Annotated in this window: 742 protein-coding genes, 2 tRNA genes, 42 pseudogenes and 2 riboswitches (2 of these 788 running past the window's edge); of the genes and pseudogenes, 347 read left to right on the top strand and 439 right to left on the bottom strand. The window is 67.0% G+C overall.

All coding sequences use genetic code 11. The annotated features are described in order from the left end of the window. Positions 1-235 carry the 5' portion of an Rv1535 domain-containing protein gene (locus JX552_RS04140; protein ID WP_241010878.1) on the bottom strand. Its footprint begins 56 nt before the window's first position, so the window shows 235 of its 291 coding nt (coding positions 1-235); it begins with the start codon at positions 233-235; its stop codon lies off the left edge, out of view. Here JX552_RS04140 and JX552_RS04135 point away from each other — a divergent pair. Continuing rightward, the gene (locus tag JX552_RS04135; protein WP_241010877.1) at positions 197-478 is read left to right on the top strand and encodes a hypothetical protein; all 282 of its coding nucleotides are present in this window, start codon (positions 197-199) and stop codon (positions 476-478) included. The two genes, JX552_RS04140 and JX552_RS04135, sit on opposite strands and share 39 nt — an antisense overlap. Here JX552_RS04135 and JX552_RS04130 read toward each other — a convergent pair. The 3 genes from JX552_RS04130 to JX552_RS04120 form a co-directional block, all read right to left on the bottom strand. After that, on the bottom strand, positions 475-2595 hold the full coding sequence (locus tag JX552_RS04130) for a SpoIIE family protein phosphatase (protein ID WP_241010876.1): 2121 nt from the start codon (positions 2593-2595) through the stop codon (positions 475-477). The two genes, JX552_RS04135 and JX552_RS04130, sit on opposite strands and share 4 nt — an antisense overlap. Further along, on the bottom strand, positions 2592-2942 hold the full coding sequence (locus JX552_RS04125) for an STAS domain-containing protein (protein WP_205876221.1): 351 nt from the start codon (positions 2940-2942) through the stop codon (positions 2592-2594). Before JX552_RS04125 ends, JX552_RS04130 begins: the two co-directional genes overlap by 4 nt. 101 nt (positions 2943-3043) lie before the next feature. Further along, on the bottom strand, positions 3044-3721 hold the full coding sequence (locus JX552_RS04120; RefSeq protein ID WP_205878205.1) for a PAS and ANTAR domain-containing protein: 678 nt from the start codon (positions 3719-3721) through the stop codon (positions 3044-3046). Positions 3722-3858: 137 nt separating this feature from the next. Here JX552_RS04120 and JX552_RS04115 point away from each other — a divergent pair, with 137 nt between their 5' ends. The 5 genes and pseudogenes from JX552_RS04115 (at position 3859) to JX552_RS04090 (ending at position 10413) form a co-directional block, all read left to right on the top strand. Further along, on the top strand, positions 3859-5397 hold the full coding sequence (locus JX552_RS04115; protein WP_205876220.1) for a PE family protein: 1539 nt from the start codon (positions 3859-3861) through the stop codon (positions 5395-5397). Between the two features lie 253 nt (positions 5398-5650). Then, positions 5651-7155: pseudogene (locus JX552_RS33165) on the top strand (PE family protein). A gap of 51 nt (positions 7156-7206) precedes the next feature. Beyond that, positions 7207-7318, top strand: a riboswitch (TPP riboswitch). Beyond that, positions 7309-8934, top strand: a complete 1626-nt coding sequence (thiC, locus tag JX552_RS04100; RefSeq protein ID WP_205876217.1) for a phosphomethylpyrimidine synthase ThiC — start codon at positions 7309-7311, stop codon at positions 8932-8934. It overlaps the preceding riboswitch by 10 nt. Before the next feature lie 13 nt (positions 8935-8947). After that, on the top strand, positions 8948-9778 hold the full coding sequence (gene thiD, locus JX552_RS04095; RefSeq protein ID WP_205876216.1) for a bifunctional hydroxymethylpyrimidine kinase/phosphomethylpyrimidine kinase: 831 nt from the start codon (positions 8948-8950) through the stop codon (positions 9776-9778). Next, complete coding sequence (locus JX552_RS04090; protein WP_205876215.1) at positions 9775-10413, top strand: alpha/beta hydrolase family protein; 639 nt, start codon at positions 9775-9777, stop codon at positions 10411-10413. Before thiD ends, JX552_RS04090 begins: the two co-directional genes overlap by 4 nt. Here JX552_RS04090 and JX552_RS04085 read toward each other — a convergent pair. From JX552_RS04085 to JX552_RS04055, 7 genes are all read right to left on the bottom strand, one after another. Continuing rightward, positions 10307-11557: a TetR/AcrR family transcriptional regulator gene (locus tag JX552_RS04085; RefSeq protein WP_205878204.1), complete on the bottom strand. Its 1251-nt coding sequence runs from the start codon at positions 11555-11557 to the stop codon at positions 10307-10309. The genes JX552_RS04090 and JX552_RS04085 overlap by 107 nt on opposite strands. Before the next feature lie 313 nt (positions 11558-11870). Then, positions 11871-13334, bottom strand: coding sequence for a neutral zinc metallopeptidase (locus JX552_RS04080; protein WP_205876214.1), 1464 nt, complete (start codon positions 13332-13334; stop codon positions 11871-11873). Between the two features lie 89 nt (positions 13335-13423). After that, positions 13424-13873 carry a DUF4190 domain-containing protein gene (locus JX552_RS04075; RefSeq protein ID WP_241010874.1) on the bottom strand — a complete coding sequence of 150 codons (450 nt, stop codon included), beginning with the start codon at positions 13871-13873 and terminating at the stop codon, positions 13424-13426. Positions 13874-13942: 69 nt separating this feature from the next. Further along, entirely contained in the window at positions 13943-15418 is a 1476-nt protein-coding gene (locus JX552_RS04070; protein WP_205876213.1) for a M28 family peptidase, read from the bottom strand. Beyond that, the gene (locus JX552_RS04065) at positions 15415-16926 is read right to left on the bottom strand and encodes a M28 family metallopeptidase (RefSeq protein WP_205876212.1); all 1512 of its coding nucleotides are present in this window, start codon (positions 16924-16926) and stop codon (positions 15415-15417) included. Before JX552_RS04065 ends, JX552_RS04070 begins: the two co-directional genes overlap by 4 nt. A gap of 36 nt (positions 16927-16962) precedes the next feature. Next, complete coding sequence (locus tag JX552_RS04060; protein WP_205876211.1) at positions 16963-17400, bottom strand: DUF2752 domain-containing protein; 438 nt, start codon at positions 17398-17400, stop codon at positions 16963-16965. A gap of 5 nt (positions 17401-17405) precedes the next feature. Beyond that, positions 17406-17747: a CD225/dispanin family protein gene (locus JX552_RS04055; protein ID WP_055580426.1), complete on the bottom strand. Its 342-nt coding sequence runs from the start codon at positions 17745-17747 to the stop codon at positions 17406-17408. 409 nt (positions 17748-18156) lie between these two features. Here JX552_RS04055 and JX552_RS04050 point away from each other — a divergent pair, with 409 nt between their 5' ends. Both JX552_RS04050 and JX552_RS04045 read left to right on the top strand, forming a co-directional pair. After that, positions 18157-18660, top strand: a complete 504-nt coding sequence (locus tag JX552_RS04050) for a serine/threonine protein kinase (RefSeq protein ID WP_205876210.1) — start codon at positions 18157-18159, stop codon at positions 18658-18660. Positions 18661-18731: 71 nt separating this feature from the next. Next, entirely contained in the window at positions 18732-19250 is a 519-nt protein-coding gene (locus JX552_RS04045; protein ID WP_205876209.1) for a serine/threonine protein kinase, read from the top strand. Positions 19251-19253: 3 nt separating this feature from the next. On the opposite strand, the gene JX552_RS04040 is transcribed toward JX552_RS04045, so the two are convergent. Genes JX552_RS04040 through thiO form a run of 4 tightly spaced genes read right to left on the bottom strand, consistent with a single transcriptional unit; the run spans position 19254 to position 21958 of the window. Continuing rightward, positions 19254-20012, bottom strand: coding sequence for an SGNH/GDSL hydrolase family protein (locus tag JX552_RS04040; protein WP_205876208.1), 759 nt, complete (start codon positions 20010-20012; stop codon positions 19254-19256). After that, the gene (locus JX552_RS04035) at positions 20009-20767 is read right to left on the bottom strand and encodes a thiazole synthase (protein ID WP_205876207.1); all 759 of its coding nucleotides are present in this window, start codon (positions 20765-20767) and stop codon (positions 20009-20011) included. The genes JX552_RS04040 and JX552_RS04035 overlap by 4 nt, the downstream gene beginning before the upstream one ends. Then, on the bottom strand, positions 20760-20957 hold the full coding sequence (gene thiS, locus JX552_RS04030; RefSeq protein WP_205876206.1) for a sulfur carrier protein ThiS: 198 nt from the start codon (positions 20955-20957) through the stop codon (positions 20760-20762). The genes JX552_RS04035 and thiS overlap by 8 nt, the downstream gene beginning before the upstream one ends. Further along, a complete protein-coding gene (thiO, locus tag JX552_RS04025) occupies positions 20954-21958 on the bottom strand; it encodes a glycine oxidase ThiO (RefSeq protein WP_205876205.1) in 1005 nt (334 codons plus the stop codon). The genes thiS and thiO overlap by 4 nt, the downstream gene beginning before the upstream one ends. A 183-nt stretch (positions 21959-22141) precedes the next feature. On the opposite strand from thiO, the gene thiE reads away from it, so the two are divergent. Beyond that, positions 22142-22804, top strand: a complete 663-nt coding sequence (gene thiE / locus JX552_RS04020) for a thiamine phosphate synthase (protein WP_205878201.1) — start codon at positions 22142-22144, stop codon at positions 22802-22804. Here the strand turns inward: thiE and JX552_RS04015 are convergent. After that, the gene (locus JX552_RS04015; RefSeq protein ID WP_205876204.1) at positions 22776-23405 is read right to left on the bottom strand and encodes an NUDIX hydrolase; all 630 of its coding nucleotides are present in this window, start codon (positions 23403-23405) and stop codon (positions 22776-22778) included. The genes thiE and JX552_RS04015 overlap by 29 nt on opposite strands. 157 nt (positions 23406-23562) lie before the next feature. Between JX552_RS04015 and glnX the strand changes: the two genes are divergently transcribed. From glnX to JX552_RS03990, 5 genes and pseudogenes are all read left to right on the top strand, one after another. Beyond that, on the top strand, positions 23563-24882 hold the full coding sequence (gene glnX, locus JX552_RS04010) for a protein kinase G-activating protein GlnX (protein ID WP_205876203.1): 1320 nt from the start codon (positions 23563-23565) through the stop codon (positions 24880-24882). After that, positions 24879-25843: pseudogene (locus tag JX552_RS04005) on the top strand (glutamate ABC transporter substrate-binding protein). Before glnX ends, JX552_RS04005 begins: the two are co-directional and overlap by 4 nt. Next, positions 25843-28131, top strand: coding sequence for a serine/threonine-protein kinase PknG (locus JX552_RS04000; protein WP_205878199.1), 2289 nt, complete (start codon positions 25843-25845; stop codon positions 28129-28131). The pseudogene JX552_RS04005 and the gene JX552_RS04000 overlap by 1 nt, the downstream one beginning before the upstream one ends. Positions 28132-28279: 148 nt before the next feature. After that, entirely contained in the window at positions 28280-28699 is a 420-nt protein-coding gene (locus tag JX552_RS03995) for an Hsp20/alpha crystallin family protein (protein WP_205878197.1), read from the top strand. Between the two features lie 9 nt (positions 28700-28708). Then, entirely contained in the window at positions 28709-28957 is a 249-nt protein-coding gene (locus JX552_RS03990) for a hypothetical protein (RefSeq protein ID WP_205876202.1), read from the top strand. A 218-nt stretch (positions 28958-29175) separates the two neighbouring features. Here JX552_RS03990 and JX552_RS03985 read toward each other — a convergent pair whose 3' ends face one another. Continuing rightward, on the bottom strand, positions 29176-30039 hold the full coding sequence (locus JX552_RS03985; RefSeq protein WP_205876201.1) for an endonuclease domain-containing protein: 864 nt from the start codon (positions 30037-30039) through the stop codon (positions 29176-29178). A 190-nt stretch (positions 30040-30229) separates the two neighbouring features. Here JX552_RS03985 and JX552_RS03980 point away from each other — a divergent pair, with 190 nt between their 5' ends. Both JX552_RS03980 and JX552_RS03975 read left to right on the top strand, forming a co-directional pair. After that, positions 30230-31534, top strand: a complete 1305-nt coding sequence (locus JX552_RS03980) for a DUF1800 domain-containing protein (RefSeq protein ID WP_205876200.1) — start codon at positions 30230-30232, stop codon at positions 31532-31534. Next, positions 31531-32712, top strand: a complete 1182-nt coding sequence (locus JX552_RS03975) for a DUF1501 domain-containing protein (RefSeq protein WP_205876199.1) — start codon at positions 31531-31533, stop codon at positions 32710-32712. Before JX552_RS03980 ends, JX552_RS03975 begins: the two co-directional genes overlap by 4 nt. Here JX552_RS03975 and JX552_RS03970 read toward each other — a convergent pair. The 3 genes from JX552_RS03970 to fgd are packed head-to-tail and all read right to left on the bottom strand — an operon-like array spanning position 32707 to position 36935. Further along, positions 32707-33852 carry an acetate kinase gene (locus tag JX552_RS03970; protein WP_205876198.1) on the bottom strand — a complete coding sequence of 382 codons (1146 nt, stop codon included), beginning with the start codon at positions 33850-33852 and terminating at the stop codon, positions 32707-32709. The genes JX552_RS03975 and JX552_RS03970 overlap by 6 nt on opposite strands. Next, entirely contained in the window at positions 33845-35914 is a 2070-nt protein-coding gene (gene pta, locus JX552_RS03965; protein WP_205876197.1) for a phosphate acetyltransferase, read from the bottom strand. Before pta ends, JX552_RS03970 begins: the two co-directional genes overlap by 8 nt. 10 nt (positions 35915-35924) lie before the next feature. Further along, entirely contained in the window at positions 35925-36935 is a 1011-nt protein-coding gene (gene fgd / locus JX552_RS03960; protein WP_205876196.1) for a glucose-6-phosphate dehydrogenase (coenzyme-F420), read from the bottom strand. 151 nt (positions 36936-37086) lie between these two features. On the opposite strand from fgd, the gene JX552_RS03955 reads away from it, so the two are divergent. Both JX552_RS03955 and JX552_RS03950 read left to right on the top strand, forming a co-directional pair. Then, the gene (locus tag JX552_RS03955) at positions 37087-37839 is read left to right on the top strand and encodes an MBL fold metallo-hydrolase (RefSeq protein ID WP_205876195.1); all 753 of its coding nucleotides are present in this window, start codon (positions 37087-37089) and stop codon (positions 37837-37839) included. 247 nt (positions 37840-38086) lie between these two features. Further along, positions 38087-38383, top strand: coding sequence for a hypothetical protein (locus JX552_RS03950; protein WP_241010873.1), 297 nt, complete (start codon positions 38087-38089; stop codon positions 38381-38383). A gap of 342 nt (positions 38384-38725) precedes the next feature. On the opposite strand, the gene JX552_RS03945 is transcribed toward JX552_RS03950, so the two are convergent. From JX552_RS03945 to JX552_RS03920, 6 genes are read right to left on the bottom strand one after another with little or no spacing between them, the layout of a single operon-like run. After that, entirely contained in the window at positions 38726-40054 is a 1329-nt protein-coding gene (locus JX552_RS03945; RefSeq protein ID WP_205876193.1) for an NtaA/DmoA family FMN-dependent monooxygenase, read from the bottom strand. After that, positions 40051-41166 carry an LLM class flavin-dependent oxidoreductase gene (locus JX552_RS03940; RefSeq protein WP_205876192.1) on the bottom strand — a complete coding sequence of 372 codons (1116 nt, stop codon included), beginning with the start codon at positions 41164-41166 and terminating at the stop codon, positions 40051-40053. The genes JX552_RS03945 and JX552_RS03940 overlap by 4 nt, the downstream gene beginning before the upstream one ends. Then, the gene (locus tag JX552_RS03935; RefSeq protein WP_205876191.1) at positions 41163-42236 is read right to left on the bottom strand and encodes an LLM class flavin-dependent oxidoreductase; all 1074 of its coding nucleotides are present in this window, start codon (positions 42234-42236) and stop codon (positions 41163-41165) included. The genes JX552_RS03940 and JX552_RS03935 overlap by 4 nt, the downstream gene beginning before the upstream one ends. Further along, a complete protein-coding gene (locus tag JX552_RS03930; protein WP_205876190.1) occupies positions 42233-42715 on the bottom strand; it encodes a GNAT family N-acetyltransferase in 483 nt (160 codons plus the stop codon). Before JX552_RS03930 ends, JX552_RS03935 begins: the two co-directional genes overlap by 4 nt. Next, the gene (locus tag JX552_RS03925) at positions 42712-43620 is read right to left on the bottom strand and encodes an SAM-dependent methyltransferase (RefSeq protein ID WP_205876189.1); all 909 of its coding nucleotides are present in this window, start codon (positions 43618-43620) and stop codon (positions 42712-42714) included. The genes JX552_RS03930 and JX552_RS03925 overlap by 4 nt, the downstream gene beginning before the upstream one ends. Positions 43621-43632: 12 nt before the next feature. Further along, on the bottom strand, positions 43633-44016 hold the full coding sequence (locus JX552_RS03920; RefSeq protein WP_205876188.1) for a DUF3054 domain-containing protein: 384 nt from the start codon (positions 44014-44016) through the stop codon (positions 43633-43635). Positions 44017-44051: 35 nt separating this feature from the next. On the opposite strand from JX552_RS03920, the gene JX552_RS03915 reads away from it, so the two are divergent. From JX552_RS03915 to JX552_RS03905, 3 genes are read left to right on the top strand one after another with little or no spacing between them, the layout of a single operon-like run. Next, positions 44052-45251 (top strand): acyl-CoA dehydrogenase, encoded by a 1200-nt coding sequence (locus JX552_RS03915; protein WP_205876187.1) that lies wholly within the window; start codon positions 44052-44054, stop codon positions 45249-45251. A gap of 34 nt (positions 45252-45285) precedes the next feature. Then, complete coding sequence (locus JX552_RS03910; protein WP_241010872.1) at positions 45286-46050, top strand: hypothetical protein; 765 nt, start codon at positions 45286-45288, stop codon at positions 46048-46050. Beyond that, complete coding sequence (locus tag JX552_RS03905) at positions 46047-46649, top strand: hypothetical protein (RefSeq protein ID WP_205876186.1); 603 nt, start codon at positions 46047-46049, stop codon at positions 46647-46649. The genes JX552_RS03910 and JX552_RS03905 overlap by 4 nt, the downstream gene beginning before the upstream one ends. Here JX552_RS03905 and JX552_RS31820 read toward each other — a convergent pair. After that, positions 46646-46987 (bottom strand): annotated as a pseudogene (locus JX552_RS31820) (hypothetical protein); the annotation flags it as partial. The gene JX552_RS03905 and the pseudogene JX552_RS31820 sit on opposite strands and share 4 nt — an antisense overlap. Positions 46988-47445: 458 nt before the next feature. On the opposite strand from JX552_RS31820, the gene JX552_RS03895 reads away from it, so the two are divergent. Continuing rightward, positions 47446-49848, top strand: coding sequence for an AAA family ATPase (locus JX552_RS03895; protein ID WP_205876185.1), 2403 nt, complete (start codon positions 47446-47448; stop codon positions 49846-49848). Positions 49849-49859: 11 nt separating this feature from the next. Here JX552_RS03895 and JX552_RS03890 read toward each other — a convergent pair whose 3' ends face one another. From JX552_RS03890 to JX552_RS03865, 6 genes and pseudogenes are all read right to left on the bottom strand, one after another. Next, positions 49860-50072 carry a hypothetical protein gene (locus JX552_RS03890; protein WP_205876184.1) on the bottom strand — a complete coding sequence of 71 codons (213 nt, stop codon included), beginning with the start codon at positions 50070-50072 and terminating at the stop codon, positions 49860-49862. 613 nt (positions 50073-50685) lie between these two features. Beyond that, a pseudogene (locus tag JX552_RS33945) lies at positions 50686-50778 on the bottom strand (HNH endonuclease); the annotation flags it as partial. A gap of 267 nt (positions 50779-51045) precedes the next feature. Then, positions 51046-51381 (bottom strand): hypothetical protein, encoded by a 336-nt coding sequence (locus tag JX552_RS03880; protein WP_205876183.1) that lies wholly within the window; start codon positions 51379-51381, stop codon positions 51046-51048. 134 nt (positions 51382-51515) lie between these two features. Next, complete coding sequence (locus JX552_RS03875; protein WP_241010871.1) at positions 51516-52367, bottom strand: ferredoxin family protein; 852 nt, start codon at positions 52365-52367, stop codon at positions 51516-51518. 35 nt (positions 52368-52402) lie between these two features. Further along, a complete protein-coding gene (locus JX552_RS03870) occupies positions 52403-53638 on the bottom strand; it encodes a cupin domain-containing protein (RefSeq protein WP_205876182.1) in 1236 nt (411 codons plus the stop codon). A gap of 22 nt (positions 53639-53660) precedes the next feature. After that, a complete protein-coding gene (locus tag JX552_RS03865; RefSeq protein ID WP_205876181.1) occupies positions 53661-53852 on the bottom strand; it encodes a hypothetical protein in 192 nt (63 codons plus the stop codon). A gap of 154 nt (positions 53853-54006) precedes the next feature. Here JX552_RS03865 and JX552_RS03860 point away from each other — a divergent pair, with 154 nt between their 5' ends. Then, entirely contained in the window at positions 54007-55422 is a 1416-nt protein-coding gene (locus tag JX552_RS03860) for an NAD(P)/FAD-dependent oxidoreductase (protein ID WP_205876180.1), read from the top strand. A 575-nt stretch (positions 55423-55997) separates the two neighbouring features. Then, entirely contained in the window at positions 55998-59537 is a 3540-nt protein-coding gene (locus tag JX552_RS33160; RefSeq protein ID WP_431195960.1) for a PE family protein, read from the top strand. A 70-nt stretch (positions 59538-59607) separates the two neighbouring features. Here JX552_RS33160 and JX552_RS03850 read toward each other — a convergent pair whose 3' ends face one another. The 3 genes from JX552_RS03850 to JX552_RS03840 are packed head-to-tail and all read right to left on the bottom strand — an operon-like array spanning position 59608 to position 62488. Further along, complete coding sequence (locus JX552_RS03850) at positions 59608-60801, bottom strand: O-succinylhomoserine sulfhydrylase (RefSeq protein ID WP_205876179.1); 1194 nt, start codon at positions 60799-60801, stop codon at positions 59608-59610. An 8-nt stretch (positions 60802-60809) separates the two neighbouring features. Further along, positions 60810-61229 carry a rhodanese-like domain-containing protein gene (locus JX552_RS03845; protein ID WP_205876178.1) on the bottom strand — a complete coding sequence of 140 codons (420 nt, stop codon included), beginning with the start codon at positions 61227-61229 and terminating at the stop codon, positions 60810-60812. Continuing rightward, on the bottom strand, positions 61226-62488 hold the full coding sequence (locus JX552_RS03840) for an ATP-grasp domain-containing protein (RefSeq protein ID WP_431195917.1): 1263 nt from the start codon (positions 62486-62488) through the stop codon (positions 61226-61228). The genes JX552_RS03845 and JX552_RS03840 overlap by 4 nt, the downstream gene beginning before the upstream one ends. A gap of 106 nt (positions 62489-62594) precedes the next feature. On the opposite strand from JX552_RS03840, the gene JX552_RS03835 reads away from it, so the two are divergent. Both JX552_RS03835 and JX552_RS03830 read left to right on the top strand, forming a co-directional pair. Continuing rightward, on the top strand, positions 62595-62747 hold the full coding sequence (locus JX552_RS03835; protein WP_205876176.1) for a hypothetical protein: 153 nt from the start codon (positions 62595-62597) through the stop codon (positions 62745-62747). A 14-nt stretch (positions 62748-62761) separates the two neighbouring features. Beyond that, on the top strand, positions 62762-64084 hold the full coding sequence (locus tag JX552_RS03830; RefSeq protein ID WP_205876175.1) for a PPE family protein: 1323 nt from the start codon (positions 62762-62764) through the stop codon (positions 64082-64084). Here the strand turns inward: JX552_RS03830 and JX552_RS03825 are convergent. Together JX552_RS03825 and JX552_RS03820 are read right to left on the bottom strand one after the other, a co-directional pair. Then, positions 64081-64722, bottom strand: a complete 642-nt coding sequence (locus JX552_RS03825; RefSeq protein WP_205878190.1) for a PaaI family thioesterase — start codon at positions 64720-64722, stop codon at positions 64081-64083. The two genes, JX552_RS03830 and JX552_RS03825, sit on opposite strands and share 4 nt — an antisense overlap. A 14-nt stretch (positions 64723-64736) precedes the next feature. Beyond that, positions 64737-66035 (bottom strand): adenylosuccinate synthase, encoded by a 1299-nt coding sequence (locus JX552_RS03820; protein WP_205876174.1) that lies wholly within the window; start codon positions 66033-66035, stop codon positions 64737-64739. Positions 66036-66123: 88 nt separating this feature from the next. On the opposite strand from JX552_RS03820, the gene JX552_RS03815 reads away from it, so the two are divergent. From JX552_RS03815 to JX552_RS03805, 3 genes are all read left to right on the top strand, one after another. Further along, a complete protein-coding gene (locus JX552_RS03815) occupies positions 66124-66756 on the top strand; it encodes a peptidase M50 (RefSeq protein ID WP_205876173.1) in 633 nt (210 codons plus the stop codon). Between the two features lie 27 nt (positions 66757-66783). Further along, a complete protein-coding gene (locus JX552_RS03810) occupies positions 66784-67536 on the top strand; it encodes a site-2 protease family protein (protein ID WP_205876172.1) in 753 nt (250 codons plus the stop codon). A 128-nt stretch (positions 67537-67664) separates the two neighbouring features. Beyond that, positions 67665-68558, top strand: coding sequence for a cation diffusion facilitator family transporter (locus JX552_RS03805; RefSeq protein WP_205878188.1), 894 nt, complete (start codon positions 67665-67667; stop codon positions 68556-68558). Here JX552_RS03805 and JX552_RS03800 read toward each other — a convergent pair. Further along, a complete protein-coding gene (locus tag JX552_RS03800) occupies positions 68555-68968 on the bottom strand; it encodes a DUF3151 domain-containing protein (RefSeq protein WP_205876171.1) in 414 nt (137 codons plus the stop codon). The genes JX552_RS03805 and JX552_RS03800 overlap by 4 nt on opposite strands. 40 nt (positions 68969-69008) lie before the next feature. On the opposite strand from JX552_RS03800, the gene JX552_RS03795 reads away from it, so the two are divergent. Beyond that, positions 69009-69827 (top strand): Rv0361 family membrane protein, encoded by an 819-nt coding sequence (locus JX552_RS03795; protein WP_205876170.1) that lies wholly within the window; start codon positions 69009-69011, stop codon positions 69825-69827. A 76-nt stretch (positions 69828-69903) separates the two neighbouring features. Here the strand turns inward: JX552_RS03795 and fbaA are convergent, their stop codons facing one another. Beyond that, positions 69904-70938, bottom strand: coding sequence for a class II fructose-bisphosphate aldolase (gene fbaA, locus JX552_RS03790; RefSeq protein ID WP_205876169.1), 1035 nt, complete (start codon positions 70936-70938; stop codon positions 69904-69906). Positions 70939-71000: 62 nt separating this feature from the next. Here fbaA and JX552_RS03785 point away from each other — a divergent pair, with 62 nt between their 5' ends. Next, positions 71001-71675: a DedA family protein gene (locus JX552_RS03785; RefSeq protein ID WP_205876168.1), complete on the top strand. Its 675-nt coding sequence runs from the start codon at positions 71001-71003 to the stop codon at positions 71673-71675. Here JX552_RS03785 and JX552_RS03780 read toward each other — a convergent pair. Continuing rightward, on the bottom strand, positions 71664-72779 hold the full coding sequence (locus tag JX552_RS03780) for a glycoside hydrolase family 76 protein (protein WP_205876167.1): 1116 nt from the start codon (positions 72777-72779) through the stop codon (positions 71664-71666). The two genes, JX552_RS03785 and JX552_RS03780, sit on opposite strands and share 12 nt — an antisense overlap. Before the next feature lie 8 nt (positions 72780-72787). Here JX552_RS03780 and eat point away from each other — a divergent pair. Next, positions 72788-74186: pseudogene (gene eat / locus JX552_RS03775) on the top strand (ethanolamine permease). A gap of 164 nt (positions 74187-74350) precedes the next feature. Here eat and JX552_RS03770 read toward each other — a convergent pair. The 9 genes and pseudogenes from JX552_RS03770 to JX552_RS03730 form a co-directional block, all read right to left on the bottom strand. Then, positions 74351-75544, bottom strand: coding sequence for a vWA domain-containing protein (locus JX552_RS03770; RefSeq protein ID WP_205876166.1), 1194 nt, complete (start codon positions 75542-75544; stop codon positions 74351-74353). Beyond that, entirely contained in the window at positions 75541-76203 is a 663-nt protein-coding gene (locus JX552_RS03765; protein WP_205876165.1) for an SRPBCC family protein, read from the bottom strand. The genes JX552_RS03770 and JX552_RS03765 overlap by 4 nt, the downstream gene beginning before the upstream one ends. 13 nt (positions 76204-76216) lie before the next feature. Further along, the gene (locus JX552_RS03760; RefSeq protein ID WP_205876164.1) at positions 76217-77086 is read right to left on the bottom strand and encodes an AAA family ATPase; all 870 of its coding nucleotides are present in this window, start codon (positions 77084-77086) and stop codon (positions 76217-76219) included. Further along, a complete protein-coding gene (locus tag JX552_RS03755) occupies positions 77083-77676 on the bottom strand; it encodes a nucleotidyltransferase family protein (RefSeq protein ID WP_205876163.1) in 594 nt (197 codons plus the stop codon). Before JX552_RS03755 ends, JX552_RS03760 begins: the two co-directional genes overlap by 4 nt. A 128-nt stretch (positions 77677-77804) precedes the next feature. Beyond that, positions 77805-78545 (bottom strand): annotated as a pseudogene (locus JX552_RS03750) (XdhC family protein); the annotation flags it as partial. Position 78546: 1 nt separating this feature from the next. Beyond that, complete coding sequence (locus tag JX552_RS03745; RefSeq protein ID WP_205876161.1) at positions 78547-80955, bottom strand: aerobic carbon-monoxide dehydrogenase large subunit; 2409 nt, start codon at positions 80953-80955, stop codon at positions 78547-78549. Next, positions 80952-81434, bottom strand: a complete 483-nt coding sequence (locus JX552_RS03740) for a (2Fe-2S)-binding protein (protein WP_205876160.1) — start codon at positions 81432-81434, stop codon at positions 80952-80954. Before JX552_RS03740 ends, JX552_RS03745 begins: the two co-directional genes overlap by 4 nt. 2 nt (positions 81435-81436) lie before the next feature. Further along, a complete protein-coding gene (locus JX552_RS03735; protein ID WP_205876159.1) occupies positions 81437-82327 on the bottom strand; it encodes an FAD binding domain-containing protein in 891 nt (296 codons plus the stop codon). 32 nt (positions 82328-82359) lie between these two features. Next, a complete protein-coding gene (locus tag JX552_RS03730) occupies positions 82360-83526 on the bottom strand; it encodes an XdhC family protein (RefSeq protein WP_205876158.1) in 1167 nt (388 codons plus the stop codon). Positions 83527-83549: 23 nt separating this feature from the next. Here JX552_RS03730 and JX552_RS03725 point away from each other — a divergent pair, with 23 nt between their 5' ends. The 3 genes from JX552_RS03725 (at position 83550) to JX552_RS03715 (ending at position 86565) form a co-directional block, all read left to right on the top strand. Next, complete coding sequence (locus tag JX552_RS03725) at positions 83550-84509, top strand: LysR family transcriptional regulator (protein WP_205876157.1); 960 nt, start codon at positions 83550-83552, stop codon at positions 84507-84509. A gap of 17 nt (positions 84510-84526) precedes the next feature. After that, positions 84527-84742 (top strand): dodecin family protein, encoded by a 216-nt coding sequence (locus tag JX552_RS03720; protein WP_065133334.1) that lies wholly within the window; start codon positions 84527-84529, stop codon positions 84740-84742. 158 nt (positions 84743-84900) lie between these two features. After that, positions 84901-86565 (top strand): PE family protein, encoded by a 1665-nt coding sequence (locus tag JX552_RS03715; protein ID WP_205876156.1) that lies wholly within the window; start codon positions 84901-84903, stop codon positions 86563-86565. Between the two features lie 4 nt (positions 86566-86569). Here the strand turns inward: JX552_RS03715 and JX552_RS03710 are convergent. Next, positions 86570-87108, bottom strand: a pseudogene (locus JX552_RS03710) (TrmH family RNA methyltransferase). Here JX552_RS03710 and JX552_RS33940 point away from each other — a divergent pair. Both JX552_RS33940 and JX552_RS03700 read left to right on the top strand, forming a co-directional pair. After that, positions 87078-87230: a hypothetical protein gene (locus tag JX552_RS33940; RefSeq protein ID WP_431195916.1), complete on the top strand. Its 153-nt coding sequence runs from the start codon at positions 87078-87080 to the stop codon at positions 87228-87230. The pseudogene JX552_RS03710 and the gene JX552_RS33940 overlap by 31 nt on opposite strands. A 149-nt stretch (positions 87231-87379) precedes the next feature. Further along, positions 87380-89017, top strand: a complete 1638-nt coding sequence (locus tag JX552_RS03700; RefSeq protein ID WP_205876155.1) for a PE family protein — start codon at positions 87380-87382, stop codon at positions 89015-89017. A gap of 5 nt (positions 89018-89022) precedes the next feature. On the opposite strand, the gene JX552_RS03695 is transcribed toward JX552_RS03700, so the two are convergent. From JX552_RS03695 to ttfA, 5 genes are read right to left on the bottom strand one after another with little or no spacing between them, the layout of a single operon-like run. After that, entirely contained in the window at positions 89023-89673 is a 651-nt protein-coding gene (locus JX552_RS03695) for a TrmH family RNA methyltransferase (RefSeq protein ID WP_205876154.1), read from the bottom strand. Next, positions 89670-90548 (bottom strand): hypothetical protein, encoded by an 879-nt coding sequence (locus JX552_RS03690; protein WP_205876153.1) that lies wholly within the window; start codon positions 90546-90548, stop codon positions 89670-89672. Before JX552_RS03690 ends, JX552_RS03695 begins: the two co-directional genes overlap by 4 nt. A gap of 26 nt (positions 90549-90574) precedes the next feature. After that, entirely contained in the window at positions 90575-91123 is a 549-nt protein-coding gene (gene pyrE / locus JX552_RS03685) for an orotate phosphoribosyltransferase (RefSeq protein WP_205876152.1), read from the bottom strand. Beyond that, a complete protein-coding gene (locus tag JX552_RS03680; protein WP_205876151.1) occupies positions 91110-91883 on the bottom strand; it encodes an SDR family NAD(P)-dependent oxidoreductase in 774 nt (257 codons plus the stop codon). The genes pyrE and JX552_RS03680 overlap by 14 nt, the downstream gene beginning before the upstream one ends. Positions 91884-91889: 6 nt before the next feature. Beyond that, positions 91890-92750: a trehalose monomycolate transport factor TtfA gene (gene ttfA, locus JX552_RS03675; RefSeq protein WP_205876150.1), complete on the bottom strand. Its 861-nt coding sequence runs from the start codon at positions 92748-92750 to the stop codon at positions 91890-91892. Between the two features lie 636 nt (positions 92751-93386). Here ttfA and JX552_RS33935 point away from each other — a divergent pair. The 9 genes from JX552_RS33935 (at position 93387) to JX552_RS03630 (ending at position 102825) form a co-directional block, all read left to right on the top strand. Beyond that, on the top strand, positions 93387-93602 hold the full coding sequence (locus JX552_RS33935; protein WP_205876149.1) for a PE domain-containing protein: 216 nt from the start codon (positions 93387-93389) through the stop codon (positions 93600-93602). After that, entirely contained in the window at positions 93496-93792 is a 297-nt protein-coding gene (locus JX552_RS03665; protein WP_205878783.1) for a hypothetical protein, read from the top strand. Before JX552_RS33935 ends, JX552_RS03665 begins: the two co-directional genes overlap by 107 nt. A gap of 118 nt (positions 93793-93910) precedes the next feature. Next, positions 93911-96835, top strand: a complete 2925-nt coding sequence (locus JX552_RS03660; protein ID WP_205876148.1) for a PE family protein — start codon at positions 93911-93913, stop codon at positions 96833-96835. Between the two features lie 381 nt (positions 96836-97216). After that, positions 97217-97657: a DsrE family protein gene (locus JX552_RS03655; protein WP_205876147.1), complete on the top strand. Its 441-nt coding sequence runs from the start codon at positions 97217-97219 to the stop codon at positions 97655-97657. A gap of 153 nt (positions 97658-97810) precedes the next feature. Next, entirely contained in the window at positions 97811-98125 is a 315-nt protein-coding gene (locus JX552_RS03650; RefSeq protein WP_241010870.1) for an enoyl-CoA hydratase/isomerase family protein, read from the top strand. 124 nt (positions 98126-98249) lie between these two features. Next, positions 98250-98492 (top strand): PE family protein, encoded by a 243-nt coding sequence (locus JX552_RS33930; RefSeq protein WP_205876146.1) that lies wholly within the window; start codon positions 98250-98252, stop codon positions 98490-98492. Between the two features lie 170 nt (positions 98493-98662). Further along, the gene (locus tag JX552_RS33925) at positions 98663-101551 is read left to right on the top strand and encodes a PE family protein (RefSeq protein ID WP_205876145.1); all 2889 of its coding nucleotides are present in this window, start codon (positions 98663-98665) and stop codon (positions 101549-101551) included. A gap of 15 nt (positions 101552-101566) precedes the next feature. Next, the gene (locus JX552_RS03635; RefSeq protein ID WP_205876144.1) at positions 101567-102004 is read left to right on the top strand and encodes a DsrE family protein; all 438 of its coding nucleotides are present in this window, start codon (positions 101567-101569) and stop codon (positions 102002-102004) included. Beyond that, positions 102001-102825, top strand: coding sequence for an enoyl-CoA hydratase/isomerase family protein (locus tag JX552_RS03630; protein WP_205876143.1), 825 nt, complete (start codon positions 102001-102003; stop codon positions 102823-102825). The genes JX552_RS03635 and JX552_RS03630 overlap by 4 nt, the downstream gene beginning before the upstream one ends. Here JX552_RS03630 and clpB read toward each other — a convergent pair. Beyond that, entirely contained in the window at positions 102822-105368 is a 2547-nt protein-coding gene (gene clpB, locus JX552_RS03625) for an ATP-dependent chaperone ClpB (protein WP_205876142.1), read from the bottom strand. The genes JX552_RS03630 and clpB overlap by 4 nt on opposite strands. A gap of 265 nt (positions 105369-105633) precedes the next feature. Here clpB and JX552_RS33150 point away from each other — a divergent pair, with 265 nt between their 5' ends. The 6 genes and pseudogenes from JX552_RS33150 to JX552_RS33920 form a co-directional block, all read left to right on the top strand. Next, the gene (locus tag JX552_RS33150) at positions 105634-111126 is read left to right on the top strand and encodes a PE family protein (RefSeq protein WP_277396034.1); all 5493 of its coding nucleotides are present in this window, start codon (positions 105634-105636) and stop codon (positions 111124-111126) included. A gap of 56 nt (positions 111127-111182) precedes the next feature. After that, entirely contained in the window at positions 111183-111578 is a 396-nt protein-coding gene (locus tag JX552_RS33145) for a hypothetical protein (protein WP_277396033.1), read from the top strand. Between the two features lie 40 nt (positions 111579-111618). Beyond that, on the top strand, positions 111619-112779 hold the full coding sequence (locus JX552_RS03615; protein WP_205876141.1) for an FAD-binding oxidoreductase: 1161 nt from the start codon (positions 111619-111621) through the stop codon (positions 112777-112779). Between the two features lie 17 nt (positions 112780-112796). Beyond that, on the top strand, positions 112797-113687 hold the full coding sequence (locus tag JX552_RS03610) for an aldose 1-epimerase (RefSeq protein ID WP_205876140.1): 891 nt from the start codon (positions 112797-112799) through the stop codon (positions 113685-113687). 120 nt (positions 113688-113807) lie between these two features. Next, positions 113808-122015 (top strand): PPE domain-containing protein, encoded by an 8208-nt coding sequence (locus tag JX552_RS03605; RefSeq protein ID WP_431195915.1) that lies wholly within the window; start codon positions 113808-113810, stop codon positions 122013-122015. 863 nt (positions 122016-122878) lie between these two features. Further along, positions 122879-123622: pseudogene (locus JX552_RS33920) on the top strand (hypothetical protein); the annotation flags it as partial. Positions 123623-124426: 804 nt separating this feature from the next. Here JX552_RS33920 and JX552_RS03600 read toward each other — a convergent pair. From JX552_RS03600 to dnaK, 4 genes are read right to left on the bottom strand one after another with little or no spacing between them, the layout of a single operon-like run. Next, the gene (locus JX552_RS03600; protein ID WP_205876139.1) at positions 124427-124816 is read right to left on the bottom strand and encodes a heat shock protein transcriptional repressor HspR; all 390 of its coding nucleotides are present in this window, start codon (positions 124814-124816) and stop codon (positions 124427-124429) included. Further along, positions 124816-125985 carry a molecular chaperone DnaJ gene (gene dnaJ / locus JX552_RS03595; RefSeq protein WP_205876138.1) on the bottom strand — a complete coding sequence of 390 codons (1170 nt, stop codon included), beginning with the start codon at positions 125983-125985 and terminating at the stop codon, positions 124816-124818. Before dnaJ ends, JX552_RS03600 begins: the two co-directional genes overlap by 1 nt. Before the next feature lie 49 nt (positions 125986-126034). Continuing rightward, positions 126035-126685 carry a nucleotide exchange factor GrpE gene (gene grpE, locus JX552_RS03590; RefSeq protein ID WP_205876135.1) on the bottom strand — a complete coding sequence of 217 codons (651 nt, stop codon included), beginning with the start codon at positions 126683-126685 and terminating at the stop codon, positions 126035-126037. Continuing rightward, positions 126682-128550, bottom strand: a complete 1869-nt coding sequence (gene dnaK, locus JX552_RS03585; protein WP_205876133.1) for a molecular chaperone DnaK — start codon at positions 128548-128550, stop codon at positions 126682-126684. Before dnaK ends, grpE begins: the two co-directional genes overlap by 4 nt. Before the next feature lie 263 nt (positions 128551-128813). Between dnaK and JX552_RS03580 the strand changes: the two genes are divergently transcribed. Continuing rightward, on the top strand, positions 128814-129539 hold the full coding sequence (locus JX552_RS03580; RefSeq protein WP_241010868.1) for a YoaK family protein: 726 nt from the start codon (positions 128814-128816) through the stop codon (positions 129537-129539). On the opposite strand, the gene ngg is transcribed toward JX552_RS03580, so the two are convergent. Then, on the bottom strand, positions 129536-131338 hold the full coding sequence (ngg, locus tag JX552_RS03575) for an N-acetylglutaminylglutamine synthetase (RefSeq protein ID WP_205876129.1): 1803 nt from the start codon (positions 131336-131338) through the stop codon (positions 129536-129538). The two genes, JX552_RS03580 and ngg, sit on opposite strands and share 4 nt — an antisense overlap. A 105-nt stretch (positions 131339-131443) precedes the next feature. Between ngg and JX552_RS03570 the strand changes: the two genes are divergently transcribed. Further along, on the top strand, positions 131444-132079 hold the full coding sequence (locus tag JX552_RS03570) for a TetR/AcrR family transcriptional regulator (RefSeq protein ID WP_205876127.1): 636 nt from the start codon (positions 131444-131446) through the stop codon (positions 132077-132079). Further along, positions 132076-132741 carry an enoyl-CoA hydratase-related protein gene (locus JX552_RS03565; protein WP_205876126.1) on the top strand — a complete coding sequence of 222 codons (666 nt, stop codon included), beginning with the start codon at positions 132076-132078 and terminating at the stop codon, positions 132739-132741. Before JX552_RS03570 ends, JX552_RS03565 begins: the two co-directional genes overlap by 4 nt. On the opposite strand, the gene JX552_RS03560 is transcribed toward JX552_RS03565, so the two are convergent. After that, on the bottom strand, positions 132719-133744 hold the full coding sequence (locus JX552_RS03560) for a DUF4185 domain-containing protein (RefSeq protein WP_205876123.1): 1026 nt from the start codon (positions 133742-133744) through the stop codon (positions 132719-132721). The two genes, JX552_RS03565 and JX552_RS03560, sit on opposite strands and share 23 nt — an antisense overlap. A 3-nt stretch (positions 133745-133747) precedes the next feature. After that, positions 133748-133951: a hypothetical protein gene (locus JX552_RS03555; RefSeq protein ID WP_205876121.1), complete on the bottom strand. Its 204-nt coding sequence runs from the start codon at positions 133949-133951 to the stop codon at positions 133748-133750. 47 nt (positions 133952-133998) lie between these two features. On the opposite strand from JX552_RS03555, the gene JX552_RS03550 reads away from it, so the two are divergent. Further along, the gene (locus JX552_RS03550) at positions 133999-135417 is read left to right on the top strand and encodes an amino acid permease (RefSeq protein ID WP_205876119.1); all 1419 of its coding nucleotides are present in this window, start codon (positions 133999-134001) and stop codon (positions 135415-135417) included. Between the two features lie 104 nt (positions 135418-135521). After that, positions 135522-136088, top strand: coding sequence for a hypothetical protein (locus tag JX552_RS03545; protein WP_205876117.1), 567 nt, complete (start codon positions 135522-135524; stop codon positions 136086-136088). Between the two features lie 8 nt (positions 136089-136096). Here JX552_RS03545 and JX552_RS03540 read toward each other — a convergent pair whose 3' ends face one another. Beyond that, positions 136097-136855 carry an alpha/beta hydrolase gene (locus tag JX552_RS03540; protein ID WP_205876116.1) on the bottom strand — a complete coding sequence of 253 codons (759 nt, stop codon included), beginning with the start codon at positions 136853-136855 and terminating at the stop codon, positions 136097-136099. A 61-nt stretch (positions 136856-136916) separates the two neighbouring features. Here JX552_RS03540 and JX552_RS03535 point away from each other — a divergent pair, with 61 nt between their 5' ends. The 4 genes and pseudogenes from JX552_RS03535 to JX552_RS03520 form a co-directional block, all read left to right on the top strand. Continuing rightward, positions 136917-137720, top strand: coding sequence for a hypothetical protein (locus JX552_RS03535; RefSeq protein ID WP_241010866.1), 804 nt, complete (start codon positions 136917-136919; stop codon positions 137718-137720). A gap of 86 nt (positions 137721-137806) precedes the next feature. Next, on the top strand, positions 137807-138385 hold the full coding sequence (locus JX552_RS03530) for an oligopeptide transporter substrate-binding protein (protein ID WP_205876113.1): 579 nt from the start codon (positions 137807-137809) through the stop codon (positions 138383-138385). An 83-nt stretch (positions 138386-138468) separates the two neighbouring features. Further along, positions 138469-140328 (top strand): Hsp70 family protein, encoded by a 1860-nt coding sequence (locus JX552_RS03525; protein ID WP_205876111.1) that lies wholly within the window; start codon positions 138469-138471, stop codon positions 140326-140328. 262 nt (positions 140329-140590) lie between these two features. Further along, positions 140591-141194, top strand: a pseudogene (locus tag JX552_RS03520) (LysR substrate-binding domain-containing protein); the annotation flags it as partial. Between the two features lie 66 nt (positions 141195-141260). Here JX552_RS03520 and iniC read toward each other — a convergent pair. From iniC to JX552_RS31800, 3 genes are all read right to left on the bottom strand, one after another. Continuing rightward, the gene (iniC, locus tag JX552_RS03515; protein ID WP_205876110.1) at positions 141261-142754 is read right to left on the bottom strand and encodes an isoniazid-induced dynamin-like GTPase IniC; all 1494 of its coding nucleotides are present in this window, start codon (positions 142752-142754) and stop codon (positions 141261-141263) included. Continuing rightward, complete coding sequence (locus JX552_RS03510) at positions 142751-144592, bottom strand: dynamin family protein (protein ID WP_205876108.1); 1842 nt, start codon at positions 144590-144592, stop codon at positions 142751-142753. The genes iniC and JX552_RS03510 overlap by 4 nt, the downstream gene beginning before the upstream one ends. Positions 144593-144688: 96 nt before the next feature. Beyond that, positions 144689-145729, bottom strand: a complete 1041-nt coding sequence (locus JX552_RS31800; protein WP_241011254.1) for a hypothetical protein — start codon at positions 145727-145729, stop codon at positions 144689-144691. On the opposite strand from JX552_RS31800, the gene JX552_RS33140 reads away from it, so the two are divergent. Further along, positions 145682-147049, top strand: coding sequence for a hypothetical protein (locus tag JX552_RS33140; protein ID WP_277396105.1), 1368 nt, complete (start codon positions 145682-145684; stop codon positions 147047-147049). The two genes, JX552_RS31800 and JX552_RS33140, sit on opposite strands and share 48 nt — an antisense overlap. Before the next feature lie 309 nt (positions 147050-147358). Here JX552_RS33140 and JX552_RS31790 read toward each other — a convergent pair. Then, positions 147359-147568, bottom strand: a pseudogene (locus tag JX552_RS31790) (IniB N-terminal domain-containing protein); the annotation flags it as partial. Between the two features lie 279 nt (positions 147569-147847). Then, on the bottom strand, positions 147848-148417 hold the full coding sequence (locus tag JX552_RS03500; protein ID WP_205876106.1) for an Rv0340 family IniB-related protein: 570 nt from the start codon (positions 148415-148417) through the stop codon (positions 147848-147850). Between the two features lie 206 nt (positions 148418-148623). Between JX552_RS03500 and iniR the strand changes: the two genes are divergently transcribed. The 5 genes and pseudogenes from iniR to JX552_RS03475 all read left to right on the top strand — a co-directional run. Continuing rightward, positions 148624-151017, top strand: a complete 2394-nt coding sequence (gene iniR / locus JX552_RS03495; protein WP_205876104.1) for an isoniazid response ATPase/transcriptional regulator IniR — start codon at positions 148624-148626, stop codon at positions 151015-151017. Positions 151018-151186: 169 nt separating this feature from the next. Further along, positions 151187-154204, top strand: a complete 3018-nt coding sequence (locus JX552_RS03490; RefSeq protein ID WP_205876103.1) for a (Fe-S)-binding protein — start codon at positions 151187-151189, stop codon at positions 154202-154204. A 30-nt stretch (positions 154205-154234) separates the two neighbouring features. Then, entirely contained in the window at positions 154235-155524 is a 1290-nt protein-coding gene (locus JX552_RS03485) for a pyridoxal phosphate-dependent aminotransferase (RefSeq protein WP_205876102.1), read from the top strand. A 111-nt stretch (positions 155525-155635) separates the two neighbouring features. After that, positions 155636-157081, top strand: a complete 1446-nt coding sequence (locus JX552_RS03480; protein WP_205876101.1) for a PE family protein — start codon at positions 155636-155638, stop codon at positions 157079-157081. Between the two features lie 160 nt (positions 157082-157241). Further along, a pseudogene (locus tag JX552_RS03475) lies at positions 157242-158249 on the top strand (PE family protein); the annotation flags it as partial. Positions 158250-158268: 19 nt separating this feature from the next. Here the strand turns inward: JX552_RS03475 and rfbA are convergent. From rfbA to JX552_RS03450, 5 genes are all read right to left on the bottom strand, one after another. Further along, complete coding sequence (gene rfbA / locus JX552_RS03470; RefSeq protein WP_205876099.1) at positions 158269-159135, bottom strand: glucose-1-phosphate thymidylyltransferase RfbA; 867 nt, start codon at positions 159133-159135, stop codon at positions 158269-158271. Positions 159136-159152: 17 nt separating this feature from the next. Beyond that, complete coding sequence (locus JX552_RS03465; RefSeq protein ID WP_205876098.1) at positions 159153-159527, bottom strand: nuclear transport factor 2 family protein; 375 nt, start codon at positions 159525-159527, stop codon at positions 159153-159155. 11 nt (positions 159528-159538) lie between these two features. Then, complete coding sequence (locus JX552_RS03460; protein WP_205876097.1) at positions 159539-160294, bottom strand: maleylpyruvate isomerase family mycothiol-dependent enzyme; 756 nt, start codon at positions 160292-160294, stop codon at positions 159539-159541. Positions 160295-160463: 169 nt separating this feature from the next. Next, positions 160464-160889, bottom strand: a complete 426-nt coding sequence (locus JX552_RS03455; protein WP_205876096.1) for a tautomerase family protein — start codon at positions 160887-160889, stop codon at positions 160464-160466. A gap of 8 nt (positions 160890-160897) precedes the next feature. Further along, positions 160898-161599, bottom strand: a complete 702-nt coding sequence (locus tag JX552_RS03450) for an SDR family oxidoreductase (RefSeq protein ID WP_205876095.1) — start codon at positions 161597-161599, stop codon at positions 160898-160900. Positions 161600-161696: 97 nt separating this feature from the next. Here JX552_RS03450 and JX552_RS03445 point away from each other — a divergent pair, with 97 nt between their 5' ends. Together JX552_RS03445 and JX552_RS03440 are read left to right on the top strand one after the other, a co-directional pair. Further along, entirely contained in the window at positions 161697-162182 is a 486-nt protein-coding gene (locus tag JX552_RS03445) for a winged helix-turn-helix transcriptional regulator (RefSeq protein ID WP_205876094.1), read from the top strand. Between the two features lie 156 nt (positions 162183-162338). Further along, the gene (locus JX552_RS03440) at positions 162339-164312 is read left to right on the top strand and encodes a PE domain-containing protein (RefSeq protein WP_205876093.1); all 1974 of its coding nucleotides are present in this window, start codon (positions 162339-162341) and stop codon (positions 164310-164312) included. 36 nt (positions 164313-164348) lie between these two features. Here JX552_RS03440 and JX552_RS03435 read toward each other — a convergent pair whose 3' ends face one another. After that, the gene (locus JX552_RS03435) at positions 164349-165125 is read right to left on the bottom strand and encodes a ribonuclease T2 family protein (protein ID WP_205876092.1); all 777 of its coding nucleotides are present in this window, start codon (positions 165123-165125) and stop codon (positions 164349-164351) included. Between the two features lie 196 nt (positions 165126-165321). Between JX552_RS03435 and JX552_RS03430 the strand changes: the two genes are divergently transcribed. The 4 genes from JX552_RS03430 (at position 165322) to JX552_RS03415 (ending at position 171397) form a co-directional block, all read left to right on the top strand. Then, the gene (locus tag JX552_RS03430) at positions 165322-167406 is read left to right on the top strand and encodes a hypothetical protein (protein WP_205876091.1); all 2085 of its coding nucleotides are present in this window, start codon (positions 165322-165324) and stop codon (positions 167404-167406) included. Further along, positions 167396-168730 (top strand): RNA-dependent RNA polymerase family protein, encoded by a 1335-nt coding sequence (locus JX552_RS03425; protein WP_205876090.1) that lies wholly within the window; start codon positions 167396-167398, stop codon positions 168728-168730. The genes JX552_RS03430 and JX552_RS03425 overlap by 11 nt, the downstream gene beginning before the upstream one ends. Before the next feature lie 225 nt (positions 168731-168955). After that, on the top strand, positions 168956-169582 hold the full coding sequence (locus tag JX552_RS03420; RefSeq protein WP_205876089.1) for a TetR/AcrR family transcriptional regulator: 627 nt from the start codon (positions 168956-168958) through the stop codon (positions 169580-169582). Positions 169583-169621: 39 nt separating this feature from the next. Next, positions 169622-171397 (top strand): N-acyl-D-amino-acid deacylase family protein, encoded by a 1776-nt coding sequence (locus JX552_RS03415; protein ID WP_205876088.1) that lies wholly within the window; start codon positions 169622-169624, stop codon positions 171395-171397. On the opposite strand, the gene JX552_RS03410 is transcribed toward JX552_RS03415, so the two are convergent. From JX552_RS03410 to JX552_RS03390, 5 genes are all read right to left on the bottom strand, one after another. Continuing rightward, complete coding sequence (locus JX552_RS03410) at positions 171387-172718, bottom strand: UDP-glucose dehydrogenase family protein (RefSeq protein ID WP_205876087.1); 1332 nt, start codon at positions 172716-172718, stop codon at positions 171387-171389. The genes JX552_RS03415 and JX552_RS03410 overlap by 11 nt on opposite strands. Positions 172719-172794: 76 nt before the next feature. Further along, the gene (locus tag JX552_RS03405; RefSeq protein WP_431195914.1) at positions 172795-174219 is read right to left on the bottom strand and encodes a DUF7159 family protein; all 1425 of its coding nucleotides are present in this window, start codon (positions 174217-174219) and stop codon (positions 172795-172797) included. A gap of 119 nt (positions 174220-174338) precedes the next feature. Then, a complete protein-coding gene (locus JX552_RS03400; RefSeq protein WP_205876086.1) occupies positions 174339-176024 on the bottom strand; it encodes a DUF7159 family protein in 1686 nt (561 codons plus the stop codon). Positions 176025-176111: 87 nt separating this feature from the next. Further along, positions 176112-176684: a dCTP deaminase gene (dcd, locus tag JX552_RS03395; RefSeq protein WP_205876085.1), complete on the bottom strand. Its 573-nt coding sequence runs from the start codon at positions 176682-176684 to the stop codon at positions 176112-176114. Positions 176685-176716: 32 nt separating this feature from the next. Continuing rightward, positions 176717-177388, bottom strand: coding sequence for a VldE C-terminal domain-containing protein (locus JX552_RS03390; protein WP_205876084.1), 672 nt, complete (start codon positions 177386-177388; stop codon positions 176717-176719). 629 nt (positions 177389-178017) lie between these two features. On the opposite strand from JX552_RS03390, the gene JX552_RS03385 reads away from it, so the two are divergent. Beyond that, positions 178018-178091 (top strand) — tRNA-Gly (locus tag JX552_RS03385). 35 nt (positions 178092-178126) lie between these two features. Here JX552_RS03385 and JX552_RS31785 read toward each other — a convergent pair. The 7 genes from JX552_RS31785 to JX552_RS03355 all read right to left on the bottom strand — a co-directional run bounded on the left by JX552_RS31785 (position 178127) and on the right by JX552_RS03355 (position 184819). Beyond that, the gene (locus JX552_RS31785) at positions 178127-178354 is read right to left on the bottom strand and encodes a tyrosine-type recombinase/integrase (protein WP_230589186.1); all 228 of its coding nucleotides are present in this window, start codon (positions 178352-178354) and stop codon (positions 178127-178129) included. Positions 178355-178765: 411 nt separating this feature from the next. Further along, a complete protein-coding gene (locus JX552_RS03375; RefSeq protein ID WP_230589185.1) occupies positions 178766-179707 on the bottom strand; it encodes a hypothetical protein in 942 nt (313 codons plus the stop codon). A 132-nt stretch (positions 179708-179839) separates the two neighbouring features. Then, complete coding sequence (locus JX552_RS03370) at positions 179840-181039, bottom strand: tyrosine-type recombinase/integrase (RefSeq protein WP_036443990.1); 1200 nt, start codon at positions 181037-181039, stop codon at positions 179840-179842. 1 nt (position 181040) lies between these two features. After that, a complete protein-coding gene (locus JX552_RS33915) occupies positions 181041-181232 on the bottom strand; it encodes a helix-turn-helix domain-containing protein (RefSeq protein WP_036443988.1) in 192 nt (63 codons plus the stop codon). Position 181233: 1 nt separating this feature from the next. Further along, entirely contained in the window at positions 181234-182877 is a 1644-nt protein-coding gene (locus JX552_RS03365) for a replication initiator (protein ID WP_036443985.1), read from the bottom strand. Between the two features lie 71 nt (positions 182878-182948). After that, complete coding sequence (locus JX552_RS03360; RefSeq protein WP_036443982.1) at positions 182949-184373, bottom strand: FtsK/SpoIIIE domain-containing protein; 1425 nt, start codon at positions 184371-184373, stop codon at positions 182949-182951. Next, positions 184373-184819, bottom strand: a complete 447-nt coding sequence (locus tag JX552_RS03355) for a hypothetical protein (protein WP_036444018.1) — start codon at positions 184817-184819, stop codon at positions 184373-184375. Before JX552_RS03355 ends, JX552_RS03360 begins: the two co-directional genes overlap by 1 nt. 187 nt (positions 184820-185006) lie before the next feature. On the opposite strand from JX552_RS03355, the gene JX552_RS03350 reads away from it, so the two are divergent. After that, complete coding sequence (locus JX552_RS03350; RefSeq protein WP_036444015.1) at positions 185007-185858, top strand: P-loop nucleotide/nucleoside kinase family protein; 852 nt, start codon at positions 185007-185009, stop codon at positions 185856-185858. Between the two features lie 233 nt (positions 185859-186091). Here JX552_RS03350 and JX552_RS03345 read toward each other — a convergent pair whose 3' ends face one another. The 3 genes from JX552_RS03345 to JX552_RS03335 all read right to left on the bottom strand — a co-directional run bounded on the left by JX552_RS03345 (position 186092) and on the right by JX552_RS03335 (position 190235). Further along, positions 186092-186694: a TetR/AcrR family transcriptional regulator gene (locus tag JX552_RS03345; protein WP_036443979.1), complete on the bottom strand. Its 603-nt coding sequence runs from the start codon at positions 186692-186694 to the stop codon at positions 186092-186094. A gap of 21 nt (positions 186695-186715) precedes the next feature. Beyond that, entirely contained in the window at positions 186716-189799 is a 3084-nt protein-coding gene (locus JX552_RS03340; protein ID WP_036443976.1) for an MMPL/RND family transporter, read from the bottom strand. A 130-nt stretch (positions 189800-189929) separates the two neighbouring features. Further along, positions 189930-190235 (bottom strand): hypothetical protein, encoded by a 306-nt coding sequence (locus tag JX552_RS03335; protein ID WP_036443973.1) that lies wholly within the window; start codon positions 190233-190235, stop codon positions 189930-189932. 145 nt (positions 190236-190380) lie between these two features. On the opposite strand from JX552_RS03335, the gene JX552_RS03330 reads away from it, so the two are divergent. After that, complete coding sequence (locus tag JX552_RS03330; protein WP_051754198.1) at positions 190381-191010, top strand: TetR/AcrR family transcriptional regulator; 630 nt, start codon at positions 190381-190383, stop codon at positions 191008-191010. Between the two features lie 143 nt (positions 191011-191153). Beyond that, positions 191154-191807 (top strand): TetR family transcriptional regulator, encoded by a 654-nt coding sequence (locus tag JX552_RS03325; protein ID WP_230589182.1) that lies wholly within the window; start codon positions 191154-191156, stop codon positions 191805-191807. A 709-nt stretch (positions 191808-192516) separates the two neighbouring features. Here the strand turns inward: JX552_RS03325 and JX552_RS03320 are convergent. Beyond that, complete coding sequence (locus JX552_RS03320; protein WP_205876083.1) at positions 192517-193443, bottom strand: NAD(P)-dependent oxidoreductase; 927 nt, start codon at positions 193441-193443, stop codon at positions 192517-192519. A gap of 407 nt (positions 193444-193850) precedes the next feature. Then, entirely contained in the window at positions 193851-194336 is a 486-nt protein-coding gene (locus JX552_RS03315; protein WP_205876082.1) for a DUF456 domain-containing protein, read from the bottom strand. 124 nt (positions 194337-194460) lie between these two features. Here JX552_RS03315 and JX552_RS03310 point away from each other — a divergent pair, with 124 nt between their 5' ends. Continuing rightward, positions 194461-195285, top strand: coding sequence for an endonuclease/exonuclease/phosphatase family protein (locus tag JX552_RS03310; RefSeq protein WP_205876081.1), 825 nt, complete (start codon positions 194461-194463; stop codon positions 195283-195285). A gap of 351 nt (positions 195286-195636) precedes the next feature. On the opposite strand, the gene JX552_RS03305 is transcribed toward JX552_RS03310, so the two are convergent. From JX552_RS03305 to JX552_RS03290, 4 genes are all read right to left on the bottom strand, one after another. Next, entirely contained in the window at positions 195637-196281 is a 645-nt protein-coding gene (locus JX552_RS03305) for a hypothetical protein (RefSeq protein WP_205876080.1), read from the bottom strand. An 86-nt stretch (positions 196282-196367) separates the two neighbouring features. Beyond that, positions 196368-198629, bottom strand: a complete 2262-nt coding sequence (locus JX552_RS03300; protein WP_205876079.1) for a PE family protein — start codon at positions 198627-198629, stop codon at positions 196368-196370. Between the two features lie 326 nt (positions 198630-198955). Then, positions 198956-199096: a hypothetical protein gene (locus tag JX552_RS03295; protein ID WP_205876078.1), complete on the bottom strand. Its 141-nt coding sequence runs from the start codon at positions 199094-199096 to the stop codon at positions 198956-198958. Between the two features lie 721 nt (positions 199097-199817). Beyond that, positions 199818-201959, bottom strand: a complete 2142-nt coding sequence (locus tag JX552_RS03290; protein ID WP_205876077.1) for a serine/threonine-protein kinase — start codon at positions 201957-201959, stop codon at positions 199818-199820. Positions 201960-202594: 635 nt separating this feature from the next. On the opposite strand from JX552_RS03290, the gene JX552_RS03285 reads away from it, so the two are divergent. The 3 genes from JX552_RS03285 (at position 202595) to JX552_RS03275 (ending at position 207162) form a co-directional block, all read left to right on the top strand. Then, the gene (locus JX552_RS03285) at positions 202595-203980 is read left to right on the top strand and encodes a fatty acid desaturase (RefSeq protein WP_431195913.1); all 1386 of its coding nucleotides are present in this window, start codon (positions 202595-202597) and stop codon (positions 203978-203980) included. Positions 203981-204215: 235 nt separating this feature from the next. After that, positions 204216-205397, top strand: a complete 1182-nt coding sequence (locus tag JX552_RS03280; protein ID WP_205876075.1) for a type III polyketide synthase — start codon at positions 204216-204218, stop codon at positions 205395-205397. A gap of 43 nt (positions 205398-205440) precedes the next feature. Beyond that, a complete protein-coding gene (locus JX552_RS03275; RefSeq protein ID WP_205876074.1) occupies positions 205441-207162 on the top strand; it encodes an ATP-binding cassette domain-containing protein in 1722 nt (573 codons plus the stop codon). Here the strand turns inward: JX552_RS03275 and adhE are convergent. After that, positions 207159-209831, bottom strand: coding sequence for a bifunctional acetaldehyde-CoA/alcohol dehydrogenase (gene adhE / locus JX552_RS03270; protein WP_277396031.1), 2673 nt, complete (start codon positions 209829-209831; stop codon positions 207159-207161). The genes JX552_RS03275 and adhE overlap by 4 nt on opposite strands. Positions 209832-209923: 92 nt before the next feature. On the opposite strand from adhE, the gene mtnA reads away from it, so the two are divergent. Further along, the gene (mtnA, locus tag JX552_RS03265) at positions 209924-210889 is read left to right on the top strand and encodes an S-methyl-5-thioribose-1-phosphate isomerase (protein WP_205876073.1); all 966 of its coding nucleotides are present in this window, start codon (positions 209924-209926) and stop codon (positions 210887-210889) included. Positions 210890-210922: 33 nt separating this feature from the next. Further along, entirely contained in the window at positions 210923-213526 is a 2604-nt protein-coding gene (locus JX552_RS03260) for a flavin-containing monooxygenase (protein ID WP_205876072.1), read from the top strand. 112 nt (positions 213527-213638) lie between these two features. On the opposite strand, the gene JX552_RS03255 is transcribed toward JX552_RS03260, so the two are convergent. From JX552_RS03255 to JX552_RS03240, 4 genes are all read right to left on the bottom strand, one after another. Then, positions 213639-214739 (bottom strand): ferritin-like domain-containing protein, encoded by a 1101-nt coding sequence (locus JX552_RS03255; protein ID WP_205876071.1) that lies wholly within the window; start codon positions 214737-214739, stop codon positions 213639-213641. 127 nt (positions 214740-214866) lie between these two features. Then, the gene (locus tag JX552_RS03250; protein WP_205876070.1) at positions 214867-216090 is read right to left on the bottom strand and encodes a formylglycine-generating enzyme family protein; all 1224 of its coding nucleotides are present in this window, start codon (positions 216088-216090) and stop codon (positions 214867-214869) included. Positions 216091-216211: 121 nt separating this feature from the next. Continuing rightward, positions 216212-218428, bottom strand: a complete 2217-nt coding sequence (locus JX552_RS33135) for a DUF7159 family protein (RefSeq protein ID WP_431195912.1) — start codon at positions 218426-218428, stop codon at positions 216212-216214. A 136-nt stretch (positions 218429-218564) separates the two neighbouring features. After that, entirely contained in the window at positions 218565-219164 is a 600-nt protein-coding gene (locus tag JX552_RS03240) for a cutinase family protein (protein WP_205878182.1), read from the bottom strand. Positions 219165-219273: 109 nt separating this feature from the next. On the opposite strand from JX552_RS03240, the gene JX552_RS03235 reads away from it, so the two are divergent. The 7 genes from JX552_RS03235 to JX552_RS03205 all read left to right on the top strand — a co-directional run bounded on the left by JX552_RS03235 (position 219274) and on the right by JX552_RS03205 (position 228481). Continuing rightward, the gene (locus JX552_RS03235; RefSeq protein ID WP_205876068.1) at positions 219274-220035 is read left to right on the top strand and encodes an alpha/beta hydrolase family protein; all 762 of its coding nucleotides are present in this window, start codon (positions 219274-219276) and stop codon (positions 220033-220035) included. 66 nt (positions 220036-220101) lie between these two features. Beyond that, positions 220102-220710, top strand: a complete 609-nt coding sequence (locus tag JX552_RS03230; protein ID WP_205876067.1) for a TetR/AcrR family transcriptional regulator — start codon at positions 220102-220104, stop codon at positions 220708-220710. Positions 220711-220748: 38 nt separating this feature from the next. Continuing rightward, positions 220749-222629, top strand: coding sequence for a S9 family peptidase (locus JX552_RS03225; RefSeq protein ID WP_205876066.1), 1881 nt, complete (start codon positions 220749-220751; stop codon positions 222627-222629). Between the two features lie 133 nt (positions 222630-222762). Then, positions 222763-223788, top strand: coding sequence for an AbrB family transcriptional regulator (locus JX552_RS03220; protein WP_205876065.1), 1026 nt, complete (start codon positions 222763-222765; stop codon positions 223786-223788). A 132-nt stretch (positions 223789-223920) separates the two neighbouring features. After that, entirely contained in the window at positions 223921-224220 is a 300-nt protein-coding gene (locus JX552_RS03215) for a TauD/TfdA family dioxygenase (protein WP_205876064.1), read from the top strand. Between the two features lie 82 nt (positions 224221-224302). After that, the gene (locus JX552_RS03210; protein WP_205876063.1) at positions 224303-227524 is read left to right on the top strand and encodes an MMPL family transporter; all 3222 of its coding nucleotides are present in this window, start codon (positions 224303-224305) and stop codon (positions 227522-227524) included. Positions 227525-227596: 72 nt separating this feature from the next. Further along, on the top strand, positions 227597-228481 hold the full coding sequence (locus JX552_RS03205; protein ID WP_205876062.1) for a cyclopropane mycolic acid synthase family methyltransferase: 885 nt from the start codon (positions 227597-227599) through the stop codon (positions 228479-228481). An 8-nt stretch (positions 228482-228489) separates the two neighbouring features. Here JX552_RS03205 and JX552_RS03200 read toward each other — a convergent pair whose 3' ends face one another. Both JX552_RS03200 and JX552_RS03195 read right to left on the bottom strand, forming a co-directional pair. Beyond that, entirely contained in the window at positions 228490-229569 is a 1080-nt protein-coding gene (locus tag JX552_RS03200) for a hypothetical protein (RefSeq protein ID WP_205876061.1), read from the bottom strand. Between the two features lie 9 nt (positions 229570-229578). Beyond that, complete coding sequence (locus tag JX552_RS03195; protein ID WP_205876060.1) at positions 229579-230259, bottom strand: class I SAM-dependent methyltransferase; 681 nt, start codon at positions 230257-230259, stop codon at positions 229579-229581. A gap of 27 nt (positions 230260-230286) precedes the next feature. Here JX552_RS03195 and JX552_RS03190 point away from each other — a divergent pair, with 27 nt between their 5' ends. From JX552_RS03190 to xylB, 3 genes are read left to right on the top strand one after another with little or no spacing between them, the layout of a single operon-like run. After that, the gene (locus JX552_RS03190) at positions 230287-231114 is read left to right on the top strand and encodes an AraC family transcriptional regulator (RefSeq protein WP_205876059.1); all 828 of its coding nucleotides are present in this window, start codon (positions 230287-230289) and stop codon (positions 231112-231114) included. Next, positions 231111-232505 carry a mannitol dehydrogenase family protein gene (locus JX552_RS03185; RefSeq protein WP_205876058.1) on the top strand — a complete coding sequence of 465 codons (1395 nt, stop codon included), beginning with the start codon at positions 231111-231113 and terminating at the stop codon, positions 232503-232505. Before JX552_RS03190 ends, JX552_RS03185 begins: the two co-directional genes overlap by 4 nt. Next, positions 232502-233884 (top strand): xylulokinase, encoded by a 1383-nt coding sequence (gene xylB / locus JX552_RS03180; protein ID WP_205876057.1) that lies wholly within the window; start codon positions 232502-232504, stop codon positions 233882-233884. Before JX552_RS03185 ends, xylB begins: the two co-directional genes overlap by 4 nt. Here the strand turns inward: xylB and JX552_RS03175 are convergent. Both JX552_RS03175 and JX552_RS03170 read right to left on the bottom strand, forming a co-directional pair. Beyond that, positions 233874-235373 (bottom strand): bifunctional phosphatase PAP2/diacylglycerol kinase family protein, encoded by a 1500-nt coding sequence (locus JX552_RS03175; protein ID WP_205876056.1) that lies wholly within the window; start codon positions 235371-235373, stop codon positions 233874-233876. The two genes, xylB and JX552_RS03175, sit on opposite strands and share 11 nt — an antisense overlap. A 10-nt stretch (positions 235374-235383) precedes the next feature. After that, positions 235384-235722, bottom strand: coding sequence for a hypothetical protein (locus tag JX552_RS03170; protein ID WP_205876055.1), 339 nt, complete (start codon positions 235720-235722; stop codon positions 235384-235386). A 95-nt stretch (positions 235723-235817) separates the two neighbouring features. On the opposite strand from JX552_RS03170, the gene JX552_RS03165 reads away from it, so the two are divergent. Next, positions 235818-236048 carry a hypothetical protein gene (locus JX552_RS03165; protein WP_205876054.1) on the top strand — a complete coding sequence of 77 codons (231 nt, stop codon included), beginning with the start codon at positions 235818-235820 and terminating at the stop codon, positions 236046-236048. Between the two features lie 5 nt (positions 236049-236053). Here the strand turns inward: JX552_RS03165 and JX552_RS03160 are convergent, their stop codons facing one another. Both JX552_RS03160 and JX552_RS03155 read right to left on the bottom strand, forming a co-directional pair. Further along, positions 236054-236929, bottom strand: a complete 876-nt coding sequence (locus JX552_RS03160; protein WP_241011069.1) for a glycoside hydrolase family 16 protein — start codon at positions 236927-236929, stop codon at positions 236054-236056. A 142-nt stretch (positions 236930-237071) separates the two neighbouring features. Continuing rightward, a complete protein-coding gene (locus tag JX552_RS03155; protein ID WP_205876052.1) occupies positions 237072-238085 on the bottom strand; it encodes an NADP-dependent oxidoreductase in 1014 nt (337 codons plus the stop codon). Between the two features lie 48 nt (positions 238086-238133). Between JX552_RS03155 and JX552_RS03150 the strand changes: the two genes are divergently transcribed. Together JX552_RS03150 and JX552_RS03145 are read left to right on the top strand one after the other, a co-directional pair. Then, positions 238134-238850, top strand: coding sequence for a DUF3060 domain-containing protein (locus JX552_RS03150; RefSeq protein WP_205876051.1), 717 nt, complete (start codon positions 238134-238136; stop codon positions 238848-238850). 50 nt (positions 238851-238900) lie between these two features. Further along, positions 238901-239356 (top strand): SRPBCC family protein, encoded by a 456-nt coding sequence (locus JX552_RS03145; protein ID WP_205876050.1) that lies wholly within the window; start codon positions 238901-238903, stop codon positions 239354-239356. A gap of 229 nt (positions 239357-239585) precedes the next feature. Here the strand turns inward: JX552_RS03145 and JX552_RS03140 are convergent, their stop codons facing one another. The 3 genes from JX552_RS03140 to JX552_RS03130 all read right to left on the bottom strand — a co-directional run bounded on the left by JX552_RS03140 (position 239586) and on the right by JX552_RS03130 (position 243587). After that, positions 239586-240008, bottom strand: coding sequence for a hypothetical protein (locus tag JX552_RS03140; protein WP_205876049.1), 423 nt, complete (start codon positions 240006-240008; stop codon positions 239586-239588). A gap of 33 nt (positions 240009-240041) precedes the next feature. After that, entirely contained in the window at positions 240042-241466 is a 1425-nt protein-coding gene (locus JX552_RS03135; protein ID WP_205876048.1) for a DUF7159 family protein, read from the bottom strand. Between the two features lie 198 nt (positions 241467-241664). Beyond that, positions 241665-243587 carry an Hsp70 family protein gene (locus tag JX552_RS03130; protein WP_205876047.1) on the bottom strand — a complete coding sequence of 641 codons (1923 nt, stop codon included), beginning with the start codon at positions 243585-243587 and terminating at the stop codon, positions 241665-241667. 192 nt (positions 243588-243779) lie between these two features. Here JX552_RS03130 and JX552_RS03125 point away from each other — a divergent pair, with 192 nt between their 5' ends. After that, entirely contained in the window at positions 243780-244286 is a 507-nt protein-coding gene (locus JX552_RS03125; protein WP_205878181.1) for a nuclear transport factor 2 family protein, read from the top strand. 53 nt (positions 244287-244339) lie between these two features. Here the strand turns inward: JX552_RS03125 and JX552_RS03120 are convergent, their stop codons facing one another. Beyond that, positions 244340-245008, bottom strand: a complete 669-nt coding sequence (locus tag JX552_RS03120) for a L,D-transpeptidase family protein (protein ID WP_205876046.1) — start codon at positions 245006-245008, stop codon at positions 244340-244342. A 43-nt stretch (positions 245009-245051) separates the two neighbouring features. Further along, positions 245052-245717, bottom strand: a complete 666-nt coding sequence (locus JX552_RS03115; RefSeq protein ID WP_205876045.1) for a phosphatase PAP2 family protein — start codon at positions 245715-245717, stop codon at positions 245052-245054. Between the two features lie 57 nt (positions 245718-245774). Here JX552_RS03115 and JX552_RS03110 point away from each other — a divergent pair, with 57 nt between their 5' ends. The 3 genes from JX552_RS03110 to JX552_RS03100 are packed head-to-tail and all read left to right on the top strand — an operon-like array spanning position 245775 to position 248363. Further along, a complete protein-coding gene (locus JX552_RS03110) occupies positions 245775-246257 on the top strand; it encodes a hypothetical protein (protein WP_205876044.1) in 483 nt (160 codons plus the stop codon). Positions 246258-246281: 24 nt separating this feature from the next. Beyond that, entirely contained in the window at positions 246282-246950 is a 669-nt protein-coding gene (gene bluB, locus JX552_RS03105) for a 5,6-dimethylbenzimidazole synthase (RefSeq protein WP_205876043.1), read from the top strand. Between the two features lie 6 nt (positions 246951-246956). Then, positions 246957-248363, top strand: coding sequence for a sulfatase family protein (locus JX552_RS03100; RefSeq protein WP_205876042.1), 1407 nt, complete (start codon positions 246957-246959; stop codon positions 248361-248363). Here the strand turns inward: JX552_RS03100 and JX552_RS03095 are convergent. Beyond that, positions 248352-249134 (bottom strand): trans-aconitate 2-methyltransferase, encoded by a 783-nt coding sequence (locus JX552_RS03095; RefSeq protein ID WP_205876041.1) that lies wholly within the window; start codon positions 249132-249134, stop codon positions 248352-248354. The two genes, JX552_RS03100 and JX552_RS03095, sit on opposite strands and share 12 nt — an antisense overlap. Positions 249135-249299: 165 nt before the next feature. Here JX552_RS03095 and JX552_RS03090 point away from each other — a divergent pair, with 165 nt between their 5' ends. Continuing rightward, on the top strand, positions 249300-250514 hold the full coding sequence (locus JX552_RS03090; protein ID WP_205876040.1) for an alpha/beta hydrolase family protein: 1215 nt from the start codon (positions 249300-249302) through the stop codon (positions 250512-250514). On the opposite strand, the gene eccE is transcribed toward JX552_RS03090, so the two are convergent. The 14 genes from eccE to JX552_RS03020 form a co-directional block, all read right to left on the bottom strand. After that, entirely contained in the window at positions 250501-251493 is a 993-nt protein-coding gene (gene eccE / locus JX552_RS03085) for a type VII secretion protein EccE (protein WP_205876039.1), read from the bottom strand. The genes JX552_RS03090 and eccE overlap by 14 nt on opposite strands. Beyond that, entirely contained in the window at positions 251490-252902 is a 1413-nt protein-coding gene (gene mycP / locus JX552_RS03080) for a type VII secretion-associated serine protease mycosin (protein WP_205876038.1), read from the bottom strand. The genes eccE and mycP overlap by 4 nt, the downstream gene beginning before the upstream one ends. Further along, positions 252899-254308: a type VII secretion integral membrane protein EccD gene (gene eccD / locus JX552_RS03075; protein ID WP_205876037.1), complete on the bottom strand. Its 1410-nt coding sequence runs from the start codon at positions 254306-254308 to the stop codon at positions 252899-252901. Before eccD ends, mycP begins: the two co-directional genes overlap by 4 nt. A gap of 72 nt (positions 254309-254380) precedes the next feature. Continuing rightward, positions 254381-255244 carry an ESX secretion-associated protein EspG gene (locus JX552_RS03070; RefSeq protein ID WP_205876036.1) on the bottom strand — a complete coding sequence of 288 codons (864 nt, stop codon included), beginning with the start codon at positions 255242-255244 and terminating at the stop codon, positions 254381-254383. A gap of 10 nt (positions 255245-255254) precedes the next feature. Then, positions 255255-255545 (bottom strand): WXG100 family type VII secretion target, encoded by a 291-nt coding sequence (locus JX552_RS03065; RefSeq protein ID WP_055580201.1) that lies wholly within the window; start codon positions 255543-255545, stop codon positions 255255-255257. 25 nt (positions 255546-255570) lie between these two features. Continuing rightward, a complete protein-coding gene (esxG, locus tag JX552_RS03060) occupies positions 255571-255864 on the bottom strand; it encodes a type VII secretion system protein EsxG (RefSeq protein WP_205876035.1) in 294 nt (97 codons plus the stop codon). Positions 255865-255888: 24 nt separating this feature from the next. Further along, the gene (locus JX552_RS03055; RefSeq protein ID WP_205876034.1) at positions 255889-257445 is read right to left on the bottom strand and encodes a PPE family protein; all 1557 of its coding nucleotides are present in this window, start codon (positions 257443-257445) and stop codon (positions 255889-255891) included. After that, positions 257445-257753 carry a PE family protein gene (locus JX552_RS03050; RefSeq protein WP_205876033.1) on the bottom strand — a complete coding sequence of 103 codons (309 nt, stop codon included), beginning with the start codon at positions 257751-257753 and terminating at the stop codon, positions 257445-257447. The genes JX552_RS03055 and JX552_RS03050 overlap by 1 nt, the downstream gene beginning before the upstream one ends. After that, positions 257750-261742 (bottom strand): type VII secretion protein EccCa, encoded by a 3993-nt coding sequence (gene eccCa / locus JX552_RS03045; RefSeq protein WP_205876032.1) that lies wholly within the window; start codon positions 261740-261742, stop codon positions 257750-257752. The genes JX552_RS03050 and eccCa overlap by 4 nt, the downstream gene beginning before the upstream one ends. After that, the gene (gene eccB, locus JX552_RS03040) at positions 261739-263340 is read right to left on the bottom strand and encodes a type VII secretion protein EccB (protein WP_205876031.1); all 1602 of its coding nucleotides are present in this window, start codon (positions 263338-263340) and stop codon (positions 261739-261741) included. Before eccB ends, eccCa begins: the two co-directional genes overlap by 4 nt. Continuing rightward, positions 263337-265199, bottom strand: a complete 1863-nt coding sequence (gene eccA / locus JX552_RS03035) for a type VII secretion AAA-ATPase EccA (protein WP_277396084.1) — start codon at positions 265197-265199, stop codon at positions 263337-263339. The genes eccB and eccA overlap by 4 nt, the downstream gene beginning before the upstream one ends. Before the next feature lie 212 nt (positions 265200-265411). Continuing rightward, positions 265412-265741 (bottom strand): PPE domain-containing protein, encoded by a 330-nt coding sequence (locus JX552_RS03030; RefSeq protein ID WP_205876030.1) that lies wholly within the window; start codon positions 265739-265741, stop codon positions 265412-265414. 78 nt (positions 265742-265819) lie between these two features. Further along, positions 265820-266716 (bottom strand): class I SAM-dependent methyltransferase, encoded by an 897-nt coding sequence (locus JX552_RS03025; RefSeq protein ID WP_205876029.1) that lies wholly within the window; start codon positions 266714-266716, stop codon positions 265820-265822. 10 nt (positions 266717-266726) lie between these two features. Continuing rightward, complete coding sequence (locus tag JX552_RS03020; RefSeq protein WP_277396030.1) at positions 266727-268346, bottom strand: PPE family protein; 1620 nt, start codon at positions 268344-268346, stop codon at positions 266727-266729. A gap of 116 nt (positions 268347-268462) precedes the next feature. On the opposite strand from JX552_RS03020, the gene JX552_RS03015 reads away from it, so the two are divergent. After that, positions 268463-268633 carry a hypothetical protein gene (locus tag JX552_RS03015; protein WP_205876027.1) on the top strand — a complete coding sequence of 57 codons (171 nt, stop codon included), beginning with the start codon at positions 268463-268465 and terminating at the stop codon, positions 268631-268633. A 31-nt stretch (positions 268634-268664) separates the two neighbouring features. Here the strand turns inward: JX552_RS03015 and JX552_RS03010 are convergent, their stop codons facing one another. Then, positions 268665-269570 (bottom strand): oxygenase MpaB family protein, encoded by a 906-nt coding sequence (locus JX552_RS03010; RefSeq protein ID WP_241011066.1) that lies wholly within the window; start codon positions 269568-269570, stop codon positions 268665-268667. A 98-nt stretch (positions 269571-269668) separates the two neighbouring features. Between JX552_RS03010 and JX552_RS03005 the strand changes: the two genes are divergently transcribed. After that, on the top strand, positions 269669-270373 hold the full coding sequence (locus tag JX552_RS03005; RefSeq protein ID WP_431195911.1) for a TetR/AcrR family transcriptional regulator: 705 nt from the start codon (positions 269669-269671) through the stop codon (positions 270371-270373). On the opposite strand, the gene JX552_RS03000 is transcribed toward JX552_RS03005, so the two are convergent. Beyond that, on the bottom strand, positions 270300-270845 hold the full coding sequence (locus JX552_RS03000; protein ID WP_205876024.1) for a hypothetical protein: 546 nt from the start codon (positions 270843-270845) through the stop codon (positions 270300-270302). The two genes, JX552_RS03005 and JX552_RS03000, sit on opposite strands and share 74 nt — an antisense overlap. Before the next feature lie 260 nt (positions 270846-271105). Here JX552_RS03000 and JX552_RS33910 point away from each other — a divergent pair. Continuing rightward, positions 271106-271639: pseudogene (locus JX552_RS33910) on the top strand (PE family protein); the annotation flags it as partial. 39 nt (positions 271640-271678) lie between these two features. Here the strand turns inward: JX552_RS33910 and JX552_RS02990 are convergent. Further along, on the bottom strand, positions 271679-272239 hold the full coding sequence (locus tag JX552_RS02990; RefSeq protein WP_205876023.1) for a VOC family protein: 561 nt from the start codon (positions 272237-272239) through the stop codon (positions 271679-271681). 70 nt (positions 272240-272309) lie between these two features. Here JX552_RS02990 and JX552_RS02985 point away from each other — a divergent pair, with 70 nt between their 5' ends. Further along, positions 272310-272936 carry a TetR/AcrR family transcriptional regulator gene (locus tag JX552_RS02985; RefSeq protein WP_205876022.1) on the top strand — a complete coding sequence of 209 codons (627 nt, stop codon included), beginning with the start codon at positions 272310-272312 and terminating at the stop codon, positions 272934-272936. Then, complete coding sequence (locus JX552_RS02980) at positions 272933-274048, top strand: alpha/beta hydrolase (RefSeq protein ID WP_205876021.1); 1116 nt, start codon at positions 272933-272935, stop codon at positions 274046-274048. Before JX552_RS02985 ends, JX552_RS02980 begins: the two co-directional genes overlap by 4 nt. A 76-nt stretch (positions 274049-274124) precedes the next feature. On the opposite strand, the pseudogene JX552_RS31755 reads toward JX552_RS02980, so the two are convergent. Both JX552_RS31755 and JX552_RS02975 read right to left on the bottom strand, forming a co-directional pair. Next, a pseudogene (locus JX552_RS31755) lies at positions 274125-274348 on the bottom strand (recombinase family protein); the annotation flags it as partial. A 158-nt stretch (positions 274349-274506) separates the two neighbouring features. Further along, entirely contained in the window at positions 274507-275049 is a 543-nt protein-coding gene (locus JX552_RS02975; protein ID WP_205876020.1) for a PE family protein, read from the bottom strand. 496 nt (positions 275050-275545) lie between these two features. On the opposite strand from JX552_RS02975, the pseudogene JX552_RS33905 reads away from it, so the two are divergent. Both JX552_RS33905 and JX552_RS02970 read left to right on the top strand, forming a co-directional pair. After that, positions 275546-275707 (top strand): annotated as a pseudogene (locus JX552_RS33905) (IS110 family transposase); the annotation flags it as partial. 417 nt (positions 275708-276124) lie between these two features. Continuing rightward, positions 276125-277369: a PucR family transcriptional regulator gene (locus JX552_RS02970; RefSeq protein ID WP_205876019.1), complete on the top strand. Its 1245-nt coding sequence runs from the start codon at positions 276125-276127 to the stop codon at positions 277367-277369. 145 nt (positions 277370-277514) lie between these two features. Here the strand turns inward: JX552_RS02970 and JX552_RS02965 are convergent, their stop codons facing one another. The 5 genes and pseudogenes from JX552_RS02965 to JX552_RS31750 form a co-directional block, all read right to left on the bottom strand. Then, entirely contained in the window at positions 277515-279146 is a 1632-nt protein-coding gene (locus tag JX552_RS02965) for a PE family protein (protein ID WP_205876018.1), read from the bottom strand. 8 nt (positions 279147-279154) lie between these two features. After that, entirely contained in the window at positions 279155-280240 is a 1086-nt protein-coding gene (locus JX552_RS02960; RefSeq protein WP_205876017.1) for an IS630 family transposase, read from the bottom strand. A 391-nt stretch (positions 280241-280631) separates the two neighbouring features. Next, entirely contained in the window at positions 280632-282284 is a 1653-nt protein-coding gene (locus JX552_RS33625) for a PE domain-containing protein (protein WP_205876016.1), read from the bottom strand. Positions 282285-282473: 189 nt separating this feature from the next. Then, positions 282474-284423, bottom strand: coding sequence for a glycoside hydrolase family 64 protein (locus tag JX552_RS02950; RefSeq protein WP_205876015.1), 1950 nt, complete (start codon positions 284421-284423; stop codon positions 282474-282476). Between the two features lie 934 nt (positions 284424-285357). Next, positions 285358-288716: pseudogene (locus tag JX552_RS31750) on the bottom strand (PE family protein). Positions 288717-289204: 488 nt separating this feature from the next. On the opposite strand from JX552_RS31750, the gene JX552_RS02940 reads away from it, so the two are divergent. The 4 genes from JX552_RS02940 (at position 289205) to JX552_RS31730 (ending at position 293462) form a co-directional block, all read left to right on the top strand. After that, a complete protein-coding gene (locus JX552_RS02940) occupies positions 289205-291058 on the top strand; it encodes a PE family protein (protein WP_205876014.1) in 1854 nt (617 codons plus the stop codon). Positions 291059-291133: 75 nt separating this feature from the next. Then, positions 291134-293053 (top strand): PE family protein, encoded by a 1920-nt coding sequence (locus JX552_RS33120; protein ID WP_205876013.1) that lies wholly within the window; start codon positions 291134-291136, stop codon positions 293051-293053. 63 nt (positions 293054-293116) lie between these two features. Then, positions 293117-293281 (top strand): hypothetical protein, encoded by a 165-nt coding sequence (locus tag JX552_RS02930; RefSeq protein ID WP_205876012.1) that lies wholly within the window; start codon positions 293117-293119, stop codon positions 293279-293281. Beyond that, complete coding sequence (locus tag JX552_RS31730) at positions 293268-293462, top strand: hypothetical protein (RefSeq protein ID WP_241010860.1); 195 nt, start codon at positions 293268-293270, stop codon at positions 293460-293462. Before JX552_RS02930 ends, JX552_RS31730 begins: the two co-directional genes overlap by 14 nt. A gap of 84 nt (positions 293463-293546) precedes the next feature. On the opposite strand, the pseudogene JX552_RS33900 reads toward JX552_RS31730, so the two are convergent. After that, a pseudogene (locus JX552_RS33900) lies at positions 293547-293663 on the bottom strand (hypothetical protein); the annotation flags it as partial. Between the two features lie 188 nt (positions 293664-293851). Between JX552_RS33900 and JX552_RS02920 the strand changes: the two are divergent. Beyond that, complete coding sequence (locus JX552_RS02920) at positions 293852-293992, top strand: hypothetical protein (RefSeq protein ID WP_205876010.1); 141 nt, start codon at positions 293852-293854, stop codon at positions 293990-293992. A 45-nt stretch (positions 293993-294037) separates the two neighbouring features. On the opposite strand, the pseudogene JX552_RS33895 reads toward JX552_RS02920, so the two are convergent. Then, positions 294038-295035: pseudogene (locus tag JX552_RS33895) on the bottom strand (IS110 family transposase); the annotation flags it as partial. Between the two features lie 321 nt (positions 295036-295356). Between JX552_RS33895 and JX552_RS02910 the strand changes: the two are divergent. From JX552_RS02910 to JX552_RS02885, 6 genes are all read left to right on the top strand, one after another. Continuing rightward, complete coding sequence (locus JX552_RS02910) at positions 295357-296391, top strand: IS110 family RNA-guided transposase (RefSeq protein WP_205876009.1); 1035 nt, start codon at positions 295357-295359, stop codon at positions 296389-296391. A gap of 363 nt (positions 296392-296754) precedes the next feature. Further along, positions 296755-296937: a hypothetical protein gene (locus JX552_RS02905; protein ID WP_205876008.1), complete on the top strand. Its 183-nt coding sequence runs from the start codon at positions 296755-296757 to the stop codon at positions 296935-296937. Between the two features lie 782 nt (positions 296938-297719). Then, positions 297720-298637 carry a hypothetical protein gene (locus tag JX552_RS02900; RefSeq protein WP_205876007.1) on the top strand — a complete coding sequence of 306 codons (918 nt, stop codon included), beginning with the start codon at positions 297720-297722 and terminating at the stop codon, positions 298635-298637. A 1364-nt stretch (positions 298638-300001) separates the two neighbouring features. Then, a complete protein-coding gene (locus tag JX552_RS02895) occupies positions 300002-303016 on the top strand; it encodes a cellulose binding domain-containing protein (protein WP_205876006.1) in 3015 nt (1004 codons plus the stop codon). 668 nt (positions 303017-303684) lie between these two features. Then, positions 303685-313521, top strand: a complete 9837-nt coding sequence (locus tag JX552_RS02890) for a PPE family protein (protein ID WP_205876005.1) — start codon at positions 303685-303687, stop codon at positions 313519-313521. Positions 313522-313654: 133 nt separating this feature from the next. After that, positions 313655-315835 carry an acyl-CoA dehydrogenase family protein gene (locus tag JX552_RS02885; RefSeq protein ID WP_205876004.1) on the top strand — a complete coding sequence of 727 codons (2181 nt, stop codon included), beginning with the start codon at positions 313655-313657 and terminating at the stop codon, positions 315833-315835. 243 nt (positions 315836-316078) lie between these two features. On the opposite strand, the pseudogene fadD2 reads toward JX552_RS02885, so the two are convergent. Beyond that, a pseudogene (gene fadD2, locus JX552_RS02880) lies at positions 316079-317746 on the bottom strand (long-chain-fatty-acid--CoA ligase FadD2); the annotation flags it as partial. A 69-nt stretch (positions 317747-317815) separates the two neighbouring features. Here fadD2 and JX552_RS02875 point away from each other — a divergent pair. From JX552_RS02875 to JX552_RS02850, 6 genes are all read left to right on the top strand, one after another. After that, positions 317816-319051 carry a DNA polymerase domain-containing protein gene (locus JX552_RS02875; RefSeq protein ID WP_205876002.1) on the top strand — a complete coding sequence of 412 codons (1236 nt, stop codon included), beginning with the start codon at positions 317816-317818 and terminating at the stop codon, positions 319049-319051. 32 nt (positions 319052-319083) lie between these two features. Next, on the top strand, positions 319084-320073 hold the full coding sequence (locus JX552_RS02870; protein WP_205876001.1) for an ABC transporter substrate-binding protein: 990 nt from the start codon (positions 319084-319086) through the stop codon (positions 320071-320073). Positions 320074-320158: 85 nt separating this feature from the next. Further along, positions 320159-320827, top strand: coding sequence for a 5-oxoprolinase subunit B family protein (locus JX552_RS02865; RefSeq protein WP_205876000.1), 669 nt, complete (start codon positions 320159-320161; stop codon positions 320825-320827). Positions 320828-320837: 10 nt separating this feature from the next. Beyond that, a complete protein-coding gene (locus tag JX552_RS02860) occupies positions 320838-321716 on the top strand; it encodes a 5-oxoprolinase/urea amidolyase family protein (protein WP_205875999.1) in 879 nt (292 codons plus the stop codon). Between the two features lie 24 nt (positions 321717-321740). Further along, a complete protein-coding gene (locus JX552_RS02855) occupies positions 321741-322274 on the top strand; it encodes a GNAT family N-acetyltransferase (protein WP_205875998.1) in 534 nt (177 codons plus the stop codon). A gap of 123 nt (positions 322275-322397) precedes the next feature. Beyond that, positions 322398-323795 (top strand): nitrate/nitrite transporter, encoded by a 1398-nt coding sequence (locus JX552_RS02850; protein ID WP_205878179.1) that lies wholly within the window; start codon positions 322398-322400, stop codon positions 323793-323795. 70 nt (positions 323796-323865) lie between these two features. Here JX552_RS02850 and JX552_RS02845 read toward each other — a convergent pair. Continuing rightward, a pseudogene (locus JX552_RS02845) lies at positions 323866-325445 on the bottom strand (PE family protein); the annotation flags it as partial. A 389-nt stretch (positions 325446-325834) separates the two neighbouring features. On the opposite strand from JX552_RS02845, the gene JX552_RS02840 reads away from it, so the two are divergent. From JX552_RS02840 to JX552_RS02825, 4 genes are read left to right on the top strand one after another with little or no spacing between them, the layout of a single operon-like run. Beyond that, positions 325835-327232, top strand: coding sequence for a nitrate/nitrite transporter (locus JX552_RS02840; RefSeq protein WP_205878178.1), 1398 nt, complete (start codon positions 325835-325837; stop codon positions 327230-327232). A 34-nt stretch (positions 327233-327266) separates the two neighbouring features. Next, positions 327267-328412, top strand: a complete 1146-nt coding sequence (locus JX552_RS02835) for a uroporphyrinogen-III synthase (RefSeq protein WP_205875997.1) — start codon at positions 327267-327269, stop codon at positions 328410-328412. After that, the gene (locus JX552_RS02830) at positions 328409-329119 is read left to right on the top strand and encodes a sirohydrochlorin chelatase (protein ID WP_205875996.1); all 711 of its coding nucleotides are present in this window, start codon (positions 328409-328411) and stop codon (positions 329117-329119) included. Before JX552_RS02835 ends, JX552_RS02830 begins: the two co-directional genes overlap by 4 nt. A 46-nt stretch (positions 329120-329165) precedes the next feature. Then, entirely contained in the window at positions 329166-329615 is a 450-nt protein-coding gene (locus JX552_RS02825; protein ID WP_065136770.1) for a TetR/AcrR family transcriptional regulator, read from the top strand. On the opposite strand, the gene nirD is transcribed toward JX552_RS02825, so the two are convergent. Both nirD and nirB read right to left on the bottom strand, forming a co-directional pair. Next, positions 329612-329980, bottom strand: a complete 369-nt coding sequence (gene nirD, locus JX552_RS02820) for a nitrite reductase small subunit NirD (RefSeq protein WP_205875995.1) — start codon at positions 329978-329980, stop codon at positions 329612-329614. The two genes, JX552_RS02825 and nirD, sit on opposite strands and share 4 nt — an antisense overlap. 13 nt (positions 329981-329993) lie before the next feature. Further along, positions 329994-332549 (bottom strand): nitrite reductase large subunit NirB, encoded by a 2556-nt coding sequence (gene nirB, locus JX552_RS02815; RefSeq protein WP_205875994.1) that lies wholly within the window; start codon positions 332547-332549, stop codon positions 329994-329996. 215 nt (positions 332550-332764) lie between these two features. Between nirB and JX552_RS02810 the strand changes: the two genes are divergently transcribed. Then, positions 332765-333202: an Hsp20/alpha crystallin family protein gene (locus JX552_RS02810; RefSeq protein ID WP_205875993.1), complete on the top strand. Its 438-nt coding sequence runs from the start codon at positions 332765-332767 to the stop codon at positions 333200-333202. A 57-nt stretch (positions 333203-333259) separates the two neighbouring features. Here JX552_RS02810 and JX552_RS02805 read toward each other — a convergent pair whose 3' ends face one another. Beyond that, the gene (locus JX552_RS02805) at positions 333260-334015 is read right to left on the bottom strand and encodes an isocitrate lyase/PEP mutase family protein (protein WP_205875992.1); all 756 of its coding nucleotides are present in this window, start codon (positions 334013-334015) and stop codon (positions 333260-333262) included. A 118-nt stretch (positions 334016-334133) separates the two neighbouring features. Here JX552_RS02805 and JX552_RS02800 point away from each other — a divergent pair, with 118 nt between their 5' ends. The 5 genes from JX552_RS02800 to JX552_RS02780 all read left to right on the top strand — a co-directional run bounded on the left by JX552_RS02800 (position 334134) and on the right by JX552_RS02780 (position 338270). After that, complete coding sequence (locus tag JX552_RS02800; RefSeq protein ID WP_205875991.1) at positions 334134-334430, top strand: hypothetical protein; 297 nt, start codon at positions 334134-334136, stop codon at positions 334428-334430. Positions 334431-334534: 104 nt separating this feature from the next. Then, positions 334535-335362, top strand: coding sequence for a hypothetical protein (locus tag JX552_RS02795; RefSeq protein WP_205875990.1), 828 nt, complete (start codon positions 334535-334537; stop codon positions 335360-335362). Positions 335363-335414: 52 nt separating this feature from the next. Then, on the top strand, positions 335415-337340 hold the full coding sequence (locus tag JX552_RS02790) for a fumarate reductase/succinate dehydrogenase flavoprotein subunit (protein WP_205875989.1): 1926 nt from the start codon (positions 335415-335417) through the stop codon (positions 337338-337340). Then, complete coding sequence (locus JX552_RS02785; RefSeq protein ID WP_205875988.1) at positions 337340-338086, top strand: succinate dehydrogenase/fumarate reductase iron-sulfur subunit; 747 nt, start codon at positions 337340-337342, stop codon at positions 338084-338086. The genes JX552_RS02790 and JX552_RS02785 overlap by 1 nt, the downstream gene beginning before the upstream one ends. 28 nt (positions 338087-338114) lie before the next feature. Continuing rightward, entirely contained in the window at positions 338115-338270 is a 156-nt protein-coding gene (locus tag JX552_RS02780) for a hypothetical protein (protein WP_205875987.1), read from the top strand. Between the two features lie 12 nt (positions 338271-338282). Here the strand turns inward: JX552_RS02780 and JX552_RS02775 are convergent, their stop codons facing one another. After that, a complete protein-coding gene (locus JX552_RS02775) occupies positions 338283-338771 on the bottom strand; it encodes a flavin reductase family protein (protein ID WP_205875986.1) in 489 nt (162 codons plus the stop codon). 6 nt (positions 338772-338777) lie between these two features. After that, positions 338778-339815 carry an isopenicillin N synthase family dioxygenase gene (locus tag JX552_RS02770; protein ID WP_241010859.1) on the bottom strand — a complete coding sequence of 346 codons (1038 nt, stop codon included), beginning with the start codon at positions 339813-339815 and terminating at the stop codon, positions 338778-338780. A gap of 203 nt (positions 339816-340018) precedes the next feature. On the opposite strand from JX552_RS02770, the gene JX552_RS02765 reads away from it, so the two are divergent. Continuing rightward, positions 340019-341854 carry an acyl-CoA dehydrogenase gene (locus JX552_RS02765; protein WP_205875984.1) on the top strand — a complete coding sequence of 612 codons (1836 nt, stop codon included), beginning with the start codon at positions 340019-340021 and terminating at the stop codon, positions 341852-341854. A gap of 77 nt (positions 341855-341931) precedes the next feature. Here the strand turns inward: JX552_RS02765 and JX552_RS33115 are convergent. Both JX552_RS33115 and JX552_RS02755 read right to left on the bottom strand, forming a co-directional pair. After that, positions 341932-342966: pseudogene (locus JX552_RS33115) on the bottom strand (PE family protein); the annotation flags it as partial. 477 nt (positions 342967-343443) lie between these two features. After that, positions 343444-344751 carry an acetyl-CoA C-acetyltransferase gene (locus JX552_RS02755; protein ID WP_205875982.1) on the bottom strand — a complete coding sequence of 436 codons (1308 nt, stop codon included), beginning with the start codon at positions 344749-344751 and terminating at the stop codon, positions 343444-343446. A gap of 126 nt (positions 344752-344877) precedes the next feature. Between JX552_RS02755 and JX552_RS02750 the strand changes: the two genes are divergently transcribed. The 3 genes from JX552_RS02750 to JX552_RS02740 all read left to right on the top strand — a co-directional run bounded on the left by JX552_RS02750 (position 344878) and on the right by JX552_RS02740 (position 350978). Further along, entirely contained in the window at positions 344878-346242 is a 1365-nt protein-coding gene (locus tag JX552_RS02750) for a 3-oxoacyl-ACP reductase (protein ID WP_205875981.1), read from the top strand. 2 nt (positions 346243-346244) lie between these two features. After that, positions 346245-347087, top strand: coding sequence for a MaoC/PaaZ C-terminal domain-containing protein (locus JX552_RS02745; RefSeq protein ID WP_205878177.1), 843 nt, complete (start codon positions 346245-346247; stop codon positions 347085-347087). A gap of 522 nt (positions 347088-347609) precedes the next feature. Further along, complete coding sequence (locus JX552_RS02740) at positions 347610-350978, top strand: PPE family protein (protein ID WP_205875980.1); 3369 nt, start codon at positions 347610-347612, stop codon at positions 350976-350978. Between the two features lie 12 nt (positions 350979-350990). Here the strand turns inward: JX552_RS02740 and JX552_RS02735 are convergent, their stop codons facing one another. From JX552_RS02735 to JX552_RS02725, 3 genes are all read right to left on the bottom strand, one after another. Then, entirely contained in the window at positions 350991-352241 is a 1251-nt protein-coding gene (locus JX552_RS02735) for a chloride channel protein (protein WP_205875979.1), read from the bottom strand. 92 nt (positions 352242-352333) lie between these two features. Then, a complete protein-coding gene (locus JX552_RS02730; protein ID WP_205878176.1) occupies positions 352334-352912 on the bottom strand; it encodes a TetR/AcrR family transcriptional regulator in 579 nt (192 codons plus the stop codon). Between the two features lie 101 nt (positions 352913-353013). Continuing rightward, positions 353014-354195 carry a glycoside hydrolase family 3 N-terminal domain-containing protein gene (locus JX552_RS02725; protein WP_205875978.1) on the bottom strand — a complete coding sequence of 394 codons (1182 nt, stop codon included), beginning with the start codon at positions 354193-354195 and terminating at the stop codon, positions 353014-353016. A 145-nt stretch (positions 354196-354340) separates the two neighbouring features. Here JX552_RS02725 and JX552_RS02720 point away from each other — a divergent pair, with 145 nt between their 5' ends. Beyond that, the gene (locus tag JX552_RS02720; protein ID WP_065042893.1) at positions 354341-354514 is read left to right on the top strand and encodes a DUF2613 domain-containing protein; all 174 of its coding nucleotides are present in this window, start codon (positions 354341-354343) and stop codon (positions 354512-354514) included. A 25-nt stretch (positions 354515-354539) separates the two neighbouring features. Beyond that, positions 354540-358730, top strand: a complete 4191-nt coding sequence (locus JX552_RS02715) for an alpha-(1->3)-arabinofuranosyltransferase (protein ID WP_205878175.1) — start codon at positions 354540-354542, stop codon at positions 358728-358730. Here the strand turns inward: JX552_RS02715 and JX552_RS02710 are convergent. Then, positions 358698-359210 carry a carbonic anhydrase gene (locus JX552_RS02710; RefSeq protein ID WP_205875977.1) on the bottom strand — a complete coding sequence of 171 codons (513 nt, stop codon included), beginning with the start codon at positions 359208-359210 and terminating at the stop codon, positions 358698-358700. The two genes, JX552_RS02715 and JX552_RS02710, sit on opposite strands and share 33 nt — an antisense overlap. A gap of 169 nt (positions 359211-359379) precedes the next feature. On the opposite strand from JX552_RS02710, the gene JX552_RS02705 reads away from it, so the two are divergent. Continuing rightward, complete coding sequence (locus JX552_RS02705) at positions 359380-360825, top strand: lipase maturation factor family protein (protein ID WP_205875976.1); 1446 nt, start codon at positions 359380-359382, stop codon at positions 360823-360825. Here the strand turns inward: JX552_RS02705 and JX552_RS02700 are convergent. Further along, the gene (locus JX552_RS02700) at positions 360805-362022 is read right to left on the bottom strand and encodes a PE-PPE domain-containing protein (RefSeq protein ID WP_205875975.1); all 1218 of its coding nucleotides are present in this window, start codon (positions 362020-362022) and stop codon (positions 360805-360807) included. The two genes, JX552_RS02705 and JX552_RS02700, sit on opposite strands and share 21 nt — an antisense overlap. A gap of 444 nt (positions 362023-362466) precedes the next feature. On the opposite strand from JX552_RS02700, the gene JX552_RS02695 reads away from it, so the two are divergent. Beyond that, complete coding sequence (locus tag JX552_RS02695; RefSeq protein ID WP_205875974.1) at positions 362467-362919, top strand: hypothetical protein; 453 nt, start codon at positions 362467-362469, stop codon at positions 362917-362919. Positions 362920-363347: 428 nt separating this feature from the next. On the opposite strand, the gene JX552_RS02690 is transcribed toward JX552_RS02695, so the two are convergent. Beyond that, entirely contained in the window at positions 363348-364991 is a 1644-nt protein-coding gene (locus tag JX552_RS02690) for an acetolactate synthase large subunit (RefSeq protein WP_205875973.1), read from the bottom strand. A gap of 77 nt (positions 364992-365068) precedes the next feature. Between JX552_RS02690 and JX552_RS02685 the strand changes: the two genes are divergently transcribed. Further along, the gene (locus tag JX552_RS02685; protein WP_205875972.1) at positions 365069-366487 is read left to right on the top strand and encodes an NADP-dependent succinic semialdehyde dehydrogenase; all 1419 of its coding nucleotides are present in this window, start codon (positions 365069-365071) and stop codon (positions 366485-366487) included. A 96-nt stretch (positions 366488-366583) separates the two neighbouring features. Here the strand turns inward: JX552_RS02685 and JX552_RS02680 are convergent, their stop codons facing one another. The 5 genes from JX552_RS02680 to JX552_RS02660 form a co-directional block, all read right to left on the bottom strand. Then, positions 366584-367525, bottom strand: coding sequence for a R2-like ligand-binding oxidase (locus JX552_RS02680; protein WP_205875971.1), 942 nt, complete (start codon positions 367523-367525; stop codon positions 366584-366586). A 1-nt stretch (position 367526) separates the two neighbouring features. Then, positions 367527-368204: a TetR/AcrR family transcriptional regulator gene (locus tag JX552_RS02675; protein WP_205875970.1), complete on the bottom strand. Its 678-nt coding sequence runs from the start codon at positions 368202-368204 to the stop codon at positions 367527-367529. A gap of 75 nt (positions 368205-368279) precedes the next feature. After that, positions 368280-370265, bottom strand: coding sequence for a PE family protein (locus JX552_RS02670; RefSeq protein WP_205875969.1), 1986 nt, complete (start codon positions 370263-370265; stop codon positions 368280-368282). Positions 370266-370352: 87 nt separating this feature from the next. Further along, complete coding sequence (locus JX552_RS02665; RefSeq protein WP_205875968.1) at positions 370353-372308, bottom strand: PE family protein; 1956 nt, start codon at positions 372306-372308, stop codon at positions 370353-370355. A 533-nt stretch (positions 372309-372841) separates the two neighbouring features. Then, entirely contained in the window at positions 372842-374560 is a 1719-nt protein-coding gene (locus JX552_RS02660) for an acyl-CoA dehydrogenase family protein (protein WP_205875967.1), read from the bottom strand. 128 nt (positions 374561-374688) lie between these two features. On the opposite strand from JX552_RS02660, the gene JX552_RS02655 reads away from it, so the two are divergent. Genes JX552_RS02655 through JX552_RS02640 form a run of 4 tightly spaced genes read left to right on the top strand, consistent with a single transcriptional unit; the run spans position 374689 to position 379618 of the window. Next, positions 374689-375669: a phosphotriesterase family protein gene (locus tag JX552_RS02655; RefSeq protein WP_205875966.1), complete on the top strand. Its 981-nt coding sequence runs from the start codon at positions 374689-374691 to the stop codon at positions 375667-375669. Beyond that, positions 375666-377114 carry an AMP-binding protein gene (locus tag JX552_RS02650; RefSeq protein WP_205875965.1) on the top strand — a complete coding sequence of 483 codons (1449 nt, stop codon included), beginning with the start codon at positions 375666-375668 and terminating at the stop codon, positions 377112-377114. Before JX552_RS02655 ends, JX552_RS02650 begins: the two co-directional genes overlap by 4 nt. Next, entirely contained in the window at positions 377114-377857 is a 744-nt protein-coding gene (locus JX552_RS02645) for a PP2C family protein-serine/threonine phosphatase (RefSeq protein WP_205875964.1), read from the top strand. The genes JX552_RS02650 and JX552_RS02645 overlap by 1 nt, the downstream gene beginning before the upstream one ends. 6 nt (positions 377858-377863) lie before the next feature. Beyond that, positions 377864-379618, top strand: a complete 1755-nt coding sequence (locus JX552_RS02640) for a DUF6311 domain-containing protein (RefSeq protein ID WP_205875963.1) — start codon at positions 377864-377866, stop codon at positions 379616-379618. An 11-nt stretch (positions 379619-379629) separates the two neighbouring features. Here the strand turns inward: JX552_RS02640 and JX552_RS02635 are convergent, their stop codons facing one another. Continuing rightward, the gene (locus JX552_RS02635) at positions 379630-380739 is read right to left on the bottom strand and encodes an acyltransferase family protein (protein WP_241011063.1); all 1110 of its coding nucleotides are present in this window, start codon (positions 380737-380739) and stop codon (positions 379630-379632) included. Positions 380740-381018: 279 nt separating this feature from the next. Between JX552_RS02635 and pgfA the strand changes: the two genes are divergently transcribed. The 3 genes from pgfA to JX552_RS02620 all read left to right on the top strand — a co-directional run bounded on the left by pgfA (position 381019) and on the right by JX552_RS02620 (position 385078). After that, a complete protein-coding gene (pgfA, locus tag JX552_RS02630; protein ID WP_205875961.1) occupies positions 381019-382284 on the top strand; it encodes a cell envelope lipid trafficking protein PgfA in 1266 nt (421 codons plus the stop codon). Positions 382285-382306: 22 nt separating this feature from the next. Next, positions 382307-384064, top strand: coding sequence for an MmpA family trehalose lipid delivery protein (locus JX552_RS02625; RefSeq protein WP_205878174.1), 1758 nt, complete (start codon positions 382307-382309; stop codon positions 384062-384064). Positions 384065-384289: 225 nt separating this feature from the next. Beyond that, positions 384290-385078, top strand: coding sequence for a YoaK family protein (locus JX552_RS02620; protein ID WP_205875960.1), 789 nt, complete (start codon positions 384290-384292; stop codon positions 385076-385078). Positions 385079-385088: 10 nt separating this feature from the next. Here JX552_RS02620 and JX552_RS02615 read toward each other — a convergent pair whose 3' ends face one another. Beyond that, a complete protein-coding gene (locus JX552_RS02615; protein ID WP_205875959.1) occupies positions 385089-386243 on the bottom strand; it encodes a glycosyltransferase family 4 protein in 1155 nt (384 codons plus the stop codon). Positions 386244-386403: 160 nt separating this feature from the next. On the opposite strand from JX552_RS02615, the gene JX552_RS02610 reads away from it, so the two are divergent. The 4 genes from JX552_RS02610 (at position 386404) to JX552_RS02595 (ending at position 389631) form a co-directional block, all read left to right on the top strand. Next, positions 386404-386721 (top strand): WhiB family transcriptional regulator, encoded by a 318-nt coding sequence (locus JX552_RS02610; RefSeq protein ID WP_431195959.1) that lies wholly within the window; start codon positions 386404-386406, stop codon positions 386719-386721. A 50-nt stretch (positions 386722-386771) separates the two neighbouring features. After that, positions 386772-387248, top strand: a complete 477-nt coding sequence (locus JX552_RS02605) for a lipoprotein LpqH (protein WP_205875957.1) — start codon at positions 386772-386774, stop codon at positions 387246-387248. A 23-nt stretch (positions 387249-387271) separates the two neighbouring features. Continuing rightward, positions 387272-388039: a class I SAM-dependent methyltransferase gene (locus JX552_RS02600; protein WP_205878173.1), complete on the top strand. Its 768-nt coding sequence runs from the start codon at positions 387272-387274 to the stop codon at positions 388037-388039. Positions 388040-388137: 98 nt separating this feature from the next. Continuing rightward, complete coding sequence (locus JX552_RS02595) at positions 388138-389631, top strand: aldehyde dehydrogenase (protein WP_205875956.1); 1494 nt, start codon at positions 388138-388140, stop codon at positions 389629-389631. A 24-nt stretch (positions 389632-389655) separates the two neighbouring features. Here the strand turns inward: JX552_RS02595 and JX552_RS02590 are convergent, their stop codons facing one another. Beyond that, positions 389656-390438 (bottom strand): crotonase/enoyl-CoA hydratase family protein, encoded by a 783-nt coding sequence (locus JX552_RS02590; RefSeq protein WP_205875955.1) that lies wholly within the window; start codon positions 390436-390438, stop codon positions 389656-389658. Positions 390439-390612: 174 nt separating this feature from the next. On the opposite strand from JX552_RS02590, the gene JX552_RS02585 reads away from it, so the two are divergent. From JX552_RS02585 to JX552_RS02570, 4 genes are all read left to right on the top strand, one after another. Beyond that, positions 390613-390756: a hypothetical protein gene (locus JX552_RS02585; RefSeq protein WP_205875954.1), complete on the top strand. Its 144-nt coding sequence runs from the start codon at positions 390613-390615 to the stop codon at positions 390754-390756. Next, a complete protein-coding gene (locus JX552_RS02580) occupies positions 390753-391373 on the top strand; it encodes a TetR/AcrR family transcriptional regulator (RefSeq protein WP_205875953.1) in 621 nt (206 codons plus the stop codon). The genes JX552_RS02585 and JX552_RS02580 overlap by 4 nt, the downstream gene beginning before the upstream one ends. 101 nt (positions 391374-391474) lie before the next feature. After that, the gene (locus tag JX552_RS02575) at positions 391475-393412 is read left to right on the top strand and encodes a PE family protein (RefSeq protein WP_205875952.1); all 1938 of its coding nucleotides are present in this window, start codon (positions 391475-391477) and stop codon (positions 393410-393412) included. A gap of 240 nt (positions 393413-393652) precedes the next feature. Beyond that, positions 393653-395602: a PE family protein gene (locus tag JX552_RS02570; RefSeq protein WP_205875951.1), complete on the top strand. Its 1950-nt coding sequence runs from the start codon at positions 393653-393655 to the stop codon at positions 395600-395602. A 17-nt stretch (positions 395603-395619) separates the two neighbouring features. Here the strand turns inward: JX552_RS02570 and JX552_RS02565 are convergent, their stop codons facing one another. Continuing rightward, positions 395620-395943, bottom strand: coding sequence for a hypothetical protein (locus JX552_RS02565; RefSeq protein ID WP_205878782.1), 324 nt, complete (start codon positions 395941-395943; stop codon positions 395620-395622). Between JX552_RS02565 and JX552_RS31710 the strand changes: the two are divergent. Further along, positions 395864-396135 (top strand): annotated as a pseudogene (locus JX552_RS31710) (LmrA/YxaF family transcription factor); the annotation flags it as partial. The gene JX552_RS02565 and the pseudogene JX552_RS31710 sit on opposite strands and share 80 nt — an antisense overlap. A 49-nt stretch (positions 396136-396184) precedes the next feature. Then, the gene (locus JX552_RS02560; RefSeq protein ID WP_205875950.1) at positions 396185-397057 is read left to right on the top strand and encodes a hypothetical protein; all 873 of its coding nucleotides are present in this window, start codon (positions 396185-396187) and stop codon (positions 397055-397057) included. 579 nt (positions 397058-397636) lie between these two features. Here JX552_RS02560 and JX552_RS02555 read toward each other — a convergent pair. The 8 genes from JX552_RS02555 to JX552_RS02520 all read right to left on the bottom strand — a co-directional run bounded on the left by JX552_RS02555 (position 397637) and on the right by JX552_RS02520 (position 405442). Further along, positions 397637-397933: a hypothetical protein gene (locus JX552_RS02555; protein WP_205875949.1), complete on the bottom strand. Its 297-nt coding sequence runs from the start codon at positions 397931-397933 to the stop codon at positions 397637-397639. Further along, complete coding sequence (locus JX552_RS02550) at positions 397930-399417, bottom strand: class I adenylate-forming enzyme family protein (RefSeq protein ID WP_205875948.1); 1488 nt, start codon at positions 399415-399417, stop codon at positions 397930-397932. Before JX552_RS02550 ends, JX552_RS02555 begins: the two co-directional genes overlap by 4 nt. An 87-nt stretch (positions 399418-399504) precedes the next feature. Further along, the gene (locus tag JX552_RS02545) at positions 399505-400320 is read right to left on the bottom strand and encodes a crotonase/enoyl-CoA hydratase family protein (protein ID WP_205875947.1); all 816 of its coding nucleotides are present in this window, start codon (positions 400318-400320) and stop codon (positions 399505-399507) included. A gap of 23 nt (positions 400321-400343) precedes the next feature. Further along, a complete protein-coding gene (locus tag JX552_RS02540) occupies positions 400344-401753 on the bottom strand; it encodes a WS/DGAT/MGAT family O-acyltransferase (protein ID WP_205875946.1) in 1410 nt (469 codons plus the stop codon). A 43-nt stretch (positions 401754-401796) separates the two neighbouring features. Next, positions 401797-402996: an alpha/beta hydrolase gene (locus JX552_RS02535; RefSeq protein WP_205875945.1), complete on the bottom strand. Its 1200-nt coding sequence runs from the start codon at positions 402994-402996 to the stop codon at positions 401797-401799. A gap of 40 nt (positions 402997-403036) precedes the next feature. After that, positions 403037-403543 (bottom strand): hypothetical protein, encoded by a 507-nt coding sequence (locus tag JX552_RS02530; protein ID WP_205875944.1) that lies wholly within the window; start codon positions 403541-403543, stop codon positions 403037-403039. 1 nt (position 403544) lies between these two features. Further along, on the bottom strand, positions 403545-404774 hold the full coding sequence (locus tag JX552_RS02525) for a molybdopterin-dependent oxidoreductase (protein ID WP_205875943.1): 1230 nt from the start codon (positions 404772-404774) through the stop codon (positions 403545-403547). Next, positions 404771-405442: a class I SAM-dependent methyltransferase gene (locus tag JX552_RS02520; protein ID WP_205875942.1), complete on the bottom strand. Its 672-nt coding sequence runs from the start codon at positions 405440-405442 to the stop codon at positions 404771-404773. Before JX552_RS02520 ends, JX552_RS02525 begins: the two co-directional genes overlap by 4 nt. A 208-nt stretch (positions 405443-405650) precedes the next feature. On the opposite strand from JX552_RS02520, the gene JX552_RS02515 reads away from it, so the two are divergent. Beyond that, positions 405651-406562, top strand: a complete 912-nt coding sequence (locus JX552_RS02515; RefSeq protein ID WP_241010858.1) for an alpha/beta hydrolase — start codon at positions 405651-405653, stop codon at positions 406560-406562. On the opposite strand, the gene JX552_RS02510 is transcribed toward JX552_RS02515, so the two are convergent. Further along, the gene (locus tag JX552_RS02510; RefSeq protein ID WP_205875940.1) at positions 406547-407860 is read right to left on the bottom strand and encodes an amidohydrolase family protein; all 1314 of its coding nucleotides are present in this window, start codon (positions 407858-407860) and stop codon (positions 406547-406549) included. The genes JX552_RS02515 and JX552_RS02510 overlap by 16 nt on opposite strands. After that, positions 407854-409026 (bottom strand): CoA transferase, encoded by a 1173-nt coding sequence (locus JX552_RS02505; RefSeq protein WP_241010857.1) that lies wholly within the window; start codon positions 409024-409026, stop codon positions 407854-407856. The genes JX552_RS02510 and JX552_RS02505 overlap by 7 nt, the downstream gene beginning before the upstream one ends. 237 nt (positions 409027-409263) lie before the next feature. Between JX552_RS02505 and JX552_RS33110 the strand changes: the two genes are divergently transcribed. From JX552_RS33110 to JX552_RS02490, 3 genes are all read left to right on the top strand, one after another. Continuing rightward, a complete protein-coding gene (locus JX552_RS33110) occupies positions 409264-411999 on the top strand; it encodes a PE family protein (protein WP_205875939.1) in 2736 nt (911 codons plus the stop codon). Between the two features lie 298 nt (positions 412000-412297). Further along, positions 412298-416737 carry a PE family protein gene (locus tag JX552_RS02495; RefSeq protein WP_205875938.1) on the top strand — a complete coding sequence of 1480 codons (4440 nt, stop codon included), beginning with the start codon at positions 412298-412300 and terminating at the stop codon, positions 416735-416737. A gap of 4348 nt (positions 416738-421085) precedes the next feature. Then, a complete protein-coding gene (locus JX552_RS02490; protein ID WP_205875937.1) occupies positions 421086-430748 on the top strand; it encodes a hypothetical protein in 9663 nt (3220 codons plus the stop codon). 14 nt (positions 430749-430762) lie between these two features. On the opposite strand, the gene JX552_RS02485 is transcribed toward JX552_RS02490, so the two are convergent. Further along, positions 430763-431770 carry a MaoC family dehydratase gene (locus tag JX552_RS02485; protein ID WP_205875936.1) on the bottom strand — a complete coding sequence of 336 codons (1008 nt, stop codon included), beginning with the start codon at positions 431768-431770 and terminating at the stop codon, positions 430763-430765. Between the two features lie 130 nt (positions 431771-431900). On the opposite strand from JX552_RS02485, the gene JX552_RS02480 reads away from it, so the two are divergent. Together JX552_RS02480 and JX552_RS02475 are read left to right on the top strand one after the other, a co-directional pair. After that, entirely contained in the window at positions 431901-433061 is a 1161-nt protein-coding gene (locus JX552_RS02480; RefSeq protein WP_277396028.1) for an acyl-CoA dehydrogenase family protein, read from the top strand. A gap of 110 nt (positions 433062-433171) precedes the next feature. Then, a complete protein-coding gene (locus tag JX552_RS02475; protein WP_205875935.1) occupies positions 433172-433558 on the top strand; it encodes a CD225/dispanin family protein in 387 nt (128 codons plus the stop codon). Here JX552_RS02475 and JX552_RS02470 read toward each other — a convergent pair. Then, positions 433552-434502, bottom strand: coding sequence for an enoyl-CoA hydratase/isomerase family protein (locus JX552_RS02470; RefSeq protein WP_431195958.1), 951 nt, complete (start codon positions 434500-434502; stop codon positions 433552-433554). The two genes, JX552_RS02475 and JX552_RS02470, sit on opposite strands and share 7 nt — an antisense overlap. Positions 434503-434504: 2 nt before the next feature. Further along, on the bottom strand, positions 434505-436022 hold the full coding sequence (fadD4, locus tag JX552_RS02465; RefSeq protein WP_205875933.1) for a fatty-acid--CoA ligase FadD4: 1518 nt from the start codon (positions 436020-436022) through the stop codon (positions 434505-434507). Positions 436023-436370: 348 nt separating this feature from the next. Here fadD4 and JX552_RS02460 point away from each other — a divergent pair, with 348 nt between their 5' ends. After that, on the top strand, positions 436371-438986 hold the full coding sequence (locus tag JX552_RS02460; RefSeq protein WP_205875932.1) for a PE family protein: 2616 nt from the start codon (positions 436371-436373) through the stop codon (positions 438984-438986). A 73-nt stretch (positions 438987-439059) separates the two neighbouring features. Here the strand turns inward: JX552_RS02460 and JX552_RS02455 are convergent, their stop codons facing one another. Further along, complete coding sequence (locus tag JX552_RS02455; RefSeq protein ID WP_205875931.1) at positions 439060-440283, bottom strand: sodium:proton exchanger; 1224 nt, start codon at positions 440281-440283, stop codon at positions 439060-439062. A 700-nt stretch (positions 440284-440983) separates the two neighbouring features. Between JX552_RS02455 and JX552_RS02450 the strand changes: the two genes are divergently transcribed. Next, positions 440984-442342 (top strand): class-II fumarase/aspartase family protein, encoded by a 1359-nt coding sequence (locus tag JX552_RS02450; RefSeq protein ID WP_205875930.1) that lies wholly within the window; start codon positions 440984-440986, stop codon positions 442340-442342. Between the two features lie 68 nt (positions 442343-442410). Here JX552_RS02450 and JX552_RS02445 read toward each other — a convergent pair whose 3' ends face one another. From JX552_RS02445 to JX552_RS02435, 3 genes are all read right to left on the bottom strand, one after another. After that, positions 442411-444240 (bottom strand): phosphoenolpyruvate carboxykinase (GTP), encoded by a 1830-nt coding sequence (locus JX552_RS02445; protein ID WP_205875929.1) that lies wholly within the window; start codon positions 444238-444240, stop codon positions 442411-442413. A 145-nt stretch (positions 444241-444385) separates the two neighbouring features. Continuing rightward, entirely contained in the window at positions 444386-445903 is a 1518-nt protein-coding gene (locus JX552_RS02440) for a hypothetical protein (protein ID WP_205875928.1), read from the bottom strand. Then, on the bottom strand, positions 445900-446862 hold the full coding sequence (locus tag JX552_RS02435) for a hypothetical protein (RefSeq protein WP_205878170.1): 963 nt from the start codon (positions 446860-446862) through the stop codon (positions 445900-445902). Before JX552_RS02435 ends, JX552_RS02440 begins: the two co-directional genes overlap by 4 nt. Positions 446863-446966: 104 nt before the next feature. On the opposite strand from JX552_RS02435, the gene trmB reads away from it, so the two are divergent. From trmB to JX552_RS02415, 4 genes are all read left to right on the top strand, one after another. Then, on the top strand, positions 446967-447746 hold the full coding sequence (trmB, locus tag JX552_RS02430; protein WP_205875927.1) for a tRNA (guanosine(46)-N7)-methyltransferase TrmB: 780 nt from the start codon (positions 446967-446969) through the stop codon (positions 447744-447746). 5 nt (positions 447747-447751) lie between these two features. Then, entirely contained in the window at positions 447752-448495 is a 744-nt protein-coding gene (locus JX552_RS02425) for an NYN domain-containing protein (RefSeq protein ID WP_205878169.1), read from the top strand. A gap of 60 nt (positions 448496-448555) precedes the next feature. Continuing rightward, positions 448556-451375: a trehalose monomycolate exporter MmpL3 gene (gene mmpL3 / locus JX552_RS02420; protein ID WP_205875926.1), complete on the top strand. Its 2820-nt coding sequence runs from the start codon at positions 448556-448558 to the stop codon at positions 451373-451375. Between the two features lie 204 nt (positions 451376-451579). Further along, a complete protein-coding gene (locus JX552_RS02415) occupies positions 451580-452044 on the top strand; it encodes an Rv1419 family lectin (protein ID WP_205875925.1) in 465 nt (154 codons plus the stop codon). Here the strand turns inward: JX552_RS02415 and JX552_RS02410 are convergent. After that, positions 452041-453177, bottom strand: a complete 1137-nt coding sequence (locus JX552_RS02410) for an AI-2E family transporter (protein ID WP_205875924.1) — start codon at positions 453175-453177, stop codon at positions 452041-452043. The two genes, JX552_RS02415 and JX552_RS02410, sit on opposite strands and share 4 nt — an antisense overlap. 126 nt (positions 453178-453303) lie before the next feature. On the opposite strand from JX552_RS02410, the gene JX552_RS02405 reads away from it, so the two are divergent. Next, positions 453304-454488 (top strand): lysylphosphatidylglycerol synthase transmembrane domain-containing protein, encoded by a 1185-nt coding sequence (locus JX552_RS02405; protein WP_205875923.1) that lies wholly within the window; start codon positions 453304-453306, stop codon positions 454486-454488. On the opposite strand, the gene JX552_RS02400 is transcribed toward JX552_RS02405, so the two are convergent. After that, positions 454485-455000, bottom strand: coding sequence for a hemophore (locus tag JX552_RS02400; RefSeq protein WP_205875922.1), 516 nt, complete (start codon positions 454998-455000; stop codon positions 454485-454487). The two genes, JX552_RS02405 and JX552_RS02400, sit on opposite strands and share 4 nt — an antisense overlap. Positions 455001-455251: 251 nt before the next feature. Here JX552_RS02400 and JX552_RS02395 point away from each other — a divergent pair, with 251 nt between their 5' ends. Together JX552_RS02395 and JX552_RS02390 are read left to right on the top strand one after the other, a co-directional pair. After that, positions 455252-458188, top strand: a complete 2937-nt coding sequence (locus tag JX552_RS02395) for an MMPL family transporter (RefSeq protein ID WP_205875921.1) — start codon at positions 455252-455254, stop codon at positions 458186-458188. Then, entirely contained in the window at positions 458185-458685 is a 501-nt protein-coding gene (locus JX552_RS02390; RefSeq protein WP_205875920.1) for an XRE family transcriptional regulator, read from the top strand. The genes JX552_RS02395 and JX552_RS02390 overlap by 4 nt, the downstream gene beginning before the upstream one ends. Positions 458686-458688: 3 nt before the next feature. Here the strand turns inward: JX552_RS02390 and JX552_RS02385 are convergent, their stop codons facing one another. Continuing rightward, a complete protein-coding gene (locus tag JX552_RS02385; RefSeq protein ID WP_205875919.1) occupies positions 458689-459378 on the bottom strand; it encodes a hypothetical protein in 690 nt (229 codons plus the stop codon). Then, positions 459375-459986, bottom strand: a complete 612-nt coding sequence (locus JX552_RS02380; protein WP_205875918.1) for a hypothetical protein — start codon at positions 459984-459986, stop codon at positions 459375-459377. Before JX552_RS02380 ends, JX552_RS02385 begins: the two co-directional genes overlap by 4 nt. A gap of 42 nt (positions 459987-460028) precedes the next feature. Between JX552_RS02380 and JX552_RS02375 the strand changes: the two genes are divergently transcribed. Beyond that, the gene (locus JX552_RS02375) at positions 460029-462011 is read left to right on the top strand and encodes a M13 family metallopeptidase (protein WP_205875917.1); all 1983 of its coding nucleotides are present in this window, start codon (positions 460029-460031) and stop codon (positions 462009-462011) included. Here JX552_RS02375 and JX552_RS02370 read toward each other — a convergent pair. The 5 genes from JX552_RS02370 to ricR form a co-directional block, all read right to left on the bottom strand. Next, complete coding sequence (locus JX552_RS02370) at positions 462008-464233, bottom strand: molybdopterin-dependent oxidoreductase (RefSeq protein ID WP_205875916.1); 2226 nt, start codon at positions 464231-464233, stop codon at positions 462008-462010. The genes JX552_RS02375 and JX552_RS02370 overlap by 4 nt on opposite strands. Beyond that, entirely contained in the window at positions 464226-464807 is a 582-nt protein-coding gene (locus tag JX552_RS02365) for a TetR/AcrR family transcriptional regulator (RefSeq protein ID WP_205875915.1), read from the bottom strand. The genes JX552_RS02370 and JX552_RS02365 overlap by 8 nt, the downstream gene beginning before the upstream one ends. Positions 464808-464905: 98 nt before the next feature. Further along, positions 464906-465901: a L,D-transpeptidase gene (locus tag JX552_RS02360; protein ID WP_205875914.1), complete on the bottom strand. Its 996-nt coding sequence runs from the start codon at positions 465899-465901 to the stop codon at positions 464906-464908. Positions 465902-466033: 132 nt separating this feature from the next. Beyond that, positions 466034-467281 carry an MFS transporter gene (locus JX552_RS02355; RefSeq protein ID WP_205875913.1) on the bottom strand — a complete coding sequence of 416 codons (1248 nt, stop codon included), beginning with the start codon at positions 467279-467281 and terminating at the stop codon, positions 466034-466036. A 118-nt stretch (positions 467282-467399) separates the two neighbouring features. Next, a complete protein-coding gene (gene ricR, locus JX552_RS02350; protein ID WP_205875912.1) occupies positions 467400-467690 on the bottom strand; it encodes a copper-sensing transcriptional repressor RicR in 291 nt (96 codons plus the stop codon). Positions 467691-467785: 95 nt separating this feature from the next. On the opposite strand from ricR, the gene ilvD reads away from it, so the two are divergent. Continuing rightward, on the top strand, positions 467786-469492 hold the full coding sequence (ilvD, locus tag JX552_RS02345; protein ID WP_205875911.1) for a dihydroxy-acid dehydratase: 1707 nt from the start codon (positions 467786-467788) through the stop codon (positions 469490-469492). A gap of 18 nt (positions 469493-469510) precedes the next feature. Here the strand turns inward: ilvD and JX552_RS02340 are convergent, their stop codons facing one another. Continuing rightward, positions 469511-470167, bottom strand: a complete 657-nt coding sequence (locus JX552_RS02340; protein ID WP_205875910.1) for an O-methyltransferase — start codon at positions 470165-470167, stop codon at positions 469511-469513. A gap of 108 nt (positions 470168-470275) precedes the next feature. Between JX552_RS02340 and mymT the strand changes: the two genes are divergently transcribed. Further along, the gene (gene mymT, locus JX552_RS31680) at positions 470276-470434 is read left to right on the top strand and encodes a copper-binding metallothionein MymT (protein ID WP_241010856.1); all 159 of its coding nucleotides are present in this window, start codon (positions 470276-470278) and stop codon (positions 470432-470434) included. Between the two features lie 43 nt (positions 470435-470477). On the opposite strand, the gene JX552_RS02335 is transcribed toward mymT, so the two are convergent. From JX552_RS02335 to JX552_RS02320, 4 genes are read right to left on the bottom strand one after another with little or no spacing between them, the layout of a single operon-like run. Further along, positions 470478-472580: a beta-glucosidase gene (locus tag JX552_RS02335; protein WP_241010855.1), complete on the bottom strand. Its 2103-nt coding sequence runs from the start codon at positions 472578-472580 to the stop codon at positions 470478-470480. Then, positions 472577-473071 carry a TIGR04338 family metallohydrolase gene (locus JX552_RS02330; protein ID WP_205875909.1) on the bottom strand — a complete coding sequence of 165 codons (495 nt, stop codon included), beginning with the start codon at positions 473069-473071 and terminating at the stop codon, positions 472577-472579. The genes JX552_RS02335 and JX552_RS02330 overlap by 4 nt, the downstream gene beginning before the upstream one ends. Then, positions 473068-473817, bottom strand: coding sequence for a DUF2786 domain-containing protein (locus JX552_RS02325; RefSeq protein ID WP_205875908.1), 750 nt, complete (start codon positions 473815-473817; stop codon positions 473068-473070). Before JX552_RS02325 ends, JX552_RS02330 begins: the two co-directional genes overlap by 4 nt. A 43-nt stretch (positions 473818-473860) precedes the next feature. Further along, entirely contained in the window at positions 473861-474700 is an 840-nt protein-coding gene (locus JX552_RS02320; RefSeq protein WP_205875907.1) for an alpha/beta hydrolase, read from the bottom strand. On the opposite strand from JX552_RS02320, the pseudogene JX552_RS02315 reads away from it, so the two are divergent. From JX552_RS02315 to JX552_RS02295, 5 genes and pseudogenes are all read left to right on the top strand, one after another. After that, positions 474648-475756 (top strand): annotated as a pseudogene (locus JX552_RS02315) (sigma-70 family RNA polymerase sigma factor). The gene JX552_RS02320 and the pseudogene JX552_RS02315 sit on opposite strands and share 53 nt — an antisense overlap. Beyond that, positions 475753-477156, top strand: coding sequence for an alpha/beta hydrolase domain-containing protein (locus tag JX552_RS02310; RefSeq protein WP_205875905.1), 1404 nt, complete (start codon positions 475753-475755; stop codon positions 477154-477156). Before JX552_RS02315 ends, JX552_RS02310 begins: the two are co-directional and overlap by 4 nt. 162 nt (positions 477157-477318) lie before the next feature. Beyond that, the gene (locus tag JX552_RS02305; RefSeq protein WP_205875904.1) at positions 477319-478044 is read left to right on the top strand and encodes a pirin family protein; all 726 of its coding nucleotides are present in this window, start codon (positions 477319-477321) and stop codon (positions 478042-478044) included. A 37-nt stretch (positions 478045-478081) separates the two neighbouring features. After that, positions 478082-479542 carry a YhgE/Pip domain-containing protein gene (locus JX552_RS02300; protein ID WP_205875903.1) on the top strand — a complete coding sequence of 487 codons (1461 nt, stop codon included), beginning with the start codon at positions 478082-478084 and terminating at the stop codon, positions 479540-479542. Positions 479543-479684: 142 nt separating this feature from the next. Then, on the top strand, positions 479685-480734 hold the full coding sequence (locus JX552_RS02295; RefSeq protein ID WP_205878167.1) for a phosphodiester glycosidase family protein: 1050 nt from the start codon (positions 479685-479687) through the stop codon (positions 480732-480734). A gap of 30 nt (positions 480735-480764) precedes the next feature. Here JX552_RS02295 and JX552_RS02290 read toward each other — a convergent pair. From JX552_RS02290 to fadD5, 14 genes and pseudogenes are all read right to left on the bottom strand, one after another. Further along, a pseudogene (locus JX552_RS02290) lies at positions 480765-481040 on the bottom strand (DUF1275 family protein); the annotation flags it as partial. 10 nt (positions 481041-481050) lie between these two features. Next, positions 481051-481806, bottom strand: a complete 756-nt coding sequence (locus JX552_RS02285) for a mammalian cell entry protein (protein WP_205875901.1) — start codon at positions 481804-481806, stop codon at positions 481051-481053. Next, positions 481773-482324 (bottom strand): mammalian cell entry protein, encoded by a 552-nt coding sequence (locus JX552_RS02280; protein ID WP_205875900.1) that lies wholly within the window; start codon positions 482322-482324, stop codon positions 481773-481775. The genes JX552_RS02285 and JX552_RS02280 overlap by 34 nt, the downstream gene beginning before the upstream one ends. Continuing rightward, on the bottom strand, positions 482321-483292 hold the full coding sequence (locus JX552_RS02275) for an RDD family protein (RefSeq protein ID WP_205875899.1): 972 nt from the start codon (positions 483290-483292) through the stop codon (positions 482321-482323). Before JX552_RS02275 ends, JX552_RS02280 begins: the two co-directional genes overlap by 4 nt. Further along, positions 483289-483990, bottom strand: coding sequence for an Mce protein (locus tag JX552_RS02270; RefSeq protein WP_205875898.1), 702 nt, complete (start codon positions 483988-483990; stop codon positions 483289-483291). Before JX552_RS02270 ends, JX552_RS02275 begins: the two co-directional genes overlap by 4 nt. Further along, positions 483960-485516: a virulence factor Mce family protein gene (locus JX552_RS02265; RefSeq protein WP_205875897.1), complete on the bottom strand. Its 1557-nt coding sequence runs from the start codon at positions 485514-485516 to the stop codon at positions 483960-483962. Before JX552_RS02265 ends, JX552_RS02270 begins: the two co-directional genes overlap by 31 nt. Beyond that, the gene (locus JX552_RS02260; protein WP_205878166.1) at positions 485510-486673 is read right to left on the bottom strand and encodes a virulence factor Mce family protein; all 1164 of its coding nucleotides are present in this window, start codon (positions 486671-486673) and stop codon (positions 485510-485512) included. The genes JX552_RS02265 and JX552_RS02260 overlap by 7 nt, the downstream gene beginning before the upstream one ends. Continuing rightward, positions 486673-488280, bottom strand: a complete 1608-nt coding sequence (locus tag JX552_RS02255; RefSeq protein ID WP_205875896.1) for a virulence factor Mce family protein — start codon at positions 488278-488280, stop codon at positions 486673-486675. Before JX552_RS02255 ends, JX552_RS02260 begins: the two co-directional genes overlap by 1 nt. Further along, the gene (locus JX552_RS02250) at positions 488277-489839 is read right to left on the bottom strand and encodes a virulence factor Mce family protein (protein WP_205875895.1); all 1563 of its coding nucleotides are present in this window, start codon (positions 489837-489839) and stop codon (positions 488277-488279) included. Before JX552_RS02250 ends, JX552_RS02255 begins: the two co-directional genes overlap by 4 nt. Continuing rightward, positions 489836-490876 carry a virulence factor Mce family protein gene (locus JX552_RS02245; RefSeq protein WP_205875894.1) on the bottom strand — a complete coding sequence of 347 codons (1041 nt, stop codon included), beginning with the start codon at positions 490874-490876 and terminating at the stop codon, positions 489836-489838. Before JX552_RS02245 ends, JX552_RS02250 begins: the two co-directional genes overlap by 4 nt. After that, positions 490873-492201 carry an MCE family protein gene (locus JX552_RS02240; RefSeq protein ID WP_205875893.1) on the bottom strand — a complete coding sequence of 443 codons (1329 nt, stop codon included), beginning with the start codon at positions 492199-492201 and terminating at the stop codon, positions 490873-490875. The genes JX552_RS02245 and JX552_RS02240 overlap by 4 nt, the downstream gene beginning before the upstream one ends. Before the next feature lie 4 nt (positions 492202-492205). Next, positions 492206-493075: an MlaE family ABC transporter permease gene (locus JX552_RS02235; RefSeq protein WP_205875892.1), complete on the bottom strand. Its 870-nt coding sequence runs from the start codon at positions 493073-493075 to the stop codon at positions 492206-492208. Positions 493076-493077: 2 nt separating this feature from the next. After that, on the bottom strand, positions 493078-493881 hold the full coding sequence (locus JX552_RS02230; RefSeq protein WP_205875891.1) for an MlaE family ABC transporter permease: 804 nt from the start codon (positions 493879-493881) through the stop codon (positions 493078-493080). A 214-nt stretch (positions 493882-494095) separates the two neighbouring features. Further along, on the bottom strand, positions 494096-495748 hold the full coding sequence (gene fadD5, locus JX552_RS02225; RefSeq protein WP_205875890.1) for a fatty-acid--CoA ligase FadD5: 1653 nt from the start codon (positions 495746-495748) through the stop codon (positions 494096-494098). A gap of 159 nt (positions 495749-495907) precedes the next feature. Here fadD5 and JX552_RS02220 point away from each other — a divergent pair, with 159 nt between their 5' ends. Next, positions 495908-496612 (top strand): GntR family transcriptional regulator, encoded by a 705-nt coding sequence (locus JX552_RS02220; RefSeq protein WP_205875889.1) that lies wholly within the window; start codon positions 495908-495910, stop codon positions 496610-496612. On the opposite strand, the gene JX552_RS02215 is transcribed toward JX552_RS02220, so the two are convergent. Continuing rightward, positions 496609-497046 carry an SRPBCC family protein gene (locus JX552_RS02215; protein WP_205875888.1) on the bottom strand — a complete coding sequence of 146 codons (438 nt, stop codon included), beginning with the start codon at positions 497044-497046 and terminating at the stop codon, positions 496609-496611. The two genes, JX552_RS02220 and JX552_RS02215, sit on opposite strands and share 4 nt — an antisense overlap. Before the next feature lie 29 nt (positions 497047-497075). Next, positions 497076-497540 (bottom strand): acyl-CoA thioesterase, encoded by a 465-nt coding sequence (locus JX552_RS02210; RefSeq protein ID WP_205875887.1) that lies wholly within the window; start codon positions 497538-497540, stop codon positions 497076-497078. 14 nt (positions 497541-497554) lie between these two features. Between JX552_RS02210 and JX552_RS02205 the strand changes: the two genes are divergently transcribed. Further along, complete coding sequence (locus tag JX552_RS02205) at positions 497555-498655, top strand: alcohol dehydrogenase catalytic domain-containing protein (protein ID WP_205878165.1); 1101 nt, start codon at positions 497555-497557, stop codon at positions 498653-498655. Here JX552_RS02205 and JX552_RS02200 read toward each other — a convergent pair. The 10 genes and pseudogenes from JX552_RS02200 to JX552_RS02155 all read right to left on the bottom strand — a co-directional run bounded on the left by JX552_RS02200 (position 498645) and on the right by JX552_RS02155 (position 508806). Continuing rightward, positions 498645-499568, bottom strand: coding sequence for an alpha/beta hydrolase (locus JX552_RS02200; protein ID WP_205875886.1), 924 nt, complete (start codon positions 499566-499568; stop codon positions 498645-498647). The genes JX552_RS02205 and JX552_RS02200 overlap by 11 nt on opposite strands. Next, the gene (locus JX552_RS02195; protein WP_205875885.1) at positions 499550-500272 is read right to left on the bottom strand and encodes an SDR family NAD(P)-dependent oxidoreductase; all 723 of its coding nucleotides are present in this window, start codon (positions 500270-500272) and stop codon (positions 499550-499552) included. The genes JX552_RS02200 and JX552_RS02195 overlap by 19 nt, the downstream gene beginning before the upstream one ends. Next, a complete protein-coding gene (locus tag JX552_RS02190) occupies positions 500269-501009 on the bottom strand; it encodes an HpcH/HpaI aldolase family protein (protein ID WP_205875884.1) in 741 nt (246 codons plus the stop codon). Before JX552_RS02190 ends, JX552_RS02195 begins: the two co-directional genes overlap by 4 nt. Continuing rightward, a complete protein-coding gene (locus JX552_RS02185; RefSeq protein WP_205875883.1) occupies positions 501006-501974 on the bottom strand; it encodes a zinc-binding dehydrogenase in 969 nt (322 codons plus the stop codon). The genes JX552_RS02190 and JX552_RS02185 overlap by 4 nt, the downstream gene beginning before the upstream one ends. 1 nt (position 501975) lies before the next feature. Continuing rightward, positions 501976-503148 (bottom strand): cytochrome P450, encoded by a 1173-nt coding sequence (locus JX552_RS02180; protein WP_205878164.1) that lies wholly within the window; start codon positions 503146-503148, stop codon positions 501976-501978. A gap of 38 nt (positions 503149-503186) precedes the next feature. Beyond that, positions 503187-503891 (bottom strand): NIPSNAP family protein, encoded by a 705-nt coding sequence (locus JX552_RS02175; RefSeq protein WP_205875882.1) that lies wholly within the window; start codon positions 503889-503891, stop codon positions 503187-503189. Between the two features lie 10 nt (positions 503892-503901). Further along, positions 503902-504438 carry a hypothetical protein gene (locus JX552_RS02170; RefSeq protein ID WP_205875881.1) on the bottom strand — a complete coding sequence of 179 codons (537 nt, stop codon included), beginning with the start codon at positions 504436-504438 and terminating at the stop codon, positions 503902-503904. A 75-nt stretch (positions 504439-504513) separates the two neighbouring features. Then, positions 504514-505683 carry a CaiB/BaiF CoA transferase family protein gene (locus JX552_RS02165; protein WP_205875880.1) on the bottom strand — a complete coding sequence of 390 codons (1170 nt, stop codon included), beginning with the start codon at positions 505681-505683 and terminating at the stop codon, positions 504514-504516. A 5-nt stretch (positions 505684-505688) separates the two neighbouring features. After that, positions 505689-507427 (bottom strand): annotated as a pseudogene (locus JX552_RS02160) (PPE family protein). A 98-nt stretch (positions 507428-507525) separates the two neighbouring features. Then, positions 507526-508806 (bottom strand): HNH endonuclease, encoded by a 1281-nt coding sequence (locus JX552_RS02155; protein ID WP_205875879.1) that lies wholly within the window; start codon positions 508804-508806, stop codon positions 507526-507528. Positions 508807-508887: 81 nt separating this feature from the next. Between JX552_RS02155 and JX552_RS02150 the strand changes: the two genes are divergently transcribed. After that, positions 508888-509559 carry a DUF427 domain-containing protein gene (locus tag JX552_RS02150; RefSeq protein WP_205875878.1) on the top strand — a complete coding sequence of 224 codons (672 nt, stop codon included), beginning with the start codon at positions 508888-508890 and terminating at the stop codon, positions 509557-509559. Here the strand turns inward: JX552_RS02150 and JX552_RS02145 are convergent. The 3 genes from JX552_RS02145 to JX552_RS02135 are packed head-to-tail and all read right to left on the bottom strand — an operon-like array spanning position 509535 to position 512518. After that, the gene (locus tag JX552_RS02145; protein ID WP_205875877.1) at positions 509535-510701 is read right to left on the bottom strand and encodes an acyl-CoA dehydrogenase family protein; all 1167 of its coding nucleotides are present in this window, start codon (positions 510699-510701) and stop codon (positions 509535-509537) included. The genes JX552_RS02150 and JX552_RS02145 overlap by 25 nt on opposite strands. Further along, positions 510702-511622 (bottom strand): LLM class F420-dependent oxidoreductase, encoded by a 921-nt coding sequence (locus JX552_RS02140; RefSeq protein ID WP_205875876.1) that lies wholly within the window; start codon positions 511620-511622, stop codon positions 510702-510704. Between the two features lie 5 nt (positions 511623-511627). After that, the gene (locus tag JX552_RS02135; protein WP_205875875.1) at positions 511628-512518 is read right to left on the bottom strand and encodes an acyl-CoA thioesterase; all 891 of its coding nucleotides are present in this window, start codon (positions 512516-512518) and stop codon (positions 511628-511630) included. A 131-nt stretch (positions 512519-512649) separates the two neighbouring features. Here JX552_RS02135 and JX552_RS02130 point away from each other — a divergent pair. The 3 genes and pseudogenes from JX552_RS02130 (at position 512650) to JX552_RS02120 (ending at position 514901) form a co-directional block, all read left to right on the top strand. After that, positions 512650-513467 (top strand): annotated as a pseudogene (locus tag JX552_RS02130) (SMP-30/gluconolactonase/LRE family protein). 13 nt (positions 513468-513480) lie between these two features. Continuing rightward, positions 513481-514353, top strand: a complete 873-nt coding sequence (locus JX552_RS02125; RefSeq protein WP_205875874.1) for a thioesterase family protein — start codon at positions 513481-513483, stop codon at positions 514351-514353. Next, positions 514350-514901: a TetR/AcrR family transcriptional regulator gene (locus JX552_RS02120; protein WP_205875873.1), complete on the top strand. Its 552-nt coding sequence runs from the start codon at positions 514350-514352 to the stop codon at positions 514899-514901. Before JX552_RS02125 ends, JX552_RS02120 begins: the two co-directional genes overlap by 4 nt. On the opposite strand, the gene JX552_RS02115 is transcribed toward JX552_RS02120, so the two are convergent. The 3 genes from JX552_RS02115 to JX552_RS02105 are packed head-to-tail and all read right to left on the bottom strand — an operon-like array spanning position 514891 to position 518119. Next, positions 514891-516246: an FAD-binding oxidoreductase gene (locus JX552_RS02115; protein WP_205875872.1), complete on the bottom strand. Its 1356-nt coding sequence runs from the start codon at positions 516244-516246 to the stop codon at positions 514891-514893. The genes JX552_RS02120 and JX552_RS02115 overlap by 11 nt on opposite strands. Positions 516247-516248: 2 nt before the next feature. After that, on the bottom strand, positions 516249-516998 hold the full coding sequence (locus JX552_RS02110; RefSeq protein WP_205875871.1) for a glucose 1-dehydrogenase: 750 nt from the start codon (positions 516996-516998) through the stop codon (positions 516249-516251). Positions 516999-517018: 20 nt separating this feature from the next. After that, positions 517019-518119 carry an NAD(P)H-dependent amine dehydrogenase family protein gene (locus tag JX552_RS02105; protein WP_205875870.1) on the bottom strand — a complete coding sequence of 367 codons (1101 nt, stop codon included), beginning with the start codon at positions 518117-518119 and terminating at the stop codon, positions 517019-517021. A gap of 87 nt (positions 518120-518206) precedes the next feature. Here JX552_RS02105 and JX552_RS02100 point away from each other — a divergent pair, with 87 nt between their 5' ends. From JX552_RS02100 to JX552_RS02090, 3 genes are all read left to right on the top strand, one after another. After that, entirely contained in the window at positions 518207-519115 is a 909-nt protein-coding gene (locus tag JX552_RS02100) for an alpha/beta hydrolase (RefSeq protein ID WP_205875869.1), read from the top strand. Between the two features lie 122 nt (positions 519116-519237). Further along, entirely contained in the window at positions 519238-520686 is a 1449-nt protein-coding gene (locus JX552_RS02095) for a PE family protein (RefSeq protein WP_205875868.1), read from the top strand. A 13-nt stretch (positions 520687-520699) separates the two neighbouring features. Next, positions 520700-522190 carry a PE family protein gene (locus JX552_RS02090; protein ID WP_205875867.1) on the top strand — a complete coding sequence of 497 codons (1491 nt, stop codon included), beginning with the start codon at positions 520700-520702 and terminating at the stop codon, positions 522188-522190. 4 nt (positions 522191-522194) lie between these two features. Here the strand turns inward: JX552_RS02090 and JX552_RS02085 are convergent, their stop codons facing one another. Next, complete coding sequence (locus JX552_RS02085; RefSeq protein ID WP_205875866.1) at positions 522195-522818, bottom strand: TetR/AcrR family transcriptional regulator; 624 nt, start codon at positions 522816-522818, stop codon at positions 522195-522197. Positions 522819-522989: 171 nt separating this feature from the next. Here JX552_RS02085 and JX552_RS02080 point away from each other — a divergent pair, with 171 nt between their 5' ends. Then, a complete protein-coding gene (locus JX552_RS02080; RefSeq protein WP_205875865.1) occupies positions 522990-523118 on the top strand; it encodes a hypothetical protein in 129 nt (42 codons plus the stop codon). A 7-nt stretch (positions 523119-523125) separates the two neighbouring features. Here JX552_RS02080 and JX552_RS02075 read toward each other — a convergent pair whose 3' ends face one another. Continuing rightward, positions 523126-523587, bottom strand: a complete 462-nt coding sequence (locus tag JX552_RS02075; RefSeq protein ID WP_205875864.1) for a nuclear transport factor 2 family protein — start codon at positions 523585-523587, stop codon at positions 523126-523128. A gap of 36 nt (positions 523588-523623) precedes the next feature. On the opposite strand from JX552_RS02075, the gene JX552_RS02070 reads away from it, so the two are divergent. From JX552_RS02070 to JX552_RS02040, 7 genes are all read left to right on the top strand, one after another. After that, positions 523624-524844, top strand: coding sequence for an acyl-CoA dehydrogenase family protein (locus JX552_RS02070; RefSeq protein ID WP_205878163.1), 1221 nt, complete (start codon positions 523624-523626; stop codon positions 524842-524844). Then, positions 524837-525679, top strand: a complete 843-nt coding sequence (locus tag JX552_RS02065; protein WP_205875863.1) for a tyrosine-protein phosphatase — start codon at positions 524837-524839, stop codon at positions 525677-525679. Before JX552_RS02070 ends, JX552_RS02065 begins: the two co-directional genes overlap by 8 nt. 69 nt (positions 525680-525748) lie before the next feature. After that, positions 525749-527407: a PE family protein gene (locus JX552_RS02060; protein ID WP_205875862.1), complete on the top strand. Its 1659-nt coding sequence runs from the start codon at positions 525749-525751 to the stop codon at positions 527405-527407. 9 nt (positions 527408-527416) lie between these two features. Next, the gene (locus JX552_RS02055) at positions 527417-529069 is read left to right on the top strand and encodes a PE family protein (RefSeq protein WP_205875861.1); all 1653 of its coding nucleotides are present in this window, start codon (positions 527417-527419) and stop codon (positions 529067-529069) included. 505 nt (positions 529070-529574) lie between these two features. Then, entirely contained in the window at positions 529575-531206 is a 1632-nt protein-coding gene (locus JX552_RS02050; RefSeq protein ID WP_205875860.1) for a PE family protein, read from the top strand. A gap of 96 nt (positions 531207-531302) precedes the next feature. Continuing rightward, positions 531303-532952: a PE family protein gene (locus JX552_RS02045; protein ID WP_205875859.1), complete on the top strand. Its 1650-nt coding sequence runs from the start codon at positions 531303-531305 to the stop codon at positions 532950-532952. Between the two features lie 133 nt (positions 532953-533085). Beyond that, positions 533086-534933, top strand: a complete 1848-nt coding sequence (locus JX552_RS02040; protein ID WP_205875858.1) for a PE-PPE domain-containing protein — start codon at positions 533086-533088, stop codon at positions 534931-534933. A 51-nt stretch (positions 534934-534984) separates the two neighbouring features. Here JX552_RS02040 and JX552_RS02035 read toward each other — a convergent pair whose 3' ends face one another. The 3 genes from JX552_RS02035 to JX552_RS02025 form a co-directional block, all read right to left on the bottom strand. Further along, a complete protein-coding gene (locus JX552_RS02035) occupies positions 534985-535278 on the bottom strand; it encodes a DUF427 domain-containing protein (protein WP_205875857.1) in 294 nt (97 codons plus the stop codon). A gap of 16 nt (positions 535279-535294) precedes the next feature. Next, positions 535295-535675, bottom strand: coding sequence for a PPOX class F420-dependent oxidoreductase (locus JX552_RS02030; protein WP_205875856.1), 381 nt, complete (start codon positions 535673-535675; stop codon positions 535295-535297). Between the two features lie 79 nt (positions 535676-535754). Beyond that, positions 535755-536171: a (R)-mandelonitrile lyase gene (locus tag JX552_RS02025; RefSeq protein WP_205875855.1), complete on the bottom strand. Its 417-nt coding sequence runs from the start codon at positions 536169-536171 to the stop codon at positions 535755-535757. 496 nt (positions 536172-536667) lie between these two features. Here JX552_RS02025 and JX552_RS02020 point away from each other — a divergent pair, with 496 nt between their 5' ends. Continuing rightward, positions 536668-538323, top strand: a complete 1656-nt coding sequence (locus tag JX552_RS02020; protein WP_205875854.1) for a PPE family protein — start codon at positions 536668-536670, stop codon at positions 538321-538323. 86 nt (positions 538324-538409) lie between these two features. Here the strand turns inward: JX552_RS02020 and JX552_RS02015 are convergent, their stop codons facing one another. The 7 genes from JX552_RS02015 to JX552_RS01985 form a co-directional block, all read right to left on the bottom strand. Beyond that, the gene (locus JX552_RS02015) at positions 538410-539378 is read right to left on the bottom strand and encodes an NADPH:quinone oxidoreductase family protein (RefSeq protein WP_205875853.1); all 969 of its coding nucleotides are present in this window, start codon (positions 539376-539378) and stop codon (positions 538410-538412) included. Between the two features lie 6 nt (positions 539379-539384). Next, positions 539385-540245, bottom strand: coding sequence for an SDR family NAD(P)-dependent oxidoreductase (locus JX552_RS02010; RefSeq protein ID WP_205875852.1), 861 nt, complete (start codon positions 540243-540245; stop codon positions 539385-539387). A gap of 74 nt (positions 540246-540319) precedes the next feature. After that, positions 540320-541759: an aldehyde dehydrogenase family protein gene (locus JX552_RS02005; RefSeq protein ID WP_205875851.1), complete on the bottom strand. Its 1440-nt coding sequence runs from the start codon at positions 541757-541759 to the stop codon at positions 540320-540322. Positions 541760-541967: 208 nt separating this feature from the next. Beyond that, the gene (locus tag JX552_RS02000) at positions 541968-542900 is read right to left on the bottom strand and encodes a class I SAM-dependent methyltransferase (RefSeq protein WP_205878162.1); all 933 of its coding nucleotides are present in this window, start codon (positions 542898-542900) and stop codon (positions 541968-541970) included. 5 nt (positions 542901-542905) lie between these two features. Continuing rightward, positions 542906-543835 carry a class I SAM-dependent methyltransferase gene (locus JX552_RS01995; RefSeq protein ID WP_205875850.1) on the bottom strand — a complete coding sequence of 310 codons (930 nt, stop codon included), beginning with the start codon at positions 543833-543835 and terminating at the stop codon, positions 542906-542908. 63 nt (positions 543836-543898) lie between these two features. After that, positions 543899-544534, bottom strand: a complete 636-nt coding sequence (locus JX552_RS01990; protein ID WP_205875849.1) for a TetR/AcrR family transcriptional regulator — start codon at positions 544532-544534, stop codon at positions 543899-543901. A 2-nt stretch (positions 544535-544536) separates the two neighbouring features. Next, positions 544537-545508: a pirin family protein gene (locus JX552_RS01985; RefSeq protein WP_205875848.1), complete on the bottom strand. Its 972-nt coding sequence runs from the start codon at positions 545506-545508 to the stop codon at positions 544537-544539. Positions 545509-545593: 85 nt separating this feature from the next. Here JX552_RS01985 and JX552_RS01980 point away from each other — a divergent pair, with 85 nt between their 5' ends. After that, positions 545594-547021, top strand: a complete 1428-nt coding sequence (locus JX552_RS01980) for a chloride channel protein (RefSeq protein WP_205875847.1) — start codon at positions 545594-545596, stop codon at positions 547019-547021. A 59-nt stretch (positions 547022-547080) separates the two neighbouring features. Here the strand turns inward: JX552_RS01980 and JX552_RS01975 are convergent, their stop codons facing one another. Together JX552_RS01975 and JX552_RS01970 are read right to left on the bottom strand one after the other, a co-directional pair. Then, positions 547081-547623, bottom strand: a complete 543-nt coding sequence (locus tag JX552_RS01975; RefSeq protein ID WP_205875846.1) for a Dps family protein — start codon at positions 547621-547623, stop codon at positions 547081-547083. A 69-nt stretch (positions 547624-547692) separates the two neighbouring features. After that, positions 547693-548610 (bottom strand): DNA-3-methyladenine glycosylase family protein, encoded by a 918-nt coding sequence (locus JX552_RS01970; protein WP_431195957.1) that lies wholly within the window; start codon positions 548608-548610, stop codon positions 547693-547695. 91 nt (positions 548611-548701) lie between these two features. Here JX552_RS01970 and JX552_RS01965 point away from each other — a divergent pair, with 91 nt between their 5' ends. Next, complete coding sequence (locus JX552_RS01965; protein ID WP_205875844.1) at positions 548702-549085, top strand: nuclear transport factor 2 family protein; 384 nt, start codon at positions 548702-548704, stop codon at positions 549083-549085. Between the two features lie 112 nt (positions 549086-549197). Here JX552_RS01965 and JX552_RS01960 read toward each other — a convergent pair whose 3' ends face one another. The 4 genes and pseudogenes from JX552_RS01960 to JX552_RS01945 all read right to left on the bottom strand — a co-directional run bounded on the left by JX552_RS01960 (position 549198) and on the right by JX552_RS01945 (position 551972). After that, entirely contained in the window at positions 549198-549572 is a 375-nt protein-coding gene (locus tag JX552_RS01960) for a DUF427 domain-containing protein (protein WP_205875843.1), read from the bottom strand. Positions 549573-549618: 46 nt separating this feature from the next. Further along, positions 549619-550434: a class I SAM-dependent methyltransferase gene (locus JX552_RS01955; protein WP_205875842.1), complete on the bottom strand. Its 816-nt coding sequence runs from the start codon at positions 550432-550434 to the stop codon at positions 549619-549621. Between the two features lie 10 nt (positions 550435-550444). After that, a pseudogene (locus tag JX552_RS01950) lies at positions 550445-551469 on the bottom strand (NAD-dependent epimerase/dehydratase family protein). Beyond that, positions 551466-551972 carry a nuclear transport factor 2 family protein gene (locus JX552_RS01945; protein ID WP_205875841.1) on the bottom strand — a complete coding sequence of 169 codons (507 nt, stop codon included), beginning with the start codon at positions 551970-551972 and terminating at the stop codon, positions 551466-551468. The pseudogene JX552_RS01950 and the gene JX552_RS01945 overlap by 4 nt, the downstream one beginning before the upstream one ends. A 73-nt stretch (positions 551973-552045) precedes the next feature. Here JX552_RS01945 and msrA point away from each other — a divergent pair, with 73 nt between their 5' ends. Then, positions 552046-552561 (top strand): peptide-methionine (S)-S-oxide reductase MsrA, encoded by a 516-nt coding sequence (msrA, locus tag JX552_RS01940; protein ID WP_205875840.1) that lies wholly within the window; start codon positions 552046-552048, stop codon positions 552559-552561. 103 nt (positions 552562-552664) lie between these two features. Here the strand turns inward: msrA and JX552_RS01935 are convergent, their stop codons facing one another. Continuing rightward, complete coding sequence (locus JX552_RS01935; protein WP_205875839.1) at positions 552665-553999, bottom strand: cytochrome P450; 1335 nt, start codon at positions 553997-553999, stop codon at positions 552665-552667. Between the two features lie 116 nt (positions 554000-554115). On the opposite strand from JX552_RS01935, the gene JX552_RS01930 reads away from it, so the two are divergent. The 3 genes from JX552_RS01930 to JX552_RS01920 are packed head-to-tail and all read left to right on the top strand — an operon-like array spanning position 554116 to position 556007. Then, complete coding sequence (locus tag JX552_RS01930; protein WP_205875838.1) at positions 554116-554721, top strand: TetR/AcrR family transcriptional regulator; 606 nt, start codon at positions 554116-554118, stop codon at positions 554719-554721. A 27-nt stretch (positions 554722-554748) separates the two neighbouring features. Continuing rightward, entirely contained in the window at positions 554749-554961 is a 213-nt protein-coding gene (locus tag JX552_RS01925) for a TOBE domain-containing protein (RefSeq protein WP_205875837.1), read from the top strand. Beyond that, the gene (locus JX552_RS01920; RefSeq protein WP_205875836.1) at positions 554958-556007 is read left to right on the top strand and encodes a zinc-binding dehydrogenase; all 1050 of its coding nucleotides are present in this window, start codon (positions 554958-554960) and stop codon (positions 556005-556007) included. Before JX552_RS01925 ends, JX552_RS01920 begins: the two co-directional genes overlap by 4 nt. 1 nt (position 556008) lies before the next feature. Here the strand turns inward: JX552_RS01920 and JX552_RS01915 are convergent, their stop codons facing one another. From JX552_RS01915 to JX552_RS01905, 3 genes are all read right to left on the bottom strand, one after another. Continuing rightward, the gene (locus JX552_RS01915; protein WP_205875835.1) at positions 556009-556560 is read right to left on the bottom strand and encodes a 3-keto-alpha-glucoside-1,2-lyase-like domain-containing protein; all 552 of its coding nucleotides are present in this window, start codon (positions 556558-556560) and stop codon (positions 556009-556011) included. 157 nt (positions 556561-556717) lie between these two features. Then, the gene (locus tag JX552_RS01910; protein ID WP_205875834.1) at positions 556718-557605 is read right to left on the bottom strand and encodes an alpha/beta fold hydrolase; all 888 of its coding nucleotides are present in this window, start codon (positions 557603-557605) and stop codon (positions 556718-556720) included. Between the two features lie 11 nt (positions 557606-557616). Continuing rightward, the gene (locus JX552_RS01905) at positions 557617-558780 is read right to left on the bottom strand and encodes a sulfotransferase family protein (RefSeq protein WP_431195956.1); all 1164 of its coding nucleotides are present in this window, start codon (positions 558778-558780) and stop codon (positions 557617-557619) included. 100 nt (positions 558781-558880) lie between these two features. Between JX552_RS01905 and JX552_RS01900 the strand changes: the two genes are divergently transcribed. Both JX552_RS01900 and JX552_RS01895 read left to right on the top strand, forming a co-directional pair. After that, positions 558881-559456 (top strand): TetR/AcrR family transcriptional regulator, encoded by a 576-nt coding sequence (locus JX552_RS01900; protein ID WP_205875832.1) that lies wholly within the window; start codon positions 558881-558883, stop codon positions 559454-559456. Continuing rightward, positions 559453-560556, top strand: coding sequence for a DUF1214 domain-containing protein (locus JX552_RS01895; RefSeq protein ID WP_205875831.1), 1104 nt, complete (start codon positions 559453-559455; stop codon positions 560554-560556). Before JX552_RS01900 ends, JX552_RS01895 begins: the two co-directional genes overlap by 4 nt. A gap of 54 nt (positions 560557-560610) precedes the next feature. On the opposite strand, the gene JX552_RS01890 is transcribed toward JX552_RS01895, so the two are convergent. From JX552_RS01890 to JX552_RS01875, 4 genes are all read right to left on the bottom strand, one after another. Further along, on the bottom strand, positions 560611-561651 hold the full coding sequence (locus JX552_RS01890) for an LLM class flavin-dependent oxidoreductase (protein ID WP_205875830.1): 1041 nt from the start codon (positions 561649-561651) through the stop codon (positions 560611-560613). After that, on the bottom strand, positions 561651-562166 hold the full coding sequence (locus JX552_RS01885) for an SRPBCC family protein (protein WP_205878161.1): 516 nt from the start codon (positions 562164-562166) through the stop codon (positions 561651-561653). The genes JX552_RS01890 and JX552_RS01885 overlap by 1 nt, the downstream gene beginning before the upstream one ends. A 102-nt stretch (positions 562167-562268) precedes the next feature. After that, positions 562269-563375, bottom strand: a complete 1107-nt coding sequence (locus JX552_RS01880; protein ID WP_205875829.1) for a fatty acid desaturase family protein — start codon at positions 563373-563375, stop codon at positions 562269-562271. 39 nt (positions 563376-563414) lie between these two features. Beyond that, positions 563415-564488, bottom strand: a complete 1074-nt coding sequence (locus JX552_RS01875; protein ID WP_205875828.1) for a ferredoxin reductase — start codon at positions 564486-564488, stop codon at positions 563415-563417. Positions 564489-564558: 70 nt separating this feature from the next. On the opposite strand from JX552_RS01875, the gene JX552_RS01870 reads away from it, so the two are divergent. Further along, positions 564559-565245, top strand: a complete 687-nt coding sequence (locus tag JX552_RS01870; RefSeq protein ID WP_205878160.1) for a TetR family transcriptional regulator — start codon at positions 564559-564561, stop codon at positions 565243-565245. On the opposite strand, the gene JX552_RS01865 is transcribed toward JX552_RS01870, so the two are convergent. From JX552_RS01865 to JX552_RS01855, 3 genes are read right to left on the bottom strand one after another with little or no spacing between them, the layout of a single operon-like run. Next, positions 565246-565557 (bottom strand): hypothetical protein, encoded by a 312-nt coding sequence (locus JX552_RS01865; RefSeq protein WP_205875827.1) that lies wholly within the window; start codon positions 565555-565557, stop codon positions 565246-565248. A 40-nt stretch (positions 565558-565597) separates the two neighbouring features. Next, on the bottom strand, positions 565598-566374 hold the full coding sequence (locus tag JX552_RS01860; RefSeq protein WP_241010853.1) for an SDR family NAD(P)-dependent oxidoreductase: 777 nt from the start codon (positions 566372-566374) through the stop codon (positions 565598-565600). Further along, positions 566356-566961, bottom strand: coding sequence for a GNAT family N-acetyltransferase (locus JX552_RS01855; protein ID WP_205875826.1), 606 nt, complete (start codon positions 566959-566961; stop codon positions 566356-566358). Before JX552_RS01855 ends, JX552_RS01860 begins: the two co-directional genes overlap by 19 nt. An 80-nt stretch (positions 566962-567041) precedes the next feature. On the opposite strand from JX552_RS01855, the gene JX552_RS01850 reads away from it, so the two are divergent. Further along, positions 567042-568130, top strand: a complete 1089-nt coding sequence (locus JX552_RS01850) for a F420-dependent hydroxymycolic acid dehydrogenase (RefSeq protein WP_205875825.1) — start codon at positions 567042-567044, stop codon at positions 568128-568130. 66 nt (positions 568131-568196) lie between these two features. Next, entirely contained in the window at positions 568197-569492 is a 1296-nt protein-coding gene (locus JX552_RS01845) for an acyl-CoA dehydrogenase family protein (protein ID WP_205875824.1), read from the top strand. Positions 569493-569501: 9 nt separating this feature from the next. Here the strand turns inward: JX552_RS01845 and JX552_RS01840 are convergent, their stop codons facing one another. Then, positions 569502-569957: a MaoC family dehydratase gene (locus JX552_RS01840; RefSeq protein ID WP_205875823.1), complete on the bottom strand. Its 456-nt coding sequence runs from the start codon at positions 569955-569957 to the stop codon at positions 569502-569504. Between the two features lie 37 nt (positions 569958-569994). Here JX552_RS01840 and JX552_RS01835 point away from each other — a divergent pair, with 37 nt between their 5' ends. The 5 genes and pseudogenes from JX552_RS01835 to ag85C all read left to right on the top strand — a co-directional run bounded on the left by JX552_RS01835 (position 569995) and on the right by ag85C (position 573874). Then, complete coding sequence (locus tag JX552_RS01835; RefSeq protein ID WP_205875822.1) at positions 569995-570489, top strand: metallophosphoesterase family protein; 495 nt, start codon at positions 569995-569997, stop codon at positions 570487-570489. Between the two features lie 50 nt (positions 570490-570539). Further along, positions 570540-570991, top strand: a pseudogene (locus JX552_RS01830) (MarR family winged helix-turn-helix transcriptional regulator). Beyond that, a complete protein-coding gene (locus JX552_RS01825; protein ID WP_431195910.1) occupies positions 570988-571788 on the top strand; it encodes an ATP-binding cassette domain-containing protein in 801 nt (266 codons plus the stop codon). The pseudogene JX552_RS01830 and the gene JX552_RS01825 overlap by 4 nt, the downstream one beginning before the upstream one ends. Continuing rightward, positions 571778-572602 carry an ABC transporter permease gene (locus JX552_RS01820; RefSeq protein ID WP_205875820.1) on the top strand — a complete coding sequence of 275 codons (825 nt, stop codon included), beginning with the start codon at positions 571778-571780 and terminating at the stop codon, positions 572600-572602. The genes JX552_RS01825 and JX552_RS01820 overlap by 11 nt, the downstream gene beginning before the upstream one ends. 225 nt (positions 572603-572827) lie before the next feature. Continuing rightward, a complete protein-coding gene (gene ag85C / locus JX552_RS01815; RefSeq protein ID WP_205875819.1) occupies positions 572828-573874 on the top strand; it encodes a diacylglycerol acyltransferase/mycolyltransferase Ag85C in 1047 nt (348 codons plus the stop codon). A 211-nt stretch (positions 573875-574085) separates the two neighbouring features. On the opposite strand, the gene JX552_RS01810 is transcribed toward ag85C, so the two are convergent. The 4 genes from JX552_RS01810 to JX552_RS01795 form a co-directional block, all read right to left on the bottom strand. Beyond that, entirely contained in the window at positions 574086-574766 is a 681-nt protein-coding gene (locus JX552_RS01810) for a YoaK family protein (protein WP_205875818.1), read from the bottom strand. 49 nt (positions 574767-574815) lie between these two features. After that, positions 574816-576183 (bottom strand): maltokinase N-terminal cap-like domain-containing protein, encoded by a 1368-nt coding sequence (locus tag JX552_RS01805; protein WP_205875817.1) that lies wholly within the window; start codon positions 576181-576183, stop codon positions 574816-574818. Further along, positions 576180-577973 carry a maltose alpha-D-glucosyltransferase gene (treS, locus tag JX552_RS01800; protein ID WP_205875816.1) on the bottom strand — a complete coding sequence of 598 codons (1794 nt, stop codon included), beginning with the start codon at positions 577971-577973 and terminating at the stop codon, positions 576180-576182. The genes JX552_RS01805 and treS overlap by 4 nt, the downstream gene beginning before the upstream one ends. 109 nt (positions 577974-578082) lie before the next feature. Next, positions 578083-579153: a S1C family serine protease gene (locus JX552_RS01795; protein WP_205875815.1), complete on the bottom strand. Its 1071-nt coding sequence runs from the start codon at positions 579151-579153 to the stop codon at positions 578083-578085. 258 nt (positions 579154-579411) lie between these two features. Here JX552_RS01795 and JX552_RS01790 point away from each other — a divergent pair, with 258 nt between their 5' ends. Together JX552_RS01790 and JX552_RS01785 are read left to right on the top strand one after the other, a co-directional pair. After that, positions 579412-579810 carry a TIGR03668 family PPOX class F420-dependent oxidoreductase gene (locus tag JX552_RS01790; protein ID WP_205875814.1) on the top strand — a complete coding sequence of 133 codons (399 nt, stop codon included), beginning with the start codon at positions 579412-579414 and terminating at the stop codon, positions 579808-579810. A 135-nt stretch (positions 579811-579945) separates the two neighbouring features. Then, positions 579946-582105: an elongation factor G-like protein EF-G2 gene (locus JX552_RS01785; protein WP_205875813.1), complete on the top strand. Its 2160-nt coding sequence runs from the start codon at positions 579946-579948 to the stop codon at positions 582103-582105. A gap of 9 nt (positions 582106-582114) precedes the next feature. Here JX552_RS01785 and JX552_RS01780 read toward each other — a convergent pair whose 3' ends face one another. Continuing rightward, the gene (locus JX552_RS01780) at positions 582115-583635 is read right to left on the bottom strand and encodes a FadD7 family fatty acid--CoA ligase (protein ID WP_205875812.1); all 1521 of its coding nucleotides are present in this window, start codon (positions 583633-583635) and stop codon (positions 582115-582117) included. Positions 583636-583872: 237 nt separating this feature from the next. Between JX552_RS01780 and oxc the strand changes: the two genes are divergently transcribed. Then, positions 583873-585558: an oxalyl-CoA decarboxylase gene (gene oxc, locus JX552_RS01775; protein ID WP_205875811.1), complete on the top strand. Its 1686-nt coding sequence runs from the start codon at positions 583873-583875 to the stop codon at positions 585556-585558. On the opposite strand, the gene JX552_RS01770 is transcribed toward oxc, so the two are convergent. Next, positions 585555-586490, bottom strand: a complete 936-nt coding sequence (locus JX552_RS01770) for a LysR family transcriptional regulator (RefSeq protein ID WP_205875810.1) — start codon at positions 586488-586490, stop codon at positions 585555-585557. The genes oxc and JX552_RS01770 overlap by 4 nt on opposite strands. Positions 586491-586671: 181 nt before the next feature. On the opposite strand from JX552_RS01770, the gene JX552_RS01765 reads away from it, so the two are divergent. The 3 genes from JX552_RS01765 to JX552_RS01755 all read left to right on the top strand — a co-directional run bounded on the left by JX552_RS01765 (position 586672) and on the right by JX552_RS01755 (position 588650). Beyond that, a complete protein-coding gene (locus JX552_RS01765) occupies positions 586672-587427 on the top strand; it encodes a L,D-transpeptidase (protein WP_205875809.1) in 756 nt (251 codons plus the stop codon). 175 nt (positions 587428-587602) lie between these two features. Further along, entirely contained in the window at positions 587603-588073 is a 471-nt protein-coding gene (locus JX552_RS01760) for a lipoprotein LpqH (RefSeq protein WP_205875808.1), read from the top strand. A 115-nt stretch (positions 588074-588188) separates the two neighbouring features. After that, entirely contained in the window at positions 588189-588650 is a 462-nt protein-coding gene (locus tag JX552_RS01755; protein WP_205875807.1) for a hypothetical protein, read from the top strand. Positions 588651-588766: 116 nt separating this feature from the next. Here the strand turns inward: JX552_RS01755 and JX552_RS01750 are convergent, their stop codons facing one another. Continuing rightward, positions 588767-590419 carry an NRAMP family divalent metal transporter gene (locus JX552_RS01750; RefSeq protein WP_205875806.1) on the bottom strand — a complete coding sequence of 551 codons (1653 nt, stop codon included), beginning with the start codon at positions 590417-590419 and terminating at the stop codon, positions 588767-588769. Continuing rightward, positions 590416-590547, bottom strand: coding sequence for a hypothetical protein (locus tag JX552_RS33105; RefSeq protein ID WP_277396026.1), 132 nt, complete (start codon positions 590545-590547; stop codon positions 590416-590418). The genes JX552_RS01750 and JX552_RS33105 overlap by 4 nt, the downstream gene beginning before the upstream one ends. A gap of 223 nt (positions 590548-590770) precedes the next feature. Next, a riboswitch (M-box (ykoK) riboswitch) is annotated at positions 590771-590944 on the bottom strand. 74 nt (positions 590945-591018) lie between these two features. Between JX552_RS33105 and JX552_RS01745 the strand changes: the two genes are divergently transcribed. Further along, positions 591019-591675 (top strand): O-methyltransferase, encoded by a 657-nt coding sequence (locus tag JX552_RS01745; RefSeq protein WP_205875805.1) that lies wholly within the window; start codon positions 591019-591021, stop codon positions 591673-591675. Here the strand turns inward: JX552_RS01745 and JX552_RS01740 are convergent. From JX552_RS01740 to JX552_RS01700, 8 genes are all read right to left on the bottom strand, one after another. Beyond that, positions 591672-593747 carry an SGNH/GDSL hydrolase family protein gene (locus JX552_RS01740; RefSeq protein ID WP_205878158.1) on the bottom strand — a complete coding sequence of 692 codons (2076 nt, stop codon included), beginning with the start codon at positions 593745-593747 and terminating at the stop codon, positions 591672-591674. The genes JX552_RS01745 and JX552_RS01740 overlap by 4 nt on opposite strands. 159 nt (positions 593748-593906) lie before the next feature. Then, positions 593907-594713: an enoyl-CoA hydratase gene (locus JX552_RS01735; RefSeq protein ID WP_205875804.1), complete on the bottom strand. Its 807-nt coding sequence runs from the start codon at positions 594711-594713 to the stop codon at positions 593907-593909. Positions 594714-594804: 91 nt separating this feature from the next. After that, a complete protein-coding gene (locus tag JX552_RS01730; RefSeq protein WP_205875803.1) occupies positions 594805-596016 on the bottom strand; it encodes a CaiB/BaiF CoA transferase family protein in 1212 nt (403 codons plus the stop codon). Beyond that, positions 596009-596944: an SDR family NAD(P)-dependent oxidoreductase gene (locus JX552_RS01725; RefSeq protein WP_205875802.1), complete on the bottom strand. Its 936-nt coding sequence runs from the start codon at positions 596942-596944 to the stop codon at positions 596009-596011. The genes JX552_RS01730 and JX552_RS01725 overlap by 8 nt, the downstream gene beginning before the upstream one ends. Then, the gene (locus JX552_RS01720; protein ID WP_205875801.1) at positions 596941-598779 is read right to left on the bottom strand and encodes a flavin-containing monooxygenase; all 1839 of its coding nucleotides are present in this window, start codon (positions 598777-598779) and stop codon (positions 596941-596943) included. Before JX552_RS01720 ends, JX552_RS01725 begins: the two co-directional genes overlap by 4 nt. After that, a complete protein-coding gene (locus JX552_RS01715) occupies positions 598776-599957 on the bottom strand; it encodes an LLM class flavin-dependent oxidoreductase (protein ID WP_205875800.1) in 1182 nt (393 codons plus the stop codon). The genes JX552_RS01720 and JX552_RS01715 overlap by 4 nt, the downstream gene beginning before the upstream one ends. Next, on the bottom strand, positions 599954-601315 hold the full coding sequence (locus tag JX552_RS01710) for an aromatic ring-hydroxylating oxygenase subunit alpha (RefSeq protein ID WP_205875799.1): 1362 nt from the start codon (positions 601313-601315) through the stop codon (positions 599954-599956). Before JX552_RS01710 ends, JX552_RS01715 begins: the two co-directional genes overlap by 4 nt. A gap of 283 nt (positions 601316-601598) precedes the next feature. Beyond that, entirely contained in the window at positions 601599-602462 is an 864-nt protein-coding gene (locus tag JX552_RS01700; protein ID WP_241010852.1) for an SDR family NAD(P)-dependent oxidoreductase, read from the bottom strand. Between the two features lie 138 nt (positions 602463-602600). Between JX552_RS01700 and JX552_RS01695 the strand changes: the two genes are divergently transcribed. The 4 genes from JX552_RS01695 to JX552_RS01680 are packed head-to-tail and all read left to right on the top strand — an operon-like array spanning position 602601 to position 607315. Then, positions 602601-604184 carry an SMP-30/gluconolactonase/LRE family protein gene (locus JX552_RS01695; protein ID WP_241010851.1) on the top strand — a complete coding sequence of 528 codons (1584 nt, stop codon included), beginning with the start codon at positions 602601-602603 and terminating at the stop codon, positions 604182-604184. Between the two features lie 12 nt (positions 604185-604196). Then, positions 604197-604964: a GntR family transcriptional regulator gene (locus tag JX552_RS01690; RefSeq protein WP_205875797.1), complete on the top strand. Its 768-nt coding sequence runs from the start codon at positions 604197-604199 to the stop codon at positions 604962-604964. Continuing rightward, positions 604957-606543: an AMP-binding protein gene (locus JX552_RS01685; protein WP_241010850.1), complete on the top strand. Its 1587-nt coding sequence runs from the start codon at positions 604957-604959 to the stop codon at positions 606541-606543. Before JX552_RS01690 ends, JX552_RS01685 begins: the two co-directional genes overlap by 8 nt. A gap of 1 nt (position 606544) precedes the next feature. Then, positions 606545-607315, top strand: coding sequence for an SDR family NAD(P)-dependent oxidoreductase (locus tag JX552_RS01680; RefSeq protein WP_205875796.1), 771 nt, complete (start codon positions 606545-606547; stop codon positions 607313-607315). Positions 607316-607321: 6 nt separating this feature from the next. Here JX552_RS01680 and JX552_RS01675 read toward each other — a convergent pair whose 3' ends face one another. Beyond that, positions 607322-607783, bottom strand: a complete 462-nt coding sequence (locus JX552_RS01675; RefSeq protein ID WP_205875795.1) for an SRPBCC family protein — start codon at positions 607781-607783, stop codon at positions 607322-607324. A gap of 99 nt (positions 607784-607882) precedes the next feature. Then, positions 607883-608747: pseudogene (locus JX552_RS01670) on the bottom strand (rhomboid family intramembrane serine protease). Positions 608748-609040: 293 nt separating this feature from the next. Here JX552_RS01670 and JX552_RS01665 point away from each other — a divergent pair. Together JX552_RS01665 and JX552_RS01660 are read left to right on the top strand one after the other, a co-directional pair. Continuing rightward, complete coding sequence (locus tag JX552_RS01665; RefSeq protein ID WP_065135214.1) at positions 609041-609265, top strand: hypothetical protein; 225 nt, start codon at positions 609041-609043, stop codon at positions 609263-609265. A 450-nt stretch (positions 609266-609715) separates the two neighbouring features. Further along, positions 609716-614536: a cation-translocating P-type ATPase gene (locus tag JX552_RS01660; RefSeq protein WP_241010849.1), complete on the top strand. Its 4821-nt coding sequence runs from the start codon at positions 609716-609718 to the stop codon at positions 614534-614536. 40 nt (positions 614537-614576) lie between these two features. Here JX552_RS01660 and JX552_RS01655 read toward each other — a convergent pair whose 3' ends face one another. Beyond that, on the bottom strand, positions 614577-614837 hold the full coding sequence (locus tag JX552_RS01655; RefSeq protein ID WP_205875794.1) for a hypothetical protein: 261 nt from the start codon (positions 614835-614837) through the stop codon (positions 614577-614579). 144 nt (positions 614838-614981) lie between these two features. Beyond that, entirely contained in the window at positions 614982-615170 is a 189-nt protein-coding gene (locus tag JX552_RS01650; protein ID WP_205875793.1) for a hypothetical protein, read from the bottom strand. 257 nt (positions 615171-615427) lie between these two features. Between JX552_RS01650 and JX552_RS01645 the strand changes: the two genes are divergently transcribed. Then, positions 615428-616804, top strand: coding sequence for an HNH endonuclease signature motif containing protein (locus JX552_RS01645; RefSeq protein WP_205875792.1), 1377 nt, complete (start codon positions 615428-615430; stop codon positions 616802-616804). Positions 616805-616819: 15 nt separating this feature from the next. On the opposite strand, the gene JX552_RS01640 is transcribed toward JX552_RS01645, so the two are convergent. The 4 genes and pseudogenes from JX552_RS01640 to mrf form a co-directional block, all read right to left on the bottom strand. After that, on the bottom strand, positions 616820-618346 hold the full coding sequence (locus JX552_RS01640) for an AMP-binding protein (protein WP_205878155.1): 1527 nt from the start codon (positions 618344-618346) through the stop codon (positions 616820-616822). A 32-nt stretch (positions 618347-618378) separates the two neighbouring features. Then, the gene (locus JX552_RS01635) at positions 618379-619266 is read right to left on the bottom strand and encodes an SDR family NAD(P)-dependent oxidoreductase (protein WP_205875791.1); all 888 of its coding nucleotides are present in this window, start codon (positions 619264-619266) and stop codon (positions 618379-618381) included. A 104-nt stretch (positions 619267-619370) separates the two neighbouring features. Beyond that, positions 619371-619596, bottom strand: a pseudogene (gene rpmE, locus JX552_RS01630) (50S ribosomal protein L31). A gap of 29 nt (positions 619597-619625) precedes the next feature. Then, a complete protein-coding gene (mrf, locus tag JX552_RS01625) occupies positions 619626-620822 on the bottom strand; it encodes a ribosome hibernation factor-recruiting GTPase MRF (protein WP_205875790.1) in 1197 nt (398 codons plus the stop codon). A 28-nt stretch (positions 620823-620850) separates the two neighbouring features. Between mrf and JX552_RS33890 the strand changes: the two genes are divergently transcribed. Continuing rightward, entirely contained in the window at positions 620851-621120 is a 270-nt protein-coding gene (locus tag JX552_RS33890) for an uS14 family ribosomal protein (protein WP_431196030.1), read from the top strand. Then, entirely contained in the window at positions 621120-621371 is a 252-nt protein-coding gene (rpsR, locus tag JX552_RS01615) for a 30S ribosomal protein S18 (RefSeq protein WP_205875789.1), read from the top strand. Before JX552_RS33890 ends, rpsR (JX552_RS01615) begins: the two co-directional genes overlap by 1 nt. Here rpsR (JX552_RS01615) and JX552_RS01610 read toward each other — a convergent pair. Continuing rightward, positions 621368-622276 carry an oxygenase MpaB family protein gene (locus JX552_RS01610; RefSeq protein ID WP_205875788.1) on the bottom strand — a complete coding sequence of 303 codons (909 nt, stop codon included), beginning with the start codon at positions 622274-622276 and terminating at the stop codon, positions 621368-621370. The two genes, rpsR (JX552_RS01615) and JX552_RS01610, sit on opposite strands and share 4 nt — an antisense overlap. A gap of 130 nt (positions 622277-622406) precedes the next feature. On the opposite strand from JX552_RS01610, the gene JX552_RS01605 reads away from it, so the two are divergent. The 5 genes from JX552_RS01605 to JX552_RS01585 all read left to right on the top strand — a co-directional run bounded on the left by JX552_RS01605 (position 622407) and on the right by JX552_RS01585 (position 629021). After that, positions 622407-622991, top strand: a complete 585-nt coding sequence (locus JX552_RS01605; RefSeq protein WP_205875787.1) for a TetR/AcrR family transcriptional regulator — start codon at positions 622407-622409, stop codon at positions 622989-622991. A gap of 155 nt (positions 622992-623146) precedes the next feature. After that, a complete protein-coding gene (locus tag JX552_RS01600; protein WP_205875786.1) occupies positions 623147-624946 on the top strand; it encodes a thiamine pyrophosphate-requiring protein in 1800 nt (599 codons plus the stop codon). Positions 624947-625015: 69 nt separating this feature from the next. Next, a complete protein-coding gene (locus JX552_RS01595) occupies positions 625016-626392 on the top strand; it encodes an adenylate/guanylate cyclase domain-containing protein (RefSeq protein WP_205875785.1) in 1377 nt (458 codons plus the stop codon). Between the two features lie 127 nt (positions 626393-626519). Beyond that, complete coding sequence (locus tag JX552_RS01590) at positions 626520-628793, top strand: heavy metal translocating P-type ATPase (RefSeq protein WP_205875784.1); 2274 nt, start codon at positions 626520-626522, stop codon at positions 628791-628793. Positions 628794-628802: 9 nt separating this feature from the next. Next, positions 628803-629021, top strand: coding sequence for a heavy-metal-associated domain-containing protein (locus JX552_RS01585; protein ID WP_205875783.1), 219 nt, complete (start codon positions 628803-628805; stop codon positions 629019-629021). Here JX552_RS01585 and JX552_RS01580 read toward each other — a convergent pair. After that, positions 629018-630925, bottom strand: a complete 1908-nt coding sequence (locus tag JX552_RS01580; RefSeq protein WP_205878153.1) for a cytochrome c oxidase assembly protein — start codon at positions 630923-630925, stop codon at positions 629018-629020. The two genes, JX552_RS01585 and JX552_RS01580, sit on opposite strands and share 4 nt — an antisense overlap. A gap of 161 nt (positions 630926-631086) precedes the next feature. Here JX552_RS01580 and JX552_RS01575 point away from each other — a divergent pair, with 161 nt between their 5' ends. Beyond that, the gene (locus JX552_RS01575) at positions 631087-631692 is read left to right on the top strand and encodes a DUF5134 domain-containing protein (protein ID WP_205875782.1); all 606 of its coding nucleotides are present in this window, start codon (positions 631087-631089) and stop codon (positions 631690-631692) included. A gap of 5 nt (positions 631693-631697) precedes the next feature. On the opposite strand, the gene JX552_RS01570 is transcribed toward JX552_RS01575, so the two are convergent. The 6 genes from JX552_RS01570 to JX552_RS01545 form a co-directional block, all read right to left on the bottom strand. Continuing rightward, positions 631698-635876: an AMP-binding protein gene (locus JX552_RS01570; protein ID WP_205875781.1), complete on the bottom strand. Its 4179-nt coding sequence runs from the start codon at positions 635874-635876 to the stop codon at positions 631698-631700. After that, positions 635863-636096, bottom strand: coding sequence for an acyl carrier protein (locus JX552_RS01565; RefSeq protein ID WP_205878152.1), 234 nt, complete (start codon positions 636094-636096; stop codon positions 635863-635865). The genes JX552_RS01570 and JX552_RS01565 overlap by 14 nt, the downstream gene beginning before the upstream one ends. Before the next feature lie 4 nt (positions 636097-636100). Then, on the bottom strand, positions 636101-637681 hold the full coding sequence (gene fadD10, locus JX552_RS01560; RefSeq protein ID WP_205875780.1) for a fatty acid--CoA ligase FadD10: 1581 nt from the start codon (positions 637679-637681) through the stop codon (positions 636101-636103). 27 nt (positions 637682-637708) lie between these two features. Then, positions 637709-638272 carry an FcoT family thioesterase gene (locus JX552_RS01555; RefSeq protein WP_205875779.1) on the bottom strand — a complete coding sequence of 188 codons (564 nt, stop codon included), beginning with the start codon at positions 638270-638272 and terminating at the stop codon, positions 637709-637711. Further along, positions 638269-639138 carry a (3R)-3-[(carboxymethyl)amino]fatty acid oxygenase/decarboxylase gene (scoE, locus tag JX552_RS01550; RefSeq protein WP_205875778.1) on the bottom strand — a complete coding sequence of 290 codons (870 nt, stop codon included), beginning with the start codon at positions 639136-639138 and terminating at the stop codon, positions 638269-638271. The genes JX552_RS01555 and scoE overlap by 4 nt, the downstream gene beginning before the upstream one ends. Before the next feature lie 202 nt (positions 639139-639340). Further along, complete coding sequence (locus JX552_RS01545; RefSeq protein WP_205878151.1) at positions 639341-640750, bottom strand: PPE family protein; 1410 nt, start codon at positions 640748-640750, stop codon at positions 639341-639343. Positions 640751-640895: 145 nt separating this feature from the next. Here JX552_RS01545 and JX552_RS01540 point away from each other — a divergent pair, with 145 nt between their 5' ends. Together JX552_RS01540 and JX552_RS01535 are read left to right on the top strand one after the other, a co-directional pair. Next, entirely contained in the window at positions 640896-641705 is an 810-nt protein-coding gene (locus JX552_RS01540) for a class I SAM-dependent methyltransferase (RefSeq protein ID WP_205875777.1), read from the top strand. Positions 641706-641760: 55 nt separating this feature from the next. After that, positions 641761-642459, top strand: a complete 699-nt coding sequence (locus JX552_RS01535) for a zf-HC2 domain-containing protein (RefSeq protein WP_205875776.1) — start codon at positions 641761-641763, stop codon at positions 642457-642459. On the opposite strand, the pseudogene JX552_RS01530 reads toward JX552_RS01535, so the two are convergent. After that, a pseudogene (locus JX552_RS01530) lies at positions 642412-644693 on the bottom strand (heavy metal translocating P-type ATPase); the annotation flags it as partial. The gene JX552_RS01535 and the pseudogene JX552_RS01530 overlap by 48 nt on opposite strands. A 102-nt stretch (positions 644694-644795) precedes the next feature. Here JX552_RS01530 and sigC point away from each other — a divergent pair. Beyond that, positions 644796-645362: an RNA polymerase sigma factor SigC gene (gene sigC / locus JX552_RS01525; RefSeq protein WP_205875775.1), complete on the top strand. Its 567-nt coding sequence runs from the start codon at positions 644796-644798 to the stop codon at positions 645360-645362. A gap of 7 nt (positions 645363-645369) precedes the next feature. Here the strand turns inward: sigC and JX552_RS01520 are convergent, their stop codons facing one another. After that, positions 645370-646176, bottom strand: coding sequence for an SDR family NAD(P)-dependent oxidoreductase (locus JX552_RS01520; protein ID WP_205875774.1), 807 nt, complete (start codon positions 646174-646176; stop codon positions 645370-645372). 376 nt (positions 646177-646552) lie between these two features. Here JX552_RS01520 and JX552_RS01515 point away from each other — a divergent pair, with 376 nt between their 5' ends. Continuing rightward, positions 646553-647281 carry an ANTAR domain-containing protein gene (locus JX552_RS01515; RefSeq protein ID WP_205875773.1) on the top strand — a complete coding sequence of 243 codons (729 nt, stop codon included), beginning with the start codon at positions 646553-646555 and terminating at the stop codon, positions 647279-647281. 580 nt (positions 647282-647861) lie between these two features. Here the strand turns inward: JX552_RS01515 and JX552_RS01510 are convergent. The 4 genes from JX552_RS01510 to JX552_RS01495 all read right to left on the bottom strand — a co-directional run bounded on the left by JX552_RS01510 (position 647862) and on the right by JX552_RS01495 (position 650201). Then, positions 647862-648266 carry a winged helix-turn-helix transcriptional regulator gene (locus JX552_RS01510; protein WP_205875772.1) on the bottom strand — a complete coding sequence of 135 codons (405 nt, stop codon included), beginning with the start codon at positions 648264-648266 and terminating at the stop codon, positions 647862-647864. 67 nt (positions 648267-648333) lie between these two features. Then, the gene (locus tag JX552_RS01505) at positions 648334-648855 is read right to left on the bottom strand and encodes a PaaI family thioesterase (RefSeq protein ID WP_205875771.1); all 522 of its coding nucleotides are present in this window, start codon (positions 648853-648855) and stop codon (positions 648334-648336) included. An 82-nt stretch (positions 648856-648937) separates the two neighbouring features. After that, on the bottom strand, positions 648938-649711 hold the full coding sequence (locus JX552_RS01500; RefSeq protein ID WP_205875770.1) for a DUF2127 domain-containing protein: 774 nt from the start codon (positions 649709-649711) through the stop codon (positions 648938-648940). 115 nt (positions 649712-649826) lie between these two features. Further along, complete coding sequence (locus JX552_RS01495) at positions 649827-650201, bottom strand: carboxymuconolactone decarboxylase family protein (RefSeq protein ID WP_205875769.1); 375 nt, start codon at positions 650199-650201, stop codon at positions 649827-649829. A 72-nt stretch (positions 650202-650273) separates the two neighbouring features. Between JX552_RS01495 and JX552_RS01490 the strand changes: the two genes are divergently transcribed. Together JX552_RS01490 and JX552_RS01485 are read left to right on the top strand one after the other, a co-directional pair. Beyond that, positions 650274-650543 (top strand): metal-sensitive transcriptional regulator, encoded by a 270-nt coding sequence (locus JX552_RS01490; RefSeq protein WP_205878146.1) that lies wholly within the window; start codon positions 650274-650276, stop codon positions 650541-650543. 21 nt (positions 650544-650564) lie between these two features. Beyond that, positions 650565-650975, top strand: a complete 411-nt coding sequence (locus JX552_RS01485; protein WP_205875768.1) for a DUF302 domain-containing protein — start codon at positions 650565-650567, stop codon at positions 650973-650975. A gap of 133 nt (positions 650976-651108) precedes the next feature. Here JX552_RS01485 and JX552_RS01480 read toward each other — a convergent pair whose 3' ends face one another. Together JX552_RS01480 and JX552_RS01475 are read right to left on the bottom strand one after the other, a co-directional pair. Then, entirely contained in the window at positions 651109-651318 is a 210-nt protein-coding gene (locus JX552_RS01480) for a hypothetical protein (RefSeq protein ID WP_205875767.1), read from the bottom strand. A 238-nt stretch (positions 651319-651556) separates the two neighbouring features. Continuing rightward, positions 651557-652138 (bottom strand): annotated as a pseudogene (locus JX552_RS01475) (class I SAM-dependent methyltransferase); the annotation flags it as partial. A gap of 72 nt (positions 652139-652210) precedes the next feature. Here JX552_RS01475 and JX552_RS01470 point away from each other — a divergent pair. Continuing rightward, positions 652211-653026 carry an SDR family oxidoreductase gene (locus JX552_RS01470; RefSeq protein WP_205878144.1) on the top strand — a complete coding sequence of 272 codons (816 nt, stop codon included), beginning with the start codon at positions 652211-652213 and terminating at the stop codon, positions 653024-653026. A gap of 7 nt (positions 653027-653033) precedes the next feature. On the opposite strand, the gene JX552_RS01465 is transcribed toward JX552_RS01470, so the two are convergent. The 7 genes from JX552_RS01465 to JX552_RS01435 form a co-directional block, all read right to left on the bottom strand. Next, a complete protein-coding gene (locus JX552_RS01465; protein WP_241010848.1) occupies positions 653034-654779 on the bottom strand; it encodes a SulP family inorganic anion transporter in 1746 nt (581 codons plus the stop codon). 9 nt (positions 654780-654788) lie between these two features. Then, on the bottom strand, positions 654789-655841 hold the full coding sequence (locus tag JX552_RS01460; protein ID WP_241010847.1) for a sulfate ABC transporter substrate-binding protein: 1053 nt from the start codon (positions 655839-655841) through the stop codon (positions 654789-654791). 103 nt (positions 655842-655944) lie between these two features. After that, positions 655945-656952, bottom strand: coding sequence for an FUSC family protein (locus tag JX552_RS01455; protein WP_205875765.1), 1008 nt, complete (start codon positions 656950-656952; stop codon positions 655945-655947). Between the two features lie 21 nt (positions 656953-656973). Continuing rightward, positions 656974-658704 carry a PE family protein gene (locus JX552_RS01450; protein WP_205875764.1) on the bottom strand — a complete coding sequence of 577 codons (1731 nt, stop codon included), beginning with the start codon at positions 658702-658704 and terminating at the stop codon, positions 656974-656976. A 99-nt stretch (positions 658705-658803) separates the two neighbouring features. Next, entirely contained in the window at positions 658804-660345 is a 1542-nt protein-coding gene (locus JX552_RS01445) for a flavin-containing monooxygenase (RefSeq protein ID WP_241010846.1), read from the bottom strand. Then, a complete protein-coding gene (locus tag JX552_RS01440) occupies positions 660342-662141 on the bottom strand; it encodes a flavin-containing monooxygenase (RefSeq protein WP_205875763.1) in 1800 nt (599 codons plus the stop codon). Before JX552_RS01440 ends, JX552_RS01445 begins: the two co-directional genes overlap by 4 nt. Before the next feature lie 58 nt (positions 662142-662199). After that, the gene (locus JX552_RS01435; protein ID WP_205875762.1) at positions 662200-662811 is read right to left on the bottom strand and encodes a TetR/AcrR family transcriptional regulator; all 612 of its coding nucleotides are present in this window, start codon (positions 662809-662811) and stop codon (positions 662200-662202) included. Positions 662812-662972: 161 nt separating this feature from the next. Between JX552_RS01435 and JX552_RS01430 the strand changes: the two genes are divergently transcribed. The 3 genes from JX552_RS01430 to JX552_RS01420 all read left to right on the top strand — a co-directional run bounded on the left by JX552_RS01430 (position 662973) and on the right by JX552_RS01420 (position 665447). Then, positions 662973-663638: a TetR/AcrR family transcriptional regulator gene (locus JX552_RS01430; protein WP_241010845.1), complete on the top strand. Its 666-nt coding sequence runs from the start codon at positions 662973-662975 to the stop codon at positions 663636-663638. Continuing rightward, positions 663635-664618: an LLM class flavin-dependent oxidoreductase gene (locus JX552_RS01425; RefSeq protein WP_241010844.1), complete on the top strand. Its 984-nt coding sequence runs from the start codon at positions 663635-663637 to the stop codon at positions 664616-664618. Before JX552_RS01430 ends, JX552_RS01425 begins: the two co-directional genes overlap by 4 nt. Before the next feature lie 112 nt (positions 664619-664730). Then, positions 664731-665447 (top strand): cutinase family protein, encoded by a 717-nt coding sequence (locus tag JX552_RS01420; protein WP_205875761.1) that lies wholly within the window; start codon positions 664731-664733, stop codon positions 665445-665447. An 18-nt stretch (positions 665448-665465) separates the two neighbouring features. Here JX552_RS01420 and JX552_RS01415 read toward each other — a convergent pair whose 3' ends face one another. Then, on the bottom strand, positions 665466-666059 hold the full coding sequence (locus JX552_RS01415) for a TetR/AcrR family transcriptional regulator (RefSeq protein ID WP_277396104.1): 594 nt from the start codon (positions 666057-666059) through the stop codon (positions 665466-665468). Positions 666060-666190: 131 nt separating this feature from the next. On the opposite strand from JX552_RS01415, the gene JX552_RS01410 reads away from it, so the two are divergent. After that, the gene (locus tag JX552_RS01410; protein ID WP_205875760.1) at positions 666191-666748 is read left to right on the top strand and encodes a pyridoxamine 5'-phosphate oxidase family protein; all 558 of its coding nucleotides are present in this window, start codon (positions 666191-666193) and stop codon (positions 666746-666748) included. A 1-nt stretch (position 666749) separates the two neighbouring features. Here JX552_RS01410 and JX552_RS01405 read toward each other — a convergent pair whose 3' ends face one another. Further along, positions 666750-667223 carry an SRPBCC family protein gene (locus tag JX552_RS01405; protein ID WP_205875759.1) on the bottom strand — a complete coding sequence of 158 codons (474 nt, stop codon included), beginning with the start codon at positions 667221-667223 and terminating at the stop codon, positions 666750-666752. Positions 667224-667294: 71 nt separating this feature from the next. On the opposite strand from JX552_RS01405, the pseudogene JX552_RS01400 reads away from it, so the two are divergent. After that, positions 667295-667459, top strand: a pseudogene (locus JX552_RS01400) (SDR family oxidoreductase); the annotation flags it as partial. 179 nt (positions 667460-667638) lie between these two features. After that, positions 667639-668451 (top strand): polysaccharide deacetylase family protein, encoded by an 813-nt coding sequence (locus JX552_RS01395; RefSeq protein WP_205878133.1) that lies wholly within the window; start codon positions 667639-667641, stop codon positions 668449-668451. Here the strand turns inward: JX552_RS01395 and JX552_RS01390 are convergent. Next, positions 668438-669655: an aromatic ring-hydroxylating oxygenase subunit alpha gene (locus tag JX552_RS01390; protein ID WP_205875757.1), complete on the bottom strand. Its 1218-nt coding sequence runs from the start codon at positions 669653-669655 to the stop codon at positions 668438-668440. The two genes, JX552_RS01395 and JX552_RS01390, sit on opposite strands and share 14 nt — an antisense overlap. Positions 669656-669725: 70 nt before the next feature. On the opposite strand from JX552_RS01390, the gene JX552_RS01385 reads away from it, so the two are divergent. Further along, positions 669726-670520, top strand: coding sequence for a PaaX family transcriptional regulator C-terminal domain-containing protein (locus JX552_RS01385; RefSeq protein WP_205875756.1), 795 nt, complete (start codon positions 669726-669728; stop codon positions 670518-670520). After that, on the top strand, positions 670517-671077 hold the full coding sequence (locus JX552_RS01380; protein WP_205875755.1) for a DUF3558 domain-containing protein: 561 nt from the start codon (positions 670517-670519) through the stop codon (positions 671075-671077). Before JX552_RS01385 ends, JX552_RS01380 begins: the two co-directional genes overlap by 4 nt. Here JX552_RS01380 and JX552_RS01375 read toward each other — a convergent pair. The 3 genes from JX552_RS01375 to JX552_RS01365 are packed head-to-tail and all read right to left on the bottom strand — an operon-like array spanning position 670991 to position 673886. Then, complete coding sequence (locus tag JX552_RS01375) at positions 670991-672205, bottom strand: CaiB/BaiF CoA transferase family protein (RefSeq protein WP_205875754.1); 1215 nt, start codon at positions 672203-672205, stop codon at positions 670991-670993. The genes JX552_RS01380 and JX552_RS01375 overlap by 87 nt on opposite strands. Continuing rightward, positions 672202-672753 (bottom strand): UGSC family (seleno)protein, encoded by a 552-nt coding sequence (locus JX552_RS01370; protein WP_205875753.1) that lies wholly within the window; start codon positions 672751-672753, stop codon positions 672202-672204. Before JX552_RS01370 ends, JX552_RS01375 begins: the two co-directional genes overlap by 4 nt. A 20-nt stretch (positions 672754-672773) precedes the next feature. Next, positions 672774-673886 (bottom strand): hypothetical protein, encoded by a 1113-nt coding sequence (locus JX552_RS01365; RefSeq protein ID WP_205875752.1) that lies wholly within the window; start codon positions 673884-673886, stop codon positions 672774-672776. Between the two features lie 93 nt (positions 673887-673979). On the opposite strand from JX552_RS01365, the gene JX552_RS01360 reads away from it, so the two are divergent. Continuing rightward, entirely contained in the window at positions 673980-674939 is a 960-nt protein-coding gene (locus JX552_RS01360) for a LysR family transcriptional regulator (protein WP_205875751.1), read from the top strand. Here JX552_RS01360 and JX552_RS01355 read toward each other — a convergent pair. Next, on the bottom strand, positions 674914-675519 hold the full coding sequence (locus JX552_RS01355) for a TetR/AcrR family transcriptional regulator (protein ID WP_205875750.1): 606 nt from the start codon (positions 675517-675519) through the stop codon (positions 674914-674916). The genes JX552_RS01360 and JX552_RS01355 overlap by 26 nt on opposite strands. A 65-nt stretch (positions 675520-675584) precedes the next feature. On the opposite strand from JX552_RS01355, the gene JX552_RS01350 reads away from it, so the two are divergent. Beyond that, positions 675585-676415 carry an alpha/beta fold hydrolase gene (locus JX552_RS01350; RefSeq protein WP_205875749.1) on the top strand — a complete coding sequence of 277 codons (831 nt, stop codon included), beginning with the start codon at positions 675585-675587 and terminating at the stop codon, positions 676413-676415. A gap of 72 nt (positions 676416-676487) precedes the next feature. On the opposite strand, the pseudogene JX552_RS01345 reads toward JX552_RS01350, so the two are convergent. Next, positions 676488-676874 (bottom strand): annotated as a pseudogene (locus JX552_RS01345) (cytochrome P450); the annotation flags it as partial. Between the two features lie 149 nt (positions 676875-677023). Here JX552_RS01345 and JX552_RS01340 point away from each other — a divergent pair. Next, positions 677024-677740: a TetR/AcrR family transcriptional regulator gene (locus JX552_RS01340; RefSeq protein ID WP_205875748.1), complete on the top strand. Its 717-nt coding sequence runs from the start codon at positions 677024-677026 to the stop codon at positions 677738-677740. Here the strand turns inward: JX552_RS01340 and JX552_RS01335 are convergent. Genes JX552_RS01335 through JX552_RS01310 form a run of 6 tightly spaced genes read right to left on the bottom strand, consistent with a single transcriptional unit; the run spans position 677713 to position 683975 of the window. Next, on the bottom strand, positions 677713-678408 hold the full coding sequence (locus JX552_RS01335; RefSeq protein ID WP_205875747.1) for a MarR family transcriptional regulator: 696 nt from the start codon (positions 678406-678408) through the stop codon (positions 677713-677715). The genes JX552_RS01340 and JX552_RS01335 overlap by 28 nt on opposite strands. Continuing rightward, entirely contained in the window at positions 678405-678821 is a 417-nt protein-coding gene (locus JX552_RS01330) for a Zn-ribbon domain-containing OB-fold protein (protein ID WP_205875746.1), read from the bottom strand. The genes JX552_RS01335 and JX552_RS01330 overlap by 4 nt, the downstream gene beginning before the upstream one ends. Continuing rightward, complete coding sequence (locus tag JX552_RS01325; RefSeq protein ID WP_205875745.1) at positions 678818-679975, bottom strand: thiolase family protein; 1158 nt, start codon at positions 679973-679975, stop codon at positions 678818-678820. The genes JX552_RS01330 and JX552_RS01325 overlap by 4 nt, the downstream gene beginning before the upstream one ends. Positions 679976-679988: 13 nt before the next feature. After that, the gene (locus tag JX552_RS01320; RefSeq protein ID WP_205875744.1) at positions 679989-680318 is read right to left on the bottom strand and encodes a hypothetical protein; all 330 of its coding nucleotides are present in this window, start codon (positions 680316-680318) and stop codon (positions 679989-679991) included. Between the two features lies 1 nt (position 680319). Then, the gene (locus JX552_RS01315; protein WP_205875743.1) at positions 680320-682623 is read right to left on the bottom strand and encodes a CaiB/BaiF CoA-transferase family protein; all 2304 of its coding nucleotides are present in this window, start codon (positions 682621-682623) and stop codon (positions 680320-680322) included. Between the two features lie 2 nt (positions 682624-682625). Continuing rightward, positions 682626-683975, bottom strand: a complete 1350-nt coding sequence (locus JX552_RS01310; RefSeq protein ID WP_205875742.1) for an amidohydrolase family protein — start codon at positions 683973-683975, stop codon at positions 682626-682628. Between the two features lie 330 nt (positions 683976-684305). Between JX552_RS01310 and JX552_RS01305 the strand changes: the two genes are divergently transcribed. The 4 genes from JX552_RS01305 (at position 684306) to JX552_RS01290 (ending at position 688627) form a co-directional block, all read left to right on the top strand. Further along, positions 684306-684551 (top strand): hypothetical protein, encoded by a 246-nt coding sequence (locus JX552_RS01305; RefSeq protein ID WP_205875741.1) that lies wholly within the window; start codon positions 684306-684308, stop codon positions 684549-684551. Beyond that, a complete protein-coding gene (locus JX552_RS01300; protein WP_205875740.1) occupies positions 684514-686961 on the top strand; it encodes a TPR repeat domain-containing protein in 2448 nt (815 codons plus the stop codon). The genes JX552_RS01305 and JX552_RS01300 overlap by 38 nt, the downstream gene beginning before the upstream one ends. A 251-nt stretch (positions 686962-687212) precedes the next feature. Continuing rightward, positions 687213-687752 carry a hypothetical protein gene (locus JX552_RS01295; RefSeq protein WP_205875739.1) on the top strand — a complete coding sequence of 180 codons (540 nt, stop codon included), beginning with the start codon at positions 687213-687215 and terminating at the stop codon, positions 687750-687752. A 260-nt stretch (positions 687753-688012) separates the two neighbouring features. Next, complete coding sequence (locus JX552_RS01290; protein ID WP_205875738.1) at positions 688013-688627, top strand: hypothetical protein; 615 nt, start codon at positions 688013-688015, stop codon at positions 688625-688627. Between the two features lie 164 nt (positions 688628-688791). Here the strand turns inward: JX552_RS01290 and JX552_RS01285 are convergent, their stop codons facing one another. After that, positions 688792-689469, bottom strand: a complete 678-nt coding sequence (locus tag JX552_RS01285) for an ESX secretion-associated protein EspG (RefSeq protein WP_205875737.1) — start codon at positions 689467-689469, stop codon at positions 688792-688794. Between the two features lie 552 nt (positions 689470-690021). Here JX552_RS01285 and JX552_RS01280 point away from each other — a divergent pair. Then, positions 690022-691017: a LacI family DNA-binding transcriptional regulator gene (locus tag JX552_RS01280; protein ID WP_205875736.1), complete on the top strand. Its 996-nt coding sequence runs from the start codon at positions 690022-690024 to the stop codon at positions 691015-691017. 96 nt (positions 691018-691113) lie between these two features. Next, on the top strand, positions 691114-692568 hold the full coding sequence (locus tag JX552_RS01275) for an aldehyde dehydrogenase family protein (protein ID WP_205875735.1): 1455 nt from the start codon (positions 691114-691116) through the stop codon (positions 692566-692568). A gap of 73 nt (positions 692569-692641) precedes the next feature. Here the strand turns inward: JX552_RS01275 and JX552_RS01270 are convergent, their stop codons facing one another. Genes JX552_RS01270 through JX552_RS01260 form a run of 3 tightly spaced genes read right to left on the bottom strand, consistent with a single transcriptional unit; the run spans position 692642 to position 696488 of the window. Next, the gene (locus tag JX552_RS01270) at positions 692642-693049 is read right to left on the bottom strand and encodes a Zn-ribbon domain-containing OB-fold protein (RefSeq protein ID WP_205875734.1); all 408 of its coding nucleotides are present in this window, start codon (positions 693047-693049) and stop codon (positions 692642-692644) included. Between the two features lies 1 nt (position 693050). After that, the gene (locus JX552_RS01265; protein WP_205875733.1) at positions 693051-694259 is read right to left on the bottom strand and encodes a thiolase family protein; all 1209 of its coding nucleotides are present in this window, start codon (positions 694257-694259) and stop codon (positions 693051-693053) included. Between the two features lie 9 nt (positions 694260-694268). Beyond that, positions 694269-696488 carry an acyl-CoA dehydrogenase family protein gene (locus JX552_RS01260; RefSeq protein WP_205875732.1) on the bottom strand — a complete coding sequence of 740 codons (2220 nt, stop codon included), beginning with the start codon at positions 696486-696488 and terminating at the stop codon, positions 694269-694271. A gap of 155 nt (positions 696489-696643) precedes the next feature. Here JX552_RS01260 and JX552_RS01255 point away from each other — a divergent pair, with 155 nt between their 5' ends. Beyond that, complete coding sequence (locus tag JX552_RS01255; RefSeq protein WP_205875731.1) at positions 696644-697216, top strand: TetR/AcrR family transcriptional regulator; 573 nt, start codon at positions 696644-696646, stop codon at positions 697214-697216. Here JX552_RS01255 and JX552_RS01250 read toward each other — a convergent pair. Then, positions 697203-697796 (bottom strand): TetR family transcriptional regulator, encoded by a 594-nt coding sequence (locus JX552_RS01250; RefSeq protein WP_431196029.1) that lies wholly within the window; start codon positions 697794-697796, stop codon positions 697203-697205. The two genes, JX552_RS01255 and JX552_RS01250, sit on opposite strands and share 14 nt — an antisense overlap. Positions 697797-697822: 26 nt before the next feature. Here JX552_RS01250 and JX552_RS01245 point away from each other — a divergent pair, with 26 nt between their 5' ends. The 5 genes and pseudogenes from JX552_RS01245 to JX552_RS01225 all read left to right on the top strand — a co-directional run. Then, positions 697823-698896, top strand: a complete 1074-nt coding sequence (locus JX552_RS01245; protein WP_241010842.1) for a DUF1214 domain-containing protein — start codon at positions 697823-697825, stop codon at positions 698894-698896. Then, a complete protein-coding gene (locus tag JX552_RS01240) occupies positions 698893-700065 on the top strand; it encodes a sulfotransferase family protein (RefSeq protein WP_205875729.1) in 1173 nt (390 codons plus the stop codon). Before JX552_RS01245 ends, JX552_RS01240 begins: the two co-directional genes overlap by 4 nt. A gap of 139 nt (positions 700066-700204) precedes the next feature. Next, positions 700205-700525, top strand: a complete 321-nt coding sequence (locus JX552_RS01235) for a hypothetical protein (protein WP_241010841.1) — start codon at positions 700205-700207, stop codon at positions 700523-700525. Between the two features lie 39 nt (positions 700526-700564). Beyond that, positions 700565-701593: pseudogene (locus tag JX552_RS33100) on the top strand (PE family protein); the annotation flags it as partial. Positions 701594-701710: 117 nt separating this feature from the next. Beyond that, positions 701711-703051: pseudogene (locus JX552_RS01225) on the top strand (acyltransferase family protein); the annotation flags it as partial. On the opposite strand, the gene JX552_RS01220 reads toward JX552_RS01225, so the two are convergent. Further along, the gene (locus JX552_RS01220) at positions 703011-703466 is read right to left on the bottom strand and encodes a MarR family winged helix-turn-helix transcriptional regulator (RefSeq protein ID WP_205875725.1); all 456 of its coding nucleotides are present in this window, start codon (positions 703464-703466) and stop codon (positions 703011-703013) included. The pseudogene JX552_RS01225 and the gene JX552_RS01220 sit on opposite strands and share 41 nt — an antisense overlap. Positions 703467-703542: 76 nt before the next feature. On the opposite strand from JX552_RS01220, the gene JX552_RS01215 reads away from it, so the two are divergent. Beyond that, the gene (locus JX552_RS01215) at positions 703543-704484 is read left to right on the top strand and encodes a CE1 family esterase (RefSeq protein WP_205875724.1); all 942 of its coding nucleotides are present in this window, start codon (positions 703543-703545) and stop codon (positions 704482-704484) included. Positions 704485-704488: 4 nt separating this feature from the next. On the opposite strand, the gene JX552_RS01210 is transcribed toward JX552_RS01215, so the two are convergent. The 4 genes from JX552_RS01210 to JX552_RS01195 all read right to left on the bottom strand — a co-directional run bounded on the left by JX552_RS01210 (position 704489) and on the right by JX552_RS01195 (position 708265). Then, positions 704489-705043, bottom strand: coding sequence for a cytochrome b (locus tag JX552_RS01210; protein WP_205875723.1), 555 nt, complete (start codon positions 705041-705043; stop codon positions 704489-704491). Further along, positions 705043-706125: a catalase family peroxidase gene (locus tag JX552_RS01205; protein ID WP_241010840.1), complete on the bottom strand. Its 1083-nt coding sequence runs from the start codon at positions 706123-706125 to the stop codon at positions 705043-705045. The genes JX552_RS01210 and JX552_RS01205 overlap by 1 nt, the downstream gene beginning before the upstream one ends. Before the next feature lie 94 nt (positions 706126-706219). Continuing rightward, complete coding sequence (locus JX552_RS01200; RefSeq protein ID WP_205875722.1) at positions 706220-707212, bottom strand: ABC transporter ATP-binding protein; 993 nt, start codon at positions 707210-707212, stop codon at positions 706220-706222. A 3-nt stretch (positions 707213-707215) separates the two neighbouring features. Beyond that, the gene (locus tag JX552_RS01195) at positions 707216-708265 is read right to left on the bottom strand and encodes an ABC transporter permease (protein WP_205875721.1); all 1050 of its coding nucleotides are present in this window, start codon (positions 708263-708265) and stop codon (positions 707216-707218) included. A 268-nt stretch (positions 708266-708533) separates the two neighbouring features. Here JX552_RS01195 and JX552_RS01190 point away from each other — a divergent pair, with 268 nt between their 5' ends. The 7 genes from JX552_RS01190 to JX552_RS01160 all read left to right on the top strand — a co-directional run bounded on the left by JX552_RS01190 (position 708534) and on the right by JX552_RS01160 (position 716534). Further along, positions 708534-708911: an STAS domain-containing protein gene (locus JX552_RS01190; protein ID WP_205875720.1), complete on the top strand. Its 378-nt coding sequence runs from the start codon at positions 708534-708536 to the stop codon at positions 708909-708911. A 48-nt stretch (positions 708912-708959) separates the two neighbouring features. Further along, positions 708960-709388, top strand: coding sequence for an ATP-binding protein (locus tag JX552_RS01185; protein ID WP_205875719.1), 429 nt, complete (start codon positions 708960-708962; stop codon positions 709386-709388). A 117-nt stretch (positions 709389-709505) separates the two neighbouring features. Continuing rightward, positions 709506-711266: an N-acyl-D-amino-acid deacylase family protein gene (locus tag JX552_RS01180; protein WP_205875718.1), complete on the top strand. Its 1761-nt coding sequence runs from the start codon at positions 709506-709508 to the stop codon at positions 711264-711266. A 9-nt stretch (positions 711267-711275) separates the two neighbouring features. After that, positions 711276-712631 carry an aromatic ring-hydroxylating oxygenase subunit alpha gene (locus JX552_RS01175; RefSeq protein ID WP_205875717.1) on the top strand — a complete coding sequence of 452 codons (1356 nt, stop codon included), beginning with the start codon at positions 711276-711278 and terminating at the stop codon, positions 712629-712631. Beyond that, positions 712628-713380, top strand: coding sequence for a PP2C family protein-serine/threonine phosphatase (locus tag JX552_RS01170; protein WP_205875716.1), 753 nt, complete (start codon positions 712628-712630; stop codon positions 713378-713380). The genes JX552_RS01175 and JX552_RS01170 overlap by 4 nt, the downstream gene beginning before the upstream one ends. Positions 713381-713461: 81 nt before the next feature. Beyond that, a complete protein-coding gene (locus JX552_RS01165; protein WP_205875715.1) occupies positions 713462-714847 on the top strand; it encodes an L-serine ammonia-lyase in 1386 nt (461 codons plus the stop codon). Positions 714848-714926: 79 nt separating this feature from the next. Beyond that, the gene (locus JX552_RS01160) at positions 714927-716534 is read left to right on the top strand and encodes an FAD-binding protein (protein ID WP_205875714.1); all 1608 of its coding nucleotides are present in this window, start codon (positions 714927-714929) and stop codon (positions 716532-716534) included. Between the two features lie 1107 nt (positions 716535-717641). Here JX552_RS01160 and JX552_RS01155 read toward each other — a convergent pair. Then, positions 717642-718577, bottom strand: a complete 936-nt coding sequence (locus JX552_RS01155) for an alpha/beta fold hydrolase (protein WP_205875713.1) — start codon at positions 718575-718577, stop codon at positions 717642-717644. Positions 718578-718605: 28 nt separating this feature from the next. After that, entirely contained in the window at positions 718606-719505 is a 900-nt protein-coding gene (locus JX552_RS01150) for an SDR family NAD(P)-dependent oxidoreductase (RefSeq protein ID WP_205875712.1), read from the bottom strand. A 230-nt stretch (positions 719506-719735) separates the two neighbouring features. Here JX552_RS01150 and JX552_RS01145 point away from each other — a divergent pair, with 230 nt between their 5' ends. From JX552_RS01145 to JX552_RS01095, 13 genes and pseudogenes are all read left to right on the top strand, one after another. After that, positions 719736-720299: a TetR/AcrR family transcriptional regulator gene (locus tag JX552_RS01145; protein WP_205875711.1), complete on the top strand. Its 564-nt coding sequence runs from the start codon at positions 719736-719738 to the stop codon at positions 720297-720299. A gap of 46 nt (positions 720300-720345) precedes the next feature. Further along, positions 720346-720975 carry a nitronate monooxygenase gene (locus JX552_RS01140; RefSeq protein ID WP_205878130.1) on the top strand — a complete coding sequence of 210 codons (630 nt, stop codon included), beginning with the start codon at positions 720346-720348 and terminating at the stop codon, positions 720973-720975. Between the two features lie 121 nt (positions 720976-721096). After that, complete coding sequence (locus JX552_RS01135; protein ID WP_205875710.1) at positions 721097-723334, top strand: NADP-dependent isocitrate dehydrogenase; 2238 nt, start codon at positions 721097-721099, stop codon at positions 723332-723334. A gap of 593 nt (positions 723335-723927) precedes the next feature. Next, positions 723928-724359, top strand: a complete 432-nt coding sequence (locus JX552_RS01130; RefSeq protein ID WP_205875709.1) for a cupin domain-containing protein — start codon at positions 723928-723930, stop codon at positions 724357-724359. 1129 nt (positions 724360-725488) lie between these two features. Continuing rightward, a pseudogene (locus JX552_RS33885) lies at positions 725489-725769 on the top strand (GNAT family N-acetyltransferase); the annotation flags it as partial. A gap of 314 nt (positions 725770-726083) precedes the next feature. Continuing rightward, positions 726084-727454, top strand: a complete 1371-nt coding sequence (locus tag JX552_RS33095) for a PE family protein (RefSeq protein ID WP_205875708.1) — start codon at positions 726084-726086, stop codon at positions 727452-727454. A 41-nt stretch (positions 727455-727495) separates the two neighbouring features. Beyond that, complete coding sequence (locus JX552_RS01120; RefSeq protein ID WP_205875707.1) at positions 727496-728821, top strand: hypothetical protein; 1326 nt, start codon at positions 727496-727498, stop codon at positions 728819-728821. Next, entirely contained in the window at positions 728818-729879 is a 1062-nt protein-coding gene (locus tag JX552_RS01115; protein WP_205875706.1) for a hypothetical protein, read from the top strand. Before JX552_RS01120 ends, JX552_RS01115 begins: the two co-directional genes overlap by 4 nt. Before the next feature lie 30 nt (positions 729880-729909). Then, positions 729910-733149, top strand: coding sequence for a PE family protein (locus tag JX552_RS01110; RefSeq protein WP_431195909.1), 3240 nt, complete (start codon positions 729910-729912; stop codon positions 733147-733149). Beyond that, positions 733086-733691 carry a hypothetical protein gene (locus JX552_RS33880; protein ID WP_431195908.1) on the top strand — a complete coding sequence of 202 codons (606 nt, stop codon included), beginning with the start codon at positions 733086-733088 and terminating at the stop codon, positions 733689-733691. Before JX552_RS01110 ends, JX552_RS33880 begins: the two co-directional genes overlap by 64 nt. 9 nt (positions 733692-733700) lie before the next feature. Beyond that, positions 733701-733850 (top strand): hypothetical protein, encoded by a 150-nt coding sequence (locus JX552_RS01105; RefSeq protein WP_205875705.1) that lies wholly within the window; start codon positions 733701-733703, stop codon positions 733848-733850. Between the two features lie 58 nt (positions 733851-733908). Next, entirely contained in the window at positions 733909-735123 is a 1215-nt protein-coding gene (locus JX552_RS01100) for an acyl-CoA dehydrogenase family protein (protein WP_205875704.1), read from the top strand. Further along, positions 735120-736145 carry a phosphotransferase family protein gene (locus tag JX552_RS01095; protein ID WP_205875703.1) on the top strand — a complete coding sequence of 342 codons (1026 nt, stop codon included), beginning with the start codon at positions 735120-735122 and terminating at the stop codon, positions 736143-736145. Before JX552_RS01100 ends, JX552_RS01095 begins: the two co-directional genes overlap by 4 nt. 1 nt (position 736146) lies before the next feature. Here JX552_RS01095 and JX552_RS01090 read toward each other — a convergent pair whose 3' ends face one another. From JX552_RS01090 to JX552_RS01075, 4 genes are all read right to left on the bottom strand, one after another. Next, entirely contained in the window at positions 736147-737397 is a 1251-nt protein-coding gene (locus JX552_RS01090) for an adenylate/guanylate cyclase domain-containing protein (RefSeq protein WP_205875702.1), read from the bottom strand. Positions 737398-737426: 29 nt separating this feature from the next. After that, on the bottom strand, positions 737427-739202 hold the full coding sequence (gene selB / locus JX552_RS01085) for a selenocysteine-specific translation elongation factor (protein ID WP_241010839.1): 1776 nt from the start codon (positions 739200-739202) through the stop codon (positions 737427-737429). An 11-nt stretch (positions 739203-739213) separates the two neighbouring features. Further along, on the bottom strand, positions 739214-740518 hold the full coding sequence (selA, locus tag JX552_RS01080; protein ID WP_205875701.1) for an L-seryl-tRNA(Sec) selenium transferase: 1305 nt from the start codon (positions 740516-740518) through the stop codon (positions 739214-739216). Between the two features lie 39 nt (positions 740519-740557). Further along, positions 740558-740651: transfer RNA gene (locus tag JX552_RS01075), tRNA-Sec, on the bottom strand. Between the two features lie 205 nt (positions 740652-740856). On the opposite strand from JX552_RS01075, the gene selD reads away from it, so the two are divergent. After that, a complete protein-coding gene (selD, locus tag JX552_RS01070) occupies positions 740857-741828 on the top strand; it encodes a selenide, water dikinase SelD (protein WP_205875700.1) in 972 nt (323 codons plus the stop codon). A 6-nt stretch (positions 741829-741834) separates the two neighbouring features. Here selD and nrfD read toward each other — a convergent pair whose 3' ends face one another. From nrfD to fdh, 3 genes are read right to left on the bottom strand one after another with little or no spacing between them, the layout of a single operon-like run. After that, complete coding sequence (gene nrfD, locus JX552_RS01065; RefSeq protein WP_241010838.1) at positions 741835-742908, bottom strand: NrfD/PsrC family molybdoenzyme membrane anchor subunit; 1074 nt, start codon at positions 742906-742908, stop codon at positions 741835-741837. Then, positions 742905-743849, bottom strand: coding sequence for a 4Fe-4S dicluster domain-containing protein (locus JX552_RS01060; protein WP_205875698.1), 945 nt, complete (start codon positions 743847-743849; stop codon positions 742905-742907). Before JX552_RS01060 ends, nrfD begins: the two co-directional genes overlap by 4 nt. Then, the gene (fdh, locus tag JX552_RS01055; protein ID WP_241010837.1) at positions 743849-747136 is read right to left on the bottom strand and encodes a formate dehydrogenase; all 3288 of its coding nucleotides are present in this window, start codon (positions 747134-747136) and stop codon (positions 743849-743851) included. Before fdh ends, JX552_RS01060 begins: the two co-directional genes overlap by 1 nt. A 153-nt stretch (positions 747137-747289) precedes the next feature. Here fdh and JX552_RS01045 point away from each other — a divergent pair. Further along, a pseudogene (locus JX552_RS01045) lies at positions 747290-747984 on the top strand (SDR family NAD(P)-dependent oxidoreductase). A gap of 168 nt (positions 747985-748152) precedes the next feature. Here JX552_RS01045 and JX552_RS33875 read toward each other — a convergent pair. Together JX552_RS33875 and JX552_RS01035 are read right to left on the bottom strand one after the other, a co-directional pair. Then, positions 748153-748314, bottom strand: a pseudogene (locus JX552_RS33875) (hypothetical protein); the annotation flags it as partial. 169 nt (positions 748315-748483) lie between these two features. After that, on the bottom strand, positions 748484-752074 hold the full coding sequence (locus JX552_RS01035; protein WP_205875695.1) for a PE family protein: 3591 nt from the start codon (positions 752072-752074) through the stop codon (positions 748484-748486). A gap of 521 nt (positions 752075-752595) precedes the next feature. Here JX552_RS01035 and JX552_RS01030 point away from each other — a divergent pair. Beyond that, on the top strand, positions 752596-753270 hold the full coding sequence (locus JX552_RS01030) for a TetR/AcrR family transcriptional regulator (RefSeq protein ID WP_205875694.1): 675 nt from the start codon (positions 752596-752598) through the stop codon (positions 753268-753270). Between the two features lie 10 nt (positions 753271-753280). Here JX552_RS01030 and JX552_RS01025 read toward each other — a convergent pair whose 3' ends face one another. Beyond that, entirely contained in the window at positions 753281-754321 is a 1041-nt protein-coding gene (locus tag JX552_RS01025) for an LLM class F420-dependent oxidoreductase (protein ID WP_205875693.1), read from the bottom strand. Between the two features lie 2 nt (positions 754322-754323). Continuing rightward, entirely contained in the window at positions 754324-754740 is a 417-nt protein-coding gene (locus JX552_RS01020; protein WP_205878128.1) for a nuclear transport factor 2 family protein, read from the bottom strand. A 120-nt stretch (positions 754741-754860) separates the two neighbouring features. Between JX552_RS01020 and JX552_RS01015 the strand changes: the two genes are divergently transcribed. Genes JX552_RS01015 through JX552_RS01005 form a run of 3 tightly spaced genes read left to right on the top strand, consistent with a single transcriptional unit; the run spans position 754861 to position 757859 of the window. Beyond that, positions 754861-755424 carry a PadR family transcriptional regulator gene (locus JX552_RS01015; RefSeq protein ID WP_205875692.1) on the top strand — a complete coding sequence of 188 codons (564 nt, stop codon included), beginning with the start codon at positions 754861-754863 and terminating at the stop codon, positions 755422-755424. Between the two features lie 24 nt (positions 755425-755448). After that, positions 755449-756393: a patatin-like phospholipase family protein gene (locus tag JX552_RS01010; protein WP_205875691.1), complete on the top strand. Its 945-nt coding sequence runs from the start codon at positions 755449-755451 to the stop codon at positions 756391-756393. Continuing rightward, positions 756390-757859 carry a flavin-containing monooxygenase gene (locus tag JX552_RS01005; protein WP_205875690.1) on the top strand — a complete coding sequence of 490 codons (1470 nt, stop codon included), beginning with the start codon at positions 756390-756392 and terminating at the stop codon, positions 757857-757859. The genes JX552_RS01010 and JX552_RS01005 overlap by 4 nt, the downstream gene beginning before the upstream one ends. Here JX552_RS01005 and JX552_RS01000 read toward each other — a convergent pair. After that, positions 757837-758397, bottom strand: a complete 561-nt coding sequence (locus tag JX552_RS01000) for a TetR/AcrR family transcriptional regulator (RefSeq protein WP_205875689.1) — start codon at positions 758395-758397, stop codon at positions 757837-757839. The genes JX552_RS01005 and JX552_RS01000 overlap by 23 nt on opposite strands. 94 nt (positions 758398-758491) lie before the next feature. Between JX552_RS01000 and JX552_RS00995 the strand changes: the two genes are divergently transcribed. Genes JX552_RS00995 through JX552_RS00970 form a run of 6 tightly spaced genes read left to right on the top strand, consistent with a single transcriptional unit; the run spans position 758492 to position 764450 of the window. Further along, on the top strand, positions 758492-758893 hold the full coding sequence (locus JX552_RS00995) for a hypothetical protein (RefSeq protein ID WP_205875688.1): 402 nt from the start codon (positions 758492-758494) through the stop codon (positions 758891-758893). Continuing rightward, a complete protein-coding gene (locus tag JX552_RS00990) occupies positions 758890-760380 on the top strand; it encodes an FAD-dependent oxidoreductase (protein WP_205875687.1) in 1491 nt (496 codons plus the stop codon). Before JX552_RS00995 ends, JX552_RS00990 begins: the two co-directional genes overlap by 4 nt. Before the next feature lie 18 nt (positions 760381-760398). After that, positions 760399-761613, top strand: a complete 1215-nt coding sequence (locus tag JX552_RS00985; RefSeq protein ID WP_205875686.1) for a GNAT family N-acetyltransferase — start codon at positions 760399-760401, stop codon at positions 761611-761613. 2 nt (positions 761614-761615) lie between these two features. Further along, entirely contained in the window at positions 761616-762560 is a 945-nt protein-coding gene (locus tag JX552_RS00980) for an NAD(P)/FAD-dependent oxidoreductase (RefSeq protein WP_205875685.1), read from the top strand. Between the two features lie 49 nt (positions 762561-762609). After that, entirely contained in the window at positions 762610-763242 is a 633-nt protein-coding gene (locus JX552_RS00975; protein WP_205875684.1) for a TetR/AcrR family transcriptional regulator, read from the top strand. Further along, positions 763239-764450, top strand: a complete 1212-nt coding sequence (locus tag JX552_RS00970; protein ID WP_205875683.1) for an acyl-CoA dehydrogenase family protein — start codon at positions 763239-763241, stop codon at positions 764448-764450. The genes JX552_RS00975 and JX552_RS00970 overlap by 4 nt, the downstream gene beginning before the upstream one ends. Positions 764451-764454: 4 nt before the next feature. Here the strand turns inward: JX552_RS00970 and JX552_RS34395 are convergent, their stop codons facing one another. From JX552_RS34395 to JX552_RS00960, 3 genes are all read right to left on the bottom strand, one after another. Next, the gene (locus tag JX552_RS34395; protein WP_488663602.1) at positions 764455-764625 is read right to left on the bottom strand and encodes a hypothetical protein; all 171 of its coding nucleotides are present in this window, start codon (positions 764623-764625) and stop codon (positions 764455-764457) included. A gap of 17 nt (positions 764626-764642) precedes the next feature. Further along, complete coding sequence (locus JX552_RS00965) at positions 764643-765245, bottom strand: mycothiol-dependent nitroreductase Rv2466c family protein (RefSeq protein WP_205875682.1); 603 nt, start codon at positions 765243-765245, stop codon at positions 764643-764645. A 90-nt stretch (positions 765246-765335) separates the two neighbouring features. After that, on the bottom strand, positions 765336-765992 hold the full coding sequence (locus tag JX552_RS00960; RefSeq protein ID WP_205875681.1) for a hypothetical protein: 657 nt from the start codon (positions 765990-765992) through the stop codon (positions 765336-765338). A gap of 287 nt (positions 765993-766279) precedes the next feature. Between JX552_RS00960 and JX552_RS33090 the strand changes: the two genes are divergently transcribed. Next, positions 766280-767689: a PE family protein gene (locus tag JX552_RS33090; protein ID WP_205875680.1), complete on the top strand. Its 1410-nt coding sequence runs from the start codon at positions 766280-766282 to the stop codon at positions 767687-767689. Here the strand turns inward: JX552_RS33090 and JX552_RS00950 are convergent. Beyond that, a complete protein-coding gene (locus tag JX552_RS00950) occupies positions 767686-768882 on the bottom strand; it encodes an acyl-CoA dehydrogenase family protein (RefSeq protein ID WP_205875679.1) in 1197 nt (398 codons plus the stop codon). The genes JX552_RS33090 and JX552_RS00950 overlap by 4 nt on opposite strands. 258 nt (positions 768883-769140) lie before the next feature. On the opposite strand from JX552_RS00950, the gene JX552_RS00945 reads away from it, so the two are divergent. Together JX552_RS00945 and JX552_RS00940 are read left to right on the top strand one after the other, a co-directional pair. Then, the gene (locus JX552_RS00945; RefSeq protein WP_205875678.1) at positions 769141-770589 is read left to right on the top strand and encodes a CoA transferase; all 1449 of its coding nucleotides are present in this window, start codon (positions 769141-769143) and stop codon (positions 770587-770589) included. Positions 770590-770963: 374 nt separating this feature from the next. Next, positions 770964-772310 (top strand): aminotransferase class I/II-fold pyridoxal phosphate-dependent enzyme, encoded by a 1347-nt coding sequence (locus JX552_RS00940; RefSeq protein ID WP_205875677.1) that lies wholly within the window; start codon positions 770964-770966, stop codon positions 772308-772310. A gap of 1 nt (position 772311) precedes the next feature. Here JX552_RS00940 and JX552_RS00935 read toward each other — a convergent pair whose 3' ends face one another. From JX552_RS00935 to JX552_RS00920, 4 genes and pseudogenes are all read right to left on the bottom strand, one after another. Then, positions 772312-773679, bottom strand: a complete 1368-nt coding sequence (locus JX552_RS00935; protein ID WP_205875676.1) for a serine aminopeptidase domain-containing protein — start codon at positions 773677-773679, stop codon at positions 772312-772314. Between the two features lie 31 nt (positions 773680-773710). Beyond that, positions 773711-775834, bottom strand: a complete 2124-nt coding sequence (locus JX552_RS00930; protein WP_241010836.1) for a PPE family protein — start codon at positions 775832-775834, stop codon at positions 773711-773713. A gap of 430 nt (positions 775835-776264) precedes the next feature. After that, the gene (locus tag JX552_RS00925; RefSeq protein ID WP_241010835.1) at positions 776265-777287 is read right to left on the bottom strand and encodes a LysR substrate-binding domain-containing protein; all 1023 of its coding nucleotides are present in this window, start codon (positions 777285-777287) and stop codon (positions 776265-776267) included. Positions 777288-777375: 88 nt separating this feature from the next. Further along, a pseudogene (locus JX552_RS00920) lies at positions 777376-778915 on the bottom strand (PE family protein); the annotation flags it as partial. 338 nt (positions 778916-779253) lie between these two features. Here JX552_RS00920 and JX552_RS00915 point away from each other — a divergent pair. Together JX552_RS00915 and JX552_RS00910 are read left to right on the top strand one after the other, a co-directional pair. Further along, entirely contained in the window at positions 779254-779694 is a 441-nt protein-coding gene (locus tag JX552_RS00915) for a hypothetical protein (protein WP_431195907.1), read from the top strand. A 32-nt stretch (positions 779695-779726) separates the two neighbouring features. After that, positions 779727-780281, top strand: a complete 555-nt coding sequence (locus JX552_RS00910; RefSeq protein WP_205875675.1) for a DUF998 domain-containing protein — start codon at positions 779727-779729, stop codon at positions 780279-780281. Here the strand turns inward: JX552_RS00910 and JX552_RS00905 are convergent. After that, complete coding sequence (locus tag JX552_RS00905) at positions 780268-781077, bottom strand: enoyl-CoA hydratase-related protein (protein ID WP_205875674.1); 810 nt, start codon at positions 781075-781077, stop codon at positions 780268-780270. The two genes, JX552_RS00910 and JX552_RS00905, sit on opposite strands and share 14 nt — an antisense overlap. Positions 781078-781192: 115 nt before the next feature. On the opposite strand from JX552_RS00905, the gene JX552_RS00900 reads away from it, so the two are divergent. After that, positions 781193-782425 (top strand): MFS transporter, encoded by a 1233-nt coding sequence (locus tag JX552_RS00900; RefSeq protein WP_241010834.1) that lies wholly within the window; start codon positions 781193-781195, stop codon positions 782423-782425. A 16-nt stretch (positions 782426-782441) separates the two neighbouring features. Here the strand turns inward: JX552_RS00900 and JX552_RS00895 are convergent, their stop codons facing one another. From JX552_RS00895 to JX552_RS00885, 3 genes are all read right to left on the bottom strand, one after another. Continuing rightward, a complete protein-coding gene (locus tag JX552_RS00895; protein ID WP_205875672.1) occupies positions 782442-785558 on the bottom strand; it encodes a PE family protein in 3117 nt (1038 codons plus the stop codon). Between the two features lie 209 nt (positions 785559-785767). Then, positions 785768-786601 (bottom strand): acyl-CoA thioesterase domain-containing protein, encoded by an 834-nt coding sequence (locus tag JX552_RS00890; RefSeq protein ID WP_205875671.1) that lies wholly within the window; start codon positions 786599-786601, stop codon positions 785768-785770. 9 nt (positions 786602-786610) lie between these two features. After that, on the bottom strand, positions 786611-787117 hold the full coding sequence (locus JX552_RS00885) for a glycine-rich domain-containing protein (RefSeq protein WP_205875670.1): 507 nt from the start codon (positions 787115-787117) through the stop codon (positions 786611-786613). 68 nt (positions 787118-787185) lie between these two features. Here JX552_RS00885 and JX552_RS00880 point away from each other — a divergent pair, with 68 nt between their 5' ends. Further along, entirely contained in the window at positions 787186-787467 is a 282-nt protein-coding gene (locus JX552_RS00880) for a hypothetical protein (protein ID WP_205875669.1), read from the top strand. Positions 787468-787470: 3 nt separating this feature from the next. On the opposite strand, the gene JX552_RS00875 is transcribed toward JX552_RS00880, so the two are convergent. Next, a complete protein-coding gene (locus JX552_RS00875; RefSeq protein ID WP_205875668.1) occupies positions 787471-788190 on the bottom strand; it encodes an NUDIX hydrolase in 720 nt (239 codons plus the stop codon). Between the two features lie 128 nt (positions 788191-788318). Here JX552_RS00875 and JX552_RS00870 point away from each other — a divergent pair, with 128 nt between their 5' ends. The 4 genes from JX552_RS00870 to malQ all read left to right on the top strand — a co-directional run bounded on the left by JX552_RS00870 (position 788319) and on the right by malQ (position 792677). Then, positions 788319-789509, top strand: a complete 1191-nt coding sequence (locus JX552_RS00870) for a cytochrome P450 (RefSeq protein WP_205875667.1) — start codon at positions 788319-788321, stop codon at positions 789507-789509. 161 nt (positions 789510-789670) lie between these two features. Further along, a complete protein-coding gene (locus tag JX552_RS00865) occupies positions 789671-790087 on the top strand; it encodes a DUF5313 domain-containing protein (protein ID WP_205875666.1) in 417 nt (138 codons plus the stop codon). A 27-nt stretch (positions 790088-790114) separates the two neighbouring features. After that, entirely contained in the window at positions 790115-790603 is a 489-nt protein-coding gene (locus JX552_RS00860) for a MarR family winged helix-turn-helix transcriptional regulator (RefSeq protein ID WP_205875665.1), read from the top strand. A gap of 67 nt (positions 790604-790670) precedes the next feature. Next, positions 790671-792677 (top strand): 4-alpha-glucanotransferase, encoded by a 2007-nt coding sequence (malQ, locus tag JX552_RS00855; RefSeq protein WP_205875664.1) that lies wholly within the window; start codon positions 790671-790673, stop codon positions 792675-792677. 118 nt (positions 792678-792795) lie between these two features. Here malQ and JX552_RS00850 read toward each other — a convergent pair whose 3' ends face one another. The 27 genes and pseudogenes from JX552_RS00850 to JX552_RS00725 form a co-directional block, all read right to left on the bottom strand. Then, positions 792796-793275, bottom strand: a complete 480-nt coding sequence (locus JX552_RS00850; RefSeq protein WP_205875663.1) for an AAC(3)-I family aminoglycoside N-acetyltransferase — start codon at positions 793273-793275, stop codon at positions 792796-792798. A gap of 265 nt (positions 793276-793540) precedes the next feature. Then, positions 793541-794296, bottom strand: coding sequence for a class I SAM-dependent methyltransferase (locus JX552_RS00845; RefSeq protein ID WP_241010833.1), 756 nt, complete (start codon positions 794294-794296; stop codon positions 793541-793543). Then, a complete protein-coding gene (locus tag JX552_RS00840) occupies positions 794293-795267 on the bottom strand; it encodes a methylenetetrahydrofolate reductase C-terminal domain-containing protein (protein WP_205875662.1) in 975 nt (324 codons plus the stop codon). The genes JX552_RS00845 and JX552_RS00840 overlap by 4 nt, the downstream gene beginning before the upstream one ends. Positions 795268-795270: 3 nt before the next feature. After that, on the bottom strand, positions 795271-795603 hold the full coding sequence (locus tag JX552_RS00835; protein ID WP_241010831.1) for a hypothetical protein: 333 nt from the start codon (positions 795601-795603) through the stop codon (positions 795271-795273). A 269-nt stretch (positions 795604-795872) separates the two neighbouring features. After that, positions 795873-797273, bottom strand: coding sequence for a WS/DGAT/MGAT family O-acyltransferase (locus JX552_RS00830; protein WP_205875660.1), 1401 nt, complete (start codon positions 797271-797273; stop codon positions 795873-795875). 14 nt (positions 797274-797287) lie between these two features. Then, entirely contained in the window at positions 797288-798151 is an 864-nt protein-coding gene (locus JX552_RS00825) for an alpha/beta fold hydrolase (RefSeq protein ID WP_241010830.1), read from the bottom strand. 113 nt (positions 798152-798264) lie between these two features. Further along, complete coding sequence (locus tag JX552_RS00820) at positions 798265-798642, bottom strand: DUF732 domain-containing protein (RefSeq protein WP_241010829.1); 378 nt, start codon at positions 798640-798642, stop codon at positions 798265-798267. Positions 798643-798660: 18 nt separating this feature from the next. Continuing rightward, the gene (locus tag JX552_RS00815) at positions 798661-799272 is read right to left on the bottom strand and encodes a CAP domain-containing protein (protein ID WP_205878121.1); all 612 of its coding nucleotides are present in this window, start codon (positions 799270-799272) and stop codon (positions 798661-798663) included. Positions 799273-799374: 102 nt separating this feature from the next. Then, positions 799375-799899 (bottom strand): hypothetical protein, encoded by a 525-nt coding sequence (locus JX552_RS00810; protein WP_431195906.1) that lies wholly within the window; start codon positions 799897-799899, stop codon positions 799375-799377. 122 nt (positions 799900-800021) lie between these two features. Beyond that, positions 800022-800747, bottom strand: coding sequence for an Mce protein (locus JX552_RS00805; RefSeq protein ID WP_205875658.1), 726 nt, complete (start codon positions 800745-800747; stop codon positions 800022-800024). A 97-nt stretch (positions 800748-800844) separates the two neighbouring features. Beyond that, positions 800845-801078 carry a biotin/lipoyl-containing protein gene (locus tag JX552_RS00800; RefSeq protein ID WP_205875657.1) on the bottom strand — a complete coding sequence of 78 codons (234 nt, stop codon included), beginning with the start codon at positions 801076-801078 and terminating at the stop codon, positions 800845-800847. Continuing rightward, the gene (locus JX552_RS00795; protein ID WP_205875656.1) at positions 801071-802105 is read right to left on the bottom strand and encodes an alpha-ketoacid dehydrogenase subunit beta; all 1035 of its coding nucleotides are present in this window, start codon (positions 802103-802105) and stop codon (positions 801071-801073) included. Before JX552_RS00795 ends, JX552_RS00800 begins: the two co-directional genes overlap by 8 nt. A 30-nt stretch (positions 802106-802135) precedes the next feature. Continuing rightward, positions 802136-803110 carry a thiamine pyrophosphate-dependent dehydrogenase E1 component subunit alpha gene (locus tag JX552_RS00790; protein WP_205875655.1) on the bottom strand — a complete coding sequence of 325 codons (975 nt, stop codon included), beginning with the start codon at positions 803108-803110 and terminating at the stop codon, positions 802136-802138. Positions 803111-803188: 78 nt separating this feature from the next. Continuing rightward, positions 803189-803587 carry a 2Fe-2S iron-sulfur cluster-binding protein gene (locus JX552_RS00785; protein ID WP_205875654.1) on the bottom strand — a complete coding sequence of 133 codons (399 nt, stop codon included), beginning with the start codon at positions 803585-803587 and terminating at the stop codon, positions 803189-803191. Beyond that, positions 803587-804912 carry an aromatic ring-hydroxylating oxygenase subunit alpha gene (locus tag JX552_RS00780; RefSeq protein ID WP_205875653.1) on the bottom strand — a complete coding sequence of 442 codons (1326 nt, stop codon included), beginning with the start codon at positions 804910-804912 and terminating at the stop codon, positions 803587-803589. Before JX552_RS00780 ends, JX552_RS00785 begins: the two co-directional genes overlap by 1 nt. Positions 804913-805035: 123 nt before the next feature. Then, positions 805036-806247, bottom strand: a complete 1212-nt coding sequence (locus tag JX552_RS00775) for an amidohydrolase family protein (RefSeq protein ID WP_205875652.1) — start codon at positions 806245-806247, stop codon at positions 805036-805038. A 172-nt stretch (positions 806248-806419) separates the two neighbouring features. After that, entirely contained in the window at positions 806420-807562 is a 1143-nt protein-coding gene (locus tag JX552_RS00770; protein ID WP_205875651.1) for an acyl-CoA dehydrogenase family protein, read from the bottom strand. Positions 807563-808046: 484 nt separating this feature from the next. Next, positions 808047-809492 (bottom strand): aldehyde dehydrogenase family protein, encoded by a 1446-nt coding sequence (locus JX552_RS00765; RefSeq protein ID WP_205875650.1) that lies wholly within the window; start codon positions 809490-809492, stop codon positions 808047-808049. Positions 809493-809590: 98 nt separating this feature from the next. Continuing rightward, positions 809591-810019 (bottom strand): limonene-1,2-epoxide hydrolase family protein, encoded by a 429-nt coding sequence (locus tag JX552_RS00760; RefSeq protein WP_205875649.1) that lies wholly within the window; start codon positions 810017-810019, stop codon positions 809591-809593. A gap of 154 nt (positions 810020-810173) precedes the next feature. Then, positions 810174-810515, bottom strand: coding sequence for a Zn-ribbon domain-containing OB-fold protein (locus tag JX552_RS33085; RefSeq protein ID WP_431195905.1), 342 nt, complete (start codon positions 810513-810515; stop codon positions 810174-810176). Positions 810516-810607: 92 nt separating this feature from the next. After that, on the bottom strand, positions 810608-811825 hold the full coding sequence (locus JX552_RS00750; protein WP_205875647.1) for an amidohydrolase family protein: 1218 nt from the start codon (positions 811823-811825) through the stop codon (positions 810608-810610). 127 nt (positions 811826-811952) lie between these two features. After that, positions 811953-813173: an acetyl-CoA acetyltransferase gene (locus JX552_RS00745; RefSeq protein WP_205878120.1), complete on the bottom strand. Its 1221-nt coding sequence runs from the start codon at positions 813171-813173 to the stop codon at positions 811953-811955. 23 nt (positions 813174-813196) lie between these two features. Then, a complete protein-coding gene (locus JX552_RS00740; protein ID WP_205875646.1) occupies positions 813197-814411 on the bottom strand; it encodes a thiolase C-terminal domain-containing protein in 1215 nt (404 codons plus the stop codon). Continuing rightward, on the bottom strand, positions 814408-816024 hold the full coding sequence (locus JX552_RS00735) for an AMP-binding protein (protein ID WP_205875645.1): 1617 nt from the start codon (positions 816022-816024) through the stop codon (positions 814408-814410). Before JX552_RS00735 ends, JX552_RS00740 begins: the two co-directional genes overlap by 4 nt. Before the next feature lie 134 nt (positions 816025-816158). Beyond that, the gene (locus JX552_RS00730) at positions 816159-816686 is read right to left on the bottom strand and encodes an IclR family transcriptional regulator domain-containing protein (protein ID WP_241010827.1); all 528 of its coding nucleotides are present in this window, start codon (positions 816684-816686) and stop codon (positions 816159-816161) included. 108 nt (positions 816687-816794) lie between these two features. Continuing rightward, positions 816795-816965, bottom strand: a pseudogene (locus JX552_RS33870) (helix-turn-helix domain-containing protein); the annotation flags it as partial. 3 nt (positions 816966-816968) lie between these two features. Further along, positions 816969-817226, bottom strand: a complete 258-nt coding sequence (locus JX552_RS00725; protein WP_205875643.1) for a helix-turn-helix domain-containing protein — start codon at positions 817224-817226, stop codon at positions 816969-816971. Positions 817227-817385: 159 nt separating this feature from the next. Here JX552_RS00725 and JX552_RS00720 point away from each other — a divergent pair, with 159 nt between their 5' ends. Both JX552_RS00720 and JX552_RS00715 read left to right on the top strand, forming a co-directional pair. Then, complete coding sequence (locus JX552_RS00720; RefSeq protein ID WP_205875642.1) at positions 817386-818117, top strand: TetR/AcrR family transcriptional regulator; 732 nt, start codon at positions 817386-817388, stop codon at positions 818115-818117. Then, positions 818114-818911: an SDR family oxidoreductase gene (locus JX552_RS00715; RefSeq protein WP_205875641.1), complete on the top strand. Its 798-nt coding sequence runs from the start codon at positions 818114-818116 to the stop codon at positions 818909-818911. Before JX552_RS00720 ends, JX552_RS00715 begins: the two co-directional genes overlap by 4 nt. A gap of 15 nt (positions 818912-818926) precedes the next feature. Here the strand turns inward: JX552_RS00715 and JX552_RS00710 are convergent, their stop codons facing one another. The 8 genes from JX552_RS00710 to JX552_RS00675 form a co-directional block, all read right to left on the bottom strand. Beyond that, the gene (locus tag JX552_RS00710) at positions 818927-820387 is read right to left on the bottom strand and encodes an MCE family protein (protein ID WP_205875640.1); all 1461 of its coding nucleotides are present in this window, start codon (positions 820385-820387) and stop codon (positions 818927-818929) included. A gap of 1 nt (position 820388) precedes the next feature. Further along, positions 820389-821519, bottom strand: coding sequence for an MCE family protein (locus JX552_RS00705; protein ID WP_431196028.1), 1131 nt, complete (start codon positions 821517-821519; stop codon positions 820389-820391). Next, complete coding sequence (locus JX552_RS00700; RefSeq protein ID WP_205875638.1) at positions 821519-822826, bottom strand: MCE family protein; 1308 nt, start codon at positions 822824-822826, stop codon at positions 821519-821521. The genes JX552_RS00705 and JX552_RS00700 overlap by 1 nt, the downstream gene beginning before the upstream one ends. Further along, on the bottom strand, positions 822827-824122 hold the full coding sequence (locus tag JX552_RS00695; RefSeq protein ID WP_205875637.1) for an MCE family protein: 1296 nt from the start codon (positions 824120-824122) through the stop codon (positions 822827-822829). Next, complete coding sequence (locus tag JX552_RS00690) at positions 824119-825147, bottom strand: virulence factor Mce family protein (RefSeq protein WP_205875636.1); 1029 nt, start codon at positions 825145-825147, stop codon at positions 824119-824121. Before JX552_RS00690 ends, JX552_RS00695 begins: the two co-directional genes overlap by 4 nt. Before the next feature lie 67 nt (positions 825148-825214). Further along, positions 825215-826666 carry an MCE family protein gene (locus JX552_RS00685; protein ID WP_205875635.1) on the bottom strand — a complete coding sequence of 484 codons (1452 nt, stop codon included), beginning with the start codon at positions 826664-826666 and terminating at the stop codon, positions 825215-825217. A 3-nt stretch (positions 826667-826669) separates the two neighbouring features. Next, positions 826670-827521, bottom strand: a complete 852-nt coding sequence (locus tag JX552_RS00680) for an ABC transporter permease (protein ID WP_205875634.1) — start codon at positions 827519-827521, stop codon at positions 826670-826672. Further along, positions 827518-828276, bottom strand: coding sequence for an MlaE family ABC transporter permease (locus JX552_RS00675; RefSeq protein WP_205878119.1), 759 nt, complete (start codon positions 828274-828276; stop codon positions 827518-827520). The genes JX552_RS00680 and JX552_RS00675 overlap by 4 nt, the downstream gene beginning before the upstream one ends. Positions 828277-828586: 310 nt before the next feature. On the opposite strand from JX552_RS00675, the gene JX552_RS00670 reads away from it, so the two are divergent. Then, the gene (locus tag JX552_RS00670) at positions 828587-829273 is read left to right on the top strand and encodes a cysteine hydrolase family protein (RefSeq protein ID WP_205875633.1); all 687 of its coding nucleotides are present in this window, start codon (positions 828587-828589) and stop codon (positions 829271-829273) included. Positions 829274-829452: 179 nt separating this feature from the next. On the opposite strand, the gene JX552_RS00665 is transcribed toward JX552_RS00670, so the two are convergent. The 3 genes from JX552_RS00665 to JX552_RS00655 form a co-directional block, all read right to left on the bottom strand. Further along, positions 829453-829875, bottom strand: coding sequence for a nitroreductase family deazaflavin-dependent oxidoreductase (locus tag JX552_RS00665; RefSeq protein WP_205875632.1), 423 nt, complete (start codon positions 829873-829875; stop codon positions 829453-829455). Continuing rightward, entirely contained in the window at positions 829868-831382 is a 1515-nt protein-coding gene (locus tag JX552_RS00660) for an FAD-dependent monooxygenase (RefSeq protein ID WP_277396023.1), read from the bottom strand. The genes JX552_RS00665 and JX552_RS00660 overlap by 8 nt, the downstream gene beginning before the upstream one ends. Positions 831383-831488: 106 nt before the next feature. Next, entirely contained in the window at positions 831489-832841 is a 1353-nt protein-coding gene (locus JX552_RS00655) for a DNA polymerase (protein WP_205875631.1), read from the bottom strand. A gap of 83 nt (positions 832842-832924) precedes the next feature. On the opposite strand from JX552_RS00655, the gene JX552_RS00650 reads away from it, so the two are divergent. Continuing rightward, positions 832925-833668, top strand: a complete 744-nt coding sequence (locus JX552_RS00650; protein ID WP_205878117.1) for an SHOCT domain-containing protein — start codon at positions 832925-832927, stop codon at positions 833666-833668. A gap of 12 nt (positions 833669-833680) precedes the next feature. Here JX552_RS00650 and JX552_RS00645 read toward each other — a convergent pair whose 3' ends face one another. The 10 genes from JX552_RS00645 to JX552_RS00600 form a co-directional block, all read right to left on the bottom strand. Continuing rightward, complete coding sequence (locus tag JX552_RS00645; protein WP_205875630.1) at positions 833681-834874, bottom strand: NAD(P)/FAD-dependent oxidoreductase; 1194 nt, start codon at positions 834872-834874, stop codon at positions 833681-833683. 4 nt (positions 834875-834878) lie between these two features. Further along, entirely contained in the window at positions 834879-835067 is a 189-nt protein-coding gene (locus tag JX552_RS00640; protein ID WP_205875629.1) for a ferredoxin, read from the bottom strand. Then, positions 835064-835981 (bottom strand): metal-dependent hydrolase, encoded by a 918-nt coding sequence (locus tag JX552_RS00635; RefSeq protein ID WP_205875628.1) that lies wholly within the window; start codon positions 835979-835981, stop codon positions 835064-835066. The genes JX552_RS00640 and JX552_RS00635 overlap by 4 nt, the downstream gene beginning before the upstream one ends. A gap of 128 nt (positions 835982-836109) precedes the next feature. Beyond that, complete coding sequence (locus tag JX552_RS00630) at positions 836110-836739, bottom strand: GNAT family N-acetyltransferase (RefSeq protein ID WP_205875627.1); 630 nt, start codon at positions 836737-836739, stop codon at positions 836110-836112. Further along, positions 836736-836960 (bottom strand): MbtH family protein, encoded by a 225-nt coding sequence (locus JX552_RS00625; RefSeq protein ID WP_205875626.1) that lies wholly within the window; start codon positions 836958-836960, stop codon positions 836736-836738. The genes JX552_RS00630 and JX552_RS00625 overlap by 4 nt, the downstream gene beginning before the upstream one ends. Further along, the gene (mbtG, locus tag JX552_RS00620) at positions 836938-838224 is read right to left on the bottom strand and encodes an NADPH-dependent L-lysine N(6)-monooxygenase MbtG (RefSeq protein ID WP_205875625.1); all 1287 of its coding nucleotides are present in this window, start codon (positions 838222-838224) and stop codon (positions 836938-836940) included. Before mbtG ends, JX552_RS00625 begins: the two co-directional genes overlap by 23 nt. Beyond that, a complete protein-coding gene (locus JX552_RS00615; RefSeq protein WP_277396022.1) occupies positions 838221-842597 on the bottom strand; it encodes an amino acid adenylation domain-containing protein in 4377 nt (1458 codons plus the stop codon). The genes mbtG and JX552_RS00615 overlap by 4 nt, the downstream gene beginning before the upstream one ends. Beyond that, positions 842594-848899: a non-ribosomal peptide synthetase gene (locus JX552_RS00610; protein ID WP_205875624.1), complete on the bottom strand. Its 6306-nt coding sequence runs from the start codon at positions 848897-848899 to the stop codon at positions 842594-842596. The genes JX552_RS00615 and JX552_RS00610 overlap by 4 nt, the downstream gene beginning before the upstream one ends. Continuing rightward, positions 848896-851874 (bottom strand): mycobactin polyketide synthase MbtD, encoded by a 2979-nt coding sequence (mbtD, locus tag JX552_RS00605; protein ID WP_205875623.1) that lies wholly within the window; start codon positions 851872-851874, stop codon positions 848896-848898. The genes JX552_RS00610 and mbtD overlap by 4 nt, the downstream gene beginning before the upstream one ends. Further along, a complete protein-coding gene (locus JX552_RS00600; RefSeq protein ID WP_205875622.1) occupies positions 851874-853181 on the bottom strand; it encodes a beta-ketoacyl [acyl carrier protein] synthase domain-containing protein in 1308 nt (435 codons plus the stop codon). Before JX552_RS00600 ends, mbtD begins: the two co-directional genes overlap by 1 nt. Before the next feature lie 453 nt (positions 853182-853634). On the opposite strand from JX552_RS00600, the gene JX552_RS00595 reads away from it, so the two are divergent. The 4 genes from JX552_RS00595 to JX552_RS00580 all read left to right on the top strand — a co-directional run bounded on the left by JX552_RS00595 (position 853635) and on the right by JX552_RS00580 (position 860148). Continuing rightward, the gene (locus JX552_RS00595; RefSeq protein WP_241010825.1) at positions 853635-856550 is read left to right on the top strand and encodes an MMPL/RND family transporter; all 2916 of its coding nucleotides are present in this window, start codon (positions 853635-853637) and stop codon (positions 856548-856550) included. Positions 856551-856622: 72 nt separating this feature from the next. Then, complete coding sequence (locus tag JX552_RS00590; RefSeq protein ID WP_431196027.1) at positions 856623-857378, top strand: thioesterase II family protein; 756 nt, start codon at positions 856623-856625, stop codon at positions 857376-857378. A 119-nt stretch (positions 857379-857497) separates the two neighbouring features. Further along, entirely contained in the window at positions 857498-858814 is a 1317-nt protein-coding gene (locus JX552_RS00585; RefSeq protein WP_205878114.1) for a hypothetical protein, read from the top strand. Further along, the gene (locus JX552_RS00580) at positions 858811-860148 is read left to right on the top strand and encodes a cytochrome P450 (RefSeq protein ID WP_205875620.1); all 1338 of its coding nucleotides are present in this window, start codon (positions 858811-858813) and stop codon (positions 860146-860148) included. The genes JX552_RS00585 and JX552_RS00580 overlap by 4 nt, the downstream gene beginning before the upstream one ends. 1 nt (position 860149) lies before the next feature. On the opposite strand, the gene JX552_RS00575 is transcribed toward JX552_RS00580, so the two are convergent. Continuing rightward, positions 860150-861946 carry an acyl-CoA dehydrogenase gene (locus tag JX552_RS00575; RefSeq protein ID WP_205875619.1) on the bottom strand — a complete coding sequence of 599 codons (1797 nt, stop codon included), beginning with the start codon at positions 861944-861946 and terminating at the stop codon, positions 860150-860152. A 73-nt stretch (positions 861947-862019) separates the two neighbouring features. Beyond that, positions 862020-862442, bottom strand: a complete 423-nt coding sequence (locus JX552_RS00570) for a hypothetical protein (RefSeq protein WP_205875618.1) — start codon at positions 862440-862442, stop codon at positions 862020-862022. A gap of 76 nt (positions 862443-862518) precedes the next feature. Between JX552_RS00570 and JX552_RS00565 the strand changes: the two genes are divergently transcribed. Further along, positions 862519-863055 (top strand): TetR/AcrR family transcriptional regulator, encoded by a 537-nt coding sequence (locus tag JX552_RS00565; RefSeq protein WP_205875617.1) that lies wholly within the window; start codon positions 862519-862521, stop codon positions 863053-863055. On the opposite strand, the gene JX552_RS00560 is transcribed toward JX552_RS00565, so the two are convergent. Further along, positions 863056-864306 carry a cytochrome P450 gene (locus JX552_RS00560; RefSeq protein WP_205875616.1) on the bottom strand — a complete coding sequence of 417 codons (1251 nt, stop codon included), beginning with the start codon at positions 864304-864306 and terminating at the stop codon, positions 863056-863058. A gap of 154 nt (positions 864307-864460) precedes the next feature. Here JX552_RS00560 and JX552_RS00555 point away from each other — a divergent pair, with 154 nt between their 5' ends. Both JX552_RS00555 and JX552_RS00550 read left to right on the top strand, forming a co-directional pair. After that, positions 864461-865063: a TetR/AcrR family transcriptional regulator gene (locus tag JX552_RS00555; protein ID WP_205875615.1), complete on the top strand. Its 603-nt coding sequence runs from the start codon at positions 864461-864463 to the stop codon at positions 865061-865063. Between the two features lie 18 nt (positions 865064-865081). Then, entirely contained in the window at positions 865082-865996 is a 915-nt protein-coding gene (locus JX552_RS00550) for a ribonuclease Z (RefSeq protein ID WP_205875614.1), read from the top strand. Here the strand turns inward: JX552_RS00550 and JX552_RS00545 are convergent, their stop codons facing one another. Continuing rightward, entirely contained in the window at positions 865997-867100 is a 1104-nt protein-coding gene (locus JX552_RS00545; protein WP_241010802.1) for a GGDEF domain-containing protein, read from the bottom strand. 119 nt (positions 867101-867219) lie between these two features. Beyond that, on the bottom strand, positions 867220-868689 hold the full coding sequence (locus tag JX552_RS00540; RefSeq protein ID WP_205875613.1) for an amidase: 1470 nt from the start codon (positions 868687-868689) through the stop codon (positions 867220-867222). Positions 868690-868770: 81 nt separating this feature from the next. Between JX552_RS00540 and JX552_RS00535 the strand changes: the two genes are divergently transcribed. After that, positions 868771-868938 (top strand): hypothetical protein, encoded by a 168-nt coding sequence (locus tag JX552_RS00535; protein ID WP_205875612.1) that lies wholly within the window; start codon positions 868771-868773, stop codon positions 868936-868938. A gap of 4 nt (positions 868939-868942) precedes the next feature. Here the strand turns inward: JX552_RS00535 and JX552_RS00530 are convergent, their stop codons facing one another. Further along, on the bottom strand, positions 868943-870331 hold the full coding sequence (locus JX552_RS00530; RefSeq protein ID WP_205875611.1) for an AAA family ATPase: 1389 nt from the start codon (positions 870329-870331) through the stop codon (positions 868943-868945). A 295-nt stretch (positions 870332-870626) separates the two neighbouring features. Between JX552_RS00530 and JX552_RS00520 the strand changes: the two are divergent. Beyond that, a pseudogene (locus tag JX552_RS00520) lies at positions 870627-871330 on the top strand (thiolase C-terminal domain-containing protein); the annotation flags it as partial. On the opposite strand, the gene JX552_RS00515 reads toward JX552_RS00520, so the two are convergent. Beyond that, positions 871309-872196: a fructose bisphosphate aldolase gene (locus JX552_RS00515; RefSeq protein WP_277396020.1), complete on the bottom strand. Its 888-nt coding sequence runs from the start codon at positions 872194-872196 to the stop codon at positions 871309-871311. The pseudogene JX552_RS00520 and the gene JX552_RS00515 overlap by 22 nt on opposite strands. A 143-nt stretch (positions 872197-872339) precedes the next feature. After that, positions 872340-873098, bottom strand: a complete 759-nt coding sequence (locus JX552_RS00510) for an SCO6745 family protein (RefSeq protein ID WP_205875609.1) — start codon at positions 873096-873098, stop codon at positions 872340-872342. Positions 873099-873148: 50 nt separating this feature from the next. Between JX552_RS00510 and JX552_RS00505 the strand changes: the two genes are divergently transcribed. After that, positions 873149-873550: a YchJ family protein gene (locus JX552_RS00505; RefSeq protein WP_205875608.1), complete on the top strand. Its 402-nt coding sequence runs from the start codon at positions 873149-873151 to the stop codon at positions 873548-873550. Between the two features lie 18 nt (positions 873551-873568). Here JX552_RS00505 and JX552_RS00500 read toward each other — a convergent pair whose 3' ends face one another. Together JX552_RS00500 and JX552_RS00495 are read right to left on the bottom strand one after the other, a co-directional pair. Further along, on the bottom strand, positions 873569-874318 hold the full coding sequence (locus tag JX552_RS00500; protein ID WP_205875607.1) for an enoyl-CoA hydratase: 750 nt from the start codon (positions 874316-874318) through the stop codon (positions 873569-873571). Between the two features lie 88 nt (positions 874319-874406). Next, on the bottom strand, positions 874407-875852 hold the full coding sequence (locus JX552_RS00495; RefSeq protein WP_205875606.1) for an FAD-binding oxidoreductase: 1446 nt from the start codon (positions 875850-875852) through the stop codon (positions 874407-874409). A 133-nt stretch (positions 875853-875985) separates the two neighbouring features. On the opposite strand from JX552_RS00495, the gene JX552_RS00490 reads away from it, so the two are divergent. From JX552_RS00490 to JX552_RS00480, 3 genes are all read left to right on the top strand, one after another. Then, complete coding sequence (locus tag JX552_RS00490; RefSeq protein WP_205875605.1) at positions 875986-876609, top strand: TetR/AcrR family transcriptional regulator; 624 nt, start codon at positions 875986-875988, stop codon at positions 876607-876609. A 115-nt stretch (positions 876610-876724) separates the two neighbouring features. Further along, the gene (locus tag JX552_RS00485) at positions 876725-877297 is read left to right on the top strand and encodes a UGSC family (seleno)protein (RefSeq protein ID WP_205875604.1); all 573 of its coding nucleotides are present in this window, start codon (positions 876725-876727) and stop codon (positions 877295-877297) included. 128 nt (positions 877298-877425) lie between these two features. Continuing rightward, positions 877426-878577 (top strand): glycosyltransferase, encoded by a 1152-nt coding sequence (locus JX552_RS00480; protein WP_205875603.1) that lies wholly within the window; start codon positions 877426-877428, stop codon positions 878575-878577. Here the strand turns inward: JX552_RS00480 and JX552_RS00475 are convergent. From JX552_RS00475 to JX552_RS00465, 3 genes are read right to left on the bottom strand one after another with little or no spacing between them, the layout of a single operon-like run. Continuing rightward, positions 878550-879890 (bottom strand): cytochrome P450, encoded by a 1341-nt coding sequence (locus JX552_RS00475; protein ID WP_205875602.1) that lies wholly within the window; start codon positions 879888-879890, stop codon positions 878550-878552. The genes JX552_RS00480 and JX552_RS00475 overlap by 28 nt on opposite strands. After that, positions 879890-880348 carry a hypothetical protein gene (locus JX552_RS00470; RefSeq protein WP_205875601.1) on the bottom strand — a complete coding sequence of 153 codons (459 nt, stop codon included), beginning with the start codon at positions 880346-880348 and terminating at the stop codon, positions 879890-879892. The genes JX552_RS00475 and JX552_RS00470 overlap by 1 nt, the downstream gene beginning before the upstream one ends. Then, the gene (locus tag JX552_RS00465) at positions 880345-881082 is read right to left on the bottom strand and encodes a hypothetical protein (RefSeq protein ID WP_205875600.1); all 738 of its coding nucleotides are present in this window, start codon (positions 881080-881082) and stop codon (positions 880345-880347) included. The genes JX552_RS00470 and JX552_RS00465 overlap by 4 nt, the downstream gene beginning before the upstream one ends. 703 nt (positions 881083-881785) lie before the next feature. On the opposite strand from JX552_RS00465, the gene JX552_RS00460 reads away from it, so the two are divergent. Next, entirely contained in the window at positions 881786-882142 is a 357-nt protein-coding gene (locus JX552_RS00460) for a hypothetical protein (RefSeq protein WP_205875599.1), read from the top strand. A 151-nt stretch (positions 882143-882293) separates the two neighbouring features. Beyond that, positions 882294-882974: an LppU/SCO3897 family protein gene (locus tag JX552_RS00455; protein ID WP_205875598.1), complete on the top strand. Its 681-nt coding sequence runs from the start codon at positions 882294-882296 to the stop codon at positions 882972-882974. Positions 882975-882978: 4 nt separating this feature from the next. Here JX552_RS00455 and JX552_RS00450 read toward each other — a convergent pair whose 3' ends face one another. Next, positions 882979-883719 (bottom strand): SDR family NAD(P)-dependent oxidoreductase, encoded by a 741-nt coding sequence (locus tag JX552_RS00450; protein WP_205875597.1) that lies wholly within the window; start codon positions 883717-883719, stop codon positions 882979-882981. A 141-nt stretch (positions 883720-883860) separates the two neighbouring features. Between JX552_RS00450 and JX552_RS00445 the strand changes: the two genes are divergently transcribed. The 3 genes from JX552_RS00445 (at position 883861) to JX552_RS00435 (ending at position 885957) form a co-directional block, all read left to right on the top strand. Beyond that, positions 883861-884604 (top strand): 3-oxoacyl-ACP reductase family protein, encoded by a 744-nt coding sequence (locus JX552_RS00445; protein ID WP_205875596.1) that lies wholly within the window; start codon positions 883861-883863, stop codon positions 884602-884604. A 104-nt stretch (positions 884605-884708) separates the two neighbouring features. Further along, positions 884709-885026, top strand: coding sequence for a protein UsfY (gene usfY / locus JX552_RS00440; protein ID WP_241010795.1), 318 nt, complete (start codon positions 884709-884711; stop codon positions 885024-885026). A 46-nt stretch (positions 885027-885072) separates the two neighbouring features. Beyond that, on the top strand, positions 885073-885957 hold the full coding sequence (locus tag JX552_RS00435) for an amidohydrolase family protein (protein ID WP_205875595.1): 885 nt from the start codon (positions 885073-885075) through the stop codon (positions 885955-885957). Positions 885958-885961: 4 nt separating this feature from the next. On the opposite strand, the gene JX552_RS00430 is transcribed toward JX552_RS00435, so the two are convergent. Beyond that, entirely contained in the window at positions 885962-886414 is a 453-nt protein-coding gene (locus JX552_RS00430; RefSeq protein ID WP_346779296.1) for a PaaI family thioesterase, read from the bottom strand. 380 nt (positions 886415-886794) lie between these two features. Here JX552_RS00430 and JX552_RS31625 point away from each other — a divergent pair, with 380 nt between their 5' ends. The 6 genes and pseudogenes from JX552_RS31625 (at position 886795) to JX552_RS33080 (ending at position 891634) form a co-directional block, all read left to right on the top strand. After that, entirely contained in the window at positions 886795-887088 is a 294-nt protein-coding gene (locus JX552_RS31625; protein WP_241010793.1) for a DUF2231 domain-containing protein, read from the top strand. 26 nt (positions 887089-887114) lie between these two features. Then, entirely contained in the window at positions 887115-887324 is a 210-nt protein-coding gene (locus tag JX552_RS31620) for a hypothetical protein (RefSeq protein ID WP_241010792.1), read from the top strand. 45 nt (positions 887325-887369) lie between these two features. Further along, positions 887370-887981: a TetR/AcrR family transcriptional regulator gene (locus JX552_RS00420; protein WP_205875594.1), complete on the top strand. Its 612-nt coding sequence runs from the start codon at positions 887370-887372 to the stop codon at positions 887979-887981. 78 nt (positions 887982-888059) lie between these two features. Next, positions 888060-889616, top strand: a complete 1557-nt coding sequence (locus tag JX552_RS00415; protein WP_205875593.1) for an MFS transporter — start codon at positions 888060-888062, stop codon at positions 889614-889616. A 178-nt stretch (positions 889617-889794) separates the two neighbouring features. Continuing rightward, positions 889795-890226: pseudogene (locus JX552_RS00410) on the top strand (SDR family NAD(P)-dependent oxidoreductase); the annotation flags it as partial. Between the two features lie 46 nt (positions 890227-890272). Further along, positions 890273-891634 carry a PE family protein gene (locus JX552_RS33080; protein WP_205875591.1) on the top strand — a complete coding sequence of 454 codons (1362 nt, stop codon included), beginning with the start codon at positions 890273-890275 and terminating at the stop codon, positions 891632-891634. Positions 891635-891655: 21 nt separating this feature from the next. Here JX552_RS33080 and JX552_RS33075 read toward each other — a convergent pair whose 3' ends face one another. The 4 genes from JX552_RS33075 to JX552_RS00385 all read right to left on the bottom strand — a co-directional run bounded on the left by JX552_RS33075 (position 891656) and on the right by JX552_RS00385 (position 898907). Further along, positions 891656-895447: a PE family protein gene (locus tag JX552_RS33075; RefSeq protein ID WP_205875590.1), complete on the bottom strand. Its 3792-nt coding sequence runs from the start codon at positions 895445-895447 to the stop codon at positions 891656-891658. A gap of 641 nt (positions 895448-896088) precedes the next feature. Next, complete coding sequence (locus JX552_RS00395) at positions 896089-897126, bottom strand: glycoside hydrolase family 6 protein (RefSeq protein WP_431196026.1); 1038 nt, start codon at positions 897124-897126, stop codon at positions 896089-896091. A 27-nt stretch (positions 897127-897153) separates the two neighbouring features. Then, the gene (locus JX552_RS00390) at positions 897154-897969 is read right to left on the bottom strand and encodes an SDR family NAD(P)-dependent oxidoreductase (protein WP_205875588.1); all 816 of its coding nucleotides are present in this window, start codon (positions 897967-897969) and stop codon (positions 897154-897156) included. Between the two features lie 302 nt (positions 897970-898271). Then, positions 898272-898907 (bottom strand): TetR/AcrR family transcriptional regulator, encoded by a 636-nt coding sequence (locus JX552_RS00385; RefSeq protein ID WP_205875587.1) that lies wholly within the window; start codon positions 898905-898907, stop codon positions 898272-898274. An 80-nt stretch (positions 898908-898987) separates the two neighbouring features. Here JX552_RS00385 and JX552_RS00380 point away from each other — a divergent pair, with 80 nt between their 5' ends. Both JX552_RS00380 and JX552_RS00375 read left to right on the top strand, forming a co-directional pair. Beyond that, a complete protein-coding gene (locus JX552_RS00380; RefSeq protein WP_205875586.1) occupies positions 898988-899656 on the top strand; it encodes a DUF998 domain-containing protein in 669 nt (222 codons plus the stop codon). Between the two features lie 85 nt (positions 899657-899741). Continuing rightward, positions 899742-900770 (top strand): fused (3R)-hydroxyacyl-ACP dehydratase subunits HadA/HadB, encoded by a 1029-nt coding sequence (locus JX552_RS00375; RefSeq protein WP_205875585.1) that lies wholly within the window; start codon positions 899742-899744, stop codon positions 900768-900770. 12 nt (positions 900771-900782) lie between these two features. On the opposite strand, the gene JX552_RS00370 is transcribed toward JX552_RS00375, so the two are convergent. After that, positions 900783-902192, bottom strand: a complete 1410-nt coding sequence (locus tag JX552_RS00370) for an amidase (RefSeq protein WP_205875584.1) — start codon at positions 902190-902192, stop codon at positions 900783-900785. Further along, positions 902189-903061, bottom strand: a complete 873-nt coding sequence (locus tag JX552_RS00365; RefSeq protein ID WP_241010788.1) for an enoyl-CoA hydratase/isomerase family protein — start codon at positions 903059-903061, stop codon at positions 902189-902191. The genes JX552_RS00370 and JX552_RS00365 overlap by 4 nt, the downstream gene beginning before the upstream one ends. Positions 903062-903199: 138 nt before the next feature. Between JX552_RS00365 and JX552_RS00360 the strand changes: the two genes are divergently transcribed. Continuing rightward, positions 903200-904291, top strand: a complete 1092-nt coding sequence (locus JX552_RS00360) for an SDR family oxidoreductase (RefSeq protein ID WP_205875583.1) — start codon at positions 903200-903202, stop codon at positions 904289-904291. Between the two features lie 108 nt (positions 904292-904399). Here the strand turns inward: JX552_RS00360 and JX552_RS00355 are convergent, their stop codons facing one another. Further along, positions 904400-905176, bottom strand: a complete 777-nt coding sequence (locus JX552_RS00355; protein WP_205875582.1) for an SDR family NAD(P)-dependent oxidoreductase — start codon at positions 905174-905176, stop codon at positions 904400-904402. 112 nt (positions 905177-905288) lie between these two features. Here JX552_RS00355 and JX552_RS00350 point away from each other — a divergent pair, with 112 nt between their 5' ends. Beyond that, a complete protein-coding gene (locus tag JX552_RS00350) occupies positions 905289-906338 on the top strand; it encodes a zinc-dependent alcohol dehydrogenase (RefSeq protein WP_205875581.1) in 1050 nt (349 codons plus the stop codon). On the opposite strand, the gene JX552_RS00345 is transcribed toward JX552_RS00350, so the two are convergent. From JX552_RS00345 to JX552_RS00335, 3 genes are read right to left on the bottom strand one after another with little or no spacing between them, the layout of a single operon-like run. After that, entirely contained in the window at positions 906327-907541 is a 1215-nt protein-coding gene (locus tag JX552_RS00345) for an FAS1-like dehydratase domain-containing protein (RefSeq protein ID WP_205875580.1), read from the bottom strand. The genes JX552_RS00350 and JX552_RS00345 overlap by 12 nt on opposite strands. Then, positions 907538-908764 (bottom strand): cytochrome P450, encoded by a 1227-nt coding sequence (locus JX552_RS00340; protein ID WP_205875579.1) that lies wholly within the window; start codon positions 908762-908764, stop codon positions 907538-907540. The genes JX552_RS00345 and JX552_RS00340 overlap by 4 nt, the downstream gene beginning before the upstream one ends. Positions 908765-908823: 59 nt before the next feature. Continuing rightward, a complete protein-coding gene (locus JX552_RS00335) occupies positions 908824-910038 on the bottom strand; it encodes a cytochrome P450 (protein ID WP_205875578.1) in 1215 nt (404 codons plus the stop codon). A gap of 388 nt (positions 910039-910426) precedes the next feature. Here JX552_RS00335 and JX552_RS00330 point away from each other — a divergent pair, with 388 nt between their 5' ends. After that, positions 910427-910918 (top strand): TspO/MBR family protein, encoded by a 492-nt coding sequence (locus JX552_RS00330; protein WP_205875577.1) that lies wholly within the window; start codon positions 910427-910429, stop codon positions 910916-910918. Positions 910919-911191: 273 nt separating this feature from the next. Here JX552_RS00330 and JX552_RS00325 read toward each other — a convergent pair whose 3' ends face one another. From JX552_RS00325 to JX552_RS00275, 11 genes are all read right to left on the bottom strand, one after another. After that, positions 911192-912145 carry a hypothetical protein gene (locus JX552_RS00325; RefSeq protein ID WP_205875576.1) on the bottom strand — a complete coding sequence of 318 codons (954 nt, stop codon included), beginning with the start codon at positions 912143-912145 and terminating at the stop codon, positions 911192-911194. Between the two features lie 530 nt (positions 912146-912675). Further along, positions 912676-913527 carry a lysophospholipid acyltransferase family protein gene (locus JX552_RS00320; RefSeq protein ID WP_205875575.1) on the bottom strand — a complete coding sequence of 284 codons (852 nt, stop codon included), beginning with the start codon at positions 913525-913527 and terminating at the stop codon, positions 912676-912678. A 450-nt stretch (positions 913528-913977) separates the two neighbouring features. Further along, positions 913978-914460 carry a hypothetical protein gene (locus JX552_RS00315; protein WP_205875574.1) on the bottom strand — a complete coding sequence of 161 codons (483 nt, stop codon included), beginning with the start codon at positions 914458-914460 and terminating at the stop codon, positions 913978-913980. Continuing rightward, positions 914460-917531 carry a replicative DNA helicase gene (locus JX552_RS00310; protein WP_205875573.1) on the bottom strand — a complete coding sequence of 1024 codons (3072 nt, stop codon included), beginning with the start codon at positions 917529-917531 and terminating at the stop codon, positions 914460-914462. Before JX552_RS00310 ends, JX552_RS00315 begins: the two co-directional genes overlap by 1 nt. Before the next feature lie 511 nt (positions 917532-918042). Next, positions 918043-918501: a 50S ribosomal protein L9 gene (rplI, locus tag JX552_RS00305; RefSeq protein ID WP_205875572.1), complete on the bottom strand. Its 459-nt coding sequence runs from the start codon at positions 918499-918501 to the stop codon at positions 918043-918045. A gap of 32 nt (positions 918502-918533) precedes the next feature. Further along, complete coding sequence (gene rpsR / locus JX552_RS00300; RefSeq protein ID WP_065046023.1) at positions 918534-918788, bottom strand: 30S ribosomal protein S18; 255 nt, start codon at positions 918786-918788, stop codon at positions 918534-918536. Positions 918789-918830: 42 nt separating this feature from the next. Continuing rightward, positions 918831-919340, bottom strand: coding sequence for a single-stranded DNA-binding protein (locus JX552_RS00295; protein ID WP_205875571.1), 510 nt, complete (start codon positions 919338-919340; stop codon positions 918831-918833). A gap of 77 nt (positions 919341-919417) precedes the next feature. Continuing rightward, a complete protein-coding gene (rpsF, locus tag JX552_RS00290; RefSeq protein WP_205875570.1) occupies positions 919418-919708 on the bottom strand; it encodes a 30S ribosomal protein S6 in 291 nt (96 codons plus the stop codon). Positions 919709-919819: 111 nt separating this feature from the next. Continuing rightward, positions 919820-920458, bottom strand: a complete 639-nt coding sequence (locus JX552_RS00285; protein ID WP_205875569.1) for a DJ-1/PfpI family protein — start codon at positions 920456-920458, stop codon at positions 919820-919822. Next, entirely contained in the window at positions 920458-922101 is a 1644-nt protein-coding gene (locus JX552_RS00280) for a glycosyltransferase family 87 protein (RefSeq protein WP_205875568.1), read from the bottom strand. Before JX552_RS00280 ends, JX552_RS00285 begins: the two co-directional genes overlap by 1 nt. Next, positions 922098-922746: the 3' portion of a transglycosylase domain-containing protein gene (locus JX552_RS00275; RefSeq protein WP_431196025.1), read on the bottom strand. Its footprint extends 1709 nt past the window's final position; only the last 649 of its 2358 coding nucleotides appear in the window; its start codon lies off the right edge, out of view; the stop codon is at positions 922098-922100. The genes JX552_RS00280 and JX552_RS00275 overlap by 4 nt, the downstream gene beginning before the upstream one ends.

The raw sequence follows: 922746 nt of genomic DNA, 5'->3' as shown, positions 1-922746 counted from the left end.
AATTCCGCCGCTCCGTCGTCACAACCTCCAGCACGCCGACGCGCCACAACAGCGCATAAAGTTCGGTTAGCGGCCCCCTCAGCAACACGGCGAACGACGCCGCTAACGGGTCGGTCGGGTGTTCTGTCGTCGTCATATCTTCGACGGTGACCGCACCAACCGGCAGGACGGCAAATCCGACGTTACCGAAAGGCAAATGATGGCGGAAAAGAAAGAACGCCGACAGACCCCACAACGGGAGGCGGTCGACAAGATTCGGGCTGGACACACCTTCTCGGTGAACCTGCCCATCGTGGGAAAGGTGACCGTTCCCCCACCCGAGCATCTGGCCTATTACGGCGGACTGGCAGCCCTGGCGGCGCTGGAGCTGATCGACTGGCCGGTCGCGTTGGTGATCAGCGCGGGACACGTGCTGGCCAGCAATCATCACAGCCAGATCCTGGAGGAGATCGGCGAGGCGCTCGAGGAAGTCGACTAGGAATCGTCGGCGCGGTCGAAGCGCAGCGTCACCCGGGTTCCGCTCGGGGTGCGTACGGTGTCGACCTTGTCGGCCAGGCCGCTGATCAGGGTGAGGCCGCGGCCCCGCCGTCGACTGCGTCGGCTGGCCGACGAATCGCCGACCCAACGACCGGAATCGCTGACGCTGATCCACACCGCATCGGGGCGCAGGAACGCCTCGATCGAGACCGTCTTATGCGCCTCGCAGCTGCTGCCGTGCTCGATCGCGTTGGTAACGGCTTCGCTCACCGCCAGCAGAATGTCCTCCGCCCGGCCCGCGGCCGTCGCGGCCAGCCACTCGCGCAGCTCTTTACGTGCGGCGGGAACATGGTCGGAGGTGGCCGGCACGACCCTGGCGAAACTGCGCTCACCCGCGTGGCAGGGACGCACCGCCAGCACCACCACGTCGTCGCGGTAACCGCCCGGGGGAGTCATCCGGCGCAGCAATTCGGCGCACACGGATTCGACGGGAAGGCCAGCGCACTCGACGGCAGCAGCCTTGAGCCTGTCGAAGCCCTCGTCAAGACTCTCTCCGGCCCGTTCGATCAGGCCGTCGGTGTAGAGCAGAGCCAGGCTGCCCGGCGGCAGCTCAGCGGTCGCGGCCAGTACGCCCTCATCGGCTGCTCCGGTCGCCACCGGCGGCCGGCGGCCCCCCCGGAGGTAAACCGGCCCCTGCTCCGGTAGCACCAGCAACGGATAAGGGTGCCCCGCGCAGAGATAGCTGATGCGGGCCGGTGTTACGCCGGTGTCGATGGCCGCATAGGCGACGGTCGCGCAGCGTGCACCGGCCACGGTCAGCGCATATCGGTCCAGGGCGCCCAGCACGCTGGCCGGATCGGAGGCCGTCAACGCCGAGACCGTGACCGCGGCGCGCAACCTGCTCATCACGATCGCCGCAGGTAGGCCGTGGCCCACCACGTCGCCCACCGACACGCCGATTCGGTCGGGGCGATCGAGCCCGGTCGCCGAGAACCAGTCACCACCGACCCGCATCACCTCGCCCGCCGGCTGATAGACGGCAGCGACCACCGCCGCGGTCGCCCCACGATCCAGGTCCAGCAGGTGTTCCTGGAAGTCGACGGCGACGCGGTGCTCACGCGCGGCCAACCGGATCCGGTCCACCGCCGCCGCAGTGATGTCGGCGGTTCGGGCGAACAACTCGAGTTCGGCGTCGGCGAAGCGGCGTGTCTGGGGCCACAGCAGCGTGAGCACACCCATCACCCGACCGTTGCCGCCCCGCAGGGGGTACGCCACACAGGCCCGGACGCTGCTTGCCGTGTCGTGCACGGCGTGGGCGTAGCGTGCGGGCAGGGCGAGCGTGTCGGGCACGACCATCGGCTGTCCGGTCGCGATGACGTCGACGCCCACCAAAGGGCTGTCCAGTCTGGCCACGTGGTAGCGGTCGCGCAGTTCTGATGGCAGGGCCCCGGCGAATTCGAACTGGACGTGGTCCTCACCGTCGACGACGACGCCGACCGCTGCGGCGGCGGCATCGCCGCTGGCGAACGCAGAACGCAGCACGGTGTCCAGGAGGCCCGCTATCGAGTCCGCCCCCCGGACCGCGGCGTCCAGCGCCAGCAGACCGGCGGCCTGCTCGGCGAGCTGGCGCGCCACCGGGTGCGCGACATCAGTCGCGGCGGCCAGGACGGCACTGACCGCCCCGTCGCTGCCGAGCACCGGATTGACCGCGAACGTGACGTCGCGCTGTTTCGAACCACTGACCGGCGGAAGCATCAATCCGTGCGACCAGGTCGCGACCCCGGTCGACAGGACACCGGTGAGGATGGGTTCGATCTGATCCCAGCTGTCCCACCACAGCTCGCGGGCCGAGCGGCCGAGCGCGCCCGCGTCGTCGTGCCCCAGGAGGGAGAGGTAGGCGTCGTTGTGCCAGACGAACAGCTCCGGTGCCCGCAGGAACACGATCGTGGGTGATCGTGACGTGAGCGTGCCGGCCACCGTCGTTCGTATCTCGGCCGCCCATTGCCGCGGCGGCCCCAGCGGATGGACCGCCCAGTCGAAATCGGCGAAACGCCGCCCCATCTCGCCACCGAGCTTGACCGCTGTCGTGAGGTCAGCCGGTAGCGGAGAGAAGTTCATCGCTGCAACGCGTCAGACACTGTCGGGTAGATCGCGAAGATGCGGTCCAGCTCGGTCACCCTGATCGGCTGTAAGACCTGTGGGTGGTCGGCGACCAGTCGGACCACCGTTCCGACGGCCCGGCCGGACTCATGGCAGTCGAGCACCGCGTTCAACCCCGCGCTGCCGAAGAAGTTGACCGCCTGCAGGTCGACGACCACCAGACGCTTCGGGTGCGTGGTGGCAACATCGAGCGCGGCGGTCAGGTGATCGCGCAGGTGGTCCGCGGTGCTGGAGTCCACGTCGCCCTTCACCTGCACGACTACCGCCTCCTCGCCCGACTCATGGCCGACGTCCAGCAAATCCATCGCTTACCCGCCTAAATGTGTGAGATTTCGGCCGGTGGCGAAGGTGCGGATGCCCGAATCCGCAACCCTTCCCGTCCAGATAAGTGCAGCTTAACGCTGCCTCAATGCTCCGATTCCGCTGGGATGCGCTCGTGCACGGTCAGCAGCAGGTGGTCGAACTGGCTCTGCGCGACGGCGGGCGGTTGGTCCAGGGTCGTGATCTCGTCCAGCAACTGCTTGGCCAGCTCGCGCAGCTTGGTGTTGGTCTCCTGCGACCGCCACTGCAGCACCCGAAATGCCTGGTCGGAGCTCACCCGATACACGTACATCAGCACACCCTTGGCCTGCTCGATCGCCGCCCGGTTCTCGAACAAGTCCGGCAGGGCGTCATCGAGCACTTCCTGGCGTGCCTCATCGAAACTGTTGGTGAGGTCGATGTAATGGCCGGCGGTGCCCAGTACGGTGCCGTTCTCGTCGAGCATTCGGTCGGCCACCACGATCGCGTCGTGCACGGTGCCCCCGGTGTCGATGAACCGGTGCCGGCTCGAGAACGGCTCCCCGGACTGTAGCGCGTAATCCAGCAGATCCTGCACGTGTGCACGGTCATCCGGATGCTTGTGGGACATCAGCAGGCTGGTCGTGGGCTTTACCGAACCCGGCTCATAGCCGTGCATCCGGGCGATCTCGTCCGACCATTCCCAGCGTTGTCCTAGGAACCAGAAGCGGAAGCTGCCGACGTTCAGATAGGGCCGGGCTCCGGCCGGCAGCACGGGACTGGCCGACTGCTCACGACCATCGATCTGCACCTTGGCATCATCCCATTTCGCCGCGACGCCAGCCACTTCGCCTTCCGGCTACGGGCCACTTTCAGTCAGCTGACCAGGGCGTTCAATAACTATGCAGTAACTGCGCAACACCTGCCGGAGACCGTGAGCGCATGTCGTATGTGATCGCAACAGCCGAACTGGTGGAAGCGGCGGCCACCGACCTGGCGAACGTTGCTACCACCATCAGCAGTGCCGACGCGGCCGCCTCGGCCGGCACCAGGACGCTGCTGGCGGCCGGAGCCGACGAGATATCGGTGGCCATTGCCGCCCTCTTCGACACCCATGCGCAGGCCTACCAGGCCGTCAGCGCCCGAGCGGCGGCGTTCCACGCCGAGTTCGTGCAGGCCCTCAACGCCGGTGCCGGTGCCTATGCCAGTGCCGAAGCCGCCAACGTCGGCCAGGTCGTCCTCGACGCGATCAATGCGCCCACCCGGATGCTGTTCGGGCGGCCGCTGATCGGTGACGGCAGGAATGCGACAACACCGGGCGGCGGCGGTGAAGCGGGTGGCCTGCTGTTCGGCAACGGCGGTGACGGCGCGGCGGCAGTGCCCGGCCAGATGGGCGGTGCGGGTGGCAGCGGCGGGTTGATCGGCAACGGTGGCGCAGGCGGCACCGGCGGCGCCCGCGCCCCGGGCGGGCCCGGTGGTCTCGGAGGACTTCTGTTCGGCAACGGCGGCCCGGGCGGCACCGGCGGTCCGGGCATAACAGGGGCTACGGTCGCCACCGGCGGCTACGGCGGCACCGGCGGCGGTGCCGGCCTGTTCGGAAACGGTGGCGCCGGCGGGGCGGGCGGGGTCTGCGGCGTCGACTCCCTGGGCGGCAGCGGAGGCGCTGGCGGCCACGGCGGGTGGGGCGGCCTGCTCTACGGCAACGGCGGAGCCGGGGGCACCGGTGGGGCGGGCGCAGCCGGCGGGGCCGGTCAAGCGGCTGGACAGGGCGGCTCCGGCGGCGTCGGCGGAGCCACACTGCTCTTCGGCAACGGCGGCGCCGGTGGGGCCGGCGGAGCCGGTGGCAGCGGCGTGATCGACGGGGGCACCGGCGGAAGCGGTGGCGACGCCGGCAGTGCCGGATTCCTCTTCGGCGATGGCGGGGCCGGCGGCGCCGGCGGCGCCGGCGGACTCGGGACCGCCGGTACCGGCGGCAGCGGTGGGCACGGCGGCAACGGTGGGTTGAGCGGGCAGATCGGAAACGGCGGCGTGGGTGGCACCGGCGGCAACGGCACGCTCGCCACCGCCGCGCAGCGCAGCGGCGGGATCGGCGGCGCCGGCGGCTACGGCGGCGACGCGAAGCTGTTCGGCAACGGCGGCCTGGGCGGTGCCGGCGGGTTCGGCGGCGACGGCAGCCCGTTCGGCGGCGTCGGCGGGGACGGCGGCGACGGCGGCAACGGCGGGCACAGCGGACTGCTGGGCAACGGAGGTGCCGGCGGCACGGGCAGAGCCGCCGGCAAGGGTGTCTTTGGCGGCGTCGGTGGCGACGGTGGCGAGGGCGGCGACGCCATCGGCCTGATCGGCACCGGCGGCAACGGCGGTCTCGGCGGCGCCGGCGGCGCCACCTTCGCTCCGGGCTCAGGGCAACCCGGACCCGACGGCCGGAGCGGCAACGGCGGCAACAAAGGACTGCTGTTCGGTACCCCCGGAGGCGTCGGCTGACCACCGTGTCGTCGGCGCCGGCATCTCCTGGGCTCGTATCGGCTGCGTCGGCCAATCCGGCGACGGTGGGTTCCGGCGCGAACGGAGGTATACCGGCTAGTTCGGCGCCGCCCTGATGGGCCTACCCGAGGCGTACCGAACCGGATGACGCGAAAGCACCAGGTCCGCTCGGCACCGGCGATACCCTTGGCTTGCGCGACGCGCGCCACGGTAACCGGCCGCGATCAGGCTGTCCGGGACATGGAGGCGTGGGATGTCGCTTGTGATCACAACCCCGGCGGTAGTGGCCGCGGCGGCAAGCGATCTGGCCGGCATCGGTTCGGCGGTCGGCATCGCCAGCGCGATGGCCGCAGCCCCGACGACGGGGTTACTGGCCGCCGGCGCCGATGAGATCTCAGCCGCGGTCGCCGTAATGTTCGGCGCGCATGCCCCGCAATATCAGGCGCTCAGCGCCCAGGCGGCGGCGTTCAATGACCAGTTCATGCGGGTACTGAATGCGGCAGCCGGCGCCTACGCCAGCGCCGAGGCGACAAACGTCCAGCAAGTCGCCCTCGCCACCATCAACGCGCCGACTCAGGCGATCTTCGGCCGCCCGCTCATCGGCGACGGCAGCAACGCAGCGACGCCTGGTGCTAGTGGCGGGGCCGGCGGAATCCTGTTCGGCAACGGCGGTAACGGCGCACCGGGTGCGGCGGGCCAGGCCGGCGGCGCCGGGGGGCCGCCGGCCTGATCGGCAACGGCGGTACCGGTGGGACCGGAGGCACCGGCGCGCGAGGTGGTAACGGCGGCACCGGCGGATGGCTGTTCGGCACCGGTGGCACCGGCGGCACCGGTGGCACCGGCGGCACCGGTGGGACGGGCGCGCCCAATAGTGCAATCGACGGTCTCGGGGCCCCGGGTGGCGACGGCGGCAGCGGCGGTACGGCCGGACTCTGGGGCAATGGCGGGACGGGCGGAGCTGGTGGCGTGGGCGGATTTCTAGACGTGAACCGCACCGTAGGCGGGACCGGCGGGACCGGCGGATCCGGCGGGGCCGGCGGCCTGCTCTACGGCAACGGCGGGGTTGGCGGATCCGGTGGTGTCGGCGGGGCCGACACCGGAAGTCCCACCGGGATTGGCGGAGATGGTGGCCTCGGCGGCGCCGGAGGCGCGGCCAGACTGATCGGCGCCGGCGGCGCCGGCGGAATCGGGGGCGCAACTGACGGCGCTACCGGGCTCGGGGGGGCCGGTGGGCAGGGCGGGCATGGGGGCGGCGGGGGGTTCCTCTATGGCGATGGTGGAGCGGGTGGGGCCGGCGGCACTGGCGGCGTCGGCAGCCTGTCGCTCGGCGGGTGGGGTGGTGATGGCGGCAGCGCCTCACTGATCGGGGCCGGCGGAATGGGCGGGGCCGGCGGCAGTGCCGACAGTTCAAGTGCCAATGGCGGTTTCGGCGCGCGCGGCGGTAAGGACGATACCGGAGGCCAGCTGTACGGCAGTGGCGGAGCGGGCGGGGCCGGTGGAAACGGAACAGCTACCTCCGACCAGAACGGCGGAGGCGGCGGCGCCGGCGGTCACGGCGGTTTCGCCGGGTTGATCGGCAATGGCGGAGCCGTGTTCGGCGACGGCGGGGTAGGCGGCGCCGGTCAGGCCGGCGGGGCCGGCTCCGGAGGTGGCCCCGGCGGGTCCGGCACCCCCGACGGCGACGACGGTGACGGCGGCAAGGGCGGTACCCGCGGACTGCTGTTCGGCACTACCGGCGCTGCCGGTCCGCCCGGCTGACCCCGCGCCCCTGCCGGTTGACCACTCTCTGCGCTAGCGTAGGGATATCAACCAAATCCACGCGGGAGCGCAACCCTTATGCGCTGAGAGGACGGCTGGGGCCGTCGACCGTACGAACCTGACCGGGTAATGCCGGCGTAGGGAGATTCGCAGATGACCGTCACTATCGAACCGTCCGTCACCACCGGCCCGATTGCGGGCAGCAGCAAGGCGTACCGCGAGCTGGACGGGATGCGCGTCCCCTTCCGGCGCGTGCATTTATCCACTGGCGACCATTTCGACCTGTACGACACGTCCGGGCCCTACACCGACGACAACGCCGTGATCGACCTGGCCGCCGGTTTGCCGGCCCGCCCGGGTGTGGTCCGTGATCGCGGCACCCAATTGCAGCGTGCGCGCGCCGGGGAGATCACCGCGGAGATGGCGTTCATCGCCGCTCGCGAGGGCATGCCCGCAGAACTGGTGCGCGACGAAGTTGCGATAGGCCGCGCGGTGATTCCGGCCAACCACAACCACCCCGAGAGCGAACCGATGATCATCGGCAAGGCGTTCGCGGTCAAGGTGAATGCCAACATCGGCAACTCGGCCGTCACATCCTCGATCGCCGAAGAGGTCGACAAGATGGTGTGGGCCACCCGCTGGGGCGCGGACACCATCATGGACCTGTCCACCGGCAAGAACATCCACGAGACCCGCGAGTGGATCCTGCGCAACTCCCCAGTACCGGTCGGCACCGTCCCCATTTACCAGGCGCTGGAGAAGGTCAACGGCGACCCCACCGAACTGACGTGGGAGCTGTACCGCGACACCGTGATCGAGCAGTGCGAGCAGGGTGTGGACTACATGACCGTGCACGCCGGGGTGCTGCTGCGCTACGTCCCGCTGACCGCCAAGCGGGTTACCGGGATCGTGTCGCGCGGCGGCTCCATCATGGCCGCCTGGTGCCTGGCGCATCACCGGGAATCGTTCCTGTACACCAACTTCGAAGAACTGTGCGACATCCTGGCTCAGTACGACGTCACCTTCTCGCTGGGCGACGGATTGCGGCCGGGCTCGATCGCCGACGCCAACGACGCCGCGCAGTTCGCCGAGTTGCGCACCCTGGGCGAGCTGACCAAGATCGCGAAAGCCCATGGCGTGCAGGTGATGATCGAAGGGCCCGGGCACGTCCCGATGCACAAGATCGTCGAGAACGTGCGGCTGGAAGAGGAACTCTGCGAAGAGGCCCCCTTCTACACCCTGGGCCCGCTGGCCACCGACATCGCGCCGGCCTATGACCACATCACCTCAGCGATCGGCGCCGCCATCATCGCCCAGGCGGGCACCGCGATGTTGTGCTACGTCACTCCCAAGGAGCACCTCGGTCTGCCGGACCGTAAGGATGTCAAGGACGGGGTGATCGCGTACAAGATCGCCGCGCACGCCGGCGATCTGGCCAAGGGCCACCCGCATGCACAGGACCGCGACAATGCCTTGTCGCAGGCGCGTTTCGAGTTCCGCTGGAACGACCAATTCGCGCTGTCGCTGGACCCCGACACCGCGCGGGAGTACCACGACGAGACGCTGCCTGCCGAGCCGGCCAAGACCGCGCATTTCTGCTCGATGTGTGGACCCAAGTTCTGTTCGATGCGCATCACCCAGGACGTGCGGGACTTCGCCGCCAAGCACGGCCTCGAGACTGAAGAGGACGTCGACGCGATGCTGGCCAGCGGCATGGCGGAAAAGTCCCGCGAATTCGCCGAGCACGGCAACCGGGTGTATCTGCCACTGACCCAATGACCACATTGCGCCAGTGACTTTCCTGCCCCTGCCGTCGCCGGGAACGACGCCGCTGCGGGTGCTCACCATCGCGGGATCCGACTCCGGTGGTGGTGCCGGCATCCAGGCCGACATGCGTAGCATCGCACTGCTCGGCGTGCACGCGTGCGTCGCGGTAACCGCGGTCACTGTCCAGAACACATTGGGCGTGAAGAGCTTTCACGAGGTTCCTGACGATGTGGTGGCAGGACAGATCGAGGCGGTGGTCACCGACATCGGTATTCAGGCCGCCAAGACCGGGATGCTGGCGTCGTCGTCCATCATCGAGGCGGTGGCCCGCACCTGGCGCGGGCTCGCCCTGGGGGTGCCGCTGGTCGTCGACCCGGTGTGTGCGTCCATGCACGGAGACCCGCTGCTGGCTTCCTCGGCACTGAATTCGCTTCGCGAGCAACTGTTCCCGCTCGCCACCCTGGTGACTCCCAATCTGGACGAGGTGAAGCTGCTGGTGGACATCGACGTCATCGACACGGACTCCCAACGCGCCGCGGCCGAGGCACTGCACCGACTGGGCCCGCGGTGGACGCTGGTCAAAGGCGGACACCTGCGCTCGTCGGCGCGCAGCACAGATCTGCTTTACGACGGCACCGACTTCCACGAGTTCGACACCGAGCGCCTGCCCACCGGCGACGACCACGGCGGCGGCGACACACTGGCGGCCGCGGTAGCGTGTGCGCTCGCACACGGATACCCGATGCCCGACGCGGTCGCTTTCGGAAAGCGTTGGGTCACCGAATGTCTGCGGGCGGCCTATCCCCTCGGAGGCGGACACGGCCCGGTATCTCCGCTGTTTCGGCTCGGCTTGTGAATCTCGACGCCATCGCGGGCATCGCGCACGAGCCGACGGACCCGCCCCAGGGCGTGGCGGTGCTGACCCACGGCGCCGGCGGAAATCGGGATTCCGCTCTGCTGCAGAAGATTTGCGACGAATGGGCGCGCCGGGGGTGGCTGGCGGTGCGCTACGACCTGCCCTACCGGCGGCGGCGCCCCAAAGGCCCGCCGTCGGGCTCCGCCATCGCCGACCAAGCGGGCATCGTCGAGGCGATCGAATTCTGCCGCACCCTTAGCGAGGGACCGTTGATCGCCGGCGGACATTCCTACGGCGGCCGGCAGACCTCCATGGTGGTGGCCGCCCTGGAAGTTCCCGTCGACGTGTTGACGCTGTTCTCCTACCCGGTCCATCCCCCCGGCAAGCCCGAGCGCTCCCGCACCGAGCATCTGCCGCGCATCACCGTGCCGACGGTGTTCACCCACGGCACCTCGGATCCCTTCGGCACCATCACCGAATTGGCGGACGCCGCGACGCTGATACCGGCGCCGACCGAAATCGTGGAAGTCACCGGCGCGCGGCACGACCTCGGGTCGAAGACGCTCGACGTGCCTGGGCTGGCGGTTGACGCGGCGCTTCGCCTGCTCCGTTCTCGAGGGCTCCGAAGAGGGTGACCTCCATGAGTTTTCGCACGCACGCCTGCAGGTAGGCCGACTCGCCCATCCGGCCCAGATCCACCACCAGGGCCATCGCGGCCTGCACCAGCAACCGCGCCTGCGCCGGCGGCAGGGCGGACCGGGCTGCCGTCAACAGCCGAACCCACGAGTCGACGGTGGAGAGTTGCACATTGCGTAGCAGCATCTGGTCGGCGGGCGTCAGGTTGGCCCGCTCGGTGTAGTAGACCTCGCCCAGTTCGGGGTTGGCGAACGACGTTGCCACGTAGGCCTCGATCAGCAGCGTCAGCGCGTGCCGGGGTTCGGTCAGGGCGCCTACCACCGGCGACAACTGCCCGGACACCCGGTCGGCAGCCCGGCGCAACCCGGTCGCCAGGATCTCGCACTTGCCGGAGAAGTACCGGTAGATCCCCGACACCGGCACGCCGGCGGCCTTGGCGATCTGCGCCATGCTGGTCTCGGAATACCCGCGCTCTTTGAACAGCATCATTGATGCGTGCAGCAACGCCTCGTAGACGCCGGCGTCCTCGGTGAAGAGCCGCCAGGACGCCGGACGCGGAGAGACATCTTCTGGTTGCGGAAGTTCCGCGGCGAGCATCCCCGACGCCGCCGCGCCGATCAGTGCCCGGATCTCGTCGGCCGACAGCAGGCCGGGATCATCGACGATGCTGCCGATCACGCTCAGCACACCCGCCGACAACAGCCACCGCTGCTGTGCGGGCAGTGACGGCCGAATCTCGTTGAGCGGCTCCTGGATTCGGCGGTTGATCAGCTTCAGATGATCAGCTAGCGCGGCCTGGTCCGGTGCGCGCAGATAGCGGGCCTGCCAGCGGTACAGCCCACCGGAGGCCCGGTTGTCCAGGGTTGCGTCGATGAGCCCGGCGATGATCCGCTCCTGCGTCTGCCGCGGGTCTGCGTCGTCGTAATCGAAGTCGGTGGCATCGACCAGTTGCCGGCTCAAGGTCAGCACCGCCGCCCGAAAGAGGTCGTACTTGCCCGCGTAGTGGCGATACAGGGCCGGCGCGGAGACGCCGACTTTGGCCGCGATGGTTTCCATGCTCACCGCGTGGTAGCCCTGCGCACTGAACGCCTCGGCCGAGACGCGGGCTATCTGAGCCTTGCGGTCCTTCGGCCGCCGCCGAATCGCGGGCGCGGCGCTTGGGCCGTAGGTGCTCGACACCGCCTCACTGTAGCCGGAGTAACACCTGAACCGGCCCGGCCCGGGCTACCGAAACGGAGGAATCTCCATTAACATAGTGCAGGCTTGAGGGGTGGTCCGATGGTTGGTACAGCTACTGACCATCGGGCTTATCAAGTGAGAGCCATAACTCTGGCGAATCAGCCATTAACATCCAGTCGACACACCCCGCCGGTGACGGCACAGCGTCACAGTGCGGCGCCGTCCTGCTGATCAGGCGGGCGTGGCCGATCCCGACCCGCCTACCGCGCGAGTCCCGTCAGCCCGGGTAGCGCGAGTAGCATCCGTCCATCTCACCACCCACTCCGGCGCGGAACGCCGCGATCCGGGTGAACCCGGCGGGCACACTGATGCCGTCGGCGTCACTGGCGACCATGTGGTTGGTAAGTAGCCCGGCAACGGCTTCGTCGAGGTCACCCGCCGTCAGCACCAGCGAGTTGCCCGACGGCAGCTCGATGTTCTCGGCCATCTTGCGGTGCGCGACACCGGTCAGGCACGCGGTGCGCAGCGCAGTCCACGGGCTCTGCATCGCCAGCGCCCGCTCGTGCTGCACGGCCAGCGCGTACCGCGACATGACGATCGACAGCGCGGTGTCGTCGCCCTGCGGCAGGCTGTGCTCCTTCTCGCCGGCAACCTTGCCCATGGTGGCCAGCGCCGGCAGATCGACGTTGATCGTATTGGTGGCCGGGCAGTACGACGCGGGCGGGCTGGGCTTGGCGTCCGAGCAGCCGCCCGTCTTCAGGACGAGCGTGGGCGGGCTCTTCGGCGAGAAGATCTTGCCCATCAACTCCATCAACGTCTTGAGGGTGTCCTCGTTGATCGGCACTTCGCCGGTCTCAGGATCCCCGCCGGTGTCCACCCGCAGCGCGGTCGGCAGATCACCGCGCCGCTGCTCGACTTCGGCCTTGTTGATCGCCGCGCACGCCGAGGTGCCGGTGACAAAACCCATCTGGAAGGCGCTGACCCGGTCCAGCGCCGAACCGTGCTCGTCGTCGTTCTGGGAGTCGGCGTCCATCACCGGGTCGCGGGTGGTGATGATGCCGGCCAGAACGTGGTCGAGGCCGTCGGCCGTGCTGATGTCGAAACGCGGCGACTGGCCCGAGGCCACGTGGTACAGATACACCCCGGCGAAGCAGTCAGCCTGCTGCTCGCGCACGATGGTGGGGTCTTTCCTGGTGACCAGCTTGGCCATGGTCTGCAGGGCGTGCCCGAATTCATGTGCCAGCACACCGTTGACCGACATGTCGCCGAAGTACTTCTGCGCGACCGCCATGAATACGCCACGGTCCCAGGCGATCATGTTGCACCTGGAGGTGTAGAAGGCATTGACCAGGTCGTAGGTCTCGTTTTGACAGACGATCGGGCTGTTCGGATCGGTGGAGTCATACGACACCAACTTGTCGACGGGCTTGAACGAGCCCTGCAACGGAGCGGTGTAGTTGGCCTTCCAGAATTCCTCGATGTCGTTGACCGACAGCAGGGACAGCTTGTCGATGGGCCCATTGTTGGTGTTGAGGACGGTGCCGGTCGGCGCCGGTCCATTCGGCTTGACGCCGCTGGGCCCATTGGTGGCCGGCAGCCCACCGACCCGGAACGGATCGTTAAGAATCGACACCGCGCGTCCGTTGACCGTGGTGCTACAACCCGCCACGACGATTACTGCAGCCAGGCAAGCCGTGAGGGCGCGTGACGACGCGACCACCCTGCGCGAGCGCAACTTCATTTGATCAACCCCGTCCACAGCCTGCACCGAAGGAACCTCATTCTAAATGGGCCACAACCCAATACTGGGCACTAAGTGCCGCAGGACTTTCAGGCGGCCGCGGAGTACGAAAACGCTTGCTGCCCAAGGATGGTCAACTCGGCAGCCGCGTGCGAGCCGCCGATCTCGGCCGCCGCGCCGATCATCACGAAAATCAGGTACATCACCATGAAGGCGATGCCGATCCCGCCGATGATGATGCCGGCCAGCGCGAGGCCCCGGCCGGCCTGACCGTTCTGCTTGATCTGGTTCAGCGCGATGATTCCGAAGACCACGCCGAGGATCGGACCGACGCCGCAGATCCAGCCCAGTAGCGAGGCCACCAACGAGGCGATAGCCATCGGGTTGGTCGACGCCGGCGCCGGATACCCGTAACCCGGAGCCGGTGGCGGGTACCCATATCCGGGCGGCGGTGCAGCCGGCTGGTAGCCGTATCCGCCGGGTACCGGCGGCGGGTAGTCGCCCGGCGGCGGCGGATAGCCCGGCGGTTGGTCGGTCACTGCAAACCTCCTACGCGAAAAGACGATCACCTCTGCGGTGATCCGGCCTGAGCCCGCAGCACACTTTACTCAGGAAACCCGGGTCCGATGGCGTTTGTCGTGCGGCGGGACCCCATTGACGCCCGCCACCGAATTCGCGTAGGTCCCTACCGCGAACGCCACTCCGGACCCCATGACCGCCAGCGCGTCGCGGTTGATCGCGTCGATGGTGTCACGCGCGCTCTGATAGTTCGGATCGAACGCCGCGCCGGGCTGTCCACCCCAGAGCCGAGCCTGGACGTTGGTTTTCGTCTGTGACGCACCGGTGTTCATACCGCCCACCGGGATACCGGCGACCAGAAACGGGTGGTAGTCGGTCCTGGTGTTCAACGGCATGTCCGCCGGGCGTTTGCCGGCCAGGTTCAGGTAGCCGGCCAGGGTGCGCTCGATGCCCGCCGAGCCCTCCGGAATGTCCGACGCCGCCACTCCCGGCCCGGCCGGGCCAGACTGGTCACCGTCGTCGGTGAAGAAGCCCGGATTGGGCGAGCCGAGCATGTCGAAGTTGAGATAGAGGGCGATGTTGTTGAGCGCGTTGTTGTCCAGGCCGAACACGTAATCCATGGAGCCGTCGAGACCGTTCTCCGCGGCCCCCCAGAAGGCGAACCGCACCGCATTGGCCACCGGAGGCAGCGGTCCCAACTGCAGAGCGGTTTCCAGCACTGCCGCCACGCCGGATCCGGCATTTATGATGCCCGGACTGTTGACCGGACTGTCCAGATGCGTGCCAACCATCACCACCTCGTCGGATGAACCGGTCTTGGTCTGCGCCAACACATTTCGCGAGACAATCTTCACGTTCTCGGCGTCCAGCACCAGCCGCACCGATGCGGAGGACCGGGCCAGTGCGGTCGCGCCTGCCGCACCCACCACCGCGACCGGCACCGTCAGCTGGTTGTAGTAGCCGGGATTGAACAGGGTCGGCGGAGCGCCCTGTCCGGTGGGCTGACTGGTCACAATGACCGCCGCCGCGCCCCGGGCCACCGCGGCATTCTGCTTGTCGACCACCGAGCACCGACTGTCGTCGACGAGCGCGATCGCACCCTTGGGCAGCGCGCCCGGATAGTCTCCAGCTCCGCAACCGGCGGCTTGGGTCGGTCGCACCACCTGGCCGGTCAGACCACCGGGCGGGGTACGCACCAGCAGCGAAGCCTGGTCGACCGGGAATCCACGGCCGCCGACCGTCACCGACGGCTTGCCCTCGGACACATTGCGCATTCGCTCGAACTCCGGCGTCGAAACCTCGAAACCCTTGGCGCGCAATGTTTTGACCACGTAGTCGACACTCGCGTCGTAACCCGGACCGCCGGCCGCCCGGTTGCCCTTGTTGGCGTTGGCGATGTCCTGCAGCGCGCGCAGATGAACGAACATGTTGTCCGCCGCCACCTTCGCAGCCAGCGCCCGAGCGGGGTCGGGCGCCGCGACCGGCGAACCTGCGGGCGACGACTGCGGCGCTGAGCACGCGGCAACCAGCAACGTCAGCAGGCAAACGGCGAGCGGCCGCGTCATGGCTTGGCGAGCACGTGCCGGGTGCGGTCCTCCATCACCGGAACCCCGTTGCGCCCGCCGAGATCCTGGGCGTACAGCGCTACTGCGTAGGCGACGCCGCCGCCCTGGATGCCCAGTGACGTGCGATCGATGTGCTCGAGGTTGTCGCCCTTCTGGTGATAGTTCGGGTCGAACGGCTCATCCGCCCTGCCACCCCATAGCTTGGCCTGGTCGGCAGTCATTTTCACCTCGGCACCGGAGAACAGCCCGCCGGACGGGATGCCCGCCAACGTGAACCCGTCGTAATCGGAGCGGCCGTCGAATGAGGTGTCCTCGGCCTTCTTTCCGGCCTGTTTCAAATAGGCAACCAGGGTCCGCTCGATTCCGGCCGACCCCTCGGGCACCACCGGCTGGCCTCGCGCGTCCATCGGCAGCGACTGGTCACCGTCGTAGGTGAAGTAACCGGGATTGGGCGATGCCAGCATGTCGAAGTTCAGGTACAGCGCGATGTTCTTGAGGCCCTCGATATCCAGCGACTCGACGTAGTTGCGGGAACCGATCAGCCCGAGTTCCTCGGCACCCCAGAAACCGAACCGTACCGCGTTGTGCACATGCGGTGAATTTCCAAGTTGCACAGCGGTTTCCAGGATCGCCGCCACTCCGGAACCGTTGTCGTTGATACCCGGCCCCTCCGGCACGCTGTCCAGGTGGGCGCCGGCCATCACCACGTCCGTCGGAGATCCGGTCTTGGTCTGCGCGATGACATTACGAGCCTTGAAACTCTGCGTGTTGGCGGCCAGTTTGACGGTCGCCGGGCCGGACTTCGAGCGCAACTGAAAGCCAACCGATTTGGTGACACTGACCACCGGAATCTTGACTTCGGTGTTTGCTCCAAGCGTTCCGCCCATGGATTGCTCGTCGACGTTGTCGACGACGATCAGGGCCGCCGCACCGCGCTGGGCGGCCGCGTCTTCCTTCTGCGCGAACTGACAGCCACCGCGATCGACCACGATCACCGCGCCCTGGGCCGGCAGCTTGTCGTAGTCGGCGGGCGCGCATCCGGGATTCTCGCCGGTGGGCGCGAACAGCAACGGCCCGGTCACCCCGCCCTCCGGTGTGCCGAGACTGTATTCCAGCGCACGCGCATCTCCGGTCAGGTCACCGGCCGCCACCGAGCCTTTCTCGGAGTGGAAAACCCGCGCCGAGAACTCAGGTGTCTGCACGTCAAAACCGCTCTTGCGCAACGTTTCAACGACATAGTCGACACTGGCCTCGTAGCCGGGCGTGCCCACCGCGCGGGTGCCGTTGTTGGCGTTGGCGATATCCTGCAACTTGGTCAGGTGCTTCATCATCGCGTCGGCGGTGACTTTGCTGCGGATCGTGTTGGCGAATTCGCTCGCCGCCGGAGTGCTGCCGCTCGAGCCGGCTTGGTTCGAACCACGCCCGCAGCCCACCGCCAGGATTGCGACGATCGCAACTATTGCGCTGAGGCCCAGCACCGCCGGAATCATCTTCGTTTTGTGCACCATTGCGCCCAGACTAGACCAGGTGCGCGAGCGGCAATTTCAGACGTACAGCGCGCTGAACGGAGCAAACGGCAGATTTCGCACGACGAACCAGACCGACACCAGCGACAGGGTCACCAAGGCGGCCCAGCGATTGTGCTGCCAACCTCGGATCCGTCGGCCGGTCACCCGGCCATAGGTCCAGGCCAGGTAGGCCCAGACCAGAAGTCCCACGGCCACCAGCCCGAGCGCGTTGAATTTCGCGGCCGACAACACATCACCGTGCATCAGGCTGTACAGCATTCGCATGCTGCCGCAACCCGGGCAGTCGATACCCAGCAACGCCTTGGTGGGGCAGGTCGGCAGCGGGCCGTTCGGGGTAGTCGGGTCACCCAGCCAGATGCCGGCACACACCACAGCCGAGGCTGTGGCCACGAGCACTGGGGCGCCCAATCGCGCACCCAGTTTCGTGGTCACCGACCCTTGCCGGGTCACCATACAAATCAGCCCAGGCTCAGTGCGTCGACCATCATCATGGCCGCCGAGCTGGTGTCGGTGTTCATCGCACCCAGCGCGATGATGACGCCGTAGATGACGGCTCCGACGACGCCGGCGATCACCGAGTACTTCACGAACTTCTTGGCGCTGTCGGCCGCGGCCTGTGCCTCGGCGTACTGGCCCTGCGCCCACAAACCACTGACCTGCGTGGACTTGACGATCGCCACGATCCCAAGAGGAAGACAGCAGAACAGCGTCGCCAGGATCGACCAGACCAGGTAATTGTCGGGCTGCTGACCGGCCGGCGGCTGCTGCGGCGGGTAACCGGGAGGGGGTGGTTGTGTCATGGAATCTCCAGATCGAAAGAGTTAGCTGGCGTGAAGCGAGGCTTACCATACCGGAGAGCAGTCGTGACGGCATCACCTATCTGAAATTGGCTTTTCGGCACCTTCTCCGCCGCCCAGGCGGCCCCACCCGCACCATTGCAAGCCCCCCCGGTGCGCAGACCAGATCCGTTGCAACACATAGCTTTCCGCTGCGTCACTGGCAACCGTTCGGCAGCGGCGACGCACCCCGACTACGTGGGATCAATGCCCTGACAGACAATTTCCAGCGGAATGTGTCAGGCGGCATCGGTGTGGCTCTACGATGCCAATTGCCATGAAGGCCCTGTTCTGCGGGCAGTCTGAGAAATACACTCACCGATATCGACGCAGCCGCATATGTCGGTCCGCCGAGAAATTAAGGAGCCAGGAGTTGTCTCACCTCACCACGGTGCTGCGAGCCGCGACGGCGGCAGCACTCATGGGCTGCTTTGCCTGGGCAGGCATCGCCACCGCGAATGCCGACCCCAACGACACGCTCGCCGCCTCGCTGTCGAAGGGCTACTCGTTGAGCAACTGCACGCCCAAGGAGCCTCCGTCGGGTGTGGCGGCCGCGATCAACTGCGGACAGAACGCCGATGCCGCAGGCCCGGTCAAAGCGACCTACCTGCTGTACAACAACTCCGGTGACCTCAACGGCGGATTCACCGCCAGCATCAAGGACGAGAGCCTGACCGCGTGTGGAGACAGCGGACAGTCGCCGACCACGTGGCACACGGGCAGTGCCGGCGCCACGGCCGGACAGGTCGCCTGCGGCACTTACCAAGGTGCCGCGGAGATCATCTGGACCACCGACGCCAAGAATGTGCTGAGCTACATCCGTGGATCCAGCACCGACGTCCAGGCGCTCTACCAATGGTGGCGCACCAACGGCTGATATCTCGTTTGGGCCGCAGGGACTTCGGGCGTGCCTGCGGGAGCAATTCCAACAACAAACAAGGAGCTGAAATGATGTATCTCAAGAACGCGCTGCGTGGCATCACCACCGCCGCGCTCGTCGGTGGCTTCGCCTGCGCGGGCGCCGCCACCGCATCCGCGGACCCCACCGAGGCGTTCGCCGGCTCGCTGTCCAAGGGGTACTCCTCGAGCAACTGCTCCTCGCAAGCGGTTTCCGAGGTGCAGTCCGCGTTCCCCACGGTGCAAGCCGTCCTTGCCTGTGGCCAGAACTCCGATAGCAGCGGACCGGCTTCGGCCAAGTACTTCCAGTTCCCCAACAGCGCGGATCTAGCCAGTGCGTTCACCAAGCTCATTGGCAGCGACCAGCTTACAAACTGCGGCGACGCGAAGTCGCCCACCGTGTGGCACCAGGGCAGCAGCACCGACTCGGCTGGACAGGTGGCCTGCGGAACCGATGACGGCAAGGCCGAGGTCATCTGGACCGTCGACGCCAAGAACGTACTCGCTTTCGTTCGGGCCTCCGGTGGCGACACCTCCTCGCTCTACCAGTGGTGGCGCACCAACGGCTGACGCTTACAACCGGCTCACTATCAGGTCAGCGACGGCACGCATTCCCGCCTGATTGGGATGCAACGGAGCGGGCCGACCCGGTAGCGGCACAACGGCTTTCACCGTCCAAGGTTGACGCGACCAGGCATGATGATCGCGACTGGCCGCCGCGGCGGACACGACCTCACAGTCGGTCGCCGCGGCGGCCTTTGCCGTTAGCTGCTCGAGCGTTTCGGCCACCTGGCGGCCCAGATCGGCATGTTCGCCGGACAGCGGCGGCGCCGCCTGACCCGCGGGCGGTAGCAGCGTGAGGTAGTCGACGAACAACACCCGGGCCTGCGGGGCACGCCGGCGGATGGCCCGACCCACCTCGCACAACGAATCGAACACCCGGCTCAGCGCCAACTCCCGGGCGTCGGGGTCCAGGAGTTCAGCGATACGAGCACCGACCAGCGGCAGGCACCAGGTGAAGGACGGCAACGAGGCCGCCATCAACAACGGGACGTACCCGACGTCATTGCCGCCGATGGTGACCGTCACCAAGGCCTCCGACCCGTCGAGTGCGGTGATCTGCGGCGGTGCGCCGTGCTGGCGATCGGTGAGTACGTGTGCCGTGGTGGCCCCGGAATACGTGGCGTCGGTCAGCTGCAGACCCGCCCGATCGGCGACCAGATGCGCGTAGTTGTGCGCCGACCGGCCCGACCGCCGTGGCGCCCCCGCGGCCCGGGGCCGGATACCGGGACCGGCCGCCATCGAGCTGCCCAGCGCGACATAGCGTTTCACGAGCGGGCAGGGCTGGAAGCCTGAGCCCAGAAGCGTTTCGGGATCCGCCCGGCGCGCCGCGCCAGGAACCCGGCGGTGACCCCGGCCGCCATCGCCGCGGCCATGGCCGGCGGATCGGCGGCCCGGGTCACCGCGGTCGCCAAAAGGACCGCGTCACAACCCAATTCCATTGCCAACGCCGCGTCGCTGGCCGTGCCGATGCCCGCATCGAGCACGACCGGGACACCCGCCCGGGCGACGATCATCTCGATGTTGTGCGGGTTGGTGATGCCCAGCCCGGTCCCGATCGGTGAACCCAGCGGCATCACCGCCGCGCAGCCGGTGTCCTCCAGCCTTCGGGCCAGCGCCGGGTCGTCGTTGGTGTACGGCAGCACCACGAACCCGTCATCGACCAATTGTTCGGCGGCCCGAACCAATTCGACCGCGTCGGGCAACAGGGTGCGCTCGTCGGCGATCACCTCCAGCTTCACCCAGTTGGTGTCCAACGCCTCACGGGCGAGTTGAGCGGTCAGCACGGCCTCGGCGGCGCCGCGGCAGCCGGCGGTGTTGGGCAGCGGTGTGATCCCGAGCCGGCTGAGCAGATCGAGCAGTCCGGTGCCGCCCTCGGCGTCCACCCGGCGGATGGCGACCGTGGTCAACTCGGTCCCAGACGCGACCAGCGCCTCCTCCAGCACCGAAAGACTGGTCGCACCGCCGGTGCCCATGATGAGCCGGGAGGCGAAACTGCGGTCCGCGATCGTCAGCTTGTCAACCACCCTGCACCGCCGTCACCACCTCTAGTCGCGCGCCGTCGAAAAGCGTGGTGGCCCAATCCGACCGGCGCAGCACCGCATCGCCCATGGCCACCGCGACGCCGCGGTCCGGAAAGCCCAGCGACGCCAGCAGAGCGCTTATCGTCGTCCGTTCGTCGACCTCGACCCGTTGCTCGTTGACCACCACGATCATGGCTGGGCTCCCACCGGAACGAGTTCGGACACAACCGTTTCGGCGGTCCACGGCGCCAACAGGAAGCCCGAGCGGCCATGCCCGGTGGCCACCAGTGTCCGCTCGTCGAGTCGTCGCACAATAGGCAGGTTATCGGGCGTCATCGGCCGCAGGCCAGCCGCGCATTCGGCGAACTCGTATTCCCCGAGCGCGGGCATCACCGCACAGGCGTCGTCCAGCAGGTCGCGGACTCCCGACACCACCGGCGCGGTATCCCGGCCGTGCTCGTACTGGGTGGCGCCCACCACCACGCCGTCCGCCCGCGGCACCAGATACACCTGACGGCCATGCACGCGGGCCCGAACCACCCTGTCCAGCAAAGGCATACAACCTTTGCGCCACCGCAACCGCAACACCTCGCCCTTCACCGGCCGCACCTGCAGGCCGGGCCACAGCGCGGGCGCGTCGATGCCGTTGGCGATCACCACCGTATCGCCGTCAGCCGCGCTGACGTCGTTGACCGGCGCCGCCCAGCGCACGCCACGCCGCTCGCAGTCAGCCGTCAGTGCGTCGACCACGGCGCGGTTGTCCACCGCCAGCTCGGTGGGCGCCCGGAAGCCGTGCCGAATCCCTTGTGCCAGTAGCGGTTCGACATCGCGGGCGGCCGACTCCCAGACCACCGGGTGCCCCTGCTGCGACAACCAGTCGGCGACGGTGCGCAGATCGGCGACATCGGCCCGGTCGACGGCCACCACCAGCGACTCGCGAGCGGTCACCACCGCCGGATCCAGTCCGTCGAGGAAACCCTCGCGCCACAGCCGCAGCGACTCCAGGCCCAGCTGCAGCAGCCGTTCCTCGCCGGGCCAGCCCTCGCTGTGCGGGGCCAACATGCCGCCGGCCACCCACGATGCACCGCGGTCCGCACCGCGATGCACCGTCACCGAAAATCCGGCCTGAGCCGCCCGGCGCGCCACCGACAGGCCGATGACGCCGCCACCGATCACGGCGATCGAATCCGACATCCTGTGCTCCCTTCGCCGGCATGACCCGGATCAGGTGTGACGGTAAGGACAGGTCCGTCTCGCATACATCCGTGACGGGCAGTGCCCACTCTCAGCCCCGCTGGTCAGCCCGGGACTCCCGTGTGTTCTCCACGCTCCACGCTAGCGCGCTAACGTCGCGGTGTGCAGGACCCCCTTTCCCGTCTGGCCCATCGTCTCGACACTGCGCGGCTGTACCTGTGCACCGACGCGCGCCGGGAGCGCGGTGACCTGGCCGAGTTCGCCGACGCCGCGTTGGCCGGTGGAGTCGACATCATCCAGCTGCGCGACAAGGGTTCGCCCGGTGAGCAGCGGTTCGGCCCGCTGGAGGCGCTCGACGAGCTGGCCGCCTGCGAGATCCTGGCCGCCGCGGCCCGTCGGCATGGCGCGCTGTTCGCGGTCAACGACCGCGCCGACATCGCGCGGGCGGCCGGGGCCGACGTGCTGCACCTCGGACAGCGGGACCTCCCGCTGGACATCGCCCGGGACATCGTCGGTCCCGGCACCATCATCGGCCGATCCAGCCACAGCCCGGCGGAAGCAGCGGCGGCGGGCGCCTCGGGGGCCGACTATTTCTGCGTCGGCCCCTGCTGGCCCACCCCCACCAAACCGGGACGCCCGGCACCGGGGCTGGATCTGGTCCGCACCGCCGCCGCCCTGGACACCGAGAAACCGTGGTTCGCCATCGGTGGCATCGACCTGCGACGGCTGCCTGAAGTGCTCGCCGCCGGCGCCCGGCGCATCGTGGTGGTACGGGCCGTCACCGCCGCGGCCGATCCGCAAGCAGCGGCCGCCGAACTCAGCGCGGCGCTTGCAGCAGCGCGCTGATCCGCCGGCTGAGCGGCGAGTGGGCCTGATCAGCGCCGCCCGGCATGCACCAGAAGAATCCCGAGTCGATCTCCACGGTGCGCGGCAGGCCGTGCCGCAGGTCGTCGCGGTTGTCCAGCGGCACGGTGGCCGGTGCGGTACGCAGCCGGTGCCAGCTGGCGGCCAATCCAGGATGCAGCGGCAACTCGGCCACCTCGTCCTCGCTGACCCAGCGCAATTCCGCGCTCTCGAGATCGGCCACGGTTTCCAGCAACTCGTCGGCGTCGGCGACCACAGTGGTGTAACTCCATTGCGTCCCGCCCACGCCCGCCTCTCGCGCGGTCACCACTACCGCCCGCACCGTCAGCCGCTCGGCCGCCAGTCCGGCCTCCTCTTGAGCCTCGCGCACCGCGGTCTCCTCCGGGGTCTCGTGGCTGTCGCGTGCGCCGCCCGGCAGGCCCCAGGTACCGCCCTGATGGCTCCACAGGGCGCGGTGTTGCAGCAACACCGCGGGGGTGCCGTCGGGCAGCGGAGCCCGCAACAGCAGACCGGCCGCACCGTAGCGACCCCAGTAGTGGGCGCCGCGCTCGGAGATCACCCATCCGTCACCATCGCCACGCACGGATTCAGGATATGCATGGGCTCGCCCGGCGCCGGTGACACGCTTTCGCCAGAACCCGCGGGGGCATTTGGCCACGCCTCCCCCCATCCGCGGCGCGATGCTCTTAGAATTCGCTTATACAGGTTCGTAATATGGCCGAGATGAGGTCCGAGCAGACGTGACGGTTGAGCTGGCGCATCCGTCGACCGAGCCGGCAGGATCGCGCTCGCCCGCGGAACCGGCTCATCCCCGCTGGTGGTTCATCTCGACCACGCCGGGGCGCATCCTCACCATCGGGATCGTGCTGGCGGCTTTGGGGGTGTCGAGCGCTTTCGCCACCTCGACCACCATCAATCACCGCCAGCAGGTGCTGACCACCGTGCTCGAGCACACCGAGCCGCTGTCCTTTGCGGCCGGCCGGCTCTACACCACCCTGTCGGTGGCCGATGCCGCCGCGGCGACCGCGTTCATCGCCCAGACCGAGCCGCGTGCCGTCCGGTTGCGCTACGAACAGGCCATCACCGATGCGGCGGTGGCGGTGACGCGGGCGTCCAGTGGCCTGACCGACGAACCCCTGGTGCAGCTGCTGGGCCGGATCAACGCCGAGTTGGCGGTGTATACGGGGCTAGTCGAGATCGCCCGCACCAACAACAGGGCGGGTAACCCGGTCGGCTCGTCGTACCTGTCGGAGGCCTCCGGGCTGATGCAGTCGCGCATCCTGCCCGATGCGCAACAGCTCTACCAGGCGACGTCGGCCCGGGTGGACGGTGAGACCACGGCGTCCACCCAGATCCCGGCTCCGGTGATCCTGGTCGTCACCACCACCGTGGCCTTCGGCGCGTTCGCCCACCGCTGGCTGGCCCGGCGCACGCGGCGGCGCGTCAACCCGGGGCTGGTCGTCGGCGGGCTCGGTATTCTCATCATGGTGGTCTGGGTGGGCACGGCGCTGACGATCTCGACGACGGCCAGCCGTAGCGCCAAGGACACGGCGGCCGAGTCGCTGCGGACCGTGACCAACCTGGCCATCACCGCCCAGCAGGCCCGCGCCGACGAGACCCTCTCGCTGATTCGGCGTGGCGACGAAGAGGTTCGCAAGCAGGCCTTCTACCAACGGATCGACGCCATGCACCACCAGCTCGACGCCTACATGACGCGCCGTGACGCCGTCGACAAACCCGACCTGCAGGGAGCCGACCAGTTGCTGGTGCGCTGGCAGCAGGCCAACGACCGGATCAACGCCTACATCTCCGTCGGAAACTACCGGGCCGCGACCCAGGTGGCGCTCGGCAAGGGTGAGGACGACTCCACCCCCGCCTTCGACAAGCTCGACGAGGCCCTCACCAAAGCGATGGCACAGAGTCGCAACCACCTGCGCAACGACGTCCTCAACGCAAAACGCGGCCTGGCGGGAGCGCAGGTCGGCGCGGTGGTGCTCAGCCTCGGCGCGGCGATCGCCGTCGCGCTGGGTCTGTGGCCCCGGTTGAAGGAGTACCGGTGATCCCGCGGCGGATAGCCGCGCTGGCCGCCGCGGCGTTGCTGTTGGCGGGCTGCGGACATCCGGACACGCTGAAGGTGGAGGTGACGCCGACGCTGCCGCTGCCGACGCCCGTCGGCATGCAGGAACTGCCGCTGGAAGCCCCGCTGCCGCCGGACAACACCAGCCAGGACTGCAACCCGACCGCCAGCCTGCGTCCGTTCCCCAACAAGGCCGACGCGGACGCCGCGGTGGCCAACATCCGCACCCGCGGCCGGCTGATCGTCGGCCTGGACATCGGCAGCAATCTGTTCAGCTTCCGTGACCCGATCACCGGGAGATCACCGGGTTCGACGTCGACATAGCCGGTGAGGTGGCGCGCGACATCTTCGGCGGGCCCTCGCACGTCGAGTACCGCATCCTGTCGGCCGACGAACGCATCACCGCCCTGCAGAAGTCACAGGTCGACGTGGTCGTCAAGACCATGACCATCACCTGCGAGCGGCGCAAGCTGGTGAACTTCTCCACCGTCTACCTCGATGCCAACCAGCGCATCCTCGCCCCGAGGGACTCGGCGATCGCCAAGGTGTCCGACCTGTCCGGTAAACGGGTCTGCGTGGCCCGGGGCACCACCTCGCTGCGCCGCATTCGCGAGATCAACCCGCCGGCGGCGATCGTGTCGGTGGTGAACTGGGCCGACTGCCTGGTGGCCATGCAGCAGCGCCAGATCGACGCCGTCAGCACAGACGACTCGATCCTGGCCGGGTTGGTGGAAGAGGACCCCTACCTGCACATCGTCGGGCCGAACATGGCCACCCAGCCCTATGGCATCGGCATCAACCTGGACAACACCGGGCTGGTCCGGTTCGTCAACGGCACGCTGGAACGGATCCGCACCGACGGCACCTGGAACACGCTGTACCGCAAATGGTTGACGGTGCTGGGCCCGGCGCCGCTGCCGCCGCAGCCAAGGTACTTGGACTGATGGGCAAGCCGGCGCAAGAGAACGACCTGGGCCAGGAGGAGTCGCCCGGCACGCAGCCGGATGCCCAGCCGGAAGAGGCCCAGACGGGCGCGACCGCGACCACGGGAAGGCCGCAGGCCACCCAGGCGCTGTTCCGGCCCGACTTCGACGACGATGACGATGACGACGATTTCCAGATCTCGTTGGGCAGCGTCGACACCCAGCCGCAGGACCGGATGTCGGTGGCCACCCGGGCGCTCCCGGCCGTCCGTCAGCTCGGCGGCGGCCTGGTAGAGATTCCGCGGACCCCCGACATCGATCCGCTCAAAGCGTTGATGAAGAACCCGGTGGTCCCGGAATCCAAACGGTTCTGCTGGAACTGCGGACGGCCGGTCGGGCGGTCCGGTTCGGAGGGCAAAGGCGCCTCCGAGGGCTGGTGTCCCTACTGCGGCAGCCCGTATTCGTTTCTGCCGCAATTGAATCCGGGCGACATCATCGCCGGTCAGTACGAGGTCAAAGGCTGCATCGCGCACGGCGGCCTGGGCTGGGTCTATCTGGCGCTGGACCACAACGTCAACGACCGCCCGGTGGTGCTCAAGGGACTGGTCCATTCCGGTGACGCCGAGGCGCAGGCCATCGCGATGGCCGAGCGGCAGTTTCTCGCCGAAGTGGTGCACCCCTCGATCGTGCAGATCTTCAACTTCGTCGAACACAACGACAAGCACGGCGATCCGGTCGGTTACATCGTCATGGAGTACATCGGCGGCCAGTCGCTCAAGCGGGGCCGCGGGGAAAACCTCCCGGTCGCCGAGGCCATCGCCTACATCCTGGAAATCCTTCCCGCCCTGAGCTATCTGCACTCCATCGGCCTGGTCTACAACGACCTCAAGCCGGAGAACATCATGCTCACCGAGGAGCAGCTCAAACTGATCGACCTCGGCGCGGTGTCGCGGATCAACTCGTTCGGCTACCTGTACGGCACCCCGGGTTACCAGGCTCCCGAGATCGTGCGCACCGGGCCCACGGTGGCCACCGACATCTACACCGTGGGCCGCACACTGGCGGCCCTGACACTCACTCTGCGCACCCGCAACGGGCGTTATGTCGACGGGTTACCCGACGACGACCCCATTCTGGCGCAGTACGACTCGTTCGCGCGCCTGTTGCGCCGCGCCATCGATCCCGACCCGCGTCGGCGGTTCACCAGCGCCGAGGAGATGTCGGGCCAGCTGATGGGCGTGCTGCGCGAGGTGGTGGCCCAGGACACCGGCATCCCGCGCCCCGGGTTGTCGACGATCTTCAGTCCCAGCCGGTCGACCTTCGGCGTGGACTTGTTGGTCGCGCACACCGACGTCTACCTGGACGGTCAGGTGCACTCGGAGAAACTGACGGCCAAGGAGATCGTCACCGCGCTGTCGGTGCCGCTTGTCGACCCGACCGACGTCGCCGCTCCGGTGCTGCAGGCGACGGTGCTTTCGCAGCCGGTGCAGACGCTGGATTCGTTGCGCGCGGCCCGTCACGGCTCGCTGGACGCCGAGGGACTGGACCTCAGCGAGTCCGTCGAGCTGCCGCTGATGGAGGTTCGGGCCCTGCTGGATCTCGGAGACGTCAGCAAGGCCACCCGCAAACTCGAGGATCTCGCCGAGCGGGTCGGCTGGCAATGGCGGCTGGTCTGGTACCGCGCGGTGGCCGGACTGCTCACCGGCGACTACGAGTCGGCGATCAAGCATTTCACGGAGGTGCTCGACACCTTCCCCGGTGAGTTGGCGCCGAAGCTGGCGCTCGCGGCCACGAACGAACTGGCCGGTGAGCCCGACGAGCACAGGTACTACCAGACGGTGTGGGGCACCAACGACGGTGTGATCTCGGCGGCGTTCGGATTGGCCAGGGCCCGCTCGGCTTTGGGTGACCGGAGCGGGGCGGTGCGGACCCTCGACGAAGTACCGCCCACCTCAAGGCATTTCACCACCGCACGGCTGACCAGCGCGGTGACCCTGCTGTCCGGACGTTCCCAGAGTGAGATCACCGAGGAGCAGATCCGCGACGCGGCGCGCCGGGTGGAGGCGCTGCCGCCCACCGAACCCAGGGTGTTGCAGATCCGCGCGCTGGTGCTCGGCGGCGCGATGGACTGGTTGCAGGACAACGAGGCGAGCACCAACCACATTCTAGGGTTCCCGTTCACCGACCACGGGCTGCGACTGGGCGTCGAGGCGTCGCTGCGCAGCCTAGCCAGGGTGGCCCCTACCCAACGGCACCGCTACACCCTGGTGGACATGGCCAACCAGGTGCGTCCGACCAGTACATTCTGACTTGCAGCTTCACGCCCGCAACGGAATTGGAAAATTTTCCACCGACGGGTCTTGCATCGACATGCCCGGCATGGTAGATCAAATATATGCCTATTGGCATACATTTGCTCTGGCTTTGAAACTACATCGAGAGTTGGAGGTGGCGACGATGCTAATGCGAACCGACCCGTTCCGTGACTTCGAACGTTTCACCCGGCCGGTGTCGGGGACCGCGTCCCGACCGTCGGTGATGCCGATGGACGCCTGGCGCGACGGCACGACATTCGTCGTGGAATTCGATCTGCCCGGCATCGATGCGGATTCGCTGGATCTGGATATCGAGCGCAACGTGGTGACGGTGCGCGCGGAGCGTCCCGAAATCGACCCTGGCCGGGAGATGCTGGCCAGCGAGCGGCCCCGCGGTGTGTTCAGCCGGCAACTCGTGCTCGGCGACAACCTCGACACCGAAAAGATCCAGGCCTGCTACGACACGGGGGTGCTGACGCTACGAATCCCGGTGGCCGAAAAGGCGAAACCACGCAAGATCTCGATCGAACGAAGCAACGGACACCAGGTCATCAACGCCTGAGACCGCGCGATGACCAGCCTGTTGACACCGGCGGAGCTGGACCTGAACGCCCTGGACGCTGACGTCGCCGAACTGATCGCCGAGGTGGACGCCATCGTGTGTGCGGCCGTTGCGGTTGACCGCCGGCCGTCGGCTCCACCGGTGACGGTGTACGCCGCGCGCAGGCCCAGGCAGGGACCCGCGCGTCAGGTGCGTGCCGTCCAGCGCAGCCCTCCGACTTCCCATGTCACAACGTCACGACTGAGCTGCGAAAGGTAGGTGATGGCATCTCAATCGACATAGCCGAGCGGCCCGCACCCCGGCCATGATTGAGTGAGCGCGTTCATCTCAGATCAGACGCCACTGCCCGTTGGGGCTTCCAGGCCGGGGCGGGCGCCGGCCGCCTTTCCGCTATACCTGACATCGAGTGTGCGGCTACTGCCGAAATCAGCCCGGATTTCGGCGGTAGCCGCACTGTCAAAGCAGTAGCCGCACAGTCAAATCCGGGAGCACTCCGCAGCTGCCGCCAAGGCATCACGGACCCGCTGCACAATGGCAGCGGGTCGGTTCTCCGCGACCACCCGCACAATTATCCAGCCCATTCGCTCGAGCATTTCCAGACGTTGGATGTCTTTGGCAAATTGACGGCGGTCCGTACGATGCTGATCGCCGTCGTACTCGACCGCGACCATGAGATCCGGCCAACCCAGATCGAGGTAAGCGAGCGGAATGTTGTCGGCTCCCAACACCGGAATCTGCGTCTGCGGTCGTGGGAAGCCGGCGTCGATGAGCAGTAGCCGAAGATAGCTCTCCCGTGGGGACTGCGCCCCGGCATCGACCAGCTCGAGCGCCGTCTCCAATCGCCGCAGTCCGGGCGAGCCTGGATGACAGGCTACGATGGCCAGCACGTCATCGATCTTCAAACCCGTTGCGCGCGCCAACGAGTCGAGCCGCGCCACCGCGGAGCGAACCGCGCCGCGCCGGCCGATATCGAAAGCGGTTCGCTCAGGAGTGGTGACATCGAGGCCGTCAAGCACCTGAACTTCGCCATCGAGCAACACGTCGCGTCGCGTCAGCACTCCGTGCGGCGCCCTGGCATTGGGGTGCACCAGTTCGATGGGAACGTCCTCGGGAATCCACCTCGCGCCATGCAGGGCCGCCGCGGCCGCACCCGCGATGGCGCCCCTCCGGCGCGACCACAACCAGGCCGCGACGGTGCGCTGCCGCAGCGACGGCTGCAGGCCTTTCGGCAGGTAGACATTCGGAAACACCACCCGATACTGCGTGCGCAGCTGATGACGGGTGACCACGCCATCCGCCAGTGCTCGGCTGCCGATGAACGGTTCGGCCAAAGTGGTCATGGCACGCAAGCGTCACACGATTCGGTCGACCCGCGCCGTCAGTTGTCCACAGGGCCATCGCGAGCGCAACCTGGGACTCGGGTGTGCGTGCTGGGAGCAGAACCGGCCCGGATCCCGCCCTGCCCGCACAGGCGAAGCCGCTAGCCCACACTCAGCGAAAACATAGGTTTGCGCGCGACAGTGGTCCACTATGGCCGGGCAATCCCCGCGGTGGATCATGACGGCCCGCGTCCTGCGCAGGAGCGGGTTCGGGGCCATCGGCCCCGAAGTCGACGCTGTGGTGAGCCAGAACTGGCCTACCTACCTCGATACCGTCCTGGCCGCCGATCCCGACGCCGACCGCGGCGCGCTGGCCACCCCGATGCCTTCGCTCCCGACCCCGCAGCCACCCGGCAGAGGCGCCACGACGGCGGCGCGGGCGCAGTACCGCCGCCAGCTCTCCGAGCAGAACGACGAACTCACCCGCTGGTGGCTGCGTCGCATGATCGCCGCCGAACAGCCGCTGCACGAGAAGCTGACCTTGTTGTGGCACAGCCACTTTGCCACCTCCGCGCAGAAGGTGCGGATCGCGGCGTACATGGCCGCGCAGAATCAGAAGCTGCGCACGTTGAAGCTGGGCGACTTCCGGACTCTGGCGTACGCCATGCTCACCGACGCCGCGATGCTGCGCTGGCTGGACGGACAGCTCAACACCGCCAGGGCCCCGAACGAAAACCTGGCCCGCGAGTTCATGGAACTGTTCACCCTCGGCCACAACAACGGCTACACCGAGGACGACGTGCGCGCCGGCGCCCGCGCACTGACCGGGTGGACGATCCGTGACGGCGAGGCCGTACTGGTCCCACGCCGCCACGACGCGGGATCCAAGACGCTGTTCGGGGTCGCCGGCGACTTCGACGCCGCCGGGTTCTGCGACGCGGTCCTGGCGCGGCCCGGTTCTGCGGCCCATGTCGCGAGGCGGCTGTGGCAGCAGCTGGCGTCCGACGAGCCGCCGACCGCGCCGGCGCTGCAGCGCGTCGTCGCCGCCTACGGCCCGCAGCGTGACCTCAAGGCCCTGACCCGCGCCATTCTCACCGACGAGGAGTTCACCGGCGGCCGCGCGACCGTCGTCAACAACCCGGTCGAGTGGCTGGTCGGGGTGATCCGTGCGTTCAGCGTCCCCGACCAGCACGGCAAACTGATCGAGACCACCCTCAAAGCCTTGGGCCAGCGGCCGTTCTTCCCCACCGACGTCAACGGCTGGCCGAGCGGCCAGGTTTGGCTGACCACCGCCTCGGCACGTACCCGGTGGCGCGCCGCGGCGCAGTTGGCCCGTTCCGCCGACCTGTCGCTGATCGAGGGCGCCGCCGCCGGTGACCGTGTCGACGCCGTCGGCTATCTGATCGGCGTGGGTTCGTGGACCGACCGCACGGTGGACGCGCTGCGCCCGCTGGTTCGCAGACCGGCGCAACTGGTCGCGGCCGCCGTCAACACCCCGGAGTACCTGACGTCATGAACCGCCGCAAATTCCTGATAGCCGGTGCCGGGGTGGGTGCGCTCGGTCTGCTGTCCGGCAGCGTGGCAGTCGGTTGGGAGGACCTGCTGCGCGCCGCGGACGACGGACCGCTGGCCGACAACGTCGGCGTCCTGGTCATCGTCACGCTCTACGGCGGCAACGACGGCGTCAACACCGTCATCCCCTACGCCGACCCCGCCTACCACGATGCCCGGGCGGACCTCGCCTACGCCCCCGGGGACGTCCTGCACCTCGACGATCAGCTCGGCCTGAACCCCGCGCTGCGGGGCCTGGCCCAGCTGTGGCGCGATCGGCACCTCGCGATCGTGCGCGGCGTGGGTTACCCCAAGCCCGATCACAGCCACTTCCGGTCCATGGACATCTGGCAGACGGCGTCGCCGGCCGCACCGGTTGCCACCGGCTGGATCGGACGGTGGCTGGACGCCACGGGTGACGACCCGCTACGCGCGGTCAGCGTCGGCAGCGTGCTGCCACTGCTTGCGGTGGGCGAAAAGCACACCGCTGCGGCGCTTTCCACTGCCCAGATCGCCGCGAGCGGCACGCACCCGGTCCGGTCCACGGTCGAAGCCCTCGGTGTGGACGACCCGCGGGACACTCCTGCGATGGCAGCGGTACGCCGGACCTATCGCGCCGCGCAATCGACAGATGTGGCGTTCGAGAACGTCACAGGGATCGAGTCGACCAACGCCCTGGCCAGCCGTTTGAATGTGGTCGCCGCGGCGATCATGGCCCGGGTGCCCACCCGGGTGTACATGGTGCATCTCGGCGGCTTCGACACCCACGCCGACGAGCGCGGGACGCAGCAACGGCTGCTGCAGACGTTCGACGAGGCGATCACGCCTTTCCTGCAGCAGATGGCCGGCGACCGGTGCGGCCGCAACGTGGTGGTGCTGGCCTACTCCGAGTTCGGTCGCCGGGTAGCCGCCAACGCCTCCCAGGGAACCGACCACGGCACCGCCGGGCCGGTCTTCGTCGCCGGCACGCCGGTCCGGGGCGGCTGGTACGGCCAGGAGCCGAGCCTCACCGACCTCGACCACGGAGATCTGAAGTACACCACCGACTTTCGCGACGTTTACCACGAGCTGCTGGCCCGGACGTTGGGCACCGACCCCACACCGTCGGTCGGCGCCGGCCGCACCGGCCTGAGATTTCTATAGCAGGCTGACGCAGTCGCGGGCGATGGCCAGTTCCTCGTTCGTCGGCACCACCAGGACCGTTATGGGCGAATCGTCGGCGGAGATTCGGCGCGCGCCGGAAGCCGCGGCCGAATTGCGGTCCTCGTCGAGGACGACGCCCAACTCCCCCAACCCCGCCAACGCATCCCGGCGCACCGCCGCGTCGTGCTCGCCGATCCCGGCGGTGAAGCTGACCACGTCGGTATGTCCGAGCACGGCCAGGTAGGCGCCGAGGTACTTGCGCAGCCGGTGGATGAACACATCGTAGGCCAATGTCGCCGCGGCATCACCGGATTCGATCATGGTGCGCAGCCGGCGGAAATCCCGCTCACCGGCCAGCCCGAGCACCCCGGACCGCTTGTTGAGCATTGATTCGATCTCTTCGACGTCCATTTTCGCGGTCCGCCATAGATAGCTGAAAACCCCCGCGTCGATGTCACCGCTGCGGGTGCCCATCACCAGGCCCTCCAACGGCGTCAGCCCCATCGAGGTCTCGACCGGGCGCCCGCCCGCGATGGCCGATGCGGACGCGCCGTTGCCCAGGTGCAGCACGATCTGGTTCAGCTCGTCGGTAGGCCTGCCCAGAAAAACCGCCGCCTGCTGGCTGACGTATTCGTGTGAAGTGCCGTGGAATCCGTATCGGCGGATCTGCCATCTGTCCGCGAGGTCACGGTCGATGGCGTAGGTCGCGGCAGCCGCCGGCAGATGGTGGAAGAAAGCCGTGTCGAACACCGCGACATGGGGCACACCCGGCAGCAGTTTGCGCGCCACTTCGATGCCCTGGACGGCGGGTGGATTGTGCAGCGGGGCCAGCGGCGAGAGCTCGTCGAGTTCGCTGATCACCTCGTCGTTCAGTAGCGTCGGACGATGAAAACGGTTGCCGCCGTGCACCACCCGGTGCCCGACCACAACCAGCCCGCAGTCGTGCAGGTCGATGCCGTCGTCGTGCAGCATCTCGAACGCGCGACGCAGCGCATCGTCGTGGTCGGCGACCGGCGATGTCGGCTCCCCGATCTGTTCGACGGTGTCGGCAGCGCGCGAGGCACCGGAGTCAGGGTCGACGAGCGCGAATTTCAGCGACGAGGACCCGGAGTTGATCACCAGGACCAGCCGGTCACCCATGGATGCCCTGCGCCTGAATCGCGGTGATCGCCACCGTGTTGACGATGTCTTCGACCAATGCGCCCCGGGACAGGTCGTTGACCGGCTTGCGCAGACCCTGCAGGACCGGGCCGATAGCGATGGCGCCCGCGGAGCGCTGCACCGCCTTGTAGGTGTTGTTGCCGGTGTTCAGGTCGGGGAAGATCAGCACGGTGGCGCGACCGGCCACCGGCGAGTCGCGCATCTTGGTGGCCGCGACCGACGGGTCGACCGCCGCGTCGTACTGGATCGGCCCCTCGACCAGCAGCTGCGGATCCCGGGACCGCACCAGTTCTGTTGCCTTCCGGACCTTTTCGACGTCTGCGCCGGAGCCCGAGTCGCCCGTCGAGTAGGACAGCATGGCCACCCGCGGGACGATGCCGAACTGGGCGGCCGTGCGCGCCGAAGAGATCGCGATGTCGGCAAGCTGTTCGGTGGTCGGGTTGGGGATGATGGCGCAGTCGCCGTAGGCCAGCACCCGGTCGGGCAGACACATCAGGAAGATGCTGGACACGGTGGACACGTCGGGCACCGTGCGGATGATCTCCAGCGCCGGGCGTACGGTGTGCGCGGTGGTGTGGACAGCGCCGGACACCATCCCGTCCACTTTGCCGTTGTACACCAGCATGGTGCCGAAGTAGGTGGCATCGTTCATGATCTCGCGCGCTTGCTCCAGCGTGACGCCCTTCGCCTTGCGCAGGTCGGCGTATTGCTGCGCGAACTGCTCGTGCAGGTCGCTGCCGCGCGGGTCGATCACCGTCGCATCGTCCAGGCTGACGCCGAGTTCCGCGGCGCGGGAACGCACTTGGGACTCGTCACCCAGGATGGTCAGGTCGGCGACGGAGCGCTGCAGCAGCCGGCCCGCCGAGCGCAGGATCCGGTCGTCCTCGCCTTCGGGCAACACGATGTGTTTGCGGTCCGTCCGGGCCCGCTCCTGCAACTGATGGGTGAACATCTGCGGCGTGGTGACCGTCGGGATCGGGATGGTCAGCTGCTCGAGCAAGTCGTCGGCATCGACATGCCGATCCATCAACTGCAGCGCGGTGTCGATCTTGCGTTGCGAGGAAGCGGTGACCCGGCCGCGCGCCGTGGCCGCCGCGCTGGCCGCGTCGTAGGTGCCCAGCGCGGTGGCGATGATGGGTAGCCGCAGCCGCAGCCCGGCCACCAAGGCCGCGATCGACGGGTGCAGATCGAAGCCGCCGTTGAGCACCAGACACGACAATGACGGAAACCCTTCTGCCGCATGGGCGCTGACGACCGCGAGCACCACGTCCGAGCGGTCGCCGGGTGTGATCACGGCCATGCCGTCCCGCAACCGCTCCAGGCAGTGGTCGGCGGTCATGCCGGCGACCATCACGCCCATCACCTCGCGCTGGGCCAGTTGCTCGTCACCGCGGATCGGTGTCCCGTCGACCGCGGCCGTCAGTTCGGCCACCGTCGGCGCGGCCAACAGCGGCTCCTCGGGCAGCACGTAGGCCCGCGGGGTGAACTTGCGCAACGCGTCCGCGACGGCCTGCAGGTCGCCGGGTTCACACCGGTTGGCGACGACGGCCGCGGTGTGCGCCCGCTGCGCGGACAGCTCGGCCAGACACACCTCGACGACGCTGGCGACCTCGTCTGGGGTGCGACGCGTGCCACGCACGGTCAGCAGCACCGGCGCACCCAGGTTGACCGCGATGCGCGCGTTCACCGAGAGTTCGGCCGGACTGGTCACGTCGGTGTAGTCGCTGCCGACGATCACCACCGCGTCGCAGTGCTCGGCCACCGCGTGGTATGCCTCGACGACGCGCGCGATCGCGGCGTCGCTGTCGTCGTGCAACTGCTGGTAAGTCACCCCGACGCACTGCTCGTAGGTGAGGCCCGCGGTGGAGTGCTCGAGCAGCAGCTCCAGGATGTAGTCCCGTTCTTCACCGTGGCGCGTAATGGGCCGGAAGACACCGACTTTGGCGACCGTGGCCGCCAGCCGGTGCATCAGCCCCAGGGCGATCGTGGACTTGCCGGTCTCCGATTCGGGCGCCGCGATGTAGATGCTGGAGGCGGACACGGCTGGCGTGTCAGCCAAGTCTACGGAGTCGCGGCGCCAGATCTTTCTCGAACAACTCCAGGAACCGGCGTTGGTCGTGTCCGGGCGAATGGAACACCAGGTGGTTGAGGCCCCACGTCACGTATTGGCCGACCTTCTCCACGGCTTCGTCCGGGTCCGACGCGACGATCCAGCGCTTGGCGATCTGCTCGATGGGCAGCGCGTCGGCGGCCTTCTCCATCTCGATCGGGTCGTCGATGCTGTGCTTCTGCTCGGCGCTCAGCGACAACGGCGCCCAGAACCGGGTGTTCTCCAGCGCCAGGTCCGGGTCGGTGTCGTAGGAGATCTTGATCTCGATCATCTTGTCGATGTCGTCGTCGTTGCGGTCGGCCGCCGCGGCGCCTTCCTTCACGGCCGGGATGAGCTTCTCGGTGTAGAGCTCCTCCCCCTTGCCGGAAGTGCAGATGAAGCCGTCGCCGGCGCGACCGGCGTACTTCGCGACCGCCGGCCCGCCGGCGGCGATGTAGACGGGTACACCGCCTTTGGGCACGTCGTAGATCGAGGCGCCCTTGGTGCGGTAGTACTCGCCGTCGAAGTCGACGCGGTCACCGCGCCACAGCTCGCGCATCAGCCGCACCGACTCGCGCAGCCGGGCGAACCGTTCCTTGAATTCGGGCCAGGCGCCCTCGTATCCGGTGGCGATCTCGTTCAGTGCCTCGCCGGTGCCGACACCCAGGAACACCCGGCCCGGGTACAAGCAGGACATGGTGGCGAAAGCCTGGGCGATGACGGCGGGGTTGTACCGGAAGGTCGGGGTGAGCACCGACGTGCCCAACTGCAGCCGTTCGGTGCGTTCACCCACCGCCGTCATCCAGGCCAGCGAGAACGGGGCGTGCCCGCCCTTATGCCGCCAGGGCTGGAAGTGATCGCTGACGGTGGCGCTGTCCATGCCGTGTCCTTCGGCCAGGACGGCCAGTTCAACGAGCTCACGCGGTGCGAATTGTTCGGCGGACGCCTTGTACCCAAGTTTCAGTTCAGCCACCAGTCTTTTCTACTCCTCGTGGCTTCTAGGCTCACCGTCGCGACCCGCTTCGCCCCGGCTTCGCCGCGCTTGCGATCGCTCCTAGGCTCACCGTCGCGACCCGCTTCGGCCCGGCTTCGCCGCGCTTGCGATCGCTCCTAGGCTGATCGGCATGTCCGGCCAGACACAGCTTGTTCAGATAACCGACAAGGTTCACCTCGCACACGGCCCCGCGGTCAACTGGACGCTGGTAACCGACGACACCGGCGTCATGCTGATCGACGCCGGCTATCCGGGTGACCGCGGGGAGGTGCTGACCTCGCTGCGCAAGCTCGGTTACGGACCCGCCGATGTGCGCGCGATCCTGCTGACCCACGCCCATATCGACCATCTGGGCACCGCCATCTGGTTCGCCGCCGAGCACGGCACGCCGGTGTACTGCCACGCCGACGAGGTGGGTCACGCTAAGCGCGAATACCTGGAACAGGTGGCGATCGGTGACCTCGCGCTGCGGCTGTGGCGCCCGCGCTGGGCGGCGTGGACGGTGCACGTGGTGCGCAGTGGCGGCCTGATCCGTGACGGGATACCGACCACGCAAGCATTGACGCCGGCGGTTGCCGCTGGATTGCCCGGCCACCCCCAGCCCGTGTTCAGTCCCGGACACACCAACGGCCATTGCTCATATCTGGTCGACGGGGTGCTGGCCAGTGGCGACGCGCTCATCACCGGCCATCCGCTGATCCGTCAGGACGGACCGCAATTGCTTCCCGCCATCTTCAGCTACAGCCAGCAGAACTGCATCCAGACCCTGTCGGTGCTGGGCCAGGTGCAAAGCGAAGTGCTGGCCCCCGGCCACGGCCCGCTGTGGCGTGGGGCGATGCGCGAGGCCACCGACGCGGCACTCAAGCGCGCCCGGGCGAGCTGATCCCGGTGCATCAGCCGCCTGAGAACAAGTGCGGAATTGACAGAGCGGAACCCGCTACCGTCATACGTTAAAGCGGCCCTCGAGCCGACCCACGGTCTCCCCGACACCGATGTCGGCGCCCAACGTGACGCGTTGACGACGCAATTTGGGATCGGTAGCGATGCCCTTGATATGCAATGTGACCGTGGCAGAATCCGCCGCCAGACAACGGCGCCCAATTATGGAAGGACACAATATGGTCAGCACGGTGAAGCGAAGTCTCGCCGGCGTTCTGATGACCGGCTTCGGCGCAGTCGCTACGTTGTGGCTCACCGCCGTGGGACCGGGCACCGCGACAGCCCACGCCGATTTGGTGTATGACCCGGTCGGCCACGGCACCTGGTGCCCGGGCGACCCCGTTTGGTGGCAGATCCGTGACTTGGCCGCCGGCTGGGACATGAACACCTGCCACGAGGTCCACCAGGTATCCGGAGGCGTCTGGGCCGAGGGCCCACTTCCGCCGGGCACTTTTGTCTGCCCACCGATTTCCTTCATGTGTCCCTGACCGTTGACGGCCGGACCGTAGGCGGCCGGGAAACGTCGGACCCGAAAGCTGCGACAGCCACTCTCGGCTCAAGCAGCAGAGTCCGCGTTCCCGACCGCCTACCCGTCGGACGACCCACTTCGGCGAGTGGTCACTCGCCCAGCTCTCCGGTCGCGAACATGATTGCCCCGCAGATAATTTCGTCATCCTGGAACAAAAGCTCGTAAGCCATCCCCGATCACCTCCTTGTCGTCCTCGCTGGTAAGACAATCATATGTCACAGCAACTATTGCTTAGTGCACCAATTTTCAGGACCGTCATACCCACGTGGAATGTCTGTGTGCGACAAGAGAAATAGGACCGCTAACCGCTGCGCGGGTCGCTCAATCCCAGATTCTCTCGCAGCGTCCCACCCGGGTACCCGGTCCGGAATGCGCCGCGCTCCTGTAGCAGGGGGACCACGCGGTCGACGAACTCGTCGAGGCCATGCGGCGTCAGGTGCGGAACCAGGATGAACCCGTCGCACGCGTCGGCCTGCACGTAGCAGTCGATCTCATCGGCGATCTGTGTTGGCGTGCCGACGAATTGTTCCCGACTGGTGGCCGCGGTCACTAGGTCGCGGATGGACAGGTTCTCCGCTTCGGCCCGCGCCCGCCAGCGTCGCGCCACCGCAACGGGGTCACCGTGGCGCACCCGCCCCTGGGTGATGTCGCTGTCGACGACCGGATCGAACTCGGGTAGCGGCCCGTCCGGGTCGAAGCCGGAGAGCTCGCGTCCCCAGAGCTGTTCCAGCATCACGATCGCCGTCGCCCCGCTGACCTGCTGACCACGGATGTGCCGGGCCTTGTCCTCGGCTTCGCCGGCGGTGTCGCCGAGCACGAAGGTAGCAGCCGGAAAAACCTTGAGCGAGTTGGGATCCCGGCCGAACTTGCGGGCCCGGCCCTTGACGTCGGAGTAGTAGCGTCGGCCGTCCTCGAGTGAACCGTGCAGCGTGAACAGCGCGTCGGCATACCGTGCGCCGAAGTCGCGTCCCTCGTCGGAGTCACCAGCCTGCAGCAGCACCGGGTGGCCTTGTGGGCCCGCCGGCAGGGTCGCGAAGCCGCGGACGTCAAACTGCGAACCCGTGAATTCAACGCTGCGGATCCCGGCCGGGTCCACGTAGACGCCGTCCGCGCGCAGCACCGCATCCGGTGTCCAGCTGTCCCAGAACATGCGCGCCACGGTGACGAACTCCGCGGCCCGCCGGTAGCGGTCGGTGTGGGCGAGAAAACCACCCCGGCGAAAGTTGGCGCCGGTGAAGGCATCCGACGACGTGACGATGTTCCAGCCCGCCCGGCCATCCGACAGGTGATCAAGCGTGGCGAATTGCCTTGCAACTTCGAAGGGTTCGTTGAAGGTGGTGTTGATGGTTCCGGTCAGCCCGATGCGGTCGGTGACGGCGGCCAGTGCCGCGAGCACGGTGAAGGTGTCCGGGCGGCCCACCACGTCCAGGTCGTGTATGCGGCCACGGTGCTCGCGCAGGCGCAATCCTTCGGCCAGGAAGAAGAAGTCGAACAGTCCGCGTTCGGCGGTGCGCGCTAGGTGCACGAACGACTCGAACTCGATCTGACTACCCGCGGCCGGGTCGGTCCACACCGTCGTGTTGTTGACACCCGGGAAGTGGGCCGCAAGATGAATCGGCTTGCGGCTCAACGGGTCAGTCCCCACTCTTGCGCGATCAGCTCGTGCGAGCGCAACCGGTCGCAGTGGCGGTGGGTGACGGAGGTGACGACCAGTTCGTCGGCTCCGGTGACCCGCGACAGCGCCCGCAGCCGATCGGCCACCTCCTGCGAGTTGCCGACGAATCGTGTTGCCAGGCGGTCCTTTACCAATTCATGTTGCTCATCGGTGAGCGGACCGCAGTCAGCCGGGGCCGGATAGGGCATGGCGCCGACGCCGGTTCGGATGGAGTACACCCAGTGGCCGTACCCGGCCGCCAAGCGCTCAGCGGTCGCGCTGTCGTCGGCGACCACGATATCGGCGGACACCACCACATGCGGCTCGGCCAGGGCCGCCGACGGCACGAACGTGTCGCGGTATGCCTCGATGGCCTCGAGCGCGGTGGCCGGCGTGATGTGGTAACTGGCAACGAACGGAAGCCCCAACGCCCCGGCAACCCGGGCACTTTGGCCCCGCGTGCTGCCGAAGATCCACGGCCGCAGTCCGCATCCCTCGCCAGGAACCGCATGCACGTCGAACTCCCCCGCACGGTAACTGCCCTCCAGGAGAGCGAGGATGTCCTTGACCTGCTCGGCGAAATCGGGCGAAATCGCTTCGGGCTGTTGCAGGATCGCCATGGTGGCCGCCAGCCGTTCGAGGTCGAGCATGCCGCGCAGGTCGAATGGCGTGGGAACCACCACACCGTCGACCTCGTGCCACACCCGCGGCGGACGGGCCTGGCGGGGCTTCTTCGGCTTGCCCTCCTCCGAGCGACGCTGCCCAGACCGGCCGACACCGAGGTCGATGCGGCCGGGGTAGAAGGCGTCGAGCATGCCGAAGTTCTCGACGACCGCGACGGCGGTGGTGTAGCCGAGTTGCACGGCCGCCGCGCCCACCCGAATTGTGTTGGTAGCCGCGGCGATCTGACCGATCAGGACGGCGGGTGAGGAACTGGCGACACCCACGAAGTGATGTTCGGCGATCCAGTATCGGCGGTAGCCCCACCGCTCGGCGTGCTGCGCCAGGTCGATGGTGTTGCGCAGCGCGGTCGCCGCGTCACTGCCGGCGCTGATCGGCGCCAGGTCCAGGATCGACAACGGAATCATCGTTGCACCGCCTGGTATCGGTTGAGCGCCGGGGGAAGCTTGAGCCGTTGGCGCAGCGTCTCGCCATCGCGGTAGGCAGAGCGGAACTGGCCCGCGCGCTGCAGTAGCGGCACCACCTCGTCGACGATCACCGGGAGGTCGCTGCCGTGCACTGCGGGACGCAGCCGCACACCGTCGATACCCACGCGCTGCCAGGCCAGCAGCATGTCCACCAGTTCGGCTGCCCTGCCGCCCCAGACCAGCGTGTCGGACCGGAAGTCCGTCTCGCCGTGGAACGAAACCACGATGTCGGCGAAAACTTTCAGATGCTCACCGACCCCGCGTACCTCGTCCACGAGACCCTGTACCGACGTGTCGGCAGGCGTGACGAACACGATGTCGGCGCTGTCGGCGGCGAACTCGTAGACCGACGCGGCGTGGGCCAGAGCGGCGATCACCGGCTGGCCCTGCGGGGGACGGGGCGTGATCGACGGCCCTTTCACGGCGAAGAAGGGGCCAGTGAAGTCGATGTAGTGCAGCTTGTCCCGGTCGACGTAACGGCCGGTGGCGACGTCGCGGATCACCGCGCCGTCTTCCCAGCTGTCCCACAACCGGCGCACCACCTCGACATGGTCCCGGGCTTCGGGAAACAGCTCTTCGGGCCGCACGGTACGCCTGCCGAACAGCGCCGCCTCGTGCGTGGTGACGCTGACCCGTGGCTGCCAGCCGGCCCGGCCGTGTGACACATAGTCAAGAGTGGCAATGGCTTTGGAGATGTGGAAGGGCTCGGTGTGGGTGACGGTGGCGACCGGGATCAGCCCGATGTGCCGGGTGGCCGGCGCGACGCGGGCGGCAACCAACACGGCGTCACCACGACCGGCCAGCCGTCGGGGATCGATGCGCTCGCGGCGTCCCGGCTGTGGCATCAGCGAGTCGTCGATGGTCAGGAAGTCGAGCATGCCGCGTTCGGCGGTCACCGCGAGATCGGCCCAGTACCCTCCGCTGAGCACCGAGCGGGTTTCGCTCGTCAGCGCCCAGGCCTGCGTATGCCAGCCGTACCCGTCCAGCGCGACGCCGAGATGAAGCGTCATGTGAGTGCCTTCAGAAAAGCGATCGGAAACACCGGGCCCTGCGACGGCAGCGGTTCGGACAACCGGGTGTACCCCGTGGCTTCGTAGAGCTCCTCGGCCTCATGCTGCCGGTCGCCGGTGATGAGATACACCCTGGTGTAACCACGGGTGGCGATCTCCGATTCCAGCGCCGCCAGCAGAGCTCTGGCGTAGCCGCGGCGACGGTGCTCGCGGTGCGTCCAGATCCGCTTGAGTTCGGCGGTTTCGGCATCGAACCGGCAGAAGGCTCCGCCGGTCACCGGTTCGCCGTTCAGCAGGCCGAGCAGCATCCCGCCCTGGGGAGCCGAGAACTCGCCCTCGGGACCGTCGATGAGCCACTCGGCGATCCGTTGTGGATCCGCGCCGTAGCGTTGCGCGTACTCGTCGGCCAGCGCAACCAGCAGCGGCTCGGCCAGCGGGTCAGTCAAGGCGGCCGGCACAAAGCGCAGCTCGCCCGTCACCGCTGCGCCAACCTCGCGGTGACGTAGCGGGGGGTGATCGCCAGATCGTGCGGGCTCACCCGTCGCCGCCCCGCCAACCCGACGTTGGACAGCAACTCGATCAGCGTCTGGTCGGCGATCTGCCAGCCGTGCGCCTCGAGATTCTCCGGTAGAGAACCGAATTCGGCGGAGTAGGTCAACTTGCCCAGGTCGATGTCCAGGCCCTCCTGCCGCCAGCCTTCGATGAAGGCCCGCCCCTCTTGCAGCTGCACATCGGTCCACGGCATGTGGTCGGCGGCAAACCGGCTGCCGGCCGCGCTGGACGCACTCAGCTGATGCAGCAACCGATCCTGGGCGTCCGGCGGCAGGTAACCCACCAACAGGTTTTCGGCGATCCAGACCGTCGGCTGGGCGGGGTCGAATCCGACCCGGCACAGCGCCGACAGCCAATCGTCGCGCAGGTCGACGGCCACCGCACACCGATGCGCGGTCAGCTTCCCGCCCAGCTCCCGAAGCACCTGCGACTTGAAATCCATTACTCCCGGCTGGTCGCACTCGTACACCGTCGTGCCGGGCGGCCACCACAACCGGTACGCCCGCGTGTCCAAACCGCAGCCCAGGTTGACCGCCTGACGGATACCGTCTCGTGCGGCCGTGGTCAGATACTCGTCCAAGAACCGGCCGTGCACGGCGAGGATGTTGAGCATTCCGTACATGACCGGGTCGCCGCCGCCGTCGGCCGCGTACTGCTCGTCCTCAATCACCCGGACGAAGTAATCCACGCCGGCGGCGCGCACCAACGGGTCGGCGAACGGATCGTTGATCAGACCCTTGTTGGTTCCCACCGCCCTGGCGACCGCACCGAACGTAGCGGTCATGCCGACGCTGGTGGCCGGGTCCCAGGTGTCTCCGTCGGTACGTGCCATCTGGTGCGGCCGTCAGCCGTCCGAACCGTGCCGGCCCGCGCGTGCTGAGAGGACTGTGACAGCCGCCCGCCACCCGAGCAGGAACACGGCGGTCACCGTCGAGGCGACCACCACGAAGGCCCCGGCCACGCTGGCTGAGCTGGCCTTACGCAGCAGCATTCCGACCACCACGGTCGATACCCAGACGATCACTCCGGTGGGCGCCACGGCCGTCGGACGACGCCAGCCCTGCGATATGAGCCAGCCCAGGGCCGTTCCGCTGAGGAACGGCCAGGCGGTCGTGGCCAACCCGCTGACGTTGACGCCTTCATCGTGGCTGCGGCGTCCGAGGGCACAGAAGACCAGCACCGCCACCACGTCTACACCGAGCCACGCCAGCCCCCGCCGCGGTTGCATGCAGCGAGACTACCGGGCGAAGGCAGGATTGACCCATGAGCACCGATACCCATGACCGCAAGCCGCCGGCATTCGATCCTTTTGACCCGCTGGGGCTGGACGCGTCGCTGTCCAGCGACGAGATCGCCGTGCGCGACACGGTCCGGGCGTTCTGCGCGGAGCAGGTGATACCGCACGTCGGCCAGTGGTTCGAGGACGGCGACCTGCCGGTGGCACGTGACCTGGCCAAGCAATTCGGCGAGCTCGGCCTGCTGGGCATGCATCTCGAGGGCTACGGCTGCGGCGGCGCGTCCGCCGTCCACTACGGATTGGCCTGCCTGGAGCTGGAGGCCGCCGACTCCGGCATCCGGTCGCTGGTGTCGGTGCAGGGGTCGCTGGCGATGTTCGCGATCTGGAACAACGGGTCGGAGGAGCAAAAGCAGCGGTGGTTGCCTGGCATGGCGGCCGGCGAGTTGCTCGGTTGCTTCGGCTTGACCGAACCCGACGCGGGATCAGACCCGGCCGCGATGAAGACCCGAGCGCGACGCGACGGCTCGGATTGGGTGCTCAACGGTCGCAAGATGTGGATCACCAACGGTTCGATCGCGGATGTCGCGGTGGTGTGGGCCGCGACCGACGAAGGGGTTCGCGGCTTCATCGTCCCGACGGACACCCCGGGGTTCTCGGCCAACACCATTCACCACAAGCTGTCGCTGCGGGCGTCGATCACCAGTGAGTTGGTGCTCGACGACGTACGGTTGCCCGACGATGCCTTGTTGCCCGGTGCGGTGGGCCTCAAGGGACCACTGGCCTGCCTGTCCGAAGCGCGCTACGGCATTGTCTGGGGCTCGATGGGTGCGGCCCGTTCGGCCTGGCAGGCCGCGCTGGAGTACGCGAGCCAGCGCACCCAGTTCGGACGCCCGATCGCCGGGTTCCAGTTGACCCAGGCCAAGCTGGTGGATATGGCGGTCGAACTGCATAAGGGGCAGTTACTGTCGCTGCACCTGGGCCGGCTCAAAGACGGCGTGGGCCTGCGCCCGGACCAGGTGAGCTTCGGCAAGCTCAACAACACCCGCGAGGCGATCGAGATCTGCCGCACGGCGCGAACAATATTGGGCGGCAACGGAATATCGCTGGAGTACCCCGTGATCCGGCACATGGTCAACCTGGAATCGGTGTTGACTTACGAGGGCACCCCGGAGATGCATCAGCTGGTCCTGGGTCAGGCGTTCACCGGCATAGCCGCATTCCGGTGACGCGGCGGCCCGGGGCACACTGTGGGTGACATCTTTGGCGCTGTCGCCCACGGGAGACGGCACCGAGCCATACACTTGCCGCGTGAACCTCAGCAAAGCCATTGCCGGTGTAGCGATGGCCCCTGTCCGGGCCGGCGTCGCGGTGGCCGACGCCGGACTCGCCGTCGGTGCCATGGCGCTCGGGGCTGTGAAGCAGTCCTTGGGCGAGGAAGCCCCGAAGACAGTCGACCCGATTACCGACCTGTTTCCGTTGCGCGGCGCACTCGTTGGCGCCAACCGAGTTGCCGAGTTGACCGAAAACGACCGAGCGATGGGGCGCGCCCTGATCCGCGGTGGGCCGGCGGACAAGCTGATGCGTCCGGGTGGGGTTGTCGACCTGTTGACCGCGCCCGGCGGGTTACTCGATCGGGTATCCGTCGAGGGCAGCGCGTTGGAGCGGATCCTGGAGCCCGGCGGGCTCGCGGATCGGCTGCTCGCCACGGACGGGCCCCTCGAGCGGATGTTCGCCGAGGACGGGATTATCGAGCGGATGTTCGCCGAGGACGGGATCGTCGACAAGCTGCTGGCGAAGAACGGACCGCTCGAACAATTCACCGAGGCCGCGGAAATCCTGAGCCGGCTGGCGCCCGCCGTGGAGCGGATGACGCCCACGGCTGACACCCTTGAGTCTGCGGTCGATAGCCTCAACAGGATGATCACCTCGATGAGTGGCATCACCGAGCGCATTCCGCGGCGACGGTCCGCGCGGCCGGCTGTGCGCGCAAAGCGCAACGTGGACCAGGACGCCATCGAACAGTGAAAACGCTTGCCCGCCTTGCGTTGATCGCCACCCTATCGTTGTGCCTGGCGCCGACGGCAGCGGCCGACCCCGGGGGGCTGCCCCCGATGAATTCCACCGGTAGCGGACCCGTCATCGGCGGCGGCGGTAACGCGAGCGCGATCTCCCAGCAGCTGTTCAGCTTCCATGACCCGAATGTGCAGGAGGTCGACGGTTCCGACGCGGCGCAGTTCATCAACGCCGCAGCCGCTCTCACCAATCGCGATCTCGCCACCGTCTTCCAACCGCTGCAACGGGCCTTGGGTTGTCAAACGAACGGGGCCGGGTTCGGGGCGCGCGCCTACCGCCGGGCCGACGGCCAATGGGGTGGCGGGATGCTGGTGATCGCCAAGAGTGGCGTCTCCGATGTCGATGCCCTCACCGCCTGCGCCAAGTCCAGTTGGCGCCGGGCGACGATGGGCACGCCGACGTCGATGTGCAACAGCGGATGGAGTTACCCGCCATACAGTTTCACCCACAAGGGCGAGGGCTATTTCGTCCTGCTTGCCGGGACGAACTCAGACTTTTGCAATCCTCCAAATGCCAACTTCCGGAACACCGCGAGCGCCTGGCCCACTTAGAAGGGCGGGGGTTCGCCCTCGGGTGGTCCGGGGCCGTCGGTGGGGTGGTGGGCGGTGGTGCGGTTTTGGTGGTTGGAGCGGCGTTGGGCGGCGACGCGGCGGGTGCGGGTGCGGCGGCGTTAGCGCATCATCGCGGTGCGTTGGCCGCAATAGTCCTGCTGTGGTGGGGTCTGGGCTTCGGGGGCGGGCGTGCCGCCCACGGCGTGGCACAGGCTCGGGAACAGCAGGGTTGAGCCGGGAGTGGTGACATGAGTCTCCCCGGCCGGGGAGGTCAGGATCAGGGTGCCGTCGGCGAGTTGTTTCCCGGTCCAGCCCCAGAACGTCTTCATCAGGTGGTGAAACAGGTTGGCCCGAAAACCATTCACTTTGCGCTGGTGGCGGTGACGCAGCGGTGTGCCCCTGACCTGCGATTACAAAGCTACCGGTTGTCGGTTTCAGCGGTACAGTTGAGTCCATGTCGGAAACCAATTCGTCTGCGATTGACGAGTACGTGCGTCGTGTCGCGGCCGAAGCACCACCGTTGACTGCCGAGCAGCGCGCCAAGCTTCGGACTTTGCTGAGACCTACGACGAGTGCGAAACCGTCGACATCAACTGACCGTTAGCGAAGCGGGCAATCCGAGACGAATCGCCTCGCGGAAACCCTCCAACGCGCTTGAGGGCCTCGGTGGTTATAGTTGTTCGGACTGAGCGAAGGCGCGTTCAAATCCAAGTAGATCGCGAAGAACGGGGGAGCTTTGGATCCACTTGACAGCGCATATACAAGGTTTCAAGAACTCAAGCAAGAGGTTGCTACCTTGAGCGAAACGCTGGTGACTGAAGCAGACGTTCGCGCGAAAGTTATCAATCCGATTTTCACCAATGTACTCGGCTGGCATGCTTCCGAGTTCCTAGCGGAAAATGCAACTGCAGGTGGCTTTGTTGACTACGTCTTCACAATCGACGGGCGATCAAGACTGATCGTTGAAGCTAAAAAAGATGGTCGCAGTCTCGATGTTGACGCCCGAGACACCGGAAGAGGTCACATTTTAAACGGACCGATTTTTAGATCGGAAGCGGCGAAGGAAGGCGTAGAACAGGCGATTCGATATTGCGGCAGCAAGAACGCCGAATTGGCTTGTGTCACAAATGGACGCCAATGGATTGTGTTCAGAGGAAACCGACTAGGCGACGGCACCGACACGATGCGCGGTATGGCCTTTGCCTTTTCGACGCTCGAAAGCGTTTCGGATAACTTCAAGTTGTTCTATCATCTCCTATCGCGTGATGACGTGGAGCGGCATGAGTACAGGGCTTACTTCCAAGAGGTTGAGGGGCAACCGATCCGTCGGTCTGCGTTCGCGAAGAGCCTCCGGGAACGAGGCTCTGCCAATCTATTGACGATGTCCGTTCTTGCGTCAGATCTCGATCGAGTGATGACGGCATTCTTCGATCGTCTCACTGGCGATGACGATCCAGACCTCTTGTCTGACTGCTTCGTCACAACAGCAGAGAGCGAGGTAGCAGATGCGCGCCTCGCGAGGATTTCCGAAGATATTATTCAGCGCGTTCGGTCAATAGACTCAGGAGATCCAGAAGTCTTACTCCAACTTATCCAAAGGGCGGCTCAAACTAAGCGACATGAATTCGTGGTCATCGTCGGCGCAAAGGGCGCAGGAAAAACAACATTTATCACGCGATTCTTCGCAAGGGTGCTTCCGCGGCAACTCGCTAGTCAATGCATTTCATGTCGAATAAATATGGCGGACAGCACAGGCGACAGTTTGTCGGTCATCGAGTGGCTCGATCAACACCTTTTGGAGTCTCTGGAAGAAGCTATATACGGCGATGACCCTCCCGCATTTGAGGAACTCGAAGGAATGTTTTTTGACGAGTACCGTCGTTTGAGTCGTGGTCCGTGGAACCGCTTGTATGAAACGGATAAGGTGCAGTTTCAGATAAAGTTTGGCGAATCTATCGAAGTCAAAAGACAGAGCCGACCTAACGACTACATAAATGGACTTGTTCGCCACGTCGTCACAGGCCGCAAGAGGATTCCGGTAATCATCTTCGATAACGCCGATCACTTCGACATCGCCTTTCAGGAAAAGGTCTATCAATACGCGAGATCAATCTATGAAAAATCTGTATGCCTGATCATTCTACCTATTACCGACAGGACTAGTTGGCAACTTTCCAAACACGGGGCCCTTCAGTCATTCGACCACGAAGCGCTTTTTCTTCCTACTCCGCCAACTGAGGAAATCATTCGCAAGAGAATCGACTTCCTCCAAAATCGTGCGGAAGATGCCGATCGGCAGCGTCCTGACGACAGATACTTTGTTAAGCGAGGCATTTCCCTGAGCGTGAAGGATCTCACCGCGTTTACGCAGTCACTCCAGAGAGTTTTCCTGCAGACAGACAATGTGTCCAGATGGATCGGCGCACTCGCCAATAGCGATGTACGCCGATCTTTGCGGCTCGCAAGGCAGTTTGTAACTTCGGGACATCTCGCGGTCGAAGACTTGCTGAAAGCCTATCTTGCAGGTGAGGCCGGCATGGTGTCGCGCCACAAGGCGATGAATGCGATCCTCCGCGCTAACTACGATATTTATCCAGTGGAGCAACATGAGTTCGTCCAAAATATCTTTGGAATGGTCGACTCTGACTCGTCTCCACTGACGGGTCTATCAGTTCTTCAGCTATTAGACGATACGCCACTCGAAGAGGGTATCGGCCGCCTCATCTCGGTCAGCCAGATTATCCAGTACTGCGAAGGGCTAAACTTTGATGCGCGTGCAGTCTATAGCTGGTTAGACGCACTCCTGAAAACGGGTTTATGTTACGACTACGATCCAACAGTGACAGACGTGACGGCCGCCAACCGCGTCGAAATTACTTCTGCGGGCGAGCAGCACCTTCATTGGGCGAGGACCGACTTTGAGTATCTATCGACAATGGCTGACGTCACGCCTGTGCGTGAGCGCGAAGTATTCGAGGCCATGCGGAGCGCAATCAGTCATCGCGGCGGCGGTTGGCGCGGAAAAACTAGAGCATTTGTCGATTACCTTCTGGGCGAAGATGCCCTTTACTCCATCATTCCCGACCATACTGCGTATGACGGACAGCGCAGGTTAAGGGATAACTTGCGGCACGCAAGCAGCGAGTTGACGAGGGCAATGGAAAGATTAGCGTCCAGCCCGCGAAGTTCTGGCCGATAACTGGCCATCGCCTACACCGCTCCCCAGACACGGGCATACGGGCGAACACTCGTCACCAAATCCACGTCGAGGCGTTCCAGCAGGCGCAGTTGCCCAACCTCGGGATTTCCCGTCACGCCGAACGGTGCCTGTCGACGCGCGAACAACCGGGACGCTTGAATCAATGTCGCGAGCTTGACCGCTCCCGGCACTTCCGGCCAGCCCCACTTCGCCGTGACTTTCACCCCGGTTTTCGCTGCGATCCGGCGTCACAGGACTGCCCGCGCCAATGATCAGGGATGTCCACACGCCACCGTTCGCAACGGCGTTGACCGGCGCGGGAAGATAGCCGGTGATCGGCGCATACCCACCAGCGGTGGCCGTTTCGATCGCCAGCCCGTCCACCGTGGCGAAGTCATCCACTGGGATGATCCAACGGCGGCGACCGATGTCAGAACGCGCTGCAGGGCCAGCAACGGGTGATTCTTGAACCAAGTTCGGCCGAATTGAACGACGACAAGCGGTTGTAAGCAAAAGAGCAGTGGGACAACGGGGTTAAGGGGTGTCAACTGTCCGAACTTTTCATTCGTGCGACTCCCGGAGAAATCCTTTTGTCGACGTAACTGGTAGAATGAAGCCGTCGCGGTTTGGCAGGTGAGATAGGCACGGTTCGGCTAATTGCGGCGTGGCAGGCAGGGCTTGGCGCGGATTGGCAGGGCACGGCAAGGCAGGTTCGGCGAGGCACGGTAGGCAGGGTCCGTTACCGCATGGCTCGGCAGGCATGGCATTGATGACTGAGGCGGTACGCCAAATGGCTTACCGCCTCAGTCTCGTTAAGTTGTCGTTCCGCAGGCGATTTCAACGATCCCCCGTGCTGGAATTGCATTCACGGCACGCCGGTTGCAGATTGCTCGGATGATTGGACCCGCCTGCGTCAACGGACACGATGTGATCCCACGTTGTCGCCCATCCGGTGCAGCGTCTTCAATCCTCAGAACGCAGCGCAAACCGATTGGTTTGGGTATCGCGAGGTAAGCCCGATCTCGCCGTGTTTGGCGATTGGGTTTGGCGTCGCGCACCCGGTCGTTGGCCTTGTTGTGTTGGCGTTCGTGTGCCGGGTAGCGATGCCGGGTTGCTTGTTGGCGTCGTGAATTCCTTGTGTGACGAAGTAGTCAGGACAGCCGGCAACTACGCAGGGTCTCTTAACTGGCATCGTTGTTAGGAGCGATTGAAGTGGACTTGGTAGGTGTCGGTGCGGGTGTATCTGCCTTTGTTGGTGTTCGGTTTGGGTGCCGAGAGCTTCATCTCACCGCGCTTAACGCGTTGCGCGTCAACGATTTCGAAGTCACCAGGCAAAGCGATCTCTGGTCGCGCGACTATTGTGCCGTGCTCACATTGCGGCGTGAAGGCTTGTTCGAAGTGGGCGCCGATGATGTCGGTGTGCCCGTTGACTACCGCAACCGTGGTGCCCCGAAAGGTCAGCGCCAACTCGACCGCATCGGGTATCCGCTCGTCTTCGCCCACCACTTCGATGAGCACGTAGGTGTCGGGCATGTCAGCGTCGGCGAACAATACCGCTGGGCGTGCCCTTCAGGACTCCGGAATTGACGTCGCCGAGGTGATCCGCTCCGACCCGGCCACCGCCTGAATCGAGACCCTTGGCACAGATAGGAGCATCACGAGCTCGCTCAGCGCGACTTCACCGACACCAGTACATAAGTCCGCACCCGGCCACGCACCGAAGCGCGACACATGGACAGCAGCGGTTCGGACATCTCTTCTGCAACTACGACTTCCACCGGATTCGGGTCAGCGGCGAGCTCGACCCGGTGAGTGCCGCCCGCCGTGTGCTCGACCCTCAGCGGCGAGAAGGCGTCGATCCGGTCTTCGCCCAATGCTTCACGTGCGAAGTGCTGCGCGGCCTGCACCACATGTGGCAGGCACGTGCGTCCGCGCAGATACCTATGGTCCAGCCGCCGGTCGAGGTACAGCCGCACCAGGCCGGCCGAATCGGTTGAATCGACCCGTCCATAACACAGACCCTCGGGCAACACCAGCATCGTCGCCGCGAACCGGTCACCACCCAAATGCGAACACTCCCAGATCAATTCGGGATACTGCGCCGCGATAGCGGCCGCCGCGGCCCGGCCCCGCACCGCGCAGCACTGATCGTGCTTGCCGTGCGCGCACACCGCCACGAGTGGGCCGGCGGTCAGCTCACCGCCGGAGCCGTCCAGTGCGATATCCAGGTAGTCGTGCGGTCCGTCGACCTCCCCCTGATACAACGCCTCGCTACCCTCGTCGCACCGCGCGATGAACCACCGCCAACGCGGCGTCTCGGGGCGCCGCCCCGGCCGGCGAATCGCAGTGACCCGCATGCCTGCCGCTTCGATGCGCCGGCAGATCTGTCGTCCCAATTCGCGGTCGATGATGCCCGGTGAGTCCAGGAACGCCGATCTCCCCCACGCCCCACCGAGTTCGAGCATGGCCCAAGCGTGTCCGGCCCCCGCGGTGCCGTAGATGGGGTCATTTCGCGACAACGACTGATCACTACACGGAATCGGCTTCCCCGCGTTCACCTTTCCTCCGGCGTCGCCGTGGGGGCACCCTCCGCGGATACCACCACCGCTTCCCGCAACAGCCGCCGTATCAACACGGTCGAGTCTGCTCGATCAAGGCCGGGCAGGGTGTCGGCATCGGCGACCAGCCCACGGTGTAAGGCCTCGATCGCCGGCGCGCACGACTCGGGAAACGTCATGGTCTTCTCGGGCAGCCGCAGGACTACGCGGCCGTCGACGAGTTGCGCTGTTCCGATCAGCCCGTGCCGCCATCGAACCGATATCGCTCCGGCCCGTTCGGCGTCCTGCAGCGTGGCCAGCACCTGGACCGGTACGGGTCTGGTGTTCTGAGCGTGACGGTCCGACAGACGCGCGGCCGCCCCCTCGCTCAGATCGGCGGCCCGATCGCGCACGGTGTCGACCAGGTGCGCCAGTATCTTGCTCGTCGTCGCCGCCATGTCGTCGCGATTGGTCACATTGATGCCCAGCGGCAGCGGCCTTCTGAACTCAGCATCCGCACCGAGCGTGTCGACGACCGCACGGACCACGTCGAGATACGTCGTCGCCGACACCCCGACGGTCAGGTGGATCGACGTGGTTCCCAGCGACCGGGCCGAATGCACCCAACCTCGGGGGAGATACAGGGCGTCGCCGGCTGACAGGACGGTATCGATGACCGGGTCTTCCTTGATCCGCGCAGTGATGGCGTCGCGGTGTTGTGTCCAGGGCTGCGACGGCAGCGGATGCTGATGGACGGGCTCGTGCACCGTCCAGTGCTTCTCACCCGAGACCTGCAGGACGAACACGTCGTGCACGTCGTAGTGCGGGTCGAACCCGCGATTGCCGGGCGGAGTCACATAGGCGTTCGCCTGCACCGGATGCCCAAGATCGTCGACCATGGACCGAACGAAGTCGACCAGCGGCGGCCACAACCGGTGCAGCCCTTGCAGGACAATCGTTGCGCCGGCGGCGAACTCGGCCAGCACTTTGGCCGAGTCCACCTGATCCGGCATCTCGGCTCCGAACCCTGCGGGACCGACATAGCAGTCCCGGGCCAGCACGTCGCCGGCCTTCGCCATCCGAATGAACGGCGTACGAACCCCGCGCCGGCTAATCAACTCGTCGACCGCGGCCGGCGACAGCAGATCACTGAAATCGCGCGGCAGCTCGTCGGCGCGGCTGAGCAGGGGCCTGCGGCCCCAATGCCGGGTTGCGAACAACCCGGCATCGGCAGCCGCACAGCGACTCAACATCTAGCGGCTCAGCTAGAGGTGGTCACGCAGTCCCATCAGCGCCGCCGTCGTGACCTTCGGGGTTGGAGCCACCGTCGGCAGTGCCTTCACCCTTCGAACCTTCGCTCGCCGTTCCGTCGGCTCCGCCGTCGTGGCCTTCGGGATTGGAGCCACCGTCGGCGGTGCCTTCGCCTTCGCCGCCAGAGGTGGTGATGTCGTCGTCGTCGAGGGGCATGAGATTCTCCTTCATTTCTCCGGGGATCGCGCACCGAGGGTGTACACGCGCGAAGCTCCCATTAAACGCCGCGGCGATGTCTCGATGTCAGGCGACTTTCGGCTGGTTGAGTCGTACGGTAGATGCGCTGCAGTGACCAGACTGAAGGAGGACCATGACGCCCCCACCCGCCGAAGCCTCGACTGCCGAGAAGCGCCACCACGTCGTCATCATCGGAAGCGGCTTCGGCGGCCTCAACGCGGCGAAGGCACTCAAGCGGGCCGACGTCGATATCACCCTGATCTCCAAGACGACCACCCACCTGTTTCAACCGCTGCTGTATCAGGTGGCGACCGGCATCCTGTCCGAAGGCGACATCGCGCCGACGACCCGGCTGATCCTGCGCAAGCAGAAGAACGTGCGCGTGATCCTGGGTGAGGTGAGCGACATCAATCTGGACTCCCAGACGGTGACCTCCAAGCTCATCAACATGGAGACCGTCACGCACTACGACAGCCTGATCGTGGCCGCGGGCGCCCAGCAGTCCTATTTCGGCAATGACCATTTCGCCACGTTCGCGCCAGGCATGAAGACCATCGACGACGCGCTAGAGCTGCGCGGCCGCATCCTCGGCGCCTTCGAAGCCGCCGAGGTCGCCACCGACCACGCCGAACGCGAACGCCGGCTGACCTTCGTCGTGGTCGGAGCGGGACCCACCGGTGTCGAACTGGCGGGTGAGATCGTCCAACTCGCCGAGCGCACCCTGGCGGGAGCGTTCCGGACCATCACACCCAGCGAGTGCCGAGTCATTCTGCTCGACGCGGCCCCCGCGGTGTTGCCGCCCATGGGCCCCAAGTTGGGCGCCAAGGCGCAGCACAAGCTGGAGAAGATGGACGTCGAGGTCCAGCTCAACGCGATGGTCACCGCGGTCGACTACAAGGGCATCACCGTCAAGGACAAGGACGGCACCGAACGCCGCATCGAATGCGCCTGCAAGGTGTGGGCCGCCGGGGTGCAGGCCAGCTCGCTGGGCAAGATGATCGCCGATCAGTCAGACGGGACCGAAACCGACCGTGCCGGAAGGGTTGTCGTGGAGCCCGACCTCACCGTCAAGGGGCACCCGAACGTCTTCGTGGTCGGCGACCTGATGTCGGTGCCCGGGGTGCCGGGGATGGCGCAGGGTGCGATTCAGGGGGCGAAGTACGCCACCGGCGTGATCAAGAACGTCGTCAAGGGCAAGGACGACCCGGCCGCCCGCGAGCCGTTCCAGTACTTCAACAAGGGCAGTATGGCCCTCATCTCGCACTACAACGCCGTCACACAGATCGGCAAGCTAGAGTTCGCGGGGTTCTTCGCCTGGCTGGCCTGGCTGGGGCTGCACCTGATCTACCTTGTCGGACACCGCAACCGGATCGCGGCCATGTTCTCCTGGGGCCTGGCCTTCCTGGGCCGCACCCGGGGTCAGATGGCCATCACCAGTCAGATGATCTACGCGCGGGTGGCGGTCAATTGGGTCAGGGAGTACGCCGAAGAAGGCACGCTGGCCGCCGCCGAACGCGCGGAAGCGGCCGAACAACGAGCGGCCGGCTGACTCAGGGGGCCAGCTGGCGATCCACTGAGGACACGCCTTTCTCGGCAACAGGCGAGCTGGACCCGGCGTAGTTGGTCGCCGCTGAGTGTGGCAATCGTTGTGTCCCAGCCGATGTCGGATAGCGGCTCGGCGACCACGTCGTGGATGCGGGCGTCGCCGGCCGACTGTTGCCCGGGTTGATCGACGACGAGCATCCAGTCGATGGTGCGCGCCGGGTCCAGGGTGTCCGCCCGGCTCGACGCGCTGACCAGCAGCCCGGCCAACTTCTCGATTCAAACAATTTAAATTTGTTTAATTGACGCCCGTATTAAAATTCACAGTGCACAATCCATCGCAATTGTACAAATCGACGAACAAAATCGGATTTCTGTCCAATTAGGACGCGAGAATATCTCGATAATTGGCCAGCAGAGACCGATAATTCGTGTATTGTTCCCGAACTATGCTGGTCAATACATCGGGCCAGGGACATATTTTGCCGCAGCCGACCTACTGCTTCACCTGCCGGTATTCGCCGCGGATCGGTAGCCCCGGAAGCCCCAGTTTTCCCAATTCAACGATCGGAGCTCTCGATGTTGTCATTTGCGATCGCGTCGCCCACGGAATTAGCCGCGGCGGGGCAGGAGCTGACCGGTCTAGGGTCGGCGGTGCGGACAGCGAACGCTGCGGCGGCGCGCGCGACGACATCGTTGGCAGTAGCGGCATCGGATGAGGTCTCGGCGGCGGTCTCGGCGCTGATGGGCAGCTACGCCGAGGAGTATCAGGTGCTGAGCGCTCAGGTCGCGGCGTTTCACGCCGACTTTGTTGAGGCGTTGACCGCAAGCGGTTGGGCGTATGCGGCGGCGGAGGCCGCCAACACCTCGCCGCTGCAATCGCTGGAGCAGGAAATCCTGGGTGCGATCAACGCGCCCACCACTCTGTTGTTCGGGCGTCCGCTGATCGGCAACGGCGCCGACGGCGCGCCGGGCACGGGGCAATCCGGGCGTCCGGGTGGGTTCTTGATCGGCAACGGCGGCAACGGTGGTTCGGGGGCAGCCGGACAGGTCGGCGGAGCTGGAGGCAGTGCTGGACTGTTCGGTAATGGCGGTGCCGGTGGGGCCGGGGGCTCGGGAACCGTGGGCATGCTCGGCGGTGCTGGTGGACGAGGCGGTGCCGGTGGGTTGTTGGGCGGGTTCGGCGGACATGGCGGCGCCGGGGGCGCCGGGGGGACGGGCGCGGCGACCGTGATCGGAGGTGCTGGCGGTGCCGGCGGTGCTGGCGGAATGGCTCGCGGCCCGCTGTTCTTCACCGGTGGGGCCGGCGGGGACGGCGGGGCGGGTGGTCTAGGTGTGCTCGGCAGTTCTGTCGGTGGAGCCGGCGGAGCCGGCGGTGCCGGGGGCAACAGCATCGGGCTGTTCAGCGGTGGTGGCGGCGGCGGCGCGGGTGGTGCCGGGGGCGACGGGGCTGTCGGTCCGCTGCTGTCCCAGGCTGGCGGCGTAGGCGGGCACGGCGGCGCTGGTGGTAATGCCGGACTGTTCGGCGACGGCGCGGGCGGCGGGGCTGGTGGGGCTGGCGGTGCGGGCATGGTCGGCGGGGGCGGCGGGCGTGGCGGTACCGGTGGGTTGCTGGGTGGGTTCGGCGGACATGGCGGCGCCGGGGGCGCCGGGGGGACGGGCGCGGCGACCGAGGCCGGTGGCACCGGCGGGGCTGGCGGGGCCGGCGGACTGGCCCGGGCGCCGCTGTTCTTCACCGGTGGGGCTGGCGGTGCTGGCGGGGCGGGCGGGTCCGGTGCGGACGGCGCTGTCGTGGGCCCGGGTGCGGCCGGCAACCCGGGCACCGCGGGCGGAGATGGTGGGGTCGGCGGCGCCGGCGGCACCAGTATCGGGTTGTTCAGCAATGGCGGTGCAGGAGGAGCTGGTGGCGCCGGTGGGACTGGCGGGACCGGCGCTGACGGTGGTGCCGGCGCCGCGCTTTCCCGGGCCGGCGGCCTAGGTGGTGACGGCGGAGTAGGCGGCAACGCTGGGGCTGCTGGTGCTGGGGGGTCGGGGGGATTGTGCGGGTCAAACTTCTTGGGGTTGCGCGGTGCGTCCGGGGCATCCGCTCATGGCGGTTCCGGAGGCGGCGGTGGCACCGGCGGTGCGGGCTACGACGCGAGCGCCGACAACGACGGCACCTCCGGTGGTGCCGGCGGCGCGGGCGGCAACGGCGGGTCGGGTGGCGTGGGCGTGATCGCTGGTGATGGCGGGAACGCCGGAGCCGGCGGCAAAGGCGGCGGCGCCGCGGCCGGGGTGGCCGGCGGCGATGGCGGTGCCGGCGGTAACGGCGGAGCCGGAGGCCAAGGCGGTGCCGGCGGCGGCCTGGGCGGCGTGGCAGGTACCGACGGCGACGGCGGCGACGCCGGCGCCGGCGGCAACGGTGCTGACGGCACGCCCGGCACGGCCAGCCTGCGTGACGGACAAACCGCCGGCCACGGTGGTGCCGGCGGCACCGGCGGCAACGCCGGAGGCACCGGGGCCGTCAGCGGCACCGGCGGGGCCGGCGGACACGGCGGCACCGGCGGTGCGGGCTACGACGCCACCCTCGACGGCGATGGCAGCAACGGCGGCAACGGCAGCACCGGCGGCAGCGGCGGCGCCGGCGGCGCGGGCGGCACAGTGGGCACCGTCGGAGCCGATGGCGCCGGCGGAAACGCCGGAGCCGGCGGCAAAGGCGGCGGCGCCGCGGCCGGGGTGGCCGGCGGCGATGGCGGTGCCGGCGGTAACGGCGGAGCCGGAGGCCAAGGCGGTGCCGGCGGCGGCCTGGGCGGCGTGGCAGGTACCGACGGCGACGGCGGCGACGCCGGCGCCGGCGGCAACGGTGCTGACGGCACGCCCGGCACGGCCAGCCTGCGTGACGGACAAACCGCCGGCCACGGTGGTGCCGGCGGCACCGGCGGCAACGCCGGAGGCACCGGGGCCGTCAGCGGCACCGGCGGGGCCGGCGGACACGGCGGCACCGGCGGTGCGGGCTACGACGCCACCCTCGACGGCGATGGCAGCAACGGCGGCAACGGCAGCACCGGCGGCAGCGGCGGCGCCGGCGGCGCGGGCGGCACAGTGGGCACCGTCGGAGCCGATGGCGCCGGCGGAAACGCCGGAGCCGGCGGCAAAGGCGGCGGCGGCGCAGCGGGGGTGACTGGGTTGGCCTATGGCAAGGGCGGAGCTGGGGGTAATGGCGGAGGGGGCGGCATCGGTGGGGCGGCTGGCGGCCCCGGTGCCACCGGAGGTGACGCCGGTGCTGGCGGCACCGGCGCGAACGGCACCGGCAGCTTCGCGACGAACCCGGGCGGCCGGGGCGGCGACGGCGGCCGAGGCGGCAGCGGCGGAGCCGGCGGCGACACCCCCTTCGGCGGGACCAACGGCGAAGGCGGCCACGGTGGCAACGGCGGTAACGCCGGCATCGGAGGTGCCCATGCGACGACCGTGTTTAACATCACTGTCGCTGGGGGTGGTGGCGGTGGCGGTGGCGCAGGCGGTGGCGGCGGCAACGCTGGCACCGGGATCGGCAGCGGCGGAACGGGCGCTGCGGGCGGCCAGGGCGGTGACGGCGGTAACGGCGGCAACGCCACGACCCTCTTGAACACCTTCGGACTCGGTGGTGGCGGCGGCACCGGTGGCGGCGGTGACGTCGCTCACCTAGGTATCGGCGGCAAAGGTGGCGGTGGCGGTGGCGGCGGCGGCGGTGGTATTGCTTACGCGGCCGTCGATCGTTTCTCTGCTGGACGTGGCGGTGGCGGAGGTGGCGGAGGTGGGTCCGGCAGCCTGTCGATTCCCAACGCCGGCGCCGGCGGCGCCGGCGGCGATACGAGCACTACTGTCGGCAGCGCTAGCGGCGGTGCCGGCGGCGTGGGCGGCCCCATGTCGACCGGCATCGGCGGAGGTGGCGGCTCCGGCGGCGTCGAAAACCTCAGCGGTGGCAACGGTGCCGAGGGTGATGCCGGCGGAGCGGGCGGCACCAATTCCGGTTACTTAACTGGCGGGGGGAAGGGGGGCGTCAGCGGCGGAGGTGGCGGCGCCGGCGGCTTCTCCAATTTCGGTAAGGGCGGCGTCGGTCATCCCAACGGCGGTGCGGGCAGTCCCGGACAGACCGCGCTCTGAAGCCATCTGACGCGATGACTTCTGAGGCCCGTTCAAGTATTCGCTGCCCGGGTAGTGGACCGGTACCACGCTAGCTGAGCGCCTGGTCGATGTCGGCGATGAGATCGTCGGTGCCTTCCAGGCCGACCGAGATCCGGACCACGCCGTCACCGAGTCCGATGGCGGCCCGGCCTTCCGGGCCCATCGCCCGGTGCGTAGTCGTAGCGGGGTGTGTCACAAGGGATTTCGTGTCACCGAGGTTGTTGGAGATGTCGATCAGGCGTAGCTTGTCCAACACCTCGAAGGCACGTTGCTTGGCGGCACCGTGGGCCGCGTCCAGCTCGAACGTGACTACCGTTCCGCCGCCGGACATCTGGCGCTTGGCCAGATCGAACTGCGGGTGCGACGGCAGGAACGGGTAACGCACCCAGTTCACGGCGGAGTGGCCTTCCAGGAACTCCGCGACGCGCTGCGCCGAGGCGTTGCTGTACTGAACCCGAACAGCAAGTGTCTCAAGGCCTTTGAGCATCACCCAGGCATTGAAGGCGCTCATCGCAGGGCCGGTGTGGCGCATCAGCTTCTGCACCGGGCCGTCGATGTACTCCTTGTCACCGAGGATGGCACCGCCGAGCACCCGACCCTGGCCGTCGATGTGCTTGGTGCCCGAATAGACCACCACGTCCACGCCGAGGGGAAAACCCTGCTGCAGTAGGGGTGTGGCAAAAACATTGTCCAGCACCACTTTTGCACCCGCGGCATGCGCCATCTCGGTGACCGCCGCAATGTCGACCAACGACTGCATGGGATTGGAGGGCGTCTCGAAGAACACCGCCTGGGTCGGCTGTGACAGCGCCTGTTCCCACTGGGCCAGGTCGTCGCCGTCGACGAACACGGTCTCCACGCCCCAGCGCGGCAGGATTTCATTGCACACCACGAAACAGGATCCGAACAGGCTGCGCGCCGCGACCAATCGGTCGCCGGCGCCCAGCAGCGCGCCGAGGGAGACGAAGACCGCGGCCATGCCACTGGCCGTCGCGAACGCCGCCGGGGCATCCTCGATCAGACGCAGCCGTTCCTGGAACATGTTCACAGTCGGGTTGCCGTAGCGCGAGTAGACGTAGTGCTCCACCTCGCCGGTGAATGACTGCTCGGCGACCTCCGCGGAGGGATACACATAGCCCGACGACAGGAAGATCGCCTCGGACGTCTCCTCGAACCCCGATCGCGTCAGTCCGCCGCGCACCCCGAGAGTTGCCTGGCTCACGCCGTCAGGCAGGTCCTTCATCGTGGCTACTAACCCTGTTTCCAGGGAAGCCCGACCGCGCGCCAGCCCGTCTCGCCGCGGTGCCCATGGGCGTCGAGCTGACCTTCGAAGCCGTCCAGCACGTTGTACGACGGCGCGAATCCGGCCTCGGTTGCCACTTCGGCCGCCCCGATGGAGCGGTTGCCCGAGCGACACAGGAACACCACGGGGCGCTCGCCGTCACCGGTGGGCGGGATCTTGTCCCGCAATTCGGCGAGGAAGTCGTTGTTGTGCTGTCCGTTGGACTTGTTCCACTCGACGTAGATGACCTGGCGGCCCAGGCTGGACAGGTCCGGAACTCCCACGAATCGCCATTCGGCGTCGGTGCGCACATCCACCAGCACGGCCTCGGGATTGTCGCTGAGCAATTTCCACGCCTGCAGCGGCGTGATGTCTCCTGCGTAACTCACCCGCCCGAGTCTCGCACATTCAGCCGGGCAGCCACGTCCCGGGCGCGGTCGCGGGCGGCCGTAACTTCCGGCGCGGTGGCCATCGTCACACCCCACTTGTCCGGCACCGAGGCAGGTTGCAAGGCGGGCAGCTCATGACTTGTGGAACCGAACACCCGCAGATCGCTCTCGGGCACCGACAGAGCGGAGGCGAGCACGTCACCGCTGGGCGCCACGCCCGGCGCGGCCGGTCCGTGATCGATCAGGCGGGCGGCGCCCGGCGAGACCATCATGGTGTCCACAGCAACGCCCAGCACAGCCCGCGCCTGCAGCTCGAAGACCGAAAGCCGCTGGCTGCGCAGCGTCACCCAGGCGCTGTCACTGGGACCCGCGGTCACCTCGGCAAAGTACACCTCGTCGCCGTTGATCATCAGTTCGACGCTGAAGACGCCACGTCCGCCCAGCGATTTGACGATCCGTGCGGCGATCGATTTCGCCGCGTCCACCGCCGCGGTGGTCAGGTGCTGAGGCTGCCAGGATTCCAGCGCGCCGGTGTCGTCGCTGCGGTGACCGATGGGCGCGCAGAACTCGATGACCGGCCCAGACGGACCTTCGGTGCGCACTACGATCAGCGTGACCAAAAACTCGATGTCCACCACGGTCTCGGCCCACACCCGGCCGCGGTCGCCCGCGCTCGCGATTTCAAAGGCCCGCGCCACCTCGCCGGCGCCCCTTACGACCGATCGGCCGGACCCGTCGATCGACTTGACCAGCAGCGGATAGCCGGCGTGGGCTCCGACAGCCTGAAGTTCGGCAAGCGAATCGACGAACCAGAACGGCGCGGTGGGTAAGCCGAGTTCGTCCGCGGCCAGCCGCCGCAGACCTTCCCGGTCCGCCGTCAACCGCACTGCCCGTGCCCCAGGAACCAGCTCGATGTCCTGGGCTTCGAGATCGTCGAGGACCGCCACAGCCGTGGCGGCCGCGGAAGAGCCGTCGAAAGCGCCGGGAAGGGTCACCACGAAATCCGGCTGCAGCGCCGCCACGACGGCCGTCAGCTCTTCGGCATCGGTCAGCGTATCGGCGTCCGCGGTGATCACTTCGGCGCCGAGGCGCTGCAGTGCCACCGCCACCTCTTGGCCCGACTCGTCGGAACCGAGCAGCATCACCCGCGGTCCGGGATCGGCATCGGTCTCGGCATCGGCTTCGGCCTCGGCCAAAGCCGGTTCCTCGACGATCCACGCCGTCGTGCCCTCTGGTCCTTCGGTCAAGCCCTCAGTCACGCACTCAAGGATAGGTGCGTCTATGAGAACACCCGCTTCTAGACTCATCTTCGGAGTTCGTGTGTAACTCTGCTGAAAGCCAGAATGTTTCGCCGAGGAGATGTACATGCCGACGTTGAAGGGCGCGTCAGCTTCCCTGACCACCGCGGCAGCGGCGATTCACGACAGACTTGCGGCTGTGCCGGCAGCAGCCCATGGCGGATGGGGCCCCGCCACCGGGGCCGTCGACGCCGCCGCGACCGGATCGGGAGCGGGGTAAGGACCTTGCTGGGCATGGAATTCGGGGCGCTTCCCCCCGAAATCAATTCGGCCAGAATCTATTGCGGGCCCGGCTCGGCTCCACTGATGCAGGCGGCGGCCGCCTGGGAACGGCTCGCCAACGAACTGAACGCGACGGCGGAGTCCTACGCTTCGGTGCTCTCCGGCCTCACCAGTCAGGAATGGCTCGGCCCGTCGTCACTGACGATGGCCGCAGCGGCGACCCCCTACGTGGCCTGGATGCGGGCGACAGCCGCCCAGGCCGAGCAGGCAGCGGCGCAGGCGCTGGCCGCCGCGAACGCCTACGAGGTCGCGTATGCGGCCACGGTGCCCCCGGCGGCCATCGCGGCCAACCGCAGCACCACGATGTCGCTGATACAGACCAACATCTTCGGGCAGAACACGCCGGCCATCGCCGCCACCGAGGCGGACTACGGCGAGATGTGGGCCCAGGACATCGTCGCCATGGACGGCTACGCCGGCAACTCGCAAGCCGCCGCCCAGCTCGCGCCCTTCACCTCGCCGCCGGCGACCACCGGTGAAGGCGTACTGATCGGCGAAGCGGCAGCAGCAGCAGCCGCGGCGGCGGCGCCGGCGGAAACGAGCGTGCTGCCCACCCTGCAGTCGCTGCTGCCCTCGCCGTTTTCGGACATACCCAACCCCTTCGAGGATCTTGACGTGCTGGTGCTTGCGGCTGTTGGCGTCTCAGCGGCCGCTCTGGGGGTGTCCGGAGTTCAGCTCGGTGAGGTGTATCGCCACGACGTGGTGGATGAAGACGAGAAGGAGCAAAGCCTCGAGGAAGCCGAGGCGGCCGACAGTGCCGCCGGTGTACCTCCTCGCCGGTCAGGTCCTTCGCCACTCGGTGGACAACGACTGGCAAGCCCGCCCCAGTCGCCGATCTCCGCGCTCTCGGGTTACTCCAGCAGTATCGGCGGCCTCTCCGTGCCACCGACGTGGAACATGCCGCCGGCGGTGCGCCAGGTCGCGGCGATGTTCCCCAACAGCACGCCGATGTACCTGACCAGCGGCGAGGACACCGGCGGCTACACCGGCCTGGCGGCGGCCGGTCTGGCTGGAACCAGCCTCGCCGCGCTGGCGGCACGGAGTGCTCCGTCGTCGGACCCGGCGCAGCCGGCGGCCGGCGGCACGGGCGGAACCGCCGCGGCCGCCAGGCCGGCCGCCGGCGCACCCGCGATCCCGGCCGCCGCCACCGCGGCACACTTCCCAGGCTTGCCGCAGGGCCTGCCACCGGGTGTGGTGGCCAATCTGGCGGCGACGCTGGCGGCGATCCCGGGCGCGACCATCATCGTGGTGCCGCCTAACCCGAACCAGGGTTAGGGCTGGCCGGGCAGCAGTCGCACCATCAGGCCGTTGCCCTCGGCCAGCACCGTCTCGTCGGCGTCGGTGAGTTCCGCCGACACGAACGCCTTGCGGCCCTCGATCCTGGTGACCCGCCCGCGGATGGTCAGCGGTGCGTCGATCGGCGTGATCTTGCGGTAGTCGACATGAAGGAAAGCCGTTCGGCTGATCGGTCTGCCCGCGGCATGCGAGACCATGCCGAAGGTGTGGTCGAACAGCAGCGGCAAGACGCCGCCGTGCACCGCCCAGTTACCCCCGACGTGAAACCGGCTGAAGTGCCCGGTCATCTCGATGCCGTCCGGCGCGTAGCGGGTGAGCTTCCAGGGCGGCAGCAGCAGGCTGCCCATGCCGGGCAGGTCCGGGGTGCGGCCGGCCGGCGACTCCCCCGCGTCGGCCTCGAACGGCTCGAGCAACTCCATGAGTGCGGCGGCGCGCTCAGCCGCCTCGTCCCAGACGTCGTCGCCGGGATCGGCAGACACGGCCAGGTCCTGCAGCCTGCGCATGGTTGCCACGAACTTGCCGAATCCTGGTCCCGGGCTGGCGGGGCCGTACTCCGGAAAGCCGCCGTGGTGTTCGTATTCGGGATCTTCGTCTCGGGGATCACCTTGCGGACTCAGCGAGGTGTAGTGCGTCACGCCCGGGCCGCCAGAATGTCGCGTCGCACGATGGTCTGATCCCGTCCCGGCCCCACCCCGATGCACGAAACATGAGCTCCGGCAAGCTCTTCCAGCCGCAACACGTAATCGCGCGCCTTGGCGGGCAGGTCCTCGAACTCGCGGGCGGCGGAGATGTCTTCCCACCAGCCCGGCAACTCCTCGTAGACCGGCGTGGCGCGGCACAGGTCGCTCTGGGTCATCGGCATCTCCGGCGTGTGTTTGCCGTCGATCTCGTAGCCGACGCACACCGGCACGGTTTCCAGGCTGGACAGCACGTCGAGCTTGGTCAGGAAGTAATCGGTGATGCCGTTCACGCGGGTGGCGTAGCGGGCGATGACGGCGTCGAACCAGCCGCACCGGCGTCGCCGACCCGTGGTGACCCCGAATTCACCGCCCGTCTTGGACAGGTATTCGCCGTTCTCGTCAAACAGCTCGGTCGGGAACGGGCCGGACCCGACGCGGGTGGTGTACGCCTTCAAGATGCCTAGCACGGTCCCGATCCGGGTGGGGCCGATGCCCGAGCCCACGGCGGCCCCCCCGGCTGTCGGGTTCGACGACGTCACGTACGGGTAGGTGCCGTGGTCGACGTCGAGCAGGGTGCCCTGCGACCCTTCCAGCAGCACCGTCTCGCCCGCGTCGAGAGCGTTGTTGAGCAACAGCCGGGTGTCGGCGATGCGGTGGCGGAACCCTTCGGCCTGCTGCAGCACCGTCTCGAGCACCTGGTGGGGCTCGAGGGCCTTGCGGTTGTAAATCTTGACCAGGATCTGGTTTTTCAGCTCCAGGGCGGCCTCGATCTTGTGCTGCAGCTGCGCGTGGTCGAGCACGTCTGCGGCCCGGATGCCCATCCGCGCGATCTTGTCCTGGTAGCACGGCCCGATGCCGCGCCCGGTGGTGCCGATCTTCTTGCTGCCCATGTAGCGCTCGGTGACCTTGTCGATGGCCACGTGGTAGGGCATCAGCAGATGCGCGTCGGCGGAGATCAGCAATTTCGAGGTGTCGACGCCGCGGTCTTCCAAACCCTTGAGTTCGTCGAGCAACACCCCGGGGTCGATCACCACGCCGTTGCCGATGACGTTGGTGACGCCGGGCGTCAGCACGCCCGACGGGATGAGGTGCAGGGCGAAGTTCTCGCCGGTGGGCAGCACCACGGTGTGCCCGGCGTTATTCCCCCCTTGGTAGCGCACCACCCACTGCACTCGTCCACCGAGCAGATCGGTTGCTTTTCCTTTACCCTCGTCACCCCACTGGGCTCCGATGAGGACGATTGCCGGCATGACGTGCTCCCAACTCGTCTGGCAGGTTGGGCCGCTTATTGTGGTCCAGCCGGTGACCTACCCTACCGAGCGGTTCGGAAGGAGTGTCATGAATGCGGGTCAGAACGCGCCGGGTGTTGCGGTGTCGGTGTCTCACGACGCTCGCCTGCCCCCGATATTGCGCGGTCTGCCCACCTTTGACCACGACCAGATCGGGGCTTGCCGGCGCGTAGTGGTGGTGGGTTCGGACGCCGATCTGGCCGCGCTGCTCACCCGGCTGTTGCGTGCCGAGCGACTCGACATGGAGGTGGCCTATGCGCCGCGCAGGCGCACCCGGGCCACCCGCGTCTACCGGCTACCGGCCGGACGTCGGGCGGCCCGACGGGCGCTGCGGGGCACCGCGGGCCGGGTGCCGCTGATTCGTGACGAGACCGGAACGGCGCTGGTCGGACGGGGCGGCTGGCGGCCGGCCGAGGAGGCGGCGACGATTCGGGGCGAGGCCGTGGTCGATGACACCGTGCTCTTCGACGGCGAGGTGACCGGGGCGTGGGTCGAGCCGACGCTGCGGCTGCCGGGGCTGCGGGCGGCGATAGCCGGGCGCTGGCCCCGCTGGGTCAGTGGGCGCGCCGCCCAGCTGGGCACGATGGGCGCCGTGGTGGTGCGCGACGGGGTCCCCGGCCCGCGCCCGGTGCGACGCTCGACGTTCTACCGCCATGTCGAGGGTTGGCTGCTGGTTCGGTAGTCGCGGTAGCTGCAGTAGTTTTCAGGGGTGCGGCCCAGTCCGATTTTCCTTGGTCTGGTCGGCTTGACGGGCGTGGGTGCGGCGCTGGCCTGGACGGCCGGGTCGGTGGTGAGACCGCTGGCTTATGCCGGAGTGTTCATCTTCGTCATCGCCGGCTGGTTGGTGTCGTTATGCCTGCACGAGTTCGGACACGCCTACACCGCCTGGCGCTTCGGCGATCACGACGCGGCGGTGCGCGGCTACCTGAACCTGGACCCGCGGCGCTACAGCCACCTCGGCCTGTCGCTGGTGCTGCCCATGATCTTCATCGCGTTGGGCGGGATCGGCCTACCGGGCGCGGCGGTGTACCTGCAGACCTCGTTCATGACGCCCCTGCGCCGCACCCTGGTGAGTCTGGCCGGGCCCGCGATGAACCTCGGGCTGGCGGTGCTGCTGCTGAGTGCCACCAGGGTTTTCTACGATCCCAAGCATCTGGTGCTGGCCGCAGGACTGGCCTTCTTGGGCTTTCTGCAGGTCACCGCCGTGGTGCTGAACCTGCTGCCGATCCCGGGCCTGGACGGCTACGACGCGGTGGAACCACATCTGAGTCCGCAGACCCAGCGCGCGGTGGCACCGGCCAAGCAGTTCGGCCTGTTCATCCTGCTGGTCGTGCTGCTGGCGCCGGGGCTGAACCGGTGGTTCTTCGATATCGTCTACTGGCTTTTCGAGCTCTCCGGGGTACCGCCGCGGCTGTCGATCGCCGGCGGAGCGCTCACCCGCTTCTGGAGCGCCCTGACCTGAGCGGCCGGACCTGCGCGACTTTGAACGTAGGTACACCGTTCGCGGCGTGTCGTCTGCGTAGCGTCAGTGTCGCGCCGGGCACCACTACCTATTGCCATATATGCATGGTTACGCATATATTACTGGCCATGGGCGCCGGACACAGTCACACCCCCGCTCAGGCGGACTCGTCGCGCATGATCCCCCGGATGATCGGCGCCGCGGGAATCCTGGCGACCTTCTTCGTCATCGAACTGACCACCGCGTTGCTGATCAACTCGATCGCACTGCTGGCCGACGCGGGCCACATGCTCACCGACGTGGTCGCGGTGTTCATGGGGCTGGTCGCCGTCATCCTCGCCCGGCGAGGCAGTTCGTCACCGGACCGCACCTACGGCTGGCATCGCGCCGAGGTGTTCACCGCAGTCGCCAATGCCGTACTGCTGGTGGGGGTCGCGCTGTTCATCCTCTACGAGGCCGTCGAGCGGCTCGGCAGCAAGCCGTCGGTGCCCGGGGTGCCGATGATCGTGGTGGCGCTGGCCGGTGTCGCCGCCAATTTCGCAGTGGCGATGCTGCTGCGGTCACACTCCGAGGAGAGCCTGGCGGTCAAGGGCGCCTACATGGAGGTCGTCGCTGACACTGTCGGCAGCATCGGGGTGTTGATTGCCGGTGTGGTAACCGTCACGACGCACTGGCCCTACGCCGACGTGGTGGTGGCCGTCCTGGTCGCGCTGTGGGTCTTGCCCCGGGCGATCGCGCTGGCCCGTTCCGCGCTGCGCATCCTGTCCGAGTCCTCGCCGGCCCACGTCGACGTCGACGAACTGCGATCGGCGCTGGGCGGCCTAGATGGCGTGACCGACGTCCACGACCTGCACGTCTGGACGCTCTCCCCAGGCAAGGACATGGTGACCGCCCACCTGACCAGCACCACCGACTCCGCGCAGGTGCTGAGCGACGCGCGGGCATTGCTGTCTGCCCGCGGGCTCAACCACGCCACCGTGCAGATCGACTGCCCGGACGGCCACTGCGAAGAGACGTTCTAGAACCCCAGCGCCGCGCGGGCCGCCGGATCGCAGTCGTCGAGTAGATCCAGGCACCGTCCGTGCTCGTCGGTCTCCCCGATGGCGTCCGCGGCACGGGCCAGGGCCGCCACGCAGCGCAGAAATCCGCGGTTCGGCTCGTGCGCGTACGGCACCGGGCCGAAACCGCGCCAACCGTTACGGCGCAGCTGGTCCAGCCCCCGGTGATACCCGGTCCGGGCATAGGCGTACGCCGTGATCGCCTTGTCGTCGGCCAGCGCCTCCTCGGCGAGAGCCGCCCAGACCACCGACGCCGAAGGGTGGGCGGCGGCGACGATGCCCGGCTTCTCCCCGGCAAGCAGCTCGGCCTCGACCTCGCTGTCGCCGGGCAGCAGGATCGGATCAGGTCCCAGGAGGTCACCGGTGGGCGTCATGGCGCCCATTCTGCCAATGCGGCTCGGTTAAGCTGCACGCATGCCCAACGCACCGGAGTCCGACCGCGACGGCACACAATCCAGCGGCCAGGCCGACGCCGAGCGCGACGCCGACGCCGAGCCCACCGAGGCCCTGATCGCCGGTGACCCGGAGACCGAGACTCAGGTGATCGCCACCCGCCGCCCGGACGAGGGTTCGGAGCCAGCACAACCGGAGCCTGAGCGGCGCTTCACGGCGCCCGGGTTCGACGCGAAAGAAACGCAGGTGATCGCCACCTCGCAGGACGCGGCCACCGAAGCCTTCCAGACCCGCCCGGCGGCGGGGGGCAACCCTCCGGCGCCACCGGCCCCGCCGCTGCCACCGAAAACCGCAGTGCCCCAATCGATTCCTCCTCGGGGCGGAGCCAAGCCGGGGGCCAAGCAGCGTAACTGGGGCTGGGTTCTGGCGGTAGTCGTGATCGTCCTGGCGCTGGCGGCCATCGCCATCTTCGGCACCGTGCTGCTGACGCGCAGCAAGCACTCGAAGGCCTCGCAAGAGGACCAGGTGAAGCAGACCATCCAGAACTTCGACATCGCGGTCCAGCGCGGCGACCTGACCGCGCTGCGCACCATCACCTGCGGCACCACCCGTGACGGGTACGTGGAATACGACGAGAAGGCGTGGTCAGAGACCTATCAGCGGGTGTCGGCGGCCAAGCAGTACCCGGTGATCGCCAGCATCGACCAGGTCGTCGTCAACGGTCAGCACGCCGAGGCCAACATCACCACGTTCATGGCCTATGACCCGCAGACCCGCTCCACCCGGAGCCTGGACCTGCAATTCCGCGACGACCAGTGGAAGATCTGCCAGTCCGGCTGACTAGCTTGCCGAGCAGACGCAAAAGCCCCCTTTTCCGCGCCAAGAAGGGGGCTTTTGCGTCTGCTCGCGAGGGGAACTAGCTGGCCAGGGACTTGCCGGCGCAGTGCAGGTCGTTGCAGGCCTCGATGACGCGTTCGGTCATGCCCGCCTCGGCCTTCTTGAGGTAGCTGCGCGGGTCGTAGACCTTCTTGTTGCCCACTTCGCCGTCGACCTTGAGCACACCGTCGTAGTTGGAGAACATGTGCGCCGCGATCGGCCGGGTGAACGCGTACTGGGTGTCGGTGTCGACGTTCATCTTCACCACGCCGTAGCGCAGCGCCTCCTCGATCTCCGACTTCGCCGAGCCCGAGCCGCCGTGGAAGACGAAGTCGAACGGCTTGGCGTCGTCACCGAGGCCGAGCTTGGCCGCAGCCACCTTCTGCCCCTCGGCCAGGATGTCCGGCCGCAGCTTGACGTTGCCCGGCTTGTAGACGCCGTGCACGTTGCCGAACGTGGCGGCCAGCAGGTAGTGGCCGTGCTCGCCGTGGCCGAGTGCCTCGATCGTCTTCTCGAAGTCCTCCGGTGTGGTGTAGAGCTTGTCGTTGATCTCGTTGGCGACGCCGTCCTCTTCGCCACCGACCACGCCGATCTCGATCTCCAGGATGATCTTGGCGGCCGCGGCCTGCTTGAGCAGCTCCTGAGCGATCTCCAGGTTCTCGTCGATCGGGACCGCCGAACCGTCCCACATGTGCGACTGGAACAGCGGGTTGGCCCCCGAACTCACCCGCTCCGACGAGATCGCCAAGAGCGGACGCACGTAGGTGTCCAGCTTGTCCTTGGGGCAGTGGTCGGTGTGCAACGCCACGTTGATCGGGTACTTCGCGGCGATGATGTGGGTGAACTCGGCCAGCGCCACGGCGCCGGTCACCATGTCCTTGACTCCGAGGCCGGAGCCGAATTCCGCGCCGCCGGTCGAAAACTGGATGATCCCGTCGCTGCCGGCGTCGGCGAAGCCCTTGATGGCTGCGTTGACGGTCTCTGAGGAAGTGCAGTTGATGGCCGGGAACGCGTACGCATTCTCCTTGGCACGTCCCAACATCTCGGCATAGATCTCGGGCGTTGCGATAGGCATGGAGGACTCCTTGTACGGAACTTGGTCAGCTCAGTATTGCAACGCCGGTATGTTGAAGCACCATGAGCACCGTGTCAGCGTCGGGCAGCATCCTCGACCCGATGTTCTGGATCGGCCCCGAGGGTCTGTTCGCCTCCGCGGTGCTGCCGACGATCCTCGTCATCGTCTTCGTCGAGACGGGCTTGCTGTTCCCGCTGCTGCCCGGCGAATCGCTGCTGTTCACCGGTGGATTGCTGGCCGCCAAGGGGACCCTCGACATCTGGGTCCTGGCGCCCGCCGTCGCGGTGGTGGCCATCCTCGGCGACCAGACCGGGTACTTCATCGGCCGGCGCATCGGCCCGGCGCTGTTCAAGAAGGAAGATTCCCGGTTCTTCAAGAAGCACTACGTGACCGAGTCACACGCGTTCTTCGAAAAGTACGGGTCATGGGCCATCATCCTGGCCCGGTTCATGCCCTTCGTGCGGACGTTCACCCCGGTGATCGCCGGTGTCTCCTACATGCGCTACCCGGTGTATCTCGCGTTCGACATCGTCGGCGGCGTCCTGTGGGGCGGCGGCGTGACCGTGGCCGGTTACTTCCTGGGCACCGTGCCGTTCGTCAACCAGAACCTGGAAAAGATCATTCTGGGCATCCTGTTCGTGTCGATGATCCCCGCGTTCATCGCGGCGTTCCGGGGCTACCGGTCCCGGCGCAAGGCGCCCGAAGAGACTCCCGAAGAACTGCCGTTATCCGACTGACTTGACCATCGCGACGCTGTGCGCGGCCTCCATCAGCATCCAGCCCGCCAGCTGTACCGACAGGTCCCGCTCGGGAATCGCCGAACTGTTGACCGCGCCCTCGACGAACTGCGCCTGCTGACCGCCGGCGGTGGGTATCTCGGCGTCGCGGTCCCAGAAAGCGCCGAACACCGGCAAGCCGTCCACCGTCTGGCGGTAGTCCCAGGCCGACTTGGCCGACGACAGCACGATGTCGCGGGCGGTGTCGCGGGCGGCTTGATCCTCCGCGGCGTCGCCCGGCAGATCGGTGGCGACCAGGGCCAGGTAGCGAGCGGTGATGCCGCCGAACAAACCGCCGTCCCCGCCGCCGGCACTCTTGAGGACACCTTTGGGGGCCATGTGCTCCTTGACCGCCGCGACCAGCCGGTGCACGCGGGGCCGGTGCCGATCGTCATGGGTGCGCTTGGCGAGCTCGACCTCCAACCCGAGCACCACACCCTGGCAGTAGGTGTACTGCGCGCGCACCAGCGACCCGTCCTTGATGCCGTCGAGCACCAGCTTGGTGTCGGGGTCGATCAGGGTCTCGTCGATCCAGTCGGCCATCTGCTGGGCGCGCCGCAGCTGCCCCCCGTAGCGGGCCAGGAAGATTCCCGCCGGGCCGTTGCCGGGGGCATTGAAGAACTGGTCCTGCTTGCGCCAGGGGATGCCGCCGCCATCCTCGGGCACCCACGCGTCGACAAACTGCTTCGCCAGGGTGTGCAGGGCGCGGCTGCGTTCCACCCCCACCAGCCGGGCGGCCCGCTCGAGGGCCAGCGCCAGCCACGCCATGTCGTCGTAGTAGCTGTTGGTCCAGCGCAGCGTGTTACGCAACCGGTGCGAGCGGATCTGCCGGTTGATCCGGATGCGCCGCTCCGGCTGCGGGTCGCGCAACTGCGCGTCGATGAGGCAGTCCAGCAGATGGGCCTGCCACCAGTAGTGCCACGTGCCGAACATCCGGTCCTTGCGGTCCGACGGCCAGGCGACCACCCCCAGCTGAGTGCCGGGCAAGCCCCACAGCCGCCGCAGGTTACGTTGGGTGACGGCGGTTTCGGAAGTGGCGGCCCGGTTCGCCCATACCTGATCCATACCTGCCGATCCTGCCCTACCGTTGGAGCGCAGTGGAAAGCCACCCGCAGCCGCGCACCTACCTGGAAAAGCGGCAACTGAGGACCGGTAGCGCCGGCTGGTTGCTACTGGCGGGACTGGGCGTCAGCTATGTGGTGTCCGGCGACTATTCCGGCTGGAATTTCGGATTGGCGCGCGGCGGGTTCGGTGGACTGGTGATCGCCACAACCGTGGTCGCCGCGATGTATCTGGCTCTCGTCCTGGGCATGGCCGAACTGTCCTCGGCGCTGCCGACCGCGGGTGGTGGGTACACGTTTGCGCGGCGGGCGCTGGGACCGTGGGGCGGCTTCGCCACGGGCACCGCCGTGCTGATCGAATACTCGATCGCGCCGGCCGCCATCGCCACCTTCATCGGCGCCTACGTGCAGTCGCTGGGGCTGTTCGGCATCCGGGACGGCTGGTACGTCTACCTGGCGATCTACGCGCTGTTCATCGGGATCCACCTGGCCGGCGTGGGGGAAGCGCTGAAAGTCATGTTCGCGATCACCGCCGTGGCGCTGGCGGGCATCGCGGTGTTCGCCGTCGCCGCGATCGGACGCTTCAACCTGGCGAACCTGACCGAGATCGCGCCCTCGGACGCGGTCGGGGCGTCGTCTTTCCTGCCGCACGGTTACCTCGGCGTGTGGTCGGCGCTGCCGTTCGCGATCTGGTTCTTCCTGGCGATCGAGGGTGTGCCGCTGGCCGCCGAGGAGACGGCGCATCCGGCCCGCAACGTCCCCCGCGGCATCACCGCGGCCTTCGCGGTACTCCTGGTGACGTGTGCGCTGGTGCTGCTGCTGACCACCGGATCCGGTGGCGCGCAGGCGATGTCGACGTCGGGCAATCCGCTGGTCGCGGCGCTCGGGCCGGCGGGCGCGGCCAGGGCCGTCAACTACATCGGACTGGCCGGCCTGATAGCCAGCTTCTTTTCGATCATCTACGCGTACTCGCGGCAACTGTTCGCCCTGTCCCGGGCAGGCTACCTGCCGACGGCACTGTCGATCACCAACGCGCGGAAAGCCCCCACGCTGGCGCTGGTCGTTCCCGGCGCGATCGGCTTCGCGTTGTCGATGACCGGAAAAGGCGATCTGCTGCTCAACATGGCCGTCTTCGGTGCGACGCTCAGCTACGTCTTGATCATGGTGAGCCATATCGTGCTGCGCACCCGCGCACCGGAACTGGACCGTCCCTACCGAACTCCCGGCGGGATCCTCACCACCGGATTCGCGCTGGTGGTCGCGATTCTGGCGCTGATCGCCACCTTCCTGGTCGACGCCCTGGCCGCCGTGTGTTGCCTGGGTGTGTTCTGCGGCTTTTTTGCTGTATTTCGCTCTCTACAGCCGGCATCGGTTGATCACCAGCGCACCGGACGAGCAACTGGCGACTTAGATTCCCGAGGTCCGGTGGAATGAGCCGCCCACCGAACCCGGTGGGCCGGTGGTGATCGAAGACCGCGCATTCCCGGCGCTTGCACCCGTCGGCTGATCGGCTTTCCGCCTCCTCGGCCCGCCTCGCCGGGCACGGCATCGGCGACGACTGCCACCGCCGAAATGCTATTTCGGATCGGCCAGCAGCCACAGCACCTGTTGCAGCTCGGTCAGCGTATGCCCCGGCAGGAACAGATCGCAGAACGGCAGCGCCGCAGCCATCGAACCGGCCAGCGGTTGGTAATCAGGTTGCGCCGCGCGGGGATTGAGCCATACCAGCCGGTGCGCACGGCGGCGCAGCCTGATCAGCGCGTGTTCGAGCACCTCCGGCGGATCACTGTCCCAGCCGTCGGAGGCGATGATCACCACCGCTCCGCGGACGGCGCTGCCGTGGCCAGGGGCGGCCAGCAACGCGTTCAGGCTGCGACCGATGAAGGTTCCGCCGTAGCGATCGGTCACCCGTTCGTTGGCCCGTTCCAGGGCCGCCTCGGTCGACCGGTGGGACAGCACCGCGGTCAGGCGGGTCAACGAGGTCGAGAAGGCGAACACCTCGGGCCGCATCCCCGTCCGGCGCTCCATCACCGCCCGCATCAGATGCAGGTACACCGTCGCGAACGGCTGCATCGACCGGCTTACGTCACAGACCAGCACCACCCGTCGGAGCCGCCGGTGCGGTCGGGTTCGCGCCAGGGTGATGGTCTCCCAACCGGTCGAGCGGGAGGCATTGATGGTGGCGCGCAGATCGATCCGCTTGCCGTGCGGGCTGAGTTGGAATCGCAGGGCACGTCTGGTGGGCCAGTGCGGCAACGATCGGCGTAGCCAGTCGCCGAGCAGTCGCAAGTCGTCGGGATCGAACCGGTCGAACGGCTCGTCGGTCAACGCGGCGATGCGACTGGGCGCCAACTCCGGCAACTGGACACCGGCGTGACCGTCTGATCCGCCGGGGGTTCCGGTGGCCCAGGGCAAGTGCTGCGTGGCGGCGCTGGACCGGACGCCGCCGCGGTGCACGATCCCAGCCGCCGGAGTGCGAGGTCCCGGCAGCGGCAGCGAAGGGCTGTCCCGCCCGTCCGCCGCGCCGGCGCCGAACACGGCCGCGAACACCGCGTCGAAGGCACTCAGATCGTCCATCCGATTGACCAGGCTCAGCCGCGCGGCCCAATACAGTGACGACCGCTCGCCGGGTGCCAGATGCTGCAGCGCCTGCACGAAAGTTGTTTGACCGCTTGGCGATACGGACACACCAGCGATACGCAGCCGCGCCACCAGGGCGACCGCGAACGCCGCCAGATCGACGCCACGCAGCAGGGCCGGGGTAGTCACTCGCGGTTGCGCCGCCGGAGCAGCCAGAGCAAGGCCAGCACGGCGAGCACCGCCGCCGCTGCCGCGCCGTACTTCTTCAGCTGATCGCCGCCGGCCAGTTCGAGTAGGTCGATGGGCTCGGGTTCCGGGGCCTGCCGGGTGCCCGGTACAGGGTTGACCGGCCAGGCCGGGATGGGCTCTTCGCCGTTGACGGCCGCCGAGACGTCGGTGGCGCCGTTGGCGGCCAACTCGGCTTCCAGGGATTCCACGAACTGGCCCAGCAACTTCTCCGAAACCTGTTGCAGCATCCCGCTGCCGAACTGCGCCAGCTTTCCGACGATTTTTAGGTCGGTGTCGACGGTGACGTTGGTGCGCTCGCCCGCGGCCTGCAACTGGGCGGTGACGGTGGCCGCCGCGTTCCCGGTGCCCCGCGCCTCTTTGCCTTTGGCGTCGAAGACCGCGCGGTGCAGGGCGCGGTCCTGCTCGACGAAGTGCACCTTGCCGGTGAACTCGCTGGTGACCGGCCCCACCTTGACCTTGACCTTGCCCAGGTAGTCCTCGCCCTCCTGACCGACCAGTTGTGCACCCGGCATCAGCGGGATCACCCTCTCTAGATCGCAGAGCACATCCCACGCCTCTTCGATCGGCGCGCTGACGGTGAACTGATTGGCGATCTTCATCGAGGCAGTCCTTTCATGTTCGGGTGTACTCCACCAACGCATCGCGGATCGCTGTGCGGTCGTCGGGTGTCTTGGCCAGCGCTCCCAGGCTGATCAACGCCGACTCGTCGGCCAGGTCCGCCACACCCAACGACACCAGGGCGGCGACCCAGTCGATCGTCTCGGCCACTCCCGGGGGCTTGTCCAAATCCAGTCCTCTTGCAGCGCCGACAAATTGGGTGGCATGTTCGATCAGGGGCGCGGTCGCCCCGGGTACGGTACGGCGCACGATCGCGGCGGCCCGTGCCGACTCCGGGTAGTCGATCCAGTGGTAGAGGCACCGCCGCCGCAATGCATCGTGGAGGTCGCGGCTCCGGTTGGAGGTGAGCACCGCAATGGGCGGTTGTTGCGCGACGAACGTGCCCAGCTCCGGGACAGTGACCGCGGACTCACCGAGAAACTCCAGCAACAGCGCCTCGAATTCATCGTCAGCACGATCGATTTCGTCAATCAGCAAGACCGGCGGCGCGGAACCCCGGAAGCGCACGCACTGCAGGATCGGCCGGTCGACCAGGTATGCCTCGGTGTAGAGCTCGCTCTCCGTCATGCCGGCGCCACCGGCCTCGGCCAGTCGGATGGACAGCAGCTGACGCTGGTAATTCCAGTCGTAGAGCGCCTCACTGGCGGTGAGACCTTCGTAACACTGCAGCCTGATCAGGCTGGTATTCAGCACCGCGGCAAGGGTTTTGGCTGCGGTGGTTTTACCGACACCGGGTTCACCCTCCAACAGCAGCGGCCTGCCCAGCTGCACCGCGAGGTAGATCGCCGACGCCGTCCCGGTGTCCAGCAGGTAGCCCTTCGCGTCGAACAGACGGGCGACCTCGCCGGGGCTGTGCAGAATCACGGCGCGGTCGCCAACAGTCGTTGGTAGTCCGCCCAGGTGTCCACATCGAGCGGGACGGGACGATCCACGCGCAGCTCGCCCACCGGGTGGCGGCCCGACTCGATCAGCTTCCAGACGCCCTTATCGCCGTGCAGACCGGAAAGGTCGCCGAACATGCTGCGGCTGAACCAGAATGGATGGCCCACCCCGTCGCTGTAGCGGCACACCATAATGTCGGCACCACCGGCACCACCGGCGCCGATGGCCCGCAGGTCGGCCGAATCGATCCCCGGCTGGTCACCGAGCATCAGCACGATGCCCGTCGAGCCCGGGTCCACCGCGTCCAGCGCCACCCGCAGCGACGCCGAACAGCCGGCGCCGAAGTCGTCGGCGGTGACGACGTCGAAGCCGTCCAGGACCACCCGCTCGCGTACCAGTGGAGCCGCACCGCCCAGCGTGACGATCAACTGGTCGAAGCCGGCGGCGCGGGCGACGTCCAGCGTCGCCCCCAGCACCGTCGTATCACGATAGGGCAGCACCTGTTTCGGCTGGCCCAGCCGACGGGATGCTCCAGCCGCCAGCACCACACCGGTCACACCGAGCGCGGTCATGCGCCTGCCTTCGCGGCGAACGTCGTGCGGCATCCGGCGCAACAGAACCAGTATTCGACATCGCCGACCGACAGGTGCTCGGTGCCCGGGCAGATTCTCACCGTCATGCCGCACACCGGGTCGACGGCCGAACCGGGGGCTTCGTCAATTCTCACCGCGCGCGTCAGGCCGCCGTCGCGCAGCGCCGCGATGAGTTCGGCCGCGATGGCCACGGCGATCTCCGCCGGCGTCTTAGCCCCGATCGGCACCCCGACCGGGGTGTGGATGCGGGACCGTTCGGCGTCGGTGAGGTGCAGACCGCTCAGGATCGAGGCGCCGCGCACCTTGCTGGCCACCAGCCCGATGTAGCCGACCCCGTGATCGAGTGCGGCACGGATGATCTCGGCTTCGGGACCGCCGTGGCTGGCGATCACCACGGCACTGGCGTCGGCCAGTTCTGCCTCGCGGCACGCGTCGTAACCAAGCACCCCGCACAGTTGCAGCAGCGCGTCGGCGATCGGCGTCTCGCCGTAGATCCGGATCAGCGGCGCCGGCAGTTGCGGCGTCAGGAAGATTTCCAGCGATCCGCCGGACAGGCACGGATTGACCACGACGCACGCGCCGGGAGCCTCCGGAAAGTGCACGTCGCCGTCGGGCAGCACTCGCAGCAGCACGCTCTCGCCGGCCTGCAGGACACCCAGCGCGGCCTTCCGGACCGAGCTCTGCGCGCACTGGCCCCCGACAAAACCCTCGATGGTGCCGTCTGCCAACAAGATTGCCTCGTCACCCGCGCGTGCCGAGGTCGGCTGTTCGGCACGCACCACCGTCGCATACACGAAGGGCGTGCGCGCTTCCCGCAATTGCCGGGCTCGGTTGCTCATGCTGGTCATGTCAGATCGGCGGCCTGGCCCGGCCTTGCATGGCCTCCCACACCCGCGACGGCGTCAGCGGCATGTCGGCATGCCGAACCCCGAACGGCGCCAACGCATCCACCACCGCGTTGACGACCGCCGGCGGCGATCCCACGGTGGCCGATTCGCCGATGCCCTTGGCGCCGATCGGGTGATGCGGCGACGGTGTGACGGTGTAGCCGGTCTCGAGGTGCGGCACCTCGAGCGCGGTGGGGATCAGATAGTCCATCAGGGAACCACCGAGGCAATTGCCGTCTTCGTCGAAGGCGATCATCTCCATCAGTGCCATCCCGATGCCGTCCACGATGCCGCCGTGCACCTGCCCCTCGATGATCATCGGGTTAATCCGGGTGCCGCAGTCGTCGACGGCGAGGAAGCGGCGCACCTTGACGACGGCCGTCCCGGGATCGATGTCCACCACGCAGAAATAGGCGCCGTAGGGATAGGTGAGGTTCGACGGGTTGTAGCAGATCTGCGCGTCCAGGCCCCCCTCGATGCCCTCGGGCAGATCGCCGGCGCCGTGCGCACGCATCGCGATGTCCTGGATGGTCACCGCCGCGGCCGGGTCGCCCTTGACGTGGAACTTGCCCTTCTCCCAATCCAGGTCGGCCACCGAGACTTCCAGCATGCCGGATGCGATGATCTTCGCCTTATCACGCACCTTGCGGGCCACCAGCGCTGCCGCCGCCCCCGACACCGGGGTGGATCGGCTGCCGTAGGTGCCCAGCCCGAACGGGGTCTGGTCGGTGTCGCCGTGCACCACGTCGATGTCCTCGGGCGGGATGCCCAGCTCCTCGGCCACGATCTGCGCGAACGTCGTCTCGTGCCCTTGGCCCTGGGTCTGCACCGAAAGCCGCACCACGGCTTTGCCGGTGGGGTGCACCCGGAGCTCGCAGCCGTCGGCCATGCCCAGGCCGAGGATATCCATGTCCTTGCGCGGTCCGGCGCCCACTGCCTCGGTGAAGAACGACATGCCGATGCCCATCAGTTCGCCACGCTCGCGCTTGGCGGCCTGCTCGGCCCGCAGCGCGTCGTAACCGATCATGTCCATGGCCTTGCGCAGAGTGGTTTCGTAGTCGCCGGAGTCGTAGACCCAGCCGGTCTTGCTCCGATAGGGGAACTGGTCGGGACGCAACAGGTTTCGCAACCGCAACTGCGCCGGATCCATCTTCAGGTCGAAGGCCAGGCAATCCACCAGCCGCTCCACCAGGTACACCGCCTCGGTGATGCGGAACGAACAGGCGTAGGCCACCCCGCCGGGCGCTTTGTTGGTGTACACCGCGGTCATGTGGCAATAGGCGGCCTCGAGGTCATAGCTTCCGGTGAAGACGCCGAAGAAGCCGGCCGGATACTTCACCGGCGCCGCGGTGCCGTTGAACGCGCCGTGGTCCGCCAGCACATTGGTGCGGATCGCCAGGATCTTGCCGTCATTGGTGGCGGCTATCTCGCCGACCATGATGTAGTCGCGGGCGAACCCGGTCGAGGTCAGGTTCTCGCTGCGGTCCTCCATCCACTTCACCGGCTTGCCCAGCACCAGCGAGGCGACGATCGCGCACACGTACCCCGGGTAGATCGGCACCTTGTTGCCGAATCCCCCACCGATGTCGGGCGAGATCACCTGAATCTTGTGCTCGGGCAGACCCGCAACCAATGCGTACAGGGTGCGGTGCGCGTGGGGCGCCTGGCTGGTGGACCACAGCGTCAGCTTTCCCGTCACCGGGTCCAGATCGGCCACCGCGCCACAGGTTTCCATCGGCGCCGGGTGCACCCGCGGGTAGACGATCTCCTGCTTGACCACCACGTCGGCCTTGGCGAATGCCGCCTCGGTCGCCGCGGCATCACCGGTCTCCCAGTCGAAGCAGTGGTTGTCAGTCTTGCCGTCCAGGTCGGTCCGGATCACCGGCGAGGACGGATCCAGCGCACGCCGGACATCAATGACGGGGTCCAGCGGGTCGTACTCGACGTCAATGAGTTCCAGGGCGTCGCGGGCGGAGTACCGGTCCTCGGCGACGACGAACGCCACCTCCTGACCCTGAAAGCGCACCTTGTCGGTAGCCAGCACCGCCTGCACGTCGTTGGACAGTGTCGGCATCCAGGCCAGGCCCTTGGCGGCCAGGTCGGCACCGGTCACCACCGCCTTTACCTTCGGGTGTGCTTGTGCCGCAGTCACATCGATGCTGACGATGTTCGCGTGCGCGAACGGTGACCGCAGGATAGCCAGGTGCAGCATGCCCGGCAGCACGACGTCGTCCACATAGCGTCCCCGGCCCCGGATGAACCGGGGATCCTCCTTGCGCAGCATCCGGCCGTAGCCGCATGGCTTCTGGTCGTTGTCGGCGGTGTCTTCGGGGGAAGGAGGACGGGATGCCCCGTCTTTGAAAGTGGTCATGATGTCGTCGCCTCGGTCTGGGAGTGCTCGGCGGCCCACTGGATGGACCGCACGATCGTCGTGTATCCGGTACAGCGGCAGATCTGCCCGGAGATGGCTTCCCGGATGGTTTCTTCGTCGGGATCGGGATTGCGGTCCAGCAGCGCGCGGGCGGTGATCATCATGCCGGGCGTGCAGAATCCACATTGCAGACCATGGCAGCGCATGAATCCTTCCTGCACGGGGTCCAGCGCTCCGTCCGGACCCGCCAACCCCTCGACGGTGCGCACGCTGTGACCGGAGGCCATGACGGCCAGCATGGTGCACGATTTGACCGGCACGCCGTCGACGTCGACCACACAGGTTCCGCAGTTGCTGGTATCACATCCCCAGTGAGTTCCGGTGAGCCGCAATTGGTCTCGCAGGAAATGCACGAGCAGCATTCGTGGCTCCACGTCGGCGCTGACCGGTTCACCGTTGACGGTCATGTTGACCTGCATGGTCAGTTCCCTTCCGGCTCAGGTTGATTGCGCACGCGCGCCACGGCGCTGCGCAGGGTTCGGATGGTCAGTTCGCCGGCCAGGTGCCGCTTGTAGTCCGCGGTGCCACGGACATCGGTCACCGGTTCGCAAGCTTGCCCGGCCAGCCGGCCGGCCTCGGCGAATGTCTCTTCGGTAGGTGGCCTGCCCACCAGTGCCGCCGATAGTTCCGCCAGCGCGGCACGGTCCGGGTTCACCGCGGTCAGTCCCACCCGGACGGCGGCGATGTCGTGGCCATCGAGCGTGACGGCCGACCCCGCAGCCGCCACCGCCCAGTCGCCTACCCGGCGTTCCACCTTCGCGTAGGCGCTGGACGTCCGGTGCCGCACCGGGATTCGCGTCTCGATGAGGATCTCGTTCGGGGCCACCGCGGTTTCATACGGGCCGATCAGGAAATCGTCGATCGGGATCTCACGTTCCCCGGAGGGCCCGCGCACCAGGCATACCGCGTCGAGCACTTCGCACACTGTGGACAGATCCTCGGCGGGATCCGCCTGGCACAGCGAACCACCCAAGGTGCCGCGGTTGCGCACCACCGGGTCGGCGATCACACGCTCGGCGTCGCGGAAGATCGGGCACACTGCGGCCAGCGTGTCGGATTCCAGAATCTCGCGATGGCGGGTCATCGCACCGATCCGGACCAGCGTCGGATCGGTGATCACATAGCCCAGCTCGGGTGCCAGGTCGTTGATGTCGATGAGGTATTCGGGGTTGGCGATGCGCAGCTTCATCATCGGTAGCAGGCTGTGTCCGCCGGCGACCACGCGCGCCTCCTCCCCCAGCCGGTCCAGCAGTCCGATGGCGTGGTCCACACTCGTCGCGCGTTCGTATTCGAAGGGCCCAGGTACTTGCATGCCGTGAAGTGTCTGCCCGCCACATAGGGGCGTCAATGCCGAGTTAAGCGATCCGTTAACTCGCTCTCGACCTGGGCGTCCGTTGCGTCGTGATGGATCCTGCCGACGATCTCGGCCAGTGGCCGCCCGCCCCCGCCCCACCGGCGGGCGATGATGTCGGCGGCGATCGAGACCGCGGTCTCCTCGGGAGTGCGGGCCCCCAGGTCCAGCCCGATGGGACTGGACAGCCGGGCCAGCTCCGCATCGGTGAGCCCGACGGCCCGCAACCGTTGCATCCGGTCGTCGTGCGTCCGGCGCGATCCCATCGCCCCCACGTAGCCGACGTCCAGTCGCAGCGCGATCTGAAGCACCGGCACGTCGAACTTCGGGTCATGGGTCAGCACGCAGATCACCGTGCGCCGGTCCAGTGCTCCGGCCTGCGCCTGCGCGGCGAGATATCGGTGCGGCCAGTCGACGACGACCTCGTCTGCGGTCGGGAAGCGCGCCGCAGTGGCGAAGACCCGGCGCGCGTCGCACACGGTGACCCGATAGCCGAGGAAGGTGCCCTGGCGGGCGACAGCGGCGGCGAAGTCGATCGCGCCGAAGACCAGCATCCGTGGTCGCGGCGCGAAACAGGACACGAAGACCTGCATGCCTTCACCGCGACGCTGACCCTCCGGTCCGTATTCCAGGATTCCGGTACGGCCCAGCGCCAGCAGGCCGCGGGCATCGTCGGTGACGGCGGCGTCGGCGCGGGCCGCGCCCAACGAGCCCGCGGTGTCCTCGGGAGTGATGACGATCCGGCGGCCGACCCGCTGGGCATCGGCATGGGCGATGACCGTCGCGACGGCCACCGACCGGTGCGCATCGATGTCGGCGGCCACCGAGCCGAGTTCGGGGAACGTCGCCTGCGACACCGCCTCGACAAAGATGTCGATGGTGCCCCCGCACGTGAGACCGACCGCGAACGCGTCGTCATCGCTGATGCCGTAGCGCTCCAGCCTCGGCACCCCGGTTCCGGCGACCTCGGTGGCCAGTTCGTAAACCGCGCTCTCCACGCAGCCACCCGACACCGATCCGCTGACCGAGCCGTCGGGCGCCACCATCATCGCGGCACCCGGTTGTCTCGGGGCCGAACGCATGGTCCGCACCACGGTCGCCAGCCCGGCGGTATCGCCTGCGCGCCAGATCGGCATCAGATCGGCAAGCACGTCACGCATGCTCTCAACGTAGGCTCATCGTTATGACCCCGGCTCAACTTCGGGCCTATTCGGCGGTGGTGCGGCTGGGCTCGGTGCGCGCCGCGGCCGCTGAGCTGGGCATGTCAGACGCCGGGATCTCGATGCACGTCGCCGCGCTGCGCAAGGAACTGGACGACCCGTTGTTCACCCGGACCGGAGCCGGGTTGGCGTTCACCCCGGGCGGGTTGCGGCTGGCCAGCCGGGCGGTGGAAATCCTGGGGCTGCAACAACAAACGGCGATCGAGGTCACCGAGGCCGCCCACGGTCGGCGGCTGCTGCACATCGCCGCATCCAGCACCTTCGCCGAGCACGCCGCACCTGGACTGATCGAACTGTTCTCGTCCCGGGCCGACGACCTGTCCGTGGAGTTGAGCGTGCATCCGACGAGTCAGTTCCGCGACCTGATCCGGTCGCGGGCGGTGGACATCGCGATCGGACCCGCTAGCGAGAGTTCGGTCGGTGCCGATCTGTTCGTGCGGCCGTTCCTGAAGTATCAGCTCATCACCGTGGTGGCACCGGAAAGCCCGCTCGCTGTGGGCATTCCGACGCCCGGGTTACTGCGCCAGCAGCAGTGGATGCTGGGACCTTCGGCCGGCAGTGCGGACGGTGAGATCGCAAATATGTTGGGCGGCTTGGCGATTCCGGAGTCGCAACAGCGGATCTTTCAGAGCGACGCCGCCGCTCTGGAAGAGGTGCTGCGGGTGGGGGGTGCGACCTTGACCATTGGCTTCGCGGTGGCCAAAGACCTGGCCGCCGGTCGGTTGACACACGTCACCGGGCCGGGACTGGACCAGGCCGGCGAGTGGTGTGCGATGACGTTGGCACCCTCGGCCCGCCAGCCGGCGGTGTCCGAGCTGGTCCGTTTCATCACCACGCCGAGGTGCATCCAGGCGATGATCCGCGGCAGCGGGGTCGGCGTGACGCGGTTCCGGCCGAAGGTGCACGTCACCTTGTGGAGTTAGCTATACGCTTTACCCCCATGAGCGTGTACAAGGTGATCGACATCATCGGGACCAGCCCCACGTCATGGGAGCAGGCCGCAACCGAGGCGGTACAGCGGGCGCGGGAGAGCGTCGACGACATCCGGGTGGCCCGGGTCATCGAGCAGGACCTCGCCGTGGACGCCACCGGCAAGATCACCTACCGCATCAAGCTCGAGGTCTCCTTCAAGATGAGGCCTGCCAAGCCGCAATAGACGAATCTGCCTCTAGGACGAACACCCTAGGGGCAGTTGGGAATCCGATTCAGAAGAAACATCTGGCCCAATCGGTTCAGCGGTGATAACGTCTGCCCCACGAGCGCGACTCGTGCGTTCGCGCGGGCTTTTGCCGGGTTGTTGGGAAGGACCGGGCCATGTCGTTCGTCGCTGCGTTTCCCGAAGCCATAGCCGAGACGGCAACGGACCTGGCCGGTATCGGGCGGGTGATCAATGCCGCCAACGCGGCCGCCGCGGAACGAACGACCGCGATCCTGGCTGCCGGCGGTGACGACGTGTCGGCGGCCATCGCGGCGGTGTTCGGCGCACATGGGCAGGGCTACCAAGCGATCAGCACCCGGGCATCGGCTTTCCACGCCCAGTTGATGCAGACCGTCGCCGCCGCCGCGGACTCCTATGCCGGCGCCGAGGCCACCAACGCCGAGCAGCTTCTGCTCGGCCTGATCAACGCGCCCACCCAGGCGCTGCTAGGCCGGCCGTTGATCGGCAACGGCGTCGACGGCGCCCCCGGAACGGGGCAGGCCGGCGGACCGGGCGGGCTGCTTTTCGGCAATGGCGGCAAGGGCGGCTCGGGCGGTCTGGCGAATCCCCGCGGCGGAAACGGCGGCGCGGCCGGGCTGTTCGGCGACGGCGGCGCGGGCGGAGTGGGTGCGCCCGGTGCGCCCGGCGGTAACGGCGGAGCCGGGGGCCTGCTGTTCGGTGCCGGCGGAGCAGGGGGCGCGGGCGGCAATGCCGTCGTCGCCGGCGGTAACGGCGGCAACGGCGGCGTGGGCGGCGCCGCCGGGCTGTTCGGTCAGGGCGGAGCCGGCGGCAACGGCGGGCTCGGCGCGGCCGGCGCCAACGCCGTCAACCCCACACCACTGCAGAACCAAGGTGCCCCGGCGGCCGCCGGCAGTGACGGCATCATCCAAAATCTCGGGTCTACCGGGGGCGCAGGTGGCCCCGGCGCCGGCGGCGTCAGCACCGCAGACACCGGTCAGGCCGGCGGCGCGGGCGGGAACGGGGCCAAGGCCGCCATCATCGGAGGCAATGGGGGGACAGGCGGAACCGGCGGCATCGGAGCTCCCGGTGGCACCGGCGGAGGCGGCGGAGACATCACCGGGTCGAATCCGGCGGCTGTCGCCGGGTCGGGTGGAACCGGTGGGGCCGGCGGCGCCGGTGCGTCCGGGGGTGCCGGCGGTCGCGGTGGCAACGGGATAGTCAGTCTCAACTCGCCTCTCGGCGCAGGCGGGACCGGCGGTACCGGAGGGACAGGTGGCATCGGTGCCGCCGGTGGACCCGGCGGCACCGGCGGCGGCGGTGCCAATGCGGGTGCCGGCGGCGCCGGCGGTACCGGAGGTGTCGGTGCCGCGGGCGGCCATGGAGGCGACGGTGGCGCCGGCGGAGCAGGAGGCCACGGTGGGCTCCTTTTCGGCAACGGCGGAGCAGGTGGCGCCGGGGGCCACGCTGCCCAAGGCGGCAATGGCGCTCAAGGCGGCCCTGGGGGCCAAGGGGGCGTTCCGGGCAGCAGCAGGATCGGCGGCATGGGCGGTAACGGCGGTAACGGCGGCGACGGTGGCGCCGGCGGAGACGGCGGAGACGGCGGAGACGGCGGCGCTGGTGGGGCCGGAGGACTGTTCGGCGGATCGGGGGCCGGCGGTGCGGCCGGCCTCGGCGCGACAGGCGGTTCAGGCGGCACTGGCGGAGCCGGCGGTGCCGGTGGCATCGCGAGCTCGATCGCCGGCCCTACTAACGGCGGCAATGGTGCTGCTGGCAACACCGGCACCGCAGGGAAAGCCGGCAGCGACGGCCTGCCTGGCTGAGAACCTACCAGGCGCGCGTCAGGTCACCGTGTTGGCGGACCCAGGCGCGCATGGCATGCCCGCTGCCACAACGGCATTGGTGCTGCGGGTGGAGCCGAACTGGGCGGTCGACACGATGACGGTCGCACCCGCGCGGGTGTGGTCGGTGATGCCCGGACCTTCCTGTCCGAACACCAACAGGCATTCCCGCGGTAGCAAGGTCTCTCCCAGCCGGGCCGCCCCGGCGACGTCGTCGACGGCAACCAACGCCAAACCGGCTGCGGCCGCGAACTGCATCAGTTCGGCGGTGCTGTCGTGTTGACACAACTCGTCGGCAGTGCGCACCACCGAGCCGTCGTTGGTGTCGTGCCCGAAGTTCTCGATCGCGCTGATTAGCGGGTGCCGGCGCGGGTCGATGTCGGCGATGATGGCGTTCCGGGTCCAGAACCGGTAGGCGTCGACGACATTGCGAGAATCACCGTCGTGCAACCGATCTGGGACGTGGCCCGGGTCGTCGGGCAACGCCCCGGGCCATGGGCGGACGCCCGTGGCCGGGCACCCCACTCGGTGACATCCGGGTGGCCGGGGTCATCGAGCAGGACCTCGCCGTGGACGCCACCGGCAAGATCACCTACCGGATCAAGCGGGAAGTCTCGTTCAAGATGAGGCCGGTTAAGTCTCAATAAAAGAACCTGCTTCTAGGACCAACGGCCTTGGCGCGGTTGGGAATCCGGTTCAGCCTGCAGCTCTGGCTCAATCGGTTCAGCGGTGATAACGTCTGCTCCGCGGGTGCGGCTCATGCATTCATTGTGCCGGTTAGCGGAAGGACCGGGCCATGTCGTTTATCACCGCAGTTCCCGAAGCTCTGGCCGCGACGGCGGCGGATCTGGCCGGCCTCGGATCAACAATCAATGCCGCCAACGCGGCTGCGGCGTCCCACACAACCACCGTCTTGGCCGCCGGCGCCGACGAAGTCTCGGCGGCGATCGCGGCGGTGTTCGGCGCGCATGCGCAGAGCTACCAAGCAATCAGTGGCCAGGCGTCGGCTTTCCACGCCCAGTTCATGCAGGCCTTGTCCGCAGCCGCAGACTCCTATGCCGGCGCCGAGGCCACCAACGCCGAGCAGGTTCTGCTCGGGCTGATCAACGCGCCCACTCAGACACTGCTAGGCCGCCCGCTGATCGGCAACGGCGCCGACGGCGCGCCCGGGACCGGGCAGAACGGCGGCTCCGGCGGGTTGTTGTTCGGCAACGGCGGCAACGGCGGCTCGGGAGGTCTGGCGAATCCCCGCGGCGGAAACGGCGGCGCGGCCGGGTTCTTCGGCGACGGCGGCGCGGGCGGAGTGGGTGCGCCCGGTGCGCCCGGCGGAAATGGCGGAGCCGGCGGCCTGCTGTTCGGTGCCGGCGGAGCAGGGGGCGCGGGGGGCAACGCCGTCGTCGCCGGCGGAAACGGCGGCAACGGCGGCGTGGGCGGCGCCGCCGGGCTGTTCGGTCAAGGCGGAGCCGGCGGCAACGGCGGCCTCGGCGCGGCCGGCGCCAACGCAGTCAACCCCACACCGCTGCAGAACCAAGGTGCTCCAGCGGGGGCGGGCACTCCTGGTGCATCCGGCGGGAACGTCGGTGGCCCGGGTGAACCGGGCGCCAACGGCGTCAGCAGTTCCACTGTGGGTCAGGCCGGTGGTGTCGGCGGCGACGGCGGCAACGCCACGGTCACCGGTGGCAACGGTGGCACTGGTGGTGTCGGGGGCTTCGGCGCGCCGGGCGGCGCGGGAGGCGACGGCGGTCAGGGCAGTAATTCGTTGGGCCGCGGTGGAACCGGCGGCACCGGAGGTGCCGGCGGTGCGGGCGCTCCCGGTGGTGACGGCGGCACCGGCGGCCTGGGCGGCACGAACCCAAACCCTGGTTTCGGCGGCACGGGCGGCACCGGCGGAGAAGGCGGCACCGGAGCCGCAGGCGGCAACGGTGGCACTGGAGGTGCCGGCTTCGCGGGCGGCGGTGCCGGCGGAACCGGCGGCTCGGGCGGAGTGGGTGCCGCGGGCGGCTCCGGAGGCACTGGCGGCTCGGGCGGTGCAGGTGGTCGCGGCGGGCTGATCTTCGGCAACGGCGGAGCCGGCGGCCTCGGTGGCAACGCGGGTGTGGGTGGCGCCGGTGATCATGGCGGTCACGGCGGAAACGGCGGCGCCGGCGGCAACAACGGCATCGCGGTCGGCACCGGAGGGAACGGCGGTACCGGAGGCGATGGAGGCGACGGCGGCAACGGCGGTAACGGCGGCAACGGCGGAGCCGGTGGCGCCGGGGGCCTGTTCGGCAGCTCGGGTGCCGCGGGCGCCGGCGGTTCCGGTGCGGTCGGCGGTGCCGGCGGCAGCCCCGGTCTGGGCGGCAGCGGCGGGGACGGCGTTGTCGACGGCGTCGCCGGTGGCCTCGGGCAGCCCGGAGTTGCCGGGAAGGCCGGCAGCGACGGCCTGCCCGGCTGAGGGGTTCACCAGGCGCTCGTGAGGTCGCCGTGCTGCCGGATCCACGCATGCATCGCGATGCCTGCTGCCACACCGGCATTGATGCTGCGCGTCGAGCCGAACTGGGCGATCGACACGGTGACCATCGCACCCGCGCGGGTGTCGTCGGTGATGCCCGGTCCTTCCTGTCCGAACACCAACAGGCAGTCGCGCGGCAGCGGGGTCTCTTCCAGCCGGGCCGCGCCGGGAACGTTGTCGACGGCGATCACCTCCAGACCGGCTCGCGCCGCGAACTCCATCAGTTCGGCCGTGCTGTCGTGATGACACAACCGCTGGTAACGGTCGGTCACCATGGCGCCGCGGCGGTTCCACCGCCGCCGTCCGACGATATGGACGGTGTCCACCGCGAACGCGTTGGCGGTGCGTACCACCGAGCCGATGTTGGCGTCGTGCCCGAAGTTCTCGATCGCCACATGGAGCGGCTGACGTCGCTTATCTATGTCGGCGATGATGGCCTCCCGGGTCCAGTACCGGTAGGCATCGACGACGTTGCGAGTATCCCCGTCGCGCAACAGATCTGGGTCATAGCGGGGATCGTCGGGCAATGCGCCCGCCCACGGTCCGACGCCGGTGGCCGGGGCACCCCACTCGGTCGGCCCGGGCTCGAGCCCGCTCACTTGGCGGTCCACACCCCGGCGTGGGTGCCTTCGATCGATACCGTCGCGTACAACAGGGCCTGGCTGATCTCACCCGACGTGCACAGCGACGCATTGACCTGGATCGAATCCCGCGATGCGTCGGGCAGGATCAGCACCGACGACCCATAGGCCGCACAGGCCGGGTTCAGTCCGCGGGCCGGCAAACTCGGCGCGACCACCAACATCAGCGGTCCACCGCGGCGTGCGGAATCGTCGCGGTACTGGGCCCCGATGGCCCCCGCTTCCAGGTTCAGCAACATGTAGCCGTTGCCCTTAAACGCCGTCGGGTCACTCAACTGCGCCTTGCTTATCGGTAGGCCGTCGGCGCGCCATCCCGAAGCGTTGGTGGACTTCACCACCAATCCGGTGTCGTTGACATTGGTGGGCGGCAGCCCGACCGGAAAGGCCGCAGCGTAAGCGGCCGAGGTACCGGCGATCCGCTCGTGCGGCGAATAAGCGTAGACGCCCCGCACCGCACTGCGTTCCTTCAGCGGGCCGAGGCAGACGGTGCCGGTGAGCCGGTCCGGGGGCGCCTTCAGCGGTGAAACGTCCGGCATCTTCGTCGTCGCGTCGTCACAGCTGCCCAGCGCGTTGGCTTCCATCGGATGCGACAGCGCGCCGTAGAGGCCGAAGCGAACATCTTCGGCCTTGGCGTGTGGCCCTTTCGGATCCGTCGGCGAGGCGTCGACGTCGATGAGCACGAAGTCCTGCCCCCACCGCAGATTCGACACCGAGATGTTCCAGCCCAGTACGGCCAGCGATTCACCGATCCGGGCGCTCGGGGCTCCAAAGATCCGGCCGGACCGCTCCGAACCCGAGCAGCCCGCCAGAGCGCACACGACCAGTACGGCCATCAGTGCACCCCGAACGCGCACGCGGCCTAGCCCAGCCCCAGATCGGCGAGGCCCAGCACGCTGCGGTAGGGGACACCCTCGGCTTCGATCGCCTCGGCGGCGCCGGTAGCGCGGTCCACCACGGTCGCCACCCCGATCACCTCCCCGCCGGCTTCGCGGACGGCATGCACCGCCGTCAGCGCGGAGCCACCGGTGGTGCTGGTGTCCTCGACCACCAGCACGCGCTGGCCGGAAACCTCGGTTCCTTCGATAAGTCGTTGCATCCCATGGGTTTTCACTGACTTGCGGACAACGAACGCGTCGATTGGTCGGCCAGGCGCATGCATGATGGCGGTGGCCACCGGGTCAGCGCCCAACGTCAGGCCGCCGACCAGCGCGTAGTCCCAGTCCTGCGTGACCTCCCGCATCAGCCGGCCGATCAGCGCCGACGCCCGATGGTGCAGGGTGGCGCGGCGCAGGTCGACGTAGTAGTCGGCCTCTTTGCCGGAGGACAGGGTGACCCGCCCATGCACCACCGACAGTTGACGCACGAGCTCGGCCAGTTCGGTCTTGGCCTCCGGATCAGGTCCGGCCACGACCGCCGCCGAAACGTTTGGTGAACATCATCGCCAGCCTGCGCGGCATGGCCCGCCCCGTGGCGACCAGGAACTTGTACTGCGCGCCGGGGACGATGACGACTTTGCCGCCGGCGATGTCGGCGAGGCTTTCCCGGACGACGTCGTCGACCTCAAGCCACATGAACGACGGCACCGAAGCCATGTCCAATCCGGCACGACTGTGAAACTCGGTGTGCACGTAGCCCGGACACACCGCATGCACGCCAACGCCCATGCCCTGCAAGCTGTTTGCGAGGCCTTCGCTGAAGGAGATCACCCACGCTTTGGACGCCGAGTAGGTTGATCCCCGACCGGGCAGCAGGCCGGCGACGCTGGCGATGTTGATGACCGTGCCGGTACCCGCGTCCATCATGGCCGGCAGCGCGGCGCGCGTCAGGTGCATCACCGCGGCCACGTTGACGTCGAGTTGCCTCTGCAGGTCCGCCGGATCGGTCGCCCAGAATTCGCCGGACATGCCGAAGCCGGCGTTGTTGACCAGCACCCGCACTCCGTCGGCAAGCCGGTCGGCCACCTTGTCCCGGTCGCCGGCCCGCGCCAGGTCCGCGGGCAGGATCTCGATGCTGCCGGCCTCGGACTCGAGTTCGCCGGCCAGTTGCTCGAGGCGTTGCGCGTCGCGGGCAACCAGGACCAGGTCGTAACCATCCCGGGCATAGCGGCGCGCGTAGCCGGCACCAATGCCGGAGGTCGGCCCAGTAATCAGCGCAACAGGTCGAGGCATGTGCTCTCAGTGCTGGTAGTTGCTGGCCTGCTGGCCGTTGCGTCCGGTCCGCGGCGGACGGGGAGTGCCCTCAGATCGGCTCTCCTCACGGGCAACGGGCTCGGCTGCTCGGCGAGCCGGATCGGGCATCACCCCGGCGATCGGGTCCGCCTGAGCGCGACGCTGGGGCAACTCGGCGCGGGCGGCCGGGGCCAGCGGACGGCCCGGCGCCGCGTTGCGGCGTCCTTCGGGCTCGCCCTCCTCCTGCGGGGCTTCGGCAGGCAGCGGTGGCAACACCCGCAGTAGGTCGTTGAATTGGCGCACCGTGCGCAGACCTTCGTCCCACTGCGCGCGCGTGCTGGCAATGGGCATGGCGACCAGAGTCCAGTTCTGCTCGTTCCACATGATCTCGGCGCAGTCCGGTGCGGTGTGCGCGAAAGTGACCATGCGCCGGTCGCACGCCCGACGGGCCGCGTCGAGGTTGGTGGAGTACACCATGCGCGGGCCGATCGCACCGAGCAGCCAGATGTCGCTCTCCCGCGGTTCCTTCAGCCCCTTGAGCCGCAGATCGACGACGACGTTCGTGCCCACCTTGCGATGCAGCGCGATCACCGTGGCGACTTCCTCGAGGTCGAAGATGTAGACCGCCTCGCCGCGGATCTGGCCGAGAACCACATCCTGAGCCGAGACATCGCCGACCGTCGACATCACACCGCGCTTCCAGCGGTACAGGATGTCGGCGGATTCGCGTTCGTAGTCGAATCCGTGCGAACGCGCCCACGACCTGCGGCGTCGGCTGCGCCCACGACGTCGATCGATGTCGACGTACAACAAAACCGCCGCACCGACGAAGCACAGTGCGGAAAGCGTGAACCAGAGCGGGACCATCCCCAACAGAGTATCTGCTTGGTCAGCCGAACAGAGAATCCGAGCAGGTCACAACCGAATCACAGGACGTAACACACCGGCGAGCCAGCGGACACCACTCGCGCCGCCCCGCGTGAGCAGAAGCGCGATGAGAAGTGCTTGTCGAGCATCACAAGGCGGTCCATTGTGCGTCGCGATGCCTGGCGCCCAGTGAGCTGTCGGTGATCCGAAGTCGCACAGGTGCCCGATGGCGCCTGAAACGCTTCGAAGCAACATCTGCAGACGGCGGCTGGCGAGCCTCCGCGCCGGCGAACTCAATTGCGACCTTGCAGCCTATGGTGCGTCCCCGTGATCGATGGTCCGTCCCCGTAATCCAGCTGTGATTGTTCGGAAATAGCCGTGGGTATCGGCTCTGGGCGGCTGCATTAAGGCGCTCGGCTCGCGAGCCTGGGTCCGGAATAGAGCAAATTCGACGCGGCATTCTCGGGAGGGAGTACTACGACAGCGAACGAAACCGCTGCTCACACCGCCGTACGCCGGGTGAGCCAAGCGCAGTATTCATACACCACAAGTACTTCCCCTTGGCGCGGGTCTTAGTACTCTTCTGGCGAAGACCTCCACGAATTCCCCTTTAAAGCCCATTCAAGAGGAGTTCACATGTCACTAGTGGCGTTACCAAAGGCACTCGCTTCCGCTGCAGGTGATCTGGCCGTCGTGCGTTCGTCGACAGTGGCAGCGAGTACCGCCGCGGCGACACGCACCACCGGTGTGGTCGTGGCGGCCGGTATCGAGATATCCGTGGCGATCGCGACGTTGTTTCGGCAAGGGCGCCAGCACCGGCGGCGTCGGCGGCCAGGGAGGCGTCGGCAGTAACGGCGGCACTGGTACCAACTTCGTGGCAGGCGGCACCGGTGGCGACGGCGGCGACGGCGGCGACGGACTAGGCCGGCTTGGCCAGAACGGCGGCCCGCCGAAGGACGGCCAACCGGCAATGGCAAAAACGGCGGCGAAGGCGGCGCCGGTGGCACCGGCGGAAAAGGGGGCGGCCAGCCCTAATGCATGACCTCTATGAGTGCAATCTCAATGCACTTTGCAGAGATGCGTCTACTCGCTACTGATTACGGATCTTGCACCAAAGCCACCTCACCTCGGTGAGTCTGGCTCGAATTGAGGGAGACTCGATGCGTCTAATGGCGGTACCTGAGGCACTGGCCACGGCGGCTGGCGACTTAGCCAAGATTCGCACGACTGTTGTTGCGGCCAGTGCAACCGCATCAATACCGACCACTGAACTCGTCAGTGCGGCCGGTGACGAAGTGTCGGCGGCAATCACCGCCGTGTTCAGCGACTACGGTCGACAGTTTCACGCGCTAACTACGCAGGCCACGACATTTCACGAGCAGTTCGCACGCACACTTGTTGGTGCGGGGCAGGCGTATGCCACGGCTGAAGTGGCCAACGCCTCCCCGCTTCAGCTGATCGAACAGCAGGTTTTGGGGGCGATCAACGCCCCAACCCAGCTGCTCGTTGGGCGCGGACTCATCGGCAACGGCGCCGACGGCACCGCGGCAAACCCTAACGGTGGTGCTGGTGGCTTGCTGTGGGGCGACGGCGGTAACGGTTACTCCTCGACCACCGAAGCGGTCGCGGGGGGTGCGGGCGGTGCGGCAGGGCTCATCGGCCATGGCGGCGCCGGCGGAATCGGGGGCCCTGGGGCGGCCGGCGGGCCGGGCGGTAACGGCGGCTGGCTGTATGGCAACGGCGGCAACGGGGGCCCTGGTGGCGCTGGCACCGCGTCTGGCATGGTCGGCGGCAACGGCGGCAACGGCGGCGCTGCCGGACTGATCGGGAGGGGCGGAGGCGGTGGGGCTGGGGGTGCAGGCGCGCCCGGCATGCCCGGTACGCCGGGTAACTATGCGATCACCTCATCAGGCGACACCGGCGGCATCGGTGCCGGCGGTGGAAACGGTGGGATCGGTGGGGCCGGTGGAAGGTTGTACGGATTCGGTGGAGCCGGCGGCATAGGCGGGGAGGGCGGAGCGGGCGGCGTAGGCGGGTCAGGCAGCGACGGTTTTTCACCAAATCCCTTCTACGCGCCCGGTTCGGGCGGGACGGACGGCGGCAACGGCGGCGACGGCGGGGCTGGTGGCCAAGGCGGTGCTGGCGGTGCTGGCGGAGCGGCTGGATTGCTCGGGGCGCCCGGCGTGCAAGGCGCCGGCGGCTCCGGGGGGACTGGCGGGGCCGGAGGCGCCGCAGGAAACGGCGGTGCCGGAGCCAGCGGCTCACCGACCTTCGGCAGCGGCAGCGGCGGGCCCGGTGGGGCTGGTGGCGACCCCGGGGTCGGTGGTCGAGGCGGCGAAGGCGGCGCTGGCTCCGTTCGGGGAGCTACCGGCGCCGACGGCTATTCGCCCACCAGCGGCGGCGACGGGGGCCGAGGCGGCGACGGCGTCGCGGCCATCACCCCTGGCGGCAACGGCGGCAACGGAGGCCGCGGCGGTGATGGCGGCCGATATGGCAATGGCGGGGCCGGCGGCGACGGCGCCGCGGCCGTCACCCCAGGCGGCCACGGCGGCGACGGTGGGCGCGGCGGCGACGGCGGCCATTATGGCAACGGCGGAGCCGGCGGCAACGGCGGTAACGGCGGCAACGGCACCGCCGGTGAAACCCCCTCGACCCTGGGCGCTGACGGCACGAACGGAACCGCGGGAGGCAAGGGCGGCGACGGCGGCGACGGCGGCCAAGCCGGCATCGAGGGCACTAGCGGCGGTCAGGGGGGCAAGGGCGGCGACGGCGGAGATGGCGGGAGCGGCGGCACCGGCGCAGACGGGTCATTGATCAGCGAGAACGGCAAACTCGGGAGCGGCGGCAACGGTGGAAGCGGCGGAAACGCCGGCGACGGTGGCGCCGGCGGCGCCGGGGGTGGTGCCACACACGGGACTGGCGGCGGGGGCGGCGCCGGCGGCAGTGCAGGCAAAGCTGGCGATGGTGGCACGGGCGGCGATGGTGCCGCCGTGCCCGGTGAAACTGCGACCGGCGGAAACGGCGGCAACGGCGGCACGGGCGGCGACTCAGGAGTGGGCGGGCGCGGCGGCAGGGGCGGCAGCGGCACAGAGATCGGCAAGAGCGGCCCGGACGGTACATCTGCTACCGCCGGCCGTGGCGGAGACGGCGGCAACGGAGGGTTCCTTGGTAGATCTCTCAGAGGGCAAGCCGGCGGCCAGGGCGGGCAGGGCGGCGACGGTGGCCGAGGCGGCATCTCGGCTACTGGCGGTGCCGGCGGCAACGGTGGCAACGGTGGCGGTGCTGGCGGTCCCACGGTCGTCGAGGGCAACGGCGGCAACGGCGGCAGCGGCGGCAGCGGCGGCGACGGCCGCACAGGCGGCGCAGGCGGCAACGGCGGTGACGGCGGCAGTAGCAACGGCTCTACTGGCCCGACGTTGTTCATAGGCGGAGGCGGAGGCGATGGCGGCGATGGCGGCACCGGCAGCAACGGAGGGGGTGGCGACGGCGGCAACGGCGGGAAAGCCGGCTCGAGCAATTCCTACAGCTTCAAGGGCCGTTCCGGCGGCGCAGGTGGCGATGGAGGAAACGGCACCAACGGAGCGGGTGGCCACGGCGGCAACGGCGGTGATGGCGGCCTTAGTACTAACGGTCCAGCATCCGACGGCGGCGCAGGCGGCAACGGCGGCGCCGGTGACAACGGCGGAAACGGCGGCGCGGGCGGCGACGGCGGCCGAATTGGCGGGGGTTCGCGTACCGCAGTGCCCGGCGGTAACGGCGGCCACGGCGGCGACGGCGGCCTGGGTAAGGGAGCCACAACCGGCGGCCTTGGAGGACACGGCGGGAACGGCGGCACTGGAAGCTCCGAGAACCAGAACATTGTGGGCGGGCGGGGCGGCGACGGCGGCACGGGTGGTGACGGCGGAGACTCCGAGTTCGGCGCCGGCGGCGTGGGCGGCGCCGGCGGCACCGGCGGCAACGGCGGCAGCGGGAGAAACCTGCCCGGCCAGCTTGGCTCATTAGGCGGTCCGGCGGGACAGCCCATGGGCTTCATTGGCGGCACTGGCGGTACTGCCGGCACCGGCGGAAAAGGAGGCGGTACCTGATCGGACCCTTCGCCCTGCTGCAACCACTCGCTTGGCGCCCAACATGACGCGGTACTGTTCGGACCCAACATCGCGGGCGGATACCGCGGACTGAACCCACCACCGGGCGCCAACGCCAATGTCGCCTTGCAGTACGTACAAACCACACAACTGTCGGGTGATATGCACCGCGCAATTCCAAGGTAATTTTGTTGAGAAAAGGCCGTACGAGGCTAGCGAGATCCCGTTAGCCTCAAGCGGTCGGTTCCATCCATTTCCGGCAATTCCGGTAGTCATCCCAACGCGGTGCCAGCGGTACGCATACACCGGAGAAAAAGTGTTCCGGCCATCCCGTGAACGGCCGGAGCTAAACCACCACAGGTGATCGGAAAGGATTCCTGCGTGTCCGATTTTGGTGAGTCGCTGCACATCGACGTCCCCGTCGAACTCGACGAGGTGAAGGTTGTCTTCAGCGTTGCGTCCCTGACGTTTGAAGGCGACATGCCCGCGGTGATGTTTCACGCCGGCATCGTCGTCGCCGACGCCGTGGCCTGGAACGTGCAATCGGACGTCGTGGTCGTCTTCCACACCAATGCCGGGCACGTGACCCTCGACGACCAGACTTACAACTCGAACCGGCACGTCGCCACCGGAAATCCCTACAAACAGGTGATCACCGACCTGATCGCCAAGGGCGCGCGATTCGAGCTGTGCGGCGCCACCGCCAGAGCGATGGGCTGGGGCAATGCCGACCTAATCCCGGGCATCAGAATCAACCGCAATGCCATGGCGCGACTGACCCAGTTGGTGCAGCAGGGGTTTGTGAAAATCTCGGAGGCGTGACGTACCAGGACTACCGGCTGATCCGAGTCGGCCGTGCGGACGGGATCTGCCGGGCCACCATCGATCATCCGCCGATCAACCTGCTGGATAGTCCGCTGCTCACCGAATCGACCGGCTGCTCACCTGCTGGTAGTCAGGTCCCGGGCGCTCGAGGTGATCCTGGGCGGCGCCGACATCGACGCCGAAACCGCCGAGGCCTGGGGATACATCAACCGGGCCGTGCCGCCCGAGCAGCTACACACGTTCGTCGCCAGGCTCGCTCGACGCATCGCGTCGAGCCCGCAACCTGCCATCGCCGCAACAAACGTGCCATCCACGCGGCGACCGGGCGATCTGACCGCCGGCCTGCGCATCCAAGATCAGCTGCTGCGCGAAACAGTCGCACGACCGGCCGCGCGCAAACAGCTGCGGCCGATCATCGACGCAGGGGCGCAGACGCGGGAGTTCGAGCTGGGCTCCGGGCCCTGATCAGCGCGTTCAACTAGTTTTCAAGGTCTGTCAACGCTCCGGCGAGACAGTCCGGACATGTCTTTCGTGGTCACGGAACCGGACCTCATCACGGTGGCGATGACCGATCTAGGCCAACATCAATTTGGCGGTCAGGTCGACCAGCTTTGCCGTCTCAGCCGCGACGACCCGGCTGGCAGCCGCCGGCGTCGATCAGGTATCCGCTGCGCTGGCGGTGATGTTCGGCAATCACGGCCTCGATTATCAGAACGTCGCGGCCGCGGCGGCCGGTTTTCACGATCGGTTCGTCCAGGGTCTGGCTGTCGACGCAAACGTTAATGGCGCCGCAGAATCGATCAACACGTGGACCGTCGCTCTGTTCGAATGACCGCTGGTGGGAAACGGCGCCGACGCGGCGGGCACCCGCCCGAGCAGGCCAACTGAAATGGCATTTCGGTTGACGCATTCGTCATCCTTAAACCGCGAAATACCAGTAGCGTCTCACCTGCGAGCCACTGCCAATTTCGGCTGGTGGCGCCAGTTTCCGAAGGGGATTTTATGTCCTTGCAGGTATTACCAGAGGCTTTCCCGTGGGCTGCCGGTGATCTGGCCGCAATCCGTCTGGCGCTGGTACGGGCGGGGACAGCCGCGGCGGCCCCGACCAGCGCAGTGGTCGCGGCCGCGGGTGACGAAGTGTCTGGCGCAATCGCCACGTTGTTCGGCGAATACGGCCGCCAGTATCAGGCGATTGCCGCGCAGGCAGCCGTCTTCCACGACGATTTCGTCCACACATTGACTGGGGCCGGCCTGGCGTATGCCGGCGCCGAAGCAGCCAACGCTTCGCCGCTGCAGCTCGTCGAGCAAGTGATCAACGCGCCGACTCAGGTGCTCCTCGGGCGCCCCCTCGTCGGCAACGGCGCCAACGGGACCGCAACAAGCCCCAGCGGAGGAGCCGGGGGCCTGTTGTGGGGCAACGGCGGCAACGGTTACTCGCAGACCGCGGCGGGTGCGGCCGGCGGCGCCGGCGGCGCCGCGGGACTGATCGGCAACGGCGGAATTGGCGGAACCGGTGGCGCCGGAGCGGTCGGCGGCAGCGGTGGCGCCGGCGGCTGGCTATACGGCAACGGCGGTGGCGGCGGCGCAGGGGGCGCTGCCGCAGTGCCCGGCGGCCACGGCGGCGACGGGGGCGCAGGGGGCGCGGCCCGGCTGTTCGGTGCCGGTGGCGTCGGCGGAGCCGGCGGGATGGGTGCGGCCGGCGGTGCGGGTGCTGCGGGCACAGCGGCCGCGCCGGACGGCGGCATCGGCGGCGCGGGCGGCGCAGGCGGCAACGGCGGTGCCGGTGGCAGCGCCGGATTGTTCGGTACCGGTGGTGTGGGCGGCGCCGGTGGCGCGGGTGCAACGGGGGGAGCCGGCGGGCTCGGCGATGACGGAGCCGCGGGCGCCACGCGTGGCGCCGACGGTTCCAACGCCGGCAACGGCGGAGCCGGCGGGATGGGGGGCAACGGCGGTGCGGGCGGAGCCGGTGGCACGAACGCATTCGGGCAGACGGCCGCCCAGGGTGTCGGTGGTGCCGGCGGCAACGGGGGCGACGGCGGTGCGCCGGGTAACGGCGGTGCCGGGGCCACCGGCACGTCCAGCGTCAACTTCGGCGTCGGCGGCCGTGGCGGCGACGGCGGCGACCCGGGCCTGGGGGGACAAGGCGGCACCGGCGGAGCCGGATTCGTCACCGGTGCCCGCGGCACGGCCGGCCTCGACCCGGTTACCGGTGGTGATGGCGGGGTCGGAGGTACCGGCGCCGACGGCACCACGCCGGGCGCTAGCGGTGCCGCCGGTGGGCGCGGCGGGGACGGTGGACGTTATGGCAACGGCGGGGCCGGCGGTATCGGTGGCAACGGGGCAACCGGCGCGTCCGGCAGCACCGGGCCGACCGGCAACGGCAGTAATGGCGGTGGGGGTGGCGACGGAGGCTGGGGCGGCAGCGGCGGCAATGGCGGCAGCGCAGGTGGATCCGGTGGCGTTGGCGGCGCCGGAGGTAATGCCGGCGCCGGCGGCGTGGGCGGTAACGGTGTGGCCGGTGTCGCCGGTGCTATCGCCGGCGCCAATGGCAGCAACGGCGGCAACGCAGGAAGTGGCGGCAACGGCGGCCATGGCGGGGACGGCGGCGCAGGTGGCACCGGCACCAACGGTCAGGCGGCCAGCGGCGTCGGCGGTGCGGGCGGCAACGGCGGCAACGCAGGCGTCCCGGGCGACGGCGGCAACGGTGCGGCGGGTAGTACCGGACTTCTCGGAAACCCCGTCGGGGGCACGGGCGGCAACGGCGGCAACGGCGGCAACTCCGGCGTGGGCGGAGTCGGCGGGACAGGTGGCAGTGGAGCCGGCGGCAAGGCAGCGATCGGTCTCAACGGGGTGGCGATCACTGCCGGTCGCGGCGGCGACGGCGGCGCTGGCGGCAGCTACGAGCCCAACTTTGGCACCGGCGGTCACGGCGGCAATGGGGGCAACGGCGGCGACGGTGGCAGCGCGGCAGCCGGCGGGGCCGGCGGCAACGGAGGCGACGGCGGCGGGGAGTCGAAGCCCACCGGCACGGGAGGCGACGGTGGTTCCGGCGGCACGGGAGGCAACGGCATCGTCGGCGGCAACGGCGGGGCCGGAGGCGCCGGTGCCAGCAAGGGAGGGGCGAATTTTCAGGGCGGCCAGGGCGGCGGGGGCGGTGACGGCGGCAACGGCACGGCCGGCCAGGGCGGCAGAGGCGGCGACGGCGGAGACGGCGGAGGCTCAGCAAGGGGTAGTGCGGGCACTGGCGGGCGGGGTGGCAACGGCGGCTCCGGCAATGGCGGCGACGGCGGCGACGGCGGCGACGGCGGCGCGGGCGGCCTGGGTGGCCGTTCGACCGATAAGGCCGGCAGCGGCGGCGCGGGTGGCAACGGCGGCGCCGCCACCAAGGGAGTGGGCGGTGACGGCGGGCGCGGTGGGGACGGCGGTGATTCGGTCGGCTTGGTCAGCAGCGGTACCGGTGGCAACGGAGGACTTGGGGGCGCCGGCGACGGCGGCGGAAATGGTGGGGCGGGCGGCAACGGCGGGGGCGCAGGAGATGCGCTTATCTCCGGTGGGGCGGGCGGCACCGGCGGCGGCGGCGGGTTCGGCAACGGGTTTACCTCCGGCGGGAACGGTGGCCAAGGCGGCATCGGGGGCCACGGCGCTCCTGGGTCCCAAACCGTCTCTGGCGGCACCGGCGGCAAGGGGGGCAACGGTGGCACCGGCGGCATCTCGGAGTTCGGTACCGGCGGCACCGGCGGCGACGGAGGATTCGGCGGCGAGGGCGGACCCGGACTGGGCCAGCCCGGACAGCTCGGCGGCACACCCACCAACGGCAAAGACGCCATCGGCAAGAATGGCGGCGTCGCCGGCGTCGGCGGCGCCGGCGGTAAGGGCGGCGGTCAACCCTGATGGAGGAATAGCTGCATGTCGGAGGAAAACGCGCTGCGCATAGACGTTCCGGTCGAACTCAGCGAGGTCAAGGTCGCGTTCAGCGTCGCGTCGCTGACGTTCGAAGGCGACATGCCTGCCGTGATGTTCCACGCCGGCATCGTCCTTTCCGATGCCACGGCCTGGAAGGTGCACCCGGACGTGGTGGTGGTGTTCCACACGAATGCAGGCCACGTCACTTTGGACGACCAGACGTACAACGCGAATCGGCACGTCACGACCGGCAATCCCTACAAACGGGTGATCACCGACCTGATCGCCAAGGGCGCGCGACTCGAGCTGTGCGGCGCCACCGCCAAGGCCATGGGTTGGGGCAAAGCCGATCTGATCCCCGGCATCAACGTCAACCGGAACGCGATGGCGAGGCTCACCCAGTTGGTGCAGCAGGGATTTGTGAAAATCTCGGAGGCGTGACGTACCAGGACTACGAATTACTCCGCGTCGCCGGCGCGGACGGGATCTGCCGGGCAACGATCGATCATCCGCCGATCAACCTGCTGGACATCCCGCTGCTCACCGAAATCGACCGGCTGCTCACGCTAGTCGCCGACGACGATACGGTGCGGGTGCTGATCGTTGACTCCGCGGACCCGGAGATCTTCATCGCCCACGCCGACGTCGCACTGGTCAGTGAACTGCCCGCAGACGACGTCGCACTGCATCACGAGCTGTCGTTCTTCCACGACATCACCGAGCGGGTGCGCACCCTGCCGAAGGCCACCATCGCGGTCATCGAGGGCGTGTGCCGCGGCGGCGGCGGCGAATTCGCGATGGCCTTCGACATGCGCTACGCCGCCATGGGCGCCACGGTTCTCGGGCATCCGGAGGTGTCGCTAGGGATCATTCCCGGGGGCGGCGCGACGCAACGCCTCCCCCGGCTGGTCGGCCGCCCCCGGGCGCTCGAGGTGATCCTGGGCGGCATGGACGTCGACGCCGAAACCGCCGCGGACTGGGGATACATCAACCGGGCGCTACCGCCCGACCAGCTGCGCCCCTTCGTCGACCGGCTCGCGCGACGCATTGCGTCGAGTCCGCAGACGGCGATAACCGCAGCCAAACGGGCGGTAGAGGCGGCGACAGGCGACCTGACGGCAGGCTTGCGAATCGAAGATCAGCTGCTGCGGGAAACCGTCGCTCAGCCCGACGCCCGCGCCCTGCTCAAAGCGGTAGTCGAGGCCGGCGCCCAGACTCGAGAGTTCGAGCTGGGCGCCACGCCGAAACCGCCTGCCTCTTAGCCGAGGATCAGCGAGTCGCCATCCGGGCTGACGTTGACGGGCACTACGTCGCCGTCGTGCACCTCGCCGGCCAGCAACATCTTGGCCAGCTGGTCGCCGATCGCCTGCTGCACCAACCGGCGCAACGGCCGGGCGCCGTAGACCGGGTCGAAGCCCCGCTGCGCCAGCCACTGCTTGGCCGGCAGGGACACCTCGAGCTGGAGTCGCCGCTGCGCCAGCCGCTTGTCCAGCTGGGCCAGCTGGATGTCGACGATCTGCACCAGTTCGCCGGGCTCGAGACCGTGGAAGATGATCACGTCGTCGAGCCGGTTGATGAACTCCGGCTTGAATGCCGTCCGGACGGCGGCCAGCACCTGCTCCTCACTGCCGCCCGAGCCCAGGTTGGAGGTCAGGATCAGGATGGTGTTGCGGAAGTCGACCGTACGGCCCTGACCGTCGGTGAGCCGGCCCTCGTCGAGGACCTGCAACAGCACGTCGAACACGTCCGGATGGGCCTTCTCGATCTCGTCGAACAAGATCACCGTGTACGGGCGACGCCGCACCGCCTCGGTCAACTGACCGCCCTGGTCGTAGCCGATGTAGCCGGGAGGCGCGCCGACCAGCCGGGCCACCGAGTGCTTCTCGCCGTACTCGCTCATGTCGATGCGGACCATTGCGCGGTCGTCGTCGAACAGGAAGTCCGCCAACGCCTTGGCCAGCTCCGTCTTACCCACCCCGGTGGGGCCGAGGAACATGAACGATCCGGTCGGCCGGTTCGGGTCGGCGACCCCGGCCCGGGAGCGGCGCACCGCGTCGGAGACGGCCTGCACGGCCTTCTTCTGCCCGACGACGCGCTTGCCCAGCTCGTCCTCCATGCGCAACAGCTTGGCCGTCTCGCCTTCGAGCAGCCGGCCGGCCGGGATGCCCGTCCACGCAGACACCACGTCGGCGATGTCGTCGGGACCGACCTCCTCCTTGAGCATCACGTTCTCGCGAGCCTCGGCCTGCGGAACCGCCGCATCGAGCTTCTTCTCGACCTCCGGGATGCGGCCGTACCGCAGCTCGGCGGCCTTGGCCAGGTCACCGTCGCGTTCGGCGCGCTCGGACTCCCCGCGCAGCTCTTCGAGCTGTTCCTTGAGCTCACGGACGATGTCGATGGCGTTCTTCTCGTTCTGCCACCTGGTCGTCAGCTCGGCCAGCTCTTCCTTCTTGTCGGCCAGCTCGGCGCGCAGCTTCTCCAGCCGCTCCTTGGAGGCGGCATCCTCTTCCTTCGCGAGCGCCATCTCCTCGATCTCCAACCGGCGCACCAGGCGCTCGACCTCGTCGATCTCGACCGGACGCGAGTCGATCTCCATCCGCAACCGGCTGGCGGACTCGTCGACCAGGTCGATGGCCTTGTCCGGCAGGAAGCGGGCGGTGATGTAGCGGTCGCTCAACGTCGCCGCGGCCACCAGCGCCGAGTCGGTGATGCGCACACCGTGGTGCACCTCGTAGCGGTCCTTCAGGCCGCGCAGGATGCCGACGGTGTCCTCCACCGACGGTTCGCCAACGAACACCTGCTGGAAGCGCCGCTCCAACGCGGCGTCCTTCTCGATGTACTTGCGGTACTCGTCGAGCGTGGTGGCGCCTACCAGGCGCAGCTCGCCGCGAGCCAGCATCGGCTTGATCATGTTGCCCGCGTCCATCGCCGATTCGCCGGTCGCGCCGGCGCCCACGATGGTGTGCAGCTCGTCGATGAACGTGATGATCTGACCGGCCGAGTTCTTGATGTCGTCGAGCACGGCCTTGAGCCGTTCCTCGAACTCGCCGCGGTACTTGGCGCCCGCGACCATCGAACCCAGGTCCAGCGAGATGACGGTCTTGTCGCGCAGGCTTTCCGGCACGTCACCGGCCACGATGCGTTGAGCCAGTCCCTCCACGATCGCGGTCTTGCCGACGCCGGGCTCACCGATGAGCACCGGGTTGTTCTTGGTGCGCCGGGACAGCACCTGAACCACCCGGCGGATCTCGTTGTCTCGCCCGATGACCGGGTCGAGCTTGCCTTCCTTGGCACGCGCGGTCAGGTCGGTGGAGTACTTTTCCAGCGCCTGGTAGGTGGCTTCCGGGTCGGCGCTGGTCACCCGTGCGCTGCCGCGCACCTTGACGAAAGCCTCCCGCAGTGCCTGTGGGGACGCGCCGTGACCGGTCAGTACCTTGGCGACCTCGGAATCACCTGTGGCCAGCCCGACCAGCAGATGCTCGGTGGAGACGAACTCGTCGTCCATCTCGGTGGCCAGTTGCTGGGCGGCGGTGATCGCGGCCAGGGACTCGCGGGACAGCTGAGGCTGCGAACTGGAACCGCTGATCTGCGGCAGCTTGTCTAGCAGCCGCTGCGCCTCGGTGCGGATGGTGGCGGGGTCGACACCGACAGCCTCCAGCAGTGGAGCGGCGATCCCGTCGTTCTGCGTCAGCAGCGCCATCAGCAGGTGCGCGGGCCTGATTTCGGGGTTGCCGGCCGCCGAAGCCGCCTGCAGCGCCGACGTCAGGGCCGCCTGCGTCTTCGTTGTCGGGTTAAAAGAGTCCACGACCCCTCCGTTCTCGTGTATGAGTAAAAACCTTGTCGCGTACTCCAACGCCGTCAAGGTTGAGTCTGTTCCGCTCAACTCTAACTTTTTTTCCAGAAGCATGCGAGACCCGGCGCGCCGCGCGCCGGAACCCGTTTTCCGGAAGCTTGCGCTCCGATAACGGATGTTCGCGAAAACTGCATCCACCGATGCACCACGTCGGTAGCGTGTGCGTCACTTTCATTCCGGCACGAGCCGGATTCCCTGCGGATGAGGGGTTTTCGTTATGGCGTTGTGGTTTGCACCGGACAGCCTGGCGGTCGCCGCCTCCGACTTGACCTCGATCGGAAGATCGCTAAGCACCGTTCACGGGTTGGCGACACTGCCCACCACGGCGGTCGCGGCGGCCGGTCTCGATGAGGTTTCCGCAGCGATCGCAGCGCTGTTCGGGACCTACGGCAAGGAATACCAGGCGCTGAGCGCCCAGGCGGCTGTGTTCCACGACCAGTTCGTTCAGGCGTTGACCGGTGCCGGTGTGGCCTATGCGGGAGCAGAGTCGGCAAACGTCGCGCCGCTGCAAAGCCTCCTGGATGTGGTCAACGCGCCGAGTCAGGCAGTACTAGGTCGGCCGTTGATCGGCAACGGGGCCGATGCGACGACGGCCGGAGGTAACGGCGGAGCCGGCGGCTTGTTAGTCGGCAACGGCGGCAATGGTGCACCGGGCGCACCGGGACAAGCCGGTGGTGCCGGCGGACCGGCAGGGTTGTTGGGCAGCGGTGGACGAGGCGGCGCCGGCGGAATCGGTGCCGCGGGCGGCAACGGCGGTCGTGGCGGGATGCTGGTCGGAAACGGCGGCGCCGGCGGCGCCGGCGGCGTAGGTGCCGTCGGCGGTGCGGGCGGAAATGCAGGGTTCGTCTACGGCAGTGGCGGCCTCGGCGGAGCAGGCGGAACAGGTTCCCTGGGCACCGGGAGCGGTGCCGCTGGTGGGGCGGGCGGGCACGGCGCCGTCCTCTTCGGCGATGGCGGGGCCGGCGGGGCCGGCGGCGCCGGTTTGACCGGCGGGGCGTCCGGCGTCGGCGTCGGAGGGGTCGGCGGACCCGGCGGACCCGGCGGGTTCGGCGGAACATTGGTGGGCAACGGCGGCCAAGGGGGTGCCGGCGGCGCCGGCGGGGCAGGCGCGGCGGGGGCTGCCGGTTTGACGGCTCAGCAGGGCGACACCGGCTTTGCCGGCGGCACTGGCGGCAGAGGCGGCGCGGGAGGCCAAGGCGCTCTGTTCATGGGCGTCGCAGGCGATGGCGGCGGCGGTGGCGCCGGCGGAGTCGGCGGCGCAGGCGGGATGGGCGGCGCCGGAACAGCGGCGACCGCGACCTCCGCCGCCGGAGCGGGCGGCGCTGGAGGTACCGGAGGAGCCGGCGGGGCGGCCGGAGCGGGAGGGGTTGCCGGGGGGTCGGGCGGCCACGCGGGCGCGAAGGGTATCGCCGGCGATGGTGGCGCCGGCGGCCAGGGAGGCGACGGGGGCAGCGGCAGAAACGGCTCGGCTAACACCAGCGACGGCGGTACGGGCGATGCCGGCACAGCGGGCGGCCAGGGCGGCCAGGGCGGCCAGGGTGGCGCGGCTTTCGCCGGCGGAACGAACGGGCGCGGCGGCCAGGGCGGCAACGGGGGTGTCGGCGGTGAGGGCGGCAGCGGCGGCGCGAGCGCCGTCGGCGCCGGCGGGCAGGGCGGGGCGGGCGGGGCTGGCGGGGCGGCCGGCGCCGGCGGGGCAGCCGGTACTGGTGCCGGCGCGGCCGCTAGCGCCGGCGCGGCGGGCAGCGGCGGGACCGGCGGCCGCGGCGGGCAAGGCGGAGGCGGCGCCAACGGCGCCCAAGCCACCCTCGCCGACGGCAGCGACGCCACCGGCTACGCCGGCGGCGCCGGCGGACAAGGCGGCCACGGCGGCGCCGCCGCAGCGGGCGGCGTCAACGGCGCCGGCGGCCAGGGCGGCACCGGCGGCCAAGGCGGCCAGGGCGGCACCGGCATCACCGGGGTCAACAGCAACGGCGGCACCGGCGGGACCGGCGGAGCCGGCGGCGCAGCCGGCGCCGGGGGCTCCGCCGGTACTGGTGCCGGCGCGGCGGCTAGCGCCGGCGCGGCGGGCAGCGGCGGGACCGGCGGCCGCGGCGGCGACGGCGGTACCGGCGCCAACGGCGCCCAAGCCAGCCTCGCCGACGGCAGCGACGCCACCGGCTACGCCGGCGGCGCCGGCGGACAAGGCGGCCACGGCGGCGCCGCCGCAGCGGGCGGTATCAACGGCGCCGGCGGCCAAGGCGGCACCGGCGGCCAAGGCGGCCAGGGCGGCACCGGCATCACCGGGGCCAACAGCAACGGCGGCACCGGCGGGACCGGCGGAGCCGGCGGCGCAGCCGGCGCCGGCGGGGCAGCCGGTACTGGTGCCGGCGCGGCGGCTAGCGCCGGCGCGGCGGGCAGCGGCGGCACCGGCGGCCGCGGCGGGCAAGGCGGAGGCGGCGCCAACGGCGCCCAAGCCAGCCTCGCCGACGGCAGCGACGCCACCGGCTACGCCGGCGGCGCCGGCGGACAAGGCGGCCACGGCGGCGCCGCCGCAGCGGGCGGTATCAACGGCGCCGGCGGCCAAGGCGGCACCGGCGGCCAAGGCGGCCAGGGCGGCACCGGCATCACCGGGGCCAACAGCAACGGCGGCACCGGCGGGACCGGCGGAGCCGGCGGCGCAGCCGGCGCCGGCGGGGCAGCCGGCAACGGCGCCGGCACCACCAACAACGCCGGCGCGACAGGCAGCGGCGGCACCGGCGGCCGCGGCGGCGACGGCGGAACCGGCGCCAACGGCGCCCAAGCCAGCCTCGCCGACGGCAGCGACGCCACCGGCTACGCCGGCGGCGCCGGCGGACAAGGCGGCCACGGCGGCGCCGCCGCAGCGGGCGGTATCAACGGCGCCGGCGGCCAAGGCGGCACCGGCGGCCAAGGCGGCCAGGGCGGCACCGGCATCACCGGGGCCAACAGCAACGGCGGCACCGGCGGGACCGGCGGAGCCGGCGGCGCAGCCGGCGCCGGCGGGGCAGCCGGCAACGGTACCGGCACCACCAACAACGCCGGCGCGACAGGCAGCGGCGGCACCGGCGGCCGCGGCGGGCAAGGCGGAACCGGCGCCAACGGCGCCCAAGCCACCCTCGCCGACGGCAGCGACGCCACCGGCTACGCCGGCGGCGCCGGCGGACAAGGCGGCCACGGCGGCGCCGCCGCAGCGGGCGGTATCAACGGCGCCGGCGGCCAGGGCGGCACCGGCGGCCAAGGCGGCCAGGGCGGCACCGGCATCACCGGGGTCAACAGCAACGGCGGCACCGGCGGGACCGGCGGAGCCGGCGGCGCAGCCGGCGCCGGCGGGGCAGCCGGCAACGGTACCGGCACCACCAACAACGCCGGCGCGACAGGCACCGGCGGCACCGGAGGAACCGGAGGCCAAGGCGGAACCGGCGCAGCGGGGGCCGCAAGTAGAGCATCGGGAGCAACCGGGGGCACCGGGTATGGCGGCGGCGGCGGCGGCGCCGGCGGCCACGGCGGCACCGCCGCAGCGGGCGGCGTCAACGGCGCCGGCGGCCAAGGTGGACAAGGCGGCACCGGTGGCCAAGGCGGCAACGGCGGCACCGGCGTGCAGGGCCTCACACCGGAGGGCGGCGGCACCACCGGCCAAGGTGGCCAAGGAGGACAAGGCGGGCAAGGCGGGCAGGGCGGACAAGGCGGGCAAGCCGGCGGCGGAGCGGGCGCCGCGGGCACTACCGGCACCGGCGGCACCGCTGGCACCGGTGGAAAAGGAGGCACCGGAGGCCAAGGGGCCGCCGCGACCACAACCAACGGACCCGGCACCGGAGGAACCGGAGGCACGGGCGGAGCCGCGGGCACGCCCGGTGCCGGGATCACCGTCGGCAACGCCGGCACCGGAGGCCAGGGCGGCCAAGGAGGCCAGGGCGGTGACGGCGGCGCCGGAACGAACGCCGCTCCATTTGCCTTCGGGGCCACCGGAGGCGCTGGATCCCAAGGCGGCGCCGGCGGCGTTGGCGGCACCGGCGGCACCGCAGGCGTTGGCGGAACAAACGGCGGCGGAGGCCAGGGCGGACAAGGCGGCACTGGCGGCACCGGCGGCACCGGCGGTGCTGGCGCGCAAGGAATTACGCCCGCCGGAGGCGGACTCGCCGGCCAGGGCGGCCAGGGCGGCCAGGGCGGTACCGGAGGGCAGGGCGGCCAAGGAGGCCAGGCCGGTGCCGGCGCAGGCGCGAGCGGTTCTAGCGGCACCGGTGGCACGGCCGGCACCGGCGGCACCGGCGGCGCCGGCGGCCAAGGTGCAGCGGCAACCACAACGAAGAGTCCCGGCGCAGGTGGCACCGGCGGCACCGGCGGCACGGCCGGCAATGCCGGTACCGGGTCCGCCGCTGGCAATGCAGGCGCCGGCGGCACCGGAGGGCGGGGCGGCCAGGGTGGCACCGGCGCCATCGGCAGCACCGGCGCTGCACCAGGCGGCACCGGCGGCACCGGCCTCCAGGGCGGTGTGGGCGGCATCGGTGGTACCGGCGGCTCCGCAGGCCTCGGCGGCACCAACGGTGACGGCGGCCAGGGCGGTCAAGGCGGCCAAGGTGGGCAAGGCGGCTTCGGCGGTGGTGGCGCGTTCGGGACCATCCCGCCTGGCGGCGGCACCTCCGGACAAGGCGGTCAGGGCGGCACCGGCGGAGTCGGCGGGCAAGGGGGGCAGGGCGGGCAGGCAGGCACCGGCGCAGGTGCGGCCGGCAAGCTCGGCAAGGGCGGCAACGCCGGCACCGGAGGAACAGGCGGCACCGGCGGCCAGGGGGCAACCGGTACCACTACCCAGGGCCCTGGCACCGGCGGCACCGGCGGCACCGGTGGCACTCCCGGCACCGTCGGAGCAGGCGGCGCGCCCGGCAACGCCGGAGCAGGAGGCACCGGCGGTCAGGGTGGCCAAGGCGGTACCGGGGCCACCGGCGCCGCAGGCACCAACCCGCTGGCACGGGCGGTAACGGCCTTAACGGCGGATTGGGCGGCCAGGGCGGCACGGGAGGGGTGGGCGCCGTCAACGGCGACGGCGGCCAGGGTGGACAAGGCGGCACCGGCGGCACGGGCGGTACCGGTGGGGCCGGCGCGCAGGGAACCACACCCGCCGGTGGCGGCACCAGCGGCCAAGGCGGCCTGGGCGGCGTCGGGGGTCAAGGCGGTCAAGGCGGCCAAGGTGGCGCGGCAGGCGGCATCGGCGCCAAGGCCGGCAATGGTGGCACCGCTGGTACCGGCGGCACCGGCGGCACCGGGGGCACCGGTGCGGCAGCCACGTCCTCGGCGGCGGCCGGGACCGGCGGCACCGGCGGCACCGGCGGCGTGCACGGTACCCCAGGAGCAGGTGGCGCTGCCGGGACCGCCGGCACCGGCGGTACGGGGGGGATCGGAGGTGCCGGTGCCAATGGAAACAGCAACGCCAACGGTGGCACCGGCGGAGCCGGCGGTGCTGGCGGTACGGCGACCGGCACTGCGACCGGCGGAAGGGGCGGTTCCGGCGGATCCGGCGGCACCGCGGGCAACGCCACCGGCCTCAACAACTACACCGCCACCGCCAATGGCGGTACCGGCGGCAAAGGCGGGGCCGGGGGCACCGGCTACGTCGGCGGAAGCGGCGGAAGCGGCGGCGAGGGAGGTACGGGCAACACCAGTCACACGTCCGCTGCCGGCGGTAACGGCGGCGCCGGCGGCGACGGCGGCAACGGCATAATCGCAGGCGGTAACGGTGGCAAGGGTGGCTCTGGCTACTATGCCGGCGTCGCGTCGATGCCGGGCAGCGGCCAACCAATTGCCGGGCAATCGCCGGGCGGCGCCGGTGGTAAAGGCGGCAACGGCGGAAGCGCATCCAATGGGCCCGGCGGTGACGGCGGTATCGGCGGCGATGGCTGGTTCTCCGGCCCCAACAGTCCAGGCGGCGACGGCGGTGACGGTGGTAACGGCGGCGCGGGCGCCGGCAGCAACGGATCCGGCGGTAACGGAGGCAGGGGTGGCAGCGGCGGCGACGGCAACTCCTTCTATGTGACCCTGGGTGGCACCGGCGGGGACGGCGGTGACGGAGGTCCTGGCGCCGGCGGTGGAGGAAGCGACGGCCAACCGGGTTCCGGCCCAACTGGGACCGGCGGTGGTGACGGCGGTGCGGGCGGCACCGGCGGTCCCGCATAGAGCGGCGACCATCTATGTCACACGCCTAGAATCGGCGTCCGTGGGGCTCGAGGACCGGGATGCGTTGCAGGTGCTGCGCGACGCTTTCCGCCCCGACGGCACTGGGCTGGTGCACCGCTTCTACACCCGCTGGTTTGCCCTGGACACGACGGTTCGCGACCTGTTCCCGCCCGAAATGAGTGGCCAGCGCACGGCTTTCGCCCAGGCGATGCATTGGTTGTACGGCGAGCTCGTCGCGCAGCGGGCCGACGAACCGGTTGCTTTTCTGGCTCAGCTGGGCCGCGATCACCGCAAGTACGGCGTGCTGCCGTCGCACTACCAGACGCTGCGCCGCGCGCTGTATTCCACGCTGCGCAGCCACCTCGGCGACGATTGGACCGACGCAGTAGAGGAAGCCGCCGACCAGTCGCTCAACCTGTTCACCGGGGTGATGAGCGGCGCCGCCGACTCCGACGACGCGCCAGCCTGGGTCGACGCCACCGTCATCGAGCACAACCGGGTGTCCCGCGACCTGGCGGTGGTCCGGCTGCGGCTGGACCGCCCCGTGCACTACCACCCCGGGCAGTACGTCAATGCCCAGATCCCGCAATGTCCGCGCCGCTGGCGCTACCTCTCCCCCGCCATCCCTGCCGACCCGGACGGCGGCATCGAGTTCCACGTCCGGGTGGTGCCCGGCGGCCTGGTGAGCAATGCGATCGTCGGGGAAACCCGGCCCGGCGACCGGTGGCGGCTGTCCGGTCCGCATGGCGGCCTGCGGGTCGACCGTGACGGCGGGGACGTGTTGATGGTCGCGGGCAGCACCGGCCTGGCTCCGTTGCGGACGCTGATCATGGACCTCAGCCGCTTCGCCGTGAACCCGCGGGTGCATCTGTTCTTCGGTGCGCGCTACCGCTGCGAGCTCTACGACCTGCGCACACTGTGGCAGGTGGCGGCCCACAATCCGTGGCTGTCGGTGTCGCCGGTCTCGGAGTACAACAACGACCCAGCCTGGGCCGCTGACTATCCCGACGTGTCGCCGCCGCGTGGGCTGCACGTGCGCCAGACGGGCCGGCTGCCGGACGTGGTCACCAGGTACGGCGCCTGGGGTGACCGGCAGATTCTGATTTGCGGGGGTCCCGACATGGTCCGCGCGACGAAAGCAGCCCTGGTTGCCAGAGGCGCCCCGCCCGAAAACATCCAGCACGATCCCCTGTCGCGTTAGCCCCCGAGGAGGACCCGGTGCACGTGGTCACGTTGTGCGACCCGTCGTCATCGGTGGCGGCGCAATTCGTGCCCGAAGCCGGCATGATCGGCACCTCCCTGACCGACGCGGGGGTGGAGTTGCTCGGCCAGCGACGCGGCCTCCAGGCGTACATCACCTCGGGCAAGACGATGGGCATTCCGGTGCTGCATCCCTGGGCGAACCGATTGAGCGCCAACACCTACACCGCCGAAGGCGCGACGGTGACGCTGCGGCCTGGCGAGGACGGGGTGCGAGCCGACCCGGCGGGGTTGCCCATTCACGGTGTTCTGGCCGCCTACCCGGGTTGGCGAGTGACGTCCGATTCGGCCAACGAACTCAGTGCCGAGCTGGATTTCGGCGCCGACGAGAGACTCTTAGCAAATTTTCCCTACCCGCACAAGCTCCAAATGACGGTGCGACTTGCCGAGCGGACTCTGTCCGTTGCCACCACGATCACGCCGACGGGCTATCGTGCCGTGCCGCTGTGCTTCGGTTATCACCCGTATCTGCAGCTGCCGGGCACGGACCGGTCCGAGTGGCTGATCGAGACCCCGCCGCTTCGCCACCTCTTACTCGATGAGCGCGGCCTCCCGACAGGCCAGTCCGTCGCGCAGCCCGCCCGCGCGCAACGACTCGGCGCTGACTCTTTCGACGACGCCTACGACGGCGTCGAGGACGGAGCGGTCTTCGCGGTCAGCGCCGGCGACCGCCGCATCCAGGTGCGCTTCGAGCGGGGATACTCCGCGGCACAGATATTCGCGCCTTCCACCGAGGCCGTGATCTGCTTCGAGCCGATGGCTGCCGCGACGGATGCGTTGCGGCGCGGTGGCTACCGATCCGCGGCCCCGGGCGCCCCCGCCAGTGCCCTATTTTCCATCCGAGTCTGAGATCGAAGAAATCCGAAAGTTTTTCGCCCGAAAAACGCAATTCCCTGTCATACGGATGTTGAATAGTCATCTGCGTTCGCCGCATCTGCGGCGGTCCTGGTTTTCGCTAAGGGACGAGTGATGAGTTTCGCGGTACTTCCCCCCGAGATAAATTCGGCGCGGCTGCTCTTTGGGGCGGGACTGGACCCGATACTGCGGGCCGCTGCGGCGTGGGAGGGACTGTCGGCCGAACTGGGCATGGCGGCTTCTTCCTTCTCCTCACTCACCGCAGGCCTGGCGGGCTCGTCATGGCAGGGCGCATCGGCGATGGCGATGGCGAGCGCCGCCGCGCCTTATCTCCGTTGGCTGACCGGCGCTGCCAGCGAGGCCGAAAAGGCCGGGGCTGGAGCACGGGTCGCCGCCGCCGCATTCGAAGCCGCGGTGTCGACGACGGTGCACCCGCTCATCATCGCGGCCAACCGCAATCAGTTCGTGTCGCTGGTGCTCTCGAACCTCCTGGGCCAGAACGCACCGGCGATCGCCGCGGCCGAGGCCGTATACGAACAGATGTGGGCCCAGGACGTGGCCGCGATGTTCACCTACTACACGGGCGCCGCGTCGGCGGCCGCGGCATTGAATGCTTTCCCCGCCGGCTGGCAGGAGCTGCTCGGCGGCGCGCCCGCCGCCTCGGTACCCCTGCTGGACGCGATCGGGGCGGTCGCCGGCCGGACCTTCCGCAACGTCGGTCTTGCCAACATCGGCCAGGGCAACTTTGGCAACGCCAACGTCGGCGACTTCAATATCGGCTCCGGAAACGTCGGCAGCAACAATATCGGCAGTGGCAACACCGGTACCAGCAACTTCGGCTTCGGCAACGTCGGTCCGGGCCTGACCGCGGCCCTGAATAACATCGGCTTCGGTAACACCGGCAGCGGAAACATCGGCATCGGCAACACCGGCAACAACAACGTCGGGTTCGGCAACACCGGCAACGGTAATCAGGGCATCGGGCTCTTCGGGAACGGGTTGACCGGGTATGGCGGCCTCAACTCGGGCAACGGCAACATCGGATTGTTCAACTCGGGCACCAACAACATCGGCATCGGCAACTCCGGCAACGGCAACTTCGGCATCGGCAACGCGGGCACCAGTTTCAACACCGGCATCGGTAACTCCGGAGAGGCCAACACCGGCATCTTCAACACGGGTATCGCCAACACCGGATGGTCCAACAGCGGCAACTACAACACCGGCTTGTTCAACCCCGGCAACAGCAACACCGGCGGCTTCAACCTGGGCCGCTACAACACCGGATTCTTCAACGACGGCAACTACAACACCGGCGCCTTCAACCCCGGCAACGTCAACACGGGCGCCTTCAACACCGGCAACTACAACAACGGGTTCCTGTGGCGCGGTGACAACCAGGGTCAGTTCCTGACCAACGCACCGGGCTTCTTCAACTCCACGACCACTCCGTCGTCCGGCTTCTTCAACAGCGGCCAGGGAGGCGCGTCGGGCATCTTCAACTCCGGGGCTAACAACTCCGGCTTCTTCAACAGTTCGGAAGGCGCCGTCGGTGCGTCCGGTATTGCGAATACCGGTGTCTTTATCTCGGGCATCCTGAATACGGGCAACACCGTGTCGGGTCTGTTGAACAGCAGTTTGGTGGCGATTACCACGCCCGCTTTCATCTCCGGTGTGTTCAACAGCGGTAGCAATATGTCCGGGTTCTTCGGCGGTCCGACTACCTTGAATATCGGCGTGGCCAATGAGGGCGGCGCCTTAAACATCCTGGGCAATGCCAACGTCGGCAGTCGCAACATTCTCGGCAGCGGCAACGTCGGCGACTTCAACATTCTCGCCAGTGGTAACGTCGGCAGCCTCAACATCCTCGGCAGCGGAAATATCGGCAGCAATAACTTCGGCAGCGGCAATATCGGCTCCGTAAACATCGGTAGCGCGAACATCGGATCCTTCAATATTGGATCGGGCAACCTCGGCAGCTCTAGCTTCGGTTCCGGCAACCGGGGTGATTTCAACATCGGCTTCGGCAATGCCGGCTCAAACAACCGAGGTTTCGCCAATACCGGCAGCAACAACTTGGGGTTCGGCAACACCGGCAACAACAGCGTCGGCATCGGCCTCACCGGCGACAACCAAGTCGGGATCGGAGGACTGAACTCGGGTTTCGGCAACCTGGGCCTGTTCAACTCCGGTACCAACAACGTCGGTCTGTTCAACTCAGGTACCGCAAACGTCGGAATCGGGAACTCGGGCACCGGAAACTCCGGATTCTTCAACGCCGGGGTAGGAAACTGGGGCTTCGACAACCCCGGGACCCGCAATACCGGTTTCGCCAATGCCGGGAATTTCAACACCGGCATCGGCAACGCCGGAGCATTCAACTCGGGCTTTTTCAACCCAGGCAGCTACAACTCCGGCTCTTTCAACATCGGCACCACCAACACCGGCGATTTCAATGTCGGCAACACCAACACCGGCAGCTTCAACCCGGGCGACATCAACACCGGCTTGTTCAACACCGGCGATCTCAACACGGGTTTGCTCAACAGCGGGAATTTCAATAACGGCTTCTCCCAGAGCGGGGACAACGCGGGACAGATCGCCGTAGACCTGTCATTTACCACCCCATACCTGCCAGTCGACATGTCGATGGTCATACCGGTGAACATGGTGATGCCGCTGGGCGGCATGGTGATTCCGGTCACCGTGGCCGGGGACATTTTCCCGAAGACCTTCTACCTGCCGGTACCGGTCCTCGCGCCCGACGGGCTGTTCTTTTTCGGGCCGGTGACGCTCGGCGGGTCCACGATTACCGCTCCGCTGGTGACGCTCACCATCGGCGGCCCGACAGTAAACGTGCCTATCAGCATCAAGGGTGCTCTGGAGAGTCGCACCATCACATTCCTGAAAATCCCGGCCGCACCGGGTATCGGCAACTCGACGACCAACCCGTCTTCGGGTTTCTTCCATGCCGGCGCCGGCGGGTCGTCGGGCATCGGAAACCTCGGCGGCACCATGTCGGGCATTTGGAACAGCGGTGTCACCGCGGTGGGCGTGTCGGGTCTCCAGAACTACGGGTCGCTGATGTCGGGTTGGGCGAACCTGGGCAACAGCGTGTCCGGCTTCTATAACACCAGCCTGGCGGGCCTGATCAACCCCGGCAACATCTCGGGCCTAGTCAATAGCGGCTTTGACATGAGCGGTGTGTTCAACACCCCGACCGGGCCTGCCTTCAACTTCGGCCTCAATAACTTCGGCGCGAACAACGTCGGCGGCGGCAATATCGGCAGCCTCAACATCGGCGGTGGCAACTGGGGCAACTCGAACTTCGGCTTCGGCAATATCGGTGGCCTGAACTTCGGCAGCGGCAACATCGGCGACGGGAACTTCGGCTTCGGCAACGCCGGTCCTGGGATGACCGACGGCAACTACAACTACGGCTTCGGCAACCTGGGCAGCCGCAACTTCGGCTTCGGCAACACCGGCAGCGGCAATGTCGGATTCGGCAACACCGGCAACAACAACTTCGGCATCGGGCTCATCGGTGACAATCAGCAGGGTTTTGGAAGCCTGAATTCGGGCGTGGGGAACATCGGCTTCGGCAACTCCGGCACCAACAACGTCGGCATCGGCAATACCGGCAACGGCAACTGGGGCATCGGCAACTCCGGCAGCTTCAACACTGGCATCGGCAACGCCGGCGGCACCAATACCGGCCTGTTCAACACCGGCTTCGTCAACACCGGCGTCGCCAACGTGGGGAACTACAACACCGGTCTGTTCAACTTCGGGAACACCAACACCGGCATCGGCAACCGCGGCGACTTCAACACCGGTTGGTACAACAGCGGCGACTACAATACTGGTCTAGGGAATTCAGGCGATATCAACACCGGCGCGTTCGCCACCGGCGACCAAAGCAACGGCTTCCTGTGGCGCGGCGATCGCCAGGGTCTGTGGGGCGCCCACTACGCGATCCACGTCCCTGAGATCCCCGCACACGTCGACATCGAAGTCCCCATCAACATTCCCATCACCGCCGGCTTCACCAACACGCTATTCAGCGGAATCACCTTGTCGGACGTCAACTTCGGCCTAAACATCACCCTCGGACCCCTACCCCTTGCGACGGGCAAGATCAACTCGGTGACCATCCCGCCGGTCATCGTCACCGGACCGGCGATCAATTTCCAGATCGGCAAGGCAGACGGAACGACCAAGGTCTTCATCCCGGCCACCGCCAGCATCGGTCCCGTCGACTGGACCCTCATCAACATCCCGGTGCACACCGGATTCTTCAACACCACCCCCAACGCCTCGGGATTCCTCAATACGGCAGTCGGCGGCCCCGTGTCGGGCATCGGGAACGTCGGCGCCAGCATTTCGGGCTGGCAGAACTTCGGCAGCGTCGCGGTGTCCGGATTCAAAAACTACGGCTCCTTGGTGTCCGGCATGTCGAATCTGGGCGACACCATCTCGGGCCTGTTCAACACCGGGCTGGCGGCGCCAGCCAACCTCTCGGGCATCTCGAATGTGGGCGCCAACTTCGCCGGTGCCTTCTTCAGCCAGGTTCCACCGCCTGGAATGTCGACCTTCAACCTGGGTTTGGCCAATATCGGCGAGAACAACATCGGTTTCGGCAACGTCGGCAACAACAACATCGGCTTCGGCAACGTCGGCGACAACAACATCGGCTTCGGCAACGTCGGCCTGGCCAACTTCGGCTTCGGCAACAGCGGCGACAACAATATCGGGCTGGGCAACCTGGGCAACCTCAACAGCGGCTGGGGGAATCTAGGCAACTCCAACGTCGGCTTCGGCAACTTCGGCAACCTCAACCAGGGCTTCGGCAACGCCGGCAACGCCAACAGCGGCCTGGCGAACACCGGCGACGACAACATCGGCATCGGATTCACCGGCGACAATCAGCAGGGTTTCGGCGACTGGAACTCCGGCACGGGCAACACCGGCTTGTTCAACTCCGGCACCAACAACACCGGCTTCTTCAACTCGGGCAGCGACAACATCGGCATCGGCAACTCGGGCATCGGAAACTCGGGCATCGGCAACAGCGGCCACCTCAACACCGGCTTGTTCAACGCCGGAAACATCAACACCGGCTTCTTTAACCCGGGCACCCTCAACACCGGCATGGGCAACGTGGGCACCGGCAACTCCGGCAACTTCAACTCTGGCGACTTCAACACCTTCAGCTTCAACACCGGCACCTACAACACGGGCTGGCTGAACACGGGTGACTACAACACCGGCTTCGGCAACGCGGGCAGCGTGAACACCGGCGCCTTCAACGTGGGGAATTTCAACAACGGTACGTTCTGGCGGGGGGACTTCCAGGGCCTGTGGGGTTACAGCAGCAGCACCTCCATCCCGGACACCGCCATTCCCCTGCAGTTCCGGGTGCCGATCTTCGTCGACATCCCCATCACCGGCACCCTCGGTATTTTGACCGTGCAGGGCTTCACCATCCCGTCGGTCACCGTCGACGCGACGTTCTTCGAATTCCTCAGCGCACGACTCGTCACCGTCAGCGCCATCCCCATCCCGACCCTGCGGATCGGCCTGCCCGCGATCACCGTCAACATCGGCAAGTCGACCGGGCCGATCATCGACGTCCAAGGCAACGGCGGCCTGCTCCCGATCACCATTCCATGGGTTGACATGCCGCTGCGGCCGGGTGTCATGAACCTGACGACGGCTCCGTCGTCGGGCTTCTTCAACACCGGCACCGGCGGTTCGTCGGGCTTCGGAAACTTCGGGGGCAACGTCTCAGGCTTCTTCAACTCCACCGCCGGCACCTCCGGCATTTCGGGTTACAAGAACTTCGGCGACTTCCTATCGGGCGTGTCCAACTTCGGCAACACCATCTCGGGTGCCCTCAACACCGGGTTGAGCAGCCCCGCCAACATTTCGGGATTCCAGAACATCGGCGACAACATCGCCGGCTTCTTCAACAACAACCCGGTCACCAACATCGGCTCGGCCAACCTCGGCCTCAACAACGTCGGCGGCGGCAATGTCGGCGACAACAATGTCGGCTTTGGCAACATCGGCAGCGGCAACTTCGGCATCGGCAACATCGGCGACGGAAACGTCTTCAACGGCAACCTGGGCAACAGCAACATCGGCTCGGGCAACCTGGGCAACTTCAACATCGGCCTGGGCAACCTGGGCATCGGCAACCAGGGCTTCGGCAACAGCGGCAACTTCAACATCGGCTTCGGCAACACCGGCAACAACAACATCGGCTTCGGGCTCACCGGTGACAATCAGCAGGGGTTCGGCGCCTGGAACTCCGGCAGCAACAACCTCGGCTTGTTCAACTCGGGCTCGAACAACGTCGGGTTCTTCAACTCCGGCAGCGGCAACGTCGGCATCGGCAACTCGGGCACCGGCAACATCGGCCAGGGCAACACCGGCGTCGGCAACTTCGGCCTGTGGAACCCAGGCACCTACAACACCGGCGTCGGCAACCCGGGTGCCGCAAACACCGGACTGTTCAACACCGGTGTCGCCAACACCGGCATCGCGAACCCGGGCGACTACAACACCGGCATGTTCAACACCGGGACTTTCAACACCGGCGACTTCAACTCGGGGCACTACAACACCGGCAGCTTCAACTCCGGCGATTACAACACCGGCTTCGGCAACACCGGCAACGTCAACACCGGCCTGTTCAACGGCGGTAACTTCAGCAACGGCATCCTGTGGCGGGCCGACTACCAGGGCTTGTGGGGCACCCGCCTCGATTTCAGCATTCCGGAGTTCCCGGTCCTGAACCTCGACATCAACATCCCGGTTCACCTGCCCATCAACGTCGACCTGGGCACGCTGCTGGTCAACGGATTCACGTTCCCGCGCCTCACCGTCAACGCGTTGGCCGTCACCAACTTCGGCATCGGCCCGATCGTGATCCCGAGCATCGGCGGCATTCTGCCCAAGATCGCCGTCAACATCGGCAATCCCGACGGCTCGACCGTCATACCCATCCAGATCCGCAGCCAAGTCGGCCCCATCCGCGTCGTTTTCCTCGAAATCCCCGCGACCCCCGGTTTCGGGAACACCACCGCCACCCCGTCGTCGGGGTTCTTCAACAGCGGAGCGGGCACGGTCTCGGGCTTCGGCAACCTGGGCACCAACGTGTCGGGTTGGTGGCACGGCACCAGCACCATGGTGTCGGGCGTGCAGAACTTCGGAACCTTGTCTTCGGGTTTTGCCAACCTGGGCCACACCGTGTCGGGCATCTACAACACCAGCACCGCCGGGGTGGCCACGCCGGCCAGCCTCTCGGGTCTCTACAACATCGGCAGCGACCTGTCCGGGCTCTTCCGCAGCCCGACCGACACCATTTTCAACGTGGGCCTGGCCGATCTCGGCAAGCTAAACCTGGGCAGCGGCAATATCGGCGACTTCAACGTCGGCTTCGCCAACCTGGGCAGCCAGAACGTCGGCCTGGGCAACCTGGGCGACCTCAACATCGGGTTCGGCAACATCGGCGCCGGAAACATCGGCTTCGGCAACGCCGGCCCGGCCTTGACCGAAGCCCTGAACAACGTCGGCTTCGGCAACACCGGCAACAGCAACTTCGGCATCGGCAATACCGGCGACGGAAACTTCGGCTTCGGCAACACCGGCAGCGGCAACATCGGCATCGGACTTTCCGGCGACAACCAGATCGGGTTCGGGCCGTTGAACTTCGGCGTGAACAACACCGGCCTGTTCAACGCGGGTAGCGGCAACGCCGGACTAGCCAACGCCGGCAACCTCAACCAGGGTTTCGCCAACACCGGAAACAACAACATCGGCTTCTTCAACACCGGCGACAACAATGTCGGCATCGGGTTGACCGGCAACGGCCAGAGCGGGTTCGGATCGCTGATGTCGGGGCCGGCAACACCGGCTTCTTCAACTCCGGTACCGCCAACACCGGCCTGTTCAACTCCGGCACCGGCAACATCGGGTTCTTCAACTCCGGCACCGGCAACGTCGGTATCGGCAACATGGGGGTGGGCGGTCTCGGTATCGGTTTGTCCGGGAACAACCAGTACGGCATCGGCGGCACCAACTCGGGCAGCTTCAACGTTGGGCTGTTCAACTCCGGCACCGGCAACGTCGGGTTCGGCAACTCCGGCACCGGCAACTGGGGCATCGGCAACACCGGCACCAACAACACCGGCATCGGCAACTCGGGCACCTTCAACACCGGCCTGTTCAACACCGGCAACTTCAACACCGGCCTGGCCAACCCCGGCGACTACAACACTGGCCTGTTCAACATCGGCAACTTCAACACCGGGATGAGCAACCTCGGCGATTTCAACACCGGCACCCACAACACCGGCGACTACAACACCGGGATCGCCAACGCCGGAAAGTTCGGCACCGGCGGCTTCATGACCGGCACCGGCAACAACGGCTTCTTCTGGCGCGACGACATGCAGGGCCTGATGTCGGCGAACTACACCATCGTCGTCGAGCGGGTCAACGCCTTGCTCACCGTCGACGTCCCGATCCACATCCCCATCACAGGCACCATCACCAACGTCGCCGTCCCCGCCTTCACCATCCCAAGGTTCGACGCCCGCGGCACCCTCGACCTGGCCTTGCTCGCTGGAACCGTTATCGCGCCGTTCGGTCCGATCACCATCCACGGTGGCGACGCCTCAGCACCGTCGAACACACCCATTACGATCAACTTCGGCACGCAGCCCGCGATCGACATCCACATCGGCAACCCCGACCCCAACAATCCGACGGTCATCCACATTCTGGGACTGGCCGGCGGCGGGCCTGTCCATATCCCGCTCATCGACATGAAGCCCACCCCGGGCATCCTTAACGCCACCACCGGGTTCTCCTCGGGCTTCCTGAACTGGGGTTCCGGCAGCGCATCGGGTTTGCTGAACTTCGGCAACAACTCCGGCATCTACAACGTCGCCACCTCTGCCATCGGAAATTCCGGTCTGCAGAACTTCGGTTCGATGCAGTCGGGCTTCTCCAACCTCGGCAGCACCCTGTCGGGTTGGCTCAACACCGGCGGCGGAGTCCCGGCGAACATCTCGGGTGGCCAGAACTTCGGCGTCGACCTGGCAGGCTTGTTCCGGGACGGCACGTCCCAAACCAGCTTCAGCCTCGGGGTGGCCAACAACGGCTTCTTCAACCTGGGCAACGCCAACCTGGGCGCCTTCAACCTGGGCAATGCCAACATCGGCACCTTCAACCTTGGCGGCGGCAACATCGGCAACCTCAACGTCGGCTGGGGCAACATCGGCGACCAGAACTTCGGCCCCGGCAACATCGGTTTCGGGAACGTCGGCTTCGGCAACTCCGGCTTGGGATCGGCACCGGCAGTCCAGAACTTCGGATTGGGCAACACCGGCACCCTCAACATCGGCTTCGGCAACACCGGAACGAACAACATCGGCTTCGGCAACACCGGCGACGGAAACATCGGCATCGGGCTCTCCGGCAATGCCCAAGTCGGATTCGGCGGCTTCAACTCCGGCAGCGGCAACGTCGGCCTGTTCAACTCCGGCACCAACAACGTTGGGTTCTTCAACTCCGGCGAGGGTAACTGGGGCATCGGCAACTCCGGGAGCTTCAACACCGGGATCGGCAACAGCGGCCAGGTCAACTCCGGCTTCTTCAACACCGGCCTGGTCAACACCGGCTTCGGCAACTCTGGCAACTTCAACACCGGCATTGGCAACTCCGGCAACGTCAACACCGGCAGCTTCAACTCGGGTAACTACAACACCGGCGGCTTCAACCCGGGCGACTACAACACCGGGTGGATCAACACCGGAAACTCCAACACCGGCATCGGCAACTACGGCGACTTCAACACCGGCGGCTACAACGGCGGCGACTACAACAACGGCTTCTTCTGGCGCGGCGACTTCCAAGGTCTCGGCGGGTTCCGTTACGAAACCACCATTCCACCGATCCCCTGGGACTACAGCATCGCGGGCGACATCGAGATTCCGGTCACCGGAACCATCAACGCCGTCACCCAGGACCTGTTCACCATCGCCCAGTTCGAGATACCGATCAGCCTGGTTGTCTCGATCTGCGTCATCTACATCCCGTTCGTCGGCTGTGTGCTCCGCGCCACGCTCCCGCCGATTCCCATCACCACGCAGAACCTCGGCCCGTTCACCGTCGACGCGAGCGTGCTGAACCCCGAAACGCCGATTATTTTCAACTTCTCCAACCCCATCAACATGGCCGGCAACGGCACCGTCGGGCCGTTCACCTTCGACTTCGGCTGGCAGCAGGCCCCGGGCTTCTTCAACTCCGGTCCGGTGCCCTCATCGGGCTTCTTCAACGCCGGTGCCGGTGGCGCCTCGGGCTTCTTCAACGCCGCCAACGGCGCCGTCTCGGGTGTCGGCAACGCCTTCAGCCAGGTATCCGGCTGGCTCAACGCCGGCGGCCCCGACCTGTCGGGCTTCCAGAACTTCGGCACCCTGGAGTCCGGTTGGGCGAACCTGGGCAACTTCCTGTCGGGCTTCTACAACACCAGCGTGCTCGACCTGATGACGCAGGCCTTCGTCTCCGGGCTAGGCAACGTGGGTAAGGAGCTGGCCGGCATCCTCGGGGAGAGCCCGACGCCGTAACTCACCGGCTTGCGTCGTTCGCCCGCGACTCGCGGGCTGCACTCACCGGCTTGAGTCGATGGCGCCGTTCGTTCGCCCGCGACTCGCGGGCTGCACTCACCGGCGCGAGCGCGGCTGCCAGACGACCAGCGCGGTGCTTTTGGGCACAACGGCGACCTCGCGGCGCTGGTTGGCGCGCAACACGGCCAACTCCTCGGCCATCTCCGTGAGCCGCGACTGCAGCGCCTCCACCTGATTGGTCAGCTCGATGATGCGCTTGATGCCGGCAAGGTTGACGCCCTCGTCCTGCGAGAGACGCTGCACCTCACGCAGCAGGTTGACGTCGTGCTCGGAATAACGGCGCCCACCACCGGCGGTGCGCTGCGGGCTGACCAGGCCGAGCCGGTCGTAGGTGCGCAAGGTCTGCGCATGCATACCGGCCAGCTCGGCCGCCACCGAGATCAGGAAGGTCCGAGATGACTCGTTCTTCTTGGATCCGGAAGCCATCAGCGATTACCCGCCCATCCTGCCCGTGGGTCGAAACCACTGGACCGCTCGGCCGCCGCGTAGGCTTCCAGCGCTTCCTGAGCAGTGCCCTCCAGGTTCGGCGGGACCGCCACCTTGACGGTGACGAGCAGGTCTCCGCTTCCGCCGCTGCGCTTGGGCACACCTCGGCCGCGCACCCGCAGGATGCGACCGTCGGCCGTGCCCTTCGGCACCCGGACGCCCACCTTACCGTCCAACGTCGGCACCGAAAGTGTTGAGCCCAAAGCCAATTCGGTGAAGCTGACCGGTACGGTCACGGTGAGGTCGTCGCCGTCACGGCCGAACACCTTGTCCGGGCGCACATGGACGGTCACGTACAGATCGCCCGACGGCGCCCCGCGCAAGCCCGCCTCACCCTGTCCGGCCAGCCGAATCCGCTGGCCGTCCTCGACGCCCGGTGGGATCCGCACGTTGATCGTGCGGGTGCGGGTGGTGGCGCCGTTGCCGCCGCACTCCTCGCACGGGTGCTCGATGATCGAGCCGCTGCCCCGACATTCGGTGCACGGCTCGGAGAACCCGAACGCGCCCTGGTTGCGGCTGATCACGCCGGAACCATTGCAGTTGGGACACACCTTCGGACTGGTGCCCGGCCGCGCACCGCTGCCGTGGCAGTTGGTGCACGGCGCCGGGCTGGTTAGCCGCAGCGGCATCGCGACGCCCTTGGCGGCCTCGACGAAATCCAGTTCCGTCTCGGTCTCCAGGTCGTTGCCGCGCCGCGGCCGGCTGGGCCGGGCGGTCCCGCCGCGTCCGAACAGCCCGCCGAACAGATCGCCGATGTTGGCGCCGCCGGACCGGCCGGCGGCGTCGAACAAGTCGTTCAGGTTGAACTCGGCGCCATCACCACCTCCGCCGAAGCCGCCGAAGTTACCCGCATCGAACCGACGGCCACCAAAGCCGCCGCCGGCGAACAGCCGGCGGGTTTCGTCGTACTCTTTGCGCTTCGCTTCGTCAGACAAGACGCTGTACGCCTCAGAGACAGCCTTGAACCGTTCGGCTCCGGCGGGGTTCTTGTCCGGATGCAGATCGGACGCCAGCTTGCGGTACGCGGTCTTGATCTGCTTGGCGTCGGCATCGGAGGGGACGCCGAGCTCTTTGTAGAAGTCTTTCTCGACCCATTCACGCTGAGCCATACCGCGTCACCTCCTTACCTTTCCTCGTTGATTCCTTTGATTCTGTGCCTTAATCACCGGTGCCGTCGGCGTTATCGCTCGTGTCGGCCGGCCCGTTTTCGGCTCCGTCGGCCCCCGCCTGCCCGGCGGCCTGGTCGCCCACGGTGTCGACGACCGCCACCAATGCGTTACGCAGCACGTGCTCACCGAGCTGATAGCCCTGTCGCATCACGGTGCCGATCACTGGTTTGGAGTCAGGACCGCCGCCACCCTCGTGTTGCACGGCCTCGTGCAGCACGGGGTCGAAGTCCTCGCCTTCTTCACCGAATGGCTTGAGCCCCAAACCGGTCAACACGTTCATCAGCTTGTCGGCCACGGCCTTGAGCGGACCGGATTCCAAGTCACCGTGCTTGCGCGCCCGCTCGATGTCGTCGACCGCATGCAGCAGTTCGCCGACCACTGCAGCCCTGGCCCGATCGGCCGCGGCCTGCTGGTCGCGCATCGCCCGCTTGCGGTAGTTGGCGAAGTCCGCCTGCACCCGTTGCAGGTCGGCGGTCAGCTCCGCCACCTTGGCAGACGAACTGGCGTCCGGCGAACCGGCCGGGGCGGCCTCTCCCGGCGCCGGAGCGCCGGGAGAAGCCTGCCGCACTTCACCAGTCTCGGGATCGATCCGCCGTTTGTCGGTGACCGTTACCGGTTCCTGTGAGTGTTCGTCCGTCACTTGGACTCCCGGTCGTCGTCGACCACCTCCGCGTCCACGACGTCGTCCGAGCCGCCCTGCTCAAACCCGCCACCGGGCTGACCACCACCGGCGGCCGCGCCCTCGGCCTGGGCGGCCTCGTAGATCGCCTGTCCGAGCGCCTGAGACTCCTGGCCCAGCTTCTCCATCGCCGACTTGATCGCGCTGATGTCGTCGCCGCCCAGAGCCGTCTTGGCCTCGGCCACCGCGGCTTCCACCTTGCTCAAGGTGTCCTCGGGGACCTTCGATCCGCCTTCGGCCTCGCGCTGTTCCTTGACGAACTTCTCCGTCTGGTAGACCAGCGTCTCGGCCTGGTTGCGGACGTCGGCCTCCTCGCGACGTTTGCGGTCCTCGTCCGCGTGCGCCTCGGCCTCCTTGATCATCCGGTCGATCTCTTCCTTGGAGATGCCGGAGCCCTCCTGGATGCGGATCGTGTTCTCCTTGCCGGTGCCCTTGTCCTTGGCCGTGACGTGCACGATGCCGTTGGCGTCGATGTCGAAGGTGACCTCGATCTGGGGGACTCCGCGCGGAGCCGGAGCGATACCGGTCAGCTCGAAGCTGCCGAGCAGCTTGTTGGCCGAAGCGATCTCGCGCTCACCCTGATAGACCTGGATCTGCACCGACGGCTGGTTGTCATCGGCCGTGGTGAAGGTCTCCGACCGCTTGGTCGGGATCGTGGTGTTGCGTTCGATCAGCTTGGTCATCACGCCGCCCTTGGTCTCGATACCCAGGCTCAGCGGCGTAACGTCAAGCAGCAGAACATCTTTCACCTCACCCTTGAGGACCCCGGCCTGCAGCGCGGCGCCCACGGCGACGACCTCGTCCGGGTTGACGCCCTTGTTGGGCTCCTTGCCGCCGGTCATCTCCTTGACCAACTCGGTCACCGCAGGCATGCGGGTCGAACCGCCGACGAGCACCACGTGGTCGATGTCGCCCACCGAGATGCCGGCGTCGGCGATCACCGACTGGAACGGCTTGCGGGTACGGTCCAGCAGGTCTTGGGTGATGCGCTGGAACTCGGCGCGAGTCAGCTGTTCGTCGAGGAACAACGGGTTCTTGTCCGCGTCGACGGTGATGTAGGGCAGGTTGATCGAGGTACTCTGCGAGCTGGAAAGCTCGATCTTGGCCTTCTCGGCGGCTTCCCGAAGCCGCTGCATGGCCATCTTGTCCTTGGTCAAGTCGATGCCGCTGGTGCCCTTGAACTTCTCCACCAGCCAGTCGACGACGCGCTGGTCCCAGTCGTCGCCACCGAGGTGGTTGTCACCGCTGGTGGCACGCACCTCGACCACGCCTTCACCGATCTCGAGCAGCGAGACGTCGAAGGTGCCACCGCCGAGGTCGAAGACCAGAATGGTCTGTTCCTTCTCGCCCTTGTCCAGGCCGTAGGCCAGGGCGGCCGCGGTCGGCTCGTTGACGATGCGCAGCACGTTCAGGCCGGCGATCTGACCGGCGTCTTTGGTCGCCTGACGCTGGGCGTCGTTGAAGTAAGCGGGCACGGTGATCACCGCGTCGGCAATGTCCTCACCGAGGTACGCCTCCGCGTCGCGCTTCAGCTTCTGCAACACCCGGGCGCTGATTTCCGGCGCCGAATATTTCTTGTCATCGATGTCCACGGACCAGTCCGTGCCCATGTGCCGCTTGACCGACCGAATGGTGCGGTCAACGTTGGTGACCGCCTGGTTCTTGGCGGGCTGGCCAACCAGCACTTCGCCGTTGCGCGCGAACGCGACGACGGAAGGAGTCGTCCTCGAGCCCTCGGAGTTAGCGACGACGACGGGGTCGCCACCCTCCAGAACCGAGACGACGGAGTTGGTGGTCCCGAGGTCGATGCCGACCGCACGAGCCATAGTGATTCCTCCTGAATGTGTAGAGCTTCTGTGTTGCACTATGCTGAGTGAACCCCGCTCAAGCCTGCTCCGGCCGACGCTCTGCTGTCAACCCAGACTTGAGCCTTGTTCGCTCAACTTGTCGATCATCTTAACGGCACTGCCGCGGACTTTGTTCCCGGGGGGCCTGCGTTCTTTATGAAAGCCGCAAGAAGCGTCGATTCGCGTTGTGACCTGATTGTTAGACTTCGGCGAAGAGTTTGCTTTGGGGGAAGCGATCAATCATGTCCGCGCAAAGCCGCATGCTCGCGTACAGCTCACTCCTGGCGATGAACGCCGGGTGGGTGAACGCGGTGGCCATCCTGATCATGGCCGTGCCGGTCGGGAATCTGACCGGCATCACCACCCAGATCGGGATGGATCGGGCCCATCCCTGGCGCTACGAAAGTCACGTCCTGGTGGCGATCCTGGCGGGGTTTCTCATCGGAGCGGCCATCGCCGGGGCCCTGCTCGCGTCCAAGCGCGTTCCCATCGCCAACCGCCACGCCGCAGTGCTGGCCGTTCAGGCAATCTTGCTTCTGCTTGCCGCCGCCGGCATCGAGGAATCTGACATCAAATCCTTGATCCTGGGCTCCGGTATCGAGGAGACCGCGGTGCAGGCACTGCTGGCCGCATCTGCCCTCGGCCTGCAGAACGGGCTGACCTCGAGCTTTCGCGGAATGGCCGTCCGCACCACCCATTTCACCGGCACCGTCACCGACCTCGGGTTGATGCTGGGTCGCAGCCGCCAAGAGGGCATCGACAAGTGGAAGGCCGCGATCCTGTCGGCGACGCTGTTGCTGTTTCTCACCGGCGCGGTGGCCGGGTTGATGGCCGGCGCCCGCATCGGCGGTCACGCCCTGATAGTTCCGGCGCTGGTCTGTCTGGTGCTGGCCGCCGTCGGCATAGTGCGCAGCCGACGGCGTCGCCTCAAGGCAGCTGTTGAGGTCGCCGAGGCGGCAACCACCTAGGCCTTTCCACGGGCCTTTCCACCAGCCTTTCCACGGGCCTCTGCACGCGATTCCACCGGCGTCCACGGCAGCGGCGGCCGGGGTTGGCCGGGAAACAAAAAGTCGACGAACGCCGCCACCGTGGGTTGCGGTTCATGGTTCGCCAAACCGGGCCGCTCATTGGCCTCGATGAAGGTGTAGTCGGCGGCGGTGACGTCGGGGACGAGAAGGTCGATGCCGGCCACCGGGATACCGATGACCTCGGCCGCCTCGATCGCTATCCGACACAGTTCTTGGCTGACGCGGCCGGTGACGTCATGCAACTTTCCGCCCTGATGGAGATTGGCCGTGGCACGAACACGTAGCACGGTTCCTTCCGGCAGCACATCATCGAGCTGCCAGCCTTCCCGGGCGACCGTCTCGCGCGCGAGGTCATCCAGAGGAATTTGGGACTCACCGTCGGTGGCAGCGGAACGGCGCCGACTTTCGGCCTCGATCAACTCGCGCACCGTGCGCTCACCGGTGCCGATGACCTCCGGCGGCACCCGCACCGCGGCGGCCACCACCCGGCCGTCGATCACCACCAACCGCAGGTCATCCCCCTGCGCCCGCTTCTCGATCAGCACTTCGGGGTGCTGCTCCCTGGCCCGCGCCAACGCCGCAGCGAGTTCCTCGGGACCGTCGTCGGCAGTCACTCCCACCGTGATGCCTTTGCCCTGCTCGCCTCGGCACGGCTTGACCACTGCCTCGTGTATCTCGTCGAGAAACGCGTAGTCGTCCTCGTCAAAAGTGGCCAGCCGCGCCTGCGGAACCACGATGCCGGCCTCCTTGACCAGACGCCGGGTCAAACGCTTGTCGTCGCAACGGCACATCGCGATTGCCGAGGTGTACTCCGACAGCGACTCGCGGGTGACGACGGTGCGGCCGCCATGGGAAAGGCGCATCTCGCCCGTTTCCGCGTCCAGAACCTCGACTCGAATTCCGCGGCGAAGAGCCTCCTCGGCAATGATCCGCGCGTAGGGGTTGAGGTCGTCAACGGTCTCCGGCGGCGAGGTGAACAACGGCTCGTTGATGGTGTTCTTTCGCTTGATCACCAGCACCGGGACGCGGCGAAAGCCCAGCTTCTCATATAGGGCGATGGCCGCGTCGTTGTCATAGCCGACCGACAGGTCGACGTAAGCCCGTCCATCCCGGCGAAACTGTTCCGCCATGGCGCGAGCCAGCGCTTCCCCGATACCCGGTAGGGCGGCGGCCGGATCGACGGCAAGTGTCCATAGGCTGGCGCCCCGCTCCGGGTCCGAGAAGAGCACCTCGTGGTCCACACCCGTGACGGCGCCTATCACCGCACCGTCGTCGTGGCGCACGGCAACCAGGTAGGTCACCGCATCCTCGTGCAGGTGGTTGTGCCAGATCGTGTCGACCGGCGCGGGAACCATGCCGCACCGCACGAAAATCCGGTTCATGTCATCGGCTTCGGCGCGGGAACTCAGCGGACGAACCGTGACGCCCTGTAGTGGCTGGGCCGAGTTTACGGGCTCGGTCAGGCGCAGACGATAGGTGTGGCTGGGGTCGATGAACAGCTCGGTGGGGGCTTGGGCCACCACGATGTGAGCTTCGCGCGCGTAGATGCATATGTCGCGCCGCCCCGGCGCTTCTTGCCGCAGCGCTTCCACGAGCGTGCTGGTATCGGCGAACGTTTGACCGAAAACGATTCGACCCCAACCTAATTCGAGTTCGACATGCTGCACCATCGACTCGACCAGGTCCGGCTGCGAGCCGCTGTGGAGGTTGAGCGTGATCGACTCTCCGACGGGTTCCATGGTCGGCGTTGGTTACCCGTTTTTTCCCGAAATGATCCGCCGACCCGGTGGCACCGAATCACCCAATCCAAATAATAGAGCATATGCTCTGTTATGGTCGTAGCCATGCCCCGTCCCCGCTTGCACGACCCGGACAACGTGCTGGACGCCGTGGAGTCGGTGGCTGTTTCGTCGGGGCCGGCCGCGGTGACCATCCGCGCGATCAGCTCAGCCGTCGGCGTCTCGAACGGGGCGCTGTATCACACGTTCGGGTCGCGGGCCGGGCTGCTGGCGCGGGCCTGGACCCGCGCGGGACGCCGCTTTCTACTCGCGCAGCACGCCCAGGTCGAGGCGGCCCTCGCGGCGGCGGGACCAGATAGCGGCGTCGAGGCCGTCGCGGCCGCCGCAGACGCACCGGCCGCCTTCGCTGAGCGATATCCGAACTCGTGCCGGCTGCTGCTCACCATACCGCGCGAAGAGGTGCTCGGTTCCGAGCTGGCTGACGACATCGCCACTGAGATAAGGGATCTCGAGGCGCAGCTGATCAACCTGATGATCCGGCTGGCCGGTGGCGTCTGGGACCGCAAAGACGCCGCCGCGGTGGACACCATCACGATCTGCATCGTCGAACTGCCGACCGCGATCCTGCTGCGACGGAACCGCTTACACAGTCCTACAGCGCGCGCACAGCTGCGCGCCGCGGTGCGCGCCGTCCTACAAACCGAGCCCCCCGTTCCTCAGCCCGAAAGGAAAGACCCATGACCGTCAGCCTGCGCTACGACGAGAAGATCGCCGTCCTCGACCTCGGTGACGACGAAAACCGTTTCTCGCCAGAGTATCTCGATGACTTCAACGCCCATCTCGACGACATCGAGGCCAGCGGCGCGCATGCGCTGGTCACCACAGCGGGTGGCAAGTTCTACACCAACGGGCTGGATCTGGACTGGCTCGGTGCACATGGCGACCAGACCCAGTGGTACGTGAGCCGAGTCCAGGATCTGCTGGCACGGGTCCTCACCTTGCCCATGCCCAGCGCGGCCGCGATCGTGGGCCATGCGTTCGGTGCAGGTGCGATGCTGGCCGTCGCGCACGACTTTCGGGTGATGCGCGCCGACCGTGGGTTCTTCTGCTTTCCCGAGGCGGACATCAACATCCCGTTCACGCCCGGCATGGCCGCGCTGATCCAGGCCAAGCTCACGCCGCAGGCAGCCGTCGCTTCCATGACCACGGCGCGCCGCTTCGGCGGCGCCGACGCCGCCGATCTCGGGATCGTCGACGCCACCGCCAACGAAGGGGCGGTGACTTCGGCCGCCGTGGAATTGCTTCGCCCGCTGGGCAGTAAAGACCGCGGCACTCTGGGCGCGATCAAACAGACTATGTTCGGCAACGCGGCGCAACTGCTCAGGACACTTGCCGACGACTGACGTCGGCGATCACCAGTTGGGTGTTGTAGGGCGCGCCGATCGGTATCCCGCGCCCGTCCGTTTGCGTATTCCATTGACTGGCGAAGACTTTCATCCGCCGCAGAGTGGATCCGGGCAGAATGTAGCCACCGTAGTTCTGCGCCACGAAGTTCGGGCCGTTCGGGTCGCTCTGCTGCATGAGCACCGTCGGAGGGGCCTGACGGAAGATTTCGGTAGGGTCGGCCGCGACCCATACCTCCACTGCCCCGTCGGGACCACTTCGGACGTTGAAGCCCGCCAGGACGGCATTCCCGTCGACCTCCCGGAAGCTGAGCTCACCGAAATTGTTGGCGCTGAGGATAATTGGGGCCTGCCCGTAGGTTCCCCAGTCTGAATTGCCGTGGCACAGATACGGTTCCCACGAGTTGCGGTCGGTGACTGTGCCGGGGTCCGCCCGGTACAGGGTCACGGCCTGGCTGCGGTCGAAAGCATCGGCGACGATATAGACATAACCATCAGCTGCTCGGTAGCCGCTGATCTGCGACTGCCCGCCGTCGGCATAGTCGCCGGGCCGCCAGGACCCGCTGATCGGTTTCCAGCCTCTGGCCGGACGATCGGTGACTTCCACCAGCCATGAACCGCCCTCGGTGCGCAGGTCCCTGGTGCCCACCACCAGCATGTAGGTCCGGTTGCCGACCAGGATGCTGCCCGCCGGCAGCGTGTTTGTGCCGCGCGCCTGCCGCGGCGGGATGAAGAGCGGGTTGCGGCTACCCCTCGGCCCGGTCAGCGGCGCACCGAAGTGCGGGCGGCCGGCCGCGTCGAACGTCACTGGCACCGCCACCGACGGGTAGTGCGGTTGGGTGCCCACCCTGTCACCGCCGAACGAGTCTCCGAACACCGCCACATAAGAGCCGTCGGGCAGCGCCACGACCTCCCCGAGATCGACCGCGCCGATCCCGGGCACGCCAACGCGTGCGCCGGTCCCGGCGATCGGACCGAGATTGCGCACCGTGCCCTGGCGCATCGCCTACGCCCGCGCCTCGATCTGCGGCAGCGGCGGGCGCACCGCCGCGCTGGTCGGGCGCGTCGCCGCGGTGCCCGGAACACTCACCAGGCCATCGTCGTCGATGCCGTCAAGGATGGTCCAGCTCAGAAACCCGATGCCCAGACCATTTGGGATGCATGCGGCGACGATCCCCCGACCGGCGACCTCGATGTCGGCGGCCACCACGGGGCCTGTGAACTGCCGACCACGCGAGCGTGGGATAGCCTGACGCGATGGCAGCGCCCGCGCGCGCGTTGGACCGCGAAGACGCGGGTTACCACAAGGCGCTCAAGAACCGACAGATACAGATGATCGCCCTCGGCGGCGCCATCGGGACCGGGCTGTTCCTCGGTGCCGGTGGCCGACTCGCGTCGGCCGGGCCGGGTTTGTTCATCGTCTTCGGCATTTGCGGCGTCTTCGTCTTTCTGATCCTCCGCGCGCTCGGCGAGCTGGTGCTGTACCGCCCGTCGTCGGGCTCGTTCGTGTCCTACGCCCGCGAATTCTTCGGCGAGAAGGTGGCTTTCGCCGCCGGCTGGATGTACTTCCTGAACTGGGCCATGACCGGGATCGTGGACACCACCGCGATCGCGCAGTACTGCCGCTACTGGAAGGCGTTCCAAGTCGTCCCCCAGTGGACCCTGGCGCTCGTCGCGCTGATCGTCGTGGTGTCGATGAACCTGATCTCGGTCAAACTGTTCGGGGAGCTGGAGTTCTGGGCCGCCCTGGTCAAGGTGCTAGCGCTGGTGACGTTCCTGATCGTCGGCACTGTCTTCCTGGCGGGACGATTCAAGGTGGACGGACACGACACCGGGTGGTCGCTGCTGAGCAGTCACGGCGGTCTGCTGCCGACCGGTCCTCTGTCCCTGCTGCTCGTCACGTCAGGGGTCGTGTTCGCTTACGCGGCAATCGAACTCGTCGGCATCGCGGCGGGGGAAACCGCGGAACCCGAGAAGGTCATGCCGCGGGCGATCAACTCGGTGGTGTTCCGGATCGCGGTCTTCTACATCGGGTCGACGGTGCTGCTGGCTCTGTTGCTGCCCTATACCGCCTACAAGGACGGCGAGAGCCCGTTCGTGACGTTCTTCAACAAGCTCGGCATCTCCTGGGGCGACGACGTGATGAACCTGGTGGTGCTCACGGCTGCGCTGTCGAGCCTAAATGCGGGACTATATTCCACCGGCCGGATCCTGCGGTCGATGGCGATCAACGGCAGCGGCCCGAAATTCACCGCGCCGATGTCCAAGAACGGCGTGCCCTTCGGTGGCATTCTGCTCACCGCGGGGATCGGACTGTTCGGCATCGGGCTCAATGCCGTCACCCCGAAACACGCCTTCGAGATCGTGCTGCATATCGCGGCGACCGGCGTCATCGTGGCCTGGGCGACGATCGTCGCGTGCCAGTTGCGGTTCCACCACCTGGCCAGGGCCGGGGAGACGGAGCGCCCGAAGTTCCGGATGCCGCTGTCGCCCTACACCGGGTGGATCACGCTGGCCTTCCTTGCGGGTGTGCTGGTGTTGATGATGTTCGACAAGGTGTACGGCCGCTGGATGCTGGCTGCCATGGCGTTCGGTATCCCGGCGCTCGTCGGAGGCTGGTTCGTGGTGCGGGGTCGGGTACATGACGCCGCGGCCGAAGCCGCCGACGCCGGGTAACGCTTTGCCAACGACGTCCTTTAGGCGCGCGTCACTGCGATGACTTGGCTGTCACCGTGCGTAATCTGACTTCCTGATATCAGACAGTTCCGGGGAGTAGTGCGTTGCGGTTTTTGCCAAAGGCTGGGTGGGTGTCACTCGCCGTCGCCGTGCTCGTTGCCGGATGCACCACCACCGTCGACGGCCGGCCGGTGGCCAGCCCCGGCGGCCGCGGACCGGCCGAACCTTCCTTCCCGACGCCCAGACCCAGTGCCTCTGCGCCGGCGGCGCCGACGACGCCCATCGCGCTACCTCCCCCGGGGCCGCCGTCAACGACCGGGGCGCCGGGCACGGTCACCCTGAATCCCGACCAGAACGGCTACGTCTTCATCGAAACCAAGTCGGGCACGACGCGCTGCCAAATCAATAAGGAAAGCGTGGGCTGCGAGGCACCGTTCACCAACTCGCCACTCAAAGACGGCGAGCACGCGAACGGCGTCCACATCACCTCCGCCGGCGATGTGCAGTGGGTGCTCGGCAACCTCGGCGCCATTCCCACTGTCACGATCGATTACAAGACGTACCAGGCGCAGGGCTGGACCATCGTCGCCACCAAGGACGGCACCCGCTTCTCCAACAACGGCACTGGCCACGGCATGTTCGTCAGCGTCGACAAGGTCGACACCTTCTGAGTGGACCGTCAGGCACCGAGGGTGAGTGCCTGGGATATCCAGGCAAGCACCGGCGGCGCCACCTCGTGCAACGCTGACTCCGCGATGATCCAATGCGGCAGTGCGGGATGCACGAAGTGTTCGGCGCCGTAGCGGCGCGCAATCTGCCGCGACGCCCGGGACGTGACGTTTCGGTCTTCGCCCGCGCTGACACAGAGCACCGGACACGTGACGTCCGAAGCATTCACCCGGGTGACGGGCGCACCGATCAGCATCTCGCGGTACACCTTCCCAGAATCGCGAACCAGCAGCGGGATCAGTGCATCCTGTTCGGCGGACGGCAGCGTGCACAGGGGGACTTCGCGCATGGTTCGGGGCGACGGCAGGATCGGCCGTCCCGCCAGGATGGAGGGCATCAGTGGCGCCAGGTGCGGGAGTGGTTTCAGTTGCGGCCAGAGGATTCCGGGCGGAACCGAAGCCAGGAGCACGACGGCGCGCGGGTCGCGGGCCGCCGCGAGCTTCTGGGCGAGTAACCCACCCATGCTGTGACCGATGATGACCGGTGGTGCGGCAAGCGCGTCGTAGACGCGAAGTACCGAGTCAAAAAACGCACCGATGCCGCAGCGGTGCAACGCCTCGTCATCAGAGGGATCGCGTCCTGGCAATGCCGGTGCGACGCAGTCGAAACCGGCCTGACCGAAGAAGTCGGTCCACGGCTCGAGGAGGGACGGGCGCCCGAATGCCCCGTGTATGAACAGAATCGGTGGGCTTGAGTCGTTCGACTGCATTACGGCGGCGTCCTCTCTGCAGACTGCTGCGAAATCAGCGTCACACGTACAGACCCGACCGGTGCGGCACATTCATCGCATCCTCGCCCGCCGCCCGTCGTACTACGACGGGACCTATAACATCGGAACCGTGGCACGTTACGGCCCACCTGACGACTTCAACAACCAGCCCACCCAGTACGGCGGCTACGGCGGACAGCCGCCGCAGGGCCCGCCGCCCGGTGGGCCGCCCCAGGGCCCGCCGCCCGGTCGGCCTCCCCAGGGCCCGCCTCCCGGCGGGCCTCCGCCATACGGCCGACCTCCCCAGGGCCCGCCTCCGGGTCCGCAGCATCAGCCCACCGTAGAAGGCCCGCCGCCGCCCGGCGGCACCCCGCTGCAGAATCAGCCCACCGTGGAGCACGGCCCGCCTCTGCAGTACCAGCCGACGGTGGAAGGTGCAGCGCCGGTGCAGTACGACCAGCTGGCTGCCGAGGATCCCGACGAGGGGGCGCTGCCGTGGTACCGCAAGCCGGTGACACTCATCGGTTGGGCGATCCTCGTGCTGATCCTGCTCGCTCTGATCGCCTACGGCGTCACGCAGTTGCTCGGCGGCGACAAGAGCACCGGACCGGCCCCCGGCACCACGTCGACGACGACCACCACGACGACCAGTGAGCCGACGACGACCACCACCACCACCACCGAAACGACCACGGAACCGACCACCACCCCGACAGTGGCTCCGCCGGCCAATCCGCCACGCAGTCAGCCGCCGGGCACCGCGCCGACGCAGCAGCCGACCCGTCGTCCGCATCTGCCACAGCTACCAGGCACCATCACGGTTCCGGGCGGTCCCACCATCACCCTGCCCAACCTGCCCCGTTAGAACTTGGTCAACATTTGATTGCTGATCGGTCACGGGCGGCGTGCGCCGGGCTGCCCGGCTGGGCGTAGCGAATACAGTCGGCGCCCGTGACGAGGTACGACCCGCCCGAATACGGCGCCAACGACCCGACCGCCTACGGCAACTACGGCTACGGGCCCGGCGGGGGCGGATACGGCCAGCCGACCGGCAGCGGATACGGCCAACCGACCGGCGGCGGATACCCGCCCGAGCCGGAACCCGAGCCCACGCCCGGTTGGCGCAAGCCGCTCGCCCTGGTGGGATGGGGCGTGCTGATCGCGGTCTTGATCGCGCTGATCATCTACGGGATCGTGCTGCTCGCCCAGGGCCGACCAAGCCCGGCTACCGTCACCACCACCGTGACCACGGTGGCGCCGGCGACCACGACCACCACGACGCCAGGCACCACCACGACCACGACGACCACCACTGCCCCCACGACCACGACCACGACCACCACGACCACCACGACCACCACCACCACCACCACCGAGCCCAGCACCACGACGACGGCGCCGACCACGACAACCGCGTCGCCGACCACCACGCCCGCCAATTCGCCGGGATCAGGAGCAATTCCCGGGCTGCCGTCACAGATCACGCTGCCCGCGATCCCCACCGTCATCAATCTGTCGCCGGGACTGTGAGAAGATCCCGACCACACCCCGACGGCTAGGGTGGGGAACGGCCCCCGACCGCAGCGAAACAAGGGATGACGAAGGGTGTGAATATGAGCGAGCCGCTCGGGTTGTCGATCGGAGTGGCCAACCTGGTGGCTGCCCGCTCCGGTAGCGTCCCGGTCTCCCGCACACCGGTCGTGACGTTGTTCGAGAGCCGTCCATCCGAGGTCGGACTGCCCGAGGAGAACCCGAATCTGACCGAACCCGGCCTGGTACTGCGCGGGTTCGTGGAGCGGGTCGGCGATCCGGCGCCGTTGGTGGCCCCCGACGGTACGAAGTACCTCGGACAGGCGTTGACCATCGAGGCCCTGGAAGCGATGGCGCGCACGGTCGGCTACGGCAGACCGATCACGGTCGCCGTCCCGGCGTATTGGTCAGAGAGCCAGGTCGCCGCCCTGCGCCAGGAGTTGTTCGCCCAACCCGACCTGACCGCACACGGCGGCACGCCCACCCTGGTCTCCGACGCCACCGCGGCCCTGACCGCGGTCCGAGCCCGGCCCGGTTTCCCCCGGCAGGGCGCCGTCGCAGTGTGCGACTTCGGCGCCGGCGGCACCAGCGTCACGCTGGCCGATGCCGGATCCGACCTCCAGCAGATCGGCAGCACGGTCCGCTACAGCGAGTTCTCCGGCGACGACCTGGACCAGCTGATCCTGAACCATCTGCTGACCGTCTCCCCCAGCGTCGACAGCGGCAACGTATCCAACACCGCGACGTCCATGGGTTCGATGACGCGGATGCTGGGCGGCTGCCGGGCCGCCAAGGAACAGCTTTCCGCGGCTACGGTGGCCAGCGTCGCGACCGGCACCGGCGGCGGGGACGTGCGGTTGACCCGCAGCGAGTTCGAACAACTCATCGCCCCACCGCTCGACCGGTTCATTGCCTTTGTCGGAGAAGTGCTGCAGCGCAACGGAATCGGACACCTTTCCGGCGTCGCGATCGTCGGCGGCGGAGCCAGCATCCCGCTGATCACCAGCCGGATTTCCGACCGCCTGCAGGTGCCCGTCTTCACCACGGCGCAGCCCCTGTTCGCCGCCGCGATCGGCGCGGCCACGCTCGGCGACGAACAGTTGGCCTCGGCGGGCGCGGCGACCGGCATCGGCCCGGCCGTCGGCCTGCCGACCAGCATGATCGGCGCGGCCGCCGGTCCCGAGACATTGGCATCGCCGACGGCACCACCGGTGGACACCGAAGCGTTCCCCGAGGGTGCCCGCCAGGAGACCGACCGCGCACTGGCATGGTCCGAAGACAGCGGCACCGGCATGGAGCCGGTCCCCTACACCGGACCTGCCGACTACACGGCCCCGGTTGAGCCGCCGCCCGGCCCACCGGCCCCCGACACCAGACAGGACCGTTTCGCGGGCGAGCCGGAGGTCCCGCCGTGGTACCGGCGCCCGGCTATCCTGCTCAGCCTGGCCGGCGCGGCCGCGGCCATCATCCTCGCAGTGGTGCTGGCCCTGACCCTGCGACCGACCAATGCCAAGCCGGTGGTCACCACCTCCCAACCGCCGCCATTCACTACCGTGGTGACGGGACCGGACAACAGCCCAACCGAGACGGTCGTCACCCCGCCGCCCGTCACCGTGACCACCACGCCGTCGACCACCACCACCAACCCGCCGAGCACCACGTCGACGACGTCGACGACCACCTCGACGACAACGACCACGACGACCACGCAGCCCACGACCACGAGCACCCAGCCAACGACGACCCAACCGACCACCACCGCGCAGACGACCACGCAGGCGCCGCCGACCACCACCCAGAAGCCGCCGACCACGACGGCAGCGCCGGTGACGCCCACCGCGGCGCCCACCAGCGCGGCGCCGGCTCCCGCGCCCGCTCCGGCTCCCGCGCCCGCCCCGGCCCCGGCACCCGCTCCGGCCCCGGCACCCGCGCCCGGCGGCTGATCGAGACCCAGAACGGCTGCGAGTCCGGCCATCTCGATTGCACAGCAGTCACATTGACCGTTATCGCATCCTTCATGCTGCCCGACGATTTCTCACCCGATCCTCGCGGGGTTGCCCAGGGATCCGGAAGTCGTACGTGGCCACGGCAGGTCAGTGACCGACAGCGATCTGCTGGCTACCTTCGTCCGGCACGACCCGCTTCGTCGTCAGGACGTCCATCGGGACTGGACCGAGAATCTTGAGCCGCAGTCGAGCCAGCGAGTGGATGCTAGCCCTGCAGGCAGCTAGCCGACGCGGCGGCAGTGCGCCCCAAGTGATGCTGACCGCTGCCAATAGCTGGAAGGCGATCGCCATCGCTCGCGACGGGACCGCTGACGTCGGATTGGTCGAAAATCTCGGCGCGCCAGAAGGTTTAAGCAGTTGCGTGGTGGGGTTCGACGAGTTGGTGGTCGTCGTGGCGCCGGCTCACAAGTGGGCTCGACGGTCACAAGCGGTACGCGCTCTCGAATTCGCTCAAACACCCCGGGTGGCCCGTGAAGCTCTCTCACGGCATTCCTGCACGATCGCCACCGCCCTACGCAAGGTGCTTGGCGACGACGTCGAGCTAGGGCCGCCCGCACTCGGCTTTAGGATCGCACGAGGCAATGCGTGCCGCGGTTCTCGCCGGTGCCGGACCGTCGGTCATGAGCCAACTGGTGGTGGCCGAAGACCTGGATTCGGGTCGACTACGCGCCATCACGGTCCCGGGGCTGGATCTGCGACGTAAGCTTCGAGCCATCTGGGTCGGCGGACGCACGCCGCCTGTTGCGATAAGAGACCTGTTGAACCACGTGATCGCGTGTGCCGGTAGGCAGTTGGGGCCGTAAATGGTGGTGGGATAGATCGCCCACGTCCTGCAGGCGGCGTTCTCTTTGAAGCACTCGGATAGATGTTTAGCGTCGCACGGGGAATTCGGCCAGCATCGCCTCGGCGCTGCGGACCGCCGCACGGCAGGCCCTGGTGGTGAACGGGTCGTTGAGCGGATGCTCGGCGCGCCGACGCCAATGTTGCGCCGCCGCAAACGCCGCTCGGGAAATCTCTTGAGGATTGGTCCGGCAAACCTGCGGGTCCAGTCCCAGCCTACTGGCCGGCCCGGTGCCCGAACCGCCGATGAGGCGACGCAGCAGCACCGCGTCATGCTCCTTCAAAGTCGTTGTGCGCGATGGCAATTGACTGAGAAGGCGAAGTTCTTCGAAGGCGTGGGTGTCGGCCAGTAGCGGGTCGATGTCGGCGATCACGTACGGCGTGGCAAGCACCGGATGCGCCTCGACGAACCGGCGCAGCGATACCAGCGCAGTGTGCGCCTTGAGCATGTCGGAGCGCTGCGCGAACTGTTGGTCGATGACGTTGCGCAGGGCCACCAGGCCGCTGCGCTCCAGCAACTCGTTGGCCAATGCCGCCGCATCGGCGACGCCGGCCGCCAGCACCGCAATAGAGATCCGGATGCCGAACATCCCGAATCGCTCCAGCAGGTGCGCGCGGGTCGCCGCGTCTACGGGCAGTGGGCTGTCGGGTCGCACGAAGCGATCCACGCTCAGCAATGCCTTATTGAGCTCGGCGGCGTCGGATCCGGCGAGCTTCTGCAGCGCGAGGAACTCGCTCTGACGCAGTGTGCGCGCGGTCATCGCGAGTAGGCCCGACACCGGAACCACCGCCTGACAGATGCCCGTCTGATTCATCTCACTGGTGAACCGTTTGGCCACCTCGTTGGCGGACAGCATCGCATCGATGCGCCCGGCGCCGATCTCGTCTGCCCGCGATGCGACACCAATGATGCCGAGCGCTCCCGCCGACCCGCCCACCAGCCCACCGATCTGCTTGAGCAAGGCGATGTCGGCCGCGTTCAGAGTGCGTAACAGGAACACCACGGCATCCACCCGCGGCACCCCGTCCGGCGGGACGAGCAGCCGCAGGGTGCGTTCAGAGGCATCTCGGGTCAACGACGATGTGCCAGGGGTGTCGATGATGGTGGCCTGCGTCAACTCCTGCGCGGGCCACTCGACATCCAGATGGGCCACTTCCACCGGATTGAGGTTGCGCAGGTCGAAGCTCAGCCCGTCACGATGGGTGATCGGGACGTTGCCGCGGCGTCCGCCCTGATGAATTGCGGTGACCTTCGGCGTCGGGCCGTGCCGAAACCAGGTCACGATCCTCGTGGCCTCGGTCGCGTCCGTCGGCGCAATATCGTCCCCGACCAGCGCGTTGACCAGCGTGGACTTACCCGCCTTGAGCGTTCCGGCCAACGCAATGCGGATCGGCTCGTTCAGGCGCGCGCCGATGCGTTCCAGCTCGTGAAAGACATCCGGCCGTTGCCGGTAGGCCGGTTCGCCGCGATAAGCCTGGATGGTTCCGCCCAGGATGGCGCGGACCCGATCGCTTGTGCTCACGCTCGTCCTATGGTCGCCTGTGGCCGCAGTTTCTCTAAGTTTTCGATGACCTGGCGCAGGATGTCCAGTTGTCGCTCCAGTTCGCGAACTCTGGTGTCACGCTCCACGTCTTCCAGATGGGCGGCGGTTAAGGTGGCTTGCAGCGATTCGTTGAGCGAGCGGCTGAGTTCGTTGGCGATGTCGCGGTAGTGATCGCGCAGCTTGCGGTGAATCGTCTTGAGCCGGTCGCGGGACTCCTTGCCGACGACGAAAGAAACTTCGTCGACGAAGCGCCGCACATTGGCCTTGGCCTCGGCGCGCGCCCGCAGGAGCCGGCTCTGCTTCTCCTCCTTGTACGCCATCCGGCCGAGCAGCAGCCCGGCGCCCACTGATACCGGGTTGAACAGGCCCAGGCCGGCCACCGATGACAGCATGCCGATCATCACCACACCGCCGTAGGAACCGCGCAGTCCGGACAGCGCCTTCTGTCCCTTGCCTTGGGGCTTCGATTCCAGCTCGGCCAGTGCCTTCAATTCGTCGAAGTTGGTGGACATCAAGCGCGACGTCAACTCCGGCGACATCACCGAGTTCAGACCCGCATCGGCGAAAGAGCGGGCGACGTCGTCAGCCAGGGCCGCCGAACGCTGGTACGCCCAGACGAAGTTGTCGCCGACAGCGGTGGCGATCGCATCCTCGGCTTCAGCGCCGATCTCCGCCCAATGCAGGGTGGGATCGCAGGTGTCGATGCGTTTCTCGATGTCGTCGGTGACGGCGCGAAAACGCGCTCGCAGGTCGTGGTCCACGTCGTTGCTCACATCGGTGAAGCCGTCGTTGAGCACCTGCTGCCACAACGCGGTCGCCTGCAGGGCGTTCTCCGCGTCCCGCTTGCGCCGCTGCAGATCATTCGCCAGTCGATCGCGCAAGCCGGGGTCGTTGACAGAAGCCAGTTCCGACCCCGCTTTCGTAGTCAATTGTGCTGCAGCAGAATGTATTTCACTTAACACCTCGTCGCGCACTCGATCGCTTTCGCGAGTGAGCACCTTCTCGCTCAGGAATTTGACGACGGCCGGGAAGTTGGACTCGTCGTTGAGTTCTTTGTCGTTGAGACTCACGGCATGGCTACGCAGCAGCGACGAGACCGGGATGATCGGCATCGGCACCCGGGCACGCTGTAGGTGATTGGCATTGGCGTTGACGATCTGGCGCCAGTGCGGATAGAGGTCGGTTTTGGTGGCCACGATCACACCGACCGGGCAGATCTGGTGCGCCTTGCGCAGAAACCACATCTCGGGTTCGGTGAATTCCTGGCTGGCGTCGCTGACCATCAACATCGCATCGGCGTCGGGCAGCAAACCGAGGGTCGCCGACAGGTGCGGCTGGCCGTGGCCCCCCACACCCGGGGTGTCGATGAACACCAGTCCGCCTTGCAACAGCGGACTCGGGGCGCCGATCTCAACCCGCAGCACCTGGCGTCCGCCGGCATGAGGCGCCCGGCGCAGATCGATGTTGATCTGTTCGACCGGAATATCGACGGTCGCGATTTCGCCGTTGGGTCCCGCCGCGAGCACCAAACGGGCCCACGGTTGGGCGCTGTAGCTGACGATCGTGATCACCACGGTGGCCTCGTCGTCGCCGACTCGTGCGACCGGCAGGTTCAGCAACGAGTTGAGCAGTTGACTCTTGCCCTGTTTGAGCTGCCCGGCAATCACCACGCGGATGTGGGGATCGGTGATCCGCTCCCGCGCCCGCCGCAGCCGCTGCACCAGATCGTCGCGCCCGTGCAATTCCGCGATGGCGATCGTGTGGTCGATCAACTCGACGATCACGCTGACCCGACGCGGGTCATCGGGTTGTGCCACCGTGCTGCCCCACTTTCTCGTCGCTGTCTGTTCAACGTATGCGCACAAACCGGCGGGGACCATGACGGTCCCCGCCGGTTTGCCGGTTCTGAGCTATCAGAACCCGTGGTGGTCGGCCGGGCCGTGCGAGGCCGGCGGCTCGGTGTGCGCCGGCGGGGTGTGCGGCGCCGGGTCGTGACCGAACACCGACGGGCTCTGCGGCTCGTGGTGGGTCGGTTGCGGCTGCTCAACCGGCTGGTGCTGCTGAGGAGTGAACACCGGTCCGTGGTCCGCCGGGGCCGGGTGGGTCGGCGTCTCGACCTGCGGGGCAGGCGTGTGGGGAGCGTTGATCACCGGCGGGTTCGTATCGCCGTGACCTGTACCTGCACCTGTACCTGCACCACCCTGTCCGCCTGGCGTCTGGATGACGGGGCCGTGGCCACCGCCGGCCGGAGGCGTTGTGCCACCGGCACCCACGCCACCGCCTGTGATGACGGGACCCTGACCGGACGGAACAGTGGGCCCGTGGTCACCCGGGGTGATGCCGCCGCCGGCGCCGGCGCCCGCGCTACCGCCGGCACCAACGGGTCCGACGCCACCAGCGCCACCTGCGCCGACGCCGCCCCCGAGCGTGGTGCCCTCCTGACCAAGGATGTCGCCGTGCCCACCGGCGTTGGCCCCACCATGTGCCCCGGGCCCGGTGGCCACACCACCGGTTCCGGTGGCCGGAGTGACCGGTCCGGTGGCTACGGTGCCGCCGCCGGCTCCGGCGGCCGCGACACCACCAGGGCCAGCCTGTGCCCCGGCACCGGCATCGGCTGTCCCTGAGACGCCGACCGGTTGCGTGGCGGGGTGCGCGGCCAGCGGGGTGTTTCCGCCGCCACCGATGCCCAACCCTGCGCCGCCAGCAGCTCCGGCCTGGCCGCCCACGCCCACGCCGCCTATCGGACCCGCGACGTGCGGAGTGGCGGCACCGTTCAGCGCCGCGCCTTCGCTGGCGATGAGTCCCGCTTGGCTTCCTGCGCCGGCTCCAAGCGCTGCATTGCTGCCGGCGATTCCACCGGCAGCGGCCGCGTGTCCGCCCAGAGCCGCCTGACTGGCGAGACCTGCTTGGCCGGCAACGCCTGCCTGGCCGACGAGACCCGCCTGGCCCGCCACCCCGGCCTGCCCCGTCAGGCCCGCCTGACCCGCCAGGCCAGCTTGCGCACCAGCGACAGCGCCTGCCTGACCGCCGGCCGCAACGCCCGCCTGGGCACCGAGAGCTCCGCCAACCTGGCCGCCAGCGCCTATACCGCCGCCTATGCCACCACCGATAGCGCCGCCCGCCTGGGCACCAGCACCGGCACCGATTGCGCCGCCGACCTGGCCACCGGCACCGATCGCACCGCCAACCTGGCCGCCGGCACCAACCGCACCGCCAACCTGACCACCGGCACCAACCGCACCGCCGAGCCCACCGCCGACCTGGCCACCGATACCGCCACCGATCGCACCACCAGCCTGACCACCGATCGCACCGCCAACCTGACCACCGGCACCGACCGCACTGCCAACCTGGCCGCCGGCACCAACCGCACCGCCAACCTGACCACCGGCACCAACCGCACCGCCAACCTGACCACCGATCGCACCGCCAACCTGGCCGCCGGCACCAACCGCACCGCCAACCTGACCACCGGCACCAACCGCACCGCCAACCTGACCACCGATACCGCCACCGATCGCGCCGCCAACCTGACCGCCGGCACCTACCGCACCGCCGAGCCCACCGCCGACCTGGCCACCGATACCGCCACCGATCGCACCGCCAGCCTGACCACCTACCGCACCGCCAACCTGACCACCGGCACCAACCGCACCGCCAACCTGACCACCGGCACCAATCGCACCGCCAACCTGACCACCGGCACCAACCGCACCGCCGAGCCCACCGCCGACCTGGCCACCGATCGCACCACCAGCCTGACCACCGATCGCACCGCCAACCTGACCACCGGCACCAACCGCACCGCCAACCTGACCACCGGCACCAACCTGGCCACCGGCGCCGATCGCACCACCGGTACCGCCACCAATTGCGCCACCTGTCTGACCACCGATCGCACCACCGACCTGGCCACCGGCGCCGACCTGGCCGCCAACAGCGCCGCCGATGCCGGCGCCAACTTGACCGCCCACGCCGACGCCGCCGCCAAGGCCGCCCCCAATCGCCCCGCCGACGCCGCCGCCGACCTGGCCACCGAGCCCGACACCGGCCTGGCCGCCAATCCCGCCGCCAAGACCTACAGCTGCACCACCGCCGATACCGCCGACCACACCGGCCTGGGCTTCAATCTCGGCTTGCACACCGAAGCCAATGCCGGCCTGCGCACCCACGCCCAGTCCGGTTCCAACGCCCGCGCCGAGTCCGGCGCCGACCTGCGCGCCGATTCCGGCTTGCACATCGAAGCCAACGCCGAGACCGGCCTGCGCTCCTAAGCCGACTCCGCCCGTTGGCTCGATGAACGCCAGGCCAGGAGCAGGCGCCACCACACCGGGCTGCACACCCAGTGCGCTCTGGCCGACGAGCCCGGCGCTGACACCCGTCGCCACACCCGCACCGATGTCGGTCGCAACAGCGCTGCCCAATCCAAGCCCCGCATCCGCGGCGATGAGACCTGCATCGGTGGCGGCGAGCCCGGCGTCACCAGCGGCCAACCCCGCATTACCGATGACGGGACCGGGGTCTTGAGCGACGAAACTGGACACAACGCCCGCGTCTGACGACGGGATCGGGAAACCGTGCTGGTCAGCGACCGCCTGCTGCAATGCTCCGATCGGGTCATCGGAGGTGACCGCAACACCGGGGACTGCGCTGGCCACCGCCGAGGAGACTGCGGCGGGAGAGACATTGATCAGTCCCGCGTTCGTCATGGCCTGCCCGGGTGCAGCGACGAAAGACTGGGCTGCCTCTTCGCTGCGAAACAGGCTCAGGATGTAGTCGACTAGCGAGGTCATCTTCTTTTCCCTTCGATCGAAACCGTGAAGTTGTTCGCCGAAGTGACCGGCGCTCTGTCATAAACCGTATGGATGTCGCGACTCCCCCAAATCGGGGTCGATACCCCCAACTGGGGGTACGCCCACCGGGATAATGGGGGCTGCCCCGTTAGGGGATTAGGGGAAACCGAGGGCCCCCAATCCCACGCTGAAACACCCCCGTTTGCAGCATTTATGCACGTCAAACACTACTCGTCGACGACCCAGGTCGCCAGGACAAAGCTTTGGGAAGAACGAGAATCAGCCGTGCAGGCTGTCGACGCCGAAGCCATGGTGATCCGGCGGCGCGTCATGCGGATGTGCGTCCGGAAGAACCACCGAGTGGTCCCATATTCCCGGGTCACTGGCCGGAAAGCCGCCGTGGTCGAATGCGATTTCGGGCACCGCACCCCCCGTGATCAGCGACGACGGTTCGGGGTTGCCGATCCCGACCGGAGGCGGGCCAGCGGGCGCCTCGACTGGCAGCTGAGCTGCCGGCTGATTGATCACAGCCCCGACGCCACTGATCGCCCCGTGCTCGGGCATCGCTGCGACAGGCGGGTGCGGAGTGAAAGCATCGAAGGCCGCAGTTGCCGCACCGCTCGCCCACACATTGCCGTGATCGGCGACAGGCATGCCGGTCACCGCACCGGTGGCCCCGGCCATCGACAGGGAATCCGACACCATCGGGATCAGATTGTTGACATCGACGCTGGTCACATCCGTGAGATGTGCGTCAGCAATGGCTTGGTCGGGATTGGTGGCATAGCGCGCTGCCGCCTCCGGATCGCGCACAAGTGAGATCACGAAGTCGAGCAACGAATTTGCCATCGCCCATCTCCCTGTCGCTCAAGCCCGCCTAGATCCAGCACTAGCAAGATGCTAATCGCTGCGCGGACGCCCGTGTTCGGTGCGAACCCCGCCCACCCCCCGTCTTCATTAGGGGGTAATGCATTAGGGGAAGTACCGAGCTACGGGGGCCAAACGGCTATGGTTGATGAGCCGCTGGTGACCGTTGGAGCACAGGGGGTTGGCGCTTGGAGTTCTCGCGTGCTGCCCGGGACGTCCTCGACGATCTCACCCACGCTGCGACGAACCCCGTCAAGGCGATGATCGTCGGAGGCATCGGCACCGGCAAGACGACCCTGCTCGCTGCTGCCCGCGATAGCCTGCTCCATGCCGGCGTCCCGGTGATGACGCGACCGCCGCGCCATGACGATCCGCCCGAGTCGGCGTTCGTCGTCGACGAGGCGCACCAGCTCACCGACGCCGAGCTACACAAGCTCATCGAACGCGTCGGCGATAGCCGCGCTACCGTCGTCGCCGCCGCCGAGCCCCATGAGCAGCGCGCGACTCTGCGTTCCCTGACGACGGCTATTGCAAGGGAACGACCGCGGATAACGCTCGGCATGCTGCCGGTCCCCGAACATCAACTGGACTACACCGCAGGTCTGCCGTTTCTCGTACACGCCGTGTCGCGAGGTGGTCAGTCGCATGCGGCGAAACACGCACTGATCGAGCGGCTGCGCCGAATCGAAGAACACGACCTCGACGCGCTGCTGATCATGTCGCTGGCCCAGGCCCTGGGTGCCACCGATATCGCTGCGGTGCTTAGCATTTCAGTGGTCGACGCCAGGGTCGTGGTCGATCGGGCACATGCCAGCGGCCTCGTCGAACCGTCACACCCGCCCGCGTTTCTGCAGCTGGTTCATGAATGCGTCGCCCAGACCGTCGGCAACGCCCACCACCGTGAAGTCGAAACCTCTTTACTGCGTTCACAACTCGATATCTCAGCAGTGTCAGCGGACTTCGCGCTGCGGCTCGCCGAACACGGCCTCAGTGATGACCGGTTGGCAGCGATCCTCACCCATCACGCAGCCGAAATCCGTGGCGACGCAGCCCAAGTCGCGCGATTCTACCGGGCAGCAGTCCGGATCGGAGCTTCGGGCCTTACGCCACGACTAGCTGATGCACTCGCCCTGAGCGGCGACTGTACAGCCGCCGGATCACTGGCCGACAGTCTGCTCGGCTCGCAAGATTTCTCCGAGCGCGCCGCGGCCGTGCGGATCGCAGCCAGCGTCGCGACCCACGATGGCAACTCCGGTCAGGCGGCCGAATTGTTCGGCTGGCTCGGTCCGTATCCGGATTCTGTCGTGGCCTCAGCGGGTGCGATCGTGCTCGCCGCAACGGGTGACCTAGCTACGGCCCATGCCGCGGTGGGACTCAAGGACTCCGGTCCACCGACGATTGCCGCGCGCGCGTCCCGCAGCCTCGCCGAAGGCCTCTTGCTGACGATGGACCAGCCCTATCCGACTGCCATGGCCAAGCTCAGCCAGGCCATCGCGGTCGAACAACCGATTGGCGAAGTCTTCCCGGACAGCCCGGCGGCACTGGTTACCTTGGCCGCGATACACGGCGGGGACCCGGTGCGCGCCCACAGTGTGATCGGCCGCGCGGTACGCGCGGACGCCGAATCGCTCTTCAGGTACCGGCACCTACTTCTCTCCGGCTGGATCAAGATGCAAGACGGCCAACTGCCGTCGGCCGGCGCCGACGTCACCGCCGTTTCCGGCGCCAGCCTGCATCGTCGAGATGCGTTGTGGGCCACGGCCCTACAAACCGCCATCGCGCGCCGCAGCGGCGATACCGGCGGGCTGCAACAGCACTGGTACGCAGCAGTCGAGGTCCTCGCGGAGTGCTCCGTGGACCTGTTTGCGCTACTGCCGCTGGGCGAACTGTGGGTCGCGGCCGCCCGCATGCGCGAGGTGGATCAGTTGCAACACACCTTGGATCAGGCGTTCGCGCTGCTCGATTCCCTGGGAAACCCGCCACTGTGGTCGGTTCCGTTGCACTGGGCCGGTGTACACGCCGGAATCCTTACCAACTCGCCGGAGTCCGTCGCACCACACGGCCAGGCCCTCAGCGCCGCAACGGCACGAAGCACTCTCGCCCAAGCCCTTTCGGTTGCCGGGCGAACCTGGCTGAAAGTGCTTGCCGGACAGGTGCACGCCGACGAGGTCAGCACGGCTGCGCGGTCGTTGGCACATGTCGGGTTGACCTCCGACGCCACCCGGCTCGCGGGCCAGGCAGCGCTGCAGACATCCGACCCCCGGGTATCCGGCGCCATGCTGCAGCTCGCCCGCGACCTCAAAGTGGTGGGTTTCGTCGAAGCGCCCGGCGGCGAGGGGCAAAGGCAACCCGCCGCGTCGACCCCACGCCAGCCACCGTCGGGATCACCGTTGTCCGACCGCGAACGCGAAGTCGCCGAACTACTCCTGCTGGGCATGCCCTACCGCGATATCGGCGGCCAACTGTTCATCTCGGCAAAAACGGTCGAGCATCACGTCGCCCGAATCCGTCGCCGGCTCGGCGCCGGCTCGCGCTCGGAGATGCTGTCGATGCTGCGGGCGATGCTGACTCCGCAAAGCTGAGATGTACGCCTGATCACACCGCACTCTGGTGGGCTGGTGATCTGCGCAAACTTAGGTTTGCCTATCTCGCGGCGAATCCCACGAAGATGTCAGTATTGGGCAGGTTGACTAGCAAAGGCGCATCCGCGCCCCATGGCATCTGAATGACGATGAATCGAGGTGGCCTTCGGTGACCACACACACCCTCATCCGGCTCATAGTGGGCTTGGGCATGACCGCGGTGGTGGGAGCGCTGGCGCTCAAGCGCGTCTGGTGGTTGTACAAGCTCGTCATGTCCGGCCAACCGGCCTCCGGACGCACCGACCACATCGGCACCCGCGTCTGGACACAGATCGCCGAAGTGTTCGGGCAACGCAAGTTGCTCAAGTGGTCAATCCCGGGTTTGGCGCATTTTTTCACGATGTGGGGCTTCTTCATCCTCGCCACGGTCTATGTCGAGGCCTACGGCACCCTTTTCCAATCCAATTTCCACATCCCGATCGTCGGACGTTGGGACGCGTTGGGCTTCCTGCAAGACTTCATCGCCCTCAGCGTGGTATTCGGCATTGTCACGTTTTCGATCATCCGGTTGCGCTCGGAGCCAAAGGAATACGGCCGTCAATCACGGTTCTACGGTTCGCACACCGGCGGCGCGTGGCTGATCCTCTTCATGATTTTCCTGGTCATCCTGAGCTTCGCAATTTTCCGAGGCGCATCGGCTAATACCGGAACACTCCCCTACGGCGGCGGCGCATTCTTCTCCCACGCCATGGGCACGCTCATGAGCCCGTTGGGCGCGACGGCCAACGAGTGGATCGAGACCGTTGCGCTACTGGCCCACATCGCTGTAGCGCTCGTCTTCCTGCTGATCGTCCTGCACTCCAAGCACCTGCACATCTTCCTCGCTCCGATCAACGTCACCTTCAAGCGACTCCCCGACGGTTTGGGCCCGCTGCTGCCGCTGGAAGCCGACGGCAAACCCATCGACTTCGAAAACCCGCCCGACGACGCCGAATTCGGCCGCGGCAAGATCGAGGACTTCACCTGGAAGGGCATGCTCGACTTCGCCACCTGTACCGAGTGCGGACGATGCCAGTCGCAGTGCCCGGCCTGGAATACCTCCAAGCCGCTGTCGCCCAAGCTCGTGATCATGGATCTGCGCGATCACTGGATGGCCAAAGCGCCCTACATCCTCGGTGAGAAAGTGTCCCCGCTGGAAAGCACACCCGAAGGTGGGCTCGGCGAAGAACTGCGCGGTGAAAAGCACGCGGAGGAGCACCACGTCCCCGAGTCCGGCTTCGGCCGTATCCTGGGCTCCGGTCCCGAGCAGGCCACCCGCCCTCTGGTCGGCACCGCCGAACAAGGCGGAGTTATCGATCCCGACGTGTTGTGGTCCTGCGTGACGTGCGGCGCGTGTGTGGAGCAGTGCCCGGTCGACATCGAGCACATCGACCACATCGTCGATATGCGCCGCTACCAGGTGATGATGGAGTCGGAGTTCCCCTCCGAACTGTCAGTGCTGTTCAAGAATCTGGAGAACAAAGGCAACCCGTGGGGCCAGAACGCCTCCGACCGCACCGCCTGGATCGACGAGGTCGACTTCGATGTCCCCGTCTACGGCCAGGACGTCGAGAGCTTCGACGGCTACGAGTACCTGTTCTGGGTGGGATGCGCCGGCGCCTACGACGACAAGGCGAAAAAGACCACCAAGGCCGTGGCCGAACTGCTTTCCATCGCCGGAGTCAAGTACCTGGTCCTGGGCACGGGCGAGACCTGTAACGGTGACTCCGCCCGCCGCTCGGGCAACGAGTTCCTGTTCCAGCAGCTGGCTCAGCAGGCCGTCGAGACCCTCGACGGCCTCTTCGAAGGGGTGGAGACCGTCGACCGCAAGATCGTCGTCACCTGCCCGCACTGCTTCAACACCCTGGGTAAGGAGTACCGCCAACTCGGCAGCAACTACACGGTGCTGCACCACACTCAGCTACTGAACCGGCTGGTGCGGGACAACAAGCTGGTCCCGGTCAATTCCGTGTCGCAGGACATCACCTACCACGACCCCTGCTACCTGGGTCGTCACAACAAGGTGTACGAGGCGCCGCGTGAGCTGATCGGGGCCGCGGGCGCCAACCTCACCGAGATGCCGCGCCACGCCGAGCGCAGCTTCTGCTGCGGCGCGGGTGGTGCCCGCATGTGGATGGAAGAACACATCGGCAAGCGCATCAACCACGAGCGCGTCGACGAGGCGCTGGCCACCAACGCCGCCACGGTCGCCGTCGCATGCCCGTTCTGCCGGGTGATGGTCACCGACGGTGTCAATGACCGCCAGGAAGAAGCAGGCCGCAGCGGTGTCGAGGTGCTCGACGTGGCCCAAGTGTTGCTCGCTTCACTGGACCGCGACAGCGTGAAGCTGCCCGAGAAAGGCACGGCGGCCAAGGAAGCCGAAGAGCGGGCCGCCAAGGCGGAGAAGGCCAAGCCCAAGGCCGCCGCGGCCGCTCCTGCACAGGCGCCCGCCGAAGCACCGGCAGCCGAGCCTGCCGAGCCTGCCGAAAAGCCCGCTGCGACCGCGCCTGCGGCGCCGGCCAAAGGTCTCGGCCTTGCGGGCGGCGCCAAGCGCCCCGGAGCCAAGAAGGCGCCGGCCGCCGCCGCATCACCGGCTACGGAGGAAGCCGCCAGCACGGCCGCCCCCGCCAAGGGACTGGGGATGGCCGCGGGAGCCAAACGCCCCGGGGCCAAGAAAGCCGCGCCTGCCGAAGCAGGCAAGGCGACCGCGGCGCCCGCCGAGACTGCACCCGCGGAAAAGTCAGCCCCGGCCGCGCCCGTGAAGGGTCTGGGCATGGCCGCCGGAGCCAAGCGCCCCGGCGCAAAGAAGGCCGCGCCCGCGGTGGCGGAGCCGGCCAAGGCGGAACCGGCCAAGGCTGAGGCAGCCGCGCCCGCTGAAGCTCCCGCCGCGCCGGCCAAACCGGAAGTGCCGGTCAAGGGGCTGGGTATCGCGGCCGGCGCCAAGCGGCCCGGTGCGAAGAAGAGCGCACCCGCGGCACCCGCCGCACCGGCGGAACCGGAGCCGGAGGCCCAAGCGGAGCCCGAAGCAAAGTCCGAACCTGCACCCTCCGCCGAATCCAACGGTGACCCGACTCCCCCGGCCGCACCTGCCGCGCCGGTCAAGGGCCTGGGTCTGGCCAAGGGTGTGCGCCCGCCGGGTAAGCGCTGATCACGGTTTTGCACCGATCAGCAAATATCGGTGGACAGCGATGGGAGCATGGTTGACGTGACTACTCACCAGCTGCCCGCGCACACCTCCGGCCATCACCGGCAGCGCGTGTTCGCTCAGTCGTCCAAGCTGCAAGACGTCCTGTACGAGATCCGCGGGCCCGTACACCAGCACGCCGCCCGGCTGGAGGCCGAAGGGCACCGCATCCTCAAGCTCAACATCGGCAATCCCGCGCCGTTCGGCTTCGAGGCACCCGACGTGATCATGCGCGACATGATCCAGGCGCTGCCCTACGCGCAGGGCTACTCCGATTCCAAGGGCATCCTGCCGGCACGTCGGGCGGTGGTCACCCGCTACGAACTGGTCGACGGATTCCCCCGGTTCGACGTCGACGACGTCTATCTGGGCAATGGGGTTTCCGAGCTCATCACGATGACCCTGCAAGCCTTACTCGACAACGGCGACCAGGTGTTGATTCCCGCACCGGACTACCCGCTGTGGACGGCGTCGACCTCGCTGGCCGGTGGCACGCCGGTGCACTACCTGTGTGACGAGACCCAGGGCTGGCAGCCCGACATCGCCGACCTGGAATCCAAGATCACCGAGCGCACCAAGGCGCTGGTGGTGATCAACCCCAACAACCCGACCGGCGCGGTGTACAGCCGCGAAATCCTTACTGAAATGGTGGCTTTGGCGCGCAAGCATCAACTGCTGCTACTCGCCGACGAGATCTACGACAAAATCCTCTACGACGATGCCAAGCACATCAACGTGGCATCGCTGGCACCAGACATGCTGTGCCTGACGTTCAACGGTCTGTCCAAGGCCTACCGAGTCGCCGGATACCGGGCCGGCTGGCTGGCCATCACCGGTCCCAAGGACCACGCCAGCAGCTTCATCGAGGGAATCAGCTTACTGGCCAACATGCGCCTGTGCCCAAATGTCCCGGCGCAACATGCCATTCAGGTCGCCCTCGGCGGCCACCAGAGCATCGAGGACCTGGTGCTGCCCGGCGGCCGCCTGCTCGAACAGCGTGACGTGGCCTGGAACAAGCTCAACGAAATACCCGGGGTGTCGTGCACCAAGCCGGAGGGCGCGCTATACGCCTTCCCCCGGCTGGACCCCGAGGTCTACGACATCGCCGACGATGAACAACTCGTCCTCGACCTGTTGCTGCAGGAGAAGATCCTCGTCACCCAGGGCACGGGATTCAACTGGCCGGAACCGGATCACCTGCGCATTGTCACTTTGCCGTGGGCACGCGATCTCGCCAAGGCAATCGAACGCCTCGGCAACTTCCTGACCAGTTACCGGCAGTAACTCTGCGCATTCCCGCCGCAGGGTGACCCGCATCGAATACGATGCGGATCCGCGGTTCGCCGTGCCACCGCGTGAGCACGCCCAACTGTGTCAACCTATCGGGAGGTTGGTATGTCATTTCTTAACGTCGCGCCGGAACTGGTGTCTGCGGCGGCATCGGACGTGGCCGGCATCGGATCAATTCTCACCGAGGCCAACGCGGCTGCGGCGATCCCCACAACCGAGGTGCTCGCAGCCGGCGCAGACGAGATTTCCGCGGCCATCGCCGCAATGTTCGGTCTGCACGGGCATGCCTACCAAGTCCTCAGCGCCCAAGCGGCGTCATTTCATGACCAATTCATGCAGTTGCTGAGCGGCAATGCCGGCGCCTACGCCAGCGCCGAAGCGACCAATGCGCAAGCGGCTGCGCTGGACGTGCTGAACTCGCCCTTCCAGACCCTCACCGGGCGGCCGCTGATCGGCAACGGAGCCAACGGGGCCACCGGGAGCGGTCAAAACGGGTCCGCGGGCGGGTGGCTATTCGGCGACGGCGGGGCCGGCGGGTCCGGTGGCCCAGACCAGCGGGGCGGCAACGGCGGCGCGGCCGGTCTGTTCGGCAACGGCGGGGCGGGCGGCGCCGGCGGATTCGCAACGGATCCCAACAACGGCACCGCTGGCGGTAACGGCGGCTCCGGCGGGCTGTTGTTCGGCAACGGCGGCGTCGGCGGTTCCGGCGGCGCCGGAGTCAATGGCGGGATCGGCGGCAACGGCGGCGCCGCCGGCACGCTCTTCGGCGCCGGTGGGGCCGGAGGAAGCGGCGGCAGCGGCAGTACCGGATTGACCGGCGGCGGAGTCGGCGGCAACGGTGGTGCGGGCGGCCTGTTCGGCGGCGGCGGTGGCATCGGCGGCGCCGGTGGCTTTGGCAGCTTCGGGCCAGGCGGAGCAGGCGGCAACGGCGGCGCCGGCGGGACGCTGTTCGGTGACGGCGGAGTCGGCGGGACCGGCGGAGGGGGCACCACCACAGCCGGCGCCGGCGGTAGTGGCGGCAACAGCGGGCAGATTTTCGGAGCCGGTGGAGCCGGCGGTACCGGCGGACAGAGCTTCAGCCCCACCGGACCCACCACCGCGGGCAAGGGAGGCCATGGCGGCGCCAGTGGCCTGTTCGGCAACGGCGGGGTCGGCGGCACCGGCGGCGCCGCCTTCACCCCCAACAACCTTGGGACAGCCATTGGCGGCAACGGCGGTGCCGGCGGTAACGGCGGCAGCCTCTTCGGCACGGGCGGAGCGGGCGGATCCGGCGGAACCTCGTTCGCCAGCAGCAGTCTGGGTGCAATCGGCGGCAATGGCGGCGCCGGCGGCAGGGCGGGAGTGATCGGCGACGGTGGTGCCGGCGGCGCGGGCGGGGTCCCGGGACCGAACGGCATCCCGGGCGGGAATGGCGGCAACGGCGGTGACGCCATCCTGATAGGCAACGGCGGAAACGGCGGCAACGTCGGCAGATCTGGTGTCGGCACCGCGGGTCTCCCCGGCGCCGGCGGGGTACTTCTCGGCCAGACCGGCAACTTCGGATCGTCCTAGGCTTTGTCCCTGAAGCCAGATGCCGCCCAATCGAAGGGCGCACTGCTGGAAACTGTCTAATGGCGCACACCAGTAGGCGCGAAATCCCCTATTAGGCCCCCTCGGCGATGCGCGACGCTCTTATCCGCTGTGTCAACGATGACTCCGGGGGTATTGAGCAATGTCGTATGTGGTGGTGCCACCAGAGATAGTGGCTGCGGCGGCAACTGATCTGGCCAACATCGGTTCGACACTCAGTGAGGCGAACGCTGCCGCCGCTGCCCCGACCACGGGCGTGCTGGCGGCGGGCGCCGACGACATTTCGGCGGCCATCGCGGCGCTGTTCGGGGCGCACGGCCAGGCGTATCAGATCTTGAGCGCGCAGGCGGCGGCGTTTCAAGCGCAGTTCGAGGCCACCTTGACCGCCGGTGCGAACGCGTATGCCACTGCGGAGGCCGCCGCCGCGGCGCTACTGCAGCCGCCTCTGGACCTGGTCAATGCCCCCACCCAGGCACTGTTGGGGCGCCCGCTGATCGGCAACGGCGCCAACGGGGCGCCCGGCACCGGGGCGAACGGCCAAGCCGGCGGAATCCTGATCGGTAACGGCGGGGCCGGAGGGTCCGGCGGACCTGGCCAAAACGGCGGAAATGGCGGTCCCGCCGGGCTGTTCGGCACTGGGGGCGCCAGCGGCGCCGGCGGAATTGGCACGACGACGGGCGGCGCCGGCGGGGTCGGGGGATGGCTTTGGGGTACCGGGGGCACCGGCGGAGCCGGCGGCTTGGCTGTGGCCGGGATTGGCGGAAACGGCGGGATGGGCGGGACCAGTGGGGTGTTCTCGTTCTCAAGCGGTGGCACCGGCGGCCCCGGGGGGTACGGCGCCACCGCCGGCGGTAATGGCGGCGGCGGGGGTAATTCCGGGTTGTTCGGCATCGCCGGGGCAGGCGGCACCGGTGGGCCCACGACCGTGGGCGTAGGCGGGTTCGGCGGGAACGGCGGCACAGGGCTGTTCAACAACGGCGGGGCCGGCGGCACCAGCACGGCGACAGGCGGGTCGGGCGGTTATGGCGGCGCGGCCGGGCTGTTCGGTGACGGCGGCAATGGCGGGAACGGCGGAGGCGGCACCACGAAGGGGAGCCCCAACGTCGGCGGCCCTGGCGGAGTGCTGTTTGGCGCGGACGGATTGCCCGGCCAGCCCTAGAACAGCGAGATCACCCGCGTTCCAACAGTCCCAGTAGGTAGTTCCCGTAGCCGGACTTGATCAGGCTCTTCCCGCGCTGCGCCAACTGCTCGTCGTCGATCCAGCCCAATCGCCAGGCCACCTCTTCGGGCACGCTGACCTTCAGGCCCTGCCGTAGCTCCAGCGTCCTGACGAAATCCGCCGCGTCCAGCAAGGAATCGAACGTACCGGTGTCCAGCCACGCGGTGCCGCGAGCCAGGACCTCGACGGCCAGCCGGCCTTGATTCAGGTAGATCTGGTTCACCTCGGTGATCTCGTACTCACCACGCGCGGATTTCTTCAGACCCTTGGCAATCTCGACCACGTCGTTGTCATAGAAGTACAGACCTGGCACGGCATATTGCGATTTCGGCGTGGCCGGTTTCTCCTCCAGCGAGACTGCCAAGCCACCTGCGTCGAATTCCACCACACCGTAGGCCGATGGGTTAGCCACCCAGTACGCGAAAACCGCTCCGCCACTGATGGATTGGAACCGACTCAGGCTGGTACCCAACCCAGGCCCGTAAAAGATGTTGTCGCCCAACACCAATGCCACTGAATCGCCGCCGATGTGGTCGGCACCCAGCACGAATGCCTGAGCCAGGCCGTCCGGCCTTTCCTGAACGGCGTAGGTCAGGTTGATCCCGAATTGCGTGCCGTCACCGAGGAGTCGGTGGAACCCGGCCGCGTCGTGCGGGGTGGTGATCATCAGAATGTCGCGGATGCCGGCCATCATCAGCGTGGTCAGCGGGTAGTAGATCATCGGCTTGTCGTAAACCGGGAGCAGCTGCTTGCTGATGCCCATGGTGATCGGATACAGACGGGTGCCCGAACCGCCGGCCAGGATGATCCCGCGCATGACTGACTCCTTAAGCCTCAGTCGACCCGGTCGTTCTCGGTCAGTTCGGTCGCCGCCAATGCCGATGACAGGTCCGCGTGCCGGAACACCGACGTGACGTGGTCGTGGACCACCCGGAATGCCGAGGCGGTCGTCGACGCGTTGAAGGGCTTGTTGCGGTCGCTGATCTGCTGTTCGACGACGACAATCCCGTCGTGCACGTACATCCGGCCCAGCTCGGCCCTGGCTGTCAGGGAGCTCACCCAGCGGCGCAGCGCGTCGTGTCCCTGTACAGCTCCGTGCGCGTCGCCGAGTTCGATGTCGTCACTGGACAAACTGACCAGGGTCTCGATGTCGGCGCTGTTCAGGGCGTCATGCCAAGCGAGCACGGTGGCAATCTCGGATGTGGTCATGAGGTGCAAGTCTAGAGAGGCGTGCGGTCCAGCCATCTCTGCCATACGGCTTCGTCCCCGAATACTGCGATGCCGGTGTCGGCGAGTGCGACCCGGCGTGTCATCGCCAGCAGCAGATCGGTAGCCGTTCCGCGCAGCGCGACGGTGCCTTTGCCGTGTTCATGTGACCAGGCGACGACGCCGTTTGCTATGGCCACCGTCCATTCACCGGCTTCGCCGAGCACAGGATCGGTCGCGTGCAGGTGCAGGGTGTCGCCGCCCTCCAGCGGGAGTGCCGCACCGTCTTTCCCGGCCTGGATCACGATGCGTTCCAGGAACTCGTCGATCCCGTCGGCCGCCACCTCCGCATCGAGGCTGAAGTCGGCGCCGACGGCCAGGGCCGCGTCGGCTCGATGCACGACGTTCTCGTGCAGACGACGTCGGATCCACCAGTTGGCCGGCCGGGGCCCGAGGAACGTCCAGACCGGGGTGTCGGCGCCGGTCACTTTGACCGCGTCGACAAGTCGCTGCGCGCCACCGTTGAGCCACGCAATTGCGCCGTTGAGATCCGCGGGTGGCCTGCCGTCTTCGACGCTGCGGAAATCGAGAAATCTGTCCATCCGGTCGCGCACGATCTGCGCGGCCCAGCGGTCGCCGCGTCCTACATGCCGGAACAGCTGATCAAGGGTCCAGCCCGGGCAGGTCGGCACCGGTGTCGATTGGTCGGCGGCACGGATCAGTTCGCCGAAAGTCCTCGTTTCTTGGAGATAGGTCGACGCGTAATCCATGGAGGATGACGCTACTCGCAGTTGTCGGTAGACAGCGAAGACGTCGGCTTGGGACTCCCGCCAAGCCACCGAGCCCGGACGCGGTGCCCGCCGGCCTGTAGGTTTTCCGCGCGCAGCGGCCAGCTCGCCGAACCGTCGCATTGTCGCCGGGATGACGCCATGCGTGATGTCAGTAGACAGAAGGGGTATTGGCTTGGGCCCAAGCCTTTTCGGCCGCTGAACCGCCCGGCGGTGGAACCAGCCCATTGATCATCCATAGCTCCTCACTGGTTTCGTCTACGTGGAACTCCCAGTGCAGATCCGGCTTCGCCTGGGCCAACGGGGTCAGTATCGTGTTGATCCACTGGGCGATCCGCTGACGATCTGCCGGATCGCGGGAATGGCGGGCGATGTGATCGATGACGACGCGGATACCGACCGGAGCCGGCTCGCCGCCGACGTAGAAATCCTCGGTTCTGGTCTCCTTGAACAAAGTGATCACATAGAACCGGGGCAGCCCGGCCTTCTCGTAGTGGTCAGTGATCCGCGTTGCCAACTCGCGCTTTTCAACGTCGGTGAAGATGCCCGGCGTATGGTGAATCGTCCACAGCGGCATGACAGTTCCTACTGCGCCATCGAGAAGGCCAGGTTCTCCACCGGGCCCGAAAGCGCGGCTTTGACGTTGACCGTGACATCGTCGATAAGTACTTCGGCGGCACCGGCTTCCAGACCGTCCACGATACGTCTGGCAACCTCGGCCGGCGTCGTCTTCTCCATCGGGATATCCGAGACCATGTCCGTGTCGATGAAACCGGCATGCACGCCCACGACTTGGGTGCCCTGGGACGCCAACTCGACACGCAGCGAGTTGGTCACCGACCAGATAGCGGCTTTGGACGCACCATAGGCTCCGCTGCCGGCGAGCCAGGACAGCACCGAATGCACGTTGACCACCGCTCCGCCGCCGTTGGCTGCCAGGATCGGCGCGAATGCGCGGGTCACCCGCAGCGGCCCAAAGACATTGATGTCAAAGGTTTTCGCCATGTGGTCGAAGTGTCCCGTCAGCAGCGGTTCGGGAATGAGGATGCCGGCGTTGTTGATCACGATGTCGGCGTCACCAGCCAGACGGGCGAGTGCGCCGACCGACTCGGCGTCGCGGACCTCGAGTTCGTGGGTGACCACCTGCGTTCGGCCATCGGTGAACGAGGTTGTGGCGGTGGAGTAGACCTTCCGCGCCCCGCGGGCCAAAACCTCGTCGACGAGTGCCGCGCCCAGACCGCGTCGACCTCCCGTAATCACAACCACCTTGTCGGCTACTGCGACCATCGCACGCTTCCTTCCGATCATCTGACTAACGCTTTCGTTATCTAGATGGAAGCACGCTATGCTGGATAACGCAATCGTTAGTTATGTGAGGTGCGCCATGGAGTTCGAGAAGAAGCTGCGCGACCGGAAGAAGTGGTCGATCGGCGATGAATGCTCGATGGCCAAGGCCCTAGACCTGCTGAGCACCAAAACAACGTTTTTGGTGCTGCGCGAATGTTTCTACGGCACAACGCGGTTCGAGGATTTTGTGGAGCGGATCGGCACCTCTGCGCCGGCGGTGTCGCGAGCGATGAAACAACTGGAATCCGCCGGCATCATCACGCGGGTTCCATATCAGGAACCAGGCCGACGGGTTCGCGACGAGTACCGCCTGACACCGGCGGGCAAGGACTTACTACCGGTGTTCCTCTCCCTGGTGCAGTGGGGCGACAAGCACCTGCACAACGGCCAGGGCCCCTTGCGCTTCGTCGATGCCGAAACCGGCCGGCCCCTCGGTGTGCGGGTCACCGATGAATACGGCGCTACGGCAATGGATTCCGATGGCATCGAGATTCGGGTCAACTCCGCGTCCAAAGGGCGGTAGAACACCGGGTCACAGTTGGCGAGGTGTCCACAGCTGGAATCTTGGTGGAATACGGGTCGGCAACGGTCGCCACTGGCAGTATCCCGCAATCGCGTAGAGTGTGGGCTTCGTCATGTCCTTCGATACGCCAAGAGGCTATCGGGTGGGAGGACCACCATGTCCTATCTCGTCGCGGCAACTGAGTCGTTGGTGGCCGCCGCGGCGGATACGGCGGGCATCAGCTCTTCCCTGCGGGCGGCGAACTTGGCGGCGTTAGGTCCGACCAGCACGCTGGCGGCTGCGGCCGGTGACGAGGTGTCGGCGGCGATTGCCTCGCTGTTTTCCGGCTACGCCCGGGACTACCAGGCGCTCGGTGCTCAGATCGCGTTGTCGCAGGAACAGTTTGCCCACGCGGTCCGGGCGGCCGCCGGCGCCTACGGCCTCGCCGAAACGGCCAATGCCAGCCCGCTGCGGGCCGTGCCCGGCAACGTACTGGGTGCGATCAATGCGCCCACGAACTTGTTGTTGGGCCGCCCGCTGATCGGCGACGGGTTCAACGGCATCCCCGGCACCGGGCAAGCGGGCGGCGACGGCGGGATCTTGTGGGGCAACGGCGGCGCGGGCGCCTCCGGTGGCCTGGGTCAAGCGGGAGGCCGCGGCGGTAGTGCCGGATTGATTGGCAACGGTGGCGTCGGTGGCACCGGCGGTATCCGGGGCGGGGCCGGCGGCGCCGGCGGCATGGGCGGGTCGTTGTGGGGCAGTGGCGGAGCCGGCGGCACAGGTGGCGTCGGCGGCGGCATCATCGCCGCCGGGCCCGGCGGGATCGGCGGCCGGGCATGGTCGCTGTTCGGCGCCGCTGGCGCGACCGGCAACACCGGGACGTACTACCCGAACGTGATGTTCGCGTCGCCGCAAGAGGCCGCCCTGCTGCTGCTGGCCACACCGGACGCGAACTTCCTGCTGATCGGCACCGACGGCACCAACCTCGCCAAGATCCTGGCCGATCCCGTGGGGACGGCGAACTTCCACGCCTTCATGCAGCAGAGCGTCACCTCAGCCTCGACGATCATCGGGCACACCAGCTTCTCCAACCCCTCGTGGACGACAATTCAAACCGGGGTGTGGGGCGAAACAGCCGGCGTGAGCAACAACGTTTTCACTCCCTGGACGTATGACGATTGGCCGACCGTCTATAACCAGCTCGAGGCCGCCTATGGCGACGAAGTCGTCACCACGGTCATTGCCAACGGCACCGGGGGCATAGCCGAGATCGCCGGCGCCGGCTCGCATCCCGCCGACCACATCGAATTCGTTCCGCAGGTCCCTGGCGACACGGACTGGCTCGCGACGCAGGACCTCGTGGGCCAGAAGACCCGAACCGCCATTTCGCTGGCCGATCCGGACAAGGGCAATCTCATTTTCTCGTACTTCGCGGGTGTCGATCACGTCGGACATGAATACGGTGGCGACTCGCCGCAGTACGCGCTGGCTCTTCGGAACCTGGACGCCAATCTCGGTTCCCAAACCAACGGCGGGGGCGGCATATTGGGAGCGGTATGGGCATGGGAGGACGCCAACCCCACCGAAGAATGGACCACCCTCGTCGTCACCGACCACGGTCACATCGGGCCCGACCAGTTCGGCCGCGGTCACGGCTTCCAATCACCCAGCGAGACAGCGACATTCCTCATCTTCGATCAAGCCGGCAACGATGTGCGGGACGGGTTCATCAACAACTCGTGGCAGATCCTCAGTACGACGCCCACGATCATGGACGCATTCGACATTCCGCCGCTGCCCTACATGCAGGGTGCACCCCTGACGTCCCCCGTCTTCGACGGAACCTACGTCAATCCCGACGTCAACCTGTTCAGCGTGCTCAGCGCCGACTTCGCCGCACAGGGTTACCCCGATCCCCTGACCGATGCGACCCTCGTGTCGCGAACCATCGCAACCTCGATTCCCTATCTGGCATACGACCCGATAGCCGGCATCGTCCAATCGGCGCCCAGCTTCCTGCAGGTACCGGTCTCCTGGATCGGTGCCGGTCTCTACCAATCGCTCAACATCCCCGCACAGATCTGGGTCCGGCTCACCGGCGTGACCGGCAACAGGATCATCCCCCCGATTCTCAACCCATTCCTTCCCTAGCGGTAGCGGTCGGGGGTCCGGGACGTCAGGACCAATTCATGGCACGCGTCCAGACCGGCAGCCAGCGGGTATGGTCGGCCCTTTGCCGAGCGCGTCCCTCAGCGACACCGGTCCCCCATCGTGTCCAAGATCGGCGACCGGCGGAAACGACAGCCGCACCTCGTAGACGACGAGCCCCTCCCGATCGGCGCTGCGACATTTCAGTCCGACCCGCATGCCCGCTCCCCTACCGAATTCTCTATCAAACCGCTCCCGTACCGCGCTTGCGGATAACTGCCCGCCTGCAGCCGCGCCGAACACCGGATCAAGGGTTCTTCTGACCTGTTCGGTGAGCGATATGGCGTAGCCGTAATAAACGGCAGGCGTGACACCTGAGCATGTCCCATGCCGATACCACTCGTATCGGGCCATGACAGTGGCGTCGGACATCATCGACTGCAATTTCGTTGTGACGTTCTCAGGCAGATTCACCGCCGGCAAATCGGCATCGTGCAGGCCACCGCGACGATCGGCGACAGTTTTCGGCAGGCCGCAGAATTGCTCGCTGGGCGGCTGGGGCCACAGTCCGTGCAGGATCAATGTGCGTCCCAACGTGCTGACGTGGCCGTTTGCGCACCCCGGGCTGGACGACTCCGCCTTGCAGAGGCTGGGTCCCCACGTCACAACCAGCAGGCTCGAGGTGCTGCCTCCCGGGTCATTCACCGACGAACCGGACGTGCGATCGGCGACCACAAACCTCAAGACGACAACCGCCGCAACCACCGCCGCCAAGCCGACGGATACGGAAATTACGGCTACGTCGCCCCGCTTCATGCTGCAATCTTCTCAACAAGGCCGCTCGTGAGGCACCGCGATCCGGCTGACGTAATGCGCAAAGCGGCTCACCACAATTACGCGAGGAAATCGACGCTACGACGGCGAAAGGTACCGGCATCGCCATTCGCATCAACCGCCCCGAAGGCTCAGCAAAGGTTGCCCCCCGTTCGTGAAACTCCACACCGAAGCTCCGATGAACGACATCGATCGCTGGTTCGATCGGACGGCACGTCGGCAAAACCACACGGTCTCACTTTTCGCGAGCCTTCTCACCGGCACGATCTTCGGGTACCTCCGCTACCGTCTGCGCTACGCGCTGCTGCTCGATACGGCGCGATTCCTCGTCCACGCCATCGAGTTTCTGATTCTTCTCGCCAGCCTCGGCAGGCTGGCCGCGTTCACTATCGTCGTCCTGCGCGTCGGCAGCCTCATCGTCAGCGGCGGCTGGTGGGGGCTCCTGGAGGTCATGCGTGAGCGGCTCAGAGCGTTCTCCCGATCCGGGGAGCGGGATGCAGCCGAGCGCGAGATCGGCAGCTGGCTCGTCCTCTCGATGGTCGCGGCATCGGTCTTGACCATCGTCGGCGGCATCGCTCTGGTAACTCAGCTACCGTCCGGCCACGACCCGGTCGGACTTTTCTATGCATTTCTGGTAGTCCTGGAAACCGCGGTCCGTTTGTCGGTCCGGGTGCTTCATTCCGGCATATACGCCACGCGGCGCATTTACCGACCTTTTTGGTCGTTGCTCGCCCCGACCGTCGTGCAGCTGGTGGTGCTCAGCGCCGGCTTCTATTGGTACCCGACCGCGGCAATCATCATCGCGATCGTCACGTCCAATGCGATCGGCATCTGGATGACCGTTCAGTACACGCTCAGCAGTTATCGATTGATGGGCCTCTGGCCGAAATCCGGCGCGGCTGAAGTAGGTTTCCGTGCGCTGCCACGGATCCCGCCCCGACTCGCATTGCAGACGACCATGGCGGGACTCGGTCTACGCCTCGACGCCCTGGTCGTTCTCACTGTGCTGGGCATTTACCACACCGACGCCAGGGCCCTCGACCTGACCGCCGGCGTACCGGCCTGGCGGCATGTCGACACCGCACAATTCTTCTATCTGATCCTGCCGTTGTTCCGTGGCGCATACGAGGGCACCGGCCTCTTCTATTTCGACTTCGCCCGGCTCCGGCATATCCCCGCGCTTCGCGACTTTCAGCTCCCGTTTTTTCGCAAACTATTGATGACTACGCCGTTCATCTCTTTTTACTTCTGGTCGCTCGCAGCCGCGCTGGGCCTGACCGTGTTGCGCGACATACCGTTCAGCTTCGTGCTGGCCCTGCTGCCCCTCTTCGTCATACGCGGCGTCGTCGGCATCTACCAGATCCGCTTTTTCGCCGAGGGCTATTTCGGCACGCTCATTGCGACAATCGCGTTGTGGGCGGCGTTGCTGGGGCTGGTATGGCTCGACCCGCACCCGGTCTCCGATTTCCTTGAGGTCGTGGCCGCCATGGTCACGGTTCTCATCGTTCTCATCAACCTGCAGCACCTTCGGGACCGGCGTGCCCCGTCGCTTCCCACCCTGCTTGCGTTGGGCGACTGGATGCGCGAACTCGACCACGAGTCAGGACCGGTGCTTGTCGGCAAGATCATGCTTCCCGAGTGGATCCCGGCGAAACAGAGATCCGCTGCGGTCACGCTGATGCAGCAGACATTCGATGGCCAGGGACACTTCGCGTTCCGGTCGCCGACGACCCTTTTCTATTACAGACGAACCTCGAACGGCGACACCGAAGCCCCGCCTCACCTGGCGCTGCAGGCGGCCACCGGCGGCGCAGCAAATCGCGGGAAGTCTTTGCCCGCGCCGATGACGAACGGACGGGATGCGCTGCACCGGCTCCGCGCCGACGACTGGATACCACCCCCGGATCAGCCGGCGCCGGACGGCCCCCAAAGTCTGAGCCTGCAATTTCGCACGCTTTTCACCGATGGCATCGTGTTCGACCTGGAAACGCTCGAGGGAAAACAGGACATGCGCAAACTCGAAATGGGACTGCTGGCAAGGGCGCTACCAGCCGCAGTGAATTGCCTCGAAGACGGTGTCAGCGTTGTCGCGCTGTCAGGGCGCTTTCTCACCCCGGTCTTCCACCAGGCAAAGTTGCGCCTGCTGTTCGTGTTGCCGCACGATCCCGAGCCTGCGCTATTCGAAAGCTGGATGCGAATCGTCAAGGACTGGCAGCTCCGACGTGGCAGCGCACAGACCGCGGGGGGCGGTCGTGACAGCTGAACCGGTCGACATCGAAAAGCGGCTGGCCGAGCCGCAAATATATGAAGACGCCATCATGCGGATTTTCGCGAAGAGACGGCAGCGCGGCTTGGCATTCAGTGAGGCGGGCGGGGGGCTCACATATTTCAGCACCGCAACCGAGCGGCGGGCGCTTGCGAGGGCGATAGCCCACAGCGTCGCCAGCGGCGAATACCGTCCGGAGCCCGTGGACCTTCGTTTTCGCGAATACAACGGGAAATGCCGCGCGGTCCATCTCCCAGCCTTCATCGACCACGTGGTCGGCTCGGCACTCTTCCAGCTTCTTTCCCACAATGCGCGCTGCCATGGCCTCCCCGGCGTCTACTCCTATCTGCCCGGCTTGACGAATGTGGCAGCTGCGCGGGCACTCGCCGGTTTTGTTCGCGCTCATCGCAAGCGGGTGGGGGTGAAAGGTCCGCCGCTTTATGTCCTCCAGTCGGATTTCGAACATTACGGGGATGATCTGCCCGTCGGCCCGGGCGCGGCGCTGTGGCGAATCCTGCGAGAAGTCGCGACGCTGGGGAGTCCGACCGGCGAACTGGGGGCGGACGTCTGGAATCTCATCGCGTCCCTGGCTCGTCCCGTGGTGCGGGATCGGGACGGCGCAGCGTTCACCCGGCTGTACGGCACCGCGATGGGAACCCCGCTGGTACCGATCATCGGGAACCTGGCGGTCATACCCATGGACGCCGCCATCGTCGAGATCGACGGAATTTTCTACGCGCGCTACAACGACGACTTCATCGTGGCCCATCCGGAGGTTGCCGCACTCCACGAGGCAGATGCACGAATCGATGCACTGCTCGGTGAGCTGGGCGTAAAGCGGAAGCCCGCGAAAGAGTTCCGCACCGCCCTCGGCGGGAATGGGCTCTGCTGTCCAACGGATCCCGCCTACCGGGGGCGCAACCGCATCGACTGCCTCGGACTGTCGGTCAGCCATGCCGGCACGATCACCCTGGCGCCAGATCGACTGCGCCGCTTCGTCGGACGCATTGCCACCCGGATCGATGCCGCCTCCTCTGCCCTGGCGCCGCTGCCGGTCAGCGAGCGAGCGCGCCAGCTCGTGCTGGCCACCAACGTCATGCTGGACGCGACGAGCCCGTTCGCGGTTTCCGGCCTGGCCGGTCTCCTTGAAACGACGACGGATCGGGGGGTCCTTAAAGACCTGGATTTCCGCATCGCACGCAAGATCGCGCAAGTAGCCACCCGCCGGCCCGGGGTACGCGGATTTCGTGCGCTGCCGCCCGCGGTCCTGCGACGCGACATGGGCCTGGTATCGCTCGTCCACCTGCGCAATTTGCGGTGACAGCCGGCGAAGTGATTAGTTCTTCCCGAGGGCGCGGACCCCGTCTTCGGGCGGCCGTTTTCGAGGGACCACAGAGGCCGAGGCTTTCAGTCCCTCACTGTTGTGTTTTTTCCCGCGCCCTCTTTTTTCGCTTCCAACCGCCGACCTCGAGTCCGGCGACCGCAGCCCCCCGTTGGCCCGCACCGGATTCGGTGGAAGTCCCGCTCAGACCGTAACCTCTCTGCCATGCGCACCCATGGGTGGAGCGGTCTGAGGCCCGCTACCGACGACGAGGCGATCGAACGTATCCTCGACGCCGCCGCCGAAGCCATCGAGCAACGCGGCGGTGACATGCGGATTGCCGATGTGGCACGGACGCTCGGCGTGTCCCGCCAGACTGTCTACAACTACTTCCCGGGAACGAACACTCTCATCGAGGCCGCCGCCACGCGCTCCGGCATGCGGTTCTGCGAAGTACTGTCCAGACACCTGGCCGGCATGACCGATCCGGTCGAGGCCCTGGTGGAAAGCCTGGCGTTCACGTTGGAGTGGTTGCCGAGCGACAAACACATCCAGTTGATGCTGCTACGCGATTTCACGAAGGCCTCAGCCGGCATCACTTCCGACATCGGGATCAAGTTCAGCCACGGCATCCTCGCCGGCCTGGACGTCGACTGGGCCGCGTTCGGTCTTGCCGACGCCGACCTGGATGACCTGGCCGAGTACACGCTGCGCATCCTGCAGTCCTTCACCATCGACCCCGGCCGGCCCCCGCGCACCGGCGAGGTGCTGCGTTCGTACCTGCGCCGCTGGGTCGCGCCGGTGCTGACCGCCGAAGTCGTCTTCAAGGGGGCAGCCACCACCTCGAACTGACAACCTCGATAGAATGTCCAGTCGAGTGAGGTGGTCATATTGACTTTCGACGCAGTGGTCGTACACGGCAGGTGGTTCGACGGCACCGGAGCGCCGTCGGCAATCCGCGACATCGGGATTCGTGACGGCCGGGTCGCCGCGGTGTCCCCGACCCCGCTGGATACCGAAGGCTGCCCGAATGTCATTGATGCCGAGGGTAAATGGGTGATGCCGGGCATCATCGACATCCATACCCACTACGACGCCGAGGTGCTGGCCGCGCCCGCGCTCTCGGAATCCGTGCGCCACGGTGTCACCACCATCGTGATGGGGTCGTGCTCACTGTCCACGGTGCATGTCAACCCTGGCGAGGCCGCCGATCTGTTCGGCCGGGTGGAAGCGATCCCACACGAGCACGTGGTCCGCATCGTCGGCGAGCACAAGTCGTGGACGAACCCGCAGGAGTACATCGACGCCCTGGAATCGCTGCCACTCGGCCCCAACGTGACGGCCTTCATCGGCCATTCCGACATGCGGACCGCCGTGATGGGCCTGGACCGGGCGACCCGCAAGGACGTCAGGCCAACCGCCGCCGAGCAGGCCCGGATGGAACAGATGCTGGCCGAGGCACTCGACGCCGGCTTCCTCGGAATGTCTTCGCAGCAACTGCTTTTCGACAAGATCGACGGCGAAACCTGCCGGTCCCGCACGCTGCCGTCCACCTACGCCAAGGGCCGCGAACTGCGTCGGCTGAAGTCATTGCTGCGGCGCACCGGTCGCGTCCTACAGTCCGGTCCGGACATCAGCCACCCGCAGAACATCGTCTCGCAAGCACTGCAGTCGCTGGGGATCCGCCGGCGCCACCTGAAGACCAGTCTCCTGGCGGCGGCGGACATGAAGTCGGCGCCGGGAACCATCTGGTTGACGAGCGGGCTGGCCGCCATGGTAAATCGGCTCGGTGGCGACTTCCGCTTCCAGCACCTACCGGTGCCCTTCGAGGTGTACGCCGACGGGATCGACCTGGTCGTGTTCGAAGAATTCGGCGCCGGGGCCGCAGCGCTGCATCTCAAGGACGAAGTCGAACGCAACGAACTGATGCGCGACGAGGAGTATCGCAGGCAGTTCCGGAAGGACTACGACACCAAGTTCGGCCCGCGCGCCTGGCACCGGGACTTCTTCGACGCCGAGATCGTCTCCTGTCCCGACGAGTCGGTGATCGGCAAGTCGTTCGGTCAGGTCGGCGTGGAACGCGGCGGCCTGCATCCCGTCGACGCCTTCCTCGACCTCGTCCTAGAGCACGGGACCGCGATCCGTTGGCGCACAACGATTTCCAACCATCGCCCGGAGATGCTGCGCCGACTGGCCCAGATGCAGGGCCTGCAGATCGGATTCTCCGACGCCGGCGCGCATCTGCGGAACATGGCGTTCTATAACAGCGGGTTGCGGCTGCTCCGGCATGTTCGCGACGCCGACCGGCAGGGCCGTCCGTTCCTGACGGTCGAGCAGGCCGTACACCGACTGACCGGTGAACTGGCGGACTGGTACGGACTGGACGCCGGCCATCTGCGGGTGGGCGACTGGGCCGACCTGGTGGTCGTCGACCCGGACCGACTAGATGACTCACTGGACGCCTATCACGAAGCGAACGTCGAAGTCTACGAAAACCTTTCACGGATGGTGAACCGTAACGACGCCACCGTCGCCACCGTCTTCGTCTCGGGTCGGGAGGTGTTCCGGCACGGGCAGCCCACCGAAATTCTCGGACGCGAGCGCACCGGTGGGTTCCTGCGCGCCGATGGCCGCCCGCGTAACGTGCCGCTGGCCGTCACCGCGTAGGGCGTCGCGCACCTAGCCGGAACACCCGCCAACCCGCGTTCTCCCAGCGGCCGGCGTTGAGGCAGTTGCGGCCGTCGACCACCACGCGAGCCCGCACCCGGTCGGCGAGGTCGTCGGGGTCGAGGTCGACGAATTCCCGCCATTCGGTAAGCACCAGAACGGCATCCGCACGCTCGCACGCCTCTTCGACCGAAACCGCGTAGTTCAACGTCGGAAACAGCCGATTCGCGTTGTCGAGCGCCTTCGGGTCGTAGACGTTGACGGCAGCGCCGTTGAGTTGCAACTGGCCGGCCACGTTGAGCGCCGGCGAATCCCGCACATCGTCGGATTCCGGCTTGAACGCCGCACCGAGCACCGCGATGTTGGCACCGAGCAGCGAGCCGCCGCAGGCCGCGGTGGCCAGTTCGACCATCCGGGTCCGGCGCCGCATGTTGATACTGTCGACCTCGCGCAGGAAGGTCAGCGCCTGGTCGGCGCCCAACTCCCCCGCCCGGGCCATGAACGCGCGGATGTCCTTGGGCAGGCACCCGCCACCGAAACCCAAACCGGCGTTGAGACATTGCCGTCCGATACGCGGGTCGTATCCGAGGGCATCGGCCAGCAGGCTGACGTCGGCACCCGCCGCCTCGCACACTTCCGATATCGCGTTGATGAACGAGATCTTGGTCGCCAGAAAAGCGTTGGCGGAGACCTTGACGAGCTCCGCAGTCTGCAGGTCGGTCACCAGGAACGGAACCCCCGCGTTCAGCAGCGGCTCGTAAAGGTCACGCACCACGGCCTCGGCGCGGGTGGAATCCTGTTGCACCCCAAGCACTATGCGGTCGGGGTGCAACGTGTCGTGGACGGCGTAGCCCTCGCGGAGAAACTCCGGGTTCCAGGCGATTTCGACGCCGACCCCCTCGGGCGCCAGTGCGGCGGCACGTTGGCTCAGTTCGGCCGCGGTTCCCACTGGCACAGTCGATTTGCCGACCAGCACGGAAGTCTTCGTCAACCGCGGCACCAGCGCATCGATCACGGCGTGCACGTGTCGAATGTCGGCGCCGTACTCACCCTTCTTCTGCGGCGTGCCGACGCCGAGGAAATGGACGTCGGCGAATTCGGCCGCCATGTCATAGTCGGTCGTGAAGTGCAACCGCCCCGCAGCCAGGTTGGCAGTCAACAGCTTTCGCAAGCCAGGTTCGTAGAAGGGAATGTCGCCACCAGCGAGCTTGGCAACCTTACCCGGGTCGATGTCAACCCCGACGACCTCGTGTCCCAGCTCTGCCATTCCGACCGCGTGGGTGGCACCGAGGTAACCGGTGCCGAAAACGGTGCATCGCATACCACCGTGTGTAGGTGCCCGCGATGAGCGGGCCGCATCGCGACGCTGAACGGCAGATGACAGCTACCCGGCGAAATCAGAAGCCTGGGATACCGGGGATATTGAACCCGCCCCGGCCGCCTTTGCCGCCCTTGCCGCCTTTACCGGGGCCGCCACCGCCGGGCAACTTAGGACCCGGGCCTTTACCGGCACCCGGTCCGCGGTCGTCGCCGCCGCGGCCGCCGCCGCCGCCCGGACCGAGCGGGAACTGCGGGGTGAAGATCTGCGGTAACTGCGGCACCGGAACGGGTACCGGCACCGGCACGGGGGCGGGTGCGGCCGGAGCAGGGGCCGGAGCCTGGGGGGCCGGCGCCGGCGCTGGCGCCTGCGGCACCTGGACGGGTGCTTGTGGAGCCTGCTGCGGCGCCGGAGCCTGCTCGGGCACCGGGGCGGGAGCCTGCGGTGTCGGCGCGGGAGCCTGCTCGGGCACGGGCGCCGGAGCCTGGGGGGTCGGCGCGGGGGCCTGGGGCGCGGGAGTGGGCACGACGAGCGCTTGACCGGGATCGGGCCGGGTGCTCGACGTGCTCCGGATGCTGACGGCCAGCGCTACGACAAGCGACGCCACCCCGACCACGAAGATCGACAGCAACGCGCCGCCGAGCAACCCCAATGGCCGGCGACCCTCTGTTTTCGGCTCTTCATGATCGGCATCGACGGCGCTGTAGGCCAGCGCGCCGTCTGCTGCGTTCGCGTTATCGAAGTACGCAGGGTTCAGCACGAACGGCTCGTAAGCCCCGGTGCCCGGATCCTGGGCGTAGGCGCGGGCCGCGGTCGATGCGGACAACAGCGGGGTGTTCGCCGACGCCAGCGCCGCGCCCCAGGCTAGAGCGGTCTCGGGTTCTTCGGGCAGCGTCACCGGCAGGGTGGTCGCGGCCTCGAGGGCAGGCTTGATCATCGGCACGTCGACGCCCGAGCCGACGATGAAGACGGCGTCGGGATGGGTCTGCAGCGTCTCGGCCGTGGCGACCATCTCCGCCAGCCGCGCCACGGCGGCGTCGTCATCCGCGGGAAGCTGCTGGGTTTGGATGTCGGCGACCGATCCGTCGGCGCTGTTCACCACGGCCAGCGTCGCGGTGTCGGGCTCGATGAGCAGCAGCGCCGTCTGGGCGTAGTTGGTTTCGTTGCCGACGGAATGCGCCAGGGCCGCCGCGGCCAGGAAAGCCGAGACCAGCATGACGTTCTCGATCTTGCGGCTGGCCAGCGCGTCGCGCAATTCCGCCGCTTGGGCGGGGTCGCGCCAGGTCACGCCCGTCGAGGCCAGCTGGTAGCCGCCCTCGGCGGCCCCTTCACGGGTCCCGAGAATCGCCGAGATGACCTGATCGGCCGCGTTGAACGTGGGCGCATCCTCCGCCTTGACATCGATGCTGTCTTCGTCGACCAGCGCGCCATCGCCGTTTTCGCCTTCGACCAGCACCATCCGAACCGCGGTCGGTGCCATCGACACGCCGAGTACGGTGTCCAAAGCTCCCCCAAATAGACTGTGCGGATTCCCCAACCCGTGTTCTATAACGGTACCCGCGCACCGGATTCGTACCCATTTGAGTTTCCTTTGTAGGACAAACTCACAAACGCCGGGCCGGGCTACTTGTGCCCGCCGCCGCCTCCGCCGAAGCCGCCGCCGTGACCACCGCCACCGAAGCCGCCGTGGCCACCGCCACCGAACGGTCCATGTCCGCCGGGTCCGCCGCCGCCTCCGAACGGACCGTGACCACCGGGTCCACCGCCGAAAGGCCCGCGCCCACCCGGTCCGCCGCCGCCTCCGAACGGACCGTGACCACCGGGTCCACCGCCGAAAGGCCCACGCCCGCCGGGACCACCGCCGCCGAACGGCCCTTGGTTGCCAGGTCCGCCACCCCCGCCGAACGGCCCCTGCGCTCCGGGACCACCACCGAACGGGCCGCGTCCACCGGGGCCCCCACCACCAACGGGACCCCGGCCCGGGTTGGGCACCGGCGCCTTCGGGACCTGAATGACCGGCGCCTGCGGAATCTGGATTACCGGCGCCTGCGGGACGGGATTCTGCACACGCGGCGGTGACGCCGGAATCGGCGCGCGCGGAGCGGGTAGCTGGGGTTGCTGGCGAGGAACCTGGATGGGCGGCACCAGGATGGGGATCACCGGCGGAACGACAACGGGGTCTTGTACCCGAGGAGCGGGCAGAGCCGGCGCGGGCAGAGCCGGTGCTGCCGGTGCCGGGATCGCGGGCGCAGCCTGTGCTGGCGCTACCGGCGCCGCAGCCGCCGGCGCCGGCCGTTGCGGAATTTCGACTCGCGGCGCAGCCGGCAGGTCGATCTTGTGCTGGGGCGCGGCAACCTCTGGCGGCGCGGCGGCCGGTGGCTGCATCGGGGCGACGAAGTGGTTCTCGCTCGGCCTAGGCTGCAGGGCGACGGTCGGGCGGATGGTGATCGCCAGCGCCACTTCCAGCGCAATGGCTGCCGCGCAGGCGACCACCGCCACACCGCTGCCGAGCAGCAACGCGGGCCGTCGCTTGGCCGGCTCGCCCTCGGAGATGTCGCCATCGTCGAACTCATGGGCTTCGGGAAGCTCTTCGCCGACTTGCGCATAGGCCAGGGCGGCGGTGGTCGCCGCGAACAACGGAGAACTGCCTGATGCCAGCGCCGCACCGCGGGCCAGCGCCATGTCCGGCTCCTCGGGCACACTGACCCTCAGCGTCGTCGCCGCATCCAGCGCGGGCTTGATCATCGGCACGTCGACGCCCGAACCGACCACGTAGATGCCGTCCGGGCGGGCTCGCAACGTCTCCGCGGTCGACAACAGCTGCGCCAATTCGGCTACCGCGGCATCGTCGTCTTCGGCCAGAAATTGGCGTCGCACGTCGCACAACGAGCCATCCCGGGTATCCACCACAGCGAGGGTGGCGCTGTCCGGCTCGACGAACAGAACGCCCGTCCGCTCGTAACCCACGGCGACGCCGACGGACTGCCCCATCGCAACCGCCGCCAGGAAGGCCGACACCAGCATCACGTTCTCGACTTTGTGGGCGGCCAGGGCGTCGCGCAGGGCGGCCGCCTGTGCCGAATCTGTCCAGCTAACTCCAATGGAGGACAGCCGAAGTCCCGCGTCGCAGGCGCCTTCGCGGGTGCCCAGGATGGCCTCCAGCACGCGCCCGGGCGCGTAGGTGGCGGCTGTGTCGTCGGTCATGCGGAAGCCGTCTTCGTCGATGATTACGCCGTCGGCGTCCTCACCCTCGACCAACGCCAGGCGTACCGCCGAAGGTGCCATCGAAACCCCGAGTACGACGTCCAAAACCCCTCCCACGGTGCAACGGCCCGCGGGAGGAAACACCTCGCGTGGCCGTCGAATTCCATTGTGGCCCCGGAGGCTATGCGCCGGCTAGGTGGAACTTATGAAGTTCAAATACGACCGTGACGGTGTCGGCCCCCGCTGCCCCTGATACTTGGAGCCTACTTGTGAACTGCCGTACGGGTGCTCCGCCGGGCTGGTCAGTCGCAGAATGCATAACTGGCCGATTTTCATCCCCGGCCACAGCGTGATCGGCAGGTTTGCCACGTTGGACAGTTCCAGTGTGATGTGGCCGCTGAAGCCCGGGTCGATGAAGCCCGCTGTGGAATGCGTCAGCAAACCCAAACGGCCCAGCGACGACTTCCCTTCCAGCCGTCCGGCGAGATCGTCGGGCAGCGTGCACAGCTCCAACGTTGACCCGAGCACGAACTCGCCCGGGTGCAGGACGAACGGCTCGCCCTGTTCGGGTTCCACGAGGCTGGTCAGTTCGTCCTGCTGTTTCGCGGGATCGATGTGCGTGTAACGGGTGTTGTTGAAGACGCGGAACAGCGAGTCGAGCCGGACGTCGATGCTGGACGGCTGGACCAGGGCGTCATCGAACGGGTCGAGGCACAGTCGACCAGCGGCGATCTCGGCCCTGAGGTCACGGTCGGAGAGCAGCACCCGACGAGCGTAGCTGTCGGTGTCCGTCCCGGTTACCGGACGTAGATTTCGTCCCCGCTCGGATATCCGCCGCCGGTGGTGGTGACGTGGACATGGTCATAGTGGCCATACCCGCCGGATTGGGCACCCCCGCCGGGCGTGTAGTAAACGCCGCGCCAGATGGCGTCCTGGATGCCGAACCGCTCGGCGTTCTGTAGCACGAAGGTGACGATCGCGTTCCCCAGCTCGATTCCCTCATCGGAGCTCGGATTCGGGATCATCACGTCGAGCGCCAAACCTTCGGGATGCCACCGCAGCGCGTCCGGCCGGACTCCGCCAATCTGGTGGATTTCGGGGAAGAGCGCGCTGATGCTGCGCTCCACCAGGATGGTCTTGACCTGAAGGCCGGCCTCGGGGGCGACGCCGACGGGAAGCATGCGGGATCCCGCGTTGGCTCGCGATCGGTCAGCCCGCGATCGTTGCGCGGGAGCCATCTCCTCGATGCTGAACTTCAGGTGGGAGGTGTCGATGCTGGGCGCGACCGGTGCCGCGGCGAGCTCTATGCAGCACTCGGTCTCGGCGAACAAGGTCTTGACTTCAGCGCGGGCGGCGCTGACGGGACTGACGTCACCACCCACCGCGAAGTACACAGCGGCAGAAGCTAGGCCCGCAGCCAGCGCTGCGGGCGATTTCCGCGGCTTCCTAGCTAACTCATGCCTGCCCACGGAAGGTCACAATACGAGGTCACGGATAATAACGAAAGGGTAAACATCACATTTTTAGGATTCGCACTAATTCACTGCATTAACTACTTCGCGAATAACATTGCTGTAATTCGCGGCCGTTGGCACAGTCGGCCGATCAGTCGGTTCGTCAGTTCCTCCAAGCATCCGGCGTGCGTGGCCCCACCAGAACCAAGCCGAAGGTGGACAATGCGGGCGCCATCAAGCGAGATCGCGGAAAATGTTGTAGCGCGATGTGATTCGGGTTCCCGCGCCGGCTCGAAGAGGAACTCAGCCTCGATGTTGGCGAGCAGTGCGGCGAGGGGACCCCGCAGGTCTGTGATGCGATACACCCATGCGTGGGGTTCGTCGACACCGGCGACGGTCTCGCGGATCCTGCCCCGTCGCTGTCGGGACCAGGTCTGGCCGCCCGTTCCGTGCCAGTCATCGGCGTCGCGCCCCCTGACGCCGACGACCGGGTGGGATCGGCCCCGTACCGACGATCGAACATCCTGGGTACGTCCACCTCAACGACCCCCGGAACCCGTTCGGGCCTCACGGGAACGGTCCAGATTTTGTTCGACCCGCACACCTTCCGGCATCGACCGATGCTAGCCTTCTCTGGCAACAGCGCCGATGTAGTTCAATGGCAGAACATCAGCTTCCCAAGCTGAATACGCGGGTTCGATTCCCGTCATCGGCTCCACCCTGACCAGCATCAACAGTGTGCGAGTTATTCGATTAGCCCTGCTGAGTGTCACGAGATGTCACAACTCGATCGAAAGTGTCACCAGCGGACTTCAGCGCCTCGGGCTGCGAGTGCGTATAGCGCTTCATCGTGAAACTGGCATCCGTGTGACCGAGCCACGCGGCAATGACAGCTGGAGCGACGCCATCGAGTGCCGATTGGGTGGCGGCCGTGTGCCGCGCGCCGTGCAGTTTCAAGTGTCGCGGCCCGGCCTTCTTCACGGCAGCCAGTAACCTGTACACGATCGGGGCCGCCGCCGTCGCGGCGAGACCTAGGACGATGACCGCACCCGAACCGTGGCGCGGCCCACCACCAGAAGCAGCGCCCCGCCAGCGGCGATCACAACACCCGCTCCAGCTCGCCCGCGACCAACACCACACCGACACCGAACTGGGTTTCGGCGCGGGGCTGGTCGCGACCCACCTCAACGGCCGGCCACCCTCCCAAGGCGGCATCTACATGCCGAAGGCCCCGCGTGTCGACCCACCGCGCAGCGGATTGGTCGGCCCCGGCAGCACCGCCGTCCACCCGGCGAGGCGCGCGCCTACTCCGGCCAGCAGGTCGCCCTGTAGAACCGGGCACCGGAGACGCCCCTAGTCGGCCCGGTCGCGGGCGGGACTTACTTTGGTTTGCTAATCGGCTGCCGATCCGGAGGCCATTGCGCCTCGCCCACCCCCGTCTGCCATTGCGGACTCAGCCAACACGGCGAACCCGAAGTAGAGGTGACTGAGATTCGTTATGGCGCTCAGCACCGAGTGCTTGTAATAGCAGGCGTTCTGTTCAGCTTCCAGCAGCGTCGACAGGTTCGCTTCTTCGTCTTCCGAGAAGTGGATCGTGTCGCCATAGTTGAAGGTCAAGATCAGCTTCTGCGGGTTGATGTTCGCATAGCTGAACGGCGGCACCTCACGATCCGGCGGAACCGGTGGGGCGGCCATCTCACACACGATGGTGTTCAGCATTCTGTTCATCAATGCGCCACGCGCTTTTGCCCACTGCGCTACAACCCTTCTCGCACTCTCCTTCTCGCTCGCGGACAGCAACTTAACGGCCTTCATGATCCTGCCCCGCGTGCGAGTGAAAGACGCGAATTCGTCGTCGCTGTGCAATTGACGGAAGGCGAGCGAGGTCCCGGCGAAAGCTTCGGGCGACGGGAACACCAACGTGATTTCGGGGGCTCCGCCGCTCTTGAAGCTGTAGCGCATACCACTTTCCTCGTTCAGCGCGGAATATCCCGCAAGCTGACGACACATCCGCGCATAGCGCTTGAGGACCCGGCGGTCGTCGTCCGTCAACCCCGGCAGCACCGGGAACGCCCCGGGATCTGGCAGGTTGAACGCGTACGTAAGTAGCTCCCAATGGTGCCGAAAGCCGTGGTTCACGCCCACCGCATGCTCGATTAGGGGCGGCTCAAATTTCAACTGAACCGGTTGGACGGAGTTCTCATAGGGCACCATCGACAAGTTGCGGTCCCCCGTCAGCGGGTTAACCGTGTTACCCACGATCTTGGAGAGCAGCTGCATGTCACCCCACTCAAACGAGAGAATCTCGGCCTGGTCGTAGTCGGGGATCATCATTACAGCAGGGTTCCTTCGGCACGGCGCGGCTCGCTCATGCGTTCGAGCGACTGAGGTCACTGTACGACCGCCATCCGACACGAGTCGGCGTGTCCCGCCCTGACCAGCATCAACAGTGTTCGAATTGTTCGATTACCCCTGCTGAGTGTCACGAGATGTCACAACTCGATCGAAAGTGTCACCAGCGGACTTGAGCGCCTCAGGCTGCGAGTGCGTATAGAGCTTCATCGTGAAACTGGCATCCGTGTGACCGAGCCACGCGGCAATGACAGCTGGAGCGACGCCATCGAGTGCCAACTGGGTGGCGGCCGTGTGCCGCGCGCCGTGCAGTTTCAAGTGTCGCAGCCCGGCCTTCTTCACGGCAGCCACCCAGTACCGGTACACGACCGGGGGCGCATACGGCAGTCCAGCCTCGTTGGACACGACGTAGTCAAACGGGCCAGCGTCGACCCCGAGGCGCAGCCTCTCCTTTGCTTGCCGACGACGTGCAGCGCGCAGCACTCCGACCAGGCGATCGGGCAATGGCAACTCACGACGAGATGCCTTCGACTTTGGATCGTTCTCACTGACGCTGCCACCAGCCGACACGCGATTGTTCACGATGCGTAGGGTTTTGTACTTGAGGTCGACATCGCACCAGCGCAGCCCCGCGATCTCACCCCGACGCAGCCCAACCAGGGCCAACTCGTATGCATGGGCCAGGCGGTCACCGGCGAAGCTGGCGCGCAACATGTCGACTTCAGCGACACTGTAGGTATCCACGTCTTTGTGGGCCGACGGCAGCGGCTTGACGAGCTCAGCCGGGTTGCGAGCCAGAAGCCCTTGGAACACCGCATCTGCGAATACCCCGGTGATCGCCTGGAGGCTTTTGTTAACACTCGCTGATGACCACGGTCTGCGCTTCCGGCCCTTTGCAGTCATGGTGCCGCCCTCGGCGAGATCGCGAACCAGCGTATCGATATCTGTCTTGGTGATTCGCTGGGCCAGAACATCGGCGAAGCGCTCCACCAGCGGCTGTAGGTCGTAGGCCTTCTTGTCGCGCGCAGTGGGACGCAGGTCGTGTCGACCCGCCAGGTAGTTCTTGACCATCTCGCCGACTGTGAGTGTGCGCCTCGGCACGAACACTTTCTTCTCAGCCGCGTCGCTGATTTCGCTCAGTGCACGACGTGCGTCCTTCTCGGTGCGGTAACGCCGCCGAACCTGTCGACGTCGGCCAGTCTGAGGGTCCTCGCCCACGTCGACTGTCAGTTGATACCGAACCGCGTCTTTGCCGGTACGCCGGTCGCGAACGGTCAGCTTCTTGATCTGCGGCGGCAGTTGTTGTCGGGACATTTCACGCCGCCGTGTCACCGGTTGACTCGGCATCGAGTTTCGCAATGTATTCCGCAACAGCAGTTTCCGTGACGAACCGACGTCGGCCGATCTTCACTGACCTCAACTCACCGGACCCGATCAACTCGTAATACTTGCTGTGACCGATCGGAATCATCTGCCGCACTTGTGATTCCGTTAGTAGTTGTAGCATCTCAACGTCCACGACTTCCCGGCCCCGGTGATGCGCCTGCTCCGATTCGCTGTCCTTCGGGTGGTCCGATGGCGGCGATTGCGTTGGTGTATTGGGCTTTCCAAGTGAGTCTTTGGGAGATGGCTCGCATGATGAGTTCGCTGCGGGGTGGGGTGCGTTGGCCGGATTCGAGGCGGTAGATAAGAACATTGTCTCGCGCGTCCGGGGTGATGCCGGCGTCGGCGAGCAGTTGCCGAACAAATTTGTGCCGGTCGGCTTGGTGATCAGGCAGGGTTTTACCGGACCACTTCCGGGACACCAAGACCCGCCGGCCCGGCAGCCCGAGGGTGCTTCGACGGTGCGCTTTCGATTTGCACTGCCCGGCAACCATTTTCGATGATGCACCCTTGGGGACGATGCCGTAACGCAGCCAGATGGGGCAGCGCGGTGAGCATGGGGTTATCGCCAGTTCGGTGTGCAAACGCTCGTGATGGGCATGCTGGGCGGCGGTGGTGGGTGTGATGATTTCACCGATCGATTTGGTCAGGTACTTAGTCAGATACCCGATGTGCCGTCCCGCCTCTGTGCCGCCGCCGAGGATGCCTTTGGAGTGCACCTGTTCCCCGAAGCGCACCACATGCGCCGGGTTCGCATCGGGGTCGTCATCGACGGCCTGTAGGGCGTCCTGCCAGCTGGTGAGTGGTGTGTGGGTGTCGGGGTCGATGAAGGTGCACCGGGTCGGATTCCACACCGGCAGCCTGCCGGAATCGGTGTAGATCAGCTGGTCGTGGTTCGGCCACCACACCTGGTGGTAGGTGGCGGCAGCCACTTGGCGGACGAGGGCGTGAGGGATCGCGCCGCGCAGCGCCATGTGCACGTGCGGGGCGCCGCGTTTCTGAGGTTCCACGGTGGCGAAATACTGGACGTCCCAGCCCAGGACGCGCCGCAGGTTCTGGATGAACCGGTCCAGCAGAGCGGCGAAGTGGATCGCATCGCGGGCCGCACGCCGGTAATCATAGGCGCCGGGATCGATCGGGGCGCCGCCCTGGATCGGCCCGTAACTGTCACAGGTCAACGTGAGGAACATCGACGGCCGGTACTTACCCACGTACTGCTGGCCGATGGTGTTTTTGCGGACCTGCCGGGTCGGCAGGTCGATCACGTCGTGGCGGCGTTTCGTCGACCGAGTGCGCAACGGGGTGGGCGGGGGGTCCAGTGGTGGCAGGGTGCCGCGCATCCCGGTGGCACGCAGCTGGGTGTCGAGTTCACCGACCGCGGCCCGCAGCTCAGCGACGGCTTCGTGGTCGTGGTCGCGGTCGGTGGTGGCGTCGCGGTAAGCGGCGACTAGATCAGCGCGGGAGCGCAGCAGCTCGGATTGCTGCTCGGTGGGTTCAATGGCTGGTTGGACCGGTTCGTGGTCGAGGTGCCATCCTTCGCGGCACTGCTGCATGCGCAGTGCGCGCGCTTTTTTCGCGCACGGGGCGCATTGCGATTCCATGGTCGATTTGCAGGGCACCGCCGCGTAGTCGGTGGCGCCGGTGTCCAGGTTGACCGTTCCCATCACCAGCGGGCGGACGCACACCCCGTGAGTTTGTGCGGCGGCGACGGCGATTTCGTGGAAGGAGGGCCGGGCTCGCCGTTCGGCGGCGGTTTCTCGTCGGGGCAAGGGGTCCGCGGAGTGATCGGGCGGTGGCGGTGCGTGGGGCTGACCGGTGCAGGTGAGGGGGTCGGCATGGCTCAGCCCTGCGAGGAAGCAGTGTCAGGCCGGCGCGGGAGTCGGCGGCGTTTCGGTGGCCGGAAATGTGTGACCAGATAGTCGATGTCGTCGTCGGTGACATGAAACGCCCGGACCCGTTGTGGTTCGGCGGTGCCGTCCACCATGACGTAGCCGACACCCGGTGTGGACTCGGGGATTTCGTCGCACACTGCCCCGGCATCGCGCGCCGCCTGCCCAAGAATCATCGTGGTTTGGTTCGATTCGGTCAGGCGCAGTCCCACGCGGACAGTGAAGTACTGGCGCAACGACACCACTTCTTTTGACGGGTCTTGCACGGCGCCTATCAGGGTGATCCCGACCGCACGACCTTGAGAGAGCAGCAGCCCGAGCAGCTGGTCGACTTCGGCGCGGATTTTGCGGTCGGTGCCATAGGCGGTCAAGGCGGCGAGTTCATCGATGATCACCACCGTCAACGGGTCCTCGACGCTCGGCGTGTGGGTGCGGGTGTGGCCACGCAACAGCTGGGTGCGGCCATCCATCAACTTGACCAGGCCTCGCAACAACTCCAAGGTCTGCTCGGTGCGGTCAGCGGCGAACGCGGTGAACAGCCCTGCGCCGCGGGCGAATTCCATCCCGCCCTTCGGGTCGATCACACAGAGTTGCACCAGGCCTGACCGCACAGCGGGGGCCAGTCCGGCGACCAGGGACTGCACCACGCTGCTTTTGCCCGACCCCGTTGAGCCGGCGACCAGAATGTGATGACCCTGGATCGGTAGCCGCCACGGCGTGCCGGTGTCGGTGACCCCGACCGTCACCGCCGCCAGCTGCACTCGTGTCGCGTCGGTGGGCCGGGGCAGCCGCACCGCAGCCGCGAGGGTGTCATCACGGTGCACGGTGACCGTGAGCTGGCCGGGCTGCAGGGACCGCACCGTCACGCGACCGCTTCCCCAGGCGTGGGCCAGGGCGTCGGCTTGCTTGCCCCAGTCGGTCGCGGTCTGCCCGGTCACCATGCCGATGTTCAGCGTGTCGGTGGCGGTGCCGATGCGCACCGACCGCAGCCGCGGGACCATGGTCCGCTCACCCAGCGTGGCGGTCAACCCGTGCAGGGTGCACACCTGCGCCCAGGCGTGCTTGTAGCGCCACCAGGTCAGGTAAGCCGTGCGGACCGGTAGCCACGATGCAGCGCCAAATCCGGCCGGGTCGACCAGCGCCAACGCGATGTAGATGAGGGCGTATACCCCGGCCACGATCAGCCCGCCGCCCCACCCGAACCAGGCGCCCGCCCATGCGATCATGATGATCGGCAAACTCAACACCGGGAACCGCACCGTCCACGATCCGAGCAGCACGGCGAGCTTGGCCAGCATTAGCAATATGTCTTCGACCAGCTGGTCGGCCGAACTCTGACCGCTGTTGCCGGACGGTTTCGAGTTGCCGGTGGCCATCACGCACCCGCCTTCACGGTCTCGCCGCGCGGCGCTGACGACGACTTACTCACGGGCGCAGGTGAATTCACGTCACCTTTGATGCCGGTCGCCCTGTAGACGTAGCCCACATAGGTGTATTCGCCCTGACCCATCCGCCGCGGTTCGGCGGTCAGGCCTTCCAGTTCGATCATGCGAATTCCGCTGCCCGCCAACAGCTCCGGCGTGGATGGCACTGGCTGTACCTCGGCCAGAAATGTCACCACGAAGCTCGCCCGTTTGGCTTTCGGCTCATCGGGGTCCGACACTGCGCCAGCCCACTGCCGCAGACCTGTCGCCGGATCAGCCTTCTGCACATTCGGACGCTCAAATTCCATGTCCGGGCCGATCGGACCCAGCAACATCAACCCTCTCGGGAACGCTTCTGTGTGTTGCATCGGGAACCGGTGCCCTTTTTGTATCGCCATGTCAGCTTTCTCCTGTCTGTGTGACTTGGACCACGACAACATATCAACTGATATTTTTGGTGGTCAACTGTTATGCATCGATAGGTCAGAAAAAATGTGAATCGCCCCATGAGGCACTGGAGCGATTGGTTTTCAACTGATCGCGGCTGATATTGTCGGGCATCTCAACTGCTATGGACGGATGGTCATGACCTCACCGACTACGCCCCGGCAGGCGATGCACCGCCAGATCGCCCAAGCCGTTCGTAACGACATCGAGGCCGGCATTCTCCGCGACGGTGAACGGCTGCCTTCCACACGCGAGCTCGCGTCGCAGTGGAACGTCAGCGTCTTCACGATCACTCAAGCGATGGACCTGCTTACTGCCGAAGGCCTGGTGCGCAGCAAGGACCGCTCGGCACGCGTCATCACCGCTCCCGACACTGCGGCAGCACCCAAAAGTCTGCAGCTGCCCACCCCGCAATTAGTCCTTGTCGGCGGCTACGCCGGCAGCGGAAAAACCGAATTCGGTCGCGTCCTAGCCCGCCAGACCGGATGGACAATCCTCGACAAGGACACCATCACCCGGCCGCTCGTCCAGCGTTGGCTCGAAGACCTTGGCGCTTCACTGGATGACCGCGAATCCCCCACCTACATGAACAAGATTCGTCCCCATGAGTACGAAGCACTCAACGCGGCAATCGAAGAGAACATCGAGTGCGGCAACTCCATTGTCTCCACTGCGCCCTACCTGCACGAGCTCACCGACAGGGCATGGATCGACCGCACCCAGGCCCGAGCCGACGACCTCAATGCCGACCTGTCCATCGTGTGGGTAACCTGCGCGGCCGACACCATGAACCTCTACCTACGACGCCGGGCCGCAGCACGTGACCGATGGAAACTCGCGAACTGGCCCACTTACCTGGCCAGCGTCGACACCACTTTCGCCCCGCCGGTGCCGCATACGCTGATCCAGAATGACCCCGACAGCCAACCCTTGCAGGTTCAGGCCCGCAGCTTCATCAAATCCATCCGAGCACAGGCCGGGCAGCAGTAAGGCATTTGCTCACCGCGCTCGTTCTCCACTGCCTCGGTAAACTGTGGGTCGGTATCTGATGGCGTTGGCTCGTTGAGATTGATTTGGCCTTGCGGGCGGTCGGGTCGACGCGGGTAGGTGGTTTTTGGGGGTCGGCGGGGTGCGCTGGCGAGGTGGGTTGGTGTACGGCAGTTGATCTGCTGAGGCTGTGGCCACATGGCCTGGTGGGTGTGGGCCGGGGTAGTGCGGTGTGTTTAGTGGAATCCGGCGAGGGTGATGTGCAGGGCTTGCTGCAGTTGGGTGCGCAGCGGTGGGTTGGTGGTGGTGTTGTTGAGCCAGTGTTGGAGCACGGTTTGTGCGGTGCTCAGGGCTGTGTGGATGAGCAGTGTGGGGCGGATGTCGGTGGTGGGGTCGGTGTTCATGCGGGTTGCGATCATGGTGGTGAGTTGGCGGGTTTGGTTGTCGCTGAGCAGTGTTGAGCTGTTGAGCAGGTGTGGTGCGCTCTGCAGGGCGTGTTTCCAGTGTGGGGAGTGCTGGCCGGCTGTTTCGCCGAGGTGGTCGACGAGGAGGTGGATGAGTGAGGTGGCTGCTGTTTCGGTGGGCGGACGGGTGTTGTAGGTGGTGATGATTTCGGCGATGGCATGTTGGATCGGGGCGGTCAGCAGGTGTTCTTTGTTGGGTGCGTGGCGGTAGTAGGTGCTGATGGAGATGCCGGCGGTGGCGGCGATGTCGTCGGTAGTGACTGCGGCGTAGCCGTGTTGGGCGAAGAGTTGGTGTGCGGTGGTTTGGATGTGGGTGAGTAGTTCGGTGCGGCGGCGGTCTCTGAGGGTGGGGGGTGTGGGGTTGGCGGTAGTCATGGTCGATTCCGGTGGGTGTGTCTAGGTTCGGGTTGGAGAGGGTTTGTGGCGCAGTGGGTTTCGTTGTGGCCACCAGCTGGTTTCGCGGAGCAGGGTGGCGATGGCAGGCACGGTGAGGGTGCGTACGACGAAGGTGTCCAAGAGGAGGCCGCAGCCGATGATGAGTCCGGTTTGGATCATGATGGCTATCGAGCCGATCATGAGGCCGAACATGCTGGCGGCGAAGATGAGTCCGGCGGAGGTGATGACGGAGCCGGTGTTGGCGATAGTGCGGAGCACGCCGACGCGGATGTTACGGGTGGATTCCTCGCGCAGTCGTGAGATGAGCAGCATGTTGTAGTCGGCGCCGACGGCGACCAGGATGATGAACGCCAGAAGTGGTACGGGCCAGGCGATTTCTTTGCCGAGGCCGTATTGAAATATCAGGGTGCCGATTCCTAGTGATGCCCCGTAGTTGAGGATGACGGTGCCCAGTAGGTAGAGCGGTGCGACCAGGGCGCGGAGCAAGACGATGAGGATGAGGCCGACGACGAGCAGGGTGGCGATGGCCATCAGGCGGAAGTCGGCGGAGAGCAGGCGTTGAATGTCTGAGTTGACGGCGGGAAATCCGGCGACGGCGATGGTGGTGTTGGCCAGTGAGGTGTTGGGGCGTGCTGCGTCAGCGACTTCGGTGAGTCGGTAGGCCAGGGTCATCGCGTCGCTGCTGTAGGGGTCGTAGCTGGACTCGATGGCGTAGCGGGCGGTTTTGCCGTCCGCGGATAGGAAGTGTTTGGCGACGTCGGCGAATTGTTGGTTGTCGAAGGCGTCGTTAGGGAGGTAGAAGCCGCTGGCGGTGTCGGATCCGGTTGCTGATCGTGCGGATTGTTGGAGTTGGGCGGCGATTTTTCCCATGCCGGAAAGCATTTCGAGGTTGCTGTCGACGAGGGTGTGGACGCCGGTGGCCAGCGAGTGAGCACCGGATGCGAGTTGGTGGACGCCGGTTTGGAGGCGTCCGATGTTGGCGGCGAGGTCGCCGGAGCCTGCGGCGCCCATGGCGGTGTCCAGGGTGGTGATGAGCCGGGTGACGTCGGCGAGGGTGCCGCCGCCGGTGTTGGTGGCCGGCTGGTAGAGGTCGGCGAGGGTGGTGAGGTGGTCGAAGAATCCGTTGTCGCGCAACGTGATGAGTAGTTGGGCTTGGTCGTGTAGTTGGGCGCATTCGGTGGCGGCGGCGCACGCGGGCCAGTTGCTGATCGCGGCGATGAGGGGCTCAAGGGTGGTGATGGCGGTTTGGGCTTGTTCGGCTTGGTGGCGTAGTGCGGGCCCGGCGGCAATGGCGTGATCGACGGCGGGTGCGGTGGCAGAAAGCTGTTGCAGCAGCGGCCGCAATCGCTGGGTTTGGATGCCCGCGGTTTGAGCTTGGCCTAAGAGCCCAGTCAGCGGGGTCAGCGCGGTGCCCAGGGTGGTGTCGAGTTGGGTGAGCCCGTCGGCGAGCTGGTCGGCGCCGTTGGTGAGTTGGCCCAGATCGCTACGGCGGGATTGGCCGTCGTTGACCGCGCCCGCGAGCCGGTCACCGATTTGGCCGTTCTGCCAAGACAGTTGGGCTTGTTCGAGCCGTTTACCGCCGGGGCGGGTGACTCCGGAGACTTTGGTGACACCGGGCAGTTGGGCGAGGCGGGAGGCCATTTCGTCAAGGTCGGCCAGTCCTCGGCTGGTGCGCATGTCGGTGGGTGACTGCACGACCAAGAACTCGTTGATCACGATGTCTTTGCGGAAGTGGCGATCCAGCAGTCGATACCCTTCGTTGCTGGCCGAGGTGGTCGTTTGGCCTTGGCGGTCGTCGTAGCTGATGCGCATGGTGGTCGCCACTGCGCACAGAGCTAGGACGAAGATCAGGCTGGCGGCCAGCAGGGGCACGGGGCGTCGTACGACGGCCACCGCGATCCGGTTCCAGTAACGGCGGGTGCGGTCGGTGTTGGGTTCACCGATCCCACGCCGGGCGGCCAGCGCGAGTACGGGGGGAAACAGAGTGACCGTGGCGGCGAACCCGATGATCACGGCGATGGCGCAGGCCGGGCCGAGTGCGGCGAAGACGCTCAGTTCGGCGAAGGTCATGGACAGAAATGCCAGCGCGACGGTGGCGGCCGAGGCTGCGATGACCCGCCCGATGGTGGCGGTGGCGTGGATGACCGCGGTCTGGGCGGGGACCTGTTGGCGGCGCTGTTCGTGGTAGCGGCTGATCAAGAACACTGAGTAGTCGGTGCCGGCGCCCAGCAGGATCACCGTCATGAACGCGACGGTGAACTGAGACACCGGCATGCCGGCTTCGCCGAGTCCGGAGAGCACCCCGCGCCCGACCGCGAGGCTGATACCGATCACCAGCAGCGGCAGCATCGCGGTGAACACCGACCGATAGATCAGCAGCAAGATCATGGCGATCAGCCCGGCGGTGGCCACCGAGATGAGGATCAGATCCTGTTCAGCGGAATCGATTTGATCGCTGAAGGTGGCGGGTGGGCCGGTGACGCGCACGGTGGTCGGTGAGTGCCCGAAAACCTCGGCGACGATGCCGCGTACCGCCCGCACCGATTCCGCGGTGCTGGGATCACCGAGGGTTCCGGCCACCCCCACCGGCACGTACCATGCCTTGCGGTCGGCGCTGAGAGCTTGCGCGGCGGTGACCGGGTCGGCCAGGAGGTCTTGGACCTGCCGGACGTGGCTGGTGTCGGCCCGTAACCGCTGGATCAACGTGTCATAGCGCTGCTTAACCTGCGGGGTCAGCCCGCTGGGATCCTCCATCGCCACGAAGATCGTGGTCTTGGAGCCTTGTTCACCGAACGCCGAGCCCATCCGGTCTACGGTCTGCAGCGACGGCGCCCCGGGCGGTATCAGATGCACCGACTGGTGCTTGACGACCGTTTCCAGTTGCGGAAAAAGGATCGCCAGCACCACCGCGGCGGCGATCCAGGACCCGATCACCAACGCTTTGTGCCGGATCGCGAAACCCGACAGCCGCGCTAGGCGCTCACTGTAGGTGTCGCGGCCCTGTGCCGCTTCCGCGGCGCCACGCTGCTCCTTGGGGCGACTCAACGTCGCCACGCCGGCATCGCCCCAGCCCTTGATTACCATCCCGGCCCCCCGGCGGCATAAAGAAACTGTCGGTATCGCAACAGTACTATCGGTATCTTTGTGCGGCATCCGGCAAAGCGCAATACGCCCGCCCGCCGGTCGCGGCCTGCCCCCAGCGGCCGCGACAGCTTCAGTCCAACATCTCCCGGCCCATCAGCTCGTCGTCGAGATAGGAACACGACCGCGGCGGATAGTGGCGGGGACGCACACGATCACCCGCGGTCGCAACCCGGGCGTGCCCGAGCTTGGCCAGATCATGGCGAACGTGGCGGACCTCCTCGAACAAGACGCCGGGCAGCAGCCGCTTGGCCGCCCGCGCCACCACCGCGCCGGTGCGCCCGACAGCCCGCGCCGGCCGCCGCGTCAGTGGCGTCGCCGCGGTCGGGTCCTGGATCTGGCGCCGGATGAGCTCCCGGCGTTGCTGGTGATTCACCATGGCCTTACCCCCTCGGTGTTGGCCTGCACGGCGATACAGGTACTAACGGTATCGCTCCGATACTAACAGTATCGTTTCGCTAAATGCCAGCCTTGCGTCCGCGGTATCGGCGTCGACGCCAGGCGGCGAGGATTACGGTGAACAGGTGGAGCCAGGCGCGGAGGAACGTGCTGTCGATATCGACGGCGACGAGGTGGATCCACGCCTGGCGCGGTCCCGGACCCGGCTGCTCGACGCCGCGGCCAAGCTGCTCAGCGCCGGCGGGGTCGAAGCGGTCACCATCGAGGCGGTCACCAAGGCCTCCAAAGTGGCCAGAACCACGCTCTACCGCCACTTCACTAGCTCCACCCACCTGCTGGCCGCCACTTTTGAGCGGCTCCTGCCCCAGGTCAGCCTGCCGCCGGCGCAAGGCTCGCTGCGCGAACAGCTCATCGAACTGCTCAGCCGGCAAGCGATCCTGTTTCAGGACGCACCCTTGCACGCCACCACGCTGGCCTGGGTCGCCCTCGGGCCGACACCGGAGCGCCCCGACGAGGTGCACGACCGCCACGCGCTACGCACACGCGTCGTCGCCCATTACCGACAGCCCTTCGCCGAGCTGCTGCAAAGCCCGGCCGCCGCCGCCGAACTCGACGACTTCGATGTCGACCTCGCCATGTGCCAGCTCGTCGGCCCGATCGCCTTCGCCCGCCTGACCGGCCTACGCGCCATCAACCGCGAGGACTGCGAACACATCGTTGACGACTTCCTGCACGCCCACGCCCGCACCCGATAAACCCCACCGGGCCCGGCCGGGTCCGACGTCGTCGGCAACCCGGGGATTCGCGCCGCACCGCCCACCGTTGTGGTACGAACGGTAGCGCAGGGATACTGCTCGTAGCGGGGGTTCGGTATGGGTGACTGTCGGGCCGATGGTGCATGGCCGCCGTCAAGAGCGGGCTGCTCGGGGCGGGCTCGCGCAACCGGTGCCGGGACGTCATGACCGCGGCGCAACCTGCCGGTGAGGCACCCCACGCGAGTGAGATCCTGGATGCGACCCTGCATGCAGCGACCTGCGGCGGTTATAGCGCGGTGCAGATGCGGGCGGTGGCTGATGTCGCCGGCATCGGTGTGGGGACGCTCTACCGGTATTTCCCGTCCAAACCGCACCTGCTGGTCGCGGTGTTGCGCCGCGAATTCGACCGACTGGCCGCCGAGTGCGCATGGCACCACAACGACACCACGCCTGCCCAGCGGGTCGCAGCCCTGACCTCACGACTGCACGTCGAATGGCAGCTCGACCCTAACCTGACCGAAGCCACCACGCGCGCCCTGGTGGTCGCCGACGCGACCGCCGCGCCCACCGTCACCCAGACCGCCGACATCCTGCAACAACTCTTCGCCCACGCATTGGGCGGCAGCACCGTCACCGAGCACCACCATGACCTCGCCGGACTCATCACTGATGTCTGGCTGGCCAACCTCACCGCCTTCAGTGGCCACCGACTCTCCGCAGCCCAAGCCCGAGAGCGGATCGACCGCGGCACGGAACTCCTACTGCGCCAGACCTCATCAATAATCTCCACGTCATAAACGGCCACAACCCCCGACCTAGCCACCCTCGAGGCTTATGCGGCGAATTTCGCCCCTCAAAGCAGCCAACGCAAAGCACACCCAAGTGCTGTCGAGCACAAGAAAGTGCGAGCAGCCGACGGCACAAAATAATTGGTTCCATATTGAAACTGCAGTTCAGGACGCTAAACAACTGAGCTTCGAATCGGCCCATCTACCATTAACCGAACAAACCGCACGCATTAACCGATTGTCTGCCGAATTTCGCTCTCAGAGATCAAGACGGCGGCGCTGGCGCGCCGCCCGCCGCACTCGCTGCGGCCTGCCGCTCCGCTTCGGCCGCGCGGCGCGGCGTCTTCATTAACTCCTGCCATCTCATACCTGCGGCCAAAGTTTCCGCCATCGCGCCGAGCATTCGTCGCCCACAACGGCGGTCCGCAGCACGCCTGCTGTTCTCCGGGTCCAATTGCCGCTGCTGCGCTTCGGCACCGATCAGCCGGAACGCCGCGCCCTCAACCCTCCTCCGATACGAACCGCCCCACCACCACTACGTGGCGGCGGGGTCCAAATTCGCGCGGTCGGCCTTCGTGGCGCGTCAGTGGGGACCGTCGTCCAGGCCGTTGCCGGCCACGACACCCGGCGCGATGAAGTCTGCGACCTGATCCTTCGCTGCGTCGATGTACTCGCTGATTCGCGCACTGGGCCACGCTTCCCCGCTAAGAGCAACGCGTCAGCTACCGGCAACCACCGCGTTCGACGGCGATCCTCCACTCAGGAACGTGCGTATCTGTTCTGCGGCCACGGCGTAGCAGAGGGCGTTCGTTCCTGGCACGGTCCGCGCCATGTGAGGGCTGATGATCGTGCCTGGGCAATCCCAGAGGCGATGGTCTTCCGGCAGCGGCTCAGGCTCAGTGACGTCGAGGGCCGCCCGCAGTCGCCCAGTCTGCAACTCCGCTACGAGTGCGTCGGTGTCAACGATCTTGCCGCGGGCGGCGTTGACGACCAGGGCGCCATCCGGGAGTGCACCGAGGAATGCCACGTCGACCATGCCCTGCGTCGAGTCGGTCAGCGGCGCGGTAATAACGACCGCATCGCACGTCGGCAGAATCTCGGGCACTGCTTCCGGGCTGAGCACGCCGGCGCGTTCCCGACTGGCAATAAGGACAGGTAGAGCGTCGAATGCCCGCAGTCGCTCGGCGACGGCCCCACCAATTGCACCCGCTCCGAGAATCAACACCCGGCTCCCAGCGAGAGTGTCGGCGGCAACGCGACGATGCGCCCACGTGTGCTCCCGCTTGAAATCCACGAGCGCCGGCCACTGACGGTAGAGGCACAGGATCGCTGACAGCACCCACTCAGAGACGGGTCCGGCATGTGCCCCGCGGGCGGTGGCCAGGATGACGTCAGGCGGCACGTCAGAAGCCCACTCGTCGGCCCCCGCGGACAGAAGCTGAACCATGCGGAGGCCGCGGAGTTCTTTCAACAGCGGGATCGGGCGATGGCTGCTGCGGTACGGCGGGATCAGGATCGCAGCGTCGCACTGCTCAGGTGAGAGTGGCCCGCTGGGGTCGTAGATGACGACCTCGAGTCCGTCGACGCGACCAAGCAGGTCAACGCCGACTCTGTCGTCGTCCTCGTGACTGACGAGCACTCGCATCGGAATGTTTCTCCTCAGTTGCCGGTCGAACGGACGGATGAGCGGCGAAGTCGCCAGACCGGGAACCATACTGCTACCGGATGCGGGTCATGCTCCTTCCGACCCACCCCAACGCCCCTCGCAAATCAGCACCTCGTTGTCACACCGATGTCACAACTGAGGCCCACAACCCCGGACTTGGGCGGACAGGACCAGACGATTCGCCCAGCTCGGCAGACCAGCGCAAACCTCGACAGAGCCGACCAGACGCCGCCGTTCGACTTCCCAAGCTGAATACGCGGGTTCGATTCCCGTCATCGGCTCCATGTTTGCCTAAATGCGCGCCGCCCATCGAGCTATTCGTCCGCCGCACGCGATGCCCGCGCAACCGCGTTTGCTTCCGGGGTAGAACGCTCTCAGCGAGGCGCCTACTGGGTTAGATACACCCCAGCCACCCACGCGACGGTGGCGAGCAGTGCAGCAGCCAACTCGACACCCATCGACAACGCGACACCTTTCACGGCGTGCTTCGTCGAGGTCCATGCCCTCCGCTGGTCTCCGCGAGCCGCCAACTCGGCCGCGTAGACACCCAGCACGAAGCCGATCACCAGGCCGATCACCGGGATTACGAAGAAACCAATGATGCCCACAATCGCGCCCGCTGCCAGACTCAGCGTGCGCACGTCGGCGGCCCGCATCCGCTTCGCGGGCCAGGTGTACTTGATCAATGTCGCCGCACCGAGCAGCGCGGCCACCACGCCGAGAGTCACCCACGCGGTGATGTTGTTCTCGACGACGGCCCACACCACGATCGCGACGAACACCAGCAGCGTGCCCGGCAGTAGCGGCGCCACGATGCCGATGATTCCGACGGCTATCGCGAGTGCTACGAGGACGATGCCGACAGCACTCATGTTCTCAACGTATCTTTAGTGGCCGCTGCCGGGATCATCACTACGGGCCCATGCCCCGCTGGAAACCGATCGTTGCCGGGGCGCGACATCTTTGCGTACAGGTGGTGCCGCTTTGGATCGAGGTGTGACGTCACCCGGTCAGGACGATGTGCTGACGGTGCTGACGTTGAACATTTGGGGCGATCATCTTTGGGAGGAACGCAAGCACGCGCTTGTCGACTGGTTCACCGAGATTCGTCCTGATGTGGTCGCGTTGCAGGAGGCGACTCGGTCACCGGAATTGTGTGAGGCGACGTGGCTGGCCGAGCAGACCGGGATGGACGCGGTGTACGCCGCCGCCTACGTCCGCTCCGACCGTAGCGAGTTCGGCAACGCGGTCCTGAGCCGCTGGCCGATCGTCGACTCGCGGTCGCTGCAGCTGACGCTGGCGGGAGCCTCGGATATCGAGCCTCGCGGCGCGCTGACCGCCGATGTCCGCCTTCGCAACCGTCTGGTGTCCGTCACCTCGACCCATTTGTCCTACCGGTTCGACGAGGATTGGGTGCGCGAGGCGCAGGTCCGTCAGCTCGTCGATTTCGTCGGGACAGGCTCGGGCGATTTCCCACCGATTGTCTGTGGTGATTTCAACGCCCGTCCGGAATCCAATGAGGTGCTATTCATCGGCGGCACGCACGCTTCCAACGGTCACAGTCTTCGCCTGTTCGACGCGTTCGCGTTGGCCCATCCTGGTGAGCTTGGCTTCACCTGGAACAACACCAACCCGCATACGGCGCTGGACCCGACACCGGATCAGCGCATCGACTACATCTTCGTGGGCGTGCGCACCGCCGACGGCGCGGGCGAGGTGCTCGACGCGGCTGTCTTATGCGACGCGCCGCGCCGCGGTGTCTGGCCCAGCGATCATTTCGGTGTCGTCGCGCAATTGACGTGCCCTGCCCTCGGAAAATGATCGAGCCCAACCATCTTGTCTCCGAGAGACCGCTGGAACTCCCTGGCTGAGTACGCGGGTCGGTTCCCGTCATCGGCTCCACATCGTGCGACGGCGATGCGCCGATGCGCCGGACCGCCCGGCGCGTCGGTGAAGACGCCCACCACCACCGTCCGTGGCAAGCCCTCCAGCCGGCACATGGCGCCTGACCCGGATTTCGGCGAAGTGTTTCGCCGGCTTACGTCACCTACGCGGAAGCTCGCGCCTGGTTCGCCCTCACTGGCGTACCGAATCGAGATGAACTTCGAGCGGAGCCTCGCGATTGAAGCGGCACGCGAGATTGGCGGCCAGGCAAACGGCAAACCTCTCCAGTCAGCCCAGTCCGCCACCGAACCCGCCTTTGCCAGCGCTGCCGCCCGAACCGCCCGTGGGGCCCAAACCGGGCTGGCCCGGTCCGCCGGGCCCGCCGTTGCCGCCGGACGCCTTGCCGTTAAAGCCACTGCCGCCGTTGCCGCCGCCGCCGCCGTTGCCGCCACTGCCGCCGGTGGCTACGCCGCCTGTCGCGGGAGTACCACCGTCGCCGCCCTTACCACCGATACCGCCCTTGCCTCCGTCGCCGCCTACACCTACCGGGGCGACGAAACTCCCGTTGCCACCGGTGCCGCCGTTGCCGCCCGTGCCACCGGTGCCCCCGGTCTCAACGAGGCTGCCGCTGCCGCCGGCGCCCCCTTCACCACCAGCACCCCCGGTGCCGCCGGCGGTGCCGGTGGTGAAGGAAAACCCCGTCCCGCCGGGGCCGCCCTGGCCGCCGGTGCCACCTTTGCCACCGACAGGGCTTGCTGCACCGCCCGTGCCGGCGGCACCGGCCGCACCGCCGTTGCCGCCGGCACCGCCCGCCATTCCTGAGGAGGTGGTGTTGAAAGCATCGCTGCCCTCTCCGCCGTTGCCGCCGTCACCGCCGGCGCCGCTGGCGCCGTTCGTGCCGCCGGGACTGGAGTTGCCGCCGTTACCACCCACGCCGCCATTGCCGCCGTTATCGCCGACTTGGCCTAAGCTGCCGCCGTTCCCATCAGCGCCCCGGCCACCGGTCCCGCCGGCACCGCCTACGCCGCCGACGCCAACGGTGTCACCCGCGCCGCCGGTACCCGCGTTACCGCCGTTGCCACCGGCGCCGCCGTTCGGGCGGTGCTGCCGCCGATGCCGGTGTCGACGCCACCCTGGCCGCCGGTGCCGCCGGCACCTCCGTTGCCGGCCTTGCCGCCCACGCTGCCGATCCCGAAGGCGGCGCCGCCGTCGCCACCCACCCCGCCGGTGCCACCGGTGTCGCCGACTTGGCCTGCGCCGCCGCCGTTTCCATCGGCGCCACGGCCACCGGTCCCGCCGGCACCACCTACGCCGCCGCCGCCGACGGTCGCACCCGCGCCGCCAGTGCCCGCGTCACCGCCGTGGCCACCAGCGCCGCCCGAAGGAGCGGTGCTGCCACCGCTGCCGGTGTCAGCGCCACCCTGGCCGCCGGTGCCGCCGGCACCTCCGTTGCCGGCCTTGCCGCCCACGCTGCCGATCCCGAAGGCGGCGCCGCCGTCACCACCCACCCCGCCGGCGCCCCCGGTGTCGCCGACTTTGCCAGCGCCGCCGCCGTTTCCATCGGCGCCACGGCCACCGGTCCCGCCGGCACCACCTACGCCGCCGCCGCCGACGGTGGCACCCGCGCCGCCGGTGCCCGCGTCACCGCCATTGCCGCCGGCGCCGCCGGGAGAAGCGGTGCTGCCACCGCTGCCGGTGTCGGGAGCACCGGAACCGCCGTTGCCCCCGGCGCCCCCATTGCCGGCCTTGCCGCCCACGCTGCCGACCCCGAGTGCGGCGCCGCCGTCACCACCCACCCCGCCGGTGCCGCCGGTGAAGCTACCCCCGCCCGCAGCATCGCCGCCGGCGCCTCCGGTACCGCCGGTACCGCCGGTACCGCCGTGGCCCACCGTGGCACCCGTGCCGGGCGTCCCGGCGGCACCGCCGATCCCGCCGGCGCCTCCGGTTGCACCAGCGGCGGCGCTGGTGCCGCCTTTGCCGCCGGTGCCGCCGGCCCCGCCGGAGCCGGCGGCACCGCCGGTGCCGCCGTCGGCATTACCGCCGGCGCCACCCGTTCCCCCTGCCCCACCAAAGCCGCCGGTGCCGCCTACGGAGGCACCCGTACCGCCGGCCCCGCCGTGGCCGCCGGTGCCGCCGCTGCCGCCGGTGCCGCCGGGCCCGGAGTTGCCGCCAACGCCGCCTTGGCCGCCGCTGCCGCCGCTGTAGCCGAGTGTGACACTGGTGTTCGCTCCGTCGGCGCCGTTGCCGCCGGTGCCGCCGGCGCCGCCGGTTCCGTAGGCGCCGACCTTGCCGCCGATGCCGCCGGCCCCTGCGTCGCCGCCGTGCCCGCCGGTTCCACCCGCACCGCCATTTCCGGCGGTGCTGAGGCCGTTTCCGCCGGTGCCGCCGACTCCGCCGTCGCCGCCGACGCCGCCCGCACCGGCACCGCCGCCCAGGCTGCCGGCACCGCCAGCACCACCGACCCCGCCGGCTCCGCCCGCCGCACCCATACCGTCGCCCAGGGCCGCGCCGCCCTGTCCGCCACTGCCCCCAGTGCCGCCGCCACCCCCGACGCCGAAGGCGGGTAGGCCGCTGGCCCCTCCGGCGCCACCGTTACCGCCGATACCGCCGGGCTGACCCGGCGCCCCGGGCGCGCCTGCGCCGCCGTGTCCACCGAAGCCGCCGATACCGCCTGTCAGTCCACCGCGGCCGCCCGCCCCGCCGTTACCGCCAGTCCCGCCCGCGGCGACCGCGTCGCCGCCAGCGCCGCCATTCCCGCCGTTGCCAAAGAGGCCCGCGGATCCGCCTAGTCCCCCCGTCAGGCCCGCCGCGCCTGACCCGCCAGCGCCGCCGCTGCCAAATATCAGGCCACCGTCGCCGCCGGCCTGCCCCGTACCCGGCAAGCCCGGAGCACCGTCGCCGTACAACGGGCGGCCAATCAACAATTCTGTGGGGAAATTGACCAACCCCATCGCATTGATTACCAAGGGGTTGTTCAACAAAGGTTGCAGGAGCGTGCCGTTGCCGAGGTCCATGCGCGCGTACGCCTGAGCACCCGCCTGAAAGGCCGCCGCGAAAACATCATTGGCTGCCGCCGTATGGGCGCTGAGCGTCTGATACTCCTGGCCGTAACTTCCGAATAAGCGCGCGATGGCCGCCGACACCTCATCGCCCGCGGCCGCTGCAATTCCGGTTGTCTGCTGTGCGGCGGCAGCATTGGCGGCCCGAATCGTATCGCCGATTGCGAATACGTCCGCCGACGCTGCGGTCAACGACTCGGGCGTGGTGATCACATACGACATCGCGAGACTCCAAATCTGTTAGCCGGCAGTGCCGTACAACGCTATACAGACAGGAGCGGAAATGGGAGAGCAGTTCTTTGGCGTTTTTGATAATTGGTACGGACGAATAGGAAGACGCCGGCTCGGACCGAGTGCGGTTGCGGACCTCGACGGCCTCGCGGTGTTCGACTTCCTTGAGATCCCCGCCATCGTTTGCCAGCGGGATCGAGCAGCTTCGCCCGCCGGCACTTTGCACGCCAAATACACGGGTCGGATTCCCGTCATCGACTTCGCAACATCAGCTTGTCGAAAGGTGACAACAAGTGCACTGATTCAGTGGCATGGGCCTAACGGCGCCTGCCGTTCACTGCTTGGTCGCCGAAAAGGTAATACGGCAGCCAACTGGATTTCTCGGTAGTAGGTGTGGCGTCGTACATCCCATCGCGGATGACGGTGCGGCCGCCCTCGGTGGTGAAAGTACCCCGCATTGAGGTTCCCCCCAGCTGCTGTCGACCGAAAAGGACCCGTCGGCGTTCAGGGTGAACGTGTACACGACCCCAGAGCCGAATCGGCCCAAGGTCAGCGTGCTGCCTTGGCGGGACACGGGGAAGGTTACGTCAGGGGGCATCACGCCGCACGAGGTCGTGACGGAGTGCCACAGGTAGGTGCCTTCGATCGCCGCTGGCGCCCCTTGCCCGGCAGTGGGTGCCGGTTGAGGTGGTGATACGGGTTGGGTGCGGACCGTGTCGTTGGCGCCGGCGGTGCCGGCGGGCCTGTCGAAGGCTTGTCCGGTGACGACGTCGACGAGGACGAAGGTGGTGATGGTCGCACCTCAACCAGACGCTTCCTGAATCATCCTGCCACCCGCGGCGCCCTCCATCGCCAGTTCAACCGAATGCTGGCACCCCCTGTTCGCCCGCCGATTGATCGCGCGGCCCCCGTAAATGACCGTCACAGCGCACCAGTCAGTATCGCCTGGCAACGGCACACCTGTTCGATGTTTCGGCGCTGAATGCGCTACCGGCGATTGGGTGGAAGTTGTTCAGAGACAACAGGTCCGAGTTACGGTAGGGTCGCCGGTTGCGCCGTCATCCTGCCAGGGTTCGGTCCGGAGACGATTTCCGCCACGATGGCGCGTCAGTGCGTTACCCACGTGCGACGAGTGCGCGCTCACAAGGGCAGGGTGTGTCAGCGGTCGCGGGCCGCCGTTCACTGCTTGGTGCCCTCGAAGGTGCCGCTGCAGGTTGCTGGCTGCCATGTGCCGTCGCGAATGACGGTGCTGCCGCCTTGGGTGACGAAGACACCCCGCATCGTGCTGTCACGAAAGCCGAGCACGAACGATCCGTCGGCGTTGATGGTGCCGGTGAAGGTGGTCCCAGATGTGTGCGCCAGCGTGAGGCTGTTGCCTTGGTGGGCGATAGTGACCGTCGCGTCCGAGGGCGCCGCTCCACAGGAACCGGCTTGGAAGTGTAAGAGGTAGGTTCCGTCGATCTCCGGTTGGTTCGGCCCTGGTCTGGTGCCTGGCGTAGTGGGTGAGGGTTGGGGTGGCGGAACGGGTTGGGTGCGTGGTCTGTCATCGGTGCCGGCGGTGCCGGCGGGCCGGTCGAAGGCTTGTCCGGTGACGACGTCGACGAGAACGAAGCTGGTGATGGGCGCCGAACTGGGCTGGACCGCGGCCAGGGCTGCGGGGTTGTAGCCGGACCAGGCTGTGCCAACGGGCTCTGGATCGCCGGTCAAAGCGACCGGCGCGGTCAGGGGGTTGCCGCAGTAGCAGCGAGCACGGGGAACACCGTGGGCGTCGACGAACACACCGGTTCCGGCCTGGAAGACCGATTGCAGGGTTGTGGGATGCGTTCCGTCGAATCCGTGATTGGTGACTCGGGTGTTCAGTCGCAGCAGCATCGGGGTGAGTTCAGGCAGATAGGTGGGGATGTCGGCGGCGGTCAGGGGTCGTGTGCCGGTCCAGTACAGGCTGGGATCGGTATTGAGCGCTTCGACGAAAGCGCCGGCCTGGGCGGGGTGGCTGCCCAGGAAGGCGATCATCTTGTCGCGGTCACACTCGGCGTTGTTCAGGGTGCCACCGTAGAGACCCTCGCGGTCACCGGGCAATGGCTGGGTGGCGACCGGGGTCCCGCCGGCGTGAGGCTGCAGGGTGGGCGGCGGCTGAGTGCTGCTCGGCGGCGGCGAGCCCGCGGGTGGCATGAACGGATTCGCCCCTGGGTCGGTGGTCGCGGTGAGGACCAACTCCGCGCCAGTCGCCTTGAGCGACAGGGCGTTACGCAGTAGCACTACACCCCCTGCGGCCGCGACGAGCAGGATCACCGCGATCGCAATCAACCACTTGCGTTTCGAGCGGATCACCGGTGGCGCTGCGTCAGCGCTCCGTGACGGCGGCGTATCCCGGTGTGGGGGTGGCGGAGCCTGGCGTAACTGGGTGTGGGCCTCCCCCGGCACGCCCGGGCGGGATGCGGGCATGGTCATGTCGACTGCCGAGCCCAGCGCCCGTTGCGCAGCACCGGCCAGCGCACCGCAGCCCGGGTAGCGGTCATCGCGGTTCTTGGCCATCGCACGTTGGATCACCGCGTCCATCCCTGCCGGTATGCCGCCCTGCTGCGCGGCAGGGGCTTGGCTGGGCAGCGGGATGGGCAGATGCAGATGTCCGTACATCAACTGTTCAGGGGTGTGGCCCCGGTAGGGCACCGATCCGCTCAGCAGGTGATACAGGGTGCAGCCCAGCGCGTACACGTCGGCGCGGGCATCCAGGGTGATCGAGGCGTCGAGTTGTTCGGGAGCCGCGTACTGCAGGCTGGCGTGAAACATGCCGGTCGCGGTGAACCCGGTAAGGTCGTCGAGGGCTTTGGCGATGCCGAAGTCGGCGAGCAGGACCCGTTCGGGCTCGCCTGCGACGGGTCGGGTGAGCAGGATGTTGGCGGGTTTGACGTCGCGGTGCAGCACGTCGGCTGCGTGTGCGAAGTCCAGCGCCTTGGCGGTCTCGGCGATGATGCGCACCGCGCGCGCCGCGGGCAACGGCCCCTGGCGGACCGCGTCGGCAGCGTCGCAACCGTCGACGTATTGCATCGCGATCCACAACTGCCCGTCCTGATCGCCCCGGTCGTAGACAGCGACGATATTGGGATGGTCCAACCGCGCGACGTGGTCGGCCTCGCGCAAGAAACGAGCACGCACGTCGTCGTCGCCGGTCATGGCCCGGCTGAGCAGCTTCAAGGCAACTAGCTTCGGCAGGTTTGGGTGGCGGGCCAAATACACCGCGCCCATCCCACCGACACCGAGAAGCCGCTCGACGGTGTAACCGGCGAAGACCTGACCGGGCTGTAACTGCTGGTTACCCATGACCACCGCCTCACCCGTGACGACTGCCGAATCATCCTGCCACCGCCAGCAAGCGGCATTGTCGGTTCAGCAAATTGCGCGCGCGCGTCTTGTTGGCCAGCCACTGAACGCTGCCCGCCGATAGGTCAACTAGACGTGCTGATGGCTGTCACCTTGCCCAACGACGCGGCAGAGCTCCGCGCCTGATGGCCAAGAAATCAGAGCGGCAAGCTCAATACACGGGTGAAACCCGCTCACCAGGCGCGGTCCACGCACCAGAGCCCCATTGCCCGGTCATTGCGCAAAAGTCCCGCCGTTGCACTCGGTGATCTTCAGTGGGTGGTGAGTCGTTCGGACAACCGACCGGGGCAGCTCGATGGTGATCCACGCGGGCTGTCCCACCGACGCCAAGCATTTCTTGCGAATCCGCCAAGACCGCCGTCCGACCCTGGCACCAGTCACAGCGCCGCAGGTTCACCCGAGACAACGCGACCAGCGCCAAGGAAATACGCCGGAGGAAAGACATGACCATCGAGCTACCAGGAGTCGAGGAGCAAGATTCCCGCCGACCGCCCCGCCCACGGGTGCGATCGGGGCATGGAGGGCCGGACTCCCACCGACTTCCCCCCGGTCCCCCCGCTGGACCCCCGCCCGACGTGTGGGTCTACAAGGGACGCGCCTATGACCTGTCCGAGTGGATCGCCAAGCATCCGGGCGGAGCTTTCTTCATCGGGCGCACCAAGAACCGGGACATCACGTCGATCATTCACGCCTACCACAGGAATCCGGAGGGGATCGAACGGATGTTGGAGCGCTATGCGCTGGACCGCGACGCCCGTCCCGAGGACGTTCACCCGAAGTGCAACGCACCGGAATTCCTGTTCAAGGAAGACTTCAACAGCTGGCGCGACACCCCCAAGTACCAGTTCGACAACAAGGGAGACCTGCTGCACCGGGTGAAGGCGCGCCTGCGGGAGCCCCGGCTGGCCGCGCGCATCAAGAAGATGGATCGGCTCTTCAACATTGTGGTGGCGGGCCTGGCCGTCGCATACGTCGCGGTGCAAGGTGTGCGGCTGACCGAGCCGGGCTGGATGCCATTGCCGCTCTTCGTGATCGCGATGGTGTTGCTGCGCTGCTCGTTGGCCGGGTTCGGCCACTACGCGGTACACCGGAGACAAAAAGGACTCAACCGGGTCTTCGCGAGCGCCTTCGACATCAATTACGTGGCATTGGGATTGGTGACGGCCGATGGGCACACGTTGTTGCACCACCCGCACACCCAGAGTGAAGTCGACATCAAGAAGAACGTCTTCACGATGATGATGCGACTGCCCCGCCTGCTTCGGGTGCCCGTCCACACCCTGCACAAGTTCGGCCACCTGGTCGCCGGCATGCCCATCCGGATAGCGGACGTCATCAGAATCACACGCAAGATCGGCGTCAAGGAGGTCTACGGAAACTGGCGCAACGCGATCCCGCACCTCGTCGGCTCGATTGGACTGCGCCTTATGCTGATCGGTGAGCTGGTGGCCTTCACTCTGGTCGGCGACTTCCTTTCCTGGGCAGTGCAATTCGTTGCGACGCTGTGGATCAGCACGTTCTTGATCGTCTCTAGTCACGACTTCGAGGAAGACACCGACGAGCATGCCGGCCCCGACGCGCAAGACTGGGGCATACATCAACTCACGGAGGCCTACGACCTGAAAGTGGTCGGCAACCGCTACGTCGACTGCTTCCTGTCGGCCGGCCTGAGCTCACACCGCGCACACCATGTGCTGCCGTACCAGGGCAGCGGGTTCGCCAACATCGCCACCGAGGATATACTGCGGGAAGAGGCCGCGAAATTCGGCCTCGAATGGCTTCCCGCAAAGAGTTTCGTCACCGATCGGTTGCCCAGGCTCGCCCGCACCTATCTCCTGTCGCCCTCTCGGCAAGCGCAGGAACAACACTGGGGATTCATCCGCGAACAGTGCTCGCTGACAGCCTGGACGGCCAGCGTCGCCTACGTGGCTTCCGGATTCGCCGGACTCGGTTCGGTGTAGGTCGCAGCTGGCGCCCCGCGAGCAGACGCAAAGGCCCCCTTTTCGGTCCAGAAATGGGGGTCTTTGCGTCTGCTCGGCAACAGCAGCCGGGGAATCGAGATGCCAAGAATCCGTGAAGGTTTCGCCAATATCGCCCGCCCACAATGCAAGTAGCTGAAAGACAGCAGCGGAGAACTCGGCGATCGAACACCCGATCACCGTTGCCGCCAAACGTATTTCAAAGAAGGAAACTGCCATGTACTTCAACGAAGAACTACTGATGTGGAGGCAAGGGGGCGGCGAGGCCGGCCCCGCACTGACCGAGCTGCCGCCCGCCCCGCCGACCACGGTGGCGGTGATCGAGAGCATCGTGACGGGAGCGCCGGCACATGTCGTCCATCAGCTGCAAGTGGCCGATCAGGTCGCAGCGCTATTCGACAATCCCGAACAGCGGCAGCGTATTTCACGGCTCTACCAGAAGACGATGATCGGCACCCGCCGGATGGCGGTGGATCCGCTCGACCCGGGATTCGACTCGCTGCGACGCCAGCCGGGCACGATCCGGGACCGCATGGCGCTGTTCTACCAGCATGCCGTTCCCTTGGCGGTCGACGTGGCCGGGCGAGCCCTGGCGCCCCTCGAAGATCCGTCGACCGAGATCGGACTGCTGGTGTTCGTTACAAGCACCGGCTTCATCGCTCCCGGTGTCGACGTGGCGCTGATCAAGCAACTCGGCCTGTCGCCATCGATCTCGCGCGTCGTGGTGAACTTCATGGGATGCGCCGCCGCGATGAACGGGATCCGCACTGCCCGGGATTACGTCCGCGCCAACCCCAGCAGGAAGGCGCTGGTCGTGTGCATCGAGCTGTGCTCGGTCAATGCCACATTCGCCGACGACATCAACGACGTCATCATCTCCAGCCTGTTCGGTGACGGGTGCGGCGCGCTCGTGATCGGGGCCAGCCAGACCCAGCAGCCGCTGGACCCGGGCAAGGTGGTGATACGCGAAAGCTTCAGCCTGCTTCTCGACGACGCCGAAGACGGGATCGTGCTCGGGGTCAACCACAACGGCATCACCTGCGAACTGTCGGAGAACCTGCCGAAGTACATCTATGACAATGTCGATCCCGCGATCACAGAGATTCTGCGGGACAACGGATTACAGAAGTCAGACATCGACTTGTGGGCGATCCACCCGGGTGGACCGAAGATCATCGAGGAATCTGCGCGATCACTCGGCCTCTCCGACACCGAGGCAGCAGCCAGCTGGGATGTACTCGACCGGTTCGGCAACATGCTGAGCGTATCGCTGCTTTTCGTCCTGCGACTCATGGTGCAGCAGGCAGCGGGAAACAGCGACATCTCCACGGGTGTGGCGTTCTCATTCGCACCGGGCGTCGCCGTCGAAGGAATTCTCTTCGACATCATCGGCGGCTGATCACGAAGACCACCATCACAACGAATGCGGAAGGTTCCCAACAATGCAACTCCTCAGATTCTTGTTCTCGATCTCACCGACCCGGATACTGGCCGTCTTTGTCACCGGCCTCGTCAGCGGCGTGGCCAACACCTACCTGCTGACGCTGCTCAACAGCGTCCTGGCGCCGCAAACCCATTCCGGTGCAACGCTGCAACGCTTTGCCGTGACCGGGCTGGTCGCGCTGATCGGTGCGGTGCTGTCGCAGATTCTGCTGATCCGCCTCACCCAGGAAGCGATCTACCAGCTGCGGGAAGGGTTGAGCGCCAGGGTGGTCTCGGCTCCGCTGGAGGATCTGGAACGAATGGGACTGCACCGGCTCATCGCGACCTTGACCGAAGATGTGCGGTCGTTGTCGCAAGCGGTGACGGCCATCCCGAACATGTGCATCGACGTGACCACGATCGTGGGGTCTCTTGCTTTCCTCGCCGCGGTGTCCGGCCCGCTGTTTGCGGTGACGATTGCGGGGACGTTGATCAGCATCGCCAGTGCCGAGACGGTGCTGCGGCGGGTGCGCCACCTGTACCACGAGGCTCGGGAGAACGAGGACGCGCTGTTGCGGTCATTCTCCGGTCTGACGCTTGGTATCAAGGAACTGAAGCTGCATGGCAGCCGCCGTCGCGACTTCATGGCCCGACACCTGCTCGGGTCGGCTCGCACCCTCCGGACCCAGAATGTCAGGGCCGGCTCGTGGCTCTCGGCGGCACAGGGCTTCGGTCAGTTCTTCCAGCTCGCCACCATGGGCCTCATCCTGTTCGTGGTCGCCGCGGCGCTTGCGCTGCCGCGGGACGCCATGGTCAGTTATCTGCTGGTCACGATGTTCCTGTCGAGGCCGATGCAGAGCCTGATGAAGCAGATCCCGGAACTGCTGCGTGGTGACGTCGCGCTGGCCAAGATCCGCACCCTCAACTTGTCCATCGAGGCCGCACACGACAGGGAGCAGGCGCCCTGCATCGAACGTCCGCCCGCCGGCTATGCCCGGCTGGACCTGAGCAACCTCAGCTATGCCTATCAGTCCGAGCTGGCCCCGTCGGTTCCCCTCGGTCCCGGCGCACCCCCGCCGCGCGGTAAGCGCCGTGATCACCAGGCGGGCCCCCCGCCACCCCCCGGACCTCCGCTTGCCGCCGGACCGGGATTCCGGCTCGGCCCGGTAGACCTGACCTTCGAGCCCGGGCAGATCACCTTCGTCGTCGGTGGCAACGGGAGCGGGAAGTCGACTCTGGCCAAACTGATTACCGGCCTGTACGCGCCGCACAGCGGAGCTCTCGTGCTGAACGGTGAAAAGATCGACCAGGACAACGTCGAGTGGTTCCGGCAGCATTGCGCAGCCGTCTTCACCGACTTTCACCTGTTCGATGACTGCCTGGGCTTCGATCGGCCCGGGATCGACGACGAGGTGCGCTACTACCTGCACCAGTTGCAGATTGCGCACAAGGTCACCGTGCGGGATGGTCGGCTGTCCACCGTTGCGCTGTCCCAGGGCCAACGCAAACGACTGGCGCTGCTAACCGCGCTGCTCGAGGACCGGCCGATCTACCTGTTCGACGAGTGGGCCGCCGACCAGGAGCCACGGTTTCGCGAGGTGTTCTACACCCAACTGCTGCCCGGCCTGAAGAAGCGGGGAAAGACGGTCATCGTGATCACCCACGACGATCGCTACTTCCACTGCGCCGACCGGCTCGTCAAGCTCGATTTCGGTCAGATCGCAGCGGTGACACCTCGCTAGGAGCCGGGTCCGTAATAGCCCAGCCGCAGCAACTCGGTGATCTCAGTAACCAACGGCATCCGCGGGTTGGTCCGGTTACTGAGATCCTCGAACGCAGTCATCGCCAGCTCCGGCAGCGCCGCGGTGAACGCCTCTTCGGCGACGCCCATCGCCTGCAGCGAGCGCGGCATGTCGACCCGGTCCAGCAGCTCCTCCACGCCACGCAACAACCTGCCCCGGCTGTCTTCGGGTTCGTGACCACCGAAGATGAGCCGGCCGATCTGGGCGTACTTGTCCGGTGCGATGTAGGCCGAATAGCCGGGAGCCGGCATGAATTTCGTCGGCAGGCCCGAGTTGTAACGGAGCACATGCGGCAGGAAGATCGCATTCGCCCGGCCGTGGGCGATGCCGAATTTCGCACCCACGGCATGGGCCAGCGCATGGTTCGTTCCGACGAACGCGTTCGAGAAGGCGAGCCCAGCCAAGGTCGCCGCGTTCGACATGTCGGTGCGGGCGGCCAGATCGTCGGGATCGCGGTAGGCCCTGGGCAATCCCTCGAAGATCAACCGCGCCGCCTGTGCGCACAACGCATCGGTGTATGGCGAGGCGAAGATGGAGACCACCGCCTCGAGCGCGTGCGTCAGCGCGTCGATACCCGTGTCCGCGGTCAACACTGGCGGCATCGACGACGCCAGCTCCGGATCGATGATGGCCAGCTCGGGCACCAGGCTGTAGTCGACCAACGTCTCTTTCTTGCCACGTAGGGTCAGCACTGCGGCCGGCGACACTTCCGAGCCGGTACCCGAAGTCGTTGGGATGGCGACCAATTGGAGCCGGTGGCGATCTGTCGGATAATCGGCTACCCGCTTGCGCGGGTCCAGGAAAGGCATAGTCAACTCGTCGAGGGTCTTCTCGGGGTGCTCGTAGAACAGCCGCATCGCCTTGCCGGCGTCGAGCACCGAACCGCCGCCCACAGCGATCAGGACGTCGGGTTGCACCCGTCGCAGCAGCTCGACGCCGCGGTGAATGGTCGTCTCGTCCGGCTCCGGCGTCACCTCGCTGAACACCTGCACGTGGCGGGTGCGCATCTTGCCGCGCACCAGGTCGACCACACCCCGCTCGTCGCTCACGGCATCGGTGACCACCACGGCGGTGTCGCAATCGAGGTCGCGCAGATTCTCCAGCGCACCGGCATTGAAATAGGTGTTGGACGGGACCCGGAACCACTGTGGCGGGGTGCGACGTTTCGCGACTGTCTTGATGTTGAGCAGTTGGCGGTAGTTGACATTCTCGGTGGTACTCGACCCGCCCCATGTTCCGCATCCCAGCGAGAAGGTCGGCGTCAAATTGTTGTAGACCCCGCCGAGTGCACCGACCGCGGTCGGAGCGTTCACCAGGATTCGCCCGGTACGCACCGCCGCGCTGTATGCGTCGATCACCGCCTGATCGGTGGCGTAGACCGCGGAGGTATGCCCCAGGCCGCCGTGCTCGGTGACCAGTACCGCCACCTCGACCGCATGCTGCACGTCGCGTGCCCGAACCACGCCCAGAACGGGCATCAGCTTTTCTTGCAGCAACGGGTGGGCAGCGAGTTCGTCGATGTCCGCCGGCAGCGGGGCCAGCAGCACCTTCACCGTCGGCGGCACCGAAAAGCCAGCTCTCGCAGCAAGTTCGGGCGCCTTCTGGCCCAGCGCGTGCAGAGATATTTTGTCGCCGCAGCCGAACGCGAACCCGGTTATCGCGGCGGCCTCGTCACCGGTGAGCAGCCGCGCACCCATCCGCTCGAATTCGGCGATCATCGCGTCGTACACCTCGTCGTCGATGATGCAGGTCTGCTCAGCCGGGCAGATCACCGAGGAGTCAAAGGTTTTGGAGATCAGGATGTCGACGACGGCACCCTTCACATCGGCGGTCTTGTGAATGTAGATGGGCGCGTTTCCGGGGCCGACGCACAGCCCGGGTTTCCCGGTCGCACTCGCCAGCGCGACGATCTTCGGTCCGCCGGTCACCCAGATGAAATCGACCTTGGGATGTTTGAACAGATAGTGGGTCACCTCGTGGGCGGCGTCTGGAATGACCTGCAGGGCTCCGACTGGCATCCCGGCAGCTTCGGCCGCTTCGCGCATGATCTCGACGCTGCGTTCGCAGGACTGGACCGCATACGGTGACGGCCGGAACACGATGGCGTTCCTCGTTTTCGCGGCCACGATCGCTTTGAACAAGACGGTCGATGTCGGGTTGGTCACCGGGGTGATGGCCAGCACCACGCCGATCGGTTCGGCGACTCGGACGATGTTGTTCTCGATATCCTCCTCGACGACGCCCACCGACTTCTTGTCGCGCAGGTAGTCGTGCAGGAACTCGGTCGCCACGTAATTCTTGACCACCTTGTCCTCGAAGACTCCGAACCCGGTTTCCTGGATCGCCAGTCCCGCCAACTCGGCGGCCGCGCGCAGCCCGGCGCGCACCATCGCCTCGACGATCCGGTCCACTTGAGCCTGATCGAGCGTGCGGAATTCGGCGGCCGCCGCAGCCGCGACGTCCACCATCGCGTCAATCTCGTCGCGGCGGTGGTCGTCGTTGTCCGATGTGTCGCCGTCACCGGCTGTGTTCACGGCTGCGGCCCGCGGAGCCGTCCCCAGTTTCGTCGGCATGGCTGTGAAACCTTCCTCCTCGTCCTGCGGTGTCATCGTCGACCTCCCCCGCCGACGCGGATAGAGGCTTAAGTCCGTGTGGACTCGGGGCTGCGGTCACCACATCCTCACGAGCTAGGGTCACGAAGGTGCGCAGAACCATCGACTGGGACGGCGACGCGGTAGCGATCATCGACCAGACCGCGCTGCCCGCCGAATACCGCATCCTGCGCCTGCGCACCGTCGACGAACTCATCGACGCCATCGGACGCCTCGCCGTCCGGGGTGCCCCGGCCCTCGGCGCGGCGGGCGCGCTCGGCGTCGTGCTCGCGTCCCGCGCGGGCGGCAACGTCAGGGCCGCGGCCGACCGAGTCGCCAAGGCACGACCGACCGCCGTCAACCTCAGTTGGGGGGTTGCCCGCGCGCTGAAGAAACTCGACGAGGGCACCGAATCCGTACTGGCCGAAGCCCTTTCAATTCTCGACGAGGACGAACGCCTCAACCGCACGGCTTCTGGTCACGCTGCCGAGCTGATACTGACACTGTGCGATCGCCGCCCGCTGCGGCTACTCAGCCACTGCAACGCCGGCCACCTCGCCACCGTGGCCTGGGGCAGCGCGCTCGGCGTCGTCTGGCACCTGCACGAGCGCGGGTTGGTCGAATCGGTGCTGGTGGACGAGACAAGGCCGCTGATGCAGGGCTCACGGCTGACGGCCTGGGAATTGGCCCAGGCGGGCGTGCCCTACCGGGTTCAGCCGGACAGCGCCGCCGCAGCGGCGATGGCGCGCGGCCTGGTTGACTGCGCAATCGTCGGCGCCGATCGAATCGCCGCCAACGGCGACGTCGCAAACAAGATCGGCACTTACGGCCTGGCCATCGCGGCCCGTCATCACCACGTGCCGCTCGTCGTGGTCGCGCCGTCGTCCACGATCGACGGATCACTGGCCAGCGGCGCGGAGATCGCCATCGAGGAACGCGCGCCCGAGGAGCTCAGGTCCTACGCCGGCGTCACCATCACCCCACCGGGCGCGAATGTCTTCAACCCGGCTTTCGATGTGACCCCGGCCGAACTGATCACCGCCGTCGTCACCGAGCACGGGCAGTTTCGCCCCTAAACAAAACGTGTCCAGGTGGTCATCATGATTGACATGGCTGATCATCACTTCAACCCCGATGTCGTGGTTGTGGGCGCCGGCTTCGCCGGCCTGTACGCCGCGTACCGCCTGCGGCTCGCGGGTCTGTCGATGCGCATCTTCGAAGCCGGCGACGACATCGGCGGCACCTGGTACTGGAACCGCTACCCCGGCGCGCGGGTCGACATCCCGAGCGTCGACTACATGTTCAGCTTCGATGCTGGTTGGGCGCGGGACTGGCAGTGGTCGGAGAAATACGCCACCCAGCCGGAGATCCTGCGATATCTCAATCACGTCGCCGACAAGCACGATCTCCGTCGCGACATCCAGTTCGGCACCCGGGTCACCCAAGCGCATTGGGACGACAACTCGTCGCGATACGTCGTGCGCACCGATCACGGCGAAGAGGTCGGCTGCCGCTACCTCGTCATGGCGACCGGTTGCCTCTCGGTCCCGAAGGACCTCGACATCCCCGGTGTCGAAAACTTCGCCGGCGAGGTGTTTTTCACCAGCCGGTGGCCCCACGAGCCCGTCGACTTCACCGGCAAACGCGTCGGCGTCGTCGGGACCGGTTCCTCGGGCATCCAGTCGATCCCGCTGATCGCCGCGCATGCGGAGCAAGTGGTGGTCTTCCAACGGACGCCGTGTTTTTCGATCCCCGCCCAGAACGGCCCGATACTGCCGGACAAGCTCGCACAGATGGCCGACGAATCGTCCTACCGGCAGGCGGCGAAATACTCCTTCGGCGGGGTGCCCGCCGAGCGGACCGTCACCCCGGCATTCTCGGTGTCCGCCGAGGAACGTCAGCAGCGCTACGAGCGCGCCTGGCAGCGTGGCGAACTGCTCGAGGTCCTCAACCTCTATGCCGATGTGATGAGTAACCCGTTGGCCAACAAAGATTTTGCCGACTTCATCCACGGCAAGATTCGCGGCATTGTCCGCGATCCCAGGACGGCCGAGGCGCTTTGCCCCACCACCTATCCCGTCGGCGCCAAGCGACTGTGCCTGGACACCGATTACTACGACACGTTCAACCTGCCCCAGGTGCGGTTGGTGAACCTGAAGGATCAGCCGTTGGTGGGCGTCACCGCGACCGGCATCGCAACGGCCGGTGAATCTTTCGAGTTCGACGCGATTGTCTTCGCCACCGGCTTCGACGCGATCACCGGCGCCGTTGCGGCGATCGACATCGTCGGCCGCAACCGACTTACTTTGAAGGACAAGTGGTCACACGGCCCGAATACCTACCTCGGGCTGATGACCGAGGGCTTCCCCAACCTCTTCCTCATCGCGGGCCCTCAAAGCCCCTCGGTGCTGTCGAACATGGCGGTGTCCATCGAGCAACACATCGATTTCGTCGCCGACGCCCTGACCTATCTGCGCGACCACGGCTTCGAACGGATCGAGCCCACCAAACTCGCCGAGGCCGGCTGGATGCAGCACGTCGACGACGCTGCGTCGATAACCCTTTTCCCACAAGCGAACTCGTGGTACGTAGGCGCGAACATCCCGGGCAAGCCCCGGACCTTCATGGCCTACGCAGCCGGGGTCGACTTCTACCGGGTGACATGCGAAGAGGTGGTGACCCGCGACTACCTGGGTTTCGCGTTATCCGGACCTGCCGGTGCACAGTGCAACGACGGCGTGGTGCGCCGCCTGCAACCCGACGTCCAGATGGTCCTCGAGCAGACGGCACTGCTGGAGCTGCCGCCGTTGGAGTCGATGCCACCCGAGCAGGCCCGCGCCTTCATGGACGAGATGAATCTGGCGCGCCCGCCGGGCCCCGACGTCGGCGAGATCGTCGACGGAACCCTGCCGGGCGCTGCCGGGCCCCTGGCCTACCGGCTCTATCGACCGGCGAGCCCGGGTCCGCATCCAGTTGTGGTCTACTTCCACGGCGGCGGTTGGGTTCTCGGCGACCACACCTCCGACGACCCGCTATGCCGGGATCTATGCGTGCGCAGCGGTGCGCTGATCGTGTCGGTGAACTACCGGCACGCCCCCGAGCACCGGTTCCCCGCCGCACTGGACGACGGGTGGGCGGCAGTGCGGTGGATCGCCGAACACGCCGAGGATTTCGGTGGCATCCCCGGACGCCTGGTGCTGGGAGGTTGGAGCGCCGGCGCGGGCATCGCAACCGTGATCTGCCGATTGGCCAGGAACACGGGCTGGCCGACGATAGTCGGTCAGGTGCTGATCACGCCGGTCGTCGACGCCGACCAGACCCGCGGCTCCTACGTGGAGAACGCCGAGGGCTACGGTCTCACCGCGCCGCTGATGCGATGGTTCTTCGACCACTACGCCCCCGATGCCGATGTGCGCGGCGACCCGAGAGTCGCGCCGCTGCGGGCACCGGACCTGTCCGGCCTACCGCCCGCGATCGTCGTCTCAGCGGAGTTCGACCCACTGCGCGACGAAGGTGACGAATACGCGAAAGCGCTTGCCGCAGCGGGGGTTCCAACCCAGCATGTGCGGGCACGCGGGCATACCCACTTGTCGCTGTCCATGGTCGACGTGGTCGTCTCCGGGGCCCCGATCCGGGCTCAGATCGCCGACGCGTTACGCGGGTTCTTCGCGGCCGCAGCCACTCAGGGCACGCCAGCTCCAGCAGCGGGCTGAAGCGCGTCAGCGTTACCGCGCCGGGCGACGCGCCGAACCCCAGCGGGCCCAATCGGGCGTCTACCCTCGACACCCTCGTGGCAGAGTACCCGGAGTTTCGGCGGACGTTGACCTAGCTCGCGCCAGCCGCTATCACCTCGTCCACCTCGGTCGCTCGCTCGGCCATCTCGGCGTGCGCCCTGTCCAGGGACTCGGCCTGATCTTCGTCGGCCTTCATCAGCGCCTCGATGTCGAAGCTGGCCATGTCGTGCACACCCATGTCCCGGAATGCCTTCTGCACCTTGTCGCCCCACAGCCCGATGTCCTTGACGATCGGCACGATGCGGCTGAACAGGTGCGAGCGGAACTGGATCATCAGCGGCGACTGATCCACCCACGCGGCACACGCTTGGACGTCCATGCCGAGGGTCTCGAAAACCTCTTCACCGCGGAATCGGTCGCGCATCAGATAGCAGGCGTCCACGACGAACTCTTCCCGTTCGTCCCGCTCGGCGTCGGTCAACGCGGAGTAGTAGTCCTTCAACGAAATCCGGCCGAAGGCGACGTGCCGGGCCTCGTCCTGCATGACGTAGGCCAGCACCTGCTTGGCCAGTGAATCCGGTGCCGCCATGTCCCTCAGCACGCCGAAGGCCGCCAATGCCAGGCCTTCGATCAGTACCTGCATGCCCAGATAGGGCATGTCCCAGCGCGAGTCGCGCAGGGTGTCGTCCAGCAGCGCGGTCAGGTTCTTGTTGATCGGGTAGACCAGGCCGATCTTCTCCTGCAAGAACCGCGAGAAAGCCTCGACGTGCCGAGCCTCGTCCATGGTCTGGGTGGCTGCGTAGAACTTGGCGTCCATGTCCGGTACCACCTCGACGATCTTGGCCGCGCACACCATCGCGCCCTGCTCGCCGTGCAGGAACTGGGAAAACTGCCAGGCCTGAAAGTGCTGGCGCATCTCGGCACGACGCGCTTCGTCAGCGGCATCCCACATCGGGCTGCCGAACAATGGATTGAACTCGTCGGGCAGTCCGACCGGATTGTGCGGGTCGACGTCCTGGCCCCAGTCGATACGCGACTGCGCGTCCCACTGCTTGTCCTTGCCCTTCTGATAGAGAGAAAGGAGTCTGGCGCGCCCGTCGTCGTATTCCCAGGTGAAGCGCGCATTTCCGGCGCTGGGAACCTCCCATGAATACGGCGTGGGCACGTCGGTGTACTTGTCCCTGGTGGTCATGGCTGCGACCCCTCTCGACGGTGTGACCAGTGGTCATATGACGTGTATCACACCACCTTGCACCCCGTCCGGCAGGTCGTCAACCCCGCCTGGCGACTTCGCGCATTCGGCGAACGATCGCTGCAGTTCAGCGCGGGGGCAGGTCGGCGGCGAGCCGTACTGCGTGGATGGACTCATCGGAGCCGCGTTCACGACTGGCGGCATGAAGCAACACGGCTTCGCCGCCGCCCTGCCACGGCCAGCAGGCGAAGGCACCGCCGCGCACCGTGACAGGTCTGTCTGTCGGCTCCCACGCCCGGGAGTCCGGCGGGGCACCGACATAGTCGTCGTGCCATCCGTCGTCCACCCACTCACCCCACCCCGGCGCCGAAGTGCCGAATGGCGTGCGAGCTTGATCCGGCCGACCATCGACGACCCACTCCGTCCACTCGTCGGGCGGTTCATCCCCGCAGATCCAGGACCGCGTCCCCCCGGCGCGCGCGATCCATTCCCACTCCGCTTCGGACGGCAATCGCAGTCCGGATGCCGACACTGTCTCTGCCGCCTGCCAGCTGTTCTGCCGCAAGACCCCGTGGGAATTCGCCGCGTCACCCTCGATCGACCAGATAGCCGCATGGCGGTCCAGCAGGGGTGTCTCGGCGCAGAGAAAAGCCTCAACCCTCACTTCGTGAACCGGGGCCCACGACTCGGCAAAGAACTCCACGCTCTCGGCAACTTCGTCACCGAGGTCGACGAGTTCGGCCACTTCGTCTTCGGTGATCCCCATGGTCATTCGCCCGGCCGGTACGACGACGAAGATCAGATCGCCGCGCTCGAAGCGGACGCGCACCACGTTGTCGCCCGCATCGGGAACCGGAGACCACTCAGAACCCAAGGCGGCCGCCAGCTCTTCACTGAGGCGTCGGCACAGCGCACCGTCGCTGATACCGCCGGCAATGAACTCAGGCCACTGGTCGGCGGCCGAGGGACGCGGAGAAGCCGGTCGCCGTTCCGGAGCTTCCGGCGGGAGCTGTGCGAACAGCACCTCATAGACTTCCTTTTCCCAGCTCGGTTCCGCGTAGGACGGTGTTCCAGGAACGACGGGCGGCTGTCGCCACTGCGCTTGTGGCGGGGAGCCAACGGCAATGGCGACTCGATCCTGCGCATCGGCCGACAGCTCGTCGAAAATGTGCTGCGGATACTGCAGCTTCGCCAGGTAGTCGGCGGCCAGCTCCTCGGGGGTGGAAAGCGACGAGTCGATCGGCGCGGAAAGCTGCCAGTCCGCGAAATTGCTTGCGATAGAACGCAGCTCTTCGACCCCTGCTGCTGAGATACCTGTGACGAAGTTCGGCCATCTGCCTATTGCGGACACAGGCGGGGATGCTAACAGCCGATTCATAACCGTTCGGCCAAAATGCCGCCCGATTCACTTTGCGCCCCAGGCGGATACATGAATTCATGTGCAGCGGTGCCGCCGCGGGAGTCCGGCGGAGCTACCTTCTGCTGCCGCCGGAGCTACCGCTGCTACCACTGGAACTGCTGCTGCCGCTGGAGCTGCTGCCGCCGCCGGAGCTGCTGCTGCCGCCGCTGCTGCCGATCGAGCTGCTGCCGCCGCCGCCGATGGAACTGCTCCCACCTCCGGTAGAGCCGCCGCCTAGCGAGCCGCCCCCGAGCGAGCCGCCGCCCAACGAGCCGCCGCCCAGCGAGCCGCCGCCCAACGAGCCGCCCCCGAGTGAGCCACTTTCACCACCCGCTGAGCCGCCGCCGGTCGCCGACGGTCCGGTGGCACCGGCACTGCCCCCGCCAAGCGGTCCCCCGCTCCCGCCGAATGGAGCACCGCCTCCGCCAGTGGAAGGCGCCGGCTCCGGAGCCGGCGCAGTCAGCGAACCCGGCAACTGAGGTGCTGCGGGCAAGTCCTGCGCCGGTACAACGACGCCCGGTGCGGCGGGAATCGTCGGCCCCTCAAGGGCCGGACCGCGAACCGTGGGAATCTCCAAACCCGGAACAACTGGGCCTTCGGAAGCCGGAACGCTCACGGGCAGTTGCGATTCGGGGGCACGGACCGGCGGCGGAGCCATGGGAACAGACATGGGCGGCTGCGAGACAGGAACGTACGTCGGCGGTTGCGTCACCGGAACCGTGGTCGGCGCCGCGGTGACCACCGGCGGCTGCGTCACCGGAACCGTCGTCGCCGGCGCCGAAGTCACCGGCTGCGACGTCGAGGGCTGCGTCACCGGAACCGTCGTCGCCGGCGCCGAAGTCACCGGCTGCGACGTCGAGGGCTGCGTCACCGGAACCGTCGTCGCCGGCGCCGAAGTCACCGGCTGCGACGTCGAGGGCTGCGTCACCGGAACCGTCGTCGCCGGTTGCGTCACCGGGACAGAGGGCTGCTGGACGCCCGGCGCGACGGTCGGAGGCGATGCAACGGGCAGCGGCAGCAGTATCGGATAGTTCGGGTAGTCGGCATCCGGCGCCCGCGGCGGCACCGGATCAGGCATCAAGACGGGCAGCGCAAGAAGGGCGGGAACCGCTCCCGGCGCATCGCCGGGCACCGCGGGCAGCAGTGGGGTGGAGCCGTCCGAGGGAGCCGGCAGCGCCACCGGGCCGGAGGGACGCATCCCTGCCGGTCGCGGAGCCGCTGCAACGACCAGCGGCGCCAGCGGCATGAGCGGGGCCGGCATGATGCGCCCCTGACCAGGGATGTGTTGCAGGCCCACCGCTGCCGGCCGAATGCCCAGCGCCAGTGAAACTTCCAGTGCCACAATGGCAGTGATCAGCGTCACCGCCCCGACACTGCCCAACAGCAGCACCGGCCTGCGCTGCTGCACCTTCTCGTTGAGGCCGTTGTCCTCGGTCGAACCGATCACTGTCGTCAGCGCGTCGGCGTCTTCGTCCGGCGAGAGGCTGTACGCGAAGCGGCCGTCGCCCGCCTGGGCATCGGCGGGCAGGGTGGGAACGTCGAAGCGACTCAGCGTCGCCGCGTCGGGATCCGTCTGCACAGCGTCGGTGACGCGGGCGTAGGCGAAGGCGTCGGTAGACAGGACGGACAACGACGCATTGGCAGACGCCAGCGCCGCCCCCCGCGCCAGCGCCGTCTCCGGCTCCTCCGGCACGCTCACCGCAAGCGAAGTCACCGTCTCGAGCTCCCGCTTGATCGGCGCGATGTCGACCCCGGAGCCGACGACGAACACACCGGCCGGCCGCGAGCTGAGCGCCTCAGCCCACCCGGTGAGCCTCCGCACCGCAGTCATGACATCGACGCTGTCCAGCGGTTCGTCGCGGATCTCGGCGATCGCCCCCTCGTCGGACTCCACTACAGCCATGGTGACGCTCCCGGCTTCAACGAAGAGCATCGCCATTCGCTCACAGCCGATGGCCTGTCCGACCGCCTGCGTCAATGTCGTCGCGGCAACGAAGGGCGAGATTGGCGTGACGTTATCGACCTCGCATGCGGCCAGGGCCTCGCTCAGCGCGCACGCCCCTGACTCGTCGGTCCACGTCACGCCGATCGAGGTCAGTTGGTTGCCGGCCGCCGCCGCAGCCTCCCGGACCTCCAGCATGGTGGCCATCAGATGATCGGTTGCTGAGCCGGCTGCGGCGTCGACCGCCAGATTCTGTTCCTCGATAGTGACTCCGGTGGCTTTTTTTCCTTCGACCATCACCATACGAACCATTGCAGGTGTCATCGAGAGCCCGAGTACGATGTCCACTTTTTCTCCAAATGCGTTAGCTAACAAGCCCCGGTCCCGCTAGCGAAGCCGCGACGCGCACGCATCAAAGATATCACCACATCGGATTCGTCGCCGTACTCAATACTTAGGTATTAGCTGAGAATTTCGCCCGGCACTACAGTTTGCCGGCCACGAAGCCGGCGGCCTGATCCACCAGACCTGAGTCGATATACGACGGCTGCAGATGCGACGGCCAGTTCGTGCCCCCGCCACAGATCGGATCCCCGGGCGCGCACTGGTCGATCGTCTTTCCAGCGAACGCCGGGGACAGTCCACGGGTGCCGTTGCCGAACAGAGCCACCGCCGCGACGTGCTGGTCGACACCCGGCGGCAGGATGTTGGTGAACCCGAGAAGCGGGCGACCCGCAGTCACCAGGTCGGCCACCTCGGCGCCCAACGAGTAGCCGCCGAGCACCAGGCGCGTGTTCGGGCAGTCTCTGGCCATCGACTGCACATGGGCGCTCATGTCGTTGGCGCCGCCGCCGGTGCTGATGTTGGCGGGGTAGTTGACCCCGTAGACACCGATCGACATCGGGGTTTTGCCCCGCAGCGAATTGACCAGGGCATCGCCGACGGCGCCGACGCCGGGTGGTTCCTCTCGGCCACGGGCGAACACCACCTCAGCGTCGGGACAGGCCGCTGCGGCGGTCGAGAGCAGCGACGTTGGACCGATCGACAGTCCGAAAACGAGCAGAACCCCGCTCACCAGGCCCATCGCAAATTGCGCGCCTGGCGTCATTGTGACAAGCCTCATGAAGCGATGCTACGGATCGAGCCGACAACGCGGCCACCCGTTCGGGCCGAAGCCGTGGTAGATCTCCAGCATGGGCGAACGCGTCACGTTCCAGAGCTCGACGGGCCCGAACCTGGCCGGGATCATCGACGTGCCGGAAGGCGCGGTGCGCGGTTGGGGAGTGTTCGCGCACGGATTCACTCTGGGCAAAGAGTCGCCGGCGGCCGCCCGGATCTGCAAGCAGCTGGCCGCGGACGGGATCGGCATGCTGCGTTTCGACGCGCTGGGTCTCAGTGGCTCCGAAGGAGATTGGGGTGACGGCTCGTTCACCGTCAAGGTCAACGACATCGTCAAGGCATGTGAATTCATGGCCGAACGCGGAACACCCGCCGACATTTTGGTCGGGCACTCCTGGGGCGGCGCGGCCGCACTCGCCGCCGCCCGCCGGTCGCCGGGAGTGCGCTCGGTCGTCACCGTGGCGGCCCCGATCGATCCGAGCCACGTCGAAAAGCTCTACGACGCCGTGGTTGACCGTTGCCTGTCCGAGGGCAGTGCCGAGTGGATGGTCGGCGGGCGCACCTTGACCCTCAAGCGGGCCTTCGTCGAAGACGTCCGTGCGGCGCATCTGCACGACAAGATCACAGGATTACGGTTGCCGCTGCTGATCCTGCATTCACCAACCGACAACACGGTCGGCATCGGCAACGCGACCGAGATATTCCGGCTGGCCCGCCACCCCCGCAGCTTCGTCTCGCTGGAGGGCTCCGACCATCTGCTCACCGCTCGGGGCCAGGCTCGTCGCGCTGCCCGAATCATCGGCGCATGGGCCGACGCGTACCTCGACGACGACTAGAACTTGACGCGCGCTGTCACTTAGTGACACATTGGGCCGTGTCACTAAGTGACAGGGGTGGAGAAGATGGCGCACGTCGAGGCCAGGCTGCAGGTATCCCGCCACGCCTGTGAACTGTTCTGGCAGCACGGGGTGTCAGGAACGACCGGCGACGACATCGCCGCTGCCGCAGGACTTTCCACTCGGACGATCTGGAGGTACTTCCGGTCGAAAGAAAGTTGCGTGGAACCGGTACTCGCCAAGTCGACACACCGATTCATCGCGGTCCTGGACCGGTGGCCGCGCGAGTTGTCGCTGGGCGAACATATGGCCGCCGACGCGATTGCACACCCGTTCACCGAACAGGACATCGCCGACGAGGTCAGTGCAATGCGAATTGCCAGCATGACGGCGTCCGAACCGGCGCTTCGCACCGCGTACCTCATGGTCCACGACGAACTGGAACGAGGCTTCATTCCCGTTATCGCCAAACGACTGCGGTTGCACCGCGACGATCTCACGGTCCGGCTGTGCGCAGCGGCGGTGACCGGTGCGTTGCGGGTGATCGACGAGGACGTCAGCACCGCGGTCGTCACACACGGCGAAAAGGTCAGCCCCCAGCAGACGCTCGCCCTGATCGACCGAGCGATTCTCGACGCGACCAACGGACGCATCGGCGGACCGATGCCCGACTAGCCCGAAACTCCCTGCAAGACAACCAAAGGAATCGCCGCATGGCACTGCCCGACCCCATCTCCGTCGAAGACTTCTTTCGCCCACCCGTGCGCGCCGGAGCGGCGATCTCACCCGACGGAACCCGGGTGGCCTACCTCGCCCCGTGGCGCAACCGCCTGAATGTATGGGTGCAACCGCTGGACGACAACGAGCCGGCGCGCTGCGTCACCGCCGACGAAACCCGTTCGGTGCTGAGCTACGAATGGACCGACAACCCACGCTGGCTGCTGTATCTGCAGGACCGTGGCGGCGACGAGAATTGGCACATCTTCCGGGTCGACCTGGAGGAGCCCGACGCCTCCGCCGTCGACCTCACCCCCTTCGATGGCACCAAGGCGATCCTCGAGATGCCCGGCGGTCTGTCCGGCAAGGCCATCGTGCACCTCAACAAACGCAACGTCGCGCTGCTGGACGTCTACGAACTGGACATCGCCACAGGCGAACTCACCATGCTCGCCGAGAATCCCGGGCAGGTCGCGGGATGGCTCAGCAGCCGCAACGGTGACCTGTTCGCGATGTCGCTGACCGCCGCCGGCGATGTCGAAGTGCACCGATGGGACGCCGTATCGGCGTCGCTGCGACTGATCGCCACCTACGACGGCGCCGACTACACCCTGGGCGTCTTCCCGATGGTCGTCACCCCCGATGGAACGGGAATCTGGATCGGCTCCAACGAAGGCACCGACCGTACCCGGCTGGTCCGGCTGGACGTGGCCACCGGCACGGAGACCGCCGTCGACAGCCACCCCACATTCGACCTGGATCCCAGAGGCCTGGTCATGCCTCTCGTGCCGCAACCCTTGATTCAACACCGGCGCACCGGTGAACTGCTCGGGGTCCGGTATCTGGGAGCGCGACAGGTCATCCGGCCGCTCGACCCGGTGTTCGCCGACATCTTGACGAACCTGCAGAAGTTGTCCGACGGCGAGGTCGGGGCGTTGTCCTCCGATGAACGCGGCCAACGGTGGATCGTCAGCTTCAACCACGACCGGGACGCCGGACGCACCTACCTCTATGACCACACCACCGGCGGAAGCAGGCTGCTGTTCCGGCCCTTCCCGCACCTCGATCCCGAGCAGTTGGCGCCGATGACACCCGTGACGATCCCGTCCCGCGACGGACTGGACCTGCCTTCCTATCTGACCCTGCCCGTCGGAGTGCAACCGAAGGGCCTCCCCTTGGTGCTGCTCGTCCACGGCGGACCGTGGGCCAGAGACTGGTGGAGGTTCGACCCGGAGGCGCAACTCTTCGCCAATCGCGGATATGCGGTGCTGCAAGTCAACTTCCGCGGGTCAACGGGATTCGGCAAGGCATTCGTCAAGGCCGCGGTCGGGGAGTTCGCGGGCAAGATGCACGACGACCTGATCGATGCCGTGAACTGGGCCGTCGAACAGGGTTACGCGGACCCCGCGCGGGTCGCAATCTTCGGCGGCTCCTACGGCGGATACGCCGCACTGGTCGGCGTCACCTTCACCCCGGATGTCTTCGCGGCGGCCATCGACTATGTCGGTATCTCCAGCCTGCCCAACTTCATGCGCACACTCCCGGCGGCGGCGCGACCCCACCTCGCCAACAACTGGCACCTGTTCGTCGGCAATCCGGAAGATCCGGCGCAGGAGGCAGACATGCTGGAGCGCTCCCCGATCACCAAGGTGGAACGAATTCGGACGCCACTGCTGGTTGCGCAGGGCGCCAATGACGTTCGCGTCGTGCAGGCCGAGTCCGACAATCTGGTGGAGGCACTACGCACCCGCGGGGTAGAGGTGCAGTACCTGGTCAAGGAAGACGAGGGCCACGGTTTCCTCAACCCCGAGAACGTCATTGACTTCTACAACGCCGTCGACCGGTTCCTCGACCAGCACCTGGGCGGTCGGAGCTGACAGGCGGCAACAACTCTGCGAAGTTCCTCGCGGCTCGAGCCAGCGGTCGCGAAGCGCACCAGATACGCCCTTGATCGACGCCGTGTCCTGCGTTTCAAGAATCCGCCAAGGCACCTGCTGAACCCTCTGCACCATGAATCCGATTGACCTTCTCGTCGTGGCCGTTGGCTGCGGAGCCTTCGCCTGGTCGATGGCGCGGTATGCGCCCAAGGCCGTACCCGGGATCGGCCTGGCCGCTCAAGGTGTCCTCGGCGTGTACACCGGGCTCATGGTGCGCGACATATCGTTCGCTGCGCTGGGCTCACACTGGCCGGTCGTAATCGCGGTCGCCGTCAGCACTCTCGTGCTCAGCGTCGCGGGCGGCGCGCTGCTCGGCCTGCACCGCGACGTCACGCCACTGACCGGCGGCCTGGCGCTGGTGGCCGGCGGCTCGGCCGGCCTGGTCGCGATCGCCCGCGAACTCGGCGGTGACGACCGCGTCGTGGCTGCGGTGCAGTACCTGCGCGTCGCACTGATCACAGCCGCCATGCCCGTCGTCGCCACCGCGTTCTATCACAGCAACCCCGCCCAGGGTGCTCACGTCAGCGAAAGGGCTTCGCTGCCTTGGTATGTCACGCTTCCACTGATCGCGGCGATCGTGGTAGTGGGCGCGGTGGCCGGACGCCGGGTGCGCCTGCCGGGCGGCGGACTGATCGGCCCGATGGTGATCACCGTGGGCCTGGAATTCTCCGGCCTGGTCGACGGATTCGCCGTTCCGATGCTTCTGTTCCAGGCCGGCATCGTGCTGATCGTCCTGCAGACCGTGATGGCTTTGGACCGCGAGTCACTGCGCGCGATCCGCCGGATCCTGCCGGGCGCCTTCGCGTTGATCATGGTGCTGAACGTCGCCGCGGCCGGGCTGGGCGTGGTGTTGGCTCACACCGCCGGACTGAGCATGCTCGACGGGTACCTAGCTACCAGCCCCGGGGGGGTCTACGCGGTGCTCGGCACCGCCGCGGGGTCGGGCTCCAACGTGACGTTCGTGATGGCATCCCAAGTGATTCGGGTGGTGCTGATGCTGGTCGCCGCACCGCTCGTGGCGCGGATGTTCATCCGATTCACGCCGCAGAGCGCACCGGCGGCCCCGGTGCGCCCGGAGCTGGTTCCCGTCGCCGCCTGAGCCGGCCCGCCGCCCGCCGGCACCGCAACGGGTGGCACGCGGAGCGGGCGGAACTGGCCGAGGAACTTTACCGACGGTTCTGCTCGACCGCTCGCACGAGACCCAGCCGGGTGAAATCCCCTTCACCTACGGGTGATCTTCACCGAACCCGGCGACGGTGTCCGCATCCGGTACAACCGCCCACACATCGAGCTGGGCCACTACCGCAGCGGTCAACCCCTGAGCGACCGGCAGCGCCAGGCACTCGACGCTTTGGACCGGACCCTGAATGACCCGGCCAACCACGCCGAATTCACCCTCGATCCGGGAGACGTGTTCTTCGCGGACAACCACGCGACTTTGCACAACCGGCGCGCCTTCGACGACGCGCCCGAGGCTGAACGACGTCGGTGCCTCGTGCGCCTGTGGCTGGGCGTCGAACCACGCAACTGAACCCAGGAAGCCTTTAGAAAGCCCCAAGACCGGCGCCACAGACTCCTGAGATCACCACAGTCTCGGGGAAAAGGCGAACCACATGTTGAGGCACTTGGCCATCTTCACCGTGTGGCGGCCCAAGGCGGTGCTCGCGGCGGTCCTGGTGCTGCTCGGCATCAGCGTGGTCCTCGGCGGCTCGGTGTCCGACAAGCTGGGTACCGGCGGAAACACCGACCCGGCCGCGGAGTCGTCCCAGGCCGAGGAGTTCCTAGGCCAGCATTTCGGCACCACCTCGAACCTGGTGATTCAGCTACTCCCCCGCGAGGGCACGGTCGAGGCACCCGACGTCGCCCCGGTGCGCGACCGGGTGCTTCGGCTTATCGCGGCCGAGCCCAACGCCAAGGTCACCAGGGCCTTCGGCGATGAGGGCGCCGGTGATCTGCGCAGCAAGGACGGTCGGTCGGGCCTGATCCTGGTGCACGTCGGCGGGACGGCGGACGAGGCCGCCGAGACGGCCAAGCGGATCATCGCCAACCTGCCCACCGACCCGAACGTCACCGTACGGGCCGGCGGATCCCTCGGCGTGCAGCAGGAGATCCGGGACAAGGTCAAACACGACCTCAAGACGAGCGAGAGCATCGCGGTGCCGGTTTCACTGGCCGTGCTGGTGGTCGTGTTCGGCGGTCTCATCGCCGCGGCGCTGCCGGTGGTGGTCGGGGTCGTCTCGATCGTCTCCACCCTGACGGTGTTGCTGCTGATGACGACGATCACCGACGTGTCCGTGCATGCCCTGACGGTCACGACGGCGTTCGGCCTGGGGCTGTCGATCGACTTCGGTTTGCTGATGGTGTCCCGTTTCCGCGAGGAATGCGCCAACGGGAAGGTCCACCACCAGGCCGTCATAACCACCGTCACGACCGCGGGACGAACCATCCTGTTCAGCGCGGCAACGGTCACGCTGGCCATGACCAGCCTGCTGGTGTTCCCCACCTACTTCCTGCGTTCGGTCGGGATGGCGGCCACCGCCACCGTGCTGCTCTCGGCATTCAGCGCGATCGTGGTGCTGCCCGCGCTGCTGGTACTGCTGGGCAAGCGCGTCGACTCGCTAGCGATCATCCGGCGCAAGGTGCCGCTGTCGGCGGATTCCCTGTTCTGGCGAAAGTTCGCCGAGGTGGTCACCCGCCGGCCGCTGCTGTACGCGCTGCCCGTGGTGGCGGTGCTGTTGGGCCTGGGCATTCCGTTCCTGCACGCCCAGTACGCCACCCCCGATGAACGCGCGCTGCCGACGGATTCCAGCGCACGCCTGGTGGCCGAGTCGCTACAGCACGACTTCCAGCTGGACCCCTCCCAGGCAATCACGCTGGTCACCCGCAACGACGCCGGCGTGCTCGCCAAGCTGGCCGCAGAAGTGTCGGGCATGGACGGTGTCGTCCTGGTCAACGGCCCCGTCGGCCGCTTCGAGCACGGGCAGCCGGCCGGTCCGGTGCCGGCGGCGTCAGGGGCCGGGTATGCGTTCGTCTACCTGTCGGTGCAGGCGGACTCGGACCAGGCTCAGCACCTGGTCCGGGATATCCGCGCGAAGATCAGCGGCCATCAGGTGGAGGTGGGTGGTCCGACGGCCACGCTGATCGACAGCCGCGCCGCGATCGCCGATCGGCTCCCGCTGGCCATCGGCCTGATCGCAATCGCCACCTTCGTCCTGCTGTTCCTGTTCACCGGCAGCGTCGTAGTGCCGGTCAAGGCGCTGCTGCTGAATCTGCTGGTGCTCAGCGCGGTCCTGGGCTTGCTGGTCTGGATTTTCCAGGACGGCCATCTGGCAGGGCTGCTCGGATTCACCCCCGCGCCGCTGAACCCGTCCATGGTTGTCCTGCTCTGCGCCATCGCGTTCAGCCTGTCCGTCGACTACGAAATCTTCCTGCTCAGCCGGATCAAGGAAGCCCGCGACTCCGGGTTGTCCAACGACGCGTCCACCGTCATCGGGTTGGGCCGGGTGGGACGGATCGTGACCAGCGCCGCGCTGCTGCTGACGATCACGCTGATCTCGTTCGCCAACGGGCTGTCGTTCATGAAGATGTTCGGCATCGGCACGGCGCTGGCCGTCGTGATCGACGCGACGATCATCCGCGGCGTCGTGGTGCCGGCGTTTCTGCGGGTAGCCGGGGACCTGAACTGGTGGGCGCCAAAGCCGTTGCGTTGGTTGCACTCCCGCATCGGCATCAGCGAGACCGCGGCGGAGGAGCAGACACCACTACCGGCGCCGGAAGCCGCCGCCGCTGCGCCCGCCGAAGACATCGCGGTGGCAGCCGCGCTGCGCGCGGCCCAGGAACACGTCGCGGCCCTGCCGTCGACCCTGCCGTCGACCGACGTCGAGATCATCCCCGGTACACACCTGGTGGCCAACGTCAACGGCACCGTCATCGTGGTGGCCCACCGCGAGCGCACGACGCTGTCCGAGCACTCCGTCGCCACGCAGCAGCTGGCGGCCCTGTCCGAGATGGTCCGGCGAACCGACCCGCCGAAACTGGTCAACGCCTTCGCCAAGCTGTCTCGTCAGCCCTGGACCCACACGCTGGTCGACGTCGCCATCGTCACGCCTACCCCGGCCGGCCTGGAGATCCTGCTGTGCGGCAGCGTGACGGTCGCGCTCGACGAGGGCGCCGATCGGACGCCGCTGCACGGCCGCGGCCGCTTGGTGCACTACTCCGTTCCGATGCCGGCGGTGGCGGCGGTCATCGCGGTCGACGAATTGGATCAGCGGGCCCGGGCCGCGGTCGTGCCGAACGGCGTCTACCGGCTGACCGGCGGCATCGTGCCCGGCGACGGCGCCGTCCTACGCTCGGCGCGGGCCCCGCGCCGCTGCGCGGCGTCCGTTGCGTCACCGCAGCCCAAGCGGTGGGTGGTACTCGAAGACGGCTCCCGCTTCGAGATCGACCGCGACTGCGTCATCGGCCGGGACCCGCACGGATCGGATGCCGTCCGATACGGACTTCGCCCCGTCAGCATCGACGATCCCGCGGGATTACTGTCCCGGGCCCACGTGGAGGTTCGCAACGTCGACGGCACCGTGATCATCGTCGACCGCGGCTCCACCAACGGCGCCTTCGTGTGTGCGCCGGGCGATTACGGGTGGACCCGGATCGCCCCGTGGGAGCGGGCAGCCTGGCGGCCCGGAACCTACCTGCAGATCGGCGGCCGCATCCTGCAACTGCAGGTCGGAACCGTCCCGGCCGCCCAGCGCGGCCCGCGCGTCAGCATGCATCACTACGCACCGGGGCAGGCGCCCGCGGGCCGCGTATCGGCAGGCAACTTCCCGATCGACTAGGGTGGATTACGTCAATCGGGCTGCGATCTCGCGACGGTACGCTCGACAGGAGTCGAGTGGGAAGTAGCAGGCATGCCCGGGGACCAGAATGAATCCGAAACTTTAGAGCCGTATTTCGACGACGTCCAAGCGCACTACGACCTCTCTGACGAGTTCTTCAAAATCTTTCTCGACCCCACCCGGACCTACAGTTGCGCGTATTTCGAGCGCGAGGACATGTCGCTGGAAGAGGCGCAGATCGCCAAGGTCGACCTCTCGCTCGGCAAGCTCGGACTGCAGCCGGGCATGACGCTGCTCGACATCGGATGCGGCTGGGGCACCACGATCGTCCGGGCGCTCGAGCAGTACGACGTGAACGTGGTCGGTTTGACGTTGAGCCGCAACCAGCAGGCGCATACCCAGCGACGGCTCGACGAACATCCCAGCCCGCGAAGCAAACGGGTTCTGCTGCAGGGCTGGGAACAGTTCGACGAGAAGGTGGACCGGATCGTATCCATCGGCGCCTTCGAGCACTTCGGACGCGACCGCTACCCCGACTTCTTCACCATGGCCTACGAGGCTCTGCCTGCCGACGGTGTCATGTTGCTGCACACCATCATCCAGCCCAGCGAGGAAGAATTCGCCGAGCGCGGGCTGCCCATCACCATGACCAAGTTGCGGTTCATGAAGTTCATCATGGACGAGATCTTCCCCGGCGGAGATCTCCCACCCGCCAAGGCCGTCACAGAGCACGCGGAACGCGCCGGCTTCTCGCTCAACCGGATTCAGCAGCTACGCCCACACTATGCGCGCACCCTCGACATTTGGGCCGCCGCGTTGGAAGCCAACCGCGAGCAGGCGATCGCCGCTCAGTCGCAAGAGGTTTACGACCGCTACATGAAGTATCTGACCGGTTGTGCCGACCTGTTCCGCGAGGGCTACACCGACGTCGCGCAGTTCACCCTTGCCAAGGCCTAGCTTCACCGTCACTCGTTGCGGACGCAATCGTAGGTGAGCTTGACCTCGTCGCCGAGGTTGACGACTTCGAACTCCTCGACGCCGATCCCGTTGAATGATTGTGCGGTGATACCTAATTCGGACCACTTCTTGCCGCTCGTCCGGTCGTCGGCAAAGGTGAGTGGCACCTGACCGCCGTCGGCGAGCAGCATTCCGTACTTCTTCAGGGCGGCGATGACCACCCGCTCGGATTTGGAGAAGCGCGAGTCGTCGAAGTCGGCGCGCAGCCGGAACCGCACGCCGTACGGCGGCGCATTCGGGTCCGTGCTGGCCGGCCCGCCAGCATGCGTTGCCGGTCGGACATAGACGCCGGCCTTCATCCGATCGTTGGGGAGGATGAACCGAATCGCGTGATTGATTGCACCAGAAGCGACTTCGTCGGCGGTGGGTGTCATGGCGGCAATCGGGAAACCGGCCGCATCCGCGCTGGTGCATTGGTCTCCGCGCAAGGTGTCGGGGTACTGCTTGGCCAGATCCCACGTGAAAAACCCTTGCGCAGTGAGATCTTCACCAGACTGGCCGCCGTGGTAGATCTCGTAGAGCTGGTGCCGGCCTCGATCGACCACGAGCAGGTGACAATCTTCCTGGCCCGGGGTGGCACCGGTGGTATCGCAGGTGAGATTGGACGAACCCTCGAAGTAAGCGTTCGCCGGCACCGGCATCTCGGCGGGTACCGAGTCGCAGTCCGGACCGTCGTTGCAGTATTCGTCGGTGCCGACAACCTGCATCCGGCGGGAGCCACCGTCCGCGAAGAACACTGAAATGGAGAAGTCAGCCTGCAAACCTCCGGTCCCCCAGCCGCCGGCGGCCCTGAGCGCATGGATGATCGCGTCCGAACGGTTTGACTTTGCGGCGCCGGAGACGTCGACGTTCCACGGCACGGCCGTGGTGAACAGCACCCCGGCGGCCACCGGCGCGCTCTGAGGTGCGGGACGGACACCCGGCGGCGCGTCCGAACTCGACGTGGGTGGTTTCGAGTGGCAACCGGCTAGCAGCATCACCGCCGAACACGTAATCGCCAGCGCCTTCGCCGGCCCCCCGAGGTACATCGTCCAACATTATCGGCTCGGCCGGTTCGCGGGAACCGGCCGTGTCGCCCGATACACGGAGATGGATCCCGAAACGGTTCTGATCACCGATACTTTGGCGACACCGACAAACCCGGCCTTTGCGATCAGCCCGGGCAGGATTCCATCCGCGTTGGGCTGGGTGTCCCGTTTGCCGTCGGCAAACTGGACGATGCGGAATCCCAGGCGCATCAGGGCGTCGCGCTGCAGACCGAAGTCGGCGATCACGAGTTCGCCGCCCGGGCGCAGGAGCGCGAACATATTGGCGATGATCGCCTCCTTCATCGGCACCGGGCACTGGTGCAGCACCAGGCTGGACACCACCTTGTCGGCGATCCCAGGTCTGGTCAGTTCGACCGCCCGGTCGCCCATACCCTGCACGAACTCGATCTGGACCCCGGCCCGGCGCGTCTTGGCGGCTGCGATGTCCAGCACCTGCGGGTCGGGATCCACCCCGATCACCCGGGTGAGCGGCTGGTGCTGTTTCATTCGCATCGCCAATGAAGCTGTGCCACAACCGATATCGACAACGGTGGCGCCCGGCCGCAATTCGAGCTGGGCGATGGTGGCCCAACGCCACCGGCCCTCGCGGGTCAACAGCGCGATGACGGTGTCGTAATACTTGCTGCACTTCGGGTCACCCGCGGCGGGTGTAAACGCCTGCACTGACATGACACTCAGTCGTACCATCGGAGGGTCATGACTTTCTCACAAACGGCCATGGTCTTGTCCTGCGCGGACACCTCGACTCCGGTCGACATGCGCCAGGGCGGCACCTGCACGGCCGGGGCGTTTGTCTACGAAGGGCAGCGGGTAACCACGCCGCGCCACGCACACGACCTGCACCAGCTGGAGTACGTCGTTCAGGGCGTTCTGGAAGTGGAGACCGATGCCGGTGCCTACGTGCTGTCCGAGCGGCAGGCCGCCTGGATTCCGGCCGGACTGGGACACATCAGCACGATCGATACCCCAGTGAGGTCGGTGTCGATATTTCTGCACCCCGTTCACCTGCGGCCGGCCCGGCCAGGCGCGGGGATCGTGATGGTCTCGCCACTGATCCGGCAGATGATCATCTACGCATGCCGGTGGCCGATCGACCGGGACGGGTCCGACGCGGTGTCCGACGCGTACTTTCGCTGCTTCGCCGAGCTGCTCGGCGAATTGCTGGGATCCCAGCATCCGTTCAGCCTGCCGACGACCACTCATCCGCAACTCGCCGCGGCACTAGAACATACGCGTAATTCATTGGCCGGCATCACCATTGACGATGCCGCCGCCGTCGCAGGCATGTCGCCACGGTCGTTGCGACGACTGTGTCACCGTGAGTTGCAGATGACCTGGCGTGATTACACGCAGCAAGCCCGCCTGATGCGGGCCGCACTGCTCGCCGACTCGGAGTTGAGCGTGCTGCAGGTTGCCACCAGGGTGGGCTTCGACAGCGCCAGCTCGTTCACCCGCGCGTTCCGAGGTGCGTGGGGCAGGCCCCCGTCGGCCTACCGCCGGCACGGCAGCGAGCTGCCGGCATGAAACTCAACGCCCGCAACCTGCACAGCCTGCAGATACCCACGCCCGACTACGATCGCAGCCGAATCAAGACCGGCATTGTGCATTTCGGCGTCGGCGGCTTTCACCGCGCGCACCAGGCCATGTACGTCGACCGACTGCTCAGCCAGGGGATCGCCCGGAGGTGGGGGATCTGCGGTGTAGGGGTGCTGCCCCGTGACCGCCGTATGCGCGACGCGCTGCGCGATCAGGATCACCTGTACACCCTGACCGTGGCCCACCCCGACGGCACCCGGGAGCCCCGAGTCATCGGCTCGATTGTCGACTTCCGCTATGCGCCTGACGACCCCGACTCGGTGATCGAGCTGCTCGCCGATCGCTCGGTCCGGATGATCACCCTGACGATCACCGAGGGTGGTTACAACGAACCCTTGAGCGAGGTCTTCGCACTGGTCACCGAGGCGCTGAACCGGCGGCGCCTCCGCGGCTTGAAATCCCCGACAATCCTGTCCTGCGACAACATCGCCGGCAACGGACGCATCGCGCGGCATGCCTTCACCGCCTACGCCGAGGAATCCAATTCCGCACTGGCGCAATGGATGGACGAGAACACCAGGTTCCCGAACTCGATGGTCGATCGCATCACGCCGGCCACCACGCCCGATGTGCTCGAAAGTCTGACAGCCGAATTCGGCGTGGAGGACGCCTGGCCGGTGATCACCGAGCCGTTCGCCATGTGGGCCGTCGAGGACGATTTCGCTGACGGGCGGCCGCCGTTGGACCGGGCGGGTGTGACCTTCACCGATGACGTGTCGCCGTACGAAGCGATGAAGCTGCGGTTGCTCAACGCCAGTCACCAGGGGCTGTGTTACTTCGCCTACCTGGCCGGCTACCGACTGGTGCACGACGCGGCGCGGGATCCACTGTTCGCCGAACTGCTCTGGTGCTACATGGATTCCGAGGCGACGCCGACGCTGACACCGGTGCCCGGGTTGCAGGAGTTCAAAGACGGACTGCTCCCCCGTTTCGCCAATGCCCACATCCGCGACACGGTGGCCCGGCTCTGCGCCGAATCCTCGGACCGCATCCCCAAGTGGTTGCTCCCGGTGGTGCGCGACAACCTGCGCTCGGGCGGCCCGGTCCGGTACTCCGCCGCCATCGTCGCCAGCTGGGCACGGTACGCCGAGGGCATCGACGAAGAGGGGCGCCCGATCGACGTGGTAGATCCGCAGGCGGACAGCCTGATCCCGATCGCCCGCTCGCAGCGCACCCACGGGTCGGCGTTCCTGACCAACCGGTCGATCTTCGGCAACCTGATCGAGGAGCCCCGCTTCGTCGAACCCTACCTGTGGACGCTGGACTCGTTGCACCGCCACGGCGCCCGCGCGACGGTCGAGAGCCTGCTGCGGCCGTGACCCTGGTCGCCGGAATTGACTGCTCGACGCAGTCCTGCAAGGTGCTGGTGTGCGACGCCGAGACCGGTGCGGTGCTCCGGCAGGGTCGGGCCGCGCACCCCGACGGCACTGAAATCGACCCGGCCGCATGGGAATCGGCAGCCCGGCAGGCCATCGCGGCGGCAGGCGGTATCGCCGACGTGGCCGCCGTAGCCATCGGCGCCCAACAGCACGGCATGGTGTGCCTCGACTCGGCCGGCGCAGTGGTGCGTCCCGCGCTGCTGTGGAACGACCTGCGCTCGGCCGGCGCGGCCGGCTCCTTGGTGGACGAGTTGGGCGGACCGCAGGAATGGGCGCGCGCCGTCGGGGTGGTGCCGTTGGCCGCGGTCACCGCCGCCAAACTGCGCTGGCTGGCCGACCACGAACCCGGGAATGCGGACCGCACGGCGGCGGTCTGCCTGCCGCACGACTGGCTGACCTGGCGGCTGCGCGGCGAAGCCGACGTCGCGGCGCTGACCACCGACCGCAGCGATGCCAGCGGCACTGGTTACTTCGACGCGGGCACCGACCAGTATCGCCTCGACCTCCTCGAGTTGGCACTCCACGGCCGCAGTCCGATTCTGCCGCGAGTGCTCGGTCCCGCCGAGGCACTCAGCGGCGCAACGGTTTTCGGGTCCGGCCTGGGCGACAATGCCGCCGCGGCACTGGGTCTGGGTGCCACCGAGGGCGACGTGATGGTCTCAATCGGAACCTCGGGCGTGGTGTGTGCCGTGACCGCCGACCCGGTCCGCGACGAACAGGGGTTCGTGGCGGGCTTCGCCGATGGCACCGGCCGCTACCTTCCCCTGGTATGCACGCTCAACGCCGCACGGGTGCTCGATGCGGCGGCGACGATGCTGCGCGTGGACCACGACGAGCTGTCCGGGCTGGCGCTGTCGGCACCGCCGGGAAGCGCGGGCCTGGTGCTCGTCCCCTACCTGGAAGGTGAGCGAACACCCAACCGGCCCAACACTACTGGCGCATTGCATGGTCTCCGCGTGTCGAACTCGGCACCGGCCAACCTGGCCAGGGCCGCGGTGGAGGGCATGCTGTGCGCACTGGCCGACGGGCTCGCCCAGCTCACCAGGCACGGCGTGCGGGTGCGCCGGATCCTGCTGATCGGTGGCGGCGCGCAGTCCCGCGCGGTGCGCCAGATCGCGCCGACCGTGTTCGAAACGCCCGTGGTGGTGCCCACCCAGGGCGAATACGTCGCACTGGGCGCGGCACGGCAGGCGGCGTGGGTGTGCAGCGGGTCACCGGAGCCGCCCGCCTGGTCACCGCCGAGCGCGCGCACTTATGCGGGGCCGGCCGCGCCAGGCGTGCGTGCCCGCTATGCCCGGGTGCGCGATCTCACCGAATGAGTGGAAGCGGACGGTAGACCGGCAGGGCCCGATATTTCGAGGTGAACGTGGCTTTGTCGTATTCCTCGCCGATCTCGCCGTCGTGGGCGACGAGAGTGGGTCCGTCGACCGCGGTGAAGGTGAACTCCGGCACCTGCATCTCGTGGTAGAGGGGGCTGCGTTCCAGTCGTCCCAATACCAGCGCAGTCAGGATTCTGGTCCGGGCCAGTCGGCGGCCGGTTTCCAGGATGCGCACATCGATCAGGCCGTCGTCCATGCGGGTGCGCCGGGATGGCGCGAATCCTGTTGGCAGATAAAGCGAATTGCCGACGAAGAACAGTGACGTCAGCAGCGTCTTGTTGTCGTAGCTGATGCGCACCGGCTGGCCGTTTCGCAGCGTGTGCAACATCGCGTACGTGCCGGCCAGCGGCTTGCCGATCCGCTTTTCGAGTCTCTCCCGCTCCTGGACGAACGTGGGGTAAGCACCGATGCTCGCCGTGTTGACCACAATCTGGTTCTCGTTCAGACACATCATGTCGACATAGGCCACACTGCCGCGCCGGATCGCTTCAATGGTCTTGGCCACCGAGTCGCAGCCGATGTCCTTGGCGAAATGGTTGAAGGTGCCGCCGGGAAAGACCGCCAGCGGCACTCCGGCCTCGGCGGCCACCGAAGCGGCCGCTGCCACGGTGCCGTCGCCCCCGCCGACCGCGAGTACCTCGGCGCGGGCGGCGGCGTCGCGCAGCACCTGCAGCGGGTCGTCATCGGAACCGAGTTCGACGATCTCCGTTGCGGACAACTCGCCGCGAACCTCCTCGGCGACGCGGGCCCCGGTGCCGCTTCCCGACGCGGGGTTGACGACGAGGACCACGCCGGCGCCGTCGGGCCGTTCCGGGACGTCCGCACGCAGCGGTTCTGTTGACGGCAGGGCGGTTTCGACGATGGGCGGGACCAGCCGGCTGCCCAGCACGGCGATGCCGGAGCCGATGCCGAAGCCGATGACGACATCGCCGGGATAGTGCGCGCCGACCGCCACCCGGGACAACCCAACCAGGCCGGCCAGCAACGCCAGCCCGAAGCCCACTGTCGGATTCTCCAGCCCGACCCCAACGGCGAACGCGGCGGCGCTCGCGGAGTGCCCGGACGGCAGGGAATTGGAGGTCGGACGGCGCCGGACACGCCGGACCAGCGGCACCGAATCGTAGAGCGGACGCGGCCGCCGACGGACGCGCTTGGCGAACTGATTGGTCACCAGGCTGGTGACCCCCAGTGACACCAGGCCGCGGGTGGCGCCGCGCTGGGCGGAGTGCTTGCCGGATGCAATCAACAACGCAGCGATGGCGAACCACAGCTTGGAGTGGTCGGCGGCCCGGGTCAGCGGCGGCATCGCCTTGTCGAGCAGCGGAGTCGGGCTCTCGGCAACCGCCTCGAACAGTTCGCGATCGAGCGCGCCCAATCCCCGGGTGATCTGTTTGACGCTGCGTAGCGGTCGCAAGGGCCGTTCGTTCATTGGCACCACCCTATCGGGGGGCACCGGCAGAACCTTGCGGCCGCTCACCTTTTCGGCGCAGTGTCCAGGCCGGCACCCAGTGCGTCACCGCCTTGTGCCCGGCCCCGAACTCCACCGGATAGGTCACCAGCCCCCACCAGTCACCCTGCTCGCACAGACCCCAACAGCTCAGCTGGCCCTCCACCACCTTGTGCAGCTGCAGGCCGTTCGGCTGATAGCGGCCGGTGCGATGGGGCTCGCGCGGAAACAGCACCGTCAGATCAACCAGCACCGGGACGGGGGGACGCACCGGCCGAAAGGGCCCGCGCAGCGGTTGACCGTTGTACCCGATCGACGCGAACCGCCCCATTGTTCGACCATACGTTCGAATGCGAGGGGGTTGCAGTTTCGCTTTTCGTCGAATTGGGCAACCCGTCAGTTAACGATGTCGGAAGGGGCTCGGAGATGAAGACCACGTTCGCTGCCGGGATTCTGGCCGCCGGCGCCGCGTTGTTCACCACCGCGGTAGCGGTGGCCAACGCCGACGAGGTGCAGGTAGAGGGCAGTTACGCGACGCTGGCCGCCTGCCAGACGGACGGCCCGCACGTCGAGATCACGCACAACGACGGGGCGTACACCCACTGGGACTGCCGCCAAGGCGACGACGGCCTCTGGTATCTACACCTGACGAACTAACGCGTCTAAAAGACGCGCACCCAGTCGACGAGCATGTCCTGCGGGTAGGTGCCGGCGGCCGGGTCGCCGCCGCCGGAGCCACCGACGGCCAGGTTCAGGACCGGGAAAACCGTGTAGTCCGGGTCGTTGAACGGCCACTCCTTGAACGGCTCGTCCAAGTTCTCGATGCCGGTCGCCGGGACCGAGAAATAGGGCGCCGCGCCGTCGGCGTAGTCCACCCAGAAATACATGCCGGTGACGTCCCACTTGACGCGCCAGTTGTGCCACCCGCCGTCCACACCGATCGGGTTGGTTTCGAACGCGGTGCCGTCCGGGTTGGCGTGCACGGTGGTGCCCGAAGGCCAGGTGCCGTTGCCGTACCACTCGATCAGGTCGATCTCGCCACTGCGGCCCGGGTCGTCGTTGGACAGCCACCACGCCGGCCACATACCTGGCGCCAGGCAGTTGAATTTAATACGGGCTTCCCAGGTGGTGCCAACGCCTCCGCGCCACAGACCATGCACCAAACCCCCGAAGTAACCGCCGTGGCCGTCGTGGGTGGCCCGCAGTACCAGGTTGGAATTGCCGTCCAGAAACACATTCTGGCGACTGTCGCGATACTGCCCCCAGAACTGTGGCTGGTCGAATCCGACGGGGTTGCGGATCGGCGTTCGGAAGTTCGACACCGACCACTTGCCGGGGTCGGGGGCTGAACCGGCCGGTCCATCGAACTCGTCGTGCCAGATGAATCCACCCGTGGCGCCGGCCGCGGGTGCGGCCGGCACCGGCGCGGGACCCGCTGGAGCAGCCGGCCGGGACGGGCTGGCGTTTGCTGTCGGGGCCGCCGTCGCGGCCGCCAGTGCGCTGAATCCCGCCATCATCAGCATGCGGCGACGGTCCATCTGTGGCATGGCAAGGAAGATAGCAGCCCGCTCGGTGTTGCGTGGACTCTGGCGAGCCGGTTTTGCGTAGCTCCTGGTCACTGCCGGTGGACATTTCGCGCAGCGGCTACCGAACGTCCTCGACGTCACGGCGAGGTCAAAGTCAGCCGGGCTCGCCGATCTTGACCAGCGTCTTGCCGATGTTGGCCCCGGTGAACAACCCGTTGAGGGCGTCGACGCACGACTCGATGCCGTCGTAGATGGTCTGACGGTGCCGCAGGCGCCCCTCGGACTCCCACCGGCGCAGGTTCGCGAACGCCTCGTCGAAGCGGCCCCACTGGTCGAGCGCGTTGAAGCCCTGCATGGACGCCGTCTTGGACAGCAGGTTGACGTAGTTGGCCGGTCCGGGGTGCTCGCCGGTGAGGTAACTGGAGATGACCCCGCATAGCACCACGCGCGCCTTGGCGGCGAGCCGGCCCAGCACTGCGTTGAGGATGGGGCCGCCGACATTGTCGAAGTAGACGTCGACCCGGCGCGGGCAGTGCTCTTTGAGCGCGGCCGCCAGATCGTCGTTCTTGTAGTCGATGCACGCGTCGAACCCGAAGTCTTCGACGACCGCCCGACACTTCTCGGGTCCGCCGGCAATGCCCACCACCCGGGCGCCGGCGATCTTGGCGATCTGCCCGGCCACCGATCCGGTGGCGCCCGCAGCAGCGGAGACCACCACGGTTTCGCCGGGCTGCGGGCGGCCGATGTCGGTCATCCCGAAATAGGCGGTGGCGCCCGTCGGCCCGTACACCGACATGATCGCCAACTGGTCGTCCTCGCCCGGAATGGGTGTGCTGAAAATGTCGTCGCGGATGACCACGTACTCCTGGAAGCCGGTCAACGTGGTGACGATGTCGCCGACAGCGTAGGCGTCGCAACGTGTTTCGACCACTTCGCCGATCCCCGCCGCCCGGATCACCTCGCCCAGCTGCACCGGCGGTAGGTAGCTGGGCTGGTCGTCCAGCCAGGTGCGGGCGGCGGCGTCGATCCCGACATATGTGGTGCGCAGCAGCGCCTCTCCCGCCGCGAGTTCAGGCGCCGGCCGGGTGATCAGCTCGGTGTCGTCGGGCTGCACCAGACCGGAAGGACGTCGGCGCAACAAAATCTGGCGATTCGGCAATGCGGGCACGACGCCGAGCCTATTCCGCCGCCATTCCGATATGGGAGCATCTCAGGTGTGAAACCAGAGGATGACCCGGAAGCCCGGATACGGGAGCTGGAGCAGCCGCTGGCTGACGCGGCGCGCGCCTCGGAGTTGGGCGAGCAGGGTGGCTACAACTATCCGCCGCCCCCACCCGGGCCGATACCCCCGCCGATGCAGTCGAGCATGCCACCGCCGGGCTACGGCTACAGCAGCCCCTATCCCGGCGCCACACCGCGGTCGTCCTCGGGCATGCGCTGGTTCTGGATCCTGGCCGCGGCCGGTGTGCTGGGCGTGCTGGTGTTGGTGGGCGGCATCGCCGCGTACGCCGCACGCCAGTTCTCCCATGACGATCTCGTGGTGCCCTCCCCCAGCGAAAGCACCTCGGCGGCCACGTCATCGGGTCCGGCCCCGACCCGAACCGCACCGTCGACCGGCAAGACCCGCACCCCCAGCGCGGGTCCGTCGCCGTCGGCCACCGCACCCGCCGGCGAGACGCTCACGATCTCGGGGATCAACGAGAACAAGACCGTCGCCTGCAGCGGCAACGCCATCAACATCAGCGGCATCTCCAACACGGTGACGCTCACCGGGCACTGCGGCACCGTCAACGTGTCCGGCCTGCAGAACGTCGTCATCGTCGACAACGCCGACACCATCGAAGCCTCCGGGCTCAACAACAAGATCACCTATCACTCCGGCTCGCCGAAGATCAGCAAGAACGGCAGCGGGAATGTGGTGGAGCAAGGCTGAGCGCCCTGCGGCCGCGGCAACCGTTTACCTAGACTGTCTATGCTTCACTCATGCGAGAGTCTGTGACGGTGCACATGAATGCACCAGCCGAGGACATCTGGCAGCTGGTGGCCGATGTGCGCAACACCGGACGCTTTTCCCCGGAGACCTTTGAGGCTGAGTGGCTAGACGGGGCGAGCGGGCCCGCGGTCGGCGTCCGCTTCCGCGGCCACGTCAAACGCAATGAGGTCGGCCCCATCTACTGGACAACCTGTCGAATCACCACGTGCGAGCCGGGCCGCGAGTTCGGCTTCCAAGTTCTCGTCGGCAACCGGCCGGTCAACAACTGGCATTACCAATTTAATTCGACCGCAACGGGAACCGACGTCACCGAATCGTTCTGGGTCAAAGACTATGGAATGCCGCGGTTCGTCCGATTCCTTCTGGGCGAGTTGCGACGACGGCGCAACATACGCGACATGACGACCACCCTCGAACGGATCAAAGCCGTAGTCGAATCGCCCTAGCCGACGCCGGGTCGGCTCTGCTGAGCGTCCGCGGAGCACGCACGATCAGTGCGGCGGCAGGTCGTCGCCGAGCGGGTGCCGATAAGCCGGCCAACGCCGGGTCGGCCGTACCCGGACGTGTAAGGGCTGCCGATTACGTTGCATTACAGCGCATTTCGCACGCTACCGGCAACATTACCGGACGTGTCGGCGGCCGCACACCCGCAGCGCCTGCAGACGGGAGCCCCGGCTACGCCGACTCGCCCGTCGGACTGTCCGTCGCACCATTCGCCGGATCGTCCAGCACGCTGACCGCGATGCCGTACGGCAGGAAACGTACCTTGCGCTTGGGGTCGGTGTTGTTCTTGTTGGCCCGCAGCGCGTCGAGTTCGTTGGCGTACACCTGCTCGACCCGTGCGCCGCCGTCGGCGTCCACGGTGTAAATGGCCCAGACGCCGTCGCCCGCCTCGCCGGCGGTCTCGGGCTCCGGGCGAGCGCGCCGGGAGAGGTCATCGAACAGCAGTGACCAGCCCGAACGGCCGCCGGGCGACCCCACATACCTGCTGATCCGCTCGAACGCGTCGCGCAGGCCTTCGGTGCCCTCCCGGATCACCCGATCCAAGTCCTCGGGGTCGAACCCGAACCCGCCGCCTGATCCGCCTTTATCACTCATAGCGCCCAGTCTGCGCTCAACACGACCGATTCGCTACGGACCGGGTTCTGCGGGCGGGGGCGGCGGTGGCGGGGGGTTGATCGGAATCGGGATCGAGACGAACGGCAGATGCAGATACATCGTCATGATCGGGGTCGGCGCAGCGGGAGCCGGGGCGGCCGGTGCGGGTGCCGCAGGCGGCGGCGCCGACGGCTCTGGAGCCTGCTGGACCGGTGTCTGCACCGGTGGGGCCGCCTGCCGAGTGGGCTGGCGACGCGGCGCGGGTGCCAAGTAAGCCGGGGCCTGCGCCGGTCGGGTCACGGTCTGCGGCGGCGGCTGCTGAACCACCGGCGGCGGTGCGGCCACCGCCACGGGGGGCGGGGCAGCACTCGGGGCCGGCGCCGCGGTCGGCGGCGGCGCAGCGCTGGGGGCCGGCAGCAACACCTGCGCCGGCAATTCGGTGGCGGGGGCCTGGATTGCCGGCGTCGCCGCGCCGTCGCGCGGACCGGACTGTTGGGCGGCGGTCGTGCGGACGTGGGAGCCCAGCGACACGATTATGAGCCCGGCCGCCACGGCGGCGACGCCGACGATCGCCGCACTCACCAGCGCCAACGGCCGGCGTCGGGTTTCCGCCTCCAGTTCGGGGTCGGTTTCTTCCGCTATTGCGCTGTAGGCCAGGGCGCCCTCGCTGACGCCGGCCATGGCGCAGACGTCGAGATAGCTCGGGGTGAGCGCGCGCGGGTTCACCTCCCCGGTACCCGGGTCCAGCGCATAGGCCAGTGCCGATGTCGACGAAGCGAACAGCGGCGCGTTCGCCGAAGCCAGCGCGGCACCCCTGGCCAGTGCCATCTCCGGTTCCTCCGGACAGCTCACCACCAACGATGTCGCCGCCTCCAGCGCCGGTTTGACGTCGACGATGTCGACGCCGCAGCCGACCAGGAACACACCGTCGGCCCGCGAACCCGGGGCGTCCAGCCCCACGACCATCGTCACCAGCCCGGCTGCCAGCGATTGGTCGCGCACCGACTGCCGGTGCAGGTCAACGATCGAGCCGTCGGCGATCTCGACGACGGCCAGCGTCGCGCTGCCATCCTCGACGAACAGCATCGCGATGTGCTCGTAATCGAGGGCGGCGCCCACGTTCTGCGCCAACGCGGCGGCGGCCAGCAGCGGCGACACCAGCATCACACCGCCGACGTCGCGGGCGGCGAGTTCCAGACGCAGCGCGGCGACCTCGGCGGGGTCCGTCCACGTCACCCCGGTGGAGGAAAGCTCGTAACCGCCTTCGATCGCGCCTTCGCGGGTGCCGACCAGCGCGGCGATCACCCGATCGGTTGCCGCGTCGTCACTGTCTGCGCCGCCTTGGGCAGCGACGTCGATGCTTTCTTCCTCAACGGTCGCGCCGTCGGCGTTCGCCCCCTCGATCAACACCAGGCGGACGGCTGAGGGCTCCATCGATACCCCAAGCACGATGTCCATAACCCCTCCAAGCCATGTGCGAGCTAGCCACGGGGTCTAGGCGGACCGGCGCACCACCCGGGCCGCCGTCGACGAAGATCCGCCCCACTGCTGGAGCGATCGATTCAGCTGGCCTGTATGCAGTTTGCCAGCTCGAACCCTACTCGCGCGCACCGAGGTGGGCAGCAATTCCTATGAAGCTCAAATGAGAATCGGCGGTCAGGGGCCCCCGGGGGAGGAGAACGGATTCTGCGGGTTGGCGTTCTGCGGCACCTGATTCGCCGGGGCCGGGCTGGCCGGGACCTGGTTGGCCGGGACCTGGATCGGTATCGGCAACGGGAGCAGCGGGACGTGCAGCCACTGCGTCGTCATCTTCACCGGCGGCGGTTCCGACGTGGTGGGCTCCTCCGCCGCCCTCGGCGCCTCGGCCGCACCGGTCGTCTCAGTGGTCGACGGCGGTGCGGAGGTGGGCGGCGTGGTGGTGGCGGCCGGTGGGTGCGTTGTGGTGACCGGGGCCGGCCTGGTCGTCGTCAGGGCCGGGGAGGGCGACGGCGGGGGCGGTGGCGGCGGAGGGGGCGTCTCGACGCTGGTGGGGGCCGCCGCACTTTCCGCCGGCGCCTCGCTGGGCGGTGGTGGCAGCGGGCTGGGCACGGCCGGACTGGTCGGGATCGGATTGGGCAACTTGGCGCTGGGCGATACTGGCGGTGGCGCGACGCTGGGCAGAACCGGCGCCGGACGGTGGGTGTGGCGTTGTTCGACGGCGGTCAATGTGATCGCCACCCCGCCGACCGCGGTCATCGCCACCGCGGCACACAGACCGATCAGCAGCTGCGACACCCTGATCCGGCGTCGCGGCGCTTTTGGCGGGTCGATGATGTTGAGCCGCATCGAGAAGCAGGGGCCGTCTTCGTTGTAGGAGTCGCCCTGGAAGCGGGTCAACACCTCGGGGAACTCGGTCTGCGACCAGGCCAGCTCGCGGTCGGTCAACGCGTCCTGGTCGATCACCATCACGTCGCCGGCCGGCAGGTCGACCACACCGGTGCCCGTGGCCGAGGCCGCATGGGAAACGCCGGCAAGCAGTCCGATGGAGGTCCGGGTCCGCATATCCATCAGGTCATTGCGGGTCGCCAGTAGCAGAGCGCCCTTGGCGGCGGCACTCACCGGATCCGACGCGGTCAGCACGGGTAACCGGGTGTGGAACGAAAGACGTTGACTGACAAGCGGAATATTGGCGCCGCCGCCGACTGTCACCACCGCCGCCAGGTCGGCGAAGCTCGAGTTGTTGCGCGCCAGCATGTCGTCGAAGGCGTAGATGAGCCCGGTCAGGCGGTCCGCGATCAGGTCCTCGAACTTCTCCCGGGTGAGCTCGAGACCGGCGCTGGTGCCCGAGAGCTCGGCCGCCAGTTCGGTGACCGCGTCGGTGGAGAGCCGCTCTTTGGCCTCCCGGCATTGCTCGGAGAGCCTGCCGAGTTGACCGAGGACTGCGGTGCCGGCCGGATCGACGTCGGAGTGGCCAAGCTCTTCAATAACGTGCAGCAGCAACGCCTGGTCGATCTGATTTCCCGAGAAATCCTCGTAACGCATTGTGGCACTGATGGGTTCGAATTCATCTTTGGTCGCGAGGAGGGTGACGTATGTGCCGGAGCTGCCGAAGTCGAGCAGCCCCACCACGCCTCCGGTGGGCACCCCCACTTCGGCGTTCACCGCCGTCAACGATGCGATCGCATCCGGCACCAGGCACGGCGCCATGCCACTCCGGACGAATCCGACGTGCGTACGCAGGGCGTTGCGCAATGCCTGCACGGTTCCCGGCTTCCAGTGCGCCGGAACGGCAATCGCGATCTCGGCGGAGCTCGCGTCGGCGCCGGCGGCGACCACCATCGCGTCCAGCGCCTCGACCGTCAGCAGGTCGGGATCGTGCGCGGACCCATCCGGGGAGATCAGCGCCACGGAGTCGCCGATACGTTCCACGAACGCACTCATCAGAGTGCCGGATTCGGCCGAATTCTCGCCGAACACACCAAGTTTCGGGGCGCAGTGCGGATACAGGGTGAGCACAGCGCGACGGATGACCGGAGAACTTCCGTTCGCCGCCGCAACCAGGTTCATGGTCCCGATCGACAACCCCAACGGGTCGTACATATAGCCATGCTTTCGTCGATAGGGTCGGTAGCCAGCGTTAACCTTAGCCGCGCGTTCGTCGAATATGGTTCGGCGTCAAGGCCATTGGTATCCGGTCGATGCCGTGTCGTCACCGAAAAGGTATCTGCGGCGCCCTTGACAACCAGCGTCGCGTCGGAGCCGTCCTGGCCCTCCCGCACCGCGTCCGGCCCGATGTGTTGCAATGAGCCGGTGAGCCTCTCCGAATACCCGATCGCCGACATCGAAGCGATCAAGCAAGTCAAGTACCGGTACCTGCGCGCGATGGACACCAAGCACTGGGACGACTTCGCCGAGACGATGACCGAAGACATCGTCGGCGCCTACGGTTCGTCGCTGGGCAAGGAATTGCACTTCGACAACCGCAAGGAACTGGTCGAATACCTGAGCTCGGCGATGGGGCCGGGTGTGGTCACCGAGCACCGGGTGACGCATCCGGAGATCACCGTCAGCGGAGACACCGCTTCGGGCATCTGGTACCTGCAGGACCGGGTGATCGTCGCAGAGTACAACTTCATGCTGATCGGTGCGGCGTTCTACCGTGACCAGTACCGCCGCACCCCCGACGGGTGGCGGATCAGCGCCACCGGCTACGACCGCACCTTCGAGGCGACGATGTCGGTGACGGACCTCAAGTTCAACGTCAAGCCCGGCCGCGCGCGCGCCGACGTCGACGGCTGAGCAGACGGAAAAGCGCCCGGCGGCGCTGGGTTTTCGCGTCTACGCGCGCCGGGTCACTTGGCGATCGCGATAACCGCGCCCGGCCGCAGCCACTTGATGATCGACACCAGCGTGGCGTCGTCGATCGCGACGCAGCCCTCGGTGGGTCCGCCGTCAGTGGTGTGGAAGAAGAACGCGGCGCCGCCGCCGGGCACCTTGTTCTTGTTGACGCCCATCACCACCGCATGCTTGTACTGCGGGATCTGCAGATTCTCGCTCTCCGCGGTATTGAAGGGGCACTGGGCTTTCTGGCACACCTGCATGGTGTTGAACGTAGGGCTGTTGTCATCGCCGCTCCACCAGTGGTTGGGTCCCACCTGCGTGTAGGGCAGGCCCCCACCGGGATTCGGCGCGGTGCCGAACGCCGAGTCCAAGCTGTAGACGCCCATCGGAGTGGCCGGGTAGCCGCTCTTGGCTTGCGGCGCCATGCCCGCCGAACCGACGTGGGTGGGGATTCCGGTCTTCAGCGGTTGCCAGCCGGCCGCGGTGCGCTGGTAGATATCCATTTTCGCGTTGGATCCGCCAGTGGAGACCACCGAAACGACTTGTGTCGCATTGCCGACGGAGTTTGCGAACCACGGATTGCCGGCGGCCCCGGCGACCCCGGCGAACAGGCCCGCCCCGGCAGCGAGCACAGCGAAGGCGCACACGGCAGCACAAAGCTGAGCTAGCAGTCGGCGCATCGTTCAATGGTCAGACCCGCCGTAGCCGAGGGTCAAGTAAAGGTTAAGACCCGGTTGGGTCACGGTGCGGTGACCCGGGCCGAAAAACCCAGAGACACACCATGAAATACACGTAGCCCAGCGCCCAGCCGGCGATCACGTCGGAGGGGTGGTGCACGTTCAGTGCGACCCGGGCCACGCCGACCATGAAGACACCCAGACCCGCGAGCGCCATCGCGACGACCCGGGCCTGTCGGCGCGTGACCACCGGCAGCCAGAAGGCCAGCAGCGCAAGCAGACTGCACATCGCCTCGAGTGCGTGTCCGGAGGGGAACGACGTCTCGGCCGCGTACACCAGGGCGGTACTCGGTCGCGGACGCCCGGCCAGATTCTTGGCCACCAGCGTGATGAACCCGTTCAACGGCCCACAGGCCAACAGCAGCAGCCCCATCCGCACCCGCCGGCGCACCAGCGCGAACACCATCACCGCCAGGCTCAACAACCGCAGCGGGACTGGGCCCAGCACAAAGGACACCACCACCCAGAGCCGAACCCATCCGGTGTGCTTGATGCCGATGTCGTGCGCGGGATTCAGCAGCGCCCAGTCGAACGACTGCAGCCAGCCCCAGTGCTCCCGGTGCCCCACCCAGAGCATGGCGTAGAGCGCCACCGCTGCCGCTACCAGCCAAACAGGCCAGGAAGGTCGGGTGGCGATTCGGGGGCTGCTCATCGGCTACATCGATACAGCCTCGATGCGCCGAACGCCAAACCACCTCATACTGGCGTCATGCCCGTCATTCTCCGGAAATTGTTCGGCGTCGGTAAGCTGCCGGCGGATCTGCATGCCCAGGTGGAATCCGAGGGGCTGATCCACTTCGCGGAATTCGTCGCGGTCACCCGACGGTTCAGCGGCTCCATCCCCGGTCTGCGGTCCCAGGGCAGCGTCGCCAGCTATGTGGGCTCGCTGGCGCTCACTGAGCGGCGGGTGCTCGCGACGCTGTCGATGGTGCCCAAGCTGGCCGGGCGAGTTGTGGACGTGCGCTGGGACCAGGCGCAGGCCGGTGCGGCCACCGCGGAGATTTCCGCGACGGGATTGCAAGTCGACCTGGACACCGCGGCGGTCGACGAGCGGTTCCATGGTCCTCTCTCGCTGCACTTCAAGGACACCATCGACGAGGACGAGCTGGCACGCCTGCCGCGGCGCTCGGTGTCGTTCGACGTGCCGCCGGAGTACGTCTTCCGGGCGGTGGGCGTCACCTACAGCCCCTGACTGTCACGTTTCTACGATGACCGGATGACCGAGTACGCATACACCGCGGCCGAACGTCGCGCCGTGTACCGCGTGATCGCCGAGCGACGCGACATGCGCCGCTTCTCCCCCGGCGCGCAGGTGCCCGAGGAGGTGCTGACACGTCTGCTGCGAGCCGCGCATGCCGCGCCCAGTGTGGGGCTGATGCAGCCGTGGCGCTTCATCCGGATCACCGACCAGGACCTGCGGCGGCGCATTCACGGGCTGGTCGATGCCGAACGTGGGCTCACCGCGGCGGCGCTGGGGCCGCGCGAGGCGGAATTCCTGGCGCTGAAAGTGGAGGGCATCCTCGAGTGCGCGGAACTGTTGGTGGTCGCGTTGTGCGACGACCGGGACGCGCACGTCTTCGGCCGTCGCACGCTCCCGCAGATGGACCTGGCGTCGGTGTCGTGCGCGATCCAGAACCTGTGGTTGGCGGCGCGGTGCGAAGGCCTCGGCGTGGGCTGGGTGTCGCTGTTCGATCCGCTCCAGCTGGCGGCGTTGCTGGGGATGCCCGCCGGCGCCGAACCAGTGGCAATTCTGTGTGTGGGGCCGGTCCCGAAGTTTCCGGACCGGCCCGCGCTGGAACTCGACGGCTGGACCACGGCGCGGCCGCTGCCCGAGTTCGTCTCGGAGAATCAATGGCAGACTCCTGGAAACGGAAGGACGGTGTGACTGACGGTGGCCGGTGACTCGGGAGCAACCGCGCAGAATGTCGTGCTGGTGCACTGGCACGACCTGGGGCGTCACCTCGGTGTCTACGGCCACCCCGATGTGTCGAGTCCACGGCTGGACCGCCTTGCCGCCGAGGGCGTCCTGTTTACCCGGGCCCATGCCACCGCTCCGTTGTGCTCGCCCTCGCGCGGGTCGCTGTTCACCGGGCGCTACCCGCAGAGCAACGGCCTGCTCGGATTGGCACACCACGGTTGGGAATACCGCACCGACGTGCGCACGCTGCCTCAACTGCTTGCGGAATCGGGTTGGTATACAGCGCTTTTCGGCATGCAGCACGAGACCTCCTATCCCAAGAGGCTCGGTTTCGACGAGTTCGACGTGTCGAACTCCTACTGCGAGTACGTGGTCGAGAAGGTCGGAGAATGGCTGCAGGACAGCCCGGCGGATCTGTCCGACCAGCCATTCCTGTTGACGGCCGGGTTCTTCGAAACCCACCGGCCCTACCCCCATGACCGTTACGAACCGGCCGACAGTTCGGCCGTCCAGCTGCCCGACTACCTGCCCGACACCCCGGAGGTGCGCGGGGACGTCGCCGATTTCTACGGCTCCATCACCACCGCGGACGCCGCGGTCGGCCAGATACTGGACACGCTGGCGCAGACCGGTCTGGATGCCAGCACCTGGGTAGTGTTCTTCACCGACCACGGTCCGGCGTTCCCGCGGGCGAAGTCCACGCTGTATGACGCAGGAACCGGCATCGCCCTGATCATCCGGCCGCCCACCAGCCTGGACGTGACGCCGCGCGTCTACGACGAGTTGTTCAGCGGCGTCGACCTGTTGCCCACGCTGCTGAGTCTGCTGGGCATCGAGGTGCCCGCCGACGTCGAGGGCGTCTCGCACGCCGATGCGCTGTTCGCGCCGGAGGCGATCGAACCGGTGCGCGACCACGTGTACACGACTAAGACCTACCACGACTCGTTCGATCCGATCCGGGCCATCCGCACCAAGGACTACAGCTACATCGAGAATTACGTGCCCAGGCCGCTGCTGGACCTGCCGTGGGACATCGAGGAGAGCCCGTCCGGAATCGCTGTCGCACCCTTCGTCACGGCGCCCCGACCACAGCGCGAACTCTACGATCTACGCGAGGACCCCACCGAGACCACCAATCTGCTGACCGACCCGGCGGCCACCGCGGAGTCCGATGCCATCGCCGCCGATCTTGCGGTGCGGCTGCACGATTGGCGCCAGCGCACCGGCGACGTGATCCCCTCGGAGTTCGCCGGCACCCGGATCTCAGTGCGCTACACCGAAACGTATCTGCAGATCCATCGCGCGACGCCGACCAGCCGCTCAGCGATCGCGGCGGACCGGGGTATCGAGGAAGCGGCAGAACCCGGATCAACCGGCTGAGCGGCGCCCGTCGACCTGCGCCACGATGAACAGCCGGCGGAACGGGAAGATCGTGGTGCCGTCGGCCCGCGGCGGGTAGGCGTCGTCCAGCAGCGGGATCAACTCCTGGCGAAACTGGTCGAAGCCGTCGTCGTCGAGGCGCTCACGCACCGGCACCAGCGCGGTGCCGGTGATCCACTGCAGCACCGGGTGCTCGCCGGTCAGCTGATGCAGATAGGTGGTCTCCCAGGCGTCGACGCGGCAGCCGGCGTCCATCAACAGATCCGCGTAATGGGCGGGCGGGTGCACCACCGCCCCCACCCGAAACGGTATGTCACGCATGATCTTTGCGTAAGGCTCCCGACGCGCCAGGGCGCGTACGGCGGCGTGCGAAGGGGTATCGAAGTTTCCGGGAATCTGAACGGCGATCCACGATCCGCCGGGCAGTTGGCCGACCCATTTGAGCAACAGATCGGAGTGCTCGGGCACCCAGTGCAAGGCCGCATTACTGACCACGACGTCGGTGTCCGGTTGCGGCTTCCAGTTGCGCAGGTCTCCGGTGACGGCGTCGATCCCGCGTTCGCGGGCCGCGGCCACCATCTCCGGAGAGCTGTCGATAGCCTCGATCACCGCCTGCGGCCAGCGCTTGGACAGGTACCGGGTCAGATGGCCGGGACCGCAGCCGAGGTCGACCACGCGGCGCGCCCGGTCGGCGCCCACCCGCGACAACAGGTCGTAGAAGGGACGGCTGCGATGGTCCGCAAAGGCCAGGTATACGTCGGGATCCCACATCTCGGTCCTCCTGATCGACACCTGCCAGGGTCCGGTCCGTCGGGTGTCACCAACAAACCGTATTACCGGACTCTCCCAGAACGCGCGCCCACGGGGGTAGAAATTATTGACGATCCGGTCGAAACGACCGGCATTCGTCACAATCAGCGGGTTACGATCGGGTTGATGTCTGAGATTTCGGACCTGGTTGGCGACGAAGATCCGATCAGTCCTCCGCTACCCATTCCCGACGTACCTGGCGGCGACGTCGGAGTCGAGGGTCTGCCCGCCCGATCCACCCTGTCGCCCCGACAGCGACTGGTGGTGGAAGCCTCGGCGATCAGCGATGTCGCACTGCGGACTACGGCCTCGGCGCTGCTGGCCACCACGGTGGCTCCCGTGGTGGTCAGTAGCAACCTGCGCCGCGGGGACTCGGGCAGCGAGCGCGACAAGCTCAAGTTCTATGCCGAACTCGGCGCCCAGCGTGATCCGCGCCTGTCCTTCCCGGCTCCCTTGGAGCCGCCGAAAAACGTGTCCCGGCATGCCAGTCCGATCGCGCAACGGGTCGCCCTGGCCACCATCGACAACATCTCATTCCCCAGCAGCTTTCGGGCAGTCAACCCCGCCATGCGCAAGCGCTGGAGTGCGCTGTCCGCCAACAATGTGGTGCGGGCCCAACATTGGCGCCATGACGACGGGCCGCGGCCCACCCTGTGCGTGATCCACGGCTTCATGGGGTCCTCGTACCTGCTGAACGGCCTGTTCTTTTCGCTGCCCTGGTATTTCCGGTCCGGCTACGACGTGCTGTTGTACACATTGCCGTTTCATGGCAAACGAGCCGAAAAGCATTCGCCGTTCAGCGGCTTCGGTTACTTCGCCAGCGGCTTGAGCGGTTTCGCCGAGGCGATGGCCCAGGCCGTGCACGACTTCCGGTCCGTGGTGGACTATCTGCACAGCACGGGTGTGGATCGGATTGCGCTGACCGGACTCTCACTCGGCGGGTACACCTCGGCGCTGATCGCCTCTGTCGACGACCGACTGGAGGCGGTCATCCCGAACTGTCCGGTCATCACGCCCGGCGACCTTTTCGACGAGTGGTTCCCGGCGAGCACGTTGATCAAGTTCGGCCGATGGCTGACCAGCATCGACGACGAGGAATTACAGGCGGGACTGGCCTACCACGGCCCGCTGAACTACCGCCCGCTGCTGTCCAAGGACCGTCGGATGATCATCACCGGGCTCGGTGATCGGATGGCCCCACCGGAGCACGCGGTGGCCCTGTGGAAGCACTGGGACCGCTGCGCACTGCACTGGTTCCCCGGGAGCCACGTGCTACACGTGAGTCAGCTGGACTACCTGCGGCGAATGACGCCGTTCCTGCGTCAGTTCATGTACGACTGAGAGCCTCGGCGGGGCCTTGCGCAGTAGGCCAGTCCAACCGCTCCAGCAGGTCGGCAGGCGCTTGCGTGTGCCCGTCGAGCCGCCGGGTGGACAGTGGGTCCAGCGCCTGCAGCGCCGGCCGCTGGTTGCCCCGCTCCAAGGTCAGACCGGCCACCGGCGCGGCGCCGCCCGGCGCGGCATCGGTGCGCAACGCGCACGCCGCGGCCACCGTGTAATGGGCTCCCGAGTCCGCGATCTCGAGCGCCGTCCAGATCTCCCGCGCCTGCTGCGCACGCACCGCGGCGAGCGTTTCCGGCAACCCGGACCCCGACGTGATCCGATATGCCGCAACATAATCCGAGCCGTCCTGCTGCACCGCACGCCAGGTTTCGCGGGCCGTCCTGTCAGACTCGAAGGCCAACACCTCCGGAACATCCTCGGCGCCAACGGTGTTGGCGTCGAAGCCGATTTCACGCAGGTGATCGGCGAGCCGGCGGGCGGCCACCTCGGCCGTCTCACGTAGCGGGATCCGCGACGAGCGGGCCTGCAACGCGGCCAGGTTGTCGACGGCTGAAACCGTCAATCCGATCCAGGTTTCGGGGGCGCCGGATCCGTTGTCACGACTGGTGATTCGGATCCTATCGGCGCGGACACCGTAGCGGTTGGAGTAGCTGGCGATCAGTGGCAACGGGAGCGTGCCGGTGTCCGACGACGCCGGCCCCACTCGCAGCAGCGCGGTGGTGCGGGTGTTCGCATCGGGCTCCGCGTGCAGGCTCACCCGGTTGGACGAGCGGCGGATGATGGCCAGCCGCCGGCGCAGGATCGTGGTGAAGTACAGACCGCGCCACCATCCGAACAGCAGGATCACCGCCGCGGCGGCGATGCCGAGCAACCAGTAGGCCCGGGTGGACTGCCATGGGTAGGCCATCACGGCCGGGACCACGGCCAGCAGCGCCAGGGCGATCCTGGCGGCCCCGGGTTTGGGAATCGCGTGAGTCACGGGGTGGGCTCCTTCCGGCGGCGCACTACCGCCACCGTCGCTGCGGTGATGAGGACGACCAAGGTCAGCACGCCGGCTCCGGCCAACGCCACGTTGCGCGGTGTGGTGTTCGCTGCCGCCGGTCGCGGCGGAACGGCCACCGGCTTCACCGAGGTCGAGGCCGGTGCCCCGCCGGGTGCCGACGGCAGTTGCCAGGTCAGTGCCGCGACCGCATCGAGCATGCCGGCGCCGACCAGGTTGGACGGGTCCCGCGGACCGTTCTGCGCGGTCGCGGTGAGCCGGCGCACCACCTCGGCGGCCGGTAGCTCCGGATACTTGGCGCGAACCAGCGCCGCGACGCCGGAGACGTAGCCGGCCGCATAGCTGGTGCCGCTGAGCGGTACGAGCTGCTGGTGGTCGTCGGGCAGGCCGTTGGCCAGACCGCCGCCGTCGCCGTTGCTCACCGACGCTATGTTTTCCCCGGGCGCCGCGATGCCCACCCACGGACCGGCCATGGTGAACTTCGAGGGCCGGCCGCCCGACGAGACGGACGCGGCGGACAGCACGTAGGGCTGCCACCAAGACGGCACCGAGACCGACGTGACGCCGGCCCAGTTGCGCGGATCGCCGGGGCGGCTCAGGTCGGTGAGCGGGTTGGATTCACACGACGTGCCGCCTGCGACCGATCCGGTCGGGCCGCTGTTGCCGGCGGCGGCCACGATCACCACGTCCTTGTCGACCGCTGCATACCTGATCGCAGCTCCCAGCGCGGCCTGATCCACGGTGCGGTCGGCGGGCAGGCAGGTGATCGCCGAAATGTTGATCACCCGGGCGCCGCGATCGGCCGCGTGCACGATGGCCCGGGCCAGCGCCTCGATGTCGATGGCCGCCCGCGCGAGCGTCGGGTCACCGCCCGGAGTGCGCGGCGAGTACTTGGCCGACGTCACCCGCAGCGACAGCAGCCGGGCCGCGGGCGCCACGCCGGAGAAGCCGTCGTCACCGGGCTGGCCGGCAACGATCCCGGCGACCAGCGTGCCGTGCCCGTCGCAGTCGGTCAGCCCGTCGGTGGACTCCACGAAGTCACCGCCGGCCTCCACATTGTTCAGCCGCGGGCCCGGCCGCACGCCGGTGTCGATGATCGCCACCACCTGGCCTTCGCCGCGGGAGAATTGCCACGCCGCCGGCAGGTTCAGGAGGGACTGGCTGGGTGTCGGCGCGCCGGGATCGCTGCCCGGTATGACGCCGGAGATGCTGCACGGGCCGCGCTGCTCCATCACCTGTACGGGCCCCGGCGCCCCACTCGGCGGTGGCGCCGCTGCGTCCACCACCGGCGGGCTGATCGCCAGCGCCGGCGGCGCCGTCGCGACCACCGGGACCTGCCCCAACGCCAGCAGCGCTGTGCAGCAACCCAATCCAGCGGCACGTCTCATCGATTGAGCACCCAGGCGAAAAGTCCGACCAGGAACGCCATCACCGGGATCAGTGACGCGTCGAGCCCGGCGGCCAGAAAGCCCAGCAACCGGCGCAGCGGCAGTGAGTAGCTGTCCGGCGAGGCGATCGACGGGTTCAGCGCCACCACGATCCAGGCCAGCACGAGCAGCGCCAACGTCAGCACGGCTACGAAGGCGCCCAGGAATCGCCCGGTCGCGGCGTAGTACACCAAGAGCGCGCCGGCCACCAGGAACGGCTGGGCCAGCAGCCACGCCTTGCAGGCGGCCGAATCCCACACCCGCGCCCGCAGCGTGGCCGCAAGCGAAGCGGCCGCCACCACGTACCAACCCGCGACGCTCAACGTCTCGGGCCGCAGCGCGATCGCGACCGACCCCAGCACGCTGAGCACGACCGCGGCGGCGATGAAACCGTTCTGGTGGGCGTCGCTGATCCGCACCCGGCGCGGCAGGTCCTCGAGCACGCGCAACGACGGGGCGGACGGGGTGGGATCACCCGGCGCCGGGATGACCGGCAGCGGAAAACGCGCCCACAGCGCCGAGAGCTGAGCCGCCTGGATGGTGATCAACAGCGCCGCCACGATCAGCCCGCAGCCGAGGGCCAATATCGGCAGACGCCAGAGCAATTCGGCTCCCGCTGCCAGCGCGATGGTGAGCCCGACCACCGCCGAGGCGGTGAAGAAGCCGACCGCGCGCTCGCGTTCGGTGCTGGGGACGATCAGGGCGATGAGTGACCACGCGGCGACCCCGGCCGCGGCCAGCAGCACCTGCGCGGCGCCGAACCTCCCCGGCACCGCTAGCGCCAGCGCTGTCGCGATCGGCGCCAGCGCGGCGATCGACAGCGCCACCCCGGTGCGTGGAGACCGAGCGGTGCTCAGCAGCCCGGTGATCGCGACGACGGCTGCGATCGCACTGACGGCCACCAAGCCGGCCAGGGCTCCGGTGGCCACCCGGTGGGCGGCCGAGAGGCCGGTGGCCAACAGCGTCACACCGATCACCGCGGCCACCGCGCCACGCTGAATATGCTTGACGCCCCACGGGTTCCGTCGCGACACGGAGAAGATCATGGCCGCATCGGCGATGTCCTCGACGATCCCCGGCGCGGCGGGGCCGGCCGGCACCGGCTGCAGGGCGAGCAGATCCCCGTCGACCACTCCGACGGTGTCCAGGCTGGCGTCCAGGCTGAACGGCGCTCCACCGATGGGCGCCAGGCTCAGGTAGGGGGCGCCTTGCGCATCGTCACCGTTGCCGGCCGCGGGGACCACCAGACGCTGCACCGCCGGAAGAATCTCGCGCAGCGGCAACTCGGTGGGCAACGCCATCTCCGTCAGCCGGCTGTCCGCGAGAATGGCGACGCGGACGATAGGCATGACGGTGCCGGACGTCATTGAACCCACCAAAGCTGCTGGGGCCGTTGCTGAAACATCGTGCTCTCTTTCTGCTTGCTACTTATGCCTGGTTTATGCCGTTGTCTGGGTGGAGAAGTCGCGCGATAACCGGTGGCCGGGGAACCAATCCCCGTCCGGCAGGAAGGACGTCAGTCGCTCGATCGCGACGGCGGTCGCGAAGGGCGTGCCGGGACTGAATGTCGAAACCCATTCGCCGTCGAAGGCCCGGGACGGACTGACCAACACCCGCCCGGCGGTGGTGTCGATGATGCTCAGTCCCACCTCGGTGGTGCTGTACCGGCCGTCGCGGTTGCAGCCGGCCACGATCTCGACGTAGCTGCGCGGCCCGGTAAAGACGGACTCCACCACGGCGCGCGCCGAAACCGGAATCCCCAGGTAGTCAAGGACTTCCGTGAGCGGCACACCGGCGCGCAGCCGCTCGTCGGCCCGGGCCCCCACCCGGGTCGGCATGCTGAATTCCTCGAATCTGGCCGGCGGCCGTTGCATCAATCCGACACCCAGCACCGGAACCAGCGCTCGCGGGTCGTCGATGTCCATCGCGGTAAAGGTGACCAGCTGCGCGCTGCGCAGCGCGACCACGGTGGCCCCGGCACGCTGCGCGACGATTCCGCGCAGCATGTCTCCGGCGTCGGTCACCGAACCCGGACCCAGGTAACGCAGGTCGAGCCACCGGTCTGGGAAGCACACCACTTTGATCCAGTCGGTGATCGCCGGGTTGATGACACCGCCTTGCGTCATCACTCCCATCCGGGTCAGCTCGTCCTTCTGCCGGTCGAAGAACGCGGCTCGTTGTGCGGCATCGCGATACGGGTTGGTGATCGCGAGCACCCATGGAAAGCTGCCCGCCCCAGCGGTTTCCGCAATGAACCACGCCTGATCGACCGTCAGTTCGACGGCATTGGGCGAAGCGTCCATCTAGGCGCGGCTAACCGCCCCACTTGGCGGCTTCGGCCGCATCCCGGGCCATCATCGACATGGTGTTGGCTTCATGGGTGCTGGCCATCGCCTGATAGGCGCGAACCAGGTCCTCCATGGCCTGATTCCACTGCACCTGCCAGGCCTGGTAGGTCACCCCGGTGTCACCCTGCCAGGCGTTCTGCAGCGCGGCCTGCTCGGCCGAGATGTCGGCGCCCAGGCCCTGCAAGGTGCCAGCGTAGCCCGACATGTCCCCGGCGTGGGCGAGCATCGCCGGGTAGTTGTACATGATCTGCGACATGATTGATCCTTTCTCGAAGCCGGGCTCAGAAGCCGGTGTAGGACGAAGCGGCCGCGGCGTCGGCGGCCACATACGTGCCGGCAGCCTCACCCAGGTTCGCCTGCGCGATATCGAGCAAGGTGTTCACCCGAGCCGCCACCTCGACGAAACGGGCGTGGGCAGCCTGAAACGCCGCTGAGGACTCACCCTGGTGAAACGCTTGCGCCGACATGGCCGCCTGCTCGGCCTGGCCGATGGTGTGTCGCATCAACCCCGCCTTGGCGCCGAACGCCGCCTGCGAGGACACCAACTGCGGAATATGAGCGTCCAACATACTCATAGCTCTTCCTTTCCTTGATTTGAATCAGATTTCCCTGCTCGGCAAGTCATCTCGCTGACTTCCGGCTCCCCCTTCCTCTCGACCCCGCTCCCAGGTCCCCGGGACCATCGGCATTCGCGGACCGCCGCCGAAGTCGTCGGCGGCCAGCGCGGTCAACCCGGCCGCCTCCAACAGCGTCTCGGTGGGCACCGTCCCGGCGAAGCCGAACCTGCCGGCCCCCCGCTCGGAAGCCTGCGTGTCGACGCCGATTGCCCGGGACGGCTCCGGACATCCCCCGGATCCCGTCGCGTCCATGTCCAGGAATTCGTCGCTGTGGTCGTGCAGCTGTGCGCGGCGGCGCCGTTTAGCCCGGGCCGACGCGCTGCTGACCGCGGCCGCACCGGCCGCCGGGATGGTCGCCGCAGGCGCCTTCGCGGCGCTGCGGCCACCGACCGTCGGGCCTAGGCTGGGTCCCCAATCGCCGCCCACCGCAACGACATAGGGGGCGATGGTCGTCCCGGTGGCCGCCGCCGGGGCAGCCGCGCCGGCACTGGAGCCGGCGGCGGCGGCACCAGCCGGTGTGCCGGCCACGCTGCCCGTCGCCGGCACCATCCCCGCGACGGGCCACACCGCGTGGGCGGTGGTGGCGGCCAGCGCCAATGGCGCCGCGGCGGCCGGCACCGCCACCGGTGCCACGGCCGGCAGCAACGTTATTGCGCTCAGACCCAGGGTGAGGCCGACCGGCAGCAGGAACGGTGAACTCAGGACCATGCCCCAGAACGGCCAGCCGACGAGGTTGAAGAACACCTGATAGGCCAGCGCGAACAGCAACGGGCCATAGGTGACGATCGCCGCTTCGGGATTGGTGAGGAAGGCGACGATGATCTTGAACGTGTTGCCGATCGGGTCCTGCAGGAAGGCCGCGATCTCTTTGAACATCGCGGAATAGAAGCTGGTGTAGGCGTTGTACAACTGCTGCAGCAGCTGCAGCAGCCATTGCCATGGATCCGTTGCGGCCGCGGCCGAGGCTGCGTTGCCGGTCAGCTCACCCCCGGGATTCACCACCGCCGGCGCCGGGCCGGTCCGCGGCACAGCCGCCAACGCCGCGCCGGCGGCCGCCTGATACAGCGCCATGGTCGCGGCCGCCTGCAGCCACATCCGCAGGTAATCCGCTTCGTTGAGCGCGATGGGAATCGTGTTGATACCAAAGAAATTCGTCGCGACCAGCACGCCGTGCACCAGGTGGTTGGTGGCCAGCTCGGCCAGCGTCGGCATCGCCGCCAGCGCGGTGGTGTATGCCGCGGCGGCGGTGTCGAGCTGGGCCGCCGTCGCGGCAGCATCGGCACTGGCCTGCAGCAGCCAGGCCACGTACGGCTGATGTGCGGCCACATACTGCTCCGCGCTCGGCCCCTGCCAGGCGCCGGCCGCCACCGCCCCCAACAACCCCTCGAGTTCCGCTGCCGCCGAGGCATATTCGGCACTGAGCGCGGTCCAGGCACCGGCGGCCGCCAACAGCGACGCCGGGCCAGGTCCACCGCTCAGCAACGCCGAATGCACCTCCGGCGGCGAAGCAACCCACAGGGGCCCCAGGGGGGAGCTCATCAGCCGCCAGCGATCCCGTAGGTCGCAGCGGCCGCCGCGTCACCGGCGAGGTAACTGACGCCGGCCTCGCCGACGCCGATACCGGCACGCCCCAACTCCTCGACACCCTGGGCGGCGACGGCGGCGTGCTCCTGGCCCTGGGCGCTGAAACCGGCGGCGGTCTGCAGCGACACCGGGTCGGCCGCCGGCGGAACCACCGCGGTGATCAACGGGGCCGCGTTGGCATGTGCGGCAGCCAGTCTCGCCGTCAGCGCCTCGACCGCGGCGCTCGCACTGGCCAGTCCCTCCGGAACCACTCGCAACGTCATGACTGACTTCCCTCCTGTTGCGTTTCACCAAATAACGCGGCCGCACCGACCATCGGATTGACCAATTGCACAAATGTCGGGGTGTCGCTGTCGGACAACAAGATTCCGCGTCCGGCCGGCAGCCGGCTGAACCGCTGACCGCGGATCTTGCCGCTGTCCTGCGGGTTGCCGGCCAACATCAGCGTCGTCGCTTGCAGGTCGTTGAATCGGCGCAACAACGGGTTGGTCATCAACGCGTGCGCCGATCCGGACGCGCGGCCGGTGACGATCACCCGCAACCCCAGATCACTGGCCTGACCGAGCAGGCCGATCAGCGGACTCCAGGGGCGCTGCCCGACGTAGGGTCCACTGGTCGCCGCGGAGTCCGGAACCTGGTCGACGTCATCGATGATCAGGTAGTGGGTGTGGCCCTGATACGTCCAGCGCGACAACTCCGCCGGCGACAGGCCGGCCGGCGGGCGGCGTGACTCGATGATGTTCGCCAGACCGATCATCGCCGGGGTGATCCGGTCGATGTTGGCGGTGTACTCGTTGTCCGGGAACAGCGGCTCGTCGACCAGGTGCAGGCGACGATCGAGCACCGTGAAGGCCACGGTGTCGGGGATCGAATTCTCCCGGATGGTGCGGATGATGTGGCGCAGCAAGGTGGTCTTGCCCGATTTGCTATCCCCGAACACCATCAGCAGCGGGTGCTCGGCGAAGTCGTGCACCACCGGCGCCAGGTCTTCTTCGCGCTGGCCGATGACCATTTGTTCCGGGCCGCGGTACATGGCGCCGACCGCTTGCGGAGCAAGGTTGGTGGGCAGCAGCCGCACCGGCGCGGCCGTCTGCCCCGGGTAGCGCGCGTTGATCGCCGGGATCTGGTCCAATTCCGGCTCCGCGAACAGGAAGTGCTGGGCCGCCATCGTCAGCCCGCGCCCAGGCTGGTCGTGCGGAATGGCCTCGGCCGGACGGTGCAGCGCCCCCGCCACGCGCACGTTGCTGTCGCGCGCGTCGTGCAATTTCAGCTCGAGGCGCAGCCCCAGCCCGTCGCGCATCGCCAGCGGCACCTCCAGCCAGCTCGGCGTGGTGACGACCACGTGGATGCCGTATGCCAGACCGCCATTGACCAGCTCGGTCACCCTGGCCAGCAACGGGTTGCGGGTGTTGAACTGGTCGACGTTGTCGCGGCCGAAGCCGTAGAGGTTGTCGATGACCAGGAAAACCTCACCGAAGCCGTCATCGCCGACCGACCCGTTGCTCTGCCCGTTGGGCTGCCGGTCCCGGACCGCCTCCCGGCGCTGGCGGGCCAGCAGCAGCTGCTCCAGCTCGCCGAACGTCCGGCGAATGCGTTCGGGTTCGAGCGCGGTGGCAACGCCGCCGACGTGCGCCAGCCCTTCCAGCGCGCGTAGCTGCCCACCGCCGTAGTCCAGGCAATAGAAGGTGACGTCACGCGGCGAGTGCAGACTGGCGGCCGACAGGATGAATGTCTGCAGCGCAGTCGATTTCCCGGACTTGGGTCCACCGTGGATCACCATGTTGCCGGCCGAGGACGTGGCGTCGAAAACCAGCGGGTCGCGACGCATCTCGAACGGCTTGTCCACCTCACCGAGCGGCCAGCGCCAGGTGCGGGGCGGCACACCGGCTCTGGCCAGCGTCGAGGTCAGCGGGATCGGCTCGTCCAGCGGCGGCAGCCACAGCTGCGGGGCCCGCGGCCCGTAGCCGGCCAACTGCTCGCCGATGGTCGCGATCAGCTTGCGCGGTGGTCCGACGCTCTCGTCCTCGTCGGCACCGGAGATCACGGTGCCCGGATCCGGCTCCACCGCTCCGGCGGGGAACAGCTTCGGCTCCGGAATAGACTGGACCACCATGGTTTTCGCCGTCTGAGGGGGTTCGTAGATGCCGTCGACGTAGGTCGAGCGGAACTTGATCGGTGCCGCCCCCGGCGCCGGCACCAGGAAACCGATGCCTTTGTGCTCCTTGCCCGATTCGATGTGGTAGGCATCCTCCACACCGATGATCTGGCGAGAAACGCTGGGGCTGGCCACCTTCAGACCAATACGGTAGGAGGTGTTCTTGTCGATGTCCTTGATCTTTCCGACATCGAGCGTCTGCGATGCGAACAGGATGTGGATGCGGAACGAGCGTCCCTTGCGCGCCACGTAGTCGAACAGCTCCGCATATTCCGGATGATCGGCGAGCATCAGAGTGAACTCGTCGGCTACCACGAAAAGCGTTGGGATCGGCGCCAGATCGTGTCCGTCCGCGATCGCGTTCTCATATTCGGTGACCGAGTTGAACGCGCTGCCCTGCACCTTGCGGCCGGCCTCGCGCAGCAGCATCTCGCGCCGGGCCACCTCGCCGCGCAGCGTGTCGGCGAACCGGTCGGCCAGCGACTTCTTCTCGGCCATGTTCGAGATCACGGCGACGACCTGCGGGAAGTTGCGGAAACTGTCGGCGCCGGCCTCGCCCTTGAAGTCGGCGTAGATCACGATCAGCCGGTCGGCGGGGTGAGTGGTCAACAGCGACAACAGAATCGACATCAGGGTCTGCGACTTGCCCGAACCCGTCATGCCGATCATCAGGCCGTGCGGACCCATGCCACCCTCGGCCTCGTCCTTGAGGTCGAACATCAGCGGTTCGCCGGTGGCGGTGACCCCGATCGGAACGCGCAACTCGTCGTCCCGGTTCCGCGGCGCCCACAGGGCCGGCACATCCAGCCGGGAGGCATCCGAGATGCCCAGCAGCGTGGTGAAGTTGGCACCGCGGGTGGCCGCCGAGCGCAGCCCGGTGTGTGTCGGGTTGGAATCCCAGCGCGACAACCGACGCGCCAGGTGCGCGGCATCGCGCGCACTGAATTCGTCGGCGGAGTCGATGTAGGGCTGCCAGCCGCCGGTCTGCCACCGTTCGATAGCGCCGCCGGAGATCCGCAGGATCGGCTTCTCCGGATCCGAGTACTGCTCCCGGTGCGGTTGGGTGTCCGCGAGATGCACCACGGTGACAGCCGCGCGTCCTGACGCCAGCGTGGAGACGTTCAGGTCGTAGTCGGGGTCGTCAACCACGATCAGCAAGTGCCGCAACGCGTCTACCGACCGGCCGGTGAACGCCGGGCGGTCGTCCAGCGCGGGTGCGAGCAGATCGGCGAGCTCATCGGGATCGTCGCTCAGATAGCGGGCCGGTCCGACGCCGTCGAGGCGGCCGGGAACATCGACGTGCGGCAACCATTTCAGCCACGACCAGTCATCGCCCTCCAGGTCCCGGGTCGCCAGCGCGACTCCCAGCACCGTCGGGTCGTGCCAGGTCACCGCCTGAGCTATCCAGGCCCGCACCGCTGCCCGCGCCTGCTCGGCATCGCCGAGCACGGTGATCCGGGAGACCTTGGTCAGGTCGATTCCCGTCGGCACGTCGCGGACTGTGCGCTGGGTGTCCAGCAGGCTACGTAATGCGCTGTGCGACACCGGTTCCAGGTCGATCTCGTCGGCGGTGTCGTTGACCCGCAGCGCGGTCGACAGGGGCGCCGTGTGGCGACCGGCCCGCAGCACCAGGAAGTCGGGGTCGTGCGGGTCGCGCTCCCACTGACGCCGGGACCCGGGCACCGCGGACAGCGTCTCCGGCTCCGGGTGCGACCACTGAGCCGCCGCACGTTGTTCGGCCGCCTGGGCACGGATGTTGTCCCGGACCACCGACAGGTAGCGCAGATAATCGGCCCGTTCGGCGTCGACTTCCTCGGTGCGCATCTTGTTGTCGTTGCCACGGTAGAGCGCGGTTGCGGCCAACAAGAGCACAAACGGGAAGAACAACGTCTGGGGCGAGATCACCTTCATACCGGTGGCGAACAGCGCCACGATCATGCCGACGATCAGGATCCCGATCAGGTACGGCATCGCGCGCCGGAACAGCGACGGCGGAATCGCCCGGGGCAGTTCCGGTGGTGCCTCGATCGTGATCGTGCCCTTGCGGGCGCTGGGCGGGGTCAGCCGCCGACGGGCCTCGAAGATCAGTCTGCTCATCGGGGTTCCCCTTCGGCGGTTACCGGGCGACCCGGCCGGCTGTCGGGCGGCAGGCCGTCATGCGCCAGCAGCGCGTCGGCGCGCGACAGCGTCGGGCCGGGTGCTAACAAGGACAGGATGGACCACGGGATACCCAACGGTGGTGACGCGAGACCAAGGGCCTCAACCGTCTTGCTGCGTCCGTCGGCCCCCGATCGGCTGTCGGACTCGTTGTCGATGCCATAGCGCACGCCGGTGTCCGACACCCAGAACAACGATCCGGTGGCCGGCGCCGCTGCGCCCCCGCCCACCGTCTGGGTGAAGTATCCGGCGCCGGGTTCCAGCCCTACTCTTGCTCCGCCGCCGACCAGTTCGACCGTGCGCAGACCCTCGCGGAGCGGCAGTGCCGATCCCGCCAGCAGGCTCAGCGAACTGGTGGCGGCCCCGGCGGGCTTGCTCCAGAATGCGCAGGTGATCGGGCTGCTGGCCGGGCTGACCAGCGTCACCGGCTGGGCGGGGTAACGCCCGCTGTCCAGCAGCCGCGATACCGGCAGCTTTGCGATGTCGTCGGCGCCCAGGCGCGGCGGTTGCTGCAGCCCATAAGAATTCGTGTTGCGCAGGATGGCGGCCAGCACCGGTGAGATCGGTTGCAGACCGTCCGGCAGCACCGCGTAGTAGGTGACGGTGTCCGATGCGCGGCGGTCCACCGCGTAAGAGACCACCACCCCGCCGATCGGCGCGGGCACGGCGAAGCCGGCTGGGGCGCCCGCGTTGGGAATGGCAGGGGCAGCCAAGGGTGGCGACTCGGGGACGGCGTTGAACAGGCCCGCTGCGACCGGGCGCGGCGCGGGCACGTCGGTACCCAGGCCGAGCGCGTTGGTGACGGCGTGGTCGGCCAGATCGATCCGGCTGCGCTTGCCATCCCACAACACCCAGGTGCTGTTTCCGTTGTCGACCAGGACCACCTGACTTGACGCGATCGCCGCGGCCCGGGCGCCCTCACTGTAGGGCTTGCCGGCGATGACGGTCACACCCGTGCTGCGCGCGCCGCGCCCGGGCTGCCCGCTGACTCCGTCGCACACCGTCCAGGCGGCGTCACGAGAGGTGTTCTGCACCATGCGCTCCGGCGCACCCGGAATGCCGATCAGATTGCCGCGCGGAAATCGGTCCAGCTCAGTGCTTTTCACCGTGGTCGGATTGACCGGCTGGCCGGCGATCAGCCGGGCGGAGGTGAGGTTGAGCACCGGGTGCAGCTGGTCTCCGACGCGCACGTAGAGCGCGGCGGTGGACCGGTCGGCCAGCACCGTGTTGCTGCCCACCTGACCATTGGGCCGGATCAACGAAAACACAAAGCAGCCAAGCAATCCGGTGACCAGCAACAGCACGCCCATCAGCACCGCACGTGACTGGGTGCGCAGCGGATCGACGAGCATCCTGGTGTCGTGCAACGCAATTCCGGAAGCAATGCGGCGCATCACGAACCGCCACCCGGTCACCTGATGGCGGGTGACGAAACCGCGGCGGTAGTGCACCTGGTCGGGGTTCTCGTTGACCGGGGTGCGAGAAGCAAACGAACGCCGCTCGTCGTCCCGCTCGCCGTCGCGCTCGGTCCTGCTCATGCCGGCACCGACAGCCCGAGACCACGCAGCAGCGGGGCCACCGTGTTGCTGACGTCTTGTGCGGTGATTGTCATCAAGTCCTCATCGGTGAATTCGCCCGTGCCGGCTTGTTCGGAATGGTCGAGCCGGAACTCGCGCTCTTCCTCGGAGCGCTCGACGATGTTACGGACGAACCGGCCGTTGCCCGCGATGTCCAGGCTGCGGCGGTCGATTCCGTTGCTGTCCGGTGAGGAGGTCTGGGCCAGGTGGGTAAACAGCTTCTGCATGCCGTCCAGCGCGGCCTGCTCGAAGAGGCTGTCGCGTTGCTGGGCCATCAGATTCGCGATCTCGGTCAGCTCCGCCGGCTGGTAGGACGGGAAGTCGATGCTGCGGGTGAACCGGGACCGCAGGCCCTCGTTGGTGTCGAGGAACTTGTCCAGGTCGGCGCGGTACCCGGCGATGATGACCACCAGCCGGTCGCGGTCGTTCTCCATGCGCGCCAGCAGCGTGTCGATGGCCACCAACCCGAAGTCGTTCTTGGCTCCGGTGGCCACCAGCGCGTACGCCTCGTCGAGGAACAGCACCCCATCCAGGGCGCTGTCGATGATCGCGTTGGTCTTGGCCTCGGTCTCACCGATGTGCTGGCCGATTAGGTCCGCCCGGTGCACCTCGCGAATGTTCTCCCGCTTCAGCAGACCCAATCCGCAGTAGATCTTCGCGACGACGCGGGCGATGGTGGTCTTACCGGTCCCGGGCGGACCGGCGAACACCAGGTGGTGGGTGCGCTGGGCGACGGTGAGACCGCGTTGCTGGCGCAGCACGGCCATGGCGACCGAACTCTTCAGCCGTGACACCTGGTTCTTGACCTCGTCCAGACCGATGAAGTCGTTGAGCTGGACCTCGGCCTCGGCCAGCAGTGCGGCTTTGCGCTCGCGCGCGCCCGGGTCGACGAAATCGGCGTCGCTGGGCTCGGTTTCGGCGTCCCACGGGTCGATCCGGGCCTCGATGCGTGCCGCGGTGGTGGTGACCATCCCGAAACTCGGGTCCGACAGTGCCTGTTCGATCTCTTCGTTCTCCGGATTGGCCGCATAGAGCTCGTGCAACACCTCACTGGCGGCTTCTTCGTCCACGTGCGCGCGCAGCGCCAGCGCCTTCGCCAGGGCACCGTCGACCGCGGCGACGGCGATGGGACCTTCGGGCTCCTCCAGGTACGACAATGCCGGCGCGAACATGCCCAGCCGGGCCAGCGCGGTGCCCAGGGTGATCTTCACCGCGTGCGCAAATGCCTCGTCGAGGTCGGCGTCGTTGACGATCGGAGTGAGCAGCTTGACCACGTCCGACCAGCGCTCCGCCCGGTAGTTGATGACCACGGAGATCCAGCGGGCCTCGCGCAATTTAGGGCGGCGCTCACTGATGCGGCGGACGATCTGATCGGCCGCCGCGAACTGTCGCTCGGATGCCAGCGCGGCCGCATAGGCGAGATGGAAGTCGTCGGGCGTGGTGGCCCGGAATTGCAGATACAGGCCGGTGTCGTAGCGGAATCCGAGGGCGCCCGGCAGCAGTTCCACCTGGCGCTGCAACACCCCGGCGGTGACGACCGTCCGCGACACCTGCTCGAGCACATGCTTGGAGGTGTCGCCGGCCGCGGCCAGACCGGCCCATGCGTCGCACTGCTCGTGCGCGATGCGGGTGAGCGCGCCGAAGCCGGACCGGGCCGCGCTCAGGTCCGCCGGGCGCTGCCGCTGGTAAACCGCGATCCCGAGCGCCCGACAACAGGTGGCAAACCTGCTGACAACGTCGCCGTCCACCCTGCCGTCCGCCCGGGATGCTCGGGGCGCTGCCGCCAGCATGCCCCCATAACTGCCGTCACCGCGTTCCACGCCCGCGCCGTCTCCTGAAGTCAAGGTCGTCATTGGCAAACTCCGCCTGAGGTTGGCCTCACGAAGTTAGCATTCCCTAAGCTAACTGTCGAGGCGGCCCCTGGTGCGCAATTGACCATCCGAACTCCCGTCTCAAAGCCGTTGACCTGCGCGTTTCCCACTGAGGTCAACAGAGGGGGCCAGGTACTGAAGCTTACTGAATATGGTTTTCATTAACAACACCGGGGTGCGGTAGCCCCGGGACCCGGCACCTGGGTTCGCGGCAGCACCGGCGCCGGCGGTGCGCCGCCGCAGCCGTCGCCAGACAGCGCCGACAGGCCCGCCGCGTCGGTGACCGCTCGACAGGCGGCCATCGTATTTGCGGCCTCAATCCACATCCAGCCATAGTCGGCCTTGTCGGGTGCGATGGGAATGGTATTGATCCCGAAGAAGTTGGTCCCGCCCAGTGCCGCGGTTGGGCCGCCGCCACTCAGCGAGCGCCACACCTGGGCCGGATGAACTTCAGCCGGGACTGCCTCCCACGGCACAACATGCACAGACATGTGGTCGCACGGGCAAGGGCAAAAGTTCCCGACGCAAATCAGCTTCCTTTACGACTCATAGCGATCACATCGCCGGCGCTACGGCTTGGCGGCGCTCACCAACGTGTTGCGGGCAAACATCGGCGCCGCCTCGGAGTCGGCCTCGGGAATCGGCCGACCGACCTCTCGCAGATAGTCGTTCAACGGTGTCCCGATTGCCGTCCATCCGTGCTCACCGAACCATTGGGCGGCCGGAGCGCAACGCTCGTTGTAGACCAACTGGAAGAACGGACGCTCGTCGCCGGCGGCCCGTTCTTCTTCGACTTTGGCCCGGAATTCGTCGGGCGGCATCGGAGCCCCGTCCTCGACGGCCACGTGGCTGCCCAGGCTGGCCAGGGCGTCGATGCCGGTGAACAGCTGCTCCTGTGCGGCGGCCGGCAGATAGATCAACAACCCCTCGGCGATCCAGGCAGAGAACAATTTCGAGTCAAAGCCGTTGTCCCGCAACGCTGCCGACCAGTCGTCGCGGAGGTCGACGGCAATCTCGCGACGCTGGGCGCGGGGTTGCACGCCATGCTCGGCGAGCACCTCACGCTTGAAGTCGAGGACTTGCGGTTGATCCAATTCGTAGATCGTGGTTCCGTCCGGCCACGGCAACCGGTAGGCCCGGGAGTCCAGGCCCGCCGCCAGGATCACCACCTGGCGCGCCCCGGCAGCGGCGGCACGCTGGAAATACGCGTCGAAGTATTTGGTGCGGGCGGCCTGGAAGTTGACGAAGTGCAGCCCGAAGTCGTCGCTGAGCAGCTCGTGGTCGGAAGCATTGCCGTCGAGCACGTCGGCCCAGGAACCGCCGACGGCCCGGCAGAACAGCTCGGCATAGGGATCGACGACCAGCGGCTCCGGTTTCTTGGCCTCCAGCGCGCGCGCGGTCGCGACGAACAGCGCCGTCGATCCGACACTCGTGGTGATGTCCCAGCTGTCGCGTTCGCTTCGCACCCAACCGACCCTACGCGGGGTCCGGGTCCCAGGTCCTGGGCAGCATGGGCGATTTCGGGCCGCCGCCGAACTCGTCCTCGGCAAGCGTCGCCAAACCCGCCGCGCCCCCGGCGGATTCGTTGTGGACCGTACCGGTGAACCCGAACCGCCCGGCGCCGACCTGCGATGCCAGCGGGCCTTCGGGCGCGGCCCAGTCGGGGTCGACGTCGACGTTCATGTCCGCGAACTCGTCGCCGCTCTCGCGTAGGGCCGCACGCCGGCGGCGACGCGCTCGGGACTGTTCACGTGCCGCCACCGCGGCCGCCACGGCGGCCAGGTCGGGCTCCGAGGCCTTCCGGCCGGCACTGGCACCGGACCTCATGCCCGAACCGGACCCGATGCCCGGGCCGCCGCCGACCAGGAAGGGAAAGCCCGATCCGGCGGCGGGCCCACCGGCCGGCGGTGCCGTCCCGGCGGTGGTCGCCATGCTCGTCACGGTCGCCGTCGTGGGGGCGGGCGCGGCGGGGGCGGCCGAGGCCACCACGCTGGGAGCAGGTCCCGCGACCGGAACCCCCGACGTCGCGGCGGCGGCCGGTGGCACGACCGCGGCGACGGTCGCCGGCGGTATTCCCCCGAGTCCCGCCAACCCAGCCAAGCCGCTCACCGCGCCCAAGTTGGCGACGGCGCCACCGATCGCGGCGGACAACAGCTGCGGGGATTGCAGCAGCGGAACGAGCTGGGCCAGGTGGGTGGGCCAGTCGAACTCGGCAAGTTCGACCACGTACTCAAGTGCCCCGGCCGGGTTGGTGAACAGTTGCTGGACGAACGTCTCGAACTGCTGACCGAACTCCAGGGAGCGCGCTACCCACCAGATGGGTTGGGTCGCGTCGCTAATGTCGTGCATGTGCACGCCATTCAAGGTGGCCTCCAGGGGATCCCAGTCGATCTGGCCACCGGTCAACGTGCGCAGCAGGTCGGCGACCAGGTAGTCCAGCGGTGTCGGGTCCCCGTGGTCGTGGCCCTCGTGGCCGTCTTCGCCATGATCATGGTCGTCCCCGTGCTCGTCTTCGCCGTGGTCATGTTCGTCCCCGTCGTCGTCCCCGTGGTCGTCTTCTGCCGCCACGATCTCCGGGGCCGGTTCGGTCACCGCAACCGACGCCGCGGCCGCGTTCGACATCGCGTCGTAGCTCGCCATGGTGGTGGCCGCCTGAATCCACATCCGCGCGTAGTCAGCCTCGTTGAGGGCGATCGGGATCGTGTTGAGGCCGAAGAAGTTGGTCGCCACCAGGACGCCGTGGATCGCGTGGTTGGCGGCCAACTCCACCATCGTCGGCATCGCCGCCAGGGCCGTGGTGTAGGCGGCTGCCGCTGTTTCGTGCTCAGCAGCCGCGTGCGCGCTGGTGGCGCCGGCCTGCATCAGCCACGCGAGATAGGGCTGATGCGCGGCGACGTACTGCGCGGCGGTCGGACCCTCCCAGGCTCCGCCCTGCACCGCGGCCAGCAGAGCCAGCAATTCGTCGGCCACCTCGGTGTATTCGGCACTGAGGACCGACCACGCCGCAGCCACCGCTAACAGCGGACCCGGCCCCGGCCCGCTACTGAGCAAAGTCGAGTGCGCCTCGGGCGGCGCTGCCATCCATACCGTGGCCATCAGAAATCCCCCCATCGGCGACACCGACTTCGGACGCTAATGCCTTTGATAATCATTTTCAATTTGACGTCGATATGACGCTTCGATGACCTGCCGAAGGACCGCCGAGCAGTACCGTGCGCTGTGGCGCCGGTGACTACGGTGCCGCCGGTGACTACGGTGCCGCCGGTGACTACGGTGCCGCCGGTGACTACGGAGGCCATGGCGGCAGCGGCGGCGGCGCGGGCGGCGATGCAGGCAAAGGCGGAACGCCTTGGCGCCGGCTAGACGGTATGGAGGCGACTTGAGGCCGAAGGCCTCAAGTCGCCTCCATACCGTCTAGACCAGCGGCTTACCGGTCCTGATCCGTCGATCGAGGTCCCACAGCATCAGGTTGAAAGGGAACTGCCGAACCACCTTGGGCATCAGGCCGTTCACCGCGCCGATCACCGCCATCAGCCCGTCGAACTGCCGCTGCTTGGCGTCGTCCCACGGCAGCCGCATCTCGTCGCGAAACCGCTGCGGCAGGAAGCCGGTGGTGATCAACAGCGCGACGCTTTCCAAGGGAGTACGCAGCCAGTCCGGCAGCGGCACGCCCTTGATCCTGGCGACCGCGATCGGGTACAGGAATTCCCGCACGGTGTCGTCGATGTGCACCTTCTCCAACGACTCCTGCCAGTACCTGTCGAATGCGGCTCGATCCGGCGGCCACATTTCCGGTGGCACCTGCAGGGTGGTGCCGATCAACATGCCTTCCTGGTACATCCGGTCGGCCTCCTCCTCGGAGATCTCTCCGACGAAGATGCGGTAGACGTCGACACCGCCCTTGAAGATGCAGGCGGCGACCCACAACTGCAGCTCGGGATCGAACGCGTTGTAGGACACCGGACTGTCGGGCGTGGAATAGACCTGGGCGTGGGCGCGGTTGACCGCACGGCGAAAGGCGGCCCTTTGCACATCGGTGCCGGAGTTGGCCACCGCGATATAGGTGAACGTGGTGCGTGCGCGCTTGATGGGATGGCGGTCGATGCGTCCGCTCTCGACGCGGCTCTCTGCCACCCCGTGACCGACGCCGGGACGCGATAGCTCCATGATCACGTTGGCCGGGCCGGCCAGCAGTGCCACACCCATCAGTCCGTAGTGAGCGGCGATCCGCCGGCGGCTCCTGCCCTGCGGCCGCGGCGGGTCGGATATCGGGCGCTCGACATGGGGAGCATGGTGGTGCGCGACCGGCCCTATCGTCACGGCCCGTTCAATAGTCATCGTCCACTCCCGCCAATCGCGGCCGTAATTTGACAACGCATGTTTCCTGATATTGTCCGGCGCGGCCCGCCGATGTCAAGATGGATTGCATGACGCCCCCGAGCGCACGGCCGTACCGCGGCGTCGAGGCCGCCGAGCGGCTGGCCGCGCGCCGCAATCAGTTGCTCGCGGCAGGGTTGGACCTGCTCGGCGCCCCCGACGAGCCGGAATTGACGGTCCGCAGCGTCTGCGAGCGCGCCGGCCTGTCGGCCCGCTATTTCTACGAGAGCTTCAGCGACAAAGACGAGCTGGTGGGGCAGGTGTACGACTGGGTAATCGCCAAACTCGCAACGAACATCCAGGCCGCCGCGGCGACCGGACCGACGCATGAGCAGGCTCGCGCCGGGATGGGTGTGGTGGTACGCACGGTCGCCGAGGACGCCCGCATCGGCCGCCTGGTCTTCAGCACCAAGCTGGCCAATGCGGTCGTGATGCGCAAACGGGCCCAGTCCACCGCATTGTTCGCCCTGGTGACCGGCCGGCACGTCATCGACGTGCTCAACGCGCCGGAGAACGAGCGGGTGAAGGCAGCCACGCACTTCGCGGTCGGTGGCGTCGGGCAGACGCTGAGCGCCTGGTTGGAAGGCGACGTGACGATGGAGCCCGACGAACTTGCCGACCACTTGGCATCACTGCTGCTCGAGTTGACCGAGCCCAACCTCTACCGGCCGGCTAAGGCATCAGCGGTACCTGCCATGCCCGCATCTCGGGATCCAGCCACAGGCGCAGCCACGTCAGACGCATGATCTGCAATGCGCCGGATATCAGCAGGAAGGCCATCGGCGCTTGGATCAACATCGCGGTGACCACGGGCAGAGCGGCGTCTTCCGGTTTGGCGGTCATCAGGTCGAACCACCCGTCGCAGATCAGCAGCACACCGGTGGTGAAGCCGGTGAGCACGATCAGCTGACGGCGCAGAAATCCCAGCACCGCCGTGGCAGCCATGAACCCGAGCAACACAATGTCGAAGCCGATCCAGGTGGCGGGCCAATTGTGGGCCACGTACTTCTGCGGCAGCGTGACCGACAGGTAGCCGATCCAGGGAATCATCACGATCAAGCCGCCAACGATCAGGCCGAGCCGGATGCGCCGCATCCGGGCCAGCACCTCAGGATCTTCCAGTTCGCTCAGCGGCTTTTCCAGCCGGGTGATCAGCTCCCGCCGCTGTTGGGGGCTCAGCGCCTCGATCTGCTCGTCAGTAAGGATTCCCTCGGTCACGCTCAAAGTATCGGGGGCTACCGGCTCCCCGGCACCGGCGGGCGGCGATAAGCAGCGGTCTTCGGCACCGCCGGCGTGTCGGTGTGTCGGCATCGGTAGTTCAATCGCTGCAGCAACTGCGGCCCGGCGAACCGGCGGTTGCGCCCAAAACCCCGACTCGGAAGCTCGGCTGCAATACGCTGCACTACGCCGATCTGGCAAGCGGCGGGGGATCCCGGGTTGGCTGACGGGCGTGGCGCCATGGTCGGCGGGAGGTTCCGATGTCCTCTGTGTTCGCGGTGCCGGAGGCTTTGCTGGCGGCAGCAACGGACGTGTCCACCGTCGGATCGACGATCAGCGCCGGCCAACGCCGCCGCGGCAGCGAACACAACGAAGCTGTTGACCGCGGCAGAGGACGAGGTATCGGCCGCCATCGCCGGGGTGTTTCGGCGCGTACGGCCAGGGTTATCAGGCGCTCAGTGCACAGGCGGCGGCCGTTCACGACCACTTCGTACAGGCCCCTGAGCGGAGGGGCGTTGTCGTACGCGACGGCGGAGTCCGCCGCGGCTCAGCCGCTACAGAGCCTGGTCGACACCATCAGTGCCCAGTTCGTGTCCGCCACGGGCCGGCCGCGAATCGGTAACGGCGCCAACGGAGCCCCGGGAACCGGAACAAACGGCGGGGCGACCGGCGGTGACGGCGGGGCCGGCGGCAATGCCGTACTGGTCGGCAACGGCGGCAACGGTGGTGCCGGCGGAAAGGGCGTCTCCAACGGCGATGCCGGCGCCGGCGGGCCACTGCTAGGCAACGGCGGCAACGCGTAAGTCAGCGCGGAATCGCGCGCCGCCCGCTGATCACCGCCGGTCGGCCGCGGTCCGGGGCACCGCCGGAGTGTCGGCTTCGGTGAACTCCCTTATCCAGCAAGCGAATTCCAACATGATTCCATCGGGGTCCTGGAAGTAGAAGGATCGCACGTACACCCCTGGGTGCACGGTTGCGGACACCTGCATGGGACTTTCGTCGTGGTTGAGCACCGGGCCGACCCGTACGCCCTTGTCCTTAAGTCGCTGCCGGTAGGAGTCGAACTTGTCGGCCGGCACGTGGAAGGCAAGGTGATTCATGGTGCTCACCGCGCTGGTGATGTCCCCGATGCCGGGCAGCGCACCCGGTGACGAGATGCCTGGCACCCGGTCGGCCGCCTCGGCGAACCAGAAGAACGCGACACAGTCACCGTTACCGGCATCGAAGAAGAAGTGCTGCCCCGCGCCGCCGGGCAGGTCCAGCGACTTGATCAGCGGCATACCCAGGATGTTGCTGTAAAAGTCCACCGTGCGTTCCATGTCCGAACAGACCAACGCGACGTGGTTGATTCCGCCGAGTTCGAACTCGCTGTTGGTGTTGTACGGCTTGATCATGTTCGCGGCTCCTACCTAAGATCTAATCTGAATCTAACATCAGATTCAGATTCGGCCCGGAAAGGTGCGCGTGACGAGCACGGAAGCGCCCGACAGACGCCCCACGCACCGCGGCCGGCGCACCCAGGCCGCCATTGATGCCGCTGCCCGAAAGGTGGTGGCCCGCAAAGGGATTCTGGCCACGACCATCGCCGACATCGCGGCCGAGGCGGGCCGGTCGGCGGCATCGTTCTACAACTACTACGACTCCAAAGAGGCCATGGTGCGCCAGTGGGCGCTGCGCTTTCGCGACGAGGCCGGCGAGCGCGCGGCAGCGGTGACCGAACACGGGCTCTCCGAACGCGAGCGCGCACACCAGGCCGCCGCCGCGCACTGGCACACCTACCGGCACCGCCTGGCGGAGATGATCAGCGTGTCGCAGCTGGCGATGGTCAGCGCGGACTTCGCCCAGCACTGGTCCGAGATGTGCTCGATTCCAATCGCTTTCATCGCCGACTCGGCCAGACGCGCGCAGCGACAGGGTTACTGCCCCGACGACGACCCGCAGTTGCTTGCCGAGGCGATCGTCGCCATGTTCAACCAGTTCTGCTACATCCAGCTCAGCGGCGAGCCCGAGGACGCAGACGACGAAGCCTGTATCCGGACGCTGGCCAACATCTACTACCGGGCCATCTACAGCGAGGAGCAGCGCTCGTGACCGAAATCATCCGCGAATTCATCGGGCTGCCGTCACCAACCGCCGGACGCGCCGGCGCCGGCGGCCATCCATGCCAGGGGCTCTATCACCACGCGCCGGGCCAGCGGCCCAAGGTGGCGATGATCGCCACGCACTACCAGATCGACTTTTCCGAGCATTACATCGCCGACTATCTCGCCGCCCGTGGCATCGGGTTCCTGGGCTGGAACACCCGATTCCGCGGCTTCGAAAGCAGCTTTCTGCTCGATCACGCGCTGGTCGACATCGGCGTGGGCGTGCGATGGCTGCGGGCGGTCGCCGGTGTGGAAACGGTGGTGCTGCTAGGTAATTCGGGGGGCGGTTCGTTGATGTCGGCCTACCAGTCCCAGGCGGTGGATCCGAACGTGACACCGCTGGACGGCATGCGCCCCGCCGACGGCGTCACCGAGTTGCCCGCCGCCGACGGGTACGTCGCCACCGCAGCCCACCCCGGGCGACCGGACGTGCTCACCGCGTGGATGGACGGGGCCGTCGTCGACGAGAACGATCCGGTGGCAACCGATCCCGAGCTGGACCTGTTCGACGACAACAACGGACCGCCGTATTCACCGGAGTTCGTGCAGCGCTATCGGGCGGCACAGGTGGCACGCAACCACGCCATCACCGATTGGGCCGAAGCCGAACTCAAACGCGTCCGGGCCGCCGGCTTCTCCGACCGGCCGTTCACCGTGACGCGCACCTGGGCCGACCCACGCATGGTGGATCCCACCATCGAACCGACTAAACGCCAAGCGAATTCGTGTTACGCGGGCCGGCCCGTCAAGGCCAACAGGTCCGCGCACGGCATCGCCGCCGCCTGCACGCTGCGCAACTGGCTGGGCATGTGGAGCCTGCGGGTGGCTCAGACCAGGGCCGAGCCGCACCTGAACCGCATCTCCTGTCCCGCGCTGGTGATCAACGCCGAAGCAGACACCGGCGTCTTCCCCTCGGACGCCCAGCGCATCTACGACGCCCTGGCCGGCACCGACAAATCGCAGGTCGCCATCGAAACCGATCACTACTTCACCTCCCCCGGCGCCCGCGACGCGCAGGCCGACACCATCGCCGACTGGGTCGGCAAGCGGTGGCCCTAATGCCAAGTGACCACAGCAACGGTCGGCACGACGCTAGTCTTGGAGCCCTTGCCGGTGAGCCGGATGTGCCCGGGTTGCGGCAGTGCCGAGATGCGGCACTGCGTTCCCTACCCAGCTCAAGTTCGAGTTCAGCGAGGGTGGCCGCGATGGCCGCTATCGCGCGGCCGGTAGAAGTGGCCGTGTCGACTCACTCCCGCACGGCGCGCAGCGTGATCTGAGTTCGCCGAGGTCGGCAATGGTGCGGGTGACTTCGACGACCGAACGTGCAAGCCTATCGATGGCGGCCACAACCACGGTGTCACGCCGCTCAACACCTCCGAGCTTGCCTTTCCGGAACGACCGGCCTAGGACGAAAGCAGCACTCCAACAACGAGTTACGTCGTTAAGCTAGCAACTTCCGGCGATACAGCCTGACCCCGGGGTACATCACGCCGGAAATTGGGAGATGGCCAGCGGGGTCACGCCGTAACCGGTGTCGGGATCGAGCACGCCCACACCGCCCGCCCTGCCGGGGTCGCCCAGGTCGAGGATGCGAACGCTGCCGACGCTGTCGAAACGTTGAAGTTGAGCGTACGACCGGGGTCTGCCAAGATCCGGCCAGGTGCCCCAGCGACACCAGAAACAGCGCCCTCGCCGATCGGCGGACGTCCGAATAGCGCCTGTGTGGGGGCGTTCAACGCACCGGAGATTTCGCTAACCAGCGCCTGCCATGGCGAAGTGTTGGTTGCTTCTGTCGCCGCATAGGCCGCACCCGAGGCGCGACGAATCTGGACGAAATTCTGATGAAACGCCGCAACTTGAGCGCTAAACGATTGGTATTGCATGGCGTGGGTATCGAAGGGTGCGGCGATTGCCTGTGACACCTCGTCGGCTCCCGCCGACAGTATCTCGGTGGTGGCCGCCGCGGCGGCCGCATTGGTGGCACTGACTTGAGTACCGACGCCAGCGATGTCCTGAGCAGCGTTAACGATGAAGTCCGTCGCAGCAGTTACGAACGACATCGGACGACTCCTCTTGGTGGTGGTGCGAGGCGAACGCGACGTTGATGCCCGACGACCGAGCGTCGAGAGTATGGAGCAGCCGCAATCCGCGTCCATAAGAAGGGGTGTAACGCGGATCGAGTGATCATTTCCCGGTGTGTCTTTCGGGGCGAGAGCGCCGTCACCGCGTGATTCTGCGAGTGTGTGCTGTGGCGATTCGGCCGTTGGAGTCAGCTAGCGCCTCATGGCGCGGCGCTCCTCCGTGGTTGACGAAAATTCGTTGGTACCCACCGGTTGGACGTGTGGTTGTGTTGGCAGTGGCCCGGGGTGACGCTGAAGGGGTGCTTTCGGTCGACCCCGGTCGGACTTTGTGGCCGCTGAGCCCGCAGGCTAGCGTGGGACGGAGGGCACAACGCTGTCCACGGGAACCGTGGAATGTTGCCTTCGAGCACGAGTGTCAGATTCCTGTTTTACCTCGCTCTCCCCGAAAAACCCTCCATTGCAGCGGAATTCGAGAATTGACGAGGGAGTGATGGCGATCGAGCCGACCAGCGACTATTGGAAACCGTCCTACTACCTGCTCGACGATGGTTTGGACGGGCCTTGGTCAACGCCGCCTCGGTGCGTAACCCGCTTTGGCCGCAAGACCGAGGTCTCGGATGCGGCGTGGCTGGCTGATTCGCCGCCTGGAACCTCCTCACCAACGGCGACTTCTACCGCGACCCCGGCGCCTACTACTACACCGCACACCAAACCGCCGCCGCCAAAGCACGCGCCATCCACCAACTCCACGCCCTGGACTACCGCCTCACCCTCGAACCACTCCCCGAACCGGGCTAGCCCGCTAACCACGCCCGTCACCGATTGTGCTCACCCAATTGTCGTGTCAGTACCCCAAACGACTCATCCGCAGGTCAGAGAACTACGCTGCGTCAGAATCGCCGGGGGTGTCCAAACTCGGGTCTGGAGCTTCCACATATCCCCGGCGATTCAGAATTCGCGGCTGCAATACCGCAGGCCGCTCTGCTATCGAGTTCACAGTTCAGCTATTCGATTCCCACAAAAGCGGTCGCAACTTCGGCCTAGAGTGAGCTTCGTGACATGGCCGCGTCCCTCGCCGCGAGTTCGCGAACTCATTCGTGAAGGGGCACAAATACTCCTAGATGTCAACGCGGATTGGATTCAGGAGGTCGACAGCGCCATGATGGCGACCAATCCGACTATTTCCGCGGATCCAGTACTCGCCGAAGCCGTCCGCCGTGCGAACCGCGCTCATCTTTTTCAGTGGATCACGTCGAATATTCGCGACCCTGGCGCGCCGGTGCCGGTGAATCTCGACGACGAAGTACTGGACATGGCACGCGATTTGGTGCGTCGGGGCCTGGATTTGTTGACGCTCGACGTATACCGCGCCGCCGAACAAATCGCCTGGCGGCACTGGCTAGGGATCGCATTCGACCTCACGTCCGACCCGCAGGAGCTGCGCGAACTGCTAGACGTGACCATCCGCTCGCTCAACGAATACGTCGAGGCTGCGTTTGCCGGCATTGGGGCGCGACTGGAGCTGGAGTACGATGAACTGACCCGTGAAAGGCAGGCCCTACGACTGGAAGTCGTAGAAACTGTCCTCCACGCGGCGCACGTCAGCTCCGCGGATGCGGCGCAACTCGGCTATCCGCTCGACTGTAATCACACCGCCGTCGTCGTCTGGAAGGACAACCTCGAGGGGACGCACCGAGGTCTCGATCGCGTTGCCCACGCCCTCTGCGATGGTGTCGAATCGACGCAGAATCTGATCGTCGTAGCCAGTGCTGCGACGCGCTGGATGTGGCTGGCCGACGTTGCGGACCTCTCCATGAACCATCTTGAGGAGGCCCTGAAGCACGAGCCCGCCGCACGTGTCGCCATCGGAACCACAGCGGCGGGGATTGGTGGTTTTCGGCGTAGTCATCGTGACGCCCTCACCACGCAACGAACCTTGGCTCGGCTGCAATCTCTTCACCGAGCAGCTTTTTTCACCGATGTTCGGTTGGTCGCTTTGCTTACTCAAGACACCGAGGCCATCGAGGATTTTGTAAAGGAAGTGCTAGGCGATTTGGCAGCGGCTGACCAGTCTTTGCGCTCGACGCTGCTGACCTACATCAACGAACAATGCAACGCCTCCCGCGCCGCAAAGCGCCTCTATGCCCACCGCAATACCGTGTTGCGCAGGGTCGAGCAGGCCCAGGAACTACTGCCACATCCGCTGACGCACAACGCTGTCCATGTGGCCCTGGCTCTAGAAGCGTTGCAGTGGTTGGGTAGTGAAACGCGCATATTCAAGGCGGTAGGACGTCAATGAGACCGGCGACCACTCGAACAGGTGCCCGGCCGGGCGTCAGCTTCTCAATCCTGCTGCCGGACCGCGACCACCTGGTTTGCTGGCGAGTCCGAGAGTGGGTCGATGGCGGGGATTCTCCCAGGTTAGTTAGATGAGTGATCCCCGATCAGCCGCCCGCGCCGGCGCGACCGGGGGTCCCCGCAACACCGGCGCCGCCGAACACCCCGGGCAAGCCGCGTGTTCCAACGAAGGACGGACTGCTCCCCGGGTCGCCCGCGTAGCCGCCGCGTCCGCCGCTCCCTCCGGTGCCGCCGGTCCCCCCCGCGCCGGCGGCGCCCATAGCGCCCGATCGACTGAATAGCCCGCCGGCACCGCCGGCACCGCCTTGGCCGCCGTCGCCGCCGTCACCACCTGCCCCCCCTTGACCGCCGGGCCCGCCGTCTCCGCCGTTGCCGGGTTGGACGCCGGTAGCGACTGCGTTGCCGCCGTCGCCGCCGGCCCCACCGATCCCGCCGGACGCGCCATTGCCTGCGGCACCGCCGTTGCCCCCCAATCCGCCATGACCGCCGGTTCCGAACAACAGGCCGCCTCGTCCACCGACCCCGCCGGTGCCGCCCGAGCCGCCGTCAGCTCCGGAAGCCCCGACTCCGCCGACGCCACCCAAGCCGCCCAGGCCGCCCGCAGCCTGGTTCTGGCCATTGCCGCCGTCGCCGCCGGTGCCACCGCTTGCACCGGTTCCGCCGGTTCCGCCGATTCCGCCGGTTCCGGCTTTACTAGTCGGCTGTCCTGTCGCGTTGCCGCCGCGACCGCCCGCGCCGCCCGGGCCGCCAAAGGTGCCGTCACCCCCATCGCCTCCGTTGCCCCCCGTTGCGCGGCCCGTAACGGAGCTGGCGTCACCGCCTTCGCCGCCGTTGCCGCCCTGCGCGCCGACAGTGCCGTCAAAGCCACTGCCGCCATCGCCGCCGCGGCCGCCTGAAGCAGCGCCCGAAGCGCCGCCTGATCCACCGTCACCACCCAGACCGCCGGCCTGGCCCTCGACACCTCCGTTCGAACCGGGACCGCCAGGACCGCCGACCGACGTGGTACCACTGGGAAGACCCGCTTTTCCGGCGTCGGCGAAGCTACTGGATGACGTGAAGCCGGGGTTGACGCCGTTGGCACCGACCCCGCCGGCGCCGCCCTGGCCTCCGGATCCGCCGTTGCCGATCAGCAGACCGCCATTTCCGCCGGCGCCACCGGGAGTTCCGCGACCGCCGGCGAGGCCCGGTCCGCCCGCCCCACCTGCGCCGCCGTTCCCAATAAGCCCAGCGTCACCGCCCCGGGTACCGGCCACGCCGGGGGTGCTGCTCGAATAGCCATCGCCGCCGTCGCCGAATAGCAACCCGCCCGGGCCTCCGTCCTGCCCCGGCATCGTCGCGTCGACGCCATTGCCAATCAGGGGCCGTCCCAGCACGGTTTGACTAGGTGCATTGACAGCTGCGAGCACGTCCCGCTGCAATGTCTGTAACGCCGACGTGTTCGCGGCTTCGGCGCCGGCGTAGGAGTTTCCGGCTGCGGTCAGCGCGGTGACAAGTTGGTCATGGAAGACGGCAGCCCTGCCGCTGATTGCCTGATAGTCCGTGGCATGGGCGCCAAACAACGCCACGACGGCTGCCGACACCTCATCGGCCGCCGCGACCAAAACTTGTGTCGTGCGGCCCGCAGCGGCCGCGTTGGCTGCGTCTATTGCCGCACCGACGGCGGCTAATTCGTTCGCTGTCGCGGCCAAACCGTGCGGCTGCGCAATCAGAGGCGACATCAGATCCCCTAGTGTCCTGAGTCATTAATTTGGGTGCAGTAGTTGCTGATGCTGGCCAGGATTTGGTCGGCGGTCTTGGTCCATACGTACGGCCTGGGGTTGTCGTTCCAGGTGTCGATCCAGGCGCGGATGTCGGCGTTGAGTTGACGGACCGAGGTGTGGGTGCCGCGGCGCAATTTTTTGGTGGTCAATTCGGCGAACCAGCGTTCGACGAGGTTGAGCCAGCTTGAGCTGGTCGGGGTGAAGTGCAGCACGAACCGGGGATGTGTTGTCAGCCAACGCTTTACCGCTGGGGTCTTGTGTGTTGAGGCGTTGTCGAGGATGACGTGGCAGTCCAGGTCGGCGGGCACTTCGTGGTCGATCTTTTTCAGGAAGGCTAGGAACTCCTGGGAGCGGTGTCGGGCGTGCAGGGAGCCGATGATCTTGCCGCTGGCCAGGTCCAGGGCCGCATACAGGCTCGACGTGCCGTAGCGCACGTAGTCGTGGCTGGCCCGCGCCGGCGTACCGGGCAGCATCGGAAACACCGGCTGCGTCCGGTTGAGCGCCTGGATCTGGGTTTTCTCATCGACGCAGAGCACCAGGGCACGCTCGGGCGGGTCCATGTAGAGCCCCACGATGTCGCGGACCTTCTCCACGAACAGCGGATCCTTAGACAGTTTCCACGAATCCTGCTTGTGCGGCGCCAATCCAAACGCGCGCCATACCCGCGAGACCATCGACTGGCTCAACCCGAGGTGGGTGGCCATCGACCGTGTCGACCAGTGCGTGGCATCGGCAGGGGTGGTCTCCAACGTCGCCGTGATCAACGCTTCGATCTGCCCATCGCCCACCATCCGAGGCCTCCCCGGCCGCGGCTCGTCGAGCAGCCCATCACAGCGCTGTTCAACAAAGCGGTTACGCCACCGCTGGACCGTTGTCCGTGAGATTCCCATCCGGGTAGCCATGTCGGAATTGGACTCACCGTCAGCGGCCGCCAACACAATTCGCGACCGTAACGCCAACCCCGCAGCACTAGTTCGACGCCGAGCCCAGCCCTCCAACTCGGCACGTTCAGCATCGGTCAACACGATCACGGCAGCCTGTGGCATGGGCACAACCCAGCTTAACAGCTGGACCGTAATTAATGACTCAAGACACTAGAGGTCAATGGTCAAGTTCCAGAGGTCGATCGATCTACCCCGCCATTCCGGAGAAATCGCATGTCGAATCGAGGACGACGCGCCGACCGAGCGCTCAGCCCTCATTGTCGTCGCCGCTTGAACGTGCGTCCGGGGGCTGGGCCGGCGGCGCCGAACCCGTCTCAGCACCGCACCGGCGGAACGCCCTTTCCACCTGCTGTGCCTGCGCCGCGTGCTGGTCGCGATCAGCGAGTTCAAGCTACCTGGCATCAACTTCAAACCGGCTCTGGTGGCTGGCGAAGCTAGTGGCTGCGCCATAGATACTGGTAGCCAGTGCGCGGCCGCCGGGCGTTAGCTCAGTCATCGGTCAGCTCTTTGTGGAGACCGAGACGTAATCGACGAGCATTGGCTGCCCGGAAACCGTTGCGGCGGTTGGGCCGCCGCCGAACGCGGCGGGGAAGCCGCCGCCTATCGCCACGTTTAAGATGACAAAGAACCCGTGGTGGGTGGCGTTGTTCCAGTCGGTCGCGGGGACCTGGTTGGCATTGATGGTGAAGTAGTTGTTGCCGTCCAGGTAGAAGCGCAATTGCTCGATGCTCGTGCTGCGGTCCAGTTCGACAGCGTAGTTGTGGAAACTGCCTCCGGCGTTTTGGACAGGGCGCTCGCCGGAGCCGATTCCGATGGGCTCGTTGAATGGCCCGCCGGGATTGGTGCCGCCGTGCATAGTGGCGAACACCGAACTGCGGCCATTAATGGCCTCCATAATGTCCAGTTCGCCGATGCTCGGCCAATTGGTCGCGCCGACAGGACGCGCGGCTTCGCCGAGCGCCCAAAAGGCCGACCAGTAGCCGAGCCCGTTGGTGGTGTTGACGTTGGGTTGCTGAATCGACGCCTCGATGCGCAGTACCCCGCCGGTCGGCGCTGCAAAGTCGGTGCGCTGCGTCTCGATCCGGCCGGATGTCCAGTTGCCGGCGACGTCTCTGATCGGCTTGATCGCAAGGTGGCCGTTGCCGTCGAGGTAAACGTTGCTGGTGCTGTCGGTCATCAGCTCGATTTCGCCGGTGCCCCAGTTGTGCGCCCCGCCCGGATAGCCGTGGCCTGTCGCGTACAGCCAGTTCGAGCTGTCTACCGGGGAGCCGGCGAGGCCCGTGAAGTCGTCACGCCACACCGTGACGAAGCCGTTGCCAGCGGAGCCGGAAGCGCCGGTGGGGCCGTTGACGCCGGTCGCGCCGGCCTGACCGGGGCTGCCGAAGAGTCCGGCTGCACCGCCAGCGCCGCCGAGGCCGCCGGTGCCGCCCGGACCGCCTGCACCCCTGATGCCCAAGATGCTCGGCGAGCCGCCGGTCCCACCGGTGCCCCCGACTCCACCGGCACCGCCGGTCCCACCATTGCCGAACAACAACCCACCACTACCGCCGACCCCACCGCCACCACCAGCGCCGCCGACACCACCGATCAGACCCGGAGCACCGGTCGTGCCGGTAACCCCAGCCCCACCGACCCCACCAGTTCCGCCATGACCAAACAATCCCGCCGCCCCACCAGCACCGCCAATCTGACCAGGCGCACCCGATCCGCCCCTGCCGCCATTACCCCACAAAATCCCGCCCGGCCCTCCGGCCTGCCCGGTCCCCGGGGCCCCATCGGCGCCGTCGCCGATCAACGGACGCCCCAACAACGCATTCGCCGGAGCATTGATCACCCGCAACACATCCTGCGCAAGAGTCTGCAACGAGACATTGCCCGCCTCCGCGCTCGCATAAGCACCCACCCCCGCGTCAAGGGCTTGCACAAACCGCTGATGAAACAACGCCGCCTCGGCACTCACCACCTGATACGCCTGCCCATGCTCACCCCACAACACCGCCACCGCCGCCGACACCTCATCCCCGGCGGCCGCCAACAACCGCGTCGTCGACTCCCGCGCCGACGCGTTGGCCGCATCAATCACCGACCCCCACCCGACCAAATCCCCCGCCGCCGCCCCCACCCACTCCGGCCCCACCACCACATACGCCATCAGAGAACTCCCTTCATCTCAAGACCACACACCAACACCGCAAACAACAGCCACGGCATCGCCAGCGAGAAACGGCGCATACACAACCTCGATTTTTTCGTTTGTTCGACCTTAGACCGGGCAACTGCGGCTGCCTGATGCCAGCGGTTTTCGTAATCACAGCCCCGTGTGAACCGGCGTCGGGGCAATTCAGCTCCGAAGGTCGAATGACAGCAGCGTCGGCGCGCCGGAGTTATTGAGGATTACCACCGAACTCTGGTTGTTCACGTCGTCATAAGGAAAGCCATAGGCAAGGTCGTCGATGCTGTTGACGTGAAAGAACTGCGCCCAGTTGTTCCACCGCTTCCCCGCCGGATAGTACTTCGCGACGTCGTCCCACTGATCCGGTGAAATCGCCACACCTCGGTTGAACGCCGCGTTCAATTCGGCGAGGAACGCGCCCTGCTGGCCTGTGCCGACGAAGGGGCCGTTGGCGGCGAAGGTCTGCTCCGTGCTGGGCATCGCCATTTGGTAGGTGATCGGGCTGCCTCCGGTGGGGGTCACGCTGTACACGAATTGATTGCTCGCGTTGACACTGCCGATAACCGTGTAGCCGGGGCCGTTGTAGCTGAACTGGTTGGTGCTATAGGTGGTCCAGAACTCATTGATTGAGGGATCAAGCCAGGTGCCTAGCGCCCCGGGCTGGAAGGATCGCGGGGCCAATATCCGCAGCGGGTCGCCGCTGAAATCCTTGACGATCAATGGCTGGTACTCGGCCGGAGCTGTGGTCATAAACTGCTGGAACACTTGACCCTGCGACAGCGTCATGCCGCGCGTCTCTGAGAAGCCCGTAGCGTCCTGAGTCAGCGTGAACGAGTAAGAAAAGCCGTACTGGTCCACCTGGGTAGTGTTACCGCCGAGTGGGACTGCGCCGTACTTATAGCTGATCTCATACCAGTCGAAGACCGTGTAGTAGTTCGGGCCGGCAGGATCGGCAGGGTTGGGCCCACCCCAGCCCGAATTATCTGGACTGATGGGGATGTAGAGCGGCTCGTTCATCGACATAAATATCCGGCCGCCTAAAAATTCGGGCGGCATGACGAATTTGTCTGCCGAGTCGAGGGTGAACGACATATTCGCGTAGTTCACGCCGTTTTTGGCCAGGTGACCAGGGGCGTTGGCGGCGTTGTGATTGATCGCGTGAGCCACACCGTTCGGGTCGATCCACGACCACTGGCCGGGAGTCGTCTGGCCGAGTGCGGTCACATAGATTTGGCTGTCGCTCAAACCGGTGTTGTTGGCGAAGTCGTAGTAGAAAAACCCGGTGCCTAATCCGGCAGCGCCGGTGTTTCCAGTGATCCCGGGGGCGCCCGCTTGGCCGGCAACTCCGAACAACCCGGCTGCGCCGCCAGCGCCGCCGAGGCCGCCGGTGCCGCCCGGACCGCCTGCACCCCTGATGCCCAAGATGCTCGGCGAGCCGCCGGTCCCACCGGTGCCCCCGACTCCACCGGCACCGCCGGTCCCACCATTGCCGAACAACAACCCACCACTACCGCCGACCCCACCGCCACCACCAGCGCCGCCGACACCACCGATCAGACCCGGAGCACCGGTCGTGCCGGTAACCCCAGCCCCACCGACCCCACCAGTTCCGCCATGACCAAACAATCCCGCCGCCCCACCAGCACCGCCAATCTGACCAGGCGCACCCGATCCGCCCCTGCCGCCATTACCCCACAAAATCCCGCCCGGCCCTCCGGCCTGCCCGGTCCCCGGGGCCCCATCGGCGCCGTCGCCGATCAACGGACGCCCCAACAACGCATTCGCCGGAGCATTGATCACCCGCAACACATCCTGCGCAAGAGTCTGCAACGAGACATTGCCCGCCTCCGCGCTCGCATAAGCACCCACCCCCGCGTCAAGGGCTTGCACAAACCGCTGATGAAACAACGCCGCCTCGGCACTCACCACCTGATACGCCTGCCCATGCTCACCCCACAACACCGCCACCGCCGCCGACACCTCATCCCCGGCGGCCGCCAACAACCGCGTCGTCGACTCCCGCGCCGACGCGTTGGCCGCATCAATCACCGACCCCCACCCGACCAAATCCCCCGCCGCCGCCCCCACCCACTCCGGCCCCACCACCACATACGCCATCAGAGAACTCCCTTCATCTCAAGACCACACACCAACACCGCAAACAACAGCCACGGCATCGCGAGCAAAAGCACCCGACGTTCGGGTTATCCGACAGTGTTGGCGGCGGTTAACCCCCAGCAGATCGGTGAACTGAACCGCCGCCGCATCCGCGGCGTGGGGCACCGAGCCGATGCTGCTCAAGCGGCCTGCTGCCGTACCCGTTATGTCGGGTCGTACGACGGATGCCATGGCCGATTCCCATCGAAAACCACGAATTCAAGCTTTGCGACGAAGTCTCCGCGTGCGGACCGAGCGAAGCGTAGCAGCGGAGCCGGGGAAGTACGACATTCGCTGTGCCTCAACTAGTTTGAGCGCGAGTCTGGTGGCGATGCCTCACGTAGTTCGAGCGCGTGGCCCTAGCTTTCGCGCTGGTAGTCAAGGTTGACGTTGGCCAGGCTGACATGCAGCACACGGCATGTCACAGCATGTGGCACAAGGGATTCGGTCCTTTGATCAGCGATGAAGCGAGCCACGCTCACTTCGTCGCCTCCCTCATCAACAGGACCACTGATCCCGTGAGGACATCACGCTCCATCCGCAGCTCGGCGTTCTCCGCCCGCAAACGCTTCAGCTCGGCCAGATCGTCCTTGGACAACTCCCCACGGCCCCATACTGCATTTACCCACCCACTGGTCCTGGACACTGGCCTGAATCACCCTGTGGCACAACACCATCGGCCGCCGATCCAAGGCATGAAGCACCGACCACCCGCCCCGACAACCAGGACCCAGCAAGGAAAAGCTGGACAGACCAGCGGTCCTGTTGCGCAGGAGAACCCTTGTGCGCCAACACACAGACCTCAAAAGGAATCACTTACAGATCCCTTCCTGACACCTCCGGAGGCGTTTGTGAAGGACCCGACCCGATCTATTGTCAGCCCTTATCCTGAGCGTTAGGCGTTGTTTCCGGGGCTTCCCGGGATACCTGCGTCACCTGGCAAGCCCGATGGGCCAAAGGATCCCGCTGTGCCCCCGTCCGGGTTGGCGCCACCGTTTCCACCCGTTCCAGGCTGCCCGCCGGCACCGGGACTGCCACCGTCGCCCCCGACGCCACCATTCGGGCCGCCATCCCCTCCGTCGCCACCATTGCCTCCATTTCCGCCTGCGCTACCGCTTCCCCCATCGCCACCGACGGCAGCGAAGCCGAGCCCGGCACCTCCTGCGCCGCCGCTATTACCACTACCTCCCGCACCGCCAGGCCCGCCCGTGCCGCCACTACCGCCAGCACCGGCCAAGGTGAAACCGCCTAACCCGCCGGTGCCGCCATGGCCGCCAGCTCCGGCAGTCCCACCACCGCCGCCGTTGCCGCCGGAATTGAGGCCCGTCGCCGAGCCACCGAACGCGCCTGAACCGGCGCTGCCCCCGTCGCCACCGCGACCGGCAGCTCCGCCTAATCCGCCTGTCCCACTCGTCGACCCACCACCGGCGCCGCCGTTGCCTCCACCCCCCCCTGTACCACCGGAGCCCCCGTTGCCGCCAGCCCCCCCATCGAAGGCGAGTGCGCCCGTCCCCGGACCGCCGGACCCGCCGTTTCCGGCGTCACCGCCGGATCCGCCAGCCCCGCCGGCGCCAGCAGCGCCGCTATCTGAGAAACCGCCAGCGCCACCCATGCCGCCCGTACCGCCGCCTCCGCCATTACCCCCGCCTCCCCCAGCGAGACTGGCCGCGGTCCCGGGGCCGCCCTGACCGCCGGACCCGGCAGCACCGCCATTGCCGCCCTGGCCACCGGCTCCGCCGGTACCCGACTTCGCTGCCCCGAACACTCCACTTACGCCGCCCACGCCCCCGGCACCACCAGCGCCACCCGAGCCAGCATTTCCGCCCTCGCCGCCGTCACCACCGATTTGCGCCACCTGCCCAGAGCCGCCCCCGTCCCCGCCGATGCCACCGGTGCCACCCTTGCCGGCGGCACCGCCGGCACCGCCCTCGCCGGCCACTCCGGTCCCTGATGCACCCCCCTGCCCGCCGGCTCCGCCAGCACCTCCGGCCTTGGCGTCTCCCCCGTCGCCGCCGGCACTATTGATGCCACCGGCGACTGAACTCATAGCGCCGTCACCGCCGGCGCCGGCCATCCCCGCGGCACCGCCAGCACCGCCGGCACCACCTGTGCCACCGTCGCCGGCCTTAGAAGACCCTCCGACACCTCCGATTCCACCCTTGCCGCCACTACCACCGGCCCCGCCGTCCGCCCCGGCGACGGACGTCACACCATCAGCGCCTGGACCACCGGCTCCTCCTCTACCGCTACTGCCGCCGATGCCGCCGGCTCCTCCTGTGCCGCCGTTGCCGAAGGTCGACTCGCCGCCGGCACCTCCGGCGCCCCCGTCGCCACCCGTGGCACCGCCTCCTCCAGTACCGCTGGAACCATTGATCGCGCCGAAACTGCCCGCTGCGCCCGCGCCGCCACTCCCAGCGGCACCGCCGGCCCCGCCCGATCCGCCCACACCGCCGTTACCTGCCTTGGACGATCCACCGGCGCCTCCGGTACCGCCAGCCCCACCCGCGCCAGCAAAGCCGCCGACCCCGCCATCGCCGCCGGTGCCGCTAACTTTCGTCGAAACGCCGTCACCTCCAGCTCCGCCGCTGCCTCCGAGGCCGCCGGCACCAGCCGAACCTCCTGCCCCGCCAACACCGTTCGTCGTCGGGCCGCCAATCCCACCGTTGCCGCCAGTCCCGCCCTTGCCGCCGAACCCGCCGTTTCCGCCATCGCCGCCGTTGAACGCGGGAGCACCTTCCGCACCGAGCCCTCCCACTCCACCATTTCCGCCACCGCCGCCCACGCCCCCGGCTCCGCCGTCACCGGAGATCGAGCCTCCGGCACCGCCATTGCCACCCGAGCCACCGGCACCGCCGTTCAGACCTTTGCTGCCGGACTCGCCGGGTAGTTCGCCATTGGAACCGGACCTACCGAACGCCCCGCTACCGCCGGCGCCCCCGGCGCCGCCGTCGCCCACCGCACCGCCGCTGCCGCCCGCACCACCATCTCCACCGCGCGCATCCGGAATGATGGCGTTAAAGCCAGCGCCACCAGCCCCACCGTTGCCACCGCTTGTCACCGGAGCACCCACAGCCCCGGTTGCTCCATTCGTCGATCCGAGTCCTCCGGCACCGCCCAGTCCAGCTACTCCGGGGTCACCGCCGTTACCTCCCCGCAAGCCATTGGGACTGCTGCTAACACCTGGCGCACCAGCACCTCCGTCGCCGGCGATTCCGCCACTACCTCCCTGCCCGCCGGCCCCTCCGGCTCCCACTGCACCGCCTGCACCCAACAATCCGCTTGCCCCACCGGGCCCACCGTTTCCGCCTATCCCACCGACACCGCCACCACCGCCGTTACCACCATCACCACCGACAGTGCCGCCAATAGTTCCATCCACGCCGTCCGCTCCAATGCCCCGACACCACCGGTCCCTCCAACCCCTCCAGCCCCTCCAATACCCCCCGCGCCGATCACCAATCCGCCTCGGCCACCGGAGCCACCCTTGCCACCCGGATTGCCCCCGGCGCCAACACCACCTGCCTCACCCGCCATGCTCGCATCCGTACCAGCGAGCCCCGCGGTGCCGGTGCCGCCGACGCCGCCAACACCACCGTTGCCGAATACCACCGCGTTACCGCCCGCGCCGCCTGTACCGCCACCGACACCACCGACGCCGCCCACTCCGCCATTCCCATATATCCAGCCACCAGCCCCGCCGGCACCTCCCAATCCACCAGGGCCGCCCATGCCCCCTGTACCCCCGGCACCAAAAATGCCTGCCGCTCCTCCTTCACCACCGGTAGCCCCCGCCGCAGTGCTGTTTCCCCCCGCTCCACCATTACCGAACAGCAACCCCCCAGCCCCGCCGGGCTGCCCCACGGGGCCGCTGAGACCTGCCGCTCCATCGCCGATCAGCGGCCGACCCAGCAATGCCTGCGTCGGCGCGTTGATTACCCCCAACACCGCCTGCTCCGCGGCCTGCAACGGAGACACGCTGGCGGCATCCGCCACCGCATAGGAAACCGCACCCGCCTTCAGCGCTTGCACGAACTCGGCGTGGAACGCGGCTGTCCGCGCGCTCGCCGCCAGGAACTCCTGCCCATGTGCCGCAAATAACGCGGCTACAGCTGCCGACACCTCATCGCTGGCAGCAACCTCGATCACAGTGGTCGAAACTGAGGCCAACGAATGCGCGGCGCCCATCACTCGACCAACCTCGGCCAAGTCCGACGCTGCCGCCGCCAACAATTCGGGAACGACTACAACCGACATCACAAACCTCCGATTAGCCAATTCGGAATGCATCTCAAGATCGCTGCGAGTATGCGGCGATCGGCCACGAGAACTACCGTAAAAATTTCCGCAATGCAACTTTTTGACGGCCTCATTTATTTTGAGCGCGTAGCCGGTTAGCGGTGCCTCACAAATTATGAGCGCGTGGCCGGTAGGGTTCGCATGAGGGGCAAGATCGATATGGCCGCGAGTTGCGCCCCATCTACACTATCAATTGCAAAGAGGCTGTTAGAGGCCGCGACGCAGCGCCCACTCTCAATCCATTCCACATGTTCTTGAAATGCAATTCTAAAACGCGGCGACGCGACTCGCCAACGGATGCCGTAGCGCTTCGCCCAGATCACCAAAAACATGTTTGTAGAAACGCGTTTGTTGTGCCGGCTGACGCTGGTACGCTTCGCCCGGTCCGTACGCGACAGACTTTAAATTTCGCGACGCTAATTCGTTGTTTTCGAGGGGAGTCGGCCATGGCGTTCGTCATCGCACAACCCGAGCTGATGGGTACCGCAGTAGGCCGCTTGAGCAGCATCGGCTCGTTGCTCCATGCCGCCAATGCGGCGGCGGCGGCTCCGACCACCGATCTGCTGGCGGCGGGCGCCGACGAAATCTCGGCGGCCATCGCGACGCTCTTCTCCGGGCACGCCCAGGCATATCAGGCCGTGAGCGCCCAAGCGCTGGGGTTTCAGGAGCATTTCGCACGGACCATTGCCACCGGCGCAAGCGCGTACGCGGCTGCCGAGGCCGCCAACGTGTCGCCGCTTGACATGCTGCTTGACGTAGTCAACGCCCCGGCCGAGGCGATGATGGGACGCCCATTGATCGGCAACGGAGCCGATGGCGCGCCGGGTACCGGGCAGGGCGGCGGTGCCGGCGGAATGCTATTTGGCAACGGCGGCAACGGTGGATCCGGTGCGAGCGGCCAGGCTGGCGGGGCTGGCGGCGCGGGGGGCTTCATCGGCAACGGCGGTAACGGCGGAGTCGGCGGCACCGGCGCCGCTGGGGGACGGGGCGGCAATGCCGGAGTTCTTGGCTTTGGCGGCAACGGCGGGATGGGCGGAACCGCATCGCTTTTCGGTATCGCCGGGGCCGGCGGCGATGGCGGTGACGCGGGGTGGTTCGGCAACGGCGGGATCGGCGGTAGCGGCGGGACGGGGTGGGCAGGACCGGGCGCACCGAACCCCAACCTGCCGGACCCGGTGGCTCCGGCCACCAAGGGCGCCAATGGCAGTGCCGATCCTGTGGTTTCTCCATTTCTCAACGGTGGCAACGGAGCCAACGGCGCCCCCGGCGGGCAGGCCGGCGGAGCAGGTGGCGACGGTGGGACCATTATCGCGTCGGATCTTGCTGATCCGCTCACGTTCACCAGCGGCAACGGTGGCACAGGCGGTTACGGTGGATTCGGAGCCCCCGGCGGTAACGGCGGCGACGGCGGGAACGCCATCATGAATGCCCCCGTCATTTTGGTCGGCGAGTTCGCCGACATCACAGGTGGGAGCGGTGGTGCGGGCGGCCTCGGCGGTCTGGGCGCTGCCGGCGGGGCCGGCGGTGACGGCGGTGACGCGTTTGTCAACAATGGCGCCGCGAACGGGTCCGCAGCGGGCGGCAACGGCGGGGCCGGCGGCGACGCGATCGGAGGCGGCGGCCCAGGTGGTCCCGGCGGCAACGGGGGCGACGCCCTTGGGTTGGCCCCCAGCACCGGTGGTGCGGGTGGTAGCGGCGGCAACGGCAGCTCAGGATTCCCGACGATCGACGGCTACGGCGGCGAAGGCGGCCGTGGCGGCAATGGTGGTCGCGGCGGGATGGTCTTCGGCAACGGCGGAGCCGGCGGTGTCGGCGGTGTCGGCGGCGCCGGTGGCGCCGGCGTGGCGGGCAGCAATGGTGGTATCGGCGGTATTGGCGGTACCGGTTTCACGAACGCCACCGCGGGAGGCGACGGCGGACAAGGTGGGGGCGGCGGAGCCGGCACGTTGGGCTTTCTGGGCGGCAACGGCGGAGCCGGTGGAAATGGCGGCGGCACGGGTCTGTTCGGCGCCATCGGTGACGGCGGTGCCGGGGGCGCCGGCGGGGCCGGCGGGGCGGGCGGGGCGGGCGGGGCGGGCGGTGGAGGCGGGGCCGGAGGCAACGCCACTCTGGCCAGCCAAACGGGGACGGGTGGCCTCGGCGGTGCAGGCGGAGCCGGTGGCGTGGGCGGCGGAGGGGGCCAAGGCGGGTCAGGTGGGTCGGGTCAGATCACCGGTGCTACCGGCGCCAAGGGCGCGAAGGGTATTACCGGCGCCACCGGGGCTACCGGCGCGAACGGTGCGAACGGCGTAACGATCTGACTTGACTCGGAGAGCCAAACCGACAAATCAATACCTGGATATTTGCAATCTCACGAGTGATGAGGGAGATCGGGCATGTCTTACGTGGTCACACAACCTGCCACGATGATGGCGTTCGTCGGTGATCTGGCAGGCATTGGCTCGGTGATCGAGGAGGCCAATGTAACTGCGGCGACTCAGACTACAGGTATTTTGGCCGCCGGCGCCGACGAGATCTCCTCAGCGATTGCGGCGATGTTCTCCCACCACGCACAGTCCTATCAAACCGTCAGTTCCCAGGCGGTCGGCTTCCACAAACAGCTTGTCAACCTGCTAAGTGCCAATAGCGCTGCCTATGCAAGCGCTGAGGCATTCAACTTCAACGCTTTGTACTTCGGCCTCAGTCCCCTGGACCTGCTCAATGCACCGTTCGAGGCGTTGGCTGGCCGGCCGCTGATCGGAAACGGTGAAAACGGACTTCCCGGAACGGGACAGGGCGGCGGTGCGGGTGGTCTGCTAATGGGCAATGGTGGTAATGGCGGCTCCGGCGCGGCAGGCCAGTCTGGCGGCGCCGGGGGCGCGGCAGGACTTTTCGGGAACGGCGGCAACGGTGGTGCCGGGGGGCTCGGTGCCGACGGGGGCGCCGGCGGACAGTCAGGCTGGCTCTTCGGGTCAGGCGGGCAAGGCGGCAGCGGTGGTAACGCCGTCGCCGCGACCCGTACGACGCCCGCCATCGCAGCCGGCAATGGCGGCGCCGGCGGCAACGCCGGCTGGTTCGGTGACGGCGGGAACGGCGGGTCGGGCGGACTTGGAGCAACCGGCACAGCTTTCGGTCCCACGCTAGCCAACCCGGTCCACCCGGCGACCAATGGCGCCAACGGCGGGCTTCTCCCGTCCGGCATAGCGGCTAGTTCGGGTTTTGACGGCTTTGGCGGCACGACGCGGGGCCAGGCCGGCGGCGCCGGCGGGGACGGTGGAGCGGTGCCGAACGTCATTACCAGTTTCGGCCTACCTAACGACGTGGTGGCCGGCGATGGCGGTAACGGCGGCGACGGCGGTCCTAATGCGCCGGGCGGCAACGGCGGCTACGGCGGCGAGGCCGGAATCCTCTTCGCACAGTCGAATAGCAATGTCTACGGTGGTGACGGCGGCAGCGGCGGCAGGGGTGGCTCGGGTGCGCCCGGCGGGGCGGGCGGCAACGGAGGTGATGCAACCCGGAGCGACCAGCCTGGTACCGGCGAAAGCGGCGTGGGCTTGGCCGGCGCCGGCGGTCAAGGTGGCGACGGCGGCGCAGACGGCGGCGATGGTGGCTCCGGCGGTCGAGGCGGCGACAGTTTCGCACCCGACTTGGCCCCTCTTCCGCTTAGCTCCGGTGGGACCGGCGGCGATGGCGGCAACGGTGGCGCGGGCGTGACCGCCGGTAACGGCAGCCAGGGCGGGACCGGTGGCGACGGGGGGCACGCCGGACTCTGGTACGGCAACGGTGGCGCCGGCGGCGCGGGCGGCTTCGGGGGCGATGGTGGCGTTGGCGGGCAGGGCGGTAGCGGAGGCGTCGCAGGCGGTGGTGGTAATGCCGGCACATGGGATGTCGGTTCATTCGGTCAAGGCGGCGGTAACGGCGGCGAGGGCGGCCACGGTGGGGCCGGCGGTGCCGGCGGCGTGGGCGGTGACGGCGGGGCCGGTGGGGCCGGTGGTGGACGTGGGCTCTTCGGCGGCCAAACCGGTGCCGGGGGCGATGGCGGCAACGCCGGCAACGGCGGTACGGGCGGGATTGGCGGCCGCGGCGGCAATGGCGGCGATGGCGGCGACGCGTATGGCATTGGCCTTGGCTCCGCCGGCAACGGCGGCTCGGGAGGAGATGGCGGTGCTGGCGGATCGGGCGGCGTCGCGGGGAAGGCTGGGGTTGGTGGAACCGGGTTCACTGCCGGAGCCACCGGCCTTGCCGGAAACCCGGGCGCAATAGGCTCCAAAGGTGTCGACGGTAAAGCGGGCAACGTAGGGACGAAGGGGCCTTGACCCCGTGTGTTGGATACGCTCAATCTCAGGAATGCCCTGGGGGAAGCGAGATGATTTCACCCGATGGCGAAGAAAACTCATCCAGACGAGTTGGAGCGTGACGCGGTCGTGCTCTACCGTGACTCCGAGGGCGCGACGCTGACGGCGATCGCCGCTGAGTTAGGCATCAGGGATCGTGACACTGGCGGCGTGGCGCAAGGCCGCGGGTGTGGCGATGCCCCACCTTGAACCCGCATCAGCAACCGCTGAGCGCTGTCCCGGCTTCGAGACACCCGAGCAGCAGCTGGCCCGGTTGCGGGCCGAGAGCAAGGCACTGCGCGCCGCGCAGACCAAACCGGCTCTTCCGGATTCGAGTGCATCGATCCGTTGGGCGATGTTGCCGCAGCGCAGCAGTGAGCGGATTCGGTAGTGGGTGAGGTTTCGGAATCTCCGGGGCGATGCGCCGTAGTGCTTCCAGCCGTCCGTTGATGGCTTCGGTGGGGCCGTTGGGGGCGTGGTGGTCGAAGTAGGCCACGTCGGCGCGGCGGCGCCATCGCGTGCGGCCGAGTTGGGCCAGTTCTTCGAGTGCGTCTGGGACTTCGCGGCGCAGGGCCGTGATGATGACGGCCATCATGGTCTTGCCGCGGCGTCGGTTGGGGGTGTGCGTAGGCGGCGATCAGCTCTGGTAGAAGCCCCAGCAGATCTCGACCGCGATATAGCTCTCATCTGCGAAAACAGCTTCCAGCCTGGCTTTTTGGCGAGTGCTGAGCAACGGGAGCCGCGGCCACGCTGTCCAACTGGCGCCGCGCTTATGGTGGCATGGACACCGACGCCGCCAAAGAGCTACGTGAGCTCCGTGAGCAGAACCCCCGATTGAAGAGGCTGCTGGCTGAGGCCGAACAGGAGAAGGACGCGCTGCGGGAGGTCGCGAAGGACGCTCCTATAGATGTCAAGTGCTGAGTTTGGCGTAGTCGGCGCGGAGTGAGTGGAAGATTTCGCGGGCCAGTAGCGCTTTTTGCAGCGGATGATTTCGGGCATGGACAGACCTTCGGTGGTGCGGCGGCCGGCGTAGGCCCGGCTGCGGGGGTCGTAGCGCAGTCGCACGACGGTGGCGATGTGCAGCGCGCTGTTGCTGGCGCGGTCGCCGCCGCGGTGTAGTCGGTGGCGGTGGGTTTTGCCCGACGACGCCGGAATTGGGGCGACGCCGCACAGGTGGGCAAATGCGGCTTCGCTGCGCAGCCTGTCTGGGTTATCACCGATGGTGACCAGCAGCGCCGACACGGTCTCTGGGCCGAGGCCGAATATCGCGGTGGTGGCCAGCGCGGCGGTCCGGGTGAGGTCGTCCAGTTGCTCTCGTAGGGAACGTGTTTCGGTGCCGAGATGCTAAGCCCTTTGGCGATCGAACGTAGGGCTTGTTTGGCCGACTGGGCGGGGTCGAGGAGGTTGGTCGAGTCGGGCCGAAAACGTGCACAGGCGGCGACGAGCTGCGAAGAGGACAGAGAACGTAGCTGGGTGCGCAGTGGTTCGGGTGCGGTGATGACTATCGAGCGTAGGGTGTTGAGGGCGGCGGTGCGGGCTTTGACGGCGCCGTTGCGGGCGACGCGCAGCATCCGGATGGCTTCGATGGGGCCGTCGGCGAGCTTCGGCGCTCCGCTTGCTTTGCCTGCCAGTACGGTTCGTGCTGCTGCTTCAGCGTCGATCGGATCGCTCTTGCCGCGTTGGCGGCGGAGCCGTCGGTCAGGTCGGGGAACTCCGAGTACCTTGATGGACTGCTGGTGCAGGTAGCGGGCAAGCCCGGCCCCGTAGGCGCCGGTTCCTTCGACACCGACCTGGCCGGGCTTCCCCTTCCACCGCATCCATGTGAGGATCGATGCGTAACCTGTTGGTGTCTCTGAGAATTCGGCGTCGGCGATCAGCCAGCCGTTGCGGTCGATGACCGCGGCGTGATGGGTGGCGCAGTGTGTGTCCACGCCGCCGATGACGAGTCGTTTGCTGCCGGCCATGTGCGCGGTAGTCCCTTTCCGTTGGTCCGGCCGTACGAAAAGGGGTGGACAGGCCAGTGATGGGCCGGGGGCGAGCACGCTCCTGACTTGTTGAATCGAGGACGGGCACCGCGAAGATCTTCGGTTTCGTAGTGTCCCGGGTGCCAGACGGCACTGGCTCGCACTGCTCCTTGCCGCCCGATGGGCTGGCTCATTGATAGCGTGCCGCCGCCGTCTGGCACCCGTGCGGTGTGGCTCGACAGAGGCATGCAAGTAGATCGACTTGAAGTCAGGCTGCCCACCGCGCACGTCCTGATCCAACGAATGCAAGGCCGGTAATCCGTGATTCTGATCGGCATCGATCCTCACAAGTCCACCCACACCGCAGTCGCAATTGACAATTCGGGCAACAAGATTGCTCAGCGCCGGTTTCCGGTCAACGCTGGAACCTTCCGGCAGCTGATGGCCTGGTGTCAGCAGTGGCCGCAGCGCCGATTTGCGGTAGAAGGAGCCGGCGGGTTGGGCCGCGGCATCGCCCAGCAGCTCACGGCTTCCGGTGAGCACGTCCTCGATGTCCCCTCCACGCTGTCGGCACGCGCCCGGCTCCTGGCCACCGGCGGAAACCGCAAGAACGACGCCGCCGACGCCCTTCACGTCGCTCAAGTCGCGTTGTTTCGACCAGACCTGCGACAGGTCTGCCGCGAAGACCAAAACACGATCCTGCGCTTGCTCACCGAACGACGCGATGACCTGGTCAGCGAGCGCACCCGTGTGCTCAATCGGCTCCACGTTCTGCTGCGCGACCTGGTGGCAGGAGGAGCACCCACAGACCTGTCCGCGGACAAGGCCGCCGACACCCTCAAACGACTGCGACCCGCCACCGCAACCGACTGCTGCCGACGCGACCTCGCCCGCGACCTCATCACCGATCTGCGCCGCCTCGACCGCGCGATCAAGGACAACGAATCGCAAATGCGCGACGCCGTAGATGCCTCTCAAACCACACTCACCGAGCTGCCCGGAATCGGGATTGTCTTGGCCGCCAAAATCCTTGGCCACGTCGCAAACATCGACAGGTTTCCCACCGAGCATCACTTCGCCAGCTACACCGGCAGCGCCCCACTCGAGGCGTCTAGTGGCAACACCGTCCGCCATCGACTCAACACCGGCGGCAACCGCGCCCTCAATAGCGTGCTGCACATCATCGCCACCTGCCAGATCCGCGACCCCGGAATCGGACAGGACTACTACCGGCGCAAGATCTCGGAAGGAAAGACACCCGCTGAAGGACGCCGCGCCCTCAAACGCAGGCTCTCCAACGCCGTCTACCGCACGCTCAAGCGTGACCAACGGAAACTCCTTCCCGAAGCCGCTTGACACACAGAGGCGCTATCAGGTCACACCGCTTCGCGCTGAAGCCCGAGTTCTCATGTGGTGGATGCCGCACCGAGGCTCGACAGGTCCTCACGAGAGGCACTCGATCGGCCAGGAAATTTCGGGGTCAGATCCTCGGGCCGGCATCCGATAACCATCATCACTGGAAAATTCTGAGCCTGGCTGCCAAGCGCCGCGCCGTGGACCTGCTCAAGGACACCTTGGACATGTCGGAACGGTTGGCGTGCAGGGCCGTTCGGCTTGCCCGCGCCACCTACCGCCGCCTATCAGCGGTGCAGACCCCGGCCGATCCAGGCGCCGAAATGAGGGCCTGGATGCGCGCGTACGCCACCAAACACCGGTGCCATGTGTTTCCGCCTCGCGTGGCCGACGTTGCGCTACGACTCGGAACACGGCCTGATCGATGACGCCGCCATTCGTGGCGTTGATCAGCGCGAACGAGTGGGTGGCGGCGCGGGTATCGACTCCGATGACAATCGCATATCGCTCTGCGACGATGGGCATGGCGACGTGGATTCCTTCCAGTAGACGGCGTCGTTGGCGGCGTCAGCCCGGAAAGCGCACTTCGAAGCATGCCTGTAACGGGCCACAACTCGCGGCAACGAGTCGGGCAGCCAGGACGGCGACACCGATCCTGTCAGCCAGGACCGGGCCAGCCGCGAAAAGACTTACAGGCGACTCAGATTGTGCACTTTGCACCTTGACTGCCGCAGTTTGGGACGCTCCACCCTTGGATCACGCATAGAAGGCGACCATCATTGGACCGAATCGCCGGCCCGATGGGTTACCTCAATGGAGAACCAAGCCTGTTGAGCGCGAACGGTTTCGAATTTGCAGACGGCAGGAACCGATGCCTCCTCAAAGTAAGGGAATGCGTGCTTACTGTGACCCCCCAACCCATCTCGGCACCTGCCGCTATCCATGACCGGTTCAATAACCGCGCCCGCGGCATCGCCTTGGGCTCACCCGAGATTCGCCTGGCCCCCGGCTGCCGCGCTACCCACGGGGACAGACGTATGGCACTCACACCAAGTGGACGCAAGGCAGTGGCGCATGCTCTTGCGCCGCAATATGCTGGCGCGGACAAAGCAGGTAAGAGCCGGATTCTGGACGAATTGTGCGCTACCACCGGATGGCATCGCAGTCACGCGCGGAAGGCACTTACGATCGCGAGGCGGCCGGAATCGGCCGGATTTCGGCGGCCGCGGGCGCCTAAATACGGCCGAGAAGTCATTGCGGCACTCATCTTCTGCTGGGAGGTAATGGACAGACCGGCTAGCAAGCGACTGGCCCCTATGCTCCCAGAGCTGGTGCCTGTCCTGCGCCGATTCAACGAATTGAGGCTTGACGACGAAGCCGCGGCACTACTCACTGGTATATCTGCGGCCACCATCGACCGGCGCCTAGCACAGCAGCGGCAGGATCCTGAAGTTGAGAAGCGCAGACAAGCCACCCCGGCATTTCTCCACCATCATCATGTGTCAAATTGCGTTGAGCCAGGAGGCATAAGCTCAGGGCACGTTAGAGTTAACGCCGTACGCCATAGCTTCATCGACGGCACGAATGTCTTGACTTTGATCGTAATTGACACCGGCACCGGGTGGACCGAGAAGCGCAGCGTACTCGATGACAGTCTTTACCGGGTTCCGACTGTCCTGGACTGCATCGCAAATGTCCTGCCCTTCCCTATCCGTGGCATCGAAGCCGGTACCGGCACAGCATCCATCAGCTCTAATCTGCATGCCTGGTGTCGTAAGCGCGGAATCATTTTTACGGATAACCGATCCGACAGGACCGAAGCAGGAACTCTGGATTGGCCGCCTGCTGGCGCGGTGGACTGCCCCGGCGAGAGTCGAGACCGCAAAGTGGCGTTGCTCAACCAGACCTGGATCCTGCAATCGATGCTGATCAATTATTTCTACGCTCAGCGGAATGTTGTAGCGGTAACTGGGGTCCGGGCAACAGCGTCCAGAAAGCACGGTGTGGCCACGACTCCGTACCGTCGGGCGCTCAAGCAAAGTTGTATCACCGACGAGGACAAGGCGATACTGTCGGACAACTACCTGCGTATCAATCCCGCCGCCGTGCAGCGTCACATCATGGATCTGACCATGGAATTGCAATGTGCTGCACCAGGCGAGAACGCAGTGCGAAGCAATGCAGGACCTCAAGAGAAGGCGATTCACAAAGTCTCGTGCATACCCCACGACATTCCCATCGAGGGCTGAGTGCCTGACGAGAAGCGCTTTCAATCACCAATGACTGAGCAAGTCGTGCCGAATGTGTCGTCGATGGTATTGGGATGAGCGATCGGGTAATGCCCATTGAGTCTTCTACAAAAGTGACTCACCGAAGGAACGCCAAGCGATGACCCAGGGACCGTCTCCCGCAGTCTAAGACCTACTGCGCCGCCTGCGTGGGCCCACTGGCATCGACTTCAGACCCGAATAAGGCCGGCAAGCTAGACCACCCGGTCGCCTCGGCAGCGCAATTTAAAAAGCCTGAGAACCATTTTCGTGCACGTACCGATCGCCATCAAGATAAACACTTCTTACTGAAAGACTCGAGAAATGTCTCAGACCATGCGCATTTTCGCAGGCGGCAAGGTGCGCAAATGCTCGGCTCGGTGTCGATGTACCTGCGCGTCGCCGACTCAATCGTTGTGGCCGCTATGGCCCCCCGGGGGCGATGGATCGAGCTGGTGATACAAGGCCTCACAACTCGAGAGCGTCGAGGCTCCGAAGATTACGGCTGCACCAGGCCCAGCACCCGAGCAGTCAGCGCGACCTTCCTGGACTTACCCATCATCAATTGTTCCCCTCTCCGCCAGTGGACTCCGCTGCTGCGCGAGGAGGGTGCAGAAAATTTAGCAATCATCTTTATTGCCAGAGGATGCAGAAGTGTCAGCACCTACGGCCTACACCTGCGAAGGCATGCGCGCTACTGCAGCGCCTCGTGTCCACACGCCTACATCTCCAGACAATCACCGCCAACAGCCCGCCTGCCCCGCCCTGCTGGAACCATCCTCCACGTTCCCCGGGAATGACCTGTCGACCACCACGGGAGAGACCACAGTGACCCAAGGAGCCCCACGCAAGCCGCCGAGTGGCGCTCACCACCCCTGTCGGTCAGGACATCAGGATAGGAAACCAATCTGATCTGATCACTACGATCTGCGCCAAATTTTGATCAGCACTACTACAATAGTGATCATTCCAGATTTGAAGACGCTCGATTCTATACTCGAAGCCTATTCGGCATCAAGCTCCACCGGGCATCCAGGCGAGCTCTGCCATGATAACGGGATGATAACAGCGATTTTCAGTACGATCACGGAATCATGATGGCGAAGCCGTGCATATAGGCACTTGAACTGGACAGATGCAAGAGTTTGGCGACGAGACTTCAATGTCGGCAGCCGATCACGAATGCATAACATACCCGGACTTCGGTGTCAGGATTCAGGATAAATCAGAATGGCGTTCTGAAACGTCTACGCTTGTTATCCCGCTATTCCAATAAGTGTTGACAGACGCGGGTCATCATGGAAAGCTGGCCCCGCTCGCGAAATTTACCCCGTGGAGGATTCGGTATGTCTTTTGTTTCCGCAAATCCGGCAATTGTCCTGGCAGCGGCGATTGATCTCGGGGCAATCCGCTCAGCACTGAGCGCGGCGAACACGAGGGCGGCGGCTTCGACGACGAGGGTCTTGGGCGCCGCCGCCGATGAAGTGTCGACGGCCATCGCAACGTTGTTCGGCGACTATGCCCAGGAGTATCAGGCGCTGGATGTACATGTGGCGCGGTTTCACGAGCAGTTCGTACAGGCAATGCGCACGGGGGCGGTAAGTTACGCGGCCGCCGAGGCGACCAACATGTCACTCGTGCAGAGCGTGCAGAAAGCGGCGCTTGCAGTCGTGAGTCCGCTCGTCCGCGAACCGGACGCACAACCTGCGGCCGCCATCCTTGCCGGCAATCCTCAGCCGGAAGTTGGCATCGAGATTGCGACGCCGTCAGCCCAGCACGAAAGCATCGGGCAAGGCGGCACCGGCGGTGCTGCGCAAACCACTGAGACGGGGTCCGCGGCAGTCGATACCATCGCCGGCAAAGCCGCGAACGAGGCTGCCCGCGCTGGCGCCCTTTCAACCCCGACACCGGCTGCGCCAGCGTCGCCCGAGTCCACTCCCACGGCGGCACTACTCTCGGCCGCCGGCGACACCGACGTCACTGCGACGTACACGACCTCTTCACGCTGGGATGGTGGCTTCATTGCCAAGTACACGATCACCAACTCGGGCTCGACTCCGCTGACAGGCTGGCAACTCCAGTTCGAAATGCCCGCACATGAATCCATCACGAATCTCTGGAACGGACAACTTTCCCAGACTGGCACCCAATACACTGTCAACCCCGAGAGTTATAACAGCACCATTGCACCCGGCGGCTCGGTCACCGTCGGCTTCCAAGGCGCACATACCGAGGCATACTCGGCGCCTACCAACGTCCTGGTGAACGGACAGCCATCCGGCACCACCGGCGGGGGCACCACCGGCGGGGGCACCACCGGCGGGGGCACCACCGGCGGGGGCACCACCGGCGGGGGCAGCACCGGCGGGGGCACCACCGGCGGGGGCAGCACCGGCGGCGGCGGCACCGGCGGCGGAGAAACCGGCGGAGGCACCACCGGCGGCGGCACCGGCGGCGGAGAAACCGGCGGAGGCACCACCGGCGGCGGCACCGGCGGCGGAGAAACCGGCGGAGGCACCACCGGCGGCGGCACCGGCGGCGGAGAAACCGGCGGAGGCACCACCGGCGGCGGCACCGGCGGCGGAGAAACCGGCGGAGGCACCACCGGCGGCGGCACCGGCGGCGGAGAAACCGGCGGCGGCACCGGCGGCGGAGAAACCGGCGGAGGCACTACCGGCGGCGGCACCGGCGGCGGAGAAACCGGCGGCGGCACCGGCGGCGGAGAAACCGGCGGAGGCACTACCGGCGGCGGCACCGGCGGCGGAGAAACCGGAATTGCGGCGAACTACACCGCCACGTCACGTTGGGACAACGGGTTCGTGGCAAACTACACAATCACCAATTCGGGTACGACGGCGCTGACTAACTGGAAGGTCGAGTTTGACCTGCCAGCAAATACTTCCATCACCAGTGCTTGGAGCGGACAGCTCGCCCGGTCCGGCACTCACTACACCCTTACCGCGGCGGATTGGACGCGGACGATTGCACCGGGCGAGTCGGTCACAGTCGGGTTCCAGGCCGCCCACGACGGCGAATACTCACCGCCCACCAACGTTTTGATCAACGGAGAGCCGTCTGGCGGCGGCAGCACCGGCGGCGGTGAAACCGGCGGGGGCAGCACCGGCGGCGGCAGCACCGGCGGCGGCAGCACCGGCGGCGGGGAAACCGGCGGCGGCAGCACCGGCGGCGGGGAAACCGGCGGCGGCAGCACCGGCGGCGGCAGCACCGGCGGCGGCAGCACCGGCGGCGGCAGCACCGGCGGCGGGGAAACCGGCGGCGGCAGCACCGGCGGCGGGGAAACCGGCGGCGGCAGCACCGGCGGCGGCAGCACCGGCGGCGGGGAAACCGGCGGCGGCAGCACCGGCGGCGGCAGCACCGGCGGCGGCAGCACCGGCGGCGGCAGCACCGGCGGCGGCAGCACCGGGCTTTGGGGAGAGCCGGAGTTCTCACCGTATGTCGACCTGACGTTGTTCCCCCAGTTCGACTTCGCAGGGGCGGGCGCCAACGGGGACATCGACCATGTGATGCTCGGTTTCATTACCAGCAACTCACAAGGCCAGCCGGCCTGGGGAGGCTTCGACGCATACTCGATCGACGGGGGAAACCTGCGTTATCTGATCGACAACCAGATCGCCGCCATGCATACCGCAGGTATTGACGCCACCATCTCCTTCGGCGGGGCGGCGAATCAGGAACTTGCGCTGACCACGCCGAACGCCGAGGCGCTGGCGGCGAAGTACACATCAGTGATGGACGAATACGGAATCCGCAAGCTTGACTTCGACATTGAGGGTGCCGCTCAGGGTGACGTTGCGTCTTTGACGCGTCGCTCCCAGGCGATCGCCATGCTTCAAGCGGAGGGCAATAGTTCCGGTAGCCCCGTTGAAGTATCTTTCACCCTGCCCGTCCTGCCGACGGGTCTTACCCATGTCGGGATGGGTGTCGTCACGAACGCCATCGCGAATGGGGTGGATATCGCGCACGTCAACATAATGACCATGGACTATTTCGACCCGAGTCTGTCGTACGACGGCAAGATGGGCGACTACGCAATTCAGGCCGCGACCGCAGTCCACGATCAACTCGTGCCGCTATATCCGTCGAAGACGGACGCGGAGATCTGGGCGATGATTGATGTGACACCCATGATCGGTGTCAACGACAATCCGGTCGAAGTTTTCACACTCGCTGACGCACAAAAGCTGACTGATTTCGCCGAGACGAAGGGGCTGGGCGGAGTGCACATGTGGTCAGCGAACCGCGACTATCCCGGGCCGGTGGGCACCCTGACAAACACCAGCAGCGGGGTGCAACAAGAAGCTTGGGCCTTCTCACGCACCTTCAGCGAGTTCGACGATTAAACAGTCTCTCGCGTCCGGTAGCGTCGCATCCCGCGTCGCTACCGGACGCTAATGTCCCACCCATCACCTGTGTGACCGCCCAGTCGGCAGGACGGCGTCATACGGGGGTCTGAAAGCCACTCTGGTTGCGAACCTGGCCCGCAATAGCCCATCGGCGTTGGCAACCGCCGAGCGCTCATCGCGCTGGCGATGAACCGCCGCCCAACTGCCGCGCTTCCCGCTGTCTCAACGCCGTTGGGACAGCGTCAACTCCCTTCATCTTTCCTACCGAAACGGCGCCGAGTGAATTGGTTTAGGGTTAGCCATTTCGGCCGCAGTCTGACTAGTCCAGCGACACCCAATCAGGGGCGAGTTGGATCGGCTACTGGCTTTGTACGATCGGAGACGTCGAGGGTTCGCGATTAGAACATAATTCTCGAATCAAGGCGCAGAAACGGGCAGTCACCTGTACGGGACAACATTCGCACTGCCGCGAAGCAAACCAGCAGCCCAAACTGACAAATGATCTCAGGAAGAAGTCGAGTCGAATTGATTCCGGTCAATCTTCGCAATATATGTTGAAATTCATCAACAACCATTAGGCTTAGTAAGCTCTTGCATCCTTAGCGGCGCTCAGTGAGCAACTTCAATTCTGATCTACGACCAGTCTGACAGGGCGGTTCTCACGAATGAACTTTTCGGTGTTGCCACCAGAGATCAATTCGGCACGGCTGTTCGCCGGACATGGGCCAACATCCCTATTGGCCGCAGCAGCGGCGTGGGACGGTTTAGGAGCCGAATTGACCGCAGTCGCCGCCTCGTTCGAATCGGTGACGGCGAGCCTGACAGAGCGCTCCTGGCAGGGACGCGCGTCAATAGCAATGACGCGAGCGGCTGCGCCCTATGTCGGCTGGTTGAGTGCAGCCGCTACTGAGGCCGAACTGGCCGCCGCGCTGACCAGACTGGCGGCGGCCGCGTTTGAAACGGCGCGGGCAGCCACGGTGCATCCGGCCACGATTGCACTCAACCGCCTTCGGTTGGGATCGCTGGTGTTCTCCAACTGGCTTGGCCAAAATGCCCACGCGATCGCGACTATCGAAAACGCGTATGAGCAAATGTGGGCTCAGGATGTGGCCGCCATGTCCGGATATCACGCCGGGGTGTCGGCCCTTGTCTCCCAACTCACGCCTTTCCCCCCACCAGTCCAGCATCCTGCGCCGCTGCCGAGCGAACTCATCAACACGGCCGCGACCGCATTCGCACCCGCGGCGGCATCCCCCGGCTGGGACAGCTTCGGACCCGTCGGCATCGCAAACACCGGCATCATTAATATCGGCGTTGGAAACCGGGGAAGCTACAACGCCGGCATTGGGAATTACGGCACTAGCAACTTTGGCATAGGAAATGCGGGGGAGTACAATCTAGGCCTCGGAAATACCGGGACCAACAACATCGGAATCGGGCTTTCCGGCCACAATAATGTCGGAATCGGGCTCGCCGGCATTGGCCGCGCCGGCCTCGGTGCACTGAACTCTGGCCCCAACAACATTGGTCTATTCAATTCGGGAAGCGGAAACGTTGGATTTTTCAACTCGGGCACGGGAAATGTAGGTCTCTTCAATGCCGGCATCGGAAATTCTGGTATCGGCAATCCCGGGGACTACAATACGGGCCTCCTTAACACCGGCTCAGCGAACAGCGGCATCGCGAACACTGGTCTCGCCAACACCGGAAACTATAACAGTGGTAGCTACAATACGGGTGATCTCAACACCGGCAATGCAAATACCGGCAGTTTCAATCCAGGTAACTACAACACCGGGCTCCTCAACTCAGGCAACTACAACACCGGCCTGGCCAACACTGGCGATTTCAACACAGGTGCGTTCATATCAGGCGACATGAACAACGGTATCCTATGGCGAGGCGATCGCCAAGGACTAATCGGCGCGAACATTTCCATTGCGATTCCCGCAATCAATATTAAACAACTGATTAGCATACCAGTAAGCCAGTTAATCGTTATTCCCGGCCAAGCAATTCTGGTCGATGGCTTCGCATTTCCCGAGCAATCCCTTCCCGGCCTTTATTCATTTGGTCCTATAGTGCTGCCTCAATCGTCAGCCTTCCTTCCGAGTGCGGTCATTTCCATAGGCGGACCTACCACGACAATCGACATCAACATCAATGGAACCTTCGGCGGCTTCTCCATCCCGCTGCTCGAAATTCAAGCGAGCCCAGGGTTCGGAAACTCAACCAGCGCCCCGTCATCGGGTTTCTTCAACTACGGCGGCGGCAGCACATCCGGCTTTGGAAACCTGGGCGCCAACACATCAGGCCTGTGGAACACCGGCGTGGACAGCTCGGGAACGTCGGGCCTGCTGAATGTCGGCGCTCAGCTGTCGGGTGTCGCGAATCTGGGCAACACCATTTCGGGACTTTACAACACCAGCACCGCCAGCCAGACGACGTCCGCCTTCACATCAGGCGTCGGCAGCGTCGGCACAGCGGTCGCAGGCTTGTTCGGTAACATCGCGGGCAATCCAGGCTTAAACTTCGGCTTCGCAAACTACGGGGCCATTAACATTGGCAGCAGCAACCTCGGCAGCTCGAATTTCGGGAACGCAAACATCGGCTCATACAACGTCGGTGGCGCAAACCACGGAACATTCGACATCGGCTACGGCAATCTAGGCGACTATAACTCCGGAGTCGCCAACCTCGGCGACTCCAACCTAGGTCTTGGCAACCTAGGTGGCTACAACATCGGCATTGCCAACAACGGCTTTGGCAATGTCGGCATTGCGAACGTCGGCGCCAACAATATCGGCATCGGTCTCCGCGGAAATGGACAGATGGGGTTCGGAACGCTCAACTCGGGCGCCGGCAATATCGGTTTCTTCAATTCCGGCAGAAACAATTTCGGGCTATTCAACTCGGGCTCCGGGAATATGGGCATCGGAAACTCGGGGGACGGAAACTTCGGCATTGGGAACACCGGAAACTACAGTACCGGATTTGCCAACTCCGGAAGTACCAATACCGGCCTACTTAACTCCGGCAACGTCAACACCGGGATCAGCAATGCCGGCAGCTATAATACTGGCCTGCTCAACATTGGCGACGCGAATACCGGCGCATTGAATTTGGGCGACCTCAACACGGGACATCTAAATAGCGGGAGTTATAACACAGGAGCCGCCAATACCGGCAATTTCAACACCGGCGCGTTCATTAACGGCGACTACAATAATGGATTGCTTTACCGCGGCGACGACAATGGCCATCTCGACATCAATGTTGGTTTGTACGTTCCGGAGCTTCGACTTCTGAGTCTCGATGTAGACATACCGATCAACATACCCATTCACGCGACGATAACACCGGCGATCTTCAACGGCGTAGACATTCCAAGCATTCCGCTGAGCCTGCTGACGAATAGCGGTGAAATCAAAGATATTTCCATCGGCACCATCACCGTATCGATGCCACAACCGTCGATTTTTGTCGGCGGGCCGGGCAGGGGCGTGACGATCGGCACGCACGTCGATTTCGGACCTGTCGACATTCCGTTCATCCGTATTCCGGGTGGGCCAGGGTTCGGGAATTCGACGACATTGCCGTCTTCGGGATTTTTCAACACTGGCGCCGGTGGGTTATCGGGGTGGGGAAATATCGGTTCGGGCACATCTGGACTCTCAAATGTGGCAACGAATTCAATGTTTGCGGAAGTCCAAAGTTCTGGATTGTTTAATGTCGGCACGCTGACATCAGGCGTGGCAAACGTCGGCAACACCGTGTCCGGATTCGCCAACGCTGCCCTCTCTGATTCATTGCAACCTGGCTTCACCTCTGGTGTAGCCAATGTCGGCACAAGGTTAGGCGGATTATTCGGTCTTGGCGCTGGAAACCCAGTCTACAACGTGGGTATAGCAAATCTCGGCGGCTTCAACCTAGGTGGCGGGAATGTCGGCAACTACAACATCGGCAACGGCAACCTGGGCAGCGCTAATTTCGGCAGCGCCAATATTGGTGCCAATAACATCGGCAGTGGCAACAATGGCATCTTCGATCTCGGATTTGGCAACCTCGGGAGCTACAACATCGGTGTGGGTAGCCTGGGTGAAGTCAATTTCGGTATGGGCAACCTGGGCGCTTACAACATCGGGGCGGGCAACAACGGGATCGACAATATCGGCCTGGCCAACACCGGCAGGAATAACGTCGGGTTCGCCAACAGCGGCAGCAATAATGTGGGCATCGGACTCACCGGCGACGGCCGCGTCGGATTCGGTGGTCTGAACTCCGGCGGCCGCAACATTGGCCTCTTCAACTCCGGCACGGACAATGTCGGCTTCTTCAACTCCGGCTCCGGAAACCTCGGCATCGGCAACTCGGGCATCCACAACTTCGGCATTGGCAACTCGGGCACTGGGAACTTTGGCATGGGAAACTCCGGCCTCTATAGCACCGGCTTTGCCAACGCGGGCAACGTCAACACGGGCTGGTTCAACACCGGCGACGTCAACACGGGCATTGGTAACGCCGGCAACTCGAACGTGGGCTTCTACAGCATCGGCGATACCAACACCGGCAACTTCAACCTAGGCGATCTGAATACCGGATCGTTCAACCTTGGCAATGCCAACACCGGATCTTCCAATAGTGGCAGCTTCAACACCGGCGCGTTCATCACAGGCAACTACAGCAACGGCCTCCTCACATCCAACGACTATCAAGGTCTTATCAACCCCGGGCTAGCATTCTCCATCCCGTTGACACTCAACGTCGCCGCGGGCATCGACATACCGATCACCGCATTCACCGGCACGTTGGCCCTGCAAACTTTCACGATCCCTCGCGTCATTGTGGAAGGCTTGGGAACCGAAGCCGCGTCAGTCGGCCCCATCACCATCCCGACGATCTCGGTCAGTCTTCCCGTCCTACAGCTCACTATCGGTGGACCGAACGACGGCTTCGCTATCACAACCTCGCCGATCAGGCTGTCCATCTTTGACAGTCCACTCACGTCCGGCTTCGGCAACTGGACCACCAGTCCTTCGTCGGGCTTTTTCAACAGCGGCATTGGCGGCGGCTCCGGTTTCGGCAACGTCGGACCCAACTCGGGATTGCTCAACATAGCGTCGGAAGGATTCGGTTCTGCGGGCGTCAAGAATATCGGGGGGCTGAGTTCGGGCGCCTTCAACGTGGGAAGCGCGATCTCCGGAGTGCTCAACATCAGCTCTGCCGAGTTGACGACAACGGCGGAGATTTCAGGTCTTGGCAACATGGGCGCACATGTTGCGGGTCTGCTTGGCCTAACTTCTGGCGCTACCGACTACAACTTGGGATTCGCCGATGTCGGCACTCGCAACTTCGGCGGCGGGAACATCGGCGACTCCAACTGGGGCGTCGGTAATCGTGGCTCGTCCAACTTCGGTGGCGGAAACATCGGATCTTTCCACATGGGAATCGGAAACTCGGGATTCTTTGACTACGGCTTCGGCAATCTGGGTAGCTACAGCATCGGATTCGCCAATCTCGGCGACTCGAACTTGGGCATGGCGAACCTTGGCAGCTACAACATCGGTCTTGCGAACAGCGGTATCGGCAACATCGGACTCGCCAATACGGGCAGTAATAATATTGGCATCGGCTTGACGGGCAGTGGCCAGATTGGCCTTGGTGCGATCAACACCGGAAGCCAGAACTTGGGATTATTCAACACGGGCAGCAACAATGTCGGATTTCTGAACTCCGGGGATGGCAATTTCGGCGTTGGAAACTCCGGAGACTACAACACTGGCATCTTCAACTCCGGAAATGTCAACACCGGGCTCTTCAACGCTGGAAACTATAACACTGGGTTCTTTAACGTTGGCAGCACTAACACAGGCATCGGTAATGCAGGGGCAGTAAACACCGGCATTGCCAATACCGGTGACTATAACACTGGGCTGATCAATACTGGTCATTACGCCACCGGCGCGTACATCTCCGGAAATTACAGCAACGGACTGTTGCAAACAGGAGATTACCAGGGGTTGTTTGGCATCGACGCGACGCTCACCATTCCCGAGATCAGCCCAAGTCTAAGACTTCATATCCCGGTGAACATCCCAATAACATTCCACGGTGGTTACGTTCTACTAAATCCTTTCTCAATTCCAGCCATCAACATTGGGATCCTCGCCAGTGACGCCACCATAGACCCGATCGTCATCCCCGCAATAGGCGTCCAATTGCCGGACGGCTATGTCAATATCGGGAGCCCCTCGACCTCGATCGACATCGACATCAGTGGCAGCGTCGGCCCCATCAGACTTCAGCTGCTATATATTCCGGCTGCGCCCGGATTCGGAAACTCGACCACGGGCCCCTCGTCGGGATTTTTCAACACCGGCGCCGGTAGCGCATCGGGATTCGCGAACTTCGGTGCGAATAATTCGGGCGTCTGGAACTTCTCGCCAGCGAGCCTAGGCAGCTCGGGTGTGCTGAACGCCGGAGCGCTGCAATCGGGGATCTTGAATGCGGGCAACACGATCTCCGGCTACTCCAACACCAGCGTTCTGGACTTCGCCACCCCGGCTTTCAACGCGGGCTTCGGTAACGTCGGCACGAACCTTGCCGGGCTCCTTGGCACCGACTCGGGACGCGCGATAATCAACTTTGGCCTGGCCAACCAAGGGGCCCTCAATATCGGCAGCGGCAACATCGGCGAGTTGAATCTCGGTCAAAGTAACGTCGGCAGCTTTAACTTGGGCAGCGGCAATCTCGGCAGCAACAACATTGGGGGCGGCAACTCAGGAAGCTTCGTCATTGGTCTCGGAAACTCGGGCAGCTACAGCGTCGGACTGGGCAACTTGGGTGGCGGAAACCTCGGCTTAGCGAACCTTGGAATCAACAATATCGGGTTCGGCAACCACGGTAGTGGAAATATTGGCATAACGAATTCCGGCTCGAATAATTTCGGCATCGGTCTCACCGGCGATGGACAAGTTGGATTCGGCGCTCTCAACTCTGGTGTGCATAATATCGGCTTCTTCAACTCCGGCAGCGATAATATTGGCTTGTTTAACTCTGGTACTGGGAATGTCGGGATCGGAAACTCGGGCAAGGGGAATTTCGGCATCGGAAATACGGGCGACCACAATACGGGCTTGGCGAACCCCGGAGATGCAAACACCGGCCTCTTGAATATCGGTCGCCTCAACACAGGTCTTGGGAACACAGGAAGCTACAATACGGGTGGTTTTAACTTGGGCAGTATCAACACGGGCAGCTTCAATCAAGGTTTGGGCAATACCGGTGGTTTCAATGCCGGTAACTACAATACCGGAATGGCAAATAGCGGCGACTATAACACCGGGGTCGTTATTTCAGGCGACATGAACAACGGTTCGTTATGGCGTGGTGACAAGCAAGGTCTGGTTGGGTTTCGTTATGTCATCAGCGTGCTGGAATTTCCCGCAGATCTTCACGTCCATATTCCAATCGACATTCCCATTAGTGGCAGTATCACAGGCGGAGTCATTGAGGGTTTCACTATTCCCATGATTAGCGCGTCCGGCTTCGACAGCGGCCTCGATTATATCGAAATGGAGTTTGGCCCAGCTACCATCCCGACCATAGGGCTCAGCTTCCCCACCATTGATGTGCGTGTGGGCAGTCCCGCCACCGCGATCGACCTGGTCGCCAGCGGCCGCGTCGGTCCAGTCGTGTTTCCACTCATCGACCTCTCCGCCGTCCCGGGATTCGGAAATGCCACCACCGGCCCCTCGTCAGGCTTCTTCAACACAGGCCACGGCAGCTCATCCGGTTTCTTCAATTCCGGCACGAACATCTCCGGATGGCTGAACGCAACTGCGAGCGACGCGACCATCTCCGGTTTGCTTAACTTCGGCGCACTGGAATCGGGCGTGGCAAATATGGGCAACTCTGTTTCGGGGTTCCTCAGCACAAGCGCAGTGGGTCTGACTACGCCGCCCAGTTCATCAGGGATCGCCAACAACGGGGCCGATATGGGGCGTCTGGTGAGCGGCGAGGTCAAGCACATGTTGTTCAACCTTGGGTTTGGCAATCGCGGCGGCTTTAACTTGGGTAGCGGCAACGCCGGCCATTACAACGTGGGCGACGGCAACTTGGGCAGCAACAACTGGGGCAGCGGCAACGCCGGTACCTTCGCGATGGGGTTCGGCAATCTGGGCAGCTACACCGTCGGCCTGGGCAACCTGGGCGACAGTAACTTCGGCCTAGGGAATCTGGGGAGTTACAACGTTGGGGTCGCCAATTACGGCGTCGGCAATGTCGGCCTGGCCAACACGGGCAACAACAACATCGGCATCGGGCTTACCGGCGACGGCCAGACCGGCGTTGGTGGGTTCAACTCCGGCAGCGGCCATACCGGCCTGTTTAACTCGGGTAGCAACAATGTCGGATTCTTCAACTCCGGGCGGGGAAATTTTGGTATCGGGAATTCGGGCGTCGGAAACTTCGGCTTCGCAAGCTCGGGCGATTACAACACCGGTTTCTTAAACTCCGGCACTGTGAATACAGGCTTGCTCAACTCGGGCAGCGTCAACACCGGCTTAGGCAACTCGGGCAACTACAATACCGGCTTCGCGAACTCAGGCAACTCCAATACCGGAAGCTTTAACTCGGGCGCTGCTAATTCAGGTGACTTCAATCCGGGGAATAGCAACACCGGATACTTCAACACCGGAAACACAAATACCGGGTTTTTCAATTCCGGAGATGTGAACACTGGTGGGTTCATTTCGGGCAATTTCAGCAATGGCATGTTCTGGCGAGGTGATTACCAGGGCTTGATTAGTATTTCATACTCGGTCACGATTCCCGAAATTCCTTTATACTATGGCCTCAACGCGCCGATAAGCATCCCGATTACGGGTACTATCACTGCAATCACCCTCGATGGTTTCACGATTCCTGCGATACCGCTGACCATCACTTCCATCGACAAGACCACCGGGGGTGTAGTCATCACCTGGGAAGACACAGAATTCGGGCCGTTTGTGTTCGAGCCAAACGTCCTGCAACCCGTGACCAACCTTGACCTGGTCTTGCAGCACAACATCAATACAAGCGGGGTCAGCGCCTTCGGGCCCTTTACCTTCGGGTTCTCCTACCAAGGAAGTCCCGGCTTCGGGAACTTCACCGGCAGCCCTTCGTCGGGCTTCTTCAACACCGGCGCCGGAAACTCCTCGGGCTTCTTCAACGGCGGCACCATCGGACTCTCGGGGCTCGGTAACATCGGATCTTGGACTTCGGGCCTATTCACCAGCGGCTCTGGCAACTCGGGTTACATCAATGATGGGATATTGCAGTCGGGCTTGCTGAACAACGGCAATGCCGTGTCTGGTATTTACAACTCATCCCCGGCCAGCCTCTCGATACCCGCTTTCATCTCCGGCGTAGGGAACTCCGGTCACACCAACTTCGCTGGCTTTTTCAAAGGCCCTGACGATGGTGGCTCAAATTATGGCCTCGCTAATATCGGAGAATCGAACTTCGGTGTAGCGAACATCGGCCAAGCCAACATCGGCAGTTCGAATTTCGGCAGCCTGAATTTCGGAGCGGGTAACGAAGGTGCCAAGAACTTCGGATTCGGCAATGTCGGCGTCCTGAATATCGGCGCCGGAAATGAGGGTAGCGCAAGCTTCGGCTTCGCCAACCTGGGCAGCAATAACATCGGTGCCGGGAACAGCGGAATTCAAAATTATGGCTTCGGCAACACCGGCGTGAGCAACATCGGTTTTGGCAACACGGGCAGCAACAGCATCGGCATCGGCCTGAGTGGCAGCGGGCAGGTGGGTATTGGTGCCCTCAACTCGAACTCCAGTAACTTGGGTTTGTTCAACTCCGGCATCCGGAATATCGGTCTCTTCAACTCCGGCACCGGAAACATTGGCTTCTTCAACTCCGGCACCGGAAACTTTGGAATCGGAAACTCCGGCGATTTCAATACTGGTTTTCTCAATCCGGGCCACGCGAATACCGGAATTGCAAACGTCGGCAGCTTCAACACCGGCGGCTTCAATCCAGGCAGTGCCAACACCGGCGACTTCAACCCAGGTAGTTACAACACAGGCTACCTAAACCTCGGGAACTACAACACCGGCCTGGCCAACGTCGGCGATATCAACACAGGTTTACTGAACTCCGGCCAAGCGAGTTTCGGTGCCTTTATTAGCGGGCAAGGGGCGATGGGCGTGTCCTCGCTCAGCGTGCCGTCGCTCGCAGGCCTTTTGAACAGCACCAGCCATCCGTCGTCCGGCTTCTTTAACAGCGGCCCCGGCAGCGTCTCGGGGTTCCTGAACGTGGGTACCCACCTGTCGGGCTGGTTGAACAAGGGCGCGGTTTTATCGGGCCTGTCCAACAGCGGCGATGCCATGTCCGGCGCTTTGAACACGAGTTCACTGAAGCTTGTGACCGCAGCCTACGTCTCCGGCTTTCTCAATACGGGCGCGACTTTGTCCGGGTTCTTCTCGAACGGCCGTTCGTAGCATCGACGTAAGCTGGGCGCGCGCTGAGAAGACAGGGACGACATCGCATCAAGCCCACGATGCATTGAGTGATGCGGTTAGTTGTTAGCTTGGATGGTGCTTAGGCGAAACGGCCCCAATGGGAAGGCGACCAATGCCGATCGCGATCACCCCCGAACATCAAGACCTGGCCGACTCGGTGCGGTCCCTAGTAACGCGGGTAGCACCGTCCGAGGTGCTGCACGCCGCGCTCGAGACGCCGGTGGAGAACCCTCCGCCGTACTGGCAGGCCGCCGCCGAACAGGGCCTGCAGGGCGTGCACCTGGCCGAATCCGTCGGCGGCCAGGGCTTCGGCCTCCTCGAGCTGGCCATCGTGCTGGCGGAGTTCGGTCGTGGCGCGGTGCCCGGACCGTTCGTGCCGTCGGCGATCGCGAGCGCGCTGATCGCCGCGCATGACCCGGACGCCAAGGTGCTCGCGGAGCTGGCGTCGGGGGCGGCCATCGGCGCCTACGCGCTGGATTCGGGCCTGACCGCCACCCGGCAGGGCGACGTGCTGGTGATCCGCGGCGAGGTGCGGGCGGTGCCCGCCGCCGCGCAAGCCGCCATCCTGGTGCTGCCGGTGGCCATCGACAGCGGCGAAGAGTGGGTGGTGCTGCGCGCCGAGCAGCTGGAGATCACGCCGGTGCGCAGTCTCGACCCGCTGCGGCCCATCGCCGACATCTGCGCCAATGCCGTCGAGGTCGGCGACGACGTGGTGCTGGCCAACCTGAGCATGAGCAGAGCCCACGCGCTGATGACCACGCTGCTGTCGGCCGAGGCGGTGGGTGTGGCGCGCTGGGCGACCGACGCGGCGTCGTCCTACGCCAAGATTCGTGAACAGTTCGGCCGCCCGATCGGCCAGTTCCAGGCCATCAAGCACAAGTGCGCCGAGATGATGGCCGACACCGAGCGGGCCACCGCAGCGGTGTGGGACGCCGCACGCGCTTTAGATGAAACAGGCGAGGACACCCACTTCGCCTTCGCCGCCGCGGTGGCGGCGACGCTGGCGCCGGCTGCGGCCCAGCGGTGCACCCAGGACTGCATCCAGGTGCACGGCGGGATCGGCTTCACCTGGGAACACGACACCAACGTGTACTACCGCCGGGCATTGATGCTGGCCGCCTGCTTCGGCCGCGCCTCGGAGTACCCGCAACGGGTGGTGGGCACGGCCACCACGACCGGGATGCGCGCGGTGGACATCGACCTGGATCCCGACACCGAGAAGCTGCGGGCCGAGATCCGGGCCGAGGTGGCGGCGTTCAAGGAGATGGATCGCGCCCAGCGTACCGTCGCGATCGCCGAGGCCGGTCTGGTGCTCCCCTACCTGCCCAAGCCGTGGGGCCGGGCATCGAGCCCCGTCGAGCAGGTCATCATCGCCCAGGAGTTCGCCGCCGGGCGGGTCAAGCGACCCCAGGTTGGCATCGCGGCGTGGATCATCCCGTCCATCGTCGCGTTCGGCACCGAGGAGCAGCAACAGCGCTTCCTGCCGCCGACGTTCCTCGGCGAAATGGTCTGGTGCCAACTGTTTTCCGAACCCGGAGCCGGATCCGACCTGGCCGGTCTGTCCACCAAGGCGACCAAGGTGGACGGCGGTTGGCGAATCACCGGGCAGAAGATCTGGACCACGGTGGCGCAGTTCTCGCAGTGGGGCGCACTCCTGGCGAGAACCGACCCGAACGCTCCGAAGCATCAGGGCATCAGCTACTTCCTGCTCGACATGAAGAGCGAGGGCGTGACGGTCAAGCCGCTGCGTGAGCTCACCGGGCAGGAGTTCTTCAACACCGTCTACATCGACGACGTGTTCGTGCCGGACGAGTACGTGCTGGGCGAGGTGAACCGGGGCTGGGAGGTCAGCCGCAATACCCTTACCGCAGAGCGGGTTTCGATCGGCGGCAGCGACCTGAACTTCCTGGCCAGCCTGCCGCAGTTCGTCGAGTTCGTGCGGGACGGCCATTTCGACCAGGTCGCCCGCCACCGCGCCGGCCAGTTGATCGCCGAGGGTCACGCCGCCAAGGTGCTGAATCTGCGATCCACGCTGCTGACGCTGGCCGGCGGCGACGCGATGCCTTCGGCCGCGATCTCCAAGCTGCTGGCGATGCGCACCGGCCAGGGCTACGCGGAGTTTGCGGTGTCGTCATTCGGCACTGACGCCGTGATCGGCGACCCCGGGACTCCGCAGGGCAAGTGGGGCGAGTTCCTGCTGTCCAGCCGGGCCACCACCATCTACGGCGGCACCTCGGAGGTGCAGCTCAACATCATCGCCGAGCGGCTGCTGGGGCTTCCCCGCGACCCGTAAGTGGCCGCCACCGATTGAGGGTGAAACTACGGATTCCGCAGTGCAGCCAGGGCGGGATTCATGCCGAATCTCCGCCCTAGGCGCACTATCAGAGCCAGAGCTTCGTCGGGCCTACTTGTCGGCCTTTTCGTCGGCCTTTTCGGCCTTTCCGTCGGCCTTTTCGGACTTCTCGCCGCCCTTGCTTTCGGCGTCCTTCGCGAGGTCCTTGGCCTTGTCCTTCGCCTGATCCTTGTCCTCGACGTCCAACTCGCGCAGTTCGCGCTTGAGAATCTTGCCGGTGGGGTTGCGCGGCAACTCGTCGAGGAAGATGACCTCGCGCGGCACCTTGTAGCGGGCCAACTCCTCTTTGACGTGCTTCTTCAGCGTCTCCTCGTCGACGTCGGAGCCGTCCTTCTTGACCACGAAGGCACGCAACCGGTGACCCCAGTCCTTGTCCTCGACGCCGATAGCGGTGGCCTCCACCACCTCGGGATGCCCGCTGAGGCAGTCCTCGACCTCGGCCGGGAACACGTTCTCGCCGCCGGAAACGATCATCTCGTCGTCGCGGCCGCTGACGTAGAGCAGGCCGTGCTCGTCGAAGTAGCCGACGTCGCCCGAGGACATCAGGCCGTCGATGATCTGCTTGTGACCGCCGCCGGTGTAGCCCTCGAAGGGGAAGGCGTTGCCCACGAAGATCCGCCCGACCTCGCCCTGCGGCTTCTCCTGGCCGTTGTCGTCGAGGATCTTGACCTTGACGCCCTTGACCACCGGCCCGACCGTCGCCGGGTTCTTCTTCAGGTCCTTGGGTCCGGCGATGGTGGCGAAGGCGATCTCGGTGGAGCCGTACATGTTGTAGATGACCGGCCCGAAGTCATTGAGGGCGCGCTGCGCCAACTCGGCGCCCAGTTGCGAGCCGGACACGAAGATGATCTTCAGGTGCGACAGGTCGGGCTTCTTGTCCATCTTCTCGATCGCGTCGAGCAGACGCGACAGCATCACCGGCACCACCACCATGGCGGTCGCCTTGTGCTTCTCCAGGTCCTCGAGCACCAGCGGCGGCTTGAACTTGCGGCGCAGCACCAGCGTCGAGCCGAGGAACATGGCGATGGTGGCGTGCAGGTAGCCCAGCGCGTGGAACATCGGCGCGGGCAGCGAGGTGATCTCGTTGGCCTTGAAGGGCACGTGCGACAGGATGCCGCCGACCGGCGCCAGCGTCGGCGGGGTGCTGCGGTTGGCGCCTTTGGGGGTTCCGGTGGTGCCGCTGGTCAGGATGATGATGGAGGCGTGCTTGCTGGCCTTGGGCGCGGGCTCTTTGCTGCTGCGCTTGATCAGGTCGGCCAGGGTCTCGTCCTTGCTGCCCGACTCCTCGTCACTGTCCGGGTTGGTGCCCAGCGCCCGTAGTTTGCCCAGTTCGGGCTCGGCCTTGCTGACCGTCTTGGTGTACTCGTCGTCGTAGATGATCACCTTGGCGCCTTCGCGCTCGGAGACCTCTTTGACCTGCGGTCCAGAGAATTCGCTGTTGAGCAAGATGATGCGTGCGCCGGCCCGCGCGGCGCCGTAGTTGGCGATGACGAACCACCGGGTGTTGCGCGCCAGAATGGCCACCCCGTCCCCGCCCTTGACGCCCATCTCGATCAGGCCGTTGGCCACCGCATGCGCGGCCTCGTCGAGCTCCCGATAGGTGATCGCGCCCTCTTCGTCGATGACGGCCCGAGCGTCGGGATGGCGGCGGGCGTTCAGCGACGGCAACATGCCGAATTCGCCCCACTTGGCGATATCGGCGGCCATGGCCGCGGTCTTGAGGGGCGACTCGATCTTGAATGCGCCCGCTTCGAAGATCTTGCGCACGTAGTGCAGTTCGGCTGCGCCGCGTTCGACGTACTGCTGGATCTTGGCAGGGATCTGCCCGGGCAGGTCGCTGAGGTTAGGCATGTTCCTCACCATATGTGACGGAGGTCGCAGAGCGATCGGTAGGTTTCCCCCGAATTACCATCGAGTTCTATGACCAAACCCGTGTCGCTGGACGTGACGGGACGCGAGGTCACCGTCACCCATCCCGGCAAGGTCGTTTTTCCCGACCTGGGGGTGACCAAGCTCGATCTGATCCGCTACTACCTGTCGGTGTCCGGCGGGGCGTTGCGCGGTGTGGCCGAGCGGCCGATGATCCTCAAGCGCTTCGTCAAGGGCATCACCGAAGAGGCGGTGTTCCAGAAACGCGCGCCGGCCAACCGGCCGGACTGGGTCGACGTCGCCACGTTGCGCTACGCGTCCGGCACGTCAGCCGATGAGGCCGTCATCCATGACGCCGGCGGGCTGGCCTGGGTGATCAACACGGGCTGTGTCGATCTGAATCCGCATCCGGTGCGTGCCGACGATCTCGAGCACCCGGACGAGCTGCGGGTCGATCTGGACCCGATGCCCGGGGTCGACTGGCAGCGCATCATCGACGTCGCGTTGGTGGCCCGCGAGGTGCTCGAGGACCACGGCCTGACCGCGTGGCCGAAGACGTCGGGATCGCGAGGCTTCCACGTCTATGCGCGGATCGCCCCGCGCTGGCCGTTCGCCAAGGTGCGCCTGGCCGCCCAGACCGTCGCGCGCGAGGTCGAACGGCGCGTCCCCGACCTGGCGACCAGCCGATGGTGGAAGGAAGAACGGGAGGGCGTCTTCGTCGACTTCAACCAGAACGCCAAGGACCGCACCGTCGCGTCGGCGTACTCGGTGCGCGCGACCCCCGACGCCAGGGTGTCCACACCCCTGCGCTGGGACGAGGTTCCCCGGTGCCGTCCGGAGGAGTTCACCATTTCGACGGTTCCCGACCGGTTCGCCGAGCTGGGTGACCCGTGGGCCGGCATGGACGACGTGAGCGGCAGTCTCGACCCACTGCTGGGATTGGCCGACGAACTGGGGCCCCCCGAGCGGGCGCCACGCGGCGCCAAGAAGTCCGCCGACGGCCGGCGCCAGTCCACGATGCCGCTGATCGAGGTGGCCCGCACCAAGACCAGGGATGAGGCGATGGCCGCGCTAGCCACCTGGCGGGAGCGTCATCCCGCCGCGGCCGCACTCCTGCAGCCGGTCGACGTACTGGTCGACGGCATGCGCGGCCCCAGTTCGATCTGGTACCGAATCCGGATCAACCTGCAGCACGTGCCCGCCGACCGGCGCCCGCCGCAGGAGGAGTTGATCGCCGACTACTCTCCTTGGGTGGGCTACACACCGAAGCCCCGGCCACGCAACTGACGGTCCGTCGAGACACGCGATACTCTCACGCTGTGCACCAGGGATGGAGTCGGCGGGGGTTTTTGCAGGCCGCCGGGGTGACCGGGGTAGCCGGGCTGCTTGCCGCATGCTCTGACCCCAAGCCCGCGCCCGGCACGGCCGGCGGCGGGTCGGTGACCGTCACCCATCTGTTCGGCCAGACGGTCGTCAAGGAACCGCCCAAACGGGTGGTGAGCGCCGGCTACACCGAACAGGACGACCTGTTGGCTGTCGGGGTGGTGCCCATCGCCGTGACCAATTGGTTCGGCGACCAGCCGTTCGGGGTGTGGCCCTGGGCGCAACCGAAACTCGGTGCGGCACAACCGGTTCTGCTGAACCTTGACAACGGGATACAGGTCGATCAGATTGCCGGCCTCAAGCCCGACCTGATCGTGGCGACCAACGCCGGACTGGACGCCGACACCTATCAGAAGCTGTCCGCGATCGCGCCCACCATCGCGCAGTCCGACGGCGACGCGTTCTTCGAGCCGTGGAAGGACCAGGCCGCCGCGATCGGCCAAGCCGTGTTCCAAGCCGACCAAATGAAATCGTTGGTCAACGCCGTCGACAGCAAGTTCACCGACGTCGGGCAGAAGAATCCGTCTTGGAAAGGCAGGAGGGCCCTCCTCATGCAGGGCCGCCTCTGGCAGGGCACGATCGTGGCGACCGTTGCCGGTTGGCGCACCGACTTTCTCAACCAGATGGGGCTGGTCGTGGCAGACAGCATCAAGCCTTACGCCAGCGACCACCGTGCGGTGATCCCTCGCGACCACATCAAAGATGTGCTGGACTCCGCCGATGTGGTGATCTGGTCGACGGAGAGCCCCGAGGAGGAACAGGCCCTGCTCGCCGACCCCGAGGTGGCGGCGTCGCAGGCGACCGAACGCAAGCGCCACATTTTCACCTCGAAAGACCTCGCCGGCGCCATCGCCTTCGCCTCCCCGCTGAGTTATCCCGTGGTCGCCGACCAGCTGCCCCCGCAGCTGGCCAAAGTGCTGGGCTGACGGTGCTCTGAGCGTTTGCTAAGGCAGCTCTGGCAGTGCTCGAAATCGCTCGCACACGGCTTCGGTCGGGAGCTACCGTCGCATCATGAGTGTGACGGAGATCACTGATTTCGCGAGGGGCCCCGACGTGGCAATCACCGTGGTCGACTACGGCGACCAGGCGCTGATCCTGCAGTGTGTCAACACCGCCGAGGTGCTGGCGTGGACGGAGGCGTTGCGCGCGGCGCGGTTACCGGGTGTCGTGGACATCGTCCCGGCCTCGGCCACCGTCCTGGTGAAACTCGACGGGCCGCGCTTTCAGGGCGTCATCCGGCAACGCATCAGAAGGTTGCGGGTGGCCGCCGAGGCGTGGAATCCCGCCGCCGGCGATCCTGCCGACGACATCGTGATCGACGTCGTCTATGACGGCCCCGACCTGCCCCACGTCGCCAGCCACACCGGATTGAGCCCCGCGCAGGTCATCAGCGCGCACACCGGCACCCGGTGGCGGGTGGGCTTCGGCGGGTTCGCGCCGGGCTTCGCCTACCTGATCGGCGGTGACGAGCGGCTGCGGGTGCCGCGGCGGTCCGAACCGCGAACCTCGGTGCCGGCCGGGGCGGTGGGCCTGGCCGGCGAGTTCAGCGCGGTCTATCCACGGCGGTCACCGGGCGGCTGGCAGATCATCGGCCACACCGACGCGGTGTTGTGGGACATCGACCGCCCAGAACCGGCGCTGCTCACACAGGGCCGGTGGGTCCGGTTCAGGGCTGGTTAGGAGACTTGTCGTGACCACCACTCTGGAAATCCTGCGCACCGGCCCGCTGGCGATCGTCCAGGACCTCGGCCGCACGGGGCTGGCCCACCTCGGCGTCGGCCCCTCCGGCGCGGCCGACCGCCGCTCGCACACGCTGGCCAACCGGCTGGTCGCCAACCCCGACGACCGGGCCACCGTGGAGGTGACGTTCGGTGGCTTGACCGCCCGGGTCCGTGGCGGTGACCTGGACATCGCGATCACGGGCGCCGACACCGATCCGACCGTCAACGGAATCATGTTCGGCACCAACAGCATTCACCATGTTCGAGACGGCCAGGTGATATCGCTGGGCACCCCGCGGGCCGGGCTGCGGACGTATCTGGCGGTGCGAGGCGGCATCTGCGTGACACCGGTGCTGGGCTCGCGCAGCTATGACGTGATGTCGGCGATCGGCCCGTTGCCGCTGCAGGCCGGCGACGTGCTGCCGGTCGGCGACCACACCGACGACTACCCCGAACTGGACCAGGCCCCGGTGGCCGCGATCACCACCGAAGCGGTCGAGCTACTGGCGATCCCCGGCCCGCGCGACGACTGGTTCGTCGACCCTGACATCCTGGTCCACACCGACTGGGTGGCCTCCGACCGCAGCGATCGGGTGGGAATGCGCCTGGTCGGGCGCCCCCTGCGGCACCTCGACCCGGACCGGCAGCTGCCGAGCGAGGGCGCCACCCGCGGCGCGATCCAGGTGCCCCCCAACGGGCTACCGGTGATTCTGGGACCCGACCACCCGGTGACCGGCGGCTACCCGGTGATCGGCGTGGTGATCGACGAGGACATCGACAAGGCCGCCCAGGTGCGCCCCGGTCAGCATGTGCGCCTGCATTGGGCCCGTCCGCGGCTGCCCCGGTGAGCACGGCCTGGTAAAACAGGGGACGTGCACACCGCACGCCTGGTCCACACCGCCGATCTGGACAGCCACACGCGCCAGAGCATCTACCAGATGGTCACCACGGCGTTCGCCGGTGACTTCACCGACGCTGACTGGGAACACACCCTGGGCGGGATGCACGCACTGATCTGGCACCACGGCGCGATCATCGCGCACGCCGCGGTCGTGCAGCGGCGACTCATCCACGGCGGCCACCCGTTGCGGTGCGGTTACGTCGAAGGCGTTGCGGTACGCGAAGATTGGCGCGGACAGGGGCTGGTCCGCGCGCTGCTGGACGGGGTCGAGCAGGTGATGCGCGGTGCCTACCAACTCGGCGCGCTCAGCTCGACGGTGAACGCCCGCGGGTTGTATGCGGCCCGCGGGTGGCTGCCCTGGCTCGGACCCACGTCGGTGCTGGCTCCCACCGGCCCGGCCCGCACTCCCGACGACGACGGCTCGATCTTCGTCCTGCCGGTCAGCGTGTCCCTGGACACCTCCGCGGAGCTGATGTGCGACTGGCGCGACGGGGACGTCTGGTAAGCCTCACACCGCGGGTGGTGGTGGGGTGATCGGAAATTCACACGCTGGGTTCGCTGGCGGAATCGCCCGGGCAACAAAGGATTTCTAGCGTCAGCGGCAAGGTCGATGACGTTAGGGGTCTTCATGTTCCGCCGCCGTTCGCACGTTATCTCCGACTGGGATCCCGAAGATGTCGCCGCGTGGGAGGCGGGGAACAAGGACGTCGCCCGGCGTAACCTGATTTGGTCGGTGGCCGCCGAACACGTGGGATTCTCCGTCTGGTCGATCTGGTCGGTGATGGTGCTGTTCATGCCGACATCGGTATACGGATTCTCCGCCGGCGACAAGTTCCTGCTGGGCGCCACGGCGACGTTGGTCGGCGGCTGCCTGCGATTTCCCTACACCTTCGCCACCGCGAAGTTCGGCGGCCGCAACTGGACCGTATTCTCGGCGCTGGTACTGCTCATCCCGACCGTCGGATCGATTGTGCTGCTGGCCAATCCGGGCTTGCCGTGGTGGCCGTATCTGGCGTGCGCCGCGCTCGCCGGCCTCGGTGGCGGCAACTTCGCATCGTCCATGACGAACATCAACGCCTTCTATCCGCAACGGCTCAAGGGCTGGGCGCTGGCATTGAACGCCGGGGGCGGCAACCTCGGCGTGCCGATGATCCAGCTGGTCGGCCTGCTGGTCATCGCCACCGTCGGCGACCGCCAGCCGTACTGGGTCTGCGCGGTGTACCTGGTGCTGCTGGCCGTGGCCGGCATCGGTGCGGCACTGTACATGGACAACCTCAAGCAGTACCGCATCGAGATGGATACTATGCGCAAGGTGTTGGCCGAGCCGCACACCTGGGTGATCTCGATGCTCTACATCGGCACCTTCGGTTCGTTCATCGGATTCTCCTTCGCGTTCGGCCAGGTGCTGCAGATCAACTTCATCGCCGGCGGCCAGAGCACCGCTCAGGCCGCCCTGCACGCCGCTCAGATCGCCTTTCTGGGGCCACTGTTGGGTTCGCTGTCGCGGGTGTATGGGGGCCGGCTGGCCGACCGCGCCGGCGGCGGCCGAGTCACCCTGGGCGCGTTCAGCGCGATGTTGCTCGCGGCCGGAATCCTGGTCAGCGTCAGCACGTTCACCGACCACCACACCGGTCCGGCGCCCACCTCGACGATGATCGGCTACATCGTGGGCTTCGTGGCGCTGTTCATCCTGTCCGGGATCGGCAACGGCTCTGTCTACAAGATGATTCCGTCGATCTTCGAAGCCGGTAGCCACTCGTTGCCGTTGAGTGAGAGCGAACGGCGGCAGTGGTCGCGTTCGATGTCCGGCGCCCTCATCGGATTTGCCGGGGCGATCGGCGCGCTCGGTGGTGTCGGGGTGAATCTTGCTCTGCGCCAGGCATATTCGAGCAGCGGCACCGCCACGTCGGCGTTCTGGGCCTTCGTGGGCTACTACGTCGCCGCCTCGGTGCTGACCTGGGCGATCTACGTGCGCCGGCCACGTGGCGCAACCGCGGCCGGCCGCACCGGTCTGGCCTACGGGTAGACCACGCGCGCTTGACGCTCGGACCCGGGTAGCCGGCGGTGCCGGGGGGCCCGTCGAAGTCCGAGTTGCTGAGCCCGTCAGTTCCGGCGATGCCTTCGTAGCCAGTCGACCCCAGGCCCAGTCCGCCGGCGCCGCCGGCGCCGGCTTCGCCCGCGAGCCGCCGGCTCCCCCCGCCCCGCCGGCACCAAAGCCGCCGTCCGTGCCGTCCCACCCGACCAGGCCACCGCGTCCGCCGGTCCCGCCGGTACCCCCGTTGCCCCCGTTGCCGCCGTCACCGCCGTGGCCGGCGTCACCGCCGGCTCCGCCCCCGCCACCGAACGCGATGCCATCGGGGGCGCCGGCGTTCCCGCCTGCGGCGCCGCCGCCACCGTTGCCGCCCAGGCCGCCGCCGCCCCCGGCACCACCCGACCCGCCGAAGCCGCCGGCCCCGCCGTTGCCGACCAGCACCCCGCCGGCCCCGGCGTTTCCACCGGCGCCACCGGCGCCTCCCTGCCCACCGTGGCCTCCCTCGCCGCCACTGCCGCCCCGTCCGCCGATGCCGCCGAACGAGTTTCCGCCGGCACTGTACGCCCCGTTGGTGGAGGACGAATCGACGTAGTAGTGACCGCCGCCGGAACCGCCGACGCCGCCGCCGGAACCGCGGCCGCCAAAGCCACCGGCCCCGCCGAGACCGCCGTTGCCGCCGGTGCCGACCAGCAGCCCACCGCGACCCCCGTCGCCGCCGGCGCCGCCGGCGCCGCCGGCGCTGCCCGCCCCTCCGGGCAATCCGGCGCCACCCTCACCACCCTTGCCGCCGAAGGCCGCCAGGGCCCCACCGTCCACGGCTCGGGCGTAGCCGGCCGTGCCGCCGTCGCCGCCGGCTGCGCCACCGGCACCGCCCACGCCGCCCTTACCTCCGCTTCCTGAGATGGCGTCCGCGGCAGCGGTGACCCCCGGCGTCTTGGTCACGTCGGCACTGCCGCCGTTGGCGCCGTTGACGCCCACGGTGCCAGGTGAGCCAGGCGCTGCCGCCCGCACCCCCGTTGCCACCGGTCATGCCGGCCGATGTCGACGCTCCGTCGCTGCCACCGTTCCCGCCGTAACCGTTGAGCCAGCCGCCGCTGCCGCCCGCGCCGCCGGCAGCGGCGGCGCCCCCGGCCCCGCCGTTCCCGCCGTTGCCGATCAGGCCGGCCGCGCCACCCGCACCGCCGGCTTGACCGGTGGCGCCGGAGCCTCCGTTTCCGCCGTTACCCATCAGGATTCACCCGCACCGCCGTCGGCACCCGACCCCGGCGCGCCGTCCGCGCCGTCGCCGATCAACGGTCGGCCCATTGCCGCCTGGACGGGAGCGTTGACCGCGTCGAGGATCTGCTGTTGCAGGAGGGCGAGATTCGCTGCCTCGGCATCCCCGTACAAGCTCGCGTTCGCGGTGAGGACCCGCACAAACCGGTCGTGAAATGCCGTCGCGGCGGTGGAGAGGTTCTGATAGGCCTGGCCGTGTCCGGAGAACAGCGTCGCCACCGCCATCGACACCTCGTCGACGCCGGCGGCCACTATCGCCGTGGTGGGGGCCGCCACCGCCGAATTCGCCGAGCGCAGTGCCGAACCGATACCGGCCGCGTCCGACGCGGCTGACGAAAGTGCTTCTGTGGCAACGAATAGATATGACATCGTGATCTGTCCCCTTGAGTCTTCGCATCCGGTACAGGGCTCGCTGATCACTCTGGTGTGGTGTCCGCCACCCGTCTCTACGGCAGCTGGGGGATTCGCGGGACGAAATCTTCTCCCCCTGTTGGGGGAGCTGACGGCGGCGCACCGGGACGCCGAGCGATAACCCCACGAAGCGACACGACGCCGCGGTGTGGTCTCATTCGCTCTCGGCCTCAACGGATTTGGGGCGTCCAGGCGCCTGTCAGACAACTGAAACGCAACTATCAGTCAATGACCGGCCTTTCGAGTTGACTGCCCCGCGCGCCTGATGTGAGCATCGAGACCAACCTTGGCGCAAGCCTCTTCACTTCATGGTGCCCGTCGAGGTGCCCGGAAAGGTGAACCAGCATATGGGCTGCAACCGCCGGATCGCGGACTGGAATCCCGAAGACACCAGATCCTGGTTGTTCGGCAACGACAAGATCGCCAGACGCAATCTGCTCTGCACGGTTGCCGGCGATCATGTCGCGTTCTCGATCTGGACGCTGTGGTCGGTCATGACGTTGTTCATGCCCGCCTCCGTATACGGCTTCTCAACCGGCGACAGGCTCCTCCTGGGCGTCGTCGCCACCCTGATCGGCGGCTGTGCGCGCATCCCCTACACGTTGGGCATCGCCCGGTTCGGCGGCCGCAACTGGACCACGTTCTCGGCATTCGTGCTGCTGATCCCCACCGGTCTGACCATCGTGCTGCTGGCCCACCCCGGCCTGCCACTGTGGCCATATGTGTTGTGCGCGGCCATGACCGGGCTGGGCGGAGGCAACTACGCGGCGTCGTTGACCAACGTCAACGCCTTCTACCCGGAGCGACTCAAAGGAGCCGCGCTGGCGATCAACGCCGGGGTGGGGAATCTCGGAGTCGCGGTGATACAACTCGTGGGTCTGTTGGCGCTGGCTACCGCCGGGCACCGGGCGCCGTACTGGGTGTGCGCGATTTACCTTGTGCTGCTGGCGATTGTCGGTATCGCAGCGGCGTTGTTCATGGACAACCTCGAACACGGTATTGCACTGAACACCATGCGGTCGGTCTTGTTCGTGCGGCACACCTGGGTCATCTCGCTGCTTTACATCTGCACCTTCGGCTCCTGGATCGGGTTCGCTTTCGCGTTCGGCCAGGTATTGCAGGTCAACTTCGAAGAACACGGCGAAAGCGTCAGACACGCGTCGCTGCACGCCGCCCAGATCGCTTTCATCGGACCGCTGTTGGGCTCACTGGCCCGAATCTATGGCGGCAAGTTGTCCGATCGCATAGGTGGGAGTCGGGTCACCCTGGGCGTCCTCGGCGGCATGATCTTCGCCGCGGCATTGCTGGTGGGCATCAGCACCCGCGATGACATCGCACCCGACACCACGCGTTTCACGTTGACGGGCTACGTCTTCTGCTTCATGGCGTTGTTCATCCTGGCCGGCATGGGCAATGGATCGGTGTTCGTGTTGATACCGTCCATCTTCGAGGCACGTAGCCGTTCTCTGGTTGCCGGCGAGGCCGAACGCCGGCACTGGGCACGCGCCATGTCGGGTTCGCTGATCGGATTCTGTTCCGCGGTGGGCGCACTGGGCGGCGTGGGTATCAACCTGGCGCTGTGCGAGTCCTATCTGCACAGCGGCACCGAAACCTCGGCATACTGGATGTTCCTGGCGTCCTACATCTTCGCCGCGTGGCTCACCTGGCGAATGTATGTCCGCCGTCCCGCCGATCCTGTGACGAAGAACGCAGCCGAGGGCAATGCTGCAGCAATTGCTAGGTAACGCTTTGGAAATGAGCTTGGCATACAACCGAGATATGGCCCAGCCAACGCCTGCGCCACTCTCCGGCTACCGGATCGCAGTCACCTCAGCCCGTCGCGCGGAAGAGTTGTGCGCGCTGCTCCGCCGGCATGGGGCGGAGGTGTTCGCCGCCCCCGCGATCAGCATGATCGCACTGCTCGATGACGACGAATTGCACAGCAACACGCAAAGATTGATCGCCGATCCAGCGGACATCCTGGTGGCCCACACCGGCATCGGTTTTCGCGGATGGGTGGCGGCGGCCGAGGGATGGGGCATCGCGACAGAACTCATCGACTCACTTTCGTCGGCGCGAGTCATCTCACGCGGACCGAAGGCAACTGGCGCCCTGCGCGCGGCCGGCCTGCGCGAGGAGTGGTCGCCGGAGTCCGAATCTTCGCACGAGGTCGCGGAATACCTGCTCAACTCGGGTGTTGCCGGAAAGCGCATCGCCGTTCAGCTGCACGGCGCGGCCGACGGATGGGACCCATTCCCGGAGTTCCTCGGGGGTTTGCGCGCCGCGGGCGCAGAAGTTGTTCCGCTTCGCGTATACCGCTGGAAGCCAGTGCCTTTGGACGGCGAGTTCGATCAATTGGTCACCGGTATCGCTCGGCGCCAGTTCGACGCGGTGAGCTTCACCTCGGCTCCCGCGGCGGTGGCGGTACTGGAGCGCAGCCGCGACCTGGGCATCGAGGACCAGGTGCTGGCCGCATTCCGCAGCAGCGTGCACGCGATGTGTGTGGGCCCAGTCACGTCCCGGCCGCTGATCCGGCAAGGCGTGCCGACCTCGTCGCCGGAGCGGATGCGGCTGGGCGCCTTGGCCCGTCATATCGCAGAAGAACTACCGCTGCTGGGTTCGTGCAGCGTACGGGCCGCCGGCCACCTGGTCGACATCAGAGGGACCTGCGTGCTGGTCGACGGATCAGTCAAGACGGTTTCGGGATCCGGCATGGCGATTCTGCATGCACTGGCGCACCGGCCCGGTGAGGTGGTCGGACGCGCGGAGCTGCTGCGGCTGCTGCCCGGCAACGGCGGCGATACCCATGCGGTGGACACCGCCGTCCTGCGTCTGCGAACGGCTCTGGGCGACAGGAACATCGTCGCGACCGTGGTCAAACGCGGTTATCGACTGGCCCTCGACGGCGAGCACGACGCGGCATGAGCCTGGTGCTGGCTGCCCACGGCACCCGCCGACCAGCCGGCGTCGCGATGATCGGCGACCTCGCCGCCCGGGCGAGTGAACTACTCGACCGCACCGTCGGGGTGGCATTCGTCGACGTACTGGGACCCACGCCCGCCGAAGTGCTGTCAGATCTGCGCGCCTGGGACGAACCCGCAATCGTGTTGCCCGCGTTTCTCTCTCGCGGCTACCACGTCCGGGCCGACCTGCCGGCGCATGTCGAGGCGAGTGGGCATCGCCGGGTGCTCGTGACGCCGTCGCTCGGGCCGGGACGGGGGATCACCAGGATTCTGTTTCAGAACCTGCTGGAAACCGGCTGGCAACCCGGCGATTCGGTGATACTGGCGGCGGCGGGCACTTCCGATCCGCGAGCCCGCGCCGACCTGGACCACGCGGCGACGTTGCTGTCGAGGCTGACAGGATCAGCGGTGGAGCTGGGTTTCGCCGCCACCGGCAGCCCGATGATCCAAGCGGCGGTGACCAATGCCCGTCGCCGGCGCTCGCGGCGCGTCGTGGTGGTCTCCTACCTGATCGCCGAGGGCCTGTTCCAAGAGCGACTGGACTGCTGCGGCGCCGACCTGGTGACACGGCCGCTAGGCACCCACCCAAGGCTGGCCCGGCTGGTGGCCGAGCGGTTCCGAGACGCCGCAATCCGATCCTCCGGGTTGCAATACCAGCGGACGGCGTGAGCAACGACACTTGATGTTTGCGGGTATCCCGGGTAATCCTGGCAACATGGCCCGTAACGAAGAGCCCTCGCGAGGACTCCTCGACGATGTGGCAAAGATGCTCCGTTTACCGTTCCGGACACCGGAGTTCATCGACCGCATTTTCACCGGTAGCGTCAACCAGGTCGGGCGCCGCACGCTCTATATGTTGATCACCACGTGGGATGCCGCCGGCGGCGGCCCATTTGCCGCCAGTGCGATCGCGTCCACGGGTCTGTCCAAGACCGCCGAAGTCGTCCAGTCGATGCTGATCGGTCCGGTGTTCAACCCGCTGCTCAAGATGCTCGGAGCCGACAAGATCGCGGTGCGCGCATCGCTGTGCGCCTCGCAACTGGTCGGACTGGGAATCATGCGCTACGGAGTGCGCTCGGAGCCGCTGCACTCGATGACGGTGGAACAGCTGGTGGACGCCATCGGCCCGACGATGCAGCGTTATCTCGTCGGCAAGATCGACTAGGCAGCCATCCGCGCGGCGAACCGCCCGACCTGGATCCGGCCGTCGGCGGTGACCCGCACCGGATACACCGGCACCGAGACTCCCTCTTCGTCCAGGCAGGAACCGTCGTCCAGCGCGAAAGCCTGCTTGAGGATCGGCGATTGGACGGTTGCGCGGCCACACCGGTCGCCGACGATGCCGCGGGACAACACCGCCGCGCCGGAGCACGGGTCCACGTTTCCGATCGCGTGCACGGCACCATCGTCAAGCCGGAACAGCGCAGCCTGCGAACCGTCGTCGAGCAGGACCCCGACGCCGCGCCCAGGAATGAGGTGGTCGTAGTCGCAGGCGGTGGTCCACGCCTGAATGTCGTTGATGAACGTCATGATCCATTCCCTGCTAGGATCGAACCCGCGGAATGCCAATGGGGACAGGCACTTTGCGGCCAGCACGTTCGGTAAATGTCACCGTCGGGTCGACGGCGTCGGGGGCGTTGACAAAGGAGACGAACCGCGAGAGCTTGTCCGGGTCCTCCAGCACGCCCTTCCATTCGCACTTGTAGTTCGCGACGTGCCGCTCGATGGCGGCCTCGAATTCGCCGGCCAGGCCGAGCGAATCGTCGCACACCACGTCGCGCACGTGGTCCAGGCCCAGCGATTCCACCCAGGGCGCAGTGCGCTGCAACCGGTCGGCGGTGCGGATGTAGTACATGAGAAACCGGTCGATGTAGCGGACCAGGGTGGCGGTGTCCAGGTCGCCGGCCAGCAGCTGGGCGTGCCTGGGGGTCATGCCGCCGTTGCCGCCGACGTAGAGGTTCCAGCCCTGTTCGGTGGCGATCACCCCGACGTCCTTGCCCCGCGCCTCGGCACATTCCCGAGCACAACCCGAGACGCCCAGCTTGATCTTGTGGGGTGCCCGCAGCCCGCGGTAGCGCAGTTCGAGGTCGATGGCCAGCTGCACCGAATCCTGCTGGCCGTAGCGGCACCAGTCGCTGCCGACACAGCTTTTCACCGTCCGCAGCGCCTTGCCATACGCATGACCCGACTCCAGACCGGCATCGACCAGCCGCTTCCAGATGGCGGGCAACTGGTCGACCCGGGCGCCGAACATGTCGATCCGCTGGCCTCCGGTGATCTTGGTGTAGAGCCCGAAATCCTGTGCAATCTGGCCGATCAGGATCAAGTGCTCGGGCTTGATGTCGCCGCCGGGCACCCGCGGCACCACCGAGTAGCTGCCGTTGCGCTGGATGTTGGCCAGGAAGTGGTCGTTGGAGTCCTGCAGCGAGGCCTGCTCGCCGTCCAGGATGTGATCGGAGCCGGTGGAAGCCAGGATTGAGGCGACGACGGGTTTGCAGATGTCGCAACCCTTTCCACGGCCGAAGCGCTCCAGCAGACCAGAGAAGGTGCGGATCTCGGTGGCCGAGATGATCTCGAACAGCTCCGGTCGCGACTGTCCGAAGTGCTCGCACAGCGCCTTGGACTGCTCGACACCCTCGGCTTCCAGCAGCGCCTTGAGCAGCGGCACGCAGGATCCACACGAGGTGCCGGCCGCGGTGCACGTTTTCAGTGCCGGGACGTCGGCGCAGCCGTCGCCGATCGCGCATTTCAGGTCACCCTTGGTGACGTTGTTACACGAACAGATCTGGGCCGAATCCGGAAGCGCCCCAATGCCCAACGCACCCGCCGCGCCGGCCGATCCGGCCGGCGCGATGAGCGCCAGCGGATCGCCGGGCAATTCGCTGCCGACCATGGGCCGTAGCACTCCGTAGGCCGACGCGTCGCCCACCAGCACACCACCGAGCAGCGTTCTGGCATCGTCGGAGAGCACCAGCTTCGCGTAGGTGCGGTTCACCGCGTCGTTGATGGCGACCTCGAGGCAGTTTTCGGTGCTGCCCATCGCGTCGCCGAAGCTGGCGACGTCGACGCCGAGCAGCTTGAGCTTGGTGGACAGGTCCGCCTCGGGGAACTCCGCGGTGCCGTCGACCAGTCGGTCGGCCACCACTTCGGCACTGGTGTAGCCCGGCCCGACTAGACCGTAACACCGGCCCTCGATGGCGGCCACCTCGCCGACCGCGAAGATGTCGGGATCGGTTGTGCGACAGGCCAGATCGGTGAGGACGCCGCCCCGTGGGGCGATTTCCAGGCCGGCGTCCCGGGCCAGCTCGTCGCGCGGCCGGATGCCGGCGGCGAAGATCACCACACCGGCGTCGATCACCCGGCCGTCGGACAGCGTCACCGCCACCGACTCCGAGCCGTCCGAATGCGCAACCGAACCGATCGATTCGGCGCCGGTGCCCACGTGAATATCGATCCCGAGGTCGGCGATCATGCGGGCCAGCAGCGCACCGCCCGCCTCGTCGATCTGCGCGGCCATCAGACGCGGCATCATTTCGACCACGTGCGTGGGCAAGCCGAACTGACGCAAGGCATTGGCAGCCTCCAGGCCCAGCAGGCCACCGCCGATCACCACGCCGGCACGACCCGACTCCACAGCGCGCTGGGCGCCGGCGCGGATGGCGTCGAGATCGTCGAGGGTTCGATAAACGTGGCACGACGGTAGGTCGTGTCCGGCGACCGGTGGGACGAAAGCAAAGGACCCGGTGGCCAGAACCAGCGCGTCGTAGGCATGGGTGTCGCCGTCGGCGGTCACCACTGTCTTTGCGGCGCGGTCGATTTCGACGACACGGGTGTTCAGCAGCAATTGCACCCGTGGGTTGCCGGCGTAGTCGTTGCCCGGCAGGGCCAGCAGCTTGCGGTCCCAGCTTTCGGTGTAGGAGGTCAGGCCCACGCGGTCGTAGGCGGCATCGGCCTCTTCGGCCAGCACGGTGATTCGCCAGGAATCGCCGGTGTCGCGGGCGCGTAGCGCCTCGACGAACCGGTGACCGACCATGCCGTGGCCGACCACGACCACACGCCGGGCAGCGGCGCGCCGGGGAGCACTTCCGGCAGAAGACATGTCACGAGACTACGAAGCCCATGTTGCCGCGGAAGCCGCCGAATGTGAAGCATTCATCACGGCGTCCTCACAGCTGGCAATCGACTGTGTGACGACGTTCGCTCGCAGCGAACACCCTCGTGGAACTTTAGCGTAGGCGACTCATGTTTTATCGGGTAGCCGACCACCACAGGGTCGGGCACAGCTAACTCACAACGAAGGGTAAGGAGTCACCCATGAGCAATCTCACCTTGTGGTCGCGTCCGGCGTGGGACACCGACCGGTGGCTGCGGGACTTTTTCGGTCCGGCGTCCGCGGACTGGGCCAAGCCCGCTACCTGCGGTTTCAGCCCTGCTGCCGAGATCTTGAAGGAGGGGGAGGACGCGGTAGTCCGGTTGGAGCTGCCGGGTGTCGACGTCGAGCAGGACGTCAACGTCGAGGTGGACAAGGGCCGCCTGGTCATCCATGGCGAACACCGCGACGAACACGCCGAGGAGGAACACGGGCGCACCCTGCGGGAGATCCGCTACGGGTCCTTCCGCCGGTCCTTCCAGCTCCCGGCGCACGTCACCGGCGAAGCCATCTCCGCCTCGTATGACGCGGGCGTGCTGACGGTACGGGTCGCCGGCGCATACGCCGGCGCGCAGCCACAGCGCATCGCCATCACCAAATAGCGCGACCAGACGCAAAAGCTCCCGCACGCCCAGCGTGTGGGAGCTTTTGCGACGGCACTACTGCCAGCGGGCGAGCAATTCGTTGGCCCGGGCTGACAGCGCGAACTGCAAAAACGGGCCGAAGCTGATCCGCGCCACCCCGAGTGGGGCGAACATGGCGGGTTCGTCCCGGTCCGGCATTGCGATCGCATTGACCGGCAAGGGCAACTCAGATACCAAGCGCCGCAACGTGTCCGGATCATGGCGCGCCACCGGATACAGCACATCGGCGCCGGCCTGCGCCGCTTCGGTGAGCCGTGCCACGGCCACGTCGACGCGGCCCGCGGGGTCACCTTCCTGCCGCAGGAACACATCGGTGCGAGCGTTGATCACCATGTGCACCCCGGCGGCGTCGGCGGCGACCCGCAGGGCACCCACCAACTCCGCATGCTCACCGGAAGACCGCAGCCGCCCGCCTTCGGAATGCACGGTGTCTTCGATGTTCAGCCCGACCGCGCCGACGCTCAGCAGGCCCTCGATCAGCCGTGGCGGCGCCTGCCCGTAGCCCGACTCGATGTCCACCGATACCGGCAGGTCGACCGCGGCGGTGATCTGCGCAACCCGGGCCAGCACGTCGTCGAACGACATGCCCTCACTGTCGGGTTTGCCAACCGAGTCGCCCAGCGGGTGGCTGCCCACCGTCAGGGCCGCAAAACCGGCGTCCGCGGCCAGCTTCGCCGACCAGGCGTCCCACACCGTGGGCAGCACCACGGGGTTTCCCGGCTGATGGAGTTGCAGCAGCATTCGGGCCTGTTCGGCTGGTTCCTGAGCCATAGGTACAAAGTCACTTTCTCGGCCGCGGGGCACATGTTGTCCGGTGCCCGGCGCCGGCAGCGGATAGTATCGACTGACGTATTGTGATCCGTAACACCTTCGGCCCAGGGAGCATCGATTGTCCACCGCCACTGAACTCACCGAACTGCACGAGCTGATGCGGGGGCTGCGGCGGTGCGTGACGTCGCTGAAGTCGCGGTACGGAGACAATCCTGCGACGCGCCGCATCGTCATCGACGCCGACCGAATCCTCAGTGACATCGAGTTACTGGACAGCGATGTCGCCGAATTGGACCTGACGCGAGCCACCGTCTACCAATCCGGCGAGAAGATCGCCATTCCGGACACCCAGTACGACACCGACTTCTGGCGCGATGTCGACGACGAGGGTGTCGGAGGTCACAGCAGGTATTAGTCGCTTCGCCTGCGAGGCCCGACTGAGAAGCCCGACTAAGGAGCGGGCGGTCATTCTGTGTACCCTTCGAGCTACAGCCCGTTCGAAGAGGAACAACACATCAGATGAGCGCACCAACGGCGAGCCGTTCTGAGTCCGGCGTCTTTTCAGCTACCCGAGCCCAGATCGGGCGCAAAACGCTTCGCACCGACAGGTGGTGGCTGCAGCCACTCAGGATCAATCTCGGCTTCGCCGCTTTCGTCATCTACGCGACGGTGCGTGCGTTCCAGCAGGACTACTTTTTCGTCCCGAAGTACCACTACCTGACGCCGTTCTACTCGCCGTGCGTCAGCAAGGCTTGCGGTGAGGCCAGCGAATTCTGGCCGCAGATTTTGCCGGACGTGTGGTGGTTGCCGTACGCGGCGCTGACGCTGCCGTTCCTGCTGCTGTTCCGGTTGACCTGCTACTACTACCGCGGCGCCTACTACCGCACGGTGTGGCAGTCGCCGACGGCCTGCGCGGTGGCCGAGCCCCGGGTCCACTACACGGGTGAGACCAAGATCCCGCTAATCATCCAGAACACCCACCGGTACTTCTTCTACATCGCCGGGATCATCTCGCTGATCAACACCTGGGACGCCATCGCCGCCTTCCATTCCGAGGACGGTCCGGGCGGATTCGGCTTCGGCCTGGGCAATCTGATTCTGCTCGGCAACGTGATCATGCTGTGGACCTACACGCTGTCCTGCCACTCCTGCCGGCACGTCACCGGAGGCCGGCTCAAGCACTTCTCCAAACACCCTGTGCGGTATTGGATCTGGACTCAGGTCAGCAAGATCAACGAGCGGCACAAAATGTACGCCTGGATCACGCTCGGCACGCTGATGCTGACCGATTTCTACATCGCACTGGTAGCCAGCGGCACCATCTCCGACTTGCGATTCATCGGCTGATCAGCCCTTCAGCCACATTGCGAACGAAATTCCATAATTTGAGCGAGGTTTCATGGTTGAGGTCGAACGGCACGCCTACGACGTAGTCGTGATCGGTGCCGGCGGCGCTGGGTTACGTGCGGTCATCGAAGCGCGTGAGCGCGGCCTGAAGGTCGCGGTGGTGACCAAATCCCTGTTCGGCAAGGCACACACGGTGATGGCCGAGGGCGGCTGCGCCGCATCCATGGGGAACGCCAACCCGAAAGACAACTGGCAGACCCACTTCGGCGACACCATGCGGGGCGGCAAGTTCCTCAACAACTGGCGGATGGCCGAGCTGCACGCCAAGGAGGCACCGGACCGCGTCTGGGAGCTGGAAACCTACGGAGCGCTGTTCGACCGCACCGCGGACGGCCGGATCAGCCAGCGCAACTTCGGTGGACACACCTACCCGCGGCTGGCCCACGTCGGTGACCGCACCGGCCTGGAGCTGATTCGCACCATGCAGCAGAAGATCGTCTCGTTGCAGCAGGAGGACTTCGCCGAGTTCGGCGACTACGAGGCGCGGATCCGGGTGTTCGCCGAGTGCACCGTCACCGAACTACTCAAAGACGGTGACGCGATCGCCGGGGCGTTCGGCTACTGGCGCGAGAGCGGCAATTTCGTCCTGTTCGAGGCGCCGGCGGTGGTGATGGCCACCGGCGGGATCGGCAAGTCGTTCAAGGTCACCTCCAACTCGTGGGAGTACACCGGCGACGGGCATGCGCTCGCGCTGCGTGCCGGCGCGACCTTGATCAACATGGAGTTCGTCCAGTTCCACCCGACGGGCATGGTGTGGCCGCCCAGCGTCAAGGGGATCCTGGTCACCGAGGGCGTCCGCGGCGACGGCGGCGTTCTGAAGAACTCCGACGGCACCCGGTTCATGTTCGGCTACATCCCGCCCGTGTTCAAAGGGCAGTACGCCGAGGACGAGCAAGAGGCCGACCAGTGGCTCAAGGACAACGACTCGGCCCGTCGTACCCCCGACCTGCTGCCCCGCGACGAGGTGGCACGCGCGATCAACTCCGAGGTCAAGGCCGGCCGTGGCACCCCGCACGGCGGGGTCTACCTGGACATCGCATCCCGGCTGACCCCGGCGGAGATCAAGCGCCGGCTGCCCTCGATGTATCACCAGTTCATGGAGCTGGCCGAGGTCGACATCACCAAGGAGCCGATGGAAGTCGGCCCCACCTGCCACTACGTGATGGGCGGCATCGAGGTCGACGCCGACACCGGTGCCGCCAAGGTCCCCGGGCTGTTCGCCGCGGGTGAATGTTCCGGCGGCATGCACGGCTCCAACCGGCTGGGCGGCAACTCACTGTCTGACCTGTTGGTCTTCGGCCGGCGTGCGGGGCTCGGAGCCGCCGACTACGTGCGCGCCCTGAGCAGCCGTCCCAAGGTGTCCGAGCAAGCCATGGAGGACGCCGCGGCGTTCGCCCTCAAGCCGTTCTCGGCACCCACCGACGGCTCGGCGCCGGAGAACCCCTACGCACTGCAGATGGATCTGCAGCACGTGATGAACGACCTGGTCGGCATCATCCGCAAAGAGGAAGAGATTACCCGGGCGCTGAAGCTGCTCAAGGAGCTCTGGACGCGCTACCAGCACGTCCAGGTCGAGGGCGGGCGGCAGTACAACCCGGGCTGGAACCTGGCGATCGACCTGCGCAACATGTTGATGGTCAGCGAATGCGTGGCCAAGGCGGCGCTCACGCGCACCGAGAGCCGGGGCGGACACACCCGCGACGACCACCCGAGCATGGATTCCAGCTGGCGCAACACGTTGCTGGTGTGCAAAGAGGCTCCGCAGGATGAGGCCGAGGCCACCGGCGACCACATCACCATCACCCGCCAGGAGCAGATCCCGATGCGGGCTGACCTGCTCGAGCTCTTCAAGATCTCCGAATTGGAGAAGTACTACACCGCCGAAGAGCTGGTTGAGCACCCGGAACGGAGAGCGTAATGGCGTACAACGCAAGCATGCGGGTCTGGCGCGGCGACGACAGTGGCGGCGGGCTCCAGGAATTCACCGTCGAGGTCAACGAGGGTGAGGTGGTGCTCGACGTCATCCACCGCCTGCAGCAGACGCAGACGCCCGACCTGGCGGTGCGCTGGAACTGCAAGGCGGGCAAGTGCGGATCATGTTCGGCGGAGATCAACGGCAAGCCGCGCCTGATGTGCATGACCCGGATGTCGACGTTCGAGGAGAACGAAGTCGTCACCGTCACCCCCATCCGTACCTTCCCGGTGATCCGCGACTTGGTGACCGACGTGTCCTTCAACTACGAAAAAGCCCGCGAGATCCCGTCGTTCACCCCGCCCAAGGAACTGCAACCGGGCGAGTACCGGATGGCCCAGGTGGATGTTCAGCGGTCGCAGGAGTTCCGCAAGTGCATCGAGTGCTTCCTGTGCCAGAACGTCTGTCACGTCATCCGTGACCATGAGGAGAACAAAGAGGCATTTGCCGGTCCGCGCTACCTGATGCGGATCGCCGAGCTCGACATGCACCCGCTGGACACGGTGGACCGGCAGAAGCAAGCCCAGGAAGCGCACGGACTGGGCTACTGCAACATCACCAAGTGCTGCACCGAGGTGTGCCCTGAGCACATCAAGATCACCGACAATGCGCTGATCCCGATGAAAGAGCGGGTCGCCGACCGCAAGTACGACCCGATCGTGTGGCTGGGTAACAAGCTGTTCAGGCGTTAATCGCCGCCACACCGGGTACCCGTTTGTCATGCCAGGAACGACCAGTGACAACGAGATTCGAACGGCGATTCGGGAGTTGACCGTCCGCGCCGAGCTGGCGCATAAAGAGGGACGGCACGACGACGCGGCCGAGATCGAGCAGCGGATCGACGCGTACCGGAAGGAACTGGGCGAGCGGCCCTGACCGACGTCGGCCTCAGACCCCGAGGCGTCGAAAGACGCTGCGGTGGAAGACGATCGGCGCAACCTCGGCGTCGACCGTCACCTCGTTGACACGCAACACCACGATCGTGTGGTCGCCGGCCGGAATCAGTTGTTCGATCGCGCTTTCCAGCCACAGCGCGGTTCCCTTGATGAAAACGGCGCCCGAGTCACGCGATTCGGTCTCCAGCCCGGCGAACCGGTCCCCGGTCTTGGCGGCCAGCGTGCGCGCGGCCGCATCATGAGACTCACCGAGCACGCTGATGCCCAGCATCGGCGCGCCCTGGAGTTTGGGCCAGGTGGTGGACGTGTTCTGCACACAGAACGACACCAGCGGCGGCTCCAGTGAGACCGGCACGAACGTACTGGCCGCAAGACCTTGCCGCACACCGTTGATCTCGGCGGCGATGGCGATCACCCCGGACGGGAAATGGCCGAAAGCCTCGCGCAGTGACGTCGGGGTCAGTTTGTGGTTCGCACTCACCGGACTTCATTCGCTCCTCGAGCCGAGAACGGGATTCTCGCGGTCGAGCCTACCGGTGATGTATCCGTGCGCCGCAGCCACATCCGGGTGGGCCCGCAGCCGGCTTTTCCAGGCATTCCGGCCGTAGACGGAGTGGATCGGGTCGGCGGGGTCGGGCGCCGGCCGCGCCCGTTCGGCCAGCTCGGCGGGCAGCGATAGCACCGGTAGCTGCGCGTCCAGCGCGGGGTTGAAGAAGTAGGGCACCGAGATCCGCTCGGCGGTCGCACCGGACAGGTTCACCCGGTGCTCGGTGGCACGCAGGTAACCCCCGGTTGCCACCTCGAGCAACTCGCCGATGTTGACGACGAAGGCCCCGGCCACCGGCGCGACGTCCACCCAGCCATTCCGTCCCACAAACCTCCGCACCTGCAGACCGCGGCTGCCCGGTTCGGCCAGCAACAAAGTGAGCACCCCGGAGTCCTTGTGAGCGCCGACGCCTTGCGGGGATGCGGCGTGCGGTGGGTACCGCACGATCTTGATCAGGGTCGCGGGCTGCTCGCCGAATGCCGGCTCGAAGATCTCGGGCGGGCTGTCGAGGGCGGCCGCCCAGTGCCGCAGCAGAGTCCGGGCCACCTGCGACAACGCGGCGTCCCACTCGGCAATGATGCCCGGGAGATCAGGCAAGGCCGTCGGCCACTGGTTGGGGCCCTGCAACCACAGATAGTCAGGCCGGCCGGCGCCACCGATGGACGGGCGCTCGGGGCCGATGTCGATCTGCTCGCGCCAATCGACTTCGCCGCGGGTCAGCTCCCCACCCATCCGGGTATAACCGCGGAAGTGTGGGCTGCCCACCATCGCGATCGCGTCCTTGCCGGCCTGCGGCAGCGCAAACAATCGCCGGCCTACGTCGAGAACCCGGTCCACCAGGCTCGCTGGGACCTCATGCCCGACGAGATAGAAGAAACCCACCTCGTGGGCGGCCTGCCGCAGACCGGAGCGCAGCCGGTCAGAACCAGCCTGCAGATCCACTATCGGAAGGGCCGTGACGCTCCCCACACTCGTCATCTGCTCCATCATTGCCGCAGGTCCGCGGCCATGCCAGGTCTGCAATCAGCCCTATCCCAACCGGTTGGTTAGTTAGACCGTGAAATGTTTCTCACATCGACTTGCGTTGAACAAGCCAGCCGCGATATTTTAACGGTGTTACTGGTGGGTAACTTAGACCTAGTACCCAACCACAGGTGGCATTCTCAACGAGGAGGACCGTAGTGAGCCACTACAAAAGCAACGTTCGTGACCAGGAATTCAACCTGTTCGAGGTGCTGGGTGTTGACAAGGCGTTAGGCCAGGGCGAATTCAGCGACCTGGATGCCGACACCGGCCGCGAGATTCTCGCCGAGGTGGCCCGGCTGGCCGAAGGCCCCGTCGCCGAATCATTCATCGAAGGCGACCGCAACCCGCCGACCTTCGACCCGAAGACTTTCTCGGTGACCCTGCCGGAGTCGTTCAAGAAATCCGTCAACGCGGTGATCGACGCCGGCTGGGACAAGGCCGGCCTCGATGAGGCACTCGGCGGCATGCCGATGCCCAAGGCGCTGATGTGGGCCATCAACGAGCACATTCTCGGCTCCAACCCGGCGGTGTGGATGTACGCCGGTGGCGCGGGGTTCGCCCAGATCCTTTACCACCTCGGCACCGAGGAGCAGAAGAAGTGGGCCGTGCTGGCTGCCGAGCGTCGCTGGGGATCGACCATGGTGCTCACCGAGCCGGACGCCGGCTCCGACGTGGGCGCAGGCCGCACCAAGGCCGTCAAGCAGGAGGACGGCACCTGGCACATCGACGGCGTCAAGCGGTTCATCACCTCGGGTGACTCCGGCGACCTGTTCGAGAACATCTTCCACCTGGTGCTGGCGCGCCCCGAGGGCGCCGGCCCGGGCACCAAGGGGTTGTCGCTGTTCTTCGTGCCCAAGTTCCTGTTCGATCCCGAAACGGGCGAGCCAGGCGAGCGTAACGGCGTGTACGTCACCAACGTCGAGCACAAGATGGGCCTGAAGGTATCGGCCACCTGTGAGTTGTCGCTGGGCCAGCATGACAAGCCCGCCGTCGGCTGGCTGGTCGGCGAGGTGCACGACGGCATCGCGCAGATGTTCGAGGTCATCGAGCAGGCCCGCATGATGGTGGGCACCAAGGCCATCGCCACCCTGTCCACCGGCTACCTGAACGCGCTCGAGTACGCCAAGTCCCGCGTCCAGGGTGCCGACCTGACCCAGATGACGGACAAGACCGCTCCGCGGGTGACCATCACGCACCACCCCGACGTGCGCCGCTCGCTGATGACCCAGAAGGCGTACGCCGAGGGGCTGCGGGCGCTGTACCTGTACACCGCCACCTTCCAGGACGCGGCGGTGGCCGAGGCGGTGCATGGGGTGACCCCCGAGTTGGCCGCCAAGATCAACGACCTGATGCTGCCGATCGTCAAGGGAGTCGGCTCCGAGCAGGCCTACGCCAAGCTCACCGAGAGTCTGCAGACCTTCGGCGGCTCCGGGTTCTTGCAGGACTACCCGGTCGAGCAGTACATCCGGGACGCCAAGATCGACTCGCTGTACGAAGGCACCACCGCCATCCAGGCGCAGGACTTCTTCTTTCGCAAGATCGTCCGCGACAAGGGTGTGGCGCTGGCCCACGTGTCCGGTGAGATCCAGCAGTTCGTCGACAGCGAATCCGGTAACGGGCGGCTCAAGACCGAGCGGGCCCTGCTCGCCAAGGCGCTCACCGACGTGCAGGCGATGGCCGCAACGCTGACCGGCTACCTGATGGCCGCTCAGGAGGACGTCACCAGCCTGTACAAGGTTGGCCTGGGTTCGGTCCGGTTCCTGATGAGCGTGGGCGACCTGGTCATCGGCTGGCTGCTGCAGCGTCAGGCCGCCGTGGCGATCGAGGCCCTGGACGCCGGTGCCGCCGGTGCCGAGCGGTCCTTCTACGAGGGCAAGATCGCGGTGGCGTCGTTCTTCTCGAAGAACTTCCTGCCGCTGTTGACCAGCACCCGCGAGGTGATCGAGACCCTGGACAACGACATCATGGAGCTCGACGAAGCCGCGTTCTAAAGCACTGACACACGAATCCCCCGTCTCCTTGAGGCGGGGGATTCGTTGTGCTCGGCGGCTCCGCCCGGCTACGTCTTTCCGGTCAGCCCGTCATTGCCGAGCAGCAGCCCGGCGGTGCCGCCGGCGCCGGGGCTGCCCGCAGCCAGGCCGGTCCCGGCGTTTCCGCCGTTGCCGCCGTCGCCGACCAGGTAGGCGTTGCCACCGGTGGCGCCGTCACCGCCCTTGCTGCCGACGCCCGTGGTGGTGCTGGCCCCGCCGGCGCCGCCGTTACCGCCGTTGCCGAACGCCCCGGCCTTGCCGCCGGGCCCGCCGGCCCCGCCGGTGGTGACGATGCCGGTGAAGTCCCCGCTGGTCCCGCCGGCGCCGCCAGCCCCGCCGAACCCGAAGAGTGTGCCCGCGTTGCCGCCAGACCCGCCGGCGCCGCCGCTGAAGCCGGCGGCTGTGGTAAACCCACCGGCGCCGCCGGCCCCCCAGAACCGGAGTACTGGCCGGCGCTGCCGCCGGCCCCGCCAGCCCCGCCGATCTGGCCGAACCCGCCGGTGCCACCGCTGCCGCCGTGGCCGAACAGCATGCCCGCCGCCCCGCCGGCCCCGCCAGCACCGCCGAACCCGAGTAATGCCGACCCGCCGGACCCGCCCCCCCCCGGCCCCGCCGGCCAAGCCCGGCGCCCCCGAACCGCCGGCCCCGCCGTTACCCCACAACAGACCACCGGCCCCGCCGGCCGCACCGCTGCCCGGCGCCCCGTTGGCGCCGTTGCCGATCAGCGGGCGCCCCAACACCGCCTGGAAAGGCGCATTGACCACATTCAGCACTGTCTGCAGCGGCGAAGCCGCGGCCGACTCGGCAACCGCATAGACCCCCGCACCCGCATTCAGCGCCTCCACGAACTGGTCGTGGAACACCGCCGCCTGCACGCTGAGCGCCTGATAGCTCTGACCATGCCCGGAAAACGCCGCCGCTATGGCCGCCGACACCTCATCGGTGCCGGCCGCCAACACCCCCGTCGTCCACCCCGCCGCCGCCGCATTGGCCACACCCACTGAGGCACCGATACCCGCCAAGTCCCGGGCCACCGCCGCCACCAACTCCGGCGCCACCATCACAAACGACATCGCGGACCTCCCAGCTGCCATCACCACGAACGGCGAGGCTCAGATCAACGCGATCATCGGCAACCGAACGGCATGACTATCGTCGCGCTGCGGCACACAGAAGCACACGGTTTTCGATCAGTTGTCGACAAATTCTCGCCGTTCGCCGGCCCGCTCCACCGAGCCCCAGCGCACCGGCCTGCCGGCGGGAACACTGTCGACACCGCCGGACCCACATCGCTCAGCAGCCGACGGCGATATCGAGTCGACAGCAAAAAGACCGCCGCTGGATCCCCTCACTCCAGCGGCGGCCCTTTCCGTTCGCCCGTCTGCGCTGACCGGCAATCGATCCAGGGATTGCCCCGCGTTGCCGTCGGGGTCGGGGGGTCAGACCACAACACGGGGCTATCCGATCGTCCGATTACCCAGATGTCGGAAAAATTAATCCACCGGTTCGAAACAGCGCCTGGGTGATTTTCGGCACGCCATCACCACTGGTCACGCCTCGAGGATCGCCGCCACACCCTGGCCGCCGGCCGCGCAGATCGAGATCAGCGCGCGCGCCGGGCCGTTGGTTTCGGCCTTCTTCTGGGCCAGTTGCTTGGCCGTCTGCGCCAGGATGCGCCCACCGGTCGCGGCGAAGGGATGCCCGGCCGCCAGCGACGATCCGTTGACGTTCAGCTTGGACCGGTCGATGGAGCCCAGCGCGCCGTCCAGGCCCAGCCGCTCCTTGCAGTACTCCTCGGATTCCCACGCCTCCAGGTGCGCCAGCACCACCGACGCGAACGCCTCGTGGATCTCGTAGAAATCGAAATCCTGCAGGCTCAGCCCGTTGCGTGCCAGCAGTCGCGGCACGGCGTAGGTGGGCGCCATCAACAGGCCGTCGAAGCCGTTCACGTAGTCCACGGCGGCGGTCTCGGAATCCACCAGGAAGGCCAGCGTGGGCAAGTTGTGGTCTGCCGCCCATTGCTCGGAGGCCAACAGCGCCACCGAGGCGCCGTCGGTCAGCGGAGTCGAGTTGCCCGCGGTCATGGTCGCGTCGCCCGCCTTGACGCCGAAGACGGGGCGCAAGGTGGCCAGCTTTTCCGGGCTCGAGTTGGGCCGCAGGTTGTCGTCGCGGTACAGACCCAGGAACGGCGACACCAGGTCGTCGAAGAACCCGCGGTCGTAGGCGTCGGCCATGTTGCGGTGGCTGGCTGCGGCCAGTTCATCCTGGTCGACACGCTTGATCCCCAACTGCTTGGCCGTCACGGCAGCGTGCTCTCCCATGGACTTGCCGGTGCGGGGTTCGCTGTTGGCCGGGATCTCGATGCCCAGGTTCGCCGGCAGGGTGCCCACCAGCTTCAACCGCTGCACGTTGGACTTCGAGCGCCGCAACTTCAGCAGGGTGCGGCGCAGATCGTCGCCCAGCCCGATCGGCGGATCGGACGTGGTGTCCACGCCGCCGGCGGCCGCGACCTCGTAACGACCGGACGCGATCCCGTCGGCGGCAGCGATAGCCGCCTGCAGACCGGTGCCACACGCCTGCTGGATGTCGAAGGCGGGGGTGTGCGGGTTCAGCTCGGAGCCGAGCACGCATTCGCGCATGAGATTGAAATCACGGCTGTGCTTGAGCACGGCGCCGCCCACCACCGCACCCAGACGCTCGCCGCGCAGGTTGAACCGGTCTACCAGACCACCCAGCGCCGCGGTGAACATGTCCTGGTTGGACGCGTCGGCGTAAGCGCCGTCCGAGCGTGCGAAGGGGATGCGGTTGCCACCGAGAACGGCGACACGTCGCTTGGTCTGATCACTGGCAGGGGCCACTGTTATCTCTCCGTCGATCTCCGGTGATACGGGGGTTAGTTTTGGGGTATCAGCGCTTCGCAAGCAATACTACCCACTGTTCTTACTCTCAAGTAAGTTCGTCCCCTGACACGGAAGGCAAGCTCAGTGGCACCCAAGGCCTCGCCCGATCTGTTCTCCCAAGTCGTCAACTCCGGCCCCGGATCGTTCCTGGCCAAGCAGCTCGGAGTCCCGCAACCGGAGACGCTGCGCCGGTACCGGCCGGGCGACCCGCCGCTGGCCGGCTCGCTGCTCATCGGCGGGGAAGGGCGAGTCGCCGAGCCGCTGCGTGCGGCGCTGGACTCCGATTACGACCTGGTGGGAAACAACCTGGGCGGACGCTGGGCCGACTCGTTCGGCGGCCTGGTGTTCGACGCCACCGGCATCACCGAGCCCACCGGACTGAAGGCTCTGCACGACTTCTTCACTCCCGTCATGCGCAACCTGGGACCCTCTTCCCGGGTTGTCGTGGTGGGCACCACGCCGGGAGCGATCGAGAACCCCCACGAGCGGATCGCCCAGCGTGCGCTGGAGGGCTTCACCCGCTCAATAGGCAAGGAATTGCGCCGGGGCGGCACCTCGGCGCTGGTGTACCTGGCGCCCGATGCCAAGCCGGCCGCAACAGGCCTGGAATCCACCCTGCGCTTCATCCTGTCGGCCAAGTCGGCCTATGTCGACGGCCAGGTGTTCTACATCGGCGCGGCCGACTCGACGCCGCCGGCCGACTGGGATCGTCCCCTGGACGGCAAGGTGGCCATCGTGACCGGCGCGGCCCGCGGCATCGGGGCCACCATCGCCGAGGTGTTCGCCCGGGACGGCGCCCGCGTGGTCGCGATCGACGTGGAGTCCGCCGCCGAGGCACTCGCCGAGACCGCCAGCAAGGTGGGCGGCACGCCGCTGTGGCTGGACGTCACCGCCGACGACGCGGTGGAGAAGATCTCCGAGCACTTGCGCGACCACCACGGCGGCAAGGCCGACATTCTGGTGAACAACGCCGGCATCACCCGGGACAAGCTGCTGGCCAACATGGACGACGCCCGCTGGGACGCCGTGATCGCGGTCAATCTGCTTGCACCGCTGCGTCTTACCGAAGGGCTTGTCGCCAACGGCACGCTGGGCAAGGGCGGCCGGGTGATCGGGCTGTCGTCCATCGCCGGCATCGCGGGCAACCGTGGACAGACCAACTACGGCACCACCAAGGCCGGCATGATCGGCATCACCGAGGCACTGGCACCGCAACTGGCCGCGAAGGGCATCACGATCAACGCGGTGGCACCGGGCTTCATCGAAACCAAGATGACCGCCGCGATTCCGCTGGCCACCCGTGAGGTGGGTCGCCGGCTGAACTCGCTGCTGCAGGGCGGCCAGCCCGTCGACGTCGCCGAGACCATCGCGTACTTCGCCAGCCCGGCGTCAAACGCGGTGACCGGCAACGTGATCCGGGTCTGCGGCCAGGCGATGATCGGGGCTTGACGGTGAATCAACCCAGTGGCCTTCGCAACATGCTGCGAGCGGTGGCCGGTGCGCTGCCCGTGGTGTCCCGGTCCGACCAACTGTCCAACCGCACGGTGACGGTCGACGAACTGCCGATCGACTCGGCGAATGTGGCCGCTTACGCGGCGGTCACCGGACTGCGCTACGGCAACCACGTGCCGCTGACCTACCCGTTCGCACTCACCTTCCCGTCGGTGATGTCATTGGTGACCGGCTTCGACTTCCCGTTCTCCGCAATGGGTTCGGTGCATACCGAAAATCGGATCACGCAGTACCGGCCGATCGCGGTGACTGACACGGTCGGGGTGCGGGTGCACGCCGAGAACCTGCGCGAGCACCGCAAGGGCCTGCTCGTCGACCTGGTGAGCGACGTCAGCGTCGGCAACGATCCGGCCTGGCACCAGGTCACCACCTTCCTGCACCAGCAGCGCACCAGCCTGTCCGAGGAGCCCAAGGCGCCGCCACAGAAACAGCCCAAGCCGCCCCCGCCGTCGGCGGTGCTGCGGATCACCCCTGCACAGATCCGCCGCTACGCGGCGGTGGGCGGTGACCACAATCCGATCCACACCAGTTCGGTGGCCGCCAAACTGTTCGGTTTCCCCACCGTCATTGCGCATGGAATGTTCAGCGCGGCCGCGGTATTGGCGAACATCGAAGCGCGTTTTCCCGATGCCCTGCAATATTCGGTGCGGTTCGGCAAGCCGGTGGTGCTACCGGCCACCGCGGGTTTGTACATCGACGAGCGTGACGACGGCTGGGAATTGTCGCTGCGCCACATCTCCAAGGGCTACCCACACCTGACGGGGACCATCCAGCCGCTGTAGCCGACCGGCTGCCGGTGCGGGACAAACGCCCAGCGCTGCGGGCCCGCCGGCCTCTCGTCACTGGCCGTCAGATGTATTCATAGCGCGGTGCGGGTCATGGCGTACTGAGTTTTGGTCAACGATATGCCATGTATTTGATCCGTTTGTCATAGGTCATCGCGTTAAATGGGACCCTATTCGGCAATTTGCATTCGACTCTTATGCGTTTTTCAATTGGCGTCCCATCCGCCAATGAGGCACCAAAACCGTTGTCCAACAGGTCACTTCAGACTGCGCCCACGAGCATGTTTACATCCAGCACGGATCGGGTGCTCCGAAAGCGCTGTGTAAAGAATTTCGGCAATGGTTCCAATCTCCGATAACGCTTAGATAACGCTTAGATAACGTTTGAATACATCTTGCCAAAGCCTCCACCCACGGTCGCGTAGCTTGACCGCAACGTCAGCTTGCTGATGCCTCGGGGGTCGGGTCCAACGAGGGTCGTGAATGTTTGTCACCGATCGATTGGCCCCAGGAGCACCGATGCACTTTTCAGTTCTGCCACCCGAGATCAACTCAGCTCTGATCTATGTCGGCGCGGGGACGGAACCGATGTTGGCCGCGGCGGCGGCCTGGGAGGGGTTGGCCGCGGAATTGGCCGCGGCCGCAGCGAGTTTCAGGGCGGTGACCTCGGGCCTAGCGAACGGAGCATGGCAGGGTCCGGCGGCAGCCGCGATGGCGGCGGCGGCCGCACCGTATGCCGGGTGGCTCGGCGCGGCGGCCTCGCAAGCGGGGCAGTCGGCGACCCAGGCCGGTGTGATGGCCGCGGAGTTCGACGCCGTTCGCTCGGCGATCGTGCATCCGGAGTTGGTGTCGGCCAATCGCAACCAGTTTGTGTCGCTGGTGATGTCGAACATCTTCGGCCAGAACGCCCCGGCGATCGCAAGCGCCGAGGCGCTCTATGAAGAGATGTGGGCGCTGGATGTGTCGGCAATGTCGGCCTACCACGTAGGAGCTTCGGCGGTCGCTGCGGCGCTGAAGCCGTTTTTCCAGCCGCTACAGAACCTTGCCGGTCTCCCGGCCCAGATCGCCGGGCTGGCCGGAGGCGGTCCAGCCGCCGCGACCCTGGCGGCCACCCCCGACCGGCTGCTCAGCGTCAGCCTGGGACTGGGCAACATCGGCGGCGGAAACGTCGGCAACGGCAACTCCGGCTATTCCAACGTCGGTGGCGGCAACCTCGGTGAGCTGAACTTCGGGTGGGGCAACGCCGGAGCTTCGAACCTTGGCTTCGCGAACCTGGGGAGCGGCAATGTCGGTCTCGGCAACCTCGGCAGCAGCAACTTCGGGTTCGGCAATTCCGGCATCGGCAACTTCGGGTTCGGTAACTCCGGCAACGGCAACATCGGCATCGGGCTGACCGGCACCGGGCAGATCGGTATCGGTGGACTTAATTCGGGTATCGGGAATTTCGGCCTGTTCAACTCTGGCAACGGAAATATCGGCTTCTTCAATTCCGGCAACGGTAACTTCGGCATCGGGAACTCGGGCAACTTCAACACTGGACTTTGGAGTTCGGGTTCGGGCAACAGCGGCTTTTTCAATGCCGGTTCGTTCAACACCGGGACCTTCAATGTAGGTGACGCAAACACCGGCAATATCAATGTCGGAAACTTCAACACGGGTGGCTTCAACCCGGGCGCCTCCAATACCGGCTGGTTCAACACCGGCAGTTCCAACACCGGTCTGCTGAATCCGGGCAATATCAATACCGGCATTTTCAACTTCGGCGACATGAACAACGGCCTCTTCAACACCGGCCAAGCCAACAACGGTGTCTTTTACCGGGGTGTGAATCAGGGCAGCCTGCACATTGCCATTACCACTCCCGACCTCACCCTGCCTCCGCTGGAGATTCCGGGCATCTCGATTCCCGCCTTCGACCTGCCCGCCCTGAGCCTGCCGGGGGTGACGATCCCGTCCTTCTCGATTCCGGCGGGGACGGCGCTGGGGGCGTTCGACCTGCCAACGCTGAGCATCCCGCCGCTAAACATCCCGTCCTTCTCCATCCCAGCCGGCACCGCCCTGGGCCAGTTCAACCTGCCCACCCTCAGCATCCCGCCGCTAAACATCCCGTCCTTCTCCATCCCAGCCGGCACCGCCCTGGGCCAGTTCAACCTGCCCACCCTCAGCATCCCGCCGCTAAACATCCCGTCCTTCTCCATCCCAGCCGGCACCGCCCTGGGCCAGTTCAACCTGCCCACCCTCAGCATCCCGCCGCTAAACATCCCGTCGATCACGATCCCGGCCGGGACCACGTTGGATCAGTTCAACCTGCCCACCCTCAGCATCCCGCCGCTAAACATCCCGTCGATCACGATCCCGGCCGGGACCACGTTGGATCAGTTCAACCTGCCGACACTGAACATCCCGCCGGTGACCGTGCCGTCGTTCACCATCCCGGCCGGGACCACCTTGAATCAGTTCAACCTGCCCACATTGAGCATTCCCTCGGTGACGGTACCGTCGTTCACAATCCCGGCGGGGACGACAATTAAGAGCTTCAGCTTACCCGGAATCCATACTGAGCCCATATCCGTCGGCGGTATATCGACAGGTAGCTTCACGCTGCCGGCCATAGGTTGGTCAAATACCATAACGTCCCCGACCATCCAGATCGGTAGCCTATCTGTCGGTCGCATAGATATGTCATGGGCGACCAATGTACTTGCACTTCAAGGGCTGAACCTCAATCCCTTTGACCCGACGTCGTACTTCACAATCAATTACATCAATACGACGCCATTCACCCTCCCGACCATTTCGATTCTTCCTTACACATTGACTACGCCCATTAACGTCGGCGGCTTTACGCTCCCCAGTTTCACCATCCCGGCGATCGATATCCCGGCCATCAGACTCGACCAACTCAGTCTGCCCGACGTCATTACGCCGCAATTCACCACACCACCGCTGGAAATCGGCCGCATCGGACTCGGCGCCTTCACCCTGCCCGACATCGTCACCCCCGCCTTCACCACACCACCGCTGGAAATCGGCCGCATCGGACTCGGCGCCTTCACCCTGCCCGACATCGTCACCCCCGCCTTCACCACACCACCGCTGGAAATCGGCCGCATCGGACTCGGCGCCTTCACCCTGCCCGACATCGTCACCCCCGCCTTCACCACACCACCGCTGGAAATCGGCCGCATCGGACTCGGCGCCTTCACCCTGCCCGACATCGTCACCCCCGCCTTCACCACACCACCGCTGGAAATCGGCCGCATCGGACTCGGCGCCTTCACCCTGCCCGACATCGTCACCCCCGCCTTCACCACACCACCGCTGGAAATCGGCCGCATCGGACTGGGCGCCTTCACCCTGCCCGACATCGTCACCCCCGCCTTCACCACACCACCGCTGGAAATCGGCCGCATCGGACTGGGCGCGTTCACCCTGCCGGACTTCACCACTGTGGAGTTCTCGACGCCGCCGATCACCGTGCCGCCGATCGGTCTGGCGGCGTTCAACACTCCCCCGCTGGTGATCCCGAGTATTCATCTGCCCAGCACGTTGATCACGGAATTCAACATCCCCCCGGCGCCGGGTTACCTCAACTCGACCATCGGGCCGTCCTCGGGCTTCTTCAACTCCGGCGCCGGCGGCAGCTCCGGGTTCGCCAACAACGGAGTGGGCCTGTCGGGTTGGTACAACTCGAACGGGCCGGGCCTACTGGGCGGATCGGGCTTCCAGAACTTCGGCGGACTGATTTCGGGCCTGAACAACTTCGGCAGCGGCGTCTCGGGCTTCGCGAATACCGGCGTGCTGGACCTCGCACTACGCAGCTTCGTCTCCGGCGTCGCCAACGTCGGCAACAACCTGTCCGGGCTGTTCTTCCGCAGCGCGGCGTAAACCAGCTCGCGCTCAGCCGGCCCGGTGATCGAGCCGCTGGCGATGACGAACCACGAGTCTGTCGAGTGCGTGTGCTCCAACCGCGGTGACCGCGAACACCAGCAGCATCCAGATCGGTGGCCGGGCCAGTTCCCAGACGAAGATCGCCGCCCAGGTCGGTGACCCCTGGGTCACCGCGAGCACCCCGGCCGCCGCTCCCAACGAGATCACCGGCCCGTGCAGATGGGTTCCCGCCAGCTGGTTCAGCGCCAGCACCAGGAGCGTCCCGGCCGCCGCACCGGTGGCCAATGAGGGAGTGAGCAGGCCACCGGCACCGCCCGCGCGCAGAAACAACACCGTCAGTAGTGGCTTCAACGTCAGGATTACCGCCGCCGAGGCCAGCGTCATCCCGGATGCGAGGCTGACGGTGAGCACGCTCTTGCCGTTGCCCGGCAACTCTGGCCACCAGTGTGAACAGATACCGGTCAGCAGCCCGGCGCCGGCCAGCGCAGGTACCAGCATCCAGGATCGGATCAGTGTGGCCGGACGGGCTGCAGCGACGATCTTGTTGAAGACCCAGCCGACCGCGAATGCCACCGGCGCCAGCGCCAGCCCGTGCGCACTCAGCAGATACGCCGATTCCGCGCTGGGCCAATTCAATTCGTTATGGTCGTGGGTGACCAGCGAGCCGACCGCGACGGCCAGGCTGGAGGTGATCAACGCCGCGCCCATCGCGCGCAGCCGCCAGGTGTTCAGCAGGATGCGCAACGTGAAGAGGGCACCGGCCATCGGCACGGCGTACACCGCGCCGAGCCCGGCGCCCGCCGCGCTGGCCAGCAGGATCTCGCGGTCGCCCGGCGACAGCCGTCGGATCCACGCGCTGCCGAAATCCCCAAGCACAGCAGCGAACTGGCGTGGCGCACCTTCGCGTCCCAGGGAGGCACCGGAGCCGACCAGGAGCACCTGCAACATGGCATCGATGCTCCACGTCAGCCGCGGTACCCGCTGGTGTCCAACGATGGTGCCGGCCAGCGGTGGCACCTCGAAGCGGCGCCGCAGTAGCCACCAGCCCAGGCCGGCCAGCGCCGCGCCGACCATGGGACCCAATGCCCGCCGAACCGGACTGCTCCCGGTGATCCCGTCCAGTAGCGAGCCGAAAGTGTAGTGATACGTGAGGTGTTCGACCGACCGGAGCACCAGCGTGGTCGCCAACCCGGCCAGCCCGGCGAGCAGCCCGACGATGACGACGCCGCAGAAGAAATCGACGTCTGACTTTCGGGACATGCCTGCCGACAATACGGACACCGAGCGGCTTTGCGCAGCGCCTACCGCAGCAGCGGCGCGGCCGACCGGTCGGCGCGTTCTATCGCGCTTGGCTATCCCGTCGCCGCATTGGAGCCGGCATCCCGCTCGAGCGGCGCCCCCCGCAAACCCACCCAGAACAGGTCGATCATCATCTCGGCGGCCGCATCGACGTCGATGTCACCGGTACTCAGGCGGCTGGCCACCGCCTCGCCCGCGCCGACCAGAGCCACCGCCATGATTTCGATTTCGGCGTCCGACCGTGGGCTGCGGGTACCGGCCCGCACCAACCCGGCCACCAATTCGATGATCTGCTCGCGACCTTCGCGCACCAGATGGGCGAACGCCTGCGAACTGGTGGCCTGGGTGTACATCACGATCCAGGACGCGCGGTTCTCGTCGATGTAGCGCAAGAACGCGCCAATGGTGTTGCGTAACAGATCTTTTGGGCTCTGGGTGAAGTCGATGTCGGCCCGCACCGCGTCGATGAACCGGCTCATCTCCCGGTTCAGGCAGGCCCCAAACAGATCCTCCTTGGAGCCGTAGTACAGGTACAGCATCGGCTTGGAGATCTCGGCCGCCGCGGCGATCGTGTCCATCGAGGTCTCGTGGTAACCGTTGACCGAGAACATCTGTACCGCGGCATCGAGCATCTGCTGCTCGCGGACAGCACGCGGTAACCGCTTGGTACCACCCGCCCCACTACCTGCCACGCTATCCCCTATCTATCCCAACCAAGGGTAAGCACTTTCGGTCAGCGGCCACATGCCGCGGTGACTGCCTTCATCGCCGCGACCCGCACCAGCGAGGCGTCCACCTGCTGCACCGGCAGATCGCCGGCGCTGACCGCCTGCTCGAGCCGGTCGAGTACCGCAGGCACCTCCTTGGTGGTGACCCACAACGCGATGTCGGTGCCGGCCTGCAGGGTTTTCAGCACGGCCTCGGTCACCCCGAACCGGTCGGAGATGGCCGCCATGCTGGACACGTCGTCGCTGAACACCGGGCCGTTGAAGGGCGGCCCGCCGTAGCCGGTGCCGTTGCGCAGCAGGTCGAGCGCGGCCTTGCTCAGGCTGGCCGGGTCGCTGCCGGTCAAGCCGGGTACCTGCATGTGACCGACCATCACCGCCACCGGGATGGCGTTGAGCAGGGTCCGATACGGCACCAGGTCGTTGGCGACCAGCTCGGACAACGGGGGTGTGGTGACCCCGCCGGTGTGCGAATCACCGGAGCCGTGGCCGTGCCCGGGGAAGTGCTTGAGCACCGGCAACAGCTTCGCGTCGCGCAGGCCCTGGGCGTAGGCGCCGGCGTACTCGGTGACCTTCGCGGGGTCCGCACCGAACGAACGGTCGCCGATCACGCTGTCGTCGGGCTCGTCGGTCACGTCGACCACCGGGGCGAAGTCGACGGTGAAACCGAGGTCTTTCATCTTGCGGCCGCGGGTCAGCGCCAGGTCGTGCACTTGCGCGGGCGTCATCGTCTGCCCCATTTCCTTGGCCGTCGGGCCCCTGCCGTCGAGCAGGGTCCGCAGCCGCGAGACCCGGCCGCCTTCCTCGTCGACGCCGACCGCGAGCGGCAGCGGACTGGCAGCGTTGGCGATCTCGCCCAGTGGTCCGGGAAGCATGGACAGGTCGGTGTCGCTGCCGATGAGGATGCCGCCGACGTGGAAGTCGGTGACCACGGACCTGGCATCGGCGGCGTCGCGCACCCCGACCATCAGCAGCTGGGCCAGCTTGTCGCGCAGGCTGGGCATCTTGGCCGGGACGTCCGGAGGGTCAGCGCAGACTCGGGGGCCCGGTGCGGCGGCCGCAGTGGAGCTGGTACTCGACGAGCTCGGGGTGCTGGTGCTCGAGGACTTCCCGGGCTTGGTGCCGCCGTGACAGGCGGCGACCAGCAGCGATGCGGCGGCAAGGACGGCCAGGGTGCGCGGAAAAGCCATCCGGACATGCTGTCACGGGCGTTTCACCGCCGAGTTCGGGGGCGGCTTCGGCCGTGGCGGGTACCCGCCCCGTCCGAATTCCCGGCGCATCCAATGGTTCGGTACGGCGACCGCGACCCCGCGTCGTTCTGCTAGGTTCGGTGGCATGAACCGGATCGTCGCGCCCGCCGCTGCCAGTGTGGTGGTCGGCTTGTTGCTCGGCGCAGCCGCGATTTTCGGCGTCACCTTGATGGTCCAGCAGGACACGAAGCCGCCTCTGCCCGGGGGCGATCCAGGGTCGTCGGTGCTCAACCGGGTCGAGTACGGCAACCGCAGCTAGCCAGCCGGAGGTCGAGCTCTCGGGCCTGTCGCGTCGCTGGCTGCTGTTGGTCGGGGCCGTCTCACTCGTTTTGTCGTTCGCCCAATCCCCCGGCCAGATTTCGCCTGACACCAAGCTCGACCTCACCGCCAACCCACTGCGCTTCCTGACCCGCGCCACCAATTTGTGGAACAGCGAGCTGCCGTTCGGCCAGTCGCAGAATCAGGCCTACGGCTACCTGTTTCCGCACGGCACCTTCTTCCTGATCGGCCATGCGCTCGGGGTGCCCGGCTGGGTCACCCAGCGACTGTGGTGGGCGCTGCTGCTGACGGTCGGCTGCTGGGGGATGCTGCGGGTCGCCGAGGCGCTGGGCATCGGCAGCCCGACGTCCCGGATACTCGGCGCCGGCGCGTTCGCGCTGTCACCGCGGCTGCTGACCACGCTGGGATCGATATCCTCCGAGACGCTGCCGATGATGTTGGCGCCGTGGGTGTTGCTGCCGACCATCCTCGCGTTGCGGGGCGGCTCCGGGCGCTCGGCGCGGGTGCTGGCCGGCCAGGCCGGCCTGGCGGTGGCGTTGATGGGCGCGGTCAACGCGATCGCGACGCTGGCCGGATGCCTGCCCGCGGCGATCTGGCTGGTCGCTCACCGGCCTGGCCGGCGGTGGCTGCGCTACGCCGGGTGGCTGGTGGTGGCGCTGGTTCCGGCGGTGTCGTGGTGGGTGGTAGCGCTGAGCCAGTTGCGCGGCGTCAGCCCGCCGTTTCTGGACTTCATCGAGTCCTCGGGCGTGACGACTCAGTGGTCGTCGCTGGTGGAATTGTTGCGCGGCACCGACAGCTGGACACCGTTCGTGGCGCCCACGGCGACGGCGGGAGCCCCGCTGGTCACCGGGCCGGTGGCCATCCTGGGCACCTGCCTGGTCGCCGGAGCCGGGCTGGCCGGGCTGGCCAGTACCGCGATGCCGGCCCGTGGCCGACTGGTGGGGATGCTGCTGGTCGGGGTGGTTTTGCTGGCCGTCGGCTACAGCGGTGGGCTGGGTTCGCCGGTGGCTCATCAGGTGCAAGCGTTCCTGGACGGCGCCGGCACTCCGCTGCGCAACGTGCACAAGCTCGGGCCGGTGGTCCGAATCCCGCTGGCGCTCGGCTTTGCGCAGGTGCTGGGCCGGATCCCGCTACCGGGCAGCGCGCCGCAGGCGGTATGGCTGACGGCGCTGGCTCATCCGGAGCGCGACCGTCGGGTGGCGGTCGGGATCGTCGCGTTGACCGGCCTGCTGGTAAGCACGTCGTTGGCGTGGTCCACGCGGCTGACACCACCGGGCACGTTCAGCGCGATACCCGACTACTGGCACGAGGCGGCCGACTGGCTCACCGAACACCAGGAGGGTCGGGTGCTGGTGGTGCCGGGCGCGCCGTTCGCCACCCAGGTGTGGGGGACCAGTCACGACGAGCCGCTGCAGGTGTTGGGCAGCAGCGCCTGGGGGGTTCGCGACTCAATCCCGCTGACACCGCCGCAGACCATCCGCGCGCTGGATTCGGTGCAACGACTCTTCGCCGCCGGACAGCCTTCGGCAGGACTAGCGGATTCCCTTGTGCGGCAGGGTATCTCGTATGTGGTGGTGCGCAACGATCTGGATCCGGAGTCGTCGCGGTCGGCGCGACCGATCCTGGTGCACCGCGCCATCGCGGGTTCGCCCGGGCTGACCGAGGTTGCCGAGTTCGGCGCGCCGGTGGGTCCGGGCCTGCTGGCCGGCTTCGTCAACGACAGCGGGCTGCGGCCACGCTACCCGGCCGTGCAGATATTCCGGGTCAGCGCCGGTCACAATCCCGCTGCGCCCTACTTCGCCGACGTCGACCTGCTGCCGCGCGTCGACGGCGGTCCCGAGGTGCTGTTGCGGCTCGACGAACGGCGACGGCTGCTGGGTCGTCCACCGCTGGGCCCGGTGCTGATGACCGCGGACGCCCACGCCGCCGGGCTACCCACGCCGGTGGTGACCGTCACCGACACCCCCCTGGCCCGGGAAACCGACTACGGCCGCGTCGACTTGCATTCGTCGGCGATCCGGGCGCCCGGGGACGCCCGGCACACGTACAACCGGGTGCCCGATTACCCCGTCCCCGGTGCCGACACGGTCTACGGAAGCTGGACCGGCGGCCGCATCACCGTGTCGAGTTCGTCCTCGGATGCCACGGCGCTGCCCGATGTCGCGACGGCGACCTCACCCGCCGCCGCGGTTGACGGCGACCCGGCAACCGCCTGGGTGTCCAACGCCCTGCAGGCCGCCGTCGGCCAGTGGTTGCAGGTCGACTTCGACCATCCGGTGACCAACGCGGTCCTGACCCTGACACCGAGTGCGTCGGCCGTCGGCGCACAGGTCCGCCGCATCCTCGTCGAAACGGCCAATGGCAGTACCACGTTGCGGTTCGAGGAGTCCGGAAAACCGTTGAGCGCCGCGCTGCCCGTCGGCGAGACGCCGTGGGTGCGGGTCACGGCGGCCGGCACCGACGACGGGTCGGCCGGAGTGCAGTTCGGCATTACCGACCTGACGGTCACCCAGTACGACGCGTCGGGTTTCGCCCATCCGGTGCAGTTGCGCCACACCGTGTTGGTGCCGGGGCCGCCGCCCGGCGCAACCATCGCCCGCTGGGACGTGGGCGCCGAACTGCTGGGCCGGCCGGGCTGTGCGCCGGGGCCGGACAGCGTGCGCTGCGCGGCGTCGATGGCGCTGGCTCCCGAAGAGCCGGTCAACCTCAGTCGTACCTTGACGGTGCCGGTCCCCATGACGGTGACTCCGACGGTATGGGTGCGCTCCCGGCAGGGACCCAAACTGGCGGACCTGGTCGCCGAGCCGGACACCACGCGGGCTTACGGCGATTCCGATCTGGTCGAGGTCCTCGGCTCGGCGTATGCGGCCACCGATGGCGACCCGGCGACGGCGTGGACCGCGCCGCAGCGGGTGGTGCAATACAAGACGCCGCCGACGCTGACCCTGCGGCTGCCGCGGGCCACCGAGGTCACCGGATTGCGGTTGGCGCCCAGCGCCACGACATTGCCCGCCCATCCGACGATGGTGGCCGTCGACCTGGGCGACGGACCACAGGCACAGGCCGTGGACCCGGGCCGCGACGCGCAGACGCTGAAACTGCACCCCCGGGTGACCGACACCGTGACCGTCAGCCTGCTCGACTGGCAGGACATCATCGACCGCAACGCGCTGGGCTTCGACCAGCTCAAGCCACCGGGGCTGGCTGAGGTGGCGGTGTTGGGCGCCGACGGCGCCCCGGTGGCGCCCGCCCGGCCCGGGGCGGCCGCCCGCGACCGGGAGGTCGTCGTCGACTGTGAGCACGGCCCGGTGATCGCGGTGGCCGGGCGGTTCCTGCACACGTCCGTCCGGACCACCGCCGGCGCGTTGCTGGACGGCGAGCCGGTTGCGGCACAGCCCTGCGAACCCGGTCCGATCGAACTGCCGGCCGGCCCGCAGGAATTGTTGATCAGTCCGGGGGCGGCGTTCGTGGTGGATGGTGCGCAGTTGTCAGCCGCTCCTGAATCAGCTTCTGCGCCTGTCGCTTCCGCAGAGGTGAGGGTGTGGGAGCCGGTCCGCCGCGAGGTGCGTGCACCGGCGTCCGGCGACAACCGGGTGCTGGTGATTCCGGAGAGCATCAACCCTGGCTGGGTGGCCCGCAGCAGTAGCGGCGCGCGCCTGAAACCGGTGGCCGTCAACGGTTGGCAGCAGGGATGGTTGGTTCCGGCTGGAGACGCCGGCACCATCACGCTGACCTTTGCCTCCAATGCGGTGTATCGGGGCGGCCTGGGAGTGGGGTTGAGCCTGTTACCGCTGCTGGCGGTTCTGGCATTGTGGCGGCGCCGCAACGGTTCCTGGGACGATCCGGCCGCGGTCGCGTGGCCTTCCGGAGCATGGGCCGGAGTGGCGGTTCTGGGAGCGGGAGCGTTGATCGCCGGCGCCGTCGGTGCCGTGGTGGTCGCGGCCCTGCTCGGGGTGCGGCATGTGGTGCCGGACCGCTGGCGCGACGCGCTGACCGTCGGACTCAGCGCCGGTGGGATCGTGGCGGCAGGTGCGGTGCTGTCGCGCCATCCCTGGCGGTCTGCCGACGGCTACGCGGGCCATTCCGCGAGTGTTCAACTGCTGGCACTGATTTCACTTGCGGCAGTCGCCGCGTCGGTGGTCACCACAACATCGATCGGCCGATCAAAGACTGCGGGGGCCGATCTGTTCCACTGAGCCGTCCAGCGCCATCAGCCAAGTCTCGACGTCGATTCCCGGATGCCGGCGCAGCGCCTCCTCGCGGAAGGTACCGAGAATCCTTTCGTGCGTGGCCGTCTCACGCTCCGGCGTTGAGATCGCGTCAGGGCCGTAGGCGATCTGGACCGCGCCGCAGTCACGATGGTTGACCACGAAAACGCCGTTGATCGAGTGCAGTTCGATCGACGCGGCGAGGTTGTCCCAGAATGTGTTGTGCCAGGCCTCCCAGTGCTGGGAAACGGCGCCGGCGCCGGCGCCGGCCAGCGCGAACTGGCTGTACCGGTTCACGAGGCCTCGCCCCAGCATGTATTCATTTGTCGGGTGCACGAAGCGAGGATCGATGCACATCAACAACATGGCGTCATAGTTCTGGGGCGGTACGTCCGGTGCCGCCGAGGCGCGCGGCACCGCGGTGGCCGCCGCTGTCAAACCCAATGCGCCCGCCCCCAGGGCCAGCATTCGGCGACGTCCAAAAGCGCGGTTTAGGAATTCAGCTTTGTGCAATTCTCTGCTCAACTTTCCGGTGCCGGAGCGCGGAGGGGACACGACGCTGAGGAACCCTACCGGGTGAATCGCGGCTCTAGGGGCAAGATCGCACGTAGTCGCCATAATCCGAGGAGTGGTGGCCATGAACTGGTTTTCGGCACCCGAATACCGGCTGGGCGCATTGGTGTTGGAGCACGGCGTAGCGGCGATATATCTGGTCGCGTTCGTTGCGGCGGCGCGGCAGTTCCGGCCGCTGATCGGCGCGCGTGGGATGCTACCGGTGCCGGCGTATCTGACCAGGCGATCGTTCTGGCGGGCCCCGAGCATTTTCCACCTGCACTACTCCGACCGGCTGTTCGCCGGGGTGTCGTGGTTCGGCGCGGCGGTGGCGGCCGCGATGGTAGCCGGTCTGGATCTGGTGCCGTTGTGGGCGGCGATGCTGATGTGGCTGACGCTGTGGGTGCTGTACCTGTCTATCGTCAACGTGGGCCAGACGTGGTACGGATTCGGCTGGGAGTCCCTGTTGCTGGAAACCGGCTTTCTGATGGTTTTTCTGGGCAACGGGCAGGTGGCGCCTCCGGTGCTGGTGTTGTGGTTGGTGCGCTGGCTGTTGTTCCGCGTCGAGTTCGGCGCGGGCTTGATCAAGATGCGCGGCGACTCGTGTTGGCGCGACCTCACCTGCCTTGACTACCATCACGAAACCCAGCCGATGCCGGGCCCGTTGAGCTGGTTGTTCCACCACCTGCCCCGGCCGCTGCATCGAATCGAAGTGGCGGGCAACCACTTTGCGCAATTGGTGGTGCCGTTCGGGCTGTTCGCTCCGCAGCCGGTGGCCAGTGTCGCGGCTGCCGTCATCGTCATCACCCAGTTGTGGCTGGTTGCGTCGGGCAACTTCGCCTGGCTGAACTGGCTGACGATTCTGCTGGCTTTCGGCGCCGTTGATCAGACGGCGGTGGATGCGCTGGTTGATGTGCGCTCACGCGGAGCCGTGCCGAATCCACCACTGTGGTTCGTCGTTGCGGTGATCGGTGTCGCCGCGGCGATGCTGGTGCTGAGCTACTGGCCGACGCGCAACATGCTGTCACCCGGGCAGCGGATGAACGCGTCGTTCAACGCCTTCCATCTCTGCAATACCTATGGCGCCTTCGGCAGTGTGAGCCGGATTCGACAGGAGGTGGTGATCGAAGGCACTGCCGATGCGTCGGTGACCGACCAGACGAACTGGCAGGAGTACGAATTCAAGGGCAAGCCCACCGACGTGCGGCGGCTGCCACGCCAGTTCGCGCCCTACCACCTGCGGCTGGACTGGCTCATGTGGTTCGCCGCCATCTCGCCGGGCTATGCGTCGGCCTGGCTGACGCCGTTCCTGCACCGGTTGCTGCGCAACGACCGAGCGACGTTGAAGCTGTTGCGACACAACCCTTTCCCAGAGTCACCGCCGCGCTACGTACGCGCGCAACTGTACAGGTACCGCTTCACCACTCCGGCCGAACTGCGCCGCGACCGGGCCTGGTGGCATCGCACACTGATCGGGAGTTTTGTGCCTGCAACAGGGTTGCCCGGCCGGTCAGATGCCCAGGACAAGTGACCCGTGGGAGAAATACGGGCCCGTATCAGGCGCCAGCGACGAATAGCCACTGTTCACGAGGGGTTGCAGAAAAGCATTGAGGTTGTTGATGACTGATTGCGCGACACCTAATTGCTGGAGCGGCAGCAAGATCGGCAGGGTCGGCGACGGAATCATGTACGTAGTGATGGTTCCCCCCAGTGGGGTAGCGACGCTGGACAACTCGATCGCCTCCGACATCGAAGCCAGTGACGCTGTGTTGTGGTAGTAGACCACCCCGAACAGCGAATTCACGACGGCCGGAATGTTCCAGGGACGATCGGGGAAGTGGGCCCAGCCGTCGTACTGGGCGAAAACCACGTCGACGTCATACTGCGTGTTCGCCAAGGGCTGCACCGTGTAGTTCACTATCGGCAAGGTGAACCCGTCGGGCAGGTAGGTCTGCAGCACGCCGAGCTCCGGGCTGGCGAACAGGACGAACTGCAAGGCGTGGGGCGGCGGGGCGGCGCCCGGGTTCGCCGCCAGGTACGCCAGCTGGCGGTTGACGACGATGGTCCCCTGCGACAGCGCGGCGACACTTATGGGCGAACCGCCGCCGTTGAGAACGGCATTCATGATCTGGTCGTTGAGCGCTCCCTGGCCCATGGCGACGGCGTCGTTGACATCCGGCGCCGCCAGGCTACCGCTCAGCAGGCCCATGCTGGCCGGATAGTTGACGACCTGAGCGAGGCTGCCGGGGAACCAGTTCTGCCCGATGGCGTGGTTGATCAGGTCATACCCCTGCAGTATCGACACCGAGACCGGGCCGGGGACGCCGCTCCCATAGAACAACTGCCCCAGGTAGGGAAATCGCGTGAAGAAGTTCGGCAGGTAGAGGGGCCCCGCACCGGGCACGGTGATTCTCGTCGCCGCGGCTGCGTTGGGCAGCGCGTAGGCGTTGGCGGCCTCGGTGGACGCGTAGGCATTCACGCTGGCCGCCAAGGCGACGGTCAAGCGCTCGTGGTAGTGCGCCGCTTGCGTGGCCACCGCCTGATATTCGCGGCCGTGCCCGCCGAACAACGCTGCCACGGCCTTGGACACCTCGTCTTCGGCGGCGACCGACAACGAGGTCGTGGTGTGCGCCACTGCCGCACTCGCCGCCGAGATGACGGAACCCGTCGCGGCCAGATCTTCAGCAGCCGCGAGCAGGAAGTCAGGCGCCGCAACGACATACGACACAGTTGACCCCTTCCTGCGCGACCGGGGAACAGGCAGTTGCGAGGTTACCCGCAGCCCGGAGGTATGGCTCGACTTTGCGTGAACCTGGGGTTATTCGCCGTCGCCAGATGCGCGCGCGACGCCTTTCGGGTCAGGCGGCGCTGGCGGGCGCGTTCGTTGACGTCGGTGCTGTCAGACGCGACACAACCCGACGCGTGCTCGCTGCCACACCGGTGAGCTTGCCAAGAACCAGCGCCGGACTCGGAGCCGGCGAACAGCGAATCTTGTTGACCTACAGGTGATATCGCGCCGAAGCAACCCGCGCCGCCCAGTCCAGGTTCGGGTTGAGCCCCCCGGGGGCACCGAACATCGGCCCTCATAGGAAAGTCATACCCGGCAGCTATTAACGAAAAATATTTCTGGATCTATGCTTCTAGTATTGGGCTGAATCAGGAGGTCAGGGTCATGAAGGTCATCGCATTCGCAGCGGCCGCGGCGCTCGCAACCACATTGGGAGTCACCGTGGCACCGCCGTCCGCACAAGCCGAGTCGCCAACGTCGGCTGGTGTCTATCTCTACGCGGACGAGGACGGTGACACCGGCATGTGGACCATCAGGACCAACTGCGCACCCGACTGCGTCGCTCATGTCACGACCGCTTCAGGGCGGAGTTTCGAGGCCGCACTGGTGGACGGGCGCTACACCAATACCCGGACCATCCCCGGGGGCGTGACCTGCCCCGGCCACACCGCCGGCGACTTCGGCCGCTGGATCCCCGCCAGCGAGCATCCGGTCACCGTCACGCAATGGTGGGATCCGGTGACGCTGGTCGGCGAGGTCGACTTCTTCAACAGCTCGGCGCCGTGCGCGCTTGCCGACCACGCTGACAGATTCACGCTCACCAGAATCGATCGATGACACGCTGCCAGGCCCCTATCGGGACCTGACATGGCCTGCTCACCGAGATCCGCAAGACTCGGAACACCTTCGGCGAGAGCTGAGGTCAAGCCGAAGATCTCGGCAAGTTTCAACCATTCCCACGCAGAAACGACATAGCGCGGCGACAGGCGGCGGGGCACTCTCTCGCCCCACCCGACTCTGTCATCGGGCAGTCCCACCGACACCACCGCTATCCCGACCAGCAACGCGGCGATGACCTTGATTTTCTTTACCTTCATTCGCGACACCCGCGCCGGGAAACACCACGGTTCGAGCCCTCGCTCGGCCTCCCGCATTTCCGGAGTGTCGCACACAGCAACACACCGCGATTGTTCGTTTCGGGAAATTCGCGCCGCCGTCAATCCTTGAATTCATAGCGGCGACGCGTGTGAACTCAGGGGTGGCTTCTATAGCGTCTCGTCCAACTCGCCCAGCCGGTCAGTGAGTCGCAGGTTTTCCGAATAGTCGACCGGGCACGCGATCAGCGACACACCGTCGTCGTCCAGGGCCGCCCGCAACGTCGGCAACAGCTCCTCAGCACTGCCGATCCGATATCCCTTAGCGCCGAAGCTTTCCGCGTACTTGACGACATCCGGGTTGCCGAAGGACACGTAGTGGTGCTCGCCGAGTTCGAGATCCATCTTCCACTCGATCAGGCCATATCCGCCGTCCTCCCAGATCAGCACCACCAGTGGGATCTTTTCCCGCACCGCGGTCTCGATCTCCTGGGAGTTCATCAGGAAGGCGCCGTCGCCGACTACCGACAACACCTTGCACTCCGGCCGGGCCAGTTTCACCCCCAACGCACCCGGCAACGCAAAACCCATGGTGGACAGTCCGTTTGAGATCAGACAGGTGTTGCGCTCATAGGTCGGGTAGAGCCGCGCCATCCACATCTTGGTGGCGCCGGTGTCGACCAGCACCACGTCGTCGCGCCCCAGCGCCGCGCGGGTATCGGCAACCACCCGCTGGGGCGCCAACGGGAATCGCGAATCCTGTTGCCCCCGAGCGAACTCCTCGTCCAGCAGACCGGAGCCGGGCACCCCGACGTCGTCGAATCGACGGCCTTCCATGGCGTCGGTGAGTTGATTGAGCGAGTCGCTGATGTCACCGATGATGCCGACGTCGACGGAGTAGTGCGCGTCAACCTCGGCCGGGAAGCGGTGGATGTGGACGATCTTCTTATCGGCGTGCGGGTTGATGCGGACCGGATCGAATTCCTGCAACTCATAGCCGACCGCGATGACGACATCGGCGTTGTCGAACCCGAAATTGACGTAATCATGGCGCATGAATCCCAGCGTCCCGATGCCGTTCGGGTGATCGTCCGGCATCACGCCTTTTCCGTGAAAGCTGTTGGCCACCTTGATGCCGAGCTCCTCGGAGAACCTGATCAGCGCCGCGGAGGCGTCGCTGCGCGCGGCACCGTGCCCGGCGAGCACCACCGGACGCTGCGCGGCGCGCAGAATGTCGACCGCGCGCGCCACCTGTCGGGCGGCCGGCGCGTCAGCCCGGACCACATTGCGCGGCAACGGCCCCAACTCGTAGTCGGCCTCATCGGCGTCCAGATGCTCGGGCACGGCGAGATACACCGCCGCCGGGCGTTCGGTCTCGGCGACCTTGAACGCCTTGCGGACCATCTCCGGTATGGCGTGCGCAGTGGGAATGCCGGCCGACCAGCGGGTGATCGGAGCAAACATCGACACCAGGTCGACGTACTGGTGGGATTCCTTGTACTCACGGTCCTGGCCGACCTGCGCGGAGATGGCCACCATCGGGGTGCTGTTGGTAGTGGCGTCGGCCACCCCGAGCTGCATGTTGATGGCCCCCGGTCCCAGGGTCGCCGAGACCACGGCCGCGCGCCCGGTGACCCGGCCGTACATCTCGGCCATGAAGGCCGCGCCCTGTTCGTGCCGGGTCAGCACGTAGCGGATATCGGAGGCGGCCAGCGCCTTAATGAATCGGATGTTCTCCTCTCCGGGTATCCCGAAGACGACGGTCACGCCCTCGTTTTCCAGGCACTTGACGATCAGCTCAGCCGCTGTGGACATCCGCCACCCCTCTGTTTGGTTGCTAGTGGCAGGCTAGTTGTCGGACGGTTCACGACAACCCTGACAGGAGGGCCGACGTGCCCATCGCCACCATCAACCCGGCCACCGGCGAGACAGTCAAGACCTTCACCCCCGCGACCGACGACGAAGTCGAGCAGGCGATAGCGCGCGCCTACGCGCGCTTCCAAGACTACCGCCGCAACACCACCTATGCCCAGCGTGCCGAGTGGGCAAACGCCACCGCCGACCTGCTCGAGGCCGAGGCCGACGACACCGCGGCCATCATGACCTTGGAGATGGGCAAGACGCTGGCCAGCGCCAAGGCCGAAGTTCTGAAGTGCGCCAAGGGGTTTCGCTACTACGCCGAGAACACGGAAGCACTGCTCGCCGACGAGCCGGCCGATGCCGGCAAGGTGAACGCATCCCGGGCCTTCACGCGCTACCAGCCGCTGGGCGTGGTGCTGGCGGTGATGCCGTGGAACTTTCCGCTGTGGCAGGCCGTGCGGTTCGCGGCGCCCGCGCTGATGGCGGGCAACGTCGGGCTGCTCAAACACGCATCGAACGTCCCGCAGTGCGCGCTGTATCTGGCCGATGTCATCGCGCGCGGCGGATTTCCCGACGGGTGCTTCCAGACTCTGCTGGTGGCCTCCGGCGCCGTCGAGAAGATCCTGCGCGATCCCCGCGTCGCCGCCGCCACCCTCACGGGCAGTGAACCGGCCGGACAGTCGGTCGGCGCCATCGCCGGGGACGAGATCAAGCCGACCGTGTTGGAACTCGGCGGCAGCGACCCGTTCATCGTGATGCCCTCCGCGGACCTGGACGCCGCTGTCAAGACGGCGGTCACCGGCCGAATCCAGAACAACGGTCAATCCTGCATAGCCGCAAAGCGATTCATCGTGCACGCCGACATCTACGACGCGTTCGTGGACAAGTTCGTCGAGCAGATGTCGGCGCTCAAAGTCGGCGATCCGACCGACCCCGACACCCAGGTCGGACCGCTGGCCACCGAGAGCGGCCGCGACGAGATTGCCGGACAGGTGGATGCCGCCGTTGCCGCCGGCGCGAAGGTCCGCTGCGGCGGTGAGACCCCGGACCGGCCGGGTTGGTTCTACCCGCCGACCGTGATCACCGACATCACCAAAGACATGGCGCTCTACACCGAGGAGGTCTTCGGCCCGGTCGCATCGGTGTACCGGACCGCCGACATCGACGAGGCGATCGAAATCGCCAACGCCACCACCTTCGGACTGGGATCGAATGCCTGGACCGAGGACGACGCCGAGCAGCAACGCTTCATCGACGACATCGTGGCGGGAGCCGTCTTCATCAACGGAATGACGGTGTCTTACCCGGAGCTGCCGTTCGGCGGTGTCAAGCGCTCAGGTTACGGCCGCGAGCTGGCGGGCCTGGGGATCCGCGAGTTCTGCAACGCCAAGACGGTCTGGGTGGGCAAGAGCGACACCGCTGACACCAGCGGCAGCAAGAAGACCGAGTAACCGTCCGCCCGGCTGTCCCCCGCGAGCAGACGCAAGAGCACCCGAAACGCCGTTGTTTCGGGTGCTTTTGCGTCTGCTCGCGCTACCAGGGTTCCGCTAGGAAACTGCCGCCAGCGCGCGCTCGTCTTCATCGGCGAAGTCGTCCTCGAGTTGCACCGGCGAGTAGTCGAGGTCGATCTCGCCCATCGGGCGGCCGCGGGCGCTGCTGATCGTGCCGAACCGTCGCATGCCCTTGTCGGTGGAGTACTGCAACATCTCATCGGGCTTCAGGCCGAACGGCGGCTGCTGGCCGTACAGTTCGAAGCCCTCTTCGGTGAGTCGCAGCGCCATCGGGATCAGCTCGTTCATGCGGTTCTCGAAGACGGTCCAGTTGGCGTCGTCGGCCGCGACGTGGCGACGGCAGGTGAAGGTGCCCCACGCCATGTGGCGCCGCTCGTCGTCGCCGATGCGGCGCACCAGCTCCTGCATGCCCGGAAGGATTCCGCGTTCGACGCAGATCTTGTTCCACGCGTAATAGCCGGTGAGCGCCAGCATGCCCTCGACGATGTGGTTGTAGGTGACCGACGCCCGCACCTGGGCCGCCGGTGACGGATCACCGGTCAGGGCGTTCAGGCAGTCCGGCAACTCCTCATAGAAGATGTCCCGGTATGTGGGCAGCGGGTCGAGGCAGCCGTGCAGGTCATCCTTGACGCCCACCGCGTCCAGCCAGAGGCGGAACACCTGGACGTGCTTGGCCTCTTCGAATGCGAACTGAGTCAGGTACATCTCGTCACCCAGCCGTCCCTCGGCGCGCATCGCGGCCATAAACGGCTGGATGTCCTCGGTCACCGCTTCCTCGCCGGCGACGAACTGGGCGCACAGGCGAATGGCGTAGTCGCGCTCGGCGTCGGACAGGTTCTGCCAGTCCTCCCCGTCCTTGGAGAAGTCGATGTCGGCCGGGTTCCAGAATTTTGCGTTGCCACCGGCGAACAGCTTCAGCGGCAGGCTCTGCCAGTTGAGGCCGCCGGCGACCATCGAGCCGGTGTGGGTGCGGGTCATGTCATCCCTCCGATCGGGCGGGGCGGACGGCAGGGCGCGGCGCGGAGAACGCGTCGGAGAGCACCGCGACGAGCCTGCGCACCGCGAGCGCCGGCTGTTCGGGCGTCGGCTCGTCCAAACCGAGGATCGGATCCAGCCCGCGCATGTACGGCGCCAGTGCCAGGTGGGGGAAGATCATCAGCAGCAACGAGAGCAACGCGTCGGTGTCGGAGTCGGCGCGCAGATCTCCCCGCCGGTGCGCCTCGGCCACCAGCGGCCGAAGCACCTCCAGGTAGTGCCGGTGGATGACGTTGCGCACGCTGATGCGGGCGTCGGTGTCGACCTCCAAGGTCGCCGCGGCGTGCAACGCGCGTTCCCGAGGATGCTCGGCGTAATAGGCGACCCACGCGTCCAGTAGTTCGGTGAGAAACTCAAAGAACGGCCGAGTCGGATCGAGGTCGCGGATGACGCCTTCGGTGTAGGCACGCACCCGCTGGCTGGCGACGTCGGCGATGTAGGCGTAGAGGTCCCGCTTGTCCGCGAAGTACTGGAACAGGCTGCCCTTCGCGACGCCGGCACGCCGGGCGATCACGTTGAGACTGCCATTGGAGAAGCCGTGCGCGCCGAATTCTGCTTCCGCGGCTTCGATGACCGCCGCCCGACGGGCCGGATCGACGCGTGCCCAGGTAACCGTCGGCATACTGCCCCCTCGCGTTTGATGACCAGTAGTCATTCTACTGTGAGGCACTTCACGGTCAAGGCGAAGTCAGTCGGATTAGCCCGGGTTGCCGTCGCTACCGTGCGCGCCCTGACCACCGTCGACGCCGGGGGCGCCCTTCACTCCGGTTCCGTTGCCGCCTGACCCCGGATTACCGCCGTCGGCGCCCGAACCACCGGGACCACCGCCGACCCCGTGGCCCGCCCCACCACCGCCACCGGCGCTCCCCGCACGGCCGAACATGCCGCCGGAGCCACCTGCGCCGCCGTGACCGCCGTCGCCGCCATTGCCACCTGCGCCGCCGTTACCGCCGCCGCCTCCATCTCCTCCGTCACCGCCGGTGCCGCCGGTGCCCGGGTTGCCGAGGATCGGGCCGGCGGGTGCGCCGTTACCGCCCAAGCCGCCGGGGTCACCCCCACCGCCGGCGCCGCCGCCACCGCCGTGCCCACCGAGTCCGCCGTCCCCGCCATTGCCCATCAGCCAGCCGCTGTGTCCGCCGGCACCACCGTGGCCTCCGGCCCCGCCTGCGCCACCGTGGCCGCCGTCACCTCCACCGCCTCCCTGACCTCCGGTGCCGCCGATTGCCCCGGCTCCATCGGCCGTGTATGCGGCGCCGCCACCGCCGCCCATCCCACCACCAGCGCCGGCCGCGCCGAATCCGCCGGTAGCCCCGTTACCACCAGCGCCGCCACCCCCACCGTTGCCGATCAACCAACCGCCGTGCCCTCCGGCACCTCCCGCGCCGCCCGCACCGCCGGCAGCCCCGGAAGCGCCGACCCCGCCGGTACCGCCCAGTCCACCATTTCCGCCTCTGGCTTCGGCGCCGTTGATGCTGGTTGCGACCCCGCCTTCGCCGCCAACGCCGCCCTCCGCACCCGTGCCGCCGGTGCCGCCCGTACCGCCGGCGCCACCGCGAGCCGTCCCGGTGTCAGTGCGAGCCTCGCCGCCGCCACCACCGCCGCCGCCAGTGCCACCAGGACCGCCGGCCCCACCGTGTCCGCCGCTGGCTCCACCAGACCCGCGGTCTACCGCAGCGGCAAACCCTCCCCGTCCGCCCTGACCACCGGGTGTGCCGACGCCGCTGGACGTATCGCCCGCGAAGCCGTCACCGCCATCGCCGGCTGGGCCGCCGAAGCTGTACAAACCCGCCTCACGGGTGTTGCCACCACCATTGCCACCCTGGCCGCCGGCTACATCCGAAGCTGTCCCAGGACCCCCCTTGCCGCCGGGTAGACCTATGACGCGGCCGTCCGCGGGCCCGGAGTCGAGGCCATCGGCGCCGGGTTGGCCGCCGCTGAAAGGGCCGTTGAAATGCGGATTCACGGCGGCAGGGGCGCTGTGCCCGGCGCCACCGGCCCCGCCCTGTCCGCCGTTACCCCACACGCCGGCGTTGCCGCCGGCGCCACCGGCACCACCACTGCCTGCCACCGCGAGCGCGGCGCCACCGCTACCACCGCTGCCACCGTTGCCGTAAAGCCATCCACCATTACCGCCGGCACCGCCCGCGCGCCCGGGACCTCCGGCACCGCCCTGTCCGCCGTTACCCCACAGCCCGGCATTACCGCCGCGCCCACCGTTCTGACCCGCGACCCCGGGCGCACCAGCACCACCATTGCCCAACAGCAAGCCACCGTCGCCGCCATTGGCGCCCGGCGTCGTCGCGTTCGCGCCGTCGCCGATCAGCGGCCGGCCCAACAACGTCAGGGTCGGCGGGTTGAGGACGCCCAGGACACCTTGTTCGACAGCCTGCAGGGGTGAAGCGTTCACCGCCTCGGCGTTGGCGTAGGAACCCGCTCCTGCGGCCAGGGTGGCGGCGAACTGATCGTGAAACGCCAGCGCCTGAGCACTCAGCGATTGATACGCGACAGCATGCGAGCTGAACAATGCCGCAATCGCCACCGACACCTCATCGGCAGCCGCAGCCAATACCCCCGTGGTCGGCACGGCCGCCGCCGCACCGGCCGACCGTAACGCCGATCCGAGCGAGTTGAGATCTCCGGCCGCCGCCGACACCGCTGGCGGCGTCGCGAACACAGACGACATGGTTAACCCTTCAAAGTTTCTGATCAGCCGAGCCCGGCGCAGCGCAGCCGAAGCCGGCCGCGTTGCTGCGCCGCCTCAATCGGGGAATCAGCCGGCATTGCCCGTCTTGCCGTCGACGCCTCTCGCGCCGGACACGCCGTCGGCGCCGGTGGCGCCCCTGCTTCCATTCGTGGTGTTTCCGGTTCCCCGGTCACCCCCGTCGGCACCCGAGCCGGGGATACCACCCCTGAGCCCGTGGCCGCCGGCGCCGCCGCCCCCGGCGCTGCCGGCGTGGCCCAACAGGCTGCCGGCTCCGCCGGCTCCGCCGTCGCCACCGTTGCCGCCGTTACCGCCACTGCCTCCGTTGCCACCACTGCCGCCGGCTCCCCCGTTGCCGCCGAAGGAGATACCGGCGGCGCCGGCACCACCGAAGCCGCCACCGCCGCCCTGGGCACCGCCGCCGCCATCTCCACCAAGTCCTCCGAGCCCGCCGGCTCCGCCGTCGCCCATTAGCCAACCGCTCGCTCCCCCGGCCCCGCCGTGACCGCCGGCGCCGCCGGCGCCGCCGCTGCCGCCGACACCCCCGGTGCCGCCGACCCCGCCATTGCCGCCGACAAAGCTGCTGACCCCTCCGCCGCCGCCGGCGCCGCCGTTGGCAGCCGTTACAGCCCAACCGCCGTTGGCGCCCACACCGCCGGCGCCGCCGGCCCCGCCGTTCCCGATCAACCAGCCGCCATGACCTCCCGCACCTCCGGCCCCACCCGCGCCTCCGGGGCCCCCCGAGGCGCCGGCCCCACCGGTGCCGCCATGACCACCATCGCCGCCCCGACCGTTGAATTGCAGGCCCGCACCACCCTGACCGCCGTTGCCTCCGTCGGCGCCGATCCCGCCGGTGCCACCGTTGCCGCCGGTGCCACCGGACGCATGACCGCTGCTGCCGTTGGCGAACGCGTCGCCGCCGCCTCCACCGGTACCGCCCATGGCGCCTGCGCCGCCGGCACCGCCGTTGCCGCCGGCACCTCCCTGGCTGGACCCGCGGAGGCTGGTGGCCGACCCTCCGGTGCCGCCCGCACCGCCGGGCGTGCCGTTGCCGCCTGCCCCATCGACGAAGCCGTCACCACCGGTGCCCCCGGCGCCACCGTTGACGAACCCGCCACCGAAGCCGTCGCCACCCGTGCCGCCTTGCCCGCCACTGTAGAAAGTCGCGCCGTCACCCCCATGGACACTTGTACCGGGAGTGCCCGGGCCGCCGTCGGTCCCGTTCCCCTGGTTCGCCTGCGTGTAACTGACTCCGTTCACACCGGACTGGCCTGGTGAGGGCAGGGCTGCCGGCTGCGGATTCACGGCGTCGGGAGCGTAGTAGCCGGCGCCGCCAGCCCCACCCGAACCGCCTGCACCCCAGAGGACGGCATTGCCTCCGGCGCCGCCGTTGCCGCCGCCCAGCACGGCACTTCCGCCGGCGCCGCCGTTGCCGCCGTTGCCGCCGTTGCCGAACAACCACCCGCCGCTTCCGCCGGCGCCGCCGGCCTGACCGGCTCCCCCGGCGCCGCCAGCGCCACCGTTGCCCCACAACCCGGCGCTGCCGCCGCGTCCGCCATCTTGGCCGGCACCACCTGCCGCGCCGGCACCGCCGTTGCCGAACAACAGCCCACCGTCGCCTCCGTTGCCGCCCGCCGTGGTCGCGTTGGCGCCGTCACCGATGAGCGGTCGCCCCAACAGCGCCTGGGTGGGCGCGTTTATGACCCCGAGCACGCCCTGTTCGAGCATCCCCAGCGGCGATGCGTTCAAGGCCTCCGCGGTGGCGTAGGAACCCGCCCCGGTAGCCATCGCGGCGACGAACTGGTCGTGAAACGCCGTCACCTGAGCACTCAGTGATTGATACGCCCGAGCATGCGACCCGAACAGCGCGGCGATCGCCGCAGACACGTCATCCGTGCCGGCGGCCAGGACCTCGATGGTCGGCGTCGCCGCTGCCGCATTGGCTGCGCGCAACGCCGAGCCGATGTTCATCAGATCCCCGGCCGCCGCCGACACCACCGCCGGTGTCGCGATCACAAACGACATGATTACTCCCTAATACACCCGAATCAGATGCAGTGAATTTAGAGGCATATCGAGATTCCGGCTGGCTTTTGGCAATTTTTGATCGCTTTATTGCGCTCAGCCACCGGGATATTTTGATGTCTGGTGTTGGGACACTAAATCCGTTGTGACACTTGGCAATGTACTGATCAGAAAGTCCCGATCCTGTTTTTCAACCATTTCTAGAATGGTGATCCAATTTCGTCCAGCGATGCTGATCCGATGTATTTCAGTACTACGATGAGGACATCAAATTAGTGCCGCGGAAAGCATCGTCGCGCTGTCCATGAGATTGCGCTCCGGGATGATCAACACGGCAAATGACACGATCAATGTCCGCCAGCCGAATCCTCGAGCCGGCGCCGCGCGCCGTTCAGGCCGAGTTGCCGCGTGCGGTCGCCAACGACGCCGGCTCGGCCGAACACCAGCGCGGTCGAGCGCGTCGACGGCGGACCTCAGCGCCCTACTGGAATGGCCGGGCGGAGGTGGGGGAAAAGATCAAACACCGGCCCCCGCTACGGGCGCATCTCGTACGCGCCGTTGAGCGGCAGCACGAATTCCTTCCACACCGTGTCGTAGCGCGCCGGGTCGTTGGCCGGCCGGCGGATCATCCGTAGCGCGAACTTGGCCTGCTCGTCGGTGGTGGCGACCTTGTCGTGCAGTTCGACGGCGTAGCTGTTGAAGTCGCGGACCAGCAGACCGAAGATCTCGTCGAGCAGCGCCTCGTCGACGCCGGACAGCGGGGCCTCCTCCAGGATCAGCTGGGCGTAGGGCACCAGCGCGAAGATCTGGCCCAAGCCGAAGGCGAAGTCGATGTCCTTCTGCTGCGCGGCATCGGGAGTGGCGCCGGCCAGCATCTCGGCCAGCACGTCGACCTGCTGACGCAGCAGCGCGACGTTAGGCAGGTGACCGTAGCTGTCGAACGGCGTCCGCCAGTCGTGGAACCGCACCTTGCCCAGGCCACCGGTGGGCCCCTGGTTGAACAGGAACGTGTCGTCGGCGTCGTCGTCGCGGCGCCCGATCAGCGGCAGTGCCGCGTCGGAGGCGAACAGGAAGTTGGGCATGAACTTGGCCAGCAGCCCGATGTTGATGTGGACGGTGCCCTCCAGCCGGGGCAGCATGCCGATCTCCTGGGCGACGGTTTCGAAGAACATGTCCTTCTCCACGCCCTTGGCCGCGATGACGTCGAACAACGCGGTGATCACGCGCTCGCCCTCGCTGGTGACCTTAGCCTTGGTCAGCGGGCTGTACAGCAGGTAGCGGCGATCGTCGGCGGATGCGCTGCGCATGTAGTCCGACGCCCGGGTGCACACCAGTCGCATGGCGACCAGGCGCGCGTAGGAGTCGGTGAGCAGCCGGCGGACATGGCTGAAGTCGGTGACGACGGTGCCGTACAGGTGGCGGTTGGTGGCGTGCGTGATCGCCTCGTAGAAGGCGTGGGTGCACATGCCGACCGAGCCCCAGCCCAGGTTGTACTTGCAGACGTTCACCGTGTTCAGAGCGGCGTGGAAGGCGCCCATGCCGCGGTGCAGCAGGTCGGCCTCGGTGACCGGGTAGTCGTGCAGGGCGTAGTTCGCCACGTAGTTCTGCGAGTTGACGACGTTCTTCTTGCACTCGTACCGCTCGTCCTGGGAGTCCGCGGCGAAGAAGACATACTCCGGGGAGCCCGAACCGTCGTCGATGCGGCCGAACGTGGAGGTCATCCGGGCGACGTTGGCGTTGCCGATGTAGTACTTCTCGCCGTTGGCGACCCACCCGTGTTCGGACGGGGTCAGCACCATGTCGGTCTGGTAAACGTCGGCGCCGTGCGCCTTCTCGGACAGGCCGAACGCGAACACCTCGCCCTGTTCCAGCTGGGCGGCGGCCTTGCGTTTGGCGTCCTCGTTGTCGCTCATCCAGATCGGCCCCAGACCCAGCGCGGTGACCTGGAAGGGGTACCAGTAGCTCAGCCCGTAGAAACCGACGATCTCGGCGAACTCACTGATGCGGTAGGTGTCCCAGCGGCAGGCCAGATCCGGGTCCGAGGCGCCGTACTCGGCGGGCGTCAGCAGCGAGGCGAAGATCCGGTTCTCCGCGATGTGGTTGAGGAAGTCGGTGTACCAGACGCGCTCATGCGCGTCGTGCTTGAGCTTCGCCTTGCCCCGGTTCTCGAAGAACTCCACCGTGGCCTGCATGATCTCTCCCGACCGGGCATCCGGATACTTGCGTTGCAGTTTGTTGGGATTGAGCAGCATGAGGGTGGCTCCAGAGCGATTTCGGATTCGACGACGGGTAGACCGTACTGCAATACCCGCGGCAGCCGGAACTACGGCGGCATCGGTAGGTCTTAAAAATGCCCCAGCGGCGACCTAGCATCAATGACGTGTCAGAACTTAATACCGCCCGGGGAACCCTCGATACCGCAGATCTCGGCGTCACGCTCATGCACGAGCACGTGTTCATCATGACCACCGAGATCGCGCTGAACTACCCCGAAGCCTGGGGGGACGAGGAGAAGCGGGTGGCCGACGCCGTCGCCCGCCTCAACGAACTGAAGTCCCGCGGCGTCGACACCATCGTCGACCTGACCGTCATCGGATTGGGCCGATACATACCGCGCATCGCCCGGGTAGCGGCCGCTACCGACCTGAATATCGTTGTGGCGACCGGGCTTTACACCTACAACGACATTCCGTTCCGGTTCCACTACGAGGGACCCGGCGGCATGCTCGACGGCCCGGAGATCATGACCGACATGTTCGTCCGGGACATCGAGCAGGGCATCGCCGACACCGGGATCAAGGCCGGCATCCTCAAGTGCGCGACCGACGAACCAGGGATCACCCCGGGCGTCGAGCGGGTGCTGCGCGCCGTCGCCCAGGCCCACAAGCGCACCGGGGTGCCGATCTCCACGCACACCCACGCCGGGCTGCGCCGCGGGCTCGAGCAGCAGCGCATCTTCGAAGAAGAAGGCGTGGACCTGACCCGGGTGATCATCGGACACTCCGGCGACAGCACCGACGTCGGCTACCTCGAAGAGCTGATCTCCGCCGGCTCCTACCTGGGGATGGACCGATTCGGTATCGACGTGATCCTGCCCTTCGAGGAGCGCGTTCAGATCGTGGCCACCATGTGCGAGCGCGGCCACGCCGACAAGATGGTGCTCTCCCACGACGCCAACTGCTACTTCGACGCGTTACCCGAGGCGCTGGTGCCGCAGATGGCGCCCAACTGGCACTACCTGCACATCCACAACGACGTGATCCCCGCGCTCAGGCAACGCGGCGTCACCGACGAGCAGATCCACACCATGCTCGTGGCGAACCCGCGCAAGATCTTCGATCGGCAGGGCGCCTATCAGTGACGGTCCCGCCGATCGGAATCCAGATTTCGCAGCTGGCCGCGCTCGCCCCGGACGAGCCGGCAGTCAGCTGTGACGGGCACACCATCACCCGCGCCGAGCTCGACCTGTCCACCAACCGGCTGGCCCGCGCGTACGCGCAGCGCGGTGTCGGGGTCGGCGACTACGTGACCATCGTGCTGCCCAACTCCGTGGAATGGATACAAGCGGCGGTGGCCTGCTGGAAGCTGGGGGCGGTGCCACAGCCCTTGTCACCCCGGCTGCCGCAGGCCGAGTTCGACGGATTGCTGGGGTTGCGCCGGCCGGCATTGCTGGTAGGCCGAGATCACACCGAAATACCAAGCGTGCCAGCCGGTTTCGTCCCAGATACCTCGGCCGCCGCGCTACCCGAGGCGGTGTCGCCGTGCTGGAAGTCGATGGCGTCGGGCGGCAGCACCGGGCGGCCCAAACTCATCGAAGCTGGCGGGGACAGTCGGGTTCCGCCGGCCATCGGCTATCCGCTGGGCATGCAGGAGGGCGACACCACGTTGGTGCCGGTGCCGCTGACCCACAACACCGGGTTCACCACCGCCCTGATCGCGTTGCTCATGCGCCAGCACCTGGTGTTGATGAGCCGGTTCGATCCGCAGGAGTTCCTCCGGGTGATCGAGCGACACCGAGTCACCTTCCTGGTGACGGTGCCGACGATCATGCAGCGCTTGCTGCCGGTCTACCGGGCCGGTTCCTACGACCTGTCTTCGCTGCGCCGGTTGTGGCACCTGGCCGCGCCGTGCCCACCCACAGTCAAGCAGGCCTGGATCAGCCTACTGGGACCCGAGAAGGTCTGGGAACTCTACGGCGGCACCGAATTACAGGCCCTGACGTTCATCTCCGGGGACCAGTGGCTGACCCACCCGGGCTCGGTCGGGCAGGTGGTGAGCGGCGAGATGAAAGTGCTCGACGACGACGGCAACGAGTGCCCACCCGGGGTGGTCGGCGAGATCTACATGCGCCCCAATCCCGGCAGCGCGCCGACGTACCGCTACATCGGCTCCACCGCAAAGTCGCGCGACGGCTGGGATTCGCTCGGCGATCTCGGCTACTTCGACGCCGACGGGTTCCTGTATTTGTCGGACCGCCGGGTCGACATGTTCACCGTCGGTGGCCGCAACGTCTACCCGGCGGAGATCGAGAACGCTCTGTCCGCTCATCCGGAAGTGTTGTCCTGCTTGGTCGTTGGGATTCCCGATGGCGACCTCGGTCAAGTGCCGTACGCCCTGGTGCACACCGCCGGGCCGGCTCTGGACGCTGCGACCGTGCAGGCGTTTGCCGGTGATCGACTTGCGGCGTACAAGGTGCCCCGTATCGTTGAATTCGTCGATGCCCCACTGCGAGACGATGCCGGCAAGGCGCGTCGCACCGCGGTGCGCGACGCCGTCATTGCGCAACTACAGGTTGGGGGCCCGTGATGGATGCCACCCGGTACTCGGCACTGAGCGACGTCGGGTGCGAACGCTCCGAGAATCAGGACCGCTGGGGCGCGGACCCCGACCAACGCCTGTTCATGGTGGCCGACGGGGTGGGCGGCAGCCGCGACGGCGCCCTGGCCGCCCAGACCATGGTCGACATCCTGCCCCGCTACGTCGCCCATCACCTGCCGTCCGACCAGCGGGAGGCCCCGGATGCACCGGAGCGACTGGGCCGGGCCATCTCCGAACTCTCCGACGACCTGCACACCAAGGCGCAAACCGACTCACGGTACGCGGGCGCCAACAGCACCCTGGTGGCCGTCGTCGTCGTCGGCTCACGCGTCCTGGTTGCCCACCTCGGCGACAGCCGCGCCTACCTGTATCGAGAGGGGCAGCTGACGCAGCTCACCAAGGATCACACGCTGGTGCAATCCCTGGTCGACGCGAATCAGGTGCAGGCCGAGGACGCCGGAAACCTGCGGGTGCGCAACGTGGTGACGCGGTACATGGGGATGAAGCCGCCCGCCCGGGCCGACTCCGGCGCCCATGACCTGTCCGACGGTGACCGGATCCTGTTGTGCAGCGACGGATTACACGGCGTCGTCGATCACGGCACGACGACGCGGATTCTCGGTAAGCACGACGACCCCGGCGAAGTCTGCGCCGCCCTGATCGCGGCGGCGCGCGGCGCCGGCGCTCCGGACAACGTCACCGCGCTGGTGGTCGACGTCTCCGACTCGTAGCCGAAGGTGACCGGCATCCGGCGCTGGACCACCCGACGCCGCGGTGGCCTCGCGGTGTTCGGCTGCTACCTGCTGGCGGCCGTCGGGCTCACCATCGGCGCCTGGAGCGATCCGGGCTCCGGCTGGGCCGGCGGCTGCTGCGACCAGGAGCAGACGATCTGGTACCTGGGCTGGGCGCCCCACGCCCTCGCACACGGCCTCAACCCGTTCTTCACCACCCAGATCGGTGCGCCCGCCGGCGTCAACCTGATGTGGAACACCCCGATGACGCTGCTCGGGCTGCTGGGCTGGCTACCGGCGAAGATCGGCGGCCCTATTTTCGGCTTCAACGTCCTGATGGTCCTTGGCGTCGCCCTGAGCGGGTGGAGCGCATGGCTGGCGATCCGCCGCTGGACCGGCGACGGCCCCGGCCCGATCGCCGGGGGCGCTGTCTATGCCTTCTCGCCGTACGTCGCCTCCCACGCGGCGCTGCACCTCAATCTCGCGACGGCCTGGGTCGCGCCGCTGGTCCTGATCGCCGTCGACGAGTTGCTGGTGACCCGGCGCCGACCGTCGTGGCACGCGGGGGTGGCGCTGGGACTACTGGGCACCGCCCAACTCCTGATCGCGGCCGAGATGTTGGCGACCGGCGTGGTGGCCGCCGGAGTTCTGATCGGTGTCATGGGCTGGCTGAGCCGGGGGCGATGGCGGCAAGCGCTGACCCGGCTCGTCCCGGCGCTCGCGGTCGCCGCACTGGTGTTCCTGGCGCTGTCGGCCTGGCCCCTGTTCGTCCAGTTCTTCGGACCGCAGCGGATCACCAGGCAAGTCCAGGATCCCAAGACCTTCTCGACCGACCTGCTGAACCTCGTCGTCCCGACGCCCTATCAGCTGATCGCCCCGCAGGCGGCCACGCGGGTGTCGCAGGAGTTCAGCGGCCTGTATCACGAGGCGACGGGGTATCTGGGAGTGCCGCTGCTGGTTGTGCTTGTCGTCGTTGGGATTCGGCAACGGGACGACGTGCGCATCCGGGTGGCGGGCGTCACCGGCGCGCTGATCTTCTTACTCTCGCTCGGGCCGTGGCTGCACATCGGTAAGGATGCGCTGCCGGTCCCGCTGCCGTGGCTGCCGCTGGGCTCGCTGCCCCTGCTGAATCACGTGCTGCCCGCGCGTTTCACGCTGTATGTGTGGCTGGCGGTCGCCGTGATGGTCGCGCTCATCGTCACCCGAGCGACCCGGCTCGACCCGCGACGAAAGGCGAAGTGGCTGCTCGCGGTGGGCGCGGCCCTCGCCGTGATCCTGCCCACGCCGCTGCCCCGGATGCCGTTCTACACCCCGGCCTACTTCCGGACCTGGGCGAGCCACCACATCGGGCGCGACGAAACCGTCCTGGTCGCGCCGTACTTCCTCGATCCCGAAGGCAGGGCGGCACCCATGTTGTGGGCGGCCGAGACCGACTACGGGTTGCGGATGCCCGAGGCCTACGCCTACATGCCCCAGCCGGACGGCCGGACCCGACCCGGCCCGCCGGCGACGCGGCTCTTTTCAGTGATGGTGACGATTCAGGAGGGCACTGCGCTGGTGGCGCGCGATGAGATTCGCGCCGAGGTCGAAGCGGACCTGCGGCAGGCGGGGGTGCGCCATGTCATCGTCGGGCCGACGCGGGAGTGGAAAGCGATGATCGCGTTCTTCAGCGATCTCTTCGGTCGCGCGCCCCGGTACGTCGAGGAGATCGCGATCTGGCGCGACGTCGACGTCCACGGCGTGGTGGCCCCGCCACCCTAGGCGGTGTCGCCTCACGGCGCTATGGCGTCCGCCTCGCGGTCCTGCGGCCCGGCCTTGATTTCGCGTTTCTCCCACCGGCGCAACGCTTCCCGGCAGGGCGACTCGACCAGCGCATAGCTCACCGCGGCGATGGCGATCCCGAACAGCAGCGTCAGCACCAGGACCGTCGGCATGTGGCCGTTGAAGGCGAAGATCCCCAGCACCGGAAACACCATGTCCAGAGCGGCCAGATGCCAGATGAACAGGCCGTAGGACCACCGGCCCAGGGTCACCATGAGCGTGCTGCCCAACAGCCGGTGGGGGGTGTCCGGCCGGTCCAGCACCAGCGGCGCCAGCAGCGCGAAGGCCACCACCGCACCCATCGCCGTCTTCACCGAGAACTGCGCGGCGCTGCTGGGCACCAGACCGGCCGGCCCCGCCAGCGGGGAGGCTGCCACCAGGTAGGCCGTCACCGCGATCGCCGCCATCACGATGCGGTGGCGGGCCAGCCGGTGCAGCCGGCCGACGGGACTGTGCACCAACTCGGCCAGCACCATGCCCGCGGCGAACCAGGAGAAGTAGGCCGGCGGCCAATTCAGCGGGTTGGCACCGGGGCCGCCGCCGAGCACTGCCAGCGGCAACCAGCCCCACGCCCAGCTGAGCGCGCCCAGCGAAGCGATGACGGGCAGCCGCACCCGGACCGGGACACGCCGGGCCAGCCAAGCCAGGATGGGCAGCGCCAGATAGAAGGTCACCTCGACCGAAAGGCTCCACATCTGGGTGAGGCCGCCGGTCAGGGTCAGCGGCACATAGATCTGGGTGAGCGTCAGGTTGGCCAGCCATACCGTCGGGCTGGCGTGGTTGGAGTCGGGCAACAGGGTCAGGATCACCACCACCGCCAGCAGGTAGGCCGGCATAATGCGGACCACCCGCGAGCGCAGATAGTGACCGGTGCGCGGGCGGGGCTTGAGATCGCGTTCCGCCGCTGCATGCCCCCGCCACAACAGGAACCCCGACAGCGCGAAGAAAACCGCGACAGCCAGGTCGAACCGCCCGAACAGCCGGCCGTCGACACCGCTGGAGTGCCCGGTCTGGAAGGCGACGTGAGTGACGACCACGCCCACGGCCGCGCAGGCGCGCATGCCCTCCACGGCGGGCAGGAAGCTGCGGGTGCCACCCACCTGCCCGCCGTCAGTCACGACCCCCAGTCTGCCCGTGCGTGTTATCGCCGGCAGCGGGTACGCCGTGGCGGGGCCCGGCCCGTACATTGGCGCCTAGGTTCATGCCTAGGTTCATACAGAGCGGCACGCCATTCTGCTGTTAGGGTCGAACGGGTTTGCCTCGCTGGTTGGTCAGGTCGAAGCGGGTCGAGACCGGTGTGTCCCGGACGAACTCATGGGCCAGAAGGAGGTCACAGCAACGTGAACCGAGCAGTCATGTTGCGCATCGCCGCATGCGGAACTATCGGTCTCGGAGCCGCACTGCTGATCGCCGCGTTGTTGTTGTCGACCTACACCAGCAGCAGGATCGCCAAGATCCCGCTCAACCTGGACGCGACGCTGATCAGTGAGGGCAACGGCACCGCGCTCGACGCCGCCTCCCTGTCCACCGACCGGGTCGTCGTCAACCAGAACGTTCCGTTGGTCTCCCAGCAGCAGATCAGCGTCGAATCGCCCGCCAACGCCGACGTGGTCACCCTGCAGGTCGGATCCTCGGTGCGGCGCAGCGACAAGCAGAAGGACGGCGGGTTGCTGCTGGCCATCGTCGACACCGTCACCATCAACCGCAAGACGGCGATGGCGGTCTCGGACGATTCACACCCGGGCGGCTACGTTCAGAAGCCGCGCGGCGTCGGGGACGAGAACCCGCCGACAGCGATGCCGTTGCGCCACGAGGGTCTGGCCTACCGCTTCCCGTTCAACACCGAGCGCAAGACGTACCCCTACTTCGACCCGGTCGCCCAGAAGCCGTTCGACGCCAACTATGACGGCCAGGAGGACGTCAACGGTTTGAGTACCTACCGGTTCACTCAGAACGTCGGCGTCAACAGCGAGGGCAAGCTGGTGGCTCCGATCACCTATCCGTCGTTGTACGGCGGCAACGAGGACGGCAAGATCACCACCAGCGCGTCGATGTGGGGCGTGCCCGGGGAGCCGAACGAGCAGATCACCATGACCCGCTACTACACCGCCAAACGCACCTTCTGGGTTGACCCGGTGTCCGGCACGATTGTCAAGGAAACCGAGCAGGCCCACCACTACTACGCCCGGGACGCGCTCAAGCCCGAGGTGACGCTGGTCGACTACAAGCTGACCTCCACCCAGGAGACGGTGGAGTCCCAGGTGAACTCCGCGCGCGACGAGCGCGACCGGGTAGCACTGTGGTCGCGGGTGCTGCCGATCACCTTCACCGCGATTGGTCTGATCGCCCTGATCGGCGGCGGGGTGCTCGCCTCGTTCAGCCTGCGCACCGAAAGCGCATTGACCGACCCCAGCCTGGACCGCGACGACACCGACTTCCTGCGCCGCGCCGGGCTCGAACCACCCACACCGGGCGCCGAGGCGGAAACCGAGAAAATACCCACCCAGCGGCCGGATCTGCACGAGGACGATCCGAGTCCACCGGTGTCCGATCCGCCCAAGGATCCACCGGAATCCGCCGAGCCCCCACCGACCGAACGGACCTAGCTCGGCGACGATGCGGGCCAGAATGGCCCGAGGAGGAGCCGGGCGATCCAGCCGAGCGGTGTGGGCCCGGGTGGCTCGGCCGGCGTACGCATTGGCGCTGGCGCTGCTGGTCCTCGCGCCGCTGTTGGCGCCCGGTTATCTGCTGCTGCGCGACGCGGTGTCCACGCCACGGTCCTATCTGTCTGACACCGCCCTGGGCCTGACGGCGGCGCCGCGCGCGACCCCGCAGGACTTCGCAATCGCGCTGGCCTCCGGTGTGCTCGACGGCGGTCTCGTGGTCAAGGCCCTGTTGGTGCTGGGCGTGTGGCTGGCGGGCTGGGGTGCGGCGCGGTTGGTGGCCGCGGCCCTGCCCGAAGCGGGCGCCGGAGGCGAGTTCGTCGCGATCACCCTTGCGATCTGGAATCCCTACGTCGCGGAACGATTGCTGCAGGGTCACTGGAGCCTGCTCGTCGGCTACGGCTGCCTGCCATGGGTGGCGACGGCGATGCTCCGGCTGCGCGCTGCGGGCACCGGGTTCTTCGGGCTGGCCTTCTGGATCGCGCTGGCCGGGCTGACGCCGACCGGCTTGATCATGGCTGCGATGGTGGCGCTGGCGTGCGTGGCCGCTCCGGGCCCGGGCCGGCCCCGCCGGGTGTGCACGGGGACGGCGCTGGGTTTTTCGGTGGTGGGCGCGTTGCCGTGGCTGACAGCTTCGGCATGGGGGCTGCTCGGTTCGTCGTCGAGCGGCGGCAGCGGGGCCGGCGTGGACGCCTTCGCCCCGCGCGCCGAGCCCGGTCTGGGCACCCTGTTCAGCGTGGCCAGTCTGGGCGGGATCTGGAACAGCGAGGCGGTACCCACCTCGCGGACAACGCTTTTCGCGGTGGCGTCGGCTGTCGTGCTGCTGGGGGTGGTGGCTGCCGGATTGCCGTGTGCGGTTCGTGCCCGGGTCGCCGTGCCGCTGCTGGCGCTGGCCGCGGCGGCGGTGGTGCTGCCGGCGGTGCTGGCAACCGGCCCGGGATTGCACGCGTTGCGGGTGGCCGTGGATGCGGCGCCGGGCTTGGGGGTGTTGCGCGACGGACAGAAGTGGGCGGCCCTGGCGGTCCCCGGGTATGCCGTGGCGGGCGGGGGCGCGGTGGTGACCCTACGTCGCTGGTTGCCTTCCGCCGCGGCGGCCGCAGTGTGCTGCCTGGCGCTGGTGTTGGTGTTGCCGGACCTGACCTGGGGAGTGTGGGGCAGGCTCGCACCAGTGCGCTATCCGGCGGGCTGGACGGCGGTGGCGGCGCGGATCAACGCCGAGCCGGGTGCCGTTGCCGTGCTGCCCGCCGGGACGATGCGGCGCTTTGCCTGGTCCGGCCCGGCGCCGGTGCTCGATCCGCTGCCGCGCTGGGTCCATGCCGACGTCCTGAGCACCGGTGATCTGGTCATCTCCGGAGTGACCGTGCCGGGCGAGGGCGATCGCGCACGGACCGTGCAGCAGTTGTTGTTGGCCGGGCCGGAGCCGACGGCGTTGGCCTCGGCCGGGGTGGCGTGGCTGGTGGTCGAATCGGGCAGTCCGGGCGATACAGGCAGCAGCGCACGGACCGTCGCGGGCCTGCCGCCGGCGTACCGCGACGACGAGATCGCGCTCTTCCATATCGGTGGCGGCATCGCCGGGGCGCCGGCGGCGCATCGGTGGCCGGTGCTGGTCGCACATCTGGCCTGGCTGGGGTTGTTACTGGCCGGCGCGGGGGGCACCGCCGCGCGCTGGACTCGGCGAACGCATCGTGGCGGGCCCCGATCGTCGGAAAATCCCGGAGCCTGAACATCTCCGCGGGCCGGTGGTCGACGAGGCGCGCCGGGCATGAACAGCCGCTGCCGCCGGCGCGTTCTTGCCAAATTCATACGAAAAATCATTGATGAAGTCTGTTTCGCTATATACCGTTCCTACAGAGACAGGATGTCCGCCTCACCCGAGATACGAAGACTCACGGCCAGTGTCGCCCCACGCGAGTCTTTCTGTCGGGCAAGCTGAAAGCGAAGTTTGGCAATGCCGCTCACTAGGAAACCGAACCGCGAAGCCAGGCTCGGCCCGCAGGGCGCACTGTTGGGCTACAGCGGCGCCCTGGCATTCATCGCCGGGTTCGTCAACGCGGTGGCCCTGTTGTTGCTCGCCTTCCCGGTCGGCAACCTCACCGGGGTCACAACCCAGCTCGGGATGAACACGGCCAACCCGCTGCTCTACGAAGGTCACATCCTGGCGGCGATCCTGCTCGGGTTCTGGGGTGGCGCCGTCGTCGCAGGGGCCATTCTCGGCCACAGCCAGCAGGCCCCGGGTCGCCGCCATGCCGCCGTGCTCACCACCCAGGCGACCCTGCTGGCACTGGCCGGCCTCGGCGTCGAGGAAACTCAGGTCAAGGCGCTCATCGAGGCACTCGGGGTCGAGCTGACCGCGGTGCAGGCTTTGCTCGCCGCCGCCGCGCTCGGTTTGCAGAACGGTCTGACCTCGAGTTTCCGCGGGATGGCGATTCGCACGACGCACTTCACCGGCACGGTCACCGACCTCGGGTTGATGATCGGGCGCGCCCGCACACACGGCATCGAAAAGTGGAAGGCCGCAATCCTTTCCCTGACCCTCATCCTGTTCCTGGCCGGCGGCGCGGCCGGGCTGTTGATCGGGACCTGGCTCGAGGGTTATGCCCTGCTGATTCCGGCGACGCTCTGCGCCACCATCGCAGCGATGACCTCGCTCAATGCCCGGGCGGCCAAGGCGCCGTCAACCGTGCAGCGCCCGGTGCAACGACTCGAGCAGACCGCGACCGCCGCCGCAGCGGCATAAGCCCCGTCGTTCAGAGCACGCCGCTGACGTCATATCCGGATCTGGCGGCGTCCAGGACGGTGCGCAGCCCTTCGGCGCTCTGGCGCCAGGAGAACTCCGCGCTGCGTACCTGCGCCTTCGCCCCCAACTGGTCGCGCAGCACCTCGTCGGACAGCAGCCGTTCGAGTCGGTCCACCAACTCGGCGCGGTCATCCACCAGGACGCCGGTGACCCCGTCGATGATCGAGTCCGACAGACCACCCGCGGATCGGTAGCCGATCGTCGGCACACCGTGCTGACCCGCCTCGACAACGGCAAGGCCCCAGCCCTCCTTACGGGACGGCAGGACCTGCACCCAGGCGCTCTGCAGCACATAATGTTTCGTCACGTCGTCGACGTGGCCGTGGAAGGTGACCGCACCCGAGATGCCGAGCTGGTATACGTGCTCGACAAGCCGCTCCCGCCACCAGCCACCGCCGACCACGTCGAGGTGCAGACCCGGTATCCGCTTTCGCAGCTCGGCGATCGCATCCAGCGCGTCCTCGATCTGCTTGTGCGGCACCAGGCGCGACAGCACGACCACGCGCGGGGCGACCGATCGCGGGCACTCCATGGTCTGCGCCGGCGCCTCGTCGAGCCCGTTGCGCACCACGGCGATTCGTTCGCCGTCCACACCGAGCGCCACCAGGTCCCGCGCCGATGGCAGAGACACCGTGACGTACTGGCTCTTCCGATGCAACCGCGGGGACACCGTCGACTCGACGAACCAACCCACCCGGGACAGCACCGGCCCGGCGACCGGCCACTGCTCGCGGTGGCAGTGGTGGACCAGCACCACCGCCCGCCGGCCGTAGACCAACCGGGCCAGGAAGGGAAGGCCGTTTTGGGTATCCACCACCACGTCCGGTCGCGCATGACGCAGCGGACCTAGCCCGAGTCTGGCGAGGACCATGGCCAGCATCGCCCAGATGTAGACCGTGTAGGGCCCGCCGGCGCGGCTGATGCGGACACCGTCGACAACCTCGCGCCGTGCGGCACCGGGGTAGCGGGCGGTTCGCAGCGTGACGACAACGCCCGCGCCGGCCAGCTGCGCGCCAATCCGCTGTAGGTAGGTCTCGCTGCCGCCGCCCTGCGGGTGCCCGGTATCGCGCCAGCACAGCAGCAGGACGGATCGCAGGTCAGACATTGCCGACCAGCCTAACGGGCCGCCCGGCTCACAGCAGCGGCCAGCGCCCCTGGCCCACCCCCTCCTAAAACGAAGTCGTTTCAGCATCAGATGCGTTAGTGTATTATATGTCAGGTTGGACGACAGCAGACGGGCAGAAAGGGACGAGATCGTGTCGAGAATCGCGCTGGCCTCACAGCGAACGGCGCTCGTGGCGCAATTCGATTGGCACTCGCGGGCACTGTGCCGGTCCGCCGACGCCGAACTGCTGTTCGCCAGCGGGGCACAGCAACGGCAAGCTACGTCGATCTGCCGGAATTGCCCGGTCAAACGGGAATGTGCGGCCGACGCGCTCGACAACAAGGTGGAGTTCGGGATCTGGGGCGGCCTGACCGAACGGCAGCGCCGCACGCTGCTCAGGAAGCATCCCCACGTTGAATCCTGGGCGGCCTTTCTCGCCCGAGACCATGCTCGCCGCGCGCGCGCCGGCGCCGGGTAGGAGGCCGATCTTCAGTGCCGACGCCACCTCGTACACCGAAGACGCCGGCGATGGCCGTTGCCCTCGCCGGTACGGCCCTAGTGGCCGCCAGCCTGGCCGCGAGCCTGGCCGGGTGCAGCCGCACCACCTTTTCGCCCACCGTCATCACGCCCACCGTCACCTACCAGGGCAGAGCCATCGCACCGACCAACGACGCCGATGTGGTCGTCGACGGCGAGAAGCACCGAGTTGACGGCCAGATCGCCTGCACCGCACTCGACGGCGGGGAAACGGTGATCGCGATCGGCACGGAGACCCGAGCCGTCCGGATCTCGCTGACCGACCACAGCGACGCACCCGGAGTGAAGATGGTCATTCTGCAGAATCTGGTCGGCTACAACCTCTTCGTGATGAATCCCCCGGAAAAGGGCCAGGCGTCGGCGACCAAAGACGGCCGGCGCTACACCGTCGGGGGCATGTCCTGGGGGCTCGACGCCCACAACGACGACGTGAAGAAGCCCTTTCTGATCACGCTCACCTGTCCCTGAGTTCGCTCCGTAGGGTGAGCGTCGTGGTGGTGACCGACCTGTTCGCGCATCGGGCGACGCTGCGCCGGTCGCTGCGGTTGCTGTCGGAGTTCCGCTACGAACAGCCAGATCCGGGGCGGTTCTACGGAGCCCTGGCCGCCGACACCGCGGCGATGGTCGGCGATCTGTGGCAGGGGCTGCGCGGTGAATCGGCGGCGGGGCGCACGCTGCTCGATGTGGGCGGTGGGCCGGGGTACTTCGCGTCGGCGTTCGCCGCGGCCGGAGTCCGCTACCTCGGCGTCGAGCCGGACCCTTCTGAAATGCACGCAGCCGGGCCCGTCGGCCCCGGGGAGTCGGGCAGCTTCGTCCGGGCATCGGGCATGGCACTGCCGTTTGCCGACGACTCCGTCGACATCAGCCTGTCGTCCAACGTCGCCGAGCACGTGGTGCGGCCCTGGCAGCTGGGCAACGAGATGTTGCGGGTGACCAAGCCGGGCGGGCTGGTGGTGCTGTCCTACACCGTCTGGCTGGGACCGTTCGGCGGGCACGAGATGGGCCTGACGCACTACCTCGGCGGAACCCGGGCCGCCGCGATGTACGCCCGCAAACACGGCCGTCCGGCCAAGAACAACTACGGATCGTCGTTGTTCGCGGTGGCGGCCGCCGACGGCTTGGACTGGGCTCACGCCACTGGCGCCCTGGTGGCGACTTTCCCTCGCTACCACCCGAGATGGGCCTGGTGGCTCACCTCGGTTCCGGCGCTGCGGGAGTTCGCCGTGAGCAATCTGGTGCTGGTCCTGTCGCCCCGATAATGGAACATGTTCTAATCTCGCGTCGGCTTGGGTAGGGTGGCGCCCATGAGCCTGCTCGCGACGGTGCGGGGCGGAGCGATGAGGAGGAGCGGCTGACAATGACGACGATTAAGAACGACCCGACGACCAAGAGCGACACGACCGAATACGACAAGCTTTTCATCGGCGGCAAGTGGACCGAACCGGCGACCTCCGAGGTCATAGAGGTGCACTGCCCGGCCACCGGAGAGTACGTCGGCAAGGTGCCGCTGGCCACGGCGGCCGACGTCAACGCCGCGGTCGCGGCTGCGCGCGCCGCGTTCGACGGCGGCCCGTGGCCTTCGACCCCTCCCAAGGAGCGCGCCGCCGTCATCGCCAAGGCTCAGCAACTACTGGAGGAGCGCAAGGAACTGTTCGCCAAGCTGCTCGCCGACGAGACCGGCCAGCCGCCGATGACCATCGAAACCATGCATTGGATGGGCTCGATGGGAGCGATGAGCTTCTTCGCCGGCCCGGCCGTCGACCAGGTCAAGTGGCGGGAGGTCCGCAACGGCTCATACGGTCAGACCATCGTCCACCGCGAGCCGATCGGCGTAGTGGGCGCGATCGTGGCGTGGAACGTACCGCTGTTCCTGGCCATCAACAAGCTGGGCCCCGCGCTGCTGGCGGGCTGCACGGTGGTGCTCAAGCCCGCAGCCGAAACACCTTTGACCGCAAATGCTTTGGCGGAAGTATTCGCCGACGCCGGCCTACCCGAAGGGGTGCTGTCGGTAGTGCCCGGCGGCATCGAGACCGGGCAGGCGCTGACCTCCAACCCCGGAGTCGACCTGTTCACCTTCACCGGCAGCTCCGCGGTGGGCAAGGAGATCGGCAAGCGCGCCGCGGAGATGCTCAAGCCGTGCACCCTGGAGTTGGGCGGCAAGTCGGCGGCGATCGTACTAGAGGACGTGGACCTGGCCTCGGCGGTGCCGATGATGGTCTTCTCCGGGATCATGAACACCGGACAGGCCTGCGTCGGGCAGACCCGCATTCTGGCACCGCGCTCACGCTATGACGAAATCGTGGACGCGGTAAGCGCTTTCGTGCAGGCGCTGCCGGTTGGACCGCCGTCGGACCCGGCAGCGCAGATCGGTTCGCTGATCTCGGAGAAGCAGCGTGCCCGGGTCGAGGGCTACATCGCCAAGGGCAAGGAGGAGGGCGCTCGGGTGGTGTGCGGGGGCGGTCGTCCCGAGGGCCTGGACAACGGGTTCTTCGTGCAGCCCACGGTGTTCGCCGACGTCGACAACAAGATGACCATCGCACAGGAGGAGATCTTCGGCCCGGTGCTGAGCATCATCGGTTACGACACCGAAGAGGACGCGATCAAGATCGCCAACGACTCGGTGTACGGACTGGCCGGCAGCGTGTGGACGACCAACGTGCCCAAGGGAATTGAGATCTCGGAGAAGATCCGCACCGGAACCTACGCGATCAACTGGTACGCATTCGACCCCTGCTGTCCGTTCGGTGGCTACAAGAACTCCGGCATCGGCCGCGAGAACGGGCCCGAGGGTGTCGAGCACTTCACCCAGCAGAAGAGTGTGCTGATGCCGATGGGCTACACGGTCGAGTAGCTCCGCCGAGCAGACGCGGGCAAATCAGCGGCCCGAGAAGCGGGCCTGCCGCCGTTCGACGAACGACTGCACGCCCTCGGCGGCGTCCTCGCTGGCGAACAACGCGGCGACGTCGGGGCGTAACCGCTCGATCGCGGCGGCCTCACCGTGGCTGCGGGATAGGTGTGCGGAGGTCAGGGTGGCCTGCACCCCCAGGGGCGCGGCGCGCTCGGCGATGGTCTGCGCAATCTCACGGGCCCGGGCCAACGTCGCCGCACCGTCGGCGGCGACCTCCTGCACCAAGCCGATCCGGTGCGCCTCGGCAGCGTCGAATTCGTCGCCGGTAAGCAGCCAGCGCATGGCGTTTCCCCAGCCGGCCTCGCGGGGCAGCCGGATGGTCGCCCCACCGAACGGATAGATGCCGCGTTGCACTTCCAGTTGCGTGAACCGGGTTCCGGCGGCGGCGATGCGGATATCGGCGGCCAGCAGCAGTTCGATGCCCAGCGTCATGCACCAGCCCTGCGCGGCGGCGACCAACGGTGTGGTCCAGGCGCCGTCCAGCCGCCACGGGTCCCGGCCGTCCTCGGGCATCGGCGATTCACCCGCGGCGATGCCGGGACCGACGTCGACCAGGTCCAGCCCGGCGGTGAAGTGGTCGCCGTGGGCGAACAACACCCCGGCCCGGATGTCTGGATCGGATTCCAGCACCGCGTAGGCGCGCGACAGGTCGGCCAGCATTTCCCGGTTGAACGAGTTGCGCTTGTGGGGCCGGTTGAGGCCGATCAGCAGGACATGGCCGTCGCGGTCGAGGGACACCGTATTTGTCATCGCTCGAGTGAACCCCAGAAATATGAATTATGCAATAGTACATAGCCGTAGCCTCCGGTTAGATTACCGGTTAACAGCGAGTGGTTGCTTACTAAACGGGCGCAAGTTATGCTACTTTGCATATTCATGGGCCGGCCCCCGGCGCATGAGCGCAAGAAACCTGCGGGAGCAGTCATGTGGATTCTCGAGCTCAACATCGTCGGCCATACCTTCACCCGCAAGATGCCTGACCTGCGCCGCCGCCCATTCCGGTTCGGCACCCGCCAATTGCACTGGCCGGCCAGCCGGCACCCGCACGAGCCGTCACACGCCGCATGACACCCTCCACCACCAAGCGGGTCGGCACCCGGGAGAAGATGCTGGTCAGCGCTGCTCGAGTGATGCGGGAACGCGGAGCCGCTGGGGTGACCATCGACTCGGTGCTGGCCCGCAGCGGCGCCCCGCGCGGCTCGGTGTACCACCACTTCCCCGAGGGCCGCAATCAGATATTGACCGAGGCGCTGCGGTATGCCGGCGGCTCCATCACGGCCACCATCGACGAGGCCGTCGACCGCGGCGCCAAGGCGTTACTGCGCGAATACGTCAGCTTCTGGGAACGCCTCCTGACCGAGTGTGATTTCACGGCCGGCTGTCCGGTGGTGGCTGCCGCGATCGGTTCGGCCGACGAAGAACTCGAACTGTCCACCGAGGCCGGGGTGATCCTGGGCCGTTGGTGCACGGCGCTGAGCCGGGCATTCGTGACCGACGGATTCGACGACGCGGACGCCGCCTCACTCGCGGTGATATCGATATCGGCGCTGGAGGGCGCGATTGTGCTGTGTCGCTCGGCGCGCAGCGTGGTCCCACTGCGCCAAGTCGGCGATCAACTCGATTTCCTGATCAAGGCAAGAGAATTCGTACGGCGCAATGGATTGGACGACAAGCGCGCTGGATAGCGCGCGTATTCGCTTTGCTCGTTTTATTGGAAATGCGTCTTGCGCTCGGTGACCGAGTTAGGCTCACGCGAGGTCCTCGTTGCCCGTCGGGAGGTAAACGGATGTCGTACGTGATCGCATCGACGGAATTCTTGAATTTTGCGGCCGCCGATCTGGCGAATATTGGTGCAGTGATCACTCAAGCGAATGCCGCGGCGGTACTACCGACCACAGAAGTATTGGCCGCGGGCGCCGACGAGATCTCGGCAGCGGTGGCGGCACTCTTCGGCATGCATGCGCAGGGTTACCAGGTGCTCAGCGCGCAAGCGGCGGCCTTTCATCAGCAGTTCGTGCAGGCGATGAGTTCGGGAGCCGCGGCATACGCAAGCGCAGAGGCGCTGAACGTCGGGCCACTGCAGCCATTGCTTGACGTGATCAACGCCCCGACGCAGGTGCTGTTAGGCCGTCCGCTGATCGGCAACGGCGCCGACGGCACCGCGCTGAGCCCCAACGGCGGCGCCGGCGGCCTGCTCTACGGCAACGGCGGCAACGGATTCGACGGCGGTGGCGGCAGGGGCGGGGATGCCGGGTTGATCGGCAACGGCGGGCGCGGTGGATCCGGCAATGCCGGCGCACCGGCCGTCCCCGCCGGCACCGGCGGAGCGGGCGGCGCCGGGGGGTGGCTTTACGGGAACGGCGGGGCCGGCGGCGCCGGTGGATCGATCGTTCAGGGCGCTGCCGGGGTCGGCGGAAACGGCGGCCGCGTCTGGTTACTGGGCAGTGGCGGCGCCGGTGGGGCCGGCGGAGCTGTGACCGGCTTCATCGGGACCCCCGGCGGCGGCGGTGTCGGTGCGGATGGCGGATTCCTCTGGGGCAACGGTGGTGCCGGTGGTGCCGGCGGGGCATCAGGCAGCGCTGCGACCAGCGTCGGCGGCAACGGCGGCAACGCCTTCCTGTTCGGAAACGGCGGCAACGGGGGCGATAGCGGGATCGGGACCACCCAGGGGTACGGCGGGAACGGCGGCAGCGCCGGCCTGTTGATCGGCGACGGCGGCGACGGCGGCACCGGCTATGTCACCGGCATCGGCGGTTTGGCCGGGAAAGCTGGGCTGCTGATAGGTAACGGTGGCAGCGGCGGCAGCGGCAACGTGGGCCAGCCCGGCGCTAACGGCGGGCTGTTGTTCGGGGACGGGGGCGATGGCGGCAGTGCCGTGCCCAGCTCCATCGGTAACGGGGGCTTCGGTGGCCGCGGCGGCGACGCCGGGCTGATCGGCACGGGCGGCAACGGCGGTTACGGCGGCAGCTCCAATGGCCCCGGGACGCCCGGTAACGGCGGGGCGGGTGGCAACGGCGGTAACGGCGGGTGGCTGTACGGCAATGGCGGGTGGGGCGGCCCGGGCGGCGCCGGTGGTGCCGGAAATCCATTCGGTCCGGCTGGTCATGGTGGCGGCGGTGGGACGGGCGGTTCCGCCAGGCTGTTCGGTAGCAGCGGTTCCGGGGGCCACGGTGGTGCCGGTGGGGCCGCCGGAGGTCCTACTGGAGGTGGTGGTTACGGCGGTAACGGCGGCAACGCCGGAAGCAGCGGGATCATTTCCGGCACGAACGGCGCCGGCGGCAACGGAGGCAACGGGGGCGCCGGCAATGGCGTCGCCGCTGGCGGTGCCGGCGGCAGTGGCGGTCAGGGATCCAACAGCAAGCTGATCGGTCAGGGTGGGGACGGCGGCTTCGGTGGTGCCGGCGGTGCCGGCTTCGCTGTCGAAGTCGGCGCCGCCGGTGGTCAAGGTGGCAACGGCGGTGACGGTGGCATGCTGTTCGGCAGCGGCGGCTGGGGCGGCTGGGGCGGCAGTGGTGGCCACACCTTTGGCGGATTGACCAGCTCCGGCGGGACCGGTGGCAGCGGCGGGAACGGCGGCAACGCCTTCTTCATCGGTAATGGTGGCCCCGGCGGCGGTGGTGGCGCTGGCGGAACCGCCATAACCATCGGAATCGGTGGCAATGGCGGGGCCGGCGGCACCGCCGGTCCATTGGGTAAAGCTGGATCACCCGGACCGCACGGCTGATCCTGCCACCCGTCGCGAGGGAGTGGCAGGCATTTCGCCGACGTCGCATTGCGCTCTGCCCGACGGCCATATCGGAGGCGCAGATTATCTTCGGTATTCGCAATATCGGCAATTACGCCTAGGCCGGTCTGCCATGTCCTCTGCGCAGTCCCGCTCGGTAATTTCCCAAACCCCTGATGCGCGGTAGCAACCACGTTAGGCTCAGCCGAGTCCTATGGTTGCCTGGCGGGAGGTAGTCGGATGTCGTACGTCTTCGCATCGACGGAATTGGTGAATTCTGCTGCGGTCGATCTGCAAAATCTCGGCTCGGCGATTACGCAAGCGAATGCGGCAGCGGTGCTACCGACCACAGAAGTGCTGGCTGCGGGCGCCGACGAAATTTCGGCAGCGGTGGCGACACTCTTCGGCATCCATGCGCAGGGGTATCAGGTGCTCAGCGCGCAAGCCACGGCGTTCCATCAGCAATTCGTCCAAGCCATGAACTCGGCGGCCACTGCCTATTCGAGCGCAGAAGCGGCAAACCTCGGGCCGTTGCAGCCCTTGGTCGACGCGATCAACGCGCCCACGCAGGCTTTGTTGGGCCGCCCGCTGATCGGCAACGGCGCCGACGGGACCGCCACTAATCCGAACGGCGGGGCCGGTGGACTGCTCTTCGGCGACGGCGGCCACGGATTCAGCCAGCCGGCGGGCAGCGGGCTTGCGGGCGGCAATGGCGGCGCCGCCGGATTGATCGGCAACGGCGGCCATGGCGGGCACGGTGGCAGTAGCGCCGCCGGCGCCGGCGGCGCCGGCGGCAATGCCGGTGCCGGCGGATGGCTCTTCGGCAACGGTGGAAACGGTGGTCAGGGTGGTGCCACCACCTTCGCCGGCGGCAGCGGCGGCAACGGCGGCTCGGGCGGCAACGCCGGACTGTTCGGCGGCACCGCCGGACCGTACGGCAGCGGCGGATCCGGCGGCGGCGGCGGAAACGCCACCACCGGAAACGCCGGCAACGGCGGGCACGCCGGTAACTCCGGGCTGTTCGGCACCGGAGGTACTGGAGGCACCGGCGGGAGCGCCACCAGCGGCCACGGCGGCGCGGGTGGCGCCGGCGGAACCGGAGGCTGGCTGCGCGGGGACGGCGGAGAGGGCGGGTGGGGCGGGGACTCCGCCACCGGAACCGGCGGTCGCGCGGGCGCCGGTGGCGATGCCGGGCTGATTGGCTACGGCGGCGTCGGCGGCACCGGTGGGAACTGGCTCGCCGGCGGGCCGGGCGGCGATGGTGGAGCGGGCGGCCGCGGCGGGTGGCTGCTGGGCGACGGCGGGATTGGCGGCGCCAGCGCCGCCCTCGGCGGAAACGGTGGCAACGCCGTGCTGATCGGTAGCGGCGGGCCCGCCGGACCGGGAGCTCGCGGAGGCGCCGGCGGCAACGGCGGGTGGCTGTTCGGCAACGGCGGCTCGGGCGGCGACGCCAACAGCTTCGTCGCGAACAGCAGCGGGGGCGACGGCGGCAACGGCGGGTGGCTGTTCGGCAGCGGCGGCGACGGTGGCGGCACCGCGGTCGGCGGCCAGGGCGGCGCTCCCGGCAGAGCCGGACTGCTGATCGGCAACGGCGGCAGCGCTGGTACCGGGTCGCAAAATGGCATCTTGGTGGAAGGTGCTGACGGCGGATGGTTGTTCGGCAACGGCGGCAACGGGGCGACCAGTCTCAACTCGGCGGGCGCCAACGGCGGCAACGGCGGACTATTCGGCAACGGCGGTAACGGCGGCGCAGGTGGCGCCACCGGTACCGGACCCGGATTCAGCGGACTCAACGGCGGCAACGGCGGCAACGGCGGGTGGCTGGTCGGCCACGGTGGGCAAGGTGGGGCCGGCGGCAACGCCTCCCTATTCAATGTCGGCATTACGCCGGCGGGCCACGGCGGCAACGGCGGCAACGGCGGCAATGGCGGCCTGTTGTACGGCGACGGAGGGGCCGGCGGGGCCGGCGGACTGGGTGGAGTCGGATCTTCGGTGCCCGGCGGTAACGGCGGCACCGGCGGCAACGGCGGCAACGCGAAACTCATCGGTGACGGTGGCGCGGGCGGTAACGGCGGTGACGGCGGGGCCTCCGGGACGAGCACGCCCGGATCAGGTGGAAACGGTGGTAACGGCGGCAGCGGTGGCTCGTGGGTCGGCGTCGAGGGGACAGCCGGCCTGGACGGCGCCTGAACTGTCGAGGGCATGGGTCATCGCTGGCGGGCAGCGGCTTGAGCTCCTTGAGCGCCAGCTTGGTGTCGCCGACACTGAAGGCTGTCCGCGCCCGGCTTGGTCACCAGCACCTCGGCACCGGTCTCGTCGACATAGCGCTTGCCCATCATGGCACCGTCGGCGAACGCCGGGTCGAGTTCGCCGGACCGCTCGGCCTTCGGCCCGCGTACAGATTGGACAGCGTGGCTCCGACGCCAGCGATGTGATACGGCGGCACGCAGCGACGAGGAACTCGAACTGCCCACCGAGGCCGGCCTGATCCTGGGCCGCTGGTGCACGGCACGGGGCCGGGCGTTTGTCATCAACGGATTCGATGATGCCGACGCCGCATCGCTGGCAGTGATGTCTATTCCGCGCTCGAGGGCGTGATAGTGCTGTGCCGCTCGACCTGCAGCGTCGTCCCACTCCGACAAGTCGGTGAGCAACTCCAATTCTCGATCAAGGCAAGGGAATTCGCGCGGCGCAATGGGTTGCGCGACAAGCCCGCCGGATAAGTCTCTTATTGAGTTTGCTCGCGATTTTTCGAAACCTCCAACAAGTTGCATGATCGCGTTAGGCTCCGACGAGATCCATGGTTGGCTGTCGGGAGTTAAGGATGCGAAGCAAACTTGGGAGGGCGTTGTCGACGCTCCGGTTTTCCAGCGATGCGAGGCACCCACGATGGTAAATACGGGCTCGATCCTGAACCTGCCCCTGGTGAGCTACCAGGGACTACAGCGCTCCTCTCGGGCGCTGCAACTGGTGGTGGACTACTACTTTCCGCTGCACGGACTCGAAACGGCTGACTACTTCGCCTGTCATGGTTTCCTTAGCCTGTTCTCGGCCTTGATCTACCAGACCGACGAGCGCACCGAGTTGCTGCAGATGAACGCTGCCCACGAGGCTGCGGCGGAAGCGGGACAGGACTTGCGAACCACGGTGCGCGGGGTACTGGGCGCACTGCGCCTACTCGACAGCCGGGTGGAACATGAGCTTGCCGCCGGTGCGCGCTACGTGGAAATGGAGACACGACTGTTGCAGGCCGGATCCTTCAGCCATGACGATCTGCGCGAAGCCATGGAACTGCGATCGGCGGATTTGCGCATCATGCACAGGCTGGTGCTGCGGCAGTTGCAACGCCCCGAGGATGAGGTCTTGTTCGGTCTCTGTGGCCCCTTGGAAGTGATGGCCGAAATTCGCGACGATCTGTACCAGTATCACGAAGATCAGGCAGCAGGAAAATTCAATTTTTTCGCCATGCTGCAACGACTCTATGGCGTGGCCGCGCCCGACTATCTCCTGCGCGAGCACGAGCATTACCGCCGGGTGTTTTCCGAACGCATGGATGCGGCGCCGGCGCCTTTGCGCGAACGTATCGCTCCCGCCGCTAAGGACGCCTTCGACCTGAGCACGTTACCCTGTCCCCCCGCGACGTAGCCCGTCGACCGGCCCGATCGCGCCCTCATGGGGCTCCCGTCGACTAAGTTCCCTTGAAGACGTCGAGAGCGGTCAGTAAGGGTCATGCCTACGTCAACGGTCTGACCGGCGATGACGGTCGGTGCCTCAACCCGTCCAGCCAATATCTCTTGCCGCAGCGCCGGATCGATGTAATCGGGCATGAACGCCAGCAGCCGCGTGCGATCCAGGTGTGGCATGCCCATCTCCTTGAGCGGCAAATTGCGCGGAATGCCAAAGAACTGCTCATAGGGCGGCCCGCCGGGATAGAACGCCAGCATGGAGGCACCGAAGGCGACACATTGGCTGACGTAGGAGGGCGCCGGCGGATAGGGCGGCAACAGCGGCTTTGTCCACAGCGCCCGCGGTGCCGGCGGAGTCGCCGGGTCGGGGCCAGGTGGGCACTGGGGGGCAACGGCGGGGCGCCGACACTCCCGGCTTCCGATCCGAGGGCGGCGCGGGCGGGCAATGCCTACTTCTTCGACAGAACCGACGGGGCTGGACGGCACCGGCGGATTGCTGCGGGGGCTAACCGGACCCGACGGGCAGCTCGGCTGAGGCTCAGTCGCTAGCGGGCAGCGGCTTGACCTCCTTGAGCGCCAACTTGGTGTCGCCGACACTGAGGCTGCCCGCGCCCGGCTTGGTCACCAGCACCTCGGCACCGGTCCCGTCGACATAGCGCTTGCCCATCACGGCACCGTCGGCGAACGCCGGGTCGAGTTCGCCGGACCGCTCGGCGCCCATCTCCACCATCGGCGCGCCGCCGCAGCGCAGGTCATCGAGGCTGTCCGCGCTGCGAACGACGATGACTTGGGTGTCACACACCTGGCTGGCCAGGCGAGTTCCGTTCTTGATCATGATTGCGCCCCTGCTAGATTCTCGATGATCTCCCGGCGAAGTACCTTGCCGGTGGCGGTGGTCGGCAGCTCGTCGCGGAACACTACCCGGTCCGGCGTGCGTGACCCCCGCAAACTCTTTCGGACATACTCGCGCAACTCGTCAGGGTCGGGATCGACTCCATGCGGCGGCACCACCACGGCGACGATCGCCTGGCCCCACTGCGGATCCTCCACACCGACGACGGCGACGTCGCGCACGTGGGGATGCTCGATGAGCACCTCCTCCAGCTCGGCCGGGGCGATGTTCTCACCGCCCCGGATGATGGTGTCGTCGCTGCGCCCGCCGATGAACAAATAACCGTCCTCGTCGATCATGGCGATGTCTTTGGTTGCGAACCAACCATTCTCGTCGAGAACCGAACCGATCCCGGCGTAGCGGCCGGACACCTGCTCGCCGCGCACGAACAGTTCGCCGGTCTCCCCCGGCCCCAGCACGCTGCCGTCCTCGCCGCGGATCTGAACCTCGATGCCCGGAACCGGACGGCCGACGGAGGCCAGCCGACGGGCGACTCCGGCGTCGGCGGCCCCGTGCGCGTCGCGGTGGTCGTCGGGAGTGAGCACGGCGATCGTCGAACTGGTCTCAGTGAGGCCGTAGGCATTGACGAAGCCGACGTGCGGCAACAGCTCAAGGGCACGGCGGACCAGCGGCAGGCCCACTTTCGAGCCGCCATAGGCCAGGTTGCGCAGCGCGGTCAGCTTGTGCTCGCCGGATTCCAGAACAGTGACGATGCGCTCCAGCATGGTCGGCACCACGGTCGCGGTGGTGACTCGTTCGTCATTGACCAGCCGCACCCACTCGTGCGGGTCGAAGTTGGTCAGATACACCATCTTTCGGCCCGCGTACAGATTGGACAGCGCGGCTCCGACACCGGCGATGTGATACGGCGGCACGCAGATCAGCGCGGCGTCTTCCGTTGCGGCCGAGTCGAATTCAACCGTCCCGGTGATGTAACTGGTCAGGTTGTTGTGAGTGAGCTCGACGGCCTTGGGCTGCGATGTGGTGCCAGATGTGAACAGCACCACGGCCACCGAATCGGGGTCGGCGAACTCAGCAGCGGGCTCGGCGCTGCGGGCCAGCGTGAGGAATTCCTCGGAGCTCAGCGCCCGGGCGCCGCCGATCATGTCCCGATAGCGGTCGTCGACGACCACCAAGGGTTCGGGCAACCGGTGAATCAGGGCCTGGATGCCCTCGGCGGACAGGCGGTAGTTGACCGGAGTGAACGGCAGCCCGGCGCGCGCCGAGGCGAAGATCAGCAGCGGCAGCAGCGAGCCGCCGGCCCCGACGTACACGACGTGCCGGGCTCCCGAGGCGGCCAAGACCCCCGCGCCGCCGTCGGCCAGGTCGCTGAGCTGCTGCGTCGTCAACCTCAGATCGCCGGCCACCAGGGCCGTGCGGTCGGGGTTGCCCGACGCAGCCATCTCCAGCAGCAGCGAAACGCTCATTCCTCGATCCCTCTAGGATCCCGCGACCGTTACAAATCTTGGCGTTAGTGTAACCCATGCGGCTCGGGCGTCACTGCCGGTCCGCGGTCAGGTGCCCGTCCAGCGGGGCGGGCGCTTCTCGGCGAAGGCGATCGCGCCCTCCTTCGCGTCATTGGACATGAAGATCGGCGCCAGAATCTCAATCTGCTTGGCGAACCGATTTTCCAGGGTCCAGCCTCGGGATTCGGTGATGATGCGCTTGGTGGCGGCGACCGCAAGCGGACCGTTGGCGGTGATCTTCTCGGCCAGCGCGATCGCGGCGTCCAGGGCCCCACCTGGTTCGGCCAGCACGTTGACCAGACCCAGCTCGTGTGCGCGCTCCGCGGACAGCTGGTCACCGGTCAGCGCCAGCTCCATGGCGATCGCGTACGGGATGCGCTCGGGCAGCCGCAGCAGGCCACCACCGCCGGCCACCAAGCCGCGCTTGACCTCCGGGATGCCAAACGCCGAATTGATTGCCGCCACAATCAGATCCGTGGCCAGCGCCAGTTCGGTGCCGCCGGCCAGCGCGTAGCCCTCGACCGCTGCGATCAGCGGCTTGGCGGGCGGACGCTCGGTGAACCCCAGGCCCCGGCCGGCTATCGCGACGTTCTCGCCCCGGGCGAACGCCTTGAGGTCCATGCCCGCACAGAAGGATCCGCCGGCGCCGGTGAGGATGGCCACCGAGAGATCGGCGTCCTCGTCGAGGCGATCCATGGCGTCAGCCAGGCCCTGACTGGCCGCCGCGTTGATCGCGTTCTTGGCCTTGGGCCGGTTGATGGTGATGATGAGGATCCGGTCCCGCTTTTCGGTCAGGACCTCGGGTTCGGTGTTAGCTTCGTCGCTCACACTGTGTGATGGTAGCGGTCGACCGGCGTGACGCATCCGGCGGTCGGTGTAACGTCAGCTCACGCCTGGGCCATCGCCTCTCGCACCACCGTCAGATCGTCGGAAAGCCCTGCTGCCCTGCGTATTTCGATGAATTCAGCGATCATCGCCGCGGTCACTTCGTGCGGGTCGTCCAGGGTGGCACCGTCGGTCAGCACCGAGATGTTGAGCTGGTCTACATAGCTCCACACCGTGATGTTCAGGCCGCTGCCGGCCGTCAGCGGACCCACCGAATAGATCTCGGTGACCAGGGCGCCGCCCACCCGGCCGCGTTCGCGGGGACCGGGCACGTTGGAGATGTTCAGGTTGAGCACCTTGTTCTGGCCGTCGCGGCTGGACAACCAGCGGAACATGGCCTCGGTGCCCGACGGCGGCCAATACGCGGCCCAGCGGCTGATCAACTCCGGCCCGAGCAGCTGGTGGCTCTCCTTGGCCGACATCGCATTGTCGTGCGCGGCCCGCACCCGCTCCAGCGGGTCACCCAGATCGCACGGCAAGGCCACCATCATCCCGCTGAAGTAATTCCCCGAGATCCGCTCCGGGTCGAAGTTGAAACTGACCGGCACCGAGGCCAGCAGCGGCACCGCCTGGCCGTCATACCTGAGCAGCAGGTTGTGCAGCGCGCCGCTGGACAAGGCCAGCACCATGTCGTTAATGGTGGCGCCGAGCTTCTTGCCGGTTTCCTTCACGTCGGCCAACGCCAGGGTCGCGGTGGCGAACCGGCGCTCCGGGGTGAGCATGTGGTTCATGAACGTCGGCGGTGGAGTGAACGGCATCGTCAGCTCCGGCGACAGCTTGCGCGAACTCCGCCGCACCCGCCGGATGCCCTGCGCGGTATAGCGGATCGTCGCGGGGATGCGCTTGATGTGCCGCATGTGGTCGACGAACGCGGTGTTGATCAGCTCGCGTTTGGTGGGCGCCGGGTCGGGCGTGTAGGAGCTGAGCTGCGGTGTCGGCATGAGATCCATGCCGTGTGCCATCAGATTGGCTGAGGCCACACCGTCGGCCAGCGCGTGGTGGATTTTGAGCACCACCGCGATTCGGTCGTTGGCCAGCCCCTCGACGAAGTACATCTCCCACAACGGGTGCGCCCGGTCCAGCGGTGTGCTGGCGATCTGTCCGATGGCCTCGTCGAGTTCGCGGCGCCCACCCGGGGCGGGCAGCTGCCAGGGGCGGATGTGGTAGGAGAAGTCGACCTCGCAGTTCTCCCGCCACATCGGGTGGTGGAACTTGTACGGGACGTCGATCAGCTGATAGCCCAACGGGACCAGTTTGTCCATCCGCCCGGCGATCACCTGCCGAAACGCGTCGACGGTGAAACCCCGGCTCTGCGGATCGAGTTCGATCACGGCGACCTTGATGGTGTGCATGTGCACGTTCGGCGCCTCGCTGTACAACAGCACGGCATCCCAGCCGGTGAGGCGCTTCACCGCGGTTCCCTACCCATAGCGCGACCTTACAAGCGGTCGGCTTCTAGATGACCTCTTTGGCGAGCTGTGTCCGGGTGCGGTGCACCTGGTTGAGGAACAGGGCCGTGGCGTGGGCCATCGCCCCCGCGCGCGGCCCGTCGAGCATGTCGAAGCCGTGACCCGCGCCGGGCAACTCCACATAACTGACCAACGAGGCCGAGACCGATTGCAGCCGTTCGACGAAGCTGCGTGCCTGCGCCACCGGAATCACGCTGTCCCGGCTGCCGTGAATCACTAGGAACGGCGGCGCGTTTCGGTGCACGCGCGCGATCGGCGAGGCGTCCCGGAAGACGTCCGGGTGCCGCGCGATAGAGCGTTGCACCACCACGCGCTCGAGGAATTGGACGAAGCGTTCCCGCTCGGGCGTGGACCGGTCCTCCCAGCAGTACCGACCGTAAATGCCGACCACCGCGTCCACCGAGCTGTCGGCGCCGTCGGGCAGCTTCGCCTGGTAATTCGGGTCCTCGTCGGTGAGGCCGGCCAGCGCGGCCAGATGCCCACCCGCCGAACAACCGGCGACCGCGACGAAGTTGCGGTCACCGCCGAAGCGGTCGACGTTGGCCCGCGCCCACGCGATCGCGGTCTTGACGTCGGTGATGTGGCGGGGCCAGCGGTGCTGCGGCGAGACCCGGTAGTTGATGGCCAGGCACACCCAGCCCTGCTCGGCCAGGCGTGACATCAGTGCGGTTCCCTGCATCTGGGTGCTGCCGTGCACCCAGGCGCCGCCGGGCACGAAGATCAGCACCGGGGCAGGCTCGGCGGGCAGGTCCTTGCGCCGCCAGACATCGAGCGTCTGGACGGGTTGGTCGCCGTAGTGGACGCCGCGCCGGTGTAGGTACTTGCTGCGGCGCAGCGCCTCCCAGAACGGCGGCGTGGGGTTCGCGGCCGGCCACTGCGCGTCCAGTTCCTCGGGCGACACGGTGCCGCGCAGCGCCGCGATGGACACGTCGGTGGTGCTCTCCCGCTCGCGTCGACGCAGCTCACCGCTACCCGGAGCCAACCGCCCCTTGGCCGAAGCGGACAGCAGTTCCGGAGCGAATCGCATGCCCCACAGACTCATCGCGGCGATGGTGCCCAGCGGTTCCAGACGCTTGCCCACCACCGGCAACGACGCTCCGGCCCGGCTCATGGCCAGCAGATAGTCGGCGGGACCTGCCCGCAGCATTCTCTTGACGCAGGATTTGGACTGTCCAGTCGCCGTCATGTTGGGGAGCGTACCCCTACCGACCGGTAGTAACCCAGGATTATCCGGTTTCCCTGCTGAGCCGGTGCGCCAGAATCAGGCGCACGGCATAGCTCAGCGCGCTGCCGCCGAAGAGCGCCGCGACCAACAACAGCCACCGGCCCAGAAACGGCTGCTGAGTATGACCGGTCGCCGCCTGGAAGGTGTCGGCACCCTGCTCGATGATGCCCGGCAAGAAGACCAGCAGGGTGAGCCCGGCGCCCAGGGCCGGGACTCGAATGTAGTTGCGCACTGGGACTTTCGGCGATCTGGCCCCCGCGACGCCCGGCAGCCGGCCCAGGGCCGCGTCCGCCAGTGCGTAAAGCGGGAATAGCACCAGGTCGTGGCCGACGACCGCGACGGCGAACCAGACCGCCACCGACTGCCACCACTTGTCGGGGTTCCACAACGCCGCGGGCCGCAGCGCGATCAGCACATAACCCAGCAGCGCGAAGCCGGCAAGCATGGTCAGCAGATGCAAGGGGTGAGCACCGTAATACCGGGTGAAAAGTGTTGGTCTGTCGGTCATCTCAGGCCCGCTTGAAGTCGATGGCCGTGACCCATTTGGTGTTATGCACACCCGGCATGGCGGGAACGATGATCCGCGCCGGATAACCGTGGTCCAGCGGCAGGTCGGCGCCGTTGACCCGCAGCGCCAGCAGCGCGTCGGGATCACCGACCTGGTTGGCCTGCAGATACGCCTCGGCGAAGGCGCCGCCGCGCTGCAGCGACTGTACGTGCGCCAACTCAGGCGCCGGCACCCCGGCCAACCGTGCCAGTTCCGCCAACGGCACCCCGCTCCACGTCTGCACCGTCGACCAGCCCTCGACGCAGGCGATCGGCAGCCGCGCGGTCCGTTGCGGAAGCCGGGCCAGCGCCGCGCGGTCCAGCACCACTTCCGCCGGGCCGCCGCGCAACGTCAACCGCCAATCGGGACCCACCGCCTGCGGCGTGATGCCGGCAACGGATGCGGTCTTGTTGACCGGAAAGTCCCGGCCCCTCCCCCGGGGCATCAACAGAGCGACGCTGCGCGCGGGGCCGCCGAGGGTCTGCCCGACGGTCAACACCGCGAGCAGCAGCACGCCGGAGCCGACCAGGCCCAGCGCACCGCGCCGGCTCATCGTCGCCGCAGCCGGGTCGGCGGCCACCAGACCGGTGTCGTCAGGAGGCTCCGGGCGAGTGCCGGAGACATTGGTGCGCAGCACTTCTCGCCATGGCAAGGAGCGCAGACCGGTGAGCATTCGCGGAATCTTCAGCGCGATGTGCATCAGGAATCCGGTGATGAAGACCCAGGCGCCGAAGTAGTGCGCGTCATAGAAGCTGAAGCCGAAGATGTAGTCGTACTGAATGTTGAGCACGCCGGTGACGATCTCGAACAGCACCCCGCCGACCAGCATCAGCAACGACACCCGCTCGGCCAGCTGAGCCAACGAACGAACCGGCGGCCAGGCGAACAGTTTCGGGATCACCGACCACAGCTTGGCCAGCACCACCGGGATGATCAGCACGCCCAGACCCACGTGCAGTCCCTGGGTCAGCCGATAGAGCCAGGACGGCCGGGTGGGCCAGTCGAACAACGGCAGGCGCAGCCAGCCGACTTCGGCAGGAATGGCCTGCCCGAGTTGCGGACCGTAGGCGATGTAGGACAGCAGGCCGGTGAGGATGACGATGGGCAGGACAATCAGCAGGGCCAGCCCGAACACCGACGTCAGCCAGGGGCCACGCAGGGGGCTGGTGAAGTGACGTGCCGGGGCTTTCACAACGCTGCCAGCGTCGCGATAACCCTCCCACCGATCATCTGCACGCCGGTAAGCGTAAGACCAACCTGCGCCGCAAGCGAGGCCGCGCTGTCCACGCCGACCGACGCCCAACGGAACCAGGGCCCCACGTCGTTTCCGGACTCCAGCCGAACCCACCGGCAGTGGACCCCGATGGCGCGGGTGTCGAACTCGGCCACGCAGCGCCCACCCCTGCCCAGCAACTCGGCAGCCCGGCCCAGGATGCGCTTGGGATCCCCGCCCAGGCCAACGTTCCCGTCGACCAGCAACACGGTCTGCCACCGGCCCGTGCCAGGCAGGGGTTCGAAGACGTCACCCAGCAACGCCGGCGCACCGCCACGGCTTGCCAACCGGATCGCGGTCGCCGAGCGGTCGATGCCCAGCGCCGGTACGCCCCGCTGCACCAGGCGCGCCACCAACCGGGCCGGTCCGCAACCCAATTCGATCGTCGGGCCGCTGCACATCTGCGCGACGGCCTCGTCGAACGCCTCGTCGGAGGCCAGTTCTCCGTCGCTCTGCCGATCCCGGAAGGGAACTCGATCGGCGGGGCTCAACCATCGGTGAGCGGGCAGCTGGCGCACCTCGCCGTCGTCGTGTCGAATCCAGCAGCACTCGCCATCGAGCGCCCGCTCATACAGATGGCCCAGCATTCCCACGCTCCTCGCATCGTGTTCGACCACGTTGCGCGAATGCGCAGCGGCCCGGCAAAACCGCGTCCACCGACAAACCCATCGATACCCCGTTCCCGGGCCGGCTACACCCGCCGCTGTCAACAGTTACGCTCGGCAATCGCGAAAGTCCATGCCCAATATTCGGTGCCCGAGCCCCGCAGGATTGCTCGGGTTGGATACTGAAGCGGTGCCCGCAGCCGCGAACGACGACGTCCATCCCGATCTGCGCCGCATCGCGCGAATTGCGCCCCGCAGGCTGACGGGTCCCCGACTACTGCCGCTGATGCGGCGCGCGACCGCGCTGATGGCACTTGGCCGGACGCCGCCCGGCGTCGAGGTGCTCACCCTGGCTTCGGGCACCGGCGTTCGCCTCTACCGGCCGGCGGGCGTCACCGAGCCGACGCCGGCGCTGCTGTGGATTCACGGCGGCGGCTATGTGTTCGGTTCGGCCAAGCAGGACGACGCCCTGTGTCTGCGGTTCAGCAGAGCGCTCGGTATCATGGTCGCCTCGGTGGACTACCGACTGGCGCCCGAGCATCGCTACCCCGCGGCACCGGAGGACTGCTATGCGGCCCTGACCTGGCTGGCCGCCCTGCCCGGGGTGGATCCGGAGCGGGTGGCCATCGGCGGGGCCAGCGCGGGCGGCGGACTTGCCGCGGCGCTGACGCTGCTGGCGCGTGATCGCGGTGCCGTTACCCCGGTGTTCCAACTGCTCGTGTACCCGATGCTGGACGACCGGAGTTCGTCGGCACCGCCGGACCCGAATCACCGATTGTGGGATCCGCGCGCCAACCAATTCGGCTGGACCTCCTACCTCGGCGGCGCGGATCCGGCCGTTGCAGTGCCGGCCCGGCGCGACGATCTGAGTGGCCTGCCGCCGGCGTGGGTCGGCGTCGGGACCCACGACCTGTTTCATGACGAGGACATCGAGTACGCGCGGCGACTGATCGATGCCGGCGTCCCGTGCCAGGTGGAAACGATTCCGGGCGCGTTTCACGGGTTCGACCTGATCGCGGCGAAATTGCCGGTGTCACAACAGTTTTTCCGGATGCAGTGCGATGCGCTGCGTCCGGCCCTGGCCGGTCACATCGCGAAGTAGACCAGCTCCCCCCGGATCAGCGTCGCGGCGACCAGCGCGGCGTCCAGTTCGGCCAGCACCACCTCCGGCGGCTCGGACAGCACGCACAGGTCCCCGGGTTCGCCGATCTCGACGGTGCGCGGCCGGTCCGGCCGATCCGACCAGCCCAGAAACATCGTCAAAGCCGTTCTCGCTGAAATACATTCGTCCCGGTTGAGCACCGCACCGCTGGGCGTGGTGCGCGACACCGCGGCCCGCATCGCCGCCCACGGGTCGCCGTCGCCGAACGGCATGTCGGTGGACAGCGCGACGGGAATGTCCGCCCTCAACAACGACGCCACTCGCCACAGCTGGTCTAGTTCGTGAGCGGGGACCTCGGCCAGGTACTGATCACCGCGCTCGGCAACGAAATTGGGTTGCGTCACCACGGTGACGCCGAGCTCGGCCAAGTCGGCCAGGTTGTCGGCGGGCACCACCGCGGCGTGTTCGATGCGGTCGAACGGATGGCTGCCGGCCGCGCGCAGGGCGGCGATCGTGACCACCAGTTGCGCCGCCGTCACGCAGTGCACGGCAACCGGCTGACCGGAGTGGTGCCGGTCGGCGATCCACTGTGTCAGGTCGTCCAGATCGAGGCGGTCGTCGTGCAGGATCTTCTTGCCGGGCACCAACACCCGCACGCCGGGCCGGAATTCGCCGCTACGGTGCGCCATCATGAGCGCCACCAGGCCTTCGACGTCCAGATCGGGTGTGGCGTCGGTGACTCCGGTGACGCCGGTCGCCGTGATGCGCCGGCTCAGTTCGGCCAGATCGGTTTCACGTCTCAGGGCCGGATCCTTCAGCGCCCGCGACCAGGGGTCGGCGCTGCGCAGCCGGCCGTCTGGATGACCGGCAAGCCCGACACGTCCCAAGGCCGCGGAGTTGAGCATCCACAACACCCCGCTGCGGTGCTGGACGCGCACCGGAACGTGGGACTGCACCGCGTCCAGGGCGGTCCGGTTCAATTCCCCGGCCACCGATTCGTGATAACCGACGGCGCGGATCCACCCGTCGGGTCCGGGCACGGCGTGCGAGAGGGCTTGCGCAAGTTGATCTTTGGTCCGCACGGCAGGTGGTCCGACGGACAACGAGTCCAGTGCTGCCGCCGCCGCGTGCAAGTGCACATGATGGTCATGCAGCCCGGGCAGGACGGTGCCACCGCCGGCGTCGAGCACACCTTCCCCGGCCCGGGGAGCCAGGCCCGGGCGCACTTCTTCGATCCGCGCACCCACCCGGATATCGGTGGCAGTCCCGTTCAACAGGGTGGCCCGCTTGATCAGCATGACGGGCAACGTCTTTGGGCAACCATCCGGCAAACCGCTTCGTTGTCGGCGCCCAGAGCCGCGGCCGGCGTGGTCATCGCGGGCGGCTCTGGCGCGAGCACCGGCCGGTCGGATCGCGATGGGCATGCCGGCAGCGCCGCGTAGCTCGCGGCGACCGCGGCCATGGCGATCTCGATGACCTCACCGCCGCCGCGGGTCAACGAGGCCAGGACCGCCGCGCCGGCCTCCAACCCGGCCAGCGGATCCGCGATGGCGTCGCCACAGAACACCGGGCCGGTGCCGACCAGTCCGCCGGCCACCGCGGCATCGTCGCCGAACGCCGGCCGCGCGGATTGCGCCCCGTGACCGGTGATCCGGACCCAGATCCGGCCCGCGGTGGGCGGCACGCCGTCAGGACCGAGGCGTCGGCGGGCCAACGCTTCAGGCCTCGATCCCTCGATGACGACGTCGGCGACCGCCAGCAGGTTCCGCAGCTCGTCGGACTGCCGGTCGAAATCCACGCAGTAGGACAGCTTTGCGCCGTTGACCCAGTCGAAGAATCCTTGGTCGCCGGCCCGCGTGCCATCGGGCCGGGTGGGGCTTTCCACCTTGACCACGGTAGCGCCGGCCCGGGCGAGCAACTGCCCGCACAGCGGGCCCGCCCACATCGAGGACAGGTCGGCCACCAGCAGTCCGGCCGGACCGTCGAACTGTCTGCGCGGCGCCGCCGCTCGGGTGCGCGGACGTGCCGCGGAGGCCTCCCCCAGGACGGCGGCGGGGATGTCGAGCAACGTCGCACGTTCGACGACCTGCTCGGCGGGCCGGCCCGCCGCCCAGCGATTCAACGCGGGCCACGGGTCCTTAGCGACGGTGTCGACCGACAGCAGGGCCGGGACGGCGGCGACATCGTCCGGGCGCGACAGCGTCAGTGCACACCAGCCGTCGCGAGCCGCGATCAAATGGGTGGCGCCGCCCGCCGACACACGTCCCGCCCGGCCCAGCCCGAGCAGCCCGGCGCGCCCGGTCAGCAAGGTGGCCGCGTCCGGAGCGAGCCGCCGGGCGTGCTCGAGCACGCTCGCGCGGGAGAAGTCGGGAGGTCCGCCAGGCTCGCCGGTCAGGTAGGCCAGCCCGCTGCGACCCCACTCGCGGGCGCCGTCGGTGACCCGCCGGGCCGGAACCGGACTCACCCCACCATGGTTGCTCGCGATCGCCGACCGGCCACGACGGGGGTGCGGAGCCTCAGCTGCCACAATGTGGCGCCGGCCACAGTATTGAAACCCTTCGGATGTGTTTGTGGCTTTTTGGCCGGAAGTCAGTTTGTTTTCGGCGGAATCCAGTTAAAGTCGTATCGGCTTAGCCGATCAACATGACCGGGGGACATCACACGACCTCTATGGTCGTGACCTAGCTAGTGGGCGGTTCCCATGTCGTACGTAATTGCAACGCCGGACGTGCTGTCAGGCGTCGCGTCGAATCTGACCGGGCTCGGGGTCACGCTGGAGCGGGCCAACGCGGCCGCGGCGGCATCCACCACCGAGTTGCTGGCGGCCGCGCAAGACGAGGTTTCGACCGCGATCGCCGCGCTGTTCGGCAACCACGGCCAGGTTTACCAGACCATCAGCGCGGAAGCCGCAGCCTTTCATGCGCGATTCGTTCAGGCCCTGTCGTCGGGCGCAGGCGCCTACACCGCGGCCGAGGCCGCCGCCGCGTCCCCGCTGCAACCTCTGATCGACCTGATCAACCTGCCCACCGAGACGCTGTTCGGTCGGCCGCTCATCGGTGACGGCGCCGACGGGATCGACGGGACCGGCGCGGCGGGCGAAGCGGGCGGCTACCTCTACGGCAACGGCGGCAGGGGCGGATCGGGTGCCGCCGGCTCGGCCGGTGGGGCCGGCGGCTCGGCCGGCCTGATCGGTCACGGCGGCGCCGGCGGGGCCGGCGGGCATTCGGCGACCGGAGCCGGCGGGTCCGGCGGCGCCGGAGGTAACGGCGGCTGGCTGTACGGCAACGGCGGCGCCGGCGGGGCCGGCGGCAGCAACACCGGCGGAGTGGGCACCGGCGGCCTCGGCGGGGTCGGGGGCACCGCCCGCCTGATCGGCAGCGGCGGCGCCGGCGGGGCCGGGGGTTCCAGCGTCAGCGCCGACGGAGCGGCGGGCGCGGCCGGTGGCGGCGGCGGCCTGCTGTACGGCAATGGCGGCGCCGGCGGGGCCGGCGGCACCGCTACCAGCACGGGTGCGGGCGGAGCCGGCGGAGCGGGCGCCAATGCCGGGTTGTTCGGCAATGCGGGATTCGGCGGCGACGGCGGCGACGGCACGCTGCTCGGCGCGGGCGGTGCGGGCGGGTCCGGCGGCAACGCCGTGCTGGGCATCGCTGGTTCGGGCGGGGCCGGCGGTGACGCTGCCGGGACCGGCGCCGGCGGGGCCGGCGGGATCGGCGGCAACGCCTGGCTGGTGGGCCTGGGCGGGCACGGCGGAGTCGGCGGAACCAGCGTCGGTGCGGACGCCGGCGCCGGCGGCTCCGGTGGGGCCGCGGCACTGATCGGTTACGGCGGCAACGGCGGGGCCGGCGGCAGCAGCTCGGGTGGCTTCGGCGGTGCCGGCGGCGCGGGAGCCGCCGGCGGGCTGTTGATCGGCAGCGGCGGGGTGGGCGGTAACGGCGGCGCCAACCTCGGCGGCAGCGGCGCCGGTGGGGCCGGCGGGGCCGGCGGCAACGCCTGGCTACTGGGCGAGGGCGGCTCCGGAGGTTTGGGGGCCAACAGCGCCGGCGGGGTCGGCGGTGCGGGCGGCGCGGGGGCCAATGGCGGCTTCCTGATCGGTACCGGCGGATCCGGTGGGCACGGCGGATCGACGACATTCCTCAATGGCGCCGCCGGCAACGGCGGGACCGCGGGCAATGCCTGGCTGTTCGGCCGGGGCGGCAGCGGCGGCAGCGGTGGCAGCAGCACCAGCGGCCTCGGCGGCAACGGCGCCGCCGGCGGCAACGCCGGGTTCCTGCTCGGCAACGGCTTGGCCGGCGGCAACGGCGGGACCGGTGGAGCCGGCGACGGCATCGGCGGCGGCGGCGGGAACTCCTGGCTGCTGGGCAACGGTGGTCACGGCGGAAACGGCGCGATAGGCGGCACCGCCGGGCGCGCCGGGTTCCTGATCGGCCACGGCGGTGACGGCGGCACCGGACGTGCAGGCGCCAACGGTGGCCTGCTGTTCGGCGACGGCGGCAACGGCGGTAGCGGTGGCGCCGAACTGCCCTCGGGCGGGGGCGCCGGCGGCCGGTCCTGGCTGCTGGGCAGCGGCGGTCACGGCGGTACCGGCAGCGCCGGGGTCAGCACCGTCGCCGACGGCAACGGTTGGGCCGGCGGCAACGGCGGCGCCGCGGGCCTGCTGTTCGGCTTCGGCGGCAACGGCGGCAGCGGCGGTGCCGGGTTGGTCACCATCGCCGGTTCCGGCCACGGCGGTGCCGGCGGCGCCGGCGGTGACGCCGGATGGATCTGGGGCGTCGGCGGAGACGGCGGGACGGGCGGCGCCGGTGGCAGCGGCACCTTCCTGGCCACGGCCGGCCACGGTGGCGCGGGCGGCAACGGCGGCACCGCGCGCATCTTCGGCACGGGCGGCAACGGCGGCGCCGGCGGCAGTGGTGGGGACCACAACGGGAGCACGGCGGCCGGGGCCGGTGGGCAGGGCGGCAATGCCGGCGGAAGCGGATTCATCTACGGCAACGGCGCGTCCGGTGGCGCCGGAGGAGCCGGCGGGGCCGGCGGGGTCGCCGCTACCGGCGGGGCGGGCGGCAACGGCGGTGTCGGCGCATCGACCTTGCTGCTGGGCAATGGCGGCAGCGGCGGCGCCGGCGGCGCGGCCGGCGACGGAGACAACGCTGCGGGCGCGGGCGCGGCCGGCGGCTTCGGCGGCGCCGCGGGCAACTCCGGCTTCATCTTCGGCAACGGCGGGGCCGGTGGCGCCGGCGGTGCCGGCGGCGACAACCTGAGCCCGCAGCCGGGTGGAGCGGGCGGCAACGGCGGCAGCGGCGGCAACTCCACCTTTATCGGCAACGGCGGCAACGGTGGCGGCGGTGGTGGCGGCGGCGCCGGAACTCCCGTCGGCACGACCGGAACCGGCGGCGGAGGGGGCCGGGGCGGCTTCTTCGGCCAGCCCGGGACGACCGGTTAGCCACTGGTATCCGATATCCGCCAGAACCATCCGACTACCGAAGCAAGCCGCGGTACTCTGCGTCATAACAAGACTCCAAGATGGTGCTCAGCCACCCGTCTGCGCTCATCTGGATAGTTTCAGAGTGGTGTGGGGCACCTTTTGGAAACTATTTAGATGCTTTAGCGGCTTTTTAGACTAAAGCCAGTCTGTTCTGCCCGGTTTCCGGCTATCGTTCGTATCGGCTTAGCCGATCAACATGACCGGGGGACATGCACACGACCTCTTTGGTCGTGACCTAGCTAGTGGGCGGTTCCCAATGTCATACGTAATTGCTTCGCCGGACGTGCTCTCGGCCGCGGCTTCGGATCTCGCCGGTCTCGGGGCCACGCTGGAGCGTGCCAACGCGGCTGCGGCGGCCTCCACCACCGAGTTGCTGGCGGCAGCACAGGACGAGGTGTCGACCGCGATCGCGGCACTGTTCGGCAACCACGGGCAGGCCTATCAGACGGTCAGCGCCCAGGCCGCCGAGTTCCACAGCCGGTTCATGCAGGGCCTGTCCAGGGGCGCGGGCGCATACGGCGTCGCCGAGGCAGCCAACACAGCACCACTGGCCGGACTCGAGCAGGCGGTGCTTGGGGTGATCAACGCCCCCACCCAGGCGCTGCTCGGACGTCCGCTGATCGGCGACGGAGCCAACGGCAGCACGCCCGGCGCGGCCGGCGGCGCGGGCGGCTTGCTGTACGGCAACGGAGGCGCTGGTGCCGCGGGCGCGGCGGGACAGGCCGGTGGAGCAGGCGGCAATGCCGGTCTGATCGGCAACGGCGGCGCCGGCGGCGCCGGCGGAGCCTCGACGACCGCAAACGGCGGCGCCGGCGGCGCCGGCGGCAGCGGTGGATGGCTCTACGGCAGCGGCGGTGTCGGTGGCGCCGGCGGCGCCAACCTCAATGGCCTCGGAACCGGCGGTTCCGGCGGCGCCGGCGGCCGGGCGTGGCTGATCGGTGCCGGCGGCACCGGCGGCGCCGGCGGCACCGGTGCCAACGGTGGCTGGGGCGCGGCCGGCGGCAACGGCGGATACCTCTACGGCGACGGCGGCACCGGCGGGGCAGGTGGCGGGAACACCAGCCCTACCGGCATCGGCGGGACCGGCGGCCGCGGTGGTGACGGATACCTGTTCAGCAATGGTGGCGCCGGTGGATCCGGCGGCGCCGGTCCGACAGTGGGCGGCCAGGCCGGGTTCGGCGGCCACGGTGGCCACGGCGGACTGCTCACCGGTGCCGGCGGCGCCGGCGGGGCGGGCGGCATGGGTGCCGCCGGCGGCGGCGGCGGAACGGGCGGCGACGCGGGATGGCTGTCCGGCGGTTCCGGTGGAGCCGGCGGCGTCGGTGGCATCGGCCAGACCGGGAACGGCGGCCTAGGTGGGGCCGGTGGTTCCGGCGGACTCTACGGCGCCGGCGGGGCGGGCGGCACCGGCGGTGCCGGCGCCGCGGCCGGCGGTACCGGCGGGCTCGGGGGCAACGCGGGCTGGCTGCTGGGCACCGGTGGCACCGGCGGCAGCGGTGGTGCCAGTGGCGCCGGCAACCCCGGCGGCAACGGCGGGGCCGGCGGCAACGGCGGATGGTTGTACGGCAACGGCGGCGTCGGCGGTAACGGCGCCAACGGTGGCGCCGGAAGTACCGGCATCAACGGGGGCACCGGCGGCCACGGCGGTGCCGGTGGCCGGGGCGGCCTGCTGTTCAGCGACGGCGGCAACGGCGGCAACGGCGGCATCGGCGGCAAGGGCGGTACCGGTACGCAGGGTGCCAACGGGATCGACGGCACCTATCCCAGCGGCAACGGCGGCGACGGCGGCGACGGCGGCACGGGCGCTATCGGCGGCAACGGCGGCAACGGCGGCGTCGGCGGCCGCGGCGGCCTGCTGTTCGGCGAGTCCGGCATCACCGGCCGCGGCGGGGCCGGCGGCGACGGCGGCACCGGCGGGATCGGCGGCAACGGCGGCCACGGGGCGGCGGGCAACGCCGCCAGCCCGAACGGCGGCAACGGCGGCAACGGCGGCAACAACGGCGTCGGTGCCGCCGGCGGCACCGGAGGATCGGGATCGATCGTCGGGGCGCACGGCAAGGCGGGTACCACGCTCACCGGCGCCGGCGGTAACGGCGGCAACGGTGGAGCGGGCTACGACGCATCGCAGGGTTCGGTGGCCGGCGCCAGCGGCGGCAGTGGTGGCAGCGGCGGGCACGGCGGCAATTACGGCAACGGCGGCGCCGGCGGCGCCGGCGGCAACGGCGCGGCCGGCAAGGCGGGCGTCAACGGGGTCAACGCGGGTGACAGCGGCACCAGCGGTGGTGCGGGTGGATCCGGCGGCAGCGGCGGAGCCGGCGGCAACGGCGGTTCGATTTCTGGCAACAGCGGCGCCGGCGGGACCGGCGGCAGCGGTGGCGCCGGCGGCGCCGGCGGGTACGGCGTCGACGGCAAGTCCGGCGCCGCCGCAGGTCAGGCGGGGCAGGCCGGTGGCAGTGGCGGCGACGGCGGGGCCGGCGGCAGTGCTGGGGCCGGCGGCAAGGCCGGCACGGTGCTGGGCAAGGGCGTCGCGGGCGCTTCGGGCGCAGGTGGCGCCGGTGGCGACGGCGGTGCGGCCGGGCGACCCGGCGACGGCGGCGTGGGTGCGGCCGGCGACGCCGGCCACATCGATGGCGCGGCCGGCGGTAAGGGTGGTAACGCCGGTACTGCGGGCACCGGCGGCAACGGCGGCCTCAACGGCAGTGGCATCGGCAGCGGCGCCAACGGCGCCAACGGCGCCGCGGTGGTCGGCCCGGCTGGCTCCGGCGGCGACGGCGGTGCGGGCTACAGCGCCACGGTTGCCGGCGGTGACGGCGGCAGCGGCGGCGCCGGCGGTGACGGCGGCAACATCGGCAACGGCGGTAATGGCGGCGCCGGCGGCAACGGCGCGGCGGGTAAGGCCGGCACCAGCGGCGTCAACGCGGGCGAGGGCGGCACCACCGGACTGGCCGGCGGCAGGGGCGGCGACGGCGGGGCCGGTGGCGCCGCGGGCGGCGCGGGCACACATGGCGGCGCCGGTGGGGCCGGCGGCCAGGGCGGCGTCGGCGGCAAGGGCGGAAGCGGTGTCAGCGGCTCCGACGGGGTTGCCACCAACGGCGACGGCGGCGTAGGCAAGGCCGGCGGCGACGCCGGCAGCGGTGGCACCGGCGGCGACGGTGGTAAAGGCGGGGCCGCGGGCGGAACCGGCCTCGGTGGTGCTGCCGGCTCGTCCGGTAGCGGTGGCGCGGCCGGCGCCGGCGGAGACGCCGGCCTGGCCGGCAAGGGCGGGATCGGCGCGGCCGGGGCCACCGGCACCACCGCCAGCAACGGCAACGGCTTCGCCGGCGGTGACGGCGGGGCCGGCGGCAAGGGCGGCGACGGCGGCAACGGCGGCATCGGCGGTGCAGCCGGCGCCGGTAGCGGCGGCAGCGCGGGGGCCAACGGTAATGGTGGCGCGGCCAGCAGTGGCGGCGCCGGCGGCGCGGCCGGGAGTGGTGGCGCCGGCGTCACCGGTGCCAATGGTGTGGCCGGCTCCAACAACGGTGCAGGTGTCGACGGTGGTGACGGCGGGGCCGGCGGCACCGGTGGGGCCGGTGGTGCCGGGGGCACCGGCGGTCAGGCCGGTGGACTGGGCGCCACCAAGGGCGCTGACGGCTTCGGCGGCCACGGCGGGGCCGGCGGCGGTGCCGGGACCGCCGGTGCTGGTGGGCGCGGCGCGGACGGGGTGAGCGGAGCCATCGATGGCGGGGCCGGCGGCCACGGCGGCGACGCCGGCGCGGTCGGCGCCGGCGGCCAGGGCGGTCTCGGACCCGCCGGCAACGGCACCGACGGCGCCACCGGCCTGGGCGCCAACGGCGGCCGAGGGGGTGACGGCGGCAACGGATTGGCCGGGGCGGCCGGCAGCAGCGGGGTGGACGCCGGGGACAGTGGCGGCGCCGGTGATGATGGCGGTCGTGGTGGTGCCGGTGGTGCCGGTGGTGCGGCCAGTGGGGGCGGTGTCGGTGGTGATGGGGGTGCCGGCGGTCAGGGTGGTGCCGGGGGTAAGGGCGGCAGCGGCCGCGACGGCAATAACGGGGTGGCCGGGCTCGACGAGTACGGCACCGGTGTCGGGGGCGGTCAGGACGGCGGTCATGCCGGGGCCGGCGGTAAGGGTGGCGATGGTGGGGCCGGTGGTGACGCCGGGTCTGGGGCCACTGCGGGCAAGGCTGGTGCCGGTGGGGACGCCGGGGCCGGTGGTGCTGCGGGCACGGCCGGTAAGGGCGGTGCCGGGGCGGCCGGAGCGGCCGGGGTGGCCGGGCAAGACGTTTACGGCACCGGCATCGGTGGCGGGCAGGCCGGCGGAAACGGCGGGGCCGGTGGTGACGGCGCCGACGGCGGGGCCGGGGGGTCGGCGGTGCGGCCGGCGTCGGTATCGGCGGCAGCGCGGGAACCAACGGTAATGGTGGCGCGGCCAGCAGTGGTGGCGCCGGCGGCGCGGCCGGTAGCGGTGGCGCCGGCGCCCTCGGCGCCGATGGTGTGGCCGGCTCCAACAACGGCGCGGCTGTGGCCGGTGGCGACGGCGGGGCCGGCGGCACCGGCGGCAGCGGTGGTGCCGGGGGCACCGGCGGTCAAGCCGGTGGACTGGGCGCCACGGCGGGCGCCGACGGCTTCGGCGGCCACGGCGGGGCCGGCGGCGGTGCCGGGACCGCCGGTGCTGGTGGGCGCGGCGCGGACGGGGTGAGCGGAGCCATCGATGGCGGGGCCGGCGGCCACGGCGGCGACGCCGGCGCGGTCGGCGCCGGCGGCCAGGGCGGTCTCGGACCCGCCGGCAACGGCACCGACGGCGCCACCGGCCTCGGCGCCAACGGCGGCCGAGGGGGTGACGGCGGCAACGGATTGGCTGGCGCCAACGGCGACAACGGCGTCAACTCCGCCAGCCCCAACGGCACCGGCGGCAGCACCGGCGGCAACGGCGGGGCCGGCGGCGACGGCGGCACCGCCAGCGGCACCGGCACCACCGGCGGCGACGGCGGAGCCGGCGGCAAGGGCGGCACCGGCGGCAAGGGCGGCTCAGGCATCGACGGCGGCAACGGCGTCGCCACCACCGGCGTCGGCGGCACCGGCCAAGCCGGCGGCAACGCCGGAGCCGGCGGCCACGGCGGCGACGGCGGCAAGGGCGGCAACGGCGGGGCCGGACCCACCGTCGGCAAGGCCGGTAGCGGTGGCGCGGCCGGCGCCGGCGGAGACGCCGGCCTGGCCGGCAAGGGCGGGATCGGCGCGGCCGGGGCCACCGGCACCACCGCCAGCAACGGCAACGGCTTCGCCGGCGGTGACGGCGGGGCCGGCGGCAAGGGCGGCGACGGCGGCAACGGCGGCATCGGCGGTGCAGCCGGCGCCGGTAGCGGCGGCAGCGCGGGGGCCAACGGTAATGGTGGCGCGGCCAGCAGTGGCGGCGCCGGCGGCGCGGCCGGGAGTGGTGGCGCCGGCGTCACCGGTGCCAATGGTGTGGCCGGCTCCAACAACGGTGCAGGTGTCGACGGTGGTGACGGCGGGGCCGGCGGCACCGGTGGGGCCGGTGGTGCCGGGGGCACCGGCGGTCAGGCCGGTGGACTGGGCGCCACCAAGGGCGCTGACGGCTTCGGCGGCCACGGCGGGGCCGGCGGCGGTGCCGGGACCGCCGGTGCTGGTGGGCGCGGCGCGGACGGGGTGAGCGGAGCCATCGATGGCGGGGCCGGCGGCCACGGCGGCGACGCCGGCGCGGTCGGCGCCGGCGGCCAGGGCGGTCTCGGACCCGCCGGCAACGGCACCGACGGCGCCACCGGCCTGGGCGCCAACGGCGGCCGAGGGGGTGACGGCGGCAACGGATTGGCCGGGGCGGCCGGCAGCAGCGGGGTGGACGCCGGGGACAGTGGCGGCGCCGGTGATGATGGCGGTCGTGGTGGTGCCGGTGGTGCCGGTGGTGCGGCCAGTGGGGGCGGTGTCGGTGGTGATGGGGGTGCCGGCGGTCAGGGTGGTGCCGGGGGTAAGGGCGGCAGCGGCCGCGACGGCAATAACGGGGTGGCCGGGCTCGACGAGTACGGCACCGGTGTCGGGGGCGGTCAGGACGGCGGTCATGCCGGGGCCGGCGGTAAGGGTGGCGATGGTGGGGCCGGTGGTGACGCCGGGTCTGGGGCCACTGCGGGCAAGGCTGGTGCCGGTGGGGACGCCGGGGCCGGTGGTGCTGCGGGCACGGCCGGTAAGGGCGGTGCCGGGGCGGCCGGAGCGGCCGGGGTGGCCGGGCAAGACGTTTACGGCACCGGCATCGGTGGCGGGCAGGCCGGCGGAAACGGCGGGGCCGGTGGTGACGGCGCCGACGGCGGGGCCGGCGGGGTCGGCGGTGCGGCCGGCGTCGGTATCGGCGGCGGCGCGGGAACCAACGGTAATGGTGGCGCGGCCAGCAGTGGTGGCGCCGGCGGCGCGGCCGGTAGCGGTGGCGCCGGCGCCCTCGGCGCCGATGGTGTGGCCGGCTCCAACAACGGCGCGGCTGTGGCCGGTGGCGACGGCGGGGCCGGCGGCACCGGCGGCAGCGGTGGTGCCGGGGGCACCGGCGGTCAAGCCGGTGGACTGGGCGCCACGGCGGGCGCCGACGGCTTCGGCGGCCACGGCGGGGCCGGCGGCGGTGCCGGGACCGCCGGTGCTGGTGGGCGCGGCGCGGACGGGGTGAGCGGAGCCATCGATGGCGGGGCCGGCGGCCACGGCGGCGACGCCGGCGCGGTCGGCGCCGGCGGCCAGGGCGGTCTCGGACCCGCCGGCAACGGCACCGACGGCGCCACCGGCCTCGGCGCCAACGGCGGCCGAGGGGGTGACGGCGGCAACGGATTGGCTGGCGCCAACGGCGACAACGGCGTCAACTCCGCCAGCCCCAACGGCACCGGCGGCAGCACCGGCGGCAACGGCGGGGCCGGCGGCGACGGCGGCACCGCCAGCGGCACCGGCACCACCGGCGGCGACGGCGGAGCCGGCGGCAAGGGCGGCACCGGCGGCAAGGGCGGCTCAGGCATCGACGGCGGCAACGGCGTCGCCACCACCGGCGTCGGCGGCACCGGCCAAGCCGGCGGCAACGCCGGAGCCGGCGGCCACGGCGGCGACGGCGGCAAGGGCGGCAACGGCGGGGCCGGACCCACCGTCGGCAAGGCCGGTAGCGGTGGCGCGGCCGGCGCCGGCGGAGACGCCGGCCTGGCCGGCAAGGGCGGGATCGGCGCGGCCGGGGCCACCGGCACCACCGCCAGCAACGGCAACGGCTTCGCCGGCGGTGACGGCGGGGCCGGCGGCAAGGGCGGCGACGGCGGCAACGGCGGCATCGGCGGTGCAGCCGGCGCCGGTAGCGGCGGCAGCGCGGGGGCCAACGGTAATGGTGGCGCGGCCAGCAGTGGCGGCGCCGGCGGCGCGGCCGGGAGTGGTGGCGCCGGCGTCACCGGTGCCAATGGTGTGGCCGGCTCCAACAACGGTGCAGGTGTCGACGGTGGTGACGGCGGGGCCGGCGGCACCGGTGGGGCCGGTGGTGCCGGGGGCACCGGCGGTCAGGCCGGTGGACTGGGCGCCACCAAGGGCGCTGACGGCTTCGGCGGCCACGGCGGGGCCGGCGGCGGTGCCGGGACCGCCGGTGCTGGTGGGCGCGGCGCGGACGGGGTGAGCGGAGCCATCGATGGCGGGGCCGGCGGCCACGGCGGCGACGCCGGCGCGGTCGGCGCCGGCGGCCAGGGCGGTCTCGGACCCGCCGGCAACGGCACCGACGGCGCCACCGGCCTGGGCGCCAACGGCGGCCGAGGGGGTGACGGCGGCAACGGATTGGCCGGCGACAACGGCGACAACGGCGTCAACTCCGCCAGCCCCAACGGCACAAACGGCAGCACCGGCGGCAAGGGCGGAGCCGGCGGCGACGGCGGCACCGCCAGCGGCACCGGCACCACCGGCGGCGACGGCGGAGCCGGCGGCAAGGGCGGCAACGGCGGCAAGGGCGGCTCAGGCATCGACGGCGGCGCCGGGGTAGCCGGTGTGGATCAATACGGCACAGGCGTGGGCGCCGGACAAAACGGCGGCAACGCAGGCGCAGGTGGCGCCGGCGGCGACGGCGGCGCCGGCGGCAAGGCCGGTGTCGGACCCACCGCGGGCAAAGCCGGCAATGGCGGCAACGCGGGATCCGGTGGCGCTGCGGGCTTCGCGGGCAGGGGTGGCGCGGGCGCTGCCGGCGCGGCCGGGGTGGCCGGGCAAGACCTGTACGGCACCGGGGTCGGTGGCGGTCAGGCCGGCGGCAGCGGCGGTTTGGGCGGAAACGGCGGTAACGGCGGTAACGGCGGTACCGGCGGGGCCGCAGGCACCGGCGGCATCAACCCAGCTACCAAGGGCATCAACGGCGCCGGCGGGAACGCCGGCAGCGGCGGCAACGGTGGGGCTGGCGGTACTGGTGGTGCGGGTGCGCTCGGCGTGGCCGGCACCAACAACGGCGCCGGCGGTAACGGCGCCAACGGTGGATCCGGCGGTAACGGTGGTGCCGGCGGCAACGGCGGCACCGGTTCGACCACCGGCGCCAAGGGCGGCGGGGGCAACGGCGGCAACAGCGGCGTCGGCGGCAACGGCGGCAACGGCGCGACCGGCACCGCGAGCACACCCAACGGCGGCGCCGGCGGCAACGGCGGCAACCGCGGAGTGGCCGGCACCGGGGGCAGCGCCGGCACCGGCTCGGGCGCCGCGACCGCGGGCACCAACGGCGTCGCACCCAGCAGCGGCGGCAACGGCGGCACCGGCGGCACCGGCTTCACCTCCACGGTCGCCGGCGCCAACGGCGGCAACGGCGGCAACGGCGGCAACGGCGGCAACGTCGGCAACGGTGGTGCCGGCGGGGCCGGCGGCAACGGTGTGGCCGGCGGGGCCGGCAGCAACGGCGTCAACCCGGCGACAACGGCGGCACCGGCCAGGCCGGTGGCAGCGGCGGCGCCGGCGGTGCCGGCGGCAACGGCGGTTCGATCTCGGGCAGCGCGGGTGTCGGCGGTGCCGGTGGCGCGGGCGCCAACGGTGGTGTCGGTGGTATCGGCGTCAACGGCGCCGCGGGCGTGGCCGGCCAGACCCTGTACGGCACCGGGCCCGGCGGCGGTCAGGCCGGCGGCAGCGGCGGTCTGGGTGGGGCCGGCGGTGCCGGCGGTAACGGCGGCGTGGGCGGCAAGACCCTGGGCGGCAGCGGCACCCAGGCCGCCAGCGGCGCCGGCGGGAACGCCGGCAGCGGCGGCAACGGTGGGGCTGGCGGTACTGGTGGTGCGGGTGCGCTCGGCGTGGCCGGCACCAACAACGGCGCCGGCGGTAACGGCGCCAACGGTGGATCCGGCGGTAACGGTGGTGCCGGCGGCAACGGCGGCACCGGTTCGACCACCGGCGCCAAGGGCGGCGGGGGCAACGGCGGCAACAGCGGCGTCGGCGGCAACGGCGGCAACGGCGCGACCGGCACCGCGAGCACACCCAACGGCGGCGCCGGCGGCAACGGCGGCAACCGCGGAGTGGCCGGCACCGGGGGCAGCGCCGGCACCGGCTCGGGCGCCGCGACCGCGGGCACCAACGGCGTCGCACCCAGCAGCGGCGGCAACGGCGGCACCGGCGGCACCGGCTTCACCTCCACGGTCGCCGGCGCCAACGGCGGCAACGGCGGCAACGGCGGCAACGGCGGCAACGTCGGCAACGGTGGTGCCGGCGGGGCCGGCGGCAACGGTGTGGCCGGCGGGGCCGGCAGCAACGGCGTCAACCCCGGCGACAACGGCGGCACCGGCCAGGCCGGTGGCAGCGGCGGCGCCGGCGGTGCCGGCGGCAACGGCGGTTCGATCTCGGGCAGCGCGGGTGTCGGCGGTGCCGGTGGCGCGGGCGCCAACGGTGGTGTCGGTGGTATCGGCGTCAACGGCGCCGCGGGCGTGGCCGGCCAGACCCTGTACGGCACCGGGCCCGGCGGCGGTCAGGCCGGCGGCAGCGGCGGTCTGGGTGGGGCCGGCGGTGCCGGCGGTAACGGCGGCGTGGGCGGCAAGACCCTGGGCGGCAGCGGCACCCAGGCCGCCAGCGGCGCCGGCGGGAACGCCGGCAGCGGCGGCAACGGTGGGGCTGGCGGTACTGGTGGTGCGGGTGCGCTCGGCGTGGCCGGCACCAACAACGGCGCCGGCGGTAACGGCGCCAACGGTGGATCCGGCGGTAACGGTGGTGCCGGCGGCAACGGCGGCACCGGTTCGACCACCGGCGCCAAGGGCGGCGGGGGCAACGGCGGCAACAGCGGCGTCGGCGGCAACGGCGGCAACGGCGCGACCGGCACCGCGAGCACACCCAACGGCGGCGCCGGCGGCAACGGCGGCAACCGCGGAGTGGCCGGCACCGGGGGCAGCGCCGGCACCGGCTCGGGCGCCGCGACCGCGGGCACCAACGGCGTCGCACCCAGCAGCGGCGGCAACGGCGGCACCGGCGGCACCGGCTTCACCTCCACGGTCGCCGGCGCCAACGGCGGCAACGGCGGCAACGGCGGCAACGGCGGCAACGTCGGCAACGGTGGTGCCGGCGGGGCCGGCGGCAACGGTGTGGCCGGCGGGGCCGGCAGCAACGGCGTCAACCCCGGCGACAACGGCGGCACCGGCCAGGCCGGTGGCAGCGGCGGCGCCGGCGGTGCCGGCGGCAACGGCGGTTCGATCTCGGGCAGCGCGGGTGTCGGCGGTGCCGGTGGCGCGGGCGCCAACGGTGGTGTCGGTGGTATCGGCGTCAACGGCGCCGCGGGCGTGGCCGGCCAGACCCTGTACGGCACCGGGCCCGGCGGCGGTCAGGCCGGCGGCAGCGGCGGTCTGGGTGGGGCCGGCGGTGCCGGCGGTAACGGCGGCGTGGGCGGCAAGACCCTGGGCGGCAGCGGCACCCAGGCCGCCAGCGGCGCCGGCGGGAACGCCGGCAGCGGCGGCAACGGTGGGGCTGGCGGTACTGGTGGTGCGGGTGCGCTCGGCGTGGCCGGCACCAACAACGGCGCCGGCGGTAACGGCGCCAACGGTGGATCCGGCGGTAACGGTGGTGCCGGCGGCAACGGCGGCACCGGTTCGACCACCGGCGCCAAGGGCGGCGGGGGCAACGGCGGCAACAGCGGCGTCGGCGGCAACGGCGGCAACGGCGCGACCGGCACCGCGAGCACACCCAACGGCGGCGCCGGCGGCAACGGCGGCAACCGCGGAGTGGCCGGCACCGGGGGCAGCGCCGGCACCGGCTCGGGCGCCGCGACCGCGGGCACCAACGGCGTCGCACCCAGCAGCGGCGGCAACGGCGGCACCGGCGGCACCGGCTTCACCTCCACGGTCGCCGGCGCCAACGGCGGCAACGGCGGCAACGGCGGCAACGGCGGAAACGTCGGCAACGGCGGCCAGGGCGGCGACGGCGGGTACGGCCTGGCCGGCACCAACGGAACCAACGGGGTCAACCCCGGCGACAACGGCGGCAACGGCCAGGCCGGTGGCAGCGGCGGCAAGGGCGGCGCCGGCGGCAACGGCGGTTCAATTGCCGGCAACGGCGGCGCCGGAGGCAAGGGCGGCAACGCCGGCGACGGCGGTAGCGGCGGAATCGGGGTGACCGGCGCCGCCGGAGTGGCCGGAGATGACCTGTACGGCAACGGCATTGGCGCCGGCCAGAGCGGAGGCAACGGCGGCAACGGAGCGGCCGGCGGCAACGGCGGCAACGGCGGCCTCGGCGGCCTGTCCCCGCACGGCACCAAGGGCGCCACCGGCGCCGGCGGCAACGCGGGCAACGGCGGCGCGGCCGGAACGCCTGGAGACGGCGGCAACGGGGCGGACGGCAACGCCGTCTACACCACCGGCGGCGCGGGCGGCAAGGGCGGCAACCCCGGCTCCGCAGGCGCCGGCGGCACCCGCGGCTTCGGTTCCCCCAACGGCGCCGCCGGCAACGAGGGCGCCTCGGTCAGCATTCCGTCCGGCAACGGCGGCAACGGCGGCGCGGGCTACACCTCCACCACCGCGGGTGCTAACGGCGGTGACGGCGGCGCCGGCGGCGACGGCGGCACGATCGGCAACGGCGGCAAGGGCGGCGACGGCGGCAACGGTGTTGCCGGGGCGGCCGGAGACGCCGGCGTCAACCCTGGTGACAACGGAGGCACCGGACAGGCCGGTGGGTCAGGCGGCAAGGGTGGCGCCGGCGGTGCCGGCGGTGTCAACGGCGGCGACGGCGGCGCGGGCGGCAAGGGTGGTACCGGTGCCGACGGCGGCAAGGGCGGTGCCGGGGTGACCGGCGCCAACGGCGTGTCCGGCCTAACCGATTACGGCAACGGCGCGGGAGGCGGTCAAAACGGCGGCAACGGCGGCACCGGTGGCGCCGGCGGCAAGGGCGGCACCGGCGGGCAGGGCGGCAGCGCCGGGCTGTACGGCGCCAAAGGCGTGGGTGGCGACGGCGGCAAGGCCGGCAACGGCGGCGCGGCCGGAACCCCGGGCAACGGCGGCAACGGCGCCGCGGGAATCGCCGGCAGCATCAACGGCGGAGCCGGCGGCAAGGGCGGTGACCCGGGCGGCGTGGGCGCCGGCGGCACCGGCGGGGCAGGCGGCAAAGGCTTCGTCGACGGCACCGCCGGCAGCAACGGAGTCGTGGGCGCCACGCTGACCGGTCCGGCCGGCAACGGCGGTAGCGGTGGCGTTGGTTACAGCGCCACGACACCCGGCGCGGCCGGCGGCGACGGCGGCAAGGGCGGCGCCGGCGGTTCGATCGGTAACGGTGGCAATGGCGGGGCCGGCGGCGACGGTGCCGACGGCAAGGCCGGCGACAACGGCGGCAACAACGGAGGCAACGGCACCAACGGGCAGGCCGGTGGGGCCGGCGGCAAGGGTGGCGACGGCGGCGCCGGCGGTTCGATCTCGGGCAACAGCGGCAACGGCGGGGCCGGCGGCAAGGGCGGCAACGGCGGGGCCGGCGGCAACGGCGTGAACGGAGCCGACGGCGTCACCAACTCCAACGACTATGGAACCGGCGTCGGCGGGGCACAGAACGGCGGCAATGGCGGCAACGCCGGTCAGGGTGGCGCCGGTGGCGCCGGCGGCAATGCCGGCACCGTCACGAAGGGCACCGTCGGTATCGGCGGTAACGGCGGTCAGGGCGGCGACGGCGGCGACGGCGGCACCCAGGGCAACGGCGGTAACGGCGCCAACGGGACCAAGGCCAACCCGGACGGTGGTGACGGCGGCAAGGGCGGCAACCCGGGCTTCGGCGCCACCGGCGGAATCGGAGGCAAAGGCGGCACCGGATCCGTCAACGGCCTCAACGGCGCCAACGGCGCCAACGGCAGCACGCCCGCCAACCTGGCCGGCAACGGTGGTCGTGGCGGCGACGGCTACAACGCCACCGTTCCCGGCGCCGACGGCGGCAAGGGCGGTAAGGGCGGCGACGGCGGTCTGTACGGCGACGGCGGCCAAGGCGGCGACGGCGGCGACGGCGCGGCGGGTAAAGCCGGTGCCAACGGCGCTACTCCGGGCGCCAACGGCGACAACGGCCAAGACGGCGGCAAGGGTGGCGACGGCGGGGCCGGCGGCAAAAGCGGCACGCTCGGCGGCCACGGCGGCGCGGGCGGTAACGCGGGCAACGGCGCCGACGGCGGCACCGGCGGCAACGGCGCTGCCGACCCGACCGGCATCGGCCCCAACGCCGGCAAGGGCGGCAACGGCGGTAACGGCGGCAACGGCGGAGTGGCCGGCAAGGGCGGCGCCGGCGGTGACGGCTTCACCGGCGGCGGCGACGGCGGCGACGGCGGCAACCCGGGCGCCGGTGGGGGCGGCGGCATTGGCGCCAGCGGGCTCAACGGCACGGGCAGCAACGGCACGGCCGGCACCATGCCCGCCACCCCGACCGGTGACGGTGGCGACGGCGGCGACGCCTTCGGTGTCCCCGGCGCCGGACAGACCGGTTACGCCGGCGGCGACGGCGGTAACGCCGGCGCCTACGGCAACGGCGGTGACGGCGGTGACGGCTTCACCGGCGGCAAGGGTGCGACCGGGGCTACGCCGGGCACTCCCGGCGCCGACGGCCTGACCGGCGGTACCGGCGGCACCGGTGGCGCCGGCGGCAAGGGCGGCGACGGCGGCACCAAGGCCGGTGACAGCGGTAGCGGCGGCAAGGGCGGCACCGGCGGCCAGGGCGGCACCGGAGGCGCCGGCCAGACCGGTGCGTACCCGACCAACTCCGGCGCCGGCGGCGACGGCGGCCAGGGCGGTATCGGCGGCAAGGGCGGCCAAGGCGGTGATGCGGGTGCCGTCTACAACGGCAACCAGGGTGCCGGCGGCGACGGCGGCGACGGCGGCAGCGCCGGCCTGGGCGGCAACGGCGGCACCGGTGCCGTCGGTACCGCCGGCAACACCACCGGCGGCAAGGGCGGCAACGGCGGCAACCCCGGTGCCAGCGGCGGTCTGGGCGGCGACGGCGGCAAGGGCTCACCCGACGGTGCGACCGGCAGCGCGGGCGTCATCCCCACCACCATCGCCGGCAACGGCGGCACCGGCGGCGCTGGCTTCAGCCCGACCACTCCCGGCGTCAACGGAGGCACCGGCGGGGCCGGCGGTGACGGCGGACAGTACGGCAACGGCGGCGCCGGAGGCGCCGGCGGCAACGGCGCCAAAGGCTCGACCGGCCCGGCAGGCACCATCGGCACCCCCAACGGCGGCGCCGGCGGCACGGGCGGCGACGGCGGCAGCGGCGGCGTCGGCGGTAAGGGCGGCTCGAGTGCGGGCACCAGCGGGGCCGGTGGTGTCGGCGGCCAGGGCGGCGACGGCGGCGTAGGTGGCGCCGGCTTCAACGCGACCACGCCAGGCGCCGACGGCGGCAACGGCGGCAGCGGCGGAACCGGCGGCAAGGGCGGCGTCGGCGGTGACGCCGGCGCCGTCGGCGGCGCCAACACCAAGGGCGCCGGCGGCGACGGTGGCAACGGCGGCAACGCCGGACTAGGCGGCGACGGCGGCAACGGTGCGGCAGGCAATGCCGGCACGCCCAACGGCGGCAAGGGCGGCGACGGCGGTGACCCCGGCGGCATCGGTTTGGGCGGCACGGGCGGCACCGGTACCGGCGGCGGCAACACCGGAGCCAACGGCAGCCTGCCCACCAGCCCCTCGGGCAACGGTGGCAACGGCGGAAACGGCTACACAGCCACCACCGCGGGCGTCAACGGCGGTGACGGCGGCGCCGGCGGTCACGGCGGGCAGTACGGCAACGGCGGAAACGGCGGAAGCGGCGGAAACGGCTTGGCCGGCAAGGCCGGGGTCAGCGGCAAGGCCTTCGGTGTCAGCGGCACCGACGGCCAGGCCGGCGGCTCGGGCGGCAAGGGTGGCGCCGGTGGCAACAGCGGCACCAGCCTCGGCAGCGCCGGCAACGGCGGCAACGGTGGCAACGGCGCTGACGGCGGCAACGGCGGCAACGGTGTGATCGGTAAGTACGGCACCGCGGGGGTGAGCGCCGGCGCGGGCCAGGCCGGCGGCAACGGCGGCAACGGCGGGACCGGCGGCAGTGGCGGCAACGGCGGCGCCGCCGGCTTGCTGCAGAACGGCTCGGGCTCGGCCGGGACCCAGGGCACCGGCGGCAACGCCGGCAACGGCGGCAACGCCGGGATCCCGGGTAACGGCGGCGCGGGCGCGGCAGGCACCAACGCGTTCCGGGACGGGGGCGCGGGCGGCAAGGGCGGCGACGCCGGAACCGCAGGCAAGGCCGGCGCGATCGGTATCGGCTCGATCAACGGAACTCCCGGCACCGACGGCAAGGGCCTGACCGGGCCGGTCGGTAACGGCGGTCAAGGCGGCGCGGGCTACAACGTGTTGACTCCCGGCTCTGACGGCGGCAACGGCGGCGCCGGCGGCGACGGCGGCAACCTCGGCAACGGCGGCAACGGCGGCAACGGCGGCAACGGCGTATCCGCGACCGTCGCCGGCACCAACGGCCCCAGCCCCGGTGCCAGCGGCACCGACGGCCGCGACGGCGGTGCGGGCGGTAACGGTGGCGCCGGCGGCAAGGGCGGTGCCGACTTCGGCAACGGCGGCAACGGCGGCAACGGCGGTGACGGCGGCAACGGCACCAAGGGCGGCAACGGCGTCAGCGGCGCGGCCGGCATCGCCGACACCAACGCCTACGGCACCGGCATCGGCGGTGGCCAGAACGGCGGCAACGGCGGTGCCGGCGGCAACGGCGGTGCGGGCGGCAACGGCGGCGCCGGCGGTGTCGCCCCGAACGGCACCACCGGCATCGGCGGCAACGGCGGCAACGCCGGAAACGGCGCCGCGAGCGGCACACCCGGTAACGGCGGCAACGGCACGGACGCGACCAACGCCACCAACCCCAACGGCGGCAACGGCGGAAACGGCGGAACCGCCGCCATCGGCAAGGCCGGTACCGCCGGCACCGGCGGCATCGGCTCCGTCAATGGCGCTAACGGCCTCAGCGGCGCCGACGGTCCGTCCTTCGGCGGCCCGGTCGGCAATGGCGGTAACGGCGGCTCGGGCTTCAACCCCACTCTCGCGGGCGCCAGCGGCGGTAACGGCGGCACCGGCGGTAACGGCGGCACCTACGGCAACGGCGGAAATGGCGGAAACGGCGGTGCCGGGGTGGCCGGCACGGTCGGCGACAACGGCGTCGGCGCAGGCACCAGCGGCACCGACGGACAGGCCGGCGGCAACGGCGGAAACGGCGGCGCCGGCGGCGCCGGCGGCACGATCTCCGGCAATAGCGGCAACGGCGGCAACGGCGGCGCCGGCGCCAGTGGCGGTAACGGCGGAAACGGCGTGGCCGGTAGCAACGGCACCGGCGGCGGCCAGAACGGCGGCAACGGCGGCAACGGCGGCAACGGCGGCAACGGCGGCACCGGCGGCAACGCGGGCCTGGCGGGCTCGGTCACCAGCGGCACCAAGGGCACCGACGGTGCCAGCGGCTCAGGCGGCAACGGCGGCAACGCCGGAACTCCCGGCAACGGCGGCAACGGCGGCAACGCGACCAACACCACTAACCCCAACGGCGGCAACGGCGGAAACGGTGGAAACGCCGGCACGAAGGGCACCGGTGGCCTGGCGGGCACCGGCGCCGGTGGAACCAACGGCACCGACGGCACCGCGGTAATCGGCCCAGCCGGCAACGGCGGCAAGGGCGGCGCGGGCTTCAGCAACACCACCGCAGGCGGCAACGGCGGGGCCGGTGGTAACGGCGGCAACGGCGGGAACATCGGTAACGGCGGTGACGGCGGTGACGGCGGCGCAGGCCGGGCCGGAACAAGTGCCAGCAACGCCACCGGCACCGGCAACAGCGGCGGCAACGGCAACCCCGGCGGTGCGGGTGGGGCCGGTGGCAAGGGCGGCGATGGCGGCTCGATCTCCGGCAACGCCGGTAGCGGCGGCGCCGGCGGCAAGGGCGGTGACGGCGGTAACGGCGGCAACGGCACCTCGGGTGCGGCCGGCGTGGCGAACAGCAACACCTACCTCACCGGCATCGGCGGCGGCCAGCACGGCGGCAACGGCGGTAGCGGCGGCGCCGGCGGCAGCGGCGGCAACGGCGGCGCGGCCGGCACGGTACTGGGTACCGGCAGCGCCGGCAGCGTGGGAGCGGCCGGTGGCGGCGGCAAGGGCGGGAACGCCGCGACGCCGGGCAACGGCGGCAACGGCGCCAACGCGACCAACGGCACCAACCCCAACGGCGGCGTCGGCGGCAACGGCGGAAACGCGGGCACTGCGGGTGGCGGCGGCAAGGTGGGCACCGGCTCGGGAGCCGCGACCGACGGCGCCAACGGCAACTCGGTCACCGGTCCGATCGGTAACGGCGGCAACGGCGGCAACGGCTGGAACTCCACCACCGCGGGCGTCAATGGCGGCAACGGCGGCAACGGCGGCAACGGCGGCTCAGTCGGCAACGGCGGCAAGGGCGGCAACGGCGGCAACGGCGCGACCGGAACCACCGGCTCCAACGCCGCGCTGCCCGGCGCCGACGGTGGCACCGGCGACAATGGCAGCGACGGCGGCAAGGGCGGCAACGGCGGCCTCGGCGGCTCCATCTCCGGCAACGGGGGCGCCGGCGGCAACGGCGGCAGCGGCGCCAACGGCGGTGCCGGCGGCAACGGCGCCACTGGCGATGCCACGTTCACGGTGAACGACGGCAAGGGCGGCGGCGGCGGCGCCGGCGGCGTCGGCGGAGCCGGCGGTGCCGCGGGCAACGGTGGCAACGCCCTCGGCGCGGGTGACGGCGGGGCCGGGGGCACCGGCGGCGGCGGCGGTACCGGCGGAGCGCCCGGCACCGGCGGCGACGGGGCAGCAGGGACCCTGACCCACCCCGACGGCGGAAACGGCGGCGACAGCGGCACCGGCGGCAAGGGCGGCAACGGCGGCGCCGGGGGCACCGGCGGCAACGGCGGCGCCACGTCCGGCAACGGCGGCCAGGGCGGCAACGGCGGCAGCGGCGGCGCCGGCGGCAGCGCCTTGCCGATGCAGACGGGCGGCAGCGGCGGCAACGCCGCAATCGGAACCAACGGCAACGGCGGCAACGGCGGCAAGGGTCCAAGCGGTGGTGACGGCGGCGACGGCGGCGCTCTGGGCAGCGGCGGCGCGCCCGGTACCGGCGGCATCGGCGGAGGCAACGGAACCGCGGGCGCCGGTGGCGCCGGCGGCGGCGCGGGCAACGGCGGGACCGGCGGCAAGGGTGACGGCACCGGCAGCGACGGTCTCACCGGCGCGATCGGGTCGACGGGCAAAGCCGGCAACTGACCGGCCCGGCGGGTCTAGAACTGCAGCGCGCGGTAGCGCCAGTCCAGCACCTGCCGGTCCGGCACGTCGGCAGAGTCGCTGGCGGCGTAAACCAGCGACCGCACGCCCAGCACTCCCGCATTGGAGTTCTGGGTGGCCCGCTCGACGTGCACCTCGCTGTACAACGTGTCGCCCTCGTACACCGGTGCGGTGTGATCGCAGGATTCCCAGCCCAGCACCGTGGCCAGGTTGGGCAGCAGCCGGTTGGCCTGCGCGAACGCCAGTCCGATGGTGTGCCCCCCGTACACCAGCCGCTGCCCGCCCACCCGCGAATCATGATGGGTGGCAGCGATGTTCAAGGTGAGGCGGGCAAGCTCGGGGGCGCTGGTGACGACATCGCCGGTGCTGTGTAACACCGCACCCGCCCGACCGGGGTCGAAGTGCGGGCCAGGCACCTTGCGGCGGAAGGCCTCACCGTCCCATGTTTCGGTGGGGTCCACCGCTGGAGGCGCGGCCTGGAAGGCCGACAGGTCATCGCCGTGGTCGGGTCGCACGATCCCAGCTGGGCTCACCGGCAGCATCGCGCAGCGGTAGAAGTCCAGCACCAACCGATCGGCCTGGTCGATTGTCGTCATGCGCAGCGCGGCCATCCCGGTGGGCGCGCGCCCCGGCTTGGCGGTGTTGGCGCGCAGACCCACGACTTCGGTGCGGGTGTAAAGGGTGTCGCCGATCAGCGGGTACCGGTGGAACGTCAGCCCGCGGTAGAACAGGTTGGCTTTGACGCGCTGGGTGGCCAGCGTCGACTGCCCGATCGCCACGTCGCACACCAGCCCCGGGTGCGCCAGCGCGGCCGGCGCACCCGTCACGGCGGCACACAGATCGGCGTCCAGCGCCAACCGCAGCCGGTCTCCGATGATCGCCTGATGGGCCGCGGCCAGGCCGGGAGACAGGGTGACCGAAGGCGCCCAGTCGAACACCTGCCCCACGGCCAGGTCGTCGAAGTAGGGCCCGCCCACACGCACCGCCGTATACCCGTCAGTCACGGAATGCCATGCTGGCAGGCTGTCTCATCGAGGGTCAAACACGCACCTCGCCGAAAGTGAATACGACGACGTGACACGCCGGTTCGACGTCGCCCGCTTCACCCTCGGCCGATAAAGGTGAAGGAGTCCGGTGAGCACTGAACTCAACGAGGACGAAGCGATGCTGGTGGCCACCGTGCGGGCGTTCGTCGATCGCGATGTGCGACCCACCGTGCGCGAGGTCGAGCACGCCAACACCTATCCCGAGGCGTGGATCGAGCAGATGAAGCGCATCGGCATCTACGGCCTGGCGATCGACGAGGAGTACGGCGGCTCGCCGGTGTCGATGCCGTGCTACGTGGAGGTGACCCAGGAACTCGCACGCGGCTGGATGAGCCTGGCCGGCGCGATGGGCGGGCACACCGTCGTCGCCAAGTTGCTGACGCTGTTCGGCACTCCCGAGCAGAAGCGAAAGTACCTGCCGCCCATGGCCACCGGCGAACTGCGTGCCACGATGGCGCTCACCGAACCCGGCGGCGGATCCGATCTGCAGAACATGACCACCACCGCGCTGCCCGCGTCGGACCCAGATACGTTGGCGGTCAACGGATCCAAGACCTGGATCAGCAACGCGCGCCGCTCCGGGCTGATCGCGCTGCTGGCCAAGACCGACCCGAACGCGACACCCCGACACAAGGGCATCTCGGTGCTGCTGGTCGAGCACGGGCCGGGCCTGACGGTGTCACGCGACCTGCCCAAGCTCGGCTACAAGGGCGTCGAATCATGCGAGCTGTCGTTCGACGACTTCCGGGTTCCGACTTCGGCCGTGCTGGGAGGCGTTACGGGTGAGGGATTTTCGCAGATGATGAAAGGACTGGAGACCGGCCGGATTCAGGTGGCCGCCCGTGCGCTCGGCGTGGCCACCGCGGCGTTGGCGGACGCGCTGGACTACGCTCAGCAGCGCGAAAGTTTCGGACAGCCGATCTGGAAGCACCAGGCCGTGGGGCACTACTTGGCCGACATGGCAACGAAACTCACCGCAGCCCGCCAGCTCACCCGCTATGCCGCGCAGCGTTACGACAGCGGCGACCGGTGCGACATGGAGGCCGGCATGGCCAAGCTGTTCGCCTCGGAGGTGGCCATGGAAATCGCGTTGAACGCGGTACGGATCCACGGTGGCTACGGCTACTCCACCGAGTACGACGTGGAACGGTATTTCCGCGACGCGCCACTGATGATCGTCGGCGAGGGCACCAACGAGATCCAGCGCAACGTCATCGCCGCACAGTTGGTGTCGCGCGGCGGAATCTGACGGCAATGCGGGCAAGTTTCGGACTGCCCGCGCGCCCTCGGGTGCGCTATATTTGCCTGACTTCGCCGCGAGGCACCAGCAAAGTGGCGACCCAAGGGAAGGCAGCGGCCATGAGTTATCCGTCGGACCCGTACGGCGCCAACCCGGGTTGGCAGGGCCAGCCGCCGCCGAGCTACGGCGCGCAGCCGGCCTACGGCGGGCAGCCGGAGCCGGACAACTACCTGGTGTGGGCAATTCTGAGTACCGTGCTGTGCTGTCTGCCTGCCGGCATTGTGTCGATCGTGTACTCCACCAAGGTCTCCGGCTTGTGGGCACAGGGCCGCTACGGCGAGGCGCAGGCCGCCTCGGCCAACGCGAAGAAGTGGGCGATCATCAGCGCCATCGTCGGTGTCGTCGTTGCCGTGATCGGCACCATCCTCTACGTCGTGCTGATCGCGGCGGCCGTGTCGATCGACAATCACATCCAGACGACGTACACCACCTATTCCGGTTACTGAGCAGAACCGATCGCGTCCACCAGGCCCCACGCCAGCGCCGTCTGCGCGTCGACGGTGTGACCTGACAGCACGAGATACGCGGTGCGCCAACGGCCTATGCGACGGGTCACGCTGACCGTGCCGCCCGCACCGGGTATCAATCCCAAACCCAGTTCGGGCAGCCCGAGCACGCAGTCCGGCGCCGCCTGCACCCGTCCGCAGAACGCGGCCATCTCCAGTCCGCTGCCCAGCACCCGCCCGTGCACCTGCGCGCAGCACGCCGGTCCGAGGCGGCCGGTGAGTTCGTCGAGCACCAGGGCCGGGCTGTGCCGGGTGCGCGCCAGATGAGCGCTGGCCGGGTCGGCGAAGGTGCCGAACTCGGCGAGGTCTCCCCCGCTGCAGAACGACGGCCCGGTGCCGCTCAACACAACTCCGGTGACGGACGGATCCAGTTGCGCGACGGCCAGTGCCTCCAGCAGCGCCGTACGCGTCCCGTTGCAGAAAGCGTTGTGCCGCTGCGGCCGGTTGAACCTGATCCGTAGCGTGTCGTGGTCACGCTGCACCGCAACGGGATTGACGCTGCCTGCGACCCGGGCGGGCCCGCGCTGGGACAGCCAGCGGGCGAACTCCGGACCGGCCTGCAGCGTGGAATAGGCCAGTGATTCGGTAACCAGGCCGGCCAGGGTGGCACCGGCGGGGTCCAGGCAGCGCAGCACGTCGTCGCAGATCGCGCTGGCGTGCGGCCAGCGGTCACACCGCGCCGTCAGCTCGGCCAGCGTCTCCGGCACGGACTTCACGGCGACCACGCGAGGATCCGCGCAGGGGCGCTCGCTGAGGGTGAAGGTAGCGGTTTCCAGCCAGAACTCGCTAACGGGTGAGCCATCCGGCGAGCCGAATGCGACGATCACACCCGGCGGCACGGCCGCATCAGGCTCCGGCGCGCCGGACAGGTCGACCACCCGCAGGGTCACACCGAATACTTCTCGATCAACTCGTTCTTGTAGAGCTTGCCTGTGTCGGTCCGCGGGAGCTCCGCCTCGAACACGATCTCGCGCGGACATTTGAAGTGCGACAGACGTTCTCGCAACCAACTCGCCAGTTCATCGGCGAACGCCGCGGTGGCGTCGGCCGGGTCGACGGTTTGCACCGCCGCCATCACCCGCTGACCCATCTCGTCGTCCGGAACACCGAACACTGCCGCATCCAACACCTTCGGATGGGTGACCAGTAAATTCTCGGCCTCCTGCGGATAGATGTTCACCCCGCCGGAGATGATCATGTGATGACGGCGGTCAGTGAGGTAGAGGTAACCTTCCTCGTCGAGAAAGCCGATGTCCCCCACCGTCATCCAGCCGTGCGGGTCGCGCGATGCGGCGGTTTTCGACGGGTCGTTGAGATACTCGAACGAATGACCGCCCTCGAAGTAGATCTCACCGGGGTGACCGGGCGGCAACTCCTTGCCGTCCCGCCCCAGGATGTGCACCGCGCCCATCATCGGTTTGCCCACCGATCCCGGGTGGGCCAGCCAGTCCTCGGCGGTGATCAACGTCGATCCGATCGCTTCCGAAGACGCGTAGTACTCATCGACGATCGGCCCCCACCACTCGATCATCTGCTTCTTGATCAGCACCGGGCACGGCGCGGCCGCGTGCATTACTCGCTTCAGGCTGGAGAGGTCATACGAATTACGCACGGCCTCCGGGAGTTTGAGCATCCGCACGAACATGGCGGGGACGAATTGGCCGTGCGTAACCCGATAGCGCTGGATCGCCTCCAACGTCCACTCCGGGTCGAACTTCTCCATCACCACGGTGGTGAGACCGGCCGCCTGCACCGTCATCGACCACACCGACGGCGCGGTGTGATACAGCGGCGCCGGGCTCAGATAAACCGAGTCGGGATCCATCCAGAATCCCACCAGCGCCGACATCATGCCCGGCGCATCTTCCGGTGGCACATGCGGCAATTCGCGCTTGATGCCCTTCGGGCGCCCGGTGGTGCCCGATGAGTACTGCAACAGGTCGCCCTCGATCTCGTCGACGATAGGCGTATCCGGTTGGTCTGCAACACATTCCGGGTATCGCCGCCATCCATCGAGATCCCCGTCGGCGATCAGCAGCAGCTCGGGCAGGCCGCCTGGAAGATGCTTGCCCAACTCCGCACACAGGCCGCCCAGCGCCGCCGACCCGATGATGGCTTTGGCGGTGCTGTTGCCGATGATGTAGGCCGCTTCGGGCGCCGTCAGATGGGTGTTGATCGGCACGTAGTACAGCCCGGCACGCCTGGCTGCCCACATCACCGCGTGCATGTGCTCGTTGTTCTCCATCAGGATCGCGACGGCGTCGCCCTCGTGCAGACCACGAGCGCGGAAGTAATGCGCCAGGCGGTTGGCGCGGCCTTCAAGATCGTCGAAGGTCACCACCGTGCCCGACGGGTGAAGGATGACGGCGGGCTTACCGGTGCCCACATGCTGTCGAAACTGCATTGGCCGACTGTACCTTCGGCAGCACTGCGGGCCGTTGCGCAACAGGCCCCGATCCGGCCCGCGGCACCGGCGACATGACGCGGCCGCACCCCGGCCAGGGGGTGCAGCGCCTGCCACGCTTCTACTTCTCGAAACAAACACTTGACTGCTTTGACGCTCCCGCCGCAGCGGCGTCGGCCAGATGGTGGACCGTCGCTGACGTCGGCACCCGATTGCTCCGCACCCACCCCAAAATTCTTTTACCAGACGCAAAGTTTGCTTTCAAAGCTTCTGCTAGACGGCCTGATGCAAGTTTCCGCATGCTGCAGGGGTCCGCATCTCGCGGCCCACACCGTGGAAGGAATCCAGATGTCGTTTGTCAACGTGTCGCCGGAAATTCTGGGCGCCGCGGCCTCTGACCTCGCCGGTATCGGTTCGGCGATCCGTGAAGCCAGTCTCGCCGCGGCGGCGCCGACCACCTCCATCGCCGCTGCGGGTCTGGATGAGATTTCAGCGGCGCTCGCAACGCTGTTCGGCAACCACGCCCGGGAGTACCAACTCGCGAGCAACGCGGCATCGACATTCCACAACGATTTCGTGCGGTCCCTGACCACGTCGGCGAGCAGGTACAGCGCGGCCGAAGCCGTCAATGCCTCGCCGCTGCAGATTGTCGAACGGGAGATGCTGTCCTTCATCAACGCGCCCAGCCAGGCTCTGCTCAGGCGGCCGTTGATCGGCAACGGTGCCGACGGCACCGCGCCGGGGCAAGCCGGCGGAGCCGGTGGGTTGCTGTTCGGCAACGGCGGCAGGGGCGCGGCGGGCACCACCGACATGGCGGGCGGCGCCGGCGGTGCGGCCGGCCTGCTGGGTAACGGTGGCGCGGGCGGAGTCGGCGGCAAGGGCGCGGCCGGAGGCGCCGGCGGCGCCGGCGGCTGGCTGTGGGGGCAGGGTGGCGCCGGTGGCACGGGCGGTGTCAACGGCGGGGCCGGCGGGGCAGGCGGCAACTCGTTCTGGATCGGCAACGGCGGCGCCGGCGGTGCCGGCGGGGCGGGCAGCGGCAACGGCGGGGCGGGCGGTAACGGTGGTTTGTTCTCCGGCAACGCCGGTGTCGGGGGTGATGGCGGAGTGTCGAACACTGCCGGCACCGCGGGCGGCAACGGCGGCAACGGCGGACACGCCGGACTGATCGGCGTCGGCGGCGCGGGTGGAAACGGCGGCCACGGCGCTGCGGGTGCCGCCGGCAGCTCCAACGCCAACGCCAACGGCGGCAACGGTAGCTTCGGCGGAATCGGCGGGAACGGTGGGAACGGCGGAGCCGGCGGAGTTCTCTACGGCGACGGCGGCAACGGTGGGGCGGGCGGCGCCGGCGGAGCCGGCGGTGCCGGCGGCCACGGAGCCGACGGTATCGGCACCGCCGGCGCAGGTTCCCCGGCGGCCTCGGGCTTCACCGGGGGCAATGGTGGAGCCGGCGGGGCTGGCGGTAACGGCGGAGCAGGCGGAACCGGGGGCAGCGCCCTCCACCTCGGACCCATCGCCAGCAACCAAGGCCTCGGCGGGGCCGGTGGAACGGGCGGAGCGGGCGGCGCTGCCGGTGATGGCGGCGCCGGAGCGGCCGGCACCTGGACGAACAGCAACGGCGTCGGCGGCAACGGCGGCAACGGCGGCAACGCCGGCGCCGGCGGCGCTGGCGGACAGGGAGGCACGGGGTTTGTCAGTGGCGCCAGCGGCGCGACGGGCAGCACCCCCCATAGCGGCAACGGCGGCACCGGTGGGGCCGGCGCCGACGCCGAGACTCCGGCCGGAGTCGGGGCGAAGGGCGGCGACGGCGGAGCCGGCGGCTCATACGGAAACGGCGGAAACGGCGGAAACGGCGGCAAAGGCGGTCTCGGCACGGCCGGCACCGCGGGCGTCGGGCCCAGTGCGAACGGATTGGACGGTAACGCCGGCGGAACCGGCGGTGCGGGCGGCGCCGGTGGCGCCGGGGGCGTCCAAGCGGGCAACGGCGGAAATGGCGGTGCCGGCGGAACCGGTGGGACCGGTGGTGCCGGAGGCGACGGCACCGACGGCCTGGGCGCACAAGTCCACAACCAGGGCGGCGGCGACGGCGGCAACGGGGGGACCGGCGGCAAGGGCGGTACCGGCGGAGCCGGCGGTGCCGCCGGGCATGCGCTGTCGACCACAGGCCACGACGGCATCAGGGGTGTCGGCGGCGACGGCGGCACCGGCGGGGCCGGCGGCAAAGCGGGCAACGGTGGCCGCGGCGGCGACGGCTTCAACGGTGGCGGACAGCAGTCGGTTCCCGGCATCGGCGGCGACGGCGGTAACGCCGGGGCCAGCGGACAGGGCGGACAGGGCGGCGTCGGTTCCACCAACGGCGCTACTGGCCAGCTCAGCAGCACAGCACATGCCGGTGGCGATGGGGGCGATGGAGGCAACGCGGGCAGCACGTCGTCCGGCTTTGCTCCGGCTGCCGGCGGGACGGGCGGAAACGGCGGCAACGGCGGCAGCGGCGTCAACGGCGCTGCCGGCGGTAAGGGCGGCACGGGCGGATTCGGTGCCGCGAGCAGCTCGCTCAACGATCCGGCCGGGGTAGGAGGTAAGGGCGGAAACGGTGGTGCCGGCGGTGCCGGCACGGTCAGCGGCGGCACGGGGGGTGCCGCCGGGAACGGCGGCACCGGCGGCTCCAGCGCTGGCGTCGGCGGCACCGGCGGTGGAGGCGGTGTCGGCGGCGTGGGCGGCAAAAGCGTGACCGGTAACGGCGGTCTGGGCGGCGGCGGCGGGGCCGGAGGTGTCGGAGGCAACGGCAGCAACGGCAGGTGGGGCGGCAACGGGGGCGGAGGCGGAAGCGGCGGCGCGGGCGGCGACGGCGGTGGCGGCAAGGGCAGCGTCGGCCATGGTGGCTCGGCCGGTGCAGCCGCCAATTCCAATGTCGGTGCTGCCGGCGGCGCCGGTGGTGGCGGCGGCGCCGGCGGGCCCGCCAAGTGAGCCGCGACGAGCGGCTCTGCCTGGGCAGCCTCGCCGTCGCACCGCGGGCGGCCCAGTCCCAACCGACCGGACCCTAGGCGGCGGCGAACGGCGCGCGCACCGTCGGCAGCACGTGCCGGCGGTTCACCACCACCGCGCCGACGGCCAGCACCCCGTACACCCCGCTCAGCGTCAGCCGGCCCTCGGGCGAGGCGATCGGGAACTGCACGATGAACAGCACCAGCAGCGCCCAGGCCGTATAGCGATGGAAGCGCAGCGCCAGAATCAGGGCCACACCCATCAGGGTCTGGGTCGCGGTCAGCAGCATCTCTTCGATCTGCCTGCCGTCCAGCACCAGCGCGGTGCCCCCGCCGCCGGCCAGATGGGCGATCGGCAGCGACCCCACCAGCAGCGTCCATTGGTTGACCTTCGACGAGATCAACGTCGCGATCGCCGCGGTGCCCTTGCCTCTGCTGGCGAAGATAACCGCGATCACGAACTCCGGGGCCTCGGACGCCAGCGGCGCCAGCCACTGGACCAGCAGGAACCGGTCGACGCCCAACTCGGCGCCGGCGCCGATCAGGCTCTCCGCGAAGGGTTTTGCGCAAGCCAGCACCACCCCGGCAGCGACGGCGAATAGGGTGACGACGGCCGCGCGACGGGTCCGGCCGGGCAACGCGCCCAGCGCCGCGGCGGTGCCGATCAGCTCGGGTTCCACCACCGCGCCGCGGCTGAGCTTGTAGAGATAGAAGCCGAACCAGGCCAGCAGGGCGACACCCAGCGTGATGTGGATGCGGCCCGTCGCCGGAACCAGGACCGCGACGATGCCTGCGACCAGGAGGAACCCGAGTTCCACCCGGTTGGCGCGCTCGAGCTTCAGGGCAGCCGCCGGCCTACCCTTGCGGCGGGCCACCCACAGCGCAATAAGCACCACCACCGGCCAGCCGAGGCCCATCAACAACCGGTTCGAGCCGGTCATATTCGCAGCGGCGTACTGGGTGTACTCGGCGTGCGAGCCGGACTGGTAGGCGTAGTAGAGGTCGACCGCGTATTCCGGCAACACCGCGATGAGGGCCAGGACCGCGATCGCCAGACCGCCGGACACGTCGAGTTGCGCCGCTTCGGCCGCCCAGGCGAGCAGGAAACTCGCCGCGACGACGGCCGCGCCGTAGACGAGCAGCGACACCACGGGCGCGGGGTGCAGCCCGACGCTGCGTACGATCAGCGCCGGCGCGATGAAAATCAGGGTGGTGAGCAGCGAACGCAGCAGTGCGTCCGCGGGGGTCCGGGTCCGACGGCGTTCGGCGATCAAGGCCATATCGCGTCCTTCGGTTCCTGCGGTCCGAGTTTCGTCGAAAGCGGCGAGACTTCGGACCGACTGTTTGTCGGCCGAAGGTCTCGCTCGCCGGACACTTCCCGGTGGATGACCGGGCGTCCGAACCGAGTCCGAAATCGCCAGTATGTCGACCATCCGCAGCCGCCGGTATCACACCGACGATCTGGAACTACTCCCCTTCGCTACCCCGAGGCTAGCCTTACCAGCGAGGTATGGCAACTTAGCTATGCTGCGAATTCAACGATCAGACTTGGCTATACGAGCTGTTCAAGTGCCATGAACTTTGTTCTTCGGTGATGCGAAAAAATGTTCTGGCAAATCACTTGATCGTTGTGTCCGCAGTCGTATGGTCGCTCACCTGGCGTTTCTTTCGGGTCTTGTAGGGCGGTCTGCGTCGCCACCAGAATGAGCGCCAGGGTGAGTACGAGGGTGAGTACGAGACTGAGGTCGTGCACCCATCGCCTATGGTGTCGCCTGCCGTCGAGCAGCGGCCCGGCCCGCGCGATGATGTCGTCGATGTATGCGGTGTTGCGCGAACGCGCCGCGGGGCGCTCGCGTCGAGTGTGGAACTCGTGCGGCGCGAAAGGTCAGCAACTTTTCATTTGCGTGGTGCGCATTCTTGTCTCCGGTGTACGGTGGGTCCGCCCACGACACCCCACACTTCGACGCACATGAGTGACAAATGACTCCATCGACGGTGCTATCCGCGCTGGACAGCGCAGTGCTCGGCGGCTTGCACACCAACGACGAGCTGCGCGCGATCCTCTGCGAGCGCGGGTTGCTGGCCCGATTCCTTCAGGTCGAAGCGGAACTGGCGGCGGCGCAAGCCGACCTGGGCATGGTCCCAGCCGAAGTCGCACCAGCGCTGCGCGCCGTCACCCCGGACGAACTCGACATCGCACGCCTCGCCAGCCGCACGAACGCGGCCGGGTATCCGATCGTCGGCCTCGTCGAACAACTCGCCGCGATCCTGCCTGGCGGTCTTGGGCAGTACACCCACTGGGGGGCTACCACCCAAGACATCATGGACACCGCCGTGGTCCTGCAGATCGTCGCGGCGCTCGATGTCATCGAGCGGGACCTTCTGCACACGCTGGCCGCGCTAACGCGTCTGGACACTGAGCATGGCGGCGCGGTGATGGTCGGTCGCAGCCAACTGCAGCAGGCCCTCCCGATCACCTTCGGGTACCGCGTGGCGTGCTGGACCGCGCCGCTGCTACGCCATCTGGACCGGCTCACCGAGCTGCGGCCCCGAGTCGCGGTGGTTCAACTCGGCGGCGCTGTCGGCAGCCTCGCCTCCATGGCGCCGCACGGTTTGGACGTTCGCCGCGGTCTGGCCCGGCGCCTCGGCTTGGCCGCGCCGTCGATCAGCTGGCACTCCACCCGCGATAGCTTGGTCGAGGTCGTAGCCTGGGCCGCACAGGTGGCGGCTTCTTTGGGCAAGATCGGCCTCGACATCGTCGTGGGTTCCCAAGCTGAGCTGGCTGAGCTGAGCGAGCCCAGCGCACCCGGTCGCGGCGTCAGCAGCACCATGCCGCAGAAGCGCAATCCCATCGGCTCACAACAACTCATCCGAGCAGCGCGGCTGACCCGCACCTACCTGGACCTTGCTCTCGACGGTGCCGTGGCCGATTGCGAACGGGCGACGGCCGTCTGGTCGCTCGAGTGGCACTCGGTGGCCCCGGCGCTGGCCGTATGCGGCGGCGCCGTTCGCACCGCGGCCGACATGCTAGGCGGGCTGCACGTGGACGCCGCGGCAATGGCAGCCAATCTCGACCTGACCCGTGGGATGCTCATGGCCGAATCGGTGATGATGCGGTTGGCGCCGGAACTCGGCCGCCAGGCCGCCCACGACCAGTTGGAAACGTTGGTTACCACGTCCCTCGAGACAGGCGAGTCTTTCGCCACCCTCGTTGCGCGCCGCGACCCGAAGCTGGCCGACGCCGTAACACCGGCCGCCTACCTCGGACACGTCAAAGAACAAACCGCCGCCGTGATGGAGGCGGCCGCTCGGCGGTGGACAGACGCCGACGCAGGGTAGCTTCCCCCTACGACAAGTGCCGCATGACAACGGCCAAAGCCCAGACCAGCCGCCACTGCCGGTGAAGCCTACTGCGCGTCGCGCAGGCGTTCCTTGAGCGCGTCGAATTCGTCGCGGATACCGGTGGGCAGCTTCTCGCCGACGAACTCCAGCCACTCCTCGATCAGCGGCAGTTCCTCTCGCCACTCCTCGGTGTCGACGGTCAGCGCTGCGGCCACGTCACCGGCCTCGACATCCAACCCGTCCAGATCCAGATCCTCCACGCCCGGAACCGTGCCGATCGGAGTCGTGCTGCCGCCGGCCTTGTGCTCGATGCGGTCGACGATCCACTTCAGCACCCGGCTGTTCTCGCCGAAACCCGGCCACAGGAAGCGGCCGTCTTCGCCGCGGCGGAACCAGTTGACGAAGAACACCTTGGGCAGCTTGGACTCGTCGGCGTTCTTGCCCAGGTTGATCCAGTGGCCCAGGTAGTCGCCGACGTTGTAGCCGAGGAACGGCAACATGGCCATCGGGTCTCGGCGCACGTTGCCGACCTTGCCCTCTGCCGCGGCGGTCTGCTCGCTGCCCAGGGTGGCACCGATGAAGACACCGTGCTGCCAGTCGCGGGCCTCGGTGACCAGGGGAACCGTGGTCTTGCGGCGACCGCCGAACAGGATGCCGGAGATCGGCACGCCCTGCGGGTCGTCCCACTCGGGAGCCAGAATCGGGCACTGCGACATCGGGGTGCAGTAGCGGGAGTTCGGGTGCGCGGCGTTGGTTTCCGTCTCGCGGAAGTACCAGTCGTTGCCCTTCCAGTCGATCAGGTGCTGCGGGTCGCCCTCCAGGCCCTCCCACCACACGTCGCCGTCGTCGGTCAGCGCAACGTTGGTGAATACGGTGTTGCCGCCGGCGATGGTGCGCATGGCGTTGGGGTTGGACTTCCAGTTGGTGCCCGGCGCCACGCCGAAGAAACCGAACTCGGGGTTGACGGCGTACAACCGGCCGTCCTTGCCGAAGCGCATCCAGGCGATGTCGTCACCCAGCGTCTCGGCGCGCCAGCCGGGGATGGTGGGCTGCAGCATGGCCAGGTTGGTCTTGCCGCACGCCGAAGGGAACGCGGCGGCGAAGTAGTACGCCTTGTTCTCCGGCGATATCAGCTTGAGGATCAGCATGTGCTCGGCCAGCCAGCCCTCGTCGTGAGCCATCGCCGAGGCGATCCGCAGTGAGTAGCACTTCTTTCCGAGCAAGGCGTTGCCGCCGTAGCCCGAGCCGTAGCTCCAGATCTCCCGGGTCTCCGGAAAGTGGGTGATGTACTTGGTGTCATTGCACGGCCACGGCACGTCGGCCTGGCCCTCTTCGAGGGGGGCACCGACCGAGTGCAGCGCCTTGACAAAGAAGCCGTCGTCGCCGATCTTCTCGAGCGCGGCCTTGCCCATCCGGGTCATGGTGCGCATCGAGACGACGACGTACTCGGAGTCGGTGATCTCCACGCCGAGCTTGGGGTCCTCGGCCCCCAGCGGGCCCATGCAGAACGGCACCACGTACATGGTGCGACCGCGCATGCAGCCGCGGTACAGGTCGGTCATCAGCGAGCGCATCTCGCTCGGGTCTTTCCAGTTGTTGGTCGGACCGGCGTCGATCTCGCGCTCGGAGCAGATGAAGGTGCGGGACTCCACCCGGGCGACGTCGGACGGGTCAGACAGCGCCAGGTAAGAGTTGTGGTGCTTCTCCGGGTTCAGCGGCTTGAACGTGCCGGCCTCGACCAACTGGTCAGCCAGCCGCCGGAACTCCTCCTCGGAGCCGTCGGTGAAGACCACCCGGTCGGGCTGGGTGAGCTCGGCGACCTCCTGCACCCAGGACAGCAGCCCCTGATGGTTGGTGGGTGCGGTGTCCAGGCCGGGGATGGTCGCTGAGGTCATCGAACTCTCCTGAATTCTGCTGCGAGGTATACGTCGGTTGCAGTGGCATGCATGTTCAGCACACTTAACGCTTTCTTATTCAGATTATCGCGCATCAGTTGTCGCGTAAGTCCCAGGAGGGTATAAGCCTGCTCACAAGACCGATTCAGAAAGGTCTGCTGCTGTCACGCGTCGGGGTTTCGGCCCGGACGATCCCCGGCTGTTTAGGGATACCCGGTTCCCCCAATTCTGCGCGGATCGCGTCGAGCACCAACTGGATGGTCGGCATCTCCCGGTCACGCACCGCCGCGGCCCGCGCCGCCGCGAGGCCATGCTCACGCAACTCGCCGTCGATCGCGCTGACCTGGTCGGCCACGCGGACGTGCTCGGCTTCGTCGTGCGCGCTGGCCGCGGTGCTCAACAGCGCTTCGGCGGCCAGCACCCGACTGGCCACCGTCTGATCGCCGACCGAGCGCAACGACGACGTCGCGTCATCCGCCCAACGGTCCAGCACCGCACGGTCGCTGAGCAGACTGCGCACCGCGACCACCCACGCCGTCGTCGCCAACCCCAATGCCACGCAGACCGCGATCCCGGCGGCCGTCAGCCCCGGATGCAGGTCAGCTGCCAGTCCGGCGACCAACCGGCTCAGCGTCAGCGCCACCCCGAGCCCGAACACCGCGCCGAAGACCATCATCAGCCGCATCTCCAGGCGGCGGGATTTCAGGGCGGGAGCCGACACCGGCACGCTCGGTGCGGCGCTCGGCGGCATATCCAGCGGCACCCCCATGGCCGCGGCCACCTCGCCCAGGTGGGCGTCGCACCCCGCGGCGACCTCGCCGGCCACCTCGTCGAGCCGAGTCTGGGCGGCGGCCGCGAAACCTGGCACCTGCCGGCGCGACAGTGCCGCGACGTCCGCGTGCAGTTCGCCGCGCAGCGTCGCCGCGCGGGTGCGCACGGCATGCGACTGCTGCACCCGTGCCTGCTGTATCTGGGCGCGCAGCGTGATCGTCCGCTCGGACCGTGATTGACGCCGCTGCCGCAACGCCGCGCCGCGCTGCTCGCGCAACGCCTCGACCCGGGCTCGCCTACCCGCGCCGTCGGCGTCCCGGTCGAAGCGTTGCGCGGCCGTCCACAGCCGTGATTCCCACGCGCGCAGCCGGTTGCGACGGGCCATGTCGGAATCGGCAAGCTGGGCGGCCACCGTGCCGACCAGGTCGTCGACCTGTGGCGAACCGACCTGGGGTGCGGCGGCGGCGCCGAGCCAGGGCACCTTGCCGTAGCGCGGTGCGTGCGCGGTCAGCCGGCTCCGATTGGCATCGAGCACGTCGCGCCAGCCGAAGTGCACGTCGATCTTGGCCACCACCGCCACCACCATGTCGGTGTTGTCGGCCGCGGCGTCGAGCAACAGGCAGTCTGACGCCGTCATCGGCGCGGCGGCCGACACCACGAACACCACCCCCGTCGGGGCGTCGCCGGCGCCCAACTCGCCAGACTCGATGAACGTGCGTTGCGGGATCCGTTGCCGAAGCGCGGCTGCGACGCTGCTGACCCCGGCCAGCCAAGGCCCCGTCACCAGCACCGCGTCGCGCCGGCTGATGACCGGCGGGCTCAGCTGCGGCCCGATGGAGGCCACCAGGGTGTCGACCCGGGCCAGGGGATCCTCGCGGGTACCGCTGGTCACCTCGGCTCCTGACCGGCCGACCACAGGCGCAATGCACCCCTGGCGATGTCCGCACCGTAGGCACGGTGCAGACCGTTCGGCGCGCAACGGCCGTAACGCTGCCAGTGCACGGCTCGCTGCAGCGGTCCTGACGGCCCGGGTGCCAACCCGTCCTCCTGTGCGGCGTCCAGCGCAACGGCCATTCGCGCGATCACGGTGTCGTCGGCGGCGAGAAAAGTGCCGATGGCGGGGTCACCGACAGACAGCACCTCCAGTTCGGTGACGGCATCGAGCACCCGCCGGTAGCGAGCCCGTGCGCCGGCGGCGACGAGACGCTCGACGACGTCGTCGACGCCACTCACCCGACGCCACAGCGCCCGCACCCGGGCGGGCCCGCTCCCCTGCCGCAGTGCCGCGACCGCGAGCGCGATACCGAACAGATCCACGGTGGCCAACAGCTGCCGGCGCACCGGCACGTCTGTCGTGAGGAACCCGTCCAGACGGTCGGGCTCGGCGGCCAATGTCCGCAACGCCGCCCAGCTGGCGGCGTCCACCCCGCCGAGCGCGGCCGCCGCCAGCAATCCGCTCATCGGCACCACCGGCGCTCCCAGTAACCGGGAGAACTCGGGACAGCGCGCGCTCGCCGCGGCCATCGGGCCCGCACCGCCGAAGCCGGTCAGGTCCGCCTTGTTCAGGACGACCAGCTGCGCAGCTGATGCGTCCTCCGGTTTGACGACCTCCGCAATGACCTGAACTTCGAGGTCAGCGTCGCTTTGCACCACCGTGAACCAGTGCCCCAGCGCGCGGGCGACCGTGCTGCGGCCCACCCCCCGGCGCCCGCGGACCGCCACCCGCAGTGGCGCGGCAACCCGGTCGGCGATGGCCGTAACCCGCTGGTCAGCCGCCCGCTGCGCGAATCGTCTCAGCTCCTCGACGAAAATCTGGTCCCCCCGTCCCCTCGATAAGCATCCGCACCGAATGGTGGCATTTGCGACGCCCGCGCGCGAGCCAGGTGCCGCCCGATACCAGCCAAAGGCAACTGTTGGGTATCAATCTGGACCAGAGGCGGCTACACCTGGTGTTCATGCGCCACCATGGACGGATGCATGCGCAACCCGGGGTTGGGTTACGGCCCGACGCGCCCTGGGGCTATCTGCCTGCCACGAGTTACCGGTCGCGTCGTTCCGCACTGTCCGATGCCCAGCGGCAGACCTGGGAGCGGCTGTGGCCACATCTTGGCCGGCAGGCCGACGTCCCGTCCGGTGGGCCCCCGGACACCCCGCTGGACGCCCGCCTGGACACTCAAGCCTGGTTCGGCCGCAGCGCGCCGCTCGTGGTGGAGATCGGATGCGGCAGCGGGACGTCGACACTGGCGATGGCGCAGGCCGAGCCGCAGATAGACGTGATCGCGGTGGAGATCTACCGGCGCGGTCTGGCGCAACTGTTGTGCGCCATCGACGCCGAGCAGGTCGGCAACATCCGGCTGATCAGGGGCAACGGGGTCGACGTGCTCAGGTACCTGATCGAACCACAGTCGCTGACCGGGGTGCGGATCTTCTTCCCCGACCCGTGGCCGAAGGCACGGCACCACAAACGCAGGCTCATCCAGCCCGCAACGGTTTCCCTCATCGCCGATCGGCTACTCCCGGGAGGTTTGCTGCACGCCGCCACGGACCATCCCGGCTACGCCGAGCACATCGACGCGGTGAGTTCCGAGATGGAAGAGGCCGGGACCCGGCTCGTCCGCGTCGACCCCGAGTCCGAATCACTACCGATCTCCGTCAGTCGTCCCCCTACCAAGTACGAGACGAAGGCTCAAGAAGCGGGCAGCCCCGTCTGCGAGTTCGTATGGAAGCGGATCTGAAGCACATGAGCATTACCGAAGAAGTAGCCGCGCAGGATTCCGAGTCGCTGGCACCCATGCTGGTGCCGGACCTGTCGCCGGACGGGCTGGCCGGCCTTGCCGGGCCGATCCAGAAGCAGCTCAAGCGCATGTTGTTGGTCTGGGACGCCCCGAACCTCGACATGGGGCTCGGCTCGATCCTGGGCCGCCGCCCGACCGGGGTGGAACGGCCGCGGTTCGACGCGCTGGGCCGCTGGCTGCTGGCGCGCACCTCCGAGGTCGCCGCCGGGATCGGGGCGGCCCACGACGTCCGGGTCGAGCCGGAGGCGACGGTGTTCACCAACATCGCGCCGGGCAGCGCCGAAGTGGTGCGGCCGTGGGTCGACGCGTTGCGCAACGTGGGATTCGCCGTCTTCGCCAAGCCTAAAATCGATGAGGACAGCGACGTCGATCGCGACATGCTCGAACACATCGACCAGCGCTTTCACGAAGGGCTCGCGGGCCTGGTGGTGGCTTCGGCCGATGGTCAGGCGTTCCGGCTACCGCTGGAAGCGGTTGCCCGTGCGGGAACCCCGGTTCAAGTGCTCGGATTTCGTGAACACGCCAGTTGGGCGCTAGCGTCGGATACCTTGGAGTTCGTCGACCTGGAAGACATTGCAGGCGTTTTCCGGGAGCCACTGCCGCGAATCGGCCTCGATTCGCTACCTGAGCAGGGGGCTTGGCTGCAGCCGTTCCGGCCGCTGTCATCGCTTTTGACCTCGCGTGTGTGACAACCAAACAGCAAAAACGCGGGTCTTAGTAGGTCTTTGAAGATCCAGTAAGGAGCTTAAGTGTTCGCCTGGTGGGGTCGAACTGTGTACCGGATCCGGTACATCGTAATCGGGGTCACGGTGGCTCTGTGCCTGGGCGGTGGCATCTTCGGACTCAGCCTGGGCAAGCACGTGACGCAGAGCGGTTTCTACGACGACGGCAGCCAGTCGGTCAAAGCATCGGTGCTCGGTGACCAGGTGTACGGCCGCGACCGGACCGGCCACGTCGTCGCGATATTCCACGCGCCCAACGGCAAGACCGTCACCGACCCTGCGTGGTCGAAGAAGATCTCCGACGAGCTGAACCAGTTCGTCGCCGACCATCCCAAAGAGGTGTTCGGCTGGGCCGGCTTCCTGCGGGCCCCCGACAGCACCAGTCCGGTCATCAAAGGCATGGCCACCGACGACAAGAAGTACACCTTCGTGTCGATTCCGCTCAAGGGCGACGACGACGACACGATTCTGACCAACTACAAGACCATTGAACCGGCACTGCAGAAGCTCGACGGCGGCACCGTCCAGCTGGCCGGCCTGCAACCGGTCGCGAGTGCCCTGACCGGCACTATCGCCACCGATCAGCGCCGCATGGAGGTGCTGGCGCTGCCGCTGGTGGCGGTCGTGTTGTTCCTGGTCTTCGGCGGCGCGGTTGCGGCCTGCCTTCCCGTCATGGTCGGCGGTCTGAGCATCGCCGGTTCGCTGGGCATCCTGCGGTTGATCGCGATGTTCGGGCCGGTGCACTTCTTCGCCCAACCGGTGGTCTCGCTGATCGGTCTCGGCATTGCGGTGGACTACGGGTTGTTCGTGGTGAGCCGGTTCCGGGAAGAAATCGCCGAGGGCTATGACACTGAGGCCGCCGTGCGACGCACGGTGATGACGGCGGGCCGGACGGTGGTGTTCTCGGCGGTGCTGATCGCCGCTTCGGGTGCCAGCCTGCTGTTGCTGCCGCAGGGTTTCGTGAAGTCGCTGACCTACGCCCTGATCACGGCGGTGTCGTTGGCCGCGATCCTGTCCATCACGCTGCTGCCGGCCTGCCTGGGCGTGCTCGGCAAGCACGTGGACGCGCTCGGTGTGCGGACCGCGTTCCGGGTGCCCTTCCTGCGGAACTGGAAAGTCTCCCGGGCCTACCTGAACTGGCTGGCCGACCGCCTGCAGAAGACCAAGACCCGCGAAGAGGTCGAGGCCGGCTTCTGGGGCAAGCTGACGAACTTCGTGATGAAGCGGCCATTGGCGTTCGCGATCCCGATCGTCATCGGCATGATCTTGCTGATCATCCCGCTGGGCAATATGTCGCTGGGCGGTATGAGCGAGAAGTACCTGCCGCCGAACAATGCGGCGCGCCAGGCGCAGGAACACTTCGACAAGCTCTTCCCCGGCTACCGGACGAATCCGCTGACACTGGTGATCGAGTCGACCAACCATCAGCCCGTTACCGACCAGCAGGTGGCTGACGTCCGCAGCAAAGCGATGCAGATCAGCGGGTTCATCGAGCAGGACAACGACCCGTCGAACATGTGGCAGGAGCGCCCGCAGGCGCCGGGCGGGTCCAAGGACCCGTCTGTCCGGGTGCTGCAGAACGGGCTGATCAACCCCTCCGACTCGTCCAAGAAGCTCGAAGAGTTACGCGCGATCACGCCGCCCAAGGGCATCGAGATACTCGTGGGCGGTACGCCCGCCCTGGAACAGGACTCGATTCACAGCCTGGTGGACAAGGCGCCGCTGATGGTGCTGGTGCTGATCAGCACGACGATGGTTCTGATGTTCCTGGCCTTCGGATCGGTGGTGCTGCCGATCAAGGCGGCGGTGATGAGCGTGCTGACCCTTGGGTCCACCATGGGCATCCTGACCTGGATCTTCATCGAAGGCCATGGCGCCGGACTGCTGAATTTCACGCCCACGCCGTTGATGGTGGTCATCATCGCCCTGGTGGTCGCGGTCGGTTACGGTCTGGCCACCGACTATGAAGTCTTCCTGGTTTCCCGCATGGTGGAGGCCCGCGAAAACGGCATGTCGACGCAGGAATCCATCCGGATCGGTACGGCGACCACTGGTCGCCTGATCACCGCGGCCGCGCTGGTCCTCGCGGTGGTTGCGGGTTCGTTCGTGTTCTCCGACCTGGTGATGATGAAGTATCTGGCGTTCGGCCTGATGGCAGCCTTGCTGCTGGACGCGACCGTGGTCCGGATGTTCCTGGTTCCGTCGGTGATGAAGCTGCTCGGCGACGACTGCTGGTGGGCACCCCGCTGGATGAGGCGCCTGCAGAACCGTATCGGCCTGGGTGAGATTCAACTGCCCGACGAGCGCAAGCGGCCGGCCACCAAAGCACGGCCGCCGGTGACGGCGGGCCTGGTCGCTGCCGGCACCGGGGCGTCGCGCCAGCCGCACGACCCGACGCACCCGGCGGCGCTGACCCGACCCACGCGTCCGGAGCTGACACCCGCCCCGAACGCCCCGTCGTCGCCGCAGGTACCGGTACGGACGCCGGCTGCCCAGCCCGGCGAGGCGCCTACCACGCGTCTCTCGGCACCCGGGGCCACCCGCAACGGCCCGGCGCCGCGCCCGCCGGCCCGTGGCGCGGCGGCCACGCCGCCTTCTGCCGGGGAGACCAACAAGATGCCGGTGGCGGGCAGCCGGCCGGAACGCGCGCCGGAACCCGAGGCTGCCGACAAGACCGCCGCCCTGCCTGTTCAGCGGGCCGAAGGGGATGACTCCGAGACAGCCACCGAGAAGCTGAACGCCCGCGGGATCCAGGAGGACAGCTCCGTGGACACCGGACGCCGGCGACGTACCGGCGGCGGTGGCCTGTCCGCCCAGGACCTGCTGCGTCGTGAAGGCCGGCTCTAGCCGAGGCCGGTCTCTCATGCCCCGAGCGTGCACTTGGTAACAGCGACACGCCGCGGGTGGCGTACATTCGTGCACCTTCGCGGCTACAGCCCACGCGCGAAGCACGGTTCGACATCCCCCGAGCGTGCACGAGATAACAGCGACACGCCGCGGGTGGCGTACATTCGTGCACCTTCGCGGCTTTGTCCGTGAGAATCGTTGGCCATGAACAGGTCACGAGTGATCAGCAGCGCCGTCATTGCACTCGCCGCAACGTCGGGTATCGCCCTGCTCAGCGCCGGCCCGGCGAGCGCCGACGGACCAGTCCAGGTCAAGAGCCGAATGGGTGACGTCTGTCTGGACGCACCGGATGGGAGTTGGCTGACCGCCGTGGTGGTCGACCCCTGCAACGGGACGGACGCTCAGCGCTGGAATCAGAACGGCGAACAGTTGGAGAGCGTGGCGTTCCCCGGGAACTGCCTGACATCACAGAACGACGACCGGTGGACGGCACATCTCGGCCCCTGCCTGAATTGGTTCAACCAGCAATGGAACCCCCAGCCCAACGGCCACATCACGACGGGCCTGGATGGGTGCCTCACTGTTCTTGGCGGCCCGAATCCCGGCACCTGGGTCGCCAGCCGTTTCTGCGGAGGCGGAGTCGATCAGGGCTGGGACCTGGTGCCCTAATCGTCCGGCTTGTCCGGTTTCGCCTGCAAGATCGCCGACACCTCTTCGTCGTTGGCCTGCTCTTCGGCCTCCGCGTCCGGATCGTCGGCCAGCAGCACCTGCATCGCGTTGTTCAGAAACGCCACGGTCGGAACCGACAGCAGAGCACCCACGATGCCGGCCAGCACGCCGCCGGTCGAGATCGCCAGCACCACCGCCAGCGGGTGTATAGACACCGCACGGCCCATCACCAGCGGCTGCAGGATATGCGCCTCGAGTTGGTTCACCACGACCAGCAGACCGAGCGTCAACAGCGCATAGAGCATGCCCTTGGCCAGCAGGGCCACCACCACCGCCAGCAATCCGGACACCAGGGCACCTATCAGCGGCACGAACGCACCGAGGAAGACGATGGAGGCCAACGGCAACGCGAGCGGGACTCCCATGATCGCCAACCCGGCACCGACTCCGGCGGCGTCGGTCAGGGCGACCAGGAAGGTGGCCCGGATATAGCCGGTCAGCGCGCCGTATCCGGCGTGACCGGCCTGGTGCACCCGGTCGCGGACGTGCGGCGGGAAGATCTTCTGCACGTACTGCCAGATATTGCGGCCGCCGTACAAGAAGAAGATCAGCGTGAACAGCACCAGCACTGCGGCAGTGACCAGTTCGGTGATGGTCGCGGCGGTAGACAGCGCGCCGCTGGTCAACTTCGCCTGGTTGTTGCGCAGCGCCTCGATCGCGGCGTTGCCTGCATTGTCGATCTGCTCGCGGCGCAGATGCGCCGGCCCTTCGATCAGCCACTTGCGGCTGCTGTCAATGCTGTGCTCCACCTGCTTGACCAGGTCGGGCACACCCACGATGAACTGACTGATGACGAAGGCCAAAATGCCGCCCAGGATCGCGAATCCACTGAGCAAAACCACCGTCACCGCGGCCCCGCGCGGCAACCCGTGTTCGTCTAGCCAGTCGACCGCCGGCACCAGCAAAGCGCTGAGCATCAACGCCAGCAAAACCGGCACCACGATGATCTCAAGCCTGTCGACCACCCACAGCAGCGCAGCTGCGGCGGCCACGATCACCAGCAGTCGCCATGACCACGCCGCGGTCTTGCGAACCAGCGGGCTTACCGCTTCGTCGTCCATAGTTGCCGACATTGGGCCAGCCTAGCGGGCGTCTCCGGCAAACCCGGCCGCCACGATCCGGTTACGACCTCAGAACAACGCCGACACGTCAGCGACGTGCAACGATGCGCCGAACACCGGCGCGGCTACCCTAATGCGATGTCATCTGACGCCGGTGCCCGCAAGTTTGCGGTCACGCGCCTCACCCGGGGTGAGAAGCCGGCGCGCGGCAAACACTGGTGGCTGCGGTGGGTAGTGCTGTCTGTCGTCGCGGTCGTGCTCGGCGTCGAGGTGATCCTGGTGCGCGACCAGCTGGCCAAGGCGTGGACGAGTCTGTTCGAGGCGAACTGGTGGTGGTTGGTCGCCGCGATGGCGGCCGCCGCGGCGTCGATGCACAGCTTCGCCCAGATTCAGCGCACGCTGCTGCGTTCCGCGGGCGTGCACGTCAAGCAGCTGCGCTCGGAAGCGGCCTTCTACGCGGCCAATTCGCTGAGCACCACACTGCCCGGCGGCCCGGTGATATCGGCGACGTTCCTGCTGCGCCAGCAGCGCATCTGGGGCGCTTCCACGGTGGTGGCGTCCTGGCAGCTGGTGATGTCGGGCGCCTTGCAGGCCGTCGGGCTGGCCGTACTCGGCCTGGGCGGCGCGTTCTTTCTGGGCGCCAAGAACAACCCGTTCTCATTGCTGTTCACGCTCGGCGGTTTCATTGCGCTACTGCTGTTGGCGCAGGCGGTGGCATCGCGCCCGGAACTCATCGAAGGAATCGGCAGCAAGGTGCTGTCCTGGGTGAACTCCATTCGCGGCAAACCCGCCGACACCGGTATGGACAAGTGGCGCGAAATCCTCATGCAGCTGGAGTCGGTGAGCCTGAGCCGCCGCGACCTGGCGGTGGCGTTCAGCTGGTCGTTGTTCAACTGGATCGCCGACGTCGCGTGCCTGGGGTTCGCGGCCTATGCCGCCGGCGACCATGCCTCGGTCGCCGGACTGACGGTCGCCTATGCGGCGGCCCGCGCGGTCGGGACGATTCCGCTGATGCCGGGCGGCCTGCTGGTCGTGGAGGCGGTGCTGGTCCCTGGCCTGGTTTCTAGCGGCATGGGGCTGCCGAATGCGATCTCGGCCATGCTGATTTACCGGCTGATCAGCTGGCTGTTCATCGCCGCGATCGGCTGGGTGGTGTTCTTCTTCATGTTCCGCACCGAAAAGCTCAACGAATCCGGCGCGGACGACGACCCGCCCACCGACCCCGAATTACGGGTACCGGACCTAGGTGTCCGAAGTCACCGAACCAACCCGGGCGACTCGGCGCTGCAGGGACCGCTGCCGCCGCTGGACCGACCCAGCTAGCCGTTCGCGGGTTTCGGCCCGGGCAGCGGCCCGGTGCCCGCCGGCGGCGCAGCCGGCGCTCCCGCCGCGGGCAGCCCGCCGGCCGGGAGCCCGGGCAGCCCGCCGCCCTGTGCTGCCTGCACCATGCTCAGCGCCTGCGGCAACGAGATCGGCAACCGGCACTGGGTGCCCAGCTTGTTCAGCGGGTTGGCCAGTCCCTGCATGTCGAGCGCGACCTTGGGATTCGCCTCGAAATATGCCTTAACCGAACCAAGCGACTGGGGACCGGCTTGCTGTTGCAGGGCGCTGGTCATCACCTGGTTGGTCTCCGGGTGGGAGTCCAGGTAGTCCCCGGTCGACTTGGCAACCGAACCGACCGTGCGGGCCACCTCACTGGCCGCGCAGGGGTCGGTCGAACCCGTCGCCGCGGGTGCCCCCAGAACGGCCCCGAAACCAACCAAGCCGGCACAGGACAGCCCGGTAGCGGCCGCGACGGCAACAAGCCCGCGGCGCATCAACGACGTACTTGGCATGGGTCACTCCTCACGATTCGCCACCCGAAGTCCCCCGACCGGCGGCCAAGGACATCCTGCCATCCCGCCCGGCGGGGTCGCCAACCCGAACGGGCACCGTCATACCGATCACGACTTAACAACGATCCCGCCAAACCGGTGTCGTCCCAGCTCAGCAAGCGATAAGCAGGCCATAGGGCACAGCAGACTCCGGTAGGCTCGCGGACACGCGCGGCGCAAGAAACACGGGGAGATAGAAAATCCAGCAGTTCATGATGCGGCTGAGCCGCAACCTGCGCAGATTCCGCTGGTTCGTCTTCGCAGGCTGGTTGCTCGCACTCGTTCCGGCGATCTATCTGGCCATGACGCAGTCGGGAAACCTCACCGGCGGCGGGTTCGAGGTTGCCGGCTCGCAGTCGCTGGCCGTCCACGACCAACTCGTCGCGCAATACCCGGAGCTGGGAGCATCGCCATTGGCGCTGGTCGCCGCTCCCCGCGCCGACGCCACCTATCAGGACATCAACGACGCTGTCGCCGAGCTCAAACGGATCGCCGGTGAACTTCCGGGGGTCACCGAGGCGCCCAACCCGACCCAGCGACCGCCCCAGCCGGACCGCCCGTATGTGGTGACGCTGCGCCTGGACGCCCGCAACCCCGGCACCAGCGACGTCGCGAAGAAGCTGCGCGAACGGGTCGGTATCAAGGACGACCAGTCCGGTCAGACCGCCAACGGCCACGTCCGGCTCTATGTCATCGGGCAGGGAGCGCTGAGCGCGGCCGCCGCGGCCAACACCAAGCACGACATCGCCAAGGCCGAGGAATGGAACCTGCCGATCATCCTGATCGTGCTGCTGGCGGTGTTCGGTTCGCTGGCGGCCGCGGCGATTCCGCTGGCTCTGGGTGTCTGCACGGTCGTGGTGACCATGGGACTGGTCTACGCGCTCTCCATGCACACGCCCATGTCGGTCTTCGTCACCTCGACGGTGTCGATGTTCGGCATCGCGCTGGCCGTCGATTATTCGCTGTTCATCCTGATGCGCTTCCGGGAAGAACTGCGTACCGGCCGGCAACCGCAGGAAGCCGTGGATGCGGCGATGGCCACGTCGGGCCTCGCGGTGGTGCTGTCCGGCATGACCGTCATCGCCTCGCTCACCGGCATCTACCTGATCAACACCCCGGCGCTGCGTTCCATGGCCACCGGCGCCATCCTCGCGGTCGCCGTGGCGATGCTGACCTCGGCGACGCTGACTCCGGCGTTGCTGGCGGCGTTCTCCCGGGCCGCGGCCAAGCGGTCGCCGTTGCTGCACTGGTCACGCCGGCCGGAAAGCACGGTGTCCCGGTTTTGGACACGCTGGGTCACCTGGGTGATGCGCCGGCCCTGGATTTCTGCGCTGGCGGCCTCGGCGGTGCTGCTGCTGATGGCCGCGCCGGCGCTGTCTATGGTGTTGGGCAACAGCCTGCTGCGGCAGTTCGACTCCTCCCACGAGATCCGGGCCGGGGTCGCCTCGGCAGCGCAGGCGCTCGGCCCCGGCGCGCTGGGTCCCGTGCAGGTTCTGGTGACGTTCCCCGACTGGCCGCAGGGGCAGGACGCGGTGCCGGTCCGTGCGCAGAAACTCGCCGCGATCCGCGAGAAGATGGCCCAAGCGCCCAACGTCGCGTCCGTGGGACCGCCGCAATACGCCGCCGACAACACCAGCGCCCTGCTGAACGCGGTGCTGTCGGTCGATCCGGAGGACCTGCGCGCCCGGCACACGGTCGACTGGATGCGCAGCCAGCTGCCCAGGGTCGGTGGCGACGCACAGGTTTCCGTCGGCGGCTCGACTGCGCTGATCAAGGACTTCGACGACCGCGTGTCGCAGACCCAGCCCATCGTGCTGGGCTTCGTCGCCCTGATCGCCTTCCTCATGCTGTTGCTCTCGGTGCACTCGGTGCTACTGGCGCTCAAGGGTGTGCTGATGACGCTGCTGTCGGTGGCGGCCGCCTACGGCAGCCTGGTGATGGTCTTCCAATGGGGCTGGGCCGAAAAGCTGGGTTTCCCGCACCTGACATCCATAGACAGCACCGTGCCCCCACTGGTCCTGGCGATGACGTTCGGGCTGTCCATGGACTACGAGATCTTCCTGCTCACCCGCATCCGCGAGCGCTTCCTGCAGACCGGTCACACCCGCGACGCGGTCGCCTACGGCGTCAGCACCAGTGCGCGGACCATCACCAGCGCGGCGCTCATCATGATCGCGGTGTTCTGCGGATTCGCCTTTGCGGGCATGCCGCTGGTGGCCGAGATCGGTGTCGCGTGCGCCGTCGCGATCGCGGTGGACGCCACGGTGGTGCGGCTGGTGCTGGTGCCGGCGCTGATGGCGATGTTCTCGAAGTGGAACTGGTGGCTGCCCGGGTGGTTGGGCCGAGTCCTGCCTTCGGTCGACTTCGACCGGCCGCTGCCCGATGTCGATCTCGGCGGCGTCGTCGTCATCCCCGAGGACATCACCGCCGCCATCGCTCCCAGCGCCGATGTGCGGGTGGTGCTCAAGTCCGCGGCGAAACTCAAACACCTTGCTCCGGATGCCATTTGCGTGGCGGATCCGCTGGCGTTCAGCGGTTGCGCACGCAAGGAGGAGCCGGATTCGGCGGAGGCCGACACCGTGGCGCTGGCCGCCGGTCCGGTCGGCAAGGTCAGTCTCGCCTACCGCAGCGGCATCGCTCGGGCGATGTCCTGGGCCGACCGCCCGATCCATCCGGTGACGCTGTGGCGTGGACGCCTGGCCGTCGCGCTGGATGCGCTGGAGAGCAGAGGCAGCAGAAACGGCTTCCGCCGCAGCAGCCCGGTGGAGACCACCAACGTGCAACTGCCGACCGGAGACCGTCTGCTGATCCCTACGGGGGCCGAAACGCTGCGGTTCAAGGGCTACCTGATCATGAGCCGTAACAGCAGCCGCGATTACGCCGATTTTGCTGACATGGTCGACGCAATGGATCCGGAGACCGTCGCGCTGGTGCTGGCCGGGATGGATAGGTATTACTGTTGTCAGCCTCCCGGGTCGTCGTCTTCGCGATCGCAGTGGATGGCTACCCAGTTGGTTCGCCGGCTTGCGGATCCGGAACCGTCCGACCTTGACGACGATTGGCCCGAACCCGATGCGAGGGCAGACTGGGAGGAGGTCAGGCAGCGCTGCCTGTCCGTGGCTGTAGCAATGCTGGAGGAGGCGAGGTGACGTTGGCTGCCGACCAGCGAAATCCTGCGCCGACCGCCCCCGCTGTGCGACGGCCCGACCCTGATCAACCGGTGGAATTCTGGTCCACCGCCGCGATCCATGCCGCCCTGCAGGGCGGGGACATCGCCACCTGGAAGCGCATCGCCGGCGCGCTCAAGCGCGACCCCTACGGCCGAACCGCCCGTCAGGTGGAAGAGATCTTGCGGGGCTCACGACCGGTCGGCATCGCCAAGGCGCTGTGGGAGGTGCTCGAGCGGGCCCGCACTCACCTGGAGTCCAACGAACGCGCCGAAGTGGCGCGACACGTGAAGCTGCTGATGGACCGGTCGGGTTTGGCGAAGCAGGAGTTCGCCTCGCGTATCGGGGTGTCCACCGAAGACCTCGCGTCCTACCTGGACGGCAGCGTCAGCCCGTCGGCATCGCTGATGATCCGGATGCGAAGGTTGTCCGACCGGTTCGTCCGGGTGAAGAACGAGCGGTCGGCCAGCTCCAACTGACCCTCAGCGCGAGTTGATCGGGACGATGTCCTGTACCAGCCAGTCACTGCCGCTCTTGGTCAACGTGACGCGGACCGCCGGAGCGGCCTGACTGGTGGGCTGACCGGGGGCGTTCTGGGTGACCCTCATGATCACCGCGACGCTGGCCGCCGAGGGTCCGATCGCCTCCACCCCGGCCGCCAGCGTGGAGGCCTGCGCGGTGATCTTCCGCTGCAGCAGGTCGGCGCTGGTCTTGGTGTACTCCTCTTTGAACTTGCCCGCCTTGTCCGGCGCCATCATCGACGCGGCGCGGTCCATCGAGGCCCCGGGCGCCGTCGGCGAAAACGATGCGACCGCCTCGGCCACCCCGGTCGCCACCTGCACCACGGCAACCGAGTCACGCTTGAAGTCGTCATCCTTGCTGGTCCAGTGCGTGTATCCGGTCAACACCGCCGCACAGAGGGCCACCGCGGCCAGACACGCCACCGCCAACCGCAGCCCGGGCGCGTCGTCGTCGGTACCCACGCTGACCCGATCGCGGCGCAACAGCCAGAAGTTGATTGCGACGCCCTCGACGATCAGCAGCGCCAGCGCGGCGGCCACCGCCACCCACCAGCGCGGCCAGGCCAGTACCGCGCCGATCCCGAACAACGCGGTGAGCACGGCCAGTGGTGCCAGTACGTCGAAGGCCGCCAGCCGCCACACGTTTCTCATCGGATCGACTCCAGCTTGGAGATCATCATCTTGTTGTCGACGTTGGACACGTCCAGACGCAGATTCCAGTGCACCACCTGCGGTTTGGCGCCGGCATTCTCGCTGACCGAGGTCGCGACCAGCATCACCGAGTCGGTCCGGGTGGCGAACGCCGGCAGCTTCGTGGTCACCACCGGCCGGGGGGAGCCGGGCACCGTGTCCAGGTCTCGGTGCACGCTGTCGATGGCCACCGCCTCGATCTGACCGACGCTTTTGGCCTGCAGCTTCTCCACCACTTTCCGGTAGTCCATGATCGCTGCCTCGAAGTCGGTGTTGAGCTGTCCGACCGTACCGTCGTGCAACCGCTGCAGGCTGGCGTCGATGTTGCCGACGTTCATGTTGATCAGGATTTGCGTCCAGTCGGCTGCCGCGGCCATGGCCCGAGACAGATAGACGCGCTCGGCAGAGTCGTCGCGATGCCCGAACCAGATCAGCCCGCCGAGCACCAGCGCCGCGACCGAGACCAGCCCCAGCACGGTCGAGGCGATGCCGTAGGTGGAGAACACCCGCGAATCAGCGTCGTCGACGTCGTCGGTGTCGTCAATGTCGTCAGCGTCCTGGTCAGGCATGGTGCGATCGTTGCACCCGAAAAGAGATGGAAGGATGGCGGGGTGACAGTAGAGGCCATCCGCTCGGGAATCGACCTGAGCCACGTCGACCCAGCCGCCCGTCCCCAGGACGACCTTTTCGGGCACGTCAACGGTCGCTGGCTGACCGAATACGAGATCCCCGCTGACCGCGCGACCGACGGCGCCTTCCGCACCCTGTTCGACCGGGCCGAGGAGCAGGTGCGCGACCTGATCATCCAGGCCAGCCAGAGTCACGCGCCCTCGGGCACCGACGAGCAGCGCATCGGCGATCTGTATGCCAGCTTTCTGGACGAGGACGCCGTAGAGCGCCGCGGCCTGCAGCCCCTGCTCGAGGAACTGACGGCCATCGACGGCGCCGCCGACCGCAGCGCGCTCGCGGCTGTCGTCGGCGCCCTGCAACGGACCGGGGTCGGCGGCGGCGTCGGACTATACGTCGACACCGATTCCAAGGACTCCAGCCGCTACCTGGTGCACTTCTCGCAGTCAGGCATCGGCTTGCCCGACGAGTCCTACTTCCGCGACGAGCAGCACGCCGCCGTGCTCGCCGCCTACCCGGGCCACATCGCCAGGATGTTCAACCTGGTCTTCGGCGGCGATCACGCCGACACCGCCGCCCGGATCGTTGCGCTGGAGAGCAAACTGGCCGCCGCCCACTGGGACGTGGTCAAGCGCCGCGACGCCGAGCTCACCTACAACCTGCGCACCTTCGTGGAGTTGGAGGAAACCTCGGGCTTCGACTGGTCGGCCTGGGTCACCGGTCTGGGCACCACCCCCGAAGCTGTCGCGGAACTCGTTGTCCGCCAACCGGATTACCTCACCGCGTTCGCCGAAATGTGGAGCAGCGAAGACCTCGAACTCTGGAAGAGCTGGGCCCGGTGGCGGTTGATCCGGGCTCGTTCGCCATGGCTGACCAGCGAGCTGGTGGAGGCCGACTTCGACTTCTACGGCCGGCGGCTCACCGGCACCGAGCAGATCCGGGACCGCTGGAAGCGGGCGGTCGCCCTGGTGGAGACGCTGATGGGTGACGCCGTCGGAAAGCTCTACGTGGAACGGCATTTCCCCCCGGGGGCCAAGGACCGGATCGATGCGCTGGTCGGCAATCTGCGCGAGGCGTACCGGATCAGCATCAGTGACCTGGACTGGATGACGCCGGAGACGCGCCGGCGCGCGCTGAGCAAGCTCGACAAGTTCACCGCCAAGGTCGGCTATCCGGTCACCTGGCGCGACTACTCGGCGCTCGTCATCGACCGCGACGACCTCTACGGCAACTTCCAGCGCGGTTACGCCGCCAACCATGACCGGGAACTGGCCAAGCTCGGCGGGCCCGTTGACCGCGACGAGTGGTTCATGACACCGCAGACCGTCAACGCGTACTACAACCCGGGGATGAACGAAATCGTCTTCCCCGCAGCAATTTTGCAGCCGCCCTTCTTCGACGCCGAAGCCGACGACGCCGCCAACTACGGCGGTATCGGCGCGGTGATCGGACACGAAATCGGGCACGGCTTCGACGACCAGGGCGCCAAGTACGACGGTGACGGCAACCTGGTGGACTGGTGGACCGACGACGACCGCACCGAATTCGGCGCCCGCACCAAAGCGCTGATCGAACAGTACGAGGCCTACACGCCCCGCGCATTGGCGGGCCACCACGGCCCACCGCATGTCCAAGGCGCCTTCACCGTCGGTGAGAACATCGGCGACCTGGGCGGTCTGTCGATCGCGCTGCTCGCCTACCAGTTGTCGCTTAACGGCGAACCCGCCCCGGTGATCGACGGCCTTACCGGGTTGCAACGGGTGTTCTTCGGCTGGGCTCAGGTGTGGCGGACGAAATCGCGTGATGCCGAAGCGATTCGGCGCCTGGCGGTGGACCCGCACTCACCACCGGAGTTTCGCTGCAACGGCGTCATCCGCAACGTGGACGCGTTCTACGAGGCGTTCGACGTGGCCGAGTCCGACCAGCTGTTCCTGGATCCGCAGCAGCGCGTCCGCATCTGGAACTAGGCAGGGCACGCCTCGATCCGCGCCGGCACGTGCTTATGCCAGGGCGTGCCTGCGTACGGGTCGCGCCACTTGGTCGACGTCAACGCGTTAGGCGCCACACCGGGCACCACCGTGCGACCGTCCTCGCCGATGTAGTCCAGCCCAAAACCGTTGGGCAGCGCGGCATGCCCGGGCAGCATGGTTTCGGTGATCTCGACGGTGGCCTCCGCACTGCCGGCCGCCGTGGTGATCCGCGCCCGGCCGCCGTCGTGCAGGCCCAGGGCCTGGGCGTCCTCGACGCTGACCCGCAGCGCCCCGTCGGTATCGCGTTTACGCCAGGACGGGTCGCGGAAGATGTCGTTGGCGGTGTAGGCGCGCCGCTCCCCCACGGACAGCACGATCGGCAGTTCATCGGTGGTCAGCCGCTCCGGCCCGGCCACCAAAGCCCTTACTTCGCTGAGCATTTCAGGGATCTCCAGCGCGATCTTGCGGTCGCCGTGACCGATCAGCGCGAAGTCGTCCTCGTAGTTGTGCACGGTGAACGTCACACCGGAGGGGTTGCCGATGATCGCGTCGAACAACGCGTTGCCGTCGGCGTGCCCGGCGCGCCGCACAGCATCAGGGTAGGTCATCGCGGTCTTCTGCGCCTGGCCCCATAACGCGGCCGCCCCGGCCAAGCCGTCCGGCAACGTCGGGCCGAGGGTCTCGTAGAGCACATAGGGCAGCACCCGGGCCAACGTCGGATTGCCCGCGACCGCAACGAGAAACGCCTCTGTATACGCCTGACGCCCCTGCGCGGCGGCCTCGTGCAGCGGCCGCAGATCTTCGTCCGAGACGATGCCGAGCGCACGTACCAGCCGCGCCCAGATCTCGGGTTCGGGCAATGTCCCCGGCACCGGCGGGAACAGCCGGTGGCGCAATTGCATGGCGTTGTGCGGGAATTCGAGGTTGAAGAAGGTGGCCTCACACTTCTCGAACTGCGACGCAGCCGGCAACACATAGTGCGCCAGCCGGGCCGTCTCGGTCATCGCGACGTCGACGACCACCAGCAGCTCCAGTGACCCGAACGCCGCGCGGCACGCAGCGGAATCGGCCAGCGAGTGAGCGGGATTGCTGCTTTCGACGATCATTGCCCGGAACCGGCTCGGATGGTCGGTCAGGATCTCCTCGGGCACGACGTTGCCCGGCACCAACCCCGCGATAATCGGAGCGCCGGTGACCGGCGTACGGCCGGAGACGGTGCTGAACAGCGGCGCAAACGACGAATGAAGATGCTGGCCGCCTTTTTTCGCGAAGTTGCCGGTCAGGATCCACAGCATCTTGTTCAGGTAGGAGCACACCGTGCTGTTGGGCGCCTGCTGCACGCCGAGGTCCTCGAACACGGCCACGCTGCCCGCCGTCCCGATCCGCCGCGCCGCCGCACGCAACAACTCCTCGTCCACCCCGCACCGTCCCGCGTACTCCGCGACCGGGATGTCGCCGAGCACGGCCCGAACGGCGTCCACCCCGTGCACGTGTTCAGCGAGAAAGGCTTCATCACAAAGGTTCTCCTGCACCAGCGCGCCTGCCAGCGCCGCCAGACACCAGGCGTCGGTCCCTGGACGCACCCGCAGATGGAAGTCGGCCATCTTGGCGGTGTCGGTGACCACCGGGTCGATCACGATCATCGACCGCAGCGGGTCCTTCGCTATCTCGTTGAGCACCACCCGCGCCCGCGGAAAGCTCTGCGACATCCACGGGTTCTTGCCCACGAACACCGACACTTCGGCGTGCTCGAACTCGCCGCGGGTGTGACCGCCGTACAGTTGCGCGTCGACCCACGCCTCGCCGGTCTTCTCCTGCGCCAACGCATTCGAGCGGTACTTCGAGCCCAGCGCCTTGAGGAACGCGCCGCTGTAGGCGCCGCCGAGATGGTTGCCCTGTCCGCCGCCGCCGTAGTAGAAGATCTTGTCGCCGCCGTAGCTGTCGCGGATGTGTTTGAAGCCTTCGGCGATCTCGACGATCGCGGTGTCCCAGTCGATTTCCTCGTAGCTACCGTCGGCGCGCCGGCGCAGCGGAGAGGTCAGCCGGCCCCGGCCGTTCTGGTAGTGATCGAGCCGCAGCGCCTTGTTGCAGGTGTACCCCCGCGACGCCGGATGCTCCCTGTCGCCGCGGATGCGGGCCAATGCGCGGCCTTCGGTCTGCACGACGATGCCGCAGTTGCACTCACACAGGATGCAAGCGGTGGGCTGCCAGTCAGTCATGCGGCAGATTCCTTTCGAGCAACTCGCGCAATTGACGGTGCACGAGGTCCAGCGGCGCGAGGTCGCGTCGCACCCTCGCCAGCAGCAGCGCGCCCTCGAGCGTCGCCGTCGCCATCTCCGCGAGTTCTGTGGCACGTTCCGCAGCCAGGCCGTCGGCGACGAACCGCTGGGCGATCAGGTCCGACCAGCGGTCGAACACCGCCGCCGCCCGCTCCACCACCGGCGCCATCCGGTCTCGGTCGTCCTGGTCGAAGCCCGCTTCCACCGACACCGCCGCGATCGGGCAACCCGCGCGGAAATCGGTGGCCAGCAACTGCTCCCGGTACATGTCGATCAGCGTGTCCAGCAGCGCCAGACCGCTGTCGGCTTCGGCGATGAGGGCCGCGATGTGGTCGCCGGCGAAATCCACCGCCTCGCACAGCAGTTGCGTGCGCCCACCCGGAAAGTGGTGGTAGGCCGAGCCGCGCGGAGCTCCACTGTGTGCCAGCACATCGGCTATCGCGGTGGCCCGCGCGCCGCGCTCCCTAATCAGCAGTGCGGCGGACATGACCATCCGGTCACGGGGACTTCGCATATGTATGATGCTATACATAACTTCACCCCGCGAAAAGACACAAAAGCCCCCCTTTCAGTCCAGAAAAGGGGGGCTTTTGCGGCTGCTCGGCAATGCGCCTAGAGCTGCCAGTCCGAGGCGCCGTCGGGCTTGTTATAGGTCCCGACGGAATTCTTCACCACGATTGGGTCGCCGCTGCCGAAGTTGTCGAAGAACCACTTCGCGTTGGTCGGCGACAGGTTGATGCAGCCATGGCTGACGTCACGCTTACCCTGGTCGGCCACCGACCACGGCGCGCTGTGCACGAAGTTGCCACTGTTGTCGATGCGGACCGCGTCAGAGACGGTGACCTTGTAGCCGTTGGGTGAGTTGACCGGCACGCCGTACGTCGAGGAGTCCATCACCACCGTCGGCATCTTCTCCAGCACGTAGTAGGTGCCGTTGGGCGTCTGGTGCCCGCCGGAGGCCATCCCCATCGACATCGGGAAGGTCTGCTGCACCACGCCGTTGCGGGTGATCGTCATCTGGTGGGTGGCGTCATCGGCCGTCGCTATCAGCGAATCACCGGTACGGAAACTCGACTTGGTGCCGGCCGCGTCGATGTTCACCGCCGTGTTGGCGGGCCAGAAGCTCAGCGGCCGCCAGCGCAGCTGCGACGGAGTCATCCAGTAGAACTTGCCCGGCACCGGCGGGATCGAGGAGATGTGGACGGCGCGTTCGGCCATCGCCTGGTCGGCGATGGGCACCTGGAAGTTGATGATGATGGGCTTGGCAACGCCGACCATCGCCCCGTTGACCGGGTTGAACGACGGCGGCCGGAACGGGGGCTCGCCAGTGAACGGCGTCGGATCCTGCCCGGCCACCGGACCGGAGGCCACCGGCACCGCCGCCGGGTCACTCGGCGGGACGCCGAAGGGGTCGGCCAGCGGCGGCAGCGCCACCGGCTCGGGCGCGGGCGGGTCGGCGGGTGCGACCACCGGGCCGGGGTCGCCGGGTGCGTCGTCCGGTTCCGCCAGCGCTGGGCCGGCACCCATCACCAGCACCGCGACCACTCCGAATGCGTTGAGAGCGGCGGCGAGGCCAACCCTCGTGCGGCCCCTTTTCGAGCGCGACATACTCTTTCCTTCCGGTCATCTACGTCAAGACCTGAACTGGCCCCAGTGTGGCACAGCGGCAACCCCAAATTGCCATTCGTTGCACCCACCGCGGCCGTTACCAAGCCCAGTTCAGGCTGCTGACCTGCGCCGTTAGTCGCTCTGTGAAATTGCCGAATCCGGTGTATCGACTATTGGACGAATGGCTGCCATTGCCAGCAAGGCGGCTCCCATCAGACCCGCCGACGCGGTGAGCATCATGGTGACACTGCGCTCATACAACAACCCGCCCGCCAGCGAGCCGGCCATGATCCCCACCTGGAACGCGGTCACGTAGAGCCCCGAGGCGCCGTCGGGGTCGTCCGCCCCGGCGCGCATCGCCGCCGACTGCAACATCGGCGACACCGCCGTGGCCATCGCGCCCCACAGCACGATCGCCGCCGTCCCGACCACCAGCGCCGTCGTCGCGGAGCGGTGCCAGCCGAAGGCCAACGCACTCAGCAGGGCGAGCGCGGCCGTCAGACCCGCCATGCAGACGATGATCGCGCCCTTGGGGCGGCGGTCCAGCGGTCGCGCCACGAGCGCCACCGACAGCACGCCGGCGACCCCGTAGGCGGCCAGCAGCCAGGCCACATTGGGCCCCCGCACGCCGACGACCTGGCGGATAATCACCACGATGTAGGTGTACGAGACGAAATGTCCGGTGACACCGACCATGGTGATCAAGCTCACAATGATCAGCGCCCGGTTGCGGTGATGCGTCGACCGTCGTCCCACGTACTGCAACTGGTCGGTGCTGAGCCTCATCGGGGGCAGCACCAGCCGCGCGGCCACCGTCACCACGGCCGCCGCGACGGTGACACACACAGCCGCCAGCCGCCAGCCCCACATCAGGCTCAGCGCCGCGGTCAGTGGGCTCCCGATGACCAGCGCCAGGCTGGTTCCGATATAGATCGACATGGTGGCGCGTCCGGCGTGACTGGGCGGCACCAGACGGGTGGCGATCGGAGCGATCACCGACCACAGCAGACCGTGCGTCACGGCACACAGCACCCGTCCGCCGGCCAGCACCGCGAAGCTCGGCGCCAGCGCCGAAATCAACTGCGAGATCGTCAAACACACCAGGCTGAGCAACAACGTCCGGCGCCGCGGCCAGTGTGCGGTCCAGCGCACCAGCGGAACCGTGGTCACGGCCGCGACGAACGCGTACCAGGACAGCAACGTGCCGACCAGCACCACGCTGACGTTGAGGTTGCGTGCGATCGCCGAGAGCGCGCCCACCGGCAGCAGCTCGGCGGTCACATAGATGAAGGCCGCCGCCGCGAGCACCGCAAGTTGAACCGCGATCCGTGGCGTCCACGTTCGTGCGGTTGCGGCGATGGTTCCCGATTCGGCGGTCATGGTGTTGGGGTGGCGCGTCGCCCACCGAGCCGAGGTGGCTTGCGGACACGATTGCGCCGTGACAACCGTACGCAACGCATCGGGGCTTTACCCAAACATTGCGCGTCAACACGCCCGGTCAGGAACGGACGAGGCGGGCGATCGCGGCCGACGCCTCGGCCAGTTTCTCGTCGGCCTCCCCGCCACCCTCGGACACTGCGCGGGTGACGCAATGGTTGAGGTGCTCGTCGAGCAGATTGAGCGCCACCGACCGCATCGCGCTGTTGACGGCGCTGATCTGGGTGAGCACGTCGATGCAGTACTTGTCCTCTTCGATCATCCGCGCGATGCCGCGCACCTGACCCTCGATGCGACGCAGCCGCTTGGCGTAGTTGTCCTTCTGCTGCGCGTATCCGTGTGCTGCCGTCATCTCATCTCCCAAGCGCCATGCCATACCCCAACGGGGTATTACCACTGGATGATAAACGATTTTGGCGGGATCGCGCCGCACCGCATACTTGCTGCATGGTCCGATCCCCTGACGCACCCGACATCAAACCCCGCAGCCGCGACGTCACCGACGGCCTGGAAAAGGCTGCGGCCCGCGGAATGCTCCGCGCAGTAGGGATGGGGGACGAGGATTTCGCCAAGGCGCAAATCGGGGTCGCCTCCTCCTGGAACGAGATCACCCCGTGCAACCTCTCGCTGGACCGGTTGGCGAAGGCGGTCAAGGAGGGCGTGTTCGCCGCCGGCGGCTATCCGCTCGAGTTCGGGACGATCTCGGTCTCCGACGGCATCTCGATGGGGCACGAGGGGATGCATTTTTCCCTGGTGTCGCGCGAGGTGATCGCGGACAGCGTCGAAACCGTGATGCAGGCCGAGCGGCTGGACGGCTCGGTGCTGCTGGCCGGCTGCGACAAATCGCTGCCCGGCATGTTGATGGCCGCCGCTCGCCTGGATCTGGCCGCGGTGTTCCTCTACGCAGGATCGATCCTGCCGGGGGTGGCCAAGCTGTCCGACGGCAGTGAACGCGAAGTCACCATCATCGACGCCTTCGAGGCGGTGGGGGCGTGCGCTCGCGGCCTGATGCCTCGGGAGGATGTCGACGCCATTGAGCGGGCCATCTGCCCCGGCGAGGGTGCGTGTGGCGGTATGTACACCGCCAACACCATGGCCAGTGCCGCCGAAGCCCTGGGCATGTCGTTGCCGGGCAGCGCCGCTCCGCCGGCCACCGACCGGCGCCGCGACGGGTTCGCCCGCCGCAGTGGTCAGGCCGTCATCGAACTACTGCGCCAGGGCATCACCGCCCGCGACATCCTGACCAGGGAGGCGTTCGAGAACGCCATCGCGGTGGTGATGGCATTCGGCGGCTCGACCAACGCGGTGCTGCACCTGCTGGCTATCGCCCGCGAAGCCGAGGTCGAACTGTCCCTCGACGACTTCACCCGGATCGGGAAGCGGGTGCCCCACCTGGCCGACGTCAAGCCGTTCGGGCGGCACGTCATGTCGCACGTCGACCACATCGGCGGGGTGCCGGTGGTGATGAAAGCCCTGCTGGATGCCGGGCTGCTGAACGGTGACTGCCTGACCGTGACCGGCAAGACCATGGCGCAGAACCTGGCCGACATCGCCCCGCCGGACCCGGACGGCAAGGTGTTGCGGGCGCTGGACAATCCGATCCATTCCACCGGCGGTATCACCATCCTGCACGGATCGCTGGCTCCCGAGGGTGCGGTGGTCAAGACCGCCGGGTTCGACTCCGACGTGTTCGAAGGCACCGCGCGGGTTTTCGACGGCGAGCGGGCGGCCCTGGACGCGCTCGAAGACGGCACCATCACCCACGGTGACGCGGTGGTGATCCGCTACGAAGGGCCCAAGGGCGGCCCCGGGATGCGCGAGATGCTCGCCATCACCGGCGCCATCAAGGGCGCCGGGCTCGGCAAAGACGTGCTGCTACTCACCGACGGTCGGTTCTCCGGCGGAACGACGGGCCTGTGTGTGGGTCATGTCGCGCCGGAAGCCGTCGACGCGGGCCCGATCGCCTTCCTGCGCGACGGCGACACGATCCGTCTCGACGTGGCCAACCAGACCCTCGACGTGCTGGTCGATCCGGACGACTTCGTGGCACGCCAAGCGGGATTCACTCCCCCGCCGCCGCGCTACAAGACCGGTGTGCTGGCGAAGTACGTCAAGTTGGTGGGCTCGGCCGCCAACGGCGCTGTCTGCGGTTAGCGCACCAGAGGGCCGCGCTCAGCGCACCAGAGCCATCGCGAACCCGTCCCACCCTTTGCCGCAGACCGTTTGCAGCACCGCGGTGTCCAGTCGTGGGTGCTCGCCCATGAGCTGCAGCGTCCCGCGGGTGGCGGCGACTCGCACATCGTCGGCCTCGGTCAGCACCTTGCCGCCGCGGATGACGTTGTCCACCACGATGGCCGTGCCGGGACGGCCCAGCCGGATGGCCCACTCCAGGTAGGCGGCGTTGTTCTCTTTGTCGGCGTCGATGAAAACGAGATCGAACGGGCCTCCGGTCACGGTCGGCAAGGTGTCCAGTGCGGCGCCCACCACCACCTCGACGCGGTCCCCCACTCCGGCCCGGTCCAGGTTCGCCCGGGCGAGTTCGGCGCGGCGCGGGTCGAACTCCAGCGTCACCACCCGCCCCTGCGGACCAGCCCCGCGCGCGAGCCAGATGGTGCTGTAGCCGCCCAGCGTGCCGAGTTCGAGGATGCGACGCGCTTGCATGGCCGCGGCGAGCAGGCACAGGAACTTGCCCTGCTGCGCCGACACGGCGATCCTCGGCAAGCCGGCCGCGTCACTGGCTGCGACTGCCGCGGACAAAGCCGGATCGGGGCCGATCAGTGTGCTGTCCAAGAAGGCGTCGACGGCTTGCGGGTTGGCTTCTGCGGGCATAACCAACGCTAACTCGTGACCCGACCGGCGCCGGGAAACACCCGACCCGACTATTTACCCATACCCCCAATGGGTATAGACTAGCCGTGACACCAACCGCCGACGAAGATGAAGGTGATACGAATGGCAACTCACGAAGCTGGAACCCTCCTGACCTGTGGCCACGACGAATGTGGCTGTCGCGTGCGCATCGAGGTCCCGTGCTGCTGCGGCGGCGGCGAGCCCTACCGCTGCACCTGCGGAGACGATCTGGTCCCCGTCCAGTAGATCGATACGTCTCGCACGCCGGTCGTGCGTCCGGACGCTCCGTTCAGCGCCCGAACGTACGGCCGGCCAACTCCACCTCGGCCGCCAGCGCCAGGGCCACTGCCGAAGCGCCGACGGCCACCGTGTGCAGCCCCGGGCTGACGTGCCAGGCGCCGTCGGCGTAGCGCGCCAGCAGGCGCGGATCCGCCTCGATACTCACGCGGCGAGACTGCCCGGGTTCGAGGTCGACCCGCCCGAATCCCAACAGCCGCAGCCGCGCCTCACCCGGCGCGCCGGCGAGATACACCTGCGGAACATCACTTCCACGGCGGTCACCGGTATTGACGACGGTCACCGCCACCCGCACGGTCTCGCCACCGCTCACCTTGAGGTCGCGGTACTCGAAGCTGGTGTATGACAGGCCGTGTCCGAACGCGAACAACGGAGCCTGCCCGGTTCGGGCGAACCAGCGGTACCCGACGTCGGCACCCTCCGAATAGTCGATCGTCGTCGGCGATCCCAGGTGCGGGCGCGGCGTCTGACCGAGATCGGCCGGAAAGCTGATCGGCAGCCGGCCCGACGGATTGACTTGTCCGGTAAGGATTTCGGCGATCGCCCGGCCGCCCTGCTGTCCGGGATACCACGCCTGCACGATCGCGTTCACCGACTCACGCCAGGGCATCGCCACCGGGTTTCCGGTCTGCAACACGACCACCGTATTCGGGTTGGCCGCGGCGACCGCGGTGATCAACCCGTCCTGTCCCCACGGCAGGGACAGATCTGCGGCGTCGAAACCCTCGCCCTCGGCCCGGATCGCGCAGACGATCACGACATCGGCCCGGCGTGCCACCGGCACCGCCTCGGCCGGGCTGACGCCCGGGTCGAATTCGATGTGCGCCTCCGGCAACAGCTTCCGCAGCTCCTCGAGCGGGCTCGACGGCTGTAGGTACAGATTGCGCATCCCCGCTTCCAGACCTGAGCCGCCGATCGGGATCACGTCGGCATAGCCGCCCGGGGGGACCACGGTGCTCGAGCCGAAGCCGGCCGGGACGCCGCGGTGCGCGTACCCGCCGATGACCGCGATGCGCCCGCCCCGCCCGGTCGGCAGGGGCAGCGCGCCGCCGTTCTGCAGCAGCACGATTCCCTGCCTGGCAATCTCGAGGGCAATGTCGTTGTGCGCGTTCAGGTCCGGCTCCGGCGCCGGCCCCCACTGGTCGATCCCGACGGCGAACATCGACCGCAGGATCCGCCGGACCATGTCCGACAATCGCTGCCTGGGAAGGCGGCCGTCGGCGTAGGCGGCCCGCAAGGGGTCGCCGAAGGTCTCGGACTGCCACAGCAGGGCGTCGATCTGGGCGCCGCATTCCTGGTCCAGGCCGGCCAGCGCGCACTCCCAGCTCGGCGTGCCGCCCCAGTCCGACATCACCCAGCCGGGAAATCCCCACGCGCCTTTGAGCACGTCGTTGAGCAGAACGGCATTGGCGGCGGCGTAGTCGCCGTTGACTTTGTTGTAGGCGGCCATCACCGCGCCGGGCCGGCCACGTTCGATCGCAAGCTCGAAGGCCAGCAGGTCGGACTCGCGGTGCGCGTCGGGGTCGATGACGGCGTCCAGCCAATGGCGGTTGGTTTCGTTGCAGTTCAGCGAGAAATGCTTGGTGGTGCAGATGACACCGTGCTGCTGAATTCCGATCACCTGTTCGGCAGCCATGGTGGCGCTCAGCAGCGGGTCTTCGGAGAAGTATTCGAAGTTGCGGCCGTTGCGCGGATCGCGGGCCAGATTCATCGCGCCCGCCAGCTGCACGTTGAACCCGCGGCTACGTGCCTCCGCGCCGATCACCGAGCCGGCGGCCCGGGCCAGCTGCGGATTGAACCCGGCTGCCAGTGCCAGCCCCGCCGGCAGCGCCGTCGCGGTATCGCCCGGCCGGAAACCGGGGTTGGTCACCCCGAGTCCGGCGTCGCTCATCCGCAGCGCCGGGACTCCCAGTCGCGCCACCCCCGGCACGTAGGCCGCGCTCATCGGGACGTCCAGCGGGATCCGCTCGTCGCGCACCGGCCACATGTCTCCGACACCCATCACCCCGACCAGCAGCGCGAATCGCTCGTCGTCGGTCAGCGCGGCCTCGACCTCGCGCGCCCGCGCGTCCGGGTCAGGGCTCAGAACCGTCACCACACACCCTCTTTCGCGTACACGACACGGAGCACATGTCCGACCTCGGGCCCCATCACCAGCGCCGTCAGCGTGCACATCGTCGACACGAAGTCGGGTCCGTGTGGCGGCGGCACCCGGCACAGGTGATGCGCCACCTCATGCAGTATGACCAGTTCACGCATCGCCCAGTCCGCGGTGGCGCGGTCAGGCACGGCGATGGTGCCCAACCCGTCCCGGTTCTCGTAGTGCGCCGCCGCGGCGGCGCGCCGCGACCGCACCCGCAGCGCCGGCACGTCTGGCCACTCGCGGCGCACCGCCGGCAGCGCCAGCACGTCGTCGACGTAGCGCTGCACCGAGGCCATCGAAGCGAACCGTCCCTCCGGAGGCAACGTCAGCTGGGTGCCGAAGAAGTCGACGCCGGGTGAGCCGCGCTCGGCGGCACGGTCGAACATGATCCGCACGAATTCCTCAGCGGCGTAGACCTTGGCGCGCTGAGAATCGCGGGTCAACGGCCCAGCGCGGTCCGTGCTCCGGGCAACTCGGGACTGCTTCCCAGCCGTGCCCGCCGGCCGGCCCGGTCACCCGCGCGTCGCGCCGCGGAGGAGTACCCGGCGGAAGCCCGGTTGGCCCGCCAGGTGCCGCGCGCCTTCGAAGCCTCGCGATAGTGGTCGCGCAGCTCGACTTCCTTGTCTCGCAGGGCGATAGCAGTCCCGGGGGCGCGGCGACGGTCGTTGGTCACCTCTTGCCGGGCCTGTTCACGGGCTTCGGCGAGGCGCTGACCGACCCGCGCCCCGAACGCGAGCTGGAAATTGAGGCGGGCGGTGATGGTGGGCGTCGGCCGGTGCTCACCCGTGGCGAGGTAGGCGTCGGAGGCCCGGACCATCTGCACCACCAGGCTGGCGTATAGGGCGTGCGTCGCGTCGATGTCCTCGGCGAACCCGTAGGCGTACACGAACGTCGAGTTCGACGCGATGTCGCAGCGCACGTCGTTGGCCGCCCCGATCAGCACGAAAAGCTGCACATAAGTGCGTAGCCCACGGGTACCCGCTGCTCCGATGGTGATGGTGCGCTGCGTGGGGGCCTGTGCCGCCGAGCGGTTGGCAGAGTGCGAGCGCGCCACCGCCAGATCGATGGAGGACGCCGTGGCCAACCGCTGCGCGGCGGTCATGAAGGCCTCGGCCTCATGCGGATTGTCGGTGCCTTCGGCCTGACGCAGCAGTGCCGCGATTCGCGACAGCATCTTGTCGTCGGTCATGCGGCCAAACTAGCGCAGCGCCATAACAATCGCGGTCGGCAATTCACAGCCGCAAATTGAGCCAGGAGACGACGTCGTCGAGGACCTGCTTCTGCTCGGGCTCGTTGAACACTTCGTGAAAGAGCCCGGCGTACTCCTTGAGTTCGACATCGGCCGAACCCACACAATCCACCAGCCGGCGGCTGCCCTCGATCGGCACCAGCGAGTCACCGGTGCCGTGCACCACCAGCAGCGGGGCCGTCATTGCCGGCGCGCGCTGCGGCATCGTCTCGCCGACCTGCAGCAGCGCCCGGCCCAGCCCGGCCGGCACCTTGCCGTGGTACACCAACGGGTCGGTGTTGTAGGCGTTGACCACCTCGGGGTCACGCGATATCGCGTTGAAATCCAGCGCTTCCACCGGCAGGCCCGGCGTCACGACGCCCAGTACCTTCGCGGCCAGCGCCACCACCCGCGGCACCATGTCCTGCGCGGCGACGGCCGGCGCGGAGAGCACCATCAGGTCGTAGTTGTCCGGACGCTCCACCCCGTAGGCGAACACGATGGCGCCGCCCATGCTGTGTCCGAGCACGACGCGGGTCAGGCCGGGGTGCTCCCGGGTCGCGAGACCCACCAGGGTGTCGAAGTCCCCGGTGAATTCCGAGACGTCGCGCACCATCACCCGCTTGCCACCCGAGCGCCCGTGCCCCCGGTGATCCAGCGCGTAGGTGACAAGACCGGCCTGGCCCAGCCGCTGCGTCACGTGGTCGTAGCGGCGGGCGTGCTCGCCGAAACCGTGGGCGAGAATGACCACCGCGCGGGGCGGGACGTCCGGGGTCCACACGTCGTAGACGATGGGGACGCCACCAACGCCGTCGAAGGTTCGTTCAGTGCGGGTGGTAGTCATCAACGGCAGCTTACGTCCTGCATGGCCACTCCTTGCGGCGTGTTGTCACACCGTCTGCGTAGTCTCGAACGGGTGAGTGTGCTCACCGAGAATTCCGCCTCCAACGCCGGCGGAGATTTTTCCGCCCACGCCGAGCCGTATCGGCGCGAACTGCTCGCCCACTGCTACCGGATGACCGGGTCGCTGCACGACGCGGAAGACCTGGTGCAGGAGACGCTGCTGCGGGCGTGGAAATCGTACGACCGTTTCGAGGGCAAGTCCTCGGTCCGCACCTGGCTGCACCGGATCGCCACCAACACCTGTCTCACTGCTCTGGAAGGCCGTGGGCGGCGGCCGTTGCCGACCGGCCTGGGCAATGCCCGCTCGGATCCGACGGCCGAACTCGTCGAGCGCGCCGAAGTCCCCTGGCTGGAGCCGCTGCCCGACGCGCAGGATCCCGCCGACCCGGCGGTGATCGCCGAGTCCAAGGAGTCGGTGCGGTTGGCGTTCATCGCCGCGCTGCAGCACCTGTCGCCGCGCCAGCGGGCGGTGTTGCTGCTGCGCGATGTGTTGCAGTGGAAGGCCGCCGAGGTCGCCGAGGCGATCGGCACCACCACCGTCGCCGTCAACAGCCTGCTGCAGCGCGCCCGGGCCCAGCTGGAAACCGTGGCGCCCAGCGCCGACGACCGGCTGGCCGCGCCGGACTCCGCCGAGACGCAGGATCTGCTGGCCCGCTATATAGCCGCGTTCGAGACCTACGACATCGACCGTTTGGTGGATCTGTTCACCGCAGAGGCGATTTGGGAGATGCCGCCCTATACCGGCTGGTACCAGGGCGCGCCGGACATCATCGCGTTGATCCACACGCAGTGCCCGGCCGAGCATCCCGGCGACATGCGAATGGTGCCGATCATGGCCAACGGCCAGCCCGGCGCGGCCATGTACATGCGTGCCGGTGACCGGCACGTGCCCTTCCAGTTGCACGTACTCGACGTGCGGCCGCACGGCGTCTCACATGTCGTCGCGTTCCTCGACGGTTCGCTGTTCGCCAAATTCGGCCTGCCGGAGTCCTTGTGACCGCCCTGCCCGCCGTCACGCCGGTGCCCGGCCGGCCGTCGATTCTGTTGGGCGCCTTCGACATCGCCGGTGTCGGCTACGGCGCGCGGGAGTTCTTCATCGCGGGTACGGCCAAGTCGTACACCCCGGAGCAGCCGCTGGGCCCGGACGGCCAGTGGCGCGTAACCGACTCGCACAGGGCCGAGTACACCACGCGGGTGGTGGCGCTGACGCCCAGCGACCCGGCTGATTTCAACGGCGCGGTGCTCGTCGAGTGGCTCAATGTCAGCGGCGGCATCGACGCCCCGGCCGTGTGGATGATGGCCCATCGCGAGGTGATCCGGGCGGGCTATGCCTACGTCATGGTGTCGGCTCAGAAAGTCGGCGTGGACGGTGGCGTGAGCCTGCTCGGTCTGGACATGTCGCTGAAGAGTCAGCACCCCAAGCGCTACGGCCCCCTCAACCATCCCGGTGACGCGTTCTCCTACGACATGTTCTCGCAAGTCGGCAACCTGGTCCGCGATACCGGTGGGATCCTGGGCGAGCTGGACCCCGAACACGTTGTCGCCGTGGGTGAATCGCAGTCGGCGATGTTTCTCACCAGCTACATCAACGCGGTGGACCCGCTCGCGCGGGCCTACGACGGGTTCCTGGTGCACTCCCGGTTCGGGCCGGCCGCACCCCTGGGTGAGGGCTCGATCTTCGACGAACTGCAATCCAGCAGCTCCCAGGCGGTCAAGTTCCGTCAAGACCTGCGTGTCCCACTGATGACGATCATCACCGAGACCGACCTCTTCGGCGCCGGACGGCAGGGTTACCACGGCGCCCGACAACCCGACAACGACCTGCTGCGGGTGTGGGAGATCGCCGGTGCCGCACACGCCGACAACTACACGATCCAGGTGGCGCCCATCGATTCCGGGTCGGCGTCGATCGAGGACCTCGCGGCGGCCTACCGGCCCACCGACAACCTGATGGGCACCCAACTCGACCACTTCATCAACTTCGGCCCGCAGCACCACTACGTGGTGCAGGCGTCGCTGGCGGCGCTGACCGCTTGGATCCGCACCGGAACCCCGCCTCCGAAAGGCCCTCCGCTGAAGGTCGAAGCGGGCTCGCACCCGGCGCCGGTGCTGGATGCCCACGGCATCGCCGAGGGCGGTTTACGCACCCCGTGGGTGGACGTCCCGGTCGCCCGCACCTCCGGCATCGCCGCCGAAGACAGCCGCATGTCGTCGATCTTCGGCTCCGGCGAGCCCTTCGACGAGTCGACCCTGCGGCGCCTGTACCCGGACGGCGCAGACGATTACCTGCGCAGGTTCACCGCGGCACTGGACACGGCGATCTCATCCGGGTTCATTCTCACGGCCGACCGCGAGGAGATCCTTCAGCTGGCCGCTGCGACCTACCCGCTCGTCTAGAACTACCTGCGCAGATGGCGCTGTGTCGTCGAAATCGGTGGTCAAGCAGCCGAATTGGTCGTGTTGCCGCTGCTCGGCCGGGATGGCTGGCGGCTTGACGGCGTGCCGTGCATGCCCAACGGGTGCTCACCATGAGTCCGTGGCAGCCGTTAGGGTGGGAGCATGCCTGCCAGCGTGGATTTCCGGCCGGCGGCCGATCGCGGCGTCACGACGACACCCTGGTTGCAGTCCCGGCACTCCTTCTCCTTCGGAGACCATTATCAGCCGGACAACACACATTTCGGCCTGCTGCTGGTGAACAACGACGACATCGTCTCGCCACGAACGGGTTTCGACACCCACCCACACCGGGACATGGAGATCCTCACCTGGGTGCTGGAAGGTGAACTGACCCATCAGGATTCCGCCGGAAACAACGGGACCATCTACCCCGGTCTGGCCCAACGCATGTCAGCGGGCAGCGGAATCCTGCATTCGGAGAAGAACGACTCGCCCACCCAGCCAGTGCATTTCGTGCAGATGTGGGTGATTCCCGACGAGACGGCCATCACACCTAGCTATCAGCAGGTCGAGATCGGCAATCGCCTGGACAACGTCGGCTTGGTCACTGTCGCGTCGGGCATTCCGGGCCGTGACGCCGCCCTGACTCTGCACAACCGCGCCGCGGCGCTGCATGTCGCACGACTACGCGCCGGGGACTCCGTCGACCTCCCGCCCGCGCCCTACCTGCACGTATTCGCGGCGCGTGGCCGCCTCGCCGTCGAGGAGGAAGGTGAGCTGGGCGAAGGAGACGCGGCCCGGCTCACCGGCGGGGACGGCAGACGGCTCACCGCCCAACAGCCTGCCGAAGTGCTGGTCTGGGAGATGCACGCGAAGCTGGGCGGCTGACCGACGGATTAGAGTGGGCTCGACAGACAGGAGCCTCATGTCTCAGAAACATGCCAAGCACGCGGCGCCCAAACCGAACCGGAACACCAGGCAACTTCGCAAGGTGCGGTTCTGGGCGGCGCCGATCCTGATCACCCTCGCCCTGATGTCGGCGCTGTCCGCACTGTACCTGGGCGGAATCTTGAATCCGACCACCAACCTGCGGCATTTTCCGATCGCCGTGGTCAACCAGGATGCCGGGCCCTACGGCAAGCAGATCAGCGACGGCGTGGTGGCCGGCCTGGACAAGGAGAAGTTCGACGTCCGGGTGGTCTCTGCGGCCGAAGCCAAGCAACTGCTGGACCGGGCGCAGGTCTACGGCGAAATGGTGATACCGCCGGGCTTCTCGTCGAAGCTCCGCGACCTCGGGGAGAGTGCGCTCACCGCCAACCGCGCGGAACGGCCCACCATCACCATCTCCACCAACCCGCGGGCAGGCACACTGGGCTCCAGCATCGCCGGCCAAACGCTGAACCAGGCCGCGTCGGTGGCGAACAGCAAAGTGGGCGAAAGACTTTCGGCTGATGTGGCGGCGCAGACCGGCGGTGCCCCGTTGGCCGGCGCCTCGGTGCTGTCGCTCACCAGCCCGATCGACATCAAGTCGACCGTGTACAACCCGCTGCCCAACGGCACCGGAAATGGGTTGTCGGCCTTCTACTATGCGCTACTACTGTTGCTCGCCGGATTCACCGGCAGCATCGTGGTGAGCACCCTGGTCGACTCGATGCTGGGTTATGTGCCCGCCGAATTCGGCCCGGTCTATCGCTTCGCCGAGCAGGTCAACATCTCTCGGTTCCGCACACTCTTGGTCAAGTGGGGTCTGATGGTGATCCTGGCGCTGGCGACCTCCGGTGTCTATATGGCGATCGCGCACGGGCTCGGAATGCCCATCACCATGGGATGGCAACTGTGGCTCTACGGGGTGTTCGCGATCAGTGCGGTAGGGATCACTTCGAGTTCGCTGATCGCGGTGCTGGGTTCGATGGGCCTGCTGTTCAGCATGCTCGTCTTCGTCATCCTCGGGTTGCCGTCGGCCGGTGCTACGGTGCCGCTGGAGGCGGTGCCGCCGTTCTTCCGCTGGCTGGCCGAATTCGAGCCCATGCACCAGGTATTCCTCGGAGTCCGGTCGCTGCTCTATCTCAATGGACACGCGGACGCCGGACTGCGCCAGGCGTTGACGATGACCGCCATCGGTCTGGTGATCGGATTGTTGGTGGGCGGCATCATCACCCGGCTGTACGACCGCAAAGGTTTCCACCGGGTCCCCGGTGCGATCGAGCATGCCATCGCCGCCGAGCACCAGGCACATCACCAACGCGAGATGGCGCGGGAACCCGCCGGTGAAGCGACCGAGATCCCCGACGCCGACGCCGACGCCGAGCCGGCGACCAACGCCGAGCCGCCGACCGACGCCGGGCCGGCCCAGCCAGTCTCTGAAACTTCAAGCGGCAAAACGTAATTCGAACGCGGCCGGGCCGTCATCGGCCTGTTACTAAAGTTGACAGTCGGACGGATGTGGCTAATCCTGGGAGAACCTCTTCCCCGGACATTGGCCGAAAGGGCTTGCCGTGCCGACGCCAGCTGCCGTCTTGCGCCGACTCATGGCGAGCTGTGCCGCCCTGGCTCTATGTCTGACGTTGGCGGGCACCACCGGCGCGCCCGCCGCTCGGGCCGCCGACGCGCGTGAGTTGCTGGAGCAGGCCATCGCGGGCACCCGGGGTTCTTACCTCGTCTACAACTTCGGCGGCGGACACTCGATGCCTCTGCTCGACGGTGCTGGGCACTGGTACGAGATGAACAACGGCGGCCACCTGATGATCATCAAGCAGGCCGCCAGCCGACTGCAGCCGCACCTGTTGGTGGACACCCACCAGGGCGACCAGGCCCGCTGCGAGAACAATGCCGGCGCCCGCACCGCCGAAGGACTGTGGCAGGCATCCGAGATCTACCCGCCGCTGCAGGCGTGGCAGCGCATGGGCCAGCCGACGATCGCGATCAACGCCAACTTCTTCGACGTCCGCGGCCAGAAGGGCGGTTCCTGGCGGGACACCGGGTGCAGTTCGCCGCTGGGCGCTTTCGTGGACAACACCCATGGCCAGGGCCGCGCCAACCAGGCGGTCACCGGCACCGTCGCCTACCCGGGTAAGCAGGGGCTGTCCGGTGGCAACGAATCCTGGACGTCGCTGACGACGATGATCCTGCCGGTGGGCGGCGCGCCATATGTGTTACGGCCCAAGGGTCGAGAGGACTACGACCTAGCCACGCCGGTGATCGCCGACCTGCTGAACAAGAATGCGAAGTTCGTCGCGGTGGCCGGCATCGGGCTGCTGTCCCCGGGCGACACCGGCCAGCTGCACGACGGCGGTCCCAGCGCGGCGCGAACCGCCCTGGCCTACTCGAAACAGAAGGATGAAATGTACATCTTCGAGGGTGGCAGTTACACCCCGGACAACATTCAGGACCTTTTCCGCGGCTTGGGCAGCGACACCGCGATCTTGCTCGACGGCGGCGGCTCGTCGGCGATCGTGCTGCGCCGCGACACCGGGGGCATGTGGGCCGGAGCCGGAGCGCCCAAGGGATCGTGCGATACCAGGCAGGTGCTGTGCGACTCCCATGAGCGGGCGCTGCCGAGCTGGCTCGCCTTCAACTAGCCGGGGTTGGCCCGAACCGGAAGATCAGCACCACTGTCGGGCCCGTAGGCCGAGGTGACGCATCAACCTGCCGCCGAGAATGATGCCGGCGACGAAGGTCGGAAAGGCGACCAGGACGGCGGTGAGGTCGACGGTGGATCGTGGCGCGAACCAGAAGCTGAGGAAGATGACGTTGCCCGTCATATTGGCGACGAACACATGTCCGAGGACCAGGACGGCGATCGTGTCGGCCAAACCGTTCGCGAACGTCAGCAGCAGCAATACCGTGCCGGTCGACCGGTCGGAAACCGGAGAGATGACGGCCATGGGGGGTGGGCTACAGCTGCGGTGTCACATCCAGCGAGGTGATCGTGGTCATCCGGGTGACCAGCCAGCGGTCACCTTCCCGCTTCATCGACATCCGGTACGACAGGTATTGCAGCGACGGGATGTTCTTCTTCAGTGGTGTGGTAGCCGTGGTGTTGGTGTAGACGATCACGGTGGCGTTGGGCCCGTCGAGTGATTCGACCGCGACGCCGGTGACCTCGGTGGAGTTGGTGATCTTCAGCTGCTTGTTGGGTCCGACGACCTTCTCTTCGACGAACTTGCGGTATTGCGCCCCGAAGTCGCCGGTGAGGTATCTGCCCGCGCGGTCGGCCAAGGTGTCCATGTTCTCGGGCGTGTAGCTCCACAGCGTGGTGATCGCGTTGGCCGCCGCGCGCGCCACCTTCAGCTTGACTTCGATGGTGGCGCGCTCGGCCAGGTAGGGCTGCACCATCGCAGCCGCGAACGCCGAGGACCCGATGAACAATGCGGCCACCAGGGCCACCACCACAGCCGCCAGACGACCGGGCTTCCGAACCCTCTTCGGCTTGGCCGGCTTGGCCGGCTTGGCCTCGGCCTCAGCCTCGTCCTCCGCCTCGGGCCCGGTCTCGGTCTCCCCCTCGTCCGACGAATCATCCTCGGCCGCTTGGGTTTCCGATGCGGGCTCGGACTCCGCGGCTGTCTCGGCCTGGACGGTCTCGGCCTCGTCCCGGGACTCCTCCGGGGCCTCGTCGGTCAGATCACCTGCTGCAGGTTGCTGATCTTCCACTGATTCCCTTCCTGCGTAGCGGTCGCCGACCAACGATTGGTGTTCTCGTACACCTGTTTTCCATCCGACGTCTTGGAGGTGACGTCGGTGGCGACCAGCACGGTCACACTGCCGTCGTCATTCCAGCGTTCCACGCCGGCGTCCAGTACCGTCCCGGTCGAACGCTCCGCGCGGGCGACCTGTAACAGGATCTCATTGGCCTTGTCGGTGTACTGCTTGGCGAAGTCACCCGTCGCCTGTGCCAGCACCCGATCGATGTATTCGTTGGCGTGGAACGGGTCGATGGAGGTGAATCCCGTCATGAACCACTTGACGTAGTTGACCGCCTGCGTTTCGCGCTCCGCGGTGCGGTCCCGGGACTGATGGTTGACCAGCATGAACGCGGACAACGCGATCGCCGCGGCCATCACCACCGACGTGATCGAGGACACCAGCGGCAGCGCCCATCGTCTGGGCGGAATGGCCTGCGGGACCAGGAGCGAGCCCTCGCCAGGCTCGAACTTGCGGCGCGGGCTCATTTGCCTTCCCCAGCAGGCTTTGGTTTGGCCAGCACCGTCAGGTCGTCCACCAACCAGCGGCCGTCGCCGCTCCTGATGAACTTCACCCGGACGCTGGCGGTGATGTAGCGGACGTCGGGCCCCTCGCCGCGTCGCCCCTGCAGAAACAGCAGCATGGTCGCGCTGTTCGGGGTGGCGGCCAGGACCGAGTTGGTGGAACCCCAGTACTCGTTGATGACGGGGTGCCCCTTCTGGACCACCTCCTGCTGGGCCGCCAGGTCATGGCGATATCTGTCGGTGGTCAGGTTCAGCGCGCGGGCGAAGTCATCGTGCAGATTCTTCGGGTCGTAGGTGAGCATCTGGGCCACGATCTTGGGGCCCTGCGTCGAAATCTCGGCACGGGTCCGGTCGGTGGCCTGGGCGCGGGCGAACACAACCCCATAGCCGACGCCCGCACCGGCCAGGCACAAAGCCGCCGCGGCGACCAGTGCCGCCGCCGTCCACTTGCGCACCTGGTCGGCCCGCTCGTGAGGTACGACGCGCAACACCTCGGTGCCCAACAACATGTCGGCGAAGGTGCGGCGCTGAGCATCCCACAGCGGCCAGAACCAGCCCACCAGCAGAGCCACGGTGTCCAGCAGGTGCGCCAGGTCGCGCAACAGCAGCCACCACGGGCTGACGTCTTTTCCATCCCGCCGCACTACGGCGATACCGAGTTGCGCGCGCCCCAAACTCCAGCCGGTGACCGTCGGCAACAACAGTCGGTTGACCAGCACCGCCAGGACCGCCAGGCTGCAGACGACCATGCACGCCCACCACCACGCGCGGTACGGCGGCAGCGTCCAGGAAACCAGCGCCATCGTGCAAGCCACAGCGAGACCGGCGAGTACGTCGATCGAAAACGCCGCGACACGCGAATGCCAAGGCGCCAGGGCCTTTTCGGGCAGGTCCTGGGCGGCGGTCCGGGTCTTTTCGACCACCACCGTCACTTCGTCACCTGGTCGAGTTTCGAAATCTTGTAGGTCCCCTCGGTCGGCGCCATGCGCACCCGCAGGCGATAACCCGTCTCCTGGTTCTGCTGCTGGTCGTTGGAGACGCTGATGCGCAGCGCGATGAGCACGTCGACCGATCCGTCGGGATTGTTGCGCTCGACGGCCGCGCGCATATCCGACACCTTCAGGTGCACATTGGCAGCCTGGTATGCCTGCACCAGCATGCTGCTGTAGAGCAGCGCCTGGGTGCGGTACTGGTCGGTGCCGCAGTCCACGATCTTCTGCTCACTGGCCGCCATGCTGCTGATGTCCGGCGCCTGAGTCGCGGCGACACAGTCCTTGGCCACGTTCAGCGCGGCCGCGTCGTTGCGCTGCAACGCCGCGATGTCCTGATGCGAACGCAACGCGTAGTAACCCCCGCCCGCGATTGCCCCGGCCACAATCAGCAAGACGGCCGAGATTCCGGCCAGCCAGGCGCGTCCCACCCGGGATTTACCCCGAATGACGGCGGGTTCCTCCTCGGTCACCGAATCCGACGGCTCGTCGCCGGATTCGGAGTCCTCGTCCTTCGCCTCGGTGTCAGCCGGGTCGGCTGCGGACTCGGATTCCGTGGAATCCTCGTCCTTCGCCTCGGTACCCAGCGAATCGTCCTCGTTGATGGGGTTCAGCCGGCCGGCGCCAGCATCTCCTTCCATCCGTCGTCTCCTGTTTTCATCGAGTTTGCGACGGAGTATTTGACCCCGTCGGGCCCTACCAACTCTCCACTCTGCGGACTGTAGACCGCGGAGGGGGGCCCGCCCGGAGTGTAGACGCAGGGGTTGGGCTGTTGTCCGTTGCACTGCACCGCACCGGTGCCGGGTCGGGTCAGCGGGTCGCTGATCGGCGGGGGGGTGCCGCCCGGCGGGAGCCGGTCGGCCGGCGCCGGGTTCATCCCGTTGTTCACCGACGGCGCGGGCACCACCAGGCCCGGCTTGACCGGTTGGTCGCATCGGGCGGCAGGCGCCGGGCAGGTCAGCAGCTGGTTCGGGTCGCCGTACCAGGGGTTGGTGCCCGCTGGCTCGTACGGCTTGGTACTGCGGCATTCGCGCGGGGTGGCGGCCCGCTTGCCGGGCACGTCGACACAGGGGATGTTGCGCGAACCACGCACGCTGTTGGACGGGGTGTCCATCGGGATCTTGCAGTACGTCCCCACCGGCAACGGCTGCGTGCTGGTGTCGGCGAACGACCGCCACTGCTCGGCCGGGATGAAGCCGGTCAGGCAGGGCGGCGGCTGGTTGATCGCCAGCGCCAGGTCCAGTGCCGCCATGTTCGGGAACGGCGCGGCCACGGTCTGGGCGATCGACGCGCCCTGCGGCAGGAACACCAGAACCTGCTCGAGACCCTTGTGGTAGCGCTTGAGCAGGTCGAACACCACCTCCAGGTTGGCCAGCGTCTGCGGCAGCGAGTCACGGACGTCGGTGAACACCTCGTTCACCTGATCCGCGGTCGGAGCGGCCTGCGTCAGAACGCTACGCACATGCTGGTCCTCCTGGGCGGTCTGCGCAGCCAACGTGTTCAGGTTGCGCGCCCAGCGCTCGATCGCGCTGCCCGAGTCCACCTGGCTCTGCAGGATCGGGCCGGAGTTCTGGATGATGTCGTTGACGTCGTTGATCTGGGTGTGGAAATCGCCCACGATCGCCTGCGTCGCATCGACCAACCGTTGCAGGGCCGGGCCCAGACCGCCGACCGCCAGCGCCGTCTCATCGAGCAGCTTCGGAATCTTCTCCTTCGGCAGGACCTCGAGGCCGCGGTTGGCGGTGTCCAACGCCGGCCCGATCTCGCTCGGAACCGTGCCCTTGGTGATCGTTTGGCCCGAGGCGAAAAACTTGCCCGGGTTGCCGTTGGACACTAGGTCCAGATACTGCTCACCAACGGCCGACACAGAGTGCACGTTCGCGGTGGCATCGACCGGGATCTTGTAGCGACTGTCGATGCTCAACGTCGCCTTCGCACCGAACGGGGTGGGTTCCACCTCGGTGACCTTGCCGATGGTGATGCCGCGATAGGTCACGTTGGCCGTCGGGTACAGACCCCCGGAGGCCGGCAGATTGGCGGTCAGCTCATAGCGCCCGATGCCGACGAGGGTCGGAATCTGCAGGTAGTAGACGCCGAGCACGGTCAGCGCGACCACTGTGAGCGTCAGGAACATCCACAGCTGGCGCTTGATGAAGGGTGTCAGCATTGGCCTCGCTCCGCCCTTTCCACCAATGGCCCGCCCGGTGCGTCGTTCGGGTTCGACGTGTAGCGAACGTCGGGGATCATCGTCTCCGGGTCGCGCCCGAACGACTGCTCCAGCGCCCGCAGGGCTCCGGAGAAGCCAGTACCCGTCAGCACGGCGTTGTCCACGGCGCTGTAGGTCACGTCCAGGGTGGCCGAAACGTTCTGGTAGTCGCCGCGGAAGATCTTCGGCACCGCATCGATGTCGAACGGCTGCGTCAAGATCAGCTTCAGCGCGCCGATCAGGTACGGCGAGCCGCGGCCGAGCTCCCGCAGCGGGCACTGCAGCGACTGCAGGTCGGTGTGCAGGTTGGCGCGGGCCTCCGACAGATACTGGTCAGTGGCAGCGCTGAGGCGGCCGACCGAGTCGACGGCGTTGATCAGCAGGTTCTTGGTGTCCGCGAAGTGCTTGATCAGCGGCGGGAAGTCGGTCAGCACCCGCTCCAGCACGTCGTTGCGGTTACCGACGTAGCTCAGCAGGCGGTTCGTGGAGTCGATGGCGTGGGTGATGTCATCGCGCTGCTCGTTGAGCTGCCGGGTGAAGGTGTCCAGCCGGTTCAGGAAGCCGCGAATCTGATCGCCCCGGCCGTGGAAGATCGCGTAGATCTCGTTCTGCAGCACTTCCAGGTTCGGAATGCCGCCGCCACGCAGGATCAGCGAGATGACCGCCAGCGTCTGCTCGATATTGGGATAGGCCGAGGAGTTTTTCAGCGGGATGGTGTCGCCGTTGCGCAGCAGTTCCTTCGACGGGTTCTCCGGCGAAATCAGCTCCACGTGCTGGGATCCCAGCAAGCTGGTCTGGCCGATCTTGAGGATGGCGTTCTTGGGGAGCTTGGTGTCCTTCTTCAGCCCCAGCGTCAGGGTGGCTACCCAGTTCCTCAGCTCGATCTTGCGGATCGAGCCCACCTCGACGTCGGCGACCATCACCTTGCTGTTGCCGTTAATCGCCAGCGTGTCGGGCACCTGCGCGTAGACGGTATACGAGTCGCTGCCGCTGCCCGGCGCCCCGGGAATCGCGACCTGCGAAATGCCTTTCCAGCCACAGGAACTCAGCATCAGGGCGGCCACCAACAGCACCAGCACCTGCCAGGTGCCGCGGCGGACCCTACGAAGTGTCCCGATCACTGACCCCCTCCTACCTCAGCTGGCAGCGGTGCGCCGACCGCTGCGGCCGGACCCGGGTAACCGGGCACCGGAGCGACCGGTCCCGGAATCACCCCGGGTCCCGGCGGCGGCGGCGGCACCGGCACCTGCGCCTGCAGGCCGATGGGCGGTAGCACCGGGTACTCGTCGTATGCGTTGGGCGGTCCCGGCGGTGTCTGCAGGGTGGACTGGACCGGCTGAATGTCGGGTCCACCCATCAGTTCGGCCAACGATTCCGGGGTCATCAGACCCGCCGTGATCGGACCGACCTGCTGGCCCTGCATGCCCGGCGCCACGATCCAGCCGGGCTGGGTGTTCTTGTGCGACGTCGGGGTGTCTGGCACCCAGATACCGGGGACAGTCGTGTCCTTGTACCCCGGCGGAGGCTGCAACCGCGGTTCGGAGTACGCGACGTGCTTGGGCAGGATCTCGGCGGTGTTGAACGCGTTCAACCCGAACGGGAAGTAGTTGAACTTGATCGCGTCGAGCACCGGCGCCAGGTATTGCGCACAGAGTTCGGCGGATTCCTGGTAACCCAGCCGGCTGCCGGCCTGCACCGAGCTGCAAACGAACTGCATCGGGTTGGCGAAGCTGGTGATCTCCGGAACGGCGACCACCGAACCGTGGGACGGGTGGTAGATCTGGTTCACGTTCGCGGCCGCCGTCGGCAGCACGTGCAGCGCGGTCTCGAGCCCGTTCAACGGCTCCGGCTGCAGCAACGTGTTGGTCACTGTCGCCAGGTTGTTGACGTCGTGGGTCAGCACCTCGCGGTTCTTGTCCAGGAACGGCCGGATTGTGGTCAGCAGACTGTCGAACTGGCGCACCGCACTGGCCAGCGCCTGATCTGAGCTGGCGAGCCGGCCCGTGACGTCGGCCAGATTTTGGTTGAGCGCGACGAACTGCTTGTCGTCCTGGTGCAGCGCATTGACGAACAGGGCCAGGCTCTTTACCACCGCGAAGAAGTCACCGCGGCCTTCGTTGAGCGCCGTGAGTGCCCGCGACAGGCTGTCCAACGTGGTGTTGAGCTGCTTGCCCTTGCCCTCCAGACCGTTGGCGAACGAGTTGATCACCTCACCGAACGGCCCGGTCGGCTGCGCCTCGGTGGGACCGAGCTTGGAGATGATGTTGGTGATGCTGTTACGCAGCTCGTCCCACTCGACCGGCACCTGGGTGCGCTCCATCGGGATGACCGCGTTGTTGGCCAGCACCGGGCCACCCTTGTACGGCGGCTCGAGTTGGATGGCCCGGGATGCCACCAGGGTCGGGTTGAGGATCACCGCGGAGGCGTTGGCCGGAACCTTGTACTGGTTCTCGTAGTGGAAGGTGACCTTCATCTTGTCGCCGGCCGGCTCGATCTTGTCGATCAAGCCCACCTTCAGGCCCATGATCTGGACCTTGTCGCCGGCGTACAGCGCGTTGGCGGCCGAGAAGTAGGCCACCACCGTGTTGTTGGTCAGCTTCTTGTAGAGCTGCCAGCCGACGAAGGCGGCAACCAGCGCGAGGATCACGATCAGCGTGCCGATGATGACCGTGGCCCGGGACATCCTTGGCAGCCGGATGTTGCGGACGTCAAAGATGGTGCTCAATTCTGGCTACCTCCCGCTGCGCCGCTACCGCCCGAACCGCCCGGGTTGATGAACGGTGCCGGTAACTGGTTCCCCGGCCCCGGCGGGGCCGGCGGACCCGGGGGGAGCCCCGGTGCGAATGTCGATGGTGGTGCTACCGGTCCCGCCGGTCCCAGAGGTTCGGTGCGAGCACCGGGCGGGGCATTGGGCGGCAACGGAACCGGCGTGCCCGGAGCACTGGGCGCCGGCTCGCCCGGCCGTCCGGCGATCGGGATGCCCGGTGCGTCCTGCACCCCGTTCGGGTTCGGCGGTGACATCTGGACGTCCAGAGGTGCCGGGAAGCCCGGACCACCGAACGGCCCGATGGTGGCGCCCGCACACGGCAGCGGGTTGGCCGGAGTGGGGATGCCATCGGCTGCCGGTGTGTACGAGCACGGTGATCCGGGCGGCACAGCCGGACCCGGGTGCTCCGGGGTGCCTTCCAGTACCAGCGGTCCCGGTGGCGGTGCGCCGTTGGGGAACCGGGTGCCGTTGGGGTCGGGGAACCGGTACGCCGGCAGCCCGGCGCTGCGCCAGAAGTCCTCGGGGCTCAGACCGCGCTTCTTGAACGCGGCGTCGATGAACGGCTGCAGGATCTGGCCGGGGACCAGGTTGTGGATGACCACCTTGAAGAACGGCCCGGAGGCGATCGACTCATTCAGCGAGGGAAGGAACCCGCCGACCATCAGCAGGCCATTGGCCAGGTCTTCCTTGCGCTCGACGAGTAGGTCACTGACGGTGCGCAGCTGCTCGAGCACGTGGTTGAGGTTGGGGTTGTCGTTGATGAAACCCTGCACCTGCGTGGAGAAGGCGGCGACGTTGCTCAGCAGCGCGTCGATGGCGCGGCCGCGTTCGTTGAAGGCCGCCAGCAGCGTCTTGGCATTGACCAGCAAGCGGTCCACTTGCTGACTGCGGTCGCCCAGCACGCTGGCCACCTGGTTGGCCTGGGCCAGTAGGTGCTTGATCTCCTCGTCGCGCTTGCCGATCGTGTCGGAGAACTTGGCGACCCCGTCCAGGGCGGGACTGAGCTGCGGGTAGGTCTGGTCGATGGTCTCCGACAGCACGTGCAGCGACTTCTTGACCGTGTCGATGTCCCAGCCGGTAGCCGCCTTGGTGACGTCGAGGAACGCGTCATAGATCTGGTACGGGGTGGTGCTCTGCCCCAGCGGCAACGTGCCGTTCGGCCGCAGCGGCTGGTTACCGCGGGCCTCGATCTCGAGCACCTTCTTACCCAGCAGGGTGTCGGTCCGGATGTTCAGCCGGCTTTCGGTGCCGATGCTCTCGGTGCCGATGGAGAACTTCATGACGATGTGGTCGCCGTCGATGCTGATGGCCTCGACCTTGCCGACGTCCATGCCGGCGATACGGACCTTGTCGCCCTTGTTGATGCCACCGGTGTCGGTGAACTGCCCGTAGTAGCTGGGCTTGGCCATCAACATCGGCACACTGGTAAAGCTCTGGCCCACCCCGATGACCAGGAGCGTCACCAGGATGCCCATGAGCCCGATCTTGAGGCGGTTGGGCGGTTCCAGCGTTCTCATTGCGGCGCGCACCTTCCGGTCGGCTGGTGGAAGAGGCGAACGGTTCGGACCGGACCACCGGCCTGCAGACCGTTGATCTTCAAGCTGATGTCGCAGGAGTAGAAGTTCACGAAGTCGCCGTAGGAGCCGATTGCGCGACCGATCGAGTTCAGTGCGCTCGGCACCTTGTGCAGGAAGTCGTTGAGCTGCTCCCGCTGGTCGATCAACGGCTGCTGCACCGCATCGAGATAGTTGATCGCCTTGTGCAGCAGCGCCCGGTCCTCGCTCAGCAGGTCGGCCACCGTGCCCGCCGCGTTGCTGATGTTGGCGGTGCCGCCGGCCAGCGAGTCCCCGTGATCCTTCAGTCCGGTGATCAGCACCTCGAGGTTGTTGACGGTCTGGTCGAAGTCCTTGCGGTGGCGAACCGTGGTGTCGAGCACCTTGTTCAGGTTGGTGACGACCTCGCCGATCGCTTGATCCCGCTCGCCCAACTGGGAGGTGACCTGCGCGGTCTGCTGCAGGATGTCGTTGATCGTGCCGCCCTGGCCTTGGAACACCGTGATCAGCGCCGAGGCGATGGTGTTGACCTTGTCGGGGTTCAACGCCCGGAAGATCGGCTTGAAACCACCGATCAGTGCGTCGAGGTCCAGCGCCGGCGTCGTGCGGGCCATCGGGATGAACCCACCCGGCTGCATGATCTTGTCCGCGCCGTCACCCTCGCCGCGCTTGAGTTCCAGGTAGCGGTTGCCGATCAGGTCGAGGTAGCGGATCGACGCGGTGGTGGACTGATACAGCGGAATGTTGCGGTCCACGTCGAACTGAACCCGAACCCGCTTTCCGCCGTCGATCAGCTCGAGGTTCTTGACCTTGCCGATCTCCACCCCGGATGCGCGGACGAACTGCCCGGCGCGCAACCCACTGACGTTGCTGAATTCGGCAGAGTACGTGTTGGTTCGGTCGAAACGGATCTGACCGAACACGATGATGATCATGATGCTGAACATCAGCAGCACCACAGCGAAGGCGCTGAGCTTGACGAGAGTACCGGTGATTTTCATGGGTTGATCGTGTTATCCCCTACCTGACGGCCCCAGACGTACTCGAGCACGTAGGGCGACCCGACCTCCAAGTGGTTATAGGGCGCAAGGCTGTTGCCGGTGTCCATCACCAGTTCCGGTGCGGGCCACAGCTGCCGCGTGATCTGCTGCCAGCAACCCGGGGCCCCGCCCGGTCCGCCGTGGGCGTTCACCCGCGGCAGGTTCTCCGGGTAGGTGTACGGGTTCGGCGCGCCGCCGACGATCTGGGCCCCGATCAATCCGACCTGCGAGAGCAGCAGGGGAACCAGTGACACGGGGTTCAGCAACGCCCCGATTCCGGAGAGGATCTGGGAGTGGCTGTTCAGCGAATAGCCGTTACCACCGAGGAACTGGTAAGCCTTGGGCTCGATGTCGTGATAGTTGTGCAGCGTGCAGTACAGCTCCGGGCTGTAAGTGTCGAGTAGCTGCGCGGTGGGCACCAGGTCGGCCGCGCCGCGGGCCAGGTAAGGGCCGCCGCGCTCGAAGATGTCCGCACCGGTGTTACCGAATCCGGCCGCCGACAGCAGCGCCTGGTCCAGGTCCTTCTGCTGGCCGTTGATCGTGCGGGCCGTCGGCACCGAATTGTTCAAGAAATCGATCAGATCCGGCGCGGCGTTCGCGTAGACGTCACCGAGTGCCGCCAGCTGCTGGATGTCCCGGCGGGCCTGCGGCATCTGCGGGTTGACGTCGTCGAGGATCGCGTTGCCGTTGACGATCGACTGGCCGAACCGGTCACCGAGTCCGGTCAGCGACTGCGCGGCGGCGCTCAGCGTCAGGTTCAGCTTGACCGGGTCGACCTTCTCCGAGATCGACGTCAGGGTCTGGAACAGGGTGTTGATCTCGGTCGTCACGGCGGAGGCATTAATCGTGCTCTTCGGCCCGAGGTGCCCGCGGGAGGTGATGTTGCCCTGGTCGTCCTTGGGGGTGGTCAGGGACACGTACTTGCCGCCGAACACCGTCGTCGCCTTGATCTGTGCGTCGACGTTCTCCGGCACCACTCCGTTGGACCCGAGGTACTGCGGATCGATCTCCAAGGTGAACTTCGCGGCCGGCCGGCCGTCTCGGTTCACTTCCTGGATGTTGCCCACCCGTCCGATCTGGACCCCGTTGTAGGTGACCTTTGAGCCCGGGTCCATCACCAGGCCGGCGCGGTCGCTGTACATGGTCAGTTCGGTCTTCGGGGTGAACCCGCCTCGGAACTGTATGTACACCACGGAGAACACCAGCAGCAGCACCAAGAATGACGAGATGCCGATCAGCTTGTACGGCGGGTGCTTGATCTTGTTGACCTTCCCCGGACTCGTCATGGCGCTACACCGTCAATGCGAAGTTGGGGTTGACGCCGTAGAGCGCCAACGCGGCGGACAGGACGACGATCTGGACCGAGACCAGCGAGAACCGCATCGACCGGCCGACAGCCTCACCGACGCCGACGGGGCCGCCGCCGGCGTTGTAGCCGTAGTAGCAGTGGGTCACCATCACGATCGCGGCGATGATGATCGCCTCGAGGAACGACCAGAACACGTCGTCAGGGCGCAGGAACGTCCGGAAGTAATGCTCGTAGGTGCCGGTGGACTGCCCATACAGCGCCGTCGTGACGATCTGGGGCGACAGGAACGACATGATCATCGCTAGCGCGTACAGCGGGATGATCACCACCAGCCCGGCCACGATCCGCGTCGAGGTCAGATACGACACCGACTTGATACCCATCACTTCCAGGGCGTCGATCTCCTCGCTGATCCGCATCGCTCCCAGCTCCGCGGTGGCGCCGGCGCCCACCGTGGCCGCCAGGGCGATGCCGGTGACCACCGGCCCGGCGATCCGCACGTTGATCAGCGCGGAGAAGAACCCGGTGAACGCCTCAACGCCGATGTTGCCCAGTGAGGCGAAGCCCTGGATGGCCACCAGCGAGCTACCGGACAGGGTGACGAAGCCGACGATCGCGGCGGTGCCGCCGACCACAGCCATCGCCCCGGTGCCCATCCCGATCTGCGCGACCAGCCGCAAGGTCTCCTTGCGGTAGTAGTGCAGCGCGTGCGGAATCTGGCCCAGGCTGGTCAAAAAGAACCACGCCAGCTGGCCGGTCTCATCCAGCCCCCGGGTGACCGTGCCCGCGTATCTGTTGACGCTCGCCGCCGCCTTCGGGAACCGCTGGCGGACTACAGCTGCTGTCGACATCGTTAGTGCCCCGTCCCGAATCGAACGCCGATCGTGGTCAAGATGACGTTCACCGCATATAAGGCGACCACGCACAACACCACGGTCTCGTTGACCGCCGTGCCCAGACCCTTGGAACCGCCGCGCACCGTCAATCCGCGGTAGCAGCCCACCAGGCCGGCGATCAACCCGAAGGTGGCCGCCTTGACCATGGCGATGATCACCTCGGGCAGCCCGGTGATCGTGGTCAGCGTCGCCAGATACGCCCCGCCGGAAACGTTCTGCAGGTACACCCCGAACAGATATCCCCCGACCAGGCCCACCGTGATCACCAGAGCGTTCAGCAGTGTCGCGACGACCGTCGCGGCGATCACCCGGGGCACCACCAGGCGGTGGATCGGGTCGATACCCAGGACCTCCATCGCGTCGATCTCCTCGCGAATGGTCCGCGCGCCCAGGTCGGCACAGATCGCCGTCGAGCCGGCACCGGCCACCACCAACACCGTGGTCAGCGGTCCCAGCTGGGTGACCGCGCCGATCGCCGCACCCGCACCCGACAGGTCAGCGGCGCCGAACTGCGCCAGCAGCACGTTCAGCGTGAAGATCAGCAACACCGTCAGAGGAATCGAAACCATGATCGTGGGCAGCAACGCCACCCGCATGATGAACCAGCACTGCAGGATCAGCTCTCGCCACTGGAACGGCCGCCGGAACAAAGCTCTACCGGTCAACACACACATCCGGAAGAACCCGCCGATCATCGTCAGCGGTGTCTCGAGTTGATCGCGCAGGTATCCGACCAGGTGCGGTCGGGTGGATGTCGTCACGATTGCCCCTTCACAATGGGGCCGCTCGCGTCGTGGCGCCGCGGCGAATGGTGTCGCACGCCTCCTCCTTGCCCCGACCCTACGTGTGTGACCAACGGCTCCCTACCCGCAGGTAGTAACGGAGACCACAGGAATGTACCCGATGGTCGCCCAGGTGTGTATAGCAACTCGACAATTGACATTCCGTCAGCACTCAGCAAACATGTCGGCCCCGTCAGCTTCCCTCTCCGATGGCAGATTCTGTTGTCCCAGAACGATTTCCGGAGCCAGCACCGGCCCCGTAGCGCAGACGCAGTTCAGTCTTGAGCACCTTTCCGGCGGGGTTGCGCGGCAGGGCGTCCACGATCTCGAGCGCCTTGGGGTGCTTGTACCGCGCGAGTCGCTCGGTCAGGTACTCATCCAACTCTTCGATCCGGAGGTGGCCTTCCGTTACAGCGGCCACCGCGATGGGCACCTCGCCCCAGCGCTCGTCGGCCCGGCCGATCACCGCGACCTCCACGATGCGCTCGTGGCCGGCCAGAACGTTCTCGACCTCGGCGCAGTAAATGTTCTCGCCGCCGGAGATGATCATGTCCTTCTTGCGGTCGACGACCCAGACGTAGCCGTCGCTGTCCATCCGGACCAGATCACCGGAATGAAACCAGCCGCCGCCGAAGGCCTCAGCGGTGGCCTCCGGATTGTTCCAGTAGCCGCTCATCAATGTCGGTGCGCGGTAGACGATTTCGCCCACCTCGCCGACAGGCACCTCGTTCATGTCGTCGTCGACGACGCGCGCGGCAACCGTCGGGATCACCCGGCCGACCGATCCTCGCTTGCGGATGGCGTCGTCGCCGAGCAGCATGCACGTCACCGGCGACATCTCCGTCTGACCGAACGCGGCCAGAATCTGGGTGCCCGGGAAAATCTCGGACATCTGGCGCAGCAACACATCTGGCGCCGGAGCGGCACCCCACGACATCACCCGCAACCGCAGGTCCCGCGGTCTGGCCTGCTGCTCGACGCACACTGCCTGCCACTGGGCGGGCACCAGGAATATGCCGGTCACTTTCTCGGCCTCCAGCACATCGAGCAACTGGCCGGGGTCGAAAGCACCGAGCGGGTAGATCACGGTCGGGACGCCGAGCAGCATCCCCGAGAGCATGTTGCCGATTCCGGCGATGTGGAACAGCGGGACACCGATGAAGCCGACGTCGTTGTTGAGATCGACGCCGCTGGTGTACAGCATGGTCATGGTCTGACCGGTCAGGTTGGCGTGCGTGAGCACCGCACCTTTGGGCCGCCCGGTGGTGCCCGAGGTGTACATTATCAGCGCCGCAGAGTCGTTCGGAATGTCGATCGCAGCAGGCGGATCGCCTGCCTCACTCATAAGGTCTTCATAGAAGAGGACGTCGTCGGCGGCGGTGCTTCCCGCCACCACGACCGTGTCCAGCAGCGGCGCGATATTGCGGACGCCGGTGGCCACCGGCGCCAGGACCGCCTCGGTGACGACCACCCGAGCCCCGCTGTCCTCGACCAGGAAGGCGATTTCAGAGGGGGTGAGCCGGAAGTTCAGCGGAACGGCGATCGCGCCCAGCATGTTGGCGGCGAGCACGGACTCGACGAACTCCGGGCGGTTGAGCATCAACACCATCACCCGGTCGCCGGGCCCCACCCCGCGGCGGCTCAGCGCGCCGGCCAGCGACGTGACGCGACGCCGCAGGTCGAACCACGTCAGCGTGCGGCCCAGGAACCTCACCGCCGGCGCATCCGGCTGCATCATCGCGTGTCGCTCGAGCTGGTTCACCCAGTTCTGCCGGCGAGCGAGATACGGCTGCTCGTACGCTTCGGTTTGGGCCCGCATCCGGTCGCTGGCCAGTTGGGCGGTCAACTATGCCTTCCCTTCACTCGCGCACCGCTTGCGTCAAGGTGATATTTGATAAAACATGTGTTGTCTGGGTCACATTAACGGCCGCTGAGGTCGCTAACAAGCCCTTAGCCACGACTTGAGCCAATACCGCAATACGGCTGAAAGGCCCTGGCAGGCCACGTGAACGCACCTTTATCGGCCCTAGGTTCCGAGCCTCGACGGCGCCGGCCGCTGCGCCGGGCACAGCTGTCCGACGAGGTGGCCGGCCACCTGCGGACGGCCATCATGTCGGGGACGCTCCGCCCGGGCACGTTCATCCGCCTCGACGAGACGGCCGCCCAACTCGGGGTGAGTATCACGCCGGTGCGCGAGGCTTTGCTGAAGCTGCGCGGTGAGGGCATGGTGCAGCTCGAGCCGCACCGCGGTCATGTGGTGTTGCCGTTGACCCACCAGGACATCGACGACATCTTCTGGTTGCAGGCCACCATCGCCCGCGAACTGGCGGCCACCGCCACCGAACGCATCACCGAGCACGAGATCGCCGAGCTCGATCGGATCAATGACCTCTTGGCATCGGCCGTCTCCGCCGGCGATACCGACGCGATCGCATCGTTGGAGTTCTCTTTTCACCGGGTCTTCAACCAGTCGAGCGGTCGGATCAAACTGTCCTGGTTCCTACTCAACGCCGCGCGCTACATGCCTGCCCAGCTGTACGCCGCGGACCCGGTGTGGGGCGAGTCGACGGTCGACAACCACCGCCGGCTGATCGGCGCGCTACGCGACCGCGACGCGGTCGCCGTGGTCGAACACACGGTCTGGCAGTTCACCGATGCCGCCCGCCGGCTCACCGACACGTTGAACCGGACGGGAATCTTCAGCCCCTAGCCGCCCAGCTGCTCGGCCCGTTGCTTGACGTTGGCGGCAAGTTGGTCGAGAACGTTGCCCAGCAGCATCTTCACCATGGGGGCTGGCACGGGCATGCTTGGTTCGACGTCGATGTCGACGGTCAGCAGGCTGTTGGCGCCGGTGGCCACGACACTGAACAACTGCTCCTGTTTGGCGAACAGATCACCCTGCTGCATCACGGTCTGAATCTGGTTCTCGCCCGGGTAGTACACAGCGTGAATGTAGACGCCTTCGAAACCGTTGACATTGGTGTCGAGACGGACCTGGCTGGGGCGGCCGTCGTCGTAGCGAGCGAGGATCCAGGCGCCTTTGACGCCCTCATTCCATTCCGGGTACCGCTCGATGTCAGAGACGATGCCCATGATCGAGCCGGCCTCGGCGTCGACCTCGACTGTCTTGCTCATAACTGCCATTCGCGAAGCATACGTGCGCCCGGGCGGGCCTAATTCACTAAGGCGCTCGACAACCACGAGCGGATCGCGTCGGGAATCGGCACGGGTCGACGGCTGCCGCGATCGACGTAGACATGCACCCAGTGCCCCAGTGCCGCGATGGGGCGCGGCGCATCGTCGGGTCGATCCGTCTTGAAGACGCCCAGTCGATAAGTGACGCTGCTGCGGCCCAACCGGGTCACCGCCAGACCTACTTCCAGATTCTCCGGGAAGGCCAGTTCGGCGAAATAGCGACAGCCCGATTCCGCGACAATGCCCAACTCGGGGATGGTGAGCGGGTCGACGCCGGCCCCGGTGGCGATCCAGCCGTTGATCGCGGTGTCGAACAATTGGTAATAGACGGCGTTGTTGAGGTGGCCGAACATGTCGTTGTCGGCCCACCGGGTGAGCACCGGCCAGAGCACCGGGAAGTCAGCGCTGGTGAGGCCGTCCGGGCCTGGCGGTACGGAGCTCATGGTTGTATTCCAACATGATCCACATCCGCGGCGCGGTGCTGGAGCGCATCGGTGCGCCACGCCCCTACACGCGGTCGCGGCCCATCAGCATCACCGGCCTCGACCTGCAGGGCCCGGGTCCGGGAGAGGTGTTGGTACGCGTCGAGGCGGCCGGGGTGTGTCACTCCGATCTCTCGGTGGTGGACGGCAATCGGGTGCGGCCGGTGCCGATGCTGCTGGGCCACGAGGCGGCGGGCACCGTCGAAGCGCTCGGTGAGGGTGTGGACGACCTGGCCGTGGGCCAGCGAGTGGTCCTGGTGTTTCTGCCGCGCTGTGGCCACTGCCCGGCATGCGCAACCGACGGCCTGACGCCGTGCCGGCCCGGCAGCGCGGCCAACAACGCGGGGACGCTGCTCGGTGGCGACATCCGCCTGAGCCGTGACGGCAGCGCCGTCTATCACCATCTCGGGGTTTCGGGGTTCGCCACGCATGCGGTGGTGAATCGGGCCAGTGCGGTCGCGGTGCCGGACGACGTGCCGCCGGAGGTGGCGGCCCTGCTCGGTTGCGCGGTGCTGACCGGCGGCGGTGCGGTCCTCAACGTCGGTGACCCGCGTCCGGGCCAGTCGGTCGCGGTGGTCGGACTCGGCGGGGTCGGGATGGCTGCGGTGATCACCGCGTTGACCTACGAAGGCGTTCGCGTTATCGGCATCGATCAGCTACCTGAAAAACTGCTTGCCGCCGAGGCTTTGGGCGCACACGAGACGTACACGCCGGAGCAGGCCGCCGGAGTCAAGGCGGACGTGGTGGTGGAAGCGGTCGGTCATCCCCGCGCGCTGGAGACCGCGATCGGGTCGACCGGCCCGGGAGGGCGCACCATCACTGTCGGTCTACCCCGACCAGAAGCCCGAATCAGTCTGTCGCCGTTGGGATTTGTCGCCGAGGGCCGCTCCCTGATCGGCAGCTATCTCGGATCGGCGGTGCCCAGCCGCGACATCCTCCGGTTCGTGGCGCTGTGGCAATCCGGCCGGCTGCCGGTGGAGTCGCTGGTGTCGTCGACGATCGGATTGGACGACATCAACGAGGCGATGGACCACCTGGCCGACGGCACCGCCGTGCGCCAATTGATCAGGTTCTGAACGCCGTACACAGCGCCGCACCTTGCAGGGCGAACAGCCGTTGCGAAGCCGACCATTCCGGCAGCAGCGAGTCGAATCCGTGGCAGGCGCCGGAGAACACGTGCACCTCGGTGGGCACCCCGGCGCTGCGCAGTCGCTGCGCATATTCCACCGCCTCGTCGCGGAACGGGTCGATCTCCGCGCAAGTGATCAGCGCCGGCGGCAGACCCGACAGATCCTCGCGGCGGGCGGGAGCGGCATACCGCGACGGCTGCTGTCCGGCCAGGTAGTGCCGCCACATCAGGTCCGCTCCCTCGCCGTCGAACGCGGGAGTGGTGCGAAACTCCCTCCTGGACGCGGTCGGCCGGTCGTCGAGCACCGGCTGGTGCAGCAACTGGAACACGATCGACGGCGCAGCGCCGTCGGCGGCGGCGTGCGCCAGGCAGGCGGCCAGCGCGCCCCCGGCACTGCTGCCCGCCAGCGCTACGCGGTTCGGGTCGACTCCCAACTCAGCGGCGTTGGCCGCCAACCAGTCGAGGACCGCAGTCGCGTCCTCCAGCGCTGCCGGATAAGGATGTTCCGGCGCCAGACGATAGTCGACGGAAACCACCAAACATCTTGCGCGCCGGGCCAATTCCAGACACTGCCGGTGGTCGGTGTCCAGGTTTCCCAGCGCGAAACCACCCGCGTGGCAGTACAGGACGGCGGGCGCCGGCGTTGCGGCGGCGCCCCGATAGATGCGCACCGGCACCGTCCCGGCGAGGGTGTCCTCGACGACCACCCCGGCAGCGTCCGGGCGTGCACCGGACCGGCGCTGATTCATCGAATCCCGGATCAGCGGGATCGCTTCGGCGGTGAACACCGTTCGGTTGACCGCGACTGCGCGCAGTGCGGGGTCCAGGCGGTGAACGACGCTCAACGGATCTGCAGACATTGACCTCCATCTACGACGAGTTCCGAACCGGTGACGAACGATGCCTCGTGCGAGACCAGAAATGCCACAGCGTCCGCGATTTCGGTGGGTCGGCCCAATCGGCCGGACATCGCCACCGCAGCCAGTCGCTGCTGGACGGCATCGTCGAGCATCGGGGTGGCGATCGGCCCCGGGAACACGGCATTGACGCGGATACCGGCGGGCGCGAGTTCGGCCGCGGCAGTTTGGGTCAGACCGCGCAGCGCCCACTTCGCCGAGCCGTAGGCACAATGTTGCGGGAAGGGCCGGATGGCTCCGGTGCTGCAGATGTTGACGATCGCGGCGCCATCGGCCGCCGCCAGGTGATCCAGAGCGGCACGCATGCCCAGGAATGCGCCCAGACAGTTGACCCGCCAGGAGTTTTCGAAATCCTCCGCGGTTTCCTCGGCCAGCGGTGCCCGGTGCAGCACTCCGGCGTTGTTCACCAAGGTGCTCAATCCCCCGAACCGTTCCACGGTTGCGCTAATCGCAGCCCGCCACTGTTGCGGGTCGGTGACGTCCATCGGGATTCCCAGGACAGCTGACTGCGCTGTCAAAGAGCCGATTTCGTCACTGCGCAGGTCACACGCCGCCACCTGGTAGCCCTTGCCGAGCAGTCGTTGGACAATCGCCCAGCCCTGCCCACCGGCGGCGCCGGTGACCAACGCGACCTTCACATCGCTCACTCGGCGGTCGCCTCCCGCAGGTGCTCGGCGGCACCCCGGCGCAACGCGTGCGATTCGGACGCCAGGGTAATCATCTGAAAACCCATCTTTGACAACTTCTTTCCCGCCACCCCGTCGCTGGCATGGATTCCGGTGACCAGTCCGGCGCCGGCTGCGACGGATTGGATCCGGCCGATCGCCTGCAGAACCTCCCGGTTGCGCGTCGCGCCGAGCACCTCGACACCCATCGAGATCGCGAGATCGGCCGGGCCGACGTAGATCCCGGTCAGACCCGCGACGGCACAGATGTCCTCGATGCCGGCAACGGCAGCGGCGGTCTCGATCATGGCGAAGACGGCGGCCCGTGACTCCAGCGCGGCGGGATCGTGGCCAAGGCCGGCCCGCAGCGGGCCGAAGCTGCGGACGCCGGCGGGCGGGTAGCGAGTGGCGGCCACGGCCGCAGCGGCCTGGTCGGCCGATTCGATCATGGCGATGATGACGGCGTCGGCACCGGCGTCGAGCACGCGACCGATGGGCGCCGGGTCCGCGGTGGGCAACCGCACGGCGGTGGCGATCGGAACGTGTTCGAGGTGCCGCAGCATGGCGGCGACAGCGGCGTCGTCGAGATAGCCGTGCTGGGCGTCGAATCCGACGTAGTCGTAGCCAGCCCGGGCGAATTCCTGGGGTCCGATCAGGGTCGGACCGGTGACCCAGCCTCCCCAGCGGGGCCCCCGCGGCACGTTCTGAAAGACGCTCATCCGGCGATCGCGATCTTCACGCGCTCAGGGTCCGGCCGGCAGGCCAGCTCGAAGGCCGCCTGAACTTCGTCCACGGCGTAGGTGTGGGTGAGGTACGTTTCGAGCAGGCCGGGGTGTTCGGCGGCGAACTTGCCGGCCAACTTCAGCATGCGCCGCCGGTCCAGTGTCACACCGGATTTCAGTGTCAGGTTTTTGCGCAGCATGGCGCGCATGTCGATCGGGTATGCGTCGTCGTCCGCGACGCCGAAGTAGAACACGGTGCCGCCGGGGGCAGCGGCGTCGATGGCGTGGCTCAGCGTGGCCACTTGATGACCGACCGCCTCGACCACCACCTCGGGTCGGTCGCCGGGGGCAAGCCGACTCACCCATCGGTCACTGGTGGCGCGCACAGAGTCGTCGACACCGTAAGTGCCCGAGAGCTTTTCGCGATCGACAGGATCGATCCCGGTGACCCGGCGCGCGCCGGCGGTCTTGGCGACGTAGGAGAACAGCAGGCCGATCGATCCCTGGCCGATAATCGCCACGTGCCGGCCGGCCAGTTCCGGCAGCTGCTCACACGCGTACAGCACGCAGGCCAACGGCTGCAAGCCCACCGCTTGCGCCGGACTGAGCGCCGGATCGTAGGGCGCCAGGCCGGCACCGTCGCTGACCACGCGCTCCATCATGCCGTCGAATCCGGAAGCCCAGCCCACCACCCGATCGCCAGGCCGGTGGTCGGGATGGCGGCTGGCGAGAACTTCGCCGGCCACTTCGTGGATCGGGAAACCGTCTTTCTCCGCGGCGCTGCGGCCGTCGTCACCTGGCAGTCGTCCCTGCGCGCCGCGAAACCCGGGGAGATCGCTGCCGCACACCCCGGCGGCCTGAAATCGCAGCAGCACTTGGCCGTTGGTGAGACACTCGGCTGTTTTGTCCGGAATCGAGGTGCGCTGGAACTCGTACGGTGCGACGATCCGGTAGGTCCACACCTCAGACCTCCACCGGGATCTTGTTCCAGCCCCACTGGAAACTGGACGGCAACCGGGTCGCCCGGTGGCCGTCCACCGCGAACTCGGGCACCCGACGCAGCCATTCTTCCAGCAAGACAGCGACTTCCAATCTTGCTAGATGATAGCCGAGGCAGAAGTGCTGCCCACGGCCGAACGCCAGGGAACGTTTGATCGGCCGGTCCCAGATGAATTCGTCGGGTTCGGGATACTCCCGCTCGTCGCGGTTCGCCGAGGCCAGCAACGTGATCACGCGCTGCCCGGGTTTGATCGTCTGGCCGTGAAGGGCGTAGGGCTGGCGCACCGTTCGGGCGAACCACTGCGCCGGCGCGCAGTAGCGGATCATCTCTTCTCGCACGATCGGCACATTGGTGGCCAGGTCGGCGCGCACAGCCGCCAACTGCTCGGGCCGCCGGCCGAGTTCCCAGAGCCCGTGCGCCACGATCTTGGGCACGGTTTCGGTGCCGCCGATGAAGATGCAGAGCATCTGGGTGGCGACCTCGACGTCGCTAAGAGCGCTGCCGTCGGGCAGCCGGTAGCCGAGCAGTCCGTCGACGACCGGCAGGTCGCCGGTTCCACCCGCTCTGCGGTGCTCTACCACGGGTACCAGAAACTGCAGGTAGTTGGGCCGGACCTCGGCGGTGTCGACGCCCTCACCCGGCTGGGCCAGGCTGCCTGCGTTGACCGCCGCCAGTACCTCGGGGGCGAGATCCGTTGACAGTCCTAGGAGTTCGCACACCATCGCCGCGGCGACGATGCCGCCGTAATCCTGGGTGAGGTCGAAAGAGCCTCGCGGCAGCAGCAGGTCGAGTCGTTCGTTGGCCAACTCGCGGACCCGCGCCCGCAGCGAGGCGACCGACCGGGGCCGCAGCGGCTGCGAGTGAGCGCGGCGGATCTCGCCGTAGAGATCCGTGTCGAACACGGCGTGAAACGGTAGGGGATGCAGCGGCGGGTCAGCGACCGGACCGGTATTGTGCTGCGCCAGAACCGATGCCGGCGGCAGCGTCCCCTCCGATGCGACGAAGGTGCCGTCGTTGACTTCCAGCACCGTCCAGATGTCGTCGAACCTCGACAATGCGAAGGTATCCCACTGCGCCATGTAGTAGAGCGGGTGTTCGTCGCGCAGAATGCGGTAGTAGGGGAGCGGATTCGCCATCACGTCCGCGTCGAAGGGATCGTAGGCGAAGTCCTGCGTCACTGCAGTGGCGACGGCGGTAGCGCCTGCAGGATGGAGTCTTCCCAGCCGTCGCGCAAGGCGGGCGCCACGCTCATCCAGGTGACGATTTCAGCGGGCGGGCTGTCCTTCCAGGACGGGTAATGATTCGCAAAGCACTCCCAGCCACCCTCGAGTGCCCAATAGTGAATCACCTCGCTGAAGCGGAAGGTGGTGGTGAATGATCCGAGCCAGTGTTTGCCGGTGCTCTCCGACCACGGAACGTAGAGCCGCTCGAGCTCCCGGATGTAGTCGTCCTGGCGGCCGGGCTTGGTCTGCATGATCTCTTGAATCACCAGGGAAGCATCGAAATTGGTCTCACGCAGCGCGGCGAGGCTCCGGTTGCTGGGTCCGGCGTACATGATGCGGCCTTCTCCCGATGCACCCATGTCGGTCAGATAGGCCGACCACTTTCCGGCCGCCGCCTCGTGACTGCCACCGCGCGCCCGTGCGGCGCCGATCCTCGCGTAGTCCGCGAAAGCGTCGATCTCCCAGATGATCGTCACTTGCGGCCAGTGACCGTTGTAGGGCGTGGTCTCCCAAATCGAATACAACCGGGCGCCGAGTTCCTCCATCATCGGCTGATAGGTGTCGACGAACACCTCGGTGAATTCGTCGCCGCGGCCCGACCCCAGATCGATCGTCTCGTGCAGATAGAGCAGCGTGTGGCGATGATATTTCTTCATGCCGTCTTGGCTAGCCGAGCCAGGCCGAGTCGGTGAACAACGTCTCGGTGGGTTGTATTGATCCATAAGGCATCCCAGCGGCACGCAGCGCCTGTGCTTTGAACGCGCGGGCTGCGGCGCTCAGGGTGTAGCGGGTCCTGGTCAGGCCGCGGTCCGCCCCGAGCGGCCAGCCCTCGCCCCACACCGCCACCTCGGTCATCCGGCTCGACACGGCCTTGCGCACCAGGGCACGAACGCGGTCGTCGGCGGCGAAGGCATCGACGCTGACGGCGAGGCCCTGGCCGATCGGGCCGGACGCGTCGAGATCCGCGGCCACGTCCATCACCTGCGCTCCCAACACGCGCAAGGGCCGGCTTTCGCAGCCGGGCGGCAACAGCACGTTGACCTGCCAGCCGGCCATCACCCGGTCATACAGCCAGCCACCGGCGGTCGAGACCACGTCGCCGGCACTGACGGCGATGACGTCGAGTCGGTGCCGCAGTACCTGGCCGTCGCGCCGAGGCTGCCGAGACGCGCCCCGATGCATGTCGAACGTTGGAGTAACCATCGATCCGTTCCTCGTGCCACAGCTCCTTGGACAGCGTGACATTATCGCTCACTTTTGTAAAGCTCCGCGAGCGGCTCAATGCTGTCGGCGAGCGTCGAGCTCGGCGAGGATCTCATCGGTGTGCTGGCCGAGTCGCGGTGCCGCAGAGCGCGCCGACCAGGGCGTACCGTGAAAGTCGGCCGGCGTTGCCACCATCGGCACGATCGCGTCGCCGTCCGGCACGTCCACGATTCCGCCTGCGGCGTGGAACTGCTCATCGGCCACGATGTCCTCGAGAGTGTTGATCGGCGACCAGAAGAAATCGGGTTCGGCGGCGAACACGTTCGCCCATTCGTCGAGCGACCTGGTTGCGAAGATCTCGTCCAGCGCGGCGATCAGTTCGACGGCATTGGCCGCACGGTCGCGGGCGGCGGCATAGCGCGGGTCGGCCAGCCAGTCAGTGCGGCCCACCACCCGGCACAGGGCCGGCCAGTGCCGGTCCACTTCCAGGCCGACGATCCAGAACCGACTTCCGTCGCCGGCCGCGTAGTTGTTCATGCAGGGGTTGCCCATGGTGGCCCGTTGGCCGATCGCGATCGGTTGGCCGGTGAGCAGATAGGTGTTCAGGTCGAAGCTCACGGTGTAAGCGCCCTGGCGGTATAGCGAGGTGGACACCAATTGGCCTGCGCCGGTACGCTCGCGGGCCAACAACGCCGCGCAGACGGCCCCGGCCAACGTCATTCCTGCCGAGTGGTCGCCCATGCCGCCGCGCTGGAACGGCGGTGTGTCGCCGGGGCGGGTGAGTAGGTGAGCGATGCCGCCGCGGGACCAGAAGGCCGCGACGTCGTAGGCGGCGCGGTCGGCATCCGGCCCGGATTCGCCGTAGCCGGTGATCAGTCCGTACACCAATCGGGGATGATCGGCGGCCAGCGTCTCGTAGTCCAGTCCGAGCCGGCGCAGCGCGGCCGGCCGTACATTGGTGATGAAAACGTCGGCGCCCGAGAGCAATTCGAGCGCGCGCTCCCGCCCGGCCGCTGTTGCGAGATCCAGTACGACACTGCGTTTGGACCGGTTATCCATCTCGAACGGCGGGTTCACCCCGAGGTCGCAGCCCAGCATCCGCCCGAACATGCGCCCGGGATCACCGGTCGGCGGTTCGATCTTGATGACGTCGGCACCCCAGTCGGCGAGGATTGCGGCTGCGGCAGGACCGGCCACCCATACCCCGAGTTCGACGACCTTGACGCCCTGCACTGGTCCCGCCATCGCGGTCAGCCTAGCTTCATCACCAACTGACCGATGCTCAGGAGGCCCGAGTTGGCGGTCCCCGTATTGAACAAGCCGGAGTTGAAGCCGCTCAGCATTCCGCTCGGGAAGGGGCCCACGGCGCCGGTGACTGCGGTGTTGAAGAAGCCAGAGCTGACTCCGGATGACTGCATCGCCGCGACGACCGTGTTGAAGAAGCCGGAGACTCCGTGACCGTCGCCGCCGCCGTTGTTGCCGAAGCCCGAGATTCCGGCCCCGGTGTTGCCGAAACCGGATTTGCCGTTGGCGCCGATACCGACGCTGGCCGCATCGGTGTCGAAGCCGACGCCGGTATTCACATTGCCCGCGTTCCCGAACCCGGTGTTGACGTGGCCGGAGTTACCGAAGCCGGTGTTGGTCTCGCCCGAGTTCCACAGACCAGTGTTGAGGTTGTTCCCGTTCCAACCGCCGGTATTGATCGCGCCGGCGTTGCCCCAGCCGGTGTTGAGCAGGCCCGAGTTCCAGAAGCCGACGTTGCCGGCGCCCGCGTTGCCGAAGCCGAGGCTGCCGGTGCCTGAGTTCCCGAAACCGAAGCTGTTGATGTGACCGGGGAAAACGGTGTTGGTGCCCGAGCTGAAGACGCCGACGTTGCCGCTGCCGGAGTTGAAGAAGCCCACGTTGTGGTCACCGGAATTGAACAAGCCGATGTTCCCGTTGCCCAGGTTGAACACCCCGGCCAGGTCGATGCCCACTCTGCCGTTGCCGACCAGCCCGATCCCGATGTTGCCGGTACCACTATTCCCGAAGCCGAAGTTGCCGATCCCGGTGTTTCCGGCTCCCACGTTTCCGTTGCCGGTGTTGCCGCCGCCGATGTTCCCGTCACCGAGATTGCCGAGACCGACGTTGTTGCTTCCGGTGTTACCCATACCGAAGTTGTTGTTGCCGGCCGTTGTCTCGAAAGTGAACAGGTTCGGGTTGGACAGATCGGTCGGACCGCCGTTTCCGAACCCGATATTCCCGTTGCCGAAATTGCCGAAGCCGACGTTGCTGTTGCCGTTGTTTCCGCCGCCCACGTTGAAATTGCCGTTGTTTCCGCCGCCGACGTTGTAATTGCCCGACTGTGGGGGCACCAGCTCGGTATTGCCTGTGCCACTGTTGCCAATGCCGATATTCCCGGTGCCGGTGTTGCCATGTCCGATGTTTCCGTTGCCCCTGTTGCCGATACCCAAGCTGGGCAGGCCCTGCAGGAGCCGTTGCAGGTCGGTGGGCAACTGCGCCGCCGCGGCCGAAGCCCCGGCGTAGTAGCCGTCATCGCTTCGACGTCCGCGGCCCACATCTGTTCGTAGCGGCCTTCGGCGGCCATGATCGCCGGCGCGTTGAACCCCAGCCAATTCGACCGGATCAGCTGCACGAACGCACTGCGGTTCGCCGCCACCTCGAGCGGATGGATCGTCGCCGCGCGGGCGATCTCGAACACGCCGGCCACCGTCCGGGCCTGTTCGGCCGCCACCGCCGCTTGCGCGCATGCCGCACTCAAGAACTCCGCATACGGGGTGGCTGCAGCCATCATCGCCGCCGACGCCGCCCCCCTCCACCAGTTGCCGGACAACGCGGTGGTGACCGACGAGAAGGAGGCTGCGGCCGTGCCCAGCTCGGCGGCCAGGCCGTCCCAGGCCGTCGCCGCGTTCAGCATCGGCGCCGGGCCAGCGCCGCTGAACATCAGCAGAGAATTGATCTCGGGCGGAAAGGTCACGAAGTTTGCCACGCTAGACCCCCTGTCAGGCCGAACTGCTGAGCAACGGAATGCACGCTACGCCGACGCCGGCGTCAATAATCTCGTTTTCACGAATCCGCCAACTCCCTCTAGGCGGCGTGGAAGTCGATGAGTCGGATGCCGAGCGCGTCTTCGGCTGCGCTGGTGTGGACGAAGGTGTAGATCGGTGGTGCGGCGGATCGGTAGCGGGCGTCGGTGGGGGTGATGAATTCGGTGGTGTGTACGCCGTTGGCGTCGTGGGTGGTGACGCGCCAGCCGGGTGATTCTTTGGCGTAGTTGCAGCGTTCGCAGAGGCCTTGGCCGTTGGTGGCGGTGGTGGTGCCGCCGTGTGCGACGGGGGTGATGTGGTCGCGGTGGCGGATGGGGGCGTCGCAGTAGGGGGTGCGGCAGGTTTGGTCGCGCAGGTTGATGAACTCGGCCAGCGCGCGGGGGAAGGCTCGGGCGCGTGATTCCATGGCCACCAGTGCGCCGGTGGTGGGGTTGGCGTAGAGGCGGCGCAGGCTGGTCAGCGCGGTGGCATCGGCGTGCGCGGCGGTCAGCCAGCGGCGGGCTACCTCGGCGGGGATGGGGCCGTAGCCCTCGACGGTGGCGGGGTCGTTGTCGTTGCCGAGCAGGGCGCGGTCGGAGATGACGACGTTCAGGGCGATCGAGGCCGCAGTGGTGGCCGGGGTGGCGGTGATGCGCTCGACCAGGGTGTCGGCCATGACCTGGCCGCGGGTGCGGCCATCTGAGGTGGTGTCGGCGGCGCGGCGCAGCGCGGCATAGACCCCGACGCCCTGGGCCAGGGGTAGCAGGGCGTTGACCCGGGTCATGTTGTCCGGAGCCGGGCGGATGGTGACGGTGCGGTCTTCGACGGCGTGGGCGGCGCGATCGACCACGGCTTGTGCGTCAAGGCGGTAGGCGATTTTCTGGGCCGCGGCGGTGATGCGTTTGTCGCCCCACCCCGCGAGCTGGTCTGCCGCGGCGCATAGTTCGCGGTCCAGCTCGCGGCGGTCCTCGAGGTCCAGGCAGGCCGATTCGCGCACGATCAGGGTGGCTCGCCATTCGGTGAGCGCGCCTTGTTCCAGGGCGGCCAGGGTGCAGGGCATCTCGTGCACCAGGGCTTTGGCCAATCCCAGGTGCCGGCCTCCGCGTGCGGGGGAATCGTGGCGGGCCAACGCGACTTCGCTGGCCACCCCCCGGCCCCGTTTGGCAGCGGGTACCCCCGCCGCCGACTCCGCCGCGCGCCGGGCCGCATCCAGCGCGGCCGCCGCGCGGGCCTGCCCTGCGGCCGCAGCGGACTTGACTAGCTCCAACTGTCCGATGCGCGCGACCAGTTCCGCCTCGGTGGCGGCAGGGTCGACCCGCGAGAACCGATCGAGTTCGAACACATGTTCGATATTATCACACTCGCCGGGCGCGCGCCGTACGCTGGAATGACCCGCCAACGCCGCATTCCAAGGGGGCGTACCGTGAGCCTGGTATCCGGTCGTGGCCCACTCAGCGGAGATCCCGCCGGTCGCTTCACTCCCCCGATCCCCGAAGACGTCGTTTACATAGAACCCCACCCACGCCGGATACAGGCGGTCCGCGGCGGACGCACCGTCATCGACACCGAACAGGCCCTCCTGGTACACCGGCGCGACCACCCGCTCAGCTACGTGTTCCCAGAACAGATAATTGCCGGGCTCCCAACACGACCCGAGCCGGAAGCACCGGGTTTCGTCCATGTGCCGTGGGACGCGGTCGACGCCTGGTTCGAGGAAGGACGCAAACTCGTCCACTACCCACCCAATCCTTATCACCGCGTGGACTGCCGACCCACCAACAGACGGTTGCGGGTATCGATCAACGGCGCGCTGCTGGTCGACTCCGACGAAACCGTCATCGTCTTCGAAACTGCTTTAGAGCCAAGGCTTTACGTGGGACAGCAGCACGTACGCAACGATCTGCTCAAGCGGACCGAAACCACGAGCTACTGCAACTACAAGGGATACGCCACGTACTTCTCGGCCGTCGTAGGCGACACCGTCGTCGACGACGTAGCTTGGAGCTACGAACACCCTTATCCCGAAACGCAGCCCATAGCAACCTATCTCAGCTTCGATGCCGCCAAGGTTCAGGTGGAAGCCGAGCTGCCGTAGTACGGCCGCCCCAACCCCAGCTCGTGCTGCGCGATCATGTTGCGGAAGACCTCCAACGAACCGCCGTAGATCCCCAGCGGCAGGGCCAACCGGAAAAGATGCTCGGCCGAGCCGTCGTCGGCCGACCCCTCGACGTCCGTCGGCAACGCGGCAGCCGGCCCCAACACGTCCATCAGGTCCGCCGAGATATCGCGCATCGTCTGCCCGATCGCGACGCGGCCGAACATGCCGGGGGTAGACAGGGCCGCCTCCGTCCGGGCCAAGCCGCGCCCCAACCGATACAACACGGATTCGTCGCCATCCCCGACCAGGGCGGCCACCCGGTCGACCGCTTCGGCCATCACCAAACCGTGCCCGGCCATCGCGGCGACGTCCTGTAGGCCTTCTCCATCCCGCTCGGTCAGGCCGTGCTCGGAAGCCAATGCTGCCCGCATCACCGTCCAGCCGTCATTGACTTCGCCGATCCGGTACAGGTCGTCGACGCGCACATTGCTGTAGAACACGATGTTGGTGCGGTCGCCGTCGAGGGTGCGGATGCCCTGAATCTCGATGCCTGGTGAATCCAGCGGCACCAGAAACATGGTGAGATTGCGGTGTTTCGGTCGCTGCGGGTCGGTGTTGGTCAGCAGGAACACATACTTCGCGTTATGGGCGTTCGAGGTGAACATCTTGGAGCCATTGACAACCCAGCTCGGTCCATCCGACCGCCGCACCGCCCGGGTCTTGCAGGTCGCGACATCTGAGCCTCCTTCGGGTTCGGTGTACCCCAGGCACAGACGCACTTCCCCGGACAACACGCCCGGCATCACCATGTCCACGAGTTCGGGTGCCGCGAACTGCTCCACCAGCCGCGCGACCACAGACGTGGTGCCCCAGTGGTACCACGGCGTGTGCGCCCGGGCGATCTCCAGGTTGAAGATGCGGCGACGGACGGCGCTGAACCCGCCTTCGCTTTCCGGTTTCCAGTCCGACGCCAGATAACCCGCTTCGCCCAGCGCGAGATGCACACGTTCGTCGAAGTTTTCGCCGAACTCGCGATTGCGGCGACGCACCTCGTCGGTCACGGTCGCGGTGACGAGCGCGCGGGTGCGGTCATGGAAGGCTTTGTCTTCGTCGGACAACGACACAACGGAGAAGTCCACTCAGATCACATCAATCACCAGCGAGCCGAACCGGTCCATCGCTTCGAGCGCGTGTGCCAGGCTGTCGCCCGGCAGGTGTGCAGACACCCAGGTGACCCCCAGTGCCGCAAGCTTTTCCAGCCCATCCAGGTAAGCGTCGGCGTTGAAGTCGGCACTCGCCGGTTGTCCGCCATAGAAGTTGGTGAACGTCACGTCGACCGCAGACCAATCCTTGCCCGCCGCCTCGCATCGCCGCCGCAGGTCGTCGATTCCGGCAGCGAGCGCCTCCATCGAATCGATCACCGCGGTACCGGCGGTGCGCGCCAATCCGGCCGGCGCGGGAAATGGACACCAGCCGTCCCCATACAGCGCCACACGCTGGCGCGCCGTGGTGGTGTTGCCACCGATCCAGATCGGCGGATGCGGCCGGCTCACCGGCAGCGGGTGCGCGGTGATCCCCCGCGCACTGAAATCCTGCCCCTCAAAGGAGATGTCGTCGGACGTCCAGATGGCCCGGATCGCCTGCAACGATTCCTCGAACAACTCGGCGCGCCTGTCGTAGTCGACGCCGAGCGCGGCGAACTCCCGCCGCAGGTAGCCCACCCCCACCGCAAGAGTGAACCGGCCGCCGGACAAGAGATCCAGCGTGGCGCCGGATTTGGCTACCACGAACGGATTTCGATACGGCAGCACCACGATATTCGGAATTAACCGCAGCACGGAGGTACGCGCCGCCGCAAAGCCGAGGGCCACAAAAGGATCCAGTGCGTCGTGGCCACCAGCCTCCAGCCAGCGCTGCGACGGAGCCGGATGGTCGGTGAAACCGAATCCGTGAAATCCCGCCTTCTCCGCCGCCGCCGCCACTGTCGCGATCCCGTCTCCACTCACCAGCTCCGGGTTGTACGGATGGCTGTGCATCGGGTGAGTGATCGTGAAGCGCATGGGATTCAGAACCGGGACGCAGCGTTGATCGACGTGTCACTGGTGCGCAGCGGGCGGATCAACGCCTCCTGCGCGAAGGAACACAGCAGATCACCGTCCTCGGTGTGGACGGTGCCCCGCACGTAGGACATTCCCGCACCGACCTGGGTGCTCTCGTGGCTGTAGAGCAGCCAGTCGTCCCAGGTCACCGGTTCGTGGAAGGACACGAAGATCGACATCGGCGCGGTCGACACCGTGAGATGGGCCTGCGCGGTGCCGATCCCCGGGTGGGCTCGCATGGTCGTCGAAATTCCCAGGTGTCCAGTGAAATACGCGATCAACGCCTTCGCCACATCGTCGCGTTCCGGGATGGAGTCGTAGTGCAGCCATGCGTACAGCTCGGGCGGACCGACCTCGTCGGGGCTGTTCACGTCGACCACGTCGACCAGCCGCAACTCCCGGCCGGCCATCGGCATCTCGACAGCGTTGGCCTCGGCCGGTCCCACGACGTCGGGCCGAGTCTGGTGGTGACGGATCACGTCGCCCGTCGGAACGTCGGTCAGCACGGTGACGCTCACGCAGCGCTTATTGTTCTGCAGCACCGAGACGATCGCCGTAGCCGTGGAGCGGCCTTCGTTCAGGACATCGAGCGCGAGTTCGATGGGCGGCCCCACCATGACGGCGCGGGCGAAGACCGCGTGCGCCGAGCGCACGGACTTGCCCTCAAATCGGTTCGCCGCCGCCACGATCGCCTGGGCCACTATCTGGGTGCCCTCCACCACCTGCCGGCCGTCCTGACCGGCCAGGCCGGTGTCGGCGGTGAACCGATCCGGCCCGTCGGGCCGTACCTCGAAAAGATCCAGCAAGCCCTCCACCGACCACTGGACCTGTTCTGACTCTGCAGTCAACGCGCTCACCCCTTGTTCCGGCAGCTCACGGCCCAGCGTGACATTTCGGATAATCTTTGTAAAGCTTGCCTGCGAGCGTGCCCGCGTTGACAGCGACCGCCGCGGTGCATGACACTTTTGCAGTGATTTGTAAAGGCACGTTGGTGCCGGCCCCGCTCGCCGACGGCTTTTGCTTCGGTGAAGGTCCGCGCTGGTTCGAAGGCTTGCTGTGGTTCTCCGACATGCTCGGCGAAGCCGTCCACACCTGTGACCGGCGCGGCTCGCTGACCACCCTGCCACTGCCGGGTCACTCACCTGCCGGGCTCGGTTTCCGTCCAGACGGATCACTGCTCATCGTCTCCGCCGACAACAGACAAGTCCTCCGCTACGACGGGGAAACGGTGGTTCCCGTCGCCGATCTGTCCGACCTCGCACCGGCAAACCTCGGCGACATGGTGATCGACGACCTCGGGCGCGCCTATGTCGGATCCCAGGCGTTCGACGGCGGCACGGTCATCCGGTTCGATCCCGACGACAGCGCGACCGTGGTGGCATCAGATCTCGATTTTCCCAACGGCATGGTCATCACCGCGGACCGCGGCGCCCTGATCGTCGCCGAGTCCATGGCTCGCCGTCTCACCGCGTTCACCATCACCCCGACGGCGGGCTCACCGATCGGCGGATCTTCGCCGACAACCTGGACGGGCCGCCGGACGGCATCGCGCTCGACGCCGAGGGCGGGGTGTGGGCGGCGATGACCTTGGCGCGCCAGTTCGAGCGGATCACCGAGGGGGGTGAGGTGACCGACCGGATCGACATGGGCGAGCGTGTCGCCATCGCGTGTGCGCTCGGCGGCCCGGAGCGGCGCACACTGTTCTTGCTGTCCAGCACCGATGCCTACCCCAAGCGGCTGGTGGGCACGCGGTTGGCCAGGCTGGATGCGGTGCGGGTGGACATTCCAGGTGCCGGCCTGCCCTGACTTGAGGGAGATGATGACCGACTCGTATTACGAGCTGATCCCAGATATCCACGGCGCCGACGCGCGGGGCGAGAAGTTCCGGGCCACCGACCTGGCCCGCGGGACCTGGTCGTCCTCGATTCAGCACGGCGCGCCGGTGTCGGCGCTGTTGACGCGAGCACTGGAACGATGCGAGCAGCGCGATGACACCCGGCTGAGCCGGGTGGTGGTCGACCTGCTCGGCGCGGTTCCGGTGGAAGGCGATCTGTGGGTCCGGTCCACGGTGGAGCGCGGCGGCAAGCAGATCGAGTTGGTCACCGCCGAGATGCTGGCGCTGGGACCCGACGGTGGACCGCGGCCGGTGGCGCGCGCGAGCGGATGGCGTTTGCAGCAAGTCGACACCGCGGCGGTGGCACACGCGCCCATGCCCCTGCCGCGACCGGTGTCCGAGGCCCGCAACCGCGACTTGAAGGCGCTCGAGTGGGACCGCAACTACGTGCACAGCCTCGAGTGGCTGTGGCTGACCGTGCCGCTGACGCCCGGCCCGGGTGAGTCCTGGATCAGGCCGATCGCAGACCTTGTCGCCGGCGAGACCATGACGCCGCTGGAGCGGTTGTTCGCGGTGGCCGATTGCGCCAACGGCATCGGCAGCAAGCTGGACATCACCAGGTTCACCTTCGTCAACACCGACCTGGCGGTACATGTGTTCCGTGTCCCCGAAGGTGAGTGGATCGGCATTCGCGCGGAGACCAGCTACGGCCCGGACGGGATCGGAACCACGATCGGCACCCTGTTCGACGAACACAGCGCCGTCGGCGTCATCCAGCAGTCGGTGCTGGTGCGGCCCCGGCCGCCCAAGCCCAATCCCGATCCGAAGCCAAACCCGTTGGGGGAGAAGAAGTCATGAGCCAGCCGTCGCCGGTGAGCGAAAGCGTTGAGAACGACACCTCGACCCGCCAGCGGATTCTCGCCGCCACCGCTGAGGTACTGGCCCGCAGCGGCAAGACCAAACTCAGCCTGTCGGAGGTCTCCACGCAGGCGGGGGTGTCGCGCCCCACGCTCTACCGCTGGTTCGCCTCCAAAGAGGAGTTGATGTCGGCCTTCTCGCGCTACGAGCGCGAGAATTTCGAGAAGGGACTGGCGAAGGCGACCGCGGGGCTCAAAGGCGTCGAAAGGCTCGACGCCGCATTACGATTCATCGTCGACTACCAGTATTCGTACTCGGGTGTGCGTATGGTCGACATCGAACCCGAGCACGTCATCCCGCAGATGTCCGATGTCATCCCGGAGATGCGGGAAGGCTTACAAAAACTTCTGCCCGGACCCAACGCCGCGGTGAAGGCGGCGACGGTGATCCGAATCGCGATCTCGCACTATGTGGTTCGCAGTGACGACGCCGATCAGTTCCTCGCTCAGCTGCGTCACGCCGTCGGCATCAAGGGGACTACCGACTGAACAGCACCGCCGCGTTCAGGTAGCCGGTCGGATCCAGCGCCGACTTGACCGCCTGCATCGCGGCGATGTCCGCGGTCTGCCGGGACATCCCCAGGTATGGCCTCTTCACCGTGCCGACGCCGTGTTCTGAGCTGACGTTGCCGCCGCAGCCGGCGATCAGTTCCATCATCTCCGCATACAGCGCGGGCTCGTGCTCGGCAGGGAAGCCCAATACGTTCAGGTGCAGGTTGCCCTCGCCGACGTGGCCGAACAGCACCGGCAGCGCCTCGGGGACCCGGTCACCGATCAACGCCACCGCGTCACGGGCAAAGCGGCGAACGGCCGACAGGGGCAGCGAGACGTCGAACTTCAGGGGCGGCCCGTAGGCAGCCAACACCTCGGTCAGCGACTCTCGGATCCGCCACAATCGTTGTTGCGCAACGGAATCCACGCCAACCGCCGGCTCACCGCACAGCCGCACATCGCCCAGCAGTCCGGCCAGCCGCTCGGTCTGGTCGTGATCGGCGGCCAGCTCCACCAACAGCAACCAGTCACCGGAGACCGGAGCACTCACCCCCAGCCGCTCACCGGTCAGCGCCACGCCCCGGCCGTCGATCAGCTCCAGCGCGGCGATCCCATCCACCTCGGCAAACATCCGTCCCGCCTCGACCAGCGCATCGAGATCGGCAAACCCGCAGACAGCCGTCACCCGGTGCGACGGCACCGGATGCAACCGCAGGTCCAGGGCGGTGATCACCCCCAGGGTGCCCTCTGCCCCGACAAACAGCGACGGCAGGTCGTAGCCGGTGTTGTCACTGCGCACCCGGCTGTGGCGGCGCAACAGCGAACCGTCGGGCAGCGCCACGTCCAGCCCGACCACCTGCTCGCCCATGTTGCCGTAGCGGACGGTGCGCAGGCCGCCGGCATTGGTGGACGCCATGCCTCCCACGGTCGCGGTGTCGCGCGCGGCCAGGTCGACGCCGAACTCCAGGCCCACCCTGGCGACCGCTGCCTGGACGGCGGCCAGAGTGGCCCCCGCACCGACCGTCACCCGGCGCTCGAGCAGATCGACATCGCTTATCGCAGAGAGCCTTTCAGTGGACAGCAGAACGTCGTCATGCTCGGGCACGGCCCCGGCCACCAGCGAGGTGCGGCCACCCTGGACCGTGACGTGGGCTCCCGCGTCGCGGCACACCCGCAGCACCTCGGCCACCTCCTCGGCCGAACCGGGGCGCGCCAGGGCGCTGGCCTTACCGCGGTACCGCCCGGTGTGGTCGACGCTGCGGCCGGCCAGTACGTCGACGTCGGTGACAAGGTGATTCGAGCCCACCACCTCGATCAGCAATGCGGCCAGGCTCGACGACATGCTCAGAACTGCTTGTGCGGCACGTCGGTCACCAGCCCGCCGTCCATGATGAATTCGCTGCCCGTGGCGTAGGAGGCTTCGTCGCTGGCGAGGAAGACGACAAAGGTGGCGACCTCGCGCGCCTCGGCCGGCCGGCCCAGTGGGATGGTGACCATGTCCTCGGGCAGATGAGCCGTCATCGGGGTGCGGATGAAGCCGGGGTGCACCGAGTTCACCCGGATGTTCACCGGCGCGAGCTCCAGGGCCGCTGACTTGGTGATACCGCGGACCGCCCACTTGGACGCGACGTAGGGGTGCACCATCGGCGCGCCCCGGATGCCCTCGATGGACGACACGTTGATGATCGAACCTCCGCCGGCCTCGGTCATCGGGTCGACCACGCTGCGCATGCCCAGGAAGGTGCCGGTCAGGTTGACGTCGATCACCTGCTGCCACTTGTCCATTCGGAATTCGCGCAGCGGCCCGGCAGCGACGATGCCGGCGTTGTTGACCAGCACGTCGAGCTTTCCGAATTCGCCGACGGCCACCGCGACGGCCGCTTCCCATTGATCGAGTTGGGTCACGTCGAGGTGGACGTAACGCGCCGCGGCACCGATCTCAGCAGCCAGCGCTTTGCCCTCGTCGTCGCGGATGTCGCCGATCACCACCTTGGCGCCCTCATCGACCAGCAGCCGCGCGTCCTCGGCGCCCATCCCCCGGGCACCGCCACTGATGAGCGCGACTTTGCCCTCCACCCGTCCTGGTCGTTCCATTGCAGCCGGTTCCTTTCCAGTCAGGTGACCACGAGATCGTTTGGCGCAGAAAGACCTTTTCCGGTGACCAACGGCAGATCCAGCGTGCTTCTGATGCCGGGCGGCGCCGCGATCACATCCGGGATGGAATTGACGATCCGGCCGGCGGCACCGGCGATCGCCGCATGATTGTGGTCACCCTTGCGGCTGGTGGGCACGATGTCCACCGCATAGGAAGGCTCCCCGGTGATCTCGACGCGGTAGGAGCCAGTGCCTGCGGCGGGCTGCCGCAGATCGGGGCGCAGATCGGGACGCAATCGGGTGATGTGCTCGATGACGATCGCCGGGCGGCCGTTGACCATGCCACGGATCTCGAATTGCAGCACCGCCAGGGTGCCCTTGGCCACTCGGCCGACCGCGATGTCGAAGTCCTCTGGAGCCGGCTCACGCTGGTAGGACTCGGTGATCTCGTCGATCTCGATGCCCAGGCCGGCGGCGAGCTGCCGGATCGCCGTGCCCCAGGCGATGCTGAGCACACCCGGTTGCAGCAGCATCGGAATCTCGTCCAGGGGGCGGGCGAATCCCATGTAGTGCATGACCTCGGCGCCGTTGTAACTCGCGTAGTCGTGAATCTCCAGGCACCGCACCTGCTCGATGCGCTGGCAGGTGCCGGCGAGTGCGAAAGGGACGAGGTCGTTGATGAAGCCCGGGTCCACTCCGGTGATGAAGATGCTCGCATTGCCTTGCCGGGCTGCATCTTCTACACGGGAAATGTATTTCTCGGGCATCACGCCCCAGGGATACTGCAGCAGTCCCGGCGAGGACCCGACGACGTTGACGCCGGCCGCCAGGATGTGCATCACGTCGGCCATCGCGTCGGGCAACCGGGTGTCACCCATCGCGCAGTAGACGACGCACTCGGGCCCGGCGGCCAGCAACGCATCCAAGTCGTTCAACGCGGCGACTCCGGTCGTCACGGTCGAGTCCAGACCCACCCCGCACAACTCACCGGCATCGCGCCCCACCTTGTCCGGGTTGGACACGCAGACCCCGGTGAGTTCGAATGCGGGGTCGGTGATGAGCTGGGCAAGGGCCAGGCCGCCCACATTTCCGGTGCCCACATGGGCGACGCGAATCGCCATGAGTGTCCTCCGTCCCCACAAACGCCGTAGCTTTTCTAGACAGTAGTCCATAATTTTCGGCGGCTACCACGGCACTATTGTTGCGCCATGTCGCAGCGCGAGGACGTGTCGTTCATCTCCGGCTCGAATTCCCAGCAAGACCGGATCAGTGCCTGGTTGTACCGGCCCGCACCGGACGGCCCGGCACCCCTACTGGTGATGGCCCACGGGCTGGGCGCTGTGCGCACGATGCGGCTCGACGCCTACGCCGAGCGGTTCCGCGCGGCGGGTTACGCCTGCCTGGTGTTCGACTACCGCAACTTCGGCGACAGCGATGGCCAGCCACGTCAGCTGCTCGACATCGAGATGCAACTGGCCGACTGGGCCGCGGCCGTGAACTATGCGCGCACCCTGCCCGGCATCGACCGCAACCGAATCGCGTTGTGGGGCACGTCTTTCGGCGGCGGCCACGTGATCGAGTCGGCGGCCCGACTGCCCGGCATCGCCGCCGCCGTGGCACAGTGCCCGTTCACCGACGGCCTGGCGTCCATCAGCGCGATCAACCCGGTGACCGCCGCCCGCGTCACCGCGCTGGCGATACGGGACCTGCTCGGCGCCCGCCGGGGCAAGCCGCCGGTGATGATCCCAACCGCGGGCATGCCGGGCGAGGTCGCCGTAATGACGGCGCCCGATGCGTACGCGGGCTACCTGAGACTGGTGCCCGACGGTGTGGAACTGCGCAACGAAATCGCCGCCCGCATCGGGTTGAAGGTGCTGCTGTACCGGCCCGGTCGCAGCGCTGCCAAGATCGCCTGCCCCATCCTGTTCTGCGTCTGCGAAACCGACTCGGTCGCGCCCGCCGGACCGACGCTGCGTTATGCCGCCAAAGCGCCGCGCGGCGAAATCAAGACGTACCCCGAAGGCCATTTCGCCATCTACGTCGACGACGCATTCGAGCGCGTCGTCGCCGACCAGATCGCCTTTCTCGACAGGCATTTGCAGATCGCACGGAATTAAGTGCCCAAACGCCGGAATTCCCGGCCCCGCAGTTCTACTCTCTGGTTGATACCTAATACCCGCGGTTGCGGATAATGCGTGCCCGGCCGGGCTGGGGACCGGTCGACGGGAAGGACGGGGAGATGTCGTACCTGCTTACTGCCCCCGAGACGCTGGCGGCGGCGGCAACGGACGTGGACGGGATCGCCGCGACCCTGCACGCCGCCAACGCCGCCGCGGCCGGCCGGACGTCCGGACTGCTCGCCGCGGCCGGCGACGAGGTCTCGGCGGCAGTCGCGGACCTGTTCAACGCTTTTGGCGACGAGTACCAGGCCGTAGTCCAGCAGGCTTCGCTGTTCCAGAGCGACTTCACCAGGGCCCTGTCGAACGCCGCGAACGCCTACACGCAGGCCGAAGCCCTGAACGGGGCGCTGCTCAACGGAGTCCAGTCCCTGCTGGCCCAGCCCCCGACGGCCGCCGCGGCAGCGGCGACCCTGACCAATCCGATCACCGCGCTGATCATGGGCGGCACCAACGACCCGATTCCCAACGCCAAGTACCTCACCAACGTCTTCAACCGGTACATCAAGCCGCTCTACCCGCTGGCCAACCCTGTCGTGTTGCCCACCCCGGAGCAGTTCTGGCCAGTCACCCCGGACCTGGGCGACATGACTTACACCCAATCGGTCGCCAAGGGCGTGTCCATCCTCAACAACGCGATCAATGCTCAGCTCGCCCTGGGTAACGACGTCATGACGTTCGGTTATTCGCAGAGCGCCTCGATCATCAACAACTACATTGTCCAGCTCATGGCCAACGGCTCGCCGCACGTCGCCGACCTGTCCTTCATCCTGGCGGCCTCGGGCAACAACCCCAACGGTGGACTGCTGTCCCGCTTCCCCGGCTTCTATCTTCCGATCCTGGACGTGCCGTTCAACGGTGCGCTGCCGGCCGGGAACCCCTACGAGACCTACGTCTACACCGCGCAGTACGACGGCATCGCACACGTGCCGCAGTACCCACTGAATGTGCTCGCCGACATCAACGCGATCATGGGCTACTTCTATGTGCACGGCAGCTACCCGTTCGTTTCGGCGACCGATATGGCCAATGCGGTTCGGCTACCGACGTCGCCGGGTTACGCCGGCAACACGCAGTACTACATGTTCCTGACCCAGGACCTACCGTTGCTGCAGCCGATCCGGGATATCCCGTACGCCGGTCCGGTGCTCGCCGATCTCGTCCAGCCCCAGTTGCGGGTGATGGTCGACCTCGGCTACTCCGACTACGGATACGCTGACCTGCCCACCCCGGCCGGGCTGATCAACATCCCCAACCCGTTCAACGTCGCCTACTACCTCGCGAAGGGCACTTTGCAGGCACCGTACGGCGCTGCGGTGGAGATCGGCGTACAAGCCGGCCTCTGGGGACCCGAGTACTTCCCCACCGAATATCCATGGGTTCCGTCGACCAACCCCGGGCTGAATTTCTACTTCGGCCCGCAATTCAGCCAGCCTTCGGTGACCGCGCTGTCAGTACTCAGCGGCATCCTGGGGGACGTTTTGCACATCATCCCGCCGATCTTCAACTGACCAAGATCGCAGCATGCACCTGTTGACCGCGCCCGAATCGCTCGCGGCGGCAGCCGCAGACCTGAGCCGGATCGGCTCGAGAATGGAAGCCGCCTGTTCCGCGGCGGCGGTCGGGACCTCCGGGCTCGTGGCGGCGGCCGGCGACGAGGTATCGGCAGCGATTGCCGAAGTGTTCAGCGCATACGGCGACCAATACCGGTCGGCCGCACGACAGGCTGCCGAGTTTCACAGCGGGTTCACCGCCGCCCTGGCCGAGGCTGCCGGAAATTACGTGCAGGCGGAGTCGTGCAATGCCACCCTGCTGATCGACGCGGCCCAGTCGGTGCTGGGGCCCCGTCCCCCTGCTGCCCCGACGGGCACCTCGGGTGGCGGCGGGGGAGCGCTGAGCATCGCGCCGTCCGCGCTGCTGGCAAACCCGGTGACCGCATTGATCATGAGCGGCACCAGCAATCCGACCCCGTCGCTGAGGTACATCAACGAGATCAACACCAAGTACATTCAGCCGTCCTTTGCGGGTGCGATTCCGCAGGGCCTCACGACGCCCGAGCAACTGTGGCCGCTGACGCCGCGAATAGGTGACCTGACGTTCAACCAATCGGTTGCCGAGGGCGTGACGATTCTCGACAACGCGATCAGGGCCGAGTTGCTCAGCGGCAACGATGTGGTGGCGTTCGGATTTTCACAGAGCGCGTCCATCGTCCATAACGAGATCGTCAATCTGATGGCCGCGGGAGCGCCATATCCGAATGATCTGGCTTTCATGATGATCGGTTCGCCCAACAATCCCGGCGGCGGCATCCTCGCCCGCTTCCCCGGCTTCTACATCCCGATCATGGATGTGTCGTTCACCGGTGCGACGCCCGCCAACACGCCGTATCCAACCACCATCTATACGGCCCAGTACGACGGCGTCGCCCATGTTCCGCAGTACCCGCTCAACGTCCTGGCCGACATCAACGCGATGCTGGGCTACTTCTACGTGCACAACGTCTACCCGACGGTCACCCCGGCCGAACTGGCCAACGCGGTACCGCTGCCGACTTCGCCGGGCTACGCCGGCTACACCCAGTACTACATGCTCTTGACCCAGGATCTGCCCCTCGTGCAGCCCATTCGCGACATCCCCTACGTCGGACAGCCGTTGGCGAACCTGGTCCAACCGTCACTGCGGGTCCTGGTGGACCTGGGTTACGCCGACTACGGGGTGGGCGCCAACTACGCCGACATACCGACTCCGGCCGGGTTGCTGTCGGTCCCCAACCCATTAACCGTCTCCTACTACCTGCTCAAGGGAGCGGTGCAGGGACCGTACGGCGCTGTGGTGTCGATCGGCGAGGAGGCCGGTTTTTGGGGTCCGCAGTACTACCCGGACAGCTATCCGTGGGTGCCGTCGGTCAACCCGGGCCTCAACGTCTTCATCGGGCAACCGCAGGTGACCGCGCTGTCATTGCTCAGCGGCGCTCTCGGGGATGCGCTGCGCATCATCCCGCCGATCTTCAACTGACCGATCACGGTCCCAAGGGCGCGGTGGTGCGGATCGCCTCATCGCGAATGAGTCCACGCAGCAGCGCGGTGCTGAACTCGGCCGCGATCTCCTTGGCCGAGCGGCGTCCGCTCGGTCGCAGCCAGCGGTAGCTGCCGAGCGTCATTCCGATGTAGCCCAGCGCCACCACGTGCGAGTCGCACTCGTAGAACTCGCCGCTGGCGATACCGCGGTCGATCAAGCCGTGCACGTGCTCGTAGACCTGGGCTTCCTTCTCACGAACCTCGGCCACCTGTTCTGCGGTGAACCATTCGGTGATGTAGGGCTGCTCCTGGAAGTAGACGGCGGCGCGCTCGGGATTGCCCGCGATGCCCGTCAGGAGCCGGACGGTGTACTGGTAGAGCGCCTCGCGGGCGGTCCAGGAGGGATCGTCGTGCACGGCGGCCAGCGTTCCCTCGGCAGCTTGGCGGTAGATGTCGAACAGGATCAGCGCCTTGCTCGCGTAGTAGTGGTAGACCGTCGCCTTGTTCAAGCCGATCACATCGGCGACGTCGTCCATCCGGGTGCCGTGGTAGCCGCGGGCGGCGAACAGTTTGGTGGCGACGGCCAGCAACTCCTCACGGCGGGTCAGGCCACTTCCGGATGCCATCTGTACTCACCCTCGTCGCTGCCGGCAGGGCGCGAAAGGCCCCCACCCGACTGATTATCAATCAACTAGTTGGACAGTTTAGGCAAGGCCGTGCCTGTCGCACCGACGCGGATAGGACTAGACTCGCCACACAGACCCAGTGGGGGGGTCGATCAGCAGTCGAGAGGTGGAGTGATGGACCCGAGTCCTGACTACGACGCGAGCGACGAGATCGAGTTTTTCTTCAGCTATCTCACCTGGGGCCTGCGCGGCGTCGAGTCCGGAAACGGATATCCGCCGCCCAGTTACCCGCCGGTCTAACCGCGGATCACCACAGCGGAAAATCCACCCCGTACTCGGATGCCGGGCGCGGCCCGAACAGTCGGCGGTCGGCTTCCTTGATGGCGACGTCGTTGATGCTGGCTTCGCGCCGCGCCATCAGCCCGTCTTCGGCGAACTCCCACAATTCATTGCCGTAACTGCGAAACCACCTGCCGCCGCTGTCGTGGCATTCGTACTGGAAGCGCACCGCGATGCGGTTGTCGTGAAAACTCCACAGCACTTTCCGTAGCGAATAGTCGAGTTCGCGTTGCCACTTGCGGGTCAGGAAGGCGACGATCGCCGGCCGGCCGACGATGTGCTCGTCGCGGTTTCGCCACTGTGAGTCGACCGTGTAGGCCAGGCTCACCCGTTCGGGATCGCAGGTGTTCCAAGCGTCTTCGGCGGCTTGAACCTTCTGCACCGCCGATTCCCGGGTGAACGGGGGAAACGGGGGGCGGGATTGCGTCATACCGGGTGTCCTATCGTGGCGGTCATGGACTTCGCGATGTCGGCCAAAGCCAGCGACTACCACAAACGACTGTCCGACTTCATGACCGAACACGTCTTTCCGGCGGAGGCCGACTACGACAAGTATCGCCAGGAGGCCGGGCCGAACGACTTCACGGTGCCGCCGGTGATCGAGGAACTGAAGGTCACGGCGAAAGAGCGCGGCCTGTGGAACCTCTTCCTGCCGGCCGAATCCGGACTGACCAACCTGGAATACGCGCCGCTGGCCGAACTGACCGGCTGGAGCCTCGAGATCGCACCGGAGGCGCTCAACTGCGCGGCCCCGGACACCGGAAACATGGAGACCCTGCACCTGTTCGCCACCGAACCACAGCGCAAGCAGTGGCTGGAACCGTTGCTGAACGGCGAGATCCGCAGCGCCTTCTCGATGACCGAGCCGGCGGTCGCCAGCAGCGACGCGCGCAACATCGAGACCTCGATCGTGCGCGACGGGGCCGACTACGTGATCAACGGCCGGAAATGGTGGACCTCTGGGGCAGCGGATCCGCGCTGCAAAATCCTCATCGTCATGGGCCGCACCAATCCCGATGCGGCCAGCCACCAGCAGCAGTCCATGATCCTGGTGCCGATGGACACTCCGGGGGTCACCGTCGTCCGTTCCACCCCGGTGTTCGGCTGGCAGGATCAGCACGGACACTGCGAGATCGTCTACGACAACGTCCGGGTACCGGCCACCAACCTGCTCGGCGAAGAGGGCTCCGGTTTCGCCATCGCCCAGGCGCGCCTGGGACCGGGCCGCATCCACCACTGCATGCGGGCCCTCGGTGGCGCCGAGCGTGCGTTGGCACTGCTGGTCAGCCGGGCCAACAACCGGATCGCCTTCGGCCGGCCGCTAGCCGACCAGGGCCTGGTGCAACACGCGGTTGCCAAGTCCCGCAACGAGATTGACCAAGCCAGGCTGCTGTGTGAGAAGGCGGCATGGACCATCGACAAGCACGGCAACAAGGCCGCGCATCTACTGGTCTCGCAGATCAAGGCGGTGGCGCCGCAAGTGGCCTGCGACGTCATCGACCGCGCCATCCAGGTGCACGGTGCGGCCGGGGTCAGCGACGACACCGTGCTGGCCCGGCTCTACGGCTGGCACCGCGCGATGCGGATCTTCGACGGTCCCGACGAGGTGCACATGCGCACCATCGCGCGGTCCGAGTTGGGCCGGGAGCAGTCCGCGCTCGCCGCGGCGGTCACCAGTCATGGCTGAGGTATCCCGAGAACTGCCCGGCGCGTGGAACTTTCGCGACGTCGCCGAACGGACGCCGGCGCTGCGACCCGGGCGACTGTTCCGGTCCAGCGAGTTGAGCGGACTGGACGACGACGGCCGCGCGGTGCTGCGCCGGTTGGGTATAACCGACGTCGCCGATCTGCGTTCCACTCGCGAGGTCACCCGGCGCGGCCCCGGGCGGGTGCCCGACGGCATCGACATCCACCTGTTGCCTTTCCCGGATCTCGCCGACGACCAGTCCGGGTCCGACGACCCGGAAAGCAATGAAGCCCCGCACGAAAGCGCGTTCAAGCGGTTGATGACCGAAGGCGAAGCCGACCAGTCCGAAGCGGCCATCGAAGCGAATGCCGTCCGCTACATGACCGAGGAGTACCGCGAATTCCCCACCCGCAACGGCGCCCAACGCGCGGTGCACCGGGTGTTCACGCTGTTGGGCGCCGGCCGCCCGGTGCTCACTCATTGCTTCGCCGGCAAGGACCGCACCGGTTTCGTGGTCGCGACGGTGCTGGAAGCGGCCGGACTCGACCGAGACGTCATCGTCGCCGACTATCTGCGCAGCAACGAAGCCGTACCGCAACTCCGGCGGCAGATCACCGAGATGATAGCGCAGCGCTCCGACGTCGAACTGACACCCGAGGTTGAGACCTTCACCAAGGCGCGGCTGTCCGACGGAGTTCTCGGGGTCCGTGCCGAATACCTTTGGGCAGCTTGGCAAACGATCGACGAGTCGTTCGGATCGCTGGACGCCTACCTGTGCGACGCGGGTATCACCGAGACCGATGTGGCGCGGCTGCGAAACGCTCTACTCGGTTGATACACCATAGGTTCTATGAGTCGGGCCAAAGGCCAGACACCGCAGCGGAATCGTTCTACCCTCACGTGAGTGTCCTACGTATTTGCGCAGCCGCCGGCGCTGGCTGCGGCAGCGACGGAGTTGTCCGGCCTCGGCACGGCGATCGGTGAGGCTGCCGCAGCGGCGGCTGCCCCCACGACAGGTCTGCTGACGGCGGCCGCCGACGAGGTGTCGACGGCGATTGCCAACCTCTTCGGTGTGTACGGCCAGGAATTTCAATCGGTCAGCGCGCGGCTCGGCACGCTGTACCAGGGTCTGGTGCAGAACCTGAACTCCACGATCGACTACTACGTCAATGCCGAGGCGATCAACACGGCTCAGCTGGTACAGAGCGCGACGGTCGGACTTCAGCTGCCGGACACCCCGCCGGTGTTCCCGCCGTTCACCGGAGACACTTTCTCAATTGCCATGGGCGGCACTGGAACTCCGATTCCCGGACCCACCTACCTCAACGCCGTCAATGGACTCTTCATCCTGCCCAACTCGCCGATCGGCACCGTCTTGACGTCGCTGGTCACCCCCGAGCAGCTATACCCGATCACCGGTGTGCGGTCCTTGATCTTCGCCTCCTCGGTGCAGCAGGGTTTGCAGATCCTCAACACCGCGGTGATGGATCAGATCACCGCCGGCAACCATGCTGTCGTTTTCGGTTACTCGCAGAGCGCAGTCATCTCATCGCTGTTGATGCAGTACTACATGAGTCTTCCGCCGGGCTATGCGCCACCTTTCGACGCGCTCAGTTTCGTGCTGATCGGCAACGAGATGAACCCCAATGGCGGAATCCTGGCCCGCATCCCGGGACTGGACATCTCGAGCGTGGGCCTGCCCTTCTACGGCGCAATGCCGAATACGCCGTACCAGACGACCACCTACACGCTCCAATACGACGGCTTCGCCGACTTCCCGCGCTACCCGCTCAACATCGTGTCGGACATCAATGCCGTCTTCGGCATCCTGACAGTTCACACCACCTACGCCGACCTCACACCTGCTCAGATCCAGTCGGCCACATTGTTGCCGACCACGGGCGCCACCACCAACAAGTGGTACATGATCGACCACCCGAACCTGCCACTGCTGGACCCGGTGCGGGCCATCCCGGTCATCGGCGAACCCATTGCGGCACTGGTACAGCCGAATCTGAAGGTGATCGTCAACCTCGGTTACGGCGACCCCAATTTCGGCTACTCCACCAGCCCGGCCGACGTACCCACACCGTTCGGCCTTTTCCCGGACGTGCCCCTGGGGGTCATCGTCGACGCGCTGGCGAGGGGCACCCAGCAAGGGATCAACGACTTCCTCGCTGTCGCACCGCGTGCTCTGACGAGTGCCCCGGTGATACAACCGCCCTCGTTCCCACCGCTGATCCAGGCCTACCTGCCGCCGCCGACCCAGGTGCTACCGCCGACACCGGTCAATATCGCCAATACGTTTGCGTCAGTGGTCTCCACGGGCTACTCGGTGCTGCTTCCGACGGCAGACCTGGTGACCGCCTTTGCGACCACCATGCCCGCCTACGACTTGACGCTGTTCGTGAGCCAACTCGCCCAGGGCAACATCAAGGGCGCGATCGAACTCCCGCTCGCGGCCACCGCCGGCCTGGCCGCGCTGGGCGGCATGATCGAGTTCATCGCGGTGGTGGAAGCCGCCGCGGACATCGTTCAGGACTTGCAGAGCATCGGTTTGTAGCTGGGCGCGATGACCTATGTGAGCGCGCAGCCGCAGATCATGGCTACCGCGGTGGCCGACCTGGAGGGAATCGGTTCGGCGATCACTGCGGCAGGCGCTGCCGCGGCCACGCCGACGTCGACCCTGTTGGCTGCCGCCGCCGACGAGGTGTCGGCGGCCGTCGCGCGGGTCTTCGACACCTACGGCGCGCAATGCCAAGTTACCCTCTCCCAGCTCGCGGCATTTCACGCCGAGTTCGGCCGGGTGCTGACCGCAGCCGGATTGGCCTACACCGAGAACGAAGTCACCAACGCCGCAACGATCGCCGCTACTCCGCTGGCGGGGCCGACCGTCAGCCTGATCATGGGCGGCAGCGGAACTCCGCTGCCGCCACCAAAATTCGTCAACGGCGTGCTGAATTACATCAGCACCCAGTTCGGTACCACGACCGCCCAGGTCCTGTACACGCCTGAGCAGCTGTATCCGCTGACCGGCGCCAAGAGCCTGCCGCTCAACGCCTCGGTGAGCCAGGGCGTCGCGATGCTGCACGAAGCCATCCTGGGCGAAATCGGCAATGGCAACAGTGTTGTCGCGCTTGGGTATTCGCAGAGCGCCATCCTCGCCTCAATCGAGATGCGCCACCTCGCCGCCATGCCGGGCGCACCCGCTGCCGATCAACTCGGCTTTGTGCTGCTGGCAAATCCGATGAACCCCAACGGCGGCCTGCTCTCCCGCTTCACCGGATTGACCCTGCCGAGCATCGGGCTGGACTTCTTTGGCGCCACACCGTCCGACACGATCTACCCCACCAGCATCTACACCTATGAATACGACGGTTTCGCCGACTTCCCGCGCTATCCGCTCAACGTCGTCGCTGACCTGAACGCCATCGCGGGCATCGCACTGGTGCACAGTAAGACGCCCTATGTCAACATCGACTCATTGCCATCGGGCGACCTGGTACAGCTGCCGACATCGCCGGGCTACACCGGCAATACGACGTATTACCTGATCCGCAACCATCACCTCCCGCTGCTCACTCCGGTCCGGGCAATACCCGTGGTGGGTAACCCGCTGGCAGATCTCCTGGAGCCGAACCTGAGAACGATCGTCAACCTGGGATACGGCGACCCCAACTACGGTTACTCGACCACCGCCGCGGATGTGCCCACCCCATTTGGGTTGTTCCCACCGGTGGATCCGGTCCGGCTCACCGGCACCCTGACGTTGGGCACTCAGCACGGATTGACTACTGCCGCAAACAATCTCATTACACCCCCAGCCCTGGGCGAACTCGACGTGTCCGCGCTGGGCCTTTTTCAGTCGTATCGCCCACTGCCCGCGCCCTCGCCTGAACTCTTCACCGTTCCGACGTCGGTACCCGGGTTCGTCGGCAATATCCAGGCGGCCAATACCTACCTCGCTGACACGATCACGACGGTGACCTCGCAGACCTACGCAGTCCTTCTTCCCACCGCCGATCTGCTCAACGCAGGTGCCACCTCGTTACCGTCGTACAGCGTCAACCTGTTCCTCGACGGCATTGAGCAGGCAGTCGAGGGCGACCCGATGGGACTGGTCAACGCGATCGGGCGACCGATCGCTGCGAGCACGGCGTTGCTGAGTGCGGGACTGGGCTTGGAGGCCTTGGTCGTCATGGGCGCACTGGTCAAAGACTTTTAATGATTCCCAAATGTATTGCCGCGAGCGTTATTAGGCAATTGTCAAAGAATTCGAATTGCTGACAAGCGCACCGGCATAGCCATAAGCTCGCTTCTGGAACTGACCATTTCTATGGTCACAGGGGTAAGGGGTGGGCATCGTCGTCTCTGCGGGCGAATCCGGGGACCATCAGTTCGGTCGTATCCACGGCCATCGCGCAATTCTTCGGCGCGTATCACGCCAGGTGACTACTGCCGTTCAACTGCCCACTTCGCCCGTCGACACCGAGAACGCCGAGAACGCCGAGAACGCCGAGAACGCCGAGAACGCCGAGAGGTCCTACTACTAACTATTCCCTACTCCAAGGCGACCTCACAGAAGGTCAGCGATATCCGGGCCCTCACTCCCTGACGCCGGCAGCGGCGCTCCTCGATGGCACGAAAACCGGGACAGACTCGGCGGCCACGTCATACGCTGACGGCCAATCTGACCTATACCACCGTGCTCTACGGGGGAAGAGACGCCAATGACGAATCTGCTTGTCGCGCCACAGGTCATCACGACAGCAGTCGCTGACATCGAGAACATCGGATCGACGGTCACTGCGGCGAGCGCAGCCGCAGCGGCGCCGACCACCGGCCTGCTCGCCGCGGCCGCCGATGAGGTGTCGGCCGCCATCGCGAACCTGTTCGGCACGCATGGGCAGGAGTTTCAGGCCCTCGTCGGGCAGGTCGAAGCGTTTCAGACAACGTTTCAACAAACCCTTGCCGCCGCGGCGAACGCCTACGTGCAAACGGAGAGCGCAGCATCGGCGATGCTCAGCGGGGCGCTGCACGCAACCGCCGCACCGGCGGCGGGGATCCCGCCGTTCCCCGCCAACCTCACCTCGTTGTTCGTCGGCCCGACAGGTGTGCCCATCCCGTCGGAGGCGTATGTCCTCAAGGCGAACGAACTGTATGTCCGGTCCCTCAACACCCTGCAGGCGCTGTACACACCCGAGAACCTGTACCCGATCACCGGCGTCAAGAGCATGACCCTCAACCAGTCGGTAGCCGAGGGCCTGGTGATCATGGACAACGCGATCCATAGTCAGTTGGCCATTCCCGGCAACACGCTCACCATTTTCGGGTATTCGCAGAGCGCCATCATCGCCTCACTGGAGATGCAGAAGCTCGCCGCCATGGGGTCGCCCTATCAGGGGCAGCTCAATTTCGTGCTCGTCGGGAATGAAATGAACCCCAACGGGGGTATGCTCGCGCGGTTCCCAGGCCTGACGCTGCCGACCCTGGGTCTGTCGTTCTACGGTGGCACACCCTCGGACACGCTCTACCCGACGGCCATCTACACGCAGGAGTACGACGGGTTCGCCGACTTCCCGCGGTATCCCATCAACTTCATCTCCGATCTCAACGCGGTGATGGGAATCGCCACGGTGCACGTCAAGTATCTCGATCTCACTCCGGCGCAGGTCGATAACGCCATCAAGTTGCCGACGTCACCGGGCTATAACGGTGTCACCGATTACTACATGATCCCGACCGAGAACCTGCCCCTGCTGGCACCGCTGCGCGCGATTCCGGTCATCGGCAATCCCCTTGCCGCCCTTGTCGAACCGAACTTGGAAGTGATCGTCAACTTGGGTTACGGCGACCCGTACCACGGATACTCCACGAGCCCGGCGGACGTGCGTACCCCGTTCGGGTTGTTCCCGGACGTCAGCCCCGGCACGGTCATCGAGGCCTTCGCCGCCGGAACTCAACAAGGAATTCACGACTTCGGTACCGAGATGCAAGCGCTGGCCGCGCAGCCCATCACGTTCCCGTCATTCGCCCCGCCACAGCCCGCAGACCTGCTGGCGAAGTTGGCCGCCCTGCCGTCGCCGGAAAAGGTCGTCAACACCGCCGCCACCGTCATCTCGACCGACTACGCCGTCCTGCTTCCCACCGCGGACACCGCACTCGCCTTCGCCACCACACTGCCGCTGTACAACTCTCAGCTCTTTTTGAGCCAGCTCGCGCAGGGCAACCTCATCAACGCGATCGGATACCCGATCGCCGCCGACGTGGGGCTCATCACCATCGCGGGCATCGTCGAATTCCTCGTCATCGCAAAGGCGATCTCGGAGAACATCAAGGACATCAGCGCCCTCATTCCCTGAGCTCAGGGCCGGATGACGTAAACGCCAGACAGTTTCCGAACGTCCCTCTACGCTTGCGCAAAGCGTTCGCGGGGTCGCGGGGAAGGAATTGTGTTGATGTCGTTCTTGATGGCTGAGCCACAGATTGTGATGGCGGCGGCCGCCGACATCGAAGGAATCGGAGCCGCGCTCACCGCGGCCAGCGCCGCCGCGGCTGCACCGACATCGGGCCTGCTGGCCGCGGCGGGTGACGAGGTGTCGGCCGCCATCGCGAACCTGTTCGGGACATTCGGACGCGAATACCAAGACGTGGTAACGCAATTCGAGGCATTCCACGACGAGTTCCAGCGGACGCTGGCCAGCGCGGGGGCCGCCTACGTGCAGGCCGAGACGGCCGCAGCCGCAACCCTGGGCGCAGCGTTCACCCCGCCGGCCCAGGCGGCGACCGCGGCCGCGATCCCGTGGGTGCCCAACGATATTTCGTTGGTCATGAGCGGCACCGGCGTTCCGATCGTCACGGCGGACTTCCTGCAAAACGCGAACAAATACATCGGCACAACCCTTGCGACGTTACGAGGGTTGAATACGCCCGAAGAGCTCTACCCGCTGACCGGCGTCCGCAGTCTGTACTTCAACAAGTCGGTCCAGATCGGGCTGACCACGCTGGACAACGCGGTGTTCCAGGAGATCGCCGGCGGCAATTCGGTCACCGTCTTCGGCGTCTCGCAGAGCGCCGTCATCTCCTCGCTGTACATGCGCAATCTCGCGGCCGGCTTGTCGAACTTCGGCGCCACCCCTCCCCCGGCGAACATGTTGAACTTCGTCCTGACCGGTAACGAGATGAACCCCAACGGCGGCCTACTGTCCCGGTTCCCTGGCCTGGTCATGTCGAGCCTCGGCCTGGAGTTCTACGGCTCCACCCCGTCGGACACCATCTACCCGGTCCGCAATTACACGCTGGAATACGACGGCTTCGCCGACTTCCCCCGGTACCCACTCAACCTCATCTCCGACCTGAACGCGGTAGCGGGCATTATTTACGTCCATCCCCAGTATTTGAACCTGACGCCGGCGCAGATCGGTGCCGCCATTCCCCTGACGCCGTCACCCGGCTACACCGGCAACACCGAGTACTTCATCCTGCCGACTGAGCAGCTGCCGCTGCTGCAACCGCTGCGAGCAATTCCCGTCATCGGAAATCCGTTGGCGAACTTGATCGAGCCGGTCACGAGGGTGACGGTCAATCTCGGCTATGGCGATCCGAACTACGGCTACTCCACGAGTCCTCCGGACATCCCGACGCCGATCGGTGTGTTCCCCGACGTCGCCCCGGGCATCGTGTTGAACGCCTACGCCGCCGGAATCGAGCAGGGCATTCAGGACTTCAGCGCCGACCTGCAAGCCATGGCGAGCCAACCGGTCACCGCGCCGACATTCGCGCTACCAACGCCGACCGAGGTCGGGGCCAAGCTGGCCGCGTTACCGACGCCACAAGAGATTGCCAACACGGTGGGGGCGATCGCCTCGACCAACTACGCCGTCTTGCTACCCACCGCCGACATCGCGACCTCGTTGGTGACCTCGCTACCCGCGTACAACCTCGCTCTATTCAGCCAAGGACTGGCCCAGGGCAACCTGATCGACGCGATCGGACTACCAATCGCCGCCGATGTCGGGTTGGCCACGGTGGCCGGCGCGGTGGAGTTCCTGGTGCTCACCGAAGCGGTGCTCAACACCCTGAAGGATATTCAGTCGCTGATCCCCTGAGACTGACCGTCCCAAGAATATTCAGCTCGCAAAAGCACTATGCGGATCGCGCGGCCGTTCTAGTCTTGACATCGGCCGAATCCTCCGATTTTCGGCTGCGCTGTAATTGTTTGGTCGTGAAGGGATTTGCACGATGTCGTACTTGACGACGCAACCGCAACTGATCAGTGCCGCCGCCGAGAACCTCGCCGGAATACGGGCGGCACTCACCGAGGCCAGCGCGGCCGCCGCGGGTCCGACCACCGGCCTGGCCGCCGCCGCGGCCGACGAGATCTCGGCGGCCGCGGCGCAGCTGTTCGGCACGTTCGGTGAGGAGTACCAGCAGGTAATCGGGCAAGCAGCGCTGTTCCACGGGGAATTTAACCGCGCCCTGGCGGCGGCCAGCCTTGCCTACGCCGAAGTCGAGATCGCGAACGCGGCGCAGGTCCTCGGCGGAGCGGGCGCGCTCAGCGCGGCTGCCTCGCCGATCGAAGCCCTGCTGGCTCCGGTGCTTGCTCCCCTGCAGCCGTTGCTCGCGCCGATCCAGTCGCTGTTCGCGCCGTTGTTCGGGGCACCCGCGACGACGGGCGGCGGCACGGTAATCCCGGTCGTACCGCCCTCGGGTTTCACCTACACCCAGGCGTTGATCATGGCAGGTAGCGGCACGCCGATACCGCCGCCGTCCTACCTGACCGACATTCGTCCTTGGATCACAGCCGCTTTCGGGGTGACCAATCCGCTGTCGATACCACTCAACACTCCCGAGGGTTTGTATCCCCTCACGGCGATCAAGGACCTGACCCTTCAGGTCTCGGTCGACCGTGGCGTCGAGATCCTGGACAATGCCTTGTTCGGGCCCACCGGCCTGATCGCGCAAGGACAGACCGTTGCCGTTCTCGGCTACTCCCAAAGTGCCGTCATCTCGTCGCTCGAGTTGCGCAACCTCATTGCGGCCGGCAGTCCCAATACCGCCGACATCAGTTTCACGCTGCTGGGCAACCCGATGAACCCGAACGGTGGCCTGCTGGCACGCTTCCCCGGTCTGTCCCTGCCGGCCATCGGCCTGGATTTCTACGGCGCTCAACCGACCGGCTCCGGTTACCCGGTCAACACTTTCACGCTGCAGTACGACGGCTATGCCGACTTCCCGAAGTACCCGATCAACTTCCTGGCGGACCTCAACGCGTTCCTTGGCATCCAGACGGTGCACGGCGACTACCCCGACCTGAACCCGAACGCGCTGCCCCCCGGCTACAGCCTCGTCGAACTGCCGGTCTCACCCGGCAACAACGGCCTGGACAGGTACTACATGATCACCCAGCCCGGTCTGCCGCTGCTGTCGCCCATCAGGGCGATCCCGGTGATCGGAGCACCGCTGGCAGCCTTGGTAGAACCGAACCTGACGTACCTGGTCAACTGGGGCTACGGCGACCCGCGCTTCGGATACAACACCGGTTACGCCGATGTGGCCACCTCGTTCGAAGTGCTCCCGCCGATCCCGCCCAACTTCTTCGGCGACCAGATAGCCCTTGCCGGGCAGGGTGTCAACGACTTCACGCAGGCCGTCGGCGCCATGAATTTACCGTCGGCGGCCAGCCTGGCTGCCCTGCTGCCGGCTGGCGGCACCGGCGGGCTGTCACTACCGTTCTCGCTGCCGGGTGCGACTGCCTCCCCGGTCGACGGCTTCTTCGACGCTCTCAGGTCGGCGAACACAAACTTCACCACCGCGATCACGAGTGCCGCCGCCGACACCTACGCCGTCGCCCTGCCGACAGCGGACATCGTGAACACGTTGCTGACCACGGTGCCGTCGTACAACCTGAACCTGTTCCTGGACGGGATCGAGCAGGCCGTCAACGGTGACCCGGTGGGCTTGTTCAACGCCATCGGCAAGCCGATCGCCGCGGACGTCGCGATCGGCACGCTGGCCGTCGGCTTCGAGTTCATTGTTCTCACCGACGCCATCGGCAATGTGATCGGCGATCTGACCGGCGCCAGCTAAGGCGAAGGTCGTTGTGACACAGTAAATTCCGGCCGTGCCGCCCGGTCGCCTCTAGTCCCGTTCGCCTTCTATGGTGACCCCGCGCCAGAACGCGACATGGTTCTTGATCTTTCGCGCTAGGGGGCTTGGTTTCGGGTAGTACCACCCGGCGTCGGCATTGACCTGCCCGTCGACCGTCACGTTGTAGTAGCGCGCCACACCCTTCCACGGACACAGCGACGACGTCTTGCTCTCGGTGAAGAACTCGCGGCGCAACGATTCGGGCGGAAAGTAATGATTGCCCTCCACCCGAACAGTGCGCGGTGCTTCGGCAAGCACCGCGCCGTTCCACACGGCTCGGATCATGTTGTCCGCAACCAGATCAAACGTTGCGCGCTTGCAGCTTGGGAGACTCCGGGTCGAGGCCCCAGACCAGGATTCGATGCGGGTGGATGCGAATCATCGCGCCGGCATCGGTGGACAGCGCCTCGCCCTCGCCGCGAATCTCGATTCCGCGCGGGCGCCAGGGATCGATGCTGGCCAGATCATCGAGAACCAGCGACACCTTGGAGTTGCTCTCCACGTTGCGCAGTTTGCGGCTCCCCGCCATCGCCTTACCACCGATGTCGATGGTGCCCAGTTCGGCGTTGTACGTGAACCGAACCGGCCGGACTTGCGGGGATCCTTTCGGGGTCACCGTCCCCAGCCGGCCGAGCCGTTGGCTTGACAAGTACTCGAGTTCGGTGTCGGTGAATACCGTCATTGGCCTTGCTCCTTTGGGCTGACGAACGAAGCGGAGTGGCGCCAGTGTAGGAGCGAATGGCCTTGCCGGTCAATGACGCTCAGCCCAGATAGTCAGCGTCGCTTACTTTCTCCAGCCAATCGACAAAACGCCCGTCGACCTCGTCCTGGATGGCGATGTGGGTCATCGCCGCGCCGGGGGTTGCCCCGTGCCAATGCTTGACCCCGGCCGGCGTCCAGATCACGTCGCCGGGGTTGATCTGCTGCCTGTCGCCACCCCATTGCTGCACCCAGCCGGTGCCCTCGGTGACGATCAGCCGCTGCCCCGCGGGGTGCGTGTGCCAGACACTGCGCGCACCGGCCGCGAAAGTGAGTTGTCCGCCATGGGCTTTCGAGGAACCGGCCGGCCCGAACAGCTGCTTCATGGTGACGTCGCCGGTGAAGAACTGCTCCGGCCCGTCCATGGCCGGGCGATCTGCCTCATGAGTGATCTGCATTTCCGGCTCGTGTTCGTGCATGACCGTCCTCCTCGGATGAGAGATACCGGTATTGAGAATAGGGATGAGTGGCCTAGGGTTCCAGAACGACTTTTCCGAGCGCGCCACCGTCATCCAGGCATTGCCGCGGGGCGCGGGCTTCGGACAGCTAACAGCGTTGCGGCGAAAGTAGTTTCAACCACATTGCGTCCTCACAGTCGGCGGCGGACCACGTTGGCACCGCCGACCAACTAGCTTGCGCAACCTGGACTTTGACGATCCCCTCAGCACCAACCGCCGCCGCCCGATCACCGGCGACTGTCACGACCACGCCCCACCCGTGGGTCCAACGGCCAGCATTCGGGCGCGGCCGCCAGCCCGCAACAAAGTGAAGGTAAGTATCTTTACTGAACTGAATTCACTATTGATTTTCAAACCATTTTCGCTGAACCTTCACGACTGATTTTTGCGACATTTCGCGATGCAAGATAAGCCGCTACACTCTTGCCGAAACACGCTGCCGTGGGGGAAGTCGAAAATGGAGAGAGCTTTGAGTTTCTACGTTTTACCGCCGGAAATAAACTCACTACGGATGTTCATAGGCGCAGGATCGGCACCCATGGTGGACGCCTCGGTTGCCTGGTCAGGGCTCGCCGAGGAACTGACCTCTGCGGCTGAATCATTCTCTGCCCTGACCACCAGCCTGACCGGCCATGCCTGGCAAGGCCCGGCCGCTGCGTCGATGGTTCATGCAGCGACTCCCTACCTTGCATTCCTGCGAGCAGCCGCCGGCCAGGCTCATAGCGCATCAACCAACGCCCAGCTGGTGGCGAGAGTATTTGAAAGTGCAAAGAACGCCATCATCCACCCGGAAATAGTTACGGCGAACCGCCAGGCCTTCAAAGAATTGGTGCGCTCGAATTGGTTCGGGTTGAACGCTCCCGCGATTGCAGTGGCTGAGAGCGCCTACGAGGAGTTCTGGGCAGCCGACGTCGCTGCGCTTGCCGGCTACCACACCGGCGCCTCCGCAGCGGCCGCACAGTTGGCGCCCTGGGCTGCACTCGCCGACCTGCCGAACCTGGGCATTGGCAATATCGGCAGCTCCAATCTCGGCAACGGCAACACGGGCAGCGCCAACTTTGGCAACGGAAATACGGGCAGCTCCAACGTGGGCGGCGGCAACAGCGGCGACCACAACGTCGGCAGCGGAAACTTCGGCAGCGGCAACTATGGATCCGGAAACCGGGGCACCGGAAACATCGGGTTTGGAAACAGCGGCGTGGGCAATAATTTCTTGATACCCAAGTCGGGTGATAACAACATCGGCATCGGCAACGCGGGTAGCAACAATACTGGCTTCGGGAATACTGGATTCGGCAACCGAGGCGGTGGTAACTATGGAAACAACAACATTGGCTTTGGCCTCAATGGCAATAATCTAATCGGCTTCGGCAATGCCTACTACGACACATCGACTGGACAGGTCACCTTCGCCGGCCTTAATTCGGGCAGCGGTAACATCGGTTTCGGAAATTCGGGCACCGGCAACATTGGCTTCTTCAACTCAGGCGACGGCAACGTAGGCATCTTCAGCTCCGGCGTCAATATTACGGCGACTGATGTGGGCAAGATTCAAAGCCTCGGGTTCGCAAACTCTGGCTATGGCAACATCGGCTTCGGCAACTCTGGTCTCGGAAACTTTGGCATCGGAAATTCGGGCTCGCTGGACACCGGATTCGGAAACTCAGGCAACGTGAACACTGGCATCGGCAACACGGGCAGCTTGAATACGGGTTTCTGGAACTCGGGTGATATCAACACCGGAAACGGAAATTCGGGCGACACTAACACTGGCCTGTGGAATTCTGGCAACGTAAACACGGGGTTCGGAGTCAGCACTAACAGTGGCCAGCTACACTCCGGTTTCAACAACACCGGCAATCGGGGCAGCTCGGGCTTCTTCAACACGGCGAGTGGCGGACTGACAGATGGTGGTAACTCGGGCTTCGGTAATACGGCCAGTGGTGCCACAAACACGAACGGCGCCATCTCCGGATTCTTCAATACTGGAGTGACGGGTCCTTTGGGGCCGTTCCCGAGTGGACTTTTCAGTGGAGTGAACTCAGGGTTCTTGAACACGGGCACCGGTGTCACCGGCCTATTCGGCCTCACCAAGCTGTTGGAGAGTTTGTAATCCGCCGCTGACTGGACGGGGCGCGACGCTGTCGGTCGGCCTCGGGAGCGCCGTTGCGACGAGCCGATGGTGCAGAAACTCGGCACCTAGGGTTCAAGAACGACTTTTCCGAGCACGCCACCGTCATCCAGGCACTGCAGCGCGGCGCGCGCTTCCGACAACGGATACCGTTGCGGCGGGGGCGGTTTCAGCCCCAGCGACACCAGCTGGTTGAGGCCCGAGGAAAACAGGACGGCCGAACCGGGAACCTTGTTCAGGTATTCACCCCATGCGACCCCCAGCACCCCGATGTTGCGCAGCAACAACCGGTTGACACTGAGCGTCGGGACGCTGCCGGCCGCGAAGCCGATCACCAGCAGCTTGCCGTCGATCGCCAGCGCGCGGATCGCGTCGTCGAAGGTGCGACCGCCGATGGGATCCACGACGATGTCGACACCTTGACCGTTGGTGTACTCGTGCACCCGTTCCACCCAGCCCTCGGCCAGATGCAGCACCCGGTCGGCGCCGAGTGCGGCGACGTAGTCCATCGCGGTTTCTCGGTGCACCACCGCGATCACCTGGCTGGCGCCCATCGCTTTGGCGATCTGCACGGCGGCGGTGCCCACCCCGCCGGCCGCGCCGAGCACCAGCACCGTCTGGCCCGGCCGCATCACCGCACGGCGCGACAGCGCGAAATACACAGTGTTGTAATTGACCAGCAGTGACACCGCTTCGGCATCGTCGAGCTCGGTGGGACTGCGGATCACGTGAGAAGCCGGAACGGCGACCTGCTCGGCATAGCAGCCGAGTACGCCGAACGCCGAAACCCGTTCGCCTACCCGGAAACCCGAGTCGGCAGGCGCTGACCGCACTACCCCGGCACATTCCATGCCGGGGACGAACGGCGGCGGCAGTTTCAGTTGGTACTTGCCCTTGGTCAAGAGCAGGTCCGGGAAACACACACCGGCGGCGCGTACCTCGATGACGATGTTGCCGCGGCCATCGGCGACGTCGTCGATATCGGTGTAGACTACGCCGGCCGGCCCGGAAAGCTCTTGAACAACAGCGGCTTTCATTAAGATTTAGAGCTTGAATCCAGCTTTTGTGGCGGCCGACAAGTCGGTGATCTCACTCCAGTGGTCGGCCACGTCCTGGACCGTCGGCGGTGTGTCGAAGTTGGCGCCCTCGTTGCCGAACAACGCGACGCGCTGAACCTTGCCGCCGCCGACGACGAACACCGACGCGTTGTCCGGGCATTCCTCGGTGCACAGGTAGGCCACCACCGGCGCGACGAACTCCGGTGTCAGCTTTTCCAGCACCTCCTTGGGCATGATGTCCTCGGTCATCCGGGTGGCCGCGATCGGGGCGACCGCATTGGCGTGGATATTGTACTTGGCCCCCTCCAGCGCCAGCGTGTTGATCAACCCGACCAGGCCGAGTTTGGCTGCGCCATAGTTCGTCTGGCCGAAGTTGCCGAACAGCCCACTGGTGGAGGTGGCGACCACGACCCGCCCAAAACTCTGCTCGCGGAAGTGCGGCCAGGCGGCACGGATGACGTTGTACCCGCCGTACAGGTGGACCTTGAGGACGGCGTCCCAGTTCTCCGACGTCATCTTGTGGAAGGTGCCGTCCCGCAGGATGCCGGCGTTGCTCACCACACCGTGCACGGCGCCGAATTCGTCCAGCGCGGTCTTGATGATGTTGGCGGCACCGTCGGCCTCGGCGACGCTGTCGTAGTTGGCGACCGCGCGACCGCCGCCGTCCCGGATCTCGGCGACCACCTGGTCAGCCATGGCCGATCCGCCGCCCGTCCCGTCGCGGGCACCGCCGAGGTCGTTGACGACAACGCTGGCGCCCTCCCGGGCAAGGGCGAGCGCGTACTGCCGGCCCAATCCCCCGCCGGCTCCGGTGACTACGACGACGCGATCCTGCACTCCGGGCATCAGTTTCCTCTCTGCTGGCTATCAGGGTTGAGCGCCGGCACCAGGGCCTGGTGCCGGCACGGGACGAAGTAGGGCTAGAACAGCTTGCGCGCCAGCTTGAAGGCCCGCTCGGTGTAGGGCGGGTAGATCATGCTGGAGAAGTCCGGGCGAGTCGGCTTGGTCAGCACCGACTTGCGGTGGCTGAACTCGTCGAAGCCCCACTTCCCGTGGTAGGCACCCATGCCGGAGGAGCCGACGCCGCCGAAGGGCAGCTTGGCGGTCGACACCTGGAAGGCGAGGTGGTTGATCAGCATGCCGCCCGCGGGCACTTCCCTGATGAATCGCTCACGGGTCGCCTTCGACTTGGTGAATAGATACGCCGACAGCGGCTTGGGCCGGGCGTTGATGAAAGCGATCGCCTCGTCCAAGTTCTTGACGGTGAGCACCGGCAGAATGGGGCCGAAGATCTCGTTCTGCATCAACGGACCGTCCTGAGCCGGGTCGACGACCACGGTCGGCTGGATCCGAAGGCTGGACGGATCGCGTTTGCCGCCGACAGCGACCTTCGATGTGCCATCGGCCTCGGCCTCCGAGAGGTAGCCGCTCAACCGGTTGAACTGGCGCTCGTTGACGATGCGCATCCCATCCTGGTTGTCCTTGGCACGGAACTTGGTGATGGAAGCGGCGATCTTCTCGACGAGTTCGTCGCGGATCGAAGCGTCAGCCAGCACGTAGTCGGGTGCGACGCACGTCTGACCGGCGTTGAGGATCTTCAGCCAGGCGATCCGCTTGGCCGCGACATCCACGTCGCCGTCGGCCGCCACCACCACCGGACTCTTGCCACCGAGCTCCAGGGTGACCGGGGTCAGATGTGGCGCGGCGCCCTCGTAGACCTTGCGGCCGATCTCGGTGCCGCCGGTGAACATCACGCGATCCAGGCCCTGCGAAATCAGCTCCTGGCTGACCATGCCGTCGCCCTCGATCACCGCGACCGCATCCTTGTCCAAGTACTTGGGCACCAATTCGGCCATCAGGTGCGACGACACGGGAGCCAGTTCAGAGGGCTTCAGGATCACCGCGTTGCCCGCGGCCAGCGCGCCGACCGCCGGACCCAGCGTCAGATAGAAGGGATAGTTCCAGGCGCCGATGATCAACACGGTGCCGTATGGCTCGTACTCGACCCAGCCCCGCCCGGGCAGCTGGGGAGCCTCGAGCAACAGGTACTTGCGCCGCATCCACTTCTTGAGCTTCTTGGCCGCGTACTTGGCCTCACCTGCCGTGGTGGCAATGTCGGCGATGAACGCTTCGACATGGTTGCGGTCCAGGTCCTCGGCCAGCGCGGCGGCGATGGCCGGTTCGTTCTCCTCCACCAGCTTCGTCAGCTGCTCCAACTGGTGTTTGCGCCACTCGTAGCTGCGGGTTCGCCCGGTAGCGAAGGTCTTGCGCAGCCGGGCCACGGTGTCCGCGACACTCGGGGCGGCTACATGCCCGTTGGCGGGCGTGGTCGCAGCCTTCGGCAGGGAATCGGTGGTCATCGTTGTCCTTCCTTCCCCGAGGTGCCCGCAGCCTGTCGCGCGCGGTCGCTCATCGGTGATATCCGCGATCCTAGTCATCCGGCGTTGACTGCAATAGGACGGCGACCGGAAAGATCCGGTCAGGACTTCGTTGCGACCATGAAGACCATCACCGGGACTAGCGCCGACGCTGGTCGCGAGTACCAGGAGTCGTCCGCGGCGCTCGGAGCTACCGTCGCTCCGCTGTCACGAACTCCGAGAACGCGTCCTTGTCGTCGGCCATCGGCACCTCGGCGACCCAGCGCCCCAGTCGCTGCATCTCGTCGCCGGAGCCGACAGCGGTGGCACGCCAGCCGTGGTCGTTGAGCCAAGCAGCGACCGGCGCCCGGTGTTCGTCGCGATACATGAGCTCACCGACGTCGATCGTCTCCTCCAGACCGATCTGCTCGGCGATCTTCTTGAACCGCGCCCGCATCTGCTCGCGCCGCTCGTCGGCGTGCGACGCCGCGGTTTCGGCGGCGATCCGGCTACCGGCCGGGCTTAGCTCCCCGACCAGCGCGAACAGCCGGTCCTGTGCCTCGGCGGGCAGGTACATGAGCAGTCCCTCAGCCAGCCAGGCGGTGCGGGCGTTCGAGTCGAAGCCCGCATTCCGCAATGCGGCCGGCCAGTCCTGACGCAGATCGATGGCCACCGCACGACGCTCGGCCGAGGGCGTCACACCGTTGTCAGCCAGAGTCGTGGACTTGTATTCGAGCACCTGCGGCTGGTCGATCTCGTAGACGGTGGTACCGGCCGGCCAGTCGAGTCGGTAGGCGCGCGAGTCCAGTCCCGACGCCAGTATCACCACCTGGCGGATTCCCGCGGCGACGGCGTCGACGAAGAAAGTGTCGAAGAAATTGGTCCGCACCGCCTGGTAGCCCTGCATGTGCCGGACCATGGCAGCGGCTTCGGCGTCCAGGGCTTCCACCTTCGCCGCGACGGCCGGATCGAGCATGGCCTCCCACAGCACGCCCGCGTTGGCGTTGGTGACCAGCAACTTGGCATAGGGATCGCGGATCAGCGCATCGGGCTGGTCGGTTTCGACGGCACGCGCGGCGGCCACCATCACCGCGGTGGAGCCGACGCTGGTCCTGATGTCCCAGGTGTCGTCGTGACTGCGCAGCGTGCTCATTGGCGTACTCCTCGCATCAATCTGCTGGTGATGGCTTCCTCGATCAGGTCCTGCGGCACCGGCCGGCCCCTGCGCGCCATCTCCGGGTGGTTGTCCACGCTGTCCACCTGCCAGCCGTGCTCGGCCAGCCACCGAGCGGGATCGGAGCGGTGCGGCTCCTGATAGGTCAGGGCCTCCACGTTGACGTCCAGACCCAGCCGGTCACGCATCCGGTTCCAGCGCTGTTTGTTGCCGGTCACCTTCAAGTTGAAGGCTTCGACGGCGAACTGACTGCCGGGTGCGCTCAGCGCGGTGCACATCTCGAAGAGCCGGTCCTGCGCGTCGCTGGGCAGATACGCCAGCAGGCCCTCGGCCAGCCACGCGGTAGGACGCACGGGGTCGAAGCCGGCGCCGACGAGCGCAGCCGGCCAGTCGTCGCGCAGGTCCACGGCGACGGAGTGCCGGTTCGCCGCCGGACGCACACCGTGCGAGCCGAGGATCCTGGCCTTGTATTCCAGGACCTTGGGCTGGTCGATCTCGTACACCGCGGTGCCGGACGGCCACTGCAACCGGTAGGCCCGCGAGTCCAGGCCTGCGGCCAGAATCACCACCTGCCGGATACCGGCTCCCGCGTCGGCAGTGGCGGCAGCGAGAAACTCGTCGAAGTAGTGGGTGCGGACCGCCTGATAGTCGCATCCGACGCGATGAATCCGCTGACCGTGCTCGTCGCCGTCCAGCCAGGCCATCTCGGCGTCGGTCAGTCGCGCCCACGCCGGGCCGGCCGCGGACACCAAGTGGACGGCGAATTCGTCGCGAATCAGCGGGTCCGGTCCGGCGGTTTCCACCGCGCGGGAGGCGGCGACCGCCAGGGCGGTGGCGCCCACACTTTCGGTGATGTCCCAGCTGTCGCCGGCCGTCCGCAACGAGGGCAAGTCGAGATCAGTCATGTCCCGGACATGTTACCTAGTAAGTTAGGCAACCTATACGGTTTGTGCCTCAGGTCACCGCGGTCACACCTTGGCCCGCCACAAACTTCCGGCGATCAACTGCTGCAGCGTCTCTAGGATGCTCTCCACGTCGGAGTAGCTGCCCACGAAACCGGCGTAGAAGCCGACACCGCACAACATCATCACCAACGCCTCGGCGAGCACCGCGGCGTCGGTGTCAGCGGCCAGTTCGCCGCTGGCAATGGCGTCGTTGACCGCCGAGACCAGAAATGCCCGGGTGGTCGTTATCGCGTCGTTGTCGTCCCGCTTGAGCTCGGGGTGCCGTTGTGACTCCAGCACGGCAGTGCTCAAGAATGCCGCGGTGCAAGGGTTCTGATTGTCCGCCTCCTGCGCGACGGCGATGAAGGCGGCAAGCCGGCCGGCGAGGGTCGACTCGCGGCTCGCCCGTTCGATGCCGGCGGTGACGACGAGTTCGTTGGTCCGGTCGGCCACCTCGGTATATAGCAATCTCTTGCTGGCGAAGTAGTGGTTGATCGCCGGCCGGGTCAGATCGGCCCGCACGGCGATCGCCTGGAAGGTCGCTCCGTCGTATCCGCGTTCGCTGAACACTTGACGTGCGGCCCGCACGATGCGTTTTCGCGTGTCATCAGCTTTGGCGGCGGGGGGACGCCCGGGTCCCCGACTTGCCAGTTGAGGCATGACTAGAGTGTGCCACCACCACGCTGCGGCATCAGTGCGTTGGGCGGGATGCTACGGAACTTGCCAGACTGGTAGTCCTCGAGTGCCTCGATCACCTCGGCCCGCGTGTTCATCACGAATGGTCCGTAGTGGAAGACCGGCTCGCGGATCGGCCGCCCGCCCAGCAGCAACACATCCAGCGCCGGCGCGGGACCCGGCCGCGCGGCCACCGCTATGCGGTCACCCGCTCCGAGGACGGCCAACTGACCTTGCCTGACGGGGTGCCCGGCCGGACCCACGGAGCCTTGGCCGGACAACACGTAGATCAGGGCGTTGAAGTCGCGGTTCCACGGCATATTGAGCCGCGCGCCGCCCTCGATCGTCGCGTGGGCCATGGTGATCGGCGTGTGGGTGACTCCCGGTCCGCGGTGCCCGTCGACGTCTCCTGCAATCAGCCGGATCAGCGCCCCGCCGTCGTCGGACGCCAGCAGCGTCGAGTCGGTGCCTTCGATGGCCTGGTACCGGGGCGCGGCGAACTTGTCGCGCTTCGGCAGATTGACCCACAGCTGGATGCCGTGGAAGAGGCCACCGCTGGTGACCATCTCAGCGGGCGGGGTCTCGATGTGCAGGATGCCCGCTCCGGCCGTCATCCACTGCGTCGCACCGTCGCCGATGAGACCACCGCCGCCGTGCGAGTCCTGATGAGCGAATTTCCCGTCAATCATGTAGGTGACCGTCTCGAAGCCGCGGTGCGGATGCCAGTCGGTACCGCGCGGCTCCCCCGGTTCGTAGTCCACCTCGCCCATTTGATCCATGTGGATGAAAGGGTCCAGAGCGGCGGCGCTGACCCCGGCGAAGGCGCGGACCACGGGGAAGCCCAAGCCCTCATAGCCCCGGGGGCCGGTGGTGATCGATCGGACCGGCCGCTCGGTCTGTGCGGGACCGGCCGGATTCACCCGCGCCAGAGTGAGCGTGTCTGCGGTGATAGCGGGCATTTCGGGCTTCCTTCCGTTCAATTACCCGATATAACCGGACTACGGTCCGTTTATTCCGCGACTGCGAGCTGCTAACCTCCGGTGCATGCCGGAGGAGCCGAAAGAGGCACCCCCAGAGTTCGCCGGTGGCCGGTTCGGCGCCTCGCTGAGAAACGCCGGCTACCTGCGTAAGTGGTTGCTGCTGGGCACCACGATCGGCGTCATCTCCGGCCTCGGCGCCGTCGTCTTCTACCTGGCCCTGAAGTACACCGGCGAGTTCCTGCTCGGTTACCTCGCGGGCTATCACGTGCCCACCCCCGTCGGCGAAGGAGGCGGCCGCGGATCCACCGGCTTCGTTCGGCCGTGGGCCATTCCCCTGGTGACGACGGGAGGCGCGCTGCTCTCGGCGTTCGTCGTGGCCAGGTTCGCGCCAGAGGCCACCGGCCACGGCACCGATGAGGCGATCGAGGCCGTGCACACCGATCCCCGGGCCATCCGCGCCCGGGCCGTGCTGGTGAAGCTGGTGGCCAGCGCCCTAACCATCGGCTCCGGTGGCTCGGCCGGCCGGGAAGGCCCGACGGCGCAGATCTCCGCAGGCTTCTCGTCGCTGCTCACCCGGCGCCTGGGCTTGTCCGACGAGGACGGCCGGGTCGCCGTGGCACTCGGCATCGGGGCCGGCATCGGGGCGATCTTCGCCGCACCGCTAGGCGGGGCGGTGCTCGCCGCGTCCATCACCTACCGCGACGACTTCGACTACCGCAGCCTGCTGCCCGGCTTCATCACCTCCGGCACGGCTTATGCGGTGCTGGGCGCCTTCCTCGGTTTCGACCCGCTGTTCGGCTACATCGACGCCGAATACCGCTTCGAGCGGGCTTGGCCGCTGTTGTGGTTCGTCGTCATCGGACTGATCGCGGCGGGGGTGGGCTACCTGTATGCGCGCTTTTTCCATTCGACGGTGGCCCTAGTGCGCCGCTTGCCCGGTGGGCCGATACTCAAGCCCGCGGCGGGTGGCCTACTGGTCGGACTGCTGGGGTTGCTGATCCCGCAAATCCTCAGCAGCGGTTACGGCTGGGCTCAGCTGGCCGCGGATCGTAACTCGCTGATGTCCATCCCACTGTGGATCATCGTCATGCTGCCGCTGGCCAAGATCGTCGCGACGTGCCTGTCCATCGGCTCCGGCGGCTCGGGCGGTCTGTTCGGGCCGGGAATAGTGATCGGCGCCTTCGTCGGCGCCGCGATCTGGCGACTGGGCGAACTGGCCGGGCTGCCCGGCGTGCCCGAACAACCCGGCATCTTCGTGGTCGTCGGAATGATGACCTGCTTCGGCAGCGTCGCCCGCGCGCCGCTGGCGATCATGATCATGGTCGCGGAGATGACGGGTTCGTTCTCTGTAGTACCGGGCGCGATCCTGGCCGTCGGCATCGCGTCACTGCTGATGTCGCGGACGAACGTCACCATCTACGAGGCGCAGCGGCTCAATCGGGAAGCAGCCGAAGCAGAGCGGGCGCGGGGCGAGTCACCGAACGTGAATTGACGGCGAGATTTCGCGATTTTTCCGCCGAGAGTTCACGTTCGGCCTATTGCATCGCCGAATCAGCTGCGCGCCGCCTCGGCGGCACCCTTTTCTGAGCTGGCGCCCTCGTGGGCGAGCTTCCCGCCGGCGCTCTCCAGGTGCGCCCGGACGAACCACTGGAACTTCTCCAGCGGCCCGGTCTGACCGATCAGCAGGTCTTGGGTGACCTGGTCGAGTTCCCCGGTTTCCTCAATGGCCTTGCGGATGTCCTGGATCACGCCGTTGTAAACCAGATCCAGCGCCGCCAGATGCGCCTGAACTGTGTCGCGACCCACGGAGTAGTCGTCCCAGTCCCGGTCGTTGATGATCGCGGTGGGTGTGCCCTGCGGCGAGGCACCCAGCGCCGCGATGCGTTCGGCCACGTCGTCGGCAAAGCCGCGCACCGCGTCGACCTGCGGGTCGATCATCTCGTGTACGCCGATGAAGTTGGGGCCCACGACATTCCAGTGGATGTGCTTGAGCGTCAGCTGCAGGTCGTTGTAGGTGCTCAGCTGCCGCTGCAGGATTTCAGCGAGCCGAGCGCCCTGCTTGTCGCTGAGCCCTGGAATCGTGAACTGCGTCATCGGTTTGCCCCCTGGAAATTTTCACTTGGTGTTCTACGGTCGGGTACCCGATGAGACTGCCGCTAACCCTTAGAGCGGGTGGATCTGCTGCACCGGGAGGCGGGGACCGCGTCGCGGTTCATAGGCCAGACCACTGGCTTCGAGCACCCGGACCACCCGGTGCCGGTGCGGCCGCATCGGTTCCAGCAACTCGAGCATGCCCGCGTCGTCGACCGGGCGGCCGATCAACGTCCAGCCGATCATCTTCGGCACGTGGTAGTCGCCCACCGACAACGCATCGGCATCGCCGAACGCGCGCTGCGCCGTCTCGGCCGCCGTCCACACCCCAACACCAGGTAGTGACATCAGCGCCTGCCGCGCCCGCTCCGGCGGCAGTGACACCAGCCGTTCCAGCGACGACGCACGGCGCGCGCACAGCACTACCGTCTGCGCGCGTCCGGGATCGACGTTGGCGCGGTGGAACTCCCAGGACGGGATGTACCGCCACGCATCCGCCGAGGGCAGCACCCGCATGCCCTGGGGCGCCGGTCCTGGCGCCTGCGTGCCGTACTTGGTCACCAGTACCCGCCAGGACCGGAACGCATCGGCACCGGGCACCCGCTGCTCGATCACCGCCGGGATGAGCGCCTCCAGCACCTGAGCGGTGCGGCCCAGGCGCAGGTTGGGCACCTTGCGGTGAGCGGCGGCCACCGTCGGCTCCTGCGGCTGGAAATCCGACGCGTCGTCATCGGCGCCGAGCATCGCCGGGAACAGCTCGACGAACTCCGGCGCGCCGGCTCCCCAGGCCTGACAGCGGGCCGTGTCGCGACCGACACGGCTGATCCGCGCGGTGACCGGCCCGCTGGGCAACAGGCTGGTCCGCCAGATGACGCCGCCGCCGCCGGTTCGGAAACAGGGGTCACCGCGGCCCCGCCGCAACGGCGCCAGCGTCTCGCCGAAGCCGCCGGCCCCGGCAAAGGTGACGTCTCGGACGGTCTCCACCTCGATGATTCTTCCTACCGCAGGATGTTGCCCGACGACCGCGTCAATTGACCGCCAACTGCCCGGCGGGACAGGATGGCTTCGTGATGACGCCGTGATGACGCCTTTCGACGATCCGCAGGCCGAACTCGCGTGGATGTTTCTGCAGAGCATGTGCGAGGGCGGAGACCTCGACGAAGGCTTCCAACTGCTCAGCGACGACTTCACCTACTGGACCATCGTCACGCGTGAAGAGTGGGACAAGAAGACCATGCGGCGCGTGATCGAACGGCGTAAGCAGGTCTTCGAGGTCAATATCGATCTGCGCCGCTGCGTCAACGAGGGCGAGACGGTGGTGGTAGAGGGTCAGGTTTTCGGTGCCACCGCCGATGGCACCGAGTACGACAGCCCCTTCGTCAGCATCTTCGACACCCGCGACGGCATGATCGTGTCGCTGCGGGAGTACACCGACACCCAGGCGCTGGCCCGGGTCTTCCCCTGAGCGGCGATCGCAAGCGCGGCGCAGCCGGGCGATGCGGGTCGCCGCCATCAGACCCGGCGGCGATCGCAAGCGCGGCGCAGCCGGGCGATGCGGGTCGCCGCCATCAGACCCGCTAACTGACGTTGATCTCAGCCTTGTTCGGATAGAACGCGAGGTGCCCGGCGATCGCGGCGACCGCGGGATAGGGCTGTTCGTAGGTCCAGATGACGTCCTTGACGGTGTCACCGGCCGAGGTCGTCACGCTGTAGTAGCTGGCCTCACCCTTGAACGGGCAGTAGCTGCTGGTGTCCGTCCGGGTAAGCCGCTCTTGCACCACATCGGCGAACGGAATGTATTGCACCAGAGGCAAAGTGGCCTCCTGCAGGCCCAGGGCCGCCGTGGTGTCCGCGACCAGCTCGCCGTTGACCCGGACCTGCACCCGCCCCCGGGTCGGTTCGATAGTGATCGGGTGACCCGCACTGGGTTCCTTGATTTCGGGATGGCTCATGAGACGTTCAACGCCGTCGCGGCGGCGGCATTCCCGTCAGGAGGCGTCAGAAGGCATAGCGGTGGTACTGCGCCATGTTCCGCAGCATGGGCGCCAACGCCATGATCCGGCCCAACCGGCGGACCGCGGGTGACACCAGCTGGAACGTCTCGCTGTCGAACACCGACTGCCAGGCCAACTGTCGCACGCCCGGAACGGCGTCGAGGATGTCGGACGGCCCGTGGATCCCCCAGCACAGCGTGGACCCGGAGCGGCGCACCACGGAGTTGAGGAACTGCGTGCGTATCCCGAGCGTGTTGAAGGCGTCGAATTGCAGTTCACCGGACGGGAACCGGCCGACGACTCGCCGCAGCAAGGCCAGGCCCTCGTCCTTGGTGAGGTACATCGTCAAGCCTTCACCGAGGAACAGGGTGGGACGGTCGGCGGGTATGTCGGCCAGCCACTGCGGGTCGGTCACCGAAGCCGCGACCCGGTGGTAGCCGTCTCGGGCGGGGTATACCTGTTCGTGCAGCCGGATCACGTCCGGATAGTCGATGTCGAACCACCGCACATCGGGTCCGGGATCTAGGCGGTATACCCGGGCATCCAGCCCACAGCCCGCGTGCAACACCGTCGACTCGGGGTGTGCGGCCAGGAACTGGCGCGCCCAGTTGTCGAAATGAGCGCTGCGGATGGCGACCGACGGGGCCCGCCGCGCGGTGATAGTCGTTGCGGCCCAGTCGTAATCGATCTGCTGCACCGCGGCCTTGGCGTACTCGTCGCCCAGGATCGACTTCGGCGCATCAGCATCGAGCGCCTTGGCGTACAGCGTCGCCAGCATGGTCTGGGGCGGCCCGCTCAGGTCGACGTGAACACGTGCCATTGCCGCGAGCTTATCCCGATGCGGCCGTCTCGCTCCGCGTGCCGGCTTTGCGCATGGCCGCCCAGAACCGCGCCGCCTCGCGGATCGATTCCTCCACCGGGCGCGGCCGCCAACCCAACTCGCGCACCGCCTTGGCGTGGTCGACGGGAGCCTCGGGGCGCATCATCCGCACCGAGTCGAGGCTGAGTTCGGCGTCCTTGGCGGTGAGCCGGGTACGCAGGCTGCCCAGCGCGCCCAGGGCATAGAGCACGGGCACCGGAATCGACCGGCCCGGGGGGGTGCGACCCCGGCCTCGTCGGCGGCGATGCGCACCACGTCGGTCAGGGCGATCATGCGTTCGGAGATCAGGTACTTCTCGCCGTTGCGGCCCCGCTCGGCGGCCAGGATCATGGCCCGGGCGGCGTCGTCGACGCCGACCACCTCCAACGAGATGCCGCTCATCAGGAACGGCAGCTTTTCGAACACCGCGCCGGCGATGAACGCGCCGTGCGGGGTGCGGCCCCAGTCGCCGCTGCCGTAGGTCGTGGAGACGCACATCGCGACGGCAGGCACGCCGTAGTCGGCGGCGTAGCGCATCACCAGATCCTCGGCCTGTACCCGCGACTGGACGTAGGGAGTGACTTTGCGGGAACCGATCCGGTCGGCTTCGGTGGCGACGTGACCCTGCCGGCGGTCTACCGACGCGTACGTGCTGGTGAAAACAAATCGATGCAGCTCAAATTCTTTCGCAACATCGAGCACGTTGCGCAGGCCCTCGACGTTGGTGCGGAACAGTGGCGCCGGGTCGCGCAGCCAGGCGCGGGTGTCGACCACGCAGTAGTAGACGTCGTCGCAACCGTCCATGGCTTCCCGGACGGCGGCGGTGTCGAAGATGTCGCCGTGAAAACGGTGCAGCGGTAGATCGTCGATCGCGCGGGTGTTGGCGGTGGGCCGCACCATCGCCCGGACCTCGTGGCCGTCCTGAACCAGGAGCCGGGTGACGTGCGAACCGAGAAAACCGTTGGCGCCGATCACCAATTTCGGCCGGTCGCTCACTGTGCGCCGCCGTACTGCTTCAGGAACGCTGCGGCATCCTCGTCGAGGTTGCCGAATGCCTGCGCCGTGCGACACCACTTCAGCGCGGCCTGCACGAAGCGCAGCGGGTTGTAGATGTCCTCCTGGCGGCGCCACAGTCCGTCGCCGGCGTAGGTGATGATCGAGATGTTCGTCGCCGTGATCACGCTGCCGTCGCCCGGGTCACGCATCGGATTGTCGAGCTCCATGATGATGCGCCCGGTGGGCTCGTCGATGACCGACCACAGCGACGGGAACTCCACCATGTGACTGCCCGGGAACGTGGTCATCGTGCGCTTGATCCAGGTGCGCACCTCGTCACGCCCGTGCATGGTGCCCGCCGCATGCTCGATGTATTCGACGTCCGGAGTGTAGTGCTGCACCCAGGCGTCCCAGTCGTGCGTTTCGGCCGCTCGGGCGACAGTTTGTTCGAATTGCGCGAAGGCCGCCGCCAGTTCACTTTTGGGGAATTCCGGGCCGCTCACGAGCCGTTACACCTCACGGGCGGAGTGTAGCCTGGGGGCGTTACCGGCCCCGGGGCCGGTTAGGAGGACAGCAATGACGAGCACGCAAAAAGCCATTCTCGCGGGTGGCTGCTTCTGGGGAATGCAGGACCTCATCCGCAAGCAGCCGGGAGTGATCGCCACGCGAGTCGGCTACAGCGGCGGCGACGTGCCCAATGCCACCTACCGCAATCACGGCACGCACGCCGAGGCCGTCGAGATCGTTTTCGACCCGTCGGCGACCGATTACCGCACCCTGCTGGAGTTCTTCTTCCAGATTCATGACCCCACCACAAAGAACCGCCAGGGTAACGACCGCGGCACCAGCTACCGCTCAGCCATCTTCTACCTCGACGACGAGCAGAAGCGGGTGGCGCTGGACACCATCGCCGATGTAGAAGCCTCCGGCCTGTGGCCGGGCAAGGTGGTCACCGAGGTCACCCCTGCGAGTGACTTCTGGGAGGCCGAGCCCGAGCACCAGGACTACCTGCTGCGCTACCCCCACGGGTACACCTGCCACTACGTGCGGCCCGGCTGGAAGCTGCCCCGACGGGCCGACGCTACTTCCTAGCCCACAATCTCGAGTCTGCGCCGAGGGCGGCGGCACTTCGCTCAGGGTCACCACCGCGGCGAGGGCCTGGCCTCACCGCAGTCTCGACGCCACGAGGGCAGCCTCAATTGCCGCCAGTGCGGCGGCGCACCGCGATTCGGCCGCCGTCTTTGGGAACGAATGCCACACCCCGGCCGTGCCACCGCTCCGCCGGCACGGCCGTTGTCTCGATCGTGAACTGGCGCAATACCGTTCGAAGCACGACATCCATCTCCATGTTGGCGAAGGCGGCCCCCACGCAGCGCCGGGTGCCTCCACCGAACGGGATCCACGCGAAGGCGGACGGCTTGCCACCGATATAGCGCTGCGGGTCGAAGCGCTCGGGATGCGGGAAGACCTCTGGATTCTCGTGTATCCGACCGATATTGACGATGATCGAATACCCACGGGGTATCACCCACTCGCCGAGTTGATAGGTCTGCGAGTAGACGTGCCGTCCGGCGAGGTCGATGACGGTGCGGGCCCGCTGCACTTCCAGGATCGTGGCTTGGCGCAACTCACTGCCGCCGTTGTCGGCCTCTTCGACGAGGTCGGCCAGCAGCGCCGGATGGCGGGTGATCCGCTCGAAAGCCCACGCCAGCGTGGAGGCGGTGGTTTCGTGCCCGGCGGCCAGCAGGGCGAGCAGTTCGTCGCCGATGTCCTTGCGCGACATGACCGATCCGTCGTCGTACCTGCTGCGCAGCATCAGCGCGAGGATGTCGTTGCGGTCGGCGAAGTCCGGGTCTGAGCGCTCCCGGTCGATCAGCTTGTCGATGACCAGGTCGTACTGCCGCCGGAATTCCGTCAGCCGTCCCCACGGGCTGAACCGACCGTAGTCGCGCTGGGGTTTGGGCACGGCCGCCAGACGGGATCCCAGCGTGACCCACGGCGGAATGATCCGGCGCAACTCGTCGAGCTCGTCACCCTCGGCGCCGAAGACCGCGCGCAGGATGGCGTTCAGGGTGATGTGCATCATCGAAGGCAGGGTCGGGAACGACTGTCCCTCGGGCCAATTCGCGCTCTCGCGCCGGGTCTCCTCTTCGATGATCGTCTCGTAGTTCTTCATGCTCTTGCCGTGAAACGGCGGCGCCAGCAGCCGACGGCGGCGGCGATGGTCGTCGCCCTCCAGCCCGAAGACCGAGCCCGATCCGAACATCCGGCTCAGATTGGGCTGAATGTTGCCGAGCTCGTCGGGGCTGGTGGTGAACACCTGTTTGGCCAGCTGAGGGTCGGACACCATCACCATGTGGCCGTACATCGGGATATGCATGGTGACGGCGGCGCCATAACGATCGGTCAGACGCCGCAACATGCCTTTGCGGGAGAACGCGAAGATCATGCCCTGGAACAGCTTCGGGATGCGGGTCGCCGGCGGCAGGTGGACTTCGGGCACGGCGGGCGCGTCGATTGCTTGGCTCACGGAGGTGCGACTCCCTACGTTCTGCCCCTTTGGTCAGGGGTGGTACTGCGGTGTACCAGAGGATCTTCCCGTACGGTACTCTTTGGTACCAAACCTGACAAGCGAAGGGCTCTCGCGTGACGGCAGTGGCTGACGACGCGGTTGCGGCGCAACCTGATCCGTTTCGGCTGCGACTACTCGACGGCTTGGCCGCATCGATCGGCGAACGAGGGTATCGCGCTACCACGGTCGCCGACATCGTCCGCCATGCCCGCACCTCCAAACGCACGTTCTACGACCAGTTCGCCAGCAAGGAGCAGTGCTTCCTGGACCTGCTGCGATCCGAGATCGAGATCATGGCCGAAGACATCCGGTCGGCCGTGGACCCCGAGGCTGACTGGCACCAGCAGATCCGGCAAGCGGTCGGAGGGTACGTCGGCAACATCGAATCCCGGCCGGCCATCACGCTGAGCTGGATCCGTGAGCTTCCCTCCCTGGGCGATTTCGCTCGCCCGGTGCAGCGCCAGGGCCTGGAGTTGCTCACCGGCGTGCTGGTCGACCTGAGCGGCAGTCCGGGATTCCGGCGAGCGAAGCTGCCGCCGCTGACGGTCCCGTTGGCGGTGATCCTGGTGGGCGGCTTGCGGGAACTGGTGGCGCTGGCCGTCGAAGACGGCAGGCCGGTACGAAGCATCGTCGAACCGGCGGTGGATGCGTCGGTGGCGCTGCTCGGGCCGCGGCACTGAAGGTGGGACCGGGGCTAGTCTCAGACGATGCGGCTATCGACCAGAAACCAACTCAAGGGCACCATCAGCGAAGTCACCCTCGGCAGCGTGATGGCCATCGTCAAGATTCGGCTCGACGGCGGCGATCAGATCGTCACGTCGTCCATCACCAAAGACGCCGCGCAGGACCTGGGTCTGACCGTCGGTCAGCCCGCCACCGTGTTCATCAAGTCGACCGAAGTCACGATCGGCGTCGAGTGACCGCGACCATGCGCGCCGAGCGCTTCTACTCCGACACCAAAAAGGTTGTGCTGGAAAATGTTCCGATTCCAGAGCCGGGCCCCGGTGAGGTCCTGGTCAAGGTGGCGTTCTGCGGGATCTGCCATTCGGACCTGAGCCTGATCAACGGCACGTTCCCGGCCCAGGCGCCGGTGGTGACCCAGGGCCACGAAGCGTCGGGCACCATCGCGCAACTCGGACCGGAGGTGACCGGCTGGGCCGAGGGCGACCGGGTGGTGGTGGCCGCCGGCCGTCCCTGCCAGGCGTGTCCGAACTGCCGTCGCGGGGACCTCTCGAATTGCCTGCGAATTCAGCTGATGGCGTTCGCCTATGACGGCGCGTGGGCCGAATACACCCTCGCGCAGGCCTCCGGCTTGACCCGGGTGCCCGACAACGTCCCGCTCGAGCAGGCTGCGATCCTGGCCGACGCGGTGTCCACACCGTTCGGCGCCGTAGTGCGTACCGGCAAGGTCGCGGTCGGGGAGTCGGTCGGGGTGTGGGGCCTCGGCGGGGTCGGCACCCACATCGTGCAACTCGCCAAGCTGGTCGGCGCGGTGCCGGTGATCGCGCTCGACATCAACCCGGCCGTGCTCGAGCGCGCGCTGGAGATCGGGGCCGACTACGCGTTCGACACCCGCGACGATCGGTTGCAGGACAAGATCGCCGAAGTTACCGGCGGCCGGAAGCTCGACGTCGCATTCGACGCCGTCGGGTTGAAGGTGACCTTCGAGCAGGCACTGGACTCCCTGACCGCGGGTGGCCGGCTGGTGGGCGTGGGCATGAGCGCGGAGTCGCCGACGGTGGGCCCGACTGCCATGTTCGGGTTGAGCCGCAAGCAGGCGCTGGGGCATCTCGGCTATCAGAACGTCGACATCGAAACCCTGGCCAAGCTGGTTTCCTATGGACGCCTTGATCTTTCGCGATCCATCAGCCAGGTCATCCCGCTGCAAGACATCCATGCCGGCATCGAGATGCTGGAGCGCCAGGAAGGCAATCCGATCCGGATCTTGGTGCAGCCCGGCCGATAACCTACCTCACGCGCATATGTGAGAACTTGACCGTCCAACCCGACGACTCCACCCACAGCATCAACGACCCTTTTCGTTGGCTGGGGTCGTTGAAGTCGGCGAGTGGCTGGCCATTTGCCCAGACACGATAGCGATCGCCGGCCAATTCGATGTGGAACTGGTTGTGGTCAGGTTGCAGACTTCCGGTTTGCTGGAAGCTCGTCATCGCAGGGTTGACCGGCTGCCAGTTGTTTCCGGTTCCCTCAAAAACATTGAAAGTCTGGGTAGCGGTGAAATTGAACGCATAGCCATTTCCGAGGTCGGGACCCGTAATGTGGAAGCCGATTCCGACCGTGCGGTCTCCCATGGCCGGAGGAGTATCGACATCCACGTCGATGAAGCCGTCGGTGAACTCCTGGGTGGTGGCGAGGTGGCCGCCACTGCCGCTGAGAGTATCTCCTTCTACTTGCCACTTCCCGTCGTGGACTTGCCAAGTGATGCCTGCGAAGTTCAGCGTCTGTGGACCCGTGGACCCATGGGAGTCGTTGCCACAGCCGCTGGAAAAGACAGCCACCAACGACGCACACACGGTGACCAGAATTCGGTTTCGCATTAAGTAATTACTCCTAGGGTCGGACCCCCCGGGCAGCAAGACCTTACAGTCTGCAGCGCATACCGCCAAGCGTCACGCCGCCCTTCAATCGGTGGCGGCGTGGCTGGCACCATCGGCGTCAAAGGCGCAGAAATGCGCGCAGCCGGTCCAGCACCAGATCGGGCCGCTGACTGACGATCCAGTGCCCCACACCGTCGACCAATTCGACCTCGAAATCGGTGATGTGGTCGGCATATCCGTCGATCAGATCGGGCGTGATCACCGGGTCCTCGACACCGGAGAGCCAACGAACCGGGACCTCGACCCGCGCATCGGCGAATTCCCCGCGCATCCAGCGCAACATCTCACCGGTCTGAAACGACCGGTACCACCGTGAGCCGGCCTCGGCGTGGCCGGGCTGGCGCATGCAGTCGATGTAGAGGCGGATGTCGTCGTCGGGGATGTTGAACCCGCCGCCGACCCAGCGGCCCAGGGCGCGCGCGAACCGTGCCTTGGGATCGCTGAGCAGGCGGGGCCCAACGACCGGCAACGAGATCGGAATCTGGTACCAGAGTCGCCAGATGTTGCGAACGGACGACAGATCACGCTTCACCCAGGGCGCGACGGTGTTCATGCCGAAGAAGCCGGTGACCCGCTCGGGATGGCGCAGCATCAGGATGAAGGCCACCGGCCCACCCCAGTCATGCGCGGCGAGCTTGACCGTGGCGATGCCCAGCTCGTCCAGCACCACCAACAAGTCACCGGCCATCTCGTCCTTGGTGTAGGTCGAGCGCGGCGCCGAACTCCAGCCGGCCCCACGCAGGTCCGGGCACAGCACCCGGTAGCCGTCGGCGGCCAGCGGCCCGATCAGCGCATGCCACTCCCACCAGTTCTCCGGGAAGCCGTGCACCAGCATGACGACCGGTCCGTCGGCCGGGCCGGCGTCGGCGACGTGGATGGTGACTCCCCCACCGACATCGATAAACCGGTGTTCGACACCGTCCAGCACGGGCATTGAGATGGTCATGTCTGCAGAACCTACTTGAGGAAGCGTTCGACGTAGGGCGCGAACCGGTCGCGCAGATCGTCCTCGGCCAGCCCGAACATCTCGCACGACGTGGCGACCGTGCCCAGCCGGCCGCGCCGATGGCCAGCCAGATAACCGGTGACGGCCGTGCGAGCAGCGTCGGTGAAAGGTTCACCGGCCAGCGCGTAGACCCGCTCGGCCACGCCGACTTCGTCGCTCATGAAGTCGTCGAAACGGATGTCGAGCGAACGGTTCGGGCCGATCACGTCGCGATCGCGGACCACAGCGTTGAGCATCTGCTCGAGGCGGTCGATCCAGTACGCGGCGATCTCCTCGACCGGTACCGGTGAGCGGTGCATGCGCGCCGAGTAGGTGATCATCGCGACCATCGACAGCGCGACCGGCACCGGGTCGCGGTGGGTGAAGACCACGATGCTGTCCGGAAAGACCCGGTTCAGCACCGGCACCTGCTCGAGATGCTGGGGCGACTTCAGCAGCCAGCGCCGCCCGCCGCGCAGAAACCGCATGGCCCTGAGTTGGGTGGCGAGGTATCGATAGTGCGGCGTCTGATCGTGGGCCTGGTAGTAGTCACGCCAGCCGGGCACGTGCGCCAGCGTCTCGAACAGCATCGTCGAGAAGTCGTTGGCCAGCAGCTGAATCTCCTCGTGGACATGATCGGTGGTCATCTCGTGCATGAGCGCGAAATGCGGCATCACCAGGTTGATCACGCTGACGGCCACGTCCATCCGGGCGCGGCGCGGGTCCGGCTGCACACCGTCTTCAGCGGGCAACGGAAACGGTTCGTTACTCTCCCAGTACGGCATGGTGCGGAAGGTGGGCGCTGTGGCCAGCAGGTTGTGCAGATGGGTGGTGCCCGTGCGGGGCAATCCGGCGATCACCACCGGCGAACGCAGTTCGATGTCGTTGATCTCCGGGTGGCGGCGCAGCAGGTCGGCCAGCAGCAGCCGGTTCTTCAGCAACTGCAGCAGCTGCCCGTAAGAGTTCACCACCCCGGCCGGGTGCAGTCCCTCGATGTCGCGCAGCGCGCGCAGGTAGACCTCGAGTCGTTCCCGGTAGTCGGCAGGACCGAAGTCGTCCAGACCGGTGTCCTGAATTGCTCTGGCGCACAACACATCAGCATCCAGTGGGCAGTCGGGCGCCAACGCGGCCATCATGTCCAGGATGGCCTGCGCTTCGGCGCTGAAGCGCGGCCGGGCCAGGTCGGTCAAGCGAACGGGTTCGGTCACGGCGACTTATGTTACTCTGAGTTTCGTAATGGTAGAAGAGTCTGGCCGGCCCCGCGATCCGCGCATCGACGCGGCGGTGCTCAGCGCCACCGTTGAGCTGCTGGCCGAGACGGGCTACCCCGGATTGCTGGTCTCGGCGATCGCCCGACGCGCCGGCACCAGCAAGCCGGCGATCTACCGGCGTTGGGCGAGCAAGGCGCACCTCGTGCACGAGGCGGTTTTCCCCATCAGCGCCGCGACCGACATCCCCGATACCGGCTCGCTACGCGACGATCTTCGCGAAATGGTCTGTCGCACCAAGGCTGTGCTGAGTACCCCGGCCGCCGCGGCCGCGCTGCCGGGGCTGATCGGCGAGATGGCCGCGGACCCCACGCTGCATTCGGCGCTGTTGAAGCGGTTCGCCGGCCTCATCGGCCGCGGGCTGAGCGAACTGCTCGACAAGGCGGCCGCGCGAGGTGAGATTCGGCCCGATGTGACCGCCCCCGAACTCGCCGAAGCCGTCGCGGGTGTGACATTGCTGGGCCTGCTCACCCGGCCCACCGAACTCGACGACACCTGGATCGACCGCACTACGACGTTGCTTCTGAAAGGAATCAGCACATGACGCACGAATCAACGACGGCCTGGCGTGAATTGCTCAGTGCCCTCCGCGAACTCGACCGTTCCTTCCTGGAGGGCGATCGCGCGGTAACCGACGACCGGCACGTCGCCGACGGCTACCGCATGCTCGGCTCCACCCTGGGGGTGGCGCTGGACAGCTACCTCTTCCCCGAACCCGGTCGTCCCCAGTTCGTCGCCGTGAACACGCCATTTCGGCGTGATCGCCGGTGGGGCGGCGACAACACCGACGCCTACTACCACATGTGCCCAGTCGAACCGGATCGCCGATACCGCATCAGCGGCAACAAGGGCGACAGCGAGTACTTCTCGGTGACGGCGTACAACGAGCCCTCCCCGGGCGCCTGGTCGGACCGGGTGGTCGCGATCATCCGTGACTCCGACCTGGAGATCGACACCGACGGCAACTTCTCCTTCGAGTTCCCACCTACCCCCGGCGCGGCCGCGCTGATGACGCGCGACTACCAGGCCGACCCGCTGACCGGGCGCCCTGTCGTGTGGCAGATCGAGGCGCTCGACGACCCGGAGCCGATCCGGCATGGGGACGCCGAGACCGCGGCCAAGCTGCGCGCGGCGACCACCTGGTTGCGCACCATGTTCGCCATCGTGCCGCTGCCGGTCGGCGCCCGCGCCGACGACGCTCATGCGCTCGGGCACGAAGTCGCGCACGCCGCAAATGAATTCGCCGACCCCTACCAGGTGCCGGACGCCAACTTCGGCTGGTCGGCGCGCGATGCCTGCTACGCCTACGGCAGCTTCGTGCTCGGTGCGGACGAGGCGCTGGTCATCACGCACCGGCCGCCGTCGTGCCGGTTCTGGAACATGGTGGTGTGGAACCAGTTCATGGCCACCTATGGGGCCGGCGACGCGCGCTGTTCGGTCAACGGGCGCAGCGCGATTGCGAATAGCGACGGGTCGGTGACGATCGTCTTGTCCGCTGCCGGAACGGCGCACCCGAATTCGCTGACCACACTTGGCTATCCGCGCGGCAATCTGGCGTTCCGGTGGTTCCTCGCCGACAGAGTGCCGGCGCGGCCGGATGTGCAGCTGGTCACGGTGTCCGACGCGCCGACGGCGCCGCTCTAGTCCCCGCCGAGCGTGCAACGGCAGCGGACACAGCGCGGAAAAGTCGCCCTCAGTTCACGTTCGGCGGACCAATTCGATGGCGCGGCCCAGGGTGGCAAGTTTGGTGTCCAGTGTCTCGCCGGCCGGATAGAGCCGCACGGTGTTCACACCCGCGTCGCGCCACACCGCAAGCCGGGCCCGCACCATCTCCTCGGTGCCGATCAAGGTGGTCGCCAGGACCATCTCGTCGGTGATCAGCGCGGCCGCGCCGGGTCGGTCGCCCGCCTGCCAGCGTTCCCGCACGGCGGCGGCGACCTCGCTCCAGCCCTGGCGACTGTATGCCTGGTTGTAGAAGTTGGTGCTGGCCGAACCCATCCCCCCGAGGCTGAACGCGAGCTCCGCCTTTCGGCTGGCGACCATCTCGCGAAGTGCGTCTTCGTCCGCGGCGAAAGCGACCTCGGCGCCCTGACAGATGTCGAGATCGGCGCGGCTGCGACCGGAGGCGGCCAGCCCCTCGTCCAGGTGGGCGAAGTAGGCCTGGTCGGCGCCCTCGGGCACGAAGCTGGTGCCCAACCAACCGTCCGCGAGCCGGCCGGTGAGCCGCAGCATGGCCGGTGACAGGGTGGCCAGGTAGATGGGGATCGGATGTTCGGGCCGGGTCGACAACCGCATCGGCCTGGCTTCCCCGCCCGGACGCGGAATCTGAAAGTCTTTGCCGGAATACGAGATTCTGCCGCCCTCGAAAACCTGCCGGACGATCTCGAGTGTCTCGCGGATCCGTGACAGCGGCCTGTCGAACGCAATGCCGTGCAGGCCCTCGATGACCTGGGGCCCGGACGCACCGAGGCCGAGCAGGAAGCGGCCGCCGGACAGGTTGGACAGTGTGATCGCAGTCTGAGCCACGAGCACCGGTGATCTGGTACCCACCTGCATCACCCCGGACCCCAGCAGGATCGCATCGGTGCGCGCTGCGAGGTAGCCCAGCGCCGACGCGGCATCGCCGCCCCATGCCTCGGCAACCCAACACATATCGATCCCGAGCCGCTCAGACTCGACCACGAAGTCCACGGTTTCGGCGGCGCCGGTGGACAGTTCGACAGTGGTCGCCGTGCGCATTACCGCACCCCGTGCTCGGCCAGCCTTTTGATCGCCGCCAGGGTCTTGTCGATCGCCGCCTCGAACTCCCGCAGCCGCACGAACACGATTTTCTGTTCCTTGTCGGGCATCGCGTCGATGGCGTTGGACAGTCCCGAACGGCCCGGGCCCATCTGCGTCCAGAACGAGAGCACGGTTCCGCCGTCGCGCGGCGCCAGCCGGAATCGCCAGATCGCAGCGGGGTACTCGGGTTCACCGACCGCCCAGGCGAATTCGCGGGGCTGGTCGAACGAGACAATGTGAGAGGTGGTGCTCCAGCGTCCGAACGCGTCGTGTTCGTTGTGCCCGATGAACCGGGCGCCGATCCGGGGGCTGCTCACGCCGTCCAGCCACGCCACGGATTGCAGTTCATTGCTCAGCGTCGGCATCAGCTCGATATCGGAGACCAGACTCCAGACGCGCTGCGGCTCGGCGTCGACCCAGGTCGAGGATTCCACGGTCGGTCTGTCCGAATAGCGCGCGCCGGTCCACTCCATTGCGCCATTGTCCACCCGAAAATGCATCGAGACTGCGTCCAGGGCTGCCTGATGTCGAAATGACACGCCCTGGACGCAGTCTCAGCGCCATGCGGTTCGGCGCTACGCGGCGACCAGCTCTAGCTGGGTGGGCGCCGGCGCCGTGGACCGCCGGTGCCACGAGTCCGGGACGCTCAGCCGGATGATCTTGCGGACTACAGTGCCGAACTGCTTGAGCAGCGGTCCCTTGTTGTAGGGAATGCCGTAGCGCTCGCAGATCTCCTGCACCTCCGGCGCGATGTCGGCATACCGGCGGGCCGGGATGTCCGGGAACAGGTGGTGTTCGATCTGGTGGGAGAGGTTGCCCGACATGACGTGGAAGAACTTGCCGCCGGTCAGGTTCGCCGAACCGAGCACCTGACGGAAGTACCACTGGCCGCGGGATTCACCCTCGGTCTCCTCGATCGTGAACTCCTGGGTGCCCTCCGGGAAGTGGCCGCAGAAGATGATCGTGTACGCCCACACGTTGCGCATCAGGTTCGCCGTCAGGTTGCCGGCGAAGACGAACGGCGCGAACGGCCCGGCCAGCAGCGGGAAAGCCACGTAGTCCTTGAGGGTCTGGCGGCGGACTTTTTGCCAGATCTCCTTCAGGGTGTCGCGCTTGTCCCGCAGCGAGATCTCGCCGGAGCGGATCCGCTCGGTTTCCAGCTCGTGCAGCGCCACACCGTACTGGAACAACACCATCAGCAGGAACGCGTAGACCGGGTTGCCCAGGAAATACGGCTGCCAGCGCTGGTCCTCGCTCATCCGCAAGATGCCGTAGCCGATGTCGCGGTCCATTCCCACGATGTTGGTGTGGGTGTGGTGCATGTAGTTGTGCGAATGCCGCCACTGGTCCGACGGGCACGCACTGTCCCACTCGAAGTCTCGGCCGGAGATCGTCGGGTCACGCATCCAGTCGTACTGGCCGTGCATGATGTTGTGCCCGACCTCCATGTTGTCCAGGATCTTCGCGAAGCCCAGCATCGCGGTGCCGAACAACCAGGTCGGCGGCAGGAACAACAGCGCGCGGCCGCCGACTTCCAGGGCACGCTGGGCCTTGATGACCTTGCGGATGTACTCGGCGTCCTCTTCGCCGAGGTCCGCCAGCACCCGTTCCCTGATGGCGTCGAGCTCCCGGCCGAACGCGTCGGCCTGCTCCTTGGTCAGCGTGATCTTGTTCTGTGACATGACTTTTCCTCCCATTGAAGTCTTGGTTGGCTGGGGCTGCTAGAGGGCGATACCGACGTCGCCGACCGGAACGGTGACGCAGATCTGCACGTCCTCGTCGGGGGCGGTGGAGACGGCGCCGGTGATCAGATTGCGCACGGTGCCGGAGGTCTTGCGGCGCGTGCAGGTGTGGCAGATACCCATCCGGCATCCGTTCTGCGGCTTGAGGCCGGCCGACTCGGCCTGTTCCAACAGCGACCGGCCGTCGTCGGTGACGTCGACGTTGCTGTCGGCGAAACTCACCCGTCCACCGGTCGGATCGGCTGGCGGCGCGAACACCGGCGGCACGAAACTTTCAGTGAACACATTTTCACAGAGACCCTTGACGGCGTCGACCAAAGCGTCTGGGCCGCAGACAAACACCGCGTCGGGCGCCTCCATCGCGGCGGCCAGATGCTCGGCGCCGAAACGGCCGTCCAGGTCACCCGAACCCGAACGGGTGAAACCGTGCAGCACCCGAACCCCGCGCATCGCGGCCAGTTCCTCGCGGTAGCAGGCCTCCTCCGGGGTGCGGGCGTAGTGCACGAACGCGATCTCACCGGCATGACCCCGCGCGACCAGGGTGCGCAGCATCGCCATCACCGGAGTGATTCCGCTGCCGCCGGAAATGAACAGGATTCGCCGGGGCAACTCGGTCGGCAGCATGAAGTCGCCGCCGACGCCGTCGAGTCCGACCACCATGCCGCGGCGTGCCCGCTCATACAGGTAGCTCGACACCAGACCGCCGTCGTGAATGCCGACGGTCAGCTCTATTTCGGCGCTGCCTTCGACGTTTGCCGGCGAATAGCACCGCGAGTGCATGCGGCCGTCGATCTCGACGGTCACGTTGACGAACTGCCCGGCCTTGGCGCTGTGGCGCTCAGTGAACGCGGCATTCGGAGCCAACGTCAGCGTGACGCTGCGCGGCGTGGTCCGCCTGACGTCGATCACCTTGGCGCGAGCCTCGCCCGAGGTCCACGTCGGCGTCACAAGCTCGGTGTACCGGTCGACGCCGTGCGGCCCGGTGAGCAGATCAACGAGGTCGGAACTCAGGACTCGCTTGGCGATCGTCCGAGAGAAAGTTTGAGTGAACATGTGTACACCGTGTCATCGATCGACGCAGGTGGTCAAGGGATTTAGCCGCTTCTGTGTTACGGTTCACATAGTGAACAGTCGTACTCCTAGCTCACACTCGCGGCGATCGAGCCGGGACCGGAGCCGCGAAAGCGCCCGTGACACGCCCTCGCGTGAGGAACGTAAGGAAGCGACCCGGCGGGCGATCATCGCCGCGGCTCTCAAGGCGCTCAACGACCGAAGTTTCAGCGGGCTGAGCCTGCGCGAGGTGACGCGCGAGGCCGGGATCGTGCCGGCGGCCTTCTACCGCCACTTCGAGTCGATGGAGGCACTCGGGCTGGTGCTGATCGACGAATCCTTCCGAAGCCTGCGCGACACGCTGCGCGGCGCCCGGGCCGGCAAGCTCGATCCCACCCGGGTCATCGAGTCATCGGTGGAGATCCTGATCGGCAGCGTTGCCGACCAGCGAGAGCACTGGCGCTTCATTTCCCGTGAGCGCTCGACCGGCGTGTCGGTGCTGCGCTACGCGATTCGCACGGAAATCCGGCTGATCGTCTCCGAACTCGCCACCGACCTGGCGCGCTTCCCGCGACTGAACGAGTGGAGCACCGAGGATCTCAATGTCCTGGCAAGTCTTTTCGTCAACTCGATGATCGTGACCGCCGAGGCCATCGAAGACGCCCAGAGCGCAGAGGCGCTGGAAGACATTCACCGCACGGCGGTCAAACAGCTCCGCATGATCACCATCGGTGTCGCGTCCTGGAAGAGTGAACCCTGATCACTCCTGATTCTCGTCGATGACCTGGAACAACGAGGGTCCGTCTTCGGGCACACCGTCGATCTGGCCACGATGGGCACGGCCCGAAGTCGCGTCGGGCGGCTCGATATCCGGGATGACATCCGGTTCTTCTTCGGCGAGCCGCTGATCCAGCGATTCCCCTTCCCGCACTTCGCGCGCGGTCATGCCGAACTTGTCGGCCTCGCTCCACCCCTCGGGGGGATCGACGACGATGTCTCCGTCGTCGTTGAGCAGCTCGTCGGAATCGGTGGACTCGCTGGGGTCCAGAGTGTCGCCGGGGCCGGTGTCCATAGTCGGGTGATTTCCCGACGACCCGAGGGATAAACCCTCTTCATACCGAAAGCGGGTAACCGCCGCTGACCTTAAGGGTTTCGCCGGTGATGAAGGACGCCTCCTCCGAACACAGATAGAGCATTGCCGACACCACGTCGTCCACGGTGCACATCCGGTGCACCAGCTGCAGGTCGTGAATGTAATCGTCGACAAGCGACCGCGGCACGTCGGCAAGCGCGCTTTCGGTGTTGGTCAATCCGGGGGCAATCGCGTTGACGCGGATCAGGTCGGGTGCGAGTTCGGCGGCGAAGGCGACCGTCAGCCCGCGCACCGCGAGCTTGGAGACCCCGTACGGCGTGCTGCTCGAATAACCGGCCGTCGATGACATGTTCACCACCACCCCGCCACCGCGGCCCCGCATCGAATCACGGCATGCCAGAGTGCAATTGACAACCCCCATCACGTTCACGTCGAACAGCCCACGCAATTCGCCCCGGGACAGCGCGCCGAAGGGCTGGTTGTACTTCATCAGGTGACGCCCGGCGTTGTTGATGAGAATGTCGATGCCGCCGAATATTTCGAGCGACCTGGCCACCGCGGTCTCCACCTGATGCTCGTCTGCGACGTCACAGGCCACCGCAATGGCCTGCGGCCCAGCCGATGTCAGTTCGTCGGCGGTCCGTTGCGCGCCCTCGATGTCGATCTCGGCGATCACGACGTTGGCACCCCGGGCAGTCAGCGCCCGGGCGAACGCCCGGCCGAGCCCGACCGCCGCACCGGTGATGAACGCGGTCTTGTCGGCGAACGACGGCCCGGTCACTGCGGGTCGCGCCACATGGGCCACAGCGTCGGACCCCCGTCGGGAATCGTGATCTCACCGGTCACCCGGAAACCGAAACGCTCGTAATAGGGCACGTTTTCGGGCTTGGACGACTCCAGGTAGGCCGGGCAGTACTCGGCGTCGCAGCGTTGCAACCGGGACCGCATCAGGACCTGTCCGAAACCCTGCCCACGAACGTCAGGGTCGCTGCCGAGGACAGCCAGGTACCAGTGCGGTTCTTCCGGATGCGCGCGCTTCATGATCTCCTGCAACACGCGGCCACGGGTGAAACTCATCCCGAATACCCGCAGGAACGTCGGCAACTGAGCCAGTTCCGCCCGGCGCGACTCCCGCCATTCATTGGGTGGATCCCACAACGCGGCGGCGCCGATGTCCGGTCCATCCGTGGCCACCTCGACGCCGCCGCGGGGCAGATGGTGGTGGCGGGTCATCGTGGCAAAGACCCGAGCCAGATGCTTCCGCCGCGCTGCTTCGTCGGGCAGGACCCACATCGTGACCGGATCGTCGAAGAACGCGCGGCCCAGGGTGCGGCTCAATGCGCGGACATCGGTTTTGTGCGCCGGGCGCGCCTGTGCAGTCACTTCACACACGGTAGGTGGGTAGTGCTGGGCGCGCCAGCCTACGAAGGTGTGATGACGGAAGCGCGGGGTATTCGGACGCGATGACCGGTATCTCGAGAAGAGCGATGGCGCAACTGGCCGCCGGCGTCGGCGTGGCCGCTGCCACCGGACTGTCCGGTTGCCAGTCGAGGAGCCGCAACGCTCCGGCCGATCCTGCGCCGCCGCCGGCCAAAGATGTCGGATTCGTGTTGTCCCATGAGCAATTTCGCACCGATCAACTCGTCGAACAGGCACAAGCGGCCGAGCAGGCCGGGTTCCGCTACGTCTGGGCCAGCGACCACCTGCAGCCCTGGCAGGACAATCAGGGCCACTCCATGTTCCCGTGGCTGACCCTGGCATTGGTAGGAAACAGCACCAACCGGATCTTGTTCGGCACCGGCGTAACCTGTCCGATCCATCGTTACCACCCGGCGACGGTGGCACAGGCATTCGCGTCGCTCGCGGTCCTGAGTCCAGGACGGGTGTTTCTGGGCCTGGGTACCGGTGAACGGCTCAACGAACAGGCCGCGACCAACACCTACGGCAACTACCTCGAACGCCACGACCGGCTGGCGGAGGCTATCGGCCTGATTCGTCAGCTGTGGAGTGGTGAGCGGATTTCGTTCGCCGGAAAGTATTTTCAAACGAACGCGCTGAAGCTGTACGACCTGCCGCCCGCGCCACCGCCGATCTTCGTGGCCGCCGGCGGACCCAAGAGCGCCAGCCTGGCCGGCCGCTACGCCGACGGGTGGATCGCCCAGGCCCCCGACATCAAGCAAACGAAACTGCTCGCCGCATTCGAGGAGGGCGCCCGGCAGGCTGGCCGCGACCCCGCCACCATGGGCAAGCGCGCCGAGTTGTTCGCCGTCGTCGGTGACGGCGCCACCGCCGCCCGGGCGGCGTCGCTGTGGCGCTTCACCGCGGGCGCGGTCGACCAGCCCAACCCCGTCGAGATCCAGCGCGCGGCCGACACGAACTCCACGGACAAGGTGTTGGCGAACTGGACGGTGGGCATCGACCCCGCCACGCACATCAGCGCGGTGCAATCGGTTCTGGACGCCGGCGCCGTGCCGTTTCTGCACTTCCCGCAGGACGATCCGCGCGCCGCCATCGAGTTCTACCGCACCAGCGTGCTGCCCAAATTGCACTGAACTTACGATGGTGAGACTCCATCAACGATGCCGGCGCAACGCTGCGCCGGGGAACGGTGGCCAACCGTGTGGGACTTCGAAACGGACCCGGAATACCGGGCCAAGCTGGACTGGGTCGAGAAATTCATGGTCGACGAACTCGATCCACTCGATCTGGTCGCGCTGGATCCCTACGACAAGCAGAACGCCGAGATGATGGCGATCCTGCGGCCCTTGCAGCAGCGGGTGAAAGAGCAGGGATTGTGGGCCGCTCATTTGCGCCCGGAGCTCGGTGGTCAGGGCTTCGGACAGGTGAAGCTGGCGCTGCTCAACGAGATTCTCGGCCGCTCCCGCTGGGCGCCATCGGTGTTCGGTTGCCAGGCACCGGATTCGGGTAACGCCGAGATCCTGGCGCTGTTCGGCACCGAGGCACAGAAGACCCGCTACCTGCAGCCGCTGCTGGACGGTGAGATCACCTCCTGCTATTCGATGACCGAACCGCAGGGCGGATCGGATCCCGGGCTGTTCGTCACCGCGGCCACCCGCGACGGGGATGACTGGATCATCAACGGCGAAAAGTGGTTCTCCACCAACGCCAAACACGCGTCGTTCTTCATCGTCATGGCCGTCACCAACCCGGTGGGCCGCACCTACGAGAAGATGTCGCTGTTCATCGTGCCGGCCGAGACACCCGGGATCGAGATCATCCGCAATGTCGGCGTCGGCGCCGAATCGACCAAGCGCGCCACCCACGGATACGTCCGCTATCGCGATGTTCGGGTGCCGGCCGATCACGTCCTCGGCGGGGAGGGGCAGGCGTTCATGATCGCCCAGACCCGGCTCGGCGGCGGCCGTATCCACCACGCGATGCGCACGATCGCGCTGGCGCGCCGGGCTTTCGACATGATGTGTGAGCGTGCGGTGTCTCGTCAGACCCGGCACGGGCGGCTGTCGGACTTTCAGATGACCCAGGAGAAGATTGCCGACAGCTGGATCCAGATCGAGCAGTTCCGGCTGCTGGTGCTGCGCACCGCGTGGTTGATCGACAAGCACCACGACTACCAGAAGGTGCGCCGCGACATCGCGGCGGTGAAGGTCGCGATGCCTCAGGTGTTGCACGATGTGGCGCAGCGCGCCCTGCACCTGCACGGCGCGCTCGGCGTCTCCGACGAGATGCCGTTCGTCAAGATGCTGGTGGCCGCCGAGTCGCTGGGCATCGCCGACGGCGCGACCGAACTGCACAAGATGACGGTGGCCCGGCGCACGCTGCGCGAATATCAGCCCGTGACAACGCCTTTCCCGTCCCAGCACATCCCAACCCGCAAGGCCGAGGCGGAGGCCCTGCTGGCCGCCCGGCTGGAACACTCCATCGCCGAGTTCTGACGCGCCAGGCTAGGTGACGTAGCGGACGATGCTCTCGGCCACGCAGGCCGGCTTGGCCGACCCGTCGATCTCGACGGTCGTGGAGACGACGGCCTGCACGGCGCCATTGCCGACGTCGTCGACGCTGACCAGCGCGCTCGTGGCCCGTACCCGGGACCCCACCGGAACCGGAGCCGGGAATCGAACTTTGTTCAGGCCGTAGTTGATTGCCAGCTTGATGCCCTTGACGGTGTACATGTCGTGTTGCAGCCGCGGCAACAGCGACAGCGTCATGAATCCGTGGGCGATGGTGGTCCCGAACGGCCCATTGGCGGCCCGCTCCGGGTCGACGTGAATCCACTGGTGGTCGCCGGTGGCGTCGGCGAACAGGTTGACCTCTTCCTGGCTGATCGTCACCCAGTCGCTCTGGCCGATGGTCTCCCCCGCCGCGGCGGCGAGGTCGGCGACTGACTCGAAGGTGCGCATGGTCTCTCCTGTGGGTCTGACGGTATGCATAGAACTTATGCGGCTCCTGCTGATCGCCGACACCCACGTCCCCAAACGCGCCCGAGACCTACCCGCGCAGGTCTGGGACGAGGTCGCCGCCGCCGACGTCGTCATCCACGCCGGCGACTGGGTGACACCAGACCTCCTCGACAGGCTCGAGGCTGCCTCCACCCGGCTGATCGCGTGCTGGGGCAACAACGACGGCGACGAGCTGCGCGCCCGGCTCCCCGAACGTGCGGACACGACTCTGGCCGGGCTGCGCTTCACCGTCGTGCACGAGACGGGTGGCGCCACGGGCCGGGACGTGCGGATGTCCCGGCTCTACCCGGATACCGACGTGCTGGTGTTCGGCCACAGTCACATCCCGTGGGACACCACGACACCGACCGGCCTGCGGCTGCTGAACCCCGGTTCGCCGACGGATCGCCGCCGCCAGCCGCACTGCACGTATATGACGGCGACGATTGGCCAGGCCGACGCGGCACTCGACGTGACGTTGCATCGGCTCTGACGGGCGCGCCGGGAATAGATAGCTCGGCTACAGAGCTGCTACAGGTCGCAATGACAACGAACACCGATCTTGCCGCGGACCTCTCGCGGATCCTGGGCAGGTTCCGCCGCCAACAGTGCCGCTCCGCCGGTACCGGCTACCCGGCCGGCCGGCTCCACGAATCGCAGGCCGAGCTGTTGCGCCTAATCTCGCACCGCCCGGGAGTTTCGGTCAGCGTCGCGGCCGCCGAATTGGGGTTGGTGACCAACACCGCCTCCACGTTGGTCTCCAAGCCGGCCGGCGCGGGACTGCTGGAACGGACGGCGGACCCGGCTGACCGGCGGGTTTGCAGGCCGCGGCTCACCGACTCGGCGTAGCGGGCGATGGACGCGACGGCGGCCACGCGGCGCGTGGTGCTCGCCGCCTGCTCGATGAGCTTGACGACGAGCAGATCGGGGTATTGGCCAAGGGGTTGGAGGTGCTCGAGGGGATGACCAGGAAGCTGCAGGAGCGATGCACATGACCGAGGCCATTGACTGTCGGCAGCTGAGCTATCGCTACGGCCAGCACACCGCAGTCGACGACGTGACGTTCACGGTCCATCCCGGCGAGACAATGGGCCTGCTGGGGCCCAACGGTGCCGGAAAGACGACGGTGGTACGGGTGCTGACGACGCTGGCACCGGTACAGCAGGGCGAATTGCGTATCTTCGGGCTTGACGCGCGGAGCCAGACGGTCGACATCCGCAGCAACATCGGCTACGTCCCGCAACAACTGTCCATCGAGACGGCGTTGACCGGCCGGCAGAACGTGACGTGGTTCGCCCGCCTCTACGGTGTGTCGCGCGCCGACCGCACCGAGCATGTCGAGCAGGCACTGGCCGCAATGGACCTGCTCGATGTCGCCGACAAACTGGCATCGAGTTATTCCGGGGGTATGGTGCGTCGACTGGAGGTGGCCCAGGCCCTGGTCAACCGGCCCGCGCTGCTCGTACTTGACGAACCGACCGTCGGCCTGGACCCGATCGCGCGCGACGGCGTATGGACGCAGGTTCGTCAGATGCAGGAACAGTTCGGCATGACCGTGCTACTGACCACCCACTACATGGAAGAGGCGGATGCCCTGTGTGATCGGGTCGCACTGATGCACCACGGCGCGCTGCAGGCGGTGGGGGCTCCCGAGGAATTGAAGGCGACGCTGTCACCGGAGGCCACGCTCGAAGACGTATTCCGCCACTATTCGGCATCCGATCTCACCGAAGACTCCGCCGACATCCACGAAATCCGGGCCATCAGAAGGGCGGCTCGCCGTGTCGGTTGATCGCACCTACTCACCTACCGTCGACCTGATCCGTGCCCCGCGCGGATTGAACAGGGCCAGAGCGACATTGAGCCGCATCGGCGCGTTCGCCATCGTGGAGCTGCAGAAGTTGCGGCACGACCGGACCGAGCTGGTGATGAGGATGGTGCAGCCCGCGCTGTGGCTGCTGATCTTCGGCACCACCTTCAGCCATCTGCATGTCATCGACACCGGCAACGTCACGTACCAAGCGTTTCTGGCACCCGGGATCATTGCCCAGTCGGCGTTGTTCATCTCGATTTTCTATGGCATCCAAATCATCTGGGACCGCGACGCCGGTGTTCTGGCCAAGCTGATGGTGACACCGGCGCCCGCGTCTGCCCTGATCACCGGCAAGTCGTTCGCGGCCGGCGTGCGGTCGGTGGCACAGGTCGTCGGCGTGCTGACGCTGGCCTACGTGATGGGCATCGGGTTGACCGTCAACCCCCTGCGGATTCTGGCGGCGATGGTCGCCGTCATGCTCGGTGCGGCGTTCTTCGCATGCTTGTCAATGACTTTGGCCGGTCTGGTGCGCAACCGCGACCGCTTGATGGGCATCGGCCAGGCCATCACCATGCCGTTGTTCTTCGCTTCCAATGCGCTGTACCCGGTCGATGTGATGCCGGGCTGGTTGCATGCCCTGAGCAAGGTCAACCCACTCAGCTACGAGGTCGACGTGTTGCGCGCCCTGTTGATCGGCACCCCGTTCCATATCGCGGACGTCATCGTGCTCGTCGTGGCTCCGGTCGTCGGAATCATCACGGCGTCAACGTTTTTGCGCCGACTGGTCGCTTAACGCATTCAGCGCCGACAGGGAAGACGGCGATGCGGTTCCGGTGGCTATTCGTTATCCGGAAGTGACCCGGTCAGCCCGTATCGGGGCCGATTCCCAATCGTTAGCCAACCGCGACAAAATTCTCCGGCCGCGACACCCTTGCCGGGGATTCGGCCTGTGTTTCACTCGCCCGAGAACAGATTCCACCGCACGAGCGGCAGATGAAAGTTGGGACGGGTAGAAACGATGAAATTCGTTGAAAAGCTGCGTGGCGCAGTGACAACCATGCCTCGCAGGTTGGCGTTCGCCGCAATGGGTGCTGCCCTGCTGACCGGCCTCGTCAGCGCGGTCGGCGGTTCGGCTACCGCGGGTGCATTCTCCCGGCCGGGTCTGCCGGTCGAGTATCTGCAGATCCCCTCACAAGCGATGGGCCGCAACATCCGGGTCCAATTTCAGGGTGGCGGAGCGCATTCGGTCTACCTGCTGGACGGCCTGCGCGCCCAGGACGACTACAGCGGCTGGGACATCAACACCCCTGCCTTCGAGGAGTTCTACAACTCCGGCCTATCGGTGATCATGCCGGTCGGCGGGCAGTCCAGCTTCTACAGCGACTGGTACCAGCCCTCGCAGGGCAACGGCCAGAACTACACCTACAAGTGGGAGACGTTCCTGACCCGGGAGATGCCGGCATGGCTGCAGGCCAACAAGGGCACCTCGCCCGTCGGCAATTCGGTGGTGGGCCTCTCGATGTCAGGTGGTTCGGCGCTGGTGATGGCCGCGTACTACCCGCAGATGTTCCCTTACGCGGCATCGCTGTCGGGCTTCCTCAACCCGTCGGAGGGTTGGTGGCCGACCCTGATCGGGCTGGCGATGAACGACTCGGGCGGTTACAACGCCAACAGCATGTGGGGCCCGTCCACCGACCCCGCCTGGAAGCGCAACGACCCGATGATGCAGATCCCGCGGCTGGTCGCCAACAACACCCGGATCTGGGTCTACTGCGGCAACGGCACGCCCAGCGACCTCGGCGGCGACAACATGCCGGCCAAGTTCCTCGAAGGCCTGACGCTGCGCACCAACCAGCAGTTCCAGCAGACTTACGCGGCCAACGGTGGTCGCAACGGGGTGTTCCAGTTCCCGGGCAACGGCACCCACTCCTGGAACTACTGGAACCAGCAGTTGATGGCGATGAAGCCCGACATGCTGCAGGTGATCAACGCGGTCAACGCCGCGCCGCCTCCCGCACCGGCTCCGGTGCCGGCACCAGCCGCTCCTCCGGTCGCAGGAACCTGATAGTCACCCCCACGAAAAGCCACATCGGCAGCAGCGCAACGGCCAGCGCTGCTGCCGATGTTCCCTTTCCGGAAGGCGCCAGCGCACCCGGCCAGCGCTGCTGCCGATGTTCCCTTTCCGGAAGGCGCCAGCGCACCCGGCCAGCGCTGCTGCCGATGTTCCCTTTCCGGAAGGCGCCAGCGCACCCGGCCAGCGCTGCTGCACCAGGCCGCTAATCCAGCAGCCCACGCCGGTCGGCGTGCACGTAGGTGTAGACCGTCGTCACCGCGCACACCACCGCGGCGACGGCGAGCATCTGCGTTCCACTGACCACCAAGCTGATCGCGCCTCCGACCGCGGCGCCCAACATGAACGTCGCAAGCATCATGAAGTAGCCGAACCAGTCCTCGACCTTCCCGCCCGCCATGTGGCGTTCGATGCCCTGGCCCATCTTGACCAGCGTGCCGGTCACGTAACTCAGCGGCACCGACACTTCCCCGTCCTTGACGAATGACGTGTTCAGCGCGCCGATCCCGAAGACCACGAACATGATCGGCACGAAATCGAGCAGGGTCTGCTCCCACCCGCCCAACACGATGTCCAGGCCGGTGGCGAACACCAGACAAAACGTGGTCAGCACGGTCGGTCCGTGCGGATGGGCCGCCCAGAACCGACGCCGGCACACCGAGGAGACGACCACGCCGGCCACGAAACACAGCAGCAGCGTGCCCGCGCTGAGCGAGAGGGTCACGTCGTCACGAAAGAAACCCAACACGGCACGCTGGGCGTTGCCGGTCATGAACGTGACGAAATACCCCTCGGAGTGGGTGAAAGCGGTGGCCCCGAGCACCCCGGCCAACGCGGCCAGCACCCACGCCAATCTGGCTTCACTGTCGTACATCTCTTTCTGCACATAAGCATGCTTTCAGAGACCCGCGGCGACGCCGCGAGCGAGCTTGCCTTCAGGCCGTTGTGAGACGGGCAATCGAGCGCAGCGGGATCGGCAACCAGGTGGGCCGGTGGCGTGCCTCGTAGCCGGTCTCGTAAACCGCCTTGTCGAGCTCATAAGCGGCCAGCAGCAGCGCCGAATCACGCGGATCGACACCGGAACCGGCCGCGTAACCGTCGCAGAACGCGGTGCGGTTGCGGTCAACCCATTCCCTGGCCCGCGCCGCCTTCTGCTTGTCGGCCGCGTTCTCCACCAACGGCCCGTAGGCCGCGTACTCGAAGGACCGCAACACCCCGGCAACGTCACGCAACGGCGAGTCCGGCGCACGCCGTTCCTCGAGCGGCTGGCCCGGTTCGCCCTCGAAGTCGATCAGCACCCAGCTCTCCGGGGTCCGCAGCACCTGACCCAAGTGCAGGTCCCCGTGGACCCGCTGCACGGTGATCTGTTCGTCGGCAAGCTTGCCGAACCGCTCTTCGATCGTCGCCGCGTACTGCACGAGTTCGGGCACCGTCGCGGTGGCTGCGTGGAGCCGCGCCAGCACGTGGTCCAGCGGGAACGAGGTTTGCGCCGTCCCCAAGGTCTGCGCCAATGTGGCGTGCACAGAAGCCACCGCCTCCCCGAGCCGGTAGGACTCACCGGCGAAGTCGCCGCCGACCTCGTGGGCATAGAGGTCGCCCTCGGCGAACAGGTCGCGCACACTGGCGGTGGCCATCGCCCAGCCCTCGGCCGCGTTGGCTGCGAACGCGGTGACCATCCCCAGCGGTGAGGACGCATCCGGATCGTCGGGCGAACCCACCTCGTAGGCGCCGAACAACCTGGCCACGTGCGTATTACCCGCCCGGCCCAGCACTCGATTGAGCTCGATATCGGGATTCATACCGGGGCTGACCCGGCGGAACACCTTGAAGATGGCGGACGGCGCCCGGTCGAAGATCACGCTGGTGTTGCTCTGCTCGGCGTCAGAGACCCGAGGGTAGGCGTCCAGCGGCAAATCCACATCAGGCTCCTTGGAGAACCTGACCTGCGAGTCGGATTCCCCGATCACCGCCGTGGAGGCGAACAGCGACAGCAGGAACTGGGCAGCCGACGGGTCGTACAACGCGTCGAATGCGGTGTGGTCCTCCGCCGAACCGATGGTGGCCAACGTGCTGTATTCGGTGACCGGCTCGGTATCCCATCCCACGATCACCTGGTAGCGCTCGGTGAAGCCGTCGGCATAACCGACGTCGAGCAGCACCAGGTCCAGACTGTCTCGTAACGGCACCACCATGGACACATCGGCGGCGGACAGGTGCCGGTTGCGCCCGGCATACCAGCGTTGCTGCGGAAGCCAGTCCGCCCAGGGCAGGCCAGCGGGCATCGTGGTCGCGGGGCGGGTCATCGGTCCTCCTCGGAAGCGGACAGTTGGAACCAGTAGAAACCGTGTCCCGGGAGTGTCAGCAGATAAGGCAGGTGCCCGATCCGCGGAAATTCCACCTGTCCGGTCAGTTCGATTGGGGTGTAGTTGTTCCACTGCTGCAGGTTCAATTCGATCGGCTGCGGGAACCGCGACAGATTGTTGACGCACAACACGACGTCGTTCTCGTTGTCCTCACGCGGCACTTCCCGCACATAGGCCAGGACCGAGGGATTGGACCCGCCGAGTTCGTGAAATGACCCGACGGCGAACGCGTCGTGCCGGCGGCGCACCGCCAGCATCGTGCGGGTCCAGTTGAGTAGCGATGTGGACGTGTCCCGCTGCGCCTCGACGTTGACCGCCTGGTAGCCGTACACCGAGTCCTGGTTTGTCGGCAGGAAGAGCCGGCCCGGGTTGGCGGTGGAAAATCCGGCGTTGCGGTCCGGTGTCCACTGCATGGGCGTCCGCACACCATCGCGGTCACCCAGCCAGATCACGTCGCCCATGCCGATCTCGTCGCCGTAATACAGCACCGGCGAGCCCGGCAGGGACAACAGCAGAGCGGTGAACAGCTGCATCTGGTTCCGGTCGTTGTCCAGCAGCGGCGCCAGGCGGCGCCGGATGCCGACATTGGCCTTCATCCGCGGATCCTTGGCGTACTCCGCGTACATGTAGTCGCGTTCCTCGTCGCTGACCATTTCCAGCGTCAGCTCGTCGTGATTGCGCAGGAAGATCCCCCACTGAGCCAGGTCCGGGATGCCGGGCGTCTGGGCCAGGATTTCCGAGATCGGGAACCGGGACTCCCGGCGCACCGCCATGAAGATGCGCGGCATCAGCGGGAAATGGAACGCCATATGGCATTCGTCACCTCCAGTGGAGGGATCGCCGAAGTACTCGACGACGTCGGCCGGCCATTGATTGGCCTCGGCCAGCAGCACCCGTCCCGGATACTCGTCGTCCACCACCTTGCGCACCCGCTTGAGGAACGCGTGCGTTTCGGGCAGGTTCTCGCAGTTGGTGCCCTCCCGCTCGAACAGGTAGGGCACCGCGTCCAGCCGGAACCCGTCGATGCCCAGACCGAGCCAGAACCGCAGGACATCGATCATCGCTTCCTGCACGGCCGGGTTGTCGTAGTTGAGGTCCGGTTGGTGGGAGAAGAACCGGTGCCAGTAGAACTGTTTGCGCACCGGGTCGAAGGTCCAGTTGGACTCCTCGGTGTCGATGAAGATGATCCGGGCGTCGGTGTACTTCTCGCTGGTGTCGCTCCACACGTAGTAGTCGCCGTAGGGCCCGTCAGGATCGTGACGAGACTCCTGGAACCAAGGATGTGAGTCCGAGGTGTGATTCATCACCAGGTCGGTGATGACCCGGATACCCCGGGCGTGCGCCTCGTCGATCAGTGCGACGAAGTCCTCGACGGTGCCGAAGTCGGGCAGCACCTTGTAGAAGTCGCGGATGTCGTAACCACCGTCACGCAGCGGTGAATCGTAGAACGGCGGCAGCCAGAGGCAGTCCACCCCGAGCCACTGCAGGTAGTCCAACCGCTCGATGAGTCCACGCAGGTCACCGGAGCCGTCGGCGTTCGAGTCGAAGAACGCCCGCACCAGCACCTCGTAGAACACGGCGTGCTTGAACCAGGTCTGGTCCGCCGGTAGTGCGGCGGCGTTGCCAAAGTCCTTGGCGGTCGGGTGTTCGACCACACCTCCCTCGACGTGACTGCCCTCAGCGGGATGGTGCGCGGGGTCCTGCCTTACGGTGTCCTCTGCGTCGCTCATCAAATCCACGATGCCACGGGTACCCGACGCACCTGGTAAAGAATCACCCGAGGTGACGTGAACGCATCACGGACGTCAATCACGGTCAACGCCAACCGAATTGACTCGATCAGGCTGGGGGACCCTCCGCCAGAGTGACGTTCTCCGTGCGCGCGACGCCGGTTTTGCTGGTGAAGCTGATCGAGACCATGTCACCCGGGTGGTGTCCGTTGAGCGCATCGGACATGGCGGTGGCCGAGTTGATCGGGGTCCCGTCGAGTGCGGTGATGATGTCACCGTTGGAGATCCCGGCGGCCGCAGCGGGAGCGTTGGCGACCACACGCTGGACGCGCGCACCGCTGCCGTTGTTGTCGACGACACCGAGCCCGAGGAAGGCCGTGGGGCCGACGTGCACGGTGGGCGAGCCGCCACCGGACCGGATGTTGTTGGCGATGCCCATCGCCGTGCCGATCGGAATCGCGAAGCCCTGACCGCCCTGCGACATCTGGAAGTTTTCGGTAGCCGCGGTGTTCATGCCGACCACCTGACCCGCGCCGTTGACCACCGGACCACCGGAATCACCGGGCTGGATCGCGCCGTCGAACTGGATCAGTCCGTTGAGCGTCTCCGCCGCCCCGGTCAGGGAGTCGGACGCCTGGACGGTCTGGTTGACCGCGAGCACTCTGCCTGCCACCGCGCGCGGCGTGCCGCCCTGGCCGCCGGTGTTGCCCATCGCCACGACCGGCTCACCGACGCTGACACCGCCGCCGATGGAGGCGGTGGGCAGGCCGCCGGCGCCGCGCAGTTGCAGCACCGCGACATCCTGGGTGCGGTCATAACCGACGACGTCGACGCCATAGGTGCGTCCGTCGCCGACACTGAAGGCGCTGATGTCGGTGGCACCGGAGATGACGTGGTTATTGGTCAGCACGACACCGTTGGGGTCGATGACGATGCCGGTACCGGCCCCCACGGCGTTGTTGTAGCCCAGCTTGGTGTTGATGTTGACGACCTGCGGACCGACCTGCCCGACCAGCGCCGACGGGTCGAGCGGGACAGCAGGGAACTGCTTGTGCGGCGCCGCCTGCGCGGCCGGCGGTGTCGCCAGACTCAGGCCGGAGACCCCGGAGACCATTGCCACGACGGCCATGACGGCACCCAGCCATGACCACCTGAATGAACGGTGGCGCGATTTGCTCATCCCGTCAACCTCCTGCGTCCGGTGAATAGTCGAATTATCCCAGCCGTGAAGGTCCGGGCGGCAGTTCTTCACCACCGTAATCCAGATACCCATTAAAGCGGTGGTCAGGCAGCAATTCGGCGAAATGCCGGATCGCGTCCAGGTCAAATGGGCACCGAGTCAAACGCAGCCTAAGCCGACGGACCCGGTTACGGCCTAATCGAAAAGGCCGGATGGTGACTCACATCACCGCCAATGCGGCGGTCCTAGGCTAGTTGCGTGGACACCCGGGCCTGGTTCGCTGGATCGCCCATTGCGCGACTGGCCACGATCACACACGACGGCACCCCGCATCTCGTGCCGGTCGTGTTCGCGCTCGATGGGGACGTCATCTACACCGCGGTCGACGGCAAGCCGAAGAGGACCAGACGGCTGCGCCGGCTGGCCAACATCGAGCACAACCCGGCCGTGAGCCTGTTGGTCGATCACTACGCCGAGGATTGGACCCGATTGTGGTGGGTACGGGTCGACGGCACCGCAACAGTCGTCGCCGACGGCGACGTGGTGCGCACCGGCTACCGGTTGCTGCGCGCGAAATACCCGCAGTATCAATCGGTCTCGATGGACGGGCCGGTGATTGCCGTCAGCGCCACGCGCTGGTCCAGCTGGCACGCATGACCCAGCAGTGACATAGGAGCCGGGCCGACCCTTGTGTTGGGCCGCGGTTGGGGGAAAAGTTGCTGTTGCGTCCTGTGGGCTGGATCACGCCGCGTACGGGAGTCGGCGGCACCCCGGGAGAACTGGAGGAACGTCATGGCCGACAGAGTGAGTGCTTCCCAGGGCGCGGGTTCGGCCCCCACCGCGACCGGCCCGGACGATATCCGCAATGTCGTCCTGGTCGGTCCTTCCGGCGGCGGCAAGACCACCCTGGTCGAGGCGTTACTGGTCGCGGGCGGGGTGTTGTCCCGCCCCGGGTCGATCACCGATGGCAATACGGTCTGTGACTTCGACGACGCCGAGATCCGTCAGCAACGGTCGGTCGGTGTCGCGGTCGCATCCCTGGCGCACGCCGGGACCAAGATCAACCTCGTCGACACACCGGGATACGCGGACTTCGTCGGTGAGCTGCGCGCCGGACTGCGCGCCGCCGATTGCGCCCTGTTCGTGATCGCGGCCAACGAAGGCGTCGACGAGCCCACCAAGTCCCTGTGGCAGGAGTGCAGCCAGGTCGACATGCCGCGCGCGGTGGTCATCACCAAACTCGACCACGCCCGCGCCAACTACGGCGAGGCGCTCGATGCTGCCCAGAACGCGTTCGGCGACAAGGTCTTACCGCTGTACCTGCCGACCGGTGACGGGTTGATCGGGCTGCTGTCGCAGACCCACTACAACTACTCCGACGGCAAGCGCACCGAGTCGACGCCCGACTCCTCCGAGGCCGACCGGATCGAGGAAGCTCGCGGCGCCCTGATCGAAGGCATCATCGAAGAGTCCGAGGACGAGTCGCTGATGGAGCGCTACCTGGGCGGCGAGGCGATCGACGAGTCGATCCTGATCCAGGATCTGGAGAAAGCGGTGGCTCGCGGGTCGTTCTTTCCGGTGATCCCGGTGTGCAGCGGCACCGGTGTGGGCACCTACGAACTGCTCGAGGTCGCAACCCGGGGCTTTCCCTCTCCGAGAGAACACCCGCTTCCGGACGTTTTCACTCCGCAGGGCGCCACGCACGACGAGTTGGCCTGTGACGTCGACGCGCCACTGCTCGCCGAGGTGGTGAAGACGACGTCCGACCCGTACGTCGGACGGGTCAGCCTGGTGCGGGTGTTCTCCGGGACCATCAAGCCGGACGCGACCGTCCACGTGTCGGGCCATTTTTCGTCGTTCTTCGGCAACGGGAGTTCAGGTCCTCAAGGGCACGGCAGCACGCACCCGGACCACGACGAGGACGAGCGGATCGGGGTGTTGTCGTTCCCCCTCGGCAAGCAGCAGCGACCCGCGCCCACCGTGGTGGCGGGCGACATCTGCGCGATCGGCAAGCTGAGCCGCGCCGAAACCGGCGACACGCTGTCGGACAAGTCCGAACCCCTGGTACTCAAGCCGTGGACGATGCCCGAACCACTGCTGCCGGTCGCCATTCAGGCGCACGCCAAGACCGACGAGGACAAGCTGTCGGTCGGGTTGGGCCGGTTGGCCGCGGAGGATCCCACGCTCCGAATCGAGCAGAACCCGGAGACGCACCAGATGGTGCTCTGGTGCATGGGCGAGGCCCACGCCGGCGTCGTGCTCGAGGCGTTGGCCAACCGCTACGGCGTCACCGTCGACACCATCGAATTGCGGGTTCCGTTGCGGGAGACGCTGGGCGGCAAGGCGAAAGGCCACGGCCGCCACGTCAAGCAGTCCGGGGGCCACGGTCAGTACGCGGTGTGTGACATCGAGGTGGAGCCGCTGCCGGAGGGCGCGGGCTTCGAGTTCGTGGACAAGGTGGTCGGCGGTGCCGTGCCGCGCCAGTTCATCCCGAGCGTGGAAAAGGGCGTCCGGGCGCAGATGGAGAAAGGTGTCCATGCCGGCTATCCGATGGTCGACATCCGTGTCACGCTGCTCGACGGCAAGGCACACAGCGTCGACTCATCCGACTTCGCGTTCCAGATGGCCGGCTCGCTGGCTCTGCGCGAGGCAGCGGCCGCGACGAAGGTGATCCTGCTCGAGCCGATCGACGAGATCTCGGTGCTGGTGCCCGACGATTACGTCGGCGCCGTGATGGGTGACCTGTCCGGCCGCCGGGGCCGTGTGCTGGGGACCGACACCGCCGGTCACGAGCGCACGCTGGTGAAAGCCGAAGTGCCGCAGGTGGAATTGACCCGCTACGCCATTGACCTGCGCTCGCTGGCACACGGCGCCGCGTCGTTCACCCGCACGTTCGCCCGCTACGAACCGATGCCCGAATCCGCTGCCGCCCGGGTGAAGACGACGGCGTAGTTCGCAGCATCAGCCCGGTTGACCGAACCGCGCCGACACCGCGCGCCGGTCCAGGGATCCCTTGGCCGTGTGCGGCAGCTCGTCCGATTCTTGGAAGCTAGCGGGAATTTCGAAGGGCGCCAACCGGTCGCGGCAGAACTCGGTGAGCTCGTCGGCGGTGGGCGCCAAGCCGCGCGGCACGATCACGGCCGCGACGGCTTCGCCGTACATCGGGTGTGGAACTCCGAACACCGCCACTTCCAACACATTCGGGTGGGTGGCCAGTACGCCTTCGACACGTTCGGGCGAGATCTTCTCGCCGCCGCGGTTGATGAGTTCCTTGATCCGCCCACGGATGCTGAGGTCACCAGACTCCGACAGCGTCCCCAGGTCGCCGGTGCGCAGCCAGCCGTCGGTGAAGTTGGCCTCGGTGATCTTCGGGTCGCCCAGGTACCCGCGCACCACGGTGGCGCCACGCAGCCACACTTCGCCGACATCGCCCGGCGCGACGGGCACTCCGTTGCCGGCAATGCGGATCTGCGGCCCGGTGGAGCGGCCGACCAGTCCGGAGAAGGCCGCGGGGTTGACGTCCGGGTCGATGCCGGTACTGGCCACCTGATGGGTGGCCTCGGTCATGCCGAAGGCGCACACCACGGGCGCGGCGAACTCCGCCTGCAACGCCCGGGCCACCTCCGGCGTCAGCGGCGCGCTGCAGCTGCGGATGAAACGCAGTGCGGCTCTTCTGGTTCCGCCCGGTGTCGCGGCCGCCCGCTCCAGCAGGATCTGGTGGATGGTCGGCACCGCTGTGTACCAGGTCGCCCCGACGGTGGAGATGTCATCCCAGAACGTGTGCGCCGAGAACCGTCCCCGGGCAGGCAACAACACCGTGCCTCCGGATGCCAGGGAGGACAGCAACGCGGCGATCAGCCCGTGGCCGTGATACAGCGGCATCACCGCGACGGTGGCATCCTGCGGACCCAGCTGGTATCCGGCGATGATGGCGCGCACCGCGGCGGTGATGTTGTCGTGCGTCCAGGGCACCATTTTGGGCAGTCCGGTGGTGCCGCCGGTGAACATGATCATGGCGTCATCGCTGTGCAGGCCCTCCGGTTCGCCCGTACTCGGGCCGGGTTCGGTGGCCACCGTCAGATGGACCGCCGCTCTGCCGTCCCCGACCTTCACCGCAATCGGCCAGAACGCCGCGTCCTCGCCGTCGACCAGCATCGCGCGGGCGCCTGCGGCCTGGCTGCGCGCACGCTGGTCACCAACCGGCAGTGCCGGGTCCAGCGGGACGACGATCAGGCCCGCACGCAGGGCCGCCAGCAGCGCGACGACGAATTCGGCGTTACTGCCCGCACGCAAGGCGACCCGGTCCCCGGGCGCCAGGCCGGCGCCGATCAGTTGGGCGGCCAAGTCGTCGGCGAGACGGAGCAGGTCGCGGTAGGAGACGGGGATACGGTCGGCGGTGACGACCAGTGCCGGCGCATCCGGAGCCCGCGTCGCCATCGCCTCGATCAGATCGGTGACACGCGAATCCTGCACGGAAGTCATCAGACGCTCCTTTGTCCGGCCTTGGTGAGAACCCTGCCGGTGCCGGCTACTCCTGTCCAATACCGAACCGCTAACGGTCGATAGACAGCATTAATCATCGGATAGCGACGGGGTCTTGGACACGGCGGCAAAACCGGACGACAGTGAGGGCCTGACAGTGGCCAACAGAAAGAACAGTGGCCAACAGAAAGAACAGTGGCCAACAGAAAGACATGAGCCAAGAGAGGGGCGGCCGCCATGACCGAACCGCTGACCGACGGCTTCCACCTGGTGGTGGACGCGCTGAAGGCCAACGACATGGACACCATCTACGGGGTCGTGGGCATTCCCATTACCGACCTGGCGCGCACCGCCCAGCACGCGGGAATCCGCTACATCGGCTTCCGACACGAGGGCTCCGCCGGTAACGCCGCGGCCGCCGCCGGATTTCTGACCCGGCGGCCCGGCGTATGCCTGACGACCTCGGGCCCCGGATTCCTCAACGGCCTGCCCGCGCTGGCGAACGCCACCACCAACTGCTTCCCGATGATCCAGATCTCCGGATCCAGCGGTCGGGCGGTGGTGGATCTGCAGCGCGGTGATTACCAGGACATCGACCAGCTGAACGCCGCGCGACCGTTCGCCAAGGCGGCCTACCGGATCGCGCGCGCCGAGGATGTCGGGCGCGGCATCGCACGGGCGATCCGTACCGCGACATCCGGTCGGCCGGGCGGTGTCTACCTGGACATCCCGGGTGAGGTGCTGGGCCAGGCGCTGGACGCTTCGGTGGCCGCCGCCTCGATCTGGCGCGTCGTCGACCCCGCACCGCGTCAACTGCCGGCATCTGACGCGGTTGATCGGGCCCTCGAAATCCTGGCCCGGGCCCGGCGCCCGCTGATCGTGTTGGGCAAGGGCGCAGCTTATGCGCAGGCCGACAACCTGATCCGGGAGTTCGTGGAGAGCACCGGGGTGCCCTACCTGCCGATGTCCATGGCCAAGGGCCTGTTGCCGGACTCGCACCCGCAATCGGCCGCGGCCGCCCGCTCCCTGGCGATCGCCCGTGCCGATGTGGTGCTGTTGGTCGGAGCGCGACTCAATTGGCTGCTGGGACATGGTGAGTCCCCGCAATGGTCAGCCGACCGCACGTTCATCCAGGTGGACATCGCGGCCTCGGAATTCGACAGCAACCAGCCGATCGAGGCGCCGCTGGCGGGTGACATCGGTTCGGTGATGTCGGCACTACTGGACGGCCTGGCGACCCGTCCGGTCCGCGCGCCGCAGCCGTGGACCGCCGAACTCGCCGAGCGCAAGTCCCGCAACGACGCCAAGATGGCCGAGCGGCTGGCCGAGAATCCGCACCCGATGCGGTTTTACAATGCGCTCGGCGCTATTCGTGTTGTGCTGCAGCGCAACCCCGATGTGTACGTGGTCAACGAGGGCGCCAATGCACTGGACCTGGCTCGCAACATCATCGACATGGAACTGCCGCGTCACCGGCTGGACACCGGAACGTGGGGCGTGATGGGGATCGGGATGGGCTACGCGATCGCCGCCGCGGTCGAGACCGGCCGGCCGGTGGTCGCCATCGAAGGTGACAGCGCATTCGGCTTCAGCGGCATGGAAATCGAGACGATCTGCAGGTACCGGCTGCCAATCACCGTCGTCGTCCTCAACAACGGCGGCGTCTATCGGGGCGACGAATCGGCGGCCGGCGCCGACCCGGCGCCTACGGTGCTCAACTCGGGCGCCCGGCACGAACTGCTCGCAGAAGCGTTCGGCGGCAAGGGATACCACGTGAGCACGCCAGCCGATGTGGAGGCGGCGCTTACCGAGTCGCTGGTGTCCGGCGGACCTGCCTTGATCGACTGCCAGCTCGACCCCGCCGCCGGCGTCGAGAGCGGGCATCTGGCCAGTCTCAACCCCAAGAGCGCCGCAAGAAATTAGCGCGCCCGGGCCAGGTTGCGCAGCTGCACGGCGAAGAACTCGTCGAGGCCGAGGTGCTGCGCCGAGGCTACCAGCGCACGCGCCACCGGGGATCCTGGCCCGGATGCGTTGGTGGCCAAGCCGATCAGTGCCTTCGGGGACGGGTCGAGCAGTTCGACCACCCGGATGTCACCCCGCGCCGGGGTCATCCACAGCCACGTGTGCGGCACGATGGTCGCCCAGTTGCCGTTCGCGACTTGCGCGAACAACGAAGCGACGGAATCTGTTTCGACTTGCGGGTGGACAGTGACCTGATGGCCGGCGAAGGCGGCGTCGATGACCTGGCGATCACGCATGTCCGGCGTGAGCAGTGCCAATGGCAGTTGTGCGGCGTCCGGCCAGCGCAGCGTGGACGCACCCGGCGGCAGCATCTCCGACCGCGCCAGCAGCACATACTGCTCCTCGTAGAGCGGCACCAGCGCCACGTCCTGGCTGTCCTTGGCGTCCGTCGGGTGCGCGATGACGGCGTCGAGTTCGAAGTCGTGCAATCGCCGGTAAAGCTCGGTCGAGGCCAGTCGTGAGCAGATCTGCACCTTTGCCAAGGGGTGAGCCGAGCAAAACGCCGACAGCACCAGCGACGCCGTGGTCGAGGCGCTCGGCACGGTGCCGAGCCGCAGCGTCCCGGTGATTCCGGACTGTACGGCGTGCACTTCGGCCTTGAACGCGTCGTGCTCGGCCAGAATTCGCTTGGCCCACACCACCAACCGCTCCCCCTCGGGCGTCAGGCCTTCGAAGCTGTGCCCGCGGTTGATCAACGTGACGTTGAGCTCCCGTTCCAGCTTGGCGATGGCCGCCGAGAGCGCGGGCTGCGAGACGTAACATTTCTCGGCGGCGCGGGCGAAATGGCGCTCCTGGGCGACCGCGACGAAGTACTCCAACTGACGAAAGAGCACCCGCACCTCCTGGGGGCCGTGGGCCGCGACCCGCTGAGGCTAACGCGTGGATCTCAGGCAGGCCAATCCCGTGCGGTCGCGCCACCTCGGCTACGTCGAAATTGTTTGCTATGGCCCCCGCCCGCCGGTTACCCACTAGACTGCAGTGGTGTTTATCGCACCGTCCCGAAGGGTGAAGGCCATGCGTCGAGCGGTTCGTTATCTGTTTGTTCTGGTGGCGAGCGCGACGATGGCCGTGGCCGGGTCGGGCAGCCCCGCGACCGGCGCCGTCCCGGTCCCCCACCCCGTACCCGGGGTGGCCTCGATCTTCCCGTCGAACGGTGCCGTGGTCGGAGTGGGAGCTCCGGTGGAGGTGACGTTCACAGCGCCGGTGCTCGACCACCGCGCCGCGGAGCGGTCCATCCACATCGGCTCGCCGGGCAACCTCACCGGCCGCTACCAGTGGCTGGACGGCAATATCGTGCAGTGGGTGCCAGACCGCTACTGGCCCGCGCACAGCCACATCTCGGTAGGAGTGCAGGAGCTGACCGAGGGCTTCGAAACCGGCGACGAATTGCTCGGTGTGGCAAGCATCTCCGCACACACCTTCACCGTCAGCCGCAATGGCGAAGTGCTGCGCACCATGCCGGCCTCGATGGGTAAGCCGAGCCGCCCCACGCCGATCGGAAACTTCAGTGCGATGTCCAAGGAGCGCTCCGTCGTGATGGACTCGCGCACCATCGGCATCCCGCTGAACTCTTCCGACGGCTACCTGATCACCGCCCAGTACGCGGTACGCGTCACATCGAGTGGCGTATACGTGCATTCGGCGCCGTGGTCGGTGAATTCCCAGGGCTATGCCAACGTCAGCCACGGCTGCATCAACCTGAGCCCGGACAACGCCGCCTGGTACTTCAACCAGGTGAACATCGGCGATCCGATCGACGTGGTCGCCTGACCGCCGGTCTGCACACAGCTTGCGAAACATTGGACAGGTAAACACTTTTGAACCACCGGTCGCCCAGTCGACGCCCGGTGGAGGTGCTCGTCTACCCCGATGCGGTACCGGTGGTGCCCGGCGAACTGGGCGGCACCTACCGCCGCTCACCGCCCACCGACACCGTCTCGACCCCATGTCCGCAGCTTTCGCTGCCGCGGTCCTGGTGTCCTCGAGCCTGACCGGATGTACCCACGATAATGGCTCGCCCGCCATTCATCGGCCCACCGTCAACTACAGTGGCGGGGCATTGGCACCGACTAATGACGCGAAGGTCACCGTCGACGCTCAAGAGCACCAAGTGGACGGCCAAATCGCTTGCACCGCTTTCGATGACGGTGAGACCGTGATTGTAATCGGGAAAGAGCCGAACGCGGTGAAAGTCACGCTGACCGGGAATGCCGATTCGCCCAAAGCCAAAATGGTGATCATGCAGAACGTCGGCAACTACACCACCCTTTACGTGATGGATCCGCCGGAAAATGGTGACGCCACGGTCAGCAAAGACGGGAAAAACTACACCATCTCCGGCACGTCCCGAGGCATCAAGAATGGCGACGAACCGGTAGACAACACGCCCTTCCGCATCGCTCTGACCTGCCCTTGAGCCAAACGGGCGGTGACCGGGCCCGTCACGACCGTCGACAACCGCGCCGCCGGCGCTACCGTCATTGCCAACACCCGGAAGGACACTCGTGTACGCCATTCCCGGTTGGGCCGCGGTGGTCGTCGCAGCGACAATCGGTGTTGCGGCCACAGCAACAACGGCGGCCGCTGACGTCGTTTTCGTCAGGTGCCAGTTCTCCGTCGACCAGCCTTTCAGCTATGACGTCGGCGGCACCAAATACGCGGCCAGCCGAATGAACGCGACGGGCTGCCAAACCAACCTCGCGAGCGCGCCCATCACTCTGGAATTTCATATACAAGTCGGCTACGGAACCCAAAGCGGAGGAGCGGAAGAGGTTTTTCGACGCGACTACTCAGCAGTGATTGACGTGCAAAACGGCGGCTCCTACGCTGTGGACTTCCCTAACGACGACCAGCTGATCGCGCTCAAGCCCGGCTCCTACATGGCCAGCGGAACGGCCACATCGAGCCTCGAAGGCTTCGAGCACCCCAAGTTCGTGAACTCGAAGATCGCGACCTGGGGAGTCACCTGGGGAAGTCTTCCGCGCATGTCATGACGCGACACCGCGGTCTGGCGGACCATGCGGCAAGCGCCGCAACCTACGACGACGCTGATCGAGAAATACCTCACCGGGAGCTACTCGGCATCCTTCTGGCGTCCCGGGCACACCGGTCAGGCCATCCCGGTCTGGACGATCTTCACCACCACCAGCACGACCGCCACCACCAGATAGGCGCGAAGCGTGAAAAGGCCCGCCCGCCGGGTCGACGACATCGCCGGGCGTTGCAGCGCAGCGATATTCGGCGTGTTCCAGTCGGCGAGATCCCGTTCGCGGACGGCACGTCGCTCGGCGCGCGTCAGGGGCGCATCGGGGTTCCGACGACCCGTGCAGACCGCGGCCGCACCGCCTACGATGCCGATCAGCACCCCGACCGCCAACCCTATTCCGATGGTCCTCGTCGACAGCTGCGGAAACAGGGTAGCCGCCGTCAAGGCCAGCGACAGCAGCACCAAAGTCCACACGATCGTCCACGCAACGACGTTCTGCCGCAGGGTGTTCGACCACGGCCCGAGCAGCTTTCGATCGTTGCAGAGCAATACCAGGAATACAGTGGCCGACGGCAGTACCACCCCCGCCAGGGCCTGCACTCCTTGCGTGATCAAGCCCAGCACGTGGTCGGGGCTGAACGCGACAGCCGCTGACACCGCCAGGAGCAGCGCATAGCCGCCGTAGAACCAGGGCGCCTCGGAGATCTTCCAATGCAACGAATGCCGCTTGCCCAGTGCGTCACCGACGGCGTAAGTGGTGGCCAGTCCGATCGCGTTGGCCCCGATCAGCGATGCGTCGAGCAAAATGATCGCGAACAGGACTCCGACGGTGCGCCCGGCGTGCGTGGCCAGACCAGCGGCCACCGCACCCGCGTCGGTGAAGTTGCCGGCATCGACGGTTCCCGCCAAACCGAACGCGGTCACCGCCATCAGGGCCGTCGCACCAATCACGACGACGACGATGCCCAACGCGAGATCGGCTCGCGCATAAGGGATCCAGCGAGTCGTGATGCGCTTGTCCACGACGTTGGACTGCTGGAAGTACAGCTGCCACGGCGCCACGGTGGTGCCCACGATCGCAACGACCAACAGCAGCACCGTGGAATTCAGGCCACCCGGAATTTGCGGCATCAGCCCACCGACCGTTGCGGTCCAGGTGGGGCGGACGAGCAGCGCCATCGGGATGATCACCACGTTCACCGCGATCAGCAGGAACATCAGCGCCTCCCAGCGGCGGAACGAGCCGCCGGCCACCACCGCGAACAGCAGAACAGCGGCCGCCGGGATCGCGACGATCCTGGGACAACCGAGGAACCCCAGCGCCATGGACACCCCGATGAACTCGGTCACGATCGTCAACGCGTTGAGCAGCAACAGATCACCGACGCTGAAGGCGCCCCAGAACTTGCCGAACCGCTGAAAGATCAACCGCGCGTGGCCGACTCGGGTGACCACGCCCAGCCGCAACGCCATCTCCTGGTTGACGTACAACACCGGAACCATCAGGGCCAGCGTCCACAGCAGGGCCATCCCGTAGTTCTGGCCGGCCTGGGCGTAGGTCGCGACGCCACCGGCGTCGTTGTCGCCGACCATCGCGATCAGGCCGGGGCCGCTGATCACCAGCAGGGTACGCAACCTCCGCCATCGGCCGCTGAGGTCGCCATCTCGCCCAATGCGGCCGAAGGCGCCGACGATGTCACCGGTGTGCGCGCAGTCCAGCACCGCCGCCTCCGGCACCGTCGGCAGCATCGAACGGGGGGCGGAGATCGAGGTCATGCGCCGGCACCCAGCACCGCGACGGGGCTTCGCGCCACGTAGGTGTCGGCTCGTTCTTGCGCGGTCATCTGCAACGAGGCCGTCAAGGTGTTGACCCAGCGCCGAATAGCAAAGGTGATGGTGGTCATTGCTCTGCTCCTGATGAGGGCAGGCCCGACCGGCTCGCGTCAATCAGCGCGGCATGGCATCAGCAAGCCGGAGTGCCGGAGCCGGATCGGGACAGGATGGATTTCGCATACGGACTATCGCCTGGACTAGCGCTCATCGGTCCCTCACCTCCTCACAGCCGAGACACACGGGGGTGTCGTCACATCCACCACCGAGAGAAGCGAATGCCCGGCAGAACCGTCGGGCGCACCCCTCTCGTCGGAGCTTTGGCACTGCACGGCGTATCCGGCCCGAAAACCGGAAGCCACTTGGGCTCAACCCTTAAGCCGGGAAGAGCTGTCCTGACCCGGGGCGTCTTTCGACGTTCGGGGTCAGTGGCCTGTATCCGTGCAGACGCCTCACCTACCGAGGTGCTTGCAGCTTCCCATGGTGGCACTGCGATCGCAGCACGTCAAACGCCGCGTCGGGAAGCGCCGCCTACTATCGGCGGAATGGCAAATACTCTGCAGGACCCCACGGTGGTTGCCACGCTGGAGCGGATGTACACCGCCTCGCGAGAGCAGATGTCGCAATTGCTGGAAAGGCGTGCGGATTTCGAGCGGCCGATGACGCCGGCCGAGCGCACCGAGGCGATGAGTGAGTTCTATATCCCGGTGACCCCGGAGGCCGGCCAACTGCTCTATGCCCTGGTGCGGGCAAGCCGCCCGGAAACGGTGGTGGAATTCGGGATGTCTTTCGGCATTTCCGCGATCCACCTGGCGGCAGCGGTGCGGGACAACGGAAGCGGGCGGGTGGTGACCACCGAGCTCAGCGAGAGCAAGATCGTCGCGGCGAAGCAGACCTTCGTCGAGGTCGGCCTCGATGACGTGATCGCGATCTTGGCCGGCGATGCCCGGTCCACCCTGGCCGCGCTGGCCAGTCCGGTGGACTTCGTCCTGCTCGACGGTTGGAAGGACCTGTACCTCCCGGTGATCAAACTGCTCCAACCGTCGCTGTCATCCGGTGCGTTGGTGGTCGCCGACAACACCGAATCCCCCGATCTGCGGTCATATCTGGACTATGTGCGGGGTCCCGGCAACGGCTACGTGAGCTTCAACTTCCCGGTACGGGCCGCCGACAGTATGGAACTCAGCTGCTGGACCGGCTAGCGGACCGACTCCTCCAGCCACGGCATCATCCATTTGACCCCCTCCGGGGTGAGGTGGACGCCGTCGCTGCGCACCTTGATGCCGTCGACCTTGGCGGTGTAAACACCGTCCGGACACAGCTTCTTGTTGAGGTCGACGATTCCGACGTTCGGACGCTGCGCAATTGCGTTGCGCATCATGGTATTCCACTGATTGACCCGGTCGGGTTGATCTTCGGGGTACAACCGTCCGTCCGGCTTCTCCCCGCCGCGGCTGTAGGGCACGGTCGCGACCATCACCCGGACTCCGGTCGATCCCACGATGTCCAGGGCGCGATTGAGTTCGAAGTTCAGGTAGGCGTCGAACGTCGGGTCGCCGATATGGGTCCATTTGCCCTCGTTGACCCGGTCGACCGTCTCCCAGCGACCGATCACCAGCAATGCCACATCAGGTCGGTCGGCCGCGATCTGGGCGGCCCAGCGTCCGGGCCAGGTGTCACACTCCGGTCGCTGTTCCAAAGTCTGACCGATGTAGCGGTACGGGGTGCCCCGCACCAGGCTGCACCCGATCACTGTGTGATCGACGAACCGGAATCCCGGTGTGGGCGGCAGATAGTGCATCATCGTCCAGCCGATCGAATCGCCGAAGACCGAAACGGTGAACGGCGCATTGGGATCTCGTGGACCCGGTGCGGGTGCGCTGCCTCCCGGGGGGGACGGGGAAACCGCTGCCACCGCATTCACCCCGGGCGGTAGCCCCACCTCGTGCAGCCCGGTCCCGACCGGCACCACCAGGATTGTCGCCGCGGCGGCGCTCGCGACGGTGGCCGCGGCCAACGGCAACAAGGGCACTCGTTGTGGCCGCCAACGCCGGATGGGTTGTTCGATGGCCCAGTAGGAGATGCCCGCCACCGCGAGGGTGACGGCGCAGCGGGCAGCGAACAGGCCGAGTCCCGACCATCCGGTGCGTTCGCCGTTGAGCACCAGAAAGATCGGCCAGTGCCAGAGGTAGACACCGTAGGAGATCGCGCCCAGCCACACCAACGGGCGCCAGGCCAGCGCGCGCGCCAAGATTCCGCGCTGCTCCAGAGCTACCGGGGCAACCACCAGGACCGCCGCAACGGCGACCACGATCAGCAGGCCGCGCCGGAACTCGCCCGCACTACCGGTCGCGTAGTGCGTCAACGCCGCCAGCGCAGCCAAGCCGACGATCGGCAGCGCCCGCGCGATCCGCCGTCCCCACCGGGTCCGGATCAGGCACCATCCCCGGTTCAGCGCCGACCAGTCCCTGACCAGCAGAGCTGACGCAGCCGCGCCTACCAGCAGGGCCTGGGCGCGGGTGTCGGTACCGAAATAGATCCGGTCGCGGGTGGAGTCGGAGGTGAAGATCACTGCAGCAGCGGCCGAGGCGAGCGCACCGAGCGTGGCAATGAGGAAGGCTGCCAGTCGGACATGGCCGACGGTGATCTTGGCGAAGTAGCGCCGGGCCCGCGCGGCCAGCAACAGCGTCACCGCGATCAGCAACACCGGCCACACGATGTAGTACTGCTCCTCCACCCCCAGCGACCAGGTGTGCTGCAGCGGCGACGGCGCACCCTGGGTGAAGTAGTCGGTCTTCTGAGCCACGAACCGCCAATTGGCCACCCAGGCGAACGCGGCGATCGCGTCGCCGCGCAAGCCGTCAAGGGACTGGTAGGGCAGAAATTCGCGGGCCACTCCCACGGTGAGCACCATCAGCACCAGCGCCGGCAGCAATCGGCGCGCACGCCGAATCCAGAAGCCGGTCAAGCCGATACGGCCCGAGCGCCCCAATTCGTCGAGCAGCAACGAGGTGATCAGGAATCCGCTGAGGACGAAGAAGATGTCGACGCCGATGAACCCGCCACTGACGCCGGGCACACCGCCATGCCCGACGAGGACCAGGGCGACGGCGATGGCACGGATTCCGTCCAAGGCGGGAATACCGCTAGGCCGGTCCTCGCGGTCCCACGCGGCCAGCCGTCCGGCCCGCCGTTTCGGGGCGACCCAACGGGACTTGGGTGCAGAACGCGCCGGTGCGGGATTCTTTCCGCCCGGCTCGGTGTTCGCCGTCAGCGCGCCCTGACCACGTCCTCGTCCGGCGCCGAATTTGATGCCGATACGTCGCTGCCCCTCCTCTTGATCCGAGAGAGTCTAGGGGCCGAGACCGGCAGAATCGGGATACGACACGCGAAATTACCGATGACGCGCAACGGATTTGCCGCGTCGCGGCGCTCAGCTGCCGGTGAACGCGGCCGGACGGCGCTGGTGGAATGCGGATGCACCCTCGATGAAGTCGTCCGACTCGACCAGAACTGCCAGACCGAGCAGTTCGCGTTCGAGAGCAGGCTCCAGCCCGTCCAGGGTGGCCGCGTTGATGGCGGCCTTGGTCTGTGCGAACGCGGCCGTGGGTCCGTTCACCAGCGACCGAATCAGCTTCCTCGCCTCCCACTCCAGTTTCCCGGCTGGATGAACGGCGCTGACCAGCCCCCAGGCGAACGCCTCGGCCGCGGACAGCCTTTCATTGAGCAGCGCCATCCGCAGCGCCCTGCCACGCCCGATGGTGGCTGCCAGCGAGGCGGAAGCGCCGGCGTCGGGCATCAGGCCCATTCTGGTGAACCCCAGTGTGAAATAGGCGGTTTCCGAGGCCAGAACGAGGTCGCACGCCATCGCCAACGAGATGGCGCTGCCGGCCGCCGGGCCGTGTACGACGGCGACGACCGGCTGCGGCATTGCCGTGATGGCATGCACCACGCGGCTGCCCTGCCTGGCGATATCGGTGGCCGATCCGACGCCGTGCCAGTCGTCGACGTTCATGCTGGCTCCCGCACTAAACGCGCGACCCGCGCCACCGAGCCGCACCACCTTCACGTCGCGGTCGGTAGCAGCGCGCTCCAAGACGTCGGCGAGTCGCGTCAGCACCGGAACGGTGAGCGCGTTGAGGCATTCCGGCCGGTCCATCGTCACTGACAGCACGCCGTCGAGGTGGCTTGTCGACAGCCCCAGCACTGCCGTGGTCTCTTCCGCTGTGTGGTTTCGCATGCCCGTCTTCCTTTCGTCTCACCGACCAAGGGCCGGTAATGGAAAGATACATAAGTGCATACGATCCAACAATGTAGCAGATGTCACGTGCCTATACCGATTCGGCAGCCTCCGCGTCGAAGCCGGCATCGATACAGCTCAGGCCCAATTCGTCGAGCACTTCGGCAGTGTGCGCGCCCAGGTCCGGAGCCGGACCCGCGATACCGCCCGGGGTGCGGGAGAACCAGGTCGGAACTCCTGGGAAGCGCACCGGCCCGTACGGGCTGTCCACCGTCTCGAAGAAACCCACGGCATCGAGTTGCGGATCGTCGAACAGCGCCGCCGGCGAGGACAACGCCGAAGCCGGTATCTCCAGCTCCCGGAGCAGGTCCAGCCACTGCTGGGTGCTGCGCTGGGCGAACGTCTCGGCCAGGAGCGCATACACGGTGTCGATCTGCCGGGCCCGGCCCTCGAGGGTGGCGTACCGCTCGCTGCTCCACGGTGGTCGCACGGCATCGGTGAAGGCGGCCCAGTGCTTGTCGTTGTAGATCAGCGCCGAAATGTAGCCGTCACTGGTGCGGTAGGGCCGGCGATTCGGCGCCACCGTCCGCGGATATATCGCGGGTCCGAGCGGCGGGTCGAACATCGCCCCGTTGGCGTGCTCGACCAGCATGAACGAGGCCATGGCCTCGAACATGCCGATCTCCACTTCCTGTCCCTCACCGGTACGTTCCCGGTGAAAGAGCGCCATCATCGTCGCGTAGAGCGCGGTGAGCCCCGCTACCTTGTCGGCCACGATGGTCCCGACGTAGTTGGCTTCGCCGGTCAGCTGCTGTTGTACCGACGGCAACCCGCAGGCGGCCTGGATCGTGTCATCGTAAGCGGGCAGGTCCCGGCGGGGTCCGCGCCGGCTGTACCCGTAGCAGTTGGTGTAGACGATCGTTTTGTTCAACGCGGCGACGTCGGGGTAGCTGAATCCGAGCCGGGCGATCGCCGCGGCGCGCATCGAGTGGATGAAGACGTCGGCGCGTTCGATCAACGCATGCAGGGCGGTCCGGCCCGCATCGGATTTCAGATCGAGGATGACGCCGCGCTTGCCGCGGTTGACGTTGACGAAGACGCCACTCATGCCCGGAGCCGGGCCGACCGAAACGTATCGGGTGTCGTCGCCTTGCGGCGGCTCGATCTTGATCACGTCGGCGCCCATGTCGGCCATGATCTGGGTGCAGTAGGGGCCCATCACCATCGCGGTGAGGTCGAGGACGCGCACGCCCGCCAGCGGACCTGGCTTCCGATCAGACTTCGCGCCCGCTGAATCAGCCATGGTGGGCATTCTCCTTGATCGCCCACGCCGCCGACTCGAAGCTGTACCGGATGTGATCGGCATGCCCATCGGGCACCGCCGGAAAGACCAGCGGTGCGCTGAGATCGCGGGCGGCGTAGAGCTGTTCGGCGACGTCTTCGACGGTCCACGCCACCCGCTGCACCCCTGGGCTCTCGGCGACGACCGCCCGGGCCACCCGGCCGGCGATCGCGATCAGAATCTCGCCGTTGACACGGCAGGACTCGTGGGTGAGATAGCCGACCACGGGTGCCACCAGTTCGGGACCCATCGGGGGATATGCCGAAACATCCAGTCCTTCGGCCATCCTGGTCACCGCAGACGGGACGATGACGTTGCACAACACGCCGTCACCCGCCCCTTCGAGCGCAACGGCATTGGACAGGCCGATCAGTCCGGCCTTTGCGGCGGCGTAATTGGCGACACCCCGGTTGCCGTACATTCCACCGATCGAGGAGGTCAGCACGATGCGGCCATAGCCGGCGTCGCACATCAGCGGAAAGGCCGGACGCACCACGTGAAAGGCACCGCGCAGATGCACGTCCAGCACGGCGTCGAAATCTTCGTAACTGAGCTCCTTCAAGGATCCGCGCCGCACCGTGCCGGCGTTGTGGATCACAATGTCGATCCGCCCGAAATGGTCAAGGGCCGCCTGGACGATCGCCCGCCCACCGGCGGCGGTGGTCACCGAATCGCAATTCGCCACAGCTTCGCCGCCGGCCGCCGCGATCTCGGCCGCAACGTCCTGCGCCGGTGCGGTACTCGCGCCGTCACCGGTCAAACTGCCGCCAGTGTCGTTCACCACGATCTTGGCGCCCCGCTCCGCCAGCATCAGGGCGTACGCGCGGCCCAAACCCCGCCCGGCGCCGGTGATCACAGCAACGCGATCGTCGTATCTGAGGATGGTCATCGCAATTCGAGGCCGTCCAGATCGCCCCGGTCGCGCCACCGTGCGAGGAGGTCTCCGAAGGCGTAAAAGCCCGGTCCGTAAGGTTCGCCGAGGTGCGAGCGGATTCCCTCAGTCCCGCCACCTTCGTTGTTGTAATAGCCTGGCGTGCACTCCGAATCGAACTGGCTGTTGTCGATCGCCGTCTCACGGATGGTCGCGCACCACGCGTCCTGCGCTTCTTGCGTGGGTTCCACGGTCCTCGCGCCACGCGCCAGCGCCTGGGCAATGATGTAGGCGATGTGCTCGCCCTGCAGTTCGTAGTTCGCTGCGATGTTCGCCGAAATCCCCACCTGGGTGAATCCGGTGAAGAATTGATTGGGAAACCCTCGGCTGGTCATCCCGTGCAACGTCCGGTAGCCGTCACGCCAGTGCTCGAAGAGCGACAAGCCCTCGCGACCCTCGATCGCCTCCATCGAATAGCGGCGGCGCAATTCGGTGGTGATCTCGAATCCGCTGGCGTAGATGATGCAGTCGACTTCGTACTCGGTTCCGTTGGCCACCAATCCCGTTGCCGTCGCCCGCTCGACACCTTTGGTCCCGGAGACATCGACCAGCGTGACATTCGGCCGGTTGAACGTCGGAAGGTAGTCGTCGTTGGTGCAGGGCCGCTTACACAAAAAGCGGTAGTAGGGTTTGAGCGCCTCCGCGGTCTCTGGATCTGCCACGATGCCCTCGATGCGGCGCCGCAGCCGCTCCATGAGCTTGTAGTCCTCCTCCTCGCGGATGTCCATGAACTGCTCGGCGGTCATCGCCGCGGGATCCGCCAGCGCGAGGACTCGGGCGGCGGTGTTGCGGCCCAGTTCCGTCCAGAAGTCGCAGACGAGATCGGGCTGGCCCAGCGCCATTCCCTCGAACGTCCAAGCATGGAAGTTGCGCTGACGCTCCTTCTGCCAGCCTGGCTGCAGCGATCTCGCCCACTGCGGATCGGTCGGCGTGTTGTTGCGCACCCCGACCGAGGAGGGGGTGCGCTGAAAAACGTACAGGTGCTTGGCATAACGGCCGAGGAAGGGGACGATCTGCACGGCGGTGGCCCCGGTGCCGACGACGGCCACCCGTTTGTCGCTCAGCTTGTCCAGCCCGCCCGTCGCGTCGCCGCCGGTGTACCCGTAGTCCCAGCGCGACGAGTGGAAGCTGTGTCCCTCGAAGTCCGAGATACCGGGGATGCCGGGCAGTTTCGGCCGGTGAAACGGACCGGAGGCGATCACCACGAACCGCGCCCGGATGTCGTCGTCGCGGTTGGTGCCCACCCGCCAGCGCTTGATCTCCTCGTCCCAGCGCAGCGCGCGTACCTGGGTGGAGAACAGCGCGGAATCGTAGAGACCGTAATGCTTCCCGATGCGCCGGCAGTGCTCGTAGATTTCCGCGCCATCGGCGAACTTCTTGCTCGGGATGAAGTTGAGCTCTTCCAATAGCGGTATATAGCAGTATGATTCGTTGTCACATTGCAAACCGGGGTACCGGTTCCAGTACCAAACGCCACCGAAGTCACCGCCCAACTCGATGATCCGGACGTCCCGCACACCCGCCTTCTTCAGGTGCGCGGCGCACAGCAGGCCCCCGAACCCTCCGCCGAGGACCGCCACGTCGATGTCGGCCGAGATCGGCTCGCGAAGCAGGTCTGGCGAGTACGGATCTATCTCATAGAACCCGGCGAACTCGTCGACCAATTCGACGTACTGCTGCGAACCTTCGGGGCGCAGGCGCTTTTCACGCTCCTGCCGGTACCTTTCGCGCAGCGCCGGCAGGTCGATGTCGCCTGGAGTCGCGGTTGGCGGACAATCCGGGAGCCCGGTCATGCCAACGCGTTCTCCGGCAATGCGGCTGGATGCAACGGAGCCGCCATCTCGTGCAAGGCAGGCAGCACCTCCTCCGCGAACAGGCGGGTGCTGTCCATTGCCTCGTCGTAAGGCATGGTGCCGAATTGTGGGACGATCGTCAGCTCGGAGAACGAGCAGGCCTCCTGGGCCGCGACGATCCGGTGGTAGATCTCGTCGGGCGTCCCGATCAGCAGGTTAGAGGCGTGGTAGCCGGGTGTCTTGGGCGGGCCCTTGGCGGCATCCGCGGTGACCGAGGACGCCAGCACCGCGGTGGCGGTGGCCTCGCGCGCCGCATATGCCTCGTACCCCTTGACGCCCTTGAAGTTCGAGGCGTCGGCGAACCCGTAGTGGACGGTGACGTCGCGGTTGGCCGTCCAGATCCACTCCTCGGTTCTAGCCGCTTGTTGCGCGTCCGCTGTGCAGTACATGAACATCACATTCTTGGGCTGGCAGGGCGGCAAGCCCTCCTCCTTACGGAAGATGTTCACCTGTTGGACTTCCCGCCCGGCGTCCTCGATCGGCTTGTTGCCCACGAACAATGGCACCATGCCGCGGCGGGACAGGATCTCCAGCGATTCCGCGGTCGAGGAGGAACTGTAGATCCGGGAGAACAGGTCCCCGCTGCGCGGTTCGGGCCGCAGCGACATCTCCGGCACCCGAAAGATCTCCCCCTCGTAGGAGAATCGCTCACCGGAGAAGGCCAGCTTCAGGATGTCCAGCGTCTCGTTGAACCGCTGCCGGCTTTCTTCGCGGGGTACGCCGACCGCGTCGAATTCACCCTTGGACACCCCGCGCCCGATCCCTATGGTGTCGTAGCGGCCGTTAGAGATGATGTCGAGATAGGCGATCTGATGCGCCAGGCGGACGGGATGCCACCACGGTGCCACGACGACGAACGTACCCAGGCTGATCCGCTCGGTGCGCCCGGCGAAGTAGCTCAGCGCCTGAATCGGGTTGGGCGTCATGCCGTACGGCGTGCCGCAGTGTTCCGGCATCCAGATTCCGTCGAACCCGAGGGGCTCGGCCAGGTCGGCAATCGCCAGGGTGCCCTGCACGCATTCCCAGTCCGGGGTGGCCGGCGGCCGGCCGAAGTCGTGGGCCAGCACACGCTCCCAGTCCTGCGAGTTGTGTGCTCCGAAGCCGAGATTGACCTTCATCGTTGTATCTCCGTCTCTGTTGCCAGGTGTTGCGGGGCGCCGGTCCCCAGGTACTTCGCGAGATTGCGGTGCAGGTTCGCGGTGCTGCGCTCCATGTAGGGGTTGGGCTTGGGGCCGCGGAAACCCAACGACTTCATGCCCTGCTGCACCGCGGCCATGTTGGAGAAGTCCTGCGGCAGGACGCTGCGCCAGTTCGGGTCGTCCGGTGGTGCGTACACCCACTCGGTCTGTGGCTCTTCACCTTTCGGGAACAGCTCGTAGCATGAGGCTTCGAAGATGCACCGGTCGGGGTCGAAGCCGTCCGGGCGGGCGCTGTAGCACAGTGCGGTGGTCAGCCCCTGTCCGATCTGGAAGTTCGGGAAGATCTGCCAGGCGGTGCCGCTGTTGGCCAGGTGTTCGGGATCGATGGTCGGCCAGGCGACGCCGCGGGCTTCGTCGTCTTTGCGCGCCGAGGTGAGCCAGTGGTTGAGCACCTGGTCGGCCGGTGCGTCCTCCGGCAACTCGTCGACGAGCCTCAGCGCCGCATCCACCAACGTCCTGGTGGTGGTGGCGTTGGTCTCTTCGAGGGTGTAGAGCTGCATCTCGGCTGTCGACACGCGCGGGTCCGCGCCGGTGCCGAGCCGGATCTTCGACTTCGTCTGGGCCAGGTCTTTCGGCGCGTCGTAGCCGATGTTGCTGTGCTTGCCCTGCGCAGCCGCCCAGCCGCGGAAGTTGCCGAACTTGTTGAACTGCGGATGTGTGGTCGCGACATGGTAGGTCTCGTTGAACGCCTCCATGGCGACCTTCCAATTACACTGGAAATGAAGCCACTTTCGCCACTTGCAGCGCATGTCCTGCAGATTGAACGGATCCAGCATGGTCGCGGCCGGTTCCAGATAGTCGCGCAGCGGCTCGGCGGCGGAATCCATGTTGATCCAGATCCAGCCGCCCCAAGTGTCGACGTTGACCTTGCTCAGGTGCGTGTTCTCCGGGGTCAGCGCACCCTGCCAATCGGCCCGCTCGGGGATGTGGATGCAGGCGCCGTCCTGGTCGTAGGTCCAGCCGTGGAAGCCACAGACGAACGACTTCTTTTGCCCGCATGCGTTTTTGGCGCCTGCGGGGGTGTCCACCAGGCGGCGGCCGCGGTGGACGCACACGTTATGGTGGGCTGTGAAAGTGTCCGGTCCGGTGCGTACCACCAGGATCGAGTCGTCGAGGATCTCGTAGGTCAGGTAGCTGCCGACCTTGGGCAGCTCCTCGACCCGGCCCACCTGCTGCCATACCTTGCGCCACAACTTGTCTCGTTCGGCGCGGGCATAATCCGCGGAGAGGTACGCCTCGACTCCGATGGTGACCGGGGCCGTCAAATCGTCGTCCATGTGCACTCCCTGCTCGTCCAACGGTGGCGACCCGCTGCGCCCGGCTGCGCCGTGCTTGCGATCGCACTCATCCCCTGGTGGCGACCCGCTGCGCCCGGCTGCGCCAAGCTTGCGATCGCACTCATCCCCTGGTGGCGACCCGCTGCGCCCGGCTGCGCCAAGCTTGCGATCGCACTCATCCCCTGGTGGCGACCCGCTGCGCCCGGCTGCGCCAAGCTTGCGATCGCACTCATCCCCTGGTGGCGACCCGCTGCGCCCGGCTGCGCCAAGCTTGCGATCGCCACTAGTCCCACCGCTTGATCGCGGCGCGAAAGGACTCGTCTTTGAGGAACAACGAGGTGTTGTCGGCACCGAGATGTCCCCATTTGAGATTCAGTCCGCCGTCGACCAGCAACGTCTGCCCGGTGATGTATGTGGACAGGTCCGACAGCAGGAACAGCACGGCGCCGGCCACCTCGTCGGGACGCCCCCGCCGGCCCATGGCGATGGCACGGCGGTCGCGGTCCGGATCGTCGTCGGTGTAGGTCTGCGATGCGGGTGTCGCGGTGACCCCCGGTGCCACTGCGTTGACCCGGATGGCTTGCGCTCCGTCCACATCCGCCAGTTCGGCCGCCATCGTCCGGGTGACCGCCACGATGGCGGCCTTGGCGGTGCCGTAGGCGATGTGGAATGGCGCGGTGTTCATTCCGCTGATTGACGAGATCGACACGATAGAGCCGGCGAGCTTGCGGCGCCTGAGTTCGGCGGCAACGGCCTGGCTCATGAAGAACATCGTCTCGAGGTTCTGCGTGAACAGATCCCGCCAGTCGCCGCGGGACACCCGGGTCGACGGCATCCAGGTCGAGGGGTCCGCACCCCCGGCCACATTGACCAGACCGTAGAGCTCGCCGTCGGCGCGGGCAGCGGCCGCCATGACGGTGGTCACCCCGGCATCGGTGGACACGTCGGCGGCCACCGGAACCACCGGCAGACCTGCGTTCGCCAGCGGCCCGATGTGCTCGTCGAGATTGGCTTGGCCCCGGCTCACCGCCACCACCGTTGCGCCGGCTTCCGCAAGGACGCGGGTCACCGTGGTCCCGATCCCGCCACCCGCGGCACCGGCCACCACCACGACCCGCTCAGCCAGGCTCAACTCAGTCCGATTCACAGAATTGTCCGGACATGAAAATGGCGTGCATTCATTAGAGAGCATGATTCTCTCCAAGTTGCCCGAACGTCAAGGGGCGCCGGAGTAGATGCTGGTCGCTATTGTCTGGACCAGCCTCCCGTTGCTATCGTCCGAGCGGTGAAGGCTGCTCGCTACAGCGCCGCACGGCCGCCGCGCCTGGCAGAAGGGTGGGCCCTGACGCGGCTCACCGAGCCCAGCCGGTTGTTCGGCGCCAACGGCCTGCGCACCGGACCCGACGGCCGGATCTACATCGCCCAGGTGACCGGCAGCCAGATCAGCGCCCTTGACCTCCAGACCGGCCGGCTCGACACCGTCAGCGCCAAGGGTGGTGACATCGTCGCCCCGGACGACGTGGCCTTCGATTCGGACGGCACCCTCTATGCGACCGAGGTGATGGACGGACGGGTGAGCATCCGTGACGCCGCGGGCCGCACCAGAGTGTTGCGCGACGACGTTCCGTCAGCCAACGGGATCACCGTTCACCAGGGCAGGTTGTTCATCGGGGAATGCCGGGCGGGCGGACGGCTACTGGAACTCGACCGTGCCGGCGGCGCGCCGAGGGTGCTGCTGGAGAACGTGCCGTTGCCGAACGCGATGGAGGTCGGTCCGGACGGATTGTTGTATTTCCCGGTGATGGGCGCCAACGAGATCTGGCGCATCGATCTGGAAGGCGGCGAGCCGCAGCGCGTCGCCGGAGATCTCGGGGTACCCGATGCGGTCAAGTTCGATGCCGAGGGACATCTTGTGTCGACGCAGGCGCACAGCGGCCAGGTGGTGCGGATCGACCCCCGCAGCGGGCAACGGCAAGTGCTCGCGCAGCTCAATCCTGGTCTGGACAACCTGACTTTTGTGGACGACCGGCTGTTCGTCTCCAACTTCACCGGCGAGATCACCGAGATCCTGCCCGACGGCCAGACCCGCACCGTGCTGGACGGTGGGTTGAACTGGCCGCTGGACCTGGCGGTGGGCGCCGATGGCAACCTGTATATCGCCGACGGGACCTATTGCTACATCCTTCGAGATGGCGAGCTGCACACCGCCGGGATGCTGTTCAGTCCGGGTTATCCCGGGTTCCTGCGGGGCATCGCGCCGAGCGGACCCGGCGAATTCGTCGTCACCACCTCCAATGGAGAGATTGCACGTTATCGCCCGTGGCGGAACGAAAGTGAGCTTCTGGCAGACGGTTTCGATCAGCTCTACGGCATCGCCGTCGCGCCGGGTGGCGCTGTCGTGGTGGCCGAGTCGGGTGCCGGGCGGGTGCTGGGTATCCGGGCAGGTGAGGTGGACGTGCTGGCCTCCGGTTTGCACGACCCGGTCGGTGTGGCCCTGGCGTCCGACGGAACCTGTCTGGTTTCGGAGTCCGGGGCCGGTCGAGTACTCAGAATCGGTGACCCACGACCGTTGATCGAGGGGCTGCAGCGGCCGCAAGGTCTGCTGGTGCTGGGCCGACAAGTCTACGTCGTCGACGCCGGCGCAAAGGAACTCGTGGCCGCCGACCTGGAGAGCGGAAGCCGGATGACCGTCGCGGCGGATCTGCCGGTCGGTGCGGCGCCCGGCGTCATCCCCAAGCCGCTACGCGGAATGCCGCCTTTCTCCGGACCCCAGGGGCCGTTCGCCGGCATCGCCGCCGGAGCCGACGGCACGCTGTACCTCTCCGCCGATGCCGAGGGCAGTGTGCTGGGACTGCGCCGGGAAAACTGAAGGGCGACAACAATGTCCGAGACGAAGGTGTCTGAAGCCAAGGTGGCCGACCACCGCTATCTCCAGGTGGCGCGCACGCTGCGCAAGGAGATCGTGGACGGGGTCTATCCGGTCGGCTCCCAGCTGCCGACCGAGCACGAACTGTGCGAGCGCTTTGCCGTCAGCCGCTACACCGTCAGGGAGGCACTGCGCAGGCTGCGCGACGACAACCTGGTGTCGTCGCGGCCGCGAACCGGAACGCTGGTGGTGCCCCGGCCTTCGACGGATTCGTATGTGCAGCACGTCATGTCGATCAACGACCTGCTGGACTTCGCCTCCGGCACCCGCTTCGCGATCGAGTCAGTCGCGATGGTCACCATCGACGACGCCTTGTCCCTCCGGACGGGCCTGGCCGCGGGCGAGCAATGGCTCTCGGTACGCGGCGCACGTCAGGCGGCCGAAGCCGAACCCGGCGCGAAGTCGGCCCTGTGCCGCACGGAGTACTTCATCAACCGTGAGTTCGCGGCGATCGGCCGCCTGCTGGCACGTCACGAAGGCCCCATCTTTCCGTTGATCGAGGACCTTTTCGGGCTCAGTATCGTCGAGGTGCGCCAGGACATCATCGCTGTGCTCCTGTCCGCCGAACTTGCCGTAGCCCTGGACGTCGAACCCGGCACTCCAGCCCTGCAAGTCCAGCGCACCTATCGCGCTTCGGATGATCGGGTGGCACAGATGACGATCAACACCCATCCGGCATCGCGTTTCCGCCATTCGATGACGATGCGACGGGTCCGTGGTTAGGAAGCTGATCGGCGGGCGCTCGCTCCGTTGGGATGCGGAGCGGGCCGCCACGGCGTATGCGCGGGGATCCTGGATCGACGGCACTCTGGCGGATTCCGTGCGCGCGGCCGCCAAGCACACCCCCGATCGGGTAGCTCTCGTCGACGGTCATCACCGGTCGACGTGTGCGGATCTCTACCGGGATGCGACGGCGCTCGCACATGCGCTGGCCGCCCGGATGCCGCCGGGCAGCGTGGTGTCGTTCATCCTGCCCAATTGGCATGAGGCCGCAGTGATCTACCTGGCCACCACGCTGGCCGGGATGGTGGCCAACCCGATCCTGCCGTCCCTGCGCGATCGGGAAGTGCTCTTCATTCTCGAGGACGCCGACAGCCGGATGGTGTTCATTCCTTCGGTGTTCGGGCGCTACGACTTTGCGGCCATGCTGCGCAGGGTCACCGCGAAGCTCGACTCGCCGCCGGATGTGGTTGTAATGCGCGGCGATTGCCGGCCGGGCCACATTCCGTTCACGTCGCTGCCGACCGGTCCCGGAGCGCCGCTGCCCAGCCTGGACCCCGACGCGGTGCGCATGGTCCTCTATACGTCAGGCACCACCGGAAGACCGAAAGGCGTTCTGCACAGCCATAATTCCATCCACGCGCTGTTGCGCCAGATTGGCGAGCACTGGCGGGTCGAGCCCGGCGACGGGTTCCTGGTGGCCTCGCCGATCGCGCATATCGGCGGCTCCATCTACGCCTTCGAAGCTCCGTTTCTGCTGGGCGCCACGGCCGTCCTGATCGAGCGCTGGGACGCCGATCGCGCGGTGGGCCTCCTGGTGGCCGAGCACTGCACGCACATGGCGGGCGCCACCCCGTTTCTGGAGCAGCTGCTGACCGCGGCCCAGCGCGCGGATACCCGACTGCCTGACCTGAAGGTTTTCATCTGTGGTGGCGCTTCCGTGTCGCCGGGGCTGATAAGAAAGACCGCGGCATATTTCGACTCCACCGTGGTCACGCGAGTCTATGGGTCCACAGAAGTCCCGGTGACGACGGTGGGCTCGACCGAGGATCGCGATCACGCCGCCGACACCGACGGGCGTCCCGGTGTGGCCGACGTCAAGCTGGTGGATGGTGAGATCCATGTTCGAGGGCCACAGATGCTGGTCGGTTACCTTCGTACGGAAGATGAAGCCGGGGCCTTCGATGCTGAGGGCTACTTTCGCACCGGCGATCTGGCACGCTGGGTGGACGACGAGTACCTCGTGGTCACCGGTCGCGCCAAAGACATCATTATCCGAAACGGCGAGAACATCTCCCCCAAGGAAGTCGAGGACATCCTGGCCGACCATCCCGGCATCGCCGAGGTCGCCATTGTCGGGCTGCCCGACGAACGCACCGGCGAGCGGGCCTGCGCGGTCGTCGTTCCCGCCGCGGCGCCGGGGCCGGACGTGCCCAGCCTGCTGGACTTTCTGACGGCTTCCGGTGTCGCGCGCTTCAAAGCCCCTGAACAGGTGGTCATCTGGGATGACTTGCCGAAGAACGACGCGGGAAAGGTGCTCAAGCACCAGATCAAGGCGGCGCTGATGAATGCGGAGCACTGACATGCAGGTAGCGATCGTGACGGGCGCGACCGGTGGTATCGGATTCGGCTGCGCGGCCAGGCTTGCCGAAGCCGGAATGGCGGTGCTGGCGACGGGGCGGGACGAGGGCAGGCTGGCCCGGTTGGCCGAGGCGATCGGCGACCCACAGCGGGTCGACACCGTGGCCGTGGATCTGGTCGGTGACGACGCGCCGCGGCAGATTGTCGACGCCGCTGTCTCGAAGTGGGATCGCATCGACTTTCTGGTCAACGCCGCCGGTATCGGCAGCCCCAAGCCGCTGCACGAAACCGACGACGAATCCCTGGACCATTTCCTGGGTTTGATGTTGCGCGCCCCCTTCCGCCTGGTGCGTGAGGTGCTGCCACATCTGCGGCCCGGCTCGGGGATCGTCAACATCACCTCGACATTCGCGGTGGTGGGCGGGATGCGCGGCGGTGCCTACTCGGCCGCCAAGGGCGGGCTCACGGCGATGACCACCCATATTGCCTGCCAGTACGGGGCACAGGGAATACGTTGCAACGCAGTGGCTCCCGGTGTCATCCAGACCCCCATGACCGAACATCGACTGGCCGATGAGCGGTTCCGCCGCATCAACGTCGAGATGACGCCACACCAGCGGTTGGGCACGGTGGACGACGTCGCCGGCACGGTGGCGTTTCTCTGCTCCCCCGGCGGAGCCTTCATCAACGGCCAGACCATCGTCGTCGACGGCGGGTGGAGCGCCACCAAGTACCTGTCCGAGCGCGCGCTGACCGCGGAGTGGACGACCTGATCGGCGTCAGCGCAATTCGAACTGGCGCCGGATGCCGTAGAGCATCTTCGCGTGCGCTTTGACGGCTTGGCGAACCGTGAAGGCCGCCAGCGGCCGCGGCGCGGCAAACCGAATCCGTTCGGTGATCCGGGTGCCGCCGTCGATCTGCTCGAAGCTCACCGCTGCGCGCAGCCGAACGCCCGGCGACTGGTCGGCTTCGGTGTGCACATCGCCGGTTGCCGGAACCTGCAGACGTGCCCGGTAGGTGACCTTCAGCGCGACCGGCCCCAAGGGAATGCGGTCCACCACTTGATAGCTCACCCAGTAGCCATCGGGAGATTCGTTCCGGGACAACAACTCCACCGACACGATCAGCGGATGCACCAACCTGATGTTGTCCAGGTCGACGTAGTAGTCGCGTACCTGCTCCGGCGGCGCGGGCACCTCTTCGATCAACGTCCGCTCGGCGTGGGCGATCCACCAGCTCATGGCTGCCAACCTACGCACCCTGGCCTCGCGAGCAGACGCAAAAGCACCGTGGAGCAATCGCTCCCGGAGCGTTTGCGTCTGCTCGCTGCCGGAGGCGAGTCACTCGAACTGGGCCAGGAGTGACACCGTTCGCCACCAGATCAGCGCCGCGAACAGGACCAGCAGGGCAACCGTCGCCGCCGCCTGGACCAGATCCCGTCGCTGCCGAGGCGCGTATACGTACGCCGCTGAAACCAGCGCACCCGCGACCAACCCACCCACGTGTCCCTGCCAGCTGATCTGCTGTGAACTGACCAGCGGCAACACGAACGTGAAAACGAGGTTGAACCCGATTACGGCGACCACCCAGCGGACGTCGAGGGTGAGCCGCTTGGCCACCACGAACGTGGCGGCGAACAGCCCGAATACCGCTCCCGAGGCAACCCGCCGTCGCCGTGTTCAGCGGCGACAGAAGGTACACCAACACTGAACCGCCCAGTCCACTCAACGCATACAACCCGACGAATCGCAATCGGCCCAGCCACATTTCGAGTGGCTGGCCCACGACGTACAGCGCCCACATGTTCAACAACAGATGCGTGGGGCCGTAGTGCAGGAATGCCGAGGTGACCAGCCGATAGAACTGTCCGTCCGCCACGGCCGGCGGCCATAACGCGAACTGCCGCTGCACATCCGGGATCGCCATTTCGGCGACGAACGCCAACACGTTGACGACGATCAAACCGATGGTGATGACCGGCATTCCAAACCGCTCCCGCCCGCCGAAGCGCGTGCGCTCGGGCCGAACAGTGCGCGCACCGGCTTCGACGCACTCCACACACTGGTGGCCGACCGCGGCGCTGCGCATGCAGTCGCCACAGATCGGCCGTTCGCACCGCGTGCAACGGACGAAAGTCTGGCGGCCGGGATGCCGGTAACAGGTGGGCGCGTCGGCCGGCAGCTGAGCGGCACTGGGGCTGGTCATCTACCCATTCTCGCCTGAGCAGGTTCGGCACTGGTCAGGGCGATGCGGTGCGCACTGGGACCACAGCCGAACCAACGCCGGCAATGGGATGGGCCTCGAGAGGTTCAGCGACCGCCTGGACGCGGACCGAAGGTATCCAACTCGCCGTCGACGACGCGGCAGCCGCCGCAGACCATTGAGTAGACCCTGCCGAAGCCGCCCGCATCGCGTTGGAGCGTCAATTGCGGCAGAGAAGCCGCGACCCGCTGGCGCGACTGTTTCCTCGCCCGCCGAGATTTATTACTGTGTCAAAGGTGGAGTCAGACGGAACACCCGAGTTGGTGCCGGTCGAACATTTGCACTCTGGTGACCCGATCACCGATGGTGGTCAGCGGTACATCGTTCTCGAATCCAAGGCCGTCGGCGACGGCTGCGTAGTCCTTGAGCTGGAGTCCAGGGTGGACCACCATCTCCAGGTGATCGAGAAGTCGTTCCCGACCGGATACCACGTCGGCAGAGCAAACCACCGATATCTGTAGGACGGACTCAGTCCTACTCGCTGCGCGACCGCCCGACGGCCACCGCGCAATTGGTGTGCTCCACAAATTAATTCCGTTGTAGTCGTTGATGATCGAGATCCTCGGGGTCCGAATCACCGTGTTGGCGTCGCGTCCTGGCCGACCGGGCTTTCGCCGCCCCTGGCGACCTCCCGATAATGCCAAGCGCAGCGAACGCGCAGCCCGCGGTCGCCGAGTATCGGCGCAACGCCGATAACATCATGCAAGCCCATTCCGTCCAGGGCCTCACCTGCCGGTTCCGGGCCGGACACCCGGGATGGCAGCGCTGACCGTCTTGATCGACCCGCTTGTTGTTCTCGGCGTTTGGGTTGCCGCTCACGCGGTAACCCGGCCGCATTCTCGCGGGCCGTGTGGACAGGTCAGCAAGGCCCCGGGAGGATTGGCGCGGTAGACGTAATCGAAGGGTGACGGATGAAGATCCCGGGTGTGGCCGACTTTGTCGGCACTCTCACCGGTGGAGCGGTTCAGGCCATACAGGCAGGGGTCAACGGGGCGGCGGGCGCCGTCGGCGCGGTGCAGGCATTGACCAGCCCGATGACCGAACTTGTCGGGCCGGTCGTGCAGACCGTGGCGCACAACACCGGCCGGGCGATCGGCCTGGGTAACTCGCACAACGGAGCGCCGGAAACCGTCACTCCTCCCGTGCGCTGGTACAGCGGGCGTCGCGTGCACCTGGACCTCGATCCGCTGCTGCCGTTCCCACGCTGGCACGAATACGCCTCGGTGATCGAGGAGCCGGTCCGCCGGATCTCCGGAGTCGAAAAAGCCCATGTCGAGGGTGCGCTGGGCCGGCTGGTCATCGAAATCGGCGCTGACGCCGACGCCGACGACGTGCTCGACGAGGTGCGCGAAACAGCGGCCGCGGTGGCCGCTGACCTCACGGCCGCCGAAAGTGGTCCCACGCCCCACTCGGCGCCGTTCGCCGATCCGGGCAACCCGCTGGCGATCCTGGTGCCGCTGACCGCCGCGGCGATGGATGCCGTCGCGGTCGGCGCCGCCGTCACCGGATGGTTCACCCGGCTGCCCGTGGCACCGCGCAGCGCCCGAGCCGCCGCCGCGCTGATGAACTATCAACCGCGAGTGGTGGCCGTCCTGGAGTCCAGACTCGGCCGGGTGGGAACCGACATTGCGCTCAGCGGTTCGACCGCGCTGGCCTATGGCCTGAGCCAATCGGTCGGCACTCCGCTGCTCAATCTTGCGCAACGCGGGCTGCAGTTGTCCGAGGCCACGGCGCACCGCCAGCGGTGGCGGGAACGTGAACCCGAACTCGCCTCGCCCGGCCGGCCGCAGGCGCCGGTGGTGCCGATCCTGTCCTCCGCGGCGGACGAACACACACCCCGGCACAACTGGGCCGCGGCCGCCGCCGGTGAGGCCTCGCACGTCGTCGTCGACGGCGCCATCGACGCCGCGATCGACACCAGCAAGGGCTCCATGAAAGGCCCGATCGAGCACTACGTGGACCAGGCCGCGAGCGGCTCGGTGGTTGCCGCGGCCGGCGCGTTGTTCGCGGGCGGCGGCGCGGCCGAGGCCGCCGAGGCGATCCTGGCCGGGGTGCCCAAGGCAGCACACGTGGGCCGCGAAGCGTTCGCCACGACGCTCGGGCGCGGCCTGGCCAACGCCGGGCTGCTGTTGCTCGACCCCGGCGCGCTGCGCCGCCTGGACCGGGTGCAGGTGGTCGTCATCGACGGCGCCGCCCTACGTGGTGACCACCGTGCGGTGCTGCGCGCTCAGGGCGACGAGCCCGGCTGGGACGACGACCGTGTCTACGAGGTCGCCGACGCGCTGTTGCACGGCGAGGAGGCGCCCGAGCCCGACCCGGACGAACTGCCGGTCATCGGTGCGCGGCTGAAGTGGATTCGGTCGCAGGGATCGTCGGCGACGCCGGCGCAGGGTCTCGAACATGCCGAACTGATCAACGACGGGGATCGGGTGGGCAGCGTGGACGTGGGGTGGGAAGTCGACCCCTACGCAATCCCGCTGATGCAGACCGCACACCGTACCGGGGCTCGGGTGGTGCTGCGTCACGTGGCCGGGACCGAGGACCTGTCGGCCAGTGTCGGTTCCACCCATCCCCCCGGTACTCCGCTGCTGAAGCTCGTCCGCGAACTGCGGGCCGACCGCGGGCCGGTGCTGCTGATCACCGCCCTGCACCGCGACTTCGCGTCCACCGACACCCTCGCCGCTCTCGCCATTGCCGATGTCGGCGTCGCTCTGGACGACCCGCGCGCGGCCACGCCGTGGACCGCCGACATCATCACCGGGACCGACCTGGCCGCCGCGGTGCGGATCCTGTCCGCGCTACCGGTGGCCCGCGCCGCCAGTGAATCCGCCGTGCACCTGGCCCAGGGCGGCACTACGCTGGCCGGGCTGTTGCTGGTCACCGGGGAAGACCGCAGAACCACCAATCCGACTTCCTTCCGACGCTGGCTCAACCCGGTCAACACCGCCGCGGTGACGGCCCTGCTGGGTGGCTCCCTGTCGGCGGCCCGGGTGCTGCGGCTGCCCGACCCCACCCCGCAACCGCTGACCGCCTGGCACGCGCTCGACCCCGAGATCGTCTACGCGCGCCTGGCCGGCGGGTCGCGCCCGCTGGCGGTCGAATCCGACACCCCGACCTGGCGGCGCCGGCTCGACGACTTGTCCTATGAGCCGGTCGTGGCCCCGCTGCGTGGCCCGGCGCAGACGCTGGGCCGGCTGGCGGCCGCCACCCGTGTCGAGTTGCGCGATCCGCTGACTCCGATACTCGCGGTGGGGGCGGCGGCGTCGGCGATCGTCGGCAGCAATGTCGACGCGCTGCTGGTGGCCGGGGTGATGGCGGTCAATGCGATCACCGGCGGCGTACAACGGCTGCGGGCCGAGGCTGCGGCCGCGGAACTGTTCGCCGACCAGGATCAGCTGGTGCGCCGCGTGGTGGTGCCGGCCGTGGCGACCACCCGGCGGCGGCTGGAAGCCGCCCAGCACGCCACCCGCACCGCCACCGTGTCGGCCAAGAAGTTGCGGCCGGGGGACGTCATCGACCTGGCCGCCCCCGAAGTGGTGCCCGCCGACGCCCGGATCCTGGTGGCCGACGACCTCGAGGTCGACGAGTCCTTCCTCACCGGCGAGTCGCTGCCGGTCGACAAGCAGGTGGATCCCGTCGCCGTCAACGACCCCGAGCGGGCCAGCATGCTCTTCGAGGGCAGCACGATCGTCGCCGGACGCGCGCGGGCGATCGTCGTCGCCACCGGGGTCGGTACCGCCGCGCAACGCGCGATCTCGGCGGTGGCCAACGTCGAGACGTCGGCCGGCGTGCAAGCGCGGCTGCGGGAACTGACCAGCAAGGTGCTGCCGCTCACGCTGGCCGGCGGCGCCACGGTGACCGGCCTGTCGCTGCTGCGCCGTACCTCGCTGCGGCAGGCGGTAGCCGACGGCGTCGCCATCGCGGTTGCCGCGGTTCCCGAAGGCCTGCCGTTGGTGGCGACCCTGTCGCAGCTCGCCGCCGCACAGCGCCTCACGGCGCGCGGCGTCCTGGTGCGATCACCTCGCGCCATTGAGGCCCTCGGCCGAGTGGACACCGTCTGCTTCGACAAGACCGGCACCCTTACCGAGAACCGGCTGCGGGTGGTGCGTACGGTCCCGACGGGTATCGGTCCCGACGGGCCGTTCCCTGGCTCCGACGATCCGGCGGCCATCGCGGTGCTACGGGCCGCCGCGCGTGCCTCGACGCAGCCGCACGACGGCGAAGGGCACGCGCACGCGACCGATGAGGCAATTATCACCGCAGCCATTTCCGTTGACGGCGAAGGAGATTCGCCCTGGACCGTGCTGGCCGAGGTGCCCTTCGAATCCAGCCGGGGATACGCCGCCTCCATCGGCGCGGACATCGCCGACGCGATGCCCGTGCTGATGCTGAAGGGCGCCCCGGAGACAATCCTGCCGCGCTGCAGATCCGTCGACGACCAGGCCGAGGCTCTGGTGGACAGTCTGGCCGCACAAGGCCTGCGGGTGCTCGCCGTCGCGCAGCGCCCCTGGGAACTCGGTACCACCGACGGTGACACCGATGTCGACGCCGTCGACGCCGCCGCCCACGACCTCGAACTGCTCGGCTACGTCGGGTTGGCCGACACCGCCCGCGCCTCGGCGCGGCCGCTGATCGAGGCGCTGGTCGAGGCCGGGCGCAACGTCGTGCTCATCACCGGTGACCACCCGATCACCGCCCGCGCGATCGCCCGTCAGCTGGGTCTGCCCGCGGACGTCCGCGTGGTCACCGGCGCCGAGTTCGCCAGCTTCGACGCCGAAGGTCACACCAAGCTCGCCGCCGACGTCCAGGTGTTCGCACGGGTCAGCCCGGAGCAGAAGGTGCAAATCGTCGCAGCCCTGCAGCGTGCCGGGCGGGTGACCGCCATGGTCGGCGACGGCGCCAACGATGCCGCGGCCATCCGGATGGCCGACGTGGGCATCGGAGTGAGTGGCCGCGGATCCTCCGCCGCCCGGGGTGCAGCCGATATCGTGCTGACCGACGACGATCTGGGTGTGCTGATCGATGCGCTGGTCGAGGGCCGCAACATGTGGGCCGGTGTACGCGACGCGGTCACCATCCTGGTCGGGGGCAACGTGGGCGAAGTGCTGTTCACCATTCTGGGCACGGCTTTCGGCCAGGGGCGGGCACCGGTGGGGACCCGTCAACTGTTGCTGGTGAATCTGCTCACCGACATGTTCCCGGCGCTCGCGGTCGCTGTCACGTCGCAGTACGACGACCCCGAAGACGACGAGGACCTCACCGAGGATCAGATCGAGGAGGCTCGCTGGACGCTCCAGCGCGCGCTGCTGACCCAACCGGCCCCGTCGCTGGACGAGCCGCTGATGCGTCAGATCGTCAGCCGCGGAGTCATCACTGCCGCCGCCGCAACCACCGCCTGGGCCATCGGACGCTGGACGCCAGGTACCGAAAGACGTACGGCCACAATGGGCCTGACCGCATTGGTCACGATGCAGCTAGCGCAGACCCTGCAGAGCCGCAGTCATAGTCCGCTGGTGGTGGCCACGGCACTGGGTAGCGCGGGTGTCCTGGTCGGCATCATCCAAACACCGGTGGTCAGCCAGTTCTTCGGTTGCACACCGCTGGGACCGGTGGCCTGGACGGGCGTGATCGGCGCCACGGCAGGTACCACCGCGATTTCGATGCTGGCACCCCACTGGTTGAACAGGGCGGTCGGCGCGGTGACACCCGGACCGGATGAGGCCGCCGAGTAACAAGGCGCCTGCGCCGGTTGCTATTCGGCTGGCGGCGAGCTCACGTCTCGAACAGTTGCGGCCGATCACGGATCATGGTGTGGGCAAGTCTCGACGCGGCGTAGAGCAGTTCCAGCAGGCTCTCCACGTCGTAGGCGAGCGAAGGAGCATCCGCATCGGACCACGTTCGGCCCGGCCCATATCTATCCCGCTGCCGCGCCCCGGGCAGATGCCAACCGCCGCGCTCGTAATCGGGATAGAACCGATCCGCCGCTTTGAAGCGGGAAAACCATCGTTCGCCGCCCAGATGGACGTTGACCATGACCTCCCCGTCGCCATAGCCCCGAACCGGCTCGATCTGCAGCGCAAACTCTGGTGGTTCATCGAGCGGCGGGCGAATCCGCCGTATCTCGGAATGCGTCCAATCGGGCTCAGGTGGACCCTCACCTTCTGTATCGATAGCAGCCTAGTCGCCATTGGCAAGTCTCTGGTCGAAGTACGGGGTTGCCAGCCACAGCTTCTCGGGGAGTTCGCCGGGCCGAGCGAAGGTGAACCACACGCGATTACCGTCCCTGCGAATGCTATCGACAACACCGATCCCGGAGCGCCAGAGACAGATTTCGACGTCCGACCAGCCGCCATCCGAACCTGTCATCGGTCGCCCACCTTTCGTATTTCAGTCCAGGATCATGAGTCGGCGGCTTGCAGGCAATACCTAACGTGTTCACTTCAGCCGATGGAGGCTCTCGGTGGGGCTCGAGCACGCGCGGAACCCTGTGGCACATCGCCTCGGCTCCTTGTGCAACGACGCCTGCGCCTGTACGGCTTCAGCATTGAAGCCGGACGAATCGGAACAGGCGACCGGTAGGCCGTGACGGCCATTCTGTCGGTGCCCCACAATAGAATTCGGGTATGAGTTGCAGCACCCGTGCAGATTGGGCGGAGGCGTTGGGTGCGCTTCGCGGGTCGGTGTCGCGGCTGTTGGAACTCGGTGCGGACATGCTGAGCACACCGGAGTTGATGACGACGCTCGGCGAAATGGAGGTGGAGTGCCGGCGTCTGCCGGTGGCTGGCAACGTGTTGATCAATCAGCTTGCTGCCCAAGCGACTCCGGCAGAATTGGGCGGAACCCTGGGGCAAGCTCTGGCCGATGTGCTGCGGGTGGTCAAGGACGAGGCGGACCGCCGCATCGCCGACGCCGCCGACCTGGGACCGCGCCGCGCGCTGACCGGGGAACCGTTGGCCCCGGTGCTGTCTGCCACCGCCGCCGCACAGCGGCGCGGCCTGATCGGGGCCGGGCACATCAAGGTGATCCGCACCTTCTTCAAGAAGCTGCCCACCACCATCGCTGCGGCCGACCGCGACTACGCCGAGGCAGACCTGGCCGGCAAAGCCGCCGCCGGCTGTCGCCCCGATGAGGTCGCCGACTACGCCAAGTTGCTGCAGAACTACCTGATGCCCGACGGCGACGGCCCCGACGAACCTCAACGGGCCCGCAAACGCGGCATCACCCTCGGCCAACAACAACCCGACGGGATGTCAGAGATCCGTGGGTTGATCACCCCCGAATTCCGCGCCACCCTGGAACCGGTGGTGGCCAAACTCGGCGCCCCGGGCATGTGCAACCCCGACGACGAGCAGCCCGTCATCGCGGGCAAGGCGCCCGCCGACGCCGTCGACCGCGACACCCGCAACCACGCGCAACGTAGCCACGACGCGATTGCGGCCGGGCTGCGGATGCTGCTGAGCTCCACCGCGTTAGGCCGCCACCACGGGCTGCCCACATCAATCGTCGTCACCACCACCCTGGCCGAACTCGAAGCCGGTGCCGGACGCGGGCTGACCGCCGGAGGCACCCTGCTGCCCATGTCCGACGTGCTGCGGCTGGCCTCCCCGGCCCATCACTATCTGGCCATCTTCGACAAAGACAAAACCCTGGCCCTCTACCACGGCAAACGGCTGGCCTCCCCAGAACAGCGCCTAGTCCTGCTGGCCAAAGACCGCGGCTGCACCCGACCCGGCTGCACCGTGCCCGGCTACTGGACCCAGGTGCACCATCTCGAGGGATGGATGGCCAAGCGCCGCACCCACATCGACGAACTGACCCTGGCCTGCGGACCCGACAACAGACTGGTCGAACTCCACAAATACCGCACCCGCCACAACAGCTACGGCATCACCGAATGGCGCCCACCCAAACACCTGGACTCCGGGCGGCCCCGCACCAACTGCATGCATCACCCGGGAATGCCACTGAAACCCGAGGATGACGACGACGAACCCGATTGACAGTATGCGGGTCCGCTAGCCGGACAGCTCCCGGCGCACCACCTTGCCCGCCGGATTACGCGGGATGCTGGTGACGATGTTGATGTCCCTGGGCTGCTCGAATCGGGACACCTTGCCCCGCAGGTATTCTCGCAGCGCCGGCGCGTCGAGCGAACTGTCTTCCCGCGGCACCACGAAGGCGACCAAGCGCTTGCCGAACTGCGCATCGGCGACGCCGACGACCGCGTTCTCGGCCACTTCGGGGTGTCCGGCAAGCGCGTTCTCCAAAGCGCGGGGATAGACGTTCTCGCCGCCGGAGACGATCATGTCGTCCTCGCGGCCGACGATGTAAAGGCGGCCGCCCTCGTCGAGATAACCCATGTCCCCGGTGCTCGTCATCCCGTCGATGACGGTCTTGCCGCCGCCGCTGGTGTAGCCGTCGGAGGCCAGCCCGCCGCCGACGAATATCCGGCCGGTGACCCGTGGCCCGACCGGTCGGTCGTTGCGGTTGTAGATGCGCACCGGACATCCGGCGACCGGCCTGCCCACCGTCTCCGGAAAACGGCGCAGCTCTTGTGGTGTGGCCAGCGACCCGATGCCCACCTCGGTCGAGCCGTACAGGTTGTACAGCACGTCCCCGTAGACGTCCATGAACCGACGCGCCAGGCCGGGGTCCAGCCGGTCACCGCTGGATATCACAATCTTCAAGCAAGGCAACGGGTTTCGGGCCCGAACTCGTTGCGGCAGATCCAGTAGCCGGGCCAGCATGATGGGCACCGCGCTCATCGCCTCGGCGCGATGCAGCGACGCCTGCGCCAGTACGGCTTCAGCGTCGAAGCGCCGGCGGGTCAGCACGGTACCACCCAGAGCGATGGCCATCATCAGGATGCCGAAGCCGAGGCCGTGAAACATCGGTGCCGCCAGGGAGATTCGTGTGCCGACCCGCAGGCCGGTGCGTGCCAGAATGGTCGCACTGACACCCACTCCCGAACTCAAGTGCGGGCTGCGTGGCACTCCCTTCGGGATCCCGGTGGTTCCCGAGGTCAGCAACACCATCCGACCGGACCGGGCCACCCTGGGTCGCGCTACGGCCAGGCAGGGTTCGACTGTGGCCGGATCGATGATCCGGATGGGTTCCCCGGTCGCCGCTATCTGATCGGTGAACTCGCTGTCGCAGAACATGGTTCGGATCTGGTGCGCACCCAGCGCGCCTGCGAGGGCGTCGGCGCGGAACTCGGTGTTCACCAGCACCACATCGACGCCTACCAGCGCCGCGGCGAATACCGCCGCCACAAAGTTGCGCCCGTTGCGGGCCATCACACCGACCGCTTGCCCGGGCCGAACGCCGGCATCGAGCAGTTCCACGGCCAGCGATTCGGCTAACGACTGCAGCTCGTGGTAGCTCAGCGCACCGTCCTCGTCGATGATCGCGGTGCGCTGCGGCCATCGCGCCGCCGATACGGCCAACATGGTGCAGAGATTGGTCCCACCCCGGCGGACCTCGCGGGCCACACGCAGTGCCACGGCGGGGCCGGGCGGGTCGAGCAGACCCGACGACAGCATCGCACGGGCCGTCGTGCCGATCACGCTGTCCGTCACGGCCGGGCTCCTCTGCCGGATTCGGCGAAGAAGCGGCTGTACCACAAGCGGGCGGCGCGTTCGGCGGGCCCGGCCAGTAGCACCGACGCGATCTCGGCCGGCCACACCCAGGGCGGCTCGTTGGTACGGGGCCGTTCGATGATGACCTTCGCCACGGCGTCGGCGGCCTCGTCGGGTGTCAGTCCGGGCAACCGACCCAGCAGCGGCGTCGGTTCGATCATCCGGGTGCGGACCAGCGCGAAGTAGATCGTCGACACGTCGATGCCGTCGACGTGCAATTCCGGTGCCACACTGCGCAACCACCGGTCGAAAGCCCCTTTGGACGCCTGGTATGCCCCCCACTGCGGCCCGGGGACCACCCGCACGCCGACGCTGGACACGTTGACCAGGTGCCCCCCGCCGTTTTCGCGCATGGCCGGCAGCAACCCGAGCAGCAACCAGATCGGCCCGAGATAGTTGACGTCGATCGTGCGCTGAAAGTCGTGCGGGCGGTCGTACTGCTCGTGCAGCGACCGGCGCAGCGACTTGCCCGCGTTGCTCACGATGATGTCGAGCGGACCGTGATTCTCGTTGATCTGTTTTGTCAGCACGCTGACGGCGGCTTCGTCGCTGAGGTCGGTCGGATAGACAACGGCCCGTCCTCCGCCCGTATTGATCGAGGCGGCGACATCCTCGAGGCGGTCGGCCGAACGGGCCACGATCAATACGGTCGCCCCAGCCGCCGCCAGCTTGCGTGCGGCCGCCTCGCCGATGCCGTAGGACGCGCCTGTGACCAGCACGGTCCTGCCCGCGACGGCGTCGCGCAGCTTGTCGGGGTCGGATTCCCGTGCGGGGTTTGCCAACCTGCTGGCAACCGAATCGATCGCCTGCAAGACGAGATTCATCGGCTGCATCCCTCGATCGCTTCGACCCTTTGTCAACCATGGAAACACAGTGGTGACCCACGGTCACAATGGCATCCGAAGATCGGGTGCGTCCGTGGTTTCAGTTATCTCGATCGCGATTCGTACCGCCGGTGGAAACGCTCCACGCGGCCGGCAGAGTCCAGGGTGCGCTGCGTGCCTGTCCAGAACGGATGGGATTGCGCCGACATTTCGACCTCCACCAGCGGATATGTCTATACCGGCCGGCGTCATCCACTCGACGCTGCGGGAGCTGGTCAGTGTGGACCGGGTCGCGAACATCGCGCCGGCGTCGGCGTCCCGCAACACCACCGGGTGCTAGTCGGGATGGATGTCCGGCTTCATCCGCTGCGCCCGTCGTTGCGGTGCGCCGAGAACTCCCCCGCCTCGTCCGGCAGCTCGTGGCACGGATCCTGGTGCCAGTCACCGAACGGGTCCTGGTAGCCGCTCCAGGAATTTGGATCAGCCATTTCGGTGTCCGTCAGCAGGGCGGCATTCAACGCATTTGTGACGTCGGCGGGATCGGCGCCGCAGACGAGCACCGTCATCGCGGTGTGCCGATCGCCGTGCTGGTATTCCCACATCAGATCGGCGAACAAACGGCGCTCCCGGTCGGCGTAGGCGGCCTCCGACTGGGTCATGGCCGCCAGCCACTTCCCGGCCGACGCGACCCGTAGACCGCCGCCGGCCGACTCCAGCCACATCACCTGGTCAGGTCGGTTGGCCAGCCACAGCCGCCCGCGGGTGCGAACCACACCGTCGAGCAACGTATCTACCGCGGCATGCAGACGCTCGGGGTGGAACGGGCGGCGCGCATTGAATTCGACGAGGCTGACTCCGCCGTCGGGAGCCAGCGGCGGCAATCCCGCCAGCAGCGGTCCGTGCGGATGGTCAGTACGGCCCCGCCGTGACTGCTCGTCCAGGTTTGCCAGTGCCAGTTCGACGCGATCGCTGCCAACGGTGATGCGCGCCCGGGGCGCAAGGCGACGCAGCACCGCCAACGTGACCGGCTCGGGACGCGTCAGCACCACCAGGTCGGCGAACTCTGCTTGCCCGACGGCGGCCTGAGCCACCGTCCGTCCGTCCGGCAGGATGTCGTCGCCGAGTGATTGCTCCAGCCAACTGTCGGCATCCACGCATGTCACCACCCCGGCGATCCGCACGTCAAGCGCGGCGGGTCCGTCCGAATAGCCGGGACCGACCCGAACCCTGACGTGGTTGATAGCCCAGCAGACCGGTTCGGGCTCCAGCCACGACGCCAAGTGCACGACGATGCGGTCCACGTTGGAGCGTCGATGCAGCTTGCGTAGCAGCACCAGCAGATCGTTGCGGATGGTGCAGGACAGGCACCCGTGCGCCAACTCCAGCGCTTCCTCGTAGGTGCGCAACTCACCATGGTCCAAGGTGATGACGGTGCGGCGGACCACCTGACCGTCGAACCGGTGCTCGACCACGGCCGTTCCCGCTCGCCGCAACAGTGTCCCGGTCACCTCATCGCTGGAGCCCTGACCGGCTACCAGGAGCACCGGAGTCCGCATCTCTCACCCCTTATTGAAAATCATTTTCATTAAAGCTACAGTCCGACGCGGCTCTTGTCCAAGCAATCAGAGGAGGCCGTCATGTCAGCGGTGCGCCAAGTCATCGGCCGCGCAGAGGGTTTCGGTGAGGTGGTGGGCCCGCCAGCCCCGTGGCGCCAGTGCGGTCCGGGTGCGCAACCGTGATTCGATCGACGGCCGACCACGCGGACACCTACGGAAGTTCGGGTTGTCCAGGGTCCAGGTGCGCGAGCTAGCCCACTGCGGCCAACTTCTCGGCGTACGAAAAGCGAGCTGGTGATGGCGCCGCGACCGAAACGACAGCTCCGCACCGCCCTGCAACCCGTGGCCAAGAAGAACATGCTGAAAAGCCTTGGGATGCAGCGTGTCGACTACAAAGACACGAACACCTTGCGGTTGTTTCTGTCCGAGCGCGGGAAGATCCGATCCCGCCGTGTCACCGGGCTGACCGTCCAACAGCAACGCCAGGTGGCCACGGCCATCAAGAACGCGCGCGAGATGGCGCTGCTGCCGTATACCGCTGCCCGTTAGTTGTTCACCTTGCGCGGATCCACACCGACCCGCGCCCACGCGTCGACGGCCCAGGATGCGTAGACCAACCGCACCGGTAACCGGTTGATCAGCGGATTCAACGCCCGCACTGCGGCAGCGAAACGCTGAAACCGCTTCTCCTTCTTGGCATCCCAGGCCAATCCGCACACTTCGCGCATCTGTGGCGGACAGGTCCCGACGATGACCAGCCGGGCGTAGGCGTTCAGCGGGGCGGACAGGATCCGCCAGATCGGGCGGGGAATCCTGCGGGGACCCGGCAGCCCCTTGCGGATGTAGCCGGTGCCGTACAGAACGGTCCGGTGCGGCACGAAGCGGTCGAGCATGCCGTCCCAATATTCGACGAACTCGTCGTAAGTTTGCGGCTGGCCCCGGTCACTGACACCGTACAGGCGAAACCAGACCTTGCTTTCGTCGAAGATCTGTTCCTTCTCCGCATGCGACAGGCGCCGGATGAAGGTGTCGGCGTTGTAGAGGACCTGGTCGACGAACGTGGCGTGCGCCCAGTAGAAGAGCTCCGGGTTCAGAGCGTGGTACCGGGAGCCGTCCTGGACGGTGCCTTTGATCGGCTTGTGGAAGTCCCGCACGGTACGGCCCCAGCCGTGCGGGTCGTCAGAGTAGACGGTTTTCATCAGGGGCGGCGCTGTCCGCTTCGCCCGGCCCAGCGTGTCGCTGAACACCACCGAATGATCGAGCACGCCCTGAGCGAGCTGTTCAATGCAGTTCTCGGTGCCGGCGACGCGCTGGAACCCGAACAGCTGGGTCCGGTAATCGCCATAGAACTTCCAGATCAGCGAATCCGGGCCCAGCACAGGCGCCGTGTCGTCGATCACGTCGTCCACGACCGGCGTCGCTTCCCGGACGCCGACGTCGAAACTCGTACTCATCACAATCCCCTCCGGCGCCCCCTAGCACCGTTGAAGCAGAGACACAAAGACGTACTATTGTTTCACGCTACCATTTCGAGCGGTGAGTTCCCCGGCGTCACTGCCGGGCGGGGGAAAGTAGTAGTTGAGCATGGCGACGAGGGCTACGGGCACCAGCACCGCGTCCGTCGAGGACACCATCCTGGACACCGCACGCTCGGTCTTCGAGACCTACGGCGTGCGACGCGCGAATATCGAAGATGTCGCTGTCCGGGCCGGAGTGAGTCGCAGCACCATCTATCGGCGGTTCCCTACCAAAGACGAGCTGTTCGAAGCGGTGGTGCGGCGCGAGGCGGAGTTGTTCTTCACCACGTTAAACCAGTCCACCACGGGCCGCAGCCCGCAGGAGGCCGTCGTCGAGGCGTTCGCACTGGGCGTGCGACTGATCGGGGACTCACGGCTGTATTCGCGCATCGCCGAGAGTGAACCCGAGTTGTTCGGGATGTTCTCACGTTCGGACGTCTTCCCGATCGGCCGGTTCGCCGACGGCATCGCCCATACCCTCCGCCGATGCGGCGCCGACATCCCGGACGCCGACCTGGCCAACATCGCAGACATTCTGTTGCGCGTCGCCGTGGGTATCATCGTGTTTCCCACCGACCGCCTCGACACCTCCGACGAACCGGCGGTGCGCGAGTACGCCGCGCGCTACCTCGTTCCGATCATCGGCGGGTAATTCCGCGACCCAATCGGGGTGGGACCCGGGGCGACGGACGTTTCGGGCAATGCGGAACGGGTAAGGCGTCAGCATCGGCCGCGAGCCACACTTCCCAGCTTTCGACGCTCGCCCGAATGTTTCTCGCCAGATTTCCGGCAGGCAGGAGAGTGACCGTGTCCGAAACCGTTGCCGACGTGTTGTTGTCCCGACTCCGCGAATGGAATGTCAAACAGGTCTTCGGTTATCCCGGTGACGGGATCAACGGCCTGCTCGCTGCCTGGCAGCGGGCCGGAAATCAGCCTCAGTTCGTGCAAGCCCGTCACGAGGAAATGGCCGCATTCGAGGCGGTCGGCTTCGCCAAGTTCTCCGGCAGCGTCGGCGTGTGCGCGGCGACGAGCGGTCCCGGAGCAATTCACCTGCTCAACGGCCTCTACGACGCCAAGCTCGACCATGTCCCAGTGGTCGCCATCGTCGGGCAGACCGAGCGGTCGGCAATGGGCGGTTCCTACCAGCAGGAAGTGGACCTACTCAGCCTGTTCAAGGACGTTTGTAGTGACTATGTCCAAATGTGCACCGTGCCAAAGCAATTGCCGAATCTCATTGACCGGGCGATCCGCATCGCGGTGAGCGAAGGATGCCCGACCTGCATCATCGTCCCGTCCGACGTGTTCGAGCTGAAGTATGAACCGCCGACGCACGCGTTCAAGCAGGTTCCGTCCAGTCTCGGACTGAGCCCCGCCCGCATGAGCCCCGATGACGCAGCGGTGCGCGCGGCCGCCGAACTGCTCAACGCCGGTGAGAAGGTCGCCATGCTGGTGGGGCAGGGAGCTCGCGATTGTGTGGACGAACTAACCCAGGTCGCCGACCTGTTGGGAGCCGGCGCCGCGAAAGCCTTGCTGGGCAAGGACGTGCTGCCCGATGACCTGCCCTGGGTGACGGGGGCGATCGGGTTGTTGGGCACCACGGCCAGCTGGCACTTGATGATGGGCTGCGACACCCTGCTCACCGTCGGATCGAACTTTCCCTACACTCAGTTCCTGCCGAAACTGGACCAGGCTCGCGCGGTGCAGATCGACCGGTCGGGAAAGTGGATCGGCATGCGCTACCCGTATGAGCTGAATCTGGTCGGCGACGCCAAAACTACTTTGCAGCAATTGATTCCGTTGCTTCAGCGCAAATCCGACCGAACGTGGCGGGAGACCGTCGAGAAGCACGTTGCGAAATGGTGGAACACCGCGCAGCGGCAGGCGATGACCGACGCCGACCCCGTCAATCCGATGCGGATCTTCCACGAACTGTCGACGCGATTGCCGAGCAACGCCATCGTCACGGCTGACTCGGGGTCCGCGGCGAATTGGTATGCCCGCCACCTCAAGTTCACCGCCGGCGTCCGTGGGTCGTTGTCGGGAACGCTGGCCACCATGGGCCCGGGGGTGCCGTATGTCATCGGCGCGAAATGGGCTCATCCCGACCGACCGGGCATCGCCTTCGTCGGAGACGGGGCGATGCAGATGAACAACATGGCCGAGCTGATCACCGTTGCCAAGTACTGGCGGCAGTGGACCGACCCCCGATTGATCATCGCGGTTCTGCACAACAACGACCTGAATCAGGTCACGTGGGAAATGCGAGCGATGGAAGACTCACCGAAGTTCGAGGCGTCCCAGACGCTTCCGGACGTGGACTACGCCGCATTCGCGCGCAGCCTGGGTCTGCATGGTGAAAACCTCTACGAGGCAGCGCAATTGGGTTCGGCGTGGGAGCGTGCACTGGCCGCCGACCGCCCCACGGTGCTCGATGTGCGTTGTGACCCCGACGTTCCGCCCATCCCGCCGCACGCCACCTTCGAGCAGGCCAAGTCGTTGGTCCACGCGGTGGTCGGTGGTGACGAGGATGCGGCCGGGTTCATCAAGCAGGGGATCAAGCAGAAGATGCAGCAGTACCTGCCGGGCGAGAAGACAGACCGAACCTGAGTCCCCTCATCTCGCGTCCGCCCGGGGACCTCAAGTGAAAGTGTCGGTCGCACTTACTAACCTGTATTTGTGGCGCAGGCTCCCCGGACTCGCTATGCAACCTGTGGCGAGGTGGACATCGCCTATCAGGTGTTCGGCGATGGCCCCCTCGACCTGTTGGTGCTGCCCGGCCCGTCCATCCCGATCGACACCGTCGACGCCGAGCCGTCGATGTACCGGTTCCACCGGCGCCTGGCCTCGTTCGCCCGGGTGATCCGCTATGACCAGCGCGGCATCGGGCTTTCGTCACGGGTGTCGTCGGCGGACATGATCGGGCCGAAGCACTGGGCCAAGGACGCGATCGCGGTGATGAACGCCGTCGGCTGTGAGCGCGCGACGATCCTGGCTCCCGGCTTCACCACGATGACCGGCCTGGTCCTCGCGGCCGACTATCCCGAACGGGTCAGCAGCCTGGTGTGCATCAACGGCGCGGCTCGGACGCTCCGTGCGCCCGACTACCCGATAGGCCACGACATCGATGCCACGGATCCCTTCACCACCGTCGCCATCGAACCCGACGCCGTCGAGCAGGGCTTCGACATTTTGAGCATCATCGCTCCATCGGTGGCAGCCGACAACGCGTTCCGCTCATGGTGGGACATGGCGGGCAACCGGGCCGCTTCTCCGAGCATGGCCCGGGCCATCATCACCGCCGTCCGGCATGCCGACGTACGCGACACCCTGCCACGCATCGCCGCGCCGACACTTGTGCTGCACCGCGACAACCGGAACTTCAGTCCCATCGAGCACGGCCGGTACCTGGCCGATCAGATCGCCGCCGCGCGCCTGATCGAACTTCCCGGCGAGGACACCCTCTACTGGGTCGGCGACGCCGCGGCCATGCTCGACGAGATCGAAGAATTTGTCACCGGGGTGCGCGGTGGTGGCGATGCCGAACGCGTGCTCACCACGATCGTGTTCACCGACATCGTCGGTTCGACGCAGCGCGCCGCGCAGCTCGGCGACTACCGATGGCGCGACCTGCTCGACAACCACGACACCATCGTCCGCCACGAGATCCAGCGGTTCGGCGGCCAAGAAGTCAACACCGCCGGTGACGGCTTCGTCGCGACGTTCACCAGCCCCAGCGCCGCACTGGCCTGCGGCGACGCCGCGATCGAAGCGGTGCGCGTGCTGGGCATCGAGATCCGGGTCGGCATCCACGCCGGTGAGGTCGAGGTGCGCGGCGCCCAGCAGAGCGATGTAGCCGGGATGGCCGTGCACATCGCAGCCCGGGTGGGCGCGCTGGCAAGACCCAGCGAGGTCCTGGTGTCCTCCACCGTGCGCGATATCGTCACCGGCTCGCGCCACCGGTTCGTCAGCCGGGGCGAGCGGGAGCTCAAAGGCGTGCCCGGCCAGTGGAGCGTGTGCGCGCTCGTCCGCGAGCACGCTGCCGTCAATTCCTAATTGGCTTTCATCGAGCGTGCAGCCAGGGCGGGGAACGCGCTCTTGATTTGCACCCCCAGTGCACACTCGACATCAGCTGCTGACACCGCTTGTACGCTGGGCGTACCTGTTTGAACCGAGGAGAACCGTGGCGACTCCGCTTGTGGAGAACTCCGAGCGGCAGCGTGTCCGGCTCGATGTGTCCGGCATGTCCTGCGCGGCGTGCGCGAGCCGGGTCGAGACCAAGCTGAACAAGGTTCCCGGCGTCCGCGCGTCGGTGAACTTCGCCACCCGGGTGGCCACCATCGACACCGTCGACGCCGGCGTCGAGGAACTGTGCGAGGTGGTCACCCAGGCGGGCTACCAGGCGGTCCCGCACACCGAGTCCGGTTCGCCGGCCGGCCCCGGGGACGACCCCGACGCCCGGCACGCCCGCAGCCTGCTGCGCCGGCTGCTGATCGCCGCGGTGTTGTTCGTGCCGCTGGCCGACCTGTCCAGCATGTTGGCGATCGTGCCGAGCGCCCGATTCACCGGATGGGGCTATGTGCTGGCCGCGTTGGCGGCCCCCATCGTGACCTGGGCGGCGTGGCCGTTCCACGTGGTGGCTTTGCGCAACGCCCGACACCGGACGGCGTCGATGGAGACGCTGATCTCGGTCGGCATTGTGGCCGCCACGGTGTGGTCGCTGGCAACGGCATTCGTCCCGAAGCAGCCTCGCCAGACACACGGCGTCTGGCAGGCGATTCTGCACAGCGACGCCATCTACCTCGAAGTCGCGGCAGGCGTCACCGTCTTCGTGCTCGCCGGCCGATACTTCGAGGCGCGCGCCAAGTCGAAGGCCGGCGGTGCGCTACGCGCCCTGGCCGCACTCGGCGCCCGCAATGTGACCGTGCTGCTCGATGACGAGTCGGAGCTGGTCATCCCAGCCGGTGAGCTCAAGAAGCGGCAGCGCTTCGTCACCCGGCCGGGCGAGACGATCGCGGCCGACGGGGTCGTCGTGGAGGGTTCCGCCGCCATCGACACCAGTGCGATGACCGGTGAAGCCAAGCCGGTGCGCGCCGGTCCGGACTCCGAGGTGGTCGGCGGCACCGTCGTGCTCGACGGGCGACTGATCATTGAGGCCACCGCGGTCGGCGCCGACACCCAGTTCGCCGCCATGGTCCGCCTGGTCGAAGAGGCCCAGGCGCAGAAGGCGCGCGCGCAGCGCCTCGCCGATCGCATCTCCGCGGTGTTCGTCCCGGCGGTGTTCGCGATCGCGTTGCTGGCCGGCGCGGCCTGGCTGATCAGCGGCGCCGGCGCCGAACGCGCCTTCTCGGTGACGCTCGGCGTGCTGGTGATCGCGTGCCCGTGCGCTTTGGGACTGGCGACGCCGACGGCCATGATGGTTGCCTCCGGTCGGGGTGCCCAGCTCGGGATCTTCATCAAGGGCTACCGCGCGCTTGAGACGGTGCACGGCATCGACACCGTCGTCTTCGACAAGACCGGGACGCTGACGGTCGGCGCATTGAGCGTGAGCACCGTGACGACCGTGGACGGGCACGAACGCGACGAGGTGTTGGCCCTCGCCGCCGCGGTGGAAGCGGCGTCCGAGCACGCGGTGGCGACCGCGATTGTGTCCGCATCGCCAGAACCGCTGCCGGTCAAGGACTTTGTTGCCGTAGCTGGCTGCGGAGTAGCCGGAGTCGTCGACGGCCGCCATGTCGAAGTCGGCAAGCCGGCGTGGGTCACCCGGGATGCGGCAGGCGACGAAGTCCTCGACTCGGCCCGGCGAGCCGGCGAGTCACGGGGCGAGACGGTGGTTTTCATTTCGGTCGACGGCGTGGCCTGTGCGGCCGTCGCGATCGCCGACTCCGTGAAGGTGTCGGCTGCGGACGCGATCGCCGCGCTGCACCGCCGCGGGATGCGCACGATCCTGCTCACCGGCGACAACAAGGCTGCCGCCGACGCCGTCGCCGCCTGGGTCGACATCGACACGGTGATCGCCGACGTCTTGCCGCAGGGCAAAGTCGAGACGATCGAGCGGTTGCGGGCTGAGGGCGCGACCGTGGCGATGGTCGGCGACGGGATCAACGACGGGCCCGCACTGGCTTGTGCCGATCTGGGATTGGCGATCGGCCGGGGCACCGACGTGGCGATCGGCGCGGCGGACATCATCCTGGTGCGCGACGACCTCGACATCGTGCCGCAGTCCCTGGACCTGGCACGCGCGACCATGCGGACCATCCGGATGAACATGGTGTGGGCCTTCGGCTATAACGTGGCGGCCATCCCCGTCGCCGCCGCGGGCCTGCTCAATCCGTTGATCGCCGGTGCCGCAATGGCCTTCTCGTCGTTCTTCGTAGTGTCAAATAGCCTGCGGCTGCGCAACTTTGGTACCCCCACCGTCCCGCTTCACGGTCGGGGGATTCAGGGTCCCCGGTAGACTGCGCCCATGGCCGAGCAGACATTCTCCGTGACCGGGCTGCACTGCGAGGGGTGTGTGGGAACCATCACCACCGCGCTCACCGCATTGCGGCCGGTAACCGCCGTCGACATCGACCTGAACACCGAAGGTGCGTCCACCGTGCGCGTTTCGACCAATGTCGAACTGACCCGGGAACAAGTCCAGGCCGCCCTGAAAGGTGAGGGCAACTTCACCGTCGTCGGCTAGCGCCGCATCCGGGACAACTCGCGCAGCATTGCGTTGTATGCCTCCAGATCATCGTCGGCGTAGTCGCTGTCGGCGTGCCGGTCGCCCCGGGAACCTTCCTTGCGGTCCTGCCGCGCCCACTGGGTGACCAGCGCCACGATGACGATGATGACCGGAACTTCGGTGAGGCTCCACGCGATTCCGCCGCCCAGGTGCTGGTCGGCGATGATGCTTGGCAGCCACGGCAGGTTGAGCGAACGGTAGAACGTGTCGCCGACCGGCTCGGCCATCGTCATGAGCGCGATGCCGAAGAAGGCGTGGAACGGCATGACCGCGAACAGCAGACCGATGCGGCCCGGATACGGCAACCGGCGTGGCCCCGGGTCGATTCCGATGATCGCCCAGTAGAAGAGGTACCCGACGAGCAGGAAATGGACCGCCATGAACTCGTGGCCCCAGTGGTAGCGGACCAGCGTGTCGAACAGCGGTGTGAAGTAGACGACATACGGCGAGCCGACGAACAGCACGAAGGCGATGATCGGGTTCGAGAAGAAGGCCGTGACCCGGGAATGCAACAGCCAGGTCAGCCATTCACGAGGCCCCGGGGGGTGACCTTTGCCGGCGGACGGCAACACTCGCAGCGCCAGGGTGACCGGACCACCCATCACCAGCAGCACCGGAATGAACATGTTCAGGATCATGTGTTCGGCCATGTGCATGCTGAAAACGGCTGAGCCGTAGGAACGCACCCCCGAGCTGCTGGTGAACACCAACGACACACAACCGGCCAGCCAGGCTATCAATCTGCCGACCGGCCAAGGATTTCCGTTGCGGCGCAAGCGCACGTAGCCGGCCACATATCCGAGCGCCAGCACCACGCCGGCCGTTCCCACCAAGCTGTCGAAGCGCCACAATGTCAGCACACTCGCGATGGTGGGTGGTTGCGGCAGCTCGTAACCGAGGAACACATCCCAACCGGTGAAGCGATGCACCAGGAGTCGCGGCGCGATCTGAACGGCCGTCGCGGCGACAGCCGCCCCGGCGACGACCATGGCCAGCGCGGCGGCCGTGCCGGCGGATCGAGGCATCGCGCTGCGCAGGGCCCAGCAGTCGGACAACCACACGCCGGTCACCAGAGTGCCGGCGACCAGCCCCAGGCGCGCGAAGTCCGACCCGAACGTCCAGTCGGGCACCAGCAGGTACAGCAGCACGGCGCCGTAGCACACCGCCAGTGCGCCCAGGCCCACCTGCAGCACCTGTACGGAACGGTTGGCCGTGGTTCGGGTCAACGCTGCGACCGCCTTGAGCCCGGTCAACCCCGACACCGCAACCGCGAAGACGATCGCGGCACTGGTCGCGTAGTCGTGGTCGGGCCCCTGACCCGCATTTCCCGTGACCGCAGTGGCAACAACGGCGATCACGGTGGGGACGAGCAGCACCGCGTGGCCGAGCCAGCGCGTGTTCAAACGCAGAGTCACCGCAACCGGAAGGGCGAAGACGGCCACCACGATCCAGGCGCGGGCCACCTCGGAGACGCCGATGGCGTCGAACACCGCCCCGCGGCGCAACAGCACACCCGGCCGCACCCCCGTGTCGTGCGCCGCCTGGATAACCACCATCGATGCGGCCGCCAGCACCCAGACCAGCGAAATCCGTTCGGCCAACAGGTGAATCCGGAACGCTGCCGCGTCGATCAGACCGTCGGACTCCGGCACCGCCGTCACCACGACCAGGAGCAGCGCGCCGAGACAAAGCGCACCCGCCAACGACGCGACGAAATACCCGACCGGTTCGGCGGCGCTGACGAACGCACCGGGAAACGGGTTGCCGGCTTCGGCGTAGCGACGCGGCCCGGAGATCACGCCGTAGCCGGCCAACGCGATGACGACCGCCAGAAACCCACCGGCCAGTGCCGCAGTCCGCATCGAGAGCGAACGGGGAGCGCGCGCGGCCGTGGCTGCGCTCGGCGCGTCATCATCCACCCTTGCAGCTTACGACCGCGCGTCGTAGCTCTCGCCGGCCGCAGCGCATATTGTTCGGTCATTGTGGGGGCTATCGCCGAGAAACATCACCGGGTGACGGCGGCATGATCGACGATCTGCCGCTCCGGTGGGTAGTCACGGGCCTATTCGTATTCGGCGCCGTGGGCTTCGCCCTCGTCACCGACCGGCGATCCTCGACCTCGGTGGTCAGCCACGCACTGCATGTCACGATGACGATCGCCATGGCGACGATGGCCTGGCCGGAGGCGCTCAGGCTACCCTCGACCCCGGCCGAAGCGTTTTTCCTGGCCGCCGCGCTGTGGTTCCTGGTCACCGCCGTCCTTGCCGCCCGGATGGTGGGGATAAGCCTGGTGCGCGGTTACCACGCGCTGAAGATGGCGGCGATGGCGTGGATGTACGCCGCGATGGGTGGACATCTGACACCCGCACGTCCATCGATGCCGAACATGACCGCCATGGACATGCCAGAGATGGCGGCGCCGCCGGCAGACCACGGGTGGATCACCACGGTGAACTGGATCTGGGTCGGCGTGTTCGTGGTCGCCACCTTCGTCTGGAGCTACCTCTTCCTGACGCTGCGGCGCCGCGGACGGACTCGGGTCTGGCGTGCCAGACTGGGCACCGCCGTCCAGGCGATGACAGCCGCGGGTATGGCGATCATGTTCGCCGTCATGGTTTTTCAGGCCTGACCCGATCAGACACGCTGGAAACCTCTGGCCAGCACGGTGTCGACCGACTCCGGTGGGGCGGCGAGTTCGGCGACGGATTCGACGTCGACGGCGATGGTCGGGTAGTCCGCGAGGTACGCGGCGTACGAGCGTGCCCCCAACCGCATGCCCAGGCTCACCCACGCATCAACCACCGACCACCGGCGCGGGTTCGCCGTCGCCCAATCACTGTCGTCGAGGAGTTGCTTCCACTGCGCCACCTCCAGCTCGTCGAGGGCAAATCCGCCGAGTAACTGTGCGTAGTCCACTGCCGCACCACGCACCACGGTGATGCCCCGCCCCAGCGCCCGGGCGCCCGCCACCTCCGGTAGGAGGCGCAAGATCGCGGCCGCGGCAGCGCGGCCGGTGGTGACCTCCTCGATCAGGCTCAGCGCGGGATGCGCCCCCAGCGCGACGCAGGCATCCACGACGGATACCAGGATGTCGGCGGAGTCCCGCAACTGCCAGTCCTCGCCTAACACCCGGGGCAATCGCACGATCGTGAAGTCAAGCCCGTCGGGTGCACCGGCTACCACCAATTCCGCCAGCGACTTGGATGCCGCGTAGGGATAGGGCGCGGCTCGCGGGTCGGTGACGTGGGCAGTGGTGACGTCCGCGTTGACGACGAACGTCGACAAATGCACCAGTCTGACAGCGCGGGCCGCGCACACACTGACGAGAGCGGAGACGAGATCGACGTTCGCCGTGCGAAGTTCGCGATAAGGCACCAGCACGTTGGTGTTACCTATGCAGTTGATCACCGTTGCGGCTCCGGAGTCCCGAATCAACGCGTCCAGTTCCGTTGCCCCGAAGTCGTCTGAAAGCCGTTTCGTCCGAAAGCCTTCGACATCGCGGAGATCGGACCACGGACTGTGCTCCGGTTGCGATCGGGCCGCCAGGACCACATCCGGGCACCGAACTCCGGACCGTTTCAGGTCGAGCATCGCCCCCGCGAACCCGGTGCCCAGGATGCCTGACGCGCCTAACACGATGACCGGGCCGTCGCCGCCCCGGGTGACGTGGGTTTGGGCGGCGGCAGCTGGTGCCCGCAAACCATCGAGGTCACCCTGTATTTCGGTGGCGGTGGCCGGGTCCATCCACGCGGTCGTCGCGGCGGCAGCCACGTCGGTGACGAGATTGGCGGCGGTGTCGGCACTGATCAAATCCAGGATCGAGACTTGGCGTCGCAGAGTCTTTCGAGTGTCGGGCAGGATTCTGATGAGGTCCAACGAACCGATGCCCGCGGCCAGCAGCGAGGAGTTCGGCTCGATGACCGTCCCGAGGTGCCGGCTCCACACCCGTGCCAGATCGGCTGCCGTTTGTCCCATTTCGGTGTCATCATGCACCGTGTCGGCGAACTCGGGCATGGCTCGCAGGTGTTCGCTGTCGAGTTTGCCGTTAGGTTTTCTCGGGATATTCCCCGCTGCGACCACGAAGAAGGAGGATATTCCGTTGCTCACCAACAGGCTTCGGATGCGTTTTGCCTCATCCTGTTGACGGTTCGGCTCGGCTTGAAACCACACCCCCAGACGCCCGTTGTGCACCTCGACGGCGACGTCGCCGATCGCGGCGTCCGCGGATATGCGCCGGGCGATCTCCGCGGTATCGATGCGTTTGCCGGAGACCTTGACGACGTCGTCTTTGCGGCCGGCGAACACCGGAAATCCTGCTGCGTCCAGGACCACTCGATCCGCGGTGGCGAATGCGCGGCGCGGCGATCCGTCATCGAAGGTGACGGTGCCGAAGCTGGGATCCTCGGCCCCGAGGTAGCCGGCGGCGACCAGATCCCCGGCGATGACGACCTCGCCGAAGGCGATGAACACCGTGCCGGGCAGTATCGGTCGCCCCAGCCGCTGCCGCGCTTCGGTGGCGATGGCCGTTCCGTCGCAGGCGATCGGCAAATAGGTTGCCACCACGGTGGTCTCGGTGGGTCCATAACTGGATAGCAGTGCGATTCGTTGTGCGGCAGCCGAATTCATCCATTTGTCGACGGCGGCGGGGCGGATGGCCTCGCCGCCGATGACGATCTGCCGAAGACGCGAGCCGTGGATTGCGTCCAGCGCCTCTCCGTCTTCGCACCAGAGGTGCCACACCGCGGTCGGCAGGTCGACGACCGTCGCCCGGGTTGCAGTCAGATCCCTGGTGAGCCCGACGAGGTCGCCCGATTTCATCGTCGTGGTGCGGGCCAGGTCCGATCCGCTGATTGCGGCACCGAAGATCTCTTCGACGCTGATGTCCGAGGTCAGCGGCGCGCACTGGAGCACGGTGTCCCGGGGCCCCCAGCCGTAGGTTCTGGCCGCCGCGGCGCAGAACAACGCGAGTGATCCGTGGGTGACTCGGACCAGCTTGGGCTGCCCGGTGGAACCCGACGTCGGCATGAGATAGGCCGTTTTCGTGTCGAGTGACATGTCCTGTGCCACCTGCCCAAGACGCTCGGCGACCAGCACGTCGTCATCCATGGCCGTCGGAAGCTCGATCTCGCTAACGTCGAGCAGGTGCGCTGTCGCGCCCGCCACGTGCCCGGTTACCGCCTGTGCCCGCGCCGAAAGTTGTTCGGGGGTGTCGCAGATGCTGTATCCGCAGCCCGCGAGGTGGCACGCGATCAGGCAGTCGATGGTGCGGTCGGTGTCGTCGTCGGTGAGCACCACGACGTCGCCGGGCGCAACGCCGTTGAGCACCAACCAGGCAACCCAGCGCCCGACCGCCGCACGGCGCCGAAGCCCCGCGCGAACACCGCCGGCTTCGTCCAGAAACCAGGCGCGCGGCCGGGGCGACTCGATCTCGACGTCGCCAGGGCCGATGGAGCCGTTGGGGCCGATGGAGCCGTCGGGACCGACCTTGAACCACTCGCCGACAGCTTTGGCGATGGGCTGATCCCACCGGCTCACCATCACTTCGAGCGCCGCGGCGATCCGGTCCGCGACCGGAAGCCCTGCCCTGGACTTCTGCAGATCCGCGCGATCCCAGATGGCCAGGTTCAGGGTGCGCTGCCTTTCGTCCAGCACACTCGCGACCGTCCTGCCCTCGACAGGGCCGATATCCGTTACGACCGGCGCTTCGACCAAGAACGGGCGAAGGCCGGGGGCGCACGTCCCGCGGATGAAGTTGAGAGTCAGCGCATCGACCTGGGAGGTCCGGTTGATCGCCAGATACATTCGCCGGTAATGCTCTTCGCGCAGCCACCGGCGTCGCACAGCTTTCACATAGCCCCGGTCAACCGCCCGAGCCACGTCACGCACCGACGCGAACGGCGCGAACCTGACTGAGTGCGCCACCGAATTCACCAGGCAGGTAGCGACATCGAGAGCTGGATCGCCGAACCGGTTGTCCACCGCGTGAACGAGAAGTGCGTCGGTGCTGTGCCGCATGCCAGCGTCCACCGCCAGCGCCGCCGTGGCCACCAACACGTTCAGCGGTACCTGCTCCGCCTCGGAGAGGCGAAGAAGCGCTTCGAACCTCTCGCCGCCGACTGTCACGGATTCCCGGAGAACACCTTTGGCGGCGGCCCCGGCGGCATGCGAGCTCTGAGCCGCCCCACCATGGCGAGCATCCTGGGCCAGCTCGCGCTGCACGGCGGCACCCAACCGCTGCAGCGCCTCGTCGACCTTGGCTTCTTCCCGGCGGTGAGCTGCCGCCGCCATGGCCAAATTAACCGTGACAGAGGGCAATTCATCGGCCCCGGCGGCCGCGAGATGACGCGCCAGATCGGCTTCGATGATCGCGGTGGCACCACCGTCGACCACGATATGGTGCGCATGCACGTCGAGTCCGGACACGTCACCGTTCTGGTCCGTCCGCACGGTGTACCGCACCAGGGCGGTATCGAGGATGCCGGTGGACCAGGTGCGAGGAAGTTCGAAATCGCCGTGCGCGCCGGCAGGATCGCCGGACCGCACGCGTACGATGTCGCCGAACCGCAGGCGCGGCACGAGATACGGGTATCCACTGTCGGCGGTCGGCGTTTCCAGAACGCAGAGCTGTACCGGGTTCTGGCAGACCATCGCCTCCAGGGCGGCCAGGAATCTCGGCAGCGGCAGTGGGTGGAAGCGATACGTCTTGCCGATCAGGTACAACGACGGATCACCGTCCTGCAGCACCCCGTTGTAGAGGTTCTGCTGCGATCTGCTCAGCGGGATGCGGTCAACCCAGATATCAGGCGCGCTCACACAGATTCTCCAGCTCCCGAACCCATCCAGCGATCGAGAGATCACCTGCCAGGCGGGACGGCACGTCGGATTCCCGGTCCACGCCCAGCTTCTTCATCAGCAGCACAAAGCGGACGGAATCCAGCCCGAGGTCCCGAAGATCGGTGCGGTCGCCATCGTGCAGTTCCGCTTCATCTATGTACAAGACATCGCACACCGCAGTGAGAATCCTCTCCCTGATTGTCTCAGCCACGAGCGGCCACCCCGATGGTGCCGACCGAAGCGGCCAGTGAGGCCCGCATCACCTTGCCGGACTGGGTTCGTGGGATCTCGGAGACGATGGCGATCGTCGAGGGTCGCGCCATCGACTCCGACTGGTGCCGGAAGCGTGCCGCGATCAATTGCTTGAGCTTGCGGGCTGCCGGCTCGTCCAGCTCCGCCGACGGCACCACAGCCAGACCTACCAGGGCCCCGAATTCCGGGTCCGGAATTTCGTAGCACGCGGCTTCGCGGACACCCTCGGCGCCTTCCGCGATCCGGTCGACCTCATCGGGCGCGATGTTCACACCACCGCAGATGAACATCTCCGACGATCTGCCCTTGATGTAGAAGAAGCCGTCCTCGTGACGCTCGAGCAGGTCGCCGGTGTTGACCCATCCGTCGACGAGAACCTCCCGGGTGCGCTCGGGATTATTCCAGTACCCCAACATGTTTGCCGGAGACTTGATCCAGAGTGTGCCGAAGGATGCGCCCGGTGCCGCACCCTGTGTGGGCCCGGATCCGTCCGGACCTGCCAGATACACCTCGACTCCGGGATAGGGAAGTCCCACCGCACCCGCCTCGATCTTGCCGATCGAATCTTCGTCGGTCGGCAGACATAAAGCGGTGCAACCCGTTTCGCTCAGACCGTAGACCTGCGCGGTGCGCACGCCCAGCGCCTCGATGAACCGGACGTCGGCCGCGATCGCCCGTGACCCGCCATACCCGAGCAGGCGCAGCGACGGCACCTTCTCGTCGGTTGCCTTCAGTTCGGCGATCAGTTTGGACAGCAAGGTCGGGACCACACAAGTCGTCGCGACCTCGTTCGTGCTGAGGATCTCCAGCAACGAAGTGGTGTTCTCACCGCCGGTGATGCACAGCCCGCCGCGCATCAAACAGGTCAGTATCCACCACAATCCGCCGATGTGGGTCGCCGGCAGCGGCGAGTAGGTGGTCTCACCGTCCACCCAACTGACCCAGTTCAGGCCGGATTCACGCAGGATGTCCTGGACGGCGTAGAAGGTGCGGTTGGCCAGGAGTACGGCCTTCGGCTCGCCGGTAGTCCCGCTGGTGAAGATCATGGCCAGCGGATCGTCGGCACCACGTTCCGGGCATCGGTAATCGTCAAGCGAGGAGGCGATGTTCCCGGCGTGGGTGTTGAGTTCGACCTCCACCGCCGGTATAGAGTGCAGCTTCTGTGACAGCGCGGACAACTCGGCCCTGCTCCCGGGTGCGACGAGCATTGCGCTCGGGTCGGTGATTTCGCCGAAACGATCGATGGTGGCCGGCGGCAGACTGCCGTCGGCCAGGACAGCGATCGCTCCGAGTTTCGCGCAGGCCAGTACCGACAGGTAGGTCTCGGGTCCGTTGTCCGAGAGGACAAGTATGCGAGAACCCGGGGAGACCGACTGCGCGCGAAGTGCCGCGGCAAGCGCGTTCACTTCGGACACCAGTTCGGCATACCGCAGCGCGCTCTTGCCGTCGCACCGGCGGAGGGCGATTGCCTGCGGCCGCTGCCGTGCCCGCTCGAAAACTCGTTCCAGGACGGTTGATGGTAAGTGAGACATGACTTCTCAGCCTCTTTCCGTGATGCGTTACGGGATGTTGAGGGCTGCCAGCTCGACTTCGCCGGACGCGGTGCCGCCGTATTCGTCCCAGAACTCGATCGCGCACTTGATCGAGAGGTAACGCAGATTCCGATCGATCACCTCGAAGTCCTGGCAGAGCAGCCGCGCCGAGAACTTCTGGGCGTGAATCATTCTCTTGAAACGCGAGGCGGTGTTCTTGATCAACATGCTGGGCAGCTGGTGGTCGAAGTAGTCGGAGATCGACCAGCCCCGAAGCACCGGGATCTCCTCGTTGAGGATCGCCGGCGCGAAAGCGCTGTACGCGAGCTGGTTGAAGCACAGAATTAGTTCCGCGGCATTGAAGTGGCCGGTGCTTCGGATATAGGCGGGCTCACTGATACTGAAATTCCCGTAGGCGAGTACCGAGTCCGCCGTGGCCCGGTAACTCGCGTCGATGAGGTAACGGCAGCCTTTGTATTCGTACGGGTCGAGCACCTTGACCAGCAAATGCTCATCGATGAAAGCGGTGTCGCTGATATCGGAGAATTCGGTTCGCGTCAGCGCGGAAGGGGACAAAGTGATGGTACTCATACCGCATATCCCGGTGTCTTGAGTCCGTCCAGCATCGTCAGCCGGTGGGTCGTCAGATGACCTGCGGCCGTGCCGTGTTTTGCGCGGTGCATGAGAGCACGGTTGTCCCACAAAATGATGTCGCCGACTTCGTAGTGCTGGGTGTGAATAAAAGGCGATGTGTATTCGGTGTCGAGTTGGCCCGTCGCCTCCATCAGGCCGTGCAGAATGACCGGGTCGAGCAGGTTCCCGGCGTGGTCCTCGATCTTCGTGGTGCCGGTTGCGCAGATGTAGAGGATTTCCTGCCCAGTGTGCGGGTGGCGGATCACCGTCGGCCACTTGATCGGGGGCGTGGTTCGGTTGATCTCGTCCCAGACCTCGCCGATCGGCCGGTAGACGTCACGCGGCCGAATCTTGATGTGGCGCCGGGGATCGTGGGTGCTGAAGGTGCCCCGAACCGGGTCCTGCGCTGTGGCCGGCAGCGACTCCCATACCTCGGTGAGGTCGATGAAGTAGGTACCCCGGTCGGGACCCGGCACGGTCAGCGGCAGCACCATGGAGAACGCGAACGGCTCCGGCATGAACATGTAGTCGATGTGCCAGAATGCGCCGGTCTTCGGAACGCCCTGCCCTTCCTCGGTGGACGAAACGAAGATTTCCGGGTGCTCATGGTGATGATAGACGGGTTCGTAGTAAGGCACGATTTGTCCGACTATCCGGCCGAGCGCGATGAATTGTTCCGGAGTCGGATGGACGTCTTTGAGGACGACCAGTTTATTGACGTACACGATCTCACGAATTTCCTCGGTGGACAGATCATGCAGGTTTGCGGGATCCAGTCCGGTGACCTGAGCACCGAGTCCCTCGCCTTTCACATTAAGTGTCATCGACCGTCTTTCCTGTCTGGTAGATAAATGGGTCAGGGCTGCGCTTGCAGATAACGGGATAGTCCACCCCCCCTTATCAGCTGAATTATTAGATGATGTCGCCGTGTCGCTGGGCGGCGCGGCTTGAGATAAACCGGGGGTGTCAGCAGTCGCTGGTCCGTTTCTTGCGCAATCCTCGAAGGAGGCCCCATGGGAGTCCGCATCATCGGCGTCCGAGGTTCGCGTCGGTCGGCCACGTGGCAGGCAGCAGTGGGGCGGTGACGCTCGACCCGTCGGAAGTCAGCTGGGTGATTCCTGACGGCGCTTGGGCCCTTGTCGCCGCGGTACCGGTGAAGCCGAGCCCACCTGCTCCCCGCGCGCCTACGGAGCTCGGCTCGGACTCCGAGCCGGACGTGGGGTCATCGTCCATTTCCATTGTGGCATCGAGGAACTCGTCCCGGTGGCCCCGCACTCCGACCGTGACCCTTCGCCGGCGCCGACTCTGGGCTCGCGCGGCGGCGAGCCGGGCTGGCGCCGCGGCGTCGACGGCGTCCGGCATACTGGCCGGCGCCTTGGCTCCCACTCTGGGGCCGGCGCCGACCCCGGGCGGTGTCAGGCCGGGCACGGCGTAACTGATCGCAGACGCCGGCGTCGGGGTGGTCGCCGGGGCCGACGCCGTCACGCTAGGCGCTGGATTACCGGCCGGCGAGCTGGATGCGGACGCTGTCGTAAGAGTAGGCGCGACAACGACGTTCGTGATCGAATCGACATGAGGGGCAGCACCCGCTGCGGCGGTTACCGGCACCAGACCCGCCGGCAGCTCGCTGTTCAGGAAGGGAAGCAGCAGCCTGAGCACGCTCAGTGCGCTCAGGGCGGGTGTGAAAAACGGCAGCAGCAGAAGGGAATACGAGGCGTAGTACGGGTACCAGAGCAGGTCGTACAGGAACAGCGCGATCACCGCCAGGACAACGGTGGTGGCGGGACTGAACCCGAGTTGCTGGAAAAAGTTCAGGAAAAACTGATACGGGTTGGCGATGAGCTGTTCCAGATCCGCGATGAGTTGCGCGATCCAATCCGACGGGGCCGCCGGGGCTGCTTGAGTCTCCGCACCGGCCGCCCGGATGGGGGGTGCCGGTGGAGTCGTCGGCGTTGCCGCCAACGCCCCCGTGGTGGCGGCCTGATAACCGGTCATGGTCTCGGCGGCTTGGATCCACATTCGGACGTAGTCGGCCTCGTTAAGGGCGATGGGGACGGTGTTCACGCCGAAGAAGTTCGTGGCGACCAGGACGCCGTGAACTGCATGATTGGCCGCTAATTCGGCCAGGGTCGGCATGGCGGCGACGGCGGCGCTATATGCGACGGCAGCCGTTTCGTGCTGTGCGGCGGCGCTCGCGCTGTCGGCGGCCGCCTGTTCGAGCCACGCGAGGTAAGGCCCGTGCGCGGCGACATACCTGGCAGCGCTGCTGCCCTGCCAGCTGCCGTCCTGCACGTCGGCGAGCAGCTGGCTCAACTCGGCGGCCGCGACACTGTAGTGACCGCTGAGTTCTCGCCACTGTTGAGCGGCGAGCAGCATCGATCCTGGACCCAGCCCGGCATGCAACAGGGCCGAATGCTCCTCCGGAGGCAGGGCCATCCATATCGGGCCGGTCAGGCTGCCACCTCCTCGCTTGGATCGATTGCGCGAGGCGGACATCGACTTGCTTTGCCCCGTGGTTTGTTAGTCGTCGCCGGCACTTCAGAAGTTCCCGCACGTTCTGGCGATCAGTACTGTCTGAGCCATGCCAGCGTTCGACGCCCGTCACCTCGACGGGATATCCGAGACCGCACTGCTCACGCTGCATCAGCGAGCCACCGAGGCCGCCCGGCCGGACGGCGTCATCGACGATCCGATGGCCATCGCCTTGCGCGACCGCATCGACTACGACTACCAGCATTTCGGCCGGACCCATCAGGCGACGGCCCTGCGGGCGCTGGCTTTCGACAACGCCGCACGCGAATTCCTGACCACCCACCCGCGAGCGACTATCGTCGCGCTGGCCGAAGGGCTGCAGACCAGCTTCTGGCGCCTCGACAACGGCGAACTGAGCTGGCTGTCGGTGGATCTCGAGCCGATCGTGCAGATACGCGAACAGCTGTTGCCGGCATCCGAGCGGTTGCGGTATTGCGCCCAGTCCGCACTCGATTACTCATGGATGGATCGGGTGGATGCCGGCAACGGCGTGCTGATCACCGCCGAAGGTCTGCTCCAATATTTCGACCGAGCAACCGTATTCGATCTGATCGAGGCCTGCGCCCGCCGATTTCCCGGCGGCCGGTTGGTCTTTGACAGCATTCCGTGGCTGCTGAGCGTGTATTCCAGGCGGCGCGGCTTCAAACTCAGCGAGTTCTACACGGCGCCGCCGATGCCCTTCTGGTTCACCGCCAACCACTACGCCGAATTGTCTGCTGTGCCCGGGGTCCACGCGGTTCGAGAGCTGCCGGCACCGTTGGCGCGCGGTCGGTTCCTCCCCAAGGTGGTCGCGCTCACCTACCGGCTTTCTGCGTTCGACCGGCTCCGGGCCCCCAACACGCTCGTCGAATTCAGATAGCGGGAGGCGGTGACAGGCTGGGAACAAATCGCCGGTCATGCGCGACTATTAAGGCATGGATTGCGAGGTGGCGCGCGAAGCGCTGTCGGCGCGGCTCGACGGCGAGCGCGAGCCCGTTCCGTCGGTCCGGGTCGATCAACACCTTGACGAGTGCGCTGCTTGTCGCGAATGGTTTGACCAAGTCGGTCTTCAGGCCCGTCAGCTGCGCCGCCTGGTGGAGTCCCGGCCGGTCATCGCGCCGGTGGGCCCGATCGGCGTTCAGCGGGCGACACGACGGCGACGCTTCGCACTGAGTTGGCAGCGCTGGGCATTGCTGGGCGTCGGCGCTGCCCAGATCGTCCTGGCAGTCGTGCAGGGCACGGGCCTAGACGTGGGGTTGCACCACGGGATGGACGGCACCAACCATCTGCTCCACGAGTCCACGGCATGGTCCGTCGCCCTTGGGGTCGCCATGGTGGTCGCCGCGCTGTGGCCGGCCGCGGCCGCCGGCCTCGCCGGTGTACTGACGGCGTTCGTCGCCGTGCTGGCCGTCTACGTCGCCGTCGATGCGGCCTCGGGTGCCGTCACCCTCGGACGGATCCTGACCCACCTGCCGGTGGTGCTGGGCGCGGTCCTGGCGGCCATTGTGTGGCGAATCACCCCGGCGCCCGGGCCGACGCCGCAGGCCGCCGAACCCGATATCGTGTTGCCGGACAACGCGTCCCGGGGCCGCCGTCGGGGTCATCTGTGGCCCACGGACGGCTCTGCCGCCTGACCTCAGCGGCCGCCGCCGAAGTTGCGCAGCCGCAGGCTGTTCGACACGACGAAGAACGACGAGAAGGCCATCGCCGCACCGGCCACCAGTGGGTTCAGCAACCCTGCGGCGGCGATCGGGATCGCCGCGATGTTGTAGCCGAAGGCCCAGAACATGTTGACCTTGATGGTGCGCATCGTCGCCGCGGCCAGGCCCAGCGCCAGTGGTACGACTTCGAGGTTTTCCCGGACGAGGATGACGTCGGCCGCACCGATCGCTACGTCGGTGCCACGCCCGATGGCCATGCCCAGATCTGCGCGGGCCAGCGCCGGACCGTCGTTGATGCCGTCACCGACCATCGCGACCACGCGCCCGCGTTCCCGCAGTTGCTCGATCACATCGACCTTGCCTTCGGGCAACACATCGGCGATCACCTCGTCGATGCCGACCCGTGCCGCCACGGCCGCCGCCGATGCGGGATTGTCACCGGTCAACAGCACGGTTCGCAGACCACGCTCGTGCAGCGCAGCGACGGCGGGCACCGCCGAGTCCTTCACCGCGTCGGCGACCGCGATCACCGCGCACGCCGCACCGTCGACCTCGACGAATACGGCTGTCTCACCTCGTGATTCGGCGTCGCGCCGCGCGGCTCCCAGCTCCGTCGGGGCACCTCCGGTGGTGATCCACGAGGGGTTGCCGACCCGCACCGCGCGACCGCCCACCGTGCCGCCGACGCCGCGGCCGGGCACCGCGCGGAAGTCGGCGACCGATTCCCGCCGCGGTGGCGCGGCGGCCGCGATGGTGAGGCCGACGGCGTGCTCGGAGGCCGCTTCCACCGCCGCAGTCAGTCCCAGCACCTCGTCGGCATCCCACCCCGGCGCGGCCGTCACGGCAGTGACCGCCAGCTTGCCGGTGGTCAGGGTGCCGGTTTTGTCGAAGACGACGGTGTCGACGGCGCGGGTGGCTTCCAGAGACTGATGACCCTTCAGGAAGATGCCCAGCTGGGCGCCGCGACCAGAGGCCACCAGCATCGCGGTCGGGGTCGCCAGCCCGAGGGCACATGGGCAGGCGATGACCAGAACCGCGAGCGCGGCCGAAACCGCGCGCTCGGGACCGGCGCCGGCGAGCAGCCAGCCGGCGGCGGTCAGTCCTGCGATGGCGAAGACACACGGAACGAACACCGACGCGATGCGGTCTGCCAGTCGCTGCGCGTCGGCCTTCTGCACCTGCGCTTCTTCGACCAGGCGGACCATCCCGGAGAACTGGGTGTCGGCGCCGACGGCGGCGGCCTCCACGATGAGTCTGCTGTCGAGCACCACCGTGCCGCCGATCACCTGGGCACCGGGGTGGACTTTCACCGGCTTGGCCTCTCCGGTCATCGCGCTCACGTCGACCGCCGCGCGGCCTTCGACCACCAATCCGTCGGCGGCGATCGTCTGACCGGGGCGCACCACGAAGCGTTGCTGCTCTTTGAGCTCGTCGGCCGGGATCACCCGCTCGGAGCCGTCGGGTTGCAGCACCGCGACGTCCTTGGCGCTCAGGGCCGCCAACGCCCGTAGCGCGCCACCGGCCCGCGACTTGGCTCGCGCCTCGAAATACCGCCCCGCGAGCACGAACACCGTGACGCCGGCGGCGACCTCGAAGTAGATGGCGTCACTTCCGAGCAGCGCCTGCCATACTCCCCTGCTCGGCGCGGATTGACGGCTGCCGAATGCCGTGTGGAGGGACCACACCGTGGCGGCGGTGATACCGACCGAGATCAGCGTCTCCATCGACGTGCTCCCGTGGAGCGCATTACGGAGCGCGACGCGGTGGAACGGCCACGCCGCCCATACGACTACCGGCAGCGCCAACGCCGTGAGCACCCAGCCCCACCCGCTGAAGCGGGAGCTGGGCACCACCGCGAACATCACCGACAGGTGCGCCAGCGGCACGAAGAACACGGCCGCCACCGCCAACCGGACCAGCAGATAACGGGCGTGATCGGCGTCGGGATCAGCGGTGTGACTGCCGCCGGCCTGCGGTTCGGCCTGGTAACCGGCGCGCTCCACGGCTGCGCACAGGTCTTCGGTGGTGATGTCCTCGCTGAGTTCCAGCGTCGCCACCCGGGTGGAGAAATTGACCGATGCCCGCACGCCGGGCAGCTTGTTGAGGGTCGACTTGACCTTTAGCGCACAGGCCATGCACGACATCCCGGTGATGTCGAGTTGCACTCGGCGCACCTCTGAGTGCACGTCAGTTATTGCCGTCGTCACGTAGCCCCTCGCCTCCTGCGAACTCTTCCCTAGACAAGTCGTCGGGGCCGGTCCAAGAGTTCCCTGCGATCGTCATGTCCGGATGGCCTAGGCTCAAGGCCCGTGGCCCCGGGCAGTGACGGACGAACTCACGACGACCAAATTACCGATCTCGCCAGATCCGCGGGGCGGGGCGACCGGGCCGCGTTGGCCGAATTCATCCGTGGCACCCAGCGCGACGTCTGGCGGATGGTGGCCTACCTCGCCGATCCCGGCAGTGCGGACGACCTGACGCAGGAGACATTCCTGCGGGCGATCGGTGCGCTGCCCAGCTTCACCGGCCGTTCGACAGCGCGGACCTGGCTGTTGTCGATTGCTCGTCGTGTCGTTGCCGACCACTTCCGGTCCAAGATGCGCAGACCGTGCTCTGCGCAGGTGGCCGATCTGGACGAGGCGCTCAGCCAGGGCCGGCGTGGTAGCCGGATCGAGAACATGGTGGAGATCCGCGTCCTGTTGGACGGATTGGACCCCAAGCGCCGGGAAGCGTTGATCGTCACCCAGGTTCTCGGTCTGTCCTATGCCGAAGCGGCCGAGATTTGCGGTTGTCCCGTCGGCACCATCCGCTCCCGGGTGGCCCGGGCCCGCGACGACCTGCTGCGCGCGACTGCCGAAGGCGACTGCGCGGGGTAGCCGGCTCTCACTTGCCTTTCATGGCCGGGTGACTGCGGGTCAGCAGCGGCAGCATCCACTCGGGTGGCGCCACCCGGAACAGTCCCGCCGAGATTCGGTTGGCCAGCCCGGGGACCACGACGGCCTTGCCGGCCGCCAACCCGTCGATTCCGGCCTGCGCCACCTGATCGGCGGGTATCCACATGACCCGCGGCAGGGCTGCGTCGGCGTCCTCTTTGGAGAATCCGGCCGCCTCGCCGAAGCCGGTGTCCACCGGGCCCGGACACAGCGCCGTGACGGAGACGCCGGTCCCCTTCAGTTCGCCCCGCAGACTGTGGGTGTAGGACAGCACGAATGCCTTGGCCGCCCCGTAAGCCGCCTGTCCGGGCAGCGGCCCGAACGCGGCTACCGACGCCACGTTCAAGATTGCGCCGCGACGGCGGTCCACCATGCCGGGCAGGAACCTGCTGCACAGATCCACCACGGCCGCGACGTCGACTTCGACCAGGTTGAGTTCCTTCTCCGGGTCGGACTTCGCCACCACTCCCAGCGTTGACAGGCCTGCATTGTTGATCAGGATGTCGGGGGTCAGCCCCAGCTCGCCCACCCGATCCAGCAGGGTCGCACGGTCGCTGCGCCGGGCGAGGTCGGCGGGCAGTGGATGCGCCTTGGATCCCAATTTTCTGGCGAGCGCCTCCAGCCGGTCGGCGCTGCGGGCAACCAGGACGATGTGGTAGCCGCGTTTCGCCAGAATCGTGGCGATCTCCTCGCCGATGCCCGACGATGCCCCGGTGACGATGGCCGCACTGTTACTTCCTGCAGGGGGGAGAGCCATACCGCGACCGTACCGGGCCTAAGCCGGAAGACCTACGACTCGGCCTTCTCGGCGATCGGGGCAGCGGGTCGATCGACGCAAGCAAGTGGTGGACTGCTCGCGAGCCACCGTGCCCAGGACCAGCGTCATCGCGAAGCCGTCACCGACCCGCCGCGCGCACTGTCACTTCGGCGATGACAAGGTCGTCGTCGCCGTCCCAACTCGGCCGGAGCCACGGGTAGGCAATCACTTCGAAGACCCGCTGCGCGCCCAGCGCGCTGATCGCGGCCGCAGGTGGCGGTATCGTCTCCTACTGTGCGGTCTTGCAGGATCAGGTCGTTAGGGCTCGCTATCTGACGTGATACGGCGGGGCAGGTTTGAGGCGATCGCTCGGGATATGGCCGACAGGGTGCCCAGCGACGGATTTGTGGTGCTCGACCGCAACTTGACGATCCGCGCCGCCAGCGCCGCCTATGAGCACGCGACTTTGCGCGGGAAGGGTGAGTTGATCGGACAGTTCTTATTCGATGCTTTCCCCGAAGATCCCGATGACCCGCAGGCAAACGGCGTCGCACGCCTGGCGGCGTCGCTGGAAACTGCGATGCGCCGCGAAGAGATCGACAACTTGTGGATCCAGCGCTACGACATCCCCGATCCCGACGCTCCGGGGCAGTTCGTTCCCAGGGTGTGGAGTCCGGTCAACACTCCGCTCGTCGACCACGGTGAGCTTGTCGGCGTCGTGCACCGCTACGGAGCGGAGATTTCCGATATCGGGATGGCACTCGCGGTCATCGCGCGGGCCATCGATGCTACCGGTTCGTTACCGCCGACCGAGATACTGCATACCCTGGCCGCGGTCGATGCGGTGAATAGCGCCCGCCACCTGGCCGAGGTCGAGCACCTTCGGCACGCCATCGAGTCACGCGACATCATCGGCCAGGCCAAAGGCATGCTCATGGAACGGTTCGATGTCGATGCTGCTGCTGCCTTCGATCTACTGGTCAAACTGTCACAAGACTCCAACACCCGCCTCGAGAAGATCGCCCGCACGCTGGTCAACATCGACCACCCGCCCAACGCGGCCGACGGGCGGCGGGCCGCGTCGTACACAGAGCGACCTCGATGACCAGTGCGACGATGAGCAACTTGCGCAACAAGGGTGCTCAGGCCGTCGGTGCGCCACAGCACCGCACCCCAGCTGCATCCACACTATCGACGCGGCTGTGCGGCCTGGCGGTCAATTGCGCAGCATGGCTCATCGTGGTCAGACGTGAGCCAGCCAGCCAGATCCGTTGAGCGACAAGACGAATCCTTGTCCTTGGGAGTGGGCACGCCGCAAGCAGGTGCAGAATGGGGGAGGTGATGGCGGGTCAGCAGCGTTCCGAGCCAGGCCGCATCAGGTTCGGGCCGGTGACCCTCTGTGACGGGCGGCCGCGCCGCATCGCGTACAAAGCGCGGCAGGCGCGTGCCTTCATCGGCGCGGCGATGGCAGAGCCACCGGGGCTCTGGTTAAGCAAGTTCTGTAGTGCTGTCACGGTGTCGATCCTTCATTGGTGCGACTTCGGTACGTCGCCTGGTGCCATATCAGCCGATTCCCTTTAAGCCTGCACCGCGGGGCGGTGAACAACGTGATACGCCGCCCGGATGTGCGGTGTGCGATCCCGCACACCGTGTCGCAGAGGTCGGGGTAATCACAGTATTTCCAGTCAGCGCTTCGCTTTTCGAATGACGACGTCGGAAAACGAAACATCGTGTCCGGCCGCGCATCGCACCTGTGGGGCCACTGGCTCACCGCAGCCGTCGTGCACCAACTCCGTACCGGGCTCGGCCTGCAGCAGCCTGCCGAATTCGATCAGGCTGATCAGCACCGGGAACAGGGCATGCCCCCGCTCGGTGAGAACGTACTCGTACCGCGTGCGCTGGCCGCGTTCCTTGTACGGCCGCTTCTCCATCAACCCCGCCTCGACGAGCTGGCGCAACCGCTTGGCGGCAATCTGTTCGGTAACCCCGGCGCGACGCGCCAGATCATCGAAACGCCTTCCGCCCCAGAAGGCTTCGCGAAGCAGCACCATGGCCGAATGGGTGCCGATCAACTGCAGCGCGTATTCCATCGGGCACCAGTCGGCCGCCGTCCAGCCATCCCGATCGGCGAGCCGTCCCGAGAGTTTCACGTCGACCTCATGGGTTCAGAATCAGGCAGTTACTAGTGGCGGTGGCCAGCAGTTTCCCGGAACAACTGGTCAATTTCGCCTCGGCCAGCGCGGTGCGCCGGCCCAAATGCGTCACCGTGCCGGTGCATCGGACCGGGCCGGTCTCGACGCTCATCGCGCCGATGAACCGCACCGATAGATCGAGGCTGGTGTAGGCCACCCCGGCGGGCAGCATGCTGTGCACGGCGCACGCGGCGGCCGAATCCAGCAGCGTGCAATACATCCCGCCGTGTACCGACCCGATCGGGTTGTAGTGAAACTCGGCCGGTGTCAAGGTGAAGACGGCGGTGCCTGCCGAGACCGATTCGAGCCGGCCGCCGATGGTGCTCATCACGGGCGGCGGCGGAATTTCTCCGTCGACCATGGCCTGCAAGAACTCCAGGCCGCTGCGGCTGCGTGCCGCCTCCGCCGCGCTGAACGGGTCAGCCCATTCGATGATTCGGTTTCGCTCGCCTTGGTCACGCACGGCAGCACCCGCGGTTTCGCTCATACCGGCATCCTCCGGGGCTGACTAAACTGAAGTCAAGTTAGCAGCGGTGTCGCCTGGCTCACACCTACTCGGCCGTCTGCGCTCAGGCCGCCGTCATGGCCGCACGTTCCAGATCGAGGAGTTGTTCGCCCTGCCGTTCCTCTTCGTAGGCATTGCGGCCGCCCCGTAGCCCGAACAGCCGCTTGGAGATCAACAGATAGAGCACCGCAGCGATGTTGATCGTCAAGGTCGCCACCCGCGTCGTCGTGATGCCCTTGAGGAGGTCGTGAATCTCCAACGGCAGGAACACCGAGGTGGCCACCACCGCGAAATACTCACCCCAGCGTTTCATCAGCCAAAGGCCGACGCCTTCGACGACTTGGAGCACGGCATAAGCGGCGAGCAGGCACGTGATCAAGGTCAGCGTCGAGGGTTTGGCCGCCAATGCCTTCTCCAGCTCATGGATCGCCGACATCTGGTCGACTTTGAATCCGGCGGCACGAAAGACCGGCAGGTCGCGGTCGAGGGTGGCCTGGATGGCCCCCCGGGCACCGCGAAACGTCCATACCGCCCACGCCGCCAGCCCCAGCACGACGGCCCGCCCGAGCCGCTCGACGGCCAGTGCACGGATGATGATCGCTTGCCGTAACGCCTTGCCGCGCATGATCATCGGCGCATCTTCGGGATGGCCACGGCCGTGCGGTTCACCAAGCGCAAAGTCACCGCAGCGCAGGCAGCGCCACACCTCGCCGAGTTCGGTCCTGGCAGACAGGCGTTCGGCCAGTTGCTCGTCGTCAGGGGCGTAGGTGGCGTGGCCGGCGACCGCGCAGGTCACCAACTCCCACCGGTTGACGGTGCGACTCTTACGCTTACCCACGGGCGCTCCTTCTGCGAGGCTGCGGCCGATCATTCAACGCGGACAGTAGGCAAAGCAAGCGGCAGGCCACGACAACGTGCCCGGCGAATAGCTGACAGGACCCCCGGGGCCGGGTCTAGGTTTTGGATCGAGCGTCGGCGAACTCGCAAAACGCCTGGTAGGCACGGGCGCCGTAGATGGTGCCCGGCCCGCCGTACATCATGATGCTGACGCCGAGGGCCTCCGCGGCCTCCTCCTTCGAGGCTCCGGCCCGGACCGCCGCTTTAGCGTGGGAGGCGATGCATCCGTCACATCCGTGCACCACCCCGATCGCCAGCGCAATGAGCTCCTTGTACTTGACATCGAGGGCGCCGGACGCCATTGCCGCTTTGCTCATCTCACCGAATCCGGCGTACACACCGGGAATCATCTGACGAAGCGACCGATGCTGCGGGTTGAGGTCATCCAGAACGCCTTGGTGAACGTCGTGGTGAAGATGCTGTTCGTCCATGCCCGAGACTATACTGATACCGGAGGGGGTATTGGTATAGTATGGGCAGGGTTGATACCGGGAAGGCATTCGATGAACTCTGACGAAGACACGATGGCTGCGGTGCTCAATCGATTGCGCCGCGCGCAGGGTCAACTCGGCGGCGTGATCGCAATGATCGAGCAGGGCCGAAACTGCAAAGACGTCGTTACCCAACTCGCAGCGGTGTCGAAAGCGCTCGACCGTGCCGGGTTCAAGATCGTCGCATGCGGCCTGCGTGACTGCATCAACGGCACGCAGCACGGGGACGCGCCGCCGCTGAGCGAAGCCGAGTTGGAAAAGCTTTTTCTGGCCCTGGCCTAGACGAACAGAAAGGGATCAGCCATGCCACTAGGAACCACCGGTTTGACCACGACGCTGCACACTTCGTTCAGCGAAGCCGTCGAACAGACCACGCAGGCTCTCGCCGAACAGGGCTTCGGCGTCCTGACCAGAATCGACGTCAAGGCCACGCTGAAGCAGAAGCTCGGCAAGGACATGGAGGACTACCTGATCCTCGGCGCCTGCAATCCGCAGCTCGCGCACCGCGCCCTGGACGTGGACCGCCAGATCGGCCAGTTGCTGCCGTGCAACGTGGTACTACGCGCTGCCGATGACGGCGGTGTCCTGGTGGAGGCGATGGACCCACAACTGATGGTCCGTGTCGTGGACCAGCCGGGCCTGCATGAGGTCGCCGACGAGGCCGCAGCCAAGCTGCAGGCCGCCATCGGCAAGCTCAGTCAGGCACCGAGCTAACCGCCGGAGGCGATGCGGCTCGGTCCAGCGGCGAATCCTGTCACATCCCAACGGAGATCGCCGTGTCCCGCACCTAGGTCGACGCCCTGATAATGTCGGCCGAAAACGCATGCGGCATCAACGGAATCGGTTACTAGGACGACACAATCGTGCGCGCGGCCGAGGGATGGCGCATCGCCCGGCGGCAGTTCACCACCGTGCGAGTCAGCACGGTCGGATAGGGGTTCCTGGCGTCAATGTCGTCCTGCTGGCCCGTCGGCAAACGGTGCTGGATGACGTTGCGACAGAGATCGATTCGATGAATTCCGCGCAAAACTGCACCCTCGCCGTTGATCTCGCGCAACCAGGCGCGGCCCCAGCCATCGCCGAGTTGCAGATCGGGTTTTTCGTCTGCTGCGCGAGGGCCGGTCCGAATTTCAAGCCGTTCCTGTCGAGTCCGGTCGAGGCCGCCGAGGCGGCGGTGCAGGAGGGACGAGCTGCACGCCGGTATGCGGATGTTGGGTTCGCGCATCCGCAATCAAGCCGTCGAGGTCATCAGTGCGGCCGGCCAGGCGGCGACGGGTCAGGGCTGCATCCGCCGGTCGCCAGCTGATCAGCACCCTTCCGTAGAGCAGGCGCCGGATCCGTGCGCCGGGAAGCACCGCACGCACGTGCCCGCGCAACTCGGCGAAGTTGTCCGGTGGGGGCCACTTGATGGGAGCGGTGTGCTCCCATTTGCCCCGGATCTTGTTGACGACACCGCAGGCCACCAACGAGGCCAAATGCCACAACCCCTCTCGCGCAGATGGTTTGACGAACGTGACGACAACCAAGGTTCCGTCTGGACGCAGCAGGCCGGCAAGGCGTGCCAACGCCGCCCGGGTGTCGTCGATGTGGTGCAACGCGGCATTGGACACCACGGCGTCGAAATTGGGTAGCTCGGTTGTCATCACGTCACCGTGCGTCCACTGCACTGGCGCGTTGGGGAACCGAGCACTCGCGCGCTTCAATACCGGCTCGTCGACGTCCAGGGCAACAACGCTGGGGATTCGCTCCGCCAATCGGGCGGCCAGAAAGCCGTCACCGCACCCGACATCCAGCACCTGCTCCGCCTCGGCGGAGACCTCGGCGTCGATCAGTGCGTTGTAGTGGATGTTGATATTCCACGGTCGTTGACCCGACATTTCATCCAACGTAGCGGCCGTGCGCCTATTCTTCGATAGGCATATCGCTTGGGCAGAGGAGACCCAGTGACGGTGTACCGCGAAGTGCTGACCGTGATCGGCGTTGGTGGCATGGGCCAGGCGATCGCCCGGCGGCTGGGCTCGTCGAAGACCGTGCTGCTCGCCGACAACAACGAACGGGTGCTGACCTCGGTCGCCGAATCGCTGTCCGCCGACGGATACGACGTGAAGAGTCAGACGGTCGATGTCGCTTCGCCTGACTCGGTGCACGCGCTTGCCGAGTTCGCCGACTCGCTGGGCAATGTGACACAACTGGCGCACACCGCTGGACTCTCCCCTGCGCAGGCCTCCGCCGCATCGATCCTGGCTGTCGATTTGCTCGGTGTCGCACTGGTACTGCGCGAGTTCGGCGACGTCATCGCCCCCGGCGGGGCGGGGGTCGTCATCTCCAGCATGGCCGGCCACTTCATGCCACCGTTGTCGGCCGAGCAGGAACGGGCATTGGCGCACAATCCGCCCGAGGAACTGCTCACCCTGGACTTCGTCAGTAAGATCGGTGAGCCGAATTTCGCCTACCCGATCGCCAAACAGGCCAACGTTGTTCGCGTTCGCGCGGCTAGCGCGCACTGGGGCCGTCGAGGAGCCCGCATCAATTCGATCAGCCCGGGCATCATCTCCACCCCGATGGGGCAACAGGAACTCGCTTCGCCCGTGGGTGACGGAATGCGGGCCATGATCGCCATGTCCGGTACCGGGCGCATCGGGACCCCCGATGACATCGCCGCGGCGGTCGCATTCCTACTCGGCAGCGACGCCACCTTCATCACCGGCACTGACCTGCTGGTGGACGGCGGTGTCGTCGCCGCGGCGAAGGCGGGTACGCCGTGAGCAGATTTCAGACCAGGTAGTACAGGTCAGGTTGCGCAACGGGGCGATCTGCCGCCGTTGCGTGCGCATAGCGCACGGCTTTGAGCGTGGCCGAGAATTCCTTATCCTCCTCGGGGAAGACGTGCTCGGCGGGGAACCAACTGTCGAAGCCCACGTTCTTCAGGATCGCGGCGGTGTCGGGTCGCAGTCCTGCCAGCAGCACAGTGACGCCCCGGTCGGTGAGTTCGCGAAGGAAATGCTCGATCCGCTCGATGCACACCACATCAGGGTGCCGTACGCGTTTGAGTCGCAGAATCACCACCCTGCCCCGATCCTCCGACTCGATCCGTTGCGTCAGGTCGGCCAGGTGGCGGTCCAATTCCGTTGCGGCCCCGAAGAACAGCTCTCCCTCCAGGTCGTAGATGAAGGTGCTCGCATCCGGCTCGTCACCCGGAACACGTTCGCGCACCACGCGTTCGGGGGTAACGATGAGTTCAGTGGCCTTGAGTTTGGCGGCGCGCGGCACGAACAGCAGGATCGACAGGATGACGCCCAGCAGCACGGCCTTGTCGAGATCGATCGCAATCCCGGTGACGGCCGTCACGATCACCAGGCCCGCGTCATACCGGGACGCCTTCAGCGTGTAGATCAAGCGCTGGAAGTTGACCAGGCGCGCCGCGGTCACCAGGAGCAGTCCGGCCAGCGCCGGCTGCGGGACATAGCGCAGCAACGGCGCGAAAAGCAGCAGTGCAACCGCAACCGTTGCGGCCGAGACGATGCCGGAGAAGCGGGTCGCGGCACCGGACTGGTAGTTGATCGCCGAGCGCGACAAAGACCCCGATCCCGGCAGGCTTTGGAAGAATCCGCCACCGAGATTAGCCAGGCCTTCGGCCATGATCTGCCGGTTGTAGTCGAGCTTCTGTTGAGTTTGGTGCGCAATGGCTTTGGCAATCGACAGCGCTTCGATGATGCCGACGAAGGCGATGGCCAGGGCCCCGGTCGACAACTCGGGCAACCACGCCGTGTTGACCTCAGGGATGTGCGGGGTCGGTAAGCTGCGCGGCACCTTGGCGGCCACCGACACCGCGGTGTGCCCGCCGGCGCCCGGCACCGACCAGCCGGCCAGATAGGCGATCAGTGCGGTGATGATCAGCACGGCGAGCATGTCGATCTGCGGTAGCCCGAAGCGCTGCACCACCTTTCGGAGCACCACTGCCAGCACCACCGCGGTGGCGCTGACGATCACCGCTCGGTAGTTGATCGCATCGCCGCGGAACAACGTCAGCCACACGCGCCGTAGCACCTGCATATGGCCGTTGCCTTTGTCCTTGACTCCCAGCGCATTACCAAGCTGCCCGATGGCGAGCAGGAAGGCCGCGGCGGCCATGAATCCGATGATCACGGATTCCGAGATGTAGCGGGTCAGGTTGCCGAGCCGGAAGACTGCGATGACGATCTGGAACGCCCCGACCAGCACACCCAGCAGGAAAAGCGCCTGGTACAGCTGCCCGGTGTTCTCCGAGTCGATGAACGCCAGGGCTGTGAAAACCAGCAGTGAGATCGCGCTCGTCGGTCCGTTGATCAGGTGCGAGGACGACCCGAAGATCGACGCGATCGTCGTCACCACGACGGCCGAGTAGACGCCGAACTTCGGGTCCACACCGGCGATCAGTGCATACGCGATCGCTTGCGGAAACGAGATGGCCGCGACGGTCAGGCCGGCGATCAGGTCCGCCCGCCCCTTGATCCAGCCGTACTGGAATGGTTGACCCACGTGAATCTTCTAGGTCGCCGGTGCGGCGGCGACCGGGGGCGCCGTAAGGGTGTCGAGGATTCCGTTGTCGCCGAAAAACTTTTCCCGGGCATCGGTCCAGTCACGAGCGACCGCGGTCACCGGAAACAGCCTCAGAGAAGGAAGCCGGTCGGTATGGCGGGCAAGAATGTCGGTCCGGAACGGCCGGTAACCGTACTGCGCGATCATTTCCTGTGCGGCGTCGGTGAACAGATAGCGCAAGTAGTCCTTGGCGTTGCCGGCCACCCTGGCATCGGCGAGGTTGGCGTCGACCCACGCCACGGCGGGTTCGGCCAGGATGCTCACGGGCGGGTAGACGATCTCGAGTTCGTCCTTGTTGGCGGCGACCTCGCGCAGCGCCTCATTCTCCCACGTCAATTGCACATCACCGATCCGCTGCACGGTGAAGCTCACCCCTGCACCGCGCGCCCCGGCATCAGCGACCGCGACATGTTGAAGCAGTGCCCGCACATAACTGCCGGCCTGTTCCGGGCTGCCGCCCCGCGTGGTGACCGAACCCCAGGCGGCCAGCACGCTGAGCTGGCCGTTACCCGAGGTGCGCGGGTTGGGTGAAACGATCGCGACGTCGCGGTCTACCAGATCCGGCCAGTCACGAATGCCTTTCGGATTGCCCTTGCGGACCAGGAAGACGATGGTCGAGGTGTAGGGAACCGAGTTGTTGGGGAGTCGTTGCCGCCAATCGGCTGCCAGCAGCCCGCGCCTGGCCAGCGTGTCGATGTCGCTGATCAGCGCCAGCGACACCACCTGGGCTCGCTGGGACCCGTCCGCGACGCTGCGCGCCTGCCGACCCGAGCCGCCGTGAGACTGCCTGACGGTCAATCTGTTTCCGTACTTGGTGATGAAGGCCTGGTCGATCGCCGCGTACAGCTCACGGGTGGGGTCGTAAGAAACGTTGAGGATCTCATTCGACCGGTCTTCGGGAAGGTTTTTGACCACGATCGCAGTCGCCGCGAAAACGATTGCGACTACGCCCAGGACGTTGAGCCAGGACACTCGACCAAGCCAGCGCAGACGGTGACTCAACAGAGATCCTCAACTCGTACGGTCGATGGGCAATTCGACGATGCTAACGATCCGGCCGCTTCCCGGCAGCGGTGAGAATCAGACAGAAGAAAAGGCCGGGCTTTCACGGCCGCAGATCGATGACCCGCTGCAGGTCTTCGGCACACGCTGTCACGACATCGGCCAGCACAGACCCCGCGGCCTCAGTGGAGTCGATCGACGCCGCGCATCCACAGGCGGCCCGCGCATGGGCGCTCGCCGCCTCGACGTCACCCTCGACGTCGTTCAGGCCCGCCGCGAGCTCACCGATCGCCTCGCGCACGGGTTCGGCCGGTTCGGCTCCACGGTTCTCCGGCGCTGCCGCTCGGGCCAGGTGCAGCACGGAGCCGGCCAGCAGCGTCAACTCCGCGGCCTGCCGATCGGCGCTTTCGACGGCGGCGCGCAGGTTCCGGCGCAGCGGCGCGAACCGCGCCAGCAGGCGCGCGTGATAGCGGGCCTCGATGAGGTCGTCCAGGCGCTCATGCACCCGATCGGCTGCCGGCAGAATCCGATCGGGTTGACCAAGAGCGTCTTTCAGAGCATCCAACACGGCAACGCGGGCCGCACGAAGAATCTCCACCGGGTTGCCCGGGAACAGCAGCAGACTCATCGCCAAGGCCAGACCGCCGCCGATCATGGCTTCCTGCAGACGCTCGAAGAGGCGGTCACCACCGGTGATCGCCATCACCAGAACGGCCGACCCGGCGGTCTGGTTGGCGAATGTCAGTCCCTCGCCGAGAAATCCGTGACCGATCAACACCGCGATGGACAACGCGGCGAACACCGCCCCGGACATCGCGATCCATTCGTTGCCGAGCAGCAGTTGCACCGCGGCGCCCAGGCTGATTCCCAAGGCCACCCCGCAGATGTTCTGGATCACCCGCTGTGCGTGAAACACGTTGCTGGCCGACAGCGTTACCGCCGCGGTGATCGGAGCGAAGAAGGGATCAGAATGACCCAGCAGGTCGTGCGCGATATACCAGGCCAACCCGGCGGCGCTCGATGCCTGCACGATCGCCCACGACACGTCGCCCAGCCGGCGGGCGGCCAGCTGACCGTTGCCCTTTGTCCTGGTGAGCAGCGAAGCGTTCATCACGCCTGCTTACCACCAACGTCAGCGAATGTTGTACTCGTGCAACGTTTGGCCGGTCCCCTCGCTGACCGTGACGTAGCCCCGACCATCGGGATGGAAGGCGATCGCTTCACCCTGCGTTTCACTGACCGCCGGCGCGTCGACAGGCGGCTGACCGAACGGCGACCAGGCGCTGGTGCCCGGGGCGCGATCCCAGAGCAGGACATCGCGGTAGGTCCGCACCGCCAACTGCGAGCCGTCCGGCGAGAAGTCCGCGGCGGTGACTAGTTTCGACGAGGAGCGGGACATGTCCAGAGTGGCAACCTGATTCCACTGTGTCGGGCTACTGCTACTGCCCGCGCTGGTCCATCCGGCGTCCGGAGCGGCGAACACCCGCGACACGCTGCCGCTGGTCTTCTCCACCACCACGAGGTTGCGCGTGTTCGGGTCGACCGCGAGCGCCTCGGAGTTGATCTTCTCTCCGCCGGGATACTGCAGCTTGAGTTGTTCGACTCCGGACAGGGAACCGCTCGTGGGATTGCTTGCGGTGCCGGTGACGATCGGCTCGGGCACCCGGTAGACCGTGACGCTGCTGCGCGACAGCCCGTTGTCGCCGATGTCCCCCACGTAGATGTAGGACTTGCCATCCGGACCCTTGGCCACCTCGATGTCCTCCCAGTCGCTCGCTGAGGCGCCACTGAGCTTGTAGGTGGCCAGGGTCTGACCGGTCTTGGCATCGATTGCGAAGATGCGTGCGCTGTCTCCGGAATCGTTGTGCACCCAGTAGACATCCGGGTTGTTGATCCCGGCGTCGACGCCGGAGATTTCTTTCAGATTGCCGTCGGCGACGGTCCCTCCATTGGCGGACGTGATCTTGTCGTCACGGGCCGCGCCCACCGCGTTCTGGCCTGGGGGGTTCGACGGATTACCCGGATCGGTCGGATTACCCGGATCGGTCGGATTACCCGGGTTGCTGGGGCCGCTGACCTTCGTTCCGGTCGCCCCGTGAGCGCCGTCGTGGCCGGCGAGCTGGCCCCCGGAGCCGCCGGCCCCACCCGCACCCGGTGTCTGGCCGGCTCCGCCGGCGCCACCGTTGCCGCCGTCGCCCACCAATCCGGCGTTGCCCCCGGCGCCCCCGACGCCACCGATCGCGCCGGCGCCCCCCATGCCGCCGGCACCGCCATTGCCGGACAACAGGCCGCCGTTACCGCCCCGGCCCCCCGCCGGCGCCGGCCGGGTGGCGTCGACGCCGGTGCCCGCCTGACCGCCCGCGCCGCCGTTACCGATCAGCCCGGCGCTGCCGCCGTTTCCGCCGGCCTGGCCGGCCGCCCCCGATCCGCCCTTGCCGCCATTGCCGTACAGCAGTCCGCCGGCTCCACCGTCGGCACCGGTGCCGGCCGGCCCGTCGGCGCCGTTCCCGATCAGCGGCCGGCCGGTCAGCGCCCGGGTTGGTGCGTTGATCAGGTTGAGCGCCTGTTCTAGCGGAGTGATGTTGGCCGATTCGGCAGCGGCGTACCAGCCCGCACCGGATGTCAGCGACCGCACGAACTGCTGGTGAAAGGCTTCGATCCGCAGGTTGAGCGCCTGGTAGTCGCGGGCGTGCCCGGCGAACAACGCGGCGATGGCCGCCGACACTTCGTCGTCGGCCGCGGCCAGGATTGTGGCGGTCGGCAGCGCCGCCGCGGCGTGCGCGGCGGCCAACGCCGACCCGATTCCCGACAACTCCGACGACGCCGCCGCCAGCAGCTCCGGGATTACAGCAACGTACGACATCGGTGACCTTCCAAACGGCGATGCAATCAATCAATTGATCGTATGCAGGCGCCACGGCGACGCGGATCGTTTTCGGCAAATAATCAATCGTCTGATAGTTTAAGGCCGGTTTAGCGTGGTCCCCGCGGCAACTTTCGGCGATGCAGCACCTTCGTGCGTCCAATCCCCCGGCCTGACCCGCCAGGTACGGCGCGCGTACTCCAATTCGGTGTACGGCCACTGGGTCACGACACGGCCACTGGGCGAGCGGAAGTAGCTGTCGCACTGCGTCCAGATCGAGCGTTCCAGGTCGGCCGAGAGTCGGTCGTTGTAGCGCCGCTCCGCCTCCGGACGAACATCGAGGTATCCCCCGTGGCGGGCGATCCGGGACACCGCGCTGGCCACGAGTCGAGCGCCCGCCTCGAGAATGTAGACGATCGAATTGCCGCCCTGATTGGTGTTGGGCCCATAGAGCATGAAGAAGTTCGGGAACCCCGACACCGCCACACCCAGGTACGCGGTCGGGTCTTGACCCCAGCGCTCGTGCAGACTCCGTCCCCGGGCGCCGATGACCTCGATACCCGAGAGATAGCGAGACGTCTCGAATCCAGTGGCCAGCACCACGGCATCGACGTCGACCGCAGCGCCCGACGCGGTGACCACCGCGGAGTCCGTCAACCGTTCGATGGGATCGGTGACCAGTGCGACGTTGTCCTGCTGCAACGCTCGATAGAAGTCGTCACCCAACAACACGCGCTTGCAGCGGAACGGATAGTCCGGCGTCAACGCCCGGCGCAGGTGCTCGTCGGGCACCGTGCGTTCCAGGAAGGAGGTCGCGAACGCAGACCGCGCGGCGACGATCGGGTCGTCGGCCATGGTCGCAGTGTTGTCGTGCTGGAATTTCCAGATCTGCCAACGCTTCCGGCGCGCGGCCAGCGGGTTGCGCCGGAACTGAGCCAATTCGGCTGCGCTGTAGGGCCGATCCTCCTTGGGCACCATCCAGGGCGGTGTGCGCTGAAATACGGTGAGGTGTTCGGCGATCTTGGCCAGTTCCGGAATGACCTGCACGCCGCTGGCGCCGGTGCCGATCACCGCCAGCCGCTTCCCCGTCAGATCGACGCCGTGGTCCCACTGCGCGGTGTGCATCACGGTACCGCCGAATTCGTCCAATCCCGCGATATCGGGCAGCCGCACCGACCCGAAAAGCCCTGCGGCACAGACGACAACGTCGAATTCTACATCTTGGGCCCAGCCCCGGCGATCCAACCGTAAGGTCCACCGCCCCGCCTCGTCGTCCCAGCGGGCGGACCGCACCGTCGTGTCGAGCATGAGGTGGCGACCCAGGTCGCAATCATCGACCACCGACTCCAGATAGGCCAGTATCTCGGGCTGGCGAGCGTAGGTCCGGCTCCACGCTTTGTTGGGCGCGAAGGAGAATGAATAGAGATGGCTTTGGATATCGCAGGCCGCGCCCGGGTAGGTGTTGCGCCGCCAGGTTCCCCCGACGCCGTCATCAGCCTCGATGATCACCAGGTCGTCGATGCCGGCGCGGCGCAGTGCGACCGCCGCGCCCAGGCCGCCGAAACCCGCCCCGATGATCGCCACCTTGGGCGACTGCCTGGGGCGGGTCGCCGCTCGGACGCGGCCGAGGACGTACTTCACGCATGGTCCCGGGTGGGCCGGATCTCCAGCCCGGCCAGATCCCCGTCGGCGCGCCAGGCTGCCAGCAGGTCGGCGTATTCGGTAGGGCCACCGAAGAAGAAGCTGCCCTGGCGGGTCTTGACGTCGGCCTTGCCTTCCCGGTTGTAGTAGCCGGGCGTGCACGTCTTGGCCCGTTCGGCGGTGGCCGCGGAGCGCTGCACGACCGTCTGGACCCAGGCGGCCTCGGCGGCCGCCGAAGCCTCGACCTCGGCAACCCCGTGTTCCAGGGCCCAGGCGATGATCCATGCGGCATGGGTGGCCTGGACGTCCAGCAGATAAGGGAAATTGACGGTCAGCCCGGCCTGGGCGATGCTCTCGATGAAGCAGTTGGGAAATCCGTTGGCGCACAAGCCCTGGAAAGTGCGCACTCCGTCGTTCCACCGCTCGGTCAACGTCACGCCGTCCCGCCCGATCAGTTCGAATCCGGTGCGACGGCAGTAGTCGGTGCCGACTTCGAAACCCGTTGCGAAGATCAGTAAGTCGACCTCATAGGTCACCCCGTCGACCACCACCCCGGCCTCGGTGATCTGCTCCACGCCGCGTCCGCGGGTGTCCACCAGGGTCACGTTGTCGCGGTTGAAGGTCTGCAGGTAATCATCATGGAAGCAGGGCCGCTTGCAGAAGTATCCGTACCAGGGCTTGAGCGCCTCGGCGGTCGCGCGATCGACCACGCTCTCGTCGACACGCGCCCGGATCTCCTCCATCTTGGCGAAGTCCGCAATCTCGATATCCCTGGTGCGTTGCTCCGGGCTGACGGTTGCGTCGGTGTCGTGACGCATCACCGGCAGCTTGCGGGTGATGCTCGTCCAGGCATCGGCGACCAGATCCTCGTCGGCCTGCCCGCCGGAGGTGAGAATCTGGAAGTTGTCGATCCGCCGTCGTTGCCAACCCGGTTGTAAGGTGTCGGCCCACAACTGGTCGGTCGGGCCGTTGGCGCGGACGTCGACGGACGACGGCGTGCGCTGGAATACGTAGAGCCGCTGCGCGGCCGCTGCCAGGTGCGGCACGCACTGCACCGCGGTGGCCCCGGTACCGATGATGCCGACCCGCTTGTCCGAGAGATTCTCCAGTTGATCGCCGGTGTATGCGTAGTCCCACCGGCTGGTGTGAAACATGTGGCCGCGGAAGTCGTTGATGCCCGGTATGCCGGGCAACTTGGGCTTGGCCTGATACCCGTTGGCCATCGAGACGAACTTGGCCCGCATCTCGTCGCCGTGGTTCGTCTTGATAACCCACCGGGAAGTCCCTGCCTCCCAGCGGATTTCACACACGTCAGTCTGCAGGCAGGCATTTCGGTAGAGATCGTAGTGCACGGCGATGCGCCGGCAGTGCTCGAAGATCTCCGATCCCTTCGCATACTTCTGCTCGGGAATGTAACCGAGCTCTTCCAGCAGCGGGATGTAGACGTAGGACTCGACATCGCAGGCGATCCCCGGATAACGGTTCCAGTACCAGGTGCCGCCCACATCCGCTGCCCGGTCGATCAGGCGGATGCTCTCGACCCCGCGTTGGCGTAGCCGCACGCCGGTCAGCAGTCCGCCGAATCCGGCACCGACGATCGCCACGTCCACCTCGTCGCTGACCGGCTCACGGGTGAAGTTCTTGTCCGCCCACGGGTCATCGGCAAAGCGGGCGAACTCCCCCGCGATCTCTACGTACTGCCCGATCCCGTCGGGGCGCAGCCGTCGGCTGCGTTCCAGCGCGTACTTCTGGCGCAACGCTTCCACGTCTAATGTGCTGCCGACAGTCTCGGTCACCCGCGACCTCCGTGAGCCCGTCCGGATAATCGATCGCTTGATCGCAATCAAGGAGATGCTAGCTTCCCGGAGCGAAGAGTTCCCCTCTTACCATTACTTTGGCCGCATTCAGGGCCGCGTGGTAGTCGTCGGGCGGCAGCGTCGCGGCCAGCTCCGTGAGGCCGTAGATAAGCGCGTAAATCGCTTCCCCGGTGGCGTGCGGGTCGGGATGAGCACCGAGTTCGCCGTTGCGGCAGGCCTGCTCCACCACACCCTCGATGATCTTGCTGAAGTTCTCGAACCGAGGTTCCCCTCCGGCCTTTGCGAAGTGTTCCGCCTGGATGGCCCACTCGAACGCCGCCAGATCGGGATACTCGCGCATCAAGGCGCCGCACTCATCTAGGACGGCCGCGATTCGATCGACGACGTGACCTGGCCCGCTGGCCGCCCTGCGCAACCGCGGAACGGCAGCCTCGGCCCTGCCCCTGACCGTGGCCTTGAGCAGTTCCGCCTTGTTCGGAAAGTAGTTGTAGAGGCTCGCGCTGGTGACGTTGGCCGTCCGGGCGATCTCACGGATGGTCGCCCGGGAGTAACCGACCTGCGCCACGCAGCGCATCGTTGCGCCGATGATCCGCTGGCGAGTCTCCTCACCAGTTGCGCCTACGGGGCGGCCCCGATTCGTTCCGGCCATGGTGAGCCGTGTCCTTACTCGTGTTCCTGCCCACCTGGACCGGCGGGGTCTGTATCGACGTGGTCAAATACATTTATATTCGACCGATCAATTAGTTCCTGCGGCCGGGCGGTCGCGGTGGTAGGCGATTTCAGCATTTTCTCGATGGGGGCCATTCAAGCGTGACTACCAGTTCTTCCCTGTCCGATCGATCACCGTCGGGAGCCCAGCTCGGCCGTCCGGTGGGTGCAGACGGAGAGCAGACTCGCTACCGGATCATGGCTGCGGCGATGCGCTGCGTGGCCGAGGTCGGCTATTCCCAGACGACGATCCGCGAGATCGCCCGCGCCGCCGACATGACCAGCGGCAGCCTTTACCACTACTTCGCGAACAAGTCCGAACTACTCAAGGCGACCAGTGAGGAGATCGAGAACATCGTCCTACCCCGACTGCGGGCCGCCGTCGAGGGCTTTGATGACGTCGCCGACCAGCTCGATGCGGTGCTGGACGAATCGAAGCGGCTAATACACGACTATCCGCACCTGCCCGCCTTTCTGCGCGCCGTGCGCTCCGGCGGCACCACGCAGGCGGTACCCAGCGGCGGCCAGTACCCCGGCTCGAAGGCGCTGCGCGTCGTCGTCACCGAGATCGTCGATACGGCGCACAGCCGAGGCGCACTCTCCCCCGCCACGAACACCGCGGCCGCTGTCGACGCCATCTGCGCACTGACCCGCGGCCTCACGGAGCCGGCCGCCCGCGGCTCGCAGCAGACTTATGACGCCACACTCAGTGCTGCCAAGCGGATGATCAGAGGGACGTTGTTCGGGCCTCCGCAATCCGGGCAATGATGGCGGAACTGCTCACCGCGCTGCGGCTGAACATGACCAACATCGCGGATCCGTCAGGACCCCACGGCGATCGCTACCGCGCCGCGCTGGAGATGGCGGAATTCGCCGACAACAGCGGGTTCACGGCGATCAGCGCCGAGGAACACCACCTGGCCGCCACGGGTTGGCTGCCGTCACCGTTGCTGCTGGCCGCCGCGCTGGCGGGACGGACCCGCCGAACCCGCATCAGCATCAACGCGCTGATCGTGCCACTCTACGATCCGATCCGGCTCGCCGAGGATATCGCCGTGCTGGACAATCTCGCCCAGGGCCGGTTCAGCTTCGTGGCCGGCATGGGTTATCGACCCGAGGAATATCATGCGGCCGGCAAGGACTGGTCGCGGCGCGGCGCCCTGATGGACCTTTGCCTTTCGGTGCTGCTGCAGGCATGGGGCGATGAGCCCTTCGAGTACGACGGCGCCGTCATTAACGTCACGCCCAAGCCGCACACGCGTCCGCACCCGTTCTTTTTCGTCGGCGGGATGACCGCAGCCGCGGCTCGGCGCGCGGCGCGGTTCGGGTTGCCGTTCTCGCCGCCGATGGCCATGCCCGAGTTGGTGACCGTATACACCGACGAGTTGCGCAAGCAGGGCAAGACGGGCTTTGCCTACTACCCCGAAAACGGCAGCACCGTCACATTGCTGCATCCAGACCCGGACGAGGCCTGGTCTCGGTACGGCGAATTCGTCATGAACGAGGCGGTCGAGTACACCGGTTGGAAACGGACCGGGGTTCCCAGGCCCAACGAGACACCGGCGGCGACGGTCGCTGATCTCCGTCAACTCGACAACGTCGAGATTCTCACCCCGGACCAGTTGGTCGCGCAGATCCACGGTGGCCGAACAGACGTCGTGATCAACCCCTTGATCGGTGGTCTTCCGATCGACGAGGGGTGGGCCGGTCTGCACCGGTTGGTCGACGAAGTTCTCCCCCACGTGTGACGGCGACTGGCCGTGCATCCCGGCAACGGGCGTGGGGCCCGGCTGTGAAAATTCACAGCGTTAATACGTTTGCGGTGGTTTGGAGAACGCATAGGCGGGCAAAATAAGCGGCATGATCACGCGCTTCCTCGGTTCCGCCGCAGCCGTAGCTGCGGGTCTCAGTGCTTCGATTCTGGCTTCCCCCGCGCCAGGTGCGTCTGCTGAGCCGTGCCCAGACGTCGAGGTGGTCTACGCCAGAGGGACGGGCGAGGACGGCCTGGGCGCCACCGGGCAGGCCTTCGTCGACAACCTGCGCCCGCGAATCGGGGCCCAGTCGCTGGGCGTCTACTCCGTCAACTACCCCGCCAGCGAGGAATGGGCCACCGGCGTCGACGGCATCCGGGATGCCGGCGCTCACGTGAACTCGATGGCGAGCGCGTGCCCCAAGACGAAGATGGTGCTGTCCGGCTTCTCGCAGGGCGCTGCCGTCATGGGCTTCGTCACCTCCGCCCGTGTTCCGGACGGGGTCGACCCGGCGACGGTGCCCAAGCCGCTGGATCCCGCTGTCGCCGACCATGTCTCGTCGGTGGTCTTGTTCGGGACCCCCAACTTGCGCGCGATGGAATTCCTGGGTCAGCCGCAAGTGGCGATCGGTCCGCTCTACCAGGCGAAGACGCTCAAGATCTGCGCCCCTGAAGACCCGGTGTGCTCGCAGGGACTGAATTTCGCAGCCCACAACTCCTACGCTGACGACGGGTCGTCGATCGACCAGGGCGCGGCGTTCGCCGCGGCTCGGTTAGGCGGCGGCGCCCCCGCTCCGGTGCCCGCGCCGTCCGGATTCGGTAACTGAACGTCGCCCACCGAGGCGTCAAGCCAGCTGGGTCAACCCCTCGATCAGGAGTTGCAGCCCAAAGCTGAACTCCTCGGCCAGGGGCACCGGCAGGTGCGGGGCGACGGTGGCGGTGGCCGGGTAACTACCGGAGTCGAGGCGGCTGAATGCCTCCGCCGCCGCCGCGTCGTGGTGCTCCGCCACCGCCGCCGCCGGCACCTGCATGGCGAAGCCCAACACGAAGCGCGACAGGGTGGCATAACTGCGCGCGGCAGTTGCCGCGGAGAATCCGCCGTCCAGCAGCACCCTCAGCACGAATTCCCGCTGAGCCGTGGCGTTCGGACCGACCGGGACCTGTCCGATCAGCAACGGCGCGGCGTTGCCGTGCCTCCCGAGAGCGCCAAACATGGCGCGCGCGAACGAGATGCATGCCTCGTCCCACGCCAGCCCGGGGGCACTGTCCACCACCACCTCGCCGAGCATCCGATCCACCACCATGGCCACGAGTTCAGCCCGGTTGGCGAAGTGCCGGTACAGCGTTGCGGTGCCCGAACCCAGGCGCTGCGCCAGCGATCGCATGGAAAGCGCCTCCGCGCCTTCTTCGTCGACGAGTTCGAGGGCCACTGCGACGATGCGGTCTAGCGGTAGCGCCGGACGCCCACGTGAGCGGCCCGGAGCGGAGTTGACATCAGCAGTATTTATGGACACACTGTACCCATAAATAGTCAACGGGTCAACGCCCCTGCCATGAAGGATGTTTCAGCATGCTTCTCCCGCTCGCAGCCGAGCCCTTCACGGCTCCCACCGATCGCGACATGCTCCCCTCGGAGCGACGCGAATTCGTCCGTACGCATCGCACCGCGGTTTTCGGCTACCGCAGGCGCAACGACGGGCCGGCGATGTCGATCGTCTACTACATCCCGACCGATGACGGCGAGCTGCTGGTGTCCACCATGGCCGGTCGCGGCAAGGCCCGGATCATCGAGCGCGACAACAAGGTCAGCCTGTGCGTGCTGGACGAGCGCTGGCCTTTCACCTATCTGCAGGTCTACACGGACGCGACGTTGGACACCGACCGCGACCTGGCGGTAGACGTGATGATGGCAGTGGCCGGAAGGATGTCGGGCCAACCGCTCGGACCCGAAGCGCGCCCGTCGATCGAGGCGATGTGCGACCGGGAGAATCGTGTGGTGATCCGGTGCCGCCCTTACTCGACGTTCGCCACACCGCCCCGGCACCTGCACCGCAACGACGAGGTCGAACTGCTCTCACACTGGGTTTCCGGTGTGGTCCCCTGGGATGCCGCCGACCCGGCGGCATGAATCACTGCGTCGCGTACCGGTCGCGCAGCTTGGCCAACGTCGCTTCGATGCCGGACGCGTTCGCCTTGGCGAAACCCAGCCGCTCGTAGTACTTCAGCTTCTTCTTGAGCGTGCCGGCATCGTGGTAGTCGAAGGTCTCAGTGACCTGCGTCAAGGTGGGCGACAGCGCCTCGAATTCCCACCGCCACCGGTGGCCCAGCGGATGCCGCCACTCGATCAGCTCGACGGGCCTGAACGCGGTCACCGTGCTCGTGACGCGATAAGGCAGGCCGAACATTTTCATGTTCGTCGAGAACTTCGCCCCTTCGGTGAGGTGGGCCGGAGCCTTGACGTTGGCCTGTACCGTGCCTGATCCATCCAGTTCATTGTGCCGCCGCGGATCGGCGGCCATCGCGAACAACTCCGCCGCCGGCGCGGCCACCTCCACCCTGCGACTGATCCTTCGCGGCCCCCGGTCGACAACAATGACGTCCATGCAGCCAGCCTATCGTCGGAGCATCCAGGGAGTACCCCGTGCAAGGAGACCGATGAGTCGGCCACTGAACGGCCGACACCCACCCGCAGCTGCGTGACATGCACAAGCCGCTGTTGCCTGACGGCGTCGCCCAGCCCGAGGACGTCGCGGACGCCGTCGCCTGGCTGGCATCCGATCAAGCCCGGTTCGTGACCGGCACGCAACTGTCGGTCGACATCGGCATCGGTTACTGCTGATCTGTGATTGCCACAACAGTTCGGCGCTGCTGTGGCGCTGCGCAGCGTAGATCTGCGCTGGTCATGATACGGTTCGCTGCTGTGGTGTCGTTGCTGGTGGAGGAATTTTGCGACCTGGGCACGGGTCCGCGAGGTTCCTGGCGCACCCGGAAGCCGATTGCGGCCATCGAATGTCAGAGCTGAGCCGCCGCCGTTTCCTTGGCTCTCTCGCGTTCACCACCGTCGCGAGCGTGGGTCTGGCCCGATGCATGGTGGACCCCCAACCGCGGACTTTCGCCCAGGCCCCGGCAGCGGACGCCGCCGCACCGCCCGCAGGACCGACGGTCGCAGGACTGCTGCCGCCGCCACCGCCGAGCGCACGCATACGGCTGCCCGGCGGCGGCGTGCTCAGCCAGCTTCCGGGCAGTGGTGACCTGCTGGCGCTGACCGTCGACGACGGCACCAACACCGAAGTGGTGCGCGCCTACACTCAGTTCGCCAAGGACACCGGCATCCGGTTGACGTACTTCGTCAACGGCACCTACGACTCCTGGACCGACAATCTGGAGTTGCTCCGGCCGTTGGTCGAGTCCGGGCAGATCGAACTCGGCAACCACACCTGGTCGCACCCCGACCTGACGACGCTGTCCAAGGGCGAAATCGCCAAGCAGTTGATGCGCAACGACGACTTCTTGAAGAAGACTTATGGCGTTGGCGCCAAACCTTATTGGCGGCCACCGTATGCCAAGCACAACGCCGACGTCGACGCGGTGGCCGCCGATCTCGGATACAGCGTCCCGGTCCTGTGGTCGGGTTCGCTGTCGGACTCGACGCTGATCACCGAGGAATACATCGTGAAGATGGCCGACCAGTACTTCACGCCGCAGTCCATCGTGATCGGGCACCTCAACCACCTGCCCGTCACGCACGTCTACCCGCAACTGGTCGACATCATCCGCGCGCGCAATCTTCGCACCGTCACCTTCAACGACGTGTTCCTCAAGACGCCGTAGCGGCCGGCGCGAACCGCGCCAGGCGGTCGTCGAGCACCGCGTGAAAATGCCCGGCAGCACTCTCGTGCCGACCGAATTCGACGAAAGCATTTGCCCCGGAGTTCAAGCCGCGCTGAACCCCCTCGGACATCTCGTTATCCTCTGCCGTCCCACGCGCGATGAGCGCGCCCGCGGCGACCGGGTCACGCTGCCGCGCATCGCTGCCCGCCCGCCCAGCCACCTCCGGCCGCACCATCGAATAGACGGTGACCATGCTGTGACCGATATCGACCGGATCGATCACGATCATCAACAACAGGTCCGGGAACGTCGCCAGCATGACGTTCGGGAAGAGCTGATAGAGGTAGGTCACCCGTGCGTCTGTCGTCCACGTATCCTCCGGACGGTCGCGCAGCCGCTCAATGTTGCGGTACGGGAAGGTCAGACGGGAATTCGGGCCGAACCTCTCGACCACGTTGAGGTCGTCGTACTGCAGCGGGAAGAAGGTCTCCTTGTGCGTCGACCGGATGTGGTAGCCCTCTAGGAACTGCTCGACGAGAACCTTCCAGTTCATGGGTCGCAACGTGGCGTCGACATACACGAGTCGTTGTGCGGGCATGAGCTTGTCGCGCCAGGGAGTCCCGTCGGTCAACCAGCCCACGGCGTCGTCGTCCGGTTCAGGAGCAGGTTCCAGTGCGTCGATGACGATCAGCCCGTCCACCTCATGACTCTTGACCTCAACCAACCCCCGGGCGTGCACGTCGAGGTCGGGAAATGCCTCCCGGTGCGGAACGTGGGCGAGCGATCCGTCCAGCCGGTACGTCCAGCCGTGGTAACGGCATACCAGGGCATTGGCACATCCGGCGCCCTCGACAAGCGTGAATCCTCGGTGACGGCACGCATTCCGGAACACCCGGGCGCTCCGGTCGCGACCGCGCACCGCGAACAACGGCACCCCGAACGCCGTTCGTTCGACGTGGTCCCCTGGGTCGCCGATCGCCGCGGACGGCACGAAAACGCTCGGCATGGCACGCAACATCCGCATCTCCCGCGCGAATCGCGTTGCGTCCAGATAGTTTTCAACGGGCTCGCGCCAAGCGGCACCCTCATCGGTGGTGCCGCGGTCGATATGGGCCAGTATGCGCCGGACGATCTCGACGTCACTGGCAACCAACGGGTCGGCGACCAACGGCTTCGTCGGGGAGGCCACGTTCGTCAGTATCACAGTTTGAATGTCACACGTCAATGATCCAGTGATACGCGGCGCGATCGGGGAAGATGGTCCGGTGCCCGCCATGTCCGGATCTCGTGTGCGCGAACTGATCGGTGACCGACCGCTCAGCGCGCGCTCGGTGCTGGCATCGGCATTATTGGGTTCCGACGAGGCCAGGTTGCCGGTGGCTAGTCTGGTCGCGTTGGCGTCCCTGTTCGGCATCAGCGACGGCGCCGCCCGCACCTGCCTGTGGCGGATGGTCTCCAACGGCGAACTCAGCGCAGAAGACGGCAGCTACGCACTCGCGGGCCGGCTGGCCGAGCGCCGGCAGCGGGTCGACGAGGCCTATCGCATCGACGACGTCAGGGAATGGGACGGCACCTGGGAACTCGCCATCGTCTCGATGGAGCGCCGTACCGCATCCGACCGTCTGGAACTACGCAAGGCGGCGATGGCCCTGCACCTGGCCGACTTCCGCGAGGGCGTCTGGATCCGTCCGGACAACCTTGACTCGCAACGCCTTTCCGCGTCCCGCGCCGTCCTGGACCGGCAGTGCACGCACTTCCACGGTGCGGCCACCGACATCACCACCGACAAGATGCGGTCGTTGTTTGCCCTCGACGGCTGGGCCGACGACGCCAGGGCACTCATCGACGCCATGCAGACGGCGCTTGAGCGCGACAAGCGCGACGATACGGCGCAGAGTTTCACCGACGAGTTCGCGCTGTCGATCGCGGTGGTCCGCCACCTACAGCTCGACCCACTGCTGCCCGCCGAACTCGTAGCGGATCACTGGCCGGGCAACGCGCTGCGCGGCACCTACCGCCGGTTCGACGGCGCCTTCAAGAAGCGGATGAACAAGGTGTTCGACGGATGAGCCGTTCCCGGTCGTCGAGCCGCCGTCTGCAGGTGTTGGCAATGTTGGCCACACTGCCTCTGATGGCCGGGTGTGCGGACGGCTCACGTGGCGCCGGCGGACAACCCGCCACCACGGGCGCGCCCACGTCGAAACAGGCTGTGCACGGCCCGTTCTTCCCGGAGTGCGGCGGCGTCAGTGATCAGACCCTGGCCCAGCTCACCGGGGTCGTCGGGCTGGTGGTCACGGCCCGCAACGCGGTCGGATGCCAATGGCTGGTGAACGGCAGCATCTCCGGACCATGGTTCTCCTTCAGCTGGTTTCGCGGTAGCCCCATCGGTCGTGAACGAAAGAACGAGGACCTGAGCCGAACCACCGTCGACGACATCACCATCGACGGCCACAGCGGCTACATCGCGGTCGCCACCGACCGGCTCGGTACCCGGCTGTGCGACGTGTCCATCCAGTACCAGGACGACTTCTTCGAATGGTCAATCCAATTCGTCAGGAAGCCGTTCCCCGACCCGTGTGGCATCGCCACCGAGCTGTCCCGCCAGACAATCGCCGCGGTGAAGTAACCGGCGGATCGCAGGGCTGTGCTCGCCCAGCCGGGGCGCCCTGGTGCGGTAGGTCACCGGCGTCGCGGACAGGTTGATCGGGCTGGCAACCTGACGGCCGAGCACCTGACCGTCGTCGGTGTCGCGGATCGGGCGCAGGCCCAACCGCTCGGCCAGGGCGAAAGCCTGACCGATGTTGTTGACAGCGCCCGCGGGAATACCGAGGGCGGGAAGGATTGTCGCCCAGTAGCCGGCCGAGTTGGATGCCAGCGCGGCTTCGAGGTGCTCACGCAGTGGAACGCGGTTGCGCACCCGTGACGCGTTGCCGAGAAACCGCGGGTCGCGTGCCAGTTCGGGAATGCGCAGCGCGTCGCACAATGCGTCGAACTGCTTGTCGTTTCCCACCGCCAGCACGATATTCCCGTCCCCGGTCGCATAGCTGTCGTACGGAGCAATACTGGCGTGCCCGTTGCCGATCGCATGCGGAATCTCCTCGGCCAGAACATAACTGGCTGACTGATTGGCAAGCGCCGCCAGCAGCGTCGACAACAGGTTGATCTCGACGAGCTGTCCTCGCCCGGTCCGGTCACGTGCGCGCAGCGCCGCCAGAACCCCAACCGTGGCAAACAATCCCGCCAGCACATCGACCAGTGCCACCCCGACTTTGGTCGGGTGTCCGTCATCGGGTCCGGTGACGCTCATCAGGCCGCCGAGTGCCTGGACAAGCAGGTCGTAGCCGGCCAGTTCATATCCCGCGCCGGTCCCGAATGCCGAGATGCTGCAATATACCAACCCTGGGTTGGTCCGACGCAGGGTAGTCTCGTCGAGACCGAACCGGGCCATGGTGCCGGGACGGAAGTTCTCCACCACTACGTCGGCGCGCGTGGCGAGTTGCGCTGCGACATCTCGGTCTTCGGGGGTGTTGAGGTCCAGAACGAGGCTGCGTTTGTTGCGGTTGACGCCCAGGTAGTAGGTGCTCTCGCCGTCGACGAACGGTGGCCCCCACGCGCGGGTGTCGTCCCCACCGGGACGCTCCACCTTCACAATCTCGGCGCCGAGGTCACCCAGAGTCATGGTGCAGAACGGGCCGGCCAGCACCCTGGAGAAGTCTGCGACCACTATCGATGACAACGGCCCTTTCTCGGTCATGCGACTTCGCCGGCGACGGCGCTGCCGAACCAGATGCGCTGCGCCTGCGGGGCGATCTCGACGGCACGGGAGTCGAGCTGGTCCAGCGTCAGGCTGCTGATCGGATGGGTGGCGACGGCGGGTGTCAGCCCCGCCATGCCGCGGGCTTCACGTTGCAGGCGGGCTTCGAGTTCGAATTCGGTTGTCACGATCGCGACGGTCGGTATACCTGCCTGCTCCAGCCGTACCGCGTCGTTGACGCACGCCGAGCAGCAGGAGCCGCAGTCGCCGATCGCGGTGAGGGCTATGTCGTTCTCGGCGGCGATCTGGGCAATCAGCTCGGGACTCGCATCGCAGGAGAAGTGGTGCTTGTCGTAATAGGTGACGCTGGCGAAAACCGCTCCCTGTAGCGCGATTTGACGCACGGTGGCGCGTAGCAGTTTGGCGGCGTTCCATTTGGTGTTGCTCAGCACCGCCAACCGGAGGCCATCGGTGCGGCCCGGACGAGGGGCGGTGGGGGTTGCCGTCACCTCGACAACACCGCAGGGGTCATAGGCGAAGTTGGTCATTGATCTTCCCTTCTCGAGTGTCACAGCCGGCATGCGCCATCGGAGCAACCCAGTTCGCGGGCATTGCCGCTCGCCCCGGACACGTCGCCTTCGACGGCCCGCAGCACCGGTGTCGTCGCGGTGCTCCAGCCCGGCAGAAACGCGGAGAACCGGCCGGCGGAGCCGCCGGCGACGAAGAGGTGAATATCGTCGGGGGTGAAGACGATCGGCACCCGCCGGCCCGCCTCGCGGGGATACCACTTGGGCAGATTGCGGTTGTAAGTCCGTCCGCCCGCCGGTGCATAGCGGTCGCCGTAGCTGACGTCGTCCCAGGAGTTGGTGCCGTTGAGCCACAGGTAGCGACGCACGTCGTCGCGCGACCAACCGAATGAGGCGATGGTGCGCGCGTGCTCGACACCGATCACGACGGTGCAGGACCCACCCAGTACGGCGTTGTTGTGCGCGACGGTGCTCATCGCCGAGGCGACCGAATCGAGGATGCCCTGCGGGTCGTCAGAGATGTGGTTGGTGACGCTGTGCGGGGCCTCGGCGCCGATGACCAGCACGGTGCTGTCTTCGGGCGCGTAGCCGTGCTCGACGTGATAAGGCGCCCATGGACTGGCCTCCTCGTTCTCGGCGATACAGAAGGTGTACTTGCCGGGGTGGCCCAGGGTGCTCTTGTCGAGCTGACCGGGAATGCCGCCGCCGACGCTGAGCAGGATCAGCCGCACCGCGCGGCCGATGGTCGCGTTGGCCCGGTTACCGGAGCCGAAAACGTTTCCGCCGGAGTTCATTCCGATCCGCCGCGCGACGGGACCGTTGACGACGATCAGTGGTGACACCACATGCGTGGTGGCCTGCACGCCGTTGAGGTTGAACCGCGGGTCGGCAAGTGCGAGCACCGCCGCACGCACCACCGGCGCGTACTCGGGCTTGCAGCCGGCCATCACCATGTTGACGGCCAGCAGCTCGCGGGTCAGGCTGCCCCACCGCGGCGGGATCCGCGCGACGAGTTCGCCGGGGTCTCCGCCTAACGCGTCCAGCACCGCGGCGACCCTGGCCGGGGTGGGCGGGACGACGGGAAGCCCGTCACTCCACGGTTGGTCGAAATAGTGCTCGACAAGATCACGTTCCGTCGCGATCAGTCCGGTCATCGTGTTGCCTCCTTGGCTCTGCTGCGGCCACCGTAAGGCGGCGACATCATCACAGTCCAAGACATATCTAGTCATTGTTTATATTCTGCAGATATGGCTGACCCCGAGCTGCGACTACTGCGCTACTTCGTGACGGTCGCCGAGGAGCGGCATTTCGGCCGGGCCGCCGAGAGGTTGCACATCGCGCAGCCGCCGTTGAGTCAGCAGATCCAGAAGTTGGAACGCCAGCTAGGCACCGAGCTGATCGACCGGTCGCGGCGCCCGATCGAGCTCACCGACTCGGGGACGGCGCTGTTTGACGAGGCGCGCCTGGCGCTGACCCATGCCGAGCGCGCCTTCGCGGCGGCCCGCCGCGCTGCCGCCGGACAGCTCGGCCAGCTACGCATCGGCGCCCTCCAAGCGGCGGTCGACGGCGTGTTGTCCCACGTCATGAGGGCACACCGCCGGCAGTTCCCGGACGTCAAACTCGAACTCAGCGAGTTGAGCAGTACCGAACAGATAGCGCAGCTGGTCGAGCACCGCATCGACGTCGGGCTGTTGCGCGGCCCAGTTGACGAACCGTCGTTGACCATCCAGCCACTGATCGACGATCCGCTTGCGGCGGTCGTCGGGGAGGACCACGCACTGGCCGACCACCAGCGGATCGAGCCAGGACTGCTCGCTCATGAACCGATGATCCTGTGGGCGCGGTCCGCCGCAGCCACCACCTACGGCGATGTCGTCGAGGTGTGCCGGATGCACGACATCGAACCGCCCGTCGTCGACGAAGTGCAGCGCATCCAGACGATTCTCGCGCTGGTCGCCTCGGGAGCCGGAATCGCCTTGCTGCCTACCTCATTCATCAATCTGAGTCGCAATGGTGTGCGGTTCATCCCGTTGCAGGGGCGGCTTCCTGACCGGCCACTTGCCCTGGCGTGGCGCACCGCCAACCAGTCCCCGACCGTTCGGGGCTTCCTCGATGTCGCCACCGCGTCGGCACCGCACTACCTTCAGCAGTTGCGTGAGCACTACCCGCAACTCGGCGTCACTACCCCTCGAGCATTCCGTCGATGAGCCGGTGCAGGACCTGGCGGACCTCCTTGCGGATCCGCTTCTGGTCGTCGGCGGTCGCGATCGCCATGGCTGCCTCATCCAGCGCTCCGATCAGGACGGTGGCCAGCGGGCGCACCGGCAGTCGCGCCAGCTGACCCGCCTTGATCGCCTCGGTGATCAGCTGCTCGGTCATGCCCAGGCTGTAGCGCTGGGCGACGTCGCGAAAGGCCGCCCAGCCGAGCACGGCGGGTGCGTCCAACAGGATCAACTGGCGCACCTCCGGATCACCGGACACCTCGAGCCAGGCGTCGACCGCGGCCCGGATCATGTCGGCCGGGGTGGTGGCTCCCGACGACGCCACCAGCGTGCCCATCCGGGTCATCACATCCAGCTCGACCGCTTCCACCACATCGCGGAATAACGCTGCCTTGTCGGTGAATTGGTGGTACATCGCACCGCGGGTGACACCGGCTTCGGTGGCGATCTCCGGGGTACCCACTTCGGCATAGCCGCGCCGGCCCCACAACTTGCGGGCAGCCGAGATCAGCGCCTCGCGGGTCGCCGCGGAGCGCTCCTCCTGGGTGCGCCTCTTGCTTTCCATACAACCTGTTGGTAACTTACGAACAGGCAGCCTGTTTGTAAATCCTTCGCTAGTAGGAGCCATTCATGCCGACGATCGACATTAGCGCCGGAGCCATCCATTACGAAGCAACCGGACCTGACGACGGTCGACCCGTGGTCTTCGTGCACGGGTACCTGATGGGCGGCCAACTGTGGCGCCAGGTCAGCGAACGCCTGGTCGGTCGCGGACTGCGCTGCATCGCCCCTACCTGGCCGCTCGGCGCCCATCCCGAGCCGCTGCGCCCCCGAGCAGACCGGAGCATCACCGGCGTCGCCGGTATCGTCGCAGAATTCCTTGCCGCGCTCGATCTCACGGATGTGGTGCTGGTGGGCAATGACACCGGCGGAGTGGTGACCCAACTCGTGGCGGTGCATCACCCGGAGCGACTCGGTGCGCTGGTGCTCACCAGTTGCGATGCGTTCGAACACTTTCCGCCGCCCATCCTCAAGCCGGTCATCCTCGCGGCCAAGTCGAAGAAGGTCTTCCACACCGCCATCCAGGGCATGCGGGCGCCGGTCGCACGCCGGCGCGCCTACGAAGGCCTGGCGCACAGCGACATTGATGCCCTGACCAAGATCTGGGTGCGGCCGGCGCTGTCGAATGCGGCAATCGCCGAGGATCTGCGCCAATTCTCGCTGTCGCTGCGCACCGAGGTCACTACCGGCGTGGCTGCCCGGCTGCCGGAATTCGACAAGCCGACGCTGATCGCGTGGTCGGCTGACGACGCGTTCTTCGAGCTGGAAGACGGCCGCCGGCTCGCCGCGACGATTCCCCACGCCCGGTTGGAGGTCATCGACGGGGCCCGCACCTTCTCGATGCTGGATCGGCCTGACCACCTTGTCGATCTGCTGTCGTCGATCGCGGTGCGCGCCTAGCGGACGCCGGCTCACATCGTTTGTGCCGCGAACACATTTATGGGGATGGTCAGCGGCAGGTCGACGGCACCGGAATGTTACCCGCGCTTCCAGTCGCGCCGGCGCCGAGCCCAGGCAGACGTGCAATCTCTGCCCGAAGCTCAAATACGCTGCCTTGCAATGGATGTCATAGCGCTCTGGCCCAACAAATCGCGTTTCGTCACGGTTGGCTGAAGCGTTGAGCAACAGCCTGTAGGACCCCTCGGCACCGGGCGAGGTCGGCTCGTAACGCGGTCACTCCTCCGCCGCCGAGGGGATCAGCGACCGATCGGCCCCGAGTCCCCCTCTCTGATCGGCGCTTGCACCAAGCAATTGACCCATGAAGCCGCTCAGCCGAGCGGTCGTTTCATTGCCCGCACCGGCGATCATCGCCGAATAGGCCAACACCTCAGTGCGTTCCAGCCGGCGCACCGTTCCGTCCTCGACCCTCGGCATCGGCACGTCCCCCGGAGGTAGGTCTCGTCGGCGGTGTCCGCGTCGTAGCGAAAGACCGCTGAATAGCCTGCCTAGCGTGATTACAGCGCCCAAATCGGTATCCCGCCCGATACCGGACGACCAATAAGATAGTGATGACTATCGTCACTAGGTCAACCACCACCGCGGTCAAGGAAGGAGCACCTGTGTCCCAGCGACCTCCCGCTGAGAAGTCGGTCGTCGCCGAGACGCGGGCTCCTGGTTCGCGCCGCCCGCGTGGGGAACCACGCAAGCTGTTGCTCGCCGCCGCCCGCGATCTGTTCGCGCGTCAGGACTACCGCAGCACGACTACTCGTGAAATCGCCGAATCTGCCGGCGTGACCGAACATCTGCTGTTCCGAAACTTCGGATCGAAGGCGGGCCTGTTCCGGGAGGCCCTCGTCTTGCCCTTCACCGAATTCGTCGAAGGCTTCGGACGCACATGGGAATCGGTCATTCCTGACCAGACCGACGAACGCGAGCTTGCTCGGCTCTTTGTCGAGCATCTCTACGACCTTTTCGTCGATCACCAGGGCCTGCTCTTGACGCTGGTGTCCGCTCAGGCCCTCAGCGAGGAAGAACAGGCCGATACCGGCATCGCCGACATCAGAAGGGCCCTCACGGTCCTCAGCCGGATCGGCGCGGAGGGCATGCGTATACGCGGCATCCGATCCAATCAGCCTGACCTGCCCGCATACTCGACAGTCGCCATGGTCGCCGGGATGGCCGCATTGCGCTCCACGTATTTCGGCACCGAGCACCCGTCGCGAAATGCCATCATCGACGAACTCGTCCAAGCGATTCTTTATGGATTCCTGCACCGGCTGGATTGACCGGTCTCCGCGCGAAGACTCTCGGCCCCCTTGGTGCGCCGGCGGATCTGGCCTTTCGGGCGCCGGACCCGCCGCGCCGGGTCTCGCGTGGTGCCGCAGGCGATCTCGTCGCGCAACTGCTCGACATTGGAGATCTCCGCATACAGACCGCGGATGGCGTAGTTGAGTACAGCGAACGAGTAGCGCTGGTCCTGATCATTCAGGATGCCTTCTTCTCTGGACCGTTGTTGCGACCACAATGCTTCGTCCAGCCGCGCCCGCGTTGCCTTGAGATGCTGTTCCAGGTTGTCCACGACGCGCTCGGGGTCCTCGCCGCGGGCCAGCCAGGTGCGCAGGATCACGGGGTGTTTGATGACGACCTGGTCCTCGCCAGGTAGGTGTTGGACCCAACGGCGCAAGGCATCCAGGCCAGAGTCGGTGGTCTCGTAAAGCATGATGGCCCGTTTGCCGGACTGCGCGCCGATTTCGTTGACCAGTGCGCGCTCCAGCAGTCGGTTCAATTCGCGCCGCACGTGGCTGACCGAGGGCGACCAGTAGAAGTGGCCGACGGAAAGTTCAGCGCGCGTTTTGATTTCGCCGGCAGTGAGCTGTTCGTCGGTGGCGGCCAGCACGCCCAGCACCAGGAAGGCCGTCACCGGCAGACCGTCGGTGGTACGCCGCGGGCTCACGGCGACCCGGTGAAGTAGGGGAGGGTCAGATCCGCTCCCACGGCGCGGAATGCGACTCTTACCCGCAGGCCGACGGCCAGGGCTTCGGTCTCGATCCCGACGATGTTGGTCAGCATCTGGTAACCCTCATCCAACGTCACGATCGCCGGTGCGTAGGGCGGCTGGAAGTCGGCGGTCACCGGCCGGTGCACGACGGTCCAGCTGTAGATTTCGCCCATTCCGCCACTGCGTGTCCATGCCAACGACCCCGAAAGGCAGTAGCGGCAGTGTTCCGTGGGCGGGAAGTTGGCGACGCCGCAATCACCGCAGTGCTGGTAGCGCAGCTCTTCGGCGCGGCAGCCCTCCCAGAACGGGACGCTGACCGGACTGCTGGCATGCGGTACGGAGCCATTCTGTGGGTGCAACAGGCTCATCGTGGCTCGTCTCCCAACAGCAGCACCGTGGTGAACAGGGCTCCCGCACCGCCGTTGCTGCAAAAGGCGATATGTGCGTCCGGCACCTGCAGGGCCCCGGCGTCACCGCGCAACTGTTGCACCGCGCGAACGGCACGCTGCATCATCTGCGGGTTGGCGCCGGCATGACTGAACGACATGGTTCCCCCGTCGGTGGTGATCGGGTGGCTGCCGTCGATAGCGATGTGACCGTCGGCGACGAACGGCCCGCCCTCCCCGTCTCCGCAGAACCGGAATGCTTCCAATTGCCGGATGATTTCGAACGAGAACGGGTCGTATAGTTCCAGCACGTCGACGTCATCGCGCCGGATTCCGGCGTGCGCGAAGGCACGGTCGGCCGCCCGCCGGCCCACCACGCCGTTGACGTGATCGCCGCGGCGTCCGGCGAGATCCCACGCGGGGGGGTGTTGGTAGGACGGGCCGTGAAAATCGGCGCCACTGCCCAGGATGTAGATCGGCTGCCCCGACGTTTCCGCCGCGTCGACATTGGCGACCACCAACGCGCAGCCACCCTCGGAGGTGGTGGCGCAATCGAGAAGATGAAACGGGTCGGCGATCAGGCGCGACGCGGTGATGTCAGCGGGTGCGAACGGACCACGTTGGTAGTAAACGGCTTCCGGGTTGTTCGACCCGTTGTTGCGGATGGTCGCCGCGACCATCGACAGTTGTTCGCGCGTGGTGCCGTAGACGTGCATGTGCCGGCGGGCGATGAGCGCGAATTCTGCGGTGGTGAACATGCCCCAGGGCGCGACGAACTCGTTCTCCGGTCGCGTCCAGGGCGCGGTGGCCTCGTGGTCGCGGTATTCACCGGCCTGCGCGGCGACGAGCACCACGACATCGGCCATGCCGTGCTCGATCGCGGTGGCCGCCTCGGTGATCATGCCGACACCGAATCCCGTTCCCTGCCAGGCCGGCCCGATGCGAAGGTCGTAGATCAGCGCGGTCGACAGCGGGCCCGCGCTGATACCGTCCACGTCGTCCAGCTGTAGACCGGCGTCGTCGAGTGCGCCCCTGATCGCTTTGACGGCCAGGCCGCGTGAGGTTTCGGCGTCCAGTCGCCGGCCCTGGACGGTGTTGTACACCCCGACGATGGCCGCGGTGCGGGGTGAACTCACGTCTTCTCCCACCTCAGTTCTCGTCTGCCACGACGCCGAGATCGGTTCCTATCAAGTCACATTCGGTCCCCTGGCGCACGATCCGTCCGATCAGCCGGGCACGGCTGTCGGACGGTACCCCTGGGCCTTGCACAATGTCGATTCGCACATCGACGGGCCGAGCGGTTTGCGGGTCGGTGATCTCCACTACCAGCACCACCGCGCGTTCGCGCTCGTCCCACTCCACACCGGTGATGCGGTGCCGCGCCGTCAGTTCCATGACCACCGAATCCTGGCGCAGCAGGAACCGGACCGGTTGGCACAACTCGCCGGGCCGCGGCGGCACGCACAGCGTCACTGCCATGTCACAAGCCCGCCGGCCGTGCCGCGGTGATCTTCAACGCGGCCAGCTCGGCGAGATCAGCACGGCCGTAACCTAATTCGGTCAGCACGTCGCGGGTGTGCTCGCCATACAGCGGGGCGCCCCGGCGAATCCAGCGCCGCGGCCGGCCGGAAAAGGTGAACGGCATGCCCGTGCACAGGAACGAGCCCGCAACCGGATGGTCGACGCGTTCCCAGAAGCCACGGGCAAGCAGGTGCGGATCGGTGAGCAGGCCGGCCGGTGCTCTCACGGGGGCGGCCGCCACCCCGGCCGATCGCAGTTCGCGTACCGCGTCCGGCACCGTGCGGCCCGCGGCCCAGCCGCTGATCAGTTTGTCGATGTCGTTCGAGCACCGCTCGGGGTGCTCGACGAGCCTGGCCAGTGCCGCGCGGGCGGCGTCGTCCATCGCAGCAACGGCCACCCACTCGTCGTCGCCCAGGCAGCGGTACACACCCTGCGGGCTGGCGCCAGGGCCGCGATTTCCCTGACGGCGCAGTTCGATTCCGTTGCGCGAGTATTCGACCAGCATTTCGGCGGCCACATTCAATGCCGCCTCCACCATCGTGGATTCGACGTGCACACCGACATCGTCGCGGTCGCGGACCACCAATGCCGCCACGGCGGCGAAGGCGGCGTGTAGACCCGCGATCGGGTCGCACACACCGCGCGGGATCACCGGCGGACCCTCGGCGTGGCCGGTGATCCATGCCATGCCCGTCGCCTGCTCCATGGTCTGCGCGAAGCCCACCCGGTCGCGCCACGGACCGTCCAGCCCGAACGCCGGCATCCGCACCATGACAGCGTGTGGGTTCGCGGCGCTCACGGCATCCCATTGCAGGTCGAAGTTCTCCATCACCCGCGGCGAGAAGTTCTCGATGACGAGATCGCTTGCGGCGATGAGCTTCAACGCCGCCGCACGCCCGGCGTCGGTTCCGAGTTCGATGCTGATGCCGCGTTTGTTGTTGTTGCTGCACAGGAAGACCGGGCCCCATTCCCACCACTGGTCCCAGGTCGGTGGCCGGCCGGCTGAGAACCGCATGCCGTCGGGCCGCCGCACGCCCTCCACCTTGACGACGTCGGCGCCGAGCGCGCCGAGAAACTGGGTGGCGAATGGTCCGGCCCAGAAAGCCGTGAAGTCGGCAACTCGGATGTCGGACAACGGAAGTGCCTCCGGATCGGCCCGGTCGGTGCCTTCCGGACGGGGCGGCCAGTCGATGCTGCCGCTGTGCTCGCCGAGTTCCGGAGGTCGCCTCGGGGGCATGGTGGTGATGGCTGAGCCGCGGTAGGGCACTCGCGGTTGCAGCACGCCGGAGTCGGATTCGACGAATACACCCCGCTGCACGAAGTGATCGACCGTCGGGAGCGTGGCGGGCGTCCCGATCGGTGCCACCGGAATGCGAAATGCCACGGCAAGGTCGACGATCTCTTGGGTGGTGCGATTTTCGGTCCACCGGGTGACCATCCGCAGGAACTCGTCGCGACGCGCGATGCGCCCCTCGATGGATGCCAGCTCGGCGTCGTCCAGCAGATCGGCGCGCTCGATGAGCACCAGGAAATCCTGGAACTGTTGTGCGGTGATGGTGCAGAAACCGACCATGCCGTCGGCGGTGGGCACAATCGACGGGAGTTCTAAACTGCGGGAATTCATCTGGGAGTCCGGGCCCATCACGCTGGCCGACATGGCGGGCAGCCCGCCCATCGCGATGGCCATCGCCTCGTAGGTCGAGGCGTCGATGATCTCACCATGTCCGGTGCGTGCGGCGTGGCGCGTGGTGGCCGCGGCGACCGCTGCCGCGAAGGTGCCGGCCAGCCACTCGCCGAGCCGCCCGCCGGCCTGCACGGGTTCGTCTCCCGGCCAGCCGCGGCTGGCGATCGACCCGGACAGCGCCTGCAGGATGAACTCGTTGGCCAGCACTTGATCGTCGACATAGGGTCCGGTGGTGCCGAACGGCGTGACGGCAACGAGCACCGTCGACGGATGTTTCTGAGCCGCAAGTTCGTTCAGCGTCCATTCGTCGGTCAGGTCGGTGAGTACGACGTCGGCCCCGGCCAACAACGCGGCCAGGTTGTCGTCTGTCACCGATTTCTTTCCGGCGGCCAGGTAACCGAACAGCGCGCCCGGTGGCCCGCCGCCGGCCGACCATGACCGCAGTGAATCACCCTGGCTCGACTCGACCTTCACGACGTCGGCACCGGCGTCGGCGAACATCTTCCCCGCGTAGGCAGCGGCGATTCCGTTGGACAATTCCAGCACGCGCCACCCGGCGAAGGGTGGTTGGTGTGCCACGTTCAGTTGCCCAGCGTGGTGGCTCGCCCGGCGATGCCGGACGCTTCCACGGTCACCGGTGTCGCGCCCTGGGCTTGCAGGGCGAAGGTCGTCATCCGGGTCCACGCGTCGCGGTCACGCTGGCTGGCCTGATGCCCGACGTGTGTCACGACGTCGACGTCAACGGCTTGGCCACGGAGGTATCCGGCACGGGCGTGTTCTTTCGGGATGTACCGGAACGGATCGAATGAGTAGGCGGCCATGGCATTTTCGTGGGTGATCTTGTCGATGACCGCGTCGTCGAGGTGGCCCATCGTCTCGATGACGTCCTCCGGTGCGAACGGCCAGTTGCTGTCCGAATGCGGGAAGTCCGACTCCCAGCACACCATGTCCTCGTTGAACCAGTCCATGTTACGCACGCCGACCTTGTCGCTGATGAAACAGGTGTAGAAGTGCCGCTGGAACACATCGACCGGCCCGGCGTAGCCCGGCGGGAACGTCGCCAGCGTCCAGCCCGAATGCCGTTGGTAGACATGCTCGGCACGCCACAGGAAGTACGGCATCCAGCCGATGTCGCCTTCGGTGAGCGAGAACTTCAACTGCGGGAAGTCGGCCCAGAACTGCGCCCAGATGAGTTCGGTGAAGGTGAACATGCTCATCATCGACGAGGCGGTCATCATCACGCTGGCCGGCGCGTCCATGGACACCATGGGCGAACGGGACGCGGAGCCGACGTGGGTGCACAGGACGGTCCTGTTCTCGCACGCGGCTTCGAACAGCGGGTACCAGTACTTGGTGTGAATGCTCGGCATCTGCAACGCTTCTGGATTCTCCGAGAAGGTCACCGCGTGACAACCCTTGTCCGCCAGGCGTTTGACTTCTTTGGCCGCTTCGCCGACGTCGTAGAGCGGGAGGATGCCGCACGGGATGAACCGGCCCGGATAGGCGGCACACCACTCGTCGACGTGCCAGTCGTTGTAGGCCTTGATCATTACCAGGTTGACGTCGCGGTCGGGGCCCTGGTTGAGCACCTGGCCGGAGAACCCGGTGAAGTTCGGGAAGTTCAGGCCGGCCAGCTGCCCCCCGGCGTTCATGTCACGCACCCGCTCGTCGACGTTAAAGCAGCCCGGACGCATCTCGTCGTAGCGGGAGGCATCGACGTTGTACATTTCGCGCGGTTTGCCCGCCACGGCATTCAGACCCATGTTCCGGCCGCGGATGTCGCCGTAGTACCACTGCTGGACACCGTCGGGTTCGATCACCACCCTGGGTGCGCGGTGCTTGTACCTGGCCGGGACGTGCGCGTCGAACATGTCGGCCGGTTCGGCGATGTGGTCATCAACGCTGATCAGGATCAGGTCGTCTTTGTTCATTCGCGAGCTCCCCGGCAAGTAACTACTGGGCCATGATGTCAGGCCATGTTTCCTTTGTCACGGCGCACCTTTCTGCAGGGGAATCGCTGAGATGCCCGGCGGCTTGACAGCGGAACGCATCGTTTCGATGCACTATTAGTCCGATAATGTGACTGCGACGCACCGCTGTCTTCACACACCGCTTCGCCGCATATTTTTGATCGGCAATCGCTGTAGGGTGCTTCACAGGACCACACGTAGGGGATCGATCGATGTCGACCGAATTGGAGCTTGAACTCGAGGCGTTGGGCCGGCTGCCCTACCCTAGGGGCGCTGGGTGAGTTGTTGCGGATGGGCGCACAACGTCCGCACGCCGGCGCGGCGCCGGACCCGGCAGCCGACTCGCCGTCTTTGGTGGCAGCCAGGTCGGTGAGCAACGAGACTATTCCGGGCGTGCAGCAAGTGGTGGCGGATCGGTTCATCGAGGTCGGTGATCTGGTGGAAGTGGCTCGCACCCGGTTCGCCCAAGCCGACGGTGACCGGGCGTCGGTGATAACCAGTGCAGGTGATCTGCTGCCGTCGCCCCCGCCTCGTTGACGGCTACCCGACGGCAGCCGCCATGGTGACCCGCCACCAGATCGAATCCGCCAATCCGCGGGCCGTGCTCGACGCTGTGGATGCGTGGAAACGCTCGGCCAAGGAGATGGTTGACCACGCGGCCACCTATCGCAATGCAGTCACACTGCCCGGCGGTCAGCCGTGGTCGGGTCAAACCCGCGACGCCGCGGTGGCAATGGCCCAAAGAGACTATGCGGCAATCGAACACGTGCGGCAAGCGATCGACGCGATGGGCGATGCGGCGGCCAACGGCATCAACGGTCCGGTCATCAAGAACCTCAACGAGGCACGCCGGCTCATCGCCGAAGCGGAAGCCAACGGGTTCGGAGTCAACGACGACCTTTCGGTCACCGACACCAAGAAGCACGACGACGACGCGCCCGACCCCAAACGGACCCAGGCGCGCGACAACTACGAAATGGCGATCAGGCAGGCCGCCCAGCAGTGGTGGAATGCGGACTTGGCGGTTGCCAGGCAGATCGACAACGACAGGAAGGCGTTATCCGCCAATTTCAGCGCGTTGGGCGCCGCGGCGCTCAACGCCGAGGAAGGCCGCGACGACGGCGCCGACCTCGCCGACAGTCACCCGCTCTCGCCCGAAGAGCGGCAGAGGCTCCTTGCGGCCGGGACACTGACACAGGCACAGTTGGACGCTCTCGCCCGGGGCGAACCGGTCCCGGTCGGCGCGGGCCGGATGGCATACCTCTACCAGCTGTCGCAGTCGCTGAACGGGAAAAGTCCCGCGGAGATCAAAGCGCTGCTGGACGGCTTGCCTACCGACACCCGCGAGGCGCTGCAGCACGGTCTGGCGATCATCTCCAACAAGAACGCATTGTCCGGAGTCGCGAACAGCCAAGGCGTCACAGATGCAACGCGCGACAGCTTCATTCCGGCCGCAGGAAGCCTGGCAAACCTGCCCAAGGGCATCGTTCAAGAGCTAACCCGCCAAGACCGCGGGATAGGTGACCGATACGGCCCCGCCGGGGCCATCGTTCAAACTCCCGAGAAGTATTATCGCGGTCTTGCTGAACTGCACGATATTTCGGAGATCTTCCGGCCGGCGCGCGGCGGGGAGGCGTACCTGAACGGCAGTGAAGGGGCCAAGTCGATGCTCGCGGCGGCCAGCCAATACGCCAACGCCGATATCGACAACCGAATACGCCTGACCGATTATCCTCATCAGAATTCTCCCGGCGGCGGCATATCCGGTGTGCTTGGCGCGTCCGGCCCCGGCCCGAACGCACCCGATCCGCACGTCGCATTGGCTGACATCGTCCAGGTGGCCGGACACGACCACGTCGGGATGAGCGAATTGGCCACGAACCAGGACTTGATAGGTTTCGATGCCGCCGGGCGCGGCGTTCGATCCAACGACTATTTCCTGCGTGGCCTGCTGGAAGAGACGTGGGGCGATCAGTCGGCGAAGGTCGGCAGCGCCTTCGACTGGATGGGCAACGACCCGCATAATCCGATCAACGCGCGCACCGCAGATGCGGTTGCCCACTTCGTGAGTGACTACAAGGCCGATTTCAATGACTTGCCGGGCAGCGCGACGACATTCGGCTCGACCAACCCCGGGCTGGCAGAAGCGCTCAGCGTCGGCCTCGGACCGTACTTAAGCGCCTTGGCTGGTAACTCAGCGGCCCCCGAATTATTTAATATGCCCGACGTTCATCAATTCGAGAATCAGCAGCAGATGGCCAACCTGTTCTCGGTGCTCGACCAGAACCACAACTCAGGGATGATCATCAACGATGCCGCGATGCAGCAGCAGCGTTTTCTGGATATCGCCGGCATCGACAGCGACAATCATCACCGTGAATTGGAGATCAGCGGACGAATGCAAGGCGCGATGCACGTGGGTATCGACGACGCGAAGGCAGTCGACGCGCAGTACCACGTTCAGCAAGTCGAACAGCAGTACCACGACCGGGGAGCCGCCGTCGACGCGTGGGCAAGGGATCAGGGCTCGTTGAGTGGCCTAGCCGGGTTGATTCCTGAAGTTAAGGTACCTGCGGCGCTGGAAAATGCCCTCGCGCCCTGGATGAGGCCCGACGGGGGGCCGATGCCGAACACGGTGAACATCGCGGGGGATAACTTCTTGCACGACTATGTGGAGTCGCGCGGGATGGGCACCAGCACTGTCCGTGAAAACACCGCAATACTGGAAGGGCTGATCCAGCGCAATCCTGCGATTGCAGATAATCCGGCGATCGTGCCGTATGTGATCCACACCGAAAACGGACCCACTCTGGATTACGAAGCGATTAACGCGGATGACAAAAAGTTTGTGCACGACTTTAACGCCGTCGTCACTCCAGAGATATTCAACAAACCGGCCTTTGACGACGCAATCAACAATGACGGAACCCAACATACGAAATGGTAGCAAACCTGATGAGCGTGGGGCGGGCCTCGGTGTGGTTGCTTTCGATATTCGCGATCGCTGGATGTGGCCATCAGACCACCGCGCCCACCCGATCGCCATCAACAACGACGTCAGCAGCGGCAGAATCCCGCATCCAGTTCACCGTCCAGTGGGTCGACAGCGGCGTCCTCGATCTCATGTCGCCGGAAGCAACCTTTCTGCGCGCGTTCGTCGAATCCGAACAACGGGCAATACTCACACATGGCCGTGGGATGAGCGCGATCGAGGCCGGCGGATTTCCCGGCTTCGCCCGCGCCTTCAATAACGTGATCGACCCCGATCGGGTGGGCGGAGCCGCAGCCGACGGCAAACCCCACTTCGGCACCGTCGTTTATGAAGTCATCGACATCCGCCGCGAAGGCGACCGTTACCACGTTGTGTATTGCGACTATGAGTCGCTGACCGCCATCAAAGTGGGCGACCAATATAGTGGGCTGGGATCAGAGCCGTCCGCCTCCGCTGGGCAGCTGACCTTTGGACCAGACCCAGCTCTCCCACCCGAGCAACAGCGGGTCCCGCGCAAGGATCAGAAAGGCCCGGCACGGGTCCCTGTCGACAATGTGTTCGGCACCTGGGTGGCCACGCCGGGTAGCGAGTATATGGACGACGCCACCGCCCGCGAGTGGTACCCGAAGTGCCACAAATGGGCACCGGGCACACCCGCCGACTGGCCACGCGACAACAAACCCCGTCCGACACCGCCGCCGACGCTGCCACCGAGCCCGGGCTGGCCGCCCGGAAGCTCCGCATGACTCACTGACTCGTTACGCCAGACGTTTTCAACAAACCGGCCTTTGATGACGCAGTTGACAATGATGGCACCCAGCACACTAAGTGGTAGCGAATGCTGATCTCTGTTCGACGGGCTCTGGCGGTGCTCGCCGCGGTGATCACTGCCGCCGGATGCGGTGGCGAGAAGCCTGCGCCTACAAAATCGCCGATGACGTCAACAGCAGCTGAATCCCCCGTTCAGTTCACGGTGCAGTGGATTGACAATGGCATCGTTGATCTGATGTCGCCAGAAGCCACCTTTGTGCGCGCTTTCATCGAATCGCAACAGCGGGCGGCCTTCACCCGCGGCCACGGCGTGGACGCGATCGCGGCTGGGGGATTCCCCGGCTTCGGGCATGCTTTCAACAACGCGACCAACCCCGACTGGGTCGGCGGAGTCGCCGCGGACAGCCGACCCCTGCTCGGCACCGTCATCTACGAAATCATCGATATCCGCCGCGACGGTGACCGTTACCGCATCGTCTACTGCGACAACCGCTCCCTGATTGCAACCCAGGTCGGCGGCCAGTACAGCGGGCTGGGCCCCGAACCACGCGCCTCCGCCGACCAGCTGACCTTTGGCCCGGACCCTTCCCTGCAACCTACGCAGCAACGCACGCCGAGCAAGGACCAGAAAGGCCCAGCACGCGCCCCAGTCGACAACGTTTTCGGCACCTGGGTGGCCGCGCCCGACAGTGAGCAGATGGACGAAGCCACCGCCCGCGAGTGGTACCCGAAGTGCCACAAATGGGCACCGGGTACACCCGCCGACTGGCCACGCGACGACAAGCCGCGACCCACACCGCCGCCGACGCTGCCACCGAGCCCGGGCTGGCCGCCGGGAAGTTCCGCATGACTCACTCCGCTGCCCGAAGCCGCCGCAGAACCAAGACATCCCGCGCGATCAACTGATCTATCCGCTCGGACAATGTGCGCTCCGTCGCAGGCTCGGCGTAACCGAAATCCGGTTCGTAGATGTAATCGCCATCATCCGTAATGTGCACCCACACAAGGAACTTCCTATCCCAGTCGACCCCCCCACGACCTTGCCGGCCGGCAGCGCGATTGGATCGTTGCCAACGACGCTACGTGCGAATTCGGCACCCGCACCGCAGCCCCACGATCGGAGCGGACCGCAAGCAGGACGGACACCTCATCGTCGTCTTCGTCGTCGTCAGTCGCGAGTTCAGCAAAGTAATTCTCGTACTTGGGAATAACGATACGTGCTCGCGATCCTGGTCCGGTTGGCTCAATTGAGCTGGCGACGGCCGGTCCCAGGTCGTAAGGCGACAACTGGTACACATCGACGACGCCCTCGCGGGGCCGTTGCAATGCAAGAAATCCCAATTGGTCCGCGCGATGGGCGAGTACCCGAGTATCGGGGATGTCGTCGCTGCTGTGGAGCACGCGGCACTCCAGCCATATGTCGGCATCTCGGTAGCTGGTGACCCATTTCCGGAAGACGCGCAGATCGCCGTCACTGAAACGATCAGCTACCGATGCCCTACTCGGCATACCCTGATCCGCTGGCATGAACGGATAAGGCGGACGCTCATGACCCTGCAACTCGTAAACGGCTGCCACATCCACCAGGTCGATACTGCCCACCCACTCACGCGGCACCTGTGTCATCTCGCTGTCCTCAACATCATCGACGCCTGCTCCGATATCGGTGCGGTTCTTGCACTCATTCTGCATGTCGAAATGACAAACCCATTCCAGCTCCGAACGAAGCCCAACGGCTAGGAGTACCCCCAGTGGTTGAGATCGGTCCCGGCGTCCTGCAGGTCCAGGATCGTTCCCGCTGCCCGGATCATCCGCTTGACGCCGAGATCTTGTGCGAGCTCTTAGTCACTTGCGGTGGAGCATATTTGGGCATCTACGGTGCATAGGCGCGGCGAATCCCGTGAATCCCGTTCGGATGGGCCGGCACTCACCCTGAACGGACCTCCGGTGACTTCTCCGACTCTTGGAAGCTGCCGACTGCGTGTCACACCGCGTGAGCGTGCGGGGCGGGTCAGGGCCACGGATGCTTCCACATCGGCGTGCCTGAAGTCACGGCACTACGGAATGGCCGCGACGCATCCCAGCATGTGTCGCGCGCGTGCGGCGCCCGCCGAGTTGGAAAGCCGGCTCCGCGCTGAGCCGCCACCTCTAGGCGCCGGGTATCCCACGCTTCGAGTAAGGGCCGACCAGCCACGAGAAGGTCACTGCCCCCGCCGGCCGTTGACACGCGTGCCACCATGAGGCATGCCGGTCGGTGACGAGTTGAGCTCGGTCCGGGGTGCGCGTCCCACCACCGCTGATGTCGCCCGGCTGGCAGAGGTCTCGACGGCCACGGTCAGCTACGTGCTCAACAACGCTCAAGGCCGGCGCATCTCGCCGCAGACCCGCGACGCGGTGAACCGCGCCGCGAAATTGCTCGGTTACCGCCCCAACATCGCCGCGCGCAATCTGGCCCGTGGCAAGGGCGGCGTCGTGCTTTACGTCGTCCCGCACGTGGCGGTCGGTGACATGCCGATGCAGGCCGGCAGCCGGATGACGACGGAACTGGCGCGACTCGGCCTGCTGCAGGTTCAGATCTTCGAGACCGAGGACGACCATCACGTCGTCGACGCCATCGAGAATCTTGATCCGGTCGCGGTGGCCAGCCTGTTCCCGCTCAGCGAGGCGGCGGCCACCGCGGTCAAGACTGCCGGCATTCCGCACATCGACATCGGCAGCCTGCCAGCCCTGGGCGACCCGCACTTGGCGGTGGGCGAAATGCGGGTGGCCCACCTCGTCTCGCGGGGCCACCGCCAGCTCGCCTATGCCTACGGCGGGACACCCAGATGGCGCGCGCTGGGTGGCTACTGGCTCGAAGGCGTCTCGCGCGCAGCACAATCGCGTGGCCTGCCGACGGTGCGCATCGCCACCATCACCATCGACAACGCCGCCGAGGTGGCAGCCGGTTGGGTGCGCGACGGCGTGACCGCGGTGTGCGCGCAGAGCGACGACATCGCCTGCCTGGTCCTGTACGGAATTCATCGGGCGGGCCTGCAGTGCCCGCAAGACCTCGCGGTGATCGGCGTCGACGCCAGCCCGATGGGGGAGGTGAGCACCCCGCCGTTGACCTCGGTCCAGTTCGATCCGCGCGCGTTCGCCGACGCCGCGATCGCGGCCATCTACGAACGGTTGGGGTACCCGGCCCCGCCTTCTCCGGACATCACCGACATTGCGCGCGTCGTGGTGCGGGCGTCGACCTAACCGAAGGTAGCCGATCGACTACTTCAGGTCTGGACATCGCGTGGTTAAGCGCATAACCTCGGCCATGACGAGTCCGATACTCAAGGAGGAGTACCGATGACGGTCCAGGCCGTTTTGGACGAGATCCGGGAGCGCCCGGGCACCGGCGAGGTGATCACGGTGGTCGACCCCGCCACCGAAGAGCAGGTCACCGAGTTCAAAGACTGCGGCCCGGAAGCCGTCGACGACGCCGTCTCGCGCGCGCGGGCATCCTTCGAGTCGGGGGTCTGGCGGGACAAACCGCCCAGCGAGCGGGCCAAGATCCTGTGGCGGGTCGGCGAGTTGATCGACCAGAACGCCGAATTGCTCGCCGAGCTGGAATCGCTCAACGCCGGCATGACGCCGCTGCAGGCCCAAGGCACCGTGACGGTGGGTTCGGAGTTCTTCCGTTACTACGCGGGCTGGTGCACCAAGATCGAGGGCATCGCGGCCGACGTGCACACCGGCGGCCTCACCGGCATCGACTCCCACCAGCACGCCTACACCCTCAAAGAGCCCTACGGCGTTGTGGGCCTGATCTTCCCGTGGAACGGGCCTGTCTTCAACTTCTGTTGCAAGCTCGCTCCGGCCCTGGCGGCCGGCTGCAGCAGCGTCGTCAAACCCGCTGAGGAGACGCCGCTTTCGGCGCTGGTGCTGGACAACATTCTGCACGAGGCTGGGGTGCCGGAAGGCGTCGCCAACCTGGTGCTGGGCAACGGGCACACCGCGGGGGCGGCGATCACCGCGCACCCCGACGTGGAAAAGGTCGCCTTCACCGGCTCCACCGAGGTCGGCCGGGCCATCGTGCACGCGGCCGGCGAAAGCAACTTGAAGAAAGTCACTTTGGAGCTCGGCGGCAAGTCGCCGGTCGTGGTCTTCGATGACGCCGACCTGTCCAAGGCTGTCCCGATGGCGGCATTCGGCACCTTCATCCACTCGGGCCAGGCTTGCGTGTGCGGATCGCGAATCTTCGTGCAGCGCGGTATCTTCGACCAGTTCGTGGACAGCCTGGCGAAGGTGGCCGATGGGCTGCCGCAGGGCGGTCCCAGGGACGAAGGAAGCCTGATCGGCCCGCTGATCAGCCAGAAGCAACTCACGCGCGTGCTGGGCTACCTCGACCAGGGCCGCTCTGATGGCGTCGAGGTCGTCACCGGCGGCGAAAGAGTCGACCGCAAAGGCTATTTCGTTCGTCCGACCGTCCTGACCAACGTTGCCACCACCAGCCGGCTGTTCCAGGAAGAGATCTTCGGGCCGGTGGTCGCGGTGATCCCCTTTGACGACGAGGACGAGGCCGTCGCGCTGGCCAACGACACCACCTACGGCCTGGCGGCCACCGCGTGGACCCGAGACCTCGGCCGTGCACACCGAATCGCCAAGCGGCTCAAGGCCGGAACGGTGGGACTGAACTGCCAGATGCAGTTCGACCACTCGATGCCGTTCGGCGGTTACAAGCAGTCCGGCTGGGGTTACGAGTCCGGCAAGGCCGGCCTGGAGACCTATCTGCAGACCAAAATCGTCTGGGCACAGATGTAATTCCCGCGCGAGCAGACGCAAAAGCCCGTAAATTCCCGCGAATTTACGGGCTTTTGCGTCTGCTCGCCATCCTTTAGGCGGGCTCGTAGCGCAGCATGGTGACGTCGTGTTCGGGGTAGTCGCAGAACACCGGCCGCACCCGCATGCCGACCCGCAGCGCCTCGGGCTCCACATTCACCATTTCGGTGGAAAACCTTGGCCCCTCATCCCATTCGACAATCCCCAGCAGTTGCGGGACCGCGTCGGCGAAGTGCGGGCTGACCGGCCGGCGTGCGACGGTGTAAGAATACAGCGTCCCCATGCCGGAGATCTCCCGCCATTCCAGGTCGTCGGCCAGTGTGCGCGGCGCCCGCACCCGCGGATAGAAAACATAGCTCTGCGTCGACGGCGAGTACTGGACGACGATGCGGTGCTGGGCCAACGCATCCCAGAACGGTGCCGTGGTCGGCGTCTTGACGGGCATCGGCCGATCGAAATTCATATCAGTCTCCCTGCAGCACGAGTGCCGTCTGCTCGGATAGGATCCCGCCGTTGCCGGACACGAAGGCACGGTTGCAGTCGGCCACCTGTGCCGCTCCGGCGCGGCCCATGATCTGGCGCGTGGCATCGCACACGTGATGCATGCCGCCCGCCAGACCGGCCTGCCCAAAGCCGAGTTGACCCCCGGCGGTGTTCAGCGGAAAGTCGCCGCGGAACGTCAGATCGTGTTCCGCTATGAACTTCAAACCCGTTCCCTTGTCGCAGAAACCGGCATCCTCGAGCGAGAGCATGACGGTGATGGTGTAGCAGTCGTAAATGGAGATCATGTCCATCTGGTCGCGGGTCAGGTCGGTCATCGCGAAGGCGGTCTCGGCGGCGGCGGCCATGGGCGTGTTCAACAGGTCTTCGGCATAGGTAGGAGTTTTGAAGGGCACGTTCTCACCGAACCCCTTGATCCACACCGGCCGGTGCTTGGCGCGTCTGGCCAGGTAGGCATTGGCGACCACCACCGCCGCACCGCCGACGCACGGCATCACGATCTCCAGCATGTGCAACGGATCCGCGATCACCGGGCTAGCCAACACGTCGTCAACGGTCAGCGGTTTGTCTTTCCAGATCGCACCCTCGGTGTGATTGGCGTTGGCCCTCTGGTCGACGACGATCTTGGCCATCGCGCGCTCGTCGTAGCCGTAAACGGCGGCGTAGCGCTGGGCAACCTGGCCATAGGGCCCGTTCTGGCCGAGATTGCCGTAGGGAATCTCGAATTCTGCTTGCGGAGAGCCGTACTGGTTGCTCGAGGAGCCGAAGAACATGGCGTCCACCAGCGGCCTGGGCTTCTTCTTGGATGACGGGGTGATGTAGCGCGCCGGCAGTGCACACAGCACGGCGTCACAGATACCAAGTTCGATCGCCGCGGCGGCGCGCCACACCATCGCGGCGGCGCTTGCTCCGCCGAGGTCCACCAATTCGGCGAATCGAGCCGGGATACGCAGGTATTCGGCGATTGTCGAGGGTACGAAGATCTGCGACTCGGCCAGGTGCGAGGTCGCGATGCCGTTGACGACCTCGCCCGACAGCCCCGCATCGTCGAGTGCGGCCGCCGCCAGTTCGGCCCATTGCTCAAGAACGAACGGAGCGGGTGACGCCTTGCTGAGCCGCTCAGGAGGGAGCTCGACGTAGCCGACGATGGCGGCCTCTCCGCGTAATCCCATCTAGCATCCTTATTTTCGTGGTAGGCCGAGGATCATCTGGGCGATGATATTGAGTTGAATCTCCCGCGTTCCGCCACCGATCAATTCGGCCGGCAGGTGCAGATACGGCTCCACGATCGCGGGATCGGATTCGGCGACCATCGCCAGCCGGCCGGTCAGTTGCAACGTCGCCTCAAAAGTCCGGCGCAGCAACACGTTCATCGCGACCTTGGCGATGCTCGACGCGGGTCCCGACGGCTGACCGTCCAGCAGTCGGATGGTCTCCCGCACGCCCAGCGCCTTGATGGCATTGGTGTAGGCGTCGAGCTCACCGAGCGCGCGTATGGCGTCTTCACGGTCCGGCCCCGGTTCGGACGCAAGGCGCCGCAGCGCGGCGGCCCGGTCGAACTTGACGTAGCCACTGATGGCCGAACGTTCTTCGGCCATAGTGGCAATCGCCAGACCCCAGCCACCCACCGGGTCGCCGAGCAGCATGTCGTCCGGTATGAAGACGTCGGTGAGAAAGACCTCGTTGAAATGGGCCTCACCCGTTGCGGTTTTGATCGGCTGGATCTCGATCCCCGCAGATCGCATGTCCAGGATGAAGTAGCCGATGCCGCGGTGCTTACTGGCCGCCGGATCCGTGCGGGCCAGCAGCGCACCGAAGTCCGCCCGGTGCGCCACGGACGTCCAGATCTTGTGGCCGTTGATGGTCCAGCCGCCGTCGACCTTGGTGGCGCGGGTGGCGAGCGCCGCAAGGTCGGAGCCGGCGCCGGGCTCGCTGAACAGCTGGCACCACGCGAGCTCACCACGCTGAGTCGGAGGTATTAGCTTGTCCTGCAGGTTTTTCGGCGCAGCCTTCATCACCGATGGCAGGATCCACTCGGCGATACCAAGCGAGGGCCGGACCAACTCCGGCCGCTTGGCGAACTCGTCGTCGATGATCAGTTGGCGCAGCGGGTCGGCGTCGAGCCCCCACGGCTGCGGCCAGTGCGGTGCAATCAGGCCCGCCCCGGCGATCAGAGTGCGCTGCGGACCGGTCTTGAAGTCCTCGTAATCGCCTTGCCGTCCGGGCCGGTCGTTGCTCAATTCCATTGCGGCGTCCAAGGTCCGCGCCACCTGCGCACGGAATTCCGCATCGGCGTCGCCGAGGTTCACCGACATGTCGCGCTGCTGAAGACAGGTGAGCCGCCCCAGCCGGCGTGCCCACCGATTCGCCGGTCCGATCGACGCCGCCAGGCTGATGGCGCGCCGCCAGTACAGGTGAACGTCGTGTTCCCAGGTGAACCCGATGGCCCCGAACATGGTCAGGGCATCCAGGACCAGATCCGGGGCGGGCGATATCGCGATCACCGCGGCGCCGGCCGCGGCCATCCGATGCTGGTCGAGCAGCTCCTCGGCGGCCCGCACGGCGTCCCATGCTGCCGCCGTTGCCAATTCGCTGTTGATCAACAACATCGCCGCGCTGTGCTGTAACGCCTGGAAGGTGCCGATCACCTTGCCGAACTGTTCGCGGATGCGCAGATGTGCGGTGACCGCCTCGACGCACCACTGGGTGATGCCGGCGGTCGTGCTGGCCACCAGTGCCGCGGCCACGCATTCCGCGCGGTCCGGCTCGATCCCGGTGAGAACGTCGGCGGCACCATAATCCTTCAGCCGTAACCGTCCGATGTCTGTGACGATGTCGGTGCCGTCCTCGTTTTCCGTTGCAGCCGAGCCGTTTTCCGGATCGATCAGTACCCACACGATGTCGTCGTCCGGCGTGCCCGCTGCCAGCAGGATGATCTGCGCCCCGCAGACGCCCGCGGTGACATCGGATGCCCCGGAGACCACCCAGCCCTGGCCGTGGGGCCGCGCGAGGAATTCGCCGTTGCCGGGCAGGACGACCGCGGCCGGTGCACCGGCGGCGAGTTGGCGCAGCAACGACTGCGCCGACGGCGTCGGTTCCGCCAGCAAGGCGACGGCACCCGTGGTCACCGTGGGCAACAGGGGGCCGGGTAGTAACGCCTTGCCCGCGGCCTCCAGGACGCAGGCGCTGTCCATGAGACCGCCGCCCTGGCCGCCCAATTCTTCGGGCAGATGGACCGCATGAAAACCATTGCCGACCAGAGCTTCCCACCACTGCGGAAGCTTCCCCGCGGCAAGTGCCTCGAAGTTCTCCCGAGTCGCGGCGATCGGTGCATGACGGGCCGCGAACTGCCCGACGGCCGCGCTGAGCTCCTGCTGCTCCGCGGTCAGCCCGAGGGTCACGATGCCGTCCCGGCGGGGGTCACGTCCGGAGTAGAAGGGCTCGGCTTCGGCCGCACAGACTGCTATCCTCTCCCCTTACAAGACGAACCGTCTCGTCTTGTCGAAGATTACGTTGCCTTGTCATGTTCTGTAAAGGCGAGTCAGGATCCTCCAAGATGCCCGCCGATCTCGCGCCTCGGCGCCGCAGCGAGAAGTCGCGCACGGCGATTGTGGCCGCCACCCGCGAGCTGCTGCTGGAACGCGGCTTCGACGGCCTGACCATAGAAGCCGTCGCCGCGAGAGCGGGCGTCGGGAAACAGACCATCTACCGGTGGTGGCGCAGCCGTCCCGCACTCGTCGCCGACGTCATGCTCGAAGACGCCGACCGGATCCTCGCATCGATGAATCACACCGACGACCTGGCCGCCGACCTGGTGGAGTGGGTGGGCAAGCTCGCCACCACCCTGACCAGCGACCGCGGATCGGCGATGTTGCGGATTCTGACCGCAGCCGGGATGGAGCACGAGGACACCGCCGTCAAACTCCGCGCGGGATTCAGCAGACCGCTGCACGACAGCGTGCGGACGCGCCTGCTGGCCGACGACATCGACGCAGCCACCGCCGAGTCGGCCGCAGACGCCATCCTGGGCGGCATCGTCTATCCGATTCTCTCTGACGCACAGGGGTATTCGCCCCAGCGCGCCGAACACACGACACGCCTGATCGTCGAGTCCCTCAGTCGATCGTGATCGCGCTCAGACCGTGACGCACCCGGTCGGGTAATGAGCCGCCGTCGACCAGCCAATCGTCCAGCGCGAGCCGCACGGTCGCCATCGCCAGCGCGCCGATCAGACGCGGGCGCGGGTCCCGCTCAGCAAGGCCAGGAAGTCGTGGAGCGACCAACTCGGCAATCGCGGCCTCGTACCTCACGTAGATGTGCAGGGTCCAGGCGTCCAGCGTTTCCGACGATCGGGTGAGCGTGGCCAGCTCGCGCACCTGGTGCTCGATCTCCGAGAATCCGTCGGCCAGGTCACCGAATGCGCCTATGACGGCCTCGATGGCCGACAGGCCCGGCGGCTGGTTGGCCAGCGCATTCGTGATCCGCCGCAGCCAGTGGACGTTCACCCCTTCGGCGACAGCGTCTTCCTTGGAGTTGAAGTAGCGGAAAAAGGTCGCTCGGCCGATGTCGGCCGCGTCCGCGATCCGTTCCACCGTGGCCCCCGCGAGTCCCACCTCAGCCACCAACTGTGCCGCCGCTGCCGCGATGCGTTGCCGCGTCGCTTCCCGCCGCCGCGACGAAAGCGATTCACGCGAAGTGCTGGCCAACATCTGAGACATAGTCTAATTATGAGACTATGACTCGAGTCGACGCGCCGGAGGCGCTCGCAGCGTGGCAGTTCTTCCAGCAGATGCTGATCAACGCGACCAATGTCGTCACCGAGGACGCCGAATCCGAGTGTGAGCTGCTAGAGGGTTTGCGGGTGATCGCGCGGGTGTCCTCGTTGTGCTTGCAGCTGTCCGTGGAGGCCGATACCACGCAGCCGTCGTTCTTCGACATGTCCACACCCAACCGGATGATCGGTGGCCCCAACCCCGACGGCAATTACTACCTTGCGATGATCCGGGGCGACCGCCGCTACCGCGTCACCGGCCGCAGGGGCACCAGCGCCTATCTCGGTTTCCAGATTCTCGCCGGCACCGGACTGACCCCGCGGCGCATGGCCGGGTATCTCAGCGACACCGACTTGGGCTCAAGCCAATTCGCGATCATCCTGTCCGCCGACAAGCCGTCGAACACCGCTGGCGCCCACTGGTTGGAGATCCCCGAGGACGCGTCATCCCTGGTCGTTCGGGAATACATCGGCGACCGCGCCGCCGAGGAACTGGCCACCCTGCAGATCGAAGCCCTCGACCCGGACCCGGTGGCCGCCCTGAGCGAAGACGAACTCGCCGATCAGTTCACCGCGATGGCATGGACGCTGATGAAGCTGGTCACGCTACACCGCACGATCAAGCCGGAACTGCTCGATCACCCCAATACGCTGGTGACCGCCGCGGCCGCAGACCTCGGTTCGGCCGACACCACCCCGGACAACCTCTACCTGATCGGCACCTTCCGGCTGCAACCCGAGCAGACCCTCGTCTTGGAGATCAACCCGCCGGACACCAGGTACTGGAACGTCACGTTGGAGAGCATCTGGCACGAATGCTTCGAGCCGTGTCGCCGGCACAGCTCGGTGACCAACCGCGGCGTCCAGCCCGACGCCGACGGACGGGTACGCATCGCGATCTCGGCGCAGGACTTCGGATTCGGGCACTGGCTGGACACCGGCGGCCGGCATCGCGGCTTCGTCGTCCTGCGGTGGCTCGACAATCCGTCACCACCGGAGGTCTCGGTGTCGGTGCGCACGCGGGGAGACCAGCCGTGACCCTGCATGAACGATTCGCCCCGGAACGGCTGGTCGCCACTGCGTGCGCGGAAACCGGCCATGACGACTTCGGCGCTGACGGCTGGCAACACGGGCTCGAACTAGTCGCCGACGGGCTCGTCAACGAGGCGCGGCTGTCGCCCATCGGCGTCGAGGTCGCCTACCTCGATCTGATGCGCGCCCTGAAGAACCGGCTCGACGTGATCGCCTGGCGCAAGCACCATCCGGAGGTCGCCGCCGGCGGGATCGCCGCGCCGATCGTTATCGTCGGCCAGCCGCGCACCGGGACCACCATCCTCTACGACCTGCTCGCCCAGGATCCCGACTTACGTGCGCCATTGACCTGGGAGGTCGACGCCCCCTGTCCGGTGCCACAACCCGAGACCTATCACGACGATCCGCGAATCGCGGCCGCGCAGGCCAGCATCGAGCTGTCCGAGCAGATCATTCCGGGGTTCATGGCTTTTCATCCGATGGGTGCGCTGGTGGGGCAGGAATGTGTCCGCATCACCGCCAGCGAATTCACCAGCATGATCTTCTCGGTGCAGTATCGGCTCCCGACTTACTACCGGTGGTTGCTCTACCAGGCCGACCACGCCGGCGCCTATCGGTTTCATCGAATCTTCCTGCAACACTTACAGTCTGGCGTGCCCGGGCAATGGCTGCTGAAGTCGCCGGCGCACTTGTGGCAGCTCGACGCGCTGCTCACCGAGTACCCGGATGCGCTGATCGTGCAGACGCACCGAGACCCACTCAACGTCATCTCCTCGATCGCGGCACTGGCACACCACCTGCGACGAATGGCCACCGACGAATCGAATGTCGCCGAGTGCGCGGCCCAGTCTTACGAGGAGATCGCCGTCGGACTCGAACGCGAGATGGCGCTGCGCGACAGCGGTGCCGTTCCCGCCGGCCAGGTGATCGACATCCACTATGCCGATTTCATCCGCGATCCGTGGACGACGATCGGCGGCATCTACCGGAAGCTGGGCCGCGAACTGCGTCCGGACACCGAGCAGCTGATGCGCGACTTTCTCAGAGCTCATCCCGGCGATGGCGGGCGCGGTCGCTACACCTGGTCGGACACCGGCCTGGACGCCGGCGAAGTCCGGGAGCGGGTACGCGCATATCAGGAGCGCTACGCGGTACCCACCGAACAGTTGCGGTAACCAGGCGCGGCGACATCCGTCGAAGAAATGAATTCGTTATGTCCCCCAGAGTGTGACGTAGGACATAGACTTCCCGCTTGTGACGACCCCGTCGAACCCTTGGGGCGACGAACGACGGAGACTCTCGCATCAGCTTCAGATGCGAGGGCAGCATCTCGGCCGCAGACAGGCGCGGCGGCTCAGCCGTCGGTTCGCGCACGTCGGTGTGCACATCCCGGCGACGCGCCTGCAGCAGTTGGTCACCGGCACCCCGGTAGCGGACAGGGAGTTGACCGACGTCAACTTCGCCCTGATCGCCACCCACTACATGCGGGAGCAGAAGGCCGCCAGAACGACACATGTGCAGCGCCGCTGCCGGCACGCGGCCGTCTGCGCGGGTCTGATCCTGGTGGCCCTGAACTTCCTGTTCTGCCTCGCCTATCTCTTCTTCACCCTGACCCAGCACGCCGCGCCGATGTAAGGCCGGACGCCGTCGCTTGTCCTGTCCGGAGGCCCTCAATTGTCTTATGTCACTGCAGTGCCGGAGCTGCTGGCCACCGCGGCAACGAATGTGGCCGACGTCGGCGCGGCACTGGACGCTGCCAATGCGGCCGGCCCGGCGACGCGAATCCTGGCAGCCGGTGCCGATGAGGTGTCGGCCGCCGTGGCGGCCGCATTCGGCCAGAACGCCAACGCCTATCGGCTGGCCAGCGCTCAGATCGCGATCTTCCACGAGCAGTTCGTGCAAGCCCTCCGCACCGCCAGCAGCGGCTATGCCGCCGCTGAGGCCAGCAATATCGGCGCTTTGCTGCAGCGCGCGCCGCAAACCCTGCTCGACGCAGTGAACGCACCCGTTCAAGCGGCCACCGGCCGTCCACTGATCGGAAATGGAGCCGACGGGGCGCCCGGGACCGGCCAGGCCGGCGGTCCCGGGGGGCTGTTATTAGGTAACGGCGGCAACGGCGGATCCGGTGGGCCCGGCCAGTTCGGCGGACGCGGCGGCTCCGCCGGATTCGTCGGCAACGGAGGCAATGGCGGCCAGGGCGGGGCCAGCACCCCGATCAACAAGATCGCGCCTCCCGGCGGCAACGGCGGCTCCGGCGGATGGCTGTTCGGCAACGGCGGGACGGGTGGACAAGGCGGGCTGGGCGGGGCGAACATGACCGGCGGCTGGGGCGGCCAGGGCGGTAATGCCGGATGGTTCGGCAACGGCGGCGCCGGTGGCGCGGGCGCCTTCGGACCGGCGGGTGGCGGTGACGGCGGCAACGGCGGCAACGGCGGGCAGTACTTCGGATGCGGTGGCGCCGGCGGTGACGGGTACGGTTCCCCCACCGCCCTGCGGGGTGGGACCGGTGGCGATGGCGGTGACGGCGGGCAGCTGGGCAACGGCGGACGGGGCGGTCAGGGCGGGGAGGCTTCTCTCGTCAACGGGTCAGGCGGAGCCGGCGGCAGCGGCGGCAGCGCCCAATTCCTCGGCGATGGAGGCGCCGGTGGCGCCGGCGGTGCGGGTTTGGATCCCGCGCACGGCGGAGCCGGTGGTAGCGGCGGTGAGTTCCTGGGCCGGGCCGGACTGCAGGGCGCCGATGGTCTCGGCCCGTAGACCTACCCGCCGAGACGGGTAGAACTACGCACGCGCCGTCCCCCGCCGAGCGGCAAGGCTGCTTGGATGACCACTCTGATGGGCTTTCCCAGCCCCACTGAATTGGACGCGCGCACCCCTTCCGACCGTGATCGCGCCATCGACGTCATCCGCATCACCGCCCTGGTCGGCGTGGTGATCGGCCATACCGTCATGGCCATCAGCATCATCCGCAGTGGTGTGCTGATGTGGGACAACCTGCTCACCACGTCAGTGGTGTTTCAGGCGCTGACCTGGATTTTCCAGATCATGCCGCTGTTCTTCTTTGCCGGCGCCGCGGCGTGCGTGGCATCCTGGCAGCCCGGCAGCAACTGGGGATCCTGGTTGATGAAGCGCTGCACCCGGCTGTTCCGACCGGTCTTCTACTACTTCGCGTTCTGGGCAGTGACCCTGATGGCACTCCATCCCGTTCTGCCGCAACACGTTTACGAGCCCGTCGCCGGGATTAGCATCCAATTGCTCTGGTTCCTCGGGGTTTACGTAATGGTGTTGGCGGCGATACCCCTGCTGTCCCGGATCACCACACCGGCCCGTCTGGCAGCCGGGGCCGCCGGGGTCTACGCCCTGGCCGCGGTTATCGACGCCGCCCGACTGCACTGGGCGGCAGCGGCGCCCCTCGGCTACCTCAATATGGCGGTCTGGCTGATTCCCGCCATGTTCGGTGTGGCCTACCGCCGGGGACTGCTTACCGGACGGACGACGCTGGCCACGGCCGCGGCGATGCTGGCGGTCAACGTAGCGCTGCTGACCTGGGGGCCCTACGAGCTGAGCCTGGTCGGCATCGAAGGCATGCGCCTGCCTAACATGAGCCCCCCGTCGTTGCTTCTGGCCGGGCATGCAATCGTGTTGAGCACGTTGGCGATCGCGGCGGCACCGGCGATCAACCGGTGGGCGCGCAGACCGCGGGTCTGGTGGTTCACGGCGATCGGCAACTCCGGGGCGATGACCCTATACCTGTGGCACATGCCCGCACTGCTGGCCGTGCACGTGCTCTTCGACAGCTTCGGACACCCGCGCTACCCGGGCCGGCCGGACTTCTTCACGGTCACTGTTGAGCAGCTCTTCATCATGGTCGGTGTGGTGGCGGTGCTGTTCGTGGCGCTTCGCCCGCTGGAGAGCAATCCGCTGCCCGGGTGGGATGGCGCCCCGGTCATCACGTCGGTCCGGCGCGGCGCCGCCGTCGGGATGCTGCTGTGTGCGGCCGGGGCGGCACTGCTGGCCGCGGTGAAGTGGGGACTCAAAGACGACGGTCTGGTCTGCGTCGCGGTCATGCTGGCGGCGCTGCTGTCCGCTCGGCTGCTGACGGTTCAGCAGCCGGCGATCCGTCTCAGCGGTCGTCCGGATCGCACGCGGCCAGCAGCATCCGCAACGTCGTGCGCAGTTCGCCGAGTCGGCGCTGGCCGAGCAGCTGCTCCCAGTGGCCCTCCAATTCCAGTGCGGTAGAACGCATGACACGGAGCGTCTGGCGACCACGCGGGGTGAGTTCGATGATTCTGGTGCGCGCGTCATCGGGATTCGGTGCCCGAGTGACGTACCCGTTCCGCTCCAGCGCCGTGATGGCCTGTGCCACCGCCTGCCGGCTCACCCCGAGCCGGTCGGCCAGATCGGAGGCGTGTAAGCCACCGGTGGCCAGCGGCACCAGGGCCACCGCTTGCGCGGGGCGAATCCCGTCCAGACCGGCCGCGGCGAAAGCACTCTGGAGCCGCGGACGGCCGGTGGCCGCCAACCGTTGCACCAGGGCGGGAACCGTCGGTTCCCACTGGGCATCTGCGTGACCTCGCATGACAGCAGAGTCTGCCACCTGAATCAAGTTTGACAAGTTTCTTGTCAAACTTGGCCGCGCGTGTCACCATCAGCTGATGGCACCTCGACACGCCCAAGCCCGCACCGTTGTCGTCGTCGCGGCCCTGGTGGCCCTGCTCGCCGGTTGCTTCGGCGGCGGTCACGCGGTGGGATCACCGGAGAACCCCACAATCCCGGTCGGAAAGTCCTCGCAGAGCATCGAATGGGCTGGGGCCAGCCGAACATTCCACGTTTACCGACCGCAGGGACTGACCGGCGCCGCCCCGTTGGTGGTGATGCTGCACGGTGGTTTCGGCAGCGGAGAGCAGGCTGAGAGGTCCTACAACTGGGACACCGAGGCCGACAAAGGCCGCTTCCTGGTCGCCTATCCCGACGGTGAGGGCAGGGCCTGGAACGCCGGCTCGTGCTGTGGCAATCCGTCGCAGGCCAACCTGGACGACGTCGGGTTCATCAGCGCGGTCATCGCAGCCATTGAGCACCAGACGACGGTCGACCCGGCTCGGGTATACGCGACCGGCATGTCGAACGGCGCCATGATGGCGCTGCGAATGGCGTGCGAAACCGACCTCTTCGCGGCGATCGCACCGGTAGCCGGCACCCTCGTCACCGATTGCTCGCGGGCACGACCCACCTCGGTACTACAGATCCACGGCACCGCCGACGCCAGCGTCCCTTACAACGGCGGGCCGGGAAAAGCCCTGAAGATGGACGGAACTCCACGGGTTGACGGGCTACCGGTGCCGGCGGTGACGGCCGCCTGGCGGACGATCGACCGTTGCGGACCGCCGTCGACGACAACGTCCGGGGTGGTGACCACCGAGACGGCCACCTGCGCTGACGGACGTGACGTCGAATTGATCTCGGTAGCTGACGCCGGTCACCAGTGGCCCGGCAGCGTCCGCGGCCCGATCCTGGAGCGGTTGGGCCTGCCGCAGCCATCCACGGCGCTGGACGCCACCGACACCATCTGGCAGTTCTTCGCCTCACACCACCGCTGAGTGATCAGCGATGTCTGGCGGGCCACACCGCCATTCGGTCGATGATGCGGTCGCGCAGGACGAAGGTGTGAAACAGAACCGCACTGACATGTGCGGTGAACGCCAAGAACAGCAGCAGCGCGAAGAAGCCGTGCGCCTGGCGTAGCACCGCATAGATATCGATGTTCTGCGGAGCGATACCGGGCAGGTGGAACGGGCCCAGGGACACGATCGGGTTGCGCGCGGCCGACAGCATCGCCCACCCGGTCAGAGGCTGAACCAGCAGCAACCCGTACAAGAGATATTCCGAATAGGACGCGATACGGCGTTCGGCGGGGCCCATGGTGGCCGGAAACGGCGGCAGCGTGTGAGTCCGCCGGTTGATCAGGCGGATCACCGCGAAGATCAGAATCAGCACACCGAGCGGACGGTGGATGGCCAACAGCACCGGATAGAGGCTTAGCGAGGCCACCATGGTCACCCCGATGAGCAGTTGGCCGATGACCATCGGGGCCATCAGCCAGTGCAGAATCCGCGATGGCAGGGCGAAACGCGTTGTGGTGGCTACTTTCTCGGCCATCAGACCCGAACCTCGCTGGGCGACTTCGGCTCTTCGGCGCGCCGGGTGAAGGACCGCGCGTACACGGCCGCCCTGGCCCTGGGAATGGGATCGTCCGAGAGTGCGATCCCATCCGGCAGCACGGTCGGGTCGAAGTTGATGTCGCGTGCGTTCCCCGGTGCTTCGGTCTGCACCGCACTGACGGTGACGACGCCGGCGTCGATGGTGCGGCGCGTCGAGGGCCAGGGCTTGGTGGCGTCGTCGGTGGGGTCCCCGGGCGCTGCGATGGTGAGGACCAGGCGCCAGCGCACCGGCCGCTGCGCCACGGTGCGGATGAGTTCGTCGAAAAGGAAGTCCTTGCCGGACGGCGGCGTCGAAGGGGCCGGTCCGCCGTCCTCGATCGGAATCAGCGACCATCGCACCGCAACGGTCGCGCCCGCCTGGTTGGTGAAGCTAAAAGCGTTGAGCCCGTTGAAAATACTGTTGGCGAAGCCAGCGCTGGGCGATGACTGCCTGATGATCGTCATCGCCGCCGCGGTCTCGGGATGGCGCTGCAGGAACGTGGCCATCCGCTGCGGGTCCGCCTTGCCGGTCTCCGGCAGCGGTTTGGACGCCAGTAGCCGCTCGTAGAAGCCCTCGGGGGTGCTGTCGGTGAACACCGGCAGGTTGATCATCGCGGTGCGCCACTGCTGACCGTCCGACGTCTCCAACAACAGGCCGAAGCCGCGGACCGTATCGAGTTTGTCGGCCTGATCGGGCAGCCCGCCCCCGAGCGAGAACCGGCCGATCACCGGGACCGTGCCGCGCTGGAACACCGCGGCCCGACAGATGGCCGTACCCGCCCCATTGCTTTCGAAAGTTCCTGTGGCGCTGAGACCTTTGGCGTGGTTGCGGCGGAAACCGTCGTGGTGCCCGTAGACGCTCTCGAAGCGGTCGGCGAACCGCCCCGGGGTCAGCGCGTCAGGACGCAGCCAGCCCCCGGCGTAGGCGAAGCCGGCGACGTCGACCGCGGCGAACCCGGCCACCGCGCCCATTCCGAGCAGTGCCCCACGCCGGGACAGCGCAGAGCGCCCCCGAGCCTCGTCGTCCTCGCCCGGCTCCATTCCGCCGTCCTCTCTGCACTGTCCCGACGCAGTCTCAAGGGTCCTTGCTCGCACCGCACCACGACGCGGTGCGGTGATCCGTTCTATCGGTCGATCAGTCGCTGCCCAGTGCGCGGTGTTCGATCAGGTCGCGCAGTCCCCCGGTGCCCAGCCGCTCCCGGAACGCCGGCGCGGTGTAGCCGACGACGGTCGCGGCCGTGCGAGCACGCGCGGTAGCCGAGCGCGGCAGGTGGAATAGCACCCCGATTTCGCCGAAGTAGTCACCGGGTCCGACGACCTTGAACAGTTCCTCGCCGCCGTCGGCCATTTCGTGCACGATCTCGATCTCGCCCTCGCTGACCACGTAGATCAGCTCACCCATCGTGCTCTGCTCGAACAGCACCTCGCCGGCCTTCAGCTCCACCGTCTCCGGCTCCCGATCGGTCTCGGCGAAATCGGGTGTCAGCTCGACCACCCGATCGGCCAGCGGGAGCATCCGGCTGTCGTGGGTGGCCACCACCACGACCCGGTCGCCGTCGGCGAGTTCGCGGATCAGCCGCAGCACCTCCTCGACCTGAATGAAGTCGAGGTGTGCGGTAGGTTCGTCGGCCAGAATCAACGGCGGGTCCAGCGCAATCGCGCGGGCAACCGCGACGCGCTGCTGCTGGCCGCCGCTGAGATCACCCGGACGGTGCTTCATCCGGTCACCGAGGTTGACGCGCTCGAGCAGCTCCACGCCCCGCTTGCGCGAGGCGGCACGCGACATGCCGGCCGCGCGCATCGGCACCATCACGTTCTCCAGGGCGGTGAGGCTGGGCACCAAGTTGAACGCCTGAAAGACGATGCCGACCTTGTCCCGCCGGTACTTGGCCAACGCCGCGCCGTCGAGTGTGGTGATGTCGACGTCGTCGAATTTGATCGCCCCGGACTTGGGCCGCAGGATGCCGCCCAGGCAGGACAGCAGGGTGGTCTTCCCGCATCCACTGGGCCCGAGCAGGATCACCAGGGAGCCGGTCGCCACATCTAGGTTCAGCCCGTTGATCGGCCGCAGCGCATACCCGCCGCTGTAGTACTCGACCACCAGGTTCTGAATGCTGAGATCGCCCACTGGTCAGGGACCTCCGAACGCGAGAGCGGGATCAATGGCCACCACTCGCCTCAGCCCGGCAAGGCTGGCCAATAGGCCGATGACGATGGCGATTACCGGTAGTAGCACGTATGCGAGTGACGGCACCGCGACGACCATCGGGAACAACGGCGCCAACAGCTTGGACAGGATAACGCCTACCACCGCGGCCAGCAGCGAGACGATCAGCGCCTGCAGCGCCAGCCCGGCCAGGATCGAACGCGTCGGCGTACCGATCGCCTTGAACACCGCGAAGTCGCGCACCCGCTCGAGCGCGGACAGGTAGACCACGGATCCGACGATCAGCACCGCGACGATCCACAGCAGGATCGCCACGATCGTGATCGAGTTGACCGCCACCTTCAGCGGACGGATCAGGTCTTTGACCGCTCCGTCCCGGTCGAAGGTGCGGTAACCGTCCGGAAGGGCACGCGGGGTGCCGTCGATGCCGATCGAGGTGACCATGGGTTGCCCGTTGTAGGCCACCTGCTGCAGGCCCTCGGTGGTCAGGAAGATGTTGGGGATTTTGGCCAGCGCCGTCGAGTTGGGCACGATCCCGACGATCTTCAAGGTGTGGGCACCGACCTGAATGGTGTCACCGATGTGGCGGCCCAGGGTGCTCGATGCGGCGACTTCGTCGGGCCGGGACGGCGCCCGCCCTTCGGAAACCTGCGGCATGCCAGGTCCGTGCTCGGGTGCACCGAAGGCGGTGACGTTCCGCGTCGACGCGCCTTCCTTCATGATCGTCCCGACACAGCCCAGCGGCGCCGCCGCCGATACCCCGGCCTCGCCTCTGACCCGGGCCAGGTCGACGTCGGGAAACGGAGTCGATCCCAGGAAAGGCCCGGCCGAGCCGTCCTTCACGACGAAAGCATCGACACCCAACGAATCGACGGTGTTGCGGGCCTCGACGGTGAAGCCATTCGCCAGCCCGCTCATCACGAGCGTCATTCCGAAGATGAGTCCGGTGCTGACAATGGCGATAACGAGGCGCCGCTTCCGCCATTGCATATCGCGCAGGGCAGCAAAGAGCATCCCCAGACGCTACCAACGTGCACAAGCCCCGGACGGGTTTTGTCTACGCAGCGTCATCGGTGATCAGTGCCCGCCGAGCCGGGCCGCTGCACGGCACGATTCGGCCTCAGTTACCGCGTGACCTAGAATTGGAGTCGATTAACTGCCGTTGCGCTGCATTCGCCGGCGCAGAATCTAGCGGCGTTCGGCGGGTTGAAGCAACAGCCCCGGTTTCGCGTGGTTGTCTGAAAACTGGCGTTTTCCCGCAAGGATGGATTTGAGTAACAGCATGGTCGATCAACCCGGCGATTCAGTGAATCGAGCCCCATTCGAAGTCGAACAGTACGAGACAGACGGGGCCGTGGTGCTCGCTGTCTCGGGCGAAGTAGACATGCTCAGCGCTCCTCAACTGGCCGAGGCCATACACACTGCGCTGGCTCCCACGCCCGCGGCTCTGGTCGTCGACCTCACCAAAGTGGAGTTCTTGGCGTCGGCCGGACTCAGCGTGCTGGTGAACGGGCAGGCCGAGACGTCGCCGCCGACCCGCTTCGCCGTGGTGGCCGACGGTCCCGCCACCAGTCGTCCGATCAAACTCATGGGCATCGACAGCCTGCTGTCGCTGCACCGCACCTTGGATAATGCGCTGAGCTGGATCGCAGGTGCCTGAGCCTGCCTGTACCCGGGAGGGCCGGATCCGCTGACTGCAGGCCCGCTCATGACGCCCCTCGACGACCGGTCCCGCTTTGTCCGCATGCGGGTTGCCGCCGACGCGCTCAGCGCCCACCGGATCCGTGTCGAGTTTCGCAACTGGCTCGACCGGCACTTCACACTGGGCGCCGAGCGGTTCAGCGATCTCGTGCTGGCGGTCAGCGAAGCCCTGGCCAACGCCGCGGAGTTCGCCTACACAGACCCAGCAGCCGGGACGATGGATGTCAGCGCGGCGTATGACGCCAAGTCGGACACCCTCGCGGTCACGGTCAAAGACCGGGGCCGGTGGCGGCAGCGAGCGTGCGCGAGGGACATGACCAGAGGCCGCGGCATCCCGTTGATGCGTGTCCTGGCCGACGAGGCCGATATTCACGGCACCCCGCACGGCACGCAGGTCACGCTGAAGTGGAAACGCCTCACCGCGCCCGTTCACTGACGCCGCGAGAGTTGCCCCGGACTCATTGACTGAGGCGGATGGGGGGCATACCGTCACTACATACGCTACGCGGCGTAGCGAAATAATGACCAGTCTTTGGTTTGCCTCGGAGGCATCATGTTCGACCTGAAAATCACCGGCGGCACCGTCGTGGACGGCACAGGTGCACAGCGATATCGCGCCGACATCGGCATCAAAGACGGCAAGATCGTCGAGGTTGCGCGCCGCGACGGCACCAGCCCGGAGCTGCCCGGTGACGCCGCCGAGACCATTGACGCCACCGGACACGTGGTGGCGCCCGGCTTCGTCGACATCCACACCCACTACGACGGTCAGGTCAGCTGGGACAGCCTGTTGGAACCGTCGAGCGGGCACGGCGTGACGACGGTGGTGACCGGCAATTGCGGGGTCGGTTTCGCGCCCGTCCGGCCCGGCACCGAGGACTGGCTGATCAAGCTGATGGAGGGCGTCGAAGACATCCCCGGCACCGCGCTCACCGAGGGCATCACCTGGGGTTGGGAGACCTATCCCGAATACCTCGACACCATCGGCAGGCAGCAGTTCGCGATCGACGTGGGCAGCCAGGTCGCCCATGGCGCGATCCGCGCCTACGCGATGGGCGAGCGGGGCGCCCGCAACGAGCCGGCCACGCCCGAGGACATTGAGGCGATGGGCCGGCTGGTCACCGAGGCGGTGGAGGCCGGCGCGCTCGGATTCTCGACGTCTCGCACCCTCGCGCACGTGGCGATGGACGGCGAGCCCGTGCCCGGCACCTTCGCCGCGGAAGAGGAGCTGTTCGGGCTGGGCCGGGCGATGGCCGCCGGGGGTCAGGCGGTGTTCGAACTGGCGCCGCAGGGGGCGGCAGGTGAAGACATCGTCGGCCCCAGGAAGGAACTGGAATGGATGCGGCGGTTGAGTCGCGAGATTGACCGGCCGGTGTCCTTCGCCTTGATCCAGGTCGACGCCGACCCGAACCTCTGGCGCGAACAGTTGGATGTTTCGGCGGCCGCACACGCCGAGGGCAGCCGGTTGCACCCGCAGATCGCGGCGCGCCCGTTCGGCATGATGATCGGCTTCCAGGGCCACCACGGGTTCACCCATCGACCGACGTACCGCCGGCTCAAGGCCGAGTGCAGTAGAGAAGAGCTGGCGCAGCGGCTGGCCGATCCCGCGGTCAAGGCCGCGATCCTGTCCGAGGATGATCTGCCGCTGGACCCGACGGTGTTGTTCGACGGCATGTTCGCGATGGTGCAGCATTCATTGGGGCGGCTGTATTCGCTCGGCAATCCGCCGGACTACGAGCCGACCCCCGACCGCACGGTCGCCGCCATCGCCGCGGCGCGCGGCGAGGACCCCCTGTCCACCCTGTACGACCTGATGCTCGAAGCCGACGCGACCGCGATGCTGATGTTGCCATTGTTCAACTACGCCGACGGCAATCACGATGCGATCCGCGAGATGATGCTGCACCCGGCCGGGGTGCTGGGACTTTCCGACGGCGGCGCTCACTGCGGAATGATTTGCGACGCTTCCTATCCCACCTTCCTGTTGACGCACTGGGCCCGGGACCGCAGTCGGGGCGAGAAGCTGTCGCTGGAGTACGTGATCCGCAAGCAGTCCCGCGACACCGCCCATCTGTTCGGCCTCACCGACCGCGGCACCATCGAGCCGGGCAAGAAGGCCGACCTCAACGTCATCGACCTCGACGCGCTGCGCCTGCACCCCGCGGCGATGGCCTATGACCTGCCGGCCGGTGGGCGACGAATTCTGCAGAGTGCCAGCGGCTATGCGGCCACCGTCGTCAGCGGCACCGTGACCCGCCGCAAGGACGTCGATACCGGCGCCCGTCCAGGACGCCTGGTGCGCGGGGCGCGTTAAGCTGCCCCGGTGAAGACACGCCTTGTCCACGCCGACGCGAAGGCCCCCGTTCGCGCCCGCGACGAGGACGCGATCGGCACCCCGCCGTCCTCGCCCACCCTGGTGCCGGCCGAGCGGTACTACTCTCCGGCGTTCGCCGCGCTCGAGGTGCAGCGGATGTGGCCGAAGGTGTGGCAGCTGGCCTGCATGGTCGATCATGTGTCCCGGCCGGGTGACTACTTCGAATACCGTTGCGGCCCATATGGTGTGCTGATAGTCCGGGGCGAGGATGGGTCGCTGCGCGCGTTCCAGAACGCGTGCCGTCATCGCGGCAACTCGCTATGCGTGGGGTCGGGTTCGGGGCTGCGCGAACTCAAGTGTGGCTACCACGGCTGGACCTGGGATCTGGCCGGCACCTTGAAGCGAGTGCCCGATCGCAAAGGCTTCGGATCACTGCGCATGTCCGACTTCCCGCTGCTGCCGGCCCGCGTCGACACCTTCGAAGGCATGGTCTTCGTCAACCTCGACCTGGACGCGATGCCGCTCGCCGAGTATCTGGACGAGATTCCACAGGACATCGCCTGGTGCCACATCGACGACTTCCGTTGCTACGCAACGCTGACCGTGGAGGTCGAGGCCAACTGGAAGACAATCGCGGACGGTTACAGCGAGACCTACCACATCCAGACGCTGCATCCCGAACTGTTGCGATGTGTCGACGACGTCCATGCGCCACAACAGATCTGGCGACACGCCGGCAAGTCGGATCAACCCTACGGCGTGCAGAGCCCGCGATTCGACGGTGAGCTCAGCGACGAAGAAGTCTGGGACGCATACGTTTACACTCAAGGCGCACTGATGGGCGCACCGGAGGGCACACCGCTTCCCGCCGGCGATCAGCCGGGGCAGACGGTCGCCGACCTGATCGCGGCGCGGACCCGATCGTTCGCCGCCGGGCGGGGCGTCGATTTGGACTGGGCCGACACCGACCGGATCACCCGGCTACACCAGTACAACGTCTTCCCGAACATGACCTTTCTGGTCAACGCCGACCACCTGACCATCATGACGTCCCGACCGGGACCCGACCCCGATCACGGTGAGCTGACCATGTTCCTGATGACGCGGTTGCCGCCCGGGTCCGAACGGAACAAGCCGACCGACGTCCGGGTGCCGGCCGGGGATGCCGAGCCCGGCATCGTGCTCACCCAGGACATCCGGGTGCTTCCGGGACTGCAGCGCGGGCTGCATCAACCCGGCTTCACCCACCTAGTCCTGTCCAGCGAAGAACGGCGCGTGATCAATATGCACCGCAATCTCGAGCGCTATCTCGACCTGCCGGAATCCGAGCGGATGACCGGCGGCGACACCGGTTCGCAGCGATGACGGCGGCCTGGGTACCCAAGTTCGCCGGCCTGTCCGACATCGGCCGGATTCGCGCGACCAATCAGGACAGCTGGGGTGCCTATCCGCTGCAGTCGCTGTTCATCGTCGCCGACGGCGTGGCGTGCAGTACCGACGGCGCGTTGGCAGCCGGCTTGGTGGTCGAATTGCTGCCGACCTACGTGAGCCGGCATCTGAAGGCGGACGACGTCGAAGGCGCGGCAGCCGCCGATCTGGTGGGGCGCGCCATCAGCGAATACTGTGATGATTTCCGCGCTTTCGCGGCCACCGACGACCGTGCCGCCGGCGCCAACACCACGGTGGTGGCGGTCGTCGTAGCGGGAACACGGGCGCTGGTCGGCCATCTCGGCGACAGCCGGGCCTACCTGTTCCGGGACCAACGGCTGCAACAACTCACGCGCGACCACAGCGTGATTCAGGACCTGATCGACTCCGGCGAGGTCACTGTCGAGCAGGCAGAGCGCCACCCCGCCCGGGCGATTCTGACCCGGCATGTGGCGATGTTCCCGCGCGCGCTGCCCGATGCGGCTGCGGTGGACCTGCTCCCCGGTGACCGGATCCTGCTGTCCAGCGACGGGCTGCACGGAGTGGTCGACGACCCGTCCCTGGGGCAGATCCTGGATTCACATCCCGAGCCCGACGACGCGTGCGCGGCGCTGATCGATGCCGCACTGCAAGCGGGTGGGCCGGACAACGTCACGGCGGTGGTGGTGGCGATTCCGGCGGAGTGACAACACCGACCGGCCCTGTGTATCTTCGACTCCGGCCAGCACCGAACAGCCATCGACACTCTGCCGGAGAAACCACCGCCGATGACCATCAGTGTCTTCGATCTGTTCACGGTGGGCATCGGCCCCTCCAGCTCGCACACTGTCGGCCCGATGCGCGCCGCGAATGCATTCGCGGCCGCGCTCGCGCGGGATCACCAGATCGACCATCTACAGGCGGTTCGCGTGGACCTGTACGGGTCCCTGGCGGCGACTGGCGCCGGACACGGCACCATGTCGGCGATCCTGCTCGGGTTGGAGGGCTTCCGACCCGAAACGATCACCGTGCAAACCAAAGAACGCCGACTTGCCGAGATGGCAGCGGCGGGCACCATCCGCATCGGCAACGTCACCTCCGTGCCCTTTACCGAGCACGACATCAACCTGCACCCCGACGTCGTACTGCCACTCCACCCGAACGGCATGACCTTCACCGCGACCGGTCCGCGCGCCGAGGTGCTGGCCACCCAGACGTACTTCTCCGTGGGTGGCGGATTCGTGGTGGCCGAACACGGCGATCTGGACGATACCCCGCACCACTGCCCCACGGCTTTGCCCTACGGCTCCGCGGAGGAACTGCTCGATATCTGCGATCGCACCGGCGCGTCGATCAGCACGGTTGCGCTTCGCAACGAATCATGCTGCCGCACTGAGCAAGAGGTCCGCAGCGAGTTACTGCACCTGCGTCAGGTGATGATTGATTGCGAGCGGCAGAGCATCGCGCGGGACGGACTGCTACCGGGCGGCCTTCAGGTACGGCGCCGCGCGAAGGCCTTGCACGCCCGCCTGAGCGCCGAGGACCCGGCCCGCAGTCCCGAGTTCGCCCAGGATTGGGTAAACCTGGTGGCGTTGGCGGTCAACGAGGAGAACGCATCCGGGGGACGAGTGGTCACCGCTCCCACCAACGGTGCGGCGGGCATCGTGCCGGCGGTGCTTCATTACGCGACGCACTACACGCCGGCCGGGCGCGCCGATCCGGACGACACCGCTGTGCGGTTCCTCCTCACCGCAGGCGCGATCGGCTCCCTCTTCAAAGAACGCGCCTCCATCTCCGGCGCCGAGGTGGGATGTCAGGGAGAGGTTGGTTCTGCCGCCGCCATGGCTGCGGCCGGGCTGACCGAGGTCCTCGACGGCACCCCGAGACAGGTGGAGAATGCCGCTGAAATCGCCATGGAGCACAGCCTCGGCTTGACCTGTGACCCGATCGGAGGGTTGGTACAGATTCCGTGCATCGAGCGCAATGCGATCTCAGCCGGAAAGGCGGTCAATGCCGCACGGATCGCCATCCGCGGTGACGGCATCCACCGGGTCACCCTCGACCAGGTGATCGACACCATGCGGGCCACAGGCGCGGACATGCATACGAAATACAAGGAGACCGCAACCGGCGGACTCGCGATCAGCGTGGCCGTCAACATCATCGAATGCTGAGCCCGCGATGAGTCACCGATCATCGCAGGACTGATACTTTGCAACGCACCGCAGGACGAGCCGGATTGGGGTCGGGCACATGGATCGATTGACGAGTTTCGACGAATCCGCCGACGTGGTGGTGGTGGGTTTCGGCGCGGCGGGCACCTGCGCGGCGATCGCGGCCCGCGAAATCGGGGCCGACGTGCTGGCGTTGGATCGCGCCAACGGTGGCGGGTCGACCGCGGTGTCCGGCGGGATCATCTACGCGGGCGGCGGTACCTGGGTGCAACAGCAAGCCGGGGTGCGCGACAGCTACGAGCAGATGCTGACGTACCTTCGCCTGGAAGTCGGCGACGCGGTTAGCCCGCAGACGTTGGAATCGTTCGTGGCGGGCAGCCCCGACATGATCCGCTGGCTCAGCGATTACGGCGTGCCGTTCGATTCCACGGTGTGCCCCTACAAGACGTCCTACCCCAACAACCATTACTACCTGTACCACTCGGGCAGTGAGAATGCCGGCGCGTTCCGCGCCCAGACACCGCCCGTGCAACGCGGCCACCGGGTGAAGGGTAAAGGCACCTCCGGCAAGAAGATGTATGAACCCTTGGCCAAATCGGCTCTGGCACTGGGGGTTAGGTTCTCGCCGCACACGCTGGTCGACAAGTTGATCCAAGACCCCGGCGGCCGGGTGATCGGGGTGGAGGCGACGACGATGCGGCACGCGCCGACCCGTATCCAGCAGCGGTATTCCAGGTTGGCCGGACTGTCGAGCAAGCCCGGCATCTACTACCCGCCGCTGCGCGCCCTGATGGAGCGGCGAATGCGCGCGCTAGAACGTCGCTACGCCCGGCCGATCCGGATTCAGGCGCGGCGCGGGGTGATCATCTGCGCGGGCGGTTACATGGCCAACACCGAATGGGTCGAAAGCTTTGCGCCGCAATACTCGGGCGGGCTTCAGCTGGGCACCAGCGGGGACGATGGCAGCGGCATCGCGATGGCGCAGAGCGTGGGAGCCGTTACCGAACGGATGGACAACGTGTCGGCATGGCGATTCATCACGCCCCCCAGCGCCTTCATCAGCGCGATCATCGTCGACGAACGAGGGCAGCGCGTCATCGACGAGAGCCGCTACGGCGCGGCGGTCGGCTATCAATTGGTACGACACCACGACGGCAGGGGCTGGCTGCTCGCCGACGCGGCGCTGCTGAAAGAGGCGCGACGACAAATGGTCAAGCAGCCGTTGTGGTTTCAGCGCGCCCAGTCCGCAGCGCTGATGTTTCTCGACTCGGTTAAGGGCGCATCATTGCGGGAGGTCGCGCAGCGCGCCGGCATCGACCCCGACGGCCTGGTTGCCACCGTGGATGCGCACAACAGCGCCATCGACACCGGTATCGCGGACCCCGTCGGCAAGCCGGCGGACTTCGTCCGCCGGATCGATCAGCCGCCGTTCACACTCCTGAACATCTCGATCCGGCCCAACCTGCTCAACCCCACCCCCATGCTGACCCTGGGCGGCGTCCGGGTCGACGAGGGCACCGGGGCGGTGCTTGACGGCACCGGAGCGCCCATCGCGGGGTTGTACAGCGCGGGACGCACCGCGACCGGGATCTGTTCCAACTCCTATGTCAGCGGGCTCTCCCTCGCCGACTGCGTGTACGCGGGCCGCCGCGCCGGCAAACATGCCGCCGCCGATCTCACCGGTTAGACCCGCCCCTACCGCGCGTATTCGAGCCCAAGAATTAGAACTTGAACTATTCAGCTCCTTTGAAAAAGACCCAGATCCGTATCTGAGCGGTTCGCGCAGGCTGCAAATGGAACATTTATGTCGTATCCGCCACACGAATTTCGGTACGCGGAACTTTAATGTCGCGCCTTTGACGCTGCTGCCCAGGGGGCGAGGTTTGCTTCGCGCCTGAGACGCAGTTGTCCGCCCGCAAGCCGTCCGAACGCGGCCAATCGTCGGCGGCCGAATGGAGACCCCCCATGACCGGATATATGAAGCTCAATGCGCCTAATCCACCGTTGGGAAGGTTTCTCGGCCGCGGGTCCCGGAGGTCAGTCTGACGTAACCGTCGCCGTAAGCGAGTCACATAATTACACGTATGTTTTTTATATCCTGCCATTAATCTATGAAATCCATTCAACGAAATGCTCAGAGTCCGCCGTAACAACGATTTCATAACCTTGTCGGTTTCTGGTCTAGGAATTATTGCGCGCAGAGCATACGGTTCGGAGCTACCAAGTTGCGGCGCAGAACAGCGCAACCCCAGCCGGGAAGGGACTTTGGTGAGAATTGTCCGATTGATCGAGATATTCATTACCGGCGTGTCCTGGCGGCGGGCGCACTGGCGTCCTGCGGATGCGCTGCCGCCGTTCCATTCATGGCGGGTGGCCCAGCCTGTGTTGAGCAGCCTGCCTCGGAGGCAGCTCCGGTCGTCCTGCCCGGCCCGGTGGTAGCCGGTGCCATCCCAGTACCGATCGTCAGTCGCTGCTCAACGAGAATCTGCTACTGCACAATCGATTGTCCGAACTCGCGGCAGTGCATCGAAACCTCGCGAACGTGCCAGCCGTCCTGGAAGTCCGCGTACCGACGACAAAGCGACACCCACAATTCATCTGTAAACGGAAGCGGCGCAACCGAAACCACCGACCACGCCTACGCGTCGGCTCGCCCAAGACCTGCGAACGGCGTTGCAAAGCAGTCTGTCTCGGGTCAATCGGGAACCGCGTCCCCCGCGTCGTCACATCTTTCAAACGCCACGTCAACGAGGACGTGCGCCGGTCGCCACATCGGTGAACACACCGCCGCCGATCAGCCCGCCGACCGCTGAATCACCAAATCGACACTGGCAGTGACCAAATCAGGTTGGTGGATCTGCACGAAGTGGTCACTGCCGGTCGCGGAGATCCGCGGGGTCTGCGGTCGCAGTGCGACCAGATCGGTGGTCGCGTCGCGCCATGCCTGCTCCAGCTTCTCGCCCGTGTCGGCGGGAAGGTCGGGCGGAATGATGAAGGGCTTCGTCCGGGTCAGCACGGCAGTCGCAACCGGCGGCAGCGCCGGTGCCGCGCGCACCTGCGCGACACTGCGGTCGATGTCGACGATTTCAAAGGACGGTGAATCCGCCAACTGCGGCGGCGGCCCGTCCAGCGCCCGCCGATAGGCCGGCCAATCGGATCCCAACAACTCCGGAATCTCGGCCGCGAAGGCGTCGACGAAGACCAGTCCCCGCACCTGCTCCGGGTAGGTCTGCGCATACAGCCGAATGAACAACCCGCCGAGTGAGTGGCCGACCAGCACGTAGGGGCCGGGCAGGTGTGCGGCCTCCACCAGGCGGTGCAGGTCGCTCACCACGTCACTGGCCGTCCGCGGCATCGGTACCGGCGAGCTGCGGTCCGAGAGGACAGGCGGGTCGGAATCGCGGAGTGTTCCGGGCCGGTCGTAGGCGCAGACTCGGTGCGCTCCAGACAGGGCGGGCAACACGGCAGGTCCGACGGCCGGCGTCGTCGCGTCGGATTGGCTCCACGGGTCAGACGAGTTGTGATAGCCGGATTCCAGGATGACAGTGGGGCCGCCCCGGCCCCGGCAGTGCAGGTAGAGGTGCCGTCCGTTGCCGATCTCCACCGGCCCGGCGAAGTCACCTCCCGCGCCGGCGGCCGGTGCCGGGCGGCCGCCCTGCGCGCCGGTGCAGCCGAGCAGTGCCGTCGCAGCTATGGACGTCAACAACAGGATCGTCCTCAACACCTGCATCGGCCCATTGAAGCTCACCGGAGCGGGTCTAGATGTCGTAGGTGACCCCGGTGAGTTCCTCCGACACCGTCCAGAGTCGGCGCTGCAGGGCCTCGTCGTGCGACTGTGCGCTGGAGCCAACGAGTTTCGGGTAGCCGCGGACTTCCTGGAATCCGTCAGGGCCGTAGTACTGCCCGCCCTGCACGGTCGGGTCGGTGGCGGCACGCAGGGTCGGCAGCGCCCCGAGCTCCGCGGGCTGGAACAACGGTTTGCCCAGTCGGGCAATCAGCGTGGGCAGGTGCCTGGTCAGTTCGGTGTCCGAGACGCCCGGATGCGCTGCCGCCGCGATGGTCGTACCGTGCGGGGCCAGACGGCGCTGCAGTTCGTAAGTGAACAGCAGGTTGGCGAGCTTGGACTGTCCGTATGCGCCGACGCGGCTGTAGCTGCGCTCCCACTGCAGGTCGTCGAAATGGATCGCGGCACGGATACGGTGCCCTACGCTGCTGACCACCACCACGCGCGATCCGGGGACCGGCAGCAGCCGATCGAGCAGCAGTCCGGTCAAGGCGAAGTGACCCAGATGATTGGTGCCGAACTGCATTTCGAAACGGTCAGCAGTGTTCGACTTGGGCGGGTACATGACGCCGGCATTGTTGATCAGCAGGTCGATGCGGTCATGATCGGAACGTAGCTGCGCGGCGGCGGCCCGCACGGATGCCAGCGAGCCGAGGTCGAGTTCCTGCAACCGCACATCAGCCCCGGGGGCGGCGGTGGTGATCCGGTCGACGGCCTGCTTTCCCTTGTCGAGATTGCGCACGGCCAGCACCACCCGTGCGCCGCGGGCGGCAAGGGCGGCGGCGGTTTCCAGTCCGAGGCCGGTGTTGGCGCCGGTGACCACGGCCGTGCGGCCAGCCTGTTCGGGAATGTCATTGGCGGTCCATTTCGTCACGGGGGACTCCTCGCTATGATTAACCGGGGCGAGCGCTCCGCTTTGCTCGGACACCTTCCGCGTTGACCGTGCGACGAGGGCGGCGAATCGCGAGTGGTCGCCACCCTCAGCGCGGTGTCAACGTGGAAGACGTCCAAACGGGGCGGGCGCTCCGTTTGGTACGACTATACGGAACGCGCGCCCCGCTTTGTCAATGGCTGACGTCAGGGTTGGTTTCAGGGAGGTCTGAAGTGGCGACCGCCGAGCGGCCGGTACGCGCCGACGCCGCGCGCAACCGGGCGCGCGTACTGGACGTCGCCTACCAGACCTTCGCGGCCGAGGGCTTGTCGGTGCCCATCGACGAGATCGCGCGCCGCGCCGGCGTGGGCGCGGGCACCGTCTACCGCCATTTCCCCACCAAAGACGCGCTGTTCCAGGCGGTGATCGCCGACCGGATGCACCACCTCATCGACGCGGGGCACGCCCTGCTGAAATCTGACGGCCCGGGCCAGGCGTTGTTCACCTTCTTGCGCTCGATGGTGCTGGAGTGGGGCGCCGCCGATCGGGGGCTGGTCGAAGCTTTGGCCGGCATCGGTATCGACGTCAGCACGGCAGTCCCTCATGCCGAAGCGCAATTCCTGAGCATGCTGGCCGAACTGCTGGACGCCGCTCAACAAGCCGGGACGGCCAGGCCGGATGTCGGTGCGCCAGAGGTGAAGACGCTGCTCGTGGGTTGTCAGGCGATGCAGGGCTACAACGCCGACCTGGCCCAACGGGTGACCGATGTGGCCCTGGACGGCCTGCGCCGAAGCTGACCATCATGCTGTCGCAACTTGGAACAACCCTGCCGGCAGCCTGGGCATGGTCGCAGCCGGCTACCAGATCCCATTTTCCGTCGAAGAACGGATCCGGCGGGTTCATTCCGAATCAATCCCGTGCGGCGTCAACGTGTTCGCGCCCAACCCGCTTCCCGTCGTACAGGCCCACACCGCCGGAGGACATTGCGGCACCCTCTCCCCCGCCGAGCCGTTGGCACCGACGCCGATCACCACGCTGGACGCCAACATCACCCACGCCGTCGACATCCCCGTCATTGCCGGCGGCGGACTGACCACCCCCGGGCGGTGGCCGGTCGTCCACGCCGGCGCCGCGCCGGCCGTCGTCGGCACCGTGTTGCTGCGGGCGAACCAAAGCGGCGCATCGGCCACGCACCAGGCCGCCCCGTTCGACCCGGCCCGCACCGAGACCGTGCTCACCCACGCGTTCACCGGCCGCCCCGCCCGCGGCCTGCGCAACGCCTTCATCGACGCCCACGAGGCCGACGCTCCGTTGGGCTCTCCCGCCATCCACCACCTCACCAGCCCACTACGCAAGGCCGCAGCCGCGGCCGGTCAACCCGACTTCGTCCAGCTGTGGACCGGCACCGGCTATCGGCACGCGACCGACGAACCGACCGCCGACATATCGCTGCGACTCGCCAGTGGCCTATGACGCTTTTGAAAACCGTGACGTCTCCCGCTCAGGTGCCCGCCGTACGTTAGGGTCGCTGATGTGGCTGGCGATGAACTGAGCCCCTCACCAACGGACCGACACTGACGCCGGGAGAACACGCATGAGCGCCGAGCAGCCGACCATCATCTACACGCTGACCGACGAGGCGCCACTGCTGGCGACCTACGCTTTTCTGCCGATAGTCCGGGCATTCGCCGAGCCGGCCGGCATCACGATCAAAACCAGTGACATCTCGGTGGCAGCCCGCATTCTGGCGCAGTTCCCCGACCACCTGGACGAGAACCAGCGGGTGCCCGACAACCTGGGCGAACTGGGCAAGCTGACCCAGGATCCGGACACCAACATCATCAAGCTGCCCAACATCAGCGCCTCGGTGCCGCAGCTGGCGTCGGCGATCAAGGAACTGCAGGCCAAGGGCTACAAGATCCCGGACTTCCCGGAGAATCCGAAGACCGACGAGGAAAAGGAAATCCGTAAGCGCTACGCCAATTGCCTTGGCAGCGCGGTCAACCCGGTGCTACGGGAAGGAAATTCCGACCGTCGCGCCCCCAAGGCGGTCAAGGAATACGCGCGCAAGCACCCGCACAGCATGGGTGAGTGGTCGATGGCCTCGCGCACCCATGTCGCGACCATGAAGCACGGCGACTTCTACCACGGCGAGAAGTCGATGACGCTGGACCGCCCGCGCAACGTGAAGATGGTGTTGGAAACCCAAAGCGGGCAGACCCTCGAACTCAAGCCGAAGGTCGAGCTGCTCGAGGGCGACGTCATCGACAGCATGTTCATGAGCAGGCAGGCGTTGCTGGACTTCTACGAAGAGCAGATGGAGGACGCACGCAAGACCGGCGTGATGTTCTCGCTGCACGTCAAGGCGACCATGATGAAGGTGAGCCACCCGATCGTGTTCGGGCATGCGGTGCGGATCTTCTACAAGGACGCCTTCGAGAAGCATCAGGAGTTGTTCGACGAGCTGGGCGTCAACGTCAACAACGGGCTGGTGGACCTGTACAACAAGATCGAATCGCTGCCCGCGTCACTGCACGACGAGATCATCCGTGACCTGCACGCCTGCCACGAGCACCGCCCCGAGCTGGCGATGGTCGACTCGGCCAAGGGCATCTCGAACTTCCATTCGCCCAGCGACGTCATCGTCGACGCGTCCATGCCCGCGATGATCCGCGCCGGCGGCAAGATGTGGGGCGCCGACGGGCGACCGAAGGACACCAAGGCCGTCAACCCGGAGTCCACCTTCTCGCGCATCTACCAGGAGATCATCAACTTCTGTAAGACCAACGGCCAGTTCGACCCGAGGACCATGGGAACCGTGCCCAACGTCGGCCTGATGGCGCAGCAGGCCGAGGAGTACGGCTCCCACGACAAGACATTTGAAATTCCGGAGGAAGGCGTCGCCAACATCGTCGACATCGACACCGGCGAGGTACTGCTCAGCCAGAACGTCGACGAAGGCGACATCTGGCGTATGCCGATCGTGCGGGACGAGCCGATCCGCGACTGGGTCAAGCTCGCCGTCAACCGGGCACGCAATTCCGGCATGCCGGTGCTGTTCTGGCTCGACCCGTACCGGCCGCACGAAAACGAACTGATCAAGAAGGTCAAGACGTATCTGCAGGAACACGACACCGAGGGACTCGACATCCAGATCATGTCCCAGGTGCGTTCCATGCGCTACACGCTGGAGCGACTGGTGCGCGGCCTCGACACCATCGCCGCCACCGGAAACATCCTGCGCGACTACCTCACCGACCTGTTCCCGATCCTGGAATTGGGCACCAGCGCCAAGATGCTGTCCATCGTTCCCCTGATGGCCGGCGGCGGCATGTACGAAACCGGGGCCGGAGGTTCGGCGCCCAAGCACGTGCACCAACTGGTCGAGGAGAACCACCTGCGCTGGGACTCGCTCGGTGAATTCTTGGCACTGGGAGCGTGTTTCGAGGACATCGGCATCAAGACCGGAAACGAGCGCGCCAAGATTCTGGGCTCGACGCTGGACGCCGCGATCGGCAAGCTGCTGGAGAACGACAAGAGCCCCTCGCGCAAGACCGGCGAGCTGGACAACCGGGGCAGCCAGTTCTACCTCGCCATGTACTGGGCGCAGGAGCTCGCCGCGCAGGACGACGACGAAGAGCTGAAGAAGCACTTCGGCTCGCTTGCCGAAGCGCTGGCCAAGAACGAAGATGCCATCGTCGGCGAACTCAACGCGGTGCAGGGCAAGGATGCCGACATCGGCGGCTACTACTACCCGGACCCCGACAAGACCGCGGCGGTGATGCGGCCGAGCAAGACGTTCAACGACGCGTTGGATGCTACCGAGGGCTAGCGCGGTTCATCGCTCGCGGAACAAACCGGCCACCACAACAAGGACAAGCCGCATCGGTCACTGACGCCCTCTCGTGGAGCGTCCAGCGAGCCCTCCCTCGGCTTACAGTGCAAGCGTTGCGAGAACCCTCGTGGTCTGAGGAGTTGCGACAGCCCTTAGCCGCGACGACGGACCAGCCACCTCGCTTCGTGATCTGACGGGGATCAACGGCGGGGCCGGTCGCGCCGGTCGCCACGGCGGAAACGCCAATCCGGCCGCTACCGGGCCCGCAAGCGATGGTAAGGGTGGCGACGGCCGCGTCCGGGCGGCAAGAGCGGCGTCGGCGGCAACGGAGGCATGGTGTGGTGAGAACGTACACATTCCAGCGGCGCGGGTTCTGCAACAGCGCAGATTACGGAGCAGGGCGCGAACTAAGCCATCGACTCGCCTAACCGAAACGAACCCTTGTCGTGATTGACCGGTAGGTTGTTAACCTCGGGCAAGACGCAGGCTCAGTAGCGGTGACCGGTACCCCGGCGGCTTTGTTCGTCGTTTCTCATCGCTGATGCGATTTTGATTGTGAACGCATGCGTTTAGCAGCCCGTGGAGGAACAGTGGAGTACGCCCGCTTACTGACGTTCAGCGAAATCTCGCCGGAACTCTTCGCCCGGAAAGACATTACGGGACACCAGATCAACCGCCGATTGTTGAGCGACTCGCTCTCCGGGACGCGCGGGATCGTTGTGGACCACTACACCTTCCCACCGGGTTTCGTCCACCACATGCATCGTCATCCCAATGCCGACTTGATCATCGTCCCTCTCGCCGGTGCGCTGATATTTGACGGTGACTACGAGGAATCAACCGAAGTCAGGCCGGGTCAGCTTCTATTGATTCCGCGTCACAGCTGGCACGAGTTGCGCAATGCCTCCGCTGAAGTCTGCCACGTGGTGCAGTTCTTCAATGGTATCGGCGAACTGGACGAGATGCAGTACGAAGCGCACCCTGTGCGCGGAGTACCGTTTCTGGACTCTGAGCCAAACTGAATTTTGCTCAGTGAGTGGCCCCGAACGGTGTTGAGCCGTCGGGCTTCCCGCGTTCTTCGCCCCGGGTGGGCGCACGGATCGGATGCGTGGTCGTGGCCAGGGGTGGCGGCTTGCCTCACGCTGCTGGACGCCCGATTCGGCCTGCATCATCCGATGCCCCACACCACCGCTCCGGCGGCATGGGGGCGGTGTCACGCGTCGCCGAATACGGTGTCCGAGGGCCCGCTTTCCGATCGCCACGCTTGCCGCGTGGTGACCGGTGGTCTGTGGGTGTGTGCGGCCAGAGGTTTCTGCCGGTGCTGCGCACCCCACCTAGTGGTGTAGGCAGAGTCGACGGCCATCACACTGATCCCGGCCTCGGTCGAAGTCGCGAGCAGTAGAGCATGCAGTTTAGCGGTTGGCATGCCCGAGATGATTTGGCGGAACCTGGCTCTGGGCCGTGCTTTACGCCGGTGGTGGAGTCGGCGAAGTCGAGACCCTCAACCGCGATTGCCTGATGTTTTGCCAACTGCTCGCAACCCCTCACCGAAGACGACGGTTGACACAGTGCCCCGGATCGTTGTCCGCTTCGCATGACATGATGCGCGCACCACAGCCCGTCCCGTTCCGGGGCGTGCCCTCACGATGCACTTAGCCGCCGTGCACCGCGCCCTGCATTGCGCTGCATTGCGGCCCCCGATCCCCGAAATCACCGTGACATCCTCAGTGCTGCCGCAGCGAGATCGCGGCCTTCTTCGCAAGGGTGACGAGACTATCGTTGCACCGAAATCGGTTGCACCATAGTGATATTGAGTCGATCGTCAGGATACCCCAAGGTTGGTCGTGCCCATGTCGCGGAAGCTATGGCTGCCGGTGCAGCCGTAGGGGTGGTGGTTGCGACTGGGGATGAAGCTGTACACGACATGAATCGGCCCCTCGTGCTCACCGACGAGTCGGGGGCCGGGTAGAACGGCGGCGTCAGTGCACCCACGCGGTAGCAATCGGACCTGCTCGAATTCACGAATTCGCACGTTTACCCATCCAAGTCCGTCTACGACGAGCAGATGGGGGCGGCCGGCGATCCGCACTTCCACCCGCCGATCCTGGAAAGATCTCAAGCGAGGAGCACCAATGGCGGTACCTAAGCCCCACCGAGTTGGTGCGCCGTCAATTGTTGCGATGCCGCCGCGCGCGGCGACGCGGTCGCGACGTCGCGAGCATCCGAAGCGACCATTTACCAGCGCCACGGCTACAGCGGCGAGTTCGGTGCAGACGGTCGAGATCCAGCCGGCGCGCGCGGCACTACGTCCAGATGTCGCGACCGTCGTATGCGGCTACTCGATACCCCCGACACATGGGAAGTCCGGGCCCGCATCTGACTCCGAGCATCGGCCGGCACGAACAGGAACCATCGACCGCCCCGCAGTGTGGTGACAGGGGCTCCGGCAATGTGGCGAATTTTTGTCGTCGAAGACTCATCTGCGCCCACCACGTATCCGGCTGCGCTCGCGGTCCCCGACCGCTTGTGCGCAGTACCCGACGCCCCGTCCCCCGGGCTTCATTTTGGGCATGACCGTCATCGCACGGGCTGGCGGCTGAGGTCGCGCGACATCAGCGGGCCGAGTTATCAGACAGAAATACGAACATTTGATCAATTTTTGACCGAAACGGGTTTACCATCGACGTCTGGTTTGCTGGCGGTCAGATAGTTGCCGGTCCCTGAAACTGAGGCGAGGCGGTGCGTGGTGTCGTTTGTGGTTGTTTCGGCGGAGTTGGTGGTGGCGGCGGCGGGGGATGTGGTGGGGATTGGTTCGGCGATTGGGGCGGCTACCGCTGCGGCGGCGGCCCCGACTACGGCGTTGGTGGCCGCCGGTGGTGATGAGGTTTCAGTGGCGATCGCGGCGCTGTTCGCTAGCCATGGCCGGCAGTATCAGGCGCTCAGCGTTCAGGCGTCGGCGTTTCATGAGCAGTTTGTGCGGGCGCTGAGCAGTGCGGGGAGCGTGTTTGCCGGTGCGGAGGCCACGAACGTGTCGTTGACGGGGCTGGCTGTCGGGGGGGCGCAGTCGCTGCTGGTGGAGCCGGTGCAACAGATCGGGCAGGGCTGGATCGCTAGTCCGCTGGGTGGGGTGCTCAATCCGGTGCTCAACGCGCCGTTCGTCGCGCTGACCGGGCGCGGGCTGATCGCGAATGGCGCCACCGGGGTGGCTGGGGTCAACGGCGGGGCCGGTGGGGCCGGTGGTTGGTTGCTGGGCAATGGCGGGACCGGCGCGGCGGCCACGGCCACCTCCGCGGCCGGTGCCGGTGGGGCTGCCGGGTTGGTGGGCAACGGGGGGCTGGGCGGGGCTGCGTTGGCCGGTTCCGGTGGGGCCGGCGGCGCGGGCGGCAACGGTGGCTGGCTGGCGGGTAACGGGGGGGCCGGGGCGCCGGGGGCGCCGTCGTTTAACCCCGCGATCCCCGGCGGCGCGGGGGGGCGGGGCGGGGACGCCGGCTGGTTCGGGCGCGGCGGTACCGGCGGGGCCGGCGGGGCCGGGGCTGCTGGGTTCGGCGGGGACTCCGGTTTGGCCGGTGGGATCGGCGGCAGTGGTGGGGGTGGCAGCAACGGCGGGGCCGGCGGGGCCGGCGGGTTGGGCGGCACGCTGGTCGGCAACGGTGGGGACGGCGGGGTCGGCGGGGCCGGTGGGGTCGGCGGGATCGGCGGGCACGGCGGGGCTGGTACTGCCGGCAGCTACGTCACCGGCAACGGCGCCGGCGGCGCGGGCGGCGGCGGTGGTGACGGCGGCGGCGGCGGCGCGGGTGGGGCTGGTGGCGCCGCCGGACAAGCTCAAGGCCTGGGTGTTGCCGGTAGCAACGGCAGCGGCGGAGCAGGTGGGGCCGGCGGTAACGCCGGAACCCCCGGTGATGGCGGCGCCGGGGCGCACGCCGATGCCACCCACGTCGACGGCGGCAACGGCGGCAACGGCGGCAATCCCGGGGCGATCGGTATCGGCGGGCACGGCGGCGGGCATGGCAGCGGCGGCAGCGGCGGGGCCGCCGGTGTCAACGGCGCCAACGGCGCCACCCCAGCAGCGGCGGCAACGGCGGGGCCGGCGGCAACGGCGCCAACGCCACCGCCCTGACCCCGGCCGGTAACGGCGGTGGCGGCGGCAACGGCGGAACGGTGGGCAGCGGTGGGGCCGGCGGGCACGGCGGCAACGGCGCCAACGCCACCACCGCCGGCGGTGACGGCGGTGACGGCGGCAACGGCGGCAACGGCGGCAACGCCGGGGTGCACGGCCTGGCCGGCGGTAACTCCGGCAACGGCGGCAACGGCGGCAACGGCGCCAAGGGCGTCTCCACCACCAACACCGGCGCCGGTGGTGACGGCGGCAACGGCGGCAACGCCGGCAACATCGGCACCGGCGGCACCACCATCGCCACCCTCGGCCAAGCCGGCAATGGCGGCAACGGCGGCAACGGCGCCACCAACACCAGCATCGACAGCCCCGGCGGTCGGGGCGGTAACGGCGGCAACGCCGGCACCCTGGGCACCGACGGCCGCGGCGGCAACGGCGGCAACGGCGGTGAAGGCTTCAGCGTCACCGGCAACCCGGCCGGCGGCGGGGCCGGCGGTAAGGGCGGCAACGCCAGCTCCGGCGGCAGCGCCGGATACGGCGGCGACGGCGGCAACGGCGCCGCCGGCGGCGACGGCGGCAACGGCGGCAACGGCGGCAACGCCATCGCCGGCAACGCCGGGCACGGCGGGTCCGGCGGCAACGGCGGCAACGGCGGCTTCGGTTTCGGTAATGAGGACGGCGGCAACGGCGGGTCCGGCGGCAACGCCGGCACCGGCGCCACACCCGCCCACGGCGGCAACGGCGGCAACGGCGGCAACGGCGCCGCCGCCGGCACCGGCGGCAATGGCGGCAACGGCGGCAACGCCACCTCCAATAGCGCCGCCGCCGGCCACGGCGGCAACGGCGGCAACGGCGGCAACGGAATCAATAACGGCACCACCGTGATCAACGACGGAGCCGGCGGGGCTGGCGGCAATGGCGGCAACGCCGGCACCATCGGCACCCCCGCCAACGCAGGCCGCGGCGGCCACGGCGGCAACGGCGCCAACGGCAACATCAACAACAACGACAACAATGGCGGGGCCGGCGGGGCGGGCGGAACCGGCGGCAACGGCGCCGCCCACGGCCACGGCGGCAACGGCGGCCACGGCGGCAACGGCGTCGCCGGTGGCACCGGCGGAGCCGGCGGGATCGGCGGCAACGCCGGCACCAACGGAAACGGCGGAACCGGCGGCGCCGGCGGAAGCGGCACCACCGGCGCGCCAACTCACAACCCACAACCCCTCCCCCCTCCCAACAGCCCGCAGCGCCGCCCGGTATCCCTGGCGCCGACGGAGGGGGCAACGGCGGCAACGGCAGCAAGGGCGACAACGGGATTACTGGGGAGCCCGGGGGCGCCGGCGGCAACGGAGGCAAGGGCGGCGGGTTGACCAGCGCCAATGGGGGCAATGGCGGTACCGGCGGCAACGGTGGCCCCACCAACGGCAGTGTCGCCGCCGCAGGCGGAGACGGCGGCAGCGGCGGCGACGGCCACCTCGACGGCCACGGCGGAAACGGCAATACCGGCGGCAACGGCGGCAGCGGCGGCGGGACCGGCGGCAACGGCGGCAGCGGCGGCAACAGTGGCGACAACGGTAGGGGCGGCAACGGCGGCAACGGCGGCAACGGAGGCACCGGCGCCGGCCAGGGCGGCAACGGCGGCAACGGCGGCTACGGCGAAGCGAGCGGTGCCGCAGGCAATGGCGGTAGCGGAGGCGTTGGCGGGAGCGGCGGCTTCGGCGGTGGCACCGGCGGCAAAGGCGGCAACGGCGGCGACATCTACGGAACACCGGGGGCCACCGGTGGCGTCGGGGGCGCCGGCGGCTCGGGCGGTGCCGGCGTAACAGGCAGTGGCGGTGGCGCTGGCGGCGCCGGTGGCGCTGGCGGAGCCGGCGGCTCGGTGAGCGGCAACGGCGGCGCGGGCGGCAACGGCGGTGCGGGTGCCACTGGCAACACCGGCGCCACCGGCGGCACCGGCGGCGGCGGCGGCACCGGCGGCAACACCGTTGGCTTCGGCACCGAAGGCGTGGGTGGCGACGGTGGCACCGGCGGCACCGGCGGCGCCGGCGGCACCGGCGGCACAGGCGGCTCGGGTGGTGCGGGTGGCACCGGCGGAGCCGCTGCCCATGGTTTCGGCGGCGCCGGGGGTCTGGGTGGTGGTGGCGGCACCGGCGGCACCGGCGGCACCGGCGGCACCGGCGGCAACGGCGGGGACGGCGGCGCCACCTACATCGGTGAGCCGCAGACCAGCTCAGGCGGTAAGGGCGGCGGCGGTGGTACCGGCGGTGGCGGGGGCGCCGGCGGCGGAGGCGGAGCGGGCGGCGCTGGCGGAGTCGGGACGCTGGGCACCGGCGAAACTGGTCTCTCCGGAGCAACCGGCGGGACGGGCAACGGCGGCACCACTGGAACGGCCGGAACCCACGGCGCACCAGGACCTCGAACCGGATAGCCCACACGGCACAAGGCGAGGCGGTGCGTGGTGTCGTTTGTGGTTGTTTCGGCGGAGTTGGTGGTGGCGGCGGCGGGGGATGTGGTGGGGATTGGTTCGGCGATTGGGGCGGCTACCGCTGCGGCGGCGGCCCCGACTACGGCGTTGGTGGCCGCCGGTGGTGATGAGGTTTCAGTGGCGATCGCGGCGCTGTTCGCTAGCCATGGCCGGCAGTATCAGGCGCTCAGCGTTCAGGCGTCGGCGTTTCATGAGCAGTTTGTGCGGGCGCTGAGCAGTGCGGGGAGCGTGTTTGCCGGTGCGGAGGCCACGAACGTGTCGTTGACGGGGCTGGCTGTCGGGGGGGCGCAGTCGCTGCTGGTGGAGCCGGTGCAACAGATCGGGCAGGGCTGGATCGCTAGTCCGCTGGGTGGGGTGCTCAATCCGGTGCTCAACGCGCCGTTCGTCGCGCTGACCGGGCGCGGGCTGATCGCGAATGGCGCCACCGGGGTGGCTGGGGTCAACGGCGGGGCCGGTGGGGCCGGTGGTTGGTTGCTGGGCAATGGCGGGACCGGCGCGGCGGCCACGGCCACCTCCGCGGCCGGTGCCGGTGGGGCTGCCGGGTTGGTGGGCAACGGGGGGCTGGGCGGGGCTGCGTTGGCCGGTTCCGGTGGGGCCGGCGGCGCGGGCGGCAACGGTGGCTGGCTGGCGGGTAACGGGGGGGCCGGGGCGCCGGGGGCGCCGTCGTTTAACCCCGCGATCCCCGGCGGCGCGGGGGGGCGGGGCGGGGACGCCGGCTGGTTCGGGCGCGGCGGTACCGGCGGGGCCGGCGGGGCCGGGGCTGCTGGGTTCGGCGGGGACTCCGGTTTGGCCGGTGGGATCGGCGGCAGTGGTGGGGGTGGCAGCAACGGCGGGGCCGGCGGGGCCGGCGGGTTGGGCGGCACGCTGGTCGGCAACGGTGGGGACGGCGGGGTCGGCGGGGCCGGTGGGGTCGGCGGGATCGGCGGGCACGGCGGGGCTGGTACTGCCGGCAGCTACGTCACCGGCAACGGCGCCGGCGGCGCGGGCGGCGGCGGTGGTGACGGCGGCGGCGGCGGCGCGGGTGGGGCTGGTGGCGCCGCCGGACAAGCTCAAGGCCTGGGTGTTGCCGGTAGCAACGGCAGCGGCGGAGCAGGTGGGGCCGGCGGTAACGCCGGAACCCCCGGTGATGGCGGCGCCGGGGCGCACGCCGATGCCACCCACGTCGACGGCGGCAACGGCGGCAACGGCGGCAATCCCGGGGCGATCGGTATCGGCGGGCACGGCGGCGGGCATGGCAGCGGCGGCAGCGGCGGGGCCGCCGGTGTCAACGGCGCCAACGGCGCCACCCCCAGCAGCGGCGGCAACGGCGGGGCCGGCGGCAACGGCGCCAACGCCACCGCCCTGACCCCGGCCGGTAACGGCGGTGGCGGCGGCAACGGCGGAACGGTGGGCAGCGGTGGGGCCGGCGGGCACGGCGGCAACGGCGCCAACGCCACCACCGCCGGCGGTGACGGCGGTGACGGCGGCAACGGCGGCAACGGCGGCAACGCCGGGGTGCACGGCCTGGCCGGCGGTAACTCCGGCAACGGCGGCAACGGCGGCAACGGCGCCAAGGGCGTCTCCACCACCAACACCGGCGCCGGTGGTGACGGCGGCAACGGCGGCAACGCCGGCAACATCGGCACCGGCGGCACCACCATCGCCACCCTCGGCCAAGCCGGCAATGGCGGCAACGGCGGCAACGGCGCCACCAACACCAGCATCGACAGCCCCGGCGGTCGGGGCGGTAACGGCGGCAACGCCGGCACCCTGGGCACCGACGGCCGCGGCGGCAACGGCGGCAACGGCGGTGAAGGCTTCAGCGTCACCGGCAACCCGGCCGGCGGCGGGGCCGGCGGTAAGGGCGGCAACGCCAGCTCCGGCGGCAGCGCCGGATACGGCGGCGACGGCGGCAACGGCGCCGCCGGCGGCGACGGCGGCAACGGCGGCAACGGCGGCAACGCCATCGCCGGCAACGCCGGGCACGGCGGGTCCGGCGGCAACGGCGGCAACGGCGGCTTCGGTTTCGGTAATGAGGACGGCGGCAACGGCGGGTCCGGCGGCAACGCCGGCACCGGCGCCACACCCGCCCACGGCGGCAACGGCGGCAACGGCGGCAACGGCGCCGCCGCCGGCACCGGCGGCAATGGCGGCAACGGCGGCAACGCCACCTCCAATAGCGCCGCCGCCGGCCACGGCGGCAACGGCGGCAACGGCGGCAACGGCGGCAACGGAATCAATAACGGCACCACCGTGATCAACGACGGAGCCGGCGGGGCTGGCGGCAATGGCGGCAACGCCGGCACCATCGGCACCCCCGCCAACGCAGGCCGCGGCGGCCACGGCGGCAACGGCGCCAACGGCAACATCAACAACAACGACAACAATGGCGGGGCCGGCGGGGCGGGCGGAACCGGCGGCAACGGCGCCGCCCACGGCCACGGCGGCAACGGCGGCAACGGCGGCAACGGCGTCGCCGGTGGCACCGGCGGAGCCGGCGGGATCGGCGGCAACGCCGGCACCAACGGAAACGGCGGAACCGGCGGCGCCGGCGGAAGCGGCACCACCGGCGCGCCAACTCACAACCCACAACCCCTCCCACCCTCCCAACAGCCCGCAGCAACCGTCGGCACTCACGGCGTTAACGCCGGCGCCCCAACGGCATCGACGGCAGCGACGGCGGCCCGGGCCACAATGGCGATACAGCGCAACCCGGCGGCGCTGGCGGCAGCGCCGGCAGCGGCAAGGTTTTGTCCGTTTCCAACGGCGGCAACGGCGGCCAGGGCGGCAACGGCGGCCCCACCAACGGCAGTGTCGCCGCCGCAGGCGGAGACGGCGGCAGCGGCGGCGACGGCCATCTCGACGGCAACGGCGGTAACGGCGGCGCCGGGGGCACCGGCGGCAGCGGCGGCGGCACCGGCGGCCAAGGTGGTCAAGGCGGCGCCGCCGGCGTCGGGGCTGGTACTGGCGGCGCTGGCGGCGACGGAGGAGACGGCGGCAGCGGCGGCGGGAACGGCGGCAACGGCGGCGACGGCGGTAGAGAAGGCGCCGGTGGCGGCACCGGCGGCAACGGCGGCAACGGGGGCTTCGGCGGCGGCAACGGCGGCAACGGCGGCAACGGCGGATTCGGCAGCGGCGCTGCCGGCACCGGCGGCAGCGGCGGCACAGGCGTGTCAGGTAGCACCGGCGGAGCCGGCGGCACCGGCGGTAACGGCGGTGCCGGCGGTACGGTGACCGGCAACGGCGGCAACGGTGGCAACGGCGGTAACGGCGGCGGCGGCGGCAACGGTGCCAGCGGCGGCAGCGGCGGGGACGGCGGCACCGGCGGTAACGGTGCCGGCGGCGGCGACACCGGTGCCCCCGGCGGCACCGGCGGGACTGGCGGCACTGGCGGCACCGGCGGCACCGGCGGCACCGGGGGCGGCGGCGGCGCCGGCGGATCGGCCGCCAATGGCGCCGGCGGAGCCGGCGGCCTCGGCGGCTCCGGCGGGACTGGCGGCACCGGCGGCACCGGCGGCACCGGGGGAAACGGCGGCAACGCGGGCATCATTACCCCGGCCACCGGAGGCTCCGGCGGGGGTCTTGGTGCCCTGGGAGGCGATGGGGGCATCGGTGGCGCCGGGGGCGGGGCCGGTGCTGGGGGCGGCGCCGGTGCCGGCGGAGCTGGGGGCGTCGGCGCAGCCGGCGTCGGTATGCCGGGCTTGTCGGGCGCGACCGGTGCAGCCGGCGTCCAGGGCACCAAAGGCGTGCCGGGCACGCCTGGATCGCCCCGATAGGCGCAGGGAATGCTGTCGCGACGAGCCTACGAGCACATGGCCCGGTTCGCCGGCACCGAGGGGGTGTTGTTCGTGTGCCGCTCCCAGGAGAAGACCAAATGTTTCGCACCGACAAGCGCCGCGACGCACGGCGATTCCTACCCGGTGGATCGTGGCTAGCGAAGCTGGCTGAGCCCCCATGACCTGATGGTCGAGTGGGTGGTGTAGGCATCTGGATATGCCCCTGTTTGATATGTCCGAGCGCGCCCAGCGGTACGAATCGGACCTGCTCGAGTTCATGGATGCGCACGTCTACCCGTCCGAGGCGGTCTATGACGAGCAGATGCGGGAGGCCGGCGATCCGCACTTCCACCCCCCGATCCTGGAAGACCTCAAGACCGAGGCGCGAAAGCGGGGGCTGTGGAACCTGTTTCACCCGCACCCCGAGTGGGGGCCCGGGCTGACCAACCTCGAGTACGCGCCGCTGGCCGAGATCATGGGCCGCAGCCACCTCGCCCCCGAGGCGTGCAACTGCAGCGCCCCGGACACCGGAAACATGGAGGTGCTGACCCTGTTCGGCACCGAAGAACACAAGGAGCGTTACCTCAAGCCGTTGCTGGACGGCAAGATCCGCTCGGCGTTCGCGATGACCGAGCCGGCGGTCGCCAGCTCGGATGCCACCAATGTCGAGATGTCCATGGTCCGCGACGGTGACGACTACGTCCTGAACGGGCGAAAATGGTTCGCCTCCAACGGAATGCACCGTAACTGCAAGGTGCTGATCGTGATGGGCAAGACCGACCCGAACGCGGCACCGCACCGTCAGCAGTCGATGCTGGTGGTGCCGATTGACGCCCCCGGCATCACGGTGCGGCGCAACCTGCCGGTCTTCGGCTACCAGGACCGCGAGGGCCATGCGGAGATCGACTTCGAGGACGTAAGGGTGCCGTCGAAGGACGTGCTCAAGGGCGAGGGCGAGGGCTTCGCGATCAGCCAGGCCCGGCTGGGTCCGGGCCGCATCCACCACTGCATGCGGGCCATCGGCATGGCTGAGCGGGCGCTGGAGCTGCTGTGCAGGCGCGCGGAGTCCCGGGTTGCCTTCGGCAAGCCGATCAGCGCCAACGCCAACATCCGAGACTGGATCGCCGAGTCCCGCATCGACATCGAGATGATCCGGCTGCTGACCATGAAGGCCGCGTACCTGATGGACACGGTCGGCAACAAAGAGGCCAGGACCGAGATCGCGGCCATCAAGGTCGCGGCCCCCAATATCGCGCTCAAGATCGTCGACCGCGCCATCCAGGTGCACGGCGGCGGTGGCGTCACCGACGACTTTCCCCTGGCTATGGCATGGGCGCACCTGCGCACCCTGCGGCTGGCCGACGGTCCCGACGAGGTGCACAAGCGCGCCATCGCTAGCCAGGAACTGCGTAAGTACCGGGCACCCAGGTGACGGTGGTCGGCCTCGACCCGGACGCGATCGCGCGGTGGCTCACGACGCTGGGGATCGGGTTCGAGGAACCGCTGCAATTCCAACGGATCGGGCTCGGGCAGTCGAATCTGACATACCGGGTCAGCGACGCCGCGGGCCGCGCCTGGGTGTTGCGCCGACCGCCCCTGGGGCATCTGCTGGCCTCGGCGCATGACGTGCTGCGGGAAGCCCGCATCGTCGCGGCCCTGGCCGAGACACCGGTTCCAGTACCTCAAATTCTGGCCACCACAACCGATTCCGAGTTCTGCGACGCGCCGCTGGTGTTGATGAGTTTCGTCGACGGGCTGGTGGTCGACACGATGAGGGTCGCCGGAGCGCTGACACCGCGGCAACGGCACCAGATCGCCGTGGACCTGCCACGCACCCTGGCCAAGATCCACGCCGTCAACCTCGACGAGGTGGGACTTGCCGACCTGGCCAGCCACAAGCCGTATGCGCAGCGGCAGCTCAAACGCTGGGCCGGCCAGTGGGAGCTGTCGAAAACCCGCGAACTCCCCGCCCTCGACGACCTCACCCGCCGACTGGCCGCCGCCGCGCCCGAGCAGCGTGAGATCAGCCTGGTGCACGGCGACTTTCACCTGCGCAACCTGATCACGTCACCGGATACCGGCGAGATCGTGGCGACGCTGGATTGGGAACTGTCCACGCTGGGCGATCCGCTGGCCGACATGGGCAGCCTGCTCACCTACTGGGTCGAGCCGGATGAGGCGCTCAACGGTGACTACGCGCCGTCGACGTTGGCGGGGTTCCCGAATCGGGCGGAAATGACAAGGTTGTATCTGGACGAGACGGGGCGCGACGCCGCCGCGTTGCAGTACTGGCACGCGCTGGGACTGTGGAAGCTGGCGATCATCGGCGAGGGCGTCATGCGCCGGGCCAGGGACGAACCTCAGAACAAGGCATCGGCCGGGACTCCGGTCGTCGCCTGGATCGATGCCCGGGTCCAGAAGGCGCGCGAAATCGCAGACGCGGCCGGGATTTAACTCAACGGCGCCTGGCGACGAGGTACCAGGTGTGCATCACGCCCTTGCCTTTGACGTCGATGTCGCCGCGCTCCTCGAACACGAAATGTTCCTTGAGTCGGTCATAGACGTTCTGCGGCACCTGAATCCGCCCCTCGACATCGGTGGTCTCCATCCGGGCCGCGACGTTCACGGCATCGCCCCACACGTCGTAGAAGAACTTGCGCGCCCCCACCACGCCGGCAACCACGGGACCGACGGCCAGGCCGATCCGCAACGGAACCGCTCGGCCGCGTGGGTCTTTGAGATCCGCAACCGCCTCCGCCATATCCAGTGCCAGCCTCGCCAGCGCCTCGAGGTGGTCCGGGCGCGGATCCGGCACGCCGCTGACGACCATGTACGAATCGCCACTGGTCTTGATCTTCTCCAGGGCGTGCCGGTCCACCAGGGCGTCCAGTTTGGTGTAGAGCTCATCCAGGAACCGGACCAGGTCGGTGGGTGCGGTGTCGCTCGCCCGACTCGTGAAACCGGCGATGTCGGCGAACAACACAGAAGCGTCGTCGTACTTGTCGGCGATGACGGTTCGGGACGGATCCTTCAACCGCTCGGCGACTTTCGCCGGGAGTATGTTGGCGAGCAACGACTCCGAGCGCTGATACTCAGCTTCGATCACCCGTTCGGCACGGGTGATTTCACGCAGCGCCGACCATACGATCGCCATCACCATGAGCCAGGAGATGACCACCGATACGATGTAGCTCAACGTGTAGGCCCAATCCGGTTGCACGCCCGTTCTTTCGGGAACCGTCAGCTGCAATGCGACTGTCAGCACCGCACCTACGGCAGCCATCACCGATGCCAGACCGAGATGGTCGATGCCCAGGACCAGCACGACAATCGACGCACCCACCAGGTAGTAGAACTGGATTCCGGTTCCGGTGCCGATGCGTAAGCACAGCACCGTGATCAACACGTACGCCGCGATCATGAAAACCATTGGCGCGAAGAGTTCCCCGTAGCGGTACAACAGCGGGATACTCAGGTAGATCACAGTGCTGACGGCACTGAGCGCGGCGATAGAAGCTTCGTTGTGCCCGGCGAAGATTGCAAGAAGCGTGTAGAACCCGCTCACGAGCGCGGCGATTCGGGTGGCCCTGACGAGGACTCGCTTCTGCCGGGTAACGCTCTTGGGATAACTCACGTTGCGTGGCGGCATGCGGCGGCGTCGACTCGTGACCGGCACCGCCGCCGCTGAACGCGCTTCGAGCGCCATGCGTGCAGAATAGCCGGGCGGCGCAGGCGTCAACGCACGACTTCGCGGTGACCCGCATCGAGCCGGCGGGTCCAGCCGCGTGCATCGAGGTGTTCGAGTAGCGGAATCGCGACCCGCCGGGTGGTGTTAAGCACCTGGCGCGCTTGACTTGTGGTGAAGGGCTGGTCGAGCGTGGCAAGAGCGCGCATCGCCAGCGCGGGTGAATCCGGCAGCAGCACCACGCCGTCGCGCAACCTCAGCAGCCGCCCGGCGCGTTCGGCGGCCGCCAGTTCCCGGGTGCCGAGCTTCAGCGCCTGCAGTTCGTAGGCTTCGGGTGCCCGGAACGGCTCGGCTCGCAGCCTGGTCTCCAACTCGCTCACCGACGCTTCGGCGCCGCCTGGGAGGCTGCGCGCACCGGGCACCCGGATGCTGCCCCCCTGCTGCTCGAGGCCGGCAGCACGGACGACGTCATCGAGCAGGTTTTCGTCCGGCAGCGCCAGCAGATCACGGGCGGCACCTCGGGACATGCCGTCCACCAAGGGGTCTCGCGCGTGCAACTCCTCAATGGCAGTCCGGAGCCGCTGCTGCCACGCCTGGTGTGTCGGGCGGTGCACCCACCAACCGTCGAAAACCAGTATCGGCGCGGGCACGGTATGCGGCAGCAGTCCCAGGCGGAGCAGCTGAGTCTCCCGCACCGCTCCACGGCGCTCGACCTCAGCCTCGACATCGCCGCCCGGCCCCGACTGCGCCAGGGCGGCGGCGCGGCGGGCGCTGTCGCCGCGCCGGCGCAAAGCGGGCGGTTCGGCATCGAGCACCTGCGCGCCACCGAGCACCCGTGCGCTGCCGGGGTCACGCAGCACCAGCCGGTCACCGAGCACCAGCGGCAGCCATCGGTCCAGGGTGAGCCGGCCATGATCGTCGTCGAACGGCCGCAGCCGCACCGGCACGGCGGCCGTGCCGACATGGGCGACGAGATGCGTCGGCGTCTCGTTCCACGACCCGCCGAAGGTGCGCCGCACGTCGAGCAGCCGGGTGTGCGGCCACGCGTCCGGGGTGATCAGCGGGTCGCCACGGCGGACGGCGTCGCGCGCTACGCCGCGCAGGTTCAGCGCCACTCGCGCCACCGGTCCGAGTGTGGGGTAGGGCTGCCCACAGCTCTGCAACCCGCGGATCGTCGCCGACCTGGTGCGCGACGCGCCCAACAGTTCCAGTCGGTCACCGACGGCCAGCGTTCCCGCCGGCAGCGTGCCAGTCACCACGGTGCCGGCGCCGGTGATGGTGAAGGAACGGTCCACCCACAGCCGCACCCGGGCAGTGGTCTCCGGCGCGGGGACCTGCGCCAGGACTCCGTCAAGGGCGGCGCGCAACTCGGCGAGCCCGGTGCCCTCGACGGCCGACACGATGACGCCCGGCGCGCTGCGTAAGCCCGTTTCGGCCAACTCGGCCCGGGCCTGCGCCAGCACCTCGGCGCCGCGCTCCGGCGCCCGGTCGGCGCGGGTGATCACGATGAGGCCGTGCCGAATGCCCAGCGCCGCAACGGCATCGCGGTGGTCATCGGACTGCGCCTGCCAGCCCTCGTCGGCAGCGACGACGAAACACACCACCGGTGCCGGGCCGAGGCCGGCCAGCGTGTTGCTCAGGAATCGGTGGTGGCCGGGTACGTCGACGAAGGCGACTTTGCGGCCGGACGGCAGGGTGGTCCAGGCGAAGCCGAGGTCGATGGTCAGGCCACGGCGCCGCTCCTCCTCCCAGCGGTCGGGCTCCATGCCGGTAAGCGCGTGGATGAGGGTGCTCTTGCCGTGGTCCACGTGGCCTGCGGTGGCCACGACGTGAGTGCTCAGGGCTGTCCCAGCGCCGAGCGTACGGCGGCCAGCACGCGGTCGTCGTCGGCCTCGGGAATGCAGCGCAGGTCCAGTAGGCAGGCGCCGTCGTGAACTCGGGGCAGCACCGCGGGTTCGCCGACCCGCAGCAGCGCGGCGGTCGACTCGGGCAGGCGGACCGCCCACCCCGGCAGCGGCACGCCGGGGGCACCCCCGCCGCCCACCCGGCCGTCGTGGGCCACCACCGTCGCCCCGACGGCCTCTGCCAGCCGCTGCGCCCGGGAACGCAACCGGTCGTTGTCGGCGTGCAGCGCCGCGGTCACCGGGGAGCCGCCGGCGCGCACCGTCGCCTCGAGGGCGGCCAGGGTGAGTTTGTCGGCTCGGACGGCCCGGGCCAGCGGATGCCGCGCGAGCACGGTGATTAGCTCGGCGCGGCCGAGGATGATGCCGGCCTGTGGTCCGCCGAGCAGTTTGTCGCCGCTCGCGATGACGAGGTCGGCGCCCTCGGTGAGCGCGCCGGCGGCGTCGGGCTCCTCGGGCAGCAGCGGGTCCGGCTCGAGTAACCCGCTACCGAGGTCGGCGATCAACGGGATCTGCTGGTTCGTGGTCAGGGTGTGCAGGTCGGTGAGGGAAGCGGCGGCCGTGAACCCTTCCACGCGGAAGTTGCTCTGGTGCACCTTGAGCACGCAGCCGGTTTCCGGACTCAGCGCTGCCTCGTAGTCGCGCGGATGGGTGCGGTTGGTGGTTCCGACTTCGCGCAGTCGCGCTCCGGTGGAGGCGATCAAATCGGGCAGCCGGAAGCCGGCGCCGATCTCGATGAGCTCCCCGCGGCTGATGATCACTTCCTTGCCGGCGGCCAGCGCGGTGGTCGCCAGAACCAGGGCGGCGGCGCCGTTGTTGACGACGAGGGCATCCTCGGCTGCCGGGCACGCGTCGAGCAGTGTCTCCCGCAGTGCGACACCGCGCTTGGAGCGGGTGCCGGTGGTGAGGTCGAGTTCGACGTCGACGTAGCCGCCGGCCGTGATCAGAGCCGCTACCGCGCCCGCGGCCAACGGAGCGCGGCCGAGATTGGTGTGCACGACGACGCCGGTGGCGTTGAGCACCGGCCGCAACGAGGTGGTGGCCTGGGCGGCCAGGGCCTGTTCGAGGGCCTCTGGTACCCGGTCGGGCCCCAGATCGCCGCGGCGGGCCTGCTCCTGGATGTCGCGAATCGTTGCGCGAATCGCCTTGTCGCCCAGCCTTTCTCGCTGCTCCTGCACAGCAGGACGGGCCAACAACTGATCGGTGCGCGGAATCAATCGGCGCGGGTCGACCTGCGTCACGTGACCTCTCTCGGTGGGCTTTCACTCTTTGAAGCAAAAGCGGAGGCGGACGGGAATCGAACCCGCCAGACCGAGATGCTCGATCTCACCGGTTTTGAAGACCGGGGGGACCACCAGGAACCCAAACGCCTCCCCGGTAAACGTACCGGGTGGGTGCGGTGGCGTTGCCGCGCTGAGGTGGGCGGTTCGCGCGTCGACTGAGCCGGGGATTGTCGCTGGCCAGTGTGACGGACATGAACAGGCACTGCTGCCCCAGCAGCTCTGGAGATCGGGGCATTCGGTCTGCCAACCTTGCAGCGACACCAGGTAGCGCCACGCGGGCCACGTACGCTCGGGCCATGACGCGGCTCACCGGCTACGCGCACGGCGGGGGCTGTGCCTGCAAAATCCCACCCGGCGAACTCGAGGAGGCGGTGCGCGGGCTGACCGGCCAGTCCGGGCCCGATGTGCTGGTCGGCCTCGACGACGGTGACGACGCGGCCGCTGTCCTGGTCGGCGACCTGGCGGTGCTGTCCACCGCGGACTTCTTCACCCCGGTCGTCGACGACGCCTACGACTGGGGGCGCATCGCCGCCGCCAACGCGCTGTCCGACATCTACGCGATGGGCGGGCGCCCGGTGGTCGCAATCAACCTCGTCGGGTGGCCACGCGACACCCTGCCGCTGGAATTGATGACGGAGGTGCTGCGCGGCGGGCTGGCGGTGGCCTCGCAGGCCGGCTGCCCGGTCATCGGCGGCCACTCCATCGACGACCCGGAACCCAAGTACGGGATGGCCGTCACCGGCGTGGCCGACCCCACGAAATTGCTCCGCAACGACGCAGCCGAGCCGGGTCTGCCGCTGACCCTCACCAAACCGCTGGGCGTCGGCCTGCTCAACAACCGGCACAAGCAGACCGGTGAGATCTGCCCGGAGTCAATCGACCTCATGACCCGGCTCAACCGCGATGCGTCCGAGGCGGCACTCAGGGCTGGCGTCCGAGCGGCCACCGACGTCACCGGATTCGGGCTGCTGGGGCATCTGCACAAAATGTGCCGGGCCTCCGGCGTCGGCGCCGTCCTCGACCGCGCCGCGGTGCCCGTGCTCGAGGCGGCCCGCGCAGCCCTGGACGACGGGTTCGTCTCGGGCGGCACCCGGCGCAATCTCGACTGGGTGCGGCCCCACCTGCGAACCGCCTCGGATGTCATCGAAGACGACCTGCTGCTGCTGGCCGACGCCCAAACCTCCGGCGGGCTGTTGGTGGTCGGCGAGCTACCGGGTTACCCGGTCATCGGCCACACCGTGGCGGGCAGCGGTATCGAAATCCGGTAACCGGCTTCAACCAGCACTGGTGATCGAGTCGTCGGTGAGCCCAGCAGCCCGACGCTTCGCCAACCGGCGCTTCTGCGGCTCGATCGTGTAGCGGGGATCGCGCGCCGATTCCAGGCCGGCTTCGAAGAATCCGAACCGCAACATCGCCGACGCCGTCAGTAGTGCCACACCGGAGAGGGCGGCCACACCGCGGCGCCCGCCTCCGAGGAGAGCGCCCAGACCGCCGGCGGCGGCGAGTATTTCACTGCACTGCAGCAGTCGGCCGGGTCTGCCCTGGTGCAGCGGTTCTCTCGTCACCGGGTCCATCCGGTACTCCGTGACCCGGGCGGAGATCAGGTCGCTCACCGCGCCGATGACAGCCAACCGGCGGGCCGGCCCGGCTTCGGCGACCGGGGTGGTGATCATCGCCAGACCCGATGCGGCCAGGCTCGCGGAGCTGACGAAGACGAAAGGCAGGTCCTTGTGGGCGGCGTTCCACGTCGGGGTTGCGGTGTCGGACAACAACACTGCTGTGTACACCGCCAGTGGCGGAGCGAACAGGGCGGCCTCCAGACCGGCCGGTCCCTCCATGGCGCGCAGCACGGGCCGCAGCGGACCGAGGGGCAGGCGCTCGCCGGTCATCCGGTCGACCTCGGACGCCGCGGCCACCCCGATGCCCGCGCTGAAGAAGCTGAGAATCCAGGAGCCGACGCTCATGGGTGAGGTCAGCTTGAAGGTGCGCAACATGTTGACGAACCGTTCGGGCCGGCCCAAGTCCATGACCAGCGCGACCGCGCCCAGCATCACCGCACCCAGCGCGGCGAGCCTGGTGTTGCGGCGCAACACTTTTCGTCCGGTCAGCTGAGCACCGGCGGCCAACAGGCCGGATCCGCCGGCCACCCCGCCGAGGAACAGATACGCGGCGACCTCGTGACCCCAGGGCGCCGGCTTGACCACCGGGCGCCCGTAATAGGACGAGAACTCCGCATCCGGCACCATCAACGACTCGTCGCGACGGCGCCGCTTACCGTCGCCGCCCCGGTGGCGCTTGCCACCCGAGCCCGACGGCGGCCGCAGGCTGTCGTACTCGGAGGTGCTCACCGGCCCCGCCAAAAGGCCAGCGCGCCGGCGGCGAACATCCCCGCGGCGGCCACCCCGGCCCGCTTGAACATGGTCATCAGATCCGCCGTGCATACCCGCGGGTCCGGCGGCAGCCCGTACACCTCGGGCTCGTCGAGGAGCAGGAAGACCGAGCCGGTGCCACCGACGCCATCGTGCTCGTTGGCGCCGTAGAGGCGCGCTTCGGTCATGCCCTCGGCGTGCAGCGCGGCGACCCGGTCGCGGGCCTGGGCGACGAGATCGTCGTGGTCGCCGAACTTGATCGATGTGGTCGGACAGGTCTGGGCGCACGCGGGCGTCTGGTCTGCGAGCAGCCGGTCATAGCAGAGCGTGCATTTTTGGGCCACTCCCGTCACGAAGCCATGTTCGGGACGTTCTGACCGCTTCGCCGGGGTCGCGTAGGTGCCATCGCTGCGGCGCTCCACGACACCGAACGGACAGCCGGCCACACAGGTACCGCACCCGTTGCAGACATCGTCCTGCACCACGACGGTGCCGAATTCGGTGCGGAACAGCGCGCCCGTCGGGCAGACGTCAAGGCAGCCGGCGTGGGTGCAGTGCTTGCACACGTCCGAGGCCATCAGCCAGCGGAACTCGGGCGTATCGGGTGGAGTGGTGTCCAGGGCTTCGGGGGCCCCGGCCACGGACGGCATGCCCAGGCCCACCAGGGCACGCCCTGATTCACGGGCCTGCTCGATGCGCTCCGAGCCTTGTTCGATGAACGCGACGTGCCGCCAGGTGCTGGCGCCCAGGTGTCCGGTGTTGTCGTAGGACGAGCCCAGTATCTCCAGGTCACCGTCGCGCGGGTTGCGGTTCCACTCCTTGCAGGCCACCTCGCATGCCTTACAGCCGATGCAGATGGAGGTATCGGTGAAAAAGCCCTTGCGCGGCTTCGGATCCGGCCAACCCTCGCGCTGCGCCATCAGCCCTCCCGTCGCGGAATGTGTGGTTCGGACGTCGTCAAGCGGACATTGTCCGTCTCGACGGTTACCCCCGCACGCGACTGGTACTCCTCGATCAGGCGCAACAACTCGTCCCCCTGTGGCCGCCGGCCCGGGCGGATGTCACAGGATCCGGTCTTGGACTCCTGAATCTGCACGTTCGGGTCCAGCACCACCCCGAGCAGGTCGTTGGCCGCGTCGCCGCTCACCACGGCGTCGCTGCCCACACCCCAGTGGTACGGCAACCCGATCTGGTGGATGGTGTGCCCGCCGATCACCAGCGGTCGCATCCGTTCGGTGACGAGCACCTTGGCCTCGATCGCCGCCCGCGGCGACACGATCGTCGCCCAGCCGTAGGGCTCCAGGCCGCGTTCGGCGGCCAGCTCCGGGGACACCTCGCAGAACATCTCCGGCTGCAGCTCGGCCAGGTACGGCAACCAGCGGCTCATCCCGCCCGCGGTGTGGTGTTCGGTGAGCCGATAGGTGGTGAACACGTAGGGGTACACGTCGTCGCCGGCCTCGCCGGCACTGGGTGCAAACAGATTGTCTTTGCGCGGGAACATGATTCGCGACGGGCTCTGCTGCTGCGGGTACAGCGCATTGGCCACCGGCGACTCCTGCGGCTCGTAGTGCGTGGGCAACGGTCCGTCCACGAGGCCCTTGGGCGCGAACAGCCACGCCTTACCGTCGGCCTGCATGATGAACGGGTCATCGCCGGCCAATGCGTCCGGCCCGCCGACGTCCGGATCGGGGCGAACCTCGGGGGCGCGGTCGACGGGGAAGTCGGGCACGTCATCCCCCACCCAGCGCCGGTGCTGAGCGTCCCACCAGATGTAGCGTTTGCGCTCGCTCCACGGGTTGCCGTCCGGATCGGCCGAAGCGCGGTTGTAGAGGATGCGCCGGTCGGCCGGCCAGGCCCAGCCCCATTCCGACTGACTCGGACTCGGGCCGCCGAGCGGTACCCGGCGCGCGGCCTGGTTGACCCCGTCGGCGTATACCCCCGAGTAGATCCAGCATCCGCAGGCCGTCGATCCGTCGGCGGCCAGTTCGGTGTAACCCGGTACCGGCTGACCCGCCTTTGGCCCGGTCAGGTAGCAGCCGCTGATCTCGGCCAGCACCGCCGTGGAGTCTGGTTCGCCGTGTTCGTCGGTGGGGTAGTCCCAGGTCAGATCGAGCAGCGGGCGGTCACGCTCGTCGGTCGAGCCGGCCAGTCGCTGCCTGATGCGCTTGCCCAGCTCGACGAAGAACTGCAGTTCGCTCTGGCAGTCACCGGGCGGCTGGACGGCCTGGTGCCGCCACTGCACCAACCGTTGGGTCTGGGTGAACGAGCCTGCCTTCTCGACATGGGTGGCCGCCGGGAAGAAGAACACCTCGGTGTCGATCTCTTCGGTCTTGAGTTCGCCGGAGGCGATCTCGGGGCCGTCCTTCCAGAAGGTGGCCGACTCGATCAAATTCAGGTCGCGCACCACCAGCCACTTCAGGTGCGACATGCCCATACGCTGCATGCGGCCGTGCGCCGATCCGACGGCAGGGTTCTGGCCCAGCAGGAAGTAGCCGTCGACCTCGTCTTCGAGCATCGACATGACCGTTTGATAGGTGCCGTGCGGGCCGGACAGGCGCGGCAGGTAGTCGTAGGCCCAGTCGTTGTCTTCGCGGGCGGCATCGCCCCACCATGCCTTGAGCAGGCTCACCATGTAGCTGTCGGCGTTGGCCCAGAAGCCCTTCTGGTTCTTCGGGCCGACCGCCTCGATGTACTGCTGGTAGGTGTCGTGCACGCCGGCCTTCGGCATGGACAGGTAGCCGGGCAGCAGGTTGAACAACGTGGGGATGTCGGTGGAGCCCTGGATGGTGGCGTGCCCGCGCAGCGCCATGATGCCGCCGCCGGGCCGCCCGATGTTGCCCAGCAACAGCTGCAGAATCGTTGCGGTGCGGATGAATTGGGCTCCGAGCGTGTGCTGGGTCCAGCCCACCGCGTAAGCGAAGCAGGTGGTGCGTTCGCGGCCGGAGTTTTCGGTGACGGCACGGGCGAGGTAGTCGAAGTCCTCGACACTGATCCCACAGACGTCGCGCACCATCTCCGGGGTGTAGCGCGCGTAGTGCCGCTTGAGAATCTGGAACACCGAGCGCGGGTGCTGCAATGTCTCGTCGCGCTGGACGCGGGCGTGCGGCAACGGCGGGCCGCCGCTGCCGTGCGCATCACCCGCGGCGCGGGCCGACGCGCTGGCCCCGTGTTCGGGATCATCGGCGCCTTCTTGTCCCGCGTACGCCCACGTGGAGATGTCGTACTGGCCCGTCTCCGGATCGAAGCCGGAGAACAGCCCGCCCAAATCCTCGCTGTCACGGTAGTTTTCGTTGATCAAGGTGGCGGCGTTGGTGTAGGCCAGCACGTATTCCCTGAACCAGAGGTCGTGGGCGATCACGTAGTTGATCAACGCGCCGAGCAGCACAACATCGGATCCCGCCCGGATCGGGATGTGTTTGTTGGACACGGCCGAGGTGCGGGTGAAGCGTGGGTCGACGTGAATCAGCTTGGCGCCGCGGGCCTTAGCCTCTTCCACCCACTGGAAGCCGACGGGGTGGCACTCGGCCATGTTGGAGCCCTGTATGACAATGCAGTCCGCATTGGCCATGTCTTGCAGTGATTGGGTGGCGCCGCCGCGCCCGAGGGAGGTTCCCAGACCGGGAACCGTGGCGGAGTGTCAAATACGGGCTTGGTTTTCGATCTGGATCGCGCCTGCGGCGGTGAAGAGTTTCTTGATGATGTAGTTCTCTTCGTTGTCCAGCGTGGCGCCGCCCAACGCGGCGATCTTCATGGTGCGCCGGAGTGGATGACCGTGCTTGTCGATGTCCTGCCAGGCGTGCCGGCGAGCTTCGACGAATCGGTCGGCGACCATGTCGATCGCCCGGTCGAGCTCAAGCGGTTTCCATTCGGTGGCGCCGGGCGCGCGGTAGAGGACCTTCATCTGCCGGCCCGGGGAGTTGACGAGTTGTTCGCTGGCCGAGCCTTTGGGGCACAGCCGGCCGCGGGATATCGGCGAGTCGGGGTCACCCTCGATCTGCACGACCCTCTCGTCCTTGACGTAGACCTTCTGCCCACAGCCAACCGCACAGTACGGGCAGATGCTCTGCACCACCCGGTCGGCGGTCGTGGTGCGCGGGGTGATGGCGCGGGTGTGCTTGGAGGTCACCGCCAGACCGCGGCCAAGTCCGTCCCCGGACCTCAATTGCCGGACGACGGGCCATTCCAGGAAAAGTCGGGCGAGTCCCATATTCGCAGACTAGTGCGTCAATAAAAGGCCTGCGAGACTGCCAGGTGAGTCGGCTTCCAGTGGCCGGCTTCAGGGAGGGCAGCGGTGACAGAAGGACGCCTGGCGGGCAAGGTGGCGATCATAACCGGAGCCAGCGCCGGTCTCGGGCGAACCATGGGCGCCACCTTCACCCGGGAAGGCGCCCGGGTCATGCTGGCGGCCCGGCGCGAAGAACTGGTGCGCGAGGCTGCGAAGGAGGCCGGTCCGAACGCCATCGCCGTTCGCGCGGACGTCACCAGTGAAGACGACGTGACAGCACTGGTGTCCCGCACCGTGGAGGCATTCGGACACGTTGACATCCTCTGCAACAGTGCCGCGGCGCCGGGCCAGGACAAGTGGGTGTGGGAGCAGACGCTCGACAACTGGAACTCAACCATCGCCATCGACGTCACGGCCGCGATGCTGTGCACAAAACACGTTCTGCTGCAGTCGATGCTGCAGCGCCGATCCGGCGTCATCCTCAATTTCTCCTCCACGGCGTCCCTCACTACGTCACCGCCAAGGCGTCGTTGCGCGCCTTCACCAAGGCAGTGGCACTCGAGGTGGGGCCGCACGGCATCCGGTGCAATTGCATCGTGCCCGGCAGCATAGACACCGATCTGTACCGCAACTGGGTGGAGCGGATTGCGCGCGAGGAAGGGGTGGACGGCGCGGTGGTCCGGGAACGATCCCTCAAAGCCGTTGCATTACATGCAATTTCGACGACCGACGATGTCGCCAATCTGGCCTTGTTTCTGGCCAGCGACGAAAGCCGGACCATCACCGGCCAGTCCATTCCGGTCGACGCCGGGGGCTACATGCAAGGCTGACGGTCCGGGCCGGTCGCTCAGCTCAAGCCTGTCGCAGCAACATCGCGGTCGTACCGCTGTTGGCTGCCCCCACGCCGACGGCGGCCAGCCCGGCTCCGTCGACCTGGCGCGCCCCGGCCTCCCCCGGATCTGCAGACAAGCTTCATGGAGATGCCCGAAAACGTGCAGACGGCCGCCGGACAGTTGCCCGCCCGCGGTGTTGATCGGCAGTTCACCGCCCAGCGAGATGCGCGCCGGATCGGCTATCCACGAACCGGATTCGCCGACGGGGCAGATGCTCCGCACCGCCCAGTCGGCGGTCGTGGTGCGCGGAGTGATGGCCGCGGGCATGCTTGGAGGTCACCGCCGGACCGCGGCCGCGTCCATCCCCGGACCACAATTCCAGACGACGGGCCATTCCAGGGATAGTCACGACACGCGGCTCTTGGGAGCCATCTGCAACGACTAGTGCTCGCAACCATATGCGCCGTGTTCGCTACCCGAACTGCAAGATCGGTGGTCAACCAACGATTCCGTCCGGGCCGTCCGCACCCGGGGAACCGCCCAGTCCAGCCCCGCCTCCGGAACCGCCGAGGCCAGGTGTGGCATCGACCGCGGCCGGAGCAAAGGCGTTGCCCCCCGCGCCGCCGGCGCCGCCGGCGGCCGAGGGTGCTGAACTGTTTCCGCCATCCCCACCGTCGCCACCACTGGCCGGCCCGACTCCTGATGTTGCCCCTCTACCGCCCGCACCGCCGCTGCCGCCGACGGTGCCGTCGGCGCCGGCACCGCCAGCGCCGCCGGAGGCAGATCCAGCAGAAGTCGCGTTATTGACCTGCGCTTCGCCGCCGTTTCCGCCGGCCCCACCGGTGCCGGTGCTACCGCCCCCGGTGCCGTCCGCCCCGGCGCCGCCGAATGCGTCGCCGGTTCCCTCATTCAGGGCGAAGCCACCCGATCCGCCGGCGCCGCCACCTGTGGGGCCGGCGCCGGCGGTACCGCCTTCGCCGCCGAGGGCGTCACCAGCTCCTCGATGGCTGCCGATACCACCCGTCCCACCTTTACCGCCGGTTCCGGCGGTAACGTCCCCGCCCGCTCCGCCGTCACCGCCGATAGCTCGTGTCGTCGCAACGCTACTGCGGCTGAACCCCGAGCCGCCCGTGCCGCCCTCGCCCTGCAAGCCATCCGTGTTGTCGACGCCTTGCCCCCCGGCACCGCCGGCGCCACCAACGGCGTCAAATGTCGAGGCACTGTTGTCGATCTGCGCGGTGCCACCTCTTCCACCGTTTCCGCCGCCGCCGACGGTGCCCGTGCCGCCCGCTCCGCCGTTGCCAGGGTTGACGTTTCCGGTTCCGGACGTGAGCGCCAAACCGCCGCTCCCACCGGCGCCGCCAGTCGTGCCGGTCCCACCTTGCCCGCCATCCCCGCCGGTGGCAGTGGACCCAGACGCGCTCTGGGTGATGCGCGCAACGCCACCCTTACCGCCGGCCCCGCCGACTCCGGTGATGCCGTCTCCGCCAGCCGCACCGTCACCGGCCGTGGCGCTTCCGGTTCCGTTGACTTGCGCTGATCCGCCCTCCCCGCCGGCACCGCCGACGGTGCCGTCCCCGCCGGCCCCGGCTGTCCCCCCCGTCGCGGATCCTCCGGAAGCCATGTTGTTGACTTGCGCGAGTCCGCCGTCCCCGCCGTCCCCGCCGTTTCCGGTGGCCCCGCCACTGGTGCCGGCCGCGCCGGCGCCACCGAAGGCGTTGCCAGTTCCCTGGTTGACGGCAAGGCCACCGCTGCCGCCCCGGCCGCCACCCGCGGGACCGATGCCGCCGGCTGCCGCGGCGCCCCCGACGGCATCGCCCGCACCGGTATGAATCGCCGTACCGCCGAGGCCGCCGACGCCTCCGATTCCAGCAGTGGCGTTGCCACCGACGCCGCCGTCACCGCCGATCGCCGCCGTTGTGGCCACAACGCTGTCGTGTTGCGCGAAGCCGCCCATCCCGCCGGCACCACCACGGCTGACACCATCACCACCGGCTCCGCCCCGCCCGCCGACGGCATCGGCAGTCGAGGCGGTATTGGTGATTCTGGCCTCGCCGCCGCCCCCACCGGGCCCGCCTTCTAGCGTGATGCCGATGCCACCAGCTCCGCCGGCGCCAGGGGCGACGCGTCCGGTTCCGCTGGTAGACGCCAGACCACCGGCCCCGCCCCAACCTCCGTTGGCGCCGTCGCCACCTCTACCGCCGGCACCCCCGGTGGCAGTTGCCGACGAGGCGCTGCTAGAAATGGTCGCGCTGCCGCCAGCGCCACCGGCCCCGCCCGTGGCGGTGAGGCCGCTACTGGTGCCATCGGCGCCGGCTGCGCCAATGGCGTCACCGGTTCCGGTGTTAAGCGCATCGCCCCCGGCCCCGCCGTTACCTCCCCCTCCAGCACCCGAGCCGCCAACCCCAGCGGTGCCGCCGATAGCGGTGCCCGCTCCGTCGTGGATGGCACTACCGCCCGCTCCTCCTGTTCCGCCACGGCCATTGACGGCACTACCGCCGTCGCCCCCGGAACCGCCGACCGCGCTTTCTGTTCCGGTGTTGTAGCCGGTACCGCCGGCCCCGCCGGCGCCACCTACGCCGCTGCCGGTGCCGCCGCCCCCGTCGCCGCCGGCGCCGCCGATCCCGCCCATCGAACCGCTGTTGCCCCCGCTCCCACCGTTACCACCGACAGCTCCGCCGGATGCTGCGTCACCTCCGACCCCGCCTGTTCCGCCGAATCCGTATTTGCCGCCGTTACCGCCGTTCCCGCCTTTGCCGCCAGGCGTGCCAGGCGCCGCGAGGAGGTCACTGGCCGCGTCGTAGCCGGCGCCCCCGGCACCTCCGTTCCCGCCGTTGCCGGGTATCAGATTGCCCGTGGCGCCGACAGCGCCGGCGGTGGCACCCACACCGCCCGCGGCACCTCCGGCGCCGCCCACGCCCACGCCGCCCGCGTCGCCTCCGGTGCCGCCGCTGCCACCGGTTGGATTGGCGGCGCTACCCTTGCCACCCATCCCGCCGTCACCTGGTGCGCCAGCGTCTCCACCCGCTCCGCCCGCCCCCCCGTTACCGTTGGCGCCTGCGATGCCGGTCAGCGCCGAACCGCGCCCACCAGTGCCGCCCATGCCGCCGGAGCCGCCGTTGCCACCTGTACCGCTGTCGCCGCCCGTACCACCGGAGGCGCCCGCGGCCACGGCGTCCCAACCGGCGCCGCCTATGCCGCCGGTTCCCCCTGCGCCGCCCACCCCGCCCTGACCGCCGGCCCCGCCGGCACCGTGCAGCAGCCCACCGTTGCCGCCAGCACCACCCATACCGCCATAGCCACCATCACCACCGATGCCGCCGGCACCGCCCGCGGCCGTCGAGGTGCCGGGGTTGCCCGCTGTGCCGTTTGCGCCAGCGGCGCCGGCCCCACCGATGCCGCCGGCACCGCCGTTCCCGAGTAACCACGCGCTACCACCCGTTCCGCCGGGGCCCGCGATCGCACCGGTTACCCCAATCCCGCCGACACCGCCGGTTCCACCATCGCCCCACAACCAGCCGCCACTTCCGCCGACACCGCCCGCGGCACCTCCGACCCCCCCAACACCGCCGACACCGCCGGTACCGATTAGTCCGGCCGCGCCGCCAGCGCCACCGGCTTGTCCGGGCGCCCCCGATCCTCCGTTGCCGCCATTCCCCCACAAGATCCCCCCCGGACCGCCGGCCTGCCCGGAGCCCGGCGCGCCGTCAGCGCCATCGCCGATCAACGGGCGGCCAAACCACATGCTGGTGCGCGCGTTGATGTCACTCAGCACCTGGTGCCCGGCAGCCTGCAAGGGCGACGTATTGGCCGCCTCCGCGGCAGCGTACGCGGCCCCGGCTTCGCTCAAGGCTTGCACGAATTGCTGCTGAAACGCCGCCGCCTGTGCGCCGATCGCCTGGTAGGCCTGGCCATGGCCCGAAAACAGTGCCGCGATCGCCGCGGAGACTTCATCAGCCCCCGCAGCCAGCACCGCAGTTGTGGAGATCGCCGCCATGTTATTAGCGGCGTTCACGGACGAACCGATGCCGGCCACGTTCGCGGTGGCCGCCGCTAGGAGGTCTGATGCTAAGAAAATGTATGACATCGCGGCGCTCCCGACTGGCTTATCTGAATGGCGTAGTGAGCTGAGAGTGAAGGTAGATATTAGGGCCCCTAAGCTTAATTCGCTGCAATTCCACCAGAACTCTTGCGATAGCCATGGTGAGCCCGACCGCTCGATGAGCCAATGACCGCGCTTGCCGACACGAGCTAACGATCTTGCCGGCTCGCCGCCGCACGCGCAGGCTAGAACTTCGTCGAATCGACCTGGAAGACTGGCTAACTGGTGACAGCCACGGTCAGCACTGCGTCGGGACATTCCCGGTGCGAATTTGTTCGTCGACAGTTACGCGAAGATGAATTCATATCACTAGCGGTGGTGTTCCTCCGTGTTATTCCGCCAATGGATAGCGGTGAGGGCGCACGAACTCTGGGTCATGTAGGCCCCTCTTAGCTATTCCCGGCCGGCGCCGGCCCGAGACGCACGCATGTCTGAGAGCCAACCCGGGCTGGGGTGCCCGGCCCCCGTTATGATCGCCGCATGTCAGCGGCACGGACGAGCCGGTAGTGGCACGTAGTCACGGTTGGGCGGGCAATCCGCCCGCCTCCGACGAGGACGCGATCGCCCGCATCCTGGACGCGGCTGACGCGATCGTCGCCGACCGGGGGTCCGCGATGCGCATTGCCGACGTCGCGCGGGATCTGGGTGTGACGCGCCAGACCGTCTACCGCTATTTCCCGGGCACCGAGGCGCTGTTGGTGGCCACCGCCATGCGATCCGGCGACGGGTTTCTCGAGCAGCTGGCCGAACACGTCAGAGGTCAGGCTGATCCGGTCGGGGCAATGGTGGCGGGCCTGGCGTTCGCGATAGAGAACCTGGCCGCTGACGATCGCATCCGGCTCATCCTCACCGAGCGGCACCAGGGTGGCGCGGTTCCGTCGATAACGTCTGAAACGGCGGTGACGTTCAGCCGAGCGATGCTGCACCGCTACGACGTCGACTGGGACGCGAATGGTTTCGACGACGCCGCGTTGGACGAGCTCTCCGAATTCTGCCTGCGGATATTGCACTCGTTTCTCGTCGACCGCGGGCATCCGCCGCGCCGCGGCGCCGACCTGCGTCGCTACCTGGCGCGATGGATCGGACCCGCGATCATCTATCCGCGTTTCGCTGAAGCGATGAATTCGATGACCGGTGTTGCAGTCCCTCCGGGTTCCTCCCGCCGCCGTCCCGCGTCCTGAGCTCGCAGGCTCAGTCGACCAGCCCGCGCAGCTCCTCGACGAGCTTGACCCGCTCCGCTGCCGTCCCCGCGATGGGTACCACGTTGAGCGTCGTCACCCCTGCTTCCCGGAACGCGGCCACACGTTCGTTGACGAACTCTCTGGTGCCGATCAGGTTGAGATCGCGCACCAGGTCGTCGGGAACAACCTTGGCGGCGCCTTCCTTGTCGCCGGACAGGTACAGCTCCTGGATGCGGTCGGCCTGTGGGCCGTAGCCGTACTTGGTGGCCAGGGTGTGATAGAAATTCTTTCCCTTGGCGCCCATGCCGCCGATGTAGAGCGCCAGGTGCGGCTTGACGAATTCCCTTAGCGGCTCGACGTTTTCGCCGATCGCCAAGGTGGGTCCGGCATACACTTCGAGGTCGCCCAGGGCAGGATCGCGCTTGGACTTGCCTGCCGCCAGGGCGTCGCCCCACACGTCCTGCGCCTTCTCCGGCAGAAAGAAGATCGGCTGCCAGCCTTCGGCCAGTTCGGCGGCCAACTCGACGTTCTTGGGCCCCAACGCGGCGATGAGGATCGGGATCCGTTCCCGCACAGGGTGATTGATCAGCTTGAGCGACTTCCCCAGGCCGGTGCCCTGCTCGGGCGGCAGCGGCACCGTGTAGTACTTACCCTGATATTTCAGCGTCTCGCGGCGCCACACCTGCCGGCAGATCTCAATGACTTCGCGGGTGCGTCCGATCGGCGCGTCGTAAGGAACCCCGTGGAAACCCTCGATCACCTGTGGTCCGGAGGCGCCCAGCCCGAGGGTGAATCGGCCGTCGGAGACGTAGTCGAGGCCGGCGGCGGTCATCGCAGTGAGCGTGGGGGTCCGGGTGTAGAGCTGCAGAATGCCCGAGGCCAACTCGACGCGATCGGTGCTGGCGGCCAGATACCCCAGCGTGCTCACCGCGTCGAACGAATATGCCTCGGGCACAAACGCAATGTCCAACCCGGCGCGTTCCAGGTCGGCCACTTCGGCGGCCACTTCCTTGAAGCCACCGGCGTAGTTGATCGCCAATCCGATCCGCATGGTCAGCTGCCCTGACCCAGTCGGGAGGCGAAGTCCAGCGCCTCTTCGGTGATCCGGTCGAACTGCACGCCCATCGCCTCCTGCAAGGCTTTGGCGCCGGACAACGGCCGCACCATCACCATGAAGTCGTCGATCAGGCCGTCCTCGTTGAAGTGCAGGAAGTCGCAGCCGGTGACTTGCTTGCCGGCCGCCAGCGCCTCGAACACGAACGCGTGGTCGCGGCCGTTATCGTCATGAATCTCCCGGACGTAACGGAAGTCCTCGAACACCCGCAACACCCCGCGCAGCAGCGCACTGGTCATCGGCTTGCCGACGTACGGTTTGAACACGATCGGGCTCGTGAACACCACGTCGTCGGCCAGCATTGCCTCGACGGCTTCCACGTCGTGCGCCTCGACGGCCTTCCGGAAGGGGTGCATGAGAAACCTCGCCATAGTCAATTCGTTGAGTGGATGAGCTCGACGCTAGATCCTGGCCGCGCTTATGTCCATAGGCAAATAATCACTTTGTTGAATAGGTGCATCGTGTATTATCAGCGGATGTCGCTGCGTGATGCCGTGCTGACCGCGCTCCTCGAACGTGAGTACTCGGGGTACGACCTGGCCAAGGAATTCGACGCCTCGGTCGCCAACTTCTGGATGGCCACGCCGCAGCAGCTCTACCGCGAGCTCGACCGGCTGTCCGAGCAGGGCCTGATTCGGGCGCGGGTCGTGCACCAGGAACGGCGCCCCAATAAGCGCATGTTCTCGCTGACCGACGCGGGACGCGAGGCGATTCAGCAGCTCACCGCCAGGGCACCCAAGCCGTCGATGATGCGCGACGACCTGATGATCAAGGTTGCCGCGGCCGATGCCGGCGACACCCCAGCCGTTCGCGACTCGATCGCAGAACGTCTGCAGTGGGCCCAGGCAAAGCTCGAACGCTATGAACGGCTGCGGGCCCGCCTGCTCGCCGGCCGCAGCGAGGAGGAGTTCGTGACCGACGCCGAACGGGTCGGCCCTTACCTGACCTTGCTGCGTGGCATATCTTTCGAGCAGGAAAACATCCGCTGGGCCGAGCACGCGCTGAAGATCATCGAACGCAGGTTGCCGGCACGGGCGTAGTTAGCCCGGCACACAAGGAGACCCGTGACAACGAGAGCCTCTAAGACGGCTTTGGTCATCGGTTGCGGCGGCACGATCGGCGGCGCGTGGATCGTCGCCGCTCTGCATGCACTGGCCGACCAGACCGGAACCGAACCCACGAAGGCCGACATCCTGCAGGGAACGTCGGCCGGCGCCGAGATCGTCACCATGCTCGGCGGCGGCGCCACGGTCGCCGACCTGGTCGCTATGCATCGCGGGCAGGCGTCCGACGAAAGGCTGTGCCGGCACATGGGTGACACCCCGCCCGGCCTGCCCCCGCTTCCGCGGCCACGGTTGCTCAATCCGGCGTTGCTGCGGTCGCAGTCCGGCCTAGCCGCGCTGACCGGGATCGCGCCAACCGGCCGCGGCGACGCCGACTGGCTGCAGCGGTTGGCCGACGGATTTGCGTCGTCCGACCGATGGCTGGCCCATCCCGGCGCACGGATGGTGGCCTACGACGTCCAGGCCGGCCGGCGGGTCGTGTTCGGCGGACATGAATCACCGGAAGTGACAGTTGGCGAGGCACTTCGAGCATCCTGGGCTATTCCCGGCTGGATGCCGCCGGTGACCATCGGCGGACGCACCTACGTCGACGGCGGGGCGGCCTCGACGGCCTCGGTGGACCTCATCGGACCCGCGGACGCCGACGTCATCTACGTGATCGCGCCGATGGCCTCGTCACCCGGCGTGCGCGTCCCGGGAATTGGCGGCGTACTCGAGGACCGGCTGTTGCGGCGCCCGATGTCGTCCGGCCTGTGGTCCGAGATCGCCACCGCGCGGGGGCGAGGTCAGCGCGTGGTCCCGATCGTGCCGACGGTCGCCGACCTTGCCGGCCTCGGTGCCAACTTCATGAACCGCGCCCGCCGCCGGGCCGCATTCGAGGCGGCCATGACCACGGTACCCGCCACCGTGCGTGAAGCACTGGCGCACAGCGAGATCGACGCATGAGCCGGGAACCGTGCGTCGTGATCATCGGCGCGGGACTTGCCGGCATCACCGCACTGCACGTATTCACCCAGCGCGGTTTTACAGATGTCACTGTGCTCGAGAAGGCATCCGACGTCGGCGGGGTTTGGCACTGGAACCGCTATCCGGGTCTTCGCTGCGACGTCCCTTCGCAGCTCTACCAGTTCGGCTGGGCGCCGAAACCCGACTGGTCCCATATCTGGGCGGAGGGAAGCGACATCCAGCGCTACCACCGTGGCGTGGTCGACTCATTGGGACTCGGCGACCGGATCCGTCTGAACACCGAAGTCGTTGCCGCGCAATGGAACGAAGATGCCTCCAGCTGGGCGCTGACCACAGCGACCGGCGAGCGGATCGAGGCGGACGTGGTTGTTTGCGCGACCGGGGTGCTGCACCATCCTGCGGTGCCCGACATCGCCGGCCTCGACGAATTTCCCGGCCCGGTGGTGCACACCGCGCGTTGGGACGACAGCGCCGACACGCGCGGCAAGCACGTCGCGGTGATCGGGACGGGTTCGACCGGCGTGCAGGTCATCTCGGCGCTGCAACCCGAAGCCACCTCGATCGCCCATTACGTACGGTCGCCGCAGTGGATTCTGTGGGCGCCGATGTCGTTGCGCCAGAGTGCGTTTCTCAGCACGGCGCTCAAACGGTTTCCGGCGGGCCATGATCGGTTGTATCAGGCATTGCTTTGGGTATCGGGGATTCTTGCCGACGTCACCACTCGCCCGTCGTGGCGGCGCCGCATGGTGCAGAACTATGCCCGGCTGTGCCTTCGGCTGCAGGTGCGCGACGAGGCGCTGCGGCAGAAGCTGACCCCCGACTACCAGCCGCTGTGCAAGCGGCAGGTGGTCTCCGGAAACTACTACCGCGCAATCCAATCCGGTAACGCGGAGCTGGTGACCGACCGGATCACCGAAGTCACTCCGACCGGGATTCGAACCGCGGACGGCCGGCACCGCCACGCCGATGTCATCGTGCTGGCCACCGGATTCCAGGCGCACAACTACATGCGGCCCATGGAGATCACCGGACGCGACGGCCTCACCATCGACAAGGCCTGGGCCGGCGGGCCGCGCGCCTATCGAATGACCGCAATTCCGGGGTTTCCCAACCTGTTCACCGTGCTGGGTCCCAACTCCCCGACCGGATCCATCTCGCTGCAGTACTCGGCTGAGCAGACTGCTCACTACATCGCACGGTTCCTGCAGATGCTGCGGGACGGCGCCGCGTCATCGGTCGAGGTGACCGAGGAAGCCACCGACGAGTTCAATGCCGCCGTGGCAGAGGCCATGACGCCGACCGTCTGGAACACCGGCTGTAACTCCTGGTACCGCACCGACAGCAACACGATCGACCTGTGGCCGTGGGACCGCGCGACCCTGACGTCCATGCTGGACGCGCCGGAAACGGCGCACTTCGATATCAGGCCGGCGCAGACCCGGTGAGGTAGTGCGCGAGCACCGGCCGCAGCCATTCGACGAGTTGCGCATCGTCCATGTCAGCCACCGCCGGGATGCATAGGATGTAGCGCGCCGTCGCAAGGCCCAGAATCTGGGAGCCCACCAGCGCGGCGCGTTCAGCGGCGCGGTCCGGGACGGCGGTGGCCAGGGCTGGGGCGACACGGTCGACAAACACTTCCAGCATGGCCGCGGCTGCTGCCTTGTTGGTGGCCGCCGCGCGTAGCAGCGGCAGCAGGGCACCCTCCGGGCCCCAGACCGAAACGAAGAGCGGCATCAGGACGTCGGCCAGGCGGTCGGGCGCCACGTCAGACAGGTCAGGGAAGGTGATGTCGAATCGTGAAGCGGCAGAGAATAGTTCTGCCTTGCTGCCGAAGTAGTGCATGACCAGCGCCGGGTCCACACCGGCCGCCGCGGCAACCGACCGAATGGTCGTGCGCTCAAAGCCGTGATCGCCGAACTGCGAACGCGCAGTCGCCAGGATCGTCGCTCGGGTGGTCTCGCCGTCACGCACCTTCGGGGCCATGCGTGCAGTGTATTCAACGACTGTTGACACGATCTAGGGCAGGGTCTAGCCTCAGATTCAACAGTTGTTGAACTCAAGACAGGAGGTTACGGCCGTGCCCGTCACCGCCATCCAGATCGGCCTCGACCCCGAGGTGATCGACTACTCCTCGCCCGACTTCGCGCAGTTCCAGGGGCTGACCAAAGAGCGGCTGCGGGCGGCCAACGACGACAACGTCGCAGCGCTGCGTGCGGCCGGTTATCGCGTCGACAACTGCCTGATCGACTTCGGCGAAGCGGGGGCCAGTAAAGCCCGGCAATGGCTGGAAGCCGGTCACTACGACGCGGTGCTCATCGGCGCCGGCGTTCGGCTGGTCGCGAGCAACACGCTGCTGTTCGAGTCGATCGTCAACGCGGCGCACGTCAGCCAACCCGGCTGCCGGTTCGTCTTCAACCGGGGCGCCCAGTCCACGCCGGACGACATCCGCCGCTGGTACCCGGAGGCGATGGCGCGATGACCAGTCACGATGTTGACGTCGTCGTCGTCGGCGCCGGACCGACCGGACTGACCGCCGCGGGCGACCTGGCCCGGGCCGGACGATCGGTCGCGGTGCTGGAGCGCTGGCCCTCTGTCAACCCGGCCAGCCGGGCGTTCGCCACGATGGCACGCACCCTCGAAGTTCTCGACGCGCGCGGCCTGGCCGACGAGCTGCTCGCCGATGCGTACCGGGCGCCGGGCGTCGCGATCTTCGGCGGCGCGCGCATCGACCTCACACACCTGGACTCGCCGTACCAATTCGTGATGATCACCCCGCAGACCAAAGTCGATGCGGCGCTGCGTGGTTACGCCGTCGCGCAGGGCGCCGAGATCCGGCGTGGTGTCGAGGTCACCGGGCTCGATCAGGATGCCGACGGGGTGAGCGTGACCACCCACGGCGACGAGTGTTGGCGCGCACGGTATGTGATTGCGGCCGACGGTGCGCACAGCACCGTTCGCACGTTGGTGGGTGCCGATTTTCCCGGCAAGACGATCTTGTCGTCGATCGTGCTGGCCGATGTCAAGCTCGCACAGGCGCCGGTCCGCGAGGGGTTGAAGGTGGGCAGCACGCGAGACATGTTCGCGTTCCTGGCCCCCTACAACCGGGATTCCTGGTACCGCGCCATGGTGTGGGATCGCCACCATCAGGTGCCCGACACCGAGTCTGTGACCGACGACGAAATCGTCGGCATCCTCGGTCAGGCGATGGGTGTCGACCTCGGGGTGCAGGAAGTGGCTTGGAAGTCGCGGTTCCATTGCGACGAAAGGCAAGTCAGGAACTACCGGCACGGCCGGGTGTTCCTCGCCGGTGACGCCGCACACGTGCACTCGCCGATGGGCGGCCAGGGCATGAACACCGGCATTCAGGATGCGGTGAACCTGGCGTGGAAGATCGACGCGGGGCTGGGCGGCGCCGATGACGCCGTCCTGGACACCTACCATGACGAGCGCCATCCGATCGCCAAGCGGGTGCTGTTCCAGTCCGGCCTGCTGGCGCGGGGGGTGACGCTGCATCCGCGCCCGGCGCGTGCGGCGCGAAACTTTCTGGCGCCCAGGCTGCTTCGGATGCCCCGGGTGCGTGACGCGGTGGCCGGCAGCTTTGCGGGAACCACATTGCGCTACCGGCGCAGACGCGGGCAGAGCCCGCTGGTAGGCACCCGTGCGACGCAGATTCCGCTGACGGCGAGCGGCGTCTGCGAGATTCAGCGCTCACCCGGCTTTCTGTTGATTCGCGAGCGCGACGCTGCACGGCTGGACACCGAGCTGGCTCAGGCGCAGCGGGCCGACAGTGGCCCGGCGCTGCTGGTGCGTCCCGACGGGTATGTGGCCTGGGCCGGCCCGTCGGCCGACGGGGCGGCGTGGCGGGCTGCGCTGGCCTGGTGGACGGGTTCACCCTGCGCTGCGGGTGGGGAAGTTCGAGTGGGTAGCGCCGTCAACGCAGAGCCGAATCGTCGACTTCCGGAGTGAGCGCGGCATGATGGCCTAATGGGCTCCGACATCCGCGTGCTCGAGCGCGAGGACGAATTCCTGGCTGCGGCGAATGTCTTTCGCGCCGCAATGATCGGGTTTCCACCGCCCAACCTGCAGCCCGGGCAGATCGCCACACTGCTCGAACCTGGCCGCGTGATCGGCGCATTCGTCGACGATCAACTGGTCGGCACCGCCGACGCCGTGACGAGCCGGCTGACGCTTCCCGGTGGCGCACTCGTCAGCCACGCCGCGGTGACGCACATCGGGGTGCTGCCGTCGTTCACCCGCCGCGGCCTGGCCACCGACCTGGTCCACCATCAACTGCACGACTTCGCCGCTCGCGGAGAAGTGGTCGCGACGCTGCGCGCATCGGAGGCCACGATCTACGGCCGCTACGGCTACGGCGTGGCCAGTTCGACGCAAACCGTCGAAGTTCAGACCGCGCGGGCGGCGTTTCGTCCAGACTTGGGCACCGGTGGCCCGGTCCGGCTGCTGGATGCGACCGGCGCGTGGGACACGCTGTCGCGCATCTACTGCGAGCATCGGCCGGTGCGGCCCGGAACGATCGACCGCCCCGCGGTGTGGTGGCAGGCACGCCGTCTGCGAGGCGAATCGTCGCCAGGCCCAGCCTATGTCGCCGTGCACGGCAAGCCCGGGTCCGAGTCCGGGTTCGCCCGATACCGTCCGATCGACACCGAGCAGTGGTTCGTCAGCGACCAGCGCACCATCGTGGTCGAAGACTTCTTCGCGCCCACCGTCGATGCCCATCTCGGGCTGTTGCGCTTCCTGTTCGGGCTCGACCTCATTGACCGCGTGGTCTTCTGGATGATGCCTGTGGACGATCCGCTGCCGCTGCTGCTGCTGGACCGACGCGCAGCAAAGATCACCGCAGTGCACGACGAGACCTGGCTGCGCATCGTCGATGTGCATCGGGCGCTCGCCGCGCGCAGCTACGCCGGCGACGACACCATCGTCATCTCGGTCACCGACCCACTGCTACAACGTAATTCGTCCACCTTCGCCATCACCGGTGACGGTGCTGCGCCGACGGACCAGCGGCCGCAGCTACGGGTCGGCATCGAAGGACTCGGCACCGTGCTGCTCGGCGACACCAGCTGGCGTAGCCTCGCGGTCGCCGGCCTGGTCCAGGCCGACGATGCCGGCATGCTCGCCGCCGCCGACCGGCTGTTCGCGGTGCCCGATGCGCCGTACGCCGGTTTCTACTTCTGAGCATGATCGTCATCGTCGGTGCGGGCATCTGCGGCCTCGCCACCGCCTACGAACTGACGCGCCGCGGCGAGCGTCCGATCGTGACCGAGCGCGGGGAGCCATTCGGCGAACAGTCCACCGGACTAGCTCGGATCTTTCGCATCGCCCACCGGCGCGCCGCGCTCTGCGGTCTGGCTCAGCGCGCCCGGGAAGGTTGGCGGCGTTGGGAATTCGAGTTCGGGCTTAGGTTGCTCGGTTCGGAAGGATTTGTCACCACCGGGGCGCTCGACGCCGTTGCCTCCGCCATGACGGAAGCTGGCGCCGCGTATTCTTGGCTCGACCGAGCTCAGGTCACGGCGCTAGTTCCTTTTCTACAAAACCCCTGGGAAGTCGGTGTTTACGATCCCGGTGGCGGCGCCCTACGCATTCGGCGTGCGCTGGAGGCCCTGGCCGCCCGGGTGACACTTCGACGCGGCGAGGTCGTTTCGGTCGCCGACGACGGATCGACCACGCTCGCGGACGGCACTGTCCTGCGAGCCGACCGTGTGCTGATTTGCGCAGGAGTGAAGACGCCGGAACTTTACGGTCCGCTCGGGATCGAATTTTTCCCCCACACCCGCTTCACCTACGAAGGCGGGTCCGCTTCCGGCGCGGCGTGTCTGTCTGCACCCGAAGGTTACGGACTGCCAATCGGTAGCACGGGCCGGTGGGCCTTCGGCCAGGGCGACCCGGACCCGGCGGTCGTGCGACAGTTGTTCCCGTCGTTGACCCCGGTGAGCCGGGTCGATTGCGTGACGGCGCGCGCGGCCTGGCTTGACGACGGCGGCGACGGCTGGTGCCTCGCACGGCGTGGCCGCGTCCTGGCGTTCGTCGGCGCCAATCTGATGAAGTTCGGGCCCCTGCTCGGCGAATTGCTGTCGCAGGCCGTCCTGGGTGAGGAACTTCCCGACGAGCTCGCCGTCATCTGAGTCACTTGCGGATTTGCCTCCCGCCATGGTGAGTGAGTACTCTCTCACCATGGTCACCGAGCCGACCCGCGGACGCGACCGGCTGCTGGCCGAGGCGCTGAAACTGTTCGCCGCCAAGGGTTATGCGGCAACGTCGGTGGCCGACATCCAGCGCGCCGCCGGCCTGGCACCGGGGTCTGGAGCGCTGTACAAGCACTTCGGCTCCAAGCGTGAACTCCTCGAAGCCGCGGTGACCCACCGCATCGACCGGATCGTTGCCGCTCGGGAGCAATACGACGCGAGAGAGCCGACCAGCCTGGACGACGCGGTACGCACTGCGGGTCAGCTGATCTGGGGCAACTTCAAGCAGAGCGAGGACCTGCTCAAGGTCATGCTGCGCGAGCCCGACGAACTCGGCGATCTCGACGAGAAGACCTGGCAGGTCATCACCGACAACGCCTACCAACGGTTCGCCGACGAGCTCACCGCGTCCAACACTTCCGGCCGCACCCAGATCCCCGATCCAGATGCGACGGCGGCCACCGCGATCGGCTCGTTGTCCTACGCCGCAACACTTCAGGCGCTCACCGGACGGCTGCCCGGCAACATCGACGAAGACCGCTATTTCGAGGCGTGGGTCAACCAGACCGTCAGCGTCCTCACGCATTACCGCACCCCCCGAAACACAGGAGAAGAACCGTGACATTTTCCATGCAACTCAGCGACGACGTGATCGAGGTGCGCGACTGGGTGCACAAGTTCGCCGCTGACGTCATCCGCCCGGCGGCGGCCGAGTGGGACGAGCGGGAGGAGACGCCCTGGCCGGTGATCCAGGAGGCCGCCAAGGTGGGTCTGTACTCGCCGGACTTCATGGCACAGCAGGCCGCCGAGGAGACCGGGCTAGGCATGCTCACCACGTTCGAGGAGATGTTCTGGGGCGATGCCGGCATCGCGCTGTCCATCATGGGCACCGGGCTGGCCGCAGCGGCACTGGCGGGCAACGGAACTCCCGAACAGTTGGGTCAGTGGCTTCCGGAGATGTTCGGTACCGCCGAGGAACCGAAGCTGGCCGCGTTCTGCTCGTCCGAGCCCGACGCGGGCTCGGACGTCGGCGGCATCCGCACCCGCGCCCGCTACGACGAGGCGGCGCGCGAGTGGGTGCTCAACGGCACCAAGACCTGGGCCACCAACGGCGGAATCGCCAACGTGCACATCGTGGTGGCGTCGGTCTATCCCGAACTGGGCACCCGCGGCCAGGCCAGCTTTGTCATCGGCCCCGACACCAAAGGCCTTGCCCAGGGCCAGAAATTCAAGAAGCACGGCATCCGCGCCTCGCACACCGCCGAGGTGGTGCTCGACAATGTCCGCCTGCCAGAGGACGCGATTCTCGGCGGCCGGGAGAAGTTCGAGGCACGCATCGCCCGGGTGAAGTCCGGCGCCTCCGCGGGCGGCCAGGCGGCCATGAAGACCTTCGAACGCACCCGGCCCACCGTCGGTGCCATGGCCGTCGGGGTGGCCCGGGCGGCCTATGAGTACGCACTGGAATACGCCAGTCAGCGTGAGCAATTCGGCCGCAAGATCGGAGAATTCCAGGCCGTCGCGTTCAAGCTGGCCGACATGAAGAGCCGCATCGACGCCGCTCGCCTGCTGGTGTGGCGGGCCGGCTGGATGGCCCGCAACAACCAGAACTTCGAAGCGGCGGAAGGCTCGATGGCCAAACTGGTGGCCAGCGAGACCGCGGTCTACGTCACCGACGAGGCCATCCAGATCCTGGGCGGCAACGGCTACACCCGTGACTACCCGGTCGAACGTATGCACCGCGACGCGAAGATCTTCACCATCTTCGAAGGCACCAGTGAGATTCAGCGTCTGGTGATTTCGCGAGCGCTGACCGGGCTGGCCATCCGGTAAGCCCTCACCACCGCTTCTTACCGAACAAGCCCGGGCGCGGGCGGGAGGGTTCGGATAGCTCGTGTCCGTCGCACCACTGGTCGGCGGGCACGGTGCGCCGGACCGCCTGCACGTGCAGGCCGCAACCGGCCCAGGTGGTCTTGCCGCAGACTCGGCATCGCACCGCGTGACACATCCGAAACCCCCTGGGCCTTAACCGCTGCGTGGTCGTTGCAATTGGGCGAACTGCGGGATCGCACCCAACGCTCCCACCGCATCGAACAGCGTCTCAACCATCTCCGGATCCGGCGGGGCGGTCAGCACCGGACCGAAGAAACTGTGGCCATTGATGCGCACGATCGGGCTGCCTCCGGTTTCACCGAGAGCGTCCTGCCCGGCCTGATGGCTGCGCCAGACGAGTTCGTCCCACGACGAGTCTGACAGCACGTCGATCGTGACGTCCCAGGATTTCACGGCATCCAGCACCTGCCCGATGAGCCGGTCGTCGATCGGTTCGGACCGGTCGAGGTATCGCTCGGCGAATGCGAAATACGCATTCGCAAGACCGGCATTGCCGTGCTGGTCGCGAATTGCGGCCATCAGCCGTCCAATTCGCTCGGAATCACGCATCCGGGACTGCTGCTGGGGTGGCATTTCCCTGCCCTCGTTCAGCACCGACAGGCTCATCAGCCGCCACTCGATGACCACGCCGGTCTTGTCGGCAACAGCTCTCAGCCAGCGGGCGGTGTTCCACGAAAATGGGCACACCGGGTCGAACCAGATGGTCACCGGTGCTCCGGGCGATTCGTCGGGCATGGCGTCGACTCCTTTCAGTCCTACGACATACCATACCCCCTATGGTATACATTCGAGCAACGCGGGCCCGCGAATGAGCGTGCGGAGGACCTACGCGGCCCCTTTGCTTGCCAGCGCCCTGCCCACCGAAGCGGGGACGACGTTGCCGACAACCGAAAGGCCGGCCAACCGCCGCCAGGACCGGATTGCATGACGCGTCATCTCGATGATGCGGCCCGCGCCGTTGTCCAAGTTCGCCAACCGATGGGCGCGCAGGGCATTGCCGGTCACGGCATCCAGCGTGTCCCATGCCTCAACATCGGACAAAGACGTCGATTGATATGCGGCGCGGACGGCGTATCTCTCGGCGCCGGGAGCCATCTTCGCGCTGATCTCCCGGGCGACCCGAGCCGCCCTGTCCCAGCTGGCGATGTCGGGCATCTCACCGGGAGGCAGCGTTCGATGCAGTTCGGCGATTTCCGAAATCACGGCGGCCGCAGCATGATCCGCATAACGCACCACGCCCCACGGAGGGCTGACCAACAGCTTGGACACCCAGGACCGAATGACAGTCTCGCCAACCTCCGCGGTCCCGACCGTCAGCCAGCCCAGGTCGATGGCGAGCACGGCGTCCTGCGGAGCCAAATAGCCGTCGGGCCCGGCGAGCTGGTCGTTGCACAATTGGACGAACGCGGCCAGCGGACGCGCCGAGGTCGCGGGAAAGTCGGTGATCTGCTCGTCGCCGTTGATGTACGAAATAACGTTCATCGCACAGCCTTTGGAGGAGCCCGGTTGGTGCGATCCCCGTGCCAGTCGCAATGGGTGAGTGATGCGCTCCAGATCCACGTGACTCCTCACCGGTTGCCGGATGAACGCCATTGTATGGCCGGGGCCCACACCCGGTGTATCGACACGGCGGAGCGGCAAGACCGCGTACTTTGCACCAGATGCAACGTTAGATTCGGAATCTTCTACTGGACGCGTGGTATCGGCACTTCTAGCGTGAGCTGACATGGGCGCTCTTCGCGTCCGACAGCTTGACCGTAGGAACACCGATGCCGAAAGTTACTGCCTCACCGACGATTTTCAGCACTGCCGCGGCTGCGCTCAGCGCGGCCGTCAGCAGACCCACCACCGCGACCATCGCCGCCGGCGGCGACGCGGTCTCGGCGGCCGTGGCAGCGCTGTTCAACTCCCACGCTCGCCAGTATCAGGAATTCAGCGCCGCCGCGGTCACCTTCCACCAGCACTTCGTTCAGCTCGTCGCCGCCGGCGCCGAGCACTACGCCAACGCCGGGACCGGTGCACAACCACAACCGCTGCAGAGTCTGCTGACTAACCCGGTGCTGGCCCTCACCGGACGACCGCTGCTGGGCGACGGCGCCGACGGGGCGGCGGGCACCGGCCAAGACGGCGGCGACGGCGGTTGGCTGTGCGGCCACGGCGGCTGCGGCGGCTCCGGGGCTCCCGGGCAGAACGGCGGCCACGGCGGGTCCGCCGGTCTGTTCGGCACGGGCGGCACCGGCGGCCGGGGCGGAGCTGGCATCGACGGCATCGGCAGTCAACCGGGATTGCCGGGTGGTCGGGGAGGCGACGGCGGCGCAGGCGGGTGGATCTGCGGCCACGGTGGCAACGGCGGAGTAGGCGGCGACGGCGGCACCGCCGGCGGTGAGGGATCCAGCTCGACCCGCTGTGGCGGCGACGGCGGCGCGGGCGGCTACGGCGGGCCCGGCGGTCTGCTGTTCGGCCGTGGTGGCGCCGGCGGCAACGGCGGTGACGGCGGGGATGCCACCGGCTCCACAGTGCGCGGCCAGGTTGGTGGAATCAGCGGACGGGCCGGTGACGGGGGAGTTGGTGGGCGCGGCGGCTGGCTGTGCGGAGACGGCGGCCCCGGTGGCGACAGCGGGCATAGCGGGTCGTTTCGCCCGGACCACAGCGTCGTGGCCGGCGCCAGCGGCAGCTACTTCGGTGCATCCGCCGGCCGCGGCGGACATTCGGGCTTGATCGGCACTGGTGGCAACGGAGGAAACGGCGGTCGAGGAGGCGCGGGGCAGCCGGTGACGTCGGCATCCGCATCACGAGGCGGCGACGGTGGCGACGGTGTTGACGGAGGCGACGGAGGCAGTGCCGGATTGCTCTGGGGCCACGGCGGTTGCGGTGGCGCCGGTGGCGACGGCGCCAAAGGCGGAAACTCGGTCAACCCCGCGGGCGAGACCGTCAACGGCAATGGCGGCTGCGGCGGATTCGGCGGATCGGGCGGGCGCAGCGGGCTGATCGGCAACGGCGGGACAGCCGGTCCCGGCGGCACGGGCGGAAACGGCGGAAGGGGTGGCGGCCGCGGCGGCGAATCCGGCCCCGGCGCACCCGGCGGGGTCGGTGGAGACGCCCGAATGTTCGGCATCAGGGGCAGCGCCGGCAGACCGGGACGCGACGGTCATCCATCGCCTTCGGCGCTCGGGGCCTAACGGAATGCCGGTATGCCCGTGATGGCATGGCCGACGATGAGGGTGTGGATCTCGCCGGTCCCTTCGTACGTCAGCACGGATTCGAGGTTGGCCATGTGTCGCATCACCGGGTACTCCAGCGTGATGCCGTTGGCCCCCAATATCGTGCGCGCGGTCCGGCAGACATCGAGCGCCTGTTGCACGTTGTGCCGCTTGCCGTAGCTGACCTGTTCGGGGTGCAGCTGGCCGGCATCCTTGAGTCGGCCGAGATGCATCGCAAGGAGGTAAGAATTGTTGACCTGCGTCAGCATGTCAACAAGTTTGGCCTGGGTAAGCTGGAATCCCGCTATGGGAGAGCCGAATTGAGTGCGGCTGGCGGCGTAGTCAAGCGCGGTCTCGTAACACGCCCGTGCCGCACCAACCGCTCCCCAGGCAATGCCGAACCGGGCCTCGTTCAGACACGCGAGCGGTGCCCGCAACCCCTCAGCGCCGGGCAACAGGGCCTCGGCTGGCAGCCGGCAATTGTCGAACACGAGCTCCCCCGTTGTCGACGCCCGAAGCGACATCTTGTGCTGAATCTCGCGGCTCACAAAGCCCGGTGTTCCCCGCGGCACCACGAACCCACGGATGCAGTCGGAGTCCCGGGCCCAAACCACGGCGACATCGGCGATGTCACCGTTAGTGATCCACATTTTGGTGCCGTTGAGCACCCACTGGCCGTCCTCGAACCTGGCGGTGGTGCGCATCCCGGCCGGATCGCTGCCGGCGTCCGGTTCGGTCAGGCCGAAGCAACCTATGGCCGAGCCACGCGCCATCACCGGGAGCCACATCTGTTTCTGCGACTCGCTTCCGAAACGCCAAATGGCGAACATGGCAAGCGACCCCTGTACCGAGACGAAACTGCGCAGGCCGCTGTCACCCGCTTCGAGTTCCATGCAGGCCAGTCCGTAGGAAACGGCGTTCGTACCTGCACAACCGTAGCCCCGCAGATGCATGCCGAGCAGACCCAAATCTCCGGCCGCAGCAGGGAACCCGTCCGGCAGCCGACCAGCGGCATATGCCTCGGGCAGGCGTTCCAGCATGTCTCGGCGGACGAAATAGCGCACCGTGTCGCGGATCAGCCGCTCGTCTTCGGACAGGCCCAAATCGATGGCGAGAAAATCACTGGCGCTCAACGGTTTCCGGGTTGGTTGGGAAGTGTCGATGGTCGTCATCGCGGAAGCCTCGTCTCGTGGTCGCCTGCCGTCCGGAAAACGGTAACCAGACGCGTCATAGGGCGTCCAGCAGAAGCTTCTTGAAAGATCGTTGCGCTTTGCCGAAGTGACAAGCATCGGACATACCGTTGCGAGAGATGCAAGATTTTCTCCATAAGCATCTACTAGACGCAGGGTTACGGGCGGGGCTACCGTGGCGCCATCGGAGGTTCTGCCAGGTCACAGCCGGTGGAGTGCCAACTAACGGAAGTCAAACGGATGCGAACACGACGGGAGTCCCGGCTGCGCGCTGGGGAATTGGGCCAGCTGACGGATCTGCTCAACGCCATTGGCCTGGCCGACCGGTTCACCGGCGACGCCGTGCTGCACGGCAGTGACCCGGTGATCTCATCGCCCCATCGACTCGGGGAAGCTTCGGCGACCGCGTTGCTGCTGATCGCCGCCGCGGGCGCCGCGATATGGCAGGACCGCAACGGTACGAGTACGGATGTCTCCACCGACATCATCCATGCGCTGCACTATCTGCACCCAACTCATTACGTCCGACAGGGCCGCTTCCGGCAGAATGTCGGCGCCGAACATGTGCCCACCAACGGGATCTTCCAGACGCGCGACAAGCGTCACATCATGATCGAAGCGGGTCCGCCTTACCCGAAACTCCTGTCGGGCTACCTCAACTTCTTCGACTGTGGCAATAGTCGGGCCGCGCTGGCACGGGAGATCGCCAAATGGGATGCCGAGCAACTAGAGGACGCCCTCAGCGACATGGGCCTGCCAGCGTGCCGCGCGTTCACTCGCGACGAGTGGCTCCGGCATCCTCAGGGGAGGGCGCTGACCGCCAGTGGGCCAATTGAAATCGTCAAGATCGCTGATGGCCGACCGATTCCATTCGAGGCCGGCGGTTCGTCGCCGCTCGACGGAGTCAGGGTGCTGGATTTCACCCATGTGCTCGCGGGACCCCGAAGTACCCGCACCCTGGCAGAATATGGCGCCGACGTGCTTCGGATCACCTCACCCTTCCACGCCGACACCCTTCCCCAACATCTGGGCACCGATGTCGGCAAGCACAACGCTTATCTCGACCTGCGCTGCAGCGAGGACTTCGCAGCGATGCGCGAACTGGCATCCACCACAGACGTATTCGCCTCGACATACCGGCCGACCGTGAATGCCCGATTCGACCTGCGGCCGCGCTCACTTGCGGCGCTGAGCAACCGCGGACTCGTCTATATGTCGGCCACCGCGTACGGGCACCGGGGCCCTTGGCAAGACCGGCCCGGTTTCGACCAGAACGCGCAGGTGGCAACGGGTTTCGCGATGACAGAAGGTCAAGGCGGTCCGCCCCGGTTCTCCCCGGTCTTCTACCTCGCCGATCTGATCACCGGATACCTGGCGGCGGCGGGCATCATGGCGGCGTTGTATCGACGCGCCACTGAGGGCGGCTCCTACCACGTCAAAGTATCGCTGGCCCGCAGCGCGATGTGGGTTCAAGAATTCGGGCTGGTAGACGACGGCGCCACCGACCTTCCCAAGACAGACACCTATCCGGCACAGACCGTCTCGATCGACACCGCCTACGGGCCGGTCACCAACCTCGCACCGCCGGTGACCTTCTCCAACCTGACGCTTCCGACCACCGATCGGCTGGTGCCTTACGGCTCTGACGCGCCGACCTGGCCGACGCGTCGTGTCGCAGCACCACACTGACGGCGGCAGTTTCGGAAGCAGAAGACAGCGGAATCCGCCCGCCGACACCCGATCACCGGCCGCGCCGGTGATCGCGAGCGCACTGAAAGTCCCCGTCTGACAGGCGCTTCAGCGACTCCCGGGCGGGCCTGGGGCGTCCACCTCCACAGTTGCGAGAAAAGCAAGCGACTGTTGCAAATTACGTGGTGGACGTTTATCGATTCGTGAACCTAGCATCCCACTGTGGGCAGCATCACAGTGAGTCGGTGGAGTGTGATACCCCGCCGAATGTGCGCTGAATGCATTGCGCTGCAAGCAGAAGCGGCCGACGCCGGTAGGACGGGAAGCTCGGCCGATCGATCCGAGTTCGCGGCTCAGGAGGTAAAGCAGTGACCTTGTCAGAACCCCTCACCGAAGTGGATGTGGACTTTCGCGGCGACCGCGTCCCGCACTACAGCCTCCGCGGCAGTCTGCGCGACTTTCGGCAACCCTCCGGTGGCGACTTGATCGACAGGCTTGATGCATTCTTCCAATGGCAGGAGCTGCGCCGCACCCATGGGTTGTGGTCCTACGGCCGATCCACCGAAGCGGGCCCCCGACCGTTCGCGACGGTTTACGACGATCACGGCCGCAAGATGACCGGGGTCAATTTTGCCTCGCAGGACTATCTTTCGCTGTCCGGCCACCCCGCAATCAAGGACACAGCGCGCGCCGCGATCGAAGAGTACGGCGTACACAGCGCCGGATCGCCGGCCCTGGTCGGCAACACCTCAGTATCCCTGGCATTGGAACAACGGATCGCCGACTTCCTCAATGCCGAGCATGTCAGCCTCTTTCCCACCGGATGGGCCGCGGGCTTCGGAGTCGTCAAAGGTCTGGTCCGCCCGTCGGACCACATTGTGATGGACCGACTGGCGCACGCCTGCCTGCAGGAAGGCGCGCAGGCCGCAACCCGCAACATCCACCTATTCGACCACAACAACCTCGACGACGTCCGCGCGAAGCTGCACGCCATCCGATCCCTGGACAAGAATTGCGGGATCATGGTGGTGACCGAAGCACTGTTCTCGATGGATTCCGACACGCCGGATATCACCGTAATGCAAGACTTGGCAAGCGAATTCGGAGCGACGTTGGTCGTCGACGTGGCGCACGACCTCGGCGCCATCGGCAAAGGGGGGCGCGGGCACCTGGGCGTTCAATCCATGATCGGCAAAGTCGATCTGGTGATGGGATCGTTCTCCAAGACATTCGCATCCAACGGCGGCTTCGTGGCTGCCCAGCACCGCAAGGTCAAGGAATACCTGCGGTTCTATTCTTCGCCGAATACGTTCTCCAATGCGCTCTCGCCAGTGCAGGCCGCGATCGTCCTCAAGGCTTTCGATATCGTCGACAGCACCGAAGGAGAGTCGCTCAGGCAGCGACTGATGGCCAATATCCTGCAGTTGCGAACACGTCTGGGACGTGCGGGCTTTGACATCTACGGCGATCCGTCACCCATCGTCTGCGTCAAGATGGGATCGGAGAGCATGGCCCGCCTCGTCAGTCGGCAGTTGCACGCCAAGGGCCTAGTCGCGAACCTCGTCGAGTACCCTGCGGTCCCCCGGGATCAGGCCCGTTTCCGAATGCAGGTGATGGCGAACCACGCCGCAGACGATATCGTCGACGCGGTAGAGAGAATCACCGAGAGTTACCGGAACGCGTGCGCCGAGCACCAGAGATTGGTGAAGTCCGTCCGCTGAATCAGCGCATCGTGGTGGCGAGCCGCCTCAATCGGGGCAGACTCCACCGCCGCCAGGTGCCGTCGAGCACGCGGGCAACAATGCGCCCGGGTAGCCATCCCGGCGTATCGAACCCTACGCGGTAGTCCACGACTGTGCCACCACCCGGTGCGCAACGAAGTTCAATGCGGCCCAGATGATTTCGTACCGGTCCTTTGATAGTGCGGTATTCGATGAGCCGCGGGGGCTGATACGTGACAATCTCTTCCTGGATCCGCCAGATCCCCAGCACGCGTTGCGCTCGGACCGAGCGCAAGCCATCGGGTTCGGCGGCGTCCACCCCGTCACGCACCCGGCGCTGGCGCACCGGCCACAGGACTGCCCAGTGTCTAATCAGAATGCGGAACAGTTGCTCGACAGGCACATCGAGCGTTGCCCTGAACCGCAGCCGATGACGACCAGCGCACTGCGGCGCGGTCACCTTCGCCGGGGCGAGCTGCCCACTACGAGCGACGAGCCAGTCGACCAGGAACGGAAACACGTCCGTCCGTGCGACGGGATGCAACAGCGTGTTCGCATGTGCGTAATCGCGGGCGAAGCCATGCGCCCGACCGGCGGATTGCACTCGCCTGTCCAGGCCGGCCGCCGGCCGCACCATCCGCCGGGTGCGCGAGGCGGGCGCCACACCGTCGCGCGGGGCGGTGATCGCGAGCAATGGAACGTCGACCGTCGTGAGCATGCTCGACAGGTCGCCCCGGCACCGCTCGGCGATACCCCAGCCAACGGCGTCGTCAAGCGCGGCGATCGGCTCGTCTTCGGGGCCAAGGCGCAGCCGCCGCGATGGAAAGACCCCCTTCCAGATCCGTGACCGCACCGCCGCGTTGACAACGCGGTTGGCCAACAACGGGATGTCGACAGCGGAGTTCACCAGTACCAGGCCGGCAAGTCCCGATCGGTCCAGCGTTTCCGCGGCAGCACGGGCCAGCGCCACACCGCCGAACGAATGCCCGAGCCAGAACGCAGGTCGGCCGGTGTCGTCCGCAATCAGCCGTTGGACCGCCGGCAGGTCGACCCGAACCATTTCTTCCCAGCCGGCCCTGGTGCCGAAGGCCTGTGCCACGTCGCCCGTGCCGCGTCGTTCGACGATCCACGGGTCGAATCCCGCGTCGGCGAGGGCTTCCGCGAGACCGCCCGGCCACAGGTATAGGCGCCGGTTGTCGAACATCCCGGGCAGTAGCACCGCGGGAATCCCGCAGCCCTCGCCCAACCGGGTGATGCGGAATCGCCCCCCGTCCCCGACGGTCACCACCGTGGTGCGCATCCGGTGTCGCGTTGCGGGCTGCTCGGTCCACGCAACAGCGAGCGCACGGTCGCGATGATCGCGCCCCATCTGCGAGCCGCTTGTCACTGGGGACGGGATGTCAGTGGAAAATTCCGGACTCTTGGTTCTGCGCATTGAAGAAGCCCGACACCTCGTTGCCCAAGTTCGCGATGCCCGAATTGAATTGAACGAGGGCACCCTCGGCGAGGGTGCCGGCATTGAAGAAGCCGGATATGAATTGGCCGGTGCTGTTGCCGAAACCGGACATATTCGCCGGACCGGTGTAGGTCGGCCCGGTGTTTCTGAAACCCGAGCTGAAAGCTCCCGAATTGAGGAAGCCGGAGCCGAAGTTACCGTGGTTCTCGAAGCCGGAGGAGCCGATGGTGCCCTGGATGACCTGGCCACCGATGATGCTGACGATGTTGTCGGCGGAATCGATGCCTGAGTTGTTCAAGCCTTGATTCGCCACCCCTGACTGGTTGTAGCCGCCGCGGCCGAATTCTCCGTCGATCGCGTTGGAGAATCCCGAGTTGGCAAAGGCTTGATTGAACGGGCTGACGGCTCCGGTGTTGAGATTGCCGCCGTTGAGAATTCCCGTGTTGACGCCTCCGGAGTTGCCGTAGCCGGTGTTGATATCACCGGCGTTGAAGCCGCCGGTGTTTGTGCTGCCGCCGTTGAAGCTACCGAAGTTCGCGGTGCCCGAGTCGAAGAACCCGGTGTTGGTGGCACCCGAGTTGAACAAGCCGGTGTTGGTGGCACCGGAATTGAACAAACCGGTGTTGGTGGTGCCCGAGTTGAAGAATCCCGTGTTGGTGGATCCCGAGTTGAACAGCCCGGTGCTGTAACTCCCGGAGTTGCCCAGGCCGGTGTTCAGGTATCCGGAGTTGCCGATGCCGGTGTTCCACTTGCCCGACGTGCCGAATTCGAGGCTGAGGGGTCCCACGCCCTCCCCGGAATTGGCGATGCCCCAGTTGTCGTCGCCGGAGTTGAAAAAGCCGATGTTGTTGGTGCCCGAGTTGAACAGGCCGATGTTTCCGGAGCCGCTGTTCAAACCCGCGAAGTTGATGCCGACCTGGTTGTCGCCAGACAGTCCGAAACCGATGTTGTTGTTGCCTTTGTTGCCGAACCCGATGTTGTTGCTGCCGAGATTGCCGAGACCGAAATTGGCGTTGCCCAGATTTCCGCTTCCAACATTCGCGGAACCCGTGTTTCCACTCCCCAGGTTGGTGTCGCCGGTGTTCCCCAGGCCGAAGTTGCCATCACCGGTGTTCCCGCTGCCCAGGTTGTGGCTGCCCCAATTGCCGCTGCCGAGGTTCAAGTTGCCGAGATTTCCGCTGCCGAGGTTCGAACTACCGAGGTTGCCGAGTCCGAAGTTGGCGTCGCCGGCGTTTCCGCTTCCGAGATTGAGCCCACCGAGGTTGCCGCTGCCCAGGTTGTAGTTGCCCAGGTTTCCGCTGCCGAGATTCAGGGTGGCCGGAAGCGGAGTCCCCGAACTCCCCTTGCCCGAGGCGCCGTTTCCGCTGCCGAGGTTGAGCGTCCCGAAGTTGCCACTGCCAAGGTTGTAGCTGCCGCTGTTGCCGAACCCGGGGTTCAGCGCCCCGACATTGCCGAGACCGAGGTTGAGCGCGCCGACGTTTCCCGGGGTGATGTTGATGGTTCCCCCGATCTGGCCGACGCTGATGTAGAGACCCTCCGGCGTCACGTACCAGGGAGTCAGCGGCGCGATCGCGGCAGCCGCCGCAGCGTGATATTCGGCCATGGCCGCGACGTCTTGAGCCCAGAGCTGCTCGTAGGTTGCCTCCGCGGCCGCGATAGCCGGTGCGTTCTGTCCGAACAGATTCGACGCCACCAAAGCGATCAGCTGGGAGCGATTCGACGCCACGACGACGGGATGCACGACAGCGGAACGCGCCTCATCGAACACCGCGGCTACGGTGTTGGCCCCAATTGCCGCCTGCTCGGCCTGCGCCGCCGCCGCGCTCAGCCAGCCGACGTAGGTGTGCGCCACGCCCGTCATCGCCTGTGCCGACGGTCCCTGCCAGGACTCGCCCACGAGCCCGAGCGTCACCGAGGAGAAGCTGCGTGCGGCCGAGTGCAGATCGTCGGCCAGCCCACACCAGGCATCCGCTGCGGCCGTCATCGGAGCCGACCCCGCCCCTGCGAACATCAAAGCTGAGTTGATCTCCGGCGGTAGCACGAAAAAGTTCACGACGACCTCACCCATCCAACGAGCTGCGCCGACAGGTCGAGTCCTTGTCAGCCACAGCGCCATCTGCCTGTGGGGCGTCGCCGAAGTCGGCCGGTAACCCCGCTGGCGACTCACGCTATGCAACGCCGTTCGCAACGGTCTAGTAGAAGGTTGCGAACGAAAAGTTGCGCCTCACACAAATTTTGCGAGTCCGAGCGCCCCTCTCGTCGAGAGCGACGGCTGCGACGCCTGTTTGCTCGACGGTGCGTGCGGTGCACCCTCAGTCCCGACAGCCGCGGAGTTCAACGATGTTCACCTCGGCCAGTCGCTCGCGAATCCGGCTACGCCACCTGGCTTGACGGGCAAGCGGGCCCGAAACATGGAGTATCCACACTGGTTTCGGGGTGTTCAGCGGCCCGGCCGCACCGTCGACAGCCCTCTCCAACGCCCCATACTTCGAAAGCGATTAGGGCGCCACGTCCAACAGGTGCCGGTGGACACACTCCGGCCTCTTCGCCGAGGTGCCCTTCTTCAGCAAGGTGCCGACGTCTGTCCGGTTCGGCCCGGGTAGATACGCCGACCGTCGGGCTGCAGCGATCGCGGTGTCTCGGAAGGCGGCTGCCGACGGCGGTAGGTATCGATTGGTCATCCATCCGATGGCAACGACCTTGATCAATTCCGGGTCGTCGATCGGGATCTCGATGGTGTCGGCCAACGCGGTTGCCGCCCGCGGCAGCACGGAGATACCCAACCGCGCCCTGACCAGCCCCCGCAACGTCGTCACGTCGGTACCTTCGAGAACGATCGCCGGCGTGAACCGGTGACGTATGCACGCGTCGTCGAAGATGCGGCGCAGAGCGGGTTCGGAGTTCAACACCACGAACTGTTCGCCGGCCAACTCCTCGAAGCCGATCAGCTTGCGGCAGGCCGACGGATGTTCACGGTGAACGACCGCGCACCACTGCTGAGTGAACAACTGCTGCCACTCGACACCCGGTGAGTCGTCGGATGTCATTGGGTAACTGAGGCATACGTCCAGGACGCCGTTTGCCAGGTCGGTGACGAGTCCTGGCCCGGTGCCCTGGCGCAGCTCGAACCGGGCCGCCGGATAGCGGTCGCGGTGACGGCGTATCAGCCGAGGCACCGTCGAGATGCCCAGTGAACCGAGAAATCCAAGCGCCACCGTTCCGGAGTCCACCCCTGCCAGCCGGCGCACGTCCTCGACCGCGGCATCCAAGTTGCGCTGAGTTTTCAGACTCGCCCGCAAGAAGACCTGCCCGAACCGATTCAGTTCATTGGATCTACCGCTCCGGGTGAACAGCTCGACGCCGATTTCCGACTCGAGAATGGCAATGGCACGGCTGACCGCGGACTGGGACACCAGCAGTCTGTCGGCGGCATCCCGCAGCGTGCCGCATTCGGCCACCGCTTGGAAGTAGCGAAGTTGGTACAGCTCCATGGAAATCACCGGGCTTTCGCGGACAGGCACCGTCAGTGATCGGATCGGACGACGAGACTGCTCCTTGACAGGGGTTCAAGGACAACACCTTTCAGCTCAATGTCGAAGACCCGGGCACCCCGGGGCTACCGAACCACAGGCCCCCGGCCCCACCGGAGCCGCTGGGTCCGCCCGCCGCCGGACCATTGAAGGCCGCCCCGCCGCTGCCTCCGTTGCCGCCGTTGCCGAGCAGTTTGGCGCTGCCGCCGGCGCCGCCTGCCCCAGCGTTTCCGAACCCACCCACAAAGACGTTGCCGCCGCTGCCCCCGCTACCGCCTGAGCCGGTGAGGTTGCCACCGACGCCTCCCGCGCCGCCATCTCCGCCGGAGAAGGTGCCCCAGCCGCCCGTGCCACCGGCCCCGCCGTCGCCGAACACCCGGCCGCCGGCCCCTCCCACGCCCCCGGACCCGCCGTAGTTCGCGAAGCCTCCGCCGCCGCCGGTGCCGCCCAGACCCATCAACGAACCGCCCGCCCCGCCGTTGCCGCCGGCACCGCCAACCCAATTTGCGATGACCCAGTTTGAAACCCCCCGTACCCGCCCGCACCACCGGCGCCGCCGAGGCCGAAAAGGCCAGCGGCTCCTCCGTTTCCGCCGTCACCACCTGCCCCGGTGAGGGTGCTCATGTCCGCCGGCAGCGGGTTGACGGAGCCACCCGCTCCGCCGGTGCCTCCGTGGCCGAAGATCTTGCCGCCCGCACCGCCGTCGCCGCCGTGCCCCCCGATGTAGGGACCTTGGTTTGGTCCCGAGGATCCACCGACACCACCGACACCGCCTGCGCCGAACAGTCCCGCCGAGCCGCCCGTGCCGCCGGCTCCCGGGGCCGCGCCATTGAGGGCTTGCCCGCCTGCCCCACCGTCGCCTCCGGCGCCGAAGATCAATCCGCCCGTGCCGCCGGTACCGCCCGCCCCGGCCATGTTGACCGAATCGCCGCCGGCACCACCGGCGCCGCCACGACCGAACAGACCCCCGCCCCGCCGCTCCCGCCAGCCCGGCCCGGCCCTCCGGCGCCCCCGTTGCCGCCGGCCCCCCACAAGAGGCCACCGGCACCGCCTGATCCGGCCGCAGCGCCGTCTCCGCCACTAGTACTGAAGCCGCCGGCCCCGCCGGCGCCACCATTTCCGAAAAGACCCGCGGCGCCGCCGTTTCCGCCGGCCTGGCCCTCCCCGCCAGATCCGCCGTTCCCGCCGTTGCCCCACAACAATCCGCCGTTGCCACCATTGGCGCCGGATTGTGGGGCGGCATCGGCGCCATTGCCGATCAGCGGACGGTTCAGCAGCACCAAGGTTGGCGCATTGACGGCCGTGAGTACCTCCAACTGAAGCCTCTGCAGTGCGGCGTTCGTGGTTTCGGCTGTCGCGTAGGCTCCGGCACCCGCACTCATAACGCGGACGAACTGGCTGTGAAACGCCGCGGCCCGAGCGCTGATTTCCTGGTACGCCTGAGCATGTGCACCGAACAACTCAGCGATGGCCGCCGACACATCGTCGGCACCTGGGGCGACCACGGCGGCCGTGGGAGCCGACGCGGCGGCGTTCGCCTCGCTGATTGCCGAGCCGATATTCATCAGGTCCGAGGCCGCCGCCGACACTGACTCCGGCACCGCAATGACAAACGACATCCGTCGCCTCCCGGCCATGGGCTTTCGTGGCGCAACATCTTCGGGCGAGTCCACGCAATCACATTTGCAGCGGTGACGCGACTTCCCCTTTTCACCAATCCGCAAGGGATCATTGCGTTTTCCCGCACGATTGGAACTCTTCGGGGGCATCCGTCCGACCGAGTTGAGCTGCGGACAGTTCGCGATCCGGCAGCACCTGTCCCGGCGCGCAGATCCACCGGTTTGCCGCGCCGCACTCAACAGCGTCTTCGAAATTCTCTACGGATAGACTCCGGCGCCACCCCAGCGCCGCAATGCCGCGGCGTCGGCCCTTCGGCTTCGGCCACCAGGCTGACATGATGAACCTCATGCTTGCCCTCAACTCGCCGGTAACCATCGATTCTGATTACGAATCCGTCGTGGGCTCGGTCGCCGTCGTCGAAAGCGTCGCGGTCGCCGGCTCGGCGGCGGTCGCCGGCAGCGTCGCAGTGGCCGGGTCGGTGACAACCGCGGGCAGCGTGGCAGTGGCCGGGTCGGTGTCCACCGCCGGCAGTGTCGCGGTGGCGGGATCAGCAGCCACGGCGGGCAGCGTCGGCGTGATCGCCTGCCTGCTTACGGTCATCTGCGTGGCCGTGCGGGAATGCGTGGCATGCCTGGCGTGTGTCGCCTGCACCCGTTGCGTCGCCTGCCTCGGGTGCGTGCGCTGCACCGATTGCGTCGGGTGCATCGGCTGCGTGAACTGCTCTGGGTTGCGCAATGTCAAGGGCGCCAGAAACGTTCACGTGCAGCCCGGCCAGTGAGGTGGCGCACCGTCGGGGCCGGCGTTTGGTGCGTGGGAGTCGTCGGCTATCTGATCCTGGAAGCCGTCACCGCTGCCGCCTACCCGACAACCTATAGCTACGCGCTCAACTACATCAGTGATCTCGGGAGAGTAGGCCCGCGCGCACCGTTGATGCATGCCGCGTTTTGCCTGCAAGGCACCATGTTCCTGCTGGGCGCGCTGTTGATTGCCGGTGTGCCTTTCGGGCGGGACAACCGCCTTTTCGTGGTGCTGGTATCAGCGAACGCTGTCGGCAACGTTCTAGTCGGCACGGTGCCCAGTGGGTTGATCCACCTCATCGGCGCGACACTGGCGCTTGTCGGCGGTAATGCCGCCATTCTGCCTGGATCGGCACACCTGCTGCCGCAGCTGCGATGGTATCGCAATGCCTCGAAAGCGATTGCCGCCCTGGGATTTCTGTGCCTCGCGCTGCTGGTGGGCAATTGCACGGCGCTGCCTGTCGGTGTGTGGGAGCGAGGCAGCGCCTATTCGATCTTCGGGTGGCAGTTACTCACCGCGGCGGGACTGCTGGCGCGTCGGGACGACGCCACCATCACGTGCCGGTGAAGTTCGGCCGCCGCTTCTCCAGAAACGCGCGCGGTCCTTCCTTCGCGTCGGCCGAGGCCATCACAGCCATGCCGAGTTCCAGCTCACGCGGAAAGGCCTCGGCTTCGGTCTTTTCCAGGTTCTCGATTACCGAGGCCTTGATGTTGCGTACCGCCAGTGGGCCATTCGCGGCCACCTGCTGCGCTATCTCGCGTGCCCGGTCCAGTGCACCCCCGGCCGCGGTCACCTGCCCGACCAGGCCTACCTCGTAGGCCCGCTGCCCGGAGATCGGCGTGCCGGCGATCAGCATCTCCATCGCGACGGTGTAGGGGATCTGACGGGGCAATCGGATCGTTGACGCGCTCATCGGAAACAGACCGCGCTGCACTTCGCTGATCGCTAATTGTGCGTTCTCCGCGGCCACCCGGATGTCGAATGCCTGCAGGATCTCCATCCCGCCGGCGTAGCAGTAACCCTCGACCGCGGCGATGATTGGTTTCCTGACGTAGTGGTCCTTCAGAAATCCCTTGTAGATCAAGGCGAAATCCGACCTGACCCGCTCCTCGTACTCGTTCTGGGCGGGTTCTCCGGCGATCAGGGCCCCAACCAGGCGATCGAGATCCGCGCCGGCGGAGAAATTCCCGTCCGCTCCGGTCATGATTGCGACCCGCAAGTCCGGGTCCTGGTCCAACAGATCCCAGGCATCGGCGAGTCGGCACAGCACTTCCGGATTGAAGGCGTTGCGCTTCTCGGGCCGGTTGAGGGTGATGGTGAGGATGTGCTGGTCGCGCTCGAGGAGCACTGCCGGTTCTGCCACGTACTGGTGTGTAGCACGAAACTGCCGTCGCGAGAAGTGACATGGGTCTCGACCAGGAATATCGCGGCCGGCCACATCGTCGTTGCATCGGTAGGCAGTTGAGGAGGGGATGTCCGTGACGAGGCCGAGCGGGGCCGCCGCCCTGGTGTACCAGCCGTCGGCGGCGGCGACCGCGAAGCCCGCGCTTCGCGCAGCAGGTCGCCAGCAGGCCTTGTTCGCCGGTGTCCTGGCCGTCCTGCTCGCAATGGGCTGGGCGGCCAATCACTTCGCCGCGCTCATACCGGCCATCAGCGACCGCCAACACCTCACGACCGCCGCTGTGGACATCATGTTCGGCATCTACGCGCTCGGACTGCTGCCGGGCCTCCTGCTGGGCGGACGCGCCTCAGACACGTTCGGGCGTCCGTCGGTGGCGTTGGCAGGCTCAGGCACGGCGCTGGCCGGAACGGTCACCATGCTCGCGTCGCAACAGTCTGAGGCTCTACTGATCGGGCGCCTGGTCGTCGGGCTGGGAGTGGGGCTGGCCGTGAGCTCTTGTACCGCATGGGCATCCGACCTCAAGGGACCCGCGGGTGCGGCGTTGGCCGGTACGGTTCTGATCACGGGTTTCGCTCTGGGTCCATTCGCTTCGGGTGTGACCGCGTCGGCCGGGCATTCCGGCGTTCCGGTGTCATTCGGCATTGCCGCCGCGGTGATCGCGTTGGCGATGGTCGGCGCCGGATTTGGCCTGCGCAGAGCCAACCCGATGGCCCCCACATCGGAGCGGACCCGGCCAGTTGGTGGCCACAGCACCCGGCGCGCGTTGAGCTGGGCGATGCCGCTGGCGCCCTGGGTGTTCATCTCGGCCACACTGGCTTTCGTCACGATCCCCACGCGGGTCCACACTGGGCTCGCCGCCCCACTGGCCGCCGGGACGGCGGCGCTGATCACCAACGGCGCCAGCGGAATCAGCCAGGTGGTCGCCAGAGCGCGTCGCTGGGGCCCGCAAACCGGCACCGTCGGCGCGCTGCTGGCTGCGATCGGCTACGTCGTCGTCGCGGCCACTCCCGCCGACATTCCGCTCGGGCTGGGCATCGCGGTGGTGATGATGCTCGGGTGCGCATCGGGCCTCTGCCTGCGTGAGGGCCTGATCGATCTGGAAGCTGCTGCGCCACAACGCGTCCGGGGCACTCTCACCGGTACGTTCTACTCGGTCACCTACCTCGGATTCGGCCTGCCGCTGCTGCTGACGATGCTCGGGCCAGGCCGGGAATCAACGCTGATCTTTGTGACGCTGGCCGGTTTGGCGGCCGCCGCGGCAATCGGCAGGTCAGTGCGGCTGCGGCGCAACGGACACCGACAGACCTGATGGAAGACCACGGTCATCAAATGATGACCGTGGCCGTTCCATCCAGACCGGCTAAACCGGCGACGCCTCCAGGCCCTCCGGTGCCCCCAGCGCCGCCGGCGCCGCCGGATGCTTGGGCGCTAGCGTCTCTCACTTGGGCGTCTCCGCCGTCGCCGCCATCGCCTCCCGCGACTGCTGCTGCCGAACTGTCGCCCCCGTCACCGCCATCGCCGGCCAACGTCAGACCCGAGGCAAGCCCGGCGGAAATCGCATCGCCACCGTTTCCACCTGCTCCCCCCTGGGCACCGTTGCCGCCAGCCCCGCCCTTGCCTCCGGTGGCCCTGAAAGAAACGTTACGGTTGCCATTGGTCGCGGCCCCTCCGGCGCCACCCTTGCCACCGGCACCCGTGGTGCTCGAGCCACCAGCGCCCCCTTGACCTCCCTCGCTGGTGCCTTTGCCGCCGTTCGACGCGGAGCCACCGTCACCGCCGTCACCGCCGGTCGGGCCGTCGCCGCCCGCTCCGCCGCTGCCGCCGATGTAAGAACCTGACGAGTTGCTTCCCGCGTCTGTTGCCGAGCCGCCGGCACCACCCGATCCTGCTGTGCCGTTCTGCCCACCATTTCCGCCGGCGCCACCAGCGCCGCCGACAACGCTCCCGGTCCCGTCGAGTGAGGACGCATTTCCGCCGCTGCCGCCCTTGCCACCGTTGCCACCGCCGAGTACCGCGTTGCTTGCGGAGCCACCGTCGCCTCCGGCACCGCCAGTCGCCGCGGCGTCCGCGGAGCCCCCATTACTCAGCGAGGCGAACCCGCCGGCTCCCCCATTGCCACCGACATTGCCGTTACCGCCCGATCCGCCCTTGCCGCCCAGGGCGCTACCCGTGGCGGCGGCATCGGAAAGGGTCGCGTTGCCGCCTGCTCCGCCATCCCCGCCGGCGTCGAGATTGCTCCCGCTGCCGCCGTCGCCCCCGGCTCCGGCGTAAGCGTTCCCCGTAACGGAGTTCGACGTCGCGTCCCCTCCGGCCCCGCCCTTGCCACCGACCCCGCCGCTGCCGCCACTTCCGCCACGCCCGCCACGGGCATCGCCCGCGCCGCCAGCGTTGGAGACGGTCGCGTCGCCACCGGACCCGCCGTTGCCTCCGACGCTGTCGGCGCCCACGTCGATGCCGTCCGCTCCGGCCCCGCCGATGGCGTCTCCGGTTCCCATGTTGACCGCCGCACCGCCGTCTCCGCCGTTACCCGTACCGGAGCCGGTGCCGCCGGTGCCGCCGACGCCGCCCTTCCCGCCGGTGGCTGTTGCCACCGAGGCGGAATTGGTGATGGTGGCGTCGCCACCGGACCCGCCGTTGCCACCGACACCGGCAGCGACGTTGACGCCGGCCGCCCCGGCGCCGCCAAGGGCGTCTCCGGATCCGCTGTTGATTGCTGCGCCGCCGTCTCCGCCGTCACCTGTGCCCGTTCCGCCGACGCCCCCGGCTCCACCGCGGCCGCCCACTGCCTTCCCGGATCCGCTATTCGTCGCTGTGCCCCCAGTACCGCCGTTTCCACCCACGCCGCTTTGGGCAGATCCGCCTGCCCCGCCGAGGCCGCCAGTCGCATCGCCTGGCCCGTTCATAATGCCGGCGCCACCCTTGCCGCCATTGCCGCCGATGCCGGTCCCGGTGCCGGCACCCCCGTTGCCACCGGTGCCGCCCACACCGGTGATCGAACCGCCGGTGCCCCCGGCCCCGCCGTCTCCGCCGTTGGCGGCCACGCTGTTGAGCGCGGCATTGCCTCCGGCCCCGCCGGCGCCGCCGTTACCGTAGCTCCCGCCATTACCGCCGACCCCACCGGCGCCGCCGGGCGTGCCCTGGGCTGCGAACGTGGCGTCATAGCCGGCACCGCCGCTGCCACCATTGCCGCCGTTGCCCGGAATCACGACGCCGACATTGCCCCCAACGCCGGCACTGGCACCCGGACCACCGGCGCCGCCTCCGCTGCCCCCGACTCCGACGCCACCAGGATTGCCCCCGTTTCCTCCGGTCCCTCCGACGGTCGTGGCATTGCCGTCGCCTCCCGTGCCCCCGTCACCTGGTGCACCGGCATTGCCGCCCGCACCGCCGACGCCGCCGGCACCGTTTGCGCCAGGCTGTCCCCCACCGGGGGAACCCTGCCCCCCAGCCCCGCCCATCCCGCCGTTACCGCCGTTGCCGCCAGACCCACTGTCCCCCCCATCACCGCCGGTGGCGCCGTCGACCGTGGCGCTCCAGCCGGCTCCGCCGACCCCGCCGACTCCACCGGCACCACCCGCTCCGCCCTGCCCGCCGGCACCCCCGCTACCGAACCACCGGCCCCCGTCACCGCCGGCCCCACCCGTACCGCCGTTACCGCCGTCACCGCCGGGGCCCCCGATCCCACCCGCCGACGTAGAAGTTCCCGGGGTGCCCGCGACGCCGACGGCGCCCGCCGCACCGGACCCGCCCGCGCCACCAGCCCCGCCGTTACCGAACAACACCGCGTTACCACCGACGCCGCCGATGCCGCCCGCCACGGTGCCGGCCCCGATCCCGCCGGCGCCCCCGGCACCGCCGTTACCCCACAACCAACCACCACTACCCCCGGCACCGCCGGCCCCACCCCCGACACCGCCGACGCCCCCTGAACCACCAGCGCCGAACAAACCCGCAGCCCCACCGGCCCCACCCGCCTGTCCAGCAGCACCTGATCCGCCGTGACCGCCATTGCCCCACAGGATCCCCGCCGCACCACCATTCTGACCCGTCCCAGGCGCCCCATTGGCGCCGTTGCCGATCAGCGGGCGTCCGAACAACAGATCTGCGGGTCCGTTGACGACTCCCAACACCGCGTCCTCAAGTACCTGCAACGGCGACACACTGGCCGCCTCGGTGGCGGCATACGCAGCCCCAGCCTGCGCCAAGCCCTGCACGAACCGGGTGTGCACGGCCGCCGCCTGCACACCCAACGCCTGATATGCCTGGCCGTGGCACGAAAACACCGCCGCAACCGCCGCCGACACCTCATCGTCAGCCGCAGCCGCCACCCCGGTGGTCCACAACGCCGCAGCGGCACGGGCCGCATCCAGCGACGACCCGATCCCTGTCAGTTCTGCCGCCGCAGCCGCCACCACATCCGGCACCGCGATCATGTACGACACGGTCAACTCCTCCTGGAAAGCAGGCACGTTCTTGGCGGGATGCATGGTTGCACAGCCCAGCCGAACGTTTCGCCACGATCGGCGATCAAACCCCCTGAGCTGCGCACTTACCCCGAGTTGATACACCACTTCGCCGGCCGCACCGGGGAAATCATCAGCCGGCGGAACTCATCCCCCGACCGCCGCAACCAACCTGGCGGCGCGGTGATTCAGCTGGGCTGAGTTTCCGTTGGGGCAAGGAACCCGGTCTGGGCGATCGCCACGGACACACAGGTGCCGATCGGGCCGGTAGAGTCGACCAGCACAGCCGAACCGGTCGCGACCCCGCCGTCGCTGCAGTGCGTCAGTGACGCCAGGCCGAGGTGCGGTCCGTGCGGCAGCCTGGTCAGCGTCAGGGTGTAGTCGACGTTGATGAATTGCAGCCTTCGGGATCCCCAGTTGGCGATCGACGCCGTGATGTCACCGGCCATGGCCGCGCGGGTGAAGGCGGTCATCGGGTCGGCGTCGACCAGTGGGCGCGTCTCCTGCAGCCAGGTGTACTTCTGCCCAGGGGTGTCGGCCCAACCGGGCTCGGGGTTCTGAATGTCCGCACCCCAGCCATACGTCCGGATGAACAGCGACTCGACATCGCTCTGCTCGGCCGGGATAGCCGGCATGTGCACGGGTGATGACCACACCTGCCCGTCGGGTTGAGCGCCGCGCCGCAGGAAAAGCGCACTGGCATGCGCGACCGGGTTGCCGTTCTGGACGAGGCCGACTTCGACCAGACGCAGTCGCCGACGATCTTGCCGAACCCGGGTGTGCACCTCGACCGGTTCGAGAGCGGTTGGACGCGGCAGATCGATGGTCAGACGCGCCGGTTGAAATTGCGGGTCGTCCACGAGCCGTTCGGCTGCCCAGCCAAGCAGACCGCCGACGACGTGGCCACTCAGCGATGGGCCCCACCCACCCCGCGCGATTTCGGTTGGTAGATAACGATTTCCGTCGCGAACGAGGTAAGGCAGCTGCACTGCCGAGGCAGCGCCGTCGGAATTGCCTTGCACACCGCGTTTCTACCGCACCCGGGCGGCGGCTCTGGCGCGGGCCACCGCGGACCGGATTTCCGCGACGCGCTCGACACTCACGCCCCAGGGTTCCTCGACACCGACCCGCTCGTCGAGATCCCACAGCACACACTGCTCGCCGGGCCCGGCGACCAACTCCCAGGCGATGATCGTCCTGCGAAGCTGCTCGGCCGCCGAGTCACCGGCGACGCCTGTGGGCGCGCCGCCGTCGGGGTGGTGGTGAAGAAACCTGCCGTAGGCCTTGTCGCAGAACTCGGCATAGCGTGCGGTGCACAGGATCAACCCGTGCCAGGCCTCATCGACGGCGCGCGACGGCATACCGATGACCTGGTTGTCCGGTAGGGCGGCCGCGCAGCAGAGCAGCCATTGGCGCAAGCCGATCTCCACCAGCGTTCTGGGCTGCCACGGACATGTCTTGAACACGGCCGGAAGGAGCTCGAGTTCGGTCACCGCGACGCGTGCCCGACCGTAACGATCCCGCCGTCGGCCCCACACGGCCTTCACTGTAAGGGGCGCCCGAAATGTCCGCGGACTACCGGAAAATCCTCACGTAGCCTTTGCGCATGAACAGCGGAGGCATGCTGCTGGTCGCGCTGGGCGGCATCAGCATGGTGTGGCTTATCGGGTATGCCATCTACCGGCCGGCCTCGAAGCGGGGCCAAGGTTCGAACAACGGAATCTGGGGCTCGGGATCGGGAACCGACGGCGGTTCGAGCGGTTGCGGCGGCGGCAGCAGCTGCAGCTCCAGCAGCTGCAGTGGCGGGTCCAGTGGCTGCGGCGGCGGGTCCAGCGGCTGCGGCGGCGGCAGCGGGTGTGGTGGCGGAGGCTGCGGCGGCGGCAACTGACTGTTATCGCCAGGCGAACGTCGGCTGCTCGAGTTCATCGACCCGATCGTGGCGGCCTTCCAGGCCCAGCCAGCGCAGCTGCAGCAGCACCGCGCCGGTCGGCGCGTGGATCAGGTCGTTGCCCAGCGGGATCTGCACAACCGGGCGGGGGCTTTCGGCGATGCTGATGAACCGCGGTGAATCCGCACGCTGCAGTTGGTGCAATCCCACCCGGTACACCGCCAGCACCTCGTCGGGCGCCGGACGCAGATCCAGCCGGCCGCCTCCCCAGATGACGACCGGCGTGATGACGTAGCCCGAACGCGTCGGGTAGTCGTCGAGCAGACCCAGCACCGACGACTCCGGCAACCGGACCCCGACCTCTTCATCCAATTCGCGCAGCGCCGCCTCGACCACCGTCTCGCCCGGATCCAGACGGCCGCCCGGCAGCGCCCACTGCGCGGCGTGAGTCCGCAGCCGAGACGTTCTGCGGCACAACAGAAATGCGGCGCCTCCGGCAACGTCGATCATGTGGCCGTCGAGGAGTTCGTCCGGCAGTGGACGGCCGCCGATCCAGTCATCCACCGGGGCGGGATCCACCCGGTCTTCGCCGATCTCGGAGTCGACAAGAACCAGCGCCACGGCCGCGTGCCGCTTGGACGGGTCGGTGACGAGGCGGCGGTCATGACCCGCCAAGCGCAGACGGATCTGTTCACGCAGCACGTCGTCGTAAGCGATCGTCACCGTTCGACCATAAGCCCGAGTCGACCGCACTTGAGTGACGATTTCGCCAGGAAGAGTTGACTGAGACAACCGCGGTATGTGACGATTTCGTCAGCAATCGCCAAGCGCTGACCCGAGGAGGCCTCACGATGGGTCGCGCTCCGGGCGGCGTGCCCGTGGATAGCGCGAACATCTATACCTCCGATGCCCTCGTGGACCCATACCCGCATTACCGGCGGCTGCGGCGTGCGGGGTCGGTGGTCTGGCTGCGCAGGCACCGGGTGTACGCGCTGCCGCGTTACGCGGAGTGCAAGGCCACGCTGCGCAACGACGACCTGTTCATCTCCGGAAACGGTGTCGCGCTGAACTCGTTGAGCAATCGCCTGTCGCGCGGCACCACGCTCAACAGCGACGGTGCCGAACACGATCATCGCCGCAAGCTACTGGCCCACCGCCTGCTGCCCAGGGCGTTGCGTTCGGTCGGGGAAACCGTCGACGAACAGGCCGACGCGGTGGTGGAGGCCGCGGTGCGCCGGGGCGCCGTCGACGCGGTCGCCGATCTCGCTACCGCGCTGCCGCTGGCGATCGTCCCCGACCTCGTCGGCTGGCCGCGCGACGAGCGCGAGCACCTCATCGCCTGGGGCGGCGCCACCTTCGACATCCTCGGCCCACTGAATTGGCAAGCCGTCAAGAGCATTCCGCGCAGTTTGCAGATGCTCATGTTCGCGCGCCGGGTGGTGCGAAACCGCTCCGTGATCGAAGGGAGCATGGCGCACGAATTGCTGTGCGCCGCCGACGACGGCAAGCTCACCCACGCGGAATGCCCGAAGCTGATGGTCGACTACATCGCCCCCTCGCTGGATACCACGATCAGCGCCATCTCCAACGCCGTCTACCTGCTGGCAACACATCCCGAACAATGGCGCCTACTCAAGGACGACCCCGGTCTGATCCCCAATGCGATCAACGAGGTGATTCGCTACGAATCACCGCTGCGCGCCTTCACCCGCCAGGTCCGAAACGACACCGAAGTCGACGCGACGCCGATACCGAGGGGCTCACGGCTGCTGATCCTGTACGCATCGGCCAACCGGGACGAGAGCGAGTGGGACCGCCCCGACACCTTCGACATTCGCCGCGACGCAAGTCGCCAGATCGGCTTCGGCAACGGCGCCCACGCCTGCGCCGGCCAGGGGCTCGCCCGCATGGAAACCGCCGCGATCCTGCGTTCGCTGCTGCAGCGGGTTGACCGGATCGAGGTGGCCGGGGAACCGACCTGGGCCGTCAACAACATCATTCACCGCCACGAGCATCTGCCGGTCAAGCTCATCGCGGCCTGAACCCAGCGCCGAAAGTGTCCGATGCGGTGACGTCGAATCGACATCGTATTCCCCCACCCGGACGTGGCGGTACCCACATAGTTAGGACACTAACTAATAGTGTACGATAAGACTTCTCGGAGCCGAGTACGACTTCGATTGGCATTGCTTGAGGAGCGATCATGTCCAACGCTCGCCCGAACCCCTGGCAGTACATCACCTACTCCTACGGCCGGCGCCTGCCCAACTCGATGCGGGACTGGGTCTCCCGTGACCTTGCCGGCCCCGGAGCCATTCGTAGACACCTGATCCGGATGGCAATACCCGGAATTATCGTGCTGGCCCCGCTCTGGTTGCTGCCGGCATCGTTGTACGTGCACTCGGAGATGACAGCGCCGATCTTCATCTGGGTCCTGCTGATGGCACTGGCCCTGAACAAGGTGTGGCGTCGCCACCGACTGGCCCAGCACGGGCTGGACCCGGGTCTGGTCGATGTCATCAAACGCCAGAAGCAGGCCCACATTCACGACGACTACGCCCGGCGCTATGGCCCGCGCCCGGAAGAGGCCAAATGGCAGGACAACAGCAGCCCGTTCTGACCGCGGCCACGAAGGAGCGATTACGCCATGGGCACGAAAGCCGATGCGGAACTCGACCCGCTGTCGTTGGAGCGCCAGGTCTGCTTCGCGCTCGCCGTCACCAACCGGGCAGTGCTGGCCGTATACCGTCCGTTGCTGGAACCGCTGGGCCTGACCCATCCCCAGTACCTGGTGATGCTGGCGCTGTGGGACAACGCGAAGACTAAGCCGAGTGGAAATCCGCTGTTGGTTAAGGACATCGCCACGCTGTTGCAGATGGATTCGGCCACCTTGTCACCGATGCTCAAGCGCCTCGAGTCGCAAGGCCTGATCACTCGGACGCGCAGCGCCGCCGACGAGCGCACCACTCACATCGCGCTGACCCCACAGGGCCGCAATCTTCGCCGGCAAGCCCTCAAAGTGCCCCCGGCGGTGGTCGCGCGCCTAGGCGTCGATCTCGCCGAACTCGAGCATCTGCGCGAGGTGCTGACCAAGATCAACGCGGCCGCAGTGGCGGCCGGTGCGCTCGACGTCTAGGCAAAAGTCACAGCAGCACACAGCCTTTCGCGGGTGTGAGAAGCCCGGGCCCGGGTATACCCGCGCTGTGGCCAATCCCTCACCAGCCTCCGACAGCTTGCGCCAGTTGGCCGCGGCACACGGCGTGGCGACCTCCTACCGCAACGAGCGACGGGAGCCGGTCGACGTCGACGCCGACGTGGTGATCCGCGTGCTCGGCCTGCTCGACGTGGAGGCTGGTACCGAGGTGGACCGGCGGCGCGAACTGACCCGGCTCTCCGCGGCAGACCACGCCGGCGTGCTGCCGCCTACGGTCGCCTTCCGGGTCGGCGGGCGGCCCCGGCCGCTGCCGGGTGCCGTCGCGCTGGAGTCCGAGGACGGCACCCGCTTCGACGTGCACGGCGAGCTGCCGAGCGGCCTGCCGGCCGGCTGGTACCGCGTGGAAACCCGCGACGGTCAGCAGGCCACGCTGGTCGCGGCGCCGCCGCAGGTGCCGTCGACGCCCGCCACCTGGGGCTGGATGCTGCAGCTCTACGCACTGCGCTCGGCCCGCTCGTGGGGCATCGGCGACCTGGGAGACCTGCGGGAATTCATCGACTGGACCGCCGCGGCGCACCACGCCGGCGCGGTACTGCTCAACCCCTTGCACGCGCCCGGCCCGACCCACCCCGTGCAGCCGTCGCCCTACACCCCCTCCAGCCGGCGTTTCGCCAACCCGCTGGCGCTGCGCATCGAGGACCTCGATGCCTACCATCGCGCCGACCCGGAAACCCGCGCCGAAGTGGACGCGCTGCGGGTCTCGCCGGCCACCGCGCGGATCGAGCACGATCTGGTGTGGGCGGCCAAGCGATCGGCGCTCGAAGTGCTGTGGCGCGCGGAGGGGCGGCCGTCGCCGCTGGACAACTCTCCCGGCTCAGTGGGGCTGCGCGACTGGGCCACCTACTGCGCGCTGGCCGAGCGGCATGGCGGCCGGTGGAGCCGGTGGCCCGCCTCGCTGCGGGATGTCCATGGGCCGGCCGTCGTCGAGGCTCGCCGGGAGCTCGCTCCGCGGCTGGCGTTCCATGCCTGGGTGCAGCAGCGCTGTGCCGAGCAGCTGATCGCGGTGCGGACGACCGCGCGCGAGGCCGGTATGGCGCTGGGGGTGTTGCATGACCTGGCGGTGGGTGTGGACGCCGACGGCGCCGACGCCTGGGCGCTGGCCGACGTGCTGGCCACCGGAGTGAGTATCGGCGCACCGCCGGATAACTTCACCCCGCGCGGCCAGGATTGGGGGTTGCCCCCCTGGCGCCCGGACCGCCTGGCCGCGACGGGTTACGCCGCGCTGCGAGACATGTTGCGCGCGGTACTCGTTCACGCCGACGGGCTGCGCATCGACCATGTCGCGGGGCTGTGGCGGTTGTGGTGGATCCCGCCAGGAGACGGGCCCGACCGCGGCACCTACGTGCACTACGACGCCGAGGTGATGCTGTCGGTGCTGGCGCTAGAGGCGCATCGGGCGAAGGCGACCGTCGTCGGCGAGGACCTGGGCACCGTCGAACCGGAAGTCACCGAGGCGCTGGCCGAGAACGGGATGCTGGGTTGCGCGGTGTCGTGGTTCACCCGCGATCAGTCGGTCGCCGAGGAGCCGCTGCTGGCTCCGGCGAAGTGGCCCGCGCGGGCCGCCGCCAGTTTGTCGACGCACGATCTGCCGACGGCAGCGGGGTTCCTGCGCGCCGAGCACGTGCGGGCGCGTGCCGACCTCGGTCTGCTCAATGATGTTCCGGCCGAACAAGCTTCGGCCGCCAAGGAACGCGCCGAGTGGCTGGCGCTGCTGCGATCCGAACACCTGCTGCCCGATGAAGAGGCCGAGCCCGACGAGCGCTGCCAGTCCAGGATCATCGTCGCGATGCACCGGCTGCTGGCGGCGACACCGAGCCGGCTGAAACTGGTCTCTCCCTACGACGTGCTGGCCGAGGTCCGCCAGCCCAATCTGCCTGGAACGATTGACGAATACCCGAACTGGCGACTGCCGCTTCCAGAGACTCTGGAAGGGCTGCAGGCGGATCCGCGGGTCGCGGAGATCACCGCGCTTTTTCGGGAGGCCGCGCGAGCGTGATGGACAACTGCGTTCTGCGGTGTGACGCATGAGGACGACCCGATCGAGCGGCCGCGGTCGTCCAGGCCGAGCAGCCCAGATCTAGCCCCAAGCCCCCATGCTCAGAGTGGTCTGGCTACTAGTCGTCTTCAGAGACTGCAACTGCAATGTCGAAATGAAGTACCGTCTCGCGTGTCCCGAGTTTCGAGTAGAGATCAATTGCCGGGTCATCTCCAATGTCAGCTTGGACGAAGATGGTGCAGGCTCCGCGAGCTGCTGCGATATTCTTGAGTTCGTCGATTAACGCGCTGGCGATGCCTCTTCGGCGATGAGGTGCTGAAACCGCGAGATCGTAGAGATAGATTTCACTGCGCTCCTGCTCGAATTTGCGCAATTCGTAGGCGGCGATGCCGCCAACTACCGACTCGTCGATGAGGGCCACGAGTGCAATGAAGTACTCGCTGCCCAGCAGTCCCTTCAGATATGCCTTGCCAGGACGAGACGAGACATAGGTGTGGTGCTCCTCAAACGCTTCACCGAAAGTGGCGGAAAGCTCGTTCAGCAACGCCGTGTCGGTAGCCCCAAGTTGACGGATACTGAACCCCTCGGACGATGACATTCGCTGCCCCGGTACTCCTGTCGTAATCCGCTGAAGTAGCGGTCACTCCGGCGAAACGTTACCGCAATCGCCAGGACTGAGTGGAAAGGACGAGCCGACGCCACCAGTAGTCCATTCGGCCGGTGTGACGATCGATTTTGACGCTGACGACGGCTGTCACCTAACTTCCCATCAGTTCTCGACGAGCTGATGCCGCAGTTCACACGCGTCTGAGCCCACGCCTAGGGCGCGGCGGCCCAGCGCTGTGGTCGCCAGGTTTGCGGGCTCACACGTGACGCACCACCAACAACTCGCCGGTCAGCGTCCCGTCTTCGAGCAGCCGCGCTATCCGCGAACTCTGGCGCTCAGCCAGTTGCCACACTTCAGCATCCCCGTGCCGTCGGGTCAGCTCGTCTGTCACCGCATCCATCCGGTCATTCCATTCACTTGGAATCGCGGGCAACTCAGCGGTTGTCAGCCAGTCCTCGACATGAAGCCCCGACTCGTCCACCAGTTGCCGCAACCGGTCGGGCATCGGAAAGTGGTTCGCTTCTAGCTCATCGCGTGCCAGTTCCCGGTGCGCGACGAACGCCAGCAATCCGATTCGGCCGCCGCGGCGCACGGTGCGATGCAACTCGGCAAGCAACGCGAGTTGATCCGCCGTGGTGCACAACACCCCCAGAGACCACGCCGCGTCGCAACTCGCCTCCGCCAGCGGTAATTTCGATCCCACCGCTTGCATCACGGGATAGCCGAACAACCTCTTCGCAGCGCGACAGGCGCCCGCCTCCGGCTCGACCAGCACCGGCCGCAATTCGCGGCGTCGGGCCGCATACGCGGCCGGTCCGCCGACGCCCGCCCCGCAATCCAAGAACGTTGCGCCACTGCCCAGCTCCATGCGCTCGATGAGCCAATCCAGCGCGGCCGGGCTACCGCTCCCCCGGCAGCCCGCCGGCACGTAATAGTCGGGGCCGAGGTCGGCGGCGACCTGCGCGGTCCACTCCGCGACGGTGTCGAACTCGGCCTGCATGGCTTCGGTCACGACACCCCTTTCCGGATGAGCCTGCCGACCTCCGCCTTGATCTCGGCACCCACGCGGGCACCCGAAGCCGATCCCAGCCCCGATACGTTCACGCCCTCCACGCCGTCGATCGACAGCAAAGCCCGCGCTTCGTCGACCGCGGCCGAGATGCCGGCCGCAATCGGATCCACCGCGGTCAGGACGCGCTGCGTCACGGCCGGATCCAGCTCGAGACCGGGCAGGCCCTGCAATATGGCCGCCGACACACTGTCGGTGAAGACGGCGACGGCCGCGATCACCGGGATCGACAGGCCCTGCACCCGAGCTGTTTTCATGAAATCGGCGATCATGTCGGGGAACGGCACATGGTTCAACACGGCCAGGCCGGCGCCGGCGCGCTGCTTTTCCACCAACCGCGCAGGTCGTGCGGCGACGGGCGGCGCAGTGGGTGTTTCGGGTACGGCGGCCAGCGCCCCCAGCGACGCGGCCAATGACACCAGTCGCAGCCCGTCCAGGTCGAACGTCTGGGTGACGTCCGGGCGGACGTCGTAGCCGCGCCCATCACCGGTCACACAAAGCACGGTGTCGACGCCGATGGTGCGCAGACCCCGGAGCTCTTGTTCCAGGACGATCCGATTGCGGTCTCGGCACGACAGGGTGATCCACGGTGTCACCCCCGCGTCCAGCAGTAACGATCCCATCAGTGTCGGCGGAAAGTCCGGCTTGTTCTGATGCTCACCCACCAGTACGGCGTCACAGGAGTTCACCAGCACGGCTGCGGTGGCCGCAACGTCATCTCGATCGAAGGGCGTACAGCTGAAATCGGTCAGCACCAACGGCGCCTGAGTTACCGGCCGATCGACCGGGGACCGACCGGACCAGGGCACGATGTCCACGAATGCACATGCACCGGAACGCATTTCACACTGCCCGTCGGGGCGGACCCCACCACATGGCCCGAATTCCATCCGTTTCGGGCAACCAGCCGTCACCACTCAGTCGTCGCCCAATGCGCCGCTGTCCGGTTGGCCTGCAACGTAATCCATTGGCGGTCCGGCTCCGTCGCCCAGATCGCGGTGCGCCACCGCGGTGGCCAACGCCGTTCCGTTTTGAATGGTCCCGATGATGGCCACTTCGTCGTTCACCGTGAATTGGCTACCGGCCCTGGTGATGACGGCGGTATGCGGGGTGACCAGGTAGGTCCGGGTGACGCCGTCGCGGCTGCGCGCGGTCACCGATCCGGCCGAAACCGCGATCAACGTTCCCTCCTGGCTGACCTGTTGATCGGAAGGGGCCGGCGGCAAATGCGGCGAACCGACAACAGTCACCAGCAACGCGGCTAATGCCGCAGCCGCGATTACCGAACCGAAAACAATGCTCCATGCAGTGCGGGTCGGGCCGCCGGACTGACCCCTTGGTTGCTGCCTCGGCGACTCGCTCAGGCGATGCTTGGCGCTCATCATGGGTCTCTCTTCCAGCTGTTTCCGCCGCCGAACGCTGACACCTGATCGACACGGAACTTTCGCAATCGGATTTACCCGAAGCGTCGCGGCGATAAACCGCACCGCGAATATCGGACCGCTATTTCGGCGCCCGACTAACCTGCCGGAGCCGCGGAGGTGTCACCGTTGCCGGCCGCCCGCAGTTCGGCGAAGGCAGCGACGAACGCGTCGGTGACCTCGTGGGTGTCCTTGAACGTCGCGTCGTCGGCCAGCACCGAGACGCTCAATTGGCCGCCGTAGCTCCACACCGTGATGTTGAGGGCCGAGCCGGCGGCAAGTGGTCCCACGGAATAGAAGTCGGTGACCACGGCCCCCGCGATCGCGCCCGGTTCACGCGGGCCCGGAACGTTGGAGACAATCACGTTGAACAGCTGGTTGGGCGCCTCACGACGCGACATCCAGCCGAACGTCGCGCGAGTGAGAGTCGGCGGGATGAACTCCAGCCAGCGGCCGACCAAGGTCGGTCCCAACAGTTGGTGGTCTTCCTTGGCGATGCGGGTCGAAGTTCGGATCAGGTCGAGCCGCTGCATCGGATCACTGACCTGCACTGGCAGCGAGACCAGCATGGTGGCCAGCGCATTGCCGGCGATCCGGTCCGGCGAGGTGTCGGTGGCAGTGGGGATCGAGGCGATCAGCGGGCGCTCGGTTGCTTCGCCGTAGTTGAGCAACAGCCGCCGCAGCGCGCCCGCCGCAACGGTGAGCACCAGGTCGTTGATCGTCACTCCGAGCGTCTTGCTGAGCGCCTTGACCTGCGCCAGCGGCAGCACAGCGCTGGCGAAGGTCCGGCCGGGCGACAGCTTGTGGTTGAGGAACGTAGGCGGCGGGTCGAACCGGGCTGCCAGATCCGGATGCGTCAGACGCTGGCGCGCGCGGCGCTGAAGCCGGTAGGCCCCGACGACTCCGTCGCGCACCGCCGACGGCAGCGTCCGGACCCGCGCCACGTGGTCGTGCGCCGCGAACCGCATCACGTCCCGCATCCGCGGCGGGGCGAAGACGGCGCCGTCCAGCTCAGGCGTGGCGTCGGTCCACTGCAGGGTGCGCGCCATCAGGTTGGCCGAGGCGACGCCGTCGGCGAGCACATGATGGATCTTGCCGATCACCGCGATACGCCCACCGTCGAGTCCGTCAGCGAAATAGAACTGCCACAGCGGGCGACTGCGATCCAGCGGGGTGCTGGCCACGCGCCCGATGGCGGCGTCGAGTTCCCGCCGTCCCCCAGGCGGGGCAACCTCGACCCGCTGCAGGTGATAATCGAGGTCGAGTTCGGCGTCCTCATGCCAGACGGGGCGGTGCAGATGCCAAGGAGTCGCCACCAGCTGGTAGTGCATCGGCTCGAGAACCGGCAGCCGGGCTCGAAACACCTCGCGGAACGCGTCGAAGGTCGGGGTGCCCTCGAAGCCGGTGGTGTCGACGACCGCCACCTTCAGGGTGTGCTGATGGACGTTGGGCGTCTCGCTGGCCAGCATGAGCACATCCCAACCGCTGAGTCGCTTCACCGGCCCGCCTCTCCTTATCTGGCCGCCCGCGTGGCGCGCCGGGGCTCGGGAAGCCGCTGGTGGACCGATTCGATCGCTTTGGCAAGCCCTGGGACGAACTCGGCCGGCTGCAGCGTGCACCCGGCGTGGCCGGCGTCGACCGGAACCATCTCAGCGTCCGGTATGCGCTCAGCCAGCCACTTCTGCCGCTGCACCCCGAAGGCACGGTCTTTCATCGTCACCACGACCGCCGTCGGGACGTCGATGTCGCCGACCCAGCTGGACGAGTCGAAGCGGACCACCTCGGCGATCGCGCGGGTGATGCCGCCGGGCGAGGTGGCACGAGCCTGGCCCAGCACCCATTGGTAGTCGGCGAAGCGCCCGGTGGGCACCGCAGCCGCCGATCCGCCGCGGCGCGGTTCTGGGGTGAGGGTTTCGATCAGGGCCGCGAACAGCCCGGTGGCGACGCGCTCGTAACGGGCCCGGCTCACCGCCGCGGTCGCGGCGCACAACACCAACCCCTCGACCCGCTCCCGGTGGCGCCGCCAGACCAACTGGGCGATCAGCGACCCCATCGAGTAGCCAACCGGCACGAAGCTGGGGATGTCGAGTACATCGGCCAGGGCCACCACATCGTCCGCGCAGTCCTCGAACAACATCCGGGGCGGCGAGATGCCCTGACCGTGACACCGCTGGTCGAAAATCACCACCCGCCCGAACTCGCGCACCACGTCCAGGGCCGGATACCACGTCATCAGGCCGGTGCAGGCCAGGGAGTGCAGCAGGATGTAGGTAGGCCCGTCGCTGGGGCCCGAGTCGAGAACGTAGGTGCTGCCACGTCCGGGAAGGTCGACGACGACCCCGTCCGGCAACTGCGCGACCGGGGCCAACGCGGGCACCTTCGGCAGCCGCGGCAGTGGGATCCCTCGTGGACGGACGCTAACGATGCACATTATTAGAACACGTTCTAGCGGCGCCGCGGGGACCGATCGCGACTCACAAGGCGCCAATCCTATTCCGGCGGTGGTTGGTAGTGCGCGGCCGAGTTCCGCAGCTGCCAGATCAGCGGGGGGCAAAGCAGGTTGACCGCATAAGACACGAGGTAGTTCGCGGCGGCTTCGTCGTTGGGGTACACGTCACTTTTCACTTCGCGGATCACCTGCGGGTACCCTTCGCCCCGGCCGACCTTGTCACATATCCCGTAGCCGTAGCCCACCGCGTCGTTACCAGGAAAACTGTAATGGCGCCGCACGACCACGTCGTACACGTACTCCACTTCTGGCGCCGGTGCAGCACGCGCGCAGGGTGCTGACACTTGCGCCACTCCTGCGACCACAGCAGCCATGGCTGTCGCCGCAACAGGAAACTTTCGGTGCTTCATCGCTGACATCGGCGCGCATCCTTCGGGCTACTGCGCGGGGTAGCCCGGTGGTGGGTACACACCCCGCAGAATCCATGGGAACCAGTCCATCCCGAATTCCACCTCGTCAGTGGCGTCGTAGTCCGGGCTCGGGTCGATCGGGGTGTTCTCCGGCCGGCTCTGCGCTGAACCACCGGTCCCGTTTCGCCGGGCATCGGCGGCGATCAGGGGCTGCCCGTAAACGGCGACCACCACGGAGCGATCCACACTGTTTTCCGACCACACCCCGATCTGGGTGTTGGCACAATCGGACATGATCGCCCTGGCCGCAGGGTTGTAGTACCACTGGTTGAGGATCTCAATACCGTTGATAGCCAGGGCCGGGTTGATCGCAACGGTTTCGGACACTTTCCCGCGATAGCCGGCCGCGTTTGCCCGGTCCTGCGGCCCGGATGCGTCGGATCCGGTGTCTGCCTCCAAATTTCGGTTGTTGAGCACATCCACGGCGTGCCACTGCGCGGCCAGCTGTAGCTGCGGATTGATCTTGACGTCGTTGGTACATCCGGCCTGATGTTGAAGCGTGTAGACGTTCACCACCAGGCTGTCGTTCAGGCGTTTGTTGTCGGCATGCGCATCGGGTGTGGCCAGCAGGGGGATCATCAACGCGCCGACCAGGCTCAGCAGTCTTCGGCAGCCGCCGCGGTTGGCGTGACCGCCCGACTTGAGGTGGATACCCGGCTGCTTCACGACGGAGCCACGTCCTTAAACCGGATCGAATTGGGATATCAGCCAACGATCGCCAACCCTGTCCAAGGTGACCTTCACGGTGGAGGCGCTGCTGGTGGGCGGGTCGTCGCCGACGACGATGGACTGGTTGACGAAAACCAGTACCACGGCCTGACTTTGACTGGAGGCGATGGGGGCCGCAGCCGGTACCGTCGCTACTGCCGAGATGTGCTTTTGCTTTGCACCGGGGATAACCACGTCGTTGGTCAGCGAGATGTAGGAATCTCGAAACGATCCGGTCAGCCGGTCCCGCGCGGCGCCGAGGTCTTTGTCGACAGTGTCGGGCTGGTAGGACAACAACGCCACGGTGCTGTCGATGGCCGCCCGCATGGCACCCGCAGCTGCAGCTTGTGATTCGCGCGCCGATGCATCACACCACTTCAGATACCCGGCTGACGACGCCAGCACCAGCGCGAGCGCGGGCACAACCCCGCACACCAACACCCGCACCCACCCGATTCGGTCCCGGCGCCGTGATGCCGCAGCGCCGGTTTCGACCACCGCGGCCGGCGACTCTATCGAATCTGTTTCAGTGCAGTCTGATTGGGCTGTTGGCGGGTTCGCATCGCCGACTTCGGCGGCAGCGGGGTGATCCTCGGCTCGCAACCCCGGTTTCGCACATCTCATGGCACAAACACGACCTTCGACACCTTCGCACCATCTCCGGTTTCTTGGACGTCAATCCGCATTCGCCAGTGCCGGGGCGGCTGATCGGCCGAGGCGGTATTGGAGGTGCTCACCGCTACCGTGACGAGAACCTGTGCCGACCCTGCAGTCACCGATTCGAGGCCGGCCGCATTGACAGTCCCGACGGTTTTCGATTTGGCTCTCTTGACCACCTCGGCGAACGCCGGAGAGCGTTGCCGGAAATCCTCGTAGAACGATCCCGTGGCGCAGTCCAGTACCCGCTGAATGTCCACCTCCACGTGGGTGTAGTCGATACTGGTGAGGTTCACCGCGCCCCGGCGTCCCACTGCCAAGAACAATTCCCGGCGATGCTGATCCGCCTGCGACTGGTGGGCACGCACGGCCAGCCATCCCACGAGTCCACCCAGCGCCAGGCACATGATCACACCGGAGATAAACAGCGAACGCAGCCGCGGCGGTTGATGATCGACTTCTTCTGGGCCGCCGCGAGTCTCAGTCGAGTCGGTCGCGTCGTCGGCCGCATCGACGCGGTCCTCGGTGACGTCACCGACGCCAGACGCACCTCGCCGATGCGGTCGCCGTCTGATTGCGGCAACCACTGCTGTGACGGGTCTCTTCCATCGAACGAGGGCCCGGCCCTGTGGCGCGTCGTCGTCGGCCCGATCTTCGTCTCCGACCGCCAACGCAGTCTGTTGGCTCATGACAGGTGAGTCTCCCCGGGCGTGGCGACTTGCTGAACGCCGGATTTTTCAAATCGCTGTAGTGCGGACCGCGGGTGCCCGGCGCCGCGGTGCCCCATCAGACGATCGTGGCAATCGGAGTGTTCTGCTTGACGGCCTGATCCTGCGCCACCAGGAGTGAGATAGTGCCAGTCTGTGGTGCAACGATTTCCATATCCGCTTTGTCCACAGCGACCTCTGCAACGAGATCACCCTCCTCCACTTGGTCGCCGTCGGAGACGAACCACACCGACACGACGCCCTCGGCGTCCGGTTCGTTCTGCGACATCTGCGGGAAAAGAACGTCAGCCATTCCGCTTGCCCAACATCGCGACGACCGCGGCGCGAATGCGCTCGGGTGTGGGCAATACGGCCATCTCCAACGAGCGCGAGTAGGGCAGTGACCCGTCTGGCACACACACACGTGCCGGCGGCACCTTGAACACGGTGGGATCGCGTTCGGCGACCCGAGCGATGATCTCCCCGGAAAGTCCGAACGACTCATAGTCTTCGTCAACCACGAGTAGCCGGCCGGTCCTCCCGACCGACTCGAGGATCGTCGGCGTGTCCAGGGGTACCAAGCTGCGCAGATCAACAACCTCACAGTCGATGCCCTCGGACGCCAGCTCGTCGGCCACGTCCAGCGCATGGTGTACCGAGAGCGAGAGCGTGACAATCGATACATCGCTGCCTGGCCGTACCACCTTGGCCTTGCCCAGCTCAACTTCGAAGGTTTCGCGGGGCACCGGCTCCAAGGCGCGGGAGGTCTTCGACATCCACGACAGCCCCATGATCCCCTTGTGGAACATGTACACAACGGGGTTGTCGTCCCGGATAGCCGCGACCATCATGCCCTTGGCGTCGCCAGGTGAGCTCGGGACGACAACCTTCATGCCGGGCAGGTGCGCGAAGGTCGCCCAAAGACATTGCGAGTGCTGGGCCGCATCCGAATAGCCGCCGCCGACGGCAGTCATAAGCACCACCGGAACGCGGATATTGCCGCCGGACAAGAAGTGAATTCTTGCCATGTGGTTGTAGATCTGGTCCATGCAGACACCGAAGAAGTCGACGAACATCAGCTCAACAATCGGCCGGAGGCCTTCGACCGCGGCACCGACAGCCGCCCCGATGAAGGCGGTCTCCGAGATCGGGGTGTCGACGATCCGTTCGGGGCCAAATCTTTCCAGCAGTCCGCTCGTCTGCCCGAAGACACCGCCGTACTTTCCAATGTCCTCGCCCAGCACGAATATCGATGGATCACGTTCCATCTCTGAGCCGATCGCCTCGGCGATCGCCTTCGCAGCGGTAAGTTTCCTAGTGGGACGTGCGACCGTAGTCATGGCTGCCTCCTGTACGACATAGCCTGCGCGCTAGGCGAATTGATAGTCCAATGCCGTGGCGGGCTCGGGCTCCGCAGACCCCTTTGCGAACGCGATTGCGTCTTCTACGCGCTGGGTTGCCCACGCCGTGACCTCGGCAACGATCTCGTCGGACAGGACCCCGACGTCCCGCAGTCGTCGCTCGTACGCCGGGATGGGGTCCAGTGCCGCAACACCGGCGAGGTCGGGTCGGTATACCTGCGGATCACCCTCGAAATGACCCCACAGCCGCAATGTTTCGACCTCGATCAAGGTCGGCCCCCCGCCGGCCCGCGCCCTAGCAATCGCTTCCGCCGCTGACGCATAGACCGCCTCTACCGCATTATCCTTGACCAGAACGCCCGGCATTCCGTAGGCCACGGCCCGGTCGGCATTGGAATCGATGGCGGTGGACTGAGCTTTCGCGACCGACACACCCCACCCGTTGTCTTCGACGACGAACACCACCGGCAGCTTCCACAACGAGGCGAGGTTCAGGGATTCATGAAACGCACCCTGGTTCGCTGCCCCCTCGCCGGTGACCGCAATCGCAACACGGTCACTTCCTTGCCGCTTGAACGCCAACGCCATTCCCACCGCCGTCGGCAATCCTTCGGCGATGATGCCCGAGCAGGAGAAGTGGACATCTTGATCGAACAGGTGCATATGACCGCCTCGCCCGCGGCCGAGTCCATCCACCCGACCGAAGATTTCGGCGGTCATCTTCTGCAGATCGACGCCCTTGGCCAGGGCCCAGCCATGTGGGCGGTGCGGTCCGGTGACCGCGTCGTCACGCCGCAGATGCGCACAGAAGCCCACCGGGACCGGTTCTTGACCGGTCGACAGATGCATTTCGCCGGGAATCTGTCCCTTGGCGATATCGAAACTCGGTTTCTTGTCGAGGTGATACTCATGCAGGATGGCCTCCTCGTAGATGCGGATCAAGCGCATCATCCGATACAGCCCCAGCCGTACTGCATCGTCCATTGCAGAGATCTCCTTCACTTACTAGTTCCCTGATCCACACTCTGTGCGTGCCTGGAACATCGAGCAAGCAAGCCGATTTCAAATACCTGGAGCCAACGGCTCATCGACGACGTCCGCCCGCTCCGCTTCCTCAGCAGTACGCGGACGGACACCCGCTTTCCATACGGTGATGTCTCCCTCGACGCGTGCCTGGCACGCCAACCGAATCGCGCGACCAGCCCGGAGCCGGACCGACAACAATTCCAGCGTCTCTCGCTCGCCGTCCTGCATGGGCGACAGGTGTTGCTCGCCCGCCTTCACCTCAACCCAGCAGATCGAGCAGGTTCCGTCGCCGTTGCACAGTGTTGGCCAATGAAAACCGCATCTTTGGGCGGCCCCCATGATGGCCTCGCCGTCGTAGGCGTTCAGGATGATTCCGCGGGGTTCGACCTCTACCGAATGCGTGACAGGGGCGGCGCCTCGTTCCGGCCCGGTCACTACTTGGCCAGATAGTCAGATATTGCCCGGTGCAAATTGCTGACGTTCCCGTCGGGGCGCCCCCATACCGGACCTCGGTATCCCCGAGAATGCACGCCCGCCTGCCATTTCGGCAGGTTGGTGAAGTCCTGCGTCATGATCGTTCCCCAGATCTTGGTTTCCCGCCAGTCTGGATAGAACTCATGCTCCATCAGCGGGACTTCCGCTTCGTTCGCACATAGTTTCAGGTAGTAGACGTCGAAGATGCACTGCTCGTGGCTGAGCCCGTTCGGCATGAATCGCAAGACGAGCGCATTGCCGGCGTTGCACGGAATCGTGAAGTTGGGGAACACGTTCCACAACTCACCGGCCAGCAGATCGGCATCGCTGTAGGCGCTTAGGTCCAACCCTTCAGCCTCGGCTTGCTGTCGGCGCAAGCCTGCGAAGAACGTCCCGATCGTCACGTCCTCGGGCAGCTCCTGGACGGTCTCCAGCAGAGCGTTGGCTTGGGCCACATCCTCGTCGTTGTAGAAGTCGAACTCGGCCAGGTCGGCGGTCAGGGCCAGCAACACATCGGTACGGTCATAGCTGTCGTCACCGAGGCGCGCGCTTGGCTTGCCCATGTTGCCCGGCTTGATCCGGTGCATTCCGTGGTCGCCATGCTGCTCGTAGATCATTCCCGTGTCGTCGAGATATCTCAATGACTGCGGGTGGGTGCCGATCGCATGATAGGTCTCGATGAACGCTTCGTGGCACAGCTTCCAGTTGGCATCGATGATTGTCGATCTCTTCCTGGTGCAGGCCATCTTGTGTATCCCGTACCGCTCGACACGGTCGCGTACCGGGCCCAGATACTCGTGCAGCGGGGCAGCGGCCGGGTCCATGTTGATGAAGACAAAGCCCGCCCACACCTCGACTTGGCATTCCGGCAGGTGCAGCGCATCGGGCTCGATTGCCTTGGGATCGAAGTCCTGTGGATCGACAACATCTTTCAAGGAGCCGTCGAGGTTCCAGCACCAGGCATGGGATGGGCACCTGAGCTCATTGCATGAACCTCTGCCCTCTTTGAGGCGCATACCACGGTGTTGGCAGACGTTGTGCAGCGCTTTGATCTCGCCGCTGGTCGTGTGCACGACCAGAATGCTTTGATCGACAATCTGGTACTCGCAGTAGTCACCGGGCCGTCTTACCTCTTCGACCCGGCACGCGACCTGCCATACGTTCGGCCAGAGCTTTGCCGCCTCCTGCCTGGCGAACTCAGCCGACACGTATCGTTCCCGTATTCCTAATTCCGCACCAGCACTACGGTATTCGGCATTGACATTGTGCCCTATCGTCGATGTCATCGAGTTTGCCCTTCCAATATTCGCAACAAAAGCTCGGCCGAGCACCGGAGGTAGGCGCCATTCCGAGATTCCCGGATGGCTCCGGTAAACCCTTCTAGGCCGGGGTCTTTCACTCGCAAGCGACTACGAAACTCCCAACAGCTCGGCGGCGGTGCCGCCGAAGAACCTGGCGTCCTGCTCAGGACTGAGATCACCCACTGCCGAACGGAAAGTGGTCAGGGGGGTGTTGAATCCCTCGCTGTGCGGCCAGTCACTGCCGAACATCAGGTTGTTGCCCAGACCGGTTTCCACATACGACTTGATCGGTTCCATCGGATGCACGGTGCTGCGGAAGTGATCGCGCAGGTATTCACTTGGCGATCTCTTCAAGTGAACCGAGTGGCGCCGAGCGACCCGCTCGTAGGCATACGACGCGTCGAGCCCCGGGCCGTTCACCACGGCACCGGTGCTGCCCGGGATGCCCTCGGTAAGTCCGATGAGGGGATTGATCCATCCTGCTGTGAGTTCAACGGTCGCGAATCTCAGATCCGGGAATTTGTCGAAAACGCCGTTGAGGATCAGGTCGGCCGCAGCCACCTGCACCCCGAGGTGAGAGAAGGCCATGTCCAAAGCCGCGAAGAGGGGGTCGGCCGCGTCGATGAACCAGCCCTCGTCGAGTCCGCTGGCGCGCACATCGGCGTCCTGGATGTGAAACACGGGAACGATTCCGTTGTTCAGAAAGGCTCGCCACGCCCTGTCATGGTCAGGATGAGACATCCTGCGGCCGTCGACCAGACCATAGGAAAGGAAGGCCGCCTTGATTCCGTGCTTGCCCAAGTAGGCCAATTCACTTTCGAGCCAGCCTAAGTCTCCACCGCGCAAAGTCACGTGGCCGGTCGGCTCCAAGCGTCCGGATCCCTCCTCGCGCACCGTGACCGCCCACCGGTTCCATGCGGTCATATTCGCGCGCAGAATGTCGAGCCGGTCATGGACATACCGGCCCCAGACGGCTCCGAAGTGTGGGAACAGGATGCTCTTGTCGACTCCGAGCTGATCCAGCTGCTCGACTCGCGCCTTCGGTTCGGTGCAGGCGGCCGGCATGTCCGCAACGTAATCCACCTCAGCGGGGATCCTGTCTTTCCAACGCTGCCAGGGCCCGAAGAACGACTCGAAGCCGTCCTCCGGAACGGTTTTCGAGTAGATGTACATGAGCTGGTTTGTCGCCCTTGACCATAACCACGGGTAGCCCAGCTCATCTCGGGTCATCTCCAGCGCGAGCTCCTTCTTGTCGGGGTCGCAGTGGTCCAACCACATGTTCGGATACTCGAACAGGTGCTGATCGAAGTCGAAGATCACGGTGGTCCTCCGTCTGAGCCGTGCTTGCAGCAACACTGATGTGATATGCACCGTAAGTCGTTGCAATCAGCCGCAAAACAGGTCGATGTTCAGATAGCGCTATTCACTACGCCGAACATGTCAGCGCACGGCGAGCCACCGGTTTCTTCGGCGCAGACCCACCGGTTGCCGCTCACAGACCCAGGCTTCGCCCGATGATGTCTTTCATGATCTCAGTGGTTCCCCCGTAGATGGTCTGGACGCGGGTGTCGACGTAGTCCCTGGCGACCTTGTATTCGTTCATATAGCCGTATCCGCCGTGCAACTGAAGACAGGCATCGACGACACGCTTGGCCAGCTCGGTACACCACCACTTGGCCTTTGCCGCGTCGATAGCGGTGAACTCCTTGTCCAGCAGAGCCTGCAGGCATCGATCGAGGTAATGCTGGGCGATGTCGAGTTCGGTGTCCAGTTCGGCCAGCACAAATCGGTTGTGTTGGAAACGTCCTATGCTCTGGCCGAACGCGGTCCGATCCTTGGCGTATTGCAAAGTTCGGCAGTAGGTCTCGCGCGCCCCGGCCACCGCAGCGATGGCGATGGAAAGTCGCTCGGACGGGAGGTTGGCCATCAGGTGATAGAACCCGCGGTTCGCTTCGCCGAGGAGGTTGTCGGCGGGAACCCGTACGTCCGAGAACCGCAACTCCGCGGTGTCCTGTGCGGGTTGGCCCAACTTGTCGAGCTTTCGACCCCTCTCGAAACCCTTCATGCCGCGCTCCACCACAAACAATGAGAAGCCCTTGTGGCCGGCGTGGGGATCGGTACGTGCCACCACAATGATCAGGTCGCTGTTGATTCCAGCGGAGATGAATGTCTTGTAACCGCTGAGAATCCAGTCATCGCCGGAACGTACAGCGGAGGTCCGGATGCCCGCCAGGTCACTTCCGGCGCCGGGTTCGCTCATCGCGATCGCGCCGATCAATTCGCCTGCCACATAGCCGGGAAGCCAGCGACGCTGTTGATCGGGCGTCGCCAGATCGCGAAGGTATGGCGCCACAATGTCGTTATGCACGCTGAGCGCAGGCGTGAGGAAACCGAACCTAGCGAGCTCCTCTACGACTACGGCATTGAACCGGAAGTCATCTGAGCCACCTCCGCCGTGGTCTTCGGGCAGATTGAATCCGATCAGCCCGTAACGGGCAGCCGCTAAGTATGCGGATCGATCAACGATCCGGGCCTGTTCCCACTTCTGCGCATTCGGCCGGACTTCTCGGGCAATGAACTGTTGCGCGGTCGCCCTGAGTTGCTCATGTTCGATCTCGAAAATACTCCGCTTCACAGCATCCCTTCCGCGGTGCCATCGGACGGTGTGCTCGGGTCGTGTGACGGTTTCCAGTGGTGCCAGAGGTGTAACACATTGCAGCCGCCGCGGTTTCGGCTACCATGCCGAACTCGCCCCAAAACGGTTCACAGCCGGCGAGGAGTCGCTGGTAGTTCACCACCCGGGGACTGTCGGGAAGCTCTTCGTCCGCGCCGTCGTCGATGACGACGAAATACTGAACGGCCGGCAACTTGTCCGCCAGTTTCCCACGCGGGCGTCAGGGCCGACACCTAACCGGTCCAGTGCAGTGGCCAACCGTCTGGCCTGCGCGCAGACACCGGCGATGGTCGACACCGTGACGCCGTGACCAGCGGTTGCGGTAACGACTTTCTTGTGGCCGAAGTACCTCTCGGCACGATGAAAGACATGCGGCAGCGCCAATGGTCGGTCTTGCATCAACCCAAGCAAGGACAATCCTTCTCAGCGAAGAAGCGCAGCGGGCTCAACCGGGCAGGGCAATCGACTTGGTCTCCAGAAACTCGGTGAATCCGTCCACACCGAGTTCGCGACCCAACCCACTCTGCTTGTAGCCTCCGAACGGTGTGTCAGCGGCCAGCCATACGCCCCCGTTGACTCCGACGGTCCCGGTGCGCAGTCGACGTGCAATCCGCATCGCGCGGTCGGTATCGCCGCTGTGCACCGCCGCTGACAGTCCGTAGCTGCTGTTATTGGCGATTTGCACTGCCTCGTCGTCGCCATCGTAAGGGATGACGGCAAGCACGGGTCCGAATATCTCCTCCTGCGCGATGACCGCGTCGGGATCGACGTCGCAGAACAGTGTGGGCTCAACGAAATACCCGACAGGCAGTGAATCGGGCACGCCACCACCCAGCAGAAGCCGCGCCTCCTGCCTGCCTTTCTCGATCATGCTCAGAACCCGGAACCGTTGCTTGGCGTTGATCACCGGGCCGACAACTGTCGCCGGGTCGGTGGGGTCCCCACACGGAAGCGATTCGAAGGCTGTCTGCGCTACCGCTAGTCCTTCTTCGTATCGGCTTCTCGGCAACAGCAGGCGGGTCGTCAGCGCGCACCCCTGCCCGGCATGCGCACACACCCCCGCGATCGCTGCACCGAGAGCCGGTAGATCCGCGTCATCGAGGATGATGTTCGCCGACTTCCCGCCGAGTTCCAGGCATACCCGCGTGACGTGATTTGCTGCGCTCGCCATGATCCGCTTGCCGACCTGCGTGGATCCGGTGAACGTAATCATGTCCACACGGGGGTCCGACACCAGCGCTTCGCCGATCGCGGCATCCGCGGCCGTCACCACGTTGACCACGCCGGCGGGAATGTCGGTTCGCTCGGCGATAATCCGGCCTAATTCGGTTCCACTCCAAGGCGTGTCGGGAGCCGGCTTGAGCACGATCGTGCAGCCGGCTGCCAGCGCTGCGGCGACTTTGAAGATGTTGAGCGGCAGCGGATAGTTCCATGGTGTGATGGCGGCAACGACCCCTACCGGCTCCCGCACAACGGTGCGTCGGGAGGTTACGCCGGCAAGTGTCGACCGTGCGGCGACTTGCACCTCATAAGAAAATGATGTCGCCAAATCTGCCCAATAACAGACAGATTCGAGGATAGTGTCCAACCAGATCGAATGCGTCAACGAGACTGGGACACCGGCTTCGCGCACCAGAACCTGCCGCAGGGTTTCCTGTTCCGCCCGCAGCCCGTCCAGCAACTGTCGCAGGCAGTGTGCGCGCAGTTCGTGATCTTGCGGCCAGGTCGATCCGTCGAAGGCCTGCCGTGCCGCTTTGACCGCATCGTCCACATCTTCGTGGCTCCCATCGGGAGCGGATCCGATCGACTCTTCGGTAGCCGGGTTGACATTGGCAAATGTCCGACCATCGCTGGCCTCGCGTAATGCGCCGCCGATCAACAGGCCAGGCATGGCCAATCCCATGTCGCCATGCGCCCTGTGGCGCCTATCAGCCCGGCTCGCGTCATAGTGCGATCTGTCACCGCTGGGGACACCGTGTCGGTTCCGTGTTACTTCTTGCCGGTGAAGTAGGCCTCCACATCGGGGAGCGAGGACAGCCCCTCGAGTAGTCCACGCGGGTCGAAGTAGTCGGTCCAGCGTGCGATCTTTCCATCGCGGACTTCGAACACCCCGACGACAGGAACGGTCAAGATCTCTTCACCCGACTGGGTGCTGCCGACATCGAGCCGCTCGGTGAACACGACACCGTCATCGCCCACAGCAAGGTGCCGCACATCAATGGAGAGGACGTAATCGCCGAACACTTGACCGCTCATCTCGTGCTTGGAGACGATGTCCTCGATCCCTACGCTGGGCGGGAATCCGGAGTTTCCCCAGACGGCATCCTCAGTCATCGAGTCCCGAAGGTGCTGCGGCACTTGGGACAGCGGTTGCCCCATACCCTTGAGGAATGCGCGGACGACGTCCTCGTTGCTCATGTCATCTCCTATTGGTGAGGTGTGGTGATCGGGAGCGGCAAGACCCGCTCGGCTCGCGGGACTTCCGGAACTTGCTGATATTCAGAACATAGATACCCGGGCCGTGGCCCGTAAGCCTCGTGAGTTCAGATAGTGCGCCGCCGCGAGACGTCCGCTACCCATCGCCCACGGCTTCCTGAAAATGCTCGGCGGGAATCCAATTGACCAACGTGACGCCTGCTGGACGAACCACGAAATCGGCACGCATCGACATGCCCGCCCGAAGGGGTGGGCGGCCGGCGAGATGCCCCGCCAACCGGACGTCGGGCATATCGTCCAGCTCGACCAGGACGAACGTGTACGGGACCGGAAATGCGGGATGAACCTGATGCTCGGCGACAGTCCAGGACACCAACCGCGCCCTGGGTGCGACGGGCTTCCACTCGACAGCCCATGACCGGCAGCTGTGACAGTACGAGCGAGGCAGGTGCAACGCCGTACCGCACCTCGCGCACACGCACACCGCAACTTCACCATTGTGGGCTGCCAACCAAAAGCCGGCAGTGTCTGGGTCATTGGTTACCGGTAGCGGCGCCGGGATGCTGCTCACTAGTGACTGAGATTCTCGAGTTCGGCGATATCCAGGTTGAACAGCGATGCCGCGTTACGCCAGAGGATCTTCTCCTTGGCAGCGTCGCTGACGTTGCTCAGCCCTTCGTTGATCGAGTGTTCGATCTCCTGCTTGTCCAAGCAGGTTTGATGCGGGTAGTCGGTTTCAAACAGCAAGTTGTCTTCGCCGATGGCTTCGATGTGCCAAGGTTTGAGATCCTCATACCAGTAGTTGGCGAACACCTGCCGGTGAAAGTACTCGCTGGGCAGCATGCCGTTGGCGGCGAATTCCGGCCGCTCAAGCCAAGGCTGGTACTTGTGATAGTGAAAATCTAACGCCTCCAACAGGAACGGAATCCAACCCACCGCACTTTCGACGGAGACGAATCGCAGTTTGGGGTACCGGGCCAGTACGCCAGACATCAACAGATCCGCCAGGGTGATCCCGCTTTCGAGGAAGAAGGAAGTCGTCAGACGAGCTAGGGTGGCGCGCCAGCCCTCCACTGCGGTGCGCTCGTCGTTCATGTGGCGACTCAGGTTTCCGCCACCAACGTGGAAGCTGATGGATAAACCGGCATCCTGGGCGGCGGCCCACATCCGATCCCAATGGCGATCAGCCAACAGCGGCTGTCCGTGCTCGTGCGGCTTACCGGTTGACACCAGGCCCCGGTGACCGGCGGCCGCGCACCTCTCAATCTCAGCGACGGCCGCGTCGACATCCCAATAGGGAATGAGCGCCAGCGAAAGCAGCCGGTCGGGTGCGATCGAGGACCACTCCAGGAGAAAGTCGTTGTACGCCTGCAACGCTGCGGTTTGAAATTCAAGAGCGTCCGAGCCCGCGGCGGCAAAGATGTTCGGGCCGACGAACCCAAGGTTGGGGAACAGAGCCGCTGCCTGGATACCGTAGGAATCCATCACTTCCAACCGTGCCCGAGCGTCATATGCCGAGGGATGCATCGACGAGAAGCGATCCGCGTAGTCGGGGAATTTCGGCGACCGCATGGGCTTGCCGCCGTCGCCGGGGACCATGATGCAGGTGCCGACGGTGAAGACGGGTTGTCCGTCCATGCACCAGTACTCGCCTTGACGCTCCTCAACCCAGCGCACCTCCGGAATCAAGTTTCCCCATCGCCGGCGAGACATCCGGGTGGTCCACAGATCGGGTGGTTCGGTGATGTGGGTGTCGGTGTCGATGATCAACGTCGAGGAGCTGCCCATATTGCCTCCAAACACATATTGTCTCCAAACACACTGGCGGAGTTCGCTACACGTAGTAGATAGGTTCAGCGTCTACGTACGGGCCCTAGGCTGCAATCGGCACGAATTCAGATGATGAGATGAATGCTCAATCCTGGGTGCCGACTACGAAAGCAGCAACGGTCGTGGCTGATCCGCCGATGTTCAACAGGCCGGCTTTCTTCACGCCCGGCACCTGATAGTCGCCGGCCCGCCCGCTGACTTGCCGTGCGCCGTCCAGCAGCATCCGGACACCGGTCGCTCCGACCGGATGGCCTAGACCAAGCAATCCGCCACTGGGGTTGATCGGCAGGGTGCCGTCGGTTTCAATGACGCCGTCCTCCACCGCCTGCCATGACATGCCCGGCGCAGTAATGCCGAAGTGGTCGATTGCCAGGTATTCCGAAATGGTGAAGCAGTCATGGGTCTCGATCACGTCCAGGTCTGCCGGTCCGCGGCAACCGGCCCTACGGTACGCATCCAGAATTGTCTGCCGTAGATGCGGAAACACGTAGGTCGCTGGTCTGCTGGCTGCGAGCTTCTCCTCGAGCAGCATCGCACCGGTGCGGTGTCCCCAACCCAGGATCTTCGGAACATCCTCGAGATCGACTTTGCGCCTGCGTGCCCAGCTCTCCGCGAAGCGACCGGAGGCCAGCACAACAGCAGCCGAACCGTCCGTTATCCGGCTGCAGTCATAGCGCCGAAGCGGACCTGCCACCGGTGGGTTATGTACATCGTTCTGGTAGAACGATTCTCGGGTCAGCTCCCACTCGCGCGTCTGCGCCCGCGGGTTGCACCGCGCGTTCGTCATGTTGATTTCGGCTATCCGCCCCAGGTAGGCGTGTTCGAGGCCGTACCGAAGCGCGTATTCGTCGCCGATACGCCCAAACATGGCCGGCCAGGGAAAGGGCTCGCCGACAACCTCCTTGCCGACCCATGCGGCGCCACCCAGTCGCAGCCCGGCCTCCTGGCCACCCACGTTGCGCAATACCTCAGCGCCGACCACCAGAGCGCAATCGTAACGGCCACTTTCCAAGTCGGCCATCGCCGCGAGTGCAGCCATGCTGCCTGATGCGCACGCGGCCTCGTGACGTGAGGCCGGCTTGCCGATCAAGGCCGGGTCAATCGAAGTCACCAGACCACCGAGCTGACCTTGCCCCGTGAAGATCTCGCCCGCAAAATTCCCCACGTGAATCGTGTCGATGTCTCCCGCTTCGATGCATGCGTCCTCGAGGGCGCCGGCCGTGGCGGACTGTAGCAGCGGAAAGAACTGCCCGTCGGGGGCTTTCGCGGCAAAGTCGGATTGCCAACCGCCTAGTATATAGGTCATCTGCGTCCGTTCGTTCCTGTCGCTCAGTCGCCTTTGCGCAAGATCAAAGCACTGGATCCTGGGCCAGGCATCCCAGAAGTCACCAGACATGTTTCGGCGCCGGCGACCGTCGCCGTCGAGTCACCGCGTAGTTGCCGCACGCCCTCAACGATGTGACTCAGCCCGTGTATGTAGCCGTCAGCCAGGTTGCCACCGGAGGTATTGATGGGTACTGACCCGTCCAGCTCGAGCGCGCCGCTGGCGGCGAATGGGCCGCCCTCGCCACGTTTGCAGAACCCATAGTCTTCGAGTTGCATCATGACCGTGATGGTGAAGCAGTCGTAGAACTGCGCCACATCGATATCCTCCGGGCCCATCCCGGCGACCCGGTACAACCGATCAGCAAGCGCGGAGCTGGCATTGGTGAGTGGGCCGGTGAGCAGATTGCCCCACAGTCCACCCTGTCGCGGCACGGCCTCGTCGCCCTGGGCCACGGCCCGGATCAATACGGACGGTTGCTTGCAGTCCCTTGCCTGCTCGGCGGCCGAGACGACAACGGCCGCAGCTCCATCGGTCTCTAAGCAGAAGTCGTACCGGCGCAACGGATCAGCGATCATCCTGGAGTTCAGGTAGTCCGCCATGGTTAACACGTGGCCATAGCGCTGCGCTGCCGGGTTCTGGTTGGCCCGAGCGTGACAGGCGACAGCGATGTGGCCGAGATGCTCGCTGGTGGTGCCGAATTCGATCATGTGCTTGCGTGCGAACAGCGCATAGGCCATGCCGGGCGACTGCAATCCGTACGGAGCCAGGAATTCGAGATAGGAGCCCTTGCCCCCGACTGATTCTCCACCGGCCCATTCCCGACCGAACCGTCGCCCTGACCGCCCGTTGAGGGAACGGAAGACCAGAACGTTTCGAGCCTGTCCGGCGCAGATGGCGTTGACCGCCAGCCCCACCATTCCGCACGGTGCGGCACCCGCCCAGCTGCCGGCCGCCCAGAAGCGCACGTGGGGCAGACCAAGCGTCGCCGCCAAATCGGCATGCAAGACCTCGTCCATCTCGCATCGCACGATGCCGTCGATGTCGGCAGGCTGTAATCCTGCGTCGGCGATCGCCGTGCTACCGGCCTGGGCCGCAAGGGTCAGCGTCGATCTCCCCGAGTTGAAGCTGTAGTCCGTCGTTCCTATTCCGACGATGCTGCACCGGTCTCGCCCGAGGTCATCCGAGTCGCATTCAGCCCTGCCAAAGTCGGATTTCATCGTCGTTCCCATGAGACACCGGCGTTCTCACGGTCCCAGGTGGTGGCCGTGCATCCTTCATGCCGCAATAGATGCTTGTGGACTCGACCGAGGGGGCTCAACGGGAGTTCCGAACGGAACTCGATGTAGCGCGGCAGCGCGTAGTAGGGCACCCGGTCTTTTGACCATTCGAACAGCTCGGACGGCGCCAGCACGGCCTCACTGCGCAGGACTGCCGTCACTTTCACGTCATCTTCGGTGACCTCCGACGGCACAGCGTGGACCGCGACGTCAACGATGTCGGGGTGGACCAGGTACGTCGATTCCAGCTCGTAGCTGGAGATGTTCTCCCCACGTCGCCTCAAGTAGTCGTTCTTGCGGTCTACGAAGTAGAAATAGCCGGCGTCATCTAACCGCCCCAGGTCACCGGTGTGGAACCAAAGGTTGCGGGTGGCTTCGACGGTAGCCTCGGGATGACGCCAATAGCCCTGGAACATCACGTTGGATCGCCGCGGACGGCAGACGACCTCGCCGACTTCGCCGCGGCCGACGTCGCGGTCCTGCTCGTCGACTATGCGTACTTCCAAGTCTTCGTCGTTGATCCGGCCTGCCGAGTTGGGCGGCGCGGATTCATTCGGTGCTGAATAGGTGATCGGAAACACCTCGGTCATGCCGTAACCCTTGGCTCCCGGGACCGCCACCCCAAATCGTCGGCGCCACAACCTTTGCAGATCTTCTGGGAACGGCACCGCGTGCACCATGCGAATCTGACCGAAACAACGCGACATCTCCGGGGTGTCCGGCTGTTGGGCGATGATCGCCGGCATCGCGCCGATCAAGTTGACCACCCGAGCCCCGGTACGATCAATCTCGGGCCAGAATCGCGAAGCTGAAAAGCGCTGCGCAAGAGCAACTGTGCCACGCAGGAGCATGGTCCCGATCAACGACATCGTCAGCACGTTGAGGTGGAACATTGGAAGGGGACTCCAATTGACCTCATCGCGCCGGCGTTCCGTTTGGCCGAGGCCACGCCGGGCGATGTTGACCGCGTAGCCGTTACTGATCATGCAACCCTTCGACGGTCCGGTGGTACCTCCGGTGTAGGTCAGGCAGGTGAGGTCTTCGGCCGAGCCGATATACGCATCGCCTATCGATGCGTTGCGGTAGTCGTCGAGGCGTTCGATCCGAAGGCCCGACTCCGCCCAGGGCTGCTGCTCGACGCCGCGTTGTAGAATCCGCCGAACGTCTGGTAACTGATGGCCGATGCCGGTCAGTCGGCCCACCAGGTCCTGCTCTACGACCACTATCGTGGCACCGGTGTCCGAGATCACGTGCCTTAAGAACTCGCCACGCAATGCAGTATTGATCCCCACCCAGACAGCCCCGAGCATATTCGCGCCGATCCATGACGCGACGGCGTCGATATGCGTGTCCTGCATGCTGACCACCGAGTCACCCTTGCCGATTCCGCAGGCTCTCAGCGCACCCGCAAGGTCCAGTGATCGCCGCCAGACTTCGGCGTAGCTGTAACGGTTACCGGCGAGATCCAGGAACTCGGTGTCCGGACACTGCTCGACACATGTGAGCAGGAGTCCCACGATCGTCGTCTCGCTCCCGATTACGTTGTCTCTCATCTCGGTTCGTCCGTCGGCGCAGCTGGGGTGTAAGTGACTGGCCGATGCTGTCTATCCGTACCAGCGACTCCTAGTCAGTGAATTCGACGGTGCCGTCGAGGGAAAGACACCGGTTTTCAGATGGCGAAGCAGGCTCAGATGGCGGCGCGATTGGCTCCGATGCCCTGACGATGCCGGCCCAAGTCGACTTGCGCCAATTCGATCGCGTCCGAAATCCGTTGCGCGGCCACAGAGATGAGATCGTCAATCTGGTCGCGATAGCGCTGGCACCGCGTGGTTGCGTACGCTGCGCCCAGTGCCGCAATCTGTCCGGATATTGCCAACGACGCCGCTGTGCAGGTGATCCCGTAGCGAAACTCCTGGTCGCTGTGAGCAATCCCCGGTTCCGCCAACTCCTTTTCCAGTCGCCACGTCGTGGTCAGTGTCTGTGATGTCAGAGGCTTCAAGGGATGCGTGGCGAGGTAGTCCATTCTATCCTGGGGCGCCATCCGGGCAAGAATGTTCTTGCCGATCGCGGTCGCGTGTCCTGGGATTTTCATGCCGGGCCAGCAGTCGAATCGGGGCGCCCCGGGATGCACCACCACCTGCGAAATCACGATCTCTGCTGAGTCGACAAGCCCGATGCTCACCGTCGCGCGGGCCTGGTTGGCCAACTCGGTCATCTCCTCGCGAAGCAACCGCAAGCTGTGTGCGCGTCGTTCCATCGCGGTAATCGAGGTCAATTGGTCCCCCAGGACGTAGCGACCCCCGGAGGAGCGGAGCAGGTAACCCTCGTGGACCAAGGTACGAAGCAGATGGTAAGTCGTGGGCAGGGCTATGCCAGTCGTGTCGCTGAGCGCACGTGCCGTCAGCGGGCCACGCTCGATGACGGCAGCCACCAGGTGCATGCCGCGTTGGAGGCTTTGAATCAGTGTCGGCGACGCTGCCGCGTGGTCTAGCACCGGTTACGCGCCGGCCAACTCGTGGCAGTGCTGCAGGGCGTCGATGCGAAAGCGGTCGCCCAGGACGTAGCTGCCGTCGTCGAGACGAATCAGGTAATCGTCGTGGACCAACGTTCGAAGCAGGTGGTAGGCGGTAGGCAGGGGCAGTCTCACCGTGCGCGCGATCCGCTTCACGTGCAGCGGCCCTTCCGCCGCCACGACATTGATGATCTGCAGTCCGCGCTGCAACGATCGGACCAGTGATTTTTCGGTGTTGTCCACAGCCTGACCTCCCAATACCGAGTATGTAACTGGCTCTTACATTTGCCGCCGCCAGTGTAAGTGCCTTTTACATGTGACGCAAGACACCCGATTGCGAGGTGCCCGCAACACCGATCCAAGAGCTTGTCTTCGGTATGTGATAGCCATTAACATAGCCGCGTGGCCAGGCAAGGCGTTGTAGACGAAAGCGGGGCGAAGCGACGCTCTTATCACCACGGGAACCTGCGTGACGCGTTGATCGACGTAGCCGTCGAATTGATCGGGCGCGACGGCGCCGCCGCATTCTCGATTGCCGAAGCATGCCGGCGGCTGGATGTCAGCCCTGGTGCCCCCTACCGCCATTTCGCCGACAGAGACGAGCTGCTGACCGCGATCGCCGTGCGGGCGTGCGAAGTGCTGGTAGTCCACATCACACGAGTGGTCGGCACCACCACCGACCCGGTGGAGCGGCTGGTCAGAGCCGCCCGTGCCTACGTGGAGTTCGCCGCACAACATCCGGCGTTGTTCGAAGTCCTCTACGCCAAAGAGGTTTTCGTCGGGGGCAACGCCAAACTGATCGAGCCCGTGCGCCCAGTGGTCGAGGCATTCCTGCTGCCCGCGTTGGAGATTCCGGGCGTCGCCCCGGAGCAAGCCAGCAGCCTCGCCGTCGCTTCGGCGGCCGTGGCCCACGGTTACGCGGCCTTTCTACCCGCGGGAACGTTCAGCGAGGCACCTGATGCGCTCGCCATCGCCGCTGACAACGCCGCATGCGCAACCCGGGCTCTTGTGATGGGCCGTGCCGCCCTGGCCGGGTCACCGGGCGAACCGGCCGTCGCACTCGCCGGCCGTTCAATCGAGATGTGGCTGGAGACTGTTACCAGCAAGCCTTCGGACCAAGCGAGCGCCCCATGACGGTTGAGGCCCGGTTCGCCGACCCAGCCGCACTGGCACCCCATCGATTATTCGATCTCACCGACCGCATAGCCCTGGTCACCGGAGCATCGAGTGGGCTGGGGGTCCAGTTCGCGCTCGCGCTGCAGGCCGCCGGAGCCCAAGTCGTGGTTGCCGCCCGCCGATCTGATCGGCTGGCCGCTTTGTGCGCCACGCACCAAGGCTTGACGCCGATCTCGTGCGACGTCGCGAGTCCGCAATCGATCGAGGCTGCCTGCTCTGAGGTGGAAGAACGGGTCGGTGAAGTCGACATCCTGGTCAACAACGCGGGCACCAGCATCCCGGCACGCGCCGAAGACGAGAATTTGGCCGATTTTCAATACGTCATGGATGTCAACCTGCTCGGCGCTTTTCGACTGACACAACGGTTCGGGCGCAAGATGATTCAGCGCAGAGGCGGTAGCGTCGTCAACGTCGCCTCGATCCTTGGGCTAGTTGCCGCAGCGCCAAACCGGCAAGCCGCCTATTGTGCCTCGAAGGGCGGCCTGATCAGCCTCACCAGAGAGTTGGCGGTGCAATGGGCACGCTACAACGTCCGCGTTAATGCATTGGCGCCCGGATTCTTTCCCAGCGAGTTGACCACCGAACTGCTTGACGACGAAGCGGGCGGTACGTATGTCCGGCGCAATACCCCGATGGCACGTGCAGGTCGCGCAGAGGAGCTCTGCGGTGCGCTGCTCCTTCTTGCCAGCGAAGCGGGTTCCTACATCACCGGCCAGGTCCTCACCGTCGATGGCGGGTGGACAGCGCGCTAATCGTCCCACCTAGGCTCAGTTGCCTTCCGGCGGCAGCAACATCGACTGCCAGGTCTGAGGACCCCGCTGTTGCGCAAGATTCGCCTGTGTGTACGGCTGCCCGTCGGGGCCAACGTAGTAGCCAGTCGCCGGATCATACTCAGCGAAAGCGATTGGAGGCGGCGCGGTTTCGCCTGATGGTGGCACTGACGCCGGCGGGACTCGGGGCGGTGCCTGCGGGATGTCCTGACCGGACAGCGTCGCGTTGGGGTCGCCCTTCCAGTTGTAGCCCTCATTGAGCGGAACGTACTGTTCGTCACTCTCACACATCGCTGCGGTAGGCGCCCGTTTGCCGGGCTTCGTCTCGCACGGGATGTTTCGCGCCCCGCGCACGTTGTAGTTCGAGTCCTGGGGCACCCGGCAATACAGATCGCCTTGCGGACGGTCCGGGTGGTCGACGAGCGCGGTTGCTCGCTGCTGGTTCGGCGGCAAGTAACCGGTGAGACACGGCGGCGGAATGTTGATGTTCAGGTCGAAGGTGGTAAACGGCCCTCGGTAAATGCTTTTCGAGTACAAGTCGGGCACCAGGGCACTATCGAGAATGGCCACCGACTGCGGCAGCAGCACCAGCAGCTGCTCGACGTTGGGGTGGTAGGTGACTGTCACATCGGCGACGGAGGTGAGGTTGGCCAGCAGCACAGGCAGTGCCGGCTGGAGGCGGTCGAACACCTGCCGGACTTGGCCGGCCGCACCGGGGCCGCCGTCAAGTACGCCACGGACGGCGACGTCGTTGTCCCTGAGCTGCCTGGTGATATCGGCGATGTGTGCGGCCCACGCATCGATAGCCTCCGATGTCTCGCCCTGACTGTCCAGGACCGGCTTGGATTGGTCGATAAGGGTGGTCAACGGGCCGAGGTTCTTCTTTGCGTCGATAGCCAACCTCGTCGATGCGTTGACGAACCGGGCGAATTCGGGGCCGAGTCCGGCCAACGCGATATAGCCCTCGTCAATGGTGGTCTTGAGGTTTCCCGGCGGGATCGCCTCGAGCCCTCGGTTGGTCGCGTTGAGAAGTGAGTTGATGTCTGGCGGTACCGACGCCCGAGAAAGTGGGATCACGTCGCCGTCCTTCAGCGGTGCCGGCCCGGCGCTGCGCGGAACGAGTTCGACATACTGCTCGCCAACCGCGGACTGACTGTGCACCTCCGCGTCAAGATCCGCTGGGATGGGGACGCTGGAGTTCAGGGACAACACCGCTTCGACACCAGTGTCGGTCAATCGTACGTCGGTGACGCGGCCTACCTCCTGACCCCGGTAGGTCACGTTGCTACTTTGGTACAGCCCGCCGGTTTCGGGAAGCTCGAGTACCACGTTGTAGCGACCCACTCCGAACAGCATGCTGGGTAGTCGCAGATAGCCAAAAGCCATGACTCCGCCGGCTATCAGGGAAACGATGACGAAGATCGCCAACTGGATCTTGGTTCGCCTGATCAGACGCATGTCAGCGGCCTTGATCCGGAAGATAGGGAATGGTCAATGGATTGGCCGCGGTATAGGGGCTGGGCATCTGACCGATTGTGCGGCCCCAGCGCATCTCGAGCTCGGTGAGCTTTCCCTCGAATCGAGTTCCGGTGAGAAACCCGGCGTCGAGGCGGCTGAGGGTCAGATCGAAGATCCCGGTCAGGTTCAGATAATCCCCTCGGAAGATCTTGTCGATGTTTTCTTTCACCCACGGGAAGGTCAACAGAAAGCTCAACGAGTGGACCATGGCGGGCCCAGCGTCGGCCAGCGATTGCAGCACCGGCCCAACGTCGTTGACCTCCCTGACCAGATTCTCCTTGGTCTGGTTGACCGTGTTGGCGGTCAGCGCACTGAACTTGCCAAGCAGATCGAGTGCATCGGTAAGGTTGCTGCGCTCTTCGTTGAGGATCGAGAGCGCGTCGGGAATGGTGTCGAATGCCCGTTCTAGAACCCCCTTTCCATCGGCAAGTTGACCGACCAGATTGTTCAGGCTTTCGGTTGCGGCGATGATGTCCTGGGTTTGGCCCTCTACCCGCCCGATGAAGACACCGAGGCGTTCGATGAGTGCCCGGAGATCACCTTCGCGACCGGCAAATGCGGTGCTCAGAGACTGAGTAATGTCTTGAATCTGACCGATACCACCTCCGTTGAGCAGCACCGAAAGACTGGCCAGTGTTTGTTCGGTGGTTGGGTAGGCGTTGCCGGAAGACAGTGGAATCAGCGATCGGTCGCGCAACTTGCCCTGCGGCGCGACGTTTTTCGGTGGCGCGAGCTCGATGTGGAGCGATCCGAGCAGGCTGGTTTGGCCGATGGTGGCGGTGGTGTTGGCCGGCAGGTCCACATCACCATTGATCCGCATCGTCACCAGCGCATGCCAGCCCTCGCGCTCGATCTTGACGACAACCCCCACGTTGACATCGCCAACACGCACCCGTGAATTCCGTTGAATGTTACCGATATCCGGCAGCTGAGCCTGAATGGTGTAGGAGCCTGGCGCGGACCCCTGGGTACCGGGCAGTGGTATGGAATTGGCCCCGCGCCAGCCACAAGCGCAGATACCTCCGAGCAGGATGGCAGTCATCGCCGCGGTAAAGACGATTCGGCGGACCATCATGATCCGGGCACCATCAAGTCGCGCAGGTTTGTCGGGGCGGGCGGCGCCTCGGCCGGCAGCGTGGGGGCGCCCAGGGCCCCCTCCAGCGCGGGAGTCGCCAGTGCGACATCGCTTTCGGGCGAGGTAGATGGTGGCACGTAATCGGGTCGGAGCCAATCCTCGCTATAGGTGACCTCGTTGGGTCGAGCCATTGCGCCCACGAACGGATTGAGACCGAGCGGGGGGAAATTGTACTGCCGATTCTTGAAGATCGGCGCCAGGTATTGCACACAAAGTTTGGCTGACTGTTCGTAGTTCAGACGCGATGCCGCCTGGATAGCACCGCATAGGAACGAGATCGGATTCGCAAAATTGTTGAGGCTGAAGGCGCCGGCAAATCCCCCCACAGCAGGCGGGTAGAGGTCGACGAAGTTTGCGATCAGCGTGGGTGCAATGTGCAACGTCTGCTTGACGTCATCGAGGCTTTCGTGAAGGGCTGCGCTGATCGACGCGAGCTTGTCCGACGTGCCGCCCACCGGTTCGCGAACCTCCTCGGCGAACGCCTGGACGGCGCTGGCCGCGTCGCTGATATCCGTCACCGCCCTGCCTACTTCTTCGGGCTGATTAGCCAGCAACGCGGTGACAGCCGCCAGGTTCTGATTGAGCCGACGCATCAGGTCCGCACTGTCATGAAGGGCGGCAACGACCACCGACAGGCTCCTGATGGTGCTGAACAGATCATCGCTATGGTCGCCGAGCGCCGAAAATGCCTGTGACAACTCGACAATCGTCTCTCGGATATTGGCGCCTTGGCCACGCAGATTGTCGGCTGCCGTGTTGATGAACGCCCCCACCGTACTTACTCCGCCCTGTTCGGTGGGTTGCAGCGCGTCCACGAGCTTCTGCAGCTGCTTGCGCAAACCATCCCACTCGACGGGAACGGCGGTGCGTTGAAGCGGGATTACCGCGCCGCTCTGCAGCGCGGGGCCTCCGACGTAGGCAGGCACCAGCTGTATTGCTCGCGCCGATATCAGCGATGGCGACAAGATCGCCGCCTTGGCCTGCGAGGGAATCGGGTATTTTGCGTCGACCCAAAAGGTGATCTTGACTTGCTGTGGTTCAGCCTCGATCGTGTCGATCTTGCCGACCCGGACTCCGAGGATACGGACCTCATCGCCGGGAAAGACGCCGGTACTGTTCGCGAAGTACGCGGTGATGTGAGTCCGGGCGGTCGTTTGCCCCGTCTCGTTGACCGTGATGACGCCCCCCAGCAGAACCAGGGCCAGCAGGCTGCCCACACCGATGCGCCAGTTGCGTTTGGACATTCAGCGCCTTCCCCCTGAATCGGCACTCGACGGTTCTCCCGGTGCGGGCAACAGGACAGGTGGCTGCGGTGGTGGAGGCTGGACTTCCGCCGGCGGTCCCGGTGGCGGCCCACCGGGGGGCGGAGCCGGCGGGGGCGGTCGGTAGGGGTAGCGCGGGTCATCGGGATTGCCGGTGATCGCGTCGGGCAAGTTGAGCCTGGGTTCGCCGCCTTGTCCGGTGCGCGGGTACGGCACCGGCAACGGGGGTGTCCCCGGCTGACCGACTTGCGGATCGCTGAGTTGTGACGGTAGGAGGACATTGGGATCGAGCCCCAGATCGGAGAACGCCGCGTCGATGAACGGCTGTACGAACTGGCCGAGTGCAAGATTGGACAGATAGCCCTTGAAGAACGGACCCGACGCGATCGACTCTCCCAGAGACATCGCGTAACCGTTCAGACGTCTGATCGAGTCCTGGATGCGCGCCTTCCTGTTGTCGACGATGGTGAGCACTCCATTCAGCTTGTCCAGCGCCGTCTTCATCGTTTGACGGTTGTCGCTGACGAAACCCTCGATCTGCCTGGCGACCGCCGAGATGTTTCCCGAGATCTGTTCGAGCGCAGCGCTTTGCGTTCGCAGTTGTAACAGCAGCGCATTGGTGCTTCCGATGAGACTCACGACCTGGTCACTGCGATCTGAGAGAACTCGGCTCGCCTTGCTGGCGTTGGCCAGTAGGGATCGCAGCTGCTGATCACGTAGGTTCAACGTGTCAGCGAATCGCCCAACGCCTTGTATCGCCGCTTTCAACGCCGGTGGCGTCTGGGAGAAGGTCTGCGCCAGTGTGCGTAACGAGTCGGACACCGTCGTCGTGTCCAATCCGCTGATCGTTGCCGACAGGTCGCCCAGGACATCGGTGAGTTGGTAGGGCGAGGTGGTGCGCTCCAGCGGTATGGGGCCCGACTGTCGACCTTCTCCCCGGGGCGTTACCTCCAGGAACTTCGCTCCCAGAACGGTTTTGGTCTTAATCGCAGCCTGGGTTCGGTCACCCAGCGAGACCTTCTTGTCGAGACTGAATTTGACTAGGACCCGCGCCCCGTCGAGTTCGATTCCGGTGACCCGTCCGGTCCGCAATCCCGACACCTCCACCGGAGCATTCGCCTGCAAACCGGCCGCATCGGCGAAGTAGGCCGAACATGTGCTGGTAGAGCCGACAAAAGGCAGACTGTTGTAATTGAGGGCGCCTAGCACCACGGTGGCGGTGATCAAGCAGCCAACGACCCCGACGAGAATTGGATTGCGCTCGCTCATCGTCCTCATTTGGGCGTGCACCTACCAGATGACTGTCCGGCCACCTTGATGTAGACCGGTTGCCCCCCTTTACCATTCACCTTGAAGACCACCTCGCAGATGTAGAAGGCGAACCAATCGCCGTAGAGACCCTGACGTCCCAGCGTCTGGTAGGCCTCGGGCAGCGTATCGAGCAGATTGTCGAAGTAGTTCTGCTCCGCGAGCACAATGCTTGACACTCGGTCGATTTCGTTGACGTCTCGCTGGATCGCCGGTCGGGATCGGGTCAGCAGATCGGTGAGGGATCCGGCCGCGGCATTGGTGTAGGCCACCGAGTTGCTGATGTCCTGTTTGCGTTCGGCCAAGCCCTTGGTAAGGGCCGCCAGCTTGTCGACCGCATCTCCGAACTGCGAGCTGTGGCCACTGAACGTACCCAGTACGGCGTTGAGGTTGGTGATGACTTGACCGACCAGTTGGTCACGATCGGCCAGTGTGCTCGTCAGAGTTGCCGTGTGGTCGAGCAGCATCCCGATCGTCGCGCCTTCCCCTTGAAAGGCTTGAATCAGCTGTGCGGACAGGGCGTTGACTTGGTCAGGCTGCAAAGCCTGGAACAGCGGTCGGAATCCCCCGATCAAAGCGTCCAGGTCGAGTGCCGGTGATGTGTGCGACAGCGGGATGGTGGCGCCGGAATTGATTCTTCTGCTGCCTCTTTCACCTTCCTCCAGGGCGAGATAACGATCACCGTAGAGGTTGTCGTAACGGATCACCGCTCGGCTGGCTTGGGTCAGTTCGACCGAATCGTCTGTGCTGAACTTGACTGCGACCGTGGTATCGGGCCGTAGCGACAGGTCGGTCACCTTACCGACTTCGACCCCGGCGATGCGCACGAAGTCGCCCTCTTTGAGACCTCCTACGTTGGCGAATTCAGCGGTGTACTCGTGCTGCGGTTCGAAGCGCAGTTGAGCGAAGACGGCGAAGAGCACGAACATGGCCAGCAGGCACACCGCAGCAAAAACGCCTAAGCGCCAGATGGCGGCGCGGAGTCGGTCTCTCATTGTGAAGTCTCTTCTCTCACCTTCGACACAGGGTGACCGATGCAGTCAGGTCCGATCACCGATGGCATCACCCACCTCCGGGCGACGCGGGCAGCGGCGTGGGGTGTACCTGCGCGGGGACAGTCGGGTTGAAGGGTTCCGATCCGGGGGTTGGTCCGGGTTCACGCGGAGCTCCGGGTGCTGGTGCCGGCGGCAACCCGGGATACAGTGGCGTACCGTCCGCTGCGTACTGGGGCGCACCGTATGGTGGCGCACCGGGATAGGGAACCGGCCCCGGGGCCGGTCCGCCTGGGTAACGCACGCTCGGCGGCTCGGGTATGGCCCGCGTCACCGGCAGGTAGTTGGCCCATCCCGGAAACCCGATGCCGGGGTTGACACGGATATCGGTGCCGGTACCCCACCCGGTGTTGGTGATCAGCTGACGCACCGGAAACGATTTGGTTACATCCGGCAGGGAGCCGCAGCCGGGCTTACCGCCTGGTCCACCCTTAGCGCCGGTGATCGGCAGGTTGTCGGGATATCTGTACGGGTCTTGGCCCCAGGTGAGACCGGCATCCAGCATCAGTGAGTATCCGTTACCGCCTTCGGCGTAGCTGCCACCGTGGTCGATGAACCACTGCGCGCCGACCAGGAGACAGGTAAGGGTGGGGCTGTACTTCAGTAACAGCGCCGTGGTCGGTTCGAGGGTGTTGACGTCGTGAATGAGGTTTGCACTGCTCGCGCCGAGCAAGCCGATTCCGCTTCGGCTTAACCCGATCACGTTGAGCAGCAAAGCATCCAATGCGGCAGAACGATCGGTGATCGTTGCCGCCGTCGTACTCGCCGCGTCGAGCACGGTCAAGATGTTGTCCGCGGCGGACCCGTAGCTGTCGCTGAAGCCCTTCAACGCCTTCCAGTCGCCGTCGATGGTGTCGGTACGCGGGTTGAGCGCAGCGAGCACTTCACTTGCAGCGCTGGTTGCTTCGCCGATGGCAGGTCCCCGGTTGCGCAGGCCCTCGGAAAGGGTCGACAGGATCCCGTTGAGTTTTGCCGGGTCGATCTTGTCGAGCAGGTTCACGAGGTTCTGGAAAACCGTGTTGACCTCGCTGGTCACATTGCGCGAGTGCAAGACCTGCCCTGCCGTCAACCGGCGCGGGCTGGGGTGCGACGGATAGATGAAGTCGACATACTTGGCGCCGAAAGCGGTGGTGGCGTTGATTTGCGCCTCCACATTCGCGGGAATGTACTTGATTTGATCAGGTTCGATCTGGAGTTCCAGGGTCGCTGCATTGTCGTTGCCGACTACCCGGTTCACACGGCCTATCTGGAATCCGCGCATCTTGACTTTTCCGCCGGGTTCCATGACCAATCCGGATCGGTCGGACTTCAGTGTCACCGCGACATAAGTGTGAAAGCTGCCGCTGAACAACGCCGCCGTGAGCAATACGACGACAACGACGGTCGACAGCAGGACGGCGGTGCTCCATGCGGGATGTTTGTACCAGCGCTGACGGGAACCGTGAGATCCATTGGAAACCATCGATTATCCCGAGAGGTGAAAATTGCCCGACTGCCCGTAGACAGACAGTGAAATGACCAGCGTCACGAACACGACAACAATGAGAGAGGCGCGCACCGCGCGTCCTACCGCCTGCCCTACGCCTGCCGGGCCACCCGTCGCGGTGAAGCCGTAGTAGGTATGGATCACCATGACCGCCAGTGCCATCACTCCGGTCTGCAGGAATGACCACAACAAGTCGGCAGGGTTGAGGAACGTATTGAAGTAGTGGTCGTAGACCCCGGTGGATTGACCGTAAATACCGGTGGTGCCCAACCGCGCCGCAACGAAAGACATCAGCACCGCAGCGCAATACAGCGGGACCACGACAATTACTCCCGCCAGCACCCTTGTCGAGGCGAGGTAGGCGATGGCACGCACTCCCATCACCTCTAGCGCGTCGATCTCCTCCGCGATCCGCATCGCTCCCAATTGCGCTGTTGCCGCAGCACCTATCGTGGCGGCCAGGCCGATGCCAGTGGTCAGTGGCCCGATGATCCGTACGTTGAGATATGCCGACGTGAATCCGGTCAGCGCCTCGACGCCGACGCCCGCGAGGGTGTTGTAACCCTGAACCGCGATGAGAGCGCCGGCGGACAACGTGAGAAAACCGATGATCACAATCGTGCCGCCGACGACTGCGAGCGCTCCACTGCCCATGCTCATCTGGGCCACCAGGGTTGCCACCTGGGTGCGGTAATGGATGATTGCATCCCCGATAGACGCAATGGTCTTGCCGTAGAACTGGGTCTGCTCGCCAATCCGGTTCCACCCTTGGGCGAAGCCGGCACCGGCCCGCTCCAACCGGGGCGTCAGTCTGCTGGGCGCGCTGGTCACATCGTCGCCTTCACGCCGACCGCAGTCACGATGACGTTGATGACGAACAGCGCCATAAAAGAGAACACCACGGTCTCGTTGACTGCGTTGCCGACACCAGCGGGACCTCCACCCACCGAAATGCCCTTATAGCAACCGATCAGGGCAGCCACCAGACCAAAAAGTGCGGCCTTGGTCAACGAGATGATGACCTCGGGCAGACCGGTGAACAGTGTCATGCCGGCGACGAATGCCCCGGGCGTCACGTGTTGGACGAAGACGGAGAAGAAGAAGCCGCCGACGACACCGACGACAGCTACCACCGAATTCAACAGAAGTGCCACCACGACCGTCGCCAGCACCCGCGGGACCACCAGCGCCTGCAGTGGGTTGATGCCCATCACCCGCATAGCATCGAGTTCTTCTCTGATGGTACGGGCACCCAGATCGGCGCACATTGCGGTCGCCGCCGCACCGGCGACCACGAGAACCGTTACCAACGGCCCGATTTGGGTGACTGCGCCGAACGCCGCACCGGCACCCGAGAAGTCCGCGGCTCCGAATTCGACGAGCAGAATATTGAAGATGAACACCGACAGAACGGTGAAGGGAATCGACAACATGATGGTCGGCACGATCGACACACTCGCTACAAACCAGGTCTGCAGAAGCCATTCCCGCCACGCGAAAGGCCTACGCGGAATTAGCAGCAAGGTGTCGATCGCAGTGGCGAAGAACCCACCGACTGCCCGCATCGGCCTTGCGAGCGTGTCCATCGCGGTCACAGCCTGTCCCCTCGTTTGAGCTGTCTCCCGCGCCCGTGGCTGGCGCGCGGGTATGGGCTCATCGTGTGTTCGAGTGCAACCCAGGGATGAGTTGACGACAAGGACACCTTTTTTCAGATGGTGATCGTGAGCTGTCGAGCACCCGCTCAGATGCCCACCACCAGCCGGCTACTGACACCATTTGAACTCGGCGAACTTGCTCCAGGCGCATCAGCCCGGTCGATAATCGCAGCGACGGTCTTCTCGAGCGGACTGTCGAAGGCCCTGACGCACAGGGCAGATCGAGAAGGGGCTGTGTGCGATGACCGTTGCAGAGCCCTCCGCAGTTCGCCGCGGTGCGGATTGGGCGTCGCTATCCGCCGTCTTCGCGCCAGTCAGGACACCCGACAGCCACGAGCCGGCCGAGGAACGCGGTATCGACCCGGCACAGTGCGCCCTGGTCGTGCTGGACTACCAACCCGCCGTTCTGCACTCGGTACGCGACCCGGACAGGTTGATCTCGGGCGTCAATGCCGTTGCCGATGACGTCCGTCGAGCCGGTGGTCACGTCGCGTATGTTCGGACAGCGTTCAAGGCGGCAGACTATCGGTTCATCGCATCAACCAACCGGGCCCTCTCAGCCGTCGCAGCCGACTGGTACCTCCAAGACGGAACACCAGTCGCGGCACTGCACGAAGCAGTCGATCATCGCCCCGACGACATATCGATTCGCAAGGTTCGGGTCGGAGCCTTCTGCCAGACCAACCTCGACGAGCGGCTCACCAATCGGGGCGTCACCACGCTGCTCCTGGCAGGTGTGCACACCAGCGGCGTCGTGCTGTCGACACTCCGGGAGGCCGCTGACCGGGATTACCGAATCATCGTGCTACGAGATTGCGTCGCGGATGCGGACCCTGAGCTTCACGATCTTCTGATGAATCGCGTCTTTCCAAGTCAAGCCGACGCCATGACCGCCAGGGATGTCTGCGCCGGCTTCTCGAGGTCGTGACACGCGTCCGGGCACCGATAGATCGCCCACCCAGGAATATCCGGGCCGAGGACATGGTTACTCATCCCGACGGTGCCGGATACTTCCCCCGGGTACCACATCAGAATCGTCGCTTCGAGCGACCACTTGCCGAGAGGCGCGAAACCGGCACCGTCGCTTCGGTCACTCCACGACGTAACTCACTCCAAAACGAAGACCGGGATCTGCCTGGTCGTCTTCGTCTGGTATTCCGCGTACGGCGGGTAGGCCTCGACAGCACGCTGCCACCATTCCTCCCGCTCAGCGCCCTCGATCTCGCGCGCGGTGAGGTGGTGGACCCGGTCACCGTCTTGCACGGTCAACGCCGGGTTCGCCTTGACGTTGAAGTACCAGGCCGGGTGATCGGGCGCGCCCCCCTTGGACGCGACGATGGCGTAGCGGCCGTCGTGCTCGACCCGCATGAGGGGCACATACCGCTTCTTGCCGGATTTGGCGCCGGTCATGGTCAGCAGCACGACCGGCTTGTCGAAGATCTCTACGCCGTCGGTGGTGCCCTGCCTGAGTATCCGTTCGGTCTGCTCGCGCACCCAATCCGTGGGGCTTAGCTCTACTTGTTCAGCCATACCCAAGTTCAACATGCCCGTGCGATTCATCCATTCCCGGCTCGGCGGCCGACGCTCCGAACCAGGTGGTGAGCGCGTCGGCAAGTCCGGCACATGGAGCGTCTCCCGCCCACGCGACGTGTCCGTCGGGCCGGACCAATACGGCACTGGGGGCCGCTACCGTGCCTAGCACCGGAAGCTGCCAACCTCCTACATACTCGGCGTCCACTACCCGGACCCGGTCTGCCCAGGCGGCGACGTCGATGCACCCGGGTCGGCCGAAATTCAGCAGCAGCGGCTGGGCCCGGTGCAGCAGTTCATAAACGCGACCACCGACCAGGTCGAGATCGGGCATCCGCCGACCCAGCAGTGGGTGACCCGCACCGAGGTCGTAACAAATGTCCAAGCCAGACATCATGGCGGCGAACCTTTTTCGGGGCTCGGTCATGCCCAGGAGTTCCGCGGTGGTTTCTCGCAATGCTGTCGTGCGGTCGTCCGCGCGCAGCAGTGTCATCTGCGCGATGGCGTTTCGCAACACGCGTGCGGCAACCGGGTGCCGTTCGGCGTGATAGGTGTCGAGCACACTGCCGGGCGACGTCCCCTTGAGCACCGCGGCGAGTTTCCATCCCAGGTTCACCGCATCCTGCATTCCGGTGTTGAGTCCCTGTCCGCCGATCGGGTGATGAACGTGCGCGGCGTCACCGGCCAGCAGCACCCGCCCCTTCCGGTAAGCCGCGGCTTGGCGGGCCGCGTCGGTGAATCGGGAAAGCCAAGCCGGACTGTGTATTCCGTAGTCCGTCCGGTACACGTCGATCATTGCCCGGCTCAGGTCGTCCAGGGTGGGTTCGCTTTCCGGCCCGAGGTGGCGCTCGGTCACCATCACACGTACCGGGCCCTCGTCACCGGTCCTGCTGAGCGCGTGCACACCGAGGGCGTCGCCGTGGATGCCCCACGCCGGTTCTCGGCCGTCGCCGGTGGAGATCTCGGCCTCGGCAAGTAGGTAGCTCGTCGTCGGATCCCAGCCGACGAAGGCAATACCGACCGCCTTGCGGACCGCGCTGCGTCCGCCGTCGCAACCCACCACGTATTCCCCTCGCAACAGTTCCCCGTCCACGAGTTCGACGGCCACGCCGGTCTCATCCTCGGCGAGACCCTCGACCTCCCGCCCGCGATAGATCGGCACCGCGAGCTCCTCGGCCCAATCGGCCAGAAGTTGCTCGATGCGGCTCTGCCACAACGCAAGTCCATACGGGTGCCGGGTGGGGAAGTCGCTGATGTCCAGTCGGATCTGCGCGAATCCGGTCAACTGGGCCACCTCGCCCTGCTGCAGGAAGCGGTCGGCGACTCCGCGCTGGTCGAGGATCTCGATGGTGCGCGAATGAAGACCGCCCGCCCGGGCGCCGACCAGGGCCCGGTTGGCACGTCGTTCGACGACGGCGACATCGACTCCGGCCAAGGCCAATTCGGCCGACAACATCAGACCGGTAGGCCCGGCGCCGACGACCACCACCGCATGTTCTGGTCTCACATGTCCCCCATTTCGCCGAGTTTTGGCTCAGCTCAGCGATTTTGCGGCATGACCCGGGTCTTGCCGCAAGACCCCCCGTGCGGTATAGGTTGAAAGTGCGGGACAGTTATTCCTCGGCCACCACCGGTAAGGGCACGTCCAACTGATGGGCGCATGCCATCTGATCCCGGACGGCCGCCTCCACCGCGTCGCGCTCACCGGGGGCTATCTCGAACACCAACCGGTCATCGATCTGCGCCACCATCCGCGAGGCGAACCCTTCCGCCATGAGGGCCTGGTCGGTGTTGATCATCGCAGTCTTGATGATGTCGGCCACCCCGCCCTGTAGCACCGTGACACAGGCGGCGCGCTCGGCGGCCTGGCGGCGGGCCCCGTCGGGAATGTTCAAGTCAGGCAGATAGCGACGGCGACCTGACCACGTTGTCGCGTAACCCACCCCACGGGCATCGGCTACAGCCCCCGCCAGGTGATCGCGCAACTGGTGGGAAAGGTATTGTGTGACAAGCTGTTTAGCGTCAGCGAACGAGATTTTCAAAGCGCCCGCCACCTCGTCGGCCGTCCATCCGTACGCGATTCCGCGCAACACCGCCCCGACGGGGTCCTCCGGACGGGCATCGAAGAGCCCAGCGTCGCCCGACAGGTGGGCAAGCAACCGCGCCTCCAGCGCGTCGTAGCGCAGGGTCAGCAGTCCGCCGTAACCATCGCCGGCCACCACGCGTGCGTGCAGGCCGCGCAGGTTCGGCTGCGACGACGACACGGCGCCGGTGGCTGACGTCGCTTGGCGGTAGGTGGGATGGACACGCTCACTCGGGGCGGTCACGGGCGCCACGGCAATGCCCGTGGTCTCCAGGTCGGCCAGCACCCGCTGCACCGGCAGCTCCATCCGCCATAACAACGACGAAGAGTCGATGCGCGCCAACTCCTCGTCGAGCACGTCGGCCAGATCGAGCACTGCGCAGGCCCGCAGGATCAGCGCGGTCACGGCGCGCTCGTCGGGAGGCGACGAAAAATGGTTCAGCTCCAGGGTTTCGCCGGGCAACGCGCAACGCATGTGGTGAACCAACAGTTCATTGAGCGGGGTGCTGCACCGTCCGGGACGCACCAGGTGCGCCGCCAGCGCTGTGTCTGAGGTGACGCCGCGCAGCGTCCAGCCGCAGTTCGCCAGCGCATGGATCGTCCACTTGCCCGCGTGGACCGCTTTCGGCGGCCCGGGGTCGGCGAGCCAGGAGGCCAGCGCGGCTTCGTCATCCGCACTCAGGGCGGCGACGTCGAGATAGCGGCCGTCGCCGTCGGCCGCGACAATCGCCAGCGCAACGGCTCTGGACAGGTGTCCTTCGTCACTGCCGGCGACCGCCAGGCCGAACCGGTTTCCCAGGCTGTTCTCCGCCAGCCAGGGCGCGAGCTCACCGTTTCGCAGCATCCGCCCACGCACGTCGAAGCCGTTGGACACGTCCCTCATCTTTGGCCATGATTCGCCGACCACTGCCGCTGGGTACCAGTAGGTAATCTCGCCACTGCACCGACAACGAAAGAACCATGACTATGCAGGCAACGGTCACCCCCGAGGCCGAAAACGCCATCACCGACATCGCCCAGCGCCACGGGCTTTCCCGCGACGCCGTCCTGGCCATGCTGTTCGCCATCCATGCCGGCGGCGGCACCATGGCACAGTTCTCCATCCCCGAGCTCGGCGGCTCCGGCCAGTGGATGCGGGGCGGCATGACGATGGTCGGCAACATGTTCGACAACGCCCTGAAGGCACGTGTCGACGCGCTGTGTGGCGATCTGGCTCAGCTGCTCGCCTCGACCACGGTTTTCCGCAGCACCGCCACGCACTCCCAGGGGCAGACCCAGGGCGGCTTCACTTCCGCCAACTGGTGGCCGGCGGACCTGGGCGTCCCAACCTCGTCCGGCGCGCAGAACAGCGTGCGCTACGCCATCTTCCCGGCCACCCGGCGGCTGGCGATCGACGTCAACGGGGTCACGAAAGTGTTCGACACCGACGACCACCAGATCACCGGCGTGCAACAACAGCAGCAGGGCGGCGGATACGGGTCGGTGAGCTTCACCAGCCAGCTGGGCACCTTCGAGGTTTCCAGCCTGACTGAGCTGGGCGCCCCGCAGGTGGCCGAGACACCGACGGCCGCACCCGCGCCGCAGCACCAGGCCGGCGATCCGGGCGCCATCGTCGCAGCCATCGAGTCGCTGGCCGGACTGCACCAGCGCGGCATCCTCTCCGACGAGGAATTCGCGGCGAAGAAGGCCGAACTGCTGGGCCGGCTCTGAGTCGCCGGATCGTCAGGACGGCGGCAGCGGTGGAAACTCGGCGCGGTTCGTGATGGCATCGCGGTAGGCGTGCACCCGATCGGGGATCGTGCCCAACACCGCGATGGTCTGCCCGCCGCGACCAAAGGCCGTGACGAACTGCCATCTGTTCGAGTCGCCCTCGACGAGTTGTACCGCGTCGTAATCGGTTGGCACACCCAGCATTTGCACCTTGACATCGTATTGATCCGACCAGAAATAGGGCAGCTCGTGGTACGGCTGCGCCTGGTCGGGGCCTGCCAACAGCGAGCGCGCGGCCGCGGCGCCCTGACCCCCGGCATCCTCCCAGTGCTCGGTGCGCAGGTGCCGCTCGTACAGCGGATGCCACCAGCGCGCGACGTCCCCGGCGGCCACCACATCGGTACCGCCTTCGGCTCGGCCGGTGGCGTCACAGACCACCCCGTCGTCCACGCGCAGGCCCGAATCGGCCAGCCAATCGGTGGCGGGCCGCACCCCGAGGCCGACGATGACAAGGTCAGCGGCCACGTACGAACCATCGGTGAGCCGAACCGCCTCGACATGTCCGTTGCCGACGATCTCCTCGACGCCCACCCGCACCCGCAGGTCGACGCCGTGCCGGCGGTGCAGGGCAGCCCAGCACGGGGCTAATTCTTGGCCCAACGCCGCCACCAGCGGGTTGACCGCCTTCTCGATCAGCGTCACGTCGAGCCCCGACGATCGGCAGGTCGCCGCGACCTCGGCGCCGATGAAGCCGCCGCCGACGACGACGACCCGGGGCCGCGAGCTGAGCCGTTCCCTTATCGCCAGACAGTCCTCGACCGTGCGGAGCAGCATCACCCCGTCCGGAACCGGACCGCCGGGCCATTCGCGCGGGACGGCGCCGCTGGCGATGACCAGTCCGTCGAACCGCAACGACTTATTCCGGCCATCGTCACGGAGCGCGATCGTCCGTGCCGACATGTCCAGCCCCACCGCTGATGCCCCGCGCAACACCCGGGCATCCAGATCGAATTGCGGCGCGATATCGATGCCCGCCCGGTGCACCTTGCCGGTGAGGAACTTCTTCGACAACGGCGGCCGATGGTAGGGGGCATGGCGTTCGCCACCCACGATGGTCAGCTCACCGTCATAGCCTTCCCGCCGCAGAGTCTCCGCTGCCCGCGTCCCGGCTATGCCTGCACCGACCACGACCACTCGATCGAGCATCCGGTCAGTCCTCCACGATGATCGCCTGGGTGGGGCACGACACCTCGGCCCCCTTCACCTGCTGGCGCAACGACGTCGGCGGCTCTTTCGCAAGCACGTGCAGGCCGTCTTCCCGCACGTCGAACACCTCATGACAGATGCTCATGCAGACACCGTTTCCGTCGCAGGTGTCCAGATCGACCGAAACTTTCATCCGACGTCCGCCCTTTCGGCGTGCGAGCGGGCCCGCTCCCGGGCGGCCTTCGCGACCGGCGAATATTCCAAATACTCGACGGCCATCTGCGTGGACGCCTCGTCATTGGGGTGGTGGCGGGGTCGCAGGTAGCGCGCGGGCGCCGTCACGAAGAGCTTCCACGGACCCGGCAACCGGTATTCACGGGCCGCCCACAACCAGTCCCGCCAGCGCCACTTGGTGTCGATGGTCGGGTCATGAGCCATCAGGTAGCGGGCACCGGCGATCCACCAGCCGATGAACAGCGGCGCGGTCATCAGCATGGAGAACGCCCGGATCGCGTAGCTGCCGCAGACATGCTGGTAGACGTCGTACACCAGCGAGCGGTGTTCGACCTCCTCGGCGCCGTGCCACCGCAGCAGGTCGAGCATCATCGGGTCAGCCTTCGCGTAGTCAAGCCCACGGTTGCTCAAGACCCACTGCCCCAACATGGCGGTGAAGTGCTCCAGCGCGGCGACGTCAGCGAGACGCCGGTAGAGCCACCAGCGCCGCAGCGCCGGCGAAAAGAATCTCGGCGGATCACCCAGTGAGATCGACAACGTCTTGCCGAGCCGCTCGGTGTACGGCTTGGTGTCGATGCCCTGCTCGGCCAGATGATCGAGCACCACCTGGTGGGCCCAAGCATGCCAGGACTCCTGCTGGATGAACGGCTTGATCGCCGCTTCCAATTCCGGGTCGTGCACCAGCGACGACGCCTCCAGGACGGCCTTGATGAAGTGCCGTTCACCCTCGGGCAGCAGCAGATGCAGGACGTTGATCATGTGCGTGGAGAACGGGTCGTCAGGCACCCAGTGCAACGGTGTGCCCGACCAGTCGAAGCGCACCATCCGCCGATACTTCGGGTGTCCCTCGCGGTGTAACGCGACCTCTGGCATCAGAAGCTCCTCCCCGCGACCGGCCGCGGGAGCGGCGGTCGACTGTTCCGTCCACCTGGCCGCGTACCCAATGGAACTGTTGTCTATGCGTAACGTTGCCGCCGAGTTCGCATCTTTGGTTGTCCGGCCTACGACGCCCGCGGGCGCGGAGCGTCGTCGGGCGTGCGAGGGAGTGCGTACAGCGCCATTCGGCGATTCGACATATCGTGCTCGCCGAGGAAGACGCAGCCCGCGCTCTCGCAGAACCGGCGCGCACCCTTGTTCCGGTGATCCGGGTCGAACATCACCCGACGGCACTGCGGCTCACTGGTGAGCACGCTGGCCACGAAGTGCGGCAACACGAACTGCGCAATGCCCTTGTTGGTGATCGCCGGGTCGGCGATGGCGGCATGGATGCCCAGGTCGTGTGGGTCGTACTCGTACCGGGTGGCGATCGAATCCTTTGCCGCCCAATACAGTTCGATATAAGCGTGGTCGCACCCGTCGATACTGGCGACGAACGGCCGCGAGTAGCTGCCCTGCAGTTGGGCGAGCAGATAGCGGCGCCACCGCGACGTGGGCCAGACGTATTCCCAGGCTTCGGCCAGATGCGGCCGGCGCATCCACTCGGCGATCATGTCGGCATCGTCCTCCGGATCGGCCAGCCGGAATGCGTATGGGGCGGGCAGTTCCGGCCGGGACGGCGGCGGCGGGATCTCGCGGACCTCGTCGGGAAGCTCGGTACGCTCGCGCGGCAACAGCACATCCGTGTCGCTCACGGCGTGGCCTGCGCATTCATCGCCTCACGAAGGCTTTTCGGCCGCATGTCGGTCCAGTTCTCCTCGACGAATTGCAGACACTCCGCGCGGCCCGCCGCGCCGAACACCCGCTGCCAGCCCGCGGGTACCTCGACGAAGGTAGGCCACAGACTGTGCTGGTCTTCGTCGTTGGTCACCACGATGAAGGTGGCGGTCTCGTCATCGAAGGGGTTGGTGCTCATAGCTCCTCCTCATTGCGGGGTCGTTACCGGACAGGTCGGCTCCCAGAACCCGGTCGGACAGCATGCCCAGGCAACTGAGGTTGGGGAACCCCGGCCCCTGGTTCAGTCCGGCGAGATTGGGCAAGAACAACTTCGGCGAGACGTCGTTGACCGCGAGGTCGTGACCGATCGATTCGCGCAACCGGTCACCGGTCATCGGCCCGCCCAGCCCGAGTTCGAGCAGATCGAGCGCGTCCTGGCTGAACAGCGTGGTGAACCACAGCGCGTCGAGGCCGGAGCCGTCGATGACGAGATCGAAACCGTGCACGGTCTCGAAGTTTTCGCTGCCGCGGTTGGTGTTCAGCGTGAGCCGGATCTGATCGTCACGGGCGACGGCGTGCGCGACGCGTCCCCGCAGATGCCGGATCCGGTCGTCGGCCATAAGTGCGTCCTGCACGGTCGCGGAAAAGACCCCGCGGTCGGTCCGGGCGATCGCGTCACGGCGTTCGGCCAGCGTCAGGGCCGTCCATTCGGATGGATCGGAGAACAGCGCGTTCTCGAAGTAGCCTTCACCGCGAGTGAACAGCGTGACCTGCGGGGAGATCACCGTGATCGTCGAAATGGAGTGGCGGAATAGCTCATTGAGCATCGCCGCCGCGGTCTCGCCGCCGCCGATCATCGCGACTCGTTCGGCACTGATCCGGTCGTGCGCGGCGGCGCGGTGCCAGAACTGCGCGATCGACATCACCCGTGGGTTGCCCGGCAGCAGGGTGCGCTCGGGTTGGCCCGGCCCGGTGATCATCAGCGCGTCGGTGTGCACGGTGCCTTCCGGGGTGCGCAGCGCCCACTGCCGACCGTCGACGGCGATGCGATCGACCTCTCCGTAGACGACGGTCATATCGACACGTTGGGCGACCCACCTCAGGTACTGGCCCCACCGGCGGTGGGTCGGCGCCGGGCGACCGCGGTCGATCCATTGCGCGAACTGGCCGGTGGCGATCAGGTAGGACTGCCAACTGTGGACGGTCATCCGCTCGTCGAGTTCGGCGTTGCGGCGCGGCACCAGCGACGACCGGTAGGGGAAGCCGACGTCCTTTTCCGGGCTGGTGCCCAGGTGCTGGGCACCGTCGGTCCAGCCGCCGCTGGCCTGCCAATTGGCGGCTACTCCGGTTCGCTCGACAGCCACCACCTCGGGTGTGTCGACACCCATGGCACGTAACGCCGAAGCCTTGGCGGCCACGGCGACCGCTTTGGCGCCGGCGCCGATTACCCCGAGCCTGGTCATGACACCATCTCCTTGAGTTCCTCGTTCCAGATTGTTTGCAGCGCAGTCAGATCGGACTCCGCGAGGATGTCGGGCAGCGCGCGCCACTGGGTCAGCAACAGCTGCTGGTCGCCGCTGCCGACAAGTGTGGCCATGATGACCAGCTCATGGCGGACCGCGATGTCGGGCTCGGGCAGCTGCGGCAGTCCACCGAGCAGTTCACGGTCCAGCCGCAGGTCGGTCCCGACGGCACCGGCGTCGGTGCGCCCCAGGTAATTCAGCAGCAATTGCGGGCCCGCCCGCTTCTTGAACTCGGCGGCGGTGTCGCTGCGCAGATAGCGCAGCAGCCCGTAGTCGATGTCGCCGCCGGGGATCGCGGCCAGCTGCTCCGCCACGTGCTGCGGGTCGGTGGCGTGCACCCGCAGCGGGTAGATGGTGCTCAGCAGTCCGACGGTGTCAGACGTATCGATCGTGTCGTCGACCAGAGAGTCCGCGCGGCCGTGGGTTTCGAGTGCCAGCAGCGGCGGCGGCGTTCGCTGCTCGCGGGTGTTTCGCCACCGGTTGACAGTCCGCGCCGCGCCGGCGACCAGTACCTCGAACATCGGAACGCCGATCCCCAGCAATCGAACGGTGGTTTCGGCATCGGTGACCCACGGACGGACCAGTAGGTCGCGAGCCCGGTCGCGGTCGGGCTCGATCCGGCGAGCCCCGAGGTCGGGGTCGTCTCCGTCCAGCTGGGACAGCCAAAACGAGCTGCTATCCAGGGTTTTGGCGCGGCTGGTGAGCGCGTGCGCCCACTGCCGATAGCTGGTGTGCTCGCTACCGGGGGCCGGCGAATGGCCCGCAGCCAGGGCATGTAGGGCGGCGTCGAGTTCACCCAGCACCACCCGCCACGACGCCGGATCCATGGCCAGCACGTGGGCGGTGATCACCAACACGCTCTCCCCACCGGGCGGCCGCAGCCAGGTGGCTGACAGCAGTGCGCCCCGTTCCGGATCAAGCTCTGCCAGCGCCCGTTCGGTGTGTTCGCGGACCGCGTCCCGCAGGTCGCCCGGCACAACCACCTCATCGAGCAGGTCGGTGACCGGTGCGGGCACCAGCGTCATGGTCGCTCGGTCCAGGCAGGTGTGCAGTACTTCGTGGCCGCTGATGACGGTGAACAGCGCCGCCCGCAGCCGGTCGCCGTCGATGTCGGCGGGCAGCCGAAGCGCCTCGGTCTGCGCGAGCCGCCGCGGCTCGCCGTACTCGTAGAGCCAGCGCGCGTTGGGCAACAAGGGGATTGGCTGACCGCGCTGCTCGTCATGACGATTCGGTGCGGCCTCCCCGGCGTCGATCGCCGCGGCGAGTTCGCGAACGTTGACGCATTCGAGGATCAGCCGCGCGCGCAGCGGGATCCCACGGCGTCGCGCCGCCTGCACCACCGACAAGGCAAAAATGCTGTCCAGCCCGAGTTCCAGGAAATCCGCCGTGACATCCACTTCCCGCTGGCCGAGCAGCTCCGAAAGCAGTTCGGCCAGTTGCCTTTCGGTGTCGGTCTCGGGTGTCGTGGTCACGGCGGTGCGGGCGCCGATGCCGTCGAGGGCCGCCTCGTCCAATTTGCCGTTGGCGGTCAGCGGGAGGTTGTCGACGATGACGATGCGCTGGGGCACCATGTAGCGCGGCAGCCGCTCACCGACCGCGGCGCGCAGCTCGGCGGCGCTGGGTCCGGAACCGTTCACGGTGGCGGCGTAGGCGGTCAGGGCTGGACGGCGCTGTTGGTCCCGCACCACCACGTGTGCGTGTCGCACCGCGGGATGGGTTTCCAGGGCCGCGGCGATTTCGCCGGGTTCGACGCGATAGCCGCGGATCTTCACCTGCGCGTCGGCACGGCCGAGGTACTGCAGCGAACCGTCTGGTTGACGGCGCACCACGTCACCGGTGCGGTACATCCGGGCGCTGGGTTGGAATGGGTCGGCGACGAAACGGGTGCACGTCTCGGCCGCCCGGCCCAGGTAGCCGCGGGCCAGTTGCGGTCCCGCCAAATACAATTCGCCGGGAACCCCGTGCGGCACCGGACGCATCCCGGAATCCAGCACGTAGCCGCGGGTCTGCGCAGTGGGCCTACCGATCGTCGGCGCCGGGCATGCGATGATGTCCGCCACCACTGCCTCGACCGTCGTCTCGGTGGGACCGTAGCAGTTGTAGGCGGCAGTTGTGGTGCGAGCGCATTCGTCGCGAATCGCCTGCCACATCGGCGGGCCGATGGCTTCGCCGCCCAGCGCCAGCACGGACAGGGCGTTGGTGGTCAGCAATCCGAAGGCCCGCAGTTGGGTGAACATCGACGGCGTCGTGTCGATCATGTCGATCCGGTGCTCGACCATGGTCTCGACCAGCGCCTCGGCGTCGCGCTGGGTGTGTTCGCCGACCACGTGCACGGCGTGGCCGTCGAGTAGCCCGACCAACGGCTGCCACGCCGCGTCGAAGGCAAACGACCACGAGTGCGCGATACGCAGGCGGCGGCCCAACCGGTCGGCGGCGGGTTGCAGCACACGGTCGATGTGGTCGTCGGCGTAGGCGCCCAGCGCAGCATGAGTTCCGATGACGCCCTTGGGTTCCCCGGTGGTCCCCGAGGTGAATACCAGGTAGGCCGCCTGTTGCGGATCCACGGTGACCGGCCGGTAGTCCCCAGATCCCGCCTCGGCATCCGACAGCAGGCCGTCGTCCACGACGATGGTCGCGCCCGTCTGACGCAGGATCGATGTCACCCGTTCCGGCGGGGTGCCGGGCTCCATCGGGACGCTGACGCCGCCGGCTTTGAGCACCCCGAGCAGCGCGACGACGTAGGTGTGGCCGCGGGCAAGCCGGATTGCCACCGGGGTCTCGGCCTCGACCCCACGGTCCAGCAGCAGAGCGGCCACCCGGTTGGCTGCGGCGTCGAGTTCGGCGTAGTTCATCGCGCCGCCGGCCCAGCTCAGCGCGGTGGCTTGCGGGCTCGTGTCGGCGATCGCGGCGAAACGGGTGTGAAAGCCCGTTGCCGGCCGCGCCGGCGGTGTGTGGGTGGCACGCAGCGGCCGGTCCTCTTCGTCGATCAAAACGCTGAGCTCGCGCAGCGGCCGCTGCCACAGCGAAAGCAACCTTTTCGCGGTCAAAAGCACTCTGCGGCCCAGTGATTCGCTGGTCGTCGCACCCAGCGCACCGTCGAGCACCTCGATCAGGAGCACCAGTTCATCACCGGCCATATGGGCGGCCAGCGTAACCGGGAAATGTGTCACGCTCTCCAGCCCGGCCGGCCGGAATGTGACCCCGCCCGAGGCAAATTCGGCACCTTCGCCAAGTCCGGCGGTCGGGAAGTTCTCGTAGACCAGCAGCGTGTCGAACATCTCTCCGACACCGCCCAGGGCCCGTAGCGTGGCGTGGCTGAGGTAGCCGTGATCGCGCAGCATCGCCGCATCGCGTTGCACGGCAAGGCACTGGGCGCCGACATCGGTGTCCGGATCCAGCTGGACCCGCAGTGGAACGGTGTTGATGAACAGCCCGATCATGCTTTCCACACCGGACAGCTCAGCGGGCCGGCCCGAGACGGTGACGCCGAATACCACATCGTCGCGGTCGGTCAACCTCGACAACACCGAGGCCCACGCCATCTGCATCAACGTGTTGACGGTGATCCCCCGGGAGCGGGCACCTTCGGCCAGCGCAGCGGTCACCCTGGGGCCGGCGCGCAGCTCGGTGCGCCGCGGTAAGCCGGCGCGCGGCGCCGAGCCGGCCATGGTGGGCGCAAGCATCGTCGGGGCGCTCAGTCCGGCGAGGTACTCCCGCCATACCCGTTCGCTTGCCGTGCGATCATGTCCGGACAGCCACCCGATGTAGTCCCGGTAGGGACGCGGGCTGTCGGGGAAGACCTGCGTGTTTCCGCCGGCGCCGTAGAGCGCGATCAACTCGGCCGCGAACACCGGCAGCGACCACCCGTCGATGACGATGTGGTGCGCGGTGATGACCAGGTGCCACTGATCGTCGGGCAGTTCGACAAGCAGGAAGCGGATCGCCGGTGTCCGTTCGAAATCGAAAGGCCGCGCTCGTTCCGCCGCCCCGAGCCGCTCGAGCTCGGCGCGGGTCGCCCGTACCTGGCGCCACGGCAAATCGACACCGGACGGGACGATCTGTACCGGACGCGCAATATTCCGGCTCGTGAAGCTGGCCCGTAGATTCGGATGCCGCACCAACATTCTTGCGGCGCAGTCCTTGAGCAGCTCCGGATTCAACGGACCGGAGATGTCCGCGGTCATCCCGATCAGATACGGGTCTTCGGCGGAGAATTCCGTCAACGTGGTCAACGAGTACAGCCCCTCCTGGAGGGGGCTGAGTGCCATCACATCCTCGATGCCCGGTGGCATGCCGGTTTGAGTCGTGGTCACCGGCTGCCGCCATCGGTGGCCCAGGCCGCCGTCACCGCGGCGAGATCCTGGTCTGACAGCCCGGATGCGCTCATCGGCTCGTGACGGACGTCGGCGTCCGCGCCGGTGCCGTCCTGACCCGAATCCAGCGCCGCGGCAAGCTCCTGGATGGTCGGGTGCTCGAATACCATCCGTGGACTGACCGCAAGGCCGGCCGCACGTGCCCGGGCGGCCAGCTGCACCGACAGGATGCTGTCTCCGCCGAGGGCGAAAAAGTCGTCATGCCGGCCGATTTCGGTGATCGGCAGCAGACCGACGAAAACGTCGGCCAACGCCCGCTCGGTGTCGGTGCGGGGCGGCTCCCGGTGGCCGGAGGTACTCACTGCCGGCCTCGGCAGGCCGGGCCGGTTGAGCTTGCCCGATTCCGTCTTGGGCATCTCGTCGAGCACGGTGATCGACGACGGCAGCATGTACGCGGGCAGCACGGCGGCGGCTGCGCCGCGCACCATGGCCGCGAACTCCGCCTTGTCGGACTCGCCGGCGGTCGGTTCGCGGGGTGCGACGTAACCGGCCAGGGTGGTGGTGCCGTCGACGTCCCAGGTGCGCACCGCCGCAACAGCCACCCCGTCCACATCCCGCAGCGCGGCCTCGACCTCGCCGAGCTCGACCCGGAAGCCGCGGACCTTCACCTGATGGTCGGCACGGCCAACGAATTCCAGGCGACCGTCGTCGGTCCAGCGAGCCCGGTCACCGCTGCGGTAGAACCGTGCCCCCGGCTTGGAGGAGTACGGATCGGGCACGAACCGCGACGCCGTGAGACCCGGCCTTTTCCAATATCCACGCACCAATTGCGCACCGGCATAATACAATTCGCCGACCACCCCAACGGGCACCGGTTTCAGAGCCTCGTCGAGCAGATACACCTGCGAGTCGGGCATCGGGGTGCCCAGCAGCGGCACCGGGGGCGTCAGCGGTCCACGGACCAGTGCGCCGGACGTTTCGGTCGCGCCGAAGTTGTTCAGCAGTTCCGGACCGTCGCCCCCGCCATAATTGGCCAACAACCGCTGGTGCAGCGCAGCGGTCATCGGCTCGGCGCCGCACACCAGCCGGTGCAGGGGGCGCAGCGATTCCGGCCAGGCATCCACGATCGTCGAGACCAGACTCGGCACGGCGGTCACCTGTGCCACCGAATGTTCGCGCACCAGCGCGGCCAGCGCCTCGGGGTCGCGGTGCTCGGCGTCGTTGGCGAGGATAGTGGTCGCGCCGGCGGCCAAGCCGCCCAACGTCTCCATGCAGCCTTCCAGGAAGGTCCAGGATGCCTGCGCCAATCGAATGTCGTTGCCCGGCAACGGATAATTCCACAGCTGCCAGTTCAGCCGGCTCGTCATCGACCGGTGCGTGCCGAGCACGCCCTTCGGGGTTCCCGTCGATCCGGAGGTGAACACCAAGTACATCGGATCGTCGGGATGGGCCGCGGGCAACCCGATGTCGTGTTGCAGCGGGCGGTCGAGTGCCCGCTGCAGCCCGGGATCATCGAGCACGACCACCGTCGTGCCGACGCATTCCGGCAAGGTGTCGGCGGCCTCGGCGGTCGCCACGACGACCCGTGGCGCGACGTCGTCGAGCATCAACTGTTTGCGTGCGGTGGGGTAACCCGGATCCAGCGGGAAGAACCCCGCGCCGGCCTTCATGATGCCGACCAGCGCCACCACCATGTCGATGCCGCGTCGCGTAGACAGGCCCACCAGCGATCCCGGCCCCACGCCGAGGTCGCCGAGCAACGAGGCGAAGTTGTCCGAACGGCGATGCAGCGCAGGGTAATCGATCTTCTCGGAGCCACAGCGCAGAGCGATGCGATCGTCGTCCCAGCGGCGGCTCGGCTCGAGCAGCGCGGCGATGGTGAGCGGGCGCTCGGTCGGCGGCTCGGGGCCACGGCTCCACTCGGTGAGAATGCGGTGCCGCTCGCGGTCGTCGAGCAGCGGAACGTCGCGCAACCGCCGATCGGCGTCCTCGGTGAAGAGGTTGACGACCTGCGTCAGCCAGCCGGCCAGACGCTCGATGGTGCCGCGGCGATACAGCTCGCTGCGGTAGACGATCTTGCCCTGATATCGCCCCTCGGTGGCGAAGAAGTTCACGCTCAGATCGGCGGGCGCGATGTCGAAGGGCGGCTCGAGCGCGGTGAATACCGTGTCGCCGGACGCATCGGCTTCGATCACCTGCGCGGCGGGCAGGTGGTCGCGTACGTGGACGACAACCTGAAACAGCGGGTTGCGCGCTAGCGATCGGGCCGGATTGACGGCGTCGACCACCTGCTCGAACGGCAGATCCTGGTGCCCATAGGCGCCCAGGGCGGTATCGCGAACTCGGCCGAGCACTTCGCGCAGTGACGGGTTGCCGGTCAGGTCGTTGCGCAGAACCAGGATGTTGATGAAAAAGCCGACCAGTTGGTCGAGCTCGGCTTCTGTGCGGGATGCGATGGGGGTCCCCACCGGTATGTCCACCCCGCCGCCGGCCTTGTGCAGCACCACGGCGACCGCGGCCTGCAGCACCATGAACTCGGTCACGCCCAGTTCGCGGCACAACTCACCGAGCCTGGCCCTGGTGTGGGTGTCGATGCTGAATTCGACCGAGTCGCCGGCGCCGCTGGGTACCGGCGGCCGCGGCAGGTCGGGTCGAAGTCCGGTGTCTTCGGGGATCCCCTCCAGTTGGCGCATCCAGTATTTGCGTTGAGCGCCGGCGATTCCCGACTCGTCGTCCGGATCGGCCAGTAGCTCGCCCTGCCAGGCTGCGTAGTCCGCGTATTGAACCGGCAGCGGTGCCCATGAAGGCTCCCGACCCGCCTTCCGCGCGCGATACGCGGTGAGCAGATCGGCGAACAGTACGCCCCCCGACCAGTGATCAATGGCGATGTGGTGCACCACCAGCGACACCACATGCTCCTGACCGTCCGGACCGGTGTGCAGCACCGCGGCACGGATCGGCCAGTCATGTTCGAGCTCAAAACCATGGCGGCGCTCGGCGTCGAGTTGCTCCTGCAGCCACGCCTCGCTGTCGCCGACCGCCTGCCGCACCGGCACCTCCATCGGAGCATTGATGACCTGGTGCGGCACACCCGCGACGTCGCCGTAGGTGGTACGCAGGATTTCGTGGCGCGCTACGACATCGCTGAGTGCGGCCACCAATGCGTCGACGTCGCACGGTCCGCTCAGTCGCGCGACGAACGGAATGTTGTTGACCTCGCTGGGTCCCTCGATCTGATAGGCAAACCAACTTCGCAGCTGCGCGGCCGACAACGGCGACCGGCCCTCGTGGGCCGTCTTTACCAATGCGGGCCGTGCGGGGCTGTCCGCATCCGGTTCCGCTCGGTCGATCAGCTCGGCCAGCTGGGCTACCGTCTCCGACTCGAAAATGTCGCGGATGCCGATGGCGACGCCGCATTCGGCGCGGATCGCCGCGACCAGTTTGGTGGCGGCCAGTGAATGTCCGCCCAGATCGAAGAACGAGTCCTCTAGACCGACCCGCCCGGCACCCAGCAGATCAGCGAACAGGCCTGCCACCGTGCGCTCGGTGGCCGTGGTCGGCTCCCGAAACTCGGCCTCGGAGGTGATTTCCGGTTGCGGCAACGCCTTCCGGTCGATCTTGCCGTGCGTGGTAATCGGGATCTCGTCGATGACGACATAGGCGGCGGGAGTCATGTAATCCGGCAGTGCGGCGGCCACCCGGGCCCGGATGCGTTCCACGTCAACCGATGTCGTGTCGCCGTCGGTCGGCGTCAGATAACTCACCAGGCTCTTGCCCAGCTGCGGCAGATCCGCGGCGATCACGACCGTCTGACCCACGCTCGGGTCGACGGAGATCGCCGCGGCGATCTCTCCGAGCTCGATCCGGAAGCCGCGAATCTTCACCTGCTCATCGGCGCGGCCCACGAATTCGACCGCCCCGTCCGCATCTCGGCGAGCCAGGTCGCCGGAACGGTACAGCCGGGCGCCGGGCGTGAACGGATCTGCCACGAAACGTTCCGCGGTCAGCGCCGGCCGGCGATGATAGCCGTGCGCCAGGTGCGTACCACCGATGTAGATCTCGCCGATCACTCCGACCGGCACCGGCTGCAGCGCGTCGTCGAGCAGGTAGACCTGCGTGTTGAGCTTGGGCCGTCCGATCGGCACGATCCGGGTGCCCTGGGTGCCCTCCACCTGGTAACTGGTGGTGTTGACCACGGTTTCGGTCGGTCCGTAGAAGTTGTAGAGCAGCGCGTCGAAAGTCGCATGAAACTTGTCGGCGATCTCGCCGGGCAGCGGTTCGCCACCGATCGGAACCCGCCGTAGCGTCCGCCACTGGTTGACACCCGGTAGCGACAGGAACAGCCCCAGCAGCGACGGCACGAAATGCATCGAGGTGATGCCTTCGCGGTACAGCAGTTCGGTCAAATAGTTGATGTCGCGTAGACCGTCGGGCCGCGGAATCACCAGCCGCGCACCGCACACCAGCGGACAGAAGATCTCGGCGATGGACACGTCGAATCCCGGCGAAGCCACCTGCAGTAGCCGGTCCGTCTCGTCCACCTGGTACTTGCCCCCGAACCAGACGAAATACTCGGCAATCGGCCGATGCGGCACGGGGACGCCCTTGGGCAATCCGGTCGACCCGGACGTGTAGATCAGGTAGGCGGTGTTATCCGGGCGCAGGGGACGGATCAGCTGATCAGGCCCGGGATCGGTATCGGGGTACTCCGACAGACCGGTGACCGGTTCGCGCAGAACAAGTTTGGCCTCGGCGTCGTCGAGGATGTACGACAGGCGCTCGGGCGGATAGGTCGGGTCGACGGGAAGATAGACGGCTCCGGACTTGAGGATGCCGAGTGCGGTGACGACGAGCTCAGGAGACTTCTCGAGCAACACGGCGACCCGATCCTCCGAGCCGACACCCTGGGCGATCAACCAGTGCGCCAGGCGGTTCGCCTCAGCGTTGATCTCGCGGTAGCTGTACCGGCGACCCTCGTAAACCACGGCCACGTTGTCGGGCGACGCCGCGGCACGGTCGGCGACCAGCGCGGCGATCGTGCTCGGTGGGATCGAAACCTGCTCGCCGGCTGAGACTTCGCGCATCCACTCCGCTTCGGATTCGCTGAGCAGCGTCAGCCGGCGCAGCTGCCGATCGGGGTCCGTCAGGGCGCTGTCGAGCAGCACCGCGTAATGCTCCAGCAGTTGGCCGGCCAGCGGCGGATCCAGGATCTCGACCAGATACTCCGCCTCCACCCGGCCGTCGGCCGGCGCTACCTTGATGCTCAGCGGCAGGCGTCCGGACTGCCCGTGCAAATCCCCCGGGCTGCACGACACCCCGGGCGGGCAGAACCCGCCGCCATCGGATTCGAGCAACCCGAAGCTGACCCGCGCCGCCGCCTGGTGCGCGGGATCGATCTCGTCGAGCAGCGGCTCCACGTCGACGTGCCGATGGGCGAAAGCGCCGCCCGCCGCCTGGTGGGTCTGGGTCAACAACTCGCGGAAGGTCTGGTGCGGTTGCGGATACGCGCGGATCGGCACCGAGCGGGCGAAGTTGCCGATCGAGCTCTCGGCGTCACGGTGGCTGACCGGGGCGGCGATCAGTAGATCGGTGGTGTGGGTGTAGCGGTGCAACACCGCCGCGAAGGCCGCCAGCAGCACCGTGTAGGGGGTGGTACCGGTTTCCCGGGCCAAGGTCTCCACCCGCTCGAGGGTTTGCGCGGAGAGCAGCTGCGTTACCCGCTGTGCCCGCCTGTGACCCGGAATCGCCGAGCCGTGGGGTCCGGGAAGTTCCAGCGGTTCGGGCAGGTCCGCCAGGACCGCCCGCCAGTGGTTCAGGTCGTCCTCGGTGTGATCGCCGGACCGCGCCGCGACCGGCACCGGAGCGGCGACGCGTTCCGGATCCGCATAGGCCTGAGTCAGGTCGGCGAAGAACGGCGACCAGGAGCCGTCGTCCCAGGCGCGGTGGTGTGCGGTGACCAGGAGCGCCACCTCCTCGGAGCTCAGTCGTATGGCGGTCATCCGCAGTGGCGATTCCGAGGTCAGCTCGAACGGGCGACGAAAGTCGCGCTGCGCCAACACTTCCAGCCGTAGCCGCTGAGCCTGCACGGCGAGTTCGGACAGATCGTGTGCGGCGAAGGTGGGACGTAGCTCGTCGTGAATTTCAGCGCGATCGTCGTCGGCGGCATACGTACTGCGCAACACCGGATGTCGGGCGGCGACAGCGTCCAGCGCCCGATGCAACCGCTCGGTGTCGACACACCCCCTGAGACGATAGGACGCGCAGATGTTCGACAGAGCATCGTGATCGGTGATTGCAGTCACGCGGGGGTTTCACCCTTTCTATCCGGGGTCAGGGCATCGATGAGGTCGCTGCCGGTCATACCGCCCAAAAGTCTTGCCGCGGCGATCGATTCGCCGGTTGCTCGGCGCAACCGGTCACGCAGGTCGAGCGCCAGCATGGAGTCGGCACCGAGGTCAACCAGCGCGACGTTCAGGTCCACCGACGCCGGTCCGTCAAGACTGAGCACGGTCGCGATCTCGACACGCACCACGTCGGCGACGGATGCACCCGACGGTGGCCTCACTTCTGCGGCAGATTCGGTGACGTGTGTGGCAAATGGCATGCTCAGCCCTTGACTCTCGAAGAAGGTTCGTAGCCGGGCCAGGTCGGCGGCGACGATCAGCGGGTCGTTGCACTGTTGGCTGAGGCTGAGTGAGACGGCCGCGTCGGGATCCATCGCGATCAGCCCCGAGCGCTCGATGCGGGTGATCTCCTGCCCGTCGGCGATGGTGGTGTCCTGCCATAGACCCCACCGCACCGCGGTGCAGTCCCTGCCATCGGCGCGCAGCTCGGCGGCCAGGCTGTCGAGCAGTCGGTTGGAGGCCGCGTATGCGGCATGACCGTAGCCGCCCCACACTCCGGATACCGAGGAGCACAGTAGGATTCGCGCACTCGCAGCAAGGGGCCACCCTTCGACCATCCGCTCGAGCCCGGTGATCTTGGCGGACAAGACCCCGGTCAGGTCGTCGGCAGTCAGTTGGTCATGTGGGGCGAAAGTCGCGGCACCCGCCGCATGGATCAACAGCGTGGCTCCCTCTCCGGCGAACTCGTCCGCCGCTGCCTTCACCGCGCGGGGGTCGGTGATATCGCAGACCGGTGCGTGCAGCTCCGTGCCGGAATCCGCCGCTGATCGCTGCAGCTCCGCGGTGGCCCCACCCCTGCGGCTGAGCAGGACGATCCGGCGCGCGCCGGCGGCGATGCAGTGGCGGGCGTAGCGCTGGCCGATAGTGCCATTGCCGCCGGTGATCACCACGTTGTCCCGTGCCGTCGTTGCCATCGGCGCGCTGGGTGCCACGTCTTCCCGCAGGGTGGGGACGAACCTGTGCACCAGCGATTCTTCAGAGCCGTTGCGCCGCAGCGCGATTTCGGTGTCCGGGCTCATCAGTTGATCGACACAGCAGCGAGCGGTGTGGATGTCGGCCCCGGCGCTGGGCAGGTCGAGGTGGGCGAAGGTGACGTCGGGAAACTCGAACCCGACGCTGCGATGCATCGCCGTCAGAGCCGCCTGCCCGGGCAGTCCCCGCGGGTCGTCCCGGTGCACCTGCTCTGCGCCCGTGGTGACCAACCAGACGCGCCGGCAGTTCGGACCGATCAGACGGCGGTATTCGATCATGCCGGCACCACGTGCCAGCTGGTCTGCCGCTTCGCCTACGTCGGCCTGCGCAATGGCCGGTGCGACGATGACGGCCACCTCGGCCTCCTCGCGCCCGGTCAGCCGGAACTGGTGCTGCGCCGCGGCGGCGTCCGTCAATAGCTGTGCCACAGCATCGTTGGCGTCCCCGGGTGGTTCGATCACCAAGGCGCCGGATGGTGGGAACCCGCCGTCATCGCGGGTCGGCGGACGTGACTCCCACTGCTCGTGGAAAACTCTCGGATGTGCGGCCGGGGCGGGCGTCACCGGCTCGGCGGTTGCCCACAGGTGAAGCCCCCGCATGGGCGCTGGCGGAAAGCCCCACAACAGCGGTGGGCCCGCCGAGCCCTGCGGGTCCGGCCTCCGGAACCGCGCGTCGTGCACCCCGACCGTGGCGATGCCGGCGGACAGTCGATCGGCGATCGGTTCGTCCCGGCTACCCGATCCGACCACCAACGCGTCTTCGGCAAGTTCCCCGATTGCGTACAGCAGCGACGGGTGTGCCGACATCTCGATATACGTGCCCGCCCCGCGCTGTGCGGCGCAGTTCACCGCCGCGCCGAAACGCACCGTATTGCGGAGGTTCTCATACCAGTAGCTGTTGAAGTCGGCGTCCGCGCCGACGACGTCGCCGTGGGCTGAGCTGACGAAATCCACCGCCCCGTCCCGAAAGGTGGCCACCGGCAGGAGATCGCCGAAACTCGTGCGCAGTGTTTCGAGCCTGCTGGTGTGGGCCGGGAAATCGACGGCCAGCTGGCGCGCGAAGACGCCGCGTTGCTCGGCCAGCCGCACGCACGCGGCGACGGCGGCGCGATCTCCGGACACGACGCTCGACGACGCGGAGTTCAATACCGAGATCTCTAGCCACCCAGGCGTTTCAGCGATCAGCGCCTTGGCCTGATCGGCGCCGACCCCCAGGGCCGCCATACCGTAACGGCCCGGCAGCCGGCCCACGACGGCAGCACGCGCGCCGACTACGCCGACCGCGGCCGGCAGCGAGATGACGCCTGCCACATACGCGGCGGCCACCTCGCCCAGGCTGTGCCCGATGGTGATCTCGGGTGCTACCCCACCTGATCGCCAGACCTGCGCCAGGCTGACCGCGTGGGTGAAGTGTGCAGCCTGAACCTCGGTTTGCGAGAAGTCGCGAGATCGGTCGCACCGCAGGTAACGCAGCGGCGAGGGTAGTCCCGCCGCGGTGAATGCCTGCGCACACTGCTGCGCTTGGCCCCGGTAGGCCGGAATACCTTCGTACGCCTCGGCTCCCATCGACGGCCATTCGCGGCCCTGCCCCGGAAAGACGAACGCGGTTTTCGACGCGGGCTTTTCAGTAGAGCGGGCCACCAGGGGGTGGTCGTCTCCCTGGGCCAGCGCGCGCAGGCCGTCCTCCAGTTCGGTCCGATCAGCGGCGCGGATGAGCGCGCGGTGACGGCGGACACGGCGGGTACGGAGCAAGGTGGTCGCCACTGCCCCGGGGATGTCAGGGATTGCGCCAACCTGCTTCACGAATCTCAGGATTGCCGCCGCATCCTGAGCGATCAGTTCGTCCTCATGAGCGCTGAGCAACACCGGGACCCGGCCGTCAGGTAGTCGTCCGGGGGCCATCAGGCTGCCTCCGGCACGGAGACGATCAGATGAGCGTTGGTACCGCTGATACCGAAAGCGGAAACAGCGCCGTGGCGGCAGCCGCCGACCGCGGGCCACGGCGTCATGTCGTGCGCCAGGCGCAACCCCTGATTCTCCCAATCGACTTCGTCGCTGGGCTGGTCGGCATGCAGGGTGGGTGGAATGGTCATGTGTTGAGCCGATACCAGCAGCTTGGCAAGGCCGAGTGCGCCGGACGCGGCCTGGGTATGGCCGAAGTTCGACTTCACCGAGCCCAGCACCGGGCCGCTACCGGGCTCGGCGTCGCCGTAAACCTCAGTCAGCGAACATAATTCGGTGCGGTCGCCCAGTCGCGTTCCGGTGCCGTGCCCTTCCACCATTCCCACCTCTTCGGGCCGCAGCCCGGCTTGGCCCAAAGCGCGGCGGAACAGCTTGCTCTGCGCCTGAGCTGACGGCGCGGAAAGGCCGGCGCTTCGGCCGTCTTGATTGAGCGCGGTGGCGCTGATCTCGGCGAGGATGCGGCGCCCGCTGCGCAGCGCTGCCGACTTGCGTTGCAGCACATACATCGCCGCGCCCTCGGCCCAGACGGTGCCGCTGGCCCGGGCGCTGTAGGGCCGGCATCGTCCGTCGTCGGAGAGCGCGTGCTGTTTGGAGAACTCGACGAAGAATCCAGGTGAGCCCATCACGCAGACGCCACCGGCCAACGCCATATCGCAGTCGCCGGAGCGCAACGCCTGCACCGCAACGTGAAGCGCGGTCAGCGCCGACGAACACGAGGTGTCGACGGTGATGGCCGGCCCGGCGAGTCCGAGCAGGTAGGCGATCCGGCCGGAGATCACACCGCAGGCCGACCCCGTGATCAGATGACCGCTGTGCCGCGAGAAGCTCGCCATATCCGGGCCGTATCCGGTGGAGTAGGCGCCGACGTAACACCCGACGTCATGGCCGGCCAGATCGTCGGGGTTGATGCCACTGCTCTCCAAGGCACGCCACGAGACTCGCAGCGCGACCCGCTGTTGCGGATCCATTGTCGTGGCCTCGCGCACCGTGATGCCGAAGAAGCCCGGGTCGAATGCGGCCGCACCGGCGAGAAATCCACCCGCGTTGTGAATCTTCTTGAAACCGTCGCGTTCACTGAGCAAGTCGCCGATCGGCCAACCCCGGTCGGCTGGTAGCGGAGACATGCCTTCGCGCTGCTGCGACAGCAACGCCCAGTAACTTTCCGGGCTGTCGACGCCGCCGGGTGCCTCGAGCGCCATTCCGATGATCACCACCGGATCGGCCCCGTGCCGAGTGCGCTCAGACATCGGCAATCAGACCACGTTCGGCGAGTTCGGCGATCGTAACGTACGGCATCGGATTCTCCCTTCAAATGCCAGTCGGACGAACGACTTTCCGTTCGTCAACTGCGGTTATTCAGGTTTGGCCGGCATTCACCCCGGCCGGGGCCATGTGATCCCCACGGCCAACCCCCGTTGGTCGCCGTCCGGCCCGGCAGAACTGTCGCGCGATCCGCGCTTAGTGAACGGTTGCGTTACTGATTCCCCAACCGACCAGGCGTAAACGCTTATCGCTCAATTTCATAGGATTCGTATGGAGCCTGCGGCTGTGCGTACCGGCCGCCGGTAGGTGACCAAGCCCATAGCTCGCTCATAGGTTCGTTGACTTTCACAGGGCCACAACATATTTGGTACCACTACCGGGGCGCCGTTGTGATTGCGGCGGTCCTGAGCGTCGCCCCGCCGCGTAGTCTGGAATAGGTGTTCTCATCCCGTGGTCACCTTCGGACCACAGGCATATTCCCACGCCTTGCGCGAGTCGTGGTGCGTTGGCCGTGGCTATGGGTAGTTCTCTGGGTGGTGCTGGCGGCCGCCCTGTCGGTCACGCTGCCGGCGCTGACACAGGTGGTCCGCGAGCGCACCGAAGAGATCCTGCCCAGCGATGCCCCCACGATGGTGGCGAGCCGCCAGATGACGCAGGCGTTTCGCGAACCGGAGTCGCAGAACATGGCTCTGGTGGTTCTGACCGATGAACAAGGCCTCGACAGCGCCGACGAAGATGTCTACCGCATCTTGGTGGACAGGCTGCGACGCGACGTCGACGACGTCACCAGCGTGCACGATTTCGTCGCGACACCGGCGCTGCGCGAGGTACTGACCAGCAAGGACGGTAAAGCGTGGTTCATTCCGGTAGGAGTGGCAGGAGAACTGGGTTCACCACGAGCCAACGAGGCTTACTCGCGAATCGCCGAGACCGCACAGCAAACGGTCAGTGGGTCGAGGATCACCGCCAACACGACCGGGATCGCGGCCACCGTCTCAGAGCTTGCGGGTATCGGGGAGCGCGACATGCGGGTGATCGAATTCGCCACCATTGCCATGGTGCTGCTGATTCTGTTTATGGTCTATCGCAGCTTCGTCACCATGTTGCTTCCGCTGGTGACCATCGCGGTTTCCCTGGTCGCCGCTCAGCAAGTTGTTTCTGGTTTGGCCGGAGTGGGCCTGGGTATTTCGCAGCAGACGGTTGTCTTCATGACCGCGATGATGGTTGGCGCCGGCGTGGACTACTCGGTCTTCGTCATCAGCCGCTATCACGAGAATGTGCGCGGCGGCATGTTTTCCGATGCCGCCGTCGCGTCTGCGTTGACGGGCATCGGAAAGGTGATCGCGGCTTCGGCGGCAACAGTGGCGGTCACCTTCCTCGGCATGACTTTCACTCGTTTGCAGGTGTTTTCCACAGTTGGACCCGCTTTGGCTATTTCCATCTCCATCGCGTTTCTGGCTGCGGTCACACTGCTACCGGCCCTGCTCGTGATCGCCGGGCGTCGGGGCTGGGCAGCGCCGAAACACGACCGCACCAGCCGGTTGTGGCGGCGGTCCGGAGTTCACATCGTTCGCCGGCCGAAAGCCCATCTGTTGGGCAGTCTGTTGGTCCTGGCCGTGTTGGCAGGCTGCGTACCGCTATTGCGCTCGAATTACGACGCCCGCACCTCGTTGCCGCCATCAGCGCAGAGCAACGTCGGCAATGCCGCACTGGATCGCCATTTCCCCTCGAGTTCGAGTACACCGCAATACATCTTCATTCAGTCCCCACACGATCTCCGCAACACGACGGCACTCGCCGACCTGGAGCAACTGGCGCAGCGGGTCAGTCAGTTGCCTGACATCGATCTGGTCCGGGGCGTCACACGCCCGACCGGGGAACCGCTGGAGCAGGCCAAACTCAGTTGGCAGGCAGGTGAGATCGGCCAACGGCTGTCCGATGCCTCCGGCCGGATCACCGGTGCCGGCGGTGACCTCGACGCACTGACTTCCGGTGCGCGTCAGCTCGCCGATCAGCTCTCCGCCGTGCATAACCAGGTGAGCCAGGCGATCGGTCGCATCACGGGGCTGCTCAACGAACTCACACTGATGCAGGAGCAGCTCAACACTTCCCGCCCCGCCGTCAATCCCAACGAGGTTCTCGCCCAAGCGGACTCCGTGTTGACCGGTCTGGAGGCCAGCCCGGCCTGCAGCACCGACCAACTCTGCAGCACCGCGCGCGGCCAGCTGCAGCGGTTGGTCGCCACCCGCGAGAACAATTCCGGATCCGCCGTGCCAACCCAGCAGCTCCGGGCTTTGGTAAGCAGAGCCATCCAGACGCTGCGTGCCCTCAACCCGAGTCGCCTGCAGCAGCAACTCGCCGGCCTGGAACAGGGGGCGAATGCACTGGCCAACGGCAGCCAACGGGTGGCCACCGGCGTCCGCAGCTTGACCGACCAGACCAAACAGCTCGGCGGCAGCCTGGCCGAAGCGTCAGAGCTGCTGCTTTCGATGAAACACAACGCCTCACAACCGGGGATGTCCGGCTTCTACGTTCCACCGCAGGCGATGAACAGCGCCGACTTCCAGGCGATGGCGTCGGCGTTCGTCTCACCCGACGGCCATGCCGTGCGCTATCTGGTCCAGTCGAAGCTGGAGCCGTTCGACAGCAACGCGATGGACCAGACCCGGGCCATCGTCAACGCGGCCCGCAGCGCGCAAGCCAACACGTCACTGTCGGACGCGTCGATCGGCATGACAGGCATGACGCCGATCTACAGCGAGATGCGCGACTACTACGATCACGACCTGCGGTTCATCGTGATCATGACGATAGTCATCGTCTTCCTCATTCTGGCCCTGCTACTGCGGGCGCTGGTGGCGCCCCTGTATCTGGTTGCCACCGTCGTGGTTTCGTATCTATCGGCACTGGGCGTGGGCGTGATCGTCTTCCAGCTCATCGGCGGCCAACCCATGGCCTGGAGCGTGCCGGGCATGGCGTTCATCGTGTTGGTGGCTGTCGGCGCGGACTACAACCTACTGTTGATCTCCCGTATTCGTGACGAGTCGTCGCGCGGCCTGCGCTCTGGCGTCATCCGCACGGTGGGCACCACTGGGGGCGTAATCACCTCGGCGGGACTGATTTTCGCCGCATCGATGTTCGGCATGTTGTTCGGCAGCATCAGCACCATGGTCCAGGCGGGCTTCGTGATCGGTGCCGGACTCCTGCTCGACACCTTCTTGGTTCGCACCGTCACCGTGCCGGCACTGGCGGTACTGATGGGCAACGGCAATTGGTGGCCGTCCAGGCATCCGCCGCGCGCGATGCGGGTGCCGAACCACACTCACGTTCCAGTCGTAACAGCAAGCACGTAGGAGGAAAGAATGGCCAACCACGACCGATTCGGTCGAACGACCGACGCGGTGCGTCGAACGAGCGGGAGCTTCATTCAGCGCCCGGCACCCACAAGCGATTTCGCGCCGTGGATCAAGCGCCAGCCCGGGCCCGCCGGTCGGACTCAGTCGGGGGCGATCGTAGTGTTCCCGCACGCCGGCGCGGCCGCATCCAGTTACCGGACATTGGCGACGGCGCTGGCTGCTGGTGGCGACACGTTCGTCGTGCAGTATCCCCGGCGGGCCGAGAGGCTCAATCATCCCGCGCCGGAGACGATTCACGACCTGGCTCGCGAACTGTTCCAGGCCGGGCCCTGGCACCGGGCGGCGCCGCTGCGGTTGTTCGGGCACAGTATGGGAGCGCTGGTCGCGTTCGAGTTCGCCCGGATCGCCGAGCGGCGCGGGATCGCCGTGCACAAGTTGTGGGTGTCCGCGGGGCCGGTGCCGTCGTCGGTGGCCGCGTTACCCGCAATGCCCACCAGCACCAGCGAACTGCTCGCCGACCTCGCCCGACTCGGCGGCACCGATCCGCGCTTGCTGGCCGACGAGGAGTTCTCGCAGCTGGTGGCCGAGGCGGCCAGGTGCGACTACGAGGCGATCAACCGCTACGAGTGCAGCGAAAGGGTGCGCATCCGCGCGGACATCCACGCCTTCGGGGGGCGCAGCGACAACCGGGTCGAAGCCGGATCCTTGCGACAGTGGGCACACCACACCAACGGCTCGTTCGGAATGTCCCTCTTCGACGGTGGACACTTCTTCATCAACGAACACACCAATACCGCCGCAAATCGCGTCATCACCGATGTGTGAGCCCAGACAACCGATCGGAGACTTCACCAGTGCGAGTTCACACAATTGCGGAACCAACGGCAGACGCGTCGAAACATGCAGTGCCACAGGATAATCAGCTGTCGCCGGCGGATCAGGCGATGTTCTGCACATTGCGTGCCCTGGAACGTGATGCTGTCGTCCAGTGCGTCTGGCTGTACGAGCACCCTGTCGATGTGGAGGCGTTGCGCAGGTTCCACCACAATCTCGGCTACGGGCTGCTCGGGCGCCGCATCGAGCGTTCTCCCCTCCCCTTCGCGCGCGGCCGCTGGGTCCAGGACAGGTGGCCGGCCGCCCTCGATATCGATGAATACGCCCGGCCGCGTGCCGAACTCGGTGACTGGATCGACACCCGGGCCCGGTTGCCAATCGACCCGGAGCATGGTCCCGGTTGGCATCTCGGTGTTGTGCCCCTGACGGACGGCACGACCGTGGTGAGTCTGGTGGCCTCACACTGTCTGATCGACGGCCTAGGAGTGGTTCGCGCGGTCGCCGACGCGGCCGCCGGACAGGGACACGATCTCGGCTACCCACCGCCGTGCTCGCGGAGCCGATTACAGGCGCTACGACAAGACACCCGCCAGACCGTTCGCGATGTTCCGGACGCCGCACGTGCCCTCGGCGCGGCGGTGCGACTTTCGCGTCAGCGCAGGCGGGACCCGTCCCGACCTGTCGTGGCTCGGCAGCACACCATGGTCGAGCGGTCCGGCCCCGACCAGAGGATCGCCGTTCCCGCGGTCGTCATCCACATCGACGTCGATGATTGGGATGCTCGCGCCCAGGCCCTGGGCGGCGCCAGTCACCACCTGGCCGCGGGCCTGGCAGCCAAACTCGGCGAGCGGCTGGGCCGCCGGCGCCTCCGTGACGGCGTCGTCAGCCTGCAGGTCCCACTCAGCGACCGCACCGATCACGACACCCGCGCCAACACGCTGTCGTTCGTCAGTATCGGCATCGATCCCACCCGGGTCACCGCTGACCTGACCGACACCCGCGCGGCGATCAAGAACACATTCGAGACATTGCGGGAGAACCCGGAGCAGGCGTCTCCCACGCTCCCGGTCACGCCACTGGTGCCCTTCCTCCCCCGGCGGGTGCTCAGGCAAGCGGCGCAAGCGGAATTCGCATTCGGCGATCTTCCCGTGGCCTCGTCGAGTTTGGGCGAGCTGCCCCCGATGGCAGGTTGCCCTGACGGCACCCCGGCGGAGTACGCATTCGGACGTGGGGTGATCCAGCGGGTGCTGCGCCAAGATCTCGAGACTGCCAACGGCGAACTGGCGCTGTGGTTTCTGCGGATCGGCGGCAAGATGTGCGTCACCGTCGGTGCATACCAGCCCGGCGGCACTACTACCAAGCCGATGTTGCGCCAACTGGTGTCGAGCACCCTGGGCGAGTTCGGCCTCGACGGGGTGATCGAATGACCAGCGTTGCCAACAATGTTCCAGCCCTAGGGTTACCGCCGGGACCGCCGCAGGTGATTCCCCGGGCGCTGCAGGGCATTGCCTTCTTCACCGCGCGGCGACGAACCACGCAGTGGCTGGTGAGGCGATACGGCGGCGCATTCACGCTGCACCTGCCCGTCTTCGGACGGCTGGTGGTGGTCACCGAACCGGAGCTGGCCAAGCAGGTCTACATGAGTCGGGCCGACAATCTCGGTGCCATCCAGCCCAACCTGAGCCGGCTACTGGGTTCTGGCTCCGTCTTCGGCCTCGAAGGGCCCGAGCACCGGCGCCGGCGGAAGCTGCTGGCGCAGCCTTTCCATGCGGCCAACATGAAGAACTTCGAGCGGATCGTCGAGCTGGAGACGATCCGGGAGATCCAGAACTGGCCGGAGGGAACCGAGTTCGCGACCCTGCCGGCGATGAAGGCGATCACGCTGAACGTCATCCTGCGGGCGGTCTTCGGCGCCGAAGGCGACGACTTCGACGAACTGCGGCGGGTCATCGTGCCGTGGGCCAAGCTCGGATCGCGGCTGTCGACCCTGCCGATGCCACAGCGGACCTACGGGCGCTACACGCCGTGGGGCCGACTGGCCGCCTGGCGCAATAGGTACGACGTGGTCATCGACCGGCTGATCGACCGTGCACAGCGGCGACCGGAGTCGGCCGAGCACACCGACATTCTTTCGCTGCTGCTCGCCAGCTCCTACGACGACGGTTCGGTCATGTCCCGCAAGGACATCCGCGACGACCTGCTGACCCTGCTGGTTGCCGGACACGAAACCACCGCGACCACCTTGGCGTGGGCGTTCGAGCGCCTCAGCCGCCAGCCCGAGGTACTCGCCGCGCTCGTCGCCGAGGCCGAGACCTCAGACAATGTGCTGCGCCACGCGGCGATATACGAAGTGCAGCGAACCCGCTCGGTCATCGATTTCTCCGGCCGGCGGGTTCGGGATTCGGCCTTCGAGCTGGGCTCGCACCTCGTCCCGGCCGGATATTCGATCGTCGTCAGCATCTCCCAGTGCCACAACAACTCCGAGGCGTTTCCCGAACCCGAAAGCTTCGAGCCGCAACGCTACATCGAGGGCAAACCGTCCCCGTTCGCCTGGATCCCGTTCGGCGGCGGAACGCGGCGCTGTGCGGGTGCCGCGTTCGCCAAGATGGAGATGGACGTGGTGCTGCGGACAGTGCTGCGCCATTTGGAGATTCGACCGGTCGCCGGGCCGGCGGAGAAGATGCGGACCGGCGGACTCGGATACCTGCCCAGCGGCGGCGGGCGCGTCATCGTGCATCGGCGAGCGGCGGCGGCCACCTAGGTCAGAAGCAATTGTCGCGCATCTCCAAGGTGGTCCGGTCCAGGCTTTGCAGAAGATCAAGTTGCGGAGCGGTTTTCGGTAGTTCGTAGTTGTAGAAGTACCGCGCGGCGTAGCGTTTGCCGTCGTAGAAGTCACCGGAGCGGCCGTGCGCAGCGACAAGCTGCTCCAGCCACGCCCAGGCGATGACGAGATGGCCGAATGCTTCCAGATATACGGCGCTGTTGGCCAGCGCGGCGTCGACGTCACCGGCTGCAAACATCGAGGCCGTAACGCTGACCAGCCGCTGCCAGGATTCATCGAGTTGTTTCGCCATCGCGGCGGGCTCGCCCGCGAGCGCGCCCGCACGCGACACGGTGCCGGCAACGGTTTTCGTCAACTCCACCAGGCTGGCACCGCCGCGCTGGGTTACCTTGCGGCCCAATAGATCCAGGCTCTGAATCCCATGGGTGCCCTCGTGGATGGGGTTGAGCCTGTTGTCGCGGTAGTGCTGCTCCACGTCGTATTCGCGCGTGTAACCGTAGCCGCCATGCACCTGGATCGCCAGATTGTTGGCTTCCAGACACCACTGCGACGGCCAGCTTTTCGCCACCGGGGTGAGGATATCCAGCAGCAGCGCAGCGGATTCGCCCTCCTCGGGAGACCGGGGACTGCTTTGGATATCGACGAGCCGGGCGCAGTACAGGGCCAGCGCGAGAGCGCCCTCAACGTAAGACTTCTGCGCCAACAACATTCGTTTGACGTCCGCATGCCCGATGATCGGAATTTGAGGCATGGCAGGGTCCTTGCCGGTCACCGGCCGGCCCTGCGGCCGCTCACGCGCATACTGCAGCGCCTTGAGATAGCCGGTGTAACCCAGGGCGATCGCCCCTAGCCCGACGCCCAGCCGCGCCTCGTTCATCATGTGGAACATGTACGAAAGGCCCCGGTGCGGTTCACCGACCAGATAGCCGACCGCCCCCGGCCGACCGTCGGGCTGATGCCGGCCTTCCCCGAAATTCAATGCGGTGTTGGTTATGCCGCGATATCCCATCTTGTGGTTGAGGCCGGCCAGCACGACGTCATTGCGTTCGCCGACACCGCCGTCGTCCCCGACCAGGAACTTCGGCACGATGAACAACGAAATGCCCCGGGTGCCCGCCGGTGCGCCGGTGATCTTGGCCAGCACCAGGTGCACGATGTTCTCTGCCACTTCGTGATCACCGCCGGAGATCCACATCTTGGCTCCGAACAGGCGATAGCTACCGTCGTCCTGGGGTTCGGCGCGGGTAGTGATGTCGGCCAACGACGACCCCGCTTGCGGCTCCGAGAGACACATGGTGCCGGTGAAGCGACCGGCGAGGGTCGGCCTGACGAAGCGCTCGATCTGTTCGGGAGTCCCGTAGTTCGCCAGGAGATTCGCGTTCGCCAGGCTCAACAGCACATAACCGGCCGTCGCCACGTTGGCAGCGTGAAACCACGCCAGTCCGGCGCCCGCCACGACGGTGGGCAGCTGCCATCCACCCAGCGCATGATCCATGCTCATCGCCAACAGGTCGGCCTTGGCGAACGCATCCAACGCTTGCTTCACCTCGGGGATCACGCTGACCCGCTCCCCGTCGAAGCTGGGCTCGTGCGCGTCGTTCTTCTTGTTATGTGTGGCGAAATACCGGGTGGCAAGTTCTTCACACAGATCCAGCAGCGCCGAGAACGTTTCCCGGGAATGTTCCGCAAAGCGCTCCCGGGCCGGCAGCTCGTCGACCCGCAGCCACTCGAACAGCAGAAAATCCAAGTCACGCCGGGACAGCAGATTGGACGCCATGGGTTGTCCTCCCGTCTTCGCCTTCCTACCTGCCTACCCCAGCGAGCGTACGGTGACAGAGAACTCACGTGAGCTAATTGGGCTGGCCCACCGTCGTCGAATTCCCACTCGGCGCGTCGCCTCGCAGCGCGATCGCACCCAGCACGAGGAACAGCCCGGCACCAGCGGTCACGCCCATCAGCATGGTCTTCGGCGCTCCGGCTCGCAGGGCGATCAGCGACGCGGTGACATCGGCCGCGTCACAGACCAGACCCGCCTGCAGCACCGCCTTGCGGATGGCTGGTTCGGGATGCTGCAGGGCAGCACCCAGCACAAGGTCCCGCACCCCGAACAGTCGGGTGACCAGTCCGACGCTGGCGTCGGGGGGCAACTTGCCGAGCCCGAACACCCGAGAACTGAGTGGTGGTGTTGCCCAGGAGATTCCGCCGGCGAACATCCGCATCACGGACATCGCGGTGGCGGCGCGGTTCTGATTGCCGGTCAAGGATGCGGTCATTGGAGACCTGACCTTTCTTTTGTAGTGTCAACTACAAACGTATCTAACCTGTAGTCGGGACTACAATCAAGGCCACATGGGGCACAAGTACACGCGCGAACAGATCCTCGACGATGCCGTCGGGATGGCGCTGACCGGCGGGCTCAGCTCGCTGACCTTCGGCGGACTGGCCAGACACCTCGGCACCAGCGACCGCATGATCGTCTATTACTTTCCCAGTAAGACCACCCTCGTCACCGACGTCCTCGTCGAGATCGGCAACAGGCTGCAGCAGACACTGGCCCGTGCACTGACCGAACCCGCTGACGGCCATCGCCAGCTGGTCAGCACCGCCTTCAAGGTCCTGGCCACCGACGAGTTCGATCCGCTCTTCGCGGTCTACTTCGAGGTGTGCGGACTTGCCGCCGCCGGTGTGACGCCGTACCACGACCTCGCCGCTCCGCTCACCGAAGGCTGGATCGACTGGTTGGCACGGTTTTTCACCGGAACCACGAAGCGGCGGCGCGCCGAAGCCGAGGCGAGCTTGGCACTCATCGACGGGATGTTGTTGTTGCGACAACTCGCCGGGCCGACGGCCGCAGATCGCGCTGCCAAAGTTCTCGGGGTCCGCTGATCACCTCAGCGAGTACCTGATCGGCAGGTGCTTGGGGCCGCCGACGAAGGTAGTGGCGATCAATTGCGGATCATCAGCCATCTCAATGGATTTGATGCGCGGTATCAGTTCAGAGAAGAAGCTGTTCATCTCCAGGCGGGCCAGCGCGGCGCCCAGGCAGAAATGCACGCCGTGTCCGAACGACAGATGCTTATTGGGGTCGCGTCCGACATCGAACCGGAACGGGTCGGTGAACACCTCTTCGTCCCGGTTGGCCGAAACGTAAGACAGCAGCACGGATTCGCCCTTCGCGATCGGCACACCGCGCACTTCGGTGTCGGCCTGCGCGGTGCGCATGAACTCCTTGACCGGCACCACCCAGCGGATCATCTCCTCGACCGCCGTGCCCATCAGCCCGGTGTCCTGCTGCAGTCGCCGGAGCTCACCGGGATTCTCCAACAGCGCCAGCAGTCCGCCGGAAATCGCGGCACTGGTGGTGTCGTGGCCGGCGCTGGCCACGATCACGTAGTAGGAGATGGTGTCCATGTCGGACAGCGGCTCGCCGTTGATGGTGGCGTTGGCGATCGCTGATGCCAGGTCCTCGGTCGGATGCTCCCGGCGTGCTGCGGTCAATGCGGAGAAGTAGTTGAAGAAGTCCAGCAGTGTCGCAAGGACGTCGGTGTTGACCTCGCCACGGCGCAGTTCGGTGTCGTCACCACCGAACATCTCCTGAGTGAGCTTGAGCATGCGCGGGAAATCCGACTCCGGCAGGCCGAGTAGCGAAAGAATCACGTAGAGCGGGTAATTCACCGCGATCTCTTGCACGAAATCCAGCTCCGACCCGCGCTCGAGCATCTTGTCGACGTAGATCTTGGCCAGCTCGTCACAGCGGGTTTTCAAGGCCCGCATCGCCTTTGGACGAAACCAGTCGACTCCGATCTTGCGCATGTCGCGGTGATGAGGGTCGTCCATGTGGATCAGGGTGCGCAGACCGATCCCCGCCTCCTGGTCTGCGAGCAGCTTCTCCTCCAACTCGGTGACCATCAGCAGCAGGCGGGGATGGTTGGTGAACAGATCGTTCTGGCGCTCGATCGCCATCACGTCGGCGTGCTTGGTAATCGCCCAGAACGGCCGGTATCCCGCCACGTCGACCCAGGACACCGGAGCGTGCGCCCGCAGGTGGGTGAGCGCCTCGTGCAGTCGCTTCTCGTCGGCGTAGGCCGCGGGGTCGGCCAGAACCCGTGCGGCCTCATCCATGGTCCGGGTGCTCATTGTGTCTCCTCATGGTGCCGGTAGCAGGGGGATGTCAGCGTCTGCAGGTGGACGACGATCGGGGCGGGTCAACAGCCACGGCAGCACCTCGTATGATGTGGAACGCTATAGTTCTAGATTATGCCTGTGCCCGCGAATGGGTCAAGATGTCGTAATGACCGGCCGTATCTATGGCGGACTGAGCCCTGAGCAGCGCTCGCAGGGCCGCCGCGCACGCTTGGTGGAGGCAGCCCGTGCGTTGATTGCCGAGTGCGGCGTGGCGCCCCTGACCGTCGACATTGTCGCCCAGCGGGCGAACCTCAGCAAGCGGTACTTCTACACCGAGTTCGACACCAAGGATGACCTGCTCGACGCGTGCGCCGAAGAACTGTTCGGTCGGTTGTACGCGCAGATGGAGGAGGTGCTGGCCGCTGCCCCGCTCACCGAGCGCGTCGCGCGCACGGTGCGGGTGGTCGTACACACCCTGGCCTCCGATCCAGCCGACGCGCGGCTGTACATGGAGTGCCCGGCCTACCCGCGACTACGCGAACGCCAACAGCGGGCGGTGCGCGACTTCAGTGAGTACATGGCCGCTCATGCGATCGCGTTCACCGGAGATCCCAGGCCGGGAGTCGACCGGGTGCTCGCCACCCGCGCGCTGGTCGCCGGAACGACCGAGCTCATCATCGGCTGGCTGCACGGAGACATCGACACCGACGAGGACAGCATCGTCGCGACGCTGACCGCCACCTCACTCGGAGCGGCGGCGACGCTGTGAGTGGCCCGGTTTAGCGTCATGTCGGCCCGCGAACTGATCGTGCTGGGCACTGCCAGTCAAGCGCCCACCAGGTACCGCAACCAGAACGGCTACCTGTTGCGCTGGGACGGCGAAGGGCTGATGTTCGACCCCGGCGAGGGCACCCAGCGACAGATGCTGCTCGCCGGCGTAGCAATGAGCAGCGTGACCCGGTTGTGCGTCACCCATTTTCACGGTGATCACTGCCTAGGCGTCCCAGGGATCATCCAGCGCCTGTCCCTGGACGAGGCACAGCACCGGGTGCACGCCTATTTCCCGGCTTCCGGGCGGCAGTACTTCACCCGCCTGCGTCACGCCTGCGTCTTTCACGACCGCGCCGACATCTGCGCGCAGCCCGTCGCCGTCGACGGGCCGGTGGCGGCGGGAGAGTTCGGGGTGCTGGAAGCGCGGCGGCTCGAGCATTCCACCGATGCGATCGGTTATCGGCTCATCGAGCCCGACGGTCGTCGATTTGTGCCCGAACTGTTGGAGCGCTTCGGGCTCGATGGTCCCGCGGTCGGCCGGCTGCATGCGGCCGGCTCCATCGACTGGGGTGGGCGGACGGTCGATCTATCGGAAGTCAGCGAGGCGCGGCCGGGCCAACGGTTCGCCTTCGTGATGGACACCCGGCTGTGCGACGGGGTCTACGCCCTGGCCGACGGCGCGGACCTGCTGGTGATCGAGGCGACGTTTCTGAGTCGGGACTCGGATCTGGCCGCGCGCTACGGACACCTCACGGCGCGGCAGGCGGCACGGGTTGCGGCCGAGTGCGGAGTGCGGCGGCTGGTGCTCACCCATTTCTCGCAGCGGTACACCAGCACCCGGGAACACCACGACGAGGCGGCCGAGGTTTTCGACGGAGACCTCGTCATCGCCGAAGACCTGGCCCGCATCCGGGTCCCCGAGCGGCTCTGATCAGCCCTGGCCGGCACACAGTTCGTGGTGGTAAAACCCATTCCCGCCCAGCCTCTTGGCCTGGTACATCGCGGCATCGGAAGCGGTGATCAGGTCGATCAGAAGTGCCTGATGTTCACCGGGTGTGATTTCGTCGAGCCGGGCGCAGGCGGTGCCGATGCTCGCCGTGACTCCCACCGTCGAGCCGGCGATCGCGTCGCATATCTGTTTGGCCAACTGCTCGGCGTTGCAGTTCGCCGCGGTGCCGGCCAGCAGGAATTCCTCGCCGCCGCTTCTGGCCACCACCGCCTGTTCCTCGGCGGCGGCCAGCAGTGCCTGTCCGACCTGGACCAGCGCGTAATCACCCGCGGCATGACCGCGGTTGTCGTTGAGACCCTTGAAGTTGTCCAGATCGACGACCAACACCACCAGGTGAGCGTCGATACCCCGGCGGGCCAGCATCATCCCCAACGCGTTGTGCGCGAACGCGCGCCGGTTCAACAGACCGGTCAGCGGGTCGCGGTCGGCCCGCAGCAGATCGCCCGCCAAGGCACGGACCAGAACCCCGATGGCCAGCGGCAGAGCGATGTTGACCTCGACCACCAGCCACAGATCAACCACGGCCAGCGACGGGTGCCCCATGTCCGCCAGCCGGCCCGCCTCGAAGAGGCCGACCGCGGCGGCCACCGCAAAGTTGTACAGCACGAATCCGGTCGTGTGGAAGAACGCCATGTACGCACCGAAGGTGGCGAAGGCGATGCAGCCGATCAACGCGGCCAACGGTTTGGGATGCGCGAGACACGCCAACGCGACGGCGATGTTGCACGTCAAACCGTACGCCAGCGACTGTGCACGTGTCGGCCAGCGCCAGATCCACAGCAGCGCCCCGGCCGTCCCGCCGACTACCGCAGCCCAGGTCATGGCGACCGGCACCGCACCGCGCGGGCCGTCCGCGCCGGACAGCAACACCAGCAGACACAACACCAGCGACGTCGAAATGAACGCCATCAAGGCCCGGGTGGCACCGCTGATGCCGCGCGCGGCCAGGTAGCCAGACAGCCAGTCAAACTGATCCGCCCGCTGCCACCGGTTGAGAATCCCGAGTCGCCGCTTAATCGCCACCACCGATATCAGAGTCGAAGTACCGGCCCGCCATGATCCCCTTAGCCCCGGGGCCGGACACGCAGATTATTGCTGATACCCGTGGCGTTGGCGACCACCTGAAGTCGGCTGATCGGCATTGGCTATAGGGGCGCCACCCGGTCCGACCATGGCACTGCCTGTTCCAATTGCGCTGCCAGACGAATCAACAGCGGTTCTCCACCCAGCGGCGCCACGAACTGGACGCCGAGCGGCAGGCGGTCACCGGTCCAGTGCAGCGGCAACGAGATCGCCGGCCGGCCGGTCAGGTTGGCCAGTTGGGTATAGGGCACCCAGCCCAAGTTCTTCTCGACGATGTCGTCGACGATCTTGGTGTAGCGCAGGAGGCCGGCGCTGCGGGTCTTGATCAGAGCGTCTGACGCGCGCTGCAACATGACCGGCATGTCGAACTCGCCGATCTTCGGCGGCGGGGTCGCCAGAGTCGGCGTCAGCAGCAGGTCGTACGAGTCGAAGAACCGGCTCAACCGACGAGTGTGATCATGGCGCCGTTCCACGGCGTCCACGTAATCGAGGCTGCTGGTCGCCCGGCCGATAGCCGCGATGATCAGCGTGTCGCGCTCGAACGCCGCATTACCGGCGCCGGTGAGTCGCTTAGCCGCGTCGACGTCCCAGGCGAGATGGACAAACCAGGTGAGCAGGAAGTCGCGGGCCAGGACGGCGTCGTCGCACGGCGCCTGCGGCAACTCCTCGACGTGGTGTCCGAGCCCGGTCAGGGTCCGCACCGTGGCCTCGGCGGCAGCGAATGCTTCCGGGTGCGGAACGGGGGTGATCGCCGACGGCACCCGCACCCCGATCCGAAGTCTTCCAGGGTCCTGTCCCACGGCGGCCGCGAAGGGCGAGGCGGGCAGAGCGGGCAGGTAGGGCCCGGACGGCTCGCCACCACAGATCACATCGAGCATCGCCGCGGTGTCCCGCACGGTTCGTGACACCACACCCTGCACCGCCGCCCCGTGCATGGATTCGCTGGTCGCCGGCCCCATCGGGGTGAGCCCGCGACCCGGCTTCAAGCCGATCAGGCCGCAGCAGGCCGCCGGGATGCGGATCGACCCCCCGCCGTCGTTGGCACCCGCGCACGGCACGATGCCGGCTGCCACGGCCGCGGCCGACCCCCCGGACGATCCGCCCGGCGTTCGCTGCGTGTCCCACGGGTTGCGCGCCGGGCCCCACGCCTCCGATTCGGTGATCCCTTTCGCACCGAACTCCGGCAGATTGGTCTTGCCGAAGATGACCAGGCCGGCATCGATCCAGCGCTGGACGATGGTCGAGTGCTCCGCCACGGGCGTCGACATCAGGGCCCGGGACCCCTGCGAGCTGGGTAGGCCGGCATAGTCCTGGGCAAGGTCTTTGATCAAGAATGGAACGCCGGCGAACGGGCCGTCCAACTCCTCCGAGGGGGACGCCGGGACATCGCGCACGATCGCGTTGATCCGTGGGTTGACCGCCGCCGCCCGCTCCCGGGCGAGGGTGAGCAACTCCGCCGCTGACACCTCCCGATCGGCGACCAGCTTCGCCAGGCCGGTGGCGTCATAGGTCCGGTACTCCTCGAAGTTCATCTCCTGACCGTATGTCCCGCAGTCGCCTTTCACGTAGGCGGCGCGGGTTTCGGAACCTGGGAATGCGGCGATCCTGACTGGATGAACCCCCAGCAGCCAAGCGACAGCGCGCCGGTGCCCGAAGACGCCCGCGAGACGACTCCGGCGCAGCGCGCGGAAGAAGACCGGCTGGAACATCAAGACGGTGATCCGGACGCGCCGGCGTCCCGGCAATCAACCGACGAGATCGCCGACGAAACCACGCGTTAGCCGCTCAGAGGTAGAGCCCTGCCGGCACCGCCGCCCGGTAACGACCGTTGCCGATCTCGCCTAAAAGCGTTGCAGTACAAACGCTTCCGTCAGCGCCGGCCAGCACCGCCCGGCGGACGACTTCCCGGATGTCGCTACCGCTGGTCCGCTCGGGCAGCGCGGAGACGACGGCGGCCGGGTCGACGTCGCGACCCCCGGGGATGTCGCGGATCAGAGCCGCCAGGATGCGCGCTGCGTCGACGCGGTTGGGGTATCCGACCTCCACGACCGAGTCGAACCGTCCGGTGCGGATCGCCGCCTTGTCCAGGGTCGCCGCGTCGTTGGTGGACGCCAATGTCAGAATCCGGGCGTCGGCTTCGATGTCCATGGCCTGCAACAGTTCTGACAGACCGCCGTCGCTCGACCCGCGGCTACGGCACCACAGATCTACGTCTTCGAGCACGATCAGCACCGGACCGCCGAGACGTTGCGCCTCCTGCACCACCGCGGTCAGCAGGTCTTCGCCCGCCTTGGCCTCGACGTAGATGACCGTGAAGCCGCCGACCACTTCGCGGGCCACCACCGCGCTCACCGCTGACTTGCCGGTGCCGGGCGGCCCGCACAGCAGCACACCGCGCCGAGCCCCCAGCCCATGTGCCCGCAGTTCTTCGTGACGGTCGCGCACCGCGGTGACGCCGAGGTCGACCTCGGTCCAGACTTCGTCGGGAACGATGACGGTGTCACGAGTGACCGTCGACGGCAGCTCGATGATGCTGAAGCTGAGCCCGTGATTGTTGGTGGCACGCACCGCGCGGCCCCGGTACGGGTTCAGCTCGGTGGCGCGGCGGGCGAGACGATCCAGCACCGCGCGAGCGTGTGCCTGGTTGTCCGGCGTGACGAATGCGCTCACCTCGGCCGAATGCATGATGCCGTCGCGCGCCTCGATGTGCACGACGCAGCCCGCGTCCGCCAACAGCGCTCCGGCCGGGAAGTGCACGCGCAGACACAGTGGATGGCGGTAGCGCTGGTCGCCGATCTCGGTCTGCGTCCATTTCGGCGGGTAGGCGTACTCGCCGGGGCCGATCTCGCACACGGCAGCGTGTTCCTCGATCCATTCCGCGAGGGCCAGAGCGACGGTCAGTCGGGACACCGGATTGAGGTCACGCGCTTCGTCGAGCAGGTACCCACAATCCGGCACGCCCAGGCAGCGCGCGGTGAATCGTTCCGCGTTCTCGGCAGTTTCGCGTTCGGCGACTCCAACGAGCAACTCGCCGAGCGCGCGTAGCGTGGGACGCACACCGTAGTCCAGGCCATCCAGCCAGTCACCGACGTCATCGATCACCCGACGGTGCGCGGCACCGCCGCCGGTGCTCCCGGCGGTCAGGTCGGTCAATTGGTCATCGGTGAGAGTCATTGCCTTGTCGTGGGTGTCGTTGGGTCAGCAGCGGTCCACCTTCGCAGCTGACCGGGAGGTGGTCAACTGGTTTTCCGGGCCAGCCGTGCGAGGATCCACGGTGGCCGACGACGCGCCGGAGGTTCCGATGACCGGACAGGTCGGCCTGATCGACTACCTGGTGCTCGACGACGACGAGGCGCACCTCGTCGCCCAGGAGTGCAACCGTTGGCGCCCGGTTCTTCGATCGCCGGAATGCGTGCGCCGGCTGCTTCGCGACCGACTCGCCCGCGTGCCGGTCGCGACCGAATGCAATGTCTCCTACGGAATGGCTGTCGGCGTCGAAAGACTTTCTGGCGCCGGGCTGCTCGGCGGCGGTCGACGGCCGGATCGGCACCGAGGCGGCACCAACTTTGAGTTGTTCGCCCGGATCAGCGAGAAGAACCATGCCTACTCGACGCTCAATCCGCTTGCCGCATAACAGAAGCGGTTCAAACGTCGGCGCGCGGTGAAGGTCTCGGCGTCGGTGCTCACCACCCACCCGTACGAAGAGGGCTGCCAAGGTGCTGCCCAACGTCAACACCCTGACCCGCAACGCTGCCGCAATCGCCCACGAGCAGGCCGGTATCGGTCCGGATGATCTGGACCTGGTCGAACTGCACGACTGTTTCGCCACCGCCGAACTGGTGCACTACGACAACCTGATGCTGTGCGAAGTGGGCGGGCCGCGGACTTTTCAACTCTGGTGCCACCTGGCGCCACGGCACGACGCCGGTCAACGTCTCCGGCAGTCTGCAATCCAAGGGCCACCCCATCGCGGCGACCGGTATCGCCAACGTCTGGGAGATCTGCCACCACCTTCGGGGTCAAGCCGGTGATCGCCAGATCGACAATGCCAGGGTGGGGTTGGCCCATGTCATCGGCTTGGGCTCGGCGTGCGGCGTGCACGTGCTAGAAAGTCGGCCGGGTAGCCGGCCGACCGGTGTTGCGCCGAAACGCTACGTCACCGACGCGGCGTAGATCTGTTCGATGTTCGATCTCAGCTTCGTGTCGAACTCCGCATCGGTCTGATCGACCAGCAGGCCCTCGGTCAATGCGCGCGAAAAGCTGGCGATGAGACCGTGATTGCGCGCCAGGATCTCGCAACTCTGGGCGAGGCTGTAGCCACCGGACAGGGCGACCACCCGCAGCACCCGGGGGTGGGCGATCAGCGGTGCATAGAGATTGTCTTCGCTGGGCAGTGTCAGCTTGAGCATCACCTGCGTATCCCCCGGCACCTCATCGAGTTTCGCGCTCAGCGCCGCCAGTAACAAGTTGTCGGCTCCGGGCTTGTCGGGGCTCTCGATACTCACCTCGGGCTCGATGATCGGCATGAGTCCACGCTCGAGGATGCGGTAGGCGTAGTCGAACTGTTGATCGACGATGGCCTTGATCCCCCGCTCGTTCGGCTCCTGGATGAACGAGCGCATCTTGGTGCCGAAGATGGCCTTCTCGACGGCCCGGTCCAGCAGGGTGTCGAGCCTGGTCATCGGTTTCATAAGCTGGACACCGTTTTCGGCGCTGTCGAGTCCCTGGTCGACTTTCACGATCGGCACCACGCGCTTGTGTTCCCACAGGAATGCCGCGGTGTCCCGGCCGTCGATGGTCCGGTCCATGGTCTGCTCGAAGAGGATGGTGGCCAGGACCTGGTCGCCGGAGAACCCCGGACTCGCCATGATGCGTTCCCGCATCTCGTGGATGAGGTCGAACATCTTCTCGTCACCGTCGTAGGCATCCTCGGAAATGCCGTACAGCCTCAAGGCCTTCGGGCTGCTCCCACCGCTCTGATCCAGCGCCGCGATAAAGCCCGGCCGCGACGCCATCGCGTTGCGTTGTTCCTCGTTCACCGCGCCCCTCCTCCTGACCTTCCCGCCAGCCGGGTGACATCCCGGCCGTCGCGGAAGTACGACCACCAAAACGACCATAAACAGTGCATGCACGGCCAAGGCCAGCTGGGCAGGCTGGCCGAGAAAATCGCCGACGGGCAGACTCAGCCCGCAGCACCGGCGTTTATCGCCGCCAGGGCGTCGGCGCTCAGTCGGGCGAGTTCGTCGGCCTCTTCCCGGTCCAGAGCGGTCGCGAAGATCTCCGCCATGCGGCTATTGGTCACGTCCTCGACCTCGGCGTAGCGGTCCCTCTTCGCGGCGCCGTCGTCGTACGGCTCCGGCCAGGCGAACATCCTGGTGTACTCGGGGCCCTTGTTGAGCATGTGCGCTTCCACGGGGCTGATCCCGGAGTCGGCGAGGACATTGAAATGGACGGCCGCGCGCAACTCGCGCAGGATGAACATCACCTGAAGGGCCCGGGCCGGGGCGTCGTCGGCCAGCGGCATGGTGCGCCAACCGGCATACAGCGGCAGGCCCGTGCCCGGAGTCGCCGCGATGATCCTCTCTCCCAACGCGGCCAGGCGGTCCAGGCCCGCTGCGCCAGCCAGGTACTTGCGGCCGAAGTCGGCGGTTTGTCGCCAATACACCTCGGCGGCGCCGGCCGCGCCGCGCACCGCGACGCCTTCCTCCCACATCACGCCGAGGGACTTCGGCTCGAACACGGCGAACGCAGCGCTGACCGTCTCGCCGCCGACATCGCCCAGCACGCCGCCGCGGCCGGCGACATATCCGGCCAGCGGGTTCTGATAGCCGGCCGCGATGCTCTCGGTGAAGGTCTCCGGGTGCAGCATGAACACCGCGACAGCCTGCTGGATCGGGTCACCTGCAGCACGCGCGGCTTCGACCATGTCGGTGTCGGTCATCGCAATCCTCCTTCGCCGTTGGGGCGGACTTAGCCTGAGACAATCTGCTCATGGGCGTCAAGAGACGCGACCCGCACGCGTGCCCCTGCGGGTCAGGCAGCAGCTACGCCGACTGCTGCCGGCCGTTGCATGCCGGCGAACGAGACGCCGGCACCGCGTTGGCCCTGATGCGGTCGCGCTTCAGCGCGTTTGCGCTGGCGGACACCGCCTACCTTCTCGCAAGCTGGCATCCCGGCACGCGACCGAAGCGGTTACCGGTGGACACCGACGTCGAGTGGCGGCGGCTGCAGATCGTCGACACCGAGGCCGGTGCCGACGCGGACACCACCGGGGTGGTCGAGTTCCGCGCCCAGTATGTGCGCCACGGCGTACGCAGCATCCTGCATGAACGCAGCCGATTCACGCGGGTGAAGGGCCGCTGGGTGTACGTCGACGGCGATGTGCTGGATTGACGTTTCAGGGGCGCACTGTCACCGCCCTTGAAAGGCGGGTGATCGTTTCTGGAAGCGGGCAACCTGCGCCTCGACGGCGTCCTGACTCTTCCACGCCGCCTCGAACATGTCCTGATGGACGGGCCGCTCGGTGTCCCAGGCACCGTCGTCGTTGAGCACTCGCTTGGCGTGTCGCAGCGACAGCGGGGCCAACCCGGCGATTTCGTGTGCCCACTGCTGGGCGTCTTCGAGGGTGCCGATCCGGTTCGCCATTCCGCACGTCAGCGCCTCGTCGGCGGGGAGTTTCTGAGCCGCCATCAGCATGGCGCGGGCTCGGCCGTAACCCACCAGGGAGGTGAGTCGCCGGACCGTCCAGGTGTCAGCCGCCAGCCCGTATTTGGCTACTGGCAGTTGAAAATACGCGTTGGCGTCGACCACTCGGAGGTCGCAGATGATGGCCAGCTGCACCCCGGCTCCGATGACGGGACCGTTGATGGCGGCAACCACGGGCACCGGTGTGTGGTCGATCGCCGCGTTGAGCGCTATGGCCTTGTCCATGAGCTCATCGATGAGGTTCTCCGCAGAGGCAGCCCCTGCCCCCGACAGGTCCATGCCGGAGCAGAAGACGCTGCCCTCGCCGGTCAGGACGATGGCTTTCACCCCGTCAGGGGCGGCACCGTCGAATGTCGCCCGCAGTTCGTCGATCACCGCGGCGTTGAGGGCATTGCGCCGTTCCGGGCGCTGAATCCGGACCGTCAGCACATCGGCGTCCCGAGAGAGTCCGATCACGCCGCAACCTCCGCGCCCGTCTTGGGAAGGCATCGATGCAACACCACGTCTCCTTTACCTCGCTACTTTTTCAAACACTTTGCGGTGGCTACAAATTCATGCCCGAGAACATGGTCCGGGCCGGATCATACTTCTGGCGCACCGAGCTTAGCCGGGCAAGGTTGGCACCGAAGTATCGTGCCGGCGGCTGATTCGCCTCCAGATAGTTCACGTAGCCTCCCACCGAATACTGTTGCACCGCTTGGTGTGCCGTGCTGAGCCAGCTGGTGGCGGCCTGCGGGGAGCCGGAGGTTTCTACGTACCACTGCACCAACGCGGACTGCCGCCGCCACGGAAAGGCCGTGGCGGCCGGAGCCACGGTGGCCATGGCGCCGTCCAGCGCGTGCATGATGGCCAGCATGCGCCCGGCGTTGCGGGGAAAGGCGTCGACGGCCGCGGCGATCCCCTGGGCAACGGCCGGGGTGATTGTCGTGAACACGTCCGATCCGCCGACATAGCCCAGAGGGGCCGGGTTGAGGTTGTTCACCGCCAGGTACCGCACCAGGTCGAGGTAGTTGAAGGTGTGGTTCTCGGTTCCGGTCGGTTGCACTCCAACGGCCGAAATGATCGCGGCCGCAACGCTATTGCCTGAACCAGCCGGACCGGTCGCCAGGATTCGGCAGTGGGTGCCGGTCGCGTCAGTGGTGCTGTCGGCCAGCGCCCAACTGTTCCGGTCAGCGGTGCGCAACCAGTTCTGCCAGCCGACGAGGACCTGCGGGAACGCCTGTGGGGCGAAGTTGAGGTTCACCGCGTCGACGTCCTGGGTGGGGAAGGTGGCGAACGTCAATGAGGTGGCCACCCCGAAGTTGCCCCCGCCGCCGCCCCGCAACGCCCAGAACAGGTCGGGGTTGCTCGAGGCAGATGCCGTGACGCTCTGGCCGCCGGGCAACACCACGGTCGCGGAGGTCAACTGGTCGCACAGTAGGCCCGCGTGCCGGGACTGGGCGCCCAGCCCACCGCCCAGGGCGTGCCCCGCGGCGCCGACCGTCGGGCAGGTGCCGGTCGGGATGCCCCGGCCGGCCGTTGCCAGGGCCTGGTGCACCTCGTATAACCCGGTAGCGGGCGTGACCGTCACCTGTCCGGTGGCCGCGTCGAAGTTGACGTCACCCGGTAGTTGGCGCAGATCGAGCACCATGGTTCCGTTTGCCGTCGAGGCGCCGGTATAGGAGTGCCCACCACTACGCGGGGCGACCTTGAGCTTGTTGGCCGTGGCGAACGCCATCGCCTTCTGCACATCGGCGACGGATCTCGGTGTGACGATGGCGGCCGGCGTCAAGTCGCTGTAGTTGGTGTTGAACACCTGCTTGGCGGCGCCGAACTGGGCACTGTCCGGCAGGATGACCTGCCCGCCGAGCGCGGTGGAAAGACCGTCCCAACCGGATGCGGCGGGATCGGCGGCGGCCCGGCTGGTCCCGAACACCAGGCCCGCGGCGAATGCGCCGGCGGCACCGCGCAGAAAGGTCTGACGCGAGATCCGTGCTGGGCATTCCGTCATTCGGGCATCGTCGCCCGGTTGATGAGCCGGAGTGCCGCGACGCGTCCCGGCACAACCGAACCGTGGCCGAACCTTTATCGGCACTGTGACGTAGCTTTCATGTCCTTTACGCTAGTCGCTAATTTCTGCTTTGATGTACATCGCTATGGACGCTAAAGATCAGGATGACAACAAGAAGCGCGGTTACGAGATGCGCGCCCGCAAGGATGCGGCGGATGCGACGCACGAAGCGATACTGCAAGCAACGATCGATTGCTTCGTCGTCGAGCAGTCGGTGGCGATCACGCTGAACATGATCGCCGAACGGGCGGGCGTCACGGTAAAGACGGTGATGCGGCATTTCGGCAGTCGGGAAGCGGTGATCGCCTCCGCGTGGGCGCGAGTCCACGAGGAGATACTCGTCGAGCGGATCCCCCCGAGCGAAGACCGCGACCGGGCATTGGAAGTCCTGCTCGAACACTACGAGCGTCGTGGGGACATGGTCCTAGGTGTGCTGCGCGAGGAGGACTTCGATCCCCGGGCACGCTCGATGTGCGACAGGGGACGAATCGAACATCGGCGGTGGGTCACCGAAGTGTTCAGCAGCCGACTGCCCGATGAAGATGAACCGGCCCAGCGGGCCCGTGTTGTCGATGCCCTGGTGGTGGCGACCGATCTCTACACGTGGAAGTTGCTGCGGCGCGACCGGAGTCTGACCACCGATCAAGTGCGAGATCGCATGCAGCTGATGACCGATGCGATTCTCGCGGCGATCTGATTATGCGCCGTCAACGCATCCCCGATGCGTTGGCACAAAGCGCACACCTCATTGCGCCGGCGTTGTGGCCGGCTGAAGCACGAATCTCCCGTAGCTCGTCAGGAAGGAGCAACCTATGCAAGAACCCTATGCCACTTGCGAAGTCGTCAAGATGCCGCTGATCTCCACGGCCCCCCGTCGGTCCAGTTTCGATAGCCTCCGACTGGGGGTGCTGTGCAACACCAAGTGGAACGCCGCCAAGTTGCTGCTCCTGACCGTGCGCCAACTGGTCGACCACGGGTTGAGCCTGGCAACAGTCAACTACTACGACAAGGCGCATTTCTCCTGCAACGCCGGCTCCGAGTCGGTCGCGGAGATCGCCGCCGACAACGACATCGCGCTCACCGCAATCGGTGACTGCGCCTGGAGTTATTCGGCCTGCATCAGCGACGCATTACACCTCGAGCGAGCGGGAGTCCCGACCGTCGCGTTCGTCACATCGGAATTCGAACTCGAGGCACTGCTGCAATGCGAGTTGCTCGGCATGCCGGGACTGACACCCGGGGTCACCGAGCACCCGATCAGCAGTTTGACCACAGAACAGCTGCAAAGTTGTGCCGCCAAGATGGCCTCGCAGGCTCGTCGCATCTGGTTCGGCGCCGACGGCGCCTTGGAGGCGGCGATGTTCGAAGCCGGCGCCGGTCGATGAACGGTGGCGCCCAGCGGCGACGTTAGCCATCGCCCCGGGAATCAAACTCAGCCAGTTCGCTCGTCGCCGGGCACCTCGTCGCGGCGCTCGAGAAAAACGGCGGCCCAACGCAGCACCGCGTGCTAATCATGACCAATGCCGTTGCCGCCGCTCTCGACACGGAAACCACAGCAGCCGTGGTGAAGATCTTGTTCGTCACAGTCGACGGTGGCGGCAACATTTCGCCACAGCTGGCGGTTGCCCGGGTGCTGCGATCCCGCGGCTCGCGGATCCACTTTCTCGGTCACCCGGGCATCCGCGATCGAGTGGAGGCTGCGGGATTCAGCTTCGAATCATTGCCGACCAGAACCGATTTCGACCCCACCCGGCAACGGTCATTGCTTCGTATGGCCAGCGATATCGCCAAGGTGCAGATCGATCGCCGGATCGGTGCCGCAGTCGTAGCCGCGGCATGCCGCTACGGCGCCGACGTGGTCGTCATCGACATGCTGCTGACGGCCACCATCGACGAAGTCGTCGCCGCGCACATGGCGACCGTTGTCTTTGTGCACTGCTTCTACCGACAGGTGCAGAACAAGGCGGGTGGACCACTCGGCTGGCTGATGCGCGCCCGCGGCGTCGACCCGTTGGGCGCAGAGCGCAGCGGTGCGCTGCACATCGTTACCGCCCGCCGTGACCTCGATCCGATCCACGGCACACCACCAGTACATCATGTCGGGGTCGTGTGGCAAGGCGTTCCCACCGAATCCACGGTGCTGGAGGTGCCCCGAATCCTGGTGAGCCTGAGCACCTTGGGGATCGCCGGACAGCGGAGTATGTTGCGGCGAATTCTCCATGCTGTTGCACCCTTGCCGGTACACGCGACGGTGACAGTGGGCCCTGCGATCGACGCCTCGGGATTGCGGGTACCGGCGAACGCGTCGATTCACGACTGGCTCGACCATGACGAGGTGCTGCCCACCACGGCTATGGTGGTCGGTCACGGCGGACACAGCACCACCATGCGGGCGCTGAGTTTCGGTGTCCCGGTGGTCGTCTTGCCGGCAAACCCGCTGATAGACCAGAAGATGGTGGGCGCCGCACTCCACCAGGTGGGCGCCGGGATCCTGCTGAGCAAACACGCCAGAACACGACGCATCCGGACGGCGATACGCGCGGTATTAGAGGATCCGCGCTATCGAGACGCCGCAGATCGCCTTGGCCGACAGATTCGCCAGCGCGACGGCGCCCAGACCGCCGCGGACGAGATCCTTCAGTTCGCTAGGGCTTCCAGGTTGTGAGCGGCGCGGCGGAACACGACGGCGCGACCGCCGCGCAACGGCGCGTTGGTGACACCACGGTAGTGACTCCACTCCCCGGCGGCATCGGTAGCGCGTAAATCGAAGCACCGCAACAGCGTCCGCAAGACCACGACCATCTCCATGTTGGCGAAAGCCGCACCCACACATCGATGTATGCCCGCGCCGAAAGGCACCCATGTGGACGTGTCGGGCGGATTGTCAACAAAGCGGTCGGGATTGAATTCGTCTGCATCGGGAAAGTTGCGATGCGAGCTGTGACTGAGCACCATACTGACCGCAACCAGCTGATTCTCCGGAATCACCCACTCCCCCAGCCGCAATCGGGCCCGGGTGACCCTCAGCAGACCCTGGATCACCGGGTGCGTGCGCTGCACTTCCCACACCGTGGCCTGCAGTAGACGCGTTTCGTCACCGTCCGCTTCAGCGACCAGCCGGGCCAGTAACTGCGGGTGACGCCGCAACCGTTCGACGGCCCAGGCCAGTGTGGCACTGGTGGTCTCGTGACCGGCTGCCAGCAGCGTGAAGAGCTCATCAGCGATATGGTCCGCGGTCATCGACCGGCCGTCTTCGTAGCGAGCCGCCAGCAGCAGCGACAGCACGTCGTTGCGGTCATCGAAGTTCGGGTCGGCACGTGCCTTGGCTATCAGCTGCTCGATGACCAGGTCGTAGCGGCGACGCTGACGCGCGAAGCGTCCTCCCGGGCTCCACCGCCCTAAATCACGGCGGGCCCACAACGGCAACAAGGCCAGCCGTGAGCCGAGCGCCACCATTGCGGGCAACGACTCGCGCAGTTCCTCGAATTCGTCTCCCTCAGCGCCGAATACGGCTCGCAAGATGGCGTTCAGTGTTATTCGAGTCATCGATGGCAAGGTGGCGAAGGCCTGGCCTTCCACCCAGCCAGCGGTCTCGCGCAGCACCTCTTCCACCACGACGGACTCGTAGGCGCTCATGCGTCTTCCGTGGAATATCGGCAACAGCAACCGTCGACGTTGCCGGAGCTCGGCACCGTGCAAATTCACCGTCGAGCCCGGACCGAACACCGAGCCCACGTGGGAGGCCGGCACGATCAGATCATCCTTGGTGCTCAACACGTCTTTGATCACCGCCGGGTGACCGAAGACCGTCACCTGACCGACGATCGGTAGCCGCACCGTGAAGGCATCGCCGTAACGGCGGCCCAAAGCCTTGACGGCAGCCCTGCGAGCGGTCAGAAATGCCACCGCGACAATCAATCCTGGTATCGGCACCACCGGCGGCCGCAGCACTGTATCCGTCGTCGCTTGTGCCGCCATTAGCCGCCTTCCTGGTACGAATTTCGATAATCGGGCGCACATTCGGGAGCAGACCGCACGGCGTCGTTTAGCAGGGTGCGCGTGTAGGCGAAGCAGGCCGCGCCACCGACGATCACCGAGGGCGCGATGGCGATGGCAATATGCGGGGTGCCGGCGAGCGCATTGCCCACTACCAGCCATACCGTGGCCAGCGCCGTCGTCACCAGGGGGGCGAGCCAGAAACCATGGCGGGGTTTGGCGGGCAACCTGAACACCCGTTCCAGCACCGCCGTCAGCACCAAGGTGGTAGCGGCGCTGAGCATGAACTGAGCCAACCCGGCGTGCAACGCAATTCGAACCCCGAAGCGGTGATGAGCCGCCCCTGACCAGCATCCGTACAGCGCACCAGTGCCCATGGCAACGAGGACCGGCCGTCGTACGCGTCGCACCAACGATGCGCAGGTGGACATTGTGCTCATCGCGCCAGCCGTGCCCGCACCAGCCGCAGCACACCGGCAAGGATGTTCGCCGCATCGAGAGGTATCCATACCACCACCGCTTCGCCCGCTGCCCAACCGGGTGCCATCGCGGTGTAGAAGCGCACATCCGGGTCGCCGCTCATCCGTTGCATTCGCGAAACATCCAGCGGCACAGCGTCCGAACGCACAACCCAGGGATCAGCGCCAATCGGCTGGTAGTGCCTGCGACTGCTGACCGCCATCGCCAACCTCTCCACCTCCGGCGGCGTCGAGTAGCTGCGGCTGGGGTATAACCGCGGCATGGTGGAAGCCAGCAGACGATAGACCGCCGGCGAAGAGCTTCGAGTGGCATATGCCAGCGGGGTGCGCGGCGAACGAAGCTTGAAACGGAGGGCCTGCCCCAACCCGAAGAGCCCGGCCAGCGCGCCGCCACGATAGCCCGGCCGGAAGAACACGCCGGCGTTGATGACCGCGATGTTCTCGCACTCGAGATGGTCGAACGCGACGTATGAGAAGCCGGCACACTGGTCACGCTCATCGTAGAAAAGGACGAAACGCCCGTCACCGGCGCTGAACACCACGGCCGCGAAATCATCCCGGCTGCAACCCCGTGCGGATTGGCGGTAGATGTCGTAGAGGACGTCCACCAGCGCCCTGCGCTGGCCAGGTCCGAGTGATCCCGAGTTCAGATGTACGCGACGGACGATGCGTGCCGATGCCGAATCGCGTTGCACGGGAGTCGATCGCTCTGGAGTCAGCCGGGCCGGGCGTTTCGCTGTTACACGCATGGCGCGCGCCGCCGCTCCCTCACCACTGGGTCGCGATTGTTCGAGGCTACCTTGCGTCGCCAATTGGAGACCCCGTCCATTGAGTTTGCTACCGATAAGTCCCATATGCTAGGTATTCAAGACCTGTGTGGCAATAGTTTGGGGTGTCGGAAAAGTGCGGCAACGGATCACCCTCGCAATTGAATGCAAAGGGCCGTGGCACAGATATTGGGCGCCGGCCGGAGGCGCCGGCCAGATGCCGCCGAGTCGGGTTGTCGCGTCGGTGAATACCCAGTTCAAAGGGTTTTTGCGCTTTCGTCAGCGATCCGCAGCGGCCCCACTCAGCATGGGTACGCACCCGTTTGATGTCCACCACGGTGACACCAATTTGTGTCATCGGCAGATTTCAATACGGCGATTTGATGTCCGAATGAATGACATTGGACGTCGCGTCGAAATCGGCATGCTTCGCCAGTCGTTACGAGGAGTTTTCCGATTGCTGTGGGCCCCATTTCAGGTCCAGGCGATGGACACTGAACCGGCACGCCGACAATGTTCGCGCCGCCGGCTTCCAAGAAAAGTCCAAGGTTCCCCCCAGCGGTGTTCGGGAATCTCTCCACGAGCCCTTCCCGAGCTCTTCCCGAGCCCTTCCAGCAGCACAGGAGTCGCGATGACGAACCGTCAGGTCTCGAACGTAGGAAAGTTGATCGCCGCGACCGGTTTGGCGATCGGGATGTTCGCCACCTCGACCGGGGTAGCGCATGCGGAAGCGTCGGCACCCGTTGGCTTCTGGACGACAGGCACTGGGTCAGAGCAACTGTTGGTGAGCCAGCGCGGGTGCTCGCTGGCCAACGGCGCGGGAGTGCCGACCACGTCGGGCCCGTGCAGTTGGAACCCGTCCTCCCGGGGAGGAATCCTGACCATCGTGAGCAGCCAGACCCGTCGACCGGCACCGATCTACTTCAATGTCCTCTGGGTCGACCAGTCGACGATCACCGTCGAAGGTGATGTGTTCTATCGGCGATAACGCTTCGCAACGTCGGTGGCGGCCTGCCCAGGTCCGCCCGGCGCCGCCGCCGCCCGGCGCCGAACTTGTGCGGAATATGCTGCCGCCGGCCAATTAGGCTCCATCCGGACGGGCGGCAGGGCGTTCGTCGACTTGGCACAAGGGGCTACGCATGACGGGTAACGACAACAACATCGCACCTGCGAACCACCAACCTCCGGCCGGCGGGTATCCGCCACCCCCGCCCGGCGGCTATGCGCCGCCTGGGCCTCAGTACGCGCCGCCACCTCCGGCACCCATCACGCCCAAGAAGGGTGGGGTAGGCAAGCGCATCGGCGCGGCCCTGGGTGCCGTGGTCCTGGTGATCGCCGCGAAGGTTGGACTGCATGCGGTGACGCACCGACATGACGATCGCCCGTCCGGCAGTAGCGGCTTCGACTATGCGGTTGGCACCTGCCTCAACCTCGCCAAAGCAGGAATCATGGTGAAGCCGAGCGACGTGCACGTGGAGCCCTGCTCCTCCCAAACCGCGCTGTCAAAGGTCGCGAAGAAGTACAAGGGCGCCAAGAACTGCCCCAACGACAATTACGGAACTCTGGAGGGCGGCGGCAGCGGCCTGTGTCTGGAAGACAACCTGACCATCGGCAGTTGCTATCACCAGGCGCTGATTTCGCACATGTTCGCGTCAACCGCCTGCACGCCCGGAGCGCTGTCCAGCGACCCCACCTTCCGGGTGGCGCTCCGACGTGACGGGGTCGACGACCCCGGGTTGTGCGGCGGGGATCAGCAGGTGGTGAACTTTCCTGAGCCGCCACTGACGTACTGCATGGACGTCCTCGAGCGCAGCGGGTAACGGCTCAGCCCGCGCCCTTTCCGTTGTCCACGCGGTACACGGCGCCGTGAACGGCCGCGGCGTCGTCGCTGGCGAGGAACGCGATGACGTTGGCCACGTCGACAGGCTGCATCATGCCGCGCGGTGCTGCCGAGCGAAGGATCAAGTCAAAGTTCGGGTTTTCCGGGGCGCTGAACTGCTCTATCTGCGGCGTCAACATGCCGCCGGGGCAAACGGCGTTGACGCGCAAGCGATCTGCTGTGTACTCGACAGCGAGCGCGCGGGACAGTCCGATCAAGCCGTGCTTGGCCGAGCAGTAGCCGGCTGAATACGCCTGGCCTTCGACACCGGCGATGGAGGCGACGTTGACGATGTTGCCGCCGCGGTCCAGCAGATGCGGTAGCGCCGCCCGACATAGGTAGAATGGGCCGTTGAGGTTGACCGCCAGGTCGTGCGCCCATTCGTCGTCGGTCATCGAGTCGGTGCGGCGCATCTGATGATGCCCTGCGATATTGATCAGCACATCGATGGCGCCGAATCGTGCGATGCACTGTGCCACGGCACTGCGGCAGGCTGCCGGGTCTGTCACGTCCGCGGGAACACCGGCGCCCTCGGCGATGTCGGCGAACACCGCGTTGAGTTTGGCGGCGTCCCGCGCGATACCGAAAACAGCTGCGCCCCTGCGGGAAAGGAGTCGCGCCGTTTCTGCGCCCAGGCCCGAGGATGCGCCGGTGACGAACGCGACCTTGCCTTCAAACGTTGTCATTGAGCACCTTTCGACCGACGATCACCATGCATTGTGCCGCAGGGGTGACTGGCCCGACGTTCGACGGGAATGAATCCGGCGACCACAGACTTGCCTACCGAGTAACGAGGCGGTTCGTGAGCGACAGAAAGGTTCCCCGAGATGAGCATGACTTTGGCTGGAAAGCGGGCGCTTGTCACCGGAGGCTCCCGCGGCATCGGTGCCCAGATCGTGCGGCGGCTCACCGCGGACGGTGCCACGGTGGCGTTCACCTACGCGGCGTCGGCGAGCGACGCCGAGAAGCTCGTCGCTGAAGTGGCGGACAACGGAGGCAAGGCAGTTGCCATACAGGCCGACGCGGCCGATCCGGGCCAGATCTCGACGGCCGTCGAACAGGCGGTGACCGAACTCGGCGGCCTGGACGTGCTGGTCAACAACGCCGGTACCGCCTACCTGGCCCCGATCGACGAGTTTCCCGCCGAGCAGTTCGACCGCGTCGTCGCCGTCAACATCGGTGGCGTGTACTGGACCGTGCGCAGCGCTGTCGCGCATCTCGGCGAGGGCGCGCGGATCATCAACATCGGCAGCATCAACGCCGACCGAGTACCCGGGCCCGGGCTTTCGGTGTACGCGCTGACCAAAGGCGCGGTGTCGTCTTTCACCCGTGGACTGGCGCGTGAGCTCGGCCCGCGCGGTATCACGGTCAACAACGTTCAACCCGGCCCGATCGACACCGCAATGAATCCCGCCGAAGGCGAGTTCGCCGAGAGCCTCAAGCTGGTTTCCGCGCTCGGACGCTACGGCCACACCTCCGACGTCGCCGCTATGGTGAGCTTCCTGTCCGGCCCCGAGGCCGGGTACATCACCGGAGCTAACATCAACGTCGACGGCGGTTTCACGGTCTGACGGCGCAACCGATTCGCGGTCACCCGACAGATCACTCGGACGGGGGTTGGTGGCCTGCCGCACGGTGAGTACCTCTTCGAAAGAGCACAACCACGGAGGTAATCATGTGCAGCACCAAAGATCCCACTGACCATTTCCGCACCACCTGCCCACACACCGGCGAATACTTCATCGACCGCTACAGCTGGCCGGGTATCTCGTCGATCGTGCTCGGTGTGATCTCACTCGCCGCCGGTGTGGCGGCGGCGGCCTACCGGCACCACGAGTGGCTGCTCACGTGTGGCGTGGTCGCCGTGCTGGCGATCGCCGGAGGCCTCGCCTGGCTGGCGGTGGAGCACCATCGCGTCATGCGCGTCGAACGCGATTGGCATGCCACCCATTCCGGTCCGCCACGAGTGAGCCCACTGCGACCGGTCGGGTAGGCCCTCCCCGTCCCAGTCAGCCGGGGGCCTGCCATCCTGGCTGACGATGGATGAGACTGAAGCCGTACGTCAGATGTGGCAGGCACTCGGGCTGCCCGGCATCGTCGATGTGCACACGCATTTCATGCCCAAGTCGGTCATGGACAAAGTCTGGAAGTACTTCGACGAAGCCGGGCCACTGGTGGGCCGCACCTGGCCGGTCACCTACCGCACCAACGAGCAGCGCCGATTGGAGACGCTACGCGACTTCGGGGTACGGGCGTTCACCTCACTGGTCTATCCCCACAAACCGCAGATGGCGGCCTGGCTCAACGAGTGGGCGACCGGCTTCGCCGCTGCCACGCCGGACTGCCTGCACACGGCAACGCTATACCCGGAACCGGGCGTCGAATCCTACGTCTGTCGGGCGGTCGACGCGGGCGTGAGAGTCTTCAAGGCGCACATTCAGGTCGGCCAGTACGATCCCACCGACGCGTTGCTCGACCCGGCGTGGGGCGTCATCGAAGATGCCGCGATTCCGGTCGTCATGCACTGCGGGTCCGGCCCCGCTCCAGGCAGATACACCGGCCCCGGGCCGGTCACGACGTTACTGGCGCGCCACCCTCGACTGCGTCTGATCGTCGCGCACATGGGCATGCCCGAGTACGGCGATTTCCTCGGCCTGGTCGAGCGTTATCCAGAGGTACGACTCGACACCACCATGGCTTTCACGCCGTTCATCGAAGAGACGATGCCGTTTCCGCGCTCTGAGCACGGGCGGCTACGCGCGCATGCCGACCGCATCCTGTTCGGCAGCGACTTTCCGAACATCCCCTACGGCTTCATCGAGGCGATGCGCGTCCTGACGCGTCTGCCGGGTGTCGACGACGAATGGCTACGAAAAGTACTGCACGACAACGCCGCTCGCCTTTTCCAGCTCGACACGCGATAACACGTCAGCTGCGATGTGCGCGCAGCTGATAAAGCCCGTGGGTCTTCGCCACCACAGTGCCGTTGGCATCGGTGACGACCGCGTCCAGTATGTAGTCGGACTTGCCCCGCTCAGCGGCCTCGGCTTCCACGCGTGCAATGGTCTCCTCGTCCAGCTGCGCCTCCGCCCGCAGCGGGGTGCTGGCCATCGCCTTAAACGAGATGTCGACGTTCTTCACCAGTGGGAAATACTTGCTCGCATCGAAGGTGGACAGCGCGATGATGCCGCCCAGCACTTCAGCGACGGTGAATTGAACGCCGGCGTAGATGACACCGAAGTGGTTGCCGTTGCCCTCGACCGGAACGCTGGCAGCGGCGAAACCGCGCCGAGCCTCGACGATCCGGACACCCATGTGTTCGGCGATCGGGATGGTCGATGACAGAGCGGTATTCATCATCTCGACGACAGAGTCGGTCACATCGTCGATCGTCGCACACCCGCCCCCGGGCGCGGATGGTCGGGCATCCCGGACGTCGGCGAGAAAGCGCCTTGCCGGTCAGGGCCGCCATCCGGGCGAAGCCTGCGACCACTGCCAGCGGGCCGCTCAACTGGCCGGCGATGGAGCTACCCAAACCAGTGGTGGCGCTCATCGTCGTCCCGTCACGAAATCCCTCTTGCCGCTGGGGATGTCGAAGTGGTCATCAGCTTGCCCCGGTCTGGTGTCGTTTAACCGTTACTTCGGCAACTCGGCATCGGGTGACGTCGCATCGTTCCGGACTACGGAACGATCCCTGTCCTGAAACAGGCTCCGATCTAGGGCCGCTGATTGGACGTCACGCAACCGGGTAGACCACCGCGATGAACCTGCATGGTGCCCTGAGCCGTGTCGAGGAGTTCGAGGTTCTCGACGGAACGACCGAGACAGCCTCCCATATCGCCGAACAAGTGCTGGGCCGTCACGGCCTGGCGGGAGCCCTGCGCGGCTCGTGGCTCGGGCACCCGGTGCACCCACTGTTGATCACGCTGCCGATCGGCGCCTGGATGACCTCGGCCGTCCTGGACATCGTCTTCGGGGACACCACGGCAGCCCGCCGGCTCGTCGCCACCGGGCTCGCTGCGCCGCCGCCCACCGTGCTGGCCGGGTGGGCCTAGTCCACGCTGCATCCAATGGTGTTGGTGTGGTTATATTCTCGCTGTCCTACCGGGCCTATCGCAAAGGCCGGTGCCGGGCGGCCCGCCTGTTCACCCTGCTGGGGTTGACCGCGATCGGTGTCGGCGGCGCCCTCGGCGGTCACCTCTCTTATTCGCAAGGCGCCGGCATGTTCCGCTGGCAACCACTACGTGCGGTGACCAACCGCAGCACGGCGGAGTACCGGCGCGCCGCGTGAGGTAAGCGCCGGTTTGCGAACCCTTTGGATGTAAAACTTGTCAACATGGCATCCGGCTCGTACCACCACGGCAACCTGCGGCAGGCACTGCTGGATCATGCCGTGACGCTGGCCCGGGCCGGCGGGCCCGACGCGGTCGTGTTACGCGACGTGCAGCGCGCGGCCGGAGTGAGTAACGCCGCCGCCTACCGCCACTATTCGGACCGGCAGGCGTTGTTGGGGGCGGTCCAGGTGTACGCGATGACACTGCTGGGCGAGGCGATGGTGGAGTCGATCGCCTCGGTGCCCAATCGCGGCCCGCGCAATCGGCGTGCCGTGGCACGGTTGCGGGCCACCGGGCAGGCCTATGTGGATTTCGCCCTGGCCGAACCTGGCTTGTTCCGAACGGCATTCGCCCCTGGCGGACCACAACAGACCGACCCGGTCGTAGCACTCGACCGTCATCCGTTCCAGATTCTCAGTGGCTGCATCGACGATCTCGTCGCCACCGGCGTCCTCACGCCGAGCCGGCGCGACGGACTCGACGAAGCCGCATGGGCGGCCGTGCACGGCCTGTCCTCGCTATACCTCGACGGACCACTGGCCGCAGCGGACGCCGACCGCAAGCAGTTGATCACCGACCGCCTCCTCGACGTCGTCCAGGACGGTATCCGCTAGACCCCGCCATGTTGACAGCGATAACTTACGCTGGCATGCTTGCCGATGTTACTGCTGTCAACATAAGGCGGACGCCCGATGACCATCAACACCCCCGAACGTTCCGATATCAAGCCCCCGCCGGCGCGGGTCCGTCCCGCCGCTATCCTGGCTGTCGTCCTGGTGGCGTCCCTGGCGATCAATGTGGAAACCACGATCGTCAATGTCGCACTGCCAACCCTTAATTCGGCGCTTGGTGCCTCGACGCGCGGCCTGCAATGGATTGTCGACGCTTACAATCTGGCGTTCGCCGCGCTGGTGCTGGCCGGTGGCACCATCGGGGACAAGTTCGGGCGCCGCGGGACGCTGATCGGCGGGCTCGTCCTCTTCGCGCTGAGCAGCGTGGGCGCGGCGCTGTGCACCACGACGGGATCTCTGACCGCGATGCGGGTGGTGATGGGCGTGGCATCGGCGCTGATCTATCCGACCACGCTGGCCATCATCACCGACACCTTCCGGGAGCCTCGTCAGCGGGCGGTCGCGATCGGGCTATGGGGCGCGGTCACCGGCCTGGGAGTGGCGGTGGGCCCGATCCTCGGCGGCGCGCTGCTCGAAATGTTCTGGTGGGGCAGCCTTTTCCTGGCGCTGGCGCCTATCGCCCTCGCGGCGGCGCTCGCTGCGCCCGTCGTCATCCCCGCCTCCAAACCCGACCCCGACTCGCGCCTCGACCGGGGCGGGCTGCTGCTCTCGGTGGTGATGCTGGGCGCCCTGGTCTACACCATCATCGAAGCGCCGGAACAGGGGTGGAGTTCCGCGCGGACGCTGGGCGGCTTCGCTCTGGCTTTGGCGGCAGGCGTGGGCTTTGCCCTGTGGGAGCGACGGCAGCGCGACCCGCTCATCGACGTCATGTTGTTCACCAATCTGCGGTTCAGCGCGGCAAGTGGGGCGGTCACGGTGGCATTCTTCGCCCTGTTCGGGTTCATCTTTCTGATCACCCAGTTCATGCAGCAGCTTCAAGGATTCGGGCCGCTGGGCACCGGCGTGCGGATCTTGCCGGTCGCTCTGTCGATCGCCGTCGGATCGGTTCTGGGCACCAGGCTCGCAGTCAGTCGAATCGGCACCAAAGTGGTTGTTTTCCTTGGACTCCTGATGATGGCCGCGTCCTTTGCCTGGATCAGCACGTGCGACTTGAGTGTCAGTTATCTGGAGATGGCCGCACAGATGGTGCTGCTGGGCGGCGGGTTGGGCCTGACCACCGCGCCGGCTACCGACTCCATCATGGGAGTGGTCCGGCCCGAGCAGGCCGGTGCCGGGTCGGCCGTCAACGACGCCACCCGTCAGGTAGGCGGCACCCTCGGCGTCGCGGTCATCGGCAGCGTGTTCTCTACTCTCTATATCCGTCACCTCACCGAAAGCCAAGCGCTGCAGGAGCTACCGCGCGCGGCCCAATCCGCTGCGCAGGACGGCCTGGCGCAGGGGCTGGCCGTGGCGGGCCAATCTCCGGCTCCGATCGCGGGTACTGTCCGCGCGACGGTCAGCGATGCATTCCTGTCGGGCATGAGTGCCGGCTGCCTGACCGCCGCAGCGGTCTGCCTGGCCGGAGCGTTGTTCGTGCTCGCCGTGCTGCCGGCCCACCCGACCGGAAGCCGGGCATGACCAAGCGCGAGAAGTACCGACCGTGGGTGGTGGTGACCGGCGCCAGTGACGGGATCGGGCGGGCGGGTACCAAACATGTTGCCCCGGTGCACGATTCGGACCCCGCAGACGAGCCGGAGATGATCGCCGGCAACGTCGCCGCCGTCGCCGAGCGGCCCGATGGTCCGCCGCTCGCACGACCGCTCAGCGGCGCGGCGGGATCGTGTTGTTCGGCTCCATCCTCGGCTGGCAAGCGGTGCCGGGCCAGGCGACCCAGGCGGCATCCAAAGCCTGCGTCCAGAACTTCGCCGAGGGTCTGCACCGTGAACTCGGGCCACGCGGCGTCGACGTGCTGTCGGTGGCGCCCGGGCCGGTACACATCGGTTTGGCGGCGCGTGCGGGCCTGACGTTAGTCGGCTGCCGCACCCGAGACGGTGGCCAGGGCGATGTGGTCGGCACTCGGGCGGTGGGTGACAGTGGTGCCGGGTGTGCAGGCGAAGTTCTTGACGGCTTCCCTGGCACTGCTTCCCCGCCGGGTCAGGTCGTCAATTCTGGGTCGCGTGACGGCATCGATGCGGCGCTGAGGAAGTTGCTGCGGAATTTCGCGCGGGACCGCCATACGATTTCCTGACATGCGGTGACACACGGGCGGTGACCGCGTCGGTTCGGAGGTCGAAATGTCCTTTGTCATTGCGGTTCCGGAATTCTTGACGGCGGCGGCCTCAAATCTGGGCGACATCGCTTCTTCGATCGGCGCTGCCAACGGGGCTGCGGCGGGCCCGACCTCGGCCTTGCTGGCGGCTGGGGGCGACGAGGTGTCGGCTGCTGTCGCGGCGATGTTCAACGAACATGCCCGGGCCTATCAGGCGGTCAGCGCCGGGGCGGCGGAGTTCCACCAGCAGTTCGTGCAGCTGCTGACAGCCGGCGCCGGCTCCTATGCCAGTGCCGAGGCCGCCAACGCCAACCCGCTGCAGAATCTGCTCAATCAGATCAACGGGGTCGCGGAGACATTCCTGGGGCGCCCACTGATCGGCGACGGCCGCGACGGCGTCGACGGAACCGGTGCCAGGGGACAGAACGGCGGCTTGCTGTGGGGCAACGGCGGCAACGGCGGGTCGGGTGCGGCCGGGCAGAACGGCGGGGGCGGCGGCGACGGCGGGTTCTTGTTCGGTAACGGCGGCCGGGGCGGCGCCGGTGGTGCCGTTCCCAACGGCTTTGCCGGCTGGGGCGGTAGCGGCGGCAACGCCGTCGGCCTGTTCGGCAGCGGCGGCGCGGGCGGCGTCGGCGGAGCAGGCGGCACCGGGGTCGCCGGCGATGGCGGCAACGGCGGTAGCGGCGGGCTCCTGTTCGGCAACGGCGGCGTCGGCGGCGCCGGCGGAAGGGGATTCGTTGCCGGGTGGGGTGGTTACGGTGGCGACGGCCTCGGCCTGCTCTACGGCGCGGGCGGCACCGGTGGCGCCGGTGGAGCCACCCCGTTCAACGGCGGAGTCCCTGGCATGGGCGGTACTGGCGGCAGCGGCAACGTCCTGTTCAACGTGATCAGCACGGGCGCCGACGGTGGTGCCGGTGGAGACGCCGCCGGCGCCACCACCGGAGGGCAGGGCGGTCAGGGCGGCAGCGGCGCCGGCCAGTGGCTCGGCTTCGGCGGTGCAGGCGGGGCCGGTGGCGCTTCGCTCGGTACCGGGACAGGCGGGCCCGGTGGCTACGGGGGTGACGGCGGTGCCTACTTCGGCGTAGGCGGGGCCGGCGGTAACGGCGGGTCCGCGGATGCCGGAGGCCGGGGCGGGGTCGGCGGCCTGGGCGGCCTCGGTGGCATCATCTTCGGGCTAGGCGGCGCCGGCGGCAATGGCTTCGGTGCCGCCAACCTGGCCTTTGGCGGCAACGGCGGCCAGGGCGGGTATGGCGGCTTCCTGTTCGGGATCGGTGGCCACGGCGGCAACGGCGGCATCGGCGCTACACCGGGCATTGGAGCACCCGGGGGATTCGGCGCCTACTTCCTGTTCGGGCCTAACGGGGCGCCGGGGCTGACGCCTGCGTAGATTCGCGTCTCCGCGGGCACATCAACCGGATTGCCCGTCACCGCCCATCGCCGTGTTGATCAACGACGCGCCCCCGTTGCCGCCTGCACCGAGGGAATTGCGTCCGCCGTTACCGCCGGTCTGGCCAAAGTTGTTCAGTGCGCCTCTTCCTCCGTCACCGCCGTCTATCCCGTCGTCACCGTTACCCCCGTTCGAGCGAACGCTGGCCGACACGGCGCTGCCGCCACCACCGCCGCCACCGCGGCCACCGATCTCGCCGGCGCCGCCCCGGCCGCCATGGGCGTTCAGCGGATTGCCGTTGCCGTCGAAGCTCGAGGAATCACCTCCCGAGCCGCCGTTCCCGGCAAGGGCACCGGGGCCGCCGGCAGCGCCCCCTCCCCCGCCACCTCCACCGTAGGCGACGGTGTCCATAGCCGCGCCGCCGCCACCGCCACCGCCACCGCCTCCTCGACCGCCGGCCGCGCCGGAAGCAGCAGCTCCTCCGCCGCCACCGCCGCCGATGCCCCCTCCGGCGATGGCGCCGGTGCTGGGCTTGGTCGCCGTGCCGCCGGTGCCGCCTTTACCGCCGTTGCCGCCGTTGCCGCCGATGGCGCCACCGCCTCCGCCGTCACCGCCATGGCCGCCGGCGCCTCCACCACCGCCCCCACCCGAGAATCCAACATCGGGAAACGTGGTGCCGGAGTTGTTGGCGCCGCCGACGCCGCCGTTGCCGCCGTTGCCGCCGTTGCCGCCCTGACCGCCGAGGGTGTTGCCCGCACCTGGCGCGCCGCCTGCGCCGCCGGCGCCGCCGGTGCCGCCTCGGCCGCCAGCCTTACTGACGGTGCCGGGGGCTTCGGTGATGTCGGCACCACCAGGCCCGCCCCTGCCGCCATTCCCGCCGTTACCCCCACTGCCGCCAGCGCCGCCGCCGACGCCCTCGAACCCGGCTCCCCCAGCGCCTCCGGCACCTCCGGCGCCGCCGGTGCCACCGACACCGCCCGCCGTAGCTTCAATAGGGGCCTTCGCCGAGATGCCATCGGCTCCCTGTGCGCCATCGCCCCCATTGCCACCGAGGCCCCCGGTCCCACCACTACCGATGCTGCCCGCTAGGCCGCCATCGGTCCCGTTGCCCGCCGCGCCCGCGGTGCCACCGGTACCACCTTGGCCCCCGGCTGCACCCGCCCCGCCGGCGAAGGCGGTATTGGTGCCACCCAGGCCTCCGGTGCCGCCGGCACCGCCGATGCCGCCTTTGCCGCCATTTCCGCCACCCGACTTCCCGAAGCCGGCACCGCCGTCGCCACCCCTGCCGCCTGCACCGCCCTGACCACCCTGTCCACCGGCGGTAGGGCTGGCGTCCGAGGTGCCGTCGACGCCGGTGCCACCACGGCCGCCGTTGCCGCCGAGCCCGCCGACACCTCCGGTGCCGGCGGTGCCGTCCGCGCCGCCGCTGTTGCCTTTACCCGCTGCTCCCGCGGTCCCACCGGTACCGCCCTGCCCGCCCGCGGCACCGCTTCCACCGGTGTTACCGGTGTTGTCGCCGCCATCGCTGCCCGCGCCGCCCCTGCCACCGATACCGCCTTTTCCACCGGCGCCCCCGCCGGCACCGCCATCGCCGCCCTGGCCGCCGGCGCCGCCCTGGCCACCCGGGTTACCCGCCTGCGGATTCGCCCCGGAGGCCCCGGCAATGCTGTTGTCGGCTCCCGCTCCGCCGTTACCGCCGAGCCCACCGACACCGCCGGTACCGATGCTGCCGACCGCGCCGCCGTCGGTGCCTTTGCCCGCTGCTCCCGCGGCTCCACCGGTACCGCCCTGCCCGCCCTCGGCGCCGCTTCCACCGGTGTTACCGGTGTTGTCGCCGCCATTGCTGCCCGCGCCGCCGGATCCACCGACGCCGCCCTTGCCGCCGGCACCACCCCCGACGCCGTTGAAGCCGGCACCACCCGAACCGCCCTGGCCGCCGGCGCCGCCCTGGCCACCCGGGTTACCCGCCTGCGGATTCGCCCCGGAGGCCCCGGCAAAGCTGTTGTCGGCTCCCGCTCCGCCGTTACCGCCGAGCCCACCAACACCGCCGGTACCGATGCTGCCGACCGCGCCGCCGTCGGTGCCTTTGCCCGCTGCTCCCGCGGCTCCACCGGTACCGCCCTGCCCGCCCTCGGCGCCGCTTCCACCGGTGTTACCGGTGTTGTCGCCGCCATTGCTGCCCGCGCCGCCGGATCCACCGACGCCGCCCTTGCCGCCGGCACCACCCCCGACGCCGTTGAAGCCGGCACCACCCGAACCGCCCTGGCCGCCGGCGCCGCCCTGGCCACCCGGGTTACCCGCCTGCGGATTCGCCCCGGAGGCCCCGGCAAAGCTGTTGTCGGCTCCCGCTCCGCCGTTACCGCCGAGCCCACCAACACCGCCGGTACCGATGCTGCCGACCGCCCCACCGTCGGTTCCGGCCCCGGCCGCGCCTGCGGACCCACCGGTGCCGCCCTGCCCACCGGAGGCTCCGTTTCCGCCCGTGCCGTTGGTGTCGGAGCCACCCAGGCCACCAGTTCCGCCTGCGCCACCGACGCCGCCCTGTCCCCCGCTGCCTCCGCCGACACCGTTGATGCCCGCCCCACTGGATCCGCCGGCGCCGCCCGCGCCGCCTTGTCCGCCCTGTTTGCCTGCGGTGGGAGCGATGCCGGACACACCATCGGACCCGTTCGCGCCGCTTCCCCCGCTGCCCCCGGTACCACCGGCGCCGCCGACACCATTGGCGCCGTGGGCGCCCGCGCTCCCCCCCAAGTTCAAGGGTGCTGTTACAGCTCCCCCGGCGCCACCGGCGCCGGGGCTACCACCACCACCGCCGACCCCGCCGTCACCGCCGGCGGTGCCAGGGATTGTTGCGGCGGCACCGTGCCCGCCCGTGCCACCCGCGCCGCCCAGGCCGCCAGTGCCGCCCGCACCAGCAGCGCCGCCGATCAGCGCTTGGCTGACACCGCCGACCCCGCCGGTCCCACCGGCCCCGCCCACTCCTCCGGTGTGCCCGACCATGCCGCTGGGCCCTACGGCGCCCGCGGCGCCGATCGCACCGGCTCCGCCGGTGCCGCCAATCCCGCCAGCTCCGGCAGACCCGAACAGCGACACCAGCTGCCGGTTCGCTCCACCGGCGCCGCCGTCGCCGCCTGTCCCTCCCGCCTGGAGGGTGCCGGCCGCACCGGCCCCGCCGGTCCCCCCGGCACCGCCCACCCCGCCGTTGCCGCCGCCGATCAGACCGTTCGCTCCGCCGGCTCCGCCGACCCCGCCGGACCCGCCTGGGGTCGTGGCGTTCCCGCCGGCACCGCCGGCCCCACCGGCACCCCACAATCCGGCCGATCCGCCATGGCCACCCGCCTGTCCGGGGGCACCCGACCCGCCATCACCTCCATTGCCCCATAGCCAGCCGCCGTCTCCGCCGGCCTGCCCGGTACCCGGCGCCCCGCTGACGCCATTGCCGATCAACGGGCGTCCCGTCAGAATCCTGACCGGGTCGAAAGCCGCCAGACTCTGCAAGTCTTGCGCCAGTGTCTGCAGCGAAGCTGCACTCGCCGCCTCCGCCGCCGCATAAGCCCCCGCACCTGTCAGCAGATTCTGCGCCAGACCGGTGTATCCCAGCGCCATACGCGCATTCAGGGTTTGGAAATCCAGCGCATGCGCGCCGAACAATCTCGCGACGGCCGCGGACACCTCGTCCCCTGCCAGCGGGGCGATCTGGGTGGTCCACAGTGCCGCCGTCGCACCAGCCGCCCGAACGGCGTCCCCGACTCCGGCCACGTCACCCGCCGCCGCAATCAAATACTCAGGATTTGCAATCACCAAAGACGACATTGTGGCCTCCGGGCCTGATCGGGCTTATTCAAAACTGCGCCGCGCACGCTACTCCCCTTGGCGCAGGTTTTCCACCGATCGCCGTTATCTTTAATCCAGAGCGGCGACGGCACGAATAACCGGCGGTCGAGCAGGTACCGGTGTCGCCCACTCGGAGGTCAGCCAGGCGAGCGCGGACATCGAGATGGCCAGTCACCAGCATCTTTCATGTTTCACATGGCGACACCGAAAGGTGCAGCTACCTTGGGCGCCGATGCCGGGGACACCACGAACTCTTCAGCGCACTTGCGTAACCCTCACCGCAGCACCGCGGTGGGTTTGAACTCAGAATTCCATTCCAAGATATTTGCGAGGCCACCGATAACGACGTGAAAAGGACATACTGAATTCGTATTCGGTAGTGGACGGACGCCAATCTGATTGTCCTTGGCATCCGTCGCGTGCCCGACTGGGCACCGACGTTTCGGCGGACTCGCCGAGGCGAACGACAGAAAATCAGGCGCCGCAGTCGGCGGCGTCAGGAACAGGTCGCCATAACAGAACGTCGCCGACATAGACGGCTTCCGGCGCCCGACAGCCGATCGGGTGCTCTGCCCCGCAGGTCAACGCGCGGGGCGCCCGCCTGCGAAGTTAGAAACGCCTTACCGGCCGGCGTTCTGAGCCAGATCGATGGCGTACTGGCTCACGAAGTGGCCGGCTGCGGCCCCTCCGTTGCAAGATCCGTCGGATTCACCGGGGCGCTTGACCCACAGATAAGCGTCGGCGTGCCCGCCCGCCGTCGCCGTGGTGGGCGGGGTGCCCAAGGCGCGACCGGACGGGTTGCACCAGCTCAGGGCGGAGTCGGGCGCGGGTCCGGCGCCGTTGCGCGAGGTGTCGATCACGTAGTGCGCTCCGCCGGTCATTCCGGAGATCGCTTCGCCGTAACCGGTCTCCTCGTCGGTGCTGAAGAAGTTCGAGACGTTGAGGCTGAATCCGCGCGCATGGCCGACACCGACCTGGTTGAGCCGGTTGGCGATCTCCTCGGCACTCAACCAGCGGGAGTGTCCACCGTCGACGTACACCGCCGCGGCCGGGTCACGCGTCAAGGTGTCGACCGCGTAGCGGATCAAGTCAAAGCGCTCCTGGCGCTGGTCTGCCGACAGGCAGTCGGCCATGTCGAGGGCATCGGGTTCGACGATGATCGCGGCGGGCGAGCCGCCAAGCCCGGAGGAGATGCTGTCGATCCACGCGCGGTAGTCCGCGCCCGACGAGAACCCGCCGGATGCGTAGCTACCGCAGTCACGATGCGGGATGCCGTAGAGCGCGAAGATCGGCATGCTGCCGGCGGACTGCGCCGCGCCCGCGTACGACGCGACCCGACCGCCGACTGAACCGGCAGGAAATGCCTGGTCCAGCCAGTAAGCCTGCGGTGTGCTGGCGATGGCGGCCAGCTGCGCACTCCCCGGATTGGCGTTGTGCGCCGCCATCGCCGCCGACGCCGGGTCGACGTAGAAGGACTGTCCCGCCAACGGATTCGACGAGTCGACCAACCGCATCGGTGGGGTAGCCGTGGTCGGCGCCGGGCCAGACAGACCCATGGCGGCGACGGCCGCGACGGTCAAGAAAGGAGCGATCCACCGAGAAACTACACCCGCAGCTGTTGACGTCACGCCAGTAAAATAATGCCGAACTGTGATAATCGCCAATTGTCGGCGACAGCGTGCGGGTCAGTGCCCGGTGAACTCGTCCATGGAGTTGTAGACGCCGACGCGCCGTAGGTAGAAGTCGCGTAGCCGGATCGGCAGCACGGCGCTGAGCACTTTGTTCATCTTTGACGTCCATGGGATGACGACGAACGGGCTGCCCTGCAGCATCGCCCTCCAGGTCTCGCTGACGACGTCTGCCTGCTCGAGCATCGGGGTGAACAGGATGCCCTTCGCGCCTTCGAACATGCCGGTATTGATGTAGGTCGGGCACACGGTGGTGACCTTGACCTGGTCGTGACCGGCCTGTTCGAGCTCGAGCCGGACGGAGTCGGAGAAGCCGATGGCCGCCCACTTGGAAGCCGCATAGGCGGCCATGCGAGGGATGGCGTTCAGACCGGCCGACGACGCGATGTTGACGAGGCGGCATTCGGTGCCGGCCTCGATCATCGCGGGCAGGAATTCGCGGGCCACCAGCATGGGGCCGATGGAGTTGACTTCCAGCGTGAGCGTGAAATCGCGCGGCTCGTTCTCCCAGAAGTAACCGTTGCCGCGCACGATGCCGGCGTTGTTGAACAGTACGTGGATCGTCCCGACCGTGTCGCGAACCTGCCGCGCGGCCTCGGCGACCCGGTCCTGTGAGGTGACGTCGACGGTGTCGTAGTGGATGGTGCCCCCGGCCGCCTCCAACTCGGTCGCCGTCTCCTTCAGTGCGGTCTCGTTGGCGTCCCAAAGGACCACCGAGGCAGCGCCCTCCTTGACGGCCTGCGTGGCGAACAGCTTGCCGAGGCCCATAGCGGCGCCGGTGACGAGAACGTTCTTCCCCTTGACGGATTCCATGACTGAGCTCCTCTGGGCATCTTCGGTGAAGCGATGGGGTAGCTCCTACCGTTCTATCTCATCGGGTCCGGAGGCTGTACCGCAGCGATGGGTTTGGCGGCGCGGACCGCTCTGCCCTCCGGACCTCGGCTACCTACCCCTCTCGGGAGAAGCCCGGGGCCACAACCCTATTGGGCTGTTCGCCGGGCTTATCTTGTCGGGCAGGCGCCGGGCGCACCCGATCGGGTTTTCCCTTCGTCGGCCGGCAGGCGCCACGCACCCGCTGACGGCGCTCTGACCACCGCAGCCATGAGCGCTCCGGATTACGGTCGTCCGCCCGGCCGATAACCCGCGAGGAACACCCGCACGCCGGACCGCGCGCGGTGGTCGACGTCGATGTCGGATTCCACCTGCGGGCCGCCGCTGAACAGCGCCCGGTCGATGCACCGCCCAACCACCAGGAACGCGAAATGCTCTGCGGCGGTTGCCGGCTCTGGAACCTCGAGCAGACCGCGCTGGTCCAGCCGGGAAAAACAGTCGGCCAGAGCCGAGAACATCCTGCCGGGAGCCCGTTCGTAGTAGAGCGCAGCAAGGTCGGGCAGGCGATTGGCCTCCCCGACCACCAGCCGCCGCAACTGCACCACATGCTCTTGCAGCACCGCGCGCAGATAGTCGGCGGCGAACGCGGTCAGGTCGCGCTCCAGGTCGGTCGTTTCAGCCAGGGTCGACGCGCGTTCCACGAACGCGGACACGGTCGTATCCAGCGCGTCGGTCACGATGGCCATCAACAGCTGGTGTTTGTCACCGAAGTGCTTGTACACCGTCTGCTTGGAGACAGCGGCGGACGCAGCGATCGCGTCGACACTGGTGCCCTGGTAGCCGTTGCCCAGGAACAGTTCGCGGCCCGCAGACAAGATGGTCAGGCGCTTTCGGGCCGAACGGCCGACTGGCTCGGTCATTGCACTCTTTCGAGTAGTACTGGACAGTCTAGTTCTTTGGTACTGTACGGTCTAGTTCTAAGAGTGACACGGAGGACGCGATGAGCACGACCGACTGCCCACCTCTGCCCGGCCGCATCACGAAGTCGCTGCTGGGATATGGCGTCATCGCCGGTCCCTTTTCTGTGGTGTCGATCGCCACCCAAGCGGCAACTCGCGACGGTTTCGACCCGACTCGGCATGCGGCCAGCCAGCTCGCCACCGGGGACCTCGGATGGATCCAAGTCGCGACCTTCCTGGTCACGGGCGCGATGACGATCGCGGCGGCCGTCGGCGTCCGGCGCGCACTCGGCAGCGGCCGCCGCTCGCAGTGGGCGGGCGGATTGCTCGGCGGGTACGGGCTCGCGCTGATGGTCGCCGCGATCTTCCCCGCCGACCCGTCGGACGGGTTTCCCCCCGGCACGCCGCCCGGCATCGGCCAGCCCAGCTGGCACGGAATGGCCCACTTCGCGGTCGCGAGTGTCGGATTCGCCTGCCTGGTCGCCGGGTGCTTTGTTCTCGGCGGATGGTTCACGCGGACGCCGGGTGGGTCCGGCTGGGCGTGGTTCTCGCGCTTCACCGGCGCAGCGTTCGCGGGCAGCTTCGTCGCATTGGCTTCCGGGTCCGGGGGCACCGCGTCGATTTTGGCCTTCACCGCGGCCGTCGTGCTGGCCTGGGCCTGGCTCGCGGCGATCAGCGTCAAGCTCTACCGCGGCGTCGGCCGCCCGTAGCGGCGCTGTTTGCTGACCGTCGGCGCGATAGTGTGCTGGGGTCGGCCTCGACCAACAAGCCGATAGAACAGTTGGGCGAACATTCATGACCACAGCCGCAGAGGCATCGACGCTCGAATCTCGGGTCGGCCACTACTACCAGATGGACTACACCTACGAGGTGGGCCGCGAGAAGGTGCGCGAGTACGCCCGCGCGGTGCAGGACTATCACCCCGCTCACTGGGACGTCGACGCCGCCGCGAAACTGGGCTATTCGGGGCTGGTGGCGCCGTTGACGTTCACGTCGGTCCCGGGCATGACCTGCAATCGCCGCATGTTCGAGTCGGTGGTCGTCGGCTACGACACGTACTTGCAGACTGAGGAAGTCTTCGAGCAACACCGTCCGATCGTGGCCGGCGACGAGCTGAGCATCGACGTCGAACTGACGTCGGTGCGCAGGATCGCCGGACGGGACATGATCACCGTGACCAACACTTACACCGACACGGCCGGAGAACGGGTACACACCCTGCACACCACGGTCGTCGGGATCACCGCCGAGGACTTCGACCCGGCGGTCAAGGCCGCGGTGCAGAAGGCGATGATGCACGACGTCAACATCCTCGACACCGATCAATCCGACGCCGACTACGTGAAGACGGTGCGTCCCGAGGGCGAGGTCAGGATCGCCGAGGACACTGCCCGAACGCCAGGTACGCCGTCCTTCGACGAGTTGAAGGTCGGCGACGAGCTACCGGTGCGCCACACCCGACTGTCCCGCGGCGACCTAGTGAACTACGCCGGCGTAGCCGGCGACGCCAACCCGATTCACTGGGACGAGACCCTCGCGAAGGCAGCAGGGCTGCCCGACGTCATCGCCCACGGCATGCTCACCATGGGCCTGGGCGCCGGCTTCGCCTCCGCGTGGACGGGCGACCCCGGTGCGGTGACGCGCTTCGCGGTGCGGCTGTCTCAGCCGGCCATCGTCTCGGCCCTCGAGGGCGCGGACATCGAATTCAGCGGCCGTATCAAATCGCTGGACCCCGAAACGCGTTCCGGCGTCATCATCGTCGGCGCCAAGTCAGCAGGCCGGAAGATCTTTGGTCTTGCGACGTTGAACGTGCGGTTCAGCTGACGATCCGCCAGCTCACACATCCGGGCGGCGGCGATGGAATGTGGTGGCCTGTTGAAATGCATGGCCAGCCGCCACCAATAACCCCTCCTGAAACTCCCTGCCGACGAACTGGAAACCGATCGGGATCCCGTCACGCGTGACACCGGCCGGCAGACAGATCGCCGGGTGGCCGCTCACGTTGAACGGCGCGGTCGGTAGGGCCACCGCAGCGGTCAACGCCGCGTCCTGTCCCAGTGCCTGCATCGCCGCCGCGGTCGCTGGTCCGATCCCCCGGCTGGGCAGCAACAGCAGATCCACATCGTCGAGCACCCGCCGCACCGCCGCGGTGAATTCGCGGCGTCGCCGGACGCACCTGTGGTGGTCCTCCGCGGTCACGGTGCGCCCGGCCTCCAGCATTCCGCGAAAGACCGGACCGTATTCGTCAGCGCGGGCCGGATAGGTTTCGGCGTGCGCGCGGGCCGTCTCAACCGCCCTCAGCACGGCGAAGGCCGCCACCACGCGCTCGAGTTCGGGCAGCATGATGTCGAGAACTGACCAGCCGAGTCCGGTCAGCGTCTTGACCACCAGCCCCAGCATCGACCTGGTGTCCTCGTCGGATGCGGCCAGTTGTGCCCAATCCACTCCGACGCGGGGCGACCGGGTCAAGGTCAGGTCAGCGGCGTAGTCCATGGTGGGCACCTGCGATGCACTGGGGTCGTCGCGGTCAAATCCCGCGATGACCGTCAGCAATGTCCCGGCGTCACGAGCGGTCCGAGCGATCGGTCCGACGTGGTCGAAACTCCCTGCCAACTCGACGATTCCGTGTCGGCTCACCCGGCCCCAGGTCGGCTTGATCCCGGTCACGCCACAGGCGCCAGCCGGGAATCGGATCGATCCCCCGGTATCGGATCCGATCGAGCCGAAGCACAGTCCTGCCGCCGTGGCAACGCCGCAACCGCTCGACGACACCCCCGCCCAAGCTGCCGGGTTCCAGGGATTGACCGGTACTGCAGCGCTGGGGTGATAGGCGAGATAGGCCCCCTCGGTCATGGCTAGCTTACCTAGGATCACCGCGCCGGCGGTGCGCAGCCGGGCGACCACAGTGGCGTCGTAAGACGGATGAAAATCACGAAAGATACTGGTACCCGAGGCATTTGGAGCTCCGACCGTGTAGCACAGATCTTTCACCCCGATCGGCACGCCATGCAGGGCGCCGCGGTACCGTCCCCGCGCGATATCCGCGTCGGCGGCACGCGCCGCGCTCAGTGCGGCATCCGCGGTGACGTATGCGTAGCTCTTCAGTCGCGGATCTAGCCTTTCGATTCGGCGTAGCGTCGAATCTGTCACGTCCTCCGACTTCAGTTGTCGGGTGCGAATCAGTTCGGCGAGTTCGGTGAGTTCGAGTTTCCAGATCCCGTCGTCAAGTTCGCGTCGCGAGGTCACATTGTTGCGCTGCCATCGAAGTGCGGTGGACGTCGCTCGTTGAAAGCTGCCACCCCTTCTCGCACATCGGCTCCCCCGTAGGCTTCGACATTGAATCGGATCAAGGCGTCGGTGTCGGCGCCGGTCAAAGCTCGGCCGCACATGTTGGCCACCACCTTTGACGCCCGCATCGTCACCGCGGACTGCCGACAGATCTGGCCGACGAGTTCAGCCGTCACGTCCGCCAATTCGTCTGACGGAACCACCTTTTGGACAAGCCCCCAGCGTGCGGCGTCGGTCACGTCGATCAGCTCGCCGCTGAACAGCAAGTACTTGAGCGCTGCCGGACCGATGAGGCGCGCGACGGTTTCTGCCTCGGTGAAACCGAGGATGACGCCGAGCTTGCCCAACGGGATGCCGAATCGCGCATCGTCGGTTGCGATGCGGACATCGCAGGCCATGCTCAGCTCGCAGCCGCCGCCCACGGCGAGCCCACGGACTGCCGCGATCACCGGAACCGGTACTGCGGTCAAGGCTCTCAAGCAGGCGGCTACGGCCTCGTTGTAATTGGTGGCATCCGCCACCGTGCTCCGGGTGTCGGGGAATTCCTTGATGTCCGCGCCGGCGGCGAACGCTTTCCCACCTGCCCCGCGAACTACGATCGCACGCAGCTCGGTTTCGGTGGCGAGATCGTCGAACAGCAGCTTCAGGCGGCGCCAGCTCGCCAGATTCAATGCATTCTGCGCTTGCGGATGACTCAGGGTGACGACCGCGACACCTCGATATCGTTGCAGGGCAACGCGATCGATGACAGCATCCGACGGCGGGTCGCTCTGCATCAGCTGGCGGACGCCGTGTTGCCCGCCGTCGGGCGTGTCTGTCCTGGGCACGACGGTCAGTGTAGTGACCGCCCTTGATTGCAGGCACCAATCTGTTGCCGCGCATGCCCCGGTATATTCCTGCGCCTCATCGCGCTAGGGTCCGAGCAATAGCGCTTTGCGTGTCCCGCGAGAGAGGAACAACCCTCCATGAGCCGATCCCCGACCACAATCGACCCTGCCGCGCCGGTGCTCGTCACGGGCGCCAGCGGCTACATCGGCAGCTGGATCGTGCGTACGGTGCTCGAAGCCGGACACACCGTCCACGGAACGGTGCGCAATCCCGACAAGGCCTCCGGTCTCGAGCATCTGCACAAGCTCTCCGACGACCATCCCGGCCGGCTGAAACTGTTCAAGGCCGACCTACTGGAAGCCGGCAGCTTCGACAAAGCGATGCAGGGCTGCGAGCTCGTCATGCACATCGCATCGCCGTTCCTCATCTCCGGCTTCAAGGATGCCGAAGAGGCGCTGGTCCGCCCGGCGCTGGAGGGCACGCGCAACGTGCTGGATTCGGTCAACCGCACCGACAGCGTCAAACGCGTGGTGCTGACCAGCAGTGTGGTCGCGATCTACGGCGACGCCCGCGAGTCACAGGATGTTCCCGACGGGGTTTTCACCGAGGAACACTGGAACACCACCAGCAGCGCCGACCACCAGCCATACCCCTACTCCAAGACGGTGGCCGAGCGGGAGGCCTGGCGTTACCAGCAGGCGCAGCAGCGCTGGGACATGGTGACCGTTCATCCGGGATTGGTGCTCGGCCCGTCGATGACCAGTGGCAGCGACTCGGCCAGCCTGAGCACGATGAAGCAGTTCTACGACGGCACCATGCTGGCCGGCGCGCCAGACATGGCCACCGGCATCGTGGACGTTCGCGACGTTGCGGAAGCCCACCTGCGCGCCGGTTTCACTCCCGAAGCACACGGACGCTACATCGCCAACGCTGACACTTTGACCTTCCTGGAAATCGGGAAGGTTTTGCGCCGAGGTTTCGGGCCGTTCTACGCGTTTCCGAGGACAACCTTGCCCAAGGTGGTCTTCAAGTCGATCGCTCCGGTTCTCGGAATCACCCGAAAGTTCGTCGACCGCAACGTCGGCTACCCGTTGGCGTTCGACAACTCGCGTAGCCGGGAGGAGCTGGGGTTGACCTACCGGCCGGTCGACGAGACGATCACCGATCACTTCCAGCAGATGCTCGACGATGGTCTGGTGCAACGGATTCCGGGACTCCCGAAACGTTAGTCGGCGCGCGTCGGCCTTCCGCGGGGTTCGCGAGCGAGCGTGAACTGCCGGCCACAGCGGCGCGTCGTAGGCGACTTGCGGGCGCCCGCGCCAGCCGCGCGGGCTTTTCTACTTCGGAGGCATCCGGATACCGCCGTCGACGCGGACCACCTCGGCATTCATGTAGGAGTTGGTGATCAATTCGACCACCATGGAAGCCAATTCGTCGGGCTTGCCCAGGCGGTGCGGAAACAGCACCGACTGCCCGAGCTTCGCCTTGAATGCCTCGGCGTGTTCGCCTTCGCCGTAGATGGGGGTGTCGATGAGGCCGGGGGCCACCGTGTTGACGCGGATGCCGACCGCGGACAGGTCGCGCGCCACCGGCAGGGTCAACCCGACGACGCCGCCCTTGGAGGACGAATAGGCCGCTTGACCGATCTGGCCGTCGAAGGCGGCGACACTGGTCATGTTCACGATGGCACCACGCTCGCCGCTGTCGGTCGGCTCGTTGCGGCTCATCATCGTGGCGGCCAGGCGGATGCAGTCGAAGGTGCCGACCAGGTTGATGGCGAGCACCTTCTTGTAGGCGTCCAGATTGTGCGCGGAAGCGAATTCGCCGTCCTTGCCGATGGTGCGCTGCGCCCAGCCCACACCCGCCGAGTTCACCAGTGCCCGTAGCGGGCCGAGGTCGGCTGCGGTGTTGACCGCGTCCTCGATCTGCTCGGTGTTCGTCACGTCGACGCTGACGAACACGCCGCCGATCTCGTGCGCCAGTTCCTGCCCACGTTCTGCCTGCAAGTCCGCGACGACGACCCGGGCGCCCTTGGCGGCGAGTTGGCGTGCGGTCGCGGCCCCGATACCCGAGGCCCCACCGGTGACGATTGCGCTAGCTCCATTGATATCCACGCTGAGCACATTACGTGTCGCCGGGTCGACGCCTGCCGGGCCGTGCAGAAGGAACCCTCGAACCTCACAGACCTTGTCCGAACGACACCCTTGGGCTTAGGGTCGCGGGCTAATGACATCCGTGCCTTCTGCTCCCACTACCCGGCAGGTCCGCGTCCATTCGCCAGGGACGGTGTCGCTGGATCGGGTGGACATGGCCTCCTGCGGTCCGCGGGACGCGCTCGTCGAGGTACATGCCTGCGGCATCTGCGGCAGCGACCTCACCTATATCCGCCTCGGCGGGCTGGCCGGTCCAGGCGGGGAACCGATGCCACTCGGGCATGAGTTCGCCGGCGTGGTGCGGCAGGTCGGAGCCGAGGTCGACGGGGTGAGACCGGGCCAACGGGTCGTCGTCCACCCGGGCAACGACGTCTCCGGCCGCATCGGCGGCGGCAGCGCCGCCGGTGGACTGTCCGACGTGGTGCTGGTCCGGGATGCGGCCGACGGGGGTCGGCTTATCGGCGTCCCTGACGACATGCCACTGGACGTCGCGGCGCTGGCGGAGCCGCTGGCGGTGGGGATGCACGCCGCCGAACAGGCAGCCGTGGATTCCGGCGATACTGTCGCCGTGTTCGGTTGCGGACCAATTGGATTGGCCGCAATCGCCGCATTGGCCGATCGTGGCTTGAGCGGGATCGTGGCGGTGGACCTTTCGGCGGAGCGCCGACGGCTCGCCGAGGCCCTGGGTGCGTCGGCATCGATCGATCCGAGTCAGACCAAGGTGTGGCGCGAACTGTCACGCCTGCACGGGACGCGGTCGTTGGCCTACGGACACGCACCGGCAACCGACGCATACATCGAGGCGTCCGGGTCGGATGCGGTACTCACCGACATCATCGATCGGGCTGGACCGGGCGCTCGTATCAGCGTGGTGGCGTTGCACTACCAGGCGGTCCCGGTGAACTTCCTCAATGTCCTGATGAAGGAGTTGACCATTCGCGGCTCGATGGAGTACCCGGCCCGGTTCGCAGACGCCGTCGACCTGTTGACCCGTCGGGATCTGTCAGCACTGATCACTCATCGGTTCACGCTTGACCAGGTTGACACCGCCATCGAATTGCTGAGCCAGAGCCGGGAATGCGGCAAAGTCATGGTGACACTTGCCGATGAACTACACCCCTGACTTCGCCGGCGAGTAACCGTCGCGCGAAGGCAGGTCCACAATCACCTTTCCCTTGGCGTAGGGCACGCCGTCCAGTGTTCGCGACGTCATGTCCAGCTCGACGAGATAACGCTCACCATCGCGGCGCTTGTCGACCACTTTGCCCGCCGTATAGCTGATTTCGCCCATCATGAGCATTGACCGGAGTTGGATGTCGACATAGGTGACAAAACCATGGTCCGACATCCAGTTGGTGACGGCGTGCACCAGCATCATCTCCATATGGGTGCCGAACGCGGGTGCGTAGGGGACCCCGCGCAACTGCGCGAACCGGTCATCGAAGTGCCAGTCGATCACGTGGTGTGGAGCACCGGTCTCCGGATCGGCAAGCGCGTCAGCGGTGTTGGCGGCCACTTCGCGCCACTTCGCTGCAAATCCCGCACAGATGGCGATGGCACCGGCGAAAGAGACAGCGTCGCTGATGTCATATGGACCCTTGGCGCCGCCGACGACGGACTGCCCGACCTCGACGTCCTCCCAGAACCGGGGAGTCGCGCCGCGGCGTGCCTCCCCGGACAGCTCTCGTTCGTAATCGGCACGTACGGAGGCTAATTCGTCCGGCGTGTAACGCCGGCGCTTCCTATTGCTGAAATCTGGGCCCGCCGCAACACCCGAGGCCGTCGGTGGAGAAGCGGTGATGGCGGCCTGACCGGACAGCGTCACCACCACCCGATCGTGCTGGTTGATGTAGCGACGTTCGGTATTTTGAATGAAAAGCCGATAGGGCTTGCCTGGGCGTGTCTTCTCCTCGAGTCCGAGCCACACGTCCTCGCCCCGAATCACGTCACCCGGGCGAAACGGTTGGTGATAGGTGCGCTGCGTTCCGCCCAAGAGCACGTTCCATCCCGGAATGGGCGGCGGCTCGGGTTGCGAACTGCGCTCGGACAGACACGCTTCCAAGAGCGGCTGACCGATCGTGGAACCCCAGGGTGAGGCCGCACCGTACGCGGGATCATTCCACAACGGATTGGTGTCGCCCACTGCCCGCGCGCAGACATCGAACAGGTCTTGCGTGATCTGTGATCTGACAAACGGATATGCGAACGGACCTTCGGTGAACAAGGGCGCCGGACCGCGTCGGCCGGCAATTGCGTTGAGCTCGGCCACATAGGCGTTCACCTGCTCTGCCCATCGCGCGGCCTCGGCCGACTCGGAAGATGTCATCGCGCGCCGTCCCAGTCGACAGGCAACGACTTCACCCCGAAAGCGATTGCGTGGTCCATGAATTCGACATCCTCTGGCGCTACCCCGAGACGTAGATCGGGAATCCTCTGCAGCAATCGCGACCAGGCAATCTCCAGCTCGGCTCGGGCCAGGTTCTGCCCCAGGCACAGGTGGCTGCCGAAACCGAGTGCCAGGTGCTGGCGCGATGTACGGGTGATGTCGACGTGTTCGGCATCGGTGCCGAACGCGTCCGGGTCATGGTTTGCCGCGATGAGTGAGACGATGACACCTTCGCCCGCGCGCACCGGCTGCCCACCGAGTTGGGTGTCCTGCAGCGCAATACGACGGGGGTCGGTGGAGATGACACTCCAGAAGCGCAGCATTTCCTCGACCGTGCCGGCGGCAAGCTCGGGCTGCTCTCGCAACCGCTCCCGTTGAGAGTCGTCAAGCAGCAGCGCCAGTGCGCCTAACGCCAGCATGTTCGCGGTACTCACGTATCCGGCGGCGATCAGGAAGAACATCAGCACGGCCAGTTCATTCAACGAGTGGCCGCCATCGCCGCTGTGCTCGTGCACCAGGCGGCTTGTCATGTCGTCAGCGGGGTGATGTTGTCTGCGTTCCAGGAGGCTGCGGTTGTAGGCGACCAGGTCGTCGAATGCCCGCTGCTGCTGTTCGGCTGTCATGTCCAGGTCGCTCAGGGCGTACGCATTGCGTTCGATCAGCGTGTGGTCCGCACGCGGCACACCGAGGATCGCGCAGATCGCCCGCAGTGGCAGCGGATGCGCGAAAGCCTGCACGAAGTCGGCGGGACCGCCGGAACGCAACATGTCGTCGATGAGTTCGTCTACCAGCTCTAGCAAGGTCTTACGCAGAGTTCGCGTGTGTTTGAGACTGAATTCGTGCGACAGCATGCGCCGCAGTCGCGCGTGCTCGGGATCGTCCAGACGGAACCAGACCCCGCCTTCCATTGCGATTTGATTCGGATAGATCAGTGGGAATCCCGCGCGTCGCACATCGGGGCTCATGGCCGGATTCGTCAGCGCGGCGCGGACGTCGGAGTACCGGGTGGCCAGCCAGTGCTGGGATCCGTCCCAAATGGTCACTCTGTGCAGCCCACCGGCGGCGCGCAACTCTGTGTACCGCGGCGGCGCGCTGAAAGGGTCAACCCGCGCTGCGGGGAAGAAGGGCACCGCTTCGTCAACCGTGGCGAAGTTGTCTGTCATCGAAGCCCTCCTTCTCGGCCCTCTGGTATGCCATCAGGAGGCGCGCAGGTCCGCCGCATTCACTTGAAGGTCAACTGCAGGAATTCTCGCCGACGGGCGAGCACGCTGGGCAGCCATGGACCGACCTCGGCCGCCTCGAACCACTCGGTCCGGTCCAGCAGCATCCGCAGCACGGTGGTGGCCTCGAGCCGCGCCAGCGGAGCACCCAGGCAGAAGTGGATGCCCTTGCCAAAGCTGGTATGCGCCTTGCTGTTCGGGCGGTCCAGTCGGAATTCATCCGGTGCCTGGAAATGTTCGGGGTCGCGGTTGACCGCGCCCCACAGCAGCAGGACCCGGGAGTCCTTCGGCAACACGGTACCGGCCAACTCCGTGTCGCTCAGGACATGGCGGTAGTGCGCGCGGAACGGGGACTCGAGTCGCAGGGTCTCCTCGATGAAGGCCCCGAGCAGGTCGGGGTGGTCGCGGAGTCTCTGCTGCAGGTCTGAATCGCCGGCGAGGATATCCACCGCGGTGCCCAGCAGCGATGCCGTCGACTCTCCGCCGGCGCTGAACAGCGAGACCAGGATGAGTTGGGCGGTGAAGGCGTCCAGGTCGCCGGCTGCTTGCGCCTTCGCCAGCACACCGATCAGGTCGTCACCCGGGTCGGCCGCGGCCTGTTTCAGGCTCGACGTGATGTAGGTGCTCAGCTCGCCGATAGCGGCCATCGATGCGGCCAATTCGTCGCCCGACATCAGCCCGTCGAGCAGTTGAGTGCTGGCATAACCCCACCGCGCGAGCTGGTCGGCATCGGCTTCGGGGACACCGATCAGGTCGGCGACGATGGTCATCGGCAGCCGGTTGGCCACGCCGTCCATCCACTCGATGGTGCCGCCGTCAGCCGTTGCGGCCCAGAGACTTTCGAAGACCTGGACGATCAAGGGTTGCAGGGCCTGCACCCGTTTGGCGGTGAACAGGCCCACCATCAACTTGCGATGCGCGGCGTGCACCGGGTCGTCGGCGGTGACCAGAATGTGCGTTCGGCCGCCCACGCCCTCCATCGGGAAGGGGACGACCCCTTTGTCCGGGGCGAACGTCATCGTGGCGGTGAGATTCGAAGAGAAGACCTCGGGCCGGGTGACCACATCGGTGATCGCCGGCCAACTGCTGACCAGGTAGAAGTCGGAATCTCCGACGCGGTGAACGCCGCCATCGGCCCGCAACCGCGCGTACAGCGGATAGGGATCCTGAATGGCCGCGTCGCTGAAGAACTCGGCGGGGTCGACGGTGGCGGTCATCGAGCGCCCCGCACCGCCGGCGTGCCTGCAGCGGTCAATTGTGACCAGTCGTAGCGAGCTTGCTCCATTGAATGCACCGCCTAGAAAACGACCATCGGGTGTGGTGAATCAGAACCGGGATGCTACACGAGTCTTTGTTCTGGTGAATGGCGGTTAACGGCAATTGTGCCGGGATCTCCGGTGCTCGGCGCCAACCAGAGGTTCGATACTGGGCTCACATTTCTATTGCGGTGCAGTGATTTTCGACCAGTATTCATGCGCCCGCCGGAGTAACCGGCGGCGGTGCGTTAAGTCGAGCTGAATGTCACCGCGTTAATCGCATGAGGCGATGGCAGCCCGTGAATCGGCCCGGCCGCGGGCGGGCGAACGGGGCGGCTACCGTGGTCGCATGGTCGATGCCGCCAATCGCCAGGGAGTCAGGAATTTCCTAGCGCTGGGTTTGTCGTTGCTCGCCGTCGCGCTCACCGCCGCGGCAGGTGGGCTCGCCGCCAATAGCGCTCAGCAGTGCGGCCGGCTGCGGCAACCGTCGTGGGCGCCACCTGCCTGGCTGTTCGGACCGGTATGGACCACCCTCTATGCGTTGATGGCAGTGGCGGCCTGGTTGGTGTGGCGCAGCGGACCCGTCGGCGCGACCCGGAGCGCGCTGGGCGCTTACGCCGCGCAGCTCGCCCTCAATGCGGCCTGGACCCCGTTGTTCTTCGGACTCGGCTGGCGGGGCATCGCGTTGATCGATATCGCAATTCTGTGTGCAGTGCTGATCACCACCGTCGTGCTGTTCTTTCGCCGTAGTGCCGTAGCCGGATGGCTGCTGGTGCCTTATCTCCTGTGGACCACGTTCGCACTCTGTCTGAATCTGGCCGTGTGGCAACTGAACAGGTGAGGAGCCTGGATGCGGGTTCGAGAGCCCCACGACGCCAGAACAGGCTGAACTCACTTAGTGGGAGCACGCAACGTCTTCCCGGCGCTGGACGCCGACTTCCTGCCCGCCGAGCACCGCGGTGTGCCGACGCGATCGGGGTCGATGGGTCGGGTGGGTGATCGTCTTGGCGCCAGCGGTGATCGCCAACGAAGGCTCATCGCGGCCGGTCGGCGCGTGACCGATCTGACGGTGGAGGAGTTGTTGTCGTCGCGTGGCGGCAAGATGCCGGATCTCCTAGCCCGAGTTGGGATGCACCTCTACCGGTCGCAGCGTGTAGCCAGAGCTGATAGTGCCTGTGTCGTAGTAGGTTTGGAAAACTTCGATTGCTTCCTCAGCGGCAAACACCTCATCCCCGCTGATGACTTCGGTGCTGTGCGGCAGCTCGATGATCACTCGCTCGACGCTGGGTGAGGCGGCGCGGTGTCCGATGACTGAGCGCGTCGATTCCGAAGCCGGCGGACCGCTTGGTGCACAGATTTCGAGTGTCATCGCGTCAGCACGGCCGACTGCCTGAAGGTACTGCAAGTTCTCGGTGTCGGGCAGTGGTGACAAGATCATGCCCCACAGGCTGGTGCCGGTGAAGTCACGCAGGAGCTGGAGTGCGTCGCGATGGCGAGCAAAACCGTGCGCGAGTTCCCCGTCCCGACGGTAACCGTCAGTTTCGGCGAGTATCCGAAAACGGTGCGAGGGCTTGCGGCTGGCCAGATAGGCGGTCGACGCCTGCGCGGGTTTGCAGTGCAGCGACAGGTGTTGGAAGACACCGTCGGAGTGACCACTACCGAGAATCGACCCCGTGTAAGGTCCGGTTTCACCGCGCGCGATTTCAGAATCGGCCAGGTCGACGGCCTCCTCTCGGCGGTCGGCGGCGATGAGGGTGACGATCTGCCTAAGTCGATTGCGGGGCCAGGACCGTTGGTTTTCCGGTATCTGTTGCTCTAGTGCCGTGGCATAGTCAGCAACCGTGGGATAGCGGTCAGTGAATTGTGCGGTCGCAGTGACGAACTGGTCGATCACCAGGCCAACAGTCGCGTCGAGGTCGTCGGGCCGAGCGACTGAGATCACGCCCTCATTGATCCTCAGCGGATCGACAATGAAAGCGCCCTTGATCTTGAGATTTCGCCGTGCGCGCGCACCGCCGAGGTCGGTGTTGGGGATGAATGCCTCCCAGAGGATGTCATCGAGCACCACGGGTTTGATCGCGCACTGCCATCCCAGTTGCACCTCGTCGCCCTCGGTGCTGCGCCGACGCCGGACTTCCAGTTGGGCGAGGTAGACGCCCTTCACCTCATAAGCGGTGTTGGAGACGAAACTGAGTTTGCGCGAACGGCTTACGCGTTTGAAGTATCCCGCCCAATTCTCGGTTGTCATTGCTGTGTGGGATCAGTCTCCGGCGTTGGGGATTTCAGACCTCGCAGCATCCCGCAATTCCCCTCGACCACAGTTCGGCGGCTTGCCACCTGGTGACTGTATTCGGACCGTACGAGGGCGACCGGCGGACGATTCGCCAAGCTGCGCGCCAGGCGCTGCAGGCAGCTCGTCTCCCCGCTCCGTATGCAAGACATCGGAGGCCGGCCTCGCGCGCCTCGCTCCTGCGACACGTACCCGCCTGCAGCGCCTGGCCACCGCCGTTTCTTCGGCGAAATTGTCGAGCTATTGACCCATCGGGACGAATTATGTTGAGGTGAAATCTTTCTGGCCATACGGCGGCAGGGTCGCCCTCAACCGATAAGGGGCCGTCGGTTCTTCGTCATTTCGGTCAGCGCATCCTGCATCGCGGTGTGGATTCGCGTAGCGAAGAGTTCGGCATCCTCACCGGGCCGCGCCTGAGTGGCCGGAAGTACCCGCGTGCGCAGTTTGGTGGGAAGCGGCAAGTACGGGAGGAGTCCCACCCCGCCGACGCTCAGTCCCCACGGCAGGGAGAGGGAGATCGGCAGCGCCTTCATCCGGAACAGCTTGTCCAGCCGCAAGACGCGTGCAAGTCGTTCACCGTCGGCGAGCACGAGCAACGATTCGCCGGCGCCCGCGGTGACGACTGGGACGATGGGCACCTGCTGTTCGATTGCCAGTCTCGCGAACCCGCTGCGCCCCCCGAAGATGACCTGGTTGCGGTCGGAGAACGGCTTGAAGGCGTCGAGGTCTCCGCCGGGGAACACAACGACGTGGTGGCCCTCTTCGAACGCCTGGCGCGCACTTTCGTGGCTGGCCGGCCGGGACCCGAGTTGTTCGACCAGGGGCCCCACACCCAGAGTCCATGCCAGTTGATGGGTGAGGAAGCTGAGCGGTCGGTCCAGCGCCAGGTCCTCCAGCGCGGCACCGGTGGCCAGCACATTGAGATCGAAGATCCCGCCGAATCCGTGGTTGGCGACGAAAAGCACTGGGCTGTCAAATGTCTCGGTCTCATAGTCGATCTGCAGTCGGTTGTAGCGTCGCACAAAGTCGATTGCCCGGCGTCGGAACGCAGCAAGGGCCTTATCTAAACCGGAGTTCCCGTCCTCGGCGCCCCGTTCGACTTCCGCAAGCAGCGCATCTGCAAGTTGTTCGACTTCGTCGCGATCTTCCTCAAGCGCCATACCCTGGACACCTTTCGCCTCGGCAAGAACTGGAGACAACAGTATCGTCAAGGATTCGAAGGCCAATGGGCTTCTCAGTACTGAACAATCTTCAGTGCCGGCGGGTAGGTCCTAGGTTTGGGAAAACCATTGCGCCACCGTTAGCTTCACACCGTGGCCTGCGTCCGGCTGCTCCTCGAACCCGAGGCACCCCGCCCACGGGCAGGGCCCGACCTGGCACGGGCTGCCCGCGAAATTGCGGCGGGTTCGTCCCCCCTGGTTCTGCGCTGGACATTCTTGGGGTTCATGGCCCACGCCACAATGCGTGATCTGCGGCTTCCCGTCTTTCTCATCGAGGTGCAGGAGGACCGCCGTCGCATTCATATGGCGAAGCCGACAACCACAAGGTCGTGCAGCTGTCCGAAATTCTTCGGCCGCTCGCGGTCAGTAGCGAATACATCATTCAGGCGTTCACTGGATCGACCCACGGTGCCCGCCCCGTCGCCGCCCGGGATTCACCGGCAGCGGCGGGATCAGGCTGCGGGCAGCCGCACACGCAGCCTGAGCGTCGTTCTTGTGGTCGAAGCACCGATCAACGCCGGGACCTTCTGCGAACCATTCCCCGGTGTCAAGCCTGCCGACAAGGTAGCCGCCGGAGCTGTACACACCCGGCTTGACGCGCCTCCAGCTCATAGCACCTCCTGCGGCCCGCAGCCAATCGGTAACCACCCACGCCGGGTTGCCGTCTTCTGCAGCCACCACCGCGAAGAGGTCGGCCTCTGCGCCATCGATCGTGTACGCCATCACGACCCAGCCGAGGTCGTCCATTTCGATCACCAGCATCAAGTTGCCGACCCGTATCGCATGGTCGCCGTCGACGCACCACGGCTCCCCGAGGCCGCCGCTGGCATTGACGGCGTCGCGCACCCCCTGCTGGTGGGTGGACGCGGGCACTACCGCGCCATGTTGGCGAACCGCGACAAGTGCAACTGATGCGCCACGGTCACCGTCCTAGTCGGCCCGTTACGGTGTTTGGCCAGAATGAAATCGGCTTCTCCCCCGCGCGGATCGTCACGCTCGAAGGCATCGGGACGGTTCAACAGAATGACCATGTCGGCATCTTGCTCGAGACTGTTGTGGAGGTTGATCCCATTCGCCACAAAGTTGTGCGTGCCGTCAACAGTCCCGTCATATACGTCGTGTATGCCGATGCTGGTGATTTCGACGATGGTGTCCCAAAAGACATCACTGGTCGCCAGCGCGTGGATATCGTTGTCTGCCAAGAGCGCCGCTGCCCGGTGCAACCGCGACCGGCTCGGCGAATGCTTCCACATTATCGACCCGCAGAATTGTGTGCCCATTGCCGCGGCGAACTGCCGGTGCGTCATCTTCTTTACGGACAGCGCATTTCGAACCCGATCCCACACCGCGAGCGGCACAGTGTCCTGGTTGGGATTGCGGACGACCGCTTCCAGGTGGGACAGCACCTCTTGCCCGGCTACCGATTTCCCGCCGTGCACGCCGACATGGCGAAGGAAGCGGACCTGGTTCTCCGTGCCGTAGATACACAGGTGCCAAGAGTCCCGGTAGCCGAGCTTCTTCGCCAGTTTGATCCGCGCGAAAATACCCATCCGCAGCAACAGCTGAGCAACGTCGTCGATGAGACGACGACTTGTGGACGCATAGTAGATGCGTCCCTGGCCCACCTTGGCGTCCCACCGCACCGACCCGTCCGTCGCCCACAGATGCCGCAGGAACAGCGCCACCTGATCGTTGGGACAACGGAATACCGCTTCCGGCACGAATTTCTCATAGCTGCGCTTACCGAATAGACCCAGCCCATCAAGCCAGACCGCGATCGGATTGCGTCGACCGTGCGTCAGGCGCTTCGGCGCGGGCAGCCGCAGGGTGGTCACCCGAGCGGCTGCGTAGTCGTCGCGAACGGCTCGCACATCGAAATAGGCAGCCGACACCGTCACCGCGGCGAGCTTGGCTTCGTCCACCGAGGCATAGCGGATCGGTTGACGCTTCACACATGACCCGTCGCCGATCATGTGGGCGAGCAGCATGACTTCACAATCGTCCATCCGCTGCGTGTCAACGGGCTCCGGCACGCGCTGCGGCACTGCAACGCGGTCGCCAATCTTCAACTGCGCCAGGGGCGTCCAACCCTCTAACTTCATGAAGGGGTGGTTGCCGGTGGCCTCGACCTCTCGCCCGGAAGCCAGCCGCAGTCGGAACACCTCCTTGTGCCCGCTCGGAAATACATTCGTCATTGGCCGGGCGACCATCCGCAGCCGCTCGTTCACTGACCAAACCAGAGGACGCTCTCCGGTGCGCATCAGCTCACCCAAGGTGACCTCGGCGCCGGTATCGGCCCGGAGGATACGGGTCCCGGCAGTCACGCAACCCGACTCGCGAAGGTCGGACAGCATCGGCTTCTTATCGGTGCGTTGCTCGGGACCGCGGTTCAGCTGGCTGATCGCGACTACCGGAACCTCGAGCTCCTTGGCGAGCAGCTTGAGATGCCTTGAGAATTCCGACACTTCGATCTGTCGGGACTCCACCTTTTTGCCCGACGTCATCAGCTGCAGATAGTCGACCACGACGAGCTTCAGATTGGCCTTCTGCCGCAGCCGACGCGCCTTGGCCCGAATCTCCATCATGGTCAGGTTCGGCGAATCGTCGATATACAGCGGCGCCTCGCTGATCTCGCTCATCCGCCGCGCCAGACGGGTCCAGTCATCGTCGGTCATCCGGCCCGAACGCATATCGGCGAGTTTGATTTTCGCTTCCGCAGACAGCAGCCGCATCACGATCTCGGACTTGCTCATTTCCAGCGAGAAGATGACGCTGGCCATACGGTGTTTGATGGAGCACGACCGCATGAAGTCCAGCCCCAAGGTTGAGTTGTGGGTCGGCACCATCCCGCGCCCGGCGAGGTAGAGGTGCGCAGAGTTGTCCACCTCGACGCAGCGCACGGCAACGCTCGGAACACGGCGGACCGACACAATCTGCAGGACCGGCGCCATAACGGCGACGTGATGCCCAGCGGAGCCGGCGGGGACGATGGTGTCCAGGCCGCTCCGCAGTTGTGCCGACGTGCGGATGCCGTAACCGGTCGGCCAAAGGTGTTGAGCGTCAGCGACGATCGTCGTGCCGTCGGAGAATTCGATCTCATAGCAGGGGCGGCCCAGCAGGATCTCGGTGGCGGCCATGACTAGGGTCGGCGCTCCGTCGGCGTCGAGCAGCTCATCGCCAACGGCGACATCACCCATCGTCGTCCAGCCGGTCGGCGTGGGCAGCGGCGTGTTGAGCGCCAGTGCCTTCCCCACCCCCGGCCGCGCCGCCACGATAATCATCTGCCCGGGATGCAACCCGTTGGTCACCTCGTCGAGTTCGGTGAAGCCGGTCGGCACACCGCGCGAGATGCCGCCGTTGGAGGCGATGGCGTCGATCTCGTCCATCGTCGGCTGCAGCAGGTCCTCCAGGGGCACGAAGTCTTCGGAGGTGCGCCGCTCAGCGACCTCGTAGATCTCGGCCTGGGCCCGGTCGACGATCTCAGCTACGTCAGCCCCGTCAGCGCCGGCGTACCCGTACTGCACCACCCGGGTACCCGCCTCGACCAGGCGACGAAGCAGCGCCTTCTCGGCGACGATGCCCGCGTAGTAGCCGGCGTTGGCGGCCGTCGGCACGGTCGAGATCAGCGTGTGCAGATACGGTGCACCACCGATGCGTCGGAGCAGCCCGCGACGGTCCAGTTCCGCGGCCACCGTCACGGCGTCCGCCGGCTCACCGCGGCCGTACAGGTCGAGAATGGCGTCGTAGACGTTCTGGTGGGCGGGGCGATAGAAGTCGCTCGGCCGCAGCCGCTCCAACACGTCGGCGATGGCGTCCTTGCTCAGCAGCATCCCGCCCAGCACCGACTGTTCCGCGGCGAGATCCTGGGGAGGCTGGCGACCGTAGTCCTCACTGGGTGGCGGGGTGTCCATCCCCGGGTGAGGCATGTCATCGACGACCGCCACAGGCCACCTCCCTCCGACTCAACCACCGAACATACATTCGATCACTGGTATTCAGAGCGTAAGTCACCGCACCGACACCCGCCCCCCGCCCTATCGGCCTGCCTGATCGCACCCACACTGCGCCGGAAGAAACGTAAGCGTTGCTGGACAGGACTCCAACAGCGCCTGTTTATGAAGCTGTGGATCGAGTGTGCATATCGTTGAACGCCTGTGTTGAACGGGGTGTGGAGAACCTGTGGAGCAAAGCGACTTTTTTGTCCATCACTGCTGCTAACCGCCATCCAACGCCGCCGATTTCATGTGGACAAGAATTTCTACGGCGTGTCGGCGCAGGTTATCGCGCCGGGCGTGTTGGTTTTCCACCACATTTTGGCGGAGTTAATGCGAGGTTACGTCGACCCCGCGAAGGCGGCGTCGAAGACGTTCGCCAGAACGCCGCTCTGCGTGCCCCATTCCGGCAGCACAAAACCCGGTGCGGCCGAAAGGCCGCACCGGGCAAAGACGAAAAGAGTTAGCTCTCGCCGACGACTTCGAGCGCGACTTCGACGTCGATCTCGGGGTGCAGGTGCACCACCACCGGGTGCGTACCGACCGCCTTGATGTGAGCCTTGGGCAGCCGGACGATCCGCTTGTCGAGGTTCGGACCGCCGGCCTTCTTGATGGCGGCCACCACGTCACCGGCAGTGACCGAGCCGAACAGCTTGCCGCTGTCGGAGGCGGTCTTCACCGGCAGCGAGACCGATCCGAGCGCCTGGATGGCGGTCTTGATCTCGTTGGCGTGCTCGCGGTCGCGGACCGTCTTGGTTTCGCGGGCTCGACGGATGTCGTCGGCCTGTCGCTGCGCGCCGCGCGAGGCGACAATCGCCAGACCACGAGGCAGCAGGAAATTGCGGCCGTACCCGTCCTTGACTTCAACCGTGTCGCCGACGGAACCGAGGTGGTCGACGTCAGCCGTGAGAATCAGCTTCATCGTTTACGTACTTTCGTTGGGCCGCGCGGTGATCAGCGCGTCGAGGAGGTGAAGGGCAGTAGCGCGACCTCGCGGGCGTTCTTCACCGCGACCGCGATGTCCCGCTGGTGCTGCACGCAGTTACCGGTGACCCGGCGGGCCCGGATCTTGCCGCGCTCGCTGATGTAGGTCCGCAGCAGGTTGGTGTCCTTGTAGTCGATGTTCTGGCCCTTTTTGGCGCAGAAGACGCATTTGCGCGCCTTGATCGGCTTTTCCGGAGCCGGGCGCCGCTTGGTGGACTTGGCCATGGTGTCAATCTTTCCGTTCTCGTGCTGTGAAAGTTAGGTAAGTCAGAAGGGCGGTTCGTCGTCACCGCCGCCGAACGACCCCGAAGCCGGGGCGCTGCCCCACGGGTCTTCGCCTGATCCGCCGGACTGCGCCGGCGCCGACTGCCGTGATCCGCCGCCACCGCCACTGAATCCGCCACCGCCGCTGCGGCTGGCCTTGTTGACCTTGGCGGTCGCATACCGAAGCGAGGGACCGATCTCGTCGACCTCGACCTCGACCACGGTGCGCTTTTCACCCTCACGGGTTTCGAAAGAGCGCTGCTTGAGCCGCCCGGTGACGATCACCCGCGCTCCCCGCGTCAGACTTTCGGCGACGTTTTCGGCCGCCTCGCGCCAGATGTTGCAGCGCAGGAACAGCGCTTCGCCGTCCTTCCACTCGCCGCTCTGGCGGTCGTAGATCCGCGGGGTAGATGCCACCGTGAAGTTCGCCACGGCCGCACCCGACGGCGTGAACCGCAGTTCGGGGTCAGCGGTGAGGTTTCCCACGACAGTGATAGTCGTGTCACCAGCCATAATTGCCTCCTGGGTCCGCCTGATGGGTGGTTGTACGAGCCTGGGACCAGCCTAAGCACCTGCTCCGACAGGGGCGGTCAGTGCTTGTCGGTGCGCATAACCTTGGTGCGCAACACCGACTCGTTCAGGCTCAGCTGGCGGTCGAGCTCGGAGACCGTCGCGGGGGCGGCCTTCAGGTCGATGACAACGTAGATGCCTTCGGCGTGCTTGGCGATCTCGTACGCCAGCCGCCGCCGGCCCCAGATGTCGATCTTCTCGACCGACCCACCGTCTTTGCGGACGACGTTCAGGAACGTCTCCAGGGACGGGGCTACGGTGCGTTCGTCGAGCGTGGGGTCGAGGATGACCATGATTTCGTATGGACGCATAGGGACCTCATCACCTCCTCTGGTCTGTGCGGCCACGGAACCTCCGTGGCAGGAGGGTCGCCTGCGTCGGCAACCGCCCTAGGCTACCGGATGACCGGGCGGACCCGAAATTCACTTGCGGGACCGCAGGAACTCCTGCGCCCTGGCCCGCGTCGCCTCGTCGGCCTTGGCCAGCGCGCCGGAATCGAACGGCGGCTGTGGGTCGTACTCGATGAGCAGCTGCGTCGCTTGAGCGGCCACCCGGTCAACCAGCAACTCGGCCAGCCGCAACGCCATGTCCACGCCGCTGGACACTCCGGCCGCGGTGATGATCCGCTGCGGCAGGTGCTCGACGACCCGTTCGGGCACATATCGCGCGCCCAATCGGTTGAGCTCCTCGGCGGCGCGCCAGTGCGTCGTCGCCGTCAATCCGTCGAGCAGACCGGCGCCGGCCAACAACAGCGCCCCGGTACACACCGACGTGGTGAATCTCGTACCCGGGTGCACAGATTGCAGCCAGCCGCGGATGGTCTCGTCGTCGACGAGCACCCGGGTCCCGATGCCACCGGGGACCACCACCACGTCGGGGGCAGCGACCTCCTCGAACGTGGCATCGCAGGTAACGCCGAGCATGCCGTTCTCGGTGCGCACCTCACCGCGCCGATGACCGACGAAAACCACCTCGATCGACGGGATGCGTTGCAGCACCTCGTAAGGCCCGACAGCATCGAGTGCGGTGAACCGGGAGAACACCGGGATGGCAACCTGCATCAGCCCGGGCCCCCAACCAATTCGGGCTCCGGACGCACCAGCCGACGACGAGACGGGCGCAGCCACTTCGGCAGCCACTCAGGCGGATTATCGGGCGCCAGGTCGAAGTTGCCGCCAGCCGGATCGTCAACCCGGCCTTGCCAGCGCACCAGATCCTCCTCGGGCCGATAGATCTGGCGAATGACCAACACGCACAAGGCCATCACCGCGATATCGCGCACCAGTACCGTCGTCGTGAACCACTGCACCGGCAGCGAACGGTTCGGGTTGCCGTACAGGTAATACATTCTGGGCACCCACACCAGCGCATCAATTGTCATCCACGCCAACAGGACCCGACGATGCGGCACGGCCAGCACCGCCAGCGGCACCAACCACAGCGAGAACTGCGGACTCCACACCTTATTCGTCAGAAGAAAGGCCGCGACCACCAGGAATACCAGCTGCGCCAAACGAGGTCGTTGCGGAGCGGTCAGCGCGATGTAAGCAATTGCCGCGCAAGACAACACGAACAGCACCGAGACGACGCTATTCAAGACGGCCGGTGGTTCCCAGAAGCCCAGTACGGGGTCGAACCCGCGCCAGCCGGTGAACGACTTCACCACGTTGAACAGCGAGTCCATGTCGTCGCCGCGGCGGGTGTTGAGCCGGAAGAACTCCGACCACCCCCGCGGGAAGAGCACCATGATCGGCAGGTTCACCGCCAGCCAGGTCGCCGCGGCGATCAGCGTGGTCCGATAGACGTCGCGAAGCCGGCCCGACCGGATTCCCAGCACCAACAACGGACCCAGGAACAGCAGCGGATACAGCTTGGCCGCAACGCCCAAACCGATCAGCGCACCGGCGAGCACGGGTTTGCGCCGCGCCCAGGCCAGCAGGCCGCCCATCGCCAAAGCCGTTGCCAGAGCATCGAAGTTGGTGAAGATCTGGAAGATGAGCAGCGGGGATGCGGCCACCAAGGCGGCATCCCAGATGCGGCGACCGGCCAGTCCCGCCGTGGCCCACACGGTGAGCAGCCAGGCCAGCGCAAGTCCGAATGCGGCGAAATTGAAGAACATCACCACTTCGGCGACGATCGGAACGGGCAGAACTTTGCTGACCGCGGTGTAAGCCTTGGCCAAGCGCATCGATACGTACTGGTAAACCCCGGTCAACACCGGGTATTCCATATAGCGCACGGCGATCTGACCGTCGTAGCGGACTTGGGGTGTGCCGTTGCCGTCCGTCTCGATCCAGCTGGACTTGTAGGGAAACTTGCCCTGGTTCAACAACTCTGCCCCGTAGAGCGGCACCGTGTCGGAGTAACACAATTCGTAGTAGGCCCGCTGGTTGTCCCAATTGGCCACCCGCTGATCACCTGTTCCGGTGCCGGTGCTCTGCAGGCACGCCGCCTTCGTGGACCAGCCCAACGCCAGAAACACCAGCGCGATGACGAACATCACCCGCACCGGCGTCATGAATCGGGTGCGACCGATCAGCGCGTGCCGGCCCACGGGTCCACCGACCGCGTTGGCCAGCGCAGCGCCCAGAACGTCAGTGCGGCTGGGGCAGTCACGGTTGTCGGCGCTGCGGCGGTCGGCGGCCAGCGGCCGCGGAGAAATGGTGGCGCGCTCTGCCGGTGCCCCGGACCCGGGGTCCGTCACGGGGGCGGTTGAGGGACGTCAGACGACGGGGACGGCGGTGTCGGTCCGCCCGCGGGCGGCACCGTGATCGTGGTCGGTGGGCCCACCGGGATGGTGATCCCCGGCGCCACCTCGACCGTGGGCTGAATGACCGTCTCCGACGGCGGCGGTGGGGGCGGCGGAGGAGCCGCGGGCACTCCTGCGTAACCACCGATCTCCGTCGGTTTGGGGAAGGTCTCGTTCGGCTGACCCTTCAGGGCACCGTCCATCGTCGCCTTCCAGATGTCGGAGGGCAGACCGGAGCCGTAAACCGCTCCCCCGGAAGAGTTCACCAGCGGTACGTCGCCCTTGACCGTGCCGACCCAGACGGCGGTGGACAGTTGCGGGGTGTACCCGACCATCCAGGCGTCCTTATTGGATGTGGTGTCGCCGAACTGGGTGGTGCCGGTCTTGGCCGCGGACTGCCGTCCGCCCGCCAGGTTGTGGCCGCGCGAATATCCGGCGATCGGTTGCATCGCGGCGGTCACGTTGTCAGCCACCGCCTTGGGGATGCGCTGGTCACCGCTGTTGTCGGCGGAGCCGGCATCGAACAGAACCTGACCCTCGGCGTTGACCACCTTCTGCACGAAGTGCGGGCGGTGGTACAGGCCCGACGCGGCCAGCGTC

It is taken from the genome of Mycobacterium gordonae (genome assembly GCF_017086405.1).
In the GTDB taxonomy this organism is placed as follows: Bacteria; Actinomycetota; Actinomycetes; order Mycobacteriales; family Mycobacteriaceae; genus Mycobacterium; species Mycobacterium gordonae_D.
The sequence above is the reverse complement of the archived record's forward strand: the minus strand, read 5'-3'. Positions and strand labels throughout refer to the sequence as shown.

What these genes read in the sequence shown, in the direction of transcription:
- JX552_RS04135 (WP_241010877.1), top strand. Translation starts at nt 197, where the DNA reads ATGATGGCGGAAAAGAAAGAACGCCGACAGACCCCACAACGGGAGGCG.
- JX552_RS04130 (WP_241010876.1), bottom strand. Translation starts at nt 2,595, where the DNA reads ATGAACTTCTCTCCGCTACCGGCTGACCTCACGACAGCGGTCAAGCTC.
- JX552_RS04125 (WP_205876221.1), bottom strand. Translation starts at nt 2,942, where the DNA reads ATGGATTTGCTGGACGTCGGCCATGAGTCGGGCGAGGAGGCGGTAGTC.
- JX552_RS04115 (WP_205876220.1), top strand. Translation starts at nt 3,859, where the DNA reads ATGTCGTATGTGATCGCAACAGCCGAACTGGTGGAAGCGGCGGCCACC.
- thiC (WP_205876217.1), top strand. Translation starts at nt 7,309, where the DNA reads ATGACCGTCACTATCGAACCGTCCGTCACCACCGGCCCGATTGCGGGC.
- JX552_RS04080 (WP_205876214.1), bottom strand. Translation starts at nt 13,334, where the DNA reads ATGAAGTTGCGCTCGCGCAGGGTGGTCGCGTCGTCACGCGCCCTCACG.
- JX552_RS04070 (WP_205876213.1), bottom strand. Translation starts at nt 15,418, where the DNA reads ATGACGCGGCCGCTCGCCGTTTGCCTGCTGACGTTGCTGGTTGCCGCG.
- JX552_RS04065 (WP_205876212.1), bottom strand. Translation starts at nt 16,926, where the DNA reads ATGGTGCACAAAACGAAGATGATTCCGGCGGTGCTGGGCCTCAGCGCA.
- JX552_RS04060 (WP_205876211.1), bottom strand. Translation starts at nt 17,400, where the DNA reads ATGGTGACCCGGCAAGGGTCGGTGACCACGAAACTGGGTGCGCGATTG.
- JX552_RS04055 (WP_055580426.1), bottom strand. Translation starts at nt 17,747, where the DNA reads ATGACACAACCACCCCCTCCCGGTTACCCGCCGCAGCAGCCGCCGGCC.
- JX552_RS04045 (WP_205876209.1), top strand. Translation starts at nt 18,732, where the DNA reads ATGATGTATCTCAAGAACGCGCTGCGTGGCATCACCACCGCCGCGCTC.
- thiS (WP_205876206.1), bottom strand. Translation starts at nt 20,957, where the DNA reads ATGATCGTGGTGGTCAACGAGCAACGGGTCGAGGTCGACGAACGGACG.
- thiO (WP_205876205.1), bottom strand. Translation starts at nt 21,958, where the DNA reads ATGTCGGATTCGATCGCCGTGATCGGTGGCGGCGTCATCGGCCTGTCG.
- JX552_RS04000 (WP_205878199.1), top strand. Translation starts at nt 25,843, where the DNA reads ATGGGCAAGCCGGCGCAAGAGAACGACCTGGGCCAGGAGGAGTCGCCC.
- JX552_RS03995 (WP_205878197.1), top strand. Translation starts at nt 28,280, where the DNA reads ATGCTAATGCGAACCGACCCGTTCCGTGACTTCGAACGTTTCACCCGG.
- JX552_RS03990 (WP_205876202.1), top strand. Translation starts at nt 28,709, where the DNA reads ATGACCAGCCTGTTGACACCGGCGGAGCTGGACCTGAACGCCCTGGAC.
- JX552_RS03985 (WP_205876201.1), bottom strand. Translation starts at nt 30,039, where the DNA reads ATGACCACTTTGGCCGAACCGTTCATCGGCAGCCGAGCACTGGCGGAT.
- JX552_RS03980 (WP_205876200.1), top strand. Translation starts at nt 30,230, where the DNA reads ATGGCCGGGCAATCCCCGCGGTGGATCATGACGGCCCGCGTCCTGCGC.
- JX552_RS03975 (WP_205876199.1), top strand. Translation starts at nt 31,531, where the DNA reads ATGAACCGCCGCAAATTCCTGATAGCCGGTGCCGGGGTGGGTGCGCTC.
- JX552_RS03970 (WP_205876198.1), bottom strand. Translation starts at nt 33,852, where the DNA reads ATGGGTGACCGGCTGGTCCTGGTGATCAACTCCGGGTCCTCGTCGCTG.
- JX552_RS03955 (WP_205876195.1), top strand. Translation starts at nt 37,087, where the DNA reads ATGTCCGGCCAGACACAGCTTGTTCAGATAACCGACAAGGTTCACCTC.
- JX552_RS03940 (WP_205876192.1), bottom strand. Translation starts at nt 41,166, where the DNA reads ATGATTCCGTTGTCGATCCTGGACCTGGCGCCGATCAGCGCCGGCAGT.
- JX552_RS03935 (WP_205876191.1), bottom strand. Translation starts at nt 42,236, where the DNA reads ATGACGCTTCATCTCGGCGTCGCGCTGGACGGGTACGGCTGGCATACG.
- JX552_RS03925 (WP_205876189.1), bottom strand. Translation starts at nt 43,620, where the DNA reads ATGGCACGTACCGACGGAGACACCTGGGACCCGGCCACCAGCGTCGGC.
- JX552_RS03920 (WP_205876188.1), bottom strand. Translation starts at nt 44,016, where the DNA reads ATGCAACCGCGGCGGGGGCTGGCGTGGCTCGGTGTAGACGTGGTGGCG.
- JX552_RS03915 (WP_205876187.1), top strand. Translation starts at nt 44,052, where the DNA reads ATGAGCACCGATACCCATGACCGCAAGCCGCCGGCATTCGATCCTTTT.
- JX552_RS03880 (WP_205876183.1), bottom strand. Translation starts at nt 51,381, where the DNA reads ATGCCCGACACCTACGTGCTCATCGAAGTGGTGGGCGAAGACGAGCGG.
- JX552_RS03870 (WP_205876182.1), bottom strand. Translation starts at nt 53,638, where the DNA reads ATGTTGAGTCGCTGTGCGGCTGCCGATGCCGGGTTGTTCGCAACCCGG.
- JX552_RS03865 (WP_205876181.1), bottom strand. Translation starts at nt 53,852, where the DNA reads ATGCCCCTCGACGACGACGACATCACCACCTCTGGCGGCGAAGGCGAA.
- JX552_RS03860 (WP_205876180.1), top strand. Translation starts at nt 54,007, where the DNA reads ATGACGCCCCCACCCGCCGAAGCCTCGACTGCCGAGAAGCGCCACCAC.
- JX552_RS03850 (WP_205876179.1), bottom strand. Translation starts at nt 60,801, where the DNA reads ATGAAGGACCTGCCTGACGGCGTGAGCCAGGCAACTCTCGGGGTGCGC.
- JX552_RS03835 (WP_205876176.1), top strand. Translation starts at nt 62,595, where the DNA reads ATGCCGACGTTGAAGGGCGCGTCAGCTTCCCTGACCACCGCGGCAGCG.
- JX552_RS03830 (WP_205876175.1), top strand. Translation starts at nt 62,762, where the DNA reads ATGGAATTCGGGGCGCTTCCCCCCGAAATCAATTCGGCCAGAATCTAT.
- JX552_RS03820 (WP_205876174.1), bottom strand. Translation starts at nt 66,035, where the DNA reads ATGCCGGCAATCGTCCTCATCGGAGCCCAGTGGGGTGACGAGGGTAAA.
- JX552_RS03815 (WP_205876173.1), top strand. Translation starts at nt 66,124, where the DNA reads ATGAATGCGGGTCAGAACGCGCCGGGTGTTGCGGTGTCGGTGTCTCAC.
- JX552_RS03805 (WP_205878188.1), top strand. Translation starts at nt 67,665, where the DNA reads ATGGGCGCCGGACACAGTCACACCCCCGCTCAGGCGGACTCGTCGCGC.
- JX552_RS03800 (WP_205876171.1), bottom strand. Translation starts at nt 68,968, where the DNA reads ATGACGCCCACCGGTGACCTCCTGGGACCTGATCCGATCCTGCTGCCC.
- JX552_RS03795 (WP_205876170.1), top strand. Translation starts at nt 69,009, where the DNA reads ATGCCCAACGCACCGGAGTCCGACCGCGACGGCACACAATCCAGCGGC.
- fbaA (WP_205876169.1), bottom strand. Translation starts at nt 70,938, where the DNA reads ATGCCTATCGCAACGCCCGAGATCTATGCCGAGATGTTGGGACGTGCC.
- JX552_RS03785 (WP_205876168.1), top strand. Translation starts at nt 71,001, where the DNA reads ATGAGCACCGTGTCAGCGTCGGGCAGCATCCTCGACCCGATGTTCTGG.
- JX552_RS03780 (WP_205876167.1), bottom strand. Translation starts at nt 72,779, where the DNA reads ATGGATCAGGTATGGGCGAACCGGGCCGCCACTTCCGAAACCGCCGTC.
- JX552_RS03765 (WP_205876165.1), bottom strand. Translation starts at nt 76,203, where the DNA reads ATGAAGATCGCCAATCAGTTCACCGTCAGCGCGCCGATCGAAGAGGCG.
- JX552_RS03755 (WP_205876163.1), bottom strand. Translation starts at nt 77,676, where the DNA reads ATGACCGCGCTCGGTGTGACCGGTGTGGTGCTGGCGGCTGGAGCATCC.
- JX552_RS03745 (WP_205876161.1), bottom strand. Translation starts at nt 80,955, where the DNA reads ATGACCACTTTCAAAGACGGGGCATCCCGTCCTCCTTCCCCCGAAGAC.
- JX552_RS03740 (WP_205876160.1), bottom strand. Translation starts at nt 81,434, where the DNA reads ATGCAGGTCAACATGACCGTCAACGGTGAACCGGTCAGCGCCGACGTG.
- JX552_RS03735 (WP_205876159.1), bottom strand. Translation starts at nt 82,327, where the DNA reads ATGCAAGTACCTGGGCCCTTCGAATACGAACGCGCGACGAGTGTGGAC.
- JX552_RS03730 (WP_205876158.1), bottom strand. Translation starts at nt 83,526, where the DNA reads ATGCGTGACGTGCTTGCCGATCTGATGCCGATCTGGCGCGCAGGCGAT.
- JX552_RS03725 (WP_205876157.1), top strand. Translation starts at nt 83,550, where the DNA reads ATGACCCCGGCTCAACTTCGGGCCTATTCGGCGGTGGTGCGGCTGGGC.
- JX552_RS03720 (WP_065133334.1), top strand. Translation starts at nt 84,527, where the DNA reads ATGAGCGTGTACAAGGTGATCGACATCATCGGGACCAGCCCCACGTCA.
- JX552_RS03715 (WP_205876156.1), top strand. Translation starts at nt 84,901, where the DNA reads ATGTCGTTCGTCGCTGCGTTTCCCGAAGCCATAGCCGAGACGGCAACG.
- JX552_RS33940 (WP_431195916.1), top strand. Translation starts at nt 87,078, where the DNA reads ATGGGCGGACGCCCGTGGCCGGGCACCCCACTCGGTGACATCCGGGTG.
- JX552_RS03700 (WP_205876155.1), top strand. Translation starts at nt 87,380, where the DNA reads ATGTCGTTTATCACCGCAGTTCCCGAAGCTCTGGCCGCGACGGCGGCG.
- JX552_RS03690 (WP_205876153.1), bottom strand. Translation starts at nt 90,548, where the DNA reads ATGGCCGTACTGGTCGTGTGCGCTCTGGCGGGCTGCTCGGGTTCGGAG.
- JX552_RS03680 (WP_205876151.1), bottom strand. Translation starts at nt 91,883, where the DNA reads ATGCCTCGACCTGTTGCGCTGATTACTGGGCCGACCTCCGGCATTGGT.
- ttfA (WP_205876150.1), bottom strand. Translation starts at nt 92,750, where the DNA reads ATGGTCCCGCTCTGGTTCACGCTTTCCGCACTGTGCTTCGTCGGTGCG.
- JX552_RS33935 (WP_205876149.1), top strand. Translation starts at nt 93,387, where the DNA reads ATGTCACTAGTGGCGTTACCAAAGGCACTCGCTTCCGCTGCAGGTGAT.
- JX552_RS03660 (WP_205876148.1), top strand. Translation starts at nt 93,911, where the DNA reads ATGCGTCTAATGGCGGTACCTGAGGCACTGGCCACGGCGGCTGGCGAC.
- JX552_RS33925 (WP_205876145.1), top strand. Translation starts at nt 98,663, where the DNA reads ATGTCCTTGCAGGTATTACCAGAGGCTTTCCCGTGGGCTGCCGGTGAT.
- JX552_RS03635 (WP_205876144.1), top strand. Translation starts at nt 101,567, where the DNA reads ATGTCGGAGGAAAACGCGCTGCGCATAGACGTTCCGGTCGAACTCAGC.
- JX552_RS33150 (WP_277396034.1), top strand. Translation starts at nt 105,634, where the DNA reads ATGGCGTTGTGGTTTGCACCGGACAGCCTGGCGGTCGCCGCCTCCGAC.
- JX552_RS33145 (WP_277396033.1), top strand. Translation starts at nt 111,183, where the DNA reads ATGCCGGGCAGCGGCCAACCAATTGCCGGGCAATCGCCGGGCGGCGCC.
- JX552_RS03605 (WP_431195915.1), top strand. Translation starts at nt 113,808, where the DNA reads ATGAGTTTCGCGGTACTTCCCCCCGAGATAAATTCGGCGCGGCTGCTC.
- JX552_RS03600 (WP_205876139.1), bottom strand. Translation starts at nt 124,816, where the DNA reads ATGGCTTCCGGATCCAAGAAGAACGAGTCATCTCGGACCTTCCTGATC.
- dnaJ (WP_205876138.1), bottom strand. Translation starts at nt 125,985, where the DNA reads ATGGCTCAGCGTGAATGGGTCGAGAAAGACTTCTACAAAGAGCTCGGC.
- dnaK (WP_205876133.1), bottom strand. Translation starts at nt 128,550, where the DNA reads ATGGCTCGTGCGGTCGGCATCGACCTCGGGACCACCAACTCCGTCGTC.
- JX552_RS03580 (WP_241010868.1), top strand. Translation starts at nt 128,814, where the DNA reads ATGTCCGCGCAAAGCCGCATGCTCGCGTACAGCTCACTCCTGGCGATG.
- ngg (WP_205876129.1), bottom strand. Translation starts at nt 131,338, where the DNA reads ATGGAACCCGTCGGAGAGTCGATCACGCTCAACCTCCACAGCGGCTCG.
- JX552_RS03570 (WP_205876127.1), top strand. Translation starts at nt 131,444, where the DNA reads ATGCCCCGTCCCCGCTTGCACGACCCGGACAACGTGCTGGACGCCGTG.
- JX552_RS03565 (WP_205876126.1), top strand. Translation starts at nt 132,076, where the DNA reads ATGACCGTCAGCCTGCGCTACGACGAGAAGATCGCCGTCCTCGACCTC.
- JX552_RS03560 (WP_205876123.1), bottom strand. Translation starts at nt 133,744, where the DNA reads ATGCGCCAGGGCACGGTGCGCAATCTCGGTCCGATCGCCGGGACCGGC.
- JX552_RS03550 (WP_205876119.1), top strand. Translation starts at nt 133,999, where the DNA reads ATGGCAGCGCCCGCGCGCGCGTTGGACCGCGAAGACGCGGGTTACCAC.
- JX552_RS03540 (WP_205876116.1), bottom strand. Translation starts at nt 136,855, where the DNA reads ATGCAGTCGAACGACTCAAGCCCACCGATTCTGTTCATACACGGGGCA.
- JX552_RS03525 (WP_205876111.1), top strand. Translation starts at nt 138,469, where the DNA reads ATGAGCGAGCCGCTCGGGTTGTCGATCGGAGTGGCCAACCTGGTGGCT.
- JX552_RS03500 (WP_205876106.1), bottom strand. Translation starts at nt 148,417, where the DNA reads ATGGCAAATTCGTTGCTCGACTTCGTGATCTCACTTGTGCGCGATCCG.
- JX552_RS03480 (WP_205876101.1), top strand. Translation starts at nt 155,636, where the DNA reads ATGTCATTTCTTAACGTCGCGCCGGAACTGGTGTCTGCGGCGGCATCG.
- rfbA (WP_205876099.1), bottom strand. Translation starts at nt 159,135, where the DNA reads ATGCGCGGGATCATCCTGGCCGGCGGTTCGGGCACCCGTCTGTATCCG.
- JX552_RS03465 (WP_205876098.1), bottom strand. Translation starts at nt 159,527, where the DNA reads ATGACCACATCCGAGATTGCCACCGTGCTCGCTTGGCATGACGCCCTG.
- JX552_RS03460 (WP_205876097.1), bottom strand. Translation starts at nt 160,294, where the DNA reads ATGGATTACGCGTCGACCTATCTCCAAGAAACGAGGACTTTCGGCGAA.
- JX552_RS03455 (WP_205876096.1), bottom strand. Translation starts at nt 160,889, where the DNA reads ATGCCGCTGTGGACGATTCACCATACGCCGGGCATCTTCACCGACGTT.
- JX552_RS03450 (WP_205876095.1), bottom strand. Translation starts at nt 161,599, where the DNA reads ATGGTCGCAGTAGCCGACAAGGTGGTTGTGATTACGGGAGGTCGACGC.
- JX552_RS03445 (WP_205876094.1), top strand. Translation starts at nt 161,697, where the DNA reads ATGGAGTTCGAGAAGAAGCTGCGCGACCGGAAGAAGTGGTCGATCGGC.
- JX552_RS03440 (WP_205876093.1), top strand. Translation starts at nt 162,339, where the DNA reads ATGTCCTATCTCGTCGCGGCAACTGAGTCGTTGGTGGCCGCCGCGGCG.
- JX552_RS03435 (WP_205876092.1), bottom strand. Translation starts at nt 165,125, where the DNA reads ATGAAGCGGGGCGACGTAGCCGTAATTTCCGTATCCGTCGGCTTGGCG.
- JX552_RS03430 (WP_205876091.1), top strand. Translation starts at nt 165,322, where the DNA reads ATGAACGACATCGATCGCTGGTTCGATCGGACGGCACGTCGGCAAAAC.
- JX552_RS03420 (WP_205876089.1), top strand. Translation starts at nt 168,956, where the DNA reads ATGCGCACCCATGGGTGGAGCGGTCTGAGGCCCGCTACCGACGACGAG.
- JX552_RS03410 (WP_205876087.1), bottom strand. Translation starts at nt 172,718, where the DNA reads ATGCGATGCACCGTTTTCGGCACCGGTTACCTCGGTGCCACCCACGCG.
- JX552_RS03375 (WP_230589185.1), bottom strand. Translation starts at nt 179,707, where the DNA reads ATGATGATCCCCGACTACGACCAGGCCGAGATTCTCTCGTTTGAGTGG.
- JX552_RS03370 (WP_036443990.1), bottom strand. Translation starts at nt 181,039, where the DNA reads ATGTCCCGACAACAACTGCCGCCGCAGATCAAGAAGCTGACCGTTCGC.
- JX552_RS33915 (WP_036443988.1), bottom strand. Translation starts at nt 181,232, where the DNA reads ATGCTACAACTACTAACGGAATCACAAGTGCGGCAGATGATTCCGATC.
- JX552_RS03360 (WP_036443982.1), bottom strand. Translation starts at nt 184,373, where the DNA reads ATGGCCACCGGCAACTCGAAACCGTCCGGCAACAGCGGTCAGAGTTCG.
- JX552_RS03355 (WP_036444018.1), bottom strand. Translation starts at nt 184,819, where the DNA reads ATGGCGATACAAAAAGGGCACCGGTTCCCGATGCAACACACAGAAGCG.
- JX552_RS03350 (WP_036444015.1), top strand. Translation starts at nt 185,007, where the DNA reads ATGACCTCACCGACTACGCCCCGGCAGGCGATGCACCGCCAGATCGCC.
- JX552_RS03345 (WP_036443979.1), bottom strand. Translation starts at nt 186,694, where the DNA reads ATGACTACCGCCAACCCCACACCCCCCACCCTCAGAGACCGCCGCCGC.
- JX552_RS03340 (WP_036443976.1), bottom strand. Translation starts at nt 189,799, where the DNA reads ATGGTAATCAAGGGCTGGGGCGATGCCGGCGTGGCGACGTTGAGTCGC.
- JX552_RS03335 (WP_036443973.1), bottom strand. Translation starts at nt 190,235, where the DNA reads ATGGTGAATCACCAGCAACGCCGGGAGCTCATCCGGCGCCAGATCCAG.
- JX552_RS03325 (WP_230589182.1), top strand. Translation starts at nt 191,154, where the DNA reads ATGGCCGCCGTCAAGAGCGGGCTGCTCGGGGCGGGCTCGCGCAACCGG.
- JX552_RS03320 (WP_205876083.1), bottom strand. Translation starts at nt 193,443, where the DNA reads ATGCGAGTGCTCGTCAGTCACGAGGACGACGACAGAGTCGGCGTTGAC.
- JX552_RS03315 (WP_205876082.1), bottom strand. Translation starts at nt 194,336, where the DNA reads ATGAGTGCTGTCGGCATCGTCCTCGTAGCACTCGCGATAGCCGTCGGA.
- JX552_RS03300 (WP_205876079.1), bottom strand. Translation starts at nt 198,629, where the DNA reads ATGTCGTATGTGATCACCACGCCCGAGTCGTTGACCGCAGCGTCGGCG.
- JX552_RS03295 (WP_205876078.1), bottom strand. Translation starts at nt 199,096, where the DNA reads ATGCGGGGTACTTTCACCACCGAGGGCGGCCGCACCGTCATCCGCGAT.
- JX552_RS03290 (WP_205876077.1), bottom strand. Translation starts at nt 201,959, where the DNA reads ATGGGTAACCAGCAGTTACAGCCCGGTCAGGTCTTCGCCGGTTACACC.
- JX552_RS03280 (WP_205876075.1), top strand. Translation starts at nt 204,216, where the DNA reads ATGTACTTCAACGAAGAACTACTGATGTGGAGGCAAGGGGGCGGCGAG.
- JX552_RS03275 (WP_205876074.1), top strand. Translation starts at nt 205,441, where the DNA reads ATGCAACTCCTCAGATTCTTGTTCTCGATCTCACCGACCCGGATACTG.
- adhE (WP_277396031.1), bottom strand. Translation starts at nt 209,831, where the DNA reads ATGACACCGCAGGACGAGGAGGAAGGTTTCACAGCCATGCCGACGAAA.
- JX552_RS03260 (WP_205876072.1), top strand. Translation starts at nt 210,923, where the DNA reads ATGGCTGATCATCACTTCAACCCCGATGTCGTGGTTGTGGGCGCCGGC.
- JX552_RS03255 (WP_205876071.1), bottom strand. Translation starts at nt 214,739, where the DNA reads ATGACCACCAGGGACAAGTACACCGACGTGCCCACGCCGTATTCATGG.
- JX552_RS03240 (WP_205878182.1), bottom strand. Translation starts at nt 219,164, where the DNA reads ATGGGCCTGGTGAGCGGGGTTCTGCTCGTTTTCGGACTGTCGATCGGT.
- JX552_RS03235 (WP_205876068.1), top strand. Translation starts at nt 219,274, where the DNA reads ATGGGCGAACGCGTCACGTTCCAGAGCTCGACGGGCCCGAACCTGGCC.
- JX552_RS03230 (WP_205876067.1), top strand. Translation starts at nt 220,102, where the DNA reads ATGGCGCACGTCGAGGCCAGGCTGCAGGTATCCCGCCACGCCTGTGAA.
- JX552_RS03225 (WP_205876066.1), top strand. Translation starts at nt 220,749, where the DNA reads ATGGCACTGCCCGACCCCATCTCCGTCGAAGACTTCTTTCGCCCACCC.
- JX552_RS03220 (WP_205876065.1), top strand. Translation starts at nt 222,763, where the DNA reads ATGAATCCGATTGACCTTCTCGTCGTGGCCGTTGGCTGCGGAGCCTTC.
- JX552_RS03210 (WP_205876063.1), top strand. Translation starts at nt 224,303, where the DNA reads ATGTTGAGGCACTTGGCCATCTTCACCGTGTGGCGGCCCAAGGCGGTG.
- JX552_RS03205 (WP_205876062.1), top strand. Translation starts at nt 227,597, where the DNA reads ATGCCCGGGGACCAGAATGAATCCGAAACTTTAGAGCCGTATTTCGAC.
- JX552_RS03200 (WP_205876061.1), bottom strand. Translation starts at nt 229,569, where the DNA reads ATGTACCTCGGGGGGCCGGCGAAGGCGCTGGCGATTACGTGTTCGGCG.
- JX552_RS03195 (WP_205876060.1), bottom strand. Translation starts at nt 230,259, where the DNA reads ATGTCAGTGCAGGCGTTTACACCCGCCGCGGGTGACCCGAAGTGCAGC.
- JX552_RS03190 (WP_205876059.1), top strand. Translation starts at nt 230,287, where the DNA reads ATGACTTTCTCACAAACGGCCATGGTCTTGTCCTGCGCGGACACCTCG.
- JX552_RS03185 (WP_205876058.1), top strand. Translation starts at nt 231,111, where the DNA reads ATGAAACTCAACGCCCGCAACCTGCACAGCCTGCAGATACCCACGCCC.
- JX552_RS03175 (WP_205876056.1), bottom strand. Translation starts at nt 235,373, where the DNA reads ATGAACGAACGGCCCTTGCGACCGCTACGCAGCGTCAAACAGATCACC.
- JX552_RS03170 (WP_205876055.1), bottom strand. Translation starts at nt 235,722, where the DNA reads ATGGGGCGGTTCGCGTCGATCGGGTACAACGGTCAACCGCTGCGCGGG.
- JX552_RS03165 (WP_205876054.1), top strand. Translation starts at nt 235,818, where the DNA reads ATGAAGACCACGTTCGCTGCCGGGATTCTGGCCGCCGGCGCCGCGTTG.
- JX552_RS03160 (WP_241011069.1), bottom strand. Translation starts at nt 236,929, where the DNA reads ATGGACCGTCGCCGCATGCTGATGATGGCGGGATTCAGCGCACTGGCG.
- JX552_RS03145 (WP_205876050.1), top strand. Translation starts at nt 238,901, where the DNA reads ATGCGAGAGTCTGTGACGGTGCACATGAATGCACCAGCCGAGGACATC.
- JX552_RS03140 (WP_205876049.1), bottom strand. Translation starts at nt 240,008, where the DNA reads ATGAGTGATAAAGGCGGATCAGGCGGCGGGTTCGGGTTCGACCCCGAG.
- JX552_RS03135 (WP_205876048.1), bottom strand. Translation starts at nt 241,466, where the DNA reads ATGGACATCGTGCTTGGGGTATCGATGGAGCCCTCAGCCGTCCGCCTG.
- JX552_RS03130 (WP_205876047.1), bottom strand. Translation starts at nt 243,587, where the DNA reads ATGTACGACCCGTTGGGGTTGTCGATCGGGACCATGAACCTGGTTGCG.
- JX552_RS03125 (WP_205878181.1), top strand. Translation starts at nt 243,780, where the DNA reads ATGTGTTGCAATGAGCCGGTGAGCCTCTCCGAATACCCGATCGCCGAC.
- JX552_RS03120 (WP_205876046.1), bottom strand. Translation starts at nt 245,008, where the DNA reads ATGCGCCGACTGCTAGCTCAGCTTTGTGCTGCCGTGTGCGCCTTCGCT.
- JX552_RS03115 (WP_205876045.1), bottom strand. Translation starts at nt 245,717, where the DNA reads ATGAGCAGCCCCCGAATCGCCACCCGACCTTCCTGGCCTGTTTGGCTG.
- JX552_RS03110 (WP_205876044.1), top strand. Translation starts at nt 245,775, where the DNA reads ATGCCCGTCATTCTCCGGAAATTGTTCGGCGTCGGTAAGCTGCCGGCG.
- bluB (WP_205876043.1), top strand. Translation starts at nt 246,282, where the DNA reads ATGACCGAGTACGCATACACCGCGGCCGAACGTCGCGCCGTGTACCGC.
- JX552_RS03095 (WP_205876041.1), bottom strand. Translation starts at nt 249,134, where the DNA reads ATGTGGGATCCCGACGTATACCTGGCCTTTGCGGACCATCGCAGCCGT.
- JX552_RS03090 (WP_205876040.1), top strand. Translation starts at nt 249,300, where the DNA reads ATGTCTGAGATTTCGGACCTGGTTGGCGACGAAGATCCGATCAGTCCT.
- mycP (WP_205876038.1), bottom strand. Translation starts at nt 252,902, where the DNA reads ATGAGACGTGCCGCTGGATTGGGTTGCTGCACAGCGCTGCTGGCGTTG.
- eccD (WP_205876037.1), bottom strand. Translation starts at nt 254,308, where the DNA reads ATGACGTCCGGCACCGTCATGCCTATCGTCCGCGTCGCCATTCTCGCG.
- JX552_RS03070 (WP_205876036.1), bottom strand. Translation starts at nt 255,244, where the DNA reads ATGGACGCTTCGCCCAATGCCGTCGAACTGACGGTCGATCAGGCGTGG.
- JX552_RS03065 (WP_055580201.1), bottom strand. Translation starts at nt 255,545, where the DNA reads ATGTCGCAGATCATGTACAACTACCCGGCGATGCTCGCCCACGCCGGG.
- esxG (WP_205876035.1), bottom strand. Translation starts at nt 255,864, where the DNA reads ATGAGTATGTTGGACGCTCATATTCCGCAGTTGGTGTCCTCGCAGGCG.
- JX552_RS03055 (WP_205876034.1), bottom strand. Translation starts at nt 257,445, where the DNA reads ATGAGCTCCCCCCTGGGGCCCCTGTGGGTTGCTTCGCCGCCGGAGGTG.
- JX552_RS03050 (WP_205876033.1), bottom strand. Translation starts at nt 257,753, where the DNA reads ATGACGTTGCGAGTGGTTCCGGAGGGACTGGCCAGTGCGAGCGCCGCG.
- eccCa (WP_205876032.1), bottom strand. Translation starts at nt 261,742, where the DNA reads ATGAGCAGACTGATCTTCGAGGCCCGTCGGCGGCTGACCCCGCCCAGC.
- eccB (WP_205876031.1), bottom strand. Translation starts at nt 263,340, where the DNA reads ATGAGCAGGACCGAGCGCGACGGCGAGCGGGACGACGAGCGGCGTTCG.
- JX552_RS03030 (WP_205876030.1), bottom strand. Translation starts at nt 265,741, where the DNA reads ATGTCTGTGCATGTTGTGCCGTGGGAGGCAGTCCCGGCTGAAGTTCAT.
- JX552_RS03020 (WP_277396030.1), bottom strand. Translation starts at nt 268,346, where the DNA reads ATGGCCACGGTATGGATGGCAGCGCCGCCCGAGGCGCACTCGACTTTG.
- JX552_RS03005 (WP_431195911.1), top strand. Translation starts at nt 269,669, where the DNA reads ATGGATTGCATGACGCCCCCGAGCGCACGGCCGTACCGCGGCGTCGAG.
- JX552_RS02990 (WP_205876023.1), bottom strand. Translation starts at nt 272,239, where the DNA reads ATGATCAAGCCGTACAACACCAACAGCGAGTTCGAACTCGGCGGAATC.
- JX552_RS02975 (WP_205876020.1), bottom strand. Translation starts at nt 275,049, where the DNA reads ATGTCGTTCGTAACTGCTGCGACGGACTTCATCGTTAACGCTGCTCAG.
- JX552_RS02965 (WP_205876018.1), bottom strand. Translation starts at nt 279,146, where the DNA reads ATGTCGCCTCTGATTGCGCAGCCGCACGGTTTGGCCGCGACAGCGAAC.
- JX552_RS33625 (WP_205876016.1), bottom strand. Translation starts at nt 282,284, where the DNA reads ATGGCGTATGTGGTGGTGGGGCCGGAGTGGGTGGGGGCGGCGGCGGGG.
- JX552_RS02950 (WP_205876015.1), bottom strand. Translation starts at nt 284,423, where the DNA reads ATGGCGTATGTGGTGGTGGGGCCGGAGTGGGTGGGGGCGGCGGCGGGG.
- JX552_RS02940 (WP_205876014.1), top strand. Translation starts at nt 289,205, where the DNA reads ATGGCGTTCGTCATCGCACAACCCGAGCTGATGGGTACCGCAGTAGGC.
- JX552_RS33120 (WP_205876013.1), top strand. Translation starts at nt 291,134, where the DNA reads ATGTCTTACGTGGTCACACAACCTGCCACGATGATGGCGTTCGTCGGT.
- JX552_RS02930 (WP_205876012.1), top strand. Translation starts at nt 293,117, where the DNA reads ATGGCGAAGAAAACTCATCCAGACGAGTTGGAGCGTGACGCGGTCGTG.
- JX552_RS31730 (WP_241010860.1), top strand. Translation starts at nt 293,268, where the DNA reads ATGCCCCACCTTGAACCCGCATCAGCAACCGCTGAGCGCTGTCCCGGC.
- JX552_RS02920 (WP_205876010.1), top strand. Translation starts at nt 293,852, where the DNA reads ATGGACACCGACGCCGCCAAAGAGCTACGTGAGCTCCGTGAGCAGAAC.
- JX552_RS02905 (WP_205876008.1), top strand. Translation starts at nt 296,755, where the DNA reads ATGTGTTTCCGCCTCGCGTGGCCGACGTTGCGCTACGACTCGGAACAC.
- JX552_RS02895 (WP_205876006.1), top strand. Translation starts at nt 300,002, where the DNA reads ATGTCTTTTGTTTCCGCAAATCCGGCAATTGTCCTGGCAGCGGCGATT.
- JX552_RS02890 (WP_205876005.1), top strand. Translation starts at nt 303,685, where the DNA reads ATGAACTTTTCGGTGTTGCCACCAGAGATCAATTCGGCACGGCTGTTC.
- JX552_RS02885 (WP_205876004.1), top strand. Translation starts at nt 313,655, where the DNA reads ATGCCGATCGCGATCACCCCCGAACATCAAGACCTGGCCGACTCGGTG.
- JX552_RS02875 (WP_205876002.1), top strand. Translation starts at nt 317,816, where the DNA reads ATGACCAAACCCGTGTCGCTGGACGTGACGGGACGCGAGGTCACCGTC.
- JX552_RS02865 (WP_205876000.1), top strand. Translation starts at nt 320,159, where the DNA reads ATGAGTGTGACGGAGATCACTGATTTCGCGAGGGGCCCCGACGTGGCA.
- JX552_RS02850 (WP_205878179.1), top strand. Translation starts at nt 322,398, where the DNA reads ATGTTCCGCCGCCGTTCGCACGTTATCTCCGACTGGGATCCCGAAGAT.
- JX552_RS02840 (WP_205878178.1), top strand. Translation starts at nt 325,835, where the DNA reads ATGGGCTGCAACCGCCGGATCGCGGACTGGAATCCCGAAGACACCAGA.
- JX552_RS02835 (WP_205875997.1), top strand. Translation starts at nt 327,267, where the DNA reads ATGGCCCAGCCAACGCCTGCGCCACTCTCCGGCTACCGGATCGCAGTC.
- JX552_RS02830 (WP_205875996.1), top strand. Translation starts at nt 328,409, where the DNA reads ATGAGCCTGGTGCTGGCTGCCCACGGCACCCGCCGACCAGCCGGCGTC.
- JX552_RS02825 (WP_065136770.1), top strand. Translation starts at nt 329,166, where the DNA reads ATGGCCCGTAACGAAGAGCCCTCGCGAGGACTCCTCGACGATGTGGCA.
- nirD (WP_205875995.1), bottom strand. Translation starts at nt 329,980, where the DNA reads ATGACGTTCATCAACGACATTCAGGCGTGGACCACCGCCTGCGACTAC.
- nirB (WP_205875994.1), bottom strand. Translation starts at nt 332,549, where the DNA reads ATGTCTTCTGCCGGAAGTGCTCCCCGGCGCGCCGCTGCCCGGCGTGTG.
- JX552_RS02810 (WP_205875993.1), top strand. Translation starts at nt 332,765, where the DNA reads ATGAGCAATCTCACCTTGTGGTCGCGTCCGGCGTGGGACACCGACCGG.
- JX552_RS02805 (WP_205875992.1), bottom strand. Translation starts at nt 334,015, where the DNA reads ATGGCTCAGGAACCAGCCGAACAGGCCCGAATGCTGCTGCAACTCCAT.
- JX552_RS02795 (WP_205875990.1), top strand. Translation starts at nt 334,535, where the DNA reads ATGAGCGCACCAACGGCGAGCCGTTCTGAGTCCGGCGTCTTTTCAGCT.
- JX552_RS02790 (WP_205875989.1), top strand. Translation starts at nt 335,415, where the DNA reads ATGGTTGAGGTCGAACGGCACGCCTACGACGTAGTCGTGATCGGTGCC.
- JX552_RS02785 (WP_205875988.1), top strand. Translation starts at nt 337,340, where the DNA reads ATGGCGTACAACGCAAGCATGCGGGTCTGGCGCGGCGACGACAGTGGC.
- JX552_RS02780 (WP_205875987.1), top strand. Translation starts at nt 338,115, where the DNA reads ATGCCAGGAACGACCAGTGACAACGAGATTCGAACGGCGATTCGGGAG.
- JX552_RS02770 (WP_241010859.1), bottom strand. Translation starts at nt 339,815, where the DNA reads ATGACGAGTGTGGGGAGCGTCACGGCCCTTCCGATAGTGGATCTGCAG.
- JX552_RS02740 (WP_205875980.1), top strand. Translation starts at nt 347,610, where the DNA reads ATGCACTTTTCAGTTCTGCCACCCGAGATCAACTCAGCTCTGATCTAT.
- JX552_RS02735 (WP_205875979.1), bottom strand. Translation starts at nt 352,241, where the DNA reads ATGTCCCGAAAGTCAGACGTCGATTTCTTCTGCGGCGTCGTCATCGTC.
- JX552_RS02730 (WP_205878176.1), bottom strand. Translation starts at nt 352,912, where the DNA reads ATGCTCGATGCCGCGGTACAGATGTTCTCGGTCAACGGTTACCACGAG.
- JX552_RS02725 (WP_205875978.1), bottom strand. Translation starts at nt 354,195, where the DNA reads ATGGCTTTTCCGCGCACCCTGGCCGTCCTTGCCGCCGCATCGCTGCTG.
- JX552_RS02720 (WP_065042893.1), top strand. Translation starts at nt 354,341, where the DNA reads ATGAACCGGATCGTCGCGCCCGCCGCTGCCAGTGTGGTGGTCGGCTTG.
- JX552_RS02710 (WP_205875977.1), bottom strand. Translation starts at nt 359,210, where the DNA reads ATGCTGGCCCTGGGGGCGGGCGCATTGGGTTTGACAGCGGCGGCCACC.
- JX552_RS02705 (WP_205875976.1), top strand. Translation starts at nt 359,380, where the DNA reads ATGAACTGGTTTTCGGCACCCGAATACCGGCTGGGCGCATTGGTGTTG.
- JX552_RS02695 (WP_205875974.1), top strand. Translation starts at nt 362,467, where the DNA reads ATGAAGGTCATCGCATTCGCAGCGGCCGCGGCGCTCGCAACCACATTG.
- JX552_RS02690 (WP_205875973.1), bottom strand. Translation starts at nt 364,991, where the DNA reads ATGTCCACAGCGGCTGAGCTGATCGTCAAGTGCCTGGAAAACGAGGGC.
- JX552_RS02680 (WP_205875971.1), bottom strand. Translation starts at nt 367,525, where the DNA reads ATGACCCGCACCCACACCGGCTCGATGGTCGCCGGCGGCCTCAACTGG.
- JX552_RS02675 (WP_205875970.1), bottom strand. Translation starts at nt 368,204, where the DNA reads ATGCCGACGGTTACCTGGGCACGCGTCGATCCGGCCCGTCGGGCGGCG.
- JX552_RS02670 (WP_205875969.1), bottom strand. Translation starts at nt 370,265, where the DNA reads ATGTCGTCTGTGTTCGCGACGCCGCCAGCGGTGTCGGCGGCGGCCGGA.
- JX552_RS02665 (WP_205875968.1), bottom strand. Translation starts at nt 372,308, where the DNA reads ATGTCGTTTGTGATCGCGACACCGGCGGTGGTGTCGGCGGCGGCCGGG.
- JX552_RS02660 (WP_205875967.1), bottom strand. Translation starts at nt 374,560, where the DNA reads ATGCTGCTCAATCCCAACAAACTGCAACGCAAGTATCCGGATGCCCGG.
- JX552_RS02645 (WP_205875964.1), top strand. Translation starts at nt 377,114, where the DNA reads ATGGATGCCACCCGGTACTCGGCACTGAGCGACGTCGGGTGCGAACGC.
- JX552_RS02635 (WP_241011063.1), bottom strand. Translation starts at nt 380,739, where the DNA reads ATGCGCGCCTGCGCGGCCGTGGGCGTGGTCGTCACTCACGTCGCCTTC.
- JX552_RS02625 (WP_205878174.1), top strand. Translation starts at nt 382,307, where the DNA reads ATGGCCCGAGGAGGAGCCGGGCGATCCAGCCGAGCGGTGTGGGCCCGG.
- JX552_RS02620 (WP_205875960.1), top strand. Translation starts at nt 384,290, where the DNA reads ATGCCGCTCACTAGGAAACCGAACCGCGAAGCCAGGCTCGGCCCGCAG.
- JX552_RS02615 (WP_205875959.1), bottom strand. Translation starts at nt 386,243, where the DNA reads ATGTCTGACCTGCGATCCGTCCTGCTGCTGTGCTGGCGCGATACCGGG.
- JX552_RS02605 (WP_205875957.1), top strand. Translation starts at nt 386,772, where the DNA reads ATGGCCGTTGCCCTCGCCGGTACGGCCCTAGTGGCCGCCAGCCTGGCC.
- JX552_RS02595 (WP_205875956.1), top strand. Translation starts at nt 388,138, where the DNA reads ATGACGACGATTAAGAACGACCCGACGACCAAGAGCGACACGACCGAA.
- JX552_RS02590 (WP_205875955.1), bottom strand. Translation starts at nt 390,438, where the DNA reads ATGACAAATACGGTGTCCCTCGACCGCGACGGCCATGTCCTGCTGATC.
- JX552_RS02585 (WP_205875954.1), top strand. Translation starts at nt 390,613, where the DNA reads ATGTGGATTCTCGAGCTCAACATCGTCGGCCATACCTTCACCCGCAAG.
- JX552_RS02580 (WP_205875953.1), top strand. Translation starts at nt 390,753, where the DNA reads ATGACACCCTCCACCACCAAGCGGGTCGGCACCCGGGAGAAGATGCTG.
- JX552_RS02575 (WP_205875952.1), top strand. Translation starts at nt 391,475, where the DNA reads ATGTCGTACGTGATCGCATCGACGGAATTCTTGAATTTTGCGGCCGCC.
- JX552_RS02570 (WP_205875951.1), top strand. Translation starts at nt 393,653, where the DNA reads ATGTCGTACGTCTTCGCATCGACGGAATTGGTGAATTCTGCTGCGGTC.
- JX552_RS02565 (WP_205878782.1), bottom strand. Translation starts at nt 395,943, where the DNA reads ATGACAAACGCCCGGCCCCGTGCCGTGCACCAGCGGCCCAGGATCAGG.
- JX552_RS02560 (WP_205875950.1), top strand. Translation starts at nt 396,185, where the DNA reads ATGATCGCGTTAGGCTCCGACGAGATCCATGGTTGGCTGTCGGGAGTT.
- JX552_RS02555 (WP_205875949.1), bottom strand. Translation starts at nt 397,933, where the DNA reads ATGATCAAGAACGGAACTCGCCTGGCCAGCCAGGTGTGTGACACCCAA.
- JX552_RS02550 (WP_205875948.1), bottom strand. Translation starts at nt 399,417, where the DNA reads ATGAGCGTTTCGCTGCTGCTGGAGATGGCTGCGTCGGGCAACCCCGAC.
- JX552_RS02545 (WP_205875947.1), bottom strand. Translation starts at nt 400,320, where the DNA reads ATGCGTCACGCCGGTCGACCGCTACCATCACACAGTGTGAGCGACGAA.
- JX552_RS02535 (WP_205875945.1), bottom strand. Translation starts at nt 402,996, where the DNA reads ATGACGGCGACTGGACAGTCCAAATCCTGCGTCAAGAGAATGCTGCGG.
- JX552_RS02530 (WP_205875944.1), bottom strand. Translation starts at nt 403,543, where the DNA reads ATGACCGACAGACCAACACTTTTCACCCGGTATTACGGTGCTCACCCC.
- JX552_RS02520 (WP_205875942.1), bottom strand. Translation starts at nt 405,442, where the DNA reads ATGCTGGGCCATCTGTATGAGCGGGCGCTCGATGGCGAGTGCTGCTGG.
- JX552_RS02510 (WP_205875940.1), bottom strand. Translation starts at nt 407,860, where the DNA reads ATGCTGATCAAGCGGGCCACCCTGTTGAACGGGACTGCCACCGATATC.
- JX552_RS33110 (WP_205875939.1), top strand. Translation starts at nt 409,264, where the DNA reads ATGTCGTACGTAATTGCAACGCCGGACGTGCTGTCAGGCGTCGCGTCG.
- JX552_RS02495 (WP_205875938.1), top strand. Translation starts at nt 412,298, where the DNA reads ATGTCATACGTAATTGCTTCGCCGGACGTGCTCTCGGCCGCGGCTTCG.
- JX552_RS02475 (WP_205875935.1), top strand. Translation starts at nt 433,172, where the DNA reads ATGAGTTATCCGTCGGACCCGTACGGCGCCAACCCGGGTTGGCAGGGC.
- fadD4 (WP_205875933.1), bottom strand. Translation starts at nt 436,022, where the DNA reads ATGCAGTTTCGACAGCATGTGGGCACCGGTAAGCCCGCCGTCATCCTT.
- JX552_RS02460 (WP_205875932.1), top strand. Translation starts at nt 436,371, where the DNA reads ATGTCGTTTGTCAACGTGTCGCCGGAAATTCTGGGCGCCGCGGCCTCT.
- JX552_RS02455 (WP_205875931.1), bottom strand. Translation starts at nt 440,283, where the DNA reads ATGGCCTTGATCGCCGAACGCCGTCGGACCCGGACCCCCGCGGACGCA.
- JX552_RS02450 (WP_205875930.1), top strand. Translation starts at nt 440,984, where the DNA reads ATGACTCCATCGACGGTGCTATCCGCGCTGGACAGCGCAGTGCTCGGC.
- JX552_RS02445 (WP_205875929.1), bottom strand. Translation starts at nt 444,240, where the DNA reads ATGACCTCAGCGACCATCCCCGGCCTGGACACCGCACCCACCAACCAT.
- trmB (WP_205875927.1), top strand. Translation starts at nt 446,967, where the DNA reads ATGCGCCACCATGGACGGATGCATGCGCAACCCGGGGTTGGGTTACGG.
- JX552_RS02425 (WP_205878169.1), top strand. Translation starts at nt 447,752, where the DNA reads ATGAGCATTACCGAAGAAGTAGCCGCGCAGGATTCCGAGTCGCTGGCA.
- JX552_RS02415 (WP_205875925.1), top strand. Translation starts at nt 451,580, where the DNA reads ATGAACAGGTCACGAGTGATCAGCAGCGCCGTCATTGCACTCGCCGCA.
- JX552_RS02410 (WP_205875924.1), bottom strand. Translation starts at nt 453,177, where the DNA reads ATGTCGGCAACTATGGACGACGAAGCGGTAAGCCCGCTGGTTCGCAAG.
- JX552_RS02405 (WP_205875923.1), top strand. Translation starts at nt 453,304, where the DNA reads ATGTCATCTGACGCCGGTGCCCGCAAGTTTGCGGTCACGCGCCTCACC.
- JX552_RS02400 (WP_205875922.1), bottom strand. Translation starts at nt 455,000, where the DNA reads ATGCCAAGTACGTCGTTGATGCGCCGCGGGCTTGTTGCCGTCGCGGCC.
- JX552_RS02395 (WP_205875921.1), top strand. Translation starts at nt 455,252, where the DNA reads ATGATGCGGCTGAGCCGCAACCTGCGCAGATTCCGCTGGTTCGTCTTC.
- JX552_RS02385 (WP_205875919.1), bottom strand. Translation starts at nt 459,378, where the DNA reads ATGAGAAACGTGTGGCGGCTGGCGGCCTTCGACGTACTGGCACCACTG.
- JX552_RS02380 (WP_205875918.1), bottom strand. Translation starts at nt 459,986, where the DNA reads ATGCCTGACCAGGACGCTGACGACATTGACGACACCGACGACGTCGAC.
- JX552_RS02370 (WP_205875916.1), bottom strand. Translation starts at nt 464,233, where the DNA reads ATGACTGACTGGCAGCCCACCGCTTGCATCCTGTGTGAGTGCAACTGC.
- JX552_RS02365 (WP_205875915.1), bottom strand. Translation starts at nt 464,807, where the DNA reads ATGCGAAGTCCCCGTGACCGGATGGTCATGTCCGCCGCACTGCTGATT.
- JX552_RS02360 (WP_205875914.1), bottom strand. Translation starts at nt 465,901, where the DNA reads ATGTCGCGCTCGAAAAGGGGCCGCACGAGGGTTGGCCTCGCCGCCGCT.
- JX552_RS02355 (WP_205875913.1), bottom strand. Translation starts at nt 467,281, where the DNA reads ATGACCGCCGAATCGGGAACCATCGCCGCAACCGCACGAACGTGGACG.
- ricR (WP_205875912.1), bottom strand. Translation starts at nt 467,690, where the DNA reads ATGACGGCAGCACACGGATACGCGCAGCAGAAGGACAACTACGCCAAG.
- ilvD (WP_205875911.1), top strand. Translation starts at nt 467,786, where the DNA reads ATGGTCCGATCCCCTGACGCACCCGACATCAAACCCCGCAGCCGCGAC.
- JX552_RS02340 (WP_205875910.1), bottom strand. Translation starts at nt 470,167, where the DNA reads ATGCCCGCAGAAGCCAACCCGCAAGCCGTCGACGCCTTCTTGGACAGC.
- mymT (WP_241010856.1), top strand. Translation starts at nt 470,276, where the DNA reads ATGAAGGTGATACGAATGGCAACTCACGAAGCTGGAACCCTCCTGACC.
- JX552_RS02325 (WP_205875908.1), bottom strand. Translation starts at nt 473,817, where the DNA reads ATGACCGACGACAAGATGCTGTCGCGAATCGCGGCACTGCTGCGTCAG.
- JX552_RS02320 (WP_205875907.1), bottom strand. Translation starts at nt 474,700, where the DNA reads ATGACTACCACCCGCACTGAACGAACCTTCGACGGCGTTGGTGGCGTC.
- JX552_RS02305 (WP_205875904.1), top strand. Translation starts at nt 477,319, where the DNA reads ATGCCTGCCAGCGTGGATTTCCGGCCGGCGGCCGATCGCGGCGTCACG.
- JX552_RS02300 (WP_205875903.1), top strand. Translation starts at nt 478,082, where the DNA reads ATGTCTCAGAAACATGCCAAGCACGCGGCGCCCAAACCGAACCGGAAC.
- JX552_RS02295 (WP_205878167.1), top strand. Translation starts at nt 479,685, where the DNA reads ATGGCGAGCTGTGCCGCCCTGGCTCTATGTCTGACGTTGGCGGGCACC.
- JX552_RS02280 (WP_205875900.1), bottom strand. Translation starts at nt 482,324, where the DNA reads ATGAGCCCGCGCCGCAAGTTCGAGCCTGGCGAGGGCTCGCTCCTGGTC.
- JX552_RS02270 (WP_205875898.1), bottom strand. Translation starts at nt 483,990, where the DNA reads ATGGAAGGAGATGCTGGCGCCGGCCGGCTGAACCCCATCAACGAGGAC.
- JX552_RS02265 (WP_205875897.1), bottom strand. Translation starts at nt 485,516, where the DNA reads ATGCTGACACCCTTCATCAAGCGCCAGCTGTGGATGTTCCTGACGCTC.
- JX552_RS02250 (WP_205875895.1), bottom strand. Translation starts at nt 489,839, where the DNA reads ATGAGAACGCTGGAACCGCCCAACCGCCTCAAGATCGGGCTCATGGGC.
- JX552_RS02245 (WP_205875894.1), bottom strand. Translation starts at nt 490,876, where the DNA reads ATGAAAATCACCGGTACTCTCGTCAAGCTCAGCGCCTTCGCTGTGGTG.
- JX552_RS02240 (WP_205875893.1), bottom strand. Translation starts at nt 492,201, where the DNA reads ATGACGAGTCCGGGGAAGGTCAACAAGATCAAGCACCCGCCGTACAAG.
- JX552_RS02235 (WP_205875892.1), bottom strand. Translation starts at nt 493,075, where the DNA reads ATGTCGACAGCAGCTGTAGTCCGCCAGCGGTTCCCGAAGGCGGCGGCG.
- JX552_RS02215 (WP_205875888.1), bottom strand. Translation starts at nt 497,046, where the DNA reads ATGGCAGTTATGAGCAAGACAGTCGAGGTCGACGCCGAGGCCGGCTCG.
- JX552_RS02210 (WP_205875887.1), bottom strand. Translation starts at nt 497,540, where the DNA reads ATGAGCTCCGTACCGCCAGGCCCGGACGGCCTCACCAGCGCTGACTTC.
- JX552_RS02205 (WP_205878165.1), top strand. Translation starts at nt 497,555, where the DNA reads ATGATCCACATCCGCGGCGCGGTGCTGGAGCGCATCGGTGCGCCACGC.
- JX552_RS02200 (WP_205875886.1), bottom strand. Translation starts at nt 499,568, where the DNA reads ATGTCTGCAGATCCGTTGAGCGTCGTTCACCGCCTGGACCCCGCACTG.
- JX552_RS02190 (WP_205875884.1), bottom strand. Translation starts at nt 501,009, where the DNA reads ATGAGCGTCTTTCAGAACGTGCCGCGGGGGCCCCGCTGGGGAGGCTGG.
- JX552_RS02180 (WP_205878164.1), bottom strand. Translation starts at nt 503,148, where the DNA reads ATGGCGAATCCGCTCCCCTACTACCGCATTCTGCGCGACGAACACCCG.
- JX552_RS02175 (WP_205875882.1), bottom strand. Translation starts at nt 503,891, where the DNA reads ATGAAGAAATATCATCGCCACACGCTGCTCTATCTGCACGAGACGATC.
- JX552_RS02170 (WP_205875881.1), bottom strand. Translation starts at nt 504,438, where the DNA reads ATGGTTACTCCAACGTTCGACATGCATCGGGGCGCGTCTCGGCAGCCT.
- JX552_RS02165 (WP_205875880.1), bottom strand. Translation starts at nt 505,683, where the DNA reads ATGGCGGGACCAGTGCAGGGCGTCAAGGTCGTCGAACTCGGGGTATGG.
- JX552_RS02140 (WP_205875876.1), bottom strand. Translation starts at nt 511,622, where the DNA reads ATGCGCTTCACGATCACTCACCCGATGCACAGCCATCCGTACAACCCG.
- JX552_RS02125 (WP_205875874.1), top strand. Translation starts at nt 513,481, where the DNA reads ATGACCGACTCGTATTACGAGCTGATCCCAGATATCCACGGCGCCGAC.
- JX552_RS02120 (WP_205875873.1), top strand. Translation starts at nt 514,350, where the DNA reads ATGAGCCAGCCGTCGCCGGTGAGCGAAAGCGTTGAGAACGACACCTCG.
- JX552_RS02115 (WP_205875872.1), bottom strand. Translation starts at nt 516,246, where the DNA reads ATGTCGTCGAGCCTGGCCGCATTGCTGATCGAGGTGGTGGGCTCGAAT.
- JX552_RS02110 (WP_205875871.1), bottom strand. Translation starts at nt 516,998, where the DNA reads ATGGAACGACCAGGACGGGTGGAGGGCAAAGTCGCGCTCATCAGTGGC.
- JX552_RS02105 (WP_205875870.1), bottom strand. Translation starts at nt 518,119, where the DNA reads ATGGCGATTCGCGTCGCCCATGTGGGCACCGGAAATGTGGGCGGCCTG.
- JX552_RS02100 (WP_205875869.1), top strand. Translation starts at nt 518,207, where the DNA reads ATGTCGCAGCGCGAGGACGTGTCGTTCATCTCCGGCTCGAATTCCCAG.
- JX552_RS02095 (WP_205875868.1), top strand. Translation starts at nt 519,238, where the DNA reads ATGTCGTACCTGCTTACTGCCCCCGAGACGCTGGCGGCGGCGGCAACG.
- JX552_RS02090 (WP_205875867.1), top strand. Translation starts at nt 520,700, where the DNA reads ATGCACCTGTTGACCGCGCCCGAATCGCTCGCGGCGGCAGCCGCAGAC.
- JX552_RS02085 (WP_205875866.1), bottom strand. Translation starts at nt 522,818, where the DNA reads ATGGCATCCGGAAGTGGCCTGACCCGCCGTGAGGAGTTGCTGGCCGTC.
- JX552_RS02075 (WP_205875864.1), bottom strand. Translation starts at nt 523,587, where the DNA reads ATGACGCAATCCCGCCCCCCGTTTCCCCCGTTCACCCGGGAATCGGCG.
- JX552_RS02070 (WP_205878163.1), top strand. Translation starts at nt 523,624, where the DNA reads ATGTCGGCCAAAGCCAGCGACTACCACAAACGACTGTCCGACTTCATG.
- JX552_RS02065 (WP_205875863.1), top strand. Translation starts at nt 524,837, where the DNA reads ATGGCTGAGGTATCCCGAGAACTGCCCGGCGCGTGGAACTTTCGCGAC.
- JX552_RS02055 (WP_205875861.1), top strand. Translation starts at nt 527,417, where the DNA reads ATGACCTATGTGAGCGCGCAGCCGCAGATCATGGCTACCGCGGTGGCC.
- JX552_RS02050 (WP_205875860.1), top strand. Translation starts at nt 529,575, where the DNA reads ATGACGAATCTGCTTGTCGCGCCACAGGTCATCACGACAGCAGTCGCT.
- JX552_RS02045 (WP_205875859.1), top strand. Translation starts at nt 531,303, where the DNA reads ATGTCGTTCTTGATGGCTGAGCCACAGATTGTGATGGCGGCGGCCGCC.
- JX552_RS02040 (WP_205875858.1), top strand. Translation starts at nt 533,086, where the DNA reads ATGTCGTACTTGACGACGCAACCGCAACTGATCAGTGCCGCCGCCGAG.
- JX552_RS02035 (WP_205875857.1), bottom strand. Translation starts at nt 535,278, where the DNA reads ATGATCCGAGCCGTGTGGAACGGCGCGGTGCTTGCCGAAGCACCGCGC.
- JX552_RS02030 (WP_205875856.1), bottom strand. Translation starts at nt 535,675, where the DNA reads ATGACGGTATTCACCGACACCGAACTCGAGTACTTGTCAAGCCAACGG.
- JX552_RS02025 (WP_205875855.1), bottom strand. Translation starts at nt 536,171, where the DNA reads ATGCACGAACACGAGCCGGAAATGCAGATCACTCATGAGGCAGATCGC.
- JX552_RS02020 (WP_205875854.1), top strand. Translation starts at nt 536,668, where the DNA reads ATGGAGAGAGCTTTGAGTTTCTACGTTTTACCGCCGGAAATAAACTCA.
- JX552_RS02015 (WP_205875853.1), bottom strand. Translation starts at nt 539,378, where the DNA reads ATGAAAGCCGCTGTTGTTCAAGAGCTTTCCGGGCCGGCCGGCGTAGTC.
- JX552_RS02010 (WP_205875852.1), bottom strand. Translation starts at nt 540,245, where the DNA reads ATGCCCGGAGTGCAGGATCGCGTCGTCGTAGTCACCGGAGCCGGCGGG.
- JX552_RS02005 (WP_205875851.1), bottom strand. Translation starts at nt 541,759, where the DNA reads ATGACCACCGATTCCCTGCCGAAGGCTGCGACCACGCCCGCCAACGGG.
- JX552_RS01995 (WP_205875850.1), bottom strand. Translation starts at nt 543,835, where the DNA reads ATGACTGATCTCGACTTGCCCTCGTTGCGGACGGCCGGCGACAGCTGG.
- JX552_RS01990 (WP_205875849.1), bottom strand. Translation starts at nt 544,534, where the DNA reads ATGCCTCAACTGGCAAGTCGGGGACCCGGGCGTCCCCCCGCCGCCAAA.
- JX552_RS01985 (WP_205875848.1), bottom strand. Translation starts at nt 545,508, where the DNA reads ATGCCCGCTATCACCGCAGACACGCTCACTCTGGCGCGGGTGAATCCG.
- JX552_RS01980 (WP_205875847.1), top strand. Translation starts at nt 545,594, where the DNA reads ATGCCGGAGGAGCCGAAAGAGGCACCCCCAGAGTTCGCCGGTGGCCGG.
- JX552_RS01975 (WP_205875846.1), bottom strand. Translation starts at nt 547,623, where the DNA reads ATGACGCAGTTCACGATTCCAGGGCTCAGCGACAAGCAGGGCGCTCGG.
- JX552_RS01965 (WP_205875844.1), top strand. Translation starts at nt 548,702, where the DNA reads ATGACGCCTTTCGACGATCCGCAGGCCGAACTCGCGTGGATGTTTCTG.
- JX552_RS01960 (WP_205875843.1), bottom strand. Translation starts at nt 549,572, where the DNA reads ATGAGCCATCCCGAAATCAAGGAACCCAGTGCGGGTCACCCGATCACT.
- JX552_RS01955 (WP_205875842.1), bottom strand. Translation starts at nt 550,434, where the DNA reads ATGGCACGTGTTCACGTCGACCTGAGCGGGCCGCCCCAGACCATGCTG.
- msrA (WP_205875840.1), top strand. Translation starts at nt 552,046, where the DNA reads ATGACGAGCACGCAAAAAGCCATTCTCGCGGGTGGCTGCTTCTGGGGA.
- JX552_RS01925 (WP_205875837.1), top strand. Translation starts at nt 554,749, where the DNA reads ATGCGGCTATCGACCAGAAACCAACTCAAGGGCACCATCAGCGAAGTC.
- JX552_RS01910 (WP_205875834.1), bottom strand. Translation starts at nt 557,605, where the DNA reads ATGACCATCTCAATGCCCGTGCTGGACGGTGTCGAACACCGGTTTATC.
- JX552_RS01905 (WP_431195956.1), bottom strand. Translation starts at nt 558,780, where the DNA reads ATGATGGCCGCGTTGGCGCCCGACTGCCCACTGGATGCTGATGTGTTG.
- JX552_RS01900 (WP_205875832.1), top strand. Translation starts at nt 558,881, where the DNA reads ATGGTAGAAGAGTCTGGCCGGCCCCGCGATCCGCGCATCGACGCGGCG.
- JX552_RS01895 (WP_205875831.1), top strand. Translation starts at nt 559,453, where the DNA reads ATGACGCACGAATCAACGACGGCCTGGCGTGAATTGCTCAGTGCCCTC.
- JX552_RS01890 (WP_205875830.1), bottom strand. Translation starts at nt 561,651, where the DNA reads ATGCGCACGGCGACCACTGTCGAACTGTCCACCGGCGCCGCCGAAACC.
- JX552_RS01885 (WP_205878161.1), bottom strand. Translation starts at nt 562,166, where the DNA reads ATGGAGTGGACCGGCGCGCGCTATTCGGACAGACCGACCGTGGAATCC.
- JX552_RS01880 (WP_205875829.1), bottom strand. Translation starts at nt 563,375, where the DNA reads ATGTCACAGAACAAGATCACGCTGACCAAGGAGCAGGCCGACGCGTTC.
- JX552_RS01875 (WP_205875828.1), bottom strand. Translation starts at nt 564,488, where the DNA reads ATGTTCACTCAAACTTTCTCTCGGACGATCGCCAAGCGAGTCCTGAGT.
- JX552_RS01865 (WP_205875827.1), bottom strand. Translation starts at nt 565,557, where the DNA reads ATGGACACCGGCCCCGGCGACACTCTGGACCCCAGCGAGTCCACCGAT.
- JX552_RS01850 (WP_205875825.1), top strand. Translation starts at nt 567,042, where the DNA reads ATGACCGGTATCTCGAGAAGAGCGATGGCGCAACTGGCCGCCGGCGTC.
- JX552_RS01840 (WP_205875823.1), bottom strand. Translation starts at nt 569,957, where the DNA reads ATGCGCACCTTCGAGTCAGTCGCCGACCTCGCCGCCGCGGCGGGGGAG.
- JX552_RS01835 (WP_205875822.1), top strand. Translation starts at nt 569,995, where the DNA reads ATGCGGCTCCTGCTGATCGCCGACACCCACGTCCCCAAACGCGCCCGA.
- JX552_RS01825 (WP_431195910.1), top strand. Translation starts at nt 570,988, where the DNA reads ATGACCGAGGCCATTGACTGTCGGCAGCTGAGCTATCGCTACGGCCAG.
- ag85C (WP_205875819.1), top strand. Translation starts at nt 572,828, where the DNA reads ATGAAATTCGTTGAAAAGCTGCGTGGCGCAGTGACAACCATGCCTCGC.
- JX552_RS01805 (WP_205875817.1), bottom strand. Translation starts at nt 576,183, where the DNA reads ATGACCCGCCCCGCGACCACGATGCCCGCTGGCCTGCCCTGGGCGGAC.
- treS (WP_205875816.1), bottom strand. Translation starts at nt 577,973, where the DNA reads ATGAGCGACGCAGAGGACACCGTAAGGCAGGACCCCGCGCACCATCCC.
- JX552_RS01795 (WP_205875815.1), bottom strand. Translation starts at nt 579,153, where the DNA reads ATGAGCAAATCGCGCCACCGTTCATTCAGGTGGTCATGGCTGGGTGCC.
- JX552_RS01785 (WP_205875813.1), top strand. Translation starts at nt 579,946, where the DNA reads ATGGCCGACAGAGTGAGTGCTTCCCAGGGCGCGGGTTCGGCCCCCACC.
- JX552_RS01780 (WP_205875812.1), bottom strand. Translation starts at nt 583,635, where the DNA reads ATGACTTCCGTGCAGGATTCGCGTGTCACCGATCTGATCGAGGCGATG.
- oxc (WP_205875811.1), top strand. Translation starts at nt 583,873, where the DNA reads ATGACCGAACCGCTGACCGACGGCTTCCACCTGGTGGTGGACGCGCTG.
- JX552_RS01765 (WP_205875809.1), top strand. Translation starts at nt 586,672, where the DNA reads ATGCGTCGAGCGGTTCGTTATCTGTTTGTTCTGGTGGCGAGCGCGACG.
- JX552_RS01760 (WP_205875808.1), top strand. Translation starts at nt 587,603, where the DNA reads ATGTCCGCAGCTTTCGCTGCCGCGGTCCTGGTGTCCTCGAGCCTGACC.
- JX552_RS01750 (WP_205875806.1), bottom strand. Translation starts at nt 590,419, where the DNA reads ATGACCTCGATCTCCGCCCCCCGTTCGATGCTGCCGACGGTGCCGGAG.
- JX552_RS33105 (WP_277396026.1), bottom strand. Translation starts at nt 590,547, where the DNA reads ATGACCACCATCACCTTTGCTATTCGGCGCTGGGTCAACACCTTGACG.
- JX552_RS01745 (WP_205875805.1), top strand. Translation starts at nt 591,019, where the DNA reads ATGGCAAATACTCTGCAGGACCCCACGGTGGTTGCCACGCTGGAGCGG.
- JX552_RS01735 (WP_205875804.1), bottom strand. Translation starts at nt 594,713, where the DNA reads ATGCGAAACCACACAGCGGAAGAGACCACGGCAGTGCTGGGGCTGTCG.
- JX552_RS01730 (WP_205875803.1), bottom strand. Translation starts at nt 596,016, where the DNA reads ATGGCTGATTCAGCGGGCGCGAAGTCTGATCGGAAGCCAGGTCCGCTG.
- JX552_RS01725 (WP_205875802.1), bottom strand. Translation starts at nt 596,944, where the DNA reads ATGACCATCCTCAGATACGACGATCGCGTTGCTGTGATCACCGGCGCC.
- JX552_RS01720 (WP_205875801.1), bottom strand. Translation starts at nt 598,779, where the DNA reads ATGACCGGGCTCCCGGATTGTCCGCCAACCGCGACTCCAGGCGACATC.
- JX552_RS01715 (WP_205875800.1), bottom strand. Translation starts at nt 599,957, where the DNA reads ATGAAGGTCAATCTCGGCTTCGGAGCACACAACTCGCAGGACTGGGAG.
- JX552_RS01710 (WP_205875799.1), bottom strand. Translation starts at nt 601,315, where the DNA reads ATGGACGACGATTTGACGGCCCCGGTCACCATCGGAGTCGAGGCGTAC.
- JX552_RS01690 (WP_205875797.1), top strand. Translation starts at nt 604,197, where the DNA reads ATGTCCGAGACGAAGGTGTCTGAAGCCAAGGTGGCCGACCACCGCTAT.
- JX552_RS01680 (WP_205875796.1), top strand. Translation starts at nt 606,545, where the DNA reads ATGCAGGTAGCGATCGTGACGGGCGCGACCGGTGGTATCGGATTCGGC.
- JX552_RS01675 (WP_205875795.1), bottom strand. Translation starts at nt 607,783, where the DNA reads ATGAGCTGGTGGATCGCCCACGCCGAGCGGACGTTGATCGAAGAGGTG.
- JX552_RS01660 (WP_241010849.1), top strand. Translation starts at nt 609,716, where the DNA reads ATGAAGATCCCGGGTGTGGCCGACTTTGTCGGCACTCTCACCGGTGGA.
- JX552_RS01655 (WP_205875794.1), bottom strand. Translation starts at nt 614,837, where the DNA reads ATGGTCAACGTCCATCTGGGCGGCGAACGATGGTTTTCCCGCTTCAAA.
- JX552_RS01650 (WP_205875793.1), bottom strand. Translation starts at nt 615,170, where the DNA reads ATGACAGGTTCGGATGGCGGCTGGTCGGACGTCGAAATCTGTCTCTGG.
- JX552_RS01645 (WP_205875792.1), top strand. Translation starts at nt 615,428, where the DNA reads ATGAGTTGCAGCACCCGTGCAGATTGGGCGGAGGCGTTGGGTGCGCTT.
- JX552_RS01640 (WP_205878155.1), bottom strand. Translation starts at nt 618,346, where the DNA reads ATGCTGTCGTCGGGTCTGCTCGACCCGCCCGGCCCCGCCGTGGCACTG.
- JX552_RS01635 (WP_205875791.1), bottom strand. Translation starts at nt 619,266, where the DNA reads ATGAATCTCGTCTTGCAGGCGATCGATTCGGTTGCCAGCAGGTTGGCA.
- mrf (WP_205875790.1), bottom strand. Translation starts at nt 620,822, where the DNA reads ATGCGGACTCCGGTGCTCCTGGTAGCCGGTCAGGGCTCCAGCGATGAG.
- rpsR (WP_205875789.1), top strand. Translation starts at nt 621,120, where the DNA reads ATGGCGCCGCGACCGAAACGACAGCTCCGCACCGCCCTGCAACCCGTG.
- JX552_RS01610 (WP_205875788.1), bottom strand. Translation starts at nt 622,276, where the DNA reads ATGAGTACGAGTTTCGACGTCGGCGTCCGGGAAGCGACGCCGGTCGTG.
- JX552_RS01605 (WP_205875787.1), top strand. Translation starts at nt 622,407, where the DNA reads ATGGCGACGAGGGCTACGGGCACCAGCACCGCGTCCGTCGAGGACACC.
- JX552_RS01585 (WP_205875783.1), top strand. Translation starts at nt 628,803, where the DNA reads ATGGCCGAGCAGACATTCTCCGTGACCGGGCTGCACTGCGAGGGGTGT.
- JX552_RS01580 (WP_205878153.1), bottom strand. Translation starts at nt 630,925, where the DNA reads ATGCGGACTGCGGCACTGGCCGGTGGGTTTCTGGCGGTCGTCATCGCG.
- JX552_RS01575 (WP_205875782.1), top strand. Translation starts at nt 631,087, where the DNA reads ATGATCGACGATCTGCCGCTCCGGTGGGTAGTCACGGGCCTATTCGTA.
- fadD10 (WP_205875780.1), bottom strand. Translation starts at nt 637,681, where the DNA reads ATGTCTCACTTACCATCAACCGTCCTGGAACGAGTTTTCGAGCGGGCA.
- JX552_RS01555 (WP_205875779.1), bottom strand. Translation starts at nt 638,272, where the DNA reads ATGAGTACCATCACTTTGTCCCCTTCCGCGCTGACGCGAACCGAATTC.
- scoE (WP_205875778.1), bottom strand. Translation starts at nt 639,138, where the DNA reads ATGACACTTAATGTGAAAGGCGAGGGACTCGGTGCTCAGGTCACCGGA.
- JX552_RS01545 (WP_205878151.1), bottom strand. Translation starts at nt 640,750, where the DNA reads ATGGCCCTGCCTCCGGAGGAGCATTCGGCCCTGTTGCATGCCGGGCTG.
- JX552_RS01540 (WP_205875777.1), top strand. Translation starts at nt 640,896, where the DNA reads ATGCCAGCGTTCGACGCCCGTCACCTCGACGGGATATCCGAGACCGCA.
- JX552_RS01535 (WP_205875776.1), top strand. Translation starts at nt 641,761, where the DNA reads ATGGATTGCGAGGTGGCGCGCGAAGCGCTGTCGGCGCGGCTCGACGGC.
- JX552_RS01520 (WP_205875774.1), bottom strand. Translation starts at nt 646,176, where the DNA reads ATGGCTCTCCCCCCTGCAGGAAGTAACAGTGCGGCCATCGTCACCGGG.
- JX552_RS01515 (WP_205875773.1), top strand. Translation starts at nt 646,553, where the DNA reads ATGGCCGACAGGGTGCCCAGCGACGGATTTGTGGTGCTCGACCGCAAC.
- JX552_RS01510 (WP_205875772.1), bottom strand. Translation starts at nt 648,266, where the DNA reads ATGGAATACGCGCTGCAGTTGATCGGCACCCATTCGGCCATGGTGCTG.
- JX552_RS01505 (WP_205875771.1), bottom strand. Translation starts at nt 648,855, where the DNA reads ATGAGCGAAACCGCGGGTGCTGCCGTGCGTGACCAAGGCGAGCGAAAC.
- JX552_RS01495 (WP_205875769.1), bottom strand. Translation starts at nt 650,201, where the DNA reads ATGGACGAACAGCATCTTCACCACGACGTTCACCAAGGCGTTCTGGAT.
- JX552_RS01490 (WP_205878146.1), top strand. Translation starts at nt 650,274, where the DNA reads ATGAACTCTGACGAAGACACGATGGCTGCGGTGCTCAATCGATTGCGC.
- JX552_RS01485 (WP_205875768.1), top strand. Translation starts at nt 650,565, where the DNA reads ATGCCACTAGGAACCACCGGTTTGACCACGACGCTGCACACTTCGTTC.
- JX552_RS01455 (WP_205875765.1), bottom strand. Translation starts at nt 656,952, where the DNA reads ATGAACGCTTCGCTGCTCACCAGGACAAAGGGCAACGGTCAGCTGGCC.
- JX552_RS01450 (WP_205875764.1), bottom strand. Translation starts at nt 658,704, where the DNA reads ATGTCGTACGTTGCTGTAATCCCGGAGCTGCTGGCGGCGGCGTCGTCG.
- JX552_RS01435 (WP_205875762.1), bottom strand. Translation starts at nt 662,811, where the DNA reads ATGGCCGGAACGAATCGGGGCCGCCCCGTAGGCGCAACTGGTGAGGAG.
- JX552_RS01425 (WP_241010844.1), top strand. Translation starts at nt 663,635, where the DNA reads ATGATGGCGGAACTGCTCACCGCGCTGCGGCTGAACATGACCAACATC.
- JX552_RS01420 (WP_205875761.1), top strand. Translation starts at nt 664,731, where the DNA reads ATGATCACGCGCTTCCTCGGTTCCGCCGCAGCCGTAGCTGCGGGTCTC.
- JX552_RS01410 (WP_205875760.1), top strand. Translation starts at nt 666,191, where the DNA reads ATGCTTCTCCCGCTCGCAGCCGAGCCCTTCACGGCTCCCACCGATCGC.
- JX552_RS01405 (WP_205875759.1), bottom strand. Translation starts at nt 667,223, where the DNA reads ATGGACGTCATTGTTGTCGACCGGGGGCCGCGAAGGATCAGTCGCAGG.
- JX552_RS01385 (WP_205875756.1), top strand. Translation starts at nt 669,726, where the DNA reads ATGTCCGGATCTCGTGTGCGCGAACTGATCGGTGACCGACCGCTCAGC.
- JX552_RS01380 (WP_205875755.1), top strand. Translation starts at nt 670,517, where the DNA reads ATGAGCCGTTCCCGGTCGTCGAGCCGCCGTCTGCAGGTGTTGGCAATG.
- JX552_RS01375 (WP_205875754.1), bottom strand. Translation starts at nt 672,205, where the DNA reads ATGACCGAGAAAGGGCCGTTGTCATCGATAGTGGTCGCAGACTTCTCC.
- JX552_RS01370 (WP_205875753.1), bottom strand. Translation starts at nt 672,753, where the DNA reads ATGACCAACTTCGCCTATGACCCCTGCGGTGTTGTCGAGGTGACGGCA.
- JX552_RS01365 (WP_205875752.1), bottom strand. Translation starts at nt 673,886, where the DNA reads ATGACCGGACTGATCGCGACGGAACGTGATCTTGTCGAGCACTATTTC.
- JX552_RS01360 (WP_205875751.1), top strand. Translation starts at nt 673,980, where the DNA reads ATGGCTGACCCCGAGCTGCGACTACTGCGCTACTTCGTGACGGTCGCC.
- JX552_RS01355 (WP_205875750.1), bottom strand. Translation starts at nt 675,519, where the DNA reads ATGGAAAGCAAGAGGCGCACCCAGGAGGAGCGCTCCGCGGCGACCCGC.
- JX552_RS01350 (WP_205875749.1), top strand. Translation starts at nt 675,585, where the DNA reads ATGCCGACGATCGACATTAGCGCCGGAGCCATCCATTACGAAGCAACC.
- JX552_RS01340 (WP_205875748.1), top strand. Translation starts at nt 677,024, where the DNA reads ATGACTATCGTCACTAGGTCAACCACCACCGCGGTCAAGGAAGGAGCA.
- JX552_RS01330 (WP_205875746.1), bottom strand. Translation starts at nt 678,821, where the DNA reads ATGAGCCTGTTGCACCCACAGAATGGCTCCGTACCGCATGCCAGCAGT.
- JX552_RS01320 (WP_205875744.1), bottom strand. Translation starts at nt 680,318, where the DNA reads ATGGCAGTGACGCTGTGCGTGCCGCCGCGGCCCGGCGAGTTGTGCCAA.
- JX552_RS01310 (WP_205875742.1), bottom strand. Translation starts at nt 683,975, where the DNA reads ATGAACAAAGACGACCTGATCCTGATCAGCGTTGATGACCACATCGCC.
- JX552_RS01305 (WP_205875741.1), top strand. Translation starts at nt 684,306, where the DNA reads ATGGGCGCACAACGTCCGCACGCCGGCGCGGCGCCGGACCCGGCAGCC.
- JX552_RS01295 (WP_205875739.1), top strand. Translation starts at nt 687,213, where the DNA reads ATGAGCGCGATCGAGGCCGGCGGATTTCCCGGCTTCGCCCGCGCCTTC.
- JX552_RS01290 (WP_205875738.1), top strand. Translation starts at nt 688,013, where the DNA reads ATGTCGCCAGAAGCCACCTTTGTGCGCGCTTTCATCGAATCGCAACAG.
- JX552_RS01285 (WP_205875737.1), bottom strand. Translation starts at nt 689,469, where the DNA reads ATGCAGAATGAGTGCAAGAACCGCACCGATATCGGAGCAGGCGTCGAT.
- JX552_RS01280 (WP_205875736.1), top strand. Translation starts at nt 690,022, where the DNA reads ATGCCGGTCGGTGACGAGTTGAGCTCGGTCCGGGGTGCGCGTCCCACC.
- JX552_RS01275 (WP_205875735.1), top strand. Translation starts at nt 691,114, where the DNA reads ATGACGGTCCAGGCCGTTTTGGACGAGATCCGGGAGCGCCCGGGCACC.
- JX552_RS01270 (WP_205875734.1), bottom strand. Translation starts at nt 693,049, where the DNA reads ATGAATTTCGATCGGCCGATGCCCGTCAAGACGCCGACCACGGCACCG.
- JX552_RS01265 (WP_205875733.1), bottom strand. Translation starts at nt 694,259, where the DNA reads ATGGGATTACGCGGAGAGGCCGCCATCGTCGGCTACGTCGAGCTCCCT.
- JX552_RS01255 (WP_205875731.1), top strand. Translation starts at nt 696,644, where the DNA reads ATGCCCGCCGATCTCGCGCCTCGGCGCCGCAGCGAGAAGTCGCGCACG.
- JX552_RS01250 (WP_431196029.1), bottom strand. Translation starts at nt 697,796, where the DNA reads ATGTTGGCCAGCACTTCGCGTGAATCGCTTTCGTCGCGGCGGCGGGAA.
- JX552_RS01245 (WP_241010842.1), top strand. Translation starts at nt 697,823, where the DNA reads ATGACTCGAGTCGACGCGCCGGAGGCGCTCGCAGCGTGGCAGTTCTTC.
- JX552_RS01235 (WP_241010841.1), top strand. Translation starts at nt 700,205, where the DNA reads ATGCGAGGGCAGCATCTCGGCCGCAGACAGGCGCGGCGGCTCAGCCGT.
- JX552_RS01220 (WP_205875725.1), bottom strand. Translation starts at nt 703,466, where the DNA reads ATGCGAGGTCACGCAGATGCCCAGTGGGAACCGACGGTTCCCGCCCTG.
- JX552_RS01215 (WP_205875724.1), top strand. Translation starts at nt 703,543, where the DNA reads ATGGCACCTCGACACGCCCAAGCCCGCACCGTTGTCGTCGTCGCGGCC.
- JX552_RS01210 (WP_205875723.1), bottom strand. Translation starts at nt 705,043, where the DNA reads ATGGCCGAGAAAGTAGCCACCACAACGCGTTTCGCCCTGCCATCGCGG.
- JX552_RS01205 (WP_241010840.1), bottom strand. Translation starts at nt 706,125, where the DNA reads ATGGAGCCGGGCGAGGACGACGAGGCTCGGGGGCGCTCTGCGCTGTCC.
- JX552_RS01195 (WP_205875721.1), bottom strand. Translation starts at nt 708,265, where the DNA reads ATGCTCTTTGCTGCCCTGCGCGATATGCAATGGCGGAAGCGGCGCCTC.
- JX552_RS01190 (WP_205875720.1), top strand. Translation starts at nt 708,534, where the DNA reads ATGGTCGATCAACCCGGCGATTCAGTGAATCGAGCCCCATTCGAAGTC.
- JX552_RS01185 (WP_205875719.1), top strand. Translation starts at nt 708,960, where the DNA reads ATGACGCCCCTCGACGACCGGTCCCGCTTTGTCCGCATGCGGGTTGCC.
- JX552_RS01180 (WP_205875718.1), top strand. Translation starts at nt 709,506, where the DNA reads ATGTTCGACCTGAAAATCACCGGCGGCACCGTCGTGGACGGCACAGGT.
- JX552_RS01170 (WP_205875716.1), top strand. Translation starts at nt 712,628, where the DNA reads ATGACGGCGGCCTGGGTACCCAAGTTCGCCGGCCTGTCCGACATCGGC.
- JX552_RS01165 (WP_205875715.1), top strand. Translation starts at nt 713,462, where the DNA reads ATGACCATCAGTGTCTTCGATCTGTTCACGGTGGGCATCGGCCCCTCC.
- JX552_RS01160 (WP_205875714.1), top strand. Translation starts at nt 714,927, where the DNA reads ATGGATCGATTGACGAGTTTCGACGAATCCGCCGACGTGGTGGTGGTG.
- JX552_RS01155 (WP_205875713.1), bottom strand. Translation starts at nt 718,577, where the DNA reads ATGCAGGTGTTGAGGACGATCCTGTTGTTGACGTCCATAGCTGCGACG.
- JX552_RS01140 (WP_205878130.1), top strand. Translation starts at nt 720,346, where the DNA reads ATGGTCGCAGCCGGCTACCAGATCCCATTTTCCGTCGAAGAACGGATC.
- JX552_RS01135 (WP_205875710.1), top strand. Translation starts at nt 721,097, where the DNA reads ATGAGCGCCGAGCAGCCGACCATCATCTACACGCTGACCGACGAGGCG.
- JX552_RS01105 (WP_205875705.1), top strand. Translation starts at nt 733,701, where the DNA reads ATGCTGTCGCGACGAGCCTACGAGCACATGGCCCGGTTCGCCGGCACC.
- JX552_RS01100 (WP_205875704.1), top strand. Translation starts at nt 733,909, where the DNA reads ATGCCCCTGTTTGATATGTCCGAGCGCGCCCAGCGGTACGAATCGGAC.
- JX552_RS01090 (WP_205875702.1), bottom strand. Translation starts at nt 737,397, where the DNA reads ATGGCGCTCGAAGCGCGTTCAGCGGCGGCGGTGCCGGTCACGAGTCGA.
- selD (WP_205875700.1), top strand. Translation starts at nt 740,857, where the DNA reads ATGACGCGGCTCACCGGCTACGCGCACGGCGGGGGCTGTGCCTGCAAA.
- JX552_RS01060 (WP_205875698.1), bottom strand. Translation starts at nt 743,849, where the DNA reads ATGGCGCAGCGCGAGGGTTGGCCGGATCCGAAGCCGCGCAAGGGCTTT.
- JX552_RS01035 (WP_205875695.1), bottom strand. Translation starts at nt 752,074, where the DNA reads ATGTCATACATTTTCTTAGCATCAGACCTCCTAGCGGCGGCCACCGCG.
- JX552_RS01025 (WP_205875693.1), bottom strand. Translation starts at nt 754,321, where the DNA reads ATGCGGATCGGATTGGCGATCAACTACGCCGGTGGCTTCAAGGAAGTG.
- JX552_RS01020 (WP_205878128.1), bottom strand. Translation starts at nt 754,740, where the DNA reads ATGCACCCCTTCCGGAAGGCCGTCGAGGCGCACGACGTGGAAGCCGTC.
- JX552_RS01015 (WP_205875692.1), top strand. Translation starts at nt 754,861, where the DNA reads ATGTCGCTGCGTGATGCCGTGCTGACCGCGCTCCTCGAACGTGAGTAC.
- JX552_RS01005 (WP_205875690.1), top strand. Translation starts at nt 756,390, where the DNA reads ATGAGCCGGGAACCGTGCGTCGTGATCATCGGCGCGGGACTTGCCGGC.
- JX552_RS01000 (WP_205875689.1), bottom strand. Translation starts at nt 758,397, where the DNA reads ATGGCCCCGAAGGTGCGTGACGGCGAGACCACCCGAGCGACGATCCTG.
- JX552_RS00990 (WP_205875687.1), top strand. Translation starts at nt 758,890, where the DNA reads ATGACCAGTCACGATGTTGACGTCGTCGTCGTCGGCGCCGGACCGACC.
- JX552_RS00985 (WP_205875686.1), top strand. Translation starts at nt 760,399, where the DNA reads ATGGGCTCCGACATCCGCGTGCTCGAGCGCGAGGACGAATTCCTGGCT.
- JX552_RS00980 (WP_205875685.1), top strand. Translation starts at nt 761,616, where the DNA reads ATGATCGTCATCGTCGGTGCGGGCATCTGCGGCCTCGCCACCGCCTAC.
- JX552_RS00975 (WP_205875684.1), top strand. Translation starts at nt 762,610, where the DNA reads ATGGTCACCGAGCCGACCCGCGGACGCGACCGGCTGCTGGCCGAGGCG.
- JX552_RS34395 (WP_488663602.1), bottom strand. Translation starts at nt 764,625, where the DNA reads ATGTGTCACGCGGTGCGATGCCGAGTCTGCGGCAAGACCACCTGGGCC.
- JX552_RS00965 (WP_205875682.1), bottom strand. Translation starts at nt 765,245, where the DNA reads ATGCCCGACGAATCGCCCGGAGCACCGGTGACCATCTGGTTCGACCCG.
- JX552_RS00960 (WP_205875681.1), bottom strand. Translation starts at nt 765,992, where the DNA reads ATGAACGTTATTTCGTACATCAACGGCGACGAGCAGATCACCGACTTT.
- JX552_RS33090 (WP_205875680.1), top strand. Translation starts at nt 766,280, where the DNA reads ATGCCGAAAGTTACTGCCTCACCGACGATTTTCAGCACTGCCGCGGCT.
- JX552_RS00950 (WP_205875679.1), bottom strand. Translation starts at nt 768,882, where the DNA reads ATGACGACCATCGACACTTCCCAACCAACCCGGAAACCGTTGAGCGCC.
- JX552_RS00945 (WP_205875678.1), top strand. Translation starts at nt 769,141, where the DNA reads ATGCGAACACGACGGGAGTCCCGGCTGCGCGCTGGGGAATTGGGCCAG.
- JX552_RS00935 (WP_205875676.1), bottom strand. Translation starts at nt 773,679, where the DNA reads ATGGGGCGCGATCATCGCGACCGTGCGCTCGCTGTTGCGTGGACCGAG.
- JX552_RS00930 (WP_241010836.1), bottom strand. Translation starts at nt 775,834, where the DNA reads ATGGGTGAGGTCGTCGTGAACTTTTTCGTGCTACCGCCGGAGATCAAC.
- JX552_RS00915 (WP_431195907.1), top strand. Translation starts at nt 779,254, where the DNA reads ATGAACCTCATGCTTGCCCTCAACTCGCCGGTAACCATCGATTCTGAT.
- JX552_RS00880 (WP_205875669.1), top strand. Translation starts at nt 787,186, where the DNA reads ATGAACAGCGGAGGCATGCTGCTGGTCGCGCTGGGCGGCATCAGCATG.
- JX552_RS00870 (WP_205875667.1), top strand. Translation starts at nt 788,319, where the DNA reads ATGGGTCGCGCTCCGGGCGGCGTGCCCGTGGATAGCGCGAACATCTAT.
- JX552_RS00865 (WP_205875666.1), top strand. Translation starts at nt 789,671, where the DNA reads ATGTCCAACGCTCGCCCGAACCCCTGGCAGTACATCACCTACTCCTAC.
- JX552_RS00860 (WP_205875665.1), top strand. Translation starts at nt 790,115, where the DNA reads ATGGGCACGAAAGCCGATGCGGAACTCGACCCGCTGTCGTTGGAGCGC.
- JX552_RS00850 (WP_205875663.1), bottom strand. Translation starts at nt 793,275, where the DNA reads ATGTCATCGTCCGAGGGGTTCAGTATCCGTCAACTTGGGGCTACCGAC.
- JX552_RS00820 (WP_241010829.1), bottom strand. Translation starts at nt 798,642, where the DNA reads ATGTCAGCGATGAAGCACCGAAAGTTTCCTGTTGCGGCGACAGCCATG.
- JX552_RS00815 (WP_205878121.1), bottom strand. Translation starts at nt 799,272, where the DNA reads ATGATCCCCCTGCTGGCCACACCCGATGCGCATGCCGACAACAAACGC.
- JX552_RS00805 (WP_205875658.1), bottom strand. Translation starts at nt 800,747, where the DNA reads ATGAGCCAACAGACTGCGTTGGCGGTCGGAGACGAAGATCGGGCCGAC.
- JX552_RS00800 (WP_205875657.1), bottom strand. Translation starts at nt 801,078, where the DNA reads ATGGCTGACGTTCTTTTCCCGCAGATGTCGCAGAACGAACCGGACGCC.
- JX552_RS00795 (WP_205875656.1), bottom strand. Translation starts at nt 802,105, where the DNA reads ATGACTACGGTCGCACGTCCCACTAGGAAACTTACCGCTGCGAAGGCG.
- JX552_RS00790 (WP_205875655.1), bottom strand. Translation starts at nt 803,110, where the DNA reads ATGGACGATGCAGTACGGCTGGGGCTGTATCGGATGATGCGCTTGATC.
- JX552_RS00780 (WP_205875653.1), bottom strand. Translation starts at nt 804,912, where the DNA reads ATGACATCGACGATAGGGCACAATGTCAATGCCGAATACCGTAGTGCT.
- JX552_RS00765 (WP_205875650.1), bottom strand. Translation starts at nt 809,492, where the DNA reads ATGCCTGGCCTGTTGATCGGCGGCGCATTACGCGAGGCCAGCGATGGT.
- JX552_RS00760 (WP_205875649.1), bottom strand. Translation starts at nt 810,019, where the DNA reads ATGAGCAACGAGGACGTCGTCCGCGCATTCCTCAAGGGTATGGGGCAA.
- JX552_RS00750 (WP_205875647.1), bottom strand. Translation starts at nt 811,825, where the DNA reads ATGGGCAGCTCCTCGACGTTGATCATCGACACCGACACCCACATCACC.
- JX552_RS00745 (WP_205878120.1), bottom strand. Translation starts at nt 813,173, where the DNA reads ATGACCTATATACTAGGCGGTTGGCAATCCGACTTTGCCGCGAAAGCC.
- JX552_RS00740 (WP_205875646.1), bottom strand. Translation starts at nt 814,411, where the DNA reads ATGAAATCCGACTTTGGCAGGGCTGAATGCGACTCGGATGACCTCGGG.
- JX552_RS00735 (WP_205875645.1), bottom strand. Translation starts at nt 816,024, where the DNA reads ATGAGAGACAACGTAATCGGGAGCGAGACGACGATCGTGGGACTCCTG.
- JX552_RS00730 (WP_241010827.1), bottom strand. Translation starts at nt 816,686, where the DNA reads ATGACCGAGTTGGCCAACCAGGCCCGCGCGACGGTGAGCATCGGGCTT.
- JX552_RS00715 (WP_205875641.1), top strand. Translation starts at nt 818,114, where the DNA reads ATGACGGTTGAGGCCCGGTTCGCCGACCCAGCCGCACTGGCACCCCAT.
- JX552_RS00710 (WP_205875640.1), bottom strand. Translation starts at nt 820,387, where the DNA reads ATGCGTCTGATCAGGCGAACCAAGATCCAGTTGGCGATCTTCGTCATC.
- JX552_RS00705 (WP_431196028.1), bottom strand. Translation starts at nt 821,519, where the DNA reads ATGGTCCGCCGAATCGTCTTTACCGCGGCGATGACTGCCATCCTGCTC.
- JX552_RS00700 (WP_205875638.1), bottom strand. Translation starts at nt 822,826, where the DNA reads ATGTCCAAACGCAACTGGCGCATCGGTGTGGGCAGCCTGCTGGCCCTG.
- JX552_RS00695 (WP_205875637.1), bottom strand. Translation starts at nt 824,122, where the DNA reads ATGAGGACGATGAGCGAGCGCAATCCAATTCTCGTCGGGGTCGTTGGC.
- JX552_RS00690 (WP_205875636.1), bottom strand. Translation starts at nt 825,147, where the DNA reads ATGAGAGACCGACTCCGCGCCGCCATCTGGCGCTTAGGCGTTTTTGCT.
- JX552_RS00685 (WP_205875635.1), bottom strand. Translation starts at nt 826,666, where the DNA reads ATGGTTTCCAATGGATCTCACGGTTCCCGTCAGCGCTGGTACAAACAT.
- JX552_RS00675 (WP_205878119.1), bottom strand. Translation starts at nt 828,276, where the DNA reads ATGGACACGCTCGCAAGGCCGATGCGGGCAGTCGGTGGGTTCTTCGCC.
- JX552_RS00670 (WP_205875633.1), top strand. Translation starts at nt 828,587, where the DNA reads ATGACCGTTGCAGAGCCCTCCGCAGTTCGCCGCGGTGCGGATTGGGCG.
- JX552_RS00665 (WP_205875632.1), bottom strand. Translation starts at nt 829,875, where the DNA reads ATGGCTGAACAAGTAGAGCTAAGCCCCACGGATTGGGTGCGCGAGCAG.
- JX552_RS00655 (WP_205875631.1), bottom strand. Translation starts at nt 832,841, where the DNA reads ATGAGGGACGTGTCCAACGGCTTCGACGTGCGTGGGCGGATGCTGCGA.
- JX552_RS00650 (WP_205878117.1), top strand. Translation starts at nt 832,925, where the DNA reads ATGCAGGCAACGGTCACCCCCGAGGCCGAAAACGCCATCACCGACATC.
- JX552_RS00645 (WP_205875630.1), bottom strand. Translation starts at nt 834,874, where the DNA reads ATGCTCGATCGAGTGGTCGTGGTCGGTGCAGGCATAGCCGGGACGCGG.
- JX552_RS00640 (WP_205875629.1), bottom strand. Translation starts at nt 835,067, where the DNA reads ATGAAAGTTTCGGTCGATCTGGACACCTGCGACGGAAACGGTGTCTGC.
- JX552_RS00635 (WP_205875628.1), bottom strand. Translation starts at nt 835,981, where the DNA reads ATGCCAGAGGTCGCGTTACACCGCGAGGGACACCCGAAGTATCGGCGG.
- JX552_RS00625 (WP_205875626.1), bottom strand. Translation starts at nt 836,960, where the DNA reads ATGAGCACCAACCCCTTCGATGACGAGACCGCCACCTTCATCGTGGTG.
- mbtG (WP_205875625.1), bottom strand. Translation starts at nt 838,224, where the DNA reads ATGACCAGGCTCGGGGTAATCGGCGCCGGCGCCAAAGCGGTCGCCGTG.
- mbtD (WP_205875623.1), bottom strand. Translation starts at nt 851,874, where the DNA reads ATGGCCCCCGGACGACTACCTGACGGCCGGGTCCCGGTGTTGCTCAGC.
- JX552_RS00600 (WP_205875622.1), bottom strand. Translation starts at nt 853,181, where the DNA reads ATGTCTGAGCGCACTCGGCACGGGGCCGATCCGGTGGTGATCATCGGA.
- JX552_RS00585 (WP_205878114.1), top strand. Translation starts at nt 857,498, where the DNA reads ATGTTCTGCACATTGCGTGCCCTGGAACGTGATGCTGTCGTCCAGTGC.
- JX552_RS00580 (WP_205875620.1), top strand. Translation starts at nt 858,811, where the DNA reads ATGACCAGCGTTGCCAACAATGTTCCAGCCCTAGGGTTACCGCCGGGA.
- JX552_RS00575 (WP_205875619.1), bottom strand. Translation starts at nt 861,946, where the DNA reads ATGGCGTCCAATCTGCTGTCCCGGCGTGACTTGGATTTTCTGCTGTTC.
- JX552_RS00570 (WP_205875618.1), bottom strand. Translation starts at nt 862,442, where the DNA reads ATGACCGCATCCTTGACCGGCAATCAGAACCGCGCCGCCACCGCGATG.
- JX552_RS00565 (WP_205875617.1), top strand. Translation starts at nt 862,519, where the DNA reads ATGGGGCACAAGTACACGCGCGAACAGATCCTCGACGATGCCGTCGGG.
- JX552_RS00560 (WP_205875616.1), bottom strand. Translation starts at nt 864,306, where the DNA reads ATGAGCACCCGGACCATGGATGAGGCCGCACGGGTTCTGGCCGACCCC.
- JX552_RS00555 (WP_205875615.1), top strand. Translation starts at nt 864,461, where the DNA reads ATGACCGGCCGTATCTATGGCGGACTGAGCCCTGAGCAGCGCTCGCAG.
- JX552_RS00550 (WP_205875614.1), top strand. Translation starts at nt 865,082, where the DNA reads ATGTCGGCCCGCGAACTGATCGTGCTGGGCACTGCCAGTCAAGCGCCC.
- JX552_RS00540 (WP_205875613.1), bottom strand. Translation starts at nt 868,689, where the DNA reads ATGAACTTCGAGGAGTACCGGACCTATGACGCCACCGGCCTGGCGAAG.
- JX552_RS00535 (WP_205875612.1), top strand. Translation starts at nt 868,771, where the DNA reads ATGAACCCCCAGCAGCCAAGCGACAGCGCGCCGGTGCCCGAAGACGCC.
- JX552_RS00530 (WP_205875611.1), bottom strand. Translation starts at nt 870,331, where the DNA reads ATGACTCTCACCGATGACCAATTGACCGACCTGACCGCCGGGAGCACC.
- JX552_RS00510 (WP_205875609.1), bottom strand. Translation starts at nt 873,098, where the DNA reads ATGACCGACACCGACATGGTCGAAGCCGCGCGTGCTGCAGGTGACCCG.
- JX552_RS00505 (WP_205875608.1), top strand. Translation starts at nt 873,149, where the DNA reads ATGGGCGTCAAGAGACGCGACCCGCACGCGTGCCCCTGCGGGTCAGGC.
- JX552_RS00495 (WP_205875606.1), bottom strand. Translation starts at nt 875,852, where the DNA reads ATGACGGAATGCCCAGCACGGATCTCGCGTCAGACCTTTCTGCGCGGT.
- JX552_RS00490 (WP_205875605.1), top strand. Translation starts at nt 875,986, where the DNA reads ATGTACATCGCTATGGACGCTAAAGATCAGGATGACAACAAGAAGCGC.
- JX552_RS00485 (WP_205875604.1), top strand. Translation starts at nt 876,725, where the DNA reads ATGCAAGAACCCTATGCCACTTGCGAAGTCGTCAAGATGCCGCTGATC.
- JX552_RS00480 (WP_205875603.1), top strand. Translation starts at nt 877,426, where the DNA reads ATGACCAATGCCGTTGCCGCCGCTCTCGACACGGAAACCACAGCAGCC.
- JX552_RS00475 (WP_205875602.1), bottom strand. Translation starts at nt 879,890, where the DNA reads ATGGCGGCACAAGCGACGACGGATACAGTGCTGCGGCCGCCGGTGGTG.
- JX552_RS00470 (WP_205875601.1), bottom strand. Translation starts at nt 880,348, where the DNA reads ATGAGCACAATGTCCACCTGCGCATCGTTGGTGCGACGCGTACGACGG.
- JX552_RS00460 (WP_205875599.1), top strand. Translation starts at nt 881,786, where the DNA reads ATGACGAACCGTCAGGTCTCGAACGTAGGAAAGTTGATCGCCGCGACC.
- JX552_RS00455 (WP_205875598.1), top strand. Translation starts at nt 882,294, where the DNA reads ATGACGGGTAACGACAACAACATCGCACCTGCGAACCACCAACCTCCG.
- JX552_RS00450 (WP_205875597.1), bottom strand. Translation starts at nt 883,719, where the DNA reads ATGACAACGTTTGAAGGCAAGGTCGCGTTCGTCACCGGCGCATCCTCG.
- JX552_RS00445 (WP_205875596.1), top strand. Translation starts at nt 883,861, where the DNA reads ATGAGCATGACTTTGGCTGGAAAGCGGGCGCTTGTCACCGGAGGCTCC.
- usfY (WP_241010795.1), top strand. Translation starts at nt 884,709, where the DNA reads ATGTGCAGCACCAAAGATCCCACTGACCATTTCCGCACCACCTGCCCA.
- JX552_RS00435 (WP_205875595.1), top strand. Translation starts at nt 885,073, where the DNA reads ATGGATGAGACTGAAGCCGTACGTCAGATGTGGCAGGCACTCGGGCTG.
- JX552_RS31625 (WP_241010793.1), top strand. Translation starts at nt 886,795, where the DNA reads ATGAACCTGCATGGTGCCCTGAGCCGTGTCGAGGAGTTCGAGGTTCTC.
- JX552_RS00420 (WP_205875594.1), top strand. Translation starts at nt 887,370, where the DNA reads ATGGCATCCGGCTCGTACCACCACGGCAACCTGCGGCAGGCACTGCTG.
- JX552_RS00415 (WP_205875593.1), top strand. Translation starts at nt 888,060, where the DNA reads ATGACCATCAACACCCCCGAACGTTCCGATATCAAGCCCCCGCCGGCG.
- JX552_RS33080 (WP_205875591.1), top strand. Translation starts at nt 890,273, where the DNA reads ATGTCCTTTGTCATTGCGGTTCCGGAATTCTTGACGGCGGCGGCCTCA.
- JX552_RS33075 (WP_205875590.1), bottom strand. Translation starts at nt 895,447, where the DNA reads ATGTCGTCTTTGGTGATTGCAAATCCTGAGTATTTGATTGCGGCGGCG.
- JX552_RS00390 (WP_205875588.1), bottom strand. Translation starts at nt 897,969, where the DNA reads ATGGAATCCGTCAAGGGGAAGAACGTTCTCGTCACCGGCGCCGCTATG.
- JX552_RS00385 (WP_205875587.1), bottom strand. Translation starts at nt 898,907, where the DNA reads ATGACCGAGCCAGTCGGCCGTTCGGCCCGAAAGCGCCTGACCATCTTG.
- JX552_RS00380 (WP_205875586.1), top strand. Translation starts at nt 898,988, where the DNA reads ATGAGCACGACCGACTGCCCACCTCTGCCCGGCCGCATCACGAAGTCG.
- JX552_RS00375 (WP_205875585.1), top strand. Translation starts at nt 899,742, where the DNA reads ATGACCACAGCCGCAGAGGCATCGACGCTCGAATCTCGGGTCGGCCAC.
- JX552_RS00360 (WP_205875583.1), top strand. Translation starts at nt 903,200, where the DNA reads ATGAGCCGATCCCCGACCACAATCGACCCTGCCGCGCCGGTGCTCGTC.
- JX552_RS00350 (WP_205875581.1), top strand. Translation starts at nt 905,289, where the DNA reads ATGACATCCGTGCCTTCTGCTCCCACTACCCGGCAGGTCCGCGTCCAT.
- JX552_RS00345 (WP_205875580.1), bottom strand. Translation starts at nt 907,541, where the DNA reads ATGACATCTTCCGAGTCGGCCGAGGCCGCGCGATGGGCAGAGCAGGTG.
- JX552_RS00340 (WP_205875579.1), bottom strand. Translation starts at nt 908,764, where the DNA reads ATGACAGACAACTTCGCCACGGTTGACGAAGCGGTGCCCTTCTTCCCC.
- JX552_RS00335 (WP_205875578.1), bottom strand. Translation starts at nt 910,038, where the DNA reads ATGACCGCCACCGTCGACCCCGCCGAGTTCTTCAGCGACGCGGCCATT.
- JX552_RS00330 (WP_205875577.1), top strand. Translation starts at nt 910,427, where the DNA reads ATGGTCGATGCCGCCAATCGCCAGGGAGTCAGGAATTTCCTAGCGCTG.
- JX552_RS00320 (WP_205875575.1), bottom strand. Translation starts at nt 913,527, where the DNA reads ATGGCGCTTGAGGAAGATCGCGACGAAGTCGAACAACTTGCAGATGCG.
- rplI (WP_205875572.1), bottom strand. Translation starts at nt 918,501, where the DNA reads ATGAAGCTGATTCTCACGGCTGACGTCGACCACCTCGGTTCCGTCGGC.
- rpsR (WP_065046023.1), bottom strand. Translation starts at nt 918,788, where the DNA reads ATGGCCAAGTCCACCAAGCGGCGCCCGGCTCCGGAAAAGCCGATCAAG.
- JX552_RS00295 (WP_205875571.1), bottom strand. Translation starts at nt 919,340, where the DNA reads ATGGCTGGTGACACGACTATCACTGTCGTGGGAAACCTCACCGCTGAC.
- rpsF (WP_205875570.1), bottom strand. Translation starts at nt 919,708, where the DNA reads ATGCGTCCATACGAAATCATGGTCATCCTCGACCCCACGCTCGACGAA.
- JX552_RS00285 (WP_205875569.1), bottom strand. Translation starts at nt 920,458, where the DNA reads ATGCAGGTTGCCATCCCGGTGTTCTCCCGGTTCACCGCACTCGATGCT.